The following is a 902,192-nucleotide window of genomic DNA, read 5'->3' on the forward strand; positions in this document are numbered from 1 at the left end:
GCAAGTTAGGCAAAAGCCAGTTGCACAATCTGCAAAAATCGTGTTATAGTCTTGGGCTTGGCAGTTGCCGAAAACTTAGGGTTAACCCTGATATTTCGATAGCTGCTAAGAGAGGCGGACCTGAAGAGGTCGCAAGCAAGAAAGCGAAACGCAGTATGTGACGCTGACTTGACAAGCGAAAAAAACTTCTTCATAATCTCGTTTCTCTGCTGCAAACAACGCGGCGCCAGCGAAAGCGGCGTAGCGAAGCGAGCAGGCAGTAAGTAGTACAGAATTTAGCAGTACCGCTCTTTAACAATTAAACAACCGATAAGTGTGGGCGCTTGATGCGAGTGCAGCGTGACTTCGGTCACAAGCACAATGAAATCAAGTGCTCACTAGAAGTGAAGTACCTTAGACGTCAAGTTTAAGAACATACCTCACTTCCTTTGAGTAGCGACGTATGGCTCGACCCTTTCGGGGGTTAAGAAATACGAAACAAATACAGAGATTAAACTGAAGAGTTTGATCCTGGCTCAGATTGAACGCTAGCGGGATGCCTTACACATGCAAGTCGAACGGCAGCACGGACTTCGGTCTGGTGGCGAGTGGCGAACGGGTGAGTAATGTATCGGAACGTGCCCAGTAGCGGGGGATAACTACGCGAAAGCGTAGCTAATACCGCATACGCCCTACGGGGGAAAGCAGGGGATCGCAAGACCTTGCACTATTGGAGCGGCCGATATCGGATTAGCTAGTTGGTGGGGTAACGGCTCACCAAGGCGACGATCCGTAGCTGGTTTGAGAGGACGACCAGCCACACTGGGACTGAGACACGGCCCAGACTCCTACGGGAGGCAGCAGTGGGGAATTTTGGACAATGGGGGAAACCCTGATCCAGCCATCCCGCGTGTGCGATGAAGGCCTTCGGGTTGTAAAGCACTTTTGGCAGGAAAGAAACGTCATGGGTTAATACCCCGTGAAACTGACGGTACCTGCAGAATAAGCACCGGCTAACTACGTGCCAGCAGCCGCGGTAATACGTAGGGTGCAAGCGTTAATCGGAATTACTGGGCGTAAAGCGTGCGCAGGCGGTTCGGAAAGAAAGATGTGAAATCCCAGAGCTTAACTTTGGAACTGCATTTTTAACTACCGGGCTAGAGTGTGTCAGAGGGAGGTGGAATTCCGCGTGTAGCAGTGAAATGCGTAGATATGCGGAGGAACACCGATGGCGAAGGCAGCCTCCTGGGATAACACTGACGCTCATGCACGAAAGCGTGGGGAGCAAACAGGATTAGATACCCTGGTAGTCCACGCCCTAAACGATGTCAACTAGCTGTTGGGGCCTTCGGGCCTTGGTAGCGCAGCTAACGCGTGAAGTTGACCGCCTGGGGAGTACGGTCGCAAGATTAAAACTCAAAGGAATTGACGGGGACCCGCACAAGCGGTGGATGATGTGGATTAATTCGATGCAACGCGAAAAACCTTACCTACCCTTGACATGTCTGGAATTCCGAAGAGATTTGGAAGTGCTCGCAAGAGAACCGGAACACAGGTGCTGCATGGCTGTCGTCAGCTCGTGTCGTGAGATGTTGGGTTAAGTCCCGCAACGAGCGCAACCCTTGTCATTAGTTGCTACGAAAGGGCACTCTAATGAGACTGCCGGTGACAAACCGGAGGAAGGTGGGGATGACGTCAAGTCCTCATGGCCCTTATGGGTAGGGCTTCACACGTCATACAATGGTCGGGACAGAGGGTCGCCAACCCGCGAGGGGGAGCCAATCCCAGAAACCCGATCGTAGTCCGGATCGCAGTCTGCAACTCGACTGCGTGAAGTCGGAATCGCTAGTAATCGCGGATCAGCATGTCGCGGTGAATACGTTCCCGGGTCTTGTACACACCGCCCGTCACACCATGGGAGTGGGTTTTACCAGAAGTAGTTAGCCTAACCGTAAGGGGGGCGATTACCACGGTAGGATTCATGACTGGGGTGAAGTCGTAACAAGGTAGCCGTATCGGAAGGTGCGGCTGGATCACCTCCTTTCAGAGCTTAGTGCTCGTGTTAAGCGTCCACACTTATCGGTTGTTTGATGTAGCTGGTGTCAATGTTTTTGATGCCGTGTAGAGGCTAACTCATAGCGCTGCTCGCAGTGTTATGAGTTGGGTTTTACTCAACAGCTATATTCGTTCTTTAACAATCTGGAAGAAGCACAACGAAAATGTACTTATCAAGTACTCGGCGCAAGTCGATGAAGATAAGTACGGGTTGTGATTGCATTAATTTTGTTCCAAGTTCTCAAGACTGGGGTGAAAACCTCAGACTGCTTTGAAACTTATGAACGGCACAAACGCTAATACTCAGGTCCTATAGCCTACAGCGTTATAGGATCAAGCGACTAAGTGCATATGGTGGATGCCTTGGCGATCACAGGCGATGAAGGACGTAGTAGCCTGCGAAAAGCTACGGGGAGCTGGCAAACAAGCTTTGATCCGTAGATGTCCGAATGGGGAAACCCACCGCAGCAATGCGGTATCCCTGGCTGAATACATAGGCCAGTGGAGGCGAACCGGGTGAACTGAAACATCTCAGTAGCTCGAGGAAAAGAAATCAACCGAGATTCCGAAAGTAGTGGCGAGCGAAATCGGAAGAGCCTTTACGTTTTAGCATGCAAGATAGTCGAACGGAATGGAAAGTCCGGCCGTAGCAGGTGATAGCCCTGTAGGCGAAATCTTGTGTGTGGAACTAAGCGTAAGAAAAGTAGGGCGGGACACGTGAAATCCTGTTTGAAGATGGGGGGACCATCCTCCAAGGCTAAATACTCGTGATCGACCGATAGTGAACCAGTACCGTGAGGGAAAGGCGAAAAGAACCCCGGAAGGGGAGTGAAATAGATCCTGAAACCGTATGCATACAAACAGTAGGAGCCTCCTTGTGGGGTGACTGCGTACCTTTTGTATAATGGGTCAGCGACTTACATTCAGTGGCAAGGTTAACCGAATAGGGAAGCCGTAGCGAAAGCGAGTCCGAATAGGGCGATTCAGTCGCTGGGTGTAGACCCGAAACCAGATGATCTATCCATGGCCAGGTTGAAGGCACGGTAACACGTGCTGGAGGACCGAACCCACTAATGTTGAAAAATTAGGGGATGAGCTGTGGATAGGGGTGAAAGGCTAAACAAATCTGGAAATAGCTGGTTCTCTCCGAAAACTATTTAGGTAGTGCCTCAAGTATTACTGCGGGGGGTAGAGCACTGTTATAGCTAGGGGGTCATGGCGACTTACCAAACTATGGCAAACTCCGAATACCCGCAAGTACAGCTTGGGAGACAGAGCACCGGGTGCTAACGTCCGGACTCAAGAGGGAAACAACCCAGACCGCCAGCTAAGGTCCCAAATTATCGCTAAGTGGGAAACGAAGTGGGAAGGCATAGACAGTCAGGAGGTTGGCTTAGAAGCAGCCATCCTTTAAAGAAAGCGTAATAGCTCACTGATCGAGTCGTCCTGCGCGGAAGATGTAACGGGGCTAAGCGATAAACCGAAGCTGCGGGTGTGCACTTTTAGTGCACGCGGTAGGAGAGCGTTCTGTAAGCCTGCGAAGGTGGCTTGTAAAGGCTGCTGGAGGTATCAGAAGTGCGAATGCTGACATGAGTAGCGATAAAGGGGGTGAAAAGCCCCCTCGCCGTAAGTCCAAGGTTTCCTGCGCAACGTTCATCGGCGCAGGGTGAGTCGGCCCCTAAGGCGAGGCAGAGATGCGTAGCTGATGGGAAGCTGGTTAATATTCCAGCACCGTCGTACAGTGCGATGGGGGGACGGATCGCGGAAGATCATCAGGGTGTTGGATGTCCCTGTTGCTGTATCGAAGATGGCGCTTAGGCAAATCCGGGCGCGTAAATCAAGGGTATGGCACGAGCGAGCATTGCTTGCGAAGTGATTGGAAGTGGTTCCAAGAAAAGCCTCTAAGCTTCAGCTGTACGAGACCGTACCGCAAACCGACACAGGTGGACGGGATGAATATTCCAAGGCGCTTGAGAGAACTCAGGAGAAGGAACTCGGCAAATTGATACCGTAACTTCGGGAGAAGGTATACCCCGGTAGTGTGAAGCGCCTGCGCGCTTAGCATGATGGGGTCGCAGAGAATCGGTGGCTGCGACTGTTTATTAAAAACACAGCACTCTGCAAAGACGAAAGTCGACGTATAGGGTGTGACGCCTGCCCGGTGCCGGAAGGTTAAGTGATGGGGTGCAAGCTCTTGATCGAAGCCCCGGTAAACGGCGGCCGTAACTATAACGGTCCTAAGGTAGCGAAATTCCTTGTCGGGTAAGTTCCGACCTGCACGAATGGCGTAACGATGGCCACACTGTCTCCTCCTGAGACTCAGCGAAGTTGAAGTGTTTGTGATGATGCAATCTACCCGCGGCTAGACGGAAAGACCCCATGAACCTTTACTGTAGCTTTGCATTGATCTGTGAACCGGCCTGTGTAGGATAGGTGGGAGGCTTTGAAGCGTGGTCGCTAGATCACGTGGAGCCATCCTTGAAATACCACCCTGGTTTGTTTGCGGTTCTAACCTTGGTCCGTTATCCGGATCGGGGACAGTGCATGGTGGGCAGTTTGACTGGGGCGGTCTCCTCCCAAAGTGTAACGGAGGAGTTCGAAGGTACGCTAGGTACGGTCGGAAATCGTGCTGATAGTGCAATGGCATAAGCGTGCTTGACTGTGAGACTGACAAGTCGAACAGGTGCGAAAGCAGGACATAGTGATCCGGTGGTTCTGAATGGAAGGGCCATCGCTCAACGGATAAAAGGTACTCTGGGGATAACAGGCTGATACCGCCCAAGAGTTCATATCGACGGCGGTGTTTGGCACCTCGATGTCGGCTCATCTCATCCTGGGGCTGTAGCCGGTCCCAAGGGTATGGCTGTTCGCCATTTAAAGAGGTACGTGAGCTGGGTTTAAAACGTCGTGAGACAGTTTGGTCCCTATCTGCCGTGGGCGTTGGATACTTGACGGAGCCTGCTCCTAGTACGAGAGGACCGGAGTGGACGTACCTCTGGTGTACCGGTTGTCATGCCAATGGCATTGCCGGGTAGCTAAGTACGGAAGAGATAACCGCTGAAGGCATCTAAGCGGGAAACTCGTCTGAAGATAAGGTATCCCGGGGACTTGATCCCCCTGAAGGGTCGTTCGAGACCAGGACGTTGATAGGTCGGGTGTGGAAGCGCAGTAATGCGTTAAGCTAACCGATACTAATTGCCCGTGAGGCTTGATCCTATAACACTGATGGTTATGACCTGGTGATGTAGCGTTCCAAGTGTCGTTCAATACAAAATCTGGCTGCACCGTCAGCAGCCAGCCAACACCAATTACACCCCACCGTGCGTGATCATCGAGTCTGACTCTGATCGCCACGCGTTGTGTTTCTTCCAAGATTGGAGCCGTTGCCTCAACCGCAGCCGCTCAACCAGTTACGCTTGACGACCATAGCGAGTTGGTCCCACTCCTTCCCATCCCGAACAGGACAGTGAAACGACTTTGCGCCGATGATAGTGGACGGACGTCTGTGAAAGTAGGTCATCGTCAAGCTTTTATTCCGCAAACCCCCGCAGGTTACCCTGCGGGGGTTTGTCTTTATATATAAGTGAGAGCCTTGTGTTCTCGGCCGCAGTGAAGTGGAGAGATCCAGTAAAACAGTGGCTTTGCAGTGATAAATGCAGATTAGGCAAAAGCCAGCTGCATGAGCTGCAAAAAGGTGTTATAGTTTGCGGCTTGGCTGCTACCGAAAGATCAGGGTATACCCCGACATTTCGATAGCTGCTAAGGGAAGCGAAAAGTCAGGGCGCTGTCCTGGCGGACCTGAAGGGGTCTTGGCGATAGGTTGCCAAATCTTGCTGCTGCGGTGAGTTGAAAAACTCAAACAAAAGCGACAACGATTTGACAAACGCTAAAAACTCCTTCATAATCTCGTTTCTCTGCTGTCGACACGGCGATGTTGCGAAAGCGACGAAGCGCGAAGTTGGCGGCAAGATGCAGTAAGTAGTACAGAATTTAGCAGTACCGCTCTTTAACAATTAAACAACCGATAAGTGTGGGCGCTTGATGCGAGTGCAGCGTGACTTCGGTCACAAGCACAATGAAATCAAGTGCTCACTAGAAGTGAAGTACCTTAGACGTCAAGTTTAAGAACATACCTCACTTCCTTTGAGTAGCGACGTATGACTCGACCCTTTCGGGGGTTAAGAAATACGAAACAAATACAGAGATTAAACTGAAGAGTTTGATCCTGGCTCAGATTGAACGCTAGCGGGATGCCTTACACATGCAAGTCGAACGGCAGCACGGACTTCGGTCTGGTGGCGAGTGGCGAACGGGTGAGTAATGTATCGGAACGTGCCCAGTAGCGGGGGATAACTACGCGAAAGCGTAGCTAATACCGCATACGCCCTACGGGGGAAAGCAGGGGATCGTAAGACCTTGCACTATTGGAGCGGCCGATATCGGATTAGCTAGTTGGTGGGGTAACGGCTCACCAAGGCGACGATCCGTAGCTGGTTTGAGAGGACGACCAGCCACACTGGGACTGAGACACGGCCCAGACTCCTACGGGAGGCAGCAGTGGGGAATTTTGGACAATGGGGGAAACCCTGATCCAGCCATCCCGCGTGTGCGATGAAGGCCTTCGGGTTGTAAAGCACTTTTGGCAGGAAAGAAACGTCATGGGTTAATACCCCGTGAAACTGACGGTACCTGCAGAATAAGCACCGGCTAACTACGTGCCAGCAGCCGCGGTAATACGTAGGGTGCAAGCGTTAATCGGAATTACTGGGCGTAAAGCGTGCGCAGGCGGTTCGGAAAGAAAGATGTGAAATCCCAGAGCTTAACTTTGGAACTGCATTTTTAACTACCGGGCTAGAGTGTGTCAGAGGGAGGTGGAATTCCGCGTGTAGCAGTGAAATGCGTAGATATGCGGAGGAACACCGATGGCGAAGGCAGCCTCCTGGGATAACACTGACGCTCATGCACGAAAGCGTGGGGAGCAAACAGGATTAGATACCCTGGTAGTCCACGCCCTAAACGATGTCAACTAGCTGTTGGGGCCTTCGGGCCTTGGTAGCGCAGCTAACGCGTGAAGTTGACCGCCTGGGGAGTACGGTCGCAAGATTAAAACTCAAAGGAATTGACGGGGACCCGCACAAGCGGTGGATGATGTGGATTAATTCGATGCAACGCGAAAAACCTTACCTACCCTTGACATGTCTGGAATTCCGAAGAGATTTGGAAGTGCTCGCAAGAGAACCGGAACACAGGTGCTGCATGGCTGTCGTCAGCTCGTGTCGTGAGATGTTGGGTTAAGTCCCGCAACGAGCGCAACCCTTGTCATTAGTTGCTACGAAAGGGCACTCTAATGAGACTGCCGGTGACAAACCGGAGGAAGGTGGGGATGACGTCAAGTCCTCATGGCCCTTATGGGTAGGGCTTCACACGTCATACAATGGTCGGGACAGAGGGTCGCCAACCCGCGAGGGGGAGCCAATCCCAGAAACCCGATCGTAGTCCGGATCGCAGTCTGCAACTCGACTGCGTGAAGTCGGAATCGCTAGTAATCGCGGATCAGCATGTCGCGGTGAATACGTTCCCGGGTCTTGTACACACCGCCCGTCACACCATGGGAGTGGGTTTTACCAGAAGTAGTTAGCCTAACCGTAAGGGGGGCGATTACCACGGTAGGATTCATGACTGGGGTGAAGTCGTAACAAGGTAGCCGTATCGGAAGGTGCGGCTGGATCACCTCCTTTCAGAGCTTAGTGCTCGTGTTAAGCGTCCACTCTTATCGGTTGTTTGATATAGCTGGGATCAGTTGCAGGCTTGGGTCGAGGGAATCTTCCCTGGGTCTACAGCTTTCCTGACTGCTGATCCGAAAAGGTTTTTGGGTCTGTAGCTCAGTCGGTTAGAGCACCGTCTTGATAAGGCGGGGGTCGTTGGTTCGAATCCAACCAGACCCACCAAGTATTCTGCGCATGCGGGATATGGGGGTGTAGCTCAGCTGGGAGAGCGCCTGCTTTGCAAGCAGGATGTCATCGGTTCGATCCCGTTCACCTCCACCAAGTACTTGATGCCTGGTGATGTAGAGGCTAACTCATAGCGTCGTTGAAACGGCCTTATGAGTTAGGTTTTACCTGACAGCTATATTCGTTCTTTAACAATCTGGAAGAAGCACAACGAAAATGTACTTATCAAGTACTCGGCGCAAGTCGATGAAGATAAGTACGGGTTGTGATTGCATTAATTTTGTTCCAAGTTCTCAAGACTGGGGTGAATAACCTCAGACTGCTTTGAAACTTATGAACGGCACAAACGCTAATACTCAGGTCCTATAGCCTACAGCGTTATAGGATCAAGCGACTAAGTGCATATGGTGGATGCCTTGGCGATCACAGGCGATGAAGGACGTAGTAGCCTGCGAAAAGCTACGGGGAGCTGGCAAACAAGCTTTGATCCGTAGATGTCCGAATGGGGAAACCCACCGCAGCAATGCGGTATCCCTGGCTGAATACATAGGCCAGTGGAAGCGAACCGGGTGAACTGAAACATCTCAGTAGCTCGAGGAAAAGAAATCAACCGAGATTCCGAAAGTAGTGGCGAGCGAAATCGGAAGAGCCTTTACGTTTTAGCACGCAAGATAGTCGAACGGAATGGAAAGTCCGGCCGTAGCAGGTGATAGCCCTGTAGGCGAAATCTTGTGTGTGGAACTAAGCGTAAGAAAAGTAGGGCGGGACACGTGAAATCCTGTTTGAAGATGGGGGGACCATCCTCCAAGGCTAAATACTCGTGATCGACCGATAGTGAACCAGTACCGTGAGGGAAAGGCGAAAAGAACCCCGGAAGGGGAGTGAAATAGATCCTGAAACCGTATGCATACAAACAGTAGGAGCCTCCTTGTGGGGTGACTGCGTACCTTTTGTATAATGGGTCAGCGACTTACATTCAGTGGCAAGGTTAACCGAATAGGGAAGCCGTAGCGAAAGCGAGTCCGAATAGGGCGATTCAGTCGCTGGGTGTAGACCCGAAACCAGATGATCTATCCATGGCCAGGTTGAAGGCACGGTAACACGTGCTGGAGGACCGAACCCACTAATGTTGAAAAATTAGGGGATGAGCTGTGGATAGGGGTGAAAGGCTAAACAAATCTGGAAATAGCTGGTTCTCTCCGAAAACTATTTAGGTAGTGCCTCAAGTATTACTGCGGGGGGTAGAGCACTGTTATAGCTAGGGGGTCATGGCGACTTACCAAACTATGGCAAACTCCGAATACCCGCAAGTACAGCTTGGGAGACAGAGCACCGGGTGCTAACGTCCGGACTCAAGAGGGAAACAACCCAGACCGCCAGCTAAGGTCCCAAATTATCGCTAAGTGGGAAACGAAGTGGGAAGGCATAGACAGTCAGGAGGTTGGCTTAGAAGCAGCCATCCTTTAAAGAAAGCGTAATAGCTCACTGATCGAGTCGTCCTGCGCGGAAGATGTAACGGGGCTAAGCGATAAACCGAAGCTGCGGGTGTGCACTTTTAGTGCACGCGGTAGGAGAGCGTTCTGTAAGCCTGCGAAGGTGGCTTGTAAAGGCTGCTGGAGGTATCAGAAGTGCGAATGCTGACATGAGTAGCGATAAAGGGGGTGAAAAGCCCCCTCGCCGTAAGTCCAAGGTTTCCTGCGCAACGTTCATCGGCGCAGGGTGAGTCGGCCCCTAAGGCGAGGCAGAGATGCGTAGCTGATGGGAAGCTGGTTAATATTCCAGCACCGTCGTACAGTGCGATGGGGGGACGGATCGCGGAAGATCATCAGGGTGTTGGATGTCCCTGTTGCTGTATCGAAGATGGCGCTTAGGCAAATCCGGGCGCGTAAATCAAGGGTATGGCACGAGCGAGCATTGCTTGCGAAGTGATTGGAAGTGGTTCCAAGAAAAGCCTCTAAGCTTCAGCTGTACGAGACCGTACCGCAAACCGACACAGGTGGACGGGATGAATATTCCAAGGCGCTTGAGAGAACTCAGGAGAAGGAACTCGGCAAATTGATACCGTAACTTCGGGAGAAGGTATACCCCGGTAGTGTGAAGCGCCTGCGCGCTTAGCATGATGGGGTCGCAGAGAATCGGTGGCTGCGACTGTTTATTAAAAACACAGCACTCTGCAAAGACGAAAGTCGACGTATAGGGTGTGACGCCTGCCCGGTGCCGGAAGGTTAAGTGATGGGGTGCAAGCTCTTGATCGAAGCCCCGGTAAACGGCGGCCGTAACTATAACGGTCCTAAGGTAGCGAAATTCCTTGTCGGGTAAGTTCCGACCTGCACGAATGGCGTAACGATGGCCACACTGTCTCCTCCTGAGACTCAGCGAAGTTGAAGTGTTTGTGATGATGCAATCTACCCGCGGCTAGACGGAAAGACCCCATGAACCTTTACTGTAGCTTTGCATTGATCTGTGAACCGGCCTGTGTAGGATAGGTGGGAGGCTTTGAAGCGTGGTCGCTAGATCACGTGGAGCCATCCTTGAAATACCACCCTGGTTTGTTTGCGGTTCTAACCTTGGTCCGTTATCCGGATCGGGGACAGTGCATGGTGGGCAGTTTGACTGGGGCGGTCTCCTCCCAAAGTGTAACGGAGGAGTTCGAAGGTACGCTAGGTACGGTCGGAAATCGTGCTGATAGTGCAATGGCATAAGCGTGCTTGACTGTGAGACTGACAAGTCGAACAGGTGCGAAAGCAGGACATAGTGATCCGGTGGTTCTGAATGGAAGGGCCATCGCTCAACGGATAAAAGGTACTCTGGGGATAACAGGCTGATACCGCCCAAGAGTTCATATCGACGGCGGTGTTTGGCACCTCGATGTCGGCTCATCTCATCCTGGGGCTGTAGCCGGTCCCAAGGGTATGGCTGTTCGCCATTTAAAGAGGTACGTGAGCTGGGTTTAAAACGTCGTGAGACAGTTTGGTCCCTATCTGCCGTGGGCGTTGGATACTTGACGGAGCCTGCTCCTAGTACGAGAGGACCGGAGTGGACGTACCTCTGGTGTACCGGTTGTCATGCCAATGGCATTGCCGGGTAGCTAAGTACGGAAGAGATAACCGCTGAAGGCATCTAAGCGGGAAACTCGTCTGAAGATAAGGTATCCCGGGGACTTGATCCCCCTGAAGGGTCGTTCGAGACCAGGACGTTGATAGGTCGGGTGTGGAAGCGCAGTAATGCGTTAAGCTAACCGATACTAATTGCCCGTGAGGCTTGATCCTATAACACTGATGGTTATGACCTGGTGATGTAGCGTTCCAAGTGTCGTTCAATACAAAATCTGGCTGCACCGTCAGCAGCCAGCCAACACCAATTACACCCCACCGTGCGTGATCATCGAGTCTGACTCTGATCGCCACGCGTTGTGTTTCTTCCAAGATTGGAGCCGTTGCCTCAACCGCAGCCGCTCAACCAGTTACGCTTGACGACCATAGCGAGTTGGTCCCACTCCTTCCCATCCCGAACAGGACAGTGAAACGACTTTGCGCCGATGATAGTGGACGGACGTCTGTGAAAGTAGGTCATCGTCAAGCTTTTATTCCGCAAAACCCCACAGGTAACCCCTGTGGGGTTTTGTCTTTTGTGAGAGCCCATTGCGGGCGCCTGTCGAGATCCGCTCCAGGCCCGTGCATCGGTCTCCCGGCAGAATTGGAGCGTTTGTCCCGATAGGGCACACACTCAAGCAGTTACGCCTGACAACCATAGCAAGGTGGTCCCACTCCTTCCCATCCCGAACAGGACAGTGAAACGCCTTTGCGCCGATGATAGTGGACGGACGTCCGTGAAAGTAGGTCATTGTCAGGCTTTGATTCCAAGAACCCCGCAGCTCGCGCTGCGGGGTTTTTTCTTTTGTCTGGTTGCGCGATGAGGTAGAAGGCTGTCGCCGCGGCTGCGCGCCGCTAGGCCTTTTTGGCGTGCGGTTGCGGACCGTCAATCAGGCTGCGAGCCGCGCCAGCATTGAATGTGCACAAATAACAACGGGCGTGGGCGGGGTAGCTTTGTGCGGTAAGATTGACCGAGTCAATTCGTTGGAGCGTTATCGTGAGTGATCCCCAGACCCCCGTGCCCGGAACGACGTTAGACCTGCGCACGTTGACCCACGTTGCCTACGGCTTGTACGCCCTGGGCTTCCTGACGAGCGGTTTCCTGGGCATCGCCACGCTGGCAGCCGTAGTGCTGATGTACCTGAAGCGCTCGGACGCCGCAGGTACCGTCTATGCCGCTCATTTTGACTGGTTGCTGCGTACCTTCTGGTGGGCCCTGCTTTGGCTGGCCATCAGCGGCATCGCGACGCTCATCTTCATCGGCTGGATCGGCCTGGCCGCGACTGTGATCTGGGTGTTGTATCGCTTGATCAAAGGCTGGCTGTCGCTGGTGGAAGGCTCCGCGCCGACCACCTACGCCTGAGGGTAGGTGGTCAAACAGAAGGCCGGCATATGCCGGCCTTTTGCTTTGTCGAACATGCCAACTGCCTGAAGAGGCGCGCCAGGCTTGGCTTTCGGGAAATGCTGGTGTGGGGGATCAGGCCATGCCGGTGAGGTTGTGGCGTGGCTGTCGCGGTGAGAGAAAGCTGCGCTGGGGAGGCGAGCTCGCCCAGGAATGAACCGGGGCGTCGCGACGATATGAAGGCAGGGACGTACGGGGTACGCCCTTTGCCTGCTTACTTCAGATGTGCGTTGACCAGCTTGGTCAGTTCGAACATCGTGACCTGATCTTTACCGAAGATCGGGCGCAGCTTGGCATCGGCGTTGATGTTGCGCTTGTTGCTGGCATCTTGCAGGTTGTGCTTCTTGATGTATTCCCAGATCTTTTTGGTGACCTCGGTACGCGGCACGGCTTCCGAGCCGATGACGGCGGCCAGGTCGGCGCTGGGGGTCAGGGGCTTCATGAATGCAGCGTTCGGCTTGCGCGCGGTCGCGGGTTTGGAGGTTGTGGCCATAATGCGGCGCTCCTTCTCTGGCTGTTGGAAAAATTGTCCTGCGGCCGGAGCATAACGTGTCTCTCTCGTAAAGACAAAGGCATTTATCCTCTGTAGCAACTAAAATGCACAGACTGTCCCCTCTATATCGTCATTCTGTAACCTCCTATGTACGCACGATCTCCTTTGGAATCAATTCGCCTCTTTCATGACGAATTGACGGCGCTGCGGCGCGATTTGCATGCGCATCCCGAGCTTGGCTTCGAGGAAGTCCGGACCTCCGGGATCGTGGCGGGTGCGCTGGAGGCGCTGGGGATCGAGGTGCACCGCGGCATCGGCAAGACCGGTGTGGTGGGCGTGATCCGCGGCAAGCGCTGCGACAGCGGGCGCATGATAGGCCTGCGTGCCGACATGGACGCCTTGCCCATGACCGAAGACAATGACTTCGGCCACAAGTCGACCAAGCCCGGCCTGATGCACGGTTGCGGTCACGACGGTCACACCGCGGTGCTGATCGGCGCGGCCAAATACCTGTCGCAGACACGCAATTTCGATGGCACCGCGGTACTGATCTTCCAGCCAGCGGAAGAGGGGCGCGGCGGCGCGCGCGCCATGCTGGAAGATGGCCTGTTCGATACCTTTCCGTGCGACGCGATTTACGCGCTGCATAACTGGCCGGGCCTGAAGCCGGGCACGATAGGCATCAATCCCGGGCCGATGATGGCCGCCGCCGACCGCTTCGAGATTCTGATCACCGGACGCGGCGGCCACGGCGCGCATCCGTACCAGACCATCGATCCGGTCACCATCGCGGGGCAGATCATCACCGCGTTGCAGACCATCGTGTCGCGCAACGTCAATCCGCTGGATTCGGCGGTGGTGTCCATCGGATCCCTGCAGGCCGGGCATCCCGGCGCCATGAGCGTGATTCCGCGCGAAGCGAGAATGGTCGGCACGGTGCGCACGTTCCGCAAGTCCGTCCAGGAAATGGTGGAGACCCGCATGCGCGAGTTGGTGTCCGCGATTGCGGGCGCTTTCGGCGGCACCGCCGAGGTCACTTACGAACGGATCTACCCTGCGACCTTGAACACGCCGCAGCACGCCAATCTGGTGGCCGATATCGCCACCGAGATGATAGGCAAGGAGAACGTCGTGCGCGATCTGACGCCGTCGATGGGCTCCGAGGATTTCTCTTTCATGTTGCAGAGCAAGCCTGGCGCATACTTCCGTCTGGGCCAGGGCGGAGCCGATTCCGGCTGCGTGCTGCACAACTCGCATTTTGATTTCAACGATGCCGTCATCCCCTTGGGCAGCGCGATGTTCAGCGCGCTGGCCGAACGGGGCATGCCGCTGGCAGATTAAGAAGCCTTCCCATGTCTACTCAAAGCACGACTCAGCTCACCATCACCCGGCCGGACGACTGGCACCTGCATCTGCGCGACGGCGCTGCCCTCGAGGCCGTGGTGGCGGATACCGCGCGCCAGTTCGCGCGCGCGATCATCATGCCCAACCTGAAGCCGCCGGTCACGACCACCGAGCAGGCGCTGGCCTATCGCGGCCGCATTCTGGAGACTTTGAAGAAGGCGGGCGGCAATCCGGATGCCTTCACGCCGTTGATGACGCTGTATCTGACCGACAACACCACGTCGGAAGAAATTTTCCGCGCCTACGAGTCGGGCCAGGTTTATGCGGTGAAGCTGTATCCGGCGGGCGCCACGACCAACTCCGATGCCGGTGTGACCGATCTGCTGGGCAAGTGCACGAAGGCGCTGGAAGCGCTGGAAAAATGCGGCATGCCGTTGTTGGTGCACGGCGAAGTGACGGACCCGTCGATCGACCTGTTCGACCGCGAAGCCATCTTTGTCGAGCGCGTGATGAAGCCGCTGCGCCGCGCCTTCCCTGCCTTGAAGGTGGTGTTCGAACACATCACGACGAAAGAGGGCGCGGAATACGTGCGCGACGCGGAAGGCCCCATCGCAGCCACGATTACGCCGCAGCACCTGCTGTACAACCGCAATGCGATTTTCCAGGGCGGCGTGCGGCCGCACTTCTACTGTCTGCCGGTCCTCAAGCGCGAGACGCACCGCCTTGCGCTGGTCGAGGCGGCGACCAGCGGCAGCCCGCGCTTTTTCCTTGGCACCGACAGCGCGCCACACGCGCGCGGGTTGAAGGAACATGCCTGCGGCTGCGCTGGTTGCTACACGGCATTGCACGCGATGGAGCTGTACGCGACGGCGTTCGATGCTGTCGGCAAGTTGGACAAGCTGGAAGGCTTCGCCAGTTTCCATGGCCCGGATTTCTACGGTTTGCCGCGCAACACCGGCACGCTGACGCTGGTGCGCGAGACCTACCAGGTGCCGGAGGAAGTGGCGTTCGGCAACACGACGCTGGTTCCGCTGGCCGCGGGTGAAGCGCTGACCTGGCGCGCACGGGGCTAGGCAACCGGGTTGCCCGGCTGCTCCCGGACAAGAAAATGCCCCCGAGATCCGGGGGCATTTTTCATGCGCCTCTATATGTATATAGAGACAAGCTGATTACAGCGTACCTTCGCGGCGCGCTTCCAGCAGTTCCCAGCGGGCGAAGCGCTCTTCGAGTTCGCCTTCCAGCTTGGCGAGTTCGCCGTTGATGCGTTCGACTTCGGCGGGCGCGTCGCGGTAAAGGCTGCCATCGGCGAGCTTGCCGGCAAGCTCGGCCTGTTGCGCTTCCAGGGCGGCGATGGCGTCAGGAAGGCCTTCCAGCTCGCGCAGCTCCCAGGAGTTCATCTTGGCGGACTTGGCCGGTTTGGGCTTGGCGGCCTTGGCGCGCGCGGCGGCATCATCGGCAGGCCTGGCGGCAGGAGCTGCGTCTTCGGCCGGGGCTGCGGGCGCGGGCCGCTGCGCGACCCATTCGTCGTAGCCGCCCACGTAATCGCGCCAGCGGCCATTGCCTTCGTAGGCGATGGTCTGGGTGACGACGTTGTTCAGAAAGGCGCGGTCATGGCTGACCAGCAGCACCGTGCCCTGGTACTCCTGCAGCAATTCTTCCAGCAGCTCGAGCGTTTCGATGTCGAGGTCGTTGGTGGGTTCGTCCAGCACCAGGATGTTGGCGGGACGGGCGAACAGGCGCGCCAGCAGCAGCCGGGCGCGTTCGCCGCCGGACAGGCTGCGCACGGGCGAGCCGGCGCGGGCGGGCGAGAACAGGAAGTCGCCGAGGTAGCTCATGACGTGCTTGCGGGCGCCGCCGATTTCCACCCATTCGCTACCCGGGCTGATGATGTCGACGAGCGTGGCGTTTTCGTCCAGCTGCGCGCGCATCTGGTCGAAATACGCAACCGCGACGTTGGTGCCAAGCCGCGTCGTGCCGCTGTCGGGCTGCATCTCGCCCAGGATCAGCTTGAGCAGGGTGGTCTTGCCCGCGCCGTTGGGGCCGATGATACCGATGCGGTCGCCGCGCAGGATGGTTGTGGAATAGTCGTCCACCACGATCTTGTCGCCGAAGGCTTTGTTCACATGGTCGAGTTCGGCGACCAGCTTGCCGGAGCGCTGGCCTTCGGCCAGGGCGAGCGAAACGTCGCCGACGCGTTCGCGGCGCTCGGCGCGTTCGACCCGCAGCCGTTCCAGGCGGCGCACGCGGCCTTCGTTGCGGGTGCGGCGGGCCTCGACGCCCTTGCGGATCCAGACTTCTTCCTGCGCCAGCAGCTTGTCGAAGCGGGCCTGTTCCAGGCGCTCGGACTCGAGCCACTGGGCCTTGCGCTCTTGCCACTGCGAGAAGTTGCCGGGAAAGCTCAGCAACCGCCCGCGATCGAGTTCAACGATGCGAGTGGCCACCGCATCCAGGAAGCGGCGGTCGTGGGTGATGATGACCGCGGCGCCTTTCCAGGCGCGCAGCATGTCTTCCAGCCAGGCGATGCCTTCGAAGTCCAGGTGGTTGGTGGGTTCGTCCAGCAGCAGCAGATCGGGCTCGTCGACCAAGGCGCGAGCCAGCGCGACGCGCTTGCGCGTGCCGCCCGACAGGCCCGCGATCTGTACGTCGGCGGGCAGGCCGAGCTTTTCGAGCACCGAGCGCACGCGCGAGGGGCGCTGCCAGTCTTCATGATCGCCTTCGACATTGCAAACCACATCGAAGACGGTGGCGTTTTCGTCGAGTTCGGGTTCCTGTTCGACCGTGGCGACGCGCAGGCCCGAACTGCGGGCGATGTCGCCGTCGTCGGGCTGGGTCCTGCCGTCCAGCAGCCTCAGCAACGAGGACTTGCCGGCGCCATTGCGGCCGATGAGGCCGATGCGCTCGCCCGCCTGGATGGCGAAATCGGCATGGTCCAGCAGCGGGTGGTGGCCATAGGCCAGCTGGATGTCGGTAAGGGTGATGAGAGTAGCAAGGGCCATGTGATGGGTATTGTCTGCGGCGTCTGAGCGGATCAAGGCGTATTGTCGCAGGAACCCCGCAACGCCGTTTGCGCGGCGGGGTATCGAGGTCTCTGCGGGGACGGAGCCGGCAGGTGTAATAGAATACGCACCGCAAGGCGGGTCGGACGATCGCGGTGGATGCGAATCCATCGAGGAAGGTCCGGACTCCATAGGGCAGGGTAACGGCTAACGGCCGTCCGGCCGCGTCTTCGGGCGCGGTTGAGGAATAGGGCCACAGAGACGAGTCTGCGGGGCGGGCGCGCAGCGCGCGCACAGATACGGCCATCTCCGTATCGCGCCGTCCGGCAACGGGCGGCGGCATCGCAGGGTGAAACGCGGCAACCTCTATCCGGAGCAACATCAAATAGGCATGCGTGCGGTCTTCGGACCGCGTAGGGCGGCCCGTCCAAGCATGCGGGTAGATGGCTAGAGCGGCTCAGCAATGATCCGTCCAGAGGAATGATCGTCCGCCAGGGAAACCTGGTGTACAGAATCCGGCCTATAGACCCGTCTTGCAACTCATTCTCAACGCGAGCCGGGTCCGGGCTGGAGCCCGGCGTCGCGCTGGCCGGGCTGGACCATTTTTGGGGCCGCTCCAATCGGCGGGGCCGGCTGGAAGCCTTGCCAACCGGAGCTAACGACCGACCGTAAAACAATGCAAAGCCATTGTTAGCCGCCACTTCTGAAGAAGGACTTTTAGATAGTGCCGCAACCTCCTGATTTATTGGGAGGTTTTTCTTTTTGCGGATTTACATGTTGATCTAAGTCCTTGTTGTGATTGAAAAAATTGCAACCACGCGCTTGACCGCCCCGATCCCATACCGTAGAGTGGGAAATAGTAGGAAATTGTGCAATTAAGTGGGGTAAAAGTGGTGTTTCAGGGAAGCAGCGCGCTCACGCTGGATGCCAAGGGACGGATCTCGATTCCGACCCGGCACCGTGACGCGCTCATGTCGCAGGCCGATGGCCGGCTGACCCTGACACGCCACCCTGACGGCTGCTTGCTGGTCTACCCGCGGCCGGAGTGGGAAAAGAAGCGCGAGCAGATTGCCGCCTTTCCCATGACGGCGCGCGCGTTGCAGCGGCTGTTGCTGGGCAACGCTCAGGACGTGGAACTGGACGGCTCCGGCCGGGTCTTGATCGCTCCTGAACTGCGCAACGCTTCCGGTATGACGCGCGATGTGATGCTGCTCGGTCTGGGCGCGCACTTCGAGCTGTGGGACGCCGCTACTCTGGCCAGCCGCGAGGCTGAGGACCTGGCCAAGGGTATGCCGGATGTGTTGAATCAGTTTTCGTTCTGAAAAAGTTATGGAATTCGAACATCGGCCCGTTCTGCTGGAGCCGACGGTGGACGCGCTATTGCTGCCCGATTTCGGCGGCAAGGGTGCGGCACGGTCGCATCAGCATGCCGGGCCGGCTGCGGCTACGCGGGCGGAAGACGGCGTCTTCGTCGACGGCACCTTCGGGCGTGGCGGGCACAGCCGCGAATTGCTTGGCCGTTTGGGGCCGAGCGCCAGGCTGGTGGTGTTCGACAAGGATCCGGAGGCGATCGCCGTAGCCAGGCAACTGGCGGCAGCGGACCCGAGGGTCACTGTGGTGCATGGCGGCTTTGCCACCATGGCCGAAGAATTGGAGCAGCTCGGCATCGGCAAGGTCGATGGCGTGATGCTGGATCTGGGCGTTTCCTCGCCTCAGATCGATGATGCCGAGCGCGGTTTCTCGTTCATGCGAGATGGCCCGCTCGATATGCGGATGGACACCACTCGTGGTCCCACGGTGGCGGATTGGCTGGCGCAAGCCAGTGTGGATGAGATGCGGGAGGTCATAGCGGATTATGGCGAAGAACGGTTTGCTTTTCAGGTTGCAAAGGCGATTGCTGCTCGCCGCGCAACAAGGCCGCTGCGCACCACGCTCGAACTTGCCGAGTGCGTCGCCAGCGCCGTCCGCACGCGCGAAAAGGGGCAGCATCCGGCCACACGCACCTTTCAAGCTCTACGGATTTACATCAATCGGGAACTCGAAGAGCTCGCGCGCACCCTCGCGGCAGCTCTAGACCTGCTCGCCCCGGGAGGGAGGTTGGCGGTGATCAGCTTTCATTCGCTTGAAGACCGCATGGTCAAGCAATGCATCGCGGCGGCGGCTCGTCCGGCTGCCGCGCATGCGCGCCTGCCCCTGCGGGAAAGCGAAATGCCCCAACCGGTCCTGCGTTCCCTGGGCCGCGTGCTGGCCGAAGACGACGAAGTCTCGGCCAACGCCCGCGCCCGTTCCGCCGTCCTGCGCGTTGCCGAACGTACCGAGACGCCGCTGCCCGCCGAGGGCGGTTTTGCGTTCGTGAAGATCGGCTCGCTGCCGGGCAGCGACCTGGCACCCCCGCCGCGCCGCGGCAAGGGAGGGCGCCGCTAATGGGTCGCGTCAACCTGATCGTTGCGGCTTTGCTGATGCTGTCGGCCATTTCCCTGGTCACCAGCCGGTATCAGTCGCGCCAGCTCTTCATCGAGCTGGGACGTGATCAGGCGCAGGCGCGCGACCTCGAAACCAATTGGCGGCGCCTGCAGCTGGACCGCGCCGAACTGGCCCGCAACGCGCGGGTCGATGCCATCGCACGCGACGGCCTGAAGATGATCTCCATCGTTCCGGACCGCACGCTGTACATGAACCAGCCGCCCGTCTCCGCCAACGGAGGCGCGCAATGAAACGCGTCCCTTTCTTCGACAACCCTGTGCTGCGCGGGCAATTGCCCACCTGGCGCGCGCGCCTGGTGCTGATCCTGCTGTTCGGCGGGTTCACCGTGCTGGCCGGCCGCGCCCTGTTCCTGCAGGGGTTGTCCACCGAGTTCCTGCAGCAGCAGGGCGAGCGGCGCTATGAGCGCACGCTGACCCTGGCCGCCACGCGCGGCAAGATCATGGACCGCAATGGCGCCGTGCTGGCCTCCAGCGTGCCGGCGCGCGCCATCTGGGCGATTCCCGAAGACGCCAAGCAGGCCACCCCGGCGCAGATGGATACGCTGGCGAAGCTGCTGGAAACGCCGCCGGCCGACCTGCGCCACCGCCTCGTCGACGAAGACAAGAACTTTGTCTACCTGAAGCGCCAGGTCTCCATGGACGTGGCCGACAAGATTAAGCAATTGGGCATGCCGGGCGTACATCAACAGCCCGAGACCCGCCGCTACTACCCGGACGGCGACGTGATGGCTCACGTGGTGGGCTTTAACAGCGTCGAGGACCAGGGGCAGGAAGGCGTTGAGCTGACGTTCAACCAGCAGTTGTCCGGCCGCCCCGGCAGTCGCCGCGTGATCAAGGACCGGCTCGGCCGCGTGATCGAAGACGTGCAGGCCGTGACCCTGCCGGTGGATGGCCGCGACCTGCGCCTGTCGATTGACACGCGCTTGCAGTACCTGGTGTTCAAGGCGTTGAAGGACGCGATGGACAAGCACCAGGCCAAGGGCGCGACCGCCGTGGTCGTGGACGTGCACACGGGCGAGATCCTGGCCCTGGCCAACGTGCCGACCTTCGATCCCAACAAGCGCGAGACCTTCCACGGTTCCAAGCTGCGCAACCAGGCCATCACCGACACCTTCGAACCCGGTTCGATCATGAAGCCGTTCACCGCCGCGCTGGCGCTGGACCTGGGCCGCATCAGCACCAAGACCCTGTTCGAAACCGGCAACGGCCGCTTCCAGTACCAGGGCAGCACGATCAGCGACGTGAGCCGCAACGGCACGCTGGACGTGGCGGGCGTGCTGCGCAAGTCCAGCAACATCGGCATGACGATGATCTCCGAGAAGCTGGAATCCCGCGAAATGTGGGACCGCTTCACCGAACTGGGCCTGGGGCAGGCGCCCCAGGTGGGATTTCCCGGCGCGGCGCCCGGCCGCCTGCGTCCGTGGGACCGCTGGCGCCTGATCGAAAAGGCCACCATGGCCTACGGCTACGGCCTGTCGGTGTCGCTGCTGCAGGTGGCGCGCGCCTATACCGTTTTCGCCCGTAACGGCGACATGGTGTCGCTGACCCTGGTCAAGCGCGACAGCGACCCCACCAGCGTCAAGATCTACACGCCCAAGACCACCGAAATGGTGCGCGGCATGCTGGAAGCGGCCGCCGGCCCCGAAGGCACCAAGGCCGCCCAGGTGCAGGGCTACCGGGTCGCCGGCAAGAGCGGCACGGCGCGCAAGATCGTCGACGGCAAGTACAGCATGCAGCGCTATCGGAGCTCTTACGTGGGCTTCGCTCCGGTATCCGATCCGAAGATCGTCGTGGCCGTGTCCATCGACGAGCCGACGGTCGGCGGCTATTACGGCGGCGCTATCGCCGCGCCCGTGTTCTCCCAGATCGTGGGGGGGAGCTTGCGGCTGATGGGGGTGCGCCCGGACGCACCCTTCGAATCCACAATTGTTGCTGGTCTTAAGGAGCCAGGCAGATGAGCGCCAAAGGCTTCCTCTCCAACCCTGTCGCCACGGTTGCCGAAACCGTGGCGTGGTTGCATTCGCGTGTGTCGTTGACCGCGCACCTCAAGCTGGACTCCCGCGATATCGAGCCGGGCGATGTATTCGTCGCGTGCCCGGGCCTGTCCAGCGACGGACGTCTCTATATAGAGAAGGCGTTGGCGCTGGGCGCCAGTGCAGTGTTGTTCGAAGCTCCCGCCAACGAGGCCGTGACGGCCGTGGCGGACCACGCTGCAATGCTGCCGGTGACCGGCTTGCGCGGCCTGCTGGGCGAGTTGGCCGACACCTGGTACGGCCGGCCCTCGGCCGAGCTGGCGGTGGTGGCGGTAACGGGCACCAACGGCAAGACGTCATCGGTGCAATGGATTGCCCATGCGCTGAGCCGCAATGACAAGCCCTGCGGGACCATCGGCACCCTGGGCGCCGTGTTGCCCGATGGGCAGACGCTGGGCGGCGACCTGACGACGCCCGACGTGCTGACCGTGCACCGCACGCTGGCCGCGATGCGCGACGCCGGTGCCAAGGCCGTGGCCATGGAAGCCTCTTCCATCGGCATCGAACAGGGCCGCATGGACGGCGTGCGTGTTGCGCTGGCCGCCTTCACCAACCTGACGCGCGACCATCTTGACTACCACGGCACCATGGAACGGTACGAAGCCGCCAAGGCGCGCCTGTTCCGCTGGCCGGGCCTGACCGCCGCCGTGATCAACGCCGACGACGAAGCCGGCCGCCGCCTGATCGCCGACCTGCCTGCCGGCATGGCGATGGGCTACAGCCTGAGCGAAGCGCAGGACATTCCCGCCGGCATGCGCGCGCGCGATCTCCAGGCTACCGCGCAGGGGCAGATCTTCACGCTGGTGTCGCCGCATGGCGAGGCGCAGATCGTGACGCGCCTGCTGGGCGCGCATAACGTATCGAACCTGCTGCTGGTTGCGGGCGTGCTGTATCAGCTGGGCCTGCCGTTTGCGCAGATCGCGCGCGAACTGGCGGCGACTGACCCCGTCGACGGCCGCCTGCAGACTGTCGAACCGGTGGCGCATAGCACCCAGGCCAGCACGGGCCGTGGCCCGCTGGTGGTGGTGGACTATGCCCATACCCCGGATGCGTTGTCACGCGCGCTGGCGGCCTTGCGCGCCGTTGCGACCGCCCGATCGGGCCGCTTGATCTGCGTGTTCGGCTGCGGCGGCGAGCGCGATCCGGGCAAGCGTCCGGTGATGGGCCGCATCGCTGCGGACTTGGCCGACCATGTGGTCGTGTCCAGCGACAACCCGCGCACCGAGTCGCCCGAAGCCATCGTCGAACAGATCCTGACGGGTATTCCCGACAACGTGACGCCCGACGTGCAAGTGGACCGCGCACGCGCCATCATGCAGACCATCTGGGCCGCGGCGCCCGATGATGTGGTGCTGCTGGCCGGCAAGGGCCATGAAACCTACCAGGATATCGGGGGCGAGAAGCTGCCGTTCGATGACCGGGAGTGGGCGCGGCTGGCGCTGCTGTTGCCGCAGGTCAAGGGCGTGTCGACCGACACCCGCCGCATCGGCGAAGGCGAACTGTTCGTGGCGCTGGTGGGCGAGAACTTCGACGCCCATAACTATCTGGATCAGGCCGAAGCGCGCGGCGCGTGCGCGGCCGTGGTGGCGCATGCCGTGCCCGACGCCAAGCTGCCGCAACTGGTGCTGGGCGATACCCGCGTCGCGTTGATGCGCATCGGCGCCGCGTGGCGCGCGCGGTTCACGCTGCCCGTGGTGGCGGTGACCGGCAGCAATGGCAAGACCACCACCAAGGAAATGATCTCGGCGATGCTGGCTGAGTGGCAGGGCGAGACGGGCCGCCTGGCGACCGCCGGCAACCTGAACAATGACATCGGCGTGCCGCTGACCCTGCTGCGCCTGCGTCCGGAGCACCGCGCCGCCGTATTCGAACTGGGCATGAACCACCCCGGCGAGATCGCGCAGCTGGCCGCCCTTGCGGCGCCCTCGGTGGCGCTGGTCACCAACGCCCAGCGCGAACACCAGGAATTCATGCACAGCGTGGAAGCGGTGGCGCACGAGAACGGCGCCGCCATCGCGGCGCTGCCCGAGGACGGTGTTGCCGTGTATCCCGGCGACGAGCCGTATTCGGCGATCTGGGATGCCCTGGCCGAGCCGCGCCGCGTGCTGCGTTTCGGCCTGCAGCCCGGCCTGGACGTGTACGCCGAGCAGATCCTCGCCGACGTGAACGCCACGCGTTGCCGTGTGGTGACGCCGGTGGGCGTTGCCGACCTGACGCTGCCGGTGCCGGGCCTGCACAACCTGCGCAATGCGCTGGCCGCCATTGCCAGCGCGATCGCCGCGGGGGCGCCGCTGGACGGCGCGGTGCGCGCACTGGCTGGTTTCAGCCCGGTCGCGGGGCGCATGCAGCACAAGAGTATGAGTGACGGAACGTTGCTCATTGATGACACTTACAATGCCAACCCCGACTCGGTCCGCGTAGCCGTGGACGTGCTGGCCCGCATGGCCGGCAAGCGCGTCCTGGTGCTGGGCGACATGGGCGAGGTCGGGGACAACGGCCCCGCCATGCATGTCGAGGTGGGCAATTACGCGCGTGAGCAAGGGCTCGACGCGCTCATCACGCTAGGCGAAGCCAGCCGGGCGGCCGCGGCCGCATTCGGAGTGGGCGCACACGCCTGCGCATCGGTAGACGAAGTGGTTGCCGCCATGCGCGGCCTGCGCGCGTCCTGCGTATTGGTAAAGGGATCGCGCTTTATGCGCATGGAGCGGGTAGTGACGGCTTTTTCTACGAATGAAGGTGTGACGGCCAAGGGGCAGGGAGAGCAGAATGCTGCTTGAAATCGCCCGCATGCTGTCTGACGATGTGCGCGCACTGGGGGTGTTCGAATACATCACCCTGCGCGCTGTTCTGGCATGCGCGACTGCGCTGTTGATTGGCCTGGTGGCGGGTCCGCGCGTGATCCGCAAACTGACCGAGATGAAGATCGGCCAGGCCGTGCGCTCCTACGGTCCGGAAACCCATCTGGTCAAGACCGGCACCCCCACCATGGGCGGCGTGCTCATCCTCATTTCCATCGCCATCAGCACGCTGCTGTGGGCGGACTGGACCAACCGCTTCGTGTGGGTGGTGTTGCTGGTGACCTTCGGCTTCGGCTGGATCGGCTGGATGGACGACTACCGCAAGGTGGTCTATCGCGATCCCGAAGGGATGCCCGCGCGCCAGAAGTTCTTCTGGCAGGCCACCATCGGCATCGTGGCCGCGGTGTATCTGGCTTTCGCTGTGTCCGCGCCCGCCAACACCGAACTGTGGCCCCTTTTCAAGGCCTGGGTGGGCAGCGGCTTCACGATGCCGCTGCCGACGCGCGCTGACCTGATCGTTCCGTTCTTCAAGAGCGTGAGCTATCCGTTGGGCGTGCTTGGCTTCGTGGCGCTGACCTGGGCGGTCATCGTCGGCACCAGCAATGCCGTGAACCTGACCGACGGCCTCGATGGCCTGGCCATCATGCCTACCGTCATGGTGGGCAGCGCGCTGGGCATCTTCGCCTATGTAGTCGGTCGCGTGGACTATTCCAAGTACTTGCTGTTCCCCTACATTCCGGGCGCGTCGGAACTGATGGTGCTGTGCGCCGCGATCGGGGGCGCCGGGCTGGCATTTTTGTGGTTCAACGCGTATCCGGCCCAGGTCTTCATGGGCGACGTCGGCGCGCTTGCCTTGGGGGGCGCGCTGGGCACCATTGCGGTCATCGTGCGCCAGGAAATCGTGCTCTTCATCATGGGCGGCGTGTTCGTGGTCGAGACCCTTTCCGTGATGATGCAAGTGACTTGGTTCAAGTACACCAAGCGACGTTATGGAACAGGTAGACGCATTTTCCGCATGGCCCCGTTGCATCATCACTTTGAAGTGGGCGGCTGGAAGGAAACCCAGGTGGTCGTGCGTTTCTGGATCATCAGCATGATGCTGGTGCTGATTGGCCTCTCTACCCTGAAGTTGCGATGAATACGATGGAAACCTCCCGCGCAGACGCGCCGCTCGTCCTGATCCTCGGATTGGGCGAGACGGGTGTCGCCGCCGCTCGCTGGTGCGCCCGCCTGGGCGCCCGCCTGCGCGTGGCCGACACGCGCGCCGAACCGGGCGGGCTGGCTGCGCTGCGCGAATCGCTGGCGCAAAGCGAAGTGGAATACCGCTTGGGCTGCGACGAGTCGTTCGACACGGCGCTGCTGGACGGCGTGAGCCAAGTGGTGCTGAGCCCGGGCTTGGCGCCTGCCCAGGCGCCCGCGGCCGATCTGCTGCGCGAGGCCGAGGCCCGCGGCATCGAGATCGTCGGCGAGATTGAATTGTTTGCGCGCGCGCTGGCCGATCTGGCTGAAACGCGCGAGTACCGGCCGCGCCTGTTGACCGTGACAGGTACCAACGGCAAGACCACCGTTACCGCGCTGACGCGCCAATTGATCGAAGCCAGCGGTCTTTCGGCCGTGGCGGCGGGCAACATCAGTCCCGCGGCGCTGGCCGCGCTGATGGAAGCGCTGGATGCCGAATCGCTGCCGCAGGTCTGGGTGCTGGAGCTGTCCAGCTTCCAGCTGGAAACCACGCGCTCGCTGATGGCCGACGCGGCCGTCGTGCTGAACGTCACCCAGGATCATCTGGACTGGCATGGCGGCATGGAAGCCTACGCGCAGGCCAAGGCCCGCCTGCTGAAGATGGCCCGGGTCGCCATCGTCAACCGCGACGATCCGTACACCGTGGACATGGTTGCCACGCTGAACGCGCTGAACGTGCGCAGCTTCGGCCGCGACGTGCCGGAGCTGGTCGGCGACATGGGCCTGGAGCTGGGCCAGGGCGTGGCGTGGCTGGTGGCCTGCGAACCCAACGATTTCGATGAACCCGCGCCGCCGGTGCGCCGCAAGAAGGACGCGCCCGAGCCGGTGCGCGCCAAGGGCCGCATGAGCCGCCTGATGCCGGTGGACGCCCTGCGCATCCGCGGCATCCACAATGCCTTGAATGCGCTGGCTGCGCTGCAGTTGGCGCGCTGCCTGGACCTGGGCTGGGGCCCGATGTTGCGCGCGTTGCGCGAATACACGGGCGAACCGCATCGCGCAGCCTTCGTGCGCACGATCGGCGGCGTCGACTACATCAACGACAGCAAGGGCACCAACGTGGGCGCTACCGTCGCCGCGCTGGAAGGTCTGGGCCAGCCCGTCGTGCTGATCGCCGGCGGCCAGGGCAAGGGCCAGGATTTCTCGCCGCTGATTCCGGTGGTGGCGCAGCACGCGCGCGCCGTGATGCTGATTGGCCAGGACGGTCCCGAGATCGGCCGTGTGCTGGCGTCGACCGGCGTGCAGTGCGTGACGGTTGAAACCCTGCGCGACGCCGTGCGCGGCGCTGCCGAGTTGGCTCAGCCCGGCGATGCCGTGCTGCTGTCGCCCGCCTGCGCCAGCCTGGACATGTTCCGCAACTATCCGCACCGCGGACAGGTGTTCGTGGAAGAGGTCGAAGACCTGGCCCGCGACCGTGGAGAGATCGCATGAGCTTGATCGCCGATCTCACCGCCAGCGTCAACGCCGTACGGCCCGGCCGTACCCGCATGCGCAATTTCGATCTGCCGCTGGTCATCGCGGCGTCGACCTTGCTGCTGCTTGGCCTGCTGATGGTGTATTCGGCGTCGATCGCGCTGGCCGACGGCCCGCGCTATGCGTCCTATGGCCGCTATTACTTCGTGATCCGCCATGGCCTGTTCATCAGCGCCGGCCTGGTGGGCGCGGCGGTGGTGCTGGCCGTGCCGATCCGCGTGTGGCAACGCCTGGCGGTGCCGCTGTTCGTGGTGGCCATGGTGCTGCTGGTGGCGGTGCTGATCCCCGGTATCGGCCGCGAGGTCAATGGCGCGCATCGCTGGATCCCGCTGGGTCCGCTGAACTTCCAGCCCTCCGAATTGATGAAGCTGGCCGCACTGCTCTACGCCGCCGACTACACCGTGCGCAAGCAGGAACACATGCAGGCCTTTGCCCGCGGCTTCCTGCCCATGGCATTCGCGCTGGCCGGCGTCGGCATGCTGCTGCTGCTGGAACCCGACCTGGGCGCCTTCATGGTGATCGTGGCGATTGCCATCGGCATCCTGTTCCTGGGCGGCATCAACGGCAAGTACTTCAGCAGCCTGCTGGCCGTGCTGGTCGGCACCTTCCTGATGCTGATCTGGCTGTCGCCGTGGCGCCGCGCGCGCCTGTTCGCGTATCTGGATCCCTGGAACGAAGACAACGCCTACGGCAGCGCTTACCAGCTATCGCATTCGCTGATCGCCCTGGGCCGCGGCGAATGGCTGGGCGTGGGCCTGGGCGCCAGCGTCGAGAAACTGCATTATCTGCCGGAAGCGCATACCGACTTCCTGATGGCGGTGGTAGGCGAAGAATTGGGCTTTGCCGGCGTGATGCTGGTCATCACCCTGTTTGCCATCATCGTTTATCGCGGCTTCGACATCGGCCGCCAGGCCATCGCCATGGAACGCACTTTCGCGGGCCTGGTGGCACATGGCGTGGCGATGTGGTTCGGCGTGCAGGCCTTCATCAACATGGGCGTCTGCCTGGGCCTGCTGCCCACCAAGGGCCTGACCCTGCCCCTGATGAGCTATGGCGGTTCCGGCATCGTGATGAACCTGTGCGCGTTGGCCATGCTGATCCGGGTCGACGTGGAAAACCGCGTCATGATGCGTGGGGGGCGAGTATGACCTCCCGCACCATCCTGATCATGGCTGGGGGCACCGGCGGACACATCATGCCGGGCCTGGCCGTGGCCGACGTGCTGCGCGAGCGCGGCTGGCGCGTGCTGTGGCTGGGCAATCCTGAAAAGATGGAAGGCCGGCTGGTGCCGCCGCGCGGCATCGAACTGGTGCCGCTGCGCTTCCAGGGCGTGCGTGGCAAGGGCGCCTCGGCGCTCTTGAAGCTGCCGTTCCTGCTGCTGCGCGCCTTTGGGCAAGCGTGGTCACGCCTGTCCGACGTGCGGCCCGACGTGGTGCTGGGCATGGGCGGCTACGTGGCTTTCCCGGGCGGCGTCATTGCGGCGCTGCGCGGCACGCCGCTGGTCGTGCATGAACAGAATGCCGTGGCCGGCACCGCCAACAAGTGGCTGGCCAGGATGGCCCGCCGCGTACTGAGCGGGTTTCCCGGCGTGCTGCCCAAGGGCGAGGCCATGGGTAATCCGGTGCGCGCGGACCTGTGCGCGTTGCCGGACCCCGCGCAGCGCTATGCCGGCCGCAGCGGCCCGCTGCGCCTGCTGGTGGTGGGCGGCAGCCTGGGCGCCCAGGCGCTGAACACGACCTTGCCGCAGGCGTTGGCGCGTCTGCCGCAGGAAAGCCGGCCGGTGGTGGTGCACCAGGCCGGCGAACAGCATTTGCCCGCGTTGCAGCAGGCCTACGCCCAGGCGGGCGTGGAGGCCGACTGCCGCGCATTCATCGATGACATGGCGGGCGCCATGGGCGAAGCCGATCTGCTGATCTGCCGTGCGGGCGCCATGACGGTGTCCGAAGTGGCCGCGGCGGGCGTCGCGGCCTTGTTCGTGCCGTTCCCGCATGCCATCGATGACCACCAGACCGCCAACGCGCGCTTTCTGAGCGACGCGCAGGCCGCCTGGCTGCAGCCGCAGACCGGCCTGACGCCCGAATGGCTGGCGCAGTGGCTGGGTCTACGCTCCCGACAAGAACTTCAAGCCGTGGCTGAACGGGCCCGCGCGCATGCGCGCCCCGAAGCCGCGGCCCATATCGCCGACGTCTGTGAACAAGCAGCGGGGCGCGCATCATGAAACACAGAATTCAACACATCCATTTCGTAGGCATCGGCGGCTCGGGTATGAGCGGCATTGCCGAGGTGCTGCTCAACCTGGGCTACACCATCAGTGGTTCCGACCTGAACGAGTCGGCCGTGACGCGCCGCCTGGCCGGCCTGGGCATGAAGATCGCGATCGGCCACGTGGCCAGCAACGTCACGGGCGCCGCCGCCATCGTCACCTCCACCGCGGTGGCGGGCGACAACCCCGAAGTGATCGCCGCCCGCGCGGCGCGCATTCCGGTGGTGCCGCGGGCCATCATGCTGGCCGAGCTGATGCGTCTGAAGCGCGGCATTGCCGTCGCCGGTACGCACGGCAAGACGACCACGACCAGCCTGGTGGCCAGCGTGCTCGCCGCTGGCGACCTGGACCCGACCTTCGTGATCGGCGGCCGCCTGAACTCGGCCGGCGCCAATGCGCGCCTGGGGCAGGGCGACTACATCGTGGTGGAAGCCGACGAATCCGACGCCTCGTTCCTGAACCTGCTGCCGGTGATGGCCATCGTGACCAATATCGATGCCGATCACATGGACACCTACGGGCATGACGTGGCGCGCCTGAAGAGCGCCTTTATCGAGTTCACGCAGCGCCTGCCGTTCTACGGCAGCGCGGTGCTGTGTTCGGACGACGCCAATGTGCGCGAGATCATGCCTTTTGTGTCGCGGCCCATCACGACCTACGGCCTGAACGAAGAGGCGCAGGTGCGCGCCTACGAAGTGCAGCCGGAAGGCACGCGCATGCGCTTCAACGTGCAGCGCACGCACCGCGACACCTTGTTGCCGCCGCTGCAGGTCGAACTGAACCTGCCGGGCCTGCACAACGTGCGCAACGCGCTGGCCGCGATCGCCGTGGCGACCGAGCTGGGCGTGGCCGATGCAGCCATCTGCGAAGCGCTGTCGTCCTTCCGCGGGGTGGGCCGCCGCTTCACGCAGACGGGCGAATTCCCTGTGCCGGCCAGCCATGGCGGCGGCACTTTCACGGTGATCGACGATTACGGCCATCACCCGGTGGAAATGGCCGCCACGCTGGCCGCCGCGCGCGGCGCCTGGCCCGACCGTCGCATCGTGCTGGCCTTCCAGCCGCACCGCTATACGCGTACCCGCGACTGCTTCGAGGATTTCGTGCGCGTGCTGGGCACGGCCGACGCGGTGCTGCTGACCGAGGTCTATGCCGCGGGCGAGCCGCCGCTGGTCGCGGCGGACGGCCGGGCCTTGTCGCGCGCCCTGCGCGTGGCCGGCAAGGTTGAGCCGGTGTTCGTCGAGGACGTGGCGGAACTGCCGCAGGCCATCGTGGATTTCGTGCGCGACGGCGACGTGGTGATTTGTATGGGAGCGGGTTCGATCAGCAAGGTCCCCGCCCAAGTTGGAGAACTGGCATGAGCACGCAATTCGGCAAGGTGGGTGTGTTGTACGGCGGTCGCTCCGCCGAGCGCGAAGTGTCCTTGATGTCGGGCGCGGGCGTGCACCAGGCGCTGGTCAGCGCCGGCGTGGACGCGCACCTGTTCGACACGGGCGAGCGCAGCCTGTCCGAGCTGGCCGCCCAGGGCTTTGACCGCGTGTTCATCGCTTTGCACGGCCGCTACGGCGAAGACGGCACCATCCAGGGCGCTCTGGAATTGCTGGGCATCCCCTACACCGGAAGCGGCCCGCTGGCCTCCGCGCTCGCCATGGACAAGACCATGACCAAGCGCGTCTGGCTGCAGCACGGCCTGCCCACGCCTGACTTCGAATTGCTGGACGCCGACACCGAGCTGCGCCTGGTGCCGGACCGCCTGAGCTTGCCTCTGATCATCAAGCCGCCGCACGAAGGTTCGACGGTGGGCATCACCAAGGTGGTGGGCTATTCCGACATGAAGGAAGCCTACGCCGCGGCCGCGCGTTTTGATGCCGAAGTGCTGGCCGAGCAGTTCATCACCGGCCGCGAGCTGACCGTGGCGGTGCTGGGCGGCGGCAAGACCGCGCGCGCGCTGCCCGTCATCGAGATCGCCGCGCCCGGCGGCAACTACGACTACGAGCACAAGTACTTCTCCGACGACACGCAGTATTTCTGCCCGGCCACGCTGCCGCCCGAAGTGGCCGCGGAAGTCGCCGAGATCGCGGTCAAGGCTTACCAGGCGCTGGGCTGCGAAGGTTGGGGCCGCGCCGATTTCATCCTCGACCGCGACAACCGGCCGTGGCTGCTTGAAATGAATACCTCGCCTGGCATGACCAGTCATTCACTCGTTCCCATGGCCGCCAAGGCGGTGGGAATCAGCTACGCCGAACTGTGCGTGGCGATCTTGTCCGAGGCTGCGTGCAAAGTGCGCAGCCCGGCCCGCAACGCTTGACCCGGATACTCTGTGTGGAACGACGCTCGCACCACCAACCTGATCGCCAACACGCTGGCCGTGCTGGCGGTTTGCGCCATGCTTATTGCGGGCGTGGTGTGGGTGGCGCAACGCCCGTTCTTCACGCTGCAGGCCATCGAGCTGGAATCGATGCCGGACACCGAGCTGCACTACGTGTCCACGGGGGCGGTGCGATCGGCGATCGCGGGCCGCTTCAAGGGCAATTTCTTCACGGTGGACCTGGACGACGCGCGCGAGATCTTCGAATCGGTGCCGTGGGTCCGGCACGCCACCGTGCGGCGGATCTGGCCCAATGTGTTGCGCGTGCGGATCGAGGAACAGCAGCCCCTGGCGCTGTGGAACGAGAACCAGATGATCAACACCTGGGGCGAGGCGTTCACGGCCAACACGGGCGAGGTGGACGACGAGACGGTGCTGCCGCAGTTCTCCGGTCCGGAGGGTACCGAGTCGCTGGTCGTGCAGCGTTACGCCGAGTTGGCGCGCTGGTTCGCTCCACTGGACATGCACGTCACGCAGTTGGACCTGAGTCCGCGCTACGCCTGGCGCGTGGTGCTGTCCAATGGCATGTCGCTGGACCTGGGCCGCGATCCGGGCGCCGATGCGCCGGATCCGCATGGCCTGCCGGGCGCCTTGCCGTTTGCGGCCCGCATTCAACGTTTTGTGCAGGCGTGGCCCGCCGTTGCCGGACGCCTGGAAGGGCGCACCGTGACGCAGGCCGACCTGCGCTATCCCAATGGTTTCGCCCTGGCGCTGGCCCCGTTGCCGCCGTCGGAAACCAAATCCAAATCCACACCGAAACCTCCCAAGAAACGCTAACGCCATGACCCGTGACATCAAGGACCTTATCGTCGCCCTCGATATCGGCACCAGCAAGGTGGTGGCTGTGGTGGCTGAAATTTTGCCTGAAGGGCGATTCGAAGTGCTGGGCCTCGGCCAGCACGAATCGCGCGGCATGCGCAAGGGCGTGGTCGTCAATATCGAGACCACTGTGAATTCCATCCAGCGCGCGCTTGAAGAAGCCGAGCTGATGGCAGATTGCAAGATTCGCGACGTCTACACCGGCATTGCCGGCAGCCATATCCGCAGCTTCAATTCCAGCGGCATGGTCGCCGTGAAGGACAAGGAAGTCACCGCCACCGACGTTGCCCGCGTCATCGAGACCGCCAAGGCGGTGAACATCCCGACCGACCAGCAGGTGCTGCACGTGCTGACGCAGGAGTTCATCGTCGACGGCCAGGAAGACATCCGCGAACCCATCGGCATGAGCGGCCTGCGCCTGGAAGTGCGCGTGCACATCGTGACGGGCGCGGTCAGCGCCGCCCAGAACATCGTGAAGTGCGTGCGCCGCTGCGGCCTGGAAGTGCAGGACCTGATCCTGCAGCCCCTGGCCTCCAGCCTGGCCGTGCTGACTGCCGATGAAAAGGAACTCGGCGTCGTGCTGGTCGACATCGGCGGCGGCACCACCGACGTGGCCATCTTCACCGGCGGCGCGATCCGCCACACCGCCGTGCTGCCGATCGCCGGCGACCAGATCACCAACGACATCGCCGCGATGCTGCGCACGCCCACGCCCGATGCCGAGGAAATCAAGCTGCGCTATGGCGTGGCCAAGCAGGTCCTGGCCAGCCCGGATGAGTCCGTTGAAGTGCCGGGCCTGGGCGACCGCGGCCCGCGCCAGGTCAAGCGCCAGGCGTTGGGCGCCGTGATCGAGCCGCGGGTGGAAGAGCTGTTCACGCTGGTGCAGCAGGTCGTGCGCGACTCCGGCTACGAGGACTTGCTGGCTTCCGGCGTGGTCCTGACCGGCGGTTCGGCGCAACTGCCCGGCATGATCGAACTGGCCGAGGACGTGTTCCTCAAGCCCGTGCGCGTGGCGGTGCCCGAATACGAAGGCAGCCTGGCCGACGTGATGCGCAATCCGCGCTTCTCGACGGTGATGGGCTTGTTGCAGGAAGCAAGAATGCAGCGTGTGCGCGGCCGCAAGGTCGCCGCCCAGACCGGCAATTTCAAGAGCCTGCTGGCGCGCATGAAGGAATGGTTCATGAACTGAGTTGTACAGGGCAGGTTGGGGCCTGTCCTTGGTGCGGTTCGCAGCGGTATCGCGGGCCGGGCCAGAAGAGGGGAGGCGCTTCAAACCCGTTGCGGGCCCGTCCGGCGACGAGTTTGAGGCGATTCACAAAACATAGGTTGGTTGGGGAATTTTTGTGATTTGCGAAATCGGACTTGTGAGGGAGTCATCATGATGAACTTTGAGATGCTTGAGAACAACACCAAAGGGACCGTTATCAAGGTCGTTGGTGTGGGCGGTGCGGGCGGCAATGCCGTGGCGCACATGATTCGCAGCGGCGTGCACGGCGTGGATTTCATCTGCGCCAACACCGATGCGCAGGCACTGGCGGCGACCAACGCCCCGGTGCAGATCCGTCTGGGCCGCACCGGCCTGGGCGCGGGCGCCAAGCCCGAGCAGGGACGCGCGTCGGCTGAAACCGCGCGCGAGGAAATCCGTGCCGCGCTGAATGGCGCGCACATGGTCTTCATTACCGCCGGCATGGGCGGTGGCACCGGCACCGGCGCAGGTCCGGTCGTGGCCGAAGTCGCCAAGGAACTGGGCATCCTGACCGTGGGCGTGGTCACCAAGCCGTTCACCTTCGAAGGCAACAAGCGCCTGAAGATGGCTGAGGACGGCATCTCGGAACTGGCCAAGCATGTGCATTCGCTCATCGTGGTGCTCAACGAGAACCTCTATGAACTGATGGACGAGGACGCGACGCAGGAAGACTGCTTCCGTTCCGCCGACGACATCCTGCACAACGCTTGCGCGGGTATCGCCGAAATCATCAACGTCGAAGGCAACGTCAACGTCGACTTCGAAGACGTCAAGACGATCATGGGCGAGCAGGGCCAGGCCATGATGGGCACGGCGTCGGCTTCGGGCGCTGACCGCGCCCGCGTGGCCGCCGAGCACGCCATCGCTTGCCCGCTGCTGGAAGGCGTGGACCTGAACGGCGCTCGCGGCGTGCTGGTCAACATCACCGCCAGCCGTTCGCTGAAGATGCGCGAAACGCGCGAAATCATGGAAACGATCCGCAGCTACGCTTCGGACGACGCGACCGTGATCTTCGGCACCGCCTACGACGAGTCCATGGGTGAGAACCTGCGCGTGACCGTGGTTGCGACCGGCCTGGGCCGTGCGCAAGCGCGTCCGCAGCTGGTGCAGAACACCGCTGAAGTGCTGCGTACCGGCACCGACAACATGCCCATGGGCGCGATGCCGGCTGGCGGTCAAGGCGATTACCGCAACCTGGACATGCCGTCTGTCATGCGCAATCCGCGCAGCCAGGCGTCGGCCCAGGTGCGTGCACTGGAAAGCTCGGGCATGGATCATTTCGACATCCCGGCATTCCTGCGCAAGCAGGCGGATTGAACCTAAGAGCCTGTTTCAGGCTCTAAACGCACTCCCTCATCTCCGGCCCGCCTGTCCCCACAGGCAGGCCGGAGGCGAAGCGGTCCGTGTTCCCCTTGCACGGTTCCAATAAGGGACGGAGGTATCGGTCGATCCGGACGCCAAATGGCGCCAGGGATCGGACAGAGTTACAATACGTCAGTTACGCCGGCAATCTGCTCGTCTTCTTGCCGGCTTCCTGGCTCAAAACACCCAAGTCTCATGTTCCGACAGCGCAGCATTCAGAATCTCGTCCGCACGACAGGCGTCGGCGTCCACTCCGGACGGCGGGTCGAGCTCACCTTGCGCCCGGCACAACCGAATACGGGCATCGTTTTCCACCGCGTCGACCTGCCGCAAGTCGTGGACCTGCCCGCGCAGGCCACCGGCGTGGGCGACACGCGCATGGCATCGGTGCTGCAGCAAGGCAATGTCCGCGTGTCCACGGTGGAACACCTCATGTCGGCGCTGGCCGGCCTGGGCATCGACAACCTGCATATCGACCTCACTGCCGAAGAAGTCCCGATCATGGACGGCAGTGCGGCCACGTTTGTCTACCTGCTGCGCTCGGCAGGCATCGTCGAACAGAACGCGCCCAAGCAATTCATTCGCGTTCTGAAGCCGGTGGAAGTGCGCGAAGGCGAAGGCCGCAACGAGAAATGGGCCCGGCTGGAACCGCACGAAGGCTATGCGCTGGCGTTTTCGATCGATTTCCGCCACCCCGCCATCGACTCCACGGCCAATTTCGCCGAGATCGATTTCGCCACGCATTCGTATGTGCGTGAAATCGCCCGCGCGCGCACCTTCGGCTTCGTCAATGAAGTCGAGGCCTTGCGCTCCATGGGCCTGGCCCGCGGCGGCAGCCTGGATAACGCCATCGTCATGGACGAGTACCGCGTGCTCAACAGCGACGGTCTGCGCTACGACGACGAATTTGTGAAACACAAGATCCTGGACGCCATCGGCGACCTGTATCTGTTGGGCAAGCCCCTGGTGGCGCGCTACGTCGCGTGCAAGTCGGGACACGGCCTGAACAATCAGCTGGCCCGCGCGCTGCTGGAGCAGCGCGACGCCTGGGAGCTGATCACCTACGAATCGCAGGCGGAGGCGCCGCAGGCGTTCCGCCACGAGTGGCAGCTGGCCTAGCGTCAGACCCACCCCCTACCCGCTGCGCGGGTCCCCTCAAGGGGGCGGCGCTGGCGGACCGGCAAAGCTGGCTCCGCTGCGCCCGCGCTATCATTGTGCGCGGCTAGGTTCCTGATCGTTCGCGGTAATTCCCTGGGCGGCTCCCGGCGGATGGCTGCGGTCGTCATCCCCTAGCGCTTAAGGCGCAAACCGGCGGCAAACCATAGTATCGATCCGTCCGAGAACTTGGTTTCGCTTCGTTTCCGGGGGCGCCGGATCAAGGACAACCCTGCCGGCTTCAGCTACTCTTGTGGTGCTTCAAGAGCTTGGCGACCGCGTCGGCCAGAGGGCCGGGCCGCAGGTTGCCGTGCAGTGTCTCGAACGCGCCCAGGGCGGTGTTGCCCAGCGGTTGCGCCTCTTTGGGAGGGCGCGGCTGACGGGCGCCGGGCTTGGGCAAACCCGCTTGTACCTTGACGGCGATTTCGTTAAGGTTCCAGCCTTGGTCTGCCAGGGACCGCGCGATGCGCGGTGCCAATTGACGCATCTTGGCCGCATGCGCGGCACTCGGCACCACCAGGTGGAGGCACTGGTTTTCCAGCTTGCCCACCTGGCATACGGCGCCCAGCGGGGCGGGCAGAACCGCCGCCACCGCGTACTGAATTTGCAGGTGCTTGCGGGCGGTCGCCAGAACTCCGGCGCCCCGCATGTCATGACCCAGCCATCCCAGGGCGGTATCTTCTTTCCGCCGGCTGGAACTGGAACGTTGACGGTATGAAGTGGGTCTATTCATCCCGGCTCTAAGAATTAGGAAGCAAACCTTGAAAATCGTGATTATGCACGCCCGCGACGGGCAGGACGGGCATTTCACCCTGGGCGGCGCGCGCCTCGCGCTGTTTCTGGGGGGCGCCTTGATCACGGCCGCCATCTTTGGCGCCGCATTACAACGATACCTTACTCCGATCCTCCCGGCCGTACATGCCGTGGGCTGGCCCCTGGCGGGTCAACCCGGGCGCGATGCCGATTTCCTGCGCGGCAACATGAATTTGCTGGCCGCCAAGGTCGGGGCGCTGCAGGCCAAGCTGGTGAGCATTGACGGATTGGGCCAGCGCGTGGCCAAGGTGGCCGGCGTGGCCTATACAGACCCCGAATTGGCCAAGCAGCTGGCCGTGGCGCAGCCCGAGGCGCTGACCCAGCCCGAGGCTACCCAGGTCATGGACGATCTGTTCACCGACCACCCGCCGCCCAGCGCGGCCTCGGCCGAGGCGCTGGGCCGCCAGCTCGACGAGATCCAGGCCAGGCTGGCCCAGCAGTCCGACAATCTGAAGCTGTTGGACGCGGCGCTGACCAAGCGGTCGGCGGACCAGGCGCGCATGCCGACCGCCATGCCCATCACCGATTACCCCTATCTCAGTTCGTCTTATGGCTGGCGCCGCAACCCCGTGACCGGGCGCAGCGCCATGCACGAAGGCCTGGATTTCGCCGCGCCTCCGGGCACGCCCATCCTGGCCGCCTCGGGCGGCGTGGTGCTGGAGTCCAAGTTCCAGCCTGGTTACGGCAACATGGTCGAGATCGATCATGGCGACGGCCTGATCACCCGCTATGCCCACGCTTCCTCCCTGATGGTCAAGCAGGGTCAGCTGGTTGAACGCGGCCAGCAAGTGGCCCGCGTGGGCAGCTCCGGCCGTTCCACTGGCCCGCATTTGCACTTCGAAGTGCGCCTGGCCGGGCAGCCGCTGGACCCGCGCCTGTTCCTGGGGCCGCACCAGACCGCGCCGCCCTCCACGGTGGCCCACGCCGCCCAGTGAACCTGGGCGGTCCGCGCCGGTCAAACCGGCCGGCAGCGCTACCCTGGCCATAGGTTCAGGCTATTGCGCTCCAGGTGCGTTAAACTGGTTCGTTTTCCAGCGGACCCCCGCTCAACCAATAACATCAAGTCACGGGTGACGCTGCTCCGGCCTTTCGTGGGCGCGGCGTGGCTCGTGCGGCCGACATACGCATGGTTTCTCTGCTCAAAAAACTCATAGGCAGTCGCAACGACCGGCTGCTTAAGCAGTATCGCAAGCTGGTAACCCAGATCAATGGGCTCGAACCCAAGATCTCCGCGCTCTCCGACGCGGAACTGGCGGCCAAAACCGAGGAATTCCGGTCCCGTCACGCCCAGGGTACGTCCCTGGACGATCTGCTGCCCGAAGCCTTCGCGGTTGTGCGCGAAGCCGGCAAGCGGGTGTTCGGCATGCGCCACTTCGACGTGCAGATGCTGGGCGGCATCGCCCTGCACAGCGGCAAGATCGCCGAAATGCGCACGGGCGAAGGCAAGACCCTGATGGCGACGCTGCCGGTCTACCTGAACGCGATCGCCGGCAAGGGCGTGCACGTGGTCACGGTGAACGACTACCTGGCGCGCCGCGACGCGGAATGGATGGGGCGCCTGTACCACTTCCTGGGCCTGAGCACCGGCGTGGTCGTGCCGCAGCAGCCCAACGAGGAAAAGAAGGCGGCCTACCAGGCCGACATCACCTACGGCACCAACAACGAATTCGGCTTCGACTACCTGCGCGACAACATGGAATACCGTGTTGAAGACCGTCGCCAGCGCGGCCTGTTCTACGCCATCGTCGACGAAGTGGACTCGATCCTGATCGACGAAGCCCGTACGCCGCTGATCATCTCCGGTCAGGCCGAAGACCACACCGAACTCTACGTCCGCATGAATGCGGTGCCGCCGCTGCTCAAGCGCATGGCGCACGAGCCCAAGCCGCAGGAGCCGGAACCCGAAGGCGACTACTGGGTTGACGAAAAGAGCCAGCAGGTCTACCTGTCCGAAGCCGGGCACGAGAACGCCGAAGGCATCCTGTCGCGCCTGGGCATCCTGCCGGAAGGCGAATCGCTGTACGACCCGCGCCATATCGCGCTGATGCACCACCTGATGGTGGCGCTGCGCGCCAACACGCTGTTCTTCCGCGACCAGCAGTACGTGGTGCAGGACGGCGAAGTGGTCATCGTCGACGAATTCACCGGCCGCCTGATGGTGGGCCGCCGCTGGTCCGACGGCCTGCACCAGGCGGTCGAAGCCAAGGAAGGCGTGAAGATCCAGCACGAGAACCAGACGCTGGCGTCGATCACGTTCCAGAACTACTTCCGCATGTACGAAAAGCTGTCCGGCATGACCGGCACGGCCGATACGGAAGCTTACGAATTCCAGGAAATCTACGGGCTTGAAACGGTCATCATCCCGACCAACAAGCCCATGGTCCGCAAGGACCAGAACGACCAGGTCTTCAAGACCGACGGCGAAAAGTACAACGCCATCCTCGAAGACATCCGCGACTGCCACGAACGTGGCCAGCCGGTGCTGGTGGGTACCACCAGCATCGAAAACTCCGAGCTGCTGTCGGGCCTGCTGAAGAAGGCCAAGCTGCCGCACGAAGTGCTGAACGCCAAGCAGCACGCCCGCGAAGCCGAGATCGTTGCCGAGGCCGGCAAGCCTGGCCACATCACCATCGCCACCAACATGGCGGGCCGCGGTACCGACATCGTGCTGGGCGGCAGCGTCGACAAGCAGGTCGATCTGATTCGCGCCGACGAATCGCTGTCCGATGCCGAAAAGAGCGCCCGCATCGAGAAGGTGCGCGCTGAATGGAAGCCGCTGAACGAGCAGGTCAAGGCCGCCGGCGGCCTGCGCATCATCGGCACCGAACGCCACGAATCGCGCCGTATCGACAACCAGCTGCGTGGCCGTGCGGGCCGCCAGGGCGATCCGGGCTCGTCGCGCTTCTACCTGTCGCTGGAAGACTCGCTGATGCGCATCTTCGCGGGCGACCGCGTGCGCGCCATCATGGAACGCCTGAAGCTGCCCGAGGGCGAGCCCATCGAGGCCGGCATGGTGACGCGTTCGATCGAGACCGCGCAGCGCAAGGTGGAAGGCCGCAACTTCGACATCCGCAAGCAATTGCTGGAATACGACGACGTCGCCAACGACCAGCGCAAGGTGCTGTATTCGCAGCGCAATGACGTGCTGGAAGCCGCCAGCGTGGGCGCCACCGTGCAGAACCTGCGCGACGCCGCCGTGACCGAGATGTTCAACACCTACGTGCCGCCGGAATCGGTGGAAGAACAGTGGGATGTGCCGGCGCTGCAGACGGCGCTGGAGGCTGACTGGCATGTGCAGCTGCCGCTGACGGAAATGCTGGAAAAGGAAGCCAACCTGACCGACGACGACCTGCGCGAACGCGTGGTGGGCGCCGCGCGCGAGGCCTACCAGGCCAAGGTCGACCAGGTGGGCACGGAATCGTGGTCGCAGTTCGAGCGTTCGATCATGCTGCAGGCGATCGACACGCACTGGCGCGAACACCTGTCGGCGCTGGACTATCTGCGCCAGGGCATCCATCTGCGCGGCTATGCGCAGAAGAACCCCAAGCAGGAATACAAGCGCGAAGCCTTCGAACTGTTCTCGGGCATGCTGGATCGCATCCGCGACGACGTGGTCCGGGTGCTGATGACGGTGCGCGTGCAGTCGCAGGAACAGGTCGAACAGGCCGAGGCCGAAGCGGCGCAGCCGCACGTGCAGAACGTGCAGTACCACCATTCCGACTACGACGAAGCGCTGGCCCAGTCTGAATCGGACAGCGGCGCGCAGCCCGTGCGCAATGCCTTGCCCAAGGTCGGCCGCAACGACCCGTGCCCTTGCGGCAGCGGCAAGAAGTACAAGCAGTGCCACGGCAAGCTCGTCTGATCCAGGAGCCATCATGCTGCATTCCGTCGGCCGCACTGAATTCGACCATGCCGTGGTCATGGTGCGCGACCGGCTGGATGCGCTGGCCCCGCATTTCGAGCGCCAGGGTTTTCACCTGAGCGACAAGGCGGTGCATAACCTGGGGTCGTGCAACCGCTTGATCGTGCTGGAAGGCACGTACGTCGAATTGCTGGGCTGGCCGCCCGGCGCGCCGCCCGCGCGCAAGGAAATCGCTGATTCCCCGTTCGGGCTGGAGGCGCTGGTGTTCCGCACCCATGACGCCGAAGCCACCCGCGAACGCCTGCTGGCGGCAGGCTTTGCCGTCAATCCCGTCCAGGAACTGAGCCGTCCCGCCATGCTGGATGGCCAGGAAGTCCAGGCCCGTTTCCATACCGTGCGTTTCGCCGAGCAACCCTTGCCCGGCATCCGCATGTATTTCTGCCGCCATCTGACGCCCGAATGCGTGTGGTCGCCTGAACTCATGGCGCATCCCAACGGCGCGCGCAGCTTGCTGCGCATCGATGCCCGCGCGCCCGACGCGCGCGCGGTCGCCGAACGCCTGGCGCTGGTGGCCGGCGTACCGGCCGAAGCCGCCAGCGGCGGCTGGGACGTGCCGCTGGCCAACCTGCGCATCCACGTGAGCCAGGATGCCGCCGCGGCAGGGCCTACGCTGTCGACGTTGACCCTGGAAAACAAGGACGGCGCGCACTACACGCTGGATACCGGCCTGTAAGCGCCAGGCGGCAGATGCCGCTGAAGAAAAAATCGCCCGCAGCGTCCGCGCCGCGGGCTTTTTTTCGTCCCGAGGGCCATGGCGAGTGCGGCTGACAATAGCCCGCTTTCGGGGAAACCCGGGGTTGTTGGGTAAAGTGTATGCACTTTAGTATGCAATTCATTCCCGACGATCCAACCGAACCCAGGTGATCCGGCATGACGCAACCCTCAGTCGCAATCCGGCCTGCAGCGCGCACCAAGGAAGCGCAGGCCGAGCTGTATGGCGCGGTCAAGGCGATGGCCGTGCGCTTCGAATTCAAGCCTGGTGAACGCATCAACGAGGTCGAGCTGGCCCGCAGGCTGAACGTCAGCCGCACGCCGCTGCGCGAGGTGCTGAACCAGTTGATGGTCGAAGGTTTCCTGACCCGTTCGGTCAACCGCGGCTTTATTGCCCGCCTGCTCGACGCCAAGCAGATCCACAGCCTTTACGAATACCGCGCCGTGCTGGAGGCGGGCATCGTACGCGCGGCCTGCGAGCGCGCCACCGACCAGGAGCTGGCGAGCCTGCGGGAATTCGTCGAGCGTTCCCGCGACGTACCCGAGGACAGCGACGCCACCCGCTTGCTGGAGCTCGATGAGGCCTTTCACCTGACGCTGGCGCGCTACTCGCGCAATGAGGAGTTCGTGCGCGCGCTGGAAAGCGTCAACGCCCGCATTCATTTCGTGCGCTGGATCGACATGCAGCAAGGACGCCGCAGCCATACCCAGGGCGAGCACCTGCGCATCGTCGAGGCGCTGGAGCGGCGCGACATCGACGCCTTGCCGGGACTGATGAGCGCGCACATCGGCCGCCGCCTGGACCAGATCACCGACGTCATACGCACCGGTTTTTCCACGATCTACATGCGGGACCAGGCCGAACCCGCCACGGCAGCGCCGGCCAACACCATACAAGCAGGGGAAATGCTATGAATCACGGGATAAAGCGCGGACTGGCTGCGCTATGCATGTTGTCCGCCACGGCGGGGGCTTTCATTGCGGCGCCGGCCGCGGCCGAAGAGCGGCCGCTGGTGCTGGTCGTGCCGTATCCGCCCGGAGGCAGCACCGACATCCTGGCGCGCATCCTGCAGCCGCGCCTGTCGCAGCAATTGGGCGGCCGTGCGGTCGTGGTCGAAAACCGGCCGGGGGCGGCCAGCCAGATCGCCACCGCCTTCGTGGCGCGCGCCGAACCCGACGGCAACACGCTGCTGGTCAGCTTCGACAACCACGGCATCAACCCTGCCGTGAAGCCCAAACTGCCCTACGACACCTTCAAGGACTTCGTCGCCATTTCGCAGACCGTGCGCTTCCCGCTGGTGCTGGGCGCCAATCCCAGCGTGCCGGGAGACAACCTGAAGGAGTTCCTGGCCGCGGCCGCCAAGCAGCCGCCCAACAAGTTCAACTACGCGTCCACCGGCGTGGGCTCGCTGAACCATCTGGCGCCCGAAGAGCTCAAGCGCCTGTCGAAGGTGGAGTTGCTGCACGTGCCGTACGGCGGCGGCGGACCGGCCATCCAGGCGGTGGTGGGCGGCCAGGCCAGCATGACCTGGCTGAGCTTTGCGGCGCTGCGCGGCCAGATCCAGGCCGGCAAGATCAAGCCGCTGGCGGTGGCCGGCGACAAGCGCCTGCCCGATCTGCCCAACGTGCCGACCGTGGCGGAGTCCGGCTTCCCAGGCTTTGTCGCCTATTCCTGGAGCGGCATGTTCGCGCCCAAGGGCACGCCGGAAGCGACCGTGAAAAAGCTGACGGCCGACTTCAAGGCGGTGCTGGCCGACCCGGAAATCCGCAAGAAGGTGACGGACGCGGGTTTTGAGATCGTGGCCTCCGACGGCCCGGCGCTGGACGCCTACGTGAAGTCGGAATACGACCGGTGGAGCGCCTTCATCAAGAGCAGCAACATCAATCTGGACAACTGAACGAGGCGCGGCCGGCGGAGCGCCGTGCGGCCGCGATGCGTGCAACACAAATGGAGATGACATGGAAAACATGACCGGCGCCGAAGCCATGGTGCGCATGCTGCAGCACAACGGGGTCAAGCACATATTCGGCCTGTGCGGCGACACCAGCCTGCCGTTTTACGACGCGCTGTACCGGCTGGACCACGGCATGCAGCACATCCTGACGCGCGACGAGCGCAGCGCCGGCTACATGGCGGACGCCTATGCTCGCGTGACCGGCAAGGTCGGCGTGTGTGAAGGCCCCAGCGGCGGCGGCGCGACCTATCTGCTGCCCGGCCTGGTGGAGGCCAACGAATCGTCCATACCGGTGCTCGGCATTACTTCGGACGTGGCAGTGGGCTCGCGCGGCAAGTATCCGCTGACCGAGCTGGACCAGGAAGCCTTGTACCGTCCGCTGACCAAGTGGAACCGCACCATCGACCGCGCGGACCAGATTCCCGGCATGGTGCGCGCGGCCTTCCGCGCGATGACGACGGGCAAGCCCGGCGCCGCCCATTTGTGCTTTCCGTACGACGTGATGAAGCAACAGGTGGACGCGTCCGATGTCTGGGCCCAGCCTGAGCATGGGCGTTTTCCGTCCATGCGCTACGCGCCGGATCCCCTGGACGTCGCGCGCGCCGCGCAGCGGCTGGTCGGCGCTCGCGCGCCCGTGATCATCTGCGGCGGCGGCGTGGTCATCGCCGGCGCCAGCGGCGCCCTGCAGGAGTTGGCCGAATCGCTCAAGGCCGCAGTCTGCGTGACCGTGAGCGGGCAGGGCAGCCTGGCCGACACCCATCCCCTGAATGCGGGCGTGGTCGGCTCCAACGGCGGCGTGATGGCGACGCGCGATGTGGTGGCCGCGGCCGACGTGGTGCTGTTCGTCGGCTGCCGCGCGGGCTCCACGTCGACCGAGCACTGGCGCTTCCCCAACCGCGACGTGCCCATCCTGCACATCGACATCGATCCCATGGTGATCGGCGCCAACTACCTGACCGAAGTCGGCATGGTGGGCGACGCCAAGCTGGCGCTGGAAGCCCTGGGCGTGGAGGTGGCGGCGCGCCTGGCGCACCGTCCGTCCGACGCCGCCGACGGCGCGGTGCTGGCCGGCCGCGCCAAGGAGGCGCGCCGCGCGCAGCTGGAGCCGTTGGCCCACAGCCTGGACGCGCCCATCCGCCCCGAACGCGTGGTGCAGTCCTTGAACCGCCTGCTGCCCGACGACGCGGTGGTCTGCGCCGATCCCGGCACGCCTTGCCCGTATTTTTCCGCCTACTACGACGTGTCGCGCCCCGGCCGGCACTTCATCACCAACCGCGCCCATGGCGCGCTGGGCTTCTCCATGTCGGCCGCCCTGGGCGCCTGGGTGGGCCGGCCCCAGTCCAAGTGCGTGTCGGTGATGGGCGACGGCAGCTTCGGCTTCACGGTGGGCGAACTGGAAACCATCGTGCGGCACAAGGCGCCGCTGCTGATGGTGGTGTTCTCGAACTCGGTCTATGGCTGGATCAAGGCCAGTCAGAAAGCGGGCTACGACAAGCGCTACTACAGCGTGGATTTCAACCGCACCGACCACGCCCGCATCGCCGAGGCCTATGGCGTCAAGGCGTGGCGCGTCGAAGACCCGTCCAAGCTGGATGCCGCCATCAAGGCAGCAATGGAGCACGACGGTCCGGCGCTGATCGACGTGGTGGCGCAGCCGCTGCAGGACGCGGCCGCGCCGGTCAGCCAGTGGATGGGTTGACGCTGTCGACCAGGTGATTGACGCCGGTGCAGAGATCGTCCCGGGCCACGCCGTAGATGTGCAGTGACACGGCGATGTCCGGGCCGGCGTTGCCCAGGCGGTGGATCTGGCGCAGGCCTTGCGTGGCGGTGACGATGTCGCCAGGGCGGCGGGTCACCGTGCCGCAGGCCTGGGCGACGGCGGACTCCTGATCCCAGCGATAGTGGGTTTCCGTGAGTTCGCCCTGCAACACCTGATAGGTGCACCAGGTCTTGTGGCCATGCACCGGGCTGAATTGGCCGGGCCGCCAGATCAGGTAGGCCATCGTGAAGGCGCCGTGCGGATCGGCGTAGGCGATATGGCGGGTGTAGGACTCGGCCCGTCCGGCGCGCAGCTCCGCGGGCAGGTTCTGCAGCATGTCGCCGGCGCTGGCGACGCTGGCGGCCAGGTCGCGCAGCAGGGCGCGCGCGGCGTTCAATTGGGCGGACTGCACCGATGCGCATAGCGATTGCAGGCCGCCGCCGGCGAGTTGGATGGAAGACATGGCAGGCCTCCAGGCAGAGCTTCCATGGTAGGAGCTTGCGCTGGAATGCCTTTGCCAAATTCGGCGCGTCAGGGCCGCAGATTGGAAAAATATTCCATTCCGCCCGGCAGCCCCGCGCTCCTATACTGGTCTGCTTTGGCGCAACGCTGCGCCGGGCAGCGCAATGACAGGGGAGTCAGGCATGGATCTGGGGATCAGCGGCAAGTCGGCACTGGTATTCGGCGGCAGCCGCGGCATGGGCCGGGCCTGCGCCCTGCAACTGGCGCGCGAGGGCGTGGCGGTCACGATCGCCGCCCGCAACCCCGCCACGCTGGAGCAGGCCGCGGCCGAGATATCGCATGAGACCGGGATAGGCGTGGGCTGGGTGTCGGCCGACCTGACGCAGGCGTCGGGCCGGGATGCGGCCATGGCCGCCTGTCCCCATCCGGACATCCTGATCAACAATGCGGACGGCCCGCTGCCGGGCGACTTCCGCAACTGGAGCCACGACGACTGGATCGCGGCGCTGGACGGCATGATGCTGGGCCCCATCGACATGATCCGGCGGGTCGTGGACGGGATGATGGAACGGCGCTTCGGACGCATCGTGAACATCGTCTCGCGCAGCGTGAAGGCGCCGCATGCTGAACTCGGCCTGTCCAACGGCGCGCGCTCGGGCCTGATCGGCTTCGTCAGCGGCCTGGCGCGCCAGACCGTGCGCCACAACGTCACCATCAATAACCTGCTGCCTGGGGCCTTCGCCACGGACGCGCAGGTCCGGCACATACAGGGCATGCTGGAGCAGGCCGGCGGCAAGAGCTTCGAACAGCTCTGGGACGAGCGCGGACGCGCGAATCCGGCCGGGCGCTACGGCCAGCCCGAAGAGCTGGGGGCGCTGTGCGCCTATGTCTGTTCCGCGCAGGCCGGCTACATGACCGCGCAGAACATCCTGATCGACGGCGGCGGCTACCCCGGGACCTACTGAAGTCCGGCGCCCCGGGGGCGCAGGCTGGACGCGGGCAGGCGGAACGGGCAAGATTGGGGCCGATCCAGCCGAGGAAACCCATGGACCAGACGGACATCAAGATACTGGCCTTGCTGCAGAAGGACGCCACCTGTTCGGTCGCCGAGATCGCCGAGCAAGTGCACCTGTCCGTCACGCCCTGCTGGCGCCGCATCCAGAAGTTGAAGGATGACGGCGTCATCGCCCGCAACGCCATCTTGCTGGATCCCTGCGCGCTGGGCCTGAACCTGACGGTCTTCGTCTCCATCAAGACCAGCCAGCACAACGAGAAATGGACGCAGAGCCTGATCAATGCCGTGATGGCCTTGCCCAACGTGGTGGAGTTCCACCGCATGGCGGGCGACGTCGATTATCTGCTCAAGGTCGTGGTCGAGGACATGGCGGCCTATGACCGCTTCTACCGGCGCCTGATCGCTGCCGTGGACCTGCTGGACGTCAGCGCCAGCTTCTCGATGGAAGTCATCAAAAGCACCACGGAATTGCCGCTGGACGCGGTATAGGCGGGCGCGCGCAATTTTTTTTCCATGGCAGGGGGCGGCGGGGATGCAAATTCCATTCGGCCCGCCGGCCGGCCCCCATCACGCAATTCTTTTGCGCAGGCTACGGCGTAGGATATCCGCACTCCCATCATGGGATGAATCGGGATATCAGAGGACCCTATGTCGTTGGCAGTACCCGCCGGCTGCGCCGGTACGGAAAATTCGCGGCGCGCGCTTTCGGTGGATGACCTGCTGGGCGGCTGGAACGGCGTCGACGACCTGTGGGTGTTCGCCTACGGTTCCCTGATATGGCATCCCGGTTTCACCTGGCGCGAACGTCGGCTGGCAACAGTGCGCGGCTACCACCGGTCCCTGTGCCTGTGGTCGCACGACCATCGCGGCTCGCCCGACAACCCCGGCCTGGTGTTCGGTCTGGACCGCGGCGGCTGCTGCCGCGGCGTGGCCTTTCAGATCGCCGCCTGCGACGTGCCGGCGGTGTTCCAGGCGTTGTGGCGCCGGGAAATGGTCACCGGCGCCTACACGCCGCGCTGGCTCACCTGCCATACGGAAGCCGCGCCGGTGCGCGGGCTGGTGTTCCTGCTGAACCGGGCCTGCCAGGAATACGCGGCCGGCCTCAGCGACGACCGTCTACTGGCGTCCGTGCGCAATGCCGTGGGGCATTCCGGGCCTTGCCTGGACTATGTCGTGGAAACCGAGCGCGCCCTGCGCGCGCACGGCATCGACGATTGGCGCCTGGGTGATCTGGTGCGCAGGCTGGGTCAGGCGTTCTGACGCCTGAAGGTAAGCGTCAGAAGCGCCAGCGGCCGAACATGAACAGCACGTTGCCCGCGCCGGCTGACCCCGGGATGTAGGTCGCGTAGAGCATCGTGTCCTTGTAGCTGGCGCTCACCAGCGGCAGGATGCCGGGGAACGGCACATAGCTCATGATGTCGTGGCGCGCCGTCAGGAAGACGGTGTAGCCCGCGCCCAGGCGGACGTTTTCACTGACCCGCCCGATCTTCAGGAAACCGTAGCCGGCGATGGGTTCGACCTTGCTGTGCGAATCCAGGAAGGCCATGGCGTACAGGCCCTGCCAGTCGCCGTCTTCGTCGTAGATGCTGCGGCCGTAGCCGCCGCCCCATGCCAGCTCGTTGAAGCTGTCGATCTTCTCTTTGCTGTAGGTGGCGCGGTTGTGCCAGGAATAGCCGGTGAAGTACAGGTCGTTGCCGCCTTCCGTCCAGATCTGGTCAAGGCGGTTACAGGCGGACTGCGCCCATGAGGGCATGCTGTCACAGGCCTGGGCAGTGGCGGCGAAGGTGGCGAGCAGCAGGCAAAGGATTGCCGCCCGGAATCTTGCGGTCATTGTGGGCGCTGAAAGGGGGGAGGATGACAATCCCATTACTGTAATGGAACAGTCGTCCTCGACCCTGTCAGCTAGCTGTCAAGCAGGCGCCGCCAGAGGGAAGCGGATTTTTCCTGCTGTTGTATCCAGACTACAGCAGGAAAATCGTGGCCAGGCCCAGAAAGATGAAGAAGCCCAGCGAATCGGTGGCGAAAGTCAGGAGCACCGAAGAACCCATGGCAGGATCCTTGCCGAAGCGGGCGCGCACCATCGGCACCAGCACGCCGACCGACGCGCCGACCAGCATGTTGCAGACCATGGCGGCCATCATCACCAGCGCGATCGACACCGAGTGCGAGATGACCCAGGCGAACAGCGCCGCCACCAGGCTGCCGCACAGGCCCACCATCAGGGTGACGAAGAGTTCGCGCTTGACCAGTTGCCACAGGTTGCGGCCGGTGATCCGGCCCATCGCCAAGGCCCGGATGATCAGGGTCATGGTCTGGTTGCCGGAGTTGCCGCCGATGCCGGCCACGATGGACATGAGGAAGGCCAGGATGACGATCTGGCTGACCGTGCCTTCGAACTGGGAGGCCACGAAGGATGCCGTGGCGGCGGTACAGAGGTTGAACAGCAGCCAGGGGGCGCGGTTGCGCAGGGCGGTGGAGACGGGCGCGAAGATGTCTTCTTCCTGCAGACCGGCGCGCGACAGCGCCTGCTCCTGGGAGTCTTCGCGCATCACGTCCACCACGTCGGCGATGGTCACGCGGCCGATCAGGCGGCCCTGGTCGTCCATGACCGGCGCGGAGACCAGGTCGTAGCGTTCGAAGGCGCCGGCCGCGTCAGCGTCGGAATCCAGCGGGTTGAGCGTCAGGAAATCCGAGTTCATGACGGCGCGCACTTCGGTTTCAGGCTCGCTGACCAGCAGCTTGGACAGCGGCAGGATGCCCTGCAGCTTGTCCTGGCGGTCCACCACGAAGATCTGGTCGGTGTGGTCGGGCAGTTCGTGCAGCCGGCGCAGGTAGCGCAGCACCACTTCCAGGGTGACGTCCTCGCGCACCCGGACCATCTCGAAGTCCATGATCGCGCCCACGCTGTCTTCCGGATAGCCCATGGCTTCCAGCAGCTGCGCGCGTTCCTCTTCGGTCAGGCCCTTCTGGACTTCGGCCACCACGTCGGGCGGCAGGTCGGGCGCCAGGTCGGCCAGCTCGTCGGCGTCCATGTTGCCGGTGGCGGCAACCAGGTCCTGGCGGTCCATCGCTTCGATCAGCGATTCCCGCACCCAGTCTTCGACTTCCAGCAGCACGTCCGCGTCGTGCTCGGGGCTGACCAGCTTCCAGATGGCTTGCCGTTCGTCCTTGGGCAGCGACTCCAGGATGAAAGCGATATCGGCCGGATGCAGCCCGTCCAGCAGGGTCTTGAGTTCGGCCTCGTGCTGACGGTGCACCAGGTCCTCGACCAGCGAGGCCTTGGAGTCGCCTTCCTCCTGGCGATGCACCAGGTCGGCAACCAGTTGCTGGCGGCGCAGGCGTTCCTGCACTTCCGCCAGGGCGTGTTGGGCGTCTTCCGGGTCGAGGCGGCGGGGCGTCGCGGGCGGTTTCTGCGCGGCGGCGGACTGCGTCATGCGTTACGGCTCAAAGAGTGGGGAGGGGACGGCGGCGGCGGGCTTCGTCGGTGGCGACGTAGGTCAGCGTGGCCTCGGTGACCTTGACGATCTCGGCGTCCAGCCGCTGGCGCTCCGCGTAGACCTCGACGGACACCGTGACCGACGTCGTGCCGGTCTTGATGATGGCTGCGTAGAAACTGAGCAGGTCGCCCACGAACACCGGCTCTTTGAACTGGAAGGCGTTGACCGCCACGGTGGCCACGCGTCCGGCGGCGCGGCGCGCGGCGGGGATGGATCCGGCGATGTCGACCTGGGACATGATCCAGCCGCCAAAGACGTCCCCGTGGATATTCGCGTCCGCCGGCATCGGCATGACGCGCAACACCGCGTCGCGATCGGCGGGCAAAGTCGTAAACGGGGTTTTGGTGCTGGAGGTCATGCGGCCGACTCCACTGCTAGGGAACCAGCCGATTATGCAGGAAAAACGCGACAGCGGCGTGCGTGCGCAAAGCCCGCCGCGGCCTTGGGCGCGGCGGGCCAGGGATCAGGACGCCAGCTTGACGATGGCGTAGCCGCCGACCAACAGCCAGAGGTACAGGATCAGGCCCAGCGCCATCACCCGCGGACCGGCCTTGCGGATCTGGGCAAAGCGGGTTTCGATGCCCAGCGCGGTCATGGCCATGGTCAGGGCGAAGATGTCCAGGCGGCGGATGGCGGCCACGGCATCGGCGGGGATGATGTTCAGCGAATTGATGATGGCCAGCACCAGGAAGCCCACCGCGAACCAGGGAATGGGCAGCTTGGCGCCCTTGCCCTGGCCGCCGGCCGCATGCGAGGCCGCGCTGCGCAGATACAGGCCCAGGATCAACAGGACCGGCACCAGCAGGGCCACGCGGGTCATTTTCACGATGGTGGCGACTTCGGTGGTGGCGGGGTCGACATTGCTGGCTGCGCCGACGACCTGGGCGACTTCATGGATGGTGCCGCCGATATAGATGCCCAGGGCTTGGGTGTCGAGATTCAGCCAGCCTGCGTGATAGAGCACCGGGTACAGGAACATGGACAAGGTGCCGAACAGCACCACGGTCGCCACGGCCACCGCGCTCTTGTGCGGGGCGGCCCGCAGCGTGGGCTCGAAAGCCAGCACGGCGGCGGCGCCGCAGATGGCGCTGCCGGCGGCGGTGAGCATGGCGGTGTCGCGGTCCAGGCCCAGCAGGCGCTGGCCCACCACGGTGCCCAGCAGCAGCGTGCCCACCACCACCGCCACCGAAACCGCCAGCCCGGGCAGGCCCACGGCGGCGATCTGCTGGATGCTGATGTTCAGGCCGTAGAAGGCCACGGCGATGCGCAGCAGGCGCCTTGCGGTGAAGTTCACGCCCACGCCCCAATCGGCGGGCATGGTGCCGCGCAGGAAGTTGCCGTAGAGCATGCCACAGACAATGCCCACGACCAGCGGCGAAAAGCCCAGCTGGCGGATCGCGGGCAGGTCCGCCAGCTGCATCACCGCGGCGGCCATCAAGCCGACGAACAGCACGCCATTGAGTTTGTCCCGCCACGGCGTGGCGGCGGGAGCGGCGGCGGGCGAGGCCGGGGTGGCGGGCAGGGGGACGGCGGTGCTGGAAGAGGTACTCATGGCTGGCCTTTTGGAGGAGGCATATCTAAATAACTTCACGAAATATTAATTTCCCGCCTACTATTTGAAAAATCTTTATTTCAGATATGTAATATCAGTAATTCTGATATTTAGGCGGCCCCGACCCGGCAACCATGACGCCAGACCAATTGCTTACCTTTGCCGCCGTGGCCGATGCCGGCAACATCAGCCGCGCGGCGCAGTTGCTGAACCTGTCCCAGCCCGCCGTTTCCGGCCAGCTGCGGATGCTGCAGGAATGGTTCGGCGAACCCTTGTACCGCCGCAGTGGCCACGGCATCGCGCTGACTGAAGCCGGCGAACGCCTGGCCGAGCAGGCCCGCCAGTTGCGCCAGGTGTACCGGCAGGCCCAGGCGGTGCGCGAATCCTGGCGCGGACTGGAAACCGGCGATCTGCGCCTGGGCGCCAGCACCACCCCCGCCAGCTATCTGCTGCCCAGCCTGGTGGCGGATTTCCGCCATGCCTTTCCGGCGGTCAGCCTGCATTTGTCGGACGGCAACACGCGTGAAATAGTCGAGCGCCTGCCGGCCCTGGACCTGGCGTTCATCGAGGGCGACGTGCCTGCGGGGCTGCCCGCCGACACGGCCGTGCACGCCTGGCGGCAGGACGAAGTGGTGGCGGTGGTGCGCGCGGACCACGCGCTGGCGGGCAAGGGGGCGGTGATGCTGCGCGACCTGGCGACGTCGGCGCTGGTCATGCGCGAGCCTGGTTCGGGCGTGCGCCGGCTGGTGGAGCGTGCGTTTGCGGATGCGGGCCTGGCGCCGTCGGTGGGGTTGGAGCTGGCCGGCGTGGAGGGCGTGAAGCAGGCGGTGCGTGCCGGACTGGGCGTGGGCTTCGTGTCCGTCATGTCGATGCGCCACGAAGATGGGGCGCTGGCGGCCTTGCGCCTGTTGCCCAAGCCGCTGACGCGGACCTTGAGCATCCTGGTGCCGCACGCGGACGCGGCCGCCCGCGCCGCCGAACGCTTCCTGGCGATGTGCCTGGCGGTCGGGGCGGCGGACGGCGTTTGAGGGTCAGGCCTTGGCCAGGCGCTTGAGCGCCAGCTGGACCCAGTACGTGCCGCCCAGCGGCAGCAGCTCGTCGTTGAAGTCGTAGCTGCCGTTGTGCAGCATGCAGGGGCCCAGGCCGTGGCCGCTGTCGCGGTGTTCGCCGGTGCCGTTGCCGATCCACACATAACAGCCCGGCAATTCCTGCAGCATGAAGGCGAAGTCTTCCGCGCCCATGGTGGGCTGCACGTGGTCGTTGACGTTGGCCTCGCCCACAAGGTCGCGCAGCACGTCGGCGCAAAACGCGGCTTCTTCAGCGTGGTTGATGGTCGGCGGATAGTTGCGCTGGAAGGTGAACTGCACTTCGCAGTCCATCGCCGCGCAGGTGTGGCGCGCGATCTCTTCCATACGGCGTTCGATCAGGTCCAGCACGTCCAGCGTGAAGGTGCGCACGGTGCCGCGCAATTCAGCATGGTTGGGCACGACGTTGTCGGCGCTGCCCGCATGGATCTGCGTGATGCTCAGCACCGCGGCGTCAAGCGGATTGCGGTTGCGCGTGATGATGGTCTGCAGCGATTGCGCCAGCTGCACTGCCGCCATGACGGGATCGATGCCCAGGTTGGGCATGCCGGCGTGCGTGCCCTTGCCCTTCACGACGATGGAGAACTCGTTGCTGGACGCCATGATGGGGCCGGCGGTCAAGCCAAACTGGCCGGCCTTCATGCCGGGCCAGTTGTGCATGCCGAACACCGCTTCCATGGGGAAGCGCTTGAACAGGCCGTCGTCGATCATGCGCTTGGCGCCGCCGCCGCCTTCTTCCGCGGGCTGGAAGATCACGTAGACCGTGCCGGCGAAATCGCGGTGCTGCGACAGGTATTGCGCGGCGGCCAGCAGCATGGCCGTGTGGCCGTCGTGACCGCAGGCGTGCATCTTGCCGGCGTGGGTGCTGGCATGCTCGAAGGTATTGACCTCCTGCATGGGCAGCGCGTCCATGTCGGCGCGCAGGCCCACGGCGCGGTCGCCCGGCAGATTGCCGCGGATGATGCCGACCACGCCGGTGCCGCCAAGCCCGCGGTCGATTTCGATGCCCCATTCTTCAAGTTTCGCCGCCACCACGTCGGCGGTGCGGAACTCCTCGAACGCCAGTTCGGGATGCGCGTGGATGTCGCGTCGGATCTTGGAAATGTCGTGATGCCACGCGACGATGGGTTCGAGCAGTTTCATGGGGCTCTCGGGCGAAAAAAGGGAACGCAACAAGGGTATCATCAATCAAAAACCAATTTAATGGAGACAAATACCATGACGCGTCCGTGGCTTGCCCATTATCCGCAGGGGGTTCCGGCGGAGATATCGACAGACGGTTATGCCTCCCTGACTGACTTGCTGGACCGGGCCTGCAAGCAGTACGCCTCGCGCATTGCGTGTACCGCAATGGGCAGCAACATCACCTATGCGCAACTCGATGCGCACGCGCAGGCCTTCGCCAGCTGGCTGCAAAGCGTGGGCCTGTCCAAGGGCGAGCGCGTGGCATTGATGATGCCCAACGTGCCGGCCTATCTGGTCAGCATGCTGGGCACGCTGCGCGCGGGCCTGGTCGTGGTTAACGTGAATCCGCTCTATACCGCCGAAGAGCTGCAGCGCCAATTGCTGGACAGCGGCGCGTCGGCCATCGTCATCCTGGAGAATTTCGCGCATACCTTGCAGCGCGTCACGGACCGCGGGCAGCTCAAGCACATCGTCGTGACGGGTCCCGGCGATCTGCTCGGCGGCCTGAAGGCGCCGCTGGTCAACCTGGCCGCGCGCTACGTCAAGAAGATCGTGCCCGCGTGGCAGATCGACGGCGCCCGCATGCTGCCCGACGTGCTGCACGACGGCGCGCGCCAGCGCTTTGCGCCGCCGGCGCTGTCGATGGACGATGTGGCTGTGCTGCAATACACCGGCGGCACCACTGGCGTGCCCAAGGGCGCGATGCTGTCCCATCGCAACCTGGTGGCCAATGTGCTGCAGACGGAAGCGGTGGCGCAGCCGGTGGTGCATGACCTCGCGGACCGGCAGCTCACCATCATCAGCGCGCTGCCGCTCTACCATGTGTTCGCAATGACAGTGTGCGGGCTGTATGGCCTGCATGCGGGCATGCGCAATGTGCTCATCATCAACCCGCGCGACCAGCCTTCGCTGATCAATGCATGGCGCAAGGTGCCGATCAACGTGTTCCCCGGCGTCAATACGCTGTTTAACGCGTTGGCGCACAACGAAGACTTCGCGCGCCTGGATTTCTCCGGCTTGCGGCTGACCTTGGGCGGCGGCATGGCGGTCCAGCAGCAGGTGGCCGAACGCTGGCTGAAGATCACCGGCAGGCCGCTGATCGAAGGCTATGGCCTGTCGGAGACCTCGCCGGTGGCGACCGTGAATCCCACCAATGCGACCGCGTATTCGGGTTCCATCGGCCTGCCGTTGCCATCCACCGACGTGGCCATCCTCGATGACGAAGGCCGTGAAGTGCCGCTGGGCGAACGCGGCGAAGTCGCCATCCGCGGCCCGCAGGTCATGCTGGGATACTGGCAGAAGCCCGAAGAAACCCGCCACTCCATGACCGCCGACGGTTACTTCCGTACGGGCGATATCGGCATCATGGACCAGCAGGGCTACACCCGCATCGTTGACCGCAAGAAGGACATGATCGCGGTCTCGGGCTTCAAGGTCTACCCGAACGAGGTCGAGGCGGCCGTGGCTCAGCATCCGGGTGTGCTGGAATGCGCGGCAATCGGCGTGCCGGACGAGCACTCGGGCGAGGCCGTCAAGGTGTTCGTGGTACGGCGGGATCCGACGCTGACCGAGGCGCAGATCCAGGATTGGTGCCGGGAAAAGCTGACCGGCTACAAGCGTCCGCGCTACGTGGAGTTCCGCGACGAGCTGCCCAAGAGCAACGTGGGCAAGATACTGCGCCGGGAACTGCGTCCCGACGCGGTGGCGGGCGTACCCGCAGACAAGGCGGCTTAGGGCCGTCAGTCCTTCTTGTCGAGGTGCGGCGCAATCATCTCGTGCAAGGCGCGTTCGATGGCCTTGTTGCCGGCCACGACGCGCCCGCCGATGGGCCAGGGATCCTGGCGGTGCATGTCGGAACACGCGCCGCCCGCTTCGCGCAGGATCAGCGTGCCGGCGGCCACGTCCCAAGGGGCCAGGCCCATTTCCCAATAGCCGTCGTAGCGGCCGCAAGCGGTCCAGGCCAGGTCTAGCGCGGCCGCGCCCATGCGGCGCACGCCGCGCGCGCGGTTGATGGCGTCATGCAGCATGGGCATGTATTGCGCGGCGAATGAAAAATCGCGGAACGGGAAGCCGGTGGCCAGCACCGCGTCTTCGATGGTCGGCGTGCGCGAGCACTTGATGCGCCGGCCGTTGAGCCAGGCGCCCAGTCCGTAGACTGCGGTAAAGAGCTCTTCGCGGCTGGGGTCGTAGACCACGCCGACCACGGGGGTGTCCTCGGCCAGCGTTTCGGAAGCCGAGATGGCGGTGCCAGCGTGCGCGATCAGCGCGATCGACACCGCGTAGTGCGGGATGTCGTGCAGGAAGTTGGTGGTGCCGTCGAGCGGGTCGATATACCAGGTGGCGCGGCCCTGGGGCTTGCCGCCGGTTTCTTCGGCGACGATGCCGAACTTGGGCGTGCGGGTTTGCAGCTCCTGGATAATGGCGGTTTCCGCCTCGCGGTCCGCTTGCGATACGAGGTCGTTGCGCGCCTTGCGGTCGATCACGAGATCGGCGCGGTGATGCGCGTAGGATTGCAGTATGGCCGCGCCTGCATGGGCCGCAGTGACTGCCGCGTCGATCGCGGCGCACAGGTCGATGGGCGAGGTCTGCGAACGGGGCTGATCATAGGTATCCATGAAACCAGTGTAAGCCTATGTATGCGTCAAACCTGTGGCTGAGCCCCGAAACTGCCGTGCCGCGTGGCGTCCGCCCAACGCGGCCGCATACAACCATTCGCGCTGATTTTCATTCTCCATTTCGTCTGCCGCCGCCGTTTCCATGTCCTTTTCCTATGCTCCCCTCATCCCCGCCAAGGCTGAATTCGATGCTGACGGCCGGCTCTACAGTCCGGCTTATGGCGACGTCTACCATTCGCCGTCGGGCGCGCTGGGGCAGGCGGAACACGTGTTCCTGCGGGGCAACGGCCTGCCTGAGCGTTGGCGCGGGCGCCGCGCGTTCACCGTCTGTGAAACGGGCTTCGGCCTGGGGCTGAATTTCCTGGCCCTCTGGAAAGCATGGCGCGACGATCCCCAGCGCAGCGCCGCGCTGCACGTGGTGTCGCTGGAAGCGCATCCGTTTGAACGCGAAGACCTTGCTGCTCTGTTGACGCGTTATGCCCCTGAGCCCTTGGCCGCCCTGGGGCGGCAATTGGCGGCGGGATGGCCGGTCTTGTTGCCCGGACTGCATCGCCTGGAGTTCGAGGGCGGCGCAGTCACGCTGACCCTGGGCTTGGGCGATGCGCAGGTTCTGGCGTCGCGCCTGAGCGTCGGTGTGGACGCATTCTTCCTGGACGGTTTCGCGCCCGAACGCAATCCGCGCATGTGGGAGCTACCTTTGCTGCACAACCTGGCCAGGCTGGCGGCGCCGGGCGCCACGCTGGCCACCTGGGCCTGCACCGGCGAACTGCGCCAGGCCTTGCGGACGGCGGGTTTCGAGGCGCGGCGCGCGCCTGGCTACGGCGGCAAATGGCATATGACGGTGGCGACCGCCGTTGCGGCTGGCAGCGCAGCGCAGGGCGGCCCGGACGGGGTGTCCCGCCACGCTGTGGTGGTGGGAGCGGGGCTGGCGGGTTCGGGCATTGCCCAGGCGCTGGCCGCGCGCGGATGGCGCGTGACCGTGATAGACGCGGGCCGGGCGCAGGGCGCGGCGGCGCATGCAGGCCATGTCGCCGCGGCCTTGACGCCGGTAGTGGCGCGCGATGACAACGCGCGGGCGCGCCTGTCGCGCGCCGGCAGCCTGCGGGCGCTTGCGCGCTGGCAGGGTTTGCCGGCAGGCGCGGCGCCCCTGGTTTGCGGCACGGTCCAGCTGGAGCGCGACGAAGGCCGGTCCTCGGCCTTGGCCGGCACCTTGGAGACCCTGGCTTTTCCCGAACACTGGGTACGCCAGGTCAGCCGCGACGAAGCCAGCGCCTTGGCCGGCCTGCCGCTGGCGCGCGGCGGCGTGTATTTCGGACAGGGCATGCTGCTGCGGCCTGACCTGCTGATAGAAGCCCTGCTGGCGACGGACGGCGTGACTCTCTTGCCCGGCACGGCTGCCAGGGTCGAGCGCATCGGCGCGGGCTGGAGCGTGCGTGATGTTGCCGGCGCCGAACTGGCGTGCGCCGATGCCGTCATCCTGGCCAATGCGTTCGGCGCGCGCGCCGTGCTGGCCGATAGTGGGCTGCTGGATCCCTTGCCGCGCGTGGGCCAGATGCACGCGCTGGCGGGCGAGGTCACGCTGGTGCCCGCGCAGGCGCTGGGCGGCGGCCCCCGCTGCATCGTCGGAGGCGAGGGCTATCTGCTGCCCGATGTGGGCTCGGGCTGCGTGGCGGGCAGCACCTACGTGCATGGCGCGTCCGAAGCGCGGATCGGCGCCGAGGGCCAGCGTGTCACCCTGGGCAAGGCCGCTGGCCTGCTGGGCGGCGGCTTCCCCGACTTCGAATCCCTGGAACCCGGCAGCCTGTCGGGCTGGGCCGGTTGGCGGGCCGTGCTGCCAGGGCGCTTGCCGGCGGTAGGAGAACTGCCTCACGCTCCGGGCCTCTGGCTGGCCGTCGGTTATGCGTCGCGGGGCTTGTCGTGGTCGGCGCTCATGGGCGACCTGATCGCCGCGCGTCTGGCGGGGGAGCCGTCCCCCTTGGAAACGGACCTGGCGCAACTTATTTCGCCACGATGAAAAAAAGCCGGAAGCGGCGTCGGGGACATGTCCCAGGTGGCGTAGAATGGCAGGAATTGCCGGGATTTGGCGCCAAATTGGCCTGAGTTGGCCGCGAACCTGGCATTTTGGCGGCTCGACGGCCGCTCCTTTTGGGGGCGCTGGCCGAAGGCTTTAGACCCCTTTTATGGATGAGATCGCAGTCCAAATGAGGGACCGAGTTTATTTCAAAGCCCAAATCCGTCAAAATAGCGTCTTTTGATGGTTTTTGGCTTAAGCCGGGGGATGCTCTGTGCCGCCCAAGTTCGACTTTGCCCATACTACCCAGCTCGAAACCGTCGAGCTGCTGACGTCCCGCCCCAGTCGCATCGATTTCGACGCGGGCGATGGGTTGCACCTGGTAGTCGAGGCGCATGCGCCGGGCGTCTTTCGCCTGCGCTGCGGCGAGGCTAATCACCTTACCGATGACAAGCCCGGCGCGCGTGCGCGCGCCGTGGCGGAAATGCTGCTCGCGCGCCAGGAGGCCGTGGGCGAAGCCGTTATCGCTCCGCGCGACGACGGGGAGGGCTGGCGGATCACCCAGGGCGACGTCTCCCTGGAAATCCTGTCCAACCCCGTGCGCGTCGCGATCTACCGCAACGATGAACGGGTGTTCGAGTCCGAGGTATCCGCGCATACGCCCGCATTCGGGCACAACGCGCTGGACCAGGCCGACGACGCCGTCTGGACGGCGGGCTTCACGCTGCAGTCCGACGAGCGCGTATACGGCCTGGGCGAAACCCCGGGCGACCTGAACCGCCGCGAAGAATCCGTGGTGTCCGACGACCCCGAGCACCGCGCCCTGCCTTTGGCATGGAGCCCGCGAGGCTGGGGCGTCTATGTCAACACCATGCGCCGCGTCGAGCATTCGGTGGGCGTGGCACCCGCGGATTCCGCCTACGTGCTGACCGTGGACGATGTCGTGCTGGACATGTTCCTGTTCGCTGGCGAACCGGGCGAAATCCTCAACCAGTACACCGCCTTGACCGGCCGCGCGGGTCAGCCCTCGTTGTGGGCAATGGGCGCCTGGCTGCAACAGGCCCCGGGCGAAATGCCCACGGACACCGTGGCCTTGGTCGCCCGCATGCGCGAAAACCAGATTCCGGTGGATGCCGTGACGCTGGCGCAGCCGGCGGCCTGGGGCTTCCAGTCGGACAAGACGGTTTTCGAATGGAACGCCCAGCGCTTCCCGGACGCCAAGCAGATGCTGGCGCTGTTCCACAAGCACCATGTGCATGTCGCCGCTTCCGGCTTCCCGGGCGTGCTGAAGACCAGCCCGCTGTTCGAGGAACTTGAAGACCGCGGCTGGCTGCTGGCCAAGGACGACGGTTCGGCCCAGGTGTTCGACGGCAACGCCGCCACCTCCGGACAGCCCTACGGCCTGCTGGACCTGACCTACCGCGACATCTACAACCTGTGGGTGGAGCGCCATCGCCAACTGGTCGAAGACGGCCTGGACGCGCCTGCGTGCGACGCCCAGATCGCCATCCCCGACGGCGTCACCGCCCGCAACGGCGAAACCGGCCCCGCGCTGCGCAGCATGTATCCGCTGCTGGTGCGCCGTGCGCTGTTCGATGCGGTCGCTGGCCTGAAGGTGCCGCCCGAAGGCGTGGTGCCCAGCTCCGACCTGTTCCCCGCCGCCCAGCGCCTGCCGTGGCAGGTGGGGCCGCAGGCTGAAAACACCTGGGAAGGGCTGCGGCATACGTTGCGCACCGCCTTGTCGATCGGCGCCAGCGGCTTGCCCGTCCAGGTGCATGGCATCGGCTCGGCCGCGCGCGACCGTGCCGGCATGACGCCCGAGCTGTACCTGCGTTGGCTGACCGCCGGCGTGTTCTCGTCGAACTTCGCCTTCCAGGGCGTGGAAGGCCTGATGCCCTGGGACTTCGGCGAAGAAACCCTGGCGCATGCCAAGACCTGGATGCAGTGGCGCTACCGCCTGGTGCCTTACGTGCTTGGCGCCATCGAGGACTCGGCGCGCACCGGCCTGCCGGTGCAGCGCTCGATGGCCATGTCGTTCCCGAACGATCCGCACGCGCACGACTGGGACCTGCAATACCTGCTGGGTCCGGCCCTGCTGGTGGCGCCCGTGACGGAACCCGGCAAGCAGGTGCGCGTGTACCTGCCCAAGGGCGAAGCCTGGTGGGACCTGAACACCGGGCACCGCTACGAAGGCGGCACCACCTGGACCATCGATTGCGAACTGGGCCAGTTCCCGGTTTTCGGCCGTGAAGGGCACATGCTCTGTCTTGGACCGGCCGCGCAGCATACGGGCGAGTTCAACTCGGCTCGTATCCTGGACGAGGTCTGGATGTTCGGCATGCCGGTGCATAACCCGGTCGTCATGCGCAACAAGATCCGCGTGATGCAGATGCAGGGCTCCAGCTACATCAAGGGGCTGGAAGGCTTGCGCATCTCTCCGTCCGAGGGCCTGGAAGTCAAGCGCCGCGGCGCGGAAGTCCGCATCTCGCGCGCACGCTGAAAAAACCGGCTGCGGCCGGTCCGGCACAAAATGGGCAGTCAGGAAGGCTTTCCTTCCTGACTGCCCTTTCCGCGTTATGGCATTGCTCCTTGGGGACGCAACCGGGCGCGGGTTCGGGCTTTTATATTACTTGTGGTTATTAAAAATGAAAGAAACAGTCGTTCTCTGTAGAAGAGAAAAGATACAAAATCGCTTGCCATGATTCAGATCGAGAACCTATCCAAGACCTACGCCACGCCGCATGGACAATTCCAGGCGCTGCGCGGCATCAACCTGCATATCCAGCAGGGCGAGGTCTTCGGCATCATCGGCCCCAGCGGGGCCGGCAAAAGCACGCTGGTCCAGTGCATCAACCTGCTGGAGCGGCCCAATGAAGGCTCGATCGCCATCGGCGGTCAGTCCCTGACCGGCCTGAACGAAGCGCAACTGCGCGAGCAGCGCCGTCGCATCGGCATGGTGTTCCAGGGGTTCAACCTGCTGTCGCGCCGCACCGTGTACGGCAATGTTGCGCTGCCGCTGGAAATCGCCGGCGTGGCCAAGGCCGAGATTCCGGCCCGCGTCGAGCGCCTGCTGGCACTGGTGGGCCTGGAACATCTGCGCGACCGCTATCCCAGCCAGATCAGCGGCGGCCAGAAGCAGCGCGTCGGCATTGCCCGCGCTTTGGCCAACAACCCGGACGTGCTGCTCAGCGACGAAGCCACGTCCGCGCTGGATCCGGAAACCACCCACAACATCCTGGCCTTGCTGCGCGACATCAACCGCAAGACCGGCGTGACCGTGGTCATGATCACGCACCAGATGGAAGTCGTGCGCGAGGTCTGCGATCGCGTCGCCGTGCTGTCGCAGGGCGAAGTGGTTGAAATGGGCAGCACGCGCGAAGTGTTCGCGCAGCCGCGCCACGAAGTGACCCGCGCCATGGTGTCGGCCGCCACCGCGTCCGACCTGACCGACGCCACGCTGGCGGCAGTCAAGGAGCGCATCCAGGCGCTTGCCGCCGCCAAGCCGGGCCAGGCCGTGCGGCTGCTGCGCCTGTCGCTGACCGGCACCGACGCGTCGGGTTCCTTTCTGTCCGACCTGTACAAGCAGTATTCGCTGGATGTGGGCCTGATCCAGGCGCGCGTGGAAGACATCCAGGGCGTGGCCGTGGGCACGATGTTCGTGCTGGCCCAAGGCGCGCCCGCATCGGTCAAGGACGCGATTGCCGCGCTGGCCGCCCGTGACATTACCGTTGAAGAAATAGCTCATGAGTCCGCAACTGATCGACCTGCTTATTACGTCGCTGCTTGACACCCTGCTGATGGTGGGCGTGGCCAGCGCCATCGCGGTGGTGGTCGGCATTCCGCTGGGCGTGATCCTGACGGTGACGGCCCGCGGCAACATGCTCGAGAACCAATCCGTCAACCACGTGCTGGGTGCGGTGATCAACGCCACGCGTTCGGTGCCGTTCGTCATTTTGATGGTCGCGATCATTCCGTTCACGCGCCTGGTGGCCCAGACCTCCATCGGCACCACGGCAGCCATCGTGCCCTTGTCGGTGGCCGCGATTCCGTTCATGGCCCGCATCGCCGAAAACGCCATGCGCGAAGTCGACCCGGGCCTGATCACCGCGGCGCGCGCCATGGGCGCGTCGCCCATGCAGATCATCATGAAGGTGCTGCTGCCCGAATCCTTGCCCGGTCTCATCGCCGCGACCGTCGTCACTGTCGTCAGCCTGATCGGCTACTCGGCCATGGCCGGCGCCATCGGCGGAGGCGGCCTGGGCGACCTGGCCATCCGCTACGGCTACCAGCGCTTCCAATCCGACGTGATGGCCGCAGTCGTCATCGTGCTGATCGTCCTGGTCCAGGTGATCCAAAGCCTGGGCGACCGCTACGTGCGCCGCATCTCGCATCGCTGATCCTGCCGGCGCCGCACTTATTTCTCCTCACTTCCGACATTCGGGATACTGCAACATGAGCATCAAGGTTTTGAAGTCGCTGGCCGCGTTCGCGCTCGGCGCCGCCGTATTCGCCCAGCCCGCGCTGGCCCAGGACAAGCCCCTGAAGATCGGCGTGACCGCGGGCCCGCACGCCCAGATCTTTGATGTGGTGAAGCAGGAAGCGGCCAAGCAGGGCATGAACATCCAGGTCATCGAATTCACCGACTACGTGCAGCCCAATGTTGCGCTGTCCGCGGGCGACCTGGACGCCAACAGCTACCAGCACCAGCCCTACCTGGACAATGCCAACGCAGACCGCGGCTACAAGCTGGTCAGCATCGCAAAGACGGTGATTTTTCCCATCGGCATCTACAGCAAGAAGATCAAGTCGTTGTCCGAGCTGAAGGAAGGCGCTCGCATCGCGCTGCCGAACGACCCGACCAACGGCGGCCGCGCCCTGTTGCTGCTGCAGGCCAACGGCCTGATCAAGCTGCGTCCCGACGTCGGCCTGAAGGCGACCCCGATCGACGTGGTCGAAAATCCCAAGAAGCTGCGTTTCATTGAATTGGACGCCGCCCAACTGCCGCGCTCGCTGGACGACACCGACGCGTCGGCCGTGAACACCAACTTCGCGCTGGAAGCGGGCCTGAACCCCGCCAAGGACGCCATCGCCCAGGAATCGCCCGACTCGCCTTACGCCAACGTGCTGGTCGTGCGTGAAAAGGACAAGGATCGCCCCGAGTTCGCCAAACTGATCGCGATCTACCACAGCCCGGCCGTGAAGCAGTTCATCGAGACCAAGTACAAGGGTGCGGTGGTGGCCGCCTGGTAAGCCCAGCACCGTCAGCCTCAGGAACGGTCGCCGCGAGCGGCCGTTTTTGTTGCAGGGACAGCGTTTTGGTCTGGGGCCTTGCATCGAATTTTGACAAACGGCGCCAAATCGGCCATAATTTCTGGCTTCGGTCGGGTTGTTAGCTCAGTCGGTAGAGCAGCGGACTTTTAATCCGTTGGTCGCGAGTTCGAGTCTCGCACAACCCACCACCCAATTCCTGTATCAAGCAATGGCTGTCCAAGCATTGCTGTACTCAAGAAAAACGCCGCTATTTCTAGCGGCGTTTTTTTTGCTTCTCGGTCATCGTGGTTCATGACCCGGCCATGGACTCGGCTTGTGGCCGGATTGAAGCCGCTGTTGGACCGGCGCGCGTCGCGGTTGGTCCATTTGTGTTGCTCTCTTTACGTAGAGCCTGCAAACGCGATGAGCGTCGGCTCTGCCATCGGCACATGCCGCGGGGACAGGGACGATGCCGTCTTGAACACTTCGACTGCCTGCAGCAGATCGCGCGCCTGTTCCGCCATGGAATGCGCCGCTGCGGCAGATTCCTCGACCAGCGCAGCGTTCTGCTGCGTTACGGAGTCCAGTTGGGCGATGGCGACGTTGACCTGTTCGATACCGATGGCTTGTTCGCGAGACGCGGTGGCGATTTCTCCCGTTATTGTCTTCATGCGCATCACGGAGGTCACGACTTCTTCCATGTCCCGGCCCGCTCGGGTGGCGAGATCCCGTCCGGCCTGGACCACGGAAGTGGAGGTCTCGATCAGGTCCTTGATTTCCCTTGCGGATGTGGCGCTGCGTTGCGCCAGCGCCCGGACCTCGCCGGCCACCACGGCGAAGCCCCGGCCTTGATCTCCGGCTCTGGCGGCTTCCACCGCGGCGTTCAATGCAAGAATATTCGTCTGAAATGCAATGCTCTCGATCAGCGATACGATCTGTGCGACCTTTTCCGAGTTGGCGGAAATTTCCGTCATGGCCGCGAGCATCTCGGATACGACGCCACCCGCTTTCTCCGCGGCCTTGGCTCCTTCGCTGGCCACTTCGTCGCCGCTCGCCGCATTGTCTTGATTCAGCCGTACGGTGGACGTCAGCTGTTCGATGCTGGCCGCAGTCTCTTCCAGTGACGCGGCCTGCTCCTCGGTACGATGTGACAGATCGGCATTGCCTTGGGCAATCTGACCAGCAGCCGTCGAGATCGACGCAGCCGATGATTTGATTGCATCGACGATCCTGGAAAGACGCGAGCGCATGGATTCCAGGCCATGCATCAAGCTATGGTCGTAGCGGGAATCGAGCTGCAGTCGGCTGGTCAGGTCGCCATCGGCGATGTTCACTGCCAGAAGTTGCGCATCGCCGGGATCGCCGCCCAACTGGCGCAGGATGCTGCGCGCGGTGAGAAAGGCCGCAAATACCCCAAGCAGCAGCGCGGTCAAGACGGTCGCCCCGACGGCCCATTGCAACTGGCTCGCGAGAGATCGGGTGTCTTCCGCGCGTGCATCGTTGATCTTCGTTTCGAGCGCAGCCAATGTCGATAACGTTTCCTGGAGCACGCGCTGCTTGGGCCGCAGTTCGTCTTCCAGCAGATGTTGCGCGTTCTGGCGGTCGCCATTCAATCCTTCTTCCATGACGCGCATGAACTGCGAACGCATGTCTTGCTGCGCAACGCCTGCGGCGGCGAACAGGCGCCTTTCCTCGTTAGTGGTGCCAGAACTGCTCGAGAACATGCCGCCGAGCCTGTCTCGCGATTCGTTGTAGAGCTTATCCGCTTCATTCGCCCGCGACACTTCGGCCTTCAGCACTGACGGATCCGTGAGGATCAGGATGTTGCGGATTGCGATGGCCTGCTCCTGGACCTGGTAGCGCATATCGATCGCCAAGCGCCGTTGTTCGTTGTTGATAGCGGTGATCTGGTAGACATCCTGCTCCAGCGCGCGGATGCCAAACGCACCGAGAATGCCGGACACCAGCAGCGCCACCATGATCATCGCAAAACCCATGGCAAGGCGAGTACGCATTTTCAGCTTTGATGGCTTCATTTCAATTTCGCTTTCAAGAATGGAATTTCTGTATTCGGTTCACGCTGTCCGGACTATACGGACGCGCTGCGCACGACAAAAGACAGAAATTTTGTTCCGCCAAGCACTTTTCCTATTTTGCGGATGACCGCAGATCACCGCGCAAGCCTGCAACGCGCAAGCGCAAGCTGTCTATCGATCGATTACGCCGCGTCGTCAGACTGCGTAATGACGCAGTTGCGGCCAGAGGCCTTGGCGCGATAGAGCAACTCATCGGCGTGCTTCAGCAGTGCGTCGACATCGATGATTTCATCTGTCCGCGCGCAGACCACTCCAAAACTGCTGGTGATCGACGCTATGGTCTTGCCGTCGGACGGCACCGCCAGGCGTTCGATGCGGCGGCGCATGCTCTGCGCCATTGCGCTCGCTTGCGCCATGCTGGGTACCGTGCACAGCACAGCGAATTCTTCACCGCCGATGCGCGCCACGATGTCAGTGCGCCGCCATGTCTGATGGCATGCCTGCGCCACCGCCACCAGAACATTGTCGCCGCCGGCGTGGCCGTAGGAATCATTGATCCGCTTGAAATGATCGATGTCAAAGACGATCAAAGTCAGCATCTGTTCCGGCTGGTTCAGGCTCGCGCACAACGCTGCGGCGCGGGCGTGAAATGCGCGCCGGTTGAGCAGCCCCGTGAGGAAGTCCGTCTCCGCCAACGTCGCCAGATCGGCGATGAGCCGCTCGCGTTCATGCTCCGTCTGGGACTTGGCGATGGCGTCTTCCTTCAATCTCTGGATGGCGTCGAACAGGCCGAGAACTTCCTTGCGATAGCCGGCGCCGGAGATCGGCGCGGGCGCGTTGTCATTGATGGAGTTGATGATTTCGGTGGCTACGACGAATGGCCGTATCAGACGCCAGCGGAACTTGGTGAACCCCCAGGTGGCGGCCAGCAGCAGTACGATGGCCACCGCGGTGGTCGTGACCAGTTCCGTCACCGCGTTGACGCGTTGGTGTTCCAGGAGCTTTCCCAACAAGCTCAATACTTCATCGCGGAAGTCGACGATGGATTGCATCAGCGGAACATAGCGCTCCTGCATGCCTCCCTTCAGATTCGACGAGTCGGCGGTTGACGGCGGCGTATGACGCAACGCCGCGATGTACTCCAGGCCTGCGCCAAAGTACTCATACTGAACTCGAGGATATGCGCGCGTCTCGAGGTCCGCATGGGTGGAGAGCTGTACTTCAAGCAGCGCACGTAATTGGGAAACGCGACCCAGTTGTTGTTCGATGCGTTGCGTTTCCACGTCGCTGAGAGGGCGGTGCTGTACTTGCGCAGGCATGAAGGAGGATCCCAGCAGACCGGCTTGCTCGCGCAGTCCTGCCGCAAGCATGGCAATGGTCATGAGACCGGGATTTTCCACTTCATGCCGGATCACGACGGCTGAGTTGTCGAGCGCGGTTTCCTCGAGCGCCGGGATTAGTCCGGCCATGATCACCACCACGTCGTTCAGCTCTTGCGCGCTGATCAGCGCGCGCTGTCTGGCGATGAGCCGATCCGCGGCGGCGCGCTGTTGGACCAGGGTCCGCGCAATGTGTTGGATGGTGCCTCGAACGTCCCTGCAACTGTCGCAACTGCTGGTCTGGTGCAGTTCCAGCAGCTCGGCGATCCTGCTATCGCTGGCACTGCGCGCAAGCAGCAGTTCGTGCTGTCTGGTTTCGGATACGGGCAAACCGTCTATCAGCGCGGCATTCATCGATCCGCGTTCCATCAGGACGGCAGCCATCGCCTCCAGCGTGCCCTGGACGACGTGCAGGCTCGACATCGCATCACGCGCCGCCGCGTGGGCGCGCCAGCTATGCGTAAGTTGAATGCCTATCAGCGCGCTCACCGGGATGAGAACGCCGATGACATATGCCACTGTGTAGCGGTTCAGAGATTTCAAAAGAACAGTGCAGACGAAGAGATTTCAGCGGGATGGAGGCGTCGCCGCAAACTTGCCGCAATGCGTGGGGCTCACTCCTTTGCCCCAAGCGTGTCCTGCAGTATCACTTTGTTGAGCGCCAGGATGGCGATCAAGCGTTCAAGCCGGTTGCACTCGTTTTCGAGCCTGTTCAGCAATTTCATCTCATAGGATGCGAGACCGTCGTAATGGACCTTCCACGCGTGGAAGATCGCTTCGCTTACACCCATGCGCTTGCAGATGTCAGACATCGGCGTGCCAAGCGTCGCCTGCTTCAGTGCATGCCTGATCTGTTCTTCTGAAAAGCCCGACCGCTCCATGTTAAGCACCTTTCCGTATTCTGAGATGAAGCCAATTCCATTCAAACCGAGAACGGCATACGCCGTCGCGCAATCGCTTTGACTCAATGCGTCAAGCTGCCTGCAAGCCGCGTAGGGCCTGTAGCACCGCAACCCGGGTTTGCCCCAGCACCATGCCGTGCCAGTTCGCCTCGTTGCAATAGAACGCATCCAGCGTGGTTTGCAGGATGGTTCGCCGCAAATCGTCGGGCGCTTCCGGATGCGCGTGCAGCCAGTTCCTGCCACATAGCGCATGCACCATGGCGTCGAAACGGACGGCCCCGAAAACAATGGCCATCGAGGTTGGAAGCGATAACGGGCAAGCCTGATAAATCAGATCGGCAAGCTGGCCGGAGATGTCGACCGACACCGAGTTGCCTTGGTAGGGAACGGTGATGTCGCTTCCCCACCACTGGCGCGCGCGCGCGACTTCGGCGTCGTCATGGCGGCCGGCGTAGAGCTTCTCTCCATGGCCGCGCGGTCCCCACCCTGTATGTACGTCGATCCAGCCGATATGGGTGCGCTTGCGGGCATGCTCATGCAGGATGCGGCGCAGATTCTGCAGCGATGCCGCCGGGCGGTCGCCGCCATAGAACAGGCCGTCGGCATGCGAATACTGGCCGCGCGAGACGGCTTCCGAAAAGGCGGACTGTCCGTGTTCGGCGATGTACTGGGCGATCAGCTGCTGGTTGGATTCCGTGGGCGGCCATTCCTCGGGCAGCAGCAGGTCGTGCAGCCTTGCGTACTCGGGGTTTGCTGGCAGCGGCCGCCCGTCGAAGGGCAATCCGTTGCGGTTAAGGTCTATGTTGCATTCGTCGGTGCGGGCGATCCAGGAATAACCGTATGGATTGACCGCGTGCACCAGCAGCAAGGCCACGCCGGCCTCTCGTGCGCGGGCCAGCATGACGGTATCGTCGAGCAGCGCGAGCTGGCATCCGGAGCCACAGAACCCTTCCACTCCCAGCACGGCGGAGGTCATGATGAGGATCCGATCGGCGTCGGGGTCGCCGATGTAGGCGACATCTGTGCTCAGTGCTTCGCCTTCGCTGCCGGTCTGGTCGATGCCATAGGAGTGGAACGAGTCGGCGAGCGGCCTGGCCGCTTGCGAAAAGCGCTCGCGCGCCTGGGCATAGCTGCGGGAAAAGTAGCTCGCGCTGGTTCGCATCAGGCCTCCTGTAAACCGGACAGGGCCTGTAGAACCGCCACGCGACTCTGGCCTAGGACCATGCCGTGCCAATCGGCGGCGTTGCTGTAGAACGCATCCAGCGTGGCGCGCAGGATTGCGTCGCGCTTGGCGTCGTCGGCCTCTGGATGAGCAAGCAGCCAGTTGCGGCCGCGCAGCGCTTCGATCATGGCATCAAGGGGCACGGTGCCGAATTCCAGCGCCATCGGCGTGTGCAAGGCGTCGGGACAAGTCTGGTAGATCAGGCCTGCCAACTGGCCGGTAATGTCCACCGACGCGGAACTGCCTTCGTAGGGGACAGCGATGTCGCTGCCCCACCATTGGCGGGCCCGGGCGACTGCGGCTGCGTCGCGACGGCCGGCGTAGATTTTTTCGCCATGACCGCGAGGCCCCAATCCGGTATGCACATCGATCCAGCCGATATGCTTGCTGCGACTGCCGTGCTGCCGCAGCATATGGCGAAGATTCAGTAGCGACGCCGTTGTGTGGTTGCCACCGTAGAACAGGCCGTCGGCGTGCGTGTACTGCCCGCGGGTCACGACCTGGGCAAAGGCTGCCTGGCCATGCTCGGCGATGTAGGCATCGATTCCTGTGATGTTTGACGCCGTGGGCGGCCATTCGTTGGGCAGCAGCAGATCATGAATCTCCGCATATCCGGGATTGTGCGGCAGAGGGCGTCCGTCGAAGGTCTGGTCGTTGCGGTTCAGGTCGACATTGTCTTCATTCGTGCGCGCCAGCCAGGAAAATCCGTACGGGTTGATTGCGTGCACGAGCAGCAAGGCCACGCCAGCCCTGCGAGCACGTTCCAGCATGGCGGCATCGTCCAGCAGAGCCAGTTGGCAGCCTGAGCCGCAAAAGCCCTCCACGCCGTGCGTGGCGGAGGTCATGATCAACAGCCGTTCCGCGTCCGACGGGCCGATCAACGCGACATCGGTGGCCAGCGCTTCGCCTGCGCGTCCGACTGGTTCGATGACGTAGGATTGAAAGTGCGTGGCCAGCGGTTTGGCCGCCAGCACGAAACGGTGGCGAGCCTCTTCGTAGCTGCGTGAAAAATAGCTGGAGCCGAGCTGCATCAGGCCTCCTGTCCGTCGATGTCGTCATGGGTGCGGTCGTCGATCCAGAACAGCACCACCGTTGAAAGCGCTATGGCCACCATCAGGAACCATGCCGGCGCCATTGAGTTTCCGGTCACGTGCAGCAGCCAGGTCACGAAGAATTGCGCGAAGCCGCCGAACACGGAGATGCCCAGTCCGTACACCACCGACATGCCGGTCGTGCGGACTGCCTTGGGAAAGAGTTCAGGAAGCATCGTGAACGCTGGCGCCGACTGCAGCGCCACCAGGAGCGCGAACAGGGCGACGAGCAGCATCAGCCGTTCGGTGCTGGGCGCGGCCATCAGCCACTGGAAGCAGGGCAGCAGGACGATCAGGGTCGCCAGGCGCGACCAGAAGATCACGCGCTTGCGGCCGTAGCGGTCGGCAAGCATGCCGACAAAGGGGGCGATCAGAAAGCCGACCGCGCCGAACACGACGCTGGCCGACAGCGTGGACGTCGCCGGCAAGCCCAGTTCGCGGTTGGCGTACGCTGGCATGTAGAAGCTGAGGATCTGCGTGCTGACCATGCCGCCGATCAGCAGCAAGATGCCCTTGAGTATGGTGATCTTGTAGTCGGCGAAGATGCGGCGCAAAGGCTGGTGATCGGCGGCGCGATGCGCAGTCGCGAGTTGCGGCTTGCCGATGTCCGGGGACGAGCTGGTCAGGGTTTCTTCGAGGTTGCGGCGAATGTAGGCGCCCACGGGCACGGTCAGGATGCCGATTACGAATGGCACGCGCCAGCCCCAGGCCTGCATCTGTTCATTGGTCAGTCCCATGGTCAGCGCCGTCACGACCAGCGCGCCTAGCATTACGCCCAGCGACTGGCTGCCGAATTGCCAGCTGGAATAGAAGGCGCGCTTGCCGCGTGGCGCGTGTTCGACCAGCAGGGTGGTCGAGGCGCCGACCTCGCCGCCCGCGGCGAAACCCTGGATCAGGCGCGCCAGCACCATCATGACCGGGCCGGCCATGCCCATTTGGGCATACGTGGGGGCCACGGCGATCAAGGCACAGCCCAGGCCCATCATCCACAGAGTCAGCGTCATGGCCGCGCGGCGACCGTGGCGGTCGGCGTAGGAGCCGATCAGCATGCCGCCGACAGGGCGCATCAAGAAGCCCACGCCGAAGGTGGCGGTGGTCAATAGCAATTGACCGTAACCGGAGGCGGCTGGAAAGAAAAGTGGGCCCAGCACCAGCATCAGGAAGGTGAAGACGGTGAAGTCGAAGAACTCGAGTGCATTACCGATAGTGGTGCCGGCGATGACCCGCCGGCGCATGGACGGCGTATGGAGCGCATTGGGCGCAGCCGCTGCGATTGCGATAGACATGTTTTCCCCTAGTGTCTGTTGAGAAGGTTGTTGGCCGCTGATTCCCGGCCTTGGGTACCTTCTTCGAGGGCACTATACGGACGCGCAGAAATAAGAAAAAGACAGAATTTGCGTTCCAATGAATACTTTTATTTATAGGGCGAATGGGCCAGGATATTCAGGGTACGAACACATCTGAATCTCGAATCCTGGTGGCGTTGTCTTGCCGGCGTTATGAAATGGCATGGCTGACCGTATCTGTTCGGCGAGGCGTCATCAAAGATCTATGACCAGACGGCTCGTCCGTGCGCGTGAGCAACATGGGAGAAACTGGTCGTTGCGTGCCTTTTCTTCCTCGGTGAGGAACTCGTCGCGATGATCCGGCTCTCCTTCGACAACGTGTGTCAGGCAAGTGCCGCAGATGCCCTGTTCACATGCTGTTGGAATATCGATTCCGGCCGATCGCAGCGCGGTTAAGGCGGTCTCATGGGATGCAACCGGGATGCGCAGGCCCGAGCCGGCAATAACGAGCTCGAACGGCGAGGAGTCGTCAGCAGAGCTTGCGACCGGGGAAAAGAACTCGCGGTGCAGACATTCAGCAGCCCAGGCTCGACGTTCCGCGTGCTCGATGACCATCTCGATGAAACCAACTGGCCCGCATACATAGAGATGAATGTCAGGCGCCGCGCGATCCAACAACCCATCCAGATCAAGCGTGTTTGCGGGCTGATCGCTGTCCACGTGGATGAAAACCTTGGCTGCCAAGGCAGCCGAGGTAAGTTGCTCCGAGAATGCAATCTGGCCACGGGCGCGGACGCAATAGTGCAGTTCGAATGAAGCGTCTTCAGCCGATAAGGCCTGCGCCATCGAGAGTATCGGCGTGATGCCGATTCCGCCCGCGATCAGGATGGAGTGCCGGGCCTTGGGTGCAAGCGAAAATTGATTTCGTGGCTTGCCGATCTCGATGATGTCGCCCTGCTGCAATGCGTGGACTGCCAACGATCCTCCTCGGGACTCCCTGGCCTTCAGTACTCCCAGCACGTAGCGTGAACGGTCCTGAGGAGCGTTGCAGATTGAGTATTGACGAGTGATGCTGCCCGGCAGTTGGATGTCGATGTGCGCACCGGCTTCGAAAGCTGGCAAGGCATCGTCCGTAAGCGAGACGAGTTCGACTGCGACGATGTCATCCGCAGTCCGTCGGGTTGATTGGACTCTGACTTGCATTGCTCGTGCCTCGCAGTGTTTATTTGTAGCGCGCCGTCATCGTCTAGCCATGAGCCTCAAGCTGCCATTCACGTTGCAGCTTGTCTTCGCGCAGGTGGTCGCGAGAAAAGGCCTCAGGCAGAGCCATGAATGTGTCCGAGGTAAGTGCGCCGAGTTCCTGGAGCGCCTTGTATGCCGACGAACCTTTCCAGGCGTCGGCAGCCGCAGGCGAGGGCCAATGGGTGATAAGCAGATAGAAGACCCCACCGATCTCCGGGGCGGCCTCGTTGGGGCCGATCAGCTGGTAGGGTTGGGCTTCATATTCTCCCGTCAGGGTTTCGAACGGGGACGCGCCAAGATCTTCCAGAGTGGATAGGTTTTTTTGCAAGGCATGAAGCTGCGTGTCATGCAGAGGGGCTGGCATGGCAAGACGAGTTTCATTCATGACTTTCCCGGTCAGGGATTCGCCTGGTGCGGCCTCGCGCCATTTGCGCATGTAGACCGCCGTCCACCAGCGGTCGTATGCCGCCTTTTGGGCGGCCTTGTGCCGCGGGTGGTGATGCCACGCATTCATTTGTTCGGCGCTGGCGTAGCGGACCCCCACATAACGCCAGGTCGAGTTGTGGATATCTCCGCCATACACGGATTCAAATCCGTCCTGGCTTATTGCGACAGGGTACAGAGCGTCGTTGAATACGGCGAACTTGTCCTCTTTGCCGGGGATGATCTTGAAGCCACATTCCAGCACGGTGCGCGTGGATTGTGCGGATGCAGTTGCCATTTCTTGTGCTCCAGTGAAAGGCGATTGAATTGCTCTGGCTCAGATTTACGAGGCGTCGATGTCGTCATGGGTGCGGTCCTTGATCCAGAACAGCACCACCGTAGAAAGCGTCATGGTCACCATCAGGAACCATGCCGGGGCCATGGAGTCGCCGGTCACGTGGAGCAGCCAAGTCACGAAAAACTGGGAGAACCCGCCAAGTATCGAAATCCCGAGTCCAAATACGACGGACAGGCCAGTGGTGCGTACCTGTTTGGGGAACAACTCGGGCACCATGGTGAACGCAGGTGAGGTCTGAAGGGCCACCAGCAGCGAGAGCACAGCAAGCAGAACGATCAGTCGTTCACCACTGGGCGCAACGATCAGCCAGTGGAAAGAAGGCAGCAGCATGATGAGCATCACGAGGCGTGACCAGAAGATCACGCGCTTGCGTCCGTAATGGTCGGCCAGCATGCCGACGAACGGCGCGGCGACGAAGCTGATGCCGCTGAAGACCACGCTTGCCCACAGGGCGGAGGTAGCTGAGAGACCCAGTTCGCGGCGGGCGTACGTGGGGATATAGAAGTTGATGACCTGAATGCAGACCATCCCGCCTGTGACCAACAGCACGCCTTTCAACATAGTTAGCTTGTAATTGCTGAATATGTTGCGCAGGGGCTGGCGGCCGGCCGTTGATGGCGTGGCCACGAGGGCCGGTTGACCCGATGCCGGGGGCGACGGCTCCAGCGTTTCGTCGAGATTGCGGCGAATGTACGCGCCCACGGGTACGGTGAGGATGCCGATCACGAATGGCAGGCGCCAGCCCCAGGCCTGCATCTGTTCCGCGCTCAGTGCGTGGGTCAGCAGCGTCACGACCAACGCCCCGACCATTACGCCTAGGGCCTGGCTGCCATACTGCCAGCTGGAATAGAAGCCGCGTTTGCCGCGCGGAGCGTGTTCGACCAACAGGGTGGTCGAGGCCCCGACTTCGCCGCCGGCGGCGAAGCCTTGGATCAGGCGAGCCATCACCATCATGATTGGCCCGACCATGCCCATTTGTGCATAGGTGGGAGCCACGACGATCAGGCCACAGCCCAGGCCCATCATCGACAGCGTCAGCGTCATGGCTGCCTTCCGGCCGTGGCGGTCGGCGTAGGAGCCGATCAGCATGCCGCCGACGGGGCGCATCAGAAAGCCTACGCCGAAAGTTGCGGTGGTCAGCAGCAGTTGGCCATAGCTGGAGGCGGCCGGAAAAAACAGAGGGCCGATTACGAGGATAAGAAAAGTGAAAACGGTGAAATCAAAGAACTCTAGTGCGTTGCCAATGGTGGTGCCGGCAATGACCCGCCGGCGCATGGACGGCGTATGCAGCGCGCCGGGTGCGACCGTTGCGATTGCGATAGACATTGGTTTCCCCTGGTCTGTTTAGTGGGTTGCCGGTCCGTGGATCCAGACCTTGGGCTTCCCTTCGCAGGCACTATACGGATGCCATAGAATAAAAAAGACAGAAATTTTGTTCCGTTCTTTCTTTTTTTTTATATACCCCGCGGGACCTACCGGAGCCGAATGCATGAACCTACGCCAATTGCGCGCCTTCGCGCTGATTGCCGAGCATGGCAGCATCCGAGCGGCTGCGCGTGCGCTCGCGGTGACCCAACCTGCTGCGACACGCAGCTTGCGCGAACTTGAGCAGAGCGTGGGAGTAGATCTGGTACGCCGCAGTGTTAAAGGCGTGGAGCTGACCACTTATGGCGAAGCCTTGTACAAGCGGGCGATCGTCATCCTGCAGGAGACCCGCCGGGCCCGCGATGAAATTGGCCAGATGCGCGACGGCGAGGGAGGCACTCTGAGCCTGGCCGTAAGTTCCGCGGCGCTGGTCGTCGTGCCGGACGCGCTTGTGGCTTTCCGCGCGCGCATGCCGCGGGTGGCCGTTGCGTTCAACGAAGTGGGGCCACCCTACAGCCACGAGCAGTTGGATTCAGGCCGCTATGATTTTCTTGTGCAAACGGAATACGACGGGGAGATCAACGATGGCTTCGCGCATCGGCCTCTGTTCACCCTGCCGCTTGCGATAGGCGCGCGCCTAGGCCATCCACTGCGCCGGGCCCGTAGCTTGACTGAATTGCACGACGCACCCTGGTTGGTGCCGGGAAACACGGGAGCTCCCGCGAACCTGGTGAAAATGGCTTTCGCCGCTCACGGTTTACCCTTGCCACGCGACATCATCTCTTGCCACTCGGTAGCCGTCGCGCTGGCCATCATGGCAAAAAGCGATGCGCTGGGCATTTTTGTGCGCCCGCTGTTTGAACACGAGCTGCTGCCATCGCACATGCGCATGATGCAATTGACGCATGAGCTTCCCTCCGCCCGCATCTCGATTCTTGCTCGGAAGGAGTCGCCACCTACGCCGGCGGCCGAATGCTTCATCGAGTGTCTGATTGAGGCTCGCGACGCCATGGTTGCTTCCAGCAAGGCGGGGAGGTCGAGGCGGAAGGTTCGGGCTCCTGGAATAGAGCACGACTAGCTTGTTCATGATGACGACGCTCTTGTCGACCCGATTCAGCGAGTCGGCCGGCCTCGTCTTGGCACGCTCGCTCCCAACAGCACCATGAGCTCCCGATGGTTGCGCACCCCCATGTGCTGGAAAGCCCGGTAGCGGTACGTCAGCGCGGTGGTTTCCGACACGCCCATTTCGCGCGCGGCCTCCTTGGTGGTCAGCCCGTCCAGCACATGGGTGATCAACTGCCGCTCCCGTCCGGACAGCTTGGTCATGAGCTGAACCTGCAGCGGCTGGTCCGCGGGCGCGCGCCGGGTTACCTGGACATGGCGCATGACCGCTGCGGCAATCAGGGACGCGTGTTGCGACATGCGTTCGAAGTCCTTGGAACCGTAGTCCGGATATGAAAAATTCCGGTGCAGGCTGACTGCGACCCGGTAGCCATCGGGAAACACGGCCAGCAGCGACATGCGTTCGCGTATGCCAGGGTCGTCGTAGCACACGCGGCGGTAGTGGGCATCGGCAACCTCTTTGGCGAATTGATGCCCGATCCAGAGTTGGCGCGCCTTGGCGGGTTTGCGCCGGGATAGCCAGACCATGTTGGAGTCCTGCTTGTCGAAGCCCAGGCGCAGGTACTCGATGGCGGTCAGCGTCGCGACCTCGCCGATGGCGCTGGCGCTCGAAACGGCTTCCACGCGCCCGCTGCTGCGCAGTGCGAACACCGTGCAATGGCTGGCGGGCAAGGTCGTGCCTAGTGCGTCCAGCACCCCGGCGGCGAAGTTTTCGGCGCCGATTGCATTCATCAGTGCGATGCTCAGCGCCTGGCCCGAAGGAAGGGGACGCGGTGGCAGCGGCAGCAGCTTCATAGCGGGTTAGTCTGTCCTGATTAATTAGGACATATTAACCAGTCCGGCCCCGCAGAATATGACGCAAGCCAATACGGGCTTTTGATGACAGGACTTGCGCATGCCCTTAGAAAGAATCGGCCCCTTCGAGTACCGGCGCTTCCCGCCGTCGCTGCCCCGGCTCAACGCGGAAGGCGGTGAGGCTCGGCCTCATCGCGTGCTGATTGCGGGCGGCGGTCCGGTGGGGCTGGCGGCCGCGCTGGGCTTGGCCCGACTGGGCCTGGACAGCGTCGTGATCGAGGCCGACGACTCGGTCTGCGAGGGCAGCCGGGCGGCCTGTATCTCGCGCCGCAGCCTGGAAATCCTGGACCGTCTGGGCGTGGCGCCGGCCTTCATGGAGAAGGGCCTGGCCTGGACCCGGGGCCGCAGCTATTACGGCACCGAGGAAGTGCTGGTGTTCGACATGCCGTCGGCGCCGGGCGACAAGTACCCGCCGATGATCAATCTGCAGCAGTACTACATCGAGCAGTTCCTGCTGGACGCCATCGACGAGATCAACGGCCGCTTTCCGGGGCGGGTGGATATCCGCTGGGCCAGCAAGGTGGCCGAATGCCGTGCCGACGCTGAAGGCGTGAGCTTGCGGATCGAGAATCCGCTGGGCAGCTACGAGACGCGTGCCGACTGGCTGCTGGCCTGCGATGGCGGCCAGAGTTTCATACGCTCCAGCCTGGGGTTGGAGCTGAAGGGTACGGGTTATCAAGGCCGCTATGCGATCGTCGATATCGAGCTCGCCAGCGAGTACCCAGCGCAACGACGCGCGTGGTTCGACCCGCCCTGGGCGCGCGGGACCACCATCCTGATGCATCGACAGCCGGACAACATCTGGCGGGTGGACTATCAACTGGCGGCCGGCGCGGATGCCGCGCAAGCCCTGCAGCCGGATCAGGTGCGGACATTCGTGCAGACGCATCTGGACGCCATCGGCGAAGGACATCTGCCATGGAAGCCGGTGTGGACTTCGGTGTACCGCGCCGGCGCGATGACGTTGGACGCCTATCGCCATGGCCGCATTCTGTTCGCAGGCAACGCCGCGCATGCCATGCCGATTTTCGGCGTGCGCGGCTTGAATTCGGGTTTCGACGACGCCGACAACCTGGTCTGGAAGCTGGCGGCCGTGCTGCAAGGCAAGGGCACGGATACGTTGCTGGACAGCTATTGCAGCGAGCGGCGGCAGGCGTTCCACATCAATGCCGAGAACGCCATGCGCAGCACCGAGTTCATGTCGCCGCCGCATCGCGGCTTCGATCTGATGCGCGAGGCCAGCCTGTCGCTGGCGGGCCGGCATCCGGGCATTGCGCGCCTGGTCAATCCGCGGCAGACGCGAGCCATCGCCTACGCGGGATCGCCCTTGTCGACGGATGACGAGGACGGCGGCGATTGGGCGCCGGGCGCGCCGCTGGCGGATGGCGGGACGGAGGACGGCGGGCACCTGACCGATCTGCTGACCCCCGGCAGTTTCACTTTGCTGGCGTTCGGCGGCTGGCCGGAACAACAGGCCTTGGAAGCGCTGACGGCTTCGCCCGAGTGGCGGTTTCTGCCTTGCCGCTGTGCCGCGCCAGCGGCGCATGCGGAGTCGCCGCAGGCCGGCATGGCCTACCTCTTGCGGCCCGACGGCCATGTCTGCGGCCGGTGGTGCTCGCCATCGCTGGATACGGTGCTGTCCGCCATCGAACGCGCCTGCGGGGCGCAAGGAGCCATTCAATGATTGCCGACGCCGCGGTCCAGGACCGCATCTATGCGCGCTGCAGCAATGCCATCGCAACCGCCGGGCGCGGACGCGAGTCCCTGTTTCTGGCGCGCCTGGCCCTGCTGCTGTTCGAGCAGGTCCAGGACGAGCAGCGTTGCCTGGACGCCATCGAGCAGGCTTTGCGTGACCTGCCCGATCCCTCGCTTTCAGCCGACTGATCGGCGACGACCATTCCAAAGGAGACAGACTTGAACCGACGCCATTTCCTCGAGGCGCTGGGGGCCACGGCCCTGGCCGCCGCCACGCCGCTGGCCCGCGCCCAGGCCAAGTATCCCGACCAACTGATCAAGTGGGTTGTGCCGTATCCCGCGGGCGGAGGCACCGACAACCTCGCGCGCACGCTGGCCGAGTCCATGCGCGCCGCGCTGGGCCAGCAGATCATCATCGATAACCGGCCGGGCGCCGCGACCAACATCGGCGCGGAGCAGGTCGCCAATGCCAAGCCCGACGGCTACACCGTCATGTCGGCGGACAACGGCGTGCTGGCCTTCAACGAACACCTGTTCCGCAAGCTGGCCTTCAGTCCGGAAAAGGACTTCACGTATATCGGCGCCATTGGCAAGTTTCCGCTGGTGCTGGTGGTGAACCCGGCGTTTCCCGCTGCGGATTTCAGGGCGTTCATGGAGCGCGTGCAGGCGGAGCCGGGCAAGGTGGACTACGCCTCGGTCGGCAACGGCTCGCCGCATCATCTGGCCATGGAACTGTTCCAGAGCCGCACTGGCGTGCGCCTGACGCACGTGCCCTACCGCGGCGCCGCGCCTGCCATGCAGGACGTGATGGGCGGGCAGGTGCCGGTGATGTTCCTGGATCTGGCTTCGGGAGCATCCATCATCAAGGCCGGCAAGGTGCGGCCGCTGGCCATCGGCTCGCAGGCCCGTTCGCCGTTGCTGCCGGAGGTGCCGACGCTGGCCGAACTGGGCGTGCCGGACGCCGAGGTGTTTGCGTTCCAGGGCATGCTCGGCCCCAAGGGCATGCCGGCGCCAGCGGTTGGGCGTCTGAACCAGGAATTGAATGCGGCGCTGGCCAATCCTGCGGTGGTGAAGCGCTTTGCCGAGTTCGGTTTCGAGCCGCTGCCCGGAACGCCCGATGAGTTCAGGACCCTGGCGCGTGCCGAATCTGCCCGTTGGGGCGAAGTCATCCGCGCCAACAAGATATCGCTCGATTGAGGAATCGCATGGACCATACTGCCGCCCGTCCCGTGCAGGGACTGCATCATTTCGCCTGGCGCTGCCGGGACGCCGAGGAGACCCGGCGATTCTACGAAGACCTGTTGGGCTTGCCGCTGGTGCACGTCATCAAGAAGGACTCCGTGCCCAGCACTGGGGAATACTGCCCCTACGTGCATATTTTTTTCCGCATGCGGGACGGCTCCTGCATGGCGTTCTTCGACTTGGGCGACCAGACCGCGGCGCTGCCGTCGCCGAACACGCCCGGATGGGTCAATCACATTGCCCTGCGGGTGCCGCAGCGCGACGATCTGCTTGCCATGAAGGCCAGGCTGGAGGCTCACGGCGTGGAGGTGGTCGGCGTTACGGATCACGACAGCTACATCGAATCGATTTACTTCTTCGATCCCAACGGCTTGCGGCTGGAGCTGACGGTCGAAGTGGCCGCGCCGGAAGTCGTCGAAGGTTATGTGGGGGAGGCCCGCGCGGCGCTGGACCGCTGGACCGAGCACAAGCGTGGCGTCGCGGCGGCGCCGGGGAGGCTGGCATGAGCAAGCTTGCTTTGCCATTGCGCGTGGCAACGCGCAGGAACGGCACGCGTGACGGCGAGCTGATGCTGGTGAGCCCGTCGGGCCTGCGATGGATATCCGCGGGGAGCTGCGCCGCTACGCTGCAAGCCCTGCTGGATGATTGGGACGCGCTGGCGACGCAGCTCGCCCGCCGCGCGCAGGAGCTCGACGCCGCCGAGTGGGCGGGAGCGGGCGCGTTCGACGCCAGCCAGTGCATGGCCCCGTTGCCACGGGCCTATCAGTGGGCGGATGCCTCCGTCTACCGCAATCATGCGCGCTTGATCTACCAGTGGCGCCGGGAGCCAATCCCGCCGCGCTACGAAGAGGAGCCGCTGGTGTACCAGGGCGGGTCGGACGTGATGATCGGGCCGCAGGATGCCATCGTGGCGGTCGACGAGGCCCATCAGATCGACCTGGAAGCCGAGGTCGCCGTGATCACCAAGGATGTGCCCATGGGCACCGATGCCGCCCGGGCAGCCGATCTGATCGCCCTGGTGGTCCTGCTCAACGACGTGTCCCTGCGCGGGCTGATTCCGGGTGAGCTCTCCAAGGGCTTCGGCTTCTACCAGAGCAAGCCGGCGACCAGCTTCGCGCCTATTGCGGTGACGCCGGACGCGCTGGGCGCCGCCTGGAAGGATTGCATGCTGGACCTGCCCGTGCGCATCGAAATCAACGGCGAGCGCTTCGGCGAGCCCCACGCCAATAGCGAAATCGTCTTCAACTTCGCCCAGATCATCGCGCACCTTGCCAGAACGCGCAGCCTGGCGGCGGGCAGCATCGTCGGCGCAGGGACCATCAGCAATGCGGATCCGGGCTCGGGCAGCGCCTGCATTACCGAGGCGCGGGTTCGCGCCCAGCTCGACGGTGTGCCCGAAGCGCAGCTGCCGCCCTATCTGCGGCATGGCGACCGCGTCCGCATCTTGGCGCGCGGACCAGATGGCGAGGCGCCGTTCGGCGCCATCGACCAGCGTGTGGAAATCGCGGGAAACGGGCGCTGACGGTTGGGGATTTCAGGACAGGGTGCGCGCCGGCATGGCCGACAGATCATGCAGATTGAGGCCGCAGCTGCGGGCGCGCTCCGCCATCAATTCACTGTGCGCCAGGGCGCGCCGGCTTTCCTCCAGCAACACGTCGAGCTGTTCCTGCAGGGTGGCCGCCATGGTCCAGGAGCGTTCTGCGAACCGGGCCGAGAAGCTGTCGGCACAGGTCTTGCAGATGGCTGCGCCGTTTTGTTCAAGCAGCGGGGCGCCTTGCGCAAGCGTCGATTGGCAAAAAATGCAGGCGAGTGCGCGGTTCATGCTGGGCGGCCGGTCCTGGGTTGAGGGGGCGCGCTACCCGGCGGGTACCAGCGCCTTGACATCAATGGACAACGGCGCTGGCGGCCAACTCTTAAATCGACGGAGCCTTCTAGTCCACGATGAAGCCTCCCGGGCCGGACTGGCCGAGCAGTTCACGGGCACATTGCGCCGCCTGGCCGGCGGTGGCCACGGCCAGGAATGGCACGCCGAAGGCGCGGGTCATTTTTTCGCCGCGTTTGCGGATCTTGTCCAGCGCTTCGGCATTGCCCTCCACGGCGATGAAGGCCCGGCAACGGGCCTTCAGGCGCGGCATGTTGGCGGTCTGCCATTCGATCATTGCCTTGCGGTCGGCCTGGCCGGCTTCCTGCCGCATGTCGGGTACGACCATGACGAAGCTCTGGGGGTTGTCCACCAGCATCTCCATTTCGCGTATCCAGCTGGCGGAATAGCCGTCGGGCGCGCCGCCATGCCTGGACGTGACGATGGGAAACTGGGATAGGTCGTGGAAGAAAAACTGTTCGTGGTTCATTCGAATTCTCCGTGAGGAAGGGCGGCGGCGTTCTTGCCGCAGCCGCAGTGGCCGTAAAGCACCAGGCTGTAGGAGTCCAGCAGGAAGCCGCTGCGCTTGGCGATCTTCCGGACCAGCTGGCCCATGGCCGGGTCGCTGGACTCCAGGATCCGTCCGCAATCGGTGCAGACCAGATGGTCGTGGTGTCCCTTGTCGTTGAGCTCGTACACGGTGGTGTGGGCGTCGAGCTGAGTTCGTTTGAGCAGGCCGGCGCCTTCAAGTTGCGTGATGACGCGATAAACCGTGGCCAGGCCGATGTTGCTGCTGTCCGAGAGCAGGTTGCGGTAGATGTCGGCGGGACTCATGTGCAGGCCGGCATGTTGATAGAAGAGATCCAGGATCTTCATGCGCGGGAAGGTGGCCTTGATGCCGGCATGGCGCAGTCTTGAGTGGTCCATGGGAGGTTTTCCTTGCGTGGCTGATATCCAGGTGAGAATGATGTACATTTCCAACTGGGCCCGCTCACCGGAAACCGTCAACCTGTAGCTCAAACCTGCCAACCATGCTTCACGTGGCCGTGGCGCCTCCCCTGCCGGACGTATTGCTGACGCCGTTCAGCGTCCAGGGACGGCGTGAATCCAAAGGCATTGCCGTACCTACTCATGTCCATGACGAGGGCATGCTGGTGCTCGTGCACGAAGGGCTGGTACTGGTGCAGGCGGGCGCCCAGGTTTGGACGGTGATGCCGGGCAGCCTGGGCTGGATTCCGCCGGGCGTGCAGCACGGCGCACGCTGGTTCGGCGAAGCGCGCGGGTCCTTCCTGTATGTGCGCCGCGATGCCTGCGAGCGCCTGCCGGACCGCTGCCGCTCCTGGCCCGCGTCCAGGCTGATCGAAGCCCTGATGGACCGCTTTACCTCGGTCCAGCCGAACACGACGTTGTCTCCCGCCTACCAGGAACAGTTGTTCGATGTGCTGCTGGAAGAACTCAAGCAGCGCGAGCATGAACCCGTGCTGTTGCCCATGCCTGCCGATCCGCGTTTGCGGGATCTGGCCAATACGCTGCTGGACCGGCCCGATGACACCGCCGGCATCGATGAGTGGGCGCAGCGCCTGAGCATGTCCTCGCGCACATTGATGCGCCGCTTCCGCCAGGAAACGGGCGTCACGCTGGGGCAATGGCGCCAGCAGGCGCGCTTGTTGCGCGCCCTGGAGCTGCTTTGCCGCGGCGGCTCCGTCACCGAGGCCGGCCTCTCTGTGGGTTACGAGAGCACCAGCGCCTTCATCGGCAGCTTCCGCGCCGCCTTCGGCGTGACGCCCACGCGCTACCTGGCTGAACGCGAGTAGCGCGGTCCCGGCCGCGGGCTTTACGGATTTTCACGGTTCTCCGACAGTTTTGCCGATCTTCCCGGACACCCCCTGCCTAGTATGACGCCAGGGTCGGACAGGCCTTTTCGTCCTGCCCGCCATGCTTCAGGGGTGTTTCATGAATGACTTGTTTTTATTGGCGTTGCCGCCGGCCAGGAGTGCGCCGTGAGCCAGCAACGCGTTGGCGCGCTGCTTATCCACGGCTTGGGCGGCACCGAATTCGACATGGGCGCCATGCACAAGGTGCTGGCGCGCGCCGGGGTCGAACCCCACGGCGTGACCTTGCCCGGCCATGCCGGTTGTCCGGAAGATCTGCTTGATGTGACGGTCGAGGACTGGATGGCGGTGGTCACGCAGCGCTATCGCGAACTATGCGCGCAATACGAGGTGCTGCACGTGATCGGCATGTGCCTGGGCGCCTTGCTGGCGGTGGAGCTTTGCAAGCGCGAATCGCACGCGCGCGGCGCGCTGGTATCGCTGTCCGCGCCAGTGTTCCTGGATGGGTGGAGCACGCCCTGGTACCGGGCCGTGCGCTATCTGGCGTACCGTCTACCGGGCCTGCGGCGGCGGATCCGGGTGCGCGAGGAAGATCCATATGGCGTCAAAAGTGAACTGGTGCGCGCCTTCATCAAGGCAGGCTTTGCGCGCGGCGACGGGTTCCATTACCAATGGGTGCCGCTGGCCTGCGTGCGCCAGGTGGACCGGCTGCGCGCCATGGTCCGGCGCGGGCTGGAGCGCATGCGCTGCCCGACCCTGATCATGCACGCGGAAGAGGATGAACTGACCAGCCCGCGCTCAGCCCGCTTCCTGGAGCAGCGTATTGCCCAGTCGACGGTGGTGATGCTGCAGGACAGCTATCACATGATCTGCGTGGATCAGGAGCGCGAACGGGTGATGCGCAATGTGCTGGGCTTTCTGGGCAAGGATCCGGACATCGTCCGCATGCGCAAGCGGGTTCCGGCGCCCGCCGCCGACGTTTGCTCCGGGCAGGCGATGCTGGCGCAGGCCAGCCATTCCTGCGCCGGCTGAAAACCCGCTGCCTCAGGCCGCGGCGGGCTGGTTGGGGTGCAGGGGGCCTTGCGGATCGTTCTCGGCGTCCGGCCGGGGCGGCACCGGGGCCAGGCCCAGCGCCAGGCGCAGGCGCTGGCAATCCGGATTGGGCGAGCCGTCCGGCATCCAGATGTCGAATTCCCGGCAGGGCGTGGGGCGATTTTCATAGATGGCGCAATGGATGCCGGGCTGGCCGAGTTCGCCGCGTAGCGAGATGCAGCGGCCGCCGCCGGTTTCCGTGCCCTTCATGCAGGCGCGCAGCGGGCTCATCTGGGTCACCAGTTCCACCGGCACATGGCCGCCGTTCTCGCCGGCCAGTTCGCCGCAATAGAACGACACCCTGAAATGCGCGCAGCATGCCCCGCAGTCCAGACAGGGGTTGGCGGCCGGGTCGTCGCCAGCCAGGACGGCAGGCGAGACGAAGGAAATGAGAGAGGACTCTAGCAGGGACATGGCGCGCGGAGGGCTGAAAACCTGTCCAGGCCCCGGCTGGCTTGCAAAACGGGCCGCATGACGCAGACCCCCCGTACAGCGCCGGGACGCGCGCGGACAGGGCCGGCGCGGGATCAGGGCTGCAAATAGTAGCGGGATATGATCGGCGGCCGCCATGCTTTTTTTGCGCATGGGCGGACTTTTATCGGGGACGTTGCTGCGGTAGCATCGGTAGCCCCGATAGCGCCCAGGAGCCTGCCTTGAACGCCAACACCGAATCCCCCGACGGTCTGATCCGTTGCGGCTGGGTGGACACCTCCGCCGAGTACATGGCCTACCACGACACCGAATGGGGCTACCCCGAGGGCGACGACCGGGCGCTGTTCGAGCAGCTTTGCCTGGAGGGATTCCAGTCGGGGTTGAGCTGGCGCACCATCCTGTCCAAGCGCGACGCGTTTCGGCGCGGCTTCGCCAACTTCGAGCCCGCGAAAGTGGCGCGCTTCGGCGAAAAAGAGGTGCTGAGGCTGCTGGACGACGCCGGCATCGTGCGCCATCGCGGCAAGATCGAAGCCGTGATCAACAATGCCGCCCGCGCGCTGGAAATGATCGAGCGCGAAGGCTCGCTGGGCGCCTACCTGTGGCGTTTCGAAGCCCCGAAGGGGACGCCGTCGACCCGCGGCGCCTCGACCTCGGCGCAATCCGAGGCCTTGTCCAAGGCGCTGAAGAAACTGGGCTGGAAGTTCGTCGGGCCCACCACCGTCTATGCATTCATGCAGTCGGTGGGCATGGTGAATGACCACAGCCCTGATTGCCATTGCCACGCCGCCAGCGAGAAAGCCCGCAAGGCATTCAAGCGGCCGGCGTAGCGGCCGCGGGGCAGGGGGCTCAGGCGGCAGGCCTGTCGCCGGGGGCGGATGATGCGCCAGCCTGTTCCGGCAGGCTGTAGCGGCCTTCGCGATAGGCCCAGCTGGGCCACAGCGCGTGCGCAAGCGCCTCGGCGGCGAGCTCCGGGTCCAGCGGCACGGGCGCGTATTCCTCGGGTGCCGTGTAGCGATATTGCAGCGGCGTCTTGTTGGGCGCCATCACCAGCAGCTCGTCTTCCTTCAGATAGCCGTAGGTGTTGTCGTACTGCATGATCGCCCGGCCCGGCGTGCTGCGGGTGAGGTCGTGGCCGATCATGGGGTGCTCGGTGTCCACGCCTATCAGCGACAGCAGGGTCGGCGCCAGGTCGATCTGGCTGATCAGGCGGTCGTCGCGGCGCGGCTCGATGCCGGCGCCCAGGATCACGGCCGGAATATGGAAGTGGCGCACGGGCACCAGGCTGGCGCCGAAGACGCGGGAATCATGATCCGCCGCTATCAGGAACACGGTGTTTTCCCAGTACGGCGAGGCCTTGGCGCGTTCGAAGAAGCGGCCCAGCGCCCAGTCGGCGTAGCGCACGGTGTTTTCCACGGTGGCCGGGTTGCCGTCGGTCTGGATGCGGCCTGCCGGGTACTCCCAGGGCGAATGGTTGGACACGCTGAAGGCCAGCGTGAAGGTGGGCTGGTCGCCATCTTCGCGCAGCAGCCGATCCAGCTGATTGAACATGTCTTCGTCCGACGCGCCCCAGGTGCCGACAAAGGCCGGGTCCACGAAATCGGGCCGATCCACGATCTGCTTGAAGCCGTTGCCCAGGAAGAAGCCCTTCATATTGTCGAAGTGCGATTCGCCGCCGTAGATGAAGCGCGAATGGTAGCCATGGCGTCCGAGCAGATCGGCCAGCGAGAAGAAGCCGCGCTGCGAGCGCGGCAGCTTCAGTACCGCCTGGGCGGGAGTGGGCAGAAAGCCAGTGACCACCGCTTCGAGCCCGCGCACCGAGCGGGTGCCGGTGGCATAGGCGCGGGTGAAGGTCCAGGCCTCGCGCGCGAGGGCGTCCAGTTCCGGCGTCAGGTCGGCGCCGCCCAGGCCGGCGCAATATTGCGCGCCCAGGCTTTCTTCCAGGATGATCACAAGGTTCAGCGGCCGCGCCGTCTTGCGCGTGGCCACCTGGCGGTGCAGGCTGGGATAGTCGGGGTTGGCGGGCGGGTTGGGCAGGCCGGCTTGGGCCAGCACCGTCCCGTGCATCTTGTCGTCGTCCATGCCGCCATATACGGCCGAGGCGGACTTTTCGTTCTTCATGCTGTAAATGGCGTAGAACACGTTGTAGAGCGAGTTCAGCGCCAGCGTGTTGAGCATGCCGTCCGAGCTGTAGGCGACCGAGGACGGGTTGATCGGGCGGTGGCCCAGCGTGCCGCGGATGGCCAGGATGACGATGGCGAGAATGGCCAGGCTGGCCAGCGGCATCTGCCACCAGCTCAGTTGCGCGTCGGGCTGGGCGTGGCCGAACAGGCCGTAGGCGCCCCAGCCAATGAGGGCCACCACGGCCAGGCCGCCCACCAGCGCGCCCTTGTAGCCGCGCCAGAGCATGCCGGAGACTTCGCGCGGATGCTTCAGGTATTCGACGAACAGGCGGTTGGGGCGGGAGTCGTATTCCAGGATGAAGGGCGGGGTGGCGACTTCCAGAAAGGCCAGCAGGATGAAGGCGACCAAGTACCAGTAGCCGGCCAGCGTGGCGGCCAGCGGGATGTGGCCGAACAAGGGCGACAGCACGGCCGGCAGCGCCGCCAGCACGGCGATCTGGTGCGCATCGATGCGCAGCCCTCCCAGCAGCAGGGGGATCAGCCCCCCGGCATCGCGCACGCGCTTGGACTGCCAAGCGGCGAGAGCCAGGCGACTGAGCGTCAGCAGCGCAAATGCCGCCACCACGAAAATCAAGGTCGAATGCCGCATCGGGCCTCCAGGTTGTTCTGCTGCCCGGTCCGAGGGGCCGGGGTCTGTCGTTCAGGCATTTGAGCGTTGCCGGCGTCGAAAATTCGGTAGGCGCCGATGCCTGGGTCACATTTCGCCGCGCGGAGCTATTTCGTTTTGTAACCGGCCGCCACGGGGCCAGGCACGCGCCATGCTGGGCAAACCCCGGCTGGCGCGTGCCGGGTGGCGCTGCGTGGAGAGCCTGGCGAGGAAAAATCCGCACACATTATGGGGCCGGAAAGCCTGGCCGGCGCCGCAGGCCGCGATACCCTTGACGGTAACGAGGGCCGGCAGCGGTACGCCGGCCGCAATGCCAAGGATAATAACCATGACGCGCTCAGGAAAAATAGCGATCGGGATTGTAGGGGGAGCGGCGCTCCTCGTGGCGGTACTGGTGGCCGTGATCGCCACCTTCGACTGGAATCGCGCCAAGCCTTTCATCAATGAGCGGGCCAGCGCCGCGGTCGGGCGCTCCTTCGCCATCAACGGCGATCTCAGCGTCAAATGGACGCGCGAACCCGACGAGGGCGGCTGGCGGGCCTGGGTGCCATGGCCGCATGTCATTGCCAACGATATCTCCGTGGCCAATGCGCCCTGGGCCAAGGCGCCCCAGTTCGCAACCCTCAAGCGCGGCGAGTTCAGCCTGGCGCTCCTGCCGCTGCTGCGCCAGCGCGTGGTCATCCGCCGCATCCAGCTGACCGAACCCGCCGCCGATCTGCAGCGCCTGGCCGACGGCCGCGCCAACTGGGAGTTCACGCTGCCAGAAACCGGCGAGCCTTCGCCCTGGGTGCTGGACATCAATGAGATTGGCTTTGACAAGGGCCGGGTGGCGCTGATGGACGAAGTTCTCAAGGCGGACCTGACCGTGCTGGTCGATCCTCTGGGCAAGCCGGTGCCGTTCGCCGACGTGGCCGGGGCAGCCTTTGCAGCGGAAGAGGGTGGGGCCGCACCGTCGCCGCGCGACTACGTTTTCGGCTGGAAGCTGGACGGCAAGTTCAAGGGCCTGGCCACCAAGGGCGAAGGCAAGGTCGGCGGCATGCTGGCCCTGCAGGACGCCAGGCAGCCTTTTCCTGTGCAGGCGGACGTAACCATCGGCGGTACCCGGGCTTCAATCGCGGGAACCTTGACCGATCCGGTCAACCTCGGCTCGCTGGATCTGCGTTTGAAGCTGTCGGGCGCGTCCATGGCGCAGCTATATCCGCTGACGGGCGTCACGCTGCCGGACACGCCGCCGTATTCCACCGACGGCCACTTGGTGGCCAAGCTGCGTAATCCCGGTGGAGCGGTGTTCGACTACAAGGATTTCAACGGCAAGGTGGGCAACAGCGATCTGCATGGCGACATCAGCTTCGCATTGAGCATGCCCCGGCCCAAGCTGACCGGCAAGCTTTCCTCCAAACAGTTGCGCATGGAGGACCTGGGGCCGCTGATCGGCGTGCCATCGGGCAAGGTCGCGGGCGCCGAAACGGACAAGGCCAAGGACGCGCCGGCCAAGCCGAAGGGGGGCAAGGTGCTGCCCACGCAGGCATTCCGTACCGACCGCTGGCGTGACATGGATGCCGACGTTGCGCTGGACGCCGGCCGCATCGTGCATGACAGCAAGCTGCCGCTGTCGGACCTGTCCGTGCACCTGGTGCTGCAGGATGGCAAGCTCACGCTGGAACCGTTGCGCTTCGGCATGGCTGGCGGCAATATCAATTCGACCATACGGCTGGATGGCTCCGGCTCGACCCTGACCGGGCGTGTGGACATCAGCGCGCGCCGCTTGCGGCTCAAGCAACTCTTCCCCTCCACCGCCGCCATGCAGAAAACGCTGGGCGAGCTGAATGGCGACATGGCGCTGAGCGGCGCGGGGAACTCGGTCGCAGCCCTGCTGGGCACCGCGACGGGCGATGTGAAGATGCTGGTCAACGATGGCGTCATCAGCCGCAGCCTGATGGAGATCGCGGGGCTCAACGTGGGCAACTACGTCGTCTCCAAGCTGTTCGGCGACGACGAGGTGAAGATCAATTGCGGCGCGGCCGACCTGGAAATGAAGAACGGCGTGATGACGCCGCGCGTGTTCGTGTTCGACACCGAGAACGCGCTGATCAGCATCACCGGCACGGCTGACTTCAAGAACGAGAAGATGGACCTGGACATCACTCCGGACAGCAAGGGCTTCCGCATCTTCTCGCTGCGCTCTCCCTTGTATGTACGGGGCACCTTCGGCTCGCCGGACGTGGGGGTACATGTGCTGCCCCTGGCGGCGCGCGGCGCGGGCATGGTGGCCCTGGGCGTACTGCTGACGCCGGCCGCCGGGTTGCTGGCGCTGGTTGCGCCCAGCACCACCGACGACAATGCCTGCGGTCCCTTGCTGAAGCAGATGCGCGTGCCGCCCAAGGCGCCGCCGCCCGCTCCGTCCAAAGGCAAATAGAGCTCAGGCCGGCGAGGCCCGGCGCGCTCCGGTCTGGGCGTCGTCGTCCGCGACGCAGACGGCGTCGCGGCCGTGGTTCTTGGCGTAGTAGAGCGCCTGGTCGGCGCGTTGCAGTACGGCGTCCAGCGTCGCGCCATGCGCGGGGTAGGCCGCTACTCCCGCCGAAATGGTGAAGGGCGTGGCGACGGCGCCCGGCTCGGTGGCAATGCGCTGACGCAGCCGCTCCACCAGGGCGATGGCGGCTTCCAGGGGGGCGCCGGGCAGCAGCATGACGAACTCCTCGCCGCCGGCGCGCGCCACGGTGTCGCCGCTGCGCGAACCGTCGCTCATCAGCTTGGCCAGGGATTGCAGCGCGCGATCGCCTTCCGCGTGGCCGTAGCGGTCATTGATGTGCTTGAAGTGGTCAATGTCGATGACTACGGCCGCCACCGGCTGTTTCTCGGCTTGCAGCAGCGCCAGTGCCTCGTCCATTCCCCGCCGGTTCAAGAGGCCTGTCAAGGTATCGGTAGTGGTTTCACGGCGCAGGTCGCGGATTTTGTGGTGGATCGAGGACAGCCCCGCCAGCAGCGCGCGCTTGAGTTGCGCGGCTTCAAAGTACCAGGAGCGCACGTTGCGGATGCGATCCGCTGAATCCGCGTTCTGCATGTGCTTGGCGATGCCGGCCAGTTCGCCTAGCGGCCGGGCGATCCAGCGCGACAGCAGCCAGATGGAGGCCACTGAAAGCAGCAGCAGCGGCAAGGTATGGAGAGCGGTGGTCAGAAGCAGATCGCCCAGAGGTTGCAAGGTCGCGTCGACGTGGCGTTGCGCGATGATGCTCCAGCCCATGCTGGGCACTGGCGCATAGCCCGTCAGCAACGCGTGGCCGTCGTCGTCGGTGAAGCGCATTTCGCCGGTTTCGCCTCGCAAGGCGGGGGCGAACGCGTCGGATTTGGAGACGCTCTGTCCCAAGCGGCCGGGGTCGGGGTGATAGATCAGGGTGCCGTTGCGATCGATGACGTAAAGAGAGGAGTCGCCGCGGTAGAAGTGCTGGCTCAGCAGGTGATCCAGCATGTTGTGCTCATGCAGGTAGAGCGTGCCGCCGAGAAACCCCAGATAGCGGTGGTCGGCCGAGAAAATCGGGTGGGTGTACAGGATCAGCCAGCGGTTCTTGAGGTCCATGAACGGGGCGCTGACCGTCGGGTGCAAGGTCGCCTGCGCGCGGCTGACGGCCTCGCTGTTCAGTTGCTGGCCCAGCAACGCGCGGTCCGAGGTCGATGCCGCCAGTACCGTGCCTTGTGGCGACACGACAAACGTGGAGTTGAACTGGCCGAGCTGCCGTTCCTGGCGCTGCGTCTCGGCCGCCATGTGTTCGGGATGCACTTCCATGTCGGCCAGCATCTCCGCGCTATACGACAGATAGTTCCTGAGGTCGGTCAGGAACACGTCGGTCACGGAAGCCAGCTTGGAGGCGTAGGCCTGGTTGAGTTCCAGCGCGGTGCGCAGCAGAAGATCACGCTGCACCAGGTAACTGGCATGCAGGCTGCCCATCAGCGCGAGCAGAACCGACAGCAAGCTGATCCACAGGATGAGATGCCGCAGGTTGATCCGGAACATGGCGTTATCCGTTAGGTATGCTTTCGGTCAGCGCGTCCCAGGCTCTCATCGCCTGTCTGGCCACGGCTTGCAAGGTCTTGCGGCTGGCGCCGTCGCGCGCCTGGATCGACATGCCATGCAGCACGGTGGTGTAGAAGGCGGCCAGGCTCTTGAGATCGACGCCGGCGGGCAGTTCGCCATCGGATGCGCCAGCATTGAGGCGGGCCAGGATGCGGCTTTGCATGTCGCGGCGGTTGTCGCCCAGGAAGTCGCCCACGCCGGCCTGATTCACGCAGCCTGCCGGCGCGCTCAGCACGATCATGCAGCCCGACGGCGTACCCGGAGCGGTGAAGCGTTCTGCGGAAGCCAGCAGCATGGATTGGATGGCTTCGCGCGCCGTGGGCGCTTCTTGCAGCGCGCGTCGCGCCGAGCTGCCCTCGGTTTCGCGGTAGAGCTCCACCGCTTCGCGGAATAGTCCTTCCTTTGAGCCGAATGCGCCGTAAAGGCTGGGCGAATTGATGCCCATCGCCGCCGTGAGGTCGGTCAGCGATGCTCCGTCATATCCCTTCGACCAGAAGACGTCCATGGCCTTGCGCAAGGCCTGGGCACGATCGAAGTTCCTGGGGCGCCCACGTTCTGCCATGGGCGTGATTTTACTCGTCAGAGAATTTTGTGGTGATCGATAAAAAATAGTTGACGGACGTCAATGCGCTCGGCGAATATATTTGTATCGATCACTACAAATGTGGATATCGCAATGCCGAATCTGACTGGAAAAATTGCCTTCGTCACCGGCGGCAGCCGGGGGATCGGGGCCGCCATCGTGCGCCGCCTCGCGGCCGATGGCGCCGACGTGGCTTTCACTTACGTGAGCGCTTCCTCGGCCGCCGGCGCGCAGGCGCTGGTACGTGAACTGTCGGTGGACGGGCGCCGCGCGCTCGCCATCCAGGCAGATGCGGCGGACGCGTCCGCGGTTCGCGGCGCGGTCGACCGGGCCGTCGCCGAACTGGGACCGATAGACGTGCTGGTCAACAACGCCGGCATCTTCCTGGCCGGCACGATCGGCGAAACCAGCCTCGACGACTACGAGCGCACCATGGACGTCAACGTGCGCGCGCCGTTCGTCGCCATTCAAGCGGCACAGGCGTCCATGCCGGACGGCGGACGCATCATCAACATCGGCAGCTGCCTGGCAGGCCGCGCGGGCCGCGCAGGCGTTGCGCTGTATGCCGCCAGCAAGTCCGCGCTGGTCGGCCTGACCCAGGGCCTGGCGCGCGACCTCGGCGCACGCGGTATCACCGCCAATGTGGTGCACCCCGGCCCGATCGACACCGACATGAATCCCGCCGACGGCGCGCATGCGGCGGACCTGGTGGCGGTACTGTCCCTGCCGCACTACGGCGAGGCGCGTGATATCGCCGGCATGGTGGCGTTCCTGGCCGGGCCGGAAGGGCGCTACGTCACGGGCGCGAGCCTGTCGGTGGATGGCGGATTTGCGGCTTGAGGCAGGCCTGGGAAAAGTTTTTTTCCAGGTGACTTGCACAAACCAAAAAAGCTGCATATAATCTTTCTTCTTCGCACTACACACATAACGAAACGCAGCGGCAGCGGACTAAAAAACGCGCAGCAAAGCGGACGAAACTGAGTGAAGTTGCAGGGCTGTTAGCTCAGTTGGTAGAGCAGCGGACTCTTAATCCGTAGGTCGAGTGTTCGAGCCACTCACAGCCCACCAGAATTCTCTAGTAGTATCAAGCACTTAGCCCACCGATTGCGGTGGGCTTTTTGCTTTCTGGGAATTTTGACCGCACTTTTACCGCACTGAGCCGGTTGGTGACGACCTTGTCGAAGCCTACGGTCTTCCTCGTGCGGTCACAAAAAAAAGTCTGCCTACTATTCCCGGCGATTTATTCGCAGGCACACTCGCTTCGCAATTTTCATCTCCTGATGGCGCCGTTATACCTAACTTCAACAAGTTCGGAGGCGTTGCATGGCAACCATTCAAAAGCGCGGCGAGTACCAATACCAAGTCGAGATTCGCCGTAAGGGCTATCCGCGGCAGACCAGGACTTTTGAGTCCAAGGCTCAGGCAGAGGCCTGGGCGCGAGAGCAAGAACACAAGATGGATATGGGGCAGTTCCGTGACCTGCGACCCATGGCCCAAATCAACCTGGGCGATGCCTTGGGACGCTATATGGAACAGGTGGTTCCGACGAAGGCCCTGGGCGGCCAGCGGAACGAGCGCAATCGAATCCGGTTGTTGAAGAAACACCCGTTGGCGCAGCGCTTATTGACCAGTTTGCTCGCGGCTGACTTCGTGGCGTATCGCGATGAACGCCTCCGTGAAGTCGATAGCCCGAACACCGTGCGTCTGGAGCTAGCCCTCCTATCTCACCTGTACACCACGGCAATCAAGGAGTGGAGCTGGCCCCTTGTGCACGTGATGAAGGATGTGAAGCGACCGTCACCGCGAGAAGGCCGTGAACGCCGATTGGCGCTCAATGAAGAGTCTCGACTGCTCGAGGCTGCGCGTCACGAGAGCGTGCGAAAACCGCTCTGGCTTGAGGCGTGCATTCGCATCGCGCTCGCGACCGGCCTGCGCGCATGCGAATTGCTGACTCTGCAGTGGTCTCAGGTCGACCTGGCAAATGGGGTTGTGAATCTCACCAAAGCGATCAACGGAAGTAAACGTTCGGTCGGTCTGAACTATGAGGCGGCAGGTCTTTTGCAGCGGTTGCCACGCAACGGTGAGCGTGTGGTGCAAGGGTATTGGGAGACGGGCAAGCTGGACTGCGACTTTAAGGCGGCCTGCATTGCAGCCAGGATTGATGACCTGCATTTCCATGACTTGCGTCACGAGGCGGCCAGTAGATTCGCCCCGCATATGATGCCGCAGGAGCTCGCCAAGATCATGGGTTGGAAGACTCTTCAAATGGCAATGCGGTACTACAACCCGTCGGCACAAGAAATCGCTGAAAAGGTGCGCCAAGTGGAAGCGGCGCGGGCTGCCCTGGCCCCGCCGACTCCGCCGCGGCCCCGTGAAGCTGCAATCCCCGTGCCTTGCGGCAATGATCAGCTTGAGGACGAGCGCGGCGCACAGTGTGTGCCGGAGCAGCCGACGGAAGGGAACGTCATTCGAATTACTTTTGGAGGAAGGCGCGGCGCTCAACGCGTCGCTGCGTAACTCCGCCTGACCCAACCCCTTTAGCTGCAGCCCTTACTCAGAAAACACCCTTAGGACGGGGCTGCAATCTCTTTTTCCATATCGCCGCAGCGGCGAGGAAAAATTAAGTTTTATTTGAGGACAGCGTAGAGAACGCTGCGGCACGTCATAGGACGTGCCATGTCGGCAGCATTGCTGGCTCGTATTGAATCATCGGCACCACGTCGTCCGTGGTGTGGGAAATACAAAGATGCGGCTCGCGTACGGCCACTGCAGGTTGCGCTGAGGCTTCCATACTTGCAGATCAATTCCCCGGCGCATCGCTCCTGGCTGCAAGTGGATATCGATAACAGTCGGGGGGCTCATGTCTGGGAAGACCGCAATCTTCCTCCGCCCACCTATGTAGCAGTCAATCCAGCCAATGGCCACGCCCAGTACGGCTATGCGTTGTCTTCACCGATTTGTGTGACCGAGGCTGCCCGCGTGAAGCCGATGCGCTATCTGGCCGCTATCGAGTACGCATTCAATCTTGCATTAGGGGCTGACAGAGCTTTTCGAGGCCCCTTGGCCAAGAATCCATTGCATCCTGCGTGGTACTTGTGGCAGCCGGCCAATGATGCCGTCTACGAACTTGGCGACCTTGCTGACTACGTTGAGCTGCCTAGCTTCCAAGACGTCATGCAGAGGCGGGTCGACTTCGACCGGGCAAGTCTAGGGCGCAACTGTTACCTTTTCGAGGTGCTTCGGACGTTCGCTTATAACGCCGTCAGGCAGTTTTGGCGTCCGGGAGGGTATGAGCCGTTCCTGAACCACACTCTCATGGAAGCTGATTCCATCAACAGTACTTTTGTGCGCTCGCCAGGTTCTCTCTCTCAAAGTGAAGTGCGGGCTATTGCGCGTAGCGTCGCCAAGTGGGTATGGAAGAGATTCACGCCCGGCGACTTTGTTGCTATTCAACGTGCTCGTGGTATTGCATCCGGAGCGGCACGCCGCGAAGCCAGTCGTGACCTGCGAGATCGGGCGATAGTCAGGGCGGCGAGAGGATTGTCGACTCGTCAGATAGCGGCGGAACTCTGTGTGAATCAGTCTACGGTGGTTCGCTGGCTCAAAGCGATAACCGCCTGACGCGTGACTCATGCCGGATACCTTCTCCTTTTCAGAAGTGCATTCTAGCTTCGCATGAAAGTCGGAGGAAAGATCACTAAGGCGCGTGTCTCTTCTTTGAAGCGGGGATGTTTTGCTGTCATTGCTATGCGTGATAACTGTGAATCTACAAACTCGCGCCCGTTGCATCACAGCCGTGCAAAAAATGTCATCTGCTCACTAAACGAGACGCGTACTAGGGGCCTCTACAACCGTTGCCGCGGACTTCGGGCCGAGATGTTCAATAGGGCGGGAGCGCGACGTGATGGTCTTCTGTCGCAAAAAGAAAGTGATTGCGCCGATCTTAAGTTTGCTAGCTCTCAGGTGTGGCAAACGATAGGGCGTCCGGGTGCACCGTTACTGTCCCCGGTCTTGTGGCAGCCAGGTGACCGTCGGAGCTCCTCCACGCTCATTGCTCTGTAATAGGAATGATTTTACTATATATGGTGGTTGATTTGGCATGGCGATCAATATATAGTGCCACAACTGTGTATATAAACAGCATGTGGTGCGGTTCAAAAAAAGGATAAAAGATGCCGGACGGACGATGTCATTCGCCTCATCTGCACGTTCAACCGTTAGAACTTCCCTTGATTGAAGGCGAAGGCATGGACGATCCTCATTTCGCGGCATCTTTGCGCGAGGTTTGTGCGACACCATTAGCCCAGGTCCTTATCGTTGCCAACGGCTTTACCGCCCGAGCACTGGTTCGAGTAAATAGTGAGTCCGAATGGCATGACATCGGACATGGTGAGTTTGGGGAAGAAGCCCAGAGCGTGGTTCGCCCCCTTTTGCGGGGAGGGCGGCTTCTGTGGGCCTCCGTTGAGACTCTCCCAACAACGACTCAATTCCTTACAGAGAATCAACTTCTTGCGGCCACGACCGAGCTCATCAGGAAGTGGCAGAAAGAGGCTAAGAAACTCGGCGACCCGAAAGGAAGGCAGGCAGAAGCCTCGGCGGGTACTCGGCAAATCGTTTCTGCACTGGCCGCATGGCGATGCCAATTTCCAGGGTGTGGTGTCGACCTACGGGAACACGCATCTACCGGCCAAGGCGGGAACTTCAGCTACTTTGCGCACATCGTTGCGTCTTCGCCGAAGGGCCCTCGGGGGACAGCACAGGATTCCGAGCGGCTCGCAGATGAACCAAGCAATTTCCTCTTGTTGTGCGACTCGTGTCATCGGCTTATCGACCGGGTCAGCCCAGCAGAGTACCCCACGGAGAAACTGAATGCGATCCGAGATGCAAGCATCGCGGAGGTGTCCCGTTTGTTGGACACTTTGCGGTATCGGCAGGTAAAGCCCTATGCGCTACTAGGTAACCTTGGAAACCAAGTGGCGTACCTATCGTCGGCGGAAGTGCGAGAGGCACTCTGGAACAGCAAGCTGCGTTGCTCGAAGGACGTTCCGGAGACGCTGTTTCAGCCAGGAAGCCACCTCTACAAGGACCATACCGGTGTCTATTGGGGAGCACTTTTTGAAACGTTACGACAAGAAATCCCCCAGATACATCGTTACCTCAACGGATCAAGCAATAACGGCGCAGGCAGAGAAGAATTAGCTGTCTTTCCGCTACATCTCACTTCTATCCTAATTCTTGCGGGGCACCTCCTTGGAGACAATGGAGGTATCCATCTATTCCAGCCTCACCGCGACAGGGTGGGTGATGACATCGTGACCCGGTGGGGCTGGCCGGCGTCCGAGCCATTGCCAGCCCCAAGCAAATACAAAATGCGGGAGCTTCAACGCACAGCCGCAACTAACGCGGAAGGATGCCTTCTGGTTTCACTGACTTTCGGTATTGATCCTATCCGGCTTCCTGAGCATTGCTACAAAGAGGGCAAATGGCTCCTACCCACTATTGAAGTGTTCGTGGATGAGCCCAATCAGAACATTATTTCTCATCCAGAGGACTTGCGGCACTTCGGTAGGACCTTCAGCGATGCATTGCGGCAGATGCAAGACACGTACCAAGTTAAGAAAATTCATCTTATCGTCGGGGCTCCAGCCACAGCGGCGGTTGTCATTGGTCAGAAGATGCAGGCGCGGCACCACGCGCCATTCATTTGTCACGAATCATCTGGCGGCCCACAAGCCCCGTTTCGGCCTCGTATCGAGGTTTCCTCAACGCAAGTCACCGAGCTGGTTTCAGGAGCAACCTGCTCACTCCAACCATAAGGTGCAATTGCCATGACACAGAACCATCCGAAGCTATCAGAACGGTTGATCAAAAGCCTGGTCGCGCGCAACGATGCCCACCAGTGGGAAAAGCTGATGGCTACGCTTTTGCAAAGGCTTGAGTTGAGCCCTGGTGAACGCAATGATGCAAAGTTGGCCTACGAGCGGCTGGGCAACAGAATCGCCGCAACGCTGGGATTAAGCCAGACCGAGGTAAAGGTATACCCGCAAGGTTCGATGCGAACTCAAACCACAATCAGTCCCCGCGGGAATCAGAAGTTTGACCTCGATATTGTGGTCGAACTTCAGGGCATCCACTACATGCTGAGTCCTGATTCCGAAGGGATGTTCGCCGATTTCGGAAAAGCGCTAGAAGGAAATGAGTCGGTCACTGGCGTTCCAGAAGGAAAGCGCCGTTGCTGGCGCCTGCAATACCCAGGCAAGCCGTTTTATTTCGACGTAACGCCTGCTGTCCCTGACCTAGCCAGGAGCACAGGGGCATCGCTCAAGGTGCGAGACCCCGACACACGTTGGTCTCCATCTAATCCAGAAGATTTTGCCAATTGGTTCTGTGAACGTGCAGATAAGCGGTTCGGATTCCAGCAGAGGGCATATGATGCTGTGATCAAGGCCAACAGCGAAATACGACCGTTGCCTGAAGCGCAAGTTGGCCTGGACGACATTCTGCGTCGGACGATTCAGCTCATGAAGTTGCATCGCGACAATCTCTACTGGAACGCCGAAGACTGGCGCAAGGATGGCCAGCCGATTTCAGTCATCATTGTCACGCTAGCCACAAAAGCCTTCGAGCGCCTGCACAGCACGCGCTACCATGAGTTCACGTCGCCGATCGAAGTGGTGCTTGCGATCGTGGAGGAAATGCCGAATCACTTCGACAGCGGACCAGACCGGTACTGTGTGGCGAATCCCATGCTTCCTAAAGAGAACTTCGCAGACAGGTGGAATAACGACAATGGTGTGCGCGCACGGGAGTTCCAACGATGGCACAAGCAGCTTGAAGAGGACTTGGAGGCATTGCTTTACCAGTCAAGCAGCTCGCCCGATGAGTCACGGATACGAAGAGTGTTCGGGGGTGTTGGCGTAGAGGCATGGAAGCAGAGTCAGCCTGTCAATGACATCCTCGGGGGGCTACTCGCAAGCGGTCTGGTCAGTAATCCCTCTAGTGTTGTCCCACACGGATCAAAGGACACCCTTGGTTGACGGCAGCTAAGGCCATGACTCCTTATGAGCGCGCTGTTGCAAAGGTGGATGCCTTTTTAGCAGCCGCTCCCACCATCGCCCGTAAGCTCCCGCAGTCGCCTAACACTTGGCAACTGCAGGTTGATCACTGCTTGCTCAAGAACAAGCCGGTGATGCTGAAGCTGCCTCAGAACTTCCCGTTCACGCCAGCCAGGATTTATGTTGACGCATCGCTTTTCTTGGAACTACCCCACGTAGAGCACGACGGACGTCTCTGTCTGGCGGACACCTCCAGTCCAGACGATTACGATCATCCTGCGGATGCGGTGTTTCGTGTGATTCAGAACTTTCAAGAAAGCTGGTTTCCGCTGTGCCAAGATCCTTGCCGCGTCGAGCGGGAGTTTCAGAAAGAGAGTCTTTCATATTGGAGCAATTACTGCGGTGTCCAAGAGAGGCGCATTGGCAGGGCGCTGGCCACGACGCACACTCATGTGCAACTCCGACCGCTGGAGAATTGGTCCGAGGGCGCTGTCGCTGCATTTGTGCACAAAGGTCAGGGCGATGGAAAGCTGGTTCGTCAGATTGCTACGCTCGTGGGTGAAGAACCATACAAAGTGGCTGCCCGACACAAATGGAACACAGGGACGTTTGTTCAAGGAAAAGCACTGTTCTTACCTCTTCCATCTACTATCGCGTGGACGCCCAAGACGTGGCCAAAGACCCTATTTGAACTCGAAAGCCTCGTTGCTAATCTTACTGGCGGAGCAGTAGACCTCCTTTCTTGGATTCAACAGGGCGTACATCCCAAAAACCAGGCTCATTCCATTGATGCTCTTGGTCACACGCTGCCCGCAGACCGCGGTGCATGCCCACCGCTGCTCATTTTCATCCGAGATTCTGTTCCGTACGGTTATCAGCTGGCACCCAGCTCCATTCTCAAGCGGAAAGGTCTCAGTGTTGTTCCGCGTCTGTGCTCGCGAATCGATGCCTCATGGGCTCTTACTCGCGACCATGCCCCGGAGCCGTTCCACCAACGGCAGCAGAAGAAGGTACTAGTCATTGGTTGCGGATCCCTGGGCAGTCCTGTTGCGGAGCTGCTCGCCCGCGCGGGAGTGGGGCACCTGGATATCATCGATAACGAGTACTTTGAGGAGCCAAACATCAGTCGACACGTCCTCGGATTGTCGTCCCGAGGGCAGTCGAAGGCCGAGGCCCTCGAAGCGCGCATCAGTAGAGAAATACCCGAAGTTTCCATTACCGGCATTCGTGACGACGTGTCGCGATGGATTGCGCAAGAGGACGCGCGAGCACGCTATGACTTAATCGTCGAATGCAGCGGCGAATCGAAGGTACGAACCGTCGTATCCCAATGGCGTAGTCAAACCTTTGGCAATACGCCCGTTTTGCATGCTTGGCTTGAGCCCTTCTGCTCAGCTGCTCATGCAGTCCTGACTCTGATCGACGATCCATGGCCCTCGTCGGATCCTGCAGACGAAAAAGTCAACGCAGCGAGCTTTTCCGGATTTGATGTCAGAGTAGATTTGCCAGCTTGTGGGGTGGGCTTTCATCCCTACGGCGCGGCAGACGTTTGGCAAGCTGCCGCATTCGCGTCAGAACGAATCCTTAGTGTTCTCGATGGCCAGTGCAGCCAGGCAACAGTCTGGAGTTGGGTGAGAGCTAAAGCCTTCTACGATGGGCTTCCCGTGACGGGCGAGATTCCGCTACGCGCCATCGTGCCCAGAGAGGGCTCACGGTACGATTCCGTTATGCGAACCAGAGCCTACCGTTCAGTGATGAGCGCGTCATGATGGAGAGCCCGCTTCAGTATCAAGTTGCCGGGGCTCGCTGGAAACTGGAAATCCCGGAATCTGTTGCCCAGTTCCTTGGCCAGCACGTTCAATGCACCTGGAGGGCGAAGGAGTCGGTAGGGCAGCTGTACTCTCGAGATCTCACAGCCCCAACTATCGTCATCGACCAAGCCACGCTTCTTAAACCGCTTTGGTCGCGGCGGGCAAGGGTTCAGTTCGCGCCCAGTGCCGCGATGGCCGAACGGGAGAAGATGTTTAATCAAGGCCTTCACTGTATCGGACTATGGCATTCGCACCCAGAAAGTACGCCGACCCCATCGCGTGAGGATCTGGAGCTCGCGTCCGACTACGCGCATGCAGCTAATGGGCAGCTAAGTGGAATCGTGTTTGCCATTCTTGGGACTGCTCCATTTCCGGCAGGGCTGGCTGTGTGGATTCATGATGGAAGTTCGTTGCACGGAGCTGATAGCGTTCGTGATGGGTGATGCGCGAACCATATCAGGTAGCAGCAGGGGCTGGAGGCTATCACTGTGAGGTTCACGCAACCCGGGGGCTTTTGAGTGTTGGCGCGCCGCTGTGTATGGGAGGGGGGCGAACTACAGTTTTACATTCGAGAGAACGCCGAGCCAAGGAGGGAGTGCACATAAGTGCCACTGTCAGAACTACGCAGGTGTGCGTAATGTGCCTTGACAGTATCTACCTCGTCGTGAAGTACCGCAGCCGCGGCGTCCCAAGCGCCGGGCGCCTGCTTAAGGATAGCGGTCGGCACGATATATCTGAAGCCGTGTGCTCCAATGCCCGCGGAGCCCCACAGGTATGTCCGCGTTAAGTAGAAAACACGGTCGTTGAGCGTAGCCCATGGGCCGGCCTTCGTTGAAGGTTTACGCGATAGAAATACATAGTCGACCTCGGACGAGCCAGGCAGCATCAGTCGAAACACGCTCAAATAGCGCTCAATGTCGCCCCAAACAGACTGCGCCACCGGCATATCGTAGTTGCGATCGCGGGCCGCCCCGTCAGCGTTTTTGAATGCTCGCCTATCAATGCGGATATGCCAACTTCCGTCGGATTGCCGATAGAGGTTTCCTGAGTTGTCTGGGCGGTAGGTCAGAATCTTGAGGTTCTTCGCGCGCAAAGGATTGGAGGCCATCAGCTTGATTAGCAATACGTCTCGGGCCCAGGTAGCCTCCTCAATCCCCCCGGTGTCTGGGCGGGCGCTCTTCATCCTGGCAATCATGTCGGCCACGGCTTCCAGCGGGTTGGCTAGTTCAAGTATCCGCTTGATGGGTTCTGTTGGCACTCTTGAATTGACCGTTCCCCGCTTCATCATGGCTTTCTTTGCCGTGGCTGCCCAAGTGAACGCCTCGTTGCAGGCATCCTTCCATGTCTCGGGACGTTCTGTTGCGGGCAAACTCCGATGTAGCTCTGGACATTGGGTGAGGTAGCCGTGATCGGGATGATTGAGCGCTGCGACGAAGGATACGAACGTCAAGATGCCACGATGTACCTTGTCGTCTGAACGCTCTGTGAGCCAACGCACAAATCGGTGAATCCGAACTTTGTCGGAGAACCAGGCGATAGTTTGAACTTCTTCGAATGACTTGCCGCCGCCGCCTTGGCAGGACGGTCGAGCTAGCCAACCGAGGTAGGACGTAACATGTCCCCAGACGATGCTTGCTGTCGGGACAAATCTACCTTTTATGAAGCAGAACCATTTCTTATCGGCGTTCGCCTCAGCATGGAGGTCAGTGGCGACCCAGAAACCGCGCGTGTATCGATGAAGAATGGGGAAGTCTTCGGTTTTGTGGGCGACAAGATCCATCCACTCTCTCTTTAGCGCGGGCGATACCTCTTTCAACCTATAAGCGTCCTGTGACCGCTGCGATAGCCGTTCTCGGTACGAGATGGGGGGAGCGGGAGCCGATTCACCTTGCGCGTGACGCTTGTTGGGTCTGGCCAGGCGTTGGAGGGAGCCGGGCTCCAACGCAAAGAAGCGTTCTAGGCGATGCAGGGAAGGCCAAGCCCTCTCATTGGGACGAGTACCCTTGAGCCAATGGCGAAGTGTTGACTTGGAGAGCCCTGCGGCGCGGGAGAGTTCCGCGACGGTCGTCTGGCTTCGTTCCAATAGGTCACTCAGCACTCTTTGGAGTGGCGTGGGACTGTTCGTCGCTGCTGCGGCGATTTCGTCCAAGTGCGTCACCAGGGAGCACCACTTACCCAGCAGGCTCTTTCGGTTGGCGATGTAGCTTGCGTGGCGTCCTTCTTCGCGCAGAGCTTCCGTATGGGTACGAATGTTGCGGTAGTAAGACGCCCGAAGAGCAGAGCCCACGGCTTGCTCCTCAGTCACGTTCATCCCTCGCAGGAATGCTCGGAAGGCGGACTCCAAGTTTGGGAGGGTGGACGCTGGAATTTCGCCTGCGCTGACGCGCGCACGCATGGCTTCGGTTAGTTCTCGAAATGTTAGGGTCGCATTGGCGGACATGTGCTTCTTTCTTTTTGATGTCCGAGGTGCTCCGGCAACGGGTCTTTGCGAGCTATTAAGATTGACCGGCACTAACAAATTATCCATCTATCTATCCCTTTGATCTGTAATGGAAAACGTCATTTTCCGTACATGGCATGCTTTGGGAGAAGATGGCTCAAAACTTCATTATTTTTTTCCTGATGCCGATCGCGGCGCTCGGACTGAGTTGGCTCGCACTTGGTATAGGAAAGACGGCGGTCAAATTTCGCTGCAACTTGTCAAAGTTCGGTTGCTACGCCTTACCTGCCGTGTTGGTGACGAGTAACACCCCGGTCTGCCGTTAATGCACAATTTCACACGTCGGCTGAGACCGGCTTGCCAACTACGGCGTTCGGTTGTGTTCCAGACGAGGCTAGATGTGGCCCTCTAGTTGTCTGGCCTCTCTTAAGAGGAAACCCCGGTGCCGAAGCTTGGAGTGAGTCTGAATAGGCGTCGCGGAGCACGATGTGATAAAGCGGAGCATGTCCAAGCATGCTCCGCTTTATTAAGTGCCGCGCGCGTTTAGTGCTACGGCAAGCGCTCAAATTTCATAGGGACAATTTGGTTCCGGCGTCGCTGGTTCGACGGTCGGTTCTCGTTTCCTCTCTGGCATAGGCGCATATCGATCCACCAACTCGGCCGGAACGCGGACATGACCGAGATAGCTTGCAATACCGCTATCATCCACTGAGGCGAAAAATTCTCTGGTGTACCTATATCGGCTATGGAATGCCTCCCCTTTAGCCCACGCCATAGCATCGAAGTTGTCGAAATCCCTCACTAGCTTTTTACTGACTAATGGGCCGAAGGTCGCGCCACTCATCCAGAAGCGATTAAATTCGTAAAATGGCCACGTTTTTCCTTCGTCCAGCTTGCCGTTGTACATAAAAAGGCGTTCAAATTCAACTATCCATTCCAGATAACTTTTGTCTCGCTTGTTTTCTTGGACAAAGAAAAGTTTCGCATCCTCCCCTTCCATTCCTTGGTACCAAGCCCATGGTTCCAGCCCGTCAAGAAGGTGAGGACATTCCTGGTGCGGAACTGCCTGGAGAAGATGGGCTGGGCGTTCCCCGATGATGTCGTTTGGGTGATTGATATCGAGTTTGTCAGGTTTGGGTATGATGAGAAATAGCTCGCTCATTTCGCGCTCATTTTTAAAACGTGTTGACGAATGCGGAGAATCATGAGAGTTACTCACGTGGTTCACCACGATCGGCCGTCAAGGATGACGACTATCGGTATAGCTTTTCCGAGGTGCCATGATTCGCTGCTTTCCAGCAAGAGGCGATGCGTTGCGAAGGCGGTGATATCAAATATGTACCGCTATCTCAGCAATATTTTAAGAATCGGGATTGTTAGATTTTTTTTTGAGGAGACAACCGATTCGCGAGGAAGGTGTTCACTTAGATGTAGTTTTGAGCTCGTGCGAAGACTCCATAGCCTGTGTCGACCGTGCGTCGTTGGTGGCGTGAGGGTTTTGGCAAAACTCGATCGCAGGGAAGCTCGTCGCGTTCACTGATATTCAGCTACCGGCAACTTTCAACCGGTTGTAGTGTCTATTGCCTGATAAGAGGTAAAACTTTGCCTCTTGTTGGTCATGCACAGGAGAGGGCGGTGACGTCCTTAGGCAATATGCAGCGTGGAACGTGTGCCGAGATTGAAGCGGCGATAGGCGAGAACTTAAAGACACTTCGCATACACAGGAACCTAGACCAAGCGACGTTGGCCGGCCGTGCAGGTATTAGTGTTCGCACTTTACGTAACCTGGAGAATGGCAACGGCTCGTCACTGCATTCGCTCATTCAGGTCGTTCGTGCCTTGGGGCGTGAGCAATGGTTCGAGACGATCGCTCCGGTGGTGAGTATTAATCCACTAATGTTGACCAGAGTTGCGGCTCCCCGTCAGCGCGCGAGCAGAGCCGCGGCTAAAAAATAGGGGGCACCCACTAAGAATTAGGGTGTCTGAACGTTGGTCGTGGCCTTCGCGCTGTGCGTGTCGTGCCTGTCTTGTGTGTCAGGGTTAAGCGCTTGGCTTTCCACCCAGTTGGCGCGGCCTCCTTAAGTTACCCGAGTGAGAAGTGAGACCGCCATAGCAGGTGTCGAAGCGCGCCAAGTTGACGTTGTCAGGGATGGAACACGTGTCGCGACTATGCTTTTAGGAAAAGTGTCCCAACTTGGGACACTTTTTAGGCGCTCGTGAAGAAGGCGAGGGAGGGGGCGGGAGATAGTTGAGGAACTGTGTTGGTCGGAAACGTTTCTTGACGGCAAAAGTGTCCCGAATTGGGACAACTTTCGAAGTTGGTCATGTCCGAATTGCCTCGAGCTTTGCGATTGAACTCTTCGAAAAGTGTCTCTACTAGAGACACTTTTTGCGTATGAGTCATCGATATAGTGGGTGTCGTGGGGGACAAGGTTGACGGGACGTCAGCGAGCATCGAGGCCAAGTCTGTCCTTAGCAAGGACTTACAGTGCTATACGGCTTGTGTGGCAAATCCAGGGGGACTAGGCTGTTCTGCATTGGTGCGGCTGCTTGGAATACGAATTCGTATTCCTGGACTGGCAGATGGTAGTTTCGGAATACATAACGCATATTCCGAAGCCGTTTGGCTGCCACTTGGAATACGCAATGTGTATTCCGGAACTGCCGGCTGGTCGTGTCGAATATACAAATGCGTATTCCTGAGCCTTCAAATGGTGGGCTTTGCCCAATCAGCGCATATGTAGGGGCTCTCGAGTGTCGTAGGGCGTTGAGAAGGACTTTACGCCTATCGTCCAGACCGGCAGTACGGCGTGGGGTGCGGCTCCGGCCCCTGCACCAGCATCGAACGTGAGGGATTGGCGCCTGTGCAAAGACGGTACTTGGGTAAGAGACTCAACACCGGCGTCAACAGGGCATTGCAGAGCAGCGAGGTGACGGATCTAGCCTGGTTGGGTATCGAGTCCGCTGGCGGGACAACAGCGGCTTTTAGCCAAATGGTTCAAGCGAATCGAGCGAAATGGTAGTCGCTCATTGTCGTTAGAAAACTCGAGGTTTCTCGAAAGGGGCAGTAGTCAGGACGCCGTCATGCGATGTGCCACGGACAAGTTAGCTTTGTACTAGGTCATCTGATCATGCCGTATCGAGCTGCTTGTGATGGCGCTCGTGCTGCGGCAGGGACGGCGATAGCTGAGAAAACATCAAGCAGCGCGCAGTAATTGGCGAGGCTACTGCCCCTGTCTCGTCGACATCATGAGCTTTACGACCGATGGATTCGAATTGTTTAGGGCGCTGAAGTTCACCGTATAGCCGCAACTCTGGTGCAGTGCTAATGCTATGGCGCAAGATCGCGAAAAGCCACCTTCGCAGTGCACGATAATCGTCGTTATTTCCGATGGCAAAGAGTCGATAAAGCTCCAAATCGCCTCTGCGTCAGCTTTTTTGAATCTGTAATCAAGATCGTCATTTCTCTTGTTCCGCAGGTTGGGGTCCAAGAAATCTACATCGGCGAAGCTTAGCCGCAAGACATGGTCGAATCCATCCAAGTTCGCGGGACGGTGGTCGGGAGTAGTGATGGAGATAATCGCCATAGATGGCAGTCGGGGTAATCGTTCAGCCTCACGGCGAGACAGCGTAAAAACCGATGGAGGGAGGCCTTTTGGGGCTCTATATAGATGCTCAAAAATGGGAGAAAGATCTTCGTATTTCTGAGGCAAGATATATGACTCCGTTACTGGTGATGGCCATACCATATCAGAGCGTAGGGGAGTATTGCTTGGGCGTTGCCTCGTCTCTATAACTCGCAAATGAATTTTGTCGAGTTTCCTTCCATGATTTTTTTCTATTGCTGTTGGGGTGGTTATTTATTTCTTGTAGTTTTATGAGGTGGATTTCGCCTGGCCACGCGTAAAGCGTGATGCGAGCCCTTGTTGCCGGATTCCAGGGCGGCATGATTGTTGCTGGACATCTCGTCCCACCGCAGCTCGAGGCAATGGTGCGACACGTAGTTGAATCCCAAGGAGCGACGACCTCCAAGTTGGAACCGGGAGGCGTCCAACGCAAGCGGTCGCTGGGCCCGCCGTTTGAGACACCCGAGGCATTTCATGCCCTGGGTGAAGACAGTGTGTTTGAACTGCAGGACCTGTTCACGGAACAGCTAGGAATGAATTTACGCAACGAAGTCGCACAAGGCTCGCTCGACGATTCGGGTCCCTTTGGGACTGATGATCTCTATGCTTGGTGGTTGTTGCTTCGGGTTTGCGTCGTTACATCTAAACAGGTGGAGCAGCGACGGTAGGGACCGGGCACAGACGGCGCCGCCACTGGCGAGGCCAACGGCCAGAGTTTGTCAACCTGAGGCCCTCAGAGAAATCTACGGGGCGGAAGATCGAAACGGCAACGGACCATTCAGCGATGATCTCGTCTTTGCTCGCCTTCGCGGCTTCGGGCTATCCCACGAATGCGGTGTTGCCCGCGTTGCTCGCCGCATACGTCAACACTGCGCAACACTGTCGAGATGGGCGCGCGCCGGAAGCGGCCATTGGCGGAAGTCCGTTTGTGGCCGAAAGCAAACTTTAGCCGATGCCCGTTTCCGACCCATAACGGCCATTGGTTGTCTGTCTACGAATGACTGCTACCCAGTGAAGGCGATCGTCGGCAACTTCTACGCGGCGTCGATAGGACGCATGTGGAAATCGGCTCAGATCGCTCGCACATGGGTGAATGCGACCTTTCGGATCCTCACCTCGTGCTGTTAACGATCACAGGGTTCGAGCGTAGAACGGCTTGAGTTGACCGAGCGCGGCATCCACATACTTGGGAACCCAGTAGGTCTCGATGTGGGTCGCGCCTTCGATCAGGAACAGTTGCTTGTCGTCGGTTCCCGTGGCCTTCGGGAAGGCTTCTTCGGTCATATACAGGCTGTCCGCTTTGCTGCCGGCGATCATGAGCAAAGGCTGGTCTATCAATTCAATCTGTTCGGTTGCATCCCAGCGCATCAGATCCAACAGGCTGCTGGTCGTGTACTTGAAGGTCGAGCCGGGGTGGGCGTGCGTCCTCCAGTAGTACTCGTAGCCCTGCCGGTACATTTCGAACGGCAGCGCGGCAATCTGTGCATCTGTCATGTCGGCGTCGCCGGAATACGGAATCTTTCCTCCCGCCTTTTCCTGAGCGCGTGCTTCGGACGCTTGCTTCAGGCGCTGTTGGATCGTGTTCAGTTGAGAATCGGCGAAGCCATTCCGACGAACCCGGCCGGAGTTGAACATGCTGAGGGTCGCGATCGACTTGAAACGCTTGTCGGACTTTGCCGCGGACAACGAATAGCCGCCTCCGCCGCAAATACCGAGTAGCCCCAGGCGCTGGGCATCAACACCCGGGTACTGAGTGATGAAGTCCGCTGCGCCGTGGATGTCCTCTATGCGGAATTGCGGCTTGTCCGAGCTGCGGGGCTCGCCGCCACTGCCGCCCTGATAGGCGGCATCCATCGCGATCGTAATGTAGCCAAGTTCGGCCAGGTGCTGGGCATACAGGCCAGCGACCTGCTCCTTCACGCCGCCATTGGGATGGGCCACGACGATCGCGGGATATTTCTTCTTCGCATCGTAGTTCGACGGGGTGTAGACGTTGGCAACGATATCCAGGCCGTTCAGCTTGTACTTGACCGGATGAATATTGACCTTGCCCGGTTCATTCTTCGAAAGGGCGCCAGCGTAGACAAGCGTAAAGGGATTCTTCTTGTAGTCGGCTGCGGCGGCGGTGGCGCTCATTATTGGAACTCCTATGATTGCACTCGTGACAGCGAACGCGGATGCGCCGAGAAAATCGCGTCGGGTTCTGCTGATAAATGGATCTTTCATCTCAATTCCCACTGTTGTTGATTGCGGCGGCTGGTGTTGCGGTAGCTGGGCCGATTTCCCAATGCCTAGGTGATGAATCAGGCTGCAATTGCGCGCTTGTCAATCCAGACCTTTCGCGGCAAGAAACCGTGACACCAGATCGGCGATCTGGATGTTGTTCAGGTCGGACATCAGAAAATGCGTGTTGCCCTGAATGCCGACTTCCGGCAGGTGCACGAGTTGCGCGTCGCCACCATGTCTGTTGATGGCAGCAACCCAAAGGCGGGCCATGGCCAGGCGCACCCGCCAGTTGTCCTGTCCGCGTTCCGTGGTTGGCTCGGTCGGAAAGTTGTCGCCGTAATAGATGATGATGGGGATGCGCGTGAGCTTCTCGAAGTCAGCCAGCGGCACCGCCTCGGGCGTCAGCGTCCCTGCCGCGCTTGGCATCGCGGGGGGAAGCTCGCCTTCAGGGAAGATGAACCCGCTGCCCGGTTCCAGAGCGACGATTCCTTTGACGTTCTTGCTTTTGATCGCGGTCAACCAGCCCGGTCCACCTGCCTGCGAATGCGATAGCAGGACGCCGGGTCCCGTCTTGTCGAACAGCGCGGCCATGGCGTCCGAAATCACCCCGGCATCGAAAGGACCGGTATTGGGCGTGACCGAACGGAAGAACTGATCCAGCGTTTCAGGCTTGCGGTCGAACTGCACGTTGTCGAAGTACCTTGGCCATTTGCCGATCCGGAATTGATCGAAGAACAGCTGATCGAAGGGGGTGGGCTCGATCGTGGTTGCCACGGTGCTATTGCCGGCGCGGCCGCGGCGAGGCTGATCGACGAGATAAACCGGAAAGCTCCGACGCAAAAAGAGGGTTTGAAAACCTTCACGGCCGTCTGACGTCGTTTCCCAGCTACGCGCCGATTGGTATGCACCATGCAGCATGACCAGGGGCAGCGGTCTGGCGTTCTGCGGGACCTGATAGAAGGCGTAGAGGTGGTCGCCGTGGAATGTCTGCCCTTCGGCGGTTGGCTTGTTATTGTCGTAAAGGCCAGGCTTCTGCATGACGCTTCCGCCGACAGCAAAGCTGCCTTGTTCCTGGATGACAAGCGGACCGCTGGCATTACGTGGGTTGTCGGGAAGGGCAGTGCAAGCCGTCATCGAGCTCAGCGCGATGCACACGAGCAGGGCTTTGGTGAGGTTCATTTTCAGCGTCCCGAGGTCGCGGCAAGGGCCTGAGTCAAGGCGGCATCCGCACGCTCCGCGGCCTGTTTGTCGCCGCGCTCAGCCAGAATCTGGGTCAACTGGCGCAACTGCGCTGCCGTCAAGCCTACCCGCATGCTGGCCCGCATGTGCGAGCGCAACTGCGCTTCCACGCCGCGCGTAGCCGCCAGCGCCCCGACAGTGGCCAATTCGCGGCTCTGCCAGTCGAGGTTGTCGCGCTCGAAGATGTCGCCGAACAAATGGGCTTGCAGGAATTGATTGATGATGGGGGCAAAGTCCATGACGGGGCCAGTCACCGGCGCGCCCGAGATGCGGGTCTGATTGGCCTTGCCTACCGCTATCAGTTCGTCCCCGGTGGGAATGGCGCGGCTGGGTTCGCGTCCCGGTGCGTCTTGAATTCCGCTTTGCTTGCGTGCCTCGACCACCTTCAGGAGTTCGCCGAGCGCGTTAAGGCTTTTAGGAAAGCCGACGTATGCATACAGCTGCACCAGGATTTCCTTGGCCTCGCTGATGGTCATGCCGGCGTCAAGCCCCTGGTTCAAGGCTGTGTTCAATTGGGGCATATCGCTCGCGGCCATGAAGGCGGCGATCAGGGGCACGGCCTGTTGCTTGGCGGACAAGGTATCCGAGGCGGCTTGTGCGGGCATCGCTTGCGTTGCCTCAGTTTTTGCAGTGGCATGACCGGGCGTGAGCGTTAGCCCGGAAGTCAGTGCCATCACGACGCCCAACGTGCTGATCGCGGGCTTGTAAGCAGGCTTTTTTTGAATCATCGGTGGCAGCTCCATCCCGTTGCTCTGTTTGGCCGGCATGCATATCGGCCAGGGGCGGCGGCATGGTATCGGCGAAAGGCAAAACGCCGGATGAGGGCTTGAGTTTGCCTTTCCTTTCTGGGAGCTGAAATGCTACGGGATGCGGACGCTTCGATTAAGCCCCTGATTCCGCATTCACTACTGAGGTGAACTCATAAATGAAGCGGAGCCGCGAACTGGCTATGCGCGATGTCGCAAGGCTTCGACAATGACTGCCAAAGCGCCGGAGGGCTGGCGTCGGCTTGGGTAGTAAAGGTGGTACCCCGGATACGGGCTGCACCAGTCTTGCAGCACACGAATAAGCCGCCCCGCGGCGATATCCTCCAACACCATATCCTCCGGAACGTAGGCCAACCCACAGCCCGCCAAGGCTGCCCGGGCAATGGAGGAACTGTTGTTGAATACCCATTGGCCGCTGACGGGGTACTTGGCCTCTTCGCCATCCCGGTCAAGATCCCAGGGAAGGAAGCCTCCGTGCGTCGGGAGTCGTAGCCGGATGCAATCGTGTCGAGTCAGTTCCTGGGGCGAGCGGGGTGTGGACCGTGCGGCGAAGTACTCGGGCGAGCCCACCACCGCCATGCGCAGGTCCGGGCTGATGCGTACAGCGATCATGTCCTTGGCGACTTGGTCTCCCACTCGAACGCCGGCGTCAAAGCGTTGGGAGACGATGTCCGCCATCGTGTAGTCGATGCTGATCTCGACGTTGATGTCGGGATAGTCGCGCATGACCCTGGACAGCTTGGGCCAGAGAACGCTGGTTGCCGCATGTTCGGCGGACGTGATGCGGATGGTTCCCACCGGCTTGTCGCGTAGATCCTTGACGGCCGCCACCTCGGCATCGATGTCGTCGAAACGGGGCGCCACACTGTTGAACAGGCGTTCGCCCGCTTCGGTGGTCGCAATATTGCGAGTGGTGCGCGTCAGCAATCGGACGCCCAGCCGGGTTTCGAGGCCGCGAACGGCATGGCTCAAGGCAGAGGGCGATACGCCAAGCAGGGCGGACGCCCGAGTGAAACTGCCTTCACGCACGACATGAACAAAGGCGAGAACATCGCTGAAAGTCTCCAGGGCCATATCAGTCACACCTCTTTCTCGGGGTGACGCAATGCGTCGATCAGCACGGTCATCGCCCGGGACAGATGCCGGCGGCTGGGGTAATAGAGATGGTATCCAGGAAGCGTCGGACACCAATCCGCGAGGACCGTCCGCAGGCGGCCCTTCGCGATGTGGGGGGCAGCCATCTCTTCGGTCAGGTATCCAAGGCCAAAGCCGGCCAGCGCCGCCTGAAGGATGGGCTTGGTCCGGTTGAAGACAAGCGGCCCATCGACTCGAACGCTGATCTGCTGTTTGCCCTTCTTGAACTCCCACGCGTAGAGTTCCCCGTGGCTCATCAGCCGCAGATTGATGCAGTCGTGGTCGGCCAGGTCCTGCGGTTTCAAGGGAAGGGCGCGCTTGGCGAAGTAGGCGGGTGAGCCGACGATCACGAAACGCAAGTCGGGGCTGATGCGCACCGTGGTCATGTCCCGGGCCAGATCGCCGCCGAGGCGCACGCCCATGTCGTAGCGCTCCGCGACGAGATCGACGAAGCGTGATTCCGCGTTGATCTCGACCTTGATCAGGGGGTACTCGGGAAGCACTTTCGCAAGCCTGGGCCAGAGCACGGTGTCGGCAGCGTTCTCGCTGGCAGTGATGCGGATCGTGCCGGCCGGCTTGTCCCGCAGTTCTCCAACGGCCAACAGTTCCGCCTCGATCTCCTGGAAACGGGGAGCGATGTTCTGCATCAATCGTTCCCCAGCCTCCGTCGGCGATACGCTCCGGGTGGTGCGTGTCAACAGGCGAACGCCCATCTTGGCCTCAAGGGCCCGAATCAGATGACTCAATGCCGATTGGGAGACGCCGAGTTGCGCCGCGGCACGCGTGAAGCTCTGTTCACGCGCGACCGCAATGAACGCTATCAGGTCGTTGTAGCCGTTTTTCGCCATCTATGAGTTCACCTCATAAGTATTTGCGGATTTTACTCTCTAGTGCTGGCTAGACATGATGGCTACATTGGCTGATGTAGCGATGCCGCCAGCTGTCCCGCCGTATCGCGAACTCTGGTGGGTCATATTGGACGGGCGCGTTTGAAGGAGTAAGACATATGCATAAGCGGAAACTTGGAAATAGCACGTTGGAAGTTTCAGCCCTCGGGTTAGGGTGCATGGGCCTGAGTCACGGTTATGGGCCGGCCACGGACACCCGGCAAGCGGTATCGCTGATTCGGGCCGCAGTCGATCGCGGTGTGACCTTCTTCGATACGGCGGAGGTGTACGGCCCCTACCTCAACGAGGAGGTCGTGGGCGAAGCGCTGGCCCCTGTGCGCGACCAGGTCGTAATCGCCACCAAGTTCGGTTTTACCTTCGGCGACGACAACAAGCAGCAGATCCCAAACAGTCGCCCCGAGCACATCCGTTGGGCCGTCGAAGGTTCTCTCAAGCGCCTGAAGACCGACGTGATCGATTTGCTCTACCAGCATCGCGTCGATCCCGACGTGCCCATTGAGGAAGTCGCTGGCACGGTCAAGGACTTGATCGCCGAAGGCAAGGTCAAGCACTTCGGCCTGTCGGAAGCGGGCGTACAGACGATCCGCCGCGCGCACGCTGTGCAGCCGGTCACCGCCTTGCAGAGCGAGTATTCGCTGTGGTGGCGCGAGCCGGAACAGGAAGTCTTGCCGACCTTGGAAGAGCTCGGCATCGGTTTCGTCCCCTTCAGTCCATTGGGCAAGGGCTTCCTGACGGGCGCCATCAAGGACGGCGCGACTTTCGGCAGCGACGATTTTCGCAGCAAAGTACCGCGCTTCTCGCCGGAGGCGATCCGGGCGAACCAGGCCTTGGTGGACCTGCTCGGCCAGATTGCCAGGGACAAGGGCGTAACCGCCGCGCAGATTGCACTCGCCTGGCTGCTGGCGCAAAAGCCCTGGATCGTGCCTATCCCTGGAACAACCAAGCTGCATCGCCTGGAAGAGAACCTGGGCGCCGCCTCCGTCGAACTGTCCGCCACCGATCTGGACAGGATCGCGCAGGCCTTGGCGGACGTGAAAATTCAAGGCGACCGCTATCCGGCCGCGTTGCAGGCCCGCGTGGGTCAATGACATCAAGGAGGCTTGGATGACTGTCGCCCATGATTCGACTCGACGTACGGTGATGGCTGCGCTTATGGCGCTTCCCCTGGGCGCCGCGACCACGGCATCGAACGCTCAGGGCGGCGAGATGCGACAGCAGGGCTCGCGGACACTGGTGGCCTATTTTTCGCGATCGGGCAATACGCGCGTCGTCGCCGGTCTGATTCATCGTGCGCGTGGCACCGATCTGTTCGAGATCCGGCCGGCCAGTGCCTATCCAGAAGACTACGAGCAAACGGTCGAGCAAGCTCGCAAGGAGACCGAGAGCGGCTACAGGCCGCCTCTGGAGGCGACGGTGCCCGCCATCGCGGGCTACGACACGGTGTTCCTCGGCTTTCCCATCTGGGGCACGACCGTGCCCCCGGTGGTCCGCTCTTTCCTGTCCGCGCACGACCTGTCCGGAAAGGCCCTGATCCCCTTCATTACCCACGGCGGCTACGGGCCAGGGAACAGCAAGTCAGTGCTGGCAAGCGATGCGCCGAAGGCGCGGTTGCTGGATGGTTTCGTCATTGAAATGGACCAGGAGCGGCGGACGATGGAACGCGTGACGAGCTGGCTTGGCAGCGTCCCGCAAACATAGGAGCTAACCATGCAACAAGTGACTTTGAACAATGGCGTCGTGATGCCCATCCTCGGCTATGGCGTTTTCCAGATTCCTGACCCGCAGGAATGCGAGCGCTGCGTGGTCGAGGCCATCGACACCGGCTATCGGCTGATCGACACGGCGGCGTCCTACCTGAACGAGGAAGCGGTTGGCCGGGGCATCAAGAATGCCAGCGTCCCGCGCGCCGGCCTCTTCGTGACGACGAAACTCTGGGTGCAAGACACCGGGTATGAGCGCACCCAGCAAGCCATAGACAAATCGCTGCGTCGTTTGCAGCTGGACTATCTCGACCTCTACCTCATCCACCAGCCATTCGGTGACGTGCATGGATCGTGGCGCGCGATGCAAGACGCCCTGAAGGCCGGCAAGGTTCGAGCTATCGGCGTCAGCAACTTCCATCCCGACCGGTTGATGGACATCATCGGCTTCAACGATGTCGTGCCGGCGGTGAACCAGGTGGAGGTCAATCCGTTCCTTCAGCAGGATACAAGCGTGGCCTTCATGCGCGAGAACGGTGTGCAGGCCGAGGCCTGGGCGCCGTTCGCCGAAGGTCGCAACAACCTGTTCCAGAACGAAGCGCTGGTGGACATCGGTCGCAAGCACGGCAAATCGGTGGGGCAGGTCGTGCTGCGCTGGGTGACGCAGCGCGGGATTGTGGCGCTGGCCAAGTCGGTGCGCAAGGAACGGATGGAAGAGAACCTGAGGGTGCTCGACTTCACCCTGGATGAAGCGGACATGGCCCGCATCGCCCAGCTCGAGACCGGCGAAAGCAGCTTCTTCTCGCACCGGGATCCGGCCATGGTGAAGTGGATGAGCGAGCGTCAGCTCGACATTTGACGGGCCGTGGTCAACCCTGTTCTGAAAATAATGAAATGAACAAGGCAATCAAGCGACACCATGAACCAATCAAAGAGATTTCAGAAAGGATGAACATGAGACTTCCCGCAGCAGCCCTTGCCTTGTCCCTTGGCGCGTCGGCCGTCTATGCGGCCGAACAGGAGCCGATCAACGTTACACGGGTCGGTTCCAACCCAAGCAGCGCGGGTGCGGAGCAAAACTTCACCGGATCCGTGTTTGTGGATTCGCGCTTTCAAGCCGCTGCGCCCGCGCGCGTGGGGGGAGGCGTTGTTACCTTTGCGCCAGGCGCACGCACGGCCTGGCATACGCATCCATTGGGCCAGACGCTCATCGTTACGTCAGGTGTGGGGCGAGTCCAGAAATGGGGCGATGCCGTGCAGGAGATCCGCCCGGGCGACGTCGTTTGGATTCCTCCTGGCGTCAAGCACTGGCATGGAGCCAGTCCGTCAGTCGGCATGAGCCACATTGCAATCGCTGAATCCCTAGATGGGAAGTCGGTGGATTGGATGGAAAAGGTCAGCACGGACCAGTACGGGCAATGAATTTGATCGACTTAAGCATTGGCTGGTGGAAAACGGGGACTTGCTCGAAAGAAGGGTCCTCAACCTGATGCCTTTGGCTCCGTGATTGGATCGCCCGGAATGCGAGGGCGCCGGCGCTGAGAGTAAAAGCAGTCACTGAAACGATAGTTGTGGGCGACCGCTCCTGGCCGGGAGCAGCCTTTGATGGCCGACTGTTCTCGACCCATTGCTGCCGTTGGATCCGGCGTGGTCAATGCCTGTTTTGCAGTCAGAAGGGATATCAAACGAGCGGCCCACGACGCCCAGCTCTACCGAGACAAGGCATCTCCCCTGGCAATCCTTGTCAGGTGGCCGGATTATGACGACCCTCGTCGCGCCGTTGATCATCACCGCCCCTCGCCGGGGAGGCTCGCGAAGGCGGCGCGAACTGCTGCGCAGGCACGGGCGCGATGTTGTCGGGCTGAGCTGCGAGCGCACGCGACAGCGGGCCAACCTCAAGCGTCATCCTCACTGCGTCCCGATCGCGGCGTCCCGCGTTTCGCCCTCGCCGAATGGAACGGCCGCGTCGCAGGGCGAGATAACGATTCCGGTGGAACCGGCCGCGTCGGGATGCGCGCGATGTGCTCCCGGTCGCCGAATGAAAACGGGCCGGTATCTTCTGGATTCTAACCAGGATGAACGACCGCCCGCGGACGCGCACTGTTCGTTTACCCGCAAGCGCGGGCCCGGCCCCGGCCCGTCCCTGTCCCGCTACCAGTAATAGTTCAGGCTCAGCATCGCCTCGCGCTCCATGCCGCGGAACGTGTACGTGTAGTAGCGCTTGTCGAACACGTTGTTCACGTTCAGGGCGATGCGGTAGCGCGGCGTTTCATAGGCGATGGCAACATCGGCCAGCGTGAAGGCCGGGTTGTATTGCGTGGTGCCATCAGCCGCGGTGTTCAGCGGCGCCTTGCCGCGATAGCGCAAGCCGCCGCCCAGCATCAGGCCCTGCACCTGCTGCGGCCGGTAGTCCAGCCACAGGCTTGCGGTCTGGCGGGCGGTCTGCGTGAGCTGGCGGCCCACGTCCTGCAGGCGGTTGCTCTTGGTCGTGCGCGGATCGACGTAGGTGTAGCCGGCCATCACGCTGAGTTCACGCGACAGCGGAAACTTGGCCTCCAGTTCGACGCCGGTCGAACGCACTTCGCCCGTCTGCACACTGAAACGCGGATGGTCCGGGTCCTGCGTCGTCACGTTGGTCTGGCGGATGTCGAAGACCGCGGCGGTAAAGAGCGCATCGGTGCCGGGCGGCTGGTACTTCAAGCCGACTTCGTACTGCTTGCCCTCGCGCGGCTTGAACGCCGTGCCGTCGAACTGCTTGCCGGTGATCGGATCGAATGCCGTCGAATAGCTGACGTACGGCGCCACGCCGTTGTCAAAGAGATAGAGCAGGCCCACGCTGCCGGTGGTGGCCGAGTCGCTGATGCGCGGTTGCGTGGTGCTGGTCTGGTTGGTGCGCACGAAGTCGCGCCGCAGGCTCACGTTGCCGACCCAGTTGTTCCACTTGAGCTGGTTCAGCGTGTAGATGCCCGTCTGCTTCAGATCCGTGCGCGACGGTTCCAGCTCGGGATACTCGATGTTCTGCCCATAGACCGGTGCGTAGATGTCCAGGTTAGACACATCCCAGCCGAAGCCCAGCGCATCGTTCTCCTTGTAGCGCAGGTAGTCCACGCCCAGCGCAAAGGTGTGCTGCAGATCGCCCCACTTGAAGTCGCGCGATGCGCGGCTGTCGACCGCAAACGTCTTGCCGTTGGTGCGTTGGGCCAGGCTGCCGCGCGTGACCGTGCGACGGTCCTCCAACAGATCCATCGCGTAGATATGCCGGTAGTCGATGTCGATCTCGGAATAGCGCAGGTTCTGTCGCAGGCGCCACCCGTTGTCCGTGTCGTGCTCGAAGGCGTAGCCGATCGACTTCGTGTCGCGGTCGAAGCGGTCGAAATCCGGGTCACCCGCGGCGCGGCTGAGCGGCAGGTCGCCGATCTCCGGATAGGTGTACAGATTGGGCCACCAACTCTTGGGCGTCGCACGCTCCTTGGAGTACGTGCCCAGCACGGTCACCCGGGTCTGATTCGTGATGTTCCATAGGATCGACGGCGCCACGGAGATCCGGTCGTCGCGCGAACCGTCCGTGCGGCCGTCGCTGTCGCGCCCCAGCACGTTCAGGCGATACAGCACCTTGCCTTCAGGGTTGAAAGCGCCACCCAGGTCCGCAGTGAGCTGGCGGCGGTTGTACGTGCCGTAACTGGCGCCGACACTGTTGACGTGATCCGCGGAGGGCCGCTTGGATACCACGTTGATGACACCGCCCGGCCGCCCCTGACCGAACAGCACCGACGCGGGCCCCTTCAGCACTTCAATGCTGTCGAGCTCTTCGATGTTGTCGTTCCACGAGGCATACGTGCCGGTCGACAGCTGCTTCAAACCATCCTTGAAATAGGCGCTGCCGTCGCTGAAGCCGCGAATGACGGCGCCCGTCATCCGCGCATCGCTCGACCCCGATACCTCCGTCTGCACGCCGGGTGTATAGGCCAGCGCGCTTTCCAGGTTGCGCGGCGCCTGCACCTTCAACTGCTCCTGCGTCACGATCGACACCGAACGCGGCGTCTCGATCAGCGGCACATCCAGCTTGCCGCTCTGGCTGGACAGCGCCACGTAGCTGTCCGCCGTTCCCACCGCCACGCCATGCACCGTCACGGGTTCGAGCTGGGCGGAGCCGCCGGACGGCGCGGTCAGCGACACATTGCGTCCATCGCGCTGGAACGCGATGCCGGTGCCCGCCAGCAACCGGCGCAGCGCCTCGTCCGGCGTCAGCTGTCCCGACACCGCTGGCGCGGTGCGGCCGCGCACGGTCTCGGGCAGATAGAAGATCACCAGCGACGCCTGCTCGCCCAACTGGAGCAGCGCATCGCCCAGCGGCTGCGCCGTGATGCTGATCTGCACCGGCGCGGTCTGCGCCACCGCATCGTTGGGCATGGCGCCCCACGCCAACGCCAGGGAAATCGCCAGCGCGCCGCAGGCGCCGTGCGCACCGCGTTTGGCGGCCTTGCGCGCCGCTGCACGCTGCTTAACTTGCTCGTCCATCATCAGTAGAAAATTCCGGTACAACTGCCCGCGCTTTAAGCGCCCGACACCCTTGGCCAAAGGTTGCTTCCTGGGTCGATTCGCTTCGCGCGTACGGCCCATTTCATCGGATAGACGCCGCAGGCCGGAAAAAACCGGAATGATTCTCGATATAATGTTTGAAACAAAATGATTCGGTCTGGCGGCGGTCGCCCTGCGGCTTTCCGCGCGGCCTTGCCCGGGACAGCCCTAACGCGGGGCCAGGACCGCGCCACCCCCGGCGGGATACAGCACGATCACCGGGGCGATGTGAGGCAGCACGTCCAGCACTGATTCAGGCTCGTCGATCGGCAGGGTGCCGGCAACGCGCAGTTGCGCAAGCTTGCGGTCGTCGATCCGCAACGGAATGCGCAGATACCGGTTCAACTCCGCCACCACCTGCGCCAGCGGCGTATCCCGGAACACCAGCCGGCCGCGCTGCCAGGCCGTGATCGCCGCCACGTTTTCGTGATGCGGCGCGTCCAGAGGCGCGCCGGGCGCGTAGCCGGCGGCGTAGCCCGCCGTCAGGTGGCGCGTGGTCCTGTTCCACAATGAGCCCGCTGAGAACGCCACACTGCCCTCGTCCACCGCCAGCGCCACGGCATCCCCCTCGCGGCGGACGTTGAAACGCGTGCCCGTCACCCGCACCTGAGCCGCGCCCGCGTTCACAGTGAAAGGCCGCGCCGCATCGGGGCTGACCGTGAACAAGGCCTCACCCGCTAGCAGTTCGACCTCGCGCCGGTCCGCATACAGCGCGACCTGGAGTTGCGTGTCGGTGTTCAGTTCCACCAGGGAGCCATCGGGCAAGGCCACGCGCTTGCGCTCGCCCCGCGCGGTCGCCAGCGATTGCGTGAAACCGGGCGCGGGCGACCACAGCCGCGGGGCGATCACACCGGCGGCAAGCGTCAAGGCACAGGCGGCCGACAGCCCCACGGCGAACCGGCGGCGGCCCGGCCGTGCGGGGGCCTCATCGGATCGCGCCAGGATCTCGCGCATCTCGTCTTGCGGCAGACTATCCGCCACACGCCACAAAGCCTGCATCGCGCGGTACTGGCGCGCGTGCTCCGGGTCCGCCGCCAGCCACGCGTCGAATGCGCGCCGTTCGGCCTCGTCCAGCGCGCCCAGGCGCTCGCGCGCGAACCAGTGCGCCGCCTGATCGCGCGGCGTCGCAGGCGTGCGGGAGGCGTCCGCGCGGGTATCAGTGCGGGGCATGATCTTGCAACCGGTCATGGATATGGGTCAGCGCGCGCTTCATGTGTTTTTCGACCGTGCTTTGCGTCAACCCGAGTTTCTCGGCGATTTCGGCCTGGGTGTAGCCCTCGAGCTTGTTCCACAGGAACACCTGCTGGCATTTGAGGGGCAGCTCGGACAGCGCCGACTTTAGCGCATCGGCAAGCTGCGCCGCGCGCATCGAAGACTCGGGATCCGCGTCGACGGGATGCTCTGCATCCGTCAACGTGTCCAGGCTCAGCACCTCGCGCCGCGACTGGCGGCGGAACTCGCCATTCAGGCGGTTCTGGCTGGCGCCATACAGATAGGCCTTCGGGTCCAGCACGGCGGATTCGCCATTGCGCAGCATGTTGGCCACGACATCCTGCGCGGCATCCTCCGCGTCATGCCGGCTCGTGCTGCGGCGCGTCCACGTCCCGATCAGCTCGCGGTAATGCGCGAGCCAGCCTTTTTCGGAGGGCGGTGGACGGGACATGGAGAGCAGCGGAGGATCGCAGTCGGAAAGGGCCGCATTATCAATCATGATTCTCATTACGACAAATGAGTTCACGACCCTTTTTGCCGTACGCACCTGCCCTCGCCCGCTTTCCAGTACACAACATGACGTATTCGACCTACCGATTTGCGACCCGTGCCGTGCTGCTGAATGCTGTATTCAAAGCCTTGAGGTCAAGATAGTTGACCCTGCCATCGGACCGTGAACCGCAAAATCAAGCGAAGAGGGGATAGGGACCGTTCAGAGCAATCGGCATTGAACGGCTGGTGTTGGCCGGAAGCAGTCAATCGTGAATGGCTGCTTCCGAATTTTCACGGACGATCGAACCTCGTCAAGGAACATCCACCACATTTCCTGGGGCTGCCATGCAGGCATCTCTTCCTGCCCAGCATAAATTGTGTCCCAAAGTCGTCGTTTCTAACTCACTTGTCCATTCCCTTTACCTATCTTCTGGACTTGCTCCTCAAATCCTCGGGGAAGTGCGGGAGGCGAGGCCCTGCCCGGCGATGCGCTCGCCAAGCTTTCGGTAAAGGTCCGTGCGAAAGCGACGGTGTACTCGTCGTACCTCCAGAATGCTTCGTCCGGGTCTATTCGAACATGCCGGTCGATCCGAGATCTGTGTAATGACCTCGTCGAGCAAAACCGCCGTCGCATCTGCGAGATTTGTGGTCGCCGGGAAGCTGTTCGTTGGCTGTTAACCGACCGGTTGGCGTACCCAGTGAAAGCCCCAAGAGATGTTCTTTTTGGTCTCATCTATCGCAGTGGTTAGCGAGCCTCGTTATGCCAAAGTGCCAGCTTCTCGCGCCAGGATGGAACGCGTATATCTAGCATCTCTTTTTGAAAAAATCTTCTATAACAATGGCCTAGCCGGGCATCAGGGGGCGGAATGGCGCGAAAGTGGCCGACAGACCCAGACTCTCAGACGCGCCGCAATGAAAGGCCCCCTAAATTGTTCCTGTATGGATCTGCACGCTCGAAAGGCTAACAGGTGGTGTCATGACAAAGTGCCACCAAAGTCAGCATCGAGGAACGATATGTACGACATGTGACGGGAAATAAATTCATATATAACAAAGAGTTAAATGGATTTTTTGCTTGGTGTGTTGGGCGCTGCGTGTTGGGGGTAGCTAACTCTGTGGAGTGCATTAAGGGGCAACGATGGCGAGCCCTGACAAGCATTCGACCCCGAATGGGAACAATTTTTGGGGCTTTTTCGCTGGTCCCTGGTTCCCAGCCGTCGGACCGGAACAAATCAGGGGGCCTTTCCGCCGACGAACGAACTCGGGCTTGTCCTGACGGAGGGCAGGCCCAGGTGTCGCTAAACTCTGCGGGTACGAGATGCGGAGGCTGTTTATCTATTTCTGTCGGTGTTCCTCAGGGCTGTTTTGAACGAGTGCGTCTCGAATAGAGATGTTTTTGGCAGTCCACGGACGCATCGCGATCCGTTCGCTCAACAACAGTCTCGGTTGATGGCCATCGATTTGGAGAACTGGTGGCCCCGCTGGTTACGCGCTGTCCTAGCTTTCGCTTTGCGAGGTAAAGGTGACTATCGTTGGCATTCGCCATAGCCGCTTGGGGCTTGATGGCGCATCGAGTGCTCTATCAAGCAGTCGCTGTCATGACGCCGCCGCCGTTGCTCTGCCTTGGTGGGGCGTCCACGCTTTTTTGGCACTTTGTTGTCGGCATTGCCTGCGGAGCGAGCCAATGGCAAAAGACCCGCGGCCGCGGTCTCAGGTTGCCTGCCGAGCCAAGCGCGCACGTCTTCGGGGTGGTAGCGAATAAGGCCACCCAGCTTCACGCATGGGGGCATCGATTCGCCGCGAGTTCGCCGGTTGTAGATGGTCTGGACCGAAATTCCTAGCATTGCAGCCAGTTGCAACGGGGAGAGCAGGGCCTCCATGGGGCTTCCTTCAGTGGCACTGGCACATGCCAGTTCTGAGTATATCTTCAGGCGACGACCATGATGAGAAGAAGGCAGTCTCCGGGAGGCATCGGCAAGCGTACAATCCGGTTCGGCACCATCAGGATTTGACCGCACTTTTACCGCACTGACCGCAGTAAAGTGCGGTAAGTCGAGGTAAGTGACGGTAGGTTAAGTTGCTGATTTATTAGGGAATTCTAAAAATCTGACTGTGGAAAAAGGACCTCAAAACGGACTCTTAATCCGTAGGTCGAGTGTTCGAGCCACTCACAGCCCACCAGAATTCTCTAGTAGTATCAAGCGCATAGCCCACCGGAAACGGTGGGCTTTTTGCTTTCTGGGGTTTTTGACCTATTGGGCCCGCGGCTTAGGCTTCAGCGGTGCACTCGATTTCCAGCAGGAACAGCGGGTTGCCCATCGAGGCCTCGATGGTGGTGCGGGCCGGATAGTTGCCGTCAGGGAAGTAGCTGCGGTAGATCTCGTTCATGCGCGCGAAATCGCTGGCGTTCTTCAGGATGACGTTGGCCTTCACGATTTTGTCCAGGCTCGATCCCGCTGCTTCCAGCAGGGCTTTCACGTTGGCCATCACCTGACGCATCTGGGCGTCGAAATCGTTTTCGGCGATCTGGCGATCGTCGAAGAAGGCCGGTTGGCCCGACACGAACACAAACCCATTCGAGCGCACTGCGGGAGACAGGGGCGCGAGAGGGGGCGTCACCTTGTCAGAACGAATGATTTCCTTGGTCATGATTAGCTCCTTGGGTAATAAGTAGTGGGGGTGCTGCTGGTCGTGAACGCGGCGCCACTGCGCGGTGGCGCGGGATTTCTTCAGCATTCCGGAAGCGTTGGCCGGTGCGCTTACAGGTCGAGCACGAGGCGGTTCGATTTGGCTCCGGAGCAGCAAATCATCATGCGATCATTTTTTTGCCGCTCTTCCTTGCTGAGAATGAGGTCGCGGTGATCGGGCGTGCCTTCGAGGACGCGGACTTCGCAACTGCCGCAGACCCCTTCCATGCAGGAATACGGGACGTCGACGCCCATTTTCATGACGGTGTCGAGTATGGTTGCGCCGGGAGGGACTGTGGCGCGCTTTAGAGTGCGGTTCAAGACGATTTCGAATCCGCCTTCGACGGCAGGAGCTTCAGTCGCGCTGAAGTATTCCGCGTGGACGCGCTCGGGCGCCAGATGAGCGGTGGCGGCTTCGAAATCGGCCAGCATGCCTTGCGGCCCGCAGCAATAGAAGTCGGCGTCGTTGCGGCTGCCGGCAACGAGTTGCCGCAAGTCGAGCGGGGGGCGGCCGGGCTGTTCCGCGGCGAAATAGAAGCGGACCCTGGGCTGCAGCGCCTGCAGGCGCGTGGCGAATGCGGCGTGTTCGCGGTCGAGAGCGGCGTAGTGCAGTTCCCAGGAGCATCCGAGCTGCTCCAGCCGGTGAACCATGCTGTAGATCGGCGTGATGCCTATGCCGCCGGCGATCAGGACGGAGTGCCTGGCGTCTTCGCGCAGGCTGAAATTGTTGCGAGGGCCGCCGAGAGCGATGTCCTGGCCGACTCGCAGTTCCGCGTGGATGTAGCGGGATCCGCCGCGGCCCGAGGCTTCGTGCTTGACCGCGACGAGATAGCGGTCCCGGTCACCTGGCGCGTTCACCGTGGAGTAGCTGCGCGTCAATCCGTTGGGCAGGTGGAGGTCGATGTGGGCGCCCGGCTCGACGGCGGGAAACTGTTGTTCCTGGACGGGGCGGATATCCAGAAGATAGATGCCTTCAGCTTCCAGCTCGATCGAATGGATGCGCGCCTGGAGCTTGGCGGCCGATGCGGCTTGCGGCTTCGGGTTGCTCATAGCCATCGGAGCGTCTCCTGTTGCCTCGCTGAGAGTCTTTGGGGAATGTTGCATGGGCGTAGCCGTATGGCGTGTTTACCGGCGGTGCAGACGAATGCCTGCACCGCCGTGGGAGTCAGCTTTCCGGAGATCAAGTTGCGGCTGTCGTGAGGGGCGTCATGTAGTCGGCATGCTGCTGCATGAATTCATCGAAGTCGGCGATGGGCGACAGCTTGGCGATCCCGCGCACGCCATAGCTGCCGGCATTGGCCGCCGCGGCCGGTTCAACGCCCTGATCCAGGTCTTTGACCAGGCGCATAAGCATGCGCCGCGCGGCCATGATGGGCAGGTCGGATTTGACCAGCCGTTCCGCGGAGCGGTCGACGATGCCAGGGTGGCCGGCCACGCTGAGCATCGATTCCTGCAGGGCGCGGTCCTGTTCATTCACGCCCAGAATCCCGGTGAAGCTGGTGCTTCGCTGCAGGTCGCGATCGATGAGAAAGTCGTTTTCGATGTTGGCCTGGGGCAGGTAGGTGTCGATGACGTACCCATGCGGGAGCCGGAACGTGCCTTTGTCGGAACGGGGCGGGAAGCGTTCGCCGGCCGCTACTTCGGCGAGGGTTTCAGGGGGCAGGGGGCGGTCGGGAGAATAGACATAGCCGAAGCCGGTAGTCGTGTAGTCGTCGATCGGCACCCAGGCGCGGCCGGCCAGAATGGGATCGTTGATGGAGCGCGGCACCGCGCTCCACATTGGCAGCATCCATTGCGTTACGCGCCAGAAGTACTGCCCTTCGTAGTTGCGGCGCGATCCATAGACGAAACCGTAGTCGGTTTCCCGCACCGTGATCTGGGGCGCGCCATCTTGCGCCAGCCGTTGCCAGTCGGGCGAGTTCTTGGTGACGTTGACCCGGCTGTGCAGAAAGCTGATGTGCGAGGTATCGATCTCGCCTTCGGCGGCTTGCAGCCAGTTGCTCCGGTGCAGCCAGCGCGAACACTTGACCTGCTCGTCGGGCAGCGAGACCCATTCCATGCCGGGCAGCGCGGGCTGGCGCTCCTTGGGGCCCATGTACACCCAGATCAGTCCGCCGCTTTCCTGGACCGCATAGCTCTTGATGCTGGCCTTCTGCTTGAGCGCAATGAAGTTGTCCGGCGGGACGATGTTGGGGATGTCCACGCATTCGCCGTTCACGTCGAATTTCCAGCCGTGGTAGACGCAGCGCAGGCCGCATTCCTCATTGCGGCCAAAGTACAGCGGTGCGCGCCTGTGGGGGCAATAGGCGTCCACGATGCCGACCCGGCCTTGGCTGTCGCGAAATGCGATGAGGTCTTCACAGAGGATGCGGATGCGCACCGGCGTGCAGTCGGGGGCCGGCAGTTCGTCGCTGGTCAGCGCAGGCAGCCAGAAGCGGCGGAACAGGTTGCCCATCGGCGTGCCGGGACCGACGGCCGTCAGGATGCGATAAGGGTCTTCGTGCTGGGTCATGACTTATCCTTGGGTTGGCGCAATGAAGAGGGCGCGGGTGTCATCGGACTGGCGAGCAGGGGATGTCTTGCGAGGGGATGGAGATTTCGCGTCCGGATCTCGACGATTCCAGAATGGCGAGCGAGGCGAGAACGGTATTTCGGCCGAAGGCGGCATCGCGCAACGCCGGTTGGGCACCGATGATGGCGTCGTAAAGTTCATCTATGGTGTCGCCCTGGCCATAGGCTCCCCGCCCGGCGTGAGCGGGAACCTGGCGCGGACCATCGCTGCCATAGACGGTGACGCCGTCCGGGCTGGGGCGCAGGTCGCCCCGTTCGCAGGTGGCGATGAAGATGCCGAAATGCGGTTGCTTGCGGCTGTCTTCCGTTGCCGCATAGCTTTGCGCCACCGGCCCGCCATAGCCCAGACGCTGTGTCTTCAGGGCCGCTTCCTGCTCGGGGGAGAGTCCGGCGAGGAGCCGGCGGGAACTGCCGTGCTTCGGTTGCTTGGGGCGCCCGCTTTCGGCGATCCAGAATTGCAGTTCGTCGCTGTCGAAGTGGTCGTAGCCGCTATAGACGAGGGTGGCGAAGACACCGTTGGACAGCGTGACGAAGGCGGCGCAATGGCCTTCGGTCGGGCGCTGGGCGTCCAGTTGTCCCGCCGTCGCGCGCACCGAGACGATGGTGGCGTCGGCGATGACCTTGATCACATCCAGTTGGTGCGGCAACTGGCTAAAGAGGATGCCGCCGCCCTGCGCCGTGTCGAGCTCTTCGGGACGGCGAGGCCGATAGAGATAGTCGGTGTAGTTCCACGCATTGATCATTGCGAGGCGCCCGACCTCGCCGCTCTGGACGATGTCGCGCATGGTTTTCACGACCGGATCGTGGCTGCGTGATGTGCCGACGACGAGCTGGACCTGGCAGCGCGCGGCGGCCTCGACCATTTTCCGGGCGTCTTCATCGTTCAGCGTCAGCGGCTTCTCGACGATGATGTGCTTGCCGCGTTCGGCGGCCAGGACGACGTGCTCGCAATGGTATTGATGGGGAGAGGCCACATAGACGGCATCGAGTTCCGTGCCGTCCAGCATTGCCGCCAGATTCTCGTATGTAGGAATTCCGTAGTCCCTGCCGAAGGCGGCGCGGGTCTCGGGATTGGGGTCGCAGGCTGCGACGATCGCCGCTTTCGGGTGCTGCTTCATGGGGGGAGCCATGAGCACGGAACCGGCGAACCCCAGTCCGCAGATGCCAAAGCGTAGTCGTTCCATCGAGTAGTCACTCCTGTGCAAGCGCGGCGTGGAGAGGCGGTTTCCGCCCGCGGGATTTGCCGTGTCCGTTGATCGATCCAGGCGCGGCCTGACTGCGGCGAGCCTTTGATCGACAATCAAAGTATACTAAATTTCAATTAAGTATACTTTGATTGGAAGGGCCGTCAAGGTCTTTCGCTCACCAGGCGACGGCGTCGGCTTCGCGACGCAGATCCGCGGCGGCCTCCAGCACGCCTTGCGCGTGCACGCGCACGGCCTTTATCGAGCCGAAATAGAAGGGGTGCAGGGAGTCGGTGGCAACGCTGCAACCGGCGGCGCGCAGACGCTGGACCACGAAGGGAGAAAAGCCCGGTTCGCACATGATCTGGCCGTCGCGCGCAATGCTCCAGCGCGGCGCGTCGATGGCTTCGGGCAATCGCATGCCGTCGATCATTGCGTTCGAAATGCACTGCACGCCTGTGGTGGTCTGGCTGACGCCGCCGGGTGAAACGGCGAACAGCACTGGCTTGCCCTGGCGGCTGACAATGTAGGGATTGAGGGTGTGCACAGGTCGCTTGCCGGGGGCCAGGCAGTTATGCCGCATCGGATCAAGGCTGAATTCGCTCAGCCGATTGTTCATCAGCACGCCCGTGGCAGGGTCGACGCAACCGCTGCCGAAGGGTTGGAAGACGCTCTGCAACATGGCCAGCCCATTGCCCTCGCGATCGACCAGGACGATGCCCGCGGTATCGCCCGGGTCGTCCGAGCGCTGGGGCGGCAATTCGTCGCAAGTCCCGAGTTCCTGCCAGGGCCAGGACGCCTCCGGGTCGGCAATGCGGTCGTGCAAGGCGGGCAGGATGGCGCGCGCCTGAAGGATCTGCGCCAGGAGCCTGGGATCGCGGTCCTGGTCGAACCCATAGCGCAGGCGTTGCAGCTGGGCCAACATGAGGGGCGCGACGGAGTTGGGCGGCATGACCGTGGCGCTGAATCTGCCGTAGTCCTGATGGATCGGCTCGCACCAATCGGCGGTGATGCGTTGCAGATCGTCGGCCAGCAACAGGCCGCCGGTCTCGCTGGCAAAGCGGCAGAGCGCCAGGGCCACCGGCCCTTGGTAGAAGCCCGCTTCGCCTTGCGCAGCAATGCGCTCCAGCGTTGCGCCTAGCGCTGCCTGGCGCCACGGCGTGCCGGCCTCGCGGTCCGCCGTGCCGATCAGGAAAGCCGCTTCGAACCCCGGTTGCCGACGGATCTGTGGGCTGGCCAGACGCAGGTTGCGCGCCAGCTCGCTGGAAAAGGGGGCGCCGTCGACCGCCAAGGCGATGGCCGGCTGCAACAGCGCCGACCAAGGCAGGCGGCCGTGGCGGCGATGAGCCTGGGCCCACAGGCGCACCAGGCCGGGCGCCATCCAGCTGCGCGGCCCCCTGGCGTCGATGGCGTCGCCGAAGCGGGCGGGCATGGCCTGCGCCGGCGCGATGCCAGAACCGTTGAGGGCGCGGGTGCGGCCGCTGGCGGCATCGTGGATCAGCATCATGCCGCAGCCGCCCAGCGAGGTTGCGTGCGGGAGCACGACGGTCAGGACGGCGGAGGCCGAGATCATGGCGTCCACCAGAGTGCCGCCGCGCTCCAGTTGCGTGGCGGCGGCACGCGTCGCGAGGTGGTGGCCCGTGGCAACGCCGAAGCGCTGGCCGTAGCGGCTGGCCCGGGGGCGTAGCGGCGCCAGGCGGGTATCGGGGACGGTCGGGCCGGCGGCCCGGGTGGCATCGCGGGTGGATGCGAAGGAGCCGTGGGGCACGGAGTTTCCCTGTGAAGCGAGGTTCAGGCGCGTTCGCGCAGGATGCGCAGATGCGTGGCGGCGCCGGAGGTCAACAAGGCGTGGATGGAGAACTCATCCCGGAGACGGTCGGGGTTCATTTCGATCAGCGCGGCGCGCTCATCGGGGGTGAGTGCGTAGCCGTCGCACCAGGCGGCGGGGTCGGCCAAGTAGCGGCGGGCCGCGTCGGGATCGCTCCGCAGGCGATACAGGGCTTCCACCAGCGGGACACGCTGCGGTGAAAGCTCCGGGTAGATCAAGGCCTCGGGCTGTCGGTCTTCTGTCAGGTCCCACGCCATGACGCTGTAGGTGTGATGCCACGACGGCTCGAAGGTGGCCATGAACGGTTTCCGATTGCCCATGGCGCCGGCGGCGATCAAGGGGGCGCGCAGCTCCAGGTTGCCGCTGCGGTCCAGCGCCTGTTCGTCCAGCGCCAGCAGGCCGGTGAGATTGCCGGCGCGCATTTGCTCATACAGTTGGCGGTCCGTATCCACGTCGGGGGTGGAGTAGTGCTCGGTGCCGGGATAGTGCGACAGCCCGCCGCTGGCGATCAGCAAGGCGCGCCGCCCCATGCGCGACACCGCGCGCGCCAGGGCCTGGCCGAAGGCATAGCAGCGCAACGCGGACGGCTGAGGAGGGATGTAGGCGTTGACGAAGATCGGTGTCATCGGCACATCGCGGCCGAAGCCCATGAATTCGTAGGGAATGGTGAACGCCGTGGGCAGCTTGGCCGACAGGGTATAGGCGAGATCGAAGCTTTCCTGTTCCATCGCCCGCACCAGTCCATAGCCCATGGACGGATCCAGCGTCCATTCGCCGCGGTGCTTGTGCATGCCGTCGGCGCGCGCGGCCGCATGCAGGCAGAACGCCGGGACCGAGTGCGTCACGAAGTGGTCGCCATGGTCGTTTGCAAGCACGATGATGCAATCGGCCTGCAGGGCCCGCAGGCGTTGTCCGGCCTGCTCCATGGACAGGCGCACGCGCCGGACCTGCTCCAGGTCTTCGGTGTCCGGTTGCGACAGGAACTGGGGGGCGTGGGGAACGCAGGCTACGCCCACGATGCCTGGGGTAAGGGGGGAACGCATGGGGTTACCTCGATGGTGAAGTCGGCGGCCGCTGTGTCATTGGTCCACGGAGACGTGGCCGGCTTTGATGATGGAAATCCATTTTTCGCTGTCAGCCCGCATGCGCTCTGCCAGTTGCTGCGGGGTGCCTCCCGTGGGGATGAGACCCAGCTCCAGAAACCGCTGCTGGATTTCCGGTTTGGCAAGAATGCGGTTTACCGATGCGTTCAACTGGTCGACGACGCTGTCGGGCGTCGCGGCGGGCGCCATCAGGACGAACCAGCTGGCCATGTCGGTGGCGGGTAGGCCGAAGTCTTTCAGCGTGGGCACATCGGGGAGCGTGGGGAAGCGGGTGGGGCCGGCGATCGCCAGCAAGCGCACGCGCTGGCTGGCGATCTGGGCCTGGGCAGGCGCCAGGTTTTCGAAGGAATAGTCCACATCGCCGCTGGCCAGCGCGACCACCGCCGGGCCGCTGCCCTTATAGGGGATATGGACGCCTTTCAGCCCGGCAACCTGGTTGAACCATTCGCCGGCCAGGTGCAGGGTGCTCGCGGTGCCGGCCGAGCCGAAGGACAGCCGGTTGCTGTTCGAGAGCGGACCGGCGGCAGCCAGGAAGTCCTTGACGTTCTTGGCTGGCAAGTTTGCGCCGGTCACCAGGAAGGCGGGCACGTCAACCAGGCCGATGACCGGGCGCAGCGAGCGCGCGGCGTCGTAGTTGAGGTTCTTGTAGAGGTAGGAGTTGTTGACTACCGAGGTCGAGGCCAGCAGTAGCGTGTAGCCGTCTGCGGGGGCGTTGATGACGAAGCGCGTGGCGATTTGCGTGCTGCCGCCCGGCTTGTTCTCGACGATGAAGGGTTGGTGATACTCATCGTTCAACTGCTGCGCGACCAGGCGCGCGACGATGTCGGAGCCGCCGCCGGCGGCAAAGGGCACCACGACGGTGACGGGGCGCGAGGGGTAGGACGCCGCATTGGCGGTACCCAGGGCACTGGCCAGGAGCCCTGTCGCACAGGCTGCGCGAAGGAAACAGGCTAGCTTGCTCGACTTGCTGGACTTGGTGATCTTCACACTGCCTCCTAATATATACGAACAATCTATTGCATATACGAAATAAAGAAATAGTATACGAAGTGAAAAAAGGATATATGTGCCGTGGTAGCATGTCAAGCGGAATCTGGCCTCGTTGCGCCAGCTAATTTGGGGAATGGCATGGCACTTGCAGAACGCCTGCGCTCTGCTTCAGACGGCGCGGAAAACCACGCGCCACGTCCTGGCGGCGTCTATGAAACGCTCTTTGAACAGATCGTGACAGGCGAGCTACGGGCAGGGGAACGCCTCTTGATCGATGATCTTGCGGAGCGGTTCGGCGTCAGCAAGATCCCGGTGCGCGAAGCCTTGAAAGCCCTGGAGGCGAAGGGGTGGGTCGAATCGGCGCCGCGCCGCGGCACCTATGTCCGGGGCCTGTCGGTCGCCGAACTGCACGAGCTCTTCGAGTTGCGCCAGATCGTCGAGCCGGAAATCACGGCGATGGCCGCCCATCGGCGCCGCAGCAACCATCTGCAGCAACTGCTGGCGTTGGTAGAGGAAGGAGAGCGGGCGGTCGAGCGTAACGATTTCGTAGGCTGCTCGCGGGTCAATTCGCAATTCCATACCTTGATCGCGCAGGCCGCTGACAATGCGCTGGCGTTCTCGGTCATCCAGGAACTGGAATTTCGGCTGTGCCGTTATTTCTTCGTGGCAGAGTGGGACGAGCGCAAGGAGTCGATCCACCAGCACCAGCAGCTCTACGAAGCCATCCGCGACCAGAATGCCGACGAGGCCCGGCGCCTGACGATTGCACATCTGAAGCACACCGAGGCGATGGCGACCCGTTCGATCGCCGCTTTGCCCCCCACCGAGTGGACGAAGTAGCACTGCGCGAATGGCATTGTCGATCCCGGCTGGCCGCTAGTCTGGCCGCATGAAAAAGGCCGACATTGCGTCGGCCTTGGGCTGCGGCTTAGGCTTCAGCGGTGCACTCGATTTCCAGCAGGAATAGCGGGTTGCCCATCGAGGCCTCGATGGTGGTGCGGGCCGGGTAGTTGCCGTCAGGGAAGTAGCTGCGGTAGATCTCGTTCATGCGCGCGAAATCGCTGGCGTTCTTCAGGATGACGTTGGCCTTCACGATTTTGTCCAGGCTCGATCCCGCCGCTTCCAGCAGGGCTTTCACGTTGGCCATCACCTGATGCATCTGGGCGTCGAAATCGTTTTCGGCGATCTGGCGATCGTCGAAGAAGGCCGGTTGGCCCGACACGAACACAAACCCATTCGAGCGCACCGCGGGAGACAGGGGCGCGAGAGGGGGCGTCACCTTGTCAGAACGAATGATTTCCTTGGTCATGATTATCTCCTTGGGAATAGTTGGTTGAGGGCTGCTTGTCTTGACCGCGGCGCTACTGTGCCGTGGCGCCGGATTTCTTCACCATTTCCGCAGCATTGGCGATCTCGGCCTTGATGTGGCGCGAAAACGCTTCGGGTGTCGTGCCCAGAGGCACCAGGCCTTGGTCCGCCAGCTGCGCGCGCACGTCCGGCAAGGCGAGGATGCGAGTGAATTCGACGCTGAGTTTCTTGACGACCTCGTCCGGGGTGCCGGCAGGCGCGACCAGCCCATACCACGAGTTGGACTTGAAGTTGTTCAGTCCGGCCTCCTTGAAGGTCGGCACGTCGGGGGCGGTGTTCAGGCGTTGATCGTTGACGACCGCGATCGCGCGCAGCTTGCCTGAGGCGATATGCGGCAGGACATCCGGCACGTTGGCGAACATCATGTCCAGGTGGCCGCCCAGCAGATCCGTAAGCGCGGCCGCCTGACCCTTGTACGGGATGTGCAGCACGTCGATGCCGGCCTGCTGCTTCAGCATTTCAATCGCGATGTGGCTGGAGGTGCCGCTGCCGAAAGAGCCGAACGAGACTTTGCCCGGCTCTGCCTTTGCGCGGGCGATGACATCCTGAAGCGTTTTCACGGGCACGCCGGGATTTGCGACCAGGATATGGGGCGTATACGCCAGGTAGGATACCGGCGCGAAATCCTTCTCCGTGTCATAGCGCAAATCGGTGTGCAGGCTGGGGTTGATCGCGAAGCTGTTTGCGACCATCCCGAGTACGTAGCCGTCCGGCTGCGCTCGTGCGACGCGTTCGGTGCCGATCACGGTTCCGCCGCCAGGCCTGTTGTCGATGATCACCGATTGCTTGAGGTTGTCGCCGAGTTTCTGGCCCAAAGTCCGGGCGAGGTTGTCGAGCGTGCCGCCGGCGGGGAAGGGGACGACGATGGTGATGGGTTTGCTCGGATACGCTTGCGCGAAGCTGGGAACAGGAGCCAGCATCAAGGAACTAAAAGCGATCAGGGCTGTGCGAAGTATTTTCCTGCGCATGGCGGCATCCTCAGTTGATCTGGACTACAAGTTCACCGATCGACTCGATGCGGGCCTTCACCACGTCGCCAGCCTCCAGCGAGCGGGGAGGATTCAGCGACAGCGCGACGCCCGACGGAGTGCCAGTCGCGATGATGTCGCCCGGCTCAAGCGTCATTCCCTGCGAGACGGTCGCGATGATCTTGGAGACATCGAACAGCATGTCCGAGGTGTTCGCCGATTGGCGGACTTGCCCGTTGACGTCAAGTTCCAGGTTCAAGTCATTGGGGGCGGGAATCGCGCGCGCCAGGGTGATGACCGGCCCGATCGGGCAGGTGCCGTCCAGCGACTTGCCCTTGAACCACTGGCCGTGCAGCACCTGCAGGTCGCGCGCGGTGATGTCGTTCACGATGGTGTAGCCGAACACGTGGTCGCGCGCATTTTCGGTGCTGATGTCGCGTCCGGCCTTGCCGATCACGATGCCCAGTTCGATCTCATAGTCGAGGAGTTCGGTGTGCTGCGCGTGCCGGCTGACCTTGGCCTTGTGCCCGACTACCGTGGTCGGGGGTTTGGTGAAAAGTTCCAGCGCCTTGGGGAAATCATCGGCGGGACGTCCGCGGGCCAGATTGCCTTCGATGATGTGGGCGCGATAGTTGCGCCCGACGCAAAAGATGTTCTTGCGCGGCCGGGGAATCGGCGCCAGGAATTCAAGCCGTTCGGCATCGAGCAGGGCCGGCCTGCCGGTGGCCGCGGCTTGCTCCAGAATCCGGTCCAGAGCGTCGATGGCGCGGTCGCCCATGTCGATGATGTCGGCCACCTGGGCTGGCGCCGCGTGCTCCGACAGCGGATGTTGCAGAAGCGCCCAGGCCTCGGTGAGATCGATTACCTTGGAGTCATCGAGCAGCGCACCCAGGTGCGTCGAGCGTCCGTGGACGAACGTAAGTAGTTTCATTTTTACTGGTTCTTCGGTTCGTTGATGTGGCTGTTCATGGAAACGTGGTTCAGGAGTTCTTCAACATGACTGCGGGCGATACGTTCGGCCTCTGCCGCGTCCCGCCTTTCGATGGCATCGATCAGCGCCAAGTGATCGCTGAGAGATTGGCGGCCCCGGTTGAGTCGTTTGATCGTCTTGGTCTTGAGCATGTCGCGGTGGCCGAATAGCTCCCACACTTTTTCCAGCAGTCCGTTGGACGCCAACCGGATCAGGGCGATGTGAAAGTCCACGTTCGCTGCCGAGTACTCATCGATGAGTACGCCCAGATTTTCATCATTGAACGGCGCAAAGATCTTTCGCAGCGCATCGACATCTCGCTGTGACGCATTCATCGCGGCCTCTCGTGCCGCAAACCCCTCCAGTTCGACACGCAGCTTCAGCCACTCCAGGTACTGCTCGTGAGTCAAGGGTGAAAGCAGCGCGCCACGATGGCGCTCCATTGTCAGGATGCCTTCCTGCCCCAGCCGAAGCAGCGCCTCCCGTACCGGCGTGCGACTGACGCCCAGCTTTCGGGCCAACTCTTCCTCGCGCACTCTGACGGGTTCGCTAATGTCTCGGACCAGGGCGAGAACGTGCGCGCGTACCGCGCGATAGACATGGTCTGGCGAGGTGGGGGAATCAAGCATGGTCAAAGTGAAATTCGTCCTAACGATATTTGCATGCGATTCTATAGAATTGTATGCAATTAAACAATATTGTATTCAGGATTGGGTTTTGACCTGGATCGGGAGCCGCCGGCAGCATTCTTGAATGCTCAACGGCCTTTGTCTTTCCTGTTCACGTTGGCGCAGCCGCAGCCTGCCCACAGGCTCGCAGAGGGGCCGAGACAGTTAAGCCTGGGCTTAACGCAGGGTAAACGCAGGCTGAACCACAGCATGTTCGAGGCTCCTTATAGTGACCCCATCGCCCCTAAGAGAGTCACGCATGTCCCATCTTCCTGTTGCGCCCGCCTATCCCCAGGCTGTGCTGTTCGACCTGCTTACCGCCTTGCTTGATTCCTGGACTGTGTGGAACCGCGCCGCCGGTTCCGAGGCCGCGGGACGGGCCTGGCGCGCGGAGTATCTGCGGCGCACCTATGGTTGCGGCGCCTATCAACCCTATGAGCATCTGGTGCAGGAGGCTGCGTCCGCGGTCGGCCTGCCGGCGTCCGGGCCCGCCGCGCTGGAGGCGGGTTGGGACGAGCTGCCCGCCTGGGACGGCGCCCGTGAACTGCTGCGGGCGTTGCGGCCGCATTGCCGCCTGGCCGTGGTCACCAACTGTTCCGCCCGCCTGGGCCGGCGTGCCGCCGCATTGCTGGGTGTGGACTGGGACGTGGTGGTGACTTCGGAGGAGGCGGGCTACTACAAGCCCGACCCGCGCCCCTACGAGCTGGCCTTGGCCCGATTGCAGGTGCAGCCGTCCGAGGCTGCATTCGTCGCCGGTTCCGGCTATGACATGTTCGGCACCAGCAAGGTGGGCCTGCGCACGTATTGGCACAACCGGGTGGGGCTGACGTTGCCTGAAGGCGCGGCGCAGCCGGAGCTGGAATCCCCGCGGCTGGAAGCGGCGCTGCCGTGGCTGCAGCGATTCAACGCGGCCTGATGGCCGGCCGCTGCGGATACCGCGCGTCAGTCGGCCGGCAACGAGATCGCATCCCCCAACCCCTTGACCTCCTTCAGCACGAAGGAGGTATAGACCTCTTTCACGCCGGGCAGGGCGCCAAGCACATAGCGCGCCAGGTCGCCGAACGCGTCCAGGTCGCGGGCGATGACCGTCAGTTGGTGGTCATAGCGGCCCGACACGCAATGGCAGGTCAGCACCTCCGGCACGTCCTTGATGGCGTCCTCGAACGCCTTGACGTGTTCGGCTCCCTTCTTGTCCAGCGAAACCCAGACGAACGCGGTCACGCCGAAGCCGAGCTTCTTGACGTCGACTTCGGCCCGGTAGCCGCGGATCACGCCCTCGTCCTCCAGGCGCTTGACGCGCCGCCAGCAGGGGGAGGGCGTGAGCGAAACGCGCTCGGCCAGATCGGCGCTGGAAAGCCGTCCGTCGACCTGCAAGGCGGCCAGGATCTGCAGGTCCGTGGGGTCGAAATTCTTGCTTTGCACGATTTTTCCAAGAAATTGAAGGTTTCGCTAATTTCAATCCAAAATATTACACATTAGCGTCGAAATTTCGGAAATCTTCGCGATTCCGCTCCGGTATCTTTGTTTGGCTGTTGGAGGGGGCGTCGACACCAGGAATGCTCCCCGTTTGAACACTATGGAGCAGACATGAAAGATCCGAATCCGATCCGCAAGGCGCTGTTGGCCCTGGAGCCTTCCGAGGGCTGCTGGCTGACCCTGGCGAGCCCGGCGGCGGCCGAGGCGATTGCGCATTGCGGCTTTGACTGGCTGGTCGTCGACATGGAGCATGCGCCCAACGACGTGGCGGGCTTGACGGCGCATTTGCAGGCCATCGATGCGGCGCGCGCGCATGGCGCCGCCGCGCAACCGGTCGTGCGCGTGACGGTGAACGACGCGGCGCTGGTCAAGCGCGCCATGGATTGTGGCGCTCGGACGATCATTTTCCCGAACATCGACACGGCCGAGGACGCGAGCCGGGCCATTGCGGCCATGCGCTTTCCCTTCGAGGGCAATGGCGGCGTGCGCGGCGTAGCGGGGCTGGTGCGGGCCGGCATGTACGGACAGGACGCTTCCTACGTCAGGCAGGCCAATGAGCAGGCCTGCGCAATCCTGCAGATCGAATCGGCAGAGGCGGTGCGCAATGTGGCCGCCATTGCCGCCCTGCCTGGGGCGGATTGCCTGTTCGTCGGCACCGCCGACCTGGCCGCCAGCCTGGGCCGGTTGGGAGACATGGCACACGCCGAAGTGCGCGAGGCCGTGGGCCGTGTGATCGACGCCGGCCGCGCGGCGGGCAAGGCGGTCGGCATCTTCGCCAACGATCCCGAAGAGGCCGCGCGCTACCGCAAGCTGGGCGTGCAATTCATTGCGCTGCACTCCGACGTGGCCTGGCTGGCTCGGGGCGCCCGCCAGGCGCGCGCGCAGTTCAGCGAGGCATGCCGCTGAGACGGCGGCGCGATCTCATTCTTCTGGCAAGACAGGAACAAGCATGAATACAGCAGTATCTTCCGGCGGCGCCAAGGCGACCGCGCGCGCCAGCGTGCAGAGCTTGCGCTCGTCGCAAATCCGCGAAGTCGCCAATGCGGGCATGGGCCGCGCCGACGTGCTGCCGTTCTGGTTCGGCGAGCCCGACGAGCAGACCCCGCCCGCGTTTCGCGATGCGGCCATCGCCCACATTGCGTCGGGGCAGACGTTCTATGTGCAGACCCTGGGCGTGCCCGCGCTGCGCGAACGCCTGGCCGGGTATGTGAGCGAACTGCACGGTCAGCGCGATGTGGACAACATCGCGGTGACCAGCTCGGGCACCTCGGCGCTGATGACCGCGGTGCAGGCCATCGTGGGCGCGGGCGATCACGTGGTGGCCGTGACGCCCCTGTGGCCCAACCTGGTGGAAATGCCCAAGGTGCTGGGGGCGAGCGTGACGACCGTGCCGCTGTCGTTTTCCGAGAGCGGCTGGCGCCTGGACCTGGATGCCTTGCTCGCCGCGCTGACGCCGGACGTGCGGGCGCTGCTGGTGAACTCGCCGAACAATCCGACGGGCTGGGTGATGAATGCGGAGCAGCAGCGCGTCGTGCTGGAGCACTGCCGCAAGCACGGCATCTGGATCATCGCCGACGATGTCTACGAACGCTATTACTACGAAGGCGCCGTGGCGCCCACCTTCCTGGACATCGCGGCTCCGGACGACCGCGTGGTCAGCTGCAATTCGTTTTCCAAGGCCTGGCTGATGACGGGCTGGCGCGTGGGCTGGGTGGTGGTGCCGCGCGGCCTGCTGCCGGAAGTCGGCAAGCTGATCGAATACAGCAACACCTGCACGCCGGGTTTCGTGCAGACCGCCGCCTTGTGCGCGCTTGAACAGGGCGAGCCCGTCATCGCGCGCACGGTGCAGCGGCTGCGGCTGGCGCGCGACCACCTGGCATCGAAGCTGTCGCAGGTGCCTGGGGTTGAACTGGCCGGCGCGGCGCCGGGAGCGATGTACACCTTCTTCCGCATCCGCGGCGTGTCTGACAGCCTGGCGTTCTGCAAGGACCTGGTCGTGCGCGGCGGGCTGGGCCTGGCGCCGGGCATGGCGTTCGGTCCCGAGGGCGAGGGCTATCTGCGCTGGTGCTATGCCAGCGCGCATGAGCGGCTGGATGAAGGCGTGGCTAGACTAGCGCGCTTTCTGGATGCGGCGCGGGGCAAGGCTGCCTGAGCGCCAGGCCTCAACCTTAGGTGCGACCCATGAATACTGCAGAGCTTCCCCGTTCCCTGGAATGGATAGAACGGCTGGTGCGTTTCGACACCACCAGCCGCCTGTCCAATCTGGGTCTGATCGAAACGGTGCGCGACCACCTGGCCGCGGCCGGCCTGGCGCCCAGGCTGATCTACAACGCCGACGGCAAGAAGGCGAATCTTTTCGTGACTGTGCCTGCTGCGGACGGCGGCTCCCAGGGCGGGGTGGTGCTGTCCGGCCATACCGATGTGGTGCCGGTGGACGGCCAGGCCTGGAGCAGCGATCCGTTCGCGCCCGAAGTGCGCGACGGCCGCCTGTACGGCCGTGGCACCTGCGACATGAAGGGCTTCATCGGCGTGGCGCTGGCCATGCTGCCGTCGTTCACGTCGCGGCGGCTGCGCGTGCCGCTGCACCTGGCGCTGAGCTATGACGAGGAGGTGGGCTGCCTGGGCGCGGATGCCATGCTGCGCGAGCTGGCGAAGCTGGACATCCGGCCCGACAGCTGCATCGTGGGCGAACCCACCGAGATGCGCGTCATCTCCGCGCACAAGAGCAGCAATCTTTACCGCTGCACCGTGCATGGCCATGCCGCGCATTCATCGTTGACGCCGCGCGGCGTCAACGCGATCGAGTATGCGGCGCGGGCGATCTGCCATATCCGCGACATGGCGGACGGCCATCGCCAGAAAGGGCCCTTCGACCACGATTTCGAGGTGCCGTACACCACTGCCAACACCGGCACGATCTCGGGCGGCCTGTCCGTCAACACGATTCCGGACCGCTGCCAGTTCGAGTTCGAATTCCGCACCATCCCGGGCGTGCTGGCGCCAGACGTGATCGGCGGCCTGCGCCGCTACATCACCGGCGAGCTGCGCGACCGCATCAAGGCGGAGAACCCGCAGGCCGATATCGAACTGGAAGCGCTGGCCGAGGTGCCCGGTTTCGATACCGCCGCGACCGCCGAGATTGCGCGGCTGGCGCAGGCGCTGACCGGCGCGCGCGGCACCGAGAAGGTGGCGTACTGCACTGAGGCCGGCCTGTTCCAGCGGGCCGGCATGACGGCAGTCATCTGCGGCCCCGGCAACCTGCAGCAGGCGCACCGGCCGGACGAGTATGTCGCGTTGTCGCAGATCAGACTGTGCGAACAGTTCATGGAAAAGCTGGCGGGCCATCTCGAGATGGCCCGGCAATGAGTTGAATCGATAGTTACTCTTCAAAAAAAACAGAGGGAAAAATGGCTTATTCGGAGAAGACAACCTGGAATGCGGCGGCCGCCGGCCGTAGCAAGGCGGCGCCGGCGGGCGACCGGCGCGCCCAGGCGCGGCGCGCGGTGATTGCCGCATCCATCGGCAATGCGCTGGAGTGGTTCGACATGATCGCGTACGGCACGTTCGCGCTGATCATTGCCAAGCTGTACTTTCCGTCCGCCAGCGAGAGTTCCTCGCTGCTGCTGGCGCTGGCCACCTTCGGCGTGTCGTTCCTGATGCGGCCGCTGGGCGCCATCGTGCTGGGCAGCTATGCCGACCGGGCGGGCCGCAAGGCGGCGCTGACGGCGTCCATTTTCCTGATGATGATAGGCACGCTGATTATCGTGGTGGTGCCCACGCATGCGCAGATCGGCGTGGCAGCATCGATCATCATTCTGGTCGCGCGCCTGATCCAGGGCTTTTCGGCGGGCGGGGAATTCGGCAGCGCGACGGCCTTCCTCATCGAGTATGCGCCGGACCGGCGCGCCTACTACGCCAGCTGGCAGGTCGCCAGCCAGGGCGCGGCGATCCTGCTGGCCGCCTTGTTCGGCGCGGTGCTCAATGCGACGCTGACCCAGGCCCAGCTGGAAAGCTGGGGCTGGCGCATTCCGTTCGTGTTCGGCCTGCTGATCGCACCGGTGGGCTACTACATCCGCCATCACATGGATGAAACGCCGGAGTTCAGCGCGGCAGAGGCGTCGGCCTCGCCGCTGAGCGACATGTTCGCGGGGCAGAAGCTGCGCCTGCTCGTTACCGTCGGCTTCGTGGCGCTGGGCTCGGTGGGCAATTACCTGGCCCTGTACATGCCCACGTACTCGATCCGCCAGCTGGGTCTGCCGCCTACCATCGGCTTTCTGGCGACGCTGGTCACGGGCGTCATCATGACGGTCGGCGCGCCTTTCGTCGGCACCCTGGCAGACCGGATCGGGCCCGCGCGCATCATGACGGCCGCGGCCCTGGCGACCGCGCTGCTGTGCTACCCCTTGTTCTATTTGCTGGTGTCGTATCCGACCGTGGGCGTGCTGATGATCGTGCAGGTCATCCTGGGCGTCCTGGCGACGGCGTACTTTGCGCCCATGCCGGCGCTGATGTCCGCCATCTTCCCGGTGCAGGTGCGCACCACCGGCCTGTCCCTGGGCTACAACATTGCCGTGACGATCTTTGGCGGCTTTGCGCCGTTCATCCTGACCTGGCTGATCGCGACCACCGATTCCAAGCTGTCGCCCAGCTACTACCTGGTGGCCATTGCGCTCATGGCCATGGTGTCGCTGAACGTGGCGCGCCGGACTTTCCAGCAGCGCTAGGCGGCTGGCGCCGGCCTGCTCGCCGGAGGCCGGCTCCGCTGCGAGCGGAATGTAGCCTATTGTTGCGCGGCGCGGCCGCTAGCTGTTACGGCTGGCGGCCGCGCCATTTTTGCCATCCTCCGGGCAATACAAAATGTTGCCTGTCTCCCGCCCCGCGCTTGCTAGCATGATCTGGCCGGAATGATCCGGCGCACCGACGGGATAGTGGAGGTTTCCATGAACTCAAGAACAATATTCAACCGGATCGCCGTGGTCGCGGCGTCGGGGGCTTTGCTGGCGGGTTGCGCCACGCAGCAGCAGACCAATACCGCAGTGGGCACGGGCGCCGGCGCGGCGATCGGCGCCGGTATTGGAGCCCTGGTGGGCCATGGCACGGGCGCGGCCATCGGCGCCGGCATCGGCGCGGTGGCGGGCGGCCTGGTCGGCTACAACTGGAAGGTCGTCAAGGAAGACGTGCAGAAGTCGGGCGCTTCGTCGCTGGGCATCGACGTGGTCGAAATGCCCGATGGCAGCCTCAAGGTCAACATTCCCAGCGGCGTGTCGTTCGATACCGACAAGACGCAGCTCAAACCCGCGTTGCTGCCGGTGCTGGACAGCGTGGCGCGCTCGCTCAACCAGCATCCTGAACTGCGGGCCAAGGTGGTCGGCCATACGGACAGCACGGGCGCCCTGGCGCACAACCAGACGCTGTCGGTCAATCGTGCCAAGAGCGTGACCGACTACCTCAGCAAGCAGGGCGTGGCCGCGGGCCGCCTGACGGTCGAGGGCCGCGGGCCGAACGATCCGATCGGCGACAATGCGACCGCCGAAGGCCGTGCGCTGAACCGCCGCGTGGAGATCTACCTGTACGCGGTCCAGCAGTAAGCCTGGGCCAGCCCAGTGTCCGAGGCGGCTGGCGCGATGCGCCGCCGCCTGTTTTTTTTGGAGTCCGTCATGAGCATGTTCCCTCCCGCCCGCATCGGCACCGATATTGCCGTGGCCGCCTTGTCCGGCTGGCAGGCCGTGGCGATGCGCGACGCCATCGAAAAGCGCTTCCGCTTCCCCAATTTCAATACGGCATTCGGCTTCATGACGCGCGTCGCCATGTTCGCGGAGAAGCTGAACCATCATCCGGAATGGACCAACGTCTACAACCGCGTGGACGTGACCTTGACCACGCACGACGCCGGCGGCGTGACCGAGCTGGATGTGCGCATGGCGCAGTTCATGGACGAGGCGGCAGCGCAATTGGGCGCCACCGCGCCCAAGGCTTAGGGCGCGTTTTGCGGCGGCGTGGGCGGAAGCGGGTCTTCCGCGCCGTCCGCGTCAGGCTGCAAATGGCTGTTCACGCGGTCCAGCATGTCGCCCAGCAGGCGCTGCTCGTCGGCGCTGAGGCAGCCAAAGATTTCTTCATTGCGGCGGGCGATCAGGTCGATGACGCGCTGATATTGCGCCAGGCCGTCCGGGGTGGGCGCCAGCACCACGCCGCGCCCGTCGGAGGCGGACATGGTTTTTTCCACCAGGCCGCGGTCCACCAGGGCCTGCGCCGAGCGACTGGCTTGGCCTTTGTTCAGATTGGCCGCCCGCGCCAGATCGTTGACCGACAAGGGCGCGTAGCGGCCGATGGCCGCCAGGCAGCGGGCCTCGCCCAGAGGAATCCCGCAAGCTTCCAGATAGGCGCGATTCGTGTCCCTGTCCGTGATCTTGTTGAGCACGTGCAGGCGGTAGGTCAGGAATCGTTCGAGGGCGGGCGGGTTCACGTCGGGCGGGCAGGTTCGGAGGCGGAGTAGTGTGCCACAGGACCGTTGGCCAGGCAGGCGGCTTCCGCCTGGGCCAAAAGCGTGGCGGCGTCGCGCGTATCGCTCAAGCGGGCCAGTAGCGACAGGCTCAGGATCGACAGGAAGAGCGATGCCTGTTCCTCGCCGACGCGCGTCAGGGTCTGCGCCATGGCGGTATAGATCTGGTCCAGTTCATCGTTGTTCATGCTAGCTCTTCCTTGTGCGCGTCGCGTGCGATCGAGGGGTAGTAGGGCTTGAGCGCGGCGCGCAGGGTGGCGGCCGACGGGGCGGTCCAGCGTCCCAGCACGTAGCCGTCAGGCCGCAACAGGTAGACGGTGCCGGCTTGCGCGCCGTAGCGCTGGCTTAGCTGTCCGTGCGGGTCCTGCAAGGCGTCATCGCCCGTCTTCAGCACGCGCAGCGGCTGGGGGGCATCGCGGGTGGCGGCAGCCAGGGCGTCCAGTTCGGCCGCCAGCCGGGCGTCGGGAGCCAGCGACAGCGCGACGAAGCCGGCGCCAAAGCATGCGCTGAGGTGCAGCGGCGCGCCGTGATCGTGCAGCAGCGCTTCGGGCGCAGGCTGGCCGGGCGCGGCGGCCGTGCCGGCTTGCGGCGCGCCGTCACTCAGGTTCAGCGGCGAGGCATCGTAGGAGATGGGCGCCGACTGCCGCGGGTTGATCAGCTGACGCACCCGCTCATCCGACAGCGCCAGGCGCAGGGCGGCCTCGCGCATCAGGCGAAAGCCGAAGTCCGGCGGGGCCATGAACTCGGTGCTCTTCGCGCCGTAGGCCAGGTTCTGGCGGGTGGCGTGGACGCGCTCCACGCTGTAGCTGTCCAGCAGGCTGTCGGAGGCCTGGCCTCGCAGCACCCAGGCCAGCTTCCAGGCCAGGTTGCCGGCGTCGTCCAGTCCCGAGTTCAGGCCCCGTACACCGAAGATAGGCACCAGGTGGGCGGCATCGCCGGCGAACAGCACGCGTCCGTGGCGGTAGCTGTCCAGCGTCAGGCACTTGGCGTTATAGATCGAGATCCACAAGGGCTTCCACGGCGCGGTCTCGCCGATCATGTCCAGATGGCTTTGTACGCGCGGCAGCACGTTCTCCGGCTTGACGGCCTCTTCGGGGTCTTCGTCGTCGCGGATCTGGTAATCCACCCGCCACACATTGCCGGGCTGGCGGTGCATGAGCAGGGTGGAGCCGGGATTGGAGGGCGGATCGAACCAGGCCAGGCGCTCCACAGGGCGGCTGGACTCCTGTTCGATATCCACGATGACGTAGCGTCCTTCGTACTGCATGCCTTCCAGCTTCAGGCCCATGGCCTCGCGCACGGTGCTGCGGCCGCCGTCGCAGGCGATCAGCCAGTCGGCGCGCACGGTCTGACGGCCGCCTTCGATGTCCACTTCGGCCGTGACGCCGTCCGCGTCGGCGCGCAGGCCGGCAAGCCGTGCCGACCAGCGCAGTTCGGCCAGCGCCGGATGGCGCTGCATGGCCTGATGCGCGTACTCCTCGACGGCGTACTGCTGGATGTTGACCATGGGCGCATAGCGCTGCAGCGGATCGTGCGGCATCTCGAAATGCAGGACCTCGCTGTTGCGGAAGTAGCTGCGGCCGCCGGTCCAGGCCAGGCCGGTGGCCGTCAGGGGCCGGTCGGCGCCGACCCAGCCCATGATTTCCTGCGACCGCCGCGAGATGCAGATGGCGCGGCTGCCGCTGCAATAGTCGTCGTCCGCCTCCAGCGTCAGCGAGGCGATGCCGTATTCGGCCAGCAGGGCGGCCAGCGTCAGGCCGACGGGGCCGCCGCCGGCGATCAGGACGGGAACGTGCGCGGGGAGCGGCATGTTGTCTCCAGGTATTGGTTGTTTGCGCAACTATATTATTAAGAGGTTGCGTGCGCAACCATATTTTTTGGGCAAGAAAAAACCCGCCGGATCAGGGCGGGTCTTGATGACTGCGTGGCGTATCTATCAGTTGCGCACGTAGTAGATGCGCATCGCCTGCTGCTTCTGGGCGCCGTCCATTACGCGCAGCACCACGACCTTGGCCGTGAAGCCGTCGGGCAGCTTCAGCTGGCCCAGCGCGTAGTCGTAACGGTCGACGTTCAGGGCGGGGCCTTCCGGCGTGACGGTGGCGGCGCGGCCGTTGGGGTAGGTACCGTCGATGGAGAAGGTCAGCGTGCCCTTGAACGGCGCGCCCTGGCGGTCCTCGCGCATGACCAGCACCTGGTAGTCCAGCAGGCCGGGCGCGCGCTTGAAGGTGGCCGAGCGGATGCCCAGGTTGCCGCCGCGCGGATCGGCCGGCATGGCGTCCTGGAACAGCACCAGTTCCTTGTTCAGCGTTTCGATCTTGCTGCGGGCTTCAGCAAGGTCGGAAGTCAGCTTTTCATGGCCGGACTTGTTGGCGTCGCGTTGTTGCGTGGCTTCCTCGAGCTGGCTTTGCAGGCGCTGGCGTTCCAGGTTGGCGGTGCTCAGTTCGCTGTGCAGCTGCTCGGACTGTTCCACGGTCAGGCGTTGCGGGCCGTAGTTGGTCTGCAGGAAGAGCACGCCGCCGGCGCCCAGGGCGATGCCCACCAGCAGCAGGACCAGCCAGCGCGGCATGCGGCGCGTGCGTTGGCCGGGCTGGTACACGGAGGGCTTGAATACAGCCCGTTGCGATCTTCCAAACATCCCCATTCCTAGAAAACTTCCTGTGTGTTTGCTCGCCCGCGCGCTGCGCGCGCAGGTCAAAGCGCTAGAGAATACCCCGTTAGCCGGGACCGTTGGGTGCGCGGACAAGCCTGGTTGCGCACCTTGATATTGTGAAATATGTGGGCATCAGCGGACCCGGCGGTTGAGCTCGGCGTCCAGGTCCGCCAGCCGCTGCGGCGTGCCGACATCCGTCCATTCGCCTGCGTGGCGCGCGCCGCGCGCCAGGCCGCGGGCCATGGCCTGCCGGAGCAAGGGCGCCAGAGGCGCCGCCGCGCCCCGGGGGACGTCGGCGAACAACGAGGGATGGTAGACGCCGATACCCGCAAAGGTCAAACGAGGTTCGCCCTGGGCATGCACGCTGCCGTCGGCAGCCAGGCGGAAATCGCCGGCCGGATGCTGGGGCGGGTTGTCCACCAGCAGCAGCCAGGCGCCACTCCCGGGCAGGCCGCGCGCCAGGCCGGTGGCCGCGGCGGGATCCCAGTCGCACCAGACGTCGCCGTTGACGACCAGGAAGGGCTCGTCGCCGAGCAGCGGCAGCGCCTGGACGATGCCGCCCGCGGTTTCCAGCGCGGAGGCTTCGGCCGAATAGCGGATCCGCACGCCATGCGCGCTGCCGTCGCCCAACGCCCGTTCGATTTCGTGGCCGAGCCAGGCGTGGTTGATGACGATGTCGCGGATACCCGCGGCCGCCAGCCGCCGCAGGTGCCAGACGATCAGCGGCTGGCCGCCCACGGACAGCAGGGGCTTGGGCAAGCGGTCGGTGAGGGGGCGCATGCGTTCGCCGCGTCCCGCCGCGAGGATCATGGCCCGCATCAGAACGTGTACCCGACACTAACCTGGCGGTTTTCCAGCTGGTCCAGCAGGCGCAGCAGGGGCGTGAAGACGCCATAGCGCTGGGCCACCTGGCGGACATAGCCGCTGACGCGCGGCATGTGGGCCTGGTAGTGCGCCTTGCCGTCGCGATGATGCAGCCGGGCGAACACGCCCAGGATGCGCAGGTTGCGCTGCAGGCCCATCCACTCGTAGGCGCGGTGGAATTCGGCGAAATCCGAGTCCACCGGCAGGCCGGCCACCCGCGCCATTTCCCAGTAGCGGATGGCCCAGTCCAATTGCTGGGGTTCTTCCCAGGTCGTGCGGGCATCCGTCACCAGGGAGGCCAGGTCATAAGTGATGGGGCCGGCCAACGCATCCTGGAAGTCGATGATGCCCGGGTTGGGGCCGTACTGCGGCCGGTCGCAGACCATCAGGTTGGGCGAATGGTAGTCGCGGTGCACCAGCACCTGGGCCTGTCCGCCGTTGCTGGCGGACAGCAAGGCAAAGATCTTTTCCAGCGCGTTTGCGGTCTTGTCGTCCAGCGTCACGCCGTGATGCTTCTGCACGTACCATTCGGGGAAAAGCTTGAGCTCGTCGGCCAGGCGGGCGGTGTCATAAGCGCCCAGGCCGGCAGTGGAGGCCTGCTGCAGGCGGACCAGGGCGGCCAGGGCCTCGCGATACAACGTCTGCAGTTCGCTGTCCTGCAGTCCGGCCTGAATGCGCTGGTAATAGGTTTGTTCACCCAGGTCGGACAACAGCAGCAGGCCCTGGTCCAGATCCTGTTCCAGCACGGCGGGCACGTTCAGGCCGACATCCGCCAGCAAACGGTCCACGTGCAGGAAGGGGCGGCAATCCTCGTGCGCGGGCGGGGCGTCCATGACTATCAAGGTGCGTACGCCGGCGTCCAGCCTGAAATAGCGGCGGAAGCTGGCGTCGGCGGACGCCGGGCGCAGCGTGTCGATGGCCAGGTTCAGGCTGGCGGGCAGGCCGCCCAGCCAGTGGCGGATCTGCTCCAGGCGGGGGTCGTGATCGTTTTTCAAGGAAGATCCGTGTCAGAAAGGCAATATTGCTGAGAATTGTGTCCCGGGCACATAAGTCTGGGCCTATGGCGCGGCTTCTCTATAATACCGGCTCGTTTCCGTTAGCATTGGCCCTTCGTGGGTGCCGGTGTCGCGTTCCCACCATCGTCAAAAAGGGCTGTTTTCACTCGTGCGCAAGGTTCGATGGTTGATCCTCTCTGCTGTCAGTGTCGCCGCCGGAGCCGTCCAGGCCCAAGGCAGCCAGGGCAGCGCTCCCGCCGCGTCGTCGACCTCGGCGACTCCCGTGTTGCGCACTTCGCCGGGCTTGCGGATCCACCGCTTGCCGGACGACAGCATTCCCGCCTTCATGGAGGCGGACACCATCGATGGCGATCCTGATTCGGATCTGACCCTGACCGGCAACGCCCAGGTGCGCCGCATCGACAGCGTAATCAAGGGCGACCGCATCAACTACCGCAAGGACACCGGCGAAGTCGACGTCCAGGGTAGCGCGCGCATGATGCGCGACGGCACCCTGGTGATCGGGCCGAGCGCCAAGTTCAACGTCGACAAGTCCTCGGGTGAGGTCGAAAAGCCCAATTTCTGGATGGGCGCCAACGGCGGCTTTGCCGTCGCCGAGCATGCGGACATCTTCAGCCGGTCGCAGATGCGGCTGCAAACCGTGACGTACAGCGGCTGCGCCTGCGAAACGCCGTCCTGGTACATCAAGGCCAAGACCGTCGACATCGACTTCGACGAAAACGAAGGCGTGGCGCGCAGCGGCGTGCTGTATTTCAAGGACGTGCCCATCCTGGCGTCGCCTTATATGACCTTTCCGGTCAAGAAGGAGCGCAAGTCGGGCTTCCTGATGCCGACGTATGGCACGACCAGCCAGGGCGGTCTCGATTTTTCGATTCCGTATTACCTGAATCTGGCGCCGAACTATGACCTGACCGTGCAGCCGCGCTACTTTTCCAAGCGCGGGCTGCAGTTGGGAGGTGAGTTCCGCTACCTGGGCAATTCTTACAGCGGCATCCTGGACGGCGCCTACCTGCCCAACGACAAGCTGACCGACAGCGACCGTTGGATGTACTGGTGGCGCCACCAGCAGATATTGCCCTACGGCTTCTATGCGGATTGGGACGTTGCGAAGGTTTCGGACGACAACTACTTCCGCGACATTTCCCAGTTGGGCCTGAACCAGGCTTCGACGACCTATCTGCCGCAACGGGCACGGGTGGGATGGGCGTCCGCATCGGGTTACTGGAGTGCGTACGCGCAGGTCTACAAGTACCAGACGCTGCAGGATCCCGATGCGCCGCTCTCGCCGCCATATGACAAGGAACCGGAAATTTTCTTCCGGGGCGCTCGTTATGACTGGGGCGGTTTTGACGTCGACTGGACTTCCACGGCAGTGCGTTTCCGCAAGCCCTTGTTCGAAAGCACGCGCCTGGGGCCTGATGGCGACCGTTTTCAAACCTATCCGACGGTTTCCTACCCCATCGTCAAGCCTGGCTGGTTCATCGTTCCCAAGGCAGGCGTCAATTACACCCAGTACAACACCGACTGGTACAACCTCAGCCCGGGGACGCCGCGTTCGCAATCCCGTTCGGTGCCGATCCTGTCCCTGGATTCGGGGTTGGTCTTCGAACGCGACACCTCGCTGTTCGGCAAGGCATCCACGCAGACCCTGGAGCCGCGTCTGTACTACCTGTACGTGCCGTACCGCGACCAGTCCAAACTGCCTGTCTACGACACCTCTTTGGCTGATTTCAGCTTTTCGCAGGCGTTCGAAGAGAACATCTATACCGGCGGCTGGGACCGCATCGCCAACGCCAACCAACTAACCGCGGCGTTGACGACGCGCTGGCTGGACGCCAACACCGGTTTCGAGCGCATGTCGCTGGGCATCGCGCAGCGGCTGTACTTTGCAGACCAGAAGGTCACGTTGCCTGGCGAGGTACCGCGCGAGAATGTGCGTTCCGACTTCCTCCTGGGCGCGAGCGCGGCCCTGACCGATACGCTAAGCACCGAGATCGCCGCGCAATACAACCCCTACGACAGCAACTGGTCGCGCGGCCTGGTCAGCGCGCGCTGGTCGCCGCAGCGCTTGACGACGGTGGCCGTGTCGTACCGCTACCAACGCGATCCTCAACCCGGCGTTCAGTATCAGGCGCAGGGGCAGAACCAGGTGAGCCTGGCCATGCAGTGGCCGTTCTCCAAGCGCTGGTACGGCGTCGGGCGGGTGGACTACTCGCTGCGCAACGGTCCGTCCAGCACGGTGGCCGGCACAACGGATTCGCCACGTGTCACGCAGGCCATTGCTGGCCTGGAGTACAAGGGAGATTGCTGCTGGGTGGGCCGCATGGTCTACCAGCGATATGCGGTCTCCGCCACGGACGCCAACTCGGCACTATTCTTCCAGCTTGAGCTGACCGGTCTGGGTTCCCTGGGAACCGACCCGATGAATCTGCTGAACAGAAGTATCCCCGGCTACTCGCGCATTACGCCGCCTGTGCCCACCGGGACCACATTTGAAAGGTATGAATGATGCGTAGGTTGCACTCTTTGCGCCGCCTCTCCGGCAATGCGCTGCTATTGGCCGTGTGCGCCGGCTTGCCCCTGGCCCATGCGGCCGAGCAGGGCGGCAAGGCCGCGAACAATGGCGCCAAGCCGAATTCCGCTGCGCAAAAAAACGCCGCGCCCGCGCCGCAGCGCGAGCAGTTCGTCGACGGGATTGCCGCAGTCGTGGACAAGGACGTGATCACGCTGCGCGAACTGCGCGATGCGTCCTTGCGCATTTCAGGCGAATTGAAGTCCCGCGGCATCCAGGTGCCCGATGACCAGACCTTGCAGCACCAGGTGTTGCAACGTCTGATCATGGAGCGCGTGCAGCGCCATGAAGCGGATCGCCTGGGCATACGCGTGGATGACGCGCAAATCGACCAAGCGATCCAGACCATTGCGTCCCGCAATAAGATCACCGTGGCTCAGTTGCGCCAGGAAATCGAAAAGTCCGGCACCAGCTGGGACGGCTACCGCAAGGCGCTGCGCGATGAGATCCGCACGGATCGCCTGCGCCAACGCGCGGTGGATTCCACCATCGTGATTTCGGATGCCGAAGTCGACGCCTTCCTGAAGGATCAGCGCCGCAATCCGGCATTTGGCGCGGCGCCGCAGGCGGCCCCGCAACCGCAGGCTCAGCCGCAGCCAGAACCGCAGCAGGCCGCCGCGCCCTCGGGCCCGATGCTCTATGCCCTGGCCCAGATCCTGGTGCGCGTGCCTGAAGGTTCGTCGCCCGAGCAACTGGCCGCGCTGCGCAAGAAGGCCGAAGGCCTGCTGGCGCAAGCCAAGCGCGGCGACGACTTCGCCAGCCTGGCTGCCGCGGCCTCGGACGGCCCCGAAGCCCTGCAAGGCGGCGTCATGGGCGTGCGCCCGCTGGACGGCTGGCCCGACCTGTTCGTACAGGCCGTCGGCAACTTGCAGAAAGGCCAGGTCAGCGGCCTGATCCAGAGCGGCAACGGTTTCCACATCATCAAGGTGATGGACCGCGGCACCGCCCAGCCGGCGCCCGCCCGCACTGCCCGCGCCCCGGCGCCGGCCCAGGCGCCGCAACCCGCAGCCGCGCCGGCGCAGGCGCCTGCGCATCAAGGTCCGGTGGAAGTGATGCAGACCCGCGCACGCCACATCCTGATCAAGACCTCCACCGTCATGAGCGACGAAATGGCGCGTCAGCGCCTGGAGCAGGTGCGCCAGCGCCTGGTGAGCGGCGGCGCCAAGTTCGAGGACATGGCGCGCCAGTATTCGCAGGACGCGACCGCTCCGCAAGGCGGCGAGCTGGGCTGGTTGAACCCGGGCGAAACCGTGCCGCCGTTCGAGGCCGCCATGAATGCCCTGAAGCCGGGTGAAATCAGCCAGCCGGTGCAATCGCCTTTCGGCTGGCACCTGATCGAAGTGGAAGAGCGCCGCCAGCACGACGCCACCGACGACATGGCTCGCATGAAGGCGCGCCAGATTCTGTTCGAACGCCGTGCCCAGCCCGCTTTCGAAGATTGGCTGGAGCAGCTGCGTGCCCAGGCGTACATCGACAATCGTCTGGAAAAGCAGCAGAAGATCCAGCAGAACAACCGCTAAACGCATTACAGGCTTTACATGTCCCAGCACCAGGCGCGCAAGCGCTTTGGCCAGAACTTCCTGACCGACGAGAGCGTGGTCGAGTCCATCGTCCGGGCGGTTTCGCCCGCCCGCGACGATACCGTGGTCGAGATCGGCCCGGGCTTGTCCGCGCTTACCCGGCCGTTGCTCGAACGCCTGGATCACTTGACGGCGGTCGAGATCGACCGCGACCTGGCGGCGCGCCTGCGCAAGCAGTTCGACGCCAGCCGCCTGACCGTGGTCGAGGCCGACGCGCTGACGGTGGATTTTTCCCAGTTCGGACCCGCGCTGCGCGTGGTGGGAAACCTGCCCTACAACATCTCCAGCCCGCTGCTGTTCCATCTGATGACCTGGGCCGATCACGTCCGCGACCAGCATTTCATGCTGCAGCGGGAAGTGATCGACCGGATGGTCGCGCAGCCCGGTTCGGGCGACTTCAGCCGCCTGTCGGTGATGCTGCAGTCGCGCTACCGCATGCACAAGCTGTTCGACGTGCCGCCGGAAGCCTTCGATCCACCGCCCAAGGTGGTGTCGGCGATCGTGCGCATGGTGCCCTTGCCGGCGGATCGTTTGCGTCCGGTCAGCGAGCGGGCCTTCGAAACGGTGGTGGCGCGGGCATTCTCGCAGCGGCGCAAGATGCTGCGCCGGGTGCTGGCGGACTGGGCACCGCAAGTGCCCTGGGAAGCGCTGGACATCGCGCCCACGGCGCGCGCCGAGGATATTTCGGTGGACCGGTATATCCGCCTGGCCGATGCGCTGGTGGCGGCCGGCGTGCTGCAGGCCGAGTGACGTCGGACCCCGAAATCAAAAAGCCCGCGCAAGCGGGCTTTTTTTTACGTGGATGCCTACAGCATGCGTTTCTGCGCGCTCATCCATAGCTGCATGACGTCGCGGGCGCGGTCGGCCAGCAACTTTTCGGCGTCGGTGAGCGCCTGCTGCAGCGTGATGGGGCCCGGCGCCAGGCTGAAGGCGGCGCTGATGCCGCAGGCGTGCAGCGCTTCGTAGCCTTCGCCGAGCGAGCCGGCCAGCGCCACCACGGGCACGCCGGCGCGCTGCGCGATTTTTGCCACGCCGGCAGGGGTCTTGCCGCGCAGGGTCTGCGCGTCCATGCGGCCTTCGCCCGTGAACACCAGGGTCGCACCCTCGACCGCCTGGGCCAGGCCGCCCAGTTCCGCCACGATCTCCACGCCGGGCCGGAATTGCGCATTGAGGAAAGCCTTGGCCGCGAACCCCAGACCGCCCGCCGCGCCCGCGCCCGGGTGGTCGCGGTGATCGGCCCCCAGGTGCCTGGCGCACACGTCGGCGAAATTCGTCAGCATCTGATCCAGGACCAGCACCTGTTCAGGCGTCGCGCCCTTTTGCGGGCCGAATACATGCGAGGCGCCCTGCGGACCGCACAAAGGGTTGTCCACGTCGGAGGCGATGTCGATGCGGATCCCGGCCAGGCGCGGGTCGAGGCCGCGGGTGTCGATGCTGGCCAGCTTGCCCAGCGCGCCGCCGCCGGGCGGCAGGCTGCGGCCATCCGCGTCCAGCAGGCGCACGCCCAGGGCCGTCAGCATGCCCGCGCCCGCGTCGTTGGTGGCAGAGCCGCCTAGGCCCAGGATGATGCGCGTGGCGCCCGCGTTCAGGGCGGCCAGCATCAGTTCGCCCACGCCGTGGCTGCTGGCGCGCATGGGATCGCGCTTGGAAGGCGCGATCAGTTCCAGACCCGCTGCCGCAGCCATCTCGATCACCGCCGTGCCGTCCTCCAGCAAGCCCCAGACGGCGTCGACCTTGTAGCCCAAGGCATCGTTCACCGTCAGCTGGCATTCCTTGCCGCCGGTCGCAGCGAGCACGGCTTCGACCGTGCCTTCGCCGCCGTCGGCCATCGGAATGCATACCGTGTGGGCGCCGGGAACAGCGGCCTTCACGCCGCGGGCAATCGCTGCTGCGGCATCGGGAGCGGACACGCTTTCTTTGAAAGAGTCGGGGGCGATGACGATTTTCACGGGTTCAGTCGAGCTCGTTTTTCGGTTGAGGTGATGCCCATGATACCTGCGCGGGCGCGGCCGGCGTACCATAGCGTTTTTGTTGTTTTAGCGAGAGTGGATCGTCATGCCCGTATTGCGCCGCACCAAAATTGTCGCCACCCTGGGACCTTCGACTTCGACGCCTGAACGCATAGAAGCGCTGATCCGCGCGGGCCTGGACGTGGCCCGCCTGAACTTCTCGCACGGCAGCGCGGACGACCATCGCGAGCGCGCCCGCATGGTGCGCGAGATCGCCGCCAAGCAGGGCCGCTTCGTCGCCATCATGGGCGATCTGCAAGGCCCCAAGATCCGTATCGCGCGCTTCAAGGACAAACTGGTCCAGCTGCAGATCGGCCAGCCGTTCACGCTGTCGCGCGTGCATCCCAAGGAAGAGGGCACGGCCAGCATCGTGGGCATCGATTACCCCGAACTGGTGCAGGACTGCCGCGTTGGCGACGAGCTGCTGCTGGATGACGGCCGCGTGGTGCTGGTGGTGGACAGCGTCGAAGGCGACGAGGTCCACACCACCGTGACGGTGGGCGGTCCGCTGTCGAACAACAAGGGCATCAACCGCCGCGGCGGCGGCCTGTCCGCGCCCAGCCTGACCGACAAGGATCGTGTCGACATCAAGCTGGCCGCCGAGATGGAACTTGACTACGTGGCCGTGTCGTTTCCGCGCTATGGCAGCGATATCGACGAGGCGCGCACGCTGCTGGCGGCCGCCGGCAGCCAGGCCTGGATCATCGCCAAGATCGAACGCGCCGAAGCCGTGGCCGACGACGAAGCGCTGGACGCGCTGATCCGCGCCAGCGACGGCGTGATGGTGGCGCGCGGCGACCTGGGCGTGGAAGTGGGCGATGCCGAACTCGTCGGCATCCAGAAGCGCATCATCCAGCACGCGCGCACCCTGAACAAGGTCGTCATCACCGCGACGCAGATGATGGAGTCGATGATCTCCAGCCCCATGCCCACGCGCGCCGAAGTGTCCGACGTGGCCAACGCGGTGCTGGACTACACCGACGCCGTCATGCTGTCGGCGGAAAGCGCGTCGGGCCTGTATCCCGTGGAAACCGTGCAGGCCATGGCCCGCGTCTGCCTGGGCGCGGAAAAGCACCCGACCTCGACCAAGTCGCATCACCGCCTGGGCGAGACCTTCACGCGCTGCGACGAGACCATCGCGCTGGCGGCCATGTACGCGGCCAATCATTTCCCCGGCGTCAAGGCCATCATCTCGCTGACCGAAAGCGGCCACACGCCGCTGATCATGTCGCGCATCCGCTCGGGCGTGCCGATCTACTGCTACAGCCCGCACAGCATCACGCAAAACCGCGTGGCCATGTTCCGCGGCGTCTACACGATTCCGTTCGCGCCGTCGGACTACGAGCCTGCCGATTTGAGCAACGCCGCCATCGATGAACTGCGCAAGCGCAACCTGGTGCAGACCGGCGACTGGGTGATCCTGACCAAGGGCGACTTCTACCGCGACAGCGGCGGCACCAACGGCATGAAGATCCTGCTGGTGGATTGATACAGGGGGGCGGGAGCGCCGCCCTGGCGCTTCCCGCCGCCGCGCGGCGGCTTTCAGCCGAAGAACCAGTAGCACACGCCGATGGCCGCCAGCACGCCGGCCAGATCGGCGATCAGGGCGCAGCCCACCGCGTGGCGCGCCCGCAATATGCCCACCGATCCGAAATACACCGCCAGCACGTAGAAGGTGGTTTCGGTGCTGCCTTGCACCACCGCGGCCAGCAGCGCGGGGAAGCTGTCCACGCCGAAATGCGTCATGGTTTCCAGCATCATGGCGCGCGCCGCGCTGCCCGAGAAGGGCTTGACCAGGGCCGTCGGCAAGGCGTCCACGAAGCGCGTGTCCCAGCCCGCCTGCACCGCCAGCCAGCGGATGCCGTCCAGCAGGAAATCCAGCGCGCCCGAGGCGCGCAGCACGCCCACCGCGCACAGCATCGCGACCAGATAGGGCAGCAGGCTCTTGGCAATGTCGAAGCCTTCCTTGGCGCCTTCGATGAAGGCCTCGTAGACCGGCACCTTCTTCCAGGCGCCCGCCACCAGGAAGGCGATCAGGATGCCGAACAGGACCAGATTGCCCAGCAGCGACGACAGCGAGGCGATGGCCGCCGCCGACATGCTGGCCAGCAAGGCCATGAATCCGCCCATGAGCAGCGCCGCGCCGCCCAGCCAAAGCATGACCACGGGATCGATGAGGCGCAGCCGCTGGCAGGCCGCCACGGCCAGGAACCCGGCCAGGGTCGATGCGCTGGTGGCCAGCAGAATGGGCAGGAACACCAGCGTCGGGTCCGGCGCGCCTTGCTGCGCGCGGAACATGAACAGCGTCACCGGCAGCAGGGTCAGCGATGAGGCATTCAGCACCAGGAACAGGATCTGCGCATTGCTGGCGGTTTCGGGCGTGGGATTGAGCGACTGCAATTCGCGCATGGCGCGCAGCCCGATGGGCGTGGCGGCATTGTCCAGCCCCAGGCCGTTGGCGGCGAAGTTCAGCGTGATCAAGCCGATGGCCGGATGGTTACGTGGCACCCCGGGCATCAGGCGCGCGAACAGCGGACCCAGCAGGCGCGCCAGCTTTTCCACCAGCCCGGCGCCCTCGGCGATGCGCAGAAAGCCCAGCCACAGCGTCAGCGTGCCGAACAGCAGCACCATCACTTCCACCGACACGCGGGCCATGTCGAACAGGCTGGCGACCATCATGCGGAAGACTTCGGGGTCGCCGATGACCAGCCAGCGGTACAGCGCCGCCGCGGCCGCGGTAAGGAAAAAGCCCAGCCAGAGTTTGTTCAGCATGCGGAGACTGCCCGGATAGCGATGGATTGCGCGCTGCGCGCCGAGGCCCATTGTCGCAGAGTCGGTAGGCCGCAGCTTGGCCCGGCGCCGCCAATTCTGGTACTTTGACCTGATACGCCCTGGGGCCTGGGGCCATAACAGTGAGGAACACTCATGGACTTCAATGCGTGGCGCCGGCGCCGCATCTCGGAACCCGCTTACCGCTGGGCGCGCAACGCGCTGCCCGCCATGTCGGCGACGGAGCGCGAAGCCATCGAGGCCGGGGACACCTGGTGGGATGCGGATCTGTTCACCGGCAATCCCGACTGGCGCAAGCTGCTGGACGTGCCGGCAGCCACGTTGACCGCGGACGAGCAGCGCTTCATAGATGGCCCGCTGGCACGGCTTTGCGCCATGCTGGACGAATGGGATATCACCTGGAACCGGCGCGACCTGCCGCCCGAGGTATGGGACTTCCTGAAGGCCGAACGCTTCTTCGGCATGATCATTCCGCGGCGCTACGGCGGCCTGGGCTTTTCACCCTATGCGCACTCCGAGGTCGTGCGGCGCATCTCGGCCTATTCCATTACCGCGGGCGTTACCGTGATGGTGCCCAACTCACTGGGGCCGGGCGAACTGCTGATGCAGTTCGGCACCCCGGCGCAGCGCGACTACTGGCTGCCGCGGCTGGCGGACGGGCGCGAGGTGCCTTGCTTCGGCCTGACCAGCCCCGAGGCTGGCTCGGACGCCGCGTCCATGGTGGACACGGGCGTGGTCTGCCGCCAGGTGGTCGACGGGCGCGAACTGATCGGCATCCGGCTCAACTGGCACAAGCGCTACATCACGCTGGGGCCGGTGGCGACCGTGCTGGGCCTGGCTTTCAAGCTGTCGGACCCCGACGGCATCCTGGGCGGCGCCAAGGACATCGGCATATCGGTCGCGCTGGTGCCGACCGAAGCGCCCGGCGTGGAGATCGGGCGCCGCCACCTGCCCGCCATGCAGGTCTTCCAGAACGGCCCCAACCGCGGACGCGACGTGTTCGTGCCGCTGGATGCGCTGATCGGCGGCGCAGAACGCGCCGGCCATGGCTGGCAGATGCTGATGAGCGCGCTGGCGGCGGGGCGGGGCATTTCCCTGCCTTCGCTATCGGCCGCCGCCGCCGCGATGTGCGCGCACACCACGGGCATGTATGCCCGAGTGCGCGAACAGTTCGGCATTCCCGTGGGCAAGTTCGAAGGCGTGCAGGAAGGGCTGGCCCGGCTGGCTGGCAATGCCTATCTGGTCGAAGCCGCCCGGCGCCTGACCTGCGCCGCGCTGAACCAGGGCGTCAAGCCGGCGGTGGTCTCGGGCATCATGAAGTACCACGCCACCGAGCGCATGCGCGGCTCGGTCAACGACGCGATGGACATCCATGCCGGCCGCGCCGTCATCGACGGTCCCAGCAACTACCTGGGCGCGCTGTACCGCGCCGTGCCCATCGCCATCACGGTCGAGGGCGCCAACATCCTGACGCGCAACCTGATCATCTTCGGCCAGGGCGCGATCCGCGCCCACCCTTACCTGATGCCGGAAATCCTGGCGCTGGGCAACCCCGACGAAGACCGCGGCATGGAGGTCTTCCACGACGTGTTCTGGCGCCATCTGCGCCACACGGGCATCAACGCGCTGCGGGCCATCGGCCGCGCCTGGACTGGCGGAGTGCTGGCGCCTGCGCCTTCATCCGGCCCCGTGGCCGGCCACTACCGGCGGCTGGGCCGCTATGCCTCGGGCTTCGCGCTGCTGGCCGATGCCACGCTGGCGCAACTTGGCGGGGGGCTGAAGCGCCGCGAGATGATCTCCGCCCGTCTGGGCGACATCCTGTCCGAGCTGTATCTGCAGTCGGCGGTGCTCAAACGCTGGGAAGACGAGGGCCGCAAGCACGACGACCTGCCGCTGGTGCATTGGTGCCTGGAGCAGGGCTACGCCAGCATCGAGAAAAGCATGGACCAGGTCTTGCGCAACCTGCCGGGCCGCGTGTTGTCATGGGGGCTGCGCGCCGCCATCCTGCCGTTGCGCCTGGCGAAGGGGCCGAGCGACGCCTTGACGCGGGAATGCGCGGAACTGCTGCTCAAGCCTTCGCCCACGCATGTGCGCCTGGCGGCCGACCTGCATCGCGAGGCCGGCGCCGCCGGCGACGATCCGGTGGGTCTCCTGACCCGCGCCTTCGCGCTGGCGGACGCGGTGCAGCCGCTGCGCGACCGCCTGCGCCAGTCCGGCGTGCGCGATTGGCGTGAAGCCCACCTGCGCGGCGCCATTACCGACGCGCAGGCGGCCTCGCTGCAAGAGGCCGAAGCGCTGGTGTCGCGGGTGTTGCAGGTGGACGATTTCGCGCCTGAAGAGCTGTCGCCGCAGGCCGCCAAGGCGGGTTCGGGAGAGGCGTAGGGAAGAGACGCAAGCTCCCGCAAGGCGGGAGCAAGGTCTTAGTCGTCCTGGTTCGGATCCATGTCGGGGAACAGGATTTCAGTGAACCCGAATTTGCTGAAGTCCTGGATGCGCGACGGGTAGAGCCGGCCGATCAGGTGGTCGCATTCGTGCTGCACCACCCGGGCGTGAAACCCCTCGGCCTCGCGCTCGATGAGCTGGCCGTAGGGATCGCGCCCGCTGTAGCGGATGTGGCGGTAGCGCGGCACCACGCCGCGTAGGCCCGGCACCGACAGGCAGCCTTCCCAGCCGTCTTCCATTTCGTCAGACAGAGGCGTGATGACCGGATTGCACAGAATGGTCTGCGGGACGGCGGGCGCGTCCGGATAGCGCTCGTTGCGGTCGAAGCCGAAGATCACCAGCTGCAGGTCCACGCCGATCTGCGGCGCGGCCAGGCCCACCCCTTGCGCGGCGGCCATGGTTTCGAACATGTCGTCGATCAGCGCGTGCAGTTCGGGCGTGTCGTAGCGTTCCACGGGCGCGGCCACGCGCAACAGCCGCGGATCGCCCATTTTCAGGATGGTGTGGATCATGGAATGTCTTCCTGGCGTCGGCCGCGCGGGGGCTCAGTCCTGGCGGCCCTTTTTCTGGATGAACTCGATCTTGTAGCCATCGGGGTCTTCGACAAAGGCGATGACGGTCTTGCCGTGCTTCATCGGGCCGGCTTCGCGCGTGACCTTGCCGCCTTTTTCCTTGACCTTGTCACAGGCTTCATAGGCGTTGTCGACTTCCAGGGCGATGTGGCCGTAGCCGGTGCCCAGGTCGTACTTGTCCGTGTCCCAGTTGTGGGTCAGTTCGATGACGGCGCCTTCGGATTCGTCCTGGTAGCCGACGAAGGCCAGCGTGAACTTGCCCTCGGGGTAGTCATTGCGGCGCAGCACGCGCATGCCGAGCACGTTGGTGTAGAAGTCGATGGACTTGTCGAGGTTGCCGACTCGCAGCATGGTGTGGAGCATACGCATGGGATGTTTTCCTTAAGCGGTGAGGGGGAGCGGGAAGAATCCGCCGTTGCCGGCGGCTTCCCGGGTGATGCCGATGTCGCGCAGCGCGCCGCCCATGGCGTCGACTGCCTGCCGCATCTGGTCGGGCCCGAAGGCGCCGATGCAGCCGACCCGGAACGAAGGTTGTTCGGTGTTGTAGAAGTTGCTGAGCACGTAGCCGCGGCGCTTGAGGGCGTCCACGAACAATTGCAGGTTCCAGGTCGGCGCGTCAGGGGCGCGGACGTTGACGACGATGGGGCCCTGCAGGGCAGGCGTCAGGTAAGGCGCCAGGCCCAGCTCCCTGACGCCATCATATAGCGTGTGCATGTTGGCGGTGTAGCGTGCCAGGCGGGCCTCGCGGCCTTCTTCGCGGTGCAGTTCCAGCGCCACGGCCAGCGCCGCCAGCGTGGGGGCGGGAGGCGTGAAACGCGGGCCGGCATTGGGCTGCAGGCTTTGCTGGTAGATGTCGGCCAGGTCCAGCGACCAGCTGCCGGCGACGCCGCGCGCCGCTTCCAGGCTGTCGCGCCGCGCCACCACGAAGGCGGCGCCGGGCATGCCTTCCAGGCACTTGTTGGCGGTCAGCACCACCGCTTCCACGGCGGGCAGGGCGCGCAGCTCCAGGGGCAGCGCGCCGAAGGCGGACACGGCGTCGACGATGACGCGGCGGCCGAGTCCGTGCGCGATGCGCGCGAGTTCAGGCACGTCATGGCAGATGCCGCTGCCGGTTTCGCTGTAGACCAGCGCCAGGTGCGTGAGCGTGGGATCCTGTTCCAGGGCGTGGGCGACCGCCAGCGGATCGATCCGCTCGGTGGGGCCGACGGGCAGCGGCACGGCGACGCGGCCGGCATCACTGGCCAGCTTTTGCAGGCGGGCGGCGTAGGCGCCGGTGGAGGGGGCCAGCAGGCGACCGCCGGCGGGGATGAAGCTGCGGATCGCGGCTTCCACCGCGAAGTGGCCGCAGCCCGGCAGCGCCAGCGCGGCGTGCTCGTCGGGCGACGCCAGCGCCGCGCGCAGCACGCCATCGCAGACCTGCCGGTAGGTCTGGCGGAAATCGTTGTCCCACGGCGCATAGTCTTGCGCCATGGCGGCCTTCACCCGCGCGTCGGTCGTGACCGGGCCCGGAATCAGCAGCAACATTTTCGTGTCTCCAGAATGCCTCAGAACTGAGGCAAGGATGCGGGGTCGTGACGCCGCAGGATGTTCTTGGCGTTTTCGAAGTCGGGCAGGATTTGCCCCACTTCGCGCCAGAAGTCCTGACTGTGGTTCATTTCGCGTAAATGGGCAAGCTCGTGCGCGATGACGTAGTCGATGATGGCGGGCGCGAAATGGATCAGGCGCCAGTTCAGCATGATGTTGCCGTCGCTGGTGCAGGAGCCCCAGCGGGTGGCGGCCGAGGATAGGCGCCAGCGTTGGATCTTCAGGCCGCTGACCTGCAGGAAGTGGGCCAGGCGCGCGCCGAACCAGGCGCCGGCGCGCTGTTGCAGCCAGGCCTGGGCCGAATCGCGGATGCGGCCCTGGTCCGCCGAGGACGGCAGCGCCAGCCACAAGGTGTCGCCATCCTGCGGGGCGTCGGCGTCGCCCGACAGGTTGGCCTGGCGGCTGTCGCCGCCTACGCCGATCACAATGCGCTTGCCCAGGTAGGGCAGTTCGCCGCCCGCCTGCCAGCGCGTGTGCGCCATGGCAAGCTGCTGCTTGCGGGCGTGCCATTCGCGCAGCTTGGTGAGGATCCAGCGGGCTTTCTCGCGCACGGCGTCGTCCACCTGCGTCAGCGTGACCCAGTTCGGGGCGGTGACGCGCAAGCCGTCGTCGGTGATCACGAAGCCGATGCTGCGGCGGCGCGAGCGCAGCAGCACGAAGCCGATGGGCTGCTGCTCGGTCGAGACTTCGCGCCAGCGCGCGCCGGGCGGCAGCGGGTCGGGGCAGGGCGTGGGGACGAGCGAGGCCGCGTTGGGCGACAGCGTCAGCAGCGGTTCGCCCGCTGGGGCGGCAGCCGGGGGCAGATCGGGGAAGAGGGGCTTGGGCGCAGCCGGCTTAGGCGCGGCCGGCTTAGGTGCGGCCGGAGCCTTCGGCGCGGCGTTCAGCGGCGGCGCGCCCGTGGGCGCGTCGTGCTGCTGTTCGTCGAACAGGAGTTCGAGCTGATCAGTGCTGGCCATACCTTTCTGGATTGAGACGCCGCATTTCCCCTTCGATCCAGTCCTGAACCTTTTTGTTCAGTTCCTCGGGGGAGAGTCCCTTGGATTCTATCGCGGGACCGATGGACACGGTAACCATGCCCGGATACTTCACAAAGGCGTTGCGGCGCCAGCATTCGCCGGCATTGTGCGCCACCGGGATGACGGCGGCGCCGGTGCGCGAGGCCAGCAGCGCGCCGCCCATCTTGAAGCGGCCGGTCTTGCCGGGCGGCACGCGGGTGCCCTCGGGAAACAGCAGGGGCCAGCGGCCTTCGTCCAGGCGGGTCTGGCCTTGCTTGACCACCTGGTCGAAGGCATCGCGACCCTTGGCGCGGTCGATCGGGATCATGCGCAGCAGCGCCAGGCCCCAGCCGAAGAACGGCACCATGTGCAGTTCCTTCTTGTAGACGAAGCAGACTTCGCGCGGCATGTGGGCGGGGAAGAACAGCGTTTCCCAGGCCGATTGATGCTTGGACAGCAGCACCGCCGGGCCGTCGGGCAGATTTTCCCAGCCCTTGACCTGCCAGCGGATGCCGCAGAAGAAGCGCGCGCCCCAGATGGCCAGGCGCGGCCAGCCCACGGTCAACTTATAGCGCCAGTGCAGCGGCAGCGGCGCCCACAGGATGCAAGCGAACGCGTAGGGGATGACCGTGACGGCCAGGAACAGGAAGTACAGCAGCGAACGTAGGCGGGCCATCGGATCAATGGTCCTGCAGCAGCGCGTCGACCACGGCCGACAGGTCGTCGCAGACGCGGGTATTGTCCGGCAAGCCGCCCTTGGCCAGCGTCTTCTTGCCATTGCCGCTCAGCACCAGCCAGGGCGAGCAGCCGACCGACGACGAGGCCTGCAGGTCGCGCAGCGAATCGCCCACCGCCGGCACGCCGGCCAGGTCGACGTCGTAGCGGTGCCCGATCTGTTCGAACATGCCGGGCTTGGGCTTGCGGCAGGCGCAGTTGTCATCGGGGCCGTGCGGGCACATGAAGACCGCGTCGATACTGCCGCCTGCGGCGGCCAGTTCGCGGCGCATCTTGGTATGGATGGCCGTCAGCGTGTCCATGTCGAACAGGCCGCGCGCCAGACCCGACTGGTTGGTGGCGACCACCACCTTCCAGCCCGCCTGCGTCAGCCGGGCGATGGCGTGCAGGCTGCCGGGCAGGGCGATCCATTCGTCGGGATTCTTGACGAACGAATCGCTGTCCTGGTTGATGACGCCGTCGCGGTCTAGGATGATGAGCTTCACTGTGCCAGCCTGGAGATGTCAGCGACCTGGTTCATCAGGCCATGCAACTGGCCCAGCAGGGCCAGCCGGTTGGCGCGCACGGCCGGGTCCTCGGCCATGACCATGACGTCGGCAAAGAAGGCGTCCACGGGTTCGCGGACCTGGGCCAGCGTGCTCAGGCTGCCGGCGAAGTCGCCTGCGGCCAGTTGCGCCTCGGCCTTGGGGCGCAGCGCGGACACGGCGGCGGCCAGCGCCTTTTCGGCCGGTTCCACCAGCGCGGCGTCGTTCACCGCGCCGATCTCGCCTTCGGCCTTCTTGAGCAGGTTGCCGATGCGCTTGTTGGCGGCGGCCAGGCTGGCGGCCTCGGGCAGCAGCGCGAAGGCGGCGGCAGCGCGCACGCGCTCGGCCACCTGGTGCAGCGGCGGGGTCAGCGCGATCACGGCTTCGACGGCGTTGCGGTCGAAGTCGTTGATCAGCTGGTTACGGTAGCGTTCGTAGATGAAGGCGCGGACCTCGGCCAGCGTGTCGGCGGGAATCTTGCCGGCAGGGAAGGTCCCTGCGGCCAGTTGCAGCAGGCCGTCCAGCGACAGGGGGCCGGCCGAGCTGATCTTGAGCCAGCCGCCTGCGGCCAATTGCTCGAACGCGCTGATCAGGCCCAGCGCGGCGCGGCGCAGGCCGAAGGGGTCGCGTTCGCCGGTGGGCGCCAGGCCGATGGCCCAGATGCCGACCATGGTTTCCACGCGCTCGGCGATGAACAGGATGGCGGCGGTCAGCGATTCAGCGGTGACGGGCGCGTCGTAGCGGTTGCGGTACTGCGTGCGCAGGGCCTGCACCACGCTGTCGGGCTCGCCGTCGCCGGCCGCGTAGTAGGCGCCCATGACGCCTTGCAGCTCGGGGAATTCGCCCACCATGTTCGAGCCCAGGTCGGCCTTGGCCAGCATGGCTGCGCGGTCGGCGGCGGATACGTCGCCGCCCAGTTGTTCGGCCACGCCGCGGGCGATGGCGCGCACGCGCTCCACGCGTTCAAGCTGGGTGCCCAGCTTGTTGTGGTAGACGATCGAGCCCAGTTGTTCGACGCGCGCCGCCAGCGGGGTCTTGCGGTCGGTTTCAAAGAAGAACTGCGCGTCCGCCAGGCGCGGGCGCACCACGCGCTGGTTGCCTTCGACGATGTTCACCGGATTGTCGGTGCGCATGTTGCTGACGATCAGGAAGCGGTGCGTCAGGCGGCCGCTGGCCGGATCGAACAGCGGGAAGTACTTCTGGTTCAGCCGCATGGTCAGGATCAGGCATTCCTGCGGCACTTGCAGGAACTGCTCTTCGAACTGGCCCACGTAGACGGTGGGGTGTTCGACCAGGGCCGTGACTTCGTCCAGCAGCGCGGCCACTTCGGGATCATCGCCCAGGGTGGCGTTCAGGCGGCCGGCATGGTCGAGCAGCTGGCGCTGGATCTCGTCGCGGCGGCCTTCGAACGAGGCCATCACGCGGCCCTTTTCGGCCAGGGTGGCGGCATAGGCGTCGGCGTCGGCGATGGACACGGGACCCGCGCTCATGAAGCGGTGGCCCAGCGTGTCGCGGCCGGCGGCCAGGCCCAGCGCGGATACCGGCACCACGTCGGCGCCGAACAGCGCGACCAGGCCGTGCGCCGGACGCACGAACTTGACGGTGGTGACGCCGTCGGCCAATTGGTAGCGCATGACCTTGGGAATGGGCAGGCCGTTGATGGCGGCGTCGATGCCTTCCTGCAGGCCGGCTGCCAGTTGGGCGCCGGGAGCGGTGCCGCGGGCGACCAGGTAGTCCTGCTTGCCGTCGGATTCGCGTTCCAGGGTAGCCAGGTCGATGTTTTCCAGGCCCTTGGCGGCCAGCTTCTTTTGCAGCGCGGGGGTAGCCTTGCCGTCTTCGGTCAGGCCGATCTTTACCGGCATCAGCTTTTCGGCATAGGGCTGGTCGGGCGCCTGCGCCAGCACGGCGGACAGGTGCACGGCCAGGCGGCGCGGCGTGGAATACGCGGTGGCGGCGCAGCCGGCGGCCAGCAGGCCGTGGCGCTCCAGCGTGGTGCGCACGCCTTCGGCGAAGGCCTGGCCCAGCTTCTGCAGGGCCTTGGGCGGGAGTTCTTCGGTCAGCAGTTCGACCAGCAGCGGGCGGATGTTCGTCGTCATTTATGCAGCCTCCCCGGCGGCCTTGTCGCGGCCCAGCATGGGAAAGCCCAGTCGTTCGCGGGAATCGTAATAGGCCTGCGCGACGGCGCGCGACAGGTTGCGGATGCGGCCGATGTAGGCGGCGCGCTCGGTGACGCTGATCGCGCCGCGCGCGTCCAGCATGTTGAACGTATGCGCGGCCTTCAGCGCGGCCTCGTAGGCGGGCAGCGCCAGCGGCACGTCCATCAGGCGCTTGGCCTCGGCTTCATAGTCGTTGAAGTGCGAGAACAGCATCTCGGCCGACGAATGCTCGAAGTTGTAGGTCGACTGTTCCACCTCGTTCTGGTGAAACACGTCGCGATACAGCACGCGGTTGCCGTTGGCGCCTTCGGTCCAGACCAGGTCGTACACGCTTTGCACGTCCTGCAGGTACATGGCCAGGCGCTCCAGGCCGTAGGTGATTTCACCGGTGGTCGGCGTGCAGTCCAGGCCGCCCACTTGCTGGAAGTAGGTGAACTGGGTGACTTCCATGCCGTTCAGCCAGACTTCCCAGCCCAGGCCCCAGGCGCCGAGGGTGGGGTTTTCCCAGTCGTCCTCGACGAAGCGGATGTCATGCTGGGCCGGGTCGATGCCCAGCGCCTTGAGCGAGCCGATGTACAGGTCCAGGATTTCCGGGGGCGCGGGCTTCAGCACCACCTGGTATTGGTAGTAGTGCTGCAGGCGGTTGGGGTTTTCGCCGTAGCGGCCGTCCTTGGGGCGGCGCGAGGGCTGCACGTAGGCGGCGCGCCAGGGCTCCGGACCGATCGCGCGCAGGAATGTGGCGGTATGCGAGGTGCCGGCGCCGACTTCCATGTCGTAGGGCTGCAGCAGGGCGCAACCCTGCTTGTCCCAGTATTCCTGGAGCGTAAGGATGATTTGCTGAAAGGTGAGCATAGGATTCTTGGAATTCGGCCGCCGGGCAAGGCTTGCCCTGGGCGTGGGAAACCCGACATTTTAACTGGCCCGGGGCGGTCCGGTTCCCGAATGCCGGGCGGACGGTTACATCTAGGACTTCTAGGCGGTTCACAAGGGGGACAGTGTGCCGCTGGTGGACGCCGCGCGGGCCTGTCGCTGCGCCTGGAAACCAATGATCGTATGATTCCAGGTTGCGTACCAAGTCTTATATAAAACCCGGAACCCGATTCCGAGAATTCCCGGAAGGAGCAGTCCCATGTCAGACCTGATCAAGGTAGAAGTCACCGACGGCATCCAGATCATCACGATCAACCGTCCCGAGGCCAAGAACGCCATCAACCTGGAAACCGCGCAGGCCATGGCCGCGGCGCTGGACCAGCTGGACAGCCGCGACGACATCCGCATCGGCATCCTGACGGGCGGCGGCGGCACGTTCTCCTCGGGCATGGACCTGAAGGCCTTCGCCAAGTCGGGGCAGCGTCCCTACGTGGAAGGCCGCGGCTTCGCCGGCCTGAACGAGCGGCCCCCCAAGAAGCCGCTGATCGCGGCGGTGGAAGGCTACGCACTGGCTGGCGGCTGCGAAATGGCGCTGGCTTCCGACCTGATCGTGGCCGCCAGCAACGCCAAGTTCGGCCTGCCTGAAGTCAAGCGCGGCCTGGTGGCCGGCGCCGGCGGCATGCTGCGCCTGCCGCGCCGTCTGCCGTACCACATCGCCATGGAAGTGATCCTGACGGGCGAAATGTTGACGGCCGAGCGCGCCTACTCCTTCGGCCTGGTCAACCGCATCACCGAGCCGGGCGCCGCCCTGGCTGGCGCGCTGGAACTGGCCCGCGCCATCGTCGAGAACGGCCCGCTGGCGGTGCAGACCGCCAAGAGCATCGTGGCGCAGTCGGGCGATTGGGACCAGGCCAGCATGTTCGACCAGCAGCGTCCGCTGATTGCGCACATCTTTTCGTCGGCCGACGCGAAGGAAGGCGCGACCGCCTTCGCCGAGAAGCGCAAGCCCGTGTGGCAAGGCAAATAAAATAGGCATCAAGCACCCGCGCGCGGCCGGTCCTGCCGGCCGCGTTTTCACGTTTTCATCATCTACACCCGCATATCGCCATGTCAGTCATCATTAAAGAAGAAGACTTCATCCAGTCGATAGCCGATGGCATCCAGTTCATCAGCTACTACCATCCCGTCGACTACATCCGCCACCTGGCCCGCGCCTATGAGCGCGAGGAAAGCCCCGCCGCGCGCGACGCGATGGCGCAGATCCTGACCAACTCGCGCATGTGCGCCGAGGGTAAGCGTCCGCTGTGCCAGGACACGGGCATCGTCAACGTCTTCCTGAAGGTCGGCATGGGCGTGCGCTTCGAGACCAAGCGCACCCTGCAGGAACTCTGTGACGAAGGCGTGCGCCGCGGTTATCTGAACCCGGACAATCCGCTGCGCGCTTCGGTGCTGGACGATCCGCTGTTCGCGCGCAAGAACACGCGCGACAACACGCCCTGTATCCTGCACGTCGAGCTTGTCCCGGGCGACAAGGTCGACGTGCAGGTCGCTTCGAAGGGCGGCGGTTCGGAAAACAAGTCGAAGTTCGCGATGCTGAATCCGAGCGATTCGCTGGTGGACTGGGTGCTCAAGACGGTGCCGACGATGGGCGCGGGCTGGTGCCCGCCGGGCATGCTGGGCATTGGCGTCGGCGGCACGGCCGAGAAGGCCATGCTGATGGCCAAGCAGTCGTTGATGGAAGACATCGACATGTACGAGCTGCTGGCCCGCGGTCCGCAGAACAAGCTGGAAGAGCTGCGTATCGAGCTGTATGAGAAGGTCAATGCACTGGGTATCGGCGCGCAGGGCCTGGGTGGCCTGACGACGGTGCTGGACGTGAAGATCAGCACCTTCCCCACGCACGCGGCTTCCAAGCCGGTGGCGATGATCCCGAACTGCGCGGCGACGCGTCATGCGCACTTTGAGCTGGACGGCTCGGGTCCGGCGCGCCTGGATCCGCCGTCGCTGTCGGAGTGGCCGGAAGTGCATTGGGCGCCGGACTACAACAAGTCCAAGCAGGTGGACCTGAATACGCTGACCAAGGAAGAAGTGGCCAGCTGGAAGCCGGGTCAGACGCTGCTGCTGTCGGGCAAGATGTTGACGGGCCGCGATGCGGCGCACAAGCGCATCCAGGACATGCTGGCCAAGGGCGAGCCGCTGCCGGTGGATTTCAAGAATCGCGTCATTTACTACGTGGGTCCGGTGGATCCGGTGCGCGACGAAGTGGTCGGCCCGGCGGGTCCCACGACCGCTACGCGCATGGACAAGTTCACCGACATGATGCTGGAGCAGACGGGCTTGATCGCGATGATCGGCAAGTCGGAACGCGGTCCGGTGGCGATCGAATCCATCAAGAAGCACAACTCGGCTTACCTGATGGCGGTGGGCGGCGCGGCCTACCTGGTGTCGAAGGCTATCCGTGGCGCCAAGGTGCTGGGTTTTGCGGACCTGGGCATGGAAGCCATCTACGAGTTCGACGTGAAGGACATGCCGGTGACCGTGGCGGTTGATGCTCAGGGTACCTCTGTCCATACCACGGGGCCCAAGGAATGGCAGGCCAAGATCGGGAAGATTCCTGTCGCTGTGGCTTGATTCCGTAGGTTGTGAGAAAAACGGCTGCCAGGGGACTGGCGGCCGTTTTTTTTGGCTTTAGTGCCTGGTGCTTCGTAGGCCGCCCGGGCGGCCGATAAAGACATACGTGATTTATTTGATTGTGATGGTGTTTGCTTGCGCGAACGCCCACATCTCCAGCCTCCGCTACACGGCAGCCAAACCTCCGCCTCACCCCGCGCGCAACCTGCTCATCCCTCCTTCCTCAATCCCGCGCAAAACGCCGCAATCGCTTCTGGCGTCTTCCCCAACACCTCCCGCAGCACTTCCTCCGTATGCTCCCCAAGCAGCGGCGGCGCGCGGCGGTACTCGACCGGCGAGGCCGACAGCCGCAGCGGGCTTGCCGTCACCGCCGCCACGCCGCCCGCCGGATGCGGCATGTCGCGGCGCAGCTGCCGCGCCTGCGCTTGCGGATGCGCCTGGGCCTGCGCGATATCGTTGATCGGCCCGCAAGGCACGCCCACGGCCTCCAGCCTGGCGATCCAGTCGTCGCGTTTGCCCTGGCGCATGATCTCGGTCAGCAGGCCGACCAGCAGTTCGCGGTTGGCCAGGCGCATGCGGTTGGTGGCGAAGCGCGGGTCGTCGCCCAGTTCGGGTGCGCCGATGGCGCGGCAGTATGCGCGGTACTGCGATTCATTGCCCGTGGCCACGATCAGGTGGCCGTCGCTGGCGGCGAACACCTGGTAGGGCACGACGTTCTGGTGGGCGTTGCCGGCGCGCTGGGGTGCCACGCCGGAGTTGAAGTAGTTCGAGTTCTGGTTGGCCAGCAGGGCGACGTGGCTGTCCAGCAGGGCGATGTCCAGGTGTTGGCCCAGGCCGCTGTTGTGGCGTTCCTGCAAGGCGGCCAGGATCGCGACGGTGGCGTACATGCCGGTGATGATGTCGGTCACCGCCACGCCGGCCTTCTGTGGCCCGCCGCCGGGCAGGTCATCGCGTTCCCCGGTGATGCTCATGAGGCCGCCCATGCCTTGGATCATGAAGTCGTAGCCAGGATGCTGCGCGTAGGGGCCGTCCTGGCCGAAGCCGGTGACCGAGCAATAGATCAGGCGCGGGTTGATCTGCTTCAGGCTGTCGTAGTCCAGGCCGTACTTGGCCAGCCCGCCGACCTTGAAGTTCTCGACCAGGATGTCGCTGGCGGCCGCCAATTCGCGGATCAGTGCGGTGCCTGCGGGCGTGGCCATGTCGGCTTCCACCGAGCGCTTGTTGCGGTTGGCGCTGAGGTAATAGGCGGATTCCTCGGTGTCCTGGCCGTTGCCGTCCTTGAGGAACGGCGGACCCCAGGCGCGGGTGTCGTCGCCCACGCGGGGGCGTTCGATCTTGATGACGTCGGCGCCCAGGTCGGCCAGGTTCTGCGTGCACCAGGGGCCGGCCAGGATGCGCGATAGATCCAGTACGCGGATGCCGGTCAATGCGGGCGCGCGGGTCATGGCTTCAGCTCCGCGGTGCCGTGGCTCATGACCACCACGCCGCGTTCTTGCGCGCGGGCCTGGAAGCGGAGCTGGCCGCCGGGCAGGCGCCAGATGTCGCACTGCAGGGTTTCGCCGGGATACACCGGCGCCGAAAAGCGCGTGTTCAGGCTGACCAGGCGTGAGGCGTCGTAGCCGCAGCAGCTTTTGACGATGGCGTGCGCGACTACGCCGTAGGAGCACAGTCCGTGCAGGATGGGTTTGGGGTAGCCGGCCGCGCGTGCGACTTCGGGGTCTGCGTGCAGCGGGTTGCGGTCGGCGTTCAGCCGGTACAGCAGGGCGGCGCTGGCGGGAATGCGGATCTCGCAGCGCAGGTTCGGTTCGCCGTCGGGCGCCGCGGGCAGGGCGGCAGGGCTGTCGTCTCCCTGGCCGAAGCCGCCGTCGCCGCGGCAGAAGGTGCTTTGGCGCAAGGTGGCGAGGCAGGCGCCGTCTTCGCCATGCAGGGTGCGCTCGGTGATGATGATGGCGCCCTTGTCGGTGCCCTTGTCGATCACGTGCGTGTTGCGGCTCCTGCCGGTGACCACGCCGGCTGCGGGCAGGGGCGCATGCATGGTCAGCCGCTGCTCGCCGTGGACCACGCGTACCCAGTCGATGCCGGCGCGCGGGTCCTGGACCCAGAAGCCCGGATAGCCCAGCACCACGCTCATGGTGGGAAAGGACTGCAAGCCCTTTTCGTACACGTAGCGCAACTGTCCGGTGTCTTCGGGGTCTTGCCCCAGGCCTATGCCCAGGGCGTACAGCATGGTGTCTTTTTCGTCGTAGCGCTGGCGCACCTCGTCGAAGCGCCAGTCCTTCACGGTTGCGTAGTCCAGGGGCATGGCGGCCTCAGATGGGATCCCAGTCGATGACGTCGGGCGAGCGCTCCAACGCATAGAAGTGCTTGCGCATGGCGGGCACGGCGATCTCGGCGATGCGCTCGGGCGTCCAGCCTTCGCCATGGTGCACGGTGCGCAGCGGGCGCGGTTGGCTCATCAGCATGATCTCGTTGGCGCGCACCGCGAAGATCTGCGCGGTGACCTCGCTGGCGGCGTCGCTGGCCAGGTAGACGGCCATGGGCGCAACCTTGCCGGCTTCCATTTTCTTCAGCTTTTCGATGCGGGCCTTTTCTTCGTCGGTCTCGGCGGGAATGGAGCTGGTCATGCGGCTCCATGCGAACGGCGCGATGCAGTTGGAGCGCACGTTGTAGCGCGCCATGTCCAGGGCGATGGATTTCGACAAGGCCACGATGCCGAGCTTGGCCGCCGCGTAGTTGGCCTGCCCAAAGTTTCCGATCAGTCCGGACGTGGAGGTCATGTGCACGAAGGCGCCGGACTCCTGTTCGCGGAAGTAGGGCGCAGCCGCGCGGCTCATGAAGAAGGAGCCGTTGAGGTGCACGCCCAGCACCTGGCTCCATTCCTCTTCGCTCATCTTGTGGAAAACCCGGTCGCGCAGATTGCCGGCGTTGTTGACCACGGCATCGATGCGGCCGAACGCGTCTATCGCCGTCTGCACGCAGCGGCTGGCGCTGTCGTACGCGGCCACGCTGTCGGTGTTGGCGACGGCCTGGCCGCCGGCCGCGACGATCTCCTTGACGACCGCTTGCGCGGGACCCTCCGCGCCGCCTTCGCCGGTGAGCGAGACGCCGATGTCGTTCACCACCACCTTGGCGCCAGCCTGCGCCATGGCCAGCGCAATGCTGCGGCCGATGCCGCCGCCCGCGCCCGTCACGATCACCACTTTTCCGGAAACTATGCCGCTCATTGAAGCTGACTCCTGTGCTGCGGCGCGCGCGCCGTGTGGAAAACAGTTCCGCATCAAACGCTCTGGTTCGAGGGGATGCACCATGGTAGATTCGACGAGGCATGCGAAGAATTCAAAATTAGATATGCCCCCCTTCTGCGTGGTGGAACATGAGACACGATCTGACGGACCTGCGTTTGTTTCTGAACGTGGGGGAAACACTCAATCTGACCCGGGCTGCGGAACGCACCTTCCTGTCCCTGCCGGCGGCAAGCGCGCGGGTGAAGAACATGGAAGAGGCCTTCAAGGCCAGGCTGTTGGTGCGCATGGCCACGGGCGTGGCGCTGACGCCGGCGGGCGAAGTGCTGCTCAAGCATGCGAACGCCGTGTTTCGGCAGCTGGAATGCTTGAATGCGGACCTGCAACCCTACGCCAGCGGCTTGAAGGGCCGCTTGCGCCTATTGGCCAACACCACGGCCACCAATTCCTTTCTGGCCGACGCGCTGTCCACGTTTCTTGCGGAAAACCCGGATGTGGATGTGGAGCTGGAAGAAAAGATTTCCGGCGATATCGTCATTGCCATACGCGCAGGTCAGGGAGACCTGGGGCTGGTGGCGGGCAATATCGACGTGTCGGGCCTGGACGTCACGCCGTTGTTCCGCGATGAACTCACCGTGGTGACGTCGCTGGACCATCCGCTGGCCGCGTCGGAGTCCGCGCATTTCGCCGACCTGCTGGACGCGTATCAGTTCGTCGGCATCCATCCGGACAGCGCCATCCAGACCTTCCTGGAGGACATCGCCAGCGGCCTGGGCAAGCGCATCTGCCAGCGCGTGCACGTGGGCAGCTTCGAAGCCGTGTGCCGCATGGTGGAGGCGGGCGCGGGGATCGCGGTGGTGCCGCGCGCCTGCGCGGCGCGCTACAGCCGTCCGGACGCGCTGCATGTGCTTAAGCTGGACGATCCCTGGGCGTTGCGCGACCGCCTGCTGTGCCGTCAGCGTGGACGCGATCTGCCCAGTTTCGCGGAATGCTTCATCGAACACGTGCAGCGCGCGGCGCGCGGCCTGTAGCGCCTCCCGAAGAGGGGCTTTTGCAAATGTGTAGCGGCGGCTCCGCAGGTTCGGCAAATAATAAAAAAGGCGTCAGGCAGCAGTCCTAGAGCTTGGCCGCCCATAAAACCGAGAACCAGGAGACTGCCGTGACCGATCTACTACGCCGCCGCGCCGTTGCGCGGCTGGGCGCCGCATGCGCTGCCGCCGCGGTGCCCGCGCTGTTCCCCAGGCTGGCCCGCGCCGCCGCCTGGCCTGCGCATGCCGTGAATTTCATCGTGCCGTTTCCTGCGGGCGGTCCCGTGGACACGACCGCGCGCTTCACCACGCAGCCGCTGGGACAGCTGTGGTCGGTGCCCACGGTGGTGGACAACAAGTCGGGCGCCGGCGGCATCGTGGGCGCGCAGTTCGCGGCCAAGTCCGAGCCCGACGGCTACAACTATTTTTTCGCCTCCATCCACCATGCGGTGCTGCCCAGCCTGCGCGGCAATCTGAGCTACGACATTACGCGGGACTTCGTGCCGGTCGGCATGGCGGCGGTGTTTCCCATCGTGCTGGTGGTGAACGCGACGCTGCCCGTGAATTCGGTGAGCGAGCTGATCGCCTATGCCAAGGCCAACCCGGGCAAGCTGTCGTTCAGCTCGTCAGGCACGGGCGGCGGCACGCACCTGGCCGGCGAATTGTTCAACGCCATGGCCGGCGTGCGCATTCAGCACGTACCCTACCGCGGCAGCGCGCCCGCCATGCAGGACCTGCTGGGCGGACAGGTGCAGGTGATGTTCGCCGATGGGCCTTCCGCCGTGCCGCATCTGAAGGGCGGCAAGGTGCGCGCGCTGGGCGTGGGAAACCCCACGCGTTCCAGCATGCTGCCCGACGTGGCGACGATCGCCGAGTCCGGCCTGCCGGGCTACGAGGCGTACTCGTGGAGCGGCGTGATGGCGCCCAAAGGAACGCCGCCCGACATCGTCAAACGCGTGAATGCGGATTTGGTGAAGGTGCTGTCGGATCAGGCCACCGCGCAGAGCATGATCGCAGCGGGCGCCGAGCCCAAGCCCGGCACTCCAGAGCAATTCGGCGAGTTCGTGCGTGATGAAATCGCCAAATGGCGCGACGTCATCAAGACGGCCAACATCAAGCTGGACTAGAACCGGCGCAGGGCGTCGCGCGCGGCGAGATATTCGGATTCCAGCTGATCCACCAGCATCGCGGCGGGCAGGATCTCCTGCGCCGCGCCCACGCCCTGGCCTGCGCTCCACACATCCTTCCAGGCCTTGGGACGCGCGCTCTTGTCCATGTTCGCGGGCGGGGCCACGCCGTTCCTGGCAAGTTCCAACGGATCCAGCCCCGCCGCCTGGATGCTGGCCGACAGGTAGTTCGCGGGCACGCCCGAGAAATAAGGCGTGTAGGTCACGTCCGCCGCCTGCGCCTGCAGCACCATTTCGCGATAGGCGTCGCCGGCCAGCGATTCCCGCGTGGCGATGAAGCGCGTACCCATGTAGGCGAAGTCGCAGCCCAGCACCTGCGCGGCCAGGATGTCCTTGCCGTGGCTGATACAGCCGGACAGCGCCAGCGGGCCGTCGTAGAAGGCGCGGATCTCGTTGACCAGCGCGAATGGACTTAGCTGTCCCGCATGGCCGCCCGCGCCTGCTGCCACCAGGATAAGGCCGTCAACGCCGGCGTCCAGCGCGCGCTTGGCATGCCGCACGTTGGTGACGTCATGGAACACCAGCCCGCCGTAGCCGTGCGCGGCGGCCACCACGGCTTCGGGGGCATGCAGCGAGGTGATGATGAGCGGCACGCGCCGCTCGGCGCAGATGGCCAGGTCGCCCTGCCAGCGCGGATTGCTGGGGTGGACGATCAGGTTGACGCCGTAGGGCGCGATCGTGGCGTCTGGCGCAGCCTGGCGTTTCGCGGCCAGGCCAAGTTCGATGCGTGTGAGCCAGTCGTGCAGCTGTTCCTGCGGGCGGGCGTTGAGCGATGGAAAGGTGCCGATGATCCCCGCCGCGCATTGCGCCACCACCAGGTCCGGTCCGGAGACCAGGAACATGGGGGCGCCGATGACGGGCAGGCGGGTCTGGGCGTGCAGCGCGAGCGGGGGATTCATCTGGATGCTCCGGTAGTACTCAATTGGCCTGGATGTTGGCGCTCTGGATGACGTCGGACCACAAGGCGTATTCACGGTCGATGCGTGATTGCAGCGCCTTGGAGTCGCCGGTGTTGATGGTGTAGCCGCCATCGGTCATGGCCTGGCGGAAGGCCGGATCGCTGGAGACTTCGTTCAACGCGCGGGTCAGGCGGGCCGCGACGGCGTCGGGCAGCTTCTTCGGCCCCACCAGCGCGTACCAGCCGACCACCTCGTAGTCCTTCATGCCGGCTTCGACCATGGTGGGCACGTCGGGCAGTTCGGGGTTGCGGGTCTTGGAGGTGACCGCCAGGGCGCGCGCCTTGCCGCTCTTGACGAAGGGGATGGCGGTGCTGGTGATGTCGAACATGAAGGTGATCTTGCCGCTGATCACGTCCACCATGGCGGGCGAGTTGCCGCGGTAGGGCACGTGCAGCATGGGCACGCCCGCCTGCTTCTTCAGCAGCTCGGCCGACAGGTGGTTGGACGCGCCGATGCCGGCGGAGCCGAAGGACACGGCGTCGGGATGGGCGCGGGCGTAGGTGACCAGTTCGCCGACGTTCTTGGCGGGGATCTGCGGGCCGATCAGCAAAACGTTGGCGTAGTCCACCACCAGCCCGATCAGCGAGAAGTCCTTGCGCGGATCGAACAGCGTGCTGCGCTGGACCAGCGGCGACATGGTGAGGGTGGGGCTGGCGGCGAAGCCCAGCATGTAGCCGTCGGGCGCAGCCTTGGCGGTGGCGTCAGAGGCGATCATGCCGCTGGCGCCGGCGCGGTTTTCCACCACCACGGACTGGCCCAGCTTGTCGCCCAGGTACTTGGCGAAGAGGCGGGCGGTGGTGTCGACGGGGCCGCCGGGGGCGTAGCCGACCAGCAGCCGGATGGGGCGTTCGGGATAGGCGTCGGCCCAGGCGTTAGAAGCCGTGGCGAGCGTCGCCGTGGCGGCGGCCGCGGCGAGCAGGGTCTTGATGTTCACGCTGTAGTCTCCTTGTGGGTAAGTGGCGGGTCGTGCAGCGGAACAGCGGGTCCGCGGCTACGCCAGCCTTTCTTTCAGCGGCTGCTTGAGGATCTTGCCGCTGACGGTGGTGGGAATGGTGTCGATGGGGATGATGCGGGCGGGCCGCTTGTACGGCGCCAGCTGCGCGCGCAGATGCAGCATCAGCAGGTTGGTGTCCACGGTGGCGCCGGGCAAGGGCTCGACGAAGGCGATGACTTCTTCGTTTTGATCGGCGGTGGGGCGGCCGACCACGGCCGACAGGCGCACGCCGGGGAACGCGTTGATGACGGACTCGACTTCCAGCGGATAGACGTTGAAGCCGGAGCGGATGATCAGGTCCTTGGAACGGCCCGCGATGTACAGCGCGCCCTGTTCGTCGACGTAGCCGATGTCGCCGGTGTTGAGCCAGCCGCCGGGCAGCAGCGCCTGCGCGGTTTGTTCGGGATTGCGGTAGTAGCCCAGCATGACGCCCGGACCGCGGATCAGGATGTCGCCGCGCTCTCCCGGCGCGGGCTTGCCGCCGTCGGGGCTGCCGATGCGCATTTCCACGCCTTCGACGGCGTGGCCGGCCGAGCAGTCGCTGCGCGGCGCATCGATGCGGGTGACGAACATGGAGCCCGCGTATTCGGTGATGCCGTAGCCGTGGTGCATGGCGACGCCGAAATAGCGCTCGGCATCGCGCTTGAGCGTGGGGTCCAGCGCCGCGCCGCCCGTGTACAGGTAGCGCAGGGCCGGCGCTCGCAGTTCCGCGCGTGGAGGCGCCACCGCCATCATGCGGCTGAACATGGTGGGCACGCCCTGCAGGATGCTGACGCCCGGATGCGCCAGGGCCTTGAAGGCGTCGGCGGCGTCGAAGCGGCTGCGCAGCACCAGGCTGGCGCCGGCGTGCACCGTGGCCATCAGCACGGTGGCGATGCCGAAGATGTGCGACATGGGCAGCGCGGCGTAGCCGATGTCCTGCGGCGTCAGGCGGCGCGAGGCGGCTGACACGCGGGCAAAATGCAGCAGGCCGCGATGCGGCACGAGGACCCCCTTGGGGGCGCCCGTGGTGCCGGACGTATAGATCACGGTGGCCACTAAGGCGGCGGAATCGCCGGTCTCGGCTTGCGTGGGGCTGTCCGCACGCGCAGCCTGCACGCCGGGTCCCCAGACGTCGGGATCGGCGTCGGTGGCGCCGGCATGCTCGGCATGGGCCGCGGCGGCGTGCGAGACGCCGCTGGTGTAGAGCAGCAGTTCGGGTTGCGCATGAAGGCGGATGGCGTCGATCTCGCGCGTGGACAGGCGTGCGTTCACGCCCACGGGCCAGGCCCCGGCCGCGCTGCAGGCAAACAGCGCTGCGATCATGGCCGCGCAGTTTTCACCAGCGATCAGCACGCGATGCCCTGGACGCACGCCCTGTTCTTCGAGCCATGCGGCCGCGGCCTGTACGCGCCGCCAGAACTGCGCGTAGCTCAGTCTGCCGCCGCCCTCCTCGTATAGAAAGGTGGCGTCGGGCCGCTGGCCGGCTTGCTGCGCCAGCAATTGATGGATGCGGGTAAGAGGGGCTGCCGGGGACATGGTTGCGTCGTTCAAAGCGTGGCCTGGGTTCCCAGGATGGCGGTGGATTGGCTGGACAGGGTGCCGCCGTTGCCGTGCACCAGGGCGAGGTGCGCGTCGGCGACCTGGCGCGCGCCGCATTCGCCGCGCAGCTGGCGGACGGCCTCGATCATGATGAAGACGCCGTACATGCCGGGATGCACGCAGCACAGCCCGCCGCCGTTGGTGTTGACTGGCAGCGTGCCGCCCGGCGCGATGGCGCCATTGGCGATGAAGTCCTTGCTTTCGCCCTTGGCGCAGAAACCCAGGTCTTCCAGGAACAGCAGGGTGTTGATGGTGAAGGCGTCGTACAGCTCCACCACATCGATGTCCCGGGGCGCAACACCCGCCATCTCGAAGGCCCGCTTGCCGGATTCGGCCGCGGCGGTCACGGTCAGGTCTTCCATGGATGAGATCTGCCGGTTCCAGACCGCGGTGGCGTTGCCCAGCACATAGACGGGCGGGCGCGGCAGGTCGCGGGCGCGCTCGGCGCGCACCAGCACGTAGGCGCCGGCGCCGTCGGTGACCAGGCAGCAGTCGCGCACGCTCAAGGGGTCGGACACCATGCGCGCCGAGAGGATCTGCTCCAGCGTGGCGGGTTCGCGCAACTGCGCTTCGGGATTCAGCTGGGCCCATTGGTTGGCGGCCAGCGCCACCTGCGCCAGGTGTTCGCGGCGCGTGCCGTATTGATGCATGTGGCGCGCGGCCGCCAGCGCGTAGGACGACAGGGGGCTCAGCGGCTCGTAGGGCGTTTCGTACGGCTGTGGATCGAACTGCTTGCGCACCCGGCCGATCTCGGCGCGGCTCAAGCTAGAGGTGCGTTGCGTGCTGCCATAGCAGACCAGCACCGCGTTGCACTGGCCGGAAGCCAGCGCGTGCAGCGCCGGCAGCAGGTGCGCGACGAAGCTGGAGCCGCCCAGCATGGTGCTGTCGATGAAGCTGGGGCGGATGCCCAGGTGTTCGATCACCGGCATGGCCCACATCGGCGCGGCCACGCTGGCGGTGCAGATGCCGTCGATGTCGCGCATGGTGAGGCCGGCGTCCGCCACCGCGCGCTGCGCCGCCTGCGCCAGGATTTCCATTTCGGTGTAGCCCGCGGCCTGGCCCAGGCCCGCGTGGCCCACGCCGGCCACCGCCACGACGCCGCGCAGATCGTTCAGCGTCATTGCGCCTCCTTGTTGGGTACGAAGACCAGGAAGCCGCGGCCATCCTGCTGCGCCACCTGCGCGCGCACCGCCATGCCGATGCGCACGGCATCGGGCGCGACGCCCTCCACCCGGCTCATCAGCCTGACGCCCTCCCGCAGATCGATCAGCGCCACGTTGTAGTCGCCGCCCGCCTCGGGCTTGCGGCGCACCACGGTGGTGGAATAGACCTCGCCGCGCCCGTCGGGCGCGGTCCAGCCGAGTTTGTCCGCGCCGCAATGCGGGCAGATCATGCGGGGGTAGAACACGGCGCGGTCGCAGCCGGCGCAATGCTGGATGAGGAAGCGGCCTTGGTCCAGCGCCTGGCGGTACTGCGCCTCTACGCCTTGCGGCGCGCCGGCCTGCAGATCGGGAACGGTCATGATGCCTACGGGTTCCAGTGGATGACGCTTGCAAGTGTCCGCACTGGCGGCGGCTTCGGCCATTCTTCATTGCTGAAGCTGGCCTTCCGCCGGCCCGTAGTGGGACGCCCTATGTCCTGCGCGAAGCCCGTCTTCGGAAGAGGCAGATTGTCCGGCGTGCCGGACCGTGGCTAGATACCGCAAAAGGAGCCCGACCATGAACCTGACCTGGACGCCGCAGGAGCGGCTATTCCGCGAAGAAGTGCGCGCCTTCGCCACGGACAAGCTGCCGCAGGACATACGCGACAAGGTGCTGCGCCACCAGCGGCTGGAGCGCGAGGACTACGTGCGCTGGCACAACATCCTGGCCGACCAGGGCTGGGGCGCGCCGAACTGGCCGGTCGAGCACGGCGGCACCGGCTGGAACGCATTGCAGCGGCTGATCTTCGAGGTGGAATGCTTCAAGGCCGGCGCCCCGCGCCTGTTGCCTTTTGGCCTGTCCATGATCGGCCCGGTCCTGATGAAGTACGGCAGCGCCGAGCAGCAGGCGCGCCTCCTGCCGCGCATCATCCGCGTGGAGGACTGGTGGTGCCAGGGCTACTCCGAGCCGGGTTCGGGGTCCGACCTGGCTTCGCTGTCGACCCGCGCGGTGCGCGATGGCGACGAGTACGTCGTCAACGGCCAGAAGACCTGGACCACGCTGGCCCAGTACGCCGACTGGATGTTCTGCCTGGTCCGCACCGACCCCGAGGCCCGCGCGCAGCGCGGCATTTCGATGCTGCTGCTGGACATGCGCTCGCCAGGCGTGACCGTGCGCCCCATCCGCACGCTGGACGGCGGGCACGACGTGAACGAGGTCTGGCTGGAAGACGTGCGCGTGCCCGTGGCCAACCTGGTAGGCGTGGAGAACCAGGGCTGGACCTATGCCAAGTACCTGCTGGGCCACGAGCGCACCGGCATCGCCGGCCTGGGCCATTGCCACCGCGAACTGGGCGTGCTCAAGCACATGGCGGTGCAGGCGCGGTCCCGGGGCAGGCCCCTGTTGGAGGACAGCCGGTACCGCGACCGCATTTCGCGCATCGAAGTGGACATCATGGCGCTGGAAATGCTGCTGCTGCGCGTGGCCTCCAGCAACGACGGCACGCCCGGGCCGGAAGCCTCCGTGCTGAAGATCCGCGGCTCCGAGATCCAGCAGGACCTGGCGATGTTGCAGATGGAGGTGGCGGGACCGGACGCCTGGCCCTATGACCCCGATTGGCTGCAGGCTGACAAGGGATATTGCGGGCCAGGGCCGGAATTGGCGGCTGCGGCCGGCGCCGGCTATGCCGACATGCGCAAGACCTCGATCTACGGCGGCACCACCGAAGTGCAGAAGGGCATCATCGCCCGCCTGGTGCTGGGCCTGTAGGCCCGGCCTCGCGCAACCCGACAGGAAAACGACGCATGGATTTCATCTATACCGAAGAACAGCGCATGCTGGCCGACAGCCTGAGGCGCCTGGTGGACCAGGAATGGACGCACGCGCGCCGCCGCGCCCGCCAGGCGGCGGGCAAGCTGGATGCCGATGCCTGGGGCGCATTGGCCGAATTGGGCGTTTTGGGTCTGACCATCCCGCAGGATTTTGGCGGTTTCGGCGAAGTGCCGGCCAGCCTGCTGCCGGTGCATGTGGAGCTGGGCCGAGGGCTGGTGTCCGAGCCTGTCATCCCCAGCGCGGTCATGGGCGCGGCGCTGCTCGACGCCTGCGGCGGCGAAGCGCGCGGCCTGTGGCTGCCGGCCATCGCCTCGGGCGACGCCATCGTCAGCGTGGCGTACCAGGAGCCCGGGCGCCGCTACGACACCGATCCGCGCGATTGCCGCGCCAGCAAGGCCGCCGATGGCTGGCGGCTGGAGGGCGTCAAACATCTGGTCTGGCACGGCGCGGCGGCCACCGCCTGGCTGGTCAGCGCGCGCGGCGACGAGGGCGAGACCCTGTTGCTGGCCGTGCCGACCGATACGGCGGGCGTGCGGATCACGGATACGCCCACGCTGGACGGCGCGCGCTGCGCCCGGCTGGACCTGAACGCGGTCAGCCTGCCGCGCGCAGCCCTGCTGGCGCAAGGGGTCGCCGCCGACCAGGCCCTGGCGCAGTCCCTGCAGTGGGGCACGGCCGCGCTTTGCGCGCATGCCGCGGGCGCAATGGAGCGGTTGCTGGAAATTACCGTCGACTACCTTAAGGCGCGCAAGCAGTTCGGCCAGCCGCTGGCCTCGTTCCAGGCCTTGCAGCATCGCCTCGCGGAAATGCTGGTGGCCAAGGAACTGGCTTTGTCCATGGCCTACGTGGCGGTGGCGGCCCTGACCGAAACCGACGCCGCGCAGCGCCGCCGCATGATCGCCTCGGCCAAGCTGGAAGCCGCGCGCGCCGGACGCCTGGTGGCGCAACTGGCGGTGCAGCTGCATGGCGGCATGGGCATGACCGACGAGCTGGACGTGGGCGATTACTTCAAACGGCTGACCGTCGTCGACCAGCTGCTGGGCGATACGGCCGAACAACTGGCGGTGCTGGAGGAACTGGCATGAGCGCGGCGTCGACGACCCAGGGCGAAGGCGCCTACACACAAATCCGATTTACGTTGGAGCGGGGCGTGGGCCTCATCACGCTGAACCGGCCCGACCGGCTGAACAGCTTCACGGAAGTCATGCATGCCGAGCTGGCGCGGGCGCTGGATGCCATGGAGGCCGACAGCAGCCTGCGCGGACTGATCATCACCGGCGCGGGGCGGGGCTTTTGCGCGGGCCAGGACCTTGGCGAACGCAAGCCCGCGGAGGACGGCGCGCGCCGCGACCTGAGCCTGATCCTGGAGCAATGCTACCGGCCGCTGATCACCCGGCTGCGCAACCTGCCGGTGCCGGTGGTGTGCGTGATGAACGGCGTCGCGGCCGGCGCGGGCGCCAGCCTGGCGCTGGCTTGCGACGTGGTGTTCGCGGTGGAGTCGGCGCGCTTCATTCAGGCCTTCAGCAAGATCGGCCTGCTGCCGGATGCCGGCGGCACCTGGTTCCTGCCGCGGCTGGTGGGTTCCGCGCGGGCCATGGGCGCCGCGCTGTTCGGCGAAGCGCTCAGCGCCAGGCAGGCGGAAACCTGGGGCCTGATCTGGCGCGTGGTGCCAGACGAGGCGCTGACGGATACGCTGGCCGAAGTCGCCGATACCTTGGCGGCGGGGCCCACGCGCGCCTATGCGGCCACCAAGGCCGCGCTGCACGCCTCCAGCGGCAACACGCTGGCGCAGCAATTCGATCTGGAATGCCGCTTGCAGCGCGAACTGGGCTACACCGACGACTACCTGGAAGGCATGCGGGCGTTCGCGCAGAAGCGTCCGCCGGCATTCACCGGTACCTGAGAGTGGCGGCTCGCTGTCAGGGCGTCCGCGCCGCCTGGATCTGCTCGATGAGTTCGCGCGCGCAGCCCGGCAGGGCGTCGATGTCGCGCACCAGCAGCTTGCGTTCGCGCACCACCCAGGGCTCGTCCAGCTCGACCACGCGCAGCTTCATGTCGGCGCCGTAGCGCCGCGCGGCGGAGTCGGGGATGACGCCGATGCCCACGCCCGCCTGCACCATCCGGCAGATGGAGTCGAAGCTGTAGAGCTGGATGCGCTGGGGCAGGCGCTGGCCCACCTGTTCCAGCTGGTCGCGCAGGAAGGCGACCAGGGTGGAACCTTCGTGCATGGTGATGAAGGGATAGCGCACCGCCTCGGCCAGCTTGATCTTTTCCTGATCCTGCAAGGGATGGCCGTTGGGCACCACCAGCACCAGCTTGTCGGTGCTGAAGTGGACAGTCTGCAATTCGGGCGCATCCACCGGGCCGGCCACGATGCCCAGGTCGGTGGTGCCGTCCAGCACGCCGCGCACGATGTCGCGGGTCAGGCGTTCCTGCAGGTCCACGGTGACGCCGGGGTGGCCAGACAGGAACTGCGCCAGGATGTCCGGCATGAATTCCGTGACCGCCGTGGTGTTGGCGAAGATGCGGATGTGGCCGGCGTCGCCGTCAGCCTGCTCCTGGAAATCATGTTTCAGGTGGTCCACCTGGCGCATGATGACCCGCGCATGCTGCAGCAGCTTCTGGCCCGCGGGCGTGATTTCGACGCCGCGGCTGTCGCGGTACAGGAGGCGGGTATTGAGCTGGTTCTCCAGCGCCTTGATGCGCACGCTGACGGCCGCCAGGGACAGGTGGGCCCGCTTGGCAGCCTGGGTCAGGCTGGGGGATTCGGCGATGTGGATGAACAGGCGTAGGTCGGCGAGGTCGAAGTGCATGGGCCATATATTACGGCGCGAGGCGTCGGGCCGGGAGGCGGGCGTGCGATTCAGGCAGCGCAAACCCCGCCTTGAGCAAAAACGAATTCACAAGCGGGACGGCTTGCGGGCATGCTTCAGTCTGTAAAAACCCCAGCAGAGGATATCGGCATGACATCTACAGACCCGGCCGCCTGGATCGGCAGCGGCGAGCGCAAGGCGGACGCCATGGATCCAGGCCACGCCGCGCGTATCGCGGCCACCCTGGGCGGCCCGGCGCCGGTCCAGGGCGATGCCTTGCCGCCGCTGTGGCAATGGGCGTTCTTCATTTCCACGGTGGGCATGGACGGGCTGGGGACGGATGGCCATCCGGCGCGCGGCGGCTTTTTGCCGCCGGCCCAGGACCGCAACCGCATGTGGGCAGGCGGCCGGGTCGAGTTCCGCCGGCCGCTGTTGGTCGGCGTGCCCGCCGAGCGCGAGTCCACGGTGGTCGACGTCAAGGAAAAGGCGGGGCGCACCGGCGCGCTGTTGTTCGTGACCGTGCGCCACGAGTTCCGCCAGGAAGGCGAAGTCGCCATCCACGAAGAGCAGGACATCGTCTACCGCCAGCCGACCCCGCCCAAGCTCACGGGCAGCGAGCCCGCGCCGCAGGCGCAGTGGCGCGATACCGTCGAGCCGTCGCCGGTGCTGCTGTTCCGTTATTCGGCGGTGACCTTCAACGGCCACCGCATCCACTACGACCATCCCTACGTCACTGGCACCGAGGGCTATCCCGGATTGGTGGTGCACGGCCCGCTCATCGCCACCGAGATGGTAGCCGCCTTCACCCGCGCTCATCCGCAGGCGCGCCTGACCCATCTGTCGTATCGCGGCCTGCGCCCGCTGATTGCGCCCGCTCCCTTCCAGGTGGCCGGCCGCTTGACCGAGCCGGGCGTGGCCCAGCTCTGGGCCGAGCAGGACGGCACGCTGGCCCACCAAGCTGAACTGAGGTTTACAGAATGAGCATAGAGGCCCCCCGTCCCCTGGACGGCATCACCGTCGTCAGCCTGGAGCACGCGATCGCCGCGCCGTTCTGCACCCGCCAGCTGGCGGACATGGGCGCGCGCGTCATCAAGATCGAACGCCCCGGTGGCGGGGATTTCGCCCGTGGCTACGACGAACGCGTGCGCGGCCTGTCCTCGCATTTCGTCTGGACCAACCGGTCCAAGGAAAGCCTGACGCTGGACCTCAAGCGCGAGGAGGCAGGCGGCGTCATGGAGCGCCTGCTGGAAACGGCCGACGTGCTGGTGCAGAACCTGGCGCCCGGCGCCGCCGCGCGTCTGGGCCTGTCGTTTGATGCCCTGCACAAGAAGTATCCGCGGCTCATTGTCTGCGACATCTCGGGCTACGGCGAAGGCGGACCCTACCAGGACAAGAAGGCCTACGACCTGCTGATCCAGAGCGAAAGCGGCTTCCTGTCGGTGACCGGCACCAAGGACGATCCGGTCAAGGCCGGCTGCTCCATCGCCGACATCGCCGCCGGCATGTACGCCTATTCCGCGATCCTCAACGCACTGCTGCTGCGGCAGAAAACGGGCCTGGGCAGCCGCCTGGACGTTTCCATGCTGGAGAGCATGGTGGAGTGGATGGGCTTTCCCATGTACTACGCCTTCGACGGCGCCGCGCCGCCCGTGCGCGCGGGCGCGGCCCACGCCTCCATCTATCCCTACGGTCCGTTCCCCGTGGGCGACGGCGCCACCATCATGCTGGGCCTGCAGAACGAGCGCGAATGGCGCGTGTTCTGCGCCCAGGTGTTGCGGCAGGCGGAGCTCGCGGAAGACCCGCGTTTCATCTCCAATTCGCTGCGCACCGCCAATCGCGACGACCTGCGCGCGCTGATCGTGGCGGCCTTTGCCGACCTGTCCATCGAACAGGTGACGCAACGGCTGGAGGACGCGCAGATCGCCAATGCACGCGTCAACGACATGGCCGGCGTCTGGGCTCATCCGCAGTTGCAGGCCCGCGGCCGCTGGAGCCAGGTGGACAGTCCCGCAGGCGAACTGCCCGCGCTGCTGCCTCCGGCCAGCAGCAACGCCTTCGCGCCGCGCATGGCCGCGGTGCCCGCGGTGGGCCAAAACACCGATGCGGTGCTAGCATCATTGGGATACGCGCCCGATCAGGTGGCGCAGTTCCATGCATCGGAGGTCGTGTGACGCATCCCGTTGTCCGTAGCGCGCTGTTCGTGCCGGCGTCGCGCCCCGAGCGCATCCCCAAGGCGCTGGCCGCGGGGGCCGATGCCGTCATTGTCGATCTGGAAGACGCGGTGGAGCATCTGGCCAAGGCGGCCGCGCGGGAAGCGCTGTGCGATTTCCTGGGGACGAATCCGCGTGCGCGGCTGTGGGTGCGGATCAACGATGCCTCCACCTCCTGGCACGACGACGACCTCAAGGCCTGCCGCGGCAAGCCCGGGGTCGCCGGCGTGCTGCTGCCCAAGGCCGAGAGCCTGGCGCAGGTGCGCCACGTGGTCCAGGCGGGCCTGCGGGTGATTCCCATCCTGGAGACCGCCCAGGGCATCCTCAACGCCGCGGAAGTCGCCGCCACGCCCGGCGTGGAGCGCCTGGCATTCGGCAGTCTGGACTACGGCCTGGACATGGGGTTGACGCCCGATACGCCGGGGGCGCAAACCGTGCTGGACCAGGCGCGCGTGCAGGTGCTGCTGCACAGCCGCGCGGCCGGGCTGGCGCCCGCGCTGGACGGCGTGTTTCCGGGCATCCAGGACCAGGCCGGGCTGGCGCATGCCGCCGCCCGCGCGCAGCAGATGGGCTTTGGCGGGATGCTGTGCATCCACCCCAGCCAAGTGCCGGTGATCCACGCCGCCTTCGTGCCTGCGGCGCAGGAGCTGGCCTGGGCGCGCCGCGTCATCGCCACGCACCGCGATACCGCGGCCGGCACCTTCATGCTGGACGGCAAGATGGTCGACGCCCCGGTCATCGCGCGCGCGCGGCTGGTGCTGGCGCAGGCGGGCGAAACCTCCGGCTTCTAGGCCGGATCCGATCACTCCTTTCCGGCAGGTCTATGAGCGAAGCGCTCTTCATCGGACACACTTATATCGACGTCACCGTGCTGGCGGACGAATGGCCCACGGGCGATGAAAAAAGCGTGGCGCGCGATTACGCCGTGTCCTTCGGCGGCAATGCGGTGACGGCCGCGTTCGCCTGCGCGCGGCTGGGGACGCCGCCAGATCTGATCTGTTCATTGGCATCGGACTGGCTGGGCCACATGTACACGGACATGGCGGCGGCGCACGGGGTGTCGCTGCATGCGCGCAAGGTGGGCCGTTCGTCCCTGTCCTTCATCATGCCCAATCACGGCAAGCGCGCCATCGTGCGCGCGCGCGATGTGGACTACCTGAACGACTTTCCGCGGCTGGATATCGGCGGCTACCGCGTCCTGCACCTGGACGGCCATCAGCCCGACGCCGCCTTGCATTACGCGCAGGCCTGCCGGCAGGCGGGCGTGCTGACCTCGCTGGATGGCGGCGGCGTGCGCGAGAACACCGACGAGCTGCTGCGCCACATCGACGTGGCGGTCTGCGCGGAGCGCATGTGCGAGCAATTGGGGCTTGCTCCGTCAGGCCTGCTGGAACTGCTGAAGGCGCGCGGCTGCCGTATCGGCGCGGTCACCATGGGCGAACGCGGCATGCTCTGGTATGACGAGACCGGAACGGTGGATGTCCTGCCTGCGCTGGACGTGCCGGCCGCCAGCATCGTCGACACTTCGGGGGCCGGGGACGTGTTCCACGGCGCCTACGTCTGGTCCTATCTGAACCGGCCGGAGCTACCCTGGGTAGAGCACTTCACCTTCGCGCGCGCGGCTTCGGCCCACAAGATCCAGCATCTGGGCAATGAAGCGGGCCTGCCGCAGGTCGAGGACGTGGAGCGCGCGTTGATGGCCTACGCGCCGAAGGATTGAACGCCTAGCCGGCGATGCGCGCTATCGGCTGGTCGTGGATCGCGGCGATCCAGTCGTCGATGGGCTTGCCTTGCAGCGTCAGGCCGGGGGCCAGGTCGCGCAAGGGCAGCAGCACGAAGGCGCGCAGGTGCATGCGGGGGTGGGGCAGCGTCAGCCGCCCATGGTCCAGCACGGTGTCGCCATACAGCAGCAGGTCCAGGTCCAGCGTGCGCGGCGCATTCTTGTAGGGGCGCTCGCGGCCATGCCGGTTTTCCAGCGCCTGCAGCGCGTCCAGCAGCTCTAGCGGGGCCAGATGCGTGTCCAGCGCCGCCACGGCGTTGACGAAGTCGGGGCCGGAGGCTTCGACCGGCGCGCTGCGGTAGAACGGCGATGCCGTCACCGCCGCGATGCCGCCGGTTTCCTGCAATTCAGCCAGGACACTGCGCAGCGTGGCTGCGCCGTCGCCCAGATTGGCGCCCAGCGCGACGTAGGCGCGCACAGGAGCGGTCATGACTCAATCCGCTGCGGGCGGCGTGCCACGCGACGGCGAACGGCGCGGACGGCGGCGCTTGCGCGGGGCGGAGGGGGCGTCCCCGGCATCGCGCGGCTGGCGAGACACCTCTTCGATCATCTCGCTGCGGATGACGTCGTCGGCGTTGGCCAGGTCCATCCACCATTGCGCCAGCACGCTGTCGAACTCGCCGGCCGCGGCGCGCAGCTGCAGGAAGTCGCAGGCGGCACGGAAGCGCGGCTGTTCGATCATGCGGTAGATGGTCTTGCCCATGCGGCGCTCGAAGCGCGGCTGCATGAACCAGATCTCGCGCATGTCCGACGAGAAACGGCGCTGGATGGCGAGCTTTTCGGTCTGTTCGTCCAGCACCGAATCGGCGGCTTGCGACAGCGCGGGAATGGTGTGCTCGCCTTGGGCGCGCAATTGCTTCCAGCGCGCTTCCACTTGCTGCCACAGCAGCGCGGCGAACAGGAAGCTGGGGCTGATGGTCTTGCCCGAGCGCACGCGCGCGTCGGTGCGTTCCAGCGCAAGCTCCACGAAATGCTCGCCGCCGGGCTGTTCCAGCACCACGTCCAGCAAAGGCAAGAGCCCTTTGTGCAGGCCGTCGGCGCGCAGTTGGCGCAGGCAGTCCATGGCATGGCCGCAGGTCAGCAGCTTGAGCATTTCGTCGAACAGGCGCGAGGCCGGCACGTTTTCGATGAGCTCGGCCATGGTGCTGATGGGCTGGCGCGTGGCCGGGTCGATGGTGCCGTTCAGCTTGGCGGCGAAGCGCACGGCGCGCAGCATGCGCACCGGGTCTTCGCGGTAGCGTTTGACCGGGTCGCCGATGATGCGGACCTGACGCTTTTTCAGGTCGGCCACGCCGTTGTGGAAGTCGATGACTTCCTCGTTGTGCGGGTCGTAGTAGAGCGCGTTCATGGTGAAGTCGCGGCGCGCCGCGTCTTCTTCGTGCGAGCCGAACACGTTGTCGCGCAGGATGCGGCCGTGCTCGTCGGTCTCCTGATCTTCCGAGGCGGGTGCGCGGAAGGTGGAGGTTTCGATGATTTCCTGGCCGAAGACCACGTGCACCAGCTGGAAGCGGCGGCCGATGATGCGGGCGCGGCGGAACAGCGGACGGATCTGTTCGGGCGTGGCGTTGGTGGCCACGTCGAAGTCCTTGGGCTCCAGGCCCACGATCAGGTCGCGCACGGCGCCGCCGACGATGTAGGCGTCATAGCCGTGCTGGCGCAGCACCTCGCAGACCTTGATCGCGTGGCGCGATACGTTGCGGCGGTCGATGCCGTGCTTGTCGCGCGCGATGCGCAACGGCCCCCGGGCTGCCGGCGCGAATAGTCGGCCGACGAATTTTTTTATGGTTTCAGTGATCATTTAGGACTTCGAATCTTCCATGTGGTCGAACAAGTCGATCACCTGCCAGCCGCGCTCCTGGGCGATGCCGCGCAGGGTGGGGCTGGGGTTGGCTGCGATCGGGCGGGTCACTTTCTCCAGCAGGGGCACATCGTTGACCGAATCGCTATAGAAAAACGATTCCGAAAAATCCGCAAGCCCCAATCCCATGCCGGCCAGCCAGTCGTTGACGCGCACCACCTTGCCTTCCTTGAAGCTGGGCGTGCCCAGGATGCGGCCGGTGTAGCGGCCGCGCAGGTATTCCGCGTCGGTCGCCACGAGGTGGGGCACGCCGAAGGCGCGGGCGATGGGCGCGGTGACGAAGCTGTTGGTGGCCGTGACCACGGCGCACAGGTCGCCGGCTTCCAGGTGCGATTGCACCAGGTCGCGCGCGGCGGGCGTCATGGATGGGCGGATCACTTCTTCCATGAAGGTTTCGTGCCAGGCCGCCAGGTCGTAAGGCGTGTGCGCGGCCAGCAGGCCGAGCATGAATTCGGCGGCCTGCTCGGCGGTGAGCTCGCCGCGGTTGTAGCGATCCATCAGATCGTCGTTCTGGCGGCGGGCTTCGGCGGGATCCCCGGCGCGGCCCGTGCGAGCCAGGTAGTCGGCCCATTGATAGTCGCTATCCAGCGGCAACAGGGTGTGATCCAGGTCGAACAGGGCGAGACGTCGGGAGGTCATGTGCGTTGTGAATCAGGATCTGCGAGCATGGCCCGCAGTAGAGGCAGGGTGATGGGACGGCCGGTGGCCAGGGAATAGCGGTCCAGCGCGTCGATCAGCGCCGCCAGCTTGCGAATGTCGCGCTCATGGTGCGTGAGCATCCAATTGATGATTTCAGGCGCCAGGTGCATGCCGCGGTCGGCCGCCTGGGCCGACAGGGCGGCCAGCTTGTCGGCGTCGGACAGCGGATCCAGGCGGAAAACCAGGTCCCAGCCCAGGCGCGTGCGCAAGTCCTCGCGCAGCGGCATCGACAGCGGGGCGCGGTCGCCGGCCAGCGCCAGCGCGAAGGCGCGGCCGGTGGCGGCGGATTCGCGCCAGCGGTTGTAGAGCGCGAACAGGGCGGCCTGGCGGCTGTCGTTCATGCGGTGTACGTCGTCGACCGCCACGAACTTGGGCATGGGCGACTTGGAATCGGCTTCGGCCAGGCGGCGCAGCATGTTTTCGCCATTGTTGGCGTCGATATAGACGGCGTCGGGGCGGGCGGTCAGCGCGCGCAGCAAATGGCTGCGGCCGCAGCCCGCGGCGCCCCAGATATACAGGGCGCGGCCGGGAAGCAGCGCGCGCACTGCCGCCAGCGCTTCCCCGTTGGGGCCGGCGATATAGTTGTTCAGCGATGGCGCTGGCGCGGGGAGAACGTCAAGCAGCAGCTGGCGGTTCATGGGAGCTTACAGGGTGCCGAAACGAGGCGGGTAGTACGGGTCAATACGGCTACAGGTCAAAACAACAGGTCAAAACGTCACTGGCCCCGGGGTTTCCACCACGGGAACCGGCAAAATCAATACCGGCCAACCCTACACTTTAAACCACCTGGGGCCAGGGTGTCGCGTCGACGGGCCTGGACTGGCTTGGGTTTGCGCCGACCCGGCCCCGCTTGCCCGCCCTGGCCGGGCGAGCCGGCGCGGTCCCTGTCCGGAGCGCTTTGGCGGCGCCGATCCCTGCTAGTCCCCGCAACATCGTAAAATGCAGGGCGTTCCACCAAAATCCCAGCAATTGTTACATACCCCACGGCATTTCTCATGACGAATCAACCTACCGCCCCTATGACCTACCGCGATGCCGGTGTCGACATCGACGCAGGCGACGCCCTGGTCGACCGTATCAAACCGCTTGCGGCGCGCACCATGCGTCCCGGGGTGCTGGCCGGTATCGGCGGCTTTGGCGGCTTGTTCGAAGTGCCGAAGTCGTACAAGGAACCCGTGCTGGTCTCGGGCACCGACGGCGTGGGCACCAAGCTGCGCCTGGCGTTCGACTGGAACCGCCACGACACCGTGGGTATCGACCTGGTCGCCATGAGCGTCAACGACATCCTGGTGCAGGGCGCGGAGCCGCTGTTCTTCCTGGACTATTTCGGCTGCGGCAAGCTTTCGGTGGATACGGCGGCGGCCGTGGTGGGCGGCATCGCCAAGGGCTGCGAATTGTCGGGTTGCGCGCTGATCGGCGGTGAAACCGCAGAAATGCCGGGCATGTATCCGGACGGCGAGTACGACCTGGCCGGTTTCGCGGTGGGCGCGGTGGAAAAGTCCGCCATCATCACGGGCCAGTCGATCAAGACCGGCGACGTGGTGCTGGGCCTGGCTTCCAGCGGCGCGCACTCCAACGGCTATTCGCTGCTGCGCAAGATCCTCGAACGCGCCAACGCCAAGCCCGACGACGATTTCCACGGCCAGCCGATGGTCGACGTGGTCATGGCGCCGACGCGCATCTACGTGAAGCAGGTGCTGGCCGCCCTGGCAAAGCATGGCACCAGCATCAAGGGCCTGGCCCACATTACGGGCGGCGGCTTGCTGGACAACGTGCCGCGCATCCTGCAGCCCGGCCTGTCGGCCAAGCTGCACCGCGCCAACTGGGAAATGCCCAAGCTGTTCCAGTGGCTGCAAGAGCAGGGCCAGGTCGAGGACACCGAGATGTACCGCGTCTTCAACTGCGGCATCGGCATGGTGCTGGTGGTGGACCCGGCGCAGGCCGAAGCCATCGCCGCGACGCTGCGCGAGCAGGGCGAGACCGTCAGCACGCTGGGCGAGATCGTCGAGCAAAAGGAAGGCATGGCGCAGACCTTCGTGGTGTAAGCCTGGCCGTCTGCAATGAAAACCGCGCCTCGGCGCGGTTTTTTTTGTGTCTGCGTCCGCCTAGCCGCGTCCCGCCAGCGCCACGGCCATCGCGTCGATGGTCTGCGCCACGGCATCCGCCGCCAGGCAGTCCACGATGACGCGCTCGGGCTGCGCGCGCAGCCAGGTGATCTGGCGCTTGGCCAGTTGGCGCGTGGCGGCGATGCCTTGTTCGCGCGCGGTGGCCAGGTCGACCTCGCCGTCCAGGTGCGCCCACATCTGCCGGTAGCCCACGCAACGGACCGAGGGCAGGCCAGTGTGCAGGTCGCCTCGGGCGCGCAGGGCGCGGACTTCGTCGAGCAGGCCGCGCTCCAGCATGGCGTCGAAGCGTTGTTCGATGCGGGCATGCAGCGCGGCGCGGTCGGAAGGTTCCAGGCTGATGGTGAGGTACTGGTTACCCGTCGCGTCGCGCGGACGCTGGCTGCGCAGCAGCAGGGCGGACATGGGCTGGCCGGAAAGCATGCAGATCTCCAGCGCGCGCTGGATGCGCTGGCTGTCGTTGGGCGCCAGGCGCGCGGCGGTGACGGGATCCAGCTGCGCCAGTTCGGCATGCAGCGCGGGCCAGCCCTGGACGGCGGCGCGCGCTTCCAGTTCGGCGCGCAGCGCCGGATCGGCCTGCGGCAGATCGTCCAGGCCGTCGCGCAGCGCCTTGTAGTACATCATGGTGCCGCCCGCCAGCAGCGGGATGCGGCCGCGCGCGCGGATCTCGTCTATCAGGCGCAGCGCGTCGGCAACGAAGTCGGCGGCGGAGTACGACTGGATGGGGTCGAGGATGTCCAGCAGATGCTGCGGCACCAGCGCCTGTTCCTCGGGCGAGGGCTTGGCCGTGCCGATGTCCATGCCGCGATAGATCGTGGCCGAATCGACGTTGACGATTTCCAGCGGCCAGCGTTCGGCCAGCGCCAGGGTGGAAGCGCTTTTGCCGGCCGCGGTGGGGCCGGCCAGGCAGATGACCAGCGGCGCCGCGGTGGGGAAGGAGGACGGCGACAAGCTTATTGCCCACGCAGGAAGAGCTTGTCCAGGTCGGACACCGACCATTGGATCCAGGTGGGGCGGCCGTGATTGCACTGGTCGGCGCGTTCGGTGGCTTCCATCTGGCGCAGCAGCCCGTTCATTTCTTCGATGGTGAGCTTGCGGTTGGCGCGCACGGAACCGTGGCAGGCCATGGTGGACAGCAGTTCGTTGCGCTGTTCGGTCAGCAGGCGCGAAACGCCCACGGCGCCCAGGTCGCGCAGCACGGCGCGGGCCAGCGTTTCGATGTCGCCGCGGGCCAGGATGGCCGGCACCGAACGCACCGCGATCGAGGTGGGGCCGGAGGGACGCATTTCGAAGCCGAGTTCGTTCAGCTGTTCTTCGTATTCCTCGACCAGCGCCACGTCTTTTTCCTGGGCATGGAACACCACGGGCACGAGTAGATCCTGGCGCGGCAGGCTGCGCGCGTCCAGGGCTTGCTTGAGCTGTTCGTAGACCACCCGCTCGTGCGCGGCATGCATGTCCACCAGCACGATGCCGCGGCGGGTCTGCGCCAGGATGTAGATGCCGTGCAGCTGCGCCAGCGCCATGCCCAGCGGATGTTCTTCGTCCGCGGGCAGGACGGCGGCGGGAGCCGGCGCGGGTTCGCGCAGCGGCGCGGTCTTGGCGGCCGAGTCGTCATCCAGTGGGCGGTAGAGCGATTGCCAGTCCGCGGCCGGAATGCCGGCGGGTTCGGCATGCAGGCGGAACGGCACCTGGGTGTGCGGGCGCTGTGGCGCGGGCGATGGACGCAAGCCGTAGGACGATGGTGAGCTGGCGCCGTTGTAGGCGGGCCGGGGCGCGTCCGCCATGGGCCGGGGGCTGGCGGCTGGCGTGTAAGGCGTCGCTTGCGCGGCGGCGTCAGACGTTGCGGCGGCGGGCCGGGCCACGGTTTCGAAGCCGGCATCGTCCGCGTCGTCGTTTTGCGCGGCGGGCGTCGCGGCGGACGCGCCGCCGGTCTGCGCCAGCGTCTGGCCGACCGCATGCGAGACGAAGCGATGCACCGCGCCGCTGTCGCGGAAGCGGACCTCGTGCTTGGCAGGGTGCACGTTCACGTCCACGGCGGCCGGGTCGATGTCCAGGAACAGCACGTAGGCGGGCTGGCGGTCGCCATGCAGCACGTCGGCGTAGGCGGCGCGCAGGGCGTGGCTGACGGTGCGGTCGCGCACGTAGCGGCCGTTCACGTAGAGATACTGGCGGTCCGCGCGGGCGCGGGCCGCGGTGGGGCGGGTGATCATGCCCGCCAGGCTGACCGTGCCGACGGAATGCGACAGCAGCAGGCCGTGTTCGGCGAATTCCGCGCCCAGCACGTCGCGGATGCGCTGCGGCGGTTCGGCGGGCAGCCATTGGCGCTGCGCGCGGTCGTGATGGAACAGGCGGAAGGCGATCTGCGGATGCGCCAGCGCGATGCGCTCCATGGCATCGACGCAATGGCCGAACTCGGTGGCCTCGGAGCGCAGGAATTTGCGGCGGGCCGGCACGGCGTCGAACAGCTGGCGCACGTCCACCGTGGTGCCCGGAGGACCCGAGGCGGGGCTGACCTGCATGCTGCCGGCATCGATCTGCCAGGCATGCTCGCCGTCGCGGGTGCGGGAAATGATGGTGACCTGGGCCACGGACGCGATGGAGGCCAGCGCTTCGCCGCGGAACCCCATGGATGCCACCGATTCCAGCTCGTTCAAGGAGCGGATCTTGCTGGTGGCGTGGCGCGCCAGCGCCAGCGGCAGCTCTTCGGGCGGAATGCCGCCGCCGTCGTCGGTCACGGCGATGCGGCGTATGCCGCCGCCTTCCAGGCGCACTTCAATGGCGCGTCCGCCGGCGTCGATGGCGTTTTCGAGGATTTCCTTGAGCACGGATGCCGGCCGCTCGATCACCTCGCCGGCGGCGATCTGGCTGATCAGCAGGTCGGGAAGCGCAAGAATGGAGCGGCGTTCGGTCATGTGGCTGGCGTTCAGGTATGGCTATGTGGACGATTTTAGCGTCATGGGCGGGTGGGCTATAGTCGCGGACTGATATCCCATTCCGCTGGCAGGGTTGCTTCAATGCTCGAATTTTTCAATATGGTGCTCCACATCGACAAGACGCTCGGCGTCTGGGTCGCGCAGTATGGCGTGTGGGTGTACCTGGTGCTGTTCCTGATCGTTTTTGCGGAGACGGGGCTGGTCGTGCTGCCCTTTCTGCCGGGGGACTCGCTGCTGTTCATCGCGGGCGCGTTCGGCGCCACCGGGCATATCGATCCGATCCTGATGGGAGGGCTGCTGATTGTCGCCGCCATCACCGGCAATACGGTGAACTACTTCATCGGACGCTATATCGGGCCGCGCGTGTTTTCGATGAATCTGCGCTTTCTGGACCGCGGCGCGTTGATGCGCACGCACGCGTTCTATGAAAAGCACGGCGGCAAGACCATCGTGATGTCGCGCTTCATTCCGGTCGTCCGCACCTTCGCGCCTTTTGTCGCGGGCGTGGCCGACATGCCGCAGTCCCGCTTCCAGCTGTTCAACATCCTGGGCGCGCTGCTGTGGGTGGTGAGCCTGGTGGCCGCAGGCTACTTCTTCGGCAACATCCCGCTGGTGCGCGAACACCTGAACACCATCGTGCTGCTGGGCCTGGCCGCCGCCATCGTGCCGGTGATCGGGGCGGGCCTGTTCAAGCTGATCAAGGCCAAACGCGGCGCGTGAAGCGCCGCAGCGTACGCTGCGGTACTCGCGTCAAACCAGTGAAAAGGGCGTTGCGCCGTGAAGCGCAACGCCCTTTTTTATGCGGCGGCAGCCGTCGCCGTCAGCTTACGTCACCCAGCCGCGCCAGCGGCGGATTGGCGGTGAAGTAACGCTGGATGCCCGTCATCATGGCCTGCGCCAGCTTGTCCTGATGCGAGGTGCTGCGCAGCAGGGCTTCTTCCTGCGGGTTGCTGATGAAGGCGGTTTCGACCAGCACCGAAGGAATGTCGGGCGCTTTCAGGACCGCGAAGCCGGCCTGCTCGACGCTGTTCTTGTGCAGGCGGTTGATCTTCTTGATTTCGTCCAGGAAGGCGCTGCCGACCTTGAGCGAATCGTTGATCTGGGCAGTGGTGGACAGGTCCAGCAGCACCTTGGCCACCTGGCGGTCGTGGCTGCCGAGGTTGACGCCGCCGATCAGGTCGGCCGCGTTTTCCTTGTCCGCCATCCAGCGCGCCTGGGCGCTGGTGGCGCCGCGCTGCGACAGCGCGAACACCGACGAGCCGTTGGCCGAAGGCTTGATCCAGGCGTCAGCGTGGATCGAGATGAACAGGTCCGCGTGCACACGGCGCGCCTTCTGCACGCGCACGTGCAGGGGCACGAAGTAGTCGTCGTCGCGCGTGAGATAGGCGCGCATGTAGGGCTGGCTGTCGATCAGCGCCTTCAGGCGCCGGGCGATGCGCAGCACCACGTCTTTCTCGCGCAGGCCGCTGCTGCCGATGGCGCCCGGGTCTTCGCCGCCATGGCCGGGGTCCAGCGCGATGGTGACCATGCGCTGCTTGCCGCGGCCGGCGGTGGCGGGCGGAGGCTTGGGCGCGGTCGGCAGCGGAGGCGCCGGCTGCTGGCCGCGCACGCGCGGCGGCTCGGGCGGATCGGCGCGGGTCACCGGGTTGCGCTGGATGTCTTCCAGGATGCGGGCCAGCGGGTCATCCACATCGGGGCCGGTCTGCTTGTTCAGGATCGCGACCAGCGGATCCTGGGCGATCTTCGGGTACAGGTCCAGCACCAGGCGGTACTGGTAGTCGGCCACGGGCTTGAGCGTGAACACCTGGGGCGCCACGGGCTGCTTCAGGTCGAACACCAGGCGCACCACGTTGGGGCGGTTCTGAGCCACGCGCAGGCTCTGGATGTAGGGGTCGTCGGGCCGGACCTTGGAAACCAGGTCGTTCAGGGCCGCGCTGATGGTCAGTCCCTCAATGTCCACCACCAGGCGGTGGGGGTTTTCAAGCGTGAACTGCTCAGCCTTGAGCTCGCTGTCGAGCTCCAGCGTGACGCGGGTGTATTCGTCGGCCGGCCAGGTGCGCACAGCCAGGATGGTCGCCGCCTGCGCCAGGCGCGGCAGGACCGGCAGGACGAGCAGGGTGGCGGCGACGCTGATCAGGCGGCGCCGGGTGGCGCCTGCCGAGGGGAGGGCGCCGACTGGGGCGGGGGGACAATCGCGTTCAACCATGTTTGTCCTCGAGCGGTGTACGCGGTCAGGGTGGCGTCGCGTCCGTCGCCTGCATAGGCTAGGGAAATCAGCAGGTCGGGAGGGGGCAAAAGGCCCCCGGCCCGCTCCGGCCATTCGATCAAAACGACTGCGTCGTCACGCAGTAAATCCCGGAATCCTGCGTCCAACCATTCTCGCGTATCACTAAATCTATAAAAATCAAGGTGATAGAAGTATAAGTTAGAAACTTTATAGGATTCAAGCAGCGCGTAGCTGGGACTTTTGATCCGTCCCGTGATGCCGCATTCCCGCAACAGGGCCCGTGTGAAGGCGGTTTTCCCCGCGCCCAGGTCCCCTTGGAGGTGGATGTGTCCCCCTGCCGGACCGGCCTGGCCGCCGGAAACCAGGGGGGCGAGCCGACGCGCCAGCGCTTCCGTGGCGGCTTCGTCGGGCAGGTGCAAGGTCAGGCTGCAAAGAGGGGCGGACATGGCGCGGGGCGAGTGGTAAAAACGGTGGAGGGAGCACGGATGTTTGCGCAATTATAGGAATGCGGGTTTCTGCTAACCTATAACTGATTGTCATTCTCAACACTATCGTGGTTGGCGCGCCGCCGCCAGCCGCAATCGACGTCGCCACGGAGTAGCACGCGCCATGAAGACCCGCATTGAAAAAGACACGTTTGGTCCCATCGAAGTCCCTGAGGATCATCTCTGGGGCGCCCAGACCCAGCGTTCGCTGCATTTTTTCGCGATTTCCACCGAAAAGATGCCGGTCCCGCTGGTCGAGGCGATGGCGCGGCTCAAGCGCGCGGCGGCCAAGGTCAATGCCGATCTGGGCGAACTGGATCCGAAGATCGCCGATGGCATCGTCCGCGCCGCCGATGAAGTGATCGCCGGCAAATGGCCCAACGAGTTCCCGCTGTCGGTCTGGCAGACCGGCTCGGGCACGCAAAGCAACATGAACATGAACGAGGTGCTGGCCAACCGCGCCTCGGAACTGATGGGCGGCGTGCGCGGCGAAGAGCGCAAGGTGCACCCCAACGACCACGTCAACCGCGGGCAGTCGTCCAACGACACCTTCCCGACCGCCATGCACGTGGCGGCGGCGGTGCAGGTCGAGCATCATCTGCTGCCGTCGCTGAAGGCCCTGCGCGCCACGCTGGCGGCCAAGAGCGCCGAGTTCTACGACATCGTCAAGATCGGCCGCACCCACCTGCAGGACGCCACGCCGTTGACGCTGGGCCAGGAGCTGTCGGGCTACGTGGCCCAGCTGGACCTGGCCGAGCAGCAGATCCGCGCCACCCTGCCGGGTCTGCACCAGTTGGCCATCGGCGGCACGGCCGTGGGCACGGGCCTGAACGCGCACCCGCAGTTCAGCGCCAAGGTCTCGGCCGAACTGGCGCATGCCACCGGCACCGCCTTCGTGTCGGCGCCCAACAAGTTCCAGGGCCTGGCCTCGCACGAAGCGCTGCTGTTCGCGCACGGCGCGCTGAAGTCGCTGGCCGCCGGCCTGATGAAGATCGCCAACGACGTGCGCTGGCTGTCCAGCGGTCCGCGTTCGGGCCTGGGCGAAATCAGCATTCCCGAGAACGAGCCGGGCAGCTCGATCATGCCGGGCAAGGTCAACCCGACGCAATGCGAAGCCATCACGATGCTGGCCGCGCAGGTGCTGGGCAACGACGTGGCCATCAATATCGGCGGCGCCAGCGGCAACTTCGAACTCAACGTGTTCAAGCCGCTGGTGATCCACAACTTCCTGCAATCGGTGCGCCTGCTGACCGACGGCATGGCCAGCTTCAACGAGCATTGCGCCGCCGGCATCGAGCCCAATCGCGAGCGCATCGCCGAACTGGTCGACCGTTCGCTGATGCTGGTGACGGCGTTGAATCCGCATATCGGCTACGACAAGGCCGCGCAGATCGCCAAGAAAGCGCACAAGGAAGGCCTGTCGCTGAAGGAGTCGGCGTTGGCGCTGGGCTACGTGACCGAAGCGCAGTTCGCCGAATGGGTGGTGCCGGCTTCCATGACCAACGCGCACAAGTCTTCGTAAGCAGGCTGTGCGCGCATGAAAAAGACCGCCGCGGCGGTCTTTTTTCGTTGCCGGCGCATTGCCGCTCAGCCTGCGCCGGTGAGCATCAGCCACAGTGGGATCGTCAACGCCGACAGCAGCGTGCCCAGCGAAATCAGCACGGCCACCATGCGGCCGTCGCCGCCCATGCGCATGGCCAGCACATAGGCCGCGGACGCGGTGGGCAGGGCCGCGAACAACAGCAGCATCTGCGATTCCAGCGGCGGTAGCGCCAGCAGATGCGCGATCAGCAGGGCGGCCGCGGGCAGCGCCAGCAGCTTGACCCCGAGCATCCAGGCGATCAGCGCGCCATGGCCCTTGCCGCCTTCCCAGGAGAGGCTGGCGCCCACGCAGATGATGCCCAGCGCAAGCGCCGCCGCGCCCAGGCGCCCCAACGCCGTGTCCAGCGGGCCAGGCAGATGCACGCCGGCCAGATTGCAGGCCAGGCCGGCCAGCGTGGAAATGACCAGCGGGTTGCGCGCCAGTTCGCGCAGCAGGTTGCCGCCGCTGTGGCGCGCCAGGCCGTAGACCGCCGCCATATTGGCCATCGGCACGGCGAAGCCCACGATCAGTGCCATGACCGTCTGGCCCTGGACGCCGCCCAGGCTGGCCGACAAGGCCAGGCCGAGATAGGTGTTGAAGCGGTAGCCGCATTGCGCGGACGAGGCCAGGCTGAGCGGCGAAGGCCGCAGCACCCAGCGCGCCAGCCACGTCAGCGCGACGCCGGCTGCGATCACGGCTGCGCAGGCCTGCAGCAGCATGGCGGCGTTGCCGGCGGTGATGGGGGTGCGCAGGATGGACTGGAACAACAGCGCGGGCAGCAGGACGAAGTAGACCAGGCGCTCGGTGCCGGCGAAGAATTCGCGCGAGAAATTCAGTTTGTGACGCAGCGCCCAACCCAGCGCGACCAGCATGAAATCAGGGAAAACCAGAAGGGCAACGGACATGTGAGAACACGTATTTGATGCGCGTCAGAGGGGGACCGCTGCGCTATGCGTCTGTAAGTATTTGCTGCTATTCTCCGTCATTCTGGCGGGCGCGTGTGCCACAAGCAACGTATAAAAGCAGTGCTCACCCTGCGCACAGAGCATGCGCCCACCACCGTTAATTGCGGACCTGCCCACAGGCAGGCGCATCACACAACGGTCCGTATACACACGGGCTCGCATATTGGAGGAAACACACCTATGAATAAAGTCCGCTCCCTGGCCGTGGCCATCGCCCTGGCCTCCGGCGTTGCCGGCACCTTCGGCGCCTCCGCCGCCTTTGCTGCCGACAAGTACCCGAGCAAGCCTATCCGCGTGATCGTGCCCTTCGCGCCTGGCGGCTCGACCGACATCATCGCGCGCCTGGTGACGCAGCGCATGAGCCAGGAACTGGGCCAGCCCATGGTTGTGGAAAACAAGGGCGGCGCCGGCGGCGCCATCGGCGCGTCCGAAGCCGCGCGCGCCGATGCCGACGGCTACACGCTGTCCATCGCCACCGTGTCGACGATGGCCGTGAACCCTGCTTGCCGTCCCAATGACCTGCCGTACGATCCGATCAAGGACTTCCAGCCGGTCACCAACTTCGCCAACACCGCCAACGTGGTGGCCGTGAACCCGAAGTTCCCCGCCAAGGACTTCAAGGGCTTCCTGGAAGAGCTGAAGAAGAATCCGGGCAAGTACTCCTACGGCAGCTCGGGCACCTGCGGCGTGCTGCACCTGATGGGCGAATCGTTCAAGATGGCCACCGGCACGGACATCGTGCACGTGCCGTACAAGGGTTCGGGCCCGGCCGTGGCTGACGCCGTCGGCGGCCAGATCGAAATCCTGTTCGACAACCTGCCGTCGTCGATGCCGCAGATCCAGGCGGGCAAGCTGCGCGCCATGGCCATCGCGTGGCCGACCAACATCGACTCCATCAAGGACGTGCCCACGTTCAAGGACGCCGGCTTCCCGGTGCTGAACCAGCCGGTCTGGTACGGCCTGCTGGCGCCCAAGGGCACGCCGATGGAAGTCGTGAACAAGCTGCGCGACGCTGCCGTCGTGGCCCTGAAGGACCCCAAGGTCATCAAGGCGCTGGACGACCAGGGCTCGGCGCCGTCGGGCAACACGCCGGAAGAATTCGCCAAGGAAATCAAAGAGCAGTATGACTGGGCGAAGGACGTCGTGAAGAAGCAGAACATCAAGCTGGACTGATGCCGCGCGGGGCGGGCGCTGCCTGCCCCGGTCTGCAAGCCATGACGGGAGCCTTCGGGCGCCCGTCTTTTTTTGCGCGCAGGCCGCTCAGGCCGTGGCGTCGAGCCCCGCCTGCAGCGCTTCGCAAGCGGCGCGCAGGCGCTCGATGAAGTCGCGGTGCAGCGCCGACAGCGGATCCTGGTTGCGCACCATGATGCTGATCGGCACGCGCAGCGCCGGGTCCAGCCGGCGCAGGTTCATGCCGGGACGCAGCATCGCCTGCGCGGTGATGGCGTCCACGATGGCGTCGCCGCAGCCCGCGTCGACCAGCGCGCAGGCCACGTAGTGCGTCTGTACCTGGATCGCCACTTGCGGATCCAGGCCCTGCGCGTCCAGCGCCATCTGCAAAAGGGCGCCGGAGGCGTCGGCCGCGTCCAGCACGATCAGCGTGTCGCCGGCCATGGACGTCAGCTCCGCCAGCGGCAGCGGCCCCGCGCCATCCTTGCGGCTCAGGTGCACCAGTTCCGTGTGGCCCAGCCCCATGCGGGTCAGGCCGGGATAGTCGTTGGTGTCGAAGGTGATGGCCAGGTCCAGCTCGCGCGTCAGCAGCCCCTGCACGAGTTCGGTGCTGTGATGCGTGTGGATGTCGAAGGTGATGCCGGGCTGGGCTTCGCGGCTGTCGCGCACCACGCCGGGCAGCAGCCCCAGGCCCAGCGCGGGCGCGCAGCCCAGCCGCAGGTGGCCGTTGGGATGGTCGCGCAGGCTGGCGGCCAGCCTGCGCACGCTGTTGAGGTCCTGGTTCAGGCGCGCGACTTCGGGCGTCAGGATCTCGGCCTCGCGCGTGGCGACGAGCCGGCCCTTGACGCGCTCGAACAGCTTGAAGCCCAGCTGCGCCTCGGCGTGCGCCAAGAGCTTGCTGGCCGCGGGCTGCGAGATATGCAGCGCGGCAGCAGCCTCGGTCAGGGATCCGGTACGGCGGATCGCTTCGAAAATCTCGATGTGGCGCAAACGCATGGCACGGTGGGGACGGTGGGCGGAAACCGCGATTCTAAGCCGGATGCGGCCCGTGTCGCGACAGCCGCCTGCGCCTTGACTATCATGAACCCCTGCCGGAAAGCCGGCGCACACCGGAGCTTCCCATGCGCGCACCCCGCCACGCCGTCGCCCTCATGCTTGCCGCCGCGCTTGCCGCCATGCCTGCGGCCTGGGCGCGCACGCCGCAGGCCGCCGAGGATCTGAACCCCGAGGCCGCCAGCGGCATGCAGACGCGCCAGCTGGTGCGCGCGCCGCATTTCATGATGGCATCGGCCAATCCGCTGGCGACGCAGGCCGGCGACGAGATGCTGCGCCGGGGCGGCAGCGCCGTGGACGCCGCCATCGCCGCTCAGCTCGTGCTGAATCTGGTGGAGCCGCAATCGTCGGGCATCGGCGGGGGCGCCTTCATGGTGGTGTATTCGGCCAAGAGCGGCCGCATCCAGACGTACGACAGCCGTGAGACCGCGCCCGCCGCGGCCCAGCCGCAGCGTTTCCTGGATGCGGACGGCAAGCCGGTGTCCTTCGCCCGCGCGGTGAACAGTGGCTTGGCAGTGGGCGTGCCGGGCTTGCTGCGGGGCCTGGAGCTGGCGCACAAGGAACAGGGCGTGCTGCCCTGGGTCGACCTGTTCCAGCCCGCTATCCGCCTGGCCGAACAAGGCTTTGCCGTGTCGCCGCGCCTGCACAAGCTCCTGGCCGGCAACAAGGAGCTGCGCACGCAAGCCGCGGCCGCGGCCTATTTCTATGCGCCCGACGGCGCGCCCTGGCCGGTGGGCCACGTGTTGAAGAACCCCGAGTTCGCGCGCACGCTGCGCGCGGTGGCGGAGCAAGGCGCGGACGCGTTCTACCAGGGCGATATCGCCCGGGATATCGTCGCCGCCGTGCGCGGCCACGCCGTGCCTGGCGACCTGACCCTGGCCGACCTGGCGAGCTATCGCGCCAAGACGCGCGATCCCGTCTGCGGCGCCTATCGCGGCTACCAGCTGTGCGGCATGGGGCCGCCCAGCAGCGGCCCGATCGCGGTGCTGCAGATGTTGGGCGAGCTGGAGCAGTTTCCCCTTGGCCGCTACAAGCCGGGCAGCCTGGAGGCGGTGCATTACTTTTCCGAAGCCGGCCGGCTGGCGTTCGCCGACCGTGATTTCTACGTGGCCGATCCAGATTTCGTGCGGGTGCCGGTGCGCGCCATGCTGGACCCGGCCTATCTGCGCGCGCGCGGCGCGCTGATCCAGCCGGACCGCAGCATGAAAGTGGCGCTGCCCGGCGATCCGGAAGGCAAACTGCTGTCGCTGGGCAAGGACGACGCCCTGGCGCTGCCCTCGACCAGCCATCTGGTGGCGGTGGACGCCCAGGGCAATGCCTTGAGCATGACGACCACCATCGAGAACGAGTTCGGCAGCAAGATCTTCGTGCGCGGTTTCCTGCTGAACAACGAGATGACGGATTTTTCCTCGTCCTACAAGGATCCCGAGGGCCGCCTCGTCGCCAACCGCATCGAACCAGGCAAGCGCCCGCGCAGCTCGATGGCGCCGATGATCGTGCTGCGCGACGGCAAGCCCTATCTGCTGGTGGGTTCGCCGGGCGGCAGCGCCATCATCAACTACGTGGCCAAGACCATTGTGGGCGTGCTGGACTGGGGCCTGGACATCCAGGCGGCCATCGACCTGCCCAACATGGGCAGCCGCAACAAGGACACCGAGCTGGAGAAGGGCACCGCGCTGGAGGCGCTGGCGCCAGAGCTTGAGCGCATGGGGCATCCGGTGCGCATCACCGAATTCCCCAGCGGCATCCACGGCATCGTGATCGAGGCGGGCGGGCTGCAGGGCGGCGCCGATCCGCGCCGCGAAGGCGTGGCCCAGGGTGGCTGAGGCCGCGCGGGCTTATTCGCCGGCGTCGGCGGGACGCAGCGCCGGCGGCAGCTTGCGCAGCGTGGCCGGCGTGCGCGACAGTTTGATCGGCGAGCCTACGCCCCGGTAGTCGCCTTGTTCCAGCACCATGCCGCGATGACGGGTGTGCGGATGCGCCAGCGCCTGGTCCACGGTCTGCACGGCGGCCGCGGGCACGCCGCAACGCAGCAGGCGGTCGGCGAGCGCGGCGGCGTCGTGGTCCGCCAGCAGCGCGGACAGGTCGCCGCGCAGGGCTTGGCGGTTGCGCAGACGGTCGGCGTTGGTGGCGTAGCGTGCATCGTCCGCCAACCCCGGCGCGTCCAGCGTCTGCGCCAGCTGCGCGAACTGGCGGTTGTTGCCGACCGCCAGGAAGATCGGGCCGCTGGCGGTGGGCAGCGTTTCGTAGGGGGCGATGTTCGGGTGTGCGTTGCCGCTGCGCGCGGGCACCTTGCCACTGTAGAAGTAGTTGGGCGCGTGCGGATGCAGCAGCGACAGGGCGCAGTCGTACAGCGTGATGTCCAGGAACTGGCCCAGGCCGCTGCGGGTACGCTCATTGAGCGCCAGCAGGATCGCCACGGCCGCGTTCAGGCCGGTCACCATGTCCACCACCGGCAGGCCGACGCGGGTGGCTTCGCCGTCCGCGTCGCCGTTCACGCTCATCAGGCCGCACATGGCCTGGGCGCAGGCGTCGTAGCCGGGCAGGCCGCCCAGCGGACCGTCCGCGCCGAAGCCGCTGACGCGGCAATGGATCAGCGCGGGGAAGTCGCGGCTCAGCGTGTCGTATCCCAAGCCCCATTTCTCCAGCGTGCCGGGCTTGAAGTTTTCCACCAACACGTCGGCGTCGGTCAGCAGGTGGCGCAGCAATTCCTGCCCTGCGGGCTGCGACAGGTCCAGCGTCATGCCGTCCTTGTTGCGGTTCACGCCGATGAAATAGGACGCGGTATCGCCCAGGAAGGGCGGCCCCCAGCCGCGCGTCTCGTCGCCGCCGGGCGGCTCGATCTTCAGCACGTCGGCGCCGTGGTCGGCCAGGATCTGCGTGCAATAGGGGCCGCCCAGCACGCGCGACAGGTCTATTACTTTGCAGCCGGCGAGCGCGCCGGCGTTGGGCAGGGTTGCAGCCATGTGGGGTCCGTTCAGTCGATGGAAACGTGGGCGCTCTTGATGAGGTCGCGCCATTTGGGCACTTCGGCCGAGATGAAGGTCGCCAGGCCCTGCGGCGTCTGGTCCTGGGCTTCAACGATGCCCTGGCTGCGCAGCGTCTGCGCGACCTCGGGATCGGACAGCGCGGTCTTGAAGGCGCGGTTCAGCGTGTCCACCACGTCGGGCGGCGTGCCTTTGGGCGCGACGATGCCGAAGAACACGCTGACGTCGTAGCCCTTGAGCCCCTGCTCCGAAAGCGTGGGCAGGTCGGGCAGCGCGTCCGAGCGCTGGGCGCTGGCCAGGCCGATGGCGCGCAGCTTGCCCGCCTTGATGTAGGGCAGCGCGGTAAGGATGTCGGTGAACGACATCGACACCTGCCCGCCCAGCAGGTCATTGAGCGCCGGTCCCGTGCCCTTGTAGGGGATGTGCATGATCTGGGTGCCGGCCATGTTGTTGAAGAGTATGCCGGCCAGGTGCGACGAGGCGCCGTTGCCCGACGAGGCGTAGCTCAGCTTTTCCGGGTTCTTCTTGGCGTAGGCGATGAGTTCCTGCGCGTTGTTGGCGGGCACCGACGGGTTCACCACCAGGATATTGGGCAGGTGGCCGATGCGGATGATGGGTGCGAAGCTGGTCTCGGGGTTGTAGCCCTGCTTCTTGTACAGGCTGACGTTGATCGCCAGCGGCCCCGAGGTGCCGAACAGCAGGGAGTAGCCGTCCGGCTTGGCCGTCGCCACGTATTCCGAGCCGATGTTGCCGCCGGCGCCCGCGCGGTTTTCGACGATGACGTTCTGGTTCAGCGGCTGCCGCAGCTTGTCGGCCAGCCTGCGCGCCAGGGCGTCGGTGGGACCGCCCGGCGGGAACGGCACGATCAGCGTCACGGGCCGGGCCGAGGGATAGGCGTCCGCGGCCAGTGCGGGCGCGGCGGCGGGGGCGATGGCGGCGGCCGCCAGCAGCAAAGAGGCGAGGGTTCGGTTCATGCTTGTCTCCAGTGGTTGCGCGCCGGCTGTGCCGCCGGCGTCGGTGCTTACAGCGCGTACTGCAGGATGGCCCGGCACGCCGCGCTTTCGTCGGCCGGGATGGCATAAGGATCGCGCGGACCCAGGCGGTGCTGCAGCACCTGGTCGGCCAGCAGCGCGCGGCTTTCCAGGCCGGGTTCGGTGGCTTCCCAGCGCAGGGCGGCCATCGACACCGCGTGGTAGAGCAGCGAAGCCGCCTGGCGTGCCAATTCAGGGCGGTCGGCCTGCGCGGCGTGTTCGGCCAGCGCATAGGTCTGCTCCAGCGCGCGCGCCTGCATGTTGGCCAGTTCGGGCGGGCAGGGGCGGCCTGCGGCCAGCAGGCCGTCGATATGGCTGCGCAGCGCCGGCAGCGAATTTTCGCGGGTGATGGCGCGCAGCACGTCCAGCGCCACGATGTTGCTGGTGCCTTCCCAGATGGAGCCCAGATGGGCGTCGCGCACCAGCCGCGGTTCGGTCCATTCCTCGATGTAGCCGCAGCCGCCGCGCACTTCCATGGCGTCGCCGGTCACCTTGCGGGCATCGCGGCAGGCGCGGAACTTGATCAACGGCGTGAGGATGCGCGCCAGCGCCGGATCGGCCGCGCCCCGGTCCGCGTCGGCCAGCGCGCGCGCCGTCTGGAACATCACGCTGCGGGCCTGTTCGGCCCAGACCGTCATTTTGACCAACTGGCGCTGCATCAGCGGCATGTCGATCAGGCGCTTGCCGAAGGCGCGCCGGTGCTGCGAGACATAGACCGCTTCGGTCACGGCGCGGCGCATCAGGCCGGCGGCGCGCATGCCATTGGACAGGCGCGAGTTGTTGATCATGTCGGCCATGTGCTTGAAGCCGCGGCCGCGCTCGCCCACCAGCCAGGCCACCGCGCCTTCCAGGCGGATCTCGCCGCTGGCCATCGAGCGCGTGCCCAGCTTGTCCTTCAGGCGCAGGATGCGGTAGTGGTTGTGGGTGCCGTCGGCCAGGTCGCGCGGCAGCAGGAACAGCGATACGCCCTTCAGGCCGGGCTGGGCTTCGCTGCGCGCCAGCACCATGGCGTAGCCCGCGTCCGGATTGGAGCAGAACCATTTGTCGCCGTGGATGAGCCAGGTGCCGTCGTCCTGTGCGGTGGCGGTCACTTCGGTGGCGCTGACATCGGACCCGGCGCCCTGTTCGGTCATGAACATGGCGCCCTGGCGCAGCGCATCGAAATCCTGCGAGGTCACTTCGGGCAGGACCCGCTCTACCAGTTCCGGGGAGCCGAACTTGCGCAGGGTGCGCGCCAGCGAGTCGGTCATGCTGACCGGGCAGCACAGGCCGAACTCCGCCTGCACGAACAGATGGCTGAGCGCGTACTTGGCGGCCGCGGGCATGGGTTCGGGCCAGCCCAGCACGCCGCCGCGGTGCGACAGCGCAGCCAGGCCGAATTCGCTGTAGGCCAGGCGTTCCAGTTCGACGTAGGCCGGATGCTTGTCGATGCGCGATTCGTCGGCGCCGGCGCGGCTGCGCACGGACAGCGTGGGCGGATGCTTGTCGGCGGTGGCGGCCAGTTCGTCCATGACGCCGCCGGCTAGCGCGCCCAGCCGTTCAAGGTGGGGCAGCAGATGGGCGTGCAGCGCGGGCGGCAGGTAACGCCGGCTGAGCGCCTCGGCGTAAGGGTCCGCGCTGAACAGGTTCTGCCCGCGCGAATCCGGAACGGGCGTGGCGGCGGTGGGCGCGGTCTTGACGGGGGTATCCATGGCGGCATCCTGCTGAAGACGGGAACGATGCCTGTGATGGTGCTTGCATGGATTAATCTATACAAATACTGTTTGTGTGTAGAACAATCCAAAAAAAGTATGGATTGCAGTCCCAGGGGAGACAAATGGACCTGGATCCGCGCCTGTTGCGCTATTTCATCGCCGTGGCCGAAGAACGCCACTTCAGCCGCGCGGCCACACGGCTGCACATTTCCCAGCCGCCGCTCAGCTACGCCATCCGCCAACTGGAGGACAACGTCGGCGCGCGCCTGCTGACCCGCACCAGCCGCCATGTCGAACTGACTGACGCCGGCCAGGTGCTGTACCGGGAAGCCCTGACGCTGCTGCGCCAGGCGGAAGAGGTGCGCACGCTGGTGCAGCGCGTGGACGCGGGCCTGCGCGGACGGCTGCGCATCGGCTTCGTGGGTTCCATGCTGTACCGCGGCCTGCCGGCGCTGCTCAGCGCCATGCGCGCCGGGCTGCCGGACGTGGAACACGTGCTGACCGAATTGAATTCCCATGACCAGATCGAGGCTGTGCGCCGCGGCGAGCAGGACCTGGGCTTCATCCACGCCAATCCGGTGCCGCCAGGCGTGCTGGCGCGCGACTTGATGGCCGAGCCTTTCGTGGTGTGCCTGCCGCAGGCGCATCCGTTGGCCAGCCGGGAATCCCTGCGGCTGGCGGAATTGGCCGCGGACGATTTCGTGTTCTTCGCCCGGGCCGCTTCGCCCAGTTATTACGAGACGGTGCTGTCCATGTGCGTGTCGGCCGGCTTCATGCCCGTGATCCGGCACGAGGTCCGGCACTGGCTGAGCGTGGCGTCGCTGGTGTCGCAGGGACTGGGCGTGTCCATCGTGCCGGCCTGCCTGTCGCGCAGCGGGCTGGCGGGGACGCGCTTCATCGCCTTCGAGCACGCGGCCCGCTCGGTCAGCCAGATGATCTGGCCCGAGGCCGGACGTACGCCGCTGCAGGAAAAAGCGGTGGAAATGGCGGGGAGGCATGGCTGGGAGTCCCCGGAAACCCCGTGAAATCCGCCGCCGGCTAGGCAGAGCCCGCCCGAAGGCTTATCGTTAGCGGTATCCCCGCGCTGCCAGTCCGGCGGCCAGGGAGGGAACCGTTTGCATACGAACGCGAATTCCGGGTATCAGCCATGTCCTACCGTCCAGTCCTGCCGCTCACGCGCCGCAGGCGTTTCATCACCAGGCTGCGCCATTGCGGCCCTCCGGCGAAGTACTGAACCCCACTGCAGGGTTTTTCGGTTCCGCTTCTCCGGAGTCTTTCGTGGAAATTCCTTTTTCGTTTCAGCCGCGTCTTTTCGACGCGTTGCGCGATTACGACCGTGTCCGCTTCGCCCAGGACCTGGGCGCGGGCCTCACCGTGGCCGTGGTCGCGCTGCCCCTGGCCATGGCCTTCGCCATCGGGTCGGGCCTCAAGCCCGAGGCCGGGCTGTTCACTTCCATCATCGCGGGCTTCCTGATCGCCCTGCTGGGTGGCAGCCGGGTGCAGATCGGCGGACCGGCGGGCGCCTTCATCGTCATCGTTTACGACATCGTGCAGCAGTACGGCGTGGCCAATCTGATCATCGCCACGGCGCTGTCCGGCGTGCTGCTGTTCGTGATGGGGCTGCTCAGGCTGGGCACGCTGGTGCGTTTCATCCCCGTGGCGGTGATCATCGGCTTCACCAACGGCATCGCGGTGCTGATCGCGCTGTCGCAGGTCAAGGATTTCCTGGGCCTGGCGATCCCCAAGATGCCGGGCGACTTCTTCGGCATCCTGGGCGCGCTGGGCAGCCATCTGTCCTCGCTGAATCCCTGGGCGGCCGGCATCGCGCTGCTGTCGCTGGCGGTGATCGTCGGCTGGCAGCGCTGGCTGCCTAAATGGGGCGGCCAGCGGGCGGCCAGGCTGGCCCGCGTGCCGGGCTCGATCATCGCGCTGGTGCTGGCGACCGCGGCGGTGGCAGTGTTCGGCCTGCCCGTGGAAACCATCGGCAGCCGCTTCGGCGGCATTCCGGCCGCGCTGCCGGATTTCACGTTGCCTGCGTTCAGTTGGGAGTCGGCCCGCTTCCTGCTCATGCCCACCATCACGCTTGCGGTGCTGGGCGCCATCGAGTCGCTGCTGTGCGCGCGGGTAGCCGACGGCATGATAGGCGACCGGCACGACCCCAACCAGGAGCTGATGGCCCAGGGCGTCGCCAACTTCGTCACGCCGTTCTTCGGCGGCATGCCGGCCACGGGCACGATTGCGCGCACCGTGACCAATGTGAAAAGCGGCGCCACCAGCCCCGTCGCGGGCATGGTGCACGCGCTGGTGCTGCTCGTGGTGATGCTGGCAGCGGCGCCCCTGGCGGCCTCGATACCGCTGGCCACCCTGGCGGCCATCCTGATGTTCGTGGCCTGGAACATGGGCGAATGGCGCGAGTTCGCGCGGCTCAAGAGCTACCGGCTGCCGTACCGGATCACGCTGGTGTCGGTGTTCGTGCTGACGGTGGTCTTCGACCTGACGGTCGCGGTCGAATTCGGCATTTTCGCCGCCTGCCTGACCTTCATTTACCGCATCTCCAGCCTGTCGCGCGCCGAGCGCATCACGGCCGCCGAGCAGCCCTTGCTGGCTGGCATGGATGGAAAGATCGAGGTCTGGCGCCTGTACGGCACCGTCTTCTTCGGCGCGACCAAGCTGGTGGAATCGCTGGAAGACCGCCTGCCGGCCCGCGCGCTGGTGCTGGACCTGAAGAACGTGATCTACGTGGATTCGACCGGCGCCGAAGCGCTCGAAGCACTGAGCAAGGCGTGCGAGACGCGTGGCGTGGCGCTGATCGTCTCGGGCCTGATGGGGCAGCCGCAGGACATCGTGCGCCGCGTCGGCCTGTACAAGCGGTTGCAAGGTCATCTGCAGCCCGACGTGGCGAGCGCCACGGCTGCCGCCCTGGCGCTGGAGGCCGAGGGCGGTTAGACGGTTGGTGGGGGCCTGGGAGCCCCCATCTCCCTAGCGGAAGACGACGGTCTTGTTGCGGTTGAGCAGGATGCGGTGCTCGACGTGGCTGCGCACGGCGCGCGACAGCACCAGGGATTCGATGTCGCTGCCGACCTGGGTCAGGTCCTGGGCGGTCATCGTGTGGTCCACGCGTTCGATGTCCTGGTCGATGATGGGGCCTTCGTCCAGGTCCGAGGTCACGTAGTGGGCGGTGGCGCCGATGATCTTGACGCCGCGCGCATGCGCCTGGTGGTAGGGACGGGCGCCCTTGAAGCTGGGCAGGAAGCTGTGGTGGATGTTGATGGCGCGGCCGTTCAGCGCGCGGCACATGTCTTCCGACAGGATCTGCATGTAGCGGGCCAGCACCACCAGGTCGATGCCTTCCTGATCGACCAGGGCCAGCACCTGCTTTTCCTGTTCCGCCTTGGTGTCGGCGGTGACCGGCAGGTAGTGGAACGGGATGCCGTAGGAAGCGGCCAGGCTGGCGTAGTCGTTGTGATTCGAGACGATGACGGCTACTTCGGCATGCAGATGGCCGCTATGCACGCGGAACAGCAGGTCGTTCAGGCAGTGCCCCTGCTTGCTGACCATGATCAGCAGGCGTTCCTTGCGGCGGGCGTCATGCAGCTTCAGCTCCATGCCGTACTCGGCGGACATGCCGTCCAGCCGCGCTCGCAAATCATCCACGGACACGCCCGCCGGCACGTCGAAGTGCACGCGCAGGAAGAAGCGGCCGGTCTCTTCGTCGCCGAACTGCTGCGAATCCAGGATGTTGCAGCCCAATTCGAACAACAGGCCGCTGACGCGGTACACGATGCCCGTGCGGTCGGGGCAGGACAGGGTCAGGATGTAGTCGTTGTGCTGCATGGTTCAGGGACAGGAGAAAAAGGAGAAAAGGTGACAGTATTTATTGATGGCGCCACGCGCGGCATGCAGGGCGTGGAGATCATCCGTTCAGACGGGCCAGGGTCTCTTCGGCCAGGGCCAGGCTGGACGTCAGCCCCGGGGATTCTATGCCGAACAGGTTCACCAGGCCGGGCACGCCATGCGCGGCCGGGCCGGCGATGACGAAATCGGCCGCGGGCTCGTGCGGGCCGGAGATCTTGGGGCGGATGCCGGTGTAGCCGGGCGCCAGCGCGTCATCGGGCAGGGCCGGCCAATAGCTGCGCACGGCCTCGTAGAAGACTTCGGCGCGGGCCGGGTCCAGCGTGTAGTCCTCGGTTTTGACCCATTCGGTGTCGGGGCCGAACTTGGCCTGGCCGCCCAGATCCAGCGTCAGGTGCACGCCCAGGCCGGCATGCTGCGGCACCGGGTAGATCAGGCGCGAGAACGGCGCGCGGCCAGACAGCGTGAAATAGCTGCCCTTGCACAGGTAATCCTGGGGGATGCTGGACGCGGGCAGGCCCTCGATGCGGCGCGCCAGCGCCGGCGCGTGCAGGCCGGCGGAATTGATCAGCACGTTGCAGCTCAGGGTCATGGCGTCGTCGCCGCCGAATTGCAGCTCGAAGCCGCCCTCGGGACGGACGCGGGCCGACTCCAGCGGCGTGTGGAAGACGCACTGGGCGCCTGCGTTTTCGGCGTCGCCCTGGAACGAGAGCATCAACGCATGGCTGTCGACGATGCCGGTGGACGGCGAGGACAGCGCCGCGGCGCAGCGCAGCGCGGGCTCCAGGCGCATGGCGTCCTCGCCGGAGATGAATTGCAGATCGTCGACGCCGTTGGCGCGGGCGCGCTGGGCGATGCCTTCGAGTTGCGCGGCCTGCTCGGTGTCGGTGGCGACGATGAGCTTGCCCAGGCGTTTATAGGGCACGCCGCGTTCGGCGCAATAGGAATAAAGCAGGTGCTTGCCGCGCACGCAGAGGCGCGCCTTGAGGCTGCCCGCCGGGTAGTAGATGCCGGCGTGTATGACTTCGGAGTTGCGCGAGCTGGTGCCGGTGCCGATGGCCTCGGTGGCTTCCGCCACCAACACCTCGCGTCCGGACTGGGCCAGCGCGCGCGCGATCGCCAGGCCCACCACGCCCGCGCCGATGACGACGCAATCCACATCCACGCTCATGGCGTTTTCCTTTCCGAACGGGCGCCTGCCGGGGTCAGGTCGAAACCGCCGGCATGGAAGACCAGCGGCGGCTCGCCGCTATGGCCGCAGCGCTCCACTTCGCCCACCATGATGACGTGGTCGCCCTCGACGTAGCGGCTGCGGTTGTGGCATTCGAACCAGGCGGCGCAATGGCCGTCCAGCATGGGCGTGCCGCCCGGCGCGTGGTGCACCGTCAGCCCGGCGTAGCGGTCCGGCGTCTTGCCGGTGGCGAAGCGGCGCGCCAGCGCGATCTGCTCCGCGCCCAGTACGTTGACGACGTAGCGCTCGCACTGCTCGAAGGCCGCCAGCGACGACGAACTGCGCGACAGGCTCCACAGCACCAGCGGCGGGTTCAGCGACACGGAATTGAAGGAGCTGACCGTCAGGCCGATGGGCGCGCCATCGGGGTCGGCGGTCGTCACGACCGTCACGCCCGTGGCGTAACGGCCCAGCGCGGTGCGGAAAAAGGCGGCGTCAAAATCAGGGGAGGAGGCGGTCATGCAATCGTTAATTGGGGGCAGGCGCGAGGCGCCCGGCATCAAGGCGACAGGCGTTCGATCTTCCAGGCCTGGCCGTCGGCGACATAGCGCAGGCGGTCATGCAGGCGCGAAGGCCGGCCTTGCCAGAATTCGAAGGCGGTGGGCTTCAGGCGGTAGCCGCCCCAGTGCGGCGGGCGCGGCGGCTGTTCGCCGAAGCGCTCGCGGAATTCCTGTTCGCGGGCTTCCAGCTCTTCACGGGTGATGGGCTGGCTCTGGCGCGAGGCCCAGGCGCCGATGCGCGAACCGGCGGGCCGGCTGTGGTAGTAGGCGTCCGACTCGTCGCCGGCCACTTTTTCGACCACGCCTTCGATGCGGACCTGGCGCTCCAGCGGCTGCCAGAAGAACAGCAGGCTGGCGCGCGGCTCGGCCTGCAGGTCCAGGCCCTTGCGGGATTCGTAATTGGTGAAGAACGTGAACCCGCGCTCATCGAAGCCCTTGATCAGGACGATGCGCGCGCTGGGCTGGCCGCTGGCGTCCACCGTGGCCAGGGTCATGGCGTTGGGTTCGGGGACCTTGGCGGCCAGGGCCTCGTCGAACCAGCGGGTGAACTGCTCGAACGGGGAGGCGGCAGCCTGGCCTTCGAGCAGCACGTTCTTGTCGTAGCTTTGACGCAGATCAGAGACGGACATGGGGCTAGTAGTTCAGCGTTGATAACAAGGAGTTTATACCGCCTGGAAGGCGGTACCCTTATTGACCCCGCTCAGGGCGCAGGCAAGATTTCCCGAGGCCGGGCCTCAGGCGCCTTCCGGCAGCGTGTGCGCGTCCAGCTCCAGCCGGCGCGCGATGGCGTCCAGGCGGGCGTCATGGATGCCGGCGGCGCGCAGCGCCTGGGCGGTCTGCACCACATATTCGGTGCAAGGGCCATAGCGGCCGGCGGCGCGGCGCACGATGGCCAGCAGCTCGGGCTCGGGCAGGGCGCGGATGTAGGCCGGATTGTCCCGGTTCATGATGAAGACCAGCGCCCGCACGGTGCCGGTATCGGTGGCGCAGTTGATCCAGCGGGGCAGATAGGCGCCGGTGGACATCTCGCGCTCCCAGAGCGCGGGGAAATAGGTCGGCACCTGGTCGCCCGCCAGGCGGTAGACCACGCCGCGGCAGGAGCCTCCCCGGTCCAGGCCGAATACCAAACCCGGGCATTCCGGGGTGCCGCGGTTGACCCGCGACCACAGGCATAGCGCCCGGTGGTGGCCGCGCAGGGTCGCCAGCCGGCGCTCGACGAAATCGAAGTCGGGCCGCCAGATCAGGGAACCGTAGCCGTAGACCCACACGTCTTCGCCCGATTGCCAGTGGCGCAGGGCCTCGTCCAGCGATTCCTGCCGCTCTTGCGCAGTCCAAAGACGAAAGGGCAGGCTGGCGCCGGAATTGCTGGCGGCGGGAGGAGAGGACAGCATGTTCACGGCTACGCTTTGCGTTCAGATTCGATCGGGGGATTGCGGTTGGCCCAGCCTCCGGCCATCAAGGCCACGGAATACGCCCAGAAGAGGGGGGCAACGCCAATTACCGCACCGAGCGCGCCGAAGGTCAACGGCAGGGACACCTGCGAGCCGTTGATCAGGGCCATCCGCAGGCCCACGGCCTCGGCGGCGCGGCCTGGCGGAGAATGCTGGTGCAGCAGCGAGAGCATGCTCGGCTGGCAGCAGCCCAAGGCCAGACCGAGGATGAAAGACAGCACGATCAGGACGTTAACGTCGGTGAACAGCGGGTAAAGCATGAAATCGATGGCTGCTGTCGCCATCGCTACCCGCACCAGCGTCCAGGACCGCACGCGGCGCTGGATGAAGGGCAATATCAGGCGGATAACGAAAGTAGCCGCCGCGAAGGACGCAAGAATGATGCCGATCGTGGTCGCTGACAGGCCGATGGCGACGCCGAAAATGGGCACGACGAACAAATGGGTGTCCCACGCGCCGGACAAAATCGTATTGACCATCAATATGCGGCGCAATGCCGGCACTTCCAGCAATTCGGTAACGCGCCGCTTTTCGGCCTCTTTTTTGCCTGACAGCTGCGAATCCACTGCCTTCAATTGGTGACGCAACACATAAAGCCCGCCCGCCGAAATCAGCGGACCCAAGGTCAGCAGGCCGAAGGCCAGGCGCGTGCCCAGATGGTCGATGGCCAGCCCGGCGATCAGCGGGCCCGAGAATCCGGACCCCGCCAGCGCCAGCGACATGAAGGAAAAATTGCGCAGCCGCTGCGCCGGTTCGGCGTGGCCCAGCAGATCCTGCGTGGCGACCTGATGCAACATGAAGCCGATACCGATGCAACAGGAGGCAATCAGCAGGGCGAACTGGGTCTGGGAGATGAAAGGTAGCGCGGTCCCGGAGGCGACCAGGGCCGTGCCGATGACCAGCGGCCGCACGATGCCGACCCGGTCGACCCAGCGGCCGGCGCGCACCGAGAACAGCATGGGCAGTACCGCGAACACCGCAACCAGCGTGCCCACCTTGAAGGTCGACAGCCCCATCTGCAGCGCGGTGAGTGAGACGGTGATCCGTCCCCCTGTGAGCGCCACGTGGTTCATCATGGCCAGGAGGCACAAAAGCACCGCCCCGGAAAACTCTGGGGAACTGGGTGACGAAGAGGGGGATCTATGAGAAGTGGACACGGATACGGCTTAACTGCGTTCATTCTGGCCATATCGTCGCCCTATGTCGAGGCGTGGCTGTTTTGCAGCGCCGCAAACGCATATTGGCGCCAATCGCATGATGGCGACTATCTAGGGGCGAACTCGCATGCTTATGGCGCAAGATGGCGGCACGTTCGCCGCATCTACGGGCAAGGGCTTTCGCGAGTGACGGACAAAGCGTTGTATCGTTCATGCAACGGAACAATCACGCGGACCTTGACGTTCCGGCCCGCTTTACTGTTTTTCACCGTTTTGCCACAGATCGTCGATGGTTCCGACGGACGACACGTTTAGGATGAGCAAGCATCGTGGGCAAGGTCGCTTGCCTGGTCCGCAATTCGCAATACGGGCGCCGGCCCGATAGCCGGCGCTACATCCGGCAGGTTCAATGAAAAAGTCCCGCAGCAAGTTCAAGCGCTACTCCCTGATCGCCGTTTTGCTCCTGTTAGCCGTGTTCGGCGTGCGCGCCGCGTTCTTCTCCGCGCCGCCGCCGCCCACTTTCGCGGTGGCCGAGGTCACGCGCGCCGATCTTGAAGACAGCGTGCTGGCCAGCGGCACCATCGACGCCATCGAACGCGTCAGCGTCGGCGCCCAGGCCACCGGCCAGCTGAAGTCCCTGAAGGTGGCGCTGGGCGACCGCGTCAAAAAGGGCCAGCTGGTGGCCGAGATCGACGACATGACCCAGCAGAACGAGCTGCGCAACGCCGAGGCCGCCCTGCAGACCCGCCGCGCCGAGCGGGCCGCCAAGGTCGCCACGCTGAAGCAGGCCGAGCTGGCCTTCCGCCGCCAGCGGCAGATGCTGGCGGCCGACGCCAGTTCGCGCGAGGCCTACGAGAGCGCCGAGGCGACGCTGGGCGTGACCCGCGCCGAGATCGCCTCGCTGGACGCGCAGATCGCGCAGGCCGAGATCCAGGTCGACACCGCCCGCGTCAACCTGGGCTACACCCGCATCGTCTCGCCCATCGACGGCATGGTGGTCGCGGTGGTGACCAAGGAAGGCCAGACCGTCAACTCCATCCAGAGCGCGCCCACCATCATCAAAGTGGCTCAGGTCGACACCATGACCATCAAGGCGCAGATCTCGGAAGCCGACGTCACCCGCGTGAAGCCGGGCTTGCCGGTGTACTTCACCATCCTGGGCGAGCCCGACGAGCGCTACCGCGCCCAGTTGCGCGCGGTGGAACCGGCGCCGGATTCGGTGCAGAAGGACGACGCGACGTCTTCCCTGACCGGATCGGCCAGCGGCAGCTCCACCACCGCCGCCGTCTACTACAACGGCCTGTTCGACGTGCCCAACCCGGACGAGAAGCTGCGCATCTCCATGACCGCCCAGGTCTTCATCGTGCTGGGCGAGGCCAAGGACACGGTGGTGGTGCCGGCCTCGGCGCTGGGCAAGCGCGGCCAGGACGGCCGCTACGCCGTGCGCGTGGTCCTGAAGGACAACAAGACCGAAACGCGCCAGGTCAGGATAGGCATGAACAACAACGTCCAGGCGCAGGTGCTGGAAGGGCTGGAGGTGGGCGAGCGCGTCGTGTCGGCGGATGCCGCGCCGGCCGCCGCGCCGGGAGCCTGACATGAGCGGGCCTCTGATCTCGCTTAAGGGCGTGCGCCGCGAGTTTCCCGCGGGCGAGCAGACCATCGCGGTCCTGAAGGACATCAACCTGGCCATCGAGTCCGGCGAGATGGTGGCGATCGTGGGCGCGTCCGGGTCGGGCAAGTCCACGCTCATGAACATCCTGGGCTGCCTGGACCGTCCCACCCGCGGCGAGTACCGGGTTGACGGCCGCAGCACGGGCGAGCTGGACCCGGACGAACTGGCCGAACTGCGCCGCGAGCACTTCGGCTTCATCTTCCAGCGTTACCACCTGCTGTCGGACCTGACCGCGCAGGGCAACGTCGAGGTGCCGGCCGTCTACGCCGGCAAGCGGCGCGAGGCGCGCCTGGCGCGTGCCGACGAATTGCTGCGGCGGCTGGGCCTGGGCGACAGGACCGGGCACCGGCCCGGGCAGCTGTCGGGCGGCCAGCAGCAGCGCGTCAGCATCGCGCGCGCGCTGATGAATGGCGGTGACATCATCCTGGCCGACGAGCCGACCGGCGCGCTGGACACGCACACCGGCCAGGAGGTGCTGCGCATCCTGGAAGAACTGAACGCGGCTGGCCATACCATCATCATCGTCACGCACGACATGAACGTGGCGCGCCACGCCCAGCGCATCATCGAGATCAGCGACGGCGAGATCGTCGCCGACAAGCGCAATCCCGACGCGCCGCGGACCGAGCGCATCAAGGAAGACGCGCCGGCGCTGGCCGCGCGGCCCGTCTGGCAGGCTTACCTGGACCGTTGCCGCGAGGCGCTGCGCATGGCGCTATTGGCCATGAACGCGCACCGGCTGCGCACCTCGCTGACGATGCTGGGCATCATCATCGGCATCGCGGCCGTGGTGTCGGTGGTGGCGCTGGGCGAAGGCTCGCGCCGCAAGATCCTGGACGACATCAGCGAAATCGGCACCAACACGGTGGAGATCTTTCCGGGCAAGGACTTCGGCGACGAGAAGGCCGTGAATATCCGCACCCTGGTGCCGGCCGACGCCGACGCCCTGGCGCGCGAGTCCTACGTGGACAGCGTCACGCCGGAAGTCTCGACCAGCAACACGCTGCGCTATCGCAACGTGTCGGTGACCGGCGTGATCCAGGGCGTGGGCGAGCAATATTTCCGCGTGCGCGCCATCAAGCTGGCCCAGGGCAAGTTCTTCGACGAAACCAGCGTGTTGCGGCGCGCGCAGGAAGTGGTGATCGATGACGCCACCCGGCGCAAGCTGTTCGGTTCGCATACCGAGCCCATCGGGCAAGTCGTATTTCTGGGATCGATGCCGGCGCGCGTGATCGGGGTGACGCAAAAGAAGGAAACCGTCTTCGGCAGCAACGACTCGTTGAACGTCTGGGTTCCCTACACCACGGCGCTGTCGCGCGTGCTGGGCCAGCAGCATCTGAAGAGCATCACGGTGCGCGTCAATGACGCTTCGCCGCCCGCCGCGGCGGAACAGGCCATCGTGCGCGTGCTGACGCGGCGCCACGTGACCAAGGATTTCTTCGTGTTCAACACGGACGCGATCCGCAAGACCATCGAACGCACCACCGCGACCATGACGCTGCTGGTGTCCATGATTGCGCTCATCTCGCTGATGGTGGGCGGCATCGGGGTCATGAACATCATGCTGGTTTCCGTGACCGAGCGTACCCGCGAGATCGGCGTGCGCATGGCGGTGGGGGCGCGGCGCAGCGACATCATGCAGCAGTTCCTGATTGAAGCGGTGCTGGTGTGCCTGATAGGCGGCGCCATCGGCATCGTGCTGTCGCTGGGGCTGGGCGTGCTGGTTTCCAAGGCGACGCGCGGGTCGTTCCAGATGATCTATTCCACGACATCGATGGTGGCGGCGTTCAGCTGCTCGACCTTGATCGGTGTGCTTTTTGGCTATTTGCCGGCGCGCAATGCGGCGCGTCTGGATCCCGTCGAGGCCCTGGCCCGGGAATGAGGAAGATGAAAGCGGTTTCCCTGATCTGCAAACCCGCCGCCCTGGCGTTGCTGCTGGCCTTGGCCGGCTGCGGCAGCCTGCTGCATACGGACTACGAACGGCCGCTGACGTCCACCCCCGCGGCCTGGACCCATGCGCCTGCCGGCGATTTCCAGGCCGGGCCGCTGGCCGATGGCGGCGAGTGGTGGCGCAATTTCAACGACCCGACGCTCAACGGCCTGGTCGACGCCGCGCTGGCGCGCAACAACGACCTGGCCGCAGCCGCGATCCGCGTGCGCCGGGCGCAGTACCAGGCTGGAATCACCGAGGACAAGCTGCTGCCGCAACTGGGCGGCAATGCCGATGTGACGCGCAACCGCAACCTGTATGGCGATCGCGCCATTACCCGGACCAACGCCGTGCAGTTGACCGTCAGCTACGAAGCGGATCTGTGGGGCAAGCTGTCCAGCCAGCGCGACGCGGCGCAATGGGACGCTCTGGCGACCGAGCAGGACCGGCAGAGCGCCGCGCTGTCCCTGGTGGGCACTACCGCCACGCTGTACTGGCAGACCGCCTTCATCAACCAGCGCATCGCCAGCAGCGCCGAGAGCATCGCCTACGCGCGCAAGACGCAGGATCTGGTGCGGGCGCAGTACGCGGCGGGCGGCGCGTCGGCGCTGGAAATGGCCGAGGCCGAACAGACCGTGGCCAGCCAGGAAGCCGCGCATACGCTGCTGGTGCAGCAGCGCGTGGAGTACGCCAACGCGCTGACCATCCTGTTCGACGGCCCGCCGGACCGCATGATGGCCGACCCGGCGCGGTTGCCGGGCTATCCCTTGCCGCAAGCGCGCGCCGGCGTGCCGGCCGACCTGCTGGGCCGCCGTCCCGACCTGCGCGCCGCCGAACTGCGCCTGCGCCAGTCCCTGTCCACCGTCGACGCGACCCGCGCCAGCTTCTATCCGCCATTGACGCTGACCGGCGCCTTGGGAAGCTCGAGTCCCTCGCTGTCCGACGTTCTGAAGAACCCGGTAGGCTCGCTGGGGGCGGCGCTGACGCTGCCGTTCCTGCAATGGAACCAGATGCAGCTCAACATCAAGATCTCCAAGGCCGACTACGAAGAGCGCGTGGTGAATTTCCGGCAGGCGCTGTACCAGGCGATGGCGGACGTGGAGAACGCGTTGTCCAATCGCACGCAACTGCGCTTGCAGGCGGAACAGCTGGATGCATCTCTGCGCGCGGCGCGCGAGGCCGAGCGGCTGTACGAAGTGCGCTACCGGGCGGGGGCCGTGCCGCTGAAGGATTGGCTGGATGCGCAGGAGAAGCGGCGGGTGGCTGAGGTTTCGCGGGATGAGAATATGTTGAATCGCTTGGTGAATCAGGTGGCGGTTTATCAGGCGCTCGGTGGGGATGATGCTGAGTCTGCTGGCGGTGCGGCGGCGGGTTCTTAAGGCGCCAGGCTCCGCTTTGGAAACTTGACGTCAGCTGGGGTGACCGGACTTCGTAGGGTTCTCGCGGACGGTGGGGGTGGGCGAAGGTCTTACGATGCTCGCCCCAATAGGCCGCCCGGGCGGCCTATTGGGGCTTACGCGGTGTCTTGCGATTTGTGATGGCGCTGCGCGCTGATGATCGTCCGTGCTCGAGCAGGAAGCGTTGTTGGTCGACGAGCTGCATATGAGCGTGGGCCTGCGTCAGCGCGCAGCGTCTCTCGCACGACTAACGATATCCATATGCCAAAGAAGGCCGCCCGCGCGGCCGTCTTTGGCGTCCCTGCAAGACCTTTCTCTCTTCCTCGTCGGGGAGAAGAACGTCAAGCACACCACCCGTCCCAGCGGCCAGCAAGATTCAATAAGCGGAGCCTGGCGCGGCGGCGGCCGGGGTGGCGCGGGGCGTCGATAAGCCCGAGGGAATCCGAAGGAACCGCCGGAGGCGGTGACGAGGATGACGACGGGGAAGTCCGGAGCGAAGGCTCCGGACCGCAATCGTTGCCCCGCGCCACCCCGGCCGCCGCCGTGCCAGGCGTCTTAAGAACCCAACCATCCGCCTGCAATAAAATACGCCCTCATGAACACCCCCGACCCCACCGCCGACCTCGACCGCCGCTTCGGCAGCCTCTCCCGCCTCTACGGCCCCGAAGCCCCGACCCGCCTGCGCAACGCCCATGTGGCGGTCGCCGGCCTGGGCGGCGTAGGTTCCTGGACCGTCGAGGCCCTGGCGCGCTGCGGGGTAGGGGCGTTGACGCTCATCGACCTGGACCACATTGCCGAATCCAACGTCAACCGCCAGATCCATGCGCTGACCGAGACGCTGGGCCAGTCCAAGGTCGATGCCATGGCCGAACGCGTGCTGGCGATCAATCCGGAGTGCCGGCTGACGCGGGTGGATGATTTCGTTTCGCCCGAGAACGTCGCCCAGGTCCTGCCCGGCCCGTACTCCGTCATCATCGACTGCACCGACCAGGCCGCCGCCAAGATCGCGATGATCCTGCATGCGCGCGAAATCGGCGTGCCCATGCTGTTGTGCGGCGGCGCGGGCGGCAAGACCGATCCGCTGGCCCTGCGCGCCGGCGACCTGTCGGCCGCGGTCAACGACGCGCTGCTGTCCAAGTTGCGCAACAAGCTGCGCCGCGAGCATGGCTTTCCGCGGGCTTCCGACCAGAACGGCAAGGCCTTGAAGCGCGTGCCGAAAATGGGTATCCACGCCCTGTGGTTCGACCAGCCCGCCATCCTGCCCGACGCCTGGACCCGCCCCACCGAAGGCGAGGACGACATGGGCGCCTCTGGAGAAACCCTGGCGCCGCAGGGCCTGTCCTGCGCCGGCTACGGCTCGGTCGTGACCGTCACGGCCGCCATGGGCATGGCGGCCGCGAACGAGGCGCTGCGCCTCGCGGTCTGACAATGGCGCTACAGCGCCACGAATACCACGCCGTCCTCGATCCTGACCGGATAGGTGGCAATGTTCTCGCGCAGCGGCGAACAGAGCGCGCGCCCGTCACGCACGTCGAAGCGCCCCTGATGCAGCGGGCATTCGATCTCATGCCCCATCAGAAAGCCGTCGCACAGCCGCGCATTGCCGTGCGTACAGAGGTTGGCGGTGGCGTAGACCTCGCCGTCCACGCCATACAGCGCGATCTCGCGGCCGCCGGCCTGCACCGCGATGACGTCGTCTTCAGGCACCTCGTCCCGCGCGATGGCCTTGATCCATTGCGTGCTCATTGCTGTCGTTTCCTTGTTCAGATGGGATAGATAAGCGAATTCGGCACCAGCTCGCTGTCGAAGATGCAGAGCCGCGATTCGAATTTGAGCCCGTCCGGACCGAGCCGGACCACATCCAGGTAGCGGCCCACGTTGAATACCGTGGTCAACTGGCTGGGCTTGGTGCGGAACACGGCGTAGTTGGCCTCGGACTCGATGCGGTCGCCCTGCACCGACAGCACGCGCGGCGCGCCCACCACATGGCGCTGGTAGTAGGGATCGTGGAAGATGGTGTCGGTGGCGCCGTAGATGCGGTCCTTCAGCATGCCGCGGCTTTCGAAGGACATGGTCGCCAGCGGATAGCCGCGCTCGTGGTTCTCGCGCGGCAGTACCTTGTACACGCAGTCTTCCAGGAAGAAATCGGGCCACTTTTCCCATTCCTCAGCGTCCAGCGCGGCGGCGTAGTCGTTGTACAGGCAGGTCAGTTGGTAGTAGAGGTGAAAGTCCAGCATCGTCAGGCCTCCATGACCCGGCGCCAGTACGCGTACATGCCGCGGATCAGCGTTTCCGTGACCATGTGGTCGGTGTTTTCGGCGGTCTTGCCGCCCAGTTCCGCCACGCTGCGGTGCCAGGGCTTCTGCTCGAAGCCCGATTGCGAGAACTCGATGACCTCGCCGTCGTCCGCCGACACGAAGCCCGCCGGGCCGAACAGATTGGCCTGGCGCAGCCGGCGGCGCGTCATCTCGGGCGTATCGTCGGCGAAGCCGAAATGCGTCCACACGAAATCGAAGGCGTCGTGGCCCACGGGCTGGATGTGGCGCGTGGACAGCGAGTTCACCTGCTGCTGGATGATGACGCTGGGGAACAGCGTCATCAGCACGGCGGTGGGGCCGTTCCACCAGGGCTCCGGCACGATATCGAGGAAGCGGTCGTCGTTCAGCGACATCTGTTCCTTGAAGCTGGACACGCCGCTGGTCACGCTGCCCTTGCCGCCCTGGCCGCGGGTCGAGATCATGGCGGCGTGGCGCAAGTGCCGGTCCATCTTCAGCTCGGAGCGGTTGTCGGCCCGCCACAGGCCGAAGGTGACGAACCAGGTGTGCAGCAGGCCCGGATGGTAGGGATCCTTGATGTTCTCCTGCATCAGCTTCCAGTTGCCGGGGATGCGCTGGCGGCTGTAGCCGTGGATCACCAGTTCGCGGCCGTCGAAGACGCGGTCGAAGTAGTGCAGGATGTCCGGCCCCAGATAGTCCTCCAGCGGCTCGACATCGTGATCGAACGAGGCGAACACCACGCCGTTGCGGCAGGCCACGGCCAGCTTGGTCAGGCCATGTTCTTCCGGCTTGAAATCGGGCGGCATGCCGCCGTTGACCTTGCCGTCCTGCTTGACGCCGCGGCGGAACGGCACGCCGATCAGGTTGCCCTGCAGGTCATAGTTCCACTGGTGGTAAGGACAGACGAATTCGCTGCGGTTGCCGGAACGTTCGCGGCAGAACTGCACGCCGCGGTGGGCGCACACGTTTTCCACCACGCGCACCTGGCCGTCGTTGTCGCGCAGCAGGATGACGGAGCGTTCGCCCACCGCGGTGCGCTTGAAGTCGCCCGGGTTGGGGATCTCGGCCTCCAGGCCCACGTAGCTCCAGTGCGCGCGGTAGAAGAAGCGCTCCATTTCCCGCTGATGCAGGGCGGCATCGGTATAGACGCCGAAGGGGATGCGGTGGGATCCGTCGTCCTGCCAGCGCGGGGCGAATTGGATGGGCTGCTCGGGGGCGTTCATGATCCGCTCCGGCGACAGGGCGCGGCGGCGGACAGCGTACAGGTACGCATGGCGTGTCTCCTTGGTTCGGCGGACCGCGGGCGCGATCCTGCAGAGCCGGCGCTGCATGGGCGCTGGCGTTTTTCGCATCATCGGGCAGAAAGTGAAATAAATAAATAGAATCTGCTTGATGAGATAAATCACCAAAATCAATATTGGTGGAGGCAGCCCATGAACCTGCAAGACCTGGACCTGAACCTGCTGGTCGTCTTCAATGAACTGCGCAAGCACGGCCGGGTGTCGGCCGTGGCCGAGAGCCTGGGCATTTCGCAGCCCGGCGTCAGCAACGCGCTGGGCCGGCTGCGCAAGCTGTTGGGCGATGAGCTTTTCCTGCGTACCTCGCGCGGCATGGTGCCCACGCCCTACGCGCAGGATTTGGCGCAGCCCATCGCCGCCGCGCTGGAGGCGCTGCACAGCACCCTGAACGCGCGCGCCGCGTTCGACCCCGCGCATAGCGGTCGCGCCTTCGTGATCGGCGTGAACGACGTGGGCGAGACCTATTTCCTGCCGCGGCTGATGCGCGCGCTGGACCGCGCCGCGCCCGGCGTCACGGTGCGCACCGTGCGCACCACCTCGATCGACGTGAAGGACGAGATGGAGCGCGGCCGCATCGACCTGGCCATGGGCTTCCTGCCCGATCTGAAGAGCGGCTTCTTCCAGCGCCTGCTGTTCCGCCAGCCCTATGTGTGCATCTTCCGCCGCGACCATCCGCTGGCGCGCACCGGGGTCTCGGCGCGGCAGTTCCGCGCGGCCGAGCACGTGGCCATCGCCTCGGAAGGCACGGGCCACGGCGTGGTCGACCAGGTGATCGGGCAGGCCGGCATCCAGCGGCGCCTGCGCCTGACGGTGCCGCACTTCATTGCGGTGGGGCCGGTGCTTGCCGCCACCGACATGATCGCCGTGGTGCCGCAGCGTTTCGCTGACTGCGCCTGCGGTCCGTTCGGCTTGGCGACCGCGCCCTGTCCGGTGAAGATCCCGGAGTCGGTCATCAATGTGTTCTGGCACGCCCGCAACCACCGCGAGCCGGCCAACCAGTGGCTGCGGCAGGTGGTGGTGGACGAGTTCGCGGATTAGGCGTCGCGCAGCGTCACCGGAAACCAGCCGCGCAGCGCGTTGGACAGGCGGATTTCCTCGGCCGCGTGCAGGTCGGCCAGGGTCAGGACGCGTTCTGCCACCTTGCCCGTTTCGAGCAGTTCGGCGCGCTGCACGCCGGGCAGGCAGCCGCTGTCCACGGGCGGCGTGTACCAGTCGCCATCCAGGCGCAGATAGACGTTGCTGCGGCTGCCTTCGCAGAGTTCGCCGCGCTCATTCAGGTAGAGCAGATCGAAGATGTGCGGATGCGAGGGCAGCCATTCGATGGTCTTGGTGTACCAGGGGCGGTAGGTGGTCTTGTAGCGCAGCAGCGGTTCGGATGAACGCAGCGCTTCGGGCGCCAGCATGGCTTCCTGCGCGGGGTGCAGGGGCGGCAGCGGCGCGGTCTGGATGTTGCGGCTGCCGTCGCGCGCCACCAGCAGGCGCAGCCGGTGCGGCCCGGGCGTGGCCAGGCCCAGCGCGGTGATCATGATGTCGGCCTCGACGGCCCGGCCGCCCCAGCCGTAGCCCAGGGCCTTGCAGGACGCTTCCAGGCGCTTGAGATGGCGCGCCAGCAGCGGCACGCGTCGTTCGGCATCGACCAGGATGGTCTCGATCAGTTCGGGTTGCATGGGACTCTCCTGGGGTAAAGGTGCGCTGCGGCCGCGCTCTATCCTACTACCGATGGCTGCAGCCGCGCAGGGACGCCGGACATCCGGACTGCGGCCTCAGGCCCGCAGGATCCGGGCCTTCCAGTGGCATTCCTGCCATTCCTCGGCCGGGTCTGAATCGTGCACGATGCCGCCGCCCACGCTATAGACGCCGTGGCCGGCCTGGTCCAGCACCAGGGTGCGGATGGCGACGTTCAGCGAAAAGTCGCCGTCCGGCGCCAGCCAGCCGATGCTGCCGCAATACAGGCCGCGCCGCGCCGTTTCCATCTGGCGGATGCGGCGCATGGCCGCGACCTTGGGGGCGCCGGTGATGGAGCCGCAGGGAAACAGCGCGCGCAGCACGTCTTCCAGCGAGGCGTGCGGCGCCAGCGCCGACACCGTGGACGTCATGGTCCAGACGGTGGGATAGCGCTCCAGCGAGAACAGCGCGTCGACCCGCACCGAGCCCGGCTCGGCCAGCCGGCCCAGATCGTTGCGCAGCAGATCCACGATCATCAGGTTCTCGGCGCGGTTCTTTTCGCTGGCCAGGAGCGCCTGGCCCAGCCGTTCGTCCTCGGCCGGATCGGGGTGGCGCGGGGCCGTGCCCTTCATCGGGCGCGTGGTCAGGCGCGGGCCGTCGCGGCGCACGAACAGTTCGGGCGAAAACGACAACACCGTGCGCTCGCCGTCCTCGATGAACGCGCCGTGCGCCACCGGGTTGCGGGCGGCGATGCGCCGGTACAGCGTGGCCGCGTCGCCCTGGAATTGCAGGTCCAGCGGCTGGGTGTAGTTCACCTGATACAGCTCGCCGTCACCGATCAGGCCGCGGATGGCTTCGATCTGGCGCACGTAGTCGGCCTCGGTCATGCGCGGCGCGGGCAGGCTGATGGCGGCGGGCGTAGCGCCTGCGTCCGGTGCGTCCCAGGGCGTTTCCTCCTGCCGGCGTTCGAACGCCAGCGCGGTCAGGCGCGGTTTGCCGTCGTCGCGCGGCGGCGTCCAGGGGCCGGCGGGCGGCGCCATGGCGGCTTCGGGCAACAGCCACTCGCCCAGTTCGTAGTCCAGCAACAGGGCGATCCAGCGCCCCTGCCGCCGCTGCGCTTCGATGGCGGCGAGCGCGGGGGCGACCTCGGCGGCGGAGCGCGCCTCGATCCGCGAGCACAAGCCCTCGAACCGCAGCGCGCGGCCGGCCAGCCGGTCTTCAAAACGACATTCCATGCTGCCTACTGCTGTTGATGTGCCAGGAATTCCTTCAGGACCCGTCCGGTATGGGAATGGTCGCTCAGGGTCATGACGTGTTCGGGCGAGCCTTCGCCCACCAGCTTGCCGCCGCCCGTGCCGCCTTCGGGGCCCAGGTCCAGCAGCCAGTCGGCTTCGGCGATCACGTCCAGGTTGTGCTCGATCACCACCACCGTATTGCCGGCTTCCACCAGGCGGTGCAGCACGTGGATCAGCTTTTCCACGTCGGCCATCGACAGGCCCACGGTGGGTTCGTCCAGCACGTACAGCGTATGCGGAATGCGCGAGGCGCGGCCGGTCTTGATCAGGCCGTCGGTGAGGCGGGCCTTGGACAGCTCGGTCACCAGCTTGATGCGCTGCGCTTCGCCGCCCGACAGCGTGGGCGAAGGCTGCCCCAGCGTCAGATAGCCCAGGCCCACGTCCTGCATCAGCTGCAGCGGGCGGTGGATCTTGGGGTGCGCGGCGAAGTAGCCGATGGCGTCGTCCACTTCCATGGCCAGCAGTTCGCCGGCGTTCTTGCCGCGCATCTGCACGCTCAGCGTGTCGTTGTTGAAGCGGGCGCCGTTGCAGGCGTCGCAAGGCACCTTCACGTCCGGCAGGAAATTCATCTCGATGGTGCGCATGCCCTGGCCTTCGCAGATCGGGCAGCGGCCGTCGCCGGTGTTGAACGAGAAGCGCGCCGCGGTCCAGCCGCGCATGCGCGATTCGCGGGTGTCGGCGAACTGCTTGCGCACGTCGTCCCAGAAGCCCACGTAGGTGGCCGGGCAGGAGCGCGGCGTCTTGCCGATGGGCGTCTGGTCCACTTCCAGCACGCGGTCGATGGCTTCCCAACCCTTGATGTTGTCGCAGCCCGCCCAGCCCGGCGCCTTGCCTTGCGACACGGCCTGCATCAGGTTGTCCAGCAGCACTTCGCGCGCCAGGGTGGATTTGCCCGAACCCGACACGCCGGTCACCACGCTCAGGCGGCCCACCGGAATCTTCGCGTCGACGCTGCGCAGGTTGTGCAGGCGCGCGCCCTTGATTTCGATCATGGGCGTATCGGCCTCGACCGGGCGGCGGCCTTGCAGCGGGTGCTGCAAGGGTTTGGCCAGATAGCGGCCGGTGACCGATTCGGGCGCTTCGATCAGGTCCTGCGCGCTGCCCTGGGCCACCACGCGGCCGCCGCGGATGCCCGCGCCCGGTCCGATGTCGATGATGTGCGAGGCGCGGCGGATGGTGTCGTCGTCGTGTTCCACCACCACCAGCGTGTTGCCGTTGCCTTCCAGGCGCGCCAGCGCGTCCAGCAGGATGCGGTTGTCGCGCGGGTGCAGGCCGATGGTCGGTTCGTCCAGCACGTAGCAGACGCCCTGCAGGTTGGAACCCAGCTGCGCGGCCAGGCGGATGCGCTGCGCTTCGCCGCCGGACAGCGTGGGCGCGGCCCGGTCCAGCGCCAGGTAGTTCAGGCCGACTTCCTGCATGAAGTTCAGGCGTCCGCGGATTTCCGTAAGGATGTCGCGGGCGATCTCGCCTTCGCGGCCGCGCGCCACCAGCCCGGTGAAGAAGGTATGCGCGTCCGACACCGGCAGCGAGGCGAGTTCGGCGATGGACTTGTCGCGCCAGCGCACGGCGCGGGCCACGCGGTTCAGGCGCTGTCCGTCGCATTGCGTGCAGGGCTTGGCCTCGCCTTCGTACCAGGCGTTCCAGGCGGTTTCCTCGCCGGTCTGCTCTTCGTCGAAGCCTTGCAGCTGCAGGCCGGTGCCGTAGCAGCCGGTGCACCAGCCGTGCTTGGAGTTGTACGAGAACAGGCGCGGATCCGGTTCGGGGAAGCTGGTGCCGCAAGACGGGCAGGCGCGCTTGACCGAGAAGTGCTGCTGCTGCAGGTCGCTGTCCAGCGCCTCGTGCAGCTTGTTCACGGGCCAGACCACGGACATCACGCCCTGGCCGTTTTCCAGCGCGTTCTTGACCGCGGCGCGCAGCTCGGCTTCATTGGCCGGGTCCACCACCACGTCCGCGATCGGCAGCTCGATGGTGTGTTCCTTGTAGCGGTCCAGCCGCGGCCACGGGGCCACGGGAATGAACTCGCCGTCCACGCGCAGGTGCGAATGGCCCTTGGAACCGGCCCATTTGGCCAGGTCCGTGTAATAGCCCTTGCGGGCGGTGACCAGCGGCGCCAGCAGGCCGATGTGCTCGCCCTTGTGCTCGCGCAGCAGGCGCGCCACGATCTGGTCCGTATTCTGCGGCTCCACCGCGACATTGCAGTCCGGGCAGTACTGCGTGCCCAGCTTGACGTACAGCAGGCGCAGGAAATGGTGGATTTCCGTCATCGTGGCCACGGTGGACTTGCGTCCGCCGCGGCTGGTGCGCTGCTCGATGGCGACCGTGGGCGGGATGCCGAAGATGGCGTCCACGTCCGGCTTGCCGGCTGGCTGCACGATGGCGCGGGCGTAGGCGTTGAGCGATTCCAGATAGCGCCGCTGCCCTTCGTTGAACAGGATGTCGAAGGCCAGCGTGGACTTGCCCGAGCCGGACACGCCGGTGATGACGGTGAACTTGTCGCGCGGGATTTCCACGCTGACGTTCTTCAGGTTGTGTTCGCGCGCGTTGCGGATTTCGATCGCCATATTGGCCTGGCGGCGCTCGCGCATCAGCGACTGCAACGGGCGGCCCACGTCTGCGCCGTAGGCTTCGCCGGGCTCGGCGATGCGGGCGGTCAGTCTGGCCTGCTCGACTTCCTGCGCGTCGGCGTCGGTGCTTACGACCACGTCCGCCGGCAGGATGCTGACTTCGTAGTCGCGCAGGGCGGCGCCCGTGTGCGACTTGGGGTTGTCCATCAGGTCCTGCGGCGTGCCGGTGCCGATGACCAGGCCGCCGGCGTCGCCGCCTTCGGGGCCCAGGTCGATCAGCCAGTCGGCCGCGCGGATCACGTCCAGGTTGTGCTCGATCACCAGCAGCGTGTGGCCGGCGGCCAGCAGCTTGCGGAACGCGCGCATCAGCCGCGCCACGTCGTCGAAGTGCAGGCCGGTGGTGGGTTCGTCGAACAGGAACAGGCTGCCCTTCTTGGCGACCTTGGCGGTGGAGATGCCGCTGCGCGCGGCTTCGGCCAGGTGGCCGGCCAGCTTCAGGCGCTGCGCCTCGCCGCCCGACAGAGTGGGCACGGGCTGGCCCAGCCGCACGTATTCCAGGCCTACGTCGGCCAGCGGCGCCAGGCCCGTCTGCACGTCGCGCAGACCCTTGAAGAAGTCCAGCGCCTCGCTGACCGTCATCTCCAGCACTTCGTCGATGGACGCGCTCTTGCCCAGGTGTTCGACGCGCACTTCCAGCACTTCGGGGCGGAAGCGCTTGCCGTCGCAATCCGGGCAGCGCAGGTAGACGTCGGACAGGAACTGCATTTCCACGTGTTCGAAGCCGGTGCCGCCGCAAGTGGGGCAGCGGCCGTCGCCGCCGTTGAAGCTGAAGGTGCCGGCCGTGTAGGCGCGCTCGCGCGCCAGCGGCGCTTGCGCGAACAGCTTGCGGATCGCGTCGAACGCGCCCACGTAGCTGGCCGGGTTGGAGCGCGCCGTCTTGCCGATGGGGGTCTGGTCCACCATGACCACGTCGGCGATCTGTTCGGCGCCCAGCAGGCGTTCGAAGGCGCCGGGCGCTTCCGAGGGCTTGCCCTTCTGCTTGAGCAGGGCGGGGTAGAGCACGTCCTGTACCAGCGTGGACTTGCCGGAGCCGGATACGCCTGTCACGCAGACCAGGCGGCCCAGCGGCAGTTCGACGGAGACGTTCTTCAGATTGTGCGCGCTGACGCCTTCCAGCAGCAGGCGCGGCGTGTTCGCCGCCACCGGCATGGGGCGCGGCGCTTCCACGCGCTGGCGGCCGCCCAGGTAGTCGCCCGTCAGCGTGCGCGCCGCGCGCAATTGGGACGGCGTGCCGTCGAAGACGATCTGGCCGCCGCGTTCGCCGGGGCCGGGACCGATGTCGATGATGCGGTCCGCGGCCACCATGACCTGCGGGTCGTGCTCCACCACCACCAGCGTGTTGCCGGCGTTGCGCAGGCGGTGCATGACTTCGACCACGCGGTGCATGTCGCGCGGGTGCAGGCCGATGGAAGGCTCGTCCAGCACGAAAAGCGTGTTCACCAGCGAGGTGCCCAGCGCCGTGGTCAGGTTGATGCGCTGCACTTCGCCGCCCGACAAGGTGCGGCTCTGGCGGTCCAGCGTCAGGTAGCCCAGGCCCACGTCGCACAGGAACTTGAGGCGCGCGCGCACTTCTGTCATGAGCAGGTCGGTGGCGGCGTCCAGCGCGCCGGAGAACGACAGCGTGTCGAAGAAGATCCGCACGCGTTCGATCGGCAGCAGCATCACGTCATGGATGGACAGGCCGCCCAGGTTGTCGAGCTGTTCGCGGCTCCAGTTGGCGCTCACCGGCATGAAGCGCTTGTAGCGGCCGTCGTCAGGCGGCAGCACGGTGTCGGCTTCTTCCTTGGTGCCCAGGCGCCAGAGCAGCGCGTCGGGCTTGAGGCGCGCGCCATTGCAGGTGGGGCAGGGCGTGTAGCTGCGGTATTTCGACAGCAGCACGCGCACGTGCATCTTGTAGGCCTTGGTTTCCAGCCAGTCGAAGAAGCGCTGCACGCCGTACCACTGGTGCTTCCAGGCGTCGTTGCCGCCCTTCCAGTCGGGCGTGCCGTAGAGCACCCAGCGCTTGTGTTCTTCGCTCAGCTTCTTCCAGGGTACGCCCAGCGGCACGCCGGCCTTGGGCGCGTACTTCTGCAGCTCGTCCTGGCATTCCTTGTATGAAGGGGTCGTCCAGGGCTTGATGGCGCCTTCCAGCAGGGTCTTGTTTTCGTCCGGGATGACCAGGCCGAAGTCGATGCCGATCACGCGGCCGAAGCCGCGGCAGGCTTCGCAGGCGCCCAGCGGCGAGTTGAACGAAAAGCTGCTGGGCAGCGGATCGGTGTATTCGATGTCGCAGTCGGCGCAGTGCAGGCGGTCGCTGTACTTCCAGATGTGGGCATTGCCGCCCTCGGCGTCCATGACGTACACGGCCAGGTGGCCGGCGCCCATGCGCAACGCCGTGTCCAGCGCTTCCATGATGCGTTCGCGTTCGGTGCCGGCAAAGCGGAAGCGGTCCTGGACCACGTGCAGGATGCGGCGCGATTCGGTGCTGCCTTTTGCTGCCTTGGCTTTCTTGGCGCCCTTGGCCGGGGCGGCTGCGCGCGGCGCCGCGTTTTCTTCGGCGTGCACGCGGGTGTAGCCCTGCTGCTCCAGGAAGCCGCGCACTTCCTCTTCGGTGAAGTTGGCGGGAACCGCAATGGGGAAGGTCACCACCAGCCGCGGATCGCCAGCGGCGGCGGCGCGTTCGGCCAGCGAGTGGTAGACGGAATCAGGGGTGTCGCGCCGCACCACCTTGCCGCAGCCGCGGCAATACAGCTTGGCGCCGCGCGCGAACAGCAGCTTCAGGTGGTCGTTCAGTTCCGTCATCGTGCCGACCGTGCTGCGCGAGCTGCGCACCGGATTGGTCTGGTCGATGGCGATGGCGGGCAGGATGCCTTCGATGCGGTCTACTTGCGGCTTGTCCATGCGGTCCAGGAACTGGCGCGCATAGGGCGAGAAGGTTTCCACATAACGCCGCTGCCCCTCGGCGTACAGGGTGTCAAAGGCCAGCGAACTTTTGCCGGACCCCGACACGCCGGTCACGACGACCAGTTCGCCGGTGGCGATGGTCAGGTCCAGGTTCTTGAGATTGTTCTGGCGGGCGCCAACGATGCGAATTTGGGAGCTCATGGACGGTATCGTAGCCTGAGGGGAGAGGCCTGCCCGAGCGACAACCCATCGCTGGTTCCGAGCGCGGCGATATGGAATAATTGACTATATTGTGAGTCACCAGTCCATTATGTGGACAGCATGAGGCTCACTAGCTGTACAAATAAACAGTATCGCAGATTCGTCTGAATTTCGCGCTGTCGGCGTTGCGCATTCTGTAGATTCATTGCTAAAGGCATGCAGCCATTAGCTGGAGACAACATTGCTGGAAACCAAGGTCCCGGGCGCCGCGGCGTTCGCCAAATTCATGACGGTGCTGCAGGCGGTGGCGGATGCGCCCCAGCCGCCCACGGCCGCGTCATTGGCGCGCAGCTGCGGCTATCCCCGGCCCACCGTCTACCGCATCGTCGCGGCGCTGGCCGAACAGGGCATGGTGGCCGAAACCGGCGGCGCCTACCGCCTGGGACCGCGCCTGATGTCGCTGGCCAGCCGGGCCTGGTCGCAGTTCGACCTGCGCGCGGCGCTGGCGCCCGACCTGCAGGCCTTGCGCGATGAAACTGGCGAAACCGTGCACCTGGCCGTGCCTGCAGGGCACGAGATGACCTATATCGACAAGCTGGAAAGCCCCGGTCCGGTGCGCATGGCCTCGCGTGTCGGGGCCAGCGTGGCGCTGCATTCCAGCGCGGTCGGCAAGGCCTATCTGGCGGCGCTGGACCCGGCGTCGCGCGAGCGCCTGCTGCGCGAGCTGCCGTTGACGGCCCGCATGCCCGGCACCGTGACCAGCCTGCCCGAACTCCGCGCCGTGCTGGATGCGGCCGCCGCCCGCGGCTACGCCACCGACGACGAGGAAAACGAAGCCGGCATCGTCTGCTATGGCGTGGCCGTGTGCGACGCGGCCGGACGGCCCGTCGCGGGCGTCAGCGTCAGTACCTTGCTGTTCCGGCGCCGCGAAGACCCGCAAGCCGCCTATATCGAACCCTTGCTGCGGCTGCGCGATGCCGCCGCGGCCAAACTCGCCGTCCTGCCGGTATCGCCCGGCGGCGCCTGACCGCCTGCCTCCAAGGAATGCCATGACCGCAACCGCTGCCCCTCTCGCCTCCAAGCTCTCCACCCTGCTGGCCTCCCGGGTCGTCCCCGTGCTGCGCTACACGGACGCCGCCACCGCCGCCTATGCGGCCGAAGTCGCGGTGGCCGCAGGCTGCACCACGCTGGAACTGACCTGGACCATTCCCGGCGTCACCGACCTGCTGCGGGCGCTGCGCGACAAGCACGGCAGCGCGCTGCTGCTGGGCGTGGGCACGGTGCTGGACGAGCACCAGGCGCGCGAGGCCTTGGTCGCCGGCGCGGACTTCCTGGTGTCGCCGGCGCTGGCCACCGACATCGTCGACCTGGCGCATGCGGCCGACGCGCTCTGCCTGCTGGGCGCCTTCACGCCCACGGAAGTGCTGGCGGCGCGCCGCGCGGGCGTGGACGTGGTGAAGATCTTCCCCGCTGACACCGGCGGCCCCAAGCACCTGGCCGCGCTCAAGTCGGTGTATCCGGACACCATTTTCTGCCCCACGGGCGGCGTTACCCAGGACAACATGGGCTCGTACTTCGCCGCCGGCGCCGCCATCGTCGGCATCGGCAGCAATCTCTATGACAAGGCGGCCTTCGCTGCCCGCGACACCGCCGCGCTGGTGGCGCAGATCATCCGCACCCGGGAGGCCGCCCATGGCTGATTTCGATATCGTCGCGCTGGGCGAGCCTCTGGTCGAACTGAACCAGACGCACCAGGACCAGCGCCAGTATCTGCAGGGCTTTGGCGGCGACACCTCCAACGCCGTCATCGCAGCCGCGCGGCAGGGCGCAAGCTGCGCCTATCTGACGCGGGTCGGCAACGACGCCTTCGGCCAGCAGTTCCTGGACTTGTGGCAGGCCGAAGGCGTGGATACGTCCGGCGTGCAGGTGGATGAGCAGGCCCACACCGGCTTGTACTTCGTGCAGCACGGCCCGGGCGGCCATGCCTTCAGCTATCTGCGCCGCGGCTCCGCCGCCAGCCTGATGACGCCGGCCAGCCTGGATTCGGGCCTGATCGAACGCGCCCGCTACCTGCACGTGTCGGGCATCAGCCTGGCCATCAGCACCAGCGCCTGCGATACCGTGTTCGCCGCCATCGAGCGCGCGCACGCGGCCGGCGTCCAGGTCAGCCTGGACTCGAACTTGCGGTTGCGCCTGTGGCCGGTGGACCGCGCCCGCGCCGTGCTGCGCGAAACCATGCGCACGGCCGACCTGTTCCTGCCCAGCATGGACGATATGCAGCATCTGACCGGCAACGACGATCCGGAACGCACGCTGGACTGGATCCGCGACGCCGGCGCCACCGGCGTGGTGGTGCTGAAGCTGGGCAAGGACGGCTCCATCATCGACGACGGCCAGCGCCGCGTACCCGTGGCCGCCTTGCGCGTGGATGCGGTGGACGCGACCGGGGCGGGCGACTGCTTTGCCGGCAGCCTGCTGGCGCGCCGCTGCCAGGGAGACTCCTGGGAGGATGCCGTGCGTTACGCCAATGCCGCGGCGGCCTTGTCCACGCTGGGCTACGGCGCGGTCGATCCGCTGCCGCGCAAGGAACAGGTGCTGGAGCGGCTGAAGAGCCTGTCCTGCTGATCGCCGGGGGGCTGGACAGGCGCGGGCGACTGTCCAGGCTGACTGGGCGGTGTTCCGTCCCGCATTTGATTGCTCCTGGCGCGAACGTGGCGGAAACGCCGCATTTTCGCGTCATTGGCGCCGTCAGGGCATTTCAGGCTAAAATGCCAAGTTACCCGAATTTTCCGCCAGCCCAGTATCCGGTTGTGCGGGCAACATTTCCGCAAATTCAACAGGAGAATCAACATGGCTGAACGCAAACGCGTGCGTCGCAACACCCTGGAACGCCGTTGCCTGGGCAAGGCTTTCAAGCGCTTGTTCGTCAAGTCGCCCAAGGGCGTTTTCAAGATGCTGGAAAAGATCAAGCGCGTCTAATTGACGCGTCCGGCCGCAGCCCAGGCTCGGCCAGATCAAAAAAAACCCGCTCGGCGCGCCGGCGGGTTTTTTTTTCGTCCTGCGCGGACCGGCCTATGCCTGGTCCTGGGGCGGACCGAGCTTGGGCAGAATGAAATCCATGAAGGCGCGGGTCTTGGCCGGCTGGATGCTGGACGGATACACCACATAGATCGAGATCGGATCCACCGACCACCCTGGCAGCACGCGCTTGAGCGAATTGCGCTTGATGATGGGCTCCAGCGCCAGGCAGTGCGGCATGCGCGTGATCGCCAGGTCCAGGCCTGCCAGGGTGCCCGCGATGCTCATATTGTTGGCCGCCAGGTGGCCGCTGACCGGCACGCGTTCACTGACCGCGCCGCGGCGCAGCGTCCAGTGCGAATGCGCCTCGTCGATGGTGGTGCGCAGGCACTGATGCCGGCTGAGATCCGCCGGCGTCTCGGGTTCGCCGTGGCGTTCCAGGTAGCGGTCGGAGGCATACAGGTAGTTGTCCAGGGAAACCAGCTCCTGCACGACCGCGCCGCCATGCATGCCGCCGTTGCCGTTGATGTCGGCGGCGCTGGCCGCTGCCAGCGGGTAGTCGGCGTTGCTGCCGAAGCGCAGCACGATGTCGAACGGCGTGCCTTGCGCGTCGGAGGCCGTCAGCATGCTCAGGTCGAACTCGCATTCCACTTCCGGATAGCGGTCGGTGAAATCGTTGATGGTTTCTGGCAGCAGCCACATCGCCAGGCTGTAGGGCATGGATACCCGCAGGTTGCCAGAAGGGCCGCCGGACAGGGATTGCAGCTGCTCATGCGCCAACCTGGCTTCGTCGATCAGGCCCTGGCAGCGCCGCATGTAGGCCGCGCCGGCTTCGGTGAGATCCAGGCGGCGCGTGTTGCGGTTGATCAAGCGCAGGCCGATGGCGCGTTCCAGCTCGTTGATGCGCCGCGATAAAGTCGAGGTCGGCATGTTCAGCGCGCGCGCCGCCATGCTGAAGCTTTTGCGCTTGGCAACCTCCACGAACAAGGCGATGTCATTGAGCTGGACGGTCGAAGCTTCCATAGGCATTCCGGTTTTGGCCGCCCGAGTGTACGCCACTAAGGAGTGCGTCCAAGGCAGATAAAGTGCCGAGACGGCCTGTCAACTGTCGTTTTTGTCAGATTTGATTGCAAATTTGAGCCTTACAGGGCCGGAACGCGCGTGCATATCCCCTAAACTTCAGGCGAAAACACCAAAACCAAGACCGCAGCGCTTGCTCGACGCATCGCAAAGGGGCTCAGTGGGCATGACCGACACACCAACTTTTTTCACTGTTTTGACGCCCACCTACAATCGGGCGGGCACGCTGCACCGGGTATATGAATCGCTTTCCCGGCAGACTTTCCGGGATTTCGAATGGGTCGTGGTGGACGACGGTTCCACCGACAACACCCACGAATCCATCCTGGACTGGCAGGCGCGCGCCGATTTTCCGATCCGCTACTTCTGGCAGAACAACCGCCACAAGAAAACCGCCTTCAACCGCGGCGTGCGCGAGGCGCGCGGCGAACTCATCGTCGCCCTGGACAGCGACGACGAAATGCCGGCCGACGCCCTGGCCACGTTCAAGGAGGTCTGGGACGGCATTCCGCCGGCGCGGCGCGAATCGTACGTGGCCGTGACGGGGCTGTGCGCGCGTCCCGATGGCAGTATCGTCGGCGACCGCTATCCGCAGGACGTGTTCGACAGCACGGCGGTGGACGTCTATTTCCGCTATCGCATCAAAGGCGAGAAATTCGGCTGTATGCGCACCGACATCCTCAGGAAGTATCCCTTCCCCGAGGATGTCGCAGGCTTTGTGCCCGAAAGCCTGGTGTGGTGGGCGATTGCGCGGGCGGGTTATCTCAGCCGCTTCATCAACCGTGTGGTGCGGACTTATCACGACACGCCCGGCGCCCTGAGCCAGGGCGCCGTTTCCGTGAGCAACAACGCGCAAGGCCTGTACCTGCTGGCCTGGGACATGCTGCAGCATCACCTGGAATTCTTCCGCTACCGCCCGCGCGAATTCATCATGGCCGCGGCGCGCTACACACGCTTTCGGCTGCATCTGAAGCACTCCGGCGTGCCGACGGCGGTGCAAGCCTACAAGCTGACCAATCCCATGGCGAAGTTCATGGTCGCGGCCCTGTGGCCGCTGGGCTATGCCATGTACCGCCGCGACAGGCGCCGCGGCGTGGCCTGAAGCCTGCCGCGCAGGCAGGCCCCTGCCGGTGCTTCAGGCGGCGGGCGCCGAGGCAGGGGCTCCGTGCCCCAGCCCCAGATACACCTCGACCACGCGCGGGTCCTCCGCCACCTGGGCGGCCGGGCCTTCCAGCGTGACGGCGCCGGTTTCCAACACGTAGGCATAGTCCGCCACCTGCAGCGCGGCGCGGGCGTTCTGTTCGATCAGCAGGATGGACACGCCCATCTCGCGCAGGCGCGTGACGATGCGGAACACCTCGCGCACGATGCGCGGCGCCAGCCCCAGGCTGGGTTCGTCCAGCATCAGCAGCTTGGGCTTGGCCATCAGCGCGCGGCCCACCGCCAGCATCTGGCGTTCGCCGCCGGACAGCGTGCCGGAGAGCTGGAGGCGGCGCTCCTTCAAGCGCGGAAACAGTTCATAGACCTCGGCCAGTGTCTGGTCCTGGTCGCGCAGGCCGCTGCGGAAACGGTGGAACGCGCCCAGCATCAGGTTGTCTTCCACCGTCATCTCGGCGAACAGCTCGCGCTTTTCAGGCACCAGGTTCATGCCGGCCGCCACCATTTCCTCGATCTCGGCATGTTCCTGCACCTTGCCGCCGAAGACGATCCGGCCGCTGGACGGCAGCACGCCCATGATGGCCGACAGCAGCGTGGTCTTGCCGGCGCCGTTGGGGCCGATCACGGTCACGATCTGGCCTTCGCCCACTTCCAGGCTGACGCCCGAGACGGCCTCGATCTTGTCGTAGGCCACGCGCAGGTCGCGCACTTCCAGCAATTTCGCGCTCATCATTCCACTCCGCCCAGATAGGCTTCAAGCACCGCGGGGTTGTGCTGGATCTCGGCGGGCAGGCCTTCGGCGATCTTCTCGCCGAAGTCCATGACCACCACGCGGTCCACCAGCCCCATCACGAAGTCCATGTCGTGCTCCACCAGCAGGATGGCCATGCCTTCGGCGCGCAGCTTCTTCAGCAATTCGGCCAGTTCGCATTTTTCCTGGTAGCGCAGGCCGGCGGCGGGTTCGTCCAGCAGCAGGATGCAGGGATCGGACGCCAGCGCGCGGGCGATTTCCAGGATGCGCTGTTGCCCCAGGGCCAGCGAGCCGGCCTCGTCGTGCAGATGCTTGCCCAGGCCCACGCGTTCGACCTGGCGCGCGGCTTCGGCCAGCAGGCGCGCTTCTTCGGCGCGGTCCAGCCGCCAGGCGGCCGGCAGTACGCCGCGATGGCCGCGCAGGTGGGCGCCGATGGCCACGTTTTCCAGCACGCTCATGCGGCCCAGCAGGCGCACGTGCTGGAAGGTGCGCGACAGTCCCAGCCGCGCAATGCGGCGCGCGCCGGCGCCGGCCACGGAATGGCCCAGCAGCGTTACCGTGCCGGAAGTCGGCGTGTCCACGCCCGAGATCTGGTTGAACATGGTGCTCTTGCCCGCGCCGTTGGGGCCGATCAGCGCCAGGACTTCGCCGGCGCGGATTTCCAGGTTCATGGCGTTGTTGGCGACCAGGCCGCCGAACTTGCGGGTCACGTCCACGGCCTTCAACACCACCTCGCCGCGCGGCGGCATGGGCTTGCGCGGCAGCGGCTCGGCATTCATGTCCAGCTTGCGCTGCTGCTTCTTCACCGGCACGCAGCGCGTCAGCACCGGCCACAGGCCGCTGCGGGCGCGGTGCAGCAGCAGCACCATGCCGAAGCCGAACACGATCACCTCGAAGTTGCCGGTCTGGCCCAGCAGCCTGGGCATCCAGTCCTGCAGCCATTGCTTGAGCACGGTGAAGACGCCCGCGCCGACCAGCGCGCCCCACACCTGCCCCGCGCCGCCGATGACGGTCATGAACAGGTATTCGATGCCCATCTGCAGGCCGAAGGGGTTGGGGTTCACGAAGCGCTGCATGTGCGCGTACAGCCAGCCCGAGGCGCAGGCCTGCAGCGCCGCGATGATGAAGATCACCATGCGCGAGCGCGCCGTGTCCACGCCCATCGATTCAGCCATCACGCGGCCGCCCTTGAGCGCCCGGATGGCGCGGCCCTCGCGCGAATCCAGCAGATTCTGGGTGGACCACACCGCCACCAGCAGGAAGGCCCAGATCAGGTAGTAAATGTTGTCGCCCTGGTTCAGCGTCCAGCCGAACAGGTTGATGGCGGGAATGTCCGGGATGCCGGTGTGGCCGCCCAGGCCTTCGACCGAGCCGAAGACGAAATACAGCGACAGGCCCCAGGCGATGGTGCCCAGCGGCAGGAAATGCCCCGACAGCTTCAGCGTGATCGCGCCCAGCAGATAGGCGATGACCAGCGTCAGCAGCAGCCCCGCCAGCAGGGTCAGCCAGGGCGATGCGCCCAGCCATGCCAGCCAGGACGGCAGCGTGTCCGCGCGGGTGGTCAGCAGCGCCGTGGTGTAGGCGCCCACGCCGACGAACGCGGCCTGCCCGAAGCTCGTCAGGCCGCCGACGCCGGTCAGCAGCACCAGGCCCAGCGCCACCATGGCGTACAGGCCGATGTAGTTCAGCAGCGTCACATAGAACGGCGGCAGCACTAGCGGGCCCAGCGCCAGCAGCGCCAGGAATGCGAGGAGGATGTGGCGCGGGTTCATTCGTCTTCTTCCTCGACGTGATGGCTTTTCAGTGAACGCCAGAGCAGCACGGGGATGATCAGCGTGAACACAATGATTTCTTTGTAGGCGCTGGCCCAGAACGAGGAGAAGGCTTCGATCAGGCCGACCAGGATGGCGCCGGCCGCGGCCAGCGGATAGCTCACCAGGCCGCCGATGATGGCGCCCACGAAGCCCTTCAGGCTGACCATGAAGCCGGAGTCGAAGTACATGGTGGTGATCGGAGCGATCAGGATGCCCGACACCGTTCCGATCAGCGCGGCCAGGAAGAACGTGGCCTTGCCGGCGAAGATCGGCGAAATGCCCATCAGCCGCGCGCCCAGCCGGTTGAAGGCGGCTGCGCGCAGCGCCTTGCCGTACATCGAGCGTTCAAAGAATTGGTAGAGCACGACGATGAGCAGGGCCGACACCGCCACCACCCAAAGCGCCTGGCTGTTGACGTTCAACGGTCCCAGCGCCAGGCTGGCGTCGCTGAACGGCGCCGTGCGCGCGCCTTCCGCGCCGAAGGCCAGCAGCCCCAGGCCGACCAGCGCCAGGTGCACGGCAATGGAGACGATCAGCAGCACCAGCGTCGAGGCCGACGCGATGGGCTGGTAGAACAAGCGGTACAGCTGCGGTCCCATCGGCACCAGCAGCAGCAGCGTCAGCAGCGCCTGCGCGGCCATCGGCAGCTGGGCCAGCGGCAGGTTGTAGAACAGCGCGGCCAGCACCAGCGGATAGGCCAGCTTGACCGCCATGCGCCAGGCGCCGCGGTTGCGGCCGGGGCGCTTGCGCCGCGCCAGCAGATCGGCGCCGACCTCGGCCAGCGCGAAGGCAAACAGCAGCCACACCAGCAACACCGGCTTGCCGGCCTGCAGTGCAGCCATGGTGAGCGCGCCGAACGCGACGAACTCGCCTTGCGGGATGAACAGTACGCGGGTGACGGTAAAGACCAGCAGGATGGACAAGGCCAGCAGCGCATAGATGGCGCCGTTGGTGATGCCGTCCTGCCCGAGTATCAGGGCAATCTGAGCATTCATGCGAAATTCCGGGTAAGACAGACAAGCACGCCAGGTACGTCATCCCCTATGCACCGCGCGCCACCCCAACGGGACACTGCGGAGCCGGAGCTGCGCTACTTCAGAGGAATGCGAATGAGCAAGCTCCGCGCACGCCATGGTGATGCCACGAAGCAAGCTCTGCGCACCCTATCGGGATGCCGCGGAGCCGGCTTTGCCGGTCCGCAGGCATGCCCCCCTGGGGGGGAAGCGCGCAGCGCTTCGGGGGGGTTACTTAATCAGCTTCCAGGCGCCGTCCTTGACGGTGATGAGCTCGCGGCCGCGGTCGTCAAAGCCGCTGTGGTCGGCAGCCGTCATGTTGTAGACGCCTTGCGTGCCGACCAGCTCCTTGGTCTGTTCCAGCGCATCGCGCAGCGCGCTGCGGAATTCCTTGGTGCCCGGCTTGCCGGCCTTTTCAGCCAGCGGCACGGCCTTTTCCAGCAGCAGGCCGGCGTCGTAGACGTTGGCGCCGAAGGTGGCGGGCTTGGATCCGTTGAGCTTTTCGTAGGCGGCGATGTAGTCCGCAGCGACCTTCTTGGACGGGTTGCTGTCCGGCATTTCCGGCAGCACCAGCATCAGGCTGGCGGCCAGCACCGTGCCTTCAACCTTCTTGCCGCCCAGCTTCAGGAAGTCGGGCAGGGCCGCGCCGTGGGTCTGGTAGAACTTGCCCTTGTAGCCCTGATCGAACAGGGTGGTCTGCGGCAGCACGCTGGCGGCGCCGGGGGCGGCCACCAACACGGCGTCCGGCTTGGCGGCCAGGATCTTCAGCGCCTGGCCGGTGACCGAGCTGTCAAAGCGCAGATAACGTTCGTTGGCGGCGATCTTGATGCCCTTTTCGGCGGCCAGGCCCGAGAAGACCTTGTACCAGTTCTCGCCGTAGGGATCGTTCAGGCCGATGAAGCCGACGGTCTTGATGCCGGTCTTGGCCATGTGGTCGACCAGCGCGCGCGCAATGATGTCGTCGTTCTGGGTGGTCTTGAAGACCCACTTCTTCTGGTCGTTCATGGGCAGCACGACGGCGGCGGTGCCCACCGGCGCCAGCATCGGCACGCCGGCCTCGGCCGCGAACTGGATCACGCCCATGGCGTTGGGCGAACCCGACGGGCCGATCAGCGCGTCCACGTTCTGCTCCGAAATCAGCTTCTTGAAGGCCGTCACCGAGTTGGTGGAATCGCTGGCGTCATCCAGCGAGATGTATTCCACGGTCAGGTCGCCGATCTTCTTCGGCAGCAGCGGCACGGTGTTCTTCTGGGGAATCCCCACCAGGGCCGTCGGGCCGGTGGATGAGGTAACGACGCCGACCTTGACTTGGGCCAGGGCGGGCAGGGCGAACAGCGCGGCTACCGCGGCGGCAGCGGCCAGGGGGAGTTTCTTCGACAGCATGGCAAAACCTCCGGATAGGGAGCAGGGTGGGGGTGCGGCTGGAAAACGGAGAAAACGGTACTTCTGTGCTTGCTTGGTTTGCTTTAATACTTGTTGCTTAAACTTTCTGTGCGCAGGCTCGCACTGTAGACCTGGTCCGCAGTGCTTACCTATCCGTCAAAACCCGAAGCAGCGCGCGCGATGCGCGTTCAGATGGTGATGGAGCTGACGCTGGCGCCGCCGCAGACGAACAGCGTCTGGCCGGTGACGAAGCTGTTGGCGGGATCCGAGAAGAACATGACGGCGCGCGCCACGTCGTCGGAGCGGCCCAGGCGCTTGACCGGTATGCCGGCTGCCAGCTGTTTCTCGCGTTCGCTGCCGGGCTCGATCACCTCGTAGAACATGTCGGTCTGGATCGGGCCGGGAGCCACCACGTTGACCGTGATGCCATAGGGCGCCAGCTCCAGCGACCAGGTGCGCGCCATGCCCACCATGCCGGCCTTGGTGGCCGAATAGGCGGTGCGGGTCGGCAGGCCCAGCGCGCCGCGCGAGGACATCATCACGATGCGGCCGAACTTGCGCTCCTGCATGCCGGGCAGGGCGGCCTGCACCAGGCTGATGGCCGCGCCCAGGTGGATCTGGGTCAGGCCGTGCAGTTCTTCCTGCGTGACCTGCGGCAGCAGGTTGGGCCAGATGACGCCGGCGTTGTGGATGACGTGGCTGATGGGAAACCGGGCGGCGGCTTCGGCGCCCGCCTGCGCGGTGGCCTCGGCGTCCAGCAGGTCCACCTGCACGTTGTGCAGGCGCGGGTGGCTGAAGTCGGCGGCGCGGCGCGCCATGGAAATCACTTCGTAGCCTGCGTCCAGCATGCTGCGGCAGATTTCGGCGCCGATGCCGGCGCTGCCGCCGGTGACGATGGCGACGTTGGTGTGCGTCATGGATATCCCCCTGTTGTTGTCGTGAGACCGGCTCAGGTGCGGCCGGCTCAGGCCTTGGGCGCCAGCGCCAGCACGCGCAGCGGGCTGCCCGAGCCGCTGCGGATCTTGAGCGGCGCCGAGAAGATCACCGCGCCGGTGGGCGGCAGCTGGTCCAGGTTGGTCATGCATTGCAGGCCGTAGCGGTTGTTGCCGTGCATGTAGTAGTGGCAGGGATAGGGCGGATTCAGGTGATGGGCCTGGCCGGTATCCGTGCCGATCGACTCGGTGCCGAAACCGTGCACGTCGCGCTCCTTGATCAGCCATGGCACTACTTCAGCGTCCGGGCCGGGCGAGTGCGCGCCGTCTTCCTGCAGGTTCAGGTAGTCGGCGGGCTTGGCGCGCTTGGACCAGTCGGTGCGCATCAGCACCCAGGAGCGCGCGGGGATGCGGCCGTGTTGCTCTTCCCACTTTTTCACGAAGTCGATGGTCAGCAGGAAGTCCGGGTTGTCGCGGGACTCCGCCGAGCAGTCGATGACGCAGGCGCTGGCGATGAAGGCCTCGATGGGAATCGTGTCCACCGTGTTGTCGGGCAGGTCCTTGCCCGTGACCCAGTGGGCCGGCGCGTCGAAGTGGGTGCCGGTGTGCTCGGAACACGAGAAGTTGTTCCAGTACCAGGCGGGGCCGCGCTCGTCGTAGCGCGAGATCTCCTCGATGCGGAACGGCCAGGCCTGGCCGAACTCCGGCGGCAGCACGATGGTCGGGAATTCCGGCGTCAGCGTCTCGGTCAGGTCCACCACGCGGATGCGGCCGGACACCAGTTCGGCCATGAATTGGGCAAGAATGTTTTGGCTCATGTGCTGTTCCTTTAGGTTCGTGCGTTGTCGGGGCGGCGGGCCGTCAGGCTCCCAGTTCCCGTTCCAGTCCCTTGGGGTTCTCCGCCAGCCGGGCGCGGAATTCCTGCGCGACATCGCCGACATAGACGTCCTCGATGCCATCCTTCAACGCGCGCACGATGGCGGTGGCGATCGCCGCGGGCGCCACGCGCGGGGGCGGCGTGCGCTGCTCCCATTCGTGATCCACCGGCCCGGGGAACACGTTCACCACCCGCACGCCCGCGCCGCGCATCTCGGCGCGCAGGCATTGCGCCAGGGACAGCGCGGCTGCCTTGGACGCCGACCACATGCCGCGCGACGGCAGGTTCATGTGGGCGTAGATCGACAGCACGTTGACCCAGGCCGTGGCGCTGTTCACGCCGTCCGCGGCGCGTCCGCACAGGGCCGGGCCGAAGCTTTGCGCCAGCCGCATCAGCCCCAGCACGTTCACATCCATGGCGTCGCGCGCCGTATTCACGTCCTTGCGGTTCAGCAGCCCGCCTTCGCGTTCCAGGTCGGCGGTATTCACCAGGATCTCGACCTTGCCGCCAATGGAGGCGGCGACGCGTTCGACCGAATCGGTATCGGTCACGTCCAGCACCACCGCCTGCACGCGCGGGTCGGCCGCCAGCGCGTCGTAGGCGGCGTCGCGCTTCCAGGCCTGCGGGTCGCCCAGGAACACGGTCGGGCAGCCAGCGTCCAGCAGGGCGCGTGCCACCGCCTGGCCCACCGCCGACTTGCCGTCGGTGACGAGCGCGCGGCGGAACTTCGGATCGCACGAGGTTTCGCGCAGGGTCTTGTCGTCTTCCATGTTGGGCGTATTCCTTTCAGGCAGGGCGATCATCACGGCCTGGCCGCTGCGGTCCAGCTTCAGCGCCAGGCGCACGCGGTCGCCGTCGGCGCAGTCCTGGTGCACGTGCGCCACCACCGAGGGGCCGGCCGTCATGCGCACCGTGCCCACGCGCCAGGGCAGGCGTTCGCGGAAATACAGGTCGTTGCTGTGATGCAGGGTGGTGCTGACCAGCAGCACGCCGCTGGGATCGGCCGGACGCCAGGGCAGATGCTCGGACAGGCATTGGCCGCAGACCTCGCGGGGCGGGTACTGGACCGCGCCGCAGTCGGCGCAGGTCTGCAGGTCGAAGCGGCCCTCGGCGGCGGCGGCGGTCAGCCCCAGCGCGCTGCGGCTGCGCCAGCCCGGCGGCAGCGTCGGCTGGCGGGTGCGGGCGATCGGATTCTTGCGGGGCGGCTTGGCCAAGGGTTCGGTCATGCGTGGCTCCCCAGGATGGCCGCGGCGGTGCACAGCCCGCGGTCGTAATTGATCATGCCGAAGCCGCTCACCATGCCGAGGCGGGCGTCGGCCACCTGCGTGCCGCCGGCCGTGCCGCTCAACTGGCGCAGCGCCTCGACCATGCCCAGATAGCCGCCGGCCGCGCCGGCCTGGCCTACCGACAGCTGGCCGCCATTGGTGTTGAAGGGAAAGCTGCCGTCCACGGTGAAGCTGTGGCGGCGCACGAAGTCCGGCGCCTCGCCTTTGGGGCAGAAGCCCAGGTCTTCGATCTGCATCAGGTTGATGACGGGGTAGTCGTCGTAGGCCTGCAGGAAATCCATGTCGCCGGGTTGAACGCCAGCCTGGCCGTAGAGCTCGTCCAGGTCCACGGTCCAGCCGCCGCGCGTCTGGATCGGGTCCTCGATCCAGGCGTTGTGGCGTTCGATGGTCGACAGGATGCGGGCGTAGGGCAGGTTCAGGGCGCGCGCCCGGTCTTCGCTCATGACCAGGAAGCCGTCGGCGCCGGCGCAAGGCATCACGCAATCGAACAGGTGTATCGGGTCGGTGATGACGCGGGCGTCCAGGTACTGGGCCAGCGTCAGCGGCTTTTTCATCAGCGCGTGCGGATAGCGCAGGGCGTTGTCGCGCTGCGCCACGCACAGCTTGCCGAAGTCCTCGCGGGTGGCGCCGGTCGTGCGCATGTAGTTGGCGGTCAGCAGCGCGAAGCTGGCGTTGGGTCCGCCCGCGCCATAGGGATAGACGGCGTCCTGCGCGAAGCGCGAGAACTGGCTGACCGTGTTGCGGAACGAGTCCACGTGGTTGGTGTCGCCGGCGATGCAGGCGACGATGCTGGCGTCGCCTGCCTGCACGGCGCGGGCCGCGCGGCGCAAGGCGGCCACGCCGCTGGCGCCGCCCATGGGGATGTGGTCCAGCCAACGCGGGCTCATGCCCAGGTGCTGCACCAGGCCGACGGCAGTGTCGGGGGCCAGCGTGAAGCTGGACACGCACAGTCCGTCCACCTCGGTCTTGGCGATGCCGGCCTGGCGGATCAGCGCGCCCAGCGCCCGCCCCAGCCACCAGTGGGCGGCATGGGTGGAATAGCGTTCGTACGGAATCGTGACGGGCAGGGCCGCCACCACGCCGTCATAGCCCAGGCGGCTCATCGCGCGGGCTCCTGGCGTTTCTTCATGTGGCCGGTGTCCACGCAGCGGGCCGTGCCGGGCAGCGTGGGCGCCAGGGCTTTCATTTCGCCGCGCTGGATCTTGTTGGTGGTGGTCAGCGGCAGGCTGTCGACGAAGGCGACGTAGCCGGGGGCCTTGTAATAGGCCAGTTGTTCCAGGCTCCATTGCACGATGCTGCGCGCGGCCTCGGCCATTGCGGCGCCCTCGGCCGGCAGGCTCTCGGGCACCACGCAGGCCAGCACTTCGTCGCCGCGCACCGCGTCGGGCACTGCGGCGACCGCCACGGCCTTCACCAGCGGATGCTGCAGCAGCACGCTTTCCACTTCCACGGCGGAGATGTTCTCGCCGCTGCGGCGGATCACGTTCTTCTTGCGGTCCACGAAGCGCAGCGCGCCATCGGCGTCGCGGCGCACGATGTCGCCGGTATGGAACCAGCCGTCTTCCCAGGCCTGGGAGGTCGCGTCCTCGTCCTTGAGGTAGCCGGCGAAGAAGCCGTAGCGCGGGTCGTCGCCGGCGTGGCGCACCAGCAGTTCGCCCGGTTCGCCGGCGGCGGCTTCCAAGCCGGAGTCGGCGACGATGCGCACCAGCACGTCGTCTTCCTCGCGGCCGAAGCAGCTGCTGCCGATGTGGCGCGGCTCATGGTTGGCGATGATGACGGCGCCCGCGCCCGTCTCTGTCATGGCCCAGGCTTCCAGCAGCGGAAAGCCGAAGCGCTCTTCAAAGGGCTGGTGCAGCTTGCGGTCCACGCCCGCGCCGAAGCCGAAGCGGATGGCAGGCTGCTTGTCGCGGGCCGAAGGTTCGGCCTTCATCAGGATGGCGGGCATGACGCCCAGGTAGTGCAGCACCGTCGCGCCCGAGTCGCGCACGCTGTCCCACCAGGTCTTCGGGTGGAAGCGGTCCAGCGGAATCAGGCAGCCGCCGGTCAGCAGCATGGCCATGGCCGAATACGCCATGGCGTTCATGTGGACCAGGGGCAGCGGCGTCAGCATGCGTTCCTGTCCCGGGCGCAGCTCGCACAAGCCGCCGATGCGGGCGTACCAGCCTCCGGCGTGCAGGAAATAGCGGTTGGGCAGGATGCAACCCTTGGGCCGCCCGGTGGTGCCGGACGTGTAGAGCAGGGCGCATTCGGTCAGGACATCGGGCTCGCGGCCCGCCAGCGGCGCGGCGAACGGTGCGGCGGGAGGGGCATCGTCGGGACCCATCACGCGCAGTTCGCGGCCGGCGCGCGTTGCGGCGGCCAGCAGGTCGGCGTGGCGCTCGGGCAGCGCCACGGCCAGCGCGATCTCGGAGTGGCCCGTCAGGTATTCCAGTTCCGCTGCGCGCAGGTCGGGGTTGATGGGCACCACCGACACGCCCAACGCGTTCAGCGCGAACCAGTGCAGGAAGAAGGCAGGGCGGTTTTCCAGCAGCAGGCCGGCGCGGTGGCCGTGGCCGTAGCCGGCGCGGGCATAGGCCGTGCGCAGGGTTTCGATGGCCTCGGCGGCCTGGGCGTAGCTCAGTTCGCCCGCGGCGATGCCGTAGGCCTGCGCCGTTTCCGGCAGGATGCACAGGAAGGGCTGGGCGCCGTAGCGGGCCGCGGTGTCGCGGAATGCCTGATGGACCGTGGTGCTCACAAGCCGCTCCTACATGAACAATTGGATATTGCCGAAGGCCGCGTCGCAGTTGACGAGGTCCACGCGCTTGAGCCGGATGCGCAGCGCGCCGTCCCGCTCCACCAGATGGTGGGTGGCCCAGCCCGCGTACAGCGTCTGCGCGTCCTGCCGCGTCTCGACGTAATGAAAGGCGGTGCGCACCACGTGGCGGCCTTCGGCGGGGGCGGCATCGGGATGGCCGTGTTCCACCGTGGGCGCCTGCAGCAGGTGATGGCAGCGGCTCTTGGGCTGTTGCGAGAACGTGCGCTGGCCGGCCAGGCGCTCGACGCGCACGCGCAGCAGCAGCTTGTCTTCGTACATGAGCGAGGCGTGCAGCTTGGGATCGGTCTGGCCATGGGCCAGCGGCATCCAGTAATAGCCGTCTTCGGTGTACAGGTTCAGCCAGTCCTCGAAGCGCAGCTCGTCCAGCATGCGCGCCTCGGCGTAGACAAAATCGATCAACTCGCGGTCGCTTGCGCTCATACCGACTCCGCTCCGGTCATGTAGCGGCCCCATGCGCGGTACTGGTTGCGCATCTGCCATTCATTGGTGCCATTGGTGGCGACGTTCTTCTGGCCGACCTCGTCGGGCGAGTACAGCCGGCCCACGTTGACCCAGTCCCGCGCCCGCGATTGCAGGCCGTCCTGGGCGCGCTCGTACATTTCCAGGTCGTCGTGCCCGACCACCGAGGTCGGCGCGTTGATGAGGCGGTTGTACATGAGCGTGCGCTCCAGCAGCAGGTCGGGCGCGCCCACCAGGCGGAAGGTCCAGGACTCCACCAACGTGCGGTCGGCGGCGATCGGCTTGAACACGCGCAGCGTCTGGATCGGGCCCTTGACCATGATGTTGGGGAAATACACGGTGTTGTGGCGCACGTCGCCCAGGATCTGCTTGGCGCGGTCCTCGCCGTAGGCCGCCACCATGGAGTCCCAGTAGCCCGGAATGCCGGAATACGAGGCATGGATGGAGTCCGACACGCCGGTATGGCCGTGGCCGTTCTCCCACACGCGGATGCCCATGTTCTCGAAGAACTCGTAAGGCGAGATGAAGGGCGCGAACAACTCGACGGCCATGGGCTTGGGCGTGCCTTCCGGCGCCTGTTCCCAGACCTTCACGGCGGTGCCTGCCGAGGACTCGTGCGCCACCATCGGGTGGCAGGTGTCGGTCTGGTTGTCGACCAGCATCTTCCAGTTGCAGCGGTGCATGTAGCGCAGCACGCCGCCAGCGACCTCCAGCCGGCCTTCGGGCGAGCGGTCCACCATGTTGTCCAGGGTGGACAGGGACTCGCCGAAGAAGTCCTCGAAGGACTGGCCTTCCGGGTTCAGGCGGCAGAACACGAAGCCGCGATGGTTCTTCACGTCCTTCACGGCGGCCATGCCCTGGCTCGCTTCGCAGTTTTCCAGGCCGGTGTTCTCGTAGCCCTTCTTCAGGGGGATGGACAGCAGGCTGCCGTCGGTCTTGAAGGTCCAGGCGTGATAGGGGCAGCGGAAGAACTTGCCGGTGTTGCCGCAGGCGTCGCCCGCCACCATGGTGCCCTTGTGCGGGCAGCGGTTGTGCAGCACCCGCACCGTGCGGTCGCTGTGGCGCACCATCACCACCGGCTGGTTGCCCACCGTGGTGGTGATGTAGTCGCCCGGATTGGGAACCTGGCTGTCGTGGCCGACGTAGACCCAGGTGTTGGCGTACAGGCGCTCCATCTCCAGCTCGAACAGCTCCTGGTCGATGAACAGGTCCTTGTGCACCTCGGTGTCGCGCAGCAGGGCGCGGATGGCGTCGGGGTTGTCGCGGTATTTGGCCATGATGGCGCTTCCTTGCGTCGGGGCTACAGGTCCAGCACCAGGCGCGCCGATTTCGCGCGCGAGATGCAGATCTGGATGATCTTGCCGCTGGCCTTCTCGGTGTCCGAGAGGTAGTAGTCGCGGTGGTCGGGTTCGCCTTCCAGCACGGTGGCCTGGCAGACGCCGCATTCGCCGCGCTTGCAGTCGTACATCGGGTCGCAGCCTTCTTCTTCCATGACGTCGATGATGGTCTTGTCGGCGGGGATGGTCAGCACCCGGCCGGACTGGCGCAGCTCGACTTCGAAGGGCTGGTCGCCGGCCTGTGGCGCGGCGGTGGCGAAGAGTTCGAAATGGATATGGGCGTCGGGCCAGTGGCGCGCGTGCGCGCCCTGGATGACCGCGTCGATCAGGCCCTTGGGGCCGCAGACGTACAGGTGCTGGCGCGGCGATGACGCGTCCAGCAGAGCCTGCAGGTCGAAGCGGCAGGAAGGATCGTCGTCGGCGTGCAGGCTCAGGTCATCGCCGGCCAGGGCCTGCAGTTCGGGCAGGAAGGCCAGCTGGTCCTTGCTGCGGCCGCAGTAATGCAAATGGAAGGCGCGGCCCGCGGCCTTGAGCGCGGCGGCCATGGAGGCCACCGGCGTGATGCCGATGCCGCCCGCGATCAGCACCACGGGTTCGTCGCCGGCAGGCGATTCGTGCAGCGGGAAATCGTTCTTCGGGCCTTCGACCGTGAGCGTGTCGCCCTCGGCCAGCGCATGCATGTGGCGCGAGCCGCCCTGGCTGGTTTCCTCCAGGCGCACGCCGAGCCGGTATTCCGCGGGCTGGGCGAACTTGCCGGCTTCCGGCGCCAACTGCACCAGCGAATAGCAGCGCGGCTCGCGCAGGCCCGGCACCGTCACCTTCAGGTGCGCGCCCGGTCCGAAGGCGGGCAGGGGGCCGGCGTCCTCGCGCGCCAGCCGGAACGAGCGGATCAGCGGCGATTCCTGCCGGACTTCCCGGACGATGAGTTTCAGTGTCTGCACGGCGTTTGTCCCTATCTTTGCTTGTCTCAGGCCGCCAGCTTTTCAGCCAGCTGGCGTTCCATGGGGCCGCATTTTTCGTTGGCCAGCGCGGTTTCGCGCAGCGAACGCAGCGTCTCGGCGGCGCCGGGCCGGCCGGCCAGTTGTTCCGCCGCGGCGATCAGCTGGCGGTACTTGCCGCCGCCGCGCACGTGGGTGTCGCTATAGCCCTTGACCAGGCGGCGGCAATTGACGGTTTCGACGGCCAGCGCGTAGTCGCGCGGGGCCAGGCGGGCGATCAGGTCCAGCCATTGCGTGAGGCCGGCGGCCTCGGTCTGATGGCGCAGCGTGCTGCGGCGGAAGCGCCGCATGCCCGCCAGGGTGTAAAGCATCAGGAATCCGCCCAGCGTGCCGCTCTGCATGCGGCGGCCGTGGCCCAGGCGGCGTTCGACGAAGCCGCCGAAGGCCTTGGAGCCTTCGAGCCAGCGGCCCAGGCCCGCCGGCAACGTGCCGCAGATTTCTTCCAGGCGCGGGTGCATGAATTCCGTGGTGTAGACCAGCTGGTCCGGGCGCGCGCCGACTTCCTGGCGCACGCGGTCGAAACGCGTGGCGCGGGTCTTCAGGTCGGCGACGCGGATCACGTCGTCGTAGGCCATGGCCGTGGCCACGTAGCGCGCGGCGGCACAGGTCAGCGCCCATTGCCGGGCCTCGCCGCCATGCGCGGCGTCCAGGTCGCGGATGGCCTTCATGTGGCGCAGGTACTCGGCGGCATAGGCCAGGTCCTGGAATTCGATCTGGCGGCGCGTGCCCGCGGCCAGCATGGGCTGCGCACAGGCGGGAAAGTCGCGCTTGATCGTGTCCAGCAGGGCCTGCGCCTTGGGGCTGGCGGCGCGTTCCGGCACGGCCGGCACCGGCCGCGCCAGATCGATGGGAGCCGGCTGCGCGGGCGCCTGGTCGGCGGACTCGTAGCCCAGCGCGAAGGCGCGCAGGCTGGCTTCCACGCCCAGGCCGGCGCGCCGCACCGTGGCTTCGAAGTCGTCGCGCGAGAAGGGCAGGGCGCCGCTGCCGGCCACCGCGCCGAACAGGCTGGCGCTGATGACGCTGCCGGCGCGGTCGGCCAGGTCCTGCAGGTCGAAGCAGAGGAAGCGTTTGGCCGCGGCGCGGCCCGCTTCCAGCACCTTGTTGGGATCGGCGATGCCGTTGCCGGGCGCGGATTTTTCGCTGACGGCGTAGCTGCGGTGCGAAGAAGTCAGCAGCACGGTGCGTTCCGGCGTGACCAGTCCGCGCTGGATGGCGCGGCCGCCTTCCATCAGTTCTGCGGCGACCACCAGGTCGACGTCGCCCGGGGTGGGCATCAGCGCCAGCGCGGGTTGCCGTCCGGCGCGCTGCACTTCGGCTTCGGGCAGCAGTTCCAGGTAGTAGATGGTGGCGCCGGTGCGCTGGGCCACGCCCGGCACCGAGGTGGTCTGGGCCCACCAGCCGGCGTGCTCGGCCATGTCGACGATCCAGTCGGCCAGCACGCCGCCGCCCTGGCCGCCCATGGCCAGGATGGCGATCTTGATCGGATTGGCTTGTTGCATAGCGGCCGGGTTCATGGAACTGGAATCCTCAGAGGGCGTGGTGGGCCAGGCGCGCGGCGCGGCGCCGTTGCAGGAAGCCGATGACGGCGGTGCGCATGCGCGCCAGGAAACGGTCGCGGCCGGTCGGGTTGTGGACGATGTCGGCGCGGTAGAAGGACGGGCAGAGCACCGCGGCATGGGCGACTTCGCCGCAGTTGCCGCAGCCCACGCAGCTGCTTTCCACGTGCGCCACCGGATCTTCCTTCAAGGGGTCGCCGCTGTCCTTGACCGTCAACGACGGACAGCCCGACAGGCGGATGCAGGCGTGGTCGCCGGTGCAGACGTCGGGGTCCACGCCGAAGCGTTCCTTCACCACCCGCTTGCCTTCCTTCACCGCCTTGTTGAACAGCGGCTTGATGCGGCGCTGCTTGTTCAGCATGCATTCCGATTGCGCGATGATGACCTTGGGACCCTTGATGTCGGTGGTCAGCGCCTCTTCGATGGTGGCGCGCACCTTGGCCACGTCATAGGTGCGGTCCAGCGTGCGCACCCACTTCACGCCCACGCCGCGCACGGCCTGGTCGATGGGGTTGTTGGTGGAGCGGTCCGGATTTTCGGCGCGCGAGGACAGGATGTCCTGCCCGCCCGTGGCCGAGGCGTAGAAGTTGTCGACGATGACGATGACGCCGTCGTACTTGTTGAACACCGCGTTGCCGATGCCGGAGGACAGTCCGTTATGCCAGAAGCCGCCGTCGCCCATGATGGAGATGGGGCGCTTGGCGGCCGGCACGTTGAAGGCCGCCGCGCTGGAGGCGCCCAGGCCGTAGCCCATGGTGGTCGCGCCCAGGTTGAACGGCGGCAGGATCGAGAACAGGTGGCAACCGATGTCGCAGGAGATGTGGTGCTGGCCCAGCGTTTCCTGCGCCAGGGTCAGGGCCGAGAAGATCGGCCTTTCCGGACAGCCCGTACAGAAGCCCGCGGGCCGCGGCGGCACCACGGCCGCCAGGCCTTCGACGTGCTTGTGGAAGGTGATGGGCTGCTCGGCCGGACGCGCGGGCTTGGGCCGCGCCACTTCGGTGATCTGGAGCTGGCTTGCCGCGGCCTGGGCGTCGGCGGCGGCGGCGGGGTGCGTCTGCAGCGATTCCGGGCGCTGCCGCTTGAGGAATTCGCGCAGGCCGTCGCGCATGACCTGGGTGGTGTATTCGCCCGCCATCGGCAGCACGTCCTTGCCGGACAGCTTGGTGTCGATGCCGGCGCGGCGCAGCACGGCGTGCAGGTTCTGTTCGATGTAGTCCGGCTGGCCTTCTTCCAGCAGCAGCACGGCGCGCTTGCCGCGGCAGAAATCGATGACCTCGTCCTCGATCACCGGGTACGTCACGTTCATGACGTACAGCGGGATGCGGCTGTTGCCGAAATTGTCGGCCAGGCCTAGCAGTTGCAAGGCGCGGATGACGCCGTTGTAGAGGCCGCCTTGCAGGATCAGTCCGATATCGTCCTGGTCGCCGTCGAAGTGCTCGTTGAGCTTGTGCTCCTTGATGTAGCGGATGGCGGCGGGCCAGCGTTCCTTGATCTTTTCCTGCTCATGCAGGAAGGAGGCAGGCGGCAGCACGATGCGGCTGGTGTCGCGCGCCGGGCTTTCCAGCGCCTGCGCCAGCGAGAAGGCGGGACGCTTGTTTTCCTTGGCGATGAAGCGGCCGTGCACGTGGCAGCCGCGGATGCGCAGCTGCAGCATCACGGGCGTCTTGCTGGCTTCGGACAGTTCGAAGCCGTCTTCCACCGCCTTGACCATGCTTTCCAGATTGGGGCGCGGATCCAGCAGCCAGATCTGCGACTTCATGGCGAACGCGTGCGAGCGTTCCTGCATGATGGAAGAACCTTCGCCGTAATCCTCGCCCACGATGACCAGCGAGCCGCCGGTGACGCCGCCGGAAGCCAGGTTGGCCAGCGCGTCGGACGCGACGTTGGTGCCCACGGTGGACTTCCAGGTGACCGCGCCGCGGATCGGATACATGACCGAGGCGGCCAGCGTGGCCGCCGCGGTGGCTTCGGAGGCGCTGGCCTCGAAGTGCACGCCCAGTTCCTGGAGGATGTCGTTGGCGTCGGCCAGCACGTCCATCAGATGCGAGATCGGCGAACCCTGGTAGCCCGCGACGTAGCCCACGCCGGACTGCAGCAAGGCCTTGGTGACCGCAAGAATGCCTTCTCCGCGGAACTCTTCGCCCGCGCCGATGCGCAACTGCTGGACTTCTTTCTTGAAAGACCTTTCAGCCATCTGGCACTCCTTCGCGGCCCGGCCTGCGGGTCCTCAATGGTTGCTGCTTTGCAGCATCGTCACGTCAGGAAAATCTCGTCTTAAAAATACTTTAGGAGTCAACGTTTTAGCTGTCAATAAAAAAGATGAAATTTCATGGAAAACAAAAAATATCACGCTAAAACAATGACGTATATACTCGTTGTTCTCTAGTTTGCAGCGCTGTTCCGGCGCTGTAGTGGTGCAAAAACGGGTTGCGATTCCGGGTATACCCTGTGCTGCGCAACAGCATTGCGGCACATCATGGCGCGCGTTTGCGCCAGCGTGGTGCAATGCGCATTTCGTCGGGCCGCGTCGGCCCTGGTTTCCGGTGCGTGGGAGCAAAGCAACATGCGGATGGACAAGCAGCGGGACACGGACGCGGCGGCGCACAAAGGTCGCTTCGTCGATGGCTATCTGGCCTATCTGCTGGCGCAGGCCAGCCAGCGCATTTCGGCGGAATTCCATCTCCAGGTAAAGGCGGCCGGCCTGTCGGTGACCGAATGGCGGGTGCTGGCCAGCCTGGAGGGCAGTCCCGGTGAAACCATAGGCACGCTGGCGGTGCTGGCGATTACCAAGCAGCCGACCTTGAGCAAGGTGGTGCAGCGCATGGAGGCCGAAGGGCTGGTGGCGCGCACGGGCGTGCGGGCGGACCGGCGCCAGACCCGGGTCTGCATCACGACCAAGGGCACCAACCTGATCGCCGCGCTGTGCGAACAGGCCTTGCAGCACCAGAAGGCAGTGCTCGCCCCGTTCGGCGAGGAAAAGGCCGCGATGCTGATCGACATGCTGGAAGTGCTGATGACCGAGCACGTGCCGCTGGAACTGTCGGCGCCGGACGAGGAATAGGCGGGGGCAGGGGCGGGCGGCATGCCCAACACTGTTTACTTCGATTATTTTGTTACAAGCTTATGTGTCCCCTATTGGTTCTCCCTCTGTGAAAACCGTCTACGGTACGCATAAACCCTCAATTGACGGAGGTCTTGCGGCTAGGCAATATCGCGCCGGTATTCAGACTACAGTCAGGAGTTGAACCTATGCGCCGCACTTTGATTGCTATCGCGATCGCCGCCGCCGTTGCCGTGCCCACGATCGGGCAGGCCAAGACCTTCCGCTGGGCCGCCCAGGGCGACATCCTCACCTTCGATCCGCACTCGCAGAACGAAGGCATGACCATCGCCGCCAACAGCTATGTCTACGAACCGCTGGTGGACTACGACAAGTCCTTCAAGGTCAACCCGCGCCTGGCGACGGAATGGGAGCAGGTTTCGCCCACGCTGTACCGCTTCAAGCTGCGCCCCGGCGTGAAGTTCCACGACGGCGCCGCCTTCACCGCCGACGACGTGGTGTTCTCGATCCACCGCGCCATGGCGCCCACCTCGAACTACAAGGCCTACACCACCGGCATCAAGGAAGCGCGCAAGATCGACGACCTGACGGTCGAGATCGAAACCTCGGCGCCCAATCCGGTGCTGCTGCGCCAGCTGACCAACGTGTTCATCATGAACAAGGCCTGGTCGGAAAAGAACAACGTCGCCAAGCCGCAGGACTACGTCAACAAGGAAGAGACCTACGCCGCGCGCAATACCAACGGCACCGGCCCCTACAAGCTGAAGTCGCGCGAAGTGGACGTGCGCACGGTGTTCGAGGAAAACAAGGACTGGTGGAACAAGGGCGGCAAGGTCGGCAACGTGACCGAGGTCGTGTTCACGCCGATCAAGCAGAACGCCACGCGCACCGCGGCGCTGCTGTCGGGCGAAATCGACTTCGTGCTGGATCCCGCCGCCCAGGACCTGGACCGCCTGCGCCAGTCGGCCAAGGTCGTGGAAGGCAACGAGTACCGCACCATCTACCTGGGCCTGGACCAGAAGCGTCCGGAACTCCAGTACTCCAACATCAAGGGCAAGAACCCGTTCCAGGACATCCGCGTGCGCGAGGCGCTGTACCGCGCCATCGACGTGGACGCCATCAAGCGCGCCGTGATGCGCGGCCTGTCCGCGCCCACCGGCACGATGATCGCGCCGCAGGTGCACGGTTGGGCCCAGCAGCTGCAAGCGCGCGTGCCTTACGATCCGGAAAAGTCCCGCGCCCTGCTGAAGGAAGCCGGCTACGACGGCACGCTGAACTTCACGCTGGACTGCCCGAACAATCGCTACATCAACGACGAAGCCATCTGTCAGGCGGTCGTCGGCATGTGGGCCAAGGTCGGCGTCAAGGCCACCATGAACGCCATGCCGCGTTCCACCTATTTCCCCAAGGTGCAGTCGTTCGACACCAGCGCCTACCTGTTCGGCTGGGGCGTGCCCACGTTCGACGCCATGTACACGCTGCAGAACCTGATCCGCACCAAGGGCGAGGGCGCTGACGGCATGTACAACCTGGGCAACTACAGCAACAAGGAACTGGACGTCATCATCGACCGGATCAAGACGGAAACCGATCCGGCCAAGCGCGATGCCGACATCATCACCGTGCTGCAAGGGCACGCCAAGGACTTCGGCCACATCCCGCTGCACGACCAGGTCATTCCCTGGGCCATGCGCAAGAACGTCACGGTCATCCACCGTGCCGACAATCGCCTCGTTGCCGATTGGGTCAAGGTTGACTGATCCAGGCTAATCAAACGGCGCAGCCCGTCGGCCTGTTCATGGTGAACAGGCCGACGGGTTTTCGCTGTTACGCCTTTTCCGCCTATGTTTGCTTTCATACTGCGTCGCCTGTTGCAGGCCGTAGCGGTGATGCTCACCGTCGCGCTACTGGCCTTTGTGCTTTTTCAATACGTCGGCGACCCTGTCACCATCATGCTGGGGCAGGACGCCACCGATGCCGAGCGCATCGAACTACGTGAGCGCCTGGGGCTGAACGAGCCCGCCATCGTCCAATTCGGCCATTTCGTGGCCAACGCCCTGCAGGGCAATTTCGGCATATCCCTGCGCCAGAGCGAACCCGTTTCCACCCTGCTGAAATCCCGCCTGCCGGCCACGCTGGAACTGTCCATGGTGGCCGCCTTGCTGGCGCTGCTGGTGGGCGTGCCGCTGGGCGTGTACACGGCGCTCAAGCGCAACAGCCTGCTGTCCCAGCTGCTGCTGGCCGGTTCGCTGCTGGGCGTGTCGCTGCCTACCTTCCTGATCGGCATCCTGCTGATCCTGGTGTTCTCCGTGCAACTGGGCTGGCTGCCCAGCTACGGGCGGGGCGACACCGTGAGCGTGGGCTGGTGGTCCTCGGGCCTGTTCACCGCCACGGGCTGGAAGCATCTCATCCTGCCGTCCATCACCCTGTCGCTGTTCCAGATGACCCTGGTGCTGCGCCTGGTGCGTTCGGAGATGCTGGAGGTGCTGCGTTCGGACTACATCAAGTTCGCCCGCGCCCGCGGCCTGAAGCGCCGCGCCATCCACTTCGGCCACGCGCTGAAGAACACCATGGTGCCGGTCATCACCATCACCGGCCTGCAGCTGGGCGGCATCATCGCCTTTGCCATCGTCACGGAAACCGTGTTCCAGTGGCCGGGCATGGGCCTGCTGTTCATCCAGGCGGTGCAATTCGCCGACGTGCCGGTCATGGCGGCCTACCTGTGCCTGATTGCGCTGGTGTTCGTGGTGATCAACCTGATCGTCGATCTTTTGTATTTTGTCGTGGACCCGCGCCTGCGTTCCGGGCTGACCCGCGGCGGGGGGGCTCACTGATGCGCGCCGTACTCAAACGCTGGTGGGACAGCGACATCGCCTGGGCCTGGCGCCGGGCGCCCGTGGCCATCGTCGCCACCGTGATGCTGGCGCTCCTGCTGATCGGCTCCTTCGGGGCCGGTTGGGTGGCGCCGCACAACCCGTTCGACCTGACCAAGGTGGAACTGCTGGACGCCTTGCTGCCGCCCGCCTGGGAGGCCAATGGCCTGCCCACCTATCTGCTGGGCACCGACAGCCAGGGCCGCGACCTGTACTCGGCCATCCTGTACGGCACGCGCGTGTCGCTGCTGATCGGCCTGGCCTCGGTGCTGCTGTCCATGGTGATCGGCATCGTGCTGGGGCTGATCTCGGGCTACGCGGGCGGGCGCATCGACGCCTTCATCATGCGTATCGCCGATGTGCAGCTGTCGTTCCCCGCCATTCTGATCGCGCTGCTGATCGACGGCGTGGCGCGGGCGGCGGTGCCGCGCGATCTGCACGAGCTGATCGCCTTCCCGGTGCTGATCGGCGCGATCGCGCTGGCGGGCTGGCCGCAGTATGCGCGCACGGTGCGCGGCTCCACCCTGGTGGAGAAGAACCGCGAATACGTGCAGGCGGCGCGCGTGATCGGCGTGGCCTCGCCCGTCATCATGTTCCGCCACGTGTTGCCCAATGTGCTGGGGCCGGTGCTGGTGCTGGCCACGGTGCATCTGGCCACGGCCATCATCACGGAAGCCACGCTGTCGTTCCTGGGCGTAGGCGTACCGCCGACCGCGCCGTCGCTGGGCACGCTGATCCGCATCGGCAACGACTTCCTGTTTTCAGGGGAATGGTGGATCACCATCTTCCCCGGCGCGGCGTTGGTGCTGCTGGTGCTGTCGGTCAACTTGCTAGGCGACTGGCTGCGCGATGCGCTCAACCCCCGGCTGAATTGAGGTTTACATGAGCGCACTTCTAGAAGTCCGCAATCTGCGCGTGGAATTCCCCACGCGCCGCGGCACGCTGCGCGCCCTGGACGACGTGTCCTTTTCCATCCAGGCTGGCGAAGTCCTGGGCGTAGTGGGCGAATCCGGCGCCGGCAAATCCTTGACCGGCGCATCCATCATCGGCCTCCTGGAGCCGCCGGGGCGCATCGCCGCGGGCGAGATCCTGCTGGCGGGCCGCCGCATCGACAACCTCCCCGACGAGCAGATGCGCCGCGTGCGCGGCCGCGAGATCGGGGCTGTGTTCCAGGATCCGCTGACCTCGCTGAACCCGCTGTACACGGTGGGCCGGCAATTGGCGGAAACCATCGTGACGCACCTGGACTTGAGCTGGTCCCAGGCGCGCGAACGGGCGGTGGAGCTGCTGGCATCGACTGGCATTCCGGCCGCGCGGGAACGCATCGACCATTACCCGCACCAGTTTTCCGGCGGCATGCGCCAGCGCGTGGTGATCGCGCTGGCCCTGGCGGCCGAACCCAAGCTGGTGGTGGCGGACGAGCCCACGACCGCGCTGGACGTGTCGATCCAGGCGCAGATCATCGAACTGCTCAAGCGCCTGTGCCGCGAAAACGGCACGGCGGTGATGCTGATCACGCACGACATGGGCGTGATCGCCGAGACCGCCGACCGCGTCGCGGTGATGTACGCGGGCCGCGTGGCCGAGATCGGCCCGGTGGCCGACGTGATTCACAAGCCGCGCCATCCCTACACGACTGGGCTGATGGGATCGATTCCGTCGCTGGAAGGGCATTCCGAACGGCTGGTGCAGATCGACGGCAGCATGCCGCGCCTGAACGCCATTCCTCCAGGCTGCGCCTTCAATCCGCGCTGCGGCCAGCGCTTGCCGCGCTGCGGCGTGGAGCGTCCGGAGCTGATGGCGGCCGGCACGTCCCGCGCGGCCTGTTGGCTGCACGACAACAACGATAAGGTGGCCGCATGACGACGCCCTTGGTGGAAGTAAAGGACGCCGCGCGCTGGTTCGATGTGTCGCCGCCGTGGCTGGAACGCAAGCTGGCGGGCAAGCCGCGCGTGATGCTGCGCGCCGTCGATGGGGTGTCGTTCGAGATCGCGCGCGGCGAAACGCTGGCGCTGGTGGGCGAATCGGGCTGCGGCAAGTCGACCGTGGCGCGCATGCTGGTGGGGCTGTACGGCCTGACCCGCGGCGATATCCGCTTTGACGGCCAACCGCTGTCGCGCATGTCGGAGCCGGGCGGCCGCGCCCTGCGCAAGCGCCTGCAGATGATCTTCCAGGATCCCTATGCCAGCCTGAATCCGCGCTGGCGCGTGGGCCGCATCATCGCCGAACCCATGCTGACCCATACCGCCATGACGCCTGACGAGCGCAGCGCGCGCGTGGGCGAGCTGCTCAAGCAGGTGGGCCTGGACCCGGCCGACCAAGGCCGTTATCCGCACCAGTTTTCAGGCGGCCAGCGCCAGCGCATCTCGATCGCGCGGGCGTTGGCGGTGAATCCGGAATTCCTGGTGTGCGACGAGCCGACCTCGGCGCTGGACGTGTCGGTGCAGGCGCAGGTGCTGAACCTGATGAAGGATCTGCAGCGCAACTTGGGGCTGACCTATCTGTTCATTTCCCACAACCTGGCGGTGGTGCACCACGTGGCCGACCGGGTGGGGGTGATGTACCTGGGCCGCATGGTGGAGGTGGCGCCGCGCGACGAGCTGTTTGCGCGGCCGCGGCATCCGTACACGCGCATGCTGCTGGAGGCCATTCCCGACATCAATGGCGCGGGCAAGCCGCGCACCGCGGTGGCGGGCGAGGTGCCCAATCCGCTGAACCCGCCGTCGGGCTGCACCTTTCATCCGCGCTGCCCGCATGCGAACGAGCGCTGCAAGTCCGAGGCGCCGATGGCGATGGCTGCGGGAGTGTCGGTGGTGGCCTGCCACGCCGTGCAGGAAGGGCGGATCTCGGTCTGACCCGCGGACGGCGCGGTTGCGCGGCCATGCCGGCCGCAACCCGCCGTCCGGCGCTGGCTCAGTGGCGGTGGTTGTGGTCGTGAGGATGATCGTGGCCGTGGCCGTCCGCATCATCCTCATCGTCCTCGTCCGCTTCGTCCTCGTCGTCTTCGTCGTCCTCCGCGTCCGGATCTTCCGGCACGGGTTCTTCCGACAGGGCGAACGGCAGCACGTCTTCCAGACTGTCGGACCAGGCCGATTCTTCGCCGTCGTGGTCCAGTTTGATGAAGCGCTCGCCCTCGTTCAGCGAGATCTCGATGGCCCAGAGATAGAGGCAGTCGTAGGTGTCGTCGTCGGACTGGGGCAGGCCGCCGCGATTGCCCAGCAGGCGGGCGCCGGCGCCGCCCAGCTGCACGTGGGTCTGGTCCTCGTCGGGCTTGGCGTTTTCATCCATGGGCACGCCATAGGTCACCCATTCGGTGCCGTCATCGCCCAGCACCACTTCGGCCAGCACGGGCTTGCCCAGGTACGCGCTCAGCGCGTCGGCGGTCTTGGCCAGCATGTCCAGTTCAGCGGCGCTGAAGTGGGTCAAGGAGGCGGGGGGAGTGGCGGAGGCAGACATGAAGAGGTTCCTGGGCGCGATGAAGCCGCGACGGCACGGCAAGATACGGGCCTGCTGGCAGACCCTGGCTACAGCCGTATTGTCTCGCGATCGGCCGCGTCTTGCATCAGGCGCTTGGATTACGCGGTTCTCCGGGGTCATGGCGCGGGGGCGCCGCCCTGGCTGCGCCTGCGCGCGTTGTCCGGCGACTCGCCGGTGAGGCGCTGGAACATGGCGATGAAGGCCGAGGGCGTGCTGTAGCCGAGCTCGCGCGCCACGGACTGGACCGGCCGGCCGGCATCCAGCATGCCCAGGGCGCTGACCACGCGCAGCCGCAGACGCCATTCATTGAACGACATGCCCAGGTGCAGCTGGCAATGGCGCAGCAGCGTGCGTTCGGTAATGCCCGCCGTGACGGCCCAGTGCGCGGCGCCGCGCTTGTCGCCGGGACTGTGCTGCAGCGCCGACAGGATGGGCGCCAGCAAAGGATCGGAGGTGGACGGCAGGTAGCTGGCGTAAGCCCGCGCCTGGCGCGCCTGGTCGATGACGATCTGCGCCATGCGCCGGTCTTCCGGCGTATCCGGATAGCTGATGCCGCGCCGTTCGAAGTCGGCCAGGATCGCGCGCATGACCGGGCTGATCTCGAGCGTGCACGGTTCCGCGGGCAGGCCGGCGCAGGCCGCGGCCGGGATGTCGATGCAGGCGTAGTGCACCTCGCCTTCGTTCTGGCAGCAGTGCTCGACATGCGGTGGAATCCAGATGGCGTACTGCGGCGGCGACAGGTAGGTGACGCCGCGGATGCCGATTTCCATGATGCCGGAGATCGCGAAGTTCAGTTCCGCCCAGGGCGAGCTGTGGCGCTTCATGCGCGAGTTCGGCGTGAAATGCAGGATGCGGCAGGCCAGCGGATAGGGCAGGTGGCTGGCCAGGGCAGGCGCGGTATCGATGGCGGACATGTCGGAACTTCGTCTGATTTTGTCTGTTTTTCATTATATACATCAGGTCGGACAGATCCTACACTGGCCCTGTCTTATCCATCTCTGCGCATTGCCCTCATGACCCGAGTCTCCTCTCCTCATGTTCCCGCCCGTTATCTGCTTTATCCGCTGCTGGCGGCCCTGATCTGGTCGGTCAACATGATCGTCACCAAGATGGCGGCCAGCGCCATCGCGCCGGCTGCCATCGGCTTCTACCGCTGGGCCCTGGCCGGCGTGGTGCTGACGCCGTTCGTGCTGCCGGGCGTCTGGGCGCAGCGCCGCCAGATCCTGCCCCACCTGCCCAAACTGGCGGTGCTGGGGGGCTTGGGCATGGCCCTGTACCAGGGCCTGGCCTATGTGGCGGCCGCCAGCACCACCGCGACCAATATGGGCATCATCACGGCGATGATTCCGCTGATGACCATCGCGGTGGTGGCGCTGCTGCTGCGCGAACTGCCCTCGGTCATGGCCATGCTGGGCGGCCTGCTGTCGCTGGCGGGCCTGGCCCTGCTGATCGGCGAGGGCGATCCCGCCCGGCTGCTGGAAGTGGGCGCCAACCGCGGCGACCTGCTGATGGGTGTGGGCGCGTTGGCCTATGCGCTGTACGGCGTGCTGCTGCGCCGCTGGGCATTGCCGGTGGGGCCGTGGCAGTCGCTGTATGTGCAGGTGGCTTTCGGCGTGCTGTTCCAGCTGCCGGCTTTCCTGATGGCGCCGCCTTCGCCGCTCAACGGCGACAACCTGCCGCTGGTGCTGTATGCGGCGGTGTTCCCGTCGCTGTTCGCGCCCTTCCTGTGGATGCAGGGCGTCAAGCACCTGGGCCCCAACCGCGCCAGCATTTTCCTCAACCTCATGCCGGTAGCCACGGTGGCAATCGCGGCCGTGTTCCTGGATGAAAAACCCCATCTGTTCCACATCGTCGGCGGGGCGATGGCGCTGGCCGGCGTGATGCTGGCGCAGATGCGCGCCGGCGGCCGGGCGGCGCGGCCCAAGGCCGCCTGAAGGGGCGGTTCCGCGGCGCGGGCCGGCCATTTGGCGGTGGACATACGCGGGTCAGGGTTCCGGCCTACAATCGACGATTCATCAGCTATATCTCCTATATACGAGCCCATGGCCCAATACGTCTACACCATGAACCGCGTCGGCAAGATCGTGCCGCCCAAGCGGCAGATCCTGCGCGACATTTCGCTTTCGTTTTTTCCTGGCGCCAAGATCGGCGTGCTGGGCCTGAACGGCTCGGGCAAGTCGACGCTGCTGAAGATCATGGCCGGCGTCGATCGCGAAATCGAAGGCGAAGCCATTCCCATGCCGGGCCTGAACATCGGCTACCTGCCGCAGGAACCGCAGCTCAACCCCGAGCACACGGTGCGCCAGTCGGTGGAAGAGGGCCTGGGCGCCGTCGTCACGGCCAAGAAGCGCCTGGACGAGGTCTATGCCGCCTACGCCGAGCCGGACGCCGATTTCGACGCACTGGCCGCCGAGCAGGCCGAGCTTGAAGCCATCATCGCCGCCGCCGCCTCCAGCGGCGCCGACGACATCGAGCACCAGATGGAAATCGCCGCCGACGCGCTGCGCCTGCCGCCCTGGGACGCCATCGTCGGCAAGCTCTCCGGCGGTGAAAAGCGCCGCGTCGCGCTGTGCCGCCTGCTGCTGTCCAAGCCCGACATGCTGCTGCTGGACGAGCCCACCAACCACCTGGATGCCGAGAGCGTGGAATGGCTGGAGCAGTTCCTGCACAAGTTCCCGGGCACCGTGGTCGGCGTGACCCACGATCGCTACTTCCTGGACAACGCGGCCGAATGGATCCTGGAACTGGATCGCGGCTATGGCATTCCCTGGAAGGGCAACTACAGCTCGTGGCTGGAGCAGAAGGAAGACCGCCTGAAGCAGGAAGAGGCGTCGGAATCCGCCCGCCAGAAGACCATCAAGAAGGAACTGGAGTGGGTGCGCCAGAACCCGAAGGGCCGCCAGGCCAAGGCCAAGGCGCGTCTGGCCCGCTTCGAGGAACTCTCGTCCTACGAATACCAGAAGCGCAATGAAACCCAGGAAATCTTCATTCCCGTGGGCGAGCGCCTGGGCAACGAAGTCATCGAATTCAACAACGTCAGCAAGGCCTACGGCGACCGTCTGCTGATCGACAACCTCAGCTTCAAGGTGCCGCCCGGCGCCATCGTCGGCATCATCGGCGCCAACGGCGCCGGTAAGTCCACGCTGTTCCGCATGATCGCGGGCCGCGAGCAGCCGGATTCGGGCGAGGTCAACATCGGCCAGACCGTCAAGCTGGCCTATGTCGACCAGTCGCGCGATGCGCTGGAAGACAAGAAGACCGTGTTCGACGCGGTGGCCGACGGCGCCGACCTGCTCACGGTGGGCAAGTTCGAAATGTCGTCGCGCGCCTACCTGGGCCGCTTCAACTTCAAGGGTGGTGACCAGAACAAGGTCGTGGGCCAGCTGTCGGGCGGTGAACGCGGCCGCCTGCACATGGCCAAGACGCTGATCGCCGGCGGCAACGTGCTGCTGCTGGACGAACCGTCCAACGACCTCGACGTCGAAACCCTGCGCGCGCTGGAAGACGCGTTGCTGGAGTTCCCCGGCAGCGTCATGGTCATCAGCCACGATCGCTGGTTCCTGGACCGGATCGCCACGCACATCCTTGCCTTCGAAGGCGACTCGCAAGTGGTGTTCTTCGACGGCAACTACCAGGAATATGAAGCCGACAAGAAGCGCCGCCTGGGCGAAGAGGGCGCCAAGCCCAAGCGCCTGCGCTACAAGGCCCTGAAGTAATCGGCGCCCGCAAGAATCCCGGCCTCGCGCCGGGATTTTTTTTGCCAGAGGTATGCTAAGGGCTGTTCAAGGCTTCGTTCCGTGTGAACCGGCCTTGGGGACTACTTCCTGGAGCACCGCGCAATGTTGTTGTCCGCTACCGATTCCACCCTGCTGATCGTCGACATGCAGGGGCGTCTGATGCCCGTCATCCACGACAACGAGGCGGTGCTCAACGCCGCGCACAAGCTGGCGCAGGCTGCGCGCCTGCTGGACGTGCCGGTAGTGGCCACCGAGCACCACGCCAAGATGCTGGGGGCCACCGTGGAACCGTTGCGCGAGCAGGTCCAGAGCGCCTTCCAGAAAATGCACTTCTCTTCGGCGCTGGAGCCGGGCTTCGAGGCCTGGTTGCCGGCCGCACGCAAGACCATCCTGGTGGCGGGCTGCGAAGCGCACATCTGCGTGCTGCAAACCGTGATCGGTTTGGTCGACCTGGGCTACCACGCGGTGCTGGTGGCGGATGCGGCGGGCTCGCGCAAGCCTGCCGATCATCACGCGGCGCTGCGCCGCGCGCGTGCGCATGGCGCTGAAATCGTCACGTCCGAAATGGCGATCTTTGAATGGATGCGGACTTGTGAACACCCGCGTTTCCGCGAGGTGTTACGTCTGGTCAAATAGCGGCCGACCGCTGCAACAATGTCCCTGGGGCGCGCAAAGATTAACTCGCTCTTTGACACAATTCATGGGCAAACTTCACAGCCAGGGCAAGAATATTTTGCGATCCTGAAGGTTCCAGGCCCTCATGGGCGCCGCGCGCTCGCATCCAGTTTCATGCGCGGCTCCCGGGTACGAGAATAGGAACCACAAATATGAAAATCGCATCTCTCTCCAAAATCTGTGTTGCGCTGGCGCTGACCGCCGCCATGGCTGGCTGCTCGTCCTGGGACGGCATGAGCCATCGCCAGAAGAGCACGGTCGGTGGCGCTGCCCTGGGCGGCGTGGCAGGCGCCGTGATCACCAACGGCGGCATCCTCGGAACGGTGGGCGGAGCGGCGATCGGCGGCGTCATCGGCGATCAGGTCGGCAAGCGTTAAGCGTTCACCGCCCCAAAGCAAATGCCCGGCAATGCCGGGCATTTTTTTGACCTGGGCTGTGCGCGGCGGCAAGTATGCCCCTGCGCCGCGCAGCCGCATCAGGTCTCGTTCTGAGGCATTTCGATCTTGACCTCCAGGACCTCCAGCGTGTCCTGGCGTTCCAGGTGCACCTTGATGTCCTCGGGGTTGATCTTCACGTATTTCGAAATGACGGCGATAAGCTCCTGCTGCAACTGCGGCAGGTAATCGGGCGAGTCGCCGCGGCCCCGCTCGTGGGCCAGGATGATCTGCAACCGTTCCTTGGCGACGGATGCGGAGGTCTTCTTTTGACCAAGCAGAAACGACAGGAAGGACATTGCTTACTTGCCTCCGAACAGGCGTTTCAGGAAACCGGGCTTTTCGTAGTCGGTAAAGCGCAGGGCCTTGTCTTCGCCAAGATAACGGGCCACGACGTCCTTGTAGGCTTCGGAAACGTCGGTGTCTCTGAGGTGGATGGCCGGCAGGCCCTGGTTCGACGCTTGCAGCACCGCTTCGGATTCGGGGATCACGCCGATCAGCTTGATGCGCAGGATGTCCTCGATGTCGCCCAGCGACAGCATTTCGCCGTCGACCACGCGCTTGGGGCTGTAGCGCGTCAGCAGCAGGTATTCCTTGACGGGCTCGTCGCCTTCCACGGCGCGCTTGGACTTGGCGGCCAGGATGCCCAGGATGCGGTCGGAGTCGCGCACCGACGAGACTTCCGGGTTGGTCACGACCAGTGCGTCGTCGGCGAAGTAGGCGGCCATCAGCGCGCCGGTTTCGATGCCGGCGGGCGAGTCGCAGACGATGTAGTCAAAGCCCATGCCCTTGAGGTCGTTGATGACCTTTTCCACGCCTTCCTGCGTCAGCGCGTCTTTGTCGCGCGTCTGCGAGGCGGGCAGGATGAACAGGTTTTCGAGCTGCTTGTCCTTGATGAGGGCCTGGTTGAGCGTGGCTTCGCCCTGGATCACGTTGACGAAGTCGTACACGACGCGACGTTCGCAGCCCATGATCAGGTCGAGGTTGCGCAGGCCGACATCGAAGTCGATGACAGCGGTCTTGTGGCCCCGCATCGCGAGTCCCGCAGAAAAACTGGCGCTGGTCGTGGTTTTGCCCACGCCGCCTTTGCCGGAAGTCACCACAACAATGCGTGTCATGACGATCAAACCCTTATGTTCGAATAAATCGCGTTATCGTAAAGCAAAAAGCCCTTGTAAGGCTTCTTACAGGATGTGTTGAAATTTGCGCGGGTGTCTGCGCGTGCGCCTCGGCCGCTGCTGGCGGCCAGATTCCGGATATCAAGCCTTGAGGGCTTCGATGCGCAGCGTGTCGCCGTCCAGGCGGACCAGCGCGGGCTGGTTCTGCAGCGTGCGGTCGAGCTTGTCCTCGACCACGCGGTACACGCCGGCCACGGCCAGCAGTTCAGCGTCCAGGTGGGTCGTGAAAATGCGCGCCGAAGTGTCGCCGCGCGCGCCCGCCATCGCTTTGCCGCGCAAGGGACCGTAGACATGGACGTTGCCGTCGGCGATGACTTCCGCGCCTTGGCTCACCATGCCGATCACCACCAGGTCCGTATGGCGTGCGTAGACGCGCTGGCCGGAACGCAGCGGCTTGGTGATGACCAGCGCCGACGACGAGTGCGGCGCGGCCGGGGTGGGGCTGGGGGCCGAGGTGGTGTTGCTGGCCGCGCGGGCGGGCAGCGGCTCGTCCGCGGGCTTGCCGGCGGGCGCGTCGGGCTCGGCGGCTTCGGCGGCGACTTCTGTGGGCGCGGCTGCGGTTTCGACCGCGGCGGCCGGCACCGAGGGTACCGGAGTGGAGACATCGTTGGGCGGCGCGGTGTCGATCACCGGCGCGGGCCGGGCCGCGGGCGTGGACAGTTCCACCGGCGTCAGGCCCGCCGCGCGCGCGGCTTCCAGGTTGGCGCCTTCGGCGACCACGCCGATGGGAGGCAGGTTATGGCCGCGCAATGCCGCCACCAGGGCGGTCCAATCGATTTTTTCCTCGACGCGGCTGGCGTCGATGACCACGGGTTCGTTTTCGAAGAAACTGCCGGCATCGGCCATGCGCTTGGCCAGGGCGGCGTTCAGGCGTTCAGGGTCGACGCTGTGCAGGACCACCCGGATGGCATAGAGGGTGGCGCTTTTGAAGTCCAGGGCTAGGGATTCAGTGTTCATCTTGATTGTGGCTGGCGGTTCCGGCGCCGGGAAACGGCGCGCTCGACCGGCTGCGGGGTTCGGGGGATGATAACCCGCCCCGGGGCGGCATGCGCAGGGGGCGAGCCCAAAGAAAAAGGCGCCTTTCAGCGCCTATTTCCTGCAATGCGGACGCGGCGCGTCAGCCTTGCGCCCAGGAGTCGCGCAGGGTCACGATGCGGTTGAGCACCGGCGCCTCGGGGCTGGATTCCTTCAGGTCGGCCGTGAAGTAGCCCAGGCGTTCGAACTGCCAGGTGGCGCCCGGCGTGGCGACGGTGCCCGGCTCCAGCCAGGCCGTGACGGTCAGCTTGGAATTCGGGTTCAGGCAGGCCAGGAAGTCCTTGTCGCCGCCGTCGGGACGCGCGTCGGCGAACAGGCGGTCGTACAGGTGGATCTGGGCGGGCACCGCATGGGCCGCGCTGACCCAGGTGATGTTGCCCTTGACCTTGACGCTGTCCGCGCCCGGCGTGCCGCTCTTGGTTTCCGGCAGGTATTCCGCCTGGACCTCGATGATCTCGCCGGCTTCGTTCTTGGTGAAGCCGGTGCAGCGCACCACGTAGCCGTATTTCAGGCGCACGGTATTGCCCGGGAACAGGCGGAAGTACTTCTTGGGCGCTTCTTCGCGGAAGTCGTCGCGTTCGATCCAGAGTTCGCGCGACAGCGGGAACTCGCGCACGCCGGCTTCGGGATCGTGCGGGTTGCGCGGCGCGGTGCAGATCTCGGTCTGGCCTTCCGGGTAGTTGGTGATGACCAGCTTGAGCGGATCCAGCACGGCCACCGAGCGCGGGGCGACCGGGTCCAGGTCGTCGCGCACCGCTTGTTCCAGCAGGCTGTAGTCGATGCGCGAGTCGGACTTGGACACGGCGGTGCGGTCGCAGAACAGGCGGATCGAGGAGGGCGTGTAGCCGCGCCGGCGCAGGCCGAAGATGGTCGGCATGCGGGGATCGTCCCAGCCGTCCACGTGGCCTTCGCGCACCAGCTGCAGCAGCTTGCGCTTGCTGGTGACGACGTAGCTCACGTTCAGGCGCGCGAATTCGTACTGGTGCGGCAGCGGCTGCGCCAGCTTGCCGAGTTCGGCCAGGCGCGCCAGGATCCAGTCGTAGAACGGGCGCTGGTCTTCGAATTCCAGCGTGCAGACGCTGTGCGTGATGCCTTCCAGCGCGTCTTCGACCGGGTGCGCCCAGCTGTACATCGGGTAGATGCACCACTGGTCGCCGGTACGGTGGTGATGGGCGTGGCGCACGCGGTACATGACCGGGTCGCGCAGGTTGATGTTGGGCGACGCCATGTTGATCTTCGCGCGCAGCACCAGGCTGCCGTCCGGGTGCTTGCCGTCGCGCATTTCGCGCAGCAGCGTCAGGGACTCGGCCGCCGGGCGATTGCGCCAGGGCGAGTCGGTGCCGGGTTCGGTCAGCGTGCCGCGGTTGGCGCGGATTTCTTCGGGGCTCTGCTCGTCGACGTAGGCGTGGCCGGCCTCGACCAGCGCTTCGGCGAACTCGTACATGTAGCCGAAGTAGTCACTGGCGAAGTACAGGTTGTCGTTGCCGTCGGCCTTCCAGTCAAAGCCCAGCCAGTGCACGGCCTCGATGATGGCGTCGACGTATTCCTGGTCTTCCTTTTCCGGATTGGTGTCGTCAAAGCGCAGGTGGCAGACGCCGCCGAAATCGCGGGCCAGCCCGAAGTTCACGCAGATGCTCTTGGCGTGGCCGAGGTGCAGGTAGCCGTTGGGCTCCGGCGGAAAGCGCGTGCGGATGCGGGCCGAATCCAGTCCGCCTTGTTGTTGCAAGGCCGCCGGGCCAGGCTTGCCCGCCCAACGCTTGCCTGCGAAGCGCTGGGCTTCGAGGTCGTCTTGAACGATGTTGAGCAGGAAATTTGATGCGGCAGGGGTCGGCGTCGTGGCGGAGGTCATTCTTGAAAGAATAGGAAAAAGCAGCGACAAAGAGTCAATTTTGCCACGTTCCGCAGGCGAGGCCTTTTTGCTGCCGGTGCAACCGGTTTCAAACTGTCCCCACAGTCATGTAACTGGCTCTACACTACGGGCCATCATGGACATATCCACGTTATCCCTGGCCCGCACGCAGTTCGTGGCCAGCCTGAGCTTTCTGGCGTTTTTCCTGGCCTTCTCCCTGGCGCTCGCCTGGGTGCTGCTGTTCTTCAAGATCAGGGCGCGCTGGTCCGGCCAGGGCGGCTGGACAGCCGCCTACCGCTTCTGGGTGCGGATTTTCGCCCTGGCCTTCGTGCTGACGCTGGCGGCCAGCGTGCCGGTGCTGATCCAGCTGGGCAGCCTGTGGGCCGGCCTCATGGACAAGATCGGCAACGTCGCCGGGCCCTTGCTGGGCTACGCCATACTTTCGGTCTTCATTCTCAAGTCCTGTTTCCTGGGCGTCATGCTGTTCGGCCAGCGCCGCGTGTCGGATGGCGCCCATACACTGGCCGTGCTGATGGTGGCGGTGGGGCAACTGGTGGCGGTGTTCTGGGTGCTGGCGCTGCAATCCTGGATGCAGACGCCGGATGGCGCGCTGCTGGTCGATGGACGCTACCAGGTCTATGACTGGATGGCCGTGGTGCTGAATCCCTCCGTGGGATGGCGCATGGCGGTGGTGATGGTGGGCGCGGCCCTGGCCGCCGCGTTCCTGATGATGGGCGTGACCGCGCTGCAGGCGCTGCGGCGTCCGCTGGGCGACGGCGAGCGCAACGCGTTCAAGACCGCGCTGGTGGTCGCCGTGGTGGGGGCGTTCATGCAGTTGCCGGTGGCGACCGGCGCCGGGCAGATGATCGCCAAGCTGCAGCCCGCCAAGGCTGCCGCCGCCGCGGGCTACTGGGAAAGCGGCGCAGAGCCGCAACTGGTGCTGTTCGGCTGGCCCGATGCGCGCGCCCATACCAATGTGGCCGACGTGACCCTGCGCAACATGGGCGGGATGTGGCTGCACCGTAACCAGGACGGCACCTACCGCGGCCTGGACAAGTATTCGGGCATGCTGCCGCCGGTGGCGCTGACCTTCTGGTCGCTGCGCGTGGCGGCAGGGCTGGGCTTGCTGATGCTGGCCGTGGCCTGCGTGACCTTCCTGTGGACGTTCCGGCGCGGGCTGGACCCGTCCACGCTGCCGCATTGGTGGCAGCGGGTGCTGTGCGGCATGATGTTCTCCGGCGCCATCGCCGTCGTGGCCGGGTGGTGGGTATCCATCCTGGGCTTGCAGCCGTTCGCGGTGAACGGCACCGTCACGCAGTCCGAGGTGCTGGGCATCGTGGCCTCCAGCACCGTGCTGTACGGATTGATCGGTTATGGCGTGCTGTACCTGCTGCTGCTTGCGGCGTTCGTCGGCATGCTGTTCCACGCGGCGCGCTATGGCGTCGTGCCCGTGCGCAAACTGGCTGGAGGCACGCCATGATCGCCATGCTGGCCGCCTCCCAGGGCCTCAACCCCGACGATCCCTCTTTCTGGATGCCGCTGGCCTTCATGGCCCTGCTGTTCGTGGTGATTGCCGCGGGCATGGTGCTGGACGGCTTCGACCTGGGCGTGGGCATCCTGCTGCAACTGGCGCCGGAACACGAGCGCGGCCGCATGATGAGCCTGCTGAGCCCGTGGCGCGACGCCAATGAATTCTGGCTGCTGCTGGGCATGGGCCTGTTCGCGGCGGCGTTCCCGTTCGCCTGGGGCGCGGTGCTGGGCAAGCTCTACGGACCGCTCACCTGCATGGTGCTGGGCGTGGTGCTGCGCAGCGTCTCGTTCGAGTTCCGCATCCGTGCGCGCAACGAAATGAAGCCGCGCTGGATTTTCGGCTTCTGGGCGGGGTCGCTGATCACCGCTTTCGGCCAGGGCATGCTGCTGGGCCGCATCGCCACCGGCTACCAGTCCGATGCCGGCTACGGCTGGTTCTCCATGTTCGTGGGCCTGTGCGCGGTGGCGGCCTATGTGCTGCTGGGCGCGTCCTGGCTGGTCATGCGGGTGGACGGCGATCTGCAGCGCCGCGCCGCCAACTGGGCGCGCCACGCCATCCGCTGGACGGCGGTGGGCATGGTGGCGATCGCGGTCACGCTGGGCCTGGCCAATGCGGGCATCTTCTACAAATGGAGCAACATTGCCCACCTGAGCCTGGCGGCAACGGTCTGGGTGCTGATGCTGGCGGGCTTCGTCGCCGCCGAAATGCTGCTGGCGAGGTTGCCGGGCAAGGCCGACCGTTTCAGCTGGCTGCCGTTCGTGCTGTGCGTGGCCCTGTTCCTGCTGATGCTCAGCGGCCTGGCCTACAGCCTGTTCCCCTACCTGATCCTGGACGACATGACGCTGTGGGACGGCGCGGGCGCGCTGGGCTCGATGCGCCTGGTGCTGGCCGGGGCGGTCGTGGGCATTCCGGTGGTGCTGGTGTTCAACATCCTGGCGTACCGCTCGGTGTTCGGCAAGGAACGCGCGCCGGTGCCGCTGCTGCCGCCGCCGGGCTGATCCGGCCGGGAAGTCCGGCCGGGGCTGCCGTCACAAGACCGGCCTGGCGACGCGCTGCAGGATCTCTTCGCCGTAGGCTTCCAGCTTGCGGGCGCCCACGCCGCTGATGTGGCTCAGCTCGTCCATGGATTCGGGCTGGGCCAGCGCGATCTCACGCAGCGTGGCGTCGTGGAAGATGACATAGGCCGGCACGCCATGGCTCTTGGCTACTTCGCCGCGCCAGGCGCGCAGAGCCTCGAATACGGGCTGCAGTTCGGCCGGCAGGTCAATCGCCGCCGCCTTGGGGCGGCCGCTGCCGCTCTTGCCCGAGCGCGGTTTCTTTTCGGATTCGCGGCGCAGCATCAATTGGCGCTCGCCCTTGAGCACGGCGCGGCTGCCTTCGGTCAGGGCCAGGGTGCCGTAGCCTTCGTGGTCCACCGTCAGCAGGCCTTGCGCCAGCAACTGGCGCAGCACGCCGCGCCAGGCGGTATCGCTCAGGTCCGCGCCCACGCCGAATACGCTCAGCGTTTCGTGGCCGTGCTGCTTGGTGCGGTCCGTGACCTTGCCGCGCAGGATGTCGATGATGTGGCCGGCGCCATAGCGCTGGCCGCGCTCCTTCCACAGGCGGTAGACGGCGGACAGCACCTTCTGCGCCGCAACCGTGCCGTCCCAGGCCTGGGGCGGTTCCAGGCAGACGTCGCAATTGCCGCAGGCGGTGATCTGCTGGCCGAAGTAGGCCAGCAGACGCACGCGCCGGCATTCCACGGTTTCACAGAGCCCCAGCATGGCGTCCAGCTGCTGGCCCAGGCGGCGGCGGTAGGACTCTTCGCCCGGCGATTCGTCGATCATGCGGCGCTGCTGCACCACGTCCTGCAGGCCGTAGGCCAGCCAGGCCGTGGCCGGCAGTCCATCGCGGCCGGCGCGGCCGGTTTCCTGGTAATAGCCTTCCACCGACTTGGGCAGGTCGATGTGCGCCACGAAGCGCACGTCGGGCTTGTCGATGCCCATGCCGAAGGCGATGGTGGCCACCATGACCACGGCGTCCTCGCGCAGGAAGCGCGCCTGGTTGGCGGCGCGCACCTGCGCGCTGAGGCCGGCGTGATAGGGCATGGCGTCGATGCCCTGGTTGCACAGGAACTCCGCGGTCTCTTCCACGCGGGCCCGCGACAGGCAATAGACCACGCCGGATTCGCCTTCATGATCGGTCTGGATCATTTCCAGCAATTGCTTGCGCACCTCGTTTTTTTCGATGATGCGGTAGCGGATGTTGGGGCGGTCGAAACTGGAAACGAAGTGGCGCGCATCGTCCAGCGACAGGCGCTGGGCGATTTCGCTGCGGGTGTCGGCGGTGGCGGTCGCGGTGAGCGCGATGCGCGGCACGTCCGGCCAGCGCTCGTGCAGCATCGACAGGCCCAGGTATTCCGGGCGGAAGTCGTGGCCCCACTGGGACACGCAGTGGGCCTCGTCGATGGCGAACAGCGCGATGCGGCCGCGTTCCAGCAATTGCAGGCAGCGGTCGGTCAGCAGGCGCTCGGGCGCCACGTACAGCAGATCCAGCTCGCCGGCCAGGAAGGCCTGCTCGACGTCGCGGGCCACCCGCCACTCCTGGGTGGAGTTGAGGAAGGCTGCGCGCACGCCCAGTTCGGTCAGGGCGTCGACCTGGTCCTGCATCAGCGCGATCAGGGGCGACACGACGATGCCGGTGCCTTCGCGGACCAGGGACGGAATCTGGTAACAGAGCGATTTGCCGCCGCCCGTGGGCATGAGGACCAGCGCGTCGCCGCCGTCGATCACCTGTTCGACAATGGCTTGCTGGTCGCCGCGGAAGGATTCGTAACCGAAAACGCGCTGCAACACGCCGAGGGCGCGCGCGTCAGACATGGGGGTAGGCCGGGAGCATCATGGCAGGGATTTTAAGCCGCAATTCCGCCGGACCTTTTCCGGCAGGGAGATTTCTGTCCTTGCCGCGGTCTGCCTACCAGCTCAGCCAGGTGCCGCGCATGAAGGTATCCACGGGCATGCTGAGGTTGGCGCGCCATTCGTAGTTGCCGGAAATGATGTCGCGGTCCGCGCCCACCGCCAGCTTGACCTTGGGTGAGACGAACATGCTGTGCGACAGGCCCACGCGCTGCTCGGCCAGCTCGGAGCCTTCCCGCAGCCCCGAGTAGGTGCCGCTGAGCACCCCCCAGCCGGTGATGGGGACGCCCGCGGACAGCGTGTTGCGGGTGTGCGCCGCCGAAGCTCCGCCGCCCGAGTAGCTGGACAGGTCGCCGTAGCCCGCGCCGACCTGCTCGTTGGAATAGCCCAGGTTGACGGCGTCGGCCACGGCCACGTTGTAGTCGAAGCGGTAGCGCCAGGCGCTGGCCGCGTCGAACGAGCTTTGCGTGGCTCCGGCGCGGAAAGTTCCGTAGTCGCCCGCGGCGTAGGTGGTGCCCATGCCGCGCGTCGTGAGCGACGGCGCGCTTTGCATCTGGCCCTCCAGGGTCAGCGTCGGCGTGAGGCCGTAACGCACGCTGCCGCTGCCCACCGGGTCGCCGTAATCCACGGCTCCGGAACTGGCGGCGGGATCCATGTGGTTCAGGCGGCCCAGCGACGAGGAATAGCCGAAGCTGCCTTCCGGGACCGTGGCGCCGGATCCGGCCCAGTTCGAGATCTGCAGTCCGCCCACCGGCGCGCCGCTGCCCCAGGCCGGCGCCTTGGCGTCGATGTTGCCGACGGCGACGGAGGGGCCCGAGGTATTGCGGTAGACCCAGTTGCGGTTGCCGCCGTAGCGCAGGCCCTCCTGGCTGTTGGCGGAGGCGAACCAGGGCCGGGAGGCGCGCGACACGCCGGAGATCATGACCACGGGTATGCGAGGCAGGTCCCCGTCCTGGAGGGTTAGCGAGTAGTCCGGCGCGGGCTCCTCGGGCGTCGCGAGCACCGTGCAATCCTGTGGAACCGGGGCGGGCTGGGCGTCGCCGGACAGTCCCAGTCCGGTGCCGGGGATCAGGTCAGCGTCGCCCGTGCCGTGCACGCTGGTGTCCAGCGCCGGTTCCATGGTCTGCATGTCGCAAGGGGACGGATCCAGCGGGACGGCGCGCGATGCCATCGACGCCGCGGGGCGCACGGGCATGGGCTGAACCGGGGACAGTATGCCGATGCCGCGCGCCGAGGGCGGAGCGGGCATATAGGGGGACGCCGCAAGCGGATCGGCCGCGGCCGGGGCGATCGGGCAGGCGACGACCGCGGCCAGCGCGGCGCGCAACAGGGTTTTTCGCCAGAGGAATGCAGGGGCGACCATAGGCACAGTGTAGAAAGGGAGCGTCGCCTTGCCTGTAAACGTTTTTTAGCAAAGCGGACAGAAGGCGGGCCGGGTTCCATTTTAGGGCCAGTTCGCATCGGGCGCTGCGCCGTGGCGGGAAAGCGCTGGTAAACGCGTTCAACATCGTGCAACAGGTATATTTCAGTTGATTTCCCGCCTCTTGCGGCTTGTGGCGGCGGGCCGCACTATGGCATCCATGGACAATCCCCACACCAAGCTGCTGGTCGTCGACGACGATCCGGCCTTACGGCAATTGCTGGCCGACTACCTGAACCGGCACGGCTACGACACCCTGCTGGCGCCGGACGCTACCGACCTGTCGTCCCGCATCACCCGCTACGCGCCCGACCTGCTGGTGCTGGACCGCATGCTGCCCGGCGGCGACGGCGCGGACGCCTGCCGCCGCCTGCGCGAGCAAGGCGAGGACATTCCCGTCATCCTGCTGACCGCGCGCGACGAGGCGGTGGACCGCATCATCGGATTGGAGGCCGGCGCCGACGATTACGTCGGCAAGCCTTTTGATCCGCGCGAACTGCTGGCCCGCATCGAGGCCGTGCTGCGCCGCAAGCGCGGCCCGTCCGCGCTGACCAAGGACGCGCCGGTCTCGTTCGGGCCCTTCGTGTTCGATCCCTCCACCCGCCAGCTGTCGCGCGAAGGCACGGTGGTCAAGCTGACCGGCGGCGAAATCAATCTGCTGGAGGCGCTGGTGCGCAACGCGGGCAAGCCGCTGTCGCGCGAACGCCTGCTGGCGCTGGCGCGCGATGACGATGCCGGCGAGCGCAATGACCGCGCCATCGACATCGCCATCCTGCGGCTGCGCCGGGTCATCGAAGACGACCCCAAGCAACCGCGCTGGATCCAGACCGTCTGGGGCATCGGTTACCGGTTCTCGCCCTGATGCGCTTTGCTCCTGGCTTCCTGGTGCCGCGCTCGCTGCGGGCAAGGCTGATCCTGCTGATCCTGGGCTCGGTCCTGCTGACGCAGGCGGCCACCTTGGTGACGGTCTCGTACTTCCGGCACAAGTTCATGGAAGACGTAGCCATCGGCTATATCGTCACCACCATCCGCACCTTGCGCGCCGCGGTGTCGCAGGTGCCGGCGGAGGAACGCGCCGACTTCGTGCGCACGGCCTCGCAGAACCAGTGGCGGCTGTGGTCGCGGGTGCTGCCCGCCGAGGCCAAGCTGCAGCGATTCAATGGCCGCCGGCCACCGCCGAAGGCGGCTCCGAAGCCGCCGCCTCCGCCGCCTCCGCCGCCCGCGGACATGCAGATGCACGGCCCGCCGGCGCCGCCGCCCCCGGAAGTGCGCGACGAAGAACACGGCGATGAACGCGCCAGCGCCAGGGAAGGCGAGCGCGCGCGCGAACGCGACCGCGAAGAACACAGCCGCCGCTACCAGCCCGAACCGGACGACATCCGCCGCGATCTGCGCGTGCTGGTGCAGCAGCTCAATGAACGCCTGAACGACGGCACGCGCGTGGCGCTGTCGCGCGGACCGACGCCGGAAATCTTCATCTCGCTGGCGCCCAATCCCGCCAGCGAGGACGCGCCGCGCCTGCGCGAATGGCTGGTCATCCCGCTGGACCGCCTGGATCCGCCGGTCGCGACGCCGTTCATCGCCGCCTGGCTGGGCGGCCTGGGGTTGCTGCTGTTGCTGGCGGTGGGTTTTTCCTGGCACATCACGCGTCCTATCACCCGGCTGGCCGACGCGGCCGACCGGCTGGCGGCGGGGCAGCCGCAACGGGTCGAGCCGTCGGGCCCGCACGAAACGCGGGTGCTGGGAGAGCGTTTCAACGCCATGCTGGACGCGCTGTCCGAATCCGATTCGGTGCGCCGCACGCTGCTGTCGGGCCTGCCCCACGACCTGAAGGGACCCCTGTCGCGGATGTGGCTGCGCATCGAACTGGCCGACGACTCCAAGCTGAAGGAGGGCTTGCGCGCGGACCTGCAGGACATGCAGCACATGGTCGACCAGTTCATCGGCTTCGTGCGCGGCACCGATCCGGCCGCCTACCGCTACGCCTCGATGCTGCTGTCCGACTGGCTGACCGAGCGCGTGGGCGCCTGGCAGGGCGCCGGCACCGACATCAGCCTGCGGGCCGGCGACGACGTTGCAACCCTGGTGGTGCAGGCGGACGCCGTGGCGCTGGGCCGCCTGCTGGACAACCTGATCGGCAATGCGCTGAACCATGGCGCGCCGCCGGTCCAGGTCAGCCTGCGGCACGAGGGTCGCCACGCGGTGCTGGACGTGGCCGACCACGGTTCCGGCATCGTGCCGGAACGGCGCCAGGAGGCCCTGCGCCCGTTCAGCCGCCTGGACGACGCGCGCACGCGCACCGGCAGCGTGGGCCTGGGCCTGGCGCTGGCCGAGGCCATCGCGCGGGCCCATGGCGGCTCGCTGGAGCTGCTCGAGGCGGAGTCCGGCGGGTTGTGCGTGCGGGTCAAGCTGCCGCTGTCCGAGACGTCCTAGGGGCGCCCGCAAGGGCGCTCGCTTCTCCCCGGGGCGGGTCGCGCTACGGTACGATGCATCCTGCTCAGCATTTTGTCGTTCCCGCACCATGGCCATCCAGTCCGATTCGCTTTCCTCCCGTCCCGACGCCCCCCGTATCGTGGCGCCGCAGCCGGTCTCGCCCAACGAGGAGTCGATCGAACGCGCCCTGCGGCCCAAGGCGCTGGACGAGTATGTCGGCCAGCAACGCGCCCGCGAGCAGCTGGAGATCTTCATCGCCGCGGCCAGGAAGCGCGGCGAGGCCCTGGACCACGTGTTGCTGTTCGGCCCCCCGGGCCTGGGCAAGACCACGCTGGCCCACATCATTGCGCATGAAATGGGCGTGCAGCTGCGCCAGACCTCCGGTCCGGTGCTGGAGCGCCCGGGCGACCTGGCGGCGCTTCTGACCAACCTGGAAAAGAACGACGTCCTGTTCATCGACGAAATCCACCGCCTGTCGCCCGTGGTCGAGGAAATCCTCTATCCGGCGCTGGAGGATTTCCAGATCGACATCCTGATCGGCGAAGGCCCCGCCGCGCGCAGCGTGAAGCTGGACCTGCAGCCCTTCACCCTGGTCGGCGCCACCACCCGCGCCGGCATGCTGACCAACCCCCTGCGGGATCGCTTCGGCATCGTGTCGCGGCTGGAGTTCTACAACGCCGCCGATCTCGGCCACATCGTCACGCGCAGCGCCGGCCTCCTGAACGCCGGCATCACGCCGGACGGCGCGGCCGAAGTCGCGCGCCGCGCCCGCGGCACGCCCCGCATCGCCAACCGGCTGCTGCGCCGGGTGCGCGACTACGCCGAGGTCAAGGCCGGCGGCACCATCGATGCGGACGTTGCGGGCCGCGCGCTGGCCATGCTGGAAGTGGACCCGCAGGGCCTGGACCTGATGGACCGCAAGCTGCTCGAAGCCATCATCCACAAGTTCGATGGCGGTCCCGTCGGCGTGGACAGCCTGGCCGCCGCCATCGGCGAAGAGCGCGACACCATCGAGGACGTGATCGAGCCCTATCTCATCCAGCATGGCTATCTGCAGCGCACGCCGCGCGGCCGCACCGCCACGCTGACCACCTGGCGCCACCTGGGGCTGACTCCGCCGGCCGGCGCCACGGCGGGTTCGGGCGATCTCTTCGGGAAGTAGGCTGCCGGCAAATCGGACCGAACCCGGGCGCCGGACGGCGCCCGAAGTCGGCCGCGGGTTTATCATCCGGAGGTTTTGATTATTCTCCGCGATCAAAGGACCCAAGCCCATGCAGCCCGAATTGCCCACCTATGACGACGTCGTGCGCGCCAGCGAGCGCCTGGCCGGCAACGCGCACCGCACGCCCGTACTGACGTCGACCACCGCCGATGCGATCAGCGGCGCGTCGGTCTTCTTCAAGTGCGAGAACTTCCAGCGCATGGGCGCTTTCAAGTTCCGCGGCGGCTACAACGCCATCGCCCGCCTGACCCCGGAACAGCGCGCCGCCGGCGTGGTCACGTTTTCGTCGGGCAACCACGCGCAGGCCATCGCCCTGGCCTCCAAGCTGCAAGGCGTGCAGGCCACCATCATCATGCCGCTGGACGCCCCCGCGGCCAAGCGCGCGGCGACGGAAGGCTATGGCGGCAAGATCGTCACCTACGACCGCTACACCGAGGACCGCGAGGCGATCGCCCGCCGCATCCAGGCCGAAACCGGCGCCACCCTGATCCCGCCCTACGACCATGAAGACGTGATCGCCGGCCAGGGCACCGCCGCCAAGGAACTGTTCGAGGAAGTGGGCGAACTGGACTACCTGTTCGTCTGTCTGGGCGGCGGCGGCCTGCTGTCGGGGTCGGCCCTGTCCGCCTACGCGCTGAGCCCGCGCTGCCTGGTCTACGGCGTCGAGCCCGAGGCTGGCAACGACGGCCAGCAGTCCTTGCGCAAAGGTGAAATCGTCCGAATCCCGGCGCCCAAGACCCTGGCCGACGGCGCCGCCACGACCCACCTGGGCAACCTGACCTTCCCGCTCATCCAGAAGCATGTGCGCGACATCGTCACTGTCACGGACGAACAGCTGGTCACCACCATGCGGTTCTTCGCCGAACGCATGAAGATGGTGGTGGAACCCACAGGCTGCCTGGGCGCGGCCGCGGTCATGCAGAACGTGGTGCCGGTACGCGGCGCGCGAGTCGGCGTCATCATCAGCGGCGGCAACGTCGACCTTCCGGCCTACGCCAAGCTGCTGGCGGGTTGAATCCCCCTCGGGCGGTCCCCACGCGGGACCGCCGATGCGCGCTTGCGGTTGTAGCGTGTGCAAGGCAGAATCGGAACTGAATCCTGACGAACAGGGGCTGCGGCATGCGTATCCTTGTCATCGGCGGCACCGGTTTCATCGGCCGTCATCTGGTAGCGCGGCTTTCCGCGGATCAGCATCAGATCGTCGTGCCCACCCGGCTTTACAGCCGCGGGCGCGACCTGCAGATTCTTCCCACCGTCACCCTGCTCGAATGCGACGTGCACGATGACGCCACGCTGGACGGCCTGGCGCAGGGTTGCGACGCGGTCATCAACCTGGTGGGCATCCTGCACGGCAACGCCGGCCGTCCCTATGGCTCGGCGTTCGCGCGGGCCCACGTGCTGCTGCCGCAGCGCATCGCGCAAGCGTGTCGCCGCCAGGGCGTGCGCAGGCTGATACACATCAGCGCGCTGGGCGCCGATTCCAACGGCGACAGCATGTACCAGCGTTCCAAGGGCGACGGCGAAGCCGCCATCAAGCAGGAATTCCAGGGCAATCGGGATGGGGGCTGGACCATCTTCCGCCCTTCGGTGGTCTTCGGCCCGGACGACAAATTCACCAATATGTTCGCTGGCCTGGCGCGCTGGCTGCCGGTGCTGCCGCTGGCGGGCGCGCACGTGCGCATGCAGCCGGTCTATGTGGGCGACGTGGTCGCCGCCATCGTTTCGGCGCTGGGCAATACGCACACCTGCGGCAAGACCTATGAACTGGGCGGGCCCCAGGTCTACACGCTGGGCGAGATCGCTCGCCTGTGCGCCGCCTGGAGCGGCCATCCGCGGCCCGTGGTCAGCATGCCCATGGGCGTGGGCCGCATGCAGGCCCGGCTGTTCGAATGCATGCCTGGCACGCCGCTGATGTCGCGCGACAACCTGGACTCCTTGCGCCGCGACAATATCTGCAGCGGGCCGATCGCGCCCGAACTGCACGTGGTGCCGACGGGGCTGGAAGCGGTGGCTCCGCGCTATCTGTAAGCCGGTTTCAGCGCACCAGCGCCTTCAACGCCTGCTTGATCCCGTCGGACACGCCCACGCCCTCGGGCAGCGTCTTCAGCGCCGACAGCGATTCCTTTTCCGAGTAGCCCAGCGCCAGCAGCGCATTCAGGATGTCCGACTGGTTGTCCGGCGCCGCGTGCGGCGAGGCGCCGATGTCCGCGCCCAGCTTGCCGCGCATTTCCAGCAGCAGGCGTTCGGCGGTCTTCTTGCCAATGCCGGGCACGCGCGTCAGGCGGCCCGATTCCTGCAGCGTAATGGCCTGCGCCAGGTCCGCCACCGACAGGCCCGACAGTACAGACAGCGCGGTGCGCGCGCCGATGCCGCTGACCTTGATCAGTTCGCGGAAAGCGCTGCGTTCGCCGGCCGAGGCGAAGCCGTACAGGATGTGGGCGTCTTCGCGCACCGTCAGGTGCGTGTAGAGCGTGACGCGCGCGCCCGTGTCGGGCAGCGAGTACAGCGTGCTCATGGGCACGTCGATGTCATAGCCCAGACCGCCCACGTCCACGCAGATGGTGGGCGGGAGTTTCTCGATCAGGGTTCCGGTGATGCGTCCGATCATGGTGATGGTGGCCTGGCAATGGTGAGGCCGCTGAACGCGCGGCGAATGCGGGGATTCTATACGCGCGGGCGCGCATGCGGCGGGAACCGGTCCCGCCTTGCGGAAAATCGCGGCGTGTCGAAGGTTCAGCCGATCAGACGGCCGTTGCGGATGCGGGTCTTGCCGCTCATGCGCAGGGACGCGCCCAGGCGTTCGAGCTTGTCCTGCAGCGGGCCGGCATGGGCATGGCAGATGGCGCAGGCCAGCGCGTCGGCCGAGTCGGGCGCGGGCGCGCCATCCAGCGACAGCAGATGCTGCACCATCATCTGCACCTGCTCCTTGGCGGCGCGGCCGGTGCCGACCACGGCTTTCTTGATCTGCAGCGCGGTGTACTCGTGCACGGGCAGCGAACTGTCGGCCAGCGCGCACAGCGCCGCGCCGCGCGCCTGGCCCAGCAGCAGGGTGGAGGCGGGGTTGGTGTTCAGGAAGATGATTTCCAGCGCGGCCACGTCGGGTTGCGTGTCGCGGGCCACCTGGCGCAGATTGTCCAGGATGACCTTGAGGCGTTCGGACAGCGCCAGCGCCGGCGGGACCACGATGGTCCCGCTGGCCACATAGCGCAGCCGCGGGCCGTCGGCATCGATCACGCCGAAGCCGGTGCGGCGCAGGCCGGGATCGATGCCGAGGACGCGCATCAGTGGCGGAAGTGGCGGGTGCCGGTCAGCACCATGGCGATGCCGTGCTCGTCGGCCGCGGCAATCACTTCGTCGTCGCGCACGCTGCCGCCCGGCTGGATCACGCAGGTCGCGCCAGCGGCCACCACCACGTCCAGGCCGTCGCGGAACGGGAAGAAAGCGTCCGACGCCACGGCCGAACCCTTCAGGGTCAGGCCCGCGTTTTCCGCCTTGATCGAGGCGATGCGGGCCGAGTCGATACGGCTCATCTGGCCCGCGCCCACGCCCAGGGTCATGCCGCCGCCCACGAACACGATGGCGTTGGACTTGACGTACTTGGCGACCTTCCAGGCGAACATCAGGTCGTTCATCTCGGCTTCGGTGGGCTGGCGCTTGGTGACGACCTTGAGCGCGTCGCGCGGCACGTTGTAGGCGTCCGGGCTCTGCACCAGCCAGCCGCCGCCCACGCGCTTGATGTCGAAGGCGTTCTGGCCAGTGCCCATCGGCACTTCCAGCACGCGCACGTTCTTCTTGGCGGCCAGGATGGCCAGCGCGGCGCCGTCATAGGCGGGAGCCAGCAGCACTTCCAGGAACTGCGAGCTCACGGCTTCGGCCGTGGCGGCGTCGACCGGGCGGTTGAAGGCGATGATGCCGCCGAAGGCCGAGGTCGGGTCGGTCTTGAAGGCCTGCTGGTAGGCGCCCAGCGTGTCGGCCGCGACGGCCACGCCGCAGGGGTTGGCATGCTTGACGATGACGCAGGCGGGCGCTTCGAAGCTGCGCGCGCATTCCCAGGCAGCGTCGGCGTCCGCAATGTTGTTGTAGGACAGTTCCTTGCCCTGCAGCTGGCGGTAGTTGCCCAGCAGGCCGGCCGGACGCTGTGCGTCCACGTAGAAGGCGGCGGTCTGGTGCGGGTTCTCGCCGTAGCGCAGGGCCTGTTCCTGCTTGACCTGCAGGGTCAGGGTGCCGGGCCATTCGTTGCGGGCCGGCACGGCTTCCTGCTTGGGCTCGGCTTCGGCCAGGCTGGTCAGGTAGGCGGCGATGGCGCCGTCGTAGGCGGCGGTGTGGGCGTAGACCTTGGAGGCCAGCGCCAGGCGCAGGCCGTAGGAGGTGTTGCCGCCCTTGTCCATTTCGGTCAGCACGCGCGAGTAGTCGACGGGGTCGATCACCACGGTCACGCCGCCGGCTTCGGTGCCGTGGTTCTTGGCCGCCGCGCGCAGCATGGCCGGGCCGCCGATGTCGATGTTCTCGACGGCGTCGGCGAAGGTGCAGTCCGGCTTGGCCACGGTTTCGCGGAACGGGTACAGATTGACCACCAGCATGTCGATGCGGTCGATGCCGGCCGCCTTGATGGTGTCCATGTGCTCGGCGCTGTCGCGGCGCGCCAGCAGGCCGCCGTGGATCTTCGGATGCAGCGTCTTGACGCGGCCATCGAGAATTTCGGGCGAACCCGTGTGGGCCGCCACTTCGGTGACGGTCAGGCCGGAGTCGGCCAGCAGCTTGGCGGTGCCGCCGGTGGACAGCAGGCGCACGCCGCGCGCGGCGAGGGCGCGGGCAAATTCAACGATGCCGGTCTTGTCGGACACCGAAAGCAGGGCGGTTTCGATTTTCATGGTGAGGGACGGAGTGGGGCGGGAGCGCCTTTCTCGTTCAGGTCGGATGGGAAATCTGGGGGAGCGGGCGGCGCGATGCGCTTGCCGCCCGCGCACGAAAGCTATACCTGGATATTGTGCGCCAGCAACTTCTTGCGCAGGGTGTTGCGGGTGATGCCCAGCATTTCGGATGCCCGCGACTGGTTGCCGCCCGACCTTTCCAACGCCACTTCAAGCACCGGGCGCTCCACGCAGCGCATCACCATGTCCCACATGTCGTGGGGTTCGGATTCGCCCAAGTCTTCGAAATAGCGCTCCAGGCTGGCGCGCACGCATTCTTCCAGGACATCTTTCTTGCTCATTTGAGTACAGATATTTTTATGTTGGTGTTGAGGCGGTTATGCCGCCAGCAGGGCTTCTGCGACCGGCGCCGGATGGGATCCGCCGTCGCGCGAGATAAGGTCGAACCAGTCCGACACGGCCCGCCACTGGTCGCGGGTGTTGTCGATCAGATTCATGCGGGCGCAGAACGAATCCGCCCCCGGCAGGCCGTCCAGATACCAGCCTATGTGCTTGCGCGCCGTGCGTACGCCGGTGTGCTCGCCGTAAAACCGGTAGTGGTCGTCGAGATGTTCGAGCAGCAGCTCGCGCATTTCCCCATAGGAGGGAGGGGCCAGTGTTTCGCCCGTGCGCAGGTAGTGGTCGATTTCGCGGAAAATCCAGGGACGGCCTTGAGCCGCCCGGCCGATCATGACCGCGTCGGCGCCAGTGTAATCCAGGACGTGCCGGGCTTTTTCGGGCGTAGTGATATCTCCGTTGGCGACAACGGGGATTTTCAGCTCGGCCTTGACGGCGCGGATAGTGTCATATTCCGCCTCGCCCGTATAGAGGTCGGCGCGGGTGCGGCCATGCAGGGTCAGGGCGGCGATGCCGGCGTTTTCGGCCATTTTCGCCACCCGCAGGGCATTGCGGCTTTCGCGGTCCCAGCCGGTGCGGGTCTTCAGGGTCACCGGCACGTCCAGCGGCGCGCAGGCGGATACCACCGCGTCCAGGATGCGGGCGATCTGGTCTTCATGGCGCAAGAGCGCTGACCCGGAGGCCACGTTGCAGACCTTCTTGACCGGGCAGCCCATGTTGATGTCGATGATCCGGGCGCCCTTGCTGGCGTTGAACACCGCCGCCTCCGCCATCATGGCGGGGTCGGCGCCGGCGATCTGCACCGAAATGGGGGCGATCTCGCCATCATGGTTCAAGCGGCGGGAGGTTTTGACGCTATCCCACAGCTTGGGGTTGCTCGCGGCCATTTCCGAGACGGCATAGCCCGCCCCCAGCTTCTTGCAAAGCTGGCGGAAAGGACGGTCCGTCACGCCCGCCATGGGCGCGACCAGCACGTTGTTGGGAAGGGTCCATTGACCTATGCGCATGCTCACATTTTAACCGGCTCGCTCGTACCCTCTTTGTCACCTGGAGAACAATTCGTAACAAGGGAAGGCGAAAGCAGACAACCGCCCCATTATCGGGGGCGGATAGGGAAGCGTTCAGGCGCGAAAACCTTGCAGCAGATGCTGCGCCAGCGGCGCGCGCAGCGGAGAGGCCAGATCCATCCCCAATAAGGCCAGGCCGCAGGCGTGCTCCACCGGCGCCAGGCCGGTCGAGAAGATGCGAGGCATCAGATCGGTCAGGCCGGCGGTGATGAAGCGGTCCACGTGGCGCGCCCCGGCGAATTCCGCCAGGGCGGAACCGGGATTGACGTCCGGATGGGCCAGCCAGCTGCCCAGCGTCTGGGCCAGGCGGGCCGCGTCGCGCAGGCCCAGGTTCAGGCCCTGGCCTGCGACCGGATGCAGGGTTTGCGCGGCATTGCCGATGGCCGCCACGCGGCCGTGCACCTGGGCGCGGCGGGCGCTCAGCGCCAGCGGGAAAACATGTCGCGGCGCCTGGCTGGAAAGCCGTCCCAGGCGGTCGCCGAAGGCGGCGGACAGCGCCCGCGAAAACGCGGCGTTGTCCAGCGCCGCCAGTTCGGCGGCGCGCTCGGGCGCGCTGCACCAGACCACCGAATAGGCGTCCGGCGTCTGCGGGTGCGGCAGCAGCGCCAGCGGGCCTTCGGCGGTGAAGCGCTCCCAGGCCCAGCCGCGGCGGGGCAGGGTGGCGTGCGCCGTGGTCAGCACCGCATGTTGGTCGTAGTCGCGGCGCACGTCGGTCGCGCCCGCGCCGTCGGATTGCACTGCGACCCGGCACAGCAGTGTCGCGTCGCCTTGTTCGACGCGCACGCCGTCTGCGTCCTGCATGCCGATCCGCGCGGGCGGCCCTTGCAACACGGTGACGCCGCAAGCGGCCACGCATTCGTCCAGCTTGGCGTGCAGGCCGGAATAGGCGACCACGCTGCCCAGCTGCGGCACGCCGAAATCGGTGTTCTGGATCAGGGTGCGGCCCAGCCGGCCGCGCTGCGATACATGGATGTTGCGGATGTCGGCCGAGCGTTCGGGCCAGGCATGCAGCGACTCCAGCAGCACCCGGCTGCCATGGTTCATGGCCAGCACGCGGGGATCCGTGGCGGGGACTGCCGCCGACGGCGCGACCGCGGCGGGCGCGCTGCCGGCAAGCAGCGCGATGCGCGCGGGGTCGGGCGCCACGCGGGCCAGCATCAGGGCCAGCACGCGGCCCACCGGGCCCGCGCCTAGAATCGCTATGTCGAAGGCGGATGAAGTCATGCCCGGATTTTAACCGTCCACTACAATCCGCAGCAGCCGGCGCGTCTTGGCGCCGTGGCCCTCTTTCCGGTCGATCGACATGACGCAGCTCCAGGCCTCATCCCCAGTGTCCGCCGTTTCCGCCGCTTCCACCCGCCGCCCGCGCGGAAAGGTCGCGGTCGGATTGCTGGCCTGCCTGTTCGGAGCGGTGGGGGCGCATTGGTGGTATCTGGGACGCCGCCATGCCTGGCTGGTGACCGCATACACGCTGATCAGCCTGTTCTGCGCTATCAGCTTCTACCCCGTCTGGTACGACAACCCCGCCTTCTTCCTGGTGTTCATTCCCATGGTCGACGGGTTCATCGAGAGCGCGGTGTTCTCGCTGATGCCGGACGAGAAATTCGACCGCCTCTACAACGAGGGCCTGGGCCGGCCGACCCGGACCGGCTGGGGTCCGGTGCTGGTCGCGATCCTGGCCTGCCTGGTCGGCGCCATCGTGTCCATGTTCGCCATCGCCATGGTGGTGGTCTACACCTGGATCGCCATGGGCTGGCTGGACGGCTACGTCTTTTAGCGCCAGCCCGGCGCGCCTACTCGCGCATCAGCGCTTCGATCTCGCCGGCCTGCACCGGCACGCCGCGGGTGATGAGTTCACAGCCTTCGTCCGTGACCAGCGCGTCGTCCTCGGTGCGGATGCCGATGTTCCAGTAGGCCTCGGGCACGTCGTCTGCGGGCCGCACGTAGATGCCGGGCTCGATCGTCAGCATCATGCCCGGTTCCAGCTGGCGCCAGGGGCGTTCGGCGCCCTGGGTCGGGCCAGGCTGGCGGTAGTCGCCCACATCGTGCACGTCCAGGCCCAGCCAGTGGCCGGTGCGGTGCATGTAGAAGCGGCTGTAGTCGCCGGATTCCAGCACTCCATCCAGCGAGCCTTTCAAGAGTTTCAGGTCCAGCATGCCTTGCGCCAGCACGCGCAGGGCGGCCTGATGGCCGTCGTTGAAGCTGCGGCCGGGCGCCGTGGCCTGGGCGGCGGCATCCTGCGCGGCCACCGTCAGGTCGTATAGCGCGCGCTGCGGACCGCTGTAGCGGCCGTTCACCGGAAACGTGCGGGTGATGTCGCTGGCGTAGCTGTCGACCTCGCAGCCCGCGTCGATCAGCACCAGGTCGCCGTCGCGCAACACGGCTTCGCCAGCCGGGTAGTGCAGCACGCAGGCGTTGGCGCCGGCGGCCACGATGCTGTTGTAGGCCACCGACTGCGCGCCGTGCCGGCGGAATTCGTACAGCAGTTCGGCCTCGATCTCGTACTCGCGCATGCCGGGGCGGGCGACGCGCATGGCGCGCACGTGGGCGCCGGCCGAGATCTTGGCCGCGCGCCGCATTGCCGCGATTTCCGTGGCGTCCTTGATCAGCCGCATCTCGGCCAGCAGCGGCCGGATGTCCTGTTGGCGCGCAGGCGGCGCATGGCCGCCGCGGCTGGCCTCGCGCGCCGCGGTCAGCCAGCGGTGCAGGCGTCCGTCGCTGCGCTTGTCGCCGGCCAGGGGCGCGTACAAGGTGGCATGGTCCTGCAGCAGCGCGGGCATCAGTTCGTCCAGCGCATCGAGCGGATGGGCGTCGTCGAAACCGAAATGCGCCGCGGCGGCCTCGGGGCCGAAGCGCTTGCCCTCCCAGATTTCATGTTCGATGTGGCGCGGGCGGCAGAAGAGCACGGCGCGGTCGGTCGCGCCCGCGGTCAGCACCAGCCAGGCGCCGGGTTCGGTGAATCCGGTCAGATAGAAGAAATCGCTGTCGTGCCGATAGGGATATTCCGCGTCGCGGTTGCGGGTGGCTTCCTGGGCGGTCGCCAGTATGGCGATGCCGCCGCCTGCGGCGCGCATCTGCGCCATCAGGCGTTGGCGCCGCGCGGCGTAAGGGGCGATGTCGTCGGGAGGCAGGCTCATGGCGGACTGGGCGTGAAGCCCGGCAGGGTGAGGATGCCGTTTACTTTACCTGCCATCCCCGGGTTGCGACAGCCCGCAAGGGGCGCGCGGAATTCGCTGGACCGCGCGAGGCAAGCTGCTACAATCGCGGCTCTGTCATTGGGGAGTAGCCATCCTTTGTCCCCACAAAGGAGCTAGCGTCAACAGACTTGGTGGTTCAGCGCTGCGCAGCAGCCGCTAGAACTCCATGGCGCTAGTAGCGGTATCCATGCACGGCGGCATCGCCGCATGGATCAGCCAGGCGAGACCTTTGGCCGCGTTGCGTTCACCCCAGCCGGGCGAGCCGCGACGTCGCGCCAATTGGTTTCTGCTCGTCCGGCTCGCCTATATGTTTCTCACTCTGTTCCTGTTTTTCCTGTCAGCGGCAGTGATCTACTTCGCCTGCGAGTTCTTCGTGAACGGCGTCGAATGGGTCGGCCATCGCTTCCAGCTGGGCGCCACCGCCACCGGCACCGTGCTCGCCGCGTTCGGCACGGCCTTGCCGGAAAGCGCCGTGACTTTCATGGCCGTCGTGTTCGGCGAAACCCCCGAGCAAAAAGACATAGGCGTAGGCGCCGCCATGGGCGGCCCGCTGGTGCTCGCGACGCTGGCGTATGCGGTGGTCGGCCTGGCTTTGTGGCGCGCGCGCCGCGGACGCGCCACGCAGGCGGACTGTATCAACGCGGACCAGCGCCGGCTGGCCCGCGACCAGGCCTGGTTCATGGGCATCTTCATCTTCAAGGTGGGCCTGGGCCTGTTGGCCTTTGCCTGGAAGCCCTGGTTGGGCATCCTGTTTCTGGCCACCTACGGCCTTTACGTCAAGCGCGAACTCAGCAACGACGAGGAAAGCCTGGCCAGCGAAGACCTCGAGCCACTGAAGCTGCGCCCGCGCGACGAGGATCCGAGCATGTTCTGGGCGGTCACGCAGACGATACTGGCGCTGGTCGTGATCGCCGGGGCATCGCATGTGTTCGTGAACCAGATCGAGCTGCTGGGCGTGGCCATGGGCGCGTCGCCTCATGTGGCCGCGCTGTTGCTGGCGCCGGTGGCGACCGAGCTGCCGGAAATCATGAACGCGCTGATCTGGGTGCGCCAGGGCAAGGAACGGCTGGCGCTGGCCAACATTTCGGGCGCCATGATGATCCAGGCGACCATTCCCAGCGCGCTGGGCATCTTCATGACGCCCTGGCTGCTGGACGCTCCCTTGCTGGCGGCGGGCCTCTTCACGATGCTGTCGATCAGCCTCTTGTGGCTGCGTTTCCGCCGTTCGGTCATGAGCGTGCCGGCGTTGTCGGCGGTGGGCGGACTGTATGCCGTGTTCGCCGCCTATCTGGGCTGGCACTTCTACGCTTGACAGTGCGTTGCGCGCGGGGCCTCGGCCCCCGCGGTTTTTTCCACATTCAGGCCCGATTTGGCCCCAAAAGCCTTGTCCATAAGTGGAAACCCGCGTAAACTTCTGCCCGTTATCCATCCCAGGAGCAGTCTTCGTGAATACCGATTCCGGCGAAAGTTGTCGATCTTGCATCGACGTCGCTGTTTAACAGGTCCACGCAGAACTCCGTCTGCCGCAGCCTGTTGAACAGGTTGCGGTTGTATCCCAAGCTCCAGGCGCAAGCCCGGACAATCGCGCAAGCCAGCGGCTTGCCGGGAAACTCCCCAACGTAAACCGCCAGAACCGCCGCAATCCGCAGCGTCAGCGTTCGTGCACGTTTGTCGTGCCTGTCCGCCGAACGCAGCGCGGGCGCGCGCGTATTCGCGATCACGCTCCCCATTCTTGCAATGGAGGTCGTTATGCGTTTCTTCGACTTGTTCCTACGCCGCGCCGGCGTGGACCGCGCCACCGCCCTGGGCCGCCGCCGCGGCACTTCGCGTCTGACGGTCATCTGTCCGCGCGACGAGCTGGGCGCCTTGCGCAAGCAGATCTGCCTGGATTTCAGCGCCGCCGGCCTGGACGTCTCGCAGGTGCAGATCGACCAGGGTCGGGATCCTGGCATGGCATCCGCCTGCATCACCGTCAATTGTCCCCCGGAATTGCGGGGCGAACTGATGTCGCAGGCGCGCCGCCTGAGCGCCAATCCCGCCGTGCGCCACGTGCACTTCGGCACGCAAGCCACGCCAGCCACGCAGGCTGCGCTGGCCTGAAGCCGTCCTTTCTTCCACAGGAGAGATCATGCCTAGTGCCTTAGACCCCGAGCCTCGATTGCGCCCAGTGCGCGGCGCCGGCATGCCTGTCTGACCTGTCTCCTCGCTGCGAGCCGACAGGCAGGATAGTCATCCTGGCCCGTACGGAGTCCGCAGCCAAGAATCGCCGGCCTGGCCTACGTCGCGTGCGCCTCTGCCGCCGGTACCGATTCCTCCGCTAGCTCCCATCCGTTTTCCGCACCCGGCGCATTTCATGCGATCCGGATACCGGCAACATTGCCCCGGCGCCTGCGCACGCCTGTACGCGGCGGTTTGACGGCTTTCTGCGCGAAAGCCGCGGACCGCTGCCGCCTGCGCGCAGCCGCCAGCGGGCAGGGTCGTCCGTGTCTCCAAGAACTACACGTACAACCGGAGCACTCCGATGTTCAAGTTTCTCAAGTCCTTCTTTACGTCGGCGGCGGGCCTGCGCCATAGTGCAAGACATTTCCGCCGTTCGCCCATGCCCGAGCGCGGCGCCACGACGGCCGCCGCGTCCTCCGATACCGCGCGCCATGCCAACCGCCAGATGCTGGACCTGTCGCGCATGGGCTTCGGCGCCTTGTTCGCCCTGTTCGGCAGCAGCCGCGGCGGACTGTCGGAGGCCCAGGCCCAGACCGCGCGCGAACGCTACGGCGCCAACGAGGTCGACCACGAAAAGCCGCTCTCCTGGTACACGCATCTCTGGCTGTCCTATCGCAATCCGTTCAACCTGCTTTTGACCGCGCTGGCGGCGCTGTCCTGGCTCACCGACGTGCGCATGGCCGAACCCGACGACCAGTCCTGGACGGCGGTATTCATCATCGGCGCAATGGTGCTCATCTCCACTGTGTTGCGGTTTGCGCAGGAGCAGCGCTCCAATCGCGCCGCCGAGGCGCTCAAGGCCATGGTGCAGAACACCGCCACGGTGCTGCGCAGCGACCCGGCAGCCGACGCCGAGGGCGACGCGCGCCGATTCTTCGGCGTGGCGCTGCATGTCAGCGGATCGCGCCAGGTCGAGGTGCCGCTGGCGGAGCTGGTGCCGGGCGACGTGGTGCTGCTGTCCGCGGGCGACATGATTCCCGCCGACTGCCGCATCCTGAATGCCAAGGACCTGTTCGTTGCGCAGGCCGCGCTGACGGGCGAATCGCTGCCGGTCGAAAAGTACGCCACGCAGCGCAGCGAGACCGCCAACGCGCTGGAACTTGAGAACATGGCCTTCATGGGCACCAACGTGGTCAGCGGCTCGGGCAGCGCCCTGGTGGTGGCCACTGGCTCGCGCAGCTACTTCGGCCAGTTGGCCGGACGCGTCACGCAGACCAGCCGCGCGCCGACCCAGTTCCAGCAAGGCATCAACCGCGTGAGCTGGGTGCTGATCCGCTTCATGCTGGTCATGGCGCCCATCGTCATGCTGATCAACGGTTTCACCAAGGGCGACTGGATGGAAGCGCTGCTGTTCGCGCTGGCCATCGCCGTGGGCCTGACGCCTGAAATGCTGCCCATGATCGTCACGGCCACCCTGGCCAAGGGCGCCGTGCGCATGTCGCGCCGCAAGGTCGTGGTCAAGCGGCTGGACGCCATCCAGAACCTTGGGGCGATGAACGTGCTGTGCACCGACAAGACCGGCACCCTGACCCAGGACCGCATCGTGCTGGAGCGGCACACCGATGTGTACGGCGCCAGCAGCGACGACGTGCTGGCCTACGCCTATCTCAACAGCTACTACCAGACCGGCCTGAAGAACCTGCTGGATGTGGCGGTGCTGCAGCACGCCGAGGTCGAGCGCAAGCTGGATCTGGCGGCGAAGTACCGCAAGGTCGACGAGATCCCCTTCGACTTTTCCCGGCGCCGCATGTCGGTGGTGGTCAACGAGACCGAGAATGGCCGCGAGCATCACGAATTGATCTGCAAGGGCGCGCTGGAGGAGATGCTGGCGGCTTGCACCCGCCTGCGTGTGGGCCACGAAGAGCATCTGCTGACCGATGCCCGCCGGGCCGACATCCGCCGGGTGACGGCGGACCTGAACCGCGACGGCCTGCGCGTCATCGCGGTCGGCGTCAAGGAAATGCCGCCCACCCAGCAAACCTACGGCGTGGCCGACGAGTCCGATCTGGTGCTGGTCGGGTACATGGCTTTCCTGGATCCTCCCAAGGAATCCACCGCTCCCGCGCTCAAGGCGCTCAAGGCTTCCGGCATCGAGGTGAAGGTGCTGACCGGCGACGTGGAGCTGGTGACGCAGAAGGTCTGCCGCGAGGTGGATTTCGAGGTGCGCAAGGTCTACCTGGGCGCCGATATCGAAGCGATGGACGAGGCGCAACTGGCCGCCGCGGTGCGCGAGGCCAACGTGTTCGCGCGGCTCACGCCGGCCCACAAGGAGCGCATCGTGCGCAGCCTCCGGGCCCAGGGCAACACCGTGGGCTTCATGGGCGACGGCATCAACGACGCGCCAGCCCTGCGGGCGGCGGACGTGGGCATCTCCGTGGATTCGGCGGTCGATATCTCGAAAGAGGCCGCGGACATCATCCTGCTGGAAAAGAGCCTGATGGTGCTGGAAGACGGCGTCATCGAAGGCCGCAAAACCTTCTGCAACATGCTCAAGTACCTGAAGATGACGGCCAGCTCGAACTTCGGCAATGTCTTCTCGGTGCTGGTGGCCAGCGCCTTCCTGCCGTTCCTGCCGATGCTGCCCATTCATCTGCTGGTGCAGAACCTGATGTACGACATTTCCCAGACCGCCATTCCGTTTGACAACGTCGACGAAGAACTCTTGAAGCAACCCCAGCAATGGGACCCCGATGGCCTGGGCCGTTTCATGGTGTTTTTCGGTCCGATAAGCTCCGTGTTCGATATCGCCACCTATGCGCTCATGTGGTACATCTTCCAGGCCAACTCCGCGGAACACCAGACGCTGTTCCAATCGGGCTGGTTCGTCGAAGGCCTGTTGTCGCAGACGCTCATCGTCCATATGATCCGCACGCGCAAGATCCCGTTCCTGCAAAGCCGCGCCGCGTGGCCGCTGATGGGCATGACCCTGATGGTGGTGACGATGGGGCTGCTGCTGCCGTTTTCGCCCTTGGCCGAGTACCTCCAGCTGCAGCCGCTGCCATGGAGCTACTTCCCCTGGCTGGTCGGCATCCTGTTGGCCTACTGCACGCTGACGCAGTTGCTGAAGGGAATCTGGGTCCGCCGCTACGGTTGGCAATAAGTCGATAAGGCCCGCGGCGGTCGCAAACCCGCCGCGCAATCAGGAGAAACGCATGAGAATCGCCACTTTTGCCGCGCTGATGGCAGTGGGCCTGGCCCTTCCCCTGGCGGCGCGTAGCGCCGAGACCGGGCAGGGGCTGTCGCTGTACGGCGTGGTGGACGCGGGGGTGGCCGTCACCACGGTCTCGGGGCAGGGCAGCCACAGCGGGCTGCTCAATGGCGGACTGACCGATTCGCTATGGGGAATGACGGGAGCGGAAGACATGGGCGGGGGCTGGAGCGCCAGGTTCCAGCTGGAAAGCGGCTTCGATCCTTCGTCGGGCAAGCGGGCCGACGACGACCGCTTCTTCAATTACGCCGCCTGGGTCGGCCTGGGACATGACAGCTTCGGCGACCTGCGGCTGGGGCGCCAGCACACCATAGGCCAGGTCTACGGCAATTCCCTGGAAATCGCGTCCTGGAAGGAAATGGGCATGGGTGCCACCTTCAAGGCGTCCGACAACTACCAGTTCAGCAACCTGGTCAATTACTACACACCTGTCTGGGGCGGTTTCCAGGCCGGCATCGGTTACTCCTTCGACGCCGACGACCGCAACCAGTTCAAAACGGCCAACAACAACCGCGCGCTCAGCCTCGGCCTGAAATATGAGGACGGACCCTTGCTGGCGATCGCCACCTGGGACCAACTGCGCCTGGCCGACGCCCCGCCGGGCAGCAATGGACGGCCGCAAGCGGTGCAGCTGGGCGCCTCCTATGACTTCGAGGTGCTGAAACTGTCCCTGGCATGGTCGCGCCAGCGCAACGGCGATGTCGGGCTGGACGGGGGCGATCCGGACGGGCTGGGCATGGGCCTGGGGCCGGCTGCCTTCGTGCGCGGCGGCACGGTCGATGCCTGGCTGGTCGGGGCCAGCGTGCCGGTCGGACCCGGCGCCGTGCTGGTGCAATGGTCGCTGGCGCACCCGGACTGGCATTGGGACAACGGCATGACGGCGCGCAATGCGCAGGTGATGACGCTGGGCTATACCTACAGCCTGTCTGCGCGCACGACGCTCTATGCCTTCGCCGGCTATGCGTCGAACTACACGCTGGACGACCAGTTCGATCCTGCCCGCTCCCACACCACGCGGGTGGGCACGGGCATTTCGCACCGTTTCTGAACGCCGGGGCAGGGCGGGCCGGGGTCAACTACAATCGGCGGGTGCGGCGCATGGCGCCCGTCCTCGTACAGCCCCGACGTTTTCCGGATGGTTTGCATGGATAGTCTCGAATGGCTCATACCCTGGGAGTTCTCTCCCACGCTGGTGGCCTCCTTCCTGGTGGCCATCGTGCTGTTCGTGCGCGGCCAAAAGGTCCATCGCGTGACCGCCGCCCGCAGCATCCTGTTCTGGACCGGCATGGTGCTGCTGTACCTGTCCATGCATACCCGGCTGGACTACTACGCCGAGCGCATGTTCTTCATCCACCGCATCCAGCATCTGGTGCTGCACCATCTGGGGCCGTTGCTGGTGATGGCGGCGTTCCCGGGACAGGTGATGCGGGCGGGCCTGCCCATGCGCTGGCGCATCCGCCTGCGTGACTTCCTGCGCACCGGCGCCGGCCGCGCGACGGTGGCGGTGCTGACCCACAAGATCTTCGTGCCGACGCTGTTCGTCTTCCTGGTGCTGGTCTGGCTGATTCCGTCGGTGCAGTTCTATTCCATGCTGGACTGGCGTCTCTACCGCCTGATGAACTGGTCGGTGGTGATCAGCGGCTTCATGTACTGGCACCTGATCCTGGATCGCCGGCCCGCGCCGCCGGCGGCCATGACGCCGGGCGGCCGGGTCATTTCGCCCGTGCTGACGATGCTGCCGCAGATGGTGGCGGGCGCAGTCATCGCCTTCACCGAAAGCGACATCTATCCGCTGTTCGAACTATGCGGCCGCGCCATCGCCATGTCGGCCCAGACCGACCAGACCATAGGCGGCCTGACCATGTGGATTCCGGCGGCGCTGGTCGAGGTGATCGGCCTGATGGTGGCCCTGGGAACCTTGATGCGGCTATCGGCCAAGGGGCGCTTGCGCAAGGCGGATCGCGAAGCGCTGGCCCGCTCCAAGGCCCGCGCTCGCGCCGCTTCGGCCTGAGAACCGCGGCGGGTGGCGTACGCCGCCGGGCTCAGAAGCTCTTCGGCGTATTGACCCAGAACAGTTCCACGGTTTCCTCGCCGACGACTTTCCACGAATGCGGCCGCCCGCTAAGGAACGAGATGCTGTCTCCGGCGCGCAAGGTCACCGGTGCCGCCAGATCGACCGTAATGCTGAACTCGCCGGCGATGACGTGGATGCACTCTTCTCCATGGTGCGTATAGGCGCCTTCGCTGCGGGCGCCCGGCGCCAGAACCCATTTCTGGCAGTCGAGCGAAGGCAGGCTCGTTGCCAGCTGCAGGATCTGGATGCCCGCGCCGAACGACGGGGCGTGTATTTCCTGACCCTTGCGCACGACCTCTGCCGCGTTGCGCGACGGTTTGGGCGGTACTTCCGACAGGGCCGTCAGCGACGTGCCATAACAGGTGGCTAGCAGCTTCAGGCTTGCGACGGTGGCCCCGCGGCCCGTCCGTTCAAAGGTCGAAATGAAGGACACGGGCAGGCTGGTTTCGTCCGACGCCTCTTTCAGCGACAGATCCGCGCTTCGGCGCGCGGTGCGAAAGCGCAGTCCGAGCGCGGCCGCGTCAGCTATTTCGCGGGCTTGAGATGCCGTGGCGCCCGAGGCGGGCGATGGTGGCGCCGTGGACGCCGATCCGGCCTGCGACTCCTCCAGCACGCGACGGATCGCGGGCATGTTCAGGCCGTTGATCTGCCGCAGACGAACGATATGGGATACCCGGGCCAGATCCGCGTCTGAGTAGACGCGCTGTCCTGTTTCGGTGCGCGCCGGAACGAGGAGGCCGTGTTGCTCCCATAGCCGCAGCGTCGAGATGTTCGTGCCTGTGAGGCGCGCGACGTCGCCGATTCGATACTCAGACATGCAAGTGAAGTTCCTGTGCTGGCACGGTGGACGGTCTGTTCTGGCAGAACATACAGAATATATATAGATAAATTATATAAACACGATCCTTCATGATAGGACCGGAAATATGGGGGAAAGCCCCTATTTTTTCCGAAAATCAGCTTCTATAGGATCGCAACCTACAGAAATTATGTAGATATATTTGATTTCAGGCGCGGCCAGATTGAGCCGCTTTGCTCATGATCATTTCACACCATTCAAGCCAGGCCGGACCGTTCCTGCAACGCAGTTTCTGGATGCGGGAGGCGGAACCCGCCTTGCAGGCAAGTGCGCCGCTGACCGGCAGTCAGGCCGCCGACATCGTGATTATCGGTGGAGGCTATGTAGGCCTGTGGACGGCGTTGAGCATCAAGGAACTCAGCCCTCAGTCCAAGGTCGTGGTCCTGGAGCGGGACGTCTGCGGCGGAGGCGCTTCAGGGCGCAACGGCGGCATGGCCATGTCCTGGTGGCCGAAAATCGCTTCGCTGCTTGCGTTCGCGGATGTCGACGATGCGCTGTTCCTGGCCCGGGCCTCGGAACGCGCCATCGATGAAATCGCACAGTTCTGCGGCCGCCATCGCATCGATGCGCACTTTCGCTGCGGGGGATGGCTCTGGACGGCCACTTCCGATGCGCAACAGGAGTCATGGGAGGGTACGCTCCAGGCCTGCGCCCGGGTCGGCGCGCGTCCCTTCGAGCACATGCTGCCGGAGGACGTCGCACGTCGAACCGGGTCTCGCATGCACAGGGCGGGCGTGTTCGAACGCGGCAACGCCACGGTGCAGCCGGCAAGGCTGGTGCGAGGCATGCGCAGGGTGGCCCTGGAGCGCGGCATCGTGATCCACGAAAACACGCCGGTGCTGGAGTTGAGCCACGGCTATCCGGCGGTGATCCGCAGCGCCTCGGGCACGATACTGGCCAAAAGCGTCGTGCTGGCGACGAATGCATGGGCCGCCGCCATTCCTGAAATCTCAAGGCTGATCGTGCCCGTCAACAGTTCCATCGTCGTGACGCAGGCGATTCCCGAGCGCCTGGCTGCGCTGGGTTGGACGGGGGGCGAAGCCATCACCGACTCGCAGTTGATGGTCGGGTACTACCGGACCACGCGGGACGGGCGAATCGCATACGGCAAGGGCACGGGCGCGCTTTCCCGGGGTGGCGTCATCGACGCCACCTTCAGCCGCCACGAAGAAAGCTGCCTGATGGCGGAGCAGGATTTCCGCCGCGCCTACCCGATGCTTGCCGATGTGCGCGTCTCGCATGCGTGGTCGGGTCCGATCGATCGGACCTACGACAGCCTGCCCGTTTTCGGCACCCTGGCCGGTACCGGACACATCCACTATGGAGTGGGTTGGAGCGGCAACGGCGTCGCGCCCAGCCTGTTGGGCGGCAGGATTCTGGCAAGCCTGGCCCTGGATCGCAACGATGCGTGGCGCCGCTGCGCCCTGGTCGACCGCAAGCCCAAGCGGTTTCCGCCTGAACCCATCAAGTACTTCGGCGGTTCGCTGGTCCGCAACGCCGTGCGTAGAAAGGAAGAGCGTGAAGCGCGGGATCTTGCGCCGCGCGGGCTTGACGTGCTCCTGGCTGGGTTCGCGCCCGCAGGACTTGAGGACTAGCGTCAAGCGCGCCGTGCATCAGGCCTGCGCGGGATAACCAAAACAAGCGCGTTCCATACCGGGGGCGCGGTAAAAGGAGAAAGCATGTCTAAGGGTGAGGGACTCAAGGGTGGGCTGCAATCGCGCCACATGACGATGATTTCCATTGCGGGGGTCATCGGCGCAGCCTTGTTTGTGGGGTCGGGCAAGCAGATCGCGCTGGCCGGGCCAGCGGTGATCCTGGCCTATCTGGGCGGCGGGATCCTGGTGTTTCTGGTCATGCGCATGCTGGGCGAGATGGCCGTGGCCCAGCCCGATACCGGTTCTTTTTCGACCTACGCGGATCGCGCTATCGGGCGCTGGGCGGGTTTCACCATCGGTTGGCTGTACTGGTACTTCTGGGCGCTGCTGATGGGTTGGGAAGCCTATGTCGCGGGACAGATTCTGCATGGCTGGTTCCCCGTGGCGCCCAATTGGGTCTACGCGCTGCTCCTGACGCTAGGGTTGATAGGCGTCAACTTCATGAACGTCAGGAACTACGGGGAATTCGAGTTTTGGTTCGGCCTGATCAAAGTGGTGGCCATCGTCCTGTTCCTGGTGGTCGGCACGCTGGCGGTTGTGCACCTGTGGCCCTTCGGCGATGCCGGCGGCATGTCCAATCTCACCGATCGGGGATTCATGCCCAATGGGCCCGGCGCCGTGGTCACCGCATTGCTGGGCATCATGTTCGCCATGATGGGCGCGGAAGTCGTCACGGTGGCGGCGGGTGAGACCTCCGAGCCCGGCGGCCAAATCGTGAAAGCCATCCGATCGGTGGTCTGGCGGATCTGCCTGTTCTATGTAGGGTCCATCTTTCTGGTGGTTTGCCTGGTGCCCTATGACACCCCCGCCCTGGTCGACCCGACGCGCGGCAGCTACAACGTGGTGCTGGACGCGATGGGCATTCCGTACGCGCAGCTGATCGTCAACGCCATCGTGCTGACCTCGGTCTGCAGCTGCTTCAACTCGGCGCTGTATGTCTCGTCGCGCATGCTCTATTCGCTGGCCCGCCGTGGCGACGCGCATCGCATCATGGCTGTCACTGGCGCTTCCTCGGGCGCGCCGTACGTGGGCGTGGTCATATCCAGCGTGTTCGCATTCGTTGCCGTCTACATGATGGCGACGTCCTCGATGGACCTGTACGACGTCCTCATGCAAACCACGGGCTGCGTGGCGCTGTTTGTCTACCTGACCATCGCATGCTGCCAACTGCGCATGCGGCAACGCCTGCAGGCTCAGGGAGTCGAGCTGAAGTTCAAGATGTGGTTGTTTCCCTGGCTGACCTGGGCGGTCATCCTGTTCATCTGCGCAGCCTTGCTGACGATGGTGCTGGAGGGAACGTATCGCCGGGAGGTGGCGTACACGTCCGCGCTGGGCGCTGTAATCATCCTGATGGGCGTGGCGGCGCAGCGCTTCGGCATTGGCGGGCCGAAGGCCCAGGAGCCCGCGGCGCGGAGGATTCCGGGACAAGGCTTGAACGGCCTGAGCGAGGCCGCGGCGCTCAAGCCTTGACGCGGCATGAATGGCCGCAGGCTTGCGGCTATTCCGGCAGCAGGCCGTGGTACTTCTTGCCCAGCGCCACGGTGGCCTGGAACATGCCGGCCTTGCTGCCGCAGTCGTAGCGCACGCCTTCATAGCGGTGCGCATACACGGCGCGCTCGCGCATCAGCGAGGCGATGCCGTCGGTCAGCTGGATCTCGTTGCCGGCGCCCATCTTGGTCGAGCGCAGGTGGTCGAAGATCGCGGCTTCCAGCACGTAGCGGCCCACCACGGCGAGCGTCGACGGCGCGGCTTCAGGGTCGGGCTTTTCGACGATATGGGTGACGCGTTCCGTGCGGCCGTTGGCGCTGGCATCCCCCTGGCGGGTGGCCACGATGCCGTACTTGCGGGTGTCCACGCGCGGCACGTCCTGCACGCCGAGCACGCTGGCGTTCTGCGCCACGGCCACGTCGATCAGCTGCTTCAGCGCGGGCTGTTCGGCGTCGATCAGGTCGTCGGCGAGCAGCACGGCAAAGGGTTCGTCGCCCACGGCAGGCGCGGCCGACAGCACCGCGTGGCCCAGTCCCAGCGGAGCCGACTGGCGGATATAGAGGCAATTCACATGCGCGGGTAGAATGCCCCGCACCATGGCCAGAAGCTCGTGCTTGCCCTTGCTTTCCAGGTCCGATTCGAGTTCCGGCGCGGAGTCGAAGTGGTCTTCGATGGCGCGCTTGTTGCGCCCCGTCACGAAGATGAGGTCGGTGATCCCGGCGGCCACGGCTTCTTCCACGGCGTATTGGATCAGCGGCTTGTCGACCACGGGCAGCATTTCCTTGGGCATTGCCTTGGTGGCGGGCAGGAAGCGCGTACCCATGCCGGCGACAGGGAAAACAGCTTTACGGACAGGACGCATTGAGACCTCGTTGGGGCTATCGATGAAACATTTTAAGCGCATCGCTATCATAGGCTTATGAACCGCAGGAAAATGCCATCCATTTGCTCGATTGCGAAACGGGGTGCAATCGTCGGGCTGTCCGTGGCCCTGGCCGTGCCCGCCATCCCCATCGCCGCCTGGGCGCAGCCCGTAGGCCTGCCCTCGATGGGCGCGGCCTCCGCCGCTGAACTGTCCCCCGCGCTGGAACGCAGCCTGGGCGAAGCCATCATGGCCCAGGGGCGGCGCGACCCGACCTATGTGGACGATTCCGAACTCAGCCAGTACCTCACCACCATGGGGCGCAAGCTGGCGGCCTTCGCGCCCGGCGCGGTCCCCGAGGTCGAGATGTTCGGCGTGCGCGACCCCGAAATCAACGCCTTCGCCATGCCCGGCGGCTTCATCGGCGTCAATACCGGGTTGATCGTGGCTTCCGCCAGCGAATCCGAGCTGGCGGCGGTGCTGGCGCACGAAATCGGCCACGTCGTGCAGCGCCACATCGCCCGCGGCATGACCCAGCAGAACCAGAACAGCATGGTGATGCTGGCCAGCCTGGCGGGGGCGCTGCTGGCGGCCCTGGCCGGGGGCGGCGGCAACCTGGCGATGGGCGTGGCGGCATTCGGCCAGGCTGCGGCCATCAACCGCCAGTTGGGCTTTTCGCGCGACGCGGAACGCGAAGCCGACCGGGCAGGGCTGCAGATGCTGACCAAGGCGGGCTACGACGCCGAAGGCATGGCCCAGATGTTCGGGCGCCTGATGAACGCGTCGCGCCTGAACGAAGGCGCGGGCGGCGGCTCCTGGGCCAGCACCCACCCGCTGTCCATCGAGCGCATGTCGGACGTGCAGAATCGGGTGCGCAACCAGTCTCCCGTGGCGCGCCACGTGGATAGCGACGACTTCTGGTACATACGCGCCAAGATGCGCGTGGTGCAGGGCCGCGACGCGGTCAGCCTGCGTACCGCCGGCCAGCAATTGCAGGACGAGGCCCAGGCGCTGTCGGGCGTGCGCAAGTCGGCCGCCTACTACGGCCTGGCGCTGCAGGCGTTCCAGCGCAACAATCTGGCCGATGCCGAGCGCAACTGGAGCCTGGCGTCGGCGGACGGCCGCAGTTCGGCCCAGCTGGCCAAGCTCAGCGTGGATATCGCCCTGGCCCGCAAGGAGTACCCCCGGGCGCTGGAGCTGGCCCAGGCCGGCACCAAGCGCTGGCCCGGGCATCGGGCCCTGGGCATTGCCTATGCCCAGGCGTTGCAAAGCGTCGGCCGCCACACGGACGCGCAGGAGTACCTGCGGGCCAAGATCAAGCAATGGGGCAGCGACGAACCCAGCCTCTACCAGATGCTGGCGCAGAGCGAAGACCGCAATGGCAAGCCGGTGGCTGCGCGCCGCGACCAGGCGCGCTACTACGTCATGACTGGCGCATACGCCGCCGCGGAGTCGCAGCTGCAGCAGGCGCGCAACATGTCCACCGACTTCTACGAGCAGTCGCAGATCGACGTGCAGATCAAGGAAGTGAAGGACAAGCTGGCCGAAGAGCGCCAGTTGCTGGAACGCTTCAAGTCGGGTTGAACGCCGGGCAGGGCGCCGCTGCGACCTACTGGCCAGTTTCGAAGAAGCGTCCCAGCCGCTGCGGCAGCCAGTTCAGGTGGGCGGGGAAGCTGCCGGTCGGAAAACCGGCATGTCCCCCATCCGTGGGCTGATGCAGCAGGATGGTGGACGAGCATTCCTCGGGCGTCGGCAGCGAGGCTGCCGGCACGAAGGGATCGTTGCGGGCATTGAGCACCAGTGTCGGCACGGATATCTTCGGCAGCCAGGGCTTGCTGGACGCCCGCGTCCAGTAATCCAGCGCATTGCGAAAACCGTGCATGGGCGCGGTGTAGGTGTCGTCGAACTCGCGCAGATCATGCGCATGGGCGATGCGCATGACGTCCACGGCGCCGGGATAGCGGTGCGCCTTCTCCAGCACCTTGTGCTTGAGCGTCTTCAGGAAGTGGGCGGTGTAGACCCTGCGGTTGAACACGCCGGTGGACAGCGTCTTGCCGCAGGCCACCAGGTCCAGGGGCACGGACACGCCCGCGCAGGCCGTCAGCCAGCCGGTGTCCTCCTGGTGTTCGCCCAGGTACTTGAGCAGGGCGTTGCCCCCCAGCGATACGCCGACCGCATGCCAGCGCGCATGTGGAATGCGCTGGCGCACGGTATTCAGCATGAAGCCGACCTCGGCCGAATCGCCCGAGTAGTAGGCGCGCGCCAGGCGGTTGGGCACGCCCGAACAGCCGCGGAAATGCGCGATCACCACGATCCAGCCGCGCGCACGGAAGTGATGCGCGATGGACTGCGCATAGCGGCTGTTGCTGCCGCCTTCCAGGCCGTGGAACAGGATCAGGGCCGGCGTATCGGGCGTATGCGGCAGGGACTTCCAGTCCGCATCCGTCATCCACCGGGCCGCGGCGGTCTTGCCATTGGCGACCGGACGCTGGCCGCTGACGGGCGCGCCGTCGGCGGACTTGTGCGGGAACAGGCCCGGACCGGTCCAATCGAAGTCGACGAAATCGGTGTCGGGCGTGTCTACCCGTTCGCGCACGAATGCGATGCGGTGATACTGCGCGAACAGGGCGGCGTAAACCGTCTGGCTGTCGCCTCCGGGCAACCAGGAGGGGACGGGGCAGGGCGTTGTATCAAGACGAGCAGCGGCCAACTAAAAATCCACCCGATTCAGTGCAGCATGTCGGGTACGTCGTGCAAGTCGAGCACCCCGGCTTCCGTGGGCGCCGGCGAGGCATGGTGCATGACCATGCGCCAGCCGGTGGGCCCCTTGTGGTAGATGTTGGTGGCGTAGCAATTGGCGAATTGCGTGCCTTCCCGCGTTTGCACCGCCACCTGTTCCACCAGCACGTGCACCGCGCACATCATGCTGAGCATGACCAGCGGACGCAACGGACGCACATGCAGGGGGCCGTTGGCCAGCACCTGCTGCCAGGAATCGTGCACCGCCGAGTGGCCGACGATGCGCAGGCCCCCCGGATGGATGCAGACGACTTCCTCGTCGTCTGCCCACACTTGCATCAGGCGTACGACGTCCGCCTGGTCGAGGGCTTCGTAGAACGCGTGCTCTGCTTCTTCGGGCGTGGCGAACATGGCGGCGGAAACGGGTGGACGTTGTAGAGCGGGTGACTCAGTGCCCGTGGCCGTGCAATACGGTGCCGGGCTTCAAGCGGTATTCGGCGCCACAGTAGGCGCAGCTGGCGGAGCCGGTGCGGGCCACGTCCAGGAACACGCGGGGATGCATGCTCCAGAGCGGCGCCTTGGGGCCCGGACAGAACACGGGCAGGTCGTCGGCGCCGACCTCGATGACTTCGTGGGGGTGGGGGACGGCGGCCGGAGCAGCAGCGGTCATGGATATTCCTGAAAAAAAACCGGTAATCGGCAGGTTGGGGCAATGATGCGGCCAGGTCATGGACCGGACCGCGCGGATCAGACTTTACTCAGCCAGTGATGGTACTTCGGGTTGCGGCCATTCACCACGTCAAAAAATGCTTTCTGCAGCCTCTCCGTGATCGGGCCGCGCTGGCCGGAGCCGATCTGGCGGTTGTCCACTTCGCGGATGGGCGTCACTTCGGCGGCCGTGCCGGTGAAGAACGCCTCATCGGCGATGTAGACGTCGTCGCGCGTCAGGCGTTTGGTCACTACGCGCAGGCCCAGGTCGGCGGCCAGCGCATGGATGGTGGAGCGGGTAATGCCAGTCAGGGCGGAGGCGATCTCAGGCTCGCAGAGCACGCCGTCCTTGATGATGAAGAGGTTTTCGCCGGAACCCTCGGCCACGAAGCCTTCCGTGTCCAGCAGCAGGGCTTCGTCGTAGCCGTCCTGCAGGGCCTCGGTATTGGCCAGGATCGAATTGGCGTAGGTAGTTGCCACCTTGGCGCGCGGCATCGTGACGTTCACGTGCTGCCGCGCGAATGACGACACCTTGACGCGGATGCCCGCGGACAGCGCCTCTTCGCCCAGATAGGCGCCCCAGGGCCAGGCCGCGATGGCCACGTGCACCCGGGCGCCCTTGGGAGAGACGCCCATTTTTTCGGGGCCGTAGAACACCAGCGGGCGCAGGTAGCCGGCTTCCAGCTGGTTCTCGCGCACGACCGTCCGCTGCGCCTCGTTGATCGTGTCGCGATCGAAGGGCATGGGGATTTGGTAGATGTGCGCCGAATTGAAGAGGCGGTTGGTATGGTCTTCGAGGCGGAAGATGGCTGTGCCGATCTCTGAGCGGTAGGCGCGCACGCCTTCGAATACCGACAGGCCGTAATGCAGGGAGTGCGTCAGGACGTGCGTGGTCGCGTCTCGCCACGGTACGAGCTTGCCGTCATACCAGATGAAGCCGTCGCGGTCTGCCATCGACATGGTCTACTCCCAAGCGCCCAAGAATCCCGAGGTCCATATTGTATCAAGCAGCGAGGTTACAATACGCGCCTATTCGCGCCCCGGCGCGGCGCCGCCAGGCCCGCGCGTACTGATCCCGGCGGGCGAACGGGTTGTCGTGCGTTCCTTTTCCTTAGAGTTTCCATGTCGTCCTGTCCGAATCGCCAGGGGCCAGCCGTTGTCCTCTGAATCTGCGCTTCCTGAATCCGAAGACCCCGTCGCGGTCCGCCAGGAGCGTATCGCTGCATTCCGGGCTGGCGTGCACGCCATCGTGCCCGCCCTGATCGCCACCGCCACTTGGGGGCTGGTCACCGGCGTGGCCATGGTCAAGTCGGGCTTGACCGAGACCATGGCGCTGGCCATGACCCTGCTGCTGTACGCGGGTTCCGCCCAGCTGACCTCCCTGCCGCTCATCGCCACCGGCGCGCCGCTTTGGCTGATCTTCGCCGCCGGTTGCGTGGTGAACCTGCGTTTCCTCATTTTCGGCGCGGCGCTGCATCCCTATTTCCGCCACCTGTCCTGGCCCAAGCGCCTCGGGTTGGGGTATTTCACGACCGACATGGGCTTCGTGCTGTTCATGCCGCGCTTTGGCGATGCGGCCGTGCGCGGCACCCGCGAGCAGCTCTGGTTCTTCCTGGGCGCCATCGCGCCCGGCTGGTTCGTCTGGCAGACCTCGTCCATTGTCGGCATCTACCTGGGCTCCATGGTGCCCACGGACTGGTCGCTGGACTTTGCCGCGGTGCTGGCGCTGCTGGCCATCACGGTGCCGCTGGCCAACACCAAGCCCATGCTGATTTCCATGCTGGCTGCCGGCGTGGTCGCCTGGACCGGGCAGGTCCTGCCGCTGCGCCTGGGCCTGGCCGCCGCCGTGGTGGCGGGCGTGGTCGCCGGCATTTGGGCCGAACGCTACTTCAAGGCCCGCGCATGACCCTCTGGCCCGCCGAGATCTACGTCTATTCCGCCATTCTGCTGTTGGCGCTGTGCAGCGTGCTGACGCGCGCCGGCTTTATGCTGTTCGGCGATTACATCCCCCTGCCGGAAGGCGTGCGCCGCGCCTTGCGCTACGCGCCCGCCGCCGCCCTGACCGCCATCATCGTGCCCGACCTGCTGCCGTGGAAGGCCGGCCTGGGGCCGGTGTTCGACTACAAGCTGGTCGCGGGCGTGCTCGCCATCCTGGTATTCCTGCGCACCCGCAGCGCGGTGCTGGTCATCATCGTCGGCATGCTGGCGCTCTGGGGCCTGCGCTGGCTGGCCGGCTGAAGGTCGTTGCCAAAACGTCCATCCAGTGGACGCTGCTGGTATGCCCGGCGGGCGCTTGCTGACAGCCGGCGGAAGGCCTTTGCAATGCCTTTCAGAAGGCGAGTGGACCGTGTGGTAATGCGGCTGCGCTAAAATCATGTTATCCACAGCAATCCGGGCCTGGTACTGCCCTCATAAGTATCGAATCCAGAATGCGCCGCCTGGCCTGCAACGCAGGATGCGGATTGCGCGTGTTCAGACTGTTCCGATGCATATGTAGTGCAGTGCGCGTAGCACTCTCGTTTTGTTCTTTTTCACTGGTCCCGGTATCTGCCTAACCCTGATGACTGAATCCACTCAATCCGTAGCACCTGCCGCTGACGCACCCGCGCCGACGTTCACCGATTTCGGGCTGCACCCTCTGCTGCTGCAGTCCATCGCCGAAACCGGCTACACCACGCCCACGCCGATCCAGGCCCAGGCCATTCCCGTCGTGGTGGAAGGGCGCGATGTCATGGGCGCCGCGCAGACCGGCACCGGCAAGACGGCCGCCTTCACGCTGCCCATCCTGCACCGCTTGATGCCCTTGGCCAACACCAGCGCATCGCCCGCGCGCCATCCGGTGCGCGCGCTGATCCTGACGCCCACGCGCGAACTGGCCGACCAGGTCTACGAAAGCGTCAAGCGCTACAGCAAGCAGACGCCGCTGCGTTCGGCAGTTGTTTTCGGTGGCGTGGATATCGGTCCGCAGAAGGAAGCCCTGCGCCGCGGTTGCGAAGTGCTGGTGGCCACGCCCGGCCGCCTGCTCGACCACGTCGAGCAAAAGAACGTGAACCTGAGCCAGGTCGGCATCCTGGTGCTGGACGAAGCCGACCGCATGCTGGACATGGGCTTCCTGCCGGACCTGGAGCGCATCATCCGCCTGCTGCCCGCGCAGCGCCAGGGCCTGCTGTTCTCCGCCACGTTCAGCAATGAAATCCGCAAGCTGGGCCGCTCGTACCTGAATCAACCGGTCGAAATCGAAGTCGCGGCGCGCAACGCCACCGCCAACACGATCACCCAGATCGCCTACAAGATGCCCAGCGACGCCAAGCGCGCCGCGGTCGTGCATCTGGTGAAGTCGCGCGGCCTGAACCAGGTCATCGTGTTCTCCAACACCAAGATCGGCACGGCGCGGCTGGCCCGCGACCTGGAGCGCGACGGCGTCAAGGCCGAATCCATCCACGGCGACAAGACCCAGGCCGACCGCATGAAGGCGCTGGAAGCCTTCAAGGCCGGCGAACTGGAAGTGCTGGTGGCCACCGACGTGGCCGCGCGCGGCCTGGACGTGGCCGGCGTGCCTTGCGTCATCAACTACGACCTGCCGTACAACGCCGAAGACTACGTGCACCGTATCGGCCGCACCGGCCGCGCCGGCGCATCGGGCGAGGCCATCGCCTTGTTCACGCCCGACGAAGAGCGTTTCCTGCTCGACATCGAAAAACTCATCAAGCGCGAAGTGCCGCGCGGCACGCTGGATGTTCCGGCCGATCTGGTCGCCCGCAGCCACCGCCGCAGCGACGAGCGCCGCGGTTCGTCGTCGCGTGAAGGCCGTGAAGGTCGCGAGGGTCGTGAAGGCCGTGACAGCCGCGGTGACCGCGGCCGCTCGTCCGACCGTCGTTCCAGCTATTCGTCCGGCGCGCCGCGCCAGCCCGTGGATGATTTCTTCCTGAAGCCCTACGAGCCCTCGGCGCCGTCCGCGCCCGCCGAAGAGCCGGCGCCCAGGAACAATGGCGCATCCTCCGGGCCGAAACGCCAGATCGCCGTCCTGCTGGGCGGCAGCCGCAAGCCCTGAAAGGCGCCGGCATGAAAAAACCCGCAAGCCTGATGGCTCGCGGGTTTTTTTATGGCTGGAGCGCGTGACGCCTGCTGCGGCTCAGGCCGCCAGCAGGCGCGGCAGGTCCGGCAACGCGGTGGCGACCGCAGGGCTGTTTTCATTCAGGCTTTCGAGCAGGCGTTCCAGGTGGCCGATGTGCGGCAGCATGGGGCCGTAGAACACCACCCGCGATCCGATCTGCACCAGCAGCGTGGGGAAATTCTCCACGTCTTCGTCGCCCAGCAGTTCGGCGTGGTCCTCGATGTCGATCCAGGCGAAGACATGCCTCGGCATGGCCTGGGCCAGCGCTTGTAGCTTGGGCTTGTATTGCTCGCAGGTGTCGCACCAGGCCGCGCAGAAGCAGGCCACCAGCCAGGCGTCGGGCGATGAGCCCAACCGCGCGCGCAGCGTGGCCAGGTCGGTATCGGGTACAAGTAGGGACATGTGGGCAGATGAAGGCGTGTTTGACTATCATACCCGGGATGTCTACCCCCTCATTCTTCCTCCATGACTGCTTTGCGCACTGATTCCGCCACGCCCGACAACGGCCGATTTTCCGCTGCCGGGGCCGGCGCCGTCAGCGTCGGCCAGGCGTTCAAGCGCGCCCTGGTGTCCCAATGCCATCCCTCCATGCTGTTCGCGGTGCTGCTGCCGTTCCTGATCGCGCTGGTGGGGGCCCTGTTGCTGCTATACCTGTTCTGGACGCCGCTCAACGAATGGCTGGCGGCCGAGGCGGCGCGCTGGGACTTCGTCAACCGGGCCGAGGACTGGATGCTGGCGATGGGGCTGTTCTCGCTCAAGGTCTACATGATCCCCGTGATCGCGGTGGCCATTCTGTTGCCGGTATCGGGCATCCTGGGCCTGGCGATTGCCGCCGTGTTCGTGATGCCGCTGGTGCTGAACCACGTCGGCAAGCGTGAATATGTGAGCGTCACGCGGCAAGGCAAGCACGCGACCGCGGTCAGCGTGTGGAACGCGATCTGGGTATCGCTGGCCTTTGCCGCGGGCTGGCTGCTGACGCTGCCGCTGTGGCTGGTGCCCCCCATGGCCATCGCGTTGTCGATCTTCTGGTGGGCGTTCGCGTTTTCGCGCATGATGCGCGTGGACGCCATCGTCGAACACGCCAGCCCCGCCGAGCGCAAGCTCATCCTGGAACGCAACAACGGCGGCTTCTGGACCATAGGCCTGATCTGCTCGCTGTTGAACTTGTTGCCGCCCGCGTGGGTCATCCTGCCGGTGTTCTCGGCCCTGGTCTACGCCCACTACGGTCTGGAAGCGCTCAAGCGCTTGCGCGAGGACCGTGTCATCGACGTCTGAACCGCGTCATCCCTCTCAACTTCTGGAATCGGACATGGCCGCAGAATCCGCCGCCCGCCGCATTGGCCTCATCATCGTAGGGGACGAAATCCTCTCGGGCCGCCGTCAGGACAAGCATTTTTCCAAGGTCGTCGAGCTTCTGGGCGCGCGCGGCATGCAGCTGGGCTGGGCCGAAATCGTGCCCGACGACCGCGACACCCTCATTGCCACCTACAAGCGCAGCTTTGCCACCGGCGACGTGGTGTTTTCCTGTGGCGGCATCGGCGGCACGCCCGACGACCACACGCGCCAGGCCGCCGCAGCCGCGCTGGGCCTGCCGCTGGCGCTGCACCCGGAGGCCGAAGAGGCCATCGCGCTGCGCACGGCCGAGATGGCCGCAAAAGGGCAGGGCACGGCCGACATGAGCGCGCCGGAAAACCAGCAGCGGCTGCAGATGGGCGTGTTTCCGGAAGGCTGCGAGATCGTCCCGAACCCCTACAACCGCATTCCCGGCTTCTACATCAAGGACCACACCTTCGTGCCGGGCTTTCCCGTCATGGCCTGGCCCATGCTGGAATGGACGCTGGACACGCGTTATCGTGCGCTGCAGCATGTGCACGCCCACGCGGAGCATTCCTTCCTGGTATTCAGCATGCCCGAATCGCGCATTACGCCGGCCATGCAGACCGTGGAAACGCGCTGGCCGGGCGTGCGTGCGTTCAGCCTGCCCAGCGTGGGCGAGGCCGGCGGCACCCCCCACATCGACCTGGGCGTGAAGGGCGAACCGGCCGCGGCGGCCGAAGCACTGGAGTATTTGCGGGCCGAGGTGCTGCGTCTGGGCGGCAAGCTGGCGCCCCCGCCAGCAGCATGAAGACAGGGCCGCACCCGAGGTGCGGCCTTTTTTTTGATACAAAAAGCGGTTGCCAAACGCGCCAGTAAATTTCACAATACGGGAAAGAACTGTTTGCTGCGATGCCGCAAGTCCGGTTCCCGAAGGTGGGGCCCTACAGGCGGCGCAGCTGTCCTCGTCCCCCTTTCCATGTCCCGTCTCCCCACTACCCGCAATGCCCTGGACGCCGAGACCGAAGGCGCCTCCCATCCCATCGCCATCCAGGTGATCGAGCGCGCCATGCGCCTGCTCGACGCCCTGGCTGCGCAGCCGGATCCGGTAACGCTGAAAGAACTGTCCGCGACCACCGGCCTGCATGCGTCCACCGCGCATCGCATCCTGAACGACCTGGTCGTGGGCCGCTACGTCGAACGCGTCGACAACGGCCTGTATCAGCTGGGCATGCGCCTGCTGGAGCTGGGTTCGCTGGTCAAGGGGCGCCTGAACGTGCGCGAGGCGGCCATTTCCGCCATGCGTTCGCTGCACAAGCTGACCGGGCAGACCATCAACCTGTCGGTCCAGCAGGGCGACGAGATCGTCTACATCGAGCGCGCCTGGAGCGAACGCTCCGGCATGCAGGTGGTCCGCGCCATCGGCGGCCGCGCGCCTTTGCACCTGACCTCCACCGGCAAGCTGTTCCTGTCCACCGCCGATGCGCGCCAGGTGCGGGCCTACGCGCTGCGCACCGGCCTGGCCGGCCACACGCGCAACAGCCTGACCGACCTGGACCGCCTGGAGCGTGAACTGGCGCTGGTGCGGCGCCATGGTTATGCGCGCGACAACGAAGAACTGGAACTCGGCGTGCGCTGCATCGCCGCGGGCATTTTCGACGACACCGGCAAGCTGGTCGCCGGCCTGTCCATTTCGGCCCCCGCCGAACGCCTGCAGGACGACTGGATCAAGGCGCTGGTCGATACCGCCGCCAGCATCTCGGAAGCGCTGGGCTACGAGCCCTCCGTTTCGACCGGCTTCAACGGCCTGGGCATGGCCGCGGAAGCTCTGCGCCCGTAATCCCGCGCAGGCCCGCAAAAAAAAGAAAAGCCCCGAAAGGGGCTTTTCCTTTGCATGCGCCGCAAGGGCGCATGGTTTGGGTTACTGCTGTTCGACGCCAGCCTTCTTGAACAGTTCGCCCCACTGCGGGACTTGCTGCTTGACCTTGGCTTCCAGGGCTTGCGGGTTCGCTTCGGCCGTCAGCACCGTCGCGCCCAGCTGCTTCATGCGTTCCTGGAACTTGGGATCGGCCAGGCCGGCCTGCAGGCTCTTGACCAGCTTGTCCACGACGGGCTTGGGCGTGCCCTTCGGCACCCACATGCCATGCCAGATGCCCACTTCGAAGCCCTTGTAGCCGGATTCGTCCATGGTCGGCAGGTTCGGCAGCGTGGGGACGCGCTTCAGGCTGGTGACGGCGTAGGCCTTCACCTTGCCGCTGTCGATCTGCTGGGTGGTGTTGGTGGTCTGGTCGCAGAGCAGGTCCACCTGCTTGCCCAGCAGGTCGTTCATGGCGGGCGCGGTGCCCTTGTAGGGGATGGTCAGCAGCTGTACGCCCAGGGCCTCGACCAGCATGGTGCCGCACAGATGGCTGGCGGCGCCGATGCCGGCGTTGGCCAGGGACACCTTGTCCTTGTTCTGTTTGACGTACTCGGCCAGTTCCTTGATGTTGTTGGGCGGGAAGTCCGAACGCGCGATGATGGTCATCGGCACGTCGACCACCAGGCCGATGGGTTCGAAGCTCTTGTAGGGGTCGTACCCCGGATTCTTGTACAGCGAGGGCGCCGTCGAGAAGCCGGCGTGCATCAGCAGGACGGAGTAGCCGTCAGGCTGGGCGCGCGCCACCTGGGTCGTGCCGATGGTGCCACCGGCGCCGCCCTTGTTCTCGACCACGACCGTCTGGCCCAGACTCGGCCGCATGGCTTCCGCGAGCGAACGCGCGACGTTGTCCGTCGGGCCGCCGGCGGCGAACGGCACCACCATGTTGATGGGGCGATCCGGGTATTCGGCTTGGGCGGCGCCGGCTGCGAGCATGGCGCTGGCCGCGAGCAAGGCCGAAAGCGTGCGGGGGATGAGGGTCATGGAGTCTCCAATTGCAGGGTTTTGCTTGCTGCGATTTCGTTGTTGCGCGCTGACTTATGGGTTTATTTGTCTGTCATCAGCGTGAAAGCAGTTTAGAAAACAATTGATACGACGTCACTTCGGGTATTTCCCGAATCCTGGGAAACCTTTGTGCTGGATCAAACCCGGGACAAAGCATGCACCGTCAAAGTGCAATTCTTTGTTGCGTCGCACAAAAACTCCTTGACAAGGATTTTTCCCAGCCTAGAATGTCAATTGTGCAGTGCATCAAACGGGCCGGCGGTAGCTTGTAGTACCAGTTTCCGCGCACGTTTCTATAGTTCGTCGCAGACAACCATTCCTTACTTGCCGGACAGCCTCCGGCTACCCATGGAGCATCCTATGAGCGCTATCCCGCAACAAGTCCTGGACCGTCAAAAGGCCAGCATCAACACCATCGTGGCCGCCCAGTCGGCCGTGTTCGCCGGCTTCGAAAAGCTGGTCGAACTGAACCTGAAGGTCGTTCGCGCCACCCTGGACGAAGTCGCCCAGAAGTCGCAGCAAGCCGCTGAAGTCAAGGATCCGCAGGAAGCCGCCGCTTTCGCCTCGGGCCTGCTGCAGCCGGGCGCTGAAAAGGCCATGGCTTACACCAAGCATGTGTACGACATCGTTGCCGGCGTGCAGACCAGCCTGGTCAAGCTGACCGAAGACCAGATCGCCGAAGGCCAGCAGCAGCTGAGCGAAGCCGTCGACCAGTTCTCCAAGAACGCCCCGACCGGCTCCGAAAGCGCCGTTGCCCTGATCAAGTCCTCGCTGGCCACCGCGACCAGCGCCTACGATTCGATGACCAAGGCCGCCAAGCAGGCCGCCGAAGTCGCCGAGTCGAACCTGAATGCCGCCGCCAACGCGACCTTCAAGGCTGCCACGGATGCCGCCGACGCAGCGACCAAGGTTGCCAGCCGCAGCCGCCGCAGCGCCTAAGTTTTTGGCGCGCAGGGCTGCGCAAACCGCAGTTATGTAGTACTGTTGAGTGACAGAGCAGAGCTGGAATTAGGGCCACCCACCGGGTGGCCCCTTTTTTTTGCCTGCTTTTTTCGCTGCGGGGCCGGCGGATGCCGGCCGTGCTTGCCTAGCGCGCCACGGCGCGCACGCACTCGCCCACCAGCGCCGGGCCGCGGTAGATCAGGCCGGTGTAGAGCTGCACGGCGTCGGCGCCCGCGTCCATCTTTTCGCGGGCCTGGCGGCCCGACATCACGCCGCCCACGCCGATGATGGCCAGGCTGCCGCCCAGCTTCTCCTTCAGGCGGCGGATGACCGCCAGCGACAATTCATGCACCGGGGCGCCCGACAGGCCGCCTGCTTCCTCGGCATGCGGCTGGCCGGTGACGGCGTCGCGCGAAAGCGTGGTGTTGGTGGCGATGACGCCGTCGATGCCATGGCGCGGCAGCGTCTCCGCGATGGAATCGATCTGCTCGTGCGTCAGGTCCGGGGCGATCTTCACCGCCATGGGTACGCGCCGCTGGTGCTTGTCTTCCAGCATGCGGCGCTTATCCGCCAGTTGCGCCAGCAGGGCCGACAGCTCGTCGCCGCCTTGCAGTGCGCGCAGGTTCTTGGTGTTGGGCGAGGAAATATTCACCGTCACGTAGTCGGCATGCGGATATACGCCTTCCAGCCCGATCAGGTAGTCGTCCGCGGCGCGCTCGATGGGCGTGTCCGCATTCTTGCCGATATTCAGCCCCAGGATGCCGCCTTGCTTGCGCCAGGTGCTGCGCTGCACATTGGCCAGGAACGCTTCCAGGCCCTGGTTGTTGAAGCCCAGCCGGTTGATCAGCGCATTGGCGCGCGGCAGCCGGAACATGCGCGGCTTGGGGTTGCCCGGCTGCGCGCGCGGGGTGACCGTGCCCACCTCGATGAAGCCGAATCCCAGGTTGCCCAGCGCGTCGATATAGGCGCCGTTCTTGTCCAGGCCTGCGGCCAGCCCGATCGGGTTGGCCAGCTGCAAGCCCATCAGCGTGCTCGGCGCCTTCGGCTGCGCGTGCATGAGCTTGCGCGTGGCGCCGCATTCATAGGCGCGCTGCAGGCCCGACAAGGTGACTTCGTGGGCGGTTTCCGCGTCCATGGCGAACAGCGCCGGGCGGGCCAGGGGGTAGGCGTGGAAGAGGATAGACATGGGGCGGAATTGTAGAGCGAATTTTGCCGGCCCTGCGCCGCCCCCAGGCGCTCCAAAGGAGGGGCGGATCAGGCGGGCGGCAACGCGGGCTGCTCGCCCCACACGCCATCGACCAGGAACTGGGCCGGGTGGAAGCTGGATTTGTACGACATCTTGCGGCTGTCGGCGATCCAGTAGCCCAGGTACAGCCAGGGCAGGTTCAGCGTCCGGCATTGTTCGATCTGCCACAGGATGCTGTAGGTGCCCAGGCTGCCGGCAATGTCGGGATCGTAGAAGGTGTAGACGGATGAGAGGCCGTCGTCCAGCACGTCGATGATGGACACCATGACCAGCTCGCCCGTCTCGTCGCGGAACTCGACCAGGCGGGTGTTGACGCGGCTGGTAAGCAGGAACTGCGCATATTGCGTGCGGCTGTCCTCATCCATGCCGCCACCCGGATGGCGGCCCTGCTGATAGCGCGTGTAGAGCCGATAGTGCTCGGGCGACCAGGCCAGCTCGGCCACGAACGACTGCAGACCCTGGTGGTCGCGCCAGGCGCGGCGCTGGCTGCGATTGGGCGCGAAGCCCGCCGTATCCACCCGCACCGGAATACAGGCGTGGCAGTTGTCGCAATGGGGCCGGTAGGTGAACAACCCGCTGCGCCGAAAGCCCTGCTCCACCAGTTGCGAATACGTGCCTGCGTTGATCAGATGACCGGGCGCGGCGACCTGCGACCGTGCCTGGCGACCCGGCAGATAGCTGCAAGGGTACGGAGCGGTGGCGTAGAACTGCAGGGTAGAGAAGGGGAGTTCTTTGAGCTGGCTCATCGGAGGTCCCGCAATGCGGCGGCAGGCCCGCAAGGGGAGTGGCTACATATTAACGCCGAACCCCGGGCCCGATGCTGTGTCGGGATGCAAGCGGCCGGCGCTGTCCAGCGTGCCCCGGGCCCACGCGACGGCGGGCTGTGCAGTGGCAGTGCGCACATGCTGCAGGAAGGCGGCGCGCGGGATAGGGCGCGCGCCCAGGCTGGCCAGGTGGCGCGTCTGCTGCTGGCAGTCGATGCGTTGCACGCCTTGCGCGGTCAGGTAGCGCACCAGATAGGCCAGCGCAATCTTCGATGCGTTGGGCGCGCGGGTGAACATGGATTCGCCGAAGAACATGCGGCCCAGGCTGATGCCGTAGAGGCCGCCGGCCAGTTCGCCGTCGATCCAGGTTTCGATGCTGTGCACGTAGCCGGCCTCATGCCAGGCGCGATAGGCCTGCTGCATGGCGGCGGTGATCCAGGTGCCGGGCTGACCGTCGCGCGGCGCGGCGCACTGCGCCATCACCTCCGCGAAAGCGGTATCCACGCGCACCTGCACGCGCGGCGCCGCGGACTGCTCCTGGCTGGCGATCTGCCGCAGCAGCTTGCGCAGCGAATGCGAGGGAGCAAAGTCCTTCACGGCCAGCACCATGCGCGGATCGGGGCTCCACCACAGAATGGGCTCGCCCTCGGAGTACCACGGGAATATGCCGTTGGAATAGGCCTCGATCAGCCTGGGCGTGGACAGGTCCGCGCCCGCCGCAAGCAGGCCGTCGGGATCCGCAAGCGCAAACTCCGCGGGCGGAAAAGGGGTGTCGACGGCGAGCCAGGGGAGTTTCAACGGTGCGATTCTAGGGTGTAGTGGTGGGGGGGATACACGCCCAGCTTGCGGTCTTCGAAGTAGTGCCGCAGCGTCGTGGCCACGGTGCGGAACGCCAGGTCGTCCCAGGGGATCTCGGACTCGTCGAAAAAACGGGCCTCGAGGCTTTCGGGACCGGGGTCCAGCGCGTCCGACAGCGCGTCCGCCAGGTAGAACACGTGCACTTGGTCGATCTGCGGCAGGTCGATGATGGTGTAGAGCTCGCCCAGCTTGATGCGCGCGCCGGATTCCTCCAGCGTTTCGCGGGCGGCGCCCTGCGCCGTGCTTTCGCCCAGCTCCATGAAGCCGGCGGGCAGGGTCCAGGTGTTGTAGCGCGGCTCGATCGCGCGCCGGCACAGCAGGACGCGGTTGTTCCAGACCGGCACCGTGCCGACCACCAGCCTTGGGTTCTGGTAGTGGATCGCGCCGCAGTGATCGCAGATGTCGCGTTCGCGGTTGTCGCCTTCGGGAACCCGGCGGCTGATGGGCGAGCCGCATTGGCTGCAGAAATGCGAACGGCGCGGCGCGGGGAAGTATTCGAGGGGCGATTTTGCGGTCATGGGTACGATTCTAACGGCTGCGGCGGGGGCTGGCGCGCCGGCCCGGAACGGCCGGGGAGGGGGCGCCGAAGCGGCCCTCCAGATGCTCCACGAAGGATCGTACCTTGGGCGACAGGAAGCGCCGGTGCGGGTAGACGGCGTACATGGAGATCGGGGTATGGGCGTAATCGGCCAGCAGCGCGACCAGACGGCCGGTACGGATGTCGTCGCCCACCAGGAAATCGGGCTGCAGGATGATGCCGTGCCCGGCCAGCGCGGCGGTCCGCAGCACGTCGCCGTTGTTGGCCCGCAGGGCAGCGTTCACGCGCACCAGATGGGTCACGCCGTCTTTCTCGAAATGCCATTCGTTGCCGGTGCTGGCATAGGCGTAATGCAGGCAGCGATGCTGCTTCAGTTCTTCCGGAGTCTGCGGCGTGCCGTGGCGCTGCAGGTAGTCGGGGGCGGCGCAGACCCGCAACTGTTGCGGCGCCAGCGGCCGTGCGACCAGCGAGGAATCCTGCAGCGGGCCGATGCGCACCGCCACGTCGTAGCCGTCCTCCACCAGGTCCACCAGACGGTCGTTCAGGTCCAGGTCGATGATCACGTCGGGGTAGCGTTGCAGGTATTCGGCAATGGCGGGTCCCAGGTGCAGGATGCCGAACGACACCGGCGCGCTCACCCGCAGCCGGCCGCTGGGCCGCTGGCCCTCGGCCTGCAGCGACAGTTCCAGGTCCGCCACCTCGGCCAGGATGGGCCGCACGCGTTCGTAGAAAGCGCGTCCGGCGTCTGTCATGCTCAGCTTGCGCGTGGTGCGGTTCAGGAGACGCACGCCGTACTTCTGCTCCAGATAGGCGATCTGGCGCGTGACCACGGAGCGGGCCTGGCCCATCTTGTCGGCCGCGGCCGCAAAAGAGCCCAATTCCACGACCTTGGCATAGGTCTGCATGGCGATGTGCGTGTCCAAGATTGTTTCCTATCAGGGAACAATAATTTGCAATTCTGCATGTTTATCTTTGTTTTTGGAATCGCAAGAATAACGCTCATCAAGAATCTTCCCATCCTGGGCGATTCCCCTACCGCTCTAGGAGAGTGCAATGGTTGATACCCGTACCGCGCCCTATGCCGCGCTGCTGCTGCGCGTGGCGCTCGGCGTCATGTTCCTGGCCCATGGCCTGACCAAGCTGCTGGTGTTCACGCTGCCCGGCACCGCGCAGTTCTTCGCTAAGATCGGCGTGCCTGCTTGGCTGGCGTATCCGGTGACGTTCTTCGAGATCATCGCCGGCATCATGCTGATTCTGGGTGTTCTGCCGCGCTGGGTGGCCATCATCTCCGTGGTGCAATTGTTCGTGGCTGCGACCGTGCATTTCGGCAACGGTTGGGGTTTCAGCAACCCCGGCGGCGGCTGGGAATACCCGATCTTCCTGAGCGTGGCGGCCGCTGTGTTGCTGCTGCTGGGCGATGGCAAGTTTGCGCTGGTCAAAAGCTGGCGCGGCTGATCGCTGCGCGCACCAGTCTGTCTACCGCCACGGACGTGGCCGACAGGACGGCCGGCCCATAGAATGGCCCGGCCGTTTTCCATTTCCGGAGTATCCATGTCCTTCACGAAGTCATACCTCAAGCGCGCCGCTGCGGCGGCCATGCTGGCCCTGGCCCTGTCTCCCGCCGTCCATGCTTCCGCTGAGCAGGAAGCCGCCAACAAGGCGGCCGTGCTGGCCTTCTACGAGAAGGGCCTGAACCAGAAGGACGCGGATGCGGCGTTGAAGTACGTCGGCGACCGCTATGTGCAGCACAATCCGAATGCCGCGGACGGGCCCGAAGGCTTCCGCAAATTCATCGCTTTCCTGCGCGACAAGTTTCCGCAGTCGCGCAGCGAGATCAAGCGTGTCTTCACCGATGGGGACTATGTGATCCTGCACGTGCACGCGGTGCGCCAGCCCGGCGACCGCGGCAGCGCCATCATCGACATCTTCCGTCTGGAGCAGGGCAAGATCGTGGAGCACTGGGACGCGGTGCAGCCCATTCCCGAGCAGTCCGCCAATCCCAACGGCATGTTCTGAGCGTGCCGTTCAGGCGCGGGGATTCGCTTCGAAGCCCAATTCCCGCGCCACATCCTTTTGCGCGATCAACGCCAGCGGCGCGGCCGCATAGATTCCGGGCAGGACGGCGTGGATTGCGCTGCCGACCGCAAGGTCTGCCAGCGCGTCCAGCAGCGGCGCGCCGTCCACCGTGGCCATCTTTTCCAAGAGCGGCTGCAGATCGCGGTCCAGCACGATGCCGGCGCCCAGAGGCGTCATTGCATACAACTGTCCTGCGTCGTCCAGTTTCCAGCCATCGACCGAATCGATCGCCACGTTCGTGTGCGTGAGCAGTCGGCGGTTGTCGTCGCTCAGCCGCAGCACATAGGGCGCGGCGTCCAAGCGCAGGAACACGCGCTGCGGACCATTCTGGAAGAACCAGCGGCCCGCGTCATCGTGTTCATAGTTGCGGTTGATGAATTCCAGGATCTGGGTATTGGTGATGGATTCACCCGGGCCGCCCTTTGCCGCAAGGCCCTGCGGATGCAGGCGCCAGCGGCCGCGCGCGTCCAGCGACAGCCAGCCGTATACCGCCGGCACGTCGGGCCAGCGGGCTAGCGCGTCCTTCACCGATTGATCCATGTTCAGGGGCGGATGATGATGGGAGGCGGGTTGATGACAATGGCGGGCGCCGGCATCACGGCCACCGGCTGCGGCACCTGCACATAGCCGTGGCGGTAGTCGTCCCGGCATTTGCGCTTTTCCTGGTAGTCGCCATTGCGTTTCCATTTGCGCTCGACCTTACAGGCGCCGTCCCAATATTGTTCCTTGTACTCGCGGCCGTGGCGATGGCGGTGCTTGTCCGAGTCGGCCTGCGCGGCAAGCGGGGCCAGCGTGAGCAACGCCGCCGTGGACAGCGTCAGCAGCGCGGAGGAAGGGCGGGCTCGAGAGTTCGGAATGGTACGCATGGTATCCGTCATCAGTTGCAAACGGCGTCACCATAGCAATCATTTGATTGACGGCGCGTAGGGATGCGTAACGAGATGCTGGGGAAAGCCGCCATCGTACCTGAGCGGCCGATGGACGAAGCGGGGCGGTCGTGGCGTACGTCTTCGACGACGGAGGAATGAACGGCATCATTTTGTTTTACGAGAGGCAAGAAGCAGCGTAAAACTTGAACATTCATTTCCACCCGACGAGTCCCGCACATGAAGATTGCGATCCTGGACGACTGGTTCGATACCCTGCGCCGCCTGCCCTGCTACGCGCTGCTGCGCGATCACGAGGTCACCGTCTGGACGGATCACGCGGAAGATGCCGATGTGCTCGCGCAGCGCCTGGCCGATACGGAAGCGCTGGTCCTGATCCGCGAACGCACCACGATACGGCGCGAACTGATAGAGAAGTTGCCCAAGCTGCGCCTGATCAGCCAGCGCAGCGTCTATCCGCATATCGACGTCCCCGCGTGCAGCGAGCACGGCGTCCTGGTCTGTTCCGACCTGCACGCCGATACGCCTTCCTATGCCGCCGCCGAGCTGACCTGGGCGCTGGTGCTGGCCGCCATGCGGCAGCTGCCGCAACAGGTCGAGTCCATGCGCCAAGGCCATTGGCAATGCGGCGTGGGTCACACTGTTCGCGGCAAGACCATGGGCATCTTCGGCTATGGCCGCATCGGCCGGGTGGTTGCCGGCTACGCGCGGGCGTTCGGCATGCGCGTGCTGGTCTGGGCCCGCCCCGAGTCGCTGCAGCGCGCGCGCGAGGAAGGCTACGAAGTCGCAAGCTCCCGGCAGGAGTTCTTCGCCTCCTGTGACGTGCTGTCGCTGCATATGCGCCTGGTTCCCGCCACCAAGGGTATCGTCACCGCCGCGGATCTCGCGGCCATGAAAGAGGGATCGCTGTTCGTCAACACCAGCCGCGCCGGACTGGTGGAACCCGGCGCCCTGGTGCAGGCGTTGCGCGCCGGCCGTCCGGCCATGGCGGCGCTGGACGTATTCGAACAGGAGCCCCTGACCGACACGGCGAATCCGCTGCTGCAGATGCCCAACGTCTTGTGCACGCCCCATATCGGGTATGTGACCTATGAGGAATGGGATCTGCAATTCAAGGACGTGTTCAACCAGATCCTTGCCTATGCGGCGGGCAAGCCCGTGAACATGGTGAATCCGCAGGTGGTGTCGCCATGAACGCATCGCTGGAACGCTTGGCCAGGCAGCTCGATCTGGATGATGCGGGCAATGAACGGCTGCGCCTGGCTTTCGGCCGCGCCTGTGCGCAACGGGTCGAGCATCTGCTCGAAGAGCAGGAGGCCGTGGATTGCCTGGCGAGCCTCGGCCGTTATCTGGACGGCGCGATCGGCCGTGACCCGCTGCAGTAGGCTGCCGCCGAGGCTGCGCGCCTGGCGAACCGGCATCAGGGATCGAAATCCCTGGACGGCTGCGGCCATGCCGCGGTGTCCGCGACCTATGCGGTCGCCAGCGCCCTTGCCGGCAAGGCGCTGCGCGCAGCCGAATACGCGGCCTACGCCGCGGTCTACGGTCAGGGCGGTTACGGCGCCGTGTCGGATCCTGAATCGTTCGAGGCGGAGTTCGCCTGGCAGACGGGATGCCTGGAGTCCTTGGCTGCAGTCAAGGCTGACTAGCCCGTGTCGGGGCAATCGCGCGGCGGCTCGTCGTCCGCAGCCCGTCATTGCTGATTCGGAAAAACAAAAAACCCGCAGAGTTTCATCTGCGGGTTTCAGGAAATCGCTGGAGGCGCAAGCCGGAATCGAACCGACGTACACGGATTTGCAATCCGCTGCATAACCACTCTGCCATTGCGCCAGCACTTGCAAGAAAAAAGGAAGCGCGGTGTTGGCCGTTGCTTCCTTTTTGTATTTGGAGCGGGAGACGAGTCTCGAACTCGCGACCTCAACCTTGGCAAGGTTGCGCTCTACCAACTGAGCTACTCCCGCGGGGGCACTGCGTTTTGGTGTAATTTCTGACTTGGTTTTCAGAAAGGCCGTGTCCACCAAAGACAGCGATTATACACAGAATTTCGGGCTTGTGTAGCCTGGCGAGGCGGGGATGTGAAAAATCCCCGCTCGCCGAGCCAAACAGTGTCCTCAGGGCGTATCGCTCGATGCCGGCGTTGTGACGGCCGCGGCTTCGGGGGCGGCTTCAGGCGCGGGGGCGTCAGCCGGGGCGTCAGCGGATGCGGCAGCCGGCGCGTCGGCCTTTTTCGCCGGACGAGCCTTGCCGGCCGGCCGGCGCGAAGCCTGGCGGCGCGCGTAGGCGGCTTGCTCCGCCGTCACCGTGCCCGCGGGCTGGCCTTGCAGGTCGACGCGGGTGGCGTCGGCGACCATGCTGCTCCAGTAGCGGCTGCCCTTGCACCAGGTGGCGATGGCTTGCTTGAGCTGTTCTTCCGTCATGCCCAGCTTTTCCAGATGCTGGGCCGCGTCGGCCAGGATGCCCTGCTTGAGCGGCAGCTTCGGCGCGGGATTCTTGGGAAAGGCCTGCGGGAAGTGCTTCTGCAGGCGCCAGATGGCCTCGACCACGGGGTCGACGGGCTCGCGCTTTTGCTGCGGGCGGGCGGCAGCCTTCGCTTGAGCAGACTCGCGCTTTTGCTGCGGCCGCGCCGTAGCCTTGGTCTGATCAGGCTCCCGCTTCTTTGTCCGGCCTGCCGCCTTCGGTTGGACCGGCACCGCCTTTTGAGCCTGTGCCCGTAGCTGCTCGCGCAGGTCGGCAAGTTTTTCAAAACCCATTGTTATTTCCAACACCTCAGATTTGTTCAGGCTGAAGGTTACCGCAAGTGCGCGAATGCAGCACTGTCGAGGGGGGGCATGTGTGGTGGCGGCGCCATGGCCGCCGGCGTTGGGGGACGTGGATTTACCCCGGAATCAGCGTCCGGAGGGCGGGCAGGATGGCTGGCCGGGCACCTGTATTGCGCGGCCTTTCAGCAGGATGGGCGTGCTCGGATAGACGTTGAATGGTTCCACGGGCCGGCCATCGGCGACCGCATCCTTGACCTGATAGCGCACGTTGCCCGACGCAGCCAGCCAGGCGCCTTGCGGCGCGCAGCGCAGCGACAGCCCCGAGGTTTCGTTTTGCGGTAGCAGCCTGACCAGGGTGCTGAACGCAAGGGTGACGACCACATTGCCGGAGGTGCCTTGTCCCGCCCGATCCAGCAGATTGACGACCGGCCTGATATCCAGCCGGTACACCTGTTCCTGTTCCACATCGGCCAGCGGCTTGAGGGTGACGGTCTTGCTCTGCCCTGGTCCTAGCGAGAGCTTGAACGGGGAGACGTAGAGCGCAGGCCTCTCCGTCTGCGCGATGGGCTCCAGGTGTTCCTGGTCGGCCTCGACGCCGGGGTTGAGCAAGCGCGATAGGGTAATGGACACGTACTCCGCGCGATCGCCCTGGTTGATGATATGGACCGAGGCCGGTTTGCCTTGCACGACGGCGAGCTTGGGCATCACGTCGATATGTGCGAAGGCCGGTGTGGCAGGCCAGGACACCAGAAGCAACAGCAGACAGTCGAAGGGTTTCATCCACATTTCGGCGACATCCGGCCGCTTATAGCGGGTCAGGGGATCCGCACGGTCGGTTCAAAGACCAGCGACAGCTCGCCGACATAGCTGCCTGCGGTCTGCTTGAAATCGCCTTCCGGCGGGTAGGCCGCAATCGCCAGCCCGTAGTAGCCGATGGAGTCCTCGCCCGCAGCGGGCGCAGGCGGATTCTTGAATTTCACGTCCTGGCCTACTTCCAGGGTTTTCTGCTCCCCGTCTTCCGCGGCCAGGGAAACCTCGGGCCGACGGAACACCAGGGCCGCGTTGGCCGTATTGCGGATCTCCAGCGGTCGGTCCATGCGCACCTGAAACGCGCCGCTCGAGGACAGGATGCGCAAGCGTGCTTGCGCCTCATACGGCGATTCCCAGCCGCGTAGCTGCTGCATGGCCAAGCCCTGGTCGAACCAGCCACCCTTATCGTCCGTGACCAGCAATCTGTGGGCGGCCTTGACCGTGGCGGTGATCCTGCTGGTGGTGTCGCCGGTCAGGACGACATCCCCGGCGGAGGCTGCGGCAGAGAGCGTTCCCAGGGCAAGCATCAGGCACGCGCGGATTGATATTCTGTTCATGTCCGGGTTCTCATGGGTTTCAAGGCTGAGCGTGCTCGGCGGTCTGATAGATCAGAACGCCGTACGCCATGTTGATGATCAGGGGCGCGCTGCCATCGGCCTCGCCGCCGTTCAGAATCACCCGCTCCCTAGGCCGGAAGGTGATGCGCCAGACTTGCGCGCGGGCAGGCGCATGCAAGACGCGCACGCTCATCCGGTACTTTTGTCCCGGCGCCAGAATCAGGCGCTTGGGGGTGACCAGCAAGCTGGGTCGCTCTGTTTCGCCAACTGGCGCCAGCACCTCCGGCATCGATCCGGGATTGAGGAGCAGATGTTGTTCCACATCCAGATACAGCGGGCTGTCGCCACGGTTTTCCGCCAGCAGTTCGCTCGGCGCTCGACCGGGTTCCAGGCGCAGTTCCGCTCTCGGCAGGTGCAGGATGCCGGCCCCCTGGCCGTGCTGGGGCCAGGGCAGGGCGAGTGCCGCGACGATAAACGCGGTGCGGCGGGCGAATCGCCGGGGAAGGACATGAACGCTCATGGCATGAGCTAAGGTCGTGCGACGACCGTGAAGGTGAGCACGTCGCTGTAGTCGCCTTCCTTCGCCGCCTTGGGCGTGTCGGCCGTGAACGTGGGGATGAAGCAATCGCGTCCGTTGTTGCCCAAGGCGGACACGACATTGCCGGTGTTGGGCAGCGCGACCTCGGTACTGGTCGTCGCGTTCCGCAGCACGACTCGGTATGGCACCGTGTCGGAAGGCGAGGTCAGGTGCTTGAGTTGGTACCAGCCATTGCCCGACAGGCCGTTCTGGTTGGTCGCGTTGATGGCGTAGCGCGTTCCTGTCCATTTGAGGTGGTCATAGGTGAAGCACAACTCTTCGCCGGCGCCAGAAAATGGCCTTTCCGCAGGCGCTCCGGGCAGCAACTCTCCGAGGTTCCAGTCCGGCGCGGTCATGTGGATCTTGGGAGCCTCAGGTGGGGGCGGAATCTTCGGATCGGTGATGGTATTGCAGTTGCCCGTTGAGCTGTCTGCGCCGATATAGGCCAGTCCGGTTATTTCGACGATGTCGTTCTTTTGCGTGACGTTCGCTGCTCTTACCCCAATGGCAGGCCACGGTGCAAGGTGCTTGTTATCGATAACGACCGTTACCCGCACGACTCTCGCGGATGGATCGCGCCAGCTCGTGGCGTAACGGGAATCACTGTTATCGTAGGATGCGTAGTCAATGCCGCTTGTTCTACCCCAGTGCCGAACGCCATCCATGTAGACAGCACTGGCATAGTGACCAGACTGCTGCAGTTTGCCATCTTTCTCATAGGTGTATATAAGGATTCCTCGGCTCTGGAACCACCCGCTATGCCTGCCTAGGTGACCTTGAATGTTCTTATAGCTGATGGTCACGCCCAGCGTGCTGGTGCCATTGCCATTGTTTTGGTAGGTGCAATTGCTATAGCCGTTGCTCAGGTTGCTGTAGTAGATGCCCCGCCATGCCAAGGCGTCACTACTGGCGATCATCGCGCTTGTTGCCAGTACGGCAGCAACTGGTCGCGGCATCATCCATCCTTTGAAATTCGGCAATCTCATGGTTGGTCCCTCGTACATTGCGCCATGCTCATCCGCGGCAATCGAAACCCTGCGGCGCATCGCCGATCAGCATCGTGAGCTTCTTGCCCTCGAAGCGCCGCGACATGCCGGGAAACAACACCACCCGGTTCTGCTCCTGCTTGCGGTCCGGCGATGCGATATCCGCCAGGACCAGCGACACATTGCCGGTATTCTCCAGCCTCACACCCGCGTCTTCGCAGCGATGCGACCAGCCCGACCGTTGCTGACCCGGAGGAGGCATGTGCTGGACCAGCACGCCATAACCTATGGAAACTGACATGGGCGCGCTGATCTTGTCCTGGGGCGCCTCTTCGACCTGCATCGCCCTCACTGGCACGACGTACAGGCGGTACATCTCTTCCGCGGTGGGCACGGATAGCGACTTCAGGCTGATCGCGCGGCTTTGGTCCGGTCCCAGCGTCAATTTGTCCGGACTGGCGAGCAGGCCGGGATGCTCGAGTTGGCTCAGCGGCACCTGCTCCTCGGGGTCGAAGCCGGGATTCTTCACCTTCTGCAGCGTGGCCGACAGGTAGAGCGGCGCGTCGCCAACGTTCTTGACGGTGACGCCGTAGTCGTGGCCATTGAAGACCTTGATCCGGGCCGGCATCACCAGCAGCTCGCCTTCGGCTTGAGCCGACGGCGCGGCCAGCAGCATCGAAGCGAATAGCGTGAGCAGGGTCTTGCGTGGCATCGTGGTTCCTCTTCGGATATCAGGTTATCGGCAGCGGTAGTAGCTGCCGTTGATGGCGTTGCCGAGGTCGCAGGTGTAGTTCCTGCCGGGTTGCCGCAGCGTGATCTTGGTAAGTACCGTCTTGCTGGCGATGGAGAACAGTCCGTTGGGGTACGCCGTGTCGCCAGTTTCCTGGATGGTTCCGCCCAGGGGCTTGTCGGACGGATCCATCAGGATGCCGCTGTAGACCATGTTGATCGCCACCTTGGCTTGCGCCGCGTACACCTGACCAGGATGGGCGCGCACGACGTTGGCAGGGACTTCGATGCTCATGTCCATGTGCTCGCTGTTGCTCAGGACGCGGGCGAAGGGAACGTCGCGGTATTGGCCTAGCGGTACGGCGTAGGTGCTGCCGCCGCCGACCGGATGGCCTTCCACGCTGAATCCGTAGGCGGTGCCGTCGATGGCGGGCGTGTCCAGCAACATGGCGCTGCCGCTGCTGCTGTAGCGTCCTACCGCTATGCCCGTGGCGCTGGCCGCCAGCATGCCGCGGTAGTTGAAATCCGCGTTGCTGCCGAAGTCGCTGTGGCCCAGGTTGAGGGAGGTGTCGCCACGAGTGCCGGAGCGGCTGCCGTAAACATTGACGCTGTTGCTTGTGCTGCTCCGGTTGACCGTGACGCCAGCCGTCGAGGTGCCGTAGCTGTCCTCGAAATCCTTGCGATAGTCGCCGCTGAGTTGCGTTTCGCCGCCCTGGCGGGCCGCGCGGAAGCTGGCTTGCGTCTCGTCCAGGGTCCAGCTCATGTTGAAGTACACGGCGTAGCCGTCGTCGCCCCGGCCGTACCCGCCCTTTTGCACGCCCAGGGAAAAGGTCGACCACAGGCCGTTGGGGCGGTAGTTCCAGCGCGCTTCGGCTTGCTGTATTTCGCCGCGGCTGTGCTTGTTGTAGTTGTAGCCCAGCATGACATCGCCCACGCTTCTGCTGTATGAAAAGCTGGTGCTGGGCGCGCCCCAATAGAAGCGCGATACGTCTGAAATCTGATAGCGGCTGGCCGAGAGGCTGCCCAGCAAGGGGTCGTTCATCGACAGGTTGAAATAGCCGCTCGCGCCGCGTTCGCCGCCTAGGACGCCCACTGTGGGAGTGAGGTCAGCCGTGCCGATGCGGGAGGGGCGCGTGATGTTCAGCTCGCCCGCCCAGCGGGACTGGTCGCCGCTGATGAACGAGGCGTTCAGGTAGAACTGGCTCAGGTTGCGGCTGACGGCAGCTTGAAGCAGCTGGCCGCCTGCGCCCATTTCCTTGCCCGCGGTCATGTGCCAGGAATTGCCGCCGCCGCCGTTGAAATTCAGGTTGTTGATGTCGCGCGTTTCGCGGTTGATCAGATTGCCGTTGCGGTCCACCAGCCGGATCTCCACCGGGTAGTAGCCGCCAGGCAGGTCGATGAAGCTGATTTCATTGCGGCCGAGTATGGCGGGCCGCTTCAGGATGAGACGCCCGTTGCGGTAGAACTCGTAGTTTCCTTCGGCGGTGGAATACAGCACCAGCGAACCCGTATCGCGGTCGGCCCGCAAATGGTTCTGGCTGCCGATGGTGACGAACTGATCGAAGCTGGGCGACAGCATGGTGCTGACCGAGCCCGAGGCGTAGTCGAGGCTGTTCTGCTTGCCTGCCCGCACGTAGGTGCCGTGAAAATTCTTCTGCAGGAAGTAAGAGGATATCCCTTGACCGCCATTGCTGCGGCCGCGCATGCGATTGCGGCTGCCGTACCAGCTCATGTAGCCGAAGCTGCGCAGCGGCAGGCCCAGCCATGTCGTGCCGCTGAGATTCATGGCGCGATAGCTGTCGGAGGATCCGCGCAGGTCCAGGGACTGATTGTTGATCAGCCCCCAGGTGGTCGCGGGAGATAGGTAGTCGTCGCGCGAGCTTCTGATCTGCAATGTGCGGCGGATCTTGTCGATGGTGACGTAGTGTTCCGCCACGCGCACGTCACAACCGTTGACGCATTGCTTGTAGTCGACCGCGGAAACTACCTGGCGGATGGTTTCTATTTCTTCCACCGTGATACCGTTTTCCGCATACTTGACCGGGTCGAACGCGAGCCGGTTCTGCTCCAGCGAATAGGCGATCAATCCGGGCAGCGTCCTGCCGTTGAAGCTGGAGACGTAGCTTGCGCTATTGTCCATTTCAACCGCGCTGAAGCCTTCGGGGATGCCGTAGGAAATCTTCACTTGCGCAAAGACCTGGGTGGAGGTAGCGGCAAGCACGCACGGCAGGATTTTTTTGAGGCAAAAGGAAACCCGATGAGCGCGCATGCCCTGCAATCCATAAGGGGGAAGGAAGAGCCCCGGACGGGGCTCTGGAGAACGATGGTCGAGCGAGGCTTAAGGGGCCGGCTCGAAGAGCATGACCAGATTGCCGCTGTAGCTGCCGTTGGTGGGCTGGCCGTTGGTTTGCTGGGGGCTGTCCACTGAGATTTCCAGATTGTGGATTTCGTCAAAGCCGCCGTTGCCCTGCACGACCTGGGTAATCTTGTTGGGTTTGTCGTATGCCAGGACTTGGTCGCCTGCGGCGTGGGTCAAGATCACCTGTGCGTTGGTCATCTCGAGGTGTCCGTTGGACATTTTCAGAGGTTGAGAGAGCTTGACGTTGATCCCAGCGGTCTTCGAAAATATGCGGATCGGCAGCGTCTTGGAGAATGTCAGCTGCCTGTAGTCTGCCGGTTCGAGCTCTTCGGTGCCGTACCAGGTGGAGCCGTCGGGCTTGGACACGAAAATCGCGTCGTTGATCTGAGCCGTCAGGGTGATGCTCTTTGTGACGGTTTTCTCTGCTGGGGTAGCGGCATGCGCCACGCCCGCAAACGCGCCAGCCAATCCCAGTGCGATCAGGATCTTGTTCAGTTTCATGGATGAAAACCTGGAGTTGAAGTTGAATGAATGCCTTCGAGAGTTGTTGAAGGCGGGGTTGTGTAGCGGACGCTTCGTGTGCGTCCGAACCCATGCATCATCCTTGTTCAACCTAAGTCCAGGTCTGAGAAATTTCTCGTTCTGATCCCGATGCTGGCGGAATGCCGCGAGGCTATCGAATCTGGCCTCCAACCTTGAAGTCCCGCCATCTATCGCCGCCCATCGTCAGCAACAAGTCCAGGCTGTCCGCACCGATGCGCGGGGATAGCAGATCTCCCTGGAACATCAGGTTTGGAAACGACCGCAGCCAGTGAAAATCGATGGCCTGGTTGATATCCGAGACCAGCACCGGCAGCTTGAATGCCTGGGCGCGTTGCAGCAGGGAAAAGAACTTGCCATTCAGCATGGGCTGTTCTGAGATGCGCTCCGGGATCTTCAGGTGCAGGCCCACGACGCGCAGCACGCCGTGCGTGTTTGGTCGGCCCTCCACCAGCGTGGGATTGATCCTTACTCGCAGGCCGGCATTGAAATCATGCCGGTTCTTGTGCAGTTCGGCGTCCGGCAGCAGATCCCACGTCATGGGTATGTTCAAGGTGAACAGCGATGCGGGATAGCTCGGGCCTGCCGCGACGCCGTCGGCGGGGGCCGCGCCTAAGTGCAGGCGGCTTCGCTCCAGCGACAGGTCTAGCTCGGCGCATACGTTTCGCGCCGACCACTCGATGCGCGGGGCATCGAGCGCATAGCTGAATGACAGGGGAATGCCCTGATGTCCCTGCCGGAAGAGATGCAGCGTGTCGTGCAGTCTGTGAGCGGCGGGATCATCGATGAAATGTCGGGTCGCTTCGGCCGCGGGCAGGTCAGGCAATGCGTATTCGCAAACCCGGCCATCGGCGGAGAAGACGGGTTGATAACCGACTAGCGCCGAGGGCTGACGCGCGGGGCGTAAGCCGACGCCACCGCAAGGGAGATATTCCATTTTCGGTAGTAGCGCATGCCTGCGCGTTGTCGGCCAGGATGGCGACGGCGCTTGCGCGCATGGCATGCATTCGTTTGCAGTGGTTGATTCTAGAAATCACCCACTGCATGGGCCATGGGAATATTCTCAATTGTTCCCAATGGCCTCGCGCCGAGTGAACGCGGCCTTTCAAAGAAGGGGGGCGAGTCTGACTTCGCTGATTTACGCTTTCGCGATCTCGAGCATCTTGTCTCGCAACTGCGCGACAAAGGAGGCCACCTGCTGGGGCATGGCGCCGCCCAGGCCGTCCTTGCGGTGCAGGGCGGCAAGATCATCGGCCTGGGCCAGCAGAGGGGCCATGTGCACTGCGGCCAGGCCGCCGCGTATACGATGCAGCAAAGCGCGGATATCGGCGTTGTCGCCGCTCTTCATCGAGGCTTCCAGCCGAACCAGATCCTTGTCCATGGTTTCGAGAAAGACGGCCTTGTACTTGGCGGGAACCACCGGCTTGCCGGGCCGCGGCGGTTCGGCGGTGCTCTGTAGCGGGGCAGCCGGCCGGTCGGGCTTGCGGGGAGGTGCGGCGGCGTATGCCTGGAGCCGTTGCCTGAGCGTGCGCAGGCCTATCGGTTTGGCGAGCCAGCCGTTCATGTCGGCCGCTGCGCACCGCTGTTCCTCTGCGCGGGGCGTGCTTGTGACCAGGGCAAGGATGGGGAGCGTCGCGCCCTGGGCGCGCAGGGCCGCGGCGAACGCGTAGCCGTTCATGCCGGGCATGTCGGCGTCCGCCATGACCAGGTCGTAGGGCTGTATGTTCCACAATGCCAGTCCTTCGGCCCCGTCCGAGGCGACCGTGGCGTGGCAGCCCAGGCGCGCGAGCTGATCCTGCAGCGTGGCCTGGTTGATGAGATCGCTCTCCACGACCAGGACGCGCAGGTTCAGGAGGCGGTGGGCAGGCAGCGCGGCATGCGGGGGCCGATCTGTTCCGCCTTGCATCAGGTGTTGTACCGCGTAGCCGATCTCGCGCGCGGAATGGCGGTCTACCAGGACCGTGCCGCCGCCGCTGCGTGCGCTTCCCGCCACGATGCGCGGCCCTCTCCAGGGCGCATGTTCGGCATTCTTGTGCAAGGCCAGGTCGACCAACATGCCAGCCTCGTTGCCGTTGGCGACGATGCCTGCGGGGACGGTTCGGGACTGGGCCCCCCATTGCCGCAGCCACTGGGCCACGCTCTCGCCCGCTTCCTTGCGGGCGCTGCGCACCAGCACGCTTAGACCCTGCAACAGCGGTGGCGTATAGGCCAACGCGTCCGCCCGGTCCACCATGAAGGAAATGGAGAAGCTGCTGCCCAGCCCAGGTTCGCTGATGACCTGGATACGGGTTCCCATGAGCGCCGCCAGGCGGGCGCAAAGAAACAGACCCAGACCCAGGCCCGCGCCGCGCGCGGCCTGCGTTCCGGCAGCGGCCTGATGGAAGGGTTCGAACAGTTTGGCCTGCTGGGCTGCGGCGATGCCAATACCGCTATCGGCAACCTGCAGGTCCAGGCGGACCCTGGCGTCTGGCATGGCCTGCGCACGCAGCCTGGCGACGACGTGGCCGGAATCCGTGAACTTGATGGCGTTGCTCAGCAGGTTGTTCAGTATCTGCCGGATGCGTCCGGCGTCGCCGGTGACGCAGTTCGGTACCGAGGTGTCCAGGCAGCCATAGATGATCAACCCCTTGCGTTCTGCTATCGGAGCATGGGCCGCGACCGTGCTTTCGACCAGCTCGAGGGGATCGAATGCGCCGGTTTCCAGGGAGAACTGGCCTGATTCTATCCGGGCGATGTCGAGCAGATCGTCCGTAAGCTGCTGAAGTGCGAGGGATGCGTTCTGGACGCGGTCGACGTGTTGGCGCTGTTCTTCGTTCAGCGCCGTCATGCCCAACACTTCAAGGGTGCCCAATACCCCATGCAGCGGCGTGCGGATTTCGCGGTTGATGGCGGACAGGATGCCCGCCCCGGATTCGTAGAGCCTGTCTGCCTGAGCCTTTGCGCGTTTCAGGAGACGCTCCATGTCGGCGCGTGCGCTGATGTCGGCGAAGGCGCACAGCACTACATCCTGCCGGCGGTATCGAGTCGGGGCATAGGCTACCGTCAGCCTGCGGCCGTCATGGGTTTTGAATGCCTCGATGTTGCCGGGCTCCCGTGCGTGCAGGGCTTGCATCAAGAGGCGTCTGGCGTCGGGTGTGTCGGGCAAGACCTGGCCGGCGCCCGCGCCCAACCATTGCAGCGCCAAGGCGTTGCCGAAGACCAGCCGGCCGTTCTCGCGCGAGAGCGCACATAGCGCGCAAGGCGTCGTGGCGAGCATCGTTCGGCAGAGCGCCTCGCACTCGGCCAGCGCCTGCCGCGCCGCTCTCGCCGGCAGGATGATGCGGCGGCGGCACCAGAACCAGAGCAGCGCGCCGGCATAGAGTCCGGCGGCCAGCAACAGCAAGGTGCAGGCGAACAGCCAGATGTTGGTCTGCACGATGGTCGCGAAGTCCAGCCGCATCAGGTCGGCGTGGCGCCGTTGGATCTGTTGGCGCCCGCAGTAGAGCGCGGCGACGCAAAGCAGGACGGGCGGCATGGCGCGCAGGCATGCCATGCTCAGGTGGCGCAGGCTGCGGGCTATTCTGTTCGGCGGCATATCCGGTATCGGAGCGATGTCGGCATGCCCTAGTGGGGCGGAGACAGCGGGGCGAAATAGGAATTCGGTTCGTAGGCCAGCAACTCGCAGAAGGTCGCAACGTTGACGGCTGCGGAAATAAGGAATCCTTGTGCGACATCGCAGCCGATCCGTCGTAGCAATTCCAGGTCTTCCAGCGTTTCCACGCCTTCGGCGGTCACCTGCAGGCCCAGTTGCCGTCCCAGCTGGATCGACGCCACCAGCGCGGCCGCCAGCGACTCGTCGGCCGCGGCGCCGTTGACGAAGGCGCGATCGATCTTCACCTCGGTGTAAGGGGTGGAGATGAGGTTGTACATGGAGCTGTAACCCTTGCCGAAATCATCTTGCGACAGCCCGAACCCCTTCAGGCGCAGGCGGCTGGCTCCCATGTGGAACTGCCCGGCGAGTGTCGGCATCGCGTCCTCGAGCAATTCGAAGGTCACGTCCGAGGCGGGTATGCCGAGTCCGGAGACCATGGCATGGAGTTCGTCGGGCAACTGCGGAAGATCCAGCAGGCTGGCCGAAAGATTGACCGAAATGGGAATGCGGTGCCCTTGATCGCGCCAGATGGAATAGGCTCTCAGGCCATCGTCCAACATGCGCAGCAGCAGTTCGTGGTCCAGATCGTAGGCGCGCAGCGATGCGAGGAACGAGGAGGGCAGCATCAGGCCCAGTTCTTTGTGCTGCCAGCGGACCAGCGCCTCGGCGCCGACGATGTTGCCGGAAACGAGTGATTTCTTCGGCTGAAACCAGGCCTGGATACTGCCGTCGCGCAGGGCGTTCTCGATCATGCGCCGGTCGAGCAGAGGTCGAGACTGATCGGCGCCGGCGGGAGCTCGCGCTGGCGCCGGGGCGGTTTGCTTTCTCAGCAGGCCTGCCGCCAGGCTGCCGATCTGCTCGGTGGAAACCGGCTTGATGAAGCTTGCCATGACGGCGAATCCGCGCTCTTTTGCCATGAGTCCGATGCTGTTGCTCATCCGCCGGGAGCATCCCGTGACGATCGCCAATATCGGATTAAGGCCGCGACAGGCGAGTTCATGAATGAACTGCGCGCCGTCCATGCCGGGCATGTCCACATCCATGAGCACCAGTTGATGTTTCTCTCTCCAGATCTGGTCCAGGGCGTCGTGCGCGTCGAGCGCCGTGTCGACGTGCGGGAAGCCTGCTTCCTCAAGCATGTCTTTCAGCAAGGCGCATTGGTAGGCGTGATCATCCAGTACCAGTACTTTGAGTTTGGACAGCATTTTTTCGTCAGCCTTCGGCGTATGCGTGCAAGGTTGCGGTCAGGGCCAGGATGGGCAGGGGCTTGATCAGCACCTGATTCATGCCGGCTTCCTGCGCCTTGGTTATGGTTTCGGGCGCCGCGCAGGCCGTCACGCCCAGTATGGTTCCCCGGTAGCCGAGTTTGCGCAGGGCTCTGGCCAGCTCGTAGCCGTCCAGGACAGGCATATTGATGTCGGTGATGACGGCGTCGTACTTGTCGGGATCCCAGCGTTGCAGCGCTTCGCCGCCGTTGGAGGCTATGGTGGCTGAGCATCCCAAGTACTCGAGTTGCTCGCGCAGGATGATCTGGTTGATTGCGTTGTCCTCGACCACCAGGATCCGTAGCCCCAGCGAAGGCCGTTGCGTGCCGGGAGAGGGCGGCAGGACTTGTTCGCGGCCGTGTTGGGCCATGCCTACGGCGGTTCCGATACTGAATGGATTGCCCTGACTCGTGACGCCGAGGCGGCCGCCGCGCGACGCGATCGAAGCATGGTCGGCGCCTGGGGCGAGCACGCGCACCCTGCTGCCGGCCCAAGACGCTTCTGTCAGTCCGGGCGGCCAGGTCTGCAGCAAGACCGCGTTGTCGGCATCTTGTCCATGGCTCTGCCCGCGATAGGGTATGGCGATGGCGCCCCAATTGTTCAGCCACGCGCATGCGTTCGCCACGACCTCCGGAATGGCGCCGCTGACGTAGACGGCGCTGCGTCGTAGCGCTATGGGCGATGCCGGTTCCATTTCGGTTACGTCGAGCGCGACGGTGAACGTTATGCTGGTACCCAGGCCGACCTCGCTGACCACGGTCAGGCTGCCTCCCATCAGGTCGACCAGGCGGCGGCTGATGGCCAGGCCCAGGCCAGTGCCGGTCGCGTCCCGGCCCAGCCCGGAATGCGCTCGAAAGTAGGGCTCGAATAGCTGGGCTTGCGATTCCGCGCGTATGCCGACGCCGGTATCGGCGACCTGGAAGCGCAGCGTCACCTTGCCAGGATCGACGACGCTCGCGGTTCCTCGCAGCACGACCCGGCCCGCCTCGGTGAACTTGACCGAGTTGCTCACCAGATTGTTGAGGATCTGCTGCAACCGGACCGGATCCCCCTTCACCATTGCCGGCATACCGGTGTCGGATAGGGAAAAAATCTGTAGCCCCTTGCCCTGGGCGCGAGCGGCATAGTTGGCCACGACTCTTTCCAGCATCTCCGCGGGCGAGAACTCCGAAAGGATCAGGTCCTCGTGGCCGGCCTCCATGCGAGACAGGTCCAGCGTGTCGTTGATGGTGCGCAGCAAGGTCGAGGAGGATTGCTGGACGGTTTGAAGGTATTGCTGCTGCTGGCTCGTCATGGGCGTGAGCGCGAGCAGCTCCAGCGTGCCCAGGATGCCGTACAGAGGGGTGCGTATTTCGTGGCTGATCGTGGCGAAGAACAGGGTTTTGGCGTCATTCGCCTGGTCGGCAGCCAGTTTGGCACTGCGCAAGGTGTGTTCAATTTCCTTCTGCGCGGAAATATCGCTGATGGCGCATATCACGACGTTCTCGGATTGGTAGCTGGTCGCGGCGTATGTCAGGCAGACGGTGCGTCCGTCGCCAAGCTGATACTCATGCCGGCCTGCCTGGTCGCCAGCGCTGCGCGTGTCCTCGCGCCACCTGTCGTGCGCGCCCAGCAGATGGCGCGCCGTCTCGTTCGATATGACCTGGGTGCCGTCGGCGGGGCGAACCAGGCTGAGCCCGATTGGCGCGACGTCAATGATCTTCCGGTTCAGGGCGAGGCTGTCGATGAGCGCGGTCTGATGCCGGATCGCGGGCGAAATCAGTGTCTCCCTGATGTGGCGTACCCCCAGCAGGACCACCGTGCTCAGGCAGGCTGCGATCGTACCCACAGCCCAGAAGGCGGATGCGCCATGTTTCAGCACGTCCTGCGTCGGCACGTAGTAGATCAGTCGCCAGCCGGCTTCGCCGACCGCCTTGCTCAGCGCCAGGCTGTGGGGAAGCCAGCTGGCGCCTTGGAAGCTGAAGGAGTCGCGGGTCAATCTCGCCGACATCGAACCGGTGGCGGAAGGCGAGGGGCCGCCGTGCAAGGCGACCCGGCTGTCGCTGTCGTAAAGCGCATAGCTTGCGCCGTCGCTGGCATGTTGCGCCGTGATGACGGAAGCGATGTCGTCGACTTCGAGCCCTACCCAGGTCTGCTCGCGGCCTGCCGTGTCCAGAGGCGTGTAGAGAAACAGATGATCGGTGGCGTCCGTCAGGGGCCTGATCCAGACGACTGGCGCGCGTCCGTCGTCCGGATCAGGCGTGGCGTGATGCGACGCCAGCGCGTCGTAGAGCCATTTTTCCGCTTCCCTGGAAATCTGGTGGCCGTCCCGCCGCGTGTCGTCCACCGCCAGACGTGTCGCGCCGGAGTCTGCCAGCGTTGTGTAGACGATGCGCGCATTGGCGGCGGCTACGTCCGCCCGGTTGCGGCGGGTGAGAATCAGCGCCCATTCGTAGGCGTCCGCTCCGTTCGTCAGCGGGATCACGTTGATCTGTCCGGTCTGGCCGAAGGTCCTGGGCGTGTGCTGGGCCGGCATGCGGTCGGTGTTGCGCACCGACGAGGCAGCCACGGCCCGCAGCAGCGTTTCGCGCTGGTCGAAGAATATCTGCGCCCGGTCGGCGGCGGCGTTCATGCGGCGGCGGTAACTGGACACCTCATCGCTGAACGACCAGTACATCAACAGCATCGTGCCGATGAGTATGCATGCCAGCAGCGCCATCGCGAGCAGGTGCAGCAGGATCATCGGCAATCTGGTGGTTGCCGGCATGTATCCGTCGGGGAGGCTGGGGGCGGCCATCATGCAAACGATGGTAGGGGCCGGGCCGGGCTTCACGGATAAGAAAATTCTGGAAGCGGGCCGGTGCCGCGCCTCGTTCCCGCGCCGGCTATGTCAATTTGTTTCCCGAATGGCTTGGAAGTCGGGAAATAGAACGCCAGTTGTATCGGTTTGGATGGTATCCAAAAAGAAAAAATAAATAAATCGGATATTGGCCATTTTAATTATTTTTCGCCGATGGATGGTATCCATATTCGATTATTCAGGTTTTGGATGGTATCCAAGTTGCTGAATTAATTAATAAAGATGGTATCTATTCATTAATTTTCGGTATTGAAAGAAAAGGGGTATAAATTGCCTCCTTTTTTCGCGAAAACTTATTTCGGCCATTGGGTTTACCCGGTTACTTAATAATACTTTTATAGCGATCCGGTAATGCCCTGGATATCAAATTTATTAATCAAAACATGGAGGATTTACGTTGATACATGACACGAAGAAATGGCTGACGGCGACGCTCGCGCTGAGCGCGTCCTACTGCGGTGGCGTCGCGGCTGCGGACCTGACGGTTACGTCGGGCAATACGCAGGTGTTCGACGGCTCGGCCAATTTCCCCGGCGGGGTGGATGTCAACGGCGGCACGCTGGTGATCGGCGGCAATGGCGGCGGCTCTGGCGTTACGTTGGGCGGCAACGTCAATGCGAACTCGAACGGCACCGTCGCGGGCTTTGGCTCGATCAACGGCGATCTCAATGTGTCCGGCGCGCGCGTGGCGCCAGGCTATGAAGTCGGCACGCCTACTGGCGTCTCCAATGGCAACCTGGTCGTCAACGGCAATCTGTCGATGAACAACTCGGTGTTCAATTTCGAGACCGGCTACGCGGGGCTGCCCATTACGCAACCTGGCACCGGCGACAACATCACCGTGCGCGGCAATGCCGCCATCAATAACACGACGCTGAACGTCACGGTCAACACCCTGGGCGTCAACGCCGGCTACTACCGGATCCTGTCCTACGGCGGCAGCCTGAGCGGCAACGGCCTGACGCTGGGATCGGTCTCGGGCGATTCCGCGCCTGCCGCGACCATCCAGAACCTGACCGGCGACAAGCAGATCAATCTCATCCTGGGGCCGAGCACCACCAACCTGTGGAATGGCAACGGCGCGGCATCCGCGACCCGCTCGGGCGGCGGCAACGGCACCTGGAGCGCGGCCAGCGCCAACTGGAACAGCCCGAGCAATGCCACGGGCGCCCTGCCCGACGGCGGCTACGCGATTTTCACGGGCGCGGTCGGCACGGTGAACGTGGACGGCAGCGCCGGTCCGGTGCGCGTGTCGGGCATCCAGTTCGCCACCGATCGCTACCGCTTGCAAGGCGCTCCCATCACCCTGGTCGGCAGCGGCGGCAATCCCCCGGCGATCGTGGTCGGCGACGGCACCTATGCTTCGGGCCAATTCGTCGACACCATCGACAACCCCTTGCAGGGCACGCAGGGCTTCGTCAAGACCGGCCCGGGATCGGTCATCCTGACCGCGGACAGCAGCGGCCTCACGGGCCCCATCCTGATCGCCGACGGCGCCCTGGAGATCGACGGCAAGCTGAACGGCCCGATGGACATCGGCCGTGAAGTGGTGCTGGCAGGCGTGGGCCAGGTGGGCACCACCAACCTCTATCCCACCGCGGTCATCTCGCCCGGCAATGACGGCACGCCCATGGGCACGCTCACCGTCAACGGCAACCTGACCTTTGGCCAGAACACCATCTACCGCGTGCATGCCGATCCGGCCAGCAACCTCAGCGACCGCATCCACGTCACCGGCGTCGCCTACCTCGACGGCACCGTGGCGCACGTGGGTCCTGACGGCAATTACGCGCCGCGCACGACCTACAACATCCTGACGGCGGATGGCGGCATCCAGGGCCAGTTCACCGGCGCTTCGAGCAGCTATGCGTTCCTGACGCCGACGCTCAGCTACGACCCGAAGAATGCGTACATGACCCTGACCCGCAATGATGTGCCGATCGGCAGCATCGGCGGTTCGGGCAACGAGAGCAACGTGGGCGGCGCGCTGGACAAGGAAGAGCCGCCCGCGACGGGCAACGGTTCCTCCTCGAACGGCAACGGCTCGACGTCGACCGGCAATGGTTCGTCCTCGAACGGCAACGGCTCGACGTCGACGGGCAACGGTTCGTCCTCGAACGGCAATGGTTCGACGTCGACGGGCAACGGTTCGTCCACCGCCGGCAATGAAACGCCGTCCGCCGGTAGCGGATCCTCCCTGGTCGACAGCGGCATCGCCGCTGGCAAGAACACCGGCGCCAGCCAGGTGGCGGCGGCCGTGCTCGCGATGACGCCGAACGAAGCGCGTTCGGCCTTGAGGATGCTGTCGGGCGAGGCTTACGCCAGCACCGCGAGCGTGCTGCTGAGCCAGGGCGACACCGTGCGCACGCTGCCGTTGTCCCATCTGCGCGGCAACCTCGATGCGCCGGTGGTCGCCGGCCGGCCCACGGCCCAATTGGGCGCGCCCTCGTCCGACGCCATGCCGCAAAGCGGCGCGTCGCCGGTGTGGGCGCAAGCGTTCGGTAACTGGAGCAAGTTCGGCGGCGACGGCGACGCGTCCAGCCTGAGCCAATCGTCCGGCGGCCTCTTCGTCGGCGGCGATGGCGCGGTCGGCGGCGGCTGGCGCCTGGGCGGCGCGGTCGGCTACATCGGCAGCCACAACTCGATCGACGATACGTCTTCGCGCACCAATGTGGACAGCTATACGGCGACCCTGTTTGGCGGACGGAACTTCCAGGCCGGCCCCGGCCACATCCGCTTCATGGCCGGCGCAGCCTACACCTGGCATGACATCGACGCGAAGCGCGACGTGGCGGCCGGCAGCTTGAACCAGCGTCTCGAGTCGTCCTACCACGCCTCGTCGACGCAGGTGTTCACCGAACTCGGCTATAAGCTGCCGCTGGGCGATGCCTACACCATCGAACCCTTTGCCGGTCTGGCATGGAACCAGCTGCGCACGCGCGGCTTCGAGGAATCGGGCGGCACGGCGGCCCTGCACGGGTCCAGCAATTCCGATGACGTGACCAGCACCACGCTGGGGCTGCGAGGCGGCTGGGAGTTCGGCTCCGACCGCACGCCGGGGCGCTTGACGGCGTCGCTGGGCTGGCGCCATGCCATGGGCGATGTGAAGCCCAAGCAGCAGTTGGCCTTTGAAGGCGGCAGCACGTTCTCGGTGACGGGCGTGCCGATCGCGCGCGACGCCGCAGTGTTGGGCTTGGGCGCCGAGATGGCGATCACGCGCAACACGACGGCCGGCATTGCGTACGACGCGCAGTTCGGCGGCGGCAACCGCCAGCAGTCGGGCGTGCTCAAGCTGGCTGTGCGCTTCTGATCGGACGCGGCAAGGCACAACAGGCATCGCGATTGCGGCGCCCGTTGTGCCTGTGCGGGTTGGAATCCAGGCCAAATGAAAAAGGGGCGAATCGAAAGATTCGCCCCTTTTTCAATGACTTGCTTAAGAATGCGCGCTGAGCGGGGCCAGAGCGGACGAGACGCAGTTGGTCCTAGTGCCTATCGGCCCCTTGCCATCGCAGATAAGCCGAGCGGGTAACAGCAGACACTGAATCCAGGACTTTCCGGTGATCGACCTGATGCCGCAGCATCAGCCGTGCATCGGCCACGGCGCGGGATTTGCAGAACCAATGGCAACTGTGTTGCAGCAGATACAACTCTGCCGAGAGGTGGTATGCGCGTTCTCTTGCGTCCCAGTGGCTCTCGTTGTCCACGACATGGCGCAAGCCGGCTGCATGGATGTGCAGCAGTTCACGAAAATCCCGTGTCATTGCAGGCAGAAAGCGCTCGATGTATGGCACGCAGAACGAGAGCGTGCTCACGCGGGTAGCCTGTGGACTTTCCTTTTGCATGGCGTCGGCCAGCGACTGCACTTGTGCCGCTACGGCGCGTTCGGTCTGGGCGAAGGTTTCCAGCACCTGTAGCTGGCGTGTTTCGGTATCTTCGCGGATGGCGCGTGTGTAGCCTTGCGTCAGTGTTTCCATGTGGCGCTCAAGCTGCAAATCGCCCAGATGACGCCCCAGCAGCGCAATGCGGGCGCGCTGGTAGCGCACGCGCAGCACCTGCCATGCCGCGCCAAGCACCAGCAGGATCAATGCGGTATCCATTGCCCGTGTTCCCTCATTTTCCAAGCGGCGCAAACCGCAATGAAAAAAGGGCCCGTAGGCCCTTTCTCAACGATTTTCAGAATTCCGTGAAGGAAGCTGGAAATCAAAATTTGGAGCGGGAGACGAGTCTCGAACTCGCGACCTCAACCTTGGCAAGGTTGCGCTCTACCAACTGAGCTACTCCCGCATTTTCGTTGCCTGGCACCATCCGTGATCGTTGCGATCCGGAGGCGGTTGCGGCAAGCGAGGCGGAAGTATACCTAATTTTCAAAAACGTGCCTGAGGGGGGCTGCGGCCTGGCCGGATCCCAGTCCGGCGGCGGCCTGGAGGCGGCCAGTGATCGCCATCCGTTGAAGATGTGGCGGCGCGGCAGGCGCCGGATCGTTCGGCGCCCCCTCTGGGCAGGTAAAAAATAACTTCAAAAAATATCAACCAAATCCATATTGCTTCACCGATACGCGAGATTCAGAATTCTGTTCATGGGCGCAGCCTGTCGTCCGAGGGCGGAAAATGGATACGAAGAACTCCACGAATCAGCGACAACTCACGGTCCGCATCTCTCGGGGAACCGAAGACGGAAGCTATTCCACCTACTCGGTCCCGTGGCGGGAGAACCAGACGGTCCTGGATGTGGTGACCGAAGTGCAGCGCACGCAGGAACCGAGCCTCTCGTACCGCTATGCCTGTCGCGTCGGCGTGTGCGGGTCCTGTGCCATGACGGTCAATGGCAAGCCGCGCTGGACCTGCCGCACGCACGTGAGCCGGGTCGAGGAAGGCGGCGTGATCGTGATCGAGCCGATGCGCAACATGCCGCGGATCAAGGATCTCGTCGTCGACATGAGCGAGTTCTTCCAGAAGTGGGCGCGCGCCGGGAATACCTTCGTCGGCACGGCCACGCGCAACGATCCGCCGGCGCTGGTGTCGCCGCAAAGCAAGAAGCGCAAGCAGGCAGACGCGGCCATCGAATGCATCAACTGCGGCGTGTGCTACGCGGCCTGTGACGTGGTGTCCTGGGACAAGGACTATCTTGGCCCGGCCGCCCTGAACCGCGCGTGGACGCTGTTCAATGACGAACGCCACGCCGACCCCAAGGACGTGCTGCGCAAGGCCACCTCCGGCAGCGGCTGCAATTCCTGCCACACCCAGGGCAGTTGCATGAAGCACTGTCCGGTAAGCCTCAGCCCCACCGGCAGCATTGCGGGATTGAAGCGCAGCGCCATCTTCAGCCTGCTCAAGGGGGGCTGACATGGAAGCTCGTCTTTTCGCGCTCCAGCGTCTGACGGCGATGGTGATGGCGCCCTTTGTCCTGGTGCATGTGGGCCTGGTCATCTATGCCGTGCGCGGCGGCCTGACCGCGGGCGAGATTCTCTCGCGCACCCAGGGCAACTGGTTCTGGATCGTTTTCTACGGCCTGTTCGTCGTGAGCGTGGCGGTCCACGTGCCGATCGGCGTGCGCAACATCCTGATCGAGTGGCTGCGGCTGGGCCGCGGCGCGGCGTCCGCGGTCGGACTGGCGTTCGGCTTGGGGCTGTTCATCCTGGGCGTGCGCGCCGTCGCGGCGGTAGGAGGGTTGATGCCATGAGATCGGCGCGCAACCATCAGGCGTACTGGGCCTTCCTGGGGCATCGCATCTCCGGCCTGGCGCTGGCTCTGTTCCTGCCGGCGCATTTCTATGTGCTGGCGATGGCGCTGGACGAAGCGCGGCTGGACGGATTCCTGAAGCTTGCCGACATGCCGGCCATGAAGGTCGGCGAGTGGGGGCTGGTGCTGCTGCTGACCTTGCACATGTTCTTCGGGCTGCGCCTGCTCGCGCTGGAGCTGCTGCCCTGGAGTTCGCCGCGGGACGCGCGCATCGCCTGGATCGGCTGGGGCTTTGCGGTCTCCATGGCGACGGGCCTGGTTTTCATCGCGGGAGTGATCTGAGATGCGGATCGAGAACATCAAGACGGACATTCTTGTGCTGGGTACCGGCGGCGCCGGCCTGTTCGCGGCGCTGCACGCGAAGAAGGCGAATCCGTCGTTGCGCGTGACGGTGACGGTGAAGGGCCTGCTGGGCAAGTGCGGCTGTACCCGCATGGTCCAAGGCGGCTACAACGTCGCGCTGGCCGCGGGCGACTCGGTGGAACGCCACTTCATGGACACCATCGAGGGCGGCAAATGGCTGCCGCGCCAGGACCTGGCGTGGCGGCTGGTCGAAGGCGCGGTCGAGCGGGTGCGCGAACTGGAAAACGAGATCGGCTGCTTCTTCGACCGCAATCCCGACGGCACCTTGCATTCCAAGGCGTTTGCCGGCCAGAGCTTCGACCGCACCGTGCACAAGGCCGATCTGACGGGTATCGAGATCATCAACCGGCTCATGGAGCAGGTGCGGGCGCTGGATGTCGACGAGCTGGAAGAGCACCGCGCCATCGAACTGATTCCCGCCGCCGACGGCTCGGGCATTGCGGGCGTGTTGTTCATCGACATGCGGACGGGCGCGTACCGCTTTATTCAGGCCAAGGCCGTGCTGTTGGCAACGGGGGCGGGCCCGACCATGTACCGCTACCACACGCCTTCGGGCGACAAGACCTGCGACGGCCTGGCCATGGCGCTGCGCTATGGCTTGAAGCTGCGGGACATGGAGATGGTGCAGTTTCACCCCACGGGCCTGCTCGGCGGGCCGGACACGCGCATGACCGGAACGGTGCTGGAGGAAGGGCTGCGCGGGGCGGGCGGCTACCTGCTCAACGGCGACGGCGAGCGTTTCATGGCCAATTACGACAAGCGCGGCGAACGGGCGACGCGTGATGTGGTCAGCCGCGGCATCTACGCCGAGATGCGTGCGGGACGCACGGGGCCGATGGGCGGGGTCTACATCCAGATGAGCCATCTGGGCCCGGACAAGGTGGCCAAGACCTTTCCCGGCATGGTCAATCGGTGCAAGGATTGCGGCTTCGACCTGGCAGGCGGCAAGGTGGAAGTGGTGCCGACGGCCCACTACCTGATGGGTGGGGTCGAATTCAATGTGGACGGTTCGACCGCGTCGCCGGGCTTGTATGCGGCCGGGGAGGACTGCGGCGGCGTGCATGGCGCCAACCGCCTGGGCGGCAACGGCGTCGCCAATTCCACGGTGTTCGGCGGCATCGCGGGCGATGCGATGGCGGCCTACGTCGCGAAGTCCGGCCAGTGGCGCGACCCCGACCAGCGCGTCATCGAGCGCGGCATCGAACGCGCCGAGTTCCCGTTTTCCCGGCCCGCGGGCCGCATCCACGAGCTGCGCGACGCGCTCTCGCAAACCATGTGGGACGACGTAGGCGTGTTGCGCCGCCAAGAGGCCATGGCGCATGGTCTGGATGCCATTGCCGGCCACCGCGCAGCCTTGCGCGACATCGGCGTGGCTGACGGCGACCGCCGCTACAACCTGACCTGGCATGACTGGCTCAACCTGGAGAGCCTGGTCGACATTTCCAAGGTCATCACGGTCTCGGCGCTGGCGCGCGAGAACAGCCGCGGCGCGCACTACCGCGAAGATTTCCCCGAGGCCGGCGACCTGCACACCAGCTGCTACACGCGCGTGAGCGCGCAGGACGGCGAGGTGGCGCTGGAGATGGTTCCGGTTTCCTTCGACATCGTAAAACCCGGCGAATCGCTCATCGAGGGCGAGGCGGGCATCCCCCAGAGCTGAGGCATCCCAATCATGAGCATCCCTGTCCAGAAAGTTGAAGAGGCGGCGCTGGAGATCATGCGCCGCGCGGCCATCGAAATCCCGGCCGACTACAAGCGCGGCATCCAGGAACTGCAGAAGAAGGAAACCGGCAAGCTGCCGCGTTTCGTCATCCACGCCATGATGGACAACTGGGAAGCGGCCGACCAGGACCGGCGTCCGATGTGCGCCGACACCGGCCTGCCGCGCTACTACGTCAAGGTGGGCAACCACGCCTCGGTCGACAGCGGCTTCGTCGCCGTGGAACGCGCGCTGCGCCACGCCACGGCCGAGGCCACGGTCAGCGTGCCGCTGCGGCCCAACCGCGTGCATCCGCTCTGGCGCACCGATCACAACAACAACGTCGGCATCAACGCGCCCGAGATCGAATGGTCGTTCGAGCCGGACAGCGACTGGATAGACATCACCACCGTGCACAAGGGCGGGCTGTTCGGCACCGACTACCGCATGCTGTTTCCCGGCGACGGCATAGACGGCATCAAGCGCTTCGTGCTGGACACGCTGATCGCCTTCGGCAAGCGCGGGCTGGCCTGTCAGCCGGCCATCGTCGGCATCGGACTGGGCGGCTCCAAGGACACCTGCATGCAGCTGGGCAAGCAGGCCGCCTGTCTGCGCACGGTAGGGGACCGCAATCCGGACCCCAAGGTGGCGGAATTGGAACTGGAGCTGATGCGGCTGGGAAATTCCATCGGCATGGGCGCCATGGGTTTCGTTGGTTCCGGCATGGTGGTGGACTGCCATATCGAGTGCGGCTACACCCACACCGGTGGCATGCCCATCAGCCTGCACACCTTTTGCCTGTCTTCGCGCCGCGCCACCGCGCGGATCCATGCCAACGGGGAGATCGAGTACCGCACCGATCCCCAGTGGTTCACACCCTACATGCGCCGGGAGACGGTCGAATGGTAAGCAACGACGACGACATCAAGGTCTTTCATCTGGACCTGCCCGCCAGGCGCGAAGACATCGCCAGGCTCGAACTCGGCTCGGCCGTGTACTTGAACGGCGTGGTCTACACGGCCCGCGAGGGTGTGTACAAGAAGGTGCTGGACCAGGGCTTGCCGCTGCCCGTGGACTTGCGCGCCATCAGCAACGTCAACTTCCATTGCTCGCCGGCGGCCGCGCCGGACAGCCGCGGCGGCTACAACGTGGGTGCGGTCACCGCCACCGCCTCGTTCCGATTTTCCAAGTGGATACCGCGCTGGCTGGAGGAGACCGGCTGCCGCATCCTGATCGGCAAGGGCGGCATGCCCGCGGACGACTACAAGCAGGTGCTGGCGCCCGGCGGCGCGATCTACCTGACCACCGTGGGCTACGGCACGGGCGCCTTGCTGGGCCGGGGCATCAAGCGCGTGCGCGAAGTGCATTGGCTGGACGAGCTGGGCATTGCCCAGGCCATGTGGCTGTTCGAGGTCGAGAATTTCGGGCCTTTCATCGTCGAGAGCGACCTGGAAGGCAATTCGCTCTTCGCCCAGCACGCCGAGGCCATCAACGCGGGCATCGAGAAGCTCTATGCCGGGCTGAAGCCGCCCGCTTTGCATCGCTACGGCGAGACGGACGACCGCAAGGACGAAGTGATGTAGGCGCGGCGGCACGGCTTGCGGCAACCTCATACCTGACAGAGATACTGCGATGATCATCGACTTTAGGCTGCGGCCGCCGGTAGGCGGCTTCCTGGACACGCTGATGTACTCGGCGGGAGAACGCCGCGACGGCTTTACGCGGACGGTGGGTTTCGAGCCCTCGGCCGCGGCGCAGCAGCAATCGATGGCGCTGCTGCTGAAAGAAATGGACGCCGCGCGGATAGACCGCGGCGTGGTCGTGGGCCGCCTGGCCGGCGTGCTGGGCAGCGTATCCAACGAGGACGTGCGAGGCATCGTCGCCGAGCATCCGGGCCGATTCATCGGCGCCGCCTCCATCGACCCCACCGACCGGCGCCGCGCGTGCCAGACCATCAGCCAGGCAGTCGAGGACGGTTTCAAGCTGATCAACATCGAGCCTGGCTCCTACCCGGTTCCCATGTACGCCGACGACAGGCGCCTCTATCCGATCTACGGCCACTGCGAGGACCTGGGCGTGCCGGTGATCATGATGGTGGGAGGCACTGCGGGGCCGGACTTGAGCTATTCGGACCCGATACGGACCGACCGGGTGCTGGCGGACTTTCCCGGCCTGAACGTGGTGGTCGCCCATGGCGGCTGGCCCTGGGTCAACGAGATCCTGCACCTGGCCTTTCGGCGCCAGAACCTGTGGCTGTCGCCCGATATGTACTTCTCCCGCATGCCGGGCTGGGAGGAATACGTGAAGGCGGCCGACGGCTTTCTCTCGGACAGGATGCTTTACGCCAGCTCATTCCCGTTCTGCCCGGTGCAAGGGTACAAAGAGTGGTTCGAGACCTTGCCGATCCGGCAAGATAATCTAGGGAAAGTCATGGGGGGGAACGCGCGGCGGCTGCTCGGCCTCTAGCGCGGCATACTCCTCTTTTCCGCAACGCCGCTCTTCACCAGGAACCTTCTTGCATGGACATCCGGACGCTCTACACGCTGATCGCGATTGCAGACCACGGCAGTTTCGCCGAGGCTGGCAATACCATCGGCCTGTCGCTGTCGGCGGTGAGCATGCAGGTCCGCGCGCTCGAGGACGAACTGGGCATCACGATCTTCGACCGCAGCCGGCGTCCGCCGATACTCACGGACACGGGGTTGGCGCTGGTGCACCGGGCGCGCGACCTGATCGCGCATTGGGAAAGCATGAGCGCCGCCCTGAAGAAAGGCACCTCGTCGGGACTGCTCAGGCTCGGCAGCGTCCACACCTGTGTGTCCGGCGTGCTGCCGCTTGCGCTGCGGCACCTGCAGAAGCAGGGCCACGGCCTGGAGGTCCACGTCACCACGGGGCTCACGCACGACCTGGAGCGCGCCATTTATCACCGGCAGCTGGACGTGGCGATCGTGACCGAGCCCGACGCGCCGCGCTCGGGCCTGGATTTCCTGCCGTTCGTCGAGGAGCAACTGGTCGTCATCGCCCACCGCTCGGTCAAGGGCGCCAGCGATCAGGAGATCCTGGAGCAGAATCCTTATGTCCGCTTCAATCGGTCGGCGCGCGTGGGGCATCTGGTGCAGGAAGAGATGGTGCGCAGGCGCATCACCGTGCGTTCGACCATGGAGATCGACAACCTGGAAGGCGTGATCGCCATGGTGGCTAATGGCCTGGGCGCATCGGTGGTGCCGGCCTGCCGCGGCAGGAACGAGTTTCCGCCGGGTATCCTCGTCATTCCGTTCGGCTCGCCCACCGTCACGCGCCGCCTGGGCATCCTGGCGCCGAAAGAGAACCCGCGGGCCCATCTTACGCAGTTGTTGCTCGATGCATTGAAGTCAGTCTGTGCCGGCCAGTAGTTCCTAGTCCGGTTGTTCTGTAGTTCAGCAGCCTAGTAGTCCGCAGAAAAACACCGCAACGCCCCAAAAAATCGAGCCATCGGCCCGAGGGTCAGTTGCTGCCTGGCGAATCGTCAGCCAGCCGCGAGCCGGCGGGCTTCGCCGACCCGCGAACTGAAGGAGACAAATCCATGAAGAACGAAATCCGACCCAATGATGTACGCCGCCGCATCGTCAAGACGCTGGGCTGTGGCCTCGCGCTTACGCCGTTTATCGCCTTGCCGGCGCGGGCCGATTGGCCGGCGGACAAGGCCATACGCATGATCGTCCCGTTTTCGGCGGGCGGGGCTACCGACCTGCTGGGCCGCGCCTTGGCGGCCGAATTGGGCAAGGGCCTGAAGCAGAGCGTAATCGTCGAGAACCGCGCGGGCGCTGGCGGCAGCGTGGGCGCGCAGGCCGTCGCCAGCGCGCCGGCGGACGGCTATACGCTGTTGCTCGCGTCGGGCAGCATGTTCACGGTCAACCAGTTCATCTACAGCAAGCTGCCTTATTCGCTGACGGATTTCAGTCCCATCGGCAAGGTGGCCAACGGGCCCATGGTCATCACCGTCAATGCCAACCTGCCGGTCAAGAACACGCGCGAACTGATCGAGTACGCGCGCGCCAGGCCGGGCAAGCTCAGCTTCTCGTCGGCGGGCGTGGGCAGCCAGACGCACATGGCGGGCGAAGCCTTCAGCGACGCGGCGGGGATCGAACTCATGCACGTCCCGTACAAGGGCGAGGGCCCGGCCTACACCGACCTCATGGCGGGCGTGATCGAGGTCGCCGTGGGCAATATCAACGCCATCGTGCCGCTGCTCAAGGGAGGACGCCTGCGGGCGCTGTCCGTGACGGGGAAGGAACGTTCGGCGTTGCTGCCGGACGTGCCGACCACGGCCGAGGACGGCGTGCCGGGGTTCGAGTTCACGGGCTGGTTCGCCTTGCTGGCGCCGGCGGGCACGCCCCAGGCCTCGGTCGACCGGCTGCTGGCCGATGCCAAGGCGGCGGTCGCGCAGCCCAACATGCAGCGCTATCTGGCTGACCAGGGGATGTCGGCGACCATCGTGCCTGCCGCCGCGCTCAAGGAGGAGATCGCCCGGGAGTCCGCCAAGTGGAAGGCGCTGGTGGAAAAGAAGAAGATCACCGCGAGCTGATTCCCCATGATGCCGTCCGATACGCTCGCCTACGCCGCGCCCGTCGTCCTTGCCGCCTATGTCGTCTTCGGGATGACGGGGTTCGGCGCGGCCATGGTGGCTGTGCCGCTGCTGGTTCAGTTCATGCCCTTGCAGTTCGCGGTTCCGCTGGTGGTGCTGTTCGACCTGGCTTGTACCGCCCTGGTGGGCGGCAGCAATTGGCGGCGCGTTTCCCTGGTCGAGCTCAAGCGCCTGTTTCCCTGGTTGCTGCTGGGGATAGGACTGGGTGTGACGCTGCTGCACAACGCCGGCGCCCGCTGGCCCCTGATCCTGCTGGGCAGCTTGGTGCTGGCCGTGTGCATCAAGGGGCTGCGAGGCGCGCGGGCCAAGCCGTCGGCGCCGCTGAACACCTTCTGGGCCTTGCCGTTCGGCGTGTTCGGCGGCATCTTCAGCGCGCTGTTCGGCACCGGCGGGCCGATCTACACCATCTATCTGTCGCGCCGGCTGGATGCGCTGGACCAGTTCCGCGCCACGATCTCGGTGGTCATCCTGGCCAGCGGCCTCATCAGGGCGGCGGCCTTCGGCGCCGCCGGACTGTATGCGCAGCCGGAAATCCTGTCCGCAGCCGCCGTGCTGCTGCCCGTGGCGCTGATCGGCCTGTACGGCGGATCCCGCCTCAGGGTCCGGGTGTCCCCGGAACTGCTGAAGCGGGCCATCTTCGTGCTGCTCGCGATAGCGGGCGCGGGCGCCATCTATCGCGGATGGGTCTCGCCTGCGTGAAACGGACTGCCGTTACTTGGCCGTCGGCATGGCGAACTCGGCGCCCTTGCCGATGCTTTCGGGCCAGCGCTGCATGATCGACTTCTGACGCGTGTAGAAGCGCACGCCTTCTTCGCCATAGGCGTGCATGTCGCCGAACAGGCTGCGCTTCCAGCCGCCGAAGCCATGCCAGGCCATGGGCACAGGGATGGGCACGTTGATGCCCACCATGCCCACCTCGATGCGGCGGCCGAACTCGCGCGCCACGTTGCCGTCGCGGGTAAAGCAGGCCACGCCGTTGCCGAATTCATGGGCATTGATGAGATCCACCGCCTCTTTCAGGTCCTTGACCCGCACGCAGCCCAGCACCGGGCCGAAGATCTCTTCCTTGTAGATGCGCATGTCCGGCGTGACGTGGTCGAACAGCGTGCCGCCCATCCAGAAGCCGTCGCCGCAGCCCGCGCCCGCCTGCGAGCCTTGGAAGCCGCGGCCGTCCACCAGCAGTTGCGCGCCTTCCTGCACGCCGAGATCGATGTAGCCGCTGATGCGCTCATGCGCGGCGCGGGTCACGATGGGACCCATCTCGGCCGCGGGGTTCTCGCCGTCCAGCACCTTCAGCGTCTTGGTGCGTTCGATCAGCCTGGGCAGCAGCCGGTCGGCCACGTCGCCCACCAGCACCGCCACGCTGATCGCCATGCAGCGCTCGCCGGCCGAACCGTAGCCGGCGCCGATCAGGGCGTCGACCGCCTGGTCGATGTCGGCGTCCGGCATCACGACCATGTGGTTCTTGGCGCCGCCCAGGGCCTGCACACGCTTGCCGTGGCGTGCGCCAGTCTCGTAGATGTAGTTGGCGATGGGCGTGGAGCCGACGAAGCTGATGGCCTTCACGTCCGGGTGTTCCAGCAGCGCATCCACCGCCACCTTGTCGCCCTGCACCACGTTGAACACGCCATCGGGCAGACCGGCTTCGCGCAGCAGTTCGGCGATGCGCAGCGACGCGCTGGGGTCGGTGGGGCTGGGCTTGAGCACGAAGGTGTTGCCCGCCGCGATCGCCACCGGGAACATCCACATGGGCACCATCACCGGGAAGTTGAACGGCGTGATGCCCGCTACCACACCCAAGGGCTGGCGCAGCGTCCAGTTGTCGATGCCGGTGGATACCTGCTCGGTATGGGCGCCCTTCAGCAGCTGGGGGACGCCGCAGGCGAATTCGACGATATCGATGCCGCGCGTGACTTCGCCTTGCGCATCGCTGAAAACCTTGCCATGCTCGGCAGTGATCAAGTGGGCAAGTTCGTCGCGATGCTTGTTCATCAGTTCAAGAAACCTGAACAGCACGCGGGCGCGGCGGATGGGAGGGGTGTCCGCCCATTGAGGAAACGCCGCCCTGGCGCTGGCCACGGCGCGGTTCACCTCGTCGGGCGTGGCCAGGGCCACCTGCCTGGCGACAACGCCCGTGGCCGGGTTGTAGACGGGCTGGCGGCTGCCTGTCCCGTCGACGAGGCTGCCGCCGATATAGTGTCCGGCATCGCGGGATTGGGCGCTGGCATTGCTTGCGGTCATGGCTGGCTCCTGGGCTCATGCATGGTGTTCTGGAGCTGGCAATGTCGCGCATTGCCGCCCGGCCGTCGAGATCAGAGGGCTGGAATCAGTGTTTGATGTTTCGAACAATGGAGCAGGGCATGACGAAAACCAGGCGTCTGGAAGATCTGTGGTCGCATATCCATTGCCTTGGCGTGCTGGCCGATACCGGCAGCTATACGGCGGCCGCGCGCCGCCTGCAGATCAGCAAGGCGTCGGTGAGCCAGCGCATCGTGGAACTGGAGCAGGCGGCTGGCGTTCCCCTCGTGCGTCGTACCACCCGCAGCGTCGGCCTGACGGAGGCGGGGCAGAGCCTGGTCGACCAGACCGCGGCGGCCTTTCTGCGCATCGAAGAGGGCTTCTCGGCCGTGCGGGACCTGTCCGAGGGGCCGCGCGGCGTGCTGTCGGTGACCGCGCCCGTGGCCCTGGGACGTCAGGTCATTGCGCCGCTGATACCTGGATTCCTGAAGAATTTTCCCGATGTGCGGATCCAGCTGGAACTTAGCGACCATCTGGCGTCCCTGGCTACCGAAGGCTTCGACCTGGCCATCCGGCATGTGGCCGGCGTGCCGGACACTCACGTCGCCTCGGTTATCTGCGAGACGCGCTCCGTGCTGGTTGCGGCCCCGGAGTATCTGGCACAGCATGGCACGCCCAAGACGCCGATGGATCTGGCCGCCCACAATTGCCTGCACTACCTGCGGCGCAGCGGCAGCGCGACCTGGTCGTTCGAGTCGCGTGACGGAGACAAGCGCGTGGCGGTTCCGGTGCGCGGCAGCTTCACCGCGAACAACAGCGAAGTGCTGAGGGAGGTGGCTGTCGGATCCCTGGGGATCGCGCTGGTGCCGGATTTCAGCGCCAACCAGGCCCTGCGCAGCGGAGAGCTGGTCGAGGTCCTGCGCGGGTGGCGCGTGGTGGGTGAATATGCGGAACGGCTGTACGCAGTCAGGCCCTACACGCCGCGCGTGCCGCTGACCGTATCCTCATTCGTCGGCTACCTGCGCGAGGCGATCCCGGCGTCCGCCGGACTCGGCGGGCCGCCAGGAACGGGGGGTGGGGCTGGCTAGTTGACCTGCAGTCCGGCCTTGGCCACAAGGTCGGCGTAGATCGCGGCCCCCTGGCTGACGTATTTTTCCGTCTCCGCGGGGGGCAGGACGTGAGGGATGCCGCCGAAGTTGGCGTTGCCCGCGATCCACTTCGGATCCTGCGAGATCTGCTTGAGCACGGCGGCCCATTTGTCCACGGCTTCGGGACTCATGCCGGGCGGCCCGAACAGCCCGCTCCAGCCTATGACCGCCTCAAGTTGGGGCAGCCCCAGCTCGCGCGCGGTGGGTATGTCGGGGAACTGCGCCAGGCGTTCGGGCGTGGTCGTCAGCAGGGCGCGCAGCTTGCCGCTGGCAAGTATGCCCGTCATCGAACTCAGGTTGTTGCAGGCGAAGTCTGCGTCCTTGCTGAGCACCGCCAGCGCAACTTCGTTGCCGCCCTTGTAGGGCACGTTGACCACGGCTTCGGGCTTCAGGCCGAGACTGCTGAGCAACAGCTGCGGCGCTAGGTTCTGCACCGTGGCCGGACCGGAATGGCTGTAGTTGAGCTTGCCGGGGCGGTCCTTCAAGGCCTGCGCCAGATCGCCCATCGTTTTGTAGGGGCTGTCCGGATGCACCACGCAGACCACGGGGTTCAACTCCAGCAGTCCGATGTACGTGAAGTCCTTTGCGGTGTAAGGCGTGGTCTTGGGTTGCAGCGCGGGCAGCAGGACCTGGGAGCCGATCCGGCCGACCAGCAAGGTGTAGCCGTCGGGCGCGGCGTTCTTCACGGCGGCCGAGCCGATCGCGCCATTCGCCCCGGCCTTATTGACCACGACCAGCGGCTGGCCAAGCAAGCCTTGCGCGGCGGCGGCCAAGTTGCGGGCCGCCATGTCGGCGTCGCCGCCCGCGCTGAACGGCACGATGAGCTGGACGGGTTTGGCGGGATAGGATTGGGAAGTCGCCAGGCCCGGAAGCGTGGCAAGCATGCAAATCGCGGCGCGAGCGAACGCGCCCGGCCAGAGGCCGGTAGGTCTCATCATGAGGGTCTCCTGTCGTGCTAAGGGACGAAACCGGACTGCAGCTGGGCTCGATGCTTCGAGGTCAATGACCGGTTGCGGACTGCATTGATGCGCTGAAAACCGGAGCGGGTTCGCCCGCCAGGGATACGTTGATGCACGCGGGCAGGCTGCTGTCCGCCGCCGCGCGCAGCGCGGTGGCGAGGCTGTCGCGGTCCTGCGCGGCGTAGCCGGCTCCGCCGAGCGCCGCGGCGACTTCGTGATAGCGCGCGGTCGGCGCGAGTTGGCAGCCGATCAGCCTTTGCGGGCCGTAGGTGCGCATCTGGATGAGATGTTCCGCGTTCCAGCGCAGGTCGTTGCCGATCACGGCGACGATCGCGGCCTGTTCGCGCGCCGCCGTGTCCAGCTCCATCAGGTGAAAGCCCGCCGTGCCATCGCCCATGAGCACGGCCACGGTGGCGTCGGGCTGTGCGATCTTGGCGGCGATGGCGTAGCAGATGCCCGCGCCGATCGCGCCGGACATGCCGTTGATGATGCGCACCGGCACCTGGCAGTAAGCCTGCGCCCACTGGCCGAATTCGCCGCCGTCGCACACCAGGATCGGGTTGGGGGCGGAGGCGAGAAACGTCTGGACGGTCTCACATAGCGCGCGCGGCCCCAACGCACCCTCGGCGCAAGCCGTGGCGCCCAGCGTGTTCCGGTTGCGCAGCGCGTCGTCCACCCGCGCGCGCCACGAGGCGCGTTCGGCCGGGGCTGGCGCTGCCCGCAACGCGGGCAGCACGGCGTAGGGATCGCCCTGCAAGGCCAGGGCCAGGCGGTCGCCCAGCAGGCGGGCCGCGCGTTCCAGCATCGCGGGGTCGGGATCTATCGCCACGATCCGGGCCGTCTTGCCCAGCGCGCCGGCGCCGCCGAAGCCCAGCGTGAAGTCCAGGCACTTGCCCGCCAGCACGATGAGGTCCGCTTGCGGAATGAGTTCGGCCAGGGACCCCAGGGAAGGGTCCTTCAGGCCGCGAGGGCTTTCCATGGGAATGAGGCGCGCGCCTAGCGCTGCTTCCAGCCTTTCGCGGGCTGCGCGCATGTGCGGCCGTGCGCCGGTGGGGCCGGCCAGCACCAGGGGACGCTGCGCCGGATTCACCAACGCGGCGAGCAGTTCCAGGCCGGCTGCGTCCATCGTGGCGGGCTCACGCTTGGGTGTAGTGGCGGGCAGTTCAGCCAAGCCCGTCTCCGCAGTCATCAGGTCGAAAGGCAGAGCCAGATGGACTGGACCGCGCCGGGGAGCAAGCGCTTGCGCGACCGCGCTGTCTAGCGCGGGATAGAGTTCCTGCACGGTCCGCGGACGCAGCGAAAGCTTGGTCAAGGAACGGGTGATGGAAACCTGGTCCAGTTCCTGGAACGCGCCCATGCCGTCTTCCCCTACCGGGGAGTCGCCGGAAATGAGAAGCACCGGGCTTTCGGCCTGTGCCGCCGAATAGAGCGGCGCCAGGCCATTGGTGATGCCCGGCGCTGCGGTCAGCATCGCGACGCCTAGTTCGCCGGTGATCTGGGACCACGCATCCGCCATGAAGACAGCGGCCGCCTCATGCCGCACGTGGATGATGCGGATGCCTGCGTCGATACAGGCATCGTAGAGCGGCATGATCTGATTGCCGGACAGACTGAAGATGGTCTTGACGCCCAGGCGATGCAGCGTACGGATAATCAACTGGGATCCAAGCACCTGTGTCTCCGCTGAGGCTGCGTCGGTTGTACGCCGCGCACCTGTTTTTTACCGGCTATGGGAGAGTTCAGTGTATCGGCTATCCGTGGCGGGTTGGTTGATGTTTTTTGAAGCTAGGGGGCGGCCCGCGGATGGTCTTGTTCCGTCTGCATGACCGCGTCGCGCACGCCTTGCCCGTAGGCCGGGTCTGCCCGTGTGCAGTTGGCGATGTGGCGCTCGATGACTTCCCTGGAGGCGCCGCGGATCGCGCGCGCGGTGTTTTGGAATAGCCTTTGCTTTTCGTCTGCCGCCATCAAACGGAACAGGTTGCCGGGCTGGGAGTAGTAGTCGGCATCTTCCCTGTGGTCCCAGCGGGCCGCGGCGCCATTAAGGTCCAGCGGCGGTTCGGAGTAGTCCGGCTGCGCCTGCAGCGCGCCATGGCTGTTGGGCGTATACGCGGGCGTGCTGCCGCCGTTGCCATCCACGCGCATGGCCCCGTCGCGGTGATAGCTGTGAAACGGGCAGCGCGGCGCGTTCACCGGTATCTGCGGATAGTTCACGCCCAGGCGATAGCGCTGCGTGTCCCCATACGAGAACAGGCGGCCCTGCAGCATCTTGTCGGGCGAGAAGCCGATGCCGGGCACGATTACCGCGGGGCTGAAGGCGGCCTGCTCGACCTCGGCGAAGAAATTCTCTGGGTTTCGATTGAGCTCCAGGACACCGACCTCGATCAACGGATAATCCCGGTGCGGCCAGACCTTGGTCAGATCGAAGGGATTGAGCGGGTAGGTATGGGCCTCGGCCTCGGGCATGATCTGCACGTACAGGGTCCAGCGCGGGAACTCGCCGCGTTCGATCGCTTCGTACAGGTCGCGCTGGTTGCTCTCGCGGTCTGCGGCGATGACCTGACCGGCCTCGGCGTCCGTCAGGTTCTGGATGCCCTGCTGGGTCTTGAAGGTGAACTTGACCCAGAACCGCTCGCGGGCGGCGTTGATGAAGCTATAGGTATGGCTGCCGAAGCCATGCATGTGGCGGTAACTCTTCGGAATGCCGCGGTCGCCCATGATGAGCGTCACCTGATGCAGGGTCTCGGGCAGCAGGGTCCAGTAGTCCCAGTTGTTCTGCGGGCTGCGCATGCCGGTGCGGGGATCGCGCTTGACGGCCCGGTTCAGGTCGGAGAACTTCAGCGGGTCGCGCACGAAGAAGACCGGCGTGTTGTTGCCGACCAGGTCCCAGTTGCCTTCCTCGGTATAGAACTTGAGCGCGAAGCCGCGGATGTCGCGTTCGGCGTCGGCCGCGCCGCGTTCGCCCGCCACGGTGGAGAAGCGGGCGAACATCTCGGTCCGCTTGCCTACCTGGCTGAAGATCCTGGCCTTGGTGTAGCGCGTGATGTCATGGGTGACGGTGAACGTGCCGAAGGCGCCGGCGCCCTTGGCGTGCATGCGCCGCTCGGGGATTACTTCGCGGTCGAAGTGAGCCATCTTTTCCAGGAACCAGACGTCCTGCAACAGCGCCGGTCCGCGCCGGCCGGCGGTCATGGTGTTGTCGTCGTCCGGAACGGGGGCGCCGAATGCGGTGGTGAGTTCGCTCATGATGGGCTCCTTGCATGATTCAACGGGGCAGCGGCCTTCAAGAGCGGGTGCGTCGCAGCGGGCCCGGATCCGGCCACGCGGGGGTCAGGCGTAGTGCTCGATGGGGGAGTGATCCTCCAGGCGCAGCACGCGGCCATCGATGACGAGGGACGGCAGGCGGGTGATGCCGAGCGCCTTGGCCTGGGCGGCGGACTCGGGCTGCCGCGCGAGGTCGAATGATTCGTAGCGGTGCAGCGGCGTCGCGAAGGCGGCGGCCATGCTGCGGTCTATGCCCAGGCAGAGATTGCAGCCGTCGTGGAACAGGGTGACTTGAATCAAGGCGATCTCCTTGGCGTGCCGCCAGGGCGGCTGCGTCCCGGCACCCGTACCCTATGGGCCGACATGCCAGGCTGGTCTTGGAGGCGCGGGCTGGAATCGAACCAACCTCAGGAGATTTGCAATCTGCCGCATGACCACTCTGCCACCGCGCCGCTTTCTTTGTCCTAGGACGTAATGAATGGTACGCAAGCCGGGCAGGGCGTGGACTTCCTCGAATCCACGAAAATTGTCCTGGCGTCCAGGATGAATGGCGCAGGCCAAGGGGCGTGTATGTCATAGGCCGCGTGCGTGGCGGCTAGGGGATTCGTGCCGGAGAGGGGCGGCGCGATATGGCCGCAGGCAGCGTGGAGAAATGCCCGATTTTCGAGCAGAAATGAAAAAAGGGCCCGGAGGCCCTTTCTCAAGAATTTCCAGAAAAGATCTGGAAATCAAAATTTGGAGCGGGAGACGAGTCTCGAACTCGCGACCTCAACCTTGGCAAGGTTGCGCTCTACCAACTGAGCTACTCCCGCATGGGTTCTGCACTTGAACAGCCAGAACCTGTTTTCTTATTCACTCTGATCAACTTGGTTATCGATCAGAAGGCGCGCATTCTACATGATTTTTTTGAGCTTGTCTTGGCCTGGACTTATTTGGATTTGTTCACTGCAAGCAGTTTTCGAACAAAGCCCGAAATTCAGGGCAAGCACTCAATCAAGTAATATGAGCGAAGACAGAAACTATAGCAATCCGCAGCACCCATGTCAAATTCTTCCTCCAAAGTCCTTCCGTCCCCCGACTTGTCTCCCGTTAGCCAGGATCTCACCCGGTTGAATACGCTGGGCCTGGCGTCGCGGGCCGGGGCCTTTGTGACCCTGGAGGATGCGGCGCAGCTGCCGGCGCTGTCGCAGCTGGCGCACGAGGCGTCCTCCCTGCTGGTGCTGGGCGGGGGCAGCAATCTGGTGTTGCCGAGCCAGGTGCCGGGACTGGTGGCGCGCGTCGCGTTCAAGGGCGTGCGCCTGCTGGAAGCCCGGCCGGATGCCTGGCTGATCGAGGCGGCGGGCGGTGAGACCTGGCACGGCTTTGTCGAAACCTGCGTGAACCAGGGCTGGGACGGGCTGGAAAACCTGGCGTTGATCCCGGGTACGGTGGGCGCGGCGCCGGTGCAGAATATCGGCGCCTACGGCGTCGAACTGCAGGAACGCTTCCACAGCCTGACCGCCTGGGACGTGCGCGCAGGCCGCCAGGTCGAAATGAGCGCGGCCGATTGCCGCTTTTCCTATCGCGACAGCGTGTTCAAGCACGACGAGCCCGGACGGTGGGTCATCGTGAGCGTGCGTTTCGCCTTGCCCCGGCCGTGGCGGCCGGTGCTGGGTTACCCCGACCTGCAGCGCCACGCGCGGCTGGCGGCGGGGCAGCCAGCCGCCCGAGACATCTTCGACGCGGTGTGTGAGATCCGCCGCGCCAAGCTGCCCGATCCGACGGTGACGGGCAACGCAGGCAGCTTTTTCAAGAACCCCATCGTGTCGGCGCAAGTGCGGGACGGGCTGCTGGAGCGTTTTCCCGGCCTGGTGTCTTACGCCCAGCCCGATGGCGGCTACAAGCTCGCAGCCGGCTGGCTGATAGACCAATGCGGCTGGAAGGGCCGCTCGCTGGGGGCCGCAGGCGTGCATGAGCGCCAGGCCCTGGTGCTGGTCAACCGCGGCGGGGCCACGGCAGCCGACATCATGGGCTTGGCGCATGCCATCCAGGCGGCGGTGTCCGAGCGCTACGGCGTGCGGCTTGAACCGGAACCCGTGGTGGTGTGAGGTCGTTTGGGCCGGGCAAGAAAAAGGACCCCGCAGGGTCCTTTTTCTTGCAGGCGAGGGCTTCAGAGGCCCAGCACCGATTGCATGTCGTACAGGCCGTTGTGCTTGCCTTCCAGGAAACGGGCGGCGCGCAGGGCGCCTTCCGCGTAGGTGGCGCGGCTGGCCGAGCGGTGCGTGATCTCGATGCGTTCGCCGGTGCCGCAGAAGGACACGGTATGGTCGCCGACGATGTCGCCGCCGCGCAGCACGGAGAAGCCGATGGTACCGGGCTTGCGCACGCCGGTATCGCCATGGCGGCTCCAGGTGGCGACGTCCGGCAGGGCCACGTTCCAGGCCGAAGCGATGGTTTCGCCCATTTTCAGCGCGGTGCCCGAAGGCGCGTCGACCTTGTTGCGGTGGTGCGCTTCGAAGACTTCGACGTCGTAGCCGGAGTTCAGGATGCGCGCGGCCATGTCCAGCAGCTTGAGCGTGGCGTTCACGCCCACGCTCATGTTGGGCGCGAAGACGATGCCGATCTTCTGGGCGGCGACTTCGATCGCGGCGCGGCCGTTGTCGTCGAAACCGGTGGTGCCGATGACGGCGTTCACGCCGTGCTTGACGCAGGCCTGCAGGTGTTCGAGCGTGCCTTCCGGACGGGTGAAGTCGATCAGGCAGTCGGCCAGGGCCAGAGCGTCGAGGTCATCGGTGATGGCCACGCCCGTCTGCTTGCCCAGCGGCGCGCCGGCGTCCTGGCCCAGCGCCGCCGAGCCCTGGCGGTCCAGCGCCACGGCAAGCTGCAGGCCGGAGGCGTTCAGGACGGCTTCGATCAGCATTTGGCCCATACGGCCGCTGGCGCCGGCAATTGCGATACGCATAGATAGTCCTTGGTGTTACTTGAGCGGCTCGGGGGCGTTGCCGGGCTGGCCAGGGTACTGGTTGAGGGGGCTGACCGGGGCGGCGGAGTCGCGCTTGCGCTGGTCTTCCTCTTCCTTCTGGCGGGTTTCGTCTTCGATGAGGCGCTTGTCTGCCTTTTCGTCGGCGACGGCGTTGGGCGTATTGATCTGGTAAGGCTGCAGCTCAGGCTGCTTGTCGCCTTCCCAGCGGGTCAGTCGGTCGTTTTCGAACCAGACGGTGAATTTGCGTTCCTGGGCGTCGCCGTAGCCAGGCTTGTAGTAGTAGGGGTAGTCCCAGCGGTTGGCGTGCAGCACGCTGGTCAGCGTCGGGCTGCCGAGGGCGAAGCGCACCTGTTCGCGCGTCATGCCAGGCTGCAGCAGGGCGACCTGTTCCTGGGTGATCCAGTTTCCTTGCTGGACGCCGGCCTTGTAGGGGAAGCCCCACTTGTCCCCCGAGCATCCAGCCAGGGCGACGGCCAGAGCGGCCACTGCCAGGCCGGTCTTCAGCGAGCGGGAGGGAATTCGTGCAATCATGGACACTACGCGCCCCTATTATTTGGAAGCAGACAAAACCGTTATCATAAAGGTTTCATAAGGATAGTTCCGCGTGGCGGCATGATTTCGGTGAGCCGGCTCGCGGTGAACCTATCCTGCCCATGCCAACGCGGACGGAGAGCGATTACACCATGAGCGACCAAAGCGAACTGAAGAACATGGGTTTGAAGGCGACGTTTCCCCGCCTGAAAATTCTTGATATTTTCCGGAAATCGGACCAACGGCACCTGAGCGCCGAAGACGTCTATCGCGCCCTGATCGGCGAAAACGTCGAAATCGGGCTGGCAACCGTCTACCGCGTCCTGACCCAGTTCGAACAGGCCGGCATCCTTGCCCGCAGCCAGTTCGACAGCGGCAAGGCGGTGTTCGAGCTCAACGACGGCGATCACCATGATCACCTGATTTGCACGAATTGCGGCAAGGTGGTCGAGTTTTCGGACCCCGAGATCGAGAAGCGCCAGCAAAAGATTGCCAAGGACAACGCCTTCGCGCTGGAAAGCCACGCCATGGTGTTGTACGGCATTTGCGGCAGCTGCATGAAGGGCCGCTGACCCGGCCCTGCATACGACCCGCGGCTACGCTCGCGGCGGGTCTGTAAGATCCAAATCCCCTTCAATATGAAGGGGATTTTTTTATGGCGCGAATCGGCCCTATTTTCTGTGCCCCGCCGTAACAAGGCCGGCCAGCGCTTCAGTTCTGCCCGAAACCTTCCAGCATCTCGCGGGCGTGTTCGCGGGTGGTCGCGGTGAGCTTGATTCCGCCCAGCATGCGCGCGATTTCCTCCACGCGGGAGGGCGCGTCCAGTTCTTCGATGCTGGAGCGGGTGGCGCCGCGCGATTCCGCCTTGCTGACCAGGAACTGGTTGTTGGCGCAGGCCGCGACCTGGGGCAGGTGGGTCACGCACAGCACCTGATGGCGTTCGCCGAGTTCGCGCAGCAGCTTGCCGACGGCCTCGGCCACCGCACCGCCCACGCCGCTGTCGACTTCGTCGAAGATCAGTGTGGGCACGCGCGCGGCGCGGCTGGCGATGACGGACAGCGCCAGCGAAATCCGCGACAGTTCGCCGCCCGATGCCACCTTGGCCAGCGGCCGCGGCGTGGTGCCGGCATGGCCGGCCACCAGGAATTCGACCTGTTCGTTGCCATGCGCGGAGGGCGCCGATTCGGCCAGTGTGGGTTCGAACTTGCCGCCCTGCATGGCCAGCGTCTGCATGGCCCGCGTGACCTGCTTGCCCAGGTCCTTGGCGATCTTGCGGCGTGCGGTCGTCAGCTTGGCCGCCGCGGCGTCGTATTGCGCCTGCGCGGCCTGCGCCTGGGCGCGCAGGGCGTCGATGTCGCCTGCGGCCTGCAGCGCCGCAAGCTGGGCGTGCAGCGTGTCGCGCAGCTCGCAAAGCGCGTCGGGCTCGACGCGGAATTTGCGAGCGGTTTCGAATACCAGGCCCAGGCGCGCCTCGACCGCCACCAGCCGCTGCGGATCGAGATCGACGCGGCTGACGTAGTTGTTCAGGTCGGAGACGGCCTCGCTGATCGCGATGCGGGCCGATTCCAGTTCGTCGTAGACGCCTTGCAGGCCGGGATCGTGGCGCAGCATCTGCTGGATGCGGTGGTTGGCCGAGGTGAGCCGGTGGTGCGCGGAATCGCCTTCGCCGTCCAGCCCTTCGAGGATCTGGTTGGCGCCGTCCAGCAGGGATTGCGCGTGCGACAGGCGCGTGTGCTCGGACTGCAGCGCATCCCATTCGTCGGGACCGAGATTCAGCTGGTCGAGCTCGTCGACCTGCCATTGCAGGCGGTCGCGTTCGGTAGCCAGGCTTGCGGCGTCCTTTTCGGCGGATTCCAGCTGGCGCGCCAGCGCGCGCCATTGCTTCCAGGCCTGGCCGACCGCGGTGCGCAATTCGCCGTGGCCGCCGTGGGCGTCCAGCAGATCGCGCTGGGCGTCGGCGCGCATCAGGCTCTGGTGCGCGTGCTGGCCGTGGATATCGACCAGGCTGTCGCCCAGTTCGCGCAATTGCGCCACGGTCGCGGGCGTGCCGTTGATGTAGGCGCGGCTGCGGCCCTGGGCATCGATGACGCGGCGCAAGGACAGTTCCGTGTCGGCGTCGATCTCGCGTTCTTGCAGCCAGGCGATCAGGCCCTTGGGGGTATCGAAGACCGCGGTGATGTCGGCGCGCGGCGCGCCCTCGCGCAGCATGCTGGCGTCGCCGCGTTCGCCCAGCGCGAGCGCCAGCGCGTCCACCAGGATGGATTTGCCCGCGCCGGTCTCGCCGGAAAAGACGGTGAAGCCGGGGCCGAAATGGATCTCGGTCTGTTCGACGATGACGAAGTCGCGGATATGCAGGGTGCGCAGCATGTCGGGGCGCTTACTACTCTACGTTGTCGGAGGCTTCGGGCATCAGGTTCCAGTGCAGCTTGCGGCGCAGGGTGGAGAAGAAACTGTAGCCTTCGGGATGCACGAAGCGGATGGTATAGGGCGCGCGCTGTACGACGATGCGGTCGCCCGGCTGCAGGTCGGACCAGGTCTGCATGTCGAAATGCACGCTGGCGCCGACTTCCACGCGGCCCATGGCCGTGAGCGTCATGTTCAGCACGCCGCTGTCGGGAATGACGATGGGGCGGTTGGACAGCGTCTGCGGCGCCACGGGCACCAGCACCATGGCGTTCATGCCCGGATGCAGGATGGGGCCGTTGGCCGACAGCGCGTACGCGGTGGAGCCCGTGGGGGTGGCGATGATCAGGCCGTCGGCGCGCTGCGTGTACATGAACGCGCCGTCCAGCTCGACCCGCACTTCGATCATGCCGCCGCGTCCCGCGCGGTTCAGCACCACGTCGTTCAGCGCGGACGCGGAGTACATCTTCTGGTCGCCGCGCCACACGCTGCCTTCGAGCAGCATGCGTTCCTCGATCTGGAAGCTGCCTTCGAGCACGCGCGCCAGGGCGCTGTGCGCGTCCTGCAACGCGATGTCGGTGATGAAGCCCAGGCGTCCGTGGTTGATGCCAACCAGCGGCATGCCATAAGGAGCGAGGTGGCGGCTGGCGCCCAGCACGGTGCCGTCGCCGCCCATGACGACGGCCAGCGACGCGGTCTTGCCGATTTCCTCGAGCGTGGCGACGGGGTATTCGGTCAGCCCGGTGTTGCGCGCCGTGTCCGCATCGATGAGCACCTGCCGGCCCGCTTGCGTCAGCGCGTGGGCGAGTGCTCTCAGCGGTGTGTCCAGGCCGGTGTCCTGGTATCTGCCGATCAGGGCTACGGTAGGAAAATGCATGGCTGCTTGCGTATCAAAAAAGGCCGGACCAGAAGCCGAAACCTGCCCGGAATGGGCGGTTTAGCCGATTATATGGGGCCGCATATGTGCTTGCGGGACAAAAATCGCCTCAATTGAAAAAGATTCCCTAAAATACTTGTTATGGATGACCGCGCACGCGCACTACTGAAAGCGTTGATCGAACGCTATATCGCCGATGGGCAGCCAGTCGGCTCGCGGACGCTATCGAAAGTATTCGACTTGTCCCCGGCCACGATCCGCAATGTGATGGCGGATCTCGAAGAACTGGGACTGATCCACAGCCCGCACACCTCCGCCGGCCGCGTGCCCACGCCGCGGGGATACCGCATGTTCGTCGATTCGTTGCTGGCGGTGCAGTCCTACCAGCTCGAACCGCACAACATGGGCGAGATGCTGGCGGCCGCCGAACCCACGCGCGCCGTCAACGCCGCAGCGGCCCTGCTGTCCAACCTGACCCAGTTCGCGGGCGTGGTGCTCACGCCCAAGCGCGCCCAGGTTTTCCGCCAGATCGAATTCATTCGCCTGTCCGACAAGCGCGTGCTGCTCATCATCGTCACGCCCGACGGCGATGTCCAGAACCGAATTCTTTTCGTGCAGCGCGACTATGCCGAAGCGGAACTGCTGGAAGCCGGCAATTTCTTCAACATGCATTTCGCCGGCAAGTCTTTCAATGTCGTGCGGCAAACCCTGTCGACCGAACTGGCGCAATTGCGCGAGGATATCTCGCGCCTGATGCAGGCCGCGGTCGAAGCCAGCGCGGAAGCCGCTGAAGACGGCGACGCCATGGTCATCTCCGGAGAGCGCAAGCTGCTGGACGTGACCGACATCGCCTCCGACATGGACCGCCTGCGCAAGATGTTTTCGCTGTTCGAGAAAAAAACCGACCTGCTGCAGCTCCTGGACGTGTCCACCCGGGCCCAGGGCGTGCAGATCTACATCGGCGGCGATTCGCAGTTGGTGCCGATGGAAGAGGTCTCGGTCATCACCGCGCCTTACGGCGTGGACGGCAAGGTCGTGGGTACCCTGGGCGTGATCGGTCCCACGCGCATGGCCTACGAACGCGTCATTCCCATCGTGGATATCACGGCGCGCTTGCTGTCCAACGCCCTCAGCCACAACCAGTAGGTCCATCCGAAGCTACGTCCTCCTTGCGGAGGAAGGGGAGTGTTTGTGTTTCTTCGCCTGTTCAAGTACCTGTGGCCTGAGCGCTATCTGCCGGAACCCGAGCAGGAGGACCCCTTCAACGAAGACCCCGCGCCGCGCGGGCCGGCCAAGGTCGGCGTGCTGCTGGTGAACCTGGGCACCCCGGACACCCCGGGTAAGCAGGACATACGCAAATACCTTGGCGAGTTCCTGTCCGACCCGCGCGTGATCGAGATCCCGCGCTATCTGTGGAAGCCCATCCTGCATTGCCTCGTGCTGACGATGCGGCCCAAGAAGCTGGAGCCGCGCTACGCCGGCGTCTGGATGAAGGAAGGCTCGCCCCTGATGGTGTACAGCCAGCGCCAGGCCGATGGCGTGCGCGCAGCCCTGGCCGAGGCTGGAATCGACGCCGTGGTGGAGCTGGGCATGCGCTACGGCAACCCCTCGATCCCCGACGCCATTTCTCGGCTGCGCCGGCAGGGCTGTGAACGCATACTCACCGTGCCGCTCTATCCGCAGTACGCCGCCAGCACCACCGCCACGGTCGTCGATGCGGTCACCCGCCACGCAGGCCGCCTGCGCGACCAGCCCGAGCTGCGCTTCATCAAGCGTTTCCATGAAGAGCCGGCCTATCTGGACGCGCTGGCTGGCCGCATCGAGCGCTACTGGCAGGAGCACGGCAAACCGCAGAAGCTGGTCATGAGCTTTCACGGCCTGCCGCGCTATTCGATCGAACTGGGCGATCCGTACTACCGCGATTGCATGGAAACGGCGCGCCTGCTGGGCCAGCGTCTGTCGCTGCCGCGCGAACAGATCGAAGTGACCTTCCAGAGCCGTTTCGGCACCGCCCGCTGGCTGGAACCCTATACCGAACCCACCCTGAAGGCGCTGGCCGCCGCCGGCGTGACCGAGGTCGATGTGGTGTGCCCGGGTTTTGTGGCAGACTGTCTGGAAACCCTGGAAGAGATCAGTCTGGAATGCCGCGACGCCTTTATCGAGGCCGGCGGCAAGCGTTTCCGCTACATTCCGGCGATCAACGACGATCCGGCCTGGATCGCAGGGCTGGCCGACCTGGTGGCACGCCACTTGCAGGGGTGGCCTACGCAAATCACGGACTTGAAGGAGAAGGCGCATGCAGCATGATCCCAAGACTGGAAAGATCGTCAAAAAGGGGCGGGTCAGTACCCCGGTGGACGAAGATCAGGTGGAACACGAGCTGGATGAGGCGCTTGCCGAGACCTTCCCCGCCAGCGACCCCATCGCAATCAGCCCGGAGCCGGACGAGGATCGCGACGTGGACCGCGCCCTGAAGGACAGTTTTCCCGCCAGCGATCCCGCCGCGCCCGCGCAGCCCCACAAGAAGTAGCCTGCCGGAGGGTGTCCGCCATTTGCCGGATGGCGTCGGGAAGTGCTGAATTTATGCTTGCAGTCTGATATTTGACGGCAATTGGCAGAAATTGGGCGGATTTTTGACTACATTCCGCCTGCCTCTCTTACCCGGCGCCGTCAGGGAATATTTGCTTTCCCGGGCTTGAAATAGGGGTATTGGCCCCCATTCATGTCTGCGAAAGCCATACTTTTTGGAGGATTCCCCATGACGGCACCCAACGAGCCTGTAGATCAGACGCCCGAAGTCGGCCAGAACGCCGATGCGGCCTCCGCCGCCGTGGACGCCGTGCAGGCCGAGCTGAACGAGTTGCGCGCCCAGCTGGACGCGGCCCAGGCTACCGTCAATGAGCAGCAGGACCAGCTTCTGCGCATTCGGGCCGAAGCCGAAAACGTGCGCCGCCGCGCCCAGGAAGATGTGTCCAAGGCGCGCAAGTTCGGTATCGAGTCGTTCGCGGAAAGCCTGGTCCCGGTCAAGGACAGCCTGGAAGCTGCCCTGGCCCAGCCCGAGCAAACCGTTGAAACCCTGAGCGAAGGCGTCCAAGTGACCCTGAAGCAGCTGACGGCCGCCTTCGAGCGCAATCTGCTCAAGGAAATCGCGCCGGCGCAGGGCGACAAGTTCGATCCGCACCAGCACCAAGCCATTTCGTCCATCCCCGCGGAGCAGCCCGCCAATACGGTGGTCCAGCTGCTGCAAAAGGGCTATGCCATCGCCGACCGGACCCTGCGTCCCGCGCTGGTCGTAGTGTCCGCCGGCCAGGGCTGAACAGGCAGCGCGCCATGACGGATCCCCGGTTCGACCCCGCCCAGATATTCCAGGTGTTCGGCATGCGCCATGTCGACACCGAGGGATTCGACGCGGCGGTGGTGCAGGCGCCGGGGACGGATCTGCGCTGCGTGTTCCTCTGGGGACAGGATTGCTATAACTGCAATATTTTCAAGCAGACCGCCTTGCTGCATCGGGACGCGCTGCTGGAATTGGGGCTGACCTGGTTCGAAGCCGATGTCTACGCGGACGAAGCGCTGGGAAGGCGCTTCTCGCTGCATGGCGTCCCCACTTTCGTGCTGTACCGCGCCGGCAAGCGGCTGGGCCGCGTCACCGGCTGGCCCGGCCTGCCGCAGTTCACCGCGGCCATGCGCCGCCTGCAGGAAACGGCTGTAGAAAAATCCGGCCAGGCGTCTTGAAAAACCCTGCGGGCAGCCCCAGTTATGTGGGGACAAGAAGTTTCTCCCTATTTTCATAGATTCAATCAAGGTAACCGACCATGAGCAAGATTATTGGCATTGACCTGGGCACGACCAACAGCTGCGTGGCTGTCATGGACGGCGGGCAGGTCAAAATCATTGAAAACGCGGAAGGCGCTCGCACCACCCCCTCCATCGTCGCCTACATGGACGATGGCGAAACCCTGGTCGGCGCGCCGGCCAAGCGCCAGGCCGTGACCAACCCGCGTAACACCCTGTATGCGGTGAAGCGCCTGATCGGCCGCAAGTTCGAAGAGAAGGCGGTGCAAAAGGACATCAACCTGATGCCCTATGCCATCGTCAAGGCCGACAACGGCGACGCCTGGGTGGAAGTGCGCGGCAAGAAGATGGCGCCTCCCCAAGTGTCGGCCGACGTGCTGCGCAAGATGAAGAAGACCGCCGAGGACTACCTGGGCGAAGAAGTGACCGAGGCCGTCATCACCGTGCCCGCCTACTTCAACGACAGCCAGCGCCAGGCCACCAAGGACGCCGGCCGCATCGCCGGTCTGGAAGTCAAGCGCATCATCAACGAACCCACCGCTGCGGCGCTGGCGTTCGGCCTGGACAAGACCGAAAAGGGCGACCGCAAGATCGCCGTCTATGACCTGGGCGGCGGCACGTTCGACGTGTCCATCATCGAAATCGCCGACGTGGACGGCGAAAAGCAGTTCGAAGTGCTGTCGACCAACGGCGACACCTTCCTGGGCGGCGAAGACTTCGACCAGCGCATCATCGACTACATCATTGCCGAGTTCAAGAAGGAACAGGGCGTTGATCTGTCCAAGGACGTGCTGGCCCTGCAACGCCTGAAGGAAGCCGCTGAAAAGGCCAAGATCGAGCTGTCCTCGGCGCAACAGACCGAAATCAACCTGCCGTACATCACGGCGGATGCCTCGGGTCCGAAGCACCTGAACCTGAAGATCACCCGCGCCAAGCTGGAAGCGCTGGTCGAAGAACTGATCGAACGCACGATTGAGCCCTGCCGCGTGGCCATCAAGGACGCCGGCGTGAAGGTTTCCGACATCGACGACGTGATCCTGGTCGGCGGCATGACCCGCATGCCCAAGGTCCAGGAAAAGGTGAAGGAATTCTTCGGCAAGGATCCGCGCAAGGACGTGAACCCCGATGAAGCCGTCGCCGCCGGCGCCGCCATCCAGGGCTCCGTGCTGTCGGGCGACCGCAAGGACGTGCTGCTGCTGGACGTCACCCCCCTGTCCCTGGGCATCGAAACCCTGGGCGGCGTGATGACCAAGATGATCCAGAAGAACACGACCATCCCGACCCGGTTCTCGCAGACCTTCTCGACCGCTGACGACAATCAGCCGGCCGTGACGATCAAGGTGTTCCAGGGCGAGCGCGAAATCGCTGCGGGCAACAAGGCCCTGGGCGAGTTCAACCTCGAAGGGATCCCGCCGTCGCCCCGCGGCATGCCGCAGATCGAAGTCACCTTCGACATCGACGCCAACGGCATCCTGCACGTGTCCGCCAAGGACAAGGGCACCGGCAAGGAAAACAAGATCACCATCAAGGCCAACTCGGGTCTGTCGGAAGACGAGATCCAGCGCATGGTCAAGGATGCCGAGGCCAACGCCGAGGAAGATCACCGCGTCGCCGAACTGGCTCAGTCGCGCAACCAGGCCGATGCGCTGGTGCATGCCACCCGCAAGTCGTTGACCGAGTATGGCGACAAGCTCGAGGCTTCCGAAAAGGAAGGCATCGAAGCCGCCATCAAGGAACTGGAAGACACGCTGAAGGACGGCGACAAGGCTGCGATCGACGCCAAGGTGGAAGCCCTGTCGACGGTTTCGCAGAAGCTGGGCGAAAAGATGTACGCCGACATGCAGGCGCAGCAAGCCGCCGGCCAGCAGCAAGCGGCCGACAACGCGAAGCCGGTGGACGACAATGTCGTCGACGCCGACTTCAAGGAAGTCAAGCGCGACCAATAATGGCCGGGCGCTGACCTGCCTCTGCCGCCCGGTAGCCGGAGAAATCCGCCTACCGGGCGTACTCATTCTGTAGCACTGAAAAGAAGGCTCGTTTTCGAGCCCGCGGATCATGGCAAAACGTGACTATTACGAAGTCCTGGGCGTTGCGAAGAACGCCTCGGACGACGACCTCAAGAAGGCCTATCGAAAGCTGGCCATGAAGTACCATCCGGACCGCAATCCGGACAGCAAAGAAGCCGAAGAGAAGTTCAAGGAAGCCAAGGAAGCCTACGAGGTCCTGGGTGACGATCAGAAGCGCGCCGCGTACGACCGCTACGGCCACGCGGGCGTGGACCCCAACTCCGCCGGCATGGGCGGCGGCATGGGTGGCGGTTTCGCCGACGCCTTTGGCGACATCTTCGGCGAAATCTTCGGCGGCGGCGGCGGTGGCCGTCGCGGCGGCGGCCCGCAGGTCTACCGCGGCGCCGACCTGAAGTACGCGCTGGAAATCACGCTGGAGCAGGCCGCGGCCGGCTTCGACACCGAGATCCGCGTGCCCAGTTGGGAAAACTGCGACACCTGCCACGGTTCCGGCGCCAAGGCCGGCACCTCGCCCAAGACCTGCCGCACCTGCGGCGGCTCGGGCGCCGTGCGCATGCAGCAGGGTTTCTTCAGCGTGCAGCAGACCTGCCCGACCTGCCATGGCAACGGCAAGGAAATCACCGATCCCTGCCCCGCTTGCGACGGCGTGGGCCGCATCCGCCGCAACAAGACGCTGCAGGTCAAGATTCCGGCCGGCATCGACGACGGCATGCGCATCCGCTCCAGCGGCAACGGCGAGCCCGGCATCAACGGCGGCCCTCCGGGCGACCTGTATGTGGAAATCCACATCAAGCAGCACAAGATCTTCCAGCGCGACGGCGACGACCTCCATTGCGAACTGACCATCCCGTTCACCTCGGCGGCGCTGGGCGGCGAGCTTCAGGTGCCGACGTTGGGCGGCAAGGCCGAGATCTCGATCCCCGAGGGCACGCAGTCCGGCAAGACCTTCCGCCTGCGCGGCAAGGGCATCCGCGGCGTGCGCGGCAGCTATCCGGGCGACCTCTACTGTCACGTGGTGGTGGAAACGCCGGTGCGCCTGAGCGACGACCAGAAGAACATCCTGCGCCAGTTCGAGGCTTCGCTGAACGATGGCGGCGACCGTCATTCGCCGCAAAGCAAGTCCTGGACCGACCGGGTGAAGGAATTCTTCAGCTGAACTGGCTGAAGCATGCAAAAAGCCGCGATCATGATCGCGGCTTTTTTTTGCCTGAAGAGGGCGTCGAGGCACGGGCGGCGCGCATATGAAAAGACCGCGGCTTGCGCCGCGGTCCATTGCTACTGCTACTGCTACTGCGAGTACTGCAACTTCAACTTCAAACTTCAGCTTCTACTGCTACTTTCACAGCTACTACTGCTTCTACTGCTACTTCTACCGCCGCTGTCGCCGATAAAAACCGGCCTCAAACCATGATGCCGTCCGAGGCCGGCCGGGCCACAGCAAGCAGCTCACCGGGTGATCGGCGGGTACTCGAGTTCGCCGAACGTATATTGGCCGCTGGCCTTGGCTTGCGCCAGTTCCTGCTGGACTTCAGCGCGGCTCTTGGCGCTGGCGGGGGCGGATACGGCCGCCGGGTATTCCAGTTCGCCGAAGGTGTATTGACCGCTGATCTTGGCTTGTTGCAGCTGGGCTTGCACTTCCTGCGAGCTCAGGCTGGTGGTCTGGGGCAGGGCGGGCGGGTAGTCCAGCTCGCCGAAGGTGTACTGGCCGCTGATCTTGGCTTGCTGCAGTTCAGTGGCGACCTGAGCGCTGCTCTTGGTTTGTTCAACGCCGGCGGCTTGGGCGCCAACGCCAACCAGGGCCAGGGATAGCAGCAGGGTGGTGGTTAGGGTTTTCATGGTAGACCTCCAATTCGTCTTGGTTGGGGACCGAATCCGGCGGCCCTCCGTCGTGGTTCGTTGTGTGTTCCCGATGACTGAATTGTGATCGCTATCCCACCTGGGATAAACCCGTATTCCTTGAAAACATCTTTCCAAATAATCGAGTAATCATGTTCGCTTTTATGATTTCATCCATTTTTGGCATAGTCAGGGGGCGTTCCAGTGAATTTTGGTGAGCTGCCCCAGATCGGAAAGCCAAAAAAAGCCCCGCCGCAGCGGGGCTTTCCAGAGGGGACAGGCTTGCTCAGGGCGCCGCCTTCTTCTTGAAGTCGCCGGCAACCGCCGTGCTGAAGCCGTCCGCACGCAGGGTCTTGCGCATAGCGGCATTGACCGAATCGGCCGTCAGCGCAGAGATCTTCTTGTCCATGTCGGCCGACCAGGCGAAGGTGCGGCCGCGCTGCATGTAATCCAGCCAGGTGCTGGCCAGGACGTCGTCCTGGGCGCGGGCCAGGTTGCGGTAGTTCAGCAGGGCCGTGATGCCGTCCGAGATTTCCTTGTCCGTGAAGCCATCCTTCAGCACGCGCGCCAGTTCTTCGCCGATGGCCTTTTCCAGGCGCTCGCGGTTTTGCGGCGCATAGATGGCGTACATGGTCCAGCTGGCGGAGGGCTCGAACGACGAGACCGACAGCGAGCTGCGCACGTTGTATGAGAGGCCGTCGGTTTCGCGTACGCGGTTCCACAGGCGCGAGGTTTCGGAGGCGCCGAACAGGTAGTTGGCCAGGTACAGCGCGGCATAGTCCGCGTCCGTGTCCTGCAGCTTCAGCGGCATACGCGAGATGTAGAACGCATTGGCCTTGTCCGGCGTGTCGATGTCGAACTGCTTGGCGGGAATGTCACGGTACGGGTTGGGCACGCGGGTGTAGGCGGGCGCCTTCTTCCAGCCGGCCAGTCCGGTCTTGAGCGCCTTTTCTACAGCTGCGGGCTCGAAATCGCCAACCGCCGAGTACTCGATGTTGCCAGCGCCGTAGAACTTGGAATGGAACTTGACCAGAGCGTCGCGGTTCAGGGCGCGCACGCCGGCCAGCGATTCCTCGAAGGTGGGCACGTAGCGCAGGTCATTGGCGGGCCATGGGTTGTCCTGGCGGGCCAGCGCGCGTCCGGCCAGCGCCGACGGTTCGGTCATGGCGTTCTGGATCGAGGTTTCGAGCTGGCGCTGATATTCCTCCAGTTGCTCCTTGGGGAAGTTGGCGTTGCGGACGATGTCCAATGCCAGCGCGGTGAGTTCGGGCAGGTTTTCGCCCTTGGTCGACATGGCGATCTTGAGCGTGGTGCCGCCGCCGCTGAAGCCGAGTTCGGCCTGCAGCTTGTCCAGGCGATCCTGGATGTCCTGGCGCGACAGCTTGGCCGTGCCGCGGGTCAGCAGGTCGGCCACGGCGCTGGAATTCACGCGTTGGCCGAGCAGGTCCTTTTCATTGCCGAACTGGATCAGCATCTGTGCCTGCACCCGGTTGCCGCGCGTGGCCTTGGGCAGCAGCGCCAACTGCACGGGGCCGTTGGGCAGGTCCAGCTTCTTGCGCTGCGTCAGCTTATCGATGTTCTCGGGCGTGGGGTCGAAGGCCGAGGCGGCCTTGAAGTCCGGATCGCCCTTGTAGTCCTTGAAGACGGCCGTGAGGTCCACGCGTTGCTCCTGCGGCGCGCGCACGGGCTTCTCGGTGGGGATGTAGCGGCCTTCGATGCTGTTGCTTTGGACCAGGTAGGTAGTTGCGGCGCGCTGCACCTCGGCCAGCGTGGCCTTGCGGGCGCGGTCGCGCTGCAGGAAGAACAGGCGCCAGTCGCCGGCGGCGATGGCTTCGGACAGCGCCACGCCAACCTGTTCGGGATCGCTATAGGTCTGTTCCCAGGCAGTCAGCCATTTGCTGCGGGCGCGGTCCAGCTCTTGCTGCGTGAAGGGCTTCTTGTCCAGGGTCTGCAGCGTGCCGGTCAGCGCCTTCATGGCGGCGTCCAGGCTCTTGCCCGGCGTCAGCTGGGCGGCGAACATCGCCAGGCCCGGGTCCAGGTTTTCCATGGTGAAGCCGAACACGCCCGAGGCCAGCTTGGTCGGAACCAGGGCATGGTAGAGACGGCCCGAGGGCGTGTCGGCCAGGATGGTGGCGGCCAGGTCCAGCGGCACGAAGTCGGCGCTGCCGGCGGCAGGGATGTGGTACATGGCCGCGACCAGCGGCGTGCCGCCCGTGCGGCGCAGGGTCACGGAACGTTCGCCGTCCTGCGCGGGTTCAACCGTGTACTCGGGCGGGAGCTTGCGCTCGGGCTTGGGCAGCTTGCCCAGCGTTTCCTCGATGTCGGCCAGGGTCGCTTGCGGGTCGAACTTGCCCGCTACGATCAGCACGGCGTTATCGGGCTGGTAGTACTCGTGATAGAAGGCGCGCAACTGGCCGATGTCCACGTTCTCGACGTCGGAACGGGCGCCGATGGTGTTCTTGCCGTAGCTGTGCCACTGGAAGGCCGCGGCCTGCATCTTCTGCATCAGGATGCGGAAGGGGCTGTTTTCGCCGCTTTCCATTTCGTTGCGGACCACGGTCATTTCCGAGTCCAGGTCTTCCTTGGCGATGAGGGAATTGACCATGGCGTCGGCCTGCCAGCCCAGGTACCACTTGAGCGTGTCGGGGTTGGCGGCGAAGCTGGCGAAATAATTGGTGCGGTCGCTGGAGGTCGAACCATTCGCCTGCAAGCCGCGGCGCGAGAACTCGCCCATGGCGTTGCGGGTGGTCGAGGTGCCCTTGAACAGCATGTGCTCCAGCAGGTGCGCCATGCCCGTCTGGCCGTAGTTCTCGTTGCGCGAGCCCACCAGGTAGGTCATGTTGACGGTGGTGGACGGCTTGGATTCATCGGGAACCAGCAGCACTCTCAGGCCGTTGGCCAGGCGGTATTCGGTGATGCCTTCGATCGAGGCAGCCTCCGAGACGCCCGCCGGCAGGCTGGCGGCGCCGGCCTGAAAGGCCAGGAAGGAGGAAAACAGCAGCACGCTCAGCGGGCGCGGCAGCTTCGACAGGGACAGGCGCATGGCAGACAATTCCTTTGGCATGGCAGAATCCGTTGGAGTGTATACGTTGGCAATGGTTCAGGGGCGCGGCGCGGTGTTGTCCGCGGCGCGCGGCCCCGGACCGCAAGCAAGGAAGTCCGTCATGTCTCTATCCCTGGAAGTCGAAACGCCGCGCCTGGTGCTGCGCCAATGGCGCGCCGCCGACCGTGAACCTTTCGCGGCGCTGAACCAGGACCCCCGCGTCGCCGAGTACCTGCTGCCGCTGAATGCACAGGAAAGCGATGCGCTTGCCGACCGGCTGGCCGCCGGCATCGACGAGCATGGCTGGGGCTTCTGGGCCGTGGAAGCGCCGGGCGTGGCGCCTTTCATCGGTTTTGTCGGCATCAAGCCTCTGGCGCCCACCCTGCCGTTCGCGCCAGGCGTGGAGATAGGCTGGCGCCTGGCGCAGCGGCACTGGGGCAAGGGCTATGCCAGCGAAGCGGCCGAGGCGGCCTTGCGCGCGGGGTTCGAGCAGGTGGGACTGGATGAGATCGTGGCCTTCACGGCCACGGGCAACCTGCGCTCGCGCGCGGTGATGGACCGCTTGGGCATGAAGGAGGATCCGGAAGGCTTCGACCATCCCGCCGTGCCGCTGGGGCATCCTCTGCGCCGGCATGTGCTGTACCGGATCGGGCGCGAGGCCTGGCGCGGACGCGAAAATGGTGACGCAGAAGCAGGCTCCACGCCGGTTGCGGCGGCATAAGGCGCCAGGAGCGCCGCCAATCCCGGATGCTGCAATGCGGAATGGCGAATTTCCGGGCGGATTTGAGGTATCCCGGCCTGCGGGTGTAAGCTTTTCAGGACGCAGTACCAGTTGCTGACGGGATGCGCGACAGCCCGCCCACAGGCTTCCCGTCCAACGCCAGACGCCGCTTTTTGCGCGGCGCCGGTGCTTGTCGTTCGCGCCTTCGCCGCCGGCATCCTGCCGGCGCACTTACCGGAGGAACGACCCATGCTGACCGAGATCGTCACGCGTGCCTTGTCCCAATTGACCGGCAGCCCATTGAGCGGCGACGGGATCAAAGGACAGTTTCAGTACGCCTATGCCAGTGATGACGGCCAATTCGTGGCCATATTGACCCATGACATGACCACCTATGTGGTGGACTTGAGCACACAACGATATTTCGCGGAGTGCGGCGGCTCGCCACGGGGCTTCGCCGGGCACGTGCTGGAAATGGAAGGCGCGGCGGCGCGCAGCCATCCCTGGCCCGCCGCCAACGATCTGTTCGACCTGGATATGGATGCGGATGAGCTTGCATGGCGCAACTGCCCCGGCTTGCGTGGCGAGCCGCCCGCCGCCCGATCTGCTGAGAGCCGCGCCGCCTGAGAGTGGCCAGAAGCGGCAAGATCCAATTGAACCGGCGGCTCCGCCGGTTTTTTTTGTCCGTAGCGGCCGCGGACCCAATAGCCGCAAGGCTGCGCGGGTCGCTACAATTTGCGCCATGACTACGCACGCCGAAACCCGCGCGCCGGATGGCGCAACCCTGGTCGATTGCACGTATGAGCGTCATGCCGATCAGATACTGGCCATATTCAACGACGCCATCGTCAATTCCACCGCACTGTACGACTACAAGCCGAGGCCGCGCGAGGCGATGCAGGGCTGGTTCCAGACCAAGCGGCAGGGCGGTTTTCCGGTGCTGGGCTACGAGAACGCGGCCGGCGAGCTGATGGCCTTCGCCAGCTACGGCACCTTCCGCGCCTGGCCGGCCTTCAAGTATTCGGTGGAGCATTCCGTGTACGTGGACGGCCGTTTTCGCGGACTGGGGTTGGGCGAGGCGCTGATGCGCGAGCTGATCCAGCGGGCGCGCGTCAATCAGGTGCACGTGCTGGTCGGCGGCATCGACGCGAGCAACCAGGGCAGCATCCGCCTGCACGAGAAGCTGGGCTTCAAGCATGCGGGCACCATCCGCGAGGCAGGCTTCAAGTTCGGACGCTGGCTGGATCTGGCGTTCTACCAGCTGACGCTGGATACGCCGGAACAACCTGTGGATGGATGAACACCCGTTTACCCATCATCGCTGTCGGGAACGGGTCTTGCCATCGCGTGATGGGTTGCGTGCGACGGGCTTTGGGGTTCTTGCCTGGGGACTGTCGCGCTACACCCATCCTACTTCGATAGCACGCGCATGGCCTGTTCCAGACCGGCGACCGTGACGGGGTACATGCGGCCCTGCATGATGTCGCGCATCAGCGCGATGGACTGGCGGTATTGCCAGGACGCGGTGGGCTCGGGATTGAGCCAGACCGATTTGGGCCAGGCGTCCAGCAGGCGGCGCATCCATTCGGCGCCCGGCTCCTTGTTGTAGTGTTCGACCGAGCCGCCCGGCTGCAGGATTTCGTAGGGGCTCATGGTGGCGTCGCCGACGATGATCAGGCGCCAATCCGGGTTGTACTTGCGCAGCACGTCCCAGGTGTCGAAGCGTTCATTCTGGCGCCGGCGGTTGCTTTGCCACAGGCTTTCGTACGGGCAGTTGTGGAAGTAGTAAACCTCCAGGTTGCGGAACTCGCTGCGCGCCGCCGAGAACAGTTCTTCGACGCGTCCGATGTGGTCGTCCATGCTGCCGCCCACGTCCAGCAGCATCAGCACCTTCACGGTGTTATGGCGTTCGGGGACCATGCGCAGGTCCAGGTGCCCGGCATTGCGCGCGGTGCTGGCTATGGTGTCGTCCAGGTCCAGTTCCATCTCGGCGCCTTGCCTTGCGAAGCGCCGCAGGCGGCGCAGCGCCACCTTGAAGTTGCGCGTGCCCAGCTCGACCTGATCGTCGTAGTCCTTGAACTGGCGCATGTCCCAGACCTTGACCGCGCTGCGGTTGCCGGCCGAGTCGCCGCCCACGCGTATGCCCTCGGGGTGGTAGCCGCCATTGCCGAAGGGCGAGGTGCCGCCGGTGCCGATCCATTTGCTGCCGCCGGCATGGCGTTCCTTCTGTTCCTCCAGGCGCTCCTTGAAGAGCTCCATCAGCTTGTCCCAGCCGTGCTTTTCGATCGCGGCTTTTTCTTCCGGGCTCAGGCTTTTTTCGAACTGCTTGATGAGCCAGTCCAGCGGAATTTCCTTGCCTGGGGGCAGGGCGGCCGCGATGCCCTTGTAGTAGGCGCCGAAAGCCTTGTCGTAGCGGTCGTAGAGCGCCTCGTCCTTGACCAGTGTGGCGCGCGCCAGGAAGTAGAACTGGTCCAGCGTGGGCGCCATGAGATCCTGGCGCAAGGCGTCCACCAGGGTCAGGTATTCCTTGACCGAGATGGGCAGCTTGTGCGCCCGGAGATGGTAGAAGAAGTCGATCAGCATTTGCGGCTGCCGGTAGTTGCTGGCGGAACGTTGCTGGCGGATCAGCGGCGCTGGCCGCCGCGCGTCATGGCTGCCAGGCGTTCCAGCAGGTGCACGTCCTGTTCGTTCTTGAGCAGCGCGCCGGCCATCAGCGGCACGGCCGTGGCCGTGTGCGCGTCGATCTCGGCGGCGGTCGAGCCTTCGGCCAGCAGCAGGCGCAGCCAATCCAGCAGTTCGGACGTGGACGGCTTTTTCTTCAGGCCCGGCGCGTCGCGCAGCGAGAAGAAAGTATCCAACGCCGCGCGCAGCACGTCCTGCTTCAGGTGCGGATAGTGCACGGCCACGATGTCGCGCATGGTCTCGCGGTCGGGGAAGCGGATGTAGTGGAAGAAGCAGCGGCGCAGGAAAGCGTCGGGCAGGTCCTTTTCGTTGTTGGACGTGATGATGACCAGCGGACGATGCCGCGCCGAGATGGTCTCGCGCGTTTCGTACACGTGGAATTCCATGCGGTCCAGTTCGCGCAGCAGGTCGTTGGGGAATTCGATGTCGGCCTTGTCGATCTCGTCGATCAGCAGGACCACCGGCTCGGCCGACTGGAAGGCCTGCCACAGCGTGCCTTGCACGATGTAGTTGCGGATGTCGCGGACCTTTTCGTCGCCCAGCTGCGAGTCGCGCAGGCGCGACACCGCGTCGTATTCATACAGGCCCTGGTGGGCCTTGGTGGTGGACTTGATGTGCCACTGCAGCAGCGGCCGCCCCAGCGCGCGCGCCACTTCCTCGGCCAGCATAGTCTTGCCGGTGCCGGGTTCGCCCTTGATCAGCAGCGGACGCTGCAAGGTGAGGGCGGCATTGACGGCGAGTTTCAGGTCATCGGTGGCGACATAGTTGTCGGTCCCGTCGAAGCGGTCTGGCGAGGCGGAAGTAGCGGACTGGGCTGCGGACATGGTCTGATGGCTTCTGAGATTTGACGGTGATCAATACCATGGTAAAGGTATTAATCCTGAGCAATTATCGTACAATCAGGCGGTTTTGCTTTGGGTTCGACCCGCAACGTGTTTGCCGAGGGCCTTTTCGTGTGAGCAGGCCCTAGTCCTTAGCCATACCAAGAAGAGCCATTCCAATGAAGTTGCGAACCTCTCTGAAGTACACGGTATCCGTGTTGGCCGCGATGGCATCCTGTGCGATCGCCGGCCAGTCTGTTGCTGCAGACGCAGCAGTGGTCGGTAATGTCCAGAACGCCCGCGACAAGGTTTCCATGTGCATCGGTTGCCACGGCATCGAAGGCTACAAGGCAACGTTTCCCGAGCTGTACCACGTGCCGATGATCGCTGGGCAGAACGCCAAGTACATCGAAACCGCCCTCAACGAGTACAAGAAAGGCGCGCGCAGCCATCCCACGATGGACGCCATCGCCGGCAGCCTGTCCGACCAGGACATCGCCGATCTGGCCGCGTACTACTCGAATCTCAAGTAAGGGGGCAAACACATGAATCGCTACATGCTTGCCCTTGCGGGCGCGACCCTGGCCATGACGGGCGTTGCCGCCCAGGCGCAGGACCTGGCGGCCGGCAAGGCCGTCTTCGACAAATTCAACTGCGCTTCCTGCCACGGCGCCGACGCCAAGACGGCCGTCGATCCGGCCTATCCGACGCTGGCCGGCCAGCACGCGGACTACCTGGTCCACGCCCTGAAGGCCTACAAGCGAGGCGCCTCCGGCAGCGCGGCCACGGCCAACGTGCGCAAGAACCCCATCATGGGCGCGTTCGCGACCCAGCTGTCCGACCAGGACATCTCCAATGTGGCGGCCTGGCTGTCGGCGCAGCCGAGCGACCTGGGCGTGCGCAGGTAAGCCGGCCGGAACCGTTCCGCAAACAAGAAAGCCCTCAGTCGAGGGCTTTTCTTTTTCCGCCGGGCCGTCCCAAGGAAAAAAAGCCCCCTCGGGGGGCAGCAAGCCGAAGGCGCAGCGTGGGGGCTTTTCTTTTTCCGCCGGGCCGTCCCAAGGAAAAAAAGCCCCCTCGTGGGGCAGCAAGCCGAAGGCGCAGCGTGGGGGCTTTTCTTTTTCCGCCGGGCCGTCCCAAGGAAAAAAAGCCCCTCGGGGGGCAGCAAGCCGAAGGCGCAGCGTGGGGGCTTTTCTTTTGGACGCGGGGGCGGCGCTCAGCGGCTGGCGCGCTGGCGGATCAGGTCGATGTAGGTGTCGCTGTCCAGCGGGGTACCCAGGCGCTGCGCTTCCCAGACCACCTGGCCCAGGCATTCCATGATTTCATGCGCGGCCTGGTGCGCGTCGCTGCGCGCCACCAGCTGCTGGTAGGCCTGCCGGATTCCCGGCGGATGGTCGATGGACAGCTGCTCTGCAATGGCCAGATGCATGGACAGGTGCAGAAAGGGATTGGTGCGGCCCTTTTCCACCGAGTATTCAGCCGTCATGGCCTCGGGGTTTTCGAGGTCGCCGTGGTACTCGGGATGTTCGATGATCCAGTCCAGCGCGATGGCCTCGAGCGGCGTCAGCACTTCGGAGGCGCGATGCTTGCGCCAGGTTTCGATAAAGAATTCGCGGACTTGGTCGCGTGAGGGATTGAACATCTGAAGGGGCTGAAAGGCGGGCTGGTGATGCATTATTTTACCGCCGCGCGCGGGCCGTCAGGCCTGCTGGCCTCTTTGCGATATAGAATTGGTTGCTATCGGCCATCCAGTGCGTGGTTCCTGAGGGCGATCTTCCCCGCTGGAACGGACGCTTCCCGATGCCGGCGCGTGCAGAAAAACCACTCGGAGCAAATGGAGCATTCATGTCCTACCAACATATCAAGGTTCCCGCTGGCGGCCAGAAGATCACGGTCAACGCCGATTTCTCGCTGAATGTGCCCGATCAGCCCATCGTCCCCTACATCGAAGGCGACGGCACGGGCGCTGACATCACCCCGGTGATGATCAAGGTCGTCGACGCGGCGGTGCAGAAGGCCTATGGCGGCAAGCGCAAGATCCACTGGATGGAAGTCTATGCCGGCGAAAAGGCCACCAAGGTCTACGGCCCGGACGTGTGGCTGCCTGACGAGACCCTGGACGTCGTCAAGGATTACGTGGTGTCCATCAAGGGCCCGCTGACCACGCCGGTGGGTGGTGGCATCCGTTCGCTGAACGTGGCCCTGCGCCAACAGCTGGACCTGTACGTCTGCTTGCGTCCGGTGGCGTACTTCAAGGGCGTGCCTTCGCCGGTGCGCGAACCCGAAAAGACCAACATGGTGATCTTCCGCGAGAACTCGGAAGACATCTACGCCGGCATCGAATACATGGCCGAAAGCGAACAGGCCAAGGAGCTGATCCAGTTCCTGCAAACCAAGCTCGGCGTGAAGAAGATCCGCTTCCCGAACACTTCGTCCATCGGCATCAAGCCGGTGTCGCGCGAAGGCACCGAGCGCCTGGTGCGCAAGGCCGCGCAGTACGTCATCGACAATGACCGTACGTCGCTGACCCTGGTGCACAAGGGCAACATCATGAAGTTCACGGAAGGCGGCTTCCGCGACTGGGGTTACGCGCTGCTGCAGAAGGAATTCGGCGCCACCCTCATCGACGGCGGCCCGTGGTGCAAGTTCAAGAACCCGAAGACGGGCCGCGAGGTCATCGTCAAGGACGTGATCGCTGACGCCTTCCTGCAGCAGATCCTGCTGCGTCCGGCCGAATACGACGTGATCGCCACCCTGAACCTGAACGGCGACTACATCTCGGACGCGCTGGCCGCGCAAGTGGGCGGCATCGGCATCGCCCCGGGCGCCAACCTGTCTGATTCGGTCGCCATGTTCGAAGCCACCCACGGCACCGCGCCCAAGTACGCGGGCAAGGACTACGTGAACCCCGGTTCCGAAATCCTGTCGGCCGAAATGATGCTGCGCCACATGGGCTGGACCGAAGCCGCGGACCTGATCATCTCCAGCATGGAAAAATCCATCCTGTCCAAGAAGGTCACGTACGACTTCGCTCGCCTGCTCGAAGGCGCGACCCAGGTGTCGTGCTCGGGCTTCGGCCAGGTGATGATAGAAAACATGTAATCGACAGCGCGGCTCAAAAGCCGCCACGACGAAAGAACGCAAGGCAAGCGCGCCTTGCGTTTTTTTTATGGGCCTTGCGTTAGATCAAGCGCCCCGCGCAGTCTTGGTGAAAACCCTGGTGCTGTCCCTTATTCTGGCGGAACACATACATAAACCGTCACATTCTGCCTTGATTGGTTTCATTGGCCGGGTGAAGAAGGATGAGAGGACTATGAAGAATTCCAGCTTGCGCAGGGAACTGCTGTGGTTTGTGTTCGCAGTCGGCGCCGCCGTGCTGGCTTTGGGCTCCTGGGACGCCTGGGAGCGGCGCGCCGAGATGGTGGCCGAGCGCAAGACCGAGCTGCGCCACGTCCTCGATCTGGCCTCCAGCATCGTGCGCAACGGCAAGCAAAGCGTAGGCGAGGGCATGCCCCTGGACGAAGCCAAGCGCAATGTGGCGCGCCGGCTGGCGCAGCTGCGCTATGGCGAGGACGGCTACGTGGGCGCCTTCGGCGACGGCTACAACCTGCTGGTGCACCCCGATCCCAAGCTGGTCGGCACCAACGTCCGGGCCGTCAAGGACAGCGCAGGGCAGCCGATCTTCGAAAACCTCTATGCCCAGGGCAAGGCCGGCGGCGGCTATACGCGCTACCAGTTCCCGCGGCCGGGAACGGATCAGGCGCTGCCCAAGATCAGCTACGCCGCCTATGACGCCGATTGGGGCTGGTTGTTGTTCACGGGCTTGTACGTGGATGACGTCGACCAGGCGTTCTACGCCACCTTGTGGCGCCAGGGCGGCGTGACGCTCGGCCTTCTGGTGGTGCTATTGGCGGCGGCGTTGCGCTTTTTCCGCAGGCACATCCTGAGTCCGCTGGACCAGGCGGTGGCGGTGTGCGAGCGCGTGGCCAACGGCGACCTGTCGGGCAGCGTGCCGCGCAATCAGCGCGGCGAGATCGGCCGCCTGTTCGACGCCTTGGCGCGGATGCAGCAACGCCTGGACGGGGCGGTGCGCAGCATCGTGCATTCCACGGCATCCATTGCCGCGGCCTCGCGGCAGATCGCGGCGGGCAGCATGGACCTGTCGGACCGCACCGAGAAGCAGGCCGCCGCGCTGGAGCAGACGGCCGCCAGCGTGGAGCAGATCACCGCGACCGCGCAGCAGAGCGCGCAACACGTGCGCGAGGTCAGCGCGCTGGCCGGCCAGGCAGCGCAACTGGCCCGGCAGGGCAGCGATGAAACGCAGCATGCCATCGACGCCATGCGCGAGATTTCGCATAGCTCGCAGCGCATCGACGAGATCATCCGGCTGATCGACGAGATCGCCTTCCAGACCAACATCCTGGCGCTGAACGCCGCAGTGGAAGCGGCGCGGGCCGGAGAACAGGGCCGGGGCTTTGCCGTAGTGGCGGGCGAGGTGCGCGCGCTGGCTCAGCGCTCGGCCACCGCCGCCAAGGAGATCAAGACGCTGATCGAAGCGTCGGCGGATTCGGTGGCACGTGGCAGCCAGCGCGTCGAGCAGGCCAGCGCGACGATGGGCAACGTGCTGGAATCGGCCGCCACCAGTGCGCCGCTGATGGGGGAGATCGCCACGGCCTCGGCCGAGCAGAGCGTGGGCATCGAACAGATCAACCAGGCCGTGACGCATCTGGACGGCGTGACGCAGCAGAACGCCGCGCTGGTGGAAGAGTTCGCCGCGTCGGCTGGCGCCCTGCGCGATCAGGCGGGCGAGCTGGCGAACGCGGTGTCGGTCTTCAAGCTGTCTGCAGCCGGCTAGGCGAGCCCTGCACCACGCTCATGGCCCGCTGCAGGCGCTGCCCGAGTTCACGGCTGGCGCTGGTCATGGGCATGCGCAACTCGTCGGTGATCAGGCCCTGCATCGAGAGGGCGCGCTTGATCGGCGCGGGATTGGGTTCGGCAAACAGCAGGCGGATCAGGCCGCGCAGAGGCTCAAAGAGTTCGCGCGCGGCCTCCGCGTGACCGTCGCGGGCCAATTGCATGACCTCGACATAGCGCTCGGGATAGATATGCGCGGCGGCGGGGATGGCGCCGAGGCCGCCGGCCAGGAAGTGGTCCAGCAGGGCCAGGTCCTCGCCGCATAGCGGGGTCAGCGTGCCGCGCCGGTTCAACGCCGCCAGCACCGCGGGATTGCATTCCTTGACAGCGCTGAAGTTGGGCAGCGCGGCCAGCGCCTCCATGGTTTCGACCGTCATGGTCACGCCAGTGCGCTTGGGGATGTTGTACAGGATGATGGGCCGCTGCGTGGCCCAGGCGATCTGGCGGTAGTGCCACAGTATGCCGGCCTGCGACGGGCCCAGGTAGTAGGGCGGCGGCACCAGGTAGCCGGCCGGCTGGTACTTGTCCAGGCGCCGGATCGCGGTCGCGACGCCCCGCGTGTCCACGCCGCCGGCGCCGAACACCAGCGGCAGCGCGTGCGGGTCGCTCGATACGGCTTCTATCATGTCGATCTTCTCCGGCACGCTCAGCAGATTGCCTTCGCCCGTGGAACCGAACAGCACCAGGCCCGCGATGCCGGCGTTGCGGTAGTAGCGGGCCAGCGCCTGTGCGGCGTCCAGGTCCACATAGCCGCCGCGCATCGGCGTGACCATGGGCAGCCAGATGCCTTCAAATGCGGTCTTGCGTGGCGCGTCCATGGCTTACTGCCCCATCATCGCGTACGCGGGAAGCACCGGGCCGAACTCGGCGCGGGGCAGGCCCGACATCACCGCGTGCATCAGCGCATCCAGTTGTTCGCGTTCGCATTGCAGTTGCAGCACGCTTTGCGCATGGGCATGGTCCACCGACAGCATGTAGACGCCGATGCGCTCGCCCAACGCGCGGTGCAGCGCCAGGCGCACGTTCAGCGCGTCCAGCGTGTCTATCCTGATGGTCAGCGCGACCCGTTCGTTGCGGGCGTGCGTAGGCTGCGCGGGCAGGAAGTCGGGCATGGGGGCGTGGCAGGCTTGCAGTCGGGGGATCATGACGGGTAGCGGGGCCGGAGGCGCCGCTTGCGGCGTTCCGGGGATCCGGTTGGTTGATGACGGTTCCACTATAGGAAGCGCGCCGTAAATCCTGCCGATAAAAGCGGACGCGGCGCGTAAAAAACGCGTCAACGCCCGGGCGCTCTCAGAACGTCTTGGTCAGCGACAGCAGGCCCGTCGCGCGGCCCATGTCGCGGCCGCGCGTATTGGTGTAGACGGCGCGGTCGGCGTTGGTGTCCAGGTAGGCCAGCGACACCGACAGGCCTTGGCCGAAGTCCTTCGTCAGCCCCAGCTTCCAGTCCGTGTAGTTGCCGTTGTCGACGTTGCGCACCAGTTGCCGGCCCACGTGCGCGTTCACGGTCAGCCCCCAGACGCCGGTGTCGAAGTTGCCGGACAGGTCGAAGTATTGGCTGTGCTTGCTGTCGGCGAAGCCGAACAGGTTGGTCAGAGAAATGGAGTACTTGAACATCAGCGGCCCGTAGCCGATGCCGGCGTACAGCTCGGTGGTGTCCGGGCTGGTGTAGCCGGAGGGGTAGTCGCCAGGGTAGTAGTACTGCAGGACGCCCAGGTCGACGGGCACGTCCTGCGCGAGATTGCCCTTGTAGCCGCCGTAGAAGTCCATTTCGACGGGCGCGGACACCTCGCTGTTGCTGTCGTTGAGCCAGCTGATGCTGGAGTTCCAGTTGCCCAGGTAAAAGCCGCTGGCGTGGGCCAGGTCGAATCCGCCCTGGATGGCGGGCTTGTTATTGCTTTGCATCAGGCCGCGGTAGCGGTACTGGCTGGCCAGGGTGAGGTTGGCCGTCAGCGTGAAATCGGAAGCGGCGGGCGCTGCGTCGGCGGGCGCATCGGCGGCCAGCGCGTTGCCGGCTTGCGCGGCGGTCAGGGTCAGCAGCGCGAGCGCGGCCAAGGTGCGGCGGGGCATGAGGGGCTCCTAATGTTGGATCGGACCGCAACAATAGGAGGAACGGCATAAAGGCCGAGACAAGACTTGCGGGCTGCGCATAAACGCGGCGTCAATGCGCGCCCGCTACGCGCGCTTCAGCCGGCGAAGCGATAGCCCACGCCGATCTCGGTCAGCAGGTAGACGGGCTGGGCCGGGTCCGCTTCCAGCTTCTGGCGCAGGTGGCCCATGTAGATGCGCAGGTAGTGGTTGCTTTCCACGTGCGACGGCCCCCACACCTCGCGCAGCAGTTCGCGGTGCGTCATGACCTTGCCGCGATGCGCCAGCAGCGCCGCCAGCAGCCGGTATTCCATCGCGGTCAGGTGCACGTGTTGGCCGCCGCGTTCCACCACGCGCTTGGCGAAATCCACGCGCACGTCGCCGAAACTGATCTCGGAAGCATTGCCCGCGCCGCCCCTGGCGTGCCGCCGCAGCAATACGCGCAGGCGCGCCAGCAATTCGCTGACGCCGAAAGGCTTGGTCAGGTAGTCGTCCGCGCCGGCGTCCAGCGCGGCGACTTTGTCGGCTTCGGCGCTGCGCGCGGACAGCACCAGCACCGGCACCTCGGTCCAGCCGCGCAGCTCGCGGATCAGGGTCATGCCGTCTTCGTCGGGCAGGCCCAGGTCCAGCACCACCGCGTCGGGCTGTCGCGTACCGGCTTCGATCAGGCCGCGTTTGACGGTTTCGGCTTCGTGCACGACGCAGCCCTCGCTTTCCAGGGCCTGGCGCACGAAGCGCCGGATGTTGGCGTCGTCTTCAATGATCAGGACGGTAGGCTGGTAGTCGAACATGCGTTGCGGCGTTCAAGGGGTTTCGGATTGGATCGGGGGTGGCGCGCCCAGGGGCAGCGTGAAGACGAACTGGGCGCCGGATTCCTGGCCCGGCGCGTGTTCGACCCAGATTTTCCCATGGTGCGCGGCGATGATGGCCTCGCATACGGCCAGGCCCAGGCCGACGCCTGGCGTGGCGGACTCGCGGTCGCCGCGCGTGAATTTTTCGAAGATGCGGCGCTCCGCGCCCGGCGGCACGCCCGGCCCGTTGTCGCTGACTGCCACGCGCAGTTCGCCCTCGTGTACGTCCGCGTGCAGGCGCAGGGTGCTGCCGGCAGGCGTGTACTTGGCCGCGTTCTCCAGCAGATTGCACAGCACGCGCTCGATCAGCACGCCGTCGCATTCCACCAGCGGCAGCTGCGACAGGCTGTCCACGGTGACGCGGTGCGCGGCCAGCGGTTCGCGCATGGCGGCAAGCGAGGCGCCGACCAGCTCCTCGATGGATTGCCATTCCAGCCGCAGCGGCGTGTCGCGGTTCTGCAGCCGCGCCATGTCCAGCAGATTGACCACCAGCGCGTGCATGCGCTGGGCCTGGTCGCGCATGGCGCGGACGGTGTCGTGGATGTCGGGCGGCAGCGTCGCCTGCTGGCGCATCAGCGTGTCCGTCATGCCGACCAGGCTGGTCAGCGGGGTGCGCAGATCGTGCGACACGGCCGCCAGCAGCGAGTTGCGCAGCTTCTCGGATTCCATGCTGACCAGCGCCTGCTGCGCCACTTCCACGTAGTGCAGGCGTTCCAGCGCGATGGCGATCAGGGTGGCGTAGGCCTCGATCTGGCGGCGCGAGTCGGGATTCAGGAACAGGCTGCGGCGCGGGGCGGCCAGCGCCAGCACGCCGCGGGTGCGCATCGGCGCCTTCAGGGGCAGGTACAGCAATTCGCTGTTGGACAGGGTGGAGGTGCCTGCGCCGGCGGGTTGTCCGTGGTCGTAGACCCATTGGGCCAGCGCGGATTCCAGCGGCGGCATGTCGTCCGCCGCGGGGGACGCCAGCTTCAGGCGGTCGTCCATGCCCAGGATGTACAGCGCGCAGCGCGAGCCGAAGGTGGCATGCACGAAGGCGCTGGCCAGGGTGACGATCTGCTCGGGCAGCAGCGCGGACGACAGTTCGCGCGCGAACTCGTAGAGGCTGCGGGCATCGGCCTCGCGCTTGACCGAGGCCTGCGCCTGCAAGCGCAGGCCGGCCGTCAGCTGGCCGATCAGCAGGCCCACCGACAGCAGCACGCCGAACGTCAGCAGGTACTGCACGTCCGATACGGCGAAGGACGCCAGCGGCTGCACGAAGAAGAAATCGAACAGCCCTACGCTGATGACCGAGGCCAGCGCCGCCGGTCCGCGCCCGTGACGCAGCGCCACGGCCACCACCGCCAGCAGGAACAGCATGACGATATTGGTCTGGTGCAGCGCCGGGAAGGCCAGCATGGACAGCGCGGTGGCGGCGGCGCAATAGCACAGCGCCCAGGCATAGCCCGCCAGCGGCCGGGCATTGCGCTCGTCGGCGGCCTGGCGCGTCCGCCGGCCCAGCGTGAGCGGGTCGCGTCCCGGCGCGGACGCGGCCGGCAGCGGCGGCGCGCCCAGGCGGATGATGTCGATTTCGGGGCAGCCCGCGGCCAGCATGTCGGCAAAGCTGTGGCGCCGCCATAGCCAGCCCGGCGAGATGGCCGCGGTCAACACGGCGGACAGCGACAGTCGCAGGCGCTGCAGGCCGCTGGCGCGGGTGCGGCCGATGATGGCCTTGGTGATGTTGTGGCGGCGCACGTAGCGCACCACGGCGTCGACCATGTCGCCGCCGGCCAGGGTTTCGCTGCGCGCGCCGAGTGAATCCGCCAGGGCCAGGCTGCGCTGGATGCGTTCCTGTTCGGCCTGGGGCGGCGGGGCCGCGCGCGGCGTGTCGATGGTGACCACGTGCAGATCGCATTCCAGCTGCTGGCTCAGGCGGTGCGCGCTGCGGATGACGTACTCGGCGTCCACGTCCGGACCGATGCAGGCGACCACCGCTTCGCGCGTACGCCACACGGGTTCGATGGCGCGGTCGCGGCGATAGGCCTGGACGTCGTCGTCGACGTGGTCGGCGGTGCGGCGCAGCGCCAGCTCGCGCAGCGCGATCAGGTTGCCCTTGCGAAAGAAATTGCGGCTGGCGTGGCGGGCCTGTTCCGGCAGATAGACCTTGCCTTCCTTCAGTCGGCGCAGCAGCTCGTCGGCCGACAGGTCCACCAGAATGACTTCATCGGCCGCGTCGAAGACCTCGTCGGGCACGGTCTCCCAGACGCGCACGCCGGTGATGCTGCCCACCGCTTCGTTCAGGCTGTCCAGATGCTGTACGTTCAGCGTGGTCCAGACGTCGATGCCGGCCGTCAGCAGTTCGTGGATGTCCTGCCAGCGCTTGGCATGGCGTGAACCTGGCGCGTTCGAGTGCGCCAGCTCGTCCACCAGTACCAGGTCGGGATGGCGGGCCAGCGTGCCGTCCAGGTCGAATTCCTTCAGCACGTGGCCGCGGTACGGCACGTCCTTGAGCGGCAGGACAGGCAGGCCTTCCAGCAGCGTGGCGGTTTCGCGCCGGCCGTGGGTTTCGACGATGCCGGCCAGCACATCGGCGCCCTGGGCGGCCTGCGCGCGCGCCGCCACCAGCATGGCGTAGGTCTTGCCCACGCCGGCCGATGATCCGAAGTAGACGCGCAGCTTGCCGCGCACCGCCTGGCGCGCGGCGTCGTCCAGGGTCTTCAAGAGCGCGTCGGGGTCGGGACGCTCGCCAGCGATATCAGCCATGAACGCGCAGTAGGTGTGAGGGAACGGCTGGCAATACTATACGCCGCGGCATCAGCGCGCCGGACGCAATTGGTCCAGCGCCAGGTTCAGCGTCAGCACGTTGACCGCGGGGTCGCCCAGCACGCCCAGCCAGGGCTTTTCGGTATGGGCCTGGATCAGGGCATCGACCTGCGCTTGCAGCAGGCCGCGGGCGCGCGCCACGCGCGCTGCCTGGTAAGCCGCCGCGGCCGGGCTGATGTGCGGATCCAGGCCGCTGCCGGACGCGGTGACCAGGTCCACCGGCACCGGGACGGGGTTGTCCGGGTCGGCCGCCTTCAGGGCGGCGATGCGGGCCTGGATGGCATCGGCCAGCGCGGGATTGCGCGGTCCCAGGTTCGAGCCGCCGGAGCCGGCGCCGTTGTACGGCATGGGCGCGGTGGCCGACGGGCGGCCCCAGAAGTAGCCGGGCGAACTGAACGACTGGCCGATCAGCTCCGATCCTACGACCTGGTCGCCTTGCTTGATCAGCGAGCCGGCTGCTTCGTGCGGAAAGACGGCTGCGGCGATGCCCGTGGTCAGGAAGGGATAGGCCAGGCCGGTCACCAGCGACAGCGCGGCGAAGACGACCAGCGCGGGGCGCAGGATGCCGCCTTGGCGCGGCAGGGTGGCGGAATTTTTCATGATGGGTTCCTTGCAGTTTGAGGCTCAGGCCCAGCCCAGGGCGGCCAGCACCATGTCGACCAGCTTGATGCCGGCAAACGGCACCAGCAGGCCGCCCAGGCCATAGATGAGCAGATTGCGGCGCAACAGCACGGCGGCGCCCAGCGCGCGATAGCGCACGCCCTTGAGCGCCAGCGGGATCAGCACCACGATGATCAGCGCGTTGAAGATCACGGCCGACAGAATGGCCGAGGCCGGCGTGGCCAGGCCCATGATGTTCAGCACGTTCAACTGCGGATAGACGGTGGCGAAGGCGGCCGGAATGATGGCGAAATACTTGGCGACGTCGTTGGCCACGCTGAAGGTCGTCAGCGCGCCGCGGGTCATCAGCATCTGCTTGCCGATCTCGACGATCTCGATGAGCTTGGTGGGGTTGGAATCCAGGTCCACCATGTTGCCCGCCTCCTTGGCGGCCTGGGTGCCCGAATTCATCGCCACCGCGACGTCGGCCTGCGCCAGCGCGGGCGCATCGTTGGTGCCGTCGCCCGTCATCGCCACCAGCCGGCCTTCCGCCTGGTAGGCGCGGATCAGCTTGAGCTTGGCTTCGGGCGTGGCTTCGGCCAGGAAGTCGTCCACGCCGGCCTCGGCGGCGATGGACGCGGCCGTGAGCTTGTTGTCGCCGGTGATCATTACGGTCTTGATGCCCATGCGGCGCAATTCCGCGAAGCGCGACTGGATGTCGGGCTTGACGATGTCCTTCAGCTCGACCACGCCCAGCGCGCGGTTGCCGTCGCTGACCATCAGCGGCGTGCTGCCGCGGCGCGCCACGTCTTCGGCCAGGCGCAGCGCCTGTTCCGGCACCGTCGAGTCCTGCTCGGCCAGCCACGCCTGCACGGCGTCGACCGCGCCCTTGCGGATCATGCGGCCGTTCAGGTTCACGCCGCTCATGCGCGACTGCGCGGTGAAGGGCACGAATTCGGCGTGCGGGGTGGGGGCGGCGGGCGCGTGGATGGACTTGTCGGCCAGCGCCACGATGCTGCGTCCTTCCGGCGTTTCATCGGCCAGCGAGGCCAGGCGCGCGGCCTCGGCCAGTTCGCGCGCGGACACGCCGGGGGCAGGCAGAAAGGTCGAGGCCTGGCGGTTGCCGAAAGTGATGGTGCCGGTCTTGTCCAGCAGCAGCACGTCCACGTCGCCGGCGGCTTCGACGGCGCGGCCGGACGTCGCGATGACGTTGGCGCCCATCATGCGGCTCATGCCGGCCACGCCGATGGCCGACAGCAGGCCGCCGATGGTGGTGGGGATCAGGCAGACCAGCAGCGCGACCAGCACCGTGACTGTCACGACGGAACCGCCGCCGGCGGCGCTGACCGCATAGATCGAGAACGGCATCAGGGTCACGACCACCAGCAGGAAGACCACGGTCAGGCCCACCAGCAGGATGGTAAGGGCCAGCTCGTTGGGCGTCTTCTGGCGCTTGGCGCCTTCGACCATGGTGATCATGCGGTCCAGGAAACTCTCGCCGGGATCGGCGGCGATGCGCACGAAGATCCAGTCCGACAGCACGCGGGTGCCGCCGGTAACGGACGAGAAGTCGCCGCCGGATTCGCGGATCACGGGCGCAGATTCGCCGGTGATGGCGCTTTCGTCCACAGATGCCACGCCGGCGATGACCTGGCCGTCGCCAGGGATGATGTCCCCCGCTTCGACCAGCACCACGTCGCCCCGGCGCAGCAGGCCCGAGGGTTGGCTGACGGCCTGGCTGCGCCAGGCGCCGGGTTGCGCCGTGCTGGCGTCGGCATCGCGAAAGCCCTTCAGGAGCCGGGCGTCGATGGTGGTGCGCAGGCCGCGCAGGGTGGCCGCCTGCTGCTTGCCGCGGCCTTCGGCCAGGGCTTCGGCGAAGTTCGCGAACAGCACGGTGAACCACAGCCACACGGCGATCGCCAGGATGAAGCCGGCGGGCGCTTCGGCCTGGCCGCGCAGGGCCATGACCCACAGCACCGTGGTCAGGATGCTGCCGACGTAGACGACGAACATCACGGGGTTCTTCAGCTGCGCGGCAGGCGAGAGCTTGCGCAGGCTGTCCAGCACCGCAGGGCCGACCAGGGCGCGCGACCACATGCCGAACTGGCGTTCATGCGCGGCGTGCGATGCGGCGCGGGCGGCGCCGCCTCCGGCGCCGGTAGTAGAGGTTTCAATCTTGGCCATTTTCATTCCTAGCCTTTCACTTGCAGATGTTCTGCGACAGGACCCAATGCCAGCGCGGGCACATACGTCAAAGCGCCCACCAGCAGTACCGCGCCGATCAGCAGCACCACGAACAGCGGGCCGGTGGTGGGCATGCTGCCGGGGCCGGCGGGCAGGCGGCGCTTGGCGGCCAGCGAGCCGGCCATCGCCAGGATGGCGACGATGATGGCGAAGCGGCCGAACCACATGGCGATGCCCAGCAGCACGTTGTAGAAGGGCGTGTTGGCGGACAGCCCGGCGAAGGCGCTGCCGTTGTTGTTGGCGGCCGACGTCAGGCCATAGAGGATTTCGGAGAAACCGTGGATGCCTGGATTGAGCACACCAGCCTGGCCGGCCGGCACCGAGACCGCCAGCGCCGTGCCGACCAGCACCAGCAGCGGGGTCGCCAGGATGACGATGGAGACCATCTTCATGTCGTAGGCTTCGATCTTCTTGCCCAGGTATTCCGGGGTGCGGCCTATCATCAGCCCGGCGATGAAGACGCCCAGGATGGCGAAGGCCAGCATGCCGTACAGGCCCGAACCCACGCCGCCGAAGACCACCTCGCCCAATTGCATCAACAGCATCGGCGTCAGGCCGCCCATGGCGTTGAGCGAATCGTGCATGCCGTTGACCGCGCCGCAGGACGCTGCCGTGGTGACGGTGGCGAACAGCGAGGTGGCGGCGATGCCGAAGCGGGTTTCCTTGCCTTCCATGTTGCCGCCCGGCGAGAACGCGCTGAGCGCGCTGTCGGCGCCGGCCTGGGCCGCCATGGGATTGGGCTGCTGTTCGAAGTAGGCGGCGGACAGGGCGAACACCGCGAACAGCACGGTCATGGCCGCCAGGATCGCGATGCCCTGGCGCCGGCTGCCCACCATCTCGCCAAACGAAAAGCACAGCGCGGCGGGAATCGCCAGGATGGCCAGCATCTCCAGGAAGTTGGCCAGCGGCGTGGGGTTCTCAAACGGATGCGCGGAGTTGGCGTTGAAGAAGCCGCCGCCGTTGGTACCCAGCAGCTTGATCGATTCCTGCGAAGCGACCGGACCCATCGCCAGGGTCTGGGTCTTGCTGACGGCGGGATCGGTCACTGCCTGTCCCTGGGCGTCCAGCACGGGCTGGCCCTGCGCGTCCACGCGAGGCTGGTCGTAGTGCACGGCTTCGACCGTCTGGACTTCCTGGTAGGGGCTGAAATTCTGGATCACGCCCTGGCTGACGAGCGCCAGCGCCAGGACCAGGGACAGCGGCAGCAGCACGTACAGCGTGCTGCGTACCATGTCGGTCCAGAAGTTGCCCACGGTGGCCGAGCAATGGCGCGACAGGCCGCGGATCAGCGCGAACAGCACGGCGATGCCGGTGGCGGCCGAGACGAAGTTCTGCACCGTCAGCGCCAGCATCTGCGTCAGGTAGCTCATCGTCGATTCGCCGCCATAGCCTTGCCAGTTGGTATTGGCCACGAAGCTGATGGCGGTGTTCAGGGCAGAGTCCGGCGACACCGCACCCATGCCGGCAGGATTGAGCGGCAGCACGCCCTGCAGGCGCTGCAGGGCGTAGACGGCCGCGATGCCGATGATGTTGAAGGTCAGCACCGCCACGGCGTAGCGCTTCCAGCCCATCTCGGCCTGCGGGTCTATGCCCGCCAGCCGGTAGATGCCGCGCTCGATGGGGCGGCCCCAGGCGGTCAGCCGGGACTGCCCGTTTTCCATGGCGATACGGATGTAGCGCCCGAGCAGGGGCGCGATCGCGAGCAGGACTGCCAGGTATACGACCAGCAATCCGACGAATTCGGCGGTCATCAGAATTTCTCCGGTTTGAACAGCGCGACCAGCAGGTACACGAACAACAGGGCGGCCGTCAGGCCGCTCAGCCAATAGAGCCAGTTCATTGCTGCTCTCCCGCAGACAAGGTTTCGCAGAACCGCAGCAGGGCGAAGGTCAGCCCGGCCATGACGGCAAAGATGGCGATATACAAGGCATCCACGTTTTTCCTCCCGGGAGCGGCGCTCCCTTCGAACGACGGGCCTGCACGGCAAATAGGGATGCGCGCCGGGCAGGCGTAGTGACCAATCAGGACACCGGCAGGTTACGGAGCGGGGGGTAAAAACGGGGTATACGTTTGGGAGGGGGGTGTAAATGAAACGTAAATGGGGCCAGGTTCTCGCAGCCGCCCGAAGGCGGGCATGGCGCGCGCACGGTCGCGGGCCCAAGCCGGAGCTGCCAAGCGGCGGGAAGCGGGGGCCAGGCAGGCGGGGTCAGGAATGGCCGCAAGACGGCCGAAAAATCCCAATATTTAGAACCCGAAACCTATATTGCACCAATATAGTGCGGGAAATATGTAAATGAATGCTCCTTCTTAGGGCATTCCCCTAGTGTGACAATCCCGCATCTGGTGCAGAATCTCTTCCCATGCAGGTGAGGAGACAAAGCCCTGCATGGGCAAATACCGGCGGCACCGGTACATAAAAAAAGTAAAGCAGTACCCAAAAAAAGCAAAACGCACAACGGCTGGCACCAGGTAGTGCCAGCCGTTGTCGCATAAAAAGCCGGCATTTCAAGCGCAAAGGCTTTTCAAGCGCCGCGTTTCGCGATAATCAGACAGGGTTCGCTCATCCCAGCTATGTCGGAATCGCGCCTTTCATCCTCGACACCCGCCACGACTCCCTATTGGCGCCGCAACTTGTGGCTGATCCTGGTGTTGCTCGTCGTATGGGCCGCACTGACCTTCATTCCCGCTTTTTTTGCCCGCAGCCTGAATTTCGATTTCATCGGCTGGCCGTTCGCGTTCTGGATGGCCGCCTATGGCGCGCCGCTGGCCTACCTGGTCATCATCGGCATCTACGCCCGGATCATGAATCGCGCCGATGAGCGCTCCGAAGACGTGGGAGGGCACCGCTGATGCCGTTTTTCAGCGGAGACACGCCCCAGCAATTCAGAGTCCGGTTGCGCCGCATCTACGTGCTGTACACGGCGGGATTCGCGTTGATGATCCTGTTGATGGCGCTGGCCGAGATCCTGGGCATGCCGCGCAACTGGATCGGCTATGTGTTCCTGCTGGTCACGGTCAGCCTGTACGCCGGCATCGGCATCGTCTGCCGGACCTCGGATCAGGTGGAGTACTACGTGGCGGGCCGGCGGGTGCCCGCGATCTACAACGGCATGGCCACGGCCGCCGACTGGATGTCGGTGGCCTCCTTCATCGGCGTGGCCGGCACGCTCTACCTGACGGGCTATGGTGGGCTGGCCTACATCATGGGCTGGACCGGCGGCTATGTGCTGGTGGCGATGCTGCTGGCGCCTTATCTGCGCCGCTTCGGCCAATACACCATTCCCGACTTCATGGGCGCGCGCTATGGCGGCAATATGCCGCGCCTGGCGGGCGTGGCCTGCGCCATACTCTGTTCCTTCACCTACCTGGTGGCGCAGATCTACGGCGTGGGCATCATCACCACGCGCATGACCGGCATCTCCTTCGAGCTCGGCATCTTCGTGGCGCTGGGCGGCATGCTGGTCTGTTCGTTCCTGGGCGGCATGCGCGCAGTCACCTGGACGCAGGTGGGGCAGTACATCATCCTGGTCATCGCCTATCTGGTGCCGGTGGTCTGGCTGTCCATCAAGCACACCAATATGCCCGTGCCGCAGCTGTCGGCCGGCGTGGTGCTGCAGCAGGTGACCGAAAAAGAGGTCTACCTGCAGAACGACCCGTCCGAAATCGAGGTGCGCAGGCTGTGGCAGGAGCGCGCCGACGAGATGGGCCGCCGGATGGCGGCATTGCCCGAATCCTGGACGCTGGAAAAGGACAAGCTGCGCAGCCGGCTGGCGCAGTTGACTGCGAACGATGCGCCCATGGTCGAGATCCGCTCGGCAGAGCGCGAGCTGGCCGGCTATCCCGCCGGCGTGGAAGAGGCGCGTATCGCCTGGGCGCAGGCCAAGGCCGCGTTCGAGGCGCGAGCGGCGCCGGCCACGCCGCATGCGGAACCGTTTCCGTCCAAGGATCCAGAAGAGCAGCGCAACATGCGCGTCAATTTCCTGGCGCTGGTGCTTTGCCTGATGCTGGGCACTGCGGGCATGCCGCACATCCTGATGCGTTCATACACGACGCCCTCGGTCATCGAGGCGCGCAAATCGGTGTGCTGGTCGCTGCTGTTCATCCTGCTGCTGTATTTCATGGCGCCGGCGCTGGCGCTGCTGGTGAAGTACGAGGTCTATACCCAGGTGGTGGGGTCCAGCTTTCTCAGCCTGCCCAACTGGGTGCATGCCTGGAGCGCCGTCGACAGCAATCTGCTGGACGTGACCGACGTCAACCGCGACGGCATCGTGCAGTTGAGCGAGATCAGCATGGGCGCCGACGTGGTGGTGCTGGCCATGCCGGAAATCGGCGGACTGCCCTACGTGATATCGGCCCTGGTGGCGGCGGGCGGGCTGGCCGCGGCGTTGTCCACCGCCGACGGCCTGTTGCTGACCCTGTCCAACTCCCTGTCGCACGACATGTGGTATCGCATGGTGTCGCCGCGCATGTCGGCGGCGCGCCGCGTGATGGTGTCCAAGATTCTGCTGCTGCTGGTGGCCTTCGGCGCCGCCTGGGTGGCGGCGCGCAAGCCCGCGGACATTCTTTTCATGGTGTCGGCCGCGTTTTCCTTTGCGGCGTCATCCTTTTTCCCGGCGTTGGTCATGGGCGTGTTCTGGCGCCGCGCCAACAAATGGGGCGCGACGCTGGGCATGGCGGCCGGGCTGGCGGCGACGTTCGCCTACATGACGCACACGCATCCCTGGTTGCGCGAATGGGTGCTGGGCATTTCACGCACCCAGCCCGTGGACCTGTGGTGGGGCATCCAGCCGATCGCGGCGGGCGTGTTCGGCGCGCCGGTGGCTTTCCTGACGATCATCGTGGTGTCGCTGCTGACGCCGCCGCCGGACCGCGCCACGCTGGCGCTGGTGGACTACCTGCGCCATCCGGGCGCGCCCAAGCCGCAGGGCGAACGCGGCTAAGGCGTTCCGCAGGCGTTGGCGTTCCGGTTTTCCGGATCGATGCAGGAAGCCCATGCCGCCGCGGGCATGGCTTGCAGCAAGGTATAGGTCTGGCCGGGCGCCCATAGCCATTGCACGCCGCCCGGCGTCTTGCCGGCCGCCTCCCAGATTCGCTTGCGTTGCGCGGCGGTCATGATGAATCGCCGCTGGTCGCCGCTGTTGCCTTGCGCCAATATCTGCGAGGGATCCCGCTTGGCGGCATAGATGCTGGCAACCCCCTCGGCCGTCTTCTTGGGCTGCACGATGGCCCAGTCGTAGTTGTACGAGTCCAGCTCGGGCGCTTCCCAGGCGGGGCCGGGCAGCACCAGGGAGGCGTAGGGGTCCTGGCTTGCGCGGTAGGGCAGTCCCAGAACGGCAGGTCCGTCCGCCCACGCCGTCCGCTGGCGCAAGTAGCGCTGCGCCCTGCGGCCCTGAGCGTCATGCGTCACGACTTCGAACGCATCTTCGGATTTGTCTTGATAGGAAATCGTGCGCAACAGCCGGCCCGCGGCGTCATGCACGTAGCGGGTCATGGGCCGGGAAGGCGCCGCGCAATCGTTGGCGCCCAGCTCGGCCAGCCAACCGTGGGTGTCGTAGCGCAGGCAATAGCGCGCCGGCCGGTTGCGGCGGCCGTCCCAGGCGCGCGAACGTTCCTCGTAGCCAGTCAACCGACCGGCGGCGTCATAGTAGAAGCGCGTTTCGGCGTCTGGCGGGGGCAGCGCGGCCTTGCCCGACGCGCGGGCTTCGTGCACGGCGCCGGCGCTGTAACGGGCGATGCCGCACAAATGTTGGCGGCCGTCGGGGGCGCTTTCCCAGCGCAGCATGGTGACGCCGATGCGGGCGTCCGGCGCGGCGGCGTAGACGGACCAGTCCACCCGTTCTGCCCATATGGTGGCCAAGGCGCGCTCGCCGGCGTCGATGGCGACGCCAGGCAACCATGAGCGGATGCGCGAGCCGTCCAGCGCCAGCAAGGTATTGGTGTCGTCCAGGGAAATGTCCATTACCCCGGTGTGGCGCTGCGCGGACGCGGCCAGCGGTTCGCACAGCGCACTGGCCAGCCCCGGTGCAAGGGAAAGCGCGGTCAGCGCAAGCAGACGCCGTGCGGAATCAGAGTGCCGCATTGTGCAGGTAGGCGATCAGCCCCCAGAGTTCGCTGCTGATCCCGCCCAGGCGCAAGGCGTCATCGCGCGTGTCCATCAGCAGGAAGGGATAGGCGTTGCGTTCCAGCTTGCCTGGAGGCGGCAGTCTGTAGGGTGTGAAGTGTTCGCCCGACAGCAGGTAGGTATTGGTCATGTCGCCGACATCCACATGCAGGTACCAGACGGTCAGGTCCGCGACGTTCAGGGCCGCATCCGTTTCCGGATACAAGCCGCCCTGGCCGGCCGGGATGGCGCTGTCCAGCACGGCCATGAGCACGGCGCGCGGGCCGGATTTCGGAAAGTAGGCGCCTTCACTGCCACGCTGCGTGAACGCTTGGCGGATGAACCCCGCGCCGCGCGAGCCGGGCACCACCGTGCGGGCGAACATCGCTTCCAGCTGGGCTTGCGACAAGGGGCCGGGCATGGCGGACAACTGGTCCAGGTCCTGCTTGAAAGCGCCCAGCCAGGTCCGGTAGCGCGCGAGCTCGGCCGCGCGGTTGAACTCCTGGGCCAGGGCATGGCCGGCCGGCAGCAGGCCCAGGCAGCCCAGGCACAGCCAGGCCGCCAGCCAGCGGCGGATCCGGGAACTCGCCGTTGACCCGTCGCGGGGCTTCAATGCGAAACGGATTTCGAGAAGACGTTCATCACCACCACGCCGGCGATGATGAGGCCGATGCCGATGAGCGCCGGCGTGTCCAGGTGCTGTTTGAACAGCACCGCGCCGACGATGGAAATCAGCACGATGCCCACGCCGGACCAGATGGCGTAGGCGATGCCCACCGGGATCTCGCGCAGCGTCAGCGACAGGAAATAGAACGAAATCAGGTAGCCGAACACCGTCACGATGGACGGCGCCAGGCGGGTGAAGCCTTCGGACCCCTTGAGCGCGCTGGTGGCGAAGATCTCCGCGATGATGGCTATGCCCAGGTAGAGCCACTTCATTTGCGTGTTCCCTCGGATTGCCGCAGCAGCACCAGCAGGGCGCCCGCGCCGCCTTCGCGCTCGGGCGCTTCGGAAAACGCCAGGACTTCGCTCTTCTGCACCAGCCAGGTGCGGGCCTTGTCCTTGAGCACCGGCTCCAGCCCCTGCGAGCCATAGCCCTTGCCGTGGACGATGCGCACGCAGCGGATGCCGTGCTCCTGGCATTCGTCCAGGAACGACAGCAGGGCATGGCGGGCCTGTTCCACCCGCAGGCCATGCAGGTCCAGTTCGGCGCCGGCGCGCCATTGGCCGCGGCGCAGGTTGCGCGCGGTGTCGGGCGCGGCGTCGCTGCGTACGAAGGCGGTGCCGCCTTCGGATAGCAGATGCGTGATTTCGCCGCCGTCGGAGACGCCGGCATCGGCGCGCGTGGGGGTTTCGCCCAGCGCGTTGGCGCGGCGCAGCGCGGGCGCGGGCTGCGCCACGGGCTTGTGCTCCACCCGGGCGGCCTGCTTGATCGGCGTGACTGACTGCATGGTGCGCTTGAACGCCGCCATGTCGTCAACGGGGGCGGTATCCGCTTTTTTTAGCACCGCCACCCGTTGGGCCAGGGCGGCGCGTTCGCGCTCGGCCTGCAGGTCTTTCTTCAGGCGTTTCAGGTCGGCCAGGCCGACCTTACTGCCCCGCATTCTCCAGCCACCGTTGTGCGTCCAGCGCGGCCATGCAGCCGGTGCCGGCGCTGGTGATGGCCTGGCGGTAGACGTGGTCCTGCACATCGCCGGCGGCGAATACGCCGGGGACCGAGGTCATCGTGGCCATGCCGGACAGGCCGCTCTTGGTGACGATGTAGCCGTCCTTCATTTCCAGCTGGCCCTGGAAGATTTCGGTGTTGGGCTGGTGGCCGATGGCGATGAACGCGCCGGTGGCCGCCATGTCCTCGGTTACGCCAGTGTCGACGTGGCGCACGCGCACGCCGGTGACGCCGCTGTCGTCGCCCAGCACTTCTTCCAGCGTATGGAACAGCTTGAGTTCCATGTTGCCGTTCTCGACCTTGCTCATGAGCTTGTCGACCAGGATGGGCTCGGCGCGGAACTTGTCGCGGCGGTGGATCAGGGTGACCTTGCGGCAGATGTTCGACAGGTACAGCGCTTCTTCCACGGCGGTATTGCCGCCGCCGACCACGACCACGTCCTGGTTGCGGTAGAAGAAGCCGTCGCAGGTGGCGCAGCCGGACACGCCGCGGCCCATGAAGGTCTCTTCAGACGGCAGGCCGAGGTACTTGGCCGAGGCGCCGGTGGCGATGATGAGCGCGTCGCAGGTGTAGATCTTGCCGGTGTCGCCCGTGAGGGTGAACGGGCGCTTGGACACATCGACCTTGGCAATGTGGTCGAAGATCATTTCGGTGTTGAAACGTTCGGCGTGCTTCTGGAAGCGCTGCATCAGGTCCGGACCCTGCACGCCCTCCGCGTCCGCCGGCCAGTTGTCGACGTCCGTGGTGGTCATGAGCTGGCCGCCTTGGGCCAGACCTGTAACAAGAACAGGGCTCAGATTGGCGCGTGCCGCATAGACGGCCGCCGTGTAACCGGCAGGGCCGGAACCGAGTATCAAAACTTTAGCGTGCTTGGGCGTGGACATGGGCGGGTATCTTTAGGTTAACGCCCAATTATAATGAGCCGCATGCCGCGTATCTCGACTGCTTCTCCGCGCGCCTCGCGCAACACCCGTAACGGGCCTTCCCCCCTGCAGACGCGCTTGTCCGCGTTGCTGCGCGAAGCCCGCTGGATCCTCTTCGCCGCCCTGGCGGCCTGGCTGACGCTGGTGCTGGCCACCTGGAACGCGGCCGACCCCGGCTGGTCGCATTCCGTCCCCGCCGGCGCCATCCACAACAAGGGCGGGACCCTGGGCGCCTATCTGGCGGACATCCTGCTCTATCTGTTCGGCTTTTCCGCCTGGTGGTGGGTGATCCTGCTGCTGCACCGGGTGCGCGCGGGCTACCGCCGCCTGGCCAGCCATCTTCGCGTTACCAATAGTAAGCAGCCGGAAGTGTTGCCCCGTGTCCACTGGGAAGAGGGCATCGGTTTCTTCCTGTTGCTGGTGGGGTCGCTGGGCATGGAAGCCCTGCGCCTGGCCAGCCGCGGCACGCATCTGCCCGGCGCCTCCGAGAACACCAGCGGCGCGGGCGGCGTGATCGGCCAGACGCTGGCCGACCTGATCGGCCGCAGCATCGGCTTCACCGGCAGCACGCTGGCTTTCCTGGTCATGCTGGCCATCGGCCTGAGCCTGTTCTTCTCGTTTTCCTGGCTGTCCATCGCTGAACGCGTGGGCTCGTGGCTGGAAGGCCTGGTGCGCCGCGTGCGCGATTTCTACGCCGCCCGCGAAGACCGCAAGGTCGGCGAGGTCGCCAAGGCCGTGCGCACCGAACAGGTCGTGGCCAAGCAGGAAAAGCTGGTCCACGAGCAGCCGGTGCGGATCGAACCCGCGATTACCGTGGTACCCAAGTCCGAACGGGTCGAAAAGGAAAAGCAGCAATCGCTGTTCTTCGCGCCCTCGGGCGGCGCCGAAGGCGACCTGCCGGCGATCAGCCTGCTGGATCCGCCCCTGACCAACCAGGAAACGGTGTCGGCCGAAACCATCGAATTCACCTCGCGCCTGATCGAAAAGAAGCTGGCCGACTTCGGCGTGTCGGTCACCGTGGTGGCGGCGCAGGCCGGCCCGGTCATTACGCGCTACGAGATCGAGCCCGCCACGGGCGTGAAGGGCAGCCAGATCGTCAACCTGGCCAAGGACCTGGCGCGCGCGCTCAGCCTGGTCAGCATCCGGGTGGTGGAAACCATTCCGGGCAAGAACCTGATGGGGCTGGAATTGCCCAACCCGCGCCGCCAGATGGTGCGCCTGTCCGAGATCCTGGGCTCGCAAACCTATCACGCCAGCCATTCCGTCGTGACGATGGCGCTGGGCAAGGACATCGCCGGCAACCCGGTGGTGGCCGACTTGGCCAAGATGCCCCACCTGCTGGTGGCGGGCACCACCGGTTCGGGCAAGTCCGTGGGGATCAACGCCATGATCCTGTCGCTGCTGTACAAGGCGGACGCGTCCCACACCCGGCTGATCCTGATCGATCCGAAGATGCTCGAAATGAGCGTCTACGAAGGCATTCCGCACCTGCTGGCGCCGGTGGTCACGGACATGCGCCAGGCCTCCAACGCGCTGAACTGGTGCGTGGGCGAAATGGAAAAACGCTACCGCCTGATGAGCAAGATGGGCGTGCGCAACCTGGCGGGCTACAACACCAAGATACGCGACGCCATCAAGCGCGAGGAACCCATTCCGAATCCGTTCTCGCTGACCCCGGACGCGCCGGAGCCGCTGTCGCCGCTGCCCACCATCGTGGTGGTCATCGACGAACTTGCCGACCTGATGATGGTGGTGGGCAAGAAGATCGAAGAGCTGATCGCCCGCCTGGCGCAGAAGGCGCGCGCCGCCGGCATCCACCTCATCCTGGCCACGCAGCGTCCCAGCGTGGACGTCATCACCGGCCTGATCAAGGCCAACATCCCGACGCGCATCGCCTTCCAGGTGTCGTCCAAGATCGACTCGCGCACCATTTTGGATCAGATGGGCGCCGAAACCCTGCTGGGCCAGGGCGACATGCTTTACATGCCGCCAGGCACCGGCCTGCCGGTGCGTGTGCACGGCGCGTTCTGCAGCGATGACGAAGTGCATCGCGTGGTGGAAAGCCTCAAGGCGCAGGGCGAACCCAACTACATCGAAGGCCTGCTGGAAGGCGGCCTGGATGGGGACGCGGGCGAAGGCGCCAGCAGCGTCACCGGCATCGGCGGCGACGCCGAATCCGACCCGATGTACGACCAGGCTTGCGAGGTGGTGCTCAAGCACCGCCGCGCGTCCATCTCGCTGGTGCAGCGCCACCTGCGCATTGGTTACAACCGTGCGGCCCGGTTACTGGAGCAGATGGAGCAATCGGGTATGGTGTCGGCGATGCAGTCCAATGGCAACCGCGAGATCCTTGTTCCCGCGGCCGCTGCCGCCCGAGAGGAAGCTTGATGAAGATGTTCCGTCGACTGGCCGCCATGGCGGCCCTGAGCCTGGCGCCCGCCATGGTGTTCGCCGCCAGCGCGCAGGAGCAGCTGCGCGCTTTCGTGGCTACCGTGACCGCGGCCACGGGCTCGTTTTCGCAATACACGGTGAACAACCAGGGCCGCACGCAGCCCGCCCAGACCGGCGTGTTCTCGTTCCAGCGTCCCGGCAAGTTCAAGTGGGCGGTGCAGAAGCCTTATGAACAGCTGGTGGTGTCGGACGGCCGCCAGGTGTTCCAGTTCGATCCGGACCTGGCCCAGGTGACCGAGCGCAAGGTCGATGCCGCCATCGGCACCTCGCCTGCCGCCATCCTGTTCGGCTCGGGTTCGCTGGAGCAGTCGTTCGACGTTTCGGCCCTGCCGTCCAAGGACGGGATCGATTGGCTGCGCGCCAAGCCGCGCACCGCCGATGCGGGCTTTTCGCGCGTGGACATCGGCATGAAGGACAATCTGCCGGTGCGCGTGGAGCTGCTGGATTCGTTTGGACAAACCACCCGCGTGGACCTGTCCGGCATTGCCGCCAACCCGCAGCTGCCGGCCAAGGAATTCCAGTTCGTCGCGCCGAAGGGTGTGGATGTAGTGAAGATGTGATGGAAAAAGCCTGGCAACGCCAGGCTTTTTCTTATGTGGCGTCCGCTTAAGGACGTTTGTACGCGATGCAGTCGACCTCGACTTTTGCGTCCACCACCAACGACGACTGCACGCAGGCCCGGGCCGGCGGATTCTCGCCGAAGTATTCCTTGAACACCTTGTTGAACGACGCGAAATCGCGCGCGTCGTCCAGCCATACGCCGCAGCGCACGACGTGTTCGGGGCCGTAGCCGGCTTCCTTCAGGATGGCGAGCACCTGCTGGATGGCCTTGTGCGACTGGGTCACGATGCCGCCTTCGACGACTTCGCCGTTGTCCATCGGCACCTGGCCGGACACGTGCAGCCAGCCGTCGGCCGCGACCGCGCGGGCGAAGGGCATGTGCGAGCCGCCCTGGCCCGTACCGCCGGCGACGCCGTAGCGGGTGATGCCGTTGCTGTCGGCGGTGGGAGCATTGCTCATGGTTCTCTCCTTGAAATGAATGGCCGGTTTTGCGCCGGGTTTTCGCCCGTTGCTTACTGGAAGTTCTTGCGCAGGTCGCCGCTGCGCGGCAGCCAGCGGCCGGCGCGGTCGCCGGTGGCCTCGCCCTGGCGGTAGGACAGCGCGCCATTGACCCAGACCGCCTCGATGCCGGCGGCGGTCTGCACCGGCGCGGCGAAGGTGGCGCGGTCGATGACCGTGGCCGGATCGAACAGCACCAGGTCCGCGTGGTAGCCCTCGCGCACCAGGCCGCGCTCGGCCAGGCCGAAGCGGGCCGCGGACAGGCCCGTCATCTTGTGCACGGCCTCGGTCAGCGGGAACAGCCCCACATCGCGGCTGTAGTGGCCCAGCACGCGCGGGAACGCGCCCCAGAGCCGCGGGTGCGGCATGGGGTCGTTGGGCAGGCCGTCGGAACCCACCATGGTGAGCCGGTGCGACAGCACGCGGCGCACGTCGTCTTCATGCATGTTGCGGTACACGGCGCCGGATGGCTGCAGGCGCGCGGCCGCTTCCAGCAAAGTCACGCCCCAGTCGGCGGCGATGTCGGCCAGCTTGCGGCGGGCCTGCTCCGGATGCGGTACGGACCAGGTGATGTCGATGTCGAACTCGTCCGTGACCTGCTTCAGGTCCAGGGTCGACGAACTGGCGGAATAGGGATAGCAGTCGCAACCCACGTGCTGCAGGCGGCCGGCGGTTTCCAGCGCTGACAGCACTTCTTTCGTGCGGCCCCAGTTGCCGGCGCCGGCGCATTTCAGGTGCGACACCACCACCGGCACGCGGGCATGCTGGCCGATGTCGAAGGCTTCCTGCATGGCCTCCAGGATGGCGGCGAACTCGGAGCGCAGGTGGGTGGTGTAGAGCGCGCCGAATTCATCCAGCGCCTCGGCCAGCAGCTTGACCTCTTCGGTGTCCGCGTCGAAGGCGGAGGCATAGGCCAGGCCGGTGCTCAGGCCAATGGCGCCATGGGCCAGCGCGTCGCGCAGCTGCTCGCGCATGGCCAGCACTTCCTCGCGCGTGGCGGCGCGGTCCAGTCGGTCCATGTGGTTGCTGCGCAGCGCGGTATGGCCGACCAGCGCTGCCACGTTCACGGCGGGCCGCGCGGCTTCGATGGCGCGGGTGTAGTCCGCGAAGGTGGGGTAGCTGAAGTCGGCGCGGGCGCCCAGCAGGTTCATCGGGTCCGGCGGCTCGCCGCGCAGGGCCACGGGCGAGGCGCTGATGCCGCAATTGCCCACCACCACGGTGGTCACGCCCTGGGAAAGCTTGGGCAGCATGTCTGGCGTGCGGATGACGTTGGTGTCGTCATGGGTGTGCACGTCGATGAAACCCGGGGCCAGCGCCAGGCGGGTGCCATCGATGATCTGGCGCGCCGCCGCGCCCGGCAGGTCGCCGATGGCGGCGATGCGGCCGTCGGCCAGCGCCACGCTGGCGCGGTAGGCGGGTTCGCTGGTGCCGTCCAGGACCAGCACATTGCCTATGAGGGTGTCGTACATCTTGTGTTCCAGTTCAATCGCCCAGCGGCAGGCGGTTCGGGCCGCCGCGGTGTTCGTCCAGCGCCAGCTTGATGCGGCGCAGGCGCTCCCGATTTTCTTCCTGGTTCAGCATGGCCAGTTCGGTCGAGAGCAGGTCTATGGCCAGCATCATCGCGTAGCGCGATGCCGAGGGCTTGTAGATGAAGTCGGTTTCGTCGGTGCGGATGGGCAGCACCACGTCGGCCAGTTCGGCCAGGGCGGAGGTCGCGTCGGTGATGGCGACGATGCGCGCCTGGTACTGCTTGACGATGCGGGCCGCGCCCACGATTTCCGGCGTAAGGCCCGAGGCCGACAGGATCAGCACCGCGTCGCGCTCGTCCAGGGTGGCCGCGACCATGCGCAGCAGCACCGCGTCGCTGTACACGGCGATGGGGTAGCCCAGGCGCACCAGGCGCGACTGCACTTCCTGTGCCAGCACGGCCGACGCGCCGCCCATGCCGAAGACGTAGATCATGCGCGCGCCGTCGACGATGCCGGCGGCCGCTTCGAACAGCTGCTCGGTGAAGTTGGGCAGGTGGGCGCGCAGCGTGCTTTCGATGTCGGCGTAGATGCGGGCGTAGAAGGTGCTTTCCTCGGTCGGCGCGCTGGGATCGAGGAAGCGGCTGCCCACCGTGCTGGCCTGGGCCAGCTTGAGCTTCAGGTCGCGGGTATCGTCGCAGCCGACCGTGCGCGCGAAGCGCGAGATGGTGGCGATGCTGACGCCGGCCTTGGCCGCCAGCTGGTCGACGGTGGCGCTGGCGCCCCAGATGATGTCGTCCAGGATGGCGTCGGCGACCTTGCGTTCGGTCACGCTTAGCGAGTCCCGCCGACTGCGTATCTGGAAGACGATGTCGCGGATGATGTTCATGTGGGCTTCCTGGGTCTGTTCTGGACTGGGCGGCTATCAGGCGGCCAGCTCGGCGTCGCCGATGCGCGAACACGCCACATAGTGGCCCGGGCCGACGTTGGCGGCCTGCGCCTCGGTGGTCGCGCAGCTTTCGATGGCGTAGGGGCAGCGGGTGCGGAACACGCAGCCGGAAGGCGGATTGACCGGGCTGGGGATGTCGCCCTTCAACAGGATACGCGAGCGCGGCGCGCGCGGGTCCGGCACCGGCGCGGCGGAGAGCAGCGCGCGGGTATAGGGATGGCGGGGGCGCGCATAGACCTCGCTGGTCGGGCCGCGCTCCATGACGCGGCCCAGGTACATCACCACGACCTCGTCGCACAGGTAGTCCACCACCGCCAGGTCGTGGGCCACGAACAGCATGGTCAGGCCCAGGTCGCGCTGCAGGTCCTGCAGCAGGTTCAGCACCTGCGCCTGCACCGACACGTCCAGCGCGGACACCGGCTCGTCGGCCACGATGAAATCTGGCTCGACCGCCAGCGCGCGGGCGATGCCGATGCGCTGGCGCTGGCCGCCGGAGAACTCGTGCGGATAGCGGCGGCTGTGGTCCGCGTTCAGGCCCACGCGTTCCAGCAGCTCGCCGATGCGGGCCATGCGGCGGTTCTGGGCGAGCTGGTGGGTGTCCAGCGCCTCGCCCAGGATCTCGGCCACCGTCATGCGGGGGTTGAGGCTGGCGTAGGGGTCCTGGAACACGATCTGCATGCGGCGGCGCCAGGGCAGCATCTGCTTTTCGGACAGCTTGGTGATGTCCTGGCCGTCGAACAGGATGCGGCCGGCGGTGGGCGCGAACAGCCGCAGCAGGGCGCGGCCGGTGGTGGTCTTGCCGGAGCCGGATTCACCGACCAGGCCGACGATGGTATTGCGCGGCACGTCGAAGCTGACGCCGTCCACGGCCTTCACCATCGGGGCGTTGCGCGCCTGCGAAGTGGGGAAGTGGACCTTCAGGTCCTGGATCCGCACCAGCGGCTCTTCGGCGCGGATGGGAATGGGGCTACTCGTCATATCGGATTCACCTTGATGCAGCGCGCGCGGTGGTCGGTCTGCACCGGCAGGAGTTCGGGCACGGCGGCGCGGCAGTCGTCGGCGGCCAGGGGGCAGCGCGGCGCGAAAGTACAGCCGGCCGGCAGCGACAGCACGCTGGGTACGTTGCCCGGAATGGCGCGCAGCCGTTCGCCGGAGGCCAGCAGGGCGGCCGTGGGGATGCAGGACAGCAGGCCGCGGGTGTAGGGGTGCGTGGGATTTTCGAACAGGTCGTAGACGCCGGCGTCCTCGACCACGCGGCCCGCGTACATGACCGCCACGCGATGCGCGATCTCGGCCACCACGCCCAGGTTGTGCGTGATGAACAGGATGCTCATGTTCATCTCGGCTTGCAGCCGCCGCAACAGGTCCAGGATCTGCGCCTGCACGGTCACGTCCAGCGCGGTGGTGGGCTCGTCGGCGATCAGCACGGCGGGGTTGCAGGCCAGGGCCAGCGCGATCATCACGCGCTGGCGCATGCCGCCCGACATCTGGTGCGGGTACTCGTTGATGCGCCGCTCGGCCGCCGGGATTTCCACGCGCTCCAGCATTTCACGGGCGCGCCGCATGGCCGCGTCGTGGGAGCCGCCCTCGTGCTGCAGCACGGCTTCGGCGATCTGGTCGCCCACCGTGTACAGCGGATTCAGGCTGGTCATGGGCTCCTGGAAGATCATGGCGATTTCGGCGCCGCGGATCTTGCGCAGGGTGGCGGGCGCGGCCTGGGCCAGGTCGTGCTGGACGCCTTGGCGGTCGCGGAACAGGATCTTGCCGGCCTCGATGCGGCCCGCCGGCTTGGGCAGCAGGCCCATGATGGACAGGCTGGTCACGGACTTGCCGGAGCCGGACTCGCCGACGATGGCCAGCGTTTCGCCGCGGGCCAGATCGAAGGTCACGCCGTCCACGGATTTGGCGATGCCGTCGCGGCTGTGGAACCAGGTCTTCAACCCTTCCACGGAAAGCACGACGTCTCGGGTGCTTGCGGTCATGATTACAGCTCCTTGCGCAGGCGCGGATCGAGGACGTCGCGCAGGCCGTCGCCGACCAGTTGCAGCGACAGCACGGACAGGACGATGGCGATGCCGGGGAAGATCATGATCCAGTCGGCCGAGCCCATGTACTGCTGCCCGGCGTTGATCATGGTGCCCCAGGTGGGGATGTCGGGCGACACGCCCACGCCCAGGAACGACAGGCCGGCTTCGGCCAGGATCGCGTAGGCGAAGATGAACGTGCCCTGCACCAGGATGGGCGACACCAGGTTGCGCAGCACGTGCACGGTGACGATGCGCCAGGTGGGCACGCCCAGCGCGCGGGCGGCTTCGACGAAGGGCAGCTCGCGGATCACCAGGGTCGAGGCGCGCACGATGCGCGCCAGGCGCGGCGTGTAGACGATGCCCAGCGCGATCACCACGTTGACCAGCGACGGGCCCAGCGCGGCCACCAGCGAGATCGCCAGCAGGATGTCGGGAAAGGCCATCATGGCGTCGATCAAGCGCGACACGAACTTGTCCGCCGTGCGGAAGAAGCCCGCGATCAGACCCAGCGCGATGCCCAGGATGCTGGACACGATCACCACGGAAAAGCCCACCATCAGCGACAGGCGGCCGCCGTGGATGACGCGGCTGAACACGTCGCGGCCGAAGTCATCGGTGCCGAACCAGTGCGCGGCGCCCGGCGCCTTCAGCCGGTTCATGATGGACAGCTTGAACGGATCGTAGGGGCTGATCCAGGGCGCCAGCAGCGCGGCCAGGACCAGCACGACGATCACGATCAGGCTTATCAGTACGGTCTTGCGCGACACCAGCAGGCGCAGGACCTGCCAGCGGTCGGTTCCGGAATTCACGGTAGTCCCGGTTGTCATTTCAATTGCTCCACTTGCGGTGCATCGAATCGGGGCCGCGCGGAGCCGGCTTTGCCGGGCCGCAGGCGGCGCCCCCTTGAGGGGGAAGCGCCACAGGCGCTTCGGGGGTGGGCTTAATCATCAATAACGAACCCGTGGGTCGACCAGCAGGTACAGCAGATCGATGATGAGATTGATCAGGACATAGATGGCCGCGATGATCAGCAGCGCGCCCTGGATGACGGGATAGTCGCGGCGCAGCACGGCCGACACCACCAGGCTGCCCACGCCGGGCAGGCCGAACACGGTTTCGGTCACGACCGCGCCGCTGATCAGCAGCGCGGTGGTCAGGCCCAGCACCGTCAGGATCGGGATCAGCGCATTGCGCACGGCGTGCTTCAGGATCACCTTGCTTTCCGGCAGGCCCTTGGCGCGCGCGGTGCGCACATAGTCGTCGCGCAGCACGTCCAGCATGCTGGCGCGGATGAAGCGCGTGATCAGCGCCGAGTTCACCAGGCCCAGCACCACGGCGGGCAGGATCAGGTGCGACAGGCGGGTCATGAGGGAGGCGTCCGGGCCGCCATAGCCGGCCACGGGCAGCCATCCCAGCTTGACCGAGAACACCTGCATCAGCAGCAACCCCAGCCAGAAGCTGGGTACGCTGGAGGTGAACATCGAGAACGACAGCACCGACTGGTCCAGCGTGGTGCCGCGCTTGACCGCGGACAGGATCCCCACCGGCAGCGCGATGGCGCTGGCGATCAGCAGCGACATGAGCGTCAGCAGGATGGTGGGTTCGGCGCGGTCGGCCAAGGCCGACAGCACCGGCTTGTTCATGAAGATGGATTGGCCGAGGTCGCCCTGGGCCAGCTTGCCCAGCCACGACACGTACTGCACGGCCATCGGCTGATCCAGCCCGAGCTGGGTGCGCAGGGCGGCGATGTCCTGCTGGCTGGCCTGCGGACCCAGCATCACGGCGGCGGGGTCGCCCGGCGTGACGCGGATGATCACGAAGACGATGGTCGCGACGATGAACATCACGGCCACCAGCCCGACCAGCCGGTTTAAGAGATAACGCAACACGATGGATGTCCTAAAAAAGCGTCGTATCGTGGGGAGAGGCGGCGCGCTTGTTGGAAGGGCGCGCTCTGCGGGTCATGCGTTGATGCGTGGAGCGCGGCAGGAGGTCTTGTGTGGCGCCTTTGTGCTGCCGCGCTACGCCATTACTTGGACTTCCAGGCGTTCCAGAAGTAGGGCCACGGCACGGCCTTGGTGCCTTGCAGCGACGGCGAGCGGGCGGCCTGGGCGTTGAAGTCGCCGACCTTGATGAAGGGCACTTCGTCGTACACGGCCTGCTGCACGTCAGCCCAGCGCTTGATGCGTTCTTCCTGGTTGCCAGCCTGGTTGAAGGCGTCCAGCGCCTGGTTGCGGCGCGGGGTGTCCCACCAGCCCGGCGCGTCCTTGGACGGGAAGTCGATCAGGGCAGGTTCCGGCAGGAAGGGGCTGTGCGTAATGAAGATGTCCCACAGCGCCGGATCCTGGCGGCGCTGCGTCAGCGTGGCCCAGTCCACCACCTGCATGTCCACGGTGAAGCCCGCGGCCTTCAGGTATTCGGCGGCCACCAGGGCCATCTTGTAGTGGAACTCGTACTGCTGGCTGGTCAGGATGCGGATCTTGCGGTCCTGCACGTTGGCGCCATCCACCAGCTTCTTGGCGCCGGCGGCGTCGCCCTTGTTGTAGACCTTGCCGCCCAGGGACGTGGCCCAGGGATAGCCCTCGGGATACAGGTCGCCGTTGAGCTTGTAGAAGTTCTTGTCGCCGAAGGCGGCGTACAGCATGTCTTCTTCGTTCAGCGCCAGCTGCACGGCCTGGCGGACGGCCAGGTTCGACATGATGCCCTGCTTGGTGTTGAGCACCAGGCGCGGCCAGCCGAAGGGCTTGAGCATGACGGGGTCGGAGCGGCCGTTCTTGAGCTTGGGCAGCGATTCCACCGGCAGCGAGTCGACGTAGTCGAACTGGCCGGCCACCGCGCTTTCGACGCGGGTGTTGGCGTTGCTGACCGGCACGAAGCGGATCTCGTCCAGGTACTGCTTGCGAGCGCCGCCGAAGCCGTCGGGCTCGCCTTCGCGCTGCTTGTAGCCTTCGAAGCGGACCAGCTGGATGTACTGGTCAGGCACGCGCGCCTTCAGCTGGTAGGGGCCGGTGCCGACGAATTCGGTCAGGGCCGGCGCGATCTTGCCCTTGGGCATGATGACGGCGGCGCTGTTGTTCATGGCCAGCAGCGCGGTCAGGGGCGCATAGGGCTGCTTGAGCGTGATGCGGATGGTGTTGGCGTCCGGCGCTTCGATGCCGGTGATGATCTTGGCGGCCATCTTGCCGCGCGTGGCGGTCTCGGTCCAGCGCTTGAGCGAGGCCAGCACGTCCGACGAGTCCATCTTGGAGCCGTCGTGGAAGGTGATGCCCTGGCGCAGCGGGATCGTGTAGGTCAGCCCGTCGGCCGAGACTTCCGGCAGCTTGTCGGCCAACAGCGGGGTCAGGTTCCACTTGCCGTCGAAGGTGTACAGCGTTTCGAAGAAGTGCTGGGTCAGGATGCCCACCAGGTCGGCCGTGCTGGTCATCGGATCCAGCGTGGGCGGCTCGCCTATGGTGGCAACCGAGATCGTGCCTCCCTTGATCGGCGTGGCACAGAGGGCGGGGGTCGACAATGCGGTCAAGCCAATTGCGCCGGCCAGCAGCAGGCTATTGAGCCCACCGCCTCGCCGGGAGGTACGGAAGTTCATGATTCTCTCTCCAGAGGGTCAAAAACGGGTTTTGCTTGTAGTAATTAGAGGTTTGCGCCGGAATCCCGCGATTCCTCCTGCCCGCCGGGTACCGGCGCGGTGCGGCGGACAGGGCCGTTCAGAAGAAGGTTTCGGCCACGTCGGTGACGCGGTATTGCTCGTCCACCAGCAGCACCTGGCGCCACTTGTCGAAGGTCAGGCAGGGGTGGGAAATATCGAAGGCGATCATGTCGCCGACCTGGATGTCGTCGCCTTCGCCGATCTGCATGAAGGCGTGCTGGTCCATCATCGCGCTCAGCTTCCAGTGGGCAGGAGCCTGGCCCGGCGCGGCGTCGCGGCCGGGGCGGTACAGCGCGGCGGGCGTGGGCAGGCCGGCGTCGAAGGCGGCGTCGCGCTTGCCCATGGCGACGATGGCGCGGCCCGGTTCGGGCAGCGACTGCACGTAGGCCCAGACCTGCAAGGCCGGCTGCAGGCCGGGTTCCATCTTTTGCGCGACCGGATTGTGGGCGTTGATGCGCTCGGCGGCCGAGCGGTAGATGCCGACGTCGTGCGACAGGTAGCAGCCGGGGCGCAGCACGATTTCCAGCGGCGCGCCGATGTCCAGTTGCGAGAATTCCTCGGCCACCACATCGAACCAGGCGGAGCCGGCGCCGGAGATCAGCGCCGGGCCGTTCTTGCGCAGGCGGCCGGCGGCGGCCAGGCCGCGCAGGGCGTCGGCGGCGCGGCGCAGGAAGGCGCGGATGGCGCTTTCTTCCTGCAGCACGCCTTCGTAGACTTCGATGCCGGCCAGGGCCAGGCCGGGCCATTTGCCGATTTCGTCGACCAGCGCCTGCAACTGGGCGTCGTCGCGCACGCCGGTGCGGCCGCCCTGGGGACCCAGTTCGATCAGCACCGGCAGGGTCAGGCCCTGTTCGCCGAAGTAGGCGCCCAGCTGCGCCGCGTTGGCGGGGGAGTCCACGATGCAGAAAAAGGTGAAGGCCGGGTCGCGCAGCAGGCGCGCGATGATGGCCATGTTGGCGCGGCCCACCAACTGGTTGGCCATCAGTATCCGGCGTACGCCATGCTGATAGGCGGCCCGGACCTGCGGCGCGGTCGCCAGCGTGATGCCCCAGGCGCCGCCCGCGATCTGGCGTTGGAACAGCGCCGGGCTCATGGTGGTCTTGCCGTGGGGCGCCAGCTTGACCTTGTACGCTTCCATGAAGCGCTGCATCCATTGCAAGTTGTGGCGCACGCGGGCTTCGTACAGCACCGCCACCGGCAGGCTGACGTCCTCATTGAGCAGGTTCCAGTTCAGCGCCGCCACGCCGGCGGTGGTACAGGATTCCGGAAAGGCGCCCAGGCCTTTGCCGTTCATGTCCAGGGGGGCTGCGGGGAAGGAGGAGTTCGTCATGGGGCGCCTGCTATGGAAAATATTTACGTCAAACCTGATTTTTTTCATTATCCTGAAAAGAATTTACAAGCGGGAGTTAGGAGTTTCCCGTAGTCGGCGCTGGCCGGCGGTTGGCGCGACAATAGGAAAAACCTCCGACACAAGGAAGCGTCATGCTGAAAGTTGCTTTGGGCCAGTTCGCCGTCAGCCGCGTCTGGGAAGAAAACGCCCAGGTCTGCATCGACCTGATGGAACGCGCCCGCGCCGGCGGCGCCGGCCTGCTGGTCTTGCCCGAAGGCATTCTGGCCCGCGACATCACCGATCCGCAGATCGTCCTGAAGGCCGCCCAGCCGCTGGACGGCCCCTTCATGAGCCGCCTGCTGGAAGCCAGCCGCGGTTCGCAACTGGCGACCATGATGTGCGTGCACGTGCCGACCGGGGAAGGGCGGGTCTGGAACACCCTGGTGACGCTGCAAGATGGCAAGATCCTGTCGCAATACCGCAAGCTGCACCTGTACGACGCCTTCAACATGAAGGAATCCACCAACGTCACGCCCGGCGTCGACATCCCGCCGCTGCTGGACATCGGCGGCCTGCGCGTGGGCCTCATGACCTGTTACGACGTGCGCTTCCCCGAACTGGCGCGGCGCCTGGCGCTGGACGGCGCGGACCTGCTGGTGCTGCCGGCCGCCTGGGTGCGCGGTCCGTTGAAGGAAATGCACTGGGAAGTGCTGGTCACGGCGCGCGCGCTGGAGAACACCTGCTATGTGGCGGCCACGGGCGAATGCGGCGAACGCAACATCGGCTGCAGCATGGTGGTGGATCCGCTGGGCGTGGTGACGGCGCGGGCGGGCGAAGCCCCGGCGCTGGTGTTCGCCGATATCGACCCCGAACGCCTGGCGCATGCCCGCAAGGTATTGCCGGTGCTGGCGAACCGGCGCTTCGCGCCGCCGGGACTGGCCTAGGGCCGTGTGGGGGAGGCAGGCCCGCGCCATGGTGTAATGCTGGCTTGAATTACTTGCTGTCTCCCCTCATCTTCTGCCAATGAGCAACGATCTCTTCGCGGCCGATCCTGCGCATCGGCCCTATGTGCCCCTGGCCGAGCGGCTGCGCCCGCGGACGCTGTCCGACGTGGTCGGGCAGTCGCATCTGCTGGGGCCGGACAAGCCCCTGCGCGTCGCCTTCGACTCGGGCCGGCCGCACTCCATGATCTTCTGGGGGCCGCCAGGCGTGGGCAAGACCACGCTGGCGCGCCTGATGGCGGACGGCTTCGACGCGCAGTTCATCGCCATCTCGGCGGTGCTGGGCGGGGTCAAGGACATCCGCGATGCCGTCACGGTGGCGCAGGTGGCGCAGGGCCAGGGACGCCGCACCATCCTCTTCGTCGACGAGGTGCACCGCTTCAACAAGGCGCAGCAGGATGCCTTCCTGCCCTATGTGGAAAGCGGGCTGTTCACCTTCATCGGCGCCACCACCGAAAACCCCTCGTTCGAGGTCAATTCGGCGTTGTTGTCGCGGGCGCGGGTGTACGTGCTGCAATCGCTTACCGCCGAGGAGCTGCAGCAACTGGTCGACCGCGCCGTGCAGGCCCTGAACGACGGGCTGGAAGAGGGCGAACGCATCCATGTCGAGGCCGACGCGCGTGAACAACTGGCGGCCTGGGCCGACGGCGACGCGCGCCGCCTGATCAGCGCGGTCGAAGTAGTGGCCGAGTCGGCGCAAGCCGCCGGCCGCGACACGGTGGACGCGGCCTGGCTGGAGATCTCGCTGTCGCAGAACCTGCGCCGCTTCGACAAGGGCGGCGACGCGTTCTACGACCAGATCAGCGCCCTGCACAAGTCGGTGCGCGGCTCCAACCCCGACGCCGCGCTGTACTGGTTCTGCCGCATGATCGACGGCGGCGCCGATCCCAAGTACCTCTCGCGCCGCCTGGTGCGCATGGCGGTGGAGGACATCGGCCTGGCCGATCCCCGCGCCACGGACCTGGCCGTGAACGGCGCCGATATCTATGAACGCCTGGGTTCGCCGGAAGGCGAGCTGGCGCTGGCGCAGGCAGTGGTCTACATGGCCTGCGCGGCCAAGTCGAACGCCGTCTACAACGCCTACAACCAGGCGCGCAAGTTCGCGGCCGAGCACGGCAGCGCGCCGGTGCCGATCCATCTGCGCAACGCGCCTACCAAATTGATGAAGCAGCTGGGCCATGGCAAGGCCTACCGCTACGCGCACGACGAGCCGCACGGCTACGCCGCCGCCGAGCAATATTTCCCCGATGGACTCAATCCCTCCTTCTATCGGCCGACCGATCGCGGCCTGGAGGCTAAAATCCAGCAAAAGCTGGCATTCCTGCGCGAGCTGGACGCGCAGGAACGCGCCAAGAAACGGTAACGGGCGCCGCCCGTTGCTTCACGCAACCTCACCGATATCACCATGCTAGACCCGATACTGCTGCGCAAAGACCTGCAAACCGTCGTAGACCGCCTCAAGAGCCGTGGCGTGTCCTTCGACACGGAACGGTTCAATGAGCTGGAATCCCGCCGCAAGGCCGTCCAGACCGAAACCGAGTCCCTGCAAGCCCGCCGCAACGCGCTGGCCAAGCAGATCGGCCAGCTCAAGGCCAAGGGCGAGGACGCCAGCGCCGTCATGGCCGAATCGCAGGCCGTGCCTGTGCGCCTGAAGCAGCTGGAAGAAGAGCTGGCCGCCTTGCAGCAGCCGCTCAACGAACTGCTGATGTCGGTGCCCAACCTGCCGCACGCCAGCGTGCCGCTGGGCGAATCCGCCGACGACAACGTCGAAGTGCGCCGCTGGCTGCCGGGCGCGGCTGGTGCCGACGGCAATCCGCCGGCCCTGGCCTTCGAGGCCCGCGACCACGTCGCCATCGGCGAACCGCTGGGCCTGGATTTCGACATGGCCGCCAAGCTGTCCGGCGCCCGCTTCTCGTTCATGCGCGGCCCCATCGCCCGCCTGCACCGCGCGCTGTCGCAGTTCATGCTGGACCTGCAAACGGGCACGCACGGTTATACCGAGTGCTACACCCCCTACATCGTCAACGCCTCGACGCTGTACGGCACGGGCCAGCTGCCGAAGTTCAAGGACGACATGTTCGCCGTGTCCAAGGGCGGCGGCGACGACGATCCCAAGGTCGACGATCAGGGCAAGCCGTACGTGCGTGAAGACCAGTACCTGATCTCCACCTCGGAAATCACCTTGACCAGCGTGGCGCGCGACACCATCCAGGCTGCCGCCGACCTGCCGCTCAAGCTTACGGCGCACACGCCGTGCTTCCGCTCGGAAGCCGGCAGCGGCGGCCGCGATACCCGCGGCATGATCCGCCAACACCAGTTCGACAAGGTCGAAATGGTGCAGATCACCCAGCCGGATCAGTCCTACGAGGCGCTGGAAGACATGGTGGGCCACGCCGAGCGCGTGCTGCAGCTGCTGGGCCTGCCGTACCGCGTGGTGCTGCTGTGCACGGGCGACATGGGCTTTGGTTCGGCCAAGACCTATGACCTGGAAGTGTGGCTGCCGGCGCAGAACACCTGGCGCGAGATTTCCTCGGTGTCGAACTGCGAAACCTTCCAGGCCCGCCGCATGCAGGCGCGCTTCCGCAATGCCCAGGGCAAGCCGGAATACGTGCACACGCTCAACGGTTCCGGTCTGGCTGTGGGCCGCGCGCTGGTCGCCGTGCTGGAAAACCACCAGCAAGCCGACGGCAGCGTGCTGATTCCGGAGGCGCTGCAGCCTTACATGGGCGGCGTGACGGTGCTGAATCCGGCGCCGAAAGCCTGACGTTTTTCAGCTGTCCATCCGTCATTTGACGGAGTAAAAGACGGAGCCTTCGGGCTCCGTTTTTTTTTATTATCTGTACATATTCCTGTCGCCTCACGCCATTAAGCTGACCGCGCGAGTGTTTGATTATGATGTGAGCAATTGTGTATTCCAATAAAAGGGCCGGATAGTTACGGCACAATATGCCCCGTGTGCTACACGCTTCATTCACTTAAATAACAAGGAGTTGCCCATGACTTCAAGAATGATTGGAGATTTTCGTGTGAGATGCTCCGTGGCTCAGGAAGACGAGCAGGGCTACCGCGTGCAGATATGGACCCGCCGTGTTGGCGGCACCGCGCCGGAAAAATGCTGGACCGTACCCGGACAGGCGCCGTTTTCGAGCCTGCACGAAGCCGAGCAGGAAAGCCTGCAACTGTTCCAAGGCATCAACGGCGTGCGTTTCAACGGTGAACCGGAGTTTGCCCATGCGTCCGCATAATGGTTGGTGGCGGTCGTCGAGCGAGCCCCGCCGTTGGATCGATCTCGTTCAGGAAACGCCGCGGTGGAGCGATGGCAAGGCCAGCAAAACCCCGCAGCAACCGGCCGTGCTGGCTGGCAAACCCGTGCAGGCGCCCGCAGCCTGAGGGGTATTTCACCGGGCACCGGACATTGCCCGCAGAAAAAAAGGCCACTCTTGCGAGTGGCCTTTGTCGTTTCCGGGGCAACCGGCCTGCGCTTGACGCGCGGCCCGCAGCTTAATCGTCGTGGTCGTGTCCGCGGCCCCGGCCGCGGTAATAATCGTGTCCATGTCCGCGCCCGCGGCCATAGTAGTAGCCGCGGTCATAGTAGCGGCCGCCGCCGCGGTAATACACCGGCGCCGGATAGACCACCGGCGGTGCGACGTACACCGGCGCGGGGCGGTAATAGACGGGCGGCGGGGGCGGCACGTATACCGGCTGCGGCGCGACGTAGACCGGCGCGGGGTACACGACCCCCGGTATGCCGATCGAGATGCCGACGTCCACCCGAGCCAGGGCGACGCTGGAGATCAGCAGACCAGCGGCACCAGCACCAGCGATAAGCCATTTTTTCATCTTGCACCTGCCTGCCGCGTGACGCAGCAAAGTTGAGTATTCGTTGAGCTTATTTTCGGGCTTTTTGCGCTGGCAGAAGTAAGCGGGCCGGCCTCAATCGCGACAATCCGCAACCGTCCCCGTCCAGGTGGCATGGGGCTTGCTGCCACGCAGCAGCGCAGGTCCGCTCTGACGCGGCCGCGATTGAAATGGATTGAAATCGTCTGGAATCAGGTGAAGCCGGATAGCCAGGTTACAGGCAGTCACCATCCGCCCCTGTTTCCGCGTAACGACGTTGCGCGGGCGCACCAGTTTTTGGGGGCGGGGCTAGGCGTCCTGTTCCCCGTCGACCTGTTGGCGGCGGAATTCGACCACCCAGACCCAGGGGTTCGCAGCCCAGGCATGCGAGCCGTAACGCTCGCACCAGGTCAAGGCGAAGGCGGTTTGCAGCGGCACGCCCGGCAGCAGGGCGGAGCTTTGGTACAGGGCTTGCGTGCCTTCGGCGCGGGCATCGGCTTCGGACAGCGTTTGCAGGCGCTGGACGCGCACCCCCACGATAACGGCGGTGGCGAAGGTATTGCCGGCTTCGTCGGTCAATTCGATGCTGTCGCCGGATTTTCCAAATGGACACCTGACCCAGCTGGAGGTTTTGCGCAATTCGGATGGATGATCCAGCGACGGGCCCATGGCTACCCATCTGCCGGAATCCGCAGCGTCCGCATACCAGACCGTGGTCAGTTTGGTCGGTTGCGGCTTGAGGATGCGCCGGCTCTGCACTTTACGGCCGTCCAAAACAGCTTGTTTAAGCGGCTCGCTGAATTGAAGAGACTGCCTTTTCATACGCTCGCGGTTCCTCCAACGATCAAAGCATATGCGCCAATGCGGCGACAGCCTGGTCGACGCATGCCTACTGTGCGGGCGGTTTGGGCCTGGAATCGGGAAGTATGCCGCCTCAACGCCATCATGTCAGGCATGACCTGGATTTATGTGTCTTTTTGAATACGGCGCGGGGATGTTTGTATACTCGAAACATGACTACGAACCTGCATGATCTCAAGCCGGGTTACTACTGGTACACCATGGCAAACGACCCGCTCGCCATTATTCATATCCATGAGGATGGCGGCGCCACGCTGATGGGTACGGATTACCGCATCGGCGCCGAAGGCGTGGCCGACATGGTCCGCCAGGGTGAACGCTTCTTCTGGATAGAACCGCCCCAAGCCTGAGCTTGATGGCGCGTGCCGCCTGGTCTGCGCAAGGCCGGCCGCCACGCGCGGCGCCTGGAATCCTGCCATGACCGATCTGTTTTTGAAGAATGTCCGCGCCCCGCAAGGCGGCGCGGTGGACGTGCTGGTGCTCGACGGACGTATCCAGAGCATCGGGTTCGGCCTCGCCGCCGCGCCCGGCGTGCCTGTCGAGGACGGCGCCGGCGCCTTGCTGCTGCCCGGCCTGGTCGAAGGCCATACGCACCTGGACAAGACCACCTGGGATTCGCCCTGGTACGTGAACGAAGTGGGCCCGGCGCTGACCGACCGCATCGAGAACGAACGCGTCTGGCGCGCCCGCAGCGGTCATGACGCGGCCAGCCATTCGCGCGCCCTGGCGCTGGCCTTCCTGCGCGAAGGCGCGACCCGCATCCGTACGCACGTGGATATCGATACCGATGCCGGGCTGCGCCACCTGGAGGGCGTGCATGCCACGCGCCAGGAGCTGGCCGGACGTGTCGAGATCCAGACCGTGGCCTTTCCCCAGTCGGGCCTGTTGATCCGGCCCGGTACGGCCGAACTGCTGGGCCAGGCGCTGGCGCAGGGCGCGGACGTGCTGGGCGGGTTGGATCCCTCGGCCATAGACCGCGATCCGGCGAGGTCGCTCGACGTGCTGTTCGGCCTGGCGGACAAGCATCACAAGCCTGTCGATATCCATCTGCACGAGCCGGGCGAATTGGGCGCCTTTACCCTGGACCTGATCCTGGACCGCGTCCAGGCGCTGGGCATGCAGGGCAAGGTCGTCATCAGCCACGCCTTCTGTCTGGGCGGCGTGGACGCCAAGCGGCTGGACGGCCTGCTGCGGCGGCTGGCTGCGCTGGATGTGGCCTTGCTGACGACGGCGCCGCCGTCGCGGCCCGTGCCGGCCGTGCGCGCCTGCCGCGAGGTGGGGGTGACGATCTTCGGCGGCAACGACGGCATCCGCGATACCTGGACTCCCTACGGCAGCCCCGACATGCTGGCGCGCGCCATGCTGATCGGCCTGCGCAACGACCTGCGGCGCGACGACGAGGTCGAATGGGCGTTCGATTGCGTGACCGCGGCGGCGGCCCGCGCCTGTGGTTTCGCGGACTATGGCCTGGCGCCGGGTTCGCGCGCGGATCTGGTGCTGGTCGACGCCAGCTGTATTGCGCAAGCCGTGGCGACGCGCGCGCCGCGCCGCCTGGTGGTGTCGGGCGGCGTGGTCGTGGCCCGCGACGGCCGCGACGCAAACGCACAGGACTGATCTTCCGGGCTCAGTCCAGGCCGAGCTGAGTCTCGGCCATTTCCACGAAGGCCTGCATCAGCGCCGAACGCACGCCGGAGCGCAGCCAGATCGCGCCCACGGTACGCACCGGGCAGGGCGGCGGCAGAGGCCAGCGCCTGACGCGGGCTGACGGTTCTCCGATGGTCGCCCAATCCGGCAGCAGCGCCACGCCCAATCCTTCCGACACCAGCTTGGCAATGGAATCGATTCCATCCAGCTCGAAGCGTACGTGCGGCCGCAGGCTGCGCGCGCGCAGGTAGTCGTCGGCCATCTTGCCGCCCACCACGCTGCGGTCATAGCAGATGTAGGGTTCGCGCGCGATGACTTCCAGCGGGTCGCGCACCTTCATGTCGGCCGGCGTGACCAGCACCAGCGGCTCTTGCCGCAGGTCGCGCCAGGCGCAGGTCTTGGGGATGGCGAACAAGGGATGCACCAGCAGCGCGCCGTCCAGTTCGCCGGACAGCACCTTGCCGTAGAGCAGGGTGGTGGGCGCCGGTTCTATGTAGATTTCAATATGGGGATGGCGCGCAGTCCAGGCGCGCAGCACGGGCGGCATGATGCCGGTCAGCGCGGTGGGCGTGGCGCCCAGGCGCAGCGGACCGGCCGGCAGTTCGGTGTCGGACGCGGCCGAACGCAGGTCGCGCACGTCGCGCAGGACGGCGCGGGCACGCTCCAGGATCCGCACGCCGGCCTGCGTGGGCTTCACCGTGCGGCCGGAGCGCGCGATCAAGGCGCTGCCCATGTCCGCTTCCAGCGCGCGCAGGCGCTGCTGCACCGTGGCGGGCGTCAGCCCCTGGTGGCGCGCGGCCTGGGCGATGGAGCCCAGTTCCACCACGTGCACATAGGTTTGCAGAAAGCGCGAATCCACGGGCCGGACCCTCCTGAAAAGATGTTTTTTCCATATTCTAAAGATGGATGAAGATAATTGTTGTTTTCTTTGGCCACGGCAAGAATACGGTCAGAGCGTTGAGGCCCCGCATGCCGCGCCGGCCCCGCCCGACCATCCCGATTACCAAGGAGCCAGTTGTGCCCATCATTGAATCCATAGACGTGTGCGCCGCCGCGGTGCCCCTGGACAAGGTCACCTCGTTTTCGAATCGCACCGTGTCGACGCGGCACTACGGCCTGGTGAAGGTCCGTTCCTCCGACGGCGTGGAAGGCATCGGCTTCTGCTACGTGGGCAGCGCCGGCGGCGCCATCTTTGAGGCCGCGGTGCAGAACCTGCTGGGTCCGGTGCTGCTGGGCAAGGATTCGCTCGCCGTCGAAGGCCTGTGGCAGGCGATGTACCAGGAAGCCCTGCTGCAAGGCCGGCAAGGCACGGTGATGCGCGCATTGAGCGCCCTGGATATCGCGCTGTGGGACCTGAACGCCAAGACCGTCGGCCTGCCGCTGCACAAGTATCTGGGCGCGGTCGAACTCGAAACCGTGCCGGCCTATGCCAGCGGCGGCTACTACCTCGACGGCAAGACGCCCCAGCACCTGGGCGAAGAAATGGCGAGCTATGTGGATAAGGGCTTTCGCGCCGTCAAGATGAAGACGGGCCGCCTGTCCCCGGCCGAGGAAGAGGCGCGCCTGAAGGCGGCGCGCGAGGCCATCGGCCCGGACGTCGAGTTGATGATGGACTGCAACAACGCCTGGCAGGACGTGACGCAGGCCATGCAGTACATCCGCCGCTTCGAACAGTACGATCCGTACTTCATCGAAGAACCCTTCGGCCCCGACGACATCGACAGCCACGCCAAGCTGGCGCGCCTGACGCGCCTGCCCATCGCCACCGCCGAGATCGGCTATGGCCGCTGGTATCACAAGGAGTTGCTGGACAAGGGCGCCGCAGGCATCCTGCAGACCGATGCCGCCGTCTGCGGCGGCATCACCGAATGGAAGCGCATCGCCGCCACCGCCGCCAGCTACGGCGTCGTGGTTTGCCCGCACTGGTTCCATGACGTGCATGCGCCGCTGGTCGCCGCGACGCCGAATGCGCGCTACGTCGAATTCTTCTGGGACGATCAGGTCCTGAACTTCCGCAGGCTGGTCGACCGCCAGTTGACGCACAAGCAGGGACGCGTGGTGCTGCATCAGGAGCCCGGCCTGGGTTTCGGTTTCGACGAGCGCATGGTCGAGCGCTACGGCAAGTGGAGCCGGGTCGCTGGCTGAGGGTAGGGGGCGCGGCCTGCCGGCCGCGCGCCGCAGCGCAGGAACATCGCAGCCAGGCCGCGCCAGACGGCCGGCAGCGGTGAGCAGTGACAGTATTCCAAGAACCAGTCGCCGGCCATCGGACCGGCGCGCGAGGAGACAGCAATGCAACGTAGGCAATTCATGACCGGCGCCGCGGCGCTGGGGGCCGCGCTGGTCCTGCCGGCGACGGCGCGGGCGCAAGACCTGCCGCAGGGGCCGGTGAAGATCGTGGTGGGCTTTCCCGCCGGCGGCGGCACCGACGTGCTGGCGCGCCTGCTGGGGCAGAAGCTGGGCGTGATGTGGAATATTCCCGTCATCGTCGAAAACCGCGCGGGCGCGGCCGGCATCATCGCCGCCGAACAGGTGGCGCGCCAGCCCAACGACGGCAATACGCTGTTGATGGCGCACGTCAACAGCCATGGGATCGCGCCGGGCCTGCAGCCCAAGCTGGCCTATTCGGTGGAGCGCGATTTCACGCCGATCGCCCTGGTCGGCAAGACGCCCACCATCTTGCTTGGCGGCGCCTCGCAACCCGCCAAGACGCTGCCCGAGCTGGTTGCGCTGTGCAAGGCGCAGCCGGGCAAGATCGTGTTCGGTTCGGCCGGCAGCGGTTCGGCGCAGCATCTGGCGCTAGAGATCTTCAAGGCCCGCGCGGGGATCGACGTGCTGCACGTGCCCTACAAGGGCTCGGCTCCCTTGATGAATGACCTGCTGGGCGGCCACGTGCAGTACTGCTTCGAAGGCATGACCACCGCCACGCCGCTGGTGCAGTCCGGCAAGGTGATCGCGCTGGCGCAGACCTTGCAGCAGCGCTCCAAGAGCCACCCCAACGTGCCGACCGTGGCCGAACAGGGCTATCCCGGATTCGAGGCCAGCATCTGGTTCGGCATGGTCGGTCCGGGCAAGATGCCCGCCGCCATGGTCCAACGCATGAACCAGGACATCGACCGGGTGTTGGCGATGCCGGACGTGCAGGAAAAGCTGGCGCAGGTGGGGGCGGAGGACGGCGGCGGCAGCGTCCAGCGCTTTGCCGACTTCATGAAGCAGGAGCAGCAGAAGTACGCCCAGACCATACGCGACGCGAAGATCGTGGCGGAGGGCTGAGGCGGCGCCAGTGAGCGGAAATTGATGGAGACATTGGCCCCCCAAAAAGTGTAAAAAGATATAACCTCGCCAGCCGGCGATCCCAGGGGACGGCCTCGATGCCGCGCAAGCTTGTAATCGGCATCGCCATCGCTCTCGCCGCCGCCGCGGCCCTGTTGCCCATCGGCTTCGCGCTGCACATGTCCTGGTCCCGCGCCGTCGCGGGCGAGCAGCGCTATCTGGACGACCAGGCTCAGCGCATCCTGAGGGACACCCAGGAGCTGCTGGACCAGACCGTGGCCACGCTACGCGATCTGGACGAGCTGGCATTCGAGCCCTGTTCGCCCCAGCACATCCGCCATATGCGGGCGCTGGCCCTGCGGGACCGGGCCGTGGACGATCTGGCCTATGTGGCGGGCGGGATCGTCCAGTGCACCACCTGGGGCGTGCCCAGCTACGAAGAGCCGCTGGTTCCGGCCCAGGTCGAACTGACCAACGGCGGACGCCTGTTGCTGGATGCGGTGCCCGTCTTGAGTCCCGGCATCAGGATGGTGGCGGTGCGCCACGGCGATTACAGCGCCTTGTTCGAACCCGGACGGTTCACTGAAAAGGCGCTCACGGACGGCGCGCAACTCGCCGTGGTCCTGCCGGGCGTGGGCATGCTGGGAACCCGCAACGACCCTGATCTCGTGCTGGTGTCGCAGGCGCTGAATGGCGGCAAGCTGGACATCGACGAGGCCTACCTCAGCGCCGTCGCGCGCAATGCGGACCTGGCCGTCGTCCTGCTCGAACCGCAGACCGAAGCGCTGGACATGCTGCCGCGCGAGCGCCTGTTCTGGCTGCCCATGGGGACGCTGGTCGCGGCCGCCATGATCGCGCTGGTCGTCTGGCTGTCGCGCCGGCGCCTGTCGATCGCGGGCGAACTGGCCGCCGGCATCAGGCGGCGGGAATTCGTCGTCCACTACCAGCCCATCATCGACCTGCGCACAGGCCGCTGCATCGGCGCCGAGGCGCTGGTGCGCTGGATCCGGCGCGGCGGCAAGACCCTGAGACCCGACCTGTTCATCTCGATCGCCGAAGACAACGGCCTGATGGCCCGCATCACCGAAGAGGTGTTTCGCCTGGTGATCCGGGATATGGAGGAGCTGCTGGGCGAGGACCGGGGAGCGCACATCTCCGTCAACCTGAGCGCCAGCGATCTCAAGGATGGCGGGGCATTGCGGGTGTTGCAGCGCATGCTGGAAGGCACGGTCATCGATCCGCGGCAGATCTGGCTGGAAGCCACCGAGCGCGGCTTCATGGACGTGGACAAGGCCTGCAGCGTCATCGAACAGGCCCGTGCGCAAGGCCATGCCGTGGCCATCGATGACTTCGGCACGGGCTACTCCAGCCTGTCCTATCTGCAGCGGCTGCCGCTGGACTCGCTGAAGATCGACAAGTCCTTCGTCGATACCATCGGCACCGATTCCGCGACCCACAAGGTCACGGACCACATCATCGACATGGCCAAGTCGCTGAACCTGCTGACCGTGGCCGAAGGCATCGAGCGCCAGGAACAGGAAGACCACCTGAAAGCGCGCGAGGTGGATTTCGGCCAGGGTTGGCTGTACGGCAAGCCCATGCCGGCGCCGGAGTTCATCGCGTACTACAAGAAAAACGTGGCCAGCACGCCGCCGCCCAGTCGGCTGCCCGACGCGCGGAGATGAGGCCGGCAGAAGCGCCTAGCGCGCCTGCGGCTCCACCCAGCCCGCCGTCGCCGAGATCGAGCGCGCCTTCTCGCTGAGCAGTCGCGCGGTATCGGATTGCAGGTCGTCGTCGATGGCGCCCACCGGCCCCATCAGCGTAATGGCGGCCTTCATCTCGCCCAGCATGTCGAATATGGGCGCGGACAGCGACGTGAAGTGCGGCAGCAGCGCGTCGCGGCAACGGCTGAGGTGGTGCTCCAGCACTTCCTCGCGGATGGCCTGCACGTCCTTTTGCGTATAGGACTTGCCGCCGTACCCGTCCGAGCCGGCTGAGGCCATTTCCTGTTCCAGCAGTTCGCGCGTGCTGGCTTCCGGCAGGTGCGCCAGGAAGTTGCGGCCCAGCGCCGAGGACAGCAGCGGCAGCACGCTGCCCACGCGCAGTTCCAGCAGCGGGCGGCTGCGGGCGCCTTCGACGCGGTAGACGATGGTCGGGCCCTTGTTGCCCCACACGCCCAGGAACACGGTGTGGCCGGTGATCGCGGCCACTTCGGCCATGATGGGCCGGGCGGTGGTGAATACGTCGAACTGTTCCAGGGCCGCCAGGCCCAGCCGCAGGGCATAGGGCCCCAGGCCGTAGTGGCCGGTATCCGCGTGCTGCTGCACCACGCCCACCTTCTGGAAGCTGACCAGGTAGTAGTGGACGTTGGGCACCGTCAATTCACAGGCGTCCGCGATTTCCTTCAGGGGCAGGGGACGGCCGGCCTTGCGGATGACGTCCAGGATCCGGAACCCCACTTCGATCGACTGGATGCCCCTGCGCGCGGCGGCAGGCGCCTGTTCCGCGTTCTTTTCCATCTTGCCGGCGGGCCTTGCCATTGCTGCCTCCACTGTTTTTCTGGCGCGAGTGTAGCAGCGGGGCGCCGCGCTTCCGGCCAGGAGGCGCGACCGTCGCGCCGGGTTTTCCCTAGCTTTTTCAGGCCTTGGTTTAAGTTTGATAATAGTTAATGACTACAGCATTATCAATCTAAAGCGATTGGGGAAAGCAGGCATGGAAGCGAATGTGGCAATGCAGCGGATCGACGCCGGTCCGACGCTCAGCAGGAAGGAGGAACGCCAGGTGGTGGTGGCCTCGACCCTGGGCACCTTGTTCGAGTGGTACGACTTTTTCATCTACGGGACCCTGGCCGTCTTCATGAGCCAGGTGCTGTTCCCGCAGGACAACCCCACCGTGGCGCTGCTGGCCGCGCTGGGCGCGCTGGCGGTGGGCTTCATCATCCGGCCCCTGGGCGCGGTGATGTTCGGCTACCTGGGCGACAAGCTGGGCCGCAAGTACACCTTCCTCATCACCGTGGTGATGATGGGCGGCGCGACCGTCCTGATCGGCTGCCTGCCCACCTATGAATCAGCCGGCCACCTGTCGTGGATCCTGCTGCTGACCCTGCGCGTGGTGCAGGGGCTGGCGGTGGGCGGCGAGTACGGCGGCGCGGTCATCTACGTGGCCGAACACTGCGAACCCAAGCGCCGCGGGCTGCTGACGGGCTGGATCCAGATCACGTCCTCGGCGGGCCTGATCCTGTCGCTGATCGTGATCCTGTGCACCCAGGCGTCCATGAGCGCCGAGGATTTCCGCCAGTGGGGCTGGCGCCTGCCGTTCATCCTGTCGATCGTGATGCTGGCGATTTCGATCTACGTGCGCGCCAAGCTGCACGAGTCGCCCGTGTTCACCCGCATGAAGCAGCAGAACCGCCTGTCCAAGAATCCGGTCAAGGAGACCTTCGGCCAATGGTCCAGCCTGCGGCTGGTGCTGCTGGCGCTGATCGGCGTCACCGCCGGCCAGGGCGCCACCTACTTCACCGGCCAGTTCTACGTCATGATCTTCATGCAGCAGGCCGTGCAGCTGGACCAGACCAGCGTCTACACGCTGATCCTGATCGGCTTCATCATCGGCGCGCCGACCTTTGTGCTGTTCGGCTGGCTGTCGGACCGCATCGGCCGCAAGTGGATCATGATGGTCGGCCTGTTCGTTGCCGCCATCGGCTACCACTCCATGTTCGACGTGCTGCTCAAGGCGGGCAACCCGGCCCTGGCGCAAGCCATGCAGAGCACGCCGGTGCGCGTGCATGCCGATACCAGCGGCGGCGCCTGCGACTTCGGGCTGCAGGCCGCCATGATCGGCAGCCATGCCGACCACAAGAAGGTCTGCGTGCAGGCCAAGAAATTCCTGGTGGGCAAGGGCATCAACTTTGAATACGCCGCGCCGCTGCCCGGCCAGAGCATCGCCATGAGCGTGGGCGGCACGACCGTCAACGGCTTTGACCGCGCCGCCTACACCAGCGCGCTGACGGCCGCCGGTTATCCGGAGCGCGCCGATCCCGCGCGCGTCGACCGCACGACCATCATCCTGATCCTGGTGCTGATGACGGCCGTGGTCGCCATGGTCTACGGCCCGGTGGCGTCCTATCTGGTCGAACTGTTCCCGGCCCGCATCCGCTATACGGCGCTATCCTTCCCGTACCACATCGGCGCCGGCATCTTCGGCGGCATCGTGCCCTTTACCGCCACCTATCTGGCCCAGGCCAGCGGCAATATCTTTGGCGGCCTGATGTATCCGGTCGTGGTGACCGCGGTGGTTGGCGTCATCGGCAGCCTGTTCCTGCCGAACACCCGTGCCCGCGCCATCGACGAAGACGCTGCACACTGAGAAAAAAGGAGAGACATGTCCACGCAACAGAGCTTCAAGGCTGCCGTCATCCAGGCGGCGTCCATTCCCACCGACAGCGTCGCCTGCGCCCAGAAAGCGGCATCCCTGATCCGGCAGGCGGCGGAGCAGGGCGCCCGCGTGCTGGTGTTCCCCGAGGCGTTCCTGGGCGGCTACCCCAAGGGCAACTCCTTCGGCGCGCCCATCGGCATGCGCAAGCCTGAAGGCCGGGACGCCTTCGCCAGCTATCACAACCAGGCCATCCGGCTGGACGGCGAGGAAGTCGCGTTGGTGGCCCAGGCCGCGGCCGACACCGACAGCTTCGTGGTCATGGGCTGCATCGAAGCCGACGGCGGCACGCTGTACTGCACCGTGCTGTACTTCAATGGCCGCGAAGGGCTGGCGGGCAAGCACCGCAAGCTCATGCCCACCGCCGGCGAACGCCTGATCTGGGGCTTCGGCGACGGCTCCACCATGCCCGTCTTCGACACCCCCTATGGCAAGATCGGCGCCGTCATCTGCTGGGAAAACTACATGCCCATGCTGCGCATGTACATGTACAGCCAGGGCGTGGCGCTGTATTGCGCGCCGACCGCCGATGACCGCGATTCCTGGATTCCCAGCATGCGCCACATCGCGCTGGAAGGCCGCTGCTACGTCCTCACGGCCTGCCAGCACCTGCGCCGCGATGCCTATCCCGACGATTTCGAATGCGCCTTGGGCGATGCGCCCGATACCGTGCTGATGCGCGGTGGCAGCGCCATCATCGATCCGCTGGGCGAAGTGCTGGCGGGTCCGGATTTTTCCGCCGAAACCATCCTGTACGCCGACATCAATCCCAACCAGATCCTGCGCGGCAAGTATGACTTCGACGTTTCCGGCCACTATGCCCGTCCGGACGTGTTCCAGCTGCAGGTCGACACGCGCGAAAAGCGCGCCGTGTCGGCGCTGAATGCCGGGCAGCAGGAGGCCTGATCCATGCATTTCGATTTCAGCGCCTTGCCGGCGCAGACGGTCTACAACGTGCTGACCTCGACCGTCACCCCGCGCCCGATCGCATGGCTCACCACGGTTTCCGGCAAAGGCGTTGTCAATGCGGCTCCGTTCAGCTTCTTCAACGTCATGGGGCATCAGCCGCCGACGGTCGCCATCGGCCTGATGCGCCATGCCAGCGGAGAACTGAAGGACTCCGGCGCCAACATCATCGAGAACGGCGAGTTCGTGGTGAACCTGGTGCCGGAGTCGCTGGTCGCGCAGATGAACCAGACCTGCGCCGATTACCCGGCGGACGTGGACGAGATGGCCGCGGCCGGCCTGACCGCGCTGCCGGCGTCCCATGTGCGTCCTCCGCTGATCAAGGGCTCCCCGGTGTCGCTGGAATGCGTCAGCCAGGCGACCATCGTGACCGGCCCGCGCCAGCTCGTGGTGATCGGGCGGGTGCTGGGCGCGCATGTCGACGATGCCTACGTGCTGGACGCCGAGCGCGGCTACATGGACACGCCGGCCATGGGGCTGATCGCGCGCATGCACGGCGGCGGTTGGTACGCGCGCAGCACGGACCTGTTCCAGCTGGCGCGGCCGACGGCGCCGTTGTGACACGCCAGGATTGCTGAGGAAAATGGCGGCTCGCTTGAGCCGCCTTTTTTTATGGACGACGAGTTGTAAGAGACAGGCTTCCCGGCGGTCCGTTTGCGTGGCGTCAAGGCCGCGCACCGCGAAGGATGCGAGATCGATGGCCGGCAGCCTGGCGCCGGCGACGCAAAGGGAAGAGCTTGCGTCAATTCGCTCTTCATTTCTCCCGATGCGGGCCAAATCCGCGCTGTTAGCATTCCGCCGGCTGTCTCGTCTGCCCTCGCAACAGAGGCTTTCGGCGGCATTTTTCATATACAACGGACATAAATTTGGGGGCGGATATCCAGGGGCTTACGGGCATCTGGCTTGCATTGGCGGCGGGGACTGCCCGGCGCCGAGCTTCTGCCTGGGTGCGTATCCGTGCTTGCCCCGGGAGTAGCCGGGAGCAATATGAACAACATGAAGCTTGGAACCCGTCTTGCGGGTGGATTCGCCATCCTGCTGGCCATGATCATCGTCATGTGCGTGGTGGGTCTGGTCAGTCTGGCCAACATCAACGAATCGGTCGAGACCGTCACGCAGCGTTCCCTGATCAAGGAACGCTTGATCAACGATTGGGCCCGCAACATCCAGTCCGGGGTGACCCGCACCACTGCGATCGCCAAGAGCGCCGATGCGAGTCTGGCCGGCTTCTTCGCGGAAGAAGCGGCGACCTCCACCCGTAATTCCTCGGCGCTGCAGCAGCAGATCGAGCCGCTGATCCAGAGCGATCAGGAAAAGGAGCTGTGGGAAGGCATCCGGAAATCCCGGGCGGACTACCTGCGCACCCGCGACGGCATATTCAAGGCCAAGCAGGAAGGCAATGTGCAGGCGGCCGACACAATTTTCAATCGGGAGTTCCTGCCGGCCACGCGCCAGTTCATCGATCAGATCACGCGTCTGTCCAGTCTGCAGCGCGCGGAAATCGACGCCCGCGCGGCCGACATAGCAGGCGCCTACGGCACGGCCAATCTCTGGATGATCATCATCGGCTCCGTTGCGGTAATCAGCGGGCTGTTGCTGGCAGTCCTGCTGACGCGCAGCATCACGCGCCCGCTGTCCGAGGCGGTGCGCGTGGCGCGCACGGTGGCCGCCAGCGACCTCACCAGTGCCATAAGCGTGACTTCGCGCGACGAGATCGGGCAATTGATGCGGGCGCTGGAATCCATGAACGCCAATCTGGCCGGCACCGTCGCCAGGATACGGGCGGGCGTGGACAGCATTGCGTCCGCTTCAGGCGAGATCGCCGCGGGCAACACCGACCTGTCTTCCCGGACCGAGCAGCAGGCTGCGTCCCTGGAGGAAACCGCCGCGTCCATGGAGCAGCTGTCTTCCACCGTGAAGCTGAACGCCGACCGCGCCGTGCAGGCGAACCAGCTGGCTTCGGCTGCGTCTGAAACCGCGGCGCTGGGCGGCTCCACGGTCACCGAAGTCGTCAGCACCATGAGCGCGATTTCGGCCAGTTCCGTCAAGATCGCCGACATCGTCTCCGTGATCGAGGGCATCGCCTTCCAGACCAACATCCTGGCCCTGAACGCGGCCGTGGAGGCGGCGCGCGCGGGCGAACAGGGCAAGGGCTTCGCCGTGGTCGCCGCCGAGGTGCGCACCCTGGCGCAACGCAGCGCCCAGGCCGCCAAGGAGATCAAGACCCTGATCGAAGACACCGTGCAGAAGATCGAGCAGGGCTCCGGCAGCGCGGAGCGCGCTGGCTCGACGATGCAGGAGATCGTCGGCGCGGTGCGGCGCGTGACGGACATCATGGGTGAGATCGCCGCGGCCTCCGCCGAGCAGGCCGATGGCATCGGGCACGTCAATCTGGCCGTGTCGCAGATGGACGAGGTGACGCAGCAGAACGCTGCCCTGGTGGAAGAAGCCGCCGCTGCCGCAGGGTCCATGCAGGATCAGACGGCGGAACTGACCCGGGCGGTCAGTGCGTTCAAGTTGCCGGGGGGTAGCCGGGCGGGCGTCGCCGTTGCGGCGCCGGCGGCCTTGCAGCTCGCGGCCTACTAGCCGGGAAACGCGGCAAAAGCCCCTCGAAAGGGGCTGGCGCAGAAAAACAAAAGCCCCTCGAAAGGGGCTTTTGAGTCGCACTTTTGAGTTCATCATCAGTGCTTGAATACTGGCGGAGAGGGTGGGATTCGAACCCACGGTACGGGGATACCGTACGCCTGATTTCGAGTCAGGTACATTCGACCACTCTGCCACCTCTCCTTGCTGGGTTTCGTAACGGCGGTTGTCCTGGCCGGGTTGCCCCAGAGCCGGGTCTTCCACTAAAGACCCCTGGTCGGAAGGATCTCGTTGTCGAAGCAGCGAAGCCCGCAATTCTACAGGATTTTTTTTGTTTGTGTAAAGGGGGTGGTTGAAAGTCCCCCACAGCGGGTTTCAACTGGCTTTCAGTGGCTGCGATCTTTGCCCAGAATTCCACTTGCCCGGCGTCCCTGCCCGGCACTCTTCTCGTCTCGGCGCTCATCCCGGAACCGCTAGTCCCATGGATCTCATCCTTATCCTTCTGCTTGCGGCCGTGCTGTGCGTGCCCTTGACCCAGCTGCTGGGCCTGGGCGCCATTCCGGGATACCTGCTGGCCGGCGTGCTGGTGGGGCCGTCCTGCCTCAGGCTCGTCACCAATGTGGACACCATGATCAATGTGTCCCAGTGGGGCGTGGTGATGATGTTGTTCATCATCGGGCTGGAGCTTTCGCCCAAACGCCTGTGGGCCATGCGCAACGAAGTCTTCGTGCTGGGTTCCTTGCAGATGCTGGCTTGTGGGCTGCTGCTGGCGGTGGTGTTCGGCGCGGCGCTGCGGCATCTGGCCGGCATGGAGTGGCAGGCGGCGATCCTTTGCGGCCTGTCGCTGGCCCTGTCGTCCACGGCGGTGGCCTTGCGGCTGCTGGACGAACGCGTGCTGACGCGCACGCCGCTGGGCAGGTCGGCGCTGGGAATACTGCTGTTCCAGGACATGGCGGCGATCCCCATGCTGGTGGCGGCGGGCTTGCTGGGCTCCGACGGCACCTCGGCGCCGTCCTTCAAGGAGGCGCTGATCGCCGTGCTGGTGGTCGCCGCCGCTTACCGTCTGCGCCTGCTGGGCTGGGCAGCCAAGGCGCAACTGAACGAATTGTTTACTGCCGCCGCCTTGTTGATGGTGGTGGGCGCTGCCCAATTGTTCGACTTCGCCGGCCTGTCCGCGGGCCTGGGGGGATTCCTGGTGGGCGTGCTGATGGCCGAATCGCGCTACCGGCACGATCTGGAAAAGGCGATCGACCCCTTCAAGGGCTTGTTGCTGGGCCTGTTCTTCGTGGCCATCGGCATGTCCGTGAACTTGAAGGTGGTGGCCAACCACTGGTCGTTCATCGCTGCGGGCGTACTCGCGCTGCTACTGGTCAAGGCCTTGATTCTTTATGGATTTTCCCGCTTTCTCGGGTTGCCGCGCTATCACCGGCTGCTGTTTGCGCTGGCGTTGGCGCAGGGCGGCGAGTTCAGCTTTGCCATCTTCAATGAAGCCTGGGACAACAATCTGGTGAACCTGGAACAGCGCGACGTGCTGTCCGTCATCGTGGCGATTTCGATGGGCGTGGTGCCGATGCTGATCAAGCTGCTGGAACGCATACCCGAAAACCGGGGCGGCATGGCCGATCTGCCAACGGCGGAATCGGCCCAGGACGAGACGCCGAAACCTCCTGCGCCGCGCGACACTCCACCCGCTGCTTGACCCTGCGGGCCGTGCGGGCATGGCATGATTGCCGTCATGCCGGGCAGCTACACTTGACCCTTGCTTGGCCCGTCCAATGTGCCCGACCACAGGAGAATGCTCATGCTTAAAGGAAAAGTCGCCCTTGTCACCGGTTCCACCAGCGGCATCGGCCTGGGTATCGCCACTGCCTTTGCCCAGCAAGGCGCCGATATCGTCTTGAACGGCTTCGGCGATGCCGCCGAAATCGAAAAGCTCCGCGCCAGCCTGGCTGACAAGCATGGCGTGAAGGTCATCTACGACGGTGCCGACCTGTCCAAGGGCGCGGCCGTGCGCGAGCTGGTCGAGAACGCCGTGCGCCAATTGGGCCGCATCGACATCCTGGTCAACAACGCCGGCATCCAGCACACCGCCTTGATCGAAGATTTCCCCGCCGAAAAATGGGACGCGATCCTGGCGCTGAACCTGTCGGCCGTGTTCCACGGCACCGCAGCAGCCTTGCCGCACATGAAGAAGCAGGGCTTCGGCCGCATCATCAACATCGCCTCGGCCCATGGCCTGGTGGCTTCGGCCAACAAGTCGGCCTACGTGGCCGCCAAGCATGGCGTGGTCGGCTTCACCAAGGTGACCGCGCTGGAAACGGCCGGCCAGGGCATCACCGCCAACGCCATCTGCCCGGGCTGGGTGCGCACGCCGTTGGTTGAAAAGCAGATCACCGCGCTGGCGGAAAAGGATGGCGTCGATCAGGAAACCGCCGCACGCGAACTGCTGAGCGAAAAGCAGCCGTCGCTGCAATTCGTGACGCCAGAGCAACTGGGAGGCACCGCCGTGTTCCTGGCTTCGGATGCCGCCGCGCAAATCACAGGTACGTCCGTCTCGGTCGATGGCGGCTGGACGGCACGCTAAAAAGGAATTCCGGAATGCTGTTTTTGCTTTCTCCCGCCAAGAAGCTGGATTACGACTCGCCGCTGCACATCGAGACGCATACCCAGCCGCTGTTCGTGGACCAGGCCGCCGGCCTCATCAAGGTGCTGAAAACCAAGTCGGCCGAGGATATCTCCGAGCTCATGAGCCTGAGCCCGGCGCTGTCCAAACTCAACGTGCAGCGCTACGCCCACTGGAAGCGCAGCTTCACGCAGGCCAACTCGCGCCAGGCGGTGCTGGCCTTCAACGGCGACGTCTACGAAGGGCTGGAGGCCGCCACCCTGTCGGCCAAGCAGCTGGACTGGGCGCAGGAGCACGTGGCCATCCTGAGCGGCCTGTATGGCGTGCTGCGTCCGCTGGACCTGATGCAGCCGTACCGCCTGGAAATGGGCACGCGCCTGGCCACGCCCAAAGGCAAGAACCTGTACGAGTACTGGGGCCCGGCCATCGCCGACTATCTCAACGAACGGCAGGCCGGCCAGAAGGCGCCCGTGATCGTCAACCTGGCGTCCGAGGAGTACTTCAAGTCGGTCGACCTGAAGACGCTGAAGGCGCGTGTCGTGCAATGCGTGTTCCAGGACTGGAAGAACGGCGCCTGGAAGGTCATCAGCTTCCACGCCAAGCGCGCGCGCGGCCTGATGGCGCGCTACGCGATCCTGCACAAGGTGTCCAAGCCCGAAGGCCTGCAGGGGTTTGACCTCGAAGGCTACAAGTTCGACGCCTCCGCCTCGTCGGAAGACAAGCTGGTGTTCCGCCGCAAGGTCTGATCCGGTCCCGGGCCTCGCGCCCGGGTTCTTCCCATTACGCCAGATCAAGCGGCGGCAGTCACGCAGCCGCCGCCACGGGGGGCGCGTGCGTGGGATCGGCCAGCGCGTGCAGTTCCTGGCGGATCATGTGCGTCGCCTTCAGCATCTGCTTGACCGGATAGACCAGCGCGGCCTGTTCGCCTTCGGTGTCGAACTGGGTCGGCAGACCGGTGGGCGCCTGCACCCGATTCTCGTCCAGCAGGTCCACCATGCCGGTCAGCGCCCGCTGCACGGCTTCGGGCGTGGCCGGCAGGCCGGCCAGAATGGGGATGGCCGCCGTAATCTGCGAGGCCAGGATGTGGTTCTGGATCAGCAGGTTGTTGAGCTCCGGCACGCTTACCTGATGCGAGGTGGGCTCGCTCATCATGCGGTAGAACGCCTCGGCGAAATTGCTGAAGGAGATGTGCACGTTCTTGCGCGCCAGCCGCCAGGCCAGGTCGGCGTCCGTGACCGCCGGAGTCTCGCCGGCGGCGGCGCCCACGGGCGCGCCGTGGGCTTGCATGGCCTCGACGTAGCGCAGACCGGCGATCAGGTATTCGCGGTTGGCGCGCGTGGCCGCGGCCGCCAGCGGCTTCAGGTAGCGGGCTTCCCACCAGGGCAGGATGTAGCTGCAGATCAGCGCCAGCGCGCAGCCGATCAGCGTATCGATGGCGCGTTCGCCGATCACCGACATGGACACCGTGCCCGGCGACACGAAGTGGAACACCAGCACCACGAACAGCGTGTTGAAGGTGGCGCTGGCCATGTAGTTCAGCTGCACCAGGCTGTTGCCCATGATGCAGGCCCCCAGCAGCGCGGCGAACAGCAGTTCGGGCCGGTCGGTCAGGTTGAACAGCAGCAAGGCCAGGATGCAGCCGATCAGCGTGCCCGTCAGGCGCCAGCTATTGCGCTGTCGCGTCAACGCGAAGCCCGGCTTCATGATGATGACGATCGTCAGCATGATCCAGTAGTTGTGCGCGGAGAACGCTGGCGACAGCCACTGGCTGGCCAGCGTCATCGCGATGGCCGCGGCCGCCGTGACGCGCAGCGCGTAGCGGAAGTGCGGCGAGTCCAGGCGCAGGTTGCTGGTCAGGAGCCCCACGCGGAATTCCTGGCGCGAAATGAAGCGCGTCAGCGACTTGTTGATGCGCAGCACGTCGGTGGGCTTGGCGTCGGGCGAGGCGGCGGTGTGGTCGGCCAGGCGGTCGACGATGCGCGCCGAATTGCGCAGCCGGCGCAGCACCTGGACGATCAGCGCCAGCATCTCGGGCTCGCGTTCGCCCAGGCCCTGCTGCTTGAGCTGTTCGATCTCGTATTCGATGGCGCGCAGTTCGGCCTTGGCGCTGCTGCGGTACTGCACCTTGCGCCCGCGCGACACGTCCAGCGCGATGCGGTTGAGCTCCAGCGACATCTTCACCAGCGCGTCGCGCATGAACATCAGGCAGTCGCTGCCGGCCAGCGCGCGGCGCAGCGCCGCGTAGTCGGTGTGCGTGGCCACCAGCGTGTCCAGCAGCTGCAGCATGTCGACGAACATGTTCCAGATCATCACGCGCTGGCGGTCGCCCAGGCCCTTGCCGCGGGGCAGGGCGCGCAGCACCATGTCGCGCGCCGCCTGGTGCTTTTCTGTCATGACGGATTGGCGCTGGATCAGCTCGCGGTAGGCGTCGTCCAGGTCGGCGGTTTCATCGTAGAAAGTGGCGCGCGCCGCCACGTAGTCGGCGGTGGCGAAGAGCGCCACCGACATGGCCTGCTGCTCTTCGCGCAGCCAGAACAGGCGCGAGAAGCCCAGGCTGAACGCGACATAGAACAGCGCCCCGCCCAAGGTGGCCGCGGCGTGCGCCAGCACCTCGTGCGGCGCCAGCGGGGAGTGCATGGTCAGGGTCATCAGCAGCAGGCCGGCAAAGCCGATCAGCCCGCCGCGCTTGCCGAACACCGTGAACATCGAATAGACGAAACACTGCGCGATGACCGCCAGCCAGATCAGCACGGGGTGCGAGGATGCGAGGCCGGTGATGACGACCGTCAGCGTGCCCAGCGCCGCGCCGCCCAGCATCTCGTTGGTGCGGTGGCGCTGCGGCCCGCCCGGCTGGTCGATGATGGCCAGGCATTGCGCGCCGAAGGTCGCGACCAGTCCGGTGGTGTAGTTGCCGAAGAGGCCGCCCAGCACCAGCACGGGCAACAGCATTCCCACTCCCTGACGCACCCCTCCGAAGAAGTAGTGGCTGTAGAGGAAGCGGCGGATGCTGGCAATGCGCAAATCCATGGGCAGGGGCTCGGTTCAGGACGACGAAACAAGTATAGAGAGACTGTCCCATATTTTTTGCCGCCGGGCCGCCCCAAGGAAAAAAACGCCCCCTTGGGGGGCAGCAAGCGCGTAGCGCGCAGCGTGGGGGTTTTTCCGGGGCCAGATGGTTACCGAACCTTCCGCGCAACGCTGCGGGAAAGGTCGATTTGCTACCTTTGACGCAACGCGGTAAATTGCTCCACTTGCATCGGTCTGCCTATCCGAAACCGGTGCGTTGAGGCGGATTGCCAGGGTCACCTCCCAGCCATCCCGCAGCAGTTACACCTGCCGTTGGCCGCGCCACAAGCGTGTGTTGCCAAGGCTTCCATTTCGACCTCCAGCGTCCCCAAGGGGCGTTTGCACTGCGTTCTGTCGAGCGTGTGCCGGGTCGGCAAGGTGTCCGGGTGGCGTGGCTCCGTGAGCCGCAAAGCGCCGGATCATGTTGTCGGGACCGGTATGGGTTCAGTTGCCGCCGTATCCGGGCGAGCAGCAGTCAGGGTTGCAGGGCCGGTACTGAAAGGAATGACAACATGGAACTGAATGGCGCCGATATCGTCGTGCGCTGCCTGGCCGATGAAGGCGTGGAACACGTTTTCGGCTACCCCGGCGGCGCGGTGCTTTACATCTACGACGCGATTTTCAAGCAAGACAAATTCCAGCATATCCTGGTTCGTCACGAGCAGGCCGCCGTGCACGCCGCCGATGCCTATTCGCGCTCGTCGCAAAAGGTCGGCGTCTGCCTCGTGACCAGCGGACCGGGCGTGACTAATGCCGTCACCGGCATCGCCACCGCCTACATGGATTCCATCCCCATGGTCATCATCAGCGGGCAGGTGCCCACTGCGGCCATCGGCGAGGACGCCTTCCAGGAATGCGACACCGTCGGCATCACGCGTCCCTGCGTCAAGCACAACTTCCTTGTGCGCGACGTCAAGGACCTGGCCGAAACCATGCGCCGCGCGTTCTACATCGCGCGCACCGGCCGTCCCGGCCCGGTGCTGGTGGATATCCCCAAGGACATCACCATCGCGCAGTGCAAGTACACGCCGCCCAAGGGCGAGATCTCGATGCGCTCCTACGCGCCCGTCAACAAGGGCCACCAGGGGCAGATCAAGAAAGCCGTGCAGATGCTGCTGGCCGCCGAGCGGCCCATGATCTACACGGGCGGCGGGGTCATTCTGTCGAACGCCGCGCCCGAGCTGAACAAGCTCGTGTCGCAACTGGGCGCGCCTTGCACCAGCACCCTGATGGGTCTGGGCGGCTACCCGGCCAGCAGCGGCCAGTTCGTCGGCATGCCCGGCATGCACGGCACGTACGAGGCCAATATGGCGATGCAGCACTGCGACGTGCTGCTGGCCATCGGCGCCCGTTTCGATGACCGCGTGATCGGCAACCCCAAGCACTTCGCCCAGAACGCGCGCAAGATCATCCATATCGATATCGATCCCTCGTCGATCTCCAAGCGCGTGCGCGTGGATGTCCCGATCGTCGGTAACGTCAAGGACGTCCTGGCCGACCTCAGTGCGCAGTACGACATTGCTGCAGCCGAGCACAAGCCCGCCCCGATCGCCAAGTGGTGGGAGCAGGTCGAGTCCTGGCGCGGCAAGGAATGCCTGAAGTTCGCCAACTCTGACGAAGTCATCAAGCCGCAGTTCGTGGTGGAAAAGCTCTGGGAAGTGACTGGCGGCGACGCCTTCGTGACTTCCGACGTGGGCCAGCACCAGATGTGGGCCGCGCAGTACTACAAGTTCGACAAGCCGCGCCGCTGGATCAACTCCGGCGGCCTGGGCACCATGGGCGTGGGCCTGCCGTACGCCATGGGCGTGCAGATGGCCAATCCTGGACACGACGTCGCCGTCATCACCGGCGAAGGCTCCATCCAGATGAACATCCAGGAACTGTCGACCTGCCATCAGTACCGCCTGACGCCGAAGATCATCTGCCTGAACAACCGCTTCCTGGGCATGGTCCGGCAGTGGCAGCAGATCGACTACGGTTCGCGCTACTCCGAGTCCTACATGGATTCGCTGCCCGATTTCGTCAAGGTGGCCGAGGCCTATGGCCACGTGGGTCTGCGCATCGAACGCCCGGCGGACGTCGAGCCGGCGCTGCGCGAAGCGTTCAAGAAGCACAAGGATCGCCTGGTGTTCCTGGACTTCATCACCGACCGCACCGAAAACGTGTGGCCGATGGTCAAGGCCGGCCGCGGGCTGACCGAAATGCTGCTTGGCTCTGAAGACCTGTAAGGAGGCCACCCATGAAGCACGTGATTTCCGTCCTCCTCGAAAACGAACCCGGCGCGCTGTCGCGCGTGGTGGGCCTGTTTTCCGCGCGGGGCTACAACATCGAGACCCTGACCGTGGCGCCTACCGAGGACTCCACGCTGTCGCGCATGACCATCGTGACCACCGGTTCCGATGAGATCATCGAGCAGATCACCAAGCACCTGAACCGCCTGGTGGATGTGGTCAAGGTCGTCGACCTGACCGAAGGCGCGCACATCGAGCGCGAGCTGATGCTCGTGAAGGTGCGCGCGGTCGGCAAGGAGCGCGAGGAAATGAAGCGCATGGCGGATATCTTCCGCGGCCGCATCATCGACGTGACCGACAAGTCCTACACCATCGAATTGACCGGGGTGCAGGAAAAAGTACAGGCCTTCCTGGAGGCTCTGGACCGCAGTGCAATCCTTGAAACCGTGCGCACCGGCGTGTCCGGCATCGGACGCGGTGAACGGATTTTGAAGATTTGACCGGCCTTCCAGGCCAAGCCGCACCCTACATCTGAATTAAACAAATATCCAAAATACTGGAATCTGGAGCACAACCATGAAAGTTTTCTACGACAAAGACTGCGATCTCTCCCTGGTCAAGGGCAAGACTGTTGCCATCATCGGCTACGGCTCGCAAGGCCACGCGCACGCGCAGAACCTGCATGAGTCCGGCGTGAAGGTCGTGGTCGGCCTGCGCAAGGGCGGCGCCTCGTGGAACAAGGCCGCCAACGCCGGCCTGGAAGTCAAGGAAGTCGCCGACGCCGTCAAGTCCGCCGACATCGTCATGATGTTGCTGCCCGACGAGAACATCGCCTCGGTCTACAACAAGGAAGTGCACGCCAACATCAAGCCCGGCGCCGCCCTGGCGTTTGCCCACGGCTTCAACGTGCACTACGGCCAAGTCGTGCCGCGTGAAGACATCGACGTCATCATGATCGCCCCGAAGGCCCCGGGCCACACCGTGCGCAACACCTACAAGCAAGGCGGCGGCGTGCCCCATCTGGTGGCCGTGTACCAGGACAAGTCGGGTGCTGCGCGTGACGTGGCCCTGTCGTACGCCAGCGCCAACGGCGGCGGCCGTGCCGGCATCATCGAAACCAACTTCCGCGAAGAAACCGAAACCGACCTGTTCGGCGAACAGGCCGTGCTGTGCGGCGGTACCGTCGAACTGATCAAGGCTGGTTTCGACACGCTGGTGGAAGCCGGCTACGCGCCCGAAATGGCGTACTTCGAGTGCCTGCACGAACTGAAGCTGATCGTCGACCTGATCTATGAAGGCGGCATCGCCAACATGAACTACTCGATCTCGAACAACGCCGAGTTCGGCGAGTACGAAACGGGTCCGAAGATCGTCACCGACGAAACCCGCAAGGCCATGCGCCAGTGCCTGACGGACATCCAGACCGGCGAATACGCCAAGAAGTTCATCCTGGAAAACACCGCCGGCGCTCCGACGCTGACCTCGCGCCGCCGCATCAACGCGGAATCGCAGATCGAGCAAGTGGGCGGCAAGCTGCGCGCCATGATGCCCTGGATCGCCGCCAACAAGCTGGTGGACAAGTCCAAGAACTGATCCATGCCACTGCGCGGGGCTTGCCCCGCGCAATCAGGGTCGAAGCGGCATGCCTGCGAGGGCATGCCGCTTTTTTTTTGCAGGCTTCCCGTCGATCGGCCGGGCACGCGGCTTGCTTCGCCCCGCAAGCGGGGCCAGATGGGTTAACCTTTCAGTGTTCGTTGTAAGTTATTGAGACCATGCCCAATTTTTCCATGCGCGATTCCGAGAACCGCCACCGCGGCATTTACCTGCTGCCCAACGCGTTCACCACCGCCGCACTGTTCGCGGGGTTCTATGCCGTCGTGCAGGCCATGAACGACCGCTTCGAAGTGGCCGCCATCGCCATTTTCGCGGCCATGGTGCTGGACGGCATGGACGGCCGGGTCGCCCGCCTGACCAACACCCAGTCCGCGTTTGGCGAGCAATACGACTCCCTGTCCGACATGACCTCCTTCGGCGTCGCGCCCGCGCTGGTCATGTACGAATGGATCCTGAACGACCTGGGCCGCTGGGGCTGGTTGGCCGCGTTCGTCTATGTCGCCGGCGCCGCGCTGCGTCTGGCGCGCTTCAACACCAACATCGCCGTGGTCGACAAGCGCTACTTCCAGGGCTTGCCCAGCCCGGCGGCCGGTGCGCTGGTGGCGGGCTTCGTCTGGCTGGCCGTGGACAACAAGCTGCCCATCCATGACAGCCTGATGGCCTGGGCGGCGTTCACGCTGACCATGTACGCGGGCATTTCCATGGTGTCGAACGCGCCGTTCTTCAGCGGCAAGAGCTTCGCCCTGGGCCGCAGCGTGCCGTTCTGGGGCATCCTGCTGGTAGTGGCCGTATTCGTTTTCGTGTCCAGCGATCCTCCGGTCGTGCTGTTCGGCCTGTTCGTGCTGTACGGCCTGTCGGGCTGGATCATGTGGGCCTGGCGCTGGAACCGCGCGCGCCGCCTGACGCAGGAACGCCGCAACCAATCTTCGTGATTGGCGGCAATCTTGAAAAACAAAACCCGCCGGATGGCGGGTTTTGTCTTTCAAGGGCGGGGGAATCAGCGCCACATGAACCGGTCGTCGTCGTACATGGGATCCGGGCCGGGATGGAAGTGCGTCAGCCTGTTGCCGTCGCGGCTCATGTACACGTACATCAGCGAGTTCCAGACCCCGTTTTCCTTGTAACGGTACGACCAGACCACCTCGCGCTTCTCGCCCAGGCCGGCTTCCTCGATGCGCGCGGGCGGGCCGAATTCGCAGCGCACGCGGTCGGGACCCCATTCGCCTTCGCTCAGCACCTTGAAATGCGCATCCGTCAGCAGCGGCACCACCTGGCCCACGCGCCCATCGGTGCCGACATTGGTACCCCAGGCATATTGGCCCATGGGCTGCTGCGTCCAGATCACGCGCCGTCCGCCATTGGCTTGCGGGCATTCGAAGTTGGGTTGGCCGAACTGGGTCAGCACGTCGGCGTAGGGCGTGCCGGGAGGAATCTGGGCCATGTTCGCGCAGGCGGCCAGCCCGGCCAATGCGGCGGCGGCCAGCACCAGGCGGGCGCCTTTGTAATATTTAGACATGTCATGCTCCTTACGTGGCATCGCGGCCTGCGGCGGGGCAGGCGGCCCTCATTGGGGTAATTCTAGCGAATCAGCTATAATCATCGAGCTTTATCAAGTGTATTGATCTTGCAACATCCTTTGCGCTGGCCGCAGAGCTGGTCCAGGTGCCAGGCCCCGGTGTCGAAACACCGCGTCCACACCCGGGTTCCAGGCTTCTGTTTGAGTCATCAATGGCAGCAGTGAGAAAGCGAATTCCGCCAGGTTCGCGCAAAATTTTTCCAAACCACGTCAGGGCGCCTCGGCCCTGTCGCATGTCCGAAGAGGTCATAAATGTCTGTAGCTGACATCAAGAAATCCGATATCGTCGCGCAATTCCAACGCGCTCAAGGCGATACCGGCTCCCCCGAAGTTCAGGTGGCTCTGCTCACCGCCCGCATCAACGAACTGACCGGTCACTTCAAAGAACACATGAAGGACCATCACTCGCGCCGCGGTCTGCTCCGTATGGTCAGCCGTCGCCGCAAGCTGCTCGACTATCTCAAGGGCCGCAATCCCGATTCGTACCGCGCACTGATCGAAAAACTCGGTCTGCGCAAGTGATCGACGGGGCTGGCTCCCCATGACGCAACCGTGGTCGGTGCGACGTATGTCGCGACGGCCACGGTTTTTCATTTGTAAGGAATAATCGTCATGTTCAACAAAGTGACAAAATCGTTCCAGTACGGCCAGCACACGGTCGTCCTGGAAACTGGCGAGATCGCTCGCCAGGCCTCCGGCGCCGTTGTGGTGTCGATCGAGGACACCGTCGTCCTGGCCACCGTCGTGGCTTCCAAGAAGGCCAAGCCGGGTCAAACGTTTTTCCCGCTGACCGTTGACTACATCGAGAAGACCTACGCCGCCGGCCGCATCCCGGGTGGCTTCTTCAAGCGCGAAGGCAAGCCCTCCGAGAAGGAAACGCTGACCTCGCGCCTGATCGACCGTCCCCTGCGCCCGCTGTTCCCCGAAGACTTCTACAACGAAGTCCAGGTGGTCATCCATACGCTGTCGGTCAATCCTGAAATCGATCCCGACATCCCCGCCATGATCGGCGCCTCGGCCGCGCTGGCCATCTCGGGCATCCCGTTCAACGGCCCGATCGGCGCCGCGCGCGTGGGCTACATCGATGGCCAGTACGCCATCAACCCGACCGCCTCGCAGCTGAAGTCGTCCAAGCTGGACCTGGTCGTCGCCGGCACCGAAAACGCCGTGCTGATGGTGGAATCCGAAGCCGACCAGCTGTCCGAAGAAATCATGCTGGGCGGCGTGGTCTACGGCCACCAGCAAATGCAGGCCGTCATCAACGCCATTCACGAACTGGTGAAGGACGCCGGCAAGCCCGATTGGGACTGGCAAGCGCCCGCCAAGGACGAAGCCCTGATCGCCGCGGTCACCGCCGCTGCCCAGGAAGGCCTGAACGCCGCCTACCAGATCCGCGAAAAGCAGGCTCGCACCACCAAGCTGCGCGAAGTGTCGGCTGACGTGTCGGCCAAGCTGGCTGCCGCCGCCGCCGAAAAGGGCGAAGCGGCGCCGGACGCCGTTGCTGTCGACAACATCATGTTCTCGCTGGAATCCGCCATCGTGCGCGGCCAGATCCTGAACGGCGAGCCCCGCATCGACGGCCGCGACACCCGCACCGTGCGTCCCATCAGCGTGCGTCTGGGCGTGCTGCCCCGCGCACACGGCAGCGCGCTGTTCACCCGTGGTGAAACCCAGGCGCTGGTCGTGGCCACGCTGGGCACCAAGCAGGATGAGCAGATCATCGACGCGCTCATGGGCGAGTACCGCGACCGCTTCATGCTGCACTACAACATGCCTCCGTTCGCCACCGGCGAAACGGGCCGCATCGGTGTGCCCAAGCGCCGCGAAATCGGCCACGGCCGCCTGGCCAAGCGCGCGCTGATCCCGCTGCTGCCGGCTCCGGAAGACTTCCAGTACACCATCCGCATCGTCTCGGAAATCACCGAGTCCAACGGCTCGTCGTCGATGGCTTCGGTCTGCGGCGGCTCGCTGGCCATGATGGACGCCGGCGTGCCGGTCAAGGATCACGTGGCCGGCGTGGCCATGGGCCTGATCCTGGACGGCGGCAAGTTCGCCGTGCTGACGGACATCCTGGGCGACGAAGATCACCTGGGCGACATGGACTTCAAGGTTGCGGGCACCGAGAACGGCGTCACCGCACTGCAGATGGACATCAAGATCCAGGGCATCACCAAGGAAATCATGCAAGTGGCGCTGGCTCAGGCCCGCGAAGGCCGCCTGCACATCCTGGGCAAGATGAAGGAAGCGCTGGACGGTTCGCGCGGCGAGCTCTCGGCTTTCGCTCCGCGCATGCTGACCATCAAGATCAACCCCGAGAAGATCCGCGACGTGATCGGCAAGGGCGGCGCCACCATCCGCGCGCTGACCGAAGAAACCGGCACGCAGATCGACATCTCCGACGACGGCACGATCGTGATCGCCAGCGTCGACGAAGCGCAGGCCAAGGAAGCCCAGCGCCGCATCGTCGAACTGACCGCCGACGTCGAAGTGGGCCAGATCTACGAAGGCGCCGTGCTGCGCCTGCTGGATTTCGGCGCCATCGTGCAAGTGCTGCCGGGCCGCGACGGCCTGCTGCACATCTCGGAAATCGCCAACTACCGCATCGCCAACATCAACGATGTGCTGAAGGTCGGCCAGCAAGTCCGCGTCAAGGTCATCGAGGCCGACGACAAGGGCCGCCTGCGCCTGTCCATCAAGGCCATCGGCGGCATCGAGCAGCAGCAATCCGCTGCGGCCCCCGAAGCCGCCCCGCAATCGGAACCGCAAGCTGAATAAGCCTGCTTGACCGGTAGTATGAAACGGCGCCTTCGGGCGCCGTTTTTCATGCGCCGGCCTGGGCCGCGACGGCCGGTCCTGATTCATCTTCTTGCTTCTTCAGACCCCGGACATCTCCCAACTGCGCTTACCTTCCTGTAAAGTCTTGCGCGAGAGCGAGGCCCCCCCTACCACGGAGGATGGCCCGCGCGACGTGGCAAAGAAGGGGGAAACGGATGGGCAAGGCATGACGGCGTGGGCCAGATCCGCCAGTGCCGCGGCGCTGCTTGCGGCCTTGCTGAGCGGCTGCATGAGCAGCCCCGCGCCGGGCAAGGGCGGTCCCAAGAGCGAAGACATGTCCGCCGACCAGTTCGGCCAGACCGACTTCAACCGCACCGTCACGCTGGAGGTGCGCGACAACCTGGCCAGCCTGTATGTCCTGCTGGACAAGCTCTACCGCCGCAATCCGCGCGAGTGGCGCAAGTCCGGCGCGCCCGATCTGGCCAAGGCGGTGTCGCTGGTCAAGCATTCCATCGAGGTCCGCGTCCCGCCCAAGGACCTGGCGGGGCTGCGCGATATCCAGATCCTGGCCGTGTCCCTGGACCCCAACTATTCGGGCGACCGGGTCGGCGCTTTCATCTACGGCCTGGCCGACACCATTATCGCGGCCCACAACGGCAAAACCCGCCTGTACGCCACCGACGCGCTGGACGGGCAGCGGGTCTACAATGCCGCACGGAACGTCGAGGCAGCCGCCTGGCTGCTGGCGTCGCGCCGCAATACCCAGGGCGAACCCTTGCTGCTGGCCAACGAAATGTCCCAGAACGCCACCAACCTCAGCTTTGAACGCGAATTCGGCGCCATCATCGGCCGCCTGGATCTGATCGCGAATCTGCTGGGCGAGAACACGCGGCGCATCGGGATCAACTACGCGCAGGGCCTGCTGCTGTTCAATTTCCTGCCGGTGCGCTAACAGGATTTCCATCGTGATCGATATCGCCTCCATTCAGACCGCCCGCGAGAATCTGCGCGGCCAGGTGCTGAAGACCCCGTTTACCCTGTCCCGCACGCTGTCCGACATCTTCGGCGCGGAGATCTGGCTGAAGTTCGAGAACCTGCAGTTCACGGCTTCGTTCAAGGAGCGCGGCGCGCTCAACCGCATGCTGACGCTGTCGGAAGAAGAACGCGCCAAGGGCGTGATCGCCGTGTCCGCCGGCAACCACGCGCAGGGCGTGGCCTACCATGCCCAGCGCATGGGCGTGCCGGCCGTGATCGTGATGCCGCGCTTCACCCCCACCGTCAAGATCGCCAACACGCGCCGCTTCGGCGCCGAGGTGGTGCTGGCCGGCGATACCTTCGACGACGCCAAGGCGCGCGGCTACGAGCTGGCGCAGGAGCGCGGCCTGATCATGATCCACCCGTACGACGACGAGGCGGTCATATCCGGGCAGGGCACGGTGGCGCTGGAAATGCTGGAAGACCAACCGCAGCTGGACACCCTGGTCGTCGCCATCGGCGGCGGCGGCCTGATCTCCGGCATCGCCACCGCGGCCAAGGCGCTCAAGCCCGGCATCGAGATCATCGGTGTGCAGACCGAGCGCTTCCCGTCCATGTACGCGGCCGTCAAGGGCGTGTCCATGCCACAGGGCGCGTACACCATTGCCGAAGGCATCGCTGTGAAGTCGCCGGGCGCGCTGACGCAGCCCATCGTGACGCAATTGGTCGATCGCCTGGAGCTGGTCAGCGAAAGCGATATCGAACACGCCATTGTGGTGCTGCTGGAAATCGAGAAATCGGTGGTCGAAGGCGCGGGCGCCGCAGGCCTGGCCGCGCTGCTGCGCGCGCAGGAAGAGGGCAGTGACCGCTACAAGGGCAAGCGCATCGGCCTGGTGCTGACGGGCGGCAACATCGACCCGCTGATGCTGGGCGAACTGATCGAGCGCGGCATGGTGCGAGCAGGCCGCCTGGCGCGTATTCGCGTGGACCTGCGCGACCTGCCGGGCGCGCTGGCACACGCCACCAAGCTCATCGCCGACGCGCAGGCCAACATCACCGAAGTGCACCACCAGCGCGCGTTCACGTCATTGCCGGTGCGCAATGTCGAGGTGGATTTCGTGCTGCAGACGCGCGGCCACGAGCACATCCAGGAAGTGATCGACATACTGAACGCGGCGGGCTTTGCCGCCAGCAACCACGACCACTGAGCGCGCCGGCGCGGTTCAGGCGGCGCCGTTCTGCGCGGCGTCGCGCGCCAGCAGGTTCTTCAGGCCGTACAGGCGCTCGCGGTGCAGTGTCGCCGACAGCGGCTCGGGCTCGCGCCCCAGCGCCACATAGTCCGCGGGCACCAGTGCCGCCGCCGCGCGGATGGCATCGGGCGCGGCCTGCCACCACTGCGTCAGCATGCGGTCGGGGTTGTAGACGTCCAGCCCCTGGCGCCGCAGTTCGGAACGATTGAAATCCTTCAGATTCCAGGTCAGCACCTGCACCACAGGCGGCTGCTGCAGGCCGCAGCGCGCGCGCCGCGCCAGGCCGGCCGCGATCACGTGGAAGTCCTTGGGATCGCTGTAGCGCAAGGACGCCTCGTAGACCTGGGTGTCCGTTTCGCGGGCGCCGGGAAAGCGCGCGTTCATGTCGTCCCAGAGTTCCATCATCACCTCCGGCGGGATCTCCCAGATGCGCGAGGCGTTGCGGCGCCATTCCTCGCCGATGCGGTCGGTCCAGACCGGCGTGTACACGCCGGCCTCGGCCAGCCTGAGCAGCAGGCGGCGCAGGATGCCGGACATGAGAACGCAGGCGTCGAGGACGATGAAGGGCGGGGGGGAGGAAGCGGCGGTCAAGTGAGGTCTGAAGCCCCGCCGGCGCATGGCGGGCGGGGCGGAAACGTGGAAAACGAGGCGCAAGAATAACTTTTTTGGAAGCGGCCCGGGGCCGGCTGCCGTGCGCAAGAGGGGCGGCAGGCTCTAACCGAGTTCGGCGCGCACCGCATTGCACAGGCTCACCAGGTTGCGCCGCGACACCAGGCACTGCTTGAGCGGGGTATCGATGGCGTAGAAATAGATATTGGCGAGAAAGCCATAGAGCCCCGCGTCCACGCTGCCCGGATTGGGGCCGAACATGAAGCCGTTGTCGCCCAGCAGGCTGGAGATGGCCTCCAGGTCGGCGATCCCGCGCGCATAGGCGTCTTCGGGGGCATAACGGCCTATGCCTTGGTAATGATAGCGCTGGAAGTTGTACTGGCGGGCGGCTTCCAGCTGCTCGGGTTTGACGTCCGGATGGGCGTCCAGCAGCGCCTTGCGGAAGATTGGCCAATAGCGGTCGTCGCGCCAGCGCGAATAGGACATGACCCAGTACAGATCGTCCAGCGCGCGGCGCACCAGCAGGTCCTGCCGCTGCTGCTCGGGCGTGAGGGAATCGTCGATGGTCAGTTCGTACTGGCGCTTCAGGTGGGCGATGATGGCGTCGCTGTCGCCGATGCGCAGATCGCCGTCGGCGATATAGGGCAGCTGGCCGCGCGGCGCGGACTGCACGTCCAGCGTATGCCGATGGTCGAACGGCAAGCGGCACAGCTTCAGGAAGGCGTAGATCTTCAGGCCGTAGGGGTTGTTGTCTTCCAGCCCATAGAGTCCGGGGTACGAATAGAGGGTGATCATGGCGCGCTCCCTGATTACCGGACTAGATTAGATCGGCGGGACGAATTTTGCGCGCTTCAGTTTGACGAGGCAGGCGTTCGCCGGTTTGCGACGAAGGGGGGACGCCTGTCCTGTGGCTGGGTGGTGCCCGAGACCGGAATCGAACCGGTACGGCCGCGAGGCCGAGGGATTTTCTTACCACTTCGGCTTTCGCCGCCAGCGCGGATGCGCTGTTCGTGGTCTGGAGCACGCCTTCACCATAGCCTTGCGGCCTTAGGTGCCCGCCGTCTGCTCTCTACACCTTCCCCGGCCATGCGGCCTGGGCTTGGCTCGGCGTTGGCTCGGAACGGGTCCAGGGCATTCGCCGAGTTTGACGGGCTACACCTTTGGAGTTTCCCCCAAAGGGCTCAAATTAGTTCAAGTCCCTTGTGTCTACCAATTTCACCACTCGGGCGTTGCACGGCCCCGGAAGGGCCGGCAGCGGGCGAGACTATACCATCCCGGGGCCAGAGGCCTGGATTACGGACTCCTGGCGATGGGGCGTTCAGGAGACGAAGCGCACGGCGGGGCGCGGGCGTTCGTCCACGGTCAGGGAAAAGACGTCGGGGCGCGAATAGTGGCCCACCACGTCGAAGTCGTAGCGGGCGCGCACCAGTTCCGCCGTGTCGACCTGGGCGGTCAGCAGGCCGGCCTTGCCGCGCAGCGGACCCGCCAGCACGTCGCCCAGCGGGCCGACGATGACCGAACCGCCGTTGATGAGCGGACGGTTGGCGTCCCAGCCAGGCACGTCCTGCCCCAGCTCGGCGGGCGAGGGCTGCACCTGGCAGGCGCTGACCACGAAGCAGCGGCCTTCATGCGCGATGTGGCGCATCGAGCACTGCCAGATGTCGCGTTCGTCCACGGTGGGCGCGCACCAGATCTCCACGCCTTTGGCGTACATGGTGGTGCGCAGCAGCGGCATGTGGTTTTCCCAGCAGATGGCGCCGCCGATGCGGCCGGCCTCGGTGTCGACGACCGGCAGCGTCGAGCCGTCGCCCTGGCCCCAGATCAGGCGTTCGGTGCCGGTGGGCATGAGCTTGCGGTGCTTGGCGGCCAGGCCGGTCGCGGGTTCGAAGAACAGGGCGGTGCAGTACAGCGTGTTGCCGCCGCGTTCGATCACGCCCACCACCAGGCTGGCTCCGGTGCGCTGCGACAGGGCGGCGAGCGCCTCGGTTTCGGGACCGGGCACGTCGATGGCGTTGTCGTAATAGCGGGCGTAGGCTTCGCGGCCTTCGGGCAGGCGGTAGCCCAGGCGGGTGCCGAAGATCTCGCCCTTGGGATAGCCGCCCAGCAGCGCCTCGGGCATGACCACGAGCGAGGCGCCAGAGGCGGCGATCTCGCCTTCGTAGGCGAGGATGTCTTCCAGGGTGCGGGCGCGGCCTTCGGGGGAGGAGCCGATCTGCAGGGCGGCGACGGTTTTCGTGGTCATGGCGAGGGTCTCGGGAACGTGGCAACGGGGCTTCAGTGTCCGGCCGGCCCTAAAATCAATCAATCCTGGTTAGAGATAAATGATATGAACCAGATTGATATCGAGTCGGCCGACCTCAACCTGCTCAAGGTCTTCGAGGCCATCTATGACGAGGGCGGCGCGGGGCGCGCGGCGCTACGCCTGGGCGTAACGCAGTCGGCGGTCAGCGCGGCGCTGGGCCGTCTGCGCGCGCTTTACGGCGATCCGCTGTTCACGCGCACCGGCAGAGGGCTGACGCCCAGCCTGCGGGCGCGCGAACTGCGGCCTGTCATCGGCGAAGCCCTGGACAAGTGCCGTCAGAGCCTGTCGCTGGCGTGGCCGGGCGCGGCGGGCTTCGTCGGCCGCTCGGTCACGCTGGGCCTGTCGGACGATTTTGAGATCGCGCTAGGGAGGGACGCGATCCGCGCCCTGGCGGACAGCGCGCCGGGCCTGCGCATCATTTTCCGGCAGACCCACAGCCGCCTGGCCGCCGACATGCTGATGGCGCGCGAGGCCGATCTGGTGATCGCCTCGGGCGGATTGACCACGCAGGCCTTGCAGCGCGTGACGGTCGGACAGGGCGGCTATGCCTGCCTGCTGGACCCCGCCAGCCTGGCGCCGGGCCAGACCTCGCTGTCGCTGGAGGAATTCGTCCGCCGCCAGCACATTCTGGTGTCGTCCGGCGGCTTCATCGGCGTGGTGGATGAAGTACTGCATGGGCTGGGACTGACGCGCCAGGTGCAGGCATCGACCACGCATTTTTCGGCGCTGGCGTTTCTGCTGCCAGGCAGCGATGCCCTGTCGACCTTGCCCGCGCACGCGGCGCGCGGCCTGGCCGCGGCCTCCGGCCTGCGCATGCTGCCGTGCCCGGTGGCGATGCCGGGCTATGCCATCGAAATGGGTTGGCGCGCCGACGCCTTGCGGGATGAGGCGGTGGCCGTGGTCAGGCGCGGTTTGCTGACTTTGCTGAATGGCTATGAATGGGAGCGCGCCGCCTAGGCGCGCGGCCTAATTGCGCCGGAACAACCGGCTCAGCAGGCCGCGCGGCGCGGCGGCGGCCTGCTCCGCGGCCAGGGCGTTGTCCAAGGACAGTTCCTGGTACTGGGGCTTGCCGTTCTGTTGATAGGAGGCGGCAGCCTGGCGATAGGCCATGGCGGATTCCGCGTGGCGCTTCATTTCACTGTAGGCTTGGCCGCGCGAAAATAGCGCCCAGCTGCGATAGTCTGGATCGATCGCGATCAGCCGGTCGCAGGCAGTCAGCGCCTCGTCGTGGCGCTTGGCGGCGATCAGCGCGTTGATCCGTTCGGCGTGCAGGGCGCCGTCGTCCGGCCAGCGCGCCATGGCGCGATCGGCGTCGGCCACGGCCTCGTCCGCGCGGCCCAGATGGGTCAGCGCTTCGATGCGGGCGCGGCGCCACTTCAGCCAGTCCGGATCCAGCGAGATTGCCACTTCGGACAACGGCAGGGCTTCGTCATGGCGTTCCAGTCGGTTCAGCATGTCGGCCGCGTTGCCGGGCAGGAAGTCGTTGTCGGGCGCCAGTTCGTAGCCCTGCAGGTAGTACGCCAGCGCTTCATCCCAGTTGCGCTGGTCGCGTTGCGCGTTGCCGGCCACGAACAGCAGTTGGGCGTCGCCGCAGTTCATTGGGTCCAGTCCTTGCAGCGCGTGTTCGGCCAGCTCCGGATCGCCGCTGCGCACGTATTCGCGCGCCTGCTCCCTGCGGCCCTCCCAGCCGCTGTCCGAAAGCGCGTCCAGATGCCGCCATAGCGGCGCGGCTTCGTCCGCGCGGCCCAGCCGGTGCAGGGACCGCGCCTTGCCTTCCAGGGGCCAGTCCCAGTCGGGCTCGCGCCGTAGCAGGCTGGTCCATTCCTCGACGGCATCCGCGTGGCGTTCCAGCGCCTGCAGGCACGAGGCGCGGTTGTGCTGGATGGCGTTCTGCTCGCCCAGGATGGCGCGGGCGCGGTCGAACATTGCGATGGCGTTGTGCAGGTCGCCCAGGCTGCGGTAAGTGTTGCCGGCGTCGTACAGGAACATGCCGTTGCCCGGCGCCAGCGAGGTCGCGCGCCGGAAATGGGGCTCGGCTTCGGCGTGTCGCCCGGCGTTGGCCAGGTTGGACGCGATATAGCAATGCGGCGCGCCGGCGGATGGGCGCAATTGCGCGGCGCGGGTCCAACACTGGATGGCCTGGTCCAGCTGGCGGTCGTTGATCAGCAGATAGGCCTGCGCCATCAGCAGCCCGAAGTGCGAAGGCGTGCGTTGCAGGGCATCGCGCAGGACGCGCCAGGCTTCCTGTCGTTCGCCGGCGTTGTAGCGCGTGGTGGCCTGGACGCGGATGGCGTCGGCGCAATGCGGGTCCAGGGTCAGCGCCCGATCCAGGTCGGCCTGGCGCGCAGCGTGGGCGCCGCGCTTGTCGTGATAACGGGCGCGCAGCGCCCACAGGAGGGCCGAGGCGGGCTGTTCGCGCAACCCTTGTTCACACAGCGCCAGCATTTGCGCGTGCTCGTCGCCGTCGTCGGCGCGATGGATGGATTCGATCAGGGCGGACATGCGCGGGATTCCGTGGGGTAGGGCTAGGGCGCCGAGGCGCCGGCTTCGTGGCGGCAGCTGTAGGGACGGTCGGCGCGCGGGATGTCGTCGCTGCCGCACTGCCACCGGCGGATGCCGCCGCCTTTCTTTTCGGAACGCAGTTCGGGCAGGTAGACGAGATGCTTGCCGCCGAGCGTGGGCCCGTCCGCGGCGCCGGGGTCGCCAGCGATGGTGAAGCGCAGCACGCCGTTGACCGGATTCAGGCTTAACGCGCTGAAGCCGCTGCTGTTCAATGATTCCTGGGTGACGCCGAGCGCCGCCATGTCCGGGGCGTAGGCCCCGGTGCGCCGGTAGTGGTTTTCGGCCAGCATGCGTACGGGTTGCGACACCAGGTCCAGGCGGATCACCTCGGCGCGCAGGGGATTGTCTTCCTGCTTGGGCTCCATGACGATGGCGCCGACGATCATGCCGCCCGCGACCAGCGCCAGCACGCCGAGCACGATGAAGATGAACTTGCCCGCCCCCGTGATGGAGCGGGTCTTGGCGATGGCGGGCCGGATGGCGCGCGGGTCCGCCTGGCTGGAGACCACGTAGGTGCCGGAGATCCAGTTGTGCATGGCGCGTTCGCCGAAGATGGTCCGCTGGATGCGGTAGAAGATGCCGGGCAGCGCGATGTTCAGCACGTACTTCATCAGGTGCCGCCAACTGGCGCGCAGGACGCCAGGGTGATCGCCATTGCGGTTCACGACGCGCAGCTTCAGCACCCGCTTGCCTGGGGATCCGCCGGCCCAGGCGTCCATCAGGGCCGGCAGCATCAGGCCGATGAAACCGGCGGCCATGGCCAGCAGGACGGGGCGCGCAGCGCCGGCCAGGGATTCGTAGGTCAGATTGGCGGCGGTGCTGAATCCGATCATGGCCGTGACCATCACGGCGGCGTCGATCGCGGTGGCGCCAAGCCGCGGCCAGATGCCGGGGAAGACCGGGGCATTGCCGGCGCGGGCCGGGGCGGCCTTGGCGGTCTTCGCAGCCTTCGCGGCAGGCGCGGCCGCGGTGGGGGCGGCCAGCGGCGCATTGCAGCTGAAGCACTGGGTGTTGGAGGCCGGATTCTGCCAGTTGCAGCGGGGGCATTGCATGGGCGGCGGTGGCGGCCTGGAAATGCCGCAAGAGCGTGGGGAGTGCGGATGTTACCGGGAAAACCCCGATCCCAGGACGCTGCCACTAAGCACGACACTTCCCGCCATGAAGCCCGTCCAGCCCCTTTCGCCGCATCCTCGCGATATCGATCCCGTCTCCCTGCGCCTGTTCCTCGCGGCGCTGGAGGAGGGCAGCCTGGCGCGCGCCGCCGCCCGCGAGAACATCGTCCCTTCCGCCGTCAGCAAACGCATGTCGGAAATGGAGGACGCCTTCGGCGTGCCACTGCTGGAGCGTGGGGTCAAAGGCGTGCAGCCCACGCCCGCGGGCAATGCCCTGGCCACGCACGTGCGCATGGTGCTGCAGAGCATGGACCGCATGCGCCGCGAAATGGCGGGCTTTGCGACCGGCGTGCGCGGCAGCATCCGGCTGGCGGTCAGCGTGGCGGCGCTGTCCGGCGAACTGCCGGCGCAGATCCAGTCCTTTCGCCGCGCCTATCCCCAGATCGATATCTCGCTGGAAGAAGGCACCACGCAGGAGGTGTTCCGCGCGGTGCTGGACGGTCAGGCCGACGTGGCGGTGGGTTCCGATTTCGGCCATGACGGTTTGCAGGTCTTTAATTGCGGCCGCTGCGACCTGGCGGCGGTGGTGCCTGGCCAGCATCTGCTGGCCGACCGCGACACGCTGGACTACGCGCAGCTGCTGCCCTTCGAGCAGATCGAACTGAACCGCGACAACGGCATCAGCGCGGTGTTCGAGCAGGCGGCGCAGGATGCGGGCGTGGCGCGGCGCATCAGCGCGCGGGTCAGCTCGCACGAAACCATCTGCATGCTGGTGGCGCGCGGCATGGGCGTGGCAGTGGTGCCCATGTACCTCAAGGCGCGCCACGCCAACCTGGACATCCGCTTCATTCCGCTTTCTGGAGCCTGGTCCAGCACTTCCTTGTGCATCGCCGTGCTGGGGTTGGACGCCTTGCCGCCCGCGGCCCGCGTGCTGTTGGCGCATCTGGGCGTGGCGGACGCCGCCTGAAACGACAGGGCTCAGGGCTTTCCCGGACGTTCCCAAACGAGAATGCCCCCGTGCTGAAAGAGCGCTACCCGCTGATCCGGCTTGCCGCCGATGATGGGGGCATGGGGCGGCGGCATGCATCGATCTTGCCACCGCCTGTTTTTCAGCGCATCAGGCCCGAGGATATGCAGATGGCAGCAACACCGGCTTCACCCTTCATGGACCACTCCGAGTTGCCGCTGCGCGGCATCAAGGTGCTGGAGCTGTCCCACATGATCATGGGCCCGGCGGCCGGCCTGGCGCTGGCGGACCTGGGAGCCGAAGTCATCAAGGTGGAGCCGATCGAAGGCGACCGCACCCGGCGCCTGAAAGGCTCGGGCAGCGGCTACTTCCCGGTCTTCAACCGCAACAAGCAAAGCCTGGCGATCGACCTGAAGGCAAGCGCAGGGCAGGCCGTGGTGCGCCAGCTGGCCTTGCAGGCGGACATGGTGGTGGAGAATTTTCGCGACGGCAGCCTGGCCCAGTACGGGCTGGACTATGAGTCGCTGTCGGCCGAGAACCCCGGGCTGATCTACGTATCGCTCAAGGGCTTTCTGTCCGGTCCCTACAAGCAGCGCACCGCGCTGGACGAAGTGGTGCAGATGATGGGCGGGCTGGCCTACATCAACGGCGGCGCGGACTCGCCCCAGCGCGTGGCGGCCTCGGTCAACGACATCCTGGGCGGCACCTTCGGCGTGGTGGGCGCGCTGGCGGCGCTGCACGACCGCCACGCCACGGGGCGCGGCAGGCACGTGCGCTCCGGCCTGTTCGAGAACAATCTGCTGCTGGTCGCGCAGTTCATCGCGCAGTACCAGCTGACGGGCGCCGCGCCCAAGCCCATGGGGGCGGAACGCCGGCCGCCCTGGGGCGTGTACGACGTGTTCGAGACCGCCGACGGTCGCGTGTTCGTCGCCGTGGTGGGCGATGCGCAATGGCGCAACTTCGCGCAGAAATTCCTGCCGCCCGAATGGGCCGCCGATCCGCGCCTGGCCACCGCCGTCGACCGCGAGGCAGCGCGGCCCTGGCTGGTGCCGGGCGTGGGCGAGATCCTGAAGACCTGGAAGACCGACGAACTCTGCGCGGCCTTGGAAGCCGCCGGCCTGTCGTACGGCCCGATACGCCAGCCGCACGACCTGCTGGACGACGCGCATCTGAACGCCGGCGGCGCGCTACTGAAGACCCGGCTGCCGGACGGCGGGGAGATATCCGCGGCGGCGTTGCCTATCGAGTTCGACGGCCTGAAGGCCGGCAAGCGTTCCGATCCGCCGCGGCAGGGCGGCGACACGCAGGCCATCCTGCAGGGTCTGGGCTGGGATGCCGCGCGCGTCGAGGCCCTGCGCAGCGCAGGCGTCATTGCATGAACGGGCGGTAGCGCCCGATATCGGTCGAGGCGGCGCAGACCGCCAAGACTTCCATCGAAGAGGAGACAAGATGATCCGCAAACTGTTCGCGGTGGCCGCGCTGGCCGCCGCCTGTGCCGCACACGCCCAGGACTACCCCAGCAAGCCCATCCGCATCATCATCCCGTCCACGCCGGGCGGGGGCACCGACTACATCGGTCGCCTGATGAGCACCAAGTTGCATGAACTCAACGGCTGGTCCGTCATCCCCGAGAACAAGCCGGGCGCGGGTACGGCGCTGGGCCTGGCCGAAGCGGCGCGTTCGCCTGCCCAGGGTTACGACCTGGTAATCGGCCAGTCCGACAACGTCACCCTGATTCCGCTGCTGATGAAGGTATCGTACGACCCGGTCAAGGACCTGGCCCCGGTGGCGTTGGTGGCCACCACGCCCATGGTGCTGCTGGTGTCGGACAGCTCGCCCTACAAGACGCTGCCCGAAGTGATCGACGCCGCCAAGAAGGATCCGAACAAGATCTCCTATGGCACCTCGGGCACGGGCGGCGGCGTGCACATCGCCATCGAAATGCTGCAGCACGCGGCCGGCTTCAAGATGCAGCACGTGCCGTACAAGGGCTCGGCGCCGGCGCTGGCGGACCTGATGGGCGGGCATCTGCAGTTCGCGGGCTCTTCGATCTCGTCGGCGGCCACGCTGATCAAGTCCGGCAAGGTGCGCGCGCTGGCGGTCACCTCCCCCAAGCGCAATCCGGCGCTGCCGGAGGTGCCCACGGTCGCGGAGCTGGGCTACAAGGATTTCAGCGTGGTGACCTACTACGGCGTGCTGGCTCCGGCCAAGACGCCGCCCGCCATCGTGTCGCGCCTGAACAGCGACTTCAACAAGCTGCTGGCGCGCAAGGACGTGCAGGAGGCGCTGGCCGCGCAAGGCCTGGAAACCGATCCGGTGTCCACCGAACGGTTTGCCGCGCTGATCAATTCGGATATCGCCAAGGCGCGCCAGACCATCGAAAGCGCGGGCATCGTGGTGCAGCAGTAGGCGGGCCGGGAAAAGGACAGCACATGAACCAGGAAATCAGGCTTTGCGAAGTGGGTCCGCGCGACGGGCTGCAGATGGCCAAGGGCATGATGTCCGCGGCCGATAAGCTGCGCTGGATCCGGCAGCTGGCCGATGCCGGCCTGCGCGAGATCGAGGCGGGCAGCTTCGTGTCGCCGCGGTTGGTGCCGCAGATGGCCGATACGGGCGCCGTCCTGCCCGAGGTCCTGAAGATCGACGGGCTGACCGTCGTCGCTCTGGTCTGCAACCTCAAGGGCGCCATTGCCGCCTACGAGGCAGGCGCGCACGCGCTGTCGTTTCCCGTCTCGGTCAGCGACACGCATAGCCGCGCCAACGTGGGCAAGGGCACCGACGCGCAGGTGGAGGTGATGGCCGCCATTGTCGATTGGGCGCGGGCACAGCCGCGGCCCATGCGCATCGATGCGGCGGTCGCCACCGCCTTCGGCTGTTCGCTCGAAGGCGCGGTGCCGGTGCGCCGTGTCGCGCAGGTGGCCGCCGCCGCCGCGTTGGCAGGCGCAGACGAGATCGCGCTGGCAGACACCGTGGGCTATGCCCATCCGGCGCTGGTGCGCGATGCGGTGCGCGCCGCGCAGGACGCCGTGGGCGCGCGGCTGGTCAAGCTGCATCTGCACGACACGATGGGGCTGGGCCTGGCCAATGCGCTGGCCGGGCTGGACGAGGGCATCCGCGCCTTCGATTCCTGCCTGGGCGGCTTGGGCGGCTGCCCCTTCGCGCCTGGCGCGTCGGGCAACATCGTTACCGAAGACCTGGTCTTCATGCTGGAAAGCATGGGCTACCGCACGGGCGTGGATCTGTCGCGGCTGTTGCAGGCGCGGCCCTTGCTGGCCCAGGCGCTGCCGCAGGAAAGCCTGCGCAGCGGCGTGGCCGCCGCTGGCATACCGAAGACCTATCGGGCGCGCGTCCCGGTCTAGCGCAAGTCCGGGAAAGGGGGCGGCGCTAGCGGTAGACGATCACCGGCAGCGTCGAATGCGCCATCACCTTCTGCGTCTGGCTGCCCAGCAGCACGGCCGCCAGCCCGCCATGGCCGCGCGAGGCCATGGCGATCAGGTCGCAGCCTTGCGTCATGGCGATATCGATGATGGTCTGCGCCGGGTTATTGCTTTCGCGCATTTCGGTGGTGCAGGACACGCCGGCGGCGGTGGCCTGCGCGGCCGCTTGCGACAGGTACGACCTGGCGAGCTCCTTGGCCTCGCGCTCATACTCCGTATGCACCCCTTCCAGATGCACCGTTTCCATGGAAGTGGGGCGGTAGGCGCTGTACACCGTCAGCACCGTGACGCTTGCGCCCAGGGCGCTGGCCAGGCCCAGTCCTTGCGCCAGGCCGGCATATGAGCGTTCGGATCCGTCGATGGGGATGAGTATGTGCTTGTACATGACTACCTCCTGAGGGTGGGGAGGGCGGCGCGAGTGCGCGCGGCCCTAGGAGCGTGAACAGCGGCTGTCCTCATACTACGCCTTGTGGCGGCTCTCGGCGAATCGCGAGGAAAATGCGCTGGGCGCGGCCGGCGCACCCATGGCGGCGGCACGGACCGTACCTACCGCGTCGCCATCCCGCTACCTACACTTCCTCCTGAAGCCTTATTTGCGCAGCGCGGCTGCAAGGGAGGGAGTAGTGAGCGGAACGGTTTACCTGGTTGGCGCCGGTCCGGGCGATCCCGAGCTGCTGACGGTGCGCGCCTTGCGGCTGTTGCAGCAGGCCGATGCCGTGGTCTGTGACCGGCTGGTGGGCGCCGGCATCCTGCCCCTCATCAATCCCGCCGCACAATTCCATGACGTCGGCAAGATGGTGGGCGACTGCCGGCATCGGCAGGAAGACATCCATCAGTTGCTGTTGGCGCTGGCGGGGTCTTGCTCCCGCGTCGTGCGCTTGAAGGGCGGTGATCCGTTCATTTTCGGCCGGGGCGGCGAAGAACTGCTGTTCCTGTCCCGGCATGGCGTACCGGTTGAGGTCGTGCCGGGCATCAGCGCCGCCAATGGCTGCGCGGCAGCGTTGGGCATTCCTTTGACGCATCGGGGCCTGGCGGCCAGCGTGCGTTTCATCACGGGCCATCTGCGGGACGATGCTGGTCTTGAACTGGACTGGAGTTCGCTGGTCGATCCCACCTGTACCCTGGTGTTCTACATGGGGGTTGCCAACGCCGCCGAGATCGTCGCGTCCTTGCAGCGGCATGGGCGTGGCGGCGATACGCCGGCCGCGCTGGTTCATTCCGGCACCACCGAAGCCCAGGACTGGACGGTGGCCCCCTTGCGCCAGATTCCGCAGCTGGTGGCCGGCTTCAAGCCGCCCACGCTGCTGGTGGTCGGCGACGTGGTACGTCTGGCGCAGCGGGCATGGTCCGCCGCCGCGGCGGGACAGCTGCTGTTGCGTGACACGGCCGAGCCATGCGCCCCGGTCGCGGCCTGACATGCCTGGCGCTGGCCTGTTGGACGGGGCTGGGCGCGGCGGCGGGCCAGGTGCAGGCGGCGCCGGACCTCGATCCCGCCGATCGGCAGCGGCTCATCCACCTGGTGCGGCAGGACTGCGGCTCCTGCCATGGATTGCGCCTGAGTGGCGGCCTGGGGCCGGCGCTGACGCCGCAAGCGCTTGCCGGCAAGCCGCCGGCCTATCTCGAACAGGCGATTCTGCGGGGCCTGCCGGGGACCGCCATGCCAGGGTGGGGCGGCGTGCTTGCGCCCGATGAAGCCACCTGGATCGCCGCGCGCCTGCTCCAAGGCTTTCCTGAGGAATAGAGGATTCATGAAACTGCGACTCCTGCTTGTCCTGGCCGCCGTTGCGCTGGCCGGCTGCGCAGCGGCTACCGACCCGCGCGGCACCAACGACCTGGGCATGGTGATCGAGCGTGCCGATGGCGCCGTCTCCATCGTCGAAACCAGCGGACAGACCCGGCTGGCGCGGGTCGAAGGGCTGGGCGATCTTTCCCACGCGCACATCGCCTATTCCCGCGATGGCCGCTACGGCTACGTCTTCGGCCGCGACGGCGGGCTGAGCAAGGTGGATCTGCTGCGGAGGCGCTTGGACCGCCGCATCATCCAGTCCGGCAATGCAATCGGCGGCGCCATTTCGCAGGACGGCCGGCTGATCGTGGTGCAGAACTACACGCCTGGCGGCATCAAGGTATTCGATGCCCAGACCTTGCGCCAGATCAGCGAAGTGCCGGCCGAGTATGTGCCGGGCAAGCGTTCCAAAGTGGTCGGCTTGGCGGACCTGCCCGGACAGAAGTTCGCCTACGCGCTGTTCGACGCGGGCGAGATCTGGATCACCGATCTGTCGGACCCCGCCCGCCCGGCCACGCAGCGCTATGAGGCCGGCCGTCAACCCTACGATGCGCTCGTCACCCCTGACGGCCGCTATTACATCGCCGGGCTGTTTGGCGAGGATGCGCTGGCCATGATGGACCTCTGGCATCCGGAGGCTGGCGTGCGCAAGATCCTGCAGGGCTATGGGCGCGGCGAGGAAGCGCTGCCGGTCTACAAGATGCCCCATCTGCGAGGCTGGAGCGCGGCGGGCGGCCGGCTGTTCCTGCCCGCCATCGGCAGGCACGAGGTGCTGGTGGTGGATACCGCCACCTGGCAGGAAACCGGCCGCATCGCCACGTTGGGCCAGCCGGTGTTCGTCATGGCGCAGCCCGATGGCCGCCGTGTCTGGGTCAACTTCGCGGTGCCCGACAACGGCCAGGTGCAGGTCATCGACACCGACACCCTGGCCGTGGTCCGGACGCTGGCGCCGGGCCGCGGCGTGCTGCATATGGAGTTCACGCCGCGCGGAGAGGCGGTATGGCTGTCGGCACGCGACGATGACCGGGTCGTGGTGTACGACACCCGGACGCTGCAACGCGGCGCCACGCTCGACATTCCCAAGCCCAGCGGCATTTTCTTCACCAACAGGAGCGGCCGCATTGGATTCTGAGCTGTCCGCTACCGATTTGCGTCTGCTCGATGGCTGGCAGCGCGACTTCCCGCTGGTCTCGCGCCCCTACGCCTTGCTGGCCGAGCGCGTCGGCCTGGATGAAGACACGGTGCTGGCGCGTTTTCGCCTGTGGCAGCGAGCGGGCGCGGTGAGCCGGATCGGCCCGGTGCTGCACCAGTCCTGTTTCGCCAGCGCGCTGGTGGGCATGCGGGTGCCGGCCGGCCGCGTGGATCAGGTCGCCGCCTACGTCAGCAGTCTGCCGCAGGTCAATCACAACTACGAGCGCGAGCATGCGCTGAACCTGTGGTTTGTGGCCGCCTGCCGCACGCCTGGCGCGTTGGCGCGCTTGCTGGCGCGGATCGGGCAAGACACCGGCTGCGAGCCGCTGGCCTTGCCCATGGAGGCCGAGTACCACATCGACTTGGGTTTCAGCCTGAGTACGCCACAACAACGCGCAGCGCCGCAGCGCGGCGGCAGTCCAGCCGCGCTGCCGCCCGCCGGCAGCGCGCAAGAGGTCTTGCTCCACGCCGTGCAGAATGGGTTGGACCTTTGCGCGCAACCCTATCGCCGGTTGGGGCTGCCGGCGGGGCTGGATGAAGACGAGACGCTGCGCCTGCTGGAGCGCTGGCTGCGTGCAGGCCTGTTCCGTCGCTTCGGCGTGGTGCTCAGGCATCGCCAGCTGGGTTTTCGCGCCAATGCGATGTGCGTCTGGAACGTGGACGACGCGCGGGTGGATGCGCTGGGGGAGCGGCTGGGTGCCGAGCCCGGCGTCACGCTCTGCTACCGGCGCACGCGGCGCTTGCCGCAGTGGCCCTACAACCTCTTCTGCATGATCCACGGCAAGGAGCGGGAAGCGGTGCGGGCGCTGCGCGATGCCATCGCCGGCCGGCTCGGACTGAATGCCTGGCCGCATGCGGTGCTGTTTTCGACCAGGTGCTTCAAGCAGCGCGGCGCGAGGTTCGTGCCGGAAGAGGCGGCGCATGGTTAGGCCCAAGAACATTGCCGCGAGCGTGCCGCTGGCGCTGGACGCTGCCGACCGCAAGCTGATCAACCACCTGCAGGGCGGCTTTCCCATCAGCCCGCGTCCGTTCGCGGACGTCGCGCGGGCGCTGGGGCTGGACGAAGACGCCGTGATCGCGCGCGTGGCCCGCTTGCGCGAGTGCGGCGCGTTGAGCCGCTTCGGCCCGCTGTTCCAGATCGAGCGCGCTGGCGGTGCGTACTGCCTGGCGGCGATGGCCGTACCGCAGGCGCAATGGGAGCGGGTCGTGGCTCTGGTCAACCGCCGGATCGAGGTTGCGCACAACTACCGCCGCGAGCATGCGCTGAACATGTGGTTCGTGCTGGCGGCGGCTGATCCCGCCGATGTGGCTGCCTGTTTGCGCGCGATCGAACAGGAGACGGGCCTGCCCGTGCTGGCGTTTCCGAAGGAACGCGAGTACTTCCTTGAAATGAAGCTGGAGGTCTGAGATGGACGCAGCCGGCCTGACTCCGTTCGAACTGTCCCTGGTCCACGCCACGCAGGACGGGCTGCCGATCCGGCGGGATCCGTACCGGGCCGTGGCCGAGCGGCTGGGCGTCACCGAAGCCGAGGTGATGGCGCATTTGCGCGACATGCTCGCGCGCGGCGTGATACGGCGCATCGGCGTGGTGCCCAACCACTACGCGCTGGGATTCGTGGCCAACGGCATGACGGTCTGGGATGTGGACGACGGCCAGATCGACGCCGTGGGAGCCTGGCTGGGCCAGCGTGCGGAAGTAAGCCATTGCTACCGGCGTCCCCGGCATCCGCCGCTGTGGCGCTACAACCTCTACGCCATGCTGCACGGCGCCGACCGCGCGGCGGTGCTGGCGCGCATCGATGAAGTCGCCGAGGCCTTGGAAGCGCGCTTTCCGGACGCCCTGCGTGCGCGCGACGTGCTGTTTTCCTCGGCCATCCTGAAAAAGACCGGCCTGCGCCTGAAAGACGGCCGTGGGCCGGACGCATAGCGAGGAATTCCGCATGTTCCGCATCTCTGCCTTCGTCTCCGAACTGCTGCGCCCCACGCCGCTCGCGCCTCGCCGGGGGCCGGCCGGACCCGTGGTGATCTGGAACCTGATCCGGCGCTGCAATCTGCATTGCCGGCATTGCTACTCCGCTTCGGTCGACAGGGACTTTGCCGGCGAACTGGACTACGCCGAGGTCTGCGCGGTCATGGACGATCTGCATGCCCACGGCGTCAGGGCGCTGATCCTGTCTGGCGGCGAACCGCTGCTGCGGCCGGACATTTTCGAGATTGCGCGCCGGGCCAAGGCCATGGGCTTTTACGTAGGCCTGTCGTCCAACGGCACCCTGATAGACCGGCGCAACATCGAGTCCATCGCCGGCTGCGGCTTCGACTACGTGGGCATTTCACTGGATGGCCTGGGCGCGACGCACGACCGCTTCCGGGGCGAGGCGGGTGCGTTCGATGCCTCGCTGGCAGGCATCCGGCTGTGCCGGGACCGCGGCCTGAAGGTCGGCATCCGCTACACCATGACCCAGGGCAACGCCGACGATCTTCCTGGGCTGCTGGCACTGCTGGACGCCGAGAATGTCGACCGCTTCTACTTTTCACACCTGAACTACGCGGGCCGCGGCGGCCGCAATCGGGGCGAGGACAGTCACCACCGCATGACGCGGGCGGCCATGGAGCGGATCTTCGAGACCTGCCTGGAACATGCCGTGGCCGGCAAACCCCGTGAGTTCACGTCCGGCAACAACGATGCCGACGGCGTGTTCTTCCTGCACTGGGTGCGTCGACGGTTCCCGCAGCGCGCGCCGCATATCGAGGCCAGGCTGCGCCTGTGGGGCGGCAACGCCAGCGGCATGAACGTCGCCAACATCGACAACCGGGGCAATGTCCACGCCGACACCATGTGGTGGCACTACACTCTGGGAAACGTGCGCCTGCGGCCCTTCTCGGAGATCTGGTCGGATCCCGCCGAACCCTTGCTCAAGCTGCTGCGGCTGCGGCCGCGGCCCGTCAAGGGACGCTGCGCAGGCTGCGCCCACCTGGACATCTGCAATGGCAACACCCGTATCCGTGCGCAGAAGCAGTCGGGCGACCTCTGGGCCGAGGATCCCGGCTGTTATCTGACCGAAGACGAGACAGGAGTGTGAATGGAATTCCCGCCCAACCCGGTGAATGCGGAAGACGCATCGCTGCAACGCGCCTGGCAACTGTTCGATGGGTACAACCGGCGCGATCCCAATCTGGTCTCCTGGAATGGCGCGATGCAGCCGCGCGAATGGCTGCACGCCCAATTCCTCCAGGGCTGGGTGGCGAAGCTGGCCCCGCGGGCCGGCGCTGCCTTGCGCCTGGCCGCCCGCTGCCAGCACATCGGCCGCTGGGAGGTCCCGCGCGAGGCCTGTCCGGCCGGCAGGACAGGCTATCTGCAATGGCGCAATACGCTCAAGGAACATCACGCGAACGTCGCTGCCAGGCTGCTTGCCAGCGCAGGCCATGACGCGCAAACCATACAGGCGGTGCTGAAGATCATCCGCAAGCAGGGCATCAAGCGCGATGCCGACGTGCAATGCATGGAGAACGCGCTGTGCTTGGTGTTTTTGGAGCACCAGTACGAGGAATTCTGCGAGCGTTATCCGGACAAGGTCGTCGCGGTGCTGCAGAAGACCTGGCACAAGATGGACGAAGCCGGCCGGCAGGCGGCCGCGTCGCTGTCCTTCAGCGAGCGGGGCCAGGCTTATCTGGCGGCTGCGCTGGCGGGCGGCGAGGAAGCCGGGAACGCAAGTTCCTGATCGCGGCGCTGGTCTGGGGCCGGATGGCTACAGTACGCTGCATGCCACGCCGCAAGCCAGCATTCGTCGCGCCAGCAGCTTCGGGTCATGGGCGGTTCCCAGCAGCAGGACGGCGCGTTGGCCCGCCTGCACCTGACGGGCCAGCCAGTCCAGTCCCGCGCCCGTGGCTACGGTCGCGTCGGGCTGCAGGCCCGGACCTTTCAACTCGATCCTCGTCGCGTCCCGCCGCGCCTTGTCCAGGATGGCCGGATTGACCGCCGGCACGTGCGCAACCAGGTCGGCCTGGTTCAACAGGCGCAAGGCGCGCAGGGTCAACAGGTCGGCGGGGCCGTCGGCGGCCGCCAATATCGTCGCGCTGCCTGCGCGGGGCAGGGTATCGGCCTGCATCGCGGCTTCCAGGGCCAGACCGGCCTGCCTGCCGTCTCCCGCCGCCAGCAACGAGGGCAGCGGACCGTCCAGCATCCAATCGTAGAAGTCGCGGCGTTGGTCCAGGTTGCGGAAGCGCGCAACGATGCGGTTGCGGTAGCGCGCCGCAAGCCGGGCCAGATCTCCAGTGCTTTCGTCGAGCAAGGCTTCCAGCCGTTCGCGGATGCGCCGCGCCAGCACGGGCGCACAGCCCCCTGACGAAATCGCCACCACCAGCGGGGAGCGGTCCAGGATGGCGGGCACTTGTATCGTCGAAAGAACGGGGTCGTCGACCACGTTGCAGGGAATGCGGCGCGCAACCGCCGCCGCGGCAACCGCCTGGTTCGTGCCGCCGTGATCGGTCGCGGCCACCGCCAGCCAGGCGCCGTCCAGGCAGGCCGGCGAGAAGACCTCCGGCACATGCTGGAACTGGTCCTGGTCCGCGGCTGCGCGCAGCCAGGACGTCAGGGCCGGCGCCGCCACGGCAACGGCGGCGCCGGCCCTGAGCAGCAGCCTGATCTTGCGTTCGGCCACCGCTCCGCCGCCCACCACGACCACCCGCCGGCCGGCCAGGTTGAAGTACACGGGGAAGAGCATCGCGGATGGTGTATTCATGGCGCGCTGCTCCCTTACTTGCGGCTGGAGAAGTACTGGGCCAGCTCCTGGATGGCTTCGGGACTCAAGGGCTCTGCCATGGAACTCATGACCGGGTCATTACGTTCCCGGGTCTTGAAGGCATTGAGCTGTTTAACCAGATACTCGGTTTTCTGCCCCGCAAGATTGGGGTACAGGCCGACGGCGCTGATGCCGTCCGCGCCATGGCAGGAGGCGCATAACGGCAGCATGGCGGAGACGCGGGGCGAGAGCGTGTCGGGATTGCCGCCGGCGACCAGGGCGGGCTGCCCGTCGGCGGCCAGCGCGTGCGCGGCGGCCTGGGACAGCAGCAGCGCCGTGAGTATGCGGAATAGCGTTTTCATGTGTCGGTTCCTCGGCTCAGAATTTGCGCGTTTCGGACAGGCCGATGGTCAGCCAGCGGGTGCGGGCGCGGGAGAAAATGCCCGAGGGGCTTTCCATCTTGTGCTCTGCCACCAGTTCCAGGGTCTTGCTGTCGTAGATCTTGATGCGGTCGCCCCAGTAGCCCGAGCTGACATAGAGGTAATTGCCGGTGCGGTTGTAGTCCGGGAAGAAGGCATGCCCGCCCACGTCCAGGGTCTTGGCCACTTCCAGCGTGTTCTTGTCGATCAGCTGGATCCAGGCCGCGCGCTTGTCCTTGTCGACGATGTCCACCGCCACGTAGGGCGCGTTCGGATGGGCGGCGGGCGATTCGGTGGCTCCGGCCACCGGGATCTGCTTGACCACGGAAAAGTCCTTGGTGTCCCACACCGTGACCACGGAGCCCTTGTCGCAGGTGCCGATGTTGGTGCCGAAGGCCAGGAAGCGTCCGTTGACTTCGGTCACCGCGCCCGAGCCGACGTGAGGCTGGCAGCCGGCGGGTATGTCGCGCACCACCTTGTCGTCCTTGAAGTCGATCGCGACGATCTTGTTGTCGTCATAGGACGCGACCATGGAGTAGCGCCCGTCGGGCGTGAGGAAGGTGTCATGCAGCATGCGGCCGACCTTGGTCAGCTTGGTCACGGGCATGTCGGGCTTGTCGGGGTCGATGATCCAGATCTGGCCCGCCTGGCGCAGCGTCAGGGCGAACTTGTTGTTGATCCGGCTGCCGATGACGGGCCCGCCGGCCGATTTGACGAACTTGCCGTCCGGATCTTCGCCCTCCAGGTCCATGTACTTGACCGGTTCCAGCGTGTCAGCCTTCAGGATGGCGACGCTCTTGGGCACGAACGAACTGATGGCCAGCCACTTGCCGTCGTTGGACAGGGCGATGCCGGGACCCGTCAGGCCGACCTTGGCCTTGCGCACGATCTGCAGTGAGTACAGGTCGATCTTGTAGACCATGCCGTCGTCGCTCTTGAGCCAGGCCCAGCGTTCCGCCACTGGGCTGAAATCCATGATGTGCGGCGCCACCGGCGTGGCGATCTCGCCCACCACCTTGTTGGTCTTGCCGTCCAGGAACACGGTGCGCGCATTGTTGCCCGTATCGCCGCGCCCATAGCGCCCGCGCGCCATGACCACCATCAGGTCGTAGACGGTGTCGATGGCGTAGGTCGGCTTGGCGGGCAGGGTGGCTTCATCGACCACCACCTGCACGCTGGCGCGGATCTGGTCCAGCCCCCATTTTGGATCGTCTGCCGTCTGCGTTTTGATGAGGCGGGCCAACGCACGGATCTCTTCGTCGGACAGGCGGCCCACGAAGGGCGGCATCAGCGTGTCGGGGATGCCGGTCATGATGGTGCCGCGCAGCGCCGCCTCGCTTTGGACCAGGCGGTCGCTGGTCAGGCCCGGCGCGATGTAGCCGCCGCGGTCGGCGCCATGACAGACGGCGCAGTTCTGCTGGAACAGCTGATTCGCCTTGAGGTACTCCTCGGTCGGCGCACTCCAGGCGGCGCCGGCCGAGACGAACAGCAAGGCCGCGCTCAATAGCTTGGTGTGCATGTCGATCTCTCCCGTAAAGTTCTTGCCGAAACTGCGGCACATGCACTGTGTCATCGTGGCGCCGGGCCGATAAGGCACGGCTCACGCCTGTGCGATGGTTACGGTCCAAATCTCTTTTTGACATAGGACAAAGTCAGGGGGCGGCCAAAGCACTACCGTGATAGCAAACGGAGCGCGGCCGGCCCGCGCCGCTTCGAAAGGCCGGCGCCATTTTTTGTCCTGTGGTTGTCCGCCATGTTTTCACTCCCGCTTTCCCTATCCCGCCAGGATGCAAAACCCTACAAGCAGCAGATCGCCGACCAGATCGAGGCGCTGATACGCGCCGGACGGCTGCAGGAAGGAGACAGGCTGCCGGCGATCAACCGCATGTCATCGCTGCTGCAGGTATCGAAGAACACCGTGCTGGGCGCGTATGAACTGCTGATCGATTCCAGCCTGATCCAGAGCAAGCCCAGCCGCGGTTATTTCGTGACGTTGAACCGCAGCCTGGTCATCAATTCGCGCTGTCCCGATTTCGTCCAGGACCGTCCGCCGGTCTACGCCGACGCCGTCAGCCAGGCCCTCTCCAGCGGCGTCTGCGGCCAGTCGCCGCCCATGCCGCCGCGCTATGACTTCAAGGTCGGCCGTCCCTCGGTCCACGCCTTTCCGTTGCGCCAGTTCATCATGCTGTCGAACCAGCTGCTACGGCATGCGGGCTGCGCCATGGCCGAATATGCGCCGCCCGCCGGCCTGTGGGGCTTGCGCGTGCAGATTGCCGATTACCTGTCGGCCGCCAAGGCGCTGAAGGTCGAGCCCGAACAGGTGCTGATCACCGCCGGCAGCCAGGAGGCTTTGAGCCTGATCGCCTCGCATTTCCTGGACCGCCACGGCCGGGCGGTGTTCGAGTCGCCCTGTTATGCGGGGTTCAGGAATCTGGTGCGGCGGCATGGCGCGCAGGAGGCGCCGGTTCCGGTGGACGGGCAGGGACTGCGCACCGACCTGTTGCCGGAAGGCCCGGCCAGGCTGGCCTATGTGACGCCCTCGCACCAGTACCCCCTGGGCTACGCCATGTCCCTGTCCCGGCGCCGGCAATTGCTCGAATGGGCCGGCCGCAGCGGCGCGCTGATCATCGAGGACGACTACGACGGCGACTTTTGCTATGAGTCCGTGCTGCCCATGCCGCTGGCCGCGATGAGTCCGCGGCAGGTCGTGTACCTGGGGACGTTCTCCAAGACGCTGGGGCCCGGCTTGAGGCTGGGATACATGGTCTGCCCGCTTGAGCTGGTCGACGATTTTGCCGAACGCAAGGCCTTGCTCAACAACGGCAGCCCATGGCTGACGCAGGCCGTGCTGGCGCGCTACTTCGATGAGAACTGTTTCGCCCGCCACCTGCAGACCTTGCGGCGGCGCTACCAGGCGCAGCGTGACGAACTGCTGCGTGGCATCCGTAAAGTCTGGGGCGGACGCGGCCTGATCAGCGGACAGAATTCGGGGATGCACCTGGCCTTTGAACTGCCGGCGGACAGCCCCGGCGCCGACGCGGTCGCCGCGGCCGCACTGGCGCAGGGCGTGAGGCTGTATCCGCTGGCCCAGGCCGCCGCCAGCGCGGGTGAGGGCGTCGAGTCCCGGCATCTGCTGTTCGGCTACGCCGGCCTGGAAACCGGAGAAATCGCCCTGGCCATGGTGCGCGTGCACGCCGCCTGCAGGCAATTGCAGGAATCCTGTCCGGAGCGGATAGCGTCCCGCCTGTCCCTGGACGAAGCGCGCTGCGCGGGCGTCTAGCACGGTCGCAGCGTTTCCGGTAGGGATGGCGACGCAGCGTGGGGGCTGGCGCCGTCGCTATGCAGCGCGGACGCGTCGTTCTTAGAATGAATTTGTCCTATGACAAAATCAGATTCGTTCGGCCTGCGGGCAACCTGGGCCGCACGGTTACGCATGGAGATGCTGCGATGCCGCTTACCGCCACCGGGTCCGTCCCGCCGACTTGCCGCCGGTCCGTGTCGGACGTTTCGAATGCCGCTGCCCGGACCGGCAGGCGCTTGAACCCGACCGACGCCGGGTTCCTGCTGATCTGCCTTGCCGGCTGCGCCTATGCGCTGGAGGAGTTCGGCCAGTTTCTGAACGGCTACGAGCAAGCGATGCTGATCGGCGCGGTGCCTGCCCTGGCCTGGCTGGGATGGCTGTGGCGCCCCTTGCGGCCTCTGTTCTTGGCCAGCGGCGCCAGCGCGCTGCTGGCCGCGTGGTTGTATGCGGGCGGGGCAGGGCTGCTGCAGGGCAACCTGGGGCGCGCCGAAAACGTCGTCCTGCTCAAGTACCTGCTGTCGTCGCAGTCGGCCATACTCTGGATGAGCTGCCTGTTCGTGCTGGGCACGCTTTGCTATTGGGCGGGGCTGGCCCGGCCCGCGATCGCCTGGCTGGGCACGGTCCTGACCTGGGGCGGGGTATGGGCGGGGCTGACCGGCCTGCTGGTGCGCTGGCGCGAAGGACATTTGCTGGGACCGGATGTCGGACACATTCCGGTCAGCAACCTGTACGAGGTGTTCGTTTTTTTTGCACTGGTCACGGCGCTGTTCTACCTCTACTACGAGGCCCGCTACGCCACGCGAGCGCTGGGCGGCTTCGTCATGCTGGTGGTTGCCTCGATGGTCCTGTTCCTGTCCTGGTATTCGCTCACGCGCGGCGCCCATCAGATCCAGCCGCTGGTTCCCGCACTGCAAAGCTGGTGGATGAAGCTGCACGTGCCGGCCAATTTCGTGGGCTATGGCACGTTCTCGCTGGCGGGCGCGGTGGGCTTCGCCTACCTGGTCAAGCTGCACGGGCAGAGCGCAGCGGGCAAGCGCCTGATTCCAGTTTTCCTGCTGGGCGCGCTGCTATGCGCCGAGCCGATGATCTTCGGCTCGCGGCGGCTGTCGCCTGTGTGGATGCTGTATTTCGGCGGGGGCGCCATGGTCGTGGGCGCGGTGCTGGCGCTGCGCCGTCCCATTGCCCGCCGGCTGCCGTCCCTGGAGGTGTTGGAGGACATCATGTACCGGGCCATCGCGCTGGGTTTCGCCTTTTTCACCGTGGCCACCGTGCTGGGCGCGTTGTGGGCCGCCGACGCCTGGGGCGCGTATTGGCAATGGGATCCCAAGGAGACCTGGGCGCTGATCGTATGGCTGAACTATGCCGCCTGGCTACACATGCGGCTGCTCAAGGGGCTGCGAGGAGAGGTGGCGGCCTACTGGGCGCTCGCCGGGTTGGTGGTGACGAGCTTCGCCTTTCTGGGGGTGAACATGTTTCTGTCGGGGCTGCATTCGTACGGCAGCCTGTAGCCCCATGCCGCCTTGCGGGCGGCGATGCGCGCTGGCATCGGGTGTCTTGGCGGAAGCGGTGAGATTCGAACTCACGAACGGTTGCCCGTTGCCGGTTTTCAAGACCGGTGCAATCGACCACTCTGCCACGCTTCCTGGTATTGCGTATATTCCGGCGATCCGGCCATCAGGCAAACAATCTGCCGGGCCGGGAACACGATACGCCGTAAAGGGCGCAATAATAATCCATTTGCTGCAAAGGAGGCACGCGATGCACGCCGTAGAAATCTCTCGCCCTGGTGGCCCCGAGGTCCTGGTCCCCGTGGAGCGCCCCACGCCGGAAGCCGGCGCGGGTGAAGTCCTGATCAAAGTGAGCGCCGCGGGCGTCAACCGTCCCGACGTGTTCCAGCGCAAGGGCAACTACGCGCCGCCGCGCGGCGCCTCGGACCTGCCGGGCCTGGAAGTGGCCGGCGAGATCGTCGGCGGCGACCTGGCCGGCAGCGGTTTTGTCTTGGGCGACAAAGTCTGCGCCCTGGTGGCGGGCGGCGGCTACGCGGAATACTGCGTAGCGCCCGCGGCGCAATGCCTGCCGATTCCCAAGGGCCTGTCCGACATCGAGGCCGCCGGCCTGCCGGAAACCTATTTCACGGTCTGGAGCAACGTATTCGACCGCGGCCGCCTGTCCGAAGGCGAGGCGTTGCTGGTGCATGGCGGTGCCAGCGGCATCGGCACTACGGCCATCCAGCTGGCCCGCGCCATGGGCCACAAGGTCTATGCCACCGTCGGCAGCGACGACCGGGCCCGCGCCGTGGAAGCGCTGGGCGCCGAGCGCGGCATCAACTACAAGACCCAGGATTTCGTGAAGGAAGTGCTGGACGCCACCGGCGGACGCGGCGTGGACGTGATCCTGGACATGGTGGCCGGTGACTACATCGGCCGCGACATGCAGTGCCTGGCCGACGACGGCCGCATCGTCATCATCGCCCAGCTGGGCGGTTCCCACGCCAATGTGGATACGGCCCAGGTCATGCGCCGCCGCCTGACCATCACCGGCTCGACCTTGCGTCCCCGTCCGGTCGCCTTCAAGGGCGCCATCGCGCGCGCCCTGCGCGAGCAGGCCTGGCCTCTGCTGGAAAAAGGGGCCATCAAGCCCATCTTGCACGCCACCTTCCCGCTGGCCGAGGCCTCGCGCGCCCATGCCATGATGGAAAGCGGTGAAAACATCGGCAAAATCATCCTGACCATGTAAGAAATGGGGGGCGCTCGGCGTAGCGTCCCGCAACAGGATACAATCACGGGTTTCGCCTGGAATTTTTTCCAGGCAGGCCCGTGGGCGGTTGCTACGCAGCCCTTGGCTCGCCCCAGTCCAACCGATACAGATACCTCGCCATGACTTCAGTCGAAAACCGCGCCCGCCTCGTGCTGGGCAACTGGAAGATGCACGGCAACCTGGCCGAGAACGCCGCGTTGCTGACCGAGCTGCGCGCCGCGGATGCTGCGAGCCACTGCGAAATCGGCATCTGTGTGCCGTTCCCCTACCTCGCGCAAGCGGCGTCGGCCCTGACCGGCAGCAGCGTGTCCTGGGGTGCGCAAGACGTCAGCGCCCATGAAAAGGGCGCCTACACCGGGGAAGTCTCCGGCGCCATGCTGAAGGAATTCGGCTGCCGCTGGGCCCTGGCCGGCCACTCCGAGCGCCGCGTGCTGCACGGCGAGACCGACGAGGCCGTGGCCGCCAAGGCCCAGGCCGCGCTGGCTGCCGGCCTGACCCCGGTGGTGTGCGTGGGCGAATCCCTGGCCGACCGCGAAGCCGGCAACACGCTGGCCGTGATCGAACGCCAATTGAAGCCCGTGCTGGCGCTGGGCGCCGAGGCGGTTTCGCGCATGGTCCTGGCCTATGAGCCCGTCTGGGCCATCGGCACCGGCCGCACCGCCAGCCCCGAGCAGGCGCAGGAAGTCCATGGCGCCATCCGCGCCGCCCTGCGCGCGCTGGGCGCGGCGCAGGTGCAAGTGTTGTACGGCGGTAGCGTCAAAGCTGCCAATGCCGCCAGTTTGTTCGCCATGACTGATATCGACGGTGCCCTGGTCGGCGGCGCGTCGCTCGTGGCTGAAGAATTTTTGCGAATCGCCGCTATCTAAGTTTCCGTTCCGGAGTCTGTAATGCCCTTGATGCTCAAAATCCTGCTGGCCGTCCAAGTGATCTCGGCGCTGGCTATCATCGTCCTGGTCCTGCTTCAGCAGGGCAAAGGCGCCGACATGGGGTCCGCCTTCGGCAGTGGCTCGGCCGGCAGCCTGTTCGGCGCCACCGGCGCGGCGAACTTCCTGTCGCGCGCGACCAAGTGGGCCGCCGTGGTCTTCTTCGCGTCCACCGCCGGCCTGGCTTATGTCAGCCACAAGGGCAATAGCGGCCCTGCCGTCGACTCGGGCGTGATGCAAAGCTTCCCGGCCGACCGTTCGGTGCCGCAAGTGCCGGGCGCAGCGCCCGCTCCCGCTGGTTCGTCGGTTCCCGGCGCGGGTTCGGTGCCCGCCGCTCCGGCCAAGCCCGACGCGTCGGTGCCCTCGGTCCCGGCCGCACCCGCCACCCCGGCCGCACCGGCCGCAGGCGACAAGCCCGCCGAAACGCCCGCGGCGCCGGCGAAGTAAGCCACAGCAAACGGAAAGGCCGGCACATGCCGGCCTTTTTCATGGGCGGCTTGCGGCTGCCCGGATATCCTGTCATCGGCGGCCGTTAGCATGCGCCGTCGCCGCGCCGGCAGCGGGTAGGGTATCGTTGCCTGCGCATCCGGTTCCTGTTCCTCGATCTCCGCCATGGCCACATCCAAACGCACTCCCCGAACCCCGACCGCCGCCGATCAGCAGCGGGGCTCGCCGCAGGCCATGCTGGCGCGCATCCAGAGCCTGCTGCCCTCGATGGGGGCGGCCTCGCAGCGCATCGGCGAGTTCGTCATACGCAACCCGGCCGAGGTGGTACACATGTCGGTCAGCGAAGTGGCCGAGCGCACCCAGTGCAGCGAAGGCAGCGTGGTGGGTTTTTGCAAGCTGCTGGGCGCCACGGGCTTTCAACAGCTGAAGATCGCGCTGGCGCAGCAGATCGTGCAGCCGGTGCAGTACATCCACGAAGACCTGGCGGCCCAGGACACGCCCGAGCAGGTCGTCAGCAAGATCTTCCACAGCAATATCCAGACCCTGCAGGAAACGGAATCGGTGCTGGACGTGGCCGCGCTGTCGGCGGCCGTGGAACTGATCCGCGGCGCCCGCCGCGTGGAAATCTACGGCATCGGCAGCTCGGCCGTCATCGCGCATGACGCGCACTACCGCATGTTGCGCATCGGGCTGCATGCCACGGCAGTGACCGATTCCCACGTGCAGGCCATCAGCGCGTCGCTGACCGGGCCGGACGTCGCCGTGCTGACCATTTCGCATTCCGGCAGCACCCATGAAACCGTGTTGGCGACGCGGCTGGCCAAGGAAGCCGGGGCGCGCACGATCTGCATCACCAATTTCGGCAAATCGCCGATCCAGGAACACGCGGACGTGGTGCTGCACACCATGTCGCGCGAGACCCGTTTCCGCACCGAGGCCATGACCAGCCGGTTGGCGCAGTTGGCCATCATCGACACGCTCATCGCCTGCCTGGCCCTGTCCGACTACGACAAGGCCGTCTCCACGCTGCGCAGCACCTTCGACGTGCTGTCGAACAAGCGCTACTGATCGCCTTCGATGTCCGCCGGCAGCGCATGCCTGCGCGGACGCGCGCCATCCAGCAGCCCCGCCACGTCCGGCGCATCCGCGTAAGGCGCAGTGCCGACCAGCAGATAGCCGATGCCCAGGCGCACCGCGCCCAGCGCATCGGTGCGCACGTTGTCGCCGATGACCGTGGCGTCGGCCGGCGCCAGGCCCAGCCGGCGCAATCCTTCCTCCAACAGCATGGCTCCCGGCTTGCCGAGTATGTGCGGGCGCACGCCAGGCGCGCAGGCCAGCACCGACTGCAGTAGCGCGCCTGTTTCGGGGACGATGGCGCCTTGCGGGCCGGGATGGGTGAGATCGCCGTTGCTGACCATCAAGGTCGCGCCCCGCGCCAGCTCGCCTGCCAGGGTCTGCAGCGTCCCGTAGCCGAACGACAGATCGCGCGCCAGCAGCACGATGTCCGCATCGCGGTCCACCAGCGCCAGCCCCAGGCTGGCGGCGAAGCCGCGCAATGCGTCCGAGGCGCAGAGCAGCACCGCGGCCCGCGGATGCTGCCGGGCGATATGGCGCACGGCCTGCTCGCCGGCCAGGATCAGCGTTTCGGCTTGCACCGGCAGGCCCATCGCCCGCAAGCGCGGCGCCAGGCCTGCCGCCGTGTCAGTGGAATTGTTGGACACGATGACGCAGCGTCCCGCCCAGCGGGTCAGCAGCTCGCTGGCGCCCGGTATCACTTCATGGCCCCGTATCAATGTCCCGTCCAGATCCAGGATCAGGCCGCGCGAGCGGGCGGTCCAGGGCGGTTCCGACGTCGGGGCTTGGGAATGGGAAGCGAGAGGAGTGCAGGCAATGCGGGTCATGGATCGGCGTGGTGGCGTCGAAGCGCGTGCAGGGTTGAAAGGAGTGGGCGCCCGCTACGGTTCGGGCCTGCCCGGCGGCTGTGATTCTATCTGAACAAAATTCAAAAATTCATTTTTTTGATTTGAGCAATTTTCATTTTCCTGTCATGTGCCATCACTAATCTGCGTCCGGAATCAGGGCCGAGCACGCAGCGCCCCGATGGCAACCTCAACAAGACTAGGAACAGAAAAATGAAGATCCGCAATTGCGCGCCCGCCCTGGCGCTGGTTTCCCTGCTGGCCGCCGCACCCCTCGCGCAAGCCCAATCCCTGGCCGACGGCTCGCAGCAGCGTCCGTTGCGCGTGCTGCTGATACCTGCCGATGGCGGCACCGAATCGGGCACCAAGGCCGACTACGCGCCGATCTTCAATGCGATCACGCGCAGCACCGGGCTGCATTTCCAACTGACGGTGGGCCAATCCTACGGCGCCGTGGTCGAAGGCATGTGCAACCAGTTGGCCGAGGTCGCGTTCCTGGGACCGGTTTCGTACGTACAGGCGCACGAGCGCCAATGCGCGCAGTTGCTGGCCGTGGGCGTGCAGAAAGGCGAGTCCGCCTACTACGCCGCGATGTTCGCCCGGGCCGATTCGCCGATCAATACGTTGGCCGACCTGAAGGGCAAGCGCGCCGCGTTCGGCGACGTGAACTCGGCTTCCAGCTTCACCTTCCAGGTGGCGTCCATGATCAAGGACGGCATGAACCCGGCCAAGGACCTGGCGGCGCTGCAATTGACCGGCAGCCACGCCAGCAGCCTGGCCGCGCTGGTGCAGGGCCAGGTCGACGCGGCCGCGCTGTCGTTCGATTCCTTCGACAAGGCGGTGCGCCAGGGCGCGGTGGACCCGAAGTCCGTGAAGGTGATCTTCAAGAGCGAACCCATCCCGTATCCGCCGCTGGCAATGAACACCAAGCTGCCCGAGCCGCTGAAGGCGACGCTCAAGCAGGCATTTGCCAAGGTGCATCAGGCGCCCGGCGTGACCCCGGACATGGTGCGCGGCTACGGCGGCGCCAAGCTGGATCGCTTCGACACCGAGTTCTCCGAGGCGCAGTTCGCTGGCCCGGCTTCGAAGATGGCCCTGCTGACCGACGAGATCAAGGGCGAAATCCTGCAGAAGGCGGCACAGCGGTGATCACCGGAGCAAGCGAAATGGACATGCTGCGCTACGACGCCGTCGGCATGCGCTACGCCGACGGGACCGCGGCCCTGAACTCGGTGTCGCTGCAGGTGCCGCGCGGCCAGTTCTGCGTCATCCTCGGCGCCTCGGGCGCGGGCAAATCGACCTTGCTGCGCATGGCCAACGGCTTGACCGTGCCGACCCAAGGGGACGTGTGGGTCGATGGCACGCAGGTGCAGCCCTCGACGCTTGCTGCCGTGCGGCCACGGATCGGCATGGTGCATCAGCACTTCAACCTGGTGTCGCGCGCGACGGTCGCGACCAACGTGCTGTCGGGCGCGCTGCCCGGCTTGCCGGCATGGCGCGCCTATCTGATGCGCTTCCCCGCGGAATTGCGCGAACGGGCCTGCAAGCTGGTGCGCGAAGTCGGCCTGCAGCCCGAACATCTGCAACGCCGCGTGAGCGAATTGTCTGGCGGCCAGCAGCAGCGCGTGGGCATCGCCCGCGCCTTCATGCTGGCCCCGGCCTTGTTGCTGGCCGACGAGCCGGTGGCCAGCCTGGACCCGCGCATCAGCCGCGACATCCTGGAGCTGTTGCGCAATCAGGCGCGGGAACGCGGCGCGACCGTCCTGTGCAGCCTGCACCAGGTCGATCTGGCCCGCGAGTTCGCCGACCGCATCGTGGCGCTGCGCCATGGCGTCATGGTGTTCGACGGACCGGCGGGCGCGTTCGATGAGGCCACCGCCCGCGCCCTGTATCAGGCCCCGCAGCCGGAGAGCGGCATCGCCGCTGCCGATCTTGCGGGCCGCGGCCATGTCGAGCCGCGCGCGGCCAGGCCGATCCGGCCGGCGGTGTTGTCGGCGGGAGGCGCGCAATGAACACGCAGGCATTGAAAACGCCGGCTGACAACGCGGCCTGGCGCCTGGATCCGCCTTACGGCGCCCGCGCGCTGCTGATCGTGATCGCGGCGCTGATGTTGTTCCTCTACACCGGCCAACGGGTCGAGATGGGCCGCATGGCGGCGCTGACCCTGGACGGCGCGCTGGCGGCGGTGGGCCTGAAGCAGCAGTCCCAGGTCACGGCGGGCCTGGGCGCCCTGGCCGACAACCTGTTCCCGCTGCAGGTCTCGTATCGCACCGAGACCTCGCGCATAGAAGGATTCGATCCGGACAAGTTGCCGTGGCTGGCCCGTGTGGAAACGCTGCAGGTGACCGAAAGCCGGTTGAATCCGCACACGCTGAAGATGGAAGACGAGGTGTCCACGCAGACCTATCTGGTCGAGCCGCTGGGCTATCTGTGGCGGGTGGCGGTGAAGATGGTCGAGACCTTTGAGATCGCCATCTGGGCGACCTTGCTGGCCGTATTGGGCAGCGTGCCGCTGGCCTATTGCAGCGCCCGCAACTACGCGCCCAACCGGCTGCTGTACGTGGCGGCGCGGGCCATCGTCAGCATGTTCCGTGCGATGCCCGAGCTGATCTGCGCGCTGTTCCTGGTGCTGGCCTACGGCTTCGGCCCGATTGCCGGGGTGCTGGCGCTGGCCATCCATTCGATGGGATTCCTGGGCAAGTTCTACGCCGAGGATATCGAGACGGCCGACGCCAAGCCGCAAGAGGCGCTGGCCGCGATCGGCGCCAGCAAGCCGCGCGTGTTGGCTTATGCCGTGCTGCCGCAAGTCATGCCCAAGTTCACCGGCTACACCCTGTACATCCTGGACCGCAACGTGCGCATGGCCACGGTCGTGGGCCTGGTGGGCGCGGGCGGCATCGGCCAGGAGCTGAAAGGCCGCTACGACATGTACCAGTACGCCCACGTCGGGACCATTCTCGTCGTGATCTTCATCACCGTGTTCTTGCTGGACCAGGTCGCCGCCCGCTTGCGGCGCCGCTTGAGCTGAGCTGGCGCGGCGGCCAGCCAGGCCGCCGCGCCCCGATAGGTTTTCTGCCGGACGGACCCGGCAACGTTCCCTGACCAGGAGTTTTCATGACCCCGTACTTTGCACTGGGCCGCGCCCTTGTTGCGGCCATCGCCCTGAGTTTGACCCTTGCCGCATGCGGCGGCGATGACGACTCGGATGGCGGCGCGACCACGCCGCCCGAGACCGGACAGCCCGAGACGCCGCCGCCCGCGCCGCAACTGCGCTGCGCGCCCTGAACGCCCAATCCGCTCAACCCAACGCAAGAGTAGCCCCATGACCAAGACCTACCCCTCGCATTCCGCCAGCGTGTCCCCGGCCTTTCCGGGCCGCCGGCAGTTCTTCCGCGCCTCGGCCCAGGCGGCCGGCGCCCTGTCGGCGATGGCCTTGCTGCCCGCCTCGATCCAGCGCGCGCTGGCGGTTCCCGCGGCGGTCGAAAGCGGCACCATCAAGGACATCAAGCACATCGTGATCCTGATGCAGGAGAACCGCTCGTTCGACCACTATTTCGGCACCATGCGCGGCGTGCGCGGCTTCGGCGACCGCTTCCCGATTCCGCTGGCCAGCGGCAAGTCGGTGTTCTTCCAGCCCGACCCCAAGGGCGGCCAGGACATCCAGCCCTTCCGCCGCGATTCCAGGACCAGCAACGCGCTGATCGGATCGGGCACGCCGCACAATTTCCCCGACCAGCAGGCGGCCTGGAACCAGGGCAAGATGGACCAGTGGATCCAGTACAAGAACCAGGCCACCATGGGCTTCTTCATGCGCGAGGACATTCCGTACCAGTTCGCGCTGGCCGATGCCTTCACCGTCTGCGACGGCTACCACTGTTCCATCCTGACCGGCACCGATCCCAACCGCATCGTGTTCTGGTCGGGCGCCAATGCCAATCCCGAGCTGCGCAAGCTGGGCGTGAACAGCACCGATACCGATTCGGAGCCCGTCAACTCGCGCTGCTGGCCCAGCCCGTCCAACTGGGTCGCGGGCCGCGCGCAGCTGGCCGACGGTTCGGGCCAGGTCGACCCCGTGACGGGCGTCTACAACTACAAGTACAAGAACAGCGCCTTCAAGTGGGACACCTTGCCCGACCTGCTGCAGCGCGCCGGGGTCAGTTGGCACATCTACCAGAACATGAACAACAACTGGACGGGCGCCATGCATGGCTGCCTGGCCTTCAAGAGCTTCCGCACCGCACAGCCGGGTTCGCCGATCTATGAGCACGGCCTGACAGGCGGCCCCGAGAAGAACGACGGCGCCGTCAATTTCCTGGCGCAGCTCAAGCAGGACGTGGCCAACGGCACCTTGCCACAGGTGTCCTGGGTGTTGCCCACCCAGGCGCTGGCCGAGCATCCGGGCAGCAGCGAAGGCGTGGCCGGCGCGGCCGACTTCATTGCCGACGTGCTGGACGCGTTGACCTCCAATCCGGAAGTCTGGAGCAAGACCGCGCTGTTCGTGACCTTCGACGAGAACGACGGCTTCTTCGATCACGCCGCCATGCCGGCCGTGCCGTCCTATGACGCCAACGGCGTGCTGATGGGCAAGTCCACCGTGCCACTGGACGGCGAGTACTTCGATGCCTCGGTGGGCAACTACCTGAAGGCCGATGACAAGATCACCGGCAACATCCGGCCGTGGGGCCTGAGCTCGCGCGTGCCCATGTACGTGGTGTCGCCGTGGAGCAAGGGCGGCTGGGTCAATTCGCAGGTGTTCGATCACACCTCCGTGGGCCGGTTCCTGGAGCAGCGCTTCGACATCAAGGTCGACGCCATCAGTCCTTGGAGTCGCGCGGTTTGCGGCGACCTGACCTCCTGCTTCGACTTCGTCAGCCCCAACGATCCCCGCGTGCCCACGCTGCCCGACACCAGCAACTATCCCGCGATCAACGCGGCGCAGAAGCTGTTGCCCACCACTGCCGTGACGCAGGCGCCCGCCATCCCCCAGCCGCTGTTCCAGGAGACCGGCACGCGGCTGTCGCGCGCGCTGCCTTATGAACTGCACACCAGCGCCCGGCTGGGCGCGGACGGCGCCGTCGAACTGCTGTTCAGCAACACGGGCGAAGCGGGCGCGGTGTTCCATGTGTACGACAAGCGCAACCTGGACCTGATCCCGCGGCGCTACACCGTCGAAGCCGGCAAGACGCTGTCGGACACCTGGACCGGCGGCGACTATGACCTGTGGGTGTACAGCAGCAACGGCTTCGTGCGGACCTTCTCCGGCAACACGCAGCGCGGCGCGGCTTTGGAAGTGCAAGTCTGCTACGAGCCGGCCGGCAGCGCGCTCTACGTGAAGGTGTCCAACCGCGGCACCGCCAGCCTGCAGGCGAACCTGCAATCCAACGCCTACCGCAAGGACGGCCCCTGGACCCTGGCGGTCGAGCCGGGCAAGGTCGCCGAACACCACTGGTCCATCAAGGAAAGCGGCAACTGGTACGACTTCACCGTCACCGCCGAAGGCTTCGAACGCCGCTTCGCCGGACGCATGGAGAACGGCCGCGCGAGCGTCAGCGACCCCGCCATGGCGCTGCATCTGTGATGACCCAGGCATGAGCGGGCCAGGCGCGCATCGGGGTGCGCGCCTGGCCGTCCGCAACAAAAAACTACCAACATGATCATGAAGAACACATACGCAATTCTGGCCGCCAACGGCTTGTCGGTGGCGGTTCTGGTGGGTGCGCTGGCCGGGGGATCGGCCGCGCAGGCGCAGACCGCGCCGCCCGTGATGTGGGACGGCAGCAATCTCGGCTATGGACCGGGCGCCGCCCAGGGCGTGACCGGCAAAGGTAATCACGCCATAGGCAAGAACGCCGGCGTCAACGTGAAAGGCAGCAACAACATCGGCCTGGGCAATGGCGCGGGCCAGGACGTGAGCACCAACTGGAACCTCGCGATCGGCGAAGGCGCGGGCTCCAAGGTCGGCGGCAAGAACGCCAACCAGGCCATCGGCTATTACGCCGGCACCAACGTGCAGGGCGGCTGGAACCAGTCGTTCGGCCGCAGCGCCGGGCAGAACGTCACGGGCGACTACAACGATGCCTTTGGCTTCTGGGCCGGCACGGACACGGTGGGCAACAACAATGCCGCCTATGGCACCAACGCCGGCCGCAACGTCACCGGCAATGGCAACTCGGCATTCGGCCAGGAAGCGGGCCGCAATGTCGTCGGCGACGGCAACCTGGCGCTGGGCCAGAACGCGGGCCAGAACGTGGAGGGCGAGGGCAACCTGGCGCAGGGCAAGAATGCCGGGCAGAACGTGACCGGCGCCAACAACATGGCTGCCGGCGCCTACGCGGGCTACGGCGTGCAGGGCGACGGCAATACGGCTAGCGGGTTGGCCGCCGGCCGCGACGTCGTCGGCAACAACAACGTGGCGCAGGGCACGGCCGCCGGGTCGGGTGTGCGCGGCAGCGACAACGTATCGATAGGCTCGAATGCCGGACGCGGTTCCGTGGCGGACCGCAGCGTGTCGGTGGGCGCCGACTCGTCCGCGGCTACGCAGAGCGTCGCGGTCGGCGCCGGCGCGGTGGCCAGCGCGGGCAACAGCGTGGCGCTGGGGGCGGGGTCCTCGGCGGCGCGCGGCGCGCAGGAAGGCTACGAGGCCTACGGCATGGCGCGGCCCCAAAACTCCACCGGCGAGGTGAACGTGGGCGGACGCCAGATGACGGGCGTGGCGGCAGGCAGCGAGGACACCGATGCCGTCAACGTGGGTCAGCTGCGCGCCGCCAGCAGCGCAAGCGAGGCGCGCGTGGGCGCCGTCGAGCATTCCGTGCAGAACCTGCGCAACGACCTGGATTCCCAGGAGCGCATGCTGAGCGCGGGCGTGGCCGCGGCCATGGCGACGGCTTCCTTGCCGCAGGCCTATCTGCCGGGCCGCAACATGCTGTCCATGGCGGGCGGCACCTGGAATGGCGAATCGGGCTACGCCATGGGCCTGTCGCGCGTTTCCAGCGGCGGGCGCTGGGTCTACAAGGTATCGGCCAACGGCACGTCCCGCGGTGATTTCGGCGGCGCGGCGGGGGTCGGATACCAGTGGTGAGCCTGGGCCTGCGATAATGCCGCAAGCGCTGCGGCCGGCGATGGGACGCCGGCCGCGGCCAGCACAGGCATACCCGGATCGGCCCCATGGAAAAGCGTTTGATGCCATCGATGATGGCGCTGCAATGTTTCGAGGCGGTGGCGCGGCACATGAGCTTCACGCGCGCCGCCGAGGAACTGCACATGACCCAGAGCGCGATCAGCAAGCAGATCGCGCAGCTGGAGGCGCTGCTGCGCAACCCGCTGTTCCTGCGGGTGCGGCGGCGCCTGCAACTGACGCCTGCGGGAGCCTTGTACCAGTCCGAGGTCAGGGCCATCCTGAACCAGGTGGACATGTCCTCGCGCTACATCCTGACCTACGGCAGCGAGACCCAGGTGCTCACCATCGGCACCCAGCCGACCTTCGGCGCGCGCTGGCTGATCCCGCGGCTGCAAGGCTTCATGGCCGCGCATCCGGACATCCAGGTCAAGGTGCGCAGCGAAACCCGGCCCTTCGACCTGATGCAGGCCAAGATCGACATCTCCTTCTTCTTCGGGCATGGCACCTTGCCGGGCGCCCAGTGCCGGGAATTGTTCGGTGCCGAGGTGGTGCCGGTGTGCGCGCCCGGCTTTCTTCCGGGTGACAGGGTCGACAGCCTGGAGGCGCTGAGCGCGCAGGCGCTGATCCAATGCGCTTCGCGCCCGGAAGCCTGGCACGACTACTTCTCGCGTCAGCAGTTCCAGTCCGACCGCAGCTACCACGGTCCCCGCTTCGATACCTTCTACATGTGCGTGCGTGCGGCAGAGGGCGGCTGCGGCGTGGCGTTGACGCCGCGCCTGCTGGCCGAAGAGGAGTTGCAGGCCGGCAAGCTGGTGATTCCCTGGGACTATGTGCAGCCCAGCGACGGCGCGTACTTCGTCGCCTACTCCGAGCATTCGGCCGAAGTGCCCAAGATCAAGCAGTTCGTCGCCTGGGTGGAACAAGAGGCCGCACGCAAGCGCGAGCGCGACGCCCAGCGCGCGCGATCCATGAAAAAACGGACTGATTAAGCCGATTTTTTTCATTTGATTGCGCGCGCAGCGCATGATTTCATGCGGCCATCCTTGTTTACCGATTTGCCGAGCCCGCCATGAGTCAGAATTTCGTCAATCCGGATCAGATCCGCGCCTGGTTCTCCCGCGCCATGTCCGACATGTACAAGTCGGAAGTGCCGCTGTACGACACGCTGCTGGACCTGGTCGCACAGGTCAACGCCAAGACGCTGGCCGAGCAGCCCGAGCTGGCCGCGCAACTGGCGCGCACCGGCGAGATCGAGCGCCTGGACATCGAGCGCCACGGCGCGATCCGCGTCGGCACCGCGCAGGAACTGGCCAACCTGCGGCGCGTGTTCGCCGTGATGGGCATGCAGCCGGTGGGCTATTACGATCTGTCGCCGGCCGGCGTGCCGGTGCATTCCACCGCCTTTCGCGCCACCCACGAAGCCTCGTTGCAGGCCAGCCCGTTCCGCGTCTTTACCTCGCTGCTGCGGCTGGAACTGATCGCCGACGAGACCTTGCGCGAGAAGGCCGCCCGCATCCTGGCCGCGCGCCAGATCTTCACCGCGCGCACGCTGGAACTCGCGGCCCGCTTCGAGGCGCAGGGCGGATTGGATGTAGCCGCAGCCCGCGAATTCGTGGAAGAAGCCCTGCATACCTTCCGCTGGCACAGCGAGGCCACCGTCAGCCTTGAAGACTACGAGGAACTGCATGGTCAGCATCGCCTGATCGCCGACGTGGTGGCCTTCAAGGGCCCGCACATCAACCACCTGACCCCGCGCACGCTGGACATCGATGAAGCCCAGGCCGAGATGCCCCGCCGCGGCGTGTCCGCCAAGGCCGTGATCGAAGGCCCGCCGCCGCGCAAGTGCCCGATCCTGCTGCGCCAGACCAGCTTCAAGGCGCTGGAGGAAGCGGTCCTGTTCGCCGGCGCCGACGGCCAGTCCGCGGCCGGCAGCCACACGGCGCGCTTCGGCGAGATCGAGCAGCGCGGCGTCGCGCTGACCCGCAAGGGCCGGGCGCTGTACGACCAGTTGCTGGACCTGGCCCGCAGCCGCATCAGCGGCGCGCCCAACGAAGGCAATGCCGCGGCCTACATGCAGAACCTGCAGGACTGTTTCGCCGCCTTCCCGGATGACTACGACGCGCTGCATGCGCAGGGGCTGGCCTATTTCCGCTATTTCCTGACCGGCAAGGAAGGCGCGGATCCCGAGGCCGGCCTGCAGGACCTGATCGCCCAGGGCCACATCCGCTTCGAGCCGCTGGTGTACGAGGACTTCCTGCCCGTCAGCGCGGCCGGCATCTTCCAGTCGAACCTGGGCGACAAGGCCCAGGCCGAATACGCGCAGAACGCCAGCCAGGCCGCTTTCGAGCAGGCCCTGGGCGCCAAGGTGCAGGACGAACTGGCGCTTTACCAGGACACGCAGGACCGTTCGCTGGCCGCCTGCATGCAGGCGCTGCGCGAGCAGGCCGGCTCGCCGGTGGCCGCATGAGCCGTCTGGACCGTTGCCTGTCCGTGCGCGACTTCGAACTCGAGGCGCGGCGCATCATGCCGCGCTGCGTCGAAGGCTACGTCTGCGGCGGCACCGAGGACGGCGCTTCGCTCGCCGAGAGCGTGCGCGCGCTGGGCGACGTGGGTTTCCGGCCGCGCGGCCTGCGCGTGGTCGACCAGCGCAGCAGCCGGGCCGAACTCTACGGTCAGCGCTACGCCATGCCGCTGGGGTTCGCGCCTACCGGGTTCTCCGCCATCGTCATGCATGAGTGCGACCTGGCGTTGGCGCAGGCCGCCCAGCAGGCCGAGATTCCGTTCATCATCAGCGGCGCTTCCAGCGTACCGCTGGAACGTTTGCAGGAAGCCACCGGCAAGCGCTGCTGGTACCAGGCTTATCTGCCAGGCAATACCGAGCGCATCGCCAAGCTGCTGGCGCGGCTGCGCCAGGCCGAGATCCCGGTGCTGGTGGTGACCATCGACACCTGCGTGGGCGCCAACCGCGAGAACCTGCAGAAGCTCTCGTTCACCGTGCCCTTCAAGCTCAGCCCCAGCGTGATGCTGGACGGCATGCGCCATCCGCGCTGGAGCTTCAACGTCTTCCTGCGCACGCTGCTGGGCAGCGGCATCCCCAGGTTCTCGAACCTGTACGAAGAAATCGGCCCGCCCATCACGCAAGACCCGCCCAACGGTTTTCGCGGCGAACGCGACAAGCTGTCGTGGGAGCACATCCGCTGGATCCGCGAGAACTGGCCCGGCAAGCTGGTGCTCAAGGGCGTGATGCATCCCGACGATGCGCGCCTCGCCTGCGCGGCGGGCGCCGACGGCGTGATCGTGTCGAACCATGGCGGACGCCAGCTGGATGGCTGCATCTCGCCCCTGCAGGCGCTGCCCGACGTGGTGGCCGCGGTGCCGCCGGGCTTCCCGGTCATGGTGGACGGCGGCTTTCGCCGCGGCTCCGACGTGCTCAAGGCCGTGGCCCTGGGCGCGCGCATGGTCTTCACCGGCAGGCCCCAATTGTTCGGCGCGGCCGTGGCCGGCAGCGCCGGCATCCGCAAAGTGGCGGACATATTCCGCAGCGAGATCTCGACCAACATGGCGCTGCTCGGCTGCGCGACGCTGGCCGACCTCACCCCGGACCTGATCGCGCCCTTGCGGCCGGCGGCGACCGCCTGACGCGGGCGGCGCCAGCCGCCCCGGGCAGGAGCACCCGCACAACAACAAAAAAACGGCGCGCATTTCCATGCGCGCCCATCCGTTTTCGACAGGAGGAAACATGAAGAAGATCTATACCAAACTGGCCGGCGTGGCGGCAGTGCTGGCGTGCCTCGCCAGCGGACCGGCGCAGGCCCAGGCCGGCGCCTATCCGACCAAGCCGGTGCGGCTGGTCGTGGGCTACGCCCCGGGCGGCACCACCGACATCAGCGCGCGCATGATCGCCGACGTGCTGGGCAAGGAGTTCGGCCAGACCTTCGTGGTCGAGAACAAGCCCGGCGCAAACAGCAACATCGGCGCCGAATCCGTCGCCCGTTCGGCGCCCGACGGCTACACCCTGTTCGTCGGATCGATTTCCACCGCGATCAACCAGTCGCTCTATTCCAGGATGTCCTATGACGCGCTCAAGGACCTGGACGCAGTCGCCTTGCTGAACGTGGTGCCCAACATCCTGGCCGTCAACGCCAGCGTGCCGGTCAAGTCGGTGCAGGAATACATCGCCTACGCCAAGAAGAACCCCGGCAAGCTCACCTGCGCCTCGCCCGGCAACGGCTCGTCCGCGCATCTGGGCTGCGAACTCTTCAAGATGAAGACCGGCATCGACATCCTGCACGTCCCGTACCGCGGCAGCGGCCCGGCCGTGGCCGACCTGCTGGGCGGGCAAGTGGACTCGATCTTCGACAACCTGCCGCCGCTGCTGCCGCACGTGCGCGCGGGCAAGCTGACGGGTCTTGCCGTCACGACCGGCAGCCGCGTGCCGTTCGCCCCGGAAATCCCCACCATCGCCGAATCCGGAGTGGAAGGCTTCGACGTGGCGGCCTGGTTCGGCGTGTATGCGCCGGCTGGCACCCCGCCCGAAATCGTCCAGAAGGTCAACGCCGCCATCAACAAGGCCCTGACCTCCGACCCCGCGCTGGCCGCCAGCTACCAGACCAACGGCTTCCTCATGCCCCCGCCGCCCAACACGCCGCAAGCGTTCAAGGCCTTCATGGAAAGCGAAACCCGCAAGTGGGGCGAGGTCGTCAAGGCGACCAATCTGCAGATCAACTGATAGGCTGGGGAAGGGGCCGTCCGCGGCCCCTCAGAAGCGTTCTTGGGGACGGATTGGTGGCGTTGCAGCGACAAAGCAGCACGGAACCCCCCGATTCCTGATTTGCGTGATAGAATGTTCGACTTTCCAGGAAAGCACGCTTTTCTGGTTGAAGTTAGCCGACGTGGTGAAATTGGTAGACACGCTATCTTGAGGGGGTAGTGGCGAAAGCTGTGCGAGTTCGAGTCTCGCCGTCGGCACCAAGAATTCGATGTTCCTGCATCACCGGGATCATCTGCAAAAAAAGCCCGCATTCTCAATAGAGATGCGGGTTTTTTGCATTCGGCCTAGGGCAAGCTGTCCGCCGATCGTCTCATTCCTTCTCGTACGCCAGGTAATCCAGATGGATGCCGATATGGTCCGCGATATAGCGGGCGTCGTGCCAAACCCCCCAGATGAACGAGGAACTACGGTTGGTGAGGTTGGGCAGGCCGAGGAAGTAAATGCCTTTTTCGGCGGAAATGCCGCGCTTGTGGATGGGGTAGCCGTTTTCGTCGAAGGTGTCGACGTCGATCCAGCTGAAGTCGACCTTGAAGCCGGTCGCCCAGAGGATGGTCTTGATGCCGGCTTCGGCCAGGTTCAGGCTGAGGATGGGGTAGGTCAGGCATTCCGGGTCGGGCAGCAGTTTCCAGGCATCGGGCTCGGGCGGCAGGTCCAGGCCGTTCTGCTCGATGTAGGCGTCGGCTTCGCGCAGGACCTCGAAGTAGTCGGCGTCGCCCTGGGCGACGTCGCGGCCGAGGTTGTCGGCGAAATGCAGCACGCCGTTCTCATAGGAGGTGGTGATGCCCACCAGCTGGATGCCGTCGCGCGCCAGGCGGCGGAAGTCGACGGTCTTGCCGTTTTCGTAGCCGCTCACGGCGAAGGCGACGTGTTCGCGCTTGGGCTTTTTCTTGACCTCATCCCACATGCCCAGCGCGCCCAGCCACCAGCAGTAGTCGCGCTGGCGGTAGGAGCGGGGCGGGCGATAGTGTTCGCCCACCGACAGGTAGACGGTGCGGCCGGCCTGGCGGAGTTCTTCGGCGATCTGCGAGCCGGAGGCGCCTGCGCCGACGACGAGCACGGCGCCCTCGGCCAGCTGGCCTGGATTCTTGTAGGCCGAGGAGTGAAGCTGCTGGATGCCGGCGTCCTGCGGCACGATCTTCGGGTAGGTGGGGATCTGGAAGGGGCCGGTCGCGGCGACCACGTGCTGCGCTTCGATGGTGCCCGCGGAGGTGGTGACGGTGAAGCCCGGGCGCTTGTCGTTGCGCTGCACGCGCAGGACTTCGACGCCAGTGCGCACCGGCGCCTTGAGCATCTTGGCGTAGTCCTCGAAGTACTGGGCCATGCGCTCCTTGGGCGGGAAGACGTCGGGCCCGACGTCATCGAACTTCAGGCCGGGAAAGCGGTCGTGCCAGGCGGGGCCGTTGGCGACCAGCGAGTCCCAGCGTTCGGAGCGCCAGCGTTCGGCGATCCGCTTGCGCTCGAGCACAATATGCGGAATGCCCATGGCGCCGAGGTGTTCGCTCATTGCGATGCCGGCCTGACCGGCGCCGATCACCAGCGTATTGGTTTTTTCAATTGACATTTGAAGATCCTAAAAATTACCGAGACCCTGGTGCGTCTCGAGGCTGACACGAAGATCAAGCAACAGAAGACCGGCGAACCGCGCGCTTGATCAAAGGGCGCGCTGAACGATAGGCACGCAGTGTGACCCTGAAGCCCCGAGTTGATAACTTCGTTTTTCGGACGGCTGACTTAGGAAAAAGCAAAGGAGCAGGTTTGCGCGGAAAGGGGGGCTTCGGGGCGTCCGGGATGCCGCGATTTCTTTTTTCCGATGGCCCCCATCAGCATCGGCAACGCACTGGGAAAAGGGCCTTGCCGTATTCTTGAATGCACCAGAACGCTGAGGACGCTCTCTTGCGTGCCATGCGGCCACCGCCTGCTTTTCCCGAGCCATACACGCCGGGAAGTCGAACTTTGTGAGTGCAGCAGCCATGCCGAATCGCCCCTTTGCCTCCGATACTCCCAGCGCGCTCCGATTGGAGGGCGTGATCAAGAAATACCGCGATCATGCGGTGCTCCAAAAGGTCTCCCTGAAGATCGAGAGCGGAGAGTTCCTGACGCTGCTGGGCCCGTCCGGTTGCGGCAAGACCACCTTGCTGAACCTGATCGCGGGTTTTGCCGACGCGGACGAGGGCGAGATCTTCATCGACGACACCCCGGTCACGGCCTTGCCGCCATATCAGCGCCAGATCGGCATCGTGTTCCAGAACTACGCGCTGTTCCCGCACATGACGGTGGCGCGCAATATCGCTTATGGCCTGCGGATGCGGCGTGTGCCGGCCGCCGAGATCGAGCGCAGGGTGGGCGAAGCCATGGCCCTGGTGAAGCTGGATGGACTGGGCGAGCGCAAGCCGCGCGAGTTGTCCGGCGGCCAGCAGCAGCGGGTGGCGCTGGCGCGGGCCCTGGTGATCCGCCCCAAGGTGCTGCTGCTCGACGAGCCGTTTTCCGCCTTGGACAAGGGCCTGCGCGGCGCCATGCAGGTGGAAATCCGGGATATCCAGCGCAAGCTCGGGGTGACGACAATCTTTGTCACCCATGACCAGGGTGAGGCCCTCAGCATGTCGGACCGCATTGCGGTGATGAACCAGGGCGTGATCCGGCAGGTCGCGGCGCCCGACGAGCTGTATCGCAATCCGCAGGACCCGTTCGTGGCCTCGTTCCTGGGCGACGTCAACATCCTGCCCGCGCACTATCACGGCTCCGGCGCGGAGACCATCCAGCTGCGCCTGGGCGCGGGGCTGACGCATATTCCCCGCCACCGCCTGGTGGGCGGCTCGCACGAGGGGCACCGGCTCGATCTTTATGTGCGGCCCGAACACATCAAGCTGGAAACCCTGCATAGCGGGTCGGTGCTGAGCGGCACGGTCGTCAACCACGTATTCCAGGGCGACCACGTGGATCTGTACCTGGAGGTGCACATTCCCGTGGAGGGACGCCAGCACGTGATGGTGCGCACCTCCGACCTGAACTGCATCCATGAATGGCCCGTGGGCGCCGTGGCGGGACTTGCTCTGCCCGGTCACGGGGTCAGCGTCTTCAACGCGTCGTCCTGAAAGACGGGTTCCGCGCTGTTCCATCCTGCACGGCGGCCGCGCCAGCGCAGCCGCCCGGCTTCCATTCTTTCGCGAGGCAAAACTCCATGAAGCAGATCCCCCTTGAAATGCAAGCCATCATCGCCCGCGAGCCCGGCGACGCCACGGTGTTGGCGCTGGCCGAGCGCCCGGTCCCCACGCCAGGCCCCGGCGAAGTGCTGTTGCGTGTGCTTTCGGCCGGCATCAACCGGCCCGACATCATGCAGCGCCAGGGCCTGAGCAAGCCAGCGCCGGGCGTGACGGACGTGCTCGGGCTGGAGGCCTGCGGCGAGGTGGCCGCCTGCGGCCCCGGCGTGCCGGAGTCCCTGCTCGGACAGCGATTCATGAGCCTGCTAGCGGGCGGAGGCTATGCGCCGTGGTGCGTGGCGCGCGTGGATCATTCCCTGGCCGTGCCCCCGGGGCTGGGCGACGCCGAGGCGAGCGCCCTGCCGGAAGGCCTGTACACCGTCTGGCACAACCTGTTCGAGCTGGGCCGCCTGCGCATGGGCGAGACCGTGCTGATTCACGGCGGCGGCGGAGGCATCGGCACGCTGGCGATCCAGATGGCGCATGCGGCCGGGGCGAAGGTCATCGTGACGGATGGCGAGCGCGACCGCGGCGCTGCCTTGCGCGAACTCGGCGCGTCCGAGGTGATCTGTTTTCATGACACGGATTTCGTGCAGGCCTGCGAGACCTATACCGAGGGCCGCGGCGTGGACGTGGTGCTGGACATCGTCGGCGGCGATTACGTGCGCCGCAATCTGCAGGCGCTGGCCTTCGGCGGGCGTCACGTGAGTCTTTCCTTCCTGCAGGGATCGGCCGTCAATGTCGAGCTGCTGACCCTGATGCAGAAGCAGCTGAGCCTGCATTCCTCGACCATGCGGCCGCAGACCGATGCCGAGAAGGCCCGCATGGCCGCCGCGCTCAGGCGCCACGTGCTGCCCCTGGTGGCCGCCGGCCGCATCCGGCCCAGAATGGCGCAAAGCCTGCCGCTGGCCGAGGCCGTGCGCGCGCACCAGTTGCTGGAAAGCGGCAAGGTGTTCGGCAAGCTGGTCCTCAAACCCTGACAATCGGAGACTGGATTGAAACTCCTCTACGCCCCGACGTCCCCTTTCGTGCGCAAGGTGATGATCTGCGCGCACCTGACCGGCCAGGCCGGACGGATCGAATGGCTGCCCAGCGCGGCGCATCCGGTCAACCGCGATGCGCGCATCGCCGCTCATAATCCGCTGGCCAAGGTGCCGACCCTGATCCTGCCGGACGGCAGGGCGCTTTACGACAGCCGCGTGATCTGCGAATACCTGGCCGGCGCCGCCGGCGACGCGCAGCTGTTTCCGGCGGGCGAGGCGCGCTGGCTGGCATTGACGCGCCAGGCCCTGGGCGACGGCCTGCTGGATGCCGCGCTGTTGGCGCGCTACGAACACACGGCCCGGCCGGCCGAAATCCAATGGCCGCAGTGGCGCGAGGCGCAGCTGGTCAAGGTACGGGCCTGTCTCGCGGAAATCGAGGCGCAGGCAGACGAGCTGCCGCAAGCGCATCCGGACATCGGCAGCCTGACCATAGGCTGCGCCCTGGGCTATCTGGATTTCCGCTTTCCCGAGCTGGACTGGCGCGCCGCGCATCCGCGCGCCACAGCCTGGTTCGCCGTGTTCAATCAATTGCCTGCCATGCAGGCCACCCTTCCCAACGAAGCCTGAGACCGCCGCCATGACGACGCCGAGCGCACCTTCCACCTCCTCCACGGTCTGGTTTCTCAACGGGCCGAACGCCAATCTCTACGGACTGGACGCCAACAAGACCTATGGTTCCGACAGCTTTCCCGTGTTGCAGCAGCGTTGCGAAAGCAAGGCCGCCTCGCTGGGCATCCGGCTGAATTTCGTCCAGTCCAACCACGAAGGTCAATTGGTCGACTGGATACAAGAGGCGCGCGGCAGCGCGCAGGGCGTCATCATCAATGCGGCCGGCCTGACCTATTCGTCGGTGCCCATCCTCGATGCCTTGCTAGCCTTTCCCGGCAGGATCATCGAGGTCCACATGAGCAACATCTGGCGGCGCGAGGCCTTCCGCCATCATTCCTACATTTCCAAGGCCGCCGACGGTGTCATCGCGGGCCTGGGCGGCGATGGCTATGAGCTGGCCATCGAGGCCATGTCCCGCCTGATCAACCGCAGCGCCTGAGGTCGCCCCGCCATGCATGCATCCTCCCGCCCGGCCGTGTCGGGCACGATGGTTTTCTACAGCGAGTTCGACGACTACACGGCCTGGCGCGACGCCATGCAGGCGCGCCTGCCGGACCTGCGCATGGTGCGCGGCAGCGAGGCGCACGACCCGGCCAGCATCCATTACGCACTGGCCTGGAAGGCGCCGCAGGGCTTCTTCGACCGCATGAAGAACCTGCGCCTTATCGTGAACCTGGGCGCGGGAGTGGATTCGCTGGTGGGCCGCGAGGACCTGCCGGCCGGCGTGCCCATCACGCGCATCACGGATCCGAACATGGCGCGCATGATGGCGGGCTACGTGCTGTTCGCCACCCTGCGCTATGCGCGGGATATTCCGTATTTCGAGGCGGCGCAGCGGCGCGGCGAGTGGGCCTACCGCCATCCGCGTTCGCCCGAGGACGTGCGTGTGGCGGTGCTGGGCCTGGGCGAGCTGGGTGCCTGCGCGGCGCAGGAGCTGCGCCGCCAGGGGTTGACGGTGCTGGGCTGGTCGCGCAGCCCGCGCAGCATCGAAGGCGTCGAGTGCCACGCCGGCATGGAGTCGCTGGACACGGTGCTGTCGCGCGCGGACATCCTGGTGGTGATGCTGCCGCTGACGCCGCAGACCCGCGGCCTGCTGGATCGCGAACGTTTGCAGCGTCTGCCCCGCGGAGCAGCCCTGATCAATGTGGCCCGGGGCGCGTTGGTGGACCAGGCAGCCCTGACCGATCTGCTGCGCAGCGGCCATCTGGGCGGCGCGACGCTGGACGTGTTCGAGCGCGAGCCCCTGCCCGCTGGCGACCCGCTCTGGGCGATGGACAACGTGCTGATCACGCCGCACCTGGCTTCGGTGGCCATTCCAGCATCGGCCGCCGGACAGATCGCCGACAACATACTGCGCGTCAACCAGGGCCTGGAGCCCGCCAACCGCGTAGATCCCGCGCGCGGCTATTGACGTTGGGTCTTGCGGATGTCAGGGTTCTTTAGCCACCGAGGCAGCCCTGCGCCATTCCGATGCTCGCCCCAATGGGGCTGCGCTTCGGATGGCTCCGGACCACCTCGGCTGACAGTCGTCTAATGCGTCGGTTTTGGACCCCGTTCATGGGCAGATGCCGCAAGCCGGTGGCCGGGCGGAGGGATCCGAAGCGCAGCCCCACCGGGGCGAGCATCGGAATCCCGCAGTCCGGACGCCGGCGGCTCAAGAACCTGATCTCACCAAACCAATCGGCAACATTCCACCCCGAAATTCTCTAGTGGTTGTCCTCGATATTGAGGATCCTGCTCAGCCCGAGGAAACGGTTGGCGAAGATCAACAGCGCGGCCGTCACCACGATGTACACCACCGACAGCGCAGCCAGGGTCGGGTCGGCGAACTCGCGCACATAGTTGTACATGGTCACTGGCAAGGTCTGCGTGCTCTGGGTGGTCACGAACAGCGAGGCGGTGAATTCGCTGAATGACATGATGGCCGCGAACAGCCAGCCGCCGAACAGTCCGGGCGCCAGCAGAGGCACGGTAATCGTGAACAGCACCCGCACGGGCGAGGCGCCGAGGCTGGCGGCGCTCTGCTCCAGGCGTTCGTCCAGGTTCTCCATCGAGACATAGACGCTGCGCAGCACGAACGGCAGGACCAGGATGACGTGGCACAGAATCACGATCCCGTAGCCGCGGTCCACGTTCAGCTGCGCCGCCAGGATCAGCAGGCCCAGCCCGACCGTGAAATGGGGAATCACCAGCGGCGAGAGCAGGATGGCTTGCAGGATGTTCTTGCCCGGAAACGCCATGCGCTTGACGGCGATCGCCAGGCCGGTGCCGATGACCAGCGCCAGCAGCGAGGACCAGAGCGTCACCACCATGCTGGCGCGAAAGCCATCGCGGAAATCGGCGTAGGTGAAGACGCGCTCGAACCAGCGCCAGGACCAGGCCTGCGGCGGAAAAGTGAGCAGGGCCTTGTCGTTGAAGGAGGCCAGCATCACCACGACTACCGGCAGCAGCACGAAGGCGAGGATCAGCGTGATCAGCACCGGCGCGCCGATGCGCAGCCACAGGGGCAGGGATTTGCGGATGCTCATGTCAATGTCCTCCGATGACCTTGAGACGGCGCGTGACCTGGCCGAGCAGCATCAGCGAGATCGCCGTCAGGCCCAGGCCCATGACGCTCAGGCTGGCGGCGAGGGGGAAGTTCATCGACGAGAATCCCAGCTGGTAGACCAGCGTCGAGACCGTCGGCACGCGGCCCCCGCCTATCATTTGCGGCGTGGCGAAGGCGCTGAAGGTCCAGGCGAACGAGGTGGTGATGCTGGCCAGGATGCCGGGCATGGACAGCGGCAGGGTGATCGTCAGAAAGGTGCGTACCGGCCCCGCGCCCAGGCTTTCAGCAGCCTTTTCGTAGTCGCGGTCGATGTGCGAGATGGCCGTGGCCAGCATCAGCACCACGACGGGGATGGTGACGTGCACCAGCGCCACCAGCACGCCCAGATGGCTGAACATCAGTGTGAGCGGCGTATCGATCAGGCCCATCTTGAGCAGCATCGAATTGATGAAGCCCGTGCTGCCCAGCACGATGATCCAGGAATAGGTGCGCACGATCTCGCCCAGGAACAGCGGCGTGATGGACACGATCAGGATGAAGGATTTGATGGCGCGGTTGCGCACCCGGACCAGGGCGTACGCCAGCGGGTAGGCCACGAGCAGGGAGCAGACCGTTGTCTCCACGCTCAGGCGCAAGGTGTTGGTGAAGGCATCGATATAGATCTGCTTGCCCATGCCCGAAAAGTTCGTCAGCGTCAGGCCGCCGACGTCCAGCGAACCCGGAATGAAGGTGCGCAAGCTGTACTGCAGCACGGCCGCCATGGCGACGCAGATGCACAGGGCGATGAAGCTTGCCGGGGATATCAGCCATCCCCTCAGGGTGGAACGCGCATCCATGGTGAACCCATCCTTGGTTTACGTTGAGGACGTGGCGGCGCCGCGGCCCCAAGGGGCCGCGGCCTTGCGTTATCAATTCATGATGTTCTCGGTAAACCACTTGCGCCACTCGGCCGTTTTCTCCGCGCGCAGCTTGTCGTCGATGACGATGGCCTGGGTGTCCCATTGCTGTTTGGTCGTGAAGACGCCAGGAAGGGCAGCGTCTTCAGGCGAGACCTTGGCGTTGTCGACGACGGGGCTGGCCTTCTTGGCTGCCACGATCTTGGCCTGCACCTCGGGCGACAGCGCGATGTCCATGAACTTGTAGGCCAGGTCGGTCTTGGCGCTGCCTTTCATGATGGCCATGGTATCGACACCTAGCACCGCGCCTTCTTTGGGCATCGCCACCTTGATGGGCACGCCCTGGCCGATCATGTAGTACGCATTCATGGACAGCACGACCTGCACCGGCGTTTCGCCGGCGGCGATCAGCTGCTGGCTGTTGGCGTCGTTGGTGTAGAAAGCCTTGAAATTGGGTTTCAGGGCCTTGAGTTTTTCCTGCCCCTTTTCCCAGGTGCTGGCGTCGCCGCCGGACAGCAATGCCGAAATGTCGATGATGTGGCTGGGGTCGAAATCGGGCGCGGACAGCTTGCCTTTCAGCGCCGGGCTCCACAGATCGTTCCAGCTGTTGAAGGTGACGTCCGCGGGAACCAGGTCGGGGCGGTAGCCGATGGTGTACACGTACGCCCAGCTGCCGATATGGTACGGGCTGATCTTGGCCCGGTCGACCAGGTGCGAGTAGTTGGGGATCTTGCTCAGGTCAAGTTTTTCGTACAGGTTGGCGTTGACATAGAGCCAGCCGATATGCGACGTGGTGAACGTGATGTCGCTTTCCGGCTTGGTGGCGAGCTTGGCCTTGTTCAGCCGGTCTATGGTGCCGCCCGTGATGTACTTCACCGGCACGCCGGTCTGCCGCGTGAACTCGCGGCCGATATTCTCGTCGATGAGATCGCGGAAGCTGCCGCCCCAGGTGCTGACCACCAGCGCATCCTGCGCCTGCGCCGTGGCGGAGAGAGCCGCGCCGGCAAGCATGCCGGCGCCTATGAGTTTCTTGATCATGACAACCCCTTGTCTATATGGTTGACTACAGAACCTGCTCGAGGAAATTCTTCAGGCGCTCGCTGCGGGGCGCCCCAAAAAACTGTTCAGTGGGCGCGGTCTCGATGATTTCGCCTCGCTCCATGAAGACGCAGCGGTCGGCCACCCTGCGGGCGAAGCCGATTTCGTGGGTGACGCAGATCATGGTGATGCCGGTCTGCGCCAGGTTTTCCATGATGCGCAGCACCGAGCCGACCGATTCCGGATCGAGCGCCGAGGTCGGCTCATCGAAGAGCATGATGCGCGGGCGCAGGCAGAGCGCGCGGGCAATGGCCACGCGTTGCTGCTGGCCACCGGAAAGCTGGATCGGATACTTGTCGGCCTGCTCGATCACATTGACTTTGGCCAGGTATTCGCGCGCCGTCTGGTCGGCCTCGCGGGCTGGAACCTTCAAGGCGATCTTCAGCGCGAAGGTGCAGTTGTCCAGCACCGTCATATGCGGAAAGAGGTTGAAGTTCTGGAACACCATGCCCAGCTGGCGCCGCACTTTCTCCACGTCTTCGGGACGCCGGGTCAGTTCGGCGCCGTTGACCCGGATGTCGCCCGAGTCATGCTGTTCCAGATGATTGATGCAGCGGATCAGGGACGACTTGCCGGATCCGGAAGGACCGCAGAGGATGACGATCTCGCCGTTGGAGACCTCCAGGTGGATATCCCGCAGGGCGTGGAAGGCGCCGTAGAACTTGTTCAAACCCGAGATGGAGACCGCGGGCGCGCACTCGGACAGGGTGGCGGAGACAGGCGGCGTGATGCTGGACAGGATGGCAGTCATGATGGTTCGCGCTCTGATAGTTCGGTCGGCCGGGCGGTTCAGGCCCTGGCGAGATAGCGGTTCAACTTGCGGTCCGCGATCGAGAAGCCAAGTCGTATGCAGTTGGTGATGCACCAGTAGATCGCCGCCGCCGTGATCAGGGGCGTGAACGGGTCATAGGTGTAGTCGAACACGGTGTTGGCGGCCGCGGTGAGGTCGACCAGCGTGATGGCGCTGACGGCCGCCGTGCTTTTCACCATGATCAGCAATTCATTCTGATAGGCGCGCAGCACATAGCGCGCCACCAGCGGCAGGCGCAGGCGGAACAGGATCTGCGCAGGCTTCAGGCCCAGGGTCTGCGCCGCTTCGATCGTGCCCCGGGGTATTGCCGCCAGTCCGCCGCGGATGATCTCCGCCATGAAGCCGGAATGGGTCAGCGCCAGGCCCAGCCAGGCGCAGACATAGGCGTTGGAGAAGACGCTCCACAAGGGGGTGTCGCGCACGATGGAGAACTGCGGCAGTCCGCTGTAGATCAGGTACAGCAGCACCAGGCTGGGGACGCCGCGGAAGAAGCCGATGTAGCTGCTGGCGAAGAGCGCGCGCGCACCGGGCCGGAAGCTTGCCAGCGCCACCGGCAGCGCCAGCAGCAGGCCGATGACCAGCACCGGCAGCAGCACGGCGAAGGTGGTGCCGGCGCCGGCCAGCAGTTTGGGCAGGCTGTCCCAGGCTACCTGGAAGTCAAAGTGCATGCGACGCTCCCTTGGTCACGACGGGATGAAAGCCGCGCGCAGCCCATGTTTCGACACGGCGCGCCACGTAGTAGGTGAGCCAGGTCATCATCAGGAAGAAGCCGGCCGCAAGCATGTAATAGACGAAAGGCTCCTTGGTCACGCCCGAGGCAAGCTTGGCGTAGGCCATGATTTCCTTCAGGCCGATCAGGGAGATGAGGGCGGTGTCCTTGAGCACGACGATCCACATATTGGTCATGCCGGGCAGGGCCAGCCGCAGCATCTGCGGCAGGATCACCTTGAGCCAGATGGCGGTGCGCGGCACCAGCAGCACCCGCGCGGCCTCGAACTGGCCGTGGGGAACGTTCTGGATCGCGCTGCGGATCAGGTCGGCCAGATAGGCGCCATACACCATGCCCAGCGCCGCTACCGCCGCCATGAACGGCGTTACCTCGATCTGCTGGTCGATGCCGAACGGCGCGAGCAGGCTGGCGACGATCTGCGAGCCGCCGTAATAGAACAGGAAACCGACCAGCAGCGAAGGCACCCCCGTGAAGATGGAGGCATACGGAATCCAGACGATCTTGGCCAGCCATGTCGGCCGCAGCGTGATCAGGGCGAAGAACGTCCCGATCGCGAGCGCCAGCAGGTAGGCGCAGACGGCGACCTGGATCGTCATCATTGCGCCGGTCGCGAGTTGCTGCACGAAACCCATCGAAGGCATGAGGTCTTCCTGGCAAGCGTGGGTGGAGTTCCGCCCGGTCCGGCAAGCTCGTGCCGGGGACTCGGGCGGCGCGCGCGAATCCTGCTAGCGGCAGGCCGCTTCCTCGGGCAGCAGCTCTACTTCCATGTACGGCTTGCGCAGCTTGGTGAAGGTGCAGTCCTTGATTATGGTGTCCAGCGTGACGTTCATGCGGTTGAGCAGTTCGCCGCCGTCCTTGCGGGCGATCCAGCTCGATCCGGCTTCGCCGCCGCCAGTCCACAGATCGCCGCCAGCGAACTTCCAGCCCTTGCCCTGGGGCTTGGACAGGAACTCATTGGTCCAGCTGATCTTGGGACCCAGGCTCATGTCGAGCCGGCCGTTGGCCAGGTCGAGACGGATCTGGTCGGGGTTGTCGTAGAACACGATCTGCACTGCGTTGCCGAATGTCTCGCCCACGTACTTGGCTTGGGCCGAGCCGCGTTGCAGGCCGATGCGCACGCCCTTCAGGCCCTCCGGCGTGAAGGTGTAGTTCTTGGCCTCGGGCACCACATAGGAGTCCGGGTTGAACAGCACCGGTCGGCCGAACAGCACTTTTTCCTTGCGCTCCGGCAGCGGCTTGGTCTGGCTGACCACGGCATCCAGTTTCTTCTGCAGCAGCGCCGGGATCAGGGCCTTGAAGTCCATGACGACGATCTCGCAATCGACCTTCATCCGCTTGCACATCTCGCGCGCCAGGTCGGGTTCAAAGCCGGTCAGGCGGCCTGACGGGTCGACCATGCTGAAGGGCGGATAACTGCCTTCGTTGCCCAGCACCAGCTTCTCGGCTTGGGCGGGCGTCACAGCGAACAGCGAGGCGCCTGCGAGCGTCAGCGCCGTGATGGTTTGGTGTAGATGCATTATTTTCCCCTTGCTTATTTATTGGTCATGCACTTCGTTGAATGGTCTACATCGCTGCGGCCTTGCTCAGGTTGCCGTTGAACAGCGAGCCGTAGCCGGGCTTGGCGCCCGCCGCGCCGGTGAGATCCAGGCAATGCCAGAACGAAGCCTGGATGGCCGAGATCACCGGCTTGCCGAGTTTCTGTTCCAGCGCCTCGATGGCGCCGACGGTGCGGAAGTTGGTGCACGAGACGAAGATGGCCGTCGCGTCGGGGTGATCGACCGAGAGCACGTGGTCGTAGACCTTTTCCAGCGAGACCTCGGCCAGCGCGTGATCGTCAGAGATGCCGAGGCAGGCGCTCTTGACGACCTCGTGGCCGTTTTCCTGCAGGAAGCGGATGGCGCGCTCGTGGATCTCCGGAAGATAGGGCGTGGCCAGCGCAACCTTGCCGGCCTTGACCTTCTTCAGCGCCGCGAGCGTCGCCGTGGAGGCGGTGGTGATCTGCGGCCCCGGCACCCACTGCCGCAGCTTCTGGATCAGCGCCTGGTCGTAGGCGGTGCCATGCAGGAACGAGGCGCTGGTGCCGCCGAACAGCAGCACGTCGATGGGAGCGGCGCCGGCCAGGCGCGCGGCCTGTTCGAGTTCAGGCGCGTTCATCATCTCTTCGATGCCTTGCACCGTGACCTTGGGCAGCTTGATGCGCGCGGTATGGGTGGAAACCCCTGGAGCGGACATGGCCCACATTTCTTCTTCCATCACGACGCTGGAAGCGATGTAGATCAGCCCGATGCGGGCCAGGTCGCCCGAGCCGTCGTAGCGGAATCGGGGATAGGCGGCTTGCGCCGGCGTTGAGGCGGTGTTCATCCGGATCCCTTGTAAGGTGAGGTTGCTGCGGATTGCATCTGGTGACGTCGGCCGTCGATCCGGGACCGGGCGTTGCCGCCGCCCGCCGCACCGGCCACGCCAGCGAAAACCAATGATGCGAGAGGCCATCCGAGGCACCAAGTCGCCTTTTCCGTTGGCATGGATCGATTTTCCTGATGGCCCCGCGCGGCCGCCGAGGCAGGTCGCATGCGCATGGCGGCGGGCGCCGCCCGCGTCAGGATTTCCGAGACGGGACGCCGGAAAAAACAAATAGGCTGCGTTCCCGCTTGGACCGACCATCAGCGGGCAGGTAACGGCCTTGTGCGATGCCGCCAGCCAGGCGGGCGCGGGGTCTCCGGATAAACCCTAATGCAGATACGAGCCATGAAGCACAAGCGCATACGCACCTTCAATACCAAGGCAACCTACCCTGAACAGAACCTCGATAACGATCTGTGCCAGGCCGTCGTCGCGCGCGGCAGCACCGTCTTCTTGCGCGGGCAGATTGGCCAGAATCTGGACACCTCGGAGAGCGTCTGCATCGGCGATGCGGCGGGCCAGACCGAACAGGCGATGAAGAACATCGACATGTTGCTCAAGGAGGCCGGCGGCGAGCTGCAGGATATCTGCAAGATCACGATCTACATCATCGACCCGCGTTATCGGGAGCCGGTCTACCGCGTGGTCGGAAAATGGCTCAAGGGCGTGTTCCCCGTGTCCACCGGCATTGTGGTGTCAGCGCTGGCGCGCCCCGAGTGGCTGGTGGAAATCGACGCGACTGCCGTTATTCCGGATTGACGCCGCAGGAGGCCCAGCTCATGACTTTCTCCATCATTGCCCGCTGCCCGGCCACCGGCCAATTCGGCGCGGCTGTTTCGTCCTCGTCGCCCGCGGTCGCGGCGCGCTGCATCCGTGCGCGTGCGGGCGTAGGCGCGGCGGTCAGCCAGAACATCACCGACCCCGCCCTGGGGCCGCTCATCCTCGACGCGATGGCCGAGGGCCGCACGCCCGAAGGCGCGCTGCAGGCGCTGGCCGAACGTCCTTTCATCAGCTACCGGCAGCTGATGGCCATCGATGCCACCCAGGCGCCGGCCATATTCACGGGCTCGAACGCGCTGGGTCGCCTGGCCGACGCGCAAGGCGAGCATGCCGCATGCGCGGGCAATATGCTGGCGTCGCTGGAAGTGCCGGCGGCCATGTTGTCGGCGTTCGAGCAGGCCTCGGGTTCGTTGGCCGAGCGCCTGATGCAGGCCATGCTGGCGGGCCAGGCGGCTGGCGGCGAAGAAGGGCCGGTGCATTCGGCCGGGCTGCTGGTGGTGGCGGACCTGGATTGGCCCATCGTCGATTTGCGCATGGACTGGGTCGAGCAAGGTCCCGTCGAACGGCTGTACGAGGCCTGGCAGGTCTACGAGCCGCAGATCGAGGCCTACATCACCCGCGCCAGGGACCCGCGCGCCGCGCCGAGCTTTGGCGTGCCAGGCAATCCGTGAGCGCTTGCGGCTTGCCGCTTGCGGCGAGTGCGAGAAAACCCGAGGAGCGCCATGCCCCGCTGTCAGGGCATAGTGGATACACTTTTGCACGGTGCGGTTGACGCTGGCGCCGGGCCGCGCCGGCGGCCTGCGCAGCGGACCGCCGCCTCCTTCCAGCCTGCTCCAGTTTTCTCACTTCGGACTATGCTCAATCGCATTTCGCTGCGCCAGATGGAGTACTTCGTCGCCACTGCCAAGCATGGCAGTATCGCCGCGGCATCCAACCAGATCCACATTTCGGCGCCGTCGATCTCGGCTGCCATCGCACATGTCGAAACCGAATTGGACGTGCAGCTGTTCGTGCGGCATCCGTCCAAGGGCCTGGCGCTGACAGTGCTAGGCCAGCAGGTCATGAGCGAATGCGAAGATCTGCTCGAGCGCGCGTCGCGCCTCTACAAGATTGCATCCGTTTCCAGCAACACCATCCAGGGCACCTTGCGCGTGGGCTGCTTCCAGTCGCTCACGGCCATGATCGCGCCCGAGGTGATCTTCGGGTTCTCGCGCGCATTCGACAAGGTCGAGCTGCACATGGTCGAAGGCGATCAGCAGTTGCTGATCGACAAGCTGCATACGCTGGAGATCGACGTTGCGCTCAGCTACGACCTGAGGCTGGGCGACGAGATATCGTTCGAGGCGCTGGCGCGCCTGCCGCCGCACGTGGTGGTCAGCGAGCTGCATCCGCTGTCGCAGCAGATTGCGGTAACGCTGGAAGAACTGGCGCGCTTGCCCATGGTGTTGCTGGACCTGCCCCTGAGCCGCGACTACTTCATGTCCCTGTTCGCGAAGTTTGGCCTGGAGCCGAACATCGTGGCGCGCTCGCGCTCTGAGGAAGTAGTGCGGTCCATGGTGGCCAACGGCATCGGCTACGCCCTGTTCAACGTGCGGCCGAAGTCCACCCAGGCCCTGGACGGCAAGCGCCTGGTGCGGCTGCGCCTGGTGGGCGAACACCGGCCGATGCTGCTCGGGCTCACCACCTACAAACCGATGAAGCCGTCGCGCCTGACCGAGGTGTTCATGCAGCGCTGCCGCGCCTACATTTCGGACCAGTACATTCCGGGCATGAGCGAAGGCAGCTTCTTCGATCCCTACGTGCCTCCTGAAAACAAGTGAATGGACGGCGCGCGCGCCGTCCGTCTTTTGCAGATCCATGCCATGAGCTCACCGACCCCGGACAACAGTCCAGACCTATTGCGCGAACTGCTCGCCTTTGAATCCGTCACGCTGACGCCCAATATCGACCTCATAGAACGGGTGCGGGAATTGCTGGCGCAGGCGGGCATCGCATCCACGCTGGCGGCGGACCCGCAGGACGCCAGGCGTAGCAATCTGTTCGCTTCCGTCGGCCCTTTGGAAGTACCCGGCATCCTGCTCTCGGGCCATACCGATGTGGTGTCCGTGACGGGGCAGCCCTGGACCACGCCGCCCTTTCAGGCGACCGAGCGCGATGGTCGCATCTATGGTCGGGGCAGCGCCGACATGAAGGGCTTCGTCGCCTGCGCCGTGATGGCCATGATCCGCGCGGCTCGCCTGCCGCTGGCGCGCCCGCTGCATCTGGCGCTGTCGTTCGATGAAGAAATCGGCTGCGTCGGCGTGCGCCACCTGCTGCGCGCGCTGCAAGACATGGAGCCCGCACCGTTGCTGTGCGTGGTGGGCGAGCCCACGCTGATGAAGATCGGCACCGGCAACAAGGGCAAGGCGGCCTACCGGGCCGTGTGCTGCGGCCAGGCGGGCCATTCCGGGCTGGCGCCGCATTTCGTCAACGCCATCCATACGGCCAGCGATCTGATCGGCGCGCTGCGCGACGTGCAGCGCGACCTGGCCGAACACGGACCGCGCGAGGCCGGCTATGACGTGCCATACACCACGGTGCATGCCGGCACCATCAAGGGCGGCACGGCGCTGAACATCGTGCCCGCGGAATGCGAAGTCAATTTCGAGATCCGCAACGTCGCGCAGGACGACCCGAGCCAGATCCTGGAGCGGGTGCTGGAGCTGACCAGGACGAAGATGCGCGCCGCGGGCGCCCGGCCCGAGGCCGAACCGCCCCGGGTCGAAGTGGTCAACAGCTATCCCGGCCTGGCCACGGCGGACGGTTCGGCGGCCGTGGCGCTGCTGGCCTCGTGGCTGCCGCCGGACACCTCGCTCACCAAGGCTGCCTTCGGCACCGAAGGCGGGCTGTTCCAGCAGCTGTGGGCGCAGACCTCGGTGCTGATCTGCGGCCCCGGCAGCATCGAGGTGGCGCACAAGGCCGACGAGTACGTCGAACTTTCGCAGCTGCAAGCCTGCGACGCCATGCTGGAGAAGTTGACGCAGTATTTGATGGTTTAGGCGCCGGAGCGCGGGATCGCTGGCTACGTGGCAACGTTTTGAAGCAATCGCCCGTTGAGCCGGGGCTGCGAGAGCCTGCTATAACAGCGGCTACAGCTTTTCTGTAGAGCCAGGAAATGTCCATTCAAACGTTGAGCCGCTATGGTGTGGCGATTTTTGCGGCTGCGCTGATGGCCGGCTGCTCCTCCAGCGGTCCCAAGACTTCGGAGCAGGGTGCAGCCAAGTCGTATTCCTCCACTGCCCGCGCCGGCGGCGAGTGCGCGAGCCGCGGCAAGTGCATCTACAAGGGCGCGTATGAATCAGGGGAACGGAACTACGCCGAAGCGGAAGCCAAGCGCCTGAACATCGCCGAACTGGAGCGCCTGCGCCGCGCTTTCGGCAATTGACCCCGGCAGGGAACCGGCGCGCGCCCACGCCTGAAGAAATCATGCGGCACTACGACTCGGACCCGGACGAGGATCCCTGGGTTCGCGGCAAGCCTGCGCCGGAGCAGGTCGCGGTAGTACCTTATGACCCCGATTGGCCGGCCCGTTATGCCCAGCTTGAAACGCAGGTGCGCGAGGCTTTGGGGCCGGCCGCGCTGGCGGTCGAGCACATGGGGTCGACCGCGGTTCCGGGCTTGCCGGCCAAGCCGGTAATCGATATTGATCTGACGGTGGCCGACCCCGAGCAGGAGGACGCCTATGTCCCCGCGCTGGAAACCGCCGGTTACGTGCTGGTTTTACGGGAGCCGTCCTGGCATCAGCACCGTCTTTTGCAGCTGGCCGCGCCGCGCGTGAACCTGCATGTATTCGGCCCCGATTGTCCCGAGAATATCCGGCACCGGATGTTCCGCGACTGGTTGCGCCGGCACGCGGCCGACCGCGATCTGTATGCCCAGGCCAAGCGTATGGCGGCGGACGGCATGATGCAGGTCATGGATTACAACAAGCGCAAGGAAGCGGTCCTGCGCCAGATCTACGAACGCATGTTCCGCGCCGCCGGCTTTATCTGAGGCGCGCCGGCGCGGATATCATCCCTATCCGCTTCAATAGTGGCTTTTCAGCGGCACGGCGGGGTCGGCCAGCACGTCGCGGGGCGGGTTGAGGCCCAGCTCCAGCAGCTTGCGCGCCGCCAGGTGGTCCATCGGGGCGTTGATCGATTCGACGCAGACCAGATGGCCGTCGGCAAAGTGCAGGATCGAGAAGCTGCCGGGCTTGGCGCCGGGCCGCAGGACGCGCTCGGTGTCCGGCGGCGCCAGGCCGGCGATCTGCAGGCGCAAGGCGCCCTGATCGGACCAGAACCAGGGCAGGGCGTGATACGGCGTTTTCGTGCCCAGCAGCACGCCGGCCAGGGTGCGGGCCTGGTCGTTGGCGTTCTGCACCGATTCCAGGCGCAGGGTCTTGCCCCAGCGCGCATACGGAAACGAGGTGCAGTCGCCGATGGCGTAGATGCCGGGCGCGGAAGTCTGCATCAGCCCGTCCACCACGATGCCGTTCAGGCAGTCCAGGCCGGCGGCCTGCGCCAGCGTGATCTCGGGCACGGCGCCGATGCCGGCGACCAGCAGGTCCACCGGATGCTCCACCTCGTTGACGACTACGCTGCGCACGCGGCCGTTCTCGGTCCGGATGTGTTGCAGGTCGGAGGACAGGCGCAGGTCTACGCCGGAGTCGTGCAGCACGCGGGCGACGTGTTCCGAGGCCTCGGGCGACACGGAGCGCGCCAGCAGGCGCGGCGCGGACTCGAAGACGGTGACCGGGCGTCCCAGGGCGCCCGCGGTGGCCGCGATTTCCAGGCCGATGAAGCCGCCGCCCACGACCGTGACCGACGGCGCGTCGGCGATCGCGGCGCGCAGGCGCGCGGCGTCGTCGGCGTTGCGCAGGTAGATCAGGTTCTGCAGTTCTTCGGGCACGTCCGGCAGGCGCCGCGCGCGCGTGCCGGTGGCCAGCACCAGCGCGTCATAGTCCAGCTGCTTGCCCGAAGCCAGCGTGAGCACGCGCGCGTCGCGGTCTATGCCGACCGCGGGATCGGCCAGCAGCACCTGCACGCCAGCGTCGGCGTAGACCGCCTCGGGGCGCAGCAGCTGGATCGGAGCTTCCGGATCCTTGATGTAGGTCTTGGAGAGCGGCGGGCGATGGTAGGGCAGCGAGGCCTCTTCGCACACCAGCGTCAGGCTGCCGGGAAAGCCGCCTTCTATCAGGCTGGCGCACAATTGCGCCGCCGCGTGGCCGCCGCCGACGATTACCACCTTCTGCATGCATGACTCCTGTTCTGCCTGGCCCGGTCTCGGGCCGAATCGGCAATGCTACCGCAGGTGGCAGCTGGAGGAACTGCATGCAGGACGCGAAGGGCGCTGCGCGCCTGGAGAGGATCAGGCCGCGGCGTTGGGGGACGGGCTCAGGCGCCCGGCAGCATGTAGCGGGCGGAAACGGCCAGGATGCGCTGGGCGGATTCGCGCAGCCTGCGGGCTTCGCGGTGGGCGTTGAGGGAAACCACGGCGTCGTAGCGGCGCGCGCTGAGCGGACCGGCCAGCAGCACCGGGCGGCGGGTAAGAATCGGGGATATCAAGCGTTGCATGTGGAGCATTCCTGCGGGCGTCAGGCCCAGTCGATGCCAGGTATCGTAAGGCGGCCGGGGGTGGCGGCCAACGAATTACCTTTTATATGAATATCCGGCGCGCGCCCGGGATTCGGGGGCTGGCGGATATTCGAACGCCAGTATCGCCCGCGAGTATGACAGCCATATGCCAGCGGCGCTTGCGGCCGCCCGGCAGGCGCGGACCAGGTCCGCGCGGAGAACCCGCCGGATGACGATGCCCCGGGGGCGCCAGCGGCTCAAGGCGCCTTGAGCCGCGACGGCACCTCGCCTACGTCGCTGCAAACCGCCAGCACTTCGGCGGGCTTCTTGCTCATGGACAGGTACACGTGGCCGATGCTGCTGTCGAAGTAGGCGGTCTCCAGCTTGCCCAGCACGACGCTGTCGCCGTTTTCGAACTGGATGCGGACCTTGCCCGACAGCACCACCGCGAATTCCTGGCCGGGGTGGCGGATGTAGTCCTCGAACTCGACCACCTTGCGCGAGTCGATGAGCGCCAGCATGGGCGTCATCTTCTTGCCGGGGTATTCGCCCATCAGCAAGCGGTAGTGGTAGTTCTCGGTGACGTAGTCGCGGGCGTCGCTGAGCTTGTTCTTGACGAAGGTGGGGGCGACGGCGGCCTGCGAGGCGTCCGGCAGCATGAACATGCGGGTCATGTCTATGCCGAGCGCGCCGGCCAGCGCGGCGAACTTCTCGTAGCTGAGGGCGATCTGCCCCAGCTCCGCCTTGGACAGCGTCGAGACCGCGATGCCGCTGGCGCGGGACAGCGCCTGCAGGGTCATCTTGCGCGCCTTGCGCTCGGCCCGCAGGCGAGCGCCCATTTCTTCCTTGCCGACGATCTCGGGCGGGGATGTAGTGCCGGGTAGGGCCATGTAGCGATCTGGCAGGTAGGGGTGATTGGGGCAGGGCCCGCAAGCCCCGCTGCGTATGCCGGATTGTAAGGGCTGGCCGGGATCAGGCTCCCGCCCGGTTGAGGACGCGGCCGGCGTGCTGGCCGGTAAAGGCCTGGCCTTCCCAGACGGGCGCGCCGTTGACGTAGACCGAGTGGATGCCCGCCGCGCGCTCGGTGGGACGCTCGAAGGTGGCCGAGTCAGCCACGGTGGCGGGGTCGAAGACCACCAGGTCGGCGTAGTAGCCGGGCTGCACCTGGCCGCGTTCGGCCAGGCCGAACTTGGCGGCGGTCAGGCCGGTCATCTTCCAGACCGCGGTCTCCAGCGGGAACAGGCCCAGGTCGCGCGAGTAATGGCCCAGCACGCGCGGGAAGGTGCCCCACAGGCGCGGGTGCGGACGCTCGTCGTGGGGTAGGCCGTCGGAGCCGATCATGGTGGGGCCGAACGCCAGGATGCGCTGCACGTCGGGCTCGTCCATCATGAAGTAGATGGCGCCCGCGGGCTGCAGCTCCGGCACCACGTCGTACTTGGACTTGCCGCGCTCGGCGGCGATTTCCTCCAGGTCGCGCCCGCTCAGTTCGGGAAAGGGCTTGCACCAGGTGATGAGCGTGCGGCCCGCCAGCAGCACGCGGTCCTGCTTCAGCATGGTGGAGCCGGCCACGTAGGGGTAGGCGTCCAGGGACACGTCCTGGCTGGCCATGGCGGCCTCGATCAGCGCCAGCGTTTCCTTGGAGCGGCCGAAGTTGGGCTTGCCCATGACCTTGTGGTGCGAGATCACCACCGGCACGTCCAGCTCGCGGCCGATGCGGAAGGTCTCTTCCAGCGCCGCCACGATGTGTTCGCCCTCGTCGCGCATGTGGGTGGCGTAGACGCCGCCATGTGTGCCCAGCGGGCGGCAGACCTCGATGATTTCCTCGGTGCTGGCGTGGGCGGCGGGCGGGTAGAAGGCACCGGTGGAAATGCCGATGGCGCCGCTGGCCAGCGCGTCGTCGGCCAGCGCCTGCATGGCCTGGATCTCCCCGGCCGTGGCTTCGCGCTTCAGGTCGGGCATGACGGCGGCGCGCAGGGTGGAATGGCCCACCATGCAGGCGGCGTTGACGGCGGGCGGCGCGGCGCGCAGGGCCTCCAGGTAGTCGGAGAAGCGCTCGAAGCGGAACGAGCCGCCTTCGTCCAGCAGGTCCAGCGGCGCGGGCGGGTTGGCATGTGCCAGCGGCGCCAGGCTGATGCCGCAGTTGCCGGTGACCACGGTGGTGACGCCCTGCGAGATCTTGGGCGTCATGTCGCGGTGCTTGAGCAGGTAGTTGTCGTCGTGCGTGTGCGAGTCGATGAAACCCGGCGACACCACCTTGCCGGCCACGTCGATGCGCCGGCGGGCGCTGCTGGCGCTCAGGTCGCCGACGGCGGCGATCCGGTCGCCGCGCACGCCGACGTCGGCAAGCCGGCCGGGCGAGTTGGTGCCGTCGATGACGGTGCCGCCGGCAAGGATGTAATCGAACGGGGTGGCGTCGGTCTGGGACATGCGTATCTCCGGCTAAAGGGGGGTGGCGAAGTGGCAGGCGACCTGCTGTTCGGGGGCGATCTGGCGCGGCTGCGGCGCTTCCTCGGCGCAACGCGGCTGCGCCATCGGACAACGGGTGCGGAAGGCGCAGCCCGAGGGCGGCGACAGCGGGCTGGGTATTTCGCCCTTCAGCACTTCCACGGGTTTGCGCTCGCCCTGGCGGGCCGAGGGCACGGCGGCCAGCAGGGCGCGGGTATAGGGATGGGCGGGGCGTTCGAAGATGGCCTCGCGGGTGCCGGTCTCGACGATCTTGCCCAGGTACATCACGGCAACGCGGTGGCTGATGTGGCGCACCACGCTCAGGTCGTGCGAAATGAAAACGTAGGTCAGCCCCAGGTCGCGCTGCAGGTCCATCAGCAGGTTGATGACCTGCGCCTGCACCGACACATCCAGCGCCGATACGGGTTCATCGCAAACGATCAGGCCCGGATCCAGCGCCAGCGCGCGCGCGATCACGATGCGCTGGCGCTGGCCGCCGGAGAACTCGTGGGGGTAGCGGTCGGCGGCGTCCGGACGCAGGCTGACGCGGGCCAGCAACTGCGCGACGCGCTCGCGGATGGCGGCGCGGCTGTGGCCGAAGGCGCGCAGCGGCTCGCCGATGATGTCGCGCACCCGCATGCGCGGGTTCATCGAGGAAAACGGATCCTGGAAGATGAATTGCATGCGCTGGCGCATGGCGCGCAGTTCGCGGCTGTTCATGGCGGCCAGGTCGCGGCCTTCCAGCAGGATGCGGCCCTCGGTGGGGTCGGTCAGGCGGATCAGGCATTTGCCGGTGGTGGATTTGCCGCAGCCGGATTCGCCCACCAGGCTCAGCGTCTGGCCGCGCGGCACCGACAGGGAAACGCCGTCGACCGCGCGCAGCACCTTGGCGCCGCTGCCGCTGTCCACGGGGTAGTGCTTCTTCAGGCCGATGACTTCCAGCATGGGCGGGGCGTCGGCGGCGGGCGCGGACACGGCGCTCGCAAGGGGGATGTCGTGCAGGTTCATGGCGGGCCTCAGGCGGTCAGGGCGGCGGGAGCGGGTTCGGCCGCGCGGGCCCAGCACCAGACGCGGTGGCGGCTGCCGGCATCGGCGGCGGGCGGCGCCTGCTCGGAACAGCGCGGCTGCGCTTCCGGGCAGCGCGCCGCGAAGGCGCAGCCGCGCGACTCGGGCGTCATCACCGGCTCGATGCCGGGCAATTCGGCTAGCCGCGCTGTATGGTCCTGGCCGTCGGCGAAGTCCGGCAGCGAGCGGATCAGCGCCTGGGTGTAGGGGTGCTGGGCGCGGTCCAGGATGTCGTCAACGCTGCCTTCCTCGACCTTGCGTCCCGCGTACATCACGATGACGCGCTGGCACATCTGCGCGACCACGCCCAGGTCGTGGGTGATCAGCACGATGGAGGTGCCCAGCCGCTGCTGGATTTCCCGCAGCAGGTGCAGGATCTGCGCCTGGATGGTCACGTCCAGCGCGGTGGTGGGCTCGTCGGCGATCAGGACCTTGGGCTGGCAGGCCAGCGCCATGGCGATCATGGCGCGCTGACGCATGCCGCCGGACAGCTGGTAGGGATACTCGCGCACGCGGCGCGCCGGGTCCGAGATCTGAACCAGCTCCAGCAGCGATTCGGCCTGCGCCATGGCCTCGCGCCGCGACAGGCCCTGGTGCAGCATCAGCGATTCGCTGATCTGGCGGCCCACCGTGAACACGGGGTTCAGCGAGGTCATGGGTTCCTGGAAGATCATCGAGATCTGGTTGCCGCGGATCGCGCGCATGGCCCTTTCAGACAGCGCCAGCAGATCCTGGCCGTCGAACTCGATGCGGCCGCCGGCCACGCGCCCGGGGGCGCGCAACAGCCGCATGATGGACAGGGACGTGACGCTCTTGCCGCAGCCGGATTCGCCGACCAGTCCCAGCGTTTCGCCAGGCATCAGGTCGAAGGACAGGCGGTCCACGGCGAGCACGGTGGTTTCATCGCCGTCGAAACAGGTGGTGAGGTCGTGCACGCGCAAGACGGGTTGGGTTTGCATGTGCGCTCCTACAGCTTTTTGGCCAGACGGGGATCGAGCATGTCGCGCAGGCCGTCACCCACCAGATTGACGGCCAGGACGGCCACGCCCAGGAACAGGCCCGGATACAGGATGATGTGGAAGGCCACGGCGACGAAGTTGCGGCCTTCGGCCATGATGTTGCCCCAGCTGGGGATCTGCGGCGGTATGCCCACGCCCAGGAAGCTCAGCACGGCCTCGGTCAGGATGGCGGATGCCGCGATGAAGGTGGCCTGCACCATCAGCGGGGCGAACAGGTTGGGCAGGATGTGGCGCAGCAGGATCGCGGGTACGCGCGTGCCGGACGAAATGGCGGCCTCGATATAGGGTTGCTCGCGTATCGTCAGCACCAGCGCCCGCACCAGCCGCACCACGCGCGGCACCTCGGGAATGACGATGGCGATGATCACGGTGCCCAGGCCGCCCTTCAGCGTGGCCATCAAGGCGATGGCCAGCAGCACGCCGGGGATGGCCATCAGCCCGTCCATGATGCGCATGATGAACGCGTCGATGCGGCGGAAGTAGCCCGCCGCCATGCCCAGCGCCACGCCGGCCACGGTGGAGACCACCGCCACCACGATGCCGACCACCAGGGAGACGCGGGCGCCCCAGACAGTGCGCGAATAGACGTCGCGGCCCAGCGCGTCGGTGCCGAAGAAGTGTTCCGATGACGGCGGCTTCATGCGCGCCAGCGGATTGATGTCCTGCGGGTCGACGGTGGCCAGCCAGGGCGCGGCCAGCGCAATCGCGGCCAGCGCCAGCAGGATGGCGCCGCCTATGTACAGCATGGGATGGCGGCGCAGCGAGCGCAGCACGCGGCGGTGGCGCGGGCGCCGCGCGGGCAGGGACAGGGTAGTGGTAGTCATGCGTTGCCCCCGGTTCAATAGCGGATGCGCGGATCGAAGAGCCGGTAGCTCAGGTCGACCAGCAGGTTGATCAGGACATAGATGCCCGAGGCCACCAGCAGCACGCCCTGGATCACGGGATAGTCGTGGCGCAGCACGGCGTCGATGGTCAGGCGGCCCAGGCCGGGAATCGCGAATACGGTTTCCGTGACCACCACGCCGCCGATCAGCAGGGCCACGCCCACGCCGATGGTGGTGACGATGGGATTGGCGGCGTTCTTCAGCGCATGCCAGACGATGGGGCCAGCCGCCAGGCCCTTGGCGCGGGCGGTGCGGATGTAGTCCTCGGACAGGGCCTCCAGCATGGTGGCGCGCGTCATGCGCGTGAGCAGCGCCATGTAGACCAGGCCCAGCGACAGGCAAGGCAGCACCAGATGGCGCAGGTAGGGCACCACGCCCTCGGCCAGGGGCTTGTAGCCCTGCACCGGCAGCCAGCCCAGCTTGATCGAAAAGCCGTAGACCAGGCTGTAGCCGATCAGGAACACCGGCACCGAGAATGCGCAGACCGCGCCTATCATGACCAGCCGGTCCAGCCAGCGTCCCGCGTGCCAGGCCGCCAGCACGCCCAGCGGAATCGCCACGATCACCGCGAACAGCATGGTGAAGATGGCGATGGACAGCGTCGGTCCCATGCGCTGGCCGATCAGCTGCGAGACCGGCATCTGTGTCGACATCGAAGTGCCCAGATCACCGGTGGCGATGTGGCTGACCCAGATGCCGAACTGCTGCAGCAACGGTTTGTCCAGGCCCAGGTTCTGGCGGATCTTCTCCACGTCGTCGGCGGTGGCGTTGTCGCCCGCGATCACGGCCGCGGGATCGCCCGGCGACAGGTGGATCAGCAGGAACACCACGACCGCGACCACGGCCATGACAGGAATGACGGCCGCGATGCGGCGCAGTATGTATTTCACGCTGGTTTTCCCCCGGCTTGTGGCCGGGCGCACGCGGCGCCCGGCGCCCGCCTTACGGCTTTTCGATGTTCCACATCACCGGGATGCCGGTCTTCAGCAGCTCGGTGTGCTGCAGGCCGCGGAATGCGGACACGGGCTTGAATTCCCCCCACATGACATAGGGCACGCTCTGGTAGGCGCGCGCCTGCATCTGCGCGGCGATGTCCTTGCGCTTGGCCGGGTCCGTTTCGCGGATCCAGCTGGTGCGCAGCGTGTCGAGCTCCTTGTCGCAGGGCCAGCCCGGCAGGCTGTTGCCGCAGGCGGCGGACATCCAGGGGTTGGTCACCGGCGTGCTGGCGTCGTAATAGCCGCCCCAGGTCAGGAAGACGTTCCAGCCGCCTTGCGCCGGCGGATCCTTCTTCAGGCGGCGGCCGGCCAGCGAAGCCCAGTCCATGGATTGCAGGTCGACGTTGATGCCGGCCTTCTTCATGTTCTGCGTCAGCACCATGACGGCGGGCGCGCTCAGGTGGTCCGTGGGGTACAGCACCACCACCTTCTCGCCCTTGTAGCCGGCTTCCTGCAGCAGTTGCTTGGCGCGCGCCGGATCGGTCTTGGCGTAGGGCGCCGCGCCCGCGTCGCTGGCCAGCGGCGAGCCGCAGACGAAGAGGCTGGGGCAATAGTCGACGCGGTATTTCTCCGGGTAGCCCATGGCCGACAGCATTTCCTTCTGGTTCACCAGGTGGTAGAGCGCCTGGCGGGCAAGCTGGTTGTCGAAGGGCGGATGCAGCGAATTAAGGATGACCATGCCCTGCGTCGCGACGGACGTGTTCAGGGTGATGTCCTTGTTGGTTTCCAGCACGGGCAGGAAGTCGGGCGTGGTCTGTTCGATCATGTCGACCTCGCCGTTCATCAGGGCGGCGGTGGCGGTGTTGCCGTCGGGGATGTAGACCCACTCGACGCGGTCCACCTTGACGTTCTTGCCGCCGGCCAGGCCGTCGGCGGGCTCCGCGCGCGGCACATAGGCCGGGTTCTTCACGTACACGACCTTGTTGCCCGGCACCCATTCATCGCGCTTGAAGAGGAAGGGGCCCGAACCGACCATTTCCGTGACCTGGGTGTTCGGGTCCGTCATGGCCAGGCGCTTGGGCATGATGAAGGGCGGCATGCCGGAAGGCTTGGACAAGGCGTCCAGCACCAGGCCGAAAGGCTCCTTGAGCGTCAGCGTGAAGCTGTTGTCGCCGGTCGCCGCGAGTTCGGCGCCCGCGGCCATCATGGCCTGGCCCAGCGTGTCCTTCTTGGCCCAGCGCTGGATCGACGCCACGCAGTCCTCGGCCTTGACGGGCGTGCCGTCGTTGAACTTCAGGCCCGGGCGCAAGGTGAAACTCCAGCTCTTGCCGTCTTCGGATACGGTCCAGCTGTCCACCATCTGCGGCTTGACCTGCCCCTTGCTGTCCTGCGAGAACAGGGTGTCGAACACCATGTAGCCGTGGTTGCGCGTGATGTAGGCCGTGTTGAACAGCGGGTCCAGCGTCTTGAGGTCCGCGTGCGGCACCAGGCGCAGGGTCTTGGTCTGCGCCAGCGCGCCGGTGGCGGCCCCCATGGCCAGCAGGGCGGCTGCGCCCAGCAAACTGAAACGTCTGATCATTGTTATCCCCTTCGTTATTCCCATGCCCTGCTCGGGCGGCGATCGTTGAGCCTCAGGCCTTGAACGGCCACTTCGGCAATTTGCGCTTGGTGTAAGGCAGCGCGTTGTAGTCGGTGGTGATGGCGCCCGGCGTTTCCACGTAGATGACGTGGCGGCCGACCTGCGAATACGAGGCGTAGAAGTGCTGCGACGATTTCACGATGATGAGCTTCATGGCCTGCAGGTCCACGCCGAACTGCGTGAACAGGTCGGTGCCCATGGCCTGGGTGCGGTTGGTGGTCAGGGCGATGGTCACGCCCTGGCTGCGCACGATGGCCACGTCACCCAGCAGCGCGGGCGTGCCGGCCAACCCGGTCATGATGGCGTCCCGCTTGAGCGCCACGATTTCGCAATCCAGGTCCAGCGGCTGGCCCGACACCGGCGCGACCTTGCCGCCGATGCGCAGCTGGATGCGCGCGCCTTCGCCCGCCTCGAAACAGAGCTGCACGGCCACCGGGTCCCAGAACGGGCCGGTCGCGACGTCGGTGATGCCGCGCGCCAGCACGCGTTCCAGGATGAAGGTGGCGTCGCTGGGCGCGCCGCCGCCCGCGTTGTCGGCGGAGTCGGCCAGCACCACCGGAAAGTCGTTCAACGCCAGGGCCTGGTCCAGCGCTTCGTCGGCGCCGGGGTAGGGCGGCGCCAGCTGCTCGCGGAAACCGATGATCTCTTCGCCCAGCGCGCGCGCCAGGGCGTTGGCCTGGGCCTGGTCGCCGTCGGTATAGACCAGCACCTTGGAACCCATGTCGGGCGTGTCGCCCCACGGGAAGCCATGCGCGATGGATACCGACAGCACGCCTTCCTTGCCTTCCATGGCGAGCAGGCGGTCCACGAAGCTGCGCATGGGTTCGCGGCTGGTGTGCATGATGGAGATCATCTCGCAGTCGTACACGGCGCGCGTGGGTTTGATGCGGCCTTCGGCGCGCGCCACGCACAGGTCCACCAGGTCGTAGGCGCGCTCCAGGATGTCGGTGTGCGGATACTCCTTGAAGCAGACCAGGAAGTCGGCGCTTTCCACCATGTCTGCCGTCATGTGGCAATGCGGGTCCAGTTCGGCGCCGATCACGGTGTCGGGACCCACGATCTCGCGGGCGCGGCGCAGCAGGTCGCCTTCGCAGTCGTCGTAGCCGTCGGCCACCATGGCGCCGTGCAGGCCGAACAGGGCGATGTCGACGCGGCCGGCGCGCTTCAGATCGCCCAGCAGTTCGTCGCGCAGGGTTTCGTAGGCGTGGCGGGTGGTGACGCCGGCCGGCGTGGCGCCGGCGGTCAGGCCTTCGACCAGGGTCCAGTCCTTGCCCTGGGCGCGCTGGCGCGCGGCCCACAGCGGCCCCGAAAACATCTGCATGCGGTCCGGATGCTGGCCCGCGGGATAGTAGCCGCGCGCCCGATAGGCCGACAGACCGGTCGGGATGGGAGAGAAGGTATTCGTCTCGGTCGCCAGGGACCCGGAAAAGATTTTCATGCTGCCGCTCCGCGTAAGGATGTGCACATGGGGGCGCCGGCGTTGCCGCGAGCGCAAGAAAAAGACCGCACCGCCTGGCGCCAGGGCCAGGGGGTGGCTAGCAATGGGACCGGCCCGCGGCGCGGGCTCAGGCTTCGGACACGGGGCCCGGGGTGTAGCCGCCGTGCACGGCCGCCGCGCCCAGCCAGGCCTGCACCTCGATTTCCACGTCCACGCCCATGGCCAGCTTGGCCTCGACCGTTGAACGCGAGGGGAAGTCGGAAGAGAAATGGCTGCGGTAGGCGTCGTTGAACTGCGCGAAGAGTTCCAGGTCCGACAGCCACACCGTCACGCGCACCACGTCCTTGAGGGTGGCGCCCGCCAGGGCCAGCGTTTCCTTGATGCGCTCGATGGCGGCATGGGTCTGGGCGGCGATGTCGCCGCGCACGACCTGGCCGTTGGCGTCCATCGGGATCTGGCCCGACAGGAACAGGAAGCCGCCGGCCTGGGTGGCGCGGGAGAACGGCAGGGGCAGGGGGCTGGGGTAGCGGGCAATGGTGGTCATGGTGGACTCTCGCAGGCAAGGGGAGGGTTCAGCGCAATCGCGCGGGACGCACGGCTTCGGCGTCCACGCCGTGCGCTTGCAGATGGGCGGGCAGAGGCTGGTGCGTGAGCAGTGCGGCAGCCAGCTCAGAAGTCGCCGCGGCCGTCTGGATACCATAGCCGCCTTGGGCCGCCAGCCAGAAGAAGGCGGGCGCATCGGCGTCCCAGCCGACCACGAAATCGCCATCGCGCACGAAGGAGCGCAGGCCGGCCCAGGTGTGCTTGGGGCGGCGGATGGTGAGCGAGGTCGCGGTTTCGATGCGGTAGATGCCGGTGGCCACGTCCAGTTCTTCCGGCACCACGTCATGCGCGGCGACCGGGTCGGCGTTGGCCGGCGATCCCAGCAGTTGGCCGGCATCGGGCTTGAAGTAATAGCTTTCGTCGACCCCGACCACCGCGGGCCAATGGGCAAAGTCCACGTCCTGCGGGCCGGAGAACGTGAAGGCGGTGCGCCGGCACGGCTGCAGGCCGACGGGCGAGGCTCCGCACAGGGTCGCGGTATGGTCAGCCCAGGCGCCGGCGGCGTTGACCAGCGCCCGCGCACGCAGGCTGCGGCCATCGGCCAGCGTCAGCGTCCAGACGCCGTCCGCATGCGCGGCCGACACGACTTCGGCGTTGTTGTGCAGCACCGCGCCCTGGCGCGCCATGCCGCGCAGAAAGCCCTGGTGCAGCGCGTGCACGTCGATGTCGCGGGCGTCCGGTTCTTCGATGGCGCCGCAGATCTGGTCGGCGCGCAGACAGGGCACGCGCTCGACGGCCGCTTCGGCGTCGATCAGCGTCACATTGGGCGATTGGCTGCGGAAGTCGTCATAGACCTGGCGCAGCAGGTCCTGCTGTTCGGGCGTGGCGATGTACAGCACGCCGCGCGGGCTGAGCAGCGGATGCTCGCTGAAGCCCTGCGGCGGATTTTCGTAGAAGGCGCGGCTGGCGCGCGTGAGCGCCTTGATCTGGTCCGTGCCGTAGGTTTCCATGAACATGGCCGCGGATCGGCCGGTGGAGTGGTAGCCCGGCTGGGCCTCGCGTTCCAACACGGCCACCGAGGCCGTGGCGCTCAGGCGGTAGGCCACGGAAGCGCCAGCGATGCCGGCGCCGATCACGGCGTAATCGAATAGGGGTTCTGCTGTCATTTTGTCGGAAGCGAGAATTCTCTTATTTGATAATTCTCGAATACGATAGTTTTTTGACGGCAGACAAGTAATAGGGGAAAGCCCCGATGGAGGAAACTCCGAGGCTCGGAAAGTCAGGTCAGGCGCGTGCCATTGGGAACTTGATCGTCCGGCACTGCCAGCACGATGCCGCCGGCTTCGTCGGCGAAACCCAGCACCAGCACTTCGGATTTCATCGGCCCGATCTGGCGCGGCGGAAAGTTCACCACCGCCATGACGCGCTTGCCCGCCAGCTGTTCCAGCGTGTAGCGATCGGTGATCTGCGCCGAACTTTTGCGGATGCCCACGCCGGCCCCGAAATCTATCGTCAGCTTGTAGGCGGGCTTGCGCGCCTCGGGAAAGGCCTGTGCCGACTGGATGGTGCCTATGCGGATGTCGACCTTGAGGAAGTCGTCAAAGCCGATGTCGGCGGCGGCGGGGGTATTCGGGTCTTGGGTGTAGTGCACGTTGGGTCCTTGGATTGGGTTGTCCGTCACCTTGCGCAGAGCCGATTTGGTCGATAGACGGAACAGTTTGTTCCGCGCAATGGTGTGTTTTTTGGCTTCCTAAACGTATTCGGGACAATTGCCGGTCGGTAGAATTCGCCATGCATTTTCCTCTATCTACTCGTCGGAAGGCCACAACGTCATGAGCAACGCTTATCTGGACGCCCTCAAGCAGCGTCGCACGCAGTACTCGCTGGGCCGCAACCTGTCGATCTCCAAGGAGGAACTGACCTCCCTGATCCAGGAAGCGATCAAGCACAGCCCCTCGTCGTTCAATTCGCAAAGTTCGCGCGCCGTGATCCTGTTCGGCGCCGAGAGCGACAAGCTCTGGAACATCGCGATCGAAGAAGTGCGCAAGGTCGCGCCGGCCGAGAGCTTTGCCCAGACCGAAGCCAAGCTCAAGAGCTTCGCCGCCGGCGTGGGCACCGTGCTGTTCTATGAAGACCAGGGCGTGGTGCAGGGCTTGCAGGAAAAATTCGCCCTGTACGCGGACAACTTCCCGGTCTGGTCCGAGCAGGCGGGCGGCATGGCCCAGCTGTCGGTCTGGAGCACCCTGGCCAGCGCCGGCGTGGGCGCCAGCCTGCAGCACTACAACCCGCTGATCGACGCCGCCGTTGCGCGCGAATGGAACATCCCGGCGTACTGGAAGCTGCGCGCGCAGATGCCGTTCGGCTCCAACGAAAACGGCTTCGGTGAAAAGGCGTTCATGGACGACGCCGAGCGCTTCCGCGTGGCCGGCTGAGTTTTCGGGACGCCTTGGGCGTCCCGGTCCGAGCGCATCGGAAAACCCGCAATTCCCTGGGAATAGCGGGTTTTTTTACGTCCGGCTCCTGGCGGCCTTCAATCCGTCTTCCAGCCCCACTTCTTGAAGATCGCCCGACCTTCGGGCGCGGTCAGGAAGTCGACAAAGGCCTGCGCCTGCGCGTTGCCTTTCCCTTTCTTGGTGACGACGGCGCCCGCGTCGCGATAGATGCGGTACGGCTCTTCCACCTCGACCACGCTGGCCAGTTCGGGGTTGGACACCTGCCAGATGTTCCAGATCAGCCAGGCGTCTATGGTCTTGTCCTCGGTCCATTGGGTGCGCGCCTGCGCGCTGTTGCCGGCCTCCGGCAGCACGAGGTTGGCGCGGAAGGCGCGCACGGTTTCGATGTCGCCAAGACGGCCGGCCACGTCTTCCCACAGTCCGGTCTGGCCCGCGCCGGATACCGCCATGACCTTGGTGCCGGGCTTGAGCAGATCCTTGAAGCCCGTGATGGCCTTGGGATTGCCCGGGCGCACCAGGATGGCGGAGGGTCGCAGGTACAGCGTGCGGGCTTCGCGCAGCTCGAACACGCCAGGCAGCGCCGAGGCAAAACCGCTCATCATGTTTTCGGCCCCGCTGTAGATCACGTCGGCGTCCTGTTTGGCCTTGTCGGCCCAGGCCGGCGTCGGACCCGCGGTGACGCTGACATCAATGCCGTGCAGCTTGCCGAACGCAGCGGCGGCTTCCTTCATTGCGGGCGCGGGGCCGCCGGGGCCATACACGTTCAGGCTCGGAGCGGCCCAGGCGCTGCCGGCGGCGGAGCAAGCCAGGGCGATGCCGCAGGCAAGGGATCTGATCGACTTCATAGTTGACACTTCCGTTCTACGCCGATTGCGGCCGGTTGAGACAAGCGGCGCGATCGGCTGGTTGATCCATGGAGCGCCGCGGGGTCTTTCCTGCGGCTCGCCACCCGGTAGACGCGCAAGGGAAGGGGAATATTCCGGCGAGGACGTTGCAGAGGGTAGAACTCTGTTTCCAGTCTGTTAAAAAGTCGCGTGCAAAATTGCAGCCTTGCCGCCGCCTCGCGATGGACGACAACACAGTCTTCAGACATCGAGACAAGGCGAGGGGCATCCTCAACGAGAAACGTCACATGAAATCTGGAATCACCGCAGGCCGTTTGTTGTGCATGGCTGGTTTCTGCGCGCTTGCCGCGCCCGCCTACGCGATCGATTGCGCCAAAGCCGCCAGCGCCGCGGAAAAGCTGATCTGCTCGGACCGCAAGACCGTGGCGGCGGACGCCGAGTTGAACCGGGCTTACGCCGCGATACTGAAACAGGCCCCCGACGGCGATATCCGCGCCATGCTGGCGCACAGCCAGAAGCGCTGGATTGTGGCGCGCGACCGCGCGCTAACGGACCTGATCGAGGACCCGGGCTCGGTCCCCGCCGGCAAGACGGTTGCAGGCGTCGCTCGCGATTTGATCCAAAGCCGCACGGCGCAGCTCAAGGAAACGCACAAGGGCGCCGCGCTGCCCGACATCATCGGCAGCGCAGTCCGCCAGCGGCAGTTCCAGGCGCAATTCACAGGCGGCGCGTACGCCGGCTACTCGAGTTCGTGCGACATCTTTCCAGGCGAACATGCCTACTACGGTTGCTTCGCGACGCGGCATTACCAGAACAATGACCGCATCTGCTCGGTTGACGAGTACTGGGCCTCGGGCGGCGTTTATACCAAGCGTTATGTCGCCAACGTCGTGGGCGGAAAACCGCAGTTGGCTGCGTCCTGCTCGTTCAGCAGCTCAGACGAGGCGTGTTCCGATACCCCGGGCCAGACAAAATGGAACATGAAGCCGCAAAAGCCGGACTTTTCCTATCCCGACCAGCCGCTGCCCAAGATCGATGGAGAGATCGTGAGTGATGACGACTATGAGTGGGCCCGGGCCTGCCTGACGGGCGCGGCCTACCCCGCCAATTGACGCCAGTGAGCTGATCGCGCCTGCATGATCAGTTTCGCGTTGCGACGATTTTGCGTATTGCGCGCAGTTCGCGGTGTATTGGCAATACTTGCAGTATTTTGAGGGTTATGTTTTTAGTTGTAAGCCAGCGAAGACCTCGCGGCTATCCGTTGGCAGGCAAGAGTAATACACATTTGTTTAGGGAAAACCCGTAGATTGCGTTGCTCAGAGGGTGTTTTTCGGGCCGGCTCTGCGGCAAGATTTTGAAACGGACTGGATGGCCGGGCGTCCAAAACGTCCATCCCGCGAACGTAGAATCCCGTTTTTCATCAGTGCCATCCGGCTGACAGGAACGAACCATGAAGAAAACCATCCTCCTTGCGTCCGTATGCGCCGCGCTGCTGCAAGCTTGCGCGCCGACCTCCTCTCCCCGCGAAGGATCGTCCTCCATGCCCACTACCGCCACCACGCCCGCCAGCCCTGAAGTGAGCCTGCCCGCCTACTACTGGCGCCTGGCTTCCGCCACCGACGCGGCGGGCAAGCCGATAGCCGCGCTGCAGGCCGGCGTCGAACACCAGCTGCGCCTGTCGTTCACGCAGGACGCCTTGAACATCCGCGGCGGCTGCAACGCGCAGTTCGGCGGCTACACCTACAAGAACGGCGTGCTGCAAGTGGCGAACCTCGCGTCGACCATGAAGGCCTGCGACCAGAGCCTGATGCGCCTGGACGCCGAGATCGGCCAGCGCATGAAGGGCGACCTGCGCGCCACGCTCAGCGGACACGCTTCCGAACCGGGACTGGAACTGGTCGCGCAGGACGGCAGCGTGCTTAAGTTTGTCGGCGAACCCACGCCTGAAACGCTCTACGGCAGCGCCGGCGAAATCATGTTCCTCGAAGTCGCCGCGAAGAAGACCGAGTGCAGCCACCCGCTGATTCCCAACTACCAGTGCCTGATGGTGCGCGAGCGCCGCTACAACGAAGCCGGCGTGCAGCAGCCCACCCAGGACAAGTGGCATCCGCTGTATCAGTCCATCGAAGGCTTCCAGCACCAGGACGGCGTGCGCACCGTGCTGCGCGTGAAGCGCTACGACTGGAAGAATCCGCCCGCGGATGCGCCCAAGCAGGTGTATGTGCTGGATATGGTGGTGGAGCAGGACGCGTCGAAGAAGTAAGACGCCAGCTTCCCTCTGGATTTCCCGATTGCGCCCGGCCCCTGGATTCAGCGGCCGGGCGCAGTCATTTCACCCGGCGCAGGGCACTATGTTGTAAATTGTAGTCATTCTCATTTATAACCGTGCGTCTTCATGGCCGCCTCCGATCCCTCTCCGCGGCACCCCCTGCACACGCTGTACCAGGAACACCAAGGCTGGCTGCAGGGCTGGCTGCGCAAAAAGTTGGGATGCGCCTTCGACGCCGCCGACCTGGTGCATGACACCTATCTGCGTGTGTTGGCCCGCCGCGAACCGGGCGACATTCGCGAGCCGCGTTCCTATCTGGCGACCATCGCGCACGGTCTCATGGTCAACCATCTGCGGCGCCGGGACCTCGAACGCGCCTATCTGGAAACGCTGGCGCAGCTGCCCCAGGCGCAGTCGCCGTCGCCCGAGGAGCGCGCCCTGGCGCTGGAAGCCCTGTGCGAAATCGACGCCATGCTGGACGGCTTGCCCGTGCCGGTGCGGCGCGCTTTCCTGCTTTGCCAGCTTGAAGGCCTGACGCATGCGGATATTGCCAAGACGCTGGGCGTGTCGGTCGGCTCGGTGCGGCTGTACATCGCGCGCGCCCTGCGCCAGTGCCTGGAGTTCGCGCCATGAGCGCCGGAGAGGCAGGGCGCATCGATCCGCGCGCGCTGGACGGAGCGGTGGACTGGTTTCTGCGCCTGACGTCGGGCAGCGCCAGCCAGGCGGACCGGGAAGCGTGGCAAGCCTGGCGCCAGGCCGATCCCGAACACGAGCGCGCCTGGCGGCGCACCGAAGCGCTTACGCGTCGCTTCGAGGCGTTGCCCAAGGGCATGCTGCCCGTGCTGGGACGGCCGCGCTCGTCCGCCCGCCGCGCCGCGCTGGGCAAGCTGCTGGTGCTGATCGGCGCCGGAGGCGCCATCGGCTACGCGCAGGTCGATGAAGCCTGGCGCGGCTGGGTGGCCCAATACCGCACGGCTGTCGGCGCCCGGCGCGAGGTGCTGCTGGCGGACCATAGCCGCGTGGTGCTCAATGCCGCCACCGCCATGGACGTCTTGTTCGATGCCCAGCAGCGGCTGATCGCGCTGCACGGCGGCGAAATCCTGATCGAAACCGCGCCGGACCCGCAACAGGACGCTCGGCCGTTCATCGTGCGCACCCGCGAAGGCAGCATCACCGCGTTGGGTACGCGCTTCGTGGTCAGGCGCGACGACGGCGTATCGGCGGTACAGGTGCTGGAAGGCGCCGTGCGCGTGGCGCTCCCGGGCGCTTCGGCGGATGCCGCGCGCATCGTGCCCGCCGGCATGGGCCTGCGCTTTAGCGGCGGCCAGATCGATGACGCCCAAGCGCTGACCGGCGATCCCTCCGCCTGGCAGCGCGGCATGCTGCAGGTCGACGGCATGCCCTTGAATGAATTCCTGCGTGAACTCCAGCGCTACCGCGCGGGCTGGATCGATTGCGCGCCCGAAGTGGCGCATCTGCCCATTTCCGGCGCTTTCCCGCTGGCCGAACCCGACCGGGTGCTGGTCACGGTGGCGGACACCCTGCAACTCGGCCTGCGCTACCGCACCCGCTACTGGGTGTCGCTGGTGCCGCGCGGCGAGACTATTTTGTAACGGCGACTAGCACTTTGCGCGTCTTATCTGGCTACGAGGGTAAGACCAACATCTGGAGTGCATGTCATGCCCCGTCAGCTTTCCCCGTTGCGCGCAAGCGTCTCCTTCCCAGTCTTGCTCGTGGCAGGCGCATTCGCGCTACCGCTGGCCGGGTTGATAGCGCCCGCCCAGGCGCAGACCCAGGCGGGGCAGGTGAGCGTGGCCGTCGAACCCGGGCCGCTCAGCGCGGCGCTTTCGGCCTACGCTGCCCAGGCCGGCGTTCTGCTGTCGTTCGATCCCGCCCTGACGCGCGATCTCCAATCGCCTGGGCTACGCGGCAGTTTCGGCTTTGAGGAAGGGTTGCGCCAGTTGCTGGCCGGTAGCGGCCTGGAACCGGCGCGGCGCGCCGATGGCGGCTACACGCTGCGCAGATTGCCGCAGGGCGAAGTCACCGCCTTGCCCGCAGTGACCGTCACCGGCGCTGGCGACGAAGGCCCCTCCGAAGGGACGGGCTCCTATACCGTGCCGGCAACGAGCGCCGCCACCCGCATGCCGCTGTCGCTGCGTGAAACCCCGCAATCCATCAGCGTCGTCACGCGACAGCAGATGGACGACCAGAATCTGAACACGCTGGACGAGGTGATGCGCCAGACGCCCGGCATCGCCGTCGAGCGGCTGGATGAGCGCGTGCAATTCACCTCGCGCGGTTTTGCGCTGAACACCATGCTCGACGGCGTGCCCACGCTGTCGTTCAAGACGCCGTCGGCCGAGGCGGGCATGATCAACACCGCCATCTACGACCGGGTGGAAGTCGTGCGCGGCGCCGCCGGCCTGCTCAACGGCGTGGGCGAGCCGGGTGGTTCGGTGAATCTGGTGCGCAAGCGTCCCACGTCGGAGTTCGCCGGACACGTCACCGGTGGCGTCGGCCGCTGGAACAGCTACAACGCCGAAGCCGACCTGGGCGGCCCGCTGAACAGCGCCGGCACGCTGCGCGGCCGGGTGGTTGCCGCCCGCACCGCGGGCGACAGCTTCATTGACTACAAGAAGCGGTCCGACGATGTCTTCTACGGCATCCTCGAGGCCGACATCCTGCCCAGCACCACCGTCAGCCTCGGCTACGAGCACCAGAAGACCGCCATCGACGGCGCGAACTTCGGCCAGGCGCCGCTGTTCTACAGTGACGGCACGCGCACGAACTTTCCCCGGTCCTTCAATCCCGTGACGCCATGGAGCCAATGGGACATGTATACGGACCGGATATTCGCGACCTTGGACCATCGCTTCGGCAGCGGCTGGCACGTCAAGATGGACGCCAGCCGCTTGAAAAACGAAAGAAAGGCCGCCTGGGGCTATGTCCTCGCGTATCAGCCCGTCGATCCGTCCGGCGCTTCCACCATCGAATTGCGCGACAACCCGGCAAGCTCCACCAACAAGTCCTTCGATATCTACGCCGAAGGGCCGTTCCAGGCATTCGGCAGGGAGCACCGGGCCGTCCTGGGACTGAGCTACAACCGCTACACCAGCGAACTCAACCTGAACTCGGCGAACCCCGCTGGCTGGGACCGCCGGCGCGTGAATCTCTACGATCTGCGCGACGTGCCGCGGCCCGCCATGCCCTACACCTTCTACGACACCTTCCTGGACGCGAAGGAGACCGCCATCTACGGTTCCGCGCGCCTGAAGGTGGCCGAGCCGGTGTCGCTGATCCTGGGCGCCCGGACCACCTGGTACGAAGAAAACTCTTCGGCCTATAACGGCCCCGCCAACACCTGGACCCACAACCCCACCGCAAAGGAAAATGGCGTCTTCACGCCCTATGCCGGCGTGGTCGTGGACCTGAGCAAGGATTATTCGGCTTACGCCAGCTACACCCGGATATTCATACCCACCACCTCGCGTGACGCCAGCAACGTGGTGTTGCCGCCGCAAACCGGTCAAAACTATGAAATCGGTTTGAAGGGCGAACATCTGGACGGCAGGCTGAATACAAGCTTCGCGATATTCCGCACCCAGGAGGAAAACGTTGCGGTGGAGGATCCGTCCAGCCCGCCGCTGCCGGACGGGAGCACTCCCTACCGCGCCGTCAAAGGCGCGCGCAGCAAGGGGTTCGAGCTGACCGCGTCCGGCGAAGTGGCGCCTGGCCTGCAGCTGATGGGCGGCTATACCTACTTTGCCAAGCGCGACGCCGAGGGCGCATTGCTGCTGCCGAGCACGCCCCAGCGGCTGTTCCGCCTGGCTGCCAGCTACAGGCTGCCGGGCGAGTGGAACAAGCTCACGATCGGCGGCAACGTCAGCTACCAGAGCAGCATCTACTACGACGAAGCCGGCGGACTAGGACGCGCCAGCCAGGGCGGCGTCACGCTGTTTGGCCTGATGGCGCGCTATGACTTCAACAGGCATGTGTCCGCGTCCGTCAATGTGGAAAACCTGACCGACAAGTATTACTACAGCGGCCTGGGGGGCTACAACGGCTACAACTACGGCACGCCCAGGAACGTCTGGATGAAGGTGAGCTACAAGTTCTGAGCGGGGGGCGTTTGATGTTTGTCATGTTGCAGCGCATGGCGCGGATGAGACAATCCCGACTGATGGCCATTCCCATTCGCAGCCATGAACACCTACCCCTTGCTGCTCATCCTGCATCTGCTTGCCGCCTTCCTGTTCGTCGGCACCGTCACCTTCGAGGTGCTGTTCCTGGAACCGGTGCACAAGCGCCTGCCGCCCGACGTGCGCCGCGCGCTGGGCAGCCAGCTGGCGCCGCGCGTGCGGGCCGTGCTGCCGTGGTCGGTCGTGGTGCTCTACCTGGCCGGCCTGGGCTTGGCCTGGCAATACCGCGGCACGCTCGCCGATCCATTCGCTTCGTCCTTCGGCGTCCTGCTGTCGCTGAAGATCGCGCTGGCCTTGAGCGTGCTGCTCCATGTCGCGACCGCCTTGACGCTCGCGCGCCGCAAGCGCCTGACCGGCGCATTGAGCAGGCGCATGCACATCAGCGTGTTCTGCCACATGGTGCTGATCGTGGTGCTGGCGAAGGCGATGTTCCACGTGGCCTGGTGAGTGCACGGCCCATGCCGTGGCGCTACGCCGGTAGTGCGAGCGGTTCCAGCGTTCCGTAGCCTTCCTCCCCGTACACCAGCCCCGGCAGCGGCGAATGGCCATGGCCGCTGGTTTCCCACAGTTCCGCCACCCATTGCATCGCGGTATCGACGATGACGTCCTGTACGTTGAAACCGGCTTCGTCCGACGCGAACAGCGGCACTTCGGGTTCGATGCCGTCTTCCGTGTGGCGCACGTCGAACAGGTAGCGGTGGCCTTCGATGGCCTTGTTGAGCACGAACAGGTCCGGGCCTTCCAGGCTGGCCACCACCGAAAACGTACCTTCGCCGTCCTGATCGGGGAACACCACGAAATGGATCTCGCGCGCCTTGGGCGGCAGGGCAGCGATCAGCGCCGTCAGAGTGGCGCGCGCCGCGGCGTCGTGGGCGCGCAGGATGCGCAGCAGTTCGGCGATGTATTCGGATTGGGTCATGTGCGTGTCCTGATCATTCCCGCCGGGGCGATGGCAGCATCGCCAGACAGGCGTTCGCGTGGAGCTGGGAATCCACAAGGACTAGTGGTGTAACACACGGATCGGCAGGCTCTGCTAGACTGCCCTTACTCTTTGGGGAGTAGCCTCCTTGCAGCCCGGCCAGCCAAGGTCCGGTCCGCAGGGGCTTGCGTCAACATTCTTGGCTTCCTCGGCCATGGCGCAAGCGGCATCCATGCTTGGCGAGACCACGGATTTTTCGCGCGACGCCGGGCGGCGCGGGAGATCCGTGCCGTTTCCGCCCAGCAGGATCACGACTCCAATGAATCCCATCGCCATCATCGTTCTCGCGTTCGCCATGTCCACGGACGCGTTCGCCGCGGCCATCAGCAAAGGCGCCGCGCTATACAAACCCCGATTCCCGGAAGCCCTGCGCACAGGGCTGATCTTCGGCGTGATCGAAGCCATCACGCCGGTGATAGGTTGGGGACTGGGCTCGGTCGCGGCCAAGTACGTGGTTGCCTGGGATCATTGGATCGCGTTCGCGATGCTCTGTATTCTGGGTTTGCTGATGATACGCAACGGCCTCAAGGAAGAGGAGGAGGACGCCGCGCCCGTCACCCGCCATTCCTTCTGGCTGCTGGCGGCAACGGGCCTGGCCACCAGCATCGACGCCATGGCGGTCGGCGTGGGGTTGGCGTTCGTGGACGTGAACATCGTGGTGGCGGCCATTGCCATTGGCCTGGCGACTACCTTGATGGTGACGATAGGCGTGATGCTGGGGCGGGTGTTGGGCAGCGTCGCCGGGAAGCGGGCCGAGATCCTGGGCGGTATCGCGCTGATCGGGATAGGCGCGGCGATACTTTATGAACATTTGAGCGCCGCGGCGGTTTGATGTCGCGCGGCGGCGTCGCTCGCCGGTTCCACGGCGTGTCCTTACCCGCGCGAGTCCCCGATCAAGGCGGACCGCGCGCTGTCGAAGCTGCGGCATTCGGATTTCAACCACTCGGAAAAGATCCGGGTGCGCCGCTCATCAGGCCGGCGTGACAGCAATACGTAGCGCGCCGGCGCGGGCGTGTGCTTGCCGAACACGTCGACCAGCCGCCCGCTGCGGATCTCGTCATAGACCATCGCGCTGCGCCCGATCGCCACGCCCTGGTGATTCAGCGCGGCGCCAATGGCAAGGCTGGCCAGGTTGAACTGCGGCCCGTCCAGATGGCGCACCCAGCCCGGCTGGTGCGCTTGCATCCAGGTGCGCCATTCGATGAACTCCGCGGCGCCAGCCCAAGGCGAGGCGTCGTGCAGGAACTCGACGCCATCGAGCGATTTGCCGGCGCGAAACTTGGGGTGGGCCGCAAGGTATTCGGGCGTTGCGACCACCAGCAGATACTCGTCCAGCAAGGCGTCCGCCTGCAAATCGCTGTAATGCGCCGGGTCGTAGCGGATGGCGATGTCTATGTCTTCCTCCTCCATCAGCTTGCGGTCCAGCGGCTGGAACTCCGCCTTCAGCCGCACCGATATGTCTGGCTGCAAGCGATGGAATTCCGTCAGGCGCGGCATCAGCCATTGCAGCGCGAACGAGGGCAGGCAATTGACCTGCAGCGTTGACGCCGGCAAGCCCAGCCGCTCGATCTCCTGTTGGATGTCGCCCAGCGCGCGGCTGACCGTCGAGTACAGCGACTCGCCCTTGGACGTGAACGTCAGGCCGCGTTGTTGACGAACAAACAGCAGGTAGCCCAGGCGGTCTTCCAACTGCCGGATCTGCTGGCTTACCGCGCTTTGCGTGAGGTTCATGGCTGCCGCAGCCCTGGTAAAGCTGAGATGACGGCCGGCCATGTCAAAACAGCGCAGGGCGCCCAGCAGTGTCGAGTCGAAATGGGCTGGCATAAGTCACGCTAATGGCTGCAGTAGAAATGATCGCTATTCTTGCATGCTGGCGGCATCTACGATTCGCGCTGAACCATCAACCTGCAAGTTCATGATGACCGCCAATTTCGATCCTCAGCTATTAGAAAATCTTCAATCAAGAACGCCTTTGCTATGGCTCAACCCCGAAAGGGGCGGACCCTTGCCAGGATCCGCCCCGTCCCTGACCCTGATCGACGAGGCGGAAAGCCGTCTGGCGCGTTGCGCGCCGCTGCTGGCTACGCTCTTTCCCGAGCTCGCGGCCGCGAATGGGCATATCGAGTCCCGGCTGATGGCTGCCGGGCCGTTGCAACAGGCGTTGGGCGGCGGCTGCGCCTCGGGCAGTTGGTACCTCAAGCGCGATGACGAGCTGCCCGCCGCAGGCTCCATCAAGGCGCGCGGCGGATTTCATGAAGTGCTGGCCATTGCCGAGACGATCGCGCTGGAGCACGGGCTGCTGCAGGATGCGTCAACGGACAGGCGCATCCTGGCCACGCCGCAGGCTCGCGCCGTGTTCAGCCGGTATGCCGTGACCGTGGGCAGCACCGGCAACCTGGGCATGAGCATCGGCGTCATGGCCGCCGCGCTGGGATTCGATGCCGTGGTGCATATGTCCGCCGATGCCAAGGAATGGAAGAAGGACCGGCTGCGCCAACGCGGCGTGCGCGTGGTGGAACACGACGGCGACTACGCCGAAGCCGTCGCAGCCGGGCGGGCGCAGGCGCTGGCCGCGCCCCGCAGCCATTTCGTCGACGACGAGCAATCCGAGCTGCTGTTCTTCGGCTATGCCGCGGCGGCGCGCGGACTGGCGCGGCAATTGGTGGAAGCGGGGCGCGTGGTCGATGCAGCGCACCCGCTGTTCGTGTATATCCCCTGCGGCGTCGGCGGCGCACCGGGTGGCATCAGTCATGGCCTGAAGGCTTTGTTCGGGACTCACGTGCATTGCTTCTTCGCCGAGCCCGTCGCCTCACCGTGCTTTCTGGTGCAGTTGGCGTCGGGAGCGGACACTCCCGTGTCGGTGTACGACATCGGCCTCGACAACCGGACCGAGGCAGACGGCCTGGCCGTCGGCCAGGCATCCGAGCTGGTGGCCGCGCTGATGAAGCCCCAGCTGGGCGGCGTCTTCACCGTGTCCGATGACGAGCTCTACCTGAACCTGATTGCGCTGAAAGACACCCTGGGCGTCGAGGTCGAACCATCGGCCGCCGCCGCGGTTTCCGGTCCGGGCTGGTTGGATTCAGCCGCCGGCCGCGCGTATGTCCAGGGCATGGATATGTCCGAAGCCACGCACGTCATCTGGGCCACGGGCGGGTCGCTGGTGCCCGCGGAGGCGTTGCGCGGCTTCCAGGAACACGCCAGGGGACTCAGCCGCGCCGGTGCGGCCCTTGACCCGTGATTCCAGGCGGCGCCGGCCGCTTTCGACCGCATGGTTTTTCGCGCACGGCAAGCCCGTGCGCTCCGTCAGTTGTTGACCAGATACGCCTGCCCGTCCGGCTTCAGATAAGGCGTCAAGGCCTTGAACGGCACGCTGGCATGGGTGCCCAGGCAAGCGCCCGACGCGTGCCCGACTCCGGACACGGACAGGCTCAGCGCGCCGGGCGCCTGCACGCCCAGCGCCAGATAGTCGGGCCAGAGGTCCGCGCAGTCTTCCAGATTGGGCCGATCCCCGGACTGTTGGGCGGCGGTGCCCGACTTGACCGCCTGTTGCACCAGCGCGAGCAGGGCGGGACTCTTTTCCCCGCCGAAGCTGCGCTTGCCCGGCACGTACGCGTCGAACACGCGATTCCAGTCCAGGTATTCGCCGCGCAGCAGATCGTAGGTGTAGGGTTCGAAATGGTTGTAGGGATGCGCGCCGCCGCAGTCCAGGCTGCCCGATTCGGTCACCGTCATCAGCGCGCGCGACAGCCAGGTGACGTGCACGGCCTCTTCATCGAATCCGCCCAGCGTGCCGGCGCCCGGATTGCCGCTGGTGTAGGCCGAGGCCATGCAAGCCAGCGCGCCCAGGCTCTTCTGCCAATGGCGTTGTTCGAGCAGATAGTTCGTGCGCTGCAGGACCTGCGCATCGGGATGGCGGCTGAGCCGCGGGTAGGTGAACTTGGTGCGCGGATCGCGCCACATGCGATAGGCCACCGCGCCGTCACCGATCTCCTTGCCGACCGGCTGGGCGTGTCCGGCCAGCTTCAGCGTCTCGTAGGGCGCGCGGGCGGCGGTGATGCCTGCCTGGACGTCGACGTCGCCAAGATTGACCTGGCTGGCGCGGGCCTGCTTGCGGTCCTTTTCCAGCTGCTCCGTGTCGTATTGCGCAACCTGCTTCAGGTCGAAGCGTAGCTGCTTGCCGCTGCCGGCGTCAGTCCAGAGGCCGCGGTAGCCGGTGGCATCGCGCGTGCCTTGCCAGCTTGCGGCCTGATCCGCCGGCTTGCCTTCCTGGCGGGGCTTCGGTTCGAAGAGCTCCTTGGCCGTGCCGCGCAGCGGGATGTCCACGCCGTGCTTGGCGTAGAAGTAGCGGCCGGTCAAGGTGCCGTCGGCCGCTGCTTCGGTGTCCAGCTCCAGCACGATGTCGCCGGCGCCTTGCAGTGTTCCGGTGTAGACGGTGCGGGGCGCGGCGTGGGCCTGGGCGGCTAAAAGAGACAGGACTGCCAGCGCAATCGCGCTGCGGACGTTGCGGTGCATACGGGACGGTGAGCGAAACATCGAGGAGCCTGGGATCCAAAGGGATAGCGTCGGCTGACTATACCGGAACCATCAGCCCAATAGCGCAGCCGCCTCGCCATCCGCAAGCATCTGCTCGAACAGGTCGCCAAGACTGCTGGCCACCTCGCTGACTGCCTCGAACTCCGGCTCGACGCCATGCACGACCCGCCCCGAGATCAGGTCGATCGCGAGAAATTCATAATCGCCGTCCACGCTCATGAAGATCGGCACATGGCGCGCCCAGAAGGCCTCGACGGCGTGCCGGTCGGCGTCGCTGATGGCGGCTTCGAGGCTGATGTCGCGAAAGGCGTCCCGCCCAAAGGCGCTGTCGGCGGTTCCGGCATAGTCGGCCGCGCTCAGGAACCAGCGCGTGTCGTCCGCGCTGCTCAGCTGCGTGTACAAGGACAGGAACGCCGCGTGTTCCGAAGAGTCAGCCGGTGTAGCCACGGGCGTCGCGCGGTGTACCGTCCAGCCGCGCGCGGCAAGCAAGCTCAGGAAACGTTCGTGCAAGTTGCTCATCAGGCTTGTCTTGGTTATCGCGTTGCCGCGATGTTCGCGCGCCGCAAGCGCGCGTTCAAGGTTTGCGCCAACTCGCCCAATCCCACATCGCCGCAGCCGACCAGCGTCAGCTCCTGCAATCGGGTCAGCGTATCCAGCACGCCGATGTCCGCAATCCGCTTGCAGTACTGAATGTCCAGCCGTTCCAGGCTTTCAAGGGCGTTGATCGGACCTATCTTCTCCAGCGCACCCAGGTTCTTCAGGCGCAAGGAGCGCAATCCTGTCAGTTGCTCGATGCCGGACAGCGTCTTCAAGCCACGGCCCGCCAGCAAGCCCAGCGCCAACAGCGGCAGTCCCGCGATGCGATCGAATACCGACGAATCGAACGGCACGTTCCAAAGGTTCAGCTCCTTGAGCGGCAGGCGCAAGGCACGGTCCAGCAGCATGCCGCGCCGGTCCGGAACCATGGACAAGGAAATCAATGCCGGAAAGTCTTCCGGCTCGAACCGCAACGTTGCGTCTACTGTCAGCGCCTCCAGCCTGGGCAGCGGGCCGGCTTTCCAGGTGTACGTGCCGGGTTCGGGATGGATGGAAAGATGGCGCAGGCTGGCTGGGAGCATGTCTGCGCGCAATCCGGTCAGAACGCTGCCCGCGACCGCGCCGGGGCCGATGGACAGGTGCGCCAGCGCCGGCAGCCGGGCGAGGAGTTCGGGCAGCTCGTGCAGCGGGTCGCCCTGAGGCGCCCATAAATGCACGTCTTCGATCGATGCCAGGACGGCCTCTTGCGGCGGGGCATCGTAGAGCACGATGCGCTCATCCGCGCCTGCGAATTGCGAGCGCTGGCGGCTGTGCATGAAGCGCCAGGTCTGGTCGCGGGCTGGCCGTGGGATCGAAAATGGGATGATGGACATGTGGCGTTCCGGCAGGCCGTTAGGAGCTCAGCCCGCCTCGCTCAGCATGTCGATGCGGCGCTGATGACGCGAGCCATCGAAGGGCGTGTCAAGGAAAGCGCTGACGCATTCGCGCGCCACCTCGATTCCTATGATTCTGCTTCCAAGCGCCAACACGTTCGCATCATTGTGCTGACGGCTCAGGCGCGCCATGGTGGCATTCGTGCACAAGGCGGCTCTTGCGGCGGGGAAACGATTGACGGCAATCGAAATGCCTATGCCCGAGCCGCAAATCACGACGCCCTTCCGGACCTTTCCGTCCGTGATTGCCCGCCCCATGGCAAAGCCAAAAGCGGGGTAGTCGACCGAGTCTTCGCTGTGGGTTCCGAGGTCCAGCCAATCCACGTTTTCGAAGGCCTTCTTCAGCTTTTCCTTGAGCTCGTAGCCGGCGTGGTCGGAGGCAATGGCGATTTGCATGCTTTTTCTCTCATGTGGGGACTCGGGATTGCCGAGCGCGATTGTAGTCCGCGAAAGCGTGACGCCGCGCGCCGCACGATTCTTCCGTAACTTGATAGTCGCAAACTAAGTGGTTACATTCAAGACGGAGAACGTTATGACCGCCACTACCCCCACGCCCGAATTCCGCCTGCTGGGCGATCATGCGGCGTTAGACCTGATCAACACCGTCGAGCAGTCCGACGACGGCCCTCGCGACCGCCTGCAATCGGACGACGATGTGCGGTCCTGGCTGGACGCCTTGGGCTTTGCGCCCGCCCAGCGCAAGACGCCCAAGGGCCTGCTCGAATCCGCGCGGACATTGCGCGAGACGGTGCGTGCGTTGGTTGCCCAGAGAAAGGCCGGATTGCCGCTCAAGCTCAGCGCGCTCAACCGGGCGCTCGCCGCCGGCGGCAGCCATCTCGAGGTTGCCGTGGTGGCGGGCGCGCCCAGCCTGGCCCGTCGGTACGAAGCGGCCACGCCTGACCAATGGCTGCTTCCCGCCGCGGAGGCGGCCGCGGACTTGCTCGTGCACGGGGACTTCGAGCTGGTGCGCAAATGCGAAAGCCCGCTCTGTTCCCTCTGGTTCTACGACCGCACGCGATCTCATCGCCGCAGGTGGTGCAGCATGTCGCTTTGCGGCAACCGCCACAAGGTGGCGGCCTTTCGCCAGAGGGAAGCCCAGGACGCGGCTTCCTGAGCGCTTGCTTGCCCATTCATCCGGCCGCCCTGGCCGGATTTTTTTTGAACGAACCGCTCCGTGTCATAGCTTTGAACTATTTAGGTAACCGTTAAATATTAGTTTGACGGGTTACTTAAAAGGCGCAAGAATGGCTCGCACAGCCTGCCGGAATTCGGCTGCTGATCCAGTTCCTGACTGCGGAGACCGTCATGTCCAGTACCCCTGAAAGCCGGATCCAAACGCGTCGCGTGCAAGCCGACGGCCTGAATTTTTTCTATCGCGCAGCGGGCAATCCCGATGCGCCCGTGCTGCTGCTACTGCACGGTTTTCCCAGTTCCTCGCATCAATTCCGCAACCTGATCCCGATTCTGGCCACGCGCTTTCAAGTGATCGCGCCGGACCTGCCCGGCTTCGGTTTCACGGAAGTGCCCGAGGAGCGCGGCTACCGCTATACGTTTGACGACCTGGCCGCGTCGCTCGGCGCATTCGTCGATGCGCTGGGTCTCAAGCGCTATGCGATGTATGTTTTCGACTATGGTGCGCCCGTGGGGCTGCGCCTGGCGCTAGCCCACCCCGAGCGGGTCACCGGCCTGGTTTCGCAGAACGGCAATGCCTATCTCGAAGGCCTGGGCGATGCCTGGGCGCCGGTTCGCGCTTATTGGGCGGAGCCAACCGCCGCCAACCGCCAGGTCATTGCGGATGCCGTGCTGAACCTAGAGGGTACAAAGTGGCAGTACGTGCATGGCGTCGCCAATCCGGACGACGTGGCTCCGGAAAGCTACACGCTCGATGCCGCCTTGCTCGAGCGGCCGGGCAACAAGGAAATCCAGCTCGATCTGTTCCTGGACTACGCCAACAACCTGAAGCGGTATCCGGATTTCCAGGCCTTTTTCCGCGCGGCGAAGATCCCGACGCTGGCGATCTGGGGGCGCCACGATCCGTTCTTCATTCCGCCTGGCGCCGAGGCGTTCAAGCGGGACAATCCGGACGCGCAGGTCGAGCTGCTGGATACCGGGCATTTTGCGCTCGAGACCCATGCGGAGTACATCGGGAGCCGGATTATCGAGGTGTTGGCGCCTTGAGGGATCCCGGAAGCGGCCGCCGAACGCGGCCGATTCATGGCGCGCTTCTTTTGGCGCTCACCGAGCAGCCCGCCGCAGCTGATGGATTCAGGCTACAGTGACCCGTTCATTTGGATCGAGGATGGATAGGGTATGTCGAGCGAAAGCCCGCTTCTTGATGACAACGCGGTGTATAGGACCTTGCTTGAGTCGACCAAGGCAATTCCCTGGAAGATCGATTGGGCCACGAAGCAGTTCGCCTATATCGGCCCGCAGATTGAAACGTTGTTGGGCTGGAAGGCCGACAGCTGGGTGAGCGTGGAGGACTGGGCCATGCGCATGCACCCGGAGGATCGGGACTATGTGGTGAATTTTTGCGTCACCCAATCCCAGGCCGGCGTCGACCACGAGGCGGACTACCGGGCGCTGACCAAGGAAAACGGCTACGTGTGGATCCGCGACGTTGTGCACGTGGTCCGCAACGACAGGGGCGAGGTCGAAGCGCTGATCGGTTTCATGTTCGACATCACCGAACGCAAGAAGACCGAGGAAAAGCTGCTGACCTTGCAGAAGGAATTGGAGGCGCTGTCCTTCAAGGACGGTTTGACGAACATTGCCAACCGGCGTCGCTTCGATAGTGGTTTCGAATTGGAGTGGGAGCGCGCGCGCAGCGAGCGTCAGCCGCTGTCCATGCTGTTGTTCGACGTTGATTTCTTCAAGCAGTACAACGATCTGTATGGCCACACCCAGGGCGACCAATGTCTGGTGGATATCGCCCAGACCTTGAGTCTGGCGCTGGATGGGCCTCGCGATCTGGTTGCGCGCTACGGGGGCGAAGAGTTTGTCGTGCTGCTGCCGGAAGCCGACGCCGAGGTGGCGCGAAAAGTCGCTGAGCGCTGCCAGCGCTTGCTCCAGAAAAAGGCTATCGTGCACGCGCTGTCACCGCATGGCAGGCGCGTCACCGTCAGCATTGGAGCCGGAACGGTGGTGCCAGACGGGAAGATAGACCGCGCTGGCTTCATCGAAGCCGTCGACCAGCAGCTATATGCGGCCAAGAAAAATGGGCGGGACCGCATTGAGCATATGCAGTTGTAGCGCTAGGTCGCGCGCGCAAGGTTTTCTCAGTAACAAGCGCTGAACCTCCCGGGTTCGGCGTCTACACAGGAATTGATTTAATGAGCAGTATTTTTCCAGGCGATCTGTGGGCAGTGGGTGAAGCGCAGATCGAGGGCTTGACGGTCATCGTTCGTTTTCGCACCGGGCTGCCATCGGCGCCTGACCGTCAGATCAATGAAAACCTGGTCATCATCTCGTGGCCGTACCAGGGCATCGAGTCCGGCATGCCCAGTGATGAAGACAAGCAGAGCCACAATAGCTTTGAAGAGGCTATCGAAAAAGGCTTTGAGAACTCCGATATCGGGTTGCAGGTGGCTTGCCTGACGGGGAATCACCACAAAGAATGGCGTTACTACACGCGGGACGTCGAAGCCTTCCTGGATGCGTTCAATGCATGCCTGGCGGGGCATCCGGTCTATCCCATACAACTGCGCATGTACAAGGATCCCGATTGGAATGCCTTGGCGGAATTGCAGCCCCAGGGTTCAGACCAGCTTCACTGATAGGGCTTGGGTGGCGCTTGCGCGCCACGTGCTACGCATACCGCTTGGCGCCCGCCACGCAAATCACCGCCGCCAGCGTCACGACCAGCATCGTCCAGCTGACCTGCTCATGCAGCAGCACGGCAGCCAATCCCAGCCCCATGAACGGCTGGAACAGCTGCAACTGCCCCACCGCCGCAATCCCGCCCTGCGCCAGCCCGCGGTACCAGAACACGAACCCGATGAGCATGCTGAACAGCGACACGTAGGCGAGACCTATCCACGCCGGCGCGCCAACGTGTTCGAACGTGGCCGGCATGGTCAGTAGCGCGATGGGCAGCATGAGGGGCAGGGACAGTACCAGCGCCCAGCTGATGACCTGCCAGCCGCCCAGCTTGCGGGAGAGCTTGGCGCCTTCGGCGTAGCCCAGGCCGCAGACGATGATGGAGGCGAGCATGAGCAGGTCGCCGGTGGGCGAGGCTTGCAGGCCGCCCCAGGCGGCGTAGCCCGCGACGCAGGCGGCGCCGACGATGGAGAACATCCAGAACGGCGGTCGCGGGCGTTCGCCGCCGCGTATCACTGCGAAGATCGCGGTGCTGAGCGGCAGCAGTCCCAGGAAGACGATGGAGTGGGCCGAGGTGACGTGCTGCAGGGCCAGCGCCGTCAGCAGGGGGAAGCCGACCACCACGCCCAGCGCGGTCAGCGCCAGGGAGGGGAGGTCGGACAGGGACGGCCGGCGTTGGCGCAGCAGCATCAGCAGGGCCAGGCCCAAGAGGCCCGCGATGGCGGCGCGCGCGCAGGTCAGGAAAATGGGATCCAGGTCCGCCACGGCGACCCGGGTGGCGGGCAAGGAGCCCGCGAAGATCACCACACCGATAAAACCGTTCACCCAGCCGCTGGTGGCCTTTTGCATCTGAAGCTCCTTGATAGCGGGCTTCAGTACAGCACGGCAGTTGTCCGTAGTCCACGCACAATCCAGTACAATTTCAAGGAACTGTTATGTATAAAGAGCCAGTACGGCGGAGATTTCCATGGCGCGTGGCGGCACCCTAATCAAGCAGGTCATGGGCGAGATCCAGGGGCGGATTGCGGCGCGCACGGCCTTGCCTGGCGCCCGGCTGCCTTCGGTAAGAGTGCAGGCCAAGACGCTGGACGTGTCGGTGTCCACGGTGGTGGAAGCCTACGAGCGGCTGGCGGCCGAGGGCGTGCTGGTGTCGCGTCCCGGCTCCGGCTTTTATGTGGCCGGGCAGGTGGCACCGCTGACGCTGACCGAGATGGGACCGAAGCTGGACCGGGAGGTCGATCCGCTGTGGGTTTCGCGCCAGTCGCTGGCGGCGGACGCGGACAGCTTGCGGCCGGGTTGCGGATGGCTGCCGGTCAGCTGGATGTATGAAGACGGGTTGCGGCGCGCCATGCGCGGCATGGCGCGGGCCGAAACCGCGGAACTGACCGAGTATGGAACGCCGTTGGGCCATGCGCCTTTGAGGCAGTTATTGGCGCGGCGCATGGCGGGCATGGGGATAGAGGCCGGGCCCGAGCAGATCATGCTGACCGATTCGGGAACGCAGTCCATCGACCTGATCCTGCGCTTCCTGCTGGAGCCAGGGGACACGGTGCTGGTGGATGACCCCTGCTATTTCAACTTCCATGCGCTGCTGAAGGCGCATCGCGTCAAGGCGGTGGGAGTGCCGTACACGCCGAACGGGCCGGACCTCGGAGCGTTCGAAGCGGCGCTGCGCGAGCATTCCCCGCGGCTCTACATCACGAACTCCGGCATACACAATCCGACGGGGGCGACCTTGTCGCCCCTGGTTGCGCACCGTCTGTTGAAGCTGGCGGACGATTCCGAGCTGGTGATCGTCGAAGACGATATCTTCGCGGATTTCGAGAACACGCCCGCGCCGCGGCTGGCCGCGTTCGATGGGCTGTCGCGGGTCATACATATCGGCAGCTTCTCGAAGACGGTGTCGGCGTCGGTGCGCTGCGGCTACATCGCGGTGCGGTCCGACTGGGTGGAAAGCCTGACCGACCTGAAAGTCGCCACGACTTTTGGCAGCAGCCGGCTGGCGGCCGACGTCATTTTCAGAACCTTGACGGGCAGCGGCTACCGTCGGCATATGGAGTTGACCCGGCTGCGTCTGGCGCAGCAGATGGACAAGACCGCCGCCAAGCTGCAGAAGCTTGGCATCAAGCCCTGGTTGACGCCCCGGGCGGGCATGTTTCTGTGGTGCCGCCTGCCCGAAGGCAAGGACGCGGCTACCGTGGCCCGCCTGTGCCTGAAGGAAGGGGTGTTGGTGGCGCCGGGGAATGCGTTCAGCCAGTCGCTGGCAGCTGGGGATTTCCTGCGGTTCAACGTTGCGCAGTCCACGGACGAGCGGATATTCACGGTGCTGGCCAAGGCCTTGAACGCCGCTTGATGCGTCCTGTCTATCCCGGTTTGCGGCGCGCCACCGGGGGCTACGCAATCCAGCGGCGCGCGGGCCGCCGGATCGTGCGTACTTGCGACTACAAGTAGGCGAGGGTGATGATGTAGCCCTGGGCATCTTTCTGCCCGGTCTGTCGCGCCTTGAGGGACACGGGCTGCACGTCGACCTGCACGCGGCTGGCGTTTACCCCGTAGCGGTAGGCCGGCTTGCCGGCGGCGCGGGCGCGTTCAGCGTCGCATTCCACGCGCACGGCGACCCGTTTGGGTTGAATCTGCGGCGTGCATGATGCCGCCTCGACGATGGCCCCGTGGAAATAGATGGTTCCATCCGCGGCGTGGGCTGCGGGCAGGACGCTGGACGCGCACAGCAAAAGCAGGGAAAGGCGATATTGGAGCTTGGACATGACAGCAACTCCTTGCGACTGGAAACGGAGGGGATGGCTATGTCTGTCTTCACTTCTTTAACGGCAGCCGGCGGCGAAAGTTAATCGCAAGCCGTTATCGGACCGTGTTCGCTTGGGCGAGCCCATGTATGGCTTGCTGCTGCAGCGCGGGCGCGTCAGTCCGCAGGGCGATATGCGGCCGTGGCGGAACGTTCGCGGCTGGACTGCGTCTTGTGAGGAGAGGGTCGGCTCGCTACGCGAATGCCGGGAGGATTATGGGCGGCATCGTGGGCTCCTTTGATCGCGCCTTGCGGAGCGCGGTGATGGTCAGGGACCAGGAACGGACTGTCGGCCAAGATGAAATGCGTGATTTCATTGTCGCAGGTCGCGGGGAAAAATCAATACCTGGCGCTCGATGCACATGCGATCACTATCTTCCGGATTCTGGCGACGGGGTGTTTCGCCCCGTCTTGAAAGCTTGCTGCAGACGCGTCCGGCGCAGCTTCAGTAAACTCCGGGCTGCCGCGCGGCGTCCACCGCCGCTTTCATGTTCGCTCATCTCCATGACTGCTTCCGACACGACATTCGCCGCCGCGCTTCGTACTCCCGTCACCACAGCCGATGATCTGGACCCGCTGGATCAGTTCTTCCAGCGCCCCGAGGTCAGCGCCTTTCTTGCCAGGGCCCAAGAACCTGGGCAGGCCGACGCCAGTCTGCGGACCTGTGCCGATCTGCTGCCGACGCTGCATCCCGGTCGCGCCGCCGCGTTGGCCTTGATGTGCGGCTCGCTGGTGGAGGACGGCGCCGATCCGGCGGTGCTCTTTGCCGTCCTGCAAGACTTGCTGCGGCAGTGGCTGCGCACCCTGAGTCCGTATTGCGCGCAGGAGGTCGAGGATGACGACGATGAGGTGGAGGAGGCCGACCGACAGGCCTGGCAGGACGCCAGGTCGCGCATGGCCGACGTGCCCGAAGACCGGCGCTGGGAGGTGGAGGCCTTGCACCAGGCGGCGGACCTGCTGGTGCTGCCGATGATGACCATGGTCCTGCGCGATCGCCGCAATCACGCCGCCCTGGTGTCCGACGCGGAATTGATGGCGCTGCTGCATCCCATGGCCACCAGCAACGACAGCCTGCCCTTCGAGAATCTGCATTATCTGTGGCTGGCCTCGCAGCTGGGTTACGAGGATGAACTGGTGGTGCTGCTGCCGGCTTCCATGACGGGTTTCATTGCCAGGGCGCATGCCGTGAACAACAACTTCCACGCATTCACGTTGCTGCAGATCATCATCGGCGAGCATGCGCAGGCGCTGGGCGTGAAGCGAGAGATCGCGCCGCGCGAACCGGATCAGGACGGCGATACCGCTGATTTCCAATGGCTGCAGGCCGACGCCTATGCCAATGGCGCGCTGATCGACGCCATGCGCTACGCGTGGGGCGAGGCGGCGCTGCGCCACAACGCCTCACGCCACGGCAGGCGCGTGCTGATCGCGCTGGAAACGGACGAAGGCATGAAACGCAATTGGTCCGGGTTCAACGGCGCCATGCACGAGGCGCAGCAGCCGTCCATGACATTCACGCGCTATCTCACGCGTGACGAGGTGGCTTCGTACCTGGCTTGAACCGGTGCGGACGGGGCCGCATGCCGAAAGGTATAGTCAAAGGCTCCCCATCCAACAGGAGCGCCACATGCAGACCAATGAAATCCATCGCGGCCGGCTGATCGACCACATCCAGCTGGTGGTGCGGGACCTGGCGGCCAGCCAGCGGTTTTATCAAGCGGTTTTCGATGCGTTGAAGGTACCGATGGGCGGCACGGGCGACGGCTATTTCTGGGCCGACGAACTGTTCGTGTCCACGCCCGACAGCAAGGCCGCGGCGGGGGAACTGACCGGACGCCATCATCTTGCGTTCCAGGCGCAGGACCAGGCCATGGTCGATGCCTTCTACAAGGCGGCGCTGGCCCATGGCGGCAAGGACAACGGCGCGCCGGGTTTCCGGGACTACCACCCGGGGTATTACGGCGCCTTCGTGCTGGATCCGGATGGCAACAACATCGAGGCCGTGTTCCACGGCGAGGCGCGGCGCAGCGCGCCCTCGGTCAAAGTGACGTTCTGAGCCGCGCGCCGTCCCGTGGTCACACCCCCAGATAGGCGCGGCGCAGCCCTTCATCGGCCAGAAGTTCGGCGCCGGGCCCCGACATGACGATCTCGCCGTGTTCCAGCACATAGCCGCGCGCGGCCATGCTGAGCGAGCGGTGCACGTCCTGCTCCACCAGCAGAATGGTGATGCCGCGCGCGTTGATGAGCGGCAGCTTGTCGAAGATGTCCTTGACCATGATGGGTGCCAGTCCGATGGACGGCTCGTCCAGCAGCAGGAGCTTGGGCGAGGTCATCAGCGCGCGGCCGATGGCCAGCATCTGCTGCTCGCCGCCGCTGAACGAGCGGGCGAGCTGGCGGCGGCGTTCTCGCAGGCGCGGGAACAGTTGATAGACCCAGTCCAGGTTGTCGCGGCTGCGGCGCTTGTCGCGCAACACGTCGGCGCCGACCAGCAGATTGTCCTCGACGTCCATGTGGCCGAACAGGCGGCGGCCTTCCATGACCTGGGCCATGCCCAGGCGCGCCACCAGGTGCGCGGGCAGGCCGCTGATGCGCTCGCCCAGGAAGCGGACCTCGCCGGCCAGCGCGGGCAGGGAGCCCATGACGGTGCGGATCAGCGTGCTCTTGCCGGCGCCGTTGGCGCCAACCAGGCTGACGATCTCGCCTTCGCCCACGTGCAGGTCCACGCCGCGCAGCACCTGTACGTCGCCGTAGCCGGCGTCCAATTGACGGATTTCGAGCATCAGGCGGCCTCCCCGAGATAGGCGCGCACCACCTGCGGATCGCGGGCGACCTGCTGCGGCAGACCGTCGGCGATCTTGCGCCCCTGCTGGATGACGACGATGCGGTCGGATAGTTGCATGATGGCTTTCATATTGTGTTCGATCACCAGGACGCTGATGCCGTCGCCGCGCAACGACAGGATCAGCGCCACCATTTCCTCGGTCTCCACCGGCGTCAGGCCCGCCATCACTTCGTCCAGCAGTAGCAGACGAGGCTGGGTAGCCAGGGCCTTTGCGACTTCCAGGCGCTTGCGGCCAGACAGGGTGAGGGTGCGTGCGATTTGGTGCTCGCGTCCGGCCAGGCCGACGCGGGCCAGCACGGCTTGGGCGATTTCCTCGGCCTGGGCTGGCGCGCGGTGGCGCAGGAAGGCGCCGATCATGGCGTTCTCCAGCACCGTCATGTCGCCGAATGGCTTTACGATCTGGAACGTGCGTGCGAGTCCAGCGGCGCAGATGCGCGCCGGGTCCTGGCCGTTGATGCGGGCGCCGTTGAAGCGGATGTCGCCGCTGCTGGGCGGCACGAAGCCGGAGGCCATGGCGAACAGCGTGGTCTTGCCGGCGCCGTTGGGACCGATCAGGCCGACGATCTCGTCGGCGCCGACGGCGAAGCTGACCTCGTCGGAGGCTCGTACGCCGCCGAAATTGCGGCTGACATTATGGAATTCGAGCAGGTTCATCGCGTGCTTCCCATTGCGGGGCCGGCCGCCTTGGCAGGCGCGGCGGAGGCGCGCACAGGCGCTTTGCCGCGGCGGGACAGTATCGCCATCAGTCCTCGCGGCTCCCAGCGGATAACGATCATCAGCAAGAGGCCGTACAGCATCATGTCGGCCCCCACCATGCCCCCGGTCAGCGAGCGCGCCAGTTCTTCGCCAGGCAACAACAGCAGCGCGCCCAGCACCGGCCCCCAGAGCGTGCCGCGTCCGCCGATGATGCAGACCACGGCAATGACGACGCTGAGATTGGCGCCGAACACCTTGTCCGGGCTGATGTAGAGCACGAACTGTGCATAGAAGGTGCCGCCCAGTGCCGTCATGGCCGCGCTCAGCATGGCCGCGGTGAGCTTGTAGCGCCGCACGGGCACGCCCAGCGCCATTGCCGCGTCCTGGTCGTTGCGCACGGCCGTCAGGCAGTAGCCGAAACGGCTGCGCAGCACGTGGCGGTTGATCAGCAACGCGGCGATGGTGAAGGCCAGCGCCACAATGTAGTAATAGGCCTTGCCGGTATGCTGGAAGTACAGCGGCGCGTCGCGCAGCAAAGTAACCTCCATGCCGCGCGGCCCGCCCAGCAGGGTGTCGGCGTTTTCCACCAGGGTCTTGAGCACCATGCATGAGGCGATCGTGGCCAGCGCGAAGTAGGCGCCGCGCAATTGCAGGCAGGACAACCCCACGATCAGCGCCGCTCCCATGGCCACGGCGGCGCCGGCCCACATGCCTAGCCAGGGGCTGATGCCCAGGTTCACGAACAGCCAGGTCGAGGTATAGGCGCCCAGCCCGAAGTACGCGGCATGGCCCAGCGAGAGCTGGCCGGCAATGCCGCCCAGGATGTTCCACGACAGCGCCAGATAGGCGTACAGCAGCGTCATGGCGCCTACCGACAGCAGGTATTGGTTGCCGCTGGCCAGCGGCAGCAGCGCCAACAGGCCCAGCGCGGCGATGCCGGCGGCCGAAGTCTTTGTGGTCTTGGCCATTATTCGTTCTCCACGCCGAACAGCCCGCTGGGCCGGAAATACATGGTGGCGAGAAACAGCAGGAAGATGAGCGCCTCGGCGTAAGTGATGGGAATCAGCTGGCTGCCGACCGATTCCAGCACGCCGACCAGGATGCCGCCCCAGAACGCGCCGGCCACCGAACCGATGCCGCCCAGCACGACGATGACGAAGGCGCGCAGGCCGAAGATGTCGCCGACGAAGGGGTTGACCGGATAGAGCGGCAGCAGCAGCGCGCCGGCCGCGCCCAGCACCAGCAGGCCGATGGCGAACGACAGCCGGTAGACGCGGGCGCTGTCTATGCCTAACACGCTGGCGGCTTCGCGGTCCTGACCGGTGGCGCGGATGGCGCGGCCGGTGCGCGTGTGACGCAGGAACAGCACCAGGGCTGCCGTGATCAGGCAGGCGAAGAACAGGCCGGCGATCTGCGGATAGGTAAAGATCAGGTCGCCGGGCATCCAGACCTCGTTGGCCCAGGGCGCGTCGATGGTGCGGCTGTCGGGACCGGCCAGCGCCAGGAAGGCGTTGTCCAGGAAGATCCACAGGCCGGTGGTGAAGATCAGCACGCCGATCGGCTCGCGCGAGTTTTCCTTGCGGTAGATGCCGTCGAGCAGCCAGCGCTGGCAGGCATAGCCGACGACGAACAGCGCCGCCGCCGTGAGCGGCATGGCGGCCAGCGGGTGCAGGCCGAAATGGCTGGTGAGCGCGAAGCAGACGTACATGGACATCATCAGAAAGGCGCCGTGGGCGAAATTGATGATCTTCATGACGCCGAACTGCAGGCTGAGGCCTAGCGCGATCAGGCCGTAGACGGCACCGCTGGCGATACCGCCCAGCAGCGCCTGGAGTAGGGTATTGGTCAAGGGGAAGCTCCTAGCGATAACGGGGCGCCAGCGCCACGCGCGGGGCGTGGCGCGGCGGCGCCGGGTCGGTCAGGGCTGGGCGGCGGGCCAGACCATCTTGTAGGACTTGGAAGCCAGGTTTTCCGGCCACACGGTGCGGTACTGGCCGTCGGGCGTGATCTGCTGCATGACGTAGCGCTTCTCGGGGTTCTGGCCCTTGGCGTCGATCACGATGTCATAGCCCACCAGCTTGTTCAGGTCAGTGCCTTGCATCCTGGTCTGGGCCAGGGCGTCGCGGATGGCCTCGGGATCGGCGCGACCGGCGCGCTCCAGCGCGTCCTTGATGACCCAGACCGCGGCGTAGGCGCTGACCGACAGTTCGTTGGGATCGACCTTGTAGGCGGCGACGAAATCGTCCCAGAACTTCTGGGCGAACGGCGTGGTGATGGACGACTCGTAGCCGGCCCAGCCGTTGGTGGTGTAGACATTGCCGGCGATTTCCTTGCCGACCAGCGGAATGAAGGTGCTGTCGATCTGGCCGGCCGCGCTGCCGACGTAGGTCGAGCCGACCCGCATTTGCGCCAGCAGCTTGTGCAGTTGCACCGCGTCGGCGCCATAGGAGGTTACGGTGACGACATCAGGCTTCTTGCCCTTGATCTTCAGCACCAGCGGACGCAGGTCGGGCGAGTTGGGCGGGTATCCCTCGTCCAGCACCAGATCGATGCCGGCTGCCTTGAACTTGGCGCGCAGCGTGTTGGCCATGTCCTGGCCCCAATCGGTGTTCTCATAGACCATGGCGACGGTCTTGGCCGGCTTGCCGGTGGTCTTGCCCGCGTATTGAATGAAGTCGGCCATGCTCTCGGCATTGCCCGAGGCCGGGATCTGCGTGGGACGGAATACGTACTTGAAGCCGCGCTCGGTGATGTCGGCCTTGGCAGCCAGGTCCACTACCCACGGCACTCGATTCTTTTCCGCGACGGCCGTGGCGGGGAAGGTCACGCCGCTTTGGAACGCGCCCAGCAGCACCGGGGTCTTCTCGCGGGTAATCAGGCGTTCGACCTCGGTCATGGCGACCTTGGCGTCGCCCCGGGTGTCCACTTCGACCAGTTGCAATTGCGCCCCGCCCAGCGCCTTGATGCCGCCGGCGTCGTTGATGTGCTTGACGGCCAGATGCGTGGCGCGCGACATATCCTTGCCGATGGAGGCTGTGGCGCTGCCCGATAGCGGAATCAGATAGCCGATCTTCACCGGGTCGGCGGCCATGGCGGCGCCGTGGACCAGCAGGGTGGCGCCGGCGGCGGCGAAGAGATGCCGCAGGACGGAGGGGCGATAGGGAAAGCTCGTGCTCATGAGAATTTGTCTCCAGTATTTTTTGTGATTAGTGTGTGCCGCGTTGGCGTCAGTCTGGCGGCCCCGCGCCCAGAGCCGCGTGCGTCGCGCGCACCAGGCGGTGCGCGCGTTCATCGAGCAGCACGGTGCGGCCCATGCGGTTCATGGTGTAGGCAAAGGAAAGCCGGCGCTGCGGCCAGGCGAAAGCCAACGATCCGCCGGCGCCCGTGTGGCCGTAGGCCTCGCTGCCGAAGCAGGCGCTGTCCAGGCCCTGTGCACGGTTGTCCATCTGGCGCATGAAGCCGCTGGCGTAGCGCGTAGGCACGCGCAGGCAGGCGTCGTCGTCCGTGCGCGCCGACAGGGCGGTGGCCGCGGCCAGCGTGTCCTCGCGCAGCAGGCGCACGCCGCCGCGCGCGCCGCCCAGCGCCAGCGTGCCGTACAGGCGGGCCAGACTGCGCGCATTGCCGATTCCGCCCGCCGCGCACAGCCCGGCTGCACGGCCCGCGCGGCTGTTGAAGCCGGAAGGGCGCCAGCCGCCGGTATTCTTGGCGTATAGCGCGGTGGGGCTTGCGGGCTCATCCTTCAGTGACTGTTCGAAGGGACTGAACGGCGCTTGCGGCGCCGGCGGCGGCACGATGGGCGCTACCCGCGCTTCCTCGGTTGCCGGCAGGCCTATCCAGAAGTCCAGGTCCAGCGGCTGCGCGATATGGCGGCGGAAAAACTCGCCAGGCATGCAGCCGCCCAGCCTGCGCACCAGTTCGCCGACCAGCCAGCCGTAGGTCAGGCCGTGGTAAGCCACCCGTTCGCCCGGGATCCAGAAAGGCGCGGCGGCGGCCAGCCGGCCAGCCATGCCTTCCCAGTCGAAGGCGGCGTCCGCGGGCAAGGGTTCACGCAGCGCGGGCAAGCCTGCGGTGTGGTTGAGCAGCATGCGCGGGGTGGTGCCGGCCTTGCCCGCTGCGGCGTATTCGGGCCAGTAGCGGATGACAGGCGCGTCCAGGTCCAGTTCGCCGGCTTCGGCCAGCATGTGGGCGCAGAGCGCCGTGGCTGGCTTGGTGTTGGAGAACACGATACAGACGGTGTCGCGTTGCCAGGGCCGGCTGTGGTCCGTGTCGGTCCATCCGGCCCACAGGTCGACCACCGGATTGCCGTCGACCTCGATGGCGACGGATGCGCCCAGCTCGCCGCCGTCCTGGAAGTTGCGCGCGAACGCGGCGCGTACCGGTTCGAAGGCGGGATCGCAGTAGCCGTGGATGGCCGGGGGCGCGGTTGCTGGCGCCTGGGGCAAGGTCGCGGCGCCCATGTCAGCGCGTCAACGGCGCGCGTGCGCCGTAGCCCAGCAGATAGCGCGCATCGTGGGACAACGCGGCCGCGACGCCTGCGGGCAGGGTGCTGGTGAAGTCGGCGAAGCCGCGCAGCCAGGACACGTTGTAGTTGCAGAGTATGGCGCGGCGCTCGCGGTCGGTATGGTTCGGGCCGGAGCGGTGCCAGGTATTGGACAGCCAGATGGCGACCGAGCCGGCAGGCGCGGTCAGCGTGACCTCGCCGTCCAGCGGGCCGCTGCCCCAGGGCGGCGACTTGCGCAGCTTGTGGCTGCGCGGCATGACGCGCGTGGCGCCATTGTCGGCGGTGAAGTCGTCCAGCATCCAGACGTTCTGCAGCGTCAGCGGAAACTCCGGCAGCGGCTCGGCGATCTGGCCCAGCGGCGCGTCCACGTGCCAGGCGCCGCCGCCCGTGCCGGGGCCGATGCTGGTGGCCTGGAAGTCGTGCAGGTTGCAGTCCTGGCCCATTACGCTGCGCACCATCGGCAGCACCACCGGGTGCTCGATCAGCGGGATCATGTCGGGCGCCTTGTTCAGCAGGTTCCAGACGCGTTGCGACTTGTCGTCGTCGAACAGGGTGGGCAAGTGCAGGAAGTTCTTCGACACTTTGTTGATGGGTACCGGCCAGCGCGTGTTTTCGTTGTCGCGGCGGTACTGGTGCACGCGCGCCACCATGCGCTGCGCTTCCATGTCGCTCACCGTGTAGTGGCGCTTATAGTAGGCCAGGATGTCGTCATCGTCTTCGTGCCGTTCGTCGTCCAGCGGGAACGGATCGGCGCGTTCGGCGGCCATCAGGCTGGCGACGCGCTCGCGCGCCTGTTCCAGTTGCGCGGCGTCCAGCACGTTTTCAATGACGGCGTAACCTTCTTCGGCGAGCTGGCGTTGCAGCGCCTGCAGATCGAGTTGCTTCATGTTCCTCCCCTTGTGTTGAATGTCACTGCGAAATCGGACCGGGCGCGGCCACGGGGGCCAGTGCGCCGCGTGCGAGCTTGCCGATGCTGGTGCGCGGCAGGGCTTCCGCCACGCCTATGCGGCGCGGCACTTTGTAGCCGGCCAGATGTGCGGCGCAATGGGCTTGCAGGGCGTCGGGGTCCAGGCGCTGGCCCGGCGCGGGCGTGACCCATGCGTGCACCACCTGTCCCAGCCGCTCGTCGGCCACGCCGAAGGCGGCGGCTTCGCCGACCTCGGGGCGCGACAGCAGCACCTGCTCCACTTCCAGCGGATAGACCTTGAAACCGCCCACGTTGATGCAGTCGTGCCGCCTTCCTTGCAGGTGGAGATAGCCTTCGTCATCCAGGACCGCGACATCGCCGGTGTAGAACCAGCCCGCGCGCAGCGCCTGCGCGGGCTGGCGGTAACCGGCCATCACGTGCGGACCGCGCACGCGGATCTCGCCGGGCTGGCCGGGCGGCAGAGGCCGGTCGCCATGGTCCAGATCCACCACCTGCAGCTCGCCGCCCGGAACCGGCAGGCCCACGGAACCTGGCTTGCACGGGCGGTGCATGGGGTTGAACGCCAGGCAAGGGCCGGCTTCGCTCATGCCGTAGCCTTCGTAGATGGGACAGCCCGCGCGCTGCGCGAAGCGCGCCAGGGTTTCGCGCGGCAGCGGCGCCGCGCCGGAGAAGCAGGCGCGCAGGCTGGCCATGCGTTCCGGACTGAGAGCGGGGTTCAGCAGCAAGTCGTGAAAGATGGCAGGCGCGCCCGGCAGCAGCGTGACGCGATGGGCGGCGATGGCGTCTATCGTGCGGGCGGCATCGAAGCGCCGCATCACCACCAGTTCGCCCCGGGCATGCAGGCTGAGGTAGAGCGACATGGCGACCGCCGACACGTGGAATAGCGGCATTACGCAGAGCACCACCTCCGACTCGCGCCGCGTCGGCAGCCAGGCTTCGCGCTGCGCGATGTTGTAGGCGATCTGCCGGTGCAGGATGTTCACACCCTTCGGGCGTCCGGTGGTGCCGCCGGTGTATTGCAGCGTGGCCAGGTCTTCGTGCCGGGGCAGGTCTTCGGGCAGGGCGCAGGCCTGCGGCAGCAACTCCAGCAGGCCGGCGCCGTTGCCTATACGGAGTATGGCGCCGGCATCGAGGCCGGGACACAGGGCGTGCAGGTCCAGCTTTACGCTGTCGTCGTGCAGCAGCATGCAAGGCGCGGCGTCGTGCAGCATGTAGGCCAGTTCGCGTTCGCGGTAGCCGGGATTCAACGGTACGGCCTGCGCGCGCAGCGCGTGCACGGCAAAGGTGGCGACGGCCAGGTCCAGCGAGTTCTGCATCAGCAGCGCCACCCGGTCGCCGGGCCGCACGCGCTCGCCCAGGCGGCGCGCCAATGCGCCGGCCAGGCCGGCGTATTGCGCGTAGTTCAGGCGTACGCCTTCGAAGAACAGCGCGGGCAGATCGGGCGTTTCGCGGGCGGCGTCGCGCAGCAGATGGATCACCGAGTCCGGGACGGCGGGCAGGGCGGGGGAGTTCATGTCTTGCGCTCGGCTGCCTTGCGGGCGGTCTTGGCGTCGCTGGCCTGCCATACCGTGGGCCGGCCTGCCCCGCCCAACAGGGTAATGGGGTCGGCGTTGTCGATGTGGCCGTACTGCCCCTTGTAGATGCTGTAGCCGCACAATTCCTGCAGGCGGCGCGGAAAGCTTCGCGCCACCTCGGCCGGAATGCCGAGTTGCAGGTTTTCCTGTTGCCGCATCCAGCCGGCGCAGTAGTAGCACGACAGGGCGTAGCGGCGCGCATTGCTGTTGTTGGCGCCGCCCTTGTGCCACAGCGCGCTGTCGAACAGCATGACGCTGCCTGCCTTCATGGTGGCTTGCACCGTGTCTATATCCTGCGCGCCATAGGGCGGCGACGAATCGTAGCGATGACTGCCCGGCACGATGTGGGTGGCGCCGTTCTCGGCCGTGAAATCGCTCAAGGCCCAGATGGCGTTGACCGCCAGCGGCGGGCGCGGGCGCGGCAAGGCCAGCTGCTGAGTGTCTTCGTGCAACGGCTGGGCGCCTTGTCCTGGCGCCAGCGTCAGCGAGCACAGCGACGACAGCAGCAGCTCACGGTCCAGCAGGCGTTCGGCCAGGCCCAGCACGTCGGGCTGCAGCGGCACGTCCCAGAAGCGCGGATCGTAGACCAGCAGGTTGTTGATGCGCACCGTCTTGCGGCCTTCGAACGAGGTCTGGGCATAACCGAGGTTATGCTCGGCCTCGATCCGGATCAGGGCTTCCTGCAGCTGGCTGACCTGCTCGGGCGGGATGATCCCGGGCAGCACCACGAAGCCGTCGCGTTCAAAGGCTGCGATCCGCTCGTCGAGCGGTTCGGGCGTGGACATCTCTTGTCTCCTGATGGGGCCTGGATCTGCGTCCGGCGGTATAGGTCTGTGCGTATAATCGGCCGGTAGTCTTCGCCCTGCCAGCGCGTAGCGTCCACGGCAGTGGCGCAAAGCGTCCATCCCCTAGAAGATGGCGGCCCAGTCGGCATGATCCGGTACTCAAGATGAGCGCGCAGGCCTACCACCACACCACCGATGTCATAGCGCCGCAGGATCAGTTCGCGTATTGGCGCGATGCGATCTGCGATGCCTACGTGCCGCTCGAACCCGAGCGCGACGCCGCGCGCAGCTTTCGCGGCCAGATCGACGGCCTGCTGCTGCCGGATCTGCACGGCTCGACCATTACTGCCCAGTCCCATGTGGTCAGGCTGTCCGCAGCCGGTCTCTCGGCCCGCACGCAATCTCCGTTCTTCGCCAATTTGCTGTGTGCGGGCGAGGCTCTGGTCTCGCAGGACGGAAGCGCCATGCGCGCGCAGGCCGGCGACGTTTATGTGGTGGATTGCGCGTCGCCCTGGGAAGTCGACTTCCGCACCGATTTCCGCATGTTCTGCATCGAAATCCCGGAAGGCCTCCTGCGGCCGCAACTGGGCCGCCGCGGACGGCTGGCCACGCCGGTGCTGGACGGAAGTTCAGGGGCGGGGCGGGTGCTGGCCAGCTACATGCGCCTGGTCAGCGAATTGCCGGCAAACGAGTTGCAGCAGGTGCAGGCGCTGATGGTCAGGCATTGCAGCGAACTGCTGTCGCGGACCCAGCTCGAAGGGGCGGATGCCGGCGCGCAGATCGCCGAACGGGTGCGCCATGAAGTCCTGGACCGCATTCTGGCGCTGGTGCAGCGCCGTCTGGCCGACCCTGGCCTGACGCCGGTCTCGGCCAGCGAGGAGCTCGGCATCTCCCGCAGCTATCTGTTCAAGATCATGGCCGAGCATGGCTTGAGCTTTAGCGCCCACGTGCGGCAGTGCCGGCTGGAGAAATGCCGCCAGGCCATCGAAACCCAGCCTGGCCGCTCCATCGCGGACATCGCCGCCAGCTGGGGATTCGAGGAAGTTTCCACATTCAATCGGGCGTACCGCGCGCACTATGGCCGCTCGCCAGGCAGCGAGCGCGGCGGTGCGCCCTCGCGGGCAGGATAGCGGCGCATCACCACTTGCTCTGGCCCTGCGGCTGCTGCATCTGTGGGGAGCTTGCCGGCCTGACCGTGTCCACATACTTCCTGTAGGCGGCGATGTATTCGGGGCTGTTGATGTCCGGGGTGCTGTCGCTGTCCCAGTTTCTTTCAACGCCGGATTGCTTCCAGGCTGCCAGGTCGCGTTCGACCTGATCGCGGCTGAGTTGGACGTCCGACGGGGGCGCAGCGGTGGTGGGGGCGACGGCCGTTTGCGCGACGGCGGGGCCGGAGAGCAGGGCGCAGGCCGCCAGGACGACGGGGATCATGGCGCGGACGGTTAGGGCAGTTTTCATGAAATGCTCCTGATGACGTGAGTGACCGCAGCATTGGAAACCGGTGTCCATGGGGGCTTGCGGCAATGCAGCCCGGGGCAGGGACAGCTGCGCTACCGGATTGGCGCATTGATGTTCTTCTTGGGCAGGCCGGCCCGGCCCGCGGCGGGCGCGGACACGTACCTGGCGCCTTTGCGCTGCCAGGTTTACGACTCGGGCCGGAGAGGACGTCCGGGCCTCATGCCTTCGTGCTCATCGTAGGACGGTGCGAGTAGGCGCCACATACTCAATATTGGGTACGTCGTGCCGGCGGCGCACGCTCACAGCAGCGAGGCGAGCCTGACCAGTTCGGACTGGCGGTTGCATTCCATCTTGTTGAGCAGGGATGCGACCTGTTTACGCACGGTCAGCACCGAGGCATGGCGCAGCGTGGCGACTTCCTCCACGCTATGTCCCATCGCAAGTCCGGCCAGCACCGCGGCTTCCGCGTGCGTGATGGCGAACACGGCTTCCAGCCTGTCGACGTCGGGTTGGGCGAAGGCGCTCTTTCTGCGCATGCGCACCAGCAGCATGCGGTTGCCGATCAGGCTCAGCGCTTGCGGGGCCGCGCTGATGTCGATCCAGGTCAATTCGCCCCATCCGGCGGCGGCCGCCAGCGATCGCGCCTTGCCGTCGCGCGCGACCGCCTGGCAATACGCGTCGAACAAGGCCTGTATCTTGGCGTCGGGATGGCGCAGCTTGCCGCCGCGCACGTTCCAGCCGTGGCCGTCGTCCAGATAGCGCGTGGCCAGGGCAGACTTCATGTTCACCATCGCGTCGCGGCTGACCAGCAGCACGGCCTCGCCCACATCCGAGAGCGCGCTATCGATGGCTGTCCAGCCGATGGCGAGCATCTTTTCGCGCTGGGCCAACCGGTTCTTCAGCAGGCGGAAGTACTGGGCGATGTCGCCGGACTGGAGCCGTTCGCTGGCCTTGTCGTCCACGGTCGAGCGTTGAAAGGCGATGGCGGCGCGCAGCTTGGCGCTGGATTCGATCACCAGGCACAGGACTTGCGCCATGCGTTGCTTGAGCATGAAGTCCGTGTAGAACTCGGAACGCTGCAGCTGCTTGTGGCCGCACATGCTGGCGGTATCCAGCCAAGTGCCGACGGGCAGCAGCCGCGAGTCCTGTTCGACGATGTCGCAGCTGTAGTAGTGGTTGCGGTAGTCCGTGGCGGCGGCTTCGGGAAAGCTCACGGTGGACAGGTCCAGCAGCTTGTGACGGGCATCGAAGACGATCAAGGTGCCGCTGTCCGCGCCCACCATGTCGCGGGCGGTCAGCAGGATGTCGCGCCAGGGCGGATCGGGATCCGCCAGACGGTCCAGGGCTTCGATCGCGCGCCGGACGGCAATCTGGTGTTCAGCCATTTCGTGCCTCCAACTCTGGTTCAGACGCAAACGCTGTCACGCATCACAGATCGTTGTAGAGGTGGCTCCGGCCAGATCGGGGGAGCGCTGCGCGGCCATGGTTTGCCGGCGTGGGGGAGGTTGGCCTGCCTGGATTGTCGGCGGCGCTGCCACAAGGAAATTATCCTCGCAAAATCCCGGGGCGGATAAAAAAAATAGGCGCTTCGTCCGGACAAGAGGGGCCGGATCCGGAGGTGGTATCGACGTACCGGGGCATTCTTACCAGTATGCGCCGCCTGGCGGCGTCAGGGTTGCGCGCCGCCGCCGGGCGGACGGATCGCCGCGCGCCAAAGATCCAGGAAATGCCGCTTCTTGAGCGCATCCAGATACACCAGCAGCCCTACGCCCAGTCCAACCGGCCGCACGCCCGCTTCCGGGTTGGCCGAAGCGCCCACCGGCCGCATGCCCGATTGCCGCGCGACCATTTCCTGGCCCCGCGGCGACAGCAGATAGTCCAGGAACATCGCGCCCAGATCCGCCCGCGGCGCCTGCTTGGGGATGATGGCGGAACGCGACAGCATCAGCGTGTAGTCCTGCGGATAGACGATGGCCAGCGGCGCGCCCTGGTCGATGCGATGCCGGGTATAGGACTCCAGCAGGTTGTAGGCCAGCGTGATCTCGCCGCGTTCGAGCTTGTCCAGCGCGTCTTCGGTGGACGCATGCACGGCGACGCGGTTGCGGCCCAGTTCGGCCAGCAGTGCGCCGGCCATGCTGTCCAGCCGCGTGTCCTGCGTGGCCGCCAGGTAGCCGATGCCGCTGCCCTCGACATCGTAGGTGGAGATGGCGCCGGCCAGGGGCTGGTCCGGCGCCTGCAGCAGGGACAGCAGCTCGCGCCGGGTGCGCGGCGCCCGCGCGGGCGCGAGCTTGCGGGTGTTGTAGACCATGACGATGGGATCGGTGCCGATGCTGAAGACCTCGTCGCGCCAGTTGGCCCAGGCCGGCAGGGCGCGGGTTTCCGGCGAGATGTGGGGTTGCGCGTAGCCGTCGTTGACCAGCTTGGTCTGCAGGTCCATGGCGCTGCTGATGACGATGTCGGGCCCGGACCGGGTGGTGGCCGCCGGCGTGGCGCGGGAGACCGTCCCGGCATACAGCTCCTGCGTGGACAGCTCGGTGTACTCCAGGCGCAGGCCGGGGTTGAGTCTGCTGAAGTCTTCCAGCACGCCGCGGAACACCTGCACGCTGTTGGAGGCATGCACGACCAATACGTTCCTGCTGTCGGCGGGTCCCAGCGTCAGGCCGCCGGCGCTGGTTTCCGCGGCGTTGCCGGCAGCAAAGGGCAGCAGCGCGGCCAGCGCCGCCAGCAGGCGCAGGGGTTTCAGGAGATCAAGCTTCATGGGGTCGGGGCGGCAGCGTGACCACGGCGTCCAGGCCGCCGCCCACGCGGTTGCTCAGGGCCAGCCGGCCCTGATGGATGTCGACCACGCGCTTGATGATGGACAGGCCCAGCCCGGCGCCGGGCGCGCGCGGGTTGGGGCCGCGCACGAAGCGCTCGAAGGCGGCGTTGGCCAGCGCCGGGGGAATGCCCGGACCCTGGTCGGATACGGATATGCGCCAGCCTGCGTCCTGCGGCTCCAGCCGCACGTCGATGTGGCCTTCTTCCGTGGCGCCGTGGCGCAGGGCGTTGTCGATGAGGTTCTTGAAGGCTTCGCGCAGCATCAGGCTGTCACCCAGCACGGTGGGGGGACTGCCGGGCGCCGTAACGGGCAGATGCAGGCGCACATCGGGTTGGGGATCGGCTTGCGGGACTGTGTCATACACCGCCTGGCGCAGCAGCTCGGCCAGGTCCACCGGCTGGAACTGGCGGACGTTGCTGCGGTGGATGACGCTGGCGTCGCTCAGCAGCTGGTTCACCAGGCGCGAGAGTTTCTCGGCGTTGCGCAGCACGGCCAGCAGGCTGCGGCGTTGTTCGGCGGGGTCCTCCTCGTCCAGCGCCACTTCCATCTGCGCGTGCAGCGCGGCCAGCGGCGTGCGCAGCTGATGGGCGGCCTCGGCGATGAAGAGGCGCAAGGTGTCGAGGTTTTCCGACAGGCGCGCCATGAAGCCGTCAAGCGAGTGCACCAGCGTGTCGAGTTCCTCGGGCACGGGAGCGGCGATGGGATGCAGGTCCGACGCGCTGCGGACAGCCAGTTCGCGTTCGATGCGGCGGATGGGCGACAGCGACCGCAGCAGGCCCCAGTAGGCCAGCGCAAGCGCCGCGGCGGTAAAGCCGATCAGCGCCAGCGTGCCTTGCCACAAGATGCCCGCCGCCAGCGCGTTGCGCGCTTCGCGGGTCTGCGCGACCTGGATGAGGGCGGTCTCGGCATTGCGGGGGCCGGCGATCTTGCGTTCCATCCAGGCGATGCGCACCGGTTCGCCCTGGTAGCTGGCGTCGTACAGCCGGGGCGAATAAGCAGAGCCGTCGTTGCCGCGGCCGGGCGGCGCGGGCAGATCCGCGTAGCCGGAAATCAGCGCGCCGCCGGCGTCGCCGACGCGATAGAACACGCGGTCGCGCGGCGCCTGTTCCAGCAGCGCCAGCGAGGCGTAGGGCATATCCATGCGCCACTCGCCCTGCACCAGCTGCAGGCTGTCGGCGATGGACAGCACCGAGGCACGCAGCAACTGGTCGTAGGTGTTGTCGGCAGTCTGATTGGCGTAGCCGCGCACCAGCAGGTAGAGCGTGGCCAGGGCGGCGACGAACAGCGCCAGCAGCATGGCCAGCAGGCGGCGCTTGATCGAGATGCGGCCCTGCGCGGCGGCGGGCCTGGCGGATTCACTCCCGGCCGGGGCCGGACGCGGCGGAGCTGTCGTGGTCATCGGTGGCGGTCAGGAGGTAGCCGGTGCCGCGTTGCGTTTCGATGCGCAGCGGCGAGCCTTCGAGCTTGCGGCGCAGCCGGGCGATATAGACCTCGATGGCGTTGGGCGCGGCGTCGTCGTCGAACGCGAACAGCTTGTTGGCGATTTCGGTCTTGCTGACGGCGCGGTTCATGCCGGCCAGCAGGATTTCCAGCAGGCTGTATTCACGCTTGGGCAGTTCGATGCGCTGGCCAGCCAGCGTGACCTGGCGCGCGGCGCTGTCGATGATGAGTTCGCCAAAGCGCAGCACGCCGGCGGCCTGGGCGCTGGGACGGCGCAGCAGGGCGCGGCAACGGGCTTCCAGTTCGCGGAAATCGAAGGGCTTGGCCAGGTAGTCGTCGGCGCCGGTATCCAGGGCGTGGACGCGGTCTTCGATGTCGATGCGGGCGGTCAGCGCCAGCACGGGCGTCTTGCTGCCGCGGTCGCGCAGGCGGTGCAGGATGTCGAAGCCCGACATGCGGGGCAGGCCGATGTCCAGGATGACGAGATCGAAGGTTTCGTACTGCAGCACGCCGTCAGCGCTGAGGCCGTCGTTCTGGCAGTCGACCGCATGGCCGAGACGGCGCAGCCGGCGCACGAGTGCGTCGGCCAGGTCCGCGTCGTCTTCGATCACCAATATGCGCATAGAGGCGATTGTCGCATGAGGGGAATGTGGGGACCCCCACGCCGCACTCGCTGCGCTCGCTTGCTGCCCCCGGAGGGGGCGCCTTCCGCCTTGGGGCGGCCCGGCGGCGGAAGGGATGGACCCCACACCGCACTCGTGTTCAAAAAAAACGACAGGTTGCCGACAGCTTTTATTTCTAGTCTTGCGGTCGCGCTTCCCCAGCCGGAGGCGCGCTTACACATAACAACGACTAGCCGGAGATAACCCTCATGCTTCTGACCCTGCTTGGCTTCGGCATGGTGATCACGTTCATGACGCTGATCATGACCAAGCGCCTGTCGCCGTTGGTGGCGCTGATTCTTGTCCCCATTATTTTCGCCCTGCTGGGCGGGTTCGGCTCCGGCATCGACAAGATGATGCTGGACGGCATCCGCAAGATTGCGCCCACCGGCGTGATGCTGATGTTCGCCATTCTCTACTTCGGGGTCATGATCGACGCCGGCCTGTTCGACCCCATCGTCGGCCGCATCCTGCGCGCGGTGAAGGGCGATCCGCTGAAGATCGTGGTGGGCACGACCGTGCTGGCGCTGGTGATCTCGCTGGACGGCGACGGTTCGACCACCTACATGATCGTGGTGGCGTCGATGCTGCCGCTGTACCGCCGCCTGAAGATGAACGCGCTGTCCATGACCTGTCTGGCGATGCTGGCCAGCGGCGTCATGAACTTGACGCCCTGGGGCGGCCCGACGGCGCGCGCCGCAAGCGCCTTGCACGTGGACGCGGGCGACATCTTCGTGCCGCTGGTGCCGGTGATGGGCGTGGCCATTGTCGCCATCCTGATCCTGGCGTTCTGCCTGGGCCTGCGCGAACGCCGCCGCCTGGGCGTGCTGTCGCTGCCGGACGGCGCTTCGCTGCACGCCGGCTATGACGAGGACGGCCCCAAGAACCTGCCCGAGATCGAGGTCGACCAGGACCTGCGCCGCCCCAAGCTGCTGTGGGTGAACGCCGGGTTGACGCTGGCGCTGATGGTGAGCCTGGTGATGGGCGTGCTGCCGCTGCCGGTGCTGTTCATGATCGCCTTCGCCATTGCGCTGGTCATCAACTATCCGGACCTGGCCGAACAGCGCCGCCGCGTTGCGCAGCACGCGGGCAATGTGCTGTCGGTGGTGTCGCTGATTTTCGCGGCCGGGATCTTCACCGGCATCCTGTCTGGCACGGGCATGGTCGAGGCCATGTCGCGCAGCCTGCTGGCGGTGATCCCGGACGCCATGGGTCCGTACCTGGCGGGCATTACCGCGCTGGTGAGCCTGCCCTTTACCTTCTTCATGTCCAACGACGCCTTCTACTTCGGCGTGCTGCCGATCCTGAGCGAAGCGGCCCAGGGTTACGGCATTTCGCCGGTCGAGATGGCGCGCGCCTCGTTGATCGGCCAGCCCGTGCACTTGCTGAGCCCGCTGGTGCCGTCGACCTACCTGCTGGTCGGCCTGGCCGGCGTGGACTTCGGCGACCACCAGCGCTATTCGCTCAAGTGGGCCACGATGGTCTGCCTGGTGATGCTGGCCGCGGCGCTGGCGTTCGGCCTGTTCCCGCTGGTCGGCCAGATGGGCTGAGCGGCGGCGCCATACCGTCTTTTCAAAAGGGGAAGTACATGGCTTTGCGCATTGCTTACGTCACCAGCGGTATGGGCCACACCGGCACCGCGATCTGCCAGGCGCTGCACAACGCGGGACATCGCGTGGTGGCAGGCTGCGGGCCGCGCTCCTCGCGCAAGGACCACTGGCTGAAGGAACAGAAATCCCTGGGCTACGATTTCGTCGCCTCCGAGGGCGACGCCACCGATTGGGCCTCGACCGAGGCGGCCTTCGCCAAGGTGCGGCGCGAGGTCGGCGAGATCGACGTGCTGGTGAACAATGCCGGCGCCATGCTGGACATGCGCTTTCGCCAGATGAGCCAGGCGGACTGGTCGGCGGTGCTGCGCAGCAATCTGGACACGCTGTTCAACACCACCAAGCAGGTGGTCGACAGCATGGCCGACCGCGGCTGGGGCCGCATCATCAACATCGGCTCCGTGGCCGCGGAGAAAGGCCAGATCGGACAGATCAACTACGCCACCGCCAAGGGCGCCGTGATCGGCTTCACCCGTTCGCTGGCGCAGGAAGTCGCGGCGCGCGGCGTGACCGTCAACCTGGCGTCGCCGGGCTTCATCGCCGACGACACCGTGAAGGCCTTTCCGCCGGCCCTGCTGGACCGTATCGTCGAAAGCGTGCCGGTGGGCCGGCTGGGTACTGCCAAGGATCTGGCGGGGCTGTGCGCCTGGCTGGCGTCGGATGAGGCGGCGTTCGTGACGGGGGCTAACTATGCGATCAATGGCGGCGTGTATATGAGTTGAGGGCAGGGCTGCTAGGCCGCCTTGCGTTTACACGTCGATCTGGTCGAAATGCACCCCCAAGGCGGTCGCGAGGCGCTCACGGGTGCTGCGCCTGGGGTTCGCATTCGCGGATTCCATTGCCGCATAGCTGGGCTGACGTATGCCCAGGCGCGCCGCCATGTCGACTTGGGTTATCCCCAGATATTCGCGCCAGGCGCGCACGATGCTCCAGCCGTTGCTGGTCATGAGCGTGACGACCTCATGTGGAATCGTACCGTCTGCGGGAATGCGCGGCGGCCGGCGGGCAATGGCTGCCGGTGCACCCGTCAAGGCGAGATACTCCGAATAGGGCAAGACAACGAATGCGGGCTTGCCGTCCGATTCAAGTATGGTGGGATGCAGGCGCATGGGGCGTTTTTGTGCTCAGCTCAATAGGTATGGTCGTCGCGCCGTTTCACTTCCTGGATCTCGATGATACGGACGACCGCGGCAACGTCGAATAGCACCCGATACTGGCCTATACGTAGACGAAACCCAAACTGGTGATTGGTCAGTGCTTTGACATTGCGCGACGCGGGAAACAGCTCCAGTTCAGCGACCTCCTCAACGATTCGACTTCGATCGACGGGAGAGATTTTCCTTAACTGCTTGACCGCTGTTTTGGTCCAGTTGATCGAGAACATTCGGCGTTCGCATACGGTTATAGCTTAAGCTATATAGCTTTTCAAGCCTTCCCATTGCTTTGCAAGAAGAAATGATCAGGCGCCCTCCACCTTCTAAGATTTTTGAGGAGGGCCGATCAAGATCTTGACGTTACTTCAGGACGAACTCCGATTTATTGCTGTACTCAATTCGCCAGCTTCACCGCCCCGCTGTCGATCAGCTTCTGCCACTTGGCGCTATCCGCCTGGATGAACGACTGCAATTCATCCCGCGAGCCGCCGCCGGCGATCATGCCGGCGTTGTCCAGGGCGGCCTTGAACTCCGGCGTGGCCACGGCGGCGCGCAGCGCGGCGTTGACCTGATCGAGCTGCGCGGCCGGGATGTCCTTGCTGGCCGCGACCGAGAACCATTGGGTGGCGGCATAGCCTTTGAAGCCGGACTCTTCCACCGTGGGCACGCCGGGCAGGCTGTCCAGGCGGTAGGGCGTGGTGACGGCGTAGGCTTTCAGCGTGCCGGCCGAGATCTGCGGCATGACCGGGGCCGAGCCCAGGATCGCCAGGGGGATCTGGCCACCGGCCACGTCGGCCACCGCCTGGCCGCCGCCCTTGTAGGGCACGTGCACGATACGGGTGCCGGCGTACTGGTTGAGCAGTTCGCCCGCCAGGTTTTGCGAGGTGCCGTTGCCTGAGCTGCCGTAGCTCCAGGCCTCGGGCCGCTGGCGGGCGTCCGCCAGCACGTCCTGCAAGGATGCCCGGGCGTCCTTGGCGGGGCCGACGATGACCATGGGACCCTGAGCCATCAGGATGACGGGCGCCAGCTCGCGGCCGATCTCGGGCTGGGGCGTGGGGTAGATCAGCGGGCCGGGCACGGTCAGCAAGTAACCGTCGCTGGCCTTGCTGCGCGCCACCAGCTGCAGGGCGATGGCGCCCGCCGCGCCGGGGCGGTTTTCCACGATGACGTTCAGGCCGCTGCGCCGTGCCAATTCCTGGGCGGCGATGCGGGTCAGCACGTCGGCGGTGCCACCCGGCACGAAGCCGATCACCCAGGTGATCTGCTTGCCAGGCCATTCCAGCTTGGTGTCTGCCGCGCTGGCGGTGGCGGTTAGCGCGGCGCCCAGCAGCAGTGCGCAGCAGCGGATAGCGAATTTCATGTTTTCCCCTTTGTGTTTTTTTGCCCGGACCGCCGCGCGTCTCAGCTCGGGTCCGGTTTGCCGGGCGGCGTATTCGGATGCGCGGCGCAAGACTGGTTGAAGGACTGCACCATTTTCAGGATCGGACCCAGCACCCAGGTGTTGAAGATGAGGATGTCGCTTTCTTCCTTGGGGTCCTGCTTCAGGTTGAACAGGTACGGCGACTCCAGTTTGCCCTTGCCTTCGTTGACCTCGGGCTCCCAGTAGAAATGCAGCTTCCAGTCGCGCCATTTGACCGCGCGCAGGTCGTTCTTGATGTAGAACAGGAAGCCCTCGCGCGGCGAGGCGGGGCTGGCGCCGGTGAAAAAGTCGGTCTGGTCTATGCCGTCGATGGGCCGGTCTTGCGGAATGGACGCGCCGCCGATGCGCGACAGCGTGGTGTACAGGTCGGTGACGTGGACGATCTCGTTGGAGACCTGGCCGGGCTGGACCCGGCCGGGCCAGCGGATCATGAAGGGCACGCGCAGGCTGCCTTCCATGGCGGTGTGGTAGGTACCGGTCCAGGGGCCGGCGGTGCCGCGGTAGGGCTTGCGGAATTCCGGACCGTTGTCGCTGCAGAAAATGAACACGGTGTCGTCGCGCAGATTCAGCTCGTCCACCGCCTGCACGATCTGGCCGACGCGGTGGTCCATTTCCACCATGGAGTCGGCGAAGTCGCCGGCGCCGGTGCGGCCCGCGAAGTCCGGGTGCGGCAGGGTGGGGAAGTGCAGGTGCACCAGCGGCAGGTATAGGAAGAAGGGGCGGCTGGCCTCGGCATGCTTGCGCATGAAGCCGATGGACCGGTCGACCAGTTCGGCGTCGATGCCGCGGCGCGTCTCCAGGTCGTAGACCTTGATGTTTTCCGAAGGCGAGCCGGCCTGGCCCTGCATGATGTGCGGGATGTCGGCGACCGAGGGATCGAAGCCGATGGACGAGGTGAACTGGCTTTCGTCCGTGGTGCGCGGGATGCCGTACCACTCGTCGAAGCCGCGGTCGGACGGATAGCGGCCGGGGATGTCGCCCAGGTGCCATTTGCCGTAGTGCGCGGTGGCGTAGCCCTGGCCCGACAGTTGCTGGGCCAGCGTGATTTCATCGCGCGCCAGGCCTTGCGGCAGGCCGGGAGGCACCGATTGCAAACAACCGGTGCGGATGGGATGCCGGCCGCTCATGAGCGCCGAGCGCGTAGGCACGCAGTCGCTTTCCACGTTGAAGTTCTGCAGCAGCAGCCCTTCCGAGGCCAGCCGGTCGATGTTGGGGGTGGGCGCGCCGCGCAACGCGCCGCCGCCGTAGCAGCCCAATTCGCCCCATCCCAGATTGTCGGCCACGATCAATACGATATTGGGCTGCTTGTCCACGCGCTGCGTCTCCTGTCTGCGGGTTTATCCAGGGATTCTAGGAGCGCGGGCCCGGCTTAATATTCCTGAAGCTGAGTCTATGCATAACTGTTGATTATGAATCTGTCCTTGCGCGACATCGAGTATTTCCTGGCCGTGGTGGAACACGGCAACCTGGACCGCGCCGCAGCCGCCTGCGGCGTCAGTCAGCCGGCGCTGTCCAAGTCTTTGCAGCGGCTGGAAGCCGACACGGGACTGGCGCTGCTGGACCGCGGCGGGCGCGGCTTGCGCCTGACCTCGGCGGGCCTGGCGTTTCGCGAGCATGCGCAGCGGCTGTGGGCGGAATACCGTGACGCCGTGCGCAACGCGATGGAGCTGCGCCTGGGCGAGGCCGGACTGCTGCGCATTGGCGCCACTGGCGCTACCGTGGACAGCGTGGTGATGCCGGCGTTGCGCCGCCTGCTGCCGCGCCGGCCCGCGCTGCGGGTGCAGTTGACGCAAGGCCAGTCGGACGATCTCAACGAGCAGGTGGCGGGCGGCAAGCTGGACCTTGCGGTGACGCCGATCTACGCCGACGTGCCGGGTTCGCTGCACCAGGAATCGATCCGCGAGGACGGCCTGTGCGTGGCCGCCAGCCGCAAGCATCCGCTGGCGTCGCGGCGCAAGCTGGCGTTGCGCGACCTGGAAGGCCAACGCTGGATCCTGCCCATGCAGGGATCGGTGGCGCGTCAGGCGCTGCAGGCCCGCTATGCCGAGGCGGGCCTGGCGCAGCCCGCGGCGGCGCTGGAAGTCCAGCATTTCTCGGGCGGCGCGCTGGCCTTGCTGGCAGGCTCGGACTTGTTGGCGCTGATGCCGCACAGCGCGCTGGCGCCGGACATTGCGGAGTTGCCGGTGGCGCTGGGCCGTCCTTTGCGGCGCAGCATGGCACTGGTCACGCGCCACGGCGCCACCTGGTCGCCGCTGATGCAGGAGTTCCGCGCCGTGGTGCTGGAGGCCGCGGGCCAAGATGCCTAGCGCTCCGACTCCCTCCGCCCGCGCGCGGCGCTAGCGGAACGCTGTCCAGGCCAGGGTCAGCGAGAACAATCCCAGGATGACGGAAGCCCCGCGCTGCGCCCGCGCCGGATCGATCCAGCGTGTTTTCGCGCCACCCAGCGACGCGCCGAACGCCACCCAGGCCAGGCCTATCGGCACCAGCAGTGCGGTGAACAGCGCCATGGCTGCAAGGTAGGCGGGCAGGCTCCAGAACGCCGCCGGCGGAAAAACCGCGCTGGCAAAGAGGATGCCCTTGGGATTGAGCAGGGTGGCCGTGAACAGCGTGCGCATGCCGATGACCTGCCGAGCCACCGTCGGCACGGCGCGGGCGGCGCGCCACATGCGCACGGCCAGGCAGGCGATGTAGATGCTGCTGGCGGCGCGCACGCAAGCCGGCAGCCACGGCAAGGATTTCGCCGCCTGCTCAAGAAAGCGGCCCCAGAGCGAGATCGACACGATGTAGCCGGCCAGCTCGGCCATCGTCAGCCGCGCCGCGCGCGCGAAACCCAGGCGCAGGCCGGCTGCGGCCAGCAAGGTATTGGTCGGGCCTGGCATGGCCAGGATGACGGTGACTCCGACGGCGAATACTCCTGCGGTGGCAAGGCTAAGCATGGACGAAACAGGCGGCGTTGAACATGACGGCGGGTAGTGTAGCGGCGCGCGCCCTGCCAAGGGAAACGCCGGGCGGGCCTGGGCCGCTCCCAACGCTCAGGCAGTTCGCGGCAAGCCCCCGTAGGGCGCCCACCCTGATCCGGCGATGACGCCGCCGTCGCAAGGGATGGTGGCGCCGGTGATGACCGCGGCCGCGGGCGACAGCAGGAAGAACACGACGTCTGCTATCTCGCGCGGCTGCATCAGGCGGCCTAGTGGCGTGGCGTTCAGGATCGGCGTCATGTCCCGCTCCCCCTGCCGCTCCTTGGGTTTCAGGAAGGGCGTGTCGGTCCAGCCGGGCGCGATGGCGTTGACGCGCAAGCCGCGGCGCGCCCAGTGCACCGCGAGGGCCTCGGTCAGATTGACCACGGCGGCCTTGGCCGGACCGTAGGCCAGCACCGGGCCGGGGCGGAACGACAGCACGGACGCCACGTTGACGACCGCCCCGCGTCCGCGTTCGGCCATCGCGCTGCCGAATACGCGGCAGGCGATATAGGTGCCTTTCAGATGGGAATCCACCACACGGGCCCAGGCCTCCACCGGATAGTCTTCGATGGCGGTTGGAACCTGGGCGATACCGGCGCAGTTCACCAGTCCGTTGACCGCGGGCAAGAGGGCGGCAAGCCGTTCCTGAGTGGCCCGCAGTCCGGCCTCGTCCAGCACGTCGCCCGGGGCGGCCACCGCGCGCGGTCCCAGTTCCCGCGCCAGCGTGTGCGCGGCTTCCTGGTTGAGGTCAAGGATTGCGGCGTAGCCGCCTGCCTCGATCACGCGCCTGCATACCGCCGCGCCGATGCCGCTGGCGCCGCCCGTGACGATGACCGACAGGGTCGAGTCCGATATTGCGTGGTCCATCAGCGTCCCCAGCGCGCCTTCAGGCGCTGTTCAAACATGCGCAGCGCAACGTCGATGCAGATGCCGACGATGCCGATGGCGATCATGCCGGCCATGACGATATTGGTGGCGACGTTGAGCTGCCCCTGGACCATCATGTAGCCGATGCCGTTGCCCACCACGATCAGTTCCGCGCCCACCAGCGATTGCCAGCCGATGCCGGCGCTGACGCGCAGGCCGGCCAGGATGGATGGCAACGAGGCCGGCAGCAGCACTTCGGCCACGATGCGCGGGCCGCTGGCGCCCAGCGTGCGCGAGGCTTCCAGCAGCCGCGTGTCGACGAACTTGGCGCCGCGATAGGCGCTGATCAGGCAGGGCGGAAAGGCGCCGGCGAAGATGATCAGGGTGGGTCCGCCGATGCCGGTGCCGAACCACAGGCCGGCGAACGGCACCCAGGCGATGGGCGCCACGAAGCGCAACGCATCGAAGAACGGACTGACCACGTCGTCCAGCCAGCGGTACCAGCCCATCAGCAGGCCCAGCGGTATGCCTACCGCCGCGGCCAGCAGGAAGCCGCAGGCGAAGCGGTAGAGGCTGGCGCCCAGGTGCGTCCAGAGCGTGGCGCCGGAATAGGGTTCGCTGCTGTACTGCGCGATGGTCCGCAGCACGGTCAGCGGGCCAGGCAGGTAATTGGGCGGGAAAACGCCTGCCACGCTCAGCAGGTGCCAGGCCAGGAAGAAGCCGGCCAGCCCCAGGCAGGACAAGCCGAAGGTGAAGGCGGGCGGGTCGCCCGAGGTGCGTGTCAGCGTAGCCATGGCAAGGCCCTCTTTTCGATCCATTCCAGTCCGCGCGTCATCACCGCGCCCAGCAGGCCTACCCAGACCATGGCGTACAGGATCATGCCGGGCCGGATGTCCAGCGCCGCGGTGTCCAGCACCTTGCCCAGGCCGATGAAGGCGCCGATGAGTTCCGCCGCCACCAGCGTCATCCACGCGGTCTGCAGCGACAGCCGCAGGCCGGTGAAGATCATGGGCATGGAACCGGGTATCAGGACCTCGCGCAGCATGCGGACCGGATTGCCCGCGCCGTGCACGCGCGCGGCCTCGATCAGCGTGGGGTCGATGTTGCGCACGCCTGCGTAGGTGTTGATGACGGCAGGCGTGAAAGAAGACACCCAGATCAGGAAGATCTTCGCCGGATCCCCCAGGCCCAGCCAAAGGATGGCCAGCGGAATCCAGGCCAGCGGCGGAATCGGACGCAGCAGCGAGAATACCGGCCCGACCAGGGCGTCGATGCGCTTGCTGAAACCCATCAGCAGGCCCAGCGGGACGCCGGTGCCGATCGCGACCAGAAATCCCAGGAATACCAGGCGCAGGCTGTGGCCGATGTGCTGGAACAGCGTGCCGCCGGCGTAGCCCGAATCGCGCGAGAGCTGCACCGCGGCCTGCCAGGTGGTGAGCGGGGTGGGAAAGCGCGCGCCATTGACCAGGCCCAGCGCCGACACGATCCACCAGGCGGCAAAGGCGATGGCGACGGCGGCCACGCCCACGGTGACGCGGCGGCGTGATGCGCGCGGCCGCCGCGCGGGCAGGGTTGCGATGTGCTCACTCATGGCCGGACCCCGCGGCCTCGCGGTCCAGGTGGGCCACGTCTTCGAGCAGCAGCAGCATGGCGGTGCAGTCCTGCTCCTGCCGTCCCCACGACTTGGCAAGCGCGAACATCTCGCGGGCGTAGCCGCCCAGGCCCAGCGGCGCACCCACCGACGCCGCCAGGTTCATGGCCAGGTTGATGTCCTTGTAGCCCATGCGCATGGGGAAGTCGGGGCTGATGTCGCCCGCCAGTACCTTGCCGGGGAAATTGGTCAGGAGCTGCCCGCGCCCCGCAGTGGTGTTGGACAGCACCTTGACGACGGTGGCGCGGTCCAGTCCGAGCTTGGCGGCGAACATCAGCGCTTCGCCCGTCAGCACCATGCCAACCATGGACATGTAGTTGTTGACCAGCTTGAGCCGGATGCCCGAACCGAAAGCGCCCACATGCACGATTTCGTTGGCCATGGCGGCGAAGATGGGCGCGGCCTGGTCGAAGTCGGCCTGCGCGCCGCCGGCCATGATCAAGGCCTTGCCCTGCGCCGCCTCGCGCGGCGTGCGGCCCACGGGCGCATCCATGCAACGCAGGCCCAGGGCCGCGAGATCGGCGGCGATGCGGTCGGTCTCGACCGCGTCGCCGGTGCTCATTTCGATGACCAGGGCGCCCGGGTTCAAGCCCGCCGCCGCGCCGTCGGCGCCGAACAAGGCGTCGCGGACCTGGGCCGAGGTGGGCAGCATGGTGATCGCCACGTCGCAGCCGCGCGCGGCGTCCAAGGGCGTGGCGGCCCGCCGGAAGCCGGTGTCGGCCAGGCGCTCCATGGCTGCGGGAACGACGTCGTAGCCTGAAACTGCATACCCCTGCGCGGCCAGGTTGCGCAGCATCGCGCTCCCCATGACGCCCAGGCCCAGGAATGCAATGCGGGGTGATTCGATGTGTTCCATGGGGCTTGCTCCGTTGTGGTCAGCTGCCTAGCCGCGCACTGGTGCTGCTGCGCGGCGGCGCGGTAGTGTCGCGGACGATCAATTCCAGTTCGATGCAGACATTCTCGGGCGGCGTGTTGGCGTCGGCTGCCAGCAGAATGTTGGCGGCGCGCTGGCCCAGCTCGAAGGCCGGCACGTTCAGGGTGGTGATGCCGGGCCGGCAATGGGCGGCCATTTCGATGTTGTCGAAGCCCGTGATCGAGATCTGCTCGGGCACGCGCAGGTTTTGCCACAGGCATTCCTGCAGCGCGCCGTAGGCCAGGATGTCGTTGCCGCACATGACCGCGGTGGGCGGCTCGGGCAGGCGCAGCAGGGTGGCCATGGCGCGGCGGGCTTCGGGCACGGTGTAGGGCTTTTCGATGACGTACTGCGGCGGCAGTTCGATGCCGCGGCGCGTCAGGGCGCGTGTGAAGCCGGCCACGCGGTCGGCGGCGCGGTCGTTGTCCTTGGATATGCCGGCAATCACGCCGAGGCGGCGGTGGCCGATGTCCAGCAGGTAGTCGGCGATGCGTTGCGCAGCCGCGGCGTTGTCCCAGCCCACCATGGGCCAGGGATCGGCGGCGTCGTAATGGCAGGTGGTGACGAAGGGGATGCCCTTGGAGTGCAGCAGTTCGTAGAGTTCCGGGTCGCGGCTGCGGCCGACCAGCATCATGGCGTCCACGCCGCGCTCGATCAGCGCGCGCACTTCGCCCGCTTCGCGCGCCGGGCTGTAGTTGGTGCTGGCCAGCAGCAGCTGATAGCCGTGTTCGTGGATCGCCTGCTGCATGCCGTCGACCAGCTTGGCGAACAGGGCGCTGTCCACCGTGGGGATGATGGCGCCCATGGTGCGGGTCTTGCGGGAAGCGAGCGAACGGGCTGCGCCGTGCGGTACGTAGCCAGCCTCGGCCAGCAGGGCCATGGCGCGCGCGCGCAGGTCGGGCCGCACTTTTTCCGGGTGGTTCAACACCCGCGACAACGTTGCCGACGAGATGCCGCCAGCGACGGCGATGGACTTCAGGGTGTCCCCGGATAGGGGCGCGGATTTTCGCTTCATTTTTTGAAAGCGCTTTCAGAAATTTGATGGTGTGAATATACAGTTATTGAAACGCTACGGTCTATCTCTAGGGTTTTCTCGGGGTTGAACGGGATTCTTGCGCGCTTATTCTTTGTATGCGCTTTCAAAAAACCGAGCCCGGACGCAGATCCGGGCCTGCTATCCGGGGAATGTCGCGGCAGCTCGCGCATGCAGACCGGAATCCACTATCGGAGACTAAGCATGTCGAGAATCCCCCGCATCCTGGGTCTGTGCCTGGCGCCGCTGGGCGCCTTGTTGTTGAGCCCGTCCGTGTCGGCCCAGACGCCGACTCCCATCAAGGTCAGCTACCAGATTGCCTATTGGGCGCTACCGATCTACATCGCCACGGAAAAGAACTGGTGGGCGGAAGCCGGCCTGAAGCCGGAGTTCGTGGTGTATCCGGCGGGGGCGCAGCAGATTGCCGGCGCCGCGTCCAAGTCCTGGGACGTGGGCGGAACGGGATCTCCGCCCGCGGTGCTGGGCGCGCAGCGCTACGGCATCGTGACGCTCGGCGTCACCAATGACGAATCGACCGCCAACGGCGTGATGGCGCGCAAGGAAAACGCCGCCGCCGTGCGCAGCAACGCGGCCAAGGAAGTGAAGGGCAAGCAGATCCTCCTCAGTCCGAACTCGACGGGCGAATACGCCACCATGGCCTGCCTGAAGAAATGGGGCATGCAGCGCAGCGATGTCAGCGTCGTGACGCTGGCCCCGGCGCAACTGGTGTCCGCCTACACCGGAGGTAACGGCATGCTGGCCGGCACCTGGGCGCCCAATTTCTACACGCTCAACGAACAGATCGGCGCGGAAGTCGTGTGCAGCGGCAAGGACGCGGGCGTGATGATTCCAGGCGCGCTGGTGGCGCGCGGCGAATTCGCCCAGCAGAATCCGGACGCGGTCGCCAAGTTCCTGGCGGTATATCTGCGGGCCGTCAGCTTCGAAAAGAACAACAAGGCGGAAGCCATGGGCTACCTGCGCAAGCTGTTCCAGGCCAACGGCATCAAGCTCAACGACGGCTACCTGGGGCAGGAGCTGGAACGGCCGATCTTCACGCTGGATGAACAGCTCAAGCTGATGTCGCGCAGCGGCGGCAAGTCCACACTGGACAACGCCTACGAGGCGCTGTCTGGCTACTTGAAGAGCGTGGGCACGCTCACCGAGGTGCCGGATCCCAAGGCCTACATCACGGACGACTACATGAAGCGAGTCGACCAGACGCCGGCGCTCAAGACCTTCGCCAACAAGACCAACTGAGCTTTATCCATTCTTCCGCGAGGCCATACCATGGCAGTAAGCAAGCTCAAATCCGCGTCCAGGCAGCCCCAGGGCAATGAGGCCGCCGCGCGCGAGGTCGCAGCCGAGATGCTGGCGAACATCAAGTCGGGCGGCGAGGCCGCGGTGCGCGACTACGCCCGGCGGCTGGATAAATGGGAGGGGGAAATTCTGGTCGGCCCCGCAGAGATGGAGCGGCGCACCGCGTCCATTCCCGACGGCATCAAGCGCGACATCGAGTTCGCCGCCGGCCAGGTGCGCAAGTTCGCGCAGGCGCAGATGGCTTCGGTGCGCGAGTTCGAATTGGAGCTCGCGCCTGGCCTGGTCGCGGGCCAACGCCTGATACCGGTCAATGTGGCGGGCTGCTATGTGCCCACCGGGCGCTACGCGCACATCGCCTCGGCCTACATGAGCATCGCCACGGCCAAGGCGGCGGGCGTGCCCATGGTCATCGCCTGCTCCACGCCCTACCGCGGCGAGGGCATACATCCGCAGGTGCTGTACGCCATGCAGGTGGCGGGCGTGGACGCCGTGATGACGTTGGGGGGCGTGCAAGCGATCGCCGCCATGGCCTACGGCCTGTTCACTGGCAAGCCGGCCGACATCATCGTCGGACCGGGCAACAAGTTCGTGGCCGAGGCCAAGCGCATGCTGTTCGGCAGCGTGGGCATCGACGTATTCGCCGGGCCTTCGGAGGTTTGCATCATCGCCGACGCATCGGCGGACCCGGCGATTGTGGCCTCGGACCTGGTCGGGCAGGCCGAGCATGGGCACGAATCGCCGGCCTGGCTGATCGCCACCGACCGCAAGTTGGCCGAAGCCGTGCTCAAGCGGGTGCCCGAACTGATCGCGTCCCTGCCGCCTACCGCAAGGGACGCGGCCGGCGCCGCCTGGCGCGACTACGGCGAGGTGGTGCTGTGCGATACGCGCGATGAGGCGGTCGAGGTCTCCGACCGCTATGCCAGCGAACACCTGGAGGTCCATTGCGAGGACCTGGACTGGTGGTTCCGGCATCTGACCTGCTATGGCTCGCTGTTCCTGGGCGAGGAAACCACGGTGGCGTTCGGCGACAAGGCCAGCGGCACCAACCACATCCTGCCCACCAAGGGCGCGGCGCGCTATTCGGGCGGCCTTTCGGTGCACAAGTTCATCAAGACCGTCACCTGGCAGCGCATGACGCGCCAGGCCAGCCGCGACACCGCCCAGGTGACGGCGCGGATCTCGCGCCTGGAAGGCATGGAGGCGCATGCGCGCACAGCGGACGACCGCCTGGCCAAGTACTTTCCCAAAGAGTCCTTCGAACTTGGCGAACCGGTGCGGGAGTGAAGCCATCATGCAGAACGACATGTTCCGCCTGTTCGACCTGGACGGCCGAGTTGCGCTGGTAAGCGGCGGCAGTTCCGGCATAGGCAAGGCCATCGGCCTGGCGCTGGCGCGGGCCGGCGCCAGCGTGGTGCTGGTGGCGCGGCGCGAGCAGGAGCTGGCTTGCGCCGCGGGTGAATTCGAAGCGCAAGGCCTGCGGGCGCGCGCCTTGTCCTGCGATCTGGCTGACCGCGACGCGTTGCGTGGCTTTGCCGCCCGCGCGGCCCAACCGTTCGGCGCGCCCGACATCCTGGTAAATGCCTCGGGCATCAACGTGCGCAAGCCCTTCGAGGACACGGCCGACGAGGACTGGGACCGCTCGCTGGCGATCAACCTGACCGCGCCGTTCCTGCTGACCCGCGCGCTGGCGCCAGCCATGCGCGAACGCGGCTGGGGCCGCATCGTCAATATCACCTCGCTGCAGTGCGTGCGCGCCTTTCCCGACAGCGCGCCCTATGGCGCGTCCAAGGGCGGCCTGATGCAGCTGACCCGCGCCATCGCCGAGTACTGGTCGCGCCACGGAATTACCTGCAACGCGATCGCGCCGGGCTTCTTCGAGACGCCGCTGACCGCGCCCGTGATGAGCGACCCGGCCCGGGTGCAGGCCCTGGCGGCCAGCACCATGATCGGTCGCAACGGCCGGCTGGAGGACCTGTACGGCGCGGCCGTGTTCCTGGCGAGCGAGGCGTCGGCCTACATCACCGGGCAGACCCTGTTCATAGACGGCGGCTTTTCGGCTCGCTGATCGGCATCTCCGTGGAGTCCCGCCATGAAAGCCCTTGTCTACACCGCGCCCGGCCAGCTGACTTACCGCGATGAACCCGACCCCGCGCCAGCGGACGGTGATGCGCTGCTGCGCATCGAGGCCGTGGGTATCTGCGGGTCGGACATGCACGCCTACCATGGGCATGATCCGCGCCGCAGTCCGCCGCTGATCCTGGGCCACGAGTTCGTCGGCACGCTGGTGGGCGGCAGCCGCGCGGGCCAGCGGGTCACCGGCAATCCGCTGATCCACTGCGGCCAGTGCGATTTCTGCGTGCAGGGCCGCAACAATCTTTGCCGCAACCGCGGCATGGTGGGCATGACGCGTCCCGGCGCGTTCGCCGAGTTCATGGCCATACCGGAGCGTTGCCTGATTCCCGTGCCGCAGGACATGCCGGCTGCCGCGGCCGCGCTGACCGAGCCCGCGGCCACGGCCTTGCACGGCTTGGCGCTGGCGCAGCGGGCGGTGTTCCGGCCGCTGGCCGAAGCCCGCGCGCTGGTCGTGGGCGGCGGCGCCATCGGCCTCCTGACGGCGCTGCTGCTGCGCAGCCAGGGCTGCCGCGTCAGCCTGGCCGAGACCAATCCGTTGCGGCGCGCCTCGGCGCAGCGGCATGCGGGCTGCATGGCCTTCGATCCGCGCGAGGCTGCGCCCGAACCGGGCGCGTACGAACTGGTGGTGGACGCGGTGGGCGGCAAGCTTACGCGCGCCGCGGCGCTGGCCGCGGTGCAGCCAGGCGGCGTCATGCTGCACATCGGCCTGCAGGACTGGGCCAGCGAGATCGACATGCGGCGCCTGACGCTGGACGAGATCACCCTCATTGGCGCCTATACGTACACCAGCGCCGACCTGCGCGCGACAGTAGAGGCGCTGCATCGCGGCGCTTTCGGCGACCTGTCCTGGATCGAGGAGCGTGAGCTGGGTGCGGGCGCGCGGGCTTTCTCCGACCTCGATGGCGGACGCGCGGCGTCGGCAAAGATCGTGCTGAGGACGCATTGACATGGCCCGCCATCCTCTTTCCCCGCCCGCCGTCGGCGGCGTTCCGGCCGCCCTGGCCCTGCTCGACCGGAGCGCCGCCATGACCGTCGCCAGGCCACCCGCCCCTCCGCCCGCGCCGGTGCGCCGGCGCCTGTCCCTGCGCTGGCTGGTCAGCGGCGCGTCGGTCACGGCGCTGTTCCTGGCCTGGTACCTGGCCACGGGGCCGTTGGAGTTGTTGAGCCCGGTACAGCTGCCGTCGCCCGCCGACGCCTGGGACGCCCTGCTGGAGATCGCTGGGGAAGGCTATGCCGACGGTACGCTATTGCAGCACATCGCGGCCAGCACCGGACTGGTGCTGTACGGGTTTGCAGCGGCGGCGTTGACGGGGGTGCCGCTGGGCATCCTGATGGGGCAGAACCGGCTGGTCGAGGCCTACGTCAATCCGGTGTTCCAGATTGTCCGGCCGATCGCGCCCATCGCCTGGATTCCGCTGACCATCCTGTGGTTCGGGCTGGGCACCAGCGCCAAGGTCTTCGTCATCTGGCTGGCAGCCTTCGCGCCGACCGTGATCAATACCTACACCGGCGTGCGCAACATCGACGACACGCTGCTCCAGGCGGCGCGCGTCAATGGCGCGGCGGGCCGCCTGATGCTGCTGGACGTCATTGTTCCAGGCGCGCTGCCCGCCATCTTCACGGGTCTGAGGACCTCGCTGCAGGCCTGCTGGATGGTGCTGGTGGCGGCCGAGCTGGTTGGCTCTTTCGTCGGCCTGGGCCATGTGCTGATCATCGCCACCCGCGACCTGAACTCGGGAATGATAGTGGTGGCCATGGCCGCCGTGGCCAGCATGGGCATGCTGATGTCGGCCCTGCTGGCGCAGGTCGAACGCAAGGTGATGCCATGGAAAGCCTGAGCCGCGCCGGCCCGTCCCGCGCGCGCGCCCTCGTGTCGCGCCGCGTGCTGGAACGCTGGCTGATGCCGGCGCTGGGCATCGCCACCCTGTTCGGCAGTTGGGCATTTCTGTCCGGGCTGGGCCTGGTGTCCCCGGCCTTCCTGCCTGGACCGCTGACGGTGCTGCGCAGCATGGCCGAGCACACGCACGAACCTTATGCGGGCTCGGTGCTGCAGATGCATCTGCTGGCCAGCCTGGAGAAATTCCTGATCAGCTTCTCCATCGCGGTCCTGCTTGGTGTCCCGCTGGGCTTGTTCATGGGGCGTTTCAAGGCGCTGGATTGGGCGGTGGCGCCGGTGTTCGAAGCATTCCGCTTCATTCCCCCGATCGCCTGGGTGCCGTTCGCGATCTTCTGGTTCGGCACCGGATTCCTGTCGCCCACGCTGGTGATATTCGCCGGCGCCTTCGCGCCCTGTGTACTGAACGCCTATCGCGGCGCCAGGCAGATCGACCGCGCCTTGATCGAGGCCGGCCAGATGCTGGGGGCGGGGCGCTGGACGACGCTGACGGAAATCCTGCTGCCGGCCGCATTGGCGCACATCGTCGCTGGCATCCGCGTCGGCGCGGGGTTCGGCTGGCAGTCCTTGATCGGCGCGGAACTGATCGTGGGTTCGACCGGGCTGGGCTACATGATCGTGCAGGGCGGCAGCAATCTGGAGCCCGCCATCGTGATCAGCGGAATGATCACCATCGGCCTGATAGGCGCAGGCATCGACTACGGCATGCGCGCCTTGCAGCGCAGGGTGCAGCGCGACTGGTCGCGCTGACCCCGGGAACAAAGGAGGGAGTACAGGCAGGCAGTGCAGGCAGCGTCATTTCATACTGGAGAGAGACAGATGAAACACTACAAAGGCCTCAAGGCCTTGGCAGCGCTCGTGATCGGGTGCTGGCTGGGGGGACCCGGACAGGCGGCGGCCCAGGCCGCGCCGGCGGGAGATGAACTGTTCACCATCCGCATCGGTCAGCAGCCGCAGCGGTGGGCGCTGGAGTGGTACATCGCCAGCGAGAAGGGGTGGTGGAAGGAGGTGGGCCTGAAGCCTGAGATCTCGACCTTCGCTTCCGGCGCGGTCGAAATCGCGGCGGGCGCGTCCGGATCATGGGACGTGGGCGGGGCGGGCAATATTCCGTCGCTGCTGGGCGCGTCGAAGTATGGCTTGCAGACCATAGGCATCGCCGACGGTGAGGCCGCCATCATTACGCTGATGGCCACCAAGGACCGGGCGGACGAGTATCTCAAGAACCCGGCGCTGCTCAAGGGCAAGACCATTCCCGTCACCAGCAACTCCACGGGCCAGTGGGGCGCCACGGAATGCCTGTCGAAGAAGTTCGGCCTCAAGCCCGACGACTACCGTTTCGTGAACCTGTCGCCGCCCGACATCAATGCCGCGGTAATGAGCGGCAAGTACGACATTTCCTCGGTGTGGGCTCCCAATACCTACATCCTGGAAGAGGCCATAGGCGCAAAGGTGATCTGCACCGGCGCCGAGCTGAAGATGCCTATCCACAGCTACCTGTTCACGACGCCGGACTTTGCCAAGAAACATCCCGACAAGGTCGCCCGCTTCCTGGCGGTCTACCTGCGCGCGGTGGCCTGGCAGCGCGCGCATCCCGAGGAGGCCCGGGCGTATCTGAAGGCCTTCTTCGGCAGCGTGGGCGTGAAGTTCCCCGACAAGTACCTGGCGCAGGAGTTGCGCGACCGTCCGGCTTTCGACCTGGCGGAGCAGACCAAGTTGTTTGCGCTGGGCCCGGGCGGCTCCTCGGAGATCGTGGGCTGGTGGAACAGCGTGGGGGAATTCATGGTGTCCGTGGGCGTGGTCAAGAAGATCCCCGATCCCAAGACCATGGTCACGGGCAAGTATCTGCAGATGATCCAGGACGATCCCAAGCTCAGGGCCTTCGTCGCCGATGTCGCCAGGTAAGCCGGCGGCCGCGGCTCTCAACAAAGGAACGCAAGCATGAGTCAGATTACTTTCGAGCGGGTGCAGCGCACGTTCAGCCGGGGCGGGGAAAGCTTCCTGGCCCTGGATGACGTGAGTTTCGAGGTGGGCGAGAGGGAGTTCGTTTCGATCGTCGGGCCGTCCGGCTGCGGCAAGACCACGCTGATGCGCATGGCGGCCGGCCTGGAGTTTCCCTCGGCCGGCAGCGTGCGGGTGGGTGGCAAGGAAGTCGAGGAACCGGGACCGGACCGCGCCGTCGTGTTCCAGCAGTTTGCACTGTTTCCCTGGAAGACCGTGACCGAGAACATTGGCTTCGGCTTGAAGTGCAAGGGCGCCTCGCGCGAGGCGCGGGCGCGGACCGTGGCGCGCTACATCGAACTGATGGGCCTGGCGGGCTACGAGCAGGCCTATCCGCACCAGCTGTCCGGCGGGATGCAGCAGCGCGTGGCCATCGCCCGCAGCTACGCGCTGGATCCCGACGTGCTGCTGATGGACGAGCCCTTCGGCGCGCTGGACGCCCAGACCCGCGTGGTCATGCAGGAAGAACTGGTCAAGCTGTCCCGCCTCAATCCGCGCACCGTGCTGTTCATTACCCACAGCGTGGAGGAAGCGGTGTATCTGTCCGACCGCGTGGTGGTGCTGACCGGCCGCCCGGGACAGATCAAGGAAATCATCAACGTGGCCGACGTGCGCAAGCGCGAGGACTGGGACAGCATGGAGCGGATCGAGGACGTGATGGACATGGAGGCATTCGTGCACCTGCGCACGCACATCTGGAAGTTGCTGCGCGCGCAGGAAACCGAACCGCTGGATGCCGCCCTGGCCGCGGCTCACTGAAGGGAAGCGTAGATGAAGCACATCAATGAAGGCGCGGCGCCTGCCGCGAAACCCTCGCGGCTTGCCGCCCTGCACACCGACACGCCGTGGTGGCGGCTTACCGCCACCGCCGCGGATGCGGGGGCCATCGCGCCGCGCGAGATGGTCCGCATGCTGGAGCAGTTGATACTGATCCGGCGCTTCGAAGAGAAGCTGCTGAAGCTGAGCGTGGCCGGCATCCTGCATGGTCCGGCGCATTCCAGCATCGGCCAGGACGGCGCCGCCGTGGGCGCCATGTCGGTGCTGGAGTCGGCCGACAAGATCAACGGCACCCACCGCATGCACCACCAGTTTCTTGCCAAGGCGCTGAACCACGCCACACCGGCGGACTATTCGCCGTTGGACTCGGAAACGCTGGATTCGCACCGCGAGGTGGTCTACCGGACTTATGCCGAGATCCTGGGCCTGACGCCGGGTTATTGCGGCGGCCGCGGCGGTTCCATGCATCTGCGCTATCCCGAGGCCGGCATCTATGGATCCAACGCCATCGTGGGCGGCAATCCGTCGCATGCGGTGGGTTACGCCTTTGCCGACAAGCTGCGCGGGCGCGATCATGTGTCGGTGGCCTTCTTCGGCGACGGCGCCATGCAGAGCGGGGCGGCTTACGAGGCCATGAACCTTGCGGCGCTCTACAACGCTCCCACCATCTTCTTCGTGGAAAACAACCTGTACGCCGTGTCCACCCACGTGTCGGAACAGACGCGCGAAACCCGCTTGTCGGCGCGCGGCCTGTCCCTGGGCGTGCCGGCGATCGAGTTCGACGGCATGGACGTGGTGGCTGCGCGCCTGGCCATGCAGGAAGCTCGGGCCATCATCCGCCGCGACGGCGGGCCGGTGCTGCTGGAAGCGCAGACCTACCGCTACCTGCACCAGTCGGGCGCGCTCAAGGGCAGCGCGTTCCGCTACCGCGACAAGGACGAGGAAGAGGCTTGGGGCGCGCGCGATCCCATGTCGATGTTTCCCGCGCAGCTGAAATCGCTGGGCCTGATCGACGATGCCGGCATCGCCCGCCTGGAGCGCCGCGCGGACGAATTGATAGACGGCGCGCTGGGGCGGCTGCTGGAGCATTACGGCGACGAGGCGGCGCAACGCATCCGGCCGGAACTGTGGCCGGACCCGGCCAGCGTGGACAGCGGTATCCGCGGCAACCTGGGCGAACTCGCGGGCCAACGCGCCATCGAGCTGGAGGAGCAGACGCCAGCGAGCCTGGCGGACGCCAAGTTCCAGGACGTGATTTCGCGCGCCATGCTGCTGAACATGCAGCGCGACGACGGCATCTTCATCCTGGGCGAGGATGTGCATCGCCTGAAAGGCGGCACGGCCGGCGCTACCAAGGACATAGGCGATCACTTTCCGGAACGCCTCATCGGCACGCCCATCTGCGAGAACGGTTTCACTGGCCTGGCCTTGGGCGCGGCGTTGAATGGCATGCGGCCCGTGGTGGAGATCATGTATCCCGACTTCGCGCTGGTGGCCGCGGACCAGCTGTTCAACCAGATCGCCAAGGTGCGCCACATGTTCGGCGGCAAGTTCGCAGTGCCGGTGCTGGTGCGCAGCCGGGTCACGGCGGGCACCGGCTATGGCTCGCAGCATTCCATGGACGCCAGCGGCCTGTTTGCCCAGTATCCAGGGTGGCGGATCCTGGCGCCATCGCGTCCCTATGACTATATCGGCCTGCTCAACGCCGCGCTGCGCTGCGACGATCCGGTCCTGATGGTGGAATACAACGACCTGTTCAAGACGGTGGGCAAGGTGCCCGCCGAGGACTGGGACTACATCGTGCCGATCGGCCGGGCCCGGGTCGCGCGCGAGGGCGCACGCTGCACCATCCTGACCTACGGCGTCATGGTCGAGGTCTGCTGCCAGGCGGCGGAACGTACGGGCATCGACGTCCAGGTGATAGACCTGCGCACGCTGGATCCGCTGGGCATCGATTGGGACACCATCGCGGCCGGCGTCAAGCGCACGCAGGCGCTGATGATCGTGGAGCAGACTACCCGCGGCACCTCGATCGGCTCGCGGGTGGCGAGCGAGGCGCAGTCAAGGCTGTTCGACTGGCTGGACCACGAGATCGTGCACGTTACGGGCGCCAATTCCTCGCCCGTGGTCTCCAAGGTGCTGGAGCGCGCCGCATTGGCGGACGCGCAGGCCGTGGAGATGGCCCTGAAATCCATGGACAGCCGCCGCGGCGGCGCCCGCTGAACCGGACGCCATAGGAGAGAAAAATGCTCAAAGACAAACTGCTAGCCACGCATCACACGGCCGTCTGCGTCAATGATTTCGAACGCGCGCGCAACTTCTATACCGGCTTTCTCGGCTTCGAGCTGGAGGGCGAGATGGACCACCGCAGCGAGCCCGCGCTGGGCGAAGTGGTCGGCCTGCCGGGCGCGACCATACGCTGGGCCATGCTGCGCCATGGCGGACACCGGGTGGAACTGTTCAAGTACTACACGCCGGAAGGCGACAGGCAGCCCCGCCGCCAATGCGATTTCGGCTACAGCCACGTGGCCTTCGAAGTGGAGGACGTGGATGCCGTATACGAGCAGGCCACGCGCGCCGGCTATGAAAGCGTGTCCTCGCCGCGTGTCATGCGGCAAGGGCGCACCAAGGTGTTCTATCTGATGGAGCCGGAAGGCGCCATCACGGAGTTCATCCAGTTCATGAATCCGGCGGCCTGACGCTGCGCTGGCGCAACTCCGCTTGCCGGGGCGCGCATCGATCTTCGAAGGAACAAGCATGACGAGAACGCTGGATATGGTCGTCCCGCCGACAGGCGAGGCCCTGGACGCTGCCCGCCTGGTCGCCTGGATCGTGGCGCCTGGGCAGGCCTTCAAGACGGGCGACGTGCTGGTCGAAATCGAGACCGACAAATCCATCATCGAGGTGCCCGCGCACGACGACGGGGTCATGGTGGAACATCTGGTCGCGGTGGACGGCCTCGTCAACGCGGATACAGTGATCGCGCGGGTACAGATGGAAGGCGAGGCTGTGGCGGCGAGCGCGGGCGGCGCGGCGACGCAATCCGCGGCGGCAAAGCCTGCGGATGCCGCTGCCGCGGCGGCCGTTGTCGCGCCGCCAGCCGCGCCGCCTGCCGCGCGGACGCCGGCGGCCTCGCCGTCGTTGGCGCATCCTGTCGCGCAGCCTTCGGTAGACCGCAAGTTCGCCACCCCCGCCGCCCGCCGCGTCGCGGCCGAGCGCGGCATCGCACTGGACGCAGTGGCGGGGACCGGGCCCAACGGCCGCGTGACCGTGGCGGATGTCGGTCAGGCAAGCGCCAGCGGACAGGGCAGCATGCAAGCCCGCGGCGCGCCAGGAGAAAAGCGCGAGGCCTGGGCGAACACCCGCCACGGCGAAGTCCGGTTCACGGTGTGGGAAGGGGGGCGCCCGGGCAGCCAGACGGCGGTGTTGATCCACGGCATGTTCGGCGACCGCGACGCCTGGGCCAGCCTGGCGCACGCGCTCAGCCGCGCCGGACTGCGCGTGCTGGCGATGGACCTGCCTTGCCATGGCGCCACGCGTTCGCAGGCCACGCGCTTCGAACATATCGTCGATGCGGTGGCCGACACGGTGGCGTCCCAGTGCATCGGACCCGTGAACCTGATTGGCCATTCTTTTGGCGCGGCGGTGGCGGCCCGGGCGGCATCCCGCCCCGGCATGGCCGTGGATAGCCTGGTCCTGATCGCGCCGGTCGGGCTGGGCACTGAAATAGACCAGAGCTTTCTGACGGGCATGACGCATGCCGGCACCAATGAGGCGGCGCAGCGCGAGCTGCGGAAGCTCACCGTCTCCGGCATGACTCCGTCGGGAAACTTCATCGACGCCTTGCGCCAGAGCACGCAGGCGCGGCGCGAGCCCCTGATCGAGTTATGCCGGGAGGTGGGCTGGAACGGCGTGCAGCAATTGAGCATCGCAGCGGACCTGGCCAGCCTGCAGTGCCGCTGCACGTTGATCCACGGCCGGCGCGACGCCGTCATCCCCTGGCGCCACGCGCTGAATGCGCCAGCCAGGACCGCGCTGCATCTGCTGCCGGATGCCGGCCACATGCCGCAATGGGAGGCCGGCAAGCTGGTGGCGGATATCGTGCTCGGGGCGATGGCGCGGCCCTGATGGTATGGCGGATGGGGCTTGGCGTTTGCCGGGACGGCCGGCGCGGAGTCAGCCCTTCAACCCGATGCGCCGCGCCAGCTTGTGCAGATTGCTGGAGTCCACGCCCAGGGCGCGCGCGGCATGGGCCCAGTTGCCCTGGTGCGTCTCCAGCGCCCGGCGGATGGCCTGGCGCTGGCAGGCGTCCACGGCCTCGCGCAGCGTCTGGTCAGGACCGGCGGGCGCGTCGGCGTCCTCCTGAGGCGCGGCCAGCGGCATGTCGCCGTCGGACAAGTCCAGCAGCTTGGCGCCCAGCGTCACGATCTCGTTGCGCGTGGCGCCGTGGCTGACGGCCTTGATGGCGGCCCGGCTGATGACGTGCTCCAGTTCGCGCACGTTGCCGGGCCAGCGGTAGCGGCGCAGCATGTCCTCGGCCTCCGGCGACAGCCGCAGGCTGCGCAAACCCAGGCGCGCGCGGTTCAGTTCCAGGTAGCGGCCCGCCAGCAGCAGCACGTCGTTGCCGCGGTCGCGCAGCGGCGGAATGGGGATGGGATAGACCGATAGCCGGTGATAGAGGTCGGCGCGGAAATCGCCGACCCGCACCAGGTCGCGCAGGCTGCGGTTGGTGGCGGCCAGGATGCGCACGTCGACGCGGCGCGGCCGGTCGTCGCCCAGGCGCTGGATTTCGCCGTTCTGCAAGGTGCGCAGCAGCTTGGCCTGCACCAGCAGCGGCAGTTCGCCCACTTCGTCCAGGAACAGCGTGCCGCCGTTGGCGGCTTCGAAGCGGCCGGGCCGGTCGGCCACGGCGCCCGAGAAGGCGCCCTTGGCGTGGCCGAACAATTCGCTTTCTGCCAGCGATTCGGGCAGCGCGGCGCAGTTCACATGCACCAGCGGCTTGTCGCGGCGGCGCGAGAGGCGATGCACGCGATGCGCGAACAGTTCCTTGCCCACGCCGGTTTCGCCCAGCAGCAGGATAGGCAGCTCGGAATCCGCCACCACCTGGATTTCGTGCAGCAGGCGGCCGATGGCTACGCTTTGCCCCAGGATCTCGCTGTTGTCGGCGACGGCGCTGTCGGCCGGTTCGGCGCCGCGCGCCACGCGCAGCGCGCGGATTTCGGCTTCCAGGCGCGTGGTGCGCAAAGCGGCTTCCAGCAGCACGATGTAGTCGCGCAGGTCGGACTGGGCCTCGGCGTCGAAGGTGCCGACTTCCAGGGCGTCCAGGGTCAGCACGCCCCAGGGGCGGCCCTCGATGTGCAGGCTGGTGCCCATGCAGTCGTGCACCGGCAGCGGTTCCCCAGCCATGCCGTTGATCAGGCCGTCATAGGGATCGGGCAGGGTGCTGTCGTGGTGGAAACAGGTGACGCCGCGCCGCGCCAGGATGGCCGCCAACCGCGGATGCTGTTGCACGGCGAAACGGCGGCCCAGGGCGTCTTGCGTCAGGCCATCCACCGCGATGGGGCGCAGATGGTCTTCCTCCAGTTGCAGCAGCGCCACCGCGCCGCAGCGGAAGTGCGTGCGCAGGCTGGACACCAGCCGCTGCAGGCGGACGGCGGGGGGCAGGTCGGCGACCAGATCGGCGAGCAGGAGGTTTTGCATGGGGTGAATTTTACCGTTCGGGGTGGATAAAACCTCGACCTGCCAGGGTGATATTCACCCTTTAATTTGCAATTCATTGATAAATAGCAAGTTTTTCCTGGCACGGATTTCGCATTGCTTCCAGTACCCGTCACGAACTATGGAGAGACGCGATGAGCATGGTTGAGCAATCCCTGGGCCAGTTGGCCCGCAGCATCCCCGGCGCCACGCAGGTGTTTCATGAGTACCAGCTGGACTTCTGCTGTGGCGGCAAGAAGAGCCTGGCCGAGGCGGCGGCCCAGCGTTCGTTGGACGCGGCGCAGATCGAGGCGCGCCTGATGGAGCTGGCGCGCAGCCCGTCCCACGAAACGGATTGGGGGCTGGCCTCGCCGGCCGAACTGGTCGACCATATCCTGGCGCGCTACCACGAGGTGCACCGCCAGCAATTGCCCGAGCTGATCCGGCTGGCGCTCAAGGTGGAGCAGGTGCACGCCGACAGCCCTGACTGCCCGACCGGCCTGGCCGATCACCTGCGCGTGATGCAGCAGGAGCTGGAAAGCCATATGCAGAAGGAGGAACAGGTGCTGTTCCCGATGCTGGCCCGCGGCCATGGCGCCATGGCCGGCATGCCCATCATGGTCATGCGCGCCGAGCACGACGACCACGGCGTGGCGCTGGAACGGCTGCTGGCGCTGACCCACGACATCACGCTGCCGCGCGCCGCATGCAACACGTGGCGGGCGCTGTACCTGGGATTGCGTACCTTCAAGGAAGACCTGATGGCGCACATCCACCTGGAAAACAACATCCTGTTCGAGAACGCGGCCAGCCCGGCGGCGCACGCGCACAGCTAGCGCCCGCGTTCGGGCGTTGCAGCCGCTAGCGGCGTTCCGGCGGAACGCCGTCCAGGCTGCGGCGCAAGGCGTCGTGCGCGGCCAGGTCGACCGGACGATGCTTGCGCTCGGTGCTGGCCGGGTACTTGCCCAGGAAGTTGCCGCCCTTGCGGTCGCTGGCGGGGCGTACCGGCCGGGGCGCGAAGCCGCCGCCGCAATTGGGGCAGACATTGCCCAGCAATCCTTCGGCGCAAGCGGCGCAGAAGGTGCATTCAAAACTGCATATGCGGGCGGCGGCGGAGTCTGGCGGCAGCGCCGCATCGCAGTGTTCGCAGCTGGGTCGCAAGGCAAGCATGTGGCCTCCTGGGGGGGCAATAGTCGGGTCCAGCCGCCAGGGTAGGCCGGCATGCCCGGCCGCGCCATCGGGGTTACGGACAGAAAAGAAGTGAAAACGGCCAGGCGGGCGACGCTTGGCGGACGCCGGCCGCCTGTACACTCGAAAATCCTTTCGAGGCACAGGGGATTCTTGATGGCGGGAAGCAGCTTCTTCGCACTGTTCGACGATATCGCGACCATATTGGACGACGTGTCCGTCATGACCAAGGTCGCGGCCAAGAAAACGGCCGGGGTGCTGGGCGACGACCTGGCGTTGAACGCCCAGCAGGTTACGGGCGTGCCGGTCAACCGGGAACTGCCGGTCGTCTGGGCGGTGGCCAAGGGCTCCTTCATCAACAAGCTGATCCTGGTGCCGGCGGCGCTGCTGATCAGCGCCTTCGCGCCCTGGGCCGTGACGCCCCTGCTGATGGTGGGCGGGGCCTTTCTCTGCTACGAAGGCGTGGAGAAGCTGGCGCACAAGTTCCTGCCGCACGGCGATTCGGACGAAGGCAACCACGCCGCGCGCGCCCAGGCCCTGCAGGATGATACGGTCGACATGGTGGCCTTCGAGCGCGACAAGATCAAAGGCGCGATACGCACGGACTTCATCCTGTCGGCGGAAATCATCGTCATCAGCCTGGGGGCGGTGGCGGGCGCCGACTTTACCCGGCAGGTGCTGGTGCTGTCGGTCATCGCCATCGCGATGACGGTTGGGGTCTACGGCCTGGTGGCCGGCATCGTCAAGCTGGACGATCTGGGCCTATACCTGAGCCAGAAATCGTCCCAGGCGGTGGCCTGGCTGGGCCGGCGCATCGTGGGTGCGGCGCCCTATCTGATGAAGACCCTTTCGGTGGTCGGCACCGCGGCCATGTTCATGGTGGGCGGCGCCATCCTGACGCACGGCATTGCGCCGGTGCAGGCTGCGGTCGACCAGGCCGCCGCCGCGGTGGGCGGGGGCGGGGTGGTGCAGGCGCTCACGGCCACCTTGCTCAATGCCTTGTTCGGCATCGTGGCCGGAGCCGTGGTGCTGGGGGCGGTCAGCCTCGCCAAGCGGCTGTTCAAGAAAGGCTGAGGCGGACTGGCGCCGGCCCGCTGAGCGGGGGCGCCGGCGCCATCCAGGGGAGCGCCGCGGCGCTCCCTTTTTACGTTCCTAGGGAATCCCCTGCCTTGTTGTGCCGGAATACGTGCGCCTAAAATTGGCGCCAATTTATGTGATCATTATTTCGACCACCGGCATAGACCATCGGCCCCGCGGCCATGGAAACGAGGAAATCATGCAGTCCAACGCAGCACCCGCCATCCAGCCCGACGCCGCCCGCGCGCGGGCCATGTACGACCTGGGCCACAGCACCGTCTTCGCCGCCCGCTCCGACCCGCGCTTTTCCTACTGCACCTATGTCCCGCCGCACATCGACAGCGCCAGGCATCCCATGCAGCTGGTGGTGATCATGCACGGCACCGGTCGCGCCTTCGTGGAATACCGCGACGCGTTCGCGGAGTTCGCCCGCTGGAACGACTGCATCGTGCTGTGCCCGCTGTTCCCCGTAAGCCCGCTGGGCGACGGCAACCGCGACGGTTTCAAGCAATTGCGCGAAGGCGACATCCGCTACGACGAGATCCTGCTGGACATGGTGGCGGAAGTGGGCGAGAAGTTCGGCTGCGACTTCAAGAAGTTCGGCCTGTTCGGCTATTCGGGCGGCGGCCAGTTCGTCAACCGGTTCGCCTACCTGCACCCCGAAAGCCTGTGGGCCGTGTCGATCGGCGCGCCGGGCTCGGTCACGTTGCTGGATCCCAGCCAGGATTGGTGGGTGGGCGTGCGCGATGCCGAGGCCCGTTTCGGCAAGCGCATCGACATCGAAGCGCTCAAGCAGGTGGCGGTCCACATGATCGTGGGCAAGGCTGACCTGGAAACCTGGGAAATCACCCACCGCGAAGGCGGCAAGTTCTTCATGCCTGGCGCGAACTCCGCCGGCAGTACCCGCCCGGAGCGCCTGGAGTCGCTGCGCCGTTCGTTCGAAGCGCAGGGCGTGAACGCGGTGCTGGACGTGGTGGAAAACGTGCCGCATGACGGCTTGAAGTGCGTGGGCCAGGTGCAGGACTTCCTGGCCGCCGCCCTGCGCAAGCTGCGGCATGAAGACAACTGAGACCGGCGGACGCGGCGCTTGCGGGCATCCGCGAGTCCGCGACCAGGAATAGGAGAGGGGCATGCTGCGTTTCGCGCTATCCCGGATCGTCATGGCCATACCGACGCTGCTGATTGTGGCGGTGGCGGTGTTCGTGATGATCCGGCTCATCCCGGGCGACCCAGCCCAACTGCTGCTGGGCGACCTGGCGACGCCGGCCGCGCTGGCCGACCTGCGGGAGCGGCTGGGGCTGGACCAGACCTGGCTTACCCAGTTCGGCATCTGGTTCGGCAACATGCTGCACGGGGACCTGGGTTCGTCCATCAATACCGGCCAGCCGGTGCTGCCGCTGGTGTGGGACCGCTTCCTGATCAGCGGCCGCGTGGTGGTGGTGGCGGTGCTGTTCGCCGCGCTGGTGGCGGTGCCGGCCGGCATGATCGCCGCCTGGAAGCAGAACAAGGCACCCGACCTGTTCCTGGTCGGCACGGCCACGCTGCTGGTGTCGATTCCGACCTTCTGGCTGGGCCTGCTGCTGCTGATCTTTTTCGGCCTCAAGCTGCAATGGCTGCCGGTGGTGGGCTACGTGTCCATCGGCGAAGACTGGAAGGCCGGCCTGTTGTACCTGGCCATGCCCATCCTGACGCTGTTCCTGCATGAGATCGGCGTGCTGATGCGCATGGCGCGGGCCAGCACGCTGGAAGTGCTGCGGCTGGACTACATCACCCATGCGCGGGCCAAGGGCCTGTCGGAATCCGCGGTGCTGATGCGCCACGCCTTCCGCAATGCCTTCGGTCCCACCTGGACGCTGATCGGCCTGGTGCTGGGCAACCTGCTGGGCGGCATCGCGGTGGTGGAGACTGTGTTCACCATCCCCGGCCTGGGACGTCTGCTGGTGGACTCCATCTTCGCCCGCGATTACCCCGTGATCCAGGGCTGTCTGCTGTTCGTGGGCGTGGTCTACGTGATCGTGAACCTGTTCATCGACCTTTGCTATCCCCTCTTTGACCCGAGAGTGACCGCCGAATGAAAAAGCGAATTGCAGCCAACGCGCTACTGGGCGGCGTCATCGTGGCGCTGATGCTGGTGGCGGCCATCATGGGCGCCTTCTGGACACCGCATGACCCGCTCAAGATCAACTTCGTGGCGCGCCTGAAGCCGCCGGGCGGCGAGTTCCTGCTCGGCACGGACGAATTCGGCCGTGACGAGCTGTCGCGCCTGCTGGCCGGCGCCTCCAGCAGTGTCTGGATCAGTTTGCTGACGGTGAGCTTCGCCATCGTCGCGGGCACGATCGTCGGCACCCTGACCGGCTTTGTGCGGGGCTGGACCGACCGCATCATCATGGCCTTCAACAACGCGCTGCTGGCCTTTCCCGGGCTGTTGCTGGCGCTGGGCCTGCTGGCAGTAGTAGGCGCCAACAAGTACGGCATCATCCTGGCGCTGGGCCTGGCCTATACGCCCTCGGTGACGCGCATCGTGCGCGGCACGGTGCTGTCGCTGCGCGAGAAGGAGTTCATCGAATCCTCGCGCGTGCTGGGCAACTCCGAGCTCTACACCATGTTCCGCCACGTGCTGCCCAATTGCGTGGCGCCGCTGACGGTGCTGGCCACTTCCATGTTCGGCTGGGTGATCCTGGCGGAAAGCGCGCTGTCCTTCCTGGGCCTGGGCGTGCCGCCTCCCGCGCCCACCTGGGGCAACATGCTGGCCGCGGCAAGGCCGTTCATGGCGCAGGCTTCCTATCTATCCATACTTCCCGGCCTGGCCATCGCGCTCGCGCTGCTGGGAATCAATCTGCTGGGCGACGCGGTGCGTGACCGCTTCGATCCCCGCATGAGGGGCGTGTAATGAGCGCATTGGTATCCGTATCGAATCTGTCGCTGACCGTTGGCCCGGGCGGGCGCGAAATCGTCAGCGGCGTGTCCTTCGAGGTGGCGCCTGGCGAGATGGTCGGCATCGTCGGGGAATCCGGCAGCGGCAAGACGCAGGCCGCGCGCGCCATCATGGGCCTGACGCCATCGCCGCTGGTGGTGGCCGGCGGCTCCATCAAGTTCGAAGGCGTGGACGTGACGCAGGCGTCCCCGGCCGCGCTGCGCAAGCTGCGCGGCGCGCGCATCGGCATGGTGTTCCAGGAGCCGATGACCTCGCTGAATCCGTCCATGCCCATCGGTCGCCAGCTGGAGGAGGGCCTGCGCCTGCACCGCAAGGGCCTGTCCGCCGCCGCGCGCCGCGAACGCATCCTGGAAATGCTGCGCCGGGTGGGCATCCGCGATCCCAAGGGCGCGATGGAAGCCTGGCCGCACGAGTTCTCCGGCGGCATGCGCCAGCGCATGATGCTGGCGTCCGTGATGTTGCTGGAGCCCGCGCTCCTGATCGCCGACGAGCCCACCACCGCGCTGGACGCGGTGGTGCAGCGCGACGTGCTGGAGCTGATGGTGGACCTGACCCGCGAACACCATACGGCGGTGCTGATGATCAGCCACGACCTGCCGATGGTCGCGCGCTACACCGAGCGCATGGTGGTGATGCAACACGGCAAGGTGCTGGAGACAGGCGCCACCGCCAGCATTCTGGAGCGGCCGCAGCACCCCTACACCCGCAAGCTGCTGGACGCCATGCCGCGCCGGCTGCCGGCGCGCCAGCTGGGCAAGGAGCCGCCCATCGTCGAGGTCAAGAGTCTGGTGGTCGACTACGCCGGCCATCAGCGGCTGTTCTCGCGCACCGGCGCCAAGCGCGCGCTCAACGGCATCGACCTGCACGTCAAGCCGCGCGAAGTGGTGGCGGTGGTGGGCGGCTCCGGTTCGGGCAAGACCACGCTGGGACGGGCCATCGCTGGATTGCTGGCGCCGACTTCGGGCCAGATCCTGTTCCGCGGCCAGGCCTTGAACCGCCGTTCGGCCTCCTGGCGTGATTACCGGCTGAACTGCCAGATGGTGTTCCAGGATCCGTATTCCTCGCTGGACGCGCGCATGACCATCGGCCAACTGGTGGGAGAGGGCCTGCGCATGCTGGACGACATGCCCGCGGCGGAGAAGCGCCGCCGGGTGGACGAAGTGCTGGCCGAAGTGGGCCTGGGCTCCGAGTACGCCAAGCGCTATCCCCACGAGATGTCGGGCGGCCAGCGCCAGCGTGTGGCAATTGCCCGCGCCATCGTGCGCCGTCCGGCCTTCGTCATCGCCGACGAACCGGTGTCCGCGCTGGATGTGACCGTGCGCGCGCAGGTGCTGGACCTGTTTGCCGACCTGCAGGAACGCCATGGCTTTTCCTGCTTGTTCATCAGCCACGACCTGGGCGTGGTGGAGCAGGTGGCCGACCGCGTGGTGGTGATGCGCGACGGCGGCATCGTCGAGCAGGGCTCTCGCGACGCGGTGTTCGACCAACCGCAAGAGGAGTACACCCGCAGCCTGCTGTCGGCGATTCCGGCGCTGGAATCCACCGATACCGGCGGCGTGCGCCTGCGCTGGCGGCTGGACCAGCAGCAGCCGTTGCGGGCCAGCGCCTGAGGGGCGGGTATCCCAGGGGGCGCAGGCGCCGTCCCCCGGGAATACTTACGCATAAAATACGCGCTTCGGATTTGATAGACGGGAGTGGTCCATGCCGAAAGCGGCAACGGCGCAACCCGGCCTGGTTGATCGCATCGCCCACGATATACAGGCGGGCGTTTACGGTCCCGGCGCCTGGCTGAAACAGATCGACCTGCAGGAACGCTACGACGCCAAGCGTCTGGACGTCCGGCGGGCGCTAGACCAATTGGCCGCCAAGCGGCTGATCGCGCACATCCCGAACCGGGGTTATCACGTCTACGCCATGGATCCGGACCAGCATCTGCAGATCCGCGACATCCGCATCCTGCTGGAAACGGGCGCGGCGGCGGACCTGATGCCCAACGTCACCGTGGCCAAGGTCAAGGCGCTGCGCACCCTGGCCGAACGCTTCGCCAAGCTGCTGCAGGACGGCACGCTGCTGGAGCAGTACGAGGTCAACCTGGCTTTCCACGCGGGCATGTACGACATGTGCCGCAACCGCGAACTGGTCGCGCTGATCCACGAAACCCGGGCCCGCGGCCCGGCGGCGCCGGCCAAGGAATGGGTGACGCGCTCGCGCATCGAGATTTCCGCGCGCGAGCATTTCGACATGGTGGACGCGCTGGAAGCGCGCGACGTCAAGCGCCTGCAGAAAATCATTGCCCAGCACGTGGGGCAGGACATCTCCTGAGGCGGCCGGCGCAACCCGCGCTGCAAGCATGCGGCGGCCTTCGGAATGAAGGCCGCCGTTTTTCATTCCGGTGGCGCCTTCAGGGATACCCCCGATAGCGGAGCGGCGCATTCCGCTCATAATGGGCAGCTAATTTTGGCGCCAATATATGCGTGAATTTTGCGCCGCACGCCGGGGAGTCTTTGCATGCACCATGTTTTCGTACCTAGAGCGCTCGCGCTCAGCCTGGCGCTGGCCGCCGCCGGTTCGGCCCAGGCCGCGCTGCTGACCATCGCCCAGCCCGCCGACATCCGCTCGACCAACCCCGGCGTCAACCGCGACAACACCACCGACGGCGTGATCCTCAACATCGTCGAGGGCCTGGTCGGCTATCGCGAGAACGGCACCGTGGGACCCTTGCTGGCCAAGTCGGTGGACCTGTCGGAAGACGGTTTGACCTATACCTTCAAGCTGCGCGACGGCGTCAAGTTCCACAACGGCGCCGCGCTGACCTCGGCCGATGTGGTCTGGAACTGGCAGCGCTACATGGATCCCAAGACGGATTGGCGCTGCCGCAGCGACTTTGACGGCCGCAACGGCCTGAAGGTGACGGACGTGTCCGCGCCCGACGCGCAGACCGTGGTGATGAAGGTGGACCGCAAGTCGGCCGTGTTCCTGGATTCGCTGGCCCGCACCGATTGCGGCATGACCGCCATCATCTCCAAGGATTCGGTCGCCGCCGACGGTTCCTGGATCAAGCCGGTGGGCACCGGCCCCTACATGTTCAAGGATTGGAAGCGCGGTGAATACACCTTGCTGACGGCCTACAAGGATTACGTCTCGCCCGCTGGCGACAAGCCGGACGGCTACGTGGGCTCCAAGCGTCCGCTGGCCGATGAGGTCAAGTTCCTGGTGGTGCCGGATCCTTCCACTTCGAAGGCGGGCCTGTTGTCGGGCGCCATCGACGCCGCGCAGATCACCAACACCGATGTGGGCGAACTGAAGAACGCCAAGAACCTGACGGTGTTCAGCCCGCATGACGCGGTCAAGCACGTGCTGCTGTTCCAGACCGAGGATCCGGTGCTGAAGAATGTGAAGATCCGCCAGGCCATCGCCGCCTCGCTGGACATTCCGCAGGTCGTGGCCGCGGCCTCCGAAGGACTGGGCCAACTGAACAATTCCGCGGTCTACGCGGGTTCGGCCTATTACAAGGACGCGGAAAAGCGCGGCTACAAATACGATCCGGCCCGGGCGCAGCAATTGCTGAAGGAAGCCGGCTACAAGGGCGAGCCCGTGATCATCTACGCCAACAAGCGCGCCCACGTGCCGAGCTATCAAGTGGCGGTGATCGCCCAGGCCATGATGCAGGCGGTGGGCATCAACGCCAAGATCGAGGTGCTGGAATGGGCCACGCAGCTGGACCGCTACAACACCGGCAAGTATCAGATCAGCTCGTTCTCGTTTTCTTCGCGCCTGGACCCGTCGCTGAGCTTCGAGCAGTTTTCGGGCGACAAGACCAAGCAGCCGCGCAAGGTCTGGGATGACCCCGCGGCGCAGAAGCTGATCGACGAGAGTTTCCTGGAATCCGATCCGGCCAAGCGCCAGGCGCTGTTCGACCAGTTGCACGCCCTGATGCTGGAACAGACCCCGATGCTGATGCTGTACAACGGCGCGGACGCCTGGGCATCCAGCAAGCGCGTGGAAGGATTTTCGGTCTGGGAAGGCAAGCCGCGGGCCTGGGAAACCAAGGTCCGCGACGGCAAGTAGGACGCTTGATGGCGCCGGGCCGCGCTTGCGGCCCGGCGCCAGCCGCTAGTCGAGCTTCACGCCCGCCTGCTTGATCACCGCGGCCCAGTCGCGCACTTCATTGCCCAGGAACGCGCTCAGCTCCGCCTGCGTGGACGGCGCCAGGATCAGGCCCTCGTCGGCAAAGCGCTTGCGCAGCTCGGCGTTGGTCAGCACTTTTTCTAGCGCCGGATGCAGGCGCTGCACCACTTCCGCTGGCACGCCCGCGGGCGCCATCAGGCTGTACCAGGTGGTGGCTTCCAGTCCCTTCACGCCTTGCGACGCAGCGGTGGTCACGTCGGGCAGGGCGGGCGACTTCTCGATGCCCGTCACCGCCGCGGCGCCAACCCGGCCGCCCTTGTACTGCGGCAGCATCTCCACGACCTGCGTCACGCCCATGCTCAATTCGCCCGAGGCCACCGCCAGCAGCACCGGCGAGCTGCCCTTGTAGGGCACGTGCACCAGTTTTCCGCCCGTGGCCAGGTTCAGCACTTCACCGGTCAGGTGGGTGATGCTGCCCGCGCCGGAAGAGCCGAAGGTCAGCTTGCCGGGATCCTTGTTCGCCAGCGCGATCAGTTCGGGCAGATTCTTCGCCTGTAGGCCCGGATTGACCGCGAATACCAGCGGACTCTTGCCCACCAGGGTGATGGGCGTGAAATCCTTCACCGGGTCGTAGTTCAGGTTCGGATACAGGCTGGGCGCGATCGCCAGCGTGGACACGTTGCCCAACAGCAGCGTGTAGCCATCCGGCTCCGCGCGCGCCACCGCATTGGTGCCGATGGTGCCGCCCGCGCCGGCGCGGTTTTCCACGATGACCTGCTTGCCCAGCGTGTCGTTCAACTGCTGCGACAGCGCGCGCGCCAGGGTGTCGGCCGCGCCGCCGGGCGGGAAGGGCACGACGATGCGGATCGGCTTGCTGGGATAGGCCTCGGCTTGCGCCGCCGGGCTCAAGCCCAGCGCCAGCAACCCGGCCAGGGCCGTGGCCAGCAGGCCGCGGCGATTGATTTTCTGGTACTTCGACATGCTGCTCTCCTGATGAGAAAACGTGGGCGATGCAGAAAACGAATCAGCGCGCGGCGCCCTGGGCGGCCGGATGGTGCGCATGCCAGTGGCGAGCGATGTCGGCGCGCCGGCAGACCCAGACGTCGCCGTGCGCCGCCACGTGGTCCAGGAAGCGCGCCAGGCCTGCCGCGCGGCCCGGCTGGCCGACCAGCCGCAGATGCAATCCCACGGACATCATCTTGGGAGCCGTGGCGCCTTCCTCGTACAGCATGTCGAATGCGTCGCGCAGGTACTCGAACAGGTCCTGCCCCGTGGCCATGCCGCCGCGGATGAACTTGGCGTCGTTATTGGCCAGGCCGTAAGGCACCAGCAGGTGGGGCTTGCCGCCGACCTCGGTCCAGTAGGGCAGCTCGTCGTTATAGGTATCGGAGTCGTACAGAAAGCCGCCTTCCTCGGCCAGCAAGGCGCGGGTGTTCAGGCTTGGGCCGTAGCGGCAGTACCAGCCCAGCGGGCGCGAACCCACCGTGCGGGTGATCGATTCCACGGTGCGGCGGATGCGCTCGCGCTCTTCTTCCCGCGTCAGGTTCTGGTGCCGTTCCCAGCGCCAGCCGTGCGCGCACACGTCATAGCCCGCCGTCTTGATGGCCTCGCAGACCTCCGGATTGCGTTCCAGCGCCAGGCCGCAGCCCAGTATCGTGGCCGCCATGCCGCGTTCCTGCAGCAGCCGGTGCACGCGCCAGAATCCGATCCGGCTGCCGTACTCGAACATCGATTCGGCCGCCAGGTCGCGCCCGGCGAAGCCGCCGGCGCCTCCCTCGGTCAGGCCGGTCTCGGATTCAGCGTCGCCGTCCGGCACCGAAGGCTCGCCGCCTTCCTCGTAATTGATGCAGAGGTTCAACGCCAGGCGCGCGCCGCCCGGCCAACGGGGATCGGGCGGGTTGGCGCCGTAGCCGACGAAATCGCGGCGCAAGTGCGGATGATCGGTAGTCATAGCGGGGCTAGCCATCGAGGTAGGGTCAATCGGAAATCGAAACCAGGGCGTGCGGAGCCGGCGCCTGCCAGAACTCGTCGTCATCGCCGCGGCCGGTTTGGCCCATCAGGACCAGGAACTCCGCCGGGCCCTGCAACACGGTCAGGCCGTGATGCCAGACGCCCACGCGGTAGCACACGCCCTGGCTGCCAGTCGCGAGAAACGCTTCCAGCCGCGCCATGTCGGGCAGATCGTCGGCGCCGGTCGGCGCCACCACCACCAGATAGGGCGAGTCCGTCAACGGCACGAAGCTCTGCGCCGCATGGCGGTGGCGTTCCATCAGCCGGATTTCCACCGGCCCCGGCGCCGCCGCCTGCACCCGGCTGACCCAGCCTGCCTGGCGAACCACCTCGGGCCCATGCCGCATGGGCTCGGTCAGATAGTGACGGCGCTCCGCGCCCTGGTGCGCGATCACCTCGCCATATGGCGCAAAGGCCTCGGGCGTGAGCGGCCGCGGGCGGATCACGCGCGGGGATGTGTCCAGGTCACGCGCCATGGCTCAGATACCCCAGCGAATTCACATAGCTGCGCCGCACGTTCTCCAGATGGGCCGCCATCGCCTGCCGCGCCCGGGCCGACTCGCCCGACAGCAGCGCTTCCACGATCGCCAAGTGTTCTTCCCGCGCCTGCACCTGCCGTTGCGGCAAGCGCTCCACATCGCACATCCGCACCTGCCGCCGCGTCGCCGTGATCATCGTCGCCAGATTCCGGTTGCCGCAGTACGCCGCCACCAGATCGTGCAGCGCGTTATCGACCTCCCAATCCGACTTCTCGTCCGGCGTCTTCGCATCCAGCAAGGCCTGCAAGCGCGCCCGCAGCCCTTCCAGCGGCTCCGCCGGAATCCGCCCGGTCGCCATCGCCGCCGCCTCGCTTTCCAGCAGGCTGCGGATCTGCAGCAATTCCAGCAGGTCCGTCACGCCAAACGAGCGCACCACGATGGATCCGTTGGACAGCCGCTCCAGCATCCCTTCGCCCAACAACCGGTTCATCGCCGCGCGCAACGGCGTGCGCGACACCTCCAGCTCATCCGCCAGCCGGCGTTCCTCCAACACTTCCCCCGCCGGAATCCGGCGCGAAACGATCTGGTCCAGCAGGGTCTGATAGGTGCGTTGAGTAGCGTTCATGTGTGTTGCAGCGTAAGAAAAAAGCGCGGACGACAGAGACTCCGAGTTGCCGCCGCGCGTAACGGATGAGAAGGTACCCCACTGGTATCCCAAAGAGATACCAGTAGTATCCCTAATAGGCGTGGCCGGATACGGCCAGGCAATCAGAGTGGCGAGAAAAGGGGAGAAGAAGGGAAGGCAGAGCGAAAGCGGAGAAAAAAACGGAAAGGAAGGTGCGGGGGGAGAAAACCGCAGGAGAGAAAAAACAAGACCCACGCCAGCGCGCCAGCGCACACCGCTCCGACGCCCCACCACCAAGTAAGCTGAATGCGGCCGCGCAGGCGGCCGCATTCAGCGGGCCCCGCAAACCTCGCCACTACCCACGGGTCTGACGGCGCAGCGAACCAAGAAACTCGTAGCCCGGCGGTGCGGGCCTGGTGGCTGCGAGCAACCTCGATGCGCCCGAGGGAATCTGAAGGAGTCGCCGAAGGCGAGGACGAAGATGACGAAGGGGCAGTCCGGAGCGAACGCTCCGGACCGCAATCGTGGGCGCGAGCAGCCACCAGGCCCGCGCCGCCGGGCGACCTACGAAGACCGCACCGGCACCAACAAAGACAACAAAATCAACATCAAGGAGCCGAAACCCGCTCCACCTCCCATGCCCGCGGCTTCTTGACCGCCCAAGGCTGATACCCCCTGATATCCGCCCGATAAGCCCCAATATCCAACCCGTTATACAAAGGAATACTAGGCACATCCGCCAGGAACAGCCTATGCAGCTGATCAAACGAAGCCTGCCGCTTCGCATGATCCGTATCCGACGACGCCGCCTCGATCAGCTTCAGCGCGGCGGGATTGTCCCAGACCTTGCGCGGCTGCTTCGCCTTGTCCCCCGTCACCATCTCGTAGTTCAGCGCCGCGTCCAGCCGCGCCGAATAAGGGAACGTCATCATCTGGTAGGTGCCCGCGTTATAGCGGTCCAGCTGCGTCGCCCACTCCACCACCGACAGCTGCGCCTTGATCCCCACCGCCTGCAACATCGCCTGGATGATGACCGCCGAGTTGTACGACTGCGGATAGCGCTTGGTCGTCAGGATCGTCAGATCCTGCCCCTTGTAGCCCGCTTCGCCCAGCAGCTTCTGCGCCAGCGCCGGATCGTAGTTCCAGCCCTGCTTCTGCGCCGCGTCGTAGTAGGGCGAAACCAGCGGCACGATCGAATTGTTGGGCTGGGCCAGGCCTTCCGTCACTGCCGCCGCCAGTTGCTGGTAATCGATCGCGTGCGCCAGCGCCTGCCGCATCTTGGGATTGGCCAGCACCGGATCCTTGGTCTGCATCAGCAGCGCCGTCATGCTCATCACCGGCGCATGCGCCACCTTGACGTTCGGCGTGCCTTGCAGCACCGGCACGTCGCTATTGGACACGTCCTCGATGATGTCGATGTTGCCGCGCTGCAGGGCCGCTTTGGCGGTGGAGTCGTCCGGCACGATCAGGAAGCGCACCTCGTCCACCAGCGGCCGCTTCGATCCCGTATAGCCGTCGCGCTTGCCGTCCAGGTTCGAATAGCCCGCGAACTTCGTCAGGCGCACGTACTCGCCACGCTTCCATTCCGCCAATTCGAATGGCCCGGTGCCGATGGGCTTGTCCCAGGAACCGTCCGCGCGCACCGAGTCCTTGGACAGGATGCCGGTGCCGCCGCAGTCGGCGCGCGCCAGCGTCGCCAGGAACAGGCTGCTGGGCTTTTCGACGTGATAGACGACCGTTTGCGCGTCCGGGGCTTCCACGCCCGTCACCTTGACCGTGCCGCGCCCGTCGAACTCGCTGGCGCAACGCCAGCCCGAATTGGCCGCGGTGTAATGCTGCCAGGTCCACAGCACGTCGGCCGACGTCATCGGTTTGCCGTTGTGGAACGTGATGCCTTCGCGCAGCTTGAAGGTATAGGTCTTGCCGTCCGGGCTGATGTCCACCGACTTGGCCAGCAGCGGCCGCACCTCGGCATCCTCGCCGTAGGCCACCAGGCCCTCGACGATGTGCAGCACCACCGCGTCGCTGTTGCTGTCGCGGTTGACTCCGGGTTCGGTGGAGCGGATATCCGCCGTCAGTGAAATGCGCAGCGGCGGGGCCGATTGCGCCCAGGCCGCGCCGGCCATGGAACCCAGCGCCAGCGCAACCGCGGCGCTCAACAAATGGTTTTTCATCGATACGTCTTCCTGGGGTTGCGCGGGCGCGCCGCTTCAGGCGGCAGCCAGCAGTTCGGGTTCGGCGCTCAGGCTGTAGCGGGTGAAACTGCGGTTCAGCGCCGGCAGCGGCGCGACTTCCATCAGGCCGGCTTCCGGCTCCATGATCACCATCGCCACCGTGGCCGACAGGTTGTCGTGGCTGCCGGGGCGCGGCGGACGGCAGACCGAATAGGGCGCGCCGAAGTCATCGAACAGCGCGCGCTTCAAGTCTTCGCGCGTCAGCTTGGATTGCTCGTTCAACAGGCGGCGCACGCGCCAGTCGCGGTAGGCGCTTTCCGGCGTGCTGGCGCGGCCCGTGTCGCGCAGCTTGCACAGGGCCACGTCGCTGACCCAGTGGTTGGCGTGGACGATGAGGTCATCGCTGCCCGGGTAGATGGGGAAGGCTTCGTCGGTGGTGCATTCGTAATCGACCCCGAAACCCGCCGCCATGCCGATCATGATGTTGTTGGAGCAGGACTTGGGCGTGGTTGCCACCGCCTTGATCGCCAGCGCGAAGTGTTCCTGTTCCAGCACCTTGCGGCGGATCAGCGACAGCGGCACGCCCAGCTGGCGGAAGTCGCGGTCGGATTCCAGGTAGTTGGCGGTGATCGAGACGCCGGCGCTGTTCAGGCCGCTGCGCGCCAGGCCGCCCGCTTCGACGAAGGTCAACATGTCGGGGCCGTTGTCGTTGCGCACACGCAGCACGATCGCGGTCTCGGCGCATTCCGCGCGCCAGTCCCAGTTCTGGCCATGGATCAGGCGGCCGTTGGCCGAGCGCGTCGGCAGGATCAGCGCGCCGGTGCAGCCGTCGCCCGGCTCCAGTTCGGCGGCCTTCTTCTTTTCGGCGCGGGCCTTGGCGATGACTTCGGTGCGGGCGTTCACCATCACGATGTCTTCGAACGGCACGTCGGCGCCCGCGGCGATGCCGCGCATCTCTTCCAGGTAGTGCGGCGCGAAGTTCTCGATCTCGCGGGCGAAGCCGTTGATCAGCTGGGTGCGCGCCATGGCGTCGTAGCCCAGGTCGACCAGGGTCTGGCCGTACATCTTGGCGCTCTTGCGCACGCGGTCGGCAGCTTGCTGGCCATAGGAGCGGCCGCGGGCCTCGGGCGCGCCCGAAACCGATACGAAGGGAAATTGGGTGATCTGGGTCATGGACATAGGGCGGCGCGCCGCGCCGCAATCTGGGGTGGAAATTGGTTGGCGAAAAAATGTTAGCTTATTTTGGCGCCAATATTGCTCAGGGTTTACCAGTGCAAGCAGGCCATGGGCGTCCTGCGTTCAGCGCGTATGGTGGGAGGCGGCGGCCAATTCGGCGCAGGTCTTGAAGCTTGCGCCCGCGGCGCGGAAGCGCTCTAGCAGTTGCTCGACTTTCAGCAGCCTGGCCGCGCGGCCCACGCCGTTGTCGGCGCGCGGATGCAAGGTCAGACAGGCATAGCCATCGGCCGCGAGCAGCGCGTCGCCTTGTTCCACCCAGTGCGCGTAGGCGCGGTCCTGCGTCACGCGGCGGCTGAAATGGGTGGCGTCGCACAGGCCTTCGCTCCAGGGCAGCTCCAGCATGCCGGGGCCGCCGTCGGCGTCCAGGGCGTAGGGGGCGTCGTCGTCGATTGCGCTGCTGTCGTAGCGATAGCCGAGCCGGTGCAGCAGCGGTACGGTGCTGGCGGTAAACGCGCTGGCATAGCGAAAGCCCCGCGGGGGGGCGCCGGTCAGTTCGGCCAGCCGGTCGCGGGCCCGTTCCAGCACTTCGCCTTCGCGCTCGCCCAGCGCGGGCAGGTCTTCGTAGGCATTGCCTTGCGAGGCTGCCTCGTGACCGTCGCGCAGGCTTTGTTCCAGCAGGCCGCGGCAGCGTTCGGCTTCGAACACCGGCCAGAACAGCGTGGCGCGGATGTCCTGGCGGCGCAGCATGTCCAGCACGCGCGCCAGGCCGCCGCCGTAGGTATAGCGGCCATGCGCGTCGCGGCCGTGCAGCGAGGCTTCCGGCTGGGTCGCGGCTTCGGGGCCGATGCCCTGCACATTGAGGGTGACCAGTACGGTTTTGTCGGCGCTCATGCGCTTCTCCAGGCGTCGGGGCGGGCAAGGCAGTGGCGCGCCAGCGCTTCCAGCGTCATGACGTGCACATCGGGTTGGGCGGCCAGATAGGCCAGGAAGCGGTCCAGCGCCGCGGCGCGGGCCGGCGTGCCGGAACCGCCGGCAGCCTTGGGGTGCACGGTCAGGTGCACATAGCCTTCGGCCTGGCGCAGCGCCTCGAATTCCTGCACCCAGTTGTCATACGCTTCCGCCGCGAGGCTGTGGCCCGAAAAGTAAAACGGATAGTCGTCCAGCGAGACCGTGTTGTTCGGCAGCATGATGAAATCCGCCGTGTCCGCCGGCAGGTAGGGACGGTCCTGGTCCTTTTCGCTGGCGTCGTAGCAATAGCCCAGGCGTCGCAGCGCGGGCAGGGTCCGATGGCTCTTGCGGCCCGAAGGCGAACACCAGCCCGCCGGCGTCACGCCCAGCTCGCGCTGGATGATGCGATGGGTTTTCTCCAGCAGCGCGGGCTCGTCATCGCCCAGGTCCCAGGCTTCGTGCAGATAGCCGTGGGCGGCGATCTCGTGGCCTGCCTCCAGGATGCGGTGGAAGGTCGCCGGATAGTGCTCGACGTCGTAGCCGCAGGCGAAGAACGTGGCAGGCATGCCGTGGCGCGCCAGGATCTCCAGGTGCCGCGCCACGCCGCGGCGGATGGCATAGCGGCCCGCGGTATGGGGACCGGCCGGGAACTGCTTGCGGCCGACCTCGACGGCGGGGCCGTCGACGTGGACGGTGACGCAAACCACCGCGCGCACCGGCGCGGCGCCCGCGGCGCGCAGGCCCTGCGCGCGCAGTTCGCGGTCCAGCGGCAGCCAGGGATTGGCGCTGGCGTCCAAGGGGACGCCGTAGGGTATGCGTTGCATCAGGTGGCCTTGATGTCGGCGTTCTTGATCAGCGTGCGCCACTTCTCGCTCTCAGTCGCGACGAAACGGCTCAGTTCTTGCGGGGTGCTGCCGTGCAGCTCCAGTCCGTTCTGCGTCAACTGCTCCAGGGCGGGCTGCTTGAGCGCGCTTTGCACGGCGCCATTGAGCGTCTGGATGATGGCGGCGGACGTGCCCGCGGGCGCGAACACGCCGTTCCAGCCTATGGCCTGATAGCCGGGAAAGCCCGATTCCGCCACGGTCGGCACGTCGGGCAGCGCCTGCGCGCGCTGCGCCGAAGTCACGGCCAGCGGGCGCGATTTGCCGCCGCGGATGAATTGCTGCTGGTTGATCACCACGTCCATCAGGATCGGAAACTGCCCGCCCAGGAAGTCGTTGACCGCGGCCGCCGCGCCCTTGTACGGCACGCCGGGCAGGTCCAGGCCGGCCGTGGCCTTGAGTAGTTCCATGGCCAGGTGGGCAGAGCTGCCGTTCTGCGTGATGCCATAGAAGTACTTGCCCGGATTGGCCTTGATGAGCGCGACCAGCTCCTGCAGCGTGCGCGCCGGAAACGACGGATGCACCACCAGCACGTTGTTGTAGTAGCAGACCATGGACACCGGCTCGAAGTCCTTGACCGGGTCGTAGCCGATGTTCTGGTACAGGCTCTGGTTCACCGTGTGCGTGCCGGTGGAGCCCAGCGCGATGGTGTAGCCGTCCGGCGCCGAACGGGCGGCCTGCTGGGTGCCGATGTTGCCCGCGGCGCCGCCCTTGTTGATCACGACCACGCTTTGCTTGAGCGCCTCGCCGATGCCCTGGGCCAGCGGACGAGCCACCAGGTCGGTGCCGCCGCCGGCCGGGAAGGGCACGATGAACTGGATGGCGCGTTCGGCCGGATAGCCGGCCGCCCAGGCGCGGCCAGGCCGCGCCAGCGCAGCGCTGGCCAAGGTGGCGGCCGAGGCCCCCAGGAAATGCCGGCGGCTGATGCCGCCCTTGGTGCCGCAAGACTGCTTCATGGATTTTCCCCTGATGTTTTCCGCAGGTGCAGTGGCGTGTTGGACGTCAAGCTGCTCATTGCTTGAATATCATTATTCGATAAAAAATAATTCAATCCAATTAGTTTTTATCTATAAATGATAAAAAATAGGAAAACGATAGTTTGAGTCTTGAGCTTGGGCTGGGTGCGATAGGTTGCGCCAATGGCACTGGCGCGCCGCACGCACCCCTGTGATACGCTGCGCCCGATCCCGCGTTGTTCCCCGCCCCACGACCGCCATGTCCACCCTGAAGCGAGCCCTAGCGATACTTGACCTCTTCAGTCTCGAAACCCCGGTGCTGTCGGCGGAAGAGATCATTTCGCGCCTGTCGTATTCGGCGCCTACGGGCTACCGGTACATCCGCGACCTGACGGACCTGGGCTATCTGCTGCGGGTGACGGGCGAAGGCTACAAGCTGGGGCCGCGCATCATCGAACTGGACCACCTCATCATCGACGGCGATCCGGTGCTGGGCGTGGCGCGCCCGATCATGCGCGAGGTGGTGGACCAGGTGGGCGGCGACGTATTGCTCAGCGTGATCCACGGCCTGCGCATCCTGAACATCCATCACGAGCGCGGTCCCGACGAGCTGGGCATTCCGCACGGCCGCGGCCGTGCCCATCCGCTGTTCCGCGGCGCCACGGCCAAGACCATCGTCGCGTTCCTGCCGCGCAAGGACCAGCGCCGCCTGTACGAAGCCCATGCGGACGAGATCCGCGATCTGGGCCTGGGCGCGACGCAGGCCGAGTTCACCGGCAAGCTGGACCAGATCCGGGTGCAGGGCTTTTATCTGGGAGTGGGCGAGATCTCGCCGGAGCGGGCGGGCATCGCGGTGCCGGTGTTCCAGGAGGACCGCCGCGTGTTCGGCGCGCTGACCGTCACCTTTCTTGCGGCCCGGCTCAACACCATCGCGCAGGACAAGACCACGGCCTTGCTGCAGTCGGCCGCCCGCCGCATCGAATCGCTGGCGCTGGCCACGCGCATGAAGGAACAAGCCCCCGCGCCGTGAGCGCGAGGGCTTGCGTGCGGGCCTGCGGCGATCTTGGCTGGATGCGCTATTGCTGCGCGGCGCGGGCCGGCGACCCCATGGCCTGGAACAACGCCGCCGTTTCGGTCAGGCGCGCATTGGCGTACTCGATCTCGCGCAGGCGGGCCGCCACGTAATGCTGTTCCGCGGCGTATTCGGTATAAGGCGCCAGCGCGCCCAGCCGCACGCGGCTGGCGGTGTTGCGGTAGGACTGTTCGGCCGAGCGGCGCGAGGCTTCGGCGGAGGCCAGCGCCTGCCCGTCGGCATCCAACCGCGACAGCGTGTCGGCCACGTCGCGGAAGGCGGTCAGCACGGTCTGCTTGTATTGCAGCAGCGCGGCTTCGTAGCGTTCCTTGGCCGCGCTGCGTTCGGCCAGCAGCGCGCCGCCATGGAAGATGGGTTGCGTGAGCGTAGCGCCAACCGCCCAGATGGCGCCGGCGCCCGACATCGCCGCGGGCCAATTGAAGCCACTCTTGCCCATGGACGCGGACAAGGACAGGCTGGGGAACAACTGCGCGGTGGCCAGGCCCACGTCGGCCGCGGCGGCTTGCACCACCGCATCCGCGAACAGGATGTCCGGGCGCGCAGCCAGCAGTTCGGACGGCACCACCACCGGCACTTGCCGCGGCACGGCCAGCATGCTGAAGGCGAGATCGGGTGGAGCCTGGTCTGGGTTGCGGCCCAGCAGCACCGCCAGCGCATGGCGCGTCGCATGCCAGCGCGCGCGCAGGCCGGGCAGGGACGCTTCCAGCGTGGCGGCATCCTGGTCCGCGTCCAGCGCGTCGTTCTGCGAGGCCGAACCCAGTTCGTAGCGGCGCTGCGTGTCGCGCGCCACCTGTCGCGCCAGCACGACCTGCTTTTCCGTCAACGCCACGCGTTCGGCCAGTGCGGCGGCGGTGATGGCGCCGGTGACGATATTGCTGGCGAGCGAACGGCGGGCGGATTCCAGCTGGAAGGCCTGCTGCTCGACCTGGGCTGCGAGCGAGGCGTTGGCAAAGCGCGCCGCGCCGAACAGGTCCAGGTCGTACTTGGCGTGGATCTGGCCGGTGAAGACGTTGTATTGCGCGGTCGGTTCGTGCAGGTTCGGCATGGTCAGCGCGCGCCGGCGGGAGGCGTCGGCGCCCGCGTCCACCGAAGGCAGCAGCGACGAATTCACCTGGCCGCGCAGCTGTTCGCGCGCGCCGGCCAGGTTGCGTTCGGCGGCGGCGAGGTCCGGGCTGTTGGTCAGGCCCTCGGCCACCAGCGCGTTCAGCGCCTCTGATTCATAATGCTTCCACCATTCGGGCACGGGCCGCGCGCCTTGTTCGAAGCGCTGCGCCACGCCCTGGGCGGCGGCGCTTGCGGCGGGCGTGGCCTCGACGCCGTATTGCGCCGGTTGCGCGACCGCGGGCGGCTTGCTGCTGGGCGCGAAGGCGCAGGCGCCCAAGGCCAGCGTCAGGGGCAGGGCGGCCAGGCGCAAGGAAAGTCGGTTCATCGTCATGCTCCCCGTTCCACCGTGTCGCCGGCGTTGGCGCCCGGCGGCACGCCTTCGGGTTCGTCGCGCTCGTCGTGGCGGACGCGGAACCACGCGGCATACAGGGCCGGCAGGAAGAACAGCGTCAGCACGGTGGCGATGGTGATGCCGCCCATCAGGGCGGTGGCCATGGGGCCGAAGAAGTTGCTGCGCAAAAGCGGGATCAGGGCCAGCACGGCGGCCGCGGCCGTCAGGGTAATCGGGCGGAAACGGCGCACGGTGGCGCCGACGATGGCGTCCACGCGCTTGTGGCCGGCGCCGATGTCCTGTTCGATCTGGTCCACCAGGATGACCGAGTTGCGCATGATGATGCCGAACATGGCGATCACGCCCAGCATGGCGACGAAGCCGAAGGGCTTGCCGAACAGCAGCAGCGCCGCGACCACGCCTATCAGTCCCAGCGGCGCGGTCAGCACCACCATCAGCACGCGGGCAAAGCTTTGCAGCTGCAGCATCAGCAGGGTCAGCACGGCCACCGCCATCAGCGGCATCTGGGCGTTGATCGAGGACTGGCCCTTGGCGCTTTCCTCCACCGGGCCGCCCACCTCGACGCGGTAGCCGACGGGCAGTCCGGCGCGCAGGGCGTTGAGCTTGGCGTCGATGGCGCGGGTGACGTCGATGCCTTGCGCGCCAGCGGCGACGTCCGCTTGCACCGTGATGGTGGGCTGGCGGTCGCGTTCCCAGATGACGCCGTACTCCAGGTCATAGCGCACGTGGCCCAGGCTGCCCAGCGGCACCGCGCCGTTGGGCGTGGGCATGGCCAGGGTGCTCAGGCGCGCGGGGTCGATCCGCTCTTCCTGCGGCGCGCGCAGGCTCACGGTGATCAGCTTGTCGCGTTCGCGGTATTGCGTGACCGCGTAGCCCGACAGCGTCATGGCCAGGAAGTCCGAGATGTCGCTGGAACTGACGCCCAGCTCGCGCGCCTTCTGCTGGTCGATCTCGAAGCGCACCGAACGTTCGGACGGCTCGTCCCAGTCGAACTGCACATTGGTCGAACGCGGATCGGCGCGGACTTCGGCTGCCACCTGTTCGGCCACCGCGCGCACGTCGGCGATCTTGTCGCCGCTGACGCGGAACTGCACCTGGAAGCCCACGGGCGGGCCGTTCTCCAGGCGTGACAGACGGCTGCGGATGGCCGGGAACTGCTCGCGCAGCACGGGCTGCAGCCATTGCGCGAGCTTCTCGCGGTCCTCGACCGAATGCGTGGTGATGACCAGCTGGGCGAAGTTCGGGGTGGCGAGCTGTTGGTCCAGCGGCAGATAGAAGCGCGGCGCGCCGGTGCCGACGAAGCTGACCGAGTGGTCGATTTCCGGACGGCCTTCCAGCGTCTTTTCCAGCCGCTCGACCTGGCGCAGCGTGGCCGCGAACGACGCGCCTTCCTGCAGGCGCACGTCCACCAGCAGTTCGCTGCGGTCGGAGCTCGGGAAGAACTGTTGCGGCACGAAGCGGAAGCAGGCCATGGCAGCCACGAAGACCAGCGCCGTGGCGCCCAGCACCAGGTAGCGGCGGTCCACGCACCAGCCCACCCAGCCGCGCAGGCGCTGGTAGAAGCGGGTGTTGTAGATATCGTGTTCGTGGTCGTCGGGCAGATGGGCTTCGCGTTTGCGCTCGGGCAGCAGGCGGTAGCCCAGCAGCGGGATCAGCACCACGGCGGCGAACCAGGAGGTGATCAGCGCGATGGCGGACACCTGGAAGATGGAACGGGTGTATTCGCCCGTGCTGGACTTGGCCAGCGCGATCGGCAGGAAGCCCGCCACCGTGACCAGGGTGCCGGTCAGCATGGGGAAGGCGGTGCTGGTGTAGGCGAATGCGGCGGCGCGCGCGCGGCTCCAGCCCTGTTCGAGCTTCACTGCCATCATTTCGACCGCGATGATGGCGTCGTCCACCAGCAGGCCCAGCGCCAGCACCAGCGTACCCAGGGATACCTTGTGCAGGCCGATGCCGAACATGTCCATGAACAGCGCCGTGACCGCCAGCACCACCGGGATCGAGATGACCACGACCATGCCGGTGCGCAAGCCTAGCGACACCAGGCTCACGGCCAGCACGATGGCCACCGCTTCGGCCACGGAGCGCAGGAAGTCGTCGACCGAATGCGATACCGCCTTGGGCATGCTGGAGACTTCCTTCAGCGTCAGCCCGGCGGGTAGCTGGGCCTGGAGTTCTTCGAACTTGGCGCTCAAAGCCTTGCCCAGATGGACCACGTCGCGCCCCGGCTGCATGGTGATGCCTATGCCCAGCACGGAGCTGCCGCCCAGCCGCATCTGTTCGACGGCCGGGTCTTGGTAGCCGCGGCGGATGGTGGCGATGTCGCCCAACCGGATCGATTTGCCGTTGACCCGGATCAGCGTGTCGGCCAGGACGCGGCTGTTGGCGTACTGGCCGCTGGGCCGCACGAAGACGCGGTCGTCGGCGGTGGTCAACGTGCCCGCGCTCGTCACGGCGTTCTGGCTGTTGATGGCCTGGGCGATCTGCTGGGCCGACACGCCCAGTCGCGTGAGCTGGGTGTTGGAGATCTCGACGTAGATGTGCTCGGGCTGGTCGCCGAAGTAGTCCACCTTGGCCACGCCCGGCACGCGCAGCAGCACGGTGCGCAGCCGGTCGGCGTAGTCGTGCAGCTGGGCGGGCGAAAAGCCGTCGCCCTGCAGCGTGTAGATGTTGGTGTAGACGTCGCCGAATTCATCGTTGAAGAAGGGGCCTTGCACGCCCGGGGGCAGCGTGGCCGAGATGTCGCCGACCTTCTTGCGCACCTGGTACCACTGCTCGGCCACGGCGCTGGCGGGCGCGGAGTCCTTCATGGTGTAGAAGATCAGCGACTCGCCCGGCCGCGAATAGCTGCGCATGAAGTCCGTGTTGGGGGCTTCCTGCAGCTTCTTGCCGATGCGGTCGGTGATCTGTTCCTGCACCTGCTGCGCGGTGGCGCCGGGCCATAGCGTCTTGATGACCATGACGCGGAAGGTGAAGGGCGGATCTTCCGATTGCGCCAGCTTCGAGTACGACAACACGCCGAACAGCGTGATCAGCGTGATGATGAAGACGACCAGCGGCTGGTGCCGCAGCGCCCAGGCCGACAGGTTGAAGCGGCCTTCCTCGTGGCGATGCGCCTGGGTCGCAGCGTCCTGCTGCGGGCCGCTCATGAGGCGAAATCCTCGGGATGCAGCGGCGGCACGGCGCGGACTTTCTCGCCCGCGGCCACCGTGTGCACGCCTTGCCAGACCACGCGTTCGCCGGCCTGCAAGCCGTTGGACAGGGTGACGGTGCGGGCGTCGTAGCGCAGCACCTGGACGCGGCGCAGCTCCAGCGTGTCGGCGTCCGGCTTGACGATCCACACGGCGGGCGCGGGGCCGTCATGGAACAGCGCGGTGGCCGGCACCGTGTAGGTCGTCAGGCTTTCGCCTGAGCGGTTGTCGAAGCTGATGTTGGCCGTCATGCCCAGGCGCACCTCCGGGGTCGGGGATTCCAGCGTGAGCTTGGCGCGATAGGTGCGGCTTTGCGGATCCGCGGCCGGCGCGATCTCGCGCAGCACCGCGGAAAACGTCTGGCCGGGCAGGGGGCCGAGCGTGACGCTGGCGCGCTGGCCGATGGCCAGGCCCGCCAGCACGCTTTCCGGTACGTCGCAGATGGCATCGATGTCGCCGGACCAGGCCAGGTTGTAGACCGGCTCGCCGGCGGCCACGTTCTGTCCGGTGTCCGCCTGTTCCGCGGTGATGACGCCAGCATGGTCGGCCTGCAGCGTGGTGTATTTGAGCTGGTCGGCCGCCAATGCCGCCTGCTGTTGCGCCTGGTCGCGCTGCGCCAATGCCGTGGCGTAGTCGTTGCGGGTTTGCTCCAGCTGGGTCGCAGCGATCAGGTTTTCGCGGGCCTGGGCGCGGTCGCGGTCCAGCTGCTGGCGCGCATAGTCCAGCTGGTGCTGGGCCGCCGACAACTGCGCGCGGGCGCTGGCCGCGTTCTTGGCGGCGTCGGCCGGATCCAGCTTCGCGACGATCTGCCCGGGGGTGACGGCATCGCCCAGCCGGACCTGGCGCTCGATGATCTTGCCGCCCACGCGGAACGACAGCGGCGTGCTGTAGCGCGCTTGCACTTCGCCAGGCAGCGTCCAGGCCGGCAAGCGTTCATCGGCCTGGGCCGGCATGGCGACCACCGGACGCGGCGCGGGCGGGGGCGCCTCGTTGCGGCCGCAGGCGGCCAGCAACAAGGCGAGGGCCGCGGCGCCCGGCAGCGACAACAGGCGCGGCCAACGGCGGGAACGGGTGGAGGGCGAAAGCGGCGCCGCGGGGGCGGCCGCGGCGGAGCGCGCGGCAAGGCGCGCGGCAGGGCCAGGGCAAGTCACGTAACACCTCGCGGCGCGGAAATTCGGGAATAAGGGCCGGTTCCGGCCCGATACGGCCTGGATTCTAATACAGGTATGAATTCAGATTCAATTGTGAATTTGAAATGCGCCCCAGTGCTAAACTCGCGCCATGTCAAAAGTCCGCCTTACGCGAGAGCAAAGCCGTGATCAGACGCGCCAGCGTCTGCTCGACGCTGCGCAATCGATTTTTGTAGCGAAAGGGTTTGTGGCGACCAGCGTGGAGGACATCGCCGAACAGGCGGGCTACACGCGCGGGGCCTTCTATTCCAATTTCAGCAGCAAGTCCGAACTGTTCCTGCAACTGCTCAGACGCGACCACGAAAGCGTCATGAACGAGATGCGCGCCATCTTCGAGGACGGGTCGTCGCGCCCGCAGATGGAAGCGCGCGTGCTCGAGCACTACTCCACGCACTTTCGCCAGAACGACTGTTTCCTGCTGTGGATGGAAGGCAAGCTGCAGGCGGTCCGCGACCCTGAATTCCGCGAGGGCTTTCTGGCCTGTATGCGGGAATTGCGCGCAGCCGTCACGGACTACGTGCAGCAGTTTTCGGCCCGGGTCGGCACGCCACTACGCATGCCGCCGGAGCAAATGGCGCTGGGCCTGCTGGCCCTGTCGGACGGCATGCAGTTCAGCTATGCCTTCGATCCGCAGGCCGTCACGCCGGAAATGACCGAGGCCGTGCTGGCCGGTTTCTTCCGCAGCGTGGTCTTCGGCGAACCGAAGACCGAGTAAGGCGGCCGGTCCCCGGCCTCAGGCCAGCAATTCCGAGATTTCGATGAGGTTCAGGTCCGGATCCCGCAGGTAGACCGAGCGGATCTTGCCGGTCGCGCCGGTGCGCGGCACCGGGCCTTCGATGATCCGGGCGCCTTCGCGGTTCAGATGCGCGATCACCTCTTCCAGCGGACGGTCGGCGATGAAGCACAGGTCCAGCGCGCCCGGCACGGGCAGGTGGGCCTTGGGTTCGAACTCGTGGCCGCGCACGTGCAGGTTGATCTTCTGGTTGCCGAAGCGCAGCGCCTGGCGGTTCTCTCCGAAGGTCTCCAGGCGCATGCCCAGGATCCGGGTATAGAAGTCCACCGTGGCGGCGGGGTCGGTGCAGGTCAGGACCAGATGGTCCAGGTGATCGATCATGGATATCTCTCCTCTGGCCGGCCCGGCTTGAGGTTACTGATTGTCAGACGGCCTTAGGCCGTGATAGTAATACTTGCGGCGCGCGCCGGACTGAGGGGGACGCGCGCTGGAATTTCCAACCCTCGGGCGAAAGGAGCGGCAGCATGACTTCAGAAACCCGACCATCCACCATCAATCGTCCCGTGTTTTTTCCGGCGGCCGTGTTCACGCTGCTGCTGGTGGGATTCGCGATCCTGGCGCCCAAGGTCGCGCAAGGCCTGTTCGAGTCCATGCAGGGCTGGATCCTGGGCAACGCCAGCTGGTTCTACATCCTGGTCGTGGCCATCATCCTGATTGCGGTGGTGTTCCTGGCGGTCAGCCGGTACGGCGACATCAAGCTGGGGCCCGACCACAGCGAACCCGATTACCGCAACTTCACCTGGTTTGCGATGCTGTTCTCCGCGGGCATGGGGATCGGCCTGATGTTCTTCGGCGTGGCCGAGCCCGTGATGCACTTCATCGCGCCGCCGGTGGGCGAAGGCGGCACCGCCCTCGCGGCGCGCGAATCCATGAAGATCACGTTCTTCCACTGGGGGCTGCATGCCTGGGCCATCTACGCGGTGGTGGCGCTGATTCTGGCTTTCTTCAGCTATCGGCACGGGCTGCCGCTGACCTTGCGTTCGGCGCTGTATCCGCTGATCGGCAACCGCATCCACGGGCCTATCGGGCATGCGGTCGACATCTTCGCCATCATCGGCACGGTGCTGGGCGTGGCCACTTCGCTGGGCCTGGGCGTGGCGCAGATCAACAGCGGCCTGAACCACCTGTTCGGCATTCCGGTGGGCGTGACCACGCAGATCATCCTGGTCATCGTCACCTGCGGTCTGGCGACCCTGTCGGTGGCCAGCGGCCTGGACAAGGGCATCCGCATCCTGTCCGAGACCAATCTGGTGCTGGCGGCGGTGCTGCTGCTGTTCGTGCTGGTGGTCGGCCCCACGGTGTTCCTGTTCCAGACCTTCGTGCAGAACACGGGCGCTTACCTGTCCGATATCGTCAACAAGACCTTCAACCTCTACGCCTATGAGCCGACCGACTGGATCGGCGGCTGGACGCTGTTCTACTGGGGCTGGTGGATTGCCTGGTCGCCCTTCGTGGGCCTGTTCATCGCGCGCATTTCGCGCGGCCGCACCATCCGCGAATTCGTCACCGGCGTGCTGCTGGTGCCGGCCGGCTTCACGCTGTTCTGGATGACGGTGTTCGGCGATACCGCCATCCACATGATCCTGGTCGACAAGGTGCAGGGCCTGGCGGAAGTGGTGCAGGCCGATTCTTCCCTGGCGCTGTTCGCCTTCCTGGAACAATTGCCCTGGAGCGGGGTGCTGTCCGTCGTCGCCATCGCGATGGTGGCGGTGTTCTTCGTCACCTCGGCCGACTCGGGCGCGCTGGTGGTCGACCTGCTGGCTTCCGGCGGCTCGGACCGCACGCCCGTGTGGCAACGCATCTTCTGGTCGGTGCTGATGGGGGCGGTGGCGATCGCGCTGCTGCTGGCCGACGGCCTGACAGCGTTGCAGACCGCTACCATCGCCAGCGCGCTGCCTTTCTCCATCATTTTGCTGCTGTCGCTGTGGGGCCTGTTCAAGGCGCTCAAGCTGGACGCGACCAAGCGCGGCATCCGCTATCAGTCGCTGACGCTGTCGCGCCCGGCGCGCGGCGGACAGTCTTGGGAGCGGCGGCTGCGCAACATGGTCATGATGCCGCGCCGCGCCCATGTGCAGCGCTTCATCGGCGACGTGGTGCGCCCCGCATTGGAAGACGTGGCGGATGAACTGCGCAAGCAGGGCTATCAAGTGGAAGTGCGCGAACACGGCAACGATGAGGGCGTGATCATGGAAGTCTCCCATGGCGAACACCTGGACTTCTCCTACGCCGTGCAGCCGGAGGCCTTCGTACGCCCCAGCCTCACGCCCGAGGAAGCGGCCGACGAGGAAGAGCGCAAGTACTTCCGCGCCGAGGTCCACCTGCGTGAAGGGGGGCAGGATTACGACATCATGGGCTGGAGCCGCGATGCCGTCATCGGCGACATCCTGGACCAGTACGAACGCCACCGCCACTATCTGCACATGGTGCGGACCTAGCCGCGCCGTACCCCGCGAAACCGCCAGCTTGCTGGCGGTTTTTTTATGCCCACACGCCCCGCAGGGGCTTGCACGCCATAGTCCGCCGCTATGCCGGGGATTGGATTAACCCTTTTGACGAAATGCCCGATATCGTGGATTATCCAAGAATATTCTTTGATAAATAGCGAGTCAATCATGAAGGCGAAATCAGGAGCGTGGGCGGCCGGAGTCGTGGCGCTGGCGCTGGCGGGCGGCGGGCTGTACTGGAAGTACGGCGGCGCGCAGCAAAAGGGCGGCTGGGCCATGGCGCCGGCCAAGGTCGCGGTGGCCGCCGCGCGGCAGGCGGACTTCCCGGTCACGCTGAGCGGCATCGGCTCGCTGGAGGCCGCGCGCCAGGTGCAGGTCGCGGCCGAAGTGGACGGCCGGGTCGACCGTATCCTGTTCGCCTCGGGCGCGCAGGTCCAGGCCGGCCAGTTGCTGGTGCAGTTGAACGACGCGCCCGAGCAGGGCGAACTGGCCCGCTTGCAGGCCCAGGCGCGCAATGCGCGCGCCTTGCTGGATCGCACCCGCCGCCTGCTGCCGCAGCAGGCCGCCACGCGCGAACAGCTGGACCAGGCGCAGGCCGACTACGACCAGGCCGCGGGCGACATCAAGCGGGTGCAGGCGCTGATCGAGCAAAAGCGCGTCAAGGCGCCGTTTGACGGCGTGCTGGGCGTGCGCCGCGTGAACCTGGGGCAATTCGCCCGCGCCGGCGATCCGCTGGTATCGCTGACCGACGCTTCCGCCATGTATGCCAACATCACCCTGCCCGAGCAGGCCATGGGCGCGTTGCGCGCGGGCCTGCCGGTGGCGGTGACTGTCGACGCCCATGCGGGCCGCGTCTTCGAAGGCCAGATCAGCACCGTGGAGCCGCAGGTGGATGCGGGATCGCGCACCGTGCGCGTGCAGGCGACCCTGCCCAACGCCGACCGCGCGCTCGCGGCCGGCATGTACGCCCAGGGCCAGATCGGCCTGCCGGCGCGCCCCGGCGTGATCACCGTGCCGGAAACCGCGGTCAGCTACAGCGCCTATGGCGATTCCGTCTACGTGCTGAACCCGCCCAAGGCGGGCGAGGCGTCCACCGGCACGACGGTCCGGCAGGCCTACGTGAAGACGGCCGAGCGCGTGCGCGGCCGCGTGGTCGTGACCGAAGGCCTGCAGGCGGGCGACCAGGTCGTGACCTCGGGCCAGCTGCGCCTGCACAACGGCGCGGCGGTCGAGGTCAGCGCCCAGGACACCGTGGCGCTGGACGCCGCGCAGCAGACCGTGGCGCAAGTCCGGTGAGGGCGCGGAGCAGAACATGAAATTCACCGATCTCTTTGTACGCCGGCCGGTGCTGGCGCTGGTGGTCAGCACGCTGATCCTGCTGCTGGGCATCAAGGCCCTGAGCGGCCTGCCGGTGCGGCAGTATCCGCTGACCGAAAGCACCACCATCACCATCACCACCCAGTATCCGGGCGCTTCGCCCGATCTCATGCAGGGCTTCGTCACCCAGCCCATCGCGCAGTCCGTGGCCACGGTGGAAGGCATCGACTACCTGTCGTCTTCCTCCACCCAAGGCCGCAGCGTGATCACGGTGCGGATGAAGCTGAACGCCGATTCCAACAAGGCCATGACCGAGGTGATGGCCAAGGTCAACGAGGTCAAGTACCGCCTGCCGCAGGACGTGTACGACCCCGTGCTGGTCAAGTCCGCCGGCGAGGCGACCGCCGTGGCCTATGTGGGCTTTTCCAGCAGCACCTTGTCGCTGGCGTCATTGACCGACTATCTGTCGCGCGTGGTGCAGCCGCAGCTCTCGTCCATCGACGGCGTGGCCAGCGTGGAGCTCTACGGCGGACAGAAACTGGCGATGCGGGTGTGGCTGGACCCGAACCGGATGGCGGCGCGCGGCATTTCCGCGGGCGAGCTGGCCGACGCGCTGCGCGACAACAACGTGCAGGCGGCGCCGGGACAGGCCAAGGGCCTGTACGTGGTGTCCAACATCCAGGTCAACACGGACCTGGTCAACGTCGCGGAATTCCGCGACATGGTGGTCAAGCGCGAGGGCGACGCGATCGTGCGCCTGGGCGACGTGGCCACGGTGGAACTGGGCGCCGCGTCCACCGATTCCAGCGGCCTGATGGACGGCGAGCCGGCGGTGTACTTCGGCCTGAACGCCACGCCGGTGGGCAATCCGCTGGTGATCGTCAAGCGCCTGAACGAGCTGCTGCCCAACATCAAGCAGAACCTGCCGCCCGGCACCAGCGTGCAGGTGCCGTTCGAGCTGGCCCGCTTCATCAGCGCCTCGATCGACGGCGTGGTGCGCACGCTGATCGAGGCCGTCGCCATCGTGGTGGCGGTGATCTTCCTGTGCCTGGGGTCCTTGCGCGCCGTGCTGATTCCGGTATTGACCATTCCGCTGTCCATGCTGGGCGGGGCGGCCATCATGGCGCTGTTCGGCTTCAGCGTGAACCTGTTGACCTTGCTGGCCATGGTGCTGGCCATCGGCCTGGTGGTGGACGACGCCATCGTGGTGGTGGAAAACGTGCACCGCCACATCGAAGAGGGCAAGTCGCCGGTGCGCGCGGCTCTCATCGGCGCGCGCGAAGTGGCGGGGCCGGTGATCGCCATGACCATCACGCTGGCGGCGGTCTACGCGCCCATCGGGCTGATGGGCGGGCTTACCGGTTCGCTCTTCAAGGAGTTCGCCTTCACCCTGGCGGGCTCGGTGGTGGTGTCGGGCGTCATCGCGCTGACCTTGTCGCCGGTGATGAGTTCGTTCCTGCTGGACAGCCGCGTTTCCGAGGGCTGGATGGCGCGCCGCGCCGAGCATTTCTTCGGACGCCTGGGCGACGCCTATGGCCGCGTACTGGACGTCTCGCTGCATCACCGCTGGGTGACCGGGCTGATCGCCGTGGCGGTGCTGGCCAGCCTGCCGTTCCTCTACAACGCGGCGCAGCGCGAGCTGGCGCCGGTGGAGGACCAGTCCACCGTGCTGACGGCGATCAAGTCGCCGCAGCACGCCAACATCGACTACGTGGAGAAGTTCGGCCGCAAGTGGGACGACGTCATGAAGACCCTGCCAGAACAGCAGGGGCGCTGGCTGATCAATGGCTCCGACGGCGTCTCCAACAGCATCGGCGGCGTGGACTTCGTGCCCTGGGATAAGCGCCACCGTTCGGCCGACCAGATCCAGGCCGACATGCAGGCCATGGTGAACCAGGTCGAGGGCAGCAACATCTTCGCTTTCCAGCTGCCGTCGCTGCCGGGATCGACCGGCGGGCTGCCGGTGCAGATGGTCATCATGAGCGCGTCCGACTATCCGGTGGTCTACGAGGCCATGGAGGGCTTGAAGAAGGCGGCGCGCGAGAGCGGCCTGTTCATGGTGGTCGACAGCGATCTGGACTACAACAACCCGGTGGTGCAGCTGAAGGTGGACCGCGCCAAGGCCAACAGCCTGGGCGTCACCATGAAGGCCATCGGCGACACGCTGGCCGTGCTGGTGGGCGAGAACTACGTGAACCGCTTCGGCATGGACGGCCGTTCCTATGACGTCATTCCGCAGAGCCTGCGCGAGCAGCGCATCTCGCCGGAGTCGCTGGCGCACTACTACGTCAAGAGCGCCAGCGGCGCCCAGGTACCGCTGTCCAACCTCGTGACCGTGTCCATGGGCGTGGAGCCCAACAAGCTGACCCAGTTCAACCAGCTCAACGCGGCCACCTTCCAGGCCATTCCCATGCCGGGTGTCACCATGGGCGATGCGGTGCAGTTCCTGACCGACCAGGCCAAGTTCCTGCCCGCGGGCTTCAGCTACGACTGGCAGTCGGACGCGCGCCAGTACAGCCAGGAAGGCTCGGCGCTGATGATCACCTTCATCTTCGCCATCATCGTGATCTACCTGGTGCTGGCGGCGCAATACGAGAGCCTGCGCGATCCCTTCATCATCCTGGTGAGCGTGCCCATGTCGATCTGCGGCGCGCTGATACCGCTGGCGCTGGGCATGGCCACCATCAATATCTACACCCAGATCGGGCTGGTGACCCTGATCGGCCTGATCAGCAAGCACGGCATCCTGATGGTGGAGTTCGCCAATGAAATGCAGGTCAGCCACGGGCTGGACCGGCGCACCGCGATGGAGCAGGCCGCCCGCATCCGGCTGCGCCCCATCCTGATGACGACCGCCGCCATGGTCATGGGCCTGATCCCGCTGCTGTTCGCCAGCGGCGCGGGCGCGCACAGCCGCTACAGCCTGGGCCTGGTCATCGTGGTGGGGCTGCTGGTGGGCACGCTGTTCACGCTGTTCGTGCTGCCCACCGTCTACACCGTCTTCGCCCGCGACCACCGCGCAGCGCACGACACGCCGCGCGCCCGGGAACTGGCGCTGGCCCAGGCCGAGGACGCCGCGGCGCCCGCCGCCTCCGCTTAGCCGAAGGAAACCATCATGAAGCATCCACAACTTTCCCTGCGCTTGCGCCGCGGCGCGGCCGTGCTGCTGGCCGCGCTGGCCACCGCCGGCTGCGCCGTCGGCCCCGACTACCAGAAGCCCCAGGCCGCGCCGGTGGCGCTGGCCAGCCCTGAACAGGCCCTGTTCTCCACCGATCAATTGCAGCGCGACTGGTGGAAGCAATTGCAGGATCCGCAGCTGGACCGGCTGATCGATCTGGCGCTGTCCCGCAATCTCGACATCCGCATGGCGCAGGCGCGCCTGGCCGAATCGCGCGCGGTGCTGGACGAGAAGGATCTGGACCGGCTGCCCGTGGTCAAGCTGGGCGGCGGCTATGAGCGCAGCCTGTCCCAGGCCAATGCTGGCATCGCGGGTCAACGCAACCTGGCCGAAAGCTATCGGGCCGGCTTTGACGCCACCTGGGAGCTGGACCTGTTCGGCCGGCTGCGCCGGGCGGCCGAGGGCGCCGCCGCGCGCAGCGAGGCGCAGGCCGCGGACCTGGCCCAGACCCGCATCGTGGTGGCGGCCGAAGTGGCGCGCAACTACTTCGAGCTGCGCGGCGCGGAACAGCGCCTGGCCGTGGCGCGCGCCAATCTGCAGAGCCAGCGCGACAGCCTGCGCGTGATCCAGGCCATGGTGTCGGCTGGCCGTGGCGACGAAGGCGACCTGGCCAGCGCGCGCGCCGAACTGGAGACCGTGCAGGCCAGCGTGCCGGTGCAGATCGCGGCCCGGCGGTTGGCGCAATACCGGATCGCCGTGCTGGCGGGCCTGCGCCCGGTGGAGCTGGGCGAGCTTGATGCGGGCAAGGCGCTGGCTCCCCTGGACACCCGCCTGCCGATCGGCGACGTGAGCGCCTTGCTGTCGCGGCGCCCGGACGTGCTGGCGGCCGAGCGCGGCATGGCCGCTGCCAACGCCGACGTGGGCGTAGCGACCGCCGAACTGTATCCGCGCATCGACCTGGGCGGATTCCTGGGCTTTGTCGCCCTGCGCGGCGCGGATTTCGGCTCATCGGCCAGCCGCGCGTTCAGCGTGGCGGCCACGGCCAACTGGCCCGCCTTCCACCTGCCCACGGCGCTGGCGCGCAAGCGCGGCGCGGTGGCGCGCGCGGACGGCGCCGTCGCCAGCTATGAACTGACCGTGCTGCGGGCGGTCGAGGAACTGGAATCGGCGCTGACGGAATACGGCCAGACCCAGCAGCGCCTGGGCAGCCTGGCGCAGGCGGCCGCGCACAGCGGCAGGGCGGCGGAACTGGCGCAACTGCGCTACCGTGAAGGCAGCACCCCGTATTTGACGGTGCTGGACGCGCAGCGTACGCTTTTGCGCGCCCAGGACGCCGTGGCCGTGGCCGAAACCGAGTCCTATACCCGCCTGATTGCGCTGTACAAGGCGCTGGGAGGCGGATGGGAAGCGCCGGCCGCCGACCCGCAGGCGGCTTCCGGCTGACTGGCAGCCGCGGTTCATGGCACCATAGGCAAACAACCGGAGACTCCACATTCATGTCTGACAGTCCGTCCCATCCCGTGGTCTGGGAGCATCAGCCCGCCGACCGCGTGCTCATGACCCTGAAGACGCGCGGCCCGCAATCCGTCGCCGTCATTGCCAAGACCTTGGACGTGACGGCCGAGGCGGTGCGTCAGCAGATGACGCGCTTGCATGCGGAAGGACTGGTGGATTCCGAAAGCCACAGCGCGGGCCGCGGCCGGCCCACGCAGATCTGGTTTCTGACCGATGCCGGAAACGGGCGCTTTCCGGACACGCATGCCGAAATGACGGTACAGATGCTGGGCGCCGTGCGCCAGGTGTTCGGCGAAGAGGGCATCGAAAAACTGATCCAGGCGCGCGAAACCGCCATGCTCAACGGCTATCGCCAGGCCATGCAGGGCGCCCGCAGCCTGAAGGAAAGGCTGGAGCGGCTGGTGGAAGTCCGTTGCGCCGAAGGCTACATGGCCGAGCTGCGCAAGGATGGCGCGGACTTCCTCTTCATCGAGAACCACTGCCCGATCTGCTCCGCGGCCAAAGCCTGTATGGGCTTTTGCCGCAGCGAGCTGGAACTCTTCCACAAGGTGCTCGGAGCAGAGGTCCGGGTGCGGCGCGAAGAGCACATCCTCGCGGGCGCGCGCCGCTGCGCCTACCGCATCGACAAGGCTGACTGATCCGTCAGGATCCGGGCTGCTCCCAGCCGCCCAGCGCCTTGTACAACTCCACCGCGTTGACCAGCCGGCGCTGCTGCAGCCGGATGAACTCCTGTTCGGATTCGAACAGGCTGCGTTGCGCTTCCAGCATTTCCAGATAGCTCGCCACGCCGCGCTCGTAGCGCCTTTCGGTCAGGCGCTGGCGGTCGCGGTCGGCGTCGCGCACCTTGCGCTGGGCGTCGATCTGGGCGCGCAGCGTGTCGCGCGCGGACAGCGCGTCGGCCACTTCGCGGAAGGCCTGCTGGATGCTGCCCTCGTACTGGGCCACCGCGATGTCCTTGCGCGTTTCCGCCAGCGACAGGTTGGCGCTGTTGCGCCCGGCGTTGAAGATGGGCAGGGTCAGCTTGGGCGCGAAGGTCCAGGTGCCGGTGCCAGAGCCGAACAGGTCCGAGAAGCTGCCGGCCGTGGTGCCGATGTCGGTGGTCAGCTGCACCGATGGGAAAAACGCCGCGCGCGCCGCGCCGATGTCGGCGTTGGCGGCCCGTAGCGTGTCCTCGGCCTGGCGCAGGTCCGGACGACGGATCAGCAGGGCGGAGGGCAGGCCCGCGGCCAGCGGCGTCAGGCTCTGGCTTTCCAGCGTGACGGCATCGGTGTCGGGCGGCAGGGAAAAGTCTCCCGCCAGTAGACCCAGCGTATGCACGGACTGGCGGTATTCCCGGCTCAGTTCGGCATGCGTGGCGCGCGAGGACTCCACCAGCATCTGCGAGGTGCGCAGCCCCACGGCCGTTTCCAGCCCGGCGTCGTAGCGGCGCTGGGTGAGCTTGAGCGAGGCCTCGCGCAACGCCAACGTGCTCTCGGTCAGGCGCAGCTGTTCCGCCAGCGAGCGCTGGTTGAAGTAAGCCGTGGCCGTCTCCGACACCAGCGACAGCGTGGCGGCGCGGTGCGCTTCCTCGCTGGCCAGGTAGCGCGACAACGCGGCGTCGCTCAGGCTTTTGACGCGGCCGAAGAAATCCAGCTCGAAGGCCGCGATGCCCACGGCGGCACGGTAGCGGTCCGCCACCGGCATGCGCGGCTGGCCGGGTTCCGCGCCGCGTCCGCGACTGAACTCGCCCGAGCCGTCGATGGACGGCAGGCGGTCGGCCTGCTGCACGCCGTACAGCGCCCGGGCTTCCTGGATGCGCAGCGCCGCCACCCGCAGGTTGCGGTTGTTCTCCAAGGCGGCGGCGATCCAGGCCTGCAGCGCCGGGTCGTTGAAGTAATCGCGCCAGTCCTGCGGCATGGCCGCCAGCCCTTGCGCGTCGGGCGTGTCATAGGCCTGGGGGACCGGCGCAGCCGGCCGTTCGTACTTGGGGGCCAGCGAGCAGCCGGCCAGGGCCAGCGCAAGCAGGGTCATTGCCATAGCCTTCATGGCGTGGTCTCCAGCGTTTCGCGGCCTTGCGGACGCGAGGGGCGCACGCGCATGCCCAGCGCGCGGCCCACGATCAAAAAGAAGAGCGGCACCAGGAAGATGGCCAGCACCGTCGCCGTGACGATGCCGCCCAGCACGCCCGTGCCGATCGCGGCCTGGGCGCCCGAGGCCGCACCGGTGGCCAGCGCCAGGGGCAGCACGCCCACGCCGAAGGCCAGCGAGGTCATCACGATGGGCCGCAGCCGCAGCCTCGCGGCCTCCAGAGTGGCCGATACGATGCCCTGGCCGTCGCGCACCAGGTCCTTGGCCACTTCCACGATCAGGATCGCGTTCTTGGCCGACAGCCCGATGGTGGCGATGAGGCCGACCTTGAAGTAGATGTCGTTGGGCATGCCGCGCAGCGTCACGCCCAGCACCGCGCCGATCACGCCCAGCGGCACCACCAGGATCACCGCCAGCGGGATGGACCAGCTTTCATACAGCGCGGCCAGCGCCAGGAACACGACCAGCACCGACAGCGCGAACAGCACCGGCGCCTGGTTGCCGGACAGCCGTTCCTCATAGGACTGTCCCGACCAGTCGAAGCCGATGCCGCGCGGCAGTTCGGCCGCCAGCGTCTCGATGGCGCGCATGGCCTCGCCGCTGCTGTGTCCAGGGGCGGCCGAACCGTTGATGGTGAACGAGGGGAAGCCGTTGTAGCGGTTGAGCTGCGGCGGTCCCATCGACCAATTCAGGGTGGCGAAGGCCGACAGCGGCACCATCTGCCCCTGCAGGTTGCGCACGTGCAGGCGCGACACGTCTTCCATGTCGACGCGGCTCTTGCCGTCAGCCTGCACGGTCACGCGCCGCACCTGGCCATTGAGCATGAAGTCGCCGATGTAGTCCGAGCCGTACATGACCGCCAGCGCCGTGTTGATCTCGTCCAGCGGCACGCCCATGGCCTGGGCCTTGTCGCGGTCGACGCGCAGCTCCAGCTGCGGCGCTTCTTCCTGGCCCGCGAAGACGACCTCGGTCAGCGCGGGGTGCTTGGCCGCCGCCGCCAGCAATTGCTGGCGCGCCTGGGTCAGGGCTTCGTAGCCCAGCCCGGCGCGGTCCTGCAGGCGGAAGTCGAAGCCCGAAGTGGAGCCCAGGTCCGGCAGCGGCGGGGAGTTCAGCGCATGCACCATGACGTTCTTGCGGTCGGCGAAGGCGGCGTTGACGCGTTCCACCACCGCGTTCACGTGCAGGTCGGCGCCGCTGCGCTGCTTCCAGTCCTTCAGCGTGACGAAGAACATGGCCGAGTTCGGTCCGCTGCCGTAGTTGCTGAAGCCGTTGACCGAATACACGTACTCGACGAGCTCGTGCTCCATCATGTAGCGCTCGACCTCCTTCACCATCGCCATGGTTTCGGCTTGCGGCGAACCCTGGGGCAGGATGACCATGGCCATGAAGCTGCCCTGGTCTTCGTCCGGCAGGAAAGAAGAGGGCAGGCGCGCGAACAGCAGCGCCACCGCGGCGATCACCGCCAGATAGGCCAGGCCGAAGCGCACCGGACGGGCCAGCACGCCCGACACCCGGGCGGTGTAGCGCGCGGTCAGGCGCGCGAAGGCCCGGTTGAACCAGCCGAAGAAACCGCGCTTCTCGTGGTGGCCGGCGGCGATGGGCTTGAGCATGCTGGCGCATAGCGCCGGCGTCAGCGACAGCGCCAGGAAGGCCGAGAAGGCGATCGACACGGCCAGCGTCACGGCGAACTGGCGATAGATGTTGCCCACCGCGCCGTCAAAGAAGGCCATGGGGACGAACACCGACACCAGCACCACCGTGATGCCCACGATGGCGCCGCTGATCTGGCCCATGGCCTTGACCGTGGCCTCGCGCGGCGACAAGCCTTCCTCGGCCATGATGCGTTCGACGTTCTCCACCACCACGATGGCGTCGTCGACCAGGATGCCGATGGCCAGCACCATGCCGAACATCGTCAGCACGTTGATGGAATAGCCCAGTCCCAGCATCACGCCCAGCGTGCCCAGCAGCGCCACCGGCACGACCAGCGTCGGAATCAGCGTGGCGCGGAAGTTCTGCATGAACAGATACATCACGCAGAACACCAGGGCCACGGCTTCCAGCAGGGTCATCAGCACCTTTCTGATCGAAATCTCCACGAAAGTGGAGGTCTCGTAGGGGATGTCCCAGGTCACGCCCGGCGGGAAGTACTGGGCCAGCTCCTGCATGGTCGCGCGGATGCGCTTGGTCGTGTCCACCGCGTTCGAACCCGGCGCCAGCTTGATGCCCAGGCCCGTGCCGGTCATGCCGTTCACGCGCGACAGGTACATATAGTCGGTGCCGCCCAGTTCGACCCGCGCCACGTCCTTCAGGCGCAACGTGGCGCCGCCCGGCTGCGCGCGCAGCGGAATGTTGCCGAACTGCTCGGGCGTGCGCAGCGACTCGCCGGCGACGATGCTGGCGTTCAGCGGAGCGTCCTTCGGCACGGCCTGGTTGCCCAGTTCGCCGATGGTGACGCGCGCGTTGTGGCTGCGCAAGGCAGAGACGATGTCGCCCGGAGTCAGGGACATGGCCGTCAGCTTGGCGGGATCGGGCCAGATGCGCATGGCGGCTTCCGCGCCGAACAACTGCACCTTGCCCACGCCTTCCACGCGGCGCAGCGCCTGCAGCACGTTGGAGGCGGCCAGCTCGCCCAGCTGGATGTCATCCAGGCCGCCGTCCGATTTCAGCGACACCACCAGCTGGATGTTGTCGGCCGCCTTCTCCACGCGCACGCCGTCGCGGCGCACCGATTCGGGCAGGCGCGGCTCCACCGCCTTCAGGCGGTTCTGCACTTCCACGGCCGCCAGGTCCGGATTGGTGCCTTGCTTGAAGGTCAGGTTGATGCTGGCCCAGCCCGTCGAGTCGCTGCTGGACGAGGTGTACATCAGCCCCGGAGCGCCGTTCATCTCGCGTTCGATGATGGCGGTGACCGCCTCTTCGACCACCTTGGCCGAGGCGCCGGGATAGCTGGCGCCGACGTTGACCACCGGCGGAGCGATGTCCGGATACTGCGCCACCGGCAGCGCGCGGATCGACAGAATGCCGATCAGCACGATCAGCAGCGAGATCACCCAGGCGAAGACGGGGCGATCGATAAAAAAACGCGCCATTGCGGTTTATCCTTTTTGACCCGCGGCGGGCGTCCTTGCCTGGACGCCGGCCTCCGGGTTGCCGGGGGCGGGAGCCTGCGCGCTGGGCGCGGCGCGTTCCACCGGTTTGATTTTCTGTCCCGCCGCGAGATGCGCGGCGTTCTCGACGACGATGCGCTCGCCGCCCGCCAATCCCTGCGTGACGATCCAGTTCGGACCCTGCAGGCGCTGCGCGGTGACGACGATCTTCTGCAGTTCTCCGTCCGCATCCGCGGCCAGCACGTGCGCGCCTTCGGCGTTGCGCAGCAGGGCGTTGCGCGGCACCAGGTAGGTGTCGCGGTTGATCGCCTGCTCCAGCCGCACCCGCACATACATGCCCGGCAGCAGGTCGCGGCCCGGGTTCTCGAACAGCGCCCGCATGGTGACGTTGTCCGTGCCCGGATCCACCGCCAGGTCGGCGAACGACAGCGTGCCGCCGCGCCCGTACTCGGAGCCGTCGGGCAGCAGCAGCCGCACCCGCACCTGGTCCGGCGCCACGCCTTCCAGGGCGCCCGCGCGGATCTGCTTTTGCAGCTGCATCACCTCGGCCGCCGGTTGGGCGAAGTTCACGTAGATGGGATCGATCTGCTGCACCACCGTCAGCGGCGTGGCCTGGCCTTCGCCCACCAGCGCGCCTTCGGTCACCAGCGCGCGCCGCGCCCGGCCGTCGATGGGCGAGGTGACGCGCGCGTAATCCAGCTTCAGCTTGGCGCTTTGCAGGTTGGCGCGGGCCAGGGCGACCTCGGCCCGCGCCTGGCGCTCCTGCGCCACGCTTTCGGCATGGTCGCGTTCGCTGATGGCGCGGTCCGACACCAGGTCGGCGTAGCGGCGCAGCTTGTCGGCGGCGGCGGACAGGTTGGCCTGCGCGCGCGCCAGGTTCGCGGCTTCGGAATCGTAGGCGGCCTGCAAGGGCGCGGGATCGATCTGGAACAGGGCGGCGCCGCGCGTCACGTCCTGGCCTTCCTCGTACAGACGCGCCGTGACGATGCCGGCCACCCGCGCGCGCACTTCGGCCTCGCGGTAGGGCTCCAGCCGGCCCGGCAATTCGGTGGCGACGCTGGTGGGCGTGGCCCGGGCAACGATGACGCCGACTTCGGCGGGAGCCTCGGTGGCTTGTTGGGCTTCCGGTTTCGAGCAACCGGTAATAAGAATTAGTACGGAAGAAAGGGCGAGCGTGCGTAGAGAGACTCTTTGCTTCATTTTTAAAATTTCTGATGGGCCCTGGGAGGGCTGAGGTGGGGAAAGGCGCCGACTTTCCCGCGTGGGGAAGCGAGTCTATCATTTAATCCGTCACGCTTGATTAATTATTTTGTTCGGAAGTATGCTCCCCGCTTCACACTTATTCACAGTGACGAAAAGGGCGGCTTCTTGTTTTGAAGTCGCCATTTTTTTGCAGCCGATTTTTTAAGAAGGAGGTCCCCGCATGGCCCGCAAGACGAAGGAAGAGTCCCAACGCACCCGCGACCGCATCCTGGATGCCGCGGAACACGTGTTCCTGTCCAAAGGGGTGGCCGCTACCACCATGAGCGACATAGCCGACCACGCAGGGGTGTCCCGGGGCGCCGTCTACGGCCATTACAAGAACAAGATCGACGTCTGCATCGCCATGTGCGACCGCGCGCTGGGCGAGGCTGCGCCGCTGACTCATGTCTCGACCGACGGCGAGGCGCTGGAATCGCTCTACACCTCCATGCGGCAGTACATCCAGATCTACGCGCAGGAAGGCTCGGTGCAGCGCGTGCTGGAGATCCTGTACCTGAAATGCGAACGCAGCGACGAAAACGCGCCCCTGCTGCGCCGCCGCGACCTGTGGGAGCGCCACGCCCTGCGCACCTCGGAGAAACTGTTGCGCGCCGCGGTCAAGCGCGAAGACCTGCCGCGCGCGCTGGACGTGCGCCTGTCCAATCTTTATCTGCACGCCCTGGTCGACGGGGTGTTCGACAGCATCTGCTGGTCCGATCGCCTCAAGGGCGACATGTGGCCGCGCGTCGAGCGCATGCTCCGCGCCGCCATCGATACCCTCCGGTTTTCCGCGCATCTGCTGACGCCGAAAACCGTCTGATGCCGCGGGGGCGCTTTGCAACGCAGCGTCCCAAAGGAGGGCATTTCCATGCCGGGCGCCTCTACAATCCCGGCATGACCCTCAAGCAACTCGAAGCCTTCTACTGGGCCGCCACCTGCGCAAGTTTCGCCGTGGCGGCCGAGCGCCTGCACCTGTCGGTATCGTCGCTGTCCAAGCGCATTACCGAGCTCGAGGAAGGTCTGGGCCTGCCTTTGTTCGATCGCAGCGGCCACAAGGCGGTGCTGACCGACGCCGGCCAGCGCCTGCTGCCGCAGGCGCGCGACCTGCTGGCCTCGGCCGAACAGATCCGGGCGTCGTTGGCGCAAAGCGCCGGGCTCAGCGGGCGCTGCCGCTTCGGCGTGGGTGAACTGACCGCGCTGACCTGGCTGCCGCGGCTGATCCGGGGCGTGCGCGCCGCCTATCCGGACCTGGTGCTGGAACCCTACGTGGACATCGGCCAGGTGCTGGAGCAGCGCGTGGCCGACGGTGAACTGGACTTCGCCGTGATCGCGGGCCGTTCCTCGCGGCCCAACATCGCTTCCTCCGCCATAGGCCAGGCCGAATTCTCCTGGGTCGCCGCGCCGGCGCTGCTGGACGGCGCCACGCGCATGACGCCGGAACTGCTGGCGCGCCTGCCGCTGGTCACGCTGCCGGCCGGGGCCGGCACCACGCGCATCATCGACGACTGGCTGGCGGGCCGCGAGGCGGGCGGCGAACGGCTCTGCTGCAACAACTGGGGGGCGGTGGTCGGCCTCCTGATAGAAGGCACCGGCGTCGGCCTGCTGCCCAGCCATTGGGCCCGCGCCTTGCAGACCGAGGGCAGCCTGCGCGTGCTGGAAGGCGATACGCCCCTGGCGGCCATGCCTTATGCGTTCCAGTACCGCCGCGACGATGCCCGGCCGCTGGTCGCCAAGCTGCGCGCCGAGGTCCAGGCCGCCGTGGACTTCGCGGCGCCTTGCCGCATTCCCTGAAAGCGCGTCCGCAAGGCGGCCGCCCGGCGCGCATTTAGGCTTACGACAGCCGCCGCTCTATACAATCGCCGCGCGCCTGGCGCAGAATCCAACAAGAACGTGCGCGGCGGGGGATGGACCCGGATGCGGCACGGCTCGGGTCTGTTCCCTCATGCCGGGCGGCGCGTCCGCGCGGGGAACCAGGCCGACCTGAACCGACGGAGATCTTTCATGCGTAAACTTTGCCTCGCCATGGCCATGGCGGGAATGCTGGCCAGCGGATTGGCGCAAGCCCAATCCACCCTGCGTATCGGCCTGCAGGACGACCCTGACGTGCTGGACCCGGTGCGCGCGCGCACCTTCGTGGGCCGCATCGTCTTCGCTTCCCTCTGCGACAAGCTGGTAGAGATCACGCCGGACCTGAAGATCGTGCCGCAGCTGGCGCAATCCTGGACCATCAGCCCGGACAACAAGGTCCTGACCTTCAAACTGCGCACCGACGCCGTCTTCCACGACGGCACGCCGGTGAACGCCGCGGCCGTCAAGGCCAACCTGGACCGCGCCCGCACCTTGCCCGACAGCAACCGCAAGAGCGAACTGGCCACGGTCGCCAGCGTCGAGGCCCCGGACGCCAGCACCGTGGTGCTGACCCTGTCCGAACCCGACGCCTCGCTGCTGTCGCAGTTGTCCGATCGCGCCGGGATGATGATGTCGCCCGCCAGCTTCGACAAGGACCCTGGCGGCAAGCCGGTGTGCTCGGGGCCGTACCAGTTCAAGGAGCGCGTGCAGAACGACCGCATCGTGCTCGAGAAATTTCCCAAGTACTGGGACGCCGCCAACTATCACTTCGACCGTCTGGTCTACACCCCGATTCCGGACAACACCGTGCGCCTGAACAACCTGCGCGCCGGCGACCTGGACATCATCGAGCGCGTCGCGCCCAGCGATGCCAAGGCCGTGAAGGACGACAAGAACCTGACCCTGGCGCCGGTGACCGGCCTGGGCTTCCAGGCCATTTCGGTGAACCTGGCCAACGGCGCGCGCGCCAACAACCCCCTGGCCAAGGACAAGCGCGTGCGCCAGGCGCTGGACCTCGCCATCGACCGCGACGTGCTCAACCAGGTGATCGGCGAAGGCATGTTCCAGCCCGCTTACCAGCCGTTCCCGCCGGCCAGCTTCGCCTACAACACGGCCTTCGAGCACAAGGGCCGCGATCCCAAGAAGGCGCAGGCGCTGTTGAAGGAAGCGGGCTTTGACCGCGTCAAGTTCGAGATCACCTTCGGCAACAACACCACCATGCAGCAGGTGTTCGAGCTGGTGCAGGCCATGGGCGCCGAAGCGGGCTTCGACATCACGCTGCGTCCGGTGGAATTCGCTTCCCTGCAATCCTCGCTCGCGCGCGGCGACTTCGAAGTGGGGCAGAGCGGCTGGTCGGGCCGGGTCGATCCCAGCGGCAACATCCACCAGTACCTGAGCTGCAAGGGCAATCTGAACGACGGCAAGTTCTGCGATCCCGCCGTGGACAAGCTGCTCAACGATGCCCGCGCCGAATCGGACACCGCCAAGCGCCGCGCCATGTATGACCAGGTGCTGACGGCGATGCAGGACCAGCGCCCGATCGTCTACCTGTTCTACCTGCCGTGGACCTTCGGCGTGCAGAAGAAGGTGGAAGGCTTTGTTCCGTACCCGGATGGCTTGATTCGCCTGAAGGGTGTCACTGTCGCTAAAAAGTAGGCTCCCTCCTACCCGCTGGCGCCGGCCCCCCCTTGGGGCCGCGCTGGCGGACCGGCGGAGCCGGATCCGCGGCGCCCCTGATGTATTGCGCCCGTAGATCTTTCTGGCGTGCTTGGCTTTTTCGCCGCCTGGTATTCGCCGCATAGGAAGTGCTCTGCGTGTCAGCGGCTTGATGCCTGACCACAGCCCCATAGGAACCATCATGTTTACCACTCGCCCGGAAATCCTTGGCACCTTCGGTGTCGTGACCTCCACCCATTGGCTGGCCAGCGCCGCCGGCATGTCGCTGTTGGAGCGCGGCGGCAACGCCTTCGACGCCTGCGTGGCCTCGGCTTTCGTGCTGCAGGTGGTCGAGCCCCACCTGGTCGGCCCCGCCGGCGAAATGCCCGCGGTGTTCTACTCCGCGCGCACCGGTCGCGTCGAAGTGCTGTGCGGCCAGGGCACCACGCCCGCTGCTGCCACGCTCGAACGCTACCGCGCCGAAGGCCTGAAGCTGATCCCCGGCAACGGCCTGCTGGCCACCGTCATTCCCGGCGCCTTCGACGCCTGGATGCTGCTCTTGCGCGACCACGGCAGCATGCGCGTGCGGGACGTGCTGGAGCCCGCCATCTATTACGCGGAGCACGGCCACGCGCTGATGCCGCGCATTTCCAACACCATCGCCGGCCTGAAGGACTTCTTCCAGACCCATTGGCCGACGACCGCAGCCGTCTACGTGCCGGGCGGCAAGGTGCCCGAGGCCCGCAAGCTGTTCCGCAATCCGGCGCTGGCGCGCACCTGGACCCGCGTGCTGCAGCAGGCCGAAAGCGCCGGCGCGGACCGCGAGCGCCAGATCGAGGCGGCGCGCGATGCGTTCTACCGCGGCTTCGTGGCCGAGGAAATCGACCGGTTCGCCCGCAACACCGACGTCATGGACGAGAGCGGTTCCACGCACCGTGGCGTCATTACCGCCGAGGACCTGGCGGGCTGGTCGGCCAGCTACGACAAGCCGGTCACCTACGACTATCACGGCTACACCGTGGCGAAAGCCGGCTCCTGGAGCCAAGGCCCGGTCTTCCTGCAGACCCTGGCGCTGCTCAAGGAAATGGACCTGGCCGGCGTTAGCCCGACCAGCGCCGAGTTCGTGCACCGCGTGACCGAGGCCATGAAGCTGGCCTTTGCCGACCGCGAGGCCTATTACGGCGATCCGGCCTTCGTCGACGTGCCGCTGGAGCATTTGCTGTCCGATGCCTACAACGCCGAACGCCGCGCGCTCATCGGCGAGTCGGCCTCGCAGGATCTGCTGCCTGGCCAGGTGCCGGGTTTCGAGGCCCAAGTGAAGCGCGTCATGGACACGCTGGAGCGTCTCTCCAAGGTGTCCGCGCCCGGCAGCGCCACCAATGAACCCACGCTAGCCGACATGCGCGCCTCCGCCAAACGCGGCGACACCACGCACGTGGACGTCATCGACCGCTGGGGCAACATGATCTCGGCCACGCCTTCGGGCGGATGGTTCCAGTCTTCGCCGGTGATTCCGGAACTCGGCTTCGGCCTGAATACCCGCGCGCAGATGTTCTGGCTGGAAGAAGGGCTGCCCGGCACGCTGGCGCCCGGCAAGCGTCCGCGCACCACGCTGACGCCCTCGCTGGCGCTGCGCGATGGCAAGCCCTACCTTGCCTTCGGCACGCCGGGCGGCGACCAGCAGGAACAATGGCAGCTGCTGTTCTTCCTGCGCCACGTGCACCACGGCCTGAACCTGCAGGAAGCGATTGATCTGCCCATGTCGCACACCATGCATTTCCCCACGTCCTTCTATCCGCGCGACCGCAAGCCGGGACATCTGGCGGTGGAGGCGAGCTTCGGCGCCGAGGTCATTGCGGCGCTGCGCCAGCGCGGACACCAGATCGAGGAAGTGCCCGAGTGGTCGGTGGGCAGGTTGACCGCTGCCTCGCGCGATGCCGACGGCCTGCTGCACGCGGCGGCCACGCCGCGCCTGATGCAGGCTTACGCCATCGGCCGCTGAACGGCCGCGGCGGGCGCGCCTGGCGCGCCCGCCGCGGGCCTTGTTGCGGCGTTTCGCCGGCATGGGGTATGTTTGACGCATGACGTCAACCCAGCAGAAACCGGCAACAGAGGCCCATTCCCTGACGGGACAAGAACCCCTCTTCATCGTCCTCAATACCGGATCGGGACGCGGCGACGCGCAGATCCTCCAAGACACGATCCGCCGCATACTCGACGAGGCCGGGCGCCGCTATGAACTGATGCCCGTGCAGGACCCGTCGCGCCTGACCGCCACGGCCGAGGCCGCGGTCACGCGCGCGCAGGAACAGCAGGGCGTGGTCATCGCGGCGGGCGGCGACGGCACGCTCAATGCGGTCGCGGGCGTCGTGCTTGGCAAAGGCGTGCCGTTCGGCATCCTGCCCCAGGGCACCTTCAATTACTTCGGGCGCAGCTACGGCATCTCGCAAGATACCGAGGTGGCCCTGCGCGGCTTCCTGCAAGGCCAGCCCAGGCCGGTGCAGGTCGGCATGCTCAATGGCAGGCTGTTCCTGGTCAATGCCAGCCTGGGCCTGTATCCGCAATTGCTCGAGGACCGCGAAGCCTATAAACAGAAGTACGGCCGCAGCCGGCTGGTGGCGCTGTGGTCCGGCCTGGTCACGCTGCTGCGCGCGCCGCGCCAGTTGAGCCTGCTGCTGGACCATGGCGGCCAGGCCCGCAACCTGCGCTCGCCCACGCTGGTGGTGGGCAACAACAAGCTCCAGCTGGAGCACATCGGCATCGAATCCGCGGAGCTGGACCAGAACCGCCTGATCGCCATGGCGGCGCGGCCGGTCGGCACCCTGGCGCTCTATGGCTTGCTGCTGCGCGGCTTGTTCAGCCGCCTGGGCGAAGCCGAGCATGTGGTGAGTTTCGCCTTCGACCGCCTGACGGTGGCCGTGCGCGGGCGCCGCCGGGTCAAGGTGGCGATGGATGGCGAAATCTCCTGGATGGATACGCCGCTGGAGTTCAAAGTGGCCGACGAACGGCTGCCGCTGGTGGTGCCGGCGGACTCGCAATATTTGGACCGTTCATGACCCGTATCCTGCATTTTTCCGATACCCACTTCGGCACGGAACGCAAACCCGTGGTCGAAGCCGCGCTGGACCTGGCCTGCAATCTCGCGCCCGACCTGGTGGTGCTCAGCGGCGACATCACACAGCGCGCGCGGTGCGGCCAGTTCGCCGCCGCCCGCAAATTCATTGAACGCCTGTCGCTGCCGGTGTTGACGGTGCCGGGCAATCACGATATTCCGTTGTTCAACGTGTTCGCGCGCGCGCTCAATCCTTACGGCAACTACAAGCGGGCTTTGGGCCCGGTGCTGGAGCCCGTGTTTGAAAACGCCGGCCTGCTCGCCATCGGCGTCAACACGACACGCCCGCGCCGCCGCAAGGATGGCGAGATATCCGGCGCGCAGATCGCGCGGGTCGCCGAGAGGCTGCGCCAGGCCAGGCCAGGGCAGTTGCGCATCGTGGTGGCGCACCATCCCGTGCGCGCCAAGGTCGAGTCGGACCTGTCCAACCTGTTGAACGGCCGCGAGAGGGCCCTCGAAGCCTGGGCGCAGGCCGGCGTGGACCTGATCCTGGGGGGGCATATTCATCTGCCCTATGTGCTGCCCGTGAACCCGGCGGCTCCTTCCGGCGGCTGGGTCGTCCAGGCCGGAACCACCTGCTCGCGCCGCGTGCGCGGCAACGTGCCCAATTCGGTCAATGTCATTACCCGCGAGGGGCAGGGCGATTGCCGGATCGAGCGTTGGGACTACGCCGCAGGGGCGCATGCGTTTGCACCGGTGGACAAGACCCTGGTCGCGTTGTATTGAGACAGAGCGGGAATTTCTTGGTGATGGGTTCTTATTTATGACGGATGCCTATGCGGCATGGGCCGCGGCCCATGCCTTGCAGCTGTTTGTCGCGCTGCCCTTGCTGGCCGCGGCGGCTGCGCTGACCTTGGCGTGGTGCTGGCCGCGCCTGTCCGGCGGCGGCCGCGTTGCGCTATTCGCGCTGGGGACGTCCGCGGCGCTTGTCGTGTTCCTGGTCCTGGCCTACGCCATCGAGCGCGAGGGCGCGGTGGTCGCGTTCGACCGGGCGCTGGCTGGCGCGCTGGGCATGTCCATGTCGACGCCGCTGCTGTGGCTGCTGTCTTGGTTCACGTATCTGGGCGACAGGAATTTCCTGACCGGGGTGGCCGTGCTGATGACCCTGTTCCTGCTGTCTCGCCGGCAATGGGGGCTGGCCGTCGTATGCGCCGTTGCGACCGGCGTCGGCGGGGCGCTCAACTGGCTGCTCAAGCACGCCTTCGAGCGCGTCCGGCCGGACCATGACCATGGCTACGCCAGCGTGGCGGGGTGGAGCTTCCCCAGCGGCCATTCCTCGGCCGCGATGGCGGTGTACGGCATGGCCTGCTACCTGCTTTGGCGTCTGGCGCCTCCGGCATGGCGCTTGCCGGGCACCGCGTTGCTGGTGGCGCTCATCATGGCGATCGGACTCAGCCGCATCCTGCTGCAGGTCCATTTCGTCAGCGACGTGCTGGCGGGCTTCGCGATCAGCCTGGCTTGGCTGGCGCTGTGCGTGGCGGTGGCGCAGCGCTTGCGGCCGTCATGCGCTGCGGGCCAGCGCGTTCAGTAAGCGCGCCTCGGCAACCGGGGCGTCGGCCGCCGCGGCCAGGGGCGCGCAGGTATAGCGGCCGCCCGCCGCGACGATGGCCTGGTCCAGGCTGCGCGCGCGTTCGCCGCAGGGCGGCTCCAGGTCCACGATCAGCTTGCCTGCCACCGGCGCGGTCACGTTGCCGTCGCTGAAGCGCTCCAGCGTGCGGTCGATCTCGCGTTCGCGCGGCAGGGCCAGCACGATGGTGTCGGATTCTTCCAGCGCTTCCCGCGCGGAGGTGGCCAGCGTGGCGCTGCCGCGGAAGTCCTCGCAACGCCCCGGCTCGATGTCGTAGAGAGTCAGCGCGATGTCCGGCTCGGCCGCCAGGAGGCGTTGCGCGGCCCGGGTGCCGGTCTTGCCCATGCCGACGATGCTCACGCGCATGCTCATGGCTTGGGCACGGACCACGTGCTCACGATATGGGCGAGGGGCTCGTCCGAACCCTCGCCGGTCAGGATGACTTCCCCGGCGGACAGCCGGCCCACTTTCAACAGCCGGGCGTCGGCATAGATGGCGCCCGCGGGGCTCTTGCGCAGGAAATTGATCGTCAGGCTCGCGGTCACCGCGTGCGCCTGTCCGGTGGCGCCCACCACCGCGGCGTACATGGTTAGGTCGGCCAGGCCCATCAGCATGGGGCCGGCGACGATGCCGCCCAGCCGCTGGTGGGCGTCGCGCGCCGGAAGCACCGCACGCGCCGTGCCGCGGCCGATGCGTATCACGTCTATGCCCAACAGCATGGAAAACGGATGCTGGTCGGCCAGCAATATATGGAAGTCGGCCAGGCTGATCAGCGGGGCGTCGGCCGGGGTGTCCAGGTCGGTTGCGGTCATCGTTGCTCCAGGGCGAGGCAGTAGTTGTCCAGCAGCGTTTCCGCTTGCTGGCCCAGGGATTTCAGGCGCCGGGTGTGCAGCAGCAGCAGCAACCCCATCAAATAGGTGAAGAGATTCATCTGTTCAACCGCGACGGTCGCGGCCTCCCAGGACTTGGTCCGGGCCAGCGCCACGCCCAGCAGGTCTACGCACTGCCGCAGGCGGGCGTTGAGCCGTTCGTCCATTTCCCGGCCCAGACCGCGCGGCCCCAGCCCCTGGAACAGGTACATGCCCAGCGAGAAGTCGGTCCGCCGTTCGGCGTAGTAGCCAAAGAACGCATGGATCGCGGTGCGCGCCGCCGTCGGGGCCGGGCCATCGGAGGCCGCCTCGGCCAGATGGGCATGCAGGCGTTCCAGCGATTCTTCCAGCAGCGCGCCATAAATGCTCTCCTTGCCGGCGAACCAGGGGTAGATGGCGCCGGTGGTGCAGCCGGCCTCCTTGGCGATCGCGCGGATCGTGGTCTGCTCCAGGCCGTCGCGCTCGAACACGCGCTGCGCGGCGTCCAGAACCAGTTGGCGGCGCAGCGCGTTCAGCCGTTCGGAACGGTCGGCGCGGGAAGGGGGCGTAGGCATATGGCTGAATGGAGGAGTCGACGACTCGATAATATCGGCGATTTTTATAAATAACAACGTTATTGATAGTGGACGGATCAGCGCATTCCTGCTGCGGGGGCCTTATGGCGAAGGTGCGATTCCGATGGCTGGTTGGAGGCTGCGGCGACGCGGAAACAGGGCTCGGAAGGGGACTGTATTTGATGGCGGGGATGGTATCCGGGGCGTCCGGATAATTAGGGGCAGGGCTGAAAGTCGCATGAATAGGTGCTTGGCCTAAAAACTAAGGGTAAGCCCTAGCGTGTCCGGCCAGGCTTTGCTGGGATGTTGCAATATCCCAACAAGCCTGTCGTAAACCTGCACTTTTCTGGCGCCGACCATAGCCAGCCCCCCTGATTTTTGATGCAATAGCGTCAACTTCCCTTCGCGGAGTTAGGGGGGCGGCAGGCTGGTTTGCTGGATTGCTGCTCTTGTCACTCAAATCAACGGAGATTTCTTAAATGAAAAAGACTCTGCTCGCTGCCGCCCTGCTCGCCGGTTTTGCCGGTGTCGCCCAGGCAGAAACGTCTGTCACCCTGTACGGTATCATCGACACGGGTATCGGCTACAACAAGATCAGCGGTGGTCCCGATGCCGTCAACGGCAGCCGTTTCGGCATGATCAACGGCGTCCAGAACGGTTCGCGCTGGGGTCTGCGTGGTTCGGAAGACCTGGGTGACGGCCTGCGCGCTGTTTTCCAGCTGGAATCGGGCTTTGATTCGGGTAACGGCAAGTCGGCTCAAAACGGCCGTCTGTTCGGTCGTCAAGCCACCATCGGTCTGGCCAGCGACAGCTGGGGTCAACTGGACTTCGGTCGCCAAACCAACATCGCGTCGAAGTACTTCGGCTCGATCGACCCGTTCGGCGCTGGCTTCGGTCAGGCTAACATCGGTGCCGCCTTCAGCGCTGCCAACACGCAACGCTACGACAACATGGTCATGTATCAGACCCCGTCGTTCAGCGGCTTCCAGTTCGGCTTGGGCTATTCGTTCAATGCTGACGACCAAAACACCGCCCAAACCGGTTTCCGCACCGCCGACAACACCCGCGCGATCACGACCGGTCTGCGTTACGTGAACGGCCCGCTGAACATCGCCTTCTCGTACGATCAGCTGAACGCTTCGAACAAGCTGTCGACCACCCAGACCGACGCCACCCCGCGTATGTACGCCCTGGGCGGTTCGTATGACTTCGAAGTCGTGAAGCTGGCTTTGGCCTACGCTCGCACGACCGACGGTTGGTTCGCTGGCCAAGGCCTGAACTCCACCACCGGCAACATCGGCTTCAACAGCAACATCTTTGCTGATGGCTTCAAGGCCAACTCGTACATGGTCGGCCTGTCCGCCCCGATCGGCGGCGCAAGCAAGCTGTTCGGTTCGTGGCAAATGGTTGACCCCAGCAACGGTCGCCTGAGCGGTGTTGATAGCGCCGACCAGACGATGCAAATCTTCTCGCTGGGCTACACCTACGACCTGTCCAAGCGCACCAACCTGTACGCTTACGGTTCGTACGCCAAGAACTACGCCTTCGTGGAAGACATCAAGTCGACCGCCGTCGGCGTCGGTATCCGTCACCGCTTCTAATCCAAAGCAGGGCGCAAGTCCTGCCTGGATTTAAAGTGCGCGAACGGGCTTCGGCCCGTTCGTATGAAACCACCCTTCGGGGTGGTTTTTTTCGTTTTCGCGCCTGTGTTTTTGCGTGTGTTTGTGCGTGCATCGGCAGGCTGCTGTATGCTTGCGCACCGGTGCTGAAAGCAGCCATTGTTCCATTTGAGGAATGCTGTCTTTCGCCTGCTGTTCGAGCTACAGAGTTCAGCCAGAAGTAACCGCGCGAATGCTACAATCCTAAGGTTTGCGCATTTGACGGACGCCTGAATGAACCTGCAACAGTATTTTCCCGTCCTGCTGTTTATCGTAGTGGCCACCCTTATCGGGTTCGCGCTTCTAACGGCCGGCTCCCTCCTTGGCCCGCGGCGTCCCTACGCCGAGAAGCTCTCGCCGTACGAATGCGGTTTCGAGGCCTTCGAAGACGCTCGCATGAAGTTTGACGTGCGCTACTACCTGGTGGCGATCCTGTTCATTCTTTTCGACCTGGAAATCGCCTTTCTGTTCCCGTGGGCCATCGCCCAGGGCACGGTCGGCCTCGTCGGTTTCTGGACGGTCATGGTTTTCCTGGCCGTGCTGACGGTCGGCTTCATCTACGAATGGAAAAAGGGCGCGCTGGACTGGGAATAACCCGCCGGGTTTTTCCACAGCACGCTATCAGAGACGAATATGGCTATAGACGGCATTCTCAAGCAAGGGTTCATCACAACCAGCGCGGACAAGTTCCTTAATTGGGCAAAGACCGGCTCCATGTGGCCCATGACCTTCGGTCTGGCCTGTTGCGCGGTTGAGATGATGCACGCGGGCGCGGCCCGCTACGACCTGGACCAATTCGGCATCATCTTCCGCCCCAGCCCGCGCCAGTCCGATCTGATGATCGTGGCCGGCACGCTGTGCAACAAGATGGCGCCGGCGCTGCGCAAGGTCTACGACCAGATGCCCGAGCCGCGTTGGGTGGTTTCGATGGGCTCCTGTGCCAACGGCGGCGGTTACTACCACTACTCGTATTCGGTGGTCCGTGGCTGCGATCGCATCGTACCGGTAGACGTCTACGTGCCGGGCTGCCCGCCCACGGCCGAGGCGCTGGTCTACGGCTTGCTGCAAATGCAGAACAAGATCCGTCTGACCAACACGATTGCGCGCTGAGCATCGCCGCGCCAGGCAGCAGTCCTTGCAGCCGGCCCCGCGAAACCAGCGTATCGGTTCACCTAAGCGTACAAGATGATGACCAGGCTCGAAACCCTGAAAAACAATTTGCAGACCACCCTCGGCGCGGATATCGCGCTGACCGAGGCGTTGGGCGAGCTGACGCTCGAAGTGCCCGCGCAGCAGTGGTTCTCCGTCTGCAACAAGCTGCGCACCGAAGTCGGCCTGCGCTTTGAAACCTGTATCGACCTCTGCGGCGTCGACTACCTGACCTGGGGCAACGGCACGCGCCAACTGCCCGAGGAAACCAACGCCAAGGTCCACCGCTCGCGTTTCGCCGTGGTCGCCCATCTGCTCTCGATCGAGAACAACTGGCGCCTGCGCGTGCGCACCTGGGCCGAAGACGACGAATTCCCGATGGTCGCGTCGTTGATGGAATGCTGGCCGGCCGTGGGCTGGTTCGAACGCGAAGCCTTCGACCTGTACGGCATCGTCTTCGAAGGCCACCCGGACCTGCGCCGCATCCTCACCGACTATGGCTTCATCGGCCATCCCTTCCGCAAGGACTTCCCGCTGTCCGGCACCGTCGAAATGCGCTACGACCCGGAACAACGGCGCGTCATTTACCAGCCGGTCACGATCGATCCGCGCGAAGTCACGCCGCGCGTGGTCCGCGAAGACTCCTACGGCTTGGGGCGTTAAATCATGGCAGAAATCAAGAACTACACGCTCAACTTCGGCCCTCAGCACCCGGCCGCGCACGGTGTGCTGCGCCTGGTGCTCGAACTCGACGGCGAAGTGATCCAGCGCGCCGACCCGCACATCGGCCTGCTGCACCGCGCCACTGAAAAGCTGGCCGAACACAAGACCTACATCCAGGCGCTGCCCTACATGGACCGCCTGGACTACGTGTCCATGATGTGCAACGAGCACGCCTACGTCATGGCCATCGAAAAGCTGCTGGGCGTGGAAGCCCCGCTGCGCGCGCAGTACATCCGCGTGATGTTCGACGAGATCACCCGTCTGCTGAACCACCTGATGTCGCTGGGTTCGCACGCGCTGGACGTGGGCGCCATGGCGGTGTTCCTATATGCCTTCCGTGAGCGCGAAGACCTGATGGACTGCTATGAAGCGGTCTCGGGCGCGCGCATGCACGCGGCCTACTATCGTCCTGGCGGCGTCTACCGCGACCTGCCGGACTCGATGCCGCAATACGGCGACACCAGCAAGTACCGCGGCGACAAGGAAGTGCGCGTCATGAACGACGCGCGTTCGGGTTCGCTGCTGGATTTCATCGAAGACTTCACCAACCGCTTCCCGGCTTGCGTCGACGAGTACGAAACGCTGCTGACCGACAACCGCATCTGGAAGCAGCGTCTGGTGGGCATCGGCGTGGTCGATCCCGAACGCGCCAAGGCGCTGGGCTTCACCGGCCCGATGCTGCGCGGTTCGGGCGTGGCCTGGGACCTGCGCAAGATGCAGCCCTACGAAGTCTACGACCTGCTCGATTTCGACATCCCCGTGGGTGTCAACGGCGACTGCTATGACCGCTACCTGGTCCGTATCGCCGAAATGCGTGAGAGCAACCGCATCATCCGCCAGTGCGTGGAATGGCTGCGCAACAACCCGGGCCCGGTCATGATCGAGAACCACAAGATCGCCCCGCCCAAGCGCACCGCCATGAAAACCAACATGGAAGAGCTGATCCATCACTTCAAGCTCTTCACTGAAGGTTTCCACGTGCCTCCCGGTGAAGCGTACGCCTCGGTGGAACACCCCAAGGGCGAATTCGGCATCTACGCGGTGTCCGACGGCGCCAACAAGCCTTACCGCCTGAAGATTCGGGCCCCCGGCTTTGTCCACCTGCAATCGCTGGATGAAATGTCGCGCGGTCACATGATTGCCGACGCCGTCACCATCATTGGCACGCAGGACATCGTTTTTGGCGAGATCGATCGCTGATCCGCCCAGACAGTCACGAGCACGCCCGCATAACCCGGATTCAAACTATGCTGCTTTCCGAACAGGCCTACCAGAAAATCGACCGAGAACTCGCGAAGTTCCCGGGCGACCAGCGGCAGTCCGCCATCATGGCCTCGCTTGCCATCGCGCAAGAAGAGAAGGGCTGGTTGGCTACCGAAATCATTGAAGATGTGGCCAACTACATTGGCGTTCCGCCCATCGCGGTCCAGGAAGTCGCCACCTTCTACAACATGTTCGACGTCAAGCCCGTCGGCAAGAACAAGATCGCCGTCTGCACGAACCTGCCCTGTGCCTTGCGCGACGGCGAACGCGCCGGCGACTACCTGAAGCGCAAGCTGGGCGTCGACTACCGCGGCACCACTCCCGACGGCCAGTTCACGCTGGTGGAAGGCGAGTGCATGGGCGCTTGCGGCGATTCGCCCGTGCTCATCGTGAACAACAAGCATATGTGCGTGCGCATGACCGAAGAGAAGCTGGACGCGCTGGTCGCGGCCCTCAAGGCGCAAGGAGAGTCGGCATGAACGCGCCCGACCTGTACAAGCAGTTCGCGCAGGGGCTGGACCCCAACCCGCTGAACGATGTTTCCAATTCGATGTGCCTGCATGGCCGACACATCCAGCCGCAGATCCTGGCTGACGTCGACGGCGCCAACTGGCGCCTGGCCGACTACGTCAAACGCGGCGGCTACGAAGCCCTGAAGAAGATCCTGACCACCGGCATGAAGCCGGAAGACGTGATCGCCGAGGTCAAGGCCTCCGGCCTGCGCGGCCGTGGCGGCGCGGGCTTCCCGACCGGCCTGAAGTGGAGCTTCATGCCGCGCGCCTTCCCGGGCCAGAAGTACCTGGTCTGCAACTCCGACGAAGGCGAGCCCGGCACGTTCAAGGACCGCGACATCCTGCGCTTCAATCCGCACATCGTGATTGAAGGCATGGCGATCGCGGCCTACGCCATGGGCATCAGCGTCGGCTACAACTACATCCACGGCGAAATCTTCGAAGTCTACGAGCGCTTCGAAGAAGCGCTGGAAGAGGCGCGCGCCGCCGGCTTCCTGGGCGACAAGATCCTGGGTTCGGATTTCAGCTTCCAGCTGCACGCGTTCCATGGCTATGGCGCCTACATCTGCGGCGAAGAAACCGCGCTGCTGGAGTCGCTGGAAGGCAAGAAGGGCCAACCGCGCTTCAAGCCGCCGTTCCCGGCCAGCTTCGGCCTGTACGGCAAGCCCACCACCATCAACAACACCGAAACGTTCGCGGCGGTGCCCTGGATCATCCGCAACGGCGGCCAGGCCTACCTCGAAGTCGGCAAGCCGAACAACGGCGGCACCAAGCTGTTCTCGATCACCGGCGACGTCGAGCGTCCCGGCAACTACGAGATCCCGCTGGGCACCCCGTTCTCGAAGCTGCTGGAACTGGCGGGCGGCATGCGCGGCGGCAAGAAGCTGAAGGCCGTGATCCCCGGCGGTTCGAGCGCTCCTGTGCTGCCGGCCGACATCATCATGGAATGCACGATGGACTATGACTCCATCGCCAAGGCCGGCTCGATGCTGGGCTCGGGCGCTGTGATCGTCATGGACGAAACCCGCTGCATGGTGAAGTCGCTCTTGCGCCTGTCGTACTTCTATTTCGAGGAAAGCTGCGGCCAGTGCACGCCGTGCCGCGAAGGCACCGGCTGGCTCTACCGCATGGTGCATCGCATCGAAAACGGTCACGGCCGTCCGGAAGATCTGGACTTGCTGGACAACGTGGCGGGCAACATCATGGGCCGCACCATCTGCGCCCTGGGTGACGCCGCCGCCATGCCCGTCCGTGGCTTCCTCAAGCATTTTCGCGACGAATTCGCGCACCACATCGAGCACAAGTCTTGTGTGGTCCCGCAATATCTGTAGGTCTCAGGAACAGCAATGGTTGAACTAACCGTCGACGGCAACAAGGTCGAAGTGCCCGAAGGCAGCATGGTCATGCATGCCGCTCAGAAAGTCGGGCTTTACGTGCCGCATTTCTGCTACCACAAGAAACTGTCCATCGCGGCCAACTGCCGCATGTGCCTGGTTGAAGTGGAAAAAGCGCCCAAGGCGCTGCCCGCCTGCGCCACGCCCGTGACCAACGGCATGGTCGTCCACACCTGCTCCGAGAAGGCTATCGCCGCTCAGAAGTCGGTGATGGAATTCTTGCTCATCAATCACCCGCTCGACTGCCCGATCTGCGATCAGGGCGGCGAATGCCAGCTGCAGGACCTGGCTGTGGGCTACGGCGGCTCTTCCTCGCGTTACCAGGAAGAAAAGCGCGTGGTGTTCCACAAGGACCTGGGTCCGCTGGTTTCCGCCGAGGAAATGAGCCGCTGCATCCACTGCACCCGCTGCGTGCGCTTCGGCCAGGAAATCGCCGGCGTCATGGAACTGGGCATGCTGGGCCGCGGCGAACACTCCGAGATCACGACCTTCGTCGGCCGTTCGATCGAATCGGAACTCTCGGGCAACATGATCGACATCTGTCCGGTGGGCGCGCTGACCTCCAAGCCCTTCCGCTACAGCGCGCGCACCTGGGAACTGGCTCGCCGCCGTTCGGTCAGCCCGCACGACAGCCTGGGCGCCAACCTGGTGGTCCAGGTCAAGGGCGACCGCGTCATGCGCGTGGTGCCGTTCGAAGACGAAGCCGTCAACGAATGCTGGATCAGCGACCGCGACCGCTTCTCGTACGAAGGCCTGAACAGCGAAGACCGCCTGTCGGCTCCGATGATCAAGGGCACCGACGGCAAGTGGCAGGAAGCCTCCTGGAGCGACGCGCTTGCCGCCGTGGCCCAGGGCCTGTCCCGCGTGCGCGACAGCTTCGGCGCCGGCCAGATCGGCGCCCTGGCGTCCGAATACGCCACCACCGAGGAATACGCGCTGCTGGGCCGCCTGGTCCGTTCGCTGGGTTCCGAGAACATCGACTTCCGCCTGCGCCAGACCGATGCCGCCTTCGACGCCGCCCTGACCGGCGCGCCGTGGCTGGGCATGCCCATCGCCGAGCTCGACAACCTGGACCGCGTCCTGGTGGTCGGTTCGTTCCTGCGCAAGGATCATCCGCTCATGGCGCAGCGCCTGCGCCAAGCCGCCAAGCGCGGCACGCAGATCCTGATGGTCGACAGCGCTGCCGACGATCCCCTGATGCCCGTGGCCGCCCGCATTACCGTGGCCCCGTCCGAGCTGGCGCGCGCGCTGGCCGAAGTGGCCGTCGCGCTGGCCCAAGCCAAGGAACAGGCCGTGCCGGCCGAGTTCGCCTCGGTCGCGCCCAGCGAAAACGCCAAGCTCATCGCCGCCAGCCTGGCTTCCGGCGCCAATACCGCCGTGCTGATGGGCAACCTGGCCGTGGCCAGCGCCCAGGCCTCGACCCTGGCCGCCAACGGCCGCGCCGTGGCTGAACTGGCCGGCGGCAAGTTCGGTTTCCTGACTTCCGGCGGCAACACCGTCGGCGGTTACCTGGCAGGCGCCATTCCTGGCAAGGGCGGCAAGAACGCCGCCGCCATGCTGGCCGAGCCGCTGAAGGCCTACGTGGTCCTGCACGCCGAGCCGCTGCTGGATGCCGACAATGGCCAGCAAGCGATCACCGCGCTGCGCGGCGCGCAGTTCGCCGTGGCCCTGACGCCTTATCGTTCGGCTGCCGCCGAATGGGCCGACGTCATGCTGCCGGTGTCGCCGTTCACCGAAACCTCGGGTACGTTCGTCAACGCCCAAGGCCTGGCTCAGAGCTTCAAGGGCACGGTCACGCCGTTCGGCCAGACCCGTCCGGGCTGGAAGGTCCTGCGCGTGCTGGGCAACGTCCTGCACCTGGCCGGCTTTGACGACGAGACCTCCGAGTCCGTGCGCGACGCCGTGCTGGCGGGCGGCATCGAAGGCCGCCTGTCCAACGAGATCAAGGCCCCGCTGGGCCTGGGCCAGGCCGCCAGCGGCCTGGAACGCGTCGCCGACGTGCCGATCTACCGCACCGACGCCATGGTCCGCCGCTCGGAGCCGCTGCAAGCGGCCCCGGCCTCCAAGAAGCCGGCTGCCGCCATGAACGGCCGCACGCTCACCAGCCTGGGCCTGACGGCTGGCGTCAAGGTGCGCGTGTCGAACGGGCAGGGCGCCGTCGAACTCGAAACCGTGCAGGACGATGCCGTGGCGGACCGCGCCGTGCGCATCTCGGCAGCCTTTGAAAACACCGCAGCCCTGGGTGGCGCATTCGGTCAAATCAGCGTGGAGCGTGCCTGATGGAATGGCTTAATGTTCTTGAGAGCCAGGGTACGGCATTGCTGGGCCCGACGGTCTGGATGGTCCTCTGGACCCTCATCAAGATTGTGGTCATCGCCGTGCCCATCATCCTGTGCGTGGCGTACCTGACCTACTGGGAACGCAAGATGATCGGCGCCATGCACGTGCGCATGGGCCCGAACCGCGTTGGCTTCAAGGGGCTGCTGCAGCCGTTCGCCGACGTGTTCAAGCTGCTGACCAAGGAAGTGGTGGTTCCGTCGCAGGCCAACAAGGTGCTGTTCATCGTGGCCCCGGTGGTTACGCTGATGCCGGCCCTGGCCGCCTGGGCGGTGGTGCCGTTCGGTCCCGATGTGGTCCTGGCCAACGTCAACGCCGGCCTGCTGTACATCATGGCCATCACGTCCGTGGGCGTGTATGGCGTGATCGTGGCGGGTTGGGCGTCCAACTCCAAGTACGCCTTCCTGGGCGCGCTGCGCGCTTCCGCGCAGATGCTGTCCTACGAACTGGCCATCGGCTTCGTGCTGGTGACGGTGCTGCTGGTGTCCGGCAGCCTGAACATGTCCGAGATCGTGCATGTGCAGAACCGCGGCTGGTTTGCCGACAAGGGCCTGACGTTCCTGTCCTGGAACTGGCTGCCGCTCTTGCCGCTGTTCGTGATCTACGTGATTTCGGCCGTGGCTGAAACCAACCGCCACCCGTTCGACGTGGTCGAAGGCGAATCGGAAATCGTGGCCGGCCACATGGTCGAATACTCGGGCATGGCGTTCGCGCTGTTCTTCCTGGGCGAATACGCCAACATGATCCTGCTGTCCTGCATGGCCTCGATCATGTTCCTGGGCGGCTGGGCTTCCCCGATCGACATCGCGCCGCTGACCTGGATTCCGGGTTGGATCTGGCTGGGTCTCAAGACGTTCGTCGTGGTCTCGTTGTTCGTGTGGTTCCGCGCGTCGTTCCCGCGCTACCGCTATGACCAGATCATGCGCTTGGGTTGGAAAATCTTCATCCCGCTGACCGGCGTTTGGCTGGTCGTGGTGGCGATCTGGATGCAGACGCCCTGGAACATTTGGCGCTAAGCCGCCAGGCAGAGGCAGGATATGGAAGCGATCAAGGATTTCTTCGGCAGTCTGATGCTGACCGAATTGCTCAAGGGCATGCGCCTGACGGGCAAGTATTTCTTCAAGCGCAAGGTCACCTTGCGCTACCCCCAGGAAAAGACGCCTGCGTCGCCGCGTTTCCGCGGCCTGCACGCGCTGCGCCGCTACCCCAACGGGGAAGAGCGCTGCATCGCGTGCAAGCTGTGTGAAGCCGTGTGCCCCGCGCTGGCGATCACCATCGAGTCGGACCAGCGCGATGACGGCACCCGCCGCACCACGCGTTACGACATCGACCTGACCAAGTGCATTTTCTGCGGCTTCTGTGAGGAAAGCTGCCCCGTGGACTCCATCGTGGAAACGCACATCCACGAATACCACGGTGAAAAGCGCGGCGACCTGTATTTCACCAAAGACATGCTGCTCGCCGTGGGCGACCGCTACGAAGCCGACATCGCCCGCCGCCGGGCCGAAGACGCTCCCTATCGTTGAAGCCCAGGACCTGATCCATGACTTTTACCACTGTCCTGTTTTACATACTGGCCGCCGTGCTGGTGATCGCGGCGTTCCGCGTGATCACCGCGCGCAGCCCGGTCACCGCCGTCCTGCACCTGATCCTGGCCTTCGTCAACGCGGCCATGCTGTGGATGCTGCTTGGCGCCGAGTTCCTCGCGCTGCTGCTGGTGCTGGTATACGTGGGCGCCGTGATGGTGCTTTTCCTCTTCGTCGTGATGATGCTGGACATCCGCATGGATGCCCTGCGCCAGGGCATGAAGACCTACCTGCCGCTCGGCCTGGTCATCGGCCTGGTGATGGTGGTCGAAATGGCCTTCGTGCTGGGTTCGACCTGGTACGGCGCGGGCCCGCAAGCCCCGGTCGCCGGCGACTACAACAACGCCCGCGCGCTGGGCGAGGCCATGTACACCCAGTACATCTACGCCATTGAAGTGGGCGCCGCGCTGCTGCTGGTCGGCATGGTCGCCGCCATCGCGCTGACCCTGCGCCGCCGCCGCGACGTGAAGTACAACGACCCGGTGGCCGCCGTCCGCGTGCGCTCGAAGGACCGTTACCGCATGGTGAGCATGCCCGCCCAGAGCGAGCGCGCCCAGGCGCAGAACGGCACCCCGACCGCCGCCGCGCCCCAAGGAGAACAAAAATGACGCTGACGCTGGCCCACTACCTGATCCTCGGGGCGATCCTGTTCGCCATCGGGATCTTCGGCATCTTCCTGAACCGCCGCAACCTGATCATTCTCCTGATGTCCATCGAGCTGGTGCTCCTGGCCGTCAACATGAACTTCGTGGCGTTCTCCAGCTGGTTCGGCGACACCGCCGGCCAGGTGTTCGTGTTCTTCATCCTGACCGTGGCCGCCGCCGAAGCGGCGATCGGCCTGGCCATCCTGGTGCTGCTGTTCCGCAACCTGAACACGATCAACGTTGACGAACTCGATCGCCTGAAGGGCTGACGGGGTATTGGAAGAAAATGTCTAGCTCACCCAATCTCTACTTGCTCATCGCGCTGGCTCCGCTGGCCGGGGCAATTCTCGCGGGCCTCTTCGGCACCGGGTTCCTGGGCCGTCCCATCGGCCGCCGCGCTTCGCACATGATCACCATCCTGGGCGTGCTCATCTCCACCATCGGTTCGGTGGTGGTGCTGAACGACGTGCTCAATGGCTTGCGCTTCGACGGCGCGGTCTACACCTGGAGCCTGATCGGCCAGACCAAGCTGGAAATCGGCTTCCTGATCGATCCGCTCTCGGCCATGATGATGGTCGTGGTGACTTCGGTGTCGCTGATGGTGCACATCTACACCATCGGCTACATGGCGGATGATCCCGGCTACCAGCGCTTCTTCTCGTACATCTCGCTGTTCACGTTCTCCATGCTGATGCTGGTGATGTCGAACAACATGGTGCAGCTGTTCTTCGGCTGGGAAGCGGTGGGCCTGGTGTCGTACCTGCTGATCGGCTTCTGGTACACCCGTCCCACGGCGATCTTCGCCAACATGAAGGCGTTCCTGATCAACCGCGTCGGCGACTTCGGCTTCGTGCTCGGCATCGGCCTGCTGTTCGCTTACGCCGGCACCATGCACTACGGCGAAGTCTTCGCCCAGGCCGACAAGCTGGCCACGCTGACGCTGCCCGGTTCCGACTGGATGCTGCTGACCGTCGCCTGCATCTGCCTGTTCATCGGCGCCATGGGCAAATCGGCCCAGGTTCCGTTGCACGCCTGGCTGCCTGACTCGATGGAAGGCCCGACCCCGATCTCCGCGCTGATCCACGCCGCCACCATGGTGACGGCCGGCATCTTCATGGTCGCGCGTTTCTCGCCGCTGTTCGAACTGTCCGACGTGGCGCTGTCCTTCATCATCGTGATCGGCGCCATCGGCGCGCTGTTCCTGGGCATCCTGGGCATCATCCAGAACGACATCAAGCGCGTGGTCGCGTACTCCACGCTGTCGCAGCTGGGTTACATGACGGTCGCGCTCGGCGCCTCGGCTTACTCGGTCGCGATCTTCCACCTGATGACGCACGCGTTCTTCAAGGCGCTGCTGTTCCTGGGCGCGGGCTCCGTGATCATCGGCATGCACCATGACCAGGACATCCGCAACATGGGCGGCCTGCGCAAGTACATGCCCATCACCTGGATCACTTTCCTGCTGGGCACGCTGGCCCTGGTCGGCACGCCGTTCTTCTCGGGCTTCTACTCGAAGGAACACATCATCGAGGCCGCCGGCGCCGCCAATGTCTGGGGCGCGAACTTCGCGTACTACTCGACCCTGATCGGCGTGTTCGTGACCTCGCTGTACTCGTTCCGCGTGTACTTCCTGGTCTTCCACGGCAAGGAACGCTTCGATACCACCGGTCACGGCCATGGCCACGACGACCATCACCACGCCGCCGACGTCGACCATGAGCCGGACGGCCATGGCCATCACGGCACGCCGCATGAGTCGCCCTGGGTGGTCACGCTGCCGCTGGTGCTGCTGGCGATCCCGTCGGTCATCATCGGCGCCCTGGTTGTCGATCCGATGCTGTTCGGCAAGTTCTTCGACGGCGTGATCAAGGTCCTGCCGCAGCATCCTGCGATGCACGAGCTGAACGAAGAGTGGCACGGTTGGGTGGCCTTCGGCCTGCACGCCTTCCAGACGGTTCCGTTCTGGCTGGTCGTGGCTGGCGCCGTCACCGCCTGGTACTGCTATCTGATCAACCCGAAGGTTCCGGCCAAGATCCAATCCAGCCTGTCCGGCATCAACAAGGTGCTCGAGAACAAGTACTACGTGGATTGGGTCAACGAGCAGATCATCGCCCGCGGCCTGCGCTGCCTGGGCCGTGGCCTGTGGCAGACCGGTGACCGCGGCATCATCGACGGCCTGCTGATCAACGGCAGCGCCCGTGTGGTGGGCTGGGTGGCAGCGGTCAGCCGTCACCTGCAGTCCGGCTTCATCTATCACTACGCGTTCGCGATGATCATCGGCATCATGGCGCTGGTGACTTTCTTTGTGCTGATTCCCCAATGATGGCAAGCGAGATGGCATCCAACACTTTCCCCTGGCTCACGCTTGCGATCTTTGTCCCGATCGTATTCGGCCTGCTGGTGCTGGCGGTGGGCCGTGACGACCGTCCCGGCCTGACGCGCGGCCTGTCGCTCGTCGGCTCAATCGCCGGTTTCCTCGTCACGATCCCGCTGTACACCGGTTTCGACTCCACCACGGCCAAGATGCAGTTCGTGGAGAAGACCTCCTGGATCGAGGCCTTCAACGTCAATTACCACCTGGGCATCGACGGCATCTCGATGTGGTTCGTGCTCCTGACCGCCTTCATCACCATCATCGTGGTGCTGGCCGGCTGGGAAGTCATCACCAGCCGCGTGTCCCAGTACATGGCCGCCTTCCTGATCCTGTCGGGTCTGATGGTGGGCGTGTTCTGCGCGCTGGACGGCATGCTGTTCTACGTGTTCTTCGAAGCCACGCTGATCCCGATGTACATCATCATCGGCGTCTGGGGCGGCCCGAACCGCGTGTACGCGGCGTTCAAGTTCTTCCTGTACACGCTGATGGGCTCGCTGCTGACGCTGGTCGCCTTCGTGTACCTGTGGAACGTGTCGGGCGGTTCGTTCGACATCCTGACCTGGCAGCAGACCAAGCTGGGCTACACCCCGCAGATCCTGATCTTCGTGGCTTTGCTGGCGGCCTTTGCCGTCAAGGTGCCGATGTGGCCGGTCCACACGTGGTTGCCCGACGCTCACGTCGAAGCTCCCACGGGCGGCTCGATCGTGCTGGCCGCGATCATGCTGAAGCTGGGCGCCTACGGTTTCCTGCGCTTCTCGCTGCCGATCGCGCCTGACGCCTCGCACAGCCTGGCCGGCATGATGATCACGCTGTCGCTGATCGCCGTGATCTACATCGGCCTGGTCGCGATCGTCCAGGACGACATGAAAAAGCTGGTGGCGTATTCGTCGGTTGCTCACATGGGCTTCGTCACGCTGGGCTTCTTCATCTTCAACACGGCCGGCGTCGAAGGCGCCATCGTGCAGATGATCTCGCACGGCTTCGTGTCGGGCGCCATGTTCATGTGTATCGGCGTGCTCTATGACCGCATGCACTCGCGCCGCATCGCCGACTACGGCGGCGTGGTCAACGTCATGCCGCGTTTCGCCACCTTCTTCATCCTGTTCTCGATGGCCAACAGCGGCCTGCCGGCCACCAGCGGTTTCGTCGGCGAGTTCATGGTGATCATGGGCGCGGTCGAGCACAACTTCTGGATCGGCCTGCTGGCGGCGACCGCCCTGATCCTGGGCGCTTCGTATTCGCTGTGGATGGTCAAGCGCGTGGTCCTGGGCGACGTCGCCAACGACCACGTGCGTGAACTGACCGATATCAACCGCCGCGAGTTTGTGATTCTTGGCGTGATGGCGATCGCCGTGTTGTACATGGGGATCTATCCCAAGCCCTTTACCGACGTGATGCACGTTTCGGTGGAGGCCCTGCTGCAACACGTTGCCGTCTCGAAACTGTAAGACAAGACAATGATGCAATCCCAAATCGATTTCGCCCTGGCGACACCGGAAATCCTCCTGCTGGTTTTCGGCCTGGCTATCCTGCTCGTCGACGCGGTCAGCAATCACCCCGAGCGCAAGCCGACGTTTCTGCTGACCATGCTTGCATTGGGCGTGCTGACCGTCGTGTCGGCCCTGCAATGGAAGAACGGCGTTGTTGGTTCGACCTTCAACGGCCTGTACGTCACCGACGAACTGTCGCATCTGCTCAAGATCGCGTCCTACATCGCCGTGGCCGCGACCCTGGTCTATGGCCGCGTCTACGCGCAAGTGCGCGACATGATGCGCGGCGGCGAACTCTACGTCCTGACGCTGTTCGCCCTGCTGGGCCAGATGGTCATGATCTCCTCCGGGAACCTGATCTCGATCTACCTGGGCCTGGAGCTGATGTCGCTGGCGCTGTACGCGCTGATCGCGCTGCGCCGCGACAACGTCGTCGCCACCGAAGCCGCCATGAAGTACTTCGTGCTGGGCGCGCTGGCCTCGGGCTTCCTGCTGTACGGCATGTCCATGATCTACGGCGCCACCGGCCACCTGGATCTGGCTGAAGTGTCCAAGGTCATCGCCGCGGGCAAGGCCGAGAAGCTGGCCCTGGTGTTCGGCATCGTGTTCCTGGTGTCGGGCCTGGCGTTCAAGCTCGGCGCCGTGCCGTTCCACATGTGGGTTCCGGACGTCTACCAGGGTTCGCCCACCGCCGTCACCCTGATCCTGGGCGGCGCGCCCAAGCTGGCCGCCTTCGCCATCACGCTGCGCCTGCTGGTCGATGGCCTGCACGGCCTGGCCGCCGACTGGCAGCCGATGCTGATGATCCTGGCGGTGCTGTCGCTGGCCATCGGCAACCTGACGGCCATCGCGCAGACCAACTTCAAGCGCATGCTGGCCTATTCGACCATCTCGCACATGGGCTTCGTGCTGCTGGGCCTGATGTCGGGTTCGGTCGCGGGCAAGCCGGAACTGTCGTCGGCCGCCTACGGCGCCTCGCTGTTCTACATGCTGACCTACGTGCTGACCACGCTGGCCAGCTTCGGCATCGTGCTGCTGCTGTCGCGCCAAGGTTTCGAGTGCGAGCACATCGACGACCTGAAGGGCCTGAACCGCCGCAGCCCGTGGCATGCCGCCATCGTGCTGCTGCTGATGTTCTCGCTGGCCGGCATTCCGCCGCTGGTGGGCTTCTACGCCAAGCTGGCCGTGCTGCAGGCGCTGGTCAGCGCAGGCCACGTGACCCTGGCCGTGATTGCGGTGCTGTTCTCGCTGATCGGCGCGTTCTACTACCTGCGCGTGGTCAAGGTCGTGTACTTCGACGAGCCGGCCGCCGATGCCGCGCCGATGGTCGCCACCTGCGGCCAACGCGGCGTGCTGTCGGTCAACGGCGCCCTGATCCTGATCCTGGGCATCCTGCCGGGCGGCCTGATGGCCTTGTGCGTGCAGGCAATCCGCAGCTCGCTCAGCCTGTAAACGGAAAACGGGGCCATGAACCAGACTCTGGCGGTATGGCTGCTGATCGCGCTGGCCCTGGTCAGCGCGAATCTCCCGTTCCTGACGGAGCGGGTATTCGCCGTCATGCCCTGGAAGCAGGGCGGGGTGGCGGCAGTCAAACCGTTCTGGATGCGTCTGATCGAAGTGCTGGTGTTCTACGCCATCGTCGGTGCGCTCGGTTTCGCGTTCGAATCCACGCTGGGCAACCGCTTTTCCCAGACCTGGGAGTTCTACGCGATCACGCTGAGCCTGTATCTGGTGCTGGCGTATCCGGGGTTTGTGTACCGGTACCTGTTCAAGCGGCACCCGCGCCTGCGCACCTGAAGGCAGCCTGGTTCATGCATGAAAAACGCCCTGTGGGGCGTTTTTTTTCGTGGGTGCATGGAACCCCCGGCTTAGCCTGTGCCTTTTGAGCTTGCTGATGCCTTTCCTTGCCCATTCGGGGGTATTCGGGAGGGCGGAGCTACTCAGCGTCTTGCACTAGCGGATACCCGGCGCGAGCCCTGCGAAGACCCGTGGGGGATAACCCACTTATGGTGTTGTTTTTTCATCTTTTGGATGAGTTTGGGTCTTTCATTCAGGTTTCATTCAGCCGCACAGTTCAGAATCGCAAACGTTAAAAAAACAAGAATCGTTGCTATTTACATTCGGAGAAGCTGGTTTGAAGCCCCAAGATACGTATTCGCTGAATGCGCTCACTACCTCCCTGGCTGCCGCGATCGCGGCCCCCGCGCTGTTCATCAGCCCGTACGCCGCCGCCCAATCCGCGGATTCGGGCGTGACGCAACTTGCGCCCGTGCGCGTGGAGGGTGAGGGGGCGTCCTACCAGACATCCACGGCGCAATCGCCCAAGTTCACGGCCCCCTTGCTGGACACCCCGCGCACGGTGCAGGTCGTGCCAAAGCAGGTGATCCAGGACCAGGCTGCGTCCACGCTGCAGGACGTCCTGCGCAATTCGCCCGGCATCACGTTCGGCGCGGGCGAGGGCGGTCGCCCGGGCGGCGACCTGCCGATCATCCGCGGCCAGAATTCCGCCGGCAGCATTTTCCTGGACGGCATTCGCGATTCCAGCACGCAGGTGCGCGACACCTTCAACCTGGAGCAGGTCGAAGTCATCAAGGGGCCGGACTCGGTCTATTCCGGCCGCGGCGGCGCGGGCGGCAGCATCAATATGGTCAGCAAGACGCCCAAGGCCACCGACTTTACGGAAGCCACGGCGCAGATCGGCACGGACAGCAACTACCGTGCGACCATCGACAGCAATTGGCGCCTGGCCGACAAGGCCGCGTTCCGCCTGAACGTCATGGGCAACAAGGGTGACGCGCCCGGCCGTGACGACGCGGTGGACTTCGAGCGTTGGGGCGTGGCGCCCTCGCTGACCTTGGGCGTGGGTACGCCGACGCGCATCACGCTGAGCTACTACCACTACCAAGACGACAGCATGCCGGATTACTCCATCCCGTATGATCCGAAAACGGGCCAGCCGGTGACGGAGACCATGGGTGTAAGCCGCAAGAGCTTCTATGGCTTGAAGGGCCGCGATTTCATGAAGACCCGCGACGACGTCGCTACCGTGGACTTCCAGCACGACTTCTCCGACAAGCTGCAACTGCGCAACGTGACGCGCTATGGCCGCGGCACCACCGATTTTGCGGCGACCAACCCCGACGACAGCAAGGGCAACGTTCCGAATGGCCTGGTGTACCGGGCTCTCAAGTCGGGCTACTACGTCACCAAGAGCTTCGCCAACCAGACCAACCTGACGGGCGAATTCGATACCGGCAGCCTGAAGCACTCGTTCGACCTGGGCTTCGAGTACAGCAACATCAAGCAGGACAAGGACAGCTACACCGAGTCGGGCGTTCCCGCTGGAACGAGCGGCTGCGTGACTGGCACCGCCAACGGCAAGAATACCTACGCCAATCCGGCGCTTTGCGCCTCGTTGTGGGATCCGGACCCGGGCACCTACTATCCTGGACATCTGCAACGGAACAACAATCCGGCGCGCTACAACACGGATACGGTCGCGCTCTACGGCTTCGACACGATCAAGTTCAACGAGCAATGGCAAGCCAGCCTGGGCCTGCGTTGGGACAATTACCGTACCAGCGGCAGCAACATCGCCAAGGGCCGCAATGACCCGGCCAGCACGCCGGCGTTCTACAGTACCAGCCGCGAGGACAACCTCTTTAACTACCAGGTTGGCTTGGCATACAAGCCCGCGCCCAACGGCACCATCTACGCCACTTACGGAACTTCGTCCACGCCGTCCGCCATCGCCTCCAGCGCGATCAGCGATGCCGTGTCGGTCACGAACCAGTCGCTGGAGCCTGAGAAGAGCCGTACGGTGGAACTGGGCACGAAGTGGCAGGTGTTCGATGATCGCCTGACGTTGTCGGCGGCGGCTTTCCAGGACATCCGCAAGAACACCAGCGTCGCGGTCTCGGCCACCGAGACCGCGCAGGTCGGCGAGGCCAAGGTGCGCGGCATCGAACTGGGCTTCTCGGGCAGCATCACGCCCAAGTGGAACGTGTTCGGCGGCTACACCTTCATGGACAGCGAAATGACCAAGGGCGCCTACAACAGCGGCGCCGTGGGCCAGGACCTGCCCAACACGCCGCGCAATGCCTTCAGCCTGTGGACCACCTACAAGGTGCTGCCCAAGCTGACGGTCGGCGGCGGCGCCTACTACGTGGACAAGGTGTACGGCAATTCGGACGCGACCAAGAACGCCGACGGCACGCCCAAGGCGCGCTGGGTGCCTTCCTACTGGCGCTTCGACGCCATGGCCGCGTACGAATTCAACGACCATATGTCGGCGCAGTTGAATGTGCTGAATATTTTCGACGAAACCTACTACACCAAGGCCTATGCGGCGCACTACGCGGCGCTGGGCACGGGCCGGGCGGCGCTGCTCTCGCTGCGCGTGCGGTACTGATACGCCGCTGCAATGAAAAAGCCACCGCGAGGTGGCTTTTTTCATGCTCGCCCGCCGGCTGCAGGCACAGGCGCCGGGCGTGACGCGTTCAGCTCTCGAACCAGTTCAGCACCCCGTCCAGCCCCGACACATTCAGCGCGTAGCGCGTCTGCTGACGCACCAGCGGCTTGGCGTGGTAAGCGACGGGGAAGCCGGCGATGCCCAGCATCTTCAGGTCGTTGGCGCCGTCGCCCATGGCGATGATCTGCTCCTGGGAGGCGCCGTGCTGGCGGGCGAACTCGCGCAGGTGGGCTTCCTTGGCGTCGGCGTCGAGGATGTCGCCCAGGACCTTGCCGGTCAGCACGCCGTTGGCGATTTCCAGGGTGTTGGCGTGCGCGCTGTCCAGGTTCAGGCGCTGGCGCAGGCGTTCGGTGAAGAAGGTGAAGCCGCCGGAGACCAGCAGCACCTTGATGCCGGCGGCCTGGGCGGTGGAAATCAGGCGTTCGGCGCCGGGATTCAGGCGCAGCTTTTCCGTATAGACCTGTTCCAGCGCATCGGCTGGCACGCCTTCGAGCAGGGCGACGCGGCGGCGCAGGCTTTCGGAGAAGTCCTTGATCTCGCCGCGCATCGCGGCCTCGGTGATTTCGGAGACCTTGTCCTTCAGGCCCGCCACGCCGGCGATCTCGTCGATGCATTCGATGTTGATCAGCGTGGAGTCCATGTCCATGGCCAGCACCTTGCATCCCGACAGCTTCAGGCCGGCGGACAGGAAGGCGGTGTCGACGCCGTGGCGTTCGGCCCAGCCGACGACCTCGGCGCGGGTGGCATCGTCGTGTTGTACGTCGAGCAGGCGGGCGGCGGTGGCGCTGATGCGTGCGACGCCTTGCGCCTGGGCCAGGGCTGCCAGCTGTTCGGCGTGTTCCACGGTCAGGCCGGGGGATTGGACGACAAGGTGATGGGTAGTCATAAAAATCAGTGTGGTTTGACGGTTACTTCAAGGCGCGCAGCACGGCGCGCACGGCGTCGGCGCGGGCCGGAATCTGCGCGGCCTTGATCTCAACCCGCAATTTATCCTGTCCCGCCAGTTTGATGTGACGCTGGCGCTGCACGAGTTCGATGATCTTGCCGGGATCGACCGAGGTCTTGGGGCCGAATTGCAGCAGCGCCTGGGTTTCGCTGGCGTCGATCTTGACGATGCCCAGGGGCTGGGCGGCCAGGCGCAGGCGGTGCGTGGCGAGCAGCGTCTGCGCGGCCTCGGGCAGCTTGCCGAAGCGGTCGATCAGTTCTTCCTGGATGTGGATCAGGTCGTCTTCGTCCGCGGCGTGCGCCAGGCGCTTGTAGATGCCCAGGCGCGCATGGACGTCGGCGCAATAGTCGGACGGCAGCAGCGCCGGGGCGTGCAGGTTGACTTCGCAGGCCAGGTTGAAGGGCGCGTCCAGGTCGGGTTCTTCGCCGGCGCGCAGTGCGCGCACGGCTTCGTTGAGCATCTCGTTGTACATCGAGAAGCCCACTTCCTGGATGTTGCCGGACTGCGAATCGCCCAGCACTTCGCCCGTGCCGCGGATCTCCAGGTCATGCATGGCCAGGTAGAAGCCCGAACCCAGCTCTTCCATGGCCTGGATGGCTTCCAGGCGCTTCTTGGCGTTGTTGGTGATGGCGTCCTCGCCGGGCGTCAGCAGGTAGGCGTAGGCCTGGTGGTGCGAGCGCCCGACCCGGCCGCGCAGCTGGTGCAGTTGGGCCAGCCCGAAGCGGTCGGCGCGGTGGATCACAATGGTGTTGGCACTGGGCACGTCGATGCCGGTTTCGATGATGGTGGTGCACAACAGCACGTTGTAGCGCTGCTGGTAGAAGCCCTTCATCACCTGTTCCAGCTCGCGCTCGGGCATCTGGCCATGGGCCACGGCGATGCGGGCCTCGGGCACCAGTTCTTCCAGGCGGGCTCGGCGGTTGTGGATGGTCTCGACTTCGTTGTGCAGGAAATAGCACTGGCCGCCGCGCTTGAGTTCGCGCAAGAGCGCTTCGCGCAGGGTGCTGCCGTCCTCGCGCCGCACGAAGGTCTTGATGGCCAGGCGCTTTTGCGGCGCGGTGGCGATGACGGAGAAGTCGCGGATGCCTTCCAGCGACATGCCCAGCGTGCGCGGAATGGGCGTGGCGGTCAGCGTCAGCACGTCGACCTCGGCGCGCAGCGCCTTCAAGGCTTCCTTCTGGCGCACGCCGAAGCGGTGTTCCTCGTCGATGATGACCAGGCCCAGGCGCTTGAATTTCACGTCCTTGGACAGGATCTTGTGGGTGCCGATGACGATGTCCACGCGGCCGTCGTTGATGCCTTCGATGGCGGCGGAAACTTCCTTGGCCGAGCGGAAGCGCGACAGCTCCACGACCTTCACGGGCCAGTCGGCGAAGCGGTCGGAGAAGGTCTGCGCATGTTGTTCGGCCAGCAGCGTGGTGGGGCAGAGCAGGGCGACCTGCTTGCCGTTGGCCACGGCCAGGAAGGCGGCGCGCAGCGCGACCTCGGTCTTGCCGAAGCCCACGTCGCCGCAGACCAGGCGGTCCATGGGGCGGCCGGAGGTCATGTCGGCGATGACGGCCTCGATGGCGGCGGCCTGGTCGGCTGTTTCCTCGAAGCCGAAGCCCTCGGCGAAGGCCTGGTAGTCGTTGAGCGGCAGGTTGAAGGCGTAGCCTTCGCGCGCGGCGCGCTGGGCGTACAGCGCCAGCAGCTCGGCGGCGGTGTCGCGGACCTGGCGGGCGGCCTTGCGGCGCGCCTTGTCCCATTGGCCGGAGCCCAGCTGGTGCAGGGGCGCGGCTTCCGGATCGGCGCCGCTGTAGCGGGCGATCACGTGTAGCTGCGACACCGGCACGTATAGCGTGCTGCCGTTGGCGTACTCCAGATGCAGGAATTCCATCCCGCCTTCGCCCATGTCCATGTTGACCAGGCCGTGGTAGCGGCCGATGCCGTGCTGCGCATGGACCACGGGGTCGCCTGCACGCAGCTCGGACAGGTCGCGCACCATGGCTTCGACGTTGCTGGCGCGTTCCTGGTCGCGCTTGCCGCGGCGGCCGGTGGTGGCCAGGCCCGGGTACAGGTCGTTTTCGGTGAGGAAAGCCAGATTGGCCTGGGGCAGGCCGAAGCCGGTGGACAGCGGCGCGGCGACGATGCCGAAATGGGCGTCCGAGGCGAGGAAGGCTTCGATGGTGTCGGGCTGTGCGTCCGGTGTGACGCCGAACTCGTTGAGCATCTGCACCAGGGTCTCGCGCCGGCCGGCGGAGTCGGCGCACAGCAGCACGCGTGTCTGGCCGGCCTGCACCAGCGCGCGCAGCTTGGCGATGGGATCTTCAGAACGCCGCGCCACGCTCACATCAGGCGCCGCGCGGAAGTCCGGGTGCGGCTGGCCGGCGGTCAGCGACAGGCGACGGAAGTCCTTCAGCCGCGCGTAGAGCGTCTCGTTGTCCAGGAACAGTTCGGACGGCGGCAGCACCGGCCGTTCGCGGTCGCTCTTGAGGAAGCCGTAGCGGCTGGAGGTGTCCTGGTTGAAGCGCTGGATGGCGTCGTCGATGTCGCCTACGGTGACGGTGACCGTGCCTTGCGTCAGGTAGTCGAACAGGGTCGCCGTTTCCTCGAAGAAGAGCGGCAGGTAGTACTCGACGCCGGCGAACGGAATGCCGTTGCCGATGTCCTTGTAAGGCAAGGCGCGCGAAGGATCGCCTTCGAAGACTTCACGGAAGCGCGCCCGGAAGCGGTTGCGCGCGTCTTCGTCCATCGGGAATTCGCGGCCGGGCAGCAGTTGCACTTCGCGCACCGGGTACAGGCTGCGCTGCGTGTCCACGTCGAAGCTGCGGATGGTCTCGATCTCGTCGTCGAACAGGTCCAGGCGGTAGGGCACCACCGAGCCCATGGGGAACAGGTCGATCAGGCCGCCGCGCAGGCAGAACTCGCCGGGCGCCGTCACCTGGGTGACGTGGTTGTAGTTGGCCAGGGTCAGCTGGGCGCGCAGCGCGGCTTCGTTGAGCTTGTCCTTCTGTTTGAAGGAAAAGGTGTAGGCCGCAAGGAAAGAGGGCGGCGCCAGCCGGTACAGCGCCGTGGTGATCGGCACGGTCAGCACGTCCACCGACTTGGTCATCAGCGAGTGCAGCGTGTGCAAGCGTTCCGAAATCAGGTCCTGGTGCGGCGAGAAGGCGTCGTAGGGCAGCGTTTCCCAGTCGGGCAACTGGCGCACCCGCAGGTCCGGGGCGAACAGCTGGATTTCCTCGGCCAGGCGCTGGGCCTCGACCGGCTCGGCGGTCAGGATGACCAGCGGCGCCGAGGCCTGCCGCGCCAGATCCGCCAGCAGCCAGGCGTCGCCGGACCCTGGCGGGCGCGGCTGCGCATAGCGCGCGCCGGCCTTCAGCGCGGACAGAGTGGGGGCCGTGGCGGGGACGGGAGGCGCGAAGGTAGCGGGGGCGGAGGGGGCTGGCATCAGGCTGGAAGCAGGCATCAAGCGGAAGATTATAAAATCACCGCACCATGTCTGCCTCCCTCATTGCAATCGTGCCCGCTGCGGGCGTAGGGGCCCGCGCCAGCCGGCCCGGGCATGAAACCGTGCCCAAGCAATACCGTCCGCTGTCTGGACAGCCCATGCTGCGCCACGCAGTATGCGCGTTGCTGGCCGATGAACGCATCTCGCAGGTGCGGGTGGCCGTGACGCCCGGCGACGGCTGGGTGGATGCGGCGCTGGCCGGCCTGCCGCGCACCGTGTGGCGCGCCTGCGGCGGCGCGACGCGTGCGGATACCGTGGCGGGTGCGCTGGCCGACAGCGGCGTGGCCGACGATACCTGGGTGCTGGTGCACGATGCTGCGCGCCCTGGGCTGCCTGCGGCCGCGCTGGGCCGGCTGATCGACGCCTGCCTGGCGGACCCCGTGGGCGGCCTGTTGGCGCTGCCCGTGGCGGACACCGTCAAGGGCGGCCACGAGCGCGTGGAGCGCACGCTGGACCGCAACGGCCTGTGGCTGGCGCAGACCCCGCAGATGTTCCGGGCCGGCGTGCTGCGCGATGCGCTGACGGCGGCCTCCGTGAGCGGCGCGGCCGTCACCGACGAGGCCTCGGCCATCGAGGCGGCAGGTTACGCGCCGCTGCTGGTGCCCGGCGCCATGCGCAATTTCAAGGTGACATGGCCGGACGATTTCGAACTGATGGAAAAATGGCTATGAGTATTCCTTTCCGCGTCGGCCAGGGTTTCGACGTGCATGCGCTGGTCGAGGGGCGCCCGTTGATCATCGGCGGCGTCACGATCCCCCACACGCATGGCCTGCTGGGGCATTCGGACGCGGACGTGCTGCTGCACGCCATTACCGACGCGCTGCTGGGCGCCGCCGGCCTGGGCGATATCGGCCGGCACTTTCCGGATACCGACCCGGCCTTCAAGGGCGCCGATAGCCGCGTGCTGCTGCGCGAGGCCATGGCGCGCGTGCGCGCCGCGGGCTGGACGCCGGTGAACATCGACGCCACGCTGCACGCGCAGGCGCCCAAGATCGGTCCGCACGCGCCGGCCATGGTGAAGAACATCGCCGCGGATACCGGGCTGGCCGAGACCGAGGTCAACATCAAGGCCAAGACCAACGAAGGCCTGGGGTACCTGGGCCGCAAGGAAGGCATCGCGGCGACGGTGGTGGCCTTGCTGGCGCGCGCGGCTTCCTAGCTCGCGCGAGGGCTCCCCGGCACCACGGCCGAATGCGCTTTTCCGCTGTTCATTTAGTTTGGATACATCTTTAACAAATGAATAAGCGGGTCGAATTGATCTGGCATATTCTGCGCTACTTCAATTCGACTACTGAGACATTCGGATGCATTTACGTGGCATCGCCCTGGCTTCCATCTTCAGCGCGGTAAGCCTGCCCGCGCATGCGCAGTACGAGCAGCAGTTGGGCCCGCTGGCCGGTGCGGTCAAGCAGCAGATGCTGGAGGGCTGGACCGCTGGCGTGCAGGATGGATGGTTCACCCTGCACAACGCGAACAAGGCCGACAGCGAACAGACCCTGTACATGAATGTCGGGCCGGCGCCGGAATCGGGCCGGGTGACCGACGTCAATGTGGTCGTCAAGTCTCCGAATCCGAAAGCGTCCATCGGCGTGGCGCTGAGCAACCGCGCCAACAAGAGCCTGTGCCTGCTCGAACTCACGGCCGACAAGAACACACTGCTGTTCTGTCTGCAGGGGCAGAACCGCCGTGACATCGCGTCGCTGCCCAATATTGCGAAGCTGGACGGTTCCGACCGCATCAGAGTGGTCGAGCTGCCGGGCGCGGCCCGTTTCATCGTCAACGGCCAGCAGATCGGCGATGTCAGCAACGAGCCCGCCACGGGTTCTGAACTGGGCATCATGGCCTACGACGTAGGTACCTTCGGCGTCGCCGACTTCAATATCACGATGACTGGCGGCCAATCCGGCGCGGCGCCGGCGGCTGCCGGGACCTTGCCCGCGCGCGGCGGCAACGCAGGCGGCGGCACGGCGCAAAAGCCCCAGGCGCAGGCTCCGGCCGCTGGACAGGGCGGCGGCGACTACAACCCGGCCTTGCCGGGGGAAGGCCCCTATCCGCGCTTTGGCGGCGACACCATGCGCATCGTGTCGGTGTACATCGGCATCATGCGCAGCATCTTCATGCACGAGTTCGGGCACGCCCTGATCGGCGAGCTGGAGCTGCCCTCGACGGGGGCGGAAGAGGACGCGGTCGACATCTACTCGGCGCTGCAGATCGTCGAGCCGACCATGTATCCGTCGGACAACAAGGAAGTGAACACCATGGCGCAGGACGCGGCAAAGTACGCGGCCTTGCAGTGGTACTACAGCGGCAAGGTGGCCGAGCGCAGGGGAGCCGACGCCTCTTCGGCCTGGCAAGACGAACACACTGGCGACCTGAAGCGTTTTCGCAACATGCTCTGCATCATGTACGGCGGCAACCCCGCCGTGTTCGAGTCCATTGCCAAACACGTCGGGCTGGAGGACCGGACCCGGGCGCGTTGCGCGGATGAATTCAACAAGCAGAACCGCGCCTGGAACAAGATCCTGGCGCCTCACACGCGCGTGGGCACCTGGACGCCCGAAGGCCAGCAGCCGGCGAATGCGCCCGGCGCGCCGGTGAAGGTGGTGTTCCAGCCGTCCAAGCGCAAGATCGGCAACTTGTTTGCGAACAATCTGTCCGAAGCGATCTCGAACAACATCAAGCTGCTGGGCGAGCGCTACGTGCTGCCGCGCCCGGTCAACGTGGTGTTCAAGGACTGCGGCCAGCTCAATGCCTGGTACAGCCCGCGCGAAGGCTCGATCACCATGTGCTACGAACTGATCGAAAACATCGCGGTGATGATTTCCGACATCGAGATGGGCACCGTGGGCGGCGAGGTCGCGGCCCAGGGCGGCGGCGCCCCAGGCTCGGCCGCGCCGCGTCAGCAGCCGGCGCCGGGGCAGGGTCTGCCTGCCAGCGCCATCGACGAGCTGAAGGACTTTGGCGTGCCCGCCACGACCATGCTGTTCACCGCGCCGTACAAGGGGCCGACGCCCAACAAGATCTACCGGGCCCAGGTGATCACGACCGCCGACCTGGTCGGGATGATCAAGAAGGACAAGAATCTCCTGATCGTCGACACCAGCGGGCTGCGCGACACGGTGCCCATCGGTTATCCGCTGACAGATGCGGGTTCGGACGGCAGCGTCACGGATCACCTGCAACAAGGCTTCGACGCCTGGCTGTTGAAGAACAACGGTGGCGATCGCAAGGCGCCCGTCGTGATCCTGGGCGCAGGCATGAACGATCGTTCCGCCTACAACGCGGCGTTGCGCGCCGGCACATTGGGCTGGACCGTGTACTGGTACCGCGGCGGCGTCGAGGCCTGGGTCGCCAACGGCCTGCCGACCACGTCGAGCATGCCGAAGAAATAAGCGATCGACAGCCCTGCATAAGAAAACCCGCCTGCGGCATGCGCCGCAGGCGGGTTTCTTATTGCGCGGGGCCGTTTACTTGCCTTGGGCAGCCAGCGCCAGGGCGGCGGCGTTGACCACGGCGGCAATGCGGCCGGCGTCGCGCAGCTGTTCGGTCGACAGGCCGTCGTTCTTCAGGTTCTCGTAGTGCGAGGCCACGCAGAAATGGCACTTGCCGATGATGGAGGCCACCAGGGCGAACAGCTCGAAGCGCTTCTTCTCCACGCCGCCGTGGGTGGCGTAGGCGTTCATGCGCAACTGGGCCGGCAGGCTCTTCAGTTGGGCGTCGCCGGTCATTTCGACGTAGGGATACCAGGTGTTGTTCATGCCCATGAGGGCAGAGGCCGTCAGCGCGGCGTTGGCGTCGCCTTCCGACAGGCCGCTCTTGAAGGCTTCGACCAGCACCGGGCTGCGCGCGGCGTAGGCGGCGGACAGGGCGGCGCCGACGGCATCTTCGGGAGCCAGGGTCGAGCGGGCGATCACGGCGTCCAGATTCAGGCGGATGTCCTTGGCCCAATCCGGCAGTTGTTCCTTAATGGTCGTAAGAAATTCCATAGCTTTTACCTATAATCTAGAGCAGTTAAAGCCCAGCGCAGGACCCGCAATCGGGTCCCGGGCCGGGCTGGAAATTACAGCGTGGCGCCGCCAACCGTACGGTTGCACGGGCACAGCTCGTCGGTTTGCAGGCCGTCGAGCAGACGCAGAACTTCTTCCGGGTTACGGCCGACGTTCAGGTTGTTCACCGAAACGTGCTGGATCGTGTTGTCCGGATCAACGATGAAGGTGGCGCGCAGGGCAACGCCAGCACCCTTTTCACGCACGCCCAGCTGGTCGATCAGGGCGCCGGTGGTGTCGCCGAACTGGTAGTGACCCAGCTTGTTGAGGTCCGGGTGCTCACGGCGCCAGGCCAGCTTGACGAATTCGTTGTCGCTCGAACCGCCCAGCAGGACGGCGTCGCGGTCTTCGAAATCCTTGGCCAGCTTGTTGAAGCCGACGATTTCGGTCGGGCAAACAAACGTGAAGTCTTTCGGGTAGAAGTAGATGACCTTCCACTTGCCGGGGAACGAGCTTTCGGTGATGTCTTCAAACGCCGACACGCCGTTTTCTTCGTGCTGGTTGAAGCCGGGCTTGACGCCGGTGACCTTGAAGGGTTCGAGTTTGTCGCCAACAGTTTTCATGTTTACTCCCAGTTGTTGGTGGAATTAAGGCTGCGCCTCAAACCTTAATTCTACGCTATGGATTTTCGTTGTCTAATTGATAATTCCTAAACTTTGCTTTGGGCAACTCTATCCTTGCGGTCAGGCCGCCGCCCTCGCGAGGCAGCATGCGCAGCGAGCCGCCCACGTGCTTGAGCAGGCGTTCGACGATGGCCAGGCCGAGACCCGCGCCGCTGACGCCGGTGCGTGCCGCCTCGCCGCGCGAGAACGGCCGCAGCAGGCGGTCGACGTCTTCCGGCGCGATGCCGGGACCGCGGTCGGACACCTCGATCACGATCATGGAGCCTTCAGCTTGCAGTGTCATGACCAGATGCGCCATGCCGTCGGCGGAACGGCCGTAGCGTCGCGCGTTCTCGATCAGGTTGCTGACGATGCGCTTGAGGTCCAGCGCCGTGATGCGGGCGCGCAGGCCCGGTTCCAGCGTGGCGTCCAGCTCCCCGCCCAGGGATGCGGTATGGCTGCGTTCGCGTTCGTAGAGCTCGGCCAGCACCGCGGAGATGTCCGTGGCCAACTGCGGCAAGGTGCCGGCGGGGCGCGCGTACTCCATCAATTGGCCGATGCTGTGGTCGATCTGGCCCAGGTCTTCGTCGATGGCCTGGCGGGCGTCCTCGGACACGCCGCTCAACTCGATCTCGAGTCGCATGCGCGCAAGCGGCGTGCGCAGGTCGTGAGAGATCCCCGCGAGCATCAGCTCGCGGTCGGCCTCCGCCTGTCTCAGGTCCTTGGCCATGCGGTTGAACGAGGCGTTCAGGTCGCGGATCTCCAGCGGTCCCTGCTCGGGCAGGGCAGCGGGGGTTTCGCCCCGCGACAGCACCTGGGCGGCCCGGGCCAGCCGCGATAGCGGCCGGTTGACGAAGCCCACGCTGACCGCGGCGCCCACCAGCGACAGCAATAGCGCCGTGGCGCCCCAGCCCAGCCATTCGATCCCGCCCGTCAGGCCGATCTGCTCGCGCTCGAACACCAGCCAGTAAAGGTCTTTCTCTATCTGGAAACTGACCCAGAAGCCGGGCACCTGGTTGACGCCCCAGGCAATCTGCGTTTCCGGGCCGAAGCGCGTGCGGATGTGCTGGGCAACGCGTTGCCAGTAATCGTCGTCGGGGAGGGCTTCGGCGAAGTCGGTGACTTCGCGCGGATAGACCTGGATGCCTTCGTTGGTGGCCAAGTCCAGCAGCAGCTTGCTGCGCTCGTCGTTATGCGAGTAGATCAGCGCGGTGCGCGTGATATTGACGGCCGTGATCACCCGCTGCGCCATTTGATTGGCGCGCGGTCCCAGCTCCATGCTGAAGAATACTTGTAGCCACGCGCCCAGGCTGACGAGCATCAGCGCGGCGAGCAACAGGAACGTGCGGCCGAACAAGCCGAGCCGCAAACGTGATGTCAGGTTCCTGAAGGTTCTGCGCAAGCGGGGCACGAGGCTGCGCTCCTGCCCGGGGCGGGCGAGTCGGTCAGCTACCACCGTCCGGCACAAACACGTATCCGAGACCCCAGACGGTCTGGATGAATACGGGCTTGGACGGATTCGGTTCGATCAGCTTGCGCAGGCGCGAGATCTGCACGTCCAGGCTGCGATCGAAGGCTTCGTATTCGCGGCCGCGCGCCAGTTCCATGAGCTTGTCTCGCGACAGCGGGATCTTGGGGTGGCGTGCGAACACCTTCAGCACCGAGAATTCGCCGGTGGTGATGGGCACCTGTTCGCCGTTGCGCGTGAGCGTGCGGGTGGACAGGTTCAGCGTGTAGGGGCCGAAGGCGATGGACTCGTTTTCCTGGCTGGGGGCGCCGGGGTGTTCCTCGGTGCCGCGGCGGCGCAGGATCGCGTTGATCCGCGCCAGCAGTTCCCGGGGGTTGAACGGCTTGGACAGGTAGTCGTCCGCACCCATTTCCAGGCCGACGATGCGGTCGATTTCTTCCGCCTTGGCCGTCAGCATGATGATGGGGGTATTGTCGTGACCACCGCGCAGCCGGCGACAGATGGACAGGCCATCTTCTCCAGGCAGCATCAGATCCAGCACGAGCAGGTCGAAATGCTCGCGTTGCCAGAGTTTGCCCATCTCTTTGGCGTCTTCGGCAACGAAAACGTTGAATCCCTGTTCGGATAAGTACCGACGCAGCAAATCGCGCAAGCGCGGATCATCGTCGACGACGAGGATTTTTCGGGTGGGGGTGGTGTTTTGCGTATTCATGGCCGGAAATGTAACAGTGGCAAGAACCAGCGGCTAGTGGGCGTTCACAAGATATTACACATTGCGAACCATGGTTGAAATCCCCCTCGCATCCCCCTGATAACCGGGGGCGGAGTCGCGGTATTTCGTACAATCTGCATCTATGGAACTAAACCTGCTGGCTTTGGAAACTTCTTCGTCCCGTTGCGGCGTGGCTCTGTTGCGGGCGGTCGATGGCCGCCTGGAGGTCAGCGTCAGGGAACATGAAGGCTCCCAGGAGCACGCGGAACGGCTCCTGCCCATGGCCAACGAGTTGCTGGCGGCGTCCGGACTGGCGCCAGCCGCCTTGCACGCGGTGGCTTTTGGCCAGGGTCCGGGCGGATTCACCGGCCTGCGGGTGGCCTGCGGAGTGGCGCAAGGCATGGGCCTCGGCCTGGGCATCCCCGTTGTTCCCATTGTCTCTCATCAGGCGGTCGCCGCACAGGTGGAAACCACCCCGGCGGGCGCGATCGTGGTGGCGCTGGACGCCCGCATGAACGAGGTCTATCTGGCCGTCTACCGCCAGGCGAACATTTCAGATGGCGAAATCTCTTGGGAAGTCCTGCAGGCGCCCTTGCTGATCGCGGCGGCCGAAGTCGTGCCATGGACCGCCCATCACCTGCCGGCCTGGTCGGCGCGCGCGGGCCTGCCGCTGGAACCGGTATTGGCCGGCGATGCCTGGGATGCCTACGCGTCCGAAATGGAATATCCCGGCGCCTGGCGCCGCGCGGACGCCAGGCGCCCGGAAGCGGCCAGCGTCGCCCGTTTGGGGCGGCAGGGCTGGTTGCGGGGCGAGGCCGTGGCGCCCGAGCTGGCTGCGCCGCTCTACGTGCGCGACAAGGTGGCATTCACCACGGCCGAGCGCATGCGCGGCGAAGGCGGTAATCCGAAAGCCCGGCCTTCGCTGGTTCCTTCGGTGCCTCAACCGATGACCGACGCCGACCTCGACGAGGTCGTGGCGCTGGAGGCGCACGTGCAGGCCTTCCCCTGGACGCGCGGCAATTTCGCGGACGCCCTGGCGGCAGGCTACGGCGCCTGGGCGCTGCGGCGCGAAGGCAAGCTGGCGGGGTTTTGCGTGCTCATGTTCGCGCCCGACGTGGCGCACCTGCTGGTGATCGCGGTGGCCAAACCGCTGCACCGCCAGGGCCTGGGCGGCTTGCTGCTGGACTGGTGCGAGCAGCAGGCGCGCGAACGCGGCATGGAGGGCGTGCTGCTGGAGGTGCGCCCCTCCAATGAGTCGGCCATCAGTTTCTACAAACGGCACGGGTATCTGCAAATCGGCGTGCGCCGAGGCTATTACCCGGCCGAGAAAGGCGGCAGGGAAGATGCCCTGGTCATGCAGAAGCGCTTTGCGGCGGATGGAGCGGCGGCATGAGCCAGCCCAACGCAGCGCCGCCGCCGGCCGCGCCCCGGGTCAATCCGCTGCAGCGCATCTGGTTGCGCGAGATCGGCATGGAGCGGCTGTGGCTGCGTCCGGCCCCTGCGCCCAGCGGGCCGACGGCCGAGACGCAAGTCCTTGTTTCGACGCCGGTTTTGCCGGCTGCGGCGCAGATTCCCGTAGCTGAGGCGCCGATTGCGCCGCAGCCTGTTGCGGCTGTCGCGCCGGTCGCTGCCGTCCCGGCGCGCGAGGCAGCGCCCGCCGCCGTAGCGGCGCCTGCGGAACCGACTCCCGGTCGTGCCGGAATACCGACGTCGATCCTGAACCGCAAAGGCCCGCCGCCGCCTCCAGCTCCCAAGGCCGAGGCCGAGGCAGCGCTTCCGCCTCCCGTGCCGGTGGCAGAAGCGATCCGGAACTCCACGCTGGAAGAAATGCACGATCAGGTCGTGGCCTGTTCCGCCTGCGGGCTGTGCAAGGGCCGCCGCAACGCGGTCTTCGGTCACGGCGGCCACCCCACGCGCTGGCTGGTGGTGGGCGAGGCGCCTGGCGAGCAAGAGGACCGGCAAGGGCAGCCCTTCGTGGGCCGCTCGGGCCAGTTGCTGGACGCCATGCTGTCGTCGGTGTCCATGAGCCGCGAGCGCGACGTGTTCATCACCAACGTCATCAAGTGCCGGCCGCCTGGCAATCGCAATCCCAAGCCCGAGGAAATCGCGGCCTGCAGTCCCTACCTGATGCGCCAGATCGCGCTGCTCAAGCCGGAGCGGATCCTGGTGCTGGGCCGTTTCGCGGCCCAGACGCTGCTGGGCACGGACGCGACCATCGGCAGCCTGCGCGGCCGTATCCACCAGTTGAAGACCGACGAAGGGCGGGAGATTCCGGTGGTCGTCAGCTACCACCCCGCCTACCTGCTGCGCAGCCCCAGCGAGAAGGCGCGCGCCTGGCAGGACCTGCGCCTGGCCGCGGCGCAATTGGCCTGAGCCTGGCTCCATGGTCGTGGGGCAAAGAAAAACCGGGCGCAAGCCCGGTTTTTTCATTGCAGCGGAATTGCGCGCCTAGTGCGTGGAGTCCAGCGCGCGCCCATGGCCTTCCTGGCCGATCTGGTCGTGCAGTTCGGGATTGGCCTGCAGGTTGCGCTTGCTCCAGCGCATGAAGACCACCATCAGCACCGCGACCACGGTGCCGAAGATCACGATGATGATGTTGATGGGCAGCTGCAGCCACAGCAGCAGCGTGTACATGGCCACCATTAGCAGGATGTTGAGCTGTTCGTTGAAGTTCTGCACGGCGATGGAATGGCCGGCCGACAGCAGCACGTGGCCGCGGTGCTGCAGCAGCGCGTTCATCGGCACCACGAAGAAGCCGGCCAGGCCGCCCGTGATCAGCAGCAGCAGGTAGACGCTCCAGGGCGAGTAGACCAGCGGCATCAGCAGCACGACCAGGCCCATGGCGGCGCCGACCGGCAACACGGCCAGCGCGCGGCGCAGCGGAATGCGGCCCGCCAGGATGGAGCCGACGACGGTGCCCAGCGCGGCCACGCCCATCAGCATCGAGGCCTTGTCCAGTTGGTATCCGAGGTGGCTGCGGCCCCATTCGATGACGATCAACTGCAGCGTGGCGCCCGCGCCCCAGAACAGGGTGGTGACGGCCAGCGAGATCTGGCCCAGCTTGTCTTTCCACAGCACACGGACGTAGCCCCAGAAGGTGCGGATGAGCCGCACCGGGTTCTTCTGCTGCGGCGGGTAGCGCACGTGGGTGTGCGGAATCAGCAGGTTGCACAGCGCCGCCAGCAGGTACACGAAGGCGATGACCAGGATCGCGGCCTCGGCCGGGGTGTGGACCAGCTTGCCGATGAAGGAGTGGCTGAGCAGGGCGGTGGAAACGGAGGACGAGATCAGCAGGCCGCCCAGCACCGTGCCCAGGATGATGGAGAAGACGGTCAGGCCCTCGATCCAGCTATTGCCCTTGACCAGCATGGCCGGGGGCAGCATTTCCGTGACGATGCCGTACTTGGCGGGGGAGTAGGCCGCGGCGCCGATGCCGACGATGCCGTAGGCCGCGCAGACCAGGTAGGTCTGGTACTCGGGGGCGACGCCGATGCTGGCATACGAGAACATCAGCATGCAGCCGGTCACTTTCAGGGCATTGGTGGAGAACATCACACGGCCCTTGGGGAAGGAGTCCGCCAGCGCCCCGACAAAGGCGGCCAGCACCACATAAGCCAGCGCGAACGACCACTTCATCATGGGCGCCATCCAGTCCGGCCCATGCAGTTCCTGTATCAAGGCGATGGCTGCGATGAACAGCGCGTTGTCCGCCAATGACGAGAAGGCCTGCGCGGCCATGACCAGATAGAAACCACGTTTCAAGAATGTCCCCGTTCTCAGGCCTGGCCCCGGCCAGTCCGCGTGAAAATTTATGTGTCGTGCAAAAAAGTGTCAGGGAGTATAGCCGGACCCCAGGCGGCGGCCATTGAGCGTTTGCCCGCGGGTTGACCGCCGGCAAGCCTTAGGGACAACACGCCTTGACCCTTGCTGACGTTCGGGGACAGACTGCCTGCGGTATCATACGACCCATGTGTAAGCCGGCCCTCCAGGGGCCGGTTTGCAATCTGTGCGGCAGGTCCGTTAACGCCTTTCGTTCAACCCACCCCGTCGTCATCGTATTGTGCGTCTTACTCAGCTAAAACTCGCCGGCTTCAAGTCCTTCGTCGATCCCACCGTGATTCCCGTGCCCAGCCAACTGGTGGGCGTGGTGGGTCCCAATGGCTGCGGAAAATCGAACATCATTGATGCCGTGCGCTGGGTGCTGGGTGAGGCCAAGGCCTCGGAACTGCGCGGCGAGTCCATGCAGGACGTCATTTTCAACGGCTCCGGCAACCGTAAGCCTGCTGCGCGGGCCTCGGTGGAAATGGTGTTCGACAACAGCGAAGGGCGCGCCGCCGGCCAGTGGAGCACCTACGCGGAAATCGCCGTGCGCCGGGTGCTGACCCGCGACGGCACCAGCAGCTACTTCGTCAACAACCAGCAGGTCCGCCGCCGCGACATCCACGACATCTTCCTGGGCACCGGCCTGGGCGCCCGCGGCTACGCCATCATCGGCCAGGGCATGATCAACCGCCTGATCGAGGCGCGCCCCGAAGAACTGCGGGTGTTCCTGGAAGAGGCGGCAGGGGTGTCGCGCTACAAGGAACGGCGCCGCGAGACCGAGAACCGCCTGTCCGACACGCGCGAGAACCTGACCCGCGTCGAAGACATCCTGCGCGAACTCAATAATCAGCTGGAGAAGCTGGAAGCGCAGGCCGAAGTGGCCACGCGCTACCGCGAACTCCAGGCCGACGGCGAAAAGAAGCAGCATGCGTTGTGGTTCCTGAAGGAAACCGGGGCGCGCGAAGAGCGCGCCAAGAAAGCCCAGGAGATGGCGCAGGCCCAGAATGAACTGGAAGCCGCCATCGCCGGCCTGCGGGCGGGCGAAGCCGCGCTGGAGTCCCGCCGCCAGGCCCACTACGCCGCCAGCGATGCAGTGCATACCGCCCAGGGCGGGCTGTACGAGGCCAACGCGCAAGTCAGCCGCCTGGAAGCCGAAATCCGTCACGTGGTGGATTCCCGCAACCGCCTGCAAGCGCGCCGCGATCAGCTGCAGCAGCAGATCGGCGAGTGGACCGCCCAGCGCGAGCATTGCACCGAACAGATCGCCCAGGCCGAGGAAGACCTGGCCGCGGGCGCCGCCCGCACGGAAGAGGCGCGCGCCAAGGCCGAGGACGCCCAGGCCGCGCTGCCGGCCGTGGAGCAGCGCGTGCGCGAAGCCGCCTCGGGGCGCGACGAGATGCGCGCCGCGCTGGCCCGCGTCGAACAGAATCTTGCCCTGGTGGCCCAGTCGCAGCGCGACGCGGACCGCCAGATGCAGGCGCTGGAGCAGCGCCGCGAACGCTTGCAACAGGAACTGCGCGAACTGCACAGTCCCGATCCGGTGCGCCTGGAGCAACTGGCTGGCGACCGCGCCGCCGGCGAGGACCAGCTCGAGGAAGCCCAGGAAGAGCTGGCTACCCTGGAAGGCCGCGTGCCGGAAGCGGATGCCGAGCGCAGCCGCGCCCAGGCCGCCGCCCAGACCGACGTGCAGAACCTGGCGCGCCTGGAAGCCCGCCTGTCGGCCCTGGTGAAGCTGCAGGAAGACGTGCAGAAGCAGGGGGCGCTGGAACCCTGGCTGGCCAAGCATGAGCTGGCCGGTCTGTCGCGTTTGTGGCAGAAGCTGCACATCGAACCGGGCTGGGAAACCGCCCTGGAAGCCGCACTGCGCGAGCGCATGGCCTCGATGGAAGTGCGCAACCTGGATTGGGCCCGCGCCTTCGCCGAGGATGCGCCGCCGGCCAGGCTGGCCTTCTACCAGCTGCCGGCCGCCGCGCCGACGCCCGCCGCGCCGGCCGGCCTGACCTCGCTCGCCAGCCTGCTGCGCATCACCGATCCCGACCTGCGTACGCTGCTGAATGAGTGGCTGGGCGGCATCTACACGGCCACCGACGTGACCCAGGCGCTGGCCATGCGCGCCAGCCTGCCCGCGGGGGGGGCCTGCGTGGTCAAGGCCGGCCATCTGGTCGACGCCCACAGCGTGCGTTTCTATGCGCCCGATTCCGAGCAGGCCGGCCTGTTGGCGCGCCAGCAGGAAATCGAGAACCTGCAACGCGAGATCAAGGCCCAGCAACTGATCGCCGACCAGGCGCGCGCCGCGGTCGCCCGCGCCGAGGCCGCCTGGCAACAAGTGTCCCAGGCCATCGCCCCGGCGCGCCAGCGCGTGGCCGAGGTCACCCGCCGGGTGCACGACATCCAGCTGGAACACTCGCGCCTGCAGCAGCAGGCCGAGCAGTCCGGCGAACGCGCCTCGCGCCTGCGCCAGGACCTGGAAGAGATCAAGGTCCAGGAAGAAGACCTGCGCGCCACCCGCGAAGAGGCCGAGGCCCGCTTCGAGGCGCTGGACGAGGAGCTGGCCGAACACCAATCCCGTTTCGCCGACGCCGAGATCGACGGCGAAACCCTGGCGGCCCAGGCCGAAGCGGCCCGCGCCGGCCTGCGCGAACTGGAACGCGCCGCCCAGGAAGCCGAATTTGCCGAACGCGGCATCCAGGTCCGCATTACCGATCTACAGCGCAACCAGCAATTGGCGGCCGACCAAAGCCAGCGCGGCAGCGTCGAACTAGAGCAGCTGATGGTGGACCTGGCCGAGCTGGACGCCTCGGCGTCCCAGGCCGGCCTGCAGGACGCCCTGGAAGCGCGCGCCGAGCGCGAGGAAGCGCTGTCGCGCGCTCGCCAGGAACTGGAAAATCTGGCGGCCCTGTTGCGCGGCGCCGACGAAGACCGCCTGCAGCAGGAACAGACGCTGGAGCCGCGGCGCGCCCGCATCATGGAACTGCAGCTGCAGGAACAGGCCGCCCGTCTGGCCGAAGAGCAGTTCACCGAACAATTGAACGCGCGCGAGGTCGACCGCGAGGCGCTGGCCCAGGATCTGGCCAACCAGCCCGATGAATGGCGCCGCGCCAGCTGGCTGCAGTCCGAAGTCAGCCGCATTTCGCGCCAGATCGAAGCCCTGGGCTCGGTCAACCTGGCGGCGCTGGATGAATTGAACACCTCGCGCGAGCGCAAGGGCTTCCTCGATTCGCAGCACCAGGACCTGATGACCGCCATCGAGACCCTCGAGGACGCCATCCGCAAGATCGACCGCGAAACCCGCGAGCTGCTGCAAGAGACCTTCAACGTCGTCAACGGCCACTTCGGCGAACTGTTCCCCAAGCTGTTCGGCGGCGGCGAGGCCAAGCTGACCATGACGGGCGAGGAAATTCTCGACGCTGGCGTGCAGGTCATGGCGCAGCCTCCGGGCAAGCGCAACAGCACCATTCACCTGCTGTCCGGCGGCGAAAAGGCCCTGACCGCGACCGCCCTGGTGTTCGCGCTGTTCAAGCTCAACCCTGCGCCGTTCTGCCTGCTGGACGAGGTGGACGCGCCGCTGGACGACGCCAACACGGAGCGCTACGCGAACCTGGTCGCCAACATGAGCGAGCAGACCCAGTTCCTGTTCATCTCGCACAACAAGATCGCGATGCAGATGGCCAAGCAACTGATCGGTGTAACCATGCAAGAGCAAGGGGTTTCGCGTATCGTTGCGGTAGACATAGACTCGGCCGTCCAGATGATGGCCTCCGAAGCGGCATAAACCCAATATTCAGAAGGGCGTCGGGGTTTCGGCGCGGGATTTATACATGAGTGATTTGCAGATCGGGCTGATAGCCCTGGGCGTATTGCTGATACTGCTGGTGCTGGGATTCAACTGGTGGCAGGACCGGCGCGTCCGGCGCAAGATGCAGACCCATTTCCCCTCCACCGAACAGGATCCGCTGTTGGGGGCGGGGGCGGCATCTGCAGGCGCTGCGCCGGCCGCAGGCGCAGCGGCGTCGCGCCGCGAGCCCGGCATGGGCGGCGAAAGCCCCCGTGCCCAGTCCGGTCAGCCAGCGCCGGTCGATGCCGGCAGCGATGCCGACGATACCGAAGAACCCGATCCCGCCTGCGAGGTGGTCATCGAGATCAACTTCGCCGACACCGTGCGCGGCGCCGACCTGCTGCCCTACATGCAGAGCCTGCGCCACGTGGGCCGCAAGCCCATGCGCGTGTTCGCCGAAACCGATCAGCGCCGCCACCGCGCGCGCGTTCACGCCGGCGAATCCTATGCGTCCATGCAGCTGGCCGTGCTGCTGGCCAACCGCAGCGGTCCGCTGACCGCCATCGAATGGTCGCAGGCCTGGGCCCGCGCCCAGGACATGGCCGAGCGTTTCGACGCCACCATCGAAGGTCCGGACCAGCAGGCCGTGCTGGAGCAGGGCGCCCGATTGGACGACACCTGCGCCGCCCTGGACACCCAGGTTGGCCTGACCCTGCTGCTGGGTACGGCCCAGCCCGCCGCCGAAGTCCTGTCCGTGGCGCGTGACCTGGGCTTTGTCGCCGACGGCAGCCGCCTGGCCTGGCCGGCGGACAACGGCATAGCCCGCTTCACGCTGGCGCGCGGCGACGGTGCGGCATTCGATGCCGGCATGGGCGGCATCGAACGCCTGTACCTGCTGCTGGACGTGCCCTGCAGCCCGGCGGACGAGCGCGCTTTCGGCCGCATGGTCGATGTGGGCCGCGACCTGGCTGCCCGTCTGCGCGCGGACCTGGTGGACGACCAGGGCAAGCCGCTGGCCGATGGTTCGGAAACGGTCATCGACGAGCGCCTCCAGGTGCTGTTCGGCCAGCTCGAACAAGCGGGCCTGCCCGCTGGCAGCGAGCGCGCCCTAAGGGTGTTTGCGTAAATGAGCGGCGCGTCTGGCGGTGAAAACGCGGCGCAGGCCGCGGCGCGCTTGCGCGCCGAAATCGAACAGCACAACGTCCGCTACTACGTCTACGACGATCCCTCGATATCGGATGCCGAGTACGACCGGCTGATGCGCGAACTGCAGGCCCTGGAGGCCGAGCATCCGGAGCTGGTGACGCCGGAGTCGCCGACGCAGCGCGTGGGTGCGGCGCCTGTTTCGGCATTTGGCAGCGTGCGTCACGTGGTGCCGATGCTGTCGCTGGGCAATGCCTTCGACGAAGAAGACGTGACGGCCTTCGACCGCCGCGTCACCGACACGCTGCGCGGCGCGGGCCTGCTGGGGCCGGCGCAGCAAGCCGATTACTTCTGCGAGCTCAAGCTGGACGGGCTGGCAATCAGCCTGCGCTACGAAGACGGCCGCCTGGTGCAGGCCGCCACCCGCGGCGACGGCCAGACGGGTGAAGACGTCACCTCCAATATCCGCACCATCAAGGCAATTCCGCTGCAGCTCAAGGGGGCGTACCCCAAGGTGCTGGAAGTCCGCGGCGAAGTCCTGATGAATCGCGCCGACTTCGAAAAACTGAACCAGGCCCAGGCCAAGCGCGACGAGAAAGTCTTCGTCAATCCGCGCAATGCCGCCGCGGGCAGCCTGCGCCAGCTGGATCCGCGCATCACCGCCAAGCGGCCGCTGCGCTTCTTCGCCTATGGCTGGGGCGAAGTCCAGGGCCTGGCGGGTTCGCAGGGCGGCTTGTTTGCCGAAGCGTCGGCCGGCGTGGCCGAGGCCTCGCAATTGCCCGAGAAATCCCACGGCGCCATGCTGGACTGGCTGGCCTCGCTGGGCCTGCCGGTCAACGTCAAGCACAACCACCGCGCCAGCGGCGCCGAGGGCCTGATGGCTTTCTACGCCAAGGTCGGCGCGCTGCGGCCCGATTTGCCCTACGACATCGACGGCGTGGTCTACAAGGTGGATTCGCTGCCCGCGCAGAAGGTGCTGGGTTTCGTCGCGCGCGCGCCGCGCTTCGCGCTGGCGCACAAGTTCGCCGCCGAGGAAGCCACCACCACCTTGCTCGACATCGAGGTGCAGGTGGGCCGCACCGGCGCCATCACGCCGGTGGCGCGCCTGAAGCCCGTGTTCGTCGGCGGCGTGACCGTCACCAACGCCACGCTGCATAACGAAGACGAGATCCGCCGCAAGGACGTACGCATCGGCGACACGGTCATCGTGCGCCGCGCGGGCGACGTGATTCCGGAAGTACTGGGCCCGGTGCTGGAAAAGCGCCCGGACGACGCCCGCGAATTCGTCATGCCCACGGCCTGTCCGGTTTGCGGCTCCGCCATCGAACGCCTGGAAGACGAGACCATCGCGCGTTGCACCGGCGGTTTGTTCTGCGGCGCGCAGCGCAAGCAGACGCTGTGGCACGCCGCCAGCCGCAAGGCGCTGGACATCGAAGGCCTGGGCGAAAAACTGGTGGATCAGTTGGTCGACAGCGGCCGGGTCAAGACCCTGGCCGACCTGTACAGCCTGCGTCCGCTGGAATTGGTGGGCCTGGACCGCATGGGCCAGAAATCCGCCGACAACCTGGTGGCCGCCATCGACAAGGCGCGCGCGCCCGGCTTGAACCGCCTGCTGTACGCGCTGGGCATCCGCCACGTGGGCGAGACCACGGCGCGCGACGTGGCGCGCCATTTCGGCAGCATCGACGCCATCATGGACGCCGATGAAGACGCCTTGTCCTCCGTACCCGACGTGGGCCCGGTGGTGGCGGCTTCGATCCGCCGTTTCTTCGCCGAGCAGCACAACCGCGACGTGATCGAACAACTGAAGTCGCAGGGCGTGAATCCCGTGGCCGAGGCGGCGCCGCAAGCCACGACGCTGGCCGGCAAGACCTTCGTGTTGACCGGCACGCTGCCCAATTGGACGCGCGAAGAAGCCTCGATGCGCATCCAGGCGGCGGGCGGCAAGGTCAGCGGCTCGGTGTCCAAGAAAACGGCCTATCTGGTGGCCGGCGAGGATTCCGGCAGCAAGCTCGCCAAGGCCCAGGAACTGGGCGTGGCGGTGCTGGACGAGGACGGCCTGAAGGCCTTGCTGGGCGAGCAGGGCGGCTGAGGCCGCCCGGCCAGGCACCGAATCAGATGGTGCTGCGCGGCATCATGTCGCGGATGGCGGCGGCCGCGCGCTGCAAGGCCGGCAGATGCTGTTGCTTCAATTCGTCGGGCTGGCGGGAGCCCAGCACCATGCTGACGCTCAGGCCTGCCACCGCGCGGCCTTCATGGTTGTACAGCGGCACGGCCACGCCCGCGAAACCATCCACCAATTCGCTGACCGAAATGCAGTAGCCGTCCTGGCGCACCTGCCGGATCAGCTTGCGCAGGGCGCTGCGCGACACAGTCGTGTAGGGCGTCAGGCGCTTCAGGTCCGCGCTTTCCAGATAGGCGTCGAGCGCCTCGTCATCCAGGGTCGATAGCAGCGTGCGGCCCAGGGAATGGGCGTAGGCGGGCAGGCGGCTGCCCACCGACAGGTCCAGCTTGAGCAGCTTGGGGCCTTCCTCGCGCGCCAGGAATACGACATGTTGCCGGTCCAGCACGCCCAGCGAGCAGGTTTCCCCCACGGTCTGCGCGACTTCGCGCATGGTCGCGCGGGTCAGCTTGGGCAGGCTCAGCGAAGCGAAATACGCATAGCCCAGGTCCATGACCTTGGGCGTGGGCGAGAAATTCCTGCCGTCCTGCCGCACATAGCCCAGTTTTTCCAGCGTCAGCAAAATGCGCCGCGACGCCGCGCGGGTCACGTCCAGTTGTTCCGCGGCTTCCTGCACGGTCACGCTGGCCACGCCGGTGGCGTAGATCTGCAGCAGTTGCAGGCCGTTGGCCAGGCTGTCGAGAAATTCCTCTTTCCTTTCTTTCGGTTCCGGCAATGTCGTGTCCATGTGTCGGCAGTCTTGTCTTTGGAGGCTCGATTGTAGTTTGACATCCGCGCCAATCTCCATAAAATGCCAATTAGCGAACAATTGTTCGTTAATTAGATGGGTCGGCCAGGGCACCCGCCCGGTACGTCCCGCAATAACGGAGACATGCCATGTGCAGGAGACTATTGCGCGCCTTGGGCGCATGCGCCCTGGCGGCGGGTGTGGCGGCCAGTTCCGCCGCCAGCGCGGCCGAGGCCTATCCCAGCAAACCTATCCGCTTCGTCGTACCCGCCGCGGCCGGCGGGCCCACTGAAATCGTCACCCGGCTGCTGGCCGAACGCATGACGCAGAGCATGGGCGTATCGGTCATCGTCGAGGCCAAGCCCGGGGCGGGCGGCAACATCGGGGCGGACGCCGTGGCCAAGTCGGCCCCGGACGGCTACACGATCCTGATGGGCACGATAGGCACCAACGCCATCAACCAGACCCTCTACAAGTCCATGCCGTTCCAGCCGCTGAAGGACTTCACGGCGGTAACGCAGGTCGTGTCGTATCCGCTGGTGGTGGTGGTCAACCCCAAGCTGCCGATCCACTCGGTGGCGGACCTCATCGCCTATGCCAAGGCCAATCCCGGCAAGCTCAACCGCGCCTCGGGCGGCAGCGGCACGTCCATGCACATGTCGGGCGAGCTGTTCAACGAGATGGCCGGCGTGCAGATGCAGCACATTCCCTACAAGGGCAGCCTGCCCGCGCTCACGGACGTGATCGGCGGACAGGCCGACCTGGCCTTCGACAGCCTGGTCATCGCCCAGCCCCTGATCAAGTCCGGCAAGCTGCGCGCGATCGCCGTGACCGGGCCGGAGCGCTCCCCGGCCGCGCCCGACATCCCGACCGTGGCCGAAACCCTGCCGGGCTATGCCATGACGTCCTGGATCGGCGTATTCGCGCCCGCCGGCACGCCGCGTCCCATCGTCGAACGCCTGCAGCAGGAAATCGCCCGGGCGCTGGCCGATCCCCGGGTGCGCGAGCAACTTGTTTCCCAGGCCGCGGATCCGGTGGCCAGCAAGCCCGACGACTTTGCCCGCTTCACAGCGGATGAAACCGAGAAATGGGCGCCGGTCGTCAAGGCCTCCGGCGCATCCGTTTCCTGAATTCCCAAGGAGGAGAGACACATGCAGTCCATCGATTTTCAGGCCCGCCGCAAGCGCGTCGCCCGACACGCGCGCGAACTCGGCTTTGACGCCTACCTGGGTACCCGCCAGGGCGCGCTGCACTACCTGAGCGGCGCATTCATGCCGTGGCGCGGCGCCGTGCTGGTCACCGCGGACGGGCATTGCGAATTCATCTACTGGGCCATGGACGCCTCGCGGGTGCGGGTGGAAGGCCATGAAATGGAGATGTACGAGTTCGAGTTTTCCGATTTTCCGCAACTGATACGCCAGCGCCTGGAGCACCACGGGCTGACGCGGGGCAAGGTGGCGTTGGACCTGTCGCACCCCGGGGCGGCGCAGGTGGCGCCAGGCATGCTGACCGCGGCCGAGTACTTCGACCTCACCAGCCATCTGCCCGACATCCGTTTCGCGAACGGGGTGGACGTGATCGACGACGTCATGCTGATCAAGGACGCCGCCGAGATCGAGCGCCTGCGCCATGCGGCAGAGGTCTCGGATTACGGTTTCGAACAGGGCATGAACGCAGTGCGGGTCGGAGCGACCGAGAACGAGATCGCCGGCGAAATCGAGCGTGCGATCCGGCAGCGGGGCAGCACCTGGTCCTGGGCCGTGACGGGCGGCACCGAAGTCGGGGCGGGCGAACGCACGGGATTCCTGCGCGGCGTCACCCAGCAGGCCACCGACCGCGCTATCCAGCCGAACGAGTTCGTGATCCTGGACCTGCACCCCTTGCTGGACCTCTACATGGCGGATACGGCTTTGCCCGTGTTCCTGGGCAAGCCCGACCCGGCCCAGAGCAAGCTGATCGATTGCTGGGAAGAGACCGTGCAGACCATGCTGGCGTCGTTGACGCCGGGCCGGCCGATAGCGGAGTGCGCCAGCCGCGGCATCGCCGTGTTCGAAAAGCACGGCCTGAGCGAGTTCGGCCTGCCTCTGTTCGGCCATGGACTGGGCACCTGCGCGCGCACTCGCCCCTTCATCAACCTGCGCAGCCGCGACGTCGTGACGCCCGGCATGGTGGTGGCGTTGGGCACGCACCTGTACCGCCCGGGCGTGGGCGGCATGCGGCTGGAGTATCCGGTGCTGATCGGGGAGCACGGCGCCGAGCCGCTGGTGCGCACCGAGGCCCGCGTGCACCGTCTTCCCTGAACCTCTGCCGGAGCCTGATGATGAAAGCGATACCCCTGAGCCCGCTGATTGGCGCGGCCGTCCAAGGCGTGGATCTGGAAACCCTGGACGACGCCGCCTTCGCGGACGTGAATGCGCTATTCCTGCGCCACCAACTGCTGGTCTTCAAGAACCAGCGGCTGTCGCCCGAGGGCCAACTGCGCTTCAGCCGCCGCCTGGGCGAGCTGGATATCCACGTGCTGGCCCAGTACAACCATCCCGAGTATCCCGAGATATTCGTGCTGTCCAACGAGGTCAAGAACGGCGTGCCGGCGGGCATTGCCGACGGCGGTTCGTACTGGCATTCGGATTTCGCCTTCCGTGAATGTCCCGCCAAGGCCACCATCCTGAATGCGCAGCTGATTCCGCCGGAAGGCGGCAACACCTTGTTCGTCAACATGTACCGGGCCTACGAGGAACTGGACAGCGCCGTGCAAAGCCAGTTGGCTGGCCTTCGGGCGGTGCACCGCTACCGGCGCAAGAACACCAGGGCCGACGAGGGCACCCAGGTGAAGATGGATGCCAGCCAACTGGCCGGCACGCCTGACGTCGAACATCCCATCGTGCGCACCCATCCCGAGACGGGCCGCAAGGCGCTGTACGTGCATCCCGGCATGACCGCAGAGGTGTCCGGCTGGGGCGAGGCGGACAGCCAGGAATTGCTGGATCGCCTGTTCGCGCATTGCACGCAGGAGCAGTACCAGTACGCGCTGCAATGGGAGCCGGGCGACGTGGTCATGTGGGACAACCGCTGCGTGATGCACAAGGCCACCACCCGCGAATTGCCAGCCAGCATGCGGCGCACGATCTATCGCACCACGGTCATGGGCGAGCGTCCGGTCTAGGGGCCGCCGATGTCCGTCCATCAGTCCACGGATCGCGCCGCCGAGGTGACGCAGTTGCAGGCCTTGCCATTGGACGGCGGCGGGACGCTGGCGCCGGTCCGGCTGGCCTGGGCCCGCTACGGTCCGCCGCCGCACCGGGCGCGCGCCGTGGTGTTGCTGCTGCATGGCATATCCGGCAGCCACCAGGCCTTGCGGCCGGCCGAGGGGGCAGTCCATCCCGATGCGGGCTGGGCCAGTCCCTGGCTGGGGCCGGGGGCGGCGCTGGATACGCGCGATACCTGCGTGCTGGCACCGAACGCGTTGGGTTCGAGTTTCGGCAGCAGCGCGCCGATCGGGGCCCAAGCCAGCGCATTTCCTGACGTTTCGATTGCCGATGGCGTGCGCCTGCAGGGGGAATGGCTGCGCGCGATAGGCGTCGAGCGCCTGGATGCGGTGGTGGGGTATTCCTACGGCGGCTACCAAGCCTTCCAGTGGGCCGTGGCCGCGCCGCTGCCCATCGGGCGGGTGGTGGCGCTGGCTTCGGCGCCGCGCGGCGGCGGCACCATGGAGGACGCGCAGCGCCTGCGCCGCATCGCCGCCGCCCTCGATGCGGGCGATGCGGATGCCTGGAACGAATGGGTCGAATCGCGCTGCGCAACCTTGCGCCGCTATGGCTACGCGCTATGGCTGGCCGACGCGGGCGAACCCGACGCGGAGCAGCGTTTGCGGGCCGAGGCCCAGGCCTGGGCGGCGCGCTTTTCACCGTGGTCCATGGCGCTGCTCAGGACGTCCGCCTGCCGCTACGATGCGCGCGGCGCGCTGCTGGAAGCCGCCACGCCCGTGCGTTGGCTGCGCTGCGTATCGGACGAGCTCTTTGCGCCCGACGATCCAGGCGTGGGCGCGCGGATCGCGTATCCCGCCCATATTGTCCAGACCAGCGTGGCCGGGCGCTACGGCCATCTGTCGCCGCTGCTGGAAGGCCCTCTCTGGGACGCCCATTTGCGGCAGGCGCTGGCTTAACGGGGGAGCCAACCCGGCGCCGAAACAGCCAGGCGAAAAAAATGCCCGCTTGCGCGGGCATTTTTCATCTGTGCGGCAAGGCTTACTGGATCTTGGCCTTTTCGCGCAGTTCCTTCTGGTAGTCGGCCAGGGTTTGCTGGCGCAGCATTTCTTCCAGCTGCGGACGCACCTGGTCGAGCGGCGGGAACTCCACCGGACGGGTGTCGTCGACGACGATGATGTGCCAGCCGTACTGGGTCTGCACCGGCTTGTCGACCATTTCGCCCTTCTTCAGCTGCGTCACGGCTTGCGCGAACGGCTGGACGTAGTTGGTCGGGGGAGCCCAACCCAGGTCGCCGCCCTTGTCGGCGCTGCCGGGGTCCTTGGAGTTCTTCTTGGCCAGGTCGTTGAACTTGCTCTTGTTGCTCTTGATCTGGGCCAGCAGGTCGTTCGCCGTCTTCTCGTCTTCGACGAGGATGTGGCGGACCTTGTATTCCATCTTGCCGGCCTGTTCCTTCTTGATCTTCTCGTATTCGGCCGTGACCTTGGCGTCGGACACCGGGTGCTTGGCCAGGTAGTCGGCCATCAGGGCGCGGACCAGGATGCCTTGGCGGGCCAGTTCGACTTCGGTCTGGACGTCGGCCTGCTTGGCGATGCCGCTGGATTCGGCGGCTTGCACGAAGATCTGGCGGTTGATCATTTCCTGCTTGACCTGTTCGCGCAGTTGCGGCGAATCGGTGGCGCCCTGGCTGACCAGCAGCTTGACGAATTGATCCAGGCTCTTCTGCGAGATGGCCTTGCCGTTGACGGTAGCCACGTTCTGAGCGAAAGCCGGCACGGCGATGACGCAGGCCGCAGCCAGCATGACGATGCGTTTCATGAATATCCTTTTACTTTCTATTTGGGAGCCTGGGCATCTAGCGCAAGCGCATGAATCGGATAAGGGATCAAATCTTGCAAATGATGATACACCAGCCTATGCCGCGCAACGGGCGAGAGCCCCGCGAAGCAAGGCGCTACGATGATCACGCGATAGTGGCCGGCGCCGTTTTTACTGCCTTCGTGGCCGGCATGCAAATGCGAGTCGTCCAGAATGTCGAGGCTGACGGGTTCCAGGGCGGCTAGCCGCTCCCGGATCAGGGAAATGCGGTCGGTGGTGTCTGACATGGGGAGTGAGGTTTGGTTCCGGCGCTACGCGCGCCGGCCAGGGATTCGGAGGGGATCAGGGCTGGCGGGGCGGGGTGTCGGAGGAGGGGGCCTGTTCCTCCGTCTGGATGTGCTTGCCCAGCCAGATCGACTGGCCGATCACGAAGACCACCATCAGGCCCATCAGGCCGAAGGCCTTGAAGCTGACCCACTGCGATTCGGTGAAGTGGCCGGAAAACGCCACATACAGGTTGAGCGCGCCTGCGATCAGGAAGAAGCCGGCCCAGACCAGGTTCAGCCGTTCCCAGGCGGCGTCGGGCAGCTGGATCTGCTTTTCCATCAGGCGGCGGATCAGGTTGCGGCCGAAGAGCAGGCGCGCAAAGACCAGCGCGCCGCCGAACAGCCAGTACAGCACCGTGGGCTTCCATTTGATGAAGACATCGCTGTGCAGCCAGATCGTGGCTCCGCCGAATACCAGGATGACGGTCAGGTTGATCCAGTGCATGGCCTCGGTGGCGCGGCCCGTGGCCTTCAGCCAGACGATCTGCAGCACGGCAGCCGCCATGGCGACGCCGGTGGCGATGAAAATGTCCGTGTACCGATACGCAATGAAGAAAAGGAACAGCGGAAACAGGTCGAACAGGAACTTCTTCATTCAGTCTTCTATGGGTTCAAACGTCATCGACAGGGAATTGATGCAGTAGCGCAGTCCGGTGGGCTCGGGGCCGTCGGGGAAGACGTGTCCCAGATGCGAATCGCAGACGTTGCACAGCACTTCGGTGCGGACCATGCCGTGGGTGGTGTCGCGCTCCTCGCGCACCAGTTCGGGATCCAGCGGCTGGAAGTAGCTGGGCCAGCCGCAGCCGGCGTCGAATTTGGTGTCGGAAGCGAACAGCGCCGTGCCACAGCCCACGCAACGGTAGATGCCATGAGAGAACGTATTCCAGTAACGCCCGGTGAATGCCCGTTCGGTACCCTTTTCACGGGTGACGACGTATTCTTCGGGGGAAAGCTGGGCCCGCCATTCGGCGTCGGATTTTCGTACTTTGTCCATATGAGCTCTTGGAGTCCCGATGCCCGAAATGGTTCGGGCATAATCCCGCCCCATGTTAATCGAGTTTGACCAGGCGGTTGTTTCCACGCCCCAGGCGCAAGTGCTGAATGGGGTGAGCCTGACGCTGGCCGAACGACGCATCGGCATCGTCGGCCCCAATGGCGCCGGCAAGAGCACGCTGGCGCGCCTGATCAACGGGCTGGTCCTGCCCTCTGCCGGTAATGTGCGGGTGGGCGGACTGGACACGCGGCGCGACCTGAAGGCCGTGCGCCGCCAGGTCGGCTTCGTGTTCCAGAACCCTGAAAACCAGATTGTTTTCCCCATCGTCCGCGAGGACCTGGCGTTCGGCCTGAAGCACCTGTCCCCGGACCGCCAGCAACGCGAAGCCCGCATCGATGCGCAGTTGGGCCGCCTGGGCGTCGGTCACCTGGCGGACCGGACCAGCCACACGCTGTCCGGCGGCGAACGCCAACTGGTGGCGCTGGCGGCTGTGCTGGTGATGGAGCCGGCGCTGATCGTGTTTGACGAACCCACGACCCAGCTGGACCTGCGCAATCGCAATCGCGTGCGCGACGCCATCGCGGGCTTGCCCCACGACGCCATCGTCGTCAGCCACGACCTGGAGCTGCTGGAGGATTTCGACCGGGTGGTGGTGGTGCGCGACGGCAACATCGCGGCCGACGACCAGCCGGCCGCCGCGCTGCGCTGGTACCGGGAGCACTGCGCATGATGGAGCCGCTGTATGTCGCGGGCGATACCTTTCTGCACCGCCTGCCCGCCTGGTTGAAGCTGCTGGCGCTGATGGCGGCGGGCGCGGGCCTGTTCCTGCTGCGCGACCCGCGCTGGCTGGCGCCGGCCTTCCTGGCCGCCGCCGCGCTGGTCTGGTCCACGGGCGTGGCCGCGGCTACCGTCTGGCGGCAGGTCAAGGGCTTGGCCTGGGTGCTGCTGGCCGTGGGCTTGTTCACGGCCTGGTTCCAGGGCGGCCTGGAGGCGCTGGCCGTTCTGCTGCGCGTGGGCGCGATGGTGGGGCTGGCCCTGGCCGTCACGCTGGCCACGCGCACATCCGATCTGATTGCCGTCTGCGAAAGGGCATTGATGCCGCTTGAACGCCTGAGGCTGGTCGATGCCGGCAAGGTTGCGCTGGCGTTGGCGCTGGCCCTGCGTTTCGTGCCCGAGATCTGGCGCAACTTCCAGGAAATCCGCGAAGCGCAGGCGGCCCGCGGCCTGGGCGCCAATCCGGTCGCGCTGATCGTGCCCTTGATCGTGCTGACGCTGAAAAGGGCACAGGAAGTATCCGAAGCGATAGACGCGCGCAGCCACTGAGGCCCGCGCGCCCAGTTCCATCTCCCAAAGGGGAAAGCCGTGAAATCCAGTAATACCGTGCTGATTGCGCTGTTCGCGGCGCTGATCGTCGTCCTGAGCCTGATCCCGCCGATTCCGCTGCCCGCCATACCGGTACCGGTAACGCTGCAAACCTTGGGCGCCATGCTGGCGGGCGCAATGCTCGGACCCGTCCGCGGCGCGCTGGCCTGCTTGCTTTACCTGGCGCTGGCGGCAGTCGGGCTGCCCGTGCTGCCGGGCGGCCGGGGCGGGCTGGGCGCCTTTTTCGGGCCTACTGGCGGCTTTCTCGTGGGCCTGGTGGCGGGCGCTTTCGTGACGGGCTGGCTGGCGCGCGGCCTCGCCGGCCGCGCCGCGGGCGGCTGGGCAAAGTTCGCTGGCTACGTGGCGGCATGCGTGGTGGGCGGCATCGCGGTGGTCTACGCCTGCGGCGTGCCCTGGCTGGCCGTCGTGACAAAAATGGGTTTGGCCAAGGCCGCGATGGCGGTGGCGGTGTTCCTGCCCGGTGATCTGGCCAAGGCGGTGGTGGCCGCCTGGGTGGCGTCGCGGGTGGAGCGCGTGTGGCCGATGCTGGGGCGTTGATAGGCGCGCCGCAGTCCAAGGGAATCCCCCAACTGACGGCCGCCAATCTTTTCTAGTACAAGTTCGCCATTAACGAATGCGTTTGCTGAAATGCGTTTTTCGTAGCACATCAGGGAATTACCGGAGTTGCGCATCGTCATCTGATACTGTTTTAACCCTATAATATTTTTTTCTGTATAACTTTAACTAGGCTCGCCCTGCCTCGACCGAGGCGCACAAGAGCCACCACAGGAGACAAAAATATGCGCAAGCACTTCGGCTTGTCCGCGGCGGCTGCCGCCATTGCCCTGGCCCTGCCGCTACTGGCGAACGCCCAGGTCAAGGTTGGCGTGACCGTGTCCAGCACCGGCCCGGCCGCGTCGCTGGGTATCCCCGAGCGCAACACCGTGGCCCTCCTGCCCAAGGAAGTGGCTGGCCAGAAGATCGAATGGATCGTCCTGGACGACGCCACCGACACGACGCAAGCCGTCAAGAACTCGCGCAAGCTGGCCTCGGACGACAAGGTCGACGTGCTCATCGGCACCTCGGTCACGCCGGGCTCGCTCGCCATGGTCGACGTGGCCGCCGAAGCCAAAGTGCCGATGATCAGCGTGGCCGCCAGCGCCAAGATCGTCGAACCCGTGGACGACAAGCGCCGCTGGGTCTTCAAGACCCCGCAGAACGACGCCCTGATGGCCGGCGCCCTGGCTGACGCCATGGCCAAGTCCAAGGTCAAGACCCTGGGCTTCATCGGCTTTGCCGACGCCTACGGCGACGGCTGGCTGGACGTGATGCAGAAGGCCGCCAAGGCCAAGGGCATCGAGATCGTCGCCATCGAAAAATACAGCCGCACCGATACCAGCGTGACGGGCCAGGTGCTCAAACTGGTCGGCGCCAAGCCCGACGCCATCCTGATCGCCGGCGCCGGCACCCCGTCGGCCCTGCCGCAAAAGGAACTGAAGGCCCGCAACTACGGCGGCACCATCTACCAGACCCACGGCGCCGCCAACAACGACGTGCTGCGCGTGTGCGGCAAGGACTGCGACGGCATGCTGCTGCCGGCCGGCCCGCTGCTGGTCGCGGCCCAGCTGCCGGACAGCAACCCGGTCAAGAAGTCGGCCCTGGCCTATGTGGACGCCTACGAAAAGGCCAACGGCGCCGGTTCGACCAACACGTTCGGCGGCCATATGTGGGACGCCGGCCAGCTGGTCGTGGCGGCGCTGCCCGTGGCGCTGAAGTCGGGCGCCAAGCCCGGCACGCCGGAGTTCCGCGCTGCCATGCGCGACGCGCTGGAAGGTGTGAAGGACCTGGCCGCCTCGCAAGGCGTGTTCAACATGTCGCCGACCGACCACGCCGGCTTTGACGAGCGTTCGCGCGTCATCGTCAAGGTCGAAGGCGGCAAGTGGGTCTACCAGCCCGGCCTGTAATCCTCCTGGATCGCCCGATCCAAGGGTGCGCACAGCGCGGCGGCGCCCGCCGCGCGGCACCCCTGCAATGCTTCGCACCGGCCTTTCCGGCCGGTGTGTCGTATCAGTGTCCCGGGTGCGGCCGGAACACCAGAATAAATAAGGTTGTTAGATGGATTCCTCAATTGCGCTGATCCTGCTGCAAGACGGTGTCGTCAACGGCGCCATCTATGCCCTCCTGGGCATGGCTCTGGTGCTGGTATTCGCCGTTACGCGCGTCATTTTCATTCCCCAGGGCGAGTTCGTGGCGTTCGGTGCCCTGACCCTGGCCATGCTGGTGGACGGCAAAGTGCCGGGCACCGCCTATCTCCTGCCGCTGCTGGGCGTCGTCTGCCTGGCGCTCGAGCTGCTGCGCGCGCTGCGCACCCGCAGCGCAGCCGCCTTGCCCAAGGCCATCGCCACCTGTGTGGTTCTGCCGCTGGCGCTGCTCTGGCTGACCGTGACCTACACCGCACCCGGCAATTCGCTGTGGCTGAACATGCTGCTGACGCTGCTGCTGGTGATTCCGATGGGTCCGATGGTCTACCGCATCGTTTACCAGCCGCTGGCCGAAGCCACCGTGCTGGTGCTGCTGATCGTTTCCGTGGCCGTGCACTTCGCGCTCACCGGCCTGGCGCTGGTGTTCTTCGGCGCCGAAGGCTGGCGCACCCCGGCCTTCGTCAGCGGGCAAGTCGACCTGGGCTTCATGACCTGGTCGGCGCAAAGCCTGTTCGTGGTGGCAACCTGCGCCATCCTGATCATCGGCCTGTGGCTGTTCTTCGGCAAGACGCTGTATGGCCGCGCGCTGCGCGCCACGGCCGTCAATCGCCGCGGCGCCCGTCTGGTCGGCATCAGCACCACGATGTCCGGCAGCCTGACCTTCACGCTGGCGGTCGCCATCGGCGCCATGTCCGGCATGCTGATCGCGCCCATCACCACCGTGTACTACGACACCGGCTTCCTGATCGGCCTGAAGGGCTTCGTCGGCGCCATCATCGGCGGGCTGGCCAGCTACCCCGTGGCGGCCGCGGGCTCGCTGCTGGTGGGCGTGCTGGAATCCTTCTCGTCCTTCTGGGCCAGCGCCTACAAGGAAGTGATTGTCTTCACCTTGATTATCCCGGTTCTGGTCTGGCGTTCGTTCAGCACCCATCACGTGGACGAAGAGGAATAAACGTCATGAACCGCATTTTGCTCGTCCTCTTCCTCGTCGTCCTGGCGGGCCTGCCGATGCTGTCGGTCACGCCCGAATTCTGGGTGACGCAACTCAATTACATCGGGCTGGCCAGCCTGGTGGTGCTGGGCCTGGTGCTCTTGACCGGCGTGGGCGGCCTGACCTCGTTCGGCCAGGCGGCGTTCGTGGGCCTGGGCGCCTACACCACCGCTTACCTGACCACGCAATACGATGTCTCGCCCTGGCTGGCGCTGCCGGCCGGGCTGATCCTGACGGCCGTCGTGGCCTACCTGCTGGGCGCCATCACTCTGCGCCTGTCGGGCCACTACCTGCCGCTGGGCACCATCGCCTGGGGGCTGTCGCTGTACTTCCTGTTCGGCAACATCGACTGGCTGGGCAAGCATGACGGCATCGCCGGCATCGAGCCCATCAGCATCTTCGGCATGTCCCTGGCCAGCGGCCGCCACATCTATTACCTGATCTGGGTGTTCGTGCTGCTGGCGTTGTGGGCCACCCGCAACCTGCTGAACTCGCGTCCCGGCCGCGCCATCCGCGCCCTCAAGAGCGGCGCCGGCATGGCGGAATCGATGGGCGTGAACACCGCCGCCTACAAGGTCGTGATCTTCGTCTGGGCGGCATTGCTGGCCTGCGTGTCCGGCTGGCTCTACGCGCACATGCAGCGCGCCGTCAGTCCCAGCCCCTTCGGCATCAACTACGGCATCGAGTACCTGTTCATGGCGGTGGTCGGCGGCGCCGGCTACGTCTGGGGCGCCTTGCTGGGCTCCAGCGTCATCCTGGTGCTGAAGGACCAGTTGCAGAACCTGCTGCCCAAGCTGCTGGATACCAACGCCAACTTCGAGATGATCGTCTTCGGCGTGCTGCTGATCCTGATGCTGCAATACGCTCGCAACGGCCTGTGGCCGATTCTGGCGGGCTGGTGGGACAGCATTACCGGCGCCGATAGCTCGCGCCGCAATCTGGCGCCGCCCGCGTCTGCGCCGGCCCTGCCGACGCGCGTGCGTCCGCAAGCCGGCCAGGTGGTGCTCGAAGTCGACGCCATCCGCAAGGAATTCGGCGGGCTGGTCGCCGTCAACGATATTTCCTTCAAGGTTGCATCCGGCGAGATCATGGGCCTGATCGGCCCGAACGGCGCCGGCAAGAGCACGACCTTCAACCTGATCAGCGGCGTGCTGCCGGTGACGCGCGGCAAGGTCACGTTCATGGGCCAGCGCATCGACAGCCGTTCGGCGCGCGATATCGCCAAGCTGGGCGTGGGCCGCACCTTCCAGCACGTGCAACTGCTGCCCGGCATGACCGTGCTGGAGAACGTGGCGCTGGGCGCGCACCTGCGCTCCGACGTCGGCGTGCTGGCCGGCGCCCTGCATTCGGACCGCGCCCGCGAGGCGCAGTTGCTGCACGAGGCCGCCGAACAGATCAAGCGCGTCGGCCTGGGCGAGTACCTGTACGAGCAGGCCGGCAACCTGGCGCTGGGCCAGCAACGCATCCTGGAAATCGCGCGCGCCCTGGCCGCCGATCCGGTGCTGCTGCTGCTGGACGAACCCGCCGCCGGCTTGCGCTACAAGGAAAAGCAGGACCTGGCGCGCGTGCTGGAACAGTTGCGCGCCGAGGGCATGAGCATTCTGCTCGTCGAACACGATATGGATTTTGTGATGCGTCTGACCAACCACCTCGTGGTGATGGATTTCGGCACCAAGCTGGCGGAAGGCGTGCCGGCCGACGTGCAAAAGAACCCGGCGGTGCTGGAAGCCTACCTGGGCGGCATCGATGACGACCTGCCCGAAGCGGACCAGGCCAAGCCCGTGTCGGCAGGAGGCGTGTGATGAGCGCTCCCGTACTTGAAGTCAGCAACCTGTCGGCCCGCTACGGCAAGGTGGGCGCGCTGGTGGGCGCTTCGCTCACAGTGCCCGCCGGCAGCATCGTCACGGTGATCGGCGCCAACGGCGCCGGCAAATCCACCATGCTGAACGCCATGATGGGCTCGTTGCCGCAGACCGGCCACGCGGCCGGCACCGTGCAGTACGCCGGCACCGACGTATCGGGCTGGCAGGTCGAGCGCCGCGTCGCGGCCGGCATGTCGCTGGTGCCGGAGCGCCGCGAACTGTTCGGCACCATGTCGGTGGAAGACAACCTGCTGCTGGGCGGCTTCCGCCGCTACCGCGCCCGCGAAAGCGGCTGGCGCGATACGCTGAACGAAGTGTTCGACCTGTTCCCGCGGTTGCGCGAACGCCGCGCCCAGCAGGCCGGCACCTTGTCGGGCGGCGAACGCCAGATGCTGGCCGTCGGCCGCGCGTTGATGGCCAAGCCCAACCTGCTGATGCTCGACGAGCCCAGCCTGGGCCTGGCGCCGCGCATCGTGCGCGAGATCTTCCACATCATCGCGCGCCTGCGCGAGACCGGCGTGGCGATCCTGCTGGTGGAGCAGAACGCGCGCGCAGCGCTGCAAGTGGCCGACTACGGCTATGTGCTGGAAACCGGCGAAGTCATCCTGCACGGCCCGGCGCGCGAGCTGGCTGGCGACCCCAAGGTCATCGAAAGCTATCTGGGCCTGGGCAAGGGCGGCGAGCAAAGCTGACCGGTCCCGAGCGCATGAAGAGCCGGACGCCGCAAGGCGTCCGGCTTTTTTATCGTTCGAAGACTTCGACCACCCGGAAGCGTTCGCACGCCAGCATCATGTCCGGCGCATAGCCGCCGTTGCGGTCGAAATAGGCGATGTGCCCCTCGCGCCAGGTCTCGTACGGCCCTTCGCCTTCGGCCAGCGCGAACGCTTCGTCCACCTGGTCGAAGCGCTGGATCAGCACGCTGATGGTCTCGATGACGCAAGCCGGGCGGCCCGAGCCGTCCAGTACCACGTCGCGCCGGCCGGCCTCGGGCACGGGTTCCTGTTCATTGAAGTCGCGCAACGCGCCGCAGGTGGCGGTCTTCGTGCCGGCCAGCACCAGGGCGAGCAGCTCATCGGCCAGCTCGGGCGAGTCGCCGAACTGGAAGGTCACGGCGTCTTCATAGGGGGCGGGTGGTTTCATGCCAGGGGTGTCCATTGCAGTATCAGCTCCTGCCCCATCGCGGGGTCGGAAGTGGAGGGCGTGCCAGTTTCGATGCGGCCGGCCAGGCGGCGCGTGTAGGCCGGGTCGCCGCTGTCGCGCACGGTCAGGTCATACCAGCCGGCGCTGCGGGCCATGTCCCAGGACAGGCTGACCGTCGCGCCGGGAGCGAGCGTGGCGCCGCCCTCCCGGGGGTAGCCATAGGCGTTGGCTTCGACCCGGAACGTGCGCGCCTGCGGGGTAGGGTTGCGCAGCGTCAGTTGCAGCGATGCGCCGGGTCCCTGATAGGCGGCCGATACTTCCAGCGAGGGCAGGCCGGCGCGGCCGGTGCAATGGCGATGGAAACCGTTGGGGCCCAGTACCCAGAGATCGTAGCGGCCGTCGTCAGCTGCGGTCTGCCACACGCCCTCCAGATGCTTGCCGGCTTCCATGGTGTAGCGGCGCGGGCCGCGTTCCAGATGCAGCCGGTCGTAGACGTGCAGCACGGCGCCCGCCGCGCCGCTGTTCTCGAAGCGCAGCGTGACGCTTTCAGCGTCCGCGCGCGCGTGGACCTGCAGCGCATAGGGCAGGGCGCGCGAGGGGCGCATGCCGGCCTGCTGCCGCGCCAGTCCGGGCTGCAGTGGCGCAGGGGGCGTGACCGTGCCGGGCAGCGCCGAAGCCTGTCCGGCGCGTTCGGCGGTGGCCGGAAAGCCGCTGAGCAGGTCCGCACCGTCCGGCGCGGCGAAGTCGAAGATCGAGGTCAGGTCGCCGCAGACTGCGCGCCGCCAGGGCGAGATATTGGGCTCGGCCACGCCGAAGCGCTGCTCGACGAAGCGCAGCACGGACGTGTGGTCGAACACCTGCGAATTGACCCAGCCGCCCTTGGTCCAGGGCGACAGCACATACATGGGCACGCGCGGACCCAGACCGTAGACGCCGTGCAGATGCGCCGGCGTGTCGTCTTTCTCCGCGCCGGCGACGATCTCGTGATACTCGCCGCGCGTGTCCACGGTGGACGCCCCGGCCAGCGCGCCCGAGGCCTCGCGCGAGGGTGGCGCGGGCGGCGGCATGTGATCGAAGAAACCATCGTTTTCGTCGAACATCAGCAGCAGGACGGTCTTGCTCCAGACCTCGGGGTTGGCCGTCAACGCATCCAGCACCCGGGCCGTGTAGTCGGCGCCTTGCGCCGGGCTGGACGGGCTGGGATGCTCCGAACCGGCCTTGGTGGCGCAAATCCACGAGACCTGCGGCAGCGTGCCGTCCAGCACGTCCTGGCGCAGCAGATCCAGGTCGCGCGTGGTCAGCGCCTTGTCCTTCAACGCGGCGGCCGATCCCGGCACGCCGTGATAGGCGTCGCGATAGGCCTTGAACCCGGCGGTGGGATTCAATGAGTAGTTGTCCGCCATGTTCTGGTAGATGCGCCAGCTGACGCCGGCCGCCTCCAGGCGTTCGGGATAGGTCGTCCAGGTGTAGGCGCGCGCCGGATCGCCACCCTTGAGCTTGTTGTAGGTATTGCCCAGCGCCGGACCGTTGCCTTGGCCCAGGCCGTCGTTGGTGCCGGTCCAGACGAACAGCCGGTTGGTGTTGGTGCCGCCGGTGAACGAGCAGTGATAGGCGTCGCAGACCGTGAAGGCGCGCGCCATGGCGTACTGGAACGGCATGTCCTCGTCCGTGAAGTACGCCATCGAATGGTTCTTCTTGGCGGCCGGCCAGTTGCCCATGCGGCCGGCGTCCCAGGCGTCCTGGGCGTTGGACCAGGTGTGCGGCGTGCTGGCCACGCGCAGGGTCTCGAAGGCCTCGCGCGTATCCAGATGGAAGGGCAGCACCGTGCGCGGCGCGCCTTCATCGGGTTTGTCGTTGTATTGCGCCCAGACGGTGCGATGGCGCGCAGCGGGGCTGTCCGGCACGGGGATGGGGAAGCGGTCGCCAAACCCGCGCACGCCGGCCAGCGCGCCGAAGTAGTGATCGAACGCACGGTTTTCCTGCATGAAGATGACGATGTGCTCGACGTCGCGGATCGTGCCCGTGCGCCGCGCCGCGGGGATCGCGAGCGCGCGGCGGATGGAGGCGGGCAGCAGCGCCAGGGCGCTGGCCGCGCCGGCGAGTGTCGCGCTAGCGCGCAGAAAATTGCGTCTGTTGCGCATCGCTAGTCCTTTTGTCCCGGAAGGCCGGGATGCATGCAGGCGGCTATCTGCCGGTCGGCCAGCGCCCGCCCAGGGATTGCGTGGCGGATGCCGCGGCTTCTTGCGCCAATTTGGACATTTTCTTGATGGCCGCGGGTGAGAAGCGCTCCTTCGGACCGGACAGCGATATGGCTCCGCAGATGTCGCCATCGGGGCCGAACACCGGACTGGCCACGGCCGCGCAATTGGGGTCGCGTTCGCCCATGGACGTCAGCACGAGGCCGGCTTGCGCGGGCGCCTGCTGGTCGACCAGGTAGGCCGTGATCAGCCGGCCCGCCGCGCCTTTGTTCAGCGGCAGCAGGTCTCCCACGCGTATGCGGTCTAGCGTGGAGTGATGCGAATCCACCCGCAACAGGCAGACGCGGGATTGCGCATCGTGGTAGGCGTGGAACGAGGCGCTCTCGGTGCCTTTGTCCACCAGCGCTTGCAGCAGCGGCAGGATGGTCTCGGTCAGGCGGTAGGTGGCCTCATAGGCGCGGCCAAGATGATGCGCGTACGGACCCAGGGCATAGCGGCCATCGGCGCGGCGCACGACCAAGGCTGCTTTCTCAAGCGAGGCAATGAGCCGCAAGAGCGTGCTCTTGTAGAAGCCCGTGGCCCGGGAAAGGTCGGCAAGCGTGATCGGATCGGTGCGTTGCGCGATGGCCCCGACGATGGTCAGGGCGCGTTCGACGGCGGCGACGCCGTCGGTGGAATTGTCCTGAGTAGGGGTACGACTCATTGGATGGCAGGGGAGTGATTAGGAGGTGGTTCCCGACTCCGCATCGATGACCTGGCTGATGATCGGAAAATAGCGGTTGCCGTGTCCCTGGGCGAGTGCGGTGTCGAACCAATGGTCCACGTTGCGCGCGCCTAGCGCCCGTATGCCGGTTTGATCGGCCAGCGCCAGCGCATAGCGCAAATCCTTGCGGGCATAGTCCACGGGGAAGGCTTTTTCGGGAAAGTCTGCGGGCAGAATAGCCTTTAAGCCGTGGTTGCGCAACGCGAAGCTATCGGCCGATCCACGCGTGAAAGTCTCCAGCAGGACCCGTGGATCGACGCCCGAACGGCGCGCGATGGCGCGGGCTTCGGACAGGGCCACCACGGTCTCGAACAGCACCATGTTGTTCAGGATCTTCACGACCTGGCCGCTGCCGACCGGACCGCAGTGCGTGATTTCGTTGGCGAAGGTCGAGACCAGCGGCTTGACTCGGGCGAAGGCTGCGGCCTCGCCGCCGATCATGACCGAGAGCGTGCCGGCTTCCGCTGCCGCGCGCGTGCGGGCGACGGGGGCGTCAATGAAGGTCGCGCCCTTGGCCGCGAACTCCGCCGCCAGTTCGCGCGTTACATCGACCGGCGACGTGCTCAGATCGACGATGAACTGGCCGGCGCGCGCGCCGGCCAGCAGTCCGCCTGCGGCACGCGCCAACTGCGCCACGACTTCGCCGGACGGCAGCGACAGAAACACCACGTCGCAATCCTGCATGATCTGCGCGGCGCTCGCCTCGGTCACGCCATGGGAGGCCAGGCGGCGCAGGGGGGCAGGATCGTTGTCGCAGCCCAGCACCGGCAGTCCGCATTTGACGGCCAGGTTGCGGCAGATGGGTTCGCCCATGACGCCCAGGCCAATGAAGCCGGCACGTTGAAATTCAGCCATTTGGAAAGTCTCCGATAGAAGAAGCAGGGGGGGCCGCTGGCGCGGCCCGGTTCGATGAGGAAAAGGGGCGGCTGTGCCTACATGCCGAAGTAGATGCCCTTGGATTGCTGGTACAGCCGTAGGCCGCTCACGCCTTTTTCACGGCCGATGCCGCTTTGCTTGAAGCCGCCGAACGGGGTCGAAATCGAAAGCTGCTTGTAGGTGTTGATCCACACGCTGCCCGCCTCCAGGCGCTTGGCGATGCGCCAGGCGCGGCGGTAGTCCGCTGTCCAGATGCCGGAGGCCAGGCCGTAGGCGCTGTCGTTGGCCTGATCGACCAGGTCGTCTTCGTCCTCGAACGTCAGCGCGCATAGCACCGGCCCGAAGATCTCCTCGCGCACCACATGCGCGTCACGCGCCAATCCCGCCAGCACGGTAGGAAGATAGAACGCGCCCGTCTGCAGCCCGGCGTCGTCGGGGCGTTGTCCGCCCAGCAGCACCTGGGCGCCTGCGCGGCGGGCAGAGTCCACCATGGCCTCGATCCTGCCGCGATGGCCGAACGATGCGATCGGTCCCATCTGCGCGCCTTCCGCGTCGGGCAGGTCTACCTTGAGCGCGCTGGCGCGGGCGACCAGCTTCGCGATGAAGGACTCGGCGATGCTGCGCTGGACGTAGAGCCGCGAGCCCGCCACGCAAGACTGCCCGCTGCCTTCGAAGATGCCGCCGATGACGCCGTCTATCGCCGCGTCCTGATCCGCGTCCGCGAACACGATGTGCGGCGATTTGCCGCCGAGTTCCAACGCTACCGGCATCAGCTTCTCGGCGGCGGCATGGGCGATGGCGCGGCCGCTGGCGGTGCCGCCGGTGAACGACACCATGCGCACGCCGGGGTGTTCGACCAGGCGGCGGCCCACGGTCGAACCCAGGCCCGTCAGTACGTTGAGGATGCCCGGCGGCAGGCCGGCCTCCAGCGCGATGCGGCCCAGTTCCAGCGCCGGCGACGAGGTGACCTCGGACGGCTTGAGGATGACGGCGTTGCCGGCGGCCAGGGCAGGCGCGATCTTTTGCGCTTCCATCGTAAGCGGTGAATTCCAGGGCGTGATCGCCACCACCACGCCATACGGATCGTATTGCGTCATCGACAGATAGTTGCCGCGCGGCGGCGTGACTTCGGCTTCCAGCGTTTCGCAGACGCCCGCGTAGTAGCGGAAGGTGGCCGCGGCGCTGGCGACCTGGGCCTTGCATTCCGCCCAGACCTTGCCGTTCTCGATCATCTGCAGGCGCGCCAGCAAGGGTGCGTTGGCGTCCATGCCGTCGGCAATGCGTCGCAGGATCGCCGCGCGCTGGTGAGGCAGCATGTCGCGCCAAGCCGCGCGCCGCTGGGCTTGCCAGGCCGCATCCACAGCCTGGTCGACCTGCGCGTCGGATGCGGCGCTGATGAAGTAGTTGCGTGCGCCGGTGGCGGGGTTGATGGACTCGAAAGCATGGTCGCTTTGCGTAGCCCACTCCCCGCCGATCAGCATGGATTTCAGGGTTTCCGGGGTATCGGACATGAAGTTCTGTTCCTCTCTTGATGGCACGCCGCGAATGGGGCCGTGGCGTCGGACGAGCATTTATTCGTTGACATGCTCTGGCCGAAAAAGTATAAAATAGAATAAACGTTCTGTCTAGAGGAACGATAAAAATATACCGCACGTCAATCGAAGGACAAGAGGAGACATCACAATGCAATGCAATTGGCTGCGCGCCCTGGCTTGTGCCGCGGCGCTGTTTGCGGGCACGGCACAAGCCGCGTCCTATCCGACCAAACCCGTGACCATGGTCGTGCCCTATCCGGCCGGCGGCGCCACCGATGTGGTGGCGCGCGCGGTGGCGGAAAAACTCACGCAGTCCTGGGGGCAGACCGTCATCGTCGAGAATCGCGCAGGCGCGGGCACGACGATCGGCGCCAGCGCGGTGGCGCGTGCGCAGGGCGACGGCTACACGCTGTTCATGACCACATCGGCGCACACGATCAGCGGCCATCTCTACGCCAAGCTCAACTACGACCCGGTCAAGGACTTTGCGCCGATCACGCTGGTGACCAAGGTGCCGCTGGTGCTGGTGGTCAATCCGTCCATCCCCGCCAAGAATCTGCAGGAATTTCTGGCCTATCTCAAGCGGGATGGCGCTTCGGTCAACTTCGCCTCTCCCGGCAACGGCACGGCCCAGCATCTGAGCGGCGAGCTGTTCAAGATCGCCACGCACTCCTCCATCACGCATGTGCCGTACCGCGGCGACGCGCCGGCCTTCACCGACCTGGCCGGTGGCCAGGTCCAGATGATGCTGGCCACCATCACCTCGGCCCTGCCGCTGATCGAATCCGGCAAGCTGCGCGCGCTGGCGGTGGCCAACGGCAAGCGGGTGCAGGCGCTGCGCGACGTGCCGACCTTTGCCGAGGCGGGCATGCCGGGCTTCGAGGCCGCCACCTGGTTCGGCCTGCTTGCGCCGGCGTCGCTGCCCGCGCCGCAAGCGCAACGCATCTATCAGGACGTATCGAAGATCGTGGCGACACCCGAGATGCAGGCGCGCATCGAAGGCTTGGGTGGAGAAGTGGTCAACAGCACGCCGCAGGCCTTCGCGGCCTTCATGGCGCAAGAGCAGGAGAAGTGGGGCCAGGCCGTCAAGGCTTCCGGCGCCGTCGCCGCGCAATAACGGCGAAGAGGTCCGCAGCCGCGCGTCCATGTAGCGCGCGGCGCGGAATCCGACAACAACGGAGGAGACACATCATGCAAGTTTCGAAATGGCTCGCGGCAGGTTCGTTTGCTTTGCTGGCATTTGGTCCCCAATGGGCAAGCGCCACCGGCTATCCCAACGCGCCGGTGAAATTCGTGGTGGGCTTCAGCCCTGGCAGCACCATCGACACGGTGGCGCGCATCATGGGCGAGGCGCTTTCCGCCCGCATGGGACAAACGTTCGTGGTGGAGAACAAGACCGGCGCCAACGGCATGATCGCCGCCCGTGCCGTGGCGCAGGCCAAGCCTGACGGCTACACCATCCTGGTCAGCAACTCCAGTTCGATCACGGTCAATCCCTTGCTCTACAAGGATATGCAGTACGACCCGCTCAAGGATTTCGCGCCGGTGACCACCGTGGTTTCGGTGCCTTTCATCCTGACGATCAATGCGGAGAATCCGCGCGTGGCCGGCGTGGTCGACGTCAAATCGCTGGTGGACCTGGCGCGCCGCAATCCCAATACCGTCAGCTACGGTTCGGCCGGCAACGGCAACCTGATGCACCTGGCAGGCGCCCAGCTGGCGACCATGTCCGATACGCAGATGCTGCATGTCCCGTACCGGGGCGCGGCGCCGATGGAGGCGGGATTGATGTCCAAGGAGGTGGATTTCGGCTTCGACACCTTGTCGGGCGTGCCGCTGATCAAGGCGGGCAAGCTGAAGGCGCTTGCCGTGTCCACGGCGCAGCGCTGGCATGACTTGCCTGAGGTGCCGGCAGTGGCGGAGCTGGGCTATCCGGGCTTCGACATTTCCTTCTGGGTCGGCATTTTTTCCCCAGCCGGCACCCCACCCGAGGTGGTCGAGCGGCTGAACAAGGAAATTTCCCTGGCGGTCAAGGATCCCGCCGTGCGCGCACGCCTGGCGCCTCAGGGCAATCCCTTGACGCAATCGCCGCAGGCTTTCCGGCAGAAGATCGCCGATGAACTCAAGCAGAACGAAGCGCTCATCAAGCGCGCCAACATCAAGATCGATTGAGCCGGCGGCAATGGGCTGGTTCGGCAACAGGCAGAAGGGAGCATACGGTGTCCTGGGAAAAAGAACTGCGGGAATTGGCGCTGCGCAAGGAGTTGGCGGCGCGCATGGGCGGCGAGGCGAAAGTGCGCCGGCATCGGGAGGGCGGCAAGCTGCCGGTGCGTGAGCGCATCCAGAAGATGGTCGATGCGGAATCGTTTCGCGAGGTCGGTGCGCTGGCCGGCAGCGGGGAATACGACGATCAAGGCCAGCTGACGGACCTGACGCCGTCGAATCTCCTGGTCGGCCGCGCCAAGGTGCAAGGGCGGCCGGTCGTGGTGTGCGCCGACGATTTCACCGTGCGCGGCGGCGCCAATGACGGCGCGGTCGGCGACAAGCTGATGGAGGCCGAGCGCATGGCCCAGGATCTGCGCCTGCCGCTACTGCGGCTGGTGGATGGCACCGGCGGTGGCGGCTCGGTGCGCAACATCGAGATCAAGGGCCACACTTTATTGCCCAAGTTGCGCATGTGGCCGCTGATGACGCAGAACCTGGCCACAGTTCCAGTCGTGTCGCTGGCGCTGGGCTCGGTGGCCGGCCTGGGCGCCGCGCGTGTGGCGGCAAGCCACTATTCCGTCATGGTGCGCGAGACCTCGCAGTTGTTCATCGCGGGGCCTCCCGTGGTGGCCCGTATCGGTCAGACGCTGGACAAGAATGAACTGGGCGGCAGCGACATCCACACCCGCAATGGCGTGGTGGATGACGAGGCCGACTCGGAAGAAGCCGCTTTTGCGATGGCACGGCGCTTCCTGTCCTACTTGCCCCGATCCGTGCACGAACTGTCGCCGCGCGCCGAGGGCGGAAGACGTCCAGGCGGCGGGCAGGACTGGCTGCGCGGCGTCATTCCCGCCGACGCGCGTGCCGTGTACAAGATGCGGCCCATCGTGGACGCGCTGGTGGACGAAGGCTCGTTCATGGAGATTGGCCGCCGCTGGGGGCGCGCGATGATCACGGGCCTGGCTCGCATCGACGGTTGGCCGGTGGCGGTCTTCGCCAGCGATCCCTACCACTATGGCGGAGGCTGGGACGGTCCTTCCGCCGAGAAATTCACCCGGCTGCTGGACCTGGCCGAGACCTTTCATCTGCCGGTCGTCAATCTGGTGGATGTGCCGGGCTTCCAGATCGGCCTGAACGCGGAGAAGGCCGGCGCCATGCGCTATGGCGTGCGCGCGCTGAGCGCGGTGGCGCAGTCCACCGTGCCATGGTGTTCGATCATCGTGCGCAAGGCGTTCGGCGTGGCGGCTGGCGGTCACCAGAGCGCGGGAAGATTTAATTTCCGCTATGCCTGGCCGTCCGCGCAATGGGGGTCGTTGCCGGTCGAAGGTGGATTGGAGGTCGCCTACAAGGCCGAGATCGAGGCCGCGGCGGACCCCGAGGCCAAGATGCGGGAGATCGAGGCGCGGGTACGCGGCCTGACCTCGCCGTTCCGCAGCGCCGAGGCTTTCGTGGTGGAGGACATCATCGACCCGGCCGCCACGCGCAACGTGCTGGAGGAGTTCGTGGAGTTGGTGGCGCCCTTGCGCGAAGCCGGCCCGCGCGCCTTCGGCTACCGGCCTTGATCCGCCACATGGAGCCTCTGATGAAGCGAGTGCTTGTTGCCAACCGGGGGGCTGTCGCCCGCCGCGTCATCCGGGCGCTGCGCACGCTCGGCATCGAATCCGTGGCGGTCTACTCCGAGGCGGACCGGGATTTGCCTTACCTGAGCGAGGCCGATGTCGCGCTGCCCATCGGCCCGGCGCCGGCGTCGCAGAGCTACCTGAACCGCGACACTCTTTTGCGGGTGGCGCGAGAGTGCGGCGCCGATGCCTTGCATCCCGGCTATGGCTTTCTTTCCGAGAACGCGGACTTCGCCGAAGCGGTGGAGCAGGCGGGCATGGTCTTTGTCGGTCCGTCCCCACGCTGGATCCGCATGCTGGGGCACAAGACGCAGGCGCGCGACGCGATGCGGGCGCTGGGCATGCCCATGGCGCCCAGCAGCGCCGTGCTGGGATGCGATCTGGAGGCCGTGCGGCAGGCCGCCGAAACCCTGGGCTATCCGGTGCTGATCAAACCTGCAACGGGCGGGGGCGGTATCGGCATGATTCCCCTGGCCTGCCCGCAGGATGTGGACACCGAATGGGGCCGGGCGCGGCTGATCGCCGAGCGCAGCTTCGGCGGTTCGGAGCTGTACCTGGAGAAGCTGCTGCGCGATCCGCGTCACGTCGAGTTCCAGTTCCTGGCCGACCGCCATGGACAACTGCGCTGCCTGTACGAACGCGATTGCTCGACCCAGCGCCGCCATCAGAAGGTGCTCGAAGAGGCGCCTGCTCCAGGCCTGGAGCGCGCCGCGCTGCAAGACATGGCCGCACGGTTGGAGGCCATGTTATCCGGCATAGGCTACGACGTGATCGGCACGGTCGAAATGCTGTACACGCCCGAAACCGGCTTCTCGTTCCTGGAGATCAATACCCGCCTGCAGGTGGAGCACGCGGTGACCGAGTCGGTGACGGGCGTGGATATCGTCGCCGCGCAGCTGCGGCTGGCTGCCGGCGAGCGCATGGCCGATGTGTTGCCGCTGGTTCCGCCCTTGAGCGGCCACGCCATCGAGGCGCGGGTCTATGCAGAGGATCCGGTGCGCTTCCTGCCTTCGCCGGGCGTGCTTCAGGAGTTTGCTCCGCCCGCGATGGCGGGGGTGCGCATCGAGACAGGCTACGCGACGGGATGCCGCGTTTCCAGTCACTACGACCCCATGCTGGCGAAAGTGATCGCCAGCGCGCAGACCCGCAGACAGGCGCTGGACCTGTTGAAGGCCGCCTTGGCTCAGTTCCGTGTGGCGGGCGTCAAGACCAACATTCCGTTCGTCCTGCGTCTGCTGGACGACCCTGAGTTCCGTGCGGGCCGCGTCTCCACCGGGATGGTGGCACGCATGCTCGAAGAATCGCGCGCGACCGCGCACGCCGCATAAATCAAGGAGATGACGATGTTCAAAGTGGAAACCCCCGTAGTCGGCCGAGTGGTCGCCGTAACCGTCCGACCGGGCCAGCGCGTGGAGGCTGGCGACAGCGTCGCCAAGGTGGAATCGATGAAGATGGAGATCCCAGTCGAGGCCGAGCGCGCGGGTACGGTCGTTCGCGTGCTCGTGGCGGAAGGCGACGAAGTGGACGAAGGCCAGATCGTCGTGGAACTGGAATGAGATGGCCATGTTGATCCATACCGAGCGGATGGAATCGGGGCGCGTGGCGGTATTACTGCTGCGCAATCCACCGGTCAATAGCCTGGGCGCGGAGCTGCGGACGCGATTGCATGCAGCGATCGAAGCCGCGCTGGCGGATGCCAGCGTGCGCGCGCTGGTGTTGGCGGGAGATGGCGACTTCTTCTGCTGCGGCGCCGAGATCCGCGAATTCAATACTCCCATGTCCACGCGCGAACCGACGCTGCGCTCGGTCATTGCGTTGCTGGAGGGCGCGACCAAGCCTGTCGTGGCGGCAATACACGGCGCGGCCCTGGGGGGCGGGTTGGAACTGGCGCTGGGCTGCCACTACCGCGTGGCCCTGGAAGGGACGTCGCTGGGCCTGCCTGAAGTGAAGCTGGGAGTGCTGCCCGGGGCGGGGGGCACGCAAAGGCTTCCGAGAATCGTTGGCGTCGAGCGGGCGTTGACCATGATCGCGCAGGGCGATCCGGTCGATGCGGCCACGGCAAGGGAATGGGGGCTGGTCGACGAGGTCTACGGCGACGCGCTGCTGCCGCGCGCGGCCGCCTATGCGCTGGCGGTCGCCGACGCGCCACTGGCGGATCGCAACGTTGGCGCGCGCCGGGTGCAGGCGCCGCCGGACACGGCAGTCTACGACCGCGCGCGTGCGCAGGCTGCCCGCCGCTACCGCGGCTGCGTGGCGCCGCTGGCTTGCGTGGCCTGCGTGGAATATGCGGCCGGGTCGGCGCTGCCGGACGGGCTGGCCTTCGAGCGCGAGCGCTTCCTGGAACTGGTCAACGGCAGCCAGTCCAAGGCGCAGCGCCACCTGTTCTTCGCGGAACGGGCGGCGCTCAAGCTGCCCGCGGATTGGCAGGCTGGCGGCGGCATCGCCAGGGTGGGCGTGGTGGGCGCCGGCACCATGGGCGGCGGCATAGCCATGAGCCTGGCCAATGCCGGCCTGGATGTGGTGCTGGTCGAACGCGATGAGCAGGCCTTGGATCGCGGGTGGTCGGCCATCAGGAATCACTACGCGGCGACCGTGGTCAAGGGAAAACTGTCGGCTGCGCAGGAGGCCGGACGCCTGGCGCGCATAAGTCGCAGCCTGGACATGGCGGCGCTGTGCGACGTCGACCTGGTGATCGAGGCGGCGTTCGAGGACATGGACGTCAAGCGCCAGATATTTTCCGCGCTGGATCGGATCTGCAAGCCCGGCGCCATACTCGCGTCGAACACGTCGCGGCTGGATATCGACGAGATCGCCGGATACACCAGCCGCCCCGCGCAGGTGCTGGGAACTCATTTCTTCAGCCCCGCCCATGTCATGCGGTTGCTGGAGGTAGTGAAAGGGCGCGCGACCGATGGCGCGGTGGTTGCGACGGTGTTCCGGCTGGCGCGCAAGATGGGCAAGCTGCCCGTGCTGGTAGGCGTCTGCGACGGCTTCGTCGGCAACCGGATGGTCAGCCCCTACACGCGGGAAGCGCATTTCCTGCTGGAGGAGGGCGCGTCGCCGTCGCAGGTGGACGGCGCCTTGCAGCGCTTCGGCCTGGCGATGGGGCCTTTGCGCATGGCGGACATGGCCGGACTGGATATCAGCTGGGCCTTCCGCAAGCGCATGGCGCCCACGCGGCCCGCGCATCTGCGTTACTCGCGCGTGGCCGACCGCCTGTGCGAACAAGGGCGTTTTGGCCAGAAGACGGGTAGCGGGTTTTACCGCTATGAACCCGGCAGTCGGGAGCCACTGGAGGATCCTGCCGTGCATGCGCTTATCGAGGCTTGCGCGCGGCAGGACGGCATCAGCCGGCGGGAGATCTCGGATGACGAGATCGTGCAGCGCACGGTATACGCGCTCGTCAACGAGGCGGCGCACATCCTGGACGAAGGCATCGCCGCAAGAGCGTCGGACATCGATGTGATCTACGTCCATGGCTATGGATTCCCGGCGCACCGGGGCGGTCCCTTGTTCTACGCGGATCAGCAGGGGCTGCCCGCCGTGCTGGCCGCGGTCCGGCGGTTCCACGAACAGCACGGCGAACAGTGGCGGCCGGCTCCCTTGCTGGAGCGGTTGGCGGCCGAGGGGCGGTCCTTCGCGGATTTGTGACGACAGCGGTGCAGCGCCGCGAACAAAGAAGAATGGAGACAAGCATGGTCACCGAAGAGAACGACGGCGCCGCGGCTCGCGGCCCGCAAGAACAGTATTTTTCCAGCCTGGCGCAAGGCCGGTTCCTGATCCAGCGCTGCGCATCTTGCGGCGCGCACCAGTTTTTCCCCCGAGTCCTGTGCATGCATTGCGGCGCCACCGAGCTGGAGTGGACCTCGCCGGCCGGCACGGGCACGGTCTATTCCTACAGCGTCGTGCGCCGCAAGCCGGAGGTCGGCGGCGACTACAACGTGGCGCTGATCGATCTGGAGGAAGGCGTGCGCTTGATGAGCCGGGTCGACGATATTGCGCTGGATCGCCTGCGCATCGGCTTGCCGGTACGTGCGCGGGTGCGGCGCGACGACGGCCAGGTGGCGATGCTGGTGTTCACGCCCGCGGAGGACGCATGATGACGCTGGAGTCGTTGCGTGGCCAGGTCGCGATAGCCGGGGTGGGGCATGCGGGCCTGGGCGAAGCCCATGGGTATACCGAGATGGAGGTACTGGCGCAGGCGGCGACGCGGGCGGTGGCCGATGCGGGCCTGTCGATGCGGGATATCGACGGCCTGGCGACATGCAGTTCGTCGGCCACCATGTGGAGCATGCCCGTGGCGGAGTACCTGGGGCTGCGGCCGCGCTATATCGAAGCCTCAATGTTGGGCGGTTCCAGCTTTGTGTCGCACTTGCTGCCGTCCGTGATGGCGCTGGCTTCGGGGCAGTGCGACGCAGTGCTGGTGTGCTACGGCAGTACCCAGAAGACCGCCGTCTTCGGCCGCAAGGAGGGCGTCAAGGCGCGGGCCTTGCTCGATCCGCAGCCTTTCGAGCATCCGTATTCGCCAATGCAGCCGGTCACGTCCTACGCCTTGGCAGCCGCCCGCCATATGTATCAGTACGGCACCACGCGGGAACAACTGGCCGAGGTGGCCGTCGCCGCCAGGGCCTGGGCCAGGCTGAATCCCGAAGCCGCGATGCGCGAACCGCTGTCGATCGAGGACGTGTTGCGGTCGCGTCCGGTCTCGGACCCCTTGACGGTGCGCGACTGTTGCCTGGTAAGCGACGGCGGCGGCGCGTATGTGATGGTGCGCGCCGATCGCGCCCGCCATTTGAAGCAGGCGCCCGTCTACGTGCTGGGCAGCGCCACGGCTGTCTGGAACCGGCAGATCTCGTCCATGGAGGACCTGACCGTCACCGCTGCGGCGGAATCGGGCAAGCGGGCGTTGGCCATGGCGGGCCTGGGCATCGCCGACGTGGACGTGGCCGAACTCTATGATGCCTTCACCATCAATACGCTGCTGTTCCTGGAGGACCTGGGCTTTTGCAAGAAAGGCGAGGCCGGTGCCTTCGTGCAGGGAGGCGGCATTGCCCCTGGCGGGCGGCTGCCCGTCAATACCAATGGCGGCGGACTATCCTGCGTGCATCCTGGCATGTACGGCATCTTCCTGGTGATCGAAGCCGTGCGCCAGCTGCGCGCCCAGGCGGGAGAGCGCCAGGTTCCCGGGGCCGATATCGCGCTGGTGCATGGCAACGGCGGCACGTTGTCCAGCCAATCGACCGCCATTCTTGGCGGCCCGGCCACGCGTTGAGCGGGCCGCCTTCATCATAGGCAGGGAGAAAGAGCCCATGCTGGACAAGACAGTCAATACGCTGGAGGCCGCGGTGGCGGGCGTGCCGGATGGCGCGGTGATCCTGATCGGCGGCTTCGGCGCCTCGGGCGTGCCGACGGAGCTGGTGTGCGCGCTGCTGGACCAGGGCGCGCGTGAACTCACCATTGTCAACAACAACGCCGGCAATGGCCCGAGGGGCCTGAGCCAGCTGGTGGAAGCGGGACGCGTGCGCAAGATGATCTGTTCCTTCGCGCGTTCCTCCGACCGCAAGAACCCGAATGCGGCGGCTTTCGCGGACGCCTACCGCGCCGGGAGAATCGAGCTGGAGTGCGTGCCCCAGGGCACCATGGCCGAGCGCATGCGCGCCGCGGGCGCCGGGCTGGGACCGTTTTTCACGCCCACCGCCTACGGCACGCCGCTGGCGGCCGGCAAGGAGACGCGCGTCATAGATGGCGTGGGCTATGTGCTGGAAGCGCCTTTGAAAGGGGACTATGCCTTCGTCAAGGCCCGCGTTGCGGACCGTTGGGGCAACCTGATGTACCGCTACGCGGGCCGCAATTTTTCCCCGGTCATGTGCATGGCCGCCGCCACCACGGTGGCGCAGGTCGACGACATCGTGGACCTGGGCGGCATTGCGCCCGAGCACGTCATGACGCCGGGCATCTTCGTCAAGCGGGTGGTGCGGACAGGAGCGGGCCATGGCATTTGAAAAACTCACGCGGCAGCAGATCGCGCGGCTGGTCGCGGCCGATATCGAGGATGGCGCCTACGTCAATCTGGGCATCGGCATCCCCACGCTGGTGTCGGCGTTTCTACCGCCCGGCCGCGACGTGATCCTGCATACCGAGAACGGCATTGTGGGCATGGGGCCGGGCGACGCCGAGGCGCCGCTGGACCTGGATCTGATCAACGCCAGCAAAGAGCCTGTCACCCTGCTGCCGGGAGCGTCCATCACCGATCACGTGGTGTCGTTCGCCATGATGCGTGGCGGCCATCTGGATTTGACGGTGCTGGGGGCATTTCAGGTGTCGGAGCGGGGCGATCTGGCCAACTGGGACACGGGCGCGCCGGGCACGATACCCGCCGTGGGCGGCGCGATGGACCTGGTGGCGGGCGCCCGGCAGGTCTACATCACCATGGAACACGTCACCAAGGACGGCCAGCCCAAGATAGTCCGCGAATGCTCCTATCCGCTGACGGGCACAGGGGTGGTGGATCGCATCTATTCCGATCTGGCGATCATCGACGTTTCGCCTGCCGGGCTGTCGGTGAGGGCGATGGTGGCGGGCCTGGATTTCGAGGTCTTGCAGGGACTGACCGGATGCCCGCTGAGGCTGGCCGCTGATTGCCGGACGCTGACGGTCAGATAGGCATTTCTCCGGATTCTCGCCATGTTGACACCGGGACTTTTCAATATATAGAATGTTCTTACAGAAAGAATAAATGTTCTGTCTATAAGAACAAAAAAGAAAGCGGAGAGACAATGGAACCAGTTGCCAAACCTGCCGATGGCGCGCGGCTGGCGCAGCGCTTCAGTGCTCGCGCGCTGTCGTTTTCGCGCCAGCGCCAGGTCGATATGAATCTGCTGCTGCGCTTCGGGGCCAGCCCCGTGCTGGTGGGCGTGCGCGGCGGGCGGGTGGTAGCGGCCGCCGCGCCCGCCACACCCATGCCGTCCTGCGATTTTTCCTTGAGCGCGTCCGCGGATGCCTGGTCGCGCTTCTGGCAGCCGGTGCCGCCGGCAGGCTGGCATGACCTCTTCGCGCTCAGCAAGCGGCGCGAGCTGACCATCGAAGGCAACCTCCAGCCGCTGATGGCGCATCTGCAATTCATCAAGGACCTGCTGGCCACGGGCCGGGAGACGCAAGCATGAGCGCCGCTCTGGAACCCATCGTCGGCCGTTATGTGTCGTTGAACATCGCCGGCAGGAGCAACCGTGTCTACTTCGAAGAGGCGGGCGAGGGCATACCGCTGGTCTGCTTGCATACGGCGGGCGCGGACAGCCGGCAATACCGTCACATGATGTGCGATCCCGACATCACCTCGCGTTACCGGGTCATCGCGTTCGACCTGCCATGGCATGGCAAGTCCTATCCCCCCGAAGGTTGGCAGGACGAGGAATACCGGCTTTCCACTGAACTCTACGTGGCAACCATACTCGCCTTTTGCGACGCGCTGGCGCTGCCGCGGCCCGCCCTGATTGGCTGCTCGATAGGCGGTCGCATCGTGCTGCAGCTTGCCCACCAACATGCCGAGCGCTTTCGCGCGCTGATCGGCGTTGAAGCCGCGGACTTTCAGGAGCCGTGGTACGACACCGCCTGGCTGCACCGCGGCGACGTGCATGGCGGCGAGGTTTGCGCCGCCCTGGTGTCCGGTCTGGTTGCGCCGCAATCGCCGGCCGTGCATCGGCACGAAACGCTCTGGCAATACATGCAAGGCGGGCCAGGCGTATTCCGCGGGGACCTGTACTTCTATCGCGTCGACGCGGACCTGCGGGGAAAGCTCGAAGGCATCCGCACCGATCTGTGTCCGCTCTATCTGCTGACGGGGGAATACGACTTCTCCTGCACGCCCGAAGACACCTTGCGCACGGCCGCTGGCATCCCCGGTGCGCAGGTCGCCGTGATGCGCGAATTGGGACATTTCCCGATGAGCGAAAACCCGCGGCAGTTCCGTCGCTACGTGCTGCCGGTGCTTGACGCCATCGCCCGCCTGTAGAGCGGGCGCAACAGACGGGCAGGCACTGCCCGCGTACTCACAGGAGACATCATGCGTTATCCGATCATTCTGGCTGGCCTCGTTGCCTTGGGGGCCGCGTCCGCGGCACAGGCCCAGGAGACCCTGAAACTGGGCGCGCTGGTTACGCTGTCCGGCGCCGGGGCCGCGTGGGGGCAAGGCATGAAGAACGCCGCCGAGGTCGCGGCGGACCAGGTCAATGAGGCCGGCGGCCTGGACGTCGGTGGCAAGAAGTATCGGGTGCAGGTTGTCGCCTACGATGACAAGTACCAGGCCAACGAGGCCGTGACCGTCGCCAATCGCTTGGTATTCGAGGACAAGGTCCGCTACATCGTCGGGCCCGTCGGTTCGGCGCCCGTGCTTGCCATCCAGCCGATTACGGAGAAGAACAAGGTCATTCTGCTGACGCTGGGCTTTACCGCCAAGGCGTTGGCCGCGGACAAGCCCTATACCTTCCGCCCCAACGTCACCACCGCCGAGGTTTCGCAGCCGCAGATAGACTGGCTGGTCAAGTCGCAGGGGCTACGCAAGGTGGGGGCCTTGTTTCCCAATGATGAAACCGGGCAGCAGATCGCCCTCGATCTGGAGGCCGCCTACAAGAAGGCGGGCGCGGCGCTGTCCGCCAAGGAATTCTTCGAACGCGACCGAGTGGATTTCGTGCCGCTGCTGACCCGCATGATGGCTCGCGGCATCGACGCCATCGAGCTGGATGGCAATTCGCCCGCCACCGCGGGTCTCATCGTCAAGCAGGCGCGCGAACTCGGTTTCGAGGGGCGCATCGTGCGCACGGGCGGACCGGCCACGCAGGAAATCGTGAACGTGGCGGGCAAACAGGCGGCCGAAGGCATGCTGGTGCATACGCCGATCGACCCGCAACTGGCCGCCACCAAGGCCTACGCGGACCGCTATGCGGCCAAGTACAAGCATCCGATGAACGGCTTCAGCCCGGCTTTCTACGATGGCACGCAGATGCTGTTCGAGGCCATGCGCCGCGCAGGCAGCGTGGAAGACACCGAGCGCGTCCGTGTCGAATTGGAAAAGCTCGATGGCTTCGAGGGTGCGCTGGGAAAACTGAGCTGGACTGGGCGGGCCATGTACGGGATCGATCACCAGCTCAACGCGCCGTTCTACGTAGCCGAGGTCAAGGACGGCCTCGAGGTGATCCGCGCGCGCTGCACCGTGGCGGAGTGCCGCTAGCGCGGCCCGGGGGGAGCGCGACGTGGATTGGAGCATTTTGCTGGCGCAGGCCACGGTCAACGGCTTGATCGTGGGGCTGCTGTATCTGTTGATGGCCGTGGGTTTCACGCTGGTGTTCGGCGTGATGCGGATGGTGAACTTCGCTCATGGCGAGTTCTACATGCTGGGGGCATTCGGCGCGTACTACCTGACGACCCAGGCGGGCTTCTCGTTCCTGCCGGCCGTGGCGCTGACCTTCGTGTTTGCGGTGGCCGGCGGCGCGGCGCTGGAATGGGGCGTGCTGAAGCCGTTTCGCCGCGATGAACTCAACGGCATGATCGCGACCATCGGGCTGGCGATGATCCTGCAGAACCTGGCGCTGATGTTCTTCGGCCCGGATCCGCTTTCCATGCCGGCCGTGGCGCGGGGCACGGTGCGCCTGGACAAGCTGGTCGTGCCGCTGTCGCGCGTCTACGTCGTCGCTTTCGCCTTGTTGGCGCTGGCGCTGCTGTATGGGTTCCTGCGTTATTCACGGCCGGGACGGGCGCTGCGCGCGGTGGTGGAGGATTTCGAAATCGCGGCGATCCAGGGCATACGCTCGCGCATGTATTACCCCCTGGGTTTCGGCTTGGGCGTAGGGCTGGCGGCGGTGGCGGGCGCGTTGATGGCGCCCTTGTTCTCGGTGTCGCCGTTCGTGGGCGCAACGCCGTTGCTCAAGGCGTTCATCGTGGTGATCCTGGGTGGGCTGGGCAGCATCCCGGGCGCGGCGGTCGCCGGACTGGCGCTGGGGCTGGCGGAGAGCTACGGCAGCCTGCTGTTTGAAAGCAGCACGGCGGACATGCTCATCTTCGCCGTGGTCATCGTGATGCTGGTGGTACGGCCCAAGGGGCTGCTAGGCCGCGGGGAGGCATAGGCCATGACAGAACTATCGCTTGAATCCGGCTTGCCGCGGCCCGCGCCGTTGCGTTGGCTGCTGTGGGCCATGCTGGCCGCGGTGGCGGCGGCGCCCTGGTTCGCCGGGCCCTTTGTTCAGCATCTGGCGGTGCTGACCTGCCTGAACGTGCTCATCGTCAACGGTCTGGCGCTGATCTCGCGTTGCGGCCAGCTGTCGCTGGGACATGCCGCTTTTGTCGCCATAGGCGCCTATGGTTCGGTGCTGGCGGGACGCTACCTGGGTTGGAGCTTTTTGCCCGCCGCGTTGGCGGGAATCGCCTTGACGGCGTTGGTTGCGCTGGCTCTCGGAGCGGTGATCCTGCGGCTCAAAGGCGTGTATTTCGTGCTGGTCACTTTCGCGTTTGGCGAGCTGCTGCGCCTGATCCTGCTCGACGGTTCATCGTGGTCGGGCGGTGCCAATGGCATCGCCGGGATCGAGCCTGCCGCGTTGGCGGGCCTGGTGTTCGACTCTCGCGCGCGTTTCTACGGATTGGCGCTGTGCGCTGCGCTGGGCTCGGTGGCACTGCTGAGCGCCTTGGCGCGACGGCCATTCGGACATGCCATCGACGCCGTGGCCGACAACCCGGCACTGGCCGAATCCACCGGCCTGAGCGTGCGCCGCATCCAGCTATGCGCTTTCATTGCCGGCTGCGCCCTGGCTGCGGCAGGAGGCTCGTTGCTGGCGCGCTATGTCGGCTACGTGTCGCCGGAATCCTTCAACGCCAGCATTTCCATCGGCTTCATCATCATGCTGGTCATCGGCGGGCGACGTTCGGTGTGGGGAGGCCTGATCGGCGCCATGGTGTTGACGCCGCTGCCTGAGCTGTTTCGTGGCGCGGTGCAGACGCAGCATATTTTTTACGGCGCGGCGTTGATCCTCATCCTGCGCTTTCTGCCCGCGGGCCTGGCCAGCTTGCCGGGGCCCTGGCAGGCGCGTCGCCGCAAGGAGTCCCAATGAACCAAGCGCTGCTGCAAGTGCAGGGCCTGTCGCGCAGTTTCGGCGGCCTGGCCGCCCTGAGGGAGCTGAGCTTTTCCGTCTCTCAGGGCGAGATCGTCGGGTTGATCGGTCCTAATGGGGCGGGCAAGACCACGGCGTTCAACGTCATCAGCGGCACCATGCCGCCGACCTCCGGTAGTGTGCGGTTCGATGGCCGCGATATCGCTGGCGGTCCACCCAGCCGAGTGGTCGTGCAAGGGCTGGCACGCACGTTCCAGTCCACCTCGACTTATCCGGACGTCTCGGTGGCCGAGAACATCCGCCGCGGCATGCTGGCGCGCGCGCGGCAATCATGGTTGCGCCGCTTGGCAGGGCGCAGCCACGACCTGCTTACCGACACGCAGATCGCACAGGAGGTCAACCGGCTGTTGAGCCTGCTGGACCTGCAGGCCTGGCGCGATGCGCCGGCTGGGGCGCTGGCCTATGGCTTGCAGAAGAAGTTGGGGATCGCCGTGGCGCTGGCTTGCCGCCCGCGCATGCTGCTGCTGGATGAGCCAGCCGCCGGGCTGAATCACGAGGAATGCAACGAGTTGGGAAGGCTGTTGCGCCGCCTGCAGTCGGAAGAGGGGTTGACCATGCTGCTGGTGGAGCACCATATGGCGCTGGTCATGGAACTCTGCCACCGCATCGTGGTGCTGGTCCAGGGCGAGAAGATCGCCGAAGGCGCGCCGCAGGCCATCCGCGAAAATCCCGCCGTCATTGAAGCCTATCTGGGAGCGCCCGATTATGCCCATGCTTGAAGTCCAGGATATGAGCGTGCGCTACGGCCAGTTGGAGGCCGTGCGCGGTGTCAGCTTTGCGGTGGAGACGGGCCAGATCGTGGCGCTGGTCGGTTCCAACGGCGCGGGCAAAAGTTCGACCTTGAAGGCGCTCATCGGGTTGGCGCCGGTTGCTGGCGGCCGCATTCTCCTCGATGGCCGGGATCTGGCGCGGCAAGGCTCTGCCGCCCGTGTCGCCGCCGGCCTGTCGTTGTCGCCCGAAGGACGCCGCCTGTTCGGGCGCATGAGCGTGTTGGACAACCTGATGGCGGGTGCGCATGCGGTGCGTTCGCGCCCGGCAATACGTCGCCGGCTGGACGAAATCTATGCTCTGTTTCCCAGAGTGCGGGAGCGGCGTTCGCAACTGGCGGGGTCGTTGTCGGGCGGAGAGCAGCAGATGGTCGCCATCGGGCGGGCGCTGATGGCGCAGCCGCGGCTGTTGATGTTGGATGAACCCTCGTTGGGCATCGCGCCCAAGATCGTGGCGGAGATCGCCGGCGCCATCGAGCGCATCAACCGGGACAGCGGCATTGCCATCGTTCTGGTGGAGCAGAACGCCCGCCTGGCGCTGCGCCTGGCTCACCAGGCGCACGCATTCGAGCATGGCGTCGTGGTGCGCAGCGGCAAGGGGTCCGAACTGCTGGAGGATCCGTTCGTGCAGAAAGCCTATTTGGGAGTTTGATATGGGCGATCCAAGGCGGGATGTGCTGCCGGAATACGAGGTGTACGCCATCCGCTACGCGCGCATGCCGCGTCGGCGGCGCGACAATTTTCTGGGTGGCGACCCCCACGACGCCGACATGCCGATGGACTTCTTCGTCTGGCTGGTGCGTGGCGCCGGACGCGTCGTGCTGGTCGACACCGGATTCAATGCCGAGACGGCGCATAAGCGCCGCCGCGAGCTGATCCATTGTCCGATAGCGGCCTTGGCGCCGCTGGGCGTGCGGCCCGAGGACGTTCAGCACGTGGTCCTGACCCATCTGCATTACGACCATGCCGGCAATCTGGATCGTTTGCCGCGGGCGCGTTTCCATGTGCAGGATGGCGAAATGGACTACGCGACCGGCCGCTGCATGTGCTTTGAACCGTTGCGGCATGCCTATGCCGTCGAGGACGTGGTCAGCCTGGTCCGGCATGTCTACGAGGACAGGGTCGTATTCCACGATGGCGATTCAGCGCTGTTGCCCGGCATCGGGCTGCTGAAGATCGGCGGCCATACCAAGGGCTTGCAGGCCGTGCGGGTGCACACCGCGAGAGGCTGGGTGGTGCTGGCATCGGATGCCAGCCACTACTACGAGAACATGGACGCGGGCCGCCCTTTTCCCATCGTCTACAACACGGCGGAGATGTTGTCGGGATACGCCAGGCTGGTCGGGGCCGCGCAATCGGAGGAACACGTCGTTCCGGGCCATGATCCTCAGGTGCTGGAGCGCTATCCTTCCTGGCAGGGTTCGCCGCATGTGGCGGCGCTGCATCTGCCGCCACGGGCGGACTGATTCCAGCCCTGATCCCGCCCGTGGCGTGAGCCGCGAGCCTCAATGACGGCCGGTTTGCTCCGCGTAATCCATATACAGCTTGTGTGCGCGGCGGGCCATGGGGCCGTATTCGAGCTTGCGGTCTTCCACGCGGTTCACGTGCACCACCTTGCCGTAGTTGCCGGACGAGAATACTTCGTCGGCTTCCTCGATGTCGGCGCGGGTCAGGCTGCGTTCCTGCACGTCGACGCCGTCGGCCTTCAGCAGCGCCAGCACGCGGCGGCGCGTGATGCCATTCAGGAAGGTGCCGTTGTCGGCCGGCGTGGACACCACGCCGTTCTTGGCGATCCACAGGTTGCTGGTGGCGAACTCGGCGATGTTGCCCGCGCCGTCCAGCATGATGGCGTTGTCGAAACCCTTCTCGGCGGCTTCGCGGATAGCGCGCTGGCCGTTGGGGTACAGGCAGGACGCCTTGGCGTCGGTGGGCGCCATGTTGGGCCAGGAACGCGCAAAGCTGGAGAAGCAGGCGGAGAAGCCCTGGTCGCCCGGCATCGGCACCTTGAACACGTGCAGCACGAACTGGGTCTTGTCGGCGTCCGGCAGCAGGAAGCCGTCGGCGCAATAGAACATGGGCTTGATGTAGAGTTCGCTGCCCTGCGGGAACTTCGCCACCGCCTGCAGGCAGAGCTTTTGGATCTCTTCCCAGCCGATCTGGGGCTTCATTAGCATTTTTTCGGCCGAGCGCACCACGCGTTGGCAGTGCAGATCCAGGTCGGGCGTCAGGCCGCGGAATGCGCGCGCGCCGTCGAACACCATGCTGGCCATCCAGAAGGCGTGGTCGGCGGGGCCGAGCAGTTTGGGGTTTTCAGTGGTCCAGTGACCGTTGTGCCAGAACAAGGCATCCATGGTTGTCTTCCTTCACTTGAATTGGGGTGGCGCTATCGGCGCGCCGAAACGTCAGGATACATGAGGCGGCTGCCGGCTTCCCGGCATCATTCGCGCGCCAGCGCCGCTTGCACGCGGTCAGCTGCCTGGGCCGGCATCCATTGCCGCCAGACCGGGCCGTATTGCTTGAGGAAATAGCGCGCGGCGTCCTCGGGTTCCTTGCCTTCGTTTTCCAGCCAGCCCAGGGTGGCGTCGATGGCGTCGCCGGGTACCGTCAGCTTGCCCAGGAATTCGGCGATCTGCGGCGCCTGTTTCGCGAACTCGGCATTCACGCCCGTGACGACGGGGTTGGGTTTGAACTCGGTGGGCACGGGATTCGCGCATTTGGGATCGGTCATGCAGGTGTAGGCGGCCTGGTCGAACGCGGGCAGTTCCAGCTTCACCAGATCCAGCGCGCCGACCAGCGAAGTGGGCGTCCAGTAGTAGAAAACGATGTCGCGCTTGCGCTTGTAGGCGGACACGATGGCGGCTTTCTGCGCAGCGCCGGAGCCGGGCGCGAACATCGCATAGTCCTTTTCAAGCTTCAAGGCGCGCAGCAGGTTCTCGTTCAGGGTGCCGCAGGCCCATCCCGCCGGACAACCGTAGATCCGGCCGCGGCCGGGTTCCTCCGGATCGGCGAAGACGTCCTTGAAGCGTGCCAGGTCGGTTGCCGACTTCAAGCCGGGATGACGTTCGACGGTGTAGCGGGGCACGTACCAGCCTTCGCCGGCGTCGTAGACGTGGCCCACGCCCAGCACCTTGCCGCTGGCCAGGGCCTTCTTCCATGCGCCCTCGATCTGGCCGGGCCACACTTCCGGGGTGACGTCGACGTCACCGCGTTGCAGCGCCGCCAGCATGGGCAGGGTTTCGCCGATTTCGACCGTGGTCTTGCAGCCGTAGCCGTGTTCCAGCACGTAGCGTTCGATGCCGGCCAGCACCAGGTTGGATTCCCAGTTCAGGCCGCTGAAGCGGACCGGCCGTTTGACTTCGCATACCGGCGCGGCGGCATCCGCGGCTTGCGCAGTCGGGGGAAGAAGGGCGGCGGCCAGCGCCAGGGCGCCAAGGACGGGGGCGAGCGGATGCGGTTTGCGCATGGTCAGGCACCTGTTTGGTTGGGTGCCGTTCATTGTACGGGCGGCAGCGGCCTCGCCAAATGAAACGGGGCCGCATAACGCGGCCCCGTGCTTGCGTTGCCAGGATCAGGCGCGGGCGGCGCGCCGGCGATCGATGAAGGCGCCGACCTCGCCCACGATGCCGCGGCGGAAGGCCAGCACGCAGATCACGAAGATCAGGCCGATCACGATGGTGACCGATTCGCCCAGGCGCAGGAACCAGTCCACGCCGGTCAGGTTGGCCATCATCTGGCCGAAGTCGCCCACCTTGTTTTCCATCAGCACCACGATGAAGGCGCCGAGGATGGGACCGGTCAAGGTGCCGAGTCCGCCGATCAGCGTCATCAGGATGACCAGGCCGGACATCTGCCAGGTGGCATCGGACAAGGTGGCCGACACGAAGACCAGGGTCTTGGTGGCGCCCGCCAGGCCGGCCAGCGCTGCCGACAGCACGAAGGCCAGCAGCTTGAAGCGGTCGACGTCGTAGCCCAGCGAGATGGCGCGCGGTTCGTTTTCGCGCAGCGCCTGCAGCACCTGGCCGAAGGGCGAGTTCACCGTGCGCCAGATGATGAAGTAGCCAATGATGAAGATGGCCATCACCACGTAGTACAGGTTCAGGTCCTTGGACAGGTCGATCAGCCCGAACAGGGTGCCGCGCGGCACGCTCTGCAGGCCGTCCTCGCCGCCGGTGAACTTCGCCTGGAGGAAGAAGAAGAACACCATCTGCGACAGGGCCAGGGTGATCATGGCGAAATAGATGCCGCTGCGGCGGATAGCGATGGCGCCCATCGCCAGACCCAGCAGCCCCGCCACGGCCACGCCGAACAGCAGGCCGATCTCGGTGGGGAAGCCCCACACCTTGAGCGCGTGGCCGGTGGCGTAGGCCGCGCTGCCCAGGAAGGCGGCGTGGCCGAACGACAGCAGCCCGGTGAAACCCAGCAGCAGGTTGAATGCGCAGGCGAAGAGCGCGTAGCACATGATCTTCATGGCGAAGATCGGATAGACCCCGATGAAGGGAAGAATGGCCACCACGATGGCCAGTACCGCATAGCCCAGGAATTGACGATTCATTTTTCTTTTCCGAACAGCCCGGCCGGGCGGATCAACAGAACGATGGCCATGATGATGAACACGACCGTGCTGGAGGCCTCGGGCCAGAACACCTTGGTCAGTCCTTCGATCACGCCCAGGCCCAGACCGGTCACGATGGCGCCCATGATGGACCCCATGCCACCGATCACGACCACGGCGAACACGACGATGATGAGGTTGGAGCCCATCAGCGGAGAAATCTGCAGCACGGGCGCGGCCAGCACGCCGGCAAAGCCCGCCAGCGCCACCCCGAAGCCATAGGTCAGGGTGATCATGCGCGGCACGTTCACGCCGAAGGCCTCGACCAGGCGGGGGTTTTCGGTGCCGGCGCGCAGCAGGGCGCCAAGGCGGGTGCGTTCGATGACGAACCAGGTTGCCAGACACACTGTCAGGGAGGCTGCCACGACCCAGCCGCGGTAATTCGGCAGGATCATGAAGCCCAGGTTGGTGGCGCCGCGCAGCGCGTCAGGCGTGGGGTAGGGCTGACCCGAGACGCCGTAGAAGCTGCGGAACAGGCCTTCTATCAGCAGCGTCAGGCCGAAGGTCAGCAGCAGCCCGTACAGGTGATCCAGCTTGTACAGGTGCCGCAGCAACAGCTTTTCTATGATGATGCCGAACAGCCCGACGACCAGCGGCGCCAGGATCAGCATGACCCAATAGTTCAACCCCAGGTACGACAGCCCCATCCAGGCGATGAACGCGCCCAGCATGTAGAGCGCGCCGTGCGCGAAGTTGATGACGTTCAGCAGCCCGAAGATGACGGCCAGCCCGAGCGACAGCATGGCGTAGAAGGAGCCGTTGACCAGGCCTAGCAATAGCTGGCCGAACAAGGCCTGTATGGGGATGCCGAAAATGTCAGTCATCTTATGAAAATCCTGCGCGTACGGAGGGAAGCGAGCTAATCAAAACGCGGCCCGGCCAAAACGCGGCCCGGCGCATAGGTTCGCCGAGTCGCGTCTGGGGGCACGTGGGCTGGATTACTTCTTGACCAGCTTGCAGGTGGACTCGGACAACTTGGTGTAGACCTCGTCGCCAGGCAGCGTCGCCACGACCTTGTAGTAGTCCCACGGGGCCTTGGATTCGGCCGGCGTCTTGACCTGCATCAGATACATGTCGTGGATCATGCGGCCGTCTTCGCGCACGTAACCGCCTTGCGCGAAGAAGTCGTTGACCTTGTTCGACTTCATCCACTTCATGACGGCGTCGCCGTCGTCCGTGCCGGTGGCCTTGATGGCGTTCAGGTAGAAAGCCGTGGCCGAATAGTCGCCAGCCTGCAGCATGGAAGGCTTGCGGCCGACCTTGGCTTCGAACTTCTTGGACCAGGCGCGCGAGGCGTCGGATTGGTCCCAGTACCAGCCGTCGGTCAGGTACATGCCTTGCGTGGCTTGCAGGCCCAGCGCGTGGACGTCGTTGATGAAGACCAGCAGGCCGGCCATCTTCATGGTCTTGGTCACGCCGAATTCATTGGCGGCCTTGATCGAGTTGATGGTGTCGCCGCCCGCGTTGGCCAGGCCCAGGATCTGCGCCTTGGAGGCTTGCGCCTGCAGCAGGAAGGACGAGAAGTCCGAGGCGCCCAGCGGCGCCCGCACCTGGCCCTTGACCTCGCCGCCCGCGGCCTTGACCACGGCCATGGTGTCGCGCTCCAGCGCGTGGCCGAAGGCATAGTCGGCGGTCAGGAAGAACCAGCTCTTACCGCCGTCTTTCACCACGGCGGAACCGGTGCCGCGCGCCAGGGCGACAGTGTCGTAGGCGTAGTGCACGGTATAGGGCGAACACTGGGCGTTGGTCAGGTCCGACGCGCCCGCGCCGATCGCCATGAAGGGCTTCTTCTTCGCGGCGGCCACGCCGGCCATGGCCAGGCTGGTCGACGAGTTGGTGCCGGCGATGATGACGTCCACCTTCTGCTCGTCGAACCATTCGCGCACGCGCGCCGAGGCAACGTCGGCCTTGTTCTGGTGGTCCGCGGAGACGACTTCGATCTTCTTGCCGTTGATCGAACCGCCGGCGTCCTCGATCGCCATGCGCACGGCTTCCAGACCGGCCTTGCCGTCGATGTCCGAATACACGCCGGACATGTCAGTGATGAAGCCGATGCGGATGACATCGTCGGAGATACCTTGCGCGTGGGCGGGTGCCCCAGCAAATCCCAGGCCCGCCATGGCCAGTGCAGCAGTGATGGTGTGCAGCTTCATGGGATGACTCCTCTCTTCCCTACGGTGTAGTGTTGCCGGAATTCCGGCGGATGACACAGGTTCTAGACGCCCAGCAGTTCGTTGAGCGTGTCCTGTTTTTCTGAAAGTTCTGCGGCTTCGAAGTGCTCGACGATCTGGCCGTGCTCCATGACGTAGAAGCGGTCGGCCAAGGGCGCTGCGAAGCGGAAGTTCTGCTCCACCATGACGATGGTGTAGCCGCGCTGCTTCAGCGCCGTGATCATGCGAGCCAGCGCCTGCACGATGACAGGGGCGAGGCCTTCGGAGATTTCGTCGAGCAGCAGCAGGTTGGCGCCGGTGCGCAGGATGCGCGCCACGGCCAGCATTTGCTGTTCGCCGCCAGACAGGCGCGTGCCGGGAGAATTCCGGCGCTCCTGCAGATTGGGGAACATGTCGTAGATTTCGGCCAGCGACATGCCGCCGCCCAGCGAACCGACGACCGGAGGCAGCAGCAGGTTTTCTTCGCAGGACAGGCTGGCGAAGATGCCGCGTTCCTCGGGGCAATAGCCCACGCCCAGATGGGCGATCTTGTAGGTGGGCAGGTCGATGGCTTCGGTGCCATGGATGCGTACCGAACCCTTGCGCGATCCCGTCAGGCCCAGGATGGCCCGCAGGGTGGTGGTGCGCCCGGCGCCGTTGCGTCCGAGCAGCGTGACCACTTCGCCTTGTCCAACGCGCATATCCACGCCGTGCAGGATATGCGATTCCCCGTACCAGGCCTGCAGGTCCGAAATTTCCAGTGCCGGGGTGCTCATGCGTGCGCTCCTTGAAGTTCGCCCTCGGTGGTGCCCATGTAAGCCTGCATCACGGCCGGATGGCGGGAGACTTCGGCGTACGATCCTTCGGCCAGCACGCTGCCGCGCGCCAGCACAGTAATGGTGTTGGCGATGGAGGACACGACATTCATGTTGTGTTCCACCATCAGGATGGTGCGTCCGGCGCTGACGCGCTTGATCAGTTGCGTGACGCGGTCCACGTCCTCGTGGCCCATGCCCTGCGTGGGCTCGTCAAGCAGCATCAGTTCGGGTTCCATCGCCAGCGTGGTGGCGATTTCAAGCGCGCGTTTGCGGCCATAGGGCAGGTTGACGGTGGTTTCGTTGGCGAAGGCGCCCAGGTCCACTTGTTCCAGCAGGTCGCGCGCCGGCTGATTCAGCACGGCGAGCTGCTTGTCGCTTTTCCAGAAATGGAACGACAGGCCGGTCCTGCGCTGCAGCCCGATGCGCACGTTCTCCAGCACGGTCAGGTGCGGGAACACCGCCGAGATCTGGAATGAACGGATCACGCCGCGGCGCGCGATCTGTGCGGGGCGTTCGCCGGTAATGTCGATACCGTTGAACTTGATGCTTCCCGACGTGGGAGAAAGAAACTTGGTAAGCAGGTTGAAGCAAGTGGTCTTGCCCGCGCCGTTCGGCCCGATCAAGGCATGAATCTCGCCCCGCTTGATACGCAAATCGACCCCATTGACCGCGACGAATCCGCGGAATTCCTTGGTGAGGCCTTTTGTCTCCAGGATCGTGTCGTCCATGTTCGCTGCACCGGCGTTGTATTTATTTCGGTCTCCACCTGCCGTCGTTGCGCCAGGTCCCCGCAGGGTCCGGAAAACTGTTCAGGAAATCGCAGTTTTCTTCTGAGTTGCCGGCGAGTATGCGCACCTATTTATCAAAATTCCATGAGGGTTTGTCATAGGTTTTGCAGTGCGGAATGGGCAATTGTCGGCAGGCTGACAATGCTTGCGCCACAAGGGAATAGAGGCTTTCCATAATGGAAACGCAATGCAGCAAATACGCGTTGATCGTCATCAACGCGTCATGGATTTATTGGCGAGGGAAAACCCGGTTTGCGGCGCGCCGAATGCCGCGCCGGCGCATAAGCTTGTGCGCGATCAGGCGGGTGTTTTCTGCTTGAATTCGCAGAGATCGGAAATGCCGCATTGAGGGCATTTGGGTTTGCGCGCCACGCAGACGTAGCGGCCCAGCAGGATCAGCCAGTGGTGAGCGTCCTGCATGTATTCGCGCGGCACGAACTTTTCGAGTTTCTGTTCGACTTCCAGCACGTTCTTGCCGGGCGCGATGCCGGTGCGGTTCGATACGCGGAAGATGTGCGTGTCCACGGCCATCGTGGGTTGTCCGAACGCCGTGTTGAGCACCACGTTGGCGGTCTTGCGCCCCACGCCGGGCAGGGCTTCGAGCGCTTCGCGCGTCTGCGGCACTTCGCCGCCGTGCTGCTCGATCAGGATCTTGCAGGTGGCGATGGTGTTCTTCGCCTTGGTGCGGTACAGGCCGATGGTCTTGATGTAATCCGCCAGGCCTTCTTCGCCCAGGGCCAGCAGGGCTTGCGGCGTGCCGTAGGCGGGGAAGAACTTGCGCGTGGCGATGTTGACCGATTTGTCGGTCGCCTGCGCCGACAGCAGCACGGCGATCAGCAGCTGGAACGGCGTGTCGTATTCGAGCTCGGTGGTCGGATGCGGGTTGGCGGCCTGCAGGCGGGCGAAGATCTCTCGGCGTTTGGCGGCGTTCATGATTGCGTGGGGTTGCGGCGGGCCCGGGCGCGGGCCAGCGCGGATTCAATGGCGGAACGCTTGCGGTCCTCGTTGCGCGCCTCGTCGGCGGCGGGAGCGCTGGGCGCGGCAGCCGGTTCGGGCGCCATCAGGCGCGCGTTGTCGGCGGCCAGGCGTTCGGTGCGCGCCAGATGGCTGCGGTGGCGCTGGCGGCTGATCGTGGCGTCTTGCGCGCTCCAGGCGCGGCCGGCCGGCACCATCTGGATGCAGTCGACCGGACAGGGCGCCACGCACAGGTCGCAGCCGGTGCACCAGTCGGCCAGCACGGTGTGCATGTGCTTGTTGGCGCCGACGATGGCATCCACGGGACAGGCCTGGATGCACAGCGTACAGCCGATGCAGTGCGCTTCGTCGATGCGCGCGACCAGCAGCGGGCCGGGTTCGCCGCGGGTGGCGTCCAACGGCAGGATGGGGGTATCAAGCAGGACCGCCAGCGCGGCGATACCGTCATCGCCTCCGGGCGGGCAGCGGTTGATCGGAGCGGAGCCGTCCGCGATGGCGTCGGCGTAGGGCCGGCAGCCGTCGTACCCGCACTTGGTGCATTGCGTCTGGGGCAGCAAGGCATCGATGCGGTCGGCTAATGAGCGACAGGACATGAATGTGTAGAAGAAATCGTGGGACGGGGGGAGGGCGTGCAAGACAGGAACCAGGGGCTCCAAATGCGAATCGCGCGCAACCGTTCAGACAGCAGTGATATTTCTAGCCACCGCTGTTTGAAGGGTTGCGCGCGTCGGAGGTCCGGATTCTAGGCCGGCTTGACTCGCGCTACACCCATCCTACGCAGATTGCCGGATGAACTCGGCAATTTTAGGACAGATCATTTCGCGCCAGCGGCGGCCCGAGAAAATGCCGTAGTGGCCGCAATTGGGCGCCGTGTAATGCGTCTTGCGCTCGGCCGGAATGTTCTTGCACAGCTTGATGGCGGCGCGAGTCTGGCCCTGGCCCGAGATGTCGTCCAGTTCGCCTTCGATGGTGAGCAGGGCGACCTTCTTGATGTCAGCCGGCCGCACCAGCTTGCCGTCCACTTCCCAGGTGCCGTTGGGCAGCTGGAATTCCTGGAACACCATGCGGATCGTGTCCAGGTAGAACTCGGCCGGCATGTCCAGCACGGCGTTGTATTCGTCGTAGAAGCGGCGGTGCGCTTCGGCGTCGCTGTCGTCGCCGCGCAGCAGGTCCAGGTAGAAGTCGTAATGCGACTTCATGTGGCGGTCGGGGTTCATGGCCATGAACCCCGCGTGCTGCAGGAAACCCGGGTAGACCTTGCGGCCAGCGCCCGGATAGCGGGGCGGCACCGGATGGATGACCTGGTTCTCGAACCAGCTGTAGGGCTTGGTCGTAGCCAGGCGGTTGACCTGCGTGGGCGACTGGCGCGGGTCGATGGGGCCGCCCATCATCACCATGCTGCGCGGCTGACAGGGATCGTTGGCGGAGGCCATCAGCGAGACGGCGGCCAGCACCGGCACCGTGGGCTGGCACACGGAAATCACGTGGACGTCCGGACCCAGGTGGCGGATGAAGTCCTGCACGTAGCGCACGTAGTCGTTCAGATGGAACGGACCGGCCGACAGCGGCACCATGCGGGCGTCGACCCAGTCGGTGACGTAGACGTCGTGGGCCGGCAGCAGGGCGCGCACGGTGTCGCGCAACAGGGTGGCGTGGTGGCCGGACAGCGGCGCGACCAGCAGGACCTTGGGATCGTCGCGGCCCGTGTGGCGGACATCGCGCTGGAAATGCAGCAGGCGGCAGAACGGCTTGTCCATGGCCACGCCTTCGATGACGCGGACGGACTTGCCGTTGATTTCGGTGGTGGGCAGGTTCCAGGCAGGCTTCTGGTATTCCTTGCCGATGCGGGTCATCAGCTCATACCCGGCTGCCATCTGGCGCGAAATCGGGGTATAGGCGAGAGGGCTGTAGGGGCTGGAAAACAGCTGGGAACCGGCGTCCGTGAATGCAGCGAACGGAGTCAGGAAGGCGCGCTGCATTTCGTGCAATTGATACAGCATTTGAGAAAAGTCCTTCTGGGTCGTGCGTGTGTCCCGATTATTGCTCCGGGCACTAACGATATTTCTAAACAGCCTGAAGAAACGCCGACAAAAAAAGCAAATCTGTTGCTAAAAAGCGACCCGACTACCCATTGGGCACCAGTTTAGGGCGCTTTTTACACCCGGAAGCCATATCAAAGGGAGGATTTATGCACTAAGTCGGACGGAGAGAACTACCAGTAGTTTTCTACCGCCAGATTGCCGGGAATGCCGCGGCGTCCAGGCTTGAAGCCGCGTTCGCCCAGCAGCTTGCGGGCGTCGGCCAGCATGTCGGGGTTGCCGCAAAGCATGATCTTGGCCTGCTCGGGATCCAGCGGCTGGCCGGCCAACTGCTCAAGGCGGCCGTCGGCGATCAGCGTGGTCAGGCGTTCCTGCGGCATGCCGGGCAGGGCTTCGCGGGTGGCGATGGGCAGGTAGACGAGTTTCCGCGGATCCGCCGCGAAAAACTCGGCCAGGGCCGGCTGGTTGCGCCAGGATTCGATTTCGGTGCGGTAGGCGAGCTCCGCGGCGGTGCGCACCCCGTGCACCAGGATGATGCGGCGGTAGGCCCGCCAAACTGCCGGGTCGCGCAGGATCGACAGATAGGCAGACAGGCCGGTGCCCGAAGCCAATAGCCAGAGATCGCCGCCGGGCGCGAAGCGCTCCAGGGTCAGAAACCCGTAGGGCGTCTTCTCCACATACAGGGAGTCGCCGGGCTGCAGCCGCGCCATGCGTGGACTGAACAGGCCTTCGGGGACCACGATGGAATAGAACTCCAGCCAGGGTTCGTGCGGCGCCGACACCATGGAATAGGCGCGCCACAACGTGGGTTCGCCTTCCGAGGCGCCGGCTTCCGGCAGACCGACCCGGGCGAACTGGCCCGGCTGGAACGTATACGCGTCGTCGCGCGTCACGCGCACGGAGAACAGCTTGTCAGGCACCCAGGTATGGACGTGGGTAACGGTCTGGCGCGTGTATTTGGAGTCGTCGGTCATCGGTACATCGCGCGAAGCCGGCCGCCAGGGTGGGGCCGGCGTTCGCGGATTATTTTTCCAGGTATTGCAGCTTGTCCTGCTTGCCGTTCCATTCGTCGGCGTCGGGCAGGGGCTTCTTGGCACGGCTGATGCTGGCGAACTCGGGCGAGAGTTCGGCATTCAGGGCGATGAAATTCAGCTGGTCCTGCGGCACGTCTTCTTCGGCGTAGATGGCATTGGCCGGGCATTCCGGGATGCAGACGGCGCAGTCGATGCATTCGTCGGGATCGATCACGAGGAAGTTCGGACCCTCACGAAAACAGTCCACCGGGCACACGTCTACGCAATCGGTGTACTTGCACTTAATACAGTTTTCGGTGACAACGTGGGTCATTCAGGAACTCCGGGAGCGGCGGCTTTTGTGTCTTGTTGGGCGGATTTTACCCAATGCCGCGCCGATGTGCCGGCAATACCCGTATTGACATAGTGGCCCTTCGCCCTGAACAGCGGGGGCTCTATGCTATGGTGTCGCGAAACGAAACGCGCCATCATGATAATCACTTCGCTGCTCGACACCGATCTGTATAAATTCAGCATGATGCAGGTGGTTCTGCATCATTTTCCCGCTGCCCAGGTCGAGTACCGTTACAAATGCCGCACGCCCGGGGTTGACCTGCGTCCCTACCTGGACGAAATCCGCGAGGAAGTGCATCAGCTATGCCAGCTGCGCTTCACCGAGGACGAACTTAAATATCTGGGCGGCTTGCGCTTTATCAAAAGCGACTTCGTTGATTTCCTCGAACTCTTCCATCTGCCGGAGCGCTGTATCCACATCGGCGTAGGCGAGGGGCCGGGCGAAATCAGCATCGAGGTCAAAGGCCCGTGGCTGCATACGATCCTGTTCGAGATCCCGGTGCTGGCCATCGTCAACGAGGTCTATTTCCGCAACACGCGCAAGAATCCCGACTGGGAAGAGGGCCGCAAGCGCCTGCATTCCAAGATGCACCTGGTGCTGGACGATCCGGCGCTGGCCGATTTCCGCGTGGCCGAATACGGCACGCGGCGCCGCTTTTCCAAGATCTGGCACGAAGAAATCGTGTCCACCATGAAGTCGCAGATGGGCGTGCATTTCGCCGGCACCAGCAATGTGCTGCTGGCCAAGCAGCACGAGGTGCTGCCCCTGGGAACGATGGGCCACGAATACCTGCAAGCCTGCCAGGCGCTGGGTCCGCGGCTGCGCGATTCGCAGGTGTACGCGCTGGAGGTGTGGGCCAAGGAATACCGTGGCGACCTGGGCATTGCGCTGTCGGACGTCTATGGCATGGATGCCTTCCTGCGCGATTTCGACATGTATTTCTGCAAGCTGTTCGACGGCGCGCGGCATGATTCCGGCGATCCCTTCGTCTGGGGCGAACGCCTGCTCGAGCACTACCGCAAGAACCGCGTGGATCCGCGCGCCAAGACGCTGGTGTTTTCGGATTCGTTGACCTTCCCGCGCGCCATCGAGCTGGCCCGCCAGTTTTCCGGCCGCTGCAAGGTGTCCTTCGGCATCGGCACCAACCTGACCAACGACCTGGGCCACGAGCCCTTGCAGATCGTCATGAAGATGGTCCGCTGCAATGGCCAGCCGGTGGCAAAGGTGTCCGACGCGCCGGAAAAGACCATGTGCGACGATCCGGCCTACCTGGCCTATCTGCGCCAGGTGTTCCAGCTGCCTCCCGCCTGACGGCGGCTCGGGGTAAATTGCGGGTTCTTCTGCATTGTTCCACCCAACCCACTCGAATCTAGGGGACTATTCATGAGCAGCATCAAGCGCTTCCACGTGGCCAAGCGCCTGTCCGACATGGCCGTGTACAACGGCGTCGCGTACCTGGCCGGCCAGGTGCCGGACGATTCCACGCTGGACATCACCGGCCAGACCGAACAGGTGCTCGCCACGATCGACCGCCTGCTGGCCGAAGCCGGCACCGACAAGACCAAGATCCTGATGGCCCAGATCTATGTGGCCAACATGAAGGAATTCGATGGCATGAACAAGGCCTGGGACGCCTGGGTCGCCGACGGCAATTCGCCTCCGCGCGCCACCGTCGAGGCCCGTTTGGCCAACCCGGATTTCAAGGTCGAAATCGTCGTGACGGCTGCCGTCTGAGATGTTTGCCGCGTTGGGCGCCCTGGGCGTCCGACGCGTGCGCGGGTGGCGGGCCATCGCGTCCGCCATCCGTCTCTTCTTCCCGCGTTGTGCCGGCTACTGCCCGAGCAACAGCGTCGCGGCCAGCAGGCCGCCCAATTCCTCGCATTTCGCAAGTTCCGCACTGGCCACGGTCTTGGGCGCCAGGATCTGCTGCGCCGTCTGCGCGCCCATATTGACGATGAGCGGCGGCGCCAGCGCGTTGAGCCGCCAGCCGGTGCAGATGCGTTCCACCTGCCGCGCCGCGCCCGAGCCGTCGCTGCCCGCGCTGATGGCGCAGGCGTAGGGCAGCCCTTGTATCCGGTCCAGCACGGCGTAGTAGTTGCGGTCGAAGAACTCCTTCATCTCGCCGCTCAGCGAGGCCAGGTTTTCGGGGGCGCAGAACAGGTAGGCCTGGCTGGCGAGCATTGCATCAGCCTGCGTATCGGCGGCCCGCCGCAGGACCACGTTCAGGTCTGCCGCCTGTTCCAGCTGCGCGGCGGCCGCGAGCGCGCCGCGCGCCGCGGCTTCGGCCATCTGCCGCGCGGCGCCGGTACGCGAATGCCACACGATCAGCAGCTGTTTCATGCGTAGCGTTCCAGGGGATCCTGCCGGTAGTAGGCCCGCAGCAGTCCATACCATTGCGGCAGTGCTTCGTGCATGGGATAGGGATCCACGAAGAAGTGTTCCGAGCTGACCGCGAAGAACTCGGCTTCGTCGGTGGCGGCATACGGGTCCATCGGCAGTTGGCCGTACCAGGCGTCGGCGGCCTCGCTTTCCGGATCCACGTCGTGCGGGATGGCGGCTTCGACCGCGTCCACGGCCGCGATGAAGCGGTCCAGGCTGTCGTCCAGGATGCGGCGCCATGCCTGGGGCTTGAGTTCGGGGTGCGCGGCCAGCGAGGGCATGCCGTCGGCATGGCCCGACCGCAGGTCCAGCTTGTGGGCGAACTCGTGGATGACCACGTTGAAGCCGCCCTCGGAGAACTGCGTGTCTTCCCAGGACAGCACCAGCGGCCCGCCTTCCCAGGCTTCGCCGGCGGCGTCCTCCAGGTATTCGTGCACCACGCCGTCATCGTCCTGGCGCGAGCGCGGAATGCGGAAGCTGGCCGGGTACACGATGATCTCGTCCCAGCCTTCGTACAGTTCGGGCGCCAGGTTGAGGATGGGCAGGCTGGCCTGGGCCGCGATGCTCAGGCGCATGAAGTCCGAGACCTCCAGTCCTTGCGCGCCATTGATGTGCTTGCTGGCCAGCAGCCAGGCCGAGCGCGCCTGCAGCTGGGCGGCTTCATCGGCGTTCAAAGCCGCCAGGAACGGGTGGGCGTCCAGCACCCGTTGCCACAGTTCCGGGGAGATGCGGGCCTGCATTTCGGCCACCGCGGAGGGGCGGGCGCCCCGGCCCTTGAGCCAGCGCAACATAAGCTTCGGTTCCTTCCATATGCCGGGGCTAGCGGCTGCTTTTGGTGTCTACAAACCCTAGTGTAGAGTGTCGGGATATCAAACTACCTCCGCCTGCCGTCCGTCATGTCCGCCCCGCCTGTTCCCGACGCGCCTACGCCTTTCGACGCTACCTGGCGCCAGGAGGTAGGCGCCGGCCTGGATGCCGACGGCGTGGCGCTGATCGACCAGGCCGTGGCCTGGGCCGAACCGCGTTTCGAAGGGCAGCAGGCGCTGACCGGCGAACCTCTGGCCGGGCATGGCGCGGGCGTGGTCCGCATCCTGGCGGCCCTGCATACCGATGCCGCCACCCGCGCCGCGGCGCTGCTGGCTGCCTTGCCGACCGACCTGATGGCGCCCGCGCCGTCCCTGCGTAGCGATCCGGTCGCGGCGGCATTCGGCCCTGAAATCGCGCGGCTGGTGCAGGGCACGCGCGCGCTGCTGCGCCTGGGCGTGGTGGCGCGGCAGGCAAGCGACGCCGCCGCCGAAAGCGGCTCGCAAAAGGAGATGCAGCGCAAGATGCTGCTGGCCATGGCGGCCGACCTGCGCATCGTGCTGATGCGGTTGGCCTCGCGCCTGCGCACCTTGCGCTGGCACGCGGAAAGCAAGGCGCCGTGCTCCACCGATTTCGCCCGCGAAACCCTGGACCTGTATGCGCCGCTGGCGAACCGCCTGGGGATCTGGCAGATCAAGTGGGAAATGGAAGATCTGGCGTTCCGCTTTCTGGAGCCCGACAAGTACAAGCAGATCGCCCGCCTGCTGGAAGAGAAGCGGGTGGAGCGCGAAGCCTTCATCGCTGGCGCCATCGAGCGCCTGCAGACGGGACTGGCCAAGGCGGGCGTCGAGGCCGAGGTCAGCGGCCGGCCCAAGCACATCTACAGCATCTGGAACAAGATGCGCGTGAAGCGCCTGGATTTCTCGCAGATGTACGACCTGCGCGCGCTGCGCATCATCGTTGATGACGTGCGCGCCTGCTATACGGCGCTGGGCATGGTGCACGAAATGTGGACGCCGATCTCCGAGGAGTTCGACGACTATATTTCCCGGCCCAAACCCAACGGCTACCGCTCGCTGCACACAGTGGTGGCCGACGACGACGGCCGTCCCTTCGAAGTGCAGATCCGCACACGCGAGATGCACCAGTTCGCCGAGTACGGCATGGCTGCGCATTGGCGCTACAAGGAAGCGGGCGCCAAGGGCGGCCAGGTGGCGGCCTCCAGCGAATACGACCGGCAACTGGCGTGGATGCGCCAGCTGCTGGCCTGGAACAGCGATGTCGAGGGCGGCGGCGAACCCGCCCAGCCCGCGCCCGCCAAGCCGGCATCGGGCAAGCAGCGCGGCGCGGCGACGGCGCCGGTCCATACCGATGAGCGCATCTACGTGCTGACGCCGCAGGCGCGCGTGATCGAACTGCCAGCCGGCGCCACGCCGGTGGATTTCGCCTATCACCTGCATACCGACCTGGGCCACCGCTGCCGCGGCGCCCGCGTCGACGGGCAGATGGTGCCGCTGCAGACGCATCTGTCCACCGGCCAGACCGTGGAGATCATCTCCGCCAAGTCCGGCGGGCCCTCGCGCGACTGGCTCAACCCGCAGCTCGGCTTTTTGGCCAGTCCGCGGGCCCGCGCCAAGGTGCGCATGTGGTTCAACGCGATCGAACTGCAGCAGCGCATCACCCAGGGCCAGGCCCTGGTCGAAAAGGAATTGCAGCGCCTGGGCAAGACCGCCGTCAACCTGGAGCAGTTGGCGCAGAACCTGGGGTTCGCCCGCGCCGACGACCTGTACGTGGCGGCGGCCAAGGAAGAATTCAGCCTGCGGCAGATCGATACCCTGTTCCAGCAGCCCGGACCGGCCGTCGAGCCGCAACCGGCCGCTTTGCGCCACGCCAGCGCCGGCAGCGCCGAAAAAAGCGGCAAGAGCGGCGTGCTGGTGGTGGGGGTGGGATCGCTCCTGACGCAGCTTGCGCGCTGCTGCCGTCCGGCGCCGCCGGACCCCATCGCAGGCTTTGTCACGCGCGGACGCGGCGTGTCGATCCACCGCAGCGATTGCCACAGCTATCTGGCGCTGGCCGCCCGCGAGCCGGAGCGCGTCATCGAGGTGGCCTGGGGCGAGACCGGCGACACGTTCTACCCCGTGGACATCAGCGTGCGCGCGCACGACCGTTCCGGCCTGTTGCGGGACCTGTCCGAAGTCTTTGCGCGGCTGCGCCTGAACGTGGTGGGCGTGAACACGCAAAGCAAGCAGTCGCTGGCTCATATGGTGTTCACGGTGGAAGTGCGCGGGGGGGAATCGCTGTCCCGCGCGCTGGACGCCCTGGCCGAAGTGCCGGGCGTGTCGTCGGCGACACGCCGCTAGGCGGGAAACCCGGGCCGGGCGGCCCGGGGGGAGCGGAACTCAGTTGTCCAGCTCTTCGTGCGCGCGGTCGCGCATGTAGAAGGCGGCGATCAGGCCCAGCGCCACGCCGAACATCACGTAGTAGGCGGGAGCCATCGGCGAGCCGGTGGTCTTGATCAGCCAGGTCACGATGAACTGTGCGAAGCCGCCGAAGATCATCACCGCCACGTTATAGGCCAGCGACAGGCCGACCGAGCGCACGCGCGCGGGGAACAGTTCCGCCATCACCGTGCTGAACACGCCGAAGAACGCCGATACGAACAGGCAGACCACGACCTGCACGGCCAGCAGGCGGCCGATGGAGGGCGCATCCGACAGCCAGTAGTACAGCGGATACAGCACGATCAGGTAGCCGATGAGCGAGCCGATCACCAGGGGGCGGCGGCCGATGCGGTCGGACCAGGCGCCCATGAAGGGCGTCAGCAGCACCATCAGCGCCGCGCCCGCCATCTGCACCAGGAAGGTCTGGTTCAGCGGCAGCTTCAGGATCTGCGTGGAGTAGGTCACCAGATACGTGAAGGTGATGTAGATGGACACGGTCGCGGTCACGACCAGGCCCACGCCGATCAGCGCTTCGCGAGTATGCGTCTTCAGCATCTGGCCCAGGCTCAGGCGCTGCACGTCGCCGCGGGCGGCGGCCTGGCGCTCTTCTTCCTTGATCTGCTTGAAAGCGTCGGTTTCATCGACGTTGCGGCGGATGTAGATGGCGATGGGGACAATGACCAGGCCGAAGGCGAACGGCAGGCGCCATGCCCAGTCGGCGATCTGTTGCGGGGTGAAGAACTCGGTGATGAGCGTGCCGCAGGCCGCGCCGATCAGCAGCGCCAGCATCTGGCCGGCCATCTGCCAGGAACCATAGAAGCCACGCTTGCCGTTGGGCGCCATCTCGATCAGCAGCGCGGTCGAGGTGCCGAATTCGCCGCCGGCGGAGAAACCCTGCAGGAGGCGCGCGATCAGGATGAAGATCGGGGCCAGGATGCCGGCCGCGTGGTAGGTCGGGGCCACGGTGATCAGCGCGATCGACACGGCCATCAGCGAGGTCACCATGACCATGGCGGCCTTGCGGCCTTTCTTGTCGCCGTACAGGCCGAGGATGATGCCGCCCACGGGGCGCATGAAGAAGCCGACGCCGAAAATGGCGGTGGTCATCAGGATGGCGTTCAGCTCGCTGCCGGGAACGCTGGGATCGGTGGGGAAGAACAGCTTCGAGATGATCGGCGTCATGAACGCGAACACCAGGAAGTCATACCATTCGAGGGCATTGCCTATTACTGCCGCCACGATGTTGCGTGTGGGAACTGCTTTGTGCTGCACGGTTTCTCCTTGGGGTTTTCCTATCCGGGCGACATTCTAGGCGCTTCGCGCGCCGGACCACGCCGAGACGCGGAGGCGCGCTGGCCTTACACTCCTGTTTTTCCCCAAGAGAGTAGTGACATGAACGCGCGCACCTGGCTGGAAACGCTGGTTGGCTTTGACACCACCAGCCGCAATTCCAATCTTGCCCTGATCGAAACCGTACGGGATTGGCTCAAGGGCCAGGGCGTCGACGCATGGCTGGCGCACAATCCGGAGCGCACCAAGGCCAACCTGTTCGCGACCTTGCCCGCCCAGGACGGCGGCATGCAGGGCGGCATCGTGCTGTCCGGCCACACCGACGTGGTGCCGGTCGACGGCCAGGAATGGAGCACGGATCCGTTCAAGCTCGTTGAAAAAGACGGCCTGCTCTACGGCCGCGGCAGTTGCGACATGAAGGGTTTCATCGCCAGTTCGCTGGCGATGGTGCCGGAATTCCTGGCCATGCCGCGCAAGAAGCCGATGCACCTGGCGTTCTCGTATGACGAGGAAGTCGGCTGCGCCGGCGCGCCCTACATGCTGGCCGACCTGCACGAACGCGGCATCCGCCCCGAAGGCTGCGTGGTGGGCGAGCCCACCGGCATGCAGGTGGTGGTGGCGCACAAGGGCATCAACCTGTTCCGCTGCAAGGTGCACGGCAAGGCGGCGCACTCGTCGCTGACTCCGCGCGGCTGCAACGCCATCGAATATGCCGCCCGCCTGATCTGCCGCATCCGCGACCTGGCCGACAGCTTCAAGGCCAACGGTCCCTACGATCAGTTCTACGACGTGCCGTTCTCCACGATGACCACCAACCAGATCCGGGGCGGCATCGCGGTCAATACCATCCCCGAACTGTGCGAATTCACCTACGAATTCCGCAACCTGCCCGGCATGCAACCCGACGAGATCCAGGCAGAAGTTGAAAAATACGTGCGCGAAGAGCTCCTGCCGCGCATGAAGGCCGAGTTCGACGGCGCCAGCATCGAAATCGAAACCGGCGCCGCTGCTCCCGCCCTGGAAGCGTCCGAGGAAGCCGCCATCACCCAGCTGGTGCGCGCCCTGACCGAAGACCGCGCCACCCGCAAGGTCGCTTACGGCACCGAGGCCGGCCTGTTCCAGGGCATCGGCATCCCCACCGTGGTCTGCGGCCCCGGCCATATCGAACAGGCCCACAAGCCCAACGAGTACGTCGCGCTGGACCAGCTGGCCGCCTGCGACACCTTCCTGCGCCGCCTGGGGCAGTCGCTCTGAGCGCAGGCTGACGGTTCCCGGGGCGGCTGGGGCGGTGCCCCCGGCTGCTGCCGGCGTCAGGTAAAATGACGGGTTGCAAACCGGATTTGCGGCCGGCAGTGGCCTGCCGCGATACCCGGGGGAGATGCTTGGTGAAACCTTACGACTTTCCGGATGCCCAGGGCCATTTCGGCCCTTATGGCGGTGTTTTCGTGGCGGAAACGCTGATGCACGCGCTCGACGAGTTGCGCGCGGCCTATGACCATTACCGTGTCGATCCCGCCTTCCAGGAAGAGTTCAACTATGAACTCAAGCATTTCGTCGGCCGGCCCAGCCCGGTCTACCACGCACGCCGCTGGTCGGAAATGGTGGGCGGCGCCCAGATCTGGTTCAAGCGCGAAGACCTGAACCACACCGGCGCCCACAAGGTCAACAATTGCATCGGCCAGGCATTGCTGGCCAAGCGCATGGGCAAGCCCCGCGTCATCGCTGAAACCGGCGCCGGCCAGCACGGCGTGGCCACCGCCACGGTGGCGGCCCGCTATGGCATGGAATGCGTGGTCTACATGGGCAGCGAGGACGTCCGTCGCCAAGCGTCGAATGTCTACCGCATGAAGCTGTTGGGCGCGACGGTGGTGCCGGTCACGTCCGGTTCGCGCACCCTGAAGGACGCGTTGAACGAAGCCATGCGCGACTGGGTCACCAACATCGAGAACACTTTCTACATCATCGGCACGGTGGCGGGTCCCGACCCCTATCCCCGCATGGTGCGCGATTTCCAGACCGTCATCGGCAACGAATGCCTGACGCAGATGCCCGAAGCCACCGGCCGCCAGCCCGACTACGTCGTGGCGGCGGTGGGCGGCGGCTCCAACGCCATGGGCATCTTCCATCCCTACATCCCGTACGAAAACGTGCGCCTGATCGGCGTCGAGGCGGCGGGCGAGGGCATGGACAGCGGCCGCCACGCCGCCTCCCTGGCCGCGGGCCAGGTGGGCGTGCTGCATGGCAACCGCACCTACGTCATGCAGGACGCCGATGGTCAGGTCCAGGAAACCCATTCTGTCTCCGCCGGCCTGGACTACCCTGGCGTCGGTCCGGAACATGCCTGGCTGAAGGACTCCGGCCGCGCCGAGTACGTCGGCATCACCGACGCGGAAGCCCTCAAGGCTTTCCACGACTGCTGCCGCATCGAAGGCATCATGCCCGCGCTGGAGTCGTCGCACGCCATCGCGCAAGCCGTGAAGATGGCCGCCACGCTGCCGCGCGACGCCGTCATCCTGGTCAATTTGTCGGGCCGTGGCGACAAAGACATGCATACCGTGGCCGAACAGGCCGGCATCGAGCTCTGAGGCCCTGTCCATGACCACTCGCACCGACCGCATCGCCGCCGCTTTTGCGCGCACCGCCGAATCCGGCCGCGCCGCGGCGCTGATTCCCTATATTGCCGCGGGCGACCCTTCGCCCGCCGCGACCGTACCCCTGATGCACGCGCTGGTCGAGGCCGGCGCCGACGTCATCGAGCTGGGTGTGCCGTTCTCGGATCCCATGGCCGACGGCCCGGTGATCCAGCGTGCCGCCGACCGCGCCATCGCGCAGGGCGTGGGCCTGGCCCGCGTGCTGGAGCTGGTGGCTGAATTCCGCCAGCGCGACGCATCCACGCCGGTGGTGCTGATGGGTTATGCCAACCCCATCGAACGCATGGGCCAGGCCGATTTCGCGCGCCGCGCCGAGCAGGCGGGCGTGGACGGCGTGCTGGTGGTGGACTATCCGCCCGAAGAGGTCGTCGAGTTCGCCGCCACGCTGGGTGAGCACGGCATTGCGCCGATCTTCCTGTTGGCGCCCACGTCCACGGAAGCGCGCATCAAGGCCGTCGCCGAAGTGGCGCGGGGTTACGTGTACTACGTGTCGCTCAAGGGCGTCACGGGTTCGGGCTCGCTCAACACCGACGACGTCGCCGAGCGTCTGGCCGTGATCCGCCGCCACGTGCGCGACATTCCGGTCGGCGTGGGCTTCGGCATCCGCGACGCCGAAAGCGCCCAGCGCGTGGCGCGCGCGGCCGACGCCGTCGTGATCGGCAGCAAGCTGATTGAAACCATGGAGCAGGCGGCGGCGAATGCCCCGGCGGCCCAGAAAACAGACGCCGCAGTCACCGCCGCCAGCGGCTGGCTGCGCACCATCCGGCAAGCGCTGGATCAAGTAAAACGAGCAAGCGCGTCGGCCTGAGCGGCGGGCGTGACCTCATACGGGATGAATAATCAATGAGCTGGATCGAAAAACTCCTGCCTCCTCGCATCAATAAAACCAGCGAAAGCGGCCCCCGCCGCGTTCCCGAAGGCCTATGGGTGAAATGCCCGTCGTGCGAATCGGTGCTGTACAGCGAAGACCTGGCGGCCAATCTGCACGTCTGCCCCAAGTGCGACCACCACATGCGCATCGGGGCCCGCGCCCGCATCGATTCGCTGCTGGATGTCGAGGGCCGCGTCGAGATCGGCCAGACCACGCGTTCGGTCGATACGCTGAAGTTCAAGGACACGCGCAAGTACCCCGAGCGCCTGCAGGAAGCGGTCAAGCAAACCGGCGAAACCGACGCGCTGGTGGTCATGAGCGGTTCGATCCGCGGCGTATCCGCTACGCTGGCCTGCTTTGAATTCGAATTCATGGGCGGCTCCATGGGCTCGGTGGTGGGCGAGCGCTTCGCGCGCGGCGCCCAGGCCGCGCTGGACAACAAGACGCCCTTCATCTGCGTGGCAGCCTCGGGCGGCGCGCGCATGCAGGAAAGCCTGCTGTCGCTGATGCAGATGGCCAAGACCAACGCCATGCTGACTCGCCTGTCGGCGGCCGGCCTGCCGTTCATCAGCGTGTTGACCGACCCCACCATGGGCGGCGTGTCGGCCAGCTTCGCCTTCATGGGCGACGTGGTCATTGCCGAGCCCAAGGCGCTGATCGGCTTTGCCGGCCCGCGCGTGATCGAACAGACCGTGCGCGAAAAGCTGCCAGAAGGCTTCCAGCGCGCCGAGTTCCTGCTGCAGAAGGGCGCCATCGACATGGTCGTGGACCGCCGCCAACTGCGCGAGGAAATCGCCCGCCTGCTGGCCTTGCTGACCAATCAACCGGCGGACGTGGTTACGGCTTGAGTTTGCGCCGGCCCGTGCCCTCGGGGCGGGCCGGGCCAACTGCGCCAAGATGCCGCCGGTAGCCCAGGGCTGCCGGCGGCATTGTCATATGCGGCCCCGCGGCGGCCCATGGCGAATGATTTGCGGAACAGTGTTTTCCATCCACGATGTTGCCTGCGTGCGACAAAGCGTGAGCCTTCCGCCCCGGATTTTGCTATGTTGCGTACTAGGTTTGAAATCTACGGAGTTTTTCGATGCAGTTGATCAAGAAGAAGATGCTTACCGGCCTTGTGGGGCTTGCCCTGGCTGCAACCGCGTCGCTGGCAAGCGCCCAATCGTCCGAGGGCACCCAGGGCGGTGTCAGCATGCATTACGGCATTGGCGACCACTACCAGCGCCTGACGATCAACTACGAAACGGCTTCGGTCTGGACCTACCAGTTCGGCGGCAATTGGGGCCGCCTGGACCTGACGCCCGAACTGGGCGCGTCCTACTGGAAGGCGAACGGCTCGCGCTCCCCGGGCCATGTCTGGCAGCTCAACGCCATCCCGATGTTCCGCTGGTGGACCGGCGAACGCTTCTACATTGAAGCGGGTATCGGCGCCACGCTCTTCTCCAGCACGCGTTTCGCCGACGAGAACATCAGCACCGCTTTCCAGTTTGGCGACCACATCGGCATGGGCTTTCTCGTGACGCCGAACAACCGCATCGGCCTGCGCTATTCGCACTTCTCGAATGCCAGCATCAAGCGCCCGAACCCGGGCCTGGACGTGCTGCAGCTGACCTACACCTACCAGTTCTGATTGCGCCGCGCCTGCGGCGAACGGGGCGCGGCCACAGGGCGCGCCACACAGACAGATCCACCCCTCGGGGTGGATTTTTTTTGGGCGCGTCGCGCGCCGTGCTTTCCGGCTCGATCTGAAACCACAAAAATATTATGTGCTGACGCTGCGTATACATACTTGTTGGTAGGGAGTGCAATCGCCAGAATGCTCTGGCACCGCACAACACACAACGAGCCGCCGCGCGGCTCCGATCCCGGCACGCATCGCTGCGGCCGGGGAGGGGCGCGACGATGGCATACGGAGACCAACGCATGAACACCCCCTGTACGCCCGCGCGTCCGCTGACGCGCATGACTGTTGCCATAGGCCTGGCCCTCGCGTTTTCCTGCGGCTCGTCCGCCGTCATGGCCGAGGAGTTTCCGAATAAGCCGCTGCGCATGGTCGTGGGTTTTGCGCCGGGAGGCGGGGCGGACATCGTGGCGCGCCTGGTCGGCGCCAAGATGGCCGAAAGCCTGGGGCAGCAGGTGGTGGTCGAAAACCGGGCGGGCGCCACGGGCACCATCGCCGCCGACAACGTCGCGCGTTCGCCTGCCGACGGCTATTCGCTGTTCCTGGGTTCGCAGTCCACCATGGTGGTGGCGCCTTCGCTGTTTCCGTCCCTGCCCTTCAAGCCCGAGAAGGACTTTGCGCCGGTTTCGCAGATCGTGACCATGCCGCTGATCCTGGTGGTCAATCCGGCCCTGGTGGACGCCAAGACCGTGCAGCAACTGACCGAACAGATCCGCAAGGCCGGCGATGGCGCAATGAGCTATGCCTCGTCGGGCCAGGGCGGTCCGCAGCACATTGCCGGCGAGCTGTTTGCGCACATGGTGGGTACCAAGGTGACGCACGTGCCGTACAAGGGCGAATCGGCGGCCATGGCCGACGTGCTGGGCGGCCATGTGCCGTACATGTTCGCCAATCTGCCGGTGGCGTTGCCGCACATCAATTCGGGCAAGGTCCGGCCGTTGGCCATCACCAGCCTGAAGCGCGACCCCAAGGCGCCGCAGATCCCGACCCTGGCCGAGTCCGGCTTCAAGGACTTCGAAGTGTCGACCTGGTATGGCGTGTTTGCGCCGGCCAATACGCCCAAGCCCGTGGTGGCCAAGCTCTCCGATTCCATTCGCGCCGCCGTGCAGCAGAGCGATATGCAGGCCAAGCTCAGCGAGCAGGGTTTCACGGTGGTGGGCAGCGATTCCGACGCCTTCACGCGTTTCGTGGGTACGGAGCTGCCGCGCTGGTCGGTGCTGATCCGCGACATAGGCATCAAACCCGAATAAGCGGCCAGCCCGAGCGGGCGGCCTTTCTCTACGAGATCCAGACATGATCGATTTCACTGAAAAACGCGCGGCCGGACCCGTGATCCGGCTGCATTCCGCGGACAACGTCGTGGTGGCGCGCGTGCCCATCGGCATAGGCATGGCCGTGCCCTCCGAAGGCATCGTCAGCCGCAGCCAGATCCCGGCCGGGCATAAGATCGCGGCCCGCGACCTGCGCGCCGGCGAGCCCATCCTCAAGTACAACGTCTGTATCGGCTTTGCGGCGGGCGATATTCCGGCGGGCACCTACGTCCATTCGCACAACATGGACTTCCAGGAGTTCGACCGCGACTACGCGCATGCGCGCGATTACGTGGCCACGCCGGTCCTGCCCGAGTCCGAGCAGGCGCGCTTTCTCGGCATCGTGCGCGCCAATGGACAGGTCGCCACGCGCAACTACATCGGCGTCATGGCGACGGTCAATTGTTCGGCGACGGTGGTGCACCGTATTGCCGAGGCCTTCACGCCGCAGCTGATGGCCGCCTATCCCAATGTGGACGGCGTGGTGGCGCTGAGCCATGGCATGGGCTGCGGCATGGAGATGTCCGGCGAACCCATGGACCTGTTGCGCCGGACGATGGGCGGCTACGCCTGCCACGCCAACTTTGCCGCCGTGCTGATCGTCGGACTGGGCTGCGAGCGCAACCAGCTGGATGCTTTGCTTAAGGACCAGGGCCTGGAGGCGGGCGCGCGGCTGAAGACTTTCATCATGCAGGAGACCGGCGGCACGCGCAAAACCATCGAAGCGGGCGTCGCCGCCGTGCAGGCGCTGCTGCCCGAGGCCAATGACGTCGAGCGCGTGCCGGTGCCGGCGCGGCACCTGACGGTGGGCCTGCAATGCGGCGGCTCGGACGGCTTTTCGTCCATTACCGCCAATCCGGCATTGGGGGCGGCCATGGACATCCTGGTGCGCCACGGCGGCACCGCCATCCTGTCCGAAACGCCCGAGATCTACGGCGTGGAACACACCTTGACCTCGCGCGCCCGCAACCGCGAGGTCGGCGAAAAGCTGGTGCAGCGCATCCGCTGGTGGAAGGAAGAGTATTCGCCGGGGCGCGACGTGCAGATCAATGGCAAGGTCAGCCCGGGCAACCAGATGGGCGGATTGGCCAACATCTTCGAGAAGTCGCTGGGCTCCTCGATGAAGGGCGGCACCACGGCGTTGATGGAGGTCTACCGCTACGCGGAGCCGGTGCGGCAGCCCGGCATGGTGTTCATGGATACGCCGGGCTTCGACCCGGTGTCCGCAACCGGACAGATCGCCGGCGGGGCCAACATGATCTGTTTCACCACCGGGCGCGGCTCGATGTTCGGCGCCAAGCCCGTGCCTTCGATCAAGCTGGCGACCAACACGCCGATGTACGAAAGGCTGACGGAGGACATGGACGTCAATTGCGGCGACATCCTGGACGGCACCGCGACCCTGCAGGAAGTGGCGCAGCGCATCTTCGAGGAAATCCTGCTGGTGGCTTCCGGCACGCGCAGCAAGAGCGAACTCCTGGGACTGGGTGATCACGAGTTCGTGCCCTGGAACATCGGCGTGGTGAGCTGAGCGGCACTGTCAAAGAAAGCGCCCCGGCGCACGGCTTCAGGTTGCCGTGCGCCGGGGCTGTTCCGTCGTTCGATGCCGCAGGCGCGGGTGCGCCCGCGGGCCCGGGGCTAGTTGTCTGCCAGGGTCTGCGCGCCCGGCATGTCAAAGCCATTGTCGTCCAGCGCGGCCTGCAGGGCAGAGCGCTGCTCTGCGTTCAATTCCACCAGGGGCGGGCGCACGGTCGCCCAGGCCGGATCGCCGGATTTCCAGGCAATCGCGGCTTTCATCGCGGGGATCATGGGGAATTTACCGAACACGTTGCGGGTCGCGTTCAGTCCGGCCTGGCGGGCGTCGGCGTCGGCTTCCTGCCAGCGCTGTTGCAGGGCGACGATGGGGCCAGGATTGACGTTGCCGGTGGCGGTGATGCAGCCCACGCCGCCGGCGCGCAGGGTTTGCAGCAGGAAGGCTTCGCTGCCCGCATAGACTTTGAAGCCGCGCGGCGCGAAGCGCTCGATCATGGCGGCCGTGTTGTTCCAGTCCCCGCCGCTGTCCTTCACGCCGGCGACCTGGCCAGGATAGCGGTCCAGCAGCCGATTGATCAGGTCCAGGCTCAGCGGCACCTGGCTCACGGGAGGGATGTGATACAGGTACATGCGCAGCCGGTCATCGCCCACGCCTTCGATCAGTTCGGCGTAGTAGCGGAACAGGCCTTCGTCGCTTACGCCCTTGTAATAGAAGGGGGGCAGGACCAGCACGCCCATGCTGCCGCTGCGCACGGCGTGGCGGGTCAGTTCGATCGCATCGGGCAGCGCGCAGGCGCCAGTGCCGGGCATCAGCGCGGACGGTTCCACGCCGGCTTCCAGCAGCGCGTCCAGCAGACTGCGCTTTTCCGACAGGGCCAGCGAGTTGGCTTCCGAGTTGGTGCCGAATATGGCCAGCCCGACGGATTGTTCGCGCAGCCAGCGGCAGTGCTTCACATAGCGGCCCAGGGCCGGGCGATAGGCTGCGTCGAACGGCGTCAGGACCGGAGAAAAAACGCCGGGAATGCTGGCTTGGGTGCTCATTGTCTCTACTCGATTTCTGATGAATGAAAAGGACGCGCCGGGCGGCGCGGCGGCAACGTCTGATTCTGGCACCGAAGCGGCCGCTGAACATCTGCTGTTTAATTGCTTCAATCCATAAAATTGTTGTGGTTTGCCCTGGCGCAAATCGTGCATGCAGAAAAAAAGGGGGACGCTTTGGATACGCGATATGTGCAGAGCTTTGTGTCGGTGGTCGAATGCGGATCGCTGGCGGAGGCCGCGCGCCGGCTGGACCTGACCCCCGCCGCGATCGCGGCGCGGGTGCGCACCCTGGAAGAGGAGTTGGGCGCCACCCTCATCAAGCGCGTCGGCCGCAGCGTCAAGGCGACCGAGGCGGGCCTGAAGGTGCTGGAGCGGGCCCGCAGCGTATTGCGCGAAGTGCGGGACCTGCGCGCCAGCGCCAGCGACGACGCGCCGCTGGGCGAATTGCGGCTGGGCGTGTCGGTGTCGGCGCTGACGGGCATCATGCCCACCGTGCTGGCGCGCCTGTACCGACGCCTGCCTAAACTGGCGGTGTTCGTGGAGCCGGGCACCTCCAATCACCTGTACCACCGCGTGATCAACGGCGACCTGGACGCGGCCTTCATCGTCAAACCGCAATTCAATCTGTCCAAGGGCTACGCCTGGAAATTGGTGGCGGAAGAGCCGCTGGTGGTGCTGGCGCCGCCCGATACCGTGAGCAATGACGCCCACGAACTCATGAGCACGCAGCCTTTCATACGCTATGACCGCAATGTTTGGGGCGGCCGGCTGGCGGACCAGTACCTGCGCCAGCACGGCATCGTGCCGCGCGAGCGTCTGGAGGTCGATGGCCTGATGGGCATCGCCTGCATGGTGTCGGAAGGGCTGGGCGTGTCGCTGGTGCCCGATTGGGCGCCCGATTGGGTGGACAGCCGGCGCGTCAAGCGCGTGCCGCTGCCGGGGCGCGCGCCGCTGCGCTGCATGGGGATCATCTGGGCCCGGCATATGCCGCATTCGGCGTTGGCGGAAGCATTCGTTGAAGAGGCCGGTCTGGCCTTGAACCTGCCCGCGGAGCCGATAGAGGACGAGTGAGCGTCCAGGGCGTGCGCGCCGCGGATCGCGGCAGACGCCGCTGCGTTGTCGAGCTGCCATGAAAAACACCCCGGAAGCTGGATCGGTATCCAGCGTCCCGGGGTGTGGTGTGCTGCAAGTCGCAAGCCCTTGCAGGCCTGCGGCTTAGTGGCGCGTTTCGACCTGAACCAGCGGTTCGTTGGAAACGGGCGCGACCGGCTTGCGCTCGCGGCCCAGGCGGACCGGCGTGTGCGCAGCGGCGATACGCAGCTGGGTCTGGGCGTGGCGGTCCGGATCGGTCTCCACCCACTGCAGGCCGGCGGCGTTCACCACGTCGTGCAGGGCCTGGGCCTTGGCCGACGGGGCGGCAGCCGGCAGCACGATGGGCTGGCTGGCTGCGGGGGCAGCCGCTTCCTGTGCGACAGGCGCGACAGGAGCTGCGGGAGCGACCGGTGCCGGGGCGGGAGTAACCACGGGCTCGACTGCGGCGACTTCCACCGGCGCCGGCTCGGTCGCTGCGGGGGCGGAAACCTCGCTCGCGGCCTGCACGGACACAGGCTGGGTCACCTCGGCGGCAGCCGTCTGCACGGGCTGGGCCACGGGTTCGACGGCTTGCTCGGCTTGGACCTGCACGGGCGTTGCCGGCTGGGTTTCAACCGGAGCAGCGGCAACCGGGGCGGGTTCGGCCGTCGCGGTTTCGGGCTGCTGGACTTGCGCCGGGGCGGCCTGGACCTGTGCGGCAGGTTCCGCGGCTTGCGCAGCGGTCACGGCGGGCTGGGCAGCGGCTTCTTCCGACTGTTCGATGCTGTCGTCGTCGGCGCCATCGTCCTGCTGATCGTCGCTGCCGGCCAAACCTGCTTCTTCCTGGCTGCGGCGGCCACGGCGGCTGCGGCGGCGGCGGCGCTTGCGCTCGGGATCGGCGGCGCCTTCGGCGCCATCCACGGCGGGTACGCCATCGGCGGTCTGTTCGGCCACGGCTTCGGCTTCGACAGCCTCAGCGGTCACGACGGCGGCTTCAGGAGCCGGTTTGGTCTCGGGCAGGGCAGTGGCGACCGTTTGAGCCAGGGCGGCGACCATGCTTTCCTGTTCGCTCATCGGGGCGTCGGACTGGCCTTCCTCGCGGCGATTACGGCCACGGCCACGGCGGCGGTTGCGGCCGGCGCCGCTGTCCTCGCCGCCGGCTTCCACGGCTTGCTCGGGACGGTTGGACGCCAGGGCCGCTTGCGTGGCCTGGGTGTCGCGTTCACCGCGAACGTCGTTGCGGTTGTTGCGGTCGCCGCGTTCCTGGCGCTCGCCCTCGGCGCGACGGTTGCCGCGGACGTGGTGGCGGCCGCCTTCGCTGGCCTCGGCGCCTTCGGCGCGCGATTCGCCGCGGCGGTTGCGGTTGCGGTCCGAACCATGGCGTTCGCCGCGGCGTTCCTGGCCGTCATGGCCGCTGCGGCCCTTGCCGCGGCCGGAACTGGCGCGCTTGGCGCTGTCTTCCTGGGCGGCGGGAGCGGGCTTGGCCGCTTCGGAGCTGCCACCCAGCCAGCCGAACAGGCGCTTGAACAGGCCGCCCAGGCCGCCGGAGGCTGCCGGCGCGGGCGCCGGTGCAGCGGGAGCCGGGGTCGAAACCGGGGCGGGCTGCGACGGCGTGATGCCCTTGACCAGCGCTTCCGGACGCGACTTGATTTCGTGCTCGCGCGGCTGCCAGGGAGCGTCCGTGGCCGGAGCTTCGACCAGTTCGAAGCTGGTCTTCAGTTCTTCCAGGCGCGGATCGTCGTGGCGCAGGCGCTCGATGTGGTGGTGCGGCGTTTCCAGATGCTTGTTGGGGATCAGCATCAGGTTGACCTTGAGGCGGGCTTCCATCTTGGTGATGTCGGCGCGCTTTTCGTTCAGCAGATAGGTCGCAACGTCGACCGGCACTTGGGCGTGCACGGCGGCGGTGTTTTCCTTCATGGCCTCTTCCTGCAGCAGACGCAGCACGTGCAGGGCGCTAGACTCGGCGTCGCGGATCACGCCGGTGCCGTTGCAGCGCGGGCAGGTGATGTGCGAGCCTTCGTTCAGGGCGGGGCGCAGGCGCTGGCGCGACAGTTCCATCAGGCCGAAGCGCGAAATCTTGCCCATCTGGACGCGGGCGCGGTCGAAGTGGAGGGCGTCACGCAGGCGCTGTTCGACGGCGCGCTGGTTCTTGCTGTCCTCCATGTCGATGAAGTCGATGACGATCAGGCCGCCCAGGTCGCGCAGGCGCAACTGGCGGGCCACTTCGTCGGCGGCTTCCGAGTTGGTGCGCAGCGCGGTTTCCTCGATATCGGCGCCGCGCGTGGAGCGGGCCGAGTTGACGTCCACGGAAACCAGGGCTTCGGTGTGGTCGATGACGATGGCGCCGCCCGAGGGCAGCGTGACCGTGCGCGAGTAGGCCGTCTCGATCTGGTGTTCGATCTGGAAGCGGGAGAAGAGCGGGATATCGTCGCGGTAGCGTTTGACGCGCTGGACGTTGTCCGGCATCACCACGCTCATGAAGGCCGTGGCCTGGTCGGCGATCTCGTCGGTATCGATGAGGATCTCGCCGATTTCCGGGGAGAAGTAGTCGCGGATGGCCCGGATGACCAGGCTGGATTCCAGGTAGATCAGGATCGGCGCGGAGTTGTCGCGCGCGGCGCCGTCGATCGCGGTCCAGAGCTGCAACAGGTAGGACAGGTCCCACTGGAGCTCTTCGACGTTGCGGCCGATGCCGGCGGTGCGCGCGATGATGCTCATGCCCTGGGGCAGATCGAGCTGCTCCATCGTGTCGCGCAGTTCCTGGCGGTCCTCGCCCTCGACGCGGCGCGAAACGCCACCGCCACGGGGGTTATTGGGCATCAGGACCAGGTAGCGGCCGGCCAGCGAGATGAACGTGGTCAGGGCGGCGCCCTTGTTGCCGCGCTCTTCTTTTTCAACCTGGACGATCAGTTCCTGGCCTTCGCGCAGGGCGTCCTGGATGCGGGCGCTGCGGACGTCCACGCCTTCCTTGAAGTAGCTGCGGGCCACTTCCTTGAAAGGCAGGAAACCGTGACGGTCTTCACCGTAGTTGACGAAGCAGGCTTCGAGGCCGGGTTCGATCCGGGTGATGACACCTTTGTAGATATTGCCTTTGCGTTGTTCGCGGCCGGCAGTCTCGATGTCGAGGTCGATGAGTTTTTGCCCATCGACGATAGCGACGCGTAATTCTTCCTGATGCGTCGCATTGAACAGCATGCGCTTCATGAGAGGGGTTCTCCGTTGTCATGACGCGCCGATATCGGCGCGTGACCTCGGGTCACTCGGGCTGCGGGCTGAAGCGGGCAAGAGTTGCGGACCGTACCTGGGCGGCGCCCAGGCGTATCCGCCGCGGGTCAGGCGGGCACGTCGAGCCGTGGGGCTCGGGGTTCTGTCAGCAGGAGGGTCAGCTTCACTGAATGTGGTTTGACGGAAAAGTGCTGTGAACGGCAGTTGCGGTCGGATTGGTTGCCCACGCGCAGCTGGTGCTTTAAATATGCGACGATTCTTGCGGTGCTTCAGAGCCGCTTGCGGCATGCAACGGACCTGCTGGGACAGCGGGCAAAATGAATGCCACACCACTATCCGGCAGGGCGCGGTTGCGCCGGCGACCAAATGACCCCGGGGGTTGAATGAGCAGGCAGTACAATGGCGGCCCGCGCGCTCGACGGAGTTGCGTAACGTTGCATCTCTACGTCAGGCGGCTAGTTCAGCCCCTTTAGGCTGTCCCGATTATATGTCGCTTTTCGCAATGCGCAAAGAAACTTCCCCCTCGCTTTCCCTCTCTAAAGCTCCCCCTGCCGTCAGGCTGGTGGAAGTCGACGCCGAGCATGCCGGCCAGCGTCTGGACAACTATCTTGCGCGCTTGTGCAAGGGCGTCCCCAAAACCCATATCTACAAAGCCATACGCGGCGGCGAAGTGCGGGTAAACAAGGGACGCACTTCGGCCGACTACCGCGTCGCCGAGGGGGACGTGGTCCGCGTTCCGCCCCTGCGTTTGCCGGATCCGGGCAAGCCCCGCCCAGTGCCTGGCGCAGAATTCCCCGTGGTGTTCGAGGACGAGGCGCTGCTGGTGGTGGACAAGCCCGCCGGGGTGGCGGTCCACGGCGGCAGCGGCGTGTCCTTCGGCGTGATCGAACAACTGCGGGCGGCCCGGCCCGGCGCCAAGTTCCTGGAGCTGGTCCATCGTCTGGACCGGGAGACCTCGGGTCTCTTGATGGTGGCCAAGAAGCGCAGCGCCCTGCTGGCCTTGCACGCCATGCTGCGAGAAGGAAAAGGGGACAAACACTACCTGGCGCTGGTCGAGGGCGATTGGGTCAATGACCGGCAGCACATCAAGCTGGGCCTGTCCAAGTGGACCACCCAGTCCGGCGAACGCCGGGTCAAGGTCGACCCGGACGGCCAGTCGGCGCACACCATCGTCACGCTCAAGCAGCGGTTTGGTGGCTATAGTCTGGTCGACGCCGAATTGCGCACCGGCCGCACCCATCAGATCCGGGTGCACCTGGCCGCCAGCGGCTTCCCCATCGTGGGCGACGACAAGTACGGCCACGACGAAGTGCGGGCGCAGTTCGCGCGCATGGGCTTCGGCAGGATGTTTCTGCACGCCCACCAATTGACGCTGGCCCACCCGGTGACGGGCGAGCCCCTGACGCTTACGGCCGAGCTGCCTCCAGCTTGCCGGAAAATACTGAAACAACTGGAGTCGGTCTGATTATGTCGTATTCGCTGGTCGTTTTTGACTGGGATGGCACCCTGATGGATTCCACGCACAGCATCGTGGCCGCCATCCAGGGCGCCTGCCGCGACCTGGAGCTGGCGGTGCCTTCGGCATCCGACGCCAGCTGGGTGATAGGCCTGTCCCTGGAAAGCGCCCTGCGCCGCGCGGTGCCGGAACTGACCCAGGCGATGCTGCCGCGCTTCCTGGAGCGCTACCGCACGCACTATCTGCTGCGCGATCCGGAATTGCGCCTGTTCGAAGGCGTGCAGGAACTGCTGACTGAACTGGCGGGGCAGAACGTGCGCCTGGCGGTGGCTACCGGCAAGAGCCGGGTGGGCCTGACGCGCGCGCTGGCCGCGACCGGCCTGGGGCCGCTGTTCGATGCCACCCGCACCGCCGACGAAACCTTCAGCAAGCCGCATCCCGCGATGCTGCACGAACTGATGCAGGAGCTGGACGTGGAGCCGGACCGGGTGGTGATGGTGGGCGACACCTCGCACGACCTGCAGATGGCGATCAATGCCGGCGTACACGGTCTGGGCGTGACCTATGGCGCTCATACCCTGAAGGAACTTGAGGGTTGTTCGCCGCAGGCGGTGCTCGAGAGCGTGCCCAAGGTGCGCGAATGGCTGCTGCCGCGCGTCTAGCGGCCTGGCGCCCGGGATTCTCCGGGCGCACACCGTCCGGGCGCGGAACGCCGGCCGTCCGTGCGGGTCTATAGAAAATACCCGCAAGCGCCGGCTGCTGCGGAATATCATGGGGCGGCGCGGCGTCCATGGCTTGCGCAGGGCGCGTCCATGATCCTGCGGGCGCCACACCGGAGACCATGATGTTGATACGCAAGCCCGACGATATTCTTCCGTCAGAGATCACCTCCGAGGCCGTCTGGCGTTCGCGCCGCGAATTGATGCTGCGCGCCGGGATGGTCGCGGCCGCAGCGAGCCTGCCGGGGTGGGGCATGCGCAGCGCGCACGCCCAGGAGGCCGGCGCCCTGCCGGGCAAGCTCAATGCAGGCTTGAGCGTCATGGATAAGCAGACGACGCTGGCCGACGTAACGTCCTACAACAACTACTACGAGTTCGGCGTGGATAAGGGCGATCCGGCCGCCAATGCCGGCAAGTTGCAGACACGCCCCTGGAGCGTGAGCGTCGAGGGCGAAGTCGGCAAGCCGCGCACCTTTTCCATCGAAGAACTGCTCAAGCTGGCGCCGATGGAAGAGCGCGTCTATCGGCTGCGTTGCGTCGAGGGCTGGTCCATGGTGATTCCGTGGGTGGGCTATTCGCTGTCGGCGCTGCTCAAGCAGGTCGAGCCTACGGGCAACGCCAAGTACGTCGAATTCGTGACTGCGGTGCAGCGCGAGAACATGCCAGGCGTGCGCGCCGCGATCCTGGAATGGCCTTATGTGGAAGGCCTGCGCATCGACGAGGCCATGAATCCCCTGGCCATGCTGGTGTTCGGTGTCTACGGAAAAGTGCTACCGAACCAGAATGGCGCGCCGCTCAGGTTGGCGGTGCCCTGGAAGTACGGTTTCAAGTCGGCCAAGTCCCTGGTCAAGATCCGCCTGGTTGAAAAGCCGCCCGTGTCGTCCTGGATCAAGGCCGCGCCGCAGGAGTATGGCTTTTACGCCAACGTGAATCCCGACGTGCCACATCCGCGCTGGAGCCAGGCCACGGAGCGCCGCATCGGCGAGGACGGGCTGTTCTCGCCCAAGCGCAAGACCTTGATGTTCAACGGTTATGCCGAGCAGGTGGCGTCGCTCTACCAGGGGATGGACCTGAAGGCGAACTACTGAGGCGATTCCATGCCTGACGGCACTCCGCAGGCGGCTCCGGCCGCGCCGCCGCGCAAAACCCCGCTTTCCGCCAAGACCGTGGGGCGCTTCAAACCGTTCCTGTTCCTGCTGGGGCTGGCGCCGTTCGTGCGCTGGATCTGGCTGGGCGCGAACAACGGGCTGACGGCGAACCCGGTCGAGTTCCTGACCCGTTCATCGGGCACCTGGACCCTGGTCTGTCTGCTCGTGACCCTGGCTATCACGCCGCTGCGCCGGCTGACCGGCCAACCTGCCTTGGTGCGTCTGCGGCGCATGTGCGGGCTATTCGCGTTCTTCTATGGCTCCATGCATTTCATGGCCTGGGTCTGGTGGGACCGCGGCTTCGATCCGGCAGGCATGCTGCGCGATATCGGCGAACGCCCCTTCATCATGGCGGGATTCGCGGCGTTCGTGCTGATGGCCGCTCTGGCGGCCACCTCCACGCAGTGGGCCATGCGCAAGCTGGGCAAGCGCTGGCAAAGCCTGCATCGCGCCATCTATGCTATCGGCCTGCTGGCGGTGCTGCATTACTGGTGGCACAAGGCCGGCAAGAACGACCTGGCGCAGCCCGCGCTGTACGCCGCGGTGCTGGTCTTGCTGCTGGGCTGGCGGCTGGTCGCCTGGCTGCGCGGCAGGCGATAGCGCCGCGCGTTCCTACAGCATCGCCAGCATGATGGCGGCGGTCTCCGCGTCCGGCTGGCCGTCGTACAGCGCCGGCCGGTAGTGCATCTGGAAGGCCGCCAGCGCGCCGATCGTGGCCGGGTTCAGCGTGCCGTCCTGTGGACATGCATAGCCTAGCCGCGCCAACTGTTTCTGGAACCATGCCACGTCCGGGATGCCCTGGGCCTGCAGGCGCGCGAGGTGCTCGGCAGCCCCGGTTTCGTCGTACCAGCGCCCGATTCCCGCCTCGGCCAGCATTTTCCACGGGAATAGAGGTCCGGGATCCACCTTGCGCTGAGGCGCGATATCGCTATGGCCTACGATGTTTTCGGGTGTGATGCCGTGGCGCTGCGCAATATCACGTAGCAGTATGGTCAATGCGCGCAATTGGCGGTCGTTATAGGGATGCCAGACGGGCTTGCCGTCAGGGCCCTCCGTCCAGCCCGGGTTGACGATTTCTATGCCGATGGACGTGCTGTTCATGGCGATGTTGCCGTACCAGGAACTGGCGCCGGCATGCCAGGCGGCGCGGTTCTCGTCGACCAGCCGGTAGACGCGGCCGGAGTCGTACACCAGGTAATGGGAGCTGACCTTGCCCTTGGAGAGCAATTCCATCGAACGGGCGTCATCGACGCTTGTGTAGTGCAGCACGATGCTGCGCACCCGGCTGGCCTGGCCGACCGCGGTGATCGAGGTGTCCAGGTCCAGGCCCGCGGGGCCGCGCGCGGCGCATCCTGCCAGAACGGCCGCGGCAAGCGGCGCAAGCAATAGGCGGCGCATGGGTCAGCGCGCCAGGAAGAGAAACAGTGTCGGCAGCTTGTCGAGCTGGGGCGCCGGCTGCTTCTTCCAGTCCGCCACGCTGCGGGTGACGATCCATTCGTCGGCAGTCGTGACCGAGCGCGCCACGCACAGCTTGGTGTCGCCTTTCAGGCTGGCCAGCAGCGTGGCGTACATGGCGGCATTGCGATAGGGGGTCTCGATCAGCAGTTGGGTCTGGTTGTGCTTGGCCGAGTGCTGCTCCCAGGCGCGCAACTGCTTGGCGCGTTCCGCCGGATCCACCGGCGCGTAGCCGTGGAAGGCGAAGCGCTGGCCGTCCAGTCCGCTGGCCATCAGGCCCAGCAGGATGGAAGAGGGGCCGACCCAGGGTTTTACCGTGATGCCCAGGCGGTGGGCGGCGTCCGCGACCTTGGCGCCCGGATCCGCGACCGCGGGGCAGCCAGCCTCCGAGACCAGGCCGATCTCCGCGCCCTTGAGCGCCGGTTCCAGCCAGGCCTTGATCTGGGCGGCGTCGACCTTGTCGTTCAGGGTGTGGATGGTGATTTCCTGCAGCGGCCGGATGGTGCCGATCAGTTTGAGGAAGGCGCGGGCGGTCTTGGCGTTTTCGGCGATGTAGGTGTCCAGCCGGCCTGCCAGGGTACGGACCTCGGCGGGGAGCCAGCGCTCGGGCGGGGCGTCGCCCAGGCCGACCGGGATCAGGTGCAGCGCGCCGCTCATGCGGGTGCTCCGAGGGCGTCCAGCGGATCCAGGCCGAACTGCGCCAGCATGCCGGTCAGCGCGATCAACGGCAGGCCGATGATGGCGGTGGGATCGTCGCTCTGGATGCTTTCCATCAGGGCGATGCCCAGGCTTTCCGCCTTGGCGCTGCCTGCGGTATCGTAGGGTTCTTCGGCGCGCAGATAGGCCTCGATCGCGCGGTCCGACAATGCCCGGAAACGGCAGCGCGTGACGATGTCGGCTTTTTCCACCCGCTGGCCGTCGGTGACCGCCAAGGCGCTGTGGAATTCCACGATTTGACCCGACAGGGCCCGCAATTGCGCCAAGGCGCGCGGGAAATCCCCCGGCTTGCCGATGGGCTGTCCGTCCACGGTGGCCACCTGGTCCGAGCCGATCACGATGCTGCCGGGGTGATTGGCCGCGACCGCCATGGCTTTGGCGACGGACAGGCGCAACGCCAGGGCTTCGGGCGTTTCACCGGAGTGTGGCGTTTCGTCTACATCGGGGGAAATCGCCGTGAAAGGCAGGCGCAGGCGGGACAGCAGTTCTTTGCGGTAACGCGAGCTGGACGCGAGGATCAGGCTGGGCTTGGAAGGCATGCGATATTTGACGTTAAAGCGTAAGTCACAGTATTATCTAACGTTTTGCGGGATTTTTGCATGAATGGGCGCGCGAGCAAGCCGATGGCGAAGCTTAGCGACCTCGGCAAAATCATGGGTATGAGTAGTCCCCATGAGCAGCCCCGCGAATGCAAAGGACTGAACATCAAGCGCATCGATGCATACGCATTTGCCCAGATGGGCAAGGAAGCGCAAGGAACCATACCTCTTGTGCGGCTTACGCGCGTGGTTGACGGGCTGCCCGAACAACCGCAGGGCGATGCCGGACTCGTGACGTGGTCCGTGCGCGGCGAAATGGGTAGGACAGGTCTTCTGATGGGCCGGCCGCTCCTGCATATTCACGTGCAGGCGAATCCGGTGCTGGTGTGCCAACGGTGCAATGAGCCGTTCGTGTATCCGATCGACAGCGAAGTCCTTTTGCAGCTGGTCAAGTCCGAAGCCGATCTCGACGACGATGCTTCCTACGGGGATCCATCCGGCGAGGACGACGAGGACGAAGAAGGAAATGGTTTTGTGTCCAACCTGCCTGAAAAGGTGGTGGGTTCGCATCATTTTGATCTGCTGGCCCAGATCGAAGATGAGCTCATTCTGAGCGTTCCGTATGTGCCCAAGCATGATGTATGCCCGGGCGCGCTGGCCAAGGTCAGCGAAGCTTCTCCCGAGGAGCCCGCTGTCAAGCGTCCGTCGCCGTTTGCGGTGCTGGAACAACTGAAGCACAAAGATTGAGATCAACATCGGGCCGCATCGCGTACAATGCGCCCCGTTTCTAGGAGTCATCATGGCCGTTCAACAAAACAAGAAGTCCCCGTCCAAGCGCGGTATGCACCGCTCGCACGATTTTCTGGTGAACCCGCCGACCGCGATCGAACCCAACACGGGCGAAGCGCATCTGCGTCACCACATCAGCCCCAACGGCTTCTACCGCGGCCGCAAGGTCCTGAAGACCAAGGCCGACGAATAAGGCCCCCGGGCCGAACTCGTACTCGGACCATTTCGGCTGAGCGCTGATACCTGGCACCCGTGATACGCATCGCCATAGACTGTATGGGCGGAGACTTCGGTCTGCCCGTCACGATTCCGGCTGCGATCGAGTTCGCCCGGCAATTTCCGGATACCCGGCTATTGCTGGTCGGGCTTCCCGACGCTATTGAAGCGGCGCTCTCCGAGCACCGCGGCGTGGCGCGTGATCGCATTGAGATCGTGGCGGCTTCCGAAGTCGTCACCATGGACGACCCGGTCGAGGTCGCCCTGCGCCGCAAAAAAGACTCCTCCATGCGCCTGGCCGCCCAGTCCGTCAAGGACGGGCGCGCCGACGCCTGCGTTTCCGCGGGCAATACCGGCGCGTGGATGGCCATTTCACGCTATGTGCTCAAGACGCTGGACGGCATAGACCGCCCCGCGATCGCCACGTCCATTCCGAACCAGACGGGCCGCGCCACCACGGTGCTGGACCTGGGCGCGAATGTGGACTGCACGGCCGAGCACCTGCTCCAGTTCGCCATCATGGGCGCCGCGCTGTCGCAGGCGGTGGACCATCGCGAGCGCCCCTCGGTGGGCCTGCTCAACATCGGCGAAGAAGTCATCAAGGGCAACGAAGTCGTCAAGGAAGCCGCCGAGCTTCTGCGCAACAGCCCGCTCAACTTCTACGGCAACGTGGAAGGCAATGACATATTCAAAGGCACGGTCGACGTCGTCGTCTGCGACGGTTTCGTCGGCAACGTCGTGCTCAAGTCCGTCGAAGGGCTGGCGAAGATGTTGTCCAGCGTCATTCGCGAAGAGTTCAAACGCAATCTGATCACGCTGCTGGCTGGCGCGGTGGCCAAGCCGGTGCTCAACCGCCTGCGCACCCGCGTCGACAACCGGCGCTATAACGGCGCCGCGCTGCTGGGCCTGCGCGGCGTGGTCATCAAGAGCCATGGTTCCGCGGACGTCTACGCCTATGGATTTGCGTTGCAGCGCGCCCGCGAAGCCGTAGTGAGTAAACTGCTGGAGCGCACCGCCGAGACGGTCGCTCAGATTACCAAGCGCGTTCAATCTGGCGAAGGCCCCTCGGTGTCGTCGCCCAACGTGGCTGGGGACACCGCTTGATGGATACCGCAATGAAATATTCCGTGATCGCGGGCACCGGCAGCTTCCTGCCGGAACGCGTGGTTTCGAATGACGAACTGGCGGCGGAGCTGGCGACGCGCGACATCGCCACCTCCGACGAATGGATCGTCGAACGCACCGGCATCCGCCAGCGCCATCTGGCTGAGCGCGGCGTGACCACCAGCATGCTGGCGACCGAGGCCTCGCGCCGCGCGCTGGCTGACGCCGGCGTGGACGCCTCCGAGGTCGACCTGATCGTCCTGGCCACCTCGACGCCCGACTTCGTGTTCCCGAGCACCGCCTGCATCGTGCAGTCCAATATCGGCGCCAAGGGGTCGGCGGCATTCGACGTGCAGGCCGTGTGCAGCGGTTTCGTCTACGCGATGACCACCGCCGACAGCTTCATCCGGGCCGGCCGCGCGCGTTGCGCGCTGGTCATCGGCGCTGAAGTCTTCTCGCGCATCCTGGACTGGAACGACCGCTCCACCTGCGTGCTGTTCGGCGACGGCGCTGGCGCCGTGGTGCTCAAGGCTGCCGACAAGCCCGGCATCCTGGCCGCGCAGCTGCACGCCGACGGCAGCCAGGCCAAGATCCTGAACGCCGCGGGCAACGTTGCCTACGGTGACGTGACCGGCGATCCGTTCCTGCGCATGGACGGGCAGGCCGTGTTCAAGCAGGCCGTCACCGTGCTGGACCGTTCCGCGCGCGACACCTGCGCCGAGGCGGGCATCGAGATCGCCGACGTCGATTGGCTGATCCCGCACCAGGCCAACGTGCGCATCCTGAATTTCCTGGCGCGCAAGCTTGCCGTGCCGGTCGAGAAGGTCGTCGTCACCGTCGACAGCCACGCCAACACGTCCGCCGCCAGCGTGCCGCTGGCCCTGGACGCCGCGCGCCGCGACGGCCGCGTCAAGCCGGGCCAGTTGATCCTGATGCAAGGCGTGGGCGGCGGATTCACCTGGGGCTCGGTACTGGCCCGCATGTAAGGGCGCGCTCCGGCGCGGCGTGGCGCTTGGCGCCGCGGCCGCCGGAACGATGTGCCTGGCATTCCACACAGACACTGAATCAATCCAAACGGTCAAACATGAAAATCGCTTTTGTCTTCCCTGGCCAAGGTTCCCAAGCTGTCGGCATGCTGGACGCCTGGTCCGGCGTCGCGGCCGTCACGGACACCGTGGCGCGCGCTTCGCAGGCGCTGGGCCAGGACCTGGGCGCGCTGATCGCGCAAGGCCCCGCGGAACAGCTCAACCTGACCACCAATACCCAGCCCGCCATGCTGACCGCCGGCGCCGCGTTCTACGCAGCCTGGTGTGCCGCCGGCGGCCGCAAGCCCGACGTCGTGGCCGGCCACAGCCTGGGCGAGTACGCCGCGCTGACGGCTGCGGGCTCGCTCGCGCTTGAAGATGCCGTGCGCCTGGTGCGCGTGCGCGCCGACGCCATGCAGGCCGCCGTGCCGGTAGGCACCGGCGCCATGGCCGCCATCCTGGGCCTGGACGACGACGCCGTGCGCGCCGCCTGCGAAGCCGCCGCCCAGGGCGAGGTTGTCGAAGCCGTGAATTTCAACGCGCCCGCGCAAGTCGTGATCGCGGGCCACAAGGCCGCCGTCGAGCGCGCATGCGAACTGGCCAAGGCTGCAGGCGCCAAGCGCGCGCTGCTGCTGCCGGTGTCCGCGCCGTTCCACTCCAGTCTGCTCAAGCCCGCCGCCGACGTGCTGGCCGGCGCGCTGGCCGGCGTGACGGTGTCCGCGCCGCAGGTGCAAGTGATCAATAACGTCGACGTGGCTTCGCCTGTCGAACCTGATGCAATCCGGGATGCGCTGGTGCGTCAGGCGTGGCATCCTGTGCGCTGGGTGGAAACCCTGCGCGCGATGAAGGCGCAAGGCGTCACGCACGTCATCGAATGCGGTCCCGGCAAGGTGCTGGCCGGCCTGACCAAGCGCATCGACCCCGAACTCACGGGCATGGCCATTACCGATCCTGCTTCGCTTGAAGCGGCGTTGGCCGCCGTCAACGGAAATTAAGAACATGGACAACACCTCGATCGAACTGCAGGGCAAGATCGCGCTGGTGACCGGCGCCACGCGCGGCATCGGCCGCGCCATCGCCCAGGAACTGGCCGCGCGCGGCGCGACCGTCGTCGGCACCGCCACGTCCGAGTCGGGCGCCGCCGCCATCACCGAAGCGCTGGCGCCCCTGGGCGGCCGCGGCGTGGTGCTGGACGTGACCGACGCAGCTGCCTGCGATGCGCTGATCGACGCGCTGGGCAAGGAAGGCGGCGGTCCCCACATCCTCGTCAATAACGCCGGCATCACCCGTGATACGCTGGCAATGCGCATGAAGGATGAGGACTGGTCGGCCGTCATCGACACCAACCTGGCTTCGGTTTTCCGTCTGTCGCGCGCCGTGCTGCGCAGCATGATGAAGGCGCGCTGGGGACGCATCATCAACGTTACGTCCGTGGTGGGTTCCAGCGGCAACCCGGGCCAAGCCAACTACGCGGCGGCCAAGGCCGGCGTGGCAGGCATGTCGCGCGCCCTGGCGCGTGAACTGGGCAGCCGCAATATCACCGTGAACTGCGTCGCGCCTGGTTTCATCGATACCGACATGACGCGCGCGCTGGGCGAAAATCAAACTGCTGCCTTGCTGCAGCAGATTCCGCTGGGCCGCCTGGGTTCGCCCGCCGACATCGCCCACGCCGTGGCGTTTTTGTCCGGGCCGCAGGCGGGTTACATTACCGGCACCACCCTGCACGTCAACGGCGGGATGTACATGCAATAAGTCACGAATCGCGCGTAGGCGGCCAGTTCCGCCAAGCCGTCGCCGGATACAAACGGCGAGGCAACGCGAGGTTCAACCGGAAACGCCGCACACCGGTTTCCTGCGCCACTCCCGGCGACAGATCAAGTGCGCGGTGTTATTTTTGTCACGGCCAGGCGTCGCAAAACTCCGCGCTTGGCTATAATTCGCGGGATTTTTCCCAATTGGAGATCTGCATGGAAAGCATCGAACAGCGCGTCAAGAAGATCGTCGCTGAACAACTTGGCGTCAACGAAGCCGAGATCAAGAACGAATCCTCCTTCCTTGACGACCTCGGTGCCGATTCGCTCGACATGGTCGAACTGGTCATGGCGCTCGAAGACGAATTCGAGACCGAGATCCCCGACGAAGAGGCCGAAAAGATCACGACCGTGCAACAAGCGATTGACTACATCAATTCGCACGGCAAGCAGTAAGCTGGGCTTTTACCCTTCTGGTTGCCTTGCGGCGTCCGTCGCAGCCAACCGGGAAATCGGGGCGGTTTCAGGAATTTGCCGTGCGGTCCGCATGCGGGAAGGGCGTTGTAATGCCCGACCCGCTTTCGCGTGGGCCGCACGTGCAGCGCATCCCGAAAACCGCCTTTCTTTTGTCTGTTTGAGGAGTCATCCGTGAAGCGACGTGTCGTCATCACTGGCCTGGGTATCGTTTCTCCCGTCGGGAACGACTTGACCACCGCTTGGGACAATATCGTCAACGGACGTTCTGGCATCAGCCGTATCACCCGTTTCGATCCCTCGGCCATCACCACGCATATTGCCGGCGAAGTCAAAGACTTCGACATCAGCACCTATATCTCGGCCAAGGAAGCCCGCCAGATGGATACCTTCATCCATTACGGCCTGGCTGCCGGGATGCAGGCATGGCGCGACTGCGGTCTGGAAGTCACCGAAGCCAACGCGGAACGCATCGGCGTGATCGTGGGCTCGGGCATCGGCGGCCTGCCGCGCATCGAGGAAACGCAGGTTGAATATCTGGCCAAGGGACCGCGCCGCATTTCGCCGTTCTTCGTGCCGGGTTCGCTGATCAACCTGATCTCCGGCCACTTGTCCATCACGTATGGCATGAAGGGGCCGAGCTACGCGGTGGTGTCGGCTTGCACCACTGGCCTGCATTGCATCGGCGATGCCGCGCGCCTGATCGAGTACGGCGATGCCGACGTCATGGTGGCCGGCGGCGCCGAGTCGACCGTGTCGCCGCTGGGCATTGGCGGTTTCGCCGCCATGCGCGCCTTGTCGACCCGCAATGACGATCCTGAAACGGCATCGCGTCCCTGGGACCGCGACCGCGACGGCTTCGTGTTGGGCGAGGGTGCAGGCGTACTGGTGCTGGAAGAATACGAACACGCCAAGAAGCGCGGCGCGCGCATCTACGGCGAGCTGGCAGGCTATGGCATGAGTTCGGACGCTCACCACATCACGGCTCCCGACAAGGACGGCCCGCGCCGCGGCGTTCTGAACGCGCTGCGCAACGGCGGCCTGAATGCCGAAGACGTGCAGTACGTCAACGCCCACGGCACTTCGACGCCCCTGGGCGACAAGAACGAGACCGACGCGCTGAAACTGGCTTTCGGCGACCACGCCAAGAAGCTGGTGGTCAATTCGACCAAGTCCATGACCGGGCACTTGCTCGGCGCGGCCGGCGGCATCGAGGCGGTGTTCACGACCCTGGCGGTCTACAACCAGATCTCGCCGCCCACGATCAACATCTTCAATCAAGATCCGGAATGCGATCTGGATTACTGCGCCAACGAGGCGCGGCAGATGAAGATCGATGTCGGCCTGTCCAACTCGTTCGGCTTCGGCGGCACCAACGGCTCGATGGCCGTTCGCCGGGTCTGATTTGGAAGAGGCGCTCGGGGAACGCTGGGCGTTTCGCGTGCCTGTCAGGCGGCCAGGAAGCGCCATGGCGCTTTTGGGCCTGGCGCTGGCCGCGGCCGGCGCCTGCGTGCTGACGGCGGCGTTCTGGCACGGTATGGCATGGGCAGCGGGCGCGGCAATCGCGCTCCTGCTTGTGCTGGCCAGGCTGTTACACTCGGCACGGAGCAGCCTGTCCCCCGTATCCGCATTGCGTGCGGCAGCCGGGGCAGGGAGCTGGCAGGTACGCCTGCCGCAAGGCTGGCAGGACGCAAGGCTGTTGCAAGAACAGCGCGGTCCCCGCTGGCTGACGCTCACTTTGCAGCCCTTGTCCACCGGGAGTACGGCCTTTACCAACAGCACAATCACCCTCACCGTCTGGCAACGGACGTTGCGCCCCGAGTCCTGGCGGCGCCTGTGCCTGCTGGCCGGCGCGGCGCGGCCCGCCCGTCCGGCGCCCAGTCTGCGGGAGGCGTCATGAGCGAGCGCGAAGTCGACGCCGAGCTTGTCGCGCGCGTCCAGCGGGGCGACAAGAAGGCTTTCGACCTGCTGGTGCTCAAGTACCAGCGCAAGATTCTCCGTCTGCTGGCCCGCATGATCCGCGACCCCTCGGAAATCGAGGACGTGGCCCAGGAGGCTTTCATCAAGGCCTACCGCGCCTTGCCCCAGTTCCGCGGGGAAAGCGCCTTTTACACCTGGCTGTACCGGATCGCCATCAATACGGCGCGCAATTGGCTGGCCTCGCAGGGCCGGCGTCCCAGCGCGCCCAATGCGATAGAAACGGAAGACGGTGAAACTTTTAACGAAACCGACAACCTAACCGATATAAGCACGCCGGAGTCCATGGTCGCCAGCCGCGAAATCGCCGAGACGGTGAACGCCGCGATTGAGGAATTGCCTGAAGAGTTGCGTACCGCAATTGTCCTGCGTGAAATCGAAGGTATGAGTTACGAAGACATCGCCCAGAGCATGGATTGCCCGATCGGTACGGTGCGTTCCCGCATTTTTCGTGCGCGCGAAGCCATCGCCGTCAAGTTGCGTCCATTGCTAGGCACCGATGCCGAGCGTCGCTGGTAAGGAGTGGCAGTCATGCAAACAGCAGCCAAATCCGTTGTGATCGCCGAGTCCTCCTGGGAGGAGTCGGTTTCCGCCTGGATGGACGGAGAGGAATCCGACGACATCTTTCCCGGCTTGTTGTCCCGCGAGGGGCGCGAGACCTGGGACACCTATCATCTGATCGGTGATTCCCTGCGCAACGCCGATCTGGCGCTGACCCCCAGCGCGGCCTTCCAGGCCCGCCTGGCACGGGCGCTGGACGCGGAATTGCCCATTGTTGCGGCGCCTCGGCGCCGCTCGCCATTGCGAGTCGGCTTGTCCGGCCTGGCGGTGGCCGCCGCCGTGGCGACCGTCGCCTGGGTGGCGCAGCCTTACCTGACCGGCGAACCGGCGACCGAAGTCCGCGTACTGGCCGATGCCAGCTCGCCGGCCGCGGCCGCCGACGATTCGGGCTTGCGCGACTACCTGGAAGCGCATCGCCAGATGGCCGGCCCGAGCGCTGTGCGCCAGGTGTCGTTCGACACCGGGGTGGGGCGCTGATGGCGTTGGTGCTTCCATCGCGCTGGCCGGTGCTGGGCCGGGCCGCCACGCTGCAGGCCCACCGCGCCGGCTGGTTTGCCGCAACGCTCTTGACCGCTTTCCTGGCTGCGCACGAACCCGCGCGCGCAGCCGATGCCGCGCCTGCTGCCACCGATGACGTGGTTCAGCTGCTGACGCGCATCCAACAAGCCGCCCGCAAGCAGGACTACGCGGGCGTCTTCATGTACCAGCAGGGTGAAACGATCCAGTCCTCGCGCCTGGTGCACGTGGTAGACGGCACCGGCGAACGCGAACGCCTGGAAATCCTCGACGGCCAACCCCGCGAGTACCTGCGCCACAACGAAGACGTGCAGTGTCTCCTCCCCGAGCGCAAGACCGTGCTGCTGGAGCGCCGCCGCGGCGACCGCTTCCCCGGCCTGCTGCTGGGCGAGGCGGCCAACCTGTCCGAACACTACAAGATCCATGCCGAATCCGCCCTGCACCGCGTGGCCGGGCGCGAGTGCCGCCTGATCACGATCGAACCGCTGGACAAGCTGCGTTACGGCTACCGGCTGTGCGCGGACGTCGAAACCAATCTGCTGCTCAAGGCCCAGACGCTGAATGCCGCCCGCGGCGTGGTCGAGCAGGTGTCGTTTACCTCGCTGCGGCTGGGTTCGGAAGTCGACCCCCAGTTGCTGACCTCGCGCTGGAGCACGCGCGACTGGAAGGTGCTGGAACCCTCCATGAAACCGGTGGATCTGGCCGCCCAAGGCTGGCGCATTCCGGCGCCCAAGGGGTTCAAGGCCGTCATGCAGGTGGCCCGTTCGATGGGGAAGGGCATCACGGTCAACCAGATGGTATTGTCCGATGGACTGGCGGCCATTTCCGTGTTCATCGAACCCTACGACAGCCAGCGCGGTCACCGTCCTCCCCATGGCGCCGCGCAGCGCGGGGCGATCACGGTCTACGGCACGCGCATCGCTGATTTCTGGCTGACCGCCGTGGGCGAAGTGCCCCTCGCGACGTTGGAACAGCTGGCGCAAGCCACTGAATATGTGCCCGCCGCGCCTGCGGCGGCAGCGCCCGGGGCCGATTCCAAGTGATCGGCCGGGTGTGGCAAGCAGCAATTTCGGAGTAACACTTATGAAAGCAATGACAGTGTCGAGTGCTTTTTTGCGGCGCTTTCTGGTGGCGGCCGCGGCCAGCGTCATGTTGGCCGGCGCTTACGTGCCCGCCGCCGTCGCCCAGGCGCCGGCGGTGACGCTGCCTGATTTCACAACCATTGTCGAAAAGGCCGACCCTGCGGTCGTCAATATCCGCACCACGGCCACGGTGCCGGTGCGCGGCATGGGCCCCGGCGGCGGCAACGATCCCTATGAACTGTTCCGCTGGTTCTTCGGCCCCGAATTCCAGCCGCCCGGCGGCGGCGCTCAGCCCGGCCCGTCGCAACGCCAGCGCCCGCAGCCTTCGCAGCCCGAAGAGCGCACCGTGCCGCGCGGCGTGGGCTCCGGCTTCTTCATTTCCGATGACGGCTACATCCTGACCAATAACCACGTGGTGGTGGACGCGACGGACATTTACGTCACGCTGACCGACGGCCGCGAGTTCAAGGCCAAGGTCATCGGCACGGACGAGCGCACCGACGTGGCGTTGATCAAGATCGAAGCCAAGGACATGACCCCCCTGGTCATCGGCGATCCCAAGCAGCTGAAGAAGGGACAGTGGGTGCTGGCCATCGGTTCGCCGTTCGGCCTGGATTCCACCGTGACCTCCGGCATCGTCAGCGCCATCGGCCGCGATACCGGCGAGTACCTGCCGTTCATCCAGACCGACGTTGCGGTCAATCCGGGCAACTCGGGCGGTCCGCTGATCAACCTGCAGGGCGAGGTGGTGGGCATCAATTCCCAGATCATTTCGCGCAGCGGCGGCTTCATGGGCATTTCGCTGGCCATTCCCATCGATGAAGCCATGCGCGTGGTGGACCAGCTGCGCGCCACCGGCAAGGTCACGCGCGGCCGCGTCGGCGTGCAGATCGGCGAAGTCGGCAAGGATGTGGCCGAAGCCATCGGCCTGCCCAAGGCCGAGGGTGCGCTGGTCAGCAGCGTGGAAGCCGACGGCCCCGCCGAGCAGGCGGGCGTGCAACCGGGCGACGTGATCCTCAAGTTCAACGGCGAACCCATCAAGCGCTGGTCCGACCTGCCCCGCATCGTGGGCGAAACCAAGCCGGGCACGCGCGCCGACATGGAAGTGTGGCGCAAGGGCAAGAACCTGACGCTGTCGGTCAAGGTGGGCGAGATCCCGACCGAGAAGGCCGCGGGCGCCAGCAAGAAGGGCGCGCCGCCGGTGCCGGAAGTCACCAATGCGCTGGGCTTGGGCGTGGTCGACGTGCCGGCCGACGTGCAGAAGAAGCTGCGCATCAAGGGCGGCGTCCAGGTCAAGGTGGCCGAAGGCGCCGCGGCCAAGGCCGGCCTGCAGGACGGCGACATCGTGTTGGCCCTGAACGACACCGACGTCACCGGCGCCAAGCAGTTCGGCGAGCTCGTGGCCAAGCTGGACAAGGGCCGCGCGGCGGGGCTGCTGGTGCGCCGCGGCGACCAGACGCAGTGGGTGGCGGTGCCGGCATCGAAGTAATGCCGGGCCCGTCCTCCGAGTCCGCAGAAAAAAGGCGCAAGACCGGCTAAAATGCCTGGTTGCCGCAAGAGGGGGCGCATGGCGCCCCCTTGTTTTGCCCGGGCCAGGCCCGTTGGCACCCTCCTCGTCAGCCGTGCGTATTCCGGCGGCGGTGTCTTCCGGCCCAGTGCCGAGTGTTCCGTCCCTTATAACTTCAAGCATGCAGCATATTCGCAACTTCTCCATCATTGCCCACATCGATCACGGCAAATCGACCCTGGCCGATCGCCTGATCCAGCGCTGCGGCGGATTGGCGGATCGCGAGATGTCGGCGCAGGTCCTCGATTCCATGGAAATCGAGCGCGAGCGCGGCATCACCATCAAGGCCCAGACCGCGGCCCTGCACTACAAGGCGCAGGACGGCAAGGTCTACAACCTGAACCTGATCGACACCCCGGGACACGTGGACTTCTCGTATGAAGTCAGCCGTTCCCTGTCGGCCTGCGAAGGCGCGCTGCTGGTGGTGGACGCCTCGCAGGGCGTGGAAGCGCAGACCGTGGCCAACTGCTACACCGCCATCGAGCTGGGCGTGGAAGTCCTGCCCGTGCTGAACAAGATGGACCTGCCGCAGGCCGATCCCGACGGCGCCCGCCAGGAAGTCGAGGACGTAATCGGCATCGACGCTTCGCAGGCGGTGCTGGCCAGCGCCAAGACCGGCATGGGCATCGACGAGATCCTGGAAATGGTCGTGGCCCGCGTGCCGCCGCCCAAGGGCGATCCCGACGCGCCGCTGCAGGCCCTCATCATCGATTCGTGGTTCGACAACTACGTGGGCGTGGTGATGCTGGTGCGCATCATCAACGGCGTACTCAAGCCCAAGGACAAGATCCTGCTGATGGCGTCCGGCGCCACCCACCTGTGCGAGCAGACCGGCGTGTTCACGCCGAAGTCGCAGCAGCGTCCGCATCTGTCGGCGGGCGAAGTGGGCTTCATCATCGCCGGCATCAAGCAGCTGGAAGACGCCAAGGTGGGCGATACCGTCACCCTGGCCAACAAGCCCGCGGCCGAGCCGCTGCCCGGCTTCAAGGAAGTGAAGCCGCAGGTATTCGCGGGCCTGTACCCCGTGGAAAGCTCCGAATACGACCAGCTGCGCGATTCGCTTGAAAAGCTCAAGCTGAACGACGCCGCGCTGATGTTCGAGCCGGAAGTGTCGCAGGCGCTGGGCTTCGGCTTCCGTTGCGGCTTCCTGGGTCTTTTGCACATGGAAATCGTGCAGGAGCGCCTGGAGCGCGAATTCGACATGGACATCATCACCACCGCGCCGTCGGTGGTGTACGAGGTCGAACAGCGCGACGGTTCCGTGATCACCGTGGAAAGCCCGTCGCGCATGCCGGAGATCGGCAAGATCGCCGACATCCGCGAACCCATCGTGAAGGTCACGCTGTTCATGCCGCAGGACTACGTCGGTCCTGTCATGACGCTGTGCAATAACAAGCGCGGCGTGCAGGTCAACATGAGCTATCACGGCCGCCAGGTGCACCTGGTGTACGAGATCCCGCTGGCCGAGATCGTGCTGGACTTCTTCGACAAGCTGAAGTCGGTCTCGCGCGGCTACGCCTCGATGGACTACGAGTTCCTGGAGTACCGCTCGGCCGACGTGGTGCGCGTGGACCTGTTGATCAACAACGACCGCGTCGATGCGTTGGCCGTGATCGTCCACCGCAGCAACGCGCGCCACCGCGCCCGCGACGTGGTCACGCGCATGCGCGGCTTGATTCCGCGCCAGATGTTCGATGTGGTCATCCAGGCTGCCATCGGCGCCGAAATCATCGCGCGCGAAAACGTCAAGGCGCTGCGCAAGAACGTGCTGGCCAAGTGCTACGGCGGCGACATCTCGCGCAAGAAGAAGCTGCTGGAAAAGCAGAAGGCCGGCAAGAAGCGCATGAAGCAGGTGGGTAGCGTGGAAATTCCGCAGGAGGCGTTCCTGGCCATCCTGCAAGTGGAAGACAAATAGAACCCAAAGAAGGCGGTTAGCTGATGAGTTGGAACTTTGCCCTGATTCTTTTTATTTTGCTGGTGTTGACCGGCTTTATCTGGGTGCTTGATCTGGCAGTGCTGCGCAAGGGCCGTGAACGCCGGGCCCAGGCGGCAATGGCGCAATACGATGCGGCCCTGGTCGGCGACGCCCAGGAAGCCGAGCGCCTGCGCCGCGAAGCCGGCGACGCCGCGCGCCGCATGCCGTGGTGGATCGAATACGCCGTCAGCTTCTTCCCCGTCATCCTGTTCGTGTTCATGCTGCGCTCGTTCGTGGTCGAGCCGTTCCGCATTCCGTCGGGCTCCATGCTGCCGACCCTGCAATCGGGCGACCTGATCCTGGTGAACAAGTTCAGCTACGGCCTGCGCCTGCCGGTCATCGACAAGAAGGTCATCGAAGTGGGCAAGCCCCAGCGCGGCGACGTGTTCGTGTTCCGCTACCCGGTGGATCCGGACGTCGATTACATCAAGCGCGTGGTCGGCCTGCCGGGCGATGAAATCGCCTACCTGGATAAAAAGCTCTACATCAACGGCGAATTGGTGCCGCATGTGCGCGACGGCGACTATTTTGAGCCGGATCGTGTGTCATATATTGCGCAATATAAAGAGAAGTTGGGCGACGTTGAGCACAAAATCCTGCTGGATGAGGGAAAACCGCAGGAGTACAACGCGATGTGGCAATTTCCCAACCGCCAGAACTGCCAATACAGCCGTAATGGGGTACGCTGCAAAGTACCCGAAGGGCAGTTTTTCGCCATGGGCGATAATCGGGATAACAGCGCTGACAGCCGATACTGGGGCTTCGTACCGGAAGCCAATATCGTCGGACGCGCGTTCTTCATCTGGATGAATTTCAGCGATCTCAGCCGCATCGGCCGGTTCAACTGATTATGTCGCTAGCCACGCTAGAAAACCGCCTGGACCACCACTTCAGTGATCCGGCATTGCTCGAACAGGCGCTGACGCATCGCAGCCACGGCGCGCGCCACAACGAGCGCCTGGAATTCCTCGGGGATTCCGTGCTGAACTTCGTCGTTGCAGCGATGCTGTTCGAGCGTTATTCCAAGATCGACGAAGGCGACTTGTCGCGCCTGCGGGCCAATCTGGTCAAGCAGGCCTCGCTGGCGGATATCGCCCAGCGGCTGGAACTGTCGCAGTATCTGCGCCTGGGCGAGGGCGAATTGAAGAGCGGCGGTTTCCGCCGTCCTTCGATCCTGGCCGACACGGTCGAGGCCCTGTTCGGCGCCGTGTTCCTGGATGCAGGCTTCGACGCCGCCCGCCGCGTGATCGTGCGCCAGTACCAGCCGGTGCTGGCCTCGGTCGATCCCAAGACCCTGGGCAAGGACGCCAAGACCTTGCTGCAGGAATTCCTGCAGGGCCGCAAGCTGGCGCTGCCGGTGTATACGGTGGTCGCCACGCATGGCGCGGCCCATAGCCAGCAGTTCGAAGTCGAGTGCGCCATTCCGGCGCTCGAGATCAAGGTGATGGCGCCAGGCGCCAGCCGCCGCGCCGCCGAGCAATCGGCGGCCAAGCTGGCGCTGGAGGCCGCGTTGGCCGTCAGCCCGGCGACCAAGGCTGCCCGCAAGTCGGGCAAGGCGCGCAAAACCGCGCAATTGTCGCTGCCGGTGGCAGTGGCTCAAGAGACTAAATGAGCGATACCCCTTTTCGTACCGGCTTCGTCGCCATCGTGGGCCGCCCCAACGTGGGCAAGTCCACCCTGACGAACGCCCTGATCGGTTCCAAGATTTCCATCGTGTCGCGCAAGGCGCAGACTACGCGCCACCGCATCCACGGCGTGTTGACGCGCGAGCACGAGCAGTTCGTATTCGTCGATACCCCCGGTTTCCAGACGCGGCATGGCGGCGCCATGAACCGCATGATGAACCGCGTGGTCACGCAGGCCCTGGCCGACGTGGACGTGGTGGTGCACGTGGTGGAAGCCGGCAAATGGTCCGAGGGCGATGCCAAGCTGCTGCCGCTCTTGCCCGCGCCGGAGCGCACCATCCTGGTCGTCTCCAAGATCGACGCACTGAAGAACCGCGACGACCTGTTCGCCTTCGTCTCCAAGATCATGGCGCTGCATCCGTTCGGCGCCGTGGTGCCCGTCAGCGCCACCAAGAACCAGCAGTTGGACCAGTTGCTGGAGGAAATCGCGTCGCGCCTGCCGGAAGGCGAGCCGATGTTCGAGGAAGACACGCTGACCGACCGTCCCATGCGCTTCATCGCCGCCGAATTGGTGCGCGAGAAGATCTTCCGCCTGGTCGGCGACGAACTGCCCTACGGCTGTACCGTCGTCATCGAGCAATGGGAAGAGACCAGCAAGGGCGCCAGCATCAATGCCTGCGTGGTGGTCGAGCGCGACAGCCACAAGCCCATCCTGTTGGGCGCGGGCGGCATGCACATGAAGCGCATCGCCACGGAGGCGCGGCAGGACATCGCCAAGCTGCTGGACAAGCCGGTGCACCTGGAGGTCTACATCAAGGTGCGCAAGGGCTGGTCCGACCGCGAGGGTGCGCTGCGCGATCTGGGCTATGAGTAGACGGGCGCCCCGCGTCCAGGATCGCCCCGGATATATGTTGCACGCCACCGCGTGGCGTGAGACATCCCTCATCGTTCAGACTTTCTCCCGCGATCACGGCTGCGTGGCCATGGTCGCCAAGGGCGCCAAGCGCCCGTATTCCGTCCTGCGTCCCGTGCTGTCCGCGTTCCAGCCGCTGCTGCTGTCGTGGACCGGCAATGGCGAGGTCAAGACGCTGACGCGCGCCGAGATCGCGGGCATCCGCCCGCTGACCGGCACCGCGCTGATGTCGGCCTGGTACATGAACGAGCTGCTGCTGCGGCTGCTGCCGCGCGAAGACGCCCACCCGCTGCTGTTCGACGCTTACGACTTCGCCTTGCAGCAACTGTCCGGCGGCACCCGCGCTGCGGGCGCGCTGCGCCGCTTCGAATGGACGCTGCTGCGCGAGACCGGCTATGGCGTGGACGAGAATCCCCCCGATTTCGACGATGCGGCGATCGAGCCGGCCCTGCGCCGCGACCTGCGCGAACGGCTAGCCGAAATCCTGGCGGGCCGACCCTTGTCGACCCGGCGCGTGTTGCTGGACCTGCAACGCATCTGAGCGCAGCGCGATCCGGCCATGACCTTCACGCTCAAGCAGGTCGAGACCTTCCGCACCGTCTACGAAACGGAAAGCGTCACCGCCGCCGCCAGGCGGCTGGACGTGTCGCCCGCCACCGTCAGCGCGACCTTGGCGGCACTGGAAGCCAGCATCGAGCTGCGCCTGTTTGAGCGCGTGCGCCAGCGCATGCAGCGCACGCCCGAGGCGACGCTGTTGTATGAAGAAATCCGCCGCCTGAATGTCGGGCTGGAAAGCCTGGGCCGCAAGATCCGCGCCATCCGCGGCGCCGCGCAGCCGCGGCTGCGCATCGGCTGCATCCATGCCTATAGCGGCGCCATCATCAGCGACACCATCGCGCGTTTTCGGGAACGCTATCCCGATACCGGCCTGTATCTGCAGATCCGGGATTCCAATACCTTGCGCGACATGGTGGTGTCGGGCGAGCTGGACCTGGCGGCGGTGGCCGACGAATCCGAGCTGGAAGGCTTGCGCGGCCATCGGCTGGCCAGCCTGCGCGCCGTGGCGGTCTTTCCCAAGGGGCATCCGCTGGCGCGGCTGGAACAAGTGGATTTTTCGCACCTGGCCGACGCCGACGTGATCGCGCTGAACGCCGAGGACGGCTCGCGCAAGCGCCTGGACGCGCTGTTGGCGCAGGCGGGGCAAAGCCTGAAGGTGGCCATCGAGACGCCATATTCAAGCACGGTGTGCCAACTGGCGCTGGCGGGACACGGCGTGGGCATCGCCAACCCTGCGACGGCGGTCGGCATGGCGGCGGCGGGTTTGTGCTACCGCCCGCTGGCCGCGCCGGTGCATTTCGAATGCCACATGATCCTGCACGGCAGCCGCCCCTTGTCCGAGGCGGGCAAGTTCTGGGCTACCTGCCTGCGCGGCGCGCTGGCGCCGCTGGTGGAGAGCTTCGGCGTCTAGCGCGCCGAAGCCGTTCCCGGGACGCTAGCCGCGGCGGCCGTCCGAGGTCACGATCAATACCACGGACGACTCCGCGTCCAGCAGGCCCGAGCGCCGCAGCCGAGACACGGCAGCCAGCGCCGCGGCCGACGACAGTTCGGTCGCCAGGCCCATGCGTTCCAGCCGCTGCTGCGCTTGCGCGGCAGCGGCGTCCGAGATCTCCACCGGCGTGCCGCCCGAACGCGTCAAGGCTTCCAGCGACTGCAGCGTGCTGGTGCTGCCCGCGATTGAATACTGGTCCGTCACGCCGTCCCATTGCTTGCGCGCGTCGCCCGTGGCGCGGGCGCGCGACAGGCGAGCGTATGGCTCCACCGCGTGCAGGCGCGGCAGGCGCGCAATGCGGCCGGTTTGCAGCAGATGCTGCCAGCCCAGGAAGATGCCCCACAGCAGATCGCCGCGCGCGGTGGGCACCACGATGTCGCTGGGGACGCCGCAGCTTTCCAGGATTTCCAGCGCGATGGGCTTGTAGCCTTCCACGCCGTAGGGGTGGGTGCCGACAGGCGGATTCAGATAGTTGGTGCCGGCGAAGGCGCCGCGGTTGCGGCACAGGTCTTCGACATGGGGCCAGCGGCTCAGGCTGTCCTCGAAGGCGGTGAGCCGGGCGCCGAAGCGCTGCATGGCCTCGCGCTGCAAGGGCGGGCAGTTGCTGGTGATGGCGATGTCGGCCTCCAGCCGCGCGGCGGCGCAATAGGCGGCCAGCGAGACGCCGGCATTGCCGCTGGAGGCGGCCGCCACGCGGGTGGCGCCGGCCAGGCGCGCGCGCGACACCAGTTGGGCCGCCATGCGGTCCTTGTGACTGCCGGTGGGGTTGGCGCTTTCGCATTTCAGCCAGAGCTGGCCCACGCCTTCGGTCTGCGCCAGCGCGGGCACGGCGAGACAGGGGGTGGCGCCTTCGCCCAGCGTGACGGCGTTCAGCACCGGCAGGGGCATGGCGCCGTCGGCCGAGGGTTCGTACAGGCATTCCAGGCTGGCGGGGTGGCCGGCTTCCAGGCAGCTGGGGCAGCCTTCTGGGTAATCGGCTGGCGGCCACAGGCTGGCGCAACGGATGCAGCGCAGGCCGGACAAGCTAGGGTTCATCTGCATGTGTCAGTACTTCGAGGCTAGGGAATCGAGGGGAAGGGCGGGCGCGACCTGGATCAGGCAATCGCCGTCGTCGCTGCGGGCGATGGAGCGCAGGCAGACGACGGTGCCGGCTTGCAGGCTGGTCAGGGCGCGCGGCGCGGTATCGGGTCGGGCGGGTTCCATCAGTTGGCCGACGCGCTGGCGCGCATTGATCTGTTGTCCCAGTTCGACCGCGGGCACGAACACGCCGGCCTCGCTGGCGCGCACGGTGGCGGCGGGGACGTCCAGGTCGTAGAGGCGGACTTCGGGGTGGCGCGCGGGCGGCCGGTCGGGCAAAAGGCCGAGTTCGCCCAGGCAGCCCAGCAGGCCGTCGCGGCAGCGGTCGACCAGCGCCTGGCTGGTTTCGCGGCCCCCGCCGATCTCGGCGCTCAGGCGCAGCACCCCGTGGCGGCTGGCGGCGGCCGGCATGGAGCCGGACTCCGTGCCGCGGAAGTACATGCAATCGGGCAGCCCGAAGGCGCGCGCCAGGGCGGGCAGGCGTTCGTCGTAGGCATCATTGCCGTAGCGCGTGATGACCGACGAGGGCAGGTAGCGCAGCGACGCGCCGCCGCTGTGCACGTCCACCAGCGCCTGTATGCGCGGCAACAGCCGGGCTTCCAGCGCGGCGGCCACGCTCTCCGTGTAGCCGCGCGCGGGGGCTCCCAAAAAAGCGCGGTTGAGGTTGCCGCCGTCGGACGGCGACAGGCGCGTGCCTGCCAGCGAGGCCTCGGCGTTGGCCGCGGGCAGCAGGTAGACCGTGCCGCGCCGCAGGATGCCGGGCAGCAGGCGCCACAGTTCCAGGATGGCGGCCTGGCCTTCCCATTCGTCGCCATGCACGCCCGCCATCAAGGCGACGGCGGGGCCAGGCCCCGCCTCGATCCGCAGCATCGGTATGGTGACGCGCCGGTAGGCCGACGCGTTGGTCGCCGCGGCGCAGGAGAAGTCCTCGCGGCTTACCGTGGCCATGCGGCGGCTCCTGCGCGTGTGGGGATCCGGTTCAATCCAGCGTGGTGCCGGCGGCCTTGATGATGCCTTCCCATTTGGGCAGCTCCTTGCGTATCTGGTTCTGTACGTCCTGCGGCGTGCCGCCCAGCGGTTCCTGGGAGCGGCTGCGCAGTTCCTTGCTGACGTTGTCCGAGCGCAGCGCCGCGTTCATCGCCGCGTTCAGCCGCGCGATGACCTCGGGCGGGGTGCCGGCGGGCGCGACCAGCGCGCTCCAGGCTGATTGTTCGTAGTCGGGATAGCCTTGCTCCGCCACCGTCGGCACGTCCGGATTGGAGGCGGCGCGGGTCTTGGTGGTGACCGCCAGCGCGCGCAGGCGGCCGTCCTTCAGGTTGCCGATGAGCGGCGGCAGGTTCTCCATCATGGAATCGACATGGCCGCCCAGCAGGTCGGACAACTGCGCAGCCGTGGCCTTGTACGGGATCTGGCGCACGGCGGCGCCGGTCTGGGCGATGAAGAGCTTGACCCCGACTTCGCTGGTGGTGCCCGGGTCGGCCGAGGTCATCGTCAGGCGCTCCGGCTGGGCGCGGCTGGCTTCGATGAACCCCTTCAAGTCGCGATAGGGCGAGGACGCGTTCACCACGATGACGTTGGGCGTTTCGGCCACCAGCCCGATGGCGGCGATGTCGCGGTCCAGGTCGTAGAGTTGCTGCTTGAACAGGAACCGGTGCAGCACCAGCGTGCCGACGTGGGCATAGCCGATGGTGTAGCCGTCGGCCGCCGCGCGCGCCACAGCCTGGGTGCCGATGCGGCCGCCCGCGCCGACGCGGTTTTCCACGACCACGGGCTGGCCCAGCTGGCGGCTCATTTCCTGGCCCACCAGTCGTGCGGTGATGTCGGCGTTGCCGCCCGCTGCGGCCGGCACGATCAGGGTGATGGCGCGTTCCGGATAGGCGGCCAGCGCGACGGGCGCGGCCAGGCTGAGCAACAGGGAGGCAAGACAGGCGGTGCGTTTCATGGCGTTTCCCCAGGCATTGAGAGCTGCGCCATTGTGCGGTCGCGGCCCGGGGAATACGTTTGTTTCAATGAGATGGATGTTCAAAAAAACCTAAGACTTGTCCGCGATGCGCCGGTCTGCGGTCCGTCCCAGCCCATGGCCTACCGCCGCGGCCGCCAGCGCACACAGGGCGCCCAGCACGGCGATCAGGGCCGCGCCATAGCCCAGCATGTCCACGCCTGCCTTGACCCAGCCGCTGGCCGCGTCGCCCGCCCGGTAGACCACGGTATCGATGACGTTCTTGGTCTTGTACTTGTCTTCTGGCGAAACCGCCGTGAACAGCATTTCCCGCCCCGGCCGGATCAGCGCGTACTCGCCGACCCGGCGCACGATCATGGCCGCGGCCAGCACGCCGAAGACGGGAAAGGCCGCCAGCGCCAGGAAAGCGGCCGTCATCGTCAGCGGCACGGCGGTCAGCAGGAAGCGCAGCCCCAGGCGGGTGGCCACGCGTCCGGTGATAAAGAGCTGCGACAGCAGCGACAGCGCCTGCACCGTGAAGTCCAGCGCGCTGAAGACCCGGATGCGTTGCGCCGTGTCGGTGAAGGCATCCGCCACCAGCCGCGCCTGCTCCATGTAGAGAAAGGTGTTGAGCGTGGCCAGCAGGATCACCAGCAGCGAAATTCCCAGCAGGAAGGGAGACTGGAAAATGCGCGAGAGGCCCGCCAGGATCGAACCCTCCAGCGGCCTGCGCATGTCGTCCGCGGCAGCATCCTCGCGGTGGGCCGCACGCCAGCGCAGCAGCCAGCGCTTGAGGGGCAGGGTGGCGGTCAACAGCAGCGCCGACAGCAGCAACAGGCCGGCGGGACCGAGCACGCCAGCCAGCAGGCCGCCCAAAAGCGGGCCGGCCAGCCCGCCGGCGCTGGCGCCCGCGGCGATCAGCGCGAACAGGCGCTTGGCGGAATCCATGCGGAACACGTCGGCCATCAGGCTCCAGGCGATGGAGACGACGAACAGGTTGAAGACCGACAGCCACACATAGAAGCTGCGCGCCGCCCAGACGCTGCCGGGCCGCAGATGGAGCAGGGCGGCGAAACCGGCCATGCTGAGGGCGAAGGCGGCATAGACCCAGGTCACCAGCATGGCGCGAGGCACGCGCGCCGACAGCCAGCCGAACAGCGGCACCACGGCCAGCATGGCGACGAAGGTCGCGGTGAAGAGCCATTGCAGCTGGTCGACGCCCGCCTGGATGCCCATGGTCTCGCGTATCGGCCGCAGCATGAAATAGCCGCAGAACAGGAAGAAGAAAAACGCGAAGCCGCAGGCTGCCGGCGCCAGTTCCTCCTGGAGTATGCCCAGCGCCTGCGCGGCGCGGGCTTGCAGGCTGCCGGGGGCCGACGCCATGGCGTCAGGCCAGCAGGGCAGCGATGCGTTCCCGCATGGCGGCGTCCGGCAGCGGCCCGAAGCCGGCCTGCGCGTTGTCCGCCATGTTGGCCGGCTTGGAGGTGGCCGGAATGACGGCGGTGACCGCGGGATGGCCGATGATGAATTTCAGGAAGATCTGCGCCCAGGATCCGCAATCGAGCTCGGCGGCCAGCGGCGGCAGCGCCATGCCCTTGACCCGGCGGAACAGCGCGCCGTCCTGGAACGGGCGGTTGATCAGCACTGCGACACCGTGGGCCTGGCAGGCGGGCAACAGGCGTTTTTCGGCGCCGCGGTCGGCCACGGACAGGTTGACCTGCAGGAAATCGGGCTTTTCCCGTTCCACCAGTTCGGTCAGCTCGTCGTGGGCGTGGTCGGTGTAGTGCGTGATGCCCAGGTAGCGGATCACGCCTTGCTGTTTCAGTTCGCGCAGCAGCGCCAGTTGGTTGGCGGTGTCGATCAGGTTGTGCACCTGGACCAGGTCGAGCTTGTTGCTGCCCAGCGCCTGTTGCGATTGGCGCACCTGGCGCATGGCCGATTCGTGGCCCTGCGTGCCGATCTTGGTCGCCAGGAAGGTCTTGCTCCGCAAGCCGCCGTCGCGCGCCAGCAGCGCGCCGGTGACCGCTTCCGCCTGCCCGTAGCTGGGAGCCGTGTCGATCAGCTTGCCGCCCTTTTGCAGCAGCGTGTCCAGCACCTGCGCCAGCGGCGCCATGGCGGCCTTGTCCGCGGGGGGCACGTTGAAGGTGTCGGCGGTGCCCAAGCCGATGACAGGCAGCGCCTCGCCAGAGGCGGGTATGTTCCGCCTGTGCATGGGCGTCACCACGCTGAGGGCGCGAGCCGGCCAGGCGGAACCGGTCAGGGCGGCGGCGGCAGCGGTCTGGAGGAAGCGGCGGCGGTCGGGCATGGCGTGGCTCCAGCGGGAGGGGGCGGGCGCGGCAAAGAAAAAGGGCCTGCACGTGAATGTAGGCCCAAGATAAAGAAAAAGAGCCTACACGTGAATGTAGGCCCAAGATAAAGAAAAAGAGCCTACATGTGAATGTAGGCTCTTTGTGCCGCTTTGGCAGCGTTTCGATTACTCGCGGTTGCCGCCGAAGATGCCCAGCAGCATCAGCAGGTTCGAGAAGACGTTGTAGACGTCCAGGTAGATGGCCAGCGTGGCGGACACGTAGTTGGTTTCGCCGCCGTTGACCACGCGCTGCAGGTCGACCAGCATGAAGGCCGAGAAGATGACGATGGCCAGGACCGAGATGGTCAGCATCAGCGCCGGCAGCTGCAGGAAGATGTTGGCCAGGGCCGCCACCAGGATCACGACCGCGCCGATGAACAGGAATTTCTGCAATCCCGACAGGTCGCGCTTGATGGTGGTGGCCAGCGTGGCCATCGTGCCGAACACGATCGCGGTGCCGCCGAAGGCCGTCATGACCAGCTGCGAGCCGTTGCTCATGCCCATGACGAAGCCCAGCAGGCGCGACAGCATCACGCCCATGAAGAACGTGAAGGCCAGCAGCAGGACCACGCCCAGCGAGCTGTTCTTGTTCTTTTCGATCGCGAACATCAGGCCGAAGGCGCCCACCAGGAACACGATGGCGGACAGGCCGGGGCTTGCGCCCATGATGCGGTTGATGCCGGTGTACATGCCCACGGCCGCGCCCAGCACGGTCGGGATCAGCGAGAGCGCCAGAAGCCAATAGGTGTTGCGCAGCACCTGGTTGCGCGCGACCTCGCCCGGCGCGCCGGCCACGGCGCCGGAACGGTTAAAAGGGGACGGACGATATTCGTTCATTGAGAACTCCTGTGTGCGGCAGAGTAATGGTTGCCTAGAAGGCTTAGATGGGAAGGATACCTTACAGTTCCCTGAAGAATCCAGTTCTGCCTAGGATTAGACCAGAGGCGGGAAATAGGTTCCAGACGGGTCAACCCGGCCTGACGTCCTGCAGCACCCGGGCGACGATGCGCGGCAATTCCGCGTCCATGCGGGCCTGGATCTGTTCGATGGCTTCGGCCAGGGCCTCGCGCATCAGCTGTTCGACCTCGGCCTGCAGGCGGGCGCTCAGAACCGTGGCGTCCGGCGCGGCATAGGGCGTAGCAGGGACGGCGGCTGCCGGTGGAATGATATCAGGGGACGCATGGTCGCCGTCCGCCACTTCCGTCAGGAGCGGAAAGGCGTCGTCGTCATGATCCTGCGCGCCATCGTCGGCCAGTTCGGTCAGCACGGGCATGTCCGCGTCGTCCGGGGAAGCCGGCGGGTAGAGCGCGGGCTCGGCCCGCTGGGTCAGGGTAGGGATGCCGGGGTCGGCGTGGCGAGAGGGCATGATGGCTCCCGGATGATCGAGGTGGCGCGCCGCAAGGCCGGCGCGTTCAGCCGTCCGGCTGCTGGCGGCTGAGGTCGTGGCTTTGCGGCGTGTGGCCCGCGGCCAGGTAGGTTCGCCAGCGCTGGCGGGCGGCCTGCTTGTCCTCGGGGTCATCCGAGACGATTTCAAGCAGGCGCTCGAAGGCTTCGAAACCCGGAGGGCAGTCGAGGTCCAGGTTCAGCAGCCAGGACGGCTGGGGCTGTCCGCCCTGGCCCGCCGCGGCGGCCGCCTGTTGCGGATCGCCGGCGGTGAGAATCACCGGGGTCTCGCCCGCCAGCGGATCGTTGGCCAGCACGTGCGGCACGAAAGACGTGTCGTCGAAGGCCCAGAGCATGCGGTCGAACGCGGCCAGGCGGGAGCCATCCCTACAGTACACCACCAGCCGCTGCCCTGCCAGGTAGCGCTTGCGCACCACCTGGCAGGCGGTGCGCAAGCGGTCGGGCGCGCCGAAGGCGAAGTCGATGCGCGTCATGCCGGGTTCCGTTGCTGCCGTTTCAAGCCTGGTCCAGCAGGTACTGCATCAGGAGCGGCACGGGGCGGCCAGTGGCGCCCTTGTCCTTGCCGCCGCGCCAGGCGGTGCCGGCGATGTCCAGGTGGGCCCAGCGGTACGAGGTGGCAAAGCGCGACAGGAAGCAGGCCGCCGTGACCGCGCCCGCCGGAGGACCGCCGATGTTGGCGAGATCGGCGAAGTTGGACTTGAGCTGTTCCTGGTAGGCGTCGTCCATCGGCATGCGCCATGCGGTGTCCAGCGACTGGCGGCCGGCCGCGGCCAGCGCGTCGGCCAGGGCGTCGTCCTTGGAGAACAGGCCGCTGTTGACGTTGCCCAGGGCCACCACGCAAGCGCCGGTCAGGGTGGCGATGTCGATGACGGCGGACGGCTTGAAGCGTTCGGCGTAGGTCAGCGCGTCGCACAGCACCAGCCGGCCTTCGGCGTCGGTGTTCAGGATTTCGATGGTCAGGCCGGCCATGCTGGTGACCACGTCGCCCGGCTTGTTGGCCTTGCCGCTGGGCAGGTTTTCGCAAGCGGGGATCAGGCCCACCACGTCCAGCGGCAGCTCCAGTTCGGCCAGGGCGCGGAACGAGCCCAGCACGCTGGCGGCGCCGCACATGTCGTACTTCATTTCGTCCATGGTGGCGGCGGGCTTGAGCGAGATGCCGCCGGCATCGAAGGTGATGCCCTTGCCGACCAGCACAATGGGGCCTTGCGCGCCCTTGGCGGTCTTTTTGGCGGTCTTGCTGCCGGCATGGCGCAGGACGATGAAGCGCAGCGCTTCCTCGGAACCGCGCGCGACCGACAGGAACGAGCCCATGCCCAGCGCTTCGACCTGCTTGCGGTCCAGCACTTCCACCTTCAGCGACTTGAACTCGCGGGCCAGGCGCTTGGCCGTTTCGCCCAGGTAGGTCGGCGTGCAGATATTGCCGGGCAGGTTGCCCAGCGTGCGGGTCAGGTCCATGCCGTTGGCGATGGCGCCGCCTTCGCGCAGGCCCTTCTGGGCCTGGGCCGCGTCGGCGCGCTCGACCACCTGGACGATCTTCTTGAGCTTGGGACGGGCGTCGCGGTCGGGTTTGCCGAAGCTGGCGTCGTAGTGATAGGTGGCGTTGCCGGCTGCGATCGCGGCGCTGCGCGCGCGCGCGATGACGGCCACGTCCGCGATCGGGTTGGCGACCAGCGTGGACACGCCTTCGGCCAACTGGGCCGATACGCAGGCCGCGGCGAAGGCCTGCTCGGCCGAAGCGTGGGCGCGGGCCGAATATTCTTCCTGCTTGCCCAGGCCGACCAGCACCACGCGCTGCGCGGACACGCCGGGCAGGTTGCGCAGGGTCAGCGTGGAGCCGGCGCGGCCGCGGAACTCGGCCTTGACCACCGAACGCACGGCGCCGTTGGAAGCGCGGTCGATGAGATCGGCGGCGGGGCTCAACACGCCTTCCGCATAGACCCCGACGGCCAGGGCGGCGGTCTTGACTTGGTGCAGGGAAGCAGTGGTCTGTGTGCTAAATTCCATGAGGGTTTCCCGTGTACGTCTGTGTAGAATGCGGTCGATTATCCCGCATATTCTCCCATGTCTCTATTCAAACGCTCTGTCGTCAGCGAGATCACCAGTCACGCTGGCGTTGTCTTTTCCACGTTGCTCATCGTATGGCTCAGCGTGCTGCTCGTGCGCCTGCTCGGCGAAGCCGCGGGCGGCAACATCGGGGCGGACGTCGTGGTGGTGCTGGCCGCGCTGTCGACCATCACCGCATTGCCGACCATTCTTGCGGTCTCCGTCTTCATCGCGGTCCTCACCACCGTCACCCGCAATTACCGCGAATCCGAAATGGTGGTGTGGTTCGCCAGCGGCCTGTCGCTGGCCGATTGGTTCCGGCCGGTGCTGCGCGTCGCCATCCCGGTGGCGCTGGCGGTGGCGGGGCTGACGCTGGTGGCGGCGCCCTGGGCGTACCGCCAGATCGGCGAATACCATGAACGCTTCGAGCAGCGGTCCGACCTGTCCAAGGTCACGGCCGGCCAGTTCGCGGAATCGTCCGGCGGCAACCGTGTGTTCTTCGCCGAGGATCCCCTGGAACCCAGCGACGAACTGGGCAACGTGTTTGCGCGCGAAAATGGCCCCGAATGGCTCAGCGTGCTGACCGCCAGCAAGGCCCACAGCGAAACTTTGCCCAATGGCGACCGCTTCCTGGTGCTGGGCGAAGGCCATCGCTATGACCTGAAGCCGGGCACCCCCGAGATCCGGCTGGTGCACTTCGACAAGTACGGCCTGCGCCTGGAAAGCAAGTCGGGCGGAGATCCCGTGGCCGAAGCGCGCGCCAACGCGGAACGTTCCGCCAAGGCGCGCACCACCTCGCAACTGATCGCGGACAACACCAACAGCAGTTGGTCGCAAGTGATGTGGCGGGTCTCGCTGCCGCTGGCCGCGCTGAACCTTGCGCTGCTGGCGATTCCGCTGGGCGCCGTCAATCCGCGCCTGGGGCGTTCGGGCGACCTGCTCATCGCCGGCCTGGTGGGCCTGCTCTACATGAACCTGATGAACCTGTCGCGCGCCTGGATCTCCAACGGCAAGCTGAGCTTCGGCGTGGGCGTGTGGGCGATCCATGCCTTGGTGGCGATGCTGACCTTCTTCCTGCTGATGCGGCGCTTGCGCGTGAAGGCGCCCAAGAACAGCGCCTGACGCCGGCACATCCAACGCCTTGCGGCCCGCCCAGCGCGGGCCGCGGCTTTTTCAGGGTAGGTACTTCATCGTGCCGCCCTTGCCGGCCAGCAGGTCGGCGTTCTTTAGCACCGACTTGCGGATGAATTCCCACAGGGCCGTCACGCGCTTGAGCTTGCGCAGGTCTTCATGGCAATACATCCAGAACGAACGCGTGATCTCGACCTCGTCCGCCAGCACCGGCGTGAGCCGCGGGTCCTGCGCGGCGATGAAGCAGGGCAGGATCGCCAGCGACTGGCCCTGCAGCGCGGCGTGGTACTGCGCCACCACGCTGGTGCTGCGCAACACCACCTTGCTGGCGGGCAGCAGGTCTTCCAGATAGCGCAGCCGCTCGCTGAACAGCAGTTCGTCGACGTAGCCGATGAAGGTGTGGTCGGCCAGGTCCGCGCGCTCGCGGATCGGCGGGTGGCTGGCCAGATAGCCGGGCGTGCCGTACAGGCGCAGCGTGTAGTCGCACAGCTTGCTGCACACATAGGGGCCGCGCTGGGGGCGTTCGATGGTGATGGCCAGGTCGGCTTCGCGCTTGGACAGGCTGACAAAGCGCGGCACCGGTAGGATGTCCAGCGTGATGTGCGGATAGCGCCGCTGGAAGTCCGCCGCCAGCGGCGTCAGCACATAGCTGCCGAAGCCCTCGGTGGCACCGATGCGCAAATGCCCCGACAGCGCCTGGCCGATGCCCGACAGGTTTTCGCGGGCGGAGTGCACCGTGCTCTCCATCTGTTCGGCATGCACGAACAGGCGCTGGCCGTCTTCGGTCAGCACGAAGCCCGCGCTGCGCGACTTCTCGAACAGCAGGGTGTCCAGCTCCGCTTCCAGCGCGCGGATGCGCCGCGACACCGTCGTGTGCTCGACGCCAAGCTTGCGCGCCGCGGCGCTCACCCGCTGGGTGCGGGCCACTTCCAGGAAATATCTCAGGCTGTCCCAATCAAGCACTTTCCGGCTCTCCAGGCCCGGCTGCGCGCTGCGCCGCCGGTCAAATTTTCCTTGTGCATTCATGCACAAGGAATGTGCATTTCTAGTGTTGCTTGTTGATTTTCACACATCTACACTGGGTCGGCGGGCTTGGGGCCTGTAGCCAGGCTCTCCGGGGTCTGAACCCCCCCCGGGACCGCAGGCCGCGAAGACGGCGCCATAACGCATAAAACTCAGGAGACAAATCCATGAAATTGCACGCACGCGGGCTGGCCGTAGGCTTGTGTCTGGGCGCCGCATTGGTCGGCCAGGCGCAGGCGGCGGATAAGCCGCCAGTGAAGATCGGCATTCTGACGGACATGTCTGGCACCTACGCCGGCATGGGCGGGCCTGGTTCGGTGGCGGCGGCGCAGTTGGCCATCGACGACTGCCTGGCCGCGGAATGCAAGGGCATGAAGATCGAGCTGGTGTCCGCGGACAACCAGAACAAGGCCGACGTGGGCGCGGCCAAGGCGCGCGAATGGTTCGACCGCGACGGCGTCACCGCCATCGCCGACCTGACCAATTCCGCGGTGGCGCTGGCGGTGCAGGGCATCGCGCGCGAAAAGAACAAGGTGGTGATGTTCTCCGGTCCCGCCACCACGGCGCTGACCAACAAGGAATGCTCGCCGGTGGGCTTTCACTGGATGTTCGACACCTACTCGCAGTCCGCGGGCGGCGCCAAGGCCACGGTGAAGGCGGGCGGCAAGTCCTGGTACTTCATCACCGTGGACTACGCCTTCGGCCACTCGCTGGAAGCCGACACGGCCAAGGCCGTGCAGGCGCTGGGCGGCACTGTGGCCGGCAGCGTGCGCCATCCCCTGAACGCCCCGGACTTCGCGTCCTACCTGCTGCAGGCGCAGGCCTCCAAGGCCCAGGTCGTGGCCCTGGCCAATGGCGGCCAGGACACCGTCAACGCGGTCAAGCAGGCGCGCGAATTCGGCATCGTGGCCGGCGGCCAGCGCCTGGTGTCGCTGCTGATTTTCCTGTCGGACCTGCGCGCGCTGGGCCTGGAAAGCGCCCAGGGCCTGTCCTACGTGGACGGCTTCTACTGGGATTACGACGATGCCACGCGCCAGTGGTCCGCGCGCTTCGAGAAGGCCTTCCGCGGCCTCAAGCCGACCATGACGCAGGCGGGCGTGTACTCCAGCGTGCGGCATTACCTGCGCTCGGTGGCCGCATCCGGCAGCACCGACGGCAAGGTGGTGGCCGACAAGATGCGCGCCCTGCCCATCGAGGATCCGATCATGCGCAACGCTTCCATCCGTCCCGATGGCCGTGTGATCCACGACATGTACCTGTATGAAGTGAAGAAGCCGTCCGAGTCCAAGGGTGGTTGGGACTATTCCAAGCTGGTGGCCACCATTCCGGCCGCCGAAGCCTTCCAGCCGCTGGCGGATTCGAGCTGCCCGCTGGTCAAGAAGTAAACCCGGGGCGCCGGCAGGCCCTTGCCGCCGGCGCCTCACCATCCATGTATGCGGATTCCATCCGCATCGACCATGCAGTGTGAGGAGCATCAAATGAGTGAAGTCCCCCGCGTTCCGCTATTGATCGGCGGCAAGCTCGTGCAGTCCAAAACCACCGAATGGCGGGACGTGATCAATCCCGCTACCCAGGAGGTCGTCGCCAAGGTGCCCTTCGCCACGCGCGAAGAGCTGGACCTGGCCGTCTCCAACGCCAAGGAGGCTTTCAAGACCTGGCGCAACAGCGGGCAGGGTGCTCGCATGCGCGTCATGCTGAAGTTCCAGGAACTGCTGCGCGCCAACTCCGGCAAGCTGGCCGAAATGATCACCCGCGAGCACGGCAAGACCCTGCCGGACGCCGAGGGCGAAGTCGGCCGCGGCCTGGAAGTGGTGGAGCACGCTTGCTCCATCGCCAACCTGCAACTGGGCGAATACGCCGAGAATGCCGCTTCCGGCATCGACGTCTACACGCTGATCCAGCCGCTGGGCGTGTGCGCGGGCATGACCGCGTTCAACTTCCCGGTCATGCTGCCTTGCTTCATGTTCCCGATCGCCGTGGCCTGCGGCAACACCTTCGTCCTCAAGCCTTCCGAGCAGGATCCGACGTCCTCGCTGTTCCTGGCGCAGCTGGCGCTGGAAGCCGGCCTGCCGCCGGGCGTGCTGAACGTGGTGCACGGCGGCCCGGAAACCGCCAACGGCCTGTGCGAACACCCCGACATCAAGGCGGTCTCGTTCATCGGCTCGACCCGCGTCGGCACCGAGATCTACAACCGCGCCTCCGCCGCCGGCAAGCGCTGCCAGTCCATGATGGGCGCCAAGAACCACTGCGTGATCCTGCCGGACGCCGATCCCGAGGTCGCGCTGAACCAGCTGGTGGGCGCTGCCTTCGGCGCTGCCGGCCAGCGCTGCATGGCCTCGTCCGTGGCCGTGCTGGTGGGTGAAGCCCGCAACTGGCTGCCTGATTTCGTCGAACGCTCGAAGAAGCTCAAGGTCAATTCCGGCATGGACCGCGAGGCCGATCTCGGTCCCCTGGTTTCGCCCAACGCCAAGAAGCGCGTCGAAAGCCTGATCCAGAAGGGCGTGGACGAAGGCGCCAAGCTGCTGCTGGACGGCCGCAGCCTGAAGGTCGCCGGTTTCGAGCAGGGCAACTTCGTGGGCCCGACGATTTTCGACGGCGTCACCGAAAACATGACCATCTACACCGAGGAAATCTTCGGGCCGGTCCTGTGCGTGGTGGGCGTTGAAACGCTGGAGGACGCGGTCGCGTTCATCAACCGCAATCCCAACGGCAACGGTGTGGCGCTGTTCACCCAGGATGGCGGCGCGGCGCGCTACTTCCAGAACAACATCGACGTCGGCCAGGTCGGCATCAATGTGCCGATCCCGGTGCCGGTGGCCTGGTTCAGCTTCACCGGTTCGCGCGGTTCCAAGCTGGGCGACCTGGGCCCCAACGGCAAGCAGGCCGTGCAGTTCTGGACGCAGACCAAGACCGTCACCGCGCGCTGGTCGGCCCATGCCAAGAGCGTGAACACCACGATCTCGATGCGCTGAACTGGGGACGCCTTGCATGTAAGCTTATATAAATAAGTTATATAACAAGGCGCCCTTATTACTTATAATTGGCCCGTCTAACAGGGGCCAATTCATGAACCTGCAGCAATTTCGTTTTGTCCGCGAAACCATCCGGCGCGACTTCAATCTGACCGAAGCCGCCCGGATGCTCTACACCTCGCAGCCCGGCGTTTCCAAGGCGATCATCGAGTTCGAGGACGAACTGGGCATCAAGATCTTCGAACGGCACGGCAAGCGCATCAAGGGGCTGACCAAGCCCGGCCTGGCGGTGTCGCAGGTCATCGACCGCATCATGCGCGAAGTGGACAACCTGAAGAAGGTCAGCGACGAGTTCGCGCGCCGCGACGAGGGCGGCCTGGTCATCGCTTGCACCCACACCCAGGCGCGCTATCTGCTGCCCCGCGTGATTCCCGCATTCCGCAAGCAATTCCCCAAGGTGCACCTGTCGCTGGCCGAAGGCAGCCCCGCGCAACTGGCCGAGATGGTCCTGCACGAACAGGCCGACCTGGCACTGGCGACGGAATCACTGGCCTTGACGCCGGGCCTCGCGACCTTGCCGGTCTATGCCTGGGAACACACCGTGGTGGTGCGCCCGGATCATCCCCTGGCCGAACTGACCTCCAGCGCCGCCAAGCGCCTGTCGCTGGCGCAACTGGCCGAATATCCCATCGTGACCTATGACCGCGCCTTCACCGGCCGCAGCACCATCGATGAGATCTTCGCCAACCAGGGCATCCATCCCGACATCGTGCTGGAAGCCATCGATGCCGACGTCATCAAGACCTATGTCGACGTGGGCCTGGGCATCGGCATCATCGCTGGCGTGGCCTACGATCCGCGCCGCGACAGCAATCTGGTGGGCCTGCCGGTGGGCCATCTGTTCGGCACGCATACGACCCGCGTGGGCGTGAAGGCAGGGGTGTTCCTGCGCGACTACGTCTACACCTTCCTGGAGATGCTGGCGCCTTCGCTGACTCGCGCGGTGGTGACGGAAGCGGTGCAGGGGACGCCCAAGTAGCAGGCCGTTTCCTCGGGGATCAGAGGCGCGACGCCGTTGGGCGGCGCGCCTTTTTCTTGCCGCGACACGGTCCGCCCTATCCCCTCCCATATGCTCATAAAAATAATTAAATAAGAACGGATCTCATTTGAGTTGACTAAAAAATAGGAATCATTATCATTACATCCAGTCTCAACGACCCAGTGAGGTTCATCATGACGGCAGGATTAAGTGCAGTGGTAGTGGGCGCCGACCGCCTCGGCAACATTCCGGATCTGCTCAAAGGGCACAACATTTCGATCACGCACCACATCAGCGGGCGTGATCCCTCGCATCAAAAGAAGACGTTGCAATTGCCCTCGGGCACCCAGCTGGTCATCCTGCTGACCGACTTCCTGGGCCATAACGTCATGAAAACCTTCCGCAACGCCGCGCAACGTGGCGGTATCCGGGTCGTCGCTTGTCGGCGTTCGGTGTGCAGCATGCAGCAGGCCCTGCAGCAATGCGGCCTGTGCCAGCGGGCAGGCTCGGTGCACTGAAAACACGGTCTGCCGCCGCCTAACAAAAACTGGGGAGGCCGGAACGGCCTGCGGCCCAAAACGCCGCGAAGAGATGTAAAAAAACGCCGCCGGACTGGAAAGTCCGGCGGCGTTTTGCTTGTGGCGGGGAGAGCCTGGCGGCTATCCTGGGAGCGTATCAGTTGGAGGCGCGGGCGGAAGCCATCAGGCTGTTGTCCAGGCGGCGCGCGCCGTTGTAGCGCTTGGACCAGTAGGCCATGGTCATGTTTTCCACGCGGACCACGCCGCCGGCGCTGGGCGAGTGCACGAAGCGGTCGTCGCCCAGGTAGATGCCCACGTGCGAGTAGCGGCGGCCCAGCGTATTGAAGAAGACCAGGTCGCCGGCCTTCAGTTCGTTCTTGGCGATCGAGACGCCTTGCTGCGCCATTTCGGCGGCGTTGCGGGGCAGCTTCAGGCCCAGCGAGCGTTCGGCGGTGTACGTGACCAAGCCGCTGCAGTCGAATCCGGTGTCGGGGGAGTTGCCGCCGAAGCGGTAGCGGATGCCAAGATGGTTCAGGGCTTCGCTGACCAGGGCGTTGTCGCTATTGACGCCCGAGTGGGTCTTCTGGCGTTCGCGCTTGAATTTCTGGCTTACCAGCACGCCGATGGGATCATCGGAGGTGGCGACCCATTCCGTCTCGTAGGGGTCAATCTCGGACGTATGGGCGGTTGACTTTTGATTTGTAGCGGCACAACCTGCCAGACCCACCACGCATGCAACCAACGCCAGCAAGCGCAGACCGCGAGTTGCTTGGCCGGAGGAAGGATTCAGTCTCGCGTGGTTGGAGTGTCGATGCATGCGCCTGGGGGTGATTTGCAGATAACGGCAAAAAACACGGAATTCGCCGTGAATGTGGCCGAGATGTCAGCAAAATCAACATTGTTCTACAACTTCGCGGGGATTCTACCAAACTTTTAAGACCAGTTCGTTACGAAACCGGCGTTAATGTCCATGCAGCGTGGACATTTGGTAGAACATTTTGACTTGCGGCAAGCCTCGTGCAAGGTTTGCCTACCAGAATGGCCGAAGGATCGGAGAAGAAATCAATCAGCCTTAAGGCCTAAGAAAGATAACAGGAGACATAAATGCAAAAAACCCGGGATTTCCATTACCGCTCGATACACGACCGCGACGCTTTCTGGCGGGAAGAGGCCGGCCGCATCCACTGGGAGACGCCTTTCGAGTCCGTGCTGGACTTCTCCCGGCCGCCGTTCGCCAAGTGGTTCACGGGCGGGCGCACCAATCTCTGTTACAACGCCGTCGACCGCTGGCTGCCGACCCAGGCCGACGCGCCGGCCCTGATCTGGGTGTCCACCGAGGTCGACCGGGAGCGTGTCTACACGCGCCAGGAAATGTACGAAGAGGTCAACGCCGCCGCGGCCATGCTCAAGGAGCTGGGGGTGGGGCGCGGCGACCGGGTGCTGCTGTACATGCCCATGGTGCCGGAAGCCGTGTTCACCATGCTGGCGTGCGCGCGGATCGGCGCGGTGCACTCGGTGGTGTTTGGCGGCTTCGCCTCGGTCAACCTGGCCCAGCGCATCGACGACGCGGCGCCCAAGGTGGTGGTCTGCACCGACGGCGGTTCGCGCGGCGGCAAGGTCGTGCCCTACAAGCCCCTGCTGGACCGCGCACTGGCGCTGGCCAAGACGCCGCCGGCCTCGGTGGTGGTGTTCGACCGCGGCCTGGCGCCGTTCGAACCCGTCGCAGGACGCGACCTGGATTACGCGACCCTGCGCCAGCGGCATCTGGGCGCGCGAGTGCCTGTGGAATGGTTGGAGTCCTCGGAGCCCAGCTACATCCTCTATACCTCCGGCACCACCGGCAAGCCCAAGGGCGTGCAGCGCGATACCGGCGGCTACGCCGTGGCGCTGGCCTCGTCCATGGAATACCTGTTCGACGGCCGCGCTGGCGATACCTTCTTCTGCACCAGCGACATCGGCTGGGTGGTCGGCCACTCCTACATCATCTACGGCCGCCCTGATCGGCGGGCAGGCGACGGTGCTGTATGAAGGCACGCCGGTGCGTCCGGACGGCGCCATCCTGTGGAAGCTGGTGGAGCAGTTCGGCGTGAACACCCTGTTCTCGGCGCCGACGGCGGTGCGCGTGCTCAAGCGCCAGGATCCGGAGCTGCTCAAGCGCCACGACCTGTCCTCGTTGCGCGCGGTCTACCTGGCGGGCGAACCGCTGGACGAGCCGACCGCGCAATGGATTTCAGGGGGCCTGGGCAAGCCCATCATCGACAATTACTGGCAGACGGAATCGGGCTGGCCGATCCTGTCGGCCCAGCCTGGCGTGGAAAAAGTCCCGACGCGCTTCGGCAGCCCGTCGTTCCCGGTGTACGGTTTTGACGCGCGCATCGTCAGCGAGTCCACCGGCGAGGACCTGGGCCCCGACCAGAAAGGCGTGGTGGCCATCGTGCCGCCGCTGCCGCCGGGCGCCATGTCCACCATCTGGGGCGACGATGAGCGTTTCGTGCAGACCTACTTCACGTCCATTCCCGGCCGCCAGGTGTATTCGACCTTCGATTGGGGGCTGGTGGACGCCGACGGCTACTGGTTCATCCTGGGCCGCACGGACGATGTGATCAACGTGGCGGGCCACCGGCTGGGTACGCGCGAGATCGAGGAATCCGTCAACAGCCACAACGCGATTGCCGAGTGCGCGGTGGTGGGCGTGGCGGACTCGCTCAAGGGCCAGGTCGCGATGGCGTTCGCCGTGCTCAAGAATCCCGCCGGGGCCGAGACTGAAGAAGGGGCAAAGCGCCTGGAAGGCGATATCATGCGGCTGGTGGAAGAGCAGCTGGGAGCGGTGGCGAGGCCCGCCAGGATCCGGTTCGTGGGCGCATTGCCCAAGACCCGTTCCGGCAAGGTCCTGCGCCGCGCGATCGTCGCGGTATGCGAAGGACGCGATCCCGGCGATCTGACCACCATAGAAGATCCCACCGCCCTGGAACAAATAAAGGAGTCGCTGCAATGAATACCAAGCCCGTGCTGAGCGCCGAAGACGTCAAGAAGATTTTGGCTGCGGCCGAAGCACACGCCCTGCAGAACAAGTGGGCCGTCACGATCTCCGTGGTCGATGATGGCGGCCATCTGCTGGGCATGCTGCGCCTGGACGGCGCGGCTCCGATTTCGGCGCACATCGCGCCGGCCAAGGCCAAGACCGCGGCGCTCGGCCGCCGCGAATCGCGCGTCTACGAGGAAATGATCAACAACGGCCGCTACTCGTTCCTGTCGGCCCCCTTGATCGACGGCCTGCTGGAAGGCGGCGTGCCGGTCGTGGCCGATGGCCACGTGGTCGGCGCGGTCGGCGTGTCGGGCGTGAAGTCGAGCGAAGACGTGCTGATCGCTCAAGCTGGCATCGCCGCCCTGGGCCTATGAGCCACGGCGAGCCGTCGGATGCGCCGGCCGGCGCGTCCGCGCAGAACGCCGGGCCAGGGGGCGACGGCCCCCTGAATCCCGGTGTGGCCAAACGCGAGGTCTGGGCCTGGGCCATGTACGACTTCGCCAATTCCGGCTACACCACCGTGATCCTCACGGCGGTGTTCAGCACTTATTTCGTCGGTGTGGTCGGCGGGCGCGCCCCGTGGGCCACGCTGGCCTGGACCGCGGCGCTGTCGCTGTCCTACCTGCTCATCATGCTGACCATGCCCACGCTGGGCGCCCGCGCCGATGCGCGCGCCAGCAAGCGCCGCTTGCTCTTTACGAGCACGGTGGGCTGCGTGGCCGCCACGCTGGTGCTGACGCAGGCTGGGCCTGGGGACGTCTGGCTGGCGCTGGCCGCCATCGTCGTTTCCAACTACTGCTATTGCGTCGGCGAGTCCGTGGTCGCGGCCTTCCTGCCGGAACTCGCGCGGCCCTCCGCGCTGGGGCGGGTTTCGGGCTGGGGCTGGAGCTTCGGCTATTGCGGCGGCATGCTCACGCTGGGCCTGTCGCTGGTGGTCGTGACGCTGGCCGAGGGGCGCGGTGAAACCGCCGAGCATTTCGTGCCGTGGGTGATCGTGGTCACCTGCGCGGTGTTCGCGCTGGCGGCGCTGCCATCCTTCTTCCTGCTGCGCGAACGCGCGAAGCCGCAGGCCGGCAAGCAGGAAGCGCTGCACATGCTCAAGCGCCTGGCCTATGCCTGGCGCGAAACCGGCCAGCATTTTCCGGAGTTCCGCCGCCTGCTCATGTGCATCGCCTGCTACCAGGCGGGGATTTCGGTGGTAATCACGCTGGCGGCGGTCTATGCCTCGGAGGTCATGGGCTTTACCACGCCGCAGATCATGCTGCTGGTGTTCACCGTGAACATCGGCGCGGCGGCCGGCGCGTTTTCGTTCGGCTACGTGCAGGACCGCATTGGCCACAAGCCGGCGCTGGCCCTGACGCTGTGCGGCTGGATCCTGATGGTGCTGGTGGCCTACGCCGCCGTGACCGCGCCCGTGTTCTGGGTCGCCGCCACCTTGGCCGGGTTGTGCATGGGCACCACGCAGAGCGCCGGCCGCGCCATGACCGGCGCCCTGGCTCCCGCCGGCCGTCTGGCCGAGTTCTATTCGCTGTGGACCTTCGCGGTGCAGTTGGCCGCGGTGATCGGTCCGCTGACCTACGGCCTGGTGACCTGGGCCACGCACGGCAACCACCGGCTGGCGATCCTGGTCACCGGCCTGTTCTTCGTGGGCGGCCTCATCCTTTTGTCGCGCGTGGACGTGAAGCGCGGGCTGGAACGGCGCGCCGCCTGAGGCGTGCGGGTCGCGCAGGCTGCTATCCTTATGGACTGTCCGGTGCCGCCGCGTCGAGAGCGCGGCGGCACGCCTTGATTACCCCGCGCCGGCCTTGCGCCGCGGGCTCCGGCCCGCATTTTGCGTAAGGTGCCCGTAAGAGCGTGGCGATACGGTTGCGGTTGGGTAATGAACAAGCGGCACAAACAAACAGAATTACCGATTGGAGACAAAGATCATGTCGAACGCTATTGAGTCCGTACTGGTGGAAACCCGGGTGTTCCCGCCGCCCGAGCGCGCTGCGGAAGGCGCCGCGATTCCCAGCATGGAGGCCTACAACGCGCTGTGCGCGCAGGTCGAGAACGATTTCGACGGATTCTGGGCCGGGCAGGCGCGCGACAACCTGCAATGGACCAAGCCGTTCACGCAGGTCCTGGACGAATCGGACGCGCCGTTCTACCGCTGGTTCGGCGATGGCGAACTGAACGTGTCGGCCAACTGTCTGGACGTGCACCTGACCAACGGCAACGCTGACAAGACCGCCATCATCTTTGAAAGCGACGACGGCAAGGTCAACAAGGTCAGCTACCGCGAATTGCTGGCGCGCGTCTGCCGCTTCGCCAATGGCATGAAGGCGCTGGGCTACAAGAAGGGCGACCGCGCCATCATCTACATGCCCATGTCGATCGAAGCCGTGGTGGCCATGCAGGCCTGCGCGCGCCTGGGCGTGACGCACTCGGTGGTGTTCGGCGGCTTCTCGGCCAAGAGCCTGCAGGAGCGCATCATGGACGTGGGTGCGTCGCTGGTCATCACCGCCGACGAGCAGGTGCGCGGCGGCAAGACCATACCGCTCAAGCCCGCGGTCGAGGAAGCCTTCACCATGGGCGGCTGCGAGGCCGTGACCAAGGTCATCGTGTACCGCCGCACCGGCGGCAAGGTGCAATGGAACGAAGGCCGCGACCTCTGGATGCATGACGTCGAGGCCGGTCAGCCCGACACCTGCGAGCCCGTGCCGGTCAACGCCGAGCATCCGCTCTTCATCCTCTATACCTCCGGCTCCACCGGCAAGCCCAAGGGCGTGCAGCATTCCTCGGCAGGCTATCTGCTGTGGGCGCTCTTGACCGTGAAGTGGACCTTCGACGCCCGCAAGGACGACGTGTACTGGTGCACGGCCGACGTGGGTTGGGTTACCGGCCACACCTACATCACTTACGGCCCGCTGGCGGCGGGCCTGACGCAGGTGGTGTTCGAAGGCGTGCCGACCTATCCCAACGCCGGCCGCTTCTGGGACATGATCGCGCGCCACAAGGTCACCACGTTCTACACCGCGCCCACCGCGATCCGCTCGCTGATCAAGGCCGCCGAGGCCGCGCCCGAAGCGCATCCGCAGAACTACGACCTGGACAGCCTGCGCATCATCGGCACGGTGGGCGAACCCATCAATCCCGAAGCCTGGATGTGGTATCACAAGAACATCGGCCGCGAGCGCTGCCCCATCGTGGACACCTGGTGGCAGACCGAGACCGGCGGCCACATGATCACGCCGCTGCCGGGCGCCACGCCGACCAAGCCGGGTTCCTGCACCTTGCCGCTGCCGGGCATCGCCGCGGCCATCGTCGACGAGACGGGTGGCGATGTGGAGCAAGGCAATGGCGGCTTCCTGGTCATCAAGCGTCCGTGGCCGGCCATGATCCGCAACATCTGGGGCGACCCGGAACGTTTCAAGAAGAGCTACTTCCCCTCGGAACTGCGCGGCTACTACCTGGCAGGCGACGGCGCGCAGCGCGATGCGGACGGCTATTTCTGGATCATGGGCCGCATCGACGACGTGCTGAACGTGTCCGGCCACCGCCTGGGCACGATGGAAGTCGAATCCGCGCTGGTGGCGCACGAGCTGGTGGCGGAAGCCGCCGTGGTGGGCCGCCCGGACGACACGACGGGCGAAGCCGTGGTGGCCTTCGTGGTGCTCAAGCGTTCGCGTCCGGAAGGCGACGAGGCGCAAGCCATCGCCAAGGTGCTGCGCGACTGGGTGGCCAAGGAGATCGGCCCCATCGCCAAGCCCAAGGACATCCGCTTCGGCGACAACCTGCCCAAGACGCGCTCGGGCAAGATCATGCGCCGCCTGTTGCGCGTGGTCGCCAAGGGCGAGGAAATCACGCAGGATGTTTCCACGCTGGAGAACCCGGCCATCCTGGACCAGTTGGCCAAGTCCCTGTGATCGTTCCCGTCCACTTGATGGACGGGAACGGCCCGCCTGCGGCCGCCGGAGGCGGCAAGGCAGGCGCATAATGTCATACGCCCGTATCGGAACCGCCGGTACGGGCGTATTTGCTTTTTCGCGTCCAGGATTTCCCCTACGGAGCCGTGCCAGTGAGCCGCAGCAGTTTCGATCGTGCAGGGCTAGCCCTGATGTTCAGCACCATCCTGGTCTGGGCGGGCAGCTGGATCGCGATGAAACTGATCGTTCCCTACATCGGCCCCTTCGACTTCGTGGCGCTGCGCTACGTCTCGGGCGGCCTGGTGCTGTTCGCGCTGGTCATCGCGCTGCGGCGGCCGCTGGCGATGCCGCCCTGGAAGCTGACCTTGTTGATCGGCCTGACGCAGACGGCCGGATTCCAGGGCTTTGTGCAGACCGCGCTGGTGTCGGGCGGAGTGGGCAAGGTCTCGCTCATGGCGTACACGATGCCGTTCTGGGTGATCCTGTTCGCATGGTGGCTGCTGGGCGACCGCCCCACCGCGCGCCATGGACTGGGTATCGGGCTGGCCGCCATTGGCCTGGTGTGCTTCGTCGAACCCTGGAACGGCCTGGGCGATATCCGTCCCGTGCTGCTGGGGTTGGGCAGCGGCCTGTGCTGGGGCGTGGGCACCGTGCTGTCCAAGCGCATGTTCGAACGCCATGCGCCCGATGTGATGACTTTCACGGCCTGGCAGATGCTGCTGGGCGGCCTGGTCATGACGCCGGTCGCTTTTCTTGTGCCGCAGATGCCCGCCCAGTGGGGCTGGCAGCTATGGGCCGGCATGACCTACATCGTGCTGATCGCGACGGCCGCGGGCTGGCTGCTTTGGCTGCTGGTGGTGCGCCTGGTGCCAGCGTCTATCGCGGGCCTGTCCAGCCTGGGCGTGCCGGTCGTGGCGATGCTGTTCGCCTGGGCGCTGCTGTCCGAGCAGCCTACCGCGGCCGAGCTGGGCGGCATGGTGCTGATCCTGGCCGGCATCTGGGTCGTGAGCCGCGCGGCGCCGGCGGCGCGCGCCGAATAAACGCTTTCTGAATTCCTTTTCCTATCCTGGGACATTCCATGATCGATCTGCGTAGCGACACCGTCACCCGGCCATCCGCAGCCATGCTGCAGGCCATGGTATCCGCGCCCCTGGGCGATGACGTGATGGGCGATGACCCGACCGTGATCCGCCTGCAGGAGGCGGTTGCCGAGCGCACGGGCAAGGCGGCCGGCCTGTTCTTCCCGTCAGGCACGCAAAGCAACCTGGGGGCGCTGATGGCCCATTGCGAGCGGGGCGACGAGTACCTGGTGGGCCAGCTCGCGCACACCTACAAGTATGAAGGGGGCGGGGCGGCCGTGCTGGGCAGCATCCAGCCGCAGCCCATAGAACATGCGGCCGATGGCACCTTGCCGCTGGACAAGTTGGCCGCGGCGCTCAAGCCCGAGGGCGATGCGCATTTCGCCCGTACCCGGCTGCTGGCGCTGGAGAACACTGTCCACGGAAAGCTGATTCCGGCCAGCTACGTGCAGGCCGCGACGGCCTGGGCGCGCCAGCATGGCCTGGCGACGCATCTGGACGGCGCCCGCGTGTTCAATGCGGCGGTCGCCAGCGGCAAGCCGGTGGCGGACCTGTGCGCGCCTTTCGATACGGTGTCCATCTGTTTTTCCAAGGGCCTGGGCGCGCCCGTGGGGTCGGTGCTGGTAGGCAGCGTCGAACTCATCGCCCGCGCCCGCCGCTGGCGCAAGGTGCTGGGCGGCGGTTTGCGCCAGGCTGGCGTGCTGGCCGCGGCTTGCCTGTATGCGCTGGAGCACAACGTGGAACGCCTGACGCAAGACCACGAGAACGCCCGACTGCTGGCGGAGGGGCTGCGCGCCATTCCGGGCGTAAAGGTATTGAGCCAGGACACCAACATGGTGTTCGCGGAATTCGAGCCCGCGCGCTGCGAGGAACTCACCGCCAAGCTGGCTGCCGACGGCGTTCAGATGCGGGCCGTGTATGGCGGCCCGACCCGCCTGGTCACGCACCTGGACGTGTCCGCCGCGGACGTGCGGCAGGTGGTCCAGGCGGTGGCCCGGCACCTGGCATAAGCAGGGCGGGCGCTCAGGCGTCCGCGCGCAGCACGTCCGACAAGACCGAGAACAATTCGTCGATCTGCGCGCGCTCGATGATGAGCGGGGGCGACAGCAGCATGGTGTCGCCCGCCGAACGGATCAGGCAGCCGCGTTCCAGGCAGGCCTGGTGCACGGCGTACGCGCGCTGGCCGGGCTTGCCTTCCAGCGGTTCGAGTTCGATGGCGGCCAGGAGGCCGATGTTGCGGATGTCCACCACGTGCGGCAATCCCTTCAGGCTGTGGGCGGCGTCCTCCCAGTAGCGCCAGAGCTCGCGGCTGCGCTGGAACAGGCCTTCGCGGCGGCAGATGTCCAGGGTCGCGAGGCCGGCGGCGCAGGCCACGGGATGGCCGGAATAGGTGTAGCCGTGCGACAGCTCGATGGCGCTGTCCGGCCCCTGCATGAAGGCATCGTAGACATGCTGCTGCACCAGCGTGGCGCCCATGGGGATGGCGCCGTTGGTCAGCCCCTTGGCGCTGGTGATGATGTCGGGCGTGACGCCGAAGTGCGATGAGGCGAACGCGCCGTCGATGCGGCCGAAGGCGCAGATCACTTCGTCGAAGATCAACAGAATGCCGTGCGCATCGCAGATCTGCCGCAGTTTCTGCAGATAGCCCTTGGGCGGCACCAGCACCCCGGTCGAACCCGCCACGGGTTCCACGATGACGGCCGCGATGGTGGAGGCGTCGTGCAGCGCGACGATGCGCTCCAGCGTATCGGCCAGGTGGGCGCCCCAGTCCGGCTGGCCGCGCGTGTAGGCCATCTGGCTGCGGTCATAGGTGTGCGGCAAATGGTCCACGTAGGGCAGCAGATTGCCGAACGGCTTGCGGTGGCCGGCGATGCCCGACACCGACAGGCCGCCGAACCCCACCCCGTGGTACGAGCGTTCGCGTCCGATCAGGCGCACCCGCTGGCCCTGTCCGCGCGCGCGGTGATAGCCCAGCGCGATCTTCAGCGCGGTATCCACCGCTTCGGATCCGGAATTCGAGAAGAACACATTGGAGAACCCGGCGGGCGCTTCCTGGCGCAAGGACTCGGCCAGCTCGAAGGCCAGTGGGTGGCTCATCTGGAACGACGGCGCGTAATCCAGCTCATGGGCGGTGCGGGCGATGGCCTCGACGATTTCCGGGCGGCGGTGTCCGGCGTTCACGCACCACAGGCCCGCAATGCCGTCCAGTACGCGGCGTCCATCCGGCCGGATGTAGTGCATGCCTTCGGCGGCGCTGAACAGCACGGGCGCGCGCTTGTAGCGGCGGTTCGCGGTGAAGGGCATCCAATAGGCTTCGGCGTTGATGGCGGGGGTGGGATTAGGCGCTGACGATGACATGGGGCTTCCGGCATGTGGAGATTCGGGGTTTCTATTTTGTATTAATCAATTGATAAATACAATACAAGAAGACCAGAAGGCAATCCGCAGCGCGAGCGTCACGCGTGCCGGAGACCCGCTATGGCGGGCTGGCGGACGAATGAAGATGGAGAGGGCCGGTTAAGACACTTGCAGCGAGGTCTTCAAGTGGCGCCGCATGAGCTGCGAAGCCCATTCCTGGTCGCCGGCCTCGAGCGCGTCGATGATCTGCAGGTGTTCGCTGCTGGAGTTGATGAAGCGCGCGTCGCGGTAGAACGCGGCGTGCTCTTCCAGCCGGCGCAACTGGTTCTGCTGCTGCACCGCCTGCAGGATGTAGCGGTTGCCCGAGAAGCGGGCCAGCATCTCGTGGAACGAGGCGTTGAGATTGAAGAACTCGGTGGCCGAGATGTCGGCGTCGCTGCGCGCCGCCAGCGCTTCATGCGCGGCGCGCATGCGCGCCAGCGCTTCCCGGTCCAGGCGGAAGGTGGGCTCCAGCAGGCCCGCGCATTCGATGGTCATGCGGAAACGGTAGCTCTCGTTGAGCGCTTCGCGGTTTTCCAGCGACGGCGCGAACTGCCAGCCATGGCCCTTGCGCTTTTCGATCAGGCCGTCCGCGGAAAGCTGCAGCAGGGTCTTGGCCAGCACGCTGCGCGGTGCCGGATAGCGCTGCTGCAGGTCGCGCTCGGTAAAGGTTTCCGGCAGCTCGCGCGAGGCGCGGTCATCGATCAGGCGCCGGTACAGCTCATCCTGGGTGGGGCCTGCGCCCTCGATGGCGGGAGGCGCGGCCGCCGCGTGCGCCGCCACCGTGTAGCCGCTATTGGGGCGGTGCGTGATGAGGCCCTGCGCGGCCAGCAGCTTGAGCGCGCCGCGCACGGGCGTGCGCGAGACCTCGTAGCTCGCCGCCAGCGTTTCCTCCGAGAGGTGGTCGCCGGGCGCATGGCGCCGGGCCACGATGTCTTCCGCGATATGGCGCGCCAGGTCGACTTGCAGCGGAGTGGGGCGGGCGGGAGCGGCGTTGGACATGGGGGATGGGCGCGAAGGGCGGCAGAGTCGGAATGGTACCGGAGAGCTACGCGCGCGGCGTTCGCGGTGATGGCTCCGGGGAAACCCTTGTATTGAACTTTTTCATATATTAGTACAAAATTTGTCCGTCTTGAACCTTGCTCCGGAGCCTTGAGCCGTGACTTTGCCCACTCCCTTCCCCCTGGTCGATGTACAGGGCAGCCCATACGAGCGGGGCCGCCAGCATGGCGCCGCCGTCCCCGAGCGCGTGGCGCGCAGCGTGGCCCTCTACCGCGGGCAGCTGGAGCGGCGCGGCGTCGCCGCGGACCGCTTGAAGGAACTGGCCGCCGCCATGGTGCCGGTGGTGGGCGACTATGACGCGGCCTACCTGGAAGAGCTGCGCGGCATCGCCGACGGATCGGGCCAGGCGCTGGAGGACGTGGTGGTCATCAACTGCCGCACCGAAATGATGTTCGGCCATGCCGAGCTGGGCCGCGCCCGCAAGGGGCTGGACGATGGCTGCACCGGCCTGGTCGTGCTGCCCGAGGCCGCCGCCGGCGGCAAGCTCATGCATGCCCATAACTGGGACTGGCGCGAGGAATGCGTGGACACCGGCATCGTGCTGCGCATGCGCCGCGAAGACGGTCCCGACCTGCTGGTGTTCACCGAGGCGGGCAGCCTGGCGCGCCACGGCTTCAACAGCGCGGGCGTTTCCCTGTCCGGCAACTTCCTGTCCTGCGAGCACGACTATCAGCGCCCGGCCGAGGTGCCGCTGGTGCTGGTGCGGCGCAAGATGCTGGAAGCCTCCAATATCTGCAACGCCATGAAGGTGCTGTGGGCCTCGCGGCGCTTCTGCTCCAACAACCTGATGCTGGCGCAGGCGCAGGGCGAGGCGGTCGATCTGGAATGCTCGCCCGACGAAATCTTCTGGATCACGCCCGAAGACGGCCTGCTGGTGCACGCCAACCACTGGATCAGCCCGCCCGCGCGCGCCAAGCTGTTCGACAAAGGCCTGGCAGCCAATCCGGATTCGATCTACCGCCAGCGCCGCGTGCAGGACATGCTGGCGCGCGCCGCCGGCGGCATCGACTGGGACACGGTCAAACGCATCCTGGCCGACGACTTCGCCGCGCCCGACGGCGTGCTGCGTTCGCCCAAGCCGGCCAGCTTCGACAGCATCTCGGCCACGGTGGCCACCACCTTGATGGAGCCGGCCAGCGGCGTGATGTGGATCGCGCGCAAGCCCTACGAAGGACGCAACTTCGCGGAGTACCGGCTCTTCTGAGCCGGCCCCCAGACCCATATGCGGCGAGCGCCGCGCCTGGAGTGATCCCTATGAATTCGCATGCTACGCGCGCCAAGAACGCGCTGCTGTTATCCGCCGCGCTGGCCGCCGCCGCGGCCGGCCTGCCCACCGCCGTGCGGGCGCAGGCCGCCGCGCCCGAAATCCGCTACGCCGAAGGTTCGGGCACGCCGACCACGCTGCCTGGCGGGCGGTCCCGCAACACTTCCACCGACAATGTGCTGGCGCACGTGGTGGAGTCCCTGGTGGCGCTGCGCGCCGACATGAGCGTGGCCCCCATGCTGGCCGACAGCTGGACGCTGTCCGACGACAAGCGCGCCTATACCTTCAAGCTGCGCCAGGGCGTCACCTTCCATGACGGCACGCCCATGACCTCGGCCGACGTCAAATGGACCTACGACTACCTCAACGGCGCCCAGTCCGAGTATTCCTGCAAGAACCTCTATGACGGCAGCAAGGGCGCCAAGGTCGTGGCGGTGGAGACGCCCGATCCCGCTACCGTGGTGTTCAGGCTGGAGCAGCCCTACGCGCTGTTCCTGGACCAGATGGCCAGCGTGCAGTGCCCGATGCCGGTGTTGAGCGCCAAGAGCGTCGACGCCGAGGGCAAGTGGGCCAAGCCCATCGGCACCGGGCCCTACGTGCTGGCGGAATGGAAAAAGGAACAATACCTGCTGCTGACGCCGTACGCCGGCTACAAGCCGCGCGAGGAAGCGCCCAGCGGCATGGCCGGCAAGAAAACGGCACAGGCCAACGTGCGCTTTGTGGTGATTCCGGATGCGGCCGCGCAGAAGGCGGCGCTCATGGCGGGCCAGGTCGACGCCTACAACGCGGACGAGGACAATCTGCCGGCCAAGGACCCGCGCTGGAACATCGTCACCGAGCAGGGTCTGGACACGGTCAACCTGCTGATGCAGACGCGCGCGCCGCTGCTGTCGGACGTGAACATGCGCCGCGCCATCGCGCTGGCGCTGGATTTTCCCGGCATTGCCAAGGCTTTGAACAACGGCCACGCGGCCTATAACCCGTCCCTGGTGCCCGCGGCCAGCGTCTATTACTCCGAAACCGACCGCGCCGGCTACGAAAAGAACCTGAAGGAGGTCAAGCGCCTGCTGGACGCCGCCGGCTATCGCGGCGAACCCCTGAAGCTGCAGGCCAACAAGCGCTATCCCTATCTGTACCGCGTCGCGGTGGTGACGCAGCAGCTGTTGGGCAAGGCCGGCATCAAGGCCGAGCTGGACATGCTGGAATGGGGCACCCAGGTGACCAACTTCCGCGAAGGCAAGTTCGAGCTGATGGCATTCGCCTATTCGGCGCGCACCGAGCCCGCGCTGATGTTCCGCGACGTGATTGGCGACAAGTCCAAGACGCCCATGGCCCAGTGGGAAAGTCCGGAGGCCGCGGCCATCCTGGAGGGCATAGAAGCCGAGTCCGATCCCGCCGTGCGCAAGCAGGCCTTCGACAAGCTGCATGCCCTGATGCTGCGCGACGCGCCGCTGCTGATGTACTACAACAAGCCCGGCTATGTGGTCGTCTCCAGCAAGCTGGAGGGCTTTACCGGCTGGCCGCTGCGCAAGCCGCGTTTCTTCAACGTGACCAAGAACTGAGGCACCGTGCTGGGCTATCTACTCAAGCGCATCGCGGCGTCGGTGCCCACCGTGATCGTCGTCACGGTGCTCGTGTTCGCGCTGATACGCGCGATCCCCGGGGATCCGGCCTCGCTGATGCTGGGCGATATCGACAACCCGGCGCTGCTGGCCGAAATGCGCCACGCGCTGGGGCTGGACCGTCCCGTTGGCGAGCAGTTCCTGATCTGGGTGGGCAACGCGCTGCAGGGCGACCTGGGCATGTCCATCGCGCGGCGCGAACCCGTGATGCACCTGGTGCTGACGCATTTCGCGGTGACGGCCCAGGTGGTGCTGACCGCCACGCTGCTGGCCTGCCTGGTGGCGGTGCCCGCCGGCATGGTGGCCGCGTGGCGCCAGAACCGCCGCGCCGACACCGCCATCGTGTCGACCTCGATCCTGTTCGTGTCCATGCCCAGCTTCTGGGTCGGCATCCTGCTGATCTGGCTGTTCGGGGTGAAGCTGAACTGGCTGCCGGTGTACGGCTTCGAATCCATCGCCCAGGGCGGACTGGGCGCGGCGCGCTACCTGGTGCTGCCGGTCTGCGCCATCGTGCTGACGGAAATCGCCGCCATCACGCGCATGATGCGCGCCAGCACCATCGAGACGCTGCGGCTGGAATACGTGGCGCATGCGCGCGCCAAGGGCCTGCCGGAAAAGCGCGTCATGCTGCGCCATGTGCTGCCCAACTCGTTCGGCCCCACCCTGACGGTGATCGGCCTGATGTTGGGCCATCTGTTGTCGGGCGCCGCGGTGATCGAGACCGTGTTCACGCTGCCGGGCATCGGCCGGCTGCTGGTGGAAAGCATCTATGCGCGGGACTACCCCGTGGTGCAGGGCTGCCTGCTGTTCATCGCGCTTTTGTACGTGGCGGTCAACCTGGTGGTGGATCTGCTGTATCCGCTGTTCGACCCGCGCGTGAAGCTTCAATAGGATCATCATGGGCTTTAAACATACCAATGCCGTCCTGGGCGGCGCGCTGGTCGGGGGCGTCGTGCTGCTGGCCCTGGTCGGGCTGGTGTACACGCCGCACGATCCGCTGGAAGGCGATCTGCTGGCGCGCTTTGCGCCGCCGTCGGCGGAGTACTGGCTGGGCACCGACGAGTTCGGCCGCGATGTGCTGTCGCGGCTGATGGCGGGCGCCGGGGTCAGCGTGGCGGTCAGCGTGTTTTCCGTGCTGCTGGCGCTGCTCCTGGGCACGACGATAGGCGTCACGGCCGGCTACGCGGGCGGCTGGGTCGATCGCGGCATCACCGTGCTGGTGGAGTCGCTGATGGCGTTTCCCGGCCTCTTGCTCGCGCTGGGCATCATGACTGTGCTGGGACCGTCCAAATGGGGCGTGGTGCTGGCGCTGGGCCTGGCGTATTCGCCGTCGGTGTCGCGCATTGCGCGCGGCGCGGCGCTGTCCCTGCGCCAGCGTGATTTCGTCATCGCCTCGCGCGCCACCGGGCATGGCGGCCTGTGGACCGTGTTCCGCCACGTGCTGCCCAACTGCCTGCCGCCGCTGCTCATCTTCGCGACCTCGATCTTCGGTTCCGCCCTGCTGGCGGAAAGCGCGCTGAGCTTTCTCGGCCTGGGCGTGCCGCCGCCGCTGGCCACCTGGGGCGGCATGCTGTCCGAGAGCCGCAACGCCATGGACCAGGCCATCTGGCTGGCGGTATTTCCGGGTGCCATGATTTCGTTGAGCCTGCTGGGCATCAATCTGCTGGGCGACGCGGTGCGCGACCTGCTGGATCCGCGCATGCGGGGGGTGATGGCATGAGCGCTGCAGAACCCCTGCTGTCGGTGCGCGACCTGGAGATCCGCTTTCCCGGCAAGCGCGACGCCGCGCCTGTGGTGAACCGGGTGTCGTTCGATCTGCACGCCGGCGAATCGCTGTCCATCGTCGGTGAATCCGGCAGCGGCAAGACGCTGATCGGCAAGACCCTGTTGGGCCTGTTGCCCGACTCGGCGCGCATCACGGGCGGACAGGCGCTGTTCGAAGGCCAGGACTTGCTGCGGCAGGCGCCGCGCGATTGGCTGGCGATGCGCGGCACCGGCATCGGCATGGTGTTCCAGGAGCCGATGGTGTCGCTCAACCCGGCATTCCGCGTGGGCGAACAACTGATCGAGGCGCTGGTGCTGCGCCGTGGCATGGCGCGCCGCGAGGCCTGGGACGAGGCGGTCCGGATGCTGGAGCGGGTGCGTGTGCGCGACGCGCAGGATTGCATGAAGCGCTACCCGCATGAATTCTCCGGCGGCATGCGCCAACGCATTCTGCTGGCGGGCGTGATGCTGCTCAAGCCGCGCCTCCTGATCGCGGACGAACCCACCACCGCGCTGGACTGCGTGGTGCAGAAGGAAGTGTTGGACCTGATGTGCGAACTGACGCGCGAGCAGGGCACTGCGCTGATCTTCATCAGCCACAACCTGGCCCTGGTGGCCGCATACACGCAGCGCGTGCTGGTGATGTGCCGCGGTCTTGCGGTCGAGACCGGGCCAGTGGCCGAGGTCCTGTCGCGGCCGGCGGATCCATACACGCTCAGCCTGCTGGACGCGCTGCCCAAGCGCGGTCCGGCCCGTCCCGCCGTCGAAGGGCCGCCCATTCTGCAGGTGGACGGATTGGCAATCGACTACTCGGTCCGCGAGGGCTGGTTCCGCAAACGCGCGGTGCGCGCCGTGCACCGCGCGACGTTCGCGGTGGCGCCGGGGGAAACGTTGGCCATCGTCGGCGAGTCGGGCAGCGGCAAGACCACGGTCATGATGTCCATCCTGGGGCTGGTGCCGCAGGCGCAGGGGCGGATTGAACTGGATGGCCAGGCCTTGCCCGCGGGCGGTTCGGGCCAGTCTTGGCAGGCGGCGCGCCGGCGGGTGCAGATGGTGTTCCAGGATCCCTATTCATCGCTGGACCCGCGCATGACCATCGGCGACCTGGTGGGGGAAGGCCTGCGGCTGGAAGTTGGCATGACGGCGGAAATCCGCCGCAAGCGCGTGGCCGAGGCGCTGCGGGACGTGGGCCTGGGCGAGGGCTACGCGGAGCGCTATGCGCACGAACTCTCTGGCGGCCAGCGCCAGCGCGTGGCCATCGCGCGGGCGCTGGTGCTGCGGCCCGAGGTCATCATCGCGGACGAGCCGGTGTCGGCGCTGGACGTCACCGTGCAGAAGCAGGTGCTGGAGACCCTGATGTCGCTGCAGCGCTCGCATGGCTTTGCCTGCCTGCTGATTTCGCATGACCTGGGCGTGGTCGAGCAGATCGCCGACCGCGTGGTGGTGATGCTGCGCGGCCATATCGTCGAAGAAGGCACGCGCGATGAAGTGTTCGACCGGCCCACGCATCCCTACACGCGCCGCCTGTTGCAGGCAGTGCCGGAACTGCGTGGCAACCGGACCGAGGGCTTTCGCGTGGAAGTGCGCGACCTGCCGGCGGGCCCGGGGCGCGACGAGGCCGATTACTTCGATCCCTCATCCGCGTCGGGCCTGCCCGCGATGACGGCGGTGTTCGAATCCGGCGCCACCCATCGGGTGGCGCTGGTGGCAGCCGCGGCCGGGGCCTGAGGCACAGGCCTCAGCCGTGCCGCTCGCGGCTGTCGGCGGGTGCCGCGTCGCGCTGGTTCATGCCATAGTCGCGCAGCACCTGCGCGACGCGCAGGCGGTAATTGGCGAAGACGCCGCCGCGCCCGGCTTCCTGGGCCCGGCGGTGCGACTCCAGCGTGCGCCAGCGCTGGACCGCCGCTTCATCGCGCCAGAACGAGAGCGACAGCAGCTTGCCCGGCTCGGACAGGCTCTGGAATCGTTCGACCGAGATGAAGCCGTCCACGGCCTTCAGTTCGTCGATGAGGCCGGCGGCGATGTGCAGATAGGGATTGGGGTCGCCGTGGGCGGGTTCGACTTCGAATATCACTGCGATCATGGCGCTTGCTCCTCGGAAAAATCAAACTGCGGCACGCGCGCGTTGGGCAGCGGCCGGTAACGGAAACGGGCCGCCAGCGCGGCGGCATCCAGGCCTGCGCGCAGCAGGCGCGTGAGCGCGCCCGCCGCATGCTGGCGGGCCGGCAGGCGGCCGGGGCAGGCGTGCCCGAACGCGCCGAAAGTCCAGTGCGCCTCGGGTTGCACCGTGGCGGCCGCGGCCAGCACCAGCAGCACGGTCTGGCCGGCTTCGATGTATAGACCGCCGACGTCGATGCCGGCGGCGAAAAAGCGCCGCGTGTTGTGCAGCGGCGGGTCGCTGCGTTCCACGTCATCCATCAGCGCCAGCGCCGCATCGTCCGTGAGGTCCGCGCGCAGGCCGCGCCGTCCGGCCAGGATGATGGCGTTGCCCAGCAGGCCTGCGCCGGCCTCGCAGGATTGGAACAGCAGGCCGGCCAGATTGGCGGCCAGCAGCGCCGGCTCTATTCCCGCCCGCGCGCCGTCGTCGCGCAGCCGGCGCAAGGCGGGCGCGGCGTCTGGGGCCTGCAGATGCGACCCCAGGCGTGCCTGCAGACGCTGCGCGGCGGCGTGCCCCGCTTCAATGCGATCCGCCGCTGCGGTGGCGGGCAGCGCGGACAGGAACGCCGCGATATCGGCGGCGCAATCCGCGTACAGGCCTGACGGCAGGCCCAGGAACGCGGCTTGCGCATGCACCGGCGCGGCGCTCAGGTAACGGTCGACGGCCGCGGCGTCCAGCGGGCCTGGATCCGGCCACATGGGCATACAGGCCTGCGCCGTCTGTTCGCGGAGGTAGGCGCTCAGCAGGGTCTTCACCTGCGTGTGCGTTGCGCTGTCGTTCATGCGCACGAAGCGGCCAAAGAGTTCGCCCGCCGGGCCTGGGCACAGTGCCTTGGGCACGGGCTCCGCCGCCGGACGCACGCGCGCGGCCGGATGTTGCATGATGGCCGCTATCGTGTCCGGATGGCTGGCCACCCACAGGTCCAGCGCCGCCTCGCGATACAGCGGCCGCTCGCGCGCCAGCGCGGCGTAGTACGGGTAGGGGTCGGGGTGAGTGACCGCCTGCAGGGGATGGGCAGGATGCATGGCGATGGCCGGTAATGGATACGGCCGCCAGTATCCGCCAGCCTCGACGGTCACGATTCGATGCGCGGCGAACTATGCCTGCGGCACGGCCGGGTTGCCTGCCGCTGCCAGCAGCGCGGCATAGCCGAGCCGCGAGTCCGGCCATTGCAGGGCGAAGCCGCTGGCGCGCAGGCGGGCGTTGCTCAGCTTCTTGCTGCCGACGTTGGCCGGCGCCGCCGCCTCGCGCGGCGCGGGGGCGCCGATCAGCCTGGCGAGGTCGGCGTAGAGCTCGTGCAAGGGCAGCGGCGTATCGTCGCAGCCTATGTAGACGGGCGCGGCGTGGGGCAGCAGCGCCAGGTGGACCACGGCCGCTGCCGCGTCGTCGATGTGGATGCGGTTGGCCCAGTGTTGGGGAGAGGTCGGCGCGCCTGCCGCGCCTTGGCGCAGGCGTTCGATCAGTTGCATGCGTCCGGGCCCATACAGCCCTGCCAGCCGCAAGGCGGTCGAGGGCAGGCCGCGGGCCGCCAACGCGGCTTCGGCTTCGAGCAGGATGCGGCCATTGCTGCCCAGCGGCGCGGGCGGCGTGTCTTCGTCGACCCAGCCGCCCTCGTGTTCGCCGTAGACCGCGCTGGATGAGACGAACACGATGCGCTTGAGCTGCGTGGCGTCCAGCGCGTCCAGCACGTGTTTCAGGCCATCGACGAATACCGCGCGATAGGCGGCGGCTTCGCGCGCGCCGGGCGCGGGCAGGTGGATGAGCCGGGTGACGCCATCGGGCAGGGTGGGCAGTCCGTCGGCGCGGGAAATGTCGCCCCGCAGCCAGCGGATGCCGTCCGCCGTTCCGGCCGGCGGATTGCGGCGCAGCGCGTAGACTTCGTCGCCGCGCGCGAGGAAGCGCCGGGCCGCGCGCTGACCCAGGTCGCCGCAGCCGATGAGGAGTACGCGTTCAGTCATGGATAGTCCTGCCTGTCGAAAAAAAAGGCGCCCCGCGGGGCGCCTGTGGTGGCCGGGCGCGGGCGTCCGGTAGCTTTACATGCCGCTGTAGACGGGCCCTTCGCCGCCTTGCGGGGCCACCCAGACGATGTTCTGGGTCGGGTCCTTGATGTCGCAGGTCTTGCAGTGCACGCAGTTCTGCGCGTTGATCTGCAGGCGGTCCTCGCCGTGGTCGTCCTTGACGAATTCGTACACGCCCGCCGGGCAGTAGCGCGATTCCGGGCCGCCGTACTTGGCCAGGTTGACCTGCACCGGTATGGAGGGATCCTTGAGCGTCAGGTGGATGGGCTCGTTCTCGTCATGGTTGGTGTTCGAGATGAACACCGAGCTGAGCTTGTCGAAGGTGAGCTTGCCGTCGGGCTTGGGGTAGTCGATGCGCGCGCATTGCGATGCGGGCTGCAGACAGGCATGGTCGGGCTTGTTGTGGCGCAGGGTCCAGGGCATCTTGCCCTTGAGCAGCAGCTGTTCGACGCCGGTCATCACGGTGGCGACGGTGCGGCCCTTCTTGAACCACTGCTTGAAGTTGCGCGCCTTGTTCAGCTCCGCATGCAGCCAGGAAGCCTCGAAGGCCGCGGGGTAGGCGGCCAGCTCGTCCTGGCGGCGGTCGGCGAGCAGCGCGTCGAACGCGGCTTCGGCGGCCAGCTTGCCGGACTTGATGGCGGCGTGGCTGCCCTTGATGCGCGAGGCATTGAGGAAGCCGGCCTCGCAGCCGACCAGCACGCCGCCCGGGAAGGTCAGCTTGGGCAGGGCCAGCAGGCCGCCCGCGGTGATGGCGCGCGCGCCGTAGGCGATGCGCTTGCCGCCTTCGAAGGTGCCGCGGATGGCGGGGTGCGTCTTGTAGCGCTGGAATTCGTCGAACGGCGACAGCCAGGGGTTGGCGTAGTCCAGGCCCACGATCATGCCCACCGCCACCAGGTTGTTGTCCAGGTGATAAAGGAAGGAACCGCCGTAGGTGTCGGCGTCCAGCGGCCAGCCGGCGGTGTGGATCACCAGGCCGGGCTTGGATTGGGCCGGATCGACTTCCCACATTTCCTTGATGCCGATGCCGTAGGACTGAGGATTGCGGCCGTCGTCCAGCTTGTAGCGGTCGATCAGCTGGCGGCCCAGCTGGCCGCGCGCGCCTTCGGCGAACACGGTGTAGCGGGCGTGCAGTTCCATGCCGGGCTGGTAGTGGTCGGTGTGCGAGCCGTCGCGGGCCACGCCCATGTCGCCGGTGGCCACGCCGCGGACGGCGCCGTTCTCGTCGTACAGCACTTCCACGGCCGCGAAGCCCGGGAAGATGTCCACGCCCAGCGCCTCGGCCTGCTCGCCCATCCACTTCACCACGTCGCCCAGGCGGACGATGTAGTTGCCTTCGTTGTGGAAACAGGGCGGCAGCAGCCAGTTGGGCGTGGTGCGCGCGCCGGTTTCGGACAGGAACATGAACTTGTCATGCGTGACGGGCACGTTCAGCGGCGCGCCTTTTTCCTTCCAGTCGGGGATGAGCTCGGTCAGCGCCAGCGGGTCCATGACGGCGCCGGACAGGATGTGCGCACCCAGTTCCGCGCCCTTTTCAAGTACGCAGACGCCGATTTCCTGATTCTTCTCAGCGGCCAACTGCTTAAGACGGATAGCTGTGGCCAGGCCGGCGGGTCCACCGCCAACCACGACCACGTCATATTCCATCGACTCGCGTTCAGACATTGCAAAGCTCCCCGTATGTATTCCATATATGGCTGGAAGTATTATCGGCGATTGTATTGCAGGCGGAGGCCATGGTTGCCTTCGTATTTCTTTTAGCCATCAGGAGCAATTGGTGAACGCGGACAAAACCTCAGCGCGGATCCTGGCCGTGGGAGATATCCATCAAGTCGAACTGCCTTTGCGGTGGGGCGACTCGGACGCTCTGAACCATCTGAACAATGCGATGTATTTCCGCCTCATGGAAGAGGCCCGGATACAGATACTCTATGGCGCGGGTTTCGCGCTGCCCGCCGATCAGGGACTCATCCTGGCGCATGCGTCCTGCGATTTCCTGCGGCCGTTGACCTATCCGGCCAATGTGCTCGTGACGCACAAGCTCATGCGCATAGGCCGCTCCAGCGCGGAATTCGAATTGCTGCTGGAGAGGGCGGGCGACGAAGGCGGTCCTTATGCCCGCGCGCGCAACGTGCTAGTCTGGATGGACTATGTGGCCAATGCGTCCGCCCCGTGGCCGCATGAGGTGCTGGTCAAACTGGGCGCCATGTTTAAGCCCGGGGCTTGAATCGGCGCCGGCCAAAATAGCGCGTGCGTTGGCCGGCCATGCCGGTAAAATCAGCGCAAAATCAAAAAAGCAATAAGGGCGCGCCACCCTAGGCGCCAGCCGCACAGGACTCCGTACGGTGTTGCTGGGCCGGCGCCGGCAGCCGCGCCCTCTTCAAGTTCGACCTTAACTAGGAGTTGGAGCGATGGACAAGGTTTTTGCAAGCGCCCAGGAGGCGCTGGCAGGCATCGTCAAGGACGGCCAGATGATTGCCGTGGGCGGTTTCGGCCTTTGCGGCATTCCCGAGGCACTGATCGCCGCGCTGCGCGATTCGGGCGTGAAGGACCTCACTTGCATCAGCAATAACGCGGGCGTCGACGGCTTCGGCCTGGGCCAGCTGCTCAATACGCGCCAGGTCCGCAAGATGATTGCGTCCTACGTGGGCGAAAACAAGGAATTCGAGCGCCAGTATTTGTCGGGCGAACTCGAGCTGGAGTTCACGCCCCAGGGCACGCTGGCCGAGAAGCTGCGCGCCGGCGGCGCCGGCATCCCGGCCTTCTTCACCCGCACCGGCGTGGGCACCATCGTGGCCGACGGCAAGGAAATCCGCGAGTTCGACGGCCAACAATACGTGATGGAGCGTTCGCTGGTGCCGGACGTGTCGCTGGTCAAGGCGCACATCGCCGACCGCAGCGGCAACCTGGTGTTCCGCAAGACCGCCCGCAACTTCAATCCGAACGTCGCCATGGCGGGCAAGTTCACGGTGGTCGAAGTCGAGGAAATCGTTGATACCGGCAGCCTGGATCCCGATCAGATCCACCTGCCCGGCATCTATGTGCATCGGATCGTGCTGAATGCCACGCCCGAAAAGCGCATCGAACAACGCACCACTCGCCCGGCCTAAGGAGAACAGACATGGCATGGTCCCGCGATGAAATGGCGGCACGCGCCGCGCGCGAGCTGCAAGACGGCTTTTATGTGAACCTGGGCATCGGCCTGCCGACCCTGGTGGCCAACCACGTGCCCAAGGGCATGGAAGTGTGGCTGCAATCCGAGAACGGCCTGCTGGGCATCGGCCCGTTCCCCACCGACGATGAAGTCGACGCCGACCTCATCAACGCAGGCAAGCAGACGGTCACGACCTTGCCCGGCTCCTCGATCTTCTCGTCGGCGGATTCGTTCGCGATGATCCGCGGCGGCAAGATCAACCTGGCCATTCTTGGCGCCATGCAGGTGTCCGAAAAGGGCGACCTGGCCAACTGGATGATCCCGGGCAAGATGGTCAAGGGCATGGGCGGCGCCATGGACCTGGTGGCGGGCGTTGGCCGCGTCGTGGTCCTGATGGAGCACGTGGCCAAGAAGAAGGACGGCACCGAGGACATCAAGCTGCTGTCCGAATGCAACCTGCCGCTGACGGGCGTGGGCGTGGTCGACCTGATCATCACCGACCTGGGCGTGATGGAAGTCACCGAAAACGGCCTCAAGCTGCTGGAAACGGCGCCGGGCGTGACGGTGGACGAGATCAAGTCCAAGACCCAGGCCAAGCTGGACGTGTCGGCAGTCAAGTAATCCTTGCGCCGCACCCACGAAAAACGCCCCTCCGGGGCGTTTTTTTATGCCGTTTCGTCGAGCCGCATTCCCACATGCGGGATGCCGTCCTCGATGTATTCCTCGGTGACCTGCACAAAGCCGTGGCCGCCGTAGTAGTTGCGCAAGCGGGCCTGGGCGCCCAGATACATGGCGCGGCCGGGCCAGCGCAGGCGTACTTCCTGCATCGCATGGCGGATCAGTTCGTGGCCCAGGCCCTGGCCGCGGGTCCAGGGGGCGGTGATGACGCGTCCGATCTCGATCTGGCCGTCCTTCAGCGACGGATCCAGGATGCGGCAATAGGCCGCGAGCTTGCCGTCCTGCCAGGCCATCAGGTGCGAGGTCTGCCCGATCAGATCCTTGCCGTCCATGTCCTGGAAGATGCAATTCTGTTCAATGACAAAGACTTCCGTGCGCAACTGCAGGATCGCGTAGATCTCGGTCACGGTCAGTTCCTGGTGCGGCTTGCAGATCCAATCGGGCATAGCGTCAATCCGGTGTGGCGGGGTGGGAGGGCATTAGGGCGGGCCTTAGCGTACCTCAAACCGACCCCGTTTTATTTGATGCACTGTTACATGTTTTCACGGGTATACCCTTAGTATGAAAATCTATTTTCTTCTCTAAAATTTGTTTGTAAACAGATTTACATAAACTCCCGCTACACCTCCCTCCTCGATGAACAAGGCTGCACTTACGATTGCTGACCGGATCGCCCGGGCCCAGCCCGCGCTGAGCCGTACTCAGCACAAGATGGCCGAGTACGTGCTGGCGCACCAGTTCCGCGCCGCCACCATGACCATCGATGAGTTCGCCGCGGCAGTGGGGGTATCGGTGGCGACGGCCAACCGGTTTGCGCGCGCCCTGGACCTGCCGGGCTATCCGCAGTTCCGCGCCGAACTCGCGCGCGGCTTCGAGGCGGCGCTGGAGCCGGTGGAAAAGCTGCGCACCGAACTGGCGCATTCCGCCAGCGCCGTGCAGATCTTCGCCGCCACGCTGGAAGAAGACATCCGCAACGCCCAGCGCAACCTGCAGTCGCTGGACGCCGCCGCCTGCGAACAGGCAGTGGAGGCCATCCTGGCCGCCGACCGCGTTTTCATCATCGGTTTCGGCGCCAGCGGCTTCCTGGCCGGCCTGTTGCAGCGCGGCCTGTGCATGCATCTGCATTCCGTCGAATCGCTGGCCGGTCCCGGCGGCGTGTCGCACGCGGCGCGCCAGATGGCGCGGATGACGTCCAAGGACCTGGTGATCGCCATCGGCTTTCCCCGCTATCTGGCCGACACGGTGACGCTGGCTGGAGCCGCCAAGCAGGCCGGCGTGCCCGTGCTGGTGCTGACCGACAAGCCCACCTCGCCGCTGGCGCCCACGGCTTCCGTGCTGCTGTATGCGTATTCCGCGCGCCAGCTGATTCCCAATTCCGAAACCGCTGCCCTGGGGCTGATCGAAGCCCTGTCGGCCGCGGTGGCCTATCGGGCCAAGAATTCCGTCGCGGCCGCCGCTGGGGTGACCCAGTCCGTCATGCCGTGGCTCATCCATGGAGTAGGTAAACGATGATTCAACCCGTGATCGCGATTCACGGTGGCGCCGGCGCGATGTCCCGCGCGGCCATGTCGCCCGAGAAAGAACAGGAGTACCTGAGCGCGCTGGAATCCATCCTGACCGCCGGCCAGGCCGTGCTGGCCCGGGGCGGCAGCGCCCTGGACGCCGTGACCGAAGCCGTCCGTCTGCTGGAAGACTGTCCACTGTTCAACGCCGGCCATGGCGCCGTGTTCACCAGCGCCGCCACCCACGAGCTGGACGCCGCCATCATGGACGGCGCCACGCTGCGCTCGGGCGCGATCGCCGGCGTGCACCGCGTGCGCAACCCGGTATTCGCCGCGCGCAAGGTCATGGAAAACAGCAAGCACGTGTTCTTCGTGGGCGAGGGCGCTGAAGCCTTCGCCAAGGAAGAAGGCGTGGAACTGGTCGATCCTTCCTACTTCTCCACCGAAGCCCGCCGCGAACAGCTGCTGCGCGTGCAACGCGAAACGCCGGAAGCGGCGGTGCTGGACCACGACGGCCAGGCGCTGGTCGCGCGCGGCCAGCCGGCGCCGGCCGATCCGCTGGACTCGGACAAGAAGTTCGGCACGGTGGGCGCGGTGGCGGTGGACGCCCAGGGCAACCTGGCCGCGGCCACTTCGACCGGCGGCATCACCAACAAGCAGGTCGGCCGCGTGGGCGACGCGCCGCTGATCGGCGCCGGCACCTATGCCAGCAACAAGACCTGCGCGGTGTCCACCACGGGCACGGGCGAAATGTTCATCCGCATGGTCGCCGCCTATGACGTGGCGGCCCAGATGGAATATTGCGGCGCGTCGCTGGAAGCGGCCGCCGACCGCGTCGTGCATGAAAAGCTGCCCACCATCGAGGGCAAGGGCGGCTTGGTGGCTGTCGACGCCCAGGGCAATGTGGCCTTGCCGTTCAACACGGAAGGCATGTATCGGGGTTACGCCCGCGTCGGCGAGAAGCCGGTCACCGCTATCTACCGATAAGCGGCGGCGGGTTCGTTTTTTCAGTATTTGGGGAATCAAAAGAGATGGTTGATCGCGCAAACAGCCTGGCGCTGCCGGAAAACCGCGTGGTCCAGGTCGACGACCTGACAGTGCGCTTCGTGGGATCGGAGCGCACGGTCGAAGCCGTGCGCAATCTGTCGTTCCATGTGGACCGGGGCGAGACCCTGGCCATCGTGGGCGAATCGGGTTCGGGCAAATCGGTGACGTCCCTGGCGCTCATGCGTCTGGTGGAGCACGGCGGCGGGCGCATCGCCCAGGGCAGCATGGCCCTGCGGCGGCGCAACGGTTCCGTGATCGACCTGGTCGGATCCAGCCAACGCGAAATGCGCAGTGTGCGCGGCGCGGACATGGCCATGATCTTCCAGGAGCCGATGACCTCCCTGAACCCGGTCTTCACCGCCGGCGACCAGATCGCCGAATCGATCCGCCAGCACCAGGGCAAGGACGCCGCGGCCGCGCGCGCCGAGGCGCTGCGCATGCTGGAACAGGTCCGCATTCCGGAAGCCAAGTCGGTGCTGGACCGCTACCCGCACCAACTGTCGGGCGGCATGCGCCAGCGCGTGATGATCGCGATGGCGCTGGCCTGCAAGCCGGCGCTGCTGATCGCCGACGAACCCACCACCGCGCTGGACGTCACCATCCAGGCGCAGATCCTGCAGCTCATCCGTCAGTTGCAGGAAGAAATGCACATGGGCGTGGTGTTCATCACCCACGACATGGGCGTGGTCGCCGAAGTGGCCGACCGCGTGCTGGTCATGTACCGCGGCGACAAGGTCGAGGAAGGCCCGTCCGAGCAGGTATTCGCCTCGCCGCAGCACCGCTACACCAAGGCGCTGCTGTCGGCCGTGCCGAAGCTGGGCGCCATGCAGGGCACGGACCTGCCCGCGCGCTTCCCGCTGCTGCAGGCCGAAGGCCAGGCCCAGCCCGAGGCCGCTCCGGTCAGCGCGCCCGCCGCACCGGATGCCAAGCGCGAGCCCATCCTGAGCGTGCGCAAGCTGGTCACCCGCTTCGATCTGCGCGGCGGCATCATGAGCCGCGTGCAGCGCCGCGTGCATGCCGTGGAGCAGGTCAGCTTCGACCTGTTCCCCGGCGAAACGCTGTCGCTGGTGGGCGAATCCGGTTGCGGCAAGTCCACCACCGGCCGTTCGCTGCTGCGCCTGGTCGATAGCCAGGGCGGTGAAATCCGCTTCGGCGGCCGCGACATCGTGCGCCTGAAGAACACCGAACTGCAGTCCCTGCGCCGCGACATCCAGTTCGTGTTCCAGGACCCGTTCGCCTCGCTCGATCCGCGCGTGACGGTCGGCTTCTCCATCATGGAGCCGCTGCTGGTGCACGGCGTGGCCCGTGGCCGCGATGCCGAGCGCCGCGTGGCCGAGCTGCTGGAGCGCGTGGGCCTTCCCGCCGAAATGGCGCAGCGCTATCCGCACGAATTCTCGGGCGGCCAGCGCCAGCGCATCTGCATTGCGCGCGCCCTGGCCCTGAACCCCAAGGTCGTGATCGCGGACGAATCCGTGTCGGCGCTGGACGTGTCGATCCAGGCGCAGATCGTGAACCTGCTGATCGACCTGCAGCGCGACATGGGCATTTCCTTCCTGTTCATTTCGCATGACATGGCCGTGGTCGAGCGCGTCAGCCACCGCGTCGCCGTCATGTACCTGGGCCAGATCGTGGAGATCGGTCCGCGCCGAGCCATTTTCGAGAATCCGCAGCACCCTTACACCAAGAAGCTGATGTCCGCCGTGCCGATCGCCGATCCGGCCCGCCGCCACATGAAGCGCACGCTGTTGTCCGACGAAATCCCCAGCCCTATCCGCAAGCTCGGCGACGAGCCGGTGGTGCAGCCGCTGGTGCAGGTCGGAACGGATCACTTCGTCGCCCGGCATCCGGTCGGCGGAGCGTATTGAGTCAGTCGTCGTAATTGTTTTTCTTCCACCAAACCCCCTAATTCCTTTTTTGGAACCAGGAGTTGCAATGATGAAAGTTCTGCGCCCCACCAAACTGATGGCCGCCGCTGCGCTGGCCTTCGGCGTGATCGCGTCGCCGCTGGCGCATGCCGCCAAGGACGTGACGTTCGCCGTCTCCATCGCGCTGGAAACGCTCGATCCGTACAACACCAACAGCACGCTGAACCAGGCGGCCGGCAAGGCCTACTACGAAGGCCTGTTCGAATTTGACAAGGACCTGAAGATCCAGAAGGTTCTGGCCACCGACTACACCGTCAGCGAAGACGGCCTGGTCTACACCTTCAAGCTGCGTCCCGGCGTGAAGTTCCATGACGGCACCGATTTCAACGCCGAAGCCGTCAAGATCAACTTCGACCGTCCGGCCAATCCGGACAACCGCCTGTCGCGCTACATCCAGTTCAGCGTCATCGACAAGACCGAAGTGGTCGATCCGATGACCGTCAAGATCACGCTGAAGAAGCCGTTCTCGGCCTTCATCAACGCGCTGGCCCACCCGGCCGCCATGATGATCTCGCCCGCCGCGCTGGCCAAGTACGGCAAGGAAATCGGCTTCCACCCCGTGGGCACCGGTCCCTTCGAATTCGTCGAATGGAAGCCGGCCGAATACCTGAAGGTCAAGAAGTTCGACGGCTACTGGAAGAAGGGCTACCCCAAGGTCGACACCCTGACCTTCCGTACCGTGACGGACAACAACACCCGCGCCGCCGTGGTGCAGACGGGTGAAGCGCAGTTCGCCTTCCCGGTGCCGTTCGAGCAAGCCGCCGTGCTGAAGAAGAACGACAAGCTGGACGTGGTCGATCACCAGAACTCGATCATGGCGCGCTACCTGTCGATGAACACGCAGCAAAAGCCGTTCGACAACGTCAAGGTGCGTGAAGCCATCAACTACGCCATCAACAAGGAAGCCCTGGCCAAGGTCGCTTTCTCGGGCTATGCCACCATCGTCGACGGCGTCGTGCCGCAAGGCGTGGACTACGCGTACAAGACCGGCCCGTGGCCGTACGACATCAAGAAGGCCAAGGCCCTGCTGGCCGAAGCCGGCTACCCCAACGGCTTCGAAAGCCAGCTGTGGTCCGCCTATAACGACGGCACGTCGGTGAAGGTGGTGCAGTTCCTGCAGCAGCAACTGGCGCAAGTCGGCATCAAGGTGTCGGTCGAAGTGCTGGAATCGGGCCAGCGCGTGCAGCGCGTCCAACAGGTGCAGAAGCCTGAAGACGCCAAGGTCCGCATGTACTACGCCGGCTGGTCGTCCTCGACCGGCGAAGCCGACTGGGGCCTGCGTCCGCTGCTGACCACCGCCGCGTTCCCGCCGGTGCTCAACAACGTGTCGTACTACTCGAACAAGTCGGTGGACGACGGCATCCAGCAAGCCCTGGCCACGACCGACCGCGCCAAGAAGACCGAGATCTACAAGAACGTTCAGGAAACCATCTGGAAGGACGCCCCGTGGGCCTTCCTGGTGACCCAGAACAACCTGTACGTGAAGTCGAAGAACCTGTCGGGCGTGTACGTTGAGCCGGACACCTCGTTCTGGTTCGGCGACATCGATCTGAAGCAGTAAATCTGGCAGTCACTCTCGGGGCCTAGTCGCCCCTGTAAGGCCACATACGGCGGGGGCGCGGTGTCCCCGCCGATGTTGCAGGAATTTCAATGCTGACCTACATCGTCAAACGTCTTTTGGGCATGATCCCCACGCTGCTGCTGGTGGCCGTGGTCGTGTTCCTGTTTGTGCACATGCTTCCGGGCGACCCGGCGCGACTGGCCGCGGGCCAGGAGGCCGACCAGCAAACCGTCGAGCTCGTGCGCAAGGAACTGGGACTGGATCTGCCCCTGCCGCAGCAGTTCGTGCGCTACTTCAGCCACATGCTGCAAGGCGACCTGGGTACCTCCTTGCGTACCAAGCGCCCCGTCTCGACCGAAATCGCCGACCGTTTCATGCCTACCTTGTGGCTCACGCTCGCCAGCATGGTGTGGTCTGTGACCTTCGGCATGATCATCGGGATCGTGTCGGCGGTATGGCGCAATCGCTGGCCCGACCGTCTCGGCATGACGCTGGCGGTGTCCGGCATCTCGTTCCCCGCGTTCGCGCTGGGCATGATGCTGATGCAGGTCTTCTCCGTGAACCTGGGCTGGCTGCCTACCGTGGGCGCCTCGACCTGGCAACACTACATACTTCCGTCCATCACGCTGGGCGCCGCCGTGGCGGCCGTGATGGCGCGCTTTACCCGGGCTTCCTTCGTGGAAGTCATCCAGGAAGACTTCGTGCGGACCGCCCGCGCCAAGGGCCTGACCGAGCGCCGCGTCGTCATCAAGCATGCGCTGCGCAATGCGCTGATTCCCGTCGTCACGATGATGGGCCTGCAGTTCGGCTTCCTGCTGGGCGGCTCCATCGTGGTCGAGACCGTGTTCAACTGGCCTGGCCTCGGCCGCCTGCTGGTGGACGCCGTGACCCAGCGCGACTATCCGGTGATCCAGGGCCTGGTGCTGCTGTTCTCGCTGGAATTCATCCTGATCAACCTGATTGTCGACGTGCTCTATGGCGTCATCAATCCCAGCATCCGTTACAAGTGAGGCGGCCATGAGCAATACGACACCCGCCACGACCATCGCCGCCGTTCCCAAGAACGACGTGCGCACGCCGGCCACCGAGTTCTGGCGCAAATTCAAGAAGCAGAAGCTCGCCGTCGGCGCGGGCCTCTTCGTCCTGCTGCTCGTCGTCGTCGCGGTTTTCGCGCCGTGGATCGTGCCGTTCGATCCGGAGAACTTCTTCGACTACGACGCCCTGAACGCCGGGCCTTCCGCGACCCACTGGCTGGGCGTGGACTCGCTGGGCCGGGACATCTTCAGCCGCATCATCATGGGCGCGCGCATCTCCTTGGCCGCGGGCTTCCTGTCGGTCGCCATGGGCGCCATCGTCGGCACCTTCATGGGCCTGATGGCGGGCTACTACGAAGGCTGGTGGGAACGCATCACGATGCGTATCTCCGACGTGCTGCTGGCGTTCCCCGGCATGCTGCTGGCCATCGGCGTGGTTGCCATCCTGGGTTCCAGCATGGTCAACGTGATCGTGGCCGTGGCCGTGTTCAGCGTGCCGGCGTTTGCCCGCCTGGTGCGCGGCAACACGCTGTCGATCAAGCAGATGACCTATGTCGAAGCGGTAAAGAGCGTGGGCGCGTCCGACTGGACCATCATCATGCGCCACATCCTGCCCGGCACGATCTCGCCGATCGTGGTGTACGGCACGATGCGTATCGGCACTTCGATCATCACCGCGGCCAGCCTGTCGTTCCTGGGCATGGGCGCTTCGCCTCCCACGCCGGAGTGGGGCGCGATGCTGAACGAAGCGCGCGCCGACATGGTGATCGCGCCGCACGTGGCGATCTTCCCGGCGCTGGCGATCTTCTTCACGGTGCTTGCGTTCAACCTGCTGGGCGACGGCCTGCGCGACGCGCTCGATCCCAAGATCGACCGCAAGTAATCCTGCCGCCGGTCCTCCCTGAAGGGCCGGCGTGGAGGGCGAATCTTTGCGCCGTCGCCCCAGGGCGGCGGCGTTTTACATTCAGGAGCGTGGCGACACGTAGCGAACATGGACAAACAAGCGCTGGACATCCCCCGCATCGGCGTACTGCCATCGGGACCGCTGGATTCGATCTGCGACGTGGGCGAGGTCACGGTTGGCCACCGCACGCTGGCCGAAGGCCCGCTGCAGACCGGCGTGACCGTGGTGCGTCCGCATGGCGGCGATCCCTATCTGGACAAGGTGCCGGCCGCCGCCACCGTGCTGAACGGCTTCGGCAAGAGCACCGGCCTGGTCCAGGTGCAGGAACTGGGCGTGCTGGAAACGCCCATCGGCCTGACCAACACGTTTGGCGTGGGCACGGTGGCCAATGCGCAGATCCGCGCGGCGGTCGCGGCGAACCCTGGCATTGGCCGCGGCATGGCTACCGTCAATCCGCTGGTCTTCGAATGCAACGATGGCTATCTGAACGATATCCAGGCGCTGGCGGTGCAGGAATCGCATTACGCCGAGGCGCTGGCCGCCGCGGACAAGCGGTTCGAGCAGGGCGCAGTCGGCGCCGGCCGGGGCATGTCGTGTTTTTCGTTCAAGGGCGGCATCGGCTCCGCGTCGCGCGTGGCCTCCATCCAGGCGGGACCGCAGTACACCGTAGGCGCGCTGGTGCTGGCGAACTTCGGCCGCCTGCCCAACCTGACCGTGGCGGGCCGGCCCTTCGGCCGACGGCTGGCGCAGCAGCTGGACAGCGGCCTGGCGCAGGCGGGCGAGAACGCCGCCATCGTGCCCGAGAAGGGTTCCATCATCCTGCTGCTGGCTACCGACGCGCCGCTGGACTCGCGCCAGTTGCGCCGCCTGTCGCTGCGGGCAGGGGCAGGGCTGGCCCGCACCGGTTCGGTGTACGGCCACGGCAGCGGCGATATCGCGCTGGCGTTTTCCACGGCCTATACGGTGCCGCAACTGCCCGAGCAGCCCATGCCGGCGGTGGCGATGCTGCACGAGGCCCGCATCGATCCCTTGTTCGAGGCGGCCGCCGAAGCCTGCGAACAGGCCATCATTTCCGCGCTGTGGCATGCCGAAGGCGTGACGGGGCGCGACGGCAACCACCGCGCCGCGATCCGCGACGCGGCGCCGCAGTGGCGCCAGTGGCTGTCCGAAACCGAATTCTGAAATCCTCCGAGGCTGATCCCATGAAGATCCTGATTTCCACCGACATCGAAGGCGTTGCTGGCGTCTTCCATTCCGAACAAGTCCGCGCCGGCAACGGCGAATACGAGCGCGCCCGCGCCTGGATGACCGCCGAGGCCAACGCGGCCGTGCAAGGCGCGATCGCCGGCGGCGCCGAAGAGATCCTGGTCAACGATTCGCATGGCGGCTTTCGCAACCTGCTGCCCGACGGCCTGGACGAGCGTGCACGCCTGGTGCTGGGCAAGCCGCGCTACCTCGGCATGATGGGCGGCCTGGAAGAGGGCTGCGACGCGGTCTTCATGATCGGCTACCACTCGCGCTCGCAAGGCCGCGGCATCCTGGCCCACACCATCAACAGCTTCGCCTTTGCGCGCGTGTTCATCAACGGCATGGAGCTGGGCGAGGCCGGCCTGTACGGCGCGCTGGCGGGCGAGATGGGCGTGCCCGTCATCCTGGGCACCGGCGACGATGCCTTCATCGCGGAGACCCGCGATACATTCCCGGGCGCCGAATGGGTGCAGACCAAGGTGGCCCATGGGCAGGGCAGCGGCGTGACCCTGTCGCCTGCTGCATCGCGCCGCGCGATTGCGTCCGCCGCCGAAACCGCCGTGCGCAATTTGAAGAAAGGGGGAGTGGTTCCTTTCCGCATTCCCGCCCCTATAGAATGCCGGTTGCAGACGCAGAGCTCGGCCCTGGCCGACCTGTTCTGCATGTGGCCCACGCTGGAACGCGTGGACGGCGTGACCTTGCGATTCACCACGGATAGCATGCAGTCCGCCGTCCGCACGCTGAACAGCCTGGCCGCCATGTCTTTCATGTTGCGCTAAGGATCCCATCCCCCATGTCTAGCACCGACGCCCGTATCGCCCAATTGCGGCAGGCCATGAGCCGCCGCGGCCTGTCCGCCTATGTCGTTCCGTCCTCGGACCCGCACCTGTCCGAATACCTGCCCGCGCGCTGGCAGGGACGGCGCTGGCTGTCCGGCTTCACGGGCTCGGTCGGCACGCTGGTGGTCACGGCCGATTTCGCCGGCCTGTGGGTCGACAGCCGCTATTGGGTACAGGCCGAAGCCCAGTTGGCCGGCACCTGCGTGCAGCTGATGAAGATCGCGCTGGCCACGACGCCGGGCCATGTGGACTGGCTGGCGGCCAATGCCAAGGCGGGCGAGGTCATCGGGGTGGACGGACAGGTGCTGGGCCTGGGCGCGTTCCGTGCCTTGTCGGCGGCCGCGGCCTCGGCCGGCGCCGTCCTGGAAATCCGCGAGGATCTGCTGGACGACGTCTGGGCGGACCGTGCCGGACTGCCTGGCGCCGCCATCTATGAACACGTGGCGCCCGAAGCCTGCGTGACCCGCGCAGACAAGCTGGCGCAGGTGCGCTCCGCCATGCGTACGCATGGCGCCGACGTGCATTTCATCAGCACGCTGGACGACATCGCCTGGCTCTTCAACCTGCGCGGCGCGGACGTGGACTACAACCCGGTTTTCGTCGGCCACGCGCTGGTCGGGCTGGACCATGCCACGCTGTTCGTGGCCGAGGGCAAGATCGACGACGCCCTGCGCGCCGTGCTCGCGGCCGATGGCGTGGAAGTGGCCGCCTATGCCCAGGCGGCCGATGCCCTGGCCTCGCTGGAACTCGATCAGAAGCTGCTGATAGATCCGGCCCGCGTGACCTGCGGCGTGTTCCATGCGATGGACCCCGCCGTGCCGCGCGTCGAAGCCATCAATCCGTCCACGCTGCTGAAGTCCCGCAAGACCGATGCCGAGCTGGCGAACGTGCGCCAGGCCATGGCGCAGGACGGCGCGGCGCTCTGTGAGTTCTTCGCCTGGTTCGAAGGCGCGCTGGGCAATGAAACCATCACCGAACTGACCATCGACGAGCAGATCACCGCTGCCCGCGCGCGCCGGCCGGCCTATGTCTGCCCCAGCTTCGCCACCATCGCCGGCTTCAACGCCAACGGCGCGATGCCGCACTACCGCGCCACCCAGGAATCGCACGCCACCATCGAAGGCGACGGCCTGCTGCTGATCGACTCGGGCGGCCAGTACCTGGGCGGCACGACCGACATCACCCGCGTGGTCGCGGTGGGCACGCCCAGCGCCGACCAGAAGGTGGACTTCACGCTGGTGCTCAAGGGCATGATCGCGCTGTCGCGAGCCTCGTTCCCGCGCGGCACGCCTTCGCCCATGCTGGACGCCATCGCGCGCGCGCCCATCTGGGAAGGCGGGGCGGAATACGGCCATGGCACGGGCCATGGCGTGGGTTACTTCCTGAACGTGCACGAAGGCCCGCAGGTCATTTCCTACCGCGCCGTTCCGGGCCCGCATACCGCCATGGAGCCCGGCATGATCACCTCCAACGAGCCGGGCATCTACCGCCCGGGTCGCTGGGGCGTGCGCATCGAGAACCTGGTCGCCAATCGCGCCTGGCTGACCTCGGAATTGGGCGAATTCCTGTGCTTCGAAACGCTGACGCTGTGCCCGATCGACACGCGCTGCATCGAACCGTCGCTGATGCGCGCCGACGAAATCGCCTGGCTCAACGACTATCACAAGACGGTGCACGAACGCCTGTCGCCGCTGGTCGAAGGCGAGGCGCTGGCCTGGCTGGAGCGCCGCACCGCCGCGATCTGAACCGCTGCGTGAGTGCATGAAAAAAGGCCGCGGGCGCAATGCCCGCGGCCTTTTGCTTTGCGCGAAATCAGGTCAGCTTGCCGGCGTGGCAGCCTTGGCGCCGGGATACAGCGCGAGCCTGCCGATCAGGCAGCCCAAGGCCAGCAGCGCGCCATAGGCCAGCAGCGTCAGGCCGGCGGCCGCATGGGATTCCGCGGCGCGCATCAGTTGCCCCCAGGTCATCGCCCGGACGGCCAGGAATCCCAAACCTATGCCCAGCGCCTGCGCCAGCCAGAAGGCGATGGAGCCGTGGGCGACGGCCCGCCCGAATCGGGCCGCGCCGATCGGGCGCGGCAGGACGTTCAGGCAGACCAGGGTGCATAGACCCAGCAGGGCCGCGGGCAGGACCAGATAGCCCAGCGCGTACGCCGTCCAGCCAGCGCCCTGAGCCTGCATCTGCAGGAAGCCGCCCAACGAGATCGAAACGGTCAGTTGCCAGACCAGCACGGTCAGCCCGGTTGTCCAGGCGGCATGTCGCCGTTCATAGGCCGGGCCGCCGGCCGGGCCTGCGGGCTGCACGGTCCAGGCGGCAATGCGCACGATGACGCAGATGCCGATGATCTCCAGCACGATGCTCACGAGCTTGGTGATGGTGTTCAGGGCCAGAAATTGGCCGATCATGCCGAAGCCGAGCCGTTCCTGCAGCACGTCGCGATGGTCCATGACGAAGCGCATCAGCGTGTTTTGCAGGAAGGCGATGCCGGCCGCCACCGCCAGGGTGTAAAGCAGAAACAGCGCGATGAAGGTGCCGAACAGCTTGCGCGGCTCGGTCACCGCCTGGGTGTCATGGCGCGCCAGCCAGCCTCGCATCGCTCCCCAGGCGGTCAGTCCGGCGATTACCGCGCCCGCGACGATATGGGCCAGCAGCGGCGCCAGGAACTGCGGCTGGCTGTACATCTCCCGCATTTGCTCGAACTGGGGCAGGGCCAGCAGGCTGTACGACTGGACCAGCGCCGAGTAAGCCAGGCGCAGGAAAACGGCGGTCAGCGCAAGACGCCAGGCGAGCGAGTAGGAGGATCGGGCGGGATCGGTCATCGGCGAAAGGATGGAATGTTGAGAAAAAACAGCAAGCAGAAAAATAGGGATCGAACATAGCACGGCGCTGCGCCGCGCCACACAAGGCGATGGCCCTTGCGCCGATTCGAGTGCTGCCAAATGTTACGCCCCGGAGCTAGGGGAAAACCCAAATAAGCTCCGCCTCCCGGCTATAATCCAAATTTCCCGCACGCGCCCGCTCGTCCCGGGTGCTCATTACGATGACCAAATACGTATTTGTCACCGGCGGTGTGGTGTCTTCCCTGGGCAAAGGCATCGCCGCTGCGTCGCTCGCCGCCATCCTCGAGTCGCGTGGCCTGCAAGTCACCATGCTGAAGCTCGACCCGTACATCAACGTCGATCCGGGCACCATGAGCCCGTTCCAGCATGGCGAGGTGTTCGTCACGGAAGACGGCGCCGAAACCGACCTGGACCTTGGCCACTACGAGCGTTTCATTTCGGCTCGCATGCACAAGGTGAACAACTTCACCACCGGCCAGATCTACGAATCGGTGCTCCGCAAGGAGCGCCGCGGCGACTACCTGGGCAAGACCGTCCAGGTCATTCCGCACATCACCAACGAAATCCAGGACTTCATCGCCCGCGGCGCCGAAGCCGCCTGGAACGGCAACACCGACGTCGCGATCGTCGAGATCGGCGGCACCGTGGGTGACATCGAGTCCCTGCCGTTCCTGGAAGCCGCGCGCCAGATGAGCCTGCGCATGGGCCGCAACAACGCCGCCTTCGTGCACCTGACGCTGGTGCCCTTCATCGCGTCGGCCGGCGAGCTCAAGACCAAGCCGACCCAGCACTCGGTGCAGAAGCTGCGCGAAATCGGCATCTACCCGAACGCGCTGCTGTGCCGCGCCGACCGCCGCATCCCGGACGACGAGCGCGCCAAGATCTCGATGTTCTCCAACGTGCCCCTGGACGCGGTCATCTCCGTCTGGGACGCCGATTCGATCTACAAGATCCCGGCGATGCTGCATGCGCAGGGCGTGGACAACATCGTCTGCGAGGCGCTGGGCCTGACCCCGCCGCCGGCCGACCTGTCCATGTGGGACAACCTGGTCGAAGCGCTGGAGCACCCGCAGCACCAGCTCACCATCGGCATGGTCGGCAAGTACGTCGACCTGACCGAGTCGTACAAGTCGCTGACGGAAGCCCTGGTACACGCCGGCATCCACACGCGCTCGAAGATCAACATCGAGTACATCGACTCCGAAGACATCGAAACCCGCGGCACCGACCAGCTCAAGCACCTGGATGCCATCCTGGTTCCGGGCGGCTTCGGCAAGCGCGGCACCGAAGGCAAGATCGCCGCGATCCGCTACGCCCGTGAAAACGGCGTGCCGTACCTGGGCATCTGCCTGGGCATGCAGCTGGCCGTGATCGAGTTCGCGCGCCACGTCGCCGGCCTGGGCGGCGCCAACAGCACGGAATTCGATCCGTCCGCGCCGCATCCCGTGGTGGCCCTGATCACCGAATGGATGGACCGCGAAGGCAAGGTCGAAAAGCGCAACCAGTCGTCCGACCTGGGCGGCACCATGCGCAAGGGCGCACAGCGCGTGCCGATCAAGCCGGGCACCCGCGCGCAGTCGATCTACGGCGACGAAGTGAACGAGCGTCACCGCCATCGCTACGAGGTCAACAACGTCTACGTGCCGCGCCTGGAAGAAGCCGGCATGGTGATCAGCGCCCGCACGCCGACCGAGAACCTGCCGGAAATGATGGAATTGCCCGACCACCCGTGGTTCGTGGGCGTGCAGTTCCACCCGGAGTTCACGTCGACCCCGCGTGACGGCCACCCGTTGTTCGCCAGCTATATCCGCGCCGCCATCGAGCAGAAGGCTCGTCGCGGTCAGGAGGCGTAATGCGCGTCTGCGGTCTGGAGTTCCGTAAGCGGATCTTCGGGACCGCGGGCCGCCGCCTCAGCGCCGCCCTATACGGCGGCGCTTCTTTCGGATACAACCAATTAGCATCGGATATGCGTCGCCCGGCCGCCTTGCGCGACACTGGCGGCGTCGCCGTATCCGGCGTCAGACCGAAACCAACGCAACTGCTCTGAAGGAATCCCATGAGTGCCTACCTCATCGCCGACGTCTCAGTGACCAAGCCCGCGCAGTACGAGGATTACAAGCGTCTGTCCACGCTCGCGATGCGCGCGTACGATGCGAAGATCCTGGTGCGCGGCGGCGATTCCAGGCACCTCGAGGGCCGTGAGCCTGGCCGTACCGTCGTCATGGAGTTCCCCTCCATGACCGCGGCCCAGGCTTTCTACGACTCCTGGCAGTACCGCCGCGCCCGCAATGCCCGCGAAGGCGCGGCTGTCATGAATATGTTTATCGTTCAGGGAATGTAAAGTCATGAGTGCTATCGTCGATATCATCGGCCGCGAGATTCTGGATTCGCGCGGCAACCCCACCGTCGAATGCGATGTGCTGCTGGAGTCCGGCGCCATGGGCCGCGCGGCCGTGCCGTCGGGCGCGTCCACCGGCGCGCGCGAAGCCATCGAACTGCGCGACGGCGACAAGAGCCGTTATCTGGGCAAGGGCGTGCTGCGCGCCGTCGAGAACCTGAATACGGAAATCTCGGAAGCCCTGATGGGCCTGGACGCCCAGGAACAGACCTTCGTCGATCGCACCCTGATCGAGCTGGACGGCACCGAATCCAAGGAACGCCTGGGCGCCAACGCGATCCTGGCTGCCTCCATGGCCGTGGCCCGCGCCGCCGCCGACGAATCGGGCCTGTCCCTGTACCGCTATTTCGGCGGCAGCGGTCCCATGAGCATGCCCGTGCCGATGATGAACGTCATCAACGGCGGCGCGCACGCCAACAACACGCTGGACCTGCAGGAACTGATGATTCTGCCGGTGGGCGCGGGCAGCTTCCGCGAAGCCCTGCGCTGGGGCGCCGAAGTCTTCCATATGCTGAAGAAGCTGATCCACGGCCAGGGCATGTCCACGGCAGTGGGCGACGAGGGCGGTTTCGCGCCCAACGTGGCCAGCCATGAAGCCGCCATCCAGCTGATCCTGAAGGCCATCACCGAAGCCGGCTACGAGCCGGGCACGCAGATCGCCCTGGGCCTGGATTGCGCCAGCTCCGAGTTCTACCGCGACGGCAAGTACACGCTGGCCGGCGAAGGCGGCATCTCGCTGTCCTCGCAGGAATTCACCAACCTGCTGGCCACCTGGTGCGACAAGTACCCGATCATCTCGATCGAAGACGGCATGGCCGAAAACGACTGGGAAGGCTGGAAGCTCCTGACCGACCAGTTGGGCAAGAAGGTGCAGCTGGTGGGCGACGACCTCTTCGTCACCAACACCAAGATCCTGCGCGAAGGCATCCAGAAGGGCGTCGCCAACTCGATCCTCATCAAGATCAACCAGATCGGCACCCTGACCGAGACCTTCGCTGCCATCGAAATGGCCAAGCGCGCCGGCTACACCGCCGTCGTGTCGCACCGTTCCGGCGAAACCGAGGACTCCACCATCGCCGACATCGCCGTGGCGACCAACGCCATGCAGATCAAGACGGGTTCGCTGTCGCGTTCGGACCGCATGGCCAAGTACAACCAGCTCCTGCGCATCGAGGAAGAGCTGGCTGAAGTCGCGTCGTATCCTGGCTTGGAAGCTTTTTACAACCTGCGTTGATGAGAAGCGCGGCCCCCGGCGCAATCCCGGGGCCGCATCCACGCCACGACTGCTGAGGGTTCCCGCGTATGCGCCTGTTGTTCCTGGTGCTGTTCGTGCTGCTAGGCCTGATCCAATACCCGCTGTGGCTGGGTAAGGGCGGGTGGTTCAAGGTCTGGGATCTGCAACGCCAGGTGGCGGAGCAACGCGAGACCAACGAAGGCCTGCGCGCGCGCAATGCCGCATTGGAAGCGGAAGTGCGCGACCTCGAAGGCGGCTCCGGCGCCATCGAGGAACGCGCCCGCGGCGAACTGGGCATGATGCGCGACGGCGAGGTGTTCGTGCACATCCTGCCGCAGAACACCCCGGCCCCGGCTGGCGGCGCCTCTTTGGCTGCCGACGCCGCGGCCAAGCCGGCCACGCCCGCGCGCGCCAGCGCGCCGGCGGCCCGCCCGGCGGCGACGCCTCCCAAGCCCGCCAATCAGGCCAATACCCGGCACTGAGCGCCGGCTGCCGTTCCTGTTCATCCCCCGTTCCGTTCAGCCGCAGCGCATGCTGCGGCATTCGCCGTACACGATGCCGGCGGGTTGCGGCGTCCTGCGCGCCCAATCCACCGGGTGCGAGTGCATCTCTGTTTCCAGTTCCATGCGCAAGGGCAACAGGCCCCGGGCCTGCGCGTTGCCGGCATAGCTGCCGCGATCGGCGCCCAGCGCGGCCAGCAATGCCCGCAAGGGCGGCAGCAGCGGCTTGTGCAGATAGGTCAGCCGCAGCTTCAAGGTGTTGGCCTGGAAGATGGTCTGTCCGCCCGGATGCGACGGCCGGCGCGCATGCTGCAGGTCCTGGTAGCCGTTGTCGATGGCGCGCAGGCCTGACGCCGCGGGCACCTTGAGGTCCGGGCGGGCGTGTTCGCGGAACGATTGCTCATCGGGCAGCAGGACTTCGATGCGCCAGGGGTGGGTGCCCGAAATGGCAGCCAGCTCGGCTTGCTCGTCAGCTTGGCGGCGGCGCGCGCCAGTCTGGCCTTGCGGGTCCGCGTGGCGCGGCAGCAGGGCCTGCAGAAAGGCCGTCCGCATGCGCGCGGGATCGCCGTTGCCGGTAGCGCCGGCGCGCGCCGCCTCCATCAGCGCCAGATAGGCCATCTGGCGCACACCCTGCCAGCGGGCGGCCTCGATCGCCAGCAAGCCCAGCAGCAGCAGCACGGCGCCAGCCACCGCGAATTCGATGGCGGCGGCGCCGTGTTGCCGGCAGGAGGGAACATGAAAAAAGGCGGTCATGGCTGCGCAGTCTGGCGCAGGCATGACCGCCTGTCGATGAGGATAAGCCGGTGTGATCGAAACGTCCCGGCGGCCAGGCCGCCGGTGTGGATCAGTGCACCGTGGGAGGTTCGTCCGCGGAGGGAGCCGTGCCGGACGAGAACAAGGTGGCACAGTCGACGGAGTCGAACTTATACGGTTTGCCGCAGAAGTCGCAGGCCACGTCGACCTGGCCGCGTTCGGCCAGGATGCTGTTGATCTCTTCCTGGCCCAGCGTGCGCAGCATGCTGGCCACGCGTTCGCGGGTGCAGGGGCAGTGCCAGCGCACCGCCAGCGGATCGAACGCCACCAGGGTTTCCTCCCAGAACAGGCGATGGATCAGCGTGTCGATGTCGGTGGCCAGCAGTTCGTCGCGCTTGATGGTGCCGGCCAGGGCGCAGGCGCGGTCCCAGGTTTCGGCGGCGTTCTGTTCGGTGAGCGCGGGCGCGTCCGAGCCGCCATGGTAGGGCAGGCGCTGGATCAGCATGCCCGTGGCATGGTCGGCGTCGGCCGCCAGCCACAGCCGGGTATCCAGCTGTTCAGAGGCCTTCATGTAGTGCTGCAGCGCTTCGGCCACGGTGTCGCCCTGCAGGGGCACGATGCCCTGGTAGGCCTGTTGGCCCGGCAGCTTGCGCTGCGGGTCCAGCACCACGATGAAACGGCCGTTGCCGCCCGGGTTCAGCAGGCTTTGCATGTTGCCATCGCTGGGTACCTCGTGGCCTTCGCGCATCTTGACGGTGGCGCGCAGGCTCAGGTCGTTGCGGCATTCCACCACCAGCAGGGCGATGGGGCCGTCGCCCTGGATCTGCAGCACCAGCGAGCCGTCGAACTTGATGTTGGCGGCCAGCAGCGTGGACGCCGCCACCAGTTCGCCCAGCAGGTGGGTGATGGCGGGAGGATAGTCGTGATTGGCCTGCACGGCCTTCCAGGTCGCGTCCAGGCGCACGGCCTGGATGCGGACGCTGCGGTCTTCGGTAAGGTATTTCTTGAGCTGATCGGTCATGGAGGAATGTTAGCCGATCAGGCCCGTCTATTCCCCCTGCCGCCAGCAGGGTCGAAGCGCCGCCCAGGGGCGCTCAGCCGATCCGTTTCAGCGCGGTCTTGTAGTGTTGGCCGCGCGCCACGTAATGGGCGGTGTTCTTGTGCAGATTGGCGATTTCCTCGGCCGAGAGTTCGCGGACGATCTTGCCGATGCCGATGACCAGGGAGTTGTCGGGAATGATGCGATCTTCGGGAATGATCGCGCCGGCGCCGATCAGGCAGTTGCGGCCGATGACCGCGTTGTTCAGCACGATGGCCTGCATGCCCACGAGGGCGCCTTCGTGGATGGTACAGCCGTGCAGCATGGCTTGATGGCCCACCGTCACGTTGGGGCCGATGGTCATGGGACAGCCGTCGTCCACATGCAGCACGCTGCCTTCCTGGATATTGGTGCCGCTCTTGATCAGGATGGCGTCGTTGTCGCCGCGGATCGACACGTTGGACCAGATGCTGACGCCTGCCTCCAGCGTTACGTTGCCGATGATGTCGGCGCTGTCGGCCACGTAGGCCGCCGGGTCGATGCGGGGAATCAGGTCGTCGAGCTGGTAAATGGGCATGCCTAGGTCTCCGGTTGCGGCTTCACGCCTTGGGGGCGTGCGGCGCGTCTGTAATGCCTGCGGTCATCCGCGAGCGCTCTTCTTCGCGCAGGCGCAGGATGCGGCGCTGGATTTTACCGGTGGTGGTCATGGGCAGCTCGTCGACGAATTCGATCTCCTTGGGGTACTCGTATGGGGCCAGGCGCTCGCGCACATGTTCCTGCAGGTTCTCGATGATGTCGTTGCGGTCGCGCTGCGCGAATTCCGGCGTCAGCACCACGTAGGCCTTGACCAGGGCGCCGCGCTCGGCGTCGGGCTTGGGCACGACCGCGGCGTTGGCCACGGCCGGATGTCCGATCAGGCAGCTTTCGATTTCGCCCGGGCCGATGCGGTAGCCGGCGGACTTGAAGACGTCGTCGGCGCGGCCCGCGTACCAGAGGTAGCCGTCGGCGTCGATCTTGGCCAGGTCGCCGGTCAGGCACCAGTCGCCCTTGAACTTGGCCTGGGTGGCGGCTTCATTGCGCCAGTAGCCCAGGAACATCACGGGATCCGGATAGCCATGGATGTCGAGCCGGTTGACGGCGATCTCGCCGGTGGCGCCGGGCGCCACGGGCTTGCCGTCCTCGTCCAGCACCGCGACGTTGTGGCCCGGGTAGGGGCGGCCCATGCTGCCAGGCTTGGCGGGCCAGCGCTTCTGGCTGTTGCCCACCACGTAGTTCATTTCCGTCTGGCCGAACATTTCGTTGGGCGTCACGCCCAGCGCCGATTGGCACCATTCGAAGACGGTCTCGCCCACGCTTTCGCCGGCGCTCATGATGGAACGCAGGGCCAGCTGGTAGCGGCCGCGCGGTTCCGGCACCGCCTTCATCATCATCTTGAGCGCGGTGGGGAAGAGGAAGGTGTTGGTGACCTGGTAGCGTTCCAGGAGTTCGAATGCGCGCTCGACCGAGAAGCGGCCGCGCGTGCCGACGATGGGGTGTCCGAAGTACAGGGTGGGCAGCAGGGCGTCCATCATGCCGCCGGTCCAGGCCCAGTCGGCCGGCGACCAGAACACGTCGGCGGGCTTGGGGAACCAGTCCTGGGAGGCGACGAAGCCCGGCAGGTTGCCGATCAGCACGCTGTGCGGCAGCAGCGCGCCCTTGGGGGCGCCGGTGGTGCCGGAGGTATAGAGCAGAATGGCCGGATCCGAGGAACGGGTCTGGACCATCTTGAATTCGCTGGGTTGGCGCGCCAGCAGGCTGCGCCAGGGCAAAACACGTTCGTCGGCGAAGCCGATGCCGATGATCTGCTGCAGGTTGGGACAGTTGTCGCTCACGGCCAACAGGTTGGCGCTGGAGGCGTAATCCACGATCGCGACGCGGGTTTCCGAGTCGCGCAGGCGGCTTTCCAGGGCTTCCGGACCGAACAGGGCGGACAGCGGCAGCACCACGGCGCCGACGCTGTAGATGGCCATATGGGCCACCACGGTCTCGGGCCGTTGTCCCAGCACCACACCGACGCGGTCGCCGCGCCCGACGCCCATTTTCACCAGGCCGTTGGCCAGCTGATTGGCCGCTTCCGCCAGGCGGGCATAGGTCCAGACCTCGCGGTTGCCAGATTCATCTTCGTAGTAGATGGCAATGCGCCGCGCATCCGGACTACTGGATGCCCAGCGGTGGCAGCACGCTTCCGCGATGTTGAACTGGGTGGGTACCAGCCAGCGGAATGTTTGGTAGAGCGCCTGATATTGGTCGTTCATGGCCCTATGTTGTGAGCATGTTGCAGCGTGAACGGGTCAAGTTGGCCCGTTGCCCCAGATGCAAGCATGACCTAGAGGGCCGTGAACTGCAACATCCCCGTTGCGTAACGGGGACGCATACGGGTTATCACGGGTGTTTGCCCTGGCGGCGCAGCGCGGACGGCAGGGCCGGCAGCGTCAGCGAGCGGGGCGGCCGGGTGGCGGGATCGGCTTCGCGTTCCGCCATGACGGCGGCCCAGTCCAGCAGCTGGAGCTGGCCGTCGTGCGTTTCCGCCAGGGCGGACAGGCTCTCCACCCAGTCGCCGTCGTTGCAGTAGAGGATCTCGCCCACATAGCGCAGTTCGGCTTTGTGGATATGGCCGCAGACCACGCCGTCCAGACCCCGGCGCCGGGCTTCGCCCGCCAGCGCCTCTTCGAAGTCCGTGATGAAGGACACGGCGTTCTTGACCTTGTGCTTCAGGTATTGCGACAGGGACCAGTAATGCAGTCCCAGGCGGTGGCGCAGCCGGTTGAAATGATGGTTGATCCACAGCGCCAGTTGATAGAGCCCGTCGCCCAGATGGGCCAGCCAGCGGCTGTGCTGGATCACGCCGTCGAACTGGTCGCCGTGCAGCACCAGCAGGCGCTGTCCCTTGGCGGTGACGTGCACGTCCTCGTCCAGGATTTCGATGTCGCCGAAGGCGTAGCCAGCGAACTCGCGCGCGAATTCGTCATGGTTGCCCGGGATGAATACGACCCGGGTGCCGTTGCGCGCCTTGCGCAGGATGCGCTGGATGACGTCGTTGTGCGCCCGGGGCCAGTGCCAGTGCTTGCGCAGCTGCCAGCCGTCGACGATGTCCCCCACCAGGTAAAGGGTGTCGGAATCGTTGTGGTCGAGAAAGTCTATGAGGAATTCCGCCTTGCACCCGGCGGTGCCCAGGTGAATATCGGAAATCCAGAGGGCGCGCCAGTGCGCGGGGCGGATTTCGTTCACGGTCGCGTTCCCAGGGGCTGTGCTCATGCCTGGGAATGAAACCATCCGGCGATGACCGGAACGTGAACGCCGCGTGACACTGTTGTGTCGGCCGGGCGAGGTTTCGCGATGCACGGCGGGCCGCCGCGCATCGGTTTCAAGGCATAGTGCGGCCGCGATCCGAAACGGCGGTCAGGGCTGCTGCTGGTTGGCCTTCTTGGCGCGCAGGCGCTTCCACAGGCCGCCGCCCAGCGCAGCCGCGGCCAGCACGCCGACCTTGGCGAATTTCGCCAGGAAGGCGGCGATCACGGCGAACAGGCCCAGCTTCTTGGCCGCCACGCCAGCCACCAGGGCGGCCAGGCCGTACTCGGCCACCTTGTCGGTCGAGGAATTGAAGTCGGCGTAGCGCTTGCCTTCGACGTAGTTCAGGTTATCCAGCAAGGTCAGCACGGCCGTCTTGTCCTTGGGCACCATGCTCTTCTGCGTGATCAGGTCCAGCGTGATGTAGCCGTCGCGGCCCAGCGCGTAGGTGTTGTAGTTGACGGTGGGGTTCTCGGTGGCGCTTTCGCCCTTGTGCTTGACCGCGACCGACCAGACCAGGCGCTGCGAGTTGCTGTCGTACTTCGGCGCTTCGACCCAGCCGTCCATGATCAATTCGGGGAAGCCGCGCTTCTTGCGCTCTTCGTTGGACTGCTCGGTGCCTTCGCGCAGGCTGTCCAGCAATTCGTTGACGTTCCAGTTCTTGGCGTCGTCGTCCTTGATGTAGCCGGCCTTGTCGAAATTGACGGTGATGACCCAATCGTCATCGTCGCTCTTGGGCATCACCACGCCCAGCAGGGAAGGATCCTTGCCGTTGCCGTAGGCCGCCATCAGCCGGTCCGCCTGCATGCGCGGCACGAAGAACATGGATTCGGGCAGATGCACGACCGCCTGCTCGCCCAGCTTGACGTCGGCGGGCCCCTCCTGGGCGGCGGCGAAGGCGGCCTTGGTGGCCGCTTCGATCTCCTGCTGGGCGGCCGCGTTCTGCGCGAGCGCACCGGCGGGCAGCAGGAACAGGGCGCTGGCGGCGGCCAGCGCAACACGGGAAAGGAAAGCGCGCATGATGGTTCTGGGGCGTCTGAAAAAAGGGGCCCCATTGTCTTTGCGGTCGACTTTCAACTTTCTGAAAGCAAACGGCTAATTCGGCGCACGATGTTGCCGTTTGTCGCAGGATGTATACGGCGCGGCGGCTGATGCCGCCGGCCCGGGGCTAGCGGGCCTTCTTGTGCCGCGGCGCGTTGCGCAGCCGCGTGCCCAGGATGCGGTCGTGCAGGAACTGGCCGTCGGGATCGAACCAGGACCAGATGAAGATGGTGAAGGGCGCGGCGACGATGAACATGTCCATCGAAGGCCAGCCGGTGGCGCTGGCGGCCGCCCACACGACCGCCGCGCCGGCCAGCACCAGCGGCCAGACGAGGACGTAGCGCAACATCAGGCGGGGCGTGGACGGGGTGTTGCCGTCGCGGTCGACCAGGCGGATGTTCCAGGTCTTCATGGGCAGGGTCTGGCCGCGGCGGCGCCAGCACAGCACGAAGTACGCCCCGATGGCGACGAACAGCCAGGCCTGCCGGGCGCCGCGCAGTTCCAGCGCGTTCTTGCTTTGGGTCAGGGTGTCCAGCAGGTAGCCCGCCAGGAACACCACGCCGAACAGCAGCACGGCTTCGTACATCATGCAGGCGAACCGGCGCAGCCGGTCGGGGGTCTGGTCGAGGAGGGCGTCGGTCGTCATGGGTCGCTATTATCCGACAAAGCCCAGGCCTTCCAAGGCAAAAAAAAACCCACCGGTAAGGGCGGGTCTTAAAAGGGGCTATGCAGCCCCCAAGGGGAAAACTGTTCAGGCCGTAAGCCTGGGCCTTGCTTAGGCGGCGGAGTGCGCGTTCTTGGCGCTCGTCTTGCCAGCCAGGGCACGGATGCCGTGGGCCAGCTTACGCAGGCCGGCGGCCAACGCCCGCATCGGGTGCGGACGGAATTGTTCTTCAATAGCCTGGAGCATCAGTTGGCGCTCGAGTTCGTCGGTCAGGCGGATGGTGTTGTTCGGGTTGATCACAATAGCCTCCACGGGCTTGCACTGTTTGTTTAGCTACTAGGGATAACCCGAATTATAGGGGTTAACCCTGAACTTGTGCAAGTGCCCGGTGCATATTGGCAACACCTTGGTGCGATGATGCGCTCAAACGGTGCTGGGGAAAACCATAAGCAAAGATAAGCGCGCCATGTTGCGGCGCCTTTACAACGCGCTGTTCAAGGCGAAGGGGGGCGCCCCGGGGGCGAAACCGCCCGGGGCGCGAGGCCGCTCAGGCGTCGCGGTAACCGGCCGCGACCAGCTCGAAACCGAACAGGCGGCAGTCCAGCGAACCGTTGTGCAGGGGCACGCGGCGCTTGGGTTTCAGGCGCAGCTGGTTGGGCAGCGTCAGGTCGCTGGTGATGACGTGCAGCTGCCAGCCCGCGAAATTGCGCTTCAGGCAGGTGGCCCAGTCGCGCCACAGATCCGCATCCTGTTCCGTCCCCATGCGCTCGCCGTAGGGCGGGTTGGTGACGATCCAGCCGTGGTCGGCGGGCGCGGTGACGTGGCGGGCATCGCCGACCTCGAAGCGGATCGAGTCTTCGGTCAGCCAGGCGCGTTCGGCGTTGTTGCGGGCGAATTCGATGGCTTGCGGGTCCAGGTCGTAGCCGACCAACGGCGCGTCCAGCTGCGGCAGGATGCGCGCGCGGGCGTCGTCCTTCAGGTCGCGCCAGCGGTAGGCGTCATGCCCGCGCAGGCGTTCGAAGCCGAACGGGCGCGAGATGCCCGGGGGCACGCCCAGCGCGATCCAGGCGGCCTCGATCAGGATGGTGCCCGATCCGCAGAACGGATCCAGCAGCGGGGCGGCCGGATCCCAGCCCGCCAGCGCCAGCATGCCGGCGGCCAGGTTCTCGCGCAGCGGCGCCTCGCCCTTGTCCAGGCGCCAGCCGCGCTTGAACAGCGACTCGCCCGAGGTGTCCAGGTACAGCGTCGCGGTATGCCCGGTCAGGAACAGGTGCACGCGTGCGTCCGGACGCACGGTGTCGATGCTGGGGCGTTCGCCTTCCAGTTCGCGCAGGCGGTCGCAAATGCCGTCCTTGGCGCGCAAATTGCAGTACTGCAGGCTTTGCACCGGGCTCTTGATGGCCGAGGTGTCCACGCGCAAGGTCTGCTCCGCGCCGAACCAGCGCTCCCAGGGAGTGTCGCGGGCCAGGTCGAGGATGTCGTCTTCATGCGAGATCTCGGCATGGGCGACCTGCACCAGGATGCGGGTGGCCAGGCGCGAATACAGGTTGGCGCGCTGCACGCCGGCCCAATCGGCCGTGAACGAGCAGCCAGCGCGGCCGGCCCGGGCGTCCTCGAAGCCCAGCGCCTGCATTTCGGCCGTCAGCGCCTCTTCCAGCCCTTGGGGGCAGGGGGCGAAGATGGGGAACGTTTCCGCCTGGCGGGTTTCGCGCGGACGGCGGTTGCGGACCTCGACGGCGGGTTCGCGGCGGTCTTCGTGCTGCTCGCGGCTGTCAACGGCATCCGATTCGTGCTCGGGTTCAGCCTGGTATTCGGGCGCCGGACCGTCGTCCTCGAACGGGTCGTAGAAGCGTCCCGCCGGCGTGGCCGGCGCGATGTACTGATCGTCGCGCAGGCGCGGCGCGCGCTGGGGGGCGCGGCCGGAGCGGCCGCCGGACTCGGTCTCGCGGCGCGGGCTGTCGGCCCGCTTGCGGTCCGGCGCGGGCCGCCCGGAGGCAGCCCGGTCCGAGGCGCCGCGTCCCGGCGTGGCCCGATCCGACGCGCCGCGCGCGGACTGGCCGCGGCCGGCGCCGCGCGGGCCGCGGGCTTCCTCGTCCTTGCGCCGCTGGTAGGCGGCGGGATCCTTCTGGCGTTCGATGCTTTCCTTGGTGCGCTCCTGTTGCGCGACCAGGCGGGCGCGGGCGCCCGTGCGGGTGCGCTTGGGGGCGTCTTCGGCATAGGCGTCGCGCGCCGTTTTCTTGATCGTCAGCGTCTTGCGCGGGCGGTCCTGTTCATCAGAGGACATACGAATCCTGGCGAATGTGCAGAGGTAGGGGGTATCAGAAGGGTTTGACGACGACCAGCGCCACCACCACCAAGAGCAGCAAGACGGGAACTTCGTTGAACCAGCGATAGAACTTGTGCGAACGGGTGTTCTTGCCCTGTTCGAATTTGCGCAGCATCAGGCCACAGGCGTGATGGTAGCCGATGACGAGCAGGACGAAAAAGAGCTTGGCGTGCATCCAGCCGTTGCCGGGGCCCACGCCGATGCCATAACCCAGGTACAGCCACATGCCGAACACGACCGCGACGATGGCCAGAATGGTGGTGAAGCGGTACAGGCGGCGCGCCATGCCCAGCAGGGTGGTATGGACCGCGGGGTCCGATTGCTGCGCCAGGTTCACGAATATGCGCGGCAGGTAGAACAGGCCGGCGAACCAGGAAGCGATAAAGACAATATGAAAGGTCTTGACCCAAAGCATGGCCATGGCGCGATCCAGTCGAGAAAGCCGCATTGTAAGCTGCGCCACCGCGCGCTCAGGCCAGCAAGCCAAGCCCCGCGGACGGGGCTGGTCGGGACGGCGGCTCAGATCACATACAGGTCGACGTACTCGTGCACCGGCATGGCTTCCAGCCGCTTCTGGTCCAGCGAGGCCTGCAGGATGCGGTCCTGCTGGCGGGCGGGGAACATGCGCGCCAGATTGGTGCGGAACTTGGTTTCCAGCAGCGGTATGCCTTCGGCGCGGCGGCGCTTGTGGCCGATGGGGTACTCGCAGACGATCTCGTCCAGCCGCGTGCCGTCCTTGAATTCCACCGTCAGCGCATTGGCGATGGAACGCTTGTCGGGGTCGTGATAGTCGCGGGTGTAGGCCGGGTCTTCGACGCAGACGATCTTGTCGCGCAGCGCGTCGATGCGCGGATCCCGCTCCACCGCATCCTCGTAGTCGGCCGCGGTCAGGCGGCCGAACAGCGTCGGCACCGCCACCATGTACTGGATGCAGTGGTCCCGGTCGGCCGGGTTGGCCAGCGGCCCCTTCTTGTCGATGATGCGGATGCAGGCTTCGTGCGTGCGGATGGTGATTTTCGCGATGTCGTCGGCGCTCTTGCCGGCGGCCTGCAGCCGGGTGTGGAGTTCCATTGCGCATTCGACGGCGGTCTGCGCATGGAATTCGGCCGGAAACGAAATCTTGAACAGCACGTTTTCCATCACGTAGCTGCCGTAGGGGCGCTGGAACCGGAACGGCTGGCCCTTGAACAGCACGTCGTAAAAGCCCCAGGTCTTGGCCGTCAGCACGGACGGATAGCCCATTTCGCCGGTCCGGGCGATCAGCGCCAGGCGCACGGCGCGGCTGGTAGCGTCGCCCGCGGCCCAGCTTTTCCTGCTGCCGGTGTTGGGGGCATGCCGGTAGGTGCGCAGGCTCTGGCCGTCGACCCAGGCCAGCGACACCGCGTTGATCACTTCCTCGCGGCTCAGGCCCAGCATCTGCGCCACCACGGCGGTGGAGGCGACTTTCACCAGCACGACGTGGTCCAGGCCGACCTTGTTGAAGGAGTTTTCCAGTGCGATGCAGCCCTGGATCTCGTGCGCCTTGATCATGCCGGTCAGCACGTCGCGCATCAGCAGGGGCGGTTTGCCGGCCGCGACCGCGGTGCGGGACAGCCAGTCGGCGGTGGCCAGGATGCCGCCCAGATTGTCGGACGGGTGGCCCCATTCGGCGGCCAGCCAGGTGTCGTTGAAGTCCAGCCAGCGGATCATCGCGCCGATGTTGAAGGCGGCCTGCACGGGATCGAGCTGGAATTGCGTGCCCGGCACCTTGGCGCCGTGGGGGACTGTCGTGCCGGGCACGATGGGGCCCAGCAATTTCCTGCACGCCGGATATTCCAGCGCTTCCAGGCCGCAGCCCAGCGTGTCGATCAGGCAGTTGCGCGCCGTTTCGTACGCCAGGCCGCTCTGGATTTCATACTTCAGGACGTAGTCGGCGATATCGACCAGAACCAGGTCGGGATCGGGACGGACGTTGGAGATCGGGGCAGACATAGCGGTACCTCTCCATGGAATGAATACAGGTGGCCATGCCGTGCCCTCGTCCGCGCCCTGGTGCCGTGGCTTACTTGCGCTTTTCCAGCGGTACGAACTTCTGGTCTTCCGGGCCCACGTAATTGGCGGTGGGGCGGATGATCTTGTTGTCGATGCGCTGCTCGATGATGTGGGCCGACCAGCCCGCCGTGCGCGCGATGACGAACAGCGGCGTGAACATGGCGGTGGGGACTCCCATCATGTGATAGCTGACGGCCGAGAACCAGTCCAGGTTGGGGAACATCTTCTTGATGTCCCACATGACCGTTTCCAAGCGTTCGGCGATGTCGAACATCTTGGTGCTGCCGGCCTTCTTGGACAGCTTCTTGGCCACTTCCTTGATGACCTTGTTGCGCGGGTCGGACACGGTGTAGACAGGGTGGCCAAAGCCGATGATAACTTCCTTGGCTTCGACGCGGCGGCGGATGTCGGCCTCGGCCTCGTCCGGGGTTTCATAGCGCTTCTGCACGTCGAAGGCCACTTCGTTGGCGCCGCCGTGCTTGGGGCCGCGCAGCGCGCCGATGGCGCCCGAGATCGCGGAGAACATGTCCGAGCCGGTGCCGGCGATGACGCGCGCGGTGAACGTGGACGCATTGAACTCGTGTTCGGCGTACAGGTTCAGCGAGATGTGCATGGCCTTGACCCACTCGTCGCTGGGCTTCTCGCCGTGCAGCAGGTGCAGGAAATGGCCGCCGATGCTGTCGTCGTCGGTCTGCACGTCGATGATGCGGCCGTTGTGGCTGTACTGGTACCAGTACAGCAGGGCCGAGCCCAGGTTGGCCATCAGGCGGTCGGCGATGTCGCGCGCGCCCGGGGTGTTGTGATCGTCTTTTTCAGGCAGCACGCAGCCCAGCACCGACACGGCGGTGCGCATCACGTCCATCGGGTGGCTGGCGGCGGGCAAGGCTTCCAGCGCGGCTTGCAGCTGGGCGGGCAGGCCGCGCAGGCTGCGCAGCTTTTCCTTGTAGGCCTTCAGTTCGGCCTTGTTCGGCAGCTTGCCGTGGACCAGCAAGTGGGCGATTTCCTCGAATTCGCTGGCGTCGGCGATATCCAGGATGTCGTAGCCGCGGTAGTGCAGGTCGTTGCCGCTGCGGCCGACCGTGCACAGCGCGGTGTTGCCGGCGACGACGCCGGACAGCGCAACCGACTTCTTGGGCTTGAAGCCGGCTTTTTCTTCCGGCTGGGCGTCCGTCTTGGCCACTTGCTTCTTGGGAGCCGTGCTCATGTCTCTACTCCTTCCTTTCGCGATGGTCGTTGCTATTGGGGGTGGGCATGCAAGGCGCCGGGCGGCTGCCGCGGCGCCGGAAACCGGGGGGCTGGCTTACGCCTTGCCCTTCTGGAACAGCGCGTCCAGCTTCGATTCGAATTCGTGGTAGCCGATGCGGTCGTACAGTTCCTCGCGCGTCTGCATCAGGTCCACCACGTTCTTCTGGTGGCCGTCGCGGCGGATCGCGGTGTAGACCGCTTCGGCGGCCTTGTTCATGGCGCGGAAGGCCGACAGCGGGTAGAGCACCATGCCCACGCCCACGCTCTTCAGTTCTTCCACCGAGAACAGCGGCGTCTTGCCGAATTCGGTGATGTTGGCCAGCACCGGCACCTTGACCGCCTTGACGAAGCGGTCGTAGGTGGGCAGGTCGTAGGCGGCTTCGGCGAAGATCGCGTCCGCGCCCGCTTCCACGCAGGCCAGCGCGCGCACGATGGCGGCATCCACGCCATGCGAGGCGATCGCGTCGGTGCGGGCGATCAGGTAGAAATCGGTGTCGGTGCGGGCGTCGGCCGCGGCCTTGACGCGGTCGGCCATTTCCTCGGTCGAGACGATTTCCTTGCCGGGGCGATGGCCGCAGCGCTTGGCGCCGACCTGGTCTTCGATGTGGCAGGCGGCGGCGCCGAACTTGATCAGACTCTTGACGCTGCGGGCGATGTTGAACGCCGACGGGCCGAAGCCGGTGTCGATGTCGACCACCAGCGGCACGTCGCAGACGTCGGTGATGCGGCGCACGTCGGTCAGGACGTCGTCCATGGTGTTGATGCCCAGGTCGGGCAGGCCCAGCGAACCGGCCGCGACGCCGCCGCCGGACAGGTAGATGGCGCGGTAGCCGGCGCGCTTGGCCAGCAGCGCGTGATTGGCGTTGATGGCGCCGATGATCTGCAGGGGGCTTTCTTCGGCAAGCGCGCGGCGAAAGAGGGCGCCGGCGGATTCGGGTCTGGACATGGGTGGTCTCCGTAATTTGGACCGGGTGTTTTCATGGGCCCCGGATGAAACGACTGGAATGCGGACTGGCGCGTCGCAGGCCTGGCCGGGACGCGTCCCGTCCTGGTTCCTGACCTTACCGCGGGCCCGGAAAATAAATCTGTCCCCTTCGCGACATTTCTTTGCGCAGGGGCAAAGGGACAGGTTTATGTTTCGGTCTTGCCTAGGAATTGGGCCCGCGCAAACGGGCCCAATTCTTTACTCATGCGCTGCTTACTTCAGCAGGTCCTTGACGCCGTCGCGCTCTTCGAGGAGCTCTTTCAGCGTGAAGTCCAGGCGCTCGCGCGAGAAGGCGTCGATTTCGAGGCCTTCGATGCGCTTGTATTCGCCGTTTTCGGTCGTGACCGGCACGCCGTAGATGATGCCTTCGGGGATGCCGTAGGAGCCGTCCGACGGGATGCCCATCGTGACCCACTTGCCGTTGCTGCCCAGGACCCAGTCACGGACGTGGTCGATGGCGGCATTGGCGGCCGAAGCGGCCGAGGACAGGCCGCGGGCTTCGATGATGGCGGCGCCGCGCTTGCCCACGGTGGGGATGAACGTGTCGCGGTTCCAGGCGTCGTCGTTGATCAGCTTGGACAGCGATTCGCCGCCGACGGTGGCGAAGCGGTAGTCGGGGTACATCGTGGGCGAGTGGTTGCCCCACACGACCAGCTTTTCAATCGCGGCGACCGGCTTGCCCGACTTGGCGGACAGTTGCGACAGGGCGCGGTTGTGGTCCAGGCGCAGCATGGCGGTGAAGTTCTTGGCGGGCAGGTCCGGCGCCGACTTCATGGCGATGTAGGCGTTGGTGTTGGCCGGGTTGCCGACGACCAGGACCTTGACGTTGCGGCTGGCGACGTCGTTCAGGGCCTTGCCCTGAGCCGTGAAGATCTGGGCGTTGACCGACAGCAGGTCCTTGCGTTCCATGCCGGGGCCGCGCGGGCGGGCGCCAACCAGCAGGGCCACGTCGGCGTCCTTGAAGGCGGTGCGCGGATCGCTGTGGGCGGTGACTTCTTGCAGCAGCGGGAAGGCGCAGTCATCCAGTTCCATGATGACGCCCTTCAGGGCCTTTTGCGCTTTCTCGTCGGGGATTTCCAGCAGTTGCAGGATGACGGGTTGATCTTTACCCAGCATTTCGCCCGAGGCGATGCGGAATAGCAGTGCGTAACCGATTTGGCCGGCGGCGCCGGTGACGGCGACACGCAAGGCAGGCTTGGACATGGACGTTCTCCGTAATGGTTTGGCGAGAAAAAATCTCACCAAGCAGTGTAATCGTTGGGCGTGAAAATCAACGCGTGTGCAACGGCGCGCGCAGCGGCATGCGCGGGGCCCGGGCAGCGTTGAATCCTAGATCGAATTTACGTGTCCGTCAATTGCTCTTCTATCTTATATAAGACATAAGACGTTGGACAGCGTCCCGGCCGATATGCCACAATAGAGCGTTTATTCGAATGCGCCGCAACCCGGTTTCGGTTGCGCGCCTGTATCAAGCCAGAACACCGGCGGCAGCAGCGCATTGCGGATGGGTTCGCTGCCTTGCGCCGCCCTCCCATTTCCTCCGGATAAACATGACTCAATCAAAAAGATCCATGGCAGAGCCCCGGCCCGAAACCTCCTTACGCATTCGCGCCGCCCGCACGGCGGGCGAGGGGGCCGCTTTCAGTCCGCTCTACCGGCAAATCAAGGATCTGCTTGTCCAGAGCCTGGAACGCGGCGAATGGAAGCCCGGTGAACTCATCCCCAGCGAAATCGATCTGGCTGCCCGTTTCCAGGTGAGCCAGGGCACGGTGCGCAAGGCGGTCGATGAGCTGGCTGCCGAGCACATGCTGCTGCGCCGCCAGGGCAAGGGCACTTTCGTCGCCACCCACCACGAAGCGCGCGTGCGCTACCGCTTCCTGCGCCTGGCCGCCGACGACGAAGGCGAGGCCGGCCGGGCGGAAAGCCGCATCCTGGAATGCCGGCGCCTGCGTGCGCCCGCCGAGATCGCGCGCGCCCTGGACCTGCGGGCCGGCGAAACCGTCGTCATGATCCGCCGCCTGCTGTCCATGGGGCAGACGCCCACCGTCGTGGACGACATCTGGCTGCCTGGTTCCATCTTCCGTGGACTGACCCTGGAGCTGTTGACCGCCAACAAGGCGCCGCTCTACGGTCTGTTCGAATCCGAATTCGGCGTGAGCATGGTGCGCGCGGACGAAAAGCTGCGCGCGGTGATCGCGCCGGCCGAGGTCTGTCCGCTGCTTAATGTTCCCGCCGGGACGCCGTTGTTGCAGGTGGATAGGGTGTCTTATACGTATGGTGACCGCCCCATGGAAATTCGCCGGGGGTTGTACTTGACCGATCGATACCACTACCGCAATAGTCTGAATTGATGAGTTTTTTACCTACGATTTGATACCGACCCTATCTCTGGGCGAAAATACCGTGTTTGCCCGCAAGGGCTACGGCATTTCCGCCGTAACGATTCCCTAGTTCCGAAACACCGAGGCCGTCATGTCCGACACCGCTGCCAAGCCACGTCCGCAGTTTCGCAATATTGGTATTGCGCAACTCGCCAGCTACCGCCTGCCCCTGGCCGGCAAGCTGTCCATCCTGCACCGCGTCAGCGGCGCGCTGCTGTTCCTCTGTCTTCCCTTGGTCATTCTGCCGCTGTTCGCGGCCAGCGTGGCCGCGCCGCAGACGTTCGCAGCCGTGGCCGCGTACGCCGGCAATCCGATCGTCAAGCTTGTCTTCCTGGTCCTGATCTGGGGCTATCTGCACCACTTCTGTGCCGGCATCCGCTACCTGCTGCTGGACCTGCACATTGGTATCGACAAGCTGTCGGCCAAGAAGAGCGCCGGCGTGGTTTTCGGGGTGAGCCTGGCGCTGACCCTGGTGTTCGCTCTCAAACTGTTCGGAGTGCTGTAATGGCCGACGTCAAAAACTACGGACCCAAGCGTCTGGTCGTGGGCGCCCATTACGGCGTCATGGATTTCATCATCCAGCGCATCACCGCCGTCATCATGGCCGTGTACACGCTGGTGCTGCTCATCGGCATCCTGATGATGCCGGCCTTCACGTACGAGCACTGGACTGCGCTGTTCAACTTCTACGTGGGCGTTCTTCCGGTTGGCCAGATCCTGGCCACCCTTGCATTCATTGCGCTGGCCTGGCATGCCTGGATTGGTGTGCGCGACATCTGGATGGACTACGTCAAGTCGGTGGGCGTGCGCCTGCTGCTGCAAGTGCTGACGATCCTCTGGCTGGTCGGTTCGGTCGTTTACTTCGCGCAAATCCTCTGGAGCATTTAAGCCGTGGTCTCTGTCATGAAATCCCTGCCGCGCCGCCAGTTTGATGTGGTGGTCGTTGGCGCCGGTGGAGCCGGCATGCGTTGTTCGCTGCAACTGTCCCAAGCGGGCCTGTCCGTTGCAGTGCTGTCCAAGGTGTTCCCCACGCGTTCGCACACGGTTGCCGCACAGGGCGGCGTGAGCGCCTCGCTGGGCAACATGAGCGAAGACAACTGGTACTGGCACATGTACGACACCGTCAAGGGTTCGGACTGGCTGGGCGACCAGGACGCCATCGAATTCATGTGCCGCGAAGCGCCGAACGCCGTGTACGAGCTCGAGCACTTCGGCATGCCGTTCGACCGCAACCCCGACGGCACCATCTACCAGCGTCCGTTCGGCGGCCACACCGCCAACTTCGGTGAAAAGCCGGTCCAGCGCGCCTGTGCCGCTGCCGACCGCACCGGCCACGCGCTGTTGCACACCCTCTACCAGCGCAACGTCGCCGCGCGCACCCAGTTCTTCGTCGAATGGATGGCGCTGGACCTGCTGCGCAACGAAGCGGGCGACGTCGTGGGCGTGACCGCCCTGGAAATGGAAACGGGCGAAATCTACATCCTGGAAGCCAAGACCACGGTGCTGGCCACCGGCGGCGCCGGCCGCATCTGGGCCGCTTCCACCAACGCCTTCATCAACACCGGTGACGGCCTGGGCATGGCCGCCCGCGCGGGCATTCCGCTGCAGGACATGGAATTCTGGCAATTCCACCCGACCGGCGTGGCCGGCGCCGGCGTGCTGATCACCGAAGGCGTGCGCGGCGAAGGCGGCATCCTGCTGAACAAGGATGGCGAACGCTTCATGGAGCGCTATGCGCCCACGCTGAAGGATCTGGCCCCGCGCGACTTCGTGTCCCGCTCGATGGACCAGGAAATCAAGGAAGGCCGCGGCTGCGGTCCGGACGGCAGCTACGTGGTCCTCAAGCTGGACCACCTGGGCGCCGACGTGATCAACAAGCGTCTGCCCTCGATCCGCGAAATCGCGATCAAGTTCGGCAACGTGGACCCGATCAAGGAACCGATCCCCGTCGTTCCGACCATCCACTACCAGATGGGCGGCATCCCGGCCAACTACCACGGCCAGGTGCTGACGCGCGAAAACGGCGAGAACAAGATCGTCAACGGCCTGTACGCCATCGGCGAATGCGCCGCGGTGTCGGTGCACGGCGCCAACCGCCTGGGCACCAACTCGCTGCTGGACCTGATCGTGTTCGGCCGCGCCACCGGCAACCACATCGTCAATTCGCATCCGGAACGCCAGCACGCGCACCAGCCCGTGCCGCAGCAAGCCGTCGAATTCTCGCTGGACCGCGTCAACAAGCTGGAATCGCGCACCTCGGGCGAGAAGACCCAGGACATCGGCAACGCCATCCGCTTCTCGATGCAGCGCCATTGCGGCGTGTTCCGCACGCTGGAGTTGCTGAACGAAGGCGTGACCCAGATCGAGGATCTGGCCAAGCAGGCCGACCACATCTACTTCAAGGACAAGTCCAAGGTGTTCAACACCGCGCGCGTCGAGGCGCTGGAAATGGCGAACATGACCGAAGTGGCCCGCGCCACCATCAAGTCGGCCGCCGCCCGCACCGAAAGCCGCGGCGCACACGCGCTGGACGACCACCCGACGCGCGACGACGAAAACTGGCTGAAGCACACGCTGTGGTACTCCGAAGGCAGCCGCCTGGATTACAAGCCCGTGCAGATGAAGCCGCTGACGGTCGAGTCCTTCCCGCCCAAGGCGCGTACCTTCTAAGTCCGGATTGAGCCCACTATGAGCACCAAGAGAATCGTCAAGTTCGAAATCTACCGCTACGATCCGGACAAGGACGAGCGCCCGTACATGCAGAAGCTGGACGTCGAACTCCAGCCGACCGACAAGATGCTGCTCGATGCGCTGGTGCGCATCAAGAACGACGTCGATGACAGCCTGGCCCTGCGCCGCTCGTGCCGTGAAGGCGTGTGCGGTTCGGACGCCATGAACATCAACGGCAAGAACGGTCTGGCGTGCACGACCAACCTGCGCGAACTGAAGGAACCCATCGTTCTGCGTCCGCTGCCGGGCCTGCCCGTCATCCGCGACCTGATCGTGGACATGACGCACTTCTTCAACCAGTACCACTCGATCCGCCCGTACCTCATCAACGACACGCCGCCGCCCGAAAAGGAACGTCTGCAGTCGCCCGAGGCCCGCGAAGAGCTGGATGGCCTGTACGAATGCATTCTGTGCGCGTGCTGTTCCACTTCCTGCCCGTCGTTCTGGTGGAACCCGGACAAGTTCGTCGGCCCGGCCGGCCTGCTGCAAGCCTACCGCTTCATCGCCGACAGCCGCGACGAAGCCACGGGCAGCCGCCTCGACAACCTGGACGATCCGTACCGCCTGTTCCGTTGCCACACCATCATGAATTGCGTCGACGTCTGTCCCAAGGGACTGAACCCGACCAAGGCGATCGGCAAGATCAAGGAACTGATGGTTCGCCGTACGGTCTAGTTTTAAGCAAGCGCATTTTGCCTCCGGCGGCGTTTTTGCCGCCGGGCCGTCCCAAGGCAAAAACGCCCTCCAGGGGGTGGCAAACCCGTGTAGCGGGTGCGGCGTTGGGGCTTTTTTAGGTGTAAAGAAAGATGAGCAAGCTAACTGAATTGGAGCGGGCGCGTTTGCGTTGGCGGGCGCGCCGCGGCTTGCTCGAAAACGACTTGATCATCACCCGGTATCTGGATGCCCACGAGGCTGAACTTACCGATGATGACGTGGCCGCATTGACGCAGCTTTTCGAGATGGGAGACAACGACCTTCTCGATCTGCTGCTGGCCCGCAAAGAGCTTGAGGGCGCGCTGGACACGCCCAGGCTTCGGAGCATCATTGGCCAGATGCGCGCGCTCTGATTAATTGAGAGGAATGAACATGAACCTGTCTGACAAAAAAGCCACTCTATCCTTCTCGGATGGCAGCGCCCCCATTGAGTTCCCTGTTTACAAGGGTACGGTTGGTCCGGATGTGATCGACATCCGCAAGCTGTACGGCCAGACGGGCATGTTCACGTTTGACCCCGGCTTCATGTCCACCGCCGCCTGCGAATCGGGCATCACGTACATCGACGGCGACAAGGGCGAACTGCTGTACCGCGGCTACCCCATTGAGCAATTGGCCGTCAATTGCGACTTCATGGACATCTGCTACCTGATCCTGAACGGCGAACTGCCCAACAAGGACCAGAAGGCCGATTTCGATTCGCAAGTGACCCATCACACGATGGTCAACGAGCAGCTGCACTTCTTCCTGCGCGGCTTCCGCCGCGACGCGCACCCGATGGCCGTGCTGACCGGCCTGGTCGGCGCGCTGTCCGCGTTCTACCACGACTCCACCGACATCACGAACCCGCAGCATCGCCACATCTCGGCCATCCGCCTGATCGCCAAGATGCCGACGCTGGTCGCGATGGCCTATAAGTACTCGCAAGGCCAGCCCTTCATCTACCCGCAGAACAACCTGTCCTACACGGGCAACTTCCTGCGCATGATGTTCGCCACGCCGTGCGAAGACTACAAGGTGAACGAAGTCGTCGAGCGCGCGCTGGACCGCATCTTCATCCTGCACGCCGACCACGAGCAGAACGCTTCGACCTCGACCGTCCGCCTGTGCGGCTCGTCGGGCACCAACCCGTTCGCCGCCATCTCGGCCGGCGTGGCTTGCCTGTGGGGCCCGGCTCACGGCGGCGCCAACGAAGCTTGCCTGCAGATGCTGGAAGAGCTGCAAGCCAACGGCGGCATCGCCAAGGTCGGCGAGTTCATGGAGAAGGTCAAGGACAAGAACTCGGGCGTGCGCCTGATGGGCTTTGGCCACCGCGTCTACAAGAACTACGACCCGCGCGCCAAGCTGATGCAGGAAACCTGCAAGGAAGTGCTCTCGGCCCTGGGCCTGGAAAACGACCCGCTGTTCAAGCTGGCCATGGAACTGGAACGCATCGCCCTGTCGGATCCGTACTTCGTTCAGCGCAAGCTGTACCCGAACGTGGACTTCTACTCGGGTATCGTCCAGCGCGCCATCGGCATCCCGACCTCGCTGTTCACGGCCATCTTCGCGCTGGCCCGCACGGTGGGCTGGATCGCCCAGTGGAACGAAATGCTGTCGGATCCCGATTACAAGATCGGCCGTCCGCGCCAGCTGTTCACCGGTTCGGTCACGCGCGACGTGCCGCCGATGGACAAGCGTTGATACGCAGCCTGGCTTGAGCAAGAAACCGCCTTCGGGCGGTTTTTTGTTGCCTGTTCGCCGTGTGGCCGCGGCGTGATGGTTTGGCGTGTACCATCCTTGCCATGATTCCGATAGCGCTGCCTTCCGCCGGCTTTTACATTTTTGTTTCCCTGGGTTTTCTCGCCGGTCTGGCGTTGCTGGCCTGGGCCGTGGTTCTGGTTGCCAGCGGCGGCGCGCGCCGCACGGTGCGCAAGTACTGGAAGACCTCCACCCTGGTATTCGTCGTGCTGGCCGTGCCGTTCGCCTTCTATGCCTGGGTGCAGACGGTGATCTGGCAAATCGAGCGGGAGGGCGCCCGCGCCGAGGCGGCTCGCAATGTCACGCTGCAGGAAGCCACGACCGTCGGTGGCACCGTCATGCCCGCGGGAACGCGGCTGAAGCTGCAGGACGAAGGGCAGCTGGAGACCTATCTTGAAGCGGAGTTTCCGCAGCCCGTGGCCATGTATGGCGTGCAGGCATCGAGCGCGCGGCGTTATCTCGATTCGGACTATGACGACGAAACCTACGCCTTGCGGGGCCGCTATCCGCGCAACGTCATCCTGCGCGGTGCGGGCAGCCAGACCGTGCTGGGCTGGCAGTGCGACGCCACGCAGGAGATCGAGTTCGAGGTGAAGCGCGATGGCGCGATGACGGCGCTAGACAAGTGCGTGCTGGGTCCGGGCAACCGCGCCGAAACCCTGGATCTCGCGCCGGGTTCCATCCTCTACGGCTCCAGCGGCACGGTCTACACCGATGGCTCGAGCGATCCGGATCGCTGGCGCATCGAGGTCAAGGATCCGATGGCGGTCCGGATATTCGGGCTGCCCTTGAGCGAGCCCAGGCTGTATCTTGACGAGGCGCGGCGCCTGCTGCGGGTCAGCGATGCGGAGCTGGCTTGCCCGACGCGATTCGGCGGCGTGAGCTATGCCGCCGGCACTCAGGTGAAGTCGATGCGCCGCGGCCGCGGCGATGCGCGCGAACCGTACCCGGGCGTGCTGGTGCTGAGCCCCTGGAATGGCCAGGCCGCCAAACGCGACGGCCAGGCCGACGTGCCGGAAGGCATGTCGGTGATGCAGACCTTGGCCGGCGAGGTCGTGGACGTGGTCCAGAACGATACGGTGGGCGTCTTCCATTTCGCCACCTTTGTCGTGGGCGACGAGGAGCCCGAGGCCCGCCGCCGCGCATCCTGCTCTTGAAGCGCGCGGCCCTGGCGGAGTGTTACGCGCCGATGCCGCGCGCCATCAGCACGGCGAACAGCGGCAGGAAGATGAACAGGTGCGATTCGATCATGACCCAGCGCCGCGCCCGTTTGATGTCGGCGGCCGCGGGCAGGAAGCCCGGCTGCTGGCGCGATTGCTTGGCCCAGCGCAGGAAGGTCATCGTGGGCGCGATCGAACAGAGGCCGATGATGACGAAGAGCGTGATCTTGGCGTGGAACCAGGGATTGCTCATGTAGAACGCGGCGCCCTTGATGCCCAGCGTCAGGCGCAGCACTCCGGTGACAAGCACCACCACGGCGCTCAGCGCATAGAGGCGGTCATAGATGACCAGGCGCTTGAGGCCGGCGGCGGTGAGATCGGGCCGCAGCAGCACGGCTTCGGCGGTCAGGACCACCACCAGCAGGAAAATGGCCAGGTAATGAAACCAGGCATACAAGGCGTCGGCCAGCATGTGGACTCCAGAAAACAAGGTTGAACTTGGTTTTTACCATCAGCCCGGGCCGGCAGGCTATCGCGGCCGAAAGTGCCCGCAGCAAGAAATAGGGCGCCCCAAGGGGCGCCCTTTGCCTTAATGGCCGTCGGTGATCAACGACGCTTCTTGGCGGCCTCGGCGGCTTCCTGCTGCGCGTCCACCACGGCCAGCGCCGTCATGTTGACGATGCGGCGCACGGTGGCGCTGGTGGTCAGGATGTGCACAGGGCGCGCCGCGCCCAGCAGGATCGGACCCATCGCGACGCCATTGCTGCCAGTCATCTTCAACATGTTGTACGTGATGTTGCCGGTGTCCAGCGTGGGCATGACGAGCAGGTTGGCGCGGCCCTTGAGCGTGCTGTCCGGGTAGGCCAGGACGCGGATCTTCTCCGACAGGGCCGCGTCGGCGTGCATTTCGCCGTCGACTTCCAGGTCGGGAGCGCGGTCCTGCACCATCTGGCGCGCGGCGGCCATCTTGCGCGAGGATTCCGTCACGCGGCTGCCGAAGTTGGAGTGCGACAGCAGGGCGATCTTCGGCACCACGCCAAAGCGCAGCATTTCGTCCGCGGCCTGGATGGTGATGCTGGCGACTTCCTCGGCCGTCGGGTTCTCGTTGACGTGGGTGTCGGTGACGAACAGCGTCTGGTCGGGCAGCATCAGCACGTTCAGGGCGGCGTAGGTCTGGCCTTCCTTCTTGCCGATGATTTCGTCGATGTACTTGAGCTGGTTGTCGTACTTGCTGGCCACGCCGCAGAGCAGGGCGTCCGCGTCGCCACGGCGCAGCAGCATCGCGCCGATCAGCGTGTTGTGCTTGCGGATCATCGCCTTGGCGATGGCCGGCGTCACGCCCTCGCGGCCCTTCAACTGGTAATACGCATTCCAGGTTTCGTTGAAGCGGCTGTCGTCTTCCGGATCCACGATCTCGAAGTCCTGGCCGGCCGCCAGGCGCAGGCCGAACTTCTTGATGCGCATTTCGATGACGGCCGGGCGGCCGATCAGGATCGGGAACGCCAGCTTTTCATCGGCCACGGTCTGCACCGCACGCAGCACGCGCTCGTCTTCGCCGTCGGCGTAGATGACGCGCTTGGGCGCCTTCTTGGCCTGGGCGAACAGCGGACGCATCAGCTGACCCGAGTGGTACACGAAGCCCATCAGCTTCTGGCGGTAGGCCTCGATGTCTTCGATGGGGCGGGCAGCCACGCCGGAGTCGGCGGCGGCTTGGGCCACGGCCGGGGCGATCTGGACGATCAGGCGCGGGTCGAAGGGCTTCGGGATGATGTAGTCCGGGCCGAACGACAGTTCCTGGCCGGCGTAGGCGCGGGCCACTTCGTCGTTTTGTTCGGCTTGAGCCAGTTCGGCGATGGCCTTCACGCAAGCCAGCTTCATTTCTTCCGTGATGCGCGAGGCGCCGGCGTCCATGGCGCCGCGGAAGATGAACGGGAAGCACAGCACGTTGTTGACCTGGTTCGGGTAGTCCGAACGGCCGGTGGCGATGATGCAGTCCGGGCGGGCGGCCTTGGCCACCTCGGGACGGATTTCCGGTTCCGGGTTGGCCAGCGCCAGGATCAGCGGGCTGGCGGCCATGGTCTTGACCATGTCGGCGGTCAGCACGCCGGCGGTCGAGCAGCCCAGGAACACGTCGGCGCCGTTGACCACGTCAGCCAGCGTGCGGGCGTCGGTCTTCTGCGCGTAGCGCTTCTTGTTGGCTTCCATGTTTTCATCGCGGCCGTCCCAGATCACGCCGCGCGAGTCCACCACGTAGATGTTCTCGCGCTTGACGCCCAGGTGCACCAGCAGGTCCAGGCAGGCGATGGCGGCGGCGCCGGCGCCCGAGCAAGCCAGCTTGACCGAGCCGATGTCCTTGTTCACGACCTTCAGGCCGTTCAGGATGGCGGCCGACGAAATGATGGCGGTGCCGTGCTGGTCGTCGTGGAAGACGGGGATCTTCATGCGCTCGCGCAGTTTCTTCTCGATGTAGAAGCACTCTGGCGCCTTGATGTCCTCGAGGTTGACGCCGCCCAGCGTGGGCTCCAGCGCCGCGATGATGTCGACCAGCTTGTCGGGGTCGTTCTCGGCCAGTTCGATGTCGAACACGTCGATGCCGGCGAACTTCTTGAACAGGCAGCCCTTGCCTTCCATCACAGGCTTGGCGGCCAGCGGGCCGATGTTGCCCAGGCCCAGCACGGCGGTGCCGTTGGTGATCACGCCCACCAGGTTGCCGCGCGAGGTGTACTTCGAGGCGGCGTCATCGCCCTGGTCGAAGATGGCCATGCAGGCGGCCGCCACGCCGGGGGAGTAGGCCAGGGACAGGTCGTCCTGGTTGGCCAGCGTCTTGGTCGGCGTGACCGAGATTTTGCCGGGGGTGGGGTAGGCGTGGTAGTCCAACGCCATTTTGGTGAGGGTTTCGTCCATGGGATACAGGCCTTGCGGGCGCTAAATGGAAAGGAAATGGGATTGCAAAAAGCGGGCTCGCGGCCCGCCGTATTTTCTGGGAAATGCTTGGGAACACCCGTATTTCAACAGAAAGCGCGGGTGCTTGGTTGTTGCGCTGCAGCGAATGGACGATTTTGCGCAAAACCTCGCTGCATCGCGGATTGCAATCCTATCTATCCCAAGGCGGCGTTTGCCGCGTGCCGGCATTCAGGCGCGCGCGCAGCGTCTGGGCGTCTTGCTGGCGGTCCAGGCTGTCCAGCGCGTACAGCACGATCCAGTCCGCGCTGACCTCGAAGAAGTCGCGCAGCTGGGCGCGGGTGTCGCTGCGGCCGAAGCCGTCGGTACCCAGCGTGCGGTAGGGCGCGGGCACCCAGGCGCGGATCTGTTCCGGTACGGCGCGCACGTAGTCGCTGGCGGCAACCACCGGGGCGTTGCTGGCGCCCAGGCAGGTGCGGACCCAGTCGGCGCCGGACGCAAGGCCGAGCACGCGGGCGCGTTCGGCTTCGCGGCCGTCGCGCGCCAGCTCGGAAAAGCTGGTGACGCTCCAGACTTCGGCGTCCACGCCGTAGTCGGCCTGCAGCCGTTGCGCGGCAATCTCGGCTTCGCGCAGCATGGGGCCCGCGCCCAGCAGGCGCACCTGGGCCTGCCCGCGCGCGGGCCGCAGGCGGTACATGCCGCGCAGGATGCCCTCGCGCACGTCTTCGCCTGCCGGCATGTCCGGCTGCGCCAGGTTCTCGTTGGTGACGGTCAGGTAGTAGAACTCGTCGCGCTGCTCGTCCAGCATGCGGCGCATGCCGTGCTCGACGATGATGGCGACCTCGTAGGCATAGGCCGGGTCATAGGCGCGGCAGTTCGGCACGGCGGCGGCCATGATGTGGCTGGAGCCGTCCTGGTGCTGCAGCCCTTCGCCGCCCAGCGTGGTGCGGCCGGAGGTGGCGCCGACGAGGAAGCCGCGCGTGCGCTGATCGGCGGCAGCCCAGATCAGGTCGCCGATGCGCTGGAAGCCGAACATCGAGTAATAGATATAGAAGGGCAGCATCGGCAGGCCGTTGACCGAATAGCTGGTGCCCGCGGCCGTCCACGAGGAAATCGCGCCGGCCTCGGTAATGCCTTCTTCCAGGATCTGGCCGTCGCGCGCTTCGCGGTAATACAGCACCGAGCCGATGTCCTCGGGTTCATAGAGCTGGCCTTGCGCGGAATAGATGCCGATCTGGCGGAATAGGTTGGCCATGCCGAAGGTGCGCGCCTCGTCCGCCACGATGGGCACGATGCGCGGCCCCACGGTGGCGTCCTTGAGCAGGGCGGTCAGCATGCGCACGATGGCCATGGTGGACGACATTTCCTTGCCGTCGGCAGCCAGCGCGAAACGCGCCCAGTGTTCCGCGTCCGGCGGCGCCAGGCGCGGCGCCTCGGTGTTGCGGCGGGGAATGTGGCCGCCCAGCGCGGCGCGGCGGGCCTGCAGGTGGCGCAGTTCGGCGCTGTCCTCGGCCGGGCGGTAGAACTTGAGCGCCAGGCAATCGGCGTCCGAGATCGGCAGCGCGAAGCGGTCGCGGAAGGCCAGCAGCGCCTCGTCGTCCAGCTTCTTCTGCTGGTGCGTGGTCATCTTGCCCTGGCCGGCCGACCCCATGCCGAAGCCCTTCTTGGTCTGCGCCAGAATCACCGTGGGCTGGCCGCGATGGCGCACGGCGCGGTGGTAGGCCGCATGGATCTTCACCATGTCATGGCCGCCGCGGTGCAGCCGGTCGATGGCCTCGTCGCTCCAGTCGGCCACCAGGGCGGCCAGTTCGGGATTCTGGTTGAAGAAGTGGGCGCGGTTGAAGGCGCCGTCGTTGGCCGCGAAGGTCTGGAACTGTCCGTCCACGGTGTTGGCGAAGGCGCGCGCCAGGGCGCCGCCGGTGTCGCGCCGCAAGAGCGCGTCCCAGTCGCTGCCCCAGACCAGCTTGATGACGTTCCAGCCCGCGCCCGCATACAGCGTTTCCAGCTCATCGATGATGCGGCCGTTGCCGCGCACCGGGCCGTCCAGGCGCTGCAGGTTGCAATTGACCACGAACACCAGGTTGTCGAGCTTCTCGCGCGCGGCCAGCGTCAGCGCGGCGATGGATTCGGGTTCGTCCATTTCGCCGTCGCCGAAGATGCCCCAGACCTTGCGGTCGCCGCCGGGCATGAGCGAACGGTGCTCCAGATAGCGCATGAAGCGCGCCTGGTAGATGGCGTTGATGGGGCCGATGCCCATCGACCCCGTGGGGAACTGCCAGAAGTCGGGCATCAGCCACGGGTGCGGGTACGACGACAGTCCACGCAGGCCGCGCGCGCCGGCCGTGATCTCCTGGCGGAAATGCGCCAGGTCCTCTTCGCCCAGGAATCCTTCCAGATAGGCGCGGGCATACACGCCGGGCGCCGAGTGCGGCTGCATGTAGACCAGGTCGCCGGGGCCGTCCGGGCTCTGCGCGCGGAAGAAATGGTTGAAGCCGACCTCGAACAGGTCGGCGGCCGAGGCATAGCTGGCGATGTGGCCGCCCAGCTCCCCATGCGCCTGGTTGGCGCGCACCACCATCGCCAGCGCGTTCCAGCGGTTGATGCGGGCGATGCGCTCCTCCACGGCGAGGTTGCCGGGGAAGGGCGGTTCCTGGTCGGCGGGGATGGTGTTGAGGTAGGCGGTGCGGGTCTGGCTGTTGGCGCGCAGGCCCAGCGACGCCGCATGGCCCAGCAGATTGTCCAGCACGTAGCCCGCCCGTTCAGAACCTTCCGCCTGTACCAGCGATTCCAGCGCCTCGCGCCATTCGGCGGTTTCGGCGGGATCGGCGTCGTGCTGGATGTCTTGCCCGGGGGCGGAACTGGCGTCGCGCATGGTCTGGTCGTCTCCTGGTTTGACGTCCATGCTAGACCCTAGCCCCTGGCATGGGTGATCAAAATTCTGGGGAAACTTCGGAAAATTCAGCATAATCTTTTGCAAGTTTTACTGCTTGCGGCAGCTTCTGCCGAGGATATGCTTGGCGGTCGTCTCAGAGGGGTGACCGCTGGGTGGACGCGAAGGCGCTAGAATTCGCGCCTGGCAAGATAGGAATAACTGCAATGACCCAACCCATCAGCGTCCCGGCAGAGGTCACGTTGCCCGAACTTACGTTCCGCGGCATCCTCCTGGGCGCAATCATCACCGTCATCTTCACGGCTTCCAACGTCTTTCTCGGACTGAAGGTGGGCCTGACGTTTTCATCCGCCATTCCGGCGGCGGTGATCTCGATGTCCGTCCTGCGCCTGTTCAAGGACGCGAACATCCTCGAAAACAACATGGTGCAGACCCAGGCCTCCGCGGCCGGGACGCTGTCGTCCATCATCTTCATCCTGCCGGCCCTGGTCATGATGGGACACTGGCAGGGCTTCCCGTTCTGGCAGACGCTGGGCATCTGCGCCGCCGGCGGCATGCTGGGCGTGATGTTCACCATTCCGCTGCGCCACGTGATGGTGGTGCAGAGCGACCTGCCGTATCCGGAAGGCGTGGCCGCCGCTGAAATCCTGCGGGTGGGCAGCGCCGAGCGCGCCCAGGACGAGGCCGCGGAGGACGGACGCGCACCGGCCAAGGCCGAGACCGGCATGGGCGACATCGTGGCTGGCGGCGTGGTCGCCGCCGCGGTCAGTTTCGCCGCCAGCGGACTGCGCGTGCTGGGCGACAGCGTCAGCGGCTGGTTCGCACTGGGCGGCGCGGTGTTCCGGCTGCCCATGGGCTTTTCGTTGGCGCTGCTGGGCGCGGGCTACCTGATCGGCATCGTCGCCGGGCTGGCCATGCTGACCGGACTGATTATTTCCTGGGGCATCGCCGTGCCCATCCTGACCGCCATGGGCGACATGCCCGCGGGCACGTCGCTGGCGAAGTACGCTACCGGCCTGTGGGCTTCGCAGGTGCGCTTCATCGGCGCCGGCGTGATCGGCGTGGGCGCCATCTGGACGCTGGCCACGCTGTTCATGCCGATGGCGCGCGGCGTCAAGGCTTCGTTCGCGGCGCTGACCAAGGCGGGCGCCGCCCGTGCCGGGCGCGCGCCGCGCACCGAGCGCGACCTGTCGGCCGGCTGGATTTCAGCAGTGACGCTCGTACTGGTGGCGGTGCTGGTCGTCACGTTCCAGGTGTTCCTGTCCGGCGCGCCGCTGTCGCCCGCCGGCATCTGGAAGCTGGTGGCCTACGCCGTGCTGTTCGCCTTCGTCTTCGGCTTCCTGGTGGCCGCGGCCTGCGGCTACATGGCCGGCCTGGTAGGGTCGTCGACCAGCCCGATCTCGGGCGTGGGTATCGTCGCCATCGTGCTGGTGTCGCTGCTGATGCTGGCGCTGGGCGGCGAACTGCTGGGCGCGCAGAACGGCGTGCAGATGGCGATTGCGCTGTCGATCTTCAGCACCTCGGCGGTGGTGGCGGTGGCCTCCATTTCCAACGACAACCTGCAGGACTTGAAAACCGGCTGGCTGGTGGGCGCGACGCCCTGGCGTCAGCAGGTGGCCCTGCTGATCGGCTGCGTGGCCGGCGCGGCGGTGATTTCGCCGGTGCTGGAACTGCTCTACAACGCCTACGGTTTTGCCGACGCCATGCCGCGCGCAGGCATGGACCCGGCGCAGGCCCTGTCGGCGCCGCAGGCGACGCTGATGCTGGCGATCGCGCGCGGCATCTTCACGCACCAGCTCAACTGGACCATGATCCTGATCGGCATGGCGGTCGGTGTGGGGCTGATCGTGGTGGACGAAATCATGAAGCGCACCTGCCGCGTGGCCCGCATTCCGGTGCTGGCCGTGGGTATCGGCATCTACCTGCCGCCCACCGTCGCCGCGCCCATCGTGGTCGGAGCGGTCCTGGCATGGCTGCTGGAACGCGCTCTGCGCCGCCGCGCGGCCGCCGCCGGCAAGCCCTACGAGCAGTTCGCCGACGCGGCCAACCGCCGCGGCGTGCTGATCGCCTCTGGCCTGATCGTGGGCGAAAGCCTGGTCGGCGTGCTGATGGCCGGCATCATCGGCGCGGCCGGCACCGAAGCGCCGCTGGCGATCGCCGGCGCGGGCTTCGAGCACACGGCCTCGTTCCTGGGCCTGGCCGTCTTCGTGGCGGTGGCGATCCTGTTCTGGCGCCGGGTGATGAAACTGGCGTGAAGCGCCCGGCCGGTCCTGCCGGGCGCCCGCCTCAGGCGGCGTCCAGCAGGTCGGCCAGCGTGCGGGCGATGACCTTGGTGGCGCGCCGCAGATCTTCCAGCACCACCCGCTCATCGTTGCGCTTGGCGTGCGATTCCAGCACGGTGCGCGGTCCGGCGCCGTAGATCACGCCCGGAATGCCCGCTTCGGCGTACAGGCGCACGTCGGTATAAAGCGGCGTGCCCATGGCGGCGATGGGCTCGCCGAACAATTCCTCTCCATGTTTCTGTATGGCCTGCACCAGCGGCTGGTTGCCCGGCAGCGGGCGCATGGAATTGGCCAGCAGCAGGCGCTTGATGTCCACGCTGATGCCGGGCACGGAGGCGGCGGTTTCCTGGATGATGCGGCGGATGTCGGCCTCGACCTCGGCCGCGTTTTCTTCGGGGATCATGCGCCGGTCCAGCTTGAAGACCACCTTGCCCGGCACCACGTTGGTGTTGGTGCCGCCTTCGATGCGGCCGACGTTCAGGTAGGGGTGACTGATGCCCGGCACCTCGGAGCGGATCTCCCGATACCGCGTGTTCTGCGCGTACAGCGCGTTCAGGATCGCGACCGCGCCTTGCAGCGCATCCACGCCGCTGCTGGGGATGGCGGCATGCGCCATCTTGCCGTGGACCGTCACTTCCATCTGCAGGCAGCCGTTGTGGGCGGTCACGACCTCGTAGCTGAAACCCGCGGCGATCAGCAGATCGGGCTTGGTCAGTCCTTGGGACAGCAGCCAGCCGGGGCCGAGCAGGCCACCGAATTCCTCGTCGTAGGTGAAGTGCAGTTCGACCGCGCCGCGGCTGGGGCGGGCGACGGCTTCCAACGCGCGCAGGGCGAACGTGTAGCTGGCGAAATCGCTCTTGCTGACCGCGGCGGCGCGGCCGTACAGGCTGCCGCCGTCGATTTCGCCGCCGTAAGGATCATGTTCCCAGCCTTCGCCCGGCGGCACCACGTCGCCGTGCGCGTTGAGCGCCACGCGCAGGCCGCCCGCGCCGTACTCGCGGCGCACGATGAGGTTGGTGATGGATTGCAGGCCATAGTCCCGCACCTCCTGCGCCGGCACCGGATGGGCTTCGGCCTCCAGGCCGAAGCCTTGCAGCAATTCGGTCGTGCGCTCGGCGTGTGGCGCATTGTTGCCGGGAGGCGTGTCGGTCGGCACGCGCACCAGCTCCTGCAGGAAGCGGACTTCCTCGTCAAAGTGGGCGTCAATCCAGGCGTCGAGTCGGGCGTAATCGGTCATGGTCGGCTATTGGGTGTCGTGGGCAAGATCGTCGAGCAGGCGCAGGAACGCCAGCACGGCAAGCTGGATGTCGTCGCTGGAGGTGGATTCGCGCGGGTTGTGGCTGATGCCGGAGTTCTGGCCGCGTACGAACAGCATGGCCTGGGGCATGACTTCATGCAGCTTCATGGCGTCGTGGCCGGCGCCGCTGGGCATGCGATGGACGGGCAGTCCCAGCGCGTCGACGGCGCGTTCCCAGCGCTGCTGCCAGGCCGGATCGCTGGGCGCGGCGGCGGCGCGCATGGTTTCTTCCAGCGTGTAGCGCAGGCCGCGGCGCTGGCAGATGGCTTCGAGCTCGGCCAGCACGTCGCGCGCCAGCGCATCACGCTGCGCGTCGCTGGGCGCGCGCAGGTCCAGGCTGAAGCGGCATTCTCCCGGCACCACGTTGATCGAACCGCCGGGCACTTCCAGCATGCCCATGGTGCCGACCGAGTCGCCGTCGCGGGCGGAGCGCTGCTCCACGTACAAGGCCAGCTCGGCCGTGGCGGTGGCGGCGTCGCGGCGGCGGTTCATCGGGGTGGTGCCGGCGTGGCAGGCCAGGCCGTTGATCCGCACCTGATAGCGCACGCAGCCGTTGATGGACGTGACCACGGCCAGCGGCAGCCCCATTTCGTAGAGCACCGGACCTTGTTCGATGTGGACTTCGACGAAGCCCAGATAGCGGGCGGGATCGCGCTTGAGCTTGGGGATGTCTGCGCTGCGTAGGCCGGCTTGCGCCATGGCGTCGCGCATGCTGACGCCGTCTGCGTCCTGCTGGTCCAGCCATTGCGGCTTGAAGTCGCCGATCAACGCGCCCGAACCCAGGAAGGTGGCGCGGTAGCGCTGGCCTTCCTCTTCCGCGAAGCCGATGACTTCCAGGTGGTAGGGCAGGCGCTTGCCCTGGCGGTGCAATTCGCGCACGCAGGCCATCGGCACGAAGATGCCCAGCCGGCCGTCGTACTTGCCGGCGTTGCGCACGGTGTCGTAATGGCTGCCGGTCATGAGGGTGGGGGCGTCGGCGCTGGCGGCCAGGTAGCGGCCGACCACGTTGCCAACCGCATCGATGCCGACCTCGTCGAAACCGCAGTCGCGCATCCATTGCGACAACAGCGCGGCGCAGGCGCGGTGGGCTGCGGTCAGGTAGGTGACGGTGAGCTGGCCTTTTTCTGCGTAGCCCGGATCGCTGTGGACGGCCAGTTGTTCACCCCAGTCCCAGATGTCGTTGCCGATGGCGGGCTCGGCGTCGAAGCTATCGCGCAGGCGGATCTCGGCGATGCGGTGCAGCTGCTGCTGGGCCTCTTCGAACTCCAGGTCCGGCGGGTTGTCCAGGCGGCGGGTGAATTCGTCGATCACCTGCTGGCGCGTCATGCCGGCGCCGCGCGGGCCGCGCACGGCCAGCACGAAGGGAAAGCCGAATCTGGCGCCGTAGTCGGCGTTCAATGCTTGCAGGCGAGCCAATTCGGCGGGCGTGCACGCGGCCAATCCGGCCAAGTCCTGTTCGCGTGCCGAATCCGCGTTCCGGGGCGTGCCTGCTGCCAGCTCCGGATGGGCGCGCAGCAGCGCCGTCCGGGCGTCGGCGTCGGCCTCGCTCACGACGCGGCGCAGGCGCTGCGCCAGGTCGGCCAGCGAGCGAAACGGGCGGTGGCCAAGCGCGCGTTCGGCGATCCAGGGCGCATGTCCGTACAGGCCGTCGAGCATGGCGACGGCGTCCGCGGGCGCCGCCGCATTGAGTTGGGCTAGGGTATGGGCCATGGCCGTCCTGTTCAGGCGTTGGGGGTGTAGGGATGCGCCGCCTTCCAGTGGCGCGCGATGTCCAGCCGCCGGCAGACCCAGACGCGGTCATGGCTGGCAATGTGGTCCAGGAAACGCTGCAGCGCGGTGATGCGGCCGGGCCGGCCCAGCAGGCGGCAATGCATGCCGATGCTCATCATCTTGGGCGCTTCGTCGCCTTCGGCGTAGAGCGCGTCGAAGCTGTCCTTCAGGTACTGGAAGAAGGGATCAGCGTGCGAATAGCCCTGCGGCAGCGCGAAGCGCATGTCGTTGCAGTCCAGCGTGTAGGGCACGATCAGTTGCGGCACGACGCTGCCGTCCGTTTTCTGTACGCGCATCCAGAAGGGCAGGTCGTCGCCGTAGTAGTCGCTGTCGTACTCGAACCCGCCATAGTCGGCCACCAGGCGCCGCGTGCGCGGACTGTCGCGGCCGGTGTACCAGCCCAGCGGACGGCTGCCGGTCATTTGCGTGATCGCGTCCATGGCCAGGCGCATGTGTTCGCGCTCGGTGGCCTCGTCGATGTGCTGATAGTGGATCCAGCGCCAGCCGTGGCAGGCGATCTCGTGTCCCAGTTCGACGAAGGCGGCGGTCAGTTCCGGATGGCGTTGCAAGGCCATGCCCACGCCGAATACCGTCAGCGGCAGGCCGCGCTTCTCGAATTCCCGCAGGATGCGCCAGACGCCGGCGCGCGAGCCGTACTCGTAGATGCCCTCGATGCTGAGGTGGCGCTCGGGATAGCTGGCGGGGTTGAACATTTCCGACAGGAACTGTTCGGACCCGGGGTCGCCATGCAGCACGCTGTTCTCGCCGCCTTCCTCGTAATTCAGCACGAACTGCACCGCGATGCGCGCCTGCCCCGGCCATCGGGCATGCGGCGGATTGCGGCCGTAGCCGGCCAGGTCGCGGGGGTAGGGGAGCGTGGAATCGTAGACGGTCATGAGGCGGGCGGAGGGCAACGGCGCGCGGCGGCCGGGCGTGGGTGGGCGGATGACTTCCTGATGGTCAGCACCATAGCGGGAAATCGTGGTTTTGTATACAAACTATGTACATAATTTTATTGGAGGGCTGGAAAGGCGGGCCCAAACGAAAAACCCAGCCGGCGGATACGCCGGCTGGGCTGCGCTTCCTGCGCTCATCATCGGCGCTGGCGGCCAGGACTGGCAAGTCCAGGGCCTGGCCGGCCTTTCAGCGCAAGTCGCCGCAAGGCCAGCCGAAGGCGCCGTAGGCGCCCTTATCCGTTGCGGTAGAGAAAGCTGTAGGCGTTGATCGCCGGCACCCCTCCCAGGTGCGCATACAGAACCCGCGAGCCGGCCGGAATCTCGCCGCGGCGGATGATGTCCATCATGCCCTGCATGGATTTTCCTTCGTAGACCGGGTCGGTCATCATGCCCTCGAGCCGGGCGCAAAGACGGATGGCCTCGTTGGTCTCGGCCGAGGGCAGGCCATAGGCCGGGTAGGCATAGCGGGTGTCCAGCACCACGTCGCGCTCTTCGATGGCGGCGCCGAGTCCGACCATGTCGGCCGTGCGCCGCGCGATGCGCAGGATCTGCGCGCGGGTTTGCTCGGGCGTGCCTGAAGCGTCGATGCCGATGACGCGGTCCGCGCGGCCATCCGCCGCAAAGCCCACCACCATGCCGGCCTGCGTGCTGCCCGTGACCGCGCAGACGACGATGTAGTCGAACTTGAAGCCCAGCTCGGCTTCCTGGCGCCGCACTTCCTCGGCGAAGCCGACGTAGCCCAGGCCTCCGAGTTCGTGGTCGGACGCGCCCGCTGGAATCGCGTAGGGCTTGCCGCCGCGCTTGCGGACATCTTCCAGCGCCTCTTCCCAGCTGCGGCGAAAGCCGATGTCGAACCCCTGGTCCACCAGACGCACGTCGGCGCCCATCAGGCGGCTCATCATGATGTTGCCGACCCGGTCGTAGACCGCGTCCGAATAGTCCACCCAGTTTTCCTGCACCAGCACGCAGGCCAGCCCGAGCTTGGCGGCCACGGCCGCCACCATGCGGGTGTGGTTGGACTGGATGCCGCCGATGGTGACCAGCGTGTCGCAGCCCTGTTCCAGCGCCTGCGGGATCAGGTACTCCAGCTTGCGCAGCTTGTTGCCGCCGAAGGCGAGGCCGCTGTTGCAGTCTTCGCGCTTGGCGTAGATCTCGACCTTGCCGCCCAGATGCGCGGACAGGCGCTCGAGCTTCTCGATGGGGGTGTCGCCGAAGGTCAGGCGATGGCGCGGAAATCGTTGCAGATCCATGGGACTCTCCTGGGCCGGGCCGGGTGGCGCGGATGGAAAAATCATAGGAATTTCAAGGATTTGCCGTCAATTGCGTATTTTTATTATTTAAAAGGAAAATAATTAAATAAATGTCCAGGTTTCTATTTAATATTTCTAGATTGGCTTTTTGATCGAAATTTAATTTTCAGGGACGCATCAAATGCCGACGAATTCTGACCTGGACCGCATCGATCGCCACATCCTGCGCGTGCTGCAGCAGGACGCCCAGATCACCAACCTGGAACTGAGCGCGCGCGTCCACCTGAGCCCGGCCGCCTGCCTGCGCCGCGTGGAAAAGCTCAAGAGCGAGGGAGTCATCCGCAAGACCGTCGCCCTGCTGGAACCGGCAGAGGTGGACATGGCCACCCTGGTCATCGTGGGCGTGGTGCTGGACCGCTCCACACCGGAGTCCTTTACGGATTTCGAAGCCGCGGCGCGCGGCATCAGCGGTTGCCTGGAATGCCACCTGGTGGCAGGCGAGTTCGACTACTTCCTGATGCTGCGCATCCGCGACCTGGAACGCTTCAACAAGCTGCATGCGGGCGAGATCATCAAGCTGCCCGGCGTACGCCAGATCCGCACCTTTTTCGTCCTGAAAGAGATCCTGTCGACCACCGAATTGCCCGTATGAACGAGGCTAATGCGCAACACTGCAATTTTTGCCAGTGAAAATGATGCGGCGCGGCATTTTGGATTGCCGGAAATTGAATGCGAGTAGACGGCGCAATGGAAGGGGTTGCCTGGACATTCCAATGCTGCATGATGGCATTCCGAATGCGCTTTTGCGTCACGCAAACGCAAGAAGACGTCCTTAAACTCAAAGGGCTATACTCTTATCCCATACGGCTTTTAAGGCTTGTACGCGCCTTCTGCCCCTGCTATCCGCTTAACGGGAAGCCCGTGTCGCGGAAGGTTTTCCTGCATCGTGTCGAGTGAAGCACTCGTAAAGGTGAAGCGATATGTCTTCGGAAATAGAATCTCTATCCACGTCTTATCTCTTTGGGGGTAACGCCCCTTATGTTGAGGAGCTTTACGAAGCCTACCTCGACAATCCCGGTTCGGTACCTGACAACTGGCGCGAATACTTCGACCAGCTGCAACACGCTCCCGCCACCGACGGCCAGGAATCCACCCGCGACCAGGCCCACGCTCCCATCGTCGAATCGTTCGCCCAACGCGCCAAGGCCAATGCCTTCGTGCAACGCGCGGCCGAACCCGATCTGACCGTGGCCAGCAAGCAGGTTTCGGTGCAGTCGCTGATCGCGGCCTACCGCTCCCTGGGTTCGCGCTGGGCCGACCTGGATCCGCTCAAGCGCCAGGAACGTCCCCCGATCCCCGAACTCGATCCGGCCTTCTACGGCCTGACCGAAGCCGATCTGGACCAGACCTACTCGGCCACCAACACCTACTTCACGACCGCCAGCACCATGACGCTGCGCGACATCCTGAAGGCGCTGCGCGACACCTACTGCCGCAGCATCGGTGCCGAATTCACGCACATCTCCGACCCCGCCGCCAAGCGCTGGATCCAGGAACGCCTGGAAGCCACCCTGGGCGCGCCGGCCTACTCGGCCGAAGAAAAGCGCCACATCCTGCAGCAGCTGACCGAGTCCGAAGGCCTCGAGCGCTTCCTGCACACCAAGTACGTCGGCCAGAAGCGCTTCTCGCTGGAAGGCGGCGAAAGCTTCATCGCCTCGATGGACGAAGTGGTGAACCACGCCGGTGAAAACGGCGTCCAGGAAATCGTGGTCGGCATGGCCCACCGCGGCCGCCTGAACCTGCTCGTGAACATCATGGGCAAGATGCCCGGCGACCTGTTCGCCGAGTTCGAAGGCAAGCACGCCGAAGGCCTGACCGACGGCGACGTGAAGTACCACAACGGCTTCTCCAGCGACCTGTCCACCCGTGGCGGCCCGGTCCACCTGTCGCTCGCGTTCAACCCGTCGCACCTGGAAATCGTCAACCCCGTGGTCGAAGGCAGCGCACGCGCCCGCCAGGAACGCCGCGGCGACGCCGAAGGCAAGCAAGTCCTGCCGGTGCTGGTGCACGGCGACGCGGCCTTCGCCGGCCAGGGCGTGGTCATGGAAACCCTGAACCTGGCCCAGACCCGCGGCTACGGCACGGGCGGCACGCTGCACATCGTCATCAACAACCAGATCGGCTTCACCACGTCCGACCCGCGCGATTCGCGCTCGACGCTGTATTGCACCGACGTGGTCAAGATGATCGAAGCGCCGGTGTTCCACGTCAACGGCGACGATCCCGAAGCCGTCGTGTTCGTCACCAAGCTGGCTCTGGACTACCGCCTGCAGTTCCGCCACGACGTCGTCGTGGACATCGTCTGCTTCCGCAAGCTGGGCCACAACGAGCAAGACACCCCGTCGCTGACGCAGCCCCTGATGTACAAGCGCATCGGCCATCACCCCGGCACGCGCAAGCTGTACGCCGACAAGCTGACCACGCAAGGCGTGCTAGCCGAAGGCGAAGCCGATCAGCTCGTCAAGGACTACCGCCAGCTGATGGAAGACGGCCAGCGCACCATCGAGCCGGTGCTGACCGACTACAAGAGCAAGTACGCCATCGACTGGTCGCCGTTCCTGGGCGCCAAGTGGACCGACCAGGCCGACACCGCCGTGCCGCTGGCCGAACTCAAGCGCATCGGCGAACGCATCACCACCGTGCCGGAAGGCTTCACGGTGCACCCGCTGGTCGCCAAGCTGCTGAACGACCGCCGCACCATGGCCAAGGGCGAAATGAACCTGGACTGGGGCATGGGCGAACACCTCGCCTTCGCGACCCTGGTGTCCTCGGGCTACGCCATCCGCATCACCGGCCAGGACTCGGGCCGCGGCACGTTCACGCACCGCCACGCCGTGCTGCACGACCAGAACCGCGAACGCTGGAACGACGGCACCTACATTCCGCTGCAAAACGTCTCGGAAGGCCAGGCTCCGTTCACCGTCATTGATTCCGTGCTGTCCGAAGAGGCGGTGCTGGGCTTTGAATACGGCTACTCCAGCGCCGAACCCAACACGCTGACCATCTGGGAAGGCCAGTTCGGCGACTTCGTCAACGGCGCCCAGGTCGTGATCGACCAGTTCATCAGCTCCGGCGAAGCCAAGTGGGGCCGCCAGTCGGGCCTGACCCTGATGCTGCCGCACGGCTACGAAGGCCAGGGTCCCGAGCACTCGTCGGGCCGCATCGAGCGCTTCCTGCAGCTGTGCGCCGACAACAACATGCAAGTGGTCCAGCCGACCTCCGCGTCGCAGATCTTCCACGTGCTGCGTCGTCAGATGATCCGTCCGTTCCGCAAGCCGCTGGTGCTGTTCACGCCCAAGTCGCTGCTGCGCAACAAGGACGCCGGTTCGCCCCTGACCGATCTGGCCGGCGGCAGCTTCCGCCCGGTCATCGGCGAGGTCGACGAGGCCATCGACGCCAGCAAGGTCAAGCGCGTGCTGGCTTGCTCGGGCAAGGTCTACTACGATCTGGTCAATGCCCGCCGCGAGCGTGGCGCCGACAACGTTGCGATCGTCCGCGTCGAACAGCTGTATCCGTTCGCGCACAAGTCGTTCGAAACGGAACTGCGCAAGTACCCGAAGGCAACCGAAGTGATCTGGGTCCAGGACGAACCGCAGAACCAGGGCGCCTGGTTCTACGTTCAGCATCACGTGTACGAGAACATGGTCGAAGGCCAGAAGCTGGGTTACGCCGGCCGCGCCGCGTCGGCATCGCCGGCCGTGGGCTACCTGGCCAAGCACCAGGAGCAGCAGAAGGCCCTGATCGACACGGCTTTCGCGCCCAAGTTCAAGGTCATGTTGACGAAGTAACACTCGCTTGATGCACGCGCCGCGCGCGCAGGTTTCTGGAATTCCGATTCGAAGCTTGCCGCGCAGCGCGACCAGAACACAAACTTTACGGAACAAACAAAATGGCTATTACCGACGTCGTCGTCCCCCAACTCTCCGAATCCGTCTCCGAAGCGACGCTGCTGACCTGGAAGAAGCAGCCGGGCGCTGCCGTTGAAGCGGACGAAATCCTGATCGAAGTCGAAACCGACAAGGTCGTGCTGGAAGTGCCGGCTCCCGCCTCGGGCGTGCTGGCTGAAATCGTCAAGGGCGACGGCAGCACCGTCACCTCCGGCGAAGTGCTGGCCCGCATCGACACCGCCGGCAAGGCCGCCGTTGCCGCCGCCGCGCCCGCCGCCGAAGCGCCCAAGGCCGCCGAGCAAGCCGCTGCTGCTCCCGCCGCTCCCGCTTCGTCGGCTGCCGCCGGCGTGGCTTCGCCCGCCGCTGCCAAGATCCTGGCCGAGAAGGGCGTCGACGCCGCTTCCGTGGCTGGCTCCGGCCGCGACGGCCGCGTGACCAAGGGCGACGCCCTGGCCGCCAGCGCTCCCGCCAAGGCCGCTCCGGCCAAGGCCGCCGCCCCGGTCGCGCCTCCGACGCTGTCGCTGGACGGCCGTCCGGAACAGCGCGTGCCGATGAGCCGCCTGCGCGCCCGCATCGCCGAGCGCCTGCTGCAATCGCAGCAGGAAAACGCGATCCTGACCACGTTCAACGAAGTGAACATGCAGGCCGTCATCGACCTGCGCAACAAGTACAAGGACAAGTTCGAGAAAGAGCACGGCATCAAGCTGGGCTTCATGTCGTTCTTCGTCAAGGCCGCTGTTGCCGCGCTGAAGAAGTTCCCGCTGATCAACGCCTCGATCGACGGCAAGGACATCATCTACCACGGCTACTTCGACATCGGTATCGCTGTCGGCAGCCCGCGCGGCCTGGTTGTGCCGATCCTGCGCAACGCCGACCAGCTGTCGATCGCCGACATCGAGAAGACCATCGCCGACTTCGGCCGCCGCGCCGCTGACGGCAAGCTGGGCATTGAAGAAATGACCGGCGGCACGTTCTCGATCTCCAACGGCGGCGTGTTCGGCTCGATGCTGTCGACCCCGATCATCAACCCGCCGCAATCGGCCATCCTGGGCGTGCACGCCACCAAGGATCGCGCCGTGGTTGAAAACGGCCAGATCGTCATCCGCCCGATGAACTACCTGGCGCTGTCCTACGACCACCGCATCATCGACGGCCGCGAAGCCGTGCTGGGCCTGGTCGCGATGAAGGACGCTCTGGAAGATCCGCAGCGCCTGTTGCTGGACCTGTAATCTCGACGCCCCGGCCCGGCGCCCGATCGACCTTCGGGTCTTGCGGCGCCCCGGCCGGCCCCATGCCGGCCCGCAGGGCGGGGCGTGTTCCACTCAATACCTCTTCGCGAGAACACTATGTCCAAACAATTTGACGTCGTCGTCATCGGCGCGGGCCCCGGCGGCTACATCGCCGCCATCCGCGCCGCGCAGCTCGGCATGTCGGTGGCTTGCATCGACGCCTGGCAGAACGGCCAAGGCGGCCCGGCACCCGGCGGCACCTGCACCAACGTCGGTTGCATCCCGTCCAAGGCGCTGCTGCAATCGTCCGAACACTACGAACAAGCCAACCACCACTTCGCCGAGCACGGCATCGAAGTCAAGGGCGTCAGCCTGAAGCTCGACACGCTGATCGGCCGCAAGAACACGGTGGTCAAGCAGAACAACGACGGCATCCTGTACCTGTTCAAGAAGAACAAGGTCACGTTCTTCCATGGCAAGGGCGCGTTCGCCGGCCAGGTGGAAGGCGGCTGGGCCATCAAGGTCACCGGCACCGCCGAGGAAGACCTGGTTGCCAAGCATGTCGTGGTCGCCACCGGTTCGTCGGCGCGCGAGCTGCCCGGCCTGCCGTTCGATGAAAAGGTCGTGCTGTCCAACGACGGCGCGCTGAACATCGGCGCCGTGCCGAAGACGCTGGGCGTGATCGGCGCCGGCGTGATCGGCCTGGAAATGGGCAGCGTGTGGCGCCGCCTGGGTTCCGAAGTCACCATCCTGGAAGCCATGCCGGAATTCCTGGCCGCGGCTGACGGCCAGGTGGCCAAGGAAGCCCTCAAGGCCTTCACCAAGCAAGGCCTGAACATCCAGATGGGCGTCAAGATCGGCGAGATCAAGGCGACCGCCAAGTCCGTCACCGTGCCCTACGTCGACGCCAAGGGCGCCGAGCAGAAGCTGGTGGTCGACAAGCTGATCGTCTCGATCGGCCGCGTGCCTTACACCGGCGGCCTGAACGCCGACACCGTGGGACTGAAGCTCGACGAGCGCGGCTTCATCGCCGTGGACGGCGACTGCAAGACCAACCTGCCGAACGTCTGGGCAGTGGGCGACGTGGTGCGCGGTCCGATGCTGGCGCACAAGGCCGAGGAAGAAGGCGTGGCGGTTGCCGAGCGCATCGCCGGCCAGCACGGCCATGTCAACTTCGACACCGTGCCGTGGGTGATCTACACCTCGCCGGAAATCGCCTGGGTCGGCAAGACCGAACAGCAGCTCAAGGCCGAAGGCCGCGAGTACAAGGCTGGCAGCTTCCCGTTCCTGGCCAACGGCCGCGCCCGCGCGCTGGGCGACACCACCGGCTTTGCCAAGGTGATCGCCGATGCCAAGACCGACGAGGTCCTGGGCGTGCACATCGTGGGCCCGATGGCCTCGGAACTGATCTCGGAAGCCGTGACCATCATGGAATTCCGTGGTGCAGCCGAAGACATCGCCCGCATCTGCCACGCGCACCCGACGCTGTCGGAAGCCGTGAAGGAAGCCGCATTGGCCGTGGACAAGCGCGCATTGAACTTCTGATACGCGCATAGCCGATGCAAGACGGGGGCGGGTTCACGGATCCGCCCTTTTTTCATTCTGCTTTTCCTGCTCCCACATGAACGTCCGCGAATACTACGAACACGCCCTGGCCGAACGCGGCTACAAGCCCGACGAAGCCCAGAAAAAGGCGATCGACCGGCTGCAGCGCTATTTCGACGAATGGGTCAAGTTCAAGTCGATGCGCTCGAACGCGCTGAAGAAGCTGCTGAACCGCCCCGACGTGCCGCGCGGCGTGTACCTGTGGGGCGGAGTGGGGCGGGGCAAGAGCTTCCTGATGGACGCTTTCTACGCCACCGTGCCCGTGGTGCGCAAGACGCGCCTGCACTTCCACGAATTCATGCGCGGCGTGCACCGCGAACTCGAAGAAGTGAAGGGTATGCAGGATCCGCTGGACGAGGTGGCCAGGCGCGTGGCCAAGCGCTACCGCCTGATCTGCTTCGATGAGTTCCACGTATCCGACGTGGCCGACGCGATGATCCTGCACCGGCTGCTGTTCAAGCTGTTCGAGTACGGCACGTCCTTCGTGATGACGTCCAACTACGAACCCTCGACCCTGTATCCGGACGGCCTGCACCGCGACCGCATCCTGCCCGCGATCCAGCTGATCCAGGCGCGCATGGACATCATGAACGTGGACGTCGGCGTGGACTACCGCCGCCGCTCGCTGGAACAGGTGCAGTGTTATCACACGCCGCTGGACGAGCGTGCCCAGAACGCATTGCAGGAAGCGTTCGACAGCCTGGCCGATACGCCGCCCCAGGATCCGGTGCTGCACATCGAACACCGCGAGATTCGCGCGCTGGCGCTGGGTGGGTCGGTGGTGTGGTTCGATTTCGCCACGCTTTGCGGCGGGCCGCGTTCGCAGAACGACTATCTGGAATTGGCCAATCGCTTCCACGCGGTGATCCTGTCGGGCGTACCCCGCATGGGACCGCGCCAGGCTTCCGAGGCGCGCCGCTTCACCTGGCTGATCGACGTGTTCTACGACCATCGCGTCAAGCTCATCATGTCCGCCGAATGCGAACCCGAGGAGATCTACACGGAAGGCGCGCTGGCCAATGAATTCCACCGCACCGTCTCGCGTATCCTGGAAATGCAGTCGCGCGAGTACCTGGAGTCGGAACGCCGCCACACCGTGTCGTTGTAGTCGCGCCGCATCTGTCCGGATTTTCCGGGCAGATCGCGGTTGAAATTGGTAATACAAGTCATTATCAATTAAGATTTGGAGACTTCTGGTCCAGCACCGCAGTTTCCAACGTGTCTTCCACCCTCCTGTCCGCATCGGCCGCGCGCACCGACCCTCCCGCCGCGCCCGTCGATGGCCTGTACCGCGATCATCGCTCCTGGCTGTTCGGCTGGCTGCGCCGCAGGCTGGGCTGCGAGCACCGCGCCGAAGACCTGGCGCAGGACGTGTTCCTGCGGGTGATCCAGGGCCGCAAGGCGGTGCGCGCCGCCGAAGCGCGCGGGCTGCTGACCACCATTGCCAAGGGTCTGGTAGTGGACCACCAGCGGCATGCGGCCTTGGAACGGGCCTATCTCGCCTATCTGGCCGCCATTCCCGAGGCCTATGCGCCATCCCCCGAGGAACAAACCGAGCAGCTGCAATCGCTGGCGCGGCTGGACCGTCTGCTGGACGGCCTGCCGCCCAAGGCCCGATCCGCGTTCCTGCTGTCGCAGCTCGACGGGCTGACCTATCCCGAGATCGCCCGGCGGCTCGAGGTTTCCTTGAGTTCGGTGCAGCAATACATGGTGCGCGCCATGACCGCGTGCTACGCGGCCTTTGATGACTAGCGCCGCGGATCCCGCCGCGGACCCCGTGGCGGGCCAGGCGATCGCCTGGTGGGTGCGATTGCAATCCGGCCTGGCCGGCGCGGCGGAACGCCAGTCCTGTGAGGCATGGCTGGCGCAAGACCCCGCGCACCGCTGCGCGTGGGACCGCTTGCAGCGCATCAGCCAGGACGCGCGCCGCGTGCCGGCGGCATTGGCGCATGGTGCGCTGACGCGCTCCGCATCGTCCTCGCCCCGATCGACCGGCCGTCGCACGGTGTTGCGCGGACTGCTGGCTATCGGCGGCACGGCTTTTACCGGCTGGGCTGCCTACCGCCACACACCGTGGCAGCGGCTGGCGGCGGACCTCAGCACGGGCGTCGGCGAGCGGCTGGCGGTAGCGGTGGCGGATGGGCTGCACATCACCTTGAACAGCGACAGCGCGGTGCGCCTGCATGTGCAGGGCGATGCCCGCGGCATGGACCTGCTGCGTGGCGAAGTGCTGGTGCGGGCCGAAATGCGGCCCGGCATGGCGGCGCTGCGCGTGGATACGGGGCATGGCGAGCTACGCGTCGAGCAGGCGCGCTTCGATCTGCGCCGCACCGCCGAAGGCGCGCGCGTGGGCGTGTACGAAGGCAGTCTGGCGCTTTTGCGCAGCGGCGTGGTCACCCATGCGGAAGCCGGGGAGCGCCTGCAATTCTCCGAACACGGCGACGTCGGCCGTCTTGCATCCGATTCCGACCGGCTGGCCTGGACCGACGGGCTGGTGGTGGCCAAGGACTGGCGCCTGGACTATTTCGCGCAATACCTGGCGCGCCAGCGGCTGGGCATGATCCGGGTGGACCCGGCGGTGGCGGGCCTGCGGCTGTCGGGCGTATTCCCGCTGGACGACGCCGAGCGTGCGCTCAAGGCGCTGGAGCCCGCCTTGCCCATCCGCGTGACACGGCATACGCAGTATTGGCTGCAGGTCGGTCCGCGCGAGGCCTGAGCGTTACAAATTTTTTTGCCTGCGCCTTGCAGGTTTTCCGATCCCGTACGGAAGGCAGGGATAGATACCACCGTACAGGGAGAGTTTTGTGTCCGTTTCATCTCACCCGCGCTTGCGCGCCCCCTTGTCCGCCGGCCGCATGGCCCTGCTGGCCGCCATGTGCGCGGGCGGGCTTGCCGCCGGCCTGCCGCAGTCCTGGGCGCAGCCGGCGCCCGCCTCCGCGAATGCGCCGCGCAGCTACCAGATCGCTGCCGGCTCCTTGGCCGATGCCCTGACGCAGTTCGCGCGCAGCGCCGGCGTGGTCCTGTCGTTCGACCCCGCGCTGGTGCGGGGACGCCGCTCGGACGGGCTGGACGGCGCCTATTCGGTGGGCGCGGGATTCGCCCGCATCCTGTCGGGCAGCGGCCTGCAGGCGCGCGCGCAATCGGGCAATACCTGGACCCTGGTGCAGGTCGCCGCGCCCGCGGGCGACACGCCCACGCTGGCGCCAGTGACCGTGTCCGGCCTGTCCGACAGCCCGATCACGACGGTGGGCTATGTCGCGACGGTGAGCGCCAGCGCCACCAAGACCGACACGCCGCTGATCGAAACGCCGCAGTCGGTATCGGTCGTCACGCGCGAGCAGATCACGGAGCAGGGCGCGCAGACACTGAACCAGGTGCTGCGCTACACCGCGGGCGTGGCCACGGAATCGCGCGGCGCCACTGCTACGCGCCTGGACCAGTTCAGCGTGCGCGGCTTCTCGGCGTCGACGTATCTGGACGGCCTGCGGGTATTCGGCGGCCGCGACGCCTTGCCGCAGGTGGACACCTATCGCCTGGAGCGCGTGGACGTGCTGAAGGGACCGGCCTCCGTCATGTACGGGCAGGGCGGTCCGGGCGGCGTGGTCAACCAGGTCAGCAAGCGCCCGCTGGAGGAGACGCTGCGCGAGGTCGAGGTGCAGGTCGGCAACTATGACTACCGTCGCGCCAACTTCGATTTCGGCGGTCCGGTAGATGAAGACGGCAAGTTCCTGTACCGCCTGGTCGGCTCGGGCTACATGTCCGACGGCCAGGTCAAGGACACCAAGGAGCGCCGCTACTTCGTATCGCCGGCCTTTACCTGGAAGCCCAGCGGCGACACGACGCTGACGGTGCTGACCAATTTCCAGCGCGATCCCGACATGGGTTCCTATGGCAGCGTGCCGGCCATGCGCACGCTGCTTTCCGCGCCCGACGGCATCCGCCTGCCGGCCGATTACTACGACGGCGACGCCAACTTCGAAAAGAGCGACCGCAAGAGCTATTCGTTGGGCTACGTGCTGGAGCACCGCTTCAACGACAACATCAAGGCATCGCAAAGCCTGCGCTGGACGCGCGCGGAAGCGCAGTACCGCAGCATCTACGGCGCCATGACCAACAACTACGGCTACACCGACAAGACCTACCGCTACCAGCAGCGTGCGTCGATCGCGACCGATGTGGACGTGGGCGCGCTGGTGCTGGACAACAACGTGCAGGCGCGCTTCAACACCGGTCCCTTCGCCCATACTACGTTGCTGGGTTTTGACTACCAGCACGTCAAGACCGACACGCTGTCCGGCTTCGGCACGGCGCCCGCGCTGGATGTGCTGAACCCGAACAATCATCAGAACATCCCGGTGCCGGCGTTCTCGTCGGACGCAACCTCCAAGCAGTACCAGACCGGCCTGTACTTCCAGGACCAGATCAAGATCGACCGCTTGTCGGTGTTGCTGGGCGGACGCTACGACTGGTCGCGCACCGTGGGTGAGACCACCACGATCGCTACCGGACGGGTCGCGCCGTCCTCGCTGAATGCGGAGAAGTTCACGGGCCGCCTGGGTGCGATCTACAACTTCGACAACGGCGTGGCGCCGTACTTCAGCTATTCGGAATCGTTCGAGCCGCAGTCCGGCACGGGCTGGCAGAACAAGCCGTTCAAGCCGATCGAGGGCAATCAGTACGAGGTCGGCATCAAGTACCAGCCGCCGGGCAGCGCCACGCTGCTGTCGTTTGCGGCGTTCGATATCCGCCGCGAGAACATGACCACCACCGATCCGGATCCGACCCATATCTGCGGCACGGCCGGCGGACGCTGCTCGATCCAGGCGGGCGAACTGCGCACGCAGGGCATCGAGCTCGAAGCCAAGACCGAGCCCCTGCGCGGCCTGACGCTGGTGGCTGCTTACTCCCTGATGGACAACGAGTACTCCAAGGGCTATCCCAACGCCGCGGGCCTGAACCTGAAGGGCAAGACGCCCGTGGGCGTGCCTTCGCAACAGGCGTCCGCCTGGGCCCGCTACCAGTTGCAGGAAGGTCCGCTGGCGGGCGTGGGCGTGGGCGGCGGCGTGCGCTACATCGGTTCCTCGTATGCCAACGAGACCAACACGCTGAAGGTGCCATCGGTCACGTTGTTCGACCTGATGCTGGACTATGACCTGGGCCGCGCGTCGCCGTCGCTCAAGGGCATGCAGGTGGCGCTGAACGTGCAGAACCTTTTCGACAAGGAATACATCGCCTCGTGCTCGGGCGATTCCTGGTGCTGGTACGGCTACCAGCGCTCCATCAAGGCCAGCCTGCGCTATCGCTGGTAAGCCTTGCCGCTATTTCGAAGTGAGAATGGTTATAATTTAAACCCTCCGAATCGGGCCCGGGCCGCGGGGCTGGTCCGATCCGGTCCTCTAAAGGAAATCAACAATGACATTCGCAAGAACCTTGGCTGCCATCGCCTTGTTGAGCACGGCAGGGGCCGCGCAGGCGCATTTTGTTTGGTTGGAACGCAGCGCCGAGGGACCGGCCAAGGCGTATTTCGGGGAATGGGCGGATGATGTGCGCGAAAAGCGCGACGGCCTGCTCGGCAAGATCATGGTCGCACCGGTCGTGACGGGCGCCGACGGCAAGGCGCTGAAGACTTCGGGCGAAGGCGCGGATTTCCTGGAATTCGCGGCGGCGGGCAAGGGCGACGTGCGTCTGCGCCAGGCGTATCAGTTCAAGGACACCCTGGTGCAGTACGGCGCCAAGGCGGGCCGCGCGGACACCGAGGGCAAGCTGGACCTGGAGCTCGTGCCGGTCGCGGCCGGGACCAACGCCTTCGTGCTGCAGTTCAAGGGCAAGCCGCTGGCGAAGACGGAAGTCACCGTTTTCGGCCCGCCCAAGTGGGAGAAGCGCTTCCACAGCGACGAGAACGGCCGCATCGAGATCACCACGCCGTGGCCCGGCCAGTACGTGCTCGAAGCCGCCCACGTCGAAGACAAGCCGGGCGAGGCCGACGGCCGTGCCTACGCCAAGATCCGCTACGTTTCCACCACTACCTTCAACGTGTCCCAGTGAAAGCTCCCGCTGCCGGCGCAGGCATGATGCGCTACCGTCTGGCCGTCTTTTCCAGGGCGGCGGCCGCCATCCTGGGCGGCTACGCCCTGGCGTCGGCGGCCGCCGCCTGCCTGGCGATCTGGCTGCCCATGCGGCGGCCGGACGCCGTGGTCACGGCGCAGATGCTGTCCTTCGTGTTCTACGCCTGCGGCGTGATCTGGGTCTTTGCCACGCGCAATGCCTGGCGCGCCTGGGCCGGCGTGCTGTTGCCCGCTGCCTTGATGGGCGCGCTGTTCCTGGCCGGCCGGGCAACGGGGGCGGCATGAAGGCGAAAGTGGAAAGGGCGCCGGGCGAGGAAGGCCTGCGCCAATCCATGTCCTGGCTGCATACCTGGTCGGGGCTGATCTTCGGCTGGGTGCTGTTTGCGATGTTCCTGACCGGCACGCTGGCGTTCTTCCGCCCCGAGATCACGGCCTGGATGCAGCCCGAGATCCAGGTGCGGCCCGCGCCTGCTGCGCAGTCCGTGGCCGCCGCGCAGAACTACCTGGCCGAACACGCGCCCGACGCCACGCGCTGGTTCATCACGCCGCCGTCCGACCGCGAGCCGTCGGTCCAATTGCTTTACCAGGTGCCCAAGCCCAAGCCGGGTGAACGCGGCTTCGTGCGCGTGAAGCTGGATGCGGCCACCGGCCAGGCCGTGACCGCGCGCGAGACTCGCGGCGGCGACTTCTTCTATCGCTTCCATTTCGAACTGGAAACCGCGTTTCCCTGGGGGCGCTGGCTGGCCAGCATCGCCGGCATGTTCATGCTGGTGGCCATCATCAGCGGCATCATCACCCACAAGAAGATCTTCACCGATTTCTTCACGTTCCGGCCCGGGAAAGGCGGGCAGCGCGCCTGGATGGACGGCCACAACGCCTTGTCCGTGCTGGGGCTGCCGTTCCACCTGATGATCACGTTCAGCGGGCTGGTGCTGTTCATGGCCATGCTGATGCCGGCCGGCATCCTGGCCGTCTACGAGAGCCCGCGGCAGTATTCCGACGACGTTTTCAAGTCGTTCAGGATCACGCCCGCGCGCAACGAGCCGGCGCCGCTGATCGCGCTTGCGCCGTTGGTGGAGCAGGCGCAGCAACACTGGCAAGGCGGCCGGGTGGGGCGCATCACCGTCAACCATCCCGGCGATGCCGGCGCGACCGTGACCCTGGTGCGCGACGCTGCCGACGGCGTGTCGTTCGGCAAGCTGGCGCCCTACATGCGCTTTGACGGCGTCACGGGCGCACTGCGGGAAAGCGAGGACGAACTCGGCGCCACGGCGCGTACGGCGGGCGTCATCGTCGGCCTGCACCTGGGTCTGTTTGCGGAACCGTTCTTGCGCTGGCTTTATTTCCTGGTCAGCATGGCGGGCACGGCCATGGTGGGCACGGGCCTGGTTCTGTGGATCGCCAAACGGCGGCAGAAGGCACGTCCGGGCGCGCGCGAAGCATTCTCGCTGCGGTTGGTGGATGCGCTCAACGCCGGCACGATCGCGGGCCTGTTCATCTCGATCGCGGCCTTTTTCTGGGCCAACCGCCTCTTGCCCGTCGACCTGCCGGGCAGACAGTTCTGGGAGTCTCGCGCCTTCTTCGCAGCCTGGGGGCTGTCGCTGGTCTACGCCTTCCTGTTCCAGCACCGCAAATGGCGCGACCTGCTGGCCGCCGCAGCCGTTGCCCTGGCGCTGGTGCCCGTGGTCAATGCCCTGACGACCTCGCGCCATCTGGGCGTGTCGCTGCCCGCGGGCGACTGGGTCATGGCCGGTTTCGACCTGACCTGCTTGGCCGGGGCGCTGCTGTTGGCCTGGATGGCGCGCAAGGCGGCCCGCGCTGGCAAGGTGGGCGCCAAAGCGCCCGCCAAGGGCCGCGCCGCGATCAAGCCAGCGGTCCAGCCGCAGGCCGCGCCGGCCCAGCCCGCCTACGAACCTAGAGGTGATACGCCATGACGCTAGCCGCCTTCTGCCTGGCCTATGCGGGCTTTTCCGCCCTGTGCCTGGGCATGGACCGCCACTACGAAGACCTGTTCGACCGCGCTCTGCCGCGGCGTCATCGGCTGCCCCTGCGCCTGTTCGGCTGGGGGGCGCTGGCCCTGTCCCTGTGCGCCTCGGCGGCGGTCTGGGGTTGGAGCTACGGCACGGTCGAATGGATCGGCATACTCAGCATCGCCGGGCTGCTGCTGATCTGGTTCCTGACGTTCCGGCCGCGCGCCGCGCTGACCGCGGGCGGGCTGTGCGCGCTGGCGGCGCCGGTGCTGGCCGTCCTGTAGCCGCGCGCCCGGCACGTTACACTGGGCGTTTCCCCTAGCAAACGCCTCTTCGCCTCATGAATACCCGCGTCCTCACCGGCATCACCACCTCTGGAACTCCCCACCTCGGCAACTACGCGGGCGCGATCCGTCCCGCCGTTCAGGCCAGCGCGCAGCCCGGCGTGGACGCATTCTTCTTCATGGCGGATTACCACGCCCTCATCAAGTGCGACGATCCCGCCCGCGTGGCGCGCTCGCGCCTTGAAATCGCCGCCACCTGGCTGGCGGTGGGCCTGGACCACGAGCGCGTGACCTTCTACCGCCAGTCGGACATCCCCGAGATCCCCGAACTGACTTGGTTGTTGAACTGCGTCACCGCCAAGGGCCTGATGAACCGGGCGCACGCCTACAAGGCGTCGGTGGACCAGAACATGGAAAAGGGCCTGGAGCCGGACGATGGCGTGACCATGGGCCTGTTTTCGTACCCGGTGCTGATGGCCGCTGACATCGTCATGTTCAACGCCAACAAGGTGCCGGTGGGCCGCGACCAGATCCAGCATCTGGAAATGGCGCGCGACATCGCCCAGCGCTTCAACCACCTGTACGGCCGCGACTACTTCACGCTGCCGGAAGTCGTGATCGAAGAGGACGTGGCGACCTTGCCGGGCCTGGATGGCCGCAAGATGTCCAAGAGCTACAACAACACCATTCCGCTGTTCGAGGGCGGCGCCAGCGCGCTGCGCGCGGCGGTGATGCGCATCGTGACCGACTCGCGCGCGCCGGGCGAGCCCAAGGACGCCGAGAACTCGCACCTGTACACCATCTATCGCGCCTTCGCCACGCACGAGCAGGCCGCCGCGTTGCGCAAGCAGCTCGAAGAAGGCATGGGCTGGGGCGAAGCCAAACAGGCGCTGTACGACCATCTGGAAAACCTGCTGGCGCCCATGCGCGAAAAGTACTTCGACCTGATGGCCAACCCCGGCCGCATCGAAGACATTCTGCAGGCCGGCGCCGCCAAGGCGCGCAAGCTGGCCACGCCGTTCATGCAGGAACTGCGCCAGGCCGTGGGCCTGCGCAACCTGGAAGCCGGCTCGGGCGCCAAGGCCGCGCAGCCCAAGAAGGAAAAGGGCAAGGGCGCGCGCTTCGTCAGCTTCCGCGATGAAGACGGCGGCTTCCGTTTCCGCCTGCTGGCCGCCGACGGCGAGGAACTGCTGCTGTCGCAGCGTTTCGCCGATCCGAAGGAAGCCGGCGCGCTGATGCGCCGCCTGCAGTCGGAACCGGCCGATGCGGTGCTGCAGGCTGACGGGCAGGGCTATGCCGCGATGATCGACGGCGTGGCCGTGGCCACCGCGCCGGCGGGCGTGCAAGACGAATCCGGCGCCTTGCTGGAACGCGCGCGCGCCGCGCTGTCGTCTTTGTCGCAGGAATAAACCCAAGGGGCCGGCGCGCAGCCGGCCCGGCGGTTCAGGCCGCGCGGGCGCTGGCCACGATGCGCCCGTCGCGCACCTGGAAGCGCTGCGCGCTGCCCTGGCCGGCGATTTCCAGCATGTCGCCTTCCGTGTAGCCGGTGACGTTCGGGCAGTCCAGCCATTCCGGATTGATGAACGGGAAGTACTTCAGCGTGCCGCTGCCCTGGCTGGCGAAATCGAAGGTGGTGTTGGCGACCACTTCCGGGTCCCATTGGCTGGCGTCGAAGGTCAGCGCGCAACCCGCGCCGATGCGGTAGGTGATGCTGGCGCCCATGCTGGCGAATCCCAGCGCGCCGACGTGCAGCTGCGCCCCATTGCTCAGTTCGATGATGCGGCTGCCCAGCCGCTCCAGCGTGATGTGCTTGAAGCTGACTTCGGCGCCGTCGACAAGCAGGTGCGAATACTGGCCCAGGGTGATTTCGCTATAGACGCCGCTGGCGTTGGCTTCCTTGGCGGCGAGGGTTGCCGTTTCATTGGCGGCAAGCGTGATGGTATGGGACATGGCGGGGCGGATCTCCGGTCGTTCGGGGCAGGGCGCTGTTGTTCTTGTGCTGCTCCCCGGCAGGCGCTGCGCGCCATGGCGCGCCTGCTCGCGGGGGGCTTGTGCCGCCTTGCGGCCTGGCGCCGCCGGGTTTTATTATTTGGACACAATTAGATATTTTCTATCATTTTTGATAGGTTTGGTTTGAGAGTACGCAAGTAACCCGTCTTTTTACGGGTAAGTCCTAGGCAAAAAAAACCGGCGCATCAGGCGCCGGTTTTCCGTGGGGCGGTGCTCGCTCAGCGCTTGAGCTTGGCGAAGGCGTCCGCCATGGCGCTGTTCATGCCTGCGCCGGCCCCGGCCCCGGCGCGGCCGCCGTCGCCCTGCGGACGGCGGTTGCGGTCGCCGCCCTTGGGCGCGTCGCCGCTGCGGCGGGCGGGAGCCGCGGTGTCGTTCAGGCGCATGGTCAACGCGACGCGCTTGCGCGCCACGTCCACTTCCAGCACCTTCACGCTGACCGTCTGGCCCACCCGCACGACGTCGCGCGGATCCTTCACGAACTTCTCGGCCAGGGCCGAGATGTGGACCAGGCCGTCCTGATGCACGCCGATGTCCACGAACGCGCCGAAGTTGGCCACGTTGGTCACAACGCCTTCCAGCACCATGCCCGGGTACAGGTCGTTCAGCGTTTCGACGCCTTCCTTGAACTGCGCCGTCTTGAATTCCGGACGCGGATCGCGGCCGGGCTTTTCCAGTTCGGCGAAGATGTCGCGCACCGTCGGCAGGCCGAAGCGCTCGTCGGTGAAGTCGGACGGCGACACGCCCTTGAGCGCTTCGCGCTGGCCGATGATCTGCTTCACCTCGGCCTTGATCTTGGCGACGATGCGTTCGACCACCGGATAGGCTTCGGGGTGGACCGACGAGGCATCCAGCGGGTTGTCGCCGTTGGGAATGCGCAGGAAGCCCGCGGCTTGTTCAAACGCCTTGTCGCCAAAGCGCGGCACCTTGCGCAGGATCTCGCGGGTCGGGAAGGCGCCGTTCTCGTCGCGCCAGGCAACGATGTTCTTGGCCAGCAGCGAATTCAGGCCGGACACGCGGGCCAGCAGGGCGGCCGACGCGGTGTTCACGTCCACGCCCACGGCGTTCACGCAATCCTCGACCACGGCATCCAGCGAACGCGCCAGCTCGCGCTGGTTGACGTCGTGCTGGTACTGGCCCACGCCGATGGCCTTGGGATCGATCTTGACCAGTTCGGCCAGCGGATCCTGCAGGCGGCGGGCGATGGACACGGCGCCGCGCAGCGTCACGTCCAGGTCGGGGAATTCCTGGGCCGCGGTTTCGGAAGCCGAATAGACCGAAGCGCCGGCTTCGGAGACCACCACGCGGGTGACCTTCAGGTCCGGGAAGCGTTCCATCATGTCGCCCACCAGCTTCTCGCTTTCGCGCGAGGCGGTGCCGTTGCCGATGGCGATCAGGTCGACCTTGTGGCGCGCCACCAGGGCGGCCAGCGTGTTGATGGTGCCTTCGCGGTCGCGGCGCGGCTCGAACGGGTAGACCGTGGTGGTGTCCACGACCTTGCCGGTCTGGTCGATCACGGCGACCTTGCAGCCGGTGCGGATGCCGGGGTCCAGGCCCAGCACGGCCTTGGGGCCGGCGGGCGCGGCCAGCAGCAGGTCCTTCAGGTTGGCGGCGAACACGCGGATGGCTTCGGCTTCGCCGCTTTCGCGCAGGCGGCCGATCAGTTCGCTTTCGAACGCCGTCAGCAGCTTCACGCGCCAGGTCCAGCGGCAGACTTCGCCCAGCCAGCGCGCGCGCGGCGTGGCGTCCAGCGCGAACAGGCCGTTGCCCAGCTTCAGGAAGCCGGCGATGCGGGCCACGCAGGGATGCGGCGTTTGCGCTTCCAGTTCGGCTTCCAGGCCCAGGCGCAATTCCAGCACGCCTTGTTGGCGGCCGCGCAGCAGCGCCAGGATGCGGTGCGAGGGCAGGGTGCGCAGCGGTTCGTTGAAGTCGAACCAGTCGCGGAAATTGGCGCCCTCGGTTTCCTTGCCGTCGACCATCTTGGAATGGATCAGTCCGGTGGACCACAGGTGCTCGCGCATGTCGGCCAGCAGGTCCGCGTTTTCCGCGTAGCGCTCGGCCAGGATGTCGCGCGCGCCGTCGAGCGCGGCCTTGGCGTCGTTGATGGACGCTTCGGGATTCAGGTACTGCGCGGCCAGCGCGGCGGGGTCGCAGGCGGGATCGGCGAGGATGCCGTCGGCCAACGGCTCCAGGCCCGCTTCGCGCGCGATCTGCGCACGGGTGCGGCGCTTGGGCTTGTACGGCGCGTACAAGTCTTCCAGACGCTGCTTGGTGTCGGCCGTGGCGATTTCCTGCTGCAGCGCTTGCGTCAGCTTGCCCTGCTGCGAGATGGATTCAAGAATGGAGCCGCGGCGCTCTTCGAGTTCGCGCAGATAGCCCAGGCGCACTTCGAGATTGCGCAGCACGGTATCGTCCAGGCCGCCCGTGGCTTCCTTGCGATAACGGGCGATGAAGGGCACGGTGGCGCCATCGTCCAGCAGTTCCACCGCCGAAGCGATCTGGGAGGCGCGCGTACCCAGCTCGGTGGCGAGCTGCGCGACGATGCGGGCGTTGTCGACGCCGGCGGCGACGTACGTGATAGCGGAAGTTTCAGACATCTCGATACGACGACAAAAAGGAAAAACAAGGGGCGGATTGTGCCATAAGCCGCTGTTACAAAACGTGCCAGGGTGGACGGATATGTCCCCCTTGCGGCAGCCTGGCGGCCAATCCGCGGCCCGGCAGCGGGTATCATTTGGTCCTTTCCCACCCAAGTGTCTGGCGCCCGAACCGCAACCGGCACCGGTTCACCGTTGACTCGCTATGCTGGACCTGGATATCTCCGAATTCTTTGATGCCGAAGGCCCTTTGGCCACGGCCTTGCCTGGCTACAAACCCCGGCCTTCGCAGGTCGAACTCTCGCAGGCCATAGGGCAGGCCATCCAGGACCGCGCCACCTTGGTGGCAGAGGCAGGCACCGGCATCGGCAAGACCTGGGCCTATCTTGTACCCGCCTTCATCCAGGGCGGCAAGGTGCTGATTTCCACCGGTACGCGCACTTTGCAGGACCAGCTTTTCGCCCGCGACCTGCCGCGCGTGCGCGCGGCGCTGGCCGCGCCGGTGACGGCCGCGCTGCTCAAGGGCCGCGGCAACTACGTCTGTCATTACCACCTGGACCGCCTGCAGGGCGACGAGCGCGCGCTGAAGTCGCGCACCGAAATCCAGCAGTTGCGCCAGATCCAGGTATTCGCTGGCATCTCCAAGACGGGCGACCGCGGCGACCTGGCGCAGGTGCCGGAAGACGCCGACATCTGGCAGCGCGTGACCTCCACCCGCGAGAACTGCCTGGGCCAGGAATGCCCGCGCATCCGCGACTGCTTCGTGGTGAAGGCGCGCCGCCAGGCGCAGGAAGCCGACGTGGTGGTCGTCAACCATGCCCTGTTCATGGCAGACCTGGTGCTGCGCGAAGAGGGCGTGACCGATCTGCTGCCCGAAGCGGACACCGTGATCTTCGACGAGGCGCACCAGCTGCCGGACACCGCCACCCGCTTCCTGGGCAGCAGCGTGTCCACGCACCAGCTGCTGGATTTCGGCCGCGCGTTGGAAGCGGCCGGCCTGGCCTACGCCCGCGAAGCCGCCAAATGGAGCGACGTCAGCCGGCATGTGGAAACGGCGGCGCGCGAGCTGCGGCTGGTCTGTGCGCCGCTGGACCGCATGCCGGGCCGCAAGGCCACCTTCGAGGCCATCCCCAATCCCGAGGAATTCGATGAAGCGCTGCTGGCGTTGCGCGAGGCCGTGGACGGCGCGGCCAAGGCGCTGGGCGCGGTGGCCGAAAAGCATCCGGACCTGATGGCGGCCGCGCGCAGCGGCGCCGAGATCTCGGTGCGCCTGAAACGCTGGGCCACGCCGGGACGGGCGGGCGCGGACCATGCCGACGAAGGCTGGGGCCGCGATGACCAGGCGTCCGAACCCGCCGTGCAATCGGCGCTGGGCGATGGGCTGTCCACGCCCGCCGCCATTCTGGAGGGTGCGGCCGCCGCGGAACAATGGACCGGTCCGGCGGTGCGCTGGGTCGAACACGGGCAGCACCATGTGCGCCTGCATTCGGCGCCGCTGTCGGTGGCGCAGGCTTTTTCCAAGTACCGCAAGCCGGGCCAGGCCTGGATCATGACCTCGGCCACGCTGTCTGTGAACGGCGAGTTCACCCACTTCACCAGCCAGCTGGGGCTGGAGAAGGCGCGCACGGGCAAATGGGAATCGCCCTTCGACTACCCCGAACAGGCCTTGCTGTTCGTGCCTCGCGGCATGCCCGAACCGCAGTCGCCGCAGTTCCTCGATCGTTTCGTGCAGACCTTGCTGCCGCTGCTGGAGGCCAGCCCGGGCGGCACGCTGGTGTTGTGCACGACGCTGCGCGCGGTGGACAAGGTTGCCAATCTGCTGGCGGACGCCTTCGACGATGCCGGCCATGAATGGCCCTTGCTCAAGCAGGGCGAGGGCACGCGCCGCGATCTGCTGGACCGCTTCTGCAAGCTGGAGCACCCCGTGCTGGTGGGCAGCGCCAGTTTCTGGGAAGGCATAGACCTGCCCGGCGACGTGCTGACGCTGGTAGCGATCGACAAGCTGCCGTTCGCGCCGCCCGACGATCCGGTCATCGAGGCGCGGCTGCGCGCCTGCCGCGCGCATGGCGGCAATCCCTTTGCGGAATACCAACTGCCGGAAGCCGCGATTTCGCTCAAGCAGGGCGCCGGCCGTCTGATCCGCACGGAATCGGACTGGGGTGTGCTCATGGTGGGCGACGCGCGCCTGGTCGAAAAGCCTTATGGCAAGCGCCTGTGGCGCGGACTGCCGCCGTTCGCGCGGACGCGCGAACTGGAAGAGGTGCTGGCGTTTTACCGGCGCAAACAGGAACCGCAGGACTAGCGGCCGTTCACGCCACAATGAGCCGGCCCTGGGGACCGCCCGCGCCAGCGGGCGCCCCTGGCAGCCACCTCAGGCCGCGACCCGTTCCATCCGCCGCGACATCGCCCACCAACCGGTCATGACCGCGGCCAGGCCCACGATGGGCAGCATGGCGGCATTCAACGTTTCCCAGCCCATGCGCGCGAGCGCCGGGCCCGCGGCCAGCGTGGCCAGGGCGGTGGTGGCATAGCGCAGCATTTCGGCGGCCCCTTGTACGCGCGCCCGTTCGGCGGGCCGGTAGGACTGCGCCAGCAGCGTGGTGCCGCCGACGAACATGAAGTTCCAGCCCACGCCCAGGCAGAACAATGCCGCGTGGAAGGCCGTGAGCGAAGTCGATTGCATCGCGATCACCGAGCAGGCCGCGTTCAGCGCCATGCCCATGCCGAGCACGCGGGGCAGCCCCAACCGGTTGATCAGCGCGCCGGCGAAGAAGGCCGGCGCGTACATGCCGATCAGATGCCACTGCATGATGCTGGCGCCGTCGGCGATGCTGTGCTGGCAGGCGACCGCTGCCAGCGGCGCGGCCGTCATGACGAACATCATCGATACCGAACCCACGACGTTGTTGGCCAGGGCCGCGACGAATATCGGCTGCCTCATGACCTCGCCCAAAGGACGGGCCGGCAGGTCCGCGGCCTGCGTGCCGGCGGGCTGGCCGCCGGCGGCTTCCTGGTCGCGGTAGGCGATCAGCAGCAGCGCGCTGGCGGCTCCCAGCAGCGCCACCATCAGATAGGCGCCGGAGAAGATCGCGGCGGGGAAGAGGTCCTTGGCCCAGGCCGCCAGCGCCGGCCCCGCGATGGCGGCGATGACGCCCCCCGTCAAGACCACGGATATGGCGCGGCTCTTGGCCTCGGCGGGCACCGCGTCGGCGGCGGCCAGCCGGTAGTACTGCGCGAAGGCCTGGAACACGCCGACCAGCGCCGTGCCCAGGCAGAACAGCCAGAAGTCGCTGGCGAACACCGCGGCCACGGAAATCAGCCCGCCGGCCGCGCCCGCCAGCGATCCCAGCATGAAGCCCGCGCGGCGGCCGATGCGTTGCATCAGCAGCGATGCATACCAGGTGACCGCGGCGCCTGCCACCGTGATCAGCGCGAACGGCAGCGTGGCCAGCGCCGGATGCGGCGCCAGCATCTGGCCGGTCAGCGCCGTCAGGGTCAGGTCGATGGAGATCGCCGCGATGTACAGGCCCTGGCAGACGGCGAGGATGCGGGCATTGCGCAGGCCGCGCGTGGAGGAGGTCATGGCTGGTGGGAGTCCGGAGGATTGACAGGCCCCACTCTAGCGCCGGAAACTATGGCAAGAATGACGATTTTCCCTCATTTCATGCCATGATCCATCGCGTCTGCATTTTGCCTGTACCCAACTTCCAGCTGCTGGACATGGCTGGGCCGCTGTCGGTGTTCCAGATCGCCGCCGAACTGGTGCCGGGCGCCTATGAGGTGGCCGTGGCATCGGCCGAGGGAGGCCTGGTCCGCTGTTCGGCCGGCGTGCCCGTGTTGACGCGGTCCTGGCGCGGCCTGCGCGCCGACACCGTGCTGGTGCCGGGCGGCCAGGGCGCGCGCGAGTCCCAGGCGGCCCCGGCCATGCTGGCCTATCTGCGCGCCGCGCACGCTCGCGGCCGGCGCGTGGCCAGCGTCTGCACCGGCGCTTTCGTGCTGGCGCAGGCCGGCATCCTGCAAGGGCGCCGCGTGACCACCCACTGGCGCCATGCCGCCGAACTGCAGCAGCGCCATCCCGCGCTGGCGGTGGAAGCGGACCGCATCTACGTCGAGGACCGCGCGGTCTGGACCTCGGCGGGCATCACCGCCGGCATCGACCTGGCGCTGGCCATGGTGCAGGCAGACCACGGCGAGGCGGTCGCGCGCGCCACCGCCCGCGAGATGGTGGTCTATCACCGGCGCACGGGGGGACAGTCGCAGTTCTCGGCGCTGCAGGACCTGGCGCCGGCCAGCGGACGCATGCGCGAGGTGCTGGCGCACGTGGGCCAGCACCTGGACGAAGTCCTGGATATCGAGCGCCTGGCCGGCGTGGCCTGCCTGAGTCCGCGCCAGTTCTGCCGCCAGTTCAAGCTGGAAACCGGCGAGACCCCGGCCAAGGCCGTGGAACGCGTGCGCGCCGAGGCTGCCCGCGAACTGGTCGAGGAGGGCGACGCCGGCATGGATGCCATCGCGCGCCGGGTGGGTTTCGGCGACACGGAGCGCATGCGCCGCGCCTTCATCCGCATCTACGGGCAGCCGCCGCAGGCCCTGCGGCGCGGCGCGCCGGCATAAAAAAAGCCCCTGCGTCGTGGCAGGGGCTTTCTTCGCTGCGGCGGTTACGTCAGTTGAACGGGTTCCACCAGCTCTTGTCGGCCTTCAGACCCTTGGTCTTGAAGTCGCTGTTGGGGAAGTTCTTGTCGTACACGCGCTGCGAGTCGTTCTTCAGTTCGGTCAGGCCGAGCTTGTCGTAGGACTCGACCATCAGGTAGAGCGCTTCCTCGGTGGCGGGGGCGCCTTCGAAGTCGGTGATGACGGTCTGCGCGCGGTTGGCCGCGGCCACGTAGGCGCCGCGTTCGTAGTAGTAGCGGGCGACGTGCACTTCGTTCATGGCGATGGTGTTGACCAGCCAGGCGACGCGCTTCTCGGCATCCACCGTGTACTTGCTGTCCGGGTAGCGCTTGATCAGCTCGTTGAACGCGTCGTAGGACGCGCGCAGGCCCTTGGGATCGCGCTCGGCGGGATCCTGGCCGGTGATGCTGCTCATGAAGGCGCTGGCCGGGGTGAAGTTGATCAGGCCCTTCAGGTAGAGGGCGTAATCGGTGCCGGGGTGGTTGGGGTAAAGCTGCTGGAAGCGGTCGATGGCGGCCAGGGCCTGCTCGTTTTCGCCATCTTTCCAGTTGACGTAGGCAAGCTCAAGCAGCGCTTGCTGGGCGTAGACGCCGAAGGGGTAGCGGCTTTCGATCGCGGTCAGACGCTCGCGCGCTTCTTTCCAGCCGCCCGAGGCCATTTCCGCCTTGGCGTCCGCGTAGAGCTGTTCGGCGCTCCAGTTGGTGGTCTTGTCGTACTTGCTGTTGCTTGAGCCGCAACCGGCGATGACCATCACGGCGAGCAGCGCGATAACCACGCGCAAGACCGGCCCGCTTCGGGAGGCGGGATTCGAGGGAGCTGCGGAGTGGTGAATCACGAGAATCGTATCCTTGGTGTTAGCATGCAAGGCTGATTATATGATTTGTCTCCATGTCTGATACAGCCTCCGGCGCGGATCTCGTTTCCGACGACGAACTCCTGGGTATTTCCGAAGAAAACCCGCGGGGGGAACCGCAATTTGTAACAGTGCCTTCCGGCACGCGCGCCGACCGGCTGGACAAGGTGCTGGCAGGGCTGATGCCCGAGCATTCCCGCAGCCGGCTGCAGGGCTGGATCGAGGCCGGCAACGTCCACGTGAACGGCAAGCCGGGCAAGATCCGGCAGACGGTCGGCCCCGACGATGAACTCACCGTCTGGCCCCAGCCCGCGCCCGAAACCCTGGCCTTCGCGCCCGAACCCGTGGATTTCGCGGTCGTGGCCGATAGCCCCGACTGGATCGTGGTGAACAAGCCCGCCGGCCTGGTGACGCATCCCGGCGCCGGCAACTGGAGCGGCACGCTGCTCAACGGCCTGCTGTACCGCTATCCCGAACTGGCGCAGGTGGCGCGCGCCGGCATCGTGCACCGCCTGGACAAGGACACTTCCGGCCTGATGGTCGTGGCGCGCAACGAAACCGCGCAGACCCATCTGGTGCGTCAATTGCAGGCGCGCAGCATGGGCCGCGAGTACGTGGCGCTGGCCCACGGCTGGCTGGCCGGAGCCGGCAAGGTCGACCGTCCCATCGGCCGCGATTCGCGCGTCCCGGTGCGCATGAGCGTGGAGCGCCCGGTGGCGCCCAAGCCCGCCATCACCCATTACATGCCCGCCCGCCGCGGCGAGGCGGATCCCGGCGGCCGCGTCACCGAAGTGGTGTGCCGCCTGGAAACCGGCCGTACCCATCAGATTCGCGTGCACATGGCCAGCCTGGGGCACCCGCTGCTGGCCGACACGCTATACGGCGGCAAGAACATTGCGGGCGCGCAGCGGCAGATGCTGCATGCGCGCGCGCTGCACTTCGAAGATCCGGGCGGCCGCGGCGAAGTCGACTTCACCGCGGCCGTGCCACCCGACATGAGCTTGGTCCAGGAAGAGATTGCATGGAACGCGTAGTGGCAGGCCTGCCGGTGGTGACTGGCCCGCAATGGCCGGGCGTGAACTACTTCTGCACGACCCGGGCAGGGGGCGTCGGCGTCGCGCCGCACGACACCTTGAATCTGGGGCGCCGCGCCGGGGATGACCCGGACACGGTCACCGAGAACCGTCGCCGCGTGCGCGCCGCATTGCCGGCCGAACCCTTGTGGCTGCGCCAGGTCCATGGCAGCGAAGTGGTGGATGCCGATCAGGCCGACCTGCCGGACGAGCCTGCGGTCGACGCCAGCGTCACCGCGCAGCCCGGCCGCGTGCTGGCGGTGATGGTCGCCGATTGCCTGCCCGTGGTCATGGCCGATGCGCAAGGCACGGTGCTGGGCGCGGCGCATGCCGGCTGGCGCGGCCTGTCGGGCGGCGTGCTGGAGAACACGCTGGCGGCCATGCGCGCCAAGGCGCCGCAGGCCTCGGGCTGGCGTGCCTGGGTCGGGCCAGGCATCGGCCCGCAGGCGTTCGAAGTCGGCCAGGACGTGCTGGACGCCTTCTCCAAGGACGATCCCGCTACCCTGCGGTACTTCACGCCGCGGCCGGGCATTTCCGGAAAATGGCTGGCCGACCTCGCCGGATTGGCTGATTTCCGCCTGCGCCGCGCCGGGGTACAAGAAGTGTCCTTGAGCGGGATGTGCACGGTGGCCGGGGCGGACCGGTTCTTCTCGTACCGCCGCGACGGCGAAACCGGACGCATGGCTTTGCTGGCCTGGCTAGGCCCGGTTTGATCTGGCGCAAGGCCCGCAGCCGGCCTTGCGTCATACCCTGTCAGGCCTCCTTGTATACCCGCATTGACAGTCCCGGACCCGGAATGCAACATCAATCGCGTAGTTTCGATAACAAGGTGTCGAAGTGAATGCCAATCTCTCCGCAGGGCCCATTCCGGTGAGCGTGGCACCGGAAGTCCTGGCCGACATTCAGGCCGAATTCTCCCGCGAGTGGCAGCGCCTTTGCGATGACGCCCGCCGCGGCGCGCTTGCGCCGCCGCCAGACCGCCGTTTTTCGGGCGATGCCTGGGCCTCCAATCATTCGCATCTGTTGCTGGCGCATACCTATCTGCTGTCGGCCCGCGCCATGTCGCGCATGGTCGACGCGGCCCAAGTCAGCGAGCCCATGCGCGACCGCCTGCGTTTTTCGATCATGCAATGGGTCGACGCGCTGTCGCCGTCGAACTTCCTGGCGCTGAACCCGGATGCCCAGCAATCCATCGTCGAAAGCGCCGGCCGCGCGCTCAACGAAGGGCTGGCCAATCTGCTGGGCGACGTCAAGAAAGGCCGCATCACGCAGACCGACGAATCGCAGTTCGAGATCGGCCGCAACGTCGCCGTGACGCCGGGCGAAGTGGTGTTCGAAAACCGGTTGTTCCAGCTCATCCAGTACGCGCCGTCGACCGCCACCGTGCACGAACGGCCGCTGGTCATCGTGCCGCCGAACATCAACAAGTTCTACATCCTGGACCTGCAGCCCGAAAATTCCTTCGTGCGGTACGCGGTGGACCAGGGCTTTACGGTGTTCCTGATTTCCTGGCGCAATCCGGTATCCAGCGACACCGATGGCGTGGACCGCGCGACTTGGTCCGATTATCTGGACGACGCGGTGTTGCAGGCGCTGCGGGTTGCCAGCGACATCACCAAACAGCCGCAGGTCAATGCGCTAGGCTTTTGCGTGGGCGGCACGATGCTGGCTTCCGCGCTGGCCCTGGCCGAGGCGCGCGGCGAGCATCCGGTCGCATCGCTGACGCTGCTGACCTCGCTGCTGGATTTCCACGATACCGGCATCCTGAACGTCTTCGTCGACGAGGCCCACGCGCTGCTGCGCGACCACCAATTGGGGCAGGGCGGGCTGATGCCCGGGCGCGATCTCGCCACCACGTTCTCGTTCCTGCGGCCCAACGAGCTGGTCTGGAATTACGTGGTCGGCAACTATCTGAAAGGCCAGAAGCCGCCCGCGTTCGACCTGTTGTTCTGGAATGGCGACAGCACCAATCTGCCTGGCCCGTTCTTCTCCTGGTACTTCCGCAATACCTACCTGGAGAACAACCTCAAGGTGCCGGGCCGCGCGCATGCCGCGGGCCTGCCGCTGGACCTGACGCGCCTGGAAATGCCGGCGTACATCTTCGGGTCACGCGAGGACCATATCGTGCCCTGGGTCTCGGCGTATGCGTCGACCCAGGTGCTGCGCGGACCGCAGCGCTTCGTGCTGGGGGCGTCCGGCCACATCGCTGGCGTGGTCAACCCTCCGGCGAAGAAGCGCCGCAGCTATTGGGCGGCTGACAAGCTTGAACAGTCAGGCCATCATCTGCCTGGCGATCCGAACACATGGTTCGCGCAGGCCGTCGAGACGCCGGGCAGCTGGTGGCCCGATTGGGCCGGCTGGTTGTCGGGCCACTCGGGCAAGCAGGTCAAGGCGCGCGAAAAATTGGGCAATGCCAAGTACCGGCCGATAGAGCCGGCGCCTGGCAGGTATGTGAAAGTCCGGGCAGCCTGAAACCGCGACCAGCGGTTAGGCCCAGACGAGAAGAAGGTTAATTAACGAGGCGTCCGTCGCACACAGGAGGAAGTCCAATGAGCGGAAAACTGGCTTACGTAACAGGCGGGATGGGCGGTATCGGCACCTCTATTTGCCAGCGCTTGGCCAAGGATGGCTTTCGCGTGGTGGCAGGTTGCGGCCCCAGCCGCAACTACCAGCAATGGCTGGATGAGCAGGCAGCGCAGGGCTACACGTTCTACGCATCCGTGGGCAACGTGTCCGATTGGGACTCCACGGTGGAAGCCTTCGAACGGGTCACGAAGGAGCTGGGCCCGGTCGACGTGCTGGTCAACAATGCGGGCATTACCCGCGATGGCCTGTTCCGCAAGATGAGCGCGGACGATTGGCGCGCGGTCATCGACACCAACCTGAACAGCTTGTTCAATGTGACCAAACAGGTGATCGACGGCATGGTCGAACGCCAGTGGGGGCGCATCATCAACATCAGCTCGGTGAACGGGCAGAAAGGCCAGTTCGGCCAGACGAACTATTCGACCGCCAAGGCCGGCATCCATGGCTTCACCATGGCGCTGGCCCAGGAAGTCGCCAGCAAGGGCGTCACCGTCAACACGATCTCGCCCGGCTACATCGGCACCGACATGGTTCGCGCCATCCGCCCCGACGTGCTGGAAAAGATCGTCGCCACCATTCCGGTGCGCCGCCTTGGCACGCCGGAAGAAATCGCGTCCATGACGTCGTGGCTGGCCTCGGACGAGTCCGGTTTTTCGACGGGCGCGGACTTCTCGCTCAATGGCGGCCTGCACATGGGCTGACCCATCGCGGACCGCCAGCGGGCGGCCCGTCGGCGCCGGAGGGCCTCGGGGAGAGGGCCCTCCGGATTACACTAACCCTATCCGAAGCCTTAGAGATCGCCCGATCCGGGGACAACCATGACGCAAGCACAAACCGGCGCCAGCCTGCGCCTGATTAAAAAGTACCCCAACCGTCGCCTGTACGACACCCGGACCAGCACCTACATCACCCTGGCAGATGTCAAGCAACTGGTCCTGGCAAACGAAGAATTCCAGGTGGTCGATGCCAAGAGCAGCGAAGACCTGACGCGCAGCATCCTGCTGCAGATCATCCTTGAAGAGGAAAGCGGCGGCATGCCCATGTTCTCGTCGAACATGCTGTCGCAGATCATCCGTTTCTACGGCCATGCCATGCAGGGCATCATGGGTTCCTACCTGGAAAAGAACATCCAGGCCTTCATGGAAATCCAGCAACGCATGGCGGAACAGTCCAAGGGCCTATACGGCAGCCAGTTCGGCCCCGAGGCCTGGACCCAGTTCATGAACGTGCAGACGCCCATGCTGCAGAACATGATGAACAACTACATCGACCAGAGCAAGAATCTGTTCGTGCAGATGCAGGACCAGATGCAGGATCAGACCCGCGCCATGTTCTCGACCTTCCCGTTCACGCCCGGCGGCACGCAAGGTCCCGGACGCAAGTAACGGCGGGGCCGCGCCAGGCGCGCGCCTCATCGATCAACACCCCAAAAGCCGGACGGAGATCCGGTTCTTGGGGTGTTTTTTCATCATCGCGCGCGGCCTTTTGCTCGCGCGGCATGCAAAAGAACCGACCCCAGGAGTGCAAGCATGAGACTGAACAAGGCGTTTTCCCGCTTGGCCTGCGCGGCATTGGCCGGCTTGACGGCCGTGTCCGCGTCGTCCGCCGCTTGGGCTTGCACGCGCGTGGTCTTCCATGGCGCCAATCAGCAGGTCGTTACCGCGCGCTCCATGGACTGGAAGAACGACATCACCAGCAATCTGTGGGTATTGCCGCGCGGCATGGCGCGCAGCGGCGAGGCCGGCCCGAACTCCCTGCGCTGGACTTCGCGCTACGGCAGCGTGGTCACGTCCGGGTATGACGTCTCCACCACCGATGGCGTGAACGAAGCGGGCCTGAGCGCCAATCTGCTGTGGCTGGCCGAATCGCAGTACCCGCAATTCGATGCGAAGGGCAAGCCCGGCCTGACCATCGCGGCGTGGGCGCAGTACGTGCTGGACAACTACGCCACCGTCAAGGAAGCCGTGGCCGCGCTGGAGCAGGAACCCTACACCATCGTCTCGGACAACGTGCCCGGCGAGGACCGCCTGACGACGCTGCACCTGTCGATCTCGGACGCCAGCGGCGACAGCGCCATCATCGAATACATCGGCGGACGCCAGGTGATTCACCACAGCCGCGATTACCAGGTGATGACCAACTCGCCTCAGTTCGAACAGCAGCTCGCGCTCGATGCCTATTGGCAGCAGATCGGCGGCACTACCATGTTGCCGGGCACCAACCGCGCGGCCGATCGTTTCGTGCGGGCATCGTTCTACATCAACGCCATCCCCAAGGATCCCGATCCCAACAAGGCGCTGGCCAGCGTCTTCAGCGTGATACGCAACGTCTCCGTACCCTACGGCATCAGCACGCCCGGACAGCCCAATATCTCGTCCACCCGCTGGCGCACGGTCTTTGACCACCAGCGCAAACTGTATTTTTTTGAGTCGGCCCTGACGCCCAACACGTTCTGGGTGGATCTGAAGGCCCTGGATTTCAGCCGGGAAAGCGGCAAGGTGCTGAAGCTCGACCTGGGGCCGGATCAGCGCCACACGTTTGCGGGCGACGCCACACGCGACTTCCAGCCCTCGGCGCCGTTCAAGTTTCTCGGGCTCTGAGTCATCCGGGGCCGCACCTCTTTCACCGCTTGATCAAACGCAATGATCCGCAGATTTCCCTGGCCTGAGGTTCAGGGTTCTGTCAGTTGATTTGGTTACATTAATGAAAACGGTTCTTGTTTGTATTTTAAGAGCCGTCGTCTCATTCGTGACTCAAGGATTATGCACATGATCAAGAAAGCCTTGGCCCTGGCCATCGTCGCCCTGAGCGTTTCCGCCGCGAACGCGGCCGAATACCCCATCGGCAAGCCGGTGGAAAAGGGCGGCATGGAAATCGGCGCGGTATACCTGCAGCCGATCGAAATGGACCCCCCCGGGATGATGCGCCCGGCCAAGGATTCGGATGTGCACCTTGAGGCCGACATTCACGCCACCGCCGGCAACAAGACGGGCTTCCCTGAAGGCGAGTGGGTGCCCTACCTGGTCGTGAAGTACGAAATCCAGAAGGTCGGCAGCCAGAACGTGCAGAAGGGCACCTTCATGCCCATGGTCGCCAACGACGGTCCGCACTACGGCGAGAACATCAAGCTGGAAGGACCGGGCAAGTACAAGCTGAAGTACACCATCCTGCCGCCGACCGAGGACAAGATGAGCCACTTCGGCCGCCACATCGACAAGGAAACCGGCGTGGGCCCGTGGTTCGAGCCCTTCGACCTGGAATATGAATTCGTCTACGCCGGTACCGGCAAGAAGGGCGGCTACTGATCGTGCGCAGCCTGCTACGCGTTGCCGCCGCATTGCTGATCGGCCTGGCGGGCCTGGCCGGGGCGGCATCCGCGCAGGCTGACGAACTGCCCACGTTCACGCTGACCTTCAAGCCGAACGGGACGTTCGAACCGGCCACGCTGGAAGTGCCGGCGGGCCGGTTCAAGATCGAGCTCATCAACGAGAGCAACGAGCCGGTGGAATTCGAAAGCATTCCGCTGCGCAAGGAAAAAGTCCTGGGGCCGGGCGTGAAGTCTTTCGTGGTGATCACTATTTCCCGCCCCGGCGAATATCCCTTTTTCGACGATTTTCACCAGAGCGTGAAAGGCACCTTGGTCGTCAAGCCCAAGGAATAAGCGGTAGCAATATATGGAACAGGTCCTCTTTATCGTCTGGCGTGAAAGCGTCGAAGCCATGCTGGTGGTGGGCATTCTCTACACCTGGCTGCGCTCCACGCCCGAGGGCAAGCGCGGCCTGAACTACCTGTGGGGTGGCGTCGCGGCAGGCTTGGCGCTGGCCGTGGCCCTGGCGCTGGTGCTGCTGGGCGTGTCCACCTGGCTCAGCGACGAAGGCCAGGAATGGTTCCAGGCCATCATGTCGCTGGCCGCATGCGCACTGGTGGTGCAGATGGTCGTGTGGATGAAGAAGCACGGCCGCACGCTAAAGGGCGAACTCGAAGGCGGGGCGCGCGCTTCCGTTGCCAGCGACAACTGGTGGGGCCTGTTCGTGCTGGTGGCCATTGCCGTGGCGCGCGAAGGCAGCGAAACCGTGGTGTTCCTGTACGGCACCGTGTCGGCGGGCGAGGGCGGCAGCGACATGCTGATGCTGGCGCTGGCCGGCGTGGCTGGTTTCGCGGTGGCGCTGCTGACGTTCTGGCTGCTGCAGCTGGGCGGCAAGCTCATCACCTGGCGCCGCTTCTTCCGCGTGACCGAAATCCTGTTGCTGCTGCTGGCCGGTTCGCTGCTGGTGGGCGGCCTGGATCACCTGATTTCGCTGGACGTCCTCCCGACCATCGTGGATCCGGTCTGGGACAGCTCCTGGCTCCTGAGCGACAGCACCGGCGTGGGCAAGATCCTGGCCGACTTTGCCGGCTACCGCGCGCTGCCTGCGCTGAGCTCGGTGCTGTTGTGGGCGGCCTACTGGATCATTGTGTGGGCGCTGCTGCGCTGGGTGGGGGGCAAGCCGGCAGGCGCTGCCGCCGCCGCCCGCAGCGCTTCCTGAACCCGACTGTTGCCGGACTGAATATTTGAAGGTTTGACCATGGCAGCTGCACTCGGGAGGGCGACCTCCCGTATCGCCGACTTCCTCCGTGACCATGCCCCGCTGTTGCGCAAGCTGCAGTGGGGCATTGTTGCGATATACGCGTTCCTTTTGATCGTGCCCGCGATCCTGCCTTTGCCGGACAATGCGGCCTCGGTGTTCAACAATCTGACCATCGTCGCGCAGTTCGCGTTCTGGGGCGTGTGGTGGCCGTTCGTGCTCATCTCCATGCCCATTCTGGGCCGGGCCTGGTGCGGCTGGCTATGCCCCGAGGGCATGCTGACCGAATGGGCCAGCGAACGCGGCCAGGGCCACGCCATCCCGAAATGGATGCGCTGGGGCGGCTGGCCTTTCGTCGCGTTCGCGCTGACCACCGTTTACGGCCAGCTGGTCAGCGTCTATCAGTATCCGCTCGCGGTACTGGCGGTGCTGGGCGGGTCCACGGTCGCGGCCATGATCGTCGGCTGGCGCTATGGCCGCAGCAAGCGCGTGTGGTGCAAGTATCTGTGCCCGGTCAACGGCGTCTTCAACCTGCTGGCCAAGCTGGCTCCCTGGCACTTCAAGGTCGACGAAGAGAAGTGGCGCCATCCGGTCATCCGCATCGAGCCCATCAACTGTGCGCCGCTGGTACCGCTGCGCCACATGAAGGGCGCGGGCGACTGCCATGTCTGCGGACGCTGCAGCGGCTATCGCGGCGCGATCGAGTTGACGCCGCGTTCGCCTGAAGAAGAAATCGTGCATGTCACCCATGGCGATCCGTGGCAGACCGCGCTGCTGTGCTTCGGCCTGATGGGCATCGCGATCGGCGCCTTCCTCTGGAGCGCCAGCCCCTGGTACGTGACCGCCAAGCAGTGGGCCGCGACCTGGCTGGTCGAACACGACATCATGTGGCCGCTGCTGGACAACGCGCCCTGGTTCATCCTGACGCATTACCCGGAAGTGAACGACAGCTTCTCATGGCTGGATGGCGCCGGCATCCTGATGTTCGTCGTCGGCGCCACGATCTGTGTCGGCGGCGCTTCCTTCCTGTCGTTGTGGATCGCCGACCGCCTGGCGCCCGCCGCGCCGGTGGAAGGCGAACCCGCGACGCGCTGGGGTCGTCCTGGCCTGCATAAGCTGGCGCAGGCCTTGATTCCTTCCGCCGGCATTGGCGTGTTCCTGGGCCTGTCGGCCACTACCGTCAACCTGCTCAAGCACGAAGGGATGCAGGCCGCCTGGGCCGCGCCCGTGCGCTTCACGCTGCTGAGCCTGGCGGTGCTGTGGACGCTGCGCCTGTTTGCGCGCCTGCTCAAGCCGCGCCAAGCCAGCGGCTGGCGCAAGGGGCTGGCCTGGCTGGTGCTGGCGGCCGGCCTGGCGCCGTTCTGCCTGGCCTGGGTATTGTTCTTCGCGGTCTGGTAGCCCGGGTCCGAGGCTTGCGATAAAGTGGGAAACGCGCCGGCCTGAGCCGGCGCATACGTTTTCAACTATCGCTACCACCATGGCCTCCTACGCTTTCCGCCTGCTCAACGTTTTCGCTTCCTCCACCTTCAGCGGCAACCAGCTCTGCGTGTTCGAAGACGCGCGCGGCATGGACGACGCCACCATGCTGAATCTGGCGGCGCAATTCAATCTGTCCGAAACGACTTTCATCCTGCCGTCCGACAAGGCGGCAGCGCGCGTGCGCATCTTTACGCCGGGCTTCGAGATGAAGTTCGCGGGCCACCCCACCATAGGCACCTCGCAGGTCGTGCGTGACTTGCGGCAGACGGGCGATGCGTTGACGCTGGAGTTCGCTGCCGGCGTGGTGCCGGTGACGGCGCGCGGCGATGCCTGGACCTTTACCGCGCCGTGCCCGGATGGCGTGCGCACCGCCGCGCCCGCGCTGGAACGAGGCGAAATCGCCAGTCTGCTGGGCCTGGATGCAAGCGAGCTGATGGACGATCCGATCTGGCTGGACACCGGCGCCGATCAGCTGCTGGTGCCGCTGGCCAGCGTCGACGCGGTGCGCCGTGTTGCGCCCG

806 protein-coding genes, 12 tRNA genes, 7 rRNA genes, 1 other RNA gene, 3 pseudogenes and 2 riboswitches (1 of these 831 running past the window's edge) are annotated in these 902,192 nt (G+C 65.7%); of the genes and pseudogenes, 452 read left to right on the forward strand and 377 right to left on the reverse strand.

What is annotated here, in order from left to right:
* The first annotated feature begins 492 nt into the window (after positions 1-492).
* The 10 genes from ACM1PE_RS00005 to ACM1PE_RS00050 all read left to right on the forward strand — a co-directional run bounded on the left by ACM1PE_RS00005 (position 493) and on the right by ACM1PE_RS00050 (position 12,440).
* Positions 493-2,023 (forward strand): 16S ribosomal RNA (locus tag ACM1PE_RS00005).
* Between the two features lie 342 nt (positions 2,024-2,365).
* Positions 2,366-5,250: ribosomal RNA gene (locus ACM1PE_RS00010) — 23S ribosomal RNA — on the forward strand.
* 199 nt (positions 5,251-5,449) lie between these two features.
* Positions 5,450-5,562: ribosomal RNA gene (gene rrf / locus ACM1PE_RS00015) — 5S ribosomal RNA — on the forward strand.
* A 679-nt stretch (positions 5,563-6,241) separates the two neighbouring features.
* Positions 6,242-7,772, forward strand: a 16S ribosomal RNA gene (locus ACM1PE_RS00020).
* A gap of 133 nt (positions 7,773-7,905) precedes the next feature.
* Positions 7,906-7,982: transfer RNA gene (locus ACM1PE_RS00025), tRNA-Ile, on the forward strand.
* A gap of 23 nt (positions 7,983-8,005) precedes the next feature.
* Positions 8,006-8,081 (forward strand) — tRNA-Ala (locus tag ACM1PE_RS00030).
* 288 nt (positions 8,082-8,369) lie between these two features.
* Positions 8,370-11,254: ribosomal RNA gene (locus ACM1PE_RS00035) — 23S ribosomal RNA — on the forward strand.
* Positions 11,255-11,453: 199 nt separating this feature from the next.
* Positions 11,454-11,566, forward strand: a 5S ribosomal RNA gene (gene rrf / locus ACM1PE_RS00040).
* Positions 11,567-11,724: 158 nt separating this feature from the next.
* Positions 11,725-11,837, forward strand: a 5S ribosomal RNA gene (gene rrf, locus ACM1PE_RS00045).
* The 16S, 23S and 5S rRNA genes sit together here with 2 tRNA genes alongside, the layout of an rRNA operon.
* A gap of 237 nt (positions 11,838-12,074) precedes the next feature.
* Positions 12,075-12,440: a DUF4870 family protein gene (locus ACM1PE_RS00050; RefSeq protein WP_419342200.1), complete on the forward strand. Its 366-nt coding sequence runs from the start codon at positions 12,075-12,077 to the stop codon at positions 12,438-12,440.
* A 253-nt stretch (positions 12,441-12,693) separates the two neighbouring features.
* Here ACM1PE_RS00050 and ACM1PE_RS00055 read toward each other — a convergent pair whose 3' ends face one another.
* Positions 12,694-12,972, reverse strand: coding sequence for an SWIB/MDM2 domain-containing protein (locus ACM1PE_RS00055; protein WP_059373735.1), 279 nt, complete (start codon positions 12,970-12,972; stop codon positions 12,694-12,696).
* A 147-nt stretch (positions 12,973-13,119) separates the two neighbouring features.
* Here ACM1PE_RS00055 and ACM1PE_RS00060 point away from each other — a divergent pair, with 147 nt between their 5' ends.
* Together ACM1PE_RS00060 and pyrC are read left to right on the forward strand one after the other, a co-directional pair.
* Complete coding sequence (locus ACM1PE_RS00060; protein WP_054457611.1) at positions 13,120-14,313, forward strand: M20 aminoacylase family protein; 1,194 nt, start codon at positions 13,120-13,122, stop codon at positions 14,311-14,313.
* Between the two features lie 11 nt (positions 14,314-14,324).
* Entirely contained in the window at positions 14,325-15,389 is a 1,065-nt protein-coding gene (gene pyrC / locus ACM1PE_RS00065) for a dihydroorotase (RefSeq protein ID WP_419342201.1), read from the forward strand.
* A 96-nt stretch (positions 15,390-15,485) separates the two neighbouring features.
* On the opposite strand, the gene ACM1PE_RS00070 is transcribed toward pyrC, so the two are convergent.
* Positions 15,486-17,312 (reverse strand): ATP-binding cassette domain-containing protein, encoded by a 1,827-nt coding sequence (locus ACM1PE_RS00070; protein WP_280015388.1) that lies wholly within the window; start codon positions 17,310-17,312, stop codon positions 15,486-15,488.
* Between the two features lie 134 nt (positions 17,313-17,446).
* Here ACM1PE_RS00070 and rnpB point away from each other — a divergent pair.
* The 16 genes from rnpB (at position 17,447) to lpxC (ending at position 36,509) form a co-directional block, all read left to right on the forward strand.
* Positions 17,447-17,851: RNase P RNA component class A (gene rnpB, locus ACM1PE_RS00075), an RNA gene on the forward strand.
* Positions 17,852-18,205: 354 nt separating this feature from the next.
* Positions 18,206-18,634, forward strand: coding sequence for a division/cell wall cluster transcriptional repressor MraZ (mraZ, locus tag ACM1PE_RS00080; RefSeq protein WP_006226256.1), 429 nt, complete (start codon positions 18,206-18,208; stop codon positions 18,632-18,634).
* A gap of 7 nt (positions 18,635-18,641) precedes the next feature.
* Positions 18,642-19,736: a 16S rRNA (cytosine(1402)-N(4))-methyltransferase RsmH gene (rsmH, locus tag ACM1PE_RS00085; protein WP_059373732.1), complete on the forward strand. Its 1,095-nt coding sequence runs from the start codon at positions 18,642-18,644 to the stop codon at positions 19,734-19,736.
* On the forward strand, positions 19,736-20,026 hold the full coding sequence (gene ftsL / locus ACM1PE_RS00090) for a cell division protein FtsL (RefSeq protein ID WP_059373731.1): 291 nt from the start codon (positions 19,736-19,738) through the stop codon (positions 20,024-20,026). Before rsmH ends, ftsL begins: the two co-directional genes overlap by 1 nt.
* Positions 20,023-21,753, forward strand: coding sequence for a peptidoglycan D,D-transpeptidase FtsI family protein (locus tag ACM1PE_RS00095; protein WP_059373730.1), 1,731 nt, complete (start codon positions 20,023-20,025; stop codon positions 21,751-21,753). Before ftsL ends, ACM1PE_RS00095 begins: the two co-directional genes overlap by 4 nt.
* Complete coding sequence (murF, locus tag ACM1PE_RS00100) at positions 21,750-24,605, forward strand: bifunctional UDP-N-acetylmuramoyl-L-alanyl-D-glutamate--2,6-diaminopimelate ligase MurE/UDP-N-acetylmuramoyl-tripeptide--D-alanyl-D-alanine ligase MurF (RefSeq protein ID WP_059373729.1); 2,856 nt, start codon at positions 21,750-21,752, stop codon at positions 24,603-24,605. The genes ACM1PE_RS00095 and murF overlap by 4 nt, the downstream gene beginning before the upstream one ends.
* Positions 24,595-25,764, forward strand: coding sequence for a phospho-N-acetylmuramoyl-pentapeptide-transferase (mraY, locus tag ACM1PE_RS00105; protein ID WP_013391525.1), 1,170 nt, complete (start codon positions 24,595-24,597; stop codon positions 25,762-25,764). The genes murF and mraY overlap by 11 nt, the downstream gene beginning before the upstream one ends.
* A complete protein-coding gene (murD, locus tag ACM1PE_RS00110; protein WP_059373728.1) occupies positions 25,761-27,293 on the forward strand; it encodes a UDP-N-acetylmuramoyl-L-alanine--D-glutamate ligase in 1,533 nt (510 codons plus the stop codon). The genes mraY and murD overlap by 4 nt, the downstream gene beginning before the upstream one ends.
* Positions 27,290-28,483 (forward strand): putative lipid II flippase FtsW, encoded by a 1,194-nt coding sequence (ftsW, locus tag ACM1PE_RS00115; protein ID WP_042796415.1) that lies wholly within the window; start codon positions 27,290-27,292, stop codon positions 28,481-28,483. The genes murD and ftsW overlap by 4 nt, the downstream gene beginning before the upstream one ends.
* Positions 28,480-29,553, forward strand: a complete 1,074-nt coding sequence (murG, locus tag ACM1PE_RS00120; protein WP_059373727.1) for an undecaprenyldiphospho-muramoylpentapeptide beta-N-acetylglucosaminyltransferase — start codon at positions 28,480-28,482, stop codon at positions 29,551-29,553. Before ftsW ends, murG begins: the two co-directional genes overlap by 4 nt.
* Entirely contained in the window at positions 29,550-30,956 is a 1,407-nt protein-coding gene (gene murC, locus ACM1PE_RS00125) for a UDP-N-acetylmuramate--L-alanine ligase (RefSeq protein WP_059373726.1), read from the forward strand. Before murG ends, murC begins: the two co-directional genes overlap by 4 nt.
* Positions 30,953-31,903 (forward strand): D-alanine--D-alanine ligase, encoded by a 951-nt coding sequence (locus ACM1PE_RS00130; protein WP_059373725.1) that lies wholly within the window; start codon positions 30,953-30,955, stop codon positions 31,901-31,903. The genes murC and ACM1PE_RS00130 overlap by 4 nt, the downstream gene beginning before the upstream one ends.
* Positions 31,904-31,915: 12 nt before the next feature.
* The gene (locus tag ACM1PE_RS00135; protein ID WP_059373724.1) at positions 31,916-32,740 is read left to right on the forward strand and encodes a cell division protein FtsQ/DivIB; all 825 of its coding nucleotides are present in this window, start codon (positions 31,916-31,918) and stop codon (positions 32,738-32,740) included.
* A gap of 4 nt (positions 32,741-32,744) precedes the next feature.
* Positions 32,745-33,971, forward strand: coding sequence for a cell division protein FtsA (gene ftsA, locus ACM1PE_RS00140; RefSeq protein ID WP_006217473.1), 1,227 nt, complete (start codon positions 32,745-32,747; stop codon positions 33,969-33,971).
* Between the two features lie 189 nt (positions 33,972-34,160).
* The gene (gene ftsZ / locus ACM1PE_RS00145) at positions 34,161-35,345 is read left to right on the forward strand and encodes a cell division protein FtsZ (protein ID WP_054457598.1); all 1,185 of its coding nucleotides are present in this window, start codon (positions 34,161-34,163) and stop codon (positions 35,343-35,345) included.
* A 240-nt stretch (positions 35,346-35,585) separates the two neighbouring features.
* Complete coding sequence (gene lpxC, locus ACM1PE_RS00150) at positions 35,586-36,509, forward strand: UDP-3-O-acyl-N-acetylglucosamine deacetylase (protein ID WP_059373723.1); 924 nt, start codon at positions 35,586-35,588, stop codon at positions 36,507-36,509.
* A 277-nt stretch (positions 36,510-36,786) separates the two neighbouring features.
* Here the strand turns inward: lpxC and ACM1PE_RS00155 are convergent, their stop codons facing one another.
* The gene (locus ACM1PE_RS00155; RefSeq protein WP_082401228.1) at positions 36,787-37,194 is read right to left on the reverse strand and encodes a DciA family protein; all 408 of its coding nucleotides are present in this window, start codon (positions 37,192-37,194) and stop codon (positions 36,787-36,789) included.
* A 127-nt stretch (positions 37,195-37,321) separates the two neighbouring features.
* Here ACM1PE_RS00155 and ACM1PE_RS00160 point away from each other — a divergent pair, with 127 nt between their 5' ends.
* The 6 genes from ACM1PE_RS00160 (at position 37,322) to ACM1PE_RS00185 (ending at position 45,645) form a co-directional block, all read left to right on the forward strand.
* Positions 37,322-38,293, forward strand: coding sequence for a M23 family metallopeptidase (locus ACM1PE_RS00160; protein WP_054457596.1), 972 nt, complete (start codon positions 37,322-37,324; stop codon positions 38,291-38,293).
* 191 nt (positions 38,294-38,484) lie between these two features.
* Positions 38,485-41,220: a preprotein translocase subunit SecA gene (gene secA / locus ACM1PE_RS00165; protein ID WP_059373722.1), complete on the forward strand. Its 2,736-nt coding sequence runs from the start codon at positions 38,485-38,487 to the stop codon at positions 41,218-41,220.
* Positions 41,221-41,233: 13 nt separating this feature from the next.
* Positions 41,234-41,953 carry a VOC family protein gene (locus ACM1PE_RS00170; RefSeq protein ID WP_286012350.1) on the forward strand — a complete coding sequence of 240 codons (720 nt, stop codon included), beginning with the start codon at positions 41,234-41,236 and terminating at the stop codon, positions 41,951-41,953.
* A 197-nt stretch (positions 41,954-42,150) separates the two neighbouring features.
* A complete protein-coding gene (locus ACM1PE_RS00175; protein WP_059373720.1) occupies positions 42,151-42,906 on the forward strand; it encodes a GntR family transcriptional regulator in 756 nt (251 codons plus the stop codon).
* Complete coding sequence (locus tag ACM1PE_RS00180; protein WP_059373719.1) at positions 42,903-43,889, forward strand: tripartite tricarboxylate transporter substrate binding protein; 987 nt, start codon at positions 42,903-42,905, stop codon at positions 43,887-43,889. Before ACM1PE_RS00175 ends, ACM1PE_RS00180 begins: the two co-directional genes overlap by 4 nt.
* 61 nt (positions 43,890-43,950) lie before the next feature.
* A complete protein-coding gene (locus tag ACM1PE_RS00185) occupies positions 43,951-45,645 on the forward strand; it encodes a thiamine pyrophosphate-binding protein (protein ID WP_251877944.1) in 1,695 nt (564 codons plus the stop codon).
* Here ACM1PE_RS00185 and ACM1PE_RS00190 read toward each other — a convergent pair.
* The gene (locus tag ACM1PE_RS00190) at positions 45,626-46,168 is read right to left on the reverse strand and encodes a cysteine dioxygenase (protein ID WP_419342207.1); all 543 of its coding nucleotides are present in this window, start codon (positions 46,166-46,168) and stop codon (positions 45,626-45,628) included. The two genes, ACM1PE_RS00185 and ACM1PE_RS00190, sit on opposite strands and share 20 nt — an antisense overlap.
* Before the next feature lie 181 nt (positions 46,169-46,349).
* Between ACM1PE_RS00190 and ACM1PE_RS00195 the strand changes: the two genes are divergently transcribed.
* From ACM1PE_RS00195 to ACM1PE_RS00205, 3 genes are all read left to right on the forward strand, one after another.
* Positions 46,350-47,132 (forward strand): SDR family NAD(P)-dependent oxidoreductase, encoded by a 783-nt coding sequence (locus tag ACM1PE_RS00195; protein WP_059373717.1) that lies wholly within the window; start codon positions 46,350-46,352, stop codon positions 47,130-47,132.
* Between the two features lie 80 nt (positions 47,133-47,212).
* On the forward strand, positions 47,213-47,671 hold the full coding sequence (locus tag ACM1PE_RS00200; RefSeq protein ID WP_042796425.1) for an Lrp/AsnC family transcriptional regulator: 459 nt from the start codon (positions 47,213-47,215) through the stop codon (positions 47,669-47,671).
* Between the two features lie 159 nt (positions 47,672-47,830).
* Positions 47,831-48,442 carry a gamma-glutamylcyclotransferase gene (locus tag ACM1PE_RS00205; protein ID WP_059373716.1) on the forward strand — a complete coding sequence of 204 codons (612 nt, stop codon included), beginning with the start codon at positions 47,831-47,833 and terminating at the stop codon, positions 48,440-48,442.
* A 16-nt stretch (positions 48,443-48,458) separates the two neighbouring features.
* Here the strand turns inward: ACM1PE_RS00205 and pagP are convergent, their stop codons facing one another.
* From pagP to ACM1PE_RS00225, 4 genes are all read right to left on the reverse strand, one after another.
* Complete coding sequence (pagP, locus tag ACM1PE_RS00210) at positions 48,459-49,013, reverse strand: lipid IV(A) palmitoyltransferase PagP (RefSeq protein ID WP_059373715.1); 555 nt, start codon at positions 49,011-49,013, stop codon at positions 48,459-48,461.
* Positions 49,014-49,143: 130 nt separating this feature from the next.
* Positions 49,144-50,616, reverse strand: a complete 1,473-nt coding sequence (gene mgtE / locus ACM1PE_RS00215) for a magnesium transporter (RefSeq protein ID WP_054457586.1) — start codon at positions 50,614-50,616, stop codon at positions 49,144-49,146.
* A 10-nt stretch (positions 50,617-50,626) separates the two neighbouring features.
* On the reverse strand, positions 50,627-51,037 hold the full coding sequence (locus ACM1PE_RS00220; RefSeq protein WP_054457585.1) for an acyl-CoA thioesterase: 411 nt from the start codon (positions 51,035-51,037) through the stop codon (positions 50,627-50,629).
* Between the two features lie 105 nt (positions 51,038-51,142).
* On the reverse strand, positions 51,143-52,231 hold the full coding sequence (locus ACM1PE_RS00225; RefSeq protein ID WP_059373714.1) for a YeiH family protein: 1,089 nt from the start codon (positions 52,229-52,231) through the stop codon (positions 51,143-51,145).
* Positions 52,232-52,365: 134 nt separating this feature from the next.
* On the opposite strand from ACM1PE_RS00225, the gene ACM1PE_RS00230 reads away from it, so the two are divergent.
* Positions 52,366-53,259: a LysR family transcriptional regulator gene (locus tag ACM1PE_RS00230; protein ID WP_059373713.1), complete on the forward strand. Its 894-nt coding sequence runs from the start codon at positions 52,366-52,368 to the stop codon at positions 53,257-53,259.
* A gap of 3 nt (positions 53,260-53,262) precedes the next feature.
* On the opposite strand, the gene ACM1PE_RS00235 is transcribed toward ACM1PE_RS00230, so the two are convergent.
* Complete coding sequence (locus tag ACM1PE_RS00235) at positions 53,263-54,459, reverse strand: M20 aminoacylase family protein (RefSeq protein ID WP_059373712.1); 1,197 nt, start codon at positions 54,457-54,459, stop codon at positions 53,263-53,265.
* A gap of 75 nt (positions 54,460-54,534) precedes the next feature.
* Here ACM1PE_RS00235 and ACM1PE_RS00240 point away from each other — a divergent pair, with 75 nt between their 5' ends.
* Positions 54,535-56,235 (forward strand): AMP-binding protein, encoded by a 1,701-nt coding sequence (locus ACM1PE_RS00240; RefSeq protein ID WP_059373711.1) that lies wholly within the window; start codon positions 54,535-54,537, stop codon positions 56,233-56,235.
* A 5-nt stretch (positions 56,236-56,240) separates the two neighbouring features.
* On the opposite strand, the gene ACM1PE_RS00245 is transcribed toward ACM1PE_RS00240, so the two are convergent.
* Positions 56,241-57,116: an inositol monophosphatase family protein gene (locus ACM1PE_RS00245; RefSeq protein ID WP_059373710.1), complete on the reverse strand. Its 876-nt coding sequence runs from the start codon at positions 57,114-57,116 to the stop codon at positions 56,241-56,243.
* A gap of 142 nt (positions 57,117-57,258) precedes the next feature.
* Here ACM1PE_RS00245 and mnmC point away from each other — a divergent pair, with 142 nt between their 5' ends.
* The 6 genes from mnmC (at position 57,259) to ACM1PE_RS00275 (ending at position 64,586) form a co-directional block, all read left to right on the forward strand.
* Positions 57,259-59,130 carry an FAD-dependent 5-carboxymethylaminomethyl-2-thiouridine(34) oxidoreductase MnmC gene (mnmC, locus tag ACM1PE_RS00250; protein ID WP_419342211.1) on the forward strand — a complete coding sequence of 624 codons (1,872 nt, stop codon included), beginning with the start codon at positions 57,259-57,261 and terminating at the stop codon, positions 59,128-59,130.
* 271 nt (positions 59,131-59,401) lie between these two features.
* Entirely contained in the window at positions 59,402-61,627 is a 2,226-nt protein-coding gene (locus tag ACM1PE_RS00255; RefSeq protein WP_059373708.1) for a glycoside hydrolase family 31 protein, read from the forward strand.
* Between the two features lie 198 nt (positions 61,628-61,825).
* Positions 61,826-62,914, forward strand: coding sequence for a methionine ABC transporter ATP-binding protein (locus tag ACM1PE_RS00260; protein WP_251877936.1), 1,089 nt, complete (start codon positions 61,826-61,828; stop codon positions 62,912-62,914).
* A complete protein-coding gene (locus ACM1PE_RS00265) occupies positions 62,871-63,524 on the forward strand; it encodes a methionine ABC transporter permease (protein ID WP_013391556.1) in 654 nt (217 codons plus the stop codon). Before ACM1PE_RS00260 ends, ACM1PE_RS00265 begins: the two co-directional genes overlap by 44 nt.
* Before the next feature lie 55 nt (positions 63,525-63,579).
* Entirely contained in the window at positions 63,580-64,377 is a 798-nt protein-coding gene (locus ACM1PE_RS00270) for a MetQ/NlpA family ABC transporter substrate-binding protein (RefSeq protein ID WP_419342214.1), read from the forward strand.
* 133 nt (positions 64,378-64,510) lie between these two features.
* Positions 64,511-64,586: transfer RNA gene (locus ACM1PE_RS00275), tRNA-Lys, on the forward strand.
* Between the two features lie 192 nt (positions 64,587-64,778).
* On the opposite strand, the gene ACM1PE_RS00280 is transcribed toward ACM1PE_RS00275, so the two are convergent.
* The 9 genes from ACM1PE_RS00280 to ACM1PE_RS00320 form a co-directional block, all read right to left on the reverse strand.
* Complete coding sequence (locus ACM1PE_RS00280) at positions 64,779-66,413, reverse strand: methyl-accepting chemotaxis protein (RefSeq protein ID WP_419342216.1); 1,635 nt, start codon at positions 66,411-66,413, stop codon at positions 64,779-64,781.
* Between the two features lie 182 nt (positions 66,414-66,595).
* Complete coding sequence (locus ACM1PE_RS00285; RefSeq protein WP_419342218.1) at positions 66,596-68,335, reverse strand: diguanylate cyclase; 1,740 nt, start codon at positions 68,333-68,335, stop codon at positions 66,596-66,598.
* 71 nt (positions 68,336-68,406) lie between these two features.
* Positions 68,407-68,760 (reverse strand): transposase, encoded by a 354-nt coding sequence (locus ACM1PE_RS00290; protein ID WP_419342219.1) that lies wholly within the window; start codon positions 68,758-68,760, stop codon positions 68,407-68,409.
* Between the two features lie 4 nt (positions 68,761-68,764).
* On the reverse strand, positions 68,765-69,856 hold the full coding sequence (locus ACM1PE_RS00295) for a M14 family metallopeptidase (protein WP_059373702.1): 1,092 nt from the start codon (positions 69,854-69,856) through the stop codon (positions 68,765-68,767).
* Positions 69,856-70,947 (reverse strand): M14 family metallopeptidase, encoded by a 1,092-nt coding sequence (locus ACM1PE_RS00300; protein ID WP_419342222.1) that lies wholly within the window; start codon positions 70,945-70,947, stop codon positions 69,856-69,858. Before ACM1PE_RS00300 ends, ACM1PE_RS00295 begins: the two co-directional genes overlap by 1 nt.
* Positions 70,947-72,293 carry an MFS transporter gene (locus tag ACM1PE_RS00305; protein ID WP_059373700.1) on the reverse strand — a complete coding sequence of 449 codons (1,347 nt, stop codon included), beginning with the start codon at positions 72,291-72,293 and terminating at the stop codon, positions 70,947-70,949. The genes ACM1PE_RS00300 and ACM1PE_RS00305 overlap by 1 nt, the downstream gene beginning before the upstream one ends.
* A gap of 255 nt (positions 72,294-72,548) precedes the next feature.
* Positions 72,549-73,496 carry a PDR/VanB family oxidoreductase gene (locus ACM1PE_RS00310; RefSeq protein WP_419342224.1) on the reverse strand — a complete coding sequence of 316 codons (948 nt, stop codon included), beginning with the start codon at positions 73,494-73,496 and terminating at the stop codon, positions 72,549-72,551.
* 43 nt (positions 73,497-73,539) lie between these two features.
* Positions 73,540-74,256 carry a hypothetical protein gene (locus ACM1PE_RS00315; protein WP_118932616.1) on the reverse strand — a complete coding sequence of 239 codons (717 nt, stop codon included), beginning with the start codon at positions 74,254-74,256 and terminating at the stop codon, positions 73,540-73,542.
* A gap of 45 nt (positions 74,257-74,301) precedes the next feature.
* Complete coding sequence (locus ACM1PE_RS00320) at positions 74,302-75,642, reverse strand: MFS transporter (protein WP_280015401.1); 1,341 nt, start codon at positions 75,640-75,642, stop codon at positions 74,302-74,304.
* 163 nt (positions 75,643-75,805) lie between these two features.
* Here ACM1PE_RS00320 and ACM1PE_RS00325 point away from each other — a divergent pair, with 163 nt between their 5' ends.
* Positions 75,806-76,759: a LysR substrate-binding domain-containing protein gene (locus ACM1PE_RS00325; RefSeq protein WP_059373696.1), complete on the forward strand. Its 954-nt coding sequence runs from the start codon at positions 75,806-75,808 to the stop codon at positions 76,757-76,759.
* Positions 76,760-76,794: 35 nt separating this feature from the next.
* Here the strand turns inward: ACM1PE_RS00325 and ACM1PE_RS00330 are convergent, their stop codons facing one another.
* The gene (locus ACM1PE_RS00330; protein WP_419342227.1) at positions 76,795-77,535 is read right to left on the reverse strand and encodes a helix-turn-helix transcriptional regulator; all 741 of its coding nucleotides are present in this window, start codon (positions 77,533-77,535) and stop codon (positions 76,795-76,797) included.
* A gap of 163 nt (positions 77,536-77,698) precedes the next feature.
* On the opposite strand from ACM1PE_RS00330, the gene ACM1PE_RS00335 reads away from it, so the two are divergent.
* The 5 genes from ACM1PE_RS00335 to ACM1PE_RS00355 are packed head-to-tail and all read left to right on the forward strand — an operon-like array spanning position 77,699 to position 82,117.
* Positions 77,699-79,342 (forward strand): FAD-dependent monooxygenase, encoded by a 1,644-nt coding sequence (locus tag ACM1PE_RS00335; protein ID WP_419342229.1) that lies wholly within the window; start codon positions 77,699-77,701, stop codon positions 79,340-79,342.
* Positions 79,339-79,542 (forward strand): hypothetical protein, encoded by a 204-nt coding sequence (locus ACM1PE_RS00340; RefSeq protein WP_059373693.1) that lies wholly within the window; start codon positions 79,339-79,341, stop codon positions 79,540-79,542. Before ACM1PE_RS00335 ends, ACM1PE_RS00340 begins: the two co-directional genes overlap by 4 nt.
* A 30-nt stretch (positions 79,543-79,572) precedes the next feature.
* On the forward strand, positions 79,573-80,550 hold the full coding sequence (locus ACM1PE_RS00345; protein ID WP_118932619.1) for a Bug family tripartite tricarboxylate transporter substrate binding protein: 978 nt from the start codon (positions 79,573-79,575) through the stop codon (positions 80,548-80,550).
* Positions 80,551-80,558: 8 nt separating this feature from the next.
* Positions 80,559-81,101: a VOC family protein gene (locus ACM1PE_RS00350; protein ID WP_251877913.1), complete on the forward strand. Its 543-nt coding sequence runs from the start codon at positions 80,559-80,561 to the stop codon at positions 81,099-81,101.
* Positions 81,098-82,117, forward strand: a complete 1,020-nt coding sequence (locus tag ACM1PE_RS00355; protein ID WP_419342232.1) for a fumarylacetoacetate hydrolase family protein — start codon at positions 81,098-81,100, stop codon at positions 82,115-82,117. The genes ACM1PE_RS00350 and ACM1PE_RS00355 overlap by 4 nt, the downstream gene beginning before the upstream one ends.
* 12 nt (positions 82,118-82,129) lie before the next feature.
* On the opposite strand, the gene ACM1PE_RS00360 is transcribed toward ACM1PE_RS00355, so the two are convergent.
* The 3 genes from ACM1PE_RS00360 to ACM1PE_RS00370 form a co-directional block, all read right to left on the reverse strand.
* Positions 82,130-82,417, reverse strand: a complete 288-nt coding sequence (locus ACM1PE_RS00360) for a hypothetical protein (protein WP_059373689.1) — start codon at positions 82,415-82,417, stop codon at positions 82,130-82,132.
* A gap of 109 nt (positions 82,418-82,526) precedes the next feature.
* Complete coding sequence (locus ACM1PE_RS00365; RefSeq protein ID WP_059373688.1) at positions 82,527-82,946, reverse strand: hypothetical protein; 420 nt, start codon at positions 82,944-82,946, stop codon at positions 82,527-82,529.
* A complete protein-coding gene (locus tag ACM1PE_RS00370; RefSeq protein WP_054457561.1) occupies positions 82,943-83,383 on the reverse strand; it encodes a Fur family transcriptional regulator in 441 nt (146 codons plus the stop codon). Before ACM1PE_RS00370 ends, ACM1PE_RS00365 begins: the two co-directional genes overlap by 4 nt.
* Before the next feature lie 104 nt (positions 83,384-83,487).
* Between ACM1PE_RS00370 and ACM1PE_RS00375 the strand changes: the two genes are divergently transcribed.
* The gene (locus tag ACM1PE_RS00375; RefSeq protein WP_419342235.1) at positions 83,488-84,270 is read left to right on the forward strand and encodes a helix-turn-helix domain-containing protein; all 783 of its coding nucleotides are present in this window, start codon (positions 83,488-83,490) and stop codon (positions 84,268-84,270) included.
* A 186-nt stretch (positions 84,271-84,456) separates the two neighbouring features.
* On the forward strand, positions 84,457-85,320 hold the full coding sequence (locus ACM1PE_RS00380) for an alpha/beta hydrolase (protein WP_419342237.1): 864 nt from the start codon (positions 84,457-84,459) through the stop codon (positions 85,318-85,320).
* A gap of 12 nt (positions 85,321-85,332) precedes the next feature.
* Here the strand turns inward: ACM1PE_RS00380 and ACM1PE_RS00385 are convergent, their stop codons facing one another.
* The gene (locus ACM1PE_RS00385; RefSeq protein ID WP_059373686.1) at positions 85,333-85,794 is read right to left on the reverse strand and encodes a YkgJ family cysteine cluster protein; all 462 of its coding nucleotides are present in this window, start codon (positions 85,792-85,794) and stop codon (positions 85,333-85,335) included.
* Positions 85,795-86,033: 239 nt separating this feature from the next.
* Here ACM1PE_RS00385 and ACM1PE_RS00390 point away from each other — a divergent pair, with 239 nt between their 5' ends.
* Positions 86,034-86,639, forward strand: a complete 606-nt coding sequence (locus ACM1PE_RS00390; protein ID WP_251877905.1) for a DNA-3-methyladenine glycosylase I — start codon at positions 86,034-86,036, stop codon at positions 86,637-86,639.
* Between the two features lie 19 nt (positions 86,640-86,658).
* On the opposite strand, the gene ACM1PE_RS00395 is transcribed toward ACM1PE_RS00390, so the two are convergent.
* Positions 86,659-88,581, reverse strand: a complete 1,923-nt coding sequence (locus ACM1PE_RS00395; protein WP_306634182.1) for an LTA synthase family protein — start codon at positions 88,579-88,581, stop codon at positions 86,659-86,661.
* Between the two features lie 346 nt (positions 88,582-88,927).
* On the opposite strand from ACM1PE_RS00395, the gene ACM1PE_RS00400 reads away from it, so the two are divergent.
* On the forward strand, positions 88,928-91,015 hold the full coding sequence (locus ACM1PE_RS00400; protein ID WP_059373684.1) for an AsmA family protein: 2,088 nt from the start codon (positions 88,928-88,930) through the stop codon (positions 91,013-91,015).
* A 3-nt stretch (positions 91,016-91,018) separates the two neighbouring features.
* On the opposite strand, the gene ACM1PE_RS00405 is transcribed toward ACM1PE_RS00400, so the two are convergent.
* Positions 91,019-92,608 carry a sensor domain-containing diguanylate cyclase gene (locus ACM1PE_RS00405; protein ID WP_419342240.1) on the reverse strand — a complete coding sequence of 530 codons (1,590 nt, stop codon included), beginning with the start codon at positions 92,606-92,608 and terminating at the stop codon, positions 91,019-91,021.
* A gap of 4 nt (positions 92,609-92,612) precedes the next feature.
* Positions 92,613-93,230, reverse strand: a complete 618-nt coding sequence (locus tag ACM1PE_RS00410) for a TetR/AcrR family transcriptional regulator (RefSeq protein ID WP_118932628.1) — start codon at positions 93,228-93,230, stop codon at positions 92,613-92,615.
* 114 nt (positions 93,231-93,344) lie between these two features.
* Between ACM1PE_RS00410 and ACM1PE_RS00415 the strand changes: the two genes are divergently transcribed.
* From ACM1PE_RS00415 to ACM1PE_RS00450, 8 genes are all read left to right on the forward strand, one after another.
* Positions 93,345-94,091, forward strand: a complete 747-nt coding sequence (locus tag ACM1PE_RS00415) for a 3-oxoacyl-ACP reductase family protein (protein ID WP_419342242.1) — start codon at positions 93,345-93,347, stop codon at positions 94,089-94,091.
* Between the two features lie 152 nt (positions 94,092-94,243).
* A tRNA-Lys gene (locus tag ACM1PE_RS00420) sits at positions 94,244-94,319 on the forward strand.
* Between the two features lie 255 nt (positions 94,320-94,574).
* Positions 94,575-95,768, forward strand: coding sequence for a tyrosine-type recombinase/integrase (locus ACM1PE_RS00425; protein WP_419342244.1), 1,194 nt, complete (start codon positions 94,575-94,577; stop codon positions 95,766-95,768).
* Between the two features lie 159 nt (positions 95,769-95,927).
* Complete coding sequence (locus ACM1PE_RS00430; protein WP_419342246.1) at positions 95,928-96,872, forward strand: replication initiation protein; 945 nt, start codon at positions 95,928-95,930, stop codon at positions 96,870-96,872.
* 626 nt (positions 96,873-97,498) lie between these two features.
* Positions 97,499-99,067 (forward strand): SAVED domain-containing protein, encoded by a 1,569-nt coding sequence (locus ACM1PE_RS00435; RefSeq protein ID WP_419342248.1) that lies wholly within the window; start codon positions 97,499-97,501, stop codon positions 99,065-99,067.
* Between the two features lie 12 nt (positions 99,068-99,079).
* A complete protein-coding gene (locus ACM1PE_RS00440) occupies positions 99,080-100,288 on the forward strand; it encodes a nucleotidyltransferase (RefSeq protein WP_419342250.1) in 1,209 nt (402 codons plus the stop codon).
* Entirely contained in the window at positions 100,285-102,075 is a 1,791-nt protein-coding gene (locus tag ACM1PE_RS00445) for a ThiF family adenylyltransferase (protein WP_419342252.1), read from the forward strand. The genes ACM1PE_RS00440 and ACM1PE_RS00445 overlap by 4 nt, the downstream gene beginning before the upstream one ends.
* Positions 102,075-102,560: a Mov34/MPN/PAD-1 family protein gene (locus tag ACM1PE_RS00450; protein WP_419343807.1), complete on the forward strand. Its 486-nt coding sequence runs from the start codon at positions 102,075-102,077 to the stop codon at positions 102,558-102,560. Before ACM1PE_RS00445 ends, ACM1PE_RS00450 begins: the two co-directional genes overlap by 1 nt.
* Positions 102,561-102,679: 119 nt before the next feature.
* Here the strand turns inward: ACM1PE_RS00450 and ACM1PE_RS00455 are convergent, their stop codons facing one another.
* Both ACM1PE_RS00455 and ACM1PE_RS00460 read right to left on the reverse strand, forming a co-directional pair.
* On the reverse strand, positions 102,680-103,897 hold the full coding sequence (locus tag ACM1PE_RS00455; protein WP_419342254.1) for a hypothetical protein: 1,218 nt from the start codon (positions 103,895-103,897) through the stop codon (positions 102,680-102,682).
* Between the two features lie 1,222 nt (positions 103,898-105,119).
* Positions 105,120-105,719, reverse strand: coding sequence for a hypothetical protein (locus tag ACM1PE_RS00460; protein WP_419342256.1), 600 nt, complete (start codon positions 105,717-105,719; stop codon positions 105,120-105,122).
* Between the two features lie 491 nt (positions 105,720-106,210).
* Here ACM1PE_RS00460 and ACM1PE_RS00465 point away from each other — a divergent pair, with 491 nt between their 5' ends.
* On the forward strand, positions 106,211-106,513 hold the full coding sequence (locus ACM1PE_RS00465; protein ID WP_419343808.1) for a helix-turn-helix domain-containing protein: 303 nt from the start codon (positions 106,211-106,213) through the stop codon (positions 106,511-106,513).
* Between the two features lie 2,032 nt (positions 106,514-108,545).
* Positions 108,546-108,851 (forward strand): DUF4209 domain-containing protein, encoded by a 306-nt coding sequence (locus ACM1PE_RS00470; RefSeq protein ID WP_419343809.1) that lies wholly within the window; start codon positions 108,546-108,548, stop codon positions 108,849-108,851.
* A gap of 463 nt (positions 108,852-109,314) precedes the next feature.
* On the opposite strand, the gene ACM1PE_RS00475 is transcribed toward ACM1PE_RS00470, so the two are convergent.
* From ACM1PE_RS00475 to ACM1PE_RS00495, 5 genes are all read right to left on the reverse strand, one after another.
* Positions 109,315-110,319, reverse strand: coding sequence for an alpha/beta hydrolase (locus ACM1PE_RS00475; RefSeq protein WP_419342258.1), 1,005 nt, complete (start codon positions 110,317-110,319; stop codon positions 109,315-109,317).
* Positions 110,320-110,508: 189 nt separating this feature from the next.
* Positions 110,509-111,588 carry an alpha/beta hydrolase gene (locus ACM1PE_RS00480; RefSeq protein ID WP_419342260.1) on the reverse strand — a complete coding sequence of 360 codons (1,080 nt, stop codon included), beginning with the start codon at positions 111,586-111,588 and terminating at the stop codon, positions 110,509-110,511.
* A 2-nt stretch (positions 111,589-111,590) separates the two neighbouring features.
* Positions 111,591-112,376: a carboxymuconolactone decarboxylase family protein gene (locus ACM1PE_RS00485; protein WP_419342262.1), complete on the reverse strand. Its 786-nt coding sequence runs from the start codon at positions 112,374-112,376 to the stop codon at positions 111,591-111,593.
* 219 nt (positions 112,377-112,595) lie between these two features.
* Positions 112,596-113,489 (reverse strand): LysR family transcriptional regulator, encoded by an 894-nt coding sequence (locus tag ACM1PE_RS00490; RefSeq protein WP_419342264.1) that lies wholly within the window; start codon positions 113,487-113,489, stop codon positions 112,596-112,598.
* A 5-nt stretch (positions 113,490-113,494) separates the two neighbouring features.
* Entirely contained in the window at positions 113,495-114,397 is a 903-nt protein-coding gene (locus ACM1PE_RS00495; protein ID WP_419342266.1) for a LysR family transcriptional regulator, read from the reverse strand.
* 158 nt (positions 114,398-114,555) lie between these two features.
* Here ACM1PE_RS00495 and ACM1PE_RS00500 point away from each other — a divergent pair, with 158 nt between their 5' ends.
* The 4 genes from ACM1PE_RS00500 (at position 114,556) to ACM1PE_RS00515 (ending at position 117,579) form a co-directional block, all read left to right on the forward strand.
* Entirely contained in the window at positions 114,556-115,545 is a 990-nt protein-coding gene (locus ACM1PE_RS00500; protein ID WP_419342268.1) for an aldo/keto reductase, read from the forward strand.
* Between the two features lie 16 nt (positions 115,546-115,561).
* Positions 115,562-116,155 carry a flavodoxin gene (locus ACM1PE_RS00505; protein ID WP_419342270.1) on the forward strand — a complete coding sequence of 198 codons (594 nt, stop codon included), beginning with the start codon at positions 115,562-115,564 and terminating at the stop codon, positions 116,153-116,155.
* Positions 116,156-116,164: 9 nt separating this feature from the next.
* Positions 116,165-117,016: an aldo/keto reductase gene (locus tag ACM1PE_RS00510; protein ID WP_419342272.1), complete on the forward strand. Its 852-nt coding sequence runs from the start codon at positions 116,165-116,167 to the stop codon at positions 117,014-117,016.
* Positions 117,017-117,105: 89 nt separating this feature from the next.
* Positions 117,106-117,579: a cupin domain-containing protein gene (locus ACM1PE_RS00515; RefSeq protein WP_419343810.1), complete on the forward strand. Its 474-nt coding sequence runs from the start codon at positions 117,106-117,108 to the stop codon at positions 117,577-117,579.
* Positions 117,580-117,903: 324 nt separating this feature from the next.
* Here ACM1PE_RS00515 and ACM1PE_RS00520 read toward each other — a convergent pair.
* The 12 genes and pseudogenes from ACM1PE_RS00520 to ACM1PE_RS00575 form a co-directional block, all read right to left on the reverse strand.
* Positions 117,904-118,223: pseudogene (locus tag ACM1PE_RS00520) on the reverse strand (SAM-dependent methyltransferase); the annotation flags it as partial.
* 85 nt (positions 118,224-118,308) lie between these two features.
* Complete coding sequence (locus ACM1PE_RS00525; protein ID WP_419342274.1) at positions 118,309-120,678, reverse strand: TonB-dependent siderophore receptor; 2,370 nt, start codon at positions 120,676-120,678, stop codon at positions 118,309-118,311.
* Between the two features lie 225 nt (positions 120,679-120,903).
* Positions 120,904-121,905, reverse strand: a complete 1,002-nt coding sequence (locus ACM1PE_RS00530) for a FecR family protein (protein WP_419342276.1) — start codon at positions 121,903-121,905, stop codon at positions 120,904-120,906.
* Entirely contained in the window at positions 121,892-122,455 is a 564-nt protein-coding gene (locus ACM1PE_RS00535; RefSeq protein ID WP_419342278.1) for an RNA polymerase sigma factor, read from the reverse strand. Before ACM1PE_RS00535 ends, ACM1PE_RS00530 begins: the two co-directional genes overlap by 14 nt.
* Positions 122,456-123,965: 1,510 nt before the next feature.
* Positions 123,966-124,319 (reverse strand): helix-turn-helix transcriptional regulator, encoded by a 354-nt coding sequence (locus tag ACM1PE_RS00540; protein ID WP_419342280.1) that lies wholly within the window; start codon positions 124,317-124,319, stop codon positions 123,966-123,968.
* Positions 124,320-124,707: 388 nt separating this feature from the next.
* Positions 124,708-125,088 carry a RidA family protein gene (locus ACM1PE_RS00545; protein ID WP_419342282.1) on the reverse strand — a complete coding sequence of 127 codons (381 nt, stop codon included), beginning with the start codon at positions 125,086-125,088 and terminating at the stop codon, positions 124,708-124,710.
* A 110-nt stretch (positions 125,089-125,198) separates the two neighbouring features.
* The gene (locus ACM1PE_RS00550; RefSeq protein ID WP_419342284.1) at positions 125,199-126,176 is read right to left on the reverse strand and encodes a PDR/VanB family oxidoreductase; all 978 of its coding nucleotides are present in this window, start codon (positions 126,174-126,176) and stop codon (positions 125,199-125,201) included.
* A gap of 130 nt (positions 126,177-126,306) precedes the next feature.
* Entirely contained in the window at positions 126,307-127,638 is a 1,332-nt protein-coding gene (locus ACM1PE_RS00555; RefSeq protein WP_419342286.1) for a Rieske 2Fe-2S domain-containing protein, read from the reverse strand.
* Positions 127,639-127,678: 40 nt separating this feature from the next.
* A complete protein-coding gene (locus ACM1PE_RS00560) occupies positions 127,679-128,881 on the reverse strand; it encodes a Gfo/Idh/MocA family protein (RefSeq protein WP_306634173.1) in 1,203 nt (400 codons plus the stop codon).
* Positions 128,882-129,059: 178 nt separating this feature from the next.
* Complete coding sequence (locus ACM1PE_RS00565) at positions 129,060-130,649, reverse strand: gamma-glutamyltransferase family protein (protein ID WP_419342288.1); 1,590 nt, start codon at positions 130,647-130,649, stop codon at positions 129,060-129,062.
* 23 nt (positions 130,650-130,672) lie between these two features.
* Entirely contained in the window at positions 130,673-131,752 is a 1,080-nt protein-coding gene (locus ACM1PE_RS00570) for a hypothetical protein (protein WP_419342290.1), read from the reverse strand.
* Positions 131,753-131,788: 36 nt separating this feature from the next.
* Positions 131,789-132,799 (reverse strand): Bug family tripartite tricarboxylate transporter substrate binding protein, encoded by a 1,011-nt coding sequence (locus ACM1PE_RS00575; RefSeq protein WP_059379593.1) that lies wholly within the window; start codon positions 132,797-132,799, stop codon positions 131,789-131,791.
* A gap of 141 nt (positions 132,800-132,940) precedes the next feature.
* Here ACM1PE_RS00575 and ACM1PE_RS00580 point away from each other — a divergent pair, with 141 nt between their 5' ends.
* Positions 132,941-133,642 carry a GntR family transcriptional regulator gene (locus tag ACM1PE_RS00580; protein ID WP_306634167.1) on the forward strand — a complete coding sequence of 234 codons (702 nt, stop codon included), beginning with the start codon at positions 132,941-132,943 and terminating at the stop codon, positions 133,640-133,642.
* An 88-nt stretch (positions 133,643-133,730) separates the two neighbouring features.
* Here the strand turns inward: ACM1PE_RS00580 and ACM1PE_RS00585 are convergent, their stop codons facing one another.
* Genes ACM1PE_RS00585 through ACM1PE_RS00600 form a run of 4 tightly spaced genes read right to left on the reverse strand, consistent with a single transcriptional unit; the run spans position 133,731 to position 136,737 of the window.
* Positions 133,731-134,111, reverse strand: coding sequence for a RidA family protein (locus tag ACM1PE_RS00585; RefSeq protein WP_306634165.1), 381 nt, complete (start codon positions 134,109-134,111; stop codon positions 133,731-133,733).
* Positions 134,112-134,163: 52 nt separating this feature from the next.
* Positions 134,164-135,138, reverse strand: a complete 975-nt coding sequence (locus ACM1PE_RS00590; protein ID WP_419342293.1) for a Bug family tripartite tricarboxylate transporter substrate binding protein — start codon at positions 135,136-135,138, stop codon at positions 134,164-134,166.
* A 10-nt stretch (positions 135,139-135,148) separates the two neighbouring features.
* Positions 135,149-136,069 (reverse strand): fumarylacetoacetate hydrolase family protein, encoded by a 921-nt coding sequence (locus ACM1PE_RS00595; protein WP_059371508.1) that lies wholly within the window; start codon positions 136,067-136,069, stop codon positions 135,149-135,151.
* Between the two features lie 2 nt (positions 136,070-136,071).
* Positions 136,072-136,737 (reverse strand): GntR family transcriptional regulator, encoded by a 666-nt coding sequence (locus tag ACM1PE_RS00600; protein WP_419342295.1) that lies wholly within the window; start codon positions 136,735-136,737, stop codon positions 136,072-136,074.
* A 298-nt stretch (positions 136,738-137,035) separates the two neighbouring features.
* Here ACM1PE_RS00600 and ACM1PE_RS00605 point away from each other — a divergent pair, with 298 nt between their 5' ends.
* On the forward strand, positions 137,036-137,692 hold the full coding sequence (locus tag ACM1PE_RS00605; protein WP_059371510.1) for an HAD-IA family hydrolase: 657 nt from the start codon (positions 137,036-137,038) through the stop codon (positions 137,690-137,692).
* Positions 137,693-137,718: 26 nt separating this feature from the next.
* On the opposite strand, the gene ACM1PE_RS00610 is transcribed toward ACM1PE_RS00605, so the two are convergent.
* Complete coding sequence (locus ACM1PE_RS00610; RefSeq protein WP_059371511.1) at positions 137,719-138,198, reverse strand: Lrp/AsnC family transcriptional regulator; 480 nt, start codon at positions 138,196-138,198, stop codon at positions 137,719-137,721.
* Positions 138,199-138,363: 165 nt separating this feature from the next.
* Between ACM1PE_RS00610 and ACM1PE_RS00615 the strand changes: the two genes are divergently transcribed.
* From ACM1PE_RS00615 to ACM1PE_RS00640, 6 genes are all read left to right on the forward strand, one after another.
* Positions 138,364-139,158: an HpcH/HpaI aldolase family protein gene (locus tag ACM1PE_RS00615; RefSeq protein WP_419342298.1), complete on the forward strand. Its 795-nt coding sequence runs from the start codon at positions 138,364-138,366 to the stop codon at positions 139,156-139,158.
* Positions 139,159-139,201: 43 nt separating this feature from the next.
* A complete protein-coding gene (locus ACM1PE_RS00620) occupies positions 139,202-140,404 on the forward strand; it encodes a pyridoxal phosphate-dependent aminotransferase (protein ID WP_059371513.1) in 1,203 nt (400 codons plus the stop codon).
* Between the two features lie 29 nt (positions 140,405-140,433).
* A complete protein-coding gene (argE, locus tag ACM1PE_RS00625) occupies positions 140,434-141,618 on the forward strand; it encodes an acetylornithine deacetylase (protein ID WP_419342300.1) in 1,185 nt (394 codons plus the stop codon).
* A gap of 41 nt (positions 141,619-141,659) precedes the next feature.
* On the forward strand, positions 141,660-142,976 hold the full coding sequence (locus ACM1PE_RS00630; RefSeq protein ID WP_419342302.1) for an MFS transporter: 1,317 nt from the start codon (positions 141,660-141,662) through the stop codon (positions 142,974-142,976).
* Positions 142,977-143,192: 216 nt separating this feature from the next.
* Positions 143,193-143,840: an OmpA family protein gene (locus ACM1PE_RS00635; RefSeq protein WP_059371515.1), complete on the forward strand. Its 648-nt coding sequence runs from the start codon at positions 143,193-143,195 to the stop codon at positions 143,838-143,840.
* Positions 143,841-143,909: 69 nt separating this feature from the next.
* Complete coding sequence (locus tag ACM1PE_RS00640; RefSeq protein WP_059371723.1) at positions 143,910-144,230, forward strand: 4a-hydroxytetrahydrobiopterin dehydratase; 321 nt, start codon at positions 143,910-143,912, stop codon at positions 144,228-144,230.
* Here ACM1PE_RS00640 and ACM1PE_RS00645 read toward each other — a convergent pair.
* The 6 genes from ACM1PE_RS00645 to ACM1PE_RS00670 all read right to left on the reverse strand — a co-directional run bounded on the left by ACM1PE_RS00645 (position 144,227) and on the right by ACM1PE_RS00670 (position 149,260).
* Entirely contained in the window at positions 144,227-144,715 is a 489-nt protein-coding gene (locus tag ACM1PE_RS00645; protein ID WP_059371516.1) for a MarR family winged helix-turn-helix transcriptional regulator, read from the reverse strand. The genes ACM1PE_RS00640 and ACM1PE_RS00645 overlap by 4 nt on opposite strands.
* A complete protein-coding gene (locus ACM1PE_RS00650) occupies positions 144,712-144,939 on the reverse strand; it encodes a hypothetical protein (protein WP_059371517.1) in 228 nt (75 codons plus the stop codon). The genes ACM1PE_RS00645 and ACM1PE_RS00650 overlap by 4 nt, the downstream gene beginning before the upstream one ends.
* Complete coding sequence (locus ACM1PE_RS00655) at positions 144,936-146,561, reverse strand: FAD-dependent oxidoreductase (protein ID WP_419342305.1); 1,626 nt, start codon at positions 146,559-146,561, stop codon at positions 144,936-144,938. Before ACM1PE_RS00655 ends, ACM1PE_RS00650 begins: the two co-directional genes overlap by 4 nt.
* Positions 146,562-146,687: 126 nt before the next feature.
* Positions 146,688-147,386, reverse strand: a complete 699-nt coding sequence (locus tag ACM1PE_RS00660) for a DUF6776 family protein (protein WP_059371519.1) — start codon at positions 147,384-147,386, stop codon at positions 146,688-146,690.
* A 147-nt stretch (positions 147,387-147,533) separates the two neighbouring features.
* On the reverse strand, positions 147,534-148,220 hold the full coding sequence (murU, locus tag ACM1PE_RS00665) for an N-acetylmuramate alpha-1-phosphate uridylyltransferase MurU (RefSeq protein ID WP_059371520.1): 687 nt from the start codon (positions 148,218-148,220) through the stop codon (positions 147,534-147,536).
* Entirely contained in the window at positions 148,220-149,260 is a 1,041-nt protein-coding gene (locus ACM1PE_RS00670; protein WP_419342308.1) for an aminoglycoside phosphotransferase family protein, read from the reverse strand. Before ACM1PE_RS00670 ends, murU begins: the two co-directional genes overlap by 1 nt.
* Positions 149,261-149,429: 169 nt before the next feature.
* Here ACM1PE_RS00670 and ACM1PE_RS00675 point away from each other — a divergent pair, with 169 nt between their 5' ends.
* From ACM1PE_RS00675 to rsmA, 3 genes are read left to right on the forward strand one after another with little or no spacing between them, the layout of a single operon-like run.
* Positions 149,430-151,790 (forward strand): LPS-assembly protein LptD, encoded by a 2,361-nt coding sequence (locus ACM1PE_RS00675; protein ID WP_419342310.1) that lies wholly within the window; start codon positions 149,430-149,432, stop codon positions 151,788-151,790.
* Positions 151,787-153,373: a peptidylprolyl isomerase gene (locus tag ACM1PE_RS00680; RefSeq protein WP_187774067.1), complete on the forward strand. Its 1,587-nt coding sequence runs from the start codon at positions 151,787-151,789 to the stop codon at positions 153,371-153,373. The genes ACM1PE_RS00675 and ACM1PE_RS00680 overlap by 4 nt, the downstream gene beginning before the upstream one ends.
* 18 nt (positions 153,374-153,391) lie before the next feature.
* Positions 153,392-154,183, forward strand: a complete 792-nt coding sequence (gene rsmA / locus ACM1PE_RS00685) for a 16S rRNA (adenine(1518)-N(6)/adenine(1519)-N(6))-dimethyltransferase RsmA (protein WP_118932411.1) — start codon at positions 153,392-153,394, stop codon at positions 154,181-154,183.
* A 56-nt stretch (positions 154,184-154,239) separates the two neighbouring features.
* Here rsmA and ACM1PE_RS00690 read toward each other — a convergent pair whose 3' ends face one another.
* Entirely contained in the window at positions 154,240-155,382 is a 1,143-nt protein-coding gene (locus tag ACM1PE_RS00690) for a glycerate kinase (protein ID WP_059371525.1), read from the reverse strand.
* A gap of 106 nt (positions 155,383-155,488) precedes the next feature.
* On the opposite strand from ACM1PE_RS00690, the gene pyk reads away from it, so the two are divergent.
* On the forward strand, positions 155,489-156,931 hold the full coding sequence (pyk, locus tag ACM1PE_RS00695; RefSeq protein WP_419342313.1) for a pyruvate kinase: 1,443 nt from the start codon (positions 155,489-155,491) through the stop codon (positions 156,929-156,931).
* A 53-nt stretch (positions 156,932-156,984) separates the two neighbouring features.
* On the opposite strand, the gene ACM1PE_RS00700 is transcribed toward pyk, so the two are convergent.
* The gene (locus ACM1PE_RS00700) at positions 156,985-158,214 is read right to left on the reverse strand and encodes a nucleoside recognition domain-containing protein (RefSeq protein WP_280015423.1); all 1,230 of its coding nucleotides are present in this window, start codon (positions 158,212-158,214) and stop codon (positions 156,985-156,987) included.
* Between the two features lie 153 nt (positions 158,215-158,367).
* Between ACM1PE_RS00700 and ACM1PE_RS00705 the strand changes: the two genes are divergently transcribed.
* Positions 158,368-160,614, forward strand: coding sequence for an acyl-CoA dehydrogenase (locus tag ACM1PE_RS00705; protein ID WP_419342315.1), 2,247 nt, complete (start codon positions 158,368-158,370; stop codon positions 160,612-160,614).
* A gap of 38 nt (positions 160,615-160,652) precedes the next feature.
* Here ACM1PE_RS00705 and def read toward each other — a convergent pair whose 3' ends face one another.
* The 8 genes from def to glyQ are packed head-to-tail and all read right to left on the reverse strand — an operon-like array spanning position 160,653 to position 168,092.
* Positions 160,653-161,186 carry a peptide deformylase gene (def, locus tag ACM1PE_RS00710; protein WP_059371527.1) on the reverse strand — a complete coding sequence of 178 codons (534 nt, stop codon included), beginning with the start codon at positions 161,184-161,186 and terminating at the stop codon, positions 160,653-160,655.
* Between the two features lie 33 nt (positions 161,187-161,219).
* On the reverse strand, positions 161,220-161,615 hold the full coding sequence (gene gloA / locus ACM1PE_RS00715; protein ID WP_054457526.1) for a lactoylglutathione lyase: 396 nt from the start codon (positions 161,613-161,615) through the stop codon (positions 161,220-161,222).
* 12 nt (positions 161,616-161,627) lie between these two features.
* Positions 161,628-162,770, reverse strand: a complete 1,143-nt coding sequence (locus ACM1PE_RS00720; RefSeq protein WP_419342318.1) for a 2-aminoethylphosphonate--pyruvate transaminase — start codon at positions 162,768-162,770, stop codon at positions 161,628-161,630.
* Between the two features lie 20 nt (positions 162,771-162,790).
* Positions 162,791-163,786 (reverse strand): M48 family metallopeptidase, encoded by a 996-nt coding sequence (locus tag ACM1PE_RS00725; RefSeq protein WP_419342320.1) that lies wholly within the window; start codon positions 163,784-163,786, stop codon positions 162,791-162,793.
* Positions 163,773-164,501 (reverse strand): lysophospholipid acyltransferase family protein, encoded by a 729-nt coding sequence (locus ACM1PE_RS00730; protein WP_059371529.1) that lies wholly within the window; start codon positions 164,499-164,501, stop codon positions 163,773-163,775. Before ACM1PE_RS00730 ends, ACM1PE_RS00725 begins: the two co-directional genes overlap by 14 nt.
* Before the next feature lie 4 nt (positions 164,502-164,505).
* Positions 164,506-165,045, reverse strand: coding sequence for a D-glycero-beta-D-manno-heptose 1,7-bisphosphate 7-phosphatase (gene gmhB / locus ACM1PE_RS00735; RefSeq protein ID WP_118932407.1), 540 nt, complete (start codon positions 165,043-165,045; stop codon positions 164,506-164,508).
* Positions 165,042-167,180: a glycine--tRNA ligase subunit beta gene (gene glyS, locus ACM1PE_RS00740; protein ID WP_419342323.1), complete on the reverse strand. Its 2,139-nt coding sequence runs from the start codon at positions 167,178-167,180 to the stop codon at positions 165,042-165,044. Before glyS ends, gmhB begins: the two co-directional genes overlap by 4 nt.
* Complete coding sequence (glyQ, locus tag ACM1PE_RS00745) at positions 167,181-168,092, reverse strand: glycine--tRNA ligase subunit alpha (RefSeq protein ID WP_059371532.1); 912 nt, start codon at positions 168,090-168,092, stop codon at positions 167,181-167,183.
* A 277-nt stretch (positions 168,093-168,369) separates the two neighbouring features.
* On the opposite strand from glyQ, the gene ACM1PE_RS00750 reads away from it, so the two are divergent.
* Together ACM1PE_RS00750 and ACM1PE_RS00755 are read left to right on the forward strand one after the other, a co-directional pair.
* Complete coding sequence (locus tag ACM1PE_RS00750) at positions 168,370-169,137, forward strand: crotonase/enoyl-CoA hydratase family protein (protein ID WP_059371533.1); 768 nt, start codon at positions 168,370-168,372, stop codon at positions 169,135-169,137.
* 80 nt (positions 169,138-169,217) lie between these two features.
* Positions 169,218-170,741 carry a fumarate hydratase gene (locus tag ACM1PE_RS00755; RefSeq protein ID WP_054457515.1) on the forward strand — a complete coding sequence of 508 codons (1,524 nt, stop codon included), beginning with the start codon at positions 169,218-169,220 and terminating at the stop codon, positions 170,739-170,741.
* A 209-nt stretch (positions 170,742-170,950) separates the two neighbouring features.
* On the opposite strand, the gene ACM1PE_RS00760 is transcribed toward ACM1PE_RS00755, so the two are convergent.
* The 3 genes from ACM1PE_RS00760 to ACM1PE_RS00770 are packed head-to-tail and all read right to left on the reverse strand — an operon-like array spanning position 170,951 to position 173,965.
* Complete coding sequence (locus ACM1PE_RS00760; protein WP_059371534.1) at positions 170,951-172,186, reverse strand: CaiB/BaiF CoA transferase family protein; 1,236 nt, start codon at positions 172,184-172,186, stop codon at positions 170,951-170,953.
* Positions 172,183-173,043 (reverse strand): MaoC/PaaZ C-terminal domain-containing protein, encoded by an 861-nt coding sequence (locus ACM1PE_RS00765; RefSeq protein ID WP_419342326.1) that lies wholly within the window; start codon positions 173,041-173,043, stop codon positions 172,183-172,185. The genes ACM1PE_RS00760 and ACM1PE_RS00765 overlap by 4 nt, the downstream gene beginning before the upstream one ends.
* Positions 173,044-173,050: 7 nt before the next feature.
* Positions 173,051-173,965, reverse strand: a complete 915-nt coding sequence (locus tag ACM1PE_RS00770; RefSeq protein ID WP_419342328.1) for an SDR family NAD(P)-dependent oxidoreductase — start codon at positions 173,963-173,965, stop codon at positions 173,051-173,053.
* 149 nt (positions 173,966-174,114) lie between these two features.
* Between ACM1PE_RS00770 and ACM1PE_RS00775 the strand changes: the two genes are divergently transcribed.
* On the forward strand, positions 174,115-175,014 hold the full coding sequence (locus ACM1PE_RS00775; protein ID WP_059371537.1) for a LysR family transcriptional regulator: 900 nt from the start codon (positions 174,115-174,117) through the stop codon (positions 175,012-175,014).
* A gap of 128 nt (positions 175,015-175,142) precedes the next feature.
* Entirely contained in the window at positions 175,143-176,138 is a 996-nt protein-coding gene (locus ACM1PE_RS00780; RefSeq protein WP_118932417.1) for a tripartite tricarboxylate transporter substrate binding protein, read from the forward strand.
* Here ACM1PE_RS00780 and ACM1PE_RS00785 read toward each other — a convergent pair.
* Genes ACM1PE_RS00785 through ACM1PE_RS00805 form a run of 5 tightly spaced genes read right to left on the reverse strand, consistent with a single transcriptional unit; the run spans position 176,135 to position 181,254 of the window.
* Positions 176,135-177,097, reverse strand: a complete 963-nt coding sequence (locus ACM1PE_RS00785; RefSeq protein WP_419342331.1) for an NAD(P)H-dependent flavin oxidoreductase — start codon at positions 177,095-177,097, stop codon at positions 176,135-176,137. The genes ACM1PE_RS00780 and ACM1PE_RS00785 overlap by 4 nt on opposite strands.
* A gap of 19 nt (positions 177,098-177,116) precedes the next feature.
* The gene (locus ACM1PE_RS00790; protein WP_306634124.1) at positions 177,117-178,091 is read right to left on the reverse strand and encodes a Bug family tripartite tricarboxylate transporter substrate binding protein; all 975 of its coding nucleotides are present in this window, start codon (positions 178,089-178,091) and stop codon (positions 177,117-177,119) included.
* 57 nt (positions 178,092-178,148) lie between these two features.
* On the reverse strand, positions 178,149-179,669 hold the full coding sequence (locus tag ACM1PE_RS00795) for a class I adenylate-forming enzyme family protein (protein WP_419342333.1): 1,521 nt from the start codon (positions 179,667-179,669) through the stop codon (positions 178,149-178,151).
* Between the two features lie 11 nt (positions 179,670-179,680).
* Positions 179,681-180,853 carry a thiolase gene (locus tag ACM1PE_RS00800; RefSeq protein WP_419342335.1) on the reverse strand — a complete coding sequence of 391 codons (1,173 nt, stop codon included), beginning with the start codon at positions 180,851-180,853 and terminating at the stop codon, positions 179,681-179,683.
* Entirely contained in the window at positions 180,850-181,254 is a 405-nt protein-coding gene (locus ACM1PE_RS00805) for a Zn-ribbon domain-containing OB-fold protein (protein WP_419342337.1), read from the reverse strand. The genes ACM1PE_RS00800 and ACM1PE_RS00805 overlap by 4 nt, the downstream gene beginning before the upstream one ends.
* Before the next feature lie 196 nt (positions 181,255-181,450).
* Here ACM1PE_RS00805 and ACM1PE_RS00810 point away from each other — a divergent pair, with 196 nt between their 5' ends.
* The 3 genes from ACM1PE_RS00810 to paaG are packed head-to-tail and all read left to right on the forward strand — an operon-like array spanning position 181,451 to position 184,607.
* Complete coding sequence (locus ACM1PE_RS00810; protein WP_280015435.1) at positions 181,451-182,641, forward strand: acyl-CoA dehydrogenase family protein; 1,191 nt, start codon at positions 181,451-181,453, stop codon at positions 182,639-182,641.
* Between the two features lie 35 nt (positions 182,642-182,676).
* Entirely contained in the window at positions 182,677-183,789 is a 1,113-nt protein-coding gene (locus ACM1PE_RS00815; RefSeq protein ID WP_419342339.1) for an acyl-CoA dehydrogenase family protein, read from the forward strand.
* Positions 183,786-184,607, forward strand: coding sequence for a 2-(1,2-epoxy-1,2-dihydrophenyl)acetyl-CoA isomerase PaaG (gene paaG, locus ACM1PE_RS00820; RefSeq protein ID WP_419342341.1), 822 nt, complete (start codon positions 183,786-183,788; stop codon positions 184,605-184,607). Before ACM1PE_RS00815 ends, paaG begins: the two co-directional genes overlap by 4 nt.
* 16 nt (positions 184,608-184,623) lie before the next feature.
* Here the strand turns inward: paaG and ACM1PE_RS00825 are convergent, their stop codons facing one another.
* On the reverse strand, positions 184,624-185,517 hold the full coding sequence (locus tag ACM1PE_RS00825; RefSeq protein ID WP_059371546.1) for a LysR family transcriptional regulator: 894 nt from the start codon (positions 185,515-185,517) through the stop codon (positions 184,624-184,626).
* Positions 185,518-185,667: 150 nt separating this feature from the next.
* Here ACM1PE_RS00825 and ACM1PE_RS00830 point away from each other — a divergent pair, with 150 nt between their 5' ends.
* The 4 genes from ACM1PE_RS00830 to ACM1PE_RS00845 are packed head-to-tail and all read left to right on the forward strand — an operon-like array spanning position 185,668 to position 189,447.
* Positions 185,668-186,498, forward strand: a complete 831-nt coding sequence (locus ACM1PE_RS00830; protein WP_059371547.1) for an FAS1-like dehydratase domain-containing protein — start codon at positions 185,668-185,670, stop codon at positions 186,496-186,498.
* Entirely contained in the window at positions 186,495-187,688 is a 1,194-nt protein-coding gene (locus ACM1PE_RS00835) for a CaiB/BaiF CoA transferase family protein (protein ID WP_118932395.1), read from the forward strand. Before ACM1PE_RS00830 ends, ACM1PE_RS00835 begins: the two co-directional genes overlap by 4 nt.
* Entirely contained in the window at positions 187,685-188,518 is an 834-nt protein-coding gene (locus ACM1PE_RS00840; RefSeq protein ID WP_059371549.1) for an HpcH/HpaI aldolase/citrate lyase family protein, read from the forward strand. The genes ACM1PE_RS00835 and ACM1PE_RS00840 overlap by 4 nt, the downstream gene beginning before the upstream one ends.
* A 32-nt stretch (positions 188,519-188,550) precedes the next feature.
* Positions 188,551-189,447 (forward strand): sugar kinase, encoded by an 897-nt coding sequence (locus tag ACM1PE_RS00845; protein WP_059371550.1) that lies wholly within the window; start codon positions 188,551-188,553, stop codon positions 189,445-189,447.
* A 4-nt stretch (positions 189,448-189,451) separates the two neighbouring features.
* Here the strand turns inward: ACM1PE_RS00845 and ACM1PE_RS00850 are convergent, their stop codons facing one another.
* Genes ACM1PE_RS00850 through hda form a run of 4 tightly spaced genes read right to left on the reverse strand, consistent with a single transcriptional unit; the run spans position 189,452 to position 192,702 of the window.
* Entirely contained in the window at positions 189,452-189,937 is a 486-nt protein-coding gene (locus ACM1PE_RS00850) for a 2-amino-4-hydroxy-6-hydroxymethyldihydropteridine diphosphokinase (RefSeq protein ID WP_419342344.1), read from the reverse strand.
* A 3-nt stretch (positions 189,938-189,940) separates the two neighbouring features.
* Positions 189,941-191,305, reverse strand: a complete 1,365-nt coding sequence (gene pcnB / locus ACM1PE_RS00855; protein WP_251877824.1) for a polynucleotide adenylyltransferase PcnB — start codon at positions 191,303-191,305, stop codon at positions 189,941-189,943.
* Positions 191,306-192,004, reverse strand: coding sequence for an HAD family hydrolase (locus ACM1PE_RS00860; RefSeq protein WP_059371553.1), 699 nt, complete (start codon positions 192,002-192,004; stop codon positions 191,306-191,308).
* Positions 192,001-192,702: a DnaA regulatory inactivator Hda gene (gene hda / locus ACM1PE_RS00865; RefSeq protein WP_059371554.1), complete on the reverse strand. Its 702-nt coding sequence runs from the start codon at positions 192,700-192,702 to the stop codon at positions 192,001-192,003. The genes ACM1PE_RS00860 and hda overlap by 4 nt, the downstream gene beginning before the upstream one ends.
* Positions 192,703-193,059: 357 nt before the next feature.
* Here hda and purM point away from each other — a divergent pair, with 357 nt between their 5' ends.
* Entirely contained in the window at positions 193,060-194,109 is a 1,050-nt protein-coding gene (purM, locus tag ACM1PE_RS00870; protein ID WP_054457472.1) for a phosphoribosylformylglycinamidine cyclo-ligase, read from the forward strand.
* 60 nt (positions 194,110-194,169) lie between these two features.
* On the opposite strand, the gene miaA is transcribed toward purM, so the two are convergent.
* Both miaA and mutL read right to left on the reverse strand, forming a co-directional pair.
* Positions 194,170-195,138, reverse strand: a complete 969-nt coding sequence (gene miaA, locus ACM1PE_RS00875; RefSeq protein WP_059371555.1) for a tRNA (adenosine(37)-N6)-dimethylallyltransferase MiaA — start codon at positions 195,136-195,138, stop codon at positions 194,170-194,172.
* Positions 195,139-195,140: 2 nt separating this feature from the next.
* Positions 195,141-197,099, reverse strand: coding sequence for a DNA mismatch repair endonuclease MutL (gene mutL, locus ACM1PE_RS00880; RefSeq protein ID WP_059371556.1), 1,959 nt, complete (start codon positions 197,097-197,099; stop codon positions 195,141-195,143).
* 102 nt (positions 197,100-197,201) lie between these two features.
* On the opposite strand from mutL, the gene ACM1PE_RS00885 reads away from it, so the two are divergent.
* Complete coding sequence (locus ACM1PE_RS00885) at positions 197,202-197,840, forward strand: VTT domain-containing protein (protein ID WP_118932392.1); 639 nt, start codon at positions 197,202-197,204, stop codon at positions 197,838-197,840.
* Between the two features lie 100 nt (positions 197,841-197,940).
* Here ACM1PE_RS00885 and ACM1PE_RS00890 read toward each other — a convergent pair whose 3' ends face one another.
* Complete coding sequence (locus ACM1PE_RS00890; RefSeq protein WP_059371557.1) at positions 197,941-199,326, reverse strand: N-acetylmuramoyl-L-alanine amidase; 1,386 nt, start codon at positions 199,324-199,326, stop codon at positions 197,941-197,943.
* On the reverse strand, positions 199,254-199,793 hold the full coding sequence (gene tsaE / locus ACM1PE_RS00895; RefSeq protein WP_118932391.1) for a tRNA (adenosine(37)-N6)-threonylcarbamoyltransferase complex ATPase subunit type 1 TsaE: 540 nt from the start codon (positions 199,791-199,793) through the stop codon (positions 199,254-199,256). Before tsaE ends, ACM1PE_RS00890 begins: the two co-directional genes overlap by 73 nt.
* 163 nt (positions 199,794-199,956) lie before the next feature.
* Here tsaE and fumC point away from each other — a divergent pair, with 163 nt between their 5' ends.
* A complete protein-coding gene (gene fumC / locus ACM1PE_RS00900; RefSeq protein ID WP_059371558.1) occupies positions 199,957-201,354 on the forward strand; it encodes a class II fumarate hydratase in 1,398 nt (465 codons plus the stop codon).
* Positions 201,355-201,419: 65 nt separating this feature from the next.
* Here the strand turns inward: fumC and ACM1PE_RS00905 are convergent, their stop codons facing one another.
* Entirely contained in the window at positions 201,420-202,319 is a 900-nt protein-coding gene (locus ACM1PE_RS00905; RefSeq protein ID WP_118932390.1) for an AEC family transporter, read from the reverse strand.
* Positions 202,320-202,559: 240 nt separating this feature from the next.
* Here ACM1PE_RS00905 and ACM1PE_RS00910 point away from each other — a divergent pair, with 240 nt between their 5' ends.
* Entirely contained in the window at positions 202,560-203,552 is a 993-nt protein-coding gene (locus ACM1PE_RS00910) for a tripartite tricarboxylate transporter substrate binding protein BugE (RefSeq protein ID WP_059371560.1), read from the forward strand.
* Between the two features lie 87 nt (positions 203,553-203,639).
* Here ACM1PE_RS00910 and ACM1PE_RS00915 read toward each other — a convergent pair whose 3' ends face one another.
* Positions 203,640-204,545, reverse strand: a complete 906-nt coding sequence (locus tag ACM1PE_RS00915) for a LysR family transcriptional regulator (protein WP_118932389.1) — start codon at positions 204,543-204,545, stop codon at positions 203,640-203,642.
* A 125-nt stretch (positions 204,546-204,670) separates the two neighbouring features.
* Between ACM1PE_RS00915 and ggt the strand changes: the two genes are divergently transcribed.
* On the forward strand, positions 204,671-206,428 hold the full coding sequence (ggt, locus tag ACM1PE_RS00920) for a gamma-glutamyltransferase (protein ID WP_419342351.1): 1,758 nt from the start codon (positions 204,671-204,673) through the stop codon (positions 206,426-206,428).
* A 12-nt stretch (positions 206,429-206,440) separates the two neighbouring features.
* Here the strand turns inward: ggt and ACM1PE_RS00925 are convergent, their stop codons facing one another.
* The 3 genes from ACM1PE_RS00925 to ACM1PE_RS00935 are packed head-to-tail and all read right to left on the reverse strand — an operon-like array spanning position 206,441 to position 210,311.
* Positions 206,441-207,568, reverse strand: a complete 1,128-nt coding sequence (locus ACM1PE_RS00925) for a CaiB/BaiF CoA transferase family protein (protein WP_251877818.1) — start codon at positions 207,566-207,568, stop codon at positions 206,441-206,443.
* 11 nt (positions 207,569-207,579) lie between these two features.
* Entirely contained in the window at positions 207,580-208,563 is a 984-nt protein-coding gene (locus ACM1PE_RS00930) for a Bug family tripartite tricarboxylate transporter substrate binding protein (protein WP_419342353.1), read from the reverse strand.
* Positions 208,564-208,610: 47 nt separating this feature from the next.
* Positions 208,611-210,311 (reverse strand): acyl-CoA dehydrogenase family protein, encoded by a 1,701-nt coding sequence (locus tag ACM1PE_RS00935; protein WP_059371565.1) that lies wholly within the window; start codon positions 210,309-210,311, stop codon positions 208,611-208,613.
* Between the two features lie 125 nt (positions 210,312-210,436).
* On the opposite strand from ACM1PE_RS00935, the gene ACM1PE_RS00940 reads away from it, so the two are divergent.
* Together ACM1PE_RS00940 and ACM1PE_RS00945 are read left to right on the forward strand one after the other, a co-directional pair.
* Positions 210,437-211,339, forward strand: a complete 903-nt coding sequence (locus ACM1PE_RS00940; RefSeq protein ID WP_419342355.1) for a LysR family transcriptional regulator — start codon at positions 210,437-210,439, stop codon at positions 211,337-211,339.
* Positions 211,340-211,592: 253 nt separating this feature from the next.
* Positions 211,593-213,260: a SulP family inorganic anion transporter gene (locus tag ACM1PE_RS00945; RefSeq protein WP_419342357.1), complete on the forward strand. Its 1,668-nt coding sequence runs from the start codon at positions 211,593-211,595 to the stop codon at positions 213,258-213,260.
* 33 nt (positions 213,261-213,293) lie between these two features.
* Here the strand turns inward: ACM1PE_RS00945 and purU are convergent, their stop codons facing one another.
* From purU to ACM1PE_RS00975, 6 genes are all read right to left on the reverse strand, one after another.
* Entirely contained in the window at positions 213,294-214,148 is an 855-nt protein-coding gene (gene purU, locus ACM1PE_RS00950; protein WP_419342359.1) for a formyltetrahydrofolate deformylase, read from the reverse strand.
* Between the two features lie 79 nt (positions 214,149-214,227).
* A complete protein-coding gene (locus ACM1PE_RS00955; RefSeq protein ID WP_419342361.1) occupies positions 214,228-215,337 on the reverse strand; it encodes an NAD(P)/FAD-dependent oxidoreductase in 1,110 nt (369 codons plus the stop codon).
* Positions 215,334-215,858, reverse strand: a complete 525-nt coding sequence (locus ACM1PE_RS00960; protein WP_059371570.1) for a flavin reductase family protein — start codon at positions 215,856-215,858, stop codon at positions 215,334-215,336. Before ACM1PE_RS00960 ends, ACM1PE_RS00955 begins: the two co-directional genes overlap by 4 nt.
* A 38-nt stretch (positions 215,859-215,896) precedes the next feature.
* Complete coding sequence (gene pdxH, locus ACM1PE_RS00965; protein WP_059371571.1) at positions 215,897-216,526, reverse strand: pyridoxamine 5'-phosphate oxidase; 630 nt, start codon at positions 216,524-216,526, stop codon at positions 215,897-215,899.
* Between the two features lie 105 nt (positions 216,527-216,631).
* Complete coding sequence (locus tag ACM1PE_RS00970) at positions 216,632-217,294, reverse strand: gamma-glutamylcyclotransferase (protein WP_419342364.1); 663 nt, start codon at positions 217,292-217,294, stop codon at positions 216,632-216,634.
* A gap of 2 nt (positions 217,295-217,296) precedes the next feature.
* Positions 217,297-218,505: an MFS transporter gene (locus ACM1PE_RS00975; protein ID WP_118932384.1), complete on the reverse strand. Its 1,209-nt coding sequence runs from the start codon at positions 218,503-218,505 to the stop codon at positions 217,297-217,299.
* A gap of 409 nt (positions 218,506-218,914) precedes the next feature.
* Here ACM1PE_RS00975 and ACM1PE_RS00980 point away from each other — a divergent pair, with 409 nt between their 5' ends.
* The 4 genes from ACM1PE_RS00980 to ACM1PE_RS00995 all read left to right on the forward strand — a co-directional run bounded on the left by ACM1PE_RS00980 (position 218,915) and on the right by ACM1PE_RS00995 (position 224,930).
* Positions 218,915-220,099: an efflux RND transporter periplasmic adaptor subunit gene (locus ACM1PE_RS00980; RefSeq protein ID WP_059371574.1), complete on the forward strand. Its 1,185-nt coding sequence runs from the start codon at positions 218,915-218,917 to the stop codon at positions 220,097-220,099.
* 1 nt (position 220,100) lies between these two features.
* On the forward strand, positions 220,101-222,059 hold the full coding sequence (locus ACM1PE_RS00985) for a MacB family efflux pump subunit (RefSeq protein WP_251877789.1): 1,959 nt from the start codon (positions 220,101-220,103) through the stop codon (positions 222,057-222,059).
* A 5-nt stretch (positions 222,060-222,064) separates the two neighbouring features.
* Positions 222,065-223,486 (forward strand): efflux transporter outer membrane subunit, encoded by a 1,422-nt coding sequence (locus tag ACM1PE_RS00990; protein ID WP_419342366.1) that lies wholly within the window; start codon positions 222,065-222,067, stop codon positions 223,484-223,486.
* Between the two features lie 613 nt (positions 223,487-224,099).
* Positions 224,100-224,930, forward strand: a complete 831-nt coding sequence (locus ACM1PE_RS00995; protein WP_059371576.1) for a tRNA threonylcarbamoyladenosine dehydratase — start codon at positions 224,100-224,102, stop codon at positions 224,928-224,930.
* 8 nt (positions 224,931-224,938) lie between these two features.
* On the opposite strand, the gene ACM1PE_RS01000 is transcribed toward ACM1PE_RS00995, so the two are convergent.
* Genes ACM1PE_RS01000 through ACM1PE_RS01010 form a run of 3 tightly spaced genes read right to left on the reverse strand, consistent with a single transcriptional unit; the run spans position 224,939 to position 227,003 of the window.
* A complete protein-coding gene (locus ACM1PE_RS01000; protein ID WP_059371577.1) occupies positions 224,939-225,250 on the reverse strand; it encodes a non-heme iron oxygenase ferredoxin subunit in 312 nt (103 codons plus the stop codon).
* A gap of 17 nt (positions 225,251-225,267) precedes the next feature.
* Positions 225,268-225,741 carry an aromatic-ring-hydroxylating dioxygenase subunit beta gene (locus tag ACM1PE_RS01005; RefSeq protein ID WP_059371578.1) on the reverse strand — a complete coding sequence of 158 codons (474 nt, stop codon included), beginning with the start codon at positions 225,739-225,741 and terminating at the stop codon, positions 225,268-225,270.
* A 2-nt stretch (positions 225,742-225,743) separates the two neighbouring features.
* Positions 225,744-227,003: an aromatic ring-hydroxylating dioxygenase subunit alpha gene (locus ACM1PE_RS01010; RefSeq protein ID WP_059371579.1), complete on the reverse strand. Its 1,260-nt coding sequence runs from the start codon at positions 227,001-227,003 to the stop codon at positions 225,744-225,746.
* A 210-nt stretch (positions 227,004-227,213) separates the two neighbouring features.
* Between ACM1PE_RS01010 and ACM1PE_RS01015 the strand changes: the two genes are divergently transcribed.
* Positions 227,214-228,116 (forward strand): LysR family transcriptional regulator, encoded by a 903-nt coding sequence (locus tag ACM1PE_RS01015; RefSeq protein ID WP_059371580.1) that lies wholly within the window; start codon positions 227,214-227,216, stop codon positions 228,114-228,116.
* Here ACM1PE_RS01015 and ACM1PE_RS01020 read toward each other — a convergent pair.
* From ACM1PE_RS01020 to uvrA, 3 genes are all read right to left on the reverse strand, one after another.
* The gene (locus ACM1PE_RS01020) at positions 228,113-228,745 is read right to left on the reverse strand and encodes an aminotransferase class IV family protein (protein ID WP_059371581.1); all 633 of its coding nucleotides are present in this window, start codon (positions 228,743-228,745) and stop codon (positions 228,113-228,115) included. The genes ACM1PE_RS01015 and ACM1PE_RS01020 overlap by 4 nt on opposite strands.
* A gap of 96 nt (positions 228,746-228,841) precedes the next feature.
* The gene (locus ACM1PE_RS01025) at positions 228,842-229,978 is read right to left on the reverse strand and encodes an aminodeoxychorismate synthase component I (protein ID WP_419342370.1); all 1,137 of its coding nucleotides are present in this window, start codon (positions 229,976-229,978) and stop codon (positions 228,842-228,844) included.
* Positions 229,979-229,983: 5 nt separating this feature from the next.
* Positions 229,984-235,746 (reverse strand): excinuclease ABC subunit UvrA, encoded by a 5,763-nt coding sequence (uvrA, locus tag ACM1PE_RS01030; RefSeq protein ID WP_419342372.1) that lies wholly within the window; start codon positions 235,744-235,746, stop codon positions 229,984-229,986.
* Between the two features lie 241 nt (positions 235,747-235,987).
* Here uvrA and ACM1PE_RS01035 point away from each other — a divergent pair, with 241 nt between their 5' ends.
* From ACM1PE_RS01035 to ACM1PE_RS01050, 4 genes are all read left to right on the forward strand, one after another.
* On the forward strand, positions 235,988-236,773 hold the full coding sequence (locus ACM1PE_RS01035; RefSeq protein WP_059371584.1) for an IclR family transcriptional regulator: 786 nt from the start codon (positions 235,988-235,990) through the stop codon (positions 236,771-236,773).
* Between the two features lie 22 nt (positions 236,774-236,795).
* Positions 236,796-237,446, forward strand: coding sequence for a bifunctional 4-hydroxy-2-oxoglutarate aldolase/2-dehydro-3-deoxy-phosphogluconate aldolase (locus ACM1PE_RS01040; protein WP_059371585.1), 651 nt, complete (start codon positions 236,796-236,798; stop codon positions 237,444-237,446).
* Entirely contained in the window at positions 237,439-238,371 is a 933-nt protein-coding gene (locus tag ACM1PE_RS01045) for a sugar kinase (protein WP_419342374.1), read from the forward strand. The genes ACM1PE_RS01040 and ACM1PE_RS01045 overlap by 8 nt, the downstream gene beginning before the upstream one ends.
* A 225-nt stretch (positions 238,372-238,596) precedes the next feature.
* Entirely contained in the window at positions 238,597-238,725 is a 129-nt protein-coding gene (locus tag ACM1PE_RS01050; protein WP_006226408.1) for a hypothetical protein, read from the forward strand.
* A 93-nt stretch (positions 238,726-238,818) separates the two neighbouring features.
* Here ACM1PE_RS01050 and ACM1PE_RS01055 read toward each other — a convergent pair whose 3' ends face one another.
* Positions 238,819-239,787, reverse strand: coding sequence for a LysR family transcriptional regulator (locus tag ACM1PE_RS01055; protein WP_118932377.1), 969 nt, complete (start codon positions 239,785-239,787; stop codon positions 238,819-238,821).
* A gap of 223 nt (positions 239,788-240,010) precedes the next feature.
* Here ACM1PE_RS01055 and ACM1PE_RS01060 point away from each other — a divergent pair, with 223 nt between their 5' ends.
* Positions 240,011-240,946 carry a glycosyltransferase family 2 protein gene (locus ACM1PE_RS01060; RefSeq protein WP_059371588.1) on the forward strand — a complete coding sequence of 312 codons (936 nt, stop codon included), beginning with the start codon at positions 240,011-240,013 and terminating at the stop codon, positions 240,944-240,946.
* Positions 240,947-240,979: 33 nt separating this feature from the next.
* Here ACM1PE_RS01060 and ACM1PE_RS01065 read toward each other — a convergent pair whose 3' ends face one another.
* The 14 genes from ACM1PE_RS01065 to ACM1PE_RS01130 all read right to left on the reverse strand — a co-directional run bounded on the left by ACM1PE_RS01065 (position 240,980) and on the right by ACM1PE_RS01130 (position 258,417).
* Positions 240,980-241,732 carry an ABC transporter ATP-binding protein gene (locus ACM1PE_RS01065; protein WP_059371589.1) on the reverse strand — a complete coding sequence of 251 codons (753 nt, stop codon included), beginning with the start codon at positions 241,730-241,732 and terminating at the stop codon, positions 240,980-240,982.
* Positions 241,732-243,525, reverse strand: coding sequence for an ABC transporter permease subunit (locus ACM1PE_RS01070; RefSeq protein WP_059371590.1), 1,794 nt, complete (start codon positions 243,523-243,525; stop codon positions 241,732-241,734). The genes ACM1PE_RS01065 and ACM1PE_RS01070 overlap by 1 nt, the downstream gene beginning before the upstream one ends.
* Positions 243,522-244,562: a branched-chain amino acid ABC transporter permease gene (locus ACM1PE_RS01075; RefSeq protein ID WP_059371591.1), complete on the reverse strand. Its 1,041-nt coding sequence runs from the start codon at positions 244,560-244,562 to the stop codon at positions 243,522-243,524. The genes ACM1PE_RS01070 and ACM1PE_RS01075 overlap by 4 nt, the downstream gene beginning before the upstream one ends.
* A gap of 249 nt (positions 244,563-244,811) precedes the next feature.
* Entirely contained in the window at positions 244,812-245,963 is a 1,152-nt protein-coding gene (locus ACM1PE_RS01080; protein WP_059371592.1) for an ABC transporter substrate-binding protein, read from the reverse strand.
* 188 nt (positions 245,964-246,151) lie between these two features.
* A complete protein-coding gene (locus ACM1PE_RS01085) occupies positions 246,152-246,880 on the reverse strand; it encodes an SDR family NAD(P)-dependent oxidoreductase (protein WP_059371593.1) in 729 nt (242 codons plus the stop codon).
* 47 nt (positions 246,881-246,927) lie between these two features.
* The gene (locus ACM1PE_RS01090) at positions 246,928-247,713 is read right to left on the reverse strand and encodes a cyclase family protein (protein ID WP_059371594.1); all 786 of its coding nucleotides are present in this window, start codon (positions 247,711-247,713) and stop codon (positions 246,928-246,930) included.
* Positions 247,714-247,756: 43 nt separating this feature from the next.
* Positions 247,757-248,998 (reverse strand): SDR family NAD(P)-dependent oxidoreductase, encoded by a 1,242-nt coding sequence (locus ACM1PE_RS01095; protein WP_118932374.1) that lies wholly within the window; start codon positions 248,996-248,998, stop codon positions 247,757-247,759.
* Positions 248,995-250,161: a thiolase family protein gene (locus ACM1PE_RS01100; RefSeq protein WP_059371596.1), complete on the reverse strand. Its 1,167-nt coding sequence runs from the start codon at positions 250,159-250,161 to the stop codon at positions 248,995-248,997. The genes ACM1PE_RS01095 and ACM1PE_RS01100 overlap by 4 nt, the downstream gene beginning before the upstream one ends.
* Positions 250,158-251,792 carry an AMP-binding protein gene (locus ACM1PE_RS01105; protein WP_419342381.1) on the reverse strand — a complete coding sequence of 545 codons (1,635 nt, stop codon included), beginning with the start codon at positions 251,790-251,792 and terminating at the stop codon, positions 250,158-250,160. Before ACM1PE_RS01105 ends, ACM1PE_RS01100 begins: the two co-directional genes overlap by 4 nt.
* Before the next feature lie 9 nt (positions 251,793-251,801).
* Entirely contained in the window at positions 251,802-252,293 is a 492-nt protein-coding gene (locus ACM1PE_RS01110) for an aromatic-ring-hydroxylating dioxygenase subunit beta (RefSeq protein ID WP_059371598.1), read from the reverse strand.
* On the reverse strand, positions 252,290-253,609 hold the full coding sequence (locus tag ACM1PE_RS01115; protein ID WP_059371599.1) for an aromatic ring-hydroxylating dioxygenase subunit alpha: 1,320 nt from the start codon (positions 253,607-253,609) through the stop codon (positions 252,290-252,292). The genes ACM1PE_RS01110 and ACM1PE_RS01115 overlap by 4 nt, the downstream gene beginning before the upstream one ends.
* Before the next feature lie 23 nt (positions 253,610-253,632).
* The gene (locus ACM1PE_RS01120; protein WP_251877773.1) at positions 253,633-254,610 is read right to left on the reverse strand and encodes a PDR/VanB family oxidoreductase; all 978 of its coding nucleotides are present in this window, start codon (positions 254,608-254,610) and stop codon (positions 253,633-253,635) included.
* A 26-nt stretch (positions 254,611-254,636) separates the two neighbouring features.
* Positions 254,637-256,181 (reverse strand): indolepyruvate oxidoreductase subunit beta family protein, encoded by a 1,545-nt coding sequence (locus tag ACM1PE_RS01125; RefSeq protein WP_419342384.1) that lies wholly within the window; start codon positions 256,179-256,181, stop codon positions 254,637-254,639.
* A gap of 13 nt (positions 256,182-256,194) precedes the next feature.
* Complete coding sequence (locus tag ACM1PE_RS01130) at positions 256,195-258,417, reverse strand: indolepyruvate ferredoxin oxidoreductase subunit alpha (protein ID WP_059371602.1); 2,223 nt, start codon at positions 258,415-258,417, stop codon at positions 256,195-256,197.
* A gap of 369 nt (positions 258,418-258,786) precedes the next feature.
* Between ACM1PE_RS01130 and ACM1PE_RS01135 the strand changes: the two genes are divergently transcribed.
* The 6 genes from ACM1PE_RS01135 to ACM1PE_RS01160 all read left to right on the forward strand — a co-directional run bounded on the left by ACM1PE_RS01135 (position 258,787) and on the right by ACM1PE_RS01160 (position 265,012).
* Positions 258,787-259,284, forward strand: a complete 498-nt coding sequence (locus ACM1PE_RS01135; RefSeq protein ID WP_419342386.1) for a MarR family winged helix-turn-helix transcriptional regulator — start codon at positions 258,787-258,789, stop codon at positions 259,282-259,284.
* Between the two features lie 188 nt (positions 259,285-259,472).
* Positions 259,473-261,044, forward strand: a complete 1,572-nt coding sequence (locus ACM1PE_RS01140; RefSeq protein WP_059371603.1) for an ABC transporter substrate-binding protein — start codon at positions 259,473-259,475, stop codon at positions 261,042-261,044.
* An 84-nt stretch (positions 261,045-261,128) separates the two neighbouring features.
* Entirely contained in the window at positions 261,129-262,118 is a 990-nt protein-coding gene (locus ACM1PE_RS01145) for an ABC transporter permease (RefSeq protein ID WP_059371604.1), read from the forward strand.
* The gene (locus tag ACM1PE_RS01150; RefSeq protein ID WP_059371605.1) at positions 262,118-263,032 is read left to right on the forward strand and encodes an ABC transporter permease; all 915 of its coding nucleotides are present in this window, start codon (positions 262,118-262,120) and stop codon (positions 263,030-263,032) included. The genes ACM1PE_RS01145 and ACM1PE_RS01150 overlap by 1 nt, the downstream gene beginning before the upstream one ends.
* A gap of 7 nt (positions 263,033-263,039) precedes the next feature.
* A complete protein-coding gene (locus ACM1PE_RS01155) occupies positions 263,040-264,020 on the forward strand; it encodes an ABC transporter ATP-binding protein (protein ID WP_059371606.1) in 981 nt (326 codons plus the stop codon).
* The gene (locus ACM1PE_RS01160; RefSeq protein ID WP_419342390.1) at positions 264,017-265,012 is read left to right on the forward strand and encodes an ABC transporter ATP-binding protein; all 996 of its coding nucleotides are present in this window, start codon (positions 264,017-264,019) and stop codon (positions 265,010-265,012) included. Before ACM1PE_RS01155 ends, ACM1PE_RS01160 begins: the two co-directional genes overlap by 4 nt.
* Before the next feature lie 58 nt (positions 265,013-265,070).
* Here ACM1PE_RS01160 and ACM1PE_RS01165 read toward each other — a convergent pair whose 3' ends face one another.
* Both ACM1PE_RS01165 and ACM1PE_RS01170 read right to left on the reverse strand, forming a co-directional pair.
* Positions 265,071-265,613 carry a hypothetical protein gene (locus ACM1PE_RS01165; RefSeq protein ID WP_059371608.1) on the reverse strand — a complete coding sequence of 181 codons (543 nt, stop codon included), beginning with the start codon at positions 265,611-265,613 and terminating at the stop codon, positions 265,071-265,073.
* Between the two features lie 137 nt (positions 265,614-265,750).
* A complete protein-coding gene (locus ACM1PE_RS01170) occupies positions 265,751-266,548 on the reverse strand; it encodes an AraC family transcriptional regulator (RefSeq protein ID WP_419342392.1) in 798 nt (265 codons plus the stop codon).
* 99 nt (positions 266,549-266,647) lie between these two features.
* On the opposite strand from ACM1PE_RS01170, the gene ACM1PE_RS01175 reads away from it, so the two are divergent.
* The 4 genes from ACM1PE_RS01175 to ACM1PE_RS01190 all read left to right on the forward strand — a co-directional run bounded on the left by ACM1PE_RS01175 (position 266,648) and on the right by ACM1PE_RS01190 (position 270,423).
* Positions 266,648-267,568, forward strand: coding sequence for a DMT family transporter (locus ACM1PE_RS01175; protein WP_118932367.1), 921 nt, complete (start codon positions 266,648-266,650; stop codon positions 267,566-267,568).
* Positions 267,569-267,676: 108 nt separating this feature from the next.
* A complete protein-coding gene (gene ettA, locus ACM1PE_RS01180; protein ID WP_059371610.1) occupies positions 267,677-269,350 on the forward strand; it encodes an energy-dependent translational throttle protein EttA in 1,674 nt (557 codons plus the stop codon).
* A 123-nt stretch (positions 269,351-269,473) separates the two neighbouring features.
* Positions 269,474-270,007: an isochorismatase family protein gene (locus ACM1PE_RS01185; protein WP_419342395.1), complete on the forward strand. Its 534-nt coding sequence runs from the start codon at positions 269,474-269,476 to the stop codon at positions 270,005-270,007.
* A gap of 191 nt (positions 270,008-270,198) precedes the next feature.
* On the forward strand, positions 270,199-270,423 hold the full coding sequence (locus tag ACM1PE_RS01190) for a glycine zipper 2TM domain-containing protein (RefSeq protein ID WP_059371612.1): 225 nt from the start codon (positions 270,199-270,201) through the stop codon (positions 270,421-270,423).
* A gap of 98 nt (positions 270,424-270,521) precedes the next feature.
* Here the strand turns inward: ACM1PE_RS01190 and minE are convergent, their stop codons facing one another.
* The 4 genes from minE to ACM1PE_RS01210 form a co-directional block, all read right to left on the reverse strand.
* Positions 270,522-270,779 (reverse strand): cell division topological specificity factor MinE, encoded by a 258-nt coding sequence (minE, locus tag ACM1PE_RS01195; protein WP_006217654.1) that lies wholly within the window; start codon positions 270,777-270,779, stop codon positions 270,522-270,524.
* A gap of 3 nt (positions 270,780-270,782) precedes the next feature.
* Positions 270,783-271,598 (reverse strand): septum site-determining protein MinD, encoded by an 816-nt coding sequence (gene minD / locus ACM1PE_RS01200; RefSeq protein WP_041652327.1) that lies wholly within the window; start codon positions 271,596-271,598, stop codon positions 270,783-270,785.
* A gap of 141 nt (positions 271,599-271,739) precedes the next feature.
* On the reverse strand, positions 271,740-272,615 hold the full coding sequence (gene minC, locus ACM1PE_RS01205; RefSeq protein WP_419342398.1) for a septum site-determining protein MinC: 876 nt from the start codon (positions 272,613-272,615) through the stop codon (positions 271,740-271,742).
* A gap of 160 nt (positions 272,616-272,775) precedes the next feature.
* Positions 272,776-274,542 (reverse strand): glutamine--tRNA ligase/YqeY domain fusion protein, encoded by a 1,767-nt coding sequence (locus tag ACM1PE_RS01210; protein WP_059371614.1) that lies wholly within the window; start codon positions 274,540-274,542, stop codon positions 272,776-272,778.
* A 136-nt stretch (positions 274,543-274,678) separates the two neighbouring features.
* Between ACM1PE_RS01210 and ACM1PE_RS01215 the strand changes: the two genes are divergently transcribed.
* Together ACM1PE_RS01215 and ACM1PE_RS01220 are read left to right on the forward strand one after the other, a co-directional pair.
* Positions 274,679-276,022, forward strand: coding sequence for a cytochrome ubiquinol oxidase subunit I (locus ACM1PE_RS01215; protein WP_059371615.1), 1,344 nt, complete (start codon positions 274,679-274,681; stop codon positions 276,020-276,022).
* The gene (locus tag ACM1PE_RS01220; RefSeq protein ID WP_059371616.1) at positions 276,019-277,071 is read left to right on the forward strand and encodes a cytochrome d ubiquinol oxidase subunit II; all 1,053 of its coding nucleotides are present in this window, start codon (positions 276,019-276,021) and stop codon (positions 277,069-277,071) included. Before ACM1PE_RS01215 ends, ACM1PE_RS01220 begins: the two co-directional genes overlap by 4 nt.
* A 30-nt stretch (positions 277,072-277,101) precedes the next feature.
* Here the strand turns inward: ACM1PE_RS01220 and recQ are convergent, their stop codons facing one another.
* Both recQ and ACM1PE_RS01230 read right to left on the reverse strand, forming a co-directional pair.
* Complete coding sequence (recQ, locus tag ACM1PE_RS01225) at positions 277,102-278,931, reverse strand: DNA helicase RecQ (RefSeq protein ID WP_118932363.1); 1,830 nt, start codon at positions 278,929-278,931, stop codon at positions 277,102-277,104.
* A gap of 94 nt (positions 278,932-279,025) precedes the next feature.
* Entirely contained in the window at positions 279,026-280,330 is a 1,305-nt protein-coding gene (locus ACM1PE_RS01230) for a fimbrial protein (protein WP_419342401.1), read from the reverse strand.
* Between the two features lie 217 nt (positions 280,331-280,547).
* Between ACM1PE_RS01230 and ACM1PE_RS01235 the strand changes: the two genes are divergently transcribed.
* The 5 genes from ACM1PE_RS01235 (at position 280,548) to ACM1PE_RS01255 (ending at position 286,070) form a co-directional block, all read left to right on the forward strand.
* The gene (locus ACM1PE_RS01235) at positions 280,548-281,249 is read left to right on the forward strand and encodes a response regulator (protein ID WP_054457345.1); all 702 of its coding nucleotides are present in this window, start codon (positions 280,548-280,550) and stop codon (positions 281,247-281,249) included.
* Positions 281,249-282,820 (forward strand): sensor histidine kinase, encoded by a 1,572-nt coding sequence (locus ACM1PE_RS01240; RefSeq protein WP_059371620.1) that lies wholly within the window; start codon positions 281,249-281,251, stop codon positions 282,818-282,820. The genes ACM1PE_RS01235 and ACM1PE_RS01240 overlap by 1 nt, the downstream gene beginning before the upstream one ends.
* An 88-nt stretch (positions 282,821-282,908) precedes the next feature.
* Positions 282,909-283,982 carry a Holliday junction branch migration DNA helicase RuvB gene (gene ruvB / locus ACM1PE_RS01245; protein ID WP_054457342.1) on the forward strand — a complete coding sequence of 358 codons (1,074 nt, stop codon included), beginning with the start codon at positions 282,909-282,911 and terminating at the stop codon, positions 283,980-283,982.
* A 109-nt stretch (positions 283,983-284,091) separates the two neighbouring features.
* Complete coding sequence (locus ACM1PE_RS01250) at positions 284,092-285,057, forward strand: threo-3-hydroxy-L-aspartate ammonia-lyase (protein ID WP_059371621.1); 966 nt, start codon at positions 284,092-284,094, stop codon at positions 285,055-285,057.
* A 104-nt stretch (positions 285,058-285,161) separates the two neighbouring features.
* Entirely contained in the window at positions 285,162-286,070 is a 909-nt protein-coding gene (locus ACM1PE_RS01255; protein ID WP_251877763.1) for a complex I NDUFA9 subunit family protein, read from the forward strand.
* A 7-nt stretch (positions 286,071-286,077) separates the two neighbouring features.
* Here the strand turns inward: ACM1PE_RS01255 and ruvA are convergent, their stop codons facing one another.
* From ruvA to ACM1PE_RS01285, 6 genes are all read right to left on the reverse strand, one after another.
* Positions 286,078-286,650, reverse strand: coding sequence for a Holliday junction branch migration protein RuvA (gene ruvA, locus ACM1PE_RS01260; protein ID WP_013391723.1), 573 nt, complete (start codon positions 286,648-286,650; stop codon positions 286,078-286,080).
* 125 nt (positions 286,651-286,775) lie between these two features.
* A complete protein-coding gene (gene ruvC / locus ACM1PE_RS01265) occupies positions 286,776-287,324 on the reverse strand; it encodes a crossover junction endodeoxyribonuclease RuvC (RefSeq protein WP_054457336.1) in 549 nt (182 codons plus the stop codon).
* On the reverse strand, positions 287,324-288,913 hold the full coding sequence (purH, locus tag ACM1PE_RS01270; protein ID WP_419342405.1) for a bifunctional phosphoribosylaminoimidazolecarboxamide formyltransferase/IMP cyclohydrolase: 1,590 nt from the start codon (positions 288,911-288,913) through the stop codon (positions 287,324-287,326). The genes ruvC and purH overlap by 1 nt, the downstream gene beginning before the upstream one ends.
* 101 nt (positions 288,914-289,014) lie before the next feature.
* Complete coding sequence (locus ACM1PE_RS01275) at positions 289,015-289,254, reverse strand: helix-turn-helix domain-containing protein (protein ID WP_006217670.1); 240 nt, start codon at positions 289,252-289,254, stop codon at positions 289,015-289,017.
* 36 nt (positions 289,255-289,290) lie between these two features.
* Positions 289,291-290,316 carry a tRNA dihydrouridine synthase DusB gene (gene dusB / locus ACM1PE_RS01280; protein ID WP_054457331.1) on the reverse strand — a complete coding sequence of 342 codons (1,026 nt, stop codon included), beginning with the start codon at positions 290,314-290,316 and terminating at the stop codon, positions 289,291-289,293.
* Positions 290,317-290,430: 114 nt separating this feature from the next.
* Positions 290,431-291,600, reverse strand: coding sequence for a UbiH/UbiF/VisC/COQ6 family ubiquinone biosynthesis hydroxylase (locus ACM1PE_RS01285; RefSeq protein ID WP_059371626.1), 1,170 nt, complete (start codon positions 291,598-291,600; stop codon positions 290,431-290,433).
* A 79-nt stretch (positions 291,601-291,679) separates the two neighbouring features.
* Here ACM1PE_RS01285 and ACM1PE_RS01290 point away from each other — a divergent pair, with 79 nt between their 5' ends.
* Positions 291,680-292,153: a hypothetical protein gene (locus tag ACM1PE_RS01290; protein WP_059371627.1), complete on the forward strand. Its 474-nt coding sequence runs from the start codon at positions 291,680-291,682 to the stop codon at positions 292,151-292,153.
* 16 nt (positions 292,154-292,169) lie between these two features.
* Here the strand turns inward: ACM1PE_RS01290 and ACM1PE_RS01295 are convergent, their stop codons facing one another.
* On the reverse strand, positions 292,170-293,513 hold the full coding sequence (locus ACM1PE_RS01295) for an aminopeptidase P N-terminal domain-containing protein (protein WP_118932899.1): 1,344 nt from the start codon (positions 293,511-293,513) through the stop codon (positions 292,170-292,172).
* Between the two features lie 121 nt (positions 293,514-293,634).
* A riboswitch (yybP-ykoY riboswitch) is annotated at positions 293,635-293,873 on the forward strand.
* 7 nt (positions 293,874-293,880) lie between these two features.
* Here ACM1PE_RS01295 and ACM1PE_RS01300 point away from each other — a divergent pair.
* On the forward strand, positions 293,881-294,885 hold the full coding sequence (locus tag ACM1PE_RS01300; RefSeq protein WP_118932898.1) for a sodium:calcium antiporter: 1,005 nt from the start codon (positions 293,881-293,883) through the stop codon (positions 294,883-294,885).
* A 109-nt stretch (positions 294,886-294,994) separates the two neighbouring features.
* Here the strand turns inward: ACM1PE_RS01300 and ACM1PE_RS01305 are convergent, their stop codons facing one another.
* The gene (locus ACM1PE_RS01305; RefSeq protein ID WP_124260367.1) at positions 294,995-295,294 is read right to left on the reverse strand and encodes a hypothetical protein; all 300 of its coding nucleotides are present in this window, start codon (positions 295,292-295,294) and stop codon (positions 294,995-294,997) included.
* A 28-nt stretch (positions 295,295-295,322) separates the two neighbouring features.
* Between ACM1PE_RS01305 and ACM1PE_RS01310 the strand changes: the two genes are divergently transcribed.
* The 4 genes from ACM1PE_RS01310 (at position 295,323) to ACM1PE_RS01325 (ending at position 301,012) form a co-directional block, all read left to right on the forward strand.
* Positions 295,323-295,673, forward strand: coding sequence for a hypothetical protein (locus ACM1PE_RS01310; RefSeq protein ID WP_059371631.1), 351 nt, complete (start codon positions 295,323-295,325; stop codon positions 295,671-295,673).
* Between the two features lie 421 nt (positions 295,674-296,094).
* Complete coding sequence (gene mgtA, locus ACM1PE_RS01315) at positions 296,095-298,893, forward strand: magnesium-translocating P-type ATPase (protein ID WP_419342411.1); 2,799 nt, start codon at positions 296,095-296,097, stop codon at positions 298,891-298,893.
* Positions 298,894-298,945: 52 nt separating this feature from the next.
* Positions 298,946-300,049 (forward strand): porin, encoded by a 1,104-nt coding sequence (locus ACM1PE_RS01320; protein WP_059371633.1) that lies wholly within the window; start codon positions 298,946-298,948, stop codon positions 300,047-300,049.
* A gap of 87 nt (positions 300,050-300,136) precedes the next feature.
* The gene (locus tag ACM1PE_RS01325; RefSeq protein ID WP_419342413.1) at positions 300,137-301,012 is read left to right on the forward strand and encodes a cytochrome c oxidase assembly protein; all 876 of its coding nucleotides are present in this window, start codon (positions 300,137-300,139) and stop codon (positions 301,010-301,012) included.
* A 31-nt stretch (positions 301,013-301,043) separates the two neighbouring features.
* Here the strand turns inward: ACM1PE_RS01325 and ACM1PE_RS01330 are convergent, their stop codons facing one another.
* Entirely contained in the window at positions 301,044-301,892 is an 849-nt protein-coding gene (locus tag ACM1PE_RS01330; RefSeq protein WP_059371635.1) for a MerR family transcriptional regulator, read from the reverse strand.
* 221 nt (positions 301,893-302,113) lie between these two features.
* Here ACM1PE_RS01330 and ACM1PE_RS01335 point away from each other — a divergent pair, with 221 nt between their 5' ends.
* Both ACM1PE_RS01335 and ACM1PE_RS01340 read left to right on the forward strand, forming a co-directional pair.
* Positions 302,114-303,529, forward strand: coding sequence for an NAD(P)/FAD-dependent oxidoreductase (locus ACM1PE_RS01335; protein WP_419342415.1), 1,416 nt, complete (start codon positions 302,114-302,116; stop codon positions 303,527-303,529).
* An 84-nt stretch (positions 303,530-303,613) separates the two neighbouring features.
* Positions 303,614-305,059 (forward strand): amino acid permease, encoded by a 1,446-nt coding sequence (locus tag ACM1PE_RS01340; protein WP_419342417.1) that lies wholly within the window; start codon positions 303,614-303,616, stop codon positions 305,057-305,059.
* Between the two features lie 28 nt (positions 305,060-305,087).
* Here ACM1PE_RS01340 and galU read toward each other — a convergent pair whose 3' ends face one another.
* Entirely contained in the window at positions 305,088-305,939 is an 852-nt protein-coding gene (gene galU, locus ACM1PE_RS01345) for a UTP--glucose-1-phosphate uridylyltransferase GalU (protein WP_059371638.1), read from the reverse strand.
* 57 nt (positions 305,940-305,996) lie between these two features.
* Here galU and ACM1PE_RS01350 point away from each other — a divergent pair, with 57 nt between their 5' ends.
* Positions 305,997-307,523, forward strand: a complete 1,527-nt coding sequence (locus tag ACM1PE_RS01350) for a M48 family metalloprotease (RefSeq protein ID WP_059371639.1) — start codon at positions 305,997-305,999, stop codon at positions 307,521-307,523.
* Between the two features lie 25 nt (positions 307,524-307,548).
* Here the strand turns inward: ACM1PE_RS01350 and ACM1PE_RS01355 are convergent, their stop codons facing one another.
* The 4 genes from ACM1PE_RS01355 to ACM1PE_RS01370 form a co-directional block, all read right to left on the reverse strand.
* Positions 307,549-308,649, reverse strand: a complete 1,101-nt coding sequence (locus tag ACM1PE_RS01355; protein ID WP_059371640.1) for an alpha/beta fold hydrolase — start codon at positions 308,647-308,649, stop codon at positions 307,549-307,551.
* Positions 308,650-308,666: 17 nt separating this feature from the next.
* Positions 308,667-309,089 (reverse strand): YybH family protein, encoded by a 423-nt coding sequence (locus ACM1PE_RS01360; protein ID WP_054449940.1) that lies wholly within the window; start codon positions 309,087-309,089, stop codon positions 308,667-308,669.
* Positions 309,090-309,126: 37 nt separating this feature from the next.
* Entirely contained in the window at positions 309,127-309,348 is a 222-nt protein-coding gene (locus ACM1PE_RS01365) for a zinc-finger domain-containing protein (RefSeq protein ID WP_059371641.1), read from the reverse strand.
* A 77-nt stretch (positions 309,349-309,425) separates the two neighbouring features.
* Complete coding sequence (locus ACM1PE_RS01370) at positions 309,426-310,346, reverse strand: branched-chain amino acid transaminase (RefSeq protein WP_059371642.1); 921 nt, start codon at positions 310,344-310,346, stop codon at positions 309,426-309,428.
* 196 nt (positions 310,347-310,542) lie between these two features.
* Between ACM1PE_RS01370 and ACM1PE_RS01375 the strand changes: the two genes are divergently transcribed.
* The 3 genes from ACM1PE_RS01375 to ACM1PE_RS01385 all read left to right on the forward strand — a co-directional run bounded on the left by ACM1PE_RS01375 (position 310,543) and on the right by ACM1PE_RS01385 (position 313,437).
* Positions 310,543-311,292 (forward strand): AzlC family ABC transporter permease, encoded by a 750-nt coding sequence (locus ACM1PE_RS01375; protein WP_059371643.1) that lies wholly within the window; start codon positions 310,543-310,545, stop codon positions 311,290-311,292.
* Positions 311,289-311,624, forward strand: a complete 336-nt coding sequence (locus ACM1PE_RS01380) for an AzlD domain-containing protein (RefSeq protein WP_054449947.1) — start codon at positions 311,289-311,291, stop codon at positions 311,622-311,624. Before ACM1PE_RS01375 ends, ACM1PE_RS01380 begins: the two co-directional genes overlap by 4 nt.
* A 322-nt stretch (positions 311,625-311,946) precedes the next feature.
* Positions 311,947-313,437 (forward strand): DEAD/DEAH box helicase, encoded by a 1,491-nt coding sequence (locus ACM1PE_RS01385; RefSeq protein WP_118932890.1) that lies wholly within the window; start codon positions 311,947-311,949, stop codon positions 313,435-313,437.
* An 81-nt stretch (positions 313,438-313,518) separates the two neighbouring features.
* On the opposite strand, the gene ACM1PE_RS01390 is transcribed toward ACM1PE_RS01385, so the two are convergent.
* Positions 313,519-313,902, reverse strand: a complete 384-nt coding sequence (locus tag ACM1PE_RS01390; protein ID WP_059371644.1) for a thioredoxin family protein — start codon at positions 313,900-313,902, stop codon at positions 313,519-313,521.
* 63 nt (positions 313,903-313,965) lie between these two features.
* Between ACM1PE_RS01390 and ACM1PE_RS01395 the strand changes: the two genes are divergently transcribed.
* From ACM1PE_RS01395 to ACM1PE_RS01405, 3 genes are all read left to right on the forward strand, one after another.
* Positions 313,966-314,775 carry an EI24 domain-containing protein gene (locus ACM1PE_RS01395; protein ID WP_054449954.1) on the forward strand — a complete coding sequence of 270 codons (810 nt, stop codon included), beginning with the start codon at positions 313,966-313,968 and terminating at the stop codon, positions 314,773-314,775.
* Between the two features lie 34 nt (positions 314,776-314,809).
* Positions 314,810-315,625, forward strand: coding sequence for a competence/damage-inducible protein A (locus ACM1PE_RS01400; RefSeq protein ID WP_059371645.1), 816 nt, complete (start codon positions 314,810-314,812; stop codon positions 315,623-315,625).
* 168 nt (positions 315,626-315,793) lie between these two features.
* Complete coding sequence (locus tag ACM1PE_RS01405) at positions 315,794-316,654, forward strand: IclR family transcriptional regulator (protein WP_059371646.1); 861 nt, start codon at positions 315,794-315,796, stop codon at positions 316,652-316,654.
* 81 nt (positions 316,655-316,735) lie between these two features.
* On the opposite strand, the gene ACM1PE_RS01410 is transcribed toward ACM1PE_RS01405, so the two are convergent.
* Complete coding sequence (locus ACM1PE_RS01410; protein WP_059371647.1) at positions 316,736-317,713, reverse strand: tripartite tricarboxylate transporter substrate binding protein BugD; 978 nt, start codon at positions 317,711-317,713, stop codon at positions 316,736-316,738.
* A 381-nt stretch (positions 317,714-318,094) separates the two neighbouring features.
* Here ACM1PE_RS01410 and phaP point away from each other — a divergent pair, with 381 nt between their 5' ends.
* The gene (gene phaP, locus ACM1PE_RS01415) at positions 318,095-318,673 is read left to right on the forward strand and encodes a TIGR01841 family phasin (RefSeq protein ID WP_059371648.1); all 579 of its coding nucleotides are present in this window, start codon (positions 318,095-318,097) and stop codon (positions 318,671-318,673) included.
* 148 nt (positions 318,674-318,821) lie between these two features.
* Here the strand turns inward: phaP and ACM1PE_RS01420 are convergent, their stop codons facing one another.
* The 5 genes from ACM1PE_RS01420 to ACM1PE_RS01440 form a co-directional block, all read right to left on the reverse strand.
* Positions 318,822-319,862, reverse strand: coding sequence for a quinone-dependent dihydroorotate dehydrogenase (locus tag ACM1PE_RS01420; RefSeq protein ID WP_059371649.1), 1,041 nt, complete (start codon positions 319,860-319,862; stop codon positions 318,822-318,824).
* Positions 319,863-319,930: 68 nt separating this feature from the next.
* Positions 319,931-320,668, reverse strand: coding sequence for an arginyltransferase (locus ACM1PE_RS01425; RefSeq protein WP_059371650.1), 738 nt, complete (start codon positions 320,666-320,668; stop codon positions 319,931-319,933).
* Between the two features lie 42 nt (positions 320,669-320,710).
* The gene (gene aat / locus ACM1PE_RS01430) at positions 320,711-321,484 is read right to left on the reverse strand and encodes a leucyl/phenylalanyl-tRNA--protein transferase (protein WP_059371651.1); all 774 of its coding nucleotides are present in this window, start codon (positions 321,482-321,484) and stop codon (positions 320,711-320,713) included.
* The gene (locus tag ACM1PE_RS01435; protein WP_059371652.1) at positions 321,481-322,062 is read right to left on the reverse strand and encodes an NUDIX hydrolase; all 582 of its coding nucleotides are present in this window, start codon (positions 322,060-322,062) and stop codon (positions 321,481-321,483) included. The genes aat and ACM1PE_RS01435 overlap by 4 nt, the downstream gene beginning before the upstream one ends.
* Before the next feature lie 10 nt (positions 322,063-322,072).
* Positions 322,073-323,005 carry a LysR family transcriptional regulator gene (locus ACM1PE_RS01440; RefSeq protein ID WP_059371653.1) on the reverse strand — a complete coding sequence of 311 codons (933 nt, stop codon included), beginning with the start codon at positions 323,003-323,005 and terminating at the stop codon, positions 322,073-322,075.
* A gap of 130 nt (positions 323,006-323,135) precedes the next feature.
* Here ACM1PE_RS01440 and ACM1PE_RS01445 point away from each other — a divergent pair, with 130 nt between their 5' ends.
* Together ACM1PE_RS01445 and ACM1PE_RS01450 are read left to right on the forward strand one after the other, a co-directional pair.
* Complete coding sequence (locus tag ACM1PE_RS01445) at positions 323,136-323,537, forward strand: DoxX family protein (protein ID WP_059371654.1); 402 nt, start codon at positions 323,136-323,138, stop codon at positions 323,535-323,537.
* A 96-nt stretch (positions 323,538-323,633) separates the two neighbouring features.
* On the forward strand, positions 323,634-324,098 hold the full coding sequence (locus tag ACM1PE_RS01450) for a nuclear transport factor 2 family protein (RefSeq protein WP_373429016.1): 465 nt from the start codon (positions 323,634-323,636) through the stop codon (positions 324,096-324,098).
* 9 nt (positions 324,099-324,107) lie between these two features.
* Here ACM1PE_RS01450 and ACM1PE_RS01455 read toward each other — a convergent pair whose 3' ends face one another.
* Both ACM1PE_RS01455 and ACM1PE_RS01460 read right to left on the reverse strand, forming a co-directional pair.
* Positions 324,108-324,698, reverse strand: coding sequence for a DUF2946 family protein (locus tag ACM1PE_RS01455; protein WP_059371656.1), 591 nt, complete (start codon positions 324,696-324,698; stop codon positions 324,108-324,110).
* A gap of 2 nt (positions 324,699-324,700) precedes the next feature.
* The gene (locus ACM1PE_RS01460; protein ID WP_054451291.1) at positions 324,701-325,024 is read right to left on the reverse strand and encodes a hypothetical protein; all 324 of its coding nucleotides are present in this window, start codon (positions 325,022-325,024) and stop codon (positions 324,701-324,703) included.
* Between the two features lie 240 nt (positions 325,025-325,264).
* Here ACM1PE_RS01460 and ACM1PE_RS01465 point away from each other — a divergent pair, with 240 nt between their 5' ends.
* Both ACM1PE_RS01465 and ACM1PE_RS01470 read left to right on the forward strand, forming a co-directional pair.
* Positions 325,265-326,239, forward strand: a complete 975-nt coding sequence (locus ACM1PE_RS01465; protein WP_419342427.1) for a D-2-hydroxyacid dehydrogenase family protein — start codon at positions 325,265-325,267, stop codon at positions 326,237-326,239.
* Positions 326,236-326,694: pseudogene (locus ACM1PE_RS01470) on the forward strand (hypothetical protein). The gene ACM1PE_RS01465 and the pseudogene ACM1PE_RS01470 overlap by 4 nt, the downstream one beginning before the upstream one ends.
* A gap of 107 nt (positions 326,695-326,801) precedes the next feature.
* Here ACM1PE_RS01470 and ACM1PE_RS01475 read toward each other — a convergent pair.
* The 14 genes from ACM1PE_RS01475 to ACM1PE_RS01540 all read right to left on the reverse strand — a co-directional run bounded on the left by ACM1PE_RS01475 (position 326,802) and on the right by ACM1PE_RS01540 (position 342,037).
* A tRNA-Cys gene (locus tag ACM1PE_RS01475) sits at positions 326,802-326,875 on the reverse strand.
* 55 nt (positions 326,876-326,930) lie between these two features.
* A tRNA-Gly gene (locus ACM1PE_RS01480) sits at positions 326,931-327,006 on the reverse strand.
* A gap of 150 nt (positions 327,007-327,156) precedes the next feature.
* Complete coding sequence (locus ACM1PE_RS01485) at positions 327,157-327,795, reverse strand: ProQ/FinO family protein (RefSeq protein WP_419342429.1); 639 nt, start codon at positions 327,793-327,795, stop codon at positions 327,157-327,159.
* Positions 327,796-327,930: 135 nt separating this feature from the next.
* Complete coding sequence (locus tag ACM1PE_RS01490; RefSeq protein ID WP_059373839.1) at positions 327,931-328,584, reverse strand: hypothetical protein; 654 nt, start codon at positions 328,582-328,584, stop codon at positions 327,931-327,933.
* A gap of 35 nt (positions 328,585-328,619) precedes the next feature.
* Entirely contained in the window at positions 328,620-329,171 is a 552-nt protein-coding gene (locus ACM1PE_RS01495; RefSeq protein WP_419342431.1) for a hypothetical protein, read from the reverse strand.
* Between the two features lie 19 nt (positions 329,172-329,190).
* Positions 329,191-329,691: a hypothetical protein gene (locus tag ACM1PE_RS01500; RefSeq protein WP_419342433.1), complete on the reverse strand. Its 501-nt coding sequence runs from the start codon at positions 329,689-329,691 to the stop codon at positions 329,191-329,193.
* Between the two features lie 8 nt (positions 329,692-329,699).
* Positions 329,700-330,734: a hypothetical protein gene (locus ACM1PE_RS01505; RefSeq protein ID WP_419342435.1), complete on the reverse strand. Its 1,035-nt coding sequence runs from the start codon at positions 330,732-330,734 to the stop codon at positions 329,700-329,702.
* A 28-nt stretch (positions 330,735-330,762) separates the two neighbouring features.
* Positions 330,763-331,446: a pilus assembly protein gene (locus ACM1PE_RS01510; RefSeq protein ID WP_419342437.1), complete on the reverse strand. Its 684-nt coding sequence runs from the start codon at positions 331,444-331,446 to the stop codon at positions 330,763-330,765.
* 24 nt (positions 331,447-331,470) lie between these two features.
* Positions 331,471-333,732 carry a TcfC E-set like domain-containing protein gene (locus ACM1PE_RS01515; protein ID WP_419342439.1) on the reverse strand — a complete coding sequence of 754 codons (2,262 nt, stop codon included), beginning with the start codon at positions 333,730-333,732 and terminating at the stop codon, positions 331,471-331,473.
* A 69-nt stretch (positions 333,733-333,801) separates the two neighbouring features.
* On the reverse strand, positions 333,802-334,323 hold the full coding sequence (locus ACM1PE_RS01520) for a fimbrial assembly protein (protein ID WP_059373753.1): 522 nt from the start codon (positions 334,321-334,323) through the stop codon (positions 333,802-333,804).
* Between the two features lie 172 nt (positions 334,324-334,495).
* The gene (locus tag ACM1PE_RS01525; RefSeq protein ID WP_059373754.1) at positions 334,496-335,188 is read right to left on the reverse strand and encodes a hypothetical protein; all 693 of its coding nucleotides are present in this window, start codon (positions 335,186-335,188) and stop codon (positions 334,496-334,498) included.
* Positions 335,189-335,500: 312 nt separating this feature from the next.
* Positions 335,501-337,936: an ATP-binding protein gene (locus tag ACM1PE_RS01530; protein ID WP_419342441.1), complete on the reverse strand. Its 2,436-nt coding sequence runs from the start codon at positions 337,934-337,936 to the stop codon at positions 335,501-335,503.
* A gap of 29 nt (positions 337,937-337,965) precedes the next feature.
* Positions 337,966-339,198: an EAL domain-containing response regulator gene (locus ACM1PE_RS01535; RefSeq protein ID WP_059373756.1), complete on the reverse strand. Its 1,233-nt coding sequence runs from the start codon at positions 339,196-339,198 to the stop codon at positions 337,966-337,968.
* 7 nt (positions 339,199-339,205) lie between these two features.
* The gene (locus tag ACM1PE_RS01540; RefSeq protein ID WP_118932879.1) at positions 339,206-342,037 is read right to left on the reverse strand and encodes an ATP-binding protein; all 2,832 of its coding nucleotides are present in this window, start codon (positions 342,035-342,037) and stop codon (positions 339,206-339,208) included.
* A gap of 457 nt (positions 342,038-342,494) precedes the next feature.
* Here ACM1PE_RS01540 and ACM1PE_RS01545 point away from each other — a divergent pair, with 457 nt between their 5' ends.
* Complete coding sequence (locus ACM1PE_RS01545; protein ID WP_419342444.1) at positions 342,495-345,407, forward strand: autotransporter domain-containing protein; 2,913 nt, start codon at positions 342,495-342,497, stop codon at positions 345,405-345,407.
* Positions 345,408-345,579: 172 nt separating this feature from the next.
* On the opposite strand, the gene ACM1PE_RS01550 is transcribed toward ACM1PE_RS01545, so the two are convergent.
* Together ACM1PE_RS01550 and ACM1PE_RS01555 are read right to left on the reverse strand one after the other, a co-directional pair.
* The gene (locus tag ACM1PE_RS01550; RefSeq protein WP_419342445.1) at positions 345,580-346,194 is read right to left on the reverse strand and encodes a hypothetical protein; all 615 of its coding nucleotides are present in this window, start codon (positions 346,192-346,194) and stop codon (positions 345,580-345,582) included.
* 111 nt (positions 346,195-346,305) lie between these two features.
* Positions 346,306-346,381 (reverse strand) — tRNA-Gly (locus tag ACM1PE_RS01555).
* Between the two features lie 323 nt (positions 346,382-346,704).
* Between ACM1PE_RS01555 and ACM1PE_RS01560 the strand changes: the two genes are divergently transcribed.
* The 10 genes from ACM1PE_RS01560 (at position 346,705) to ACM1PE_RS01605 (ending at position 355,220) form a co-directional block, all read left to right on the forward strand.
* The gene (locus tag ACM1PE_RS01560) at positions 346,705-347,439 is read left to right on the forward strand and encodes a succinate dehydrogenase/fumarate reductase iron-sulfur subunit (protein ID WP_059373760.1); all 735 of its coding nucleotides are present in this window, start codon (positions 346,705-346,707) and stop codon (positions 347,437-347,439) included.
* 1 nt (position 347,440) lies between these two features.
* Complete coding sequence (locus ACM1PE_RS01565) at positions 347,441-347,776, forward strand: succinate dehydrogenase (RefSeq protein WP_059373761.1); 336 nt, start codon at positions 347,441-347,443, stop codon at positions 347,774-347,776.
* Positions 347,773-348,117, forward strand: a complete 345-nt coding sequence (locus tag ACM1PE_RS01570; protein ID WP_059373762.1) for a succinate dehydrogenase — start codon at positions 347,773-347,775, stop codon at positions 348,115-348,117. Before ACM1PE_RS01565 ends, ACM1PE_RS01570 begins: the two co-directional genes overlap by 4 nt.
* Before the next feature lies 1 nt (position 348,118).
* A complete protein-coding gene (locus ACM1PE_RS01575; protein ID WP_059373763.1) occupies positions 348,119-349,858 on the forward strand; it encodes an L-aspartate oxidase in 1,740 nt (579 codons plus the stop codon).
* Positions 349,859-349,870: 12 nt separating this feature from the next.
* Positions 349,871-350,806: a fumarate hydratase gene (locus ACM1PE_RS01580; protein WP_059373764.1), complete on the forward strand. Its 936-nt coding sequence runs from the start codon at positions 349,871-349,873 to the stop codon at positions 350,804-350,806.
* Complete coding sequence (locus ACM1PE_RS01585) at positions 350,800-351,480, forward strand: fumarate hydratase C-terminal domain-containing protein (RefSeq protein WP_059373765.1); 681 nt, start codon at positions 350,800-350,802, stop codon at positions 351,478-351,480. Before ACM1PE_RS01580 ends, ACM1PE_RS01585 begins: the two co-directional genes overlap by 7 nt.
* 49 nt (positions 351,481-351,529) lie before the next feature.
* Positions 351,530-352,363 (forward strand): amidohydrolase family protein, encoded by an 834-nt coding sequence (locus ACM1PE_RS01590; RefSeq protein WP_118932874.1) that lies wholly within the window; start codon positions 351,530-351,532, stop codon positions 352,361-352,363.
* Positions 352,364-352,416: 53 nt separating this feature from the next.
* A complete protein-coding gene (locus tag ACM1PE_RS01595; protein WP_059373767.1) occupies positions 352,417-353,289 on the forward strand; it encodes a LysR substrate-binding domain-containing protein in 873 nt (290 codons plus the stop codon).
* A 170-nt stretch (positions 353,290-353,459) separates the two neighbouring features.
* Positions 353,460-354,461 (forward strand): Bug family tripartite tricarboxylate transporter substrate binding protein, encoded by a 1,002-nt coding sequence (locus tag ACM1PE_RS01600; RefSeq protein WP_059373768.1) that lies wholly within the window; start codon positions 353,460-353,462, stop codon positions 354,459-354,461.
* A 6-nt stretch (positions 354,462-354,467) separates the two neighbouring features.
* Positions 354,468-355,220 (forward strand): sulfite exporter TauE/SafE family protein, encoded by a 753-nt coding sequence (locus ACM1PE_RS01605; protein WP_419342446.1) that lies wholly within the window; start codon positions 354,468-354,470, stop codon positions 355,218-355,220.
* 12 nt (positions 355,221-355,232) lie between these two features.
* On the opposite strand, the gene ACM1PE_RS01610 is transcribed toward ACM1PE_RS01605, so the two are convergent.
* Positions 355,233-356,762, reverse strand: coding sequence for a CoA-acylating methylmalonate-semialdehyde dehydrogenase (locus ACM1PE_RS01610; RefSeq protein WP_118932873.1), 1,530 nt, complete (start codon positions 356,760-356,762; stop codon positions 355,233-355,235).
* 119 nt (positions 356,763-356,881) lie between these two features.
* Here ACM1PE_RS01610 and ACM1PE_RS01615 point away from each other — a divergent pair, with 119 nt between their 5' ends.
* Complete coding sequence (locus tag ACM1PE_RS01615) at positions 356,882-357,847, forward strand: LysR family transcriptional regulator (RefSeq protein WP_059373842.1); 966 nt, start codon at positions 356,882-356,884, stop codon at positions 357,845-357,847.
* Here the strand turns inward: ACM1PE_RS01615 and ACM1PE_RS01620 are convergent.
* From ACM1PE_RS01620 to ACM1PE_RS01645, 6 genes are all read right to left on the reverse strand, one after another.
* Positions 357,844-358,845, reverse strand: a complete 1,002-nt coding sequence (locus ACM1PE_RS01620) for a tripartite tricarboxylate transporter substrate binding protein (protein WP_059373770.1) — start codon at positions 358,843-358,845, stop codon at positions 357,844-357,846. The two genes, ACM1PE_RS01615 and ACM1PE_RS01620, sit on opposite strands and share 4 nt — an antisense overlap.
* 61 nt (positions 358,846-358,906) lie before the next feature.
* Entirely contained in the window at positions 358,907-360,538 is a 1,632-nt protein-coding gene (locus ACM1PE_RS01625) for a thiamine pyrophosphate-binding protein (protein WP_419342447.1), read from the reverse strand.
* A gap of 113 nt (positions 360,539-360,651) precedes the next feature.
* A complete protein-coding gene (locus tag ACM1PE_RS01630) occupies positions 360,652-362,109 on the reverse strand; it encodes a catalase (RefSeq protein WP_419342448.1) in 1,458 nt (485 codons plus the stop codon).
* Between the two features lie 84 nt (positions 362,110-362,193).
* Complete coding sequence (locus ACM1PE_RS01635) at positions 362,194-362,427, reverse strand: hypothetical protein (RefSeq protein WP_059373773.1); 234 nt, start codon at positions 362,425-362,427, stop codon at positions 362,194-362,196.
* Between the two features lie 78 nt (positions 362,428-362,505).
* A tRNA-Cys gene (locus ACM1PE_RS01640) sits at positions 362,506-362,579 on the reverse strand.
* Positions 362,580-362,863: 284 nt separating this feature from the next.
* Positions 362,864-362,939 (reverse strand) — tRNA-Gly (locus tag ACM1PE_RS01645).
* 228 nt (positions 362,940-363,167) lie between these two features.
* Here ACM1PE_RS01645 and murB point away from each other — a divergent pair.
* Positions 363,168-364,214 (forward strand): UDP-N-acetylmuramate dehydrogenase, encoded by a 1,047-nt coding sequence (gene murB / locus ACM1PE_RS01650; protein WP_419342449.1) that lies wholly within the window; start codon positions 363,168-363,170, stop codon positions 364,212-364,214.
* 62 nt (positions 364,215-364,276) lie between these two features.
* On the opposite strand, the gene dapB is transcribed toward murB, so the two are convergent.
* Together dapB and ACM1PE_RS01660 are read right to left on the reverse strand one after the other, a co-directional pair.
* On the reverse strand, positions 364,277-365,068 hold the full coding sequence (dapB, locus tag ACM1PE_RS01655; RefSeq protein WP_118932867.1) for a 4-hydroxy-tetrahydrodipicolinate reductase: 792 nt from the start codon (positions 365,066-365,068) through the stop codon (positions 364,277-364,279).
* A 15-nt stretch (positions 365,069-365,083) separates the two neighbouring features.
* Positions 365,084-365,620, reverse strand: a complete 537-nt coding sequence (locus ACM1PE_RS01660) for an outer membrane protein assembly factor BamE (protein WP_419342450.1) — start codon at positions 365,618-365,620, stop codon at positions 365,084-365,086.
* Between the two features lie 152 nt (positions 365,621-365,772).
* Between ACM1PE_RS01660 and fur the strand changes: the two genes are divergently transcribed.
* Positions 365,773-366,192 (forward strand): ferric iron uptake transcriptional regulator, encoded by a 420-nt coding sequence (gene fur, locus ACM1PE_RS01665; protein ID WP_013391855.1) that lies wholly within the window; start codon positions 365,773-365,775, stop codon positions 366,190-366,192.
* Positions 366,193-366,331: 139 nt separating this feature from the next.
* Here fur and recN read toward each other — a convergent pair whose 3' ends face one another.
* Both recN and ACM1PE_RS01675 read right to left on the reverse strand, forming a co-directional pair.
* A complete protein-coding gene (gene recN / locus ACM1PE_RS01670; RefSeq protein WP_059373777.1) occupies positions 366,332-367,987 on the reverse strand; it encodes a DNA repair protein RecN in 1,656 nt (551 codons plus the stop codon).
* A gap of 13 nt (positions 367,988-368,000) precedes the next feature.
* Positions 368,001-368,900, reverse strand: a complete 900-nt coding sequence (locus ACM1PE_RS01675; RefSeq protein WP_059373778.1) for an NAD kinase — start codon at positions 368,898-368,900, stop codon at positions 368,001-368,003.
* Between the two features lie 141 nt (positions 368,901-369,041).
* Here ACM1PE_RS01675 and hrcA point away from each other — a divergent pair, with 141 nt between their 5' ends.
* From hrcA to dnaJ, 7 genes are all read left to right on the forward strand, one after another.
* Entirely contained in the window at positions 369,042-370,046 is a 1,005-nt protein-coding gene (gene hrcA, locus ACM1PE_RS01680; RefSeq protein ID WP_054450033.1) for a heat-inducible transcriptional repressor HrcA, read from the forward strand.
* 45 nt (positions 370,047-370,091) lie between these two features.
* Positions 370,092-371,207 carry a ferrochelatase gene (hemH, locus tag ACM1PE_RS01685; protein ID WP_059373843.1) on the forward strand — a complete coding sequence of 372 codons (1,116 nt, stop codon included), beginning with the start codon at positions 370,092-370,094 and terminating at the stop codon, positions 371,205-371,207.
* Positions 371,197-371,430 (forward strand): hypothetical protein, encoded by a 234-nt coding sequence (locus ACM1PE_RS01690; protein WP_059373779.1) that lies wholly within the window; start codon positions 371,197-371,199, stop codon positions 371,428-371,430. Before hemH ends, ACM1PE_RS01690 begins: the two co-directional genes overlap by 11 nt.
* A gap of 228 nt (positions 371,431-371,658) precedes the next feature.
* Entirely contained in the window at positions 371,659-372,216 is a 558-nt protein-coding gene (gene grpE, locus ACM1PE_RS01695) for a nucleotide exchange factor GrpE (protein WP_419342451.1), read from the forward strand.
* Between the two features lie 14 nt (positions 372,217-372,230).
* On the forward strand, positions 372,231-372,635 hold the full coding sequence (locus ACM1PE_RS01700) for a thioredoxin family protein (RefSeq protein WP_059373781.1): 405 nt from the start codon (positions 372,231-372,233) through the stop codon (positions 372,633-372,635).
* A gap of 80 nt (positions 372,636-372,715) precedes the next feature.
* The gene (gene dnaK / locus ACM1PE_RS01705) at positions 372,716-374,641 is read left to right on the forward strand and encodes a molecular chaperone DnaK (protein WP_054450039.1); all 1,926 of its coding nucleotides are present in this window, start codon (positions 372,716-372,718) and stop codon (positions 374,639-374,641) included.
* A gap of 109 nt (positions 374,642-374,750) precedes the next feature.
* Positions 374,751-375,878 (forward strand): molecular chaperone DnaJ, encoded by a 1,128-nt coding sequence (dnaJ, locus tag ACM1PE_RS01710; RefSeq protein WP_059373782.1) that lies wholly within the window; start codon positions 374,751-374,753, stop codon positions 375,876-375,878.
* Positions 375,879-376,168: 290 nt separating this feature from the next.
* Here the strand turns inward: dnaJ and ACM1PE_RS01715 are convergent, their stop codons facing one another.
* Entirely contained in the window at positions 376,169-376,558 is a 390-nt protein-coding gene (locus ACM1PE_RS01715) for a DUF4148 domain-containing protein (RefSeq protein ID WP_251877685.1), read from the reverse strand.
* A gap of 286 nt (positions 376,559-376,844) precedes the next feature.
* Positions 376,845-379,601, reverse strand: coding sequence for a M16 family metallopeptidase (locus tag ACM1PE_RS01720; RefSeq protein WP_118932863.1), 2,757 nt, complete (start codon positions 379,599-379,601; stop codon positions 376,845-376,847).
* 121 nt (positions 379,602-379,722) lie between these two features.
* Here ACM1PE_RS01720 and ACM1PE_RS01725 point away from each other — a divergent pair, with 121 nt between their 5' ends.
* The 3 genes from ACM1PE_RS01725 to ACM1PE_RS01735 all read left to right on the forward strand — a co-directional run bounded on the left by ACM1PE_RS01725 (position 379,723) and on the right by ACM1PE_RS01735 (position 381,622).
* Positions 379,723-380,322: a GNAT family N-acetyltransferase gene (locus ACM1PE_RS01725; protein WP_059373786.1), complete on the forward strand. Its 600-nt coding sequence runs from the start codon at positions 379,723-379,725 to the stop codon at positions 380,320-380,322.
* A gap of 249 nt (positions 380,323-380,571) precedes the next feature.
* Complete coding sequence (locus ACM1PE_RS01730) at positions 380,572-380,949, forward strand: hypothetical protein (protein ID WP_054450052.1); 378 nt, start codon at positions 380,572-380,574, stop codon at positions 380,947-380,949.
* A gap of 115 nt (positions 380,950-381,064) precedes the next feature.
* On the forward strand, positions 381,065-381,622 hold the full coding sequence (locus ACM1PE_RS01735) for an N-acetyltransferase family protein (protein ID WP_419342452.1): 558 nt from the start codon (positions 381,065-381,067) through the stop codon (positions 381,620-381,622).
* 110 nt (positions 381,623-381,732) lie between these two features.
* Here ACM1PE_RS01735 and ACM1PE_RS01740 read toward each other — a convergent pair whose 3' ends face one another.
* Together ACM1PE_RS01740 and ACM1PE_RS01745 are read right to left on the reverse strand one after the other, a co-directional pair.
* The gene (locus ACM1PE_RS01740) at positions 381,733-382,905 is read right to left on the reverse strand and encodes a vWA domain-containing protein (protein WP_419342453.1); all 1,173 of its coding nucleotides are present in this window, start codon (positions 382,903-382,905) and stop codon (positions 381,733-381,735) included.
* A gap of 41 nt (positions 382,906-382,946) precedes the next feature.
* Positions 382,947-383,828, reverse strand: a complete 882-nt coding sequence (locus ACM1PE_RS01745; protein WP_059373789.1) for an AAA family ATPase — start codon at positions 383,826-383,828, stop codon at positions 382,947-382,949.
* 176 nt (positions 383,829-384,004) lie between these two features.
* Here ACM1PE_RS01745 and ACM1PE_RS01750 point away from each other — a divergent pair, with 176 nt between their 5' ends.
* Together ACM1PE_RS01750 and ACM1PE_RS01755 are read left to right on the forward strand one after the other, a co-directional pair.
* Positions 384,005-384,358 (forward strand): c-type cytochrome, encoded by a 354-nt coding sequence (locus ACM1PE_RS01750; RefSeq protein WP_013391872.1) that lies wholly within the window; start codon positions 384,005-384,007, stop codon positions 384,356-384,358.
* A 12-nt stretch (positions 384,359-384,370) separates the two neighbouring features.
* The gene (locus tag ACM1PE_RS01755; RefSeq protein ID WP_054450058.1) at positions 384,371-384,733 is read left to right on the forward strand and encodes a c-type cytochrome; all 363 of its coding nucleotides are present in this window, start codon (positions 384,371-384,373) and stop codon (positions 384,731-384,733) included.
* A 305-nt stretch (positions 384,734-385,038) separates the two neighbouring features.
* Here the strand turns inward: ACM1PE_RS01755 and ACM1PE_RS01760 are convergent, their stop codons facing one another.
* Positions 385,039-385,464 (reverse strand): DUF1841 family protein, encoded by a 426-nt coding sequence (locus ACM1PE_RS01760; RefSeq protein WP_042796603.1) that lies wholly within the window; start codon positions 385,462-385,464, stop codon positions 385,039-385,041.
* A 203-nt stretch (positions 385,465-385,667) separates the two neighbouring features.
* On the opposite strand from ACM1PE_RS01760, the gene icd reads away from it, so the two are divergent.
* Together icd and ACM1PE_RS01770 are read left to right on the forward strand one after the other, a co-directional pair.
* A complete protein-coding gene (gene icd / locus ACM1PE_RS01765; protein ID WP_054450062.1) occupies positions 385,668-386,924 on the forward strand; it encodes an NADP-dependent isocitrate dehydrogenase in 1,257 nt (418 codons plus the stop codon).
* A gap of 211 nt (positions 386,925-387,135) precedes the next feature.
* Positions 387,136-388,677 carry a methyl-accepting chemotaxis protein gene (locus ACM1PE_RS01770; RefSeq protein ID WP_419342454.1) on the forward strand — a complete coding sequence of 514 codons (1,542 nt, stop codon included), beginning with the start codon at positions 387,136-387,138 and terminating at the stop codon, positions 388,675-388,677.
* Here ACM1PE_RS01770 and ACM1PE_RS01775 read toward each other — a convergent pair.
* The 9 genes from ACM1PE_RS01775 to kdpF all read right to left on the reverse strand — a co-directional run bounded on the left by ACM1PE_RS01775 (position 388,655) and on the right by kdpF (position 399,155).
* Complete coding sequence (locus ACM1PE_RS01775) at positions 388,655-389,554, reverse strand: 4-hydroxy-tetrahydrodipicolinate synthase family protein (RefSeq protein ID WP_059373791.1); 900 nt, start codon at positions 389,552-389,554, stop codon at positions 388,655-388,657. The genes ACM1PE_RS01770 and ACM1PE_RS01775 overlap by 23 nt on opposite strands.
* Positions 389,555-389,557: 3 nt before the next feature.
* A complete protein-coding gene (locus tag ACM1PE_RS01780; RefSeq protein WP_223283219.1) occupies positions 389,558-389,881 on the reverse strand; it encodes a hypothetical protein in 324 nt (107 codons plus the stop codon).
* A gap of 145 nt (positions 389,882-390,026) precedes the next feature.
* Positions 390,027-390,803 carry a TorF family putative porin gene (locus tag ACM1PE_RS01785; protein ID WP_419342455.1) on the reverse strand — a complete coding sequence of 259 codons (777 nt, stop codon included), beginning with the start codon at positions 390,801-390,803 and terminating at the stop codon, positions 390,027-390,029.
* A 116-nt stretch (positions 390,804-390,919) separates the two neighbouring features.
* Entirely contained in the window at positions 390,920-391,612 is a 693-nt protein-coding gene (gene kdpE / locus ACM1PE_RS01790; RefSeq protein WP_059373794.1) for a two-component system response regulator KdpE, read from the reverse strand.
* A gap of 12 nt (positions 391,613-391,624) precedes the next feature.
* Entirely contained in the window at positions 391,625-394,411 is a 2,787-nt protein-coding gene (locus ACM1PE_RS01795) for a sensor histidine kinase (protein ID WP_059373795.1), read from the reverse strand.
* 51 nt (positions 394,412-394,462) lie between these two features.
* Complete coding sequence (gene kdpC / locus ACM1PE_RS01800) at positions 394,463-395,071, reverse strand: potassium-transporting ATPase subunit KdpC (protein ID WP_419342456.1); 609 nt, start codon at positions 395,069-395,071, stop codon at positions 394,463-394,465.
* A gap of 24 nt (positions 395,072-395,095) precedes the next feature.
* The gene (gene kdpB, locus ACM1PE_RS01805; RefSeq protein ID WP_059373797.1) at positions 395,096-397,255 is read right to left on the reverse strand and encodes a potassium-transporting ATPase subunit KdpB; all 2,160 of its coding nucleotides are present in this window, start codon (positions 397,253-397,255) and stop codon (positions 395,096-395,098) included.
* Between the two features lie 8 nt (positions 397,256-397,263).
* Complete coding sequence (gene kdpA / locus ACM1PE_RS01810; RefSeq protein ID WP_118931694.1) at positions 397,264-399,066, reverse strand: potassium-transporting ATPase subunit KdpA; 1,803 nt, start codon at positions 399,064-399,066, stop codon at positions 397,264-397,266.
* Positions 399,066-399,155 (reverse strand): K(+)-transporting ATPase subunit F, encoded by a 90-nt coding sequence (gene kdpF, locus ACM1PE_RS01815; protein WP_013391886.1) that lies wholly within the window; start codon positions 399,153-399,155, stop codon positions 399,066-399,068. The genes kdpA and kdpF overlap by 1 nt, the downstream gene beginning before the upstream one ends.
* A 731-nt stretch (positions 399,156-399,886) precedes the next feature.
* Here kdpF and ACM1PE_RS01820 point away from each other — a divergent pair.
* Complete coding sequence (locus ACM1PE_RS01820; protein WP_059373799.1) at positions 399,887-400,165, forward strand: DUF4212 domain-containing protein; 279 nt, start codon at positions 399,887-399,889, stop codon at positions 400,163-400,165.
* On the forward strand, positions 400,165-402,255 hold the full coding sequence (locus ACM1PE_RS01825) for a sodium:solute symporter family protein (RefSeq protein WP_059373800.1): 2,091 nt from the start codon (positions 400,165-400,167) through the stop codon (positions 402,253-402,255). The genes ACM1PE_RS01820 and ACM1PE_RS01825 overlap by 1 nt, the downstream gene beginning before the upstream one ends.
* On the opposite strand, the gene ACM1PE_RS01830 is transcribed toward ACM1PE_RS01825, so the two are convergent.
* The 5 genes from ACM1PE_RS01830 to trxB are packed head-to-tail and all read right to left on the reverse strand — an operon-like array spanning position 402,252 to position 405,965.
* On the reverse strand, positions 402,252-403,394 hold the full coding sequence (locus tag ACM1PE_RS01830) for a hypothetical protein (protein WP_059373801.1): 1,143 nt from the start codon (positions 403,392-403,394) through the stop codon (positions 402,252-402,254). The genes ACM1PE_RS01825 and ACM1PE_RS01830 overlap by 4 nt on opposite strands.
* The gene (locus ACM1PE_RS01835; protein WP_419342457.1) at positions 403,381-404,028 is read right to left on the reverse strand and encodes a hypothetical protein; all 648 of its coding nucleotides are present in this window, start codon (positions 404,026-404,028) and stop codon (positions 403,381-403,383) included. The genes ACM1PE_RS01830 and ACM1PE_RS01835 overlap by 14 nt, the downstream gene beginning before the upstream one ends.
* A complete protein-coding gene (locus ACM1PE_RS01840; RefSeq protein WP_054450090.1) occupies positions 404,025-404,354 on the reverse strand; it encodes a DMT family transporter in 330 nt (109 codons plus the stop codon). The genes ACM1PE_RS01835 and ACM1PE_RS01840 overlap by 4 nt, the downstream gene beginning before the upstream one ends.
* Positions 404,351-405,019 carry a Smr/MutS family protein gene (locus tag ACM1PE_RS01845; RefSeq protein WP_419342458.1) on the reverse strand — a complete coding sequence of 223 codons (669 nt, stop codon included), beginning with the start codon at positions 405,017-405,019 and terminating at the stop codon, positions 404,351-404,353. The genes ACM1PE_RS01840 and ACM1PE_RS01845 overlap by 4 nt, the downstream gene beginning before the upstream one ends.
* The gene (gene trxB / locus ACM1PE_RS01850) at positions 405,006-405,965 is read right to left on the reverse strand and encodes a thioredoxin-disulfide reductase (protein ID WP_059373804.1); all 960 of its coding nucleotides are present in this window, start codon (positions 405,963-405,965) and stop codon (positions 405,006-405,008) included. Before trxB ends, ACM1PE_RS01845 begins: the two co-directional genes overlap by 14 nt.
* 42 nt (positions 405,966-406,007) lie before the next feature.
* Between trxB and ACM1PE_RS01855 the strand changes: the two genes are divergently transcribed.
* Both ACM1PE_RS01855 and lolA read left to right on the forward strand, forming a co-directional pair.
* Complete coding sequence (locus ACM1PE_RS01855) at positions 406,008-408,392, forward strand: DNA translocase FtsK (protein WP_419342459.1); 2,385 nt, start codon at positions 406,008-406,010, stop codon at positions 408,390-408,392.
* Entirely contained in the window at positions 408,392-409,015 is a 624-nt protein-coding gene (lolA, locus tag ACM1PE_RS01860; protein WP_419342460.1) for an outer membrane lipoprotein chaperone LolA, read from the forward strand. The genes ACM1PE_RS01855 and lolA overlap by 1 nt, the downstream gene beginning before the upstream one ends.
* 46 nt (positions 409,016-409,061) lie before the next feature.
* Here lolA and ACM1PE_RS01865 read toward each other — a convergent pair whose 3' ends face one another.
* The 9 genes from ACM1PE_RS01865 to ACM1PE_RS01905 all read right to left on the reverse strand — a co-directional run bounded on the left by ACM1PE_RS01865 (position 409,062) and on the right by ACM1PE_RS01905 (position 418,932).
* Complete coding sequence (locus ACM1PE_RS01865; RefSeq protein WP_118931699.1) at positions 409,062-409,475, reverse strand: RidA family protein; 414 nt, start codon at positions 409,473-409,475, stop codon at positions 409,062-409,064.
* Between the two features lie 53 nt (positions 409,476-409,528).
* On the reverse strand, positions 409,529-410,983 hold the full coding sequence (locus tag ACM1PE_RS01870) for an N-acyl-D-amino-acid deacylase family protein (RefSeq protein ID WP_419342461.1): 1,455 nt from the start codon (positions 410,981-410,983) through the stop codon (positions 409,529-409,531).
* A gap of 13 nt (positions 410,984-410,996) precedes the next feature.
* Positions 410,997-411,869 (reverse strand): MurR/RpiR family transcriptional regulator, encoded by an 873-nt coding sequence (locus ACM1PE_RS01875; protein WP_054450103.1) that lies wholly within the window; start codon positions 411,867-411,869, stop codon positions 410,997-410,999.
* A gap of 36 nt (positions 411,870-411,905) precedes the next feature.
* A complete protein-coding gene (locus tag ACM1PE_RS01880) occupies positions 411,906-412,907 on the reverse strand; it encodes an ABC transporter ATP-binding protein (protein WP_059373809.1) in 1,002 nt (333 codons plus the stop codon).
* Positions 412,904-413,911 (reverse strand): ABC transporter ATP-binding protein, encoded by a 1,008-nt coding sequence (locus tag ACM1PE_RS01885; RefSeq protein ID WP_419342462.1) that lies wholly within the window; start codon positions 413,909-413,911, stop codon positions 412,904-412,906. Before ACM1PE_RS01885 ends, ACM1PE_RS01880 begins: the two co-directional genes overlap by 4 nt.
* Before the next feature lie 2 nt (positions 413,912-413,913).
* The gene (locus ACM1PE_RS01890) at positions 413,914-414,783 is read right to left on the reverse strand and encodes an ABC transporter permease (RefSeq protein WP_059373811.1); all 870 of its coding nucleotides are present in this window, start codon (positions 414,781-414,783) and stop codon (positions 413,914-413,916) included.
* A 120-nt stretch (positions 414,784-414,903) separates the two neighbouring features.
* Positions 414,904-415,845, reverse strand: coding sequence for an ABC transporter permease (locus ACM1PE_RS01895; RefSeq protein WP_059373812.1), 942 nt, complete (start codon positions 415,843-415,845; stop codon positions 414,904-414,906).
* Between the two features lie 140 nt (positions 415,846-415,985).
* Positions 415,986-417,542 carry an ABC transporter substrate-binding protein gene (locus ACM1PE_RS01900; protein ID WP_059373813.1) on the reverse strand — a complete coding sequence of 519 codons (1,557 nt, stop codon included), beginning with the start codon at positions 417,540-417,542 and terminating at the stop codon, positions 415,986-415,988.
* 118 nt (positions 417,543-417,660) lie between these two features.
* A complete protein-coding gene (locus ACM1PE_RS01905) occupies positions 417,661-418,932 on the reverse strand; it encodes an amino acid deaminase (RefSeq protein ID WP_251877662.1) in 1,272 nt (423 codons plus the stop codon).
* A gap of 152 nt (positions 418,933-419,084) precedes the next feature.
* On the opposite strand from ACM1PE_RS01905, the gene ACM1PE_RS01910 reads away from it, so the two are divergent.
* From ACM1PE_RS01910 to ACM1PE_RS01925, 4 genes are all read left to right on the forward strand, one after another.
* Positions 419,085-419,876, forward strand: a complete 792-nt coding sequence (locus ACM1PE_RS01910) for a deaminated glutathione amidase (protein ID WP_082400636.1) — start codon at positions 419,085-419,087, stop codon at positions 419,874-419,876.
* A 79-nt stretch (positions 419,877-419,955) separates the two neighbouring features.
* Positions 419,956-421,296, forward strand: a complete 1,341-nt coding sequence (locus ACM1PE_RS01915; RefSeq protein WP_054450116.1) for a replication-associated recombination protein A — start codon at positions 419,956-419,958, stop codon at positions 421,294-421,296.
* 42 nt (positions 421,297-421,338) lie between these two features.
* On the forward strand, positions 421,339-422,697 hold the full coding sequence (serS, locus tag ACM1PE_RS01920) for a serine--tRNA ligase (protein WP_419342463.1): 1,359 nt from the start codon (positions 421,339-421,341) through the stop codon (positions 422,695-422,697).
* A 232-nt stretch (positions 422,698-422,929) separates the two neighbouring features.
* Positions 422,930-423,178: a hypothetical protein gene (locus ACM1PE_RS01925; protein ID WP_082400638.1), complete on the forward strand. Its 249-nt coding sequence runs from the start codon at positions 422,930-422,932 to the stop codon at positions 423,176-423,178.
* Positions 423,179-423,434: 256 nt separating this feature from the next.
* On the opposite strand, the gene ACM1PE_RS01930 is transcribed toward ACM1PE_RS01925, so the two are convergent.
* Together ACM1PE_RS01930 and ACM1PE_RS01935 are read right to left on the reverse strand one after the other, a co-directional pair.
* Positions 423,435-423,773 carry a virulence factor gene (locus ACM1PE_RS01930; protein WP_059373816.1) on the reverse strand — a complete coding sequence of 113 codons (339 nt, stop codon included), beginning with the start codon at positions 423,771-423,773 and terminating at the stop codon, positions 423,435-423,437.
* Between the two features lie 306 nt (positions 423,774-424,079).
* On the reverse strand, positions 424,080-424,592 hold the full coding sequence (locus tag ACM1PE_RS01935; protein ID WP_059373817.1) for a hypothetical protein: 513 nt from the start codon (positions 424,590-424,592) through the stop codon (positions 424,080-424,082).
* A 191-nt stretch (positions 424,593-424,783) separates the two neighbouring features.
* On the opposite strand from ACM1PE_RS01935, the gene ACM1PE_RS01940 reads away from it, so the two are divergent.
* A complete protein-coding gene (locus ACM1PE_RS01940) occupies positions 424,784-424,981 on the forward strand; it encodes a hypothetical protein (protein ID WP_013391913.1) in 198 nt (65 codons plus the stop codon).
* A gap of 67 nt (positions 424,982-425,048) precedes the next feature.
* Positions 425,049-426,245: an amidohydrolase family protein gene (locus ACM1PE_RS01945; protein ID WP_419342464.1), complete on the forward strand. Its 1,197-nt coding sequence runs from the start codon at positions 425,049-425,051 to the stop codon at positions 426,243-426,245.
* Between the two features lie 10 nt (positions 426,246-426,255).
* Here ACM1PE_RS01945 and ACM1PE_RS01950 read toward each other — a convergent pair whose 3' ends face one another.
* Positions 426,256-427,134 carry a LysR family transcriptional regulator gene (locus ACM1PE_RS01950; RefSeq protein WP_059373819.1) on the reverse strand — a complete coding sequence of 293 codons (879 nt, stop codon included), beginning with the start codon at positions 427,132-427,134 and terminating at the stop codon, positions 426,256-426,258.
* A 158-nt stretch (positions 427,135-427,292) separates the two neighbouring features.
* Between ACM1PE_RS01950 and ACM1PE_RS01955 the strand changes: the two genes are divergently transcribed.
* The 3 genes from ACM1PE_RS01955 to ACM1PE_RS01965 all read left to right on the forward strand — a co-directional run bounded on the left by ACM1PE_RS01955 (position 427,293) and on the right by ACM1PE_RS01965 (position 431,230).
* Positions 427,293-428,420 (forward strand): mandelate racemase/muconate lactonizing enzyme family protein, encoded by a 1,128-nt coding sequence (locus ACM1PE_RS01955; RefSeq protein ID WP_054450128.1) that lies wholly within the window; start codon positions 427,293-427,295, stop codon positions 428,418-428,420.
* Between the two features lie 144 nt (positions 428,421-428,564).
* Positions 428,565-429,545: a Bug family tripartite tricarboxylate transporter substrate binding protein gene (locus tag ACM1PE_RS01960; RefSeq protein ID WP_059373820.1), complete on the forward strand. Its 981-nt coding sequence runs from the start codon at positions 428,565-428,567 to the stop codon at positions 429,543-429,545.
* A gap of 98 nt (positions 429,546-429,643) precedes the next feature.
* Positions 429,644-431,230, forward strand: coding sequence for an EAL domain-containing protein (locus tag ACM1PE_RS01965; RefSeq protein ID WP_059373821.1), 1,587 nt, complete (start codon positions 429,644-429,646; stop codon positions 431,228-431,230).
* Between the two features lie 15 nt (positions 431,231-431,245).
* On the opposite strand, the gene ACM1PE_RS01970 is transcribed toward ACM1PE_RS01965, so the two are convergent.
* Positions 431,246-432,085, reverse strand: coding sequence for an IclR family transcriptional regulator (locus tag ACM1PE_RS01970; protein WP_059373822.1), 840 nt, complete (start codon positions 432,083-432,085; stop codon positions 431,246-431,248).
* Positions 432,086-432,257: 172 nt separating this feature from the next.
* Here ACM1PE_RS01970 and ACM1PE_RS01975 point away from each other — a divergent pair, with 172 nt between their 5' ends.
* From ACM1PE_RS01975 to ACM1PE_RS01990, 4 genes are all read left to right on the forward strand, one after another.
* Positions 432,258-433,910, forward strand: a complete 1,653-nt coding sequence (locus ACM1PE_RS01975; protein WP_251877652.1) for an MFS transporter — start codon at positions 432,258-432,260, stop codon at positions 433,908-433,910.
* A gap of 15 nt (positions 433,911-433,925) precedes the next feature.
* Positions 433,926-434,882: a carbon-nitrogen hydrolase family protein gene (locus ACM1PE_RS01980; RefSeq protein WP_118931708.1), complete on the forward strand. Its 957-nt coding sequence runs from the start codon at positions 433,926-433,928 to the stop codon at positions 434,880-434,882.
* A gap of 3 nt (positions 434,883-434,885) precedes the next feature.
* A complete protein-coding gene (locus tag ACM1PE_RS01985; protein WP_059373825.1) occupies positions 434,886-435,503 on the forward strand; it encodes a flavin reductase family protein in 618 nt (205 codons plus the stop codon).
* A 435-nt stretch (positions 435,504-435,938) separates the two neighbouring features.
* Complete coding sequence (locus ACM1PE_RS01990) at positions 435,939-437,528, forward strand: methyl-accepting chemotaxis protein (RefSeq protein ID WP_306633992.1); 1,590 nt, start codon at positions 435,939-435,941, stop codon at positions 437,526-437,528.
* Between the two features lie 110 nt (positions 437,529-437,638).
* Here the strand turns inward: ACM1PE_RS01990 and ACM1PE_RS01995 are convergent.
* Positions 437,639-437,729, reverse strand: a tRNA-Ser gene (locus tag ACM1PE_RS01995).
* A 277-nt stretch (positions 437,730-438,006) separates the two neighbouring features.
* On the opposite strand from ACM1PE_RS01995, the gene ACM1PE_RS02000 reads away from it, so the two are divergent.
* The 3 genes from ACM1PE_RS02000 (at position 438,007) to yaaA (ending at position 440,894) form a co-directional block, all read left to right on the forward strand.
* Positions 438,007-439,224 carry a cation:proton antiporter gene (locus tag ACM1PE_RS02000; protein ID WP_419342465.1) on the forward strand — a complete coding sequence of 406 codons (1,218 nt, stop codon included), beginning with the start codon at positions 438,007-438,009 and terminating at the stop codon, positions 439,222-439,224.
* 102 nt (positions 439,225-439,326) lie between these two features.
* The gene (locus ACM1PE_RS02005; RefSeq protein WP_059373828.1) at positions 439,327-440,109 is read left to right on the forward strand and encodes a 3-hydroxybutyrate dehydrogenase; all 783 of its coding nucleotides are present in this window, start codon (positions 439,327-439,329) and stop codon (positions 440,107-440,109) included.
* Positions 440,110-440,123: 14 nt separating this feature from the next.
* Positions 440,124-440,894, forward strand: coding sequence for a peroxide stress protein YaaA (gene yaaA, locus ACM1PE_RS02010; protein WP_419342466.1), 771 nt, complete (start codon positions 440,124-440,126; stop codon positions 440,892-440,894).
* A gap of 58 nt (positions 440,895-440,952) precedes the next feature.
* Here yaaA and ACM1PE_RS02015 read toward each other — a convergent pair whose 3' ends face one another.
* Entirely contained in the window at positions 440,953-443,175 is a 2,223-nt protein-coding gene (locus ACM1PE_RS02015; protein WP_419342467.1) for an FUSC family protein, read from the reverse strand.
* A 497-nt stretch (positions 443,176-443,672) separates the two neighbouring features.
* Between ACM1PE_RS02015 and ACM1PE_RS02020 the strand changes: the two genes are divergently transcribed.
* The 4 genes from ACM1PE_RS02020 to pssA all read left to right on the forward strand — a co-directional run bounded on the left by ACM1PE_RS02020 (position 443,673) and on the right by pssA (position 447,991).
* Entirely contained in the window at positions 443,673-445,442 is a 1,770-nt protein-coding gene (locus ACM1PE_RS02020) for an acetolactate synthase 3 catalytic subunit (RefSeq protein ID WP_255423500.1), read from the forward strand.
* Positions 445,443-445,453: 11 nt separating this feature from the next.
* Complete coding sequence (ilvN, locus tag ACM1PE_RS02025; RefSeq protein ID WP_054450173.1) at positions 445,454-445,945, forward strand: acetolactate synthase small subunit; 492 nt, start codon at positions 445,454-445,456, stop codon at positions 445,943-445,945.
* A 76-nt stretch (positions 445,946-446,021) separates the two neighbouring features.
* On the forward strand, positions 446,022-447,038 hold the full coding sequence (gene ilvC, locus ACM1PE_RS02030) for a ketol-acid reductoisomerase (RefSeq protein ID WP_013391929.1): 1,017 nt from the start codon (positions 446,022-446,024) through the stop codon (positions 447,036-447,038).
* A 179-nt stretch (positions 447,039-447,217) separates the two neighbouring features.
* Positions 447,218-447,991, forward strand: coding sequence for a CDP-diacylglycerol--serine O-phosphatidyltransferase (gene pssA / locus ACM1PE_RS02035; protein WP_059373830.1), 774 nt, complete (start codon positions 447,218-447,220; stop codon positions 447,989-447,991).
* A gap of 65 nt (positions 447,992-448,056) precedes the next feature.
* Here the strand turns inward: pssA and ACM1PE_RS02040 are convergent, their stop codons facing one another.
* Complete coding sequence (locus tag ACM1PE_RS02040; RefSeq protein WP_419342468.1) at positions 448,057-448,575, reverse strand: hypothetical protein; 519 nt, start codon at positions 448,573-448,575, stop codon at positions 448,057-448,059.
* 312 nt (positions 448,576-448,887) lie between these two features.
* On the opposite strand from ACM1PE_RS02040, the gene rpsO reads away from it, so the two are divergent.
* The 4 genes from rpsO (at position 448,888) to ACM1PE_RS02060 (ending at position 453,593) form a co-directional block, all read left to right on the forward strand.
* The gene (gene rpsO / locus ACM1PE_RS02045; protein ID WP_006223612.1) at positions 448,888-449,157 is read left to right on the forward strand and encodes a 30S ribosomal protein S15; all 270 of its coding nucleotides are present in this window, start codon (positions 448,888-448,890) and stop codon (positions 449,155-449,157) included.
* Positions 449,158-449,247: 90 nt separating this feature from the next.
* Positions 449,248-451,410: a polyribonucleotide nucleotidyltransferase gene (gene pnp / locus ACM1PE_RS02050; protein WP_059373832.1), complete on the forward strand. Its 2,163-nt coding sequence runs from the start codon at positions 449,248-449,250 to the stop codon at positions 451,408-451,410.
* A gap of 289 nt (positions 451,411-451,699) precedes the next feature.
* Positions 451,700-452,362, forward strand: a complete 663-nt coding sequence (locus ACM1PE_RS02055; RefSeq protein WP_410469166.1) for a hypothetical protein — start codon at positions 451,700-451,702, stop codon at positions 452,360-452,362.
* A 13-nt stretch (positions 452,363-452,375) separates the two neighbouring features.
* The gene (locus ACM1PE_RS02060; RefSeq protein ID WP_059373834.1) at positions 452,376-453,593 is read left to right on the forward strand and encodes a threonine ammonia-lyase; all 1,218 of its coding nucleotides are present in this window, start codon (positions 452,376-452,378) and stop codon (positions 453,591-453,593) included.
* Between the two features lie 15 nt (positions 453,594-453,608).
* On the opposite strand, the gene ACM1PE_RS02065 is transcribed toward ACM1PE_RS02060, so the two are convergent.
* The 3 genes from ACM1PE_RS02065 to ACM1PE_RS02075 form a co-directional block, all read right to left on the reverse strand.
* Positions 453,609-454,172, reverse strand: a complete 564-nt coding sequence (locus tag ACM1PE_RS02065; RefSeq protein WP_419343811.1) for a PIN domain-containing protein — start codon at positions 454,170-454,172, stop codon at positions 453,609-453,611.
* A gap of 177 nt (positions 454,173-454,349) precedes the next feature.
* Positions 454,350-455,039, reverse strand: a complete 690-nt coding sequence (locus tag ACM1PE_RS02070) for a glutathione S-transferase family protein (protein ID WP_059373836.1) — start codon at positions 455,037-455,039, stop codon at positions 454,350-454,352.
* A gap of 523 nt (positions 455,040-455,562) precedes the next feature.
* The gene (locus ACM1PE_RS02075) at positions 455,563-456,486 is read right to left on the reverse strand and encodes a carbon-nitrogen hydrolase family protein (RefSeq protein WP_306633979.1); all 924 of its coding nucleotides are present in this window, start codon (positions 456,484-456,486) and stop codon (positions 455,563-455,565) included.
* Positions 456,487-456,570: 84 nt separating this feature from the next.
* Here ACM1PE_RS02075 and ACM1PE_RS02080 point away from each other — a divergent pair, with 84 nt between their 5' ends.
* A complete protein-coding gene (locus tag ACM1PE_RS02080) occupies positions 456,571-457,503 on the forward strand; it encodes a LysR substrate-binding domain-containing protein (protein WP_306633977.1) in 933 nt (310 codons plus the stop codon).
* Between the two features lie 9 nt (positions 457,504-457,512).
* Here ACM1PE_RS02080 and ACM1PE_RS02085 read toward each other — a convergent pair whose 3' ends face one another.
* Together ACM1PE_RS02085 and ACM1PE_RS02090 are read right to left on the reverse strand one after the other, a co-directional pair.
* A complete protein-coding gene (locus ACM1PE_RS02085) occupies positions 457,513-459,048 on the reverse strand; it encodes a tetratricopeptide repeat protein (protein ID WP_419342469.1) in 1,536 nt (511 codons plus the stop codon).
* 23 nt (positions 459,049-459,071) lie between these two features.
* The gene (locus ACM1PE_RS02090; RefSeq protein ID WP_419342470.1) at positions 459,072-460,160 is read right to left on the reverse strand and encodes an RDD family protein; all 1,089 of its coding nucleotides are present in this window, start codon (positions 460,158-460,160) and stop codon (positions 459,072-459,074) included.
* 106 nt (positions 460,161-460,266) lie between these two features.
* Here ACM1PE_RS02090 and ACM1PE_RS02095 point away from each other — a divergent pair, with 106 nt between their 5' ends.
* The 4 genes from ACM1PE_RS02095 (at position 460,267) to ACM1PE_RS02110 (ending at position 464,546) form a co-directional block, all read left to right on the forward strand.
* Positions 460,267-461,187, forward strand: coding sequence for a LysR family transcriptional regulator (locus ACM1PE_RS02095; RefSeq protein WP_059375554.1), 921 nt, complete (start codon positions 460,267-460,269; stop codon positions 461,185-461,187).
* Positions 461,188-461,357: 170 nt separating this feature from the next.
* Positions 461,358-462,566 carry a CaiB/BaiF CoA transferase family protein gene (locus tag ACM1PE_RS02100; RefSeq protein ID WP_419342471.1) on the forward strand — a complete coding sequence of 403 codons (1,209 nt, stop codon included), beginning with the start codon at positions 461,358-461,360 and terminating at the stop codon, positions 462,564-462,566.
* Positions 462,567-462,636: 70 nt separating this feature from the next.
* Complete coding sequence (locus tag ACM1PE_RS02105; protein ID WP_059375549.1) at positions 462,637-463,596, forward strand: Bug family tripartite tricarboxylate transporter substrate binding protein; 960 nt, start codon at positions 462,637-462,639, stop codon at positions 463,594-463,596.
* Positions 463,597-463,619: 23 nt separating this feature from the next.
* A complete protein-coding gene (locus ACM1PE_RS02110; RefSeq protein WP_419342472.1) occupies positions 463,620-464,546 on the forward strand; it encodes a hydroxymethylglutaryl-CoA lyase in 927 nt (308 codons plus the stop codon).
* Between the two features lie 25 nt (positions 464,547-464,571).
* On the opposite strand, the gene ACM1PE_RS02115 is transcribed toward ACM1PE_RS02110, so the two are convergent.
* Positions 464,572-465,009: a universal stress protein gene (locus ACM1PE_RS02115; protein ID WP_059375544.1), complete on the reverse strand. Its 438-nt coding sequence runs from the start codon at positions 465,007-465,009 to the stop codon at positions 464,572-464,574.
* Positions 465,010-465,247: 238 nt separating this feature from the next.
* Between ACM1PE_RS02115 and cobA the strand changes: the two genes are divergently transcribed.
* Genes cobA through ACM1PE_RS02155 form a run of 8 tightly spaced genes read left to right on the forward strand, consistent with a single transcriptional unit; the run spans position 465,248 to position 471,320 of the window.
* Complete coding sequence (gene cobA / locus ACM1PE_RS02120; RefSeq protein ID WP_419342473.1) at positions 465,248-466,039, forward strand: uroporphyrinogen-III C-methyltransferase; 792 nt, start codon at positions 465,248-465,250, stop codon at positions 466,037-466,039.
* Positions 466,018-466,365: a c-type cytochrome gene (locus ACM1PE_RS02125; protein WP_419342474.1), complete on the forward strand. Its 348-nt coding sequence runs from the start codon at positions 466,018-466,020 to the stop codon at positions 466,363-466,365. Before cobA ends, ACM1PE_RS02125 begins: the two co-directional genes overlap by 22 nt.
* 7 nt (positions 466,366-466,372) lie before the next feature.
* Positions 466,373-467,542, forward strand: a complete 1,170-nt coding sequence (locus tag ACM1PE_RS02130) for a cytochrome D1 domain-containing protein (protein WP_419342475.1) — start codon at positions 466,373-466,375, stop codon at positions 467,540-467,542.
* Entirely contained in the window at positions 467,532-468,530 is a 999-nt protein-coding gene (locus ACM1PE_RS02135) for an AsnC family transcriptional regulator (protein ID WP_419342476.1), read from the forward strand. Before ACM1PE_RS02130 ends, ACM1PE_RS02135 begins: the two co-directional genes overlap by 11 nt.
* Positions 468,523-469,008 carry an Lrp/AsnC family transcriptional regulator gene (locus ACM1PE_RS02140; protein WP_419342477.1) on the forward strand — a complete coding sequence of 162 codons (486 nt, stop codon included), beginning with the start codon at positions 468,523-468,525 and terminating at the stop codon, positions 469,006-469,008. Before ACM1PE_RS02135 ends, ACM1PE_RS02140 begins: the two co-directional genes overlap by 8 nt.
* 1 nt (position 469,009) lies before the next feature.
* Positions 469,010-469,528 carry an Lrp/AsnC family transcriptional regulator gene (locus ACM1PE_RS02145; protein WP_251877625.1) on the forward strand — a complete coding sequence of 173 codons (519 nt, stop codon included), beginning with the start codon at positions 469,010-469,012 and terminating at the stop codon, positions 469,526-469,528.
* Positions 469,529-469,541: 13 nt separating this feature from the next.
* Entirely contained in the window at positions 469,542-470,681 is a 1,140-nt protein-coding gene (gene nirJ / locus ACM1PE_RS02150; protein ID WP_419342478.1) for a heme d1 biosynthesis radical SAM protein NirJ, read from the forward strand.
* Positions 470,682-471,320 carry a DUF4202 domain-containing protein gene (locus ACM1PE_RS02155; protein WP_419342479.1) on the forward strand — a complete coding sequence of 213 codons (639 nt, stop codon included), beginning with the start codon at positions 470,682-470,684 and terminating at the stop codon, positions 471,318-471,320. It begins immediately after the preceding gene.
* A 27-nt stretch (positions 471,321-471,347) separates the two neighbouring features.
* On the opposite strand, the gene ACM1PE_RS02160 is transcribed toward ACM1PE_RS02155, so the two are convergent.
* Genes ACM1PE_RS02160 through ACM1PE_RS02170 form a run of 3 tightly spaced genes read right to left on the reverse strand, consistent with a single transcriptional unit; the run spans position 471,348 to position 474,278 of the window.
* Entirely contained in the window at positions 471,348-472,340 is a 993-nt protein-coding gene (locus ACM1PE_RS02160) for a precorrin-2 dehydrogenase/sirohydrochlorin ferrochelatase family protein (protein ID WP_419342480.1), read from the reverse strand.
* 14 nt (positions 472,341-472,354) lie between these two features.
* The gene (locus tag ACM1PE_RS02165) at positions 472,355-472,702 is read right to left on the reverse strand and encodes a c-type cytochrome (protein WP_118931727.1); all 348 of its coding nucleotides are present in this window, start codon (positions 472,700-472,702) and stop codon (positions 472,355-472,357) included.
* Between the two features lie 16 nt (positions 472,703-472,718).
* A complete protein-coding gene (locus tag ACM1PE_RS02170; protein ID WP_306633963.1) occupies positions 472,719-474,278 on the reverse strand; it encodes a nitrite reductase in 1,560 nt (519 codons plus the stop codon).
* Positions 474,279-474,512: 234 nt separating this feature from the next.
* Here ACM1PE_RS02170 and ACM1PE_RS02175 point away from each other — a divergent pair, with 234 nt between their 5' ends.
* Positions 474,513-476,039 carry a PLP-dependent aminotransferase family protein gene (locus ACM1PE_RS02175; protein ID WP_419342481.1) on the forward strand — a complete coding sequence of 509 codons (1,527 nt, stop codon included), beginning with the start codon at positions 474,513-474,515 and terminating at the stop codon, positions 476,037-476,039.
* A 167-nt stretch (positions 476,040-476,206) separates the two neighbouring features.
* Complete coding sequence (gene ccsB / locus ACM1PE_RS02180; protein ID WP_419342482.1) at positions 476,207-477,568, forward strand: c-type cytochrome biogenesis protein CcsB; 1,362 nt, start codon at positions 476,207-476,209, stop codon at positions 477,566-477,568.
* A gap of 47 nt (positions 477,569-477,615) precedes the next feature.
* Here ccsB and ACM1PE_RS02185 read toward each other — a convergent pair.
* Positions 477,616-477,703, reverse strand: a tRNA-Ser gene (locus tag ACM1PE_RS02185).
* Between the two features lie 115 nt (positions 477,704-477,818).
* On the opposite strand from ACM1PE_RS02185, the gene ACM1PE_RS02190 reads away from it, so the two are divergent.
* From ACM1PE_RS02190 to ACM1PE_RS02205, 4 genes are all read left to right on the forward strand, one after another.
* Complete coding sequence (locus ACM1PE_RS02190; RefSeq protein ID WP_419342483.1) at positions 477,819-478,796, forward strand: NAD(P)H-quinone oxidoreductase; 978 nt, start codon at positions 477,819-477,821, stop codon at positions 478,794-478,796.
* 140 nt (positions 478,797-478,936) lie between these two features.
* Complete coding sequence (tpiA, locus tag ACM1PE_RS02195; RefSeq protein ID WP_054450238.1) at positions 478,937-479,683, forward strand: triose-phosphate isomerase; 747 nt, start codon at positions 478,937-478,939, stop codon at positions 479,681-479,683.
* Positions 479,684-479,704: 21 nt separating this feature from the next.
* Positions 479,705-480,187, forward strand: a complete 483-nt coding sequence (secG, locus tag ACM1PE_RS02200; protein ID WP_059375538.1) for a preprotein translocase subunit SecG — start codon at positions 479,705-479,707, stop codon at positions 480,185-480,187.
* A gap of 165 nt (positions 480,188-480,352) precedes the next feature.
* Entirely contained in the window at positions 480,353-481,255 is a 903-nt protein-coding gene (locus tag ACM1PE_RS02205; RefSeq protein ID WP_223283221.1) for a MurR/RpiR family transcriptional regulator, read from the forward strand.
* Here ACM1PE_RS02205 and ACM1PE_RS02210 read toward each other — a convergent pair.
* Positions 481,249-482,088 (reverse strand): HAD-IIA family hydrolase, encoded by an 840-nt coding sequence (locus ACM1PE_RS02210; protein WP_419342484.1) that lies wholly within the window; start codon positions 482,086-482,088, stop codon positions 481,249-481,251. The genes ACM1PE_RS02205 and ACM1PE_RS02210 overlap by 7 nt on opposite strands.
* Positions 482,089-482,319: 231 nt before the next feature.
* Here ACM1PE_RS02210 and ACM1PE_RS02215 point away from each other — a divergent pair, with 231 nt between their 5' ends.
* The 11 genes from ACM1PE_RS02215 (at position 482,320) to ACM1PE_RS02265 (ending at position 494,194) form a co-directional block, all read left to right on the forward strand.
* Positions 482,320-483,255, forward strand: coding sequence for a phosphate/phosphite/phosphonate ABC transporter substrate-binding protein (locus tag ACM1PE_RS02215; protein WP_059375532.1), 936 nt, complete (start codon positions 482,320-482,322; stop codon positions 483,253-483,255).
* A 17-nt stretch (positions 483,256-483,272) separates the two neighbouring features.
* Entirely contained in the window at positions 483,273-484,118 is an 846-nt protein-coding gene (locus ACM1PE_RS02220; RefSeq protein WP_419342485.1) for a phosphonate ABC transporter ATP-binding protein, read from the forward strand.
* On the forward strand, positions 484,115-485,134 hold the full coding sequence (gene phnE / locus ACM1PE_RS02225; protein ID WP_059375527.1) for a phosphonate ABC transporter, permease protein PhnE: 1,020 nt from the start codon (positions 484,115-484,117) through the stop codon (positions 485,132-485,134). Before ACM1PE_RS02220 ends, phnE begins: the two co-directional genes overlap by 4 nt.
* Before the next feature lie 86 nt (positions 485,135-485,220).
* Complete coding sequence (locus ACM1PE_RS02230) at positions 485,221-485,391, forward strand: hypothetical protein (RefSeq protein WP_419342486.1); 171 nt, start codon at positions 485,221-485,223, stop codon at positions 485,389-485,391.
* Between the two features lie 37 nt (positions 485,392-485,428).
* Positions 485,429-487,684, forward strand: a complete 2,256-nt coding sequence (locus ACM1PE_RS02235) for a phosphocholine-specific phospholipase C (RefSeq protein ID WP_419342487.1) — start codon at positions 485,429-485,431, stop codon at positions 487,682-487,684.
* A gap of 78 nt (positions 487,685-487,762) precedes the next feature.
* Entirely contained in the window at positions 487,763-489,184 is a 1,422-nt protein-coding gene (locus ACM1PE_RS02240; protein WP_251877601.1) for a YadA family autotransporter adhesin, read from the forward strand.
* An 86-nt stretch (positions 489,185-489,270) separates the two neighbouring features.
* Positions 489,271-490,212, forward strand: a complete 942-nt coding sequence (locus tag ACM1PE_RS02245) for a LysR substrate-binding domain-containing protein (protein WP_059375512.1) — start codon at positions 489,271-489,273, stop codon at positions 490,210-490,212.
* A gap of 80 nt (positions 490,213-490,292) precedes the next feature.
* The gene (locus ACM1PE_RS02250; protein ID WP_419342488.1) at positions 490,293-491,690 is read left to right on the forward strand and encodes a VOC family protein; all 1,398 of its coding nucleotides are present in this window, start codon (positions 490,293-490,295) and stop codon (positions 491,688-491,690) included.
* Positions 491,687-492,862: an alpha-hydroxy acid oxidase gene (locus ACM1PE_RS02255; RefSeq protein ID WP_419342489.1), complete on the forward strand. Its 1,176-nt coding sequence runs from the start codon at positions 491,687-491,689 to the stop codon at positions 492,860-492,862. The genes ACM1PE_RS02250 and ACM1PE_RS02255 overlap by 4 nt, the downstream gene beginning before the upstream one ends.
* A 100-nt stretch (positions 492,863-492,962) precedes the next feature.
* The gene (locus ACM1PE_RS02260; RefSeq protein WP_419342490.1) at positions 492,963-493,952 is read left to right on the forward strand and encodes a Bug family tripartite tricarboxylate transporter substrate binding protein; all 990 of its coding nucleotides are present in this window, start codon (positions 492,963-492,965) and stop codon (positions 493,950-493,952) included.
* Positions 493,953-494,109: 157 nt separating this feature from the next.
* A tRNA-Leu gene (locus tag ACM1PE_RS02265) sits at positions 494,110-494,194 on the forward strand.
* A 110-nt stretch (positions 494,195-494,304) separates the two neighbouring features.
* Here ACM1PE_RS02265 and ACM1PE_RS02270 read toward each other — a convergent pair.
* Positions 494,305-495,555, reverse strand: coding sequence for a flavin-containing monooxygenase (locus ACM1PE_RS02270; protein WP_059375379.1), 1,251 nt, complete (start codon positions 495,553-495,555; stop codon positions 494,305-494,307).
* Positions 495,556-496,018: 463 nt separating this feature from the next.
* On the opposite strand from ACM1PE_RS02270, the gene ACM1PE_RS02275 reads away from it, so the two are divergent.
* The 5 genes from ACM1PE_RS02275 (at position 496,019) to ACM1PE_RS02295 (ending at position 500,254) form a co-directional block, all read left to right on the forward strand.
* Entirely contained in the window at positions 496,019-497,086 is a 1,068-nt protein-coding gene (locus tag ACM1PE_RS02275; protein WP_410469165.1) for an ABC transporter ATP-binding protein, read from the forward strand.
* A gap of 86 nt (positions 497,087-497,172) precedes the next feature.
* On the forward strand, positions 497,173-498,171 hold the full coding sequence (locus ACM1PE_RS02280) for an NAD(P)H-quinone oxidoreductase (protein WP_251877581.1): 999 nt from the start codon (positions 497,173-497,175) through the stop codon (positions 498,169-498,171).
* A 15-nt stretch (positions 498,172-498,186) separates the two neighbouring features.
* Positions 498,187-498,801: a glutathione S-transferase gene (locus tag ACM1PE_RS02285; RefSeq protein WP_118931764.1), complete on the forward strand. Its 615-nt coding sequence runs from the start codon at positions 498,187-498,189 to the stop codon at positions 498,799-498,801.
* Positions 498,802-498,811: 10 nt separating this feature from the next.
* Positions 498,812-499,282, forward strand: a complete 471-nt coding sequence (locus ACM1PE_RS02290; RefSeq protein WP_059375364.1) for a type II 3-dehydroquinate dehydratase — start codon at positions 498,812-498,814, stop codon at positions 499,280-499,282.
* Positions 499,283-499,294: 12 nt separating this feature from the next.
* The gene (locus ACM1PE_RS02295) at positions 499,295-500,254 is read left to right on the forward strand and encodes a 2-hydroxyacid dehydrogenase (protein ID WP_419342491.1); all 960 of its coding nucleotides are present in this window, start codon (positions 499,295-499,297) and stop codon (positions 500,252-500,254) included.
* A 295-nt stretch (positions 500,255-500,549) separates the two neighbouring features.
* Here the strand turns inward: ACM1PE_RS02295 and ACM1PE_RS02300 are convergent, their stop codons facing one another.
* From ACM1PE_RS02300 to ACM1PE_RS02335, 8 genes are all read right to left on the reverse strand, one after another.
* Entirely contained in the window at positions 500,550-501,371 is an 822-nt protein-coding gene (locus ACM1PE_RS02300; protein ID WP_118931768.1) for an ABC transporter permease, read from the reverse strand.
* A gap of 1 nt (position 501,372) precedes the next feature.
* A complete protein-coding gene (locus ACM1PE_RS02305; RefSeq protein ID WP_419342492.1) occupies positions 501,373-502,227 on the reverse strand; it encodes an ABC transporter permease in 855 nt (284 codons plus the stop codon).
* 72 nt (positions 502,228-502,299) lie between these two features.
* Complete coding sequence (locus ACM1PE_RS02310) at positions 502,300-503,325, reverse strand: ABC transporter substrate-binding protein (RefSeq protein ID WP_419342493.1); 1,026 nt, start codon at positions 503,323-503,325, stop codon at positions 502,300-502,302.
* A 25-nt stretch (positions 503,326-503,350) separates the two neighbouring features.
* Positions 503,351-504,136 carry an amino acid ABC transporter ATP-binding protein gene (locus ACM1PE_RS02315; RefSeq protein WP_419342494.1) on the reverse strand — a complete coding sequence of 262 codons (786 nt, stop codon included), beginning with the start codon at positions 504,134-504,136 and terminating at the stop codon, positions 503,351-503,353.
* A gap of 38 nt (positions 504,137-504,174) precedes the next feature.
* Complete coding sequence (locus tag ACM1PE_RS02320) at positions 504,175-504,864, reverse strand: ABC transporter permease (RefSeq protein ID WP_059375283.1); 690 nt, start codon at positions 504,862-504,864, stop codon at positions 504,175-504,177.
* Positions 504,854-505,567, reverse strand: coding sequence for an ABC transporter permease (locus tag ACM1PE_RS02325; protein ID WP_059375281.1), 714 nt, complete (start codon positions 505,565-505,567; stop codon positions 504,854-504,856). The genes ACM1PE_RS02320 and ACM1PE_RS02325 overlap by 11 nt, the downstream gene beginning before the upstream one ends.
* Before the next feature lie 84 nt (positions 505,568-505,651).
* Positions 505,652-506,443, reverse strand: a complete 792-nt coding sequence (locus tag ACM1PE_RS02330) for a transporter substrate-binding domain-containing protein (RefSeq protein WP_059375279.1) — start codon at positions 506,441-506,443, stop codon at positions 505,652-505,654.
* A gap of 46 nt (positions 506,444-506,489) precedes the next feature.
* Entirely contained in the window at positions 506,490-507,287 is a 798-nt protein-coding gene (locus ACM1PE_RS02335) for an Asp/Glu racemase (protein ID WP_059375276.1), read from the reverse strand.
* A gap of 384 nt (positions 507,288-507,671) precedes the next feature.
* On the opposite strand from ACM1PE_RS02335, the gene ACM1PE_RS02340 reads away from it, so the two are divergent.
* The 6 genes from ACM1PE_RS02340 to ACM1PE_RS02365 all read left to right on the forward strand — a co-directional run bounded on the left by ACM1PE_RS02340 (position 507,672) and on the right by ACM1PE_RS02365 (position 512,138).
* On the forward strand, positions 507,672-508,085 hold the full coding sequence (locus ACM1PE_RS02340) for a RidA family protein (RefSeq protein WP_059375273.1): 414 nt from the start codon (positions 507,672-507,674) through the stop codon (positions 508,083-508,085).
* A gap of 20 nt (positions 508,086-508,105) precedes the next feature.
* Positions 508,106-508,777 carry a DUF1028 domain-containing protein gene (locus tag ACM1PE_RS02345; RefSeq protein WP_118931771.1) on the forward strand — a complete coding sequence of 224 codons (672 nt, stop codon included), beginning with the start codon at positions 508,106-508,108 and terminating at the stop codon, positions 508,775-508,777.
* Between the two features lie 183 nt (positions 508,778-508,960).
* Positions 508,961-509,926: a LysR substrate-binding domain-containing protein gene (locus tag ACM1PE_RS02350; RefSeq protein ID WP_059375270.1), complete on the forward strand. Its 966-nt coding sequence runs from the start codon at positions 508,961-508,963 to the stop codon at positions 509,924-509,926.
* A 42-nt stretch (positions 509,927-509,968) separates the two neighbouring features.
* A complete protein-coding gene (argE, locus tag ACM1PE_RS02355; protein WP_419342495.1) occupies positions 509,969-511,144 on the forward strand; it encodes an acetylornithine deacetylase in 1,176 nt (391 codons plus the stop codon).
* 116 nt (positions 511,145-511,260) lie between these two features.
* Positions 511,261-511,530, forward strand: a complete 270-nt coding sequence (locus ACM1PE_RS02360) for a hypothetical protein (protein ID WP_059375267.1) — start codon at positions 511,261-511,263, stop codon at positions 511,528-511,530.
* A gap of 41 nt (positions 511,531-511,571) precedes the next feature.
* On the forward strand, positions 511,572-512,138 hold the full coding sequence (locus ACM1PE_RS02365) for a GrpB family protein (RefSeq protein WP_419342496.1): 567 nt from the start codon (positions 511,572-511,574) through the stop codon (positions 512,136-512,138).
* 33 nt (positions 512,139-512,171) lie between these two features.
* Here ACM1PE_RS02365 and ACM1PE_RS02370 read toward each other — a convergent pair whose 3' ends face one another.
* The 13 genes from ACM1PE_RS02370 to ACM1PE_RS02430 all read right to left on the reverse strand — a co-directional run bounded on the left by ACM1PE_RS02370 (position 512,172) and on the right by ACM1PE_RS02430 (position 525,319).
* Positions 512,172-513,380: an NAD(P)/FAD-dependent oxidoreductase gene (locus tag ACM1PE_RS02370; RefSeq protein WP_059375260.1), complete on the reverse strand. Its 1,209-nt coding sequence runs from the start codon at positions 513,378-513,380 to the stop codon at positions 512,172-512,174.
* Positions 513,381-513,520: 140 nt separating this feature from the next.
* Positions 513,521-513,700, reverse strand: a complete 180-nt coding sequence (locus ACM1PE_RS02375) for a hypothetical protein (RefSeq protein ID WP_059375255.1) — start codon at positions 513,698-513,700, stop codon at positions 513,521-513,523.
* Positions 513,701-513,957: 257 nt separating this feature from the next.
* Positions 513,958-514,590: a helix-turn-helix domain-containing protein gene (locus tag ACM1PE_RS02380; RefSeq protein WP_059375252.1), complete on the reverse strand. Its 633-nt coding sequence runs from the start codon at positions 514,588-514,590 to the stop codon at positions 513,958-513,960.
* Positions 514,591-514,672: 82 nt separating this feature from the next.
* Positions 514,673-516,127, reverse strand: coding sequence for an N-acyl-D-amino-acid deacylase family protein (locus ACM1PE_RS02385; RefSeq protein WP_419342497.1), 1,455 nt, complete (start codon positions 516,125-516,127; stop codon positions 514,673-514,675).
* A 12-nt stretch (positions 516,128-516,139) separates the two neighbouring features.
* Positions 516,140-517,153: an ABC transporter ATP-binding protein gene (locus ACM1PE_RS02390; protein ID WP_280016084.1), complete on the reverse strand. Its 1,014-nt coding sequence runs from the start codon at positions 517,151-517,153 to the stop codon at positions 516,140-516,142.
* An 8-nt stretch (positions 517,154-517,161) separates the two neighbouring features.
* A complete protein-coding gene (locus ACM1PE_RS02395; protein WP_419342498.1) occupies positions 517,162-518,169 on the reverse strand; it encodes an ABC transporter ATP-binding protein in 1,008 nt (335 codons plus the stop codon).
* 8 nt (positions 518,170-518,177) lie between these two features.
* Entirely contained in the window at positions 518,178-519,053 is an 876-nt protein-coding gene (locus ACM1PE_RS02400; protein ID WP_054450278.1) for an ABC transporter permease, read from the reverse strand.
* A gap of 14 nt (positions 519,054-519,067) precedes the next feature.
* A complete protein-coding gene (locus ACM1PE_RS02405; RefSeq protein WP_419342499.1) occupies positions 519,068-520,003 on the reverse strand; it encodes an ABC transporter permease in 936 nt (311 codons plus the stop codon).
* A gap of 52 nt (positions 520,004-520,055) precedes the next feature.
* Positions 520,056-521,627 carry an ABC transporter substrate-binding protein gene (locus ACM1PE_RS02410; protein ID WP_059375234.1) on the reverse strand — a complete coding sequence of 524 codons (1,572 nt, stop codon included), beginning with the start codon at positions 521,625-521,627 and terminating at the stop codon, positions 520,056-520,058.
* A 52-nt stretch (positions 521,628-521,679) separates the two neighbouring features.
* Positions 521,680-523,125 (reverse strand): M81 family metallopeptidase, encoded by a 1,446-nt coding sequence (locus ACM1PE_RS02415; protein ID WP_419342500.1) that lies wholly within the window; start codon positions 523,123-523,125, stop codon positions 521,680-521,682.
* Positions 523,126-523,252: 127 nt separating this feature from the next.
* Entirely contained in the window at positions 523,253-523,669 is a 417-nt protein-coding gene (locus ACM1PE_RS02420) for a RidA family protein (protein ID WP_059375227.1), read from the reverse strand.
* Between the two features lie 28 nt (positions 523,670-523,697).
* Positions 523,698-524,834, reverse strand: a complete 1,137-nt coding sequence (locus ACM1PE_RS02425) for an NAD(P)/FAD-dependent oxidoreductase (RefSeq protein WP_118931777.1) — start codon at positions 524,832-524,834, stop codon at positions 523,698-523,700.
* Between the two features lie 113 nt (positions 524,835-524,947).
* Positions 524,948-525,319, reverse strand: coding sequence for a tRNA-binding protein (locus tag ACM1PE_RS02430; protein WP_059375221.1), 372 nt, complete (start codon positions 525,317-525,319; stop codon positions 524,948-524,950).
* 181 nt (positions 525,320-525,500) lie between these two features.
* Between ACM1PE_RS02430 and ACM1PE_RS02435 the strand changes: the two genes are divergently transcribed.
* Positions 525,501-526,100: a nitroreductase family protein gene (locus ACM1PE_RS02435; protein ID WP_059375218.1), complete on the forward strand. Its 600-nt coding sequence runs from the start codon at positions 525,501-525,503 to the stop codon at positions 526,098-526,100.
* Positions 526,101-526,198: 98 nt separating this feature from the next.
* Here the strand turns inward: ACM1PE_RS02435 and ACM1PE_RS02440 are convergent, their stop codons facing one another.
* The gene (locus tag ACM1PE_RS02440; RefSeq protein WP_419342501.1) at positions 526,199-526,966 is read right to left on the reverse strand and encodes an extracellular solute-binding protein; all 768 of its coding nucleotides are present in this window, start codon (positions 526,964-526,966) and stop codon (positions 526,199-526,201) included.
* A gap of 221 nt (positions 526,967-527,187) precedes the next feature.
* Here ACM1PE_RS02440 and ACM1PE_RS02445 point away from each other — a divergent pair, with 221 nt between their 5' ends.
* The 6 genes from ACM1PE_RS02445 (at position 527,188) to ACM1PE_RS02470 (ending at position 533,881) form a co-directional block, all read left to right on the forward strand.
* Positions 527,188-528,078, forward strand: a complete 891-nt coding sequence (locus ACM1PE_RS02445; protein WP_306633900.1) for a lysozyme inhibitor LprI family protein — start codon at positions 527,188-527,190, stop codon at positions 528,076-528,078.
* A 428-nt stretch (positions 528,079-528,506) separates the two neighbouring features.
* Entirely contained in the window at positions 528,507-529,229 is a 723-nt protein-coding gene (locus ACM1PE_RS02450; protein ID WP_054450298.1) for an META and DUF4377 domain-containing protein, read from the forward strand.
* A gap of 132 nt (positions 529,230-529,361) precedes the next feature.
* Positions 529,362-529,868, forward strand: a complete 507-nt coding sequence (locus ACM1PE_RS02455) for a sigma-70 family RNA polymerase sigma factor (RefSeq protein ID WP_059375206.1) — start codon at positions 529,362-529,364, stop codon at positions 529,866-529,868.
* Complete coding sequence (locus ACM1PE_RS02460; protein WP_251877563.1) at positions 529,865-530,848, forward strand: FecR domain-containing protein; 984 nt, start codon at positions 529,865-529,867, stop codon at positions 530,846-530,848. The genes ACM1PE_RS02455 and ACM1PE_RS02460 overlap by 4 nt, the downstream gene beginning before the upstream one ends.
* A 66-nt stretch (positions 530,849-530,914) precedes the next feature.
* Positions 530,915-533,353, forward strand: coding sequence for a TonB-dependent siderophore receptor (locus ACM1PE_RS02465; protein WP_419342502.1), 2,439 nt, complete (start codon positions 530,915-530,917; stop codon positions 533,351-533,353).
* An 84-nt stretch (positions 533,354-533,437) separates the two neighbouring features.
* Complete coding sequence (locus ACM1PE_RS02470) at positions 533,438-533,881, forward strand: CopD family copper resistance protein (RefSeq protein ID WP_419342503.1); 444 nt, start codon at positions 533,438-533,440, stop codon at positions 533,879-533,881.
* A 22-nt stretch (positions 533,882-533,903) separates the two neighbouring features.
* On the opposite strand, the gene ACM1PE_RS02475 is transcribed toward ACM1PE_RS02470, so the two are convergent.
* Positions 533,904-534,353, reverse strand: a complete 450-nt coding sequence (locus ACM1PE_RS02475; protein ID WP_251877559.1) for a DUF6389 family protein — start codon at positions 534,351-534,353, stop codon at positions 533,904-533,906.
* 122 nt (positions 534,354-534,475) lie between these two features.
* A riboswitch (yybP-ykoY riboswitch) is annotated at positions 534,476-534,665 on the forward strand.
* 7 nt (positions 534,666-534,672) lie between these two features.
* On the opposite strand from ACM1PE_RS02475, the gene mntP reads away from it, so the two are divergent.
* Positions 534,673-535,245, forward strand: coding sequence for a manganese efflux pump MntP (gene mntP, locus ACM1PE_RS02480; RefSeq protein ID WP_059375198.1), 573 nt, complete (start codon positions 534,673-534,675; stop codon positions 535,243-535,245).
* Between the two features lie 41 nt (positions 535,246-535,286).
* On the opposite strand, the gene ACM1PE_RS02485 is transcribed toward mntP, so the two are convergent.
* Positions 535,287-536,237, reverse strand: a complete 951-nt coding sequence (locus tag ACM1PE_RS02485) for a LysR substrate-binding domain-containing protein (RefSeq protein ID WP_118931783.1) — start codon at positions 536,235-536,237, stop codon at positions 535,287-535,289.
* Between the two features lie 91 nt (positions 536,238-536,328).
* Between ACM1PE_RS02485 and ACM1PE_RS02490 the strand changes: the two genes are divergently transcribed.
* Positions 536,329-537,651: a D-serine ammonia-lyase gene (locus tag ACM1PE_RS02490; RefSeq protein ID WP_419342504.1), complete on the forward strand. Its 1,323-nt coding sequence runs from the start codon at positions 536,329-536,331 to the stop codon at positions 537,649-537,651.
* Between the two features lie 65 nt (positions 537,652-537,716).
* Here the strand turns inward: ACM1PE_RS02490 and ACM1PE_RS02495 are convergent, their stop codons facing one another.
* The 4 genes from ACM1PE_RS02495 to rpiB all read right to left on the reverse strand — a co-directional run bounded on the left by ACM1PE_RS02495 (position 537,717) and on the right by rpiB (position 540,811).
* Complete coding sequence (locus ACM1PE_RS02495) at positions 537,717-538,925, reverse strand: hypothetical protein (protein WP_419342505.1); 1,209 nt, start codon at positions 538,923-538,925, stop codon at positions 537,717-537,719.
* 72 nt (positions 538,926-538,997) lie between these two features.
* Positions 538,998-539,465 (reverse strand): hypothetical protein, encoded by a 468-nt coding sequence (locus ACM1PE_RS02500; RefSeq protein WP_419342506.1) that lies wholly within the window; start codon positions 539,463-539,465, stop codon positions 538,998-539,000.
* Between the two features lie 14 nt (positions 539,466-539,479).
* Entirely contained in the window at positions 539,480-540,355 is an 876-nt protein-coding gene (locus tag ACM1PE_RS02505) for a leucine-rich repeat domain-containing protein (protein ID WP_419342507.1), read from the reverse strand.
* A gap of 27 nt (positions 540,356-540,382) precedes the next feature.
* Positions 540,383-540,811, reverse strand: coding sequence for a ribose 5-phosphate isomerase B (gene rpiB / locus ACM1PE_RS02510; RefSeq protein WP_118931790.1), 429 nt, complete (start codon positions 540,809-540,811; stop codon positions 540,383-540,385).
* 136 nt (positions 540,812-540,947) lie between these two features.
* On the opposite strand from rpiB, the gene ACM1PE_RS02515 reads away from it, so the two are divergent.
* From ACM1PE_RS02515 to ACM1PE_RS02530, 4 genes are all read left to right on the forward strand, one after another.
* Positions 540,948-541,529 (forward strand): CGNR zinc finger domain-containing protein, encoded by a 582-nt coding sequence (locus ACM1PE_RS02515; protein ID WP_118931791.1) that lies wholly within the window; start codon positions 540,948-540,950, stop codon positions 541,527-541,529.
* Between the two features lie 191 nt (positions 541,530-541,720).
* Positions 541,721-542,593, forward strand: coding sequence for an alpha/beta fold hydrolase (locus ACM1PE_RS02520; RefSeq protein ID WP_118931792.1), 873 nt, complete (start codon positions 541,721-541,723; stop codon positions 542,591-542,593).
* A 132-nt stretch (positions 542,594-542,725) separates the two neighbouring features.
* Positions 542,726-543,667 (forward strand): sensor domain-containing diguanylate cyclase, encoded by a 942-nt coding sequence (locus tag ACM1PE_RS02525; protein WP_059375169.1) that lies wholly within the window; start codon positions 542,726-542,728, stop codon positions 543,665-543,667.
* A gap of 80 nt (positions 543,668-543,747) precedes the next feature.
* Positions 543,748-544,191 carry a DUF695 domain-containing protein gene (locus ACM1PE_RS02530; RefSeq protein ID WP_419342508.1) on the forward strand — a complete coding sequence of 148 codons (444 nt, stop codon included), beginning with the start codon at positions 543,748-543,750 and terminating at the stop codon, positions 544,189-544,191.
* A 31-nt stretch (positions 544,192-544,222) separates the two neighbouring features.
* On the opposite strand, the gene ACM1PE_RS02535 is transcribed toward ACM1PE_RS02530, so the two are convergent.
* Complete coding sequence (locus ACM1PE_RS02535; RefSeq protein ID WP_118931794.1) at positions 544,223-545,083, reverse strand: DMT family transporter; 861 nt, start codon at positions 545,081-545,083, stop codon at positions 544,223-544,225.
* A 118-nt stretch (positions 545,084-545,201) separates the two neighbouring features.
* Here ACM1PE_RS02535 and ACM1PE_RS02540 point away from each other — a divergent pair, with 118 nt between their 5' ends.
* Positions 545,202-546,587, forward strand: a complete 1,386-nt coding sequence (locus ACM1PE_RS02540; protein ID WP_280016097.1) for a PLP-dependent aminotransferase family protein — start codon at positions 545,202-545,204, stop codon at positions 546,585-546,587.
* A gap of 88 nt (positions 546,588-546,675) precedes the next feature.
* Here the strand turns inward: ACM1PE_RS02540 and ACM1PE_RS02545 are convergent, their stop codons facing one another.
* Entirely contained in the window at positions 546,676-546,999 is a 324-nt protein-coding gene (locus ACM1PE_RS02545; RefSeq protein WP_059375158.1) for a hypothetical protein, read from the reverse strand.
* 542 nt (positions 547,000-547,541) lie between these two features.
* On the opposite strand from ACM1PE_RS02545, the gene ACM1PE_RS02550 reads away from it, so the two are divergent.
* Entirely contained in the window at positions 547,542-548,597 is a 1,056-nt protein-coding gene (locus ACM1PE_RS02550; RefSeq protein WP_419342509.1) for a hypothetical protein, read from the forward strand.
* 67 nt (positions 548,598-548,664) lie between these two features.
* The gene (locus tag ACM1PE_RS02555; protein ID WP_419342510.1) at positions 548,665-549,093 is read left to right on the forward strand and encodes a VOC family protein; all 429 of its coding nucleotides are present in this window, start codon (positions 548,665-548,667) and stop codon (positions 549,091-549,093) included.
* 19 nt (positions 549,094-549,112) lie between these two features.
* Here ACM1PE_RS02555 and ACM1PE_RS02560 read toward each other — a convergent pair whose 3' ends face one another.
* The 9 genes from ACM1PE_RS02560 to ACM1PE_RS02600 form a co-directional block, all read right to left on the reverse strand.
* Positions 549,113-549,817, reverse strand: a complete 705-nt coding sequence (locus ACM1PE_RS02560; RefSeq protein WP_059375149.1) for an ABC transporter ATP-binding protein — start codon at positions 549,815-549,817, stop codon at positions 549,113-549,115.
* Positions 549,817-550,533 (reverse strand): ABC transporter ATP-binding protein, encoded by a 717-nt coding sequence (locus tag ACM1PE_RS02565; protein ID WP_059375147.1) that lies wholly within the window; start codon positions 550,531-550,533, stop codon positions 549,817-549,819. The genes ACM1PE_RS02560 and ACM1PE_RS02565 overlap by 1 nt, the downstream gene beginning before the upstream one ends.
* Positions 550,530-551,543 carry a branched-chain amino acid ABC transporter permease gene (locus tag ACM1PE_RS02570; RefSeq protein ID WP_419342511.1) on the reverse strand — a complete coding sequence of 338 codons (1,014 nt, stop codon included), beginning with the start codon at positions 551,541-551,543 and terminating at the stop codon, positions 550,530-550,532. Before ACM1PE_RS02570 ends, ACM1PE_RS02565 begins: the two co-directional genes overlap by 4 nt.
* Positions 551,543-552,424: a branched-chain amino acid ABC transporter permease gene (locus tag ACM1PE_RS02575; RefSeq protein WP_059375141.1), complete on the reverse strand. Its 882-nt coding sequence runs from the start codon at positions 552,422-552,424 to the stop codon at positions 551,543-551,545. The genes ACM1PE_RS02570 and ACM1PE_RS02575 overlap by 1 nt, the downstream gene beginning before the upstream one ends.
* Positions 552,425-552,493: 69 nt before the next feature.
* Positions 552,494-553,753 carry an ABC transporter substrate-binding protein gene (locus ACM1PE_RS02580; protein ID WP_059375137.1) on the reverse strand — a complete coding sequence of 420 codons (1,260 nt, stop codon included), beginning with the start codon at positions 553,751-553,753 and terminating at the stop codon, positions 552,494-552,496.
* 49 nt (positions 553,754-553,802) lie between these two features.
* Positions 553,803-555,032 carry a serine hydrolase domain-containing protein gene (locus ACM1PE_RS02585; RefSeq protein ID WP_419342512.1) on the reverse strand — a complete coding sequence of 410 codons (1,230 nt, stop codon included), beginning with the start codon at positions 555,030-555,032 and terminating at the stop codon, positions 553,803-553,805.
* 1 nt (position 555,033) lies between these two features.
* Positions 555,034-555,963, reverse strand: coding sequence for a phytanoyl-CoA dioxygenase family protein (locus tag ACM1PE_RS02590; protein ID WP_059375132.1), 930 nt, complete (start codon positions 555,961-555,963; stop codon positions 555,034-555,036).
* 22 nt (positions 555,964-555,985) lie between these two features.
* Positions 555,986-557,518 carry a class I adenylate-forming enzyme family protein gene (locus tag ACM1PE_RS02595; protein ID WP_419342513.1) on the reverse strand — a complete coding sequence of 511 codons (1,533 nt, stop codon included), beginning with the start codon at positions 557,516-557,518 and terminating at the stop codon, positions 555,986-555,988.
* Complete coding sequence (locus tag ACM1PE_RS02600; RefSeq protein WP_059375127.1) at positions 557,515-558,363, reverse strand: phytanoyl-CoA dioxygenase family protein; 849 nt, start codon at positions 558,361-558,363, stop codon at positions 557,515-557,517. Before ACM1PE_RS02600 ends, ACM1PE_RS02595 begins: the two co-directional genes overlap by 4 nt.
* Before the next feature lie 164 nt (positions 558,364-558,527).
* Here ACM1PE_RS02600 and ACM1PE_RS02605 point away from each other — a divergent pair, with 164 nt between their 5' ends.
* Positions 558,528-559,493, forward strand: a complete 966-nt coding sequence (locus ACM1PE_RS02605) for a helix-turn-helix domain-containing protein (protein ID WP_059375126.1) — start codon at positions 558,528-558,530, stop codon at positions 559,491-559,493.
* 7 nt (positions 559,494-559,500) lie between these two features.
* Here the strand turns inward: ACM1PE_RS02605 and ACM1PE_RS02610 are convergent, their stop codons facing one another.
* The 5 genes from ACM1PE_RS02610 to ACM1PE_RS02630 all read right to left on the reverse strand — a co-directional run bounded on the left by ACM1PE_RS02610 (position 559,501) and on the right by ACM1PE_RS02630 (position 564,702).
* On the reverse strand, positions 559,501-559,821 hold the full coding sequence (locus ACM1PE_RS02610; RefSeq protein WP_419342514.1) for a DUF4148 domain-containing protein: 321 nt from the start codon (positions 559,819-559,821) through the stop codon (positions 559,501-559,503).
* A 299-nt stretch (positions 559,822-560,120) separates the two neighbouring features.
* On the reverse strand, positions 560,121-561,206 hold the full coding sequence (locus ACM1PE_RS02615) for a LuxR family transcriptional regulator (protein ID WP_419342515.1): 1,086 nt from the start codon (positions 561,204-561,206) through the stop codon (positions 560,121-560,123).
* A 284-nt stretch (positions 561,207-561,490) separates the two neighbouring features.
* Positions 561,491-562,579, reverse strand: coding sequence for an ABC transporter substrate-binding protein (locus tag ACM1PE_RS02620; RefSeq protein ID WP_059375120.1), 1,089 nt, complete (start codon positions 562,577-562,579; stop codon positions 561,491-561,493).
* Positions 562,569-564,038 carry a sensor histidine kinase gene (locus ACM1PE_RS02625; RefSeq protein ID WP_059375118.1) on the reverse strand — a complete coding sequence of 490 codons (1,470 nt, stop codon included), beginning with the start codon at positions 564,036-564,038 and terminating at the stop codon, positions 562,569-562,571. The genes ACM1PE_RS02620 and ACM1PE_RS02625 overlap by 11 nt, the downstream gene beginning before the upstream one ends.
* Positions 563,995-564,702 carry a response regulator transcription factor gene (locus ACM1PE_RS02630; protein WP_280016108.1) on the reverse strand — a complete coding sequence of 236 codons (708 nt, stop codon included), beginning with the start codon at positions 564,700-564,702 and terminating at the stop codon, positions 563,995-563,997. Before ACM1PE_RS02630 ends, ACM1PE_RS02625 begins: the two co-directional genes overlap by 44 nt.
* 248 nt (positions 564,703-564,950) lie before the next feature.
* Here ACM1PE_RS02630 and ACM1PE_RS02635 point away from each other — a divergent pair, with 248 nt between their 5' ends.
* Positions 564,951-566,291 (forward strand): CitMHS family transporter, encoded by a 1,341-nt coding sequence (locus ACM1PE_RS02635; protein WP_059375112.1) that lies wholly within the window; start codon positions 564,951-564,953, stop codon positions 566,289-566,291.
* A 38-nt stretch (positions 566,292-566,329) separates the two neighbouring features.
* Positions 566,330-567,070 (forward strand): SDR family oxidoreductase, encoded by a 741-nt coding sequence (locus ACM1PE_RS02640; protein WP_054450373.1) that lies wholly within the window; start codon positions 566,330-566,332, stop codon positions 567,068-567,070.
* A gap of 27 nt (positions 567,071-567,097) precedes the next feature.
* Here ACM1PE_RS02640 and ACM1PE_RS02645 read toward each other — a convergent pair whose 3' ends face one another.
* The 4 genes from ACM1PE_RS02645 to ACM1PE_RS02660 all read right to left on the reverse strand — a co-directional run bounded on the left by ACM1PE_RS02645 (position 567,098) and on the right by ACM1PE_RS02660 (position 570,235).
* A complete protein-coding gene (locus ACM1PE_RS02645; RefSeq protein ID WP_059375110.1) occupies positions 567,098-567,457 on the reverse strand; it encodes a helix-turn-helix domain-containing protein in 360 nt (119 codons plus the stop codon).
* 20 nt (positions 567,458-567,477) lie between these two features.
* Entirely contained in the window at positions 567,478-567,732 is a 255-nt protein-coding gene (locus ACM1PE_RS02650) for a type II toxin-antitoxin system RelE family toxin (RefSeq protein WP_059375107.1), read from the reverse strand.
* Between the two features lie 164 nt (positions 567,733-567,896).
* Entirely contained in the window at positions 567,897-568,862 is a 966-nt protein-coding gene (locus ACM1PE_RS02655; protein WP_419342516.1) for a tripartite tricarboxylate transporter substrate binding protein, read from the reverse strand.
* Positions 568,863-568,903: 41 nt separating this feature from the next.
* Positions 568,904-570,235, reverse strand: coding sequence for an arylsulfatase (locus ACM1PE_RS02660; RefSeq protein WP_419342517.1), 1,332 nt, complete (start codon positions 570,233-570,235; stop codon positions 568,904-568,906).
* 96 nt (positions 570,236-570,331) lie between these two features.
* On the opposite strand from ACM1PE_RS02660, the gene ACM1PE_RS02665 reads away from it, so the two are divergent.
* Positions 570,332-571,228: a LysR family transcriptional regulator gene (locus ACM1PE_RS02665; RefSeq protein ID WP_059375100.1), complete on the forward strand. Its 897-nt coding sequence runs from the start codon at positions 570,332-570,334 to the stop codon at positions 571,226-571,228.
* 30 nt (positions 571,229-571,258) lie between these two features.
* Here the strand turns inward: ACM1PE_RS02665 and ACM1PE_RS02670 are convergent, their stop codons facing one another.
* From ACM1PE_RS02670 to ACM1PE_RS02695, 6 genes are all read right to left on the reverse strand, one after another.
* Positions 571,259-571,858: a LysE family translocator gene (locus tag ACM1PE_RS02670; protein WP_251877528.1), complete on the reverse strand. Its 600-nt coding sequence runs from the start codon at positions 571,856-571,858 to the stop codon at positions 571,259-571,261.
* Positions 571,859-571,954: 96 nt separating this feature from the next.
* Positions 571,955-572,749, reverse strand: coding sequence for an SDR family NAD(P)-dependent oxidoreductase (locus ACM1PE_RS02675; protein WP_118931808.1), 795 nt, complete (start codon positions 572,747-572,749; stop codon positions 571,955-571,957).
* On the reverse strand, positions 572,749-573,543 hold the full coding sequence (locus ACM1PE_RS02680) for an ABC transporter permease (protein WP_419342518.1): 795 nt from the start codon (positions 573,541-573,543) through the stop codon (positions 572,749-572,751). Before ACM1PE_RS02680 ends, ACM1PE_RS02675 begins: the two co-directional genes overlap by 1 nt.
* Entirely contained in the window at positions 573,531-574,340 is an 810-nt protein-coding gene (locus ACM1PE_RS02685; protein WP_059375089.1) for an ABC transporter permease, read from the reverse strand. The genes ACM1PE_RS02680 and ACM1PE_RS02685 overlap by 13 nt, the downstream gene beginning before the upstream one ends.
* A complete protein-coding gene (locus tag ACM1PE_RS02690) occupies positions 574,333-575,256 on the reverse strand; it encodes an NAD(P)-dependent oxidoreductase (RefSeq protein ID WP_059375085.1) in 924 nt (307 codons plus the stop codon). The genes ACM1PE_RS02685 and ACM1PE_RS02690 overlap by 8 nt, the downstream gene beginning before the upstream one ends.
* 19 nt (positions 575,257-575,275) lie before the next feature.
* Positions 575,276-576,328, reverse strand: coding sequence for a substrate-binding domain-containing protein (locus ACM1PE_RS02695; protein WP_059375082.1), 1,053 nt, complete (start codon positions 576,326-576,328; stop codon positions 575,276-575,278).
* A gap of 222 nt (positions 576,329-576,550) precedes the next feature.
* Here ACM1PE_RS02695 and ACM1PE_RS02700 point away from each other — a divergent pair, with 222 nt between their 5' ends.
* The 11 genes from ACM1PE_RS02700 to ACM1PE_RS02750 all read left to right on the forward strand — a co-directional run bounded on the left by ACM1PE_RS02700 (position 576,551) and on the right by ACM1PE_RS02750 (position 588,593).
* Positions 576,551-577,603 carry an ABC transporter substrate-binding protein gene (locus tag ACM1PE_RS02700; protein WP_059375080.1) on the forward strand — a complete coding sequence of 351 codons (1,053 nt, stop codon included), beginning with the start codon at positions 576,551-576,553 and terminating at the stop codon, positions 577,601-577,603.
* 30 nt (positions 577,604-577,633) lie between these two features.
* Positions 577,634-578,947, forward strand: coding sequence for a histidinol dehydrogenase (gene hisD, locus ACM1PE_RS02705; RefSeq protein ID WP_059375078.1), 1,314 nt, complete (start codon positions 577,634-577,636; stop codon positions 578,945-578,947).
* Positions 578,948-578,954: 7 nt separating this feature from the next.
* Positions 578,955-579,728: an SDR family NAD(P)-dependent oxidoreductase gene (locus ACM1PE_RS02710; RefSeq protein WP_059375074.1), complete on the forward strand. Its 774-nt coding sequence runs from the start codon at positions 578,955-578,957 to the stop codon at positions 579,726-579,728.
* A gap of 24 nt (positions 579,729-579,752) precedes the next feature.
* A complete protein-coding gene (locus tag ACM1PE_RS02715) occupies positions 579,753-580,742 on the forward strand; it encodes an alcohol dehydrogenase catalytic domain-containing protein (RefSeq protein ID WP_419342519.1) in 990 nt (329 codons plus the stop codon).
* Between the two features lies 1 nt (position 580,743).
* Entirely contained in the window at positions 580,744-581,634 is an 891-nt protein-coding gene (locus ACM1PE_RS02720) for an ABC transporter permease (protein WP_251877516.1), read from the forward strand.
* Complete coding sequence (locus ACM1PE_RS02725) at positions 581,622-582,440, forward strand: ABC transporter permease (protein ID WP_059375069.1); 819 nt, start codon at positions 581,622-581,624, stop codon at positions 582,438-582,440. Before ACM1PE_RS02720 ends, ACM1PE_RS02725 begins: the two co-directional genes overlap by 13 nt.
* Before the next feature lie 69 nt (positions 582,441-582,509).
* Positions 582,510-583,592, forward strand: coding sequence for an ABC transporter substrate-binding protein (locus tag ACM1PE_RS02730; RefSeq protein ID WP_419342520.1), 1,083 nt, complete (start codon positions 582,510-582,512; stop codon positions 583,590-583,592).
* Positions 583,593-583,628: 36 nt separating this feature from the next.
* On the forward strand, positions 583,629-584,447 hold the full coding sequence (locus ACM1PE_RS02735) for an ABC transporter ATP-binding protein (RefSeq protein WP_054450398.1): 819 nt from the start codon (positions 583,629-583,631) through the stop codon (positions 584,445-584,447).
* A gap of 12 nt (positions 584,448-584,459) precedes the next feature.
* On the forward strand, positions 584,460-586,688 hold the full coding sequence (locus ACM1PE_RS02740; RefSeq protein ID WP_419342521.1) for an alpha-ketoacid dehydrogenase subunit alpha/beta: 2,229 nt from the start codon (positions 584,460-584,462) through the stop codon (positions 586,686-586,688).
* A 23-nt stretch (positions 586,689-586,711) separates the two neighbouring features.
* Positions 586,712-587,164, forward strand: a complete 453-nt coding sequence (locus tag ACM1PE_RS02745) for a VOC family protein (protein WP_059375061.1) — start codon at positions 586,712-586,714, stop codon at positions 587,162-587,164.
* A 58-nt stretch (positions 587,165-587,222) separates the two neighbouring features.
* A complete protein-coding gene (locus ACM1PE_RS02750; RefSeq protein ID WP_419342522.1) occupies positions 587,223-588,593 on the forward strand; it encodes an alpha/beta fold hydrolase in 1,371 nt (456 codons plus the stop codon).
* Positions 588,594-588,641: 48 nt separating this feature from the next.
* Here the strand turns inward: ACM1PE_RS02750 and norR are convergent, their stop codons facing one another.
* Entirely contained in the window at positions 588,642-590,165 is a 1,524-nt protein-coding gene (gene norR / locus ACM1PE_RS02755; protein ID WP_251877502.1) for a nitric oxide reductase transcriptional regulator NorR, read from the reverse strand.
* A 152-nt stretch (positions 590,166-590,317) separates the two neighbouring features.
* On the opposite strand from norR, the gene ytfE reads away from it, so the two are divergent.
* Positions 590,318-590,998 carry an iron-sulfur cluster repair protein YtfE gene (gene ytfE / locus ACM1PE_RS02760; protein ID WP_306633837.1) on the forward strand — a complete coding sequence of 227 codons (681 nt, stop codon included), beginning with the start codon at positions 590,318-590,320 and terminating at the stop codon, positions 590,996-590,998.
* A 25-nt stretch (positions 590,999-591,023) separates the two neighbouring features.
* Here ytfE and ACM1PE_RS02765 read toward each other — a convergent pair whose 3' ends face one another.
* On the reverse strand, positions 591,024-591,332 hold the full coding sequence (locus tag ACM1PE_RS02765; protein WP_059375050.1) for a DUF1272 domain-containing protein: 309 nt from the start codon (positions 591,330-591,332) through the stop codon (positions 591,024-591,026).
* Between the two features lie 174 nt (positions 591,333-591,506).
* On the opposite strand from ACM1PE_RS02765, the gene ACM1PE_RS02770 reads away from it, so the two are divergent.
* From ACM1PE_RS02770 to ACM1PE_RS02800, 7 genes are all read left to right on the forward strand, one after another.
* On the forward strand, positions 591,507-592,424 hold the full coding sequence (locus ACM1PE_RS02770) for a DUF808 domain-containing protein (RefSeq protein WP_251877498.1): 918 nt from the start codon (positions 591,507-591,509) through the stop codon (positions 592,422-592,424).
* Between the two features lie 202 nt (positions 592,425-592,626).
* Complete coding sequence (locus ACM1PE_RS02775; RefSeq protein WP_251877496.1) at positions 592,627-593,496, forward strand: alpha/beta hydrolase; 870 nt, start codon at positions 592,627-592,629, stop codon at positions 593,494-593,496.
* Positions 593,497-593,557: 61 nt separating this feature from the next.
* Positions 593,558-594,502, forward strand: a complete 945-nt coding sequence (locus tag ACM1PE_RS02780) for an ABC transporter permease (protein WP_054450419.1) — start codon at positions 593,558-593,560, stop codon at positions 594,500-594,502.
* Entirely contained in the window at positions 594,499-595,317 is an 819-nt protein-coding gene (locus ACM1PE_RS02785) for an ABC transporter permease (protein WP_059375034.1), read from the forward strand. The genes ACM1PE_RS02780 and ACM1PE_RS02785 overlap by 4 nt, the downstream gene beginning before the upstream one ends.
* Complete coding sequence (locus ACM1PE_RS02790; RefSeq protein ID WP_419342523.1) at positions 595,317-596,972, forward strand: ABC transporter ATP-binding protein; 1,656 nt, start codon at positions 595,317-595,319, stop codon at positions 596,970-596,972. Before ACM1PE_RS02785 ends, ACM1PE_RS02790 begins: the two co-directional genes overlap by 1 nt.
* Positions 596,973-597,063: 91 nt before the next feature.
* Positions 597,064-597,684 (forward strand): GntR family transcriptional regulator, encoded by a 621-nt coding sequence (locus ACM1PE_RS02795; RefSeq protein WP_059375031.1) that lies wholly within the window; start codon positions 597,064-597,066, stop codon positions 597,682-597,684.
* Between the two features lie 186 nt (positions 597,685-597,870).
* Entirely contained in the window at positions 597,871-599,430 is a 1,560-nt protein-coding gene (locus ACM1PE_RS02800) for an ABC transporter substrate-binding protein (protein WP_306633833.1), read from the forward strand.
* Positions 599,431-599,475: 45 nt separating this feature from the next.
* Here the strand turns inward: ACM1PE_RS02800 and ACM1PE_RS02805 are convergent, their stop codons facing one another.
* The 9 genes from ACM1PE_RS02805 to ACM1PE_RS02845 form a co-directional block, all read right to left on the reverse strand.
* Positions 599,476-600,471, reverse strand: a complete 996-nt coding sequence (locus tag ACM1PE_RS02805) for a Bug family tripartite tricarboxylate transporter substrate binding protein (RefSeq protein WP_059375028.1) — start codon at positions 600,469-600,471, stop codon at positions 599,476-599,478.
* Positions 600,472-600,514: 43 nt separating this feature from the next.
* Entirely contained in the window at positions 600,515-601,441 is a 927-nt protein-coding gene (locus ACM1PE_RS02810) for an allantoinase PuuE (RefSeq protein WP_059375026.1), read from the reverse strand.
* A gap of 25 nt (positions 601,442-601,466) precedes the next feature.
* On the reverse strand, positions 601,467-601,976 hold the full coding sequence (locus ACM1PE_RS02815; RefSeq protein WP_059375024.1) for an ureidoglycolate lyase: 510 nt from the start codon (positions 601,974-601,976) through the stop codon (positions 601,467-601,469).
* A complete protein-coding gene (locus tag ACM1PE_RS02820; RefSeq protein ID WP_059375022.1) occupies positions 601,966-602,604 on the reverse strand; it encodes a GntR family transcriptional regulator in 639 nt (212 codons plus the stop codon). Before ACM1PE_RS02820 ends, ACM1PE_RS02815 begins: the two co-directional genes overlap by 11 nt.
* Positions 602,605-603,212: 608 nt before the next feature.
* Positions 603,213-604,778, reverse strand: coding sequence for an ABC transporter substrate-binding protein (locus tag ACM1PE_RS02825; RefSeq protein ID WP_419342524.1), 1,566 nt, complete (start codon positions 604,776-604,778; stop codon positions 603,213-603,215).
* Positions 604,779-604,814: 36 nt separating this feature from the next.
* Positions 604,815-605,951 carry a C45 family autoproteolytic acyltransferase/hydolase gene (locus tag ACM1PE_RS02830; protein ID WP_118931906.1) on the reverse strand — a complete coding sequence of 379 codons (1,137 nt, stop codon included), beginning with the start codon at positions 605,949-605,951 and terminating at the stop codon, positions 604,815-604,817.
* Positions 605,952-606,077: 126 nt separating this feature from the next.
* Positions 606,078-606,845, reverse strand: a complete 768-nt coding sequence (locus tag ACM1PE_RS02835; protein ID WP_419342525.1) for a polysaccharide deacetylase family protein — start codon at positions 606,843-606,845, stop codon at positions 606,078-606,080.
* Positions 606,842-607,726, reverse strand: a complete 885-nt coding sequence (locus tag ACM1PE_RS02840) for a polysaccharide deacetylase family protein (protein ID WP_251877482.1) — start codon at positions 607,724-607,726, stop codon at positions 606,842-606,844. Before ACM1PE_RS02840 ends, ACM1PE_RS02835 begins: the two co-directional genes overlap by 4 nt.
* The gene (locus ACM1PE_RS02845; protein ID WP_251877480.1) at positions 607,726-608,739 is read right to left on the reverse strand and encodes a Bug family tripartite tricarboxylate transporter substrate binding protein; all 1,014 of its coding nucleotides are present in this window, start codon (positions 608,737-608,739) and stop codon (positions 607,726-607,728) included. The genes ACM1PE_RS02840 and ACM1PE_RS02845 overlap by 1 nt, the downstream gene beginning before the upstream one ends.
* Positions 608,740-608,998: 259 nt before the next feature.
* On the opposite strand from ACM1PE_RS02845, the gene ACM1PE_RS02850 reads away from it, so the two are divergent.
* Entirely contained in the window at positions 608,999-609,769 is a 771-nt protein-coding gene (locus tag ACM1PE_RS02850) for an IclR family transcriptional regulator (protein WP_280016124.1), read from the forward strand.
* Between the two features lie 46 nt (positions 609,770-609,815).
* Here the strand turns inward: ACM1PE_RS02850 and ACM1PE_RS02855 are convergent, their stop codons facing one another.
* From ACM1PE_RS02855 to ACM1PE_RS02865, 3 genes are read right to left on the reverse strand one after another with little or no spacing between them, the layout of a single operon-like run.
* Entirely contained in the window at positions 609,816-611,261 is a 1,446-nt protein-coding gene (locus ACM1PE_RS02855) for an efflux transporter outer membrane subunit (protein ID WP_419342526.1), read from the reverse strand.
* Between the two features lie 2 nt (positions 611,262-611,263).
* Positions 611,264-614,437: an efflux RND transporter permease subunit gene (locus tag ACM1PE_RS02860; RefSeq protein ID WP_059375007.1), complete on the reverse strand. Its 3,174-nt coding sequence runs from the start codon at positions 614,435-614,437 to the stop codon at positions 611,264-611,266.
* Entirely contained in the window at positions 614,434-615,630 is a 1,197-nt protein-coding gene (locus tag ACM1PE_RS02865; RefSeq protein WP_373429011.1) for an efflux RND transporter periplasmic adaptor subunit, read from the reverse strand. The genes ACM1PE_RS02860 and ACM1PE_RS02865 overlap by 4 nt, the downstream gene beginning before the upstream one ends.
* Positions 615,631-615,760: 130 nt before the next feature.
* Between ACM1PE_RS02865 and ACM1PE_RS02870 the strand changes: the two genes are divergently transcribed.
* Entirely contained in the window at positions 615,761-616,384 is a 624-nt protein-coding gene (locus tag ACM1PE_RS02870) for a TetR/AcrR family transcriptional regulator (RefSeq protein ID WP_059375005.1), read from the forward strand.
* Between the two features lie 18 nt (positions 616,385-616,402).
* On the opposite strand, the gene ACM1PE_RS02875 is transcribed toward ACM1PE_RS02870, so the two are convergent.
* Positions 616,403-616,783 (reverse strand): VOC family protein, encoded by a 381-nt coding sequence (locus tag ACM1PE_RS02875; RefSeq protein ID WP_059375003.1) that lies wholly within the window; start codon positions 616,781-616,783, stop codon positions 616,403-616,405.
* A gap of 143 nt (positions 616,784-616,926) precedes the next feature.
* Here ACM1PE_RS02875 and ACM1PE_RS02880 point away from each other — a divergent pair, with 143 nt between their 5' ends.
* The 5 genes from ACM1PE_RS02880 to ACM1PE_RS02900 all read left to right on the forward strand — a co-directional run bounded on the left by ACM1PE_RS02880 (position 616,927) and on the right by ACM1PE_RS02900 (position 625,494).
* Complete coding sequence (locus tag ACM1PE_RS02880; RefSeq protein ID WP_059375000.1) at positions 616,927-618,897, forward strand: BCCT family transporter; 1,971 nt, start codon at positions 616,927-616,929, stop codon at positions 618,895-618,897.
* Positions 618,898-619,074: 177 nt separating this feature from the next.
* A complete protein-coding gene (locus ACM1PE_RS02885; protein WP_118931887.1) occupies positions 619,075-620,202 on the forward strand; it encodes an efflux RND transporter periplasmic adaptor subunit in 1,128 nt (375 codons plus the stop codon).
* A 16-nt stretch (positions 620,203-620,218) separates the two neighbouring features.
* Positions 620,219-623,323: a MexW/MexI family multidrug efflux RND transporter permease subunit gene (locus tag ACM1PE_RS02890; protein ID WP_419342527.1), complete on the forward strand. Its 3,105-nt coding sequence runs from the start codon at positions 620,219-620,221 to the stop codon at positions 623,321-623,323.
* Between the two features lie 15 nt (positions 623,324-623,338).
* On the forward strand, positions 623,339-624,784 hold the full coding sequence (locus ACM1PE_RS02895; protein ID WP_419342528.1) for an efflux transporter outer membrane subunit: 1,446 nt from the start codon (positions 623,339-623,341) through the stop codon (positions 624,782-624,784).
* Positions 624,785-624,837: 53 nt separating this feature from the next.
* Positions 624,838-625,494, forward strand: coding sequence for a helix-turn-helix transcriptional regulator (locus ACM1PE_RS02900; protein ID WP_059374993.1), 657 nt, complete (start codon positions 624,838-624,840; stop codon positions 625,492-625,494).
* A gap of 4 nt (positions 625,495-625,498) precedes the next feature.
* Here ACM1PE_RS02900 and oprZ read toward each other — a convergent pair whose 3' ends face one another.
* From oprZ to ACM1PE_RS02915, 3 genes are read right to left on the reverse strand one after another with little or no spacing between them, the layout of a single operon-like run.
* A complete protein-coding gene (gene oprZ, locus ACM1PE_RS02905; protein WP_419342529.1) occupies positions 625,499-626,881 on the reverse strand; it encodes a multidrug efflux RND transporter outer membrane subunit OprZ in 1,383 nt (460 codons plus the stop codon).
* A complete protein-coding gene (locus ACM1PE_RS02910) occupies positions 626,878-630,015 on the reverse strand; it encodes a multidrug efflux RND transporter permease subunit (RefSeq protein ID WP_419342530.1) in 3,138 nt (1,045 codons plus the stop codon). Before ACM1PE_RS02910 ends, oprZ begins: the two co-directional genes overlap by 4 nt.
* 6 nt (positions 630,016-630,021) lie before the next feature.
* Positions 630,022-631,233: a MexX/AxyX family multidrug efflux RND transporter periplasmic adaptor subunit gene (locus ACM1PE_RS02915; RefSeq protein WP_419342531.1), complete on the reverse strand. Its 1,212-nt coding sequence runs from the start codon at positions 631,231-631,233 to the stop codon at positions 630,022-630,024.
* A gap of 223 nt (positions 631,234-631,456) precedes the next feature.
* Here ACM1PE_RS02915 and axyZ point away from each other — a divergent pair, with 223 nt between their 5' ends.
* From axyZ to ACM1PE_RS02950, 7 genes are all read left to right on the forward strand, one after another.
* A complete protein-coding gene (gene axyZ / locus ACM1PE_RS02920) occupies positions 631,457-632,095 on the forward strand; it encodes a multidrug efflux transcriptional repressor AxyZ (protein ID WP_419342532.1) in 639 nt (212 codons plus the stop codon).
* Positions 632,096-632,169: 74 nt separating this feature from the next.
* Positions 632,170-633,066 carry a LysR family transcriptional regulator gene (locus ACM1PE_RS02925; RefSeq protein WP_280016131.1) on the forward strand — a complete coding sequence of 299 codons (897 nt, stop codon included), beginning with the start codon at positions 632,170-632,172 and terminating at the stop codon, positions 633,064-633,066.
* Between the two features lie 210 nt (positions 633,067-633,276).
* Complete coding sequence (locus tag ACM1PE_RS02930) at positions 633,277-634,779, forward strand: ABC transporter substrate-binding protein (protein WP_059374980.1); 1,503 nt, start codon at positions 633,277-633,279, stop codon at positions 634,777-634,779.
* 202 nt (positions 634,780-634,981) lie between these two features.
* Positions 634,982-636,781, forward strand: a complete 1,800-nt coding sequence (locus tag ACM1PE_RS02935; RefSeq protein ID WP_419342533.1) for a gamma-glutamyltransferase family protein — start codon at positions 634,982-634,984, stop codon at positions 636,779-636,781.
* A gap of 79 nt (positions 636,782-636,860) precedes the next feature.
* On the forward strand, positions 636,861-637,835 hold the full coding sequence (locus ACM1PE_RS02940; RefSeq protein ID WP_059374979.1) for a diacylglycerol/lipid kinase family protein: 975 nt from the start codon (positions 636,861-636,863) through the stop codon (positions 637,833-637,835).
* Complete coding sequence (locus ACM1PE_RS02945; RefSeq protein WP_419342534.1) at positions 637,832-638,617, forward strand: metallophosphoesterase family protein; 786 nt, start codon at positions 637,832-637,834, stop codon at positions 638,615-638,617. The genes ACM1PE_RS02940 and ACM1PE_RS02945 overlap by 4 nt, the downstream gene beginning before the upstream one ends.
* A 37-nt stretch (positions 638,618-638,654) precedes the next feature.
* Positions 638,655-639,422, forward strand: a complete 768-nt coding sequence (locus tag ACM1PE_RS02950) for a phosphatase PAP2 family protein (protein WP_419342535.1) — start codon at positions 638,655-638,657, stop codon at positions 639,420-639,422.
* Here ACM1PE_RS02950 and ACM1PE_RS02955 read toward each other — a convergent pair.
* From ACM1PE_RS02955 to ACM1PE_RS02965, 3 genes are read right to left on the reverse strand one after another with little or no spacing between them, the layout of a single operon-like run.
* Positions 639,393-639,830: an NAD(P)-binding domain-containing protein gene (locus ACM1PE_RS02955; protein ID WP_306633807.1), complete on the reverse strand. Its 438-nt coding sequence runs from the start codon at positions 639,828-639,830 to the stop codon at positions 639,393-639,395. The two genes, ACM1PE_RS02950 and ACM1PE_RS02955, sit on opposite strands and share 30 nt — an antisense overlap.
* Positions 639,827-640,270: a PaaI family thioesterase gene (locus ACM1PE_RS02960; RefSeq protein ID WP_054450477.1), complete on the reverse strand. Its 444-nt coding sequence runs from the start codon at positions 640,268-640,270 to the stop codon at positions 639,827-639,829. The genes ACM1PE_RS02955 and ACM1PE_RS02960 overlap by 4 nt, the downstream gene beginning before the upstream one ends.
* Positions 640,267-640,881, reverse strand: a complete 615-nt coding sequence (locus ACM1PE_RS02965; protein ID WP_059374967.1) for a TetR/AcrR family transcriptional regulator — start codon at positions 640,879-640,881, stop codon at positions 640,267-640,269. Before ACM1PE_RS02965 ends, ACM1PE_RS02960 begins: the two co-directional genes overlap by 4 nt.
* Before the next feature lie 479 nt (positions 640,882-641,360).
* Between ACM1PE_RS02965 and ACM1PE_RS02970 the strand changes: the two genes are divergently transcribed.
* The 17 genes from ACM1PE_RS02970 (at position 641,361) to ACM1PE_RS03050 (ending at position 660,422) form a co-directional block, all read left to right on the forward strand.
* Positions 641,361-642,482: a porin gene (locus tag ACM1PE_RS02970; RefSeq protein ID WP_059374966.1), complete on the forward strand. Its 1,122-nt coding sequence runs from the start codon at positions 641,361-641,363 to the stop codon at positions 642,480-642,482.
* A 291-nt stretch (positions 642,483-642,773) separates the two neighbouring features.
* Entirely contained in the window at positions 642,774-643,133 is a 360-nt protein-coding gene (locus tag ACM1PE_RS02975) for an NADH-quinone oxidoreductase subunit A (protein WP_006217959.1), read from the forward strand.
* A 39-nt stretch (positions 643,134-643,172) separates the two neighbouring features.
* On the forward strand, positions 643,173-643,649 hold the full coding sequence (locus tag ACM1PE_RS02980) for a NuoB/complex I 20 kDa subunit family protein (protein ID WP_006217960.1): 477 nt from the start codon (positions 643,173-643,175) through the stop codon (positions 643,647-643,649).
* A 75-nt stretch (positions 643,650-643,724) separates the two neighbouring features.
* Positions 643,725-644,351 (forward strand): NADH-quinone oxidoreductase subunit C, encoded by a 627-nt coding sequence (locus ACM1PE_RS02985; RefSeq protein WP_059374964.1) that lies wholly within the window; start codon positions 643,725-643,727, stop codon positions 644,349-644,351.
* A 3-nt stretch (positions 644,352-644,354) separates the two neighbouring features.
* Complete coding sequence (locus tag ACM1PE_RS02990; RefSeq protein ID WP_059374957.1) at positions 644,355-645,611, forward strand: NADH-quinone oxidoreductase subunit D; 1,257 nt, start codon at positions 644,355-644,357, stop codon at positions 645,609-645,611.
* Between the two features lie 47 nt (positions 645,612-645,658).
* Entirely contained in the window at positions 645,659-646,153 is a 495-nt protein-coding gene (gene nuoE, locus ACM1PE_RS02995) for an NADH-quinone oxidoreductase subunit NuoE (RefSeq protein ID WP_059374951.1), read from the forward strand.
* Positions 646,150-647,517, forward strand: coding sequence for an NADH-quinone oxidoreductase subunit NuoF (gene nuoF, locus ACM1PE_RS03000; RefSeq protein WP_059374946.1), 1,368 nt, complete (start codon positions 646,150-646,152; stop codon positions 647,515-647,517). Before nuoE ends, nuoF begins: the two co-directional genes overlap by 4 nt.
* A 15-nt stretch (positions 647,518-647,532) precedes the next feature.
* Positions 647,533-649,860, forward strand: coding sequence for an NADH-quinone oxidoreductase subunit NuoG (nuoG, locus tag ACM1PE_RS03005; protein ID WP_251877457.1), 2,328 nt, complete (start codon positions 647,533-647,535; stop codon positions 649,858-649,860).
* Positions 649,860-650,933 (forward strand): NADH-quinone oxidoreductase subunit NuoH, encoded by a 1,074-nt coding sequence (nuoH, locus tag ACM1PE_RS03010; protein ID WP_059374944.1) that lies wholly within the window; start codon positions 649,860-649,862, stop codon positions 650,931-650,933. Before nuoG ends, nuoH begins: the two co-directional genes overlap by 1 nt.
* A 21-nt stretch (positions 650,934-650,954) precedes the next feature.
* Entirely contained in the window at positions 650,955-651,443 is a 489-nt protein-coding gene (nuoI, locus tag ACM1PE_RS03015; protein ID WP_008161196.1) for an NADH-quinone oxidoreductase subunit NuoI, read from the forward strand.
* A gap of 17 nt (positions 651,444-651,460) precedes the next feature.
* On the forward strand, positions 651,461-652,111 hold the full coding sequence (locus tag ACM1PE_RS03020) for an NADH-quinone oxidoreductase subunit J (protein ID WP_054450491.1): 651 nt from the start codon (positions 651,461-651,463) through the stop codon (positions 652,109-652,111).
* A complete protein-coding gene (nuoK, locus tag ACM1PE_RS03025; RefSeq protein ID WP_006217969.1) occupies positions 652,108-652,416 on the forward strand; it encodes an NADH-quinone oxidoreductase subunit NuoK in 309 nt (102 codons plus the stop codon). Before ACM1PE_RS03020 ends, nuoK begins: the two co-directional genes overlap by 4 nt.
* Before the next feature lie 17 nt (positions 652,417-652,433).
* Positions 652,434-654,470: an NADH-quinone oxidoreductase subunit L gene (gene nuoL, locus ACM1PE_RS03030; protein WP_419342536.1), complete on the forward strand. Its 2,037-nt coding sequence runs from the start codon at positions 652,434-652,436 to the stop codon at positions 654,468-654,470.
* Positions 654,467-655,969, forward strand: a complete 1,503-nt coding sequence (locus tag ACM1PE_RS03035; RefSeq protein ID WP_059374942.1) for an NADH-quinone oxidoreductase subunit M — start codon at positions 654,467-654,469, stop codon at positions 655,967-655,969. The genes nuoL and ACM1PE_RS03035 overlap by 4 nt, the downstream gene beginning before the upstream one ends.
* Positions 655,970-655,978: 9 nt before the next feature.
* Complete coding sequence (gene nuoN, locus ACM1PE_RS03040) at positions 655,979-657,463, forward strand: NADH-quinone oxidoreductase subunit NuoN (protein ID WP_042796786.1); 1,485 nt, start codon at positions 655,979-655,981, stop codon at positions 657,461-657,463.
* A 15-nt stretch (positions 657,464-657,478) separates the two neighbouring features.
* On the forward strand, positions 657,479-657,808 hold the full coding sequence (locus ACM1PE_RS03045; protein WP_054450498.1) for a DUF2818 family protein: 330 nt from the start codon (positions 657,479-657,481) through the stop codon (positions 657,806-657,808).
* Positions 657,809-658,145: 337 nt separating this feature from the next.
* On the forward strand, positions 658,146-660,422 hold the full coding sequence (locus ACM1PE_RS03050) for a TonB-dependent receptor (protein WP_419342537.1): 2,277 nt from the start codon (positions 658,146-658,148) through the stop codon (positions 660,420-660,422).
* Positions 660,423-660,510: 88 nt separating this feature from the next.
* Here ACM1PE_RS03050 and serB read toward each other — a convergent pair whose 3' ends face one another.
* Positions 660,511-661,368 (reverse strand): phosphoserine phosphatase SerB, encoded by an 858-nt coding sequence (gene serB, locus ACM1PE_RS03055; protein ID WP_059374940.1) that lies wholly within the window; start codon positions 661,366-661,368, stop codon positions 660,511-660,513.
* A 22-nt stretch (positions 661,369-661,390) separates the two neighbouring features.
* The gene (mfd, locus tag ACM1PE_RS03060) at positions 661,391-664,873 is read right to left on the reverse strand and encodes a transcription-repair coupling factor (protein ID WP_280015326.1); all 3,483 of its coding nucleotides are present in this window, start codon (positions 664,871-664,873) and stop codon (positions 661,391-661,393) included.
* Positions 664,874-664,902: 29 nt separating this feature from the next.
* Between mfd and ispD the strand changes: the two genes are divergently transcribed.
* The 3 genes from ispD (at position 664,903) to ACM1PE_RS03075 (ending at position 668,307) form a co-directional block, all read left to right on the forward strand.
* Positions 664,903-665,586, forward strand: a complete 684-nt coding sequence (ispD, locus tag ACM1PE_RS03065) for a 2-C-methyl-D-erythritol 4-phosphate cytidylyltransferase (RefSeq protein ID WP_059374938.1) — start codon at positions 664,903-664,905, stop codon at positions 665,584-665,586.
* Complete coding sequence (ispF, locus tag ACM1PE_RS03070) at positions 665,583-666,074, forward strand: 2-C-methyl-D-erythritol 2,4-cyclodiphosphate synthase (RefSeq protein ID WP_059374937.1); 492 nt, start codon at positions 665,583-665,585, stop codon at positions 666,072-666,074. The genes ispD and ispF overlap by 4 nt, the downstream gene beginning before the upstream one ends.
* Before the next feature lie 145 nt (positions 666,075-666,219).
* Complete coding sequence (locus tag ACM1PE_RS03075; RefSeq protein ID WP_419342538.1) at positions 666,220-668,307, forward strand: DUF4344 domain-containing metallopeptidase; 2,088 nt, start codon at positions 666,220-666,222, stop codon at positions 668,305-668,307.
* Positions 668,308-668,382: 75 nt separating this feature from the next.
* Here the strand turns inward: ACM1PE_RS03075 and ACM1PE_RS03080 are convergent, their stop codons facing one another.
* The 4 genes from ACM1PE_RS03080 to ompR form a co-directional block, all read right to left on the reverse strand.
* Positions 668,383-668,901 (reverse strand): carboxymuconolactone decarboxylase family protein, encoded by a 519-nt coding sequence (locus tag ACM1PE_RS03080; protein WP_042796792.1) that lies wholly within the window; start codon positions 668,899-668,901, stop codon positions 668,383-668,385.
* A gap of 74 nt (positions 668,902-668,975) precedes the next feature.
* Positions 668,976-669,524, reverse strand: a complete 549-nt coding sequence (locus tag ACM1PE_RS03085; protein ID WP_006389231.1) for a peroxiredoxin — start codon at positions 669,522-669,524, stop codon at positions 668,976-668,978.
* Between the two features lie 55 nt (positions 669,525-669,579).
* The gene (locus tag ACM1PE_RS03090; RefSeq protein ID WP_059374934.1) at positions 669,580-670,974 is read right to left on the reverse strand and encodes an ATP-binding protein; all 1,395 of its coding nucleotides are present in this window, start codon (positions 670,972-670,974) and stop codon (positions 669,580-669,582) included.
* A 34-nt stretch (positions 670,975-671,008) separates the two neighbouring features.
* Positions 671,009-671,743, reverse strand: coding sequence for a two-component system response regulator OmpR (gene ompR, locus ACM1PE_RS03095; RefSeq protein ID WP_013392162.1), 735 nt, complete (start codon positions 671,741-671,743; stop codon positions 671,009-671,011).
* Between the two features lie 142 nt (positions 671,744-671,885).
* Between ompR and tsaB the strand changes: the two genes are divergently transcribed.
* Both tsaB and ACM1PE_RS03105 read left to right on the forward strand, forming a co-directional pair.
* Positions 671,886-673,136 (forward strand): tRNA (adenosine(37)-N6)-threonylcarbamoyltransferase complex dimerization subunit type 1 TsaB, encoded by a 1,251-nt coding sequence (gene tsaB, locus ACM1PE_RS03100; RefSeq protein WP_118931873.1) that lies wholly within the window; start codon positions 671,886-671,888, stop codon positions 673,134-673,136.
* Entirely contained in the window at positions 673,133-674,116 is a 984-nt protein-coding gene (locus ACM1PE_RS03105) for a uracil-DNA glycosylase (protein ID WP_419342539.1), read from the forward strand. The genes tsaB and ACM1PE_RS03105 overlap by 4 nt, the downstream gene beginning before the upstream one ends.
* A 75-nt stretch (positions 674,117-674,191) precedes the next feature.
* Here the strand turns inward: ACM1PE_RS03105 and lplT are convergent, their stop codons facing one another.
* Positions 674,192-675,505: a lysophospholipid transporter LplT gene (gene lplT / locus ACM1PE_RS03110; protein ID WP_059374923.1), complete on the reverse strand. Its 1,314-nt coding sequence runs from the start codon at positions 675,503-675,505 to the stop codon at positions 674,192-674,194.
* Between the two features lie 298 nt (positions 675,506-675,803).
* Between lplT and smc the strand changes: the two genes are divergently transcribed.
* Genes smc through ligA form a run of 3 tightly spaced genes read left to right on the forward strand, consistent with a single transcriptional unit; the run spans position 675,804 to position 682,575 of the window.
* A complete protein-coding gene (gene smc / locus ACM1PE_RS03115; RefSeq protein ID WP_251877447.1) occupies positions 675,804-679,337 on the forward strand; it encodes a chromosome segregation protein SMC in 3,534 nt (1,177 codons plus the stop codon).
* A gap of 46 nt (positions 679,338-679,383) precedes the next feature.
* Positions 679,384-680,466 carry a cell division protein ZipA C-terminal FtsZ-binding domain-containing protein gene (locus tag ACM1PE_RS03120; protein ID WP_059374914.1) on the forward strand — a complete coding sequence of 361 codons (1,083 nt, stop codon included), beginning with the start codon at positions 679,384-679,386 and terminating at the stop codon, positions 680,464-680,466.
* On the forward strand, positions 680,467-682,575 hold the full coding sequence (gene ligA, locus ACM1PE_RS03125; protein ID WP_059374912.1) for an NAD-dependent DNA ligase LigA: 2,109 nt from the start codon (positions 680,467-680,469) through the stop codon (positions 682,573-682,575). It begins immediately after the preceding gene.
* 22 nt (positions 682,576-682,597) lie between these two features.
* Here ligA and ACM1PE_RS03130 read toward each other — a convergent pair whose 3' ends face one another.
* On the reverse strand, positions 682,598-683,392 hold the full coding sequence (locus ACM1PE_RS03130; RefSeq protein ID WP_082400663.1) for an IclR family transcriptional regulator domain-containing protein: 795 nt from the start codon (positions 683,390-683,392) through the stop codon (positions 682,598-682,600).
* A 149-nt stretch (positions 683,393-683,541) separates the two neighbouring features.
* On the opposite strand from ACM1PE_RS03130, the gene ACM1PE_RS03135 reads away from it, so the two are divergent.
* Genes ACM1PE_RS03135 through ACM1PE_RS03150 form a run of 4 tightly spaced genes read left to right on the forward strand, consistent with a single transcriptional unit; the run spans position 683,542 to position 687,554 of the window.
* Complete coding sequence (locus ACM1PE_RS03135; RefSeq protein ID WP_118931869.1) at positions 683,542-684,522, forward strand: tripartite tricarboxylate transporter substrate binding protein; 981 nt, start codon at positions 683,542-683,544, stop codon at positions 684,520-684,522.
* Positions 684,523-684,543: 21 nt separating this feature from the next.
* The gene (locus tag ACM1PE_RS03140; RefSeq protein ID WP_419342540.1) at positions 684,544-685,692 is read left to right on the forward strand and encodes a M24 family metallopeptidase; all 1,149 of its coding nucleotides are present in this window, start codon (positions 684,544-684,546) and stop codon (positions 685,690-685,692) included.
* A 17-nt stretch (positions 685,693-685,709) separates the two neighbouring features.
* Complete coding sequence (locus ACM1PE_RS03145; protein WP_419342541.1) at positions 685,710-686,555, forward strand: TauD/TfdA dioxygenase family protein; 846 nt, start codon at positions 685,710-685,712, stop codon at positions 686,553-686,555.
* Between the two features lie 9 nt (positions 686,556-686,564).
* Positions 686,565-687,554, forward strand: a complete 990-nt coding sequence (locus ACM1PE_RS03150; RefSeq protein ID WP_419342542.1) for an alpha/beta fold hydrolase — start codon at positions 686,565-686,567, stop codon at positions 687,552-687,554.
* Between the two features lie 82 nt (positions 687,555-687,636).
* Here the strand turns inward: ACM1PE_RS03150 and ACM1PE_RS03155 are convergent, their stop codons facing one another.
* From ACM1PE_RS03155 to msrB, 4 genes are read right to left on the reverse strand one after another with little or no spacing between them, the layout of a single operon-like run.
* On the reverse strand, positions 687,637-688,413 hold the full coding sequence (locus ACM1PE_RS03155; protein ID WP_054450534.1) for a peptidylprolyl isomerase: 777 nt from the start codon (positions 688,411-688,413) through the stop codon (positions 687,637-687,639).
* A 17-nt stretch (positions 688,414-688,430) separates the two neighbouring features.
* Entirely contained in the window at positions 688,431-688,700 is a 270-nt protein-coding gene (locus ACM1PE_RS03160; protein WP_082400667.1) for a BolA family protein, read from the reverse strand.
* A gap of 55 nt (positions 688,701-688,755) precedes the next feature.
* A complete protein-coding gene (locus ACM1PE_RS03165; protein WP_054450536.1) occupies positions 688,756-689,334 on the reverse strand; it encodes a septation protein A in 579 nt (192 codons plus the stop codon).
* Positions 689,335-689,733, reverse strand: coding sequence for a peptide-methionine (R)-S-oxide reductase MsrB (gene msrB, locus ACM1PE_RS03170; RefSeq protein ID WP_118931865.1), 399 nt, complete (start codon positions 689,731-689,733; stop codon positions 689,335-689,337). It lies immediately after the preceding gene.
* Positions 689,734-689,785: 52 nt separating this feature from the next.
* Here msrB and ACM1PE_RS03175 point away from each other — a divergent pair, with 52 nt between their 5' ends.
* The 7 genes from ACM1PE_RS03175 to ACM1PE_RS03205 all read left to right on the forward strand — a co-directional run bounded on the left by ACM1PE_RS03175 (position 689,786) and on the right by ACM1PE_RS03205 (position 696,841).
* Complete coding sequence (locus tag ACM1PE_RS03175; RefSeq protein ID WP_118931864.1) at positions 689,786-690,463, forward strand: energy-coupling factor ABC transporter ATP-binding protein; 678 nt, start codon at positions 689,786-689,788, stop codon at positions 690,461-690,463.
* Complete coding sequence (locus ACM1PE_RS03180; RefSeq protein WP_059374900.1) at positions 690,460-691,056, forward strand: energy-coupling factor transporter transmembrane component T family protein; 597 nt, start codon at positions 690,460-690,462, stop codon at positions 691,054-691,056. Before ACM1PE_RS03175 ends, ACM1PE_RS03180 begins: the two co-directional genes overlap by 4 nt.
* Positions 691,057-691,095: 39 nt before the next feature.
* Positions 691,096-691,653, forward strand: a complete 558-nt coding sequence (locus tag ACM1PE_RS03185; protein WP_059374897.1) for a biotin transporter BioY — start codon at positions 691,096-691,098, stop codon at positions 691,651-691,653.
* Between the two features lie 242 nt (positions 691,654-691,895).
* Entirely contained in the window at positions 691,896-693,059 is a 1,164-nt protein-coding gene (locus ACM1PE_RS03190; protein WP_059374895.1) for an ABC transporter substrate-binding protein, read from the forward strand.
* A gap of 151 nt (positions 693,060-693,210) precedes the next feature.
* On the forward strand, positions 693,211-694,248 hold the full coding sequence (locus ACM1PE_RS03195) for a branched-chain amino acid ABC transporter permease (protein ID WP_059374894.1): 1,038 nt from the start codon (positions 693,211-693,213) through the stop codon (positions 694,246-694,248).
* A gap of 5 nt (positions 694,249-694,253) precedes the next feature.
* The gene (locus ACM1PE_RS03200) at positions 694,254-696,089 is read left to right on the forward strand and encodes an ABC transporter permease subunit (RefSeq protein ID WP_059374892.1); all 1,836 of its coding nucleotides are present in this window, start codon (positions 694,254-694,256) and stop codon (positions 696,087-696,089) included.
* The gene (locus ACM1PE_RS03205) at positions 696,089-696,841 is read left to right on the forward strand and encodes an ABC transporter ATP-binding protein (RefSeq protein WP_054450551.1); all 753 of its coding nucleotides are present in this window, start codon (positions 696,089-696,091) and stop codon (positions 696,839-696,841) included. The genes ACM1PE_RS03200 and ACM1PE_RS03205 overlap by 1 nt, the downstream gene beginning before the upstream one ends.
* 49 nt (positions 696,842-696,890) lie before the next feature.
* Here the strand turns inward: ACM1PE_RS03205 and ACM1PE_RS03210 are convergent, their stop codons facing one another.
* The 5 genes from ACM1PE_RS03210 to ACM1PE_RS03230 form a co-directional block, all read right to left on the reverse strand.
* Positions 696,891-697,289: an ASCH domain-containing protein gene (locus ACM1PE_RS03210; protein ID WP_059374890.1), complete on the reverse strand. Its 399-nt coding sequence runs from the start codon at positions 697,287-697,289 to the stop codon at positions 696,891-696,893.
* Complete coding sequence (locus ACM1PE_RS03215) at positions 697,286-699,430, reverse strand: phosphocholine-specific phospholipase C (protein WP_419342543.1); 2,145 nt, start codon at positions 699,428-699,430, stop codon at positions 697,286-697,288. The genes ACM1PE_RS03210 and ACM1PE_RS03215 overlap by 4 nt, the downstream gene beginning before the upstream one ends.
* Positions 699,431-699,473: 43 nt before the next feature.
* Complete coding sequence (locus tag ACM1PE_RS03220; RefSeq protein ID WP_059374886.1) at positions 699,474-700,190, reverse strand: IclR family transcriptional regulator; 717 nt, start codon at positions 700,188-700,190, stop codon at positions 699,474-699,476.
* A gap of 18 nt (positions 700,191-700,208) precedes the next feature.
* Entirely contained in the window at positions 700,209-701,105 is an 897-nt protein-coding gene (locus ACM1PE_RS03225; protein ID WP_419342544.1) for an NAD(P)-dependent oxidoreductase, read from the reverse strand.
* Between the two features lie 77 nt (positions 701,106-701,182).
* Positions 701,183-702,637 (reverse strand): aldehyde dehydrogenase, encoded by a 1,455-nt coding sequence (locus ACM1PE_RS03230; RefSeq protein ID WP_118931861.1) that lies wholly within the window; start codon positions 702,635-702,637, stop codon positions 701,183-701,185.
* Positions 702,638-702,809: 172 nt separating this feature from the next.
* Between ACM1PE_RS03230 and ACM1PE_RS03235 the strand changes: the two genes are divergently transcribed.
* The 18 genes from ACM1PE_RS03235 to ACM1PE_RS03320 all read left to right on the forward strand — a co-directional run bounded on the left by ACM1PE_RS03235 (position 702,810) and on the right by ACM1PE_RS03320 (position 719,871).
* On the forward strand, positions 702,810-703,778 hold the full coding sequence (locus ACM1PE_RS03235; RefSeq protein WP_251877431.1) for a tripartite tricarboxylate transporter substrate binding protein: 969 nt from the start codon (positions 702,810-702,812) through the stop codon (positions 703,776-703,778).
* Positions 703,779-703,852: 74 nt separating this feature from the next.
* Complete coding sequence (locus ACM1PE_RS03240; RefSeq protein ID WP_419342545.1) at positions 703,853-704,833, forward strand: Bug family tripartite tricarboxylate transporter substrate binding protein; 981 nt, start codon at positions 703,853-703,855, stop codon at positions 704,831-704,833.
* A 47-nt stretch (positions 704,834-704,880) separates the two neighbouring features.
* Positions 704,881-706,428, forward strand: a complete 1,548-nt coding sequence (locus tag ACM1PE_RS03245; protein ID WP_306633775.1) for an acyl-CoA carboxylase subunit beta — start codon at positions 704,881-704,883, stop codon at positions 706,426-706,428.
* 20 nt (positions 706,429-706,448) lie between these two features.
* Positions 706,449-707,813 (forward strand): acetyl-CoA carboxylase biotin carboxylase subunit, encoded by a 1,365-nt coding sequence (locus tag ACM1PE_RS03250; RefSeq protein WP_419342546.1) that lies wholly within the window; start codon positions 706,449-706,451, stop codon positions 707,811-707,813.
* A 15-nt stretch (positions 707,814-707,828) separates the two neighbouring features.
* Positions 707,829-708,041, forward strand: a complete 213-nt coding sequence (locus ACM1PE_RS03255; protein WP_059374865.1) for an acetyl-CoA carboxylase biotin carboxyl carrier protein subunit — start codon at positions 707,829-707,831, stop codon at positions 708,039-708,041.
* A 7-nt stretch (positions 708,042-708,048) separates the two neighbouring features.
* Positions 708,049-710,136 (forward strand): 3-hydroxyacyl-CoA dehydrogenase NAD-binding domain-containing protein, encoded by a 2,088-nt coding sequence (locus ACM1PE_RS03260; RefSeq protein WP_280015314.1) that lies wholly within the window; start codon positions 708,049-708,051, stop codon positions 710,134-710,136.
* A 44-nt stretch (positions 710,137-710,180) separates the two neighbouring features.
* The gene (locus tag ACM1PE_RS03265; protein WP_419342547.1) at positions 710,181-710,585 is read left to right on the forward strand and encodes a Zn-ribbon domain-containing OB-fold protein; all 405 of its coding nucleotides are present in this window, start codon (positions 710,181-710,183) and stop codon (positions 710,583-710,585) included.
* Entirely contained in the window at positions 710,585-711,757 is a 1,173-nt protein-coding gene (locus ACM1PE_RS03270; RefSeq protein WP_059375343.1) for a thiolase, read from the forward strand. The genes ACM1PE_RS03265 and ACM1PE_RS03270 overlap by 1 nt, the downstream gene beginning before the upstream one ends.
* Positions 711,758-711,794: 37 nt before the next feature.
* Positions 711,795-712,487: a 3-oxoacid CoA-transferase subunit A gene (locus ACM1PE_RS03275; RefSeq protein WP_059374858.1), complete on the forward strand. Its 693-nt coding sequence runs from the start codon at positions 711,795-711,797 to the stop codon at positions 712,485-712,487.
* Positions 712,477-713,148 carry a 3-oxoacid CoA-transferase subunit B gene (locus ACM1PE_RS03280; protein WP_251877421.1) on the forward strand — a complete coding sequence of 224 codons (672 nt, stop codon included), beginning with the start codon at positions 712,477-712,479 and terminating at the stop codon, positions 713,146-713,148. Before ACM1PE_RS03275 ends, ACM1PE_RS03280 begins: the two co-directional genes overlap by 11 nt.
* Positions 713,149-713,261: 113 nt before the next feature.
* Complete coding sequence (locus ACM1PE_RS03285; RefSeq protein WP_059374855.1) at positions 713,262-713,648, forward strand: hypothetical protein; 387 nt, start codon at positions 713,262-713,264, stop codon at positions 713,646-713,648.
* Entirely contained in the window at positions 713,645-714,493 is an 849-nt protein-coding gene (locus tag ACM1PE_RS03290; RefSeq protein WP_059374853.1) for an alpha/beta fold hydrolase, read from the forward strand. Before ACM1PE_RS03285 ends, ACM1PE_RS03290 begins: the two co-directional genes overlap by 4 nt.
* A gap of 51 nt (positions 714,494-714,544) precedes the next feature.
* Positions 714,545-715,708: an ABC transporter substrate-binding protein gene (locus ACM1PE_RS03295; protein WP_059374851.1), complete on the forward strand. Its 1,164-nt coding sequence runs from the start codon at positions 714,545-714,547 to the stop codon at positions 715,706-715,708.
* 22 nt (positions 715,709-715,730) lie between these two features.
* Positions 715,731-716,600, forward strand: a complete 870-nt coding sequence (locus tag ACM1PE_RS03300) for a branched-chain amino acid ABC transporter permease (RefSeq protein WP_059374849.1) — start codon at positions 715,731-715,733, stop codon at positions 716,598-716,600.
* 3 nt (positions 716,601-716,603) lie between these two features.
* A complete protein-coding gene (locus ACM1PE_RS03305; RefSeq protein WP_059374846.1) occupies positions 716,604-717,578 on the forward strand; it encodes a branched-chain amino acid ABC transporter permease in 975 nt (324 codons plus the stop codon).
* Positions 717,575-718,357, forward strand: coding sequence for an ABC transporter ATP-binding protein (locus ACM1PE_RS03310; RefSeq protein WP_280015310.1), 783 nt, complete (start codon positions 717,575-717,577; stop codon positions 718,355-718,357). Before ACM1PE_RS03305 ends, ACM1PE_RS03310 begins: the two co-directional genes overlap by 4 nt.
* The gene (locus tag ACM1PE_RS03315) at positions 718,344-719,057 is read left to right on the forward strand and encodes an ABC transporter ATP-binding protein (RefSeq protein WP_059374842.1); all 714 of its coding nucleotides are present in this window, start codon (positions 718,344-718,346) and stop codon (positions 719,055-719,057) included. The genes ACM1PE_RS03310 and ACM1PE_RS03315 overlap by 14 nt, the downstream gene beginning before the upstream one ends.
* A gap of 1 nt (position 719,058) precedes the next feature.
* Complete coding sequence (locus ACM1PE_RS03320; RefSeq protein ID WP_059374840.1) at positions 719,059-719,871, forward strand: N-acyl homoserine lactonase family protein; 813 nt, start codon at positions 719,059-719,061, stop codon at positions 719,869-719,871.
* Between the two features lie 39 nt (positions 719,872-719,910).
* On the opposite strand, the gene ACM1PE_RS03325 is transcribed toward ACM1PE_RS03320, so the two are convergent.
* From ACM1PE_RS03325 to fdxA, 12 genes are all read right to left on the reverse strand, one after another.
* Positions 719,911-720,756, reverse strand: a complete 846-nt coding sequence (locus ACM1PE_RS03325; protein WP_118931856.1) for a branched-chain amino acid aminotransferase — start codon at positions 720,754-720,756, stop codon at positions 719,911-719,913.
* A gap of 86 nt (positions 720,757-720,842) precedes the next feature.
* Positions 720,843-721,868: an ABC transporter substrate-binding protein gene (locus ACM1PE_RS03330; RefSeq protein WP_419342548.1), complete on the reverse strand. Its 1,026-nt coding sequence runs from the start codon at positions 721,866-721,868 to the stop codon at positions 720,843-720,845.
* Positions 721,869-721,973: 105 nt separating this feature from the next.
* Complete coding sequence (locus tag ACM1PE_RS03335; RefSeq protein ID WP_059374833.1) at positions 721,974-722,957, reverse strand: branched-chain amino acid ABC transporter permease; 984 nt, start codon at positions 722,955-722,957, stop codon at positions 721,974-721,976.
* Entirely contained in the window at positions 722,954-723,841 is an 888-nt protein-coding gene (locus tag ACM1PE_RS03340; RefSeq protein ID WP_059374831.1) for a branched-chain amino acid ABC transporter permease, read from the reverse strand. The genes ACM1PE_RS03335 and ACM1PE_RS03340 overlap by 4 nt, the downstream gene beginning before the upstream one ends.
* Positions 723,842-723,955: 114 nt before the next feature.
* Positions 723,956-725,170 carry an ABC transporter substrate-binding protein gene (locus ACM1PE_RS03345; RefSeq protein ID WP_059374829.1) on the reverse strand — a complete coding sequence of 405 codons (1,215 nt, stop codon included), beginning with the start codon at positions 725,168-725,170 and terminating at the stop codon, positions 723,956-723,958.
* Positions 725,171-725,232: 62 nt separating this feature from the next.
* Positions 725,233-725,943, reverse strand: a complete 711-nt coding sequence (locus ACM1PE_RS03350; protein WP_419342549.1) for an ABC transporter ATP-binding protein — start codon at positions 725,941-725,943, stop codon at positions 725,233-725,235.
* Entirely contained in the window at positions 725,940-726,713 is a 774-nt protein-coding gene (locus ACM1PE_RS03355) for an ABC transporter ATP-binding protein (RefSeq protein ID WP_059374827.1), read from the reverse strand. The genes ACM1PE_RS03350 and ACM1PE_RS03355 overlap by 4 nt, the downstream gene beginning before the upstream one ends.
* 357 nt (positions 726,714-727,070) lie before the next feature.
* Positions 727,071-727,706, reverse strand: coding sequence for an endonuclease III (nth, locus tag ACM1PE_RS03360; protein ID WP_054450563.1), 636 nt, complete (start codon positions 727,704-727,706; stop codon positions 727,071-727,073).
* Positions 727,703-728,341 (reverse strand): electron transport complex subunit RsxB, encoded by a 639-nt coding sequence (gene rsxB, locus ACM1PE_RS03365; protein WP_419342550.1) that lies wholly within the window; start codon positions 728,339-728,341, stop codon positions 727,703-727,705. Before rsxB ends, nth begins: the two co-directional genes overlap by 4 nt.
* 180 nt (positions 728,342-728,521) lie before the next feature.
* Complete coding sequence (locus ACM1PE_RS03370; RefSeq protein WP_059374822.1) at positions 728,522-729,748, reverse strand: polyhydroxyalkanoate depolymerase; 1,227 nt, start codon at positions 729,746-729,748, stop codon at positions 728,522-728,524.
* A gap of 212 nt (positions 729,749-729,960) precedes the next feature.
* Positions 729,961-730,761: a ferredoxin--NADP reductase gene (locus ACM1PE_RS03375; RefSeq protein ID WP_059374819.1), complete on the reverse strand. Its 801-nt coding sequence runs from the start codon at positions 730,759-730,761 to the stop codon at positions 729,961-729,963.
* A gap of 49 nt (positions 730,762-730,810) precedes the next feature.
* On the reverse strand, positions 730,811-731,134 hold the full coding sequence (fdxA, locus tag ACM1PE_RS03380) for a ferredoxin FdxA (RefSeq protein WP_006389264.1): 324 nt from the start codon (positions 731,132-731,134) through the stop codon (positions 730,811-730,813).
* A gap of 156 nt (positions 731,135-731,290) precedes the next feature.
* On the opposite strand from fdxA, the gene pncB reads away from it, so the two are divergent.
* Both pncB and ACM1PE_RS03390 read left to right on the forward strand, forming a co-directional pair.
* Positions 731,291-732,466, forward strand: coding sequence for a nicotinate phosphoribosyltransferase (gene pncB, locus ACM1PE_RS03385; RefSeq protein WP_059374817.1), 1,176 nt, complete (start codon positions 731,291-731,293; stop codon positions 732,464-732,466).
* A 72-nt stretch (positions 732,467-732,538) separates the two neighbouring features.
* A complete protein-coding gene (locus tag ACM1PE_RS03390; protein ID WP_013392200.1) occupies positions 732,539-732,889 on the forward strand; it encodes a RidA family protein in 351 nt (116 codons plus the stop codon).
* Between the two features lie 96 nt (positions 732,890-732,985).
* Here ACM1PE_RS03390 and ACM1PE_RS03395 read toward each other — a convergent pair whose 3' ends face one another.
* Together ACM1PE_RS03395 and ACM1PE_RS03400 are read right to left on the reverse strand one after the other, a co-directional pair.
* Positions 732,986-733,495, reverse strand: coding sequence for an NAD(P)H-dependent oxidoreductase (locus ACM1PE_RS03395; RefSeq protein ID WP_059374816.1), 510 nt, complete (start codon positions 733,493-733,495; stop codon positions 732,986-732,988).
* Complete coding sequence (locus ACM1PE_RS03400) at positions 733,492-734,325, reverse strand: zinc-dependent peptidase (protein ID WP_059374814.1); 834 nt, start codon at positions 734,323-734,325, stop codon at positions 733,492-733,494. Before ACM1PE_RS03400 ends, ACM1PE_RS03395 begins: the two co-directional genes overlap by 4 nt.
* 105 nt (positions 734,326-734,430) lie before the next feature.
* On the opposite strand from ACM1PE_RS03400, the gene ACM1PE_RS03405 reads away from it, so the two are divergent.
* Positions 734,431-736,698, forward strand: a complete 2,268-nt coding sequence (locus tag ACM1PE_RS03405; RefSeq protein WP_059374813.1) for a RelA/SpoT family protein — start codon at positions 734,431-734,433, stop codon at positions 736,696-736,698.
* A gap of 39 nt (positions 736,699-736,737) precedes the next feature.
* Here ACM1PE_RS03405 and ACM1PE_RS03410 read toward each other — a convergent pair whose 3' ends face one another.
* Entirely contained in the window at positions 736,738-738,051 is a 1,314-nt protein-coding gene (locus tag ACM1PE_RS03410) for an MFS transporter (protein ID WP_059374811.1), read from the reverse strand.
* Positions 738,052-738,171: 120 nt separating this feature from the next.
* On the opposite strand from ACM1PE_RS03410, the gene argE (ACM1PE_RS03415) reads away from it, so the two are divergent.
* From argE (ACM1PE_RS03415) to ACM1PE_RS03445, 7 genes are all read left to right on the forward strand, one after another.
* Positions 738,172-739,323: an acetylornithine deacetylase gene (gene argE, locus ACM1PE_RS03415; protein ID WP_054450578.1), complete on the forward strand. Its 1,152-nt coding sequence runs from the start codon at positions 738,172-738,174 to the stop codon at positions 739,321-739,323.
* A gap of 131 nt (positions 739,324-739,454) precedes the next feature.
* Positions 739,455-740,654 carry a tryptophan synthase subunit beta gene (gene trpB / locus ACM1PE_RS03420; protein WP_054451311.1) on the forward strand — a complete coding sequence of 400 codons (1,200 nt, stop codon included), beginning with the start codon at positions 739,455-739,457 and terminating at the stop codon, positions 740,652-740,654.
* Between the two features lie 10 nt (positions 740,655-740,664).
* A complete protein-coding gene (trpA, locus tag ACM1PE_RS03425) occupies positions 740,665-741,528 on the forward strand; it encodes a tryptophan synthase subunit alpha (RefSeq protein ID WP_059374808.1) in 864 nt (287 codons plus the stop codon).
* Between the two features lie 35 nt (positions 741,529-741,563).
* Complete coding sequence (accD, locus tag ACM1PE_RS03430; protein ID WP_054450581.1) at positions 741,564-742,439, forward strand: acetyl-CoA carboxylase, carboxyltransferase subunit beta; 876 nt, start codon at positions 741,564-741,566, stop codon at positions 742,437-742,439.
* Between the two features lie 233 nt (positions 742,440-742,672).
* A complete protein-coding gene (locus ACM1PE_RS03435; RefSeq protein WP_059374806.1) occupies positions 742,673-743,221 on the forward strand; it encodes an acyloxyacyl hydrolase in 549 nt (182 codons plus the stop codon).
* Between the two features lie 293 nt (positions 743,222-743,514).
* Positions 743,515-744,522 carry a Bug family tripartite tricarboxylate transporter substrate binding protein gene (locus ACM1PE_RS03440; protein ID WP_059374804.1) on the forward strand — a complete coding sequence of 336 codons (1,008 nt, stop codon included), beginning with the start codon at positions 743,515-743,517 and terminating at the stop codon, positions 744,520-744,522.
* Positions 744,523-744,565: 43 nt separating this feature from the next.
* Positions 744,566-746,113: a UxaA family hydrolase gene (locus tag ACM1PE_RS03445; protein WP_059374802.1), complete on the forward strand. Its 1,548-nt coding sequence runs from the start codon at positions 744,566-744,568 to the stop codon at positions 746,111-746,113.
* A 107-nt stretch (positions 746,114-746,220) separates the two neighbouring features.
* Here ACM1PE_RS03445 and ACM1PE_RS03450 read toward each other — a convergent pair whose 3' ends face one another.
* The gene (locus tag ACM1PE_RS03450; RefSeq protein ID WP_280015303.1) at positions 746,221-747,156 is read right to left on the reverse strand and encodes a dihydrodipicolinate synthase family protein; all 936 of its coding nucleotides are present in this window, start codon (positions 747,154-747,156) and stop codon (positions 746,221-746,223) included.
* A 174-nt stretch (positions 747,157-747,330) separates the two neighbouring features.
* On the opposite strand from ACM1PE_RS03450, the gene ACM1PE_RS03455 reads away from it, so the two are divergent.
* On the forward strand, positions 747,331-748,227 hold the full coding sequence (locus tag ACM1PE_RS03455; protein ID WP_054450590.1) for a LysR family transcriptional regulator: 897 nt from the start codon (positions 747,331-747,333) through the stop codon (positions 748,225-748,227).
* 144 nt (positions 748,228-748,371) lie between these two features.
* Here the strand turns inward: ACM1PE_RS03455 and ACM1PE_RS03460 are convergent, their stop codons facing one another.
* The gene (locus ACM1PE_RS03460; RefSeq protein ID WP_419342551.1) at positions 748,372-751,431 is read right to left on the reverse strand and encodes an Rne/Rng family ribonuclease; all 3,060 of its coding nucleotides are present in this window, start codon (positions 751,429-751,431) and stop codon (positions 748,372-748,374) included.
* Between the two features lie 508 nt (positions 751,432-751,939).
* Here ACM1PE_RS03460 and ACM1PE_RS03465 point away from each other — a divergent pair.
* The 4 genes from ACM1PE_RS03465 (at position 751,940) to msrQ (ending at position 755,375) form a co-directional block, all read left to right on the forward strand.
* Positions 751,940-752,917, forward strand: a complete 978-nt coding sequence (locus ACM1PE_RS03465) for an RluA family pseudouridine synthase (protein ID WP_118931849.1) — start codon at positions 751,940-751,942, stop codon at positions 752,915-752,917.
* Between the two features lie 2 nt (positions 752,918-752,919).
* A complete protein-coding gene (locus ACM1PE_RS03470) occupies positions 752,920-753,570 on the forward strand; it encodes an HAD family hydrolase (protein WP_059374797.1) in 651 nt (216 codons plus the stop codon).
* Positions 753,571-753,752: 182 nt separating this feature from the next.
* A complete protein-coding gene (gene msrP, locus ACM1PE_RS03475) occupies positions 753,753-754,715 on the forward strand; it encodes a protein-methionine-sulfoxide reductase catalytic subunit MsrP (protein ID WP_118931848.1) in 963 nt (320 codons plus the stop codon).
* A gap of 9 nt (positions 754,716-754,724) precedes the next feature.
* A complete protein-coding gene (msrQ, locus tag ACM1PE_RS03480) occupies positions 754,725-755,375 on the forward strand; it encodes a protein-methionine-sulfoxide reductase heme-binding subunit MsrQ (RefSeq protein WP_419342552.1) in 651 nt (216 codons plus the stop codon).
* A 12-nt stretch (positions 755,376-755,387) separates the two neighbouring features.
* On the opposite strand, the gene ACM1PE_RS03485 is transcribed toward msrQ, so the two are convergent.
* Genes ACM1PE_RS03485 through ACM1PE_RS03495 form a run of 3 tightly spaced genes read right to left on the reverse strand, consistent with a single transcriptional unit; the run spans position 755,388 to position 757,486 of the window.
* On the reverse strand, positions 755,388-756,173 hold the full coding sequence (locus tag ACM1PE_RS03485; protein ID WP_118931846.1) for an N-acetylmuramoyl-L-alanine amidase: 786 nt from the start codon (positions 756,171-756,173) through the stop codon (positions 755,388-755,390).
* Between the two features lie 3 nt (positions 756,174-756,176).
* The gene (locus ACM1PE_RS03490; protein ID WP_280015300.1) at positions 756,177-756,887 is read right to left on the reverse strand and encodes an SAM-dependent methyltransferase; all 711 of its coding nucleotides are present in this window, start codon (positions 756,885-756,887) and stop codon (positions 756,177-756,179) included.
* Positions 756,884-757,486, reverse strand: a complete 603-nt coding sequence (locus ACM1PE_RS03495) for a Maf-like protein (protein WP_118931845.1) — start codon at positions 757,484-757,486, stop codon at positions 756,884-756,886. The genes ACM1PE_RS03490 and ACM1PE_RS03495 overlap by 4 nt, the downstream gene beginning before the upstream one ends.
* A gap of 120 nt (positions 757,487-757,606) precedes the next feature.
* On the opposite strand from ACM1PE_RS03495, the gene ACM1PE_RS03500 reads away from it, so the two are divergent.
* The 19 genes from ACM1PE_RS03500 (at position 757,607) to ACM1PE_RS03590 (ending at position 774,529) form a co-directional block, all read left to right on the forward strand.
* Positions 757,607-758,233 (forward strand): YceD family protein, encoded by a 627-nt coding sequence (locus ACM1PE_RS03500; RefSeq protein WP_165867790.1) that lies wholly within the window; start codon positions 757,607-757,609, stop codon positions 758,231-758,233.
* Positions 758,234-758,285: 52 nt separating this feature from the next.
* A complete protein-coding gene (gene rpmF, locus ACM1PE_RS03505) occupies positions 758,286-758,468 on the forward strand; it encodes a 50S ribosomal protein L32 (protein ID WP_013392223.1) in 183 nt (60 codons plus the stop codon).
* 59 nt (positions 758,469-758,527) lie between these two features.
* A complete protein-coding gene (gene plsX, locus ACM1PE_RS03510; RefSeq protein ID WP_059374784.1) occupies positions 758,528-759,595 on the forward strand; it encodes a phosphate acyltransferase PlsX in 1,068 nt (355 codons plus the stop codon).
* Complete coding sequence (locus tag ACM1PE_RS03515; protein WP_419342553.1) at positions 759,595-760,581, forward strand: beta-ketoacyl-ACP synthase III; 987 nt, start codon at positions 759,595-759,597, stop codon at positions 760,579-760,581. Before plsX ends, ACM1PE_RS03515 begins: the two co-directional genes overlap by 1 nt.
* Before the next feature lie 98 nt (positions 760,582-760,679).
* The gene (gene fabD / locus ACM1PE_RS03520; RefSeq protein ID WP_054450614.1) at positions 760,680-761,615 is read left to right on the forward strand and encodes an ACP S-malonyltransferase; all 936 of its coding nucleotides are present in this window, start codon (positions 760,680-760,682) and stop codon (positions 761,613-761,615) included.
* Positions 761,616-761,619: 4 nt separating this feature from the next.
* Positions 761,620-762,372 carry a 3-oxoacyl-ACP reductase FabG gene (gene fabG / locus ACM1PE_RS03525; protein ID WP_059374778.1) on the forward strand — a complete coding sequence of 251 codons (753 nt, stop codon included), beginning with the start codon at positions 761,620-761,622 and terminating at the stop codon, positions 762,370-762,372.
* Between the two features lie 215 nt (positions 762,373-762,587).
* Positions 762,588-762,827 carry an acyl carrier protein gene (gene acpP / locus ACM1PE_RS03530; protein WP_003813816.1) on the forward strand — a complete coding sequence of 80 codons (240 nt, stop codon included), beginning with the start codon at positions 762,588-762,590 and terminating at the stop codon, positions 762,825-762,827.
* A gap of 192 nt (positions 762,828-763,019) precedes the next feature.
* Positions 763,020-764,249, forward strand: coding sequence for a beta-ketoacyl-ACP synthase II (gene fabF / locus ACM1PE_RS03535; protein WP_059374776.1), 1,230 nt, complete (start codon positions 763,020-763,022; stop codon positions 764,247-764,249).
* A gap of 64 nt (positions 764,250-764,313) precedes the next feature.
* Positions 764,314-764,745, forward strand: a complete 432-nt coding sequence (locus tag ACM1PE_RS03540; RefSeq protein ID WP_223283229.1) for a hypothetical protein — start codon at positions 764,314-764,316, stop codon at positions 764,743-764,745.
* Complete coding sequence (gene rpoE / locus ACM1PE_RS03545; protein ID WP_013392230.1) at positions 764,742-765,341, forward strand: RNA polymerase sigma factor RpoE; 600 nt, start codon at positions 764,742-764,744, stop codon at positions 765,339-765,341. The genes ACM1PE_RS03540 and rpoE overlap by 4 nt, the downstream gene beginning before the upstream one ends.
* Before the next feature lie 12 nt (positions 765,342-765,353).
* On the forward strand, positions 765,354-765,860 hold the full coding sequence (locus ACM1PE_RS03550; protein WP_054450617.1) for a sigma-E factor negative regulatory protein: 507 nt from the start codon (positions 765,354-765,356) through the stop codon (positions 765,858-765,860).
* On the forward strand, positions 765,860-766,942 hold the full coding sequence (locus tag ACM1PE_RS03555) for a MucB/RseB C-terminal domain-containing protein (RefSeq protein WP_118931842.1): 1,083 nt from the start codon (positions 765,860-765,862) through the stop codon (positions 766,940-766,942). The genes ACM1PE_RS03550 and ACM1PE_RS03555 overlap by 1 nt, the downstream gene beginning before the upstream one ends.
* 40 nt (positions 766,943-766,982) lie before the next feature.
* Complete coding sequence (locus tag ACM1PE_RS03560; protein WP_419342554.1) at positions 766,983-768,470, forward strand: DegQ family serine endoprotease; 1,488 nt, start codon at positions 766,983-766,985, stop codon at positions 768,468-768,470.
* Positions 768,471-768,669: 199 nt separating this feature from the next.
* On the forward strand, positions 768,670-770,463 hold the full coding sequence (gene lepA, locus ACM1PE_RS03565) for a translation elongation factor 4 (protein ID WP_059374769.1): 1,794 nt from the start codon (positions 768,670-768,672) through the stop codon (positions 770,461-770,463).
* Positions 770,464-770,486: 23 nt separating this feature from the next.
* A complete protein-coding gene (gene lepB / locus ACM1PE_RS03570; protein ID WP_059374767.1) occupies positions 770,487-771,371 on the forward strand; it encodes a signal peptidase I in 885 nt (294 codons plus the stop codon).
* Positions 771,372-771,373: 2 nt separating this feature from the next.
* Complete coding sequence (gene rnc / locus ACM1PE_RS03575) at positions 771,374-772,135, forward strand: ribonuclease III (RefSeq protein ID WP_042792396.1); 762 nt, start codon at positions 771,374-771,376, stop codon at positions 772,133-772,135.
* Complete coding sequence (gene era / locus ACM1PE_RS03580) at positions 772,132-773,022, forward strand: GTPase Era (RefSeq protein WP_059374765.1); 891 nt, start codon at positions 772,132-772,134, stop codon at positions 773,020-773,022. The genes rnc and era overlap by 4 nt, the downstream gene beginning before the upstream one ends.
* Positions 773,015-773,602 carry a DNA repair protein RecO gene (gene recO, locus ACM1PE_RS03585; protein ID WP_419342555.1) on the forward strand — a complete coding sequence of 196 codons (588 nt, stop codon included), beginning with the start codon at positions 773,015-773,017 and terminating at the stop codon, positions 773,600-773,602. Before era ends, recO begins: the two co-directional genes overlap by 8 nt.
* 18 nt (positions 773,603-773,620) lie before the next feature.
* Positions 773,621-774,529, forward strand: coding sequence for a LysR family transcriptional regulator (locus ACM1PE_RS03590; RefSeq protein ID WP_054450632.1), 909 nt, complete (start codon positions 773,621-773,623; stop codon positions 774,527-774,529).
* A 24-nt stretch (positions 774,530-774,553) separates the two neighbouring features.
* Here the strand turns inward: ACM1PE_RS03590 and ACM1PE_RS03595 are convergent, their stop codons facing one another.
* The 9 genes from ACM1PE_RS03595 to ACM1PE_RS03635 form a co-directional block, all read right to left on the reverse strand.
* The gene (locus tag ACM1PE_RS03595) at positions 774,554-775,651 is read right to left on the reverse strand and encodes a pyridoxal-phosphate dependent enzyme (protein ID WP_419342556.1); all 1,098 of its coding nucleotides are present in this window, start codon (positions 775,649-775,651) and stop codon (positions 774,554-774,556) included.
* Between the two features lie 3 nt (positions 775,652-775,654).
* Positions 775,655-776,635, reverse strand: coding sequence for a succinylglutamate desuccinylase/aspartoacylase domain-containing protein (locus tag ACM1PE_RS03600; protein ID WP_251877378.1), 981 nt, complete (start codon positions 776,633-776,635; stop codon positions 775,655-775,657).
* Between the two features lie 31 nt (positions 776,636-776,666).
* The gene (locus ACM1PE_RS03605) at positions 776,667-777,629 is read right to left on the reverse strand and encodes a Bug family tripartite tricarboxylate transporter substrate binding protein (protein ID WP_419342557.1); all 963 of its coding nucleotides are present in this window, start codon (positions 777,627-777,629) and stop codon (positions 776,667-776,669) included.
* A gap of 90 nt (positions 777,630-777,719) precedes the next feature.
* Positions 777,720-779,009 (reverse strand): NTP/NDP exchange transporter, encoded by a 1,290-nt coding sequence (locus tag ACM1PE_RS03610; protein ID WP_059374757.1) that lies wholly within the window; start codon positions 779,007-779,009, stop codon positions 777,720-777,722.
* 4 nt (positions 779,010-779,013) lie between these two features.
* Entirely contained in the window at positions 779,014-779,931 is a 918-nt protein-coding gene (locus ACM1PE_RS03615) for an aldo/keto reductase (RefSeq protein WP_419342558.1), read from the reverse strand.
* A 168-nt stretch (positions 779,932-780,099) separates the two neighbouring features.
* Entirely contained in the window at positions 780,100-780,810 is a 711-nt protein-coding gene (locus tag ACM1PE_RS03620) for a Bax inhibitor-1/YccA family protein (protein ID WP_054450644.1), read from the reverse strand.
* Positions 780,811-780,940: 130 nt separating this feature from the next.
* On the reverse strand, positions 780,941-781,339 hold the full coding sequence (locus tag ACM1PE_RS03625; RefSeq protein WP_118931834.1) for a hypothetical protein: 399 nt from the start codon (positions 781,337-781,339) through the stop codon (positions 780,941-780,943).
* Between the two features lie 46 nt (positions 781,340-781,385).
* Positions 781,386-781,850: a DNA polymerase III subunit chi gene (locus ACM1PE_RS03630; RefSeq protein ID WP_059374751.1), complete on the reverse strand. Its 465-nt coding sequence runs from the start codon at positions 781,848-781,850 to the stop codon at positions 781,386-781,388.
* Between the two features lie 22 nt (positions 781,851-781,872).
* Positions 781,873-783,381, reverse strand: a complete 1,509-nt coding sequence (locus ACM1PE_RS03635) for a leucyl aminopeptidase (RefSeq protein WP_059374749.1) — start codon at positions 783,379-783,381, stop codon at positions 781,873-781,875.
* Between the two features lie 57 nt (positions 783,382-783,438).
* On the opposite strand from ACM1PE_RS03635, the gene lptF reads away from it, so the two are divergent.
* Entirely contained in the window at positions 783,439-784,542 is a 1,104-nt protein-coding gene (lptF, locus tag ACM1PE_RS03640) for an LPS export ABC transporter permease LptF (RefSeq protein WP_059374747.1), read from the forward strand.
* Between the two features lie 51 nt (positions 784,543-784,593).
* On the opposite strand, the gene ACM1PE_RS03645 is transcribed toward lptF, so the two are convergent.
* A complete protein-coding gene (locus tag ACM1PE_RS03645; RefSeq protein WP_059374745.1) occupies positions 784,594-785,514 on the reverse strand; it encodes a LysR family transcriptional regulator in 921 nt (306 codons plus the stop codon).
* A 227-nt stretch (positions 785,515-785,741) separates the two neighbouring features.
* On the opposite strand from ACM1PE_RS03645, the gene ACM1PE_RS03650 reads away from it, so the two are divergent.
* The 4 genes from ACM1PE_RS03650 to ACM1PE_RS03665 all read left to right on the forward strand — a co-directional run bounded on the left by ACM1PE_RS03650 (position 785,742) and on the right by ACM1PE_RS03665 (position 790,103).
* Positions 785,742-786,959, forward strand: coding sequence for an ABC transporter substrate-binding protein (locus tag ACM1PE_RS03650; protein WP_059374743.1), 1,218 nt, complete (start codon positions 785,742-785,744; stop codon positions 786,957-786,959).
* Between the two features lie 93 nt (positions 786,960-787,052).
* A complete protein-coding gene (locus ACM1PE_RS03655) occupies positions 787,053-788,546 on the forward strand; it encodes a CoA-acylating methylmalonate-semialdehyde dehydrogenase (protein WP_419342559.1) in 1,494 nt (497 codons plus the stop codon).
* Positions 788,547-788,640: 94 nt separating this feature from the next.
* Positions 788,641-789,585 (forward strand): CysB family HTH-type transcriptional regulator, encoded by a 945-nt coding sequence (locus tag ACM1PE_RS03660; protein WP_054450660.1) that lies wholly within the window; start codon positions 788,641-788,643, stop codon positions 789,583-789,585.
* 194 nt (positions 789,586-789,779) lie between these two features.
* Positions 789,780-790,103 carry a DUF2325 domain-containing protein gene (locus ACM1PE_RS03665; protein ID WP_054451313.1) on the forward strand — a complete coding sequence of 108 codons (324 nt, stop codon included), beginning with the start codon at positions 789,780-789,782 and terminating at the stop codon, positions 790,101-790,103.
* Between the two features lie 157 nt (positions 790,104-790,260).
* Here ACM1PE_RS03665 and ACM1PE_RS03670 read toward each other — a convergent pair whose 3' ends face one another.
* The gene (locus ACM1PE_RS03670; protein ID WP_059374739.1) at positions 790,261-790,920 is read right to left on the reverse strand and encodes a C40 family peptidase; all 660 of its coding nucleotides are present in this window, start codon (positions 790,918-790,920) and stop codon (positions 790,261-790,263) included.
* A gap of 287 nt (positions 790,921-791,207) precedes the next feature.
* On the opposite strand from ACM1PE_RS03670, the pseudogene ACM1PE_RS03675 reads away from it, so the two are divergent.
* The 6 genes and pseudogenes from ACM1PE_RS03675 (at position 791,208) to ltaE (ending at position 799,125) form a co-directional block, all read left to right on the forward strand.
* Positions 791,208-793,098, forward strand: a pseudogene (locus ACM1PE_RS03675) (propionate--CoA ligase).
* Positions 793,095-793,502, forward strand: coding sequence for a GlcG/HbpS family heme-binding protein (locus ACM1PE_RS03680; protein ID WP_042792413.1), 408 nt, complete (start codon positions 793,095-793,097; stop codon positions 793,500-793,502). Before ACM1PE_RS03675 ends, ACM1PE_RS03680 begins: the two are co-directional and overlap by 4 nt.
* The gene (locus ACM1PE_RS03685) at positions 793,499-794,839 is read left to right on the forward strand and encodes an MFS transporter (protein WP_059374734.1); all 1,341 of its coding nucleotides are present in this window, start codon (positions 793,499-793,501) and stop codon (positions 794,837-794,839) included. The genes ACM1PE_RS03680 and ACM1PE_RS03685 overlap by 4 nt, the downstream gene beginning before the upstream one ends.
* Before the next feature lie 217 nt (positions 794,840-795,056).
* The gene (gene acs, locus ACM1PE_RS03690) at positions 795,057-797,036 is read left to right on the forward strand and encodes an acetate--CoA ligase (protein WP_059374732.1); all 1,980 of its coding nucleotides are present in this window, start codon (positions 795,057-795,059) and stop codon (positions 797,034-797,036) included.
* A 152-nt stretch (positions 797,037-797,188) separates the two neighbouring features.
* Complete coding sequence (locus ACM1PE_RS03695; protein ID WP_118931830.1) at positions 797,189-798,076, forward strand: DMT family transporter; 888 nt, start codon at positions 797,189-797,191, stop codon at positions 798,074-798,076.
* A gap of 38 nt (positions 798,077-798,114) precedes the next feature.
* A complete protein-coding gene (ltaE, locus tag ACM1PE_RS03700) occupies positions 798,115-799,125 on the forward strand; it encodes a low-specificity L-threonine aldolase (RefSeq protein WP_419342560.1) in 1,011 nt (336 codons plus the stop codon).
* Between the two features lie 13 nt (positions 799,126-799,138).
* Here the strand turns inward: ltaE and ACM1PE_RS03705 are convergent, their stop codons facing one another.
* Together ACM1PE_RS03705 and ACM1PE_RS03710 are read right to left on the reverse strand one after the other, a co-directional pair.
* Entirely contained in the window at positions 799,139-800,473 is a 1,335-nt protein-coding gene (locus ACM1PE_RS03705) for an aspartate aminotransferase family protein (protein WP_059374726.1), read from the reverse strand.
* Between the two features lie 159 nt (positions 800,474-800,632).
* Positions 800,633-801,514, reverse strand: coding sequence for a GntR family transcriptional regulator (locus tag ACM1PE_RS03710; protein WP_419342561.1), 882 nt, complete (start codon positions 801,512-801,514; stop codon positions 800,633-800,635).
* A 157-nt stretch (positions 801,515-801,671) separates the two neighbouring features.
* On the opposite strand from ACM1PE_RS03710, the gene ACM1PE_RS03715 reads away from it, so the two are divergent.
* From ACM1PE_RS03715 to ACM1PE_RS03735, 5 genes are read left to right on the forward strand one after another with little or no spacing between them, the layout of a single operon-like run.
* Entirely contained in the window at positions 801,672-802,778 is a 1,107-nt protein-coding gene (locus ACM1PE_RS03715; protein WP_059374723.1) for a C45 family autoproteolytic acyltransferase/hydolase, read from the forward strand.
* A 50-nt stretch (positions 802,779-802,828) separates the two neighbouring features.
* Positions 802,829-804,400, forward strand: coding sequence for an ABC transporter substrate-binding protein (locus ACM1PE_RS03720; protein ID WP_419342562.1), 1,572 nt, complete (start codon positions 802,829-802,831; stop codon positions 804,398-804,400).
* 6 nt (positions 804,401-804,406) lie between these two features.
* Positions 804,407-805,351, forward strand: coding sequence for an ABC transporter permease (locus ACM1PE_RS03725; protein WP_013392266.1), 945 nt, complete (start codon positions 804,407-804,409; stop codon positions 805,349-805,351).
* Between the two features lie 7 nt (positions 805,352-805,358).
* Entirely contained in the window at positions 805,359-806,180 is an 822-nt protein-coding gene (locus ACM1PE_RS03730) for an ABC transporter permease (RefSeq protein WP_059374719.1), read from the forward strand.
* Positions 806,177-807,952 (forward strand): ABC transporter ATP-binding protein, encoded by a 1,776-nt coding sequence (locus ACM1PE_RS03735; RefSeq protein WP_419342563.1) that lies wholly within the window; start codon positions 806,177-806,179, stop codon positions 807,950-807,952. Before ACM1PE_RS03730 ends, ACM1PE_RS03735 begins: the two co-directional genes overlap by 4 nt.
* A 10-nt stretch (positions 807,953-807,962) precedes the next feature.
* Here ACM1PE_RS03735 and ACM1PE_RS03740 read toward each other — a convergent pair whose 3' ends face one another.
* From ACM1PE_RS03740 to ACM1PE_RS03755, 4 genes are all read right to left on the reverse strand, one after another.
* The gene (locus ACM1PE_RS03740) at positions 807,963-808,307 is read right to left on the reverse strand and encodes an antibiotic biosynthesis monooxygenase family protein (RefSeq protein ID WP_059374714.1); all 345 of its coding nucleotides are present in this window, start codon (positions 808,305-808,307) and stop codon (positions 807,963-807,965) included.
* Positions 808,304-809,407 (reverse strand): cytochrome, encoded by a 1,104-nt coding sequence (locus ACM1PE_RS03745; protein WP_419342564.1) that lies wholly within the window; start codon positions 809,405-809,407, stop codon positions 808,304-808,306. The genes ACM1PE_RS03740 and ACM1PE_RS03745 overlap by 4 nt, the downstream gene beginning before the upstream one ends.
* 72 nt (positions 809,408-809,479) lie before the next feature.
* On the reverse strand, positions 809,480-810,340 hold the full coding sequence (locus ACM1PE_RS03750) for an NAD-dependent epimerase/dehydratase family protein (RefSeq protein WP_419342565.1): 861 nt from the start codon (positions 810,338-810,340) through the stop codon (positions 809,480-809,482).
* A gap of 75 nt (positions 810,341-810,415) precedes the next feature.
* Positions 810,416-812,062 (reverse strand): electron transfer flavoprotein-ubiquinone oxidoreductase, encoded by a 1,647-nt coding sequence (locus ACM1PE_RS03755; protein WP_165867786.1) that lies wholly within the window; start codon positions 812,060-812,062, stop codon positions 810,416-810,418.
* Between the two features lie 112 nt (positions 812,063-812,174).
* Here ACM1PE_RS03755 and ACM1PE_RS03760 point away from each other — a divergent pair, with 112 nt between their 5' ends.
* The 3 genes from ACM1PE_RS03760 (at position 812,175) to ACM1PE_RS03770 (ending at position 814,172) form a co-directional block, all read left to right on the forward strand.
* Positions 812,175-812,624 carry an acyl-CoA thioesterase gene (locus ACM1PE_RS03760; RefSeq protein WP_059374708.1) on the forward strand — a complete coding sequence of 150 codons (450 nt, stop codon included), beginning with the start codon at positions 812,175-812,177 and terminating at the stop codon, positions 812,622-812,624.
* A gap of 184 nt (positions 812,625-812,808) precedes the next feature.
* Positions 812,809-813,507 carry a CoA transferase subunit A gene (locus tag ACM1PE_RS03765; RefSeq protein ID WP_025137174.1) on the forward strand — a complete coding sequence of 233 codons (699 nt, stop codon included), beginning with the start codon at positions 812,809-812,811 and terminating at the stop codon, positions 813,505-813,507.
* An 11-nt stretch (positions 813,508-813,518) separates the two neighbouring features.
* Positions 813,519-814,172: a CoA transferase subunit B gene (locus tag ACM1PE_RS03770; RefSeq protein ID WP_054450695.1), complete on the forward strand. Its 654-nt coding sequence runs from the start codon at positions 813,519-813,521 to the stop codon at positions 814,170-814,172.
* A 44-nt stretch (positions 814,173-814,216) separates the two neighbouring features.
* On the opposite strand, the gene ACM1PE_RS03775 is transcribed toward ACM1PE_RS03770, so the two are convergent.
* Positions 814,217-814,675, reverse strand: a complete 459-nt coding sequence (locus ACM1PE_RS03775) for a GNAT family N-acetyltransferase (protein WP_059374706.1) — start codon at positions 814,673-814,675, stop codon at positions 814,217-814,219.
* A 190-nt stretch (positions 814,676-814,865) separates the two neighbouring features.
* Between ACM1PE_RS03775 and ACM1PE_RS03780 the strand changes: the two genes are divergently transcribed.
* The 9 genes from ACM1PE_RS03780 (at position 814,866) to ACM1PE_RS03820 (ending at position 826,034) form a co-directional block, all read left to right on the forward strand.
* Entirely contained in the window at positions 814,866-815,741 is an 876-nt protein-coding gene (locus tag ACM1PE_RS03780; RefSeq protein WP_059374704.1) for a MurR/RpiR family transcriptional regulator, read from the forward strand.
* A complete protein-coding gene (locus tag ACM1PE_RS03785) occupies positions 815,738-816,718 on the forward strand; it encodes an isoaspartyl peptidase/L-asparaginase family protein (RefSeq protein WP_059374702.1) in 981 nt (326 codons plus the stop codon). The genes ACM1PE_RS03780 and ACM1PE_RS03785 overlap by 4 nt, the downstream gene beginning before the upstream one ends.
* A gap of 44 nt (positions 816,719-816,762) precedes the next feature.
* Positions 816,763-818,643, forward strand: a complete 1,881-nt coding sequence (locus ACM1PE_RS03790; protein ID WP_054450703.1) for a dipeptide ABC transporter ATP-binding protein — start codon at positions 816,763-816,765, stop codon at positions 818,641-818,643.
* Between the two features lie 67 nt (positions 818,644-818,710).
* Positions 818,711-820,264 (forward strand): glutathione ABC transporter substrate-binding protein GsiB, encoded by a 1,554-nt coding sequence (gene gsiB, locus ACM1PE_RS03795; protein ID WP_059374697.1) that lies wholly within the window; start codon positions 818,711-818,713, stop codon positions 820,262-820,264.
* Positions 820,265-820,353: 89 nt separating this feature from the next.
* Entirely contained in the window at positions 820,354-821,274 is a 921-nt protein-coding gene (gsiC, locus tag ACM1PE_RS03800; RefSeq protein WP_013392281.1) for a glutathione ABC transporter permease GsiC, read from the forward strand.
* Positions 821,275-821,281: 7 nt separating this feature from the next.
* Positions 821,282-822,181, forward strand: a complete 900-nt coding sequence (gene gsiD / locus ACM1PE_RS03805; RefSeq protein WP_059374694.1) for a glutathione ABC transporter permease GsiD — start codon at positions 821,282-821,284, stop codon at positions 822,179-822,181.
* Between the two features lie 108 nt (positions 822,182-822,289).
* Positions 822,290-823,384: a P1 family peptidase gene (locus tag ACM1PE_RS03810; RefSeq protein ID WP_118931823.1), complete on the forward strand. Its 1,095-nt coding sequence runs from the start codon at positions 822,290-822,292 to the stop codon at positions 823,382-823,384.
* Between the two features lie 20 nt (positions 823,385-823,404).
* Positions 823,405-824,229: a M55 family metallopeptidase gene (locus ACM1PE_RS03815; protein ID WP_059374691.1), complete on the forward strand. Its 825-nt coding sequence runs from the start codon at positions 823,405-823,407 to the stop codon at positions 824,227-824,229.
* 14 nt (positions 824,230-824,243) lie between these two features.
* Entirely contained in the window at positions 824,244-826,034 is a 1,791-nt protein-coding gene (locus ACM1PE_RS03820) for an aminopeptidase P family protein (protein WP_419342566.1), read from the forward strand.
* A gap of 72 nt (positions 826,035-826,106) precedes the next feature.
* On the opposite strand, the gene ACM1PE_RS03825 is transcribed toward ACM1PE_RS03820, so the two are convergent.
* On the reverse strand, positions 826,107-827,108 hold the full coding sequence (locus ACM1PE_RS03825) for a hypothetical protein (RefSeq protein ID WP_059374686.1): 1,002 nt from the start codon (positions 827,106-827,108) through the stop codon (positions 826,107-826,109).
* A gap of 221 nt (positions 827,109-827,329) precedes the next feature.
* Between ACM1PE_RS03825 and ACM1PE_RS03830 the strand changes: the two genes are divergently transcribed.
* From ACM1PE_RS03830 to ftsB, 4 genes are all read left to right on the forward strand, one after another.
* On the forward strand, positions 827,330-828,982 hold the full coding sequence (locus tag ACM1PE_RS03830) for a CTP synthase (protein WP_054450715.1): 1,653 nt from the start codon (positions 827,330-827,332) through the stop codon (positions 828,980-828,982).
* Positions 828,983-829,185: 203 nt separating this feature from the next.
* On the forward strand, positions 829,186-829,470 hold the full coding sequence (locus ACM1PE_RS03835) for a DUF1330 domain-containing protein (protein ID WP_013392289.1): 285 nt from the start codon (positions 829,186-829,188) through the stop codon (positions 829,468-829,470).
* Between the two features lie 4 nt (positions 829,471-829,474).
* Positions 829,475-830,761, forward strand: coding sequence for a phosphopyruvate hydratase (gene eno, locus ACM1PE_RS03840; RefSeq protein WP_054450719.1), 1,287 nt, complete (start codon positions 829,475-829,477; stop codon positions 830,759-830,761).
* A gap of 68 nt (positions 830,762-830,829) precedes the next feature.
* On the forward strand, positions 830,830-831,243 hold the full coding sequence (gene ftsB, locus ACM1PE_RS03845) for a cell division protein FtsB (protein ID WP_059374685.1): 414 nt from the start codon (positions 830,830-830,832) through the stop codon (positions 831,241-831,243).
* A gap of 36 nt (positions 831,244-831,279) precedes the next feature.
* On the opposite strand, the gene ACM1PE_RS03850 is transcribed toward ftsB, so the two are convergent.
* The 14 genes from ACM1PE_RS03850 to ACM1PE_RS03915 form a co-directional block, all read right to left on the reverse strand.
* Positions 831,280-832,014, reverse strand: a complete 735-nt coding sequence (locus tag ACM1PE_RS03850) for a TadE/TadG family type IV pilus assembly protein (RefSeq protein WP_419342567.1) — start codon at positions 832,012-832,014, stop codon at positions 831,280-831,282.
* Positions 832,015-832,105: 91 nt separating this feature from the next.
* Positions 832,106-833,035 (reverse strand): Hsp33 family molecular chaperone HslO, encoded by a 930-nt coding sequence (gene hslO, locus ACM1PE_RS03855; RefSeq protein ID WP_059374681.1) that lies wholly within the window; start codon positions 833,033-833,035, stop codon positions 832,106-832,108.
* A gap of 73 nt (positions 833,036-833,108) precedes the next feature.
* Positions 833,109-833,630 carry a gamma carbonic anhydrase family protein gene (locus ACM1PE_RS03860; protein WP_059374679.1) on the reverse strand — a complete coding sequence of 174 codons (522 nt, stop codon included), beginning with the start codon at positions 833,628-833,630 and terminating at the stop codon, positions 833,109-833,111.
* 22 nt (positions 833,631-833,652) lie between these two features.
* Positions 833,653-835,347, reverse strand: coding sequence for an acyl-CoA synthetase (locus ACM1PE_RS03865; RefSeq protein WP_059374678.1), 1,695 nt, complete (start codon positions 835,345-835,347; stop codon positions 833,653-833,655).
* Positions 835,348-835,474: 127 nt separating this feature from the next.
* Positions 835,475-836,365: a UDP-2,3-diacylglucosamine diphosphatase gene (locus tag ACM1PE_RS03870; protein ID WP_373429004.1), complete on the reverse strand. Its 891-nt coding sequence runs from the start codon at positions 836,363-836,365 to the stop codon at positions 835,475-835,477.
* A 126-nt stretch (positions 836,366-836,491) separates the two neighbouring features.
* A complete protein-coding gene (locus ACM1PE_RS03875; RefSeq protein WP_059374673.1) occupies positions 836,492-837,400 on the reverse strand; it encodes a DUF2167 domain-containing protein in 909 nt (302 codons plus the stop codon).
* A gap of 148 nt (positions 837,401-837,548) precedes the next feature.
* Positions 837,549-838,067 carry an RDD family protein gene (locus tag ACM1PE_RS03880; RefSeq protein WP_419342568.1) on the reverse strand — a complete coding sequence of 173 codons (519 nt, stop codon included), beginning with the start codon at positions 838,065-838,067 and terminating at the stop codon, positions 837,549-837,551.
* Positions 838,068-838,196: 129 nt separating this feature from the next.
* Positions 838,197-838,385, reverse strand: a complete 189-nt coding sequence (locus ACM1PE_RS03885) for a hypothetical protein (RefSeq protein ID WP_006389355.1) — start codon at positions 838,383-838,385, stop codon at positions 838,197-838,199.
* Positions 838,386-838,632: 247 nt separating this feature from the next.
* Positions 838,633-840,369, reverse strand: coding sequence for a THUMP domain-containing protein (locus ACM1PE_RS03890; protein WP_419342569.1), 1,737 nt, complete (start codon positions 840,367-840,369; stop codon positions 838,633-838,635).
* A gap of 34 nt (positions 840,370-840,403) precedes the next feature.
* On the reverse strand, positions 840,404-840,832 hold the full coding sequence (locus tag ACM1PE_RS03895; RefSeq protein ID WP_187524030.1) for a CopD family protein: 429 nt from the start codon (positions 840,830-840,832) through the stop codon (positions 840,404-840,406).
* A 98-nt stretch (positions 840,833-840,930) separates the two neighbouring features.
* The gene (locus ACM1PE_RS03900; RefSeq protein WP_419342570.1) at positions 840,931-842,382 is read right to left on the reverse strand and encodes a bifunctional 2-methylcitrate dehydratase/aconitate hydratase; all 1,452 of its coding nucleotides are present in this window, start codon (positions 842,380-842,382) and stop codon (positions 840,931-840,933) included.
* A 70-nt stretch (positions 842,383-842,452) separates the two neighbouring features.
* Entirely contained in the window at positions 842,453-843,646 is a 1,194-nt protein-coding gene (prpC, locus tag ACM1PE_RS03905) for a bifunctional 2-methylcitrate synthase/citrate synthase (protein WP_419342571.1), read from the reverse strand.
* A 96-nt stretch (positions 843,647-843,742) separates the two neighbouring features.
* Complete coding sequence (gene prpB, locus ACM1PE_RS03910; RefSeq protein WP_419342572.1) at positions 843,743-844,633, reverse strand: methylisocitrate lyase; 891 nt, start codon at positions 844,631-844,633, stop codon at positions 843,743-843,745.
* A gap of 252 nt (positions 844,634-844,885) precedes the next feature.
* Positions 844,886-845,875 (reverse strand): malate dehydrogenase, encoded by a 990-nt coding sequence (locus ACM1PE_RS03915; RefSeq protein ID WP_088139105.1) that lies wholly within the window; start codon positions 845,873-845,875, stop codon positions 844,886-844,888.
* A gap of 368 nt (positions 845,876-846,243) precedes the next feature.
* Between ACM1PE_RS03915 and ACM1PE_RS03920 the strand changes: the two genes are divergently transcribed.
* From ACM1PE_RS03920 to ACM1PE_RS03955, 8 genes are all read left to right on the forward strand, one after another.
* Positions 846,244-847,023, forward strand: a complete 780-nt coding sequence (locus ACM1PE_RS03920) for a GntR family transcriptional regulator (RefSeq protein ID WP_042792450.1) — start codon at positions 846,244-846,246, stop codon at positions 847,021-847,023.
* 121 nt (positions 847,024-847,144) lie between these two features.
* Positions 847,145-847,558, forward strand: a complete 414-nt coding sequence (gene sdhC / locus ACM1PE_RS03925) for a succinate dehydrogenase, cytochrome b556 subunit (RefSeq protein WP_013392307.1) — start codon at positions 847,145-847,147, stop codon at positions 847,556-847,558.
* Positions 847,558-847,941 carry a succinate dehydrogenase, hydrophobic membrane anchor protein gene (gene sdhD, locus ACM1PE_RS03930; protein WP_013392308.1) on the forward strand — a complete coding sequence of 128 codons (384 nt, stop codon included), beginning with the start codon at positions 847,558-847,560 and terminating at the stop codon, positions 847,939-847,941. Before sdhC ends, sdhD begins: the two co-directional genes overlap by 1 nt.
* Positions 847,942-847,956: 15 nt before the next feature.
* Positions 847,957-849,723, forward strand: a complete 1,767-nt coding sequence (sdhA, locus tag ACM1PE_RS03935) for a succinate dehydrogenase flavoprotein subunit (RefSeq protein WP_191295314.1) — start codon at positions 847,957-847,959, stop codon at positions 849,721-849,723.
* Positions 849,724-849,741: 18 nt separating this feature from the next.
* The gene (locus ACM1PE_RS03940) at positions 849,742-850,458 is read left to right on the forward strand and encodes a succinate dehydrogenase iron-sulfur subunit (RefSeq protein WP_059374660.1); all 717 of its coding nucleotides are present in this window, start codon (positions 849,742-849,744) and stop codon (positions 850,456-850,458) included.
* A gap of 131 nt (positions 850,459-850,589) precedes the next feature.
* A complete protein-coding gene (locus ACM1PE_RS03945; protein ID WP_013392311.1) occupies positions 850,590-850,850 on the forward strand; it encodes a succinate dehydrogenase assembly factor 2 in 261 nt (86 codons plus the stop codon).
* 19 nt (positions 850,851-850,869) lie between these two features.
* Complete coding sequence (gene gltA / locus ACM1PE_RS03950; protein ID WP_059375329.1) at positions 850,870-852,180, forward strand: citrate synthase; 1,311 nt, start codon at positions 850,870-850,872, stop codon at positions 852,178-852,180.
* Positions 852,181-852,281: 101 nt separating this feature from the next.
* Positions 852,282-853,394, forward strand: a complete 1,113-nt coding sequence (locus ACM1PE_RS03955) for a hypothetical protein (protein WP_419342573.1) — start codon at positions 852,282-852,284, stop codon at positions 853,392-853,394.
* A 22-nt stretch (positions 853,395-853,416) separates the two neighbouring features.
* On the opposite strand, the gene ACM1PE_RS03960 is transcribed toward ACM1PE_RS03955, so the two are convergent.
* The 3 genes from ACM1PE_RS03960 to mdeB form a co-directional block, all read right to left on the reverse strand.
* On the reverse strand, positions 853,417-853,869 hold the full coding sequence (locus ACM1PE_RS03960) for a DUF2214 family protein (RefSeq protein WP_118933995.1): 453 nt from the start codon (positions 853,867-853,869) through the stop codon (positions 853,417-853,419).
* 134 nt (positions 853,870-854,003) lie between these two features.
* On the reverse strand, positions 854,004-856,301 hold the full coding sequence (locus ACM1PE_RS03965) for an NADP-dependent malic enzyme (protein WP_059374654.1): 2,298 nt from the start codon (positions 856,299-856,301) through the stop codon (positions 854,004-854,006).
* 190 nt (positions 856,302-856,491) lie between these two features.
* On the reverse strand, positions 856,492-859,170 hold the full coding sequence (gene mdeB, locus ACM1PE_RS03970; protein ID WP_419343813.1) for an alpha-ketoglutarate dehydrogenase: 2,679 nt from the start codon (positions 859,168-859,170) through the stop codon (positions 856,492-856,494).
* Positions 859,171-859,394: 224 nt separating this feature from the next.
* Here mdeB and ACM1PE_RS03975 point away from each other — a divergent pair, with 224 nt between their 5' ends.
* Positions 859,395-861,443 carry an OPT family oligopeptide transporter gene (locus tag ACM1PE_RS03975; protein WP_118933993.1) on the forward strand — a complete coding sequence of 683 codons (2,049 nt, stop codon included), beginning with the start codon at positions 859,395-859,397 and terminating at the stop codon, positions 861,441-861,443.
* A gap of 31 nt (positions 861,444-861,474) precedes the next feature.
* Here the strand turns inward: ACM1PE_RS03975 and ACM1PE_RS03980 are convergent, their stop codons facing one another.
* The 4 genes from ACM1PE_RS03980 to ACM1PE_RS03995 form a co-directional block, all read right to left on the reverse strand.
* Entirely contained in the window at positions 861,475-862,707 is a 1,233-nt protein-coding gene (locus ACM1PE_RS03980; RefSeq protein ID WP_059374648.1) for a M20 family metallopeptidase, read from the reverse strand.
* Positions 862,708-862,713: 6 nt separating this feature from the next.
* Positions 862,714-864,477, reverse strand: coding sequence for a 2-oxo-4-hydroxy-4-carboxy-5-ureidoimidazoline decarboxylase (gene uraD, locus ACM1PE_RS03985; RefSeq protein WP_419342574.1), 1,764 nt, complete (start codon positions 864,475-864,477; stop codon positions 862,714-862,716).
* Positions 864,478-864,488: 11 nt separating this feature from the next.
* Complete coding sequence (puuE, locus tag ACM1PE_RS03990) at positions 864,489-865,433, reverse strand: allantoinase PuuE (RefSeq protein WP_059374645.1); 945 nt, start codon at positions 865,431-865,433, stop codon at positions 864,489-864,491.
* Between the two features lie 293 nt (positions 865,434-865,726).
* A complete protein-coding gene (locus tag ACM1PE_RS03995) occupies positions 865,727-866,743 on the reverse strand; it encodes a 1-aminocyclopropane-1-carboxylate deaminase (protein WP_054450759.1) in 1,017 nt (338 codons plus the stop codon).
* Between the two features lie 181 nt (positions 866,744-866,924).
* Between ACM1PE_RS03995 and ACM1PE_RS04000 the strand changes: the two genes are divergently transcribed.
* The 13 genes from ACM1PE_RS04000 to ACM1PE_RS04060 all read left to right on the forward strand — a co-directional run bounded on the left by ACM1PE_RS04000 (position 866,925) and on the right by ACM1PE_RS04060 (position 883,252).
* Positions 866,925-867,395: an Lrp/AsnC family transcriptional regulator gene (locus ACM1PE_RS04000; RefSeq protein WP_059374642.1), complete on the forward strand. Its 471-nt coding sequence runs from the start codon at positions 866,925-866,927 to the stop codon at positions 867,393-867,395.
* Positions 867,396-867,723: 328 nt separating this feature from the next.
* Positions 867,724-870,591: a 2-oxoglutarate dehydrogenase E1 component gene (locus ACM1PE_RS04005; RefSeq protein ID WP_118933990.1), complete on the forward strand. Its 2,868-nt coding sequence runs from the start codon at positions 867,724-867,726 to the stop codon at positions 870,589-870,591.
* Between the two features lie 101 nt (positions 870,592-870,692).
* Positions 870,693-871,919: a 2-oxoglutarate dehydrogenase complex dihydrolipoyllysine-residue succinyltransferase gene (odhB, locus tag ACM1PE_RS04010; RefSeq protein WP_059374638.1), complete on the forward strand. Its 1,227-nt coding sequence runs from the start codon at positions 870,693-870,695 to the stop codon at positions 871,917-871,919.
* Between the two features lie 117 nt (positions 871,920-872,036).
* The gene (lpdA, locus tag ACM1PE_RS04015; RefSeq protein ID WP_059374636.1) at positions 872,037-873,464 is read left to right on the forward strand and encodes a dihydrolipoyl dehydrogenase; all 1,428 of its coding nucleotides are present in this window, start codon (positions 872,037-872,039) and stop codon (positions 873,462-873,464) included.
* Between the two features lie 76 nt (positions 873,465-873,540).
* A complete protein-coding gene (zapE, locus tag ACM1PE_RS04020; RefSeq protein WP_419342575.1) occupies positions 873,541-874,632 on the forward strand; it encodes a cell division protein ZapE in 1,092 nt (363 codons plus the stop codon).
* Positions 874,633-874,742: 110 nt separating this feature from the next.
* Positions 874,743-875,276 (forward strand): sigma-70 family RNA polymerase sigma factor, encoded by a 534-nt coding sequence (locus tag ACM1PE_RS04025; RefSeq protein ID WP_280016596.1) that lies wholly within the window; start codon positions 874,743-874,745, stop codon positions 875,274-875,276.
* A complete protein-coding gene (locus tag ACM1PE_RS04030; protein WP_419342576.1) occupies positions 875,269-876,240 on the forward strand; it encodes a FecR domain-containing protein in 972 nt (323 codons plus the stop codon). The genes ACM1PE_RS04025 and ACM1PE_RS04030 overlap by 8 nt, the downstream gene beginning before the upstream one ends.
* Positions 876,241-876,379: 139 nt before the next feature.
* On the forward strand, positions 876,380-878,833 hold the full coding sequence (locus ACM1PE_RS04035; RefSeq protein ID WP_419343814.1) for a TonB-dependent siderophore receptor: 2,454 nt from the start codon (positions 876,380-876,382) through the stop codon (positions 878,831-878,833).
* A 103-nt stretch (positions 878,834-878,936) separates the two neighbouring features.
* Complete coding sequence (locus ACM1PE_RS04040; RefSeq protein WP_118933986.1) at positions 878,937-879,569, forward strand: DUF4198 domain-containing protein; 633 nt, start codon at positions 878,937-878,939, stop codon at positions 879,567-879,569.
* 23 nt (positions 879,570-879,592) lie between these two features.
* Positions 879,593-879,874: a DUF3649 domain-containing protein gene (locus ACM1PE_RS04045; RefSeq protein ID WP_059374627.1), complete on the forward strand. Its 282-nt coding sequence runs from the start codon at positions 879,593-879,595 to the stop codon at positions 879,872-879,874.
* Positions 879,871-881,523 (forward strand): PepSY-associated TM helix domain-containing protein, encoded by a 1,653-nt coding sequence (locus tag ACM1PE_RS04050; protein ID WP_251877321.1) that lies wholly within the window; start codon positions 879,871-879,873, stop codon positions 881,521-881,523. Before ACM1PE_RS04045 ends, ACM1PE_RS04050 begins: the two co-directional genes overlap by 4 nt.
* On the forward strand, positions 881,520-881,843 hold the full coding sequence (locus ACM1PE_RS04055) for a DUF3325 domain-containing protein (RefSeq protein ID WP_054450784.1): 324 nt from the start codon (positions 881,520-881,522) through the stop codon (positions 881,841-881,843). The genes ACM1PE_RS04050 and ACM1PE_RS04055 overlap by 4 nt, the downstream gene beginning before the upstream one ends.
* Positions 881,844-881,899: 56 nt before the next feature.
* Entirely contained in the window at positions 881,900-883,252 is a 1,353-nt protein-coding gene (locus ACM1PE_RS04060) for a tryptophan--tRNA ligase (RefSeq protein ID WP_059374624.1), read from the forward strand.
* A gap of 34 nt (positions 883,253-883,286) precedes the next feature.
* Here the strand turns inward: ACM1PE_RS04060 and ACM1PE_RS04065 are convergent, their stop codons facing one another.
* Together ACM1PE_RS04065 and tex are read right to left on the reverse strand one after the other, a co-directional pair.
* Positions 883,287-883,793 carry a hypothetical protein gene (locus tag ACM1PE_RS04065; RefSeq protein ID WP_118933983.1) on the reverse strand — a complete coding sequence of 169 codons (507 nt, stop codon included), beginning with the start codon at positions 883,791-883,793 and terminating at the stop codon, positions 883,287-883,289.
* A gap of 278 nt (positions 883,794-884,071) precedes the next feature.
* Positions 884,072-886,447: an RNA-binding transcriptional accessory protein Tex gene (gene tex / locus ACM1PE_RS04070; protein WP_059374621.1), complete on the reverse strand. Its 2,376-nt coding sequence runs from the start codon at positions 886,445-886,447 to the stop codon at positions 884,072-884,074.
* 205 nt (positions 886,448-886,652) lie between these two features.
* Here tex and ACM1PE_RS04075 point away from each other — a divergent pair, with 205 nt between their 5' ends.
* Positions 886,653-888,749, forward strand: coding sequence for an ATP-dependent DNA helicase (locus ACM1PE_RS04075; RefSeq protein WP_118934243.1), 2,097 nt, complete (start codon positions 886,653-886,655; stop codon positions 888,747-888,749).
* Positions 888,750-888,818: 69 nt separating this feature from the next.
* Here ACM1PE_RS04075 and ACM1PE_RS04080 read toward each other — a convergent pair whose 3' ends face one another.
* On the reverse strand, positions 888,819-890,030 hold the full coding sequence (locus ACM1PE_RS04080) for an MFS transporter (protein WP_419342577.1): 1,212 nt from the start codon (positions 890,028-890,030) through the stop codon (positions 888,819-888,821).
* 86 nt (positions 890,031-890,116) lie between these two features.
* Here ACM1PE_RS04080 and ACM1PE_RS04085 point away from each other — a divergent pair, with 86 nt between their 5' ends.
* Entirely contained in the window at positions 890,117-891,058 is a 942-nt protein-coding gene (locus ACM1PE_RS04085) for a GlxA family transcriptional regulator (protein ID WP_419342578.1), read from the forward strand.
* A gap of 49 nt (positions 891,059-891,107) precedes the next feature.
* Here ACM1PE_RS04085 and ACM1PE_RS04090 read toward each other — a convergent pair whose 3' ends face one another.
* Entirely contained in the window at positions 891,108-891,866 is a 759-nt protein-coding gene (locus ACM1PE_RS04090) for an outer membrane protein assembly factor BamD (protein WP_240633409.1), read from the reverse strand.
* Between the two features lie 137 nt (positions 891,867-892,003).
* Here ACM1PE_RS04090 and ACM1PE_RS04095 point away from each other — a divergent pair, with 137 nt between their 5' ends.
* The 11 genes from ACM1PE_RS04095 to ACM1PE_RS04145 form a co-directional block, all read left to right on the forward strand.
* Positions 892,004-893,002: an RluA family pseudouridine synthase gene (locus ACM1PE_RS04095; protein ID WP_118934240.1), complete on the forward strand. Its 999-nt coding sequence runs from the start codon at positions 892,004-892,006 to the stop codon at positions 893,000-893,002.
* Positions 892,990-893,754, forward strand: a complete 765-nt coding sequence (gene pgeF / locus ACM1PE_RS04100; protein WP_419342579.1) for a peptidoglycan editing factor PgeF — start codon at positions 892,990-892,992, stop codon at positions 893,752-893,754. Before ACM1PE_RS04095 ends, pgeF begins: the two co-directional genes overlap by 13 nt.
* 124 nt (positions 893,755-893,878) lie before the next feature.
* On the forward strand, positions 893,879-895,513 hold the full coding sequence (gene phaC / locus ACM1PE_RS04105) for a class I poly(R)-hydroxyalkanoic acid synthase (RefSeq protein ID WP_419342580.1): 1,635 nt from the start codon (positions 893,879-893,881) through the stop codon (positions 895,511-895,513).
* 77 nt (positions 895,514-895,590) lie between these two features.
* A complete protein-coding gene (gene phbB, locus ACM1PE_RS04110) occupies positions 895,591-896,328 on the forward strand; it encodes an acetoacetyl-CoA reductase (protein ID WP_054450805.1) in 738 nt (245 codons plus the stop codon).
* Positions 896,329-896,445: 117 nt separating this feature from the next.
* Positions 896,446-897,012 (forward strand): polyhydroxyalkanoate synthesis repressor PhaR, encoded by a 567-nt coding sequence (gene phaR / locus ACM1PE_RS04115; protein WP_059374607.1) that lies wholly within the window; start codon positions 896,446-896,448, stop codon positions 897,010-897,012.
* A 144-nt stretch (positions 897,013-897,156) separates the two neighbouring features.
* The gene (locus ACM1PE_RS04120; protein ID WP_419342581.1) at positions 897,157-898,227 is read left to right on the forward strand and encodes a linear amide C-N hydrolase; all 1,071 of its coding nucleotides are present in this window, start codon (positions 897,157-897,159) and stop codon (positions 898,225-898,227) included.
* A 168-nt stretch (positions 898,228-898,395) separates the two neighbouring features.
* A complete protein-coding gene (locus tag ACM1PE_RS04125) occupies positions 898,396-898,932 on the forward strand; it encodes an iron transporter (protein WP_059374603.1) in 537 nt (178 codons plus the stop codon).
* 2 nt (positions 898,933-898,934) lie between these two features.
* Positions 898,935-899,288 (forward strand): cupredoxin domain-containing protein, encoded by a 354-nt coding sequence (locus ACM1PE_RS04130; protein ID WP_059374601.1) that lies wholly within the window; start codon positions 898,935-898,937, stop codon positions 899,286-899,288.
* Positions 899,289-899,301: 13 nt separating this feature from the next.
* A complete protein-coding gene (locus ACM1PE_RS04135; protein WP_059374599.1) occupies positions 899,302-900,153 on the forward strand; it encodes an FTR1 family iron permease in 852 nt (283 codons plus the stop codon).
* A 39-nt stretch (positions 900,154-900,192) separates the two neighbouring features.
* The gene (locus tag ACM1PE_RS04140) at positions 900,193-901,590 is read left to right on the forward strand and encodes a 4Fe-4S binding protein (RefSeq protein WP_118934237.1); all 1,398 of its coding nucleotides are present in this window, start codon (positions 900,193-900,195) and stop codon (positions 901,588-901,590) included.
* Positions 901,591-901,669: 79 nt separating this feature from the next.
* On the forward strand, positions 901,670-902,192 hold the 5' portion of the coding sequence (locus tag ACM1PE_RS04145) for a PhzF family phenazine biosynthesis protein (protein WP_419342582.1). The gene runs 350 nt beyond the window's last position; the window shows 523 of its 873 coding nt (coding positions 1-523); it begins with the start codon at positions 901,670-901,672; the stop codon falls past the right edge of the window.

It is taken from the genome of Achromobacter sp. PD1 (genome assembly GCF_048541815.1).
GTDB lineage: Bacteria > Pseudomonadota > Gammaproteobacteria > Burkholderiales > Burkholderiaceae_B > Achromobacter > Achromobacter bronchisepticus_A.

Excerpts from the sequence above, each read along its gene's own strand:
- ACM1PE_RS02525 (WP_059375169.1), top strand. The coding sequence starts at position 542,726 with ATGTCGAGCGAAAGCCCGCTTCTTGATGACAACGCGGTGTATAGGACC.
- ACM1PE_RS03835 (WP_013392289.1), top strand. The coding sequence starts at position 829,186 with ATGAGTGCCTACCTCATCGCCGACGTCTCAGTGACCAAGCCCGCGCAG.
- ACM1PE_RS00925 (WP_251877818.1), bottom strand. The coding sequence starts at position 207,568 with ATGGCTGCAACCCTGCCCAACGCCGGCGCGCTCGCCGGCTGCAAAGTA.
- nuoE (WP_059374951.1), top strand. The coding sequence starts at position 645,659 with ATGCTGCTTTCCGAACAGGCCTACCAGAAAATCGACCGAGAACTCGCG.
- ACM1PE_RS02845 (WP_251877480.1), bottom strand. The coding sequence starts at position 608,739 with ATGAAGCAGTCTTGCGGCACCAAGGGCGGCATCAGCCGCCGGCATTTC.
- ACM1PE_RS02600 (WP_059375127.1), bottom strand. The coding sequence starts at position 558,363 with ATGTCCACGCCCGAACCGCTCGACGAGCGGATCGCAGCCTTTGAACGC.
- ACM1PE_RS00955 (WP_419342361.1), bottom strand. The coding sequence starts at position 215,337 with ATGAGCGTGGATGTGGATTGCGTCGTCATCGGCGCGGGCGTGGTGGGC.
- ACM1PE_RS03860 (WP_059374679.1), bottom strand. The coding sequence starts at position 833,630 with ATGCCCATTTACCAGCTCGACGACCTGATTCCCCGCATCGACCCGGCG.
- murD (WP_059373728.1), top strand. The coding sequence starts at position 25,761 with ATGAATACGATGGAAACCTCCCGCGCAGACGCGCCGCTCGTCCTGATC.
- ACM1PE_RS02595 (WP_419342513.1), bottom strand. The coding sequence starts at position 557,518 with ATGAACTCCCCCGCCCTGCCCGCCGTCCCGGACTCGGTGATCCATCTG.
- ACM1PE_RS03260 (WP_280015314.1), top strand. The coding sequence starts at position 708,049 with ATGTTGATCCATACCGAGCGGATGGAATCGGGGCGCGTGGCGGTATTA.
- ACM1PE_RS02075 (WP_306633979.1), bottom strand. The coding sequence starts at position 456,486 with ATGACCACGAAAACCGTCGCCGCCCTGCAGATCGGCTCCTCCCCCGAA.
- ACM1PE_RS00825 (WP_059371546.1), bottom strand. The coding sequence starts at position 185,517 with ATGCACTTCGACCTCGCCGACCTACGCCTGTTCATCCACATCGCCGAA.
- ACM1PE_RS03515 (WP_419342553.1), top strand. The coding sequence starts at position 759,595 with ATGGATACCGCAATGAAATATTCCGTGATCGCGGGCACCGGCAGCTTC.
- recO (WP_419342555.1), top strand. The coding sequence starts at position 773,015 with ATGAGTAGACGGGCGCCCCGCGTCCAGGATCGCCCCGGATATATGTTG.
- ACM1PE_RS03375 (WP_059374819.1), bottom strand. The coding sequence starts at position 730,761 with ATGACCGACGACTCCAAATACACGCGCCAGACCGTTACCCACGTCCAT.
- ACM1PE_RS00600 (WP_419342295.1), bottom strand. The coding sequence starts at position 136,737 with ATGCTTGATTCCCCCACCTCGCCAGACCATGTCTATCGCGCGGTACGC.
- ACM1PE_RS01570 (WP_059373762.1), top strand. The coding sequence starts at position 347,773 with ATGAGATCGGCGCGCAACCATCAGGCGTACTGGGCCTTCCTGGGGCAT.
- ACM1PE_RS03965 (WP_059374654.1), bottom strand. The coding sequence starts at position 856,301 with ATGGACGAAACCCTCACCAAAATGGCGTTGGACTACCACGCCTACCCC.
- kdpA (WP_118931694.1), bottom strand. The coding sequence starts at position 399,066 with ATGACCGCCGAATTCGTCGGATTGCTGGTCGTATACCTGGCAGTCCTG.
- fur (WP_013391855.1), top strand. The coding sequence starts at position 365,773 with ATGAGCGACCAAAGCGAACTGAAGAACATGGGTTTGAAGGCGACGTTT.
- ACM1PE_RS03810 (WP_118931823.1), top strand. The coding sequence starts at position 822,290 with ATGGACAAACAAGCGCTGGACATCCCCCGCATCGGCGTACTGCCATCG.
- ACM1PE_RS03255 (WP_059374865.1), top strand. The coding sequence starts at position 707,829 with ATGTTCAAAGTGGAAACCCCCGTAGTCGGCCGAGTGGTCGCCGTAACC.
- ACM1PE_RS03660 (WP_054450660.1), top strand. The coding sequence starts at position 788,641 with ATGAACCTGCAGCAATTTCGTTTTGTCCGCGAAACCATCCGGCGCGAC.
- ACM1PE_RS02125 (WP_419342474.1), top strand. The coding sequence starts at position 466,018 with ATGCGCCCCGGTCGCGGCCTGACATGCCTGGCGCTGGCCTGTTGGACG.
- glyS (WP_419342323.1), bottom strand. The coding sequence starts at position 167,180 with ATGACGACGAACATCCGCCCGCTGCTGGTCGAACTGCTGACCGAAGAA.
- ACM1PE_RS00155 (WP_082401228.1), bottom strand. The coding sequence starts at position 37,194 with ATGCGGGGCGCCGGAGTTCTGGCGACCGCCCGCAAGCACCTGCAAATT.
- ACM1PE_RS00845 (WP_059371550.1), top strand. The coding sequence starts at position 188,551 with ATGAGCGAAGCGCTCTTCATCGGACACACTTATATCGACGTCACCGTG.
- acpP (WP_003813816.1), top strand. The coding sequence starts at position 762,588 with ATGGAAAGCATCGAACAGCGCGTCAAGAAGATCGTCGCTGAACAACTT.
- ACM1PE_RS00235 (WP_059373712.1), bottom strand. The coding sequence starts at position 54,459 with ATGAAACTGCTCGAACCCATCGTCGCGTGGCATCACGACATTTCCAAG.
- ACM1PE_RS01485 (WP_419342429.1), bottom strand. The coding sequence starts at position 327,795 with ATGGGTTTTGAAAAACTTGCCGACCTGCGCGAGCAGCTACGGGCACAG.
- ACM1PE_RS02540 (WP_280016097.1), top strand. The coding sequence starts at position 545,202 with ATGGCGCGTGGCGGCACCCTAATCAAGCAGGTCATGGGCGAGATCCAG.
- ACM1PE_RS03235 (WP_251877431.1), top strand. The coding sequence starts at position 702,810 with ATGCAATGCAATTGGCTGCGCGCCCTGGCTTGTGCCGCGGCGCTGTTT.
- pcnB (WP_251877824.1), bottom strand. The coding sequence starts at position 191,305 with ATGATCACTGAAACCATAAAAAAATTCGTCGGCCGACTATTCGCGCCG.
- ACM1PE_RS00775 (WP_059371537.1), top strand. The coding sequence starts at position 174,115 with ATGAGACACGATCTGACGGACCTGCGTTTGTTTCTGAACGTGGGGGAA.
- ACM1PE_RS02665 (WP_059375100.1), top strand. The coding sequence starts at position 570,332 with ATGAATCTGTCCTTGCGCGACATCGAGTATTTCCTGGCCGTGGTGGAA.
- ACM1PE_RS02680 (WP_419342518.1), bottom strand. The coding sequence starts at position 573,543 with ATGGCTACGCTGACACGCACCTCGGGCGACCCGCCCGCCTTCACCTTC.
- ACM1PE_RS03120 (WP_059374914.1), top strand. The coding sequence starts at position 679,384 with ATGAGTGATTTGCAGATCGGGCTGATAGCCCTGGGCGTATTGCTGATA.
- ACM1PE_RS02955 (WP_306633807.1), bottom strand. The coding sequence starts at position 639,830 with ATGAGCATGCGCGTGAGCATCGTCGGCATGGGCAAGACCGGCACCCGG.
- ACM1PE_RS04090 (WP_240633409.1), bottom strand. The coding sequence starts at position 891,866 with ATGGTCATCGCCGGTTGCGGCTCAAGCAACAGCAAGTACGACAAGACC.
- phnE (WP_059375527.1), top strand. The coding sequence starts at position 484,115 with ATGAACACGCAGGCATTGAAAACGCCGGCTGACAACGCGGCCTGGCGC.
- pgeF (WP_419342579.1), top strand. The coding sequence starts at position 892,990 with ATGGAACGCGTAGTGGCAGGCCTGCCGGTGGTGACTGGCCCGCAATGG.
- icd (WP_054450062.1), top strand. The coding sequence starts at position 385,668 with ATGTCCTACCAACATATCAAGGTTCCCGCTGGCGGCCAGAAGATCACG.
- ACM1PE_RS00810 (WP_280015435.1), top strand. The coding sequence starts at position 181,451 with ATGAACCTGACCTGGACGCCGCAGGAGCGGCTATTCCGCGAAGAAGTG.
- ACM1PE_RS03180 (WP_059374900.1), top strand. The coding sequence starts at position 690,460 with ATGATGGAGCCGCTGTATGTCGCGGGCGATACCTTTCTGCACCGCCTG.
- rnc (WP_042792396.1), top strand. The coding sequence starts at position 771,374 with ATGTCGCTAGCCACGCTAGAAAACCGCCTGGACCACCACTTCAGTGAT.
- ACM1PE_RS03630 (WP_059374751.1), bottom strand. The coding sequence starts at position 781,850 with ATGACGCGCATCGACTTCGCCTTCGGCGCGCCCGACCGCTTGCGCACC.
- nuoG (WP_251877457.1), top strand. The coding sequence starts at position 647,533 with ATGGTTGAACTAACCGTCGACGGCAACAAGGTCGAAGTGCCCGAAGGC.
- ACM1PE_RS00225 (WP_059373714.1), bottom strand. The coding sequence starts at position 52,231 with ATGAGTACCTCTTCCAGCACCGCCGTCCCCCTGCCCGCCACCCCGGCC.
- ACM1PE_RS01335 (WP_419342415.1), top strand. The coding sequence starts at position 302,114 with ATGATCATTTCACACCATTCAAGCCAGGCCGGACCGTTCCTGCAACGC.
- ACM1PE_RS00985 (WP_251877789.1), top strand. The coding sequence starts at position 220,101 with ATGAGCGGGCCTCTGATCTCGCTTAAGGGCGTGCGCCGCGAGTTTCCC.
- ACM1PE_RS01435 (WP_059371652.1), bottom strand. The coding sequence starts at position 322,062 with ATGACCGCAAAATCGCCCCTCGAATACTTCCCCGCGCCGCGCCGTTCG.
- ACM1PE_RS00755 (WP_054457515.1), top strand. The coding sequence starts at position 169,218 with ATGTCAGTCATCATTAAAGAAGAAGACTTCATCCAGTCGATAGCCGAT.
- ACM1PE_RS01365 (WP_059371641.1), bottom strand. The coding sequence starts at position 309,348 with ATGACCGCTGCTGCTCCGGCCGCCGTCCCCCACCCCCACGAAGTCATC.
- ACM1PE_RS02625 (WP_059375118.1), bottom strand. The coding sequence starts at position 564,038 with ATGACCACGACAGCTCCGCCGCGTCCGGCCCCGGCCGGGAGTGAATCC.
- ACM1PE_RS03775 (WP_059374706.1), bottom strand. The coding sequence starts at position 814,675 with ATGCCCGATTGGATCTGCAAGCCGCACCAGGAACTGACCGTGACCGAG.
- ACM1PE_RS01715 (WP_251877685.1), bottom strand. The coding sequence starts at position 376,558 with ATGAAAACCCTAACCACCACCCTGCTGCTATCCCTGGCCCTGGTTGGC.
- ACM1PE_RS00245 (WP_059373710.1), bottom strand. The coding sequence starts at position 57,116 with ATGGATACCTATGATCAGCCCCGTTCGCAGACCTCGCCCATCGACCTG.
- ACM1PE_RS02215 (WP_059375532.1), top strand. The coding sequence starts at position 482,320 with ATGAAGATCCGCAATTGCGCGCCCGCCCTGGCGCTGGTTTCCCTGCTG.
- minD (WP_041652327.1), bottom strand. The coding sequence starts at position 271,598 with ATGACACGCATTGTTGTGGTGACTTCCGGCAAAGGCGGCGTGGGCAAA.
- ACM1PE_RS01150 (WP_059371605.1), top strand. The coding sequence starts at position 262,118 with ATGCGCGCCGTACTCAAACGCTGGTGGGACAGCGACATCGCCTGGGCC.
- ACM1PE_RS01725 (WP_059373786.1), top strand. The coding sequence starts at position 379,723 with ATGTCTCTATCCCTGGAAGTCGAAACGCCGCGCCTGGTGCTGCGCCAA.
- ACM1PE_RS02825 (WP_419342524.1), bottom strand. The coding sequence starts at position 604,778 with ATGAAAAACCATTTGTTGAGCGCCGCGGTTGCGCTGGCGCTGGGTTCC.
- ACM1PE_RS03465 (WP_118931849.1), top strand. The coding sequence starts at position 751,940 with ATGTCGCTTTTCGCAATGCGCAAAGAAACTTCCCCCTCGCTTTCCCTC.
- ACM1PE_RS01465 (WP_419342427.1), top strand. The coding sequence starts at position 325,265 with ATGAAGATTGCGATCCTGGACGACTGGTTCGATACCCTGCGCCGCCTG.
- rpmF (WP_013392223.1), top strand. The coding sequence starts at position 758,286 with ATGGCCGTTCAACAAAACAAGAAGTCCCCGTCCAAGCGCGGTATGCAC.
- nuoN (WP_042796786.1), top strand. The coding sequence starts at position 655,979 with ATGATGCAATCCCAAATCGATTTCGCCCTGGCGACACCGGAAATCCTC.
- ACM1PE_RS02230 (WP_419342486.1), top strand. The coding sequence starts at position 485,221 with ATGACCCCGTACTTTGCACTGGGCCGCGCCCTTGTTGCGGCCATCGCC.
- ACM1PE_RS02820 (WP_059375022.1), bottom strand. The coding sequence starts at position 602,604 with ATGAACGCTACTCAACGCACCTATCAGACCCTGCTGGACCAGATCGTT.
- ACM1PE_RS01775 (WP_059373791.1), bottom strand. The coding sequence starts at position 389,554 with ATGGACGCGCCACGCAAGACCGCATTTGAAGGCATCTGGCTGCCCATG.
- gloA (WP_054457526.1), bottom strand. The coding sequence starts at position 161,615 with ATGCGTATGCTCCACACCATGCTGCGAGTCGGCAACCTCGACAAGTCC.
- ACM1PE_RS03085 (WP_006389231.1), bottom strand. The coding sequence starts at position 669,524 with ATGAAAACTGTTGGCGACAAACTCGAACCCTTCAAGGTCACCGGCGTC.
- ompR (WP_013392162.1), bottom strand. The coding sequence starts at position 671,743 with ATGAATACGCAAAACACCACCCCCACCCGAAAAATCCTCGTCGTCGAC.
- ACM1PE_RS01190 (WP_059371612.1), top strand. The coding sequence starts at position 270,199 with ATGAAAATCGCATCTCTCTCCAAAATCTGTGTTGCGCTGGCGCTGACC.
- ACM1PE_RS02740 (WP_419342521.1), top strand. The coding sequence starts at position 584,460 with ATGAAGCACATCAATGAAGGCGCGGCGCCTGCCGCGAAACCCTCGCGG.
- ACM1PE_RS00605 (WP_059371510.1), top strand. The coding sequence starts at position 137,036 with ATGTCCCATCTTCCTGTTGCGCCCGCCTATCCCCAGGCTGTGCTGTTC.
- ACM1PE_RS03105 (WP_419342539.1), top strand. The coding sequence starts at position 673,133 with ATGAGCCAGCCCAACGCAGCGCCGCCGCCGGCCGCGCCCCGGGTCAAT.
- ACM1PE_RS04080 (WP_419342577.1), bottom strand. The coding sequence starts at position 890,030 with ATGACCTCCTCCACGCGCGGCCTGCGCAATGCCCGCATCCTCGCCGTC.
- ACM1PE_RS02100 (WP_419342471.1), top strand. The coding sequence starts at position 461,358 with ATGGCAGCAACACCGGCTTCACCCTTCATGGACCACTCCGAGTTGCCG.
- ACM1PE_RS03165 (WP_054450536.1), bottom strand. The coding sequence starts at position 689,334 with ATGAAGAAGTTCCTGTTCGACCTGTTTCCGCTGTTCCTTTTCTTCATT.
- ACM1PE_RS00910 (WP_059371560.1), top strand. The coding sequence starts at position 202,560 with ATGAATAAAGTCCGCTCCCTGGCCGTGGCCATCGCCCTGGCCTCCGGC.
- tex (WP_059374621.1), bottom strand. The coding sequence starts at position 886,447 with ATGTCTGAAACTTCCGCTATCACGTACGTCGCCGCCGGCGTCGACAAC.
- ACM1PE_RS00830 (WP_059371547.1), top strand. The coding sequence starts at position 185,668 with ATGACATCTACAGACCCGGCCGCCTGGATCGGCAGCGGCGAGCGCAAG.
- ACM1PE_RS01540 (WP_118932879.1), bottom strand. The coding sequence starts at position 342,037 with ATGATGGCCGCCCCCAGCCTCCCCGACGGATACATGCCGGCAACCACC.
- ACM1PE_RS00180 (WP_059373719.1), top strand. The coding sequence starts at position 42,903 with ATGAATCACGGGATAAAGCGCGGACTGGCTGCGCTATGCATGTTGTCC.
- ACM1PE_RS00650 (WP_059371517.1), bottom strand. The coding sequence starts at position 144,939 with ATGAACAACGATGAACTGGACCAGATCTATACCGCCATGGCGCAGACC.
- ACM1PE_RS02770 (WP_251877498.1), top strand. The coding sequence starts at position 591,507 with ATGGCGGGAAGCAGCTTCTTCGCACTGTTCGACGATATCGCGACCATA.
- ACM1PE_RS00885 (WP_118932392.1), top strand. The coding sequence starts at position 197,202 with ATGCTCGAATTTTTCAATATGGTGCTCCACATCGACAAGACGCTCGGC.
- ACM1PE_RS01080 (WP_059371592.1), bottom strand. The coding sequence starts at position 245,963 with ATGCTGTCGAAGAAACTCCCCCTGGCCGCTGCCGCCGCGGTAGCCGCG.
- ACM1PE_RS04075 (WP_118934243.1), top strand. The coding sequence starts at position 886,653 with ATGCTGGACCTGGATATCTCCGAATTCTTTGATGCCGAAGGCCCTTTG.
- ACM1PE_RS03825 (WP_059374686.1), bottom strand. The coding sequence starts at position 827,108 with ATGACCGATCCCGCCCGATCCTCCTACTCGCTCGCCTGGCGTCTTGCG.
- ACM1PE_RS02805 (WP_059375028.1), bottom strand. The coding sequence starts at position 600,471 with ATGTCGAAGTACCAGAAAATCAATCGCCGCGGCCTGCTGGCCACGGCC.
- ACM1PE_RS01325 (WP_419342413.1), top strand. The coding sequence starts at position 300,137 with ATGGTTTGCATGGATAGTCTCGAATGGCTCATACCCTGGGAGTTCTCT.
- msrP (WP_118931848.1), top strand. The coding sequence starts at position 753,753 with ATGTTGATACGCAAGCCCGACGATATTCTTCCGTCAGAGATCACCTCC.
- ACM1PE_RS01520 (WP_059373753.1), bottom strand. The coding sequence starts at position 334,323 with ATGAAACTGAACAAGATCCTGATCGCACTGGGATTGGCTGGCGCGTTT.
- ACM1PE_RS01780 (WP_223283219.1), bottom strand. The coding sequence starts at position 389,881 with ATGATCCCCCGACTGCAAGCCTGCCACGCCCCCATGCCCGACTTCCTG.
- hslO (WP_059374681.1), bottom strand. The coding sequence starts at position 833,035 with ATGACCGATCAGCTCAAGAAATACCTTACCGAAGACCGCAGCGTCCGC.
- ACM1PE_RS02015 (WP_419342467.1), bottom strand. The coding sequence starts at position 443,175 with ATGGATTTGCGCATTGCCAGCATCCGCCGCTTCCTCTACAGCCACTAC.
- ACM1PE_RS00190 (WP_419342207.1), bottom strand. The coding sequence starts at position 46,168 with ATGTCTTCCATCCAACTCGCCGGCGGCGGCCTGCAATCGCTATGCGCA.
- ACM1PE_RS02835 (WP_419342525.1), bottom strand. The coding sequence starts at position 606,845 with ATGAGCGCCGACAAAACCGTACTGGTCACCCTCAATGTGCAGGGCATC.
- ACM1PE_RS03915 (WP_088139105.1), bottom strand. The coding sequence starts at position 845,875 with ATGTCCAAGCCTGCCTTGCGTGTCGCCGTCACCGGCGCCGCCGGCCAA.
- nuoI (WP_008161196.1), top strand. The coding sequence starts at position 650,955 with ATGGAAGCGATCAAGGATTTCTTCGGCAGTCTGATGCTGACCGAATTG.
- ACM1PE_RS01125 (WP_419342384.1), bottom strand. The coding sequence starts at position 256,181 with ATGAACCCGGCCGCTATGCAACAAGCCAATCCGATCAAGATCGCCATC.
- ACM1PE_RS02655 (WP_419342516.1), bottom strand. The coding sequence starts at position 568,862 with ATGAAATTCGCTATCCGCTGCTGCGCACTGCTGCTGGGCGCCGCGCTA.
- ruvB (WP_054457342.1), top strand. The coding sequence starts at position 282,909 with ATGGCCATCCAGTCCGATTCGCTTTCCTCCCGTCCCGACGCCCCCCGT.
- ACM1PE_RS01095 (WP_118932374.1), bottom strand. The coding sequence starts at position 248,998 with ATGACCGAACCCTTGGCCAAGCCGCCCCGCAAGAATCCGATCGCCCGC.
- ACM1PE_RS01370 (WP_059371642.1), bottom strand. The coding sequence starts at position 310,346 with ATGTCGATGGCAGACCGCGACGGCTTCATCTGGTATGACGGCAAGCTC.
- nth (WP_054450563.1), bottom strand. The coding sequence starts at position 727,706 with ATGAACGCCGCCAAACGCCGAGAGATCTTCGCCCGCCTGCAGGCCGCC.
- ACM1PE_RS03145 (WP_419342541.1), top strand. The coding sequence starts at position 685,710 with ATGATGAAAGCGATACCCCTGAGCCCGCTGATTGGCGCGGCCGTCCAA.
- ACM1PE_RS02840 (WP_251877482.1), bottom strand. The coding sequence starts at position 607,726 with ATGCAACGCATACCCTACGGCGTCCCCTTGGACGCCAGCGCCAATCCC.
- ACM1PE_RS03195 (WP_059374894.1), top strand. The coding sequence starts at position 693,211 with ATGGATTCCTCAATTGCGCTGATCCTGCTGCAAGACGGTGTCGTCAAC.
- mntP (WP_059375198.1), top strand. The coding sequence starts at position 534,673 with ATGAATCCCATCGCCATCATCGTTCTCGCGTTCGCCATGTCCACGGAC.
- sdhA (WP_191295314.1), top strand. The coding sequence starts at position 847,957 with ATGAAATCCCTGCCGCGCCGCCAGTTTGATGTGGTGGTCGTTGGCGCC.
- ACM1PE_RS01165 (WP_059371608.1), bottom strand. The coding sequence starts at position 265,613 with ATGTCTGCCTCCGCCACTCCCCCCGCCTCCTTGACCCACTTCAGCGCC.
- ACM1PE_RS01660 (WP_419342450.1), bottom strand. The coding sequence starts at position 365,620 with ATGATTGCACGAATTCCCTCCCGCTCGCTGAAGACCGGCCTGGCAGTG.
- ACM1PE_RS01675 (WP_059373778.1), bottom strand. The coding sequence starts at position 368,900 with ATGCATTTTCCTACCGTAGCCCTGATCGGCAGATACCAGGACACCGGC.
- ACM1PE_RS04040 (WP_118933986.1), top strand. The coding sequence starts at position 878,937 with ATGACATTCGCAAGAACCTTGGCTGCCATCGCCTTGTTGAGCACGGCA.
- ACM1PE_RS02495 (WP_419342505.1), bottom strand. The coding sequence starts at position 538,925 with ATGCACCGCAACGTCCGCAGCGCGATTGCGCTGGCAGTCCTGTCTCTT.
- ACM1PE_RS00170 (WP_286012350.1), top strand. The coding sequence starts at position 41,234 with ATGCTGCATTCCGTCGGCCGCACTGAATTCGACCATGCCGTGGTCATG.
- ACM1PE_RS01185 (WP_419342395.1), top strand. The coding sequence starts at position 269,474 with ATGTTGTTGTCCGCTACCGATTCCACCCTGCTGATCGTCGACATGCAG.
- ftsA (WP_006217473.1), top strand. The coding sequence starts at position 32,745 with ATGACCCGTGACATCAAGGACCTTATCGTCGCCCTCGATATCGGCACC.
- norR (WP_251877502.1), bottom strand. The coding sequence starts at position 590,165 with ATGCAAAACCTCCTGCTCGCCGATCTGGTCGCCGACCTGCCCCCCGCC.
- gsiD (WP_059374694.1), top strand. The coding sequence starts at position 821,282 with ATGAGCAATACGACACCCGCCACGACCATCGCCGCCGTTCCCAAGAAC.
- ACM1PE_RS01510 (WP_419342437.1), bottom strand. The coding sequence starts at position 331,446 with ATGCCACGCAAGACCCTGCTCACGCTATTCGCTTCGATGCTGCTGGCC.
- ACM1PE_RS00590 (WP_419342293.1), bottom strand. The coding sequence starts at position 135,138 with ATGCGCAGGAAAATACTTCGCACAGCCCTGATCGCTTTTAGTTCCTTG.
- ACM1PE_RS01250 (WP_059371621.1), top strand. The coding sequence starts at position 284,092 with ATGCAGCCCGAATTGCCCACCTATGACGACGTCGTGCGCGCCAGCGAG.
- ACM1PE_RS03345 (WP_059374829.1), bottom strand. The coding sequence starts at position 725,170 with ATGAAGCTGCACACCATCACTGCTGCACTGGCCATGGCGGGCCTGGGA.
- pdxH (WP_059371571.1), bottom strand. The coding sequence starts at position 216,526 with ATGTCCGTCTCTGATCTGCGTCAAAGCTACGACAAGAACGTGCTGCTC.
- ACM1PE_RS03220 (WP_059374886.1), bottom strand. The coding sequence starts at position 700,190 with ATGAGTCGTACCCCTACTCAGGACAATTCCACCGACGGCGTCGCCGCC.
- ACM1PE_RS00515 (WP_419343810.1), top strand. The coding sequence starts at position 117,106 with ATGAACATGAGACTTCCCGCAGCAGCCCTTGCCTTGTCCCTTGGCGCG.
- ACM1PE_RS03340 (WP_059374831.1), bottom strand. The coding sequence starts at position 723,841 with ATGACTGACATTTTCGGCATCCCCATACAGGCCTTGTTCGGCCAGCTA.
- ACM1PE_RS02695 (WP_059375082.1), bottom strand. The coding sequence starts at position 576,328 with ATGAAGCGAAAATCCGCGCCCCTATCCGGGGACACCCTGAAGTCCATC.
- ACM1PE_RS02160 (WP_419342480.1), bottom strand. The coding sequence starts at position 472,340 with ATGAATACACCATCCGCGATGCTCTTCCCCGTGTACTTCAACCTGGCC.
- ACM1PE_RS03870 (WP_373429004.1), bottom strand. The coding sequence starts at position 836,365 with ATGGTTTCATTCCCAGGCATGAGCACAGCCCCTGGGAACGCGACCGTG.
- ACM1PE_RS02560 (WP_059375149.1), bottom strand. The coding sequence starts at position 549,817 with ATGCTCGAAATCCGTCAATTGGACGCCGGCTACGGCGACGTACAGGTG.
- ACM1PE_RS00060 (WP_054457611.1), top strand. The coding sequence starts at position 13,120 with ATGTACGCACGATCTCCTTTGGAATCAATTCGCCTCTTTCATGACGAA.
- ACM1PE_RS01445 (WP_059371654.1), top strand. The coding sequence starts at position 323,136 with ATGGTTGATACCCGTACCGCGCCCTATGCCGCGCTGCTGCTGCGCGTG.
- ACM1PE_RS03285 (WP_059374855.1), top strand. The coding sequence starts at position 713,262 with ATGGAACCAGTTGCCAAACCTGCCGATGGCGCGCGGCTGGCGCAGCGC.
- ACM1PE_RS00995 (WP_059371576.1), top strand. The coding sequence starts at position 224,100 with ATGAACACCCCCGACCCCACCGCCGACCTCGACCGCCGCTTCGGCAGC.
- ACM1PE_RS02900 (WP_059374993.1), top strand. The coding sequence starts at position 624,838 with ATGTCTGACAGTCCGTCCCATCCCGTGGTCTGGGAGCATCAGCCCGCC.
- ACM1PE_RS02960 (WP_054450477.1), bottom strand. The coding sequence starts at position 640,270 with ATGACCGCAACCGACCTGGACACCCCGGCCGACGCCCCGCTGATCAGC.
- ACM1PE_RS03280 (WP_251877421.1), top strand. The coding sequence starts at position 712,477 with ATGGCATTTGAAAAACTCACGCGGCAGCAGATCGCGCGGCTGGTCGCG.
- ACM1PE_RS01830 (WP_059373801.1), bottom strand. The coding sequence starts at position 403,394 with ATGCGGCACTCTGATTCCGCACGGCGTCTGCTTGCGCTGACCGCGCTT.
- minE (WP_006217654.1), bottom strand. The coding sequence starts at position 270,779 with ATGTCCTTCCTGTCGTTTCTGCTTGGTCAAAAGAAGACCTCCGCATCC.
- ACM1PE_RS02440 (WP_419342501.1), bottom strand. The coding sequence starts at position 526,966 with ATGAAGTCGATCAGATCCCTTGCCTGCGGCATCGCCCTGGCTTGCTCC.
- ACM1PE_RS02585 (WP_419342512.1), bottom strand. The coding sequence starts at position 555,032 with ATGGGCGCCGCGACCTTGCCCCAGGCGCCAGCAACCGCGCCCCCGGCC.
- ACM1PE_RS03600 (WP_251877378.1), bottom strand. The coding sequence starts at position 776,635 with ATGGCCACGGTAAGCCGCGAGGACTTCTCCTGCGCCGCGGCGACCAAC.
- gltA (WP_059375329.1), top strand. The coding sequence starts at position 850,870 with ATGAACCTGTCTGACAAAAAAGCCACTCTATCCTTCTCGGATGGCAGC.
- ACM1PE_RS02330 (WP_059375279.1), bottom strand. The coding sequence starts at position 506,443 with ATGCATCTACACCAAACCATCACGGCGCTGACGCTCGCAGGCGCCTCG.
- argE (WP_419342495.1), top strand. The coding sequence starts at position 509,969 with ATGAGCTCACCGACCCCGGACAACAGTCCAGACCTATTGCGCGAACTG.
- tpiA (WP_054450238.1), top strand. The coding sequence starts at position 478,937 with ATGACTTCAGTCGAAAACCGCGCCCGCCTCGTGCTGGGCAACTGGAAG.
- ACM1PE_RS02690 (WP_059375085.1), bottom strand. The coding sequence starts at position 575,256 with ATGGAACACATCGAATCACCCCGCATTGCATTCCTGGGCCTGGGCGTC.
- ACM1PE_RS03730 (WP_059374719.1), top strand. The coding sequence starts at position 805,359 with ATGGGCTTTAAACATACCAATGCCGTCCTGGGCGGCGCGCTGGTCGGG.
- ACM1PE_RS03560 (WP_419342554.1), top strand. The coding sequence starts at position 766,983 with ATGAAAGCAATGACAGTGTCGAGTGCTTTTTTGCGGCGCTTTCTGGTG.
- ACM1PE_RS03190 (WP_059374895.1), top strand. The coding sequence starts at position 691,896 with ATGCGCAAGCACTTCGGCTTGTCCGCGGCGGCTGCCGCCATTGCCCTG.
- ACM1PE_RS02070 (WP_059373836.1), bottom strand. The coding sequence starts at position 455,039 with ATGATCACCCTCTATTCGTACCCCGGACTCTATGGGCTGGAAGACAAC.
- def (WP_059371527.1), bottom strand. The coding sequence starts at position 161,186 with ATGATCCACACCATCCTGAAAATGGGCGATCCGCGGCTGTTGCGCGTG.
- ACM1PE_RS00185 (WP_251877944.1), top strand. The coding sequence starts at position 43,951 with ATGGAAAACATGACCGGCGCCGAAGCCATGGTGCGCATGCTGCAGCAC.
- ACM1PE_RS02065 (WP_419343811.1), bottom strand. The coding sequence starts at position 454,172 with ATGTCCGGCATCCTGCGCCGCCTGCTGCTCAGGCTGGCCGAGGCCGGC.
- ggt (WP_419342351.1), top strand. The coding sequence starts at position 204,671 with ATGCGCGCACCCCGCCACGCCGTCGCCCTCATGCTTGCCGCCGCGCTT.
- ACM1PE_RS02590 (WP_059375132.1), bottom strand. The coding sequence starts at position 555,963 with ATGAAGCAACTCGATCTGCAGGCGCTGCAACGCCAGCTCGCCGAAGAA.
- ACM1PE_RS04030 (WP_419342576.1), top strand. The coding sequence starts at position 875,269 with ATGACTAGCGCCGCGGATCCCGCCGCGGACCCCGTGGCGGGCCAGGCG.
- ACM1PE_RS00795 (WP_419342333.1), bottom strand. The coding sequence starts at position 179,669 with ATGTCCCCGGCAGCCCCTCTTACCCGCATCCATCAATTGCTGGCGCAG.
- ACM1PE_RS02785 (WP_059375034.1), top strand. The coding sequence starts at position 594,499 with ATGAAAAAGCGAATTGCAGCCAACGCGCTACTGGGCGGCGTCATCGTG.
- rpiB (WP_118931790.1), bottom strand. The coding sequence starts at position 540,811 with ATGCAAATCGCCATTGCCTCCGACCACGCCGGCTACGAGCTCAAGGAA.
- ACM1PE_RS00660 (WP_059371519.1), bottom strand. The coding sequence starts at position 147,386 with ATGTTTGGAAGATCGCAACGGGCTGTATTCAAGCCCTCCGTGTACCAG.
- ACM1PE_RS02435 (WP_059375218.1), top strand. The coding sequence starts at position 525,501 with ATGAGCAACGCTTATCTGGACGCCCTCAAGCAGCGTCGCACGCAGTAC.
- ACM1PE_RS00475 (WP_419342258.1), bottom strand. The coding sequence starts at position 110,319 with ATGAGCGCCACCGCCGCCGCAGCCGACTACAAGAAGAATCCCTTTACG.
- ACM1PE_RS00940 (WP_419342355.1), top strand. The coding sequence starts at position 210,437 with ATGGACCTGGATCCGCGCCTGTTGCGCTATTTCATCGCCGTGGCCGAA.
- ACM1PE_RS01420 (WP_059371649.1), bottom strand. The coding sequence starts at position 319,862 with ATGTCTATCCTCTTCCACGCCTACCCCCTGGCCCGCCCGGCGCTGTTC.
- ACM1PE_RS02550 (WP_419342509.1), top strand. The coding sequence starts at position 547,542 with ATGACTGCTTCCGACACGACATTCGCCGCCGCGCTTCGTACTCCCGTC.
- ACM1PE_RS00265 (WP_013391556.1), top strand. The coding sequence starts at position 62,871 with ATGAGTCCGCAACTGATCGACCTGCTTATTACGTCGCTGCTTGACACC.
- ACM1PE_RS02445 (WP_306633900.1), top strand. The coding sequence starts at position 527,188 with ATGGACGACAACACAGTCTTCAGACATCGAGACAAGGCGAGGGGCATC.
- ACM1PE_RS00200 (WP_042796425.1), top strand. The coding sequence starts at position 47,213 with ATGGACCAGACGGACATCAAGATACTGGCCTTGCTGCAGAAGGACGCC.
- ACM1PE_RS02235 (WP_419342487.1), top strand. The coding sequence starts at position 485,429 with ATGACCAAGACCTACCCCTCGCATTCCGCCAGCGTGTCCCCGGCCTTT.
- ACM1PE_RS02080 (WP_306633977.1), top strand. The coding sequence starts at position 456,571 with ATGAACCAGATTGATATCGAGTCGGCCGACCTCAACCTGCTCAAGGTC.
- ACM1PE_RS01450 (WP_373429016.1), top strand. The coding sequence starts at position 323,634 with ATGTCCTTCACGAAGTCATACCTCAAGCGCGCCGCTGCGGCGGCCATG.
- ACM1PE_RS00365 (WP_059373688.1), bottom strand. The coding sequence starts at position 82,946 with ATGAACCACGAACAGTTTTTCTTCCACGACCTATCCCAGTTTCCCATC.
- ACM1PE_RS02250 (WP_419342488.1), top strand. The coding sequence starts at position 490,293 with ATGAGTCAGAATTTCGTCAATCCGGATCAGATCCGCGCCTGGTTCTCC.
- purM (WP_054457472.1), top strand. The coding sequence starts at position 193,060 with ATGACGAATCAACCTACCGCCCCTATGACCTACCGCGATGCCGGTGTC.
- ACM1PE_RS00640 (WP_059371723.1), top strand. The coding sequence starts at position 143,910 with ATGAGCATGTTCCCTCCCGCCCGCATCGGCACCGATATTGCCGTGGCC.
- ltaE (WP_419342560.1), top strand. The coding sequence starts at position 798,115 with ATGATCGATCTGCGTAGCGACACCGTCACCCGGCCATCCGCAGCCATG.
- ACM1PE_RS03485 (WP_118931846.1), bottom strand. The coding sequence starts at position 756,173 with ATGCGCCGCCTATTGCTTGCGCCGCTTGCCGCGGCCGTTCTGGCAGGA.
- ACM1PE_RS02345 (WP_118931771.1), top strand. The coding sequence starts at position 508,106 with ATGACTTTCTCCATCATTGCCCGCTGCCCGGCCACCGGCCAATTCGGC.
- ACM1PE_RS02450 (WP_054450298.1), top strand. The coding sequence starts at position 528,507 with ATGCCCACTACCGCCACCACGCCCGCCAGCCCTGAAGTGAGCCTGCCC.
- ACM1PE_RS01000 (WP_059371577.1), bottom strand. The coding sequence starts at position 225,250 with ATGAGCACGCAATGGATCAAGGCCATCGCGCGGGACGAGGTGCCTGAA.
- ACM1PE_RS01740 (WP_419342453.1), bottom strand. The coding sequence starts at position 382,905 with ATGCTGATCGACTTCTTCTACCATCTCCGGGCGCACAAGCTGCCCATC.
- ACM1PE_RS01140 (WP_059371603.1), top strand. The coding sequence starts at position 259,473 with ATGCGCCGCACTTTGATTGCTATCGCGATCGCCGCCGCCGTTGCCGTG.
- ACM1PE_RS03980 (WP_059374648.1), bottom strand. The coding sequence starts at position 862,707 with ATGACCGATTACGCCCGACTCGACGCCTGGATTGACGCCCACTTTGAC.
- ACM1PE_RS03400 (WP_059374814.1), bottom strand. The coding sequence starts at position 734,325 with ATGTTGCGCTGGCTCAAGGGCCGGGGCGCCCGCCCCTCCGCGGTGGCC.
- ACM1PE_RS01980 (WP_118931708.1), top strand. The coding sequence starts at position 433,926 with ATGTCCACGCAACAGAGCTTCAAGGCTGCCGTCATCCAGGCGGCGTCC.
- ACM1PE_RS02375 (WP_059375255.1), bottom strand. The coding sequence starts at position 513,700 with ATGCAACGCTTGATATCCCCGATTCTTACCCGCCGCCCGGTGCTGCTG.
- ACM1PE_RS03250 (WP_419342546.1), top strand. The coding sequence starts at position 706,449 with ATGAAGCGAGTGCTTGTTGCCAACCGGGGGGCTGTCGCCCGCCGCGTC.
- rsxB (WP_419342550.1), bottom strand. The coding sequence starts at position 728,341 with ATGTCCTGTCGCTCATTAGCCGACCGCATCGATGCCTTGCTGCCCCAG.
- ACM1PE_RS00570 (WP_419342290.1), bottom strand. The coding sequence starts at position 131,752 with ATGCGTTCCCCCCTTACCCCAGGCATCGTGGGCGTAGCCTGCGTTCCC.
- ACM1PE_RS02520 (WP_118931792.1), top strand. The coding sequence starts at position 541,721 with ATGTCCAGTACCCCTGAAAGCCGGATCCAAACGCGTCGCGTGCAAGCC.
- ACM1PE_RS03605 (WP_419342557.1), bottom strand. The coding sequence starts at position 777,629 with ATGAAACGCACCGCCTGTCTTGCCTCCCTGTTGCTCAGCCTGGCCGCG.
- dusB (WP_054457331.1), bottom strand. The coding sequence starts at position 290,316 with ATGCGCATAGGTCAATGGACCCTTCCCAACAACGTGCTGGTCGCGCCC.
- murB (WP_419342449.1), top strand. The coding sequence starts at position 363,168 with ATGTCAAATTCTTCCTCCAAAGTCCTTCCGTCCCCCGACTTGTCTCCC.
- ACM1PE_RS02310 (WP_419342493.1), bottom strand. The coding sequence starts at position 503,325 with ATGATCAAGAAACTCATAGGCGCCGGCATGCTTGCCGGCGCGGCTCTC.
- gsiB (WP_059374697.1), top strand. The coding sequence starts at position 818,711 with ATGATGAAAGTTCTGCGCCCCACCAAACTGATGGCCGCCGCTGCGCTG.
- ACM1PE_RS00320 (WP_280015401.1), bottom strand. The coding sequence starts at position 75,642 with ATGTCTATCGCAATCGCAACGGTCGCACCCGGCGCGCTGCATACGCCG.
- secA (WP_059373722.1), top strand. The coding sequence starts at position 38,485 with ATGGTTTCTCTGCTCAAAAAACTCATAGGCAGTCGCAACGACCGGCTG.
- ACM1PE_RS02000 (WP_419342465.1), top strand. The coding sequence starts at position 438,007 with ATGGATCTCATCCTTATCCTTCTGCTTGCGGCCGTGCTGTGCGTGCCC.
- ACM1PE_RS02155 (WP_419342479.1), top strand. The coding sequence starts at position 470,682 with ATGGAATTCCCGCCCAACCCGGTGAATGCGGAAGACGCATCGCTGCAA.
- ACM1PE_RS02500 (WP_419342506.1), bottom strand. The coding sequence starts at position 539,465 with ATGAGCAACTTGCACGAACGTTTCCTGAGCTTGCTTGCCGCGCGCGGC.
- ACM1PE_RS00485 (WP_419342262.1), bottom strand. The coding sequence starts at position 112,376 with ATGATTCAAAAAAAGCCTGCTTACAAGCCCGCGATCAGCACGTTGGGC.
- trpA (WP_059374808.1), top strand. The coding sequence starts at position 740,665 with ATGACCACTCGCACCGACCGCATCGCCGCCGCTTTTGCGCGCACCGCC.
- ACM1PE_RS00750 (WP_059371533.1), top strand. The coding sequence starts at position 168,370 with ATGTCAGACCTGATCAAGGTAGAAGTCACCGACGGCATCCAGATCATC.
- ACM1PE_RS03200 (WP_059374892.1), top strand. The coding sequence starts at position 694,254 with ATGAACCGCATTTTGCTCGTCCTCTTCCTCGTCGTCCTGGCGGGCCTG.
- ACM1PE_RS00470 (WP_419343809.1), top strand. The coding sequence starts at position 108,546 with ATGGTGCGACACGTAGTTGAATCCCAAGGAGCGACGACCTCCAAGTTG.
- ACM1PE_RS01610 (WP_118932873.1), bottom strand. The coding sequence starts at position 356,762 with ATGACCGCAAGCAATGCCAGCGCCCAATCCCGCGATGCCGGACACTAT.
- ACM1PE_RS01865 (WP_118931699.1), bottom strand. The coding sequence starts at position 409,475 with ATGAGCAATGCTCCCACCGCCGACAGCAACGGCATCACCCGCTACGGC.
- ACM1PE_RS02470 (WP_419342503.1), top strand. The coding sequence starts at position 533,438 with ATGAACACCTACCCCTTGCTGCTCATCCTGCATCTGCTTGCCGCCTTC.
- prpB (WP_419342572.1), bottom strand. The coding sequence starts at position 844,633 with ATGTCCAGACCCGAATCCGCCGGCGCCCTCTTTCGCCGCGCGCTTGCC.
- kdpB (WP_059373797.1), bottom strand. The coding sequence starts at position 397,255 with ATGGCCAAGATTGAAACCTCTACTACCGGCGCCGGAGGCGGCGCCGCC.
- ACM1PE_RS00055 (WP_059373735.1), bottom strand. The coding sequence starts at position 12,972 with ATGGCCACAACCTCCAAACCCGCGACCGCGCGCAAGCCGAACGCTGCA.
- ACM1PE_RS04005 (WP_118933990.1), top strand. The coding sequence starts at position 867,724 with ATGTCTTCGGAAATAGAATCTCTATCCACGTCTTATCTCTTTGGGGGT.
- ACM1PE_RS01905 (WP_251877662.1), bottom strand. The coding sequence starts at position 418,932 with ATGACGAACTCCTCCTTCCCCGCAGCCCCCCTGGACATGAACGGCAAA.
- pyrC (WP_419342201.1), top strand. The coding sequence starts at position 14,325 with ATGTCTACTCAAAGCACGACTCAGCTCACCATCACCCGGCCGGACGAC.
- lolA (WP_419342460.1), top strand. The coding sequence starts at position 408,392 with ATGAAGATGTTCCGTCGACTGGCCGCCATGGCGGCCCTGAGCCTGGCG.
- ACM1PE_RS02170 (WP_306633963.1), bottom strand. The coding sequence starts at position 474,278 with ATGCACACCAAGCTATTGAGCGCGGCCTTGCTGTTCGTCTCGGCCGGC.
- ACM1PE_RS00730 (WP_059371529.1), bottom strand. The coding sequence starts at position 164,501 with ATGGCCCGCCTACGTTCGCTGCTGTACTTCCTGTTCCTGGCCGTCACG.
- ACM1PE_RS03310 (WP_280015310.1), top strand. The coding sequence starts at position 717,575 with ATGAACCAAGCGCTGCTGCAAGTGCAGGGCCTGTCGCGCAGTTTCGGC.
- ACM1PE_RS02335 (WP_059375276.1), bottom strand. The coding sequence starts at position 507,287 with ATGAACACCGCCTCAACGCCGGCGCAAGCCGCCTATCCCCGATTCCGC.
- mfd (WP_280015326.1), bottom strand. The coding sequence starts at position 664,873 with ATGCCTGCTTCCAGCCTGATGCCAGCCCCCTCCGCCCCCGCTACCTTC.
- ACM1PE_RS00440 (WP_419342250.1), top strand. The coding sequence starts at position 99,080 with ATGACACAGAACCATCCGAAGCTATCAGAACGGTTGATCAAAAGCCTG.
- ACM1PE_RS03620 (WP_054450644.1), bottom strand. The coding sequence starts at position 780,810 with ATGAACGAATATCGTCCGTCCCCTTTTAACCGTTCCGGCGCCGTGGCC.
- ACM1PE_RS02710 (WP_059375074.1), top strand. The coding sequence starts at position 578,955 with ATGCAGAACGACATGTTCCGCCTGTTCGACCTGGACGGCCGAGTTGCG.
- ACM1PE_RS02515 (WP_118931791.1), top strand. The coding sequence starts at position 540,948 with ATGACCGCCACTACCCCCACGCCCGAATTCCGCCTGCTGGGCGATCAT.
- rpsO (WP_006223612.1), top strand. The coding sequence starts at position 448,888 with ATGTCTGTAGCTGACATCAAGAAATCCGATATCGTCGCGCAATTCCAA.
- ACM1PE_RS02930 (WP_059374980.1), top strand. The coding sequence starts at position 633,277 with ATGCGTAAACTTTGCCTCGCCATGGCCATGGCGGGAATGCTGGCCAGC.
- ACM1PE_RS02295 (WP_419342491.1), top strand. The coding sequence starts at position 499,295 with ATGCATGCATCCTCCCGCCCGGCCGTGTCGGGCACGATGGTTTTCTAC.
- ACM1PE_RS00620 (WP_059371513.1), top strand. The coding sequence starts at position 139,202 with ATGAATACAGCAGTATCTTCCGGCGGCGCCAAGGCGACCGCGCGCGCC.
- ACM1PE_RS00785 (WP_419342331.1), bottom strand. The coding sequence starts at position 177,097 with ATGAATCCCCCGCTCGCGCTGCACGCCCAGACCCGCCTGCCCGTCATC.
- ACM1PE_RS03710 (WP_419342561.1), bottom strand. The coding sequence starts at position 801,514 with ATGTCCAACGCCGCTCCCGCCCGCCCCACTCCGCTGCAAGTCGACCTG.
- lepB (WP_059374767.1), top strand. The coding sequence starts at position 770,487 with ATGAGTTGGAACTTTGCCCTGATTCTTTTTATTTTGCTGGTGTTGACC.
- ACM1PE_RS03785 (WP_059374702.1), top strand. The coding sequence starts at position 815,738 with ATGATTCAACCCGTGATCGCGATTCACGGTGGCGCCGGCGCGATGTCC.
- ACM1PE_RS01045 (WP_419342374.1), top strand. The coding sequence starts at position 237,439 with ATGGCTGATTTCGATATCGTCGCGCTGGGCGAGCCTCTGGTCGAACTG.
- ACM1PE_RS00260 (WP_251877936.1), top strand. The coding sequence starts at position 61,826 with ATGATTCAGATCGAGAACCTATCCAAGACCTACGCCACGCCGCATGGA.
- ACM1PE_RS02190 (WP_419342483.1), top strand. The coding sequence starts at position 477,819 with ATGCACGCCGTAGAAATCTCTCGCCCTGGTGGCCCCGAGGTCCTGGTC.
- sdhC (WP_013392307.1), top strand. The coding sequence starts at position 847,145 with ATGTCCGACACCGCTGCCAAGCCACGTCCGCAGTTTCGCAATATTGGT.
- ACM1PE_RS00770 (WP_419342328.1), bottom strand. The coding sequence starts at position 173,965 with ATGAGCGGCATAGTTTCCGGAAAAGTGGTGATCGTGACGGGCGCGGGC.
- ACM1PE_RS03325 (WP_118931856.1), bottom strand. The coding sequence starts at position 720,756 with ATGGATGCCTTGTTCTGGCACAACGGTCACTGGACCACTGAAAACCCC.
- ACM1PE_RS02055 (WP_410469166.1), top strand. The coding sequence starts at position 451,700 with ATGAGCAGCCCCGCGCCGGGCAAGGGCGGTCCCAAGAGCGAAGACATG.
- ACM1PE_RS02140 (WP_419342477.1), top strand. The coding sequence starts at position 468,523 with ATGGTTAGGCCCAAGAACATTGCCGCGAGCGTGCCGCTGGCGCTGGAC.
- ACM1PE_RS02985 (WP_059374964.1), top strand. The coding sequence starts at position 643,725 with ATGATGACCAGGCTCGAAACCCTGAAAAACAATTTGCAGACCACCCTC.
- ACM1PE_RS02485 (WP_118931783.1), bottom strand. The coding sequence starts at position 536,237 with ATGCCAGCCCATTTCGACTCGACACTGCTGGGCGCCCTGCGCTGTTTT.
- ACM1PE_RS01735 (WP_419342452.1), top strand. The coding sequence starts at position 381,065 with ATGACTACGCACGCCGAAACCCGCGCGCCGGATGGCGCAACCCTGGTC.
- trxB (WP_059373804.1), bottom strand. The coding sequence starts at position 405,965 with ATGTCCACGCCCAAGCACGCTAAAGTTTTGATACTCGGTTCCGGCCCT.
- ACM1PE_RS00805 (WP_419342337.1), bottom strand. The coding sequence starts at position 181,254 with ATGACCGTTCCCGATCTGCAGGCCGGCGCGCCGCAAGGCGTAGAGGCG.
- ACM1PE_RS02580 (WP_059375137.1), bottom strand. The coding sequence starts at position 553,753 with ATGAGCACGAGCTTTCCCTATCGCCCCTCCGTCCTGCGGCATCTCTTC.
- ACM1PE_RS02765 (WP_059375050.1), bottom strand. The coding sequence starts at position 591,332 with ATGCTTGCCTTGCGACCCAGCTGCGAACACTGCGATGCGGCGCTGCCG.
- ACM1PE_RS00130 (WP_059373725.1), top strand. The coding sequence starts at position 30,953 with ATGAGCACGCAATTCGGCAAGGTGGGTGTGTTGTACGGCGGTCGCTCC.
- ACM1PE_RS03335 (WP_059374833.1), bottom strand. The coding sequence starts at position 722,957 with ATGAATCGTCAATTCCTGGGCTATGCGGTACTGGCCATCGTGGTGGCC.
- prpC (WP_419342571.1), bottom strand. The coding sequence starts at position 843,646 with ATGAGCACGGCTCCCAAGAAGCAAGTGGCCAAGACGGACGCCCAGCCG.
- ACM1PE_RS03075 (WP_419342538.1), top strand. The coding sequence starts at position 666,220 with ATGCATTTACGTGGCATCGCCCTGGCTTCCATCTTCAGCGCGGTAAGC.
- ACM1PE_RS01630 (WP_419342448.1), bottom strand. The coding sequence starts at position 362,109 with ATGAGCGAACTCACCACCGCATTCGGCGCCCCCGTTCCGGACGACGAC.
- ACM1PE_RS03540 (WP_223283229.1), top strand. The coding sequence starts at position 764,314 with ATGGCGCTTTTGGGCCTGGCGCTGGCCGCGGCCGGCGCCTGCGTGCTG.
- ACM1PE_RS03770 (WP_054450695.1), top strand. The coding sequence starts at position 813,519 with ATGGCATGGTCCCGCGATGAAATGGCGGCACGCGCCGCGCGCGAGCTG.
- era (WP_059374765.1), top strand. The coding sequence starts at position 772,132 with ATGAGCGATACCCCTTTTCGTACCGGCTTCGTCGCCATCGTGGGCCGC.
- ACM1PE_RS01925 (WP_082400638.1), top strand. The coding sequence starts at position 422,930 with ATGACTTCAAGAATGATTGGAGATTTTCGTGTGAGATGCTCCGTGGCT.
- yaaA (WP_419342466.1), top strand. The coding sequence starts at position 440,124 with ATGCTGTTTTTGCTTTCTCCCGCCAAGAAGCTGGATTACGACTCGCCG.
- ACM1PE_RS00335 (WP_419342229.1), top strand. The coding sequence starts at position 77,699 with ATGCCCTTAGAAAGAATCGGCCCCTTCGAGTACCGGCGCTTCCCGCCG.
- ACM1PE_RS02890 (WP_419342527.1), top strand. The coding sequence starts at position 620,219 with ATGAAATTCACCGATCTCTTTGTACGCCGGCCGGTGCTGGCGCTGGTG.
- ACM1PE_RS00375 (WP_419342235.1), top strand. The coding sequence starts at position 83,488 with ATGCTTCACGTGGCCGTGGCGCCTCCCCTGCCGGACGTATTGCTGACG.
- fabD (WP_054450614.1), top strand. The coding sequence starts at position 760,680 with ATGAAAATCGCTTTTGTCTTCCCTGGCCAAGGTTCCCAAGCTGTCGGC.
- ACM1PE_RS00500 (WP_419342268.1), top strand. The coding sequence starts at position 114,556 with ATGCATAAGCGGAAACTTGGAAATAGCACGTTGGAAGTTTCAGCCCTC.
- ACM1PE_RS00615 (WP_419342298.1), top strand. The coding sequence starts at position 138,364 with ATGAAAGATCCGAATCCGATCCGCAAGGCGCTGTTGGCCCTGGAGCCT.
- ACM1PE_RS02410 (WP_059375234.1), bottom strand. The coding sequence starts at position 521,627 with ATGATCAGACGTTTCAGTTTGCTGGGCGCAGCCGCCCTGCTGGCCATG.
- ACM1PE_RS00175 (WP_059373720.1), top strand. The coding sequence starts at position 42,151 with ATGACGCAACCCTCAGTCGCAATCCGGCCTGCAGCGCGCACCAAGGAA.
- ACM1PE_RS03140 (WP_419342540.1), top strand. The coding sequence starts at position 684,544 with ATGCAGTCCATCGATTTTCAGGCCCGCCGCAAGCGCGTCGCCCGACAC.
- ACM1PE_RS03765 (WP_025137174.1), top strand. The coding sequence starts at position 812,809 with ATGGACAAGGTTTTTGCAAGCGCCCAGGAGGCGCTGGCAGGCATCGTC.
- ruvA (WP_013391723.1), bottom strand. The coding sequence starts at position 286,650 with ATGATCGGACGCATCACCGGAACCCTGATCGAGAAACTCCCGCCCACC.
- ACM1PE_RS02300 (WP_118931768.1), bottom strand. The coding sequence starts at position 501,371 with ATGAGCATCCGCAAATCCCTGCCCCTGTGGCTGCGCATCGGCGCGCCG.
- ACM1PE_RS02730 (WP_419342520.1), top strand. The coding sequence starts at position 582,510 with ATGAAACACTACAAAGGCCTCAAGGCCTTGGCAGCGCTCGTGATCGGG.
- ACM1PE_RS01490 (WP_059373839.1), bottom strand. The coding sequence starts at position 328,584 with ATGAAACCCTTCGACTGTCTGCTGTTGCTTCTGGTGTCCTGGCCTGCC.
- ACM1PE_RS00705 (WP_419342315.1), top strand. The coding sequence starts at position 158,368 with ATGGACTTCAATGCGTGGCGCCGGCGCCGCATCTCGGAACCCGCTTAC.
- ACM1PE_RS01360 (WP_054449940.1), bottom strand. The coding sequence starts at position 309,089 with ATGTTCGCCACGCCCGAAGAAGCAGAGCACGCGTTCTACGAAGCCCTC.
- ACM1PE_RS02415 (WP_419342500.1), bottom strand. The coding sequence starts at position 523,125 with ATGAAAATCTTTTCCGGGTCCCTGGCGACCGAGACGAATACCTTCTCT.
- ACM1PE_RS03670 (WP_059374739.1), bottom strand. The coding sequence starts at position 790,920 with ATGCATCGACACTCCAACCACGCGAGACTGAATCCTTCCTCCGGCCAA.
- ACM1PE_RS02005 (WP_059373828.1), top strand. The coding sequence starts at position 439,327 with ATGCTTAAAGGAAAAGTCGCCCTTGTCACCGGTTCCACCAGCGGCATC.
- ACM1PE_RS02085 (WP_419342469.1), bottom strand. The coding sequence starts at position 459,048 with ATGTCCGCCCTGATCGAATCCATCCATCGCGCCGACGACGGCGACGAG.
- ACM1PE_RS04055 (WP_054450784.1), top strand. The coding sequence starts at position 881,520 with ATGACGCTAGCCGCCTTCTGCCTGGCCTATGCGGGCTTTTCCGCCCTG.
- ACM1PE_RS02205 (WP_223283221.1), top strand. The coding sequence starts at position 480,353 with ATGGCCACATCCAAACGCACTCCCCGAACCCCGACCGCCGCCGATCAG.
- ACM1PE_RS01455 (WP_059371656.1), bottom strand. The coding sequence starts at position 324,698 with ATGGATCAATCGGTGAAGGACGCGCTAGCCCGCTGGCCCGACGTGCCG.
- ACM1PE_RS00465 (WP_419343808.1), top strand. The coding sequence starts at position 106,211 with ATGCAGCGTGGAACGTGTGCCGAGATTGAAGCGGCGATAGGCGAGAAC.
- ACM1PE_RS00700 (WP_280015423.1), bottom strand. The coding sequence starts at position 158,214 with ATGCTGAACAAACTCTGGCTGGGCTTTTTCCTTACCGCGGCCGCGGCG.
- ACM1PE_RS00220 (WP_054457585.1), bottom strand. The coding sequence starts at position 51,037 with ATGACCTCCAGCACCAAAACCCCGTTTACGACTTTGCCCGCCGATCGC.
- ACM1PE_RS01760 (WP_042796603.1), bottom strand. The coding sequence starts at position 385,464 with ATGTTCAATCCCTCACGCGACCAAGTCCGCGAATTCTTTATCGAAACC.
- ACM1PE_RS02555 (WP_419342510.1), top strand. The coding sequence starts at position 548,665 with ATGCAGACCAATGAAATCCATCGCGGCCGGCTGATCGACCACATCCAG.
- ACM1PE_RS01720 (WP_118932863.1), bottom strand. The coding sequence starts at position 379,601 with ATGCGCCTGTCCCTGTCGAAGCTGCCGCGCCCGCTGAGCGTGCTGCTG.
- ACM1PE_RS02750 (WP_419342522.1), top strand. The coding sequence starts at position 587,223 with ATGACGAGAACGCTGGATATGGTCGTCCCGCCGACAGGCGAGGCCCTG.
- ACM1PE_RS00490 (WP_419342264.1), bottom strand. The coding sequence starts at position 113,489 with ATGGCCCTGGAGACTTTCAGCGATGTTCTCGCCTTTGTTCATGTCGTG.
- ACM1PE_RS01020 (WP_059371581.1), bottom strand. The coding sequence starts at position 228,745 with ATGCAACCCGAACTGATCGAGACCATCCTGGTCGATGCCGAACGACGC.
- ACM1PE_RS00270 (WP_419342214.1), top strand. The coding sequence starts at position 63,580 with ATGAGCATCAAGGTTTTGAAGTCGCTGGCCGCGTTCGCGCTCGGCGCC.
- ACM1PE_RS02110 (WP_419342472.1), top strand. The coding sequence starts at position 463,620 with ATGAACCAGGAAATCAGGCTTTGCGAAGTGGGTCCGCGCGACGGGCTG.
- ACM1PE_RS02425 (WP_118931777.1), bottom strand. The coding sequence starts at position 524,834 with ATGACAGCAGAACCCCTATTCGATTACGCCGTGATCGGCGCCGGCATC.
- ACM1PE_RS02685 (WP_059375089.1), bottom strand. The coding sequence starts at position 574,340 with ATGAGTGAGCACATCGCAACCCTGCCCGCGCGGCGGCCGCGCGCATCA.
- pagP (WP_059373715.1), bottom strand. The coding sequence starts at position 49,013 with ATGACCGCAAGATTCCGGGCGGCAATCCTTTGCCTGCTGCTCGCCACC.
- ACM1PE_RS03045 (WP_054450498.1), top strand. The coding sequence starts at position 657,479 with ATGAACCAGACTCTGGCGGTATGGCTGCTGATCGCGCTGGCCCTGGTC.
- ACM1PE_RS02615 (WP_419342515.1), bottom strand. The coding sequence starts at position 561,206 with ATGGCTGAACACCAGATTGCCGTCCGGCGCGCGATCGAAGCCCTGGAC.
- ACM1PE_RS03940 (WP_059374660.1), top strand. The coding sequence starts at position 849,742 with ATGAGCACCAAGAGAATCGTCAAGTTCGAAATCTACCGCTACGATCCG.
- sdhD (WP_013392308.1), top strand. The coding sequence starts at position 847,558 with ATGGCCGACGTCAAAAACTACGGACCCAAGCGTCTGGTCGTGGGCGCC.
- ACM1PE_RS02800 (WP_306633833.1), top strand. The coding sequence starts at position 597,871 with ATGCACCATGTTTTCGTACCTAGAGCGCTCGCGCTCAGCCTGGCGCTG.
- ACM1PE_RS03650 (WP_059374743.1), top strand. The coding sequence starts at position 785,742 with ATGAAATTGCACGCACGCGGGCTGGCCGTAGGCTTGTGTCTGGGCGCC.
- ACM1PE_RS00560 (WP_306634173.1), bottom strand. The coding sequence starts at position 128,881 with ATGGAACGACTACGCTTTGGCATCTGCGGACTGGGGTTCGCCGGTTCC.
- ACM1PE_RS03390 (WP_013392200.1), top strand. The coding sequence starts at position 732,539 with ATGAGCAGCATCAAGCGCTTCCACGTGGCCAAGCGCCTGTCCGACATG.
- ACM1PE_RS02385 (WP_419342497.1), bottom strand. The coding sequence starts at position 516,127 with ATGTCCCAGACCGACGCCACCCCGTTCGATTACATCCTTGCCGGCGGC.
- ACM1PE_RS02315 (WP_419342494.1), bottom strand. The coding sequence starts at position 504,136 with ATGACTGCCATCCTGTCCAGCATCACGCCGCCTGTCTCCGCCACCCTG.
- nuoH (WP_059374944.1), top strand. The coding sequence starts at position 649,860 with ATGGAATGGCTTAATGTTCTTGAGAGCCAGGGTACGGCATTGCTGGGC.
- ACM1PE_RS01295 (WP_118932899.1), bottom strand. The coding sequence starts at position 293,513 with ATGAGCCTGCCTCCCGACGACATCGCCCCTTACGCCGCGCGGCGCCAA.
- ytfE (WP_306633837.1), top strand. The coding sequence starts at position 590,318 with ATGAGCATGGTTGAGCAATCCCTGGGCCAGTTGGCCCGCAGCATCCCC.
- ACM1PE_RS01350 (WP_059371639.1), top strand. The coding sequence starts at position 305,997 with ATGAACCGCAGGAAAATGCCATCCATTTGCTCGATTGCGAAACGGGGT.
- ACM1PE_RS01795 (WP_059373795.1), bottom strand. The coding sequence starts at position 394,411 with ATGGCTGATATCGCTGGCGAGCGTCCCGACCCCGACGCGCTCTTGAAG.
- ACM1PE_RS02605 (WP_059375126.1), top strand. The coding sequence starts at position 558,528 with ATGAGCGCGCAGGCCTACCACCACACCACCGATGTCATAGCGCCGCAG.
- ACM1PE_RS01175 (WP_118932367.1), top strand. The coding sequence starts at position 266,648 with ATGACCCGAGTCTCCTCTCCTCATGTTCCCGCCCGTTATCTGCTTTAT.
- ACM1PE_RS02465 (WP_419342502.1), top strand. The coding sequence starts at position 530,915 with ATGCCCCGTCAGCTTTCCCCGTTGCGCGCAAGCGTCTCCTTCCCAGTC.
- ACM1PE_RS01785 (WP_419342455.1), bottom strand. The coding sequence starts at position 390,803 with ATGCCCCGCCGCACCTTGGCCGCGCTCGCGCTGCTGACCCTGACCGCC.
- pyk (WP_419342313.1), top strand. The coding sequence starts at position 155,489 with ATGCCCGTATTGCGCCGCACCAAAATTGTCGCCACCCTGGGACCTTCG.
- ACM1PE_RS02325 (WP_059375281.1), bottom strand. The coding sequence starts at position 505,567 with ATGCCTTCGATGGGTTTCGTGCAGCAACTCGCGACCGGCGCAATGATG.
- ispD (WP_059374938.1), top strand. The coding sequence starts at position 664,903 with ATGTCTGCCTCCCTCATTGCAATCGTGCCCGCTGCGGGCGTAGGGGCC.
- ACM1PE_RS01585 (WP_059373765.1), top strand. The coding sequence starts at position 350,800 with ATGGTAAGCAACGACGACGACATCAAGGTCTTTCATCTGGACCTGCCC.
- puuE (WP_059374645.1), bottom strand. The coding sequence starts at position 865,433 with ATGACCGTCTACGATTCCACGCTCCCCTACCCCCGCGACCTGGCCGGC.
- ACM1PE_RS03135 (WP_118931869.1), top strand. The coding sequence starts at position 683,542 with ATGTGCAGGAGACTATTGCGCGCCTTGGGCGCATGCGCCCTGGCGGCG.
- ACM1PE_RS02895 (WP_419342528.1), top strand. The coding sequence starts at position 623,339 with ATGAAGCATCCACAACTTTCCCTGCGCTTGCGCCGCGGCGCGGCCGTG.
- ACM1PE_RS00630 (WP_419342302.1), top strand. The coding sequence starts at position 141,660 with ATGGCTTATTCGGAGAAGACAACCTGGAATGCGGCGGCCGCCGGCCGT.
- ACM1PE_RS00405 (WP_419342240.1), bottom strand. The coding sequence starts at position 92,608 with ATGTTCCGGATCAACCTGCGGCATCTCATCCTGTGGATCAGCTTGCTG.
- ACM1PE_RS01410 (WP_059371647.1), bottom strand. The coding sequence starts at position 317,713 with ATGACCCTCATCCCCCGCACGCTTTCGGCCTTGCTCGCGGCCAGCGCC.
- ACM1PE_RS02320 (WP_059375283.1), bottom strand. The coding sequence starts at position 504,864 with ATGCACTTTGACTTCCAGGTAGCCTGGGACAGCCTGCCCAAACTGCTG.
- ACM1PE_RS00595 (WP_059371508.1), bottom strand. The coding sequence starts at position 136,069 with ATGAAACTACTTACGTTCGTCCACGGACGCTCGACGCACCTGGGTGCG.
- ACM1PE_RS03655 (WP_419342559.1), top strand. The coding sequence starts at position 787,053 with ATGAGTGAAGTCCCCCGCGTTCCGCTATTGATCGGCGGCAAGCTCGTG.
- zapE (WP_419342575.1), top strand. The coding sequence starts at position 873,541 with ATGAACGTCCGCGAATACTACGAACACGCCCTGGCCGAACGCGGCTAC.
- ACM1PE_RS02545 (WP_059375158.1), bottom strand. The coding sequence starts at position 546,999 with ATGTCCAAGCTCCAATATCGCCTTTCCCTGCTTTTGCTGTGCGCGTCC.
- rpoE (WP_013392230.1), top strand. The coding sequence starts at position 764,742 with ATGAGCGAGCGCGAAGTCGACGCCGAGCTTGTCGCGCGCGTCCAGCGG.
- ACM1PE_RS02380 (WP_059375252.1), bottom strand. The coding sequence starts at position 514,590 with ATGGCCCTACCCGGCACTACATCCCCGCCCGAGATCGTCGGCAAGGAA.
- ACM1PE_RS02095 (WP_059375554.1), top strand. The coding sequence starts at position 460,267 with ATGAAGCCCGTCCAGCCCCTTTCGCCGCATCCTCGCGATATCGATCCC.
- ACM1PE_RS03265 (WP_419342547.1), top strand. The coding sequence starts at position 710,181 with ATGGTCACCGAAGAGAACGACGGCGCCGCGGCTCGCGGCCCGCAAGAA.
- ACM1PE_RS02735 (WP_054450398.1), top strand. The coding sequence starts at position 583,629 with ATGAGTCAGATTACTTTCGAGCGGGTGCAGCGCACGTTCAGCCGGGGC.
- ACM1PE_RS03350 (WP_419342549.1), bottom strand. The coding sequence starts at position 725,943 with ATGAGCACCCCGGCACTGGAAATTTCGGACCTGCAGGCCTGGTACGGG.
- ACM1PE_RS01235 (WP_054457345.1), top strand. The coding sequence starts at position 280,548 with ATGGACAATCCCCACACCAAGCTGCTGGTCGTCGACGACGATCCGGCC.
- ACM1PE_RS03610 (WP_059374757.1), bottom strand. The coding sequence starts at position 779,009 with ATGGCGTCGGCCCCCGGCAGCCTGCAAGCCCGCGCCGCGCAGGCGCTG.
- ACM1PE_RS03150 (WP_419342542.1), top strand. The coding sequence starts at position 686,565 with ATGTCCGTCCATCAGTCCACGGATCGCGCCGCCGAGGTGACGCAGTTG.
- ACM1PE_RS03720 (WP_419342562.1), top strand. The coding sequence starts at position 802,829 with ATGAATTCGCATGCTACGCGCGCCAAGAACGCGCTGCTGTTATCCGCC.
- ACM1PE_RS03435 (WP_059374806.1), top strand. The coding sequence starts at position 742,673 with ATGCAGTTGATCAAGAAGAAGATGCTTACCGGCCTTGTGGGGCTTGCC.
- ACM1PE_RS03635 (WP_059374749.1), bottom strand. The coding sequence starts at position 783,381 with ATGGAATTTAGCACACAGACCACTGCTTCCCTGCACCAAGTCAAGACC.
- ACM1PE_RS02640 (WP_054450373.1), top strand. The coding sequence starts at position 566,330 with ATGGCTTTGCGCATTGCTTACGTCACCAGCGGTATGGGCCACACCGGC.
- ACM1PE_RS02340 (WP_059375273.1), top strand. The coding sequence starts at position 507,672 with ATGAAGCACAAGCGCATACGCACCTTCAATACCAAGGCAACCTACCCT.
- ACM1PE_RS04060 (WP_059374624.1), top strand. The coding sequence starts at position 881,900 with ATGAATACCCGCGTCCTCACCGGCATCACCACCTCTGGAACTCCCCAC.
- fabG (WP_059374778.1), top strand. The coding sequence starts at position 761,620 with ATGGACAACACCTCGATCGAACTGCAGGGCAAGATCGCGCTGGTGACC.
- ACM1PE_RS01750 (WP_013391872.1), top strand. The coding sequence starts at position 384,005 with ATGAAGTTGCGAACCTCTCTGAAGTACACGGTATCCGTGTTGGCCGCG.
- ACM1PE_RS01580 (WP_059373764.1), top strand. The coding sequence starts at position 349,871 with ATGAGCATCCCTGTCCAGAAAGTTGAAGAGGCGGCGCTGGAGATCATG.
- mnmC (WP_419342211.1), top strand. The coding sequence starts at position 57,259 with ATGTCCTTTTCCTATGCTCCCCTCATCCCCGCCAAGGCTGAATTCGAT.
- ACM1PE_RS03290 (WP_059374853.1), top strand. The coding sequence starts at position 713,645 with ATGAGCGCCGCTCTGGAACCCATCGTCGGCCGTTATGTGTCGTTGAAC.
- ACM1PE_RS01220 (WP_059371616.1), top strand. The coding sequence starts at position 276,019 with ATGATCGCCATGCTGGCCGCCTCCCAGGGCCTCAACCCCGACGATCCC.
- ACM1PE_RS00525 (WP_419342274.1), bottom strand. The coding sequence starts at position 120,678 with ATGATGGACGAGCAAGTTAAGCAGCGTGCAGCGGCGCGCAAGGCCGCC.
- ACM1PE_RS03595 (WP_419342556.1), bottom strand. The coding sequence starts at position 775,651 with ATGCAGATGAACCCTAGCTTGTCCGGCCTGCGCTGCATCCGTTGCGCC.
- ACM1PE_RS03865 (WP_059374678.1), bottom strand. The coding sequence starts at position 835,347 with ATGAACGACCAATATCAGGCGCTCTACCAAACATTCCGCTGGCTGGTA.
- recQ (WP_118932363.1), bottom strand. The coding sequence starts at position 278,931 with ATGTCTGACGCGCGCGCCCTCGGCGTGTTGCAGCGCGTTTTCGGTTAC.
- ACM1PE_RS02815 (WP_059375024.1), bottom strand. The coding sequence starts at position 601,976 with ATGGCGCGTGACCTGGACACATCCCCGCGCGTGATCCGCCCGCGGCCG.
- ACM1PE_RS02780 (WP_054450419.1), top strand. The coding sequence starts at position 593,558 with ATGCTGCGTTTCGCGCTATCCCGGATCGTCATGGCCATACCGACGCTG.
- ACM1PE_RS01745 (WP_059373789.1), bottom strand. The coding sequence starts at position 383,828 with ATGTCCGCAGCCCAGTCCGCTACTTCCGCCTCGCCAGACCGCTTCGAC.
- ACM1PE_RS01825 (WP_059373800.1), top strand. The coding sequence starts at position 400,165 with ATGCCGTTTTTCAGCGGAGACACGCCCCAGCAATTCAGAGTCCGGTTG.
- ACM1PE_RS00930 (WP_419342353.1), bottom strand. The coding sequence starts at position 208,563 with ATGAACCGAACCCTCGCCTCTTTGCTGCTGGCGGCCGCCGCCATCGCC.
- ACM1PE_RS03850 (WP_419342567.1), bottom strand. The coding sequence starts at position 832,014 with ATGACCGCCTTTTTTCATGTTCCCTCCTGCCGGCAACACGGCGCCGCC.
- ACM1PE_RS00305 (WP_059373700.1), bottom strand. The coding sequence starts at position 72,293 with ATGTCTATCGCAATCGCAGCGGCTGCGCCCAATGCGCTCCATACGCCG.
- ACM1PE_RS03815 (WP_059374691.1), top strand. The coding sequence starts at position 823,405 with ATGAAGATCCTGATTTCCACCGACATCGAAGGCGTTGCTGGCGTCTTC.
- ACM1PE_RS01960 (WP_059373820.1), top strand. The coding sequence starts at position 428,565 with ATGCAACGTAGGCAATTCATGACCGGCGCCGCGGCGCTGGGGGCCGCG.
- ACM1PE_RS01010 (WP_059371579.1), bottom strand. The coding sequence starts at position 227,003 with ATGAACGCCCCCGAGCAGCCCATCCAATTCGCCCCGCGCTGGCAGGAC.
- ftsL (WP_059373731.1), top strand. The coding sequence starts at position 19,736 with ATGGGTCGCGTCAACCTGATCGTTGCGGCTTTGCTGATGCTGTCGGCC.
- pnp (WP_059373832.1), top strand. The coding sequence starts at position 449,248 with ATGTTCAACAAAGTGACAAAATCGTTCCAGTACGGCCAGCACACGGTC.
- ACM1PE_RS01615 (WP_059373842.1), top strand. The coding sequence starts at position 356,882 with ATGACGAAAACCAGGCGTCTGGAAGATCTGTGGTCGCATATCCATTGC.
- ACM1PE_RS00205 (WP_059373716.1), top strand. The coding sequence starts at position 47,831 with ATGTCGTTGGCAGTACCCGCCGGCTGCGCCGGTACGGAAAATTCGCGG.
- ACM1PE_RS00505 (WP_419342270.1), top strand. The coding sequence starts at position 115,562 with ATGACTGTCGCCCATGATTCGACTCGACGTACGGTGATGGCTGCGCTT.
- ACM1PE_RS02850 (WP_280016124.1), top strand. The coding sequence starts at position 608,999 with ATGTCCACCCTGAAGCGAGCCCTAGCGATACTTGACCTCTTCAGTCTC.
- ACM1PE_RS00310 (WP_419342224.1), bottom strand. The coding sequence starts at position 73,496 with ATGCAAGTCAGAGTCCAATCAACCCGACGGACTGCGGATGACATCGTC.
- mdeB (WP_419343813.1), bottom strand. The coding sequence starts at position 859,170 with ATGCGCGACGCCAGTTCCGCCCCCGGGCAAGACATCCAGCACGACGCC.
- ACM1PE_RS03470 (WP_059374797.1), top strand. The coding sequence starts at position 752,920 with ATGTCGTATTCGCTGGTCGTTTTTGACTGGGATGGCACCCTGATGGAT.
- mgtE (WP_054457586.1), bottom strand. The coding sequence starts at position 50,616 with ATGACGCAGTCCGCCGCCGCGCAGAAACCGCCCGCGACGCCCCGCCGC.
- nuoK (WP_006217969.1), top strand. The coding sequence starts at position 652,108 with ATGACGCTGACGCTGGCCCACTACCTGATCCTCGGGGCGATCCTGTTC.
- ACM1PE_RS03615 (WP_419342558.1), bottom strand. The coding sequence starts at position 779,931 with ATGCCCGACCGCCGCCGCTTCCTCCAGACCGCTGCCGCCGCCGCCCTG.
- ACM1PE_RS01285 (WP_059371626.1), bottom strand. The coding sequence starts at position 291,600 with ATGACTTCATCCGCCTTCGACATAGCGATTCTAGGCGCGGGCCCGGTG.
- ACM1PE_RS02875 (WP_059375003.1), bottom strand. The coding sequence starts at position 616,783 with ATGATCGATCACCTGGACCATCTGGTCCTGACCTGCACCGACCCCGCC.
- ACM1PE_RS02925 (WP_280016131.1), top strand. The coding sequence starts at position 632,170 with ATGACCCTCAAGCAACTCGAAGCCTTCTACTGGGCCGCCACCTGCGCA.
- ACM1PE_RS01015 (WP_059371580.1), top strand. The coding sequence starts at position 227,214 with ATGAACCTGCAAGACCTGGACCTGAACCTGCTGGTCGTCTTCAATGAA.
- ACM1PE_RS00915 (WP_118932389.1), bottom strand. The coding sequence starts at position 204,545 with ATGCGTTTGCGCCACATCGAGATTTTCGAAGCGATCCGCCGTACCGGA.
- ACM1PE_RS01065 (WP_059371589.1), bottom strand. The coding sequence starts at position 241,732 with ATGAGCGCGAAATTGCTGGAAGTGCGCGACCTGCGCGTGGCCTACGAC.
- ACM1PE_RS00455 (WP_419342254.1), bottom strand. The coding sequence starts at position 103,897 with ATGGATCTTGTCGCCCACAAAACCGAAGACTTCCCCATTCTTCATCGA.
- ACM1PE_RS00435 (WP_419342248.1), top strand. The coding sequence starts at position 97,499 with ATGGACGATCCTCATTTCGCGGCATCTTTGCGCGAGGTTTGTGCGACA.
- murF (WP_059373729.1), top strand. The coding sequence starts at position 21,750 with ATGAGCGCCAAAGGCTTCCTCTCCAACCCTGTCGCCACGGTTGCCGAA.
- ACM1PE_RS02115 (WP_059375544.1), bottom strand. The coding sequence starts at position 465,009 with ATGTACAAGCACATACTCATCCCCATCGACGGATCCGAACGCTCATAT.
- ACM1PE_RS01600 (WP_059373768.1), top strand. The coding sequence starts at position 353,460 with ATGAAGAACGAAATCCGACCCAATGATGTACGCCGCCGCATCGTCAAG.
- ACM1PE_RS01040 (WP_059371585.1), top strand. The coding sequence starts at position 236,796 with ATGACCGCAACCGCTGCCCCTCTCGCCTCCAAGCTCTCCACCCTGCTG.
- ACM1PE_RS02240 (WP_251877601.1), top strand. The coding sequence starts at position 487,763 with ATGAAGAACACATACGCAATTCTGGCCGCCAACGGCTTGTCGGTGGCG.
- ACM1PE_RS03215 (WP_419342543.1), bottom strand. The coding sequence starts at position 699,430 with ATGCGCAACAGACGCAATTTTCTGCGCGCTAGCGCGACACTCGCCGGC.
- msrQ (WP_419342552.1), top strand. The coding sequence starts at position 754,725 with ATGCCTGACGGCACTCCGCAGGCGGCTCCGGCCGCGCCGCCGCGCAAA.
- ACM1PE_RS04095 (WP_118934240.1), top strand. The coding sequence starts at position 892,004 with ATGTCTGATACAGCCTCCGGCGCGGATCTCGTTTCCGACGACGAACTC.
- pssA (WP_059373830.1), top strand. The coding sequence starts at position 447,218 with ATGCCCAATTTTTCCATGCGCGATTCCGAGAACCGCCACCGCGGCATT.
- ACM1PE_RS00765 (WP_419342326.1), bottom strand. The coding sequence starts at position 173,043 with ATGCCCCTGGACTACGCAACCGTGAAGGACTGGCGCTTCGACGAGGTG.
- ACM1PE_RS01090 (WP_059371594.1), bottom strand. The coding sequence starts at position 247,713 with ATGAGCCAAAACATTCTTGCCCAATTCATGGCCGAACTGGTGTCCGGC.
- ACM1PE_RS03210 (WP_059374890.1), bottom strand. The coding sequence starts at position 697,289 with ATGAAACCACCCGCCCCCTATGAAGACGCCGTGACCTTCCAGTTCGGC.
- ACM1PE_RS00980 (WP_059371574.1), top strand. The coding sequence starts at position 218,915 with ATGAAAAAGTCCCGCAGCAAGTTCAAGCGCTACTCCCTGATCGCCGTT.
- ACM1PE_RS00535 (WP_419342278.1), bottom strand. The coding sequence starts at position 122,455 with ATGAGAATCATGATTGATAATGCGGCCCTTTCCGACTGCGATCCTCCG.
- ACM1PE_RS03745 (WP_419342564.1), bottom strand. The coding sequence starts at position 809,407 with ATGCATCCTGCCCATCCCCTGCAGGCGGTCACTCACCCCGACCCCTAC.
- ACM1PE_RS03680 (WP_042792413.1), top strand. The coding sequence starts at position 793,095 with ATGAATACCAAGCCCGTGCTGAGCGCCGAAGACGTCAAGAAGATTTTG.
- ACM1PE_RS01535 (WP_059373756.1), bottom strand. The coding sequence starts at position 339,198 with ATGCTGTCCAAACTCAAAGTACTGGTACTGGATGATCACGCCTACCAA.
- ACM1PE_RS01005 (WP_059371578.1), bottom strand. The coding sequence starts at position 225,741 with ATGCTGGACTTTCACCTCTACTACCAACTGACCTGCCTGTACAACGAC.
- ACM1PE_RS01935 (WP_059373817.1), bottom strand. The coding sequence starts at position 424,592 with ATGAAAAGGCAGTCTCTTCAATTCAGCGAGCCGCTTAAACAAGCTGTT.
- ACM1PE_RS03370 (WP_059374822.1), bottom strand. The coding sequence starts at position 729,748 with ATGCTGTATCAATTGCACGAAATGCAGCGCGCCTTCCTGACTCCGTTC.
- ACM1PE_RS00555 (WP_419342286.1), bottom strand. The coding sequence starts at position 127,638 with ATGACCCAGCACGAAGACCCTTATCGCATCCTGACGGCCGTCGGTCCC.
- ACM1PE_RS04140 (WP_118934237.1), top strand. The coding sequence starts at position 900,193 with ATGGCAGCTGCACTCGGGAGGGCGACCTCCCGTATCGCCGACTTCCTC.
- ACM1PE_RS02970 (WP_059374966.1), top strand. The coding sequence starts at position 641,361 with ATGAAAAAGACTCTGCTCGCTGCCGCCCTGCTCGCCGGTTTTGCCGGT.
- ACM1PE_RS03880 (WP_419342568.1), bottom strand. The coding sequence starts at position 838,067 with ATGACGACCGACGCCCTCCTCGACCAGACCCCCGACCGGCTGCGCCGG.
- ACM1PE_RS02165 (WP_118931727.1), bottom strand. The coding sequence starts at position 472,702 with ATGAAAACGCTATTCCGCATACTCACGGCGCTGCTGCTGTCCCAGGCC.
- ACM1PE_RS01160 (WP_419342390.1), top strand. The coding sequence starts at position 264,017 with ATGACGACGCCCTTGGTGGAAGTAAAGGACGCCGCGCGCTGGTTCGAT.
- ACM1PE_RS02505 (WP_419342507.1), bottom strand. The coding sequence starts at position 540,355 with ATGTCCATCATCCCATTTTCGATCCCACGGCCAGCCCGCGACCAGACC.
- ligA (WP_059374912.1), top strand. The coding sequence starts at position 680,467 with ATGAGCGGCGCGTCTGGCGGTGAAAACGCGGCGCAGGCCGCGGCGCGC.
- ACM1PE_RS02390 (WP_280016084.1), bottom strand. The coding sequence starts at position 517,153 with ATGAACCTGCACGACATCCCCCTTGCGAGCGCCGTGTCCGCGCCCGCC.
- ACM1PE_RS04085 (WP_419342578.1), top strand. The coding sequence starts at position 890,117 with ATGATCCATCGCGTCTGCATTTTGCCTGTACCCAACTTCCAGCTGCTG.
- ACM1PE_RS01915 (WP_054450116.1), top strand. The coding sequence starts at position 419,956 with ATGAGCAACGATCTCTTCGCGGCCGATCCTGCGCATCGGCCCTATGTG.
- ACM1PE_RS01495 (WP_419342431.1), bottom strand. The coding sequence starts at position 329,171 with ATGAACAGAATATCAATCCGCGCGTGCCTGATGCTTGCCCTGGGAACG.
- ACM1PE_RS02570 (WP_419342511.1), bottom strand. The coding sequence starts at position 551,543 with ATGGCCAAGACCACAAAGACTTCGGCCGCCGGCATCGCCGCGCTGGGC.
- ACM1PE_RS03205 (WP_054450551.1), top strand. The coding sequence starts at position 696,089 with ATGAGCGCTCCCGTACTTGAAGTCAGCAACCTGTCGGCCCGCTACGGC.
- ACM1PE_RS00725 (WP_419342320.1), bottom strand. The coding sequence starts at position 163,786 with ATGGCCAGCACTGATCAGCTCGAACTCCTGTTCGACGAACAGCAGCAC.
- ACM1PE_RS01875 (WP_054450103.1), bottom strand. The coding sequence starts at position 411,869 with ATGAACATCATCCGCGACATCGTCTTCCAGATACGCAGTCGGCGGGAC.
- ACM1PE_RS02530 (WP_419342508.1), top strand. The coding sequence starts at position 543,748 with ATGAGCAGTATTTTTCCAGGCGATCTGTGGGCAGTGGGTGAAGCGCAG.
- ACM1PE_RS02365 (WP_419342496.1), top strand. The coding sequence starts at position 511,572 with ATGCGGCACTACGACTCGGACCCGGACGAGGATCCCTGGGTTCGCGGC.
- ACM1PE_RS03230 (WP_118931861.1), bottom strand. The coding sequence starts at position 702,637 with ATGTCCGATACCCCGGAAACCCTGAAATCCATGCTGATCGGCGGGGAG.
- ACM1PE_RS01885 (WP_419342462.1), bottom strand. The coding sequence starts at position 413,911 with ATGACCGCAAGCACCCGAGACGTCGTGCTTTCCGTGGAAGGGTTGAAG.
- acs (WP_059374732.1), top strand. The coding sequence starts at position 795,057 with ATGTCGAACGCTATTGAGTCCGTACTGGTGGAAACCCGGGTGTTCCCG.
- ACM1PE_RS01170 (WP_419342392.1), bottom strand. The coding sequence starts at position 266,548 with ATGTCCGCCATCGATACCGCGCCTGCCCTGGCCAGCCACCTGCCCTAT.
- ACM1PE_RS01985 (WP_059373825.1), top strand. The coding sequence starts at position 434,886 with ATGCATTTCGATTTCAGCGCCTTGCCGGCGCAGACGGTCTACAACGTG.
- ACM1PE_RS02715 (WP_419342519.1), top strand. The coding sequence starts at position 579,753 with ATGAAAGCCCTTGTCTACACCGCGCCCGGCCAGCTGACTTACCGCGAT.
- ACM1PE_RS01890 (WP_059373811.1), bottom strand. The coding sequence starts at position 414,783 with ATGACAACCGGGACTACCGTGAATTCCGGAACCGACCGCTGGCAGGTC.
- ACM1PE_RS03740 (WP_059374714.1), bottom strand. The coding sequence starts at position 808,307 with ATGATCGCAGTGATATTCGAAGTCGAACCCGCCCACGGCGACCCCAAT.
- ACM1PE_RS00495 (WP_419342266.1), bottom strand. The coding sequence starts at position 114,397 with ATGGCGAAAAACGGCTACAACGACCTGATAGCGTTCATTGCGGTCGCG.
- ACM1PE_RS00430 (WP_419342246.1), top strand. The coding sequence starts at position 95,928 with ATGTCGGCAGCATTGCTGGCTCGTATTGAATCATCGGCACCACGTCGT.
- glyQ (WP_059371532.1), bottom strand. The coding sequence starts at position 168,092 with ATGCTCACCTTTCAGCAAATCATCCTTACGCTCCAGGAATACTGGGAC.
- ACM1PE_RS03315 (WP_059374842.1), top strand. The coding sequence starts at position 718,344 with ATGCCCATGCTTGAAGTCCAGGATATGAGCGTGCGCTACGGCCAGTTG.
- ACM1PE_RS04045 (WP_059374627.1), top strand. The coding sequence starts at position 879,593 with ATGATGCGCTACCGTCTGGCCGTCTTTTCCAGGGCGGCGGCCGCCATC.
- ACM1PE_RS02350 (WP_059375270.1), top strand. The coding sequence starts at position 508,961 with ATGCTCAATCGCATTTCGCTGCGCCAGATGGAGTACTTCGTCGCCACT.
- ACM1PE_RS02775 (WP_251877496.1), top strand. The coding sequence starts at position 592,627 with ATGCAGTCCAACGCAGCACCCGCCATCCAGCCCGACGCCGCCCGCGCG.
- ACM1PE_RS01990 (WP_306633992.1), top strand. The coding sequence starts at position 435,939 with ATGAAGCTTGGAACCCGTCTTGCGGGTGGATTCGCCATCCTGCTGGCC.
- serB (WP_059374940.1), bottom strand. The coding sequence starts at position 661,368 with ATGACTACCCATCACCTTGTCGTCCAATCCCCCGGCCTGACCGTGGAA.
- ACM1PE_RS03305 (WP_059374846.1), top strand. The coding sequence starts at position 716,604 with ATGACAGAACTATCGCTTGAATCCGGCTTGCCGCGGCCCGCGCCGTTG.
- ACM1PE_RS02745 (WP_059375061.1), top strand. The coding sequence starts at position 586,712 with ATGCTCAAAGACAAACTGCTAGCCACGCATCACACGGCCGTCTGCGTC.
- ACM1PE_RS03495 (WP_118931845.1), bottom strand. The coding sequence starts at position 757,486 with ATGCCTTCCAAGCCCAGCCTGATCCTCGCGTCCAGCTCGCGTTACCGC.
- ACM1PE_RS02610 (WP_419342514.1), bottom strand. The coding sequence starts at position 559,821 with ATGAAAACTGCCCTAACCGTCCGCGCCATGATCCCCGTCGTCCTGGCG.
- ACM1PE_RS00580 (WP_306634167.1), top strand. The coding sequence starts at position 132,941 with ATGGCACTTGCAGAACGCCTGCGCTCTGCTTCAGACGGCGCGGAAAAC.
- ettA (WP_059371610.1), top strand. The coding sequence starts at position 267,677 with ATGGCCCAATACGTCTACACCATGAACCGCGTCGGCAAGATCGTGCCG.
- lptF (WP_059374747.1), top strand. The coding sequence starts at position 783,439 with ATGTCTCTATTCAAACGCTCTGTCGTCAGCGAGATCACCAGTCACGCT.
- ACM1PE_RS00385 (WP_059373686.1), bottom strand. The coding sequence starts at position 85,794 with ATGTCCCTGCTAGAGTCCTCTCTCATTTCCTTCGTCTCGCCTGCCGTC.
- ACM1PE_RS00480 (WP_419342260.1), bottom strand. The coding sequence starts at position 111,588 with ATGAACCTCACCAAAGCCCTGCTCGTGTGCATCGCGCTGAGCTCGATG.
- ACM1PE_RS00545 (WP_419342282.1), bottom strand. The coding sequence starts at position 125,088 with ATGACCAAGGAAATCATTCGTTCTGACAAGGTGACGCCCCCTCTCGCG.
- ACM1PE_RS01230 (WP_419342401.1), bottom strand. The coding sequence starts at position 280,330 with ATGGTCGCCCCTGCATTCCTCTGGCGAAAAACCCTGTTGCGCGCCGCG.
- ACM1PE_RS04035 (WP_419343814.1), top strand. The coding sequence starts at position 876,380 with ATGGCCCTGCTGGCCGCCATGTGCGCGGGCGGGCTTGCCGCCGGCCTG.
- ACM1PE_RS01390 (WP_059371644.1), bottom strand. The coding sequence starts at position 313,902 with ATGTCCCTACTTGTACCCGATACCGACCTGGCCACGCTGCGCGCGCGG.
- ACM1PE_RS01050 (WP_006226408.1), top strand. The coding sequence starts at position 238,597 with ATGGCTGAACGCAAACGCGTGCGTCGCAACACCCTGGAACGCCGTTGC.
- ACM1PE_RS01115 (WP_059371599.1), bottom strand. The coding sequence starts at position 253,609 with ATGGCCAAATACCGCGACAACCCCGACGCCATCCGCGCCCTGCTGCGC.
- ACM1PE_RS01690 (WP_059373779.1), top strand. The coding sequence starts at position 371,197 with ATGCAGCATGATCCCAAGACTGGAAAGATCGTCAAAAAGGGGCGGGTC.
- ACM1PE_RS03685 (WP_059374734.1), top strand. The coding sequence starts at position 793,499 with ATGAGCCACGGCGAGCCGTCGGATGCGCCGGCCGGCGCGTCCGCGCAG.
- ACM1PE_RS04120 (WP_419342581.1), top strand. The coding sequence starts at position 897,157 with ATGAGACTGAACAAGGCGTTTTCCCGCTTGGCCTGCGCGGCATTGGCC.
- ACM1PE_RS01135 (WP_419342386.1), top strand. The coding sequence starts at position 258,787 with ATGCGGATGGACAAGCAGCGGGACACGGACGCGGCGGCGCACAAAGGT.
- ACM1PE_RS01025 (WP_419342370.1), bottom strand. The coding sequence starts at position 229,978 with ATGGAATGTCGTTTTGAAGACCGGCTGGCCGGCCGCGCGCTGCGGTTC.
- ACM1PE_RS01300 (WP_118932898.1), top strand. The coding sequence starts at position 293,881 with ATGTTTCTCACTCTGTTCCTGTTTTTCCTGTCAGCGGCAGTGATCTAC.
- ACM1PE_RS04125 (WP_059374603.1), top strand. The coding sequence starts at position 898,396 with ATGATCAAGAAAGCCTTGGCCCTGGCCATCGTCGCCCTGAGCGTTTCC.
- ACM1PE_RS01970 (WP_059373822.1), bottom strand. The coding sequence starts at position 432,085 with ATGGCAAGGCCCGCCGGCAAGATGGAAAAGAACGCGGAACAGGCGCCT.
- ACM1PE_RS03830 (WP_054450715.1), top strand. The coding sequence starts at position 827,330 with ATGACCAAATACGTATTTGTCACCGGCGGTGTGGTGTCTTCCCTGGGC.
- ACM1PE_RS01255 (WP_251877763.1), top strand. The coding sequence starts at position 285,162 with ATGCGTATCCTTGTCATCGGCGGCACCGGTTTCATCGGCCGTCATCTG.
- ACM1PE_RS01100 (WP_059371596.1), bottom strand. The coding sequence starts at position 250,161 with ATGAGCCGCCTGGGCTATGACGGCGTGGTGGCGGCCCTGCCCGTCACG.
- ACM1PE_RS00450 (WP_419343807.1), top strand. The coding sequence starts at position 102,075 with ATGGAGAGCCCGCTTCAGTATCAAGTTGCCGGGGCTCGCTGGAAACTG.
- uraD (WP_419342574.1), bottom strand. The coding sequence starts at position 864,477 with ATGGCCCATACCCTAGCCCAACTCAATGCGGCGGCGCCCGCGGACGCC.
- ACM1PE_RS02400 (WP_054450278.1), bottom strand. The coding sequence starts at position 519,053 with ATGACTACCACTACCCTGTCCCTGCCCGCGCGGCGCCCGCGCCACCGC.
- ACM1PE_RS00330 (WP_419342227.1), bottom strand. The coding sequence starts at position 77,535 with ATGAATGCAATCGGCGCCGAAAACTTCGCCGCCGGGGTGCTGGACGCA.
- ACM1PE_RS02645 (WP_059375110.1), bottom strand. The coding sequence starts at position 567,457 with ATGCGCCTGCATCCCACCATACTTGAATCGGACGGCAAGCCCGCATTC.
- ACM1PE_RS03080 (WP_042796792.1), bottom strand. The coding sequence starts at position 668,901 with ATGGAATTTCTTACGACCATTAAGGAACAACTGCCGGATTGGGCCAAG.
- ACM1PE_RS02175 (WP_419342481.1), top strand. The coding sequence starts at position 474,513 with ATGTTTTCACTCCCGCTTTCCCTATCCCGCCAGGATGCAAAACCCTAC.
- ACM1PE_RS00370 (WP_054457561.1), bottom strand. The coding sequence starts at position 83,383 with ATGGACCACTCAAGACTGCGCCATGCCGGCATCAAGGCCACCTTCCCG.
- ACM1PE_RS02455 (WP_059375206.1), top strand. The coding sequence starts at position 529,362 with ATGGCCGCCTCCGATCCCTCTCCGCGGCACCCCCTGCACACGCTGTAC.
- ACM1PE_RS02260 (WP_419342490.1), top strand. The coding sequence starts at position 492,963 with ATGAAGAAGATCTATACCAAACTGGCCGGCGTGGCGGCAGTGCTGGCG.
- ACM1PE_RS02130 (WP_419342475.1), top strand. The coding sequence starts at position 466,373 with ATGAAACTGCGACTCCTGCTTGTCCTGGCCGCCGTTGCGCTGGCCGGC.
- ACM1PE_RS02790 (WP_419342523.1), top strand. The coding sequence starts at position 595,317 with ATGAGCGCATTGGTATCCGTATCGAATCTGTCGCTGACCGTTGGCCCG.
- ACM1PE_RS02280 (WP_251877581.1), top strand. The coding sequence starts at position 497,173 with ATGAAGCAGATCCCCCTTGAAATGCAAGCCATCATCGCCCGCGAGCCC.
- murG (WP_059373727.1), top strand. The coding sequence starts at position 28,480 with ATGACCTCCCGCACCATCCTGATCATGGCTGGGGGCACCGGCGGACAC.
- ACM1PE_RS00295 (WP_059373702.1), bottom strand. The coding sequence starts at position 69,856 with ATGCGAACCAGCGCGAGCTACTTTTCCCGCAGCTATGCCCAGGCGCGC.
- ACM1PE_RS01930 (WP_059373816.1), bottom strand. The coding sequence starts at position 423,773 with ATGAAAAAATGGCTTATCGCTGGTGCTGGTGCCGCTGGTCTGCTGATC.
- ACM1PE_RS03665 (WP_054451313.1), top strand. The coding sequence starts at position 789,780 with ATGACGGCAGGATTAAGTGCAGTGGTAGTGGGCGCCGACCGCCTCGGC.
- ACM1PE_RS03160 (WP_082400667.1), bottom strand. The coding sequence starts at position 688,700 with ATGTCAGACACCACCGACCGCATTTCCCTGATCCGGGAGCGGCTAGCC.
- ACM1PE_RS00680 (WP_187774067.1), top strand. The coding sequence starts at position 151,787 with ATGATGCGTAGGTTGCACTCTTTGCGCCGCCTCTCCGGCAATGCGCTG.
- ACM1PE_RS00815 (WP_419342339.1), top strand. The coding sequence starts at position 182,677 with ATGGATTTCATCTATACCGAAGAACAGCGCATGCTGGCCGACAGCCTG.
- ACM1PE_RS03750 (WP_419342565.1), bottom strand. The coding sequence starts at position 810,340 with ATGACTGAACGCGTACTCCTCATCGGCTGCGGCGACCTGGGTCAGCGC.
- ACM1PE_RS03995 (WP_054450759.1), bottom strand. The coding sequence starts at position 866,743 with ATGGATCTGCAACGATTTCCGCGCCATCGCCTGACCTTCGGCGACACC.
- msrB (WP_118931865.1), bottom strand. The coding sequence starts at position 689,733 with ATGGACAAAGTACGAAAATCCGACGCCGAATGGCGGGCCCAGCTTTCC.
- mgtA (WP_419342411.1), top strand. The coding sequence starts at position 296,095 with ATGTTCAAGTTTCTCAAGTCCTTCTTTACGTCGGCGGCGGGCCTGCGC.
- ACM1PE_RS02535 (WP_118931794.1), bottom strand. The coding sequence starts at position 545,083 with ATGCAAAAGGCCACCAGCGGCTGGGTGAACGGTTTTATCGGTGTGGTG.
- ACM1PE_RS02945 (WP_419342534.1), top strand. The coding sequence starts at position 637,832 with ATGACCCGTATCCTGCATTTTTCCGATACCCACTTCGGCACGGAACGC.
- ACM1PE_RS00850 (WP_419342344.1), bottom strand. The coding sequence starts at position 189,937 with ATGACCGCTCCTGTGCGCGCCTACGTCGCGCTGGGCGCCAATCTGGGC.
- oprZ (WP_419342529.1), bottom strand. The coding sequence starts at position 626,881 with ATGAAGGCTATGGCAATGACCCTGCTTGCGCTGGCCCTGGCCGGCTGC.
- ACM1PE_RS01620 (WP_059373770.1), bottom strand. The coding sequence starts at position 358,845 with ATGATGAGACCTACCGGCCTCTGGCCGGGCGCGTTCGCTCGCGCCGCG.
- ACM1PE_RS02795 (WP_059375031.1), top strand. The coding sequence starts at position 597,064 with ATGCCGAAAGCGGCAACGGCGCAACCCGGCCTGGTTGATCGCATCGCC.
- ACM1PE_RS01275 (WP_006217670.1), bottom strand. The coding sequence starts at position 289,254 with ATGAGCAAGAAAGATGTCCTGGAAGAATGCGTGCGCGCCAGCCTGGAG.
- ACM1PE_RS02870 (WP_059375005.1), top strand. The coding sequence starts at position 615,761 with ATGTCAAAAGTCCGCCTTACGCGAGAGCAAAGCCGTGATCAGACGCGC.
- ACM1PE_RS01075 (WP_059371591.1), bottom strand. The coding sequence starts at position 244,562 with ATGAATGCTCAGATTGCCCTGATACTCGGGCAGGACGGCATCACCAAC.
- ACM1PE_RS01405 (WP_059371646.1), top strand. The coding sequence starts at position 315,794 with ATGTCCCGTCTCCCCACTACCCGCAATGCCCTGGACGCCGAGACCGAA.
- ccsB (WP_419342482.1), top strand. The coding sequence starts at position 476,207 with ATGCCGCTTACCGCCACCGGGTCCGTCCCGCCGACTTGCCGCCGGTCC.
- fdxA (WP_006389264.1), bottom strand. The coding sequence starts at position 731,134 with ATGACCCACGTTGTCACCGAAAACTGTATTAAGTGCAAGTACACCGAT.
- minC (WP_419342398.1), bottom strand. The coding sequence starts at position 272,615 with ATGAACACTGAATCCCTAGCCCTGGACTTCAAAAGCGCCACCCTCTAT.
- ACM1PE_RS02675 (WP_118931808.1), bottom strand. The coding sequence starts at position 572,749 with ATGGACCACGCAATATCGGACTCGACCCTGTCGGTCATCGTCACGGGC.
- ACM1PE_RS03735 (WP_419342563.1), top strand. The coding sequence starts at position 806,177 with ATGAGCGCTGCAGAACCCCTGCTGTCGGTGCGCGACCTGGAGATCCGC.
- ACM1PE_RS03225 (WP_419342544.1), bottom strand. The coding sequence starts at position 701,105 with ATGGCTGAATTTCAACGTGCCGGCTTCATTGGCCTGGGCGTCATGGGC.
- ACM1PE_RS03920 (WP_042792450.1), top strand. The coding sequence starts at position 846,244 with ATGGCAGAGCCCCGGCCCGAAACCTCCTTACGCATTCGCGCCGCCCGC.
- ACM1PE_RS02855 (WP_419342526.1), bottom strand. The coding sequence starts at position 611,261 with ATGAACCGACTTTCCTTGCGCCTGGCCGCCCTGCCCCTGACGCTGGCC.
- nuoF (WP_059374946.1), top strand. The coding sequence starts at position 646,150 with ATGAACGCGCCCGACCTGTACAAGCAGTTCGCGCAGGGGCTGGACCCC.
- ACM1PE_RS02830 (WP_118931906.1), bottom strand. The coding sequence starts at position 605,951 with ATGACCCAGATCACCCAATTTCCCTTCGTATCGGTTTCGGGCGCGCCC.
- ACM1PE_RS02965 (WP_059374967.1), bottom strand. The coding sequence starts at position 640,881 with ATGCCTACGCCCCCTTCCCGCGCCGACCGTTCCGAACGGCTGAACGCG.
- galU (WP_059371638.1), bottom strand. The coding sequence starts at position 305,939 with ATGCGTCCTGTCCGTAAAGCTGTTTTCCCTGTCGCCGGCATGGGTACG.
- ACM1PE_RS01605 (WP_419342446.1), top strand. The coding sequence starts at position 354,468 with ATGATGCCGTCCGATACGCTCGCCTACGCCGCGCCCGTCGTCCTTGCC.
- ACM1PE_RS02990 (WP_059374957.1), top strand. The coding sequence starts at position 644,355 with ATGGCAGAAATCAAGAACTACACGCTCAACTTCGGCCCTCAGCACCCG.
- purU (WP_419342359.1), bottom strand. The coding sequence starts at position 214,148 with ATGCAGCACAACGACTACATCCTGACCCTGTCCTGCCCCGACCGCACG.
- ACM1PE_RS00415 (WP_419342242.1), top strand. The coding sequence starts at position 93,345 with ATGCCGAATCTGACTGGAAAAATTGCCTTCGTCACCGGCGGCAGCCGG.
- eno (WP_054450719.1), top strand. The coding sequence starts at position 829,475 with ATGAGTGCTATCGTCGATATCATCGGCCGCGAGATTCTGGATTCGCGC.
- ACM1PE_RS02245 (WP_059375512.1), top strand. The coding sequence starts at position 489,271 with ATGGAAAAGCGTTTGATGCCATCGATGATGGCGCTGCAATGTTTCGAG.
- ACM1PE_RS00240 (WP_059373711.1), top strand. The coding sequence starts at position 54,535 with ATGACGCGTCCGTGGCTTGCCCATTATCCGCAGGGGGTTCCGGCGGAG.
- ACM1PE_RS02620 (WP_059375120.1), bottom strand. The coding sequence starts at position 562,579 with ATGAAGCTTGATCTCCTGAAACCCCTGCGCCTGCTGGCGGCGCTGGCC.
- ACM1PE_RS03130 (WP_082400663.1), bottom strand. The coding sequence starts at position 683,392 with ATGGACACGACATTGCCGGAACCGAAAGAAAGGAAAGAGGAATTTCTC.
- ACM1PE_RS03555 (WP_118931842.1), top strand. The coding sequence starts at position 765,860 with ATGGCGTTGGTGCTTCCATCGCGCTGGCCGGTGCTGGGCCGGGCCGCC.
- ACM1PE_RS00160 (WP_054457596.1), top strand. The coding sequence starts at position 37,322 with ATGCACGCCCGCGACGGGCAGGACGGGCATTTCACCCTGGGCGGCGCG.
- lpxC (WP_059373723.1), top strand. The coding sequence starts at position 35,586 with ATGTTCCGACAGCGCAGCATTCAGAATCTCGTCCGCACGACAGGCGTC.
- ACM1PE_RS02490 (WP_419342504.1), top strand. The coding sequence starts at position 536,329 with ATGATGACCGCCAATTTCGATCCTCAGCTATTAGAAAATCTTCAATCA.
- ACM1PE_RS00350 (WP_251877913.1), top strand. The coding sequence starts at position 80,559 with ATGGACCATACTGCCGCCCGTCCCGTGCAGGGACTGCATCATTTCGCC.
- ACM1PE_RS04000 (WP_059374642.1), top strand. The coding sequence starts at position 866,925 with ATGCCGACGAATTCTGACCTGGACCGCATCGATCGCCACATCCTGCGC.
- ACM1PE_RS01700 (WP_059373781.1), top strand. The coding sequence starts at position 372,231 with ATGACGGATCCCCGGTTCGACCCCGCCCAGATATTCCAGGTGTTCGGC.
- ACM1PE_RS01755 (WP_054450058.1), top strand. The coding sequence starts at position 384,371 with ATGAATCGCTACATGCTTGCCCTTGCGGGCGCGACCCTGGCCATGACG.
- ACM1PE_RS01530 (WP_419342441.1), bottom strand. The coding sequence starts at position 337,936 with ATGCCGCCGAACAGAATAGCCCGCAGCCTGCGCCACCTGAGCATGGCA.
- ACM1PE_RS03945 (WP_013392311.1), top strand. The coding sequence starts at position 850,590 with ATGAGCAAGCTAACTGAATTGGAGCGGGCGCGTTTGCGTTGGCGGGCG.
- tsaB (WP_118931873.1), top strand. The coding sequence starts at position 671,886 with ATGGAACTAAACCTGCTGGCTTTGGAAACTTCTTCGTCCCGTTGCGGC.
- ACM1PE_RS01590 (WP_118932874.1), top strand. The coding sequence starts at position 351,530 with ATGATCATCGACTTTAGGCTGCGGCCGCCGGTAGGCGGCTTCCTGGAC.
- ACM1PE_RS02145 (WP_251877625.1), top strand. The coding sequence starts at position 469,010 with ATGGACGCAGCCGGCCTGACTCCGTTCGAACTGTCCCTGGTCCACGCC.
- ACM1PE_RS03320 (WP_059374840.1), top strand. The coding sequence starts at position 719,059 with ATGGGCGATCCAAGGCGGGATGTGCTGCCGGAATACGAGGTGTACGCC.
- ACM1PE_RS02395 (WP_419342498.1), bottom strand. The coding sequence starts at position 518,169 with ATGCAAACCCAACCCGTCTTGCGCGTGCACGACCTCACCACCTGTTTC.
- ACM1PE_RS03755 (WP_165867786.1), bottom strand. The coding sequence starts at position 812,062 with ATGTCTGAACGCGAGTCGATGGAATATGACGTGGTCGTGGTTGGCGGT.
- ACM1PE_RS01940 (WP_013391913.1), top strand. The coding sequence starts at position 424,784 with ATGACTACGAACCTGCATGATCTCAAGCCGGGTTACTACTGGTACACC.
- ACM1PE_RS00540 (WP_419342280.1), bottom strand. The coding sequence starts at position 124,319 with ATGGAGGCCCTGCTCTCCCCGTTGCAACTGGCTGCAATGCTAGGAATT.
- ACM1PE_RS01290 (WP_059371627.1), top strand. The coding sequence starts at position 291,680 with ATGACGCAGCTCCAGGCCTCATCCCCAGTGTCCGCCGTTTCCGCCGCT.
- ACM1PE_RS03960 (WP_118933995.1), bottom strand. The coding sequence starts at position 853,869 with ATGCTGGCCGACGCCTTGTATGCCTGGTTTCATTACCTGGCCATTTTC.
- ACM1PE_RS02210 (WP_419342484.1), bottom strand. The coding sequence starts at position 482,088 with ATGACCCGCATTGCCTGCACTCCTCTCGCTTCCCATTCCCAAGCCCCG.
- ACM1PE_RS02670 (WP_251877528.1), bottom strand. The coding sequence starts at position 571,858 with ATGCTTAGCCTTGCCACCGCAGGAGTATTCGCCGTCGGAGTCACCGTC.
- ACM1PE_RS03155 (WP_054450534.1), bottom strand. The coding sequence starts at position 688,413 with ATGAAACGCATCGTCATGCTGGCTGCGGCCTGCGTCATCGCCGTGCCG.
- ACM1PE_RS02910 (WP_419342530.1), bottom strand. The coding sequence starts at position 630,015 with ATGGCGCGTTTTTTTATCGATCGCCCCGTCTTCGCCTGGGTGATCTCG.
- paaG (WP_419342341.1), top strand. The coding sequence starts at position 183,786 with ATGAGCGCGGCGTCGACGACCCAGGGCGAAGGCGCCTACACACAAATC.
- argE (WP_054450578.1), top strand. The coding sequence starts at position 738,172 with ATGAACGCGCGCACCTGGCTGGAAACGCTGGTTGGCTTTGACACCACC.
- ACM1PE_RS02460 (WP_251877563.1), top strand. The coding sequence starts at position 529,865 with ATGAGCGCCGGAGAGGCAGGGCGCATCGATCCGCGCGCGCTGGACGGA.
- hisD (WP_059375078.1), top strand. The coding sequence starts at position 577,634 with ATGGCAGTAAGCAAGCTCAAATCCGCGTCCAGGCAGCCCCAGGGCAAT.
- ACM1PE_RS00760 (WP_059371534.1), bottom strand. The coding sequence starts at position 172,186 with ATGACCCGCGCGCCCGCATTGACCGGCATCCGCGTACTGGATCTATCG.
- ACM1PE_RS02975 (WP_006217959.1), top strand. The coding sequence starts at position 642,774 with ATGAACCTGCAACAGTATTTTCCCGTCCTGCTGTTTATCGTAGTGGCC.
- ACM1PE_RS03955 (WP_419342573.1), top strand. The coding sequence starts at position 852,282 with ATGATTCCGATAGCGCTGCCTTCCGCCGGCTTTTACATTTTTGTTTCC.
- murU (WP_059371520.1), bottom strand. The coding sequence starts at position 148,220 with ATGCGGGCCATGATCCTCGCGGCGGGACGCGGCGAACGCATGCGCCCC.
- ACM1PE_RS02650 (WP_059375107.1), bottom strand. The coding sequence starts at position 567,732 with ATGTTCTCGATCAACTGGACCAAAACAGCGGTCAAGCAGTTAAGGAAA.
- ACM1PE_RS01515 (WP_419342439.1), bottom strand. The coding sequence starts at position 333,732 with ATGCGCGCTCATCGGGTTTCCTTTTGCCTCAAAAAAATCCTGCCGTGC.
- ACM1PE_RS02090 (WP_419342470.1), bottom strand. The coding sequence starts at position 460,160 with ATGCAATGCCCCCGCTGCAACTGGCAGAATCCGGCCTCCAACACCCAG.
- ACM1PE_RS01425 (WP_059371650.1), bottom strand. The coding sequence starts at position 320,668 with ATGAGCCAGCTCAAAGAACTCCCCTTCTCTACCCTGCAGTTCTACGCC.
- ACM1PE_RS00230 (WP_059373713.1), top strand. The coding sequence starts at position 52,366 with ATGACGCCAGACCAATTGCTTACCTTTGCCGCCGTGGCCGATGCCGGC.
- ACM1PE_RS03790 (WP_054450703.1), top strand. The coding sequence starts at position 816,763 with ATGGTTGATCGCGCAAACAGCCTGGCGCTGCCGGAAAACCGCGTGGTC.
- ACM1PE_RS01070 (WP_059371590.1), bottom strand. The coding sequence starts at position 243,525 with ATGAACCCGCGCCACATCCTCCTCGCATTCCTGGCGCTGCTGGCGCTG.
- ACM1PE_RS00860 (WP_059371553.1), bottom strand. The coding sequence starts at position 192,004 with ATGACCTCCCGACGTCTCGCCCTGTTCGACCTGGATCACACCCTGTTG.
- ACM1PE_RS03550 (WP_054450617.1), top strand. The coding sequence starts at position 765,354 with ATGCAAACAGCAGCCAAATCCGTTGTGATCGCCGAGTCCTCCTGGGAG.
- ACM1PE_RS03275 (WP_059374858.1), top strand. The coding sequence starts at position 711,795 with ATGCTGGACAAGACAGTCAATACGCTGGAGGCCGCGGTGGCGGGCGTG.
- ACM1PE_RS01845 (WP_419342458.1), bottom strand. The coding sequence starts at position 405,019 with ATGCGGGGCAGTAAGGTCGGCCTGGCCGACCTGAAACGCCTGAAGAAA.
- ACM1PE_RS03450 (WP_280015303.1), bottom strand. The coding sequence starts at position 747,156 with ATGAGCACCCAAGCCAGCATTCCCGGCGTTTTTTCTCCGGTCCTGACG.
- ACM1PE_RS03035 (WP_059374942.1), top strand. The coding sequence starts at position 654,467 with ATGATGGCAAGCGAGATGGCATCCAACACTTTCCCCTGGCTCACGCTT.
- ACM1PE_RS02980 (WP_006217960.1), top strand. The coding sequence starts at position 643,173 with ATGGCTATAGACGGCATTCTCAAGCAAGGGTTCATCACAACCAGCGCG.
- ACM1PE_RS02810 (WP_059375026.1), bottom strand. The coding sequence starts at position 601,441 with ATGACTACCGATCATCCGCACTTGCGCCGCGATTTCGTCGGCTACGGC.
- ACM1PE_RS00905 (WP_118932390.1), bottom strand. The coding sequence starts at position 202,319 with ATGTCCGTTGCCCTTCTGGTTTTCCCTGATTTCATGCTGGTCGCGCTG.
- secG (WP_059375538.1), top strand. The coding sequence starts at position 479,705 with ATGCCCTTGATGCTCAAAATCCTGCTGGCCGTCCAAGTGATCTCGGCG.
- mutL (WP_059371556.1), bottom strand. The coding sequence starts at position 197,099 with ATGACCGAACGCCGCTCCATTCTTGCGCTTCCCGACCTGCTGATCAGC.
- tsaE (WP_118932391.1), bottom strand. The coding sequence starts at position 199,793 with ATGTCCGCCCCTCTTTGCAGCCTGACCTTGCACCTGCCCGACGAAGCC.
- ruvC (WP_054457336.1), bottom strand. The coding sequence starts at position 287,324 with ATGCGCGTCCTCGGCATCGATCCCGGCCTGCGCCGCACCGGCTTCGGC.
- ACM1PE_RS00280 (WP_419342216.1), bottom strand. The coding sequence starts at position 66,413 with ATGAAGCCATCAAAGCTGAAAATGCGTACTCGCCTTGCCATGGGTTTT.
- ACM1PE_RS03500 (WP_165867790.1), top strand. The coding sequence starts at position 757,607 with ATGAGTAGTCCCCATGAGCAGCCCCGCGAATGCAAAGGACTGAACATC.
- ACM1PE_RS00410 (WP_118932628.1), bottom strand. The coding sequence starts at position 93,230 with ATGGCAGAACGTGGGCGCCCCAGGAACTTCGATCGTGCCCAGGCCTTG.
- ACM1PE_RS00935 (WP_059371565.1), bottom strand. The coding sequence starts at position 210,311 with ATGGATACCCCCGTCAAGACCGCGCCCACCGCCGCCACGCCCGTTCCG.
- ACM1PE_RS03445 (WP_059374802.1), top strand. The coding sequence starts at position 744,566 with ATGATCGATTTCACTGAAAAACGCGCGGCCGGACCCGTGATCCGGCTG.
- ACM1PE_RS03240 (WP_419342545.1), top strand. The coding sequence starts at position 703,853 with ATGCAAGTTTCGAAATGGCTCGCGGCAGGTTCGTTTGCTTTGCTGGCA.
- ACM1PE_RS02290 (WP_059375364.1), top strand. The coding sequence starts at position 498,812 with ATGACGACGCCGAGCGCACCTTCCACCTCCTCCACGGTCTGGTTTCTC.
- ACM1PE_RS01110 (WP_059371598.1), bottom strand. The coding sequence starts at position 252,293 with ATGAGCGCAAGCGACCGCGAGTTGATCGATTTTGTCTACGCCGAGGCG.
- ACM1PE_RS00360 (WP_059373689.1), bottom strand. The coding sequence starts at position 82,417 with ATGAACCGCGCACTCGCCTGCATTTTTTGCCAATCGACGCTTGCGCAA.
- ACM1PE_RS01965 (WP_059373821.1), top strand. The coding sequence starts at position 429,644 with ATGCCGCGCAAGCTTGTAATCGGCATCGCCATCGCTCTCGCCGCCGCC.
- ACM1PE_RS01460 (WP_054451291.1), bottom strand. The coding sequence starts at position 325,024 with ATGCGTACCATTCCGAACTCTCGAGCCCGCCCTTCCTCCGCGCTGCTG.
- ACM1PE_RS02700 (WP_059375080.1), top strand. The coding sequence starts at position 576,551 with ATGTCGAGAATCCCCCGCATCCTGGGTCTGTGCCTGGCGCCGCTGGGC.
- ilvC (WP_013391929.1), top strand. The coding sequence starts at position 446,022 with ATGAAAGTTTTCTACGACAAAGACTGCGATCTCTCCCTGGTCAAGGGC.
- ACM1PE_RS00530 (WP_419342276.1), bottom strand. The coding sequence starts at position 121,905 with ATGCCCCGCACTGATACCCGCGCGGACGCCTCCCGCACGCCTGCGACG.
- ACM1PE_RS03490 (WP_280015300.1), bottom strand. The coding sequence starts at position 756,887 with ATGAGCGGCGCGCTGCACCTGATCCCGGTCGGCCTGGGCGACGCCCCG.
- ACM1PE_RS01560 (WP_059373760.1), top strand. The coding sequence starts at position 346,705 with ATGGATACGAAGAACTCCACGAATCAGCGACAACTCACGGTCCGCATC.
- fumC (WP_059371558.1), top strand. The coding sequence starts at position 199,957 with ATGAAGACCCGCATTGAAAAAGACACGTTTGGTCCCATCGAAGTCCCT.
- odhB (WP_059374638.1), top strand. The coding sequence starts at position 870,693 with ATGGCTATTACCGACGTCGTCGTCCCCCAACTCTCCGAATCCGTCTCC.
- ACM1PE_RS01945 (WP_419342464.1), top strand. The coding sequence starts at position 425,049 with ATGACCGATCTGTTTTTGAAGAATGTCCGCGCCCCGCAAGGCGGCGCG.
- ACM1PE_RS03270 (WP_059375343.1), top strand. The coding sequence starts at position 710,585 with ATGACGCTGGAGTCGTTGCGTGGCCAGGTCGCGATAGCCGGGGTGGGG.
- dnaK (WP_054450039.1), top strand. The coding sequence starts at position 372,716 with ATGAGCAAGATTATTGGCATTGACCTGGGCACGACCAACAGCTGCGTG.
- ACM1PE_RS00300 (WP_419342222.1), bottom strand. The coding sequence starts at position 70,947 with ATGCAGCTCGGCTCCAGCTATTTTTCACGCAGCTACGAAGAGGCTCGC.
- nuoL (WP_419342536.1), top strand. The coding sequence starts at position 652,434 with ATGTCTAGCTCACCCAATCTCTACTTGCTCATCGCGCTGGCTCCGCTG.
- ACM1PE_RS00070 (WP_280015388.1), bottom strand. The coding sequence starts at position 17,312 with ATGGCCCTTGCTACTCTCATCACCCTTACCGACATCCAGCTGGCCTAT.
- nirJ (WP_419342478.1), top strand. The coding sequence starts at position 469,542 with ATGTTCCGCATCTCTGCCTTCGTCTCCGAACTGCTGCGCCCCACGCCG.
- ACM1PE_RS01340 (WP_419342417.1), top strand. The coding sequence starts at position 303,614 with ATGTCTAAGGGTGAGGGACTCAAGGGTGGGCTGCAATCGCGCCACATG.
- ACM1PE_RS01320 (WP_059371633.1), top strand. The coding sequence starts at position 298,946 with ATGAGAATCGCCACTTTTGCCGCGCTGATGGCAGTGGGCCTGGCCCTT.
- ACM1PE_RS01155 (WP_059371606.1), top strand. The coding sequence starts at position 263,040 with ATGAGCGCACTTCTAGAAGTCCGCAATCTGCGCGTGGAATTCCCCACG.
- ACM1PE_RS03405 (WP_059374813.1), top strand. The coding sequence starts at position 734,431 with ATGTCCGCCCCGCCTGTTCCCGACGCGCCTACGCCTTTCGACGCTACC.
- ACM1PE_RS03975 (WP_118933993.1), top strand. The coding sequence starts at position 859,395 with ATGACCCAACCCATCAGCGTCCCGGCAGAGGTCACGTTGCCCGAACTT.
- ACM1PE_RS01880 (WP_059373809.1), bottom strand. The coding sequence starts at position 412,907 with ATGACGAGTAGCCCCATTCCCATCCGCGCCGAAGAGCCGCTGGTGCGG.
- ACM1PE_RS02305 (WP_419342492.1), bottom strand. The coding sequence starts at position 502,227 with ATGGATGCGCGTTCCACCCTGAGGGGATGGCTGATATCCCCGGCAAGC.
- ACM1PE_RS03460 (WP_419342551.1), bottom strand. The coding sequence starts at position 751,431 with ATGAAGCGCATGCTGTTCAATGCGACGCATCAGGAAGAATTACGCGTC.
- ACM1PE_RS00340 (WP_059373693.1), top strand. The coding sequence starts at position 79,339 with ATGATTGCCGACGCCGCGGTCCAGGACCGCATCTATGCGCGCTGCAGC.
- ACM1PE_RS02630 (WP_280016108.1), bottom strand. The coding sequence starts at position 564,702 with ATGCGCATATTGGTGATCGAAGACGACGCGGACCTGGCCGACGCACTC.
- ACM1PE_RS03295 (WP_059374851.1), top strand. The coding sequence starts at position 714,545 with ATGCGTTATCCGATCATTCTGGCTGGCCTCGTTGCCTTGGGGGCCGCG.
- ACM1PE_RS02880 (WP_059375000.1), top strand. The coding sequence starts at position 616,927 with ATGACTTCAGAAACCCGACCATCCACCATCAATCGTCCCGTGTTTTTT.
- ACM1PE_RS01395 (WP_054449954.1), top strand. The coding sequence starts at position 313,966 with ATGACTGCTTTGCGCACTGATTCCGCCACGCCCGACAACGGCCGATTT.
- phaR (WP_059374607.1), top strand. The coding sequence starts at position 896,446 with ATGACGCAAGCACAAACCGGCGCCAGCCTGCGCCTGATTAAAAAGTAC.
- ACM1PE_RS00315 (WP_118932616.1), bottom strand. The coding sequence starts at position 74,256 with ATGGCAACTGCATCCGCACAATCCACGCGCACCGTGCTGGAATGTGGC.
- ACM1PE_RS01085 (WP_059371593.1), bottom strand. The coding sequence starts at position 246,880 with ATGACGCACACCAACGTCGCCATCGTCACCGGCGGCAGCGCCGGCATC.
- ACM1PE_RS03625 (WP_118931834.1), bottom strand. The coding sequence starts at position 781,339 with ATGCCCTCTCGCCACGCCGACCCCGGCATCCCTACCCTGACCCAGCGG.
- rsmA (WP_118932411.1), top strand. The coding sequence starts at position 153,392 with ATGTCCCAGCACCAGGCGCGCAAGCGCTTTGGCCAGAACTTCCTGACC.
- argE (WP_419342300.1), top strand. The coding sequence starts at position 140,434 with ATGAATACTGCAGAGCTTCCCCGTTCCCTGGAATGGATAGAACGGCTG.
- ACM1PE_RS03875 (WP_059374673.1), bottom strand. The coding sequence starts at position 837,400 with ATGCGCGCTTTCCTTTCCCGTGTTGCGCTGGCCGCCGCCAGCGCCCTG.
- ACM1PE_RS01900 (WP_059373813.1), bottom strand. The coding sequence starts at position 417,542 with ATGAACTTCCGTACCTCCCGGCGAGGCGGTGGGCTCAATAGCCTGCTG.
- rsmH (WP_059373732.1), top strand. The coding sequence starts at position 18,642 with ATGGAATTCGAACATCGGCCCGTTCTGCTGGAGCCGACGGTGGACGCG.
- ACM1PE_RS00835 (WP_118932395.1), top strand. The coding sequence starts at position 186,495 with ATGAGCATAGAGGCCCCCCGTCCCCTGGACGGCATCACCGTCGTCAGC.
- ACM1PE_RS00990 (WP_419342366.1), top strand. The coding sequence starts at position 222,065 with ATGAAAGCGGTTTCCCTGATCTGCAAACCCGCCGCCCTGGCGTTGCTG.
- ACM1PE_RS04050 (WP_251877321.1), top strand. The coding sequence starts at position 879,871 with ATGAAGGCGAAAGTGGAAAGGGCGCCGGGCGAGGAAGGCCTGCGCCAA.
- ACM1PE_RS04135 (WP_059374599.1), top strand. The coding sequence starts at position 899,302 with ATGGAACAGGTCCTCTTTATCGTCTGGCGTGAAAGCGTCGAAGCCATG.
- ftsB (WP_059374685.1), top strand. The coding sequence starts at position 830,830 with ATGCGCCTGTTGTTCCTGGTGCTGTTCGTGCTGCTAGGCCTGATCCAA.
- ACM1PE_RS02940 (WP_059374979.1), top strand. The coding sequence starts at position 636,861 with ATGACGTCAACCCAGCAGAAACCGGCAACAGAGGCCCATTCCCTGACG.
- ACM1PE_RS02475 (WP_251877559.1), bottom strand. The coding sequence starts at position 534,353 with ATGACCCAATCCGAATACATCGCCGAACTGCTGCGCATCCTGCGCGCC.
- lepA (WP_059374769.1), top strand. The coding sequence starts at position 768,670 with ATGCAGCATATTCGCAACTTCTCCATCATTGCCCACATCGATCACGGC.
- ACM1PE_RS00355 (WP_419342232.1), top strand. The coding sequence starts at position 81,098 with ATGAGCAAGCTTGCTTTGCCATTGCGCGTGGCAACGCGCAGGAACGGC.
- ACM1PE_RS02105 (WP_059375549.1), top strand. The coding sequence starts at position 462,637 with ATGATCCGCAAACTGTTCGCGGTGGCCGCGCTGGCCGCCGCCTGTGCC.
- grpE (WP_419342451.1), top strand. The coding sequence starts at position 371,659 with ATGACGGCACCCAACGAGCCTGTAGATCAGACGCCCGAAGTCGGCCAG.
- ACM1PE_RS01145 (WP_059371604.1), top strand. The coding sequence starts at position 261,129 with ATGTTTGCTTTCATACTGCGTCGCCTGTTGCAGGCCGTAGCGGTGATG.
- ACM1PE_RS02885 (WP_118931887.1), top strand. The coding sequence starts at position 619,075 with ATGAAGGCGAAATCAGGAGCGTGGGCGGCCGGAGTCGTGGCGCTGGCG.
- ACM1PE_RS02270 (WP_059375379.1), bottom strand. The coding sequence starts at position 495,555 with ATGTCAATTGAAAAAACCAATACGCTGGTGATCGGCGCCGGTCAGGCC.
- ACM1PE_RS01575 (WP_059373763.1), top strand. The coding sequence starts at position 348,119 with ATGCGGATCGAGAACATCAAGACGGACATTCTTGTGCTGGGTACCGGC.
- ACM1PE_RS02915 (WP_419342531.1), bottom strand. The coding sequence starts at position 631,233 with ATGAAGCAAAGAGTCTCTCTACGCACGCTCGCCCTTTCTTCCGTACTA.
- ACM1PE_RS01840 (WP_054450090.1), bottom strand. The coding sequence starts at position 404,354 with ATGAAGTGGCTCTACCTGGGCATAGCCATCATCGCGGAGATCTTCGCC.
- ACM1PE_RS00395 (WP_306634182.1), bottom strand. The coding sequence starts at position 88,581 with ATGCGGCATTCGACCTTGATTTTCGTGGTGGCGGCATTTGCGCTGCTG.
- phbB (WP_054450805.1), top strand. The coding sequence starts at position 895,591 with ATGAGCGGAAAACTGGCTTACGTAACAGGCGGGATGGGCGGTATCGGC.
- ACM1PE_RS00635 (WP_059371515.1), top strand. The coding sequence starts at position 143,193 with ATGAACTCAAGAACAATATTCAACCGGATCGCCGTGGTCGCGGCGTCG.
- ACM1PE_RS03175 (WP_118931864.1), top strand. The coding sequence starts at position 689,786 with ATGTTAATCGAGTTTGACCAGGCGGTTGTTTCCACGCCCCAGGCGCAA.
- ACM1PE_RS01500 (WP_419342433.1), bottom strand. The coding sequence starts at position 329,691 with ATGAGCGTTCATGTCCTTCCCCGGCGATTCGCCCGCCGCACCGCGTTT.
- ACM1PE_RS02040 (WP_419342468.1), bottom strand. The coding sequence starts at position 448,575 with ATGTCTAAATATTACAAAGGCGCCCGCCTGGTGCTGGCCGCCGCCGCA.
- ACM1PE_RS03355 (WP_059374827.1), bottom strand. The coding sequence starts at position 726,713 with ATGGACGACACGATCCTGGAGACAAAAGGCCTCACCAAGGAATTCCGC.
- ACM1PE_RS04065 (WP_118933983.1), bottom strand. The coding sequence starts at position 883,793 with ATGTCCCATACCATCACGCTTGCCGCCAATGAAACGGCAACCCTCGCC.
- kdpF (WP_013391886.1), bottom strand. The coding sequence starts at position 399,155 with ATGAACTGGCTCTATTGGCTGAGCGGCCTGACGGCCGCCCTGTTGTTC.
- ACM1PE_RS02565 (WP_059375147.1), bottom strand. The coding sequence starts at position 550,533 with ATGAACCTGCTCGAATTCCATAATGTCAGCCGCAATTTCGGCGGCGTA.
- ACM1PE_RS01550 (WP_419342445.1), bottom strand. The coding sequence starts at position 346,194 with ATGGATACCGCATTGATCCTGCTGGTGCTTGGCGCGGCATGGCAGGTG.
- ACM1PE_RS02935 (WP_419342533.1), top strand. The coding sequence starts at position 634,982 with ATGTTTACCACTCGCCCGGAAATCCTTGGCACCTTCGGTGTCGTGACC.
- ispF (WP_059374937.1), top strand. The coding sequence starts at position 665,583 with ATGAGTATTCCTTTCCGCGTCGGCCAGGGTTTCGACGTGCATGCGCTG.
- ACM1PE_RS03780 (WP_059374704.1), top strand. The coding sequence starts at position 814,866 with ATGAACAAGGCTGCACTTACGATTGCTGACCGGATCGCCCGGGCCCAG.
- ACM1PE_RS00425 (WP_419342244.1), top strand. The coding sequence starts at position 94,575 with ATGGCAACCATTCAAAAGCGCGGCGAGTACCAATACCAAGTCGAGATT.
- ACM1PE_RS00585 (WP_306634165.1), bottom strand. The coding sequence starts at position 134,111 with ATGACCAAGGAAATCATTCGTTCTGACAAGGTGACGCCCCCTCTCGCG.
- ACM1PE_RS01310 (WP_059371631.1), top strand. The coding sequence starts at position 295,323 with ATGCGTTTCTTCGACTTGTTCCTACGCCGCGCCGGCGTGGACCGCGCC.
- ACM1PE_RS00960 (WP_059371570.1), bottom strand. The coding sequence starts at position 215,858 with ATGACCGCCTCCTCCCCTGATTTTGACGCCGCCTTTTTCCGCACCGCG.
- ACM1PE_RS03395 (WP_059374816.1), bottom strand. The coding sequence starts at position 733,495 with ATGAAACAGCTGCTGATCGTGTGGCATTCGCGTACCGGCGCCGCGCGG.
- ftsW (WP_042796415.1), top strand. The coding sequence starts at position 27,290 with ATGAGCTTGATCGCCGATCTCACCGCCAGCGTCAACGCCGTACGGCCC.
- kdpC (WP_419342456.1), bottom strand. The coding sequence starts at position 395,071 with ATGAAAAATTCCGCCACCCTGCCGCGCCAAGGCGGCATCCTGCGCCCC.
- uvrA (WP_419342372.1), bottom strand. The coding sequence starts at position 235,746 with ATGAGCTCCCAAATTCGCATCGTTGGCGCCCGCCAGAACAATCTCAAG.
- ACM1PE_RS02255 (WP_419342489.1), top strand. The coding sequence starts at position 491,687 with ATGAGCCGTCTGGACCGTTGCCTGTCCGTGCGCGACTTCGAACTCGAG.
- ACM1PE_RS02950 (WP_419342535.1), top strand. The coding sequence starts at position 638,655 with ATGACGGATGCCTATGCGGCATGGGCCGCGGCCCATGCCTTGCAGCTG.
- ACM1PE_RS00195 (WP_059373717.1), top strand. The coding sequence starts at position 46,350 with ATGGATCTGGGGATCAGCGGCAAGTCGGCACTGGTATTCGGCGGCAGC.
- ACM1PE_RS03705 (WP_059374726.1), bottom strand. The coding sequence starts at position 800,473 with ATGTCATCGTCAGCGCCTAATCCCACCCCCGCCATCAACGCCGAAGCC.
- ACM1PE_RS03895 (WP_187524030.1), bottom strand. The coding sequence starts at position 840,832 with ATGGCCATGCTTTGGGTCAAGACCTTTCATATTGTCTTTATCGCTTCC.
- ACM1PE_RS01975 (WP_251877652.1), top strand. The coding sequence starts at position 432,258 with ATGGAAGCGAATGTGGCAATGCAGCGGATCGACGCCGGTCCGACGCTC.
- lpdA (WP_059374636.1), top strand. The coding sequence starts at position 872,037 with ATGTCCAAACAATTTGACGTCGTCGTCATCGGCGCGGGCCCCGGCGGC.
- ACM1PE_RS02420 (WP_059375227.1), bottom strand. The coding sequence starts at position 523,669 with ATGACCACCATTGCCCGCTACCCCAGCCCCCTGCCCCTGCCGTTCTCC.
- ACM1PE_RS01380 (WP_054449947.1), top strand. The coding sequence starts at position 311,289 with ATGACCCTCTGGCCCGCCGAGATCTACGTCTATTCCGCCATTCTGCTG.
- ACM1PE_RS02635 (WP_059375112.1), top strand. The coding sequence starts at position 564,951 with ATGCTTCTGACCCTGCTTGGCTTCGGCATGGTGATCACGTTCATGACG.
- ACM1PE_RS03440 (WP_059374804.1), top strand. The coding sequence starts at position 743,515 with ATGAACACCCCCTGTACGCCCGCGCGTCCGCTGACGCGCATGACTGTT.
- ACM1PE_RS02860 (WP_059375007.1), bottom strand. The coding sequence starts at position 614,437 with ATGAGCGGCCCGCAGCAGGACGCTGCGACCCAGGCGCATCGCCACGAG.
- ACM1PE_RS01385 (WP_118932890.1), top strand. The coding sequence starts at position 311,947 with ATGACTGAATCCACTCAATCCGTAGCACCTGCCGCTGACGCACCCGCG.
- recN (WP_059373777.1), bottom strand. The coding sequence starts at position 367,987 with ATGCTGCGCACCCTGCATATCCGCGACTTCGTCATCGTCGAACAGACC.
- ilvN (WP_054450173.1), top strand. The coding sequence starts at position 445,454 with ATGAAGCACGTGATTTCCGTCCTCCTCGAAAACGAACCCGGCGCGCTG.
- ACM1PE_RS01210 (WP_059371614.1), bottom strand. The coding sequence starts at position 274,542 with ATGACCTCCGCCACGACGCCGACCCCTGCCGCATCAAATTTCCTGCTC.
- mraY (WP_013391525.1), top strand. The coding sequence starts at position 24,595 with ATGCTGCTTGAAATCGCCCGCATGCTGTCTGACGATGTGCGCGCACTG.
- hda (WP_059371554.1), bottom strand. The coding sequence starts at position 192,702 with ATGAACCGCCAGCTGCTGCTTGACGTTCTCCCCGCGCCAGCGCCATCG.
- ACM1PE_RS00890 (WP_059371557.1), bottom strand. The coding sequence starts at position 199,326 with ATGGTTGAACGCGATTGTCCCCCCGCCCCAGTCGGCGCCCTCCCCTCG.
- murC (WP_059373726.1), top strand. The coding sequence starts at position 29,550 with ATGAAACACAGAATTCAACACATCCATTTCGTAGGCATCGGCGGCTCG.
- ACM1PE_RS02720 (WP_251877516.1), top strand. The coding sequence starts at position 580,744 with ATGGCCCGCCATCCTCTTTCCCCGCCCGCCGTCGGCGGCGTTCCGGCC.
- ACM1PE_RS02360 (WP_059375267.1), top strand. The coding sequence starts at position 511,261 with ATGTCCATTCAAACGTTGAGCCGCTATGGTGTGGCGATTTTTGCGGCT.
- ACM1PE_RS00460 (WP_419342256.1), bottom strand. The coding sequence starts at position 105,719 with ATGAGCGAGCTATTTCTCATCATACCCAAACCTGACAAACTCGATATC.
- ACM1PE_RS03330 (WP_419342548.1), bottom strand. The coding sequence starts at position 721,868 with ATGCGCAAACCGCATCCGCTCGCCCCCGTCCTTGGCGCCCTGGCGCTG.
- ACM1PE_RS01055 (WP_118932377.1), bottom strand. The coding sequence starts at position 239,787 with ATGGAAGCTTCGACCGTCCAGCTCAATGACATCGCCTTGTTCGTGGAG.
- ACM1PE_RS02725 (WP_059375069.1), top strand. The coding sequence starts at position 581,622 with ATGGAAAGCCTGAGCCGCGCCGGCCCGTCCCGCGCGCGCGCCCTCGTG.
- ACM1PE_RS01505 (WP_419342435.1), bottom strand. The coding sequence starts at position 330,734 with ATGAGATTGCCGAATTTCAAAGGATGGATGATGCCGCGACCAGTTGCT.
- ACM1PE_RS00655 (WP_419342305.1), bottom strand. The coding sequence starts at position 146,561 with ATGCCGCTCCCCGCGCACGTTCCCGTCCTGATCGCCGGCGGCGGCCCC.
- ACM1PE_RS02220 (WP_419342485.1), top strand. The coding sequence starts at position 483,273 with ATGGACATGCTGCGCTACGACGCCGTCGGCATGCGCTACGCCGACGGG.
- ACM1PE_RS01770 (WP_419342454.1), top strand. The coding sequence starts at position 387,136 with ATGAAGAATTCCAGCTTGCGCAGGGAACTGCTGTGGTTTGTGTTCGCA.
- dnaJ (WP_059373782.1), top strand. The coding sequence starts at position 374,751 with ATGGCAAAACGTGACTATTACGAAGTCCTGGGCGTTGCGAAGAACGCC.
- hrcA (WP_054450033.1), top strand. The coding sequence starts at position 369,042 with ATGGATGACCGCGCACGCGCACTACTGAAAGCGTTGATCGAACGCTAT.
- ACM1PE_RS01240 (WP_059371620.1), top strand. The coding sequence starts at position 281,249 with ATGCGCTTTGCTCCTGGCTTCCTGGTGCCGCGCTCGCTGCGGGCAAGG.
- ACM1PE_RS00095 (WP_059373730.1), top strand. The coding sequence starts at position 20,023 with ATGAAACGCGTCCCTTTCTTCGACAACCCTGTGCTGCGCGGGCAATTG.
- ACM1PE_RS01820 (WP_059373799.1), top strand. The coding sequence starts at position 399,887 with ATGTCGGAATCGCGCCTTTCATCCTCGACACCCGCCACGACTCCCTAT.
- ACM1PE_RS01910 (WP_082400636.1), top strand. The coding sequence starts at position 419,085 with ATGCTGAAAGTTGCTTTGGGCCAGTTCGCCGTCAGCCGCGTCTGGGAA.
- ACM1PE_RS02370 (WP_059375260.1), bottom strand. The coding sequence starts at position 513,380 with ATGCAGAAGGTGGTAATCGTCGGCGGCGGCCACGCGGCGGCGCAATTG.
- ACM1PE_RS01730 (WP_054450052.1), top strand. The coding sequence starts at position 380,572 with ATGCTGACCGAGATCGTCACGCGTGCCTTGTCCCAATTGACCGGCAGC.
- ACM1PE_RS00550 (WP_419342284.1), bottom strand. The coding sequence starts at position 126,176 with ATGAGCAACCCGAAGCCGCAAGCCGCATCGGCCGCCAAGCTCCAGGCG.
- ACM1PE_RS03590 (WP_054450632.1), top strand. The coding sequence starts at position 773,621 with ATGACCTTCACGCTCAAGCAGGTCGAGACCTTCCGCACCGTCTACGAA.
- ACM1PE_RS00720 (WP_419342318.1), bottom strand. The coding sequence starts at position 162,770 with ATGTTGCTGCTGATTCCGGGCCCGGTCACGACCGACGCGCGGGTGAAG.
- gsiC (WP_013392281.1), top strand. The coding sequence starts at position 820,354 with ATGCTGACCTACATCGTCAAACGTCTTTTGGGCATGATCCCCACGCTG.
- ACM1PE_RS01855 (WP_419342459.1), top strand. The coding sequence starts at position 406,008 with ATGCCGCGTATCTCGACTGCTTCTCCGCGCGCCTCGCGCAACACCCGT.
- ftsZ (WP_054457598.1), top strand. The coding sequence starts at position 34,161 with ATGATGAACTTTGAGATGCTTGAGAACAACACCAAAGGGACCGTTATC.
- axyZ (WP_419342532.1), top strand. The coding sequence starts at position 631,457 with ATGGCCCGCAAGACGAAGGAAGAGTCCCAACGCACCCGCGACCGCATC.
- ACM1PE_RS00510 (WP_419342272.1), top strand. The coding sequence starts at position 116,165 with ATGCAACAAGTGACTTTGAACAATGGCGTCGTGATGCCCATCCTCGGC.
- ACM1PE_RS00325 (WP_059373696.1), top strand. The coding sequence starts at position 75,806 with ATGAACCTACGCCAATTGCGCGCCTTCGCGCTGATTGCCGAGCATGGC.
- ACM1PE_RS03890 (WP_419342569.1), bottom strand. The coding sequence starts at position 840,369 with ATGTCCTCTGATGAACAGGACCGCCCGCGCAAGACGCTGACGATCAAG.
- ACM1PE_RS03020 (WP_054450491.1), top strand. The coding sequence starts at position 651,461 with ATGACTTTTACCACTGTCCTGTTTTACATACTGGCCGCCGTGCTGGTG.
- kdpE (WP_059373794.1), bottom strand. The coding sequence starts at position 391,612 with ATGTTCGACTACCAGCCTACCGTCCTGATCATTGAAGACGACGCCAAC.
- dapB (WP_118932867.1), bottom strand. The coding sequence starts at position 365,068 with ATGCGTATCGCAATTGCCGGCGCCAGCGGCCGTATGGGCCAAATGCTG.
- ACM1PE_RS01060 (WP_059371588.1), top strand. The coding sequence starts at position 240,011 with ATGACCGACACACCAACTTTTTTCACTGTTTTGACGCCCACCTACAAT.
- phaP (WP_059371648.1), top strand. The coding sequence starts at position 318,095 with ATGAGCGCTATCCCGCAACAAGTCCTGGACCGTCAAAAGGCCAGCATC.
- ACM1PE_RS01595 (WP_059373767.1), top strand. The coding sequence starts at position 352,417 with ATGGACATCCGGACGCTCTACACGCTGATCGCGATTGCAGACCACGGC.
- serS (WP_419342463.1), top strand. The coding sequence starts at position 421,339 with ATGCTAGACCCGATACTGCTGCGCAAAGACCTGCAAACCGTCGTAGAC.
- ACM1PE_RS03820 (WP_419342566.1), top strand. The coding sequence starts at position 824,244 with ATGTCTAGCACCGACGCCCGTATCGCCCAATTGCGGCAGGCCATGAGC.
- ACM1PE_RS01870 (WP_419342461.1), bottom strand. The coding sequence starts at position 410,983 with ATGTACGACACCCTCATAGGCAATGTGCTGGTCCTGGACGGCACCAGC.
- purH (WP_419342405.1), bottom strand. The coding sequence starts at position 288,913 with ATGAAAATCGAAACCGCCCTGCTTTCGGTGTCCGACAAGACCGGCATC.
- ACM1PE_RS01130 (WP_059371602.1), bottom strand. The coding sequence starts at position 258,417 with ATGGCTGAAAGGTCTTTCAAGAAAGAAGTCCAGCAGTTGCGCATCGGC.
- ACM1PE_RS00800 (WP_419342335.1), bottom strand. The coding sequence starts at position 180,853 with ATGACGCTGAACGATCTGCGCGGCGTCGTGGCGGTGGCCGGCGTGGGC.
- ACM1PE_RS01565 (WP_059373761.1), top strand. The coding sequence starts at position 347,441 with ATGGAAGCTCGTCTTTTCGCGCTCCAGCGTCTGACGGCGATGGTGATG.
- ACM1PE_RS00400 (WP_059373684.1), top strand. The coding sequence starts at position 88,928 with ATGACGCGCTCAGGAAAAATAGCGATCGGGATTGTAGGGGGAGCGGCG.
- accD (WP_054450581.1), top strand. The coding sequence starts at position 741,564 with ATGAGCTGGATCGAAAAACTCCTGCCTCCTCGCATCAATAAAACCAGC.
- pncB (WP_059374817.1), top strand. The coding sequence starts at position 731,291 with ATGATAATCACTTCGCTGCTCGACACCGATCTGTATAAATTCAGCATG.
- ACM1PE_RS01330 (WP_059371635.1), bottom strand. The coding sequence starts at position 301,892 with ATGTCTGAGTATCGAATCGGCGACGTCGCGCGCCTCACAGGCACGAAC.
- ACM1PE_RS03900 (WP_419342570.1), bottom strand. The coding sequence starts at position 842,382 with ATGTCTGCCCCGATCTCCAACGTCCGTCCCGATCCCGACCTGGTTCTG.
- ACM1PE_RS01215 (WP_059371615.1), top strand. The coding sequence starts at position 274,679 with ATGGACATATCCACGTTATCCCTGGCCCGCACGCAGTTCGTGGCCAGC.
- ACM1PE_RS01400 (WP_059371645.1), top strand. The coding sequence starts at position 314,810 with ATGGCCGCAGAATCCGCCGCCCGCCGCATTGGCCTCATCATCGTAGGG.